The organism is Sphaerotilus sp. (assembly GCF_034519685.1).
In the GTDB taxonomy this organism is placed as follows: Bacteria; Pseudomonadota; Gammaproteobacteria; order Burkholderiales; family Burkholderiaceae_C; genus Sphaerotilus.
This window is the reverse complement of record NZ_JAXHOF010000006.1, coordinates 450,305-1,363,629: the sequence shown is the minus strand read 5'-3', so window position 1 is coordinate 1,363,629 and position 913,325 is coordinate 450,305. Positions and strand designations below refer to the sequence as shown.

At 68.1% G+C, this 913,325-nt stretch carries 810 protein-coding genes, 11 tRNA genes, 3 rRNA genes, 17 pseudogenes and 1 CRISPR repeat array (2 of these 842 running past the window's edge); of the genes and pseudogenes, 364 read left to right on the top strand and 477 right to left on the bottom strand.

Going from position 1 to position 913,325, the window contains the following annotated elements:
• Window positions 1-853: pseudogene (locus U5O44_RS17400) on the top strand (AbrB family transcriptional regulator); it begins 206 nt to the left of the window's first position.
• A gap of 72 nt (window positions 854-925) precedes the next feature.
• Here U5O44_RS17400 and lysM read toward each other — a convergent pair.
• Both lysM and U5O44_RS17390 read right to left on the bottom strand, forming a co-directional pair.
• Complete coding sequence (gene lysM, locus U5O44_RS17395; protein WP_322589663.1) at window positions 926-1,435, bottom strand: peptidoglycan-binding protein LysM; 510 nt, start codon at window positions 1,433-1,435, stop codon at window positions 926-928.
• Window positions 1,436-1,680: 245 nt separating this feature from the next.
• A tRNA-Arg gene (locus tag U5O44_RS17390) sits at window positions 1,681-1,756 on the bottom strand.
• Window positions 1,757-1,906: 150 nt separating this feature from the next.
• On the opposite strand from U5O44_RS17390, the gene U5O44_RS17385 reads away from it, so the two are divergent.
• The gene (locus tag U5O44_RS17385) at window positions 1,907-2,434 is read left to right on the top strand and encodes a c-type cytochrome (protein WP_322589662.1); all 528 of its coding nucleotides are present in this window, start codon (window positions 1,907-1,909) and stop codon (window positions 2,432-2,434) included.
• 54 nt (window positions 2,435-2,488) lie between these two features.
• On the opposite strand, the gene U5O44_RS17380 is transcribed toward U5O44_RS17385, so the two are convergent.
• Genes U5O44_RS17380 through purU form a run of 4 tightly spaced genes read right to left on the bottom strand, consistent with a single transcriptional unit; the run spans window position 2,489 to window position 5,445 of the window.
• Complete coding sequence (locus U5O44_RS17380) at window positions 2,489-3,028, bottom strand: DUF2946 family protein (protein ID WP_322589661.1); 540 nt, start codon at window positions 3,026-3,028, stop codon at window positions 2,489-2,491.
• Between the two features lie 15 nt (window positions 3,029-3,043).
• Complete coding sequence (locus tag U5O44_RS17375; protein ID WP_322589660.1) at window positions 3,044-4,084, bottom strand: YheT family hydrolase; 1,041 nt, start codon at window positions 4,082-4,084, stop codon at window positions 3,044-3,046.
• A gap of 1 nt (window position 4,085) precedes the next feature.
• Window positions 4,086-4,535 (bottom strand): YybH family protein, encoded by a 450-nt coding sequence (locus U5O44_RS17370; protein WP_322589659.1) that lies wholly within the window; start codon window positions 4,533-4,535, stop codon window positions 4,086-4,088.
• A 25-nt stretch (window positions 4,536-4,560) separates the two neighbouring features.
• A complete protein-coding gene (gene purU / locus U5O44_RS17365; RefSeq protein ID WP_322589658.1) occupies window positions 4,561-5,445 on the bottom strand; it encodes a formyltetrahydrofolate deformylase in 885 nt (294 codons plus the stop codon).
• A 77-nt stretch (window positions 5,446-5,522) separates the two neighbouring features.
• On the opposite strand from purU, the gene U5O44_RS17360 reads away from it, so the two are divergent.
• Both U5O44_RS17360 and U5O44_RS17355 read left to right on the top strand, forming a co-directional pair.
• A complete protein-coding gene (locus tag U5O44_RS17360) occupies window positions 5,523-6,176 on the top strand; it encodes a sigma-70 family RNA polymerase sigma factor (RefSeq protein ID WP_322589657.1) in 654 nt (217 codons plus the stop codon).
• Between the two features lie 3 nt (window positions 6,177-6,179).
• On the top strand, window positions 6,180-6,881 hold the full coding sequence (locus U5O44_RS17355) for an anti-sigma factor (protein WP_322589656.1): 702 nt from the start codon (window positions 6,180-6,182) through the stop codon (window positions 6,879-6,881).
• Here U5O44_RS17355 and waaF read toward each other — a convergent pair.
• Genes waaF through U5O44_RS17330 form a run of 5 tightly spaced genes read right to left on the bottom strand, consistent with a single transcriptional unit; the run spans window position 6,866 to window position 11,763 of the window.
• Entirely contained in the window at window positions 6,866-7,906 is a 1,041-nt protein-coding gene (gene waaF / locus U5O44_RS17350) for a lipopolysaccharide heptosyltransferase II (protein ID WP_322589655.1), read from the bottom strand. The genes U5O44_RS17355 and waaF overlap by 16 nt on opposite strands.
• Window positions 7,907-7,925: 19 nt before the next feature.
• On the bottom strand, window positions 7,926-8,141 hold the full coding sequence (locus tag U5O44_RS17345; protein WP_322589654.1) for a zinc-finger domain-containing protein: 216 nt from the start codon (window positions 8,139-8,141) through the stop codon (window positions 7,926-7,928).
• A gap of 43 nt (window positions 8,142-8,184) precedes the next feature.
• Complete coding sequence (locus U5O44_RS17340) at window positions 8,185-9,108, bottom strand: branched-chain amino acid transaminase (RefSeq protein ID WP_322589653.1); 924 nt, start codon at window positions 9,106-9,108, stop codon at window positions 8,185-8,187.
• Between the two features lie 22 nt (window positions 9,109-9,130).
• The gene (locus U5O44_RS17335; RefSeq protein WP_322589652.1) at window positions 9,131-10,936 is read right to left on the bottom strand and encodes an ATP-binding protein; all 1,806 of its coding nucleotides are present in this window, start codon (window positions 10,934-10,936) and stop codon (window positions 9,131-9,133) included.
• A 14-nt stretch (window positions 10,937-10,950) separates the two neighbouring features.
• Window positions 10,951-11,763, bottom strand: a complete 813-nt coding sequence (locus U5O44_RS17330) for a response regulator transcription factor (RefSeq protein WP_322589651.1) — start codon at window positions 11,761-11,763, stop codon at window positions 10,951-10,953.
• A 282-nt stretch (window positions 11,764-12,045) separates the two neighbouring features.
• Between U5O44_RS17330 and bcsD the strand changes: the two genes are divergently transcribed.
• The 6 genes from bcsD to U5O44_RS17300 all read left to right on the top strand — a co-directional run bounded on the left by bcsD (window position 12,046) and on the right by U5O44_RS17300 (window position 23,128).
• Window positions 12,046-12,513: a cellulose biosynthesis protein BcsD gene (gene bcsD, locus U5O44_RS17325; protein WP_322589650.1), complete on the top strand. Its 468-nt coding sequence runs from the start codon at window positions 12,046-12,048 to the stop codon at window positions 12,511-12,513.
• A gap of 47 nt (window positions 12,514-12,560) precedes the next feature.
• Entirely contained in the window at window positions 12,561-13,001 is a 441-nt protein-coding gene (locus U5O44_RS17320; protein WP_322589649.1) for a hypothetical protein, read from the top strand.
• A 90-nt stretch (window positions 13,002-13,091) separates the two neighbouring features.
• Window positions 13,092-15,317: a UDP-forming cellulose synthase catalytic subunit gene (gene bcsA / locus U5O44_RS17315; RefSeq protein WP_322589648.1), complete on the top strand. Its 2,226-nt coding sequence runs from the start codon at window positions 13,092-13,094 to the stop codon at window positions 15,315-15,317.
• A gap of 2 nt (window positions 15,318-15,319) precedes the next feature.
• Complete coding sequence (locus U5O44_RS17310) at window positions 15,320-17,656, top strand: cellulose biosynthesis cyclic di-GMP-binding regulatory protein BcsB (RefSeq protein WP_322589647.1); 2,337 nt, start codon at window positions 15,320-15,322, stop codon at window positions 17,654-17,656.
• On the top strand, window positions 17,622-18,896 hold the full coding sequence (gene bcsZ, locus U5O44_RS17305; protein WP_322589646.1) for a cellulose synthase complex periplasmic endoglucanase BcsZ: 1,275 nt from the start codon (window positions 17,622-17,624) through the stop codon (window positions 18,894-18,896). The genes U5O44_RS17310 and bcsZ overlap by 35 nt, the downstream gene beginning before the upstream one ends.
• Window positions 18,893-23,128, top strand: a complete 4,236-nt coding sequence (locus U5O44_RS17300; protein WP_322589645.1) for a cellulose biosynthesis protein BcsC — start codon at window positions 18,893-18,895, stop codon at window positions 23,126-23,128. Before bcsZ ends, U5O44_RS17300 begins: the two co-directional genes overlap by 4 nt.
• A 180-nt stretch (window positions 23,129-23,308) precedes the next feature.
• On the opposite strand, the gene U5O44_RS17295 is transcribed toward U5O44_RS17300, so the two are convergent.
• The 6 genes from U5O44_RS17295 to U5O44_RS17270 all read right to left on the bottom strand — a co-directional run bounded on the left by U5O44_RS17295 (window position 23,309) and on the right by U5O44_RS17270 (window position 29,772).
• Window positions 23,309-23,908 carry a hypothetical protein gene (locus U5O44_RS17295; protein ID WP_322589644.1) on the bottom strand — a complete coding sequence of 200 codons (600 nt, stop codon included), beginning with the start codon at window positions 23,906-23,908 and terminating at the stop codon, window positions 23,309-23,311.
• Window positions 23,909-23,950: 42 nt separating this feature from the next.
• Window positions 23,951-24,919, bottom strand: a complete 969-nt coding sequence (locus U5O44_RS17290; RefSeq protein WP_416222222.1) for a hypothetical protein — start codon at window positions 24,917-24,919, stop codon at window positions 23,951-23,953.
• Window positions 24,820-26,067 carry an RNA-directed DNA polymerase gene (locus U5O44_RS17285; RefSeq protein ID WP_322589642.1) on the bottom strand — a complete coding sequence of 416 codons (1,248 nt, stop codon included), beginning with the start codon at window positions 26,065-26,067 and terminating at the stop codon, window positions 24,820-24,822. The genes U5O44_RS17290 and U5O44_RS17285 overlap by 100 nt, the downstream gene beginning before the upstream one ends.
• A complete protein-coding gene (gene avd, locus U5O44_RS17280) occupies window positions 26,051-26,449 on the bottom strand; it encodes a diversity-generating retroelement protein Avd (protein WP_322589641.1) in 399 nt (132 codons plus the stop codon). The genes U5O44_RS17285 and avd overlap by 17 nt, the downstream gene beginning before the upstream one ends.
• Window positions 26,450-26,560: 111 nt before the next feature.
• Window positions 26,561-28,189, bottom strand: a complete 1,629-nt coding sequence (locus tag U5O44_RS17275) for an SUMF1/EgtB/PvdO family nonheme iron enzyme (RefSeq protein ID WP_322589640.1) — start codon at window positions 28,187-28,189, stop codon at window positions 26,561-26,563.
• Window positions 28,168-29,772, bottom strand: a complete 1,605-nt coding sequence (locus U5O44_RS17270) for a caspase family protein (protein ID WP_322589639.1) — start codon at window positions 29,770-29,772, stop codon at window positions 28,168-28,170. Before U5O44_RS17270 ends, U5O44_RS17275 begins: the two co-directional genes overlap by 22 nt.
• A 177-nt stretch (window positions 29,773-29,949) precedes the next feature.
• Here U5O44_RS17270 and U5O44_RS17265 point away from each other — a divergent pair, with 177 nt between their 5' ends.
• The gene (locus U5O44_RS17265; protein ID WP_322589638.1) at window positions 29,950-30,489 is read left to right on the top strand and encodes a PBECR2 nuclease fold domain-containing protein; all 540 of its coding nucleotides are present in this window, start codon (window positions 29,950-29,952) and stop codon (window positions 30,487-30,489) included.
• A gap of 155 nt (window positions 30,490-30,644) precedes the next feature.
• On the opposite strand, the pseudogene U5O44_RS17260 reads toward U5O44_RS17265, so the two are convergent.
• Window positions 30,645-31,320: pseudogene (locus U5O44_RS17260) on the bottom strand (Gfo/Idh/MocA family protein); the annotation flags it as partial.
• A 102-nt stretch (window positions 31,321-31,422) separates the two neighbouring features.
• A complete protein-coding gene (iolG, locus tag U5O44_RS17255; RefSeq protein ID WP_416222221.1) occupies window positions 31,423-32,466 on the bottom strand; it encodes an inositol 2-dehydrogenase in 1,044 nt (347 codons plus the stop codon).
• A 154-nt stretch (window positions 32,467-32,620) separates the two neighbouring features.
• On the opposite strand from iolG, the gene ilvD reads away from it, so the two are divergent.
• Window positions 32,621-34,480 (top strand): dihydroxy-acid dehydratase, encoded by a 1,860-nt coding sequence (gene ilvD, locus U5O44_RS17250; protein ID WP_322589636.1) that lies wholly within the window; start codon window positions 32,621-32,623, stop codon window positions 34,478-34,480.
• A gap of 19 nt (window positions 34,481-34,499) precedes the next feature.
• On the opposite strand, the gene U5O44_RS17245 is transcribed toward ilvD, so the two are convergent.
• Complete coding sequence (locus tag U5O44_RS17245) at window positions 34,500-35,213, bottom strand: TerC family protein (protein ID WP_322589635.1); 714 nt, start codon at window positions 35,211-35,213, stop codon at window positions 34,500-34,502.
• A 125-nt stretch (window positions 35,214-35,338) separates the two neighbouring features.
• Between U5O44_RS17245 and nhaR the strand changes: the two genes are divergently transcribed.
• Together nhaR and U5O44_RS17235 are read left to right on the top strand one after the other, a co-directional pair.
• Complete coding sequence (gene nhaR, locus U5O44_RS17240; RefSeq protein WP_322589634.1) at window positions 35,339-36,277, top strand: transcriptional activator NhaR; 939 nt, start codon at window positions 35,339-35,341, stop codon at window positions 36,275-36,277.
• Window positions 36,278-36,322: 45 nt separating this feature from the next.
• Window positions 36,323-36,733 (top strand): DUF4870 family protein, encoded by a 411-nt coding sequence (locus U5O44_RS17235; RefSeq protein WP_322589633.1) that lies wholly within the window; start codon window positions 36,323-36,325, stop codon window positions 36,731-36,733.
• A gap of 30 nt (window positions 36,734-36,763) precedes the next feature.
• Here U5O44_RS17235 and msrB read toward each other — a convergent pair whose 3' ends face one another.
• The 4 genes and pseudogenes from msrB to U5O44_RS17215 form a co-directional block, all read right to left on the bottom strand.
• Window positions 36,764-37,210: a peptide-methionine (R)-S-oxide reductase MsrB gene (msrB, locus tag U5O44_RS17230; RefSeq protein ID WP_322590523.1), complete on the bottom strand. Its 447-nt coding sequence runs from the start codon at window positions 37,208-37,210 to the stop codon at window positions 36,764-36,766.
• A 36-nt stretch (window positions 37,211-37,246) separates the two neighbouring features.
• Window positions 37,247-37,783 (bottom strand): annotated as a pseudogene (gene msrA, locus U5O44_RS17225) (peptide-methionine (S)-S-oxide reductase MsrA); the annotation flags it as partial.
• Between the two features lie 45 nt (window positions 37,784-37,828).
• Entirely contained in the window at window positions 37,829-38,821 is a 993-nt protein-coding gene (locus U5O44_RS17220; protein ID WP_322589632.1) for a sugar kinase, read from the bottom strand.
• Between the two features lie 93 nt (window positions 38,822-38,914).
• Entirely contained in the window at window positions 38,915-39,787 is an 873-nt protein-coding gene (locus U5O44_RS17215; RefSeq protein WP_322589631.1) for a MurR/RpiR family transcriptional regulator, read from the bottom strand.
• A gap of 53 nt (window positions 39,788-39,840) precedes the next feature.
• On the opposite strand from U5O44_RS17215, the gene U5O44_RS17210 reads away from it, so the two are divergent.
• Entirely contained in the window at window positions 39,841-40,359 is a 519-nt protein-coding gene (locus U5O44_RS17210; protein ID WP_322589630.1) for a class IV adenylate cyclase, read from the top strand.
• On the opposite strand, the gene U5O44_RS17205 is transcribed toward U5O44_RS17210, so the two are convergent.
• On the bottom strand, window positions 40,326-41,147 hold the full coding sequence (locus tag U5O44_RS17205) for a pseudouridine synthase (RefSeq protein ID WP_322589629.1): 822 nt from the start codon (window positions 41,145-41,147) through the stop codon (window positions 40,326-40,328). The genes U5O44_RS17210 and U5O44_RS17205 overlap by 34 nt on opposite strands.
• A 107-nt stretch (window positions 41,148-41,254) precedes the next feature.
• Between U5O44_RS17205 and U5O44_RS17200 the strand changes: the two genes are divergently transcribed.
• The 6 genes and pseudogenes from U5O44_RS17200 (at window position 41,255) to U5O44_RS17175 (ending at window position 45,473) form a co-directional block, all read left to right on the top strand.
• On the top strand, window positions 41,255-41,845 hold the full coding sequence (locus U5O44_RS17200; RefSeq protein ID WP_322589628.1) for a ferritin-like domain-containing protein: 591 nt from the start codon (window positions 41,255-41,257) through the stop codon (window positions 41,843-41,845).
• Between the two features lie 2 nt (window positions 41,846-41,847).
• Entirely contained in the window at window positions 41,848-42,381 is a 534-nt protein-coding gene (locus U5O44_RS17195) for a c-type cytochrome (protein ID WP_322589627.1), read from the top strand.
• Window positions 42,323-42,691 (top strand): annotated as a pseudogene (locus U5O44_RS17190) (IolE/MocC family protein); the annotation flags it as partial. The gene U5O44_RS17195 and the pseudogene U5O44_RS17190, both read left to right, overlap by 59 nt.
• A gap of 64 nt (window positions 42,692-42,755) precedes the next feature.
• A pseudogene (locus U5O44_RS17185) lies at window positions 42,756-43,075 on the top strand (5-deoxy-glucuronate isomerase); the annotation flags it as partial.
• Window positions 43,076-43,410: 335 nt separating this feature from the next.
• Window positions 43,411-44,277 (top strand): carbohydrate porin, encoded by an 867-nt coding sequence (locus U5O44_RS17180; protein ID WP_322589626.1) that lies wholly within the window; start codon window positions 43,411-43,413, stop codon window positions 44,275-44,277.
• Window positions 44,278-44,429: 152 nt separating this feature from the next.
• On the top strand, window positions 44,430-45,473 hold the full coding sequence (locus tag U5O44_RS17175) for an oxidoreductase (protein WP_322589625.1): 1,044 nt from the start codon (window positions 44,430-44,432) through the stop codon (window positions 45,471-45,473).
• Window positions 45,474-45,573: 100 nt separating this feature from the next.
• Here the strand turns inward: U5O44_RS17175 and U5O44_RS17170 are convergent, their stop codons facing one another.
• The 9 genes from U5O44_RS17170 to U5O44_RS17130 all read right to left on the bottom strand — a co-directional run bounded on the left by U5O44_RS17170 (window position 45,574) and on the right by U5O44_RS17130 (window position 60,301).
• Window positions 45,574-48,870 carry a glycoside hydrolase family 15 protein gene (locus tag U5O44_RS17170; protein ID WP_322589624.1) on the bottom strand — a complete coding sequence of 1,099 codons (3,297 nt, stop codon included), beginning with the start codon at window positions 48,868-48,870 and terminating at the stop codon, window positions 45,574-45,576.
• Between the two features lie 60 nt (window positions 48,871-48,930).
• Complete coding sequence (locus U5O44_RS17165; RefSeq protein ID WP_322589623.1) at window positions 48,931-50,883, bottom strand: amylosucrase; 1,953 nt, start codon at window positions 50,881-50,883, stop codon at window positions 48,931-48,933.
• 13 nt (window positions 50,884-50,896) lie between these two features.
• A complete protein-coding gene (locus U5O44_RS17160; protein ID WP_322589622.1) occupies window positions 50,897-52,672 on the bottom strand; it encodes a glycoside hydrolase family 13 protein in 1,776 nt (591 codons plus the stop codon).
• Window positions 52,673-52,697: 25 nt separating this feature from the next.
• Window positions 52,698-53,834 carry an ABC transporter ATP-binding protein gene (locus U5O44_RS17155; RefSeq protein ID WP_322589621.1) on the bottom strand — a complete coding sequence of 379 codons (1,137 nt, stop codon included), beginning with the start codon at window positions 53,832-53,834 and terminating at the stop codon, window positions 52,698-52,700.
• Window positions 53,835-53,870: 36 nt separating this feature from the next.
• A complete protein-coding gene (locus tag U5O44_RS17150) occupies window positions 53,871-55,514 on the bottom strand; it encodes an alpha-glucosidase family protein (RefSeq protein WP_322589620.1) in 1,644 nt (547 codons plus the stop codon).
• Window positions 55,515-55,531: 17 nt separating this feature from the next.
• Window positions 55,532-57,118, bottom strand: a complete 1,587-nt coding sequence (locus U5O44_RS17145; protein ID WP_322589619.1) for an alpha-glucosidase family protein — start codon at window positions 57,116-57,118, stop codon at window positions 55,532-55,534.
• 16 nt (window positions 57,119-57,134) lie between these two features.
• Window positions 57,135-57,971 carry a carbohydrate ABC transporter permease gene (locus U5O44_RS17140; RefSeq protein WP_322589618.1) on the bottom strand — a complete coding sequence of 279 codons (837 nt, stop codon included), beginning with the start codon at window positions 57,969-57,971 and terminating at the stop codon, window positions 57,135-57,137.
• A complete protein-coding gene (locus U5O44_RS17135; RefSeq protein WP_322589617.1) occupies window positions 57,971-58,885 on the bottom strand; it encodes a carbohydrate ABC transporter permease in 915 nt (304 codons plus the stop codon). Before U5O44_RS17135 ends, U5O44_RS17140 begins: the two co-directional genes overlap by 1 nt.
• A gap of 147 nt (window positions 58,886-59,032) precedes the next feature.
• On the bottom strand, window positions 59,033-60,301 hold the full coding sequence (locus tag U5O44_RS17130; protein ID WP_322589616.1) for an ABC transporter substrate-binding protein: 1,269 nt from the start codon (window positions 60,299-60,301) through the stop codon (window positions 59,033-59,035).
• A 268-nt stretch (window positions 60,302-60,569) separates the two neighbouring features.
• On the opposite strand from U5O44_RS17130, the gene glk reads away from it, so the two are divergent.
• On the top strand, window positions 60,570-62,420 hold the full coding sequence (gene glk / locus U5O44_RS17125; RefSeq protein ID WP_322589615.1) for a glucokinase: 1,851 nt from the start codon (window positions 60,570-60,572) through the stop codon (window positions 62,418-62,420).
• A gap of 18 nt (window positions 62,421-62,438) precedes the next feature.
• Complete coding sequence (locus U5O44_RS17120; RefSeq protein ID WP_322589614.1) at window positions 62,439-63,503, top strand: LacI family DNA-binding transcriptional regulator; 1,065 nt, start codon at window positions 62,439-62,441, stop codon at window positions 63,501-63,503.
• Here U5O44_RS17120 and U5O44_RS17115 read toward each other — a convergent pair.
• The 13 genes from U5O44_RS17115 to U5O44_RS17055 all read right to left on the bottom strand — a co-directional run bounded on the left by U5O44_RS17115 (window position 63,495) and on the right by U5O44_RS17055 (window position 77,221).
• Window positions 63,495-64,535: an ABC transporter ATP-binding protein gene (locus U5O44_RS17115; RefSeq protein WP_322589613.1), complete on the bottom strand. Its 1,041-nt coding sequence runs from the start codon at window positions 64,533-64,535 to the stop codon at window positions 63,495-63,497. The genes U5O44_RS17120 and U5O44_RS17115 overlap by 9 nt on opposite strands.
• Window positions 64,536-64,560: 25 nt before the next feature.
• Window positions 64,561-65,589 carry a glycoside hydrolase family protein gene (locus U5O44_RS17110; protein WP_322589612.1) on the bottom strand — a complete coding sequence of 343 codons (1,029 nt, stop codon included), beginning with the start codon at window positions 65,587-65,589 and terminating at the stop codon, window positions 64,561-64,563.
• Window positions 65,590-65,608: 19 nt separating this feature from the next.
• The gene (locus U5O44_RS17105; RefSeq protein ID WP_322589611.1) at window positions 65,609-66,454 is read right to left on the bottom strand and encodes a carbohydrate ABC transporter permease; all 846 of its coding nucleotides are present in this window, start codon (window positions 66,452-66,454) and stop codon (window positions 65,609-65,611) included.
• Window positions 66,451-67,347 carry a carbohydrate ABC transporter permease gene (locus U5O44_RS17100; protein ID WP_322589610.1) on the bottom strand — a complete coding sequence of 299 codons (897 nt, stop codon included), beginning with the start codon at window positions 67,345-67,347 and terminating at the stop codon, window positions 66,451-66,453. The genes U5O44_RS17105 and U5O44_RS17100 overlap by 4 nt, the downstream gene beginning before the upstream one ends.
• A 72-nt stretch (window positions 67,348-67,419) precedes the next feature.
• On the bottom strand, window positions 67,420-68,700 hold the full coding sequence (locus tag U5O44_RS17095) for an ABC transporter substrate-binding protein (protein ID WP_322589609.1): 1,281 nt from the start codon (window positions 68,698-68,700) through the stop codon (window positions 67,420-67,422).
• A gap of 201 nt (window positions 68,701-68,901) precedes the next feature.
• Complete coding sequence (gene modC, locus U5O44_RS17090; RefSeq protein ID WP_322589608.1) at window positions 68,902-69,987, bottom strand: molybdenum ABC transporter ATP-binding protein; 1,086 nt, start codon at window positions 69,985-69,987, stop codon at window positions 68,902-68,904.
• On the bottom strand, window positions 69,984-70,667 hold the full coding sequence (gene modB / locus U5O44_RS17085; RefSeq protein WP_322589607.1) for a molybdate ABC transporter permease subunit: 684 nt from the start codon (window positions 70,665-70,667) through the stop codon (window positions 69,984-69,986). The genes modC and modB overlap by 4 nt, the downstream gene beginning before the upstream one ends.
• Before the next feature lie 6 nt (window positions 70,668-70,673).
• Complete coding sequence (modA, locus tag U5O44_RS17080; protein WP_322589606.1) at window positions 70,674-71,432, bottom strand: molybdate ABC transporter substrate-binding protein; 759 nt, start codon at window positions 71,430-71,432, stop codon at window positions 70,674-70,676.
• 48 nt (window positions 71,433-71,480) lie between these two features.
• Complete coding sequence (locus tag U5O44_RS17075; protein WP_322589605.1) at window positions 71,481-72,539, bottom strand: LacI family DNA-binding transcriptional regulator; 1,059 nt, start codon at window positions 72,537-72,539, stop codon at window positions 71,481-71,483.
• 15 nt (window positions 72,540-72,554) lie between these two features.
• On the bottom strand, window positions 72,555-73,976 hold the full coding sequence (gene melA, locus U5O44_RS17070) for an alpha-glucosidase/alpha-galactosidase (protein WP_322589604.1): 1,422 nt from the start codon (window positions 73,974-73,976) through the stop codon (window positions 72,555-72,557).
• Window positions 73,977-74,091: 115 nt separating this feature from the next.
• Window positions 74,092-75,399, bottom strand: coding sequence for an ABC transporter substrate-binding protein (locus U5O44_RS17065; protein WP_322589603.1), 1,308 nt, complete (start codon window positions 75,397-75,399; stop codon window positions 74,092-74,094).
• A 41-nt stretch (window positions 75,400-75,440) separates the two neighbouring features.
• Window positions 75,441-76,316, bottom strand: coding sequence for a carbohydrate ABC transporter permease (locus tag U5O44_RS17060; RefSeq protein WP_322589602.1), 876 nt, complete (start codon window positions 76,314-76,316; stop codon window positions 75,441-75,443).
• Window positions 76,313-77,221 (bottom strand): carbohydrate ABC transporter permease, encoded by a 909-nt coding sequence (locus tag U5O44_RS17055; RefSeq protein ID WP_322589601.1) that lies wholly within the window; start codon window positions 77,219-77,221, stop codon window positions 76,313-76,315. The genes U5O44_RS17060 and U5O44_RS17055 overlap by 4 nt, the downstream gene beginning before the upstream one ends.
• A gap of 241 nt (window positions 77,222-77,462) precedes the next feature.
• On the opposite strand from U5O44_RS17055, the gene U5O44_RS17050 reads away from it, so the two are divergent.
• From U5O44_RS17050 to galK, 10 genes are all read left to right on the top strand, one after another.
• Entirely contained in the window at window positions 77,463-78,563 is a 1,101-nt protein-coding gene (locus U5O44_RS17050; protein ID WP_322589600.1) for a LacI family DNA-binding transcriptional regulator, read from the top strand.
• 7 nt (window positions 78,564-78,570) lie between these two features.
• Window positions 78,571-79,338 (top strand): Fic family protein, encoded by a 768-nt coding sequence (locus U5O44_RS17045; protein WP_322589599.1) that lies wholly within the window; start codon window positions 78,571-78,573, stop codon window positions 79,336-79,338.
• Window positions 79,339-79,402: 64 nt separating this feature from the next.
• Complete coding sequence (locus U5O44_RS17040) at window positions 79,403-80,557, top strand: ABC transporter ATP-binding protein (RefSeq protein ID WP_322589598.1); 1,155 nt, start codon at window positions 79,403-79,405, stop codon at window positions 80,555-80,557.
• 17 nt (window positions 80,558-80,574) lie between these two features.
• Window positions 80,575-82,593 (top strand): beta-galactosidase, encoded by a 2,019-nt coding sequence (locus U5O44_RS17035; RefSeq protein ID WP_322589597.1) that lies wholly within the window; start codon window positions 80,575-80,577, stop codon window positions 82,591-82,593.
• A 32-nt stretch (window positions 82,594-82,625) separates the two neighbouring features.
• Entirely contained in the window at window positions 82,626-83,864 is a 1,239-nt protein-coding gene (locus tag U5O44_RS17030) for an ABC transporter substrate-binding protein (protein ID WP_322589596.1), read from the top strand.
• A gap of 27 nt (window positions 83,865-83,891) precedes the next feature.
• Window positions 83,892-84,806, top strand: coding sequence for a carbohydrate ABC transporter permease (locus tag U5O44_RS17025; RefSeq protein WP_322589595.1), 915 nt, complete (start codon window positions 83,892-83,894; stop codon window positions 84,804-84,806).
• On the top strand, window positions 84,806-85,657 hold the full coding sequence (locus U5O44_RS17020) for a carbohydrate ABC transporter permease (protein ID WP_322589594.1): 852 nt from the start codon (window positions 84,806-84,808) through the stop codon (window positions 85,655-85,657). The genes U5O44_RS17025 and U5O44_RS17020 overlap by 1 nt, the downstream gene beginning before the upstream one ends.
• 3 nt (window positions 85,658-85,660) lie before the next feature.
• Window positions 85,661-87,829 carry an alpha-galactosidase gene (locus tag U5O44_RS17015; protein ID WP_322589593.1) on the top strand — a complete coding sequence of 723 codons (2,169 nt, stop codon included), beginning with the start codon at window positions 85,661-85,663 and terminating at the stop codon, window positions 87,827-87,829.
• A 4-nt stretch (window positions 87,830-87,833) separates the two neighbouring features.
• On the top strand, window positions 87,834-88,988 hold the full coding sequence (locus U5O44_RS17010) for a UDP-glucose--hexose-1-phosphate uridylyltransferase (protein ID WP_322589592.1): 1,155 nt from the start codon (window positions 87,834-87,836) through the stop codon (window positions 88,986-88,988).
• Window positions 88,985-90,175 carry a galactokinase gene (galK, locus tag U5O44_RS17005; RefSeq protein ID WP_322589591.1) on the top strand — a complete coding sequence of 397 codons (1,191 nt, stop codon included), beginning with the start codon at window positions 88,985-88,987 and terminating at the stop codon, window positions 90,173-90,175. The genes U5O44_RS17010 and galK overlap by 4 nt, the downstream gene beginning before the upstream one ends.
• Window positions 90,176-90,179: 4 nt before the next feature.
• Here galK and U5O44_RS17000 read toward each other — a convergent pair whose 3' ends face one another.
• From U5O44_RS17000 to U5O44_RS16935, 14 genes are all read right to left on the bottom strand, one after another.
• Window positions 90,180-91,337, bottom strand: a complete 1,158-nt coding sequence (locus U5O44_RS17000) for an SGNH/GDSL hydrolase family protein (RefSeq protein WP_322589590.1) — start codon at window positions 91,335-91,337, stop codon at window positions 90,180-90,182.
• Window positions 91,338-91,482: 145 nt separating this feature from the next.
• Window positions 91,483-91,776 carry a hypothetical protein gene (locus U5O44_RS16995; RefSeq protein WP_322589589.1) on the bottom strand — a complete coding sequence of 98 codons (294 nt, stop codon included), beginning with the start codon at window positions 91,774-91,776 and terminating at the stop codon, window positions 91,483-91,485.
• A gap of 43 nt (window positions 91,777-91,819) precedes the next feature.
• Window positions 91,820-92,275, bottom strand: coding sequence for a GNAT family N-acetyltransferase (locus tag U5O44_RS16990; protein WP_322589588.1), 456 nt, complete (start codon window positions 92,273-92,275; stop codon window positions 91,820-91,822).
• Window positions 92,272-92,967 carry a hypothetical protein gene (locus U5O44_RS16985; protein WP_322589587.1) on the bottom strand — a complete coding sequence of 232 codons (696 nt, stop codon included), beginning with the start codon at window positions 92,965-92,967 and terminating at the stop codon, window positions 92,272-92,274. Before U5O44_RS16985 ends, U5O44_RS16990 begins: the two co-directional genes overlap by 4 nt.
• A 60-nt stretch (window positions 92,968-93,027) precedes the next feature.
• Window positions 93,028-93,423: a type II toxin-antitoxin system VapC family toxin gene (locus U5O44_RS16980; RefSeq protein WP_322589586.1), complete on the bottom strand. Its 396-nt coding sequence runs from the start codon at window positions 93,421-93,423 to the stop codon at window positions 93,028-93,030.
• Window positions 93,424-93,432: 9 nt separating this feature from the next.
• Complete coding sequence (locus tag U5O44_RS16975) at window positions 93,433-93,711, bottom strand: type II toxin-antitoxin system Phd/YefM family antitoxin (RefSeq protein ID WP_322589585.1); 279 nt, start codon at window positions 93,709-93,711, stop codon at window positions 93,433-93,435.
• A gap of 71 nt (window positions 93,712-93,782) precedes the next feature.
• Complete coding sequence (locus U5O44_RS16970) at window positions 93,783-93,995, bottom strand: ribosomal maturation YjgA family protein (RefSeq protein ID WP_322589584.1); 213 nt, start codon at window positions 93,993-93,995, stop codon at window positions 93,783-93,785.
• Between the two features lie 134 nt (window positions 93,996-94,129).
• Window positions 94,130-95,545: an IS66 family transposase gene (gene tnpC / locus U5O44_RS16965; protein WP_322586439.1), complete on the bottom strand. Its 1,416-nt coding sequence runs from the start codon at window positions 95,543-95,545 to the stop codon at window positions 94,130-94,132.
• 43 nt (window positions 95,546-95,588) lie between these two features.
• Window positions 95,589-95,804 (bottom strand): hypothetical protein, encoded by a 216-nt coding sequence (locus U5O44_RS16960; RefSeq protein WP_322589583.1) that lies wholly within the window; start codon window positions 95,802-95,804, stop codon window positions 95,589-95,591.
• A 19-nt stretch (window positions 95,805-95,823) separates the two neighbouring features.
• Window positions 95,824-96,138, bottom strand: a complete 315-nt coding sequence (locus U5O44_RS16955; RefSeq protein WP_322589582.1) for a type II toxin-antitoxin system RelE family toxin — start codon at window positions 96,136-96,138, stop codon at window positions 95,824-95,826.
• Between the two features lie 25 nt (window positions 96,139-96,163).
• Window positions 96,164-96,415: a type II toxin-antitoxin system Phd/YefM family antitoxin gene (locus tag U5O44_RS16950; protein WP_322589581.1), complete on the bottom strand. Its 252-nt coding sequence runs from the start codon at window positions 96,413-96,415 to the stop codon at window positions 96,164-96,166.
• A 655-nt stretch (window positions 96,416-97,070) separates the two neighbouring features.
• Entirely contained in the window at window positions 97,071-97,625 is a 555-nt protein-coding gene (locus U5O44_RS16945; protein WP_322589580.1) for a hypothetical protein, read from the bottom strand.
• Window positions 97,626-97,723: 98 nt separating this feature from the next.
• Entirely contained in the window at window positions 97,724-98,827 is a 1,104-nt protein-coding gene (locus U5O44_RS16940; protein ID WP_322589579.1) for a hypothetical protein, read from the bottom strand.
• Window positions 98,828-99,183: 356 nt separating this feature from the next.
• Window positions 99,184-100,701, bottom strand: coding sequence for a CoA-acylating methylmalonate-semialdehyde dehydrogenase (locus U5O44_RS16935; protein WP_322589578.1), 1,518 nt, complete (start codon window positions 100,699-100,701; stop codon window positions 99,184-99,186).
• A 327-nt stretch (window positions 100,702-101,028) separates the two neighbouring features.
• On the opposite strand from U5O44_RS16935, the gene U5O44_RS16930 reads away from it, so the two are divergent.
• The 3 genes from U5O44_RS16930 to U5O44_RS16920 all read left to right on the top strand — a co-directional run bounded on the left by U5O44_RS16930 (window position 101,029) and on the right by U5O44_RS16920 (window position 104,230).
• Window positions 101,029-101,976 carry a LysR family transcriptional regulator gene (locus U5O44_RS16930; RefSeq protein WP_322589577.1) on the top strand — a complete coding sequence of 316 codons (948 nt, stop codon included), beginning with the start codon at window positions 101,029-101,031 and terminating at the stop codon, window positions 101,974-101,976.
• A 376-nt stretch (window positions 101,977-102,352) separates the two neighbouring features.
• A complete protein-coding gene (locus U5O44_RS16925; RefSeq protein ID WP_322589576.1) occupies window positions 102,353-103,930 on the top strand; it encodes an alkaline phosphatase D family protein in 1,578 nt (525 codons plus the stop codon).
• Between the two features lie 87 nt (window positions 103,931-104,017).
• A complete protein-coding gene (locus U5O44_RS16920) occupies window positions 104,018-104,230 on the top strand; it encodes a hypothetical protein (protein WP_322589575.1) in 213 nt (70 codons plus the stop codon).
• Window positions 104,231-104,246: 16 nt separating this feature from the next.
• On the opposite strand, the gene U5O44_RS16915 is transcribed toward U5O44_RS16920, so the two are convergent.
• A complete protein-coding gene (locus tag U5O44_RS16915) occupies window positions 104,247-104,669 on the bottom strand; it encodes a universal stress protein (RefSeq protein WP_322589574.1) in 423 nt (140 codons plus the stop codon).
• A 105-nt stretch (window positions 104,670-104,774) separates the two neighbouring features.
• A complete protein-coding gene (locus U5O44_RS16910) occupies window positions 104,775-105,518 on the bottom strand; it encodes a UPF0149 family protein (RefSeq protein ID WP_322589573.1) in 744 nt (247 codons plus the stop codon).
• 84 nt (window positions 105,519-105,602) lie between these two features.
• Here U5O44_RS16910 and U5O44_RS16905 point away from each other — a divergent pair, with 84 nt between their 5' ends.
• Window positions 105,603-106,184: a cob(I)yrinic acid a,c-diamide adenosyltransferase gene (locus U5O44_RS16905; protein ID WP_322589572.1), complete on the top strand. Its 582-nt coding sequence runs from the start codon at window positions 105,603-105,605 to the stop codon at window positions 106,182-106,184.
• 22 nt (window positions 106,185-106,206) lie between these two features.
• Here U5O44_RS16905 and U5O44_RS16900 read toward each other — a convergent pair whose 3' ends face one another.
• The 3 genes from U5O44_RS16900 to tldD all read right to left on the bottom strand — a co-directional run bounded on the left by U5O44_RS16900 (window position 106,207) and on the right by tldD (window position 109,365).
• On the bottom strand, window positions 106,207-106,515 hold the full coding sequence (locus U5O44_RS16900) for a hypothetical protein (RefSeq protein ID WP_322589571.1): 309 nt from the start codon (window positions 106,513-106,515) through the stop codon (window positions 106,207-106,209).
• A 59-nt stretch (window positions 106,516-106,574) separates the two neighbouring features.
• A complete protein-coding gene (locus U5O44_RS16895; protein ID WP_322589570.1) occupies window positions 106,575-107,693 on the bottom strand; it encodes a 3-deoxy-7-phosphoheptulonate synthase in 1,119 nt (372 codons plus the stop codon).
• A 208-nt stretch (window positions 107,694-107,901) separates the two neighbouring features.
• Entirely contained in the window at window positions 107,902-109,365 is a 1,464-nt protein-coding gene (tldD, locus tag U5O44_RS16890; protein ID WP_322589569.1) for a metalloprotease TldD, read from the bottom strand.
• A 79-nt stretch (window positions 109,366-109,444) separates the two neighbouring features.
• Between tldD and dinB the strand changes: the two genes are divergently transcribed.
• Window positions 109,445-110,689: a DNA polymerase IV gene (dinB, locus tag U5O44_RS16885; protein ID WP_322589568.1), complete on the top strand. Its 1,245-nt coding sequence runs from the start codon at window positions 109,445-109,447 to the stop codon at window positions 110,687-110,689.
• Here dinB and U5O44_RS16880 read toward each other — a convergent pair.
• The gene (locus U5O44_RS16880) at window positions 110,644-111,093 is read right to left on the bottom strand and encodes a YbaN family protein (RefSeq protein WP_322589567.1); all 450 of its coding nucleotides are present in this window, start codon (window positions 111,091-111,093) and stop codon (window positions 110,644-110,646) included. The two genes, dinB and U5O44_RS16880, sit on opposite strands and share 46 nt — an antisense overlap.
• Window positions 111,094-111,250: 157 nt before the next feature.
• Between U5O44_RS16880 and U5O44_RS16875 the strand changes: the two genes are divergently transcribed.
• Together U5O44_RS16875 and U5O44_RS16870 are read left to right on the top strand one after the other, a co-directional pair.
• Window positions 111,251-112,186, top strand: a complete 936-nt coding sequence (locus tag U5O44_RS16875) for an IS5 family transposase (protein WP_322586978.1) — start codon at window positions 111,251-111,253, stop codon at window positions 112,184-112,186.
• A gap of 6 nt (window positions 112,187-112,192) precedes the next feature.
• Window positions 112,193-113,185 (top strand): IS701 family transposase, encoded by a 993-nt coding sequence (locus tag U5O44_RS16870; RefSeq protein ID WP_322590522.1) that lies wholly within the window; start codon window positions 112,193-112,195, stop codon window positions 113,183-113,185.
• Window positions 113,186-113,452: 267 nt separating this feature from the next.
• Here U5O44_RS16870 and U5O44_RS16865 read toward each other — a convergent pair whose 3' ends face one another.
• From U5O44_RS16865 to petA, 11 genes are all read right to left on the bottom strand, one after another.
• Window positions 113,453-113,848, bottom strand: coding sequence for a type II toxin-antitoxin system HicB family antitoxin (locus U5O44_RS16865; protein ID WP_322589566.1), 396 nt, complete (start codon window positions 113,846-113,848; stop codon window positions 113,453-113,455).
• Between the two features lie 20 nt (window positions 113,849-113,868).
• Complete coding sequence (locus U5O44_RS16860) at window positions 113,869-114,048, bottom strand: type II toxin-antitoxin system HicA family toxin (protein ID WP_322589565.1); 180 nt, start codon at window positions 114,046-114,048, stop codon at window positions 113,869-113,871.
• Between the two features lie 94 nt (window positions 114,049-114,142).
• Window positions 114,143-114,559 carry a hypothetical protein gene (locus U5O44_RS16855; protein ID WP_322589564.1) on the bottom strand — a complete coding sequence of 139 codons (417 nt, stop codon included), beginning with the start codon at window positions 114,557-114,559 and terminating at the stop codon, window positions 114,143-114,145.
• Window positions 114,560-114,562: 3 nt separating this feature from the next.
• Window positions 114,563-115,006, bottom strand: coding sequence for a Panacea domain-containing protein (locus U5O44_RS16850; protein WP_322589563.1), 444 nt, complete (start codon window positions 115,004-115,006; stop codon window positions 114,563-114,565).
• A 96-nt stretch (window positions 115,007-115,102) separates the two neighbouring features.
• Complete coding sequence (locus tag U5O44_RS16845) at window positions 115,103-116,389, bottom strand: tyrosine-type recombinase/integrase (protein ID WP_322589562.1); 1,287 nt, start codon at window positions 116,387-116,389, stop codon at window positions 115,103-115,105.
• A 174-nt stretch (window positions 116,390-116,563) separates the two neighbouring features.
• Window positions 116,564-116,639, bottom strand: a tRNA-Thr gene (locus U5O44_RS16840).
• A gap of 40 nt (window positions 116,640-116,679) precedes the next feature.
• Window positions 116,680-117,177 (bottom strand): ClpXP protease specificity-enhancing factor, encoded by a 498-nt coding sequence (locus U5O44_RS16835; protein ID WP_322589561.1) that lies wholly within the window; start codon window positions 117,175-117,177, stop codon window positions 116,680-116,682.
• 55 nt (window positions 117,178-117,232) lie between these two features.
• Complete coding sequence (locus U5O44_RS16830; protein ID WP_179634374.1) at window positions 117,233-117,847, bottom strand: glutathione S-transferase N-terminal domain-containing protein; 615 nt, start codon at window positions 117,845-117,847, stop codon at window positions 117,233-117,235.
• Window positions 117,848-117,990: 143 nt separating this feature from the next.
• Window positions 117,991-118,770 carry a cytochrome c1 gene (locus tag U5O44_RS16825; RefSeq protein WP_322589560.1) on the bottom strand — a complete coding sequence of 260 codons (780 nt, stop codon included), beginning with the start codon at window positions 118,768-118,770 and terminating at the stop codon, window positions 117,991-117,993.
• A gap of 32 nt (window positions 118,771-118,802) precedes the next feature.
• On the bottom strand, window positions 118,803-120,206 hold the full coding sequence (locus U5O44_RS16820) for a cytochrome b (protein ID WP_322589559.1): 1,404 nt from the start codon (window positions 120,204-120,206) through the stop codon (window positions 118,803-118,805).
• A gap of 17 nt (window positions 120,207-120,223) precedes the next feature.
• The gene (gene petA, locus U5O44_RS16815) at window positions 120,224-120,820 is read right to left on the bottom strand and encodes a ubiquinol-cytochrome c reductase iron-sulfur subunit (protein WP_322589558.1); all 597 of its coding nucleotides are present in this window, start codon (window positions 120,818-120,820) and stop codon (window positions 120,224-120,226) included.
• A 243-nt stretch (window positions 120,821-121,063) separates the two neighbouring features.
• Here petA and mscL point away from each other — a divergent pair, with 243 nt between their 5' ends.
• Window positions 121,064-121,483: a large conductance mechanosensitive channel protein MscL gene (mscL, locus tag U5O44_RS16810; protein WP_322589557.1), complete on the top strand. Its 420-nt coding sequence runs from the start codon at window positions 121,064-121,066 to the stop codon at window positions 121,481-121,483.
• Here the strand turns inward: mscL and U5O44_RS16805 are convergent.
• The 3 genes from U5O44_RS16805 to U5O44_RS16795 form a co-directional block, all read right to left on the bottom strand.
• Window positions 121,473-122,864, bottom strand: coding sequence for an amidase (locus tag U5O44_RS16805; protein ID WP_322589556.1), 1,392 nt, complete (start codon window positions 122,862-122,864; stop codon window positions 121,473-121,475). The genes mscL and U5O44_RS16805 overlap by 11 nt on opposite strands.
• 122 nt (window positions 122,865-122,986) lie before the next feature.
• Window positions 122,987-123,289, bottom strand: a complete 303-nt coding sequence (locus U5O44_RS16800) for a high-potential iron-sulfur protein (protein WP_322589555.1) — start codon at window positions 123,287-123,289, stop codon at window positions 122,987-122,989.
• Window positions 123,290-123,531: 242 nt separating this feature from the next.
• Window positions 123,532-124,728 (bottom strand): amino acid aminotransferase, encoded by a 1,197-nt coding sequence (locus U5O44_RS16795; RefSeq protein ID WP_322589554.1) that lies wholly within the window; start codon window positions 124,726-124,728, stop codon window positions 123,532-123,534.
• A 216-nt stretch (window positions 124,729-124,944) separates the two neighbouring features.
• On the opposite strand from U5O44_RS16795, the gene U5O44_RS16790 reads away from it, so the two are divergent.
• Entirely contained in the window at window positions 124,945-125,832 is an 888-nt protein-coding gene (locus U5O44_RS16790) for a response regulator (protein WP_322589553.1), read from the top strand.
• 5 nt (window positions 125,833-125,837) lie between these two features.
• Here U5O44_RS16790 and lplT read toward each other — a convergent pair whose 3' ends face one another.
• The gene (lplT, locus tag U5O44_RS16785) at window positions 125,838-127,118 is read right to left on the bottom strand and encodes a lysophospholipid transporter LplT (protein ID WP_322589552.1); all 1,281 of its coding nucleotides are present in this window, start codon (window positions 127,116-127,118) and stop codon (window positions 125,838-125,840) included.
• A 189-nt stretch (window positions 127,119-127,307) separates the two neighbouring features.
• Here lplT and alr point away from each other — a divergent pair, with 189 nt between their 5' ends.
• The 4 genes from alr to arfB all read left to right on the top strand — a co-directional run bounded on the left by alr (window position 127,308) and on the right by arfB (window position 130,007).
• On the top strand, window positions 127,308-128,438 hold the full coding sequence (gene alr / locus U5O44_RS16780; protein ID WP_322589551.1) for an alanine racemase: 1,131 nt from the start codon (window positions 127,308-127,310) through the stop codon (window positions 128,436-128,438).
• Between the two features lie 66 nt (window positions 128,439-128,504).
• The gene (locus U5O44_RS16775; protein ID WP_322589550.1) at window positions 128,505-129,062 is read left to right on the top strand and encodes a cytochrome b; all 558 of its coding nucleotides are present in this window, start codon (window positions 128,505-128,507) and stop codon (window positions 129,060-129,062) included.
• 46 nt (window positions 129,063-129,108) lie between these two features.
• Window positions 129,109-129,606 (top strand): acyl-CoA thioesterase, encoded by a 498-nt coding sequence (locus U5O44_RS16770; protein WP_322589549.1) that lies wholly within the window; start codon window positions 129,109-129,111, stop codon window positions 129,604-129,606.
• The gene (gene arfB / locus U5O44_RS16765) at window positions 129,603-130,007 is read left to right on the top strand and encodes an alternative ribosome rescue aminoacyl-tRNA hydrolase ArfB (protein ID WP_322589548.1); all 405 of its coding nucleotides are present in this window, start codon (window positions 129,603-129,605) and stop codon (window positions 130,005-130,007) included. Before U5O44_RS16770 ends, arfB begins: the two co-directional genes overlap by 4 nt.
• Window positions 130,008-130,031: 24 nt before the next feature.
• On the opposite strand, the gene U5O44_RS16760 is transcribed toward arfB, so the two are convergent.
• A complete protein-coding gene (locus U5O44_RS16760) occupies window positions 130,032-130,670 on the bottom strand; it encodes a LysE family transporter (RefSeq protein ID WP_322589547.1) in 639 nt (212 codons plus the stop codon).
• Window positions 130,671-130,712: 42 nt separating this feature from the next.
• Between U5O44_RS16760 and radA the strand changes: the two genes are divergently transcribed.
• Window positions 130,713-132,089, top strand: coding sequence for a DNA repair protein RadA (gene radA / locus U5O44_RS16755; RefSeq protein WP_322589546.1), 1,377 nt, complete (start codon window positions 130,713-130,715; stop codon window positions 132,087-132,089).
• Between the two features lie 369 nt (window positions 132,090-132,458).
• Window positions 132,459-132,923: a hypothetical protein gene (locus U5O44_RS16750; protein WP_322589545.1), complete on the top strand. Its 465-nt coding sequence runs from the start codon at window positions 132,459-132,461 to the stop codon at window positions 132,921-132,923.
• On the opposite strand, the gene U5O44_RS16745 is transcribed toward U5O44_RS16750, so the two are convergent.
• From U5O44_RS16745 to U5O44_RS16730, 4 genes are all read right to left on the bottom strand, one after another.
• On the bottom strand, window positions 132,920-135,322 hold the full coding sequence (locus U5O44_RS16745) for an ATP-binding protein (RefSeq protein WP_322589544.1): 2,403 nt from the start codon (window positions 135,320-135,322) through the stop codon (window positions 132,920-132,922). The genes U5O44_RS16750 and U5O44_RS16745 overlap by 4 nt on opposite strands.
• Entirely contained in the window at window positions 135,319-135,804 is a 486-nt protein-coding gene (locus U5O44_RS16740; RefSeq protein ID WP_322589543.1) for a putative pterin-binding protein, read from the bottom strand. The genes U5O44_RS16745 and U5O44_RS16740 overlap by 4 nt, the downstream gene beginning before the upstream one ends.
• 164 nt (window positions 135,805-135,968) lie before the next feature.
• A complete protein-coding gene (ppnP, locus tag U5O44_RS16735; protein ID WP_322589542.1) occupies window positions 135,969-136,289 on the bottom strand; it encodes a pyrimidine/purine nucleoside phosphorylase in 321 nt (106 codons plus the stop codon).
• Between the two features lie 19 nt (window positions 136,290-136,308).
• On the bottom strand, window positions 136,309-137,616 hold the full coding sequence (locus U5O44_RS16730; protein WP_322589541.1) for an argininosuccinate synthase: 1,308 nt from the start codon (window positions 137,614-137,616) through the stop codon (window positions 136,309-136,311).
• A gap of 177 nt (window positions 137,617-137,793) precedes the next feature.
• Here U5O44_RS16730 and U5O44_RS16725 point away from each other — a divergent pair, with 177 nt between their 5' ends.
• The 4 genes from U5O44_RS16725 to U5O44_RS16710 all read left to right on the top strand — a co-directional run bounded on the left by U5O44_RS16725 (window position 137,794) and on the right by U5O44_RS16710 (window position 144,255).
• On the top strand, window positions 137,794-139,506 hold the full coding sequence (locus U5O44_RS16725) for a long-chain fatty acid--CoA ligase (protein ID WP_322589540.1): 1,713 nt from the start codon (window positions 137,794-137,796) through the stop codon (window positions 139,504-139,506).
• Between the two features lie 93 nt (window positions 139,507-139,599).
• Window positions 139,600-140,757 carry a glycerophosphodiester phosphodiesterase gene (locus U5O44_RS16720; protein WP_322589539.1) on the top strand — a complete coding sequence of 386 codons (1,158 nt, stop codon included), beginning with the start codon at window positions 139,600-139,602 and terminating at the stop codon, window positions 140,755-140,757.
• A 55-nt stretch (window positions 140,758-140,812) separates the two neighbouring features.
• Window positions 140,813-141,618, top strand: a protein-coding gene (locus U5O44_RS16715) for an IS5 family transposase (RefSeq protein WP_322587122.1) whose coding sequence is annotated in 2 segments (ribosomal slippage) — window positions 140,813-141,143 and window positions 141,143-141,618 — 807 coding nt in all. Because the reading frame shifts where the segments join, the coding sequence is not laid out codon by codon here.
• Window positions 141,619-141,756: 138 nt separating this feature from the next.
• Window positions 141,757-144,255: a chemotaxis protein CheW gene (locus U5O44_RS16710; RefSeq protein WP_322589538.1), complete on the top strand. Its 2,499-nt coding sequence runs from the start codon at window positions 141,757-141,759 to the stop codon at window positions 144,253-144,255.
• A gap of 2 nt (window positions 144,256-144,257) precedes the next feature.
• On the opposite strand, the gene U5O44_RS16705 is transcribed toward U5O44_RS16710, so the two are convergent.
• From U5O44_RS16705 to cas3f, 3 genes are read right to left on the bottom strand one after another with little or no spacing between them, the layout of a single operon-like run.
• Window positions 144,258-145,682, bottom strand: coding sequence for a serine/threonine protein kinase (locus U5O44_RS16705; RefSeq protein WP_322589537.1), 1,425 nt, complete (start codon window positions 145,680-145,682; stop codon window positions 144,258-144,260).
• A 13-nt stretch (window positions 145,683-145,695) separates the two neighbouring features.
• Window positions 145,696-146,439, bottom strand: a complete 744-nt coding sequence (locus U5O44_RS16700; protein WP_322589536.1) for a metallophosphoesterase family protein — start codon at window positions 146,437-146,439, stop codon at window positions 145,696-145,698.
• The gene (cas3f, locus tag U5O44_RS16695) at window positions 146,436-149,681 is read right to left on the bottom strand and encodes a type I-F CRISPR-associated helicase Cas3f (RefSeq protein ID WP_322589535.1); all 3,246 of its coding nucleotides are present in this window, start codon (window positions 149,679-149,681) and stop codon (window positions 146,436-146,438) included. Before cas3f ends, U5O44_RS16700 begins: the two co-directional genes overlap by 4 nt.
• Window positions 149,682-149,919: 238 nt before the next feature.
• Here cas3f and U5O44_RS16690 point away from each other — a divergent pair, with 238 nt between their 5' ends.
• The 6 genes from U5O44_RS16690 to U5O44_RS16665 all read left to right on the top strand — a co-directional run bounded on the left by U5O44_RS16690 (window position 149,920) and on the right by U5O44_RS16665 (window position 158,712).
• Window positions 149,920-151,065, top strand: a complete 1,146-nt coding sequence (locus U5O44_RS16690) for a hypothetical protein (protein WP_322589534.1) — start codon at window positions 149,920-149,922, stop codon at window positions 151,063-151,065.
• Window positions 151,062-152,099 (top strand): type I-F CRISPR-associated protein Csy2, encoded by a 1,038-nt coding sequence (locus U5O44_RS16685; RefSeq protein WP_322589533.1) that lies wholly within the window; start codon window positions 151,062-151,064, stop codon window positions 152,097-152,099. Before U5O44_RS16690 ends, U5O44_RS16685 begins: the two co-directional genes overlap by 4 nt.
• 2 nt (window positions 152,100-152,101) lie before the next feature.
• Entirely contained in the window at window positions 152,102-153,205 is a 1,104-nt protein-coding gene (csy3, locus tag U5O44_RS16680) for a type I-F CRISPR-associated protein Csy3 (protein ID WP_322589532.1), read from the top strand.
• Complete coding sequence (locus U5O44_RS16675; protein ID WP_322589531.1) at window positions 153,202-153,768, top strand: type I-F CRISPR-associated endoribonuclease Cas6/Csy4; 567 nt, start codon at window positions 153,202-153,204, stop codon at window positions 153,766-153,768. The genes csy3 and U5O44_RS16675 overlap by 4 nt, the downstream gene beginning before the upstream one ends.
• Window positions 153,769-153,780: 12 nt before the next feature.
• A complete protein-coding gene (gene cas1f, locus U5O44_RS16670) occupies window positions 153,781-154,743 on the top strand; it encodes a type I-F CRISPR-associated endonuclease Cas1f (protein ID WP_322589530.1) in 963 nt (320 codons plus the stop codon).
• Between the two features lie 93 nt (window positions 154,744-154,836).
• Window positions 154,837-157,505: direct repeats of the CRISPR family, unit length 28 nt; unit sequence GTTCACCGCCGGGTAGGCGGTTGAGAAG.
• Between the two features lie 259 nt (window positions 157,506-157,764).
• On the top strand, window positions 157,765-158,712 hold the full coding sequence (locus U5O44_RS16665; protein WP_322589529.1) for a hypothetical protein: 948 nt from the start codon (window positions 157,765-157,767) through the stop codon (window positions 158,710-158,712).
• A 32-nt stretch (window positions 158,713-158,744) separates the two neighbouring features.
• Here the strand turns inward: U5O44_RS16665 and U5O44_RS16660 are convergent, their stop codons facing one another.
• Genes U5O44_RS16660 through U5O44_RS16650 form a run of 3 tightly spaced genes read right to left on the bottom strand, consistent with a single transcriptional unit; the run spans window position 158,745 to window position 161,379 of the window.
• Window positions 158,745-159,173 carry a PACE efflux transporter gene (locus tag U5O44_RS16660; RefSeq protein WP_322589528.1) on the bottom strand — a complete coding sequence of 143 codons (429 nt, stop codon included), beginning with the start codon at window positions 159,171-159,173 and terminating at the stop codon, window positions 158,745-158,747.
• Between the two features lie 23 nt (window positions 159,174-159,196).
• On the bottom strand, window positions 159,197-160,159 hold the full coding sequence (gene argF, locus U5O44_RS16655) for an ornithine carbamoyltransferase (RefSeq protein WP_322589527.1): 963 nt from the start codon (window positions 160,157-160,159) through the stop codon (window positions 159,197-159,199).
• A 17-nt stretch (window positions 160,160-160,176) separates the two neighbouring features.
• The gene (locus tag U5O44_RS16650) at window positions 160,177-161,379 is read right to left on the bottom strand and encodes an aspartate aminotransferase family protein (protein ID WP_322589526.1); all 1,203 of its coding nucleotides are present in this window, start codon (window positions 161,377-161,379) and stop codon (window positions 160,177-160,179) included.
• A 230-nt stretch (window positions 161,380-161,609) separates the two neighbouring features.
• Here U5O44_RS16650 and U5O44_RS16645 point away from each other — a divergent pair, with 230 nt between their 5' ends.
• The 5 genes from U5O44_RS16645 (at window position 161,610) to U5O44_RS16625 (ending at window position 166,546) form a co-directional block, all read left to right on the top strand.
• Window positions 161,610-161,945, top strand: coding sequence for a DUF3579 domain-containing protein (locus U5O44_RS16645; RefSeq protein WP_322589525.1), 336 nt, complete (start codon window positions 161,610-161,612; stop codon window positions 161,943-161,945).
• An 81-nt stretch (window positions 161,946-162,026) separates the two neighbouring features.
• Window positions 162,027-163,097: a hypothetical protein gene (locus tag U5O44_RS16640; protein WP_322589524.1), complete on the top strand. Its 1,071-nt coding sequence runs from the start codon at window positions 162,027-162,029 to the stop codon at window positions 163,095-163,097.
• Complete coding sequence (locus U5O44_RS16635; protein WP_322589523.1) at window positions 163,094-164,500, top strand: cytochrome P450; 1,407 nt, start codon at window positions 163,094-163,096, stop codon at window positions 164,498-164,500. The genes U5O44_RS16640 and U5O44_RS16635 overlap by 4 nt, the downstream gene beginning before the upstream one ends.
• Window positions 164,497-164,841 (top strand): hypothetical protein, encoded by a 345-nt coding sequence (locus U5O44_RS16630; protein WP_322589522.1) that lies wholly within the window; start codon window positions 164,497-164,499, stop codon window positions 164,839-164,841. Before U5O44_RS16635 ends, U5O44_RS16630 begins: the two co-directional genes overlap by 4 nt.
• A gap of 127 nt (window positions 164,842-164,968) precedes the next feature.
• On the top strand, window positions 164,969-166,546 hold the full coding sequence (locus U5O44_RS16625) for a methyl-accepting chemotaxis protein (RefSeq protein WP_322589521.1): 1,578 nt from the start codon (window positions 164,969-164,971) through the stop codon (window positions 166,544-166,546).
• A gap of 57 nt (window positions 166,547-166,603) precedes the next feature.
• On the opposite strand, the gene U5O44_RS16620 is transcribed toward U5O44_RS16625, so the two are convergent.
• The 6 genes from U5O44_RS16620 to hemC form a co-directional block, all read right to left on the bottom strand.
• Window positions 166,604-166,680: transfer RNA gene (locus U5O44_RS16620), tRNA-Arg, on the bottom strand.
• 46 nt (window positions 166,681-166,726) lie between these two features.
• Window positions 166,727-166,803, bottom strand: a tRNA-Arg gene (locus U5O44_RS16615).
• Between the two features lie 57 nt (window positions 166,804-166,860).
• Window positions 166,861-168,108: a heme biosynthesis HemY N-terminal domain-containing protein gene (locus tag U5O44_RS16610; RefSeq protein ID WP_322589520.1), complete on the bottom strand. Its 1,248-nt coding sequence runs from the start codon at window positions 168,106-168,108 to the stop codon at window positions 166,861-166,863.
• A 10-nt stretch (window positions 168,109-168,118) separates the two neighbouring features.
• Window positions 168,119-169,213: a uroporphyrinogen-III C-methyltransferase gene (locus U5O44_RS16605; protein ID WP_322589519.1), complete on the bottom strand. Its 1,095-nt coding sequence runs from the start codon at window positions 169,211-169,213 to the stop codon at window positions 168,119-168,121.
• A gap of 184 nt (window positions 169,214-169,397) precedes the next feature.
• Window positions 169,398-170,189, bottom strand: a complete 792-nt coding sequence (locus U5O44_RS16600; RefSeq protein WP_322589518.1) for a uroporphyrinogen-III synthase — start codon at window positions 170,187-170,189, stop codon at window positions 169,398-169,400.
• A 4-nt stretch (window positions 170,190-170,193) separates the two neighbouring features.
• Window positions 170,194-171,150, bottom strand: a complete 957-nt coding sequence (hemC, locus tag U5O44_RS16595; RefSeq protein WP_322589517.1) for a hydroxymethylbilane synthase — start codon at window positions 171,148-171,150, stop codon at window positions 170,194-170,196.
• Between the two features lie 168 nt (window positions 171,151-171,318).
• On the opposite strand from hemC, the gene ppc reads away from it, so the two are divergent.
• Window positions 171,319-174,180, top strand: coding sequence for a phosphoenolpyruvate carboxylase (gene ppc / locus U5O44_RS16590; protein WP_322589516.1), 2,862 nt, complete (start codon window positions 171,319-171,321; stop codon window positions 174,178-174,180).
• 157 nt (window positions 174,181-174,337) lie between these two features.
• On the opposite strand, the gene U5O44_RS16585 is transcribed toward ppc, so the two are convergent.
• The 11 genes from U5O44_RS16585 to U5O44_RS16535 form a co-directional block, all read right to left on the bottom strand.
• Window positions 174,338-175,342 (bottom strand): CAP domain-containing protein, encoded by a 1,005-nt coding sequence (locus tag U5O44_RS16585; RefSeq protein WP_322589515.1) that lies wholly within the window; start codon window positions 175,340-175,342, stop codon window positions 174,338-174,340.
• A gap of 40 nt (window positions 175,343-175,382) precedes the next feature.
• A complete protein-coding gene (locus U5O44_RS16580) occupies window positions 175,383-176,435 on the bottom strand; it encodes a histone deacetylase family protein (protein WP_322589514.1) in 1,053 nt (350 codons plus the stop codon).
• A gap of 47 nt (window positions 176,436-176,482) precedes the next feature.
• Window positions 176,483-177,082 carry a phospholipase D family nuclease gene (locus tag U5O44_RS16575; protein ID WP_322589513.1) on the bottom strand — a complete coding sequence of 200 codons (600 nt, stop codon included), beginning with the start codon at window positions 177,080-177,082 and terminating at the stop codon, window positions 176,483-176,485.
• Window positions 177,083-177,156: 74 nt separating this feature from the next.
• Window positions 177,157-177,906 carry an ABC transporter ATP-binding protein gene (locus U5O44_RS16570; RefSeq protein ID WP_322589512.1) on the bottom strand — a complete coding sequence of 250 codons (750 nt, stop codon included), beginning with the start codon at window positions 177,904-177,906 and terminating at the stop codon, window positions 177,157-177,159.
• Window positions 177,907-177,928: 22 nt separating this feature from the next.
• Window positions 177,929-178,717 carry an ABC transporter ATP-binding protein gene (locus tag U5O44_RS16565; protein ID WP_322589511.1) on the bottom strand — a complete coding sequence of 263 codons (789 nt, stop codon included), beginning with the start codon at window positions 178,715-178,717 and terminating at the stop codon, window positions 177,929-177,931.
• A gap of 28 nt (window positions 178,718-178,745) precedes the next feature.
• Window positions 178,746-179,846, bottom strand: a complete 1,101-nt coding sequence (locus U5O44_RS16560) for an ABC transporter permease subunit (protein ID WP_416222194.1) — start codon at window positions 179,844-179,846, stop codon at window positions 178,746-178,748.
• Window positions 179,847-179,864: 18 nt separating this feature from the next.
• Entirely contained in the window at window positions 179,865-180,800 is a 936-nt protein-coding gene (locus tag U5O44_RS16555; RefSeq protein ID WP_322589510.1) for a branched-chain amino acid ABC transporter permease, read from the bottom strand.
• A 211-nt stretch (window positions 180,801-181,011) separates the two neighbouring features.
• Window positions 181,012-182,340 (bottom strand): replication-associated recombination protein A, encoded by a 1,329-nt coding sequence (locus tag U5O44_RS16550; protein ID WP_322590520.1) that lies wholly within the window; start codon window positions 182,338-182,340, stop codon window positions 181,012-181,014.
• Window positions 182,341-182,384: 44 nt separating this feature from the next.
• A complete protein-coding gene (lolA, locus tag U5O44_RS16545; protein WP_322589509.1) occupies window positions 182,385-183,032 on the bottom strand; it encodes an outer membrane lipoprotein periplasmic chaperone LolA in 648 nt (215 codons plus the stop codon).
• Window positions 183,029-185,680 carry a DNA translocase FtsK gene (locus U5O44_RS16540; RefSeq protein ID WP_322589508.1) on the bottom strand — a complete coding sequence of 884 codons (2,652 nt, stop codon included), beginning with the start codon at window positions 185,678-185,680 and terminating at the stop codon, window positions 183,029-183,031. Before U5O44_RS16540 ends, lolA begins: the two co-directional genes overlap by 4 nt.
• 106 nt (window positions 185,681-185,786) lie before the next feature.
• The gene (locus U5O44_RS16535; protein WP_310463474.1) at window positions 185,787-186,455 is read right to left on the bottom strand and encodes a Crp/Fnr family transcriptional regulator; all 669 of its coding nucleotides are present in this window, start codon (window positions 186,453-186,455) and stop codon (window positions 185,787-185,789) included.
• 205 nt (window positions 186,456-186,660) lie between these two features.
• On the opposite strand from U5O44_RS16535, the gene trxB reads away from it, so the two are divergent.
• The 4 genes from trxB to U5O44_RS16515 all read left to right on the top strand — a co-directional run bounded on the left by trxB (window position 186,661) and on the right by U5O44_RS16515 (window position 190,135).
• Window positions 186,661-187,620 carry a thioredoxin-disulfide reductase gene (trxB, locus tag U5O44_RS16530; protein ID WP_322589507.1) on the top strand — a complete coding sequence of 320 codons (960 nt, stop codon included), beginning with the start codon at window positions 186,661-186,663 and terminating at the stop codon, window positions 187,618-187,620.
• Between the two features lie 197 nt (window positions 187,621-187,817).
• Window positions 187,818-188,051: a 50S ribosomal protein L28 gene (gene rpmB, locus U5O44_RS16525; protein ID WP_179634305.1), complete on the top strand. Its 234-nt coding sequence runs from the start codon at window positions 187,818-187,820 to the stop codon at window positions 188,049-188,051.
• A 15-nt stretch (window positions 188,052-188,066) separates the two neighbouring features.
• Window positions 188,067-188,237, top strand: coding sequence for a 50S ribosomal protein L33 (rpmG, locus tag U5O44_RS16520; RefSeq protein ID WP_179634304.1), 171 nt, complete (start codon window positions 188,067-188,069; stop codon window positions 188,235-188,237).
• 185 nt (window positions 188,238-188,422) lie between these two features.
• On the top strand, window positions 188,423-190,135 hold the full coding sequence (locus U5O44_RS16515; protein WP_322589506.1) for a hypothetical protein: 1,713 nt from the start codon (window positions 188,423-188,425) through the stop codon (window positions 190,133-190,135).
• A 30-nt stretch (window positions 190,136-190,165) separates the two neighbouring features.
• On the opposite strand, the gene U5O44_RS16510 is transcribed toward U5O44_RS16515, so the two are convergent.
• The 3 genes from U5O44_RS16510 to purN form a co-directional block, all read right to left on the bottom strand.
• Window positions 190,166-191,389 (bottom strand): DesA family fatty acid desaturase, encoded by a 1,224-nt coding sequence (locus tag U5O44_RS16510; protein ID WP_322589505.1) that lies wholly within the window; start codon window positions 191,387-191,389, stop codon window positions 190,166-190,168.
• A gap of 150 nt (window positions 191,390-191,539) precedes the next feature.
• Entirely contained in the window at window positions 191,540-192,796 is a 1,257-nt protein-coding gene (locus U5O44_RS16505; RefSeq protein ID WP_322589504.1) for an RsmB/NOP family class I SAM-dependent RNA methyltransferase, read from the bottom strand.
• Window positions 192,797-192,815: 19 nt separating this feature from the next.
• Entirely contained in the window at window positions 192,816-193,454 is a 639-nt protein-coding gene (gene purN / locus U5O44_RS16500) for a phosphoribosylglycinamide formyltransferase (protein WP_322589503.1), read from the bottom strand.
• Between the two features lie 146 nt (window positions 193,455-193,600).
• Here purN and U5O44_RS16495 point away from each other — a divergent pair, with 146 nt between their 5' ends.
• The 4 genes from U5O44_RS16495 (at window position 193,601) to U5O44_RS16480 (ending at window position 196,913) form a co-directional block, all read left to right on the top strand.
• Window positions 193,601-194,053, top strand: a complete 453-nt coding sequence (locus U5O44_RS16495; RefSeq protein WP_322589502.1) for a YidB family protein — start codon at window positions 193,601-193,603, stop codon at window positions 194,051-194,053.
• A gap of 95 nt (window positions 194,054-194,148) precedes the next feature.
• The gene (locus U5O44_RS16490; protein WP_322589501.1) at window positions 194,149-195,330 is read left to right on the top strand and encodes an FIST signal transduction protein; all 1,182 of its coding nucleotides are present in this window, start codon (window positions 194,149-194,151) and stop codon (window positions 195,328-195,330) included.
• 2 nt (window positions 195,331-195,332) lie between these two features.
• Window positions 195,333-196,433, top strand: a complete 1,101-nt coding sequence (locus U5O44_RS16485; protein WP_322589500.1) for a GGDEF domain-containing protein — start codon at window positions 195,333-195,335, stop codon at window positions 196,431-196,433.
• Between the two features lie 27 nt (window positions 196,434-196,460).
• A complete protein-coding gene (locus U5O44_RS16480; RefSeq protein WP_322589499.1) occupies window positions 196,461-196,913 on the top strand; it encodes a DUF3717 domain-containing protein in 453 nt (150 codons plus the stop codon).
• Here U5O44_RS16480 and U5O44_RS16475 read toward each other — a convergent pair.
• The 4 genes from U5O44_RS16475 to U5O44_RS16460 all read right to left on the bottom strand — a co-directional run bounded on the left by U5O44_RS16475 (window position 196,876) and on the right by U5O44_RS16460 (window position 200,138).
• Window positions 196,876-198,321 carry a sensor histidine kinase gene (locus tag U5O44_RS16475; RefSeq protein WP_322589498.1) on the bottom strand — a complete coding sequence of 482 codons (1,446 nt, stop codon included), beginning with the start codon at window positions 198,319-198,321 and terminating at the stop codon, window positions 196,876-196,878. The genes U5O44_RS16480 and U5O44_RS16475 overlap by 38 nt on opposite strands.
• Before the next feature lie 6 nt (window positions 198,322-198,327).
• Entirely contained in the window at window positions 198,328-199,035 is a 708-nt protein-coding gene (locus tag U5O44_RS16470) for a response regulator transcription factor (RefSeq protein WP_322589497.1), read from the bottom strand.
• Between the two features lie 109 nt (window positions 199,036-199,144).
• Entirely contained in the window at window positions 199,145-199,525 is a 381-nt protein-coding gene (locus U5O44_RS16465; protein WP_322589496.1) for a response regulator transcription factor, read from the bottom strand.
• Between the two features lie 4 nt (window positions 199,526-199,529).
• On the bottom strand, window positions 199,530-200,138 hold the full coding sequence (locus tag U5O44_RS16460) for an excisionase family DNA-binding protein (protein WP_322589495.1): 609 nt from the start codon (window positions 200,136-200,138) through the stop codon (window positions 199,530-199,532).
• A 304-nt stretch (window positions 200,139-200,442) separates the two neighbouring features.
• Here U5O44_RS16460 and greB point away from each other — a divergent pair, with 304 nt between their 5' ends.
• Complete coding sequence (gene greB, locus U5O44_RS16455) at window positions 200,443-201,027, top strand: transcription elongation factor GreB (protein ID WP_322589494.1); 585 nt, start codon at window positions 200,443-200,445, stop codon at window positions 201,025-201,027.
• Here greB and U5O44_RS16450 read toward each other — a convergent pair whose 3' ends face one another.
• From U5O44_RS16450 to gmk, 3 genes are all read right to left on the bottom strand, one after another.
• Entirely contained in the window at window positions 201,028-203,319 is a 2,292-nt protein-coding gene (locus tag U5O44_RS16450; RefSeq protein WP_416222220.1) for a RelA/SpoT family protein, read from the bottom strand.
• A gap of 221 nt (window positions 203,320-203,540) precedes the next feature.
• Complete coding sequence (rpoZ, locus tag U5O44_RS16445; RefSeq protein ID WP_179634291.1) at window positions 203,541-203,744, bottom strand: DNA-directed RNA polymerase subunit omega; 204 nt, start codon at window positions 203,742-203,744, stop codon at window positions 203,541-203,543.
• A 42-nt stretch (window positions 203,745-203,786) separates the two neighbouring features.
• Window positions 203,787-204,434, bottom strand: coding sequence for a guanylate kinase (gene gmk, locus U5O44_RS16440; RefSeq protein WP_322589492.1), 648 nt, complete (start codon window positions 204,432-204,434; stop codon window positions 203,787-203,789).
• A 224-nt stretch (window positions 204,435-204,658) separates the two neighbouring features.
• On the opposite strand from gmk, the gene U5O44_RS16435 reads away from it, so the two are divergent.
• On the top strand, window positions 204,659-206,899 hold the full coding sequence (locus U5O44_RS16435) for an NADP-dependent isocitrate dehydrogenase (RefSeq protein WP_322589491.1): 2,241 nt from the start codon (window positions 204,659-204,661) through the stop codon (window positions 206,897-206,899).
• Window positions 206,900-207,001: 102 nt separating this feature from the next.
• Here U5O44_RS16435 and U5O44_RS16430 read toward each other — a convergent pair whose 3' ends face one another.
• A complete protein-coding gene (locus U5O44_RS16430; RefSeq protein WP_322589490.1) occupies window positions 207,002-207,934 on the bottom strand; it encodes a YicC/YloC family endoribonuclease in 933 nt (310 codons plus the stop codon).
• A 29-nt stretch (window positions 207,935-207,963) separates the two neighbouring features.
• Here U5O44_RS16430 and U5O44_RS16425 point away from each other — a divergent pair, with 29 nt between their 5' ends.
• From U5O44_RS16425 to hemW, 5 genes are read left to right on the top strand one after another with little or no spacing between them, the layout of a single operon-like run.
• Window positions 207,964-208,932: a serine/threonine protein kinase gene (locus U5O44_RS16425; protein ID WP_293995740.1), complete on the top strand. Its 969-nt coding sequence runs from the start codon at window positions 207,964-207,966 to the stop codon at window positions 208,930-208,932.
• A 38-nt stretch (window positions 208,933-208,970) separates the two neighbouring features.
• Window positions 208,971-209,885 carry a PP2C family protein-serine/threonine phosphatase gene (locus U5O44_RS16420; RefSeq protein ID WP_322589489.1) on the top strand — a complete coding sequence of 305 codons (915 nt, stop codon included), beginning with the start codon at window positions 208,971-208,973 and terminating at the stop codon, window positions 209,883-209,885.
• A gap of 9 nt (window positions 209,886-209,894) precedes the next feature.
• On the top strand, window positions 209,895-210,632 hold the full coding sequence (gene rph / locus U5O44_RS16415; RefSeq protein ID WP_322589488.1) for a ribonuclease PH: 738 nt from the start codon (window positions 209,895-209,897) through the stop codon (window positions 210,630-210,632).
• A 4-nt stretch (window positions 210,633-210,636) separates the two neighbouring features.
• Window positions 210,637-211,287, top strand: a complete 651-nt coding sequence (gene rdgB, locus U5O44_RS16410; protein ID WP_322589487.1) for an RdgB/HAM1 family non-canonical purine NTP pyrophosphatase — start codon at window positions 210,637-210,639, stop codon at window positions 211,285-211,287.
• Complete coding sequence (hemW, locus tag U5O44_RS16405; protein ID WP_416222193.1) at window positions 211,280-212,539, top strand: radical SAM family heme chaperone HemW; 1,260 nt, start codon at window positions 211,280-211,282, stop codon at window positions 212,537-212,539. The genes rdgB and hemW overlap by 8 nt, the downstream gene beginning before the upstream one ends.
• Here hemW and U5O44_RS16400 read toward each other — a convergent pair.
• Window positions 212,508-213,599, bottom strand: coding sequence for a protein-glutamate methylesterase/protein-glutamine glutaminase (locus tag U5O44_RS16400; RefSeq protein WP_322589486.1), 1,092 nt, complete (start codon window positions 213,597-213,599; stop codon window positions 212,508-212,510). The two genes, hemW and U5O44_RS16400, sit on opposite strands and share 32 nt — an antisense overlap.
• Complete coding sequence (gene cheD, locus U5O44_RS16395; protein ID WP_322589485.1) at window positions 213,599-214,270, bottom strand: chemoreceptor glutamine deamidase CheD; 672 nt, start codon at window positions 214,268-214,270, stop codon at window positions 213,599-213,601. The genes U5O44_RS16400 and cheD overlap by 1 nt, the downstream gene beginning before the upstream one ends.
• Window positions 214,271-214,526: 256 nt before the next feature.
• Here cheD and U5O44_RS16390 point away from each other — a divergent pair, with 256 nt between their 5' ends.
• Genes U5O44_RS16390 through U5O44_RS16380 form a run of 3 tightly spaced genes read left to right on the top strand, consistent with a single transcriptional unit; the run spans window position 214,527 to window position 216,501 of the window.
• Window positions 214,527-215,318, top strand: a complete 792-nt coding sequence (locus U5O44_RS16390) for a GGDEF domain-containing protein (protein ID WP_322589484.1) — start codon at window positions 214,527-214,529, stop codon at window positions 215,316-215,318.
• Window positions 215,315-216,106 carry a MinD/ParA family protein gene (locus U5O44_RS16385; RefSeq protein ID WP_322589483.1) on the top strand — a complete coding sequence of 264 codons (792 nt, stop codon included), beginning with the start codon at window positions 215,315-215,317 and terminating at the stop codon, window positions 216,104-216,106. The genes U5O44_RS16390 and U5O44_RS16385 overlap by 4 nt, the downstream gene beginning before the upstream one ends.
• Complete coding sequence (locus tag U5O44_RS16380; protein WP_322589482.1) at window positions 216,103-216,501, top strand: group II truncated hemoglobin; 399 nt, start codon at window positions 216,103-216,105, stop codon at window positions 216,499-216,501. Before U5O44_RS16385 ends, U5O44_RS16380 begins: the two co-directional genes overlap by 4 nt.
• On the opposite strand, the gene U5O44_RS16375 is transcribed toward U5O44_RS16380, so the two are convergent.
• A complete protein-coding gene (locus U5O44_RS16375; RefSeq protein ID WP_322589481.1) occupies window positions 216,498-217,157 on the bottom strand; it encodes a Smr/MutS family protein in 660 nt (219 codons plus the stop codon). The two genes, U5O44_RS16380 and U5O44_RS16375, sit on opposite strands and share 4 nt — an antisense overlap.
• On the bottom strand, window positions 217,154-217,822 hold the full coding sequence (gene radC, locus U5O44_RS16370; RefSeq protein WP_322589480.1) for a RadC family protein: 669 nt from the start codon (window positions 217,820-217,822) through the stop codon (window positions 217,154-217,156). Before radC ends, U5O44_RS16375 begins: the two co-directional genes overlap by 4 nt.
• 120 nt (window positions 217,823-217,942) lie before the next feature.
• Between radC and U5O44_RS16365 the strand changes: the two genes are divergently transcribed.
• The 4 genes from U5O44_RS16365 to U5O44_RS16350 all read left to right on the top strand — a co-directional run bounded on the left by U5O44_RS16365 (window position 217,943) and on the right by U5O44_RS16350 (window position 220,875).
• Window positions 217,943-218,395 carry an FKBP-type peptidyl-prolyl cis-trans isomerase gene (locus tag U5O44_RS16365; RefSeq protein WP_322589479.1) on the top strand — a complete coding sequence of 151 codons (453 nt, stop codon included), beginning with the start codon at window positions 217,943-217,945 and terminating at the stop codon, window positions 218,393-218,395.
• The gene (gene ispH / locus U5O44_RS16360; RefSeq protein WP_322589478.1) at window positions 218,395-219,414 is read left to right on the top strand and encodes a 4-hydroxy-3-methylbut-2-enyl diphosphate reductase; all 1,020 of its coding nucleotides are present in this window, start codon (window positions 218,395-218,397) and stop codon (window positions 219,412-219,414) included. The genes U5O44_RS16365 and ispH overlap by 1 nt, the downstream gene beginning before the upstream one ends.
• A 29-nt stretch (window positions 219,415-219,443) precedes the next feature.
• Complete coding sequence (gene serS / locus U5O44_RS16355) at window positions 219,444-220,748, top strand: serine--tRNA ligase (RefSeq protein ID WP_322589477.1); 1,305 nt, start codon at window positions 219,444-219,446, stop codon at window positions 220,746-220,748.
• 39 nt (window positions 220,749-220,787) lie between these two features.
• Window positions 220,788-220,875, top strand: a tRNA-Ser gene (locus U5O44_RS16350).
• A gap of 49 nt (window positions 220,876-220,924) precedes the next feature.
• Here U5O44_RS16350 and U5O44_RS16345 read toward each other — a convergent pair.
• Window positions 220,925-222,178 (bottom strand): glycosyltransferase, encoded by a 1,254-nt coding sequence (locus U5O44_RS16345; protein WP_322589476.1) that lies wholly within the window; start codon window positions 222,176-222,178, stop codon window positions 220,925-220,927.
• Window positions 222,179-222,343: 165 nt separating this feature from the next.
• Here U5O44_RS16345 and U5O44_RS16340 point away from each other — a divergent pair, with 165 nt between their 5' ends.
• Both U5O44_RS16340 and U5O44_RS16335 read left to right on the top strand, forming a co-directional pair.
• On the top strand, window positions 222,344-225,940 hold the full coding sequence (locus U5O44_RS16340; protein WP_322589475.1) for a class I SAM-dependent DNA methyltransferase: 3,597 nt from the start codon (window positions 222,344-222,346) through the stop codon (window positions 225,938-225,940).
• Between the two features lie 176 nt (window positions 225,941-226,116).
• Window positions 226,117-226,515, top strand: coding sequence for an endonuclease domain-containing protein (locus tag U5O44_RS16335; protein WP_322589474.1), 399 nt, complete (start codon window positions 226,117-226,119; stop codon window positions 226,513-226,515).
• Between the two features lie 127 nt (window positions 226,516-226,642).
• On the opposite strand, the gene U5O44_RS16330 is transcribed toward U5O44_RS16335, so the two are convergent.
• The 3 genes from U5O44_RS16330 to U5O44_RS16320 all read right to left on the bottom strand — a co-directional run bounded on the left by U5O44_RS16330 (window position 226,643) and on the right by U5O44_RS16320 (window position 228,964).
• Window positions 226,643-226,999 carry an FKBP-type peptidyl-prolyl cis-trans isomerase gene (locus tag U5O44_RS16330; protein ID WP_322589473.1) on the bottom strand — a complete coding sequence of 119 codons (357 nt, stop codon included), beginning with the start codon at window positions 226,997-226,999 and terminating at the stop codon, window positions 226,643-226,645.
• A 79-nt stretch (window positions 227,000-227,078) separates the two neighbouring features.
• On the bottom strand, window positions 227,079-227,999 hold the full coding sequence (gene gluQRS / locus U5O44_RS16325; protein WP_322589472.1) for a tRNA glutamyl-Q(34) synthetase GluQRS: 921 nt from the start codon (window positions 227,997-227,999) through the stop codon (window positions 227,079-227,081).
• Window positions 227,996-228,964 (bottom strand): LysR substrate-binding domain-containing protein, encoded by a 969-nt coding sequence (locus U5O44_RS16320; RefSeq protein ID WP_322589471.1) that lies wholly within the window; start codon window positions 228,962-228,964, stop codon window positions 227,996-227,998. The genes gluQRS and U5O44_RS16320 overlap by 4 nt, the downstream gene beginning before the upstream one ends.
• 117 nt (window positions 228,965-229,081) lie before the next feature.
• Here U5O44_RS16320 and U5O44_RS16315 point away from each other — a divergent pair, with 117 nt between their 5' ends.
• The gene (locus U5O44_RS16315) at window positions 229,082-229,792 is read left to right on the top strand and encodes a pirin family protein (protein ID WP_322590518.1); all 711 of its coding nucleotides are present in this window, start codon (window positions 229,082-229,084) and stop codon (window positions 229,790-229,792) included.
• Between the two features lie 51 nt (window positions 229,793-229,843).
• The gene (locus tag U5O44_RS16310; protein ID WP_322589470.1) at window positions 229,844-230,590 is read left to right on the top strand and encodes a DUF599 domain-containing protein; all 747 of its coding nucleotides are present in this window, start codon (window positions 229,844-229,846) and stop codon (window positions 230,588-230,590) included.
• Here the strand turns inward: U5O44_RS16310 and U5O44_RS16305 are convergent.
• The 3 genes from U5O44_RS16305 to U5O44_RS16295 form a co-directional block, all read right to left on the bottom strand.
• A complete protein-coding gene (locus U5O44_RS16305; RefSeq protein WP_416222219.1) occupies window positions 230,547-231,335 on the bottom strand; it encodes a sulfurtransferase in 789 nt (262 codons plus the stop codon). The genes U5O44_RS16310 and U5O44_RS16305 overlap by 44 nt on opposite strands.
• A 68-nt stretch (window positions 231,336-231,403) precedes the next feature.
• Window positions 231,404-233,053, bottom strand: a complete 1,650-nt coding sequence (locus U5O44_RS16300; RefSeq protein WP_322589468.1) for an OmpA family protein — start codon at window positions 233,051-233,053, stop codon at window positions 231,404-231,406.
• Window positions 233,050-236,028 (bottom strand): tubulin-like doman-containing protein, encoded by a 2,979-nt coding sequence (locus U5O44_RS16295; protein ID WP_322589467.1) that lies wholly within the window; start codon window positions 236,026-236,028, stop codon window positions 233,050-233,052. Before U5O44_RS16295 ends, U5O44_RS16300 begins: the two co-directional genes overlap by 4 nt.
• 278 nt (window positions 236,029-236,306) lie before the next feature.
• Between U5O44_RS16295 and dnaE the strand changes: the two genes are divergently transcribed.
• A complete protein-coding gene (dnaE, locus tag U5O44_RS16290) occupies window positions 236,307-239,882 on the top strand; it encodes a DNA polymerase III subunit alpha (RefSeq protein ID WP_322589466.1) in 3,576 nt (1,191 codons plus the stop codon).
• Here the strand turns inward: dnaE and U5O44_RS16285 are convergent.
• Genes U5O44_RS16285 through U5O44_RS16275 form a run of 3 tightly spaced genes read right to left on the bottom strand, consistent with a single transcriptional unit; the run spans window position 239,861 to window position 241,831 of the window.
• Window positions 239,861-241,192 carry a TIGR03862 family flavoprotein gene (locus U5O44_RS16285; RefSeq protein WP_322589465.1) on the bottom strand — a complete coding sequence of 444 codons (1,332 nt, stop codon included), beginning with the start codon at window positions 241,190-241,192 and terminating at the stop codon, window positions 239,861-239,863. The two genes, dnaE and U5O44_RS16285, sit on opposite strands and share 22 nt — an antisense overlap.
• 46 nt (window positions 241,193-241,238) lie before the next feature.
• Complete coding sequence (locus U5O44_RS16280; protein ID WP_322590517.1) at window positions 241,239-241,622, bottom strand: type II toxin-antitoxin system VapC family toxin; 384 nt, start codon at window positions 241,620-241,622, stop codon at window positions 241,239-241,241.
• A gap of 5 nt (window positions 241,623-241,627) precedes the next feature.
• Window positions 241,628-241,831, bottom strand: coding sequence for a type II toxin-antitoxin system VapB family antitoxin (locus tag U5O44_RS16275; protein WP_322589464.1), 204 nt, complete (start codon window positions 241,829-241,831; stop codon window positions 241,628-241,630).
• A 275-nt stretch (window positions 241,832-242,106) separates the two neighbouring features.
• On the opposite strand from U5O44_RS16275, the gene U5O44_RS16270 reads away from it, so the two are divergent.
• The gene (locus tag U5O44_RS16270) at window positions 242,107-242,427 is read left to right on the top strand and encodes a M48 metallopeptidase family protein (protein ID WP_322589463.1); all 321 of its coding nucleotides are present in this window, start codon (window positions 242,107-242,109) and stop codon (window positions 242,425-242,427) included.
• A gap of 30 nt (window positions 242,428-242,457) precedes the next feature.
• Here U5O44_RS16270 and U5O44_RS16265 read toward each other — a convergent pair whose 3' ends face one another.
• Genes U5O44_RS16265 through U5O44_RS16245 form a run of 5 tightly spaced genes read right to left on the bottom strand, consistent with a single transcriptional unit; the run spans window position 242,458 to window position 249,388 of the window.
• Window positions 242,458-243,855: a GntP family permease gene (locus U5O44_RS16265; RefSeq protein ID WP_322589462.1), complete on the bottom strand. Its 1,398-nt coding sequence runs from the start codon at window positions 243,853-243,855 to the stop codon at window positions 242,458-242,460.
• A 37-nt stretch (window positions 243,856-243,892) separates the two neighbouring features.
• A complete protein-coding gene (locus U5O44_RS16260) occupies window positions 243,893-245,485 on the bottom strand; it encodes a Na/Pi cotransporter family protein (RefSeq protein WP_322589461.1) in 1,593 nt (530 codons plus the stop codon).
• Complete coding sequence (locus U5O44_RS16255; protein ID WP_322589460.1) at window positions 245,482-246,834, bottom strand: SLC13 family permease; 1,353 nt, start codon at window positions 246,832-246,834, stop codon at window positions 245,482-245,484. Before U5O44_RS16255 ends, U5O44_RS16260 begins: the two co-directional genes overlap by 4 nt.
• Window positions 246,831-247,727, bottom strand: coding sequence for a universal stress protein (locus tag U5O44_RS16250; protein WP_322589459.1), 897 nt, complete (start codon window positions 247,725-247,727; stop codon window positions 246,831-246,833). The genes U5O44_RS16255 and U5O44_RS16250 overlap by 4 nt, the downstream gene beginning before the upstream one ends.
• Entirely contained in the window at window positions 247,724-249,388 is a 1,665-nt protein-coding gene (locus U5O44_RS16245) for a cation:proton antiporter (RefSeq protein ID WP_322589458.1), read from the bottom strand. The genes U5O44_RS16250 and U5O44_RS16245 overlap by 4 nt, the downstream gene beginning before the upstream one ends.
• An 85-nt stretch (window positions 249,389-249,473) precedes the next feature.
• Between U5O44_RS16245 and U5O44_RS16240 the strand changes: the two genes are divergently transcribed.
• Window positions 249,474-250,946, top strand: a complete 1,473-nt coding sequence (locus U5O44_RS16240) for a potassium/proton antiporter (RefSeq protein ID WP_322589457.1) — start codon at window positions 249,474-249,476, stop codon at window positions 250,944-250,946.
• A gap of 26 nt (window positions 250,947-250,972) precedes the next feature.
• On the opposite strand, the gene U5O44_RS16235 is transcribed toward U5O44_RS16240, so the two are convergent.
• The 8 genes from U5O44_RS16235 to U5O44_RS16200 all read right to left on the bottom strand — a co-directional run bounded on the left by U5O44_RS16235 (window position 250,973) and on the right by U5O44_RS16200 (window position 258,852).
• Window positions 250,973-251,122 (bottom strand): hypothetical protein, encoded by a 150-nt coding sequence (locus U5O44_RS16235; RefSeq protein WP_322589456.1) that lies wholly within the window; start codon window positions 251,120-251,122, stop codon window positions 250,973-250,975.
• Window positions 251,119-251,544, bottom strand: a complete 426-nt coding sequence (locus U5O44_RS16230; protein WP_322589455.1) for a universal stress protein — start codon at window positions 251,542-251,544, stop codon at window positions 251,119-251,121. The genes U5O44_RS16235 and U5O44_RS16230 overlap by 4 nt, the downstream gene beginning before the upstream one ends.
• Before the next feature lie 187 nt (window positions 251,545-251,731).
• On the bottom strand, window positions 251,732-252,436 hold the full coding sequence (urtE, locus tag U5O44_RS16225; RefSeq protein WP_322589454.1) for an urea ABC transporter ATP-binding subunit UrtE: 705 nt from the start codon (window positions 252,434-252,436) through the stop codon (window positions 251,732-251,734).
• 89 nt (window positions 252,437-252,525) lie between these two features.
• Complete coding sequence (urtD, locus tag U5O44_RS16220) at window positions 252,526-253,410, bottom strand: urea ABC transporter ATP-binding protein UrtD (RefSeq protein WP_322589453.1); 885 nt, start codon at window positions 253,408-253,410, stop codon at window positions 252,526-252,528.
• Window positions 253,407-254,516 (bottom strand): urea ABC transporter permease subunit UrtC, encoded by a 1,110-nt coding sequence (gene urtC, locus U5O44_RS16215; RefSeq protein ID WP_416222192.1) that lies wholly within the window; start codon window positions 254,514-254,516, stop codon window positions 253,407-253,409. The genes urtD and urtC overlap by 4 nt, the downstream gene beginning before the upstream one ends.
• Window positions 254,513-256,036 carry an urea ABC transporter permease subunit UrtB gene (gene urtB / locus U5O44_RS16210; protein ID WP_322589452.1) on the bottom strand — a complete coding sequence of 508 codons (1,524 nt, stop codon included), beginning with the start codon at window positions 256,034-256,036 and terminating at the stop codon, window positions 254,513-254,515. The genes urtC and urtB overlap by 4 nt, the downstream gene beginning before the upstream one ends.
• A 183-nt stretch (window positions 256,037-256,219) precedes the next feature.
• Window positions 256,220-257,509 (bottom strand): urea ABC transporter substrate-binding protein, encoded by a 1,290-nt coding sequence (urtA, locus tag U5O44_RS16205; RefSeq protein ID WP_322589451.1) that lies wholly within the window; start codon window positions 257,507-257,509, stop codon window positions 256,220-256,222.
• 107 nt (window positions 257,510-257,616) lie between these two features.
• Complete coding sequence (locus U5O44_RS16200) at window positions 257,617-258,852, bottom strand: glycine-rich domain-containing protein (protein WP_322589450.1); 1,236 nt, start codon at window positions 258,850-258,852, stop codon at window positions 257,617-257,619.
• 273 nt (window positions 258,853-259,125) lie between these two features.
• On the opposite strand from U5O44_RS16200, the gene U5O44_RS16195 reads away from it, so the two are divergent.
• Both U5O44_RS16195 and U5O44_RS16190 read left to right on the top strand, forming a co-directional pair.
• Window positions 259,126-259,317, top strand: a complete 192-nt coding sequence (locus U5O44_RS16195; RefSeq protein WP_322589449.1) for a hypothetical protein — start codon at window positions 259,126-259,128, stop codon at window positions 259,315-259,317.
• Window positions 259,314-259,724: a type II toxin-antitoxin system VapC family toxin gene (locus U5O44_RS16190; protein WP_322589448.1), complete on the top strand. Its 411-nt coding sequence runs from the start codon at window positions 259,314-259,316 to the stop codon at window positions 259,722-259,724. The genes U5O44_RS16195 and U5O44_RS16190 overlap by 4 nt, the downstream gene beginning before the upstream one ends.
• 72 nt (window positions 259,725-259,796) lie before the next feature.
• Here the strand turns inward: U5O44_RS16190 and U5O44_RS16185 are convergent, their stop codons facing one another.
• Together U5O44_RS16185 and U5O44_RS16180 are read right to left on the bottom strand one after the other, a co-directional pair.
• Window positions 259,797-260,735 (bottom strand): response regulator transcription factor, encoded by a 939-nt coding sequence (locus tag U5O44_RS16185; RefSeq protein WP_322589447.1) that lies wholly within the window; start codon window positions 260,733-260,735, stop codon window positions 259,797-259,799.
• Complete coding sequence (locus U5O44_RS16180; RefSeq protein ID WP_322589446.1) at window positions 260,728-264,204, bottom strand: hybrid sensor histidine kinase/response regulator; 3,477 nt, start codon at window positions 264,202-264,204, stop codon at window positions 260,728-260,730. The genes U5O44_RS16185 and U5O44_RS16180 overlap by 8 nt, the downstream gene beginning before the upstream one ends.
• Before the next feature lie 57 nt (window positions 264,205-264,261).
• On the opposite strand from U5O44_RS16180, the gene U5O44_RS16175 reads away from it, so the two are divergent.
• The 5 genes from U5O44_RS16175 (at window position 264,262) to U5O44_RS16155 (ending at window position 267,834) form a co-directional block, all read left to right on the top strand.
• On the top strand, window positions 264,262-264,564 hold the full coding sequence (locus tag U5O44_RS16175) for an urease subunit gamma (protein WP_322589445.1): 303 nt from the start codon (window positions 264,262-264,264) through the stop codon (window positions 264,562-264,564).
• Between the two features lie 34 nt (window positions 264,565-264,598).
• Complete coding sequence (locus tag U5O44_RS16170) at window positions 264,599-265,183, top strand: HupE/UreJ family protein (protein ID WP_322589444.1); 585 nt, start codon at window positions 264,599-264,601, stop codon at window positions 265,181-265,183.
• 42 nt (window positions 265,184-265,225) lie between these two features.
• Window positions 265,226-265,531, top strand: a complete 306-nt coding sequence (locus tag U5O44_RS16165) for an urease subunit beta (RefSeq protein ID WP_322589443.1) — start codon at window positions 265,226-265,228, stop codon at window positions 265,529-265,531.
• A gap of 2 nt (window positions 265,532-265,533) precedes the next feature.
• Window positions 265,534-267,273 carry an urease subunit alpha gene (ureC, locus tag U5O44_RS16160; RefSeq protein ID WP_322589442.1) on the top strand — a complete coding sequence of 580 codons (1,740 nt, stop codon included), beginning with the start codon at window positions 265,534-265,536 and terminating at the stop codon, window positions 267,271-267,273.
• Window positions 267,274-267,444: 171 nt separating this feature from the next.
• Window positions 267,445-267,834 carry a c-type cytochrome gene (locus U5O44_RS16155; RefSeq protein WP_322589441.1) on the top strand — a complete coding sequence of 130 codons (390 nt, stop codon included), beginning with the start codon at window positions 267,445-267,447 and terminating at the stop codon, window positions 267,832-267,834.
• Window positions 267,835-267,897: 63 nt separating this feature from the next.
• Here the strand turns inward: U5O44_RS16155 and U5O44_RS16150 are convergent, their stop codons facing one another.
• The 3 genes from U5O44_RS16150 to U5O44_RS16140 all read right to left on the bottom strand — a co-directional run bounded on the left by U5O44_RS16150 (window position 267,898) and on the right by U5O44_RS16140 (window position 269,878).
• Entirely contained in the window at window positions 267,898-268,416 is a 519-nt protein-coding gene (locus U5O44_RS16150) for a c-type cytochrome (RefSeq protein ID WP_322589440.1), read from the bottom strand.
• Window positions 268,417-268,517: 101 nt separating this feature from the next.
• Window positions 268,518-269,198: an alpha/beta hydrolase gene (locus U5O44_RS16145; RefSeq protein ID WP_322589439.1), complete on the bottom strand. Its 681-nt coding sequence runs from the start codon at window positions 269,196-269,198 to the stop codon at window positions 268,518-268,520.
• Window positions 269,199-269,224: 26 nt separating this feature from the next.
• Complete coding sequence (locus tag U5O44_RS16140; protein WP_322589438.1) at window positions 269,225-269,878, bottom strand: GntR family transcriptional regulator; 654 nt, start codon at window positions 269,876-269,878, stop codon at window positions 269,225-269,227.
• A gap of 124 nt (window positions 269,879-270,002) precedes the next feature.
• On the opposite strand from U5O44_RS16140, the gene U5O44_RS16135 reads away from it, so the two are divergent.
• Genes U5O44_RS16135 through U5O44_RS16085 form a run of 11 tightly spaced genes read left to right on the top strand, consistent with a single transcriptional unit; the run spans window position 270,003 to window position 279,660 of the window.
• On the top strand, window positions 270,003-271,019 hold the full coding sequence (locus U5O44_RS16135) for a Bug family tripartite tricarboxylate transporter substrate binding protein (protein WP_322589437.1): 1,017 nt from the start codon (window positions 270,003-270,005) through the stop codon (window positions 271,017-271,019).
• Between the two features lie 8 nt (window positions 271,020-271,027).
• Window positions 271,028-272,695, top strand: coding sequence for a malonate decarboxylase subunit alpha (gene mdcA / locus U5O44_RS16130; RefSeq protein WP_322589436.1), 1,668 nt, complete (start codon window positions 271,028-271,030; stop codon window positions 272,693-272,695).
• 16 nt (window positions 272,696-272,711) lie between these two features.
• On the top strand, window positions 272,712-273,038 hold the full coding sequence (gene mdcC, locus U5O44_RS16125) for a malonate decarboxylase acyl carrier protein (RefSeq protein ID WP_322589435.1): 327 nt from the start codon (window positions 272,712-272,714) through the stop codon (window positions 273,036-273,038).
• The gene (locus U5O44_RS16120) at window positions 273,035-273,811 is read left to right on the top strand and encodes a biotin-independent malonate decarboxylase subunit beta (protein WP_322589434.1); all 777 of its coding nucleotides are present in this window, start codon (window positions 273,035-273,037) and stop codon (window positions 273,809-273,811) included. Before mdcC ends, U5O44_RS16120 begins: the two co-directional genes overlap by 4 nt.
• A 39-nt stretch (window positions 273,812-273,850) precedes the next feature.
• Window positions 273,851-274,552: a biotin-independent malonate decarboxylase subunit gamma gene (locus tag U5O44_RS16115; RefSeq protein ID WP_322589433.1), complete on the top strand. Its 702-nt coding sequence runs from the start codon at window positions 273,851-273,853 to the stop codon at window positions 274,550-274,552.
• A gap of 2 nt (window positions 274,553-274,554) precedes the next feature.
• A complete protein-coding gene (gene mdcG / locus U5O44_RS16110) occupies window positions 274,555-275,229 on the top strand; it encodes a malonate decarboxylase holo-[acyl-carrier-protein] synthase (RefSeq protein WP_322589432.1) in 675 nt (224 codons plus the stop codon).
• Window positions 275,211-276,128, top strand: coding sequence for a triphosphoribosyl-dephospho-CoA synthase MdcB (gene mdcB, locus U5O44_RS16105; protein WP_322589431.1), 918 nt, complete (start codon window positions 275,211-275,213; stop codon window positions 276,126-276,128). The genes mdcG and mdcB overlap by 19 nt, the downstream gene beginning before the upstream one ends.
• Window positions 276,125-277,072 carry an acyltransferase domain-containing protein gene (locus tag U5O44_RS16100; protein WP_322589430.1) on the top strand — a complete coding sequence of 316 codons (948 nt, stop codon included), beginning with the start codon at window positions 276,125-276,127 and terminating at the stop codon, window positions 277,070-277,072. The genes mdcB and U5O44_RS16100 overlap by 4 nt, the downstream gene beginning before the upstream one ends.
• A gap of 5 nt (window positions 277,073-277,077) precedes the next feature.
• Entirely contained in the window at window positions 277,078-277,707 is a 630-nt protein-coding gene (ureE, locus tag U5O44_RS16095; protein ID WP_322589429.1) for an urease accessory protein UreE, read from the top strand.
• Window positions 277,707-278,429, top strand: coding sequence for an urease accessory protein UreF (locus tag U5O44_RS16090; protein ID WP_322589428.1), 723 nt, complete (start codon window positions 277,707-277,709; stop codon window positions 278,427-278,429). Before ureE ends, U5O44_RS16090 begins: the two co-directional genes overlap by 1 nt.
• A 19-nt stretch (window positions 278,430-278,448) precedes the next feature.
• Complete coding sequence (locus tag U5O44_RS16085) at window positions 278,449-279,660, top strand: MFS transporter (RefSeq protein ID WP_322589427.1); 1,212 nt, start codon at window positions 278,449-278,451, stop codon at window positions 279,658-279,660.
• A 7-nt stretch (window positions 279,661-279,667) separates the two neighbouring features.
• On the opposite strand, the gene U5O44_RS16080 is transcribed toward U5O44_RS16085, so the two are convergent.
• The 3 genes from U5O44_RS16080 to U5O44_RS16070 form a co-directional block, all read right to left on the bottom strand.
• Window positions 279,668-280,300 (bottom strand): hypothetical protein, encoded by a 633-nt coding sequence (locus U5O44_RS16080; protein ID WP_322589426.1) that lies wholly within the window; start codon window positions 280,298-280,300, stop codon window positions 279,668-279,670.
• 55 nt (window positions 280,301-280,355) lie between these two features.
• Window positions 280,356-280,697, bottom strand: coding sequence for a hypothetical protein (locus U5O44_RS16075; protein ID WP_322589425.1), 342 nt, complete (start codon window positions 280,695-280,697; stop codon window positions 280,356-280,358).
• A 156-nt stretch (window positions 280,698-280,853) separates the two neighbouring features.
• Window positions 280,854-281,357, bottom strand: coding sequence for a hypothetical protein (locus U5O44_RS16070; RefSeq protein ID WP_322589424.1), 504 nt, complete (start codon window positions 281,355-281,357; stop codon window positions 280,854-280,856).
• 275 nt (window positions 281,358-281,632) lie between these two features.
• Between U5O44_RS16070 and U5O44_RS16065 the strand changes: the two genes are divergently transcribed.
• Both U5O44_RS16065 and U5O44_RS16060 read left to right on the top strand, forming a co-directional pair.
• Window positions 281,633-282,427, top strand: coding sequence for a ParA family protein (locus U5O44_RS16065; RefSeq protein ID WP_322589423.1), 795 nt, complete (start codon window positions 281,633-281,635; stop codon window positions 282,425-282,427).
• A gap of 271 nt (window positions 282,428-282,698) precedes the next feature.
• Window positions 282,699-283,637 (top strand): glycosyltransferase, encoded by a 939-nt coding sequence (locus U5O44_RS16060; protein ID WP_322589422.1) that lies wholly within the window; start codon window positions 282,699-282,701, stop codon window positions 283,635-283,637.
• On the opposite strand, the gene polA is transcribed toward U5O44_RS16060, so the two are convergent.
• On the bottom strand, window positions 283,615-286,470 hold the full coding sequence (gene polA / locus U5O44_RS16055) for a DNA polymerase I (protein ID WP_322589421.1): 2,856 nt from the start codon (window positions 286,468-286,470) through the stop codon (window positions 283,615-283,617). The two genes, U5O44_RS16060 and polA, sit on opposite strands and share 23 nt — an antisense overlap.
• A gap of 100 nt (window positions 286,471-286,570) precedes the next feature.
• On the opposite strand from polA, the gene U5O44_RS16050 reads away from it, so the two are divergent.
• Complete coding sequence (locus U5O44_RS16050) at window positions 286,571-287,542, top strand: homoserine kinase (protein ID WP_322589420.1); 972 nt, start codon at window positions 286,571-286,573, stop codon at window positions 287,540-287,542.
• An 11-nt stretch (window positions 287,543-287,553) separates the two neighbouring features.
• Window positions 287,554-288,324: a BPSS1780 family membrane protein gene (locus U5O44_RS16045; protein WP_322589419.1), complete on the top strand. Its 771-nt coding sequence runs from the start codon at window positions 287,554-287,556 to the stop codon at window positions 288,322-288,324.
• A 4-nt stretch (window positions 288,325-288,328) separates the two neighbouring features.
• Here U5O44_RS16045 and U5O44_RS16040 read toward each other — a convergent pair whose 3' ends face one another.
• A complete protein-coding gene (locus U5O44_RS16040; protein WP_322589418.1) occupies window positions 288,329-289,123 on the bottom strand; it encodes an SDR family NAD(P)-dependent oxidoreductase in 795 nt (264 codons plus the stop codon).
• A 124-nt stretch (window positions 289,124-289,247) separates the two neighbouring features.
• On the opposite strand from U5O44_RS16040, the gene U5O44_RS16035 reads away from it, so the two are divergent.
• The 3 genes from U5O44_RS16035 (at window position 289,248) to U5O44_RS16025 (ending at window position 292,278) form a co-directional block, all read left to right on the top strand.
• Complete coding sequence (locus U5O44_RS16035; protein ID WP_322589417.1) at window positions 289,248-290,594, top strand: M48 family metalloprotease; 1,347 nt, start codon at window positions 289,248-289,250, stop codon at window positions 290,592-290,594.
• The gene (locus U5O44_RS16030) at window positions 290,581-291,318 is read left to right on the top strand and encodes a hypothetical protein (protein WP_322589416.1); all 738 of its coding nucleotides are present in this window, start codon (window positions 290,581-290,583) and stop codon (window positions 291,316-291,318) included. Before U5O44_RS16035 ends, U5O44_RS16030 begins: the two co-directional genes overlap by 14 nt.
• 159 nt (window positions 291,319-291,477) lie before the next feature.
• Window positions 291,478-292,278 carry a TIGR00266 family protein gene (locus U5O44_RS16025; RefSeq protein WP_322590515.1) on the top strand — a complete coding sequence of 267 codons (801 nt, stop codon included), beginning with the start codon at window positions 291,478-291,480 and terminating at the stop codon, window positions 292,276-292,278.
• An 18-nt stretch (window positions 292,279-292,296) separates the two neighbouring features.
• Here the strand turns inward: U5O44_RS16025 and U5O44_RS16020 are convergent, their stop codons facing one another.
• From U5O44_RS16020 to U5O44_RS16005, 4 genes are all read right to left on the bottom strand, one after another.
• Window positions 292,297-292,731, bottom strand: coding sequence for a universal stress protein (locus U5O44_RS16020; protein WP_322589415.1), 435 nt, complete (start codon window positions 292,729-292,731; stop codon window positions 292,297-292,299).
• Between the two features lie 94 nt (window positions 292,732-292,825).
• Window positions 292,826-293,677: a sulfurtransferase gene (locus U5O44_RS16015; protein ID WP_322589414.1), complete on the bottom strand. Its 852-nt coding sequence runs from the start codon at window positions 293,675-293,677 to the stop codon at window positions 292,826-292,828.
• A gap of 34 nt (window positions 293,678-293,711) precedes the next feature.
• Window positions 293,712-294,620, bottom strand: a complete 909-nt coding sequence (locus U5O44_RS16010) for a DMT family transporter (protein WP_322589413.1) — start codon at window positions 294,618-294,620, stop codon at window positions 293,712-293,714.
• A 71-nt stretch (window positions 294,621-294,691) separates the two neighbouring features.
• Window positions 294,692-295,822 (bottom strand): aromatic ring-hydroxylating oxygenase subunit alpha, encoded by a 1,131-nt coding sequence (locus tag U5O44_RS16005; protein WP_322589412.1) that lies wholly within the window; start codon window positions 295,820-295,822, stop codon window positions 294,692-294,694.
• 346 nt (window positions 295,823-296,168) lie between these two features.
• Here U5O44_RS16005 and U5O44_RS16000 point away from each other — a divergent pair, with 346 nt between their 5' ends.
• The 4 genes from U5O44_RS16000 to U5O44_RS15985 are packed head-to-tail and all read left to right on the top strand — an operon-like array spanning window position 296,169 to window position 299,661.
• Entirely contained in the window at window positions 296,169-296,423 is a 255-nt protein-coding gene (locus tag U5O44_RS16000) for an exodeoxyribonuclease VII small subunit (protein WP_322589411.1), read from the top strand.
• On the top strand, window positions 296,420-297,322 hold the full coding sequence (locus U5O44_RS15995; protein WP_322589410.1) for a polyprenyl synthetase family protein: 903 nt from the start codon (window positions 296,420-296,422) through the stop codon (window positions 297,320-297,322). Before U5O44_RS16000 ends, U5O44_RS15995 begins: the two co-directional genes overlap by 4 nt.
• A gap of 32 nt (window positions 297,323-297,354) precedes the next feature.
• Window positions 297,355-299,301 (top strand): 1-deoxy-D-xylulose-5-phosphate synthase, encoded by a 1,947-nt coding sequence (dxs, locus tag U5O44_RS15990; RefSeq protein WP_322589409.1) that lies wholly within the window; start codon window positions 297,355-297,357, stop codon window positions 299,299-299,301.
• 42 nt (window positions 299,302-299,343) lie between these two features.
• On the top strand, window positions 299,344-299,661 hold the full coding sequence (locus U5O44_RS15985; RefSeq protein ID WP_322589408.1) for a hypothetical protein: 318 nt from the start codon (window positions 299,344-299,346) through the stop codon (window positions 299,659-299,661).
• Here U5O44_RS15985 and U5O44_RS15980 read toward each other — a convergent pair.
• From U5O44_RS15980 to uvrB, 18 genes are all read right to left on the bottom strand, one after another.
• Window positions 299,642-300,823 (bottom strand): YbfB/YjiJ family MFS transporter, encoded by a 1,182-nt coding sequence (locus U5O44_RS15980; protein WP_322589407.1) that lies wholly within the window; start codon window positions 300,821-300,823, stop codon window positions 299,642-299,644. The genes U5O44_RS15985 and U5O44_RS15980 overlap by 20 nt on opposite strands.
• Before the next feature lie 71 nt (window positions 300,824-300,894).
• The gene (locus U5O44_RS15975) at window positions 300,895-304,110 is read right to left on the bottom strand and encodes a type I restriction endonuclease subunit R (protein WP_322589406.1); all 3,216 of its coding nucleotides are present in this window, start codon (window positions 304,108-304,110) and stop codon (window positions 300,895-300,897) included.
• The gene (locus U5O44_RS15970) at window positions 304,107-304,703 is read right to left on the bottom strand and encodes a DUF3800 domain-containing protein (RefSeq protein ID WP_322589405.1); all 597 of its coding nucleotides are present in this window, start codon (window positions 304,701-304,703) and stop codon (window positions 304,107-304,109) included. The genes U5O44_RS15975 and U5O44_RS15970 overlap by 4 nt, the downstream gene beginning before the upstream one ends.
• 55 nt (window positions 304,704-304,758) lie before the next feature.
• Window positions 304,759-305,694 (bottom strand): IS5 family transposase, encoded by a 936-nt coding sequence (locus tag U5O44_RS15965; RefSeq protein WP_322586607.1) that lies wholly within the window; start codon window positions 305,692-305,694, stop codon window positions 304,759-304,761.
• Window positions 305,695-305,698: 4 nt separating this feature from the next.
• Entirely contained in the window at window positions 305,699-306,151 is a 453-nt protein-coding gene (locus U5O44_RS15960) for a DUF1016 N-terminal domain-containing protein (protein WP_322589404.1), read from the bottom strand.
• The gene (locus U5O44_RS15955) at window positions 306,148-307,533 is read right to left on the bottom strand and encodes an ATP-binding protein (protein WP_322589403.1); all 1,386 of its coding nucleotides are present in this window, start codon (window positions 307,531-307,533) and stop codon (window positions 306,148-306,150) included. Before U5O44_RS15955 ends, U5O44_RS15960 begins: the two co-directional genes overlap by 4 nt.
• Window positions 307,523-309,076 carry a class I SAM-dependent DNA methyltransferase gene (locus tag U5O44_RS15950; protein ID WP_322589402.1) on the bottom strand — a complete coding sequence of 518 codons (1,554 nt, stop codon included), beginning with the start codon at window positions 309,074-309,076 and terminating at the stop codon, window positions 307,523-307,525. The genes U5O44_RS15955 and U5O44_RS15950 overlap by 11 nt, the downstream gene beginning before the upstream one ends.
• Window positions 309,077-309,166: 90 nt before the next feature.
• Window positions 309,167-309,241, bottom strand: a tRNA-Val gene (locus U5O44_RS15945).
• Window positions 309,242-309,334: 93 nt separating this feature from the next.
• The gene (dnaQ, locus tag U5O44_RS15940; RefSeq protein WP_322589401.1) at window positions 309,335-310,054 is read right to left on the bottom strand and encodes a DNA polymerase III subunit epsilon; all 720 of its coding nucleotides are present in this window, start codon (window positions 310,052-310,054) and stop codon (window positions 309,335-309,337) included.
• A gap of 7 nt (window positions 310,055-310,061) precedes the next feature.
• On the bottom strand, window positions 310,062-310,400 hold the full coding sequence (fdx, locus tag U5O44_RS15935) for an ISC system 2Fe-2S type ferredoxin (RefSeq protein ID WP_322589400.1): 339 nt from the start codon (window positions 310,398-310,400) through the stop codon (window positions 310,062-310,064).
• A 30-nt stretch (window positions 310,401-310,430) separates the two neighbouring features.
• A complete protein-coding gene (gene hscA, locus U5O44_RS15930; protein ID WP_322589399.1) occupies window positions 310,431-312,299 on the bottom strand; it encodes a Fe-S protein assembly chaperone HscA in 1,869 nt (622 codons plus the stop codon).
• 25 nt (window positions 312,300-312,324) lie between these two features.
• Complete coding sequence (gene hscB, locus U5O44_RS15925; protein WP_322589398.1) at window positions 312,325-312,843, bottom strand: Fe-S protein assembly co-chaperone HscB; 519 nt, start codon at window positions 312,841-312,843, stop codon at window positions 312,325-312,327.
• On the bottom strand, window positions 312,840-313,163 hold the full coding sequence (gene iscA, locus U5O44_RS15920) for an iron-sulfur cluster assembly protein IscA (protein ID WP_322589397.1): 324 nt from the start codon (window positions 313,161-313,163) through the stop codon (window positions 312,840-312,842). The genes hscB and iscA overlap by 4 nt, the downstream gene beginning before the upstream one ends.
• Window positions 313,164-313,171: 8 nt before the next feature.
• Window positions 313,172-313,573 (bottom strand): Fe-S cluster assembly scaffold IscU, encoded by a 402-nt coding sequence (gene iscU / locus U5O44_RS15915; protein WP_322589396.1) that lies wholly within the window; start codon window positions 313,571-313,573, stop codon window positions 313,172-313,174.
• A gap of 42 nt (window positions 313,574-313,615) precedes the next feature.
• Window positions 313,616-314,836 carry an IscS subfamily cysteine desulfurase gene (locus U5O44_RS15910; protein WP_322589395.1) on the bottom strand — a complete coding sequence of 407 codons (1,221 nt, stop codon included), beginning with the start codon at window positions 314,834-314,836 and terminating at the stop codon, window positions 313,616-313,618.
• A gap of 62 nt (window positions 314,837-314,898) precedes the next feature.
• Window positions 314,899-315,432: an Rrf2 family transcriptional regulator gene (locus U5O44_RS15905; RefSeq protein ID WP_322589394.1), complete on the bottom strand. Its 534-nt coding sequence runs from the start codon at window positions 315,430-315,432 to the stop codon at window positions 314,899-314,901.
• 141 nt (window positions 315,433-315,573) lie between these two features.
• Window positions 315,574-316,065 (bottom strand): low molecular weight protein-tyrosine-phosphatase, encoded by a 492-nt coding sequence (locus U5O44_RS15900; RefSeq protein ID WP_322589393.1) that lies wholly within the window; start codon window positions 316,063-316,065, stop codon window positions 315,574-315,576.
• Window positions 316,062-318,179, bottom strand: coding sequence for an excinuclease ABC subunit UvrB (gene uvrB / locus U5O44_RS15895; protein ID WP_322589392.1), 2,118 nt, complete (start codon window positions 318,177-318,179; stop codon window positions 316,062-316,064). The genes U5O44_RS15900 and uvrB overlap by 4 nt, the downstream gene beginning before the upstream one ends.
• A 102-nt stretch (window positions 318,180-318,281) precedes the next feature.
• Here uvrB and U5O44_RS15890 point away from each other — a divergent pair, with 102 nt between their 5' ends.
• Complete coding sequence (locus U5O44_RS15890; protein WP_322589391.1) at window positions 318,282-319,478, top strand: amino acid aminotransferase; 1,197 nt, start codon at window positions 318,282-318,284, stop codon at window positions 319,476-319,478.
• A 154-nt stretch (window positions 319,479-319,632) separates the two neighbouring features.
• Here U5O44_RS15890 and rrf read toward each other — a convergent pair.
• The 6 genes from rrf to ptsP form a co-directional block, all read right to left on the bottom strand.
• A 5S ribosomal RNA gene (rrf, locus tag U5O44_RS15885) occupies window positions 319,633-319,746 on the bottom strand.
• Between the two features lie 162 nt (window positions 319,747-319,908).
• Window positions 319,909-322,789, bottom strand: a 23S ribosomal RNA gene (locus tag U5O44_RS15880).
• Window positions 322,790-323,145: 356 nt separating this feature from the next.
• Window positions 323,146-323,221: transfer RNA gene (locus tag U5O44_RS15875), tRNA-Ala, on the bottom strand.
• A gap of 14 nt (window positions 323,222-323,235) precedes the next feature.
• Window positions 323,236-323,312 (bottom strand) — tRNA-Ile (locus U5O44_RS15870).
• Between the two features lie 119 nt (window positions 323,313-323,431).
• Window positions 323,432-324,958: ribosomal RNA gene (locus U5O44_RS15865) — 16S ribosomal RNA — on the bottom strand.
• The 16S, 23S and 5S rRNA genes sit together here with 2 tRNA genes alongside, the layout of an rRNA operon.
• A gap of 371 nt (window positions 324,959-325,329) precedes the next feature.
• Window positions 325,330-327,126 carry a phosphoenolpyruvate--protein phosphotransferase gene (ptsP, locus tag U5O44_RS15860; RefSeq protein ID WP_322589390.1) on the bottom strand — a complete coding sequence of 599 codons (1,797 nt, stop codon included), beginning with the start codon at window positions 327,124-327,126 and terminating at the stop codon, window positions 325,330-325,332.
• A gap of 201 nt (window positions 327,127-327,327) precedes the next feature.
• Here ptsP and U5O44_RS15855 point away from each other — a divergent pair, with 201 nt between their 5' ends.
• Entirely contained in the window at window positions 327,328-328,158 is an 831-nt protein-coding gene (locus U5O44_RS15855) for a GNAT family N-acetyltransferase (RefSeq protein ID WP_322589389.1), read from the top strand.
• 28 nt (window positions 328,159-328,186) lie between these two features.
• On the opposite strand, the gene U5O44_RS15850 is transcribed toward U5O44_RS15855, so the two are convergent.
• From U5O44_RS15850 to fliF, 16 genes are all read right to left on the bottom strand, one after another.
• Complete coding sequence (locus U5O44_RS15850) at window positions 328,187-328,456, bottom strand: HPr family phosphocarrier protein (RefSeq protein ID WP_322589388.1); 270 nt, start codon at window positions 328,454-328,456, stop codon at window positions 328,187-328,189.
• Window positions 328,425-328,883 (bottom strand): PTS sugar transporter subunit IIA, encoded by a 459-nt coding sequence (locus U5O44_RS15845; protein WP_322589387.1) that lies wholly within the window; start codon window positions 328,881-328,883, stop codon window positions 328,425-328,427. The genes U5O44_RS15850 and U5O44_RS15845 overlap by 32 nt, the downstream gene beginning before the upstream one ends.
• Window positions 328,884-328,917: 34 nt before the next feature.
• Window positions 328,918-329,523 (bottom strand): hypothetical protein, encoded by a 606-nt coding sequence (locus U5O44_RS15840; protein WP_322589386.1) that lies wholly within the window; start codon window positions 329,521-329,523, stop codon window positions 328,918-328,920.
• Between the two features lie 45 nt (window positions 329,524-329,568).
• On the bottom strand, window positions 329,569-330,333 hold the full coding sequence (fliR, locus tag U5O44_RS15835; RefSeq protein WP_322589385.1) for a flagellar biosynthetic protein FliR: 765 nt from the start codon (window positions 330,331-330,333) through the stop codon (window positions 329,569-329,571).
• Between the two features lie 28 nt (window positions 330,334-330,361).
• Entirely contained in the window at window positions 330,362-330,631 is a 270-nt protein-coding gene (fliQ, locus tag U5O44_RS15830) for a flagellar biosynthesis protein FliQ (protein WP_322589384.1), read from the bottom strand.
• A gap of 10 nt (window positions 330,632-330,641) precedes the next feature.
• Window positions 330,642-331,406 (bottom strand): flagellar type III secretion system pore protein FliP, encoded by a 765-nt coding sequence (fliP, locus tag U5O44_RS15825; RefSeq protein ID WP_322589383.1) that lies wholly within the window; start codon window positions 331,404-331,406, stop codon window positions 330,642-330,644.
• A complete protein-coding gene (locus U5O44_RS15820; RefSeq protein WP_322589382.1) occupies window positions 331,396-331,809 on the bottom strand; it encodes a FliO/MopB family protein in 414 nt (137 codons plus the stop codon). Before U5O44_RS15820 ends, fliP begins: the two co-directional genes overlap by 11 nt.
• A gap of 12 nt (window positions 331,810-331,821) precedes the next feature.
• A complete protein-coding gene (gene fliN / locus U5O44_RS15815) occupies window positions 331,822-332,292 on the bottom strand; it encodes a flagellar motor switch protein FliN (protein ID WP_322589381.1) in 471 nt (156 codons plus the stop codon).
• Window positions 332,285-333,286 carry a flagellar motor switch protein FliM gene (gene fliM / locus U5O44_RS15810; RefSeq protein ID WP_322589380.1) on the bottom strand — a complete coding sequence of 334 codons (1,002 nt, stop codon included), beginning with the start codon at window positions 333,284-333,286 and terminating at the stop codon, window positions 332,285-332,287. Before fliM ends, fliN begins: the two co-directional genes overlap by 8 nt.
• A 36-nt stretch (window positions 333,287-333,322) precedes the next feature.
• The gene (locus U5O44_RS15805) at window positions 333,323-333,916 is read right to left on the bottom strand and encodes a flagellar basal body-associated FliL family protein (protein ID WP_322589379.1); all 594 of its coding nucleotides are present in this window, start codon (window positions 333,914-333,916) and stop codon (window positions 333,323-333,325) included.
• Between the two features lie 129 nt (window positions 333,917-334,045).
• A complete protein-coding gene (locus U5O44_RS15800; protein WP_322589378.1) occupies window positions 334,046-335,506 on the bottom strand; it encodes a flagellar hook-length control protein FliK in 1,461 nt (486 codons plus the stop codon).
• A gap of 5 nt (window positions 335,507-335,511) precedes the next feature.
• The gene (locus U5O44_RS15795; RefSeq protein ID WP_322589377.1) at window positions 335,512-335,970 is read right to left on the bottom strand and encodes a flagellar export protein FliJ; all 459 of its coding nucleotides are present in this window, start codon (window positions 335,968-335,970) and stop codon (window positions 335,512-335,514) included.
• Between the two features lie 50 nt (window positions 335,971-336,020).
• On the bottom strand, window positions 336,021-337,421 hold the full coding sequence (gene fliI, locus U5O44_RS15790; protein WP_322589376.1) for a flagellar protein export ATPase FliI: 1,401 nt from the start codon (window positions 337,419-337,421) through the stop codon (window positions 336,021-336,023).
• Between the two features lie 10 nt (window positions 337,422-337,431).
• Window positions 337,432-338,295, bottom strand: a complete 864-nt coding sequence (locus tag U5O44_RS15785) for a FliH/SctL family protein (RefSeq protein ID WP_322589375.1) — start codon at window positions 338,293-338,295, stop codon at window positions 337,432-337,434.
• On the bottom strand, window positions 338,279-339,280 hold the full coding sequence (gene fliG, locus U5O44_RS15780) for a flagellar motor switch protein FliG (RefSeq protein WP_322589374.1): 1,002 nt from the start codon (window positions 339,278-339,280) through the stop codon (window positions 338,279-338,281). Before fliG ends, U5O44_RS15785 begins: the two co-directional genes overlap by 17 nt.
• 10 nt (window positions 339,281-339,290) lie before the next feature.
• Window positions 339,291-341,021 carry a flagellar basal-body MS-ring/collar protein FliF gene (fliF, locus tag U5O44_RS15775; RefSeq protein WP_322589373.1) on the bottom strand — a complete coding sequence of 577 codons (1,731 nt, stop codon included), beginning with the start codon at window positions 341,019-341,021 and terminating at the stop codon, window positions 339,291-339,293.
• A gap of 162 nt (window positions 341,022-341,183) precedes the next feature.
• Between fliF and fliE the strand changes: the two genes are divergently transcribed.
• Entirely contained in the window at window positions 341,184-341,519 is a 336-nt protein-coding gene (fliE, locus tag U5O44_RS15770) for a flagellar hook-basal body complex protein FliE (protein WP_416222191.1), read from the top strand.
• A gap of 108 nt (window positions 341,520-341,627) precedes the next feature.
• Here the strand turns inward: fliE and U5O44_RS15765 are convergent, their stop codons facing one another.
• From U5O44_RS15765 to U5O44_RS15730, 8 genes are all read right to left on the bottom strand, one after another.
• Window positions 341,628-342,398 (bottom strand): flagellar brake protein, encoded by a 771-nt coding sequence (locus U5O44_RS15765; protein ID WP_322589372.1) that lies wholly within the window; start codon window positions 342,396-342,398, stop codon window positions 341,628-341,630.
• A 62-nt stretch (window positions 342,399-342,460) separates the two neighbouring features.
• Complete coding sequence (locus U5O44_RS15760; protein ID WP_322589371.1) at window positions 342,461-342,811, bottom strand: flagellar protein FliT; 351 nt, start codon at window positions 342,809-342,811, stop codon at window positions 342,461-342,463.
• Between the two features lie 57 nt (window positions 342,812-342,868).
• On the bottom strand, window positions 342,869-343,291 hold the full coding sequence (gene fliS, locus U5O44_RS15755) for a flagellar export chaperone FliS (RefSeq protein ID WP_322589370.1): 423 nt from the start codon (window positions 343,289-343,291) through the stop codon (window positions 342,869-342,871).
• Window positions 343,292-343,411: 120 nt separating this feature from the next.
• The gene (locus U5O44_RS15750) at window positions 343,412-345,403 is read right to left on the bottom strand and encodes an O-linked N-acetylglucosamine transferase, SPINDLY family protein (RefSeq protein ID WP_322589369.1); all 1,992 of its coding nucleotides are present in this window, start codon (window positions 345,401-345,403) and stop codon (window positions 343,412-343,414) included.
• A gap of 98 nt (window positions 345,404-345,501) precedes the next feature.
• Window positions 345,502-346,956: a flagellar filament capping protein FliD gene (fliD, locus tag U5O44_RS15745; RefSeq protein ID WP_322589368.1), complete on the bottom strand. Its 1,455-nt coding sequence runs from the start codon at window positions 346,954-346,956 to the stop codon at window positions 345,502-345,504.
• A 139-nt stretch (window positions 346,957-347,095) separates the two neighbouring features.
• Window positions 347,096-347,926, bottom strand: coding sequence for a flagellin N-terminal helical domain-containing protein (locus U5O44_RS15740; RefSeq protein WP_322589367.1), 831 nt, complete (start codon window positions 347,924-347,926; stop codon window positions 347,096-347,098).
• A 305-nt stretch (window positions 347,927-348,231) separates the two neighbouring features.
• Entirely contained in the window at window positions 348,232-349,074 is an 843-nt protein-coding gene (locus U5O44_RS15735) for a flagellin N-terminal helical domain-containing protein (protein WP_322589366.1), read from the bottom strand.
• A gap of 281 nt (window positions 349,075-349,355) precedes the next feature.
• Window positions 349,356-350,195, bottom strand: coding sequence for a flagellin N-terminal helical domain-containing protein (locus U5O44_RS15730; protein WP_322589365.1), 840 nt, complete (start codon window positions 350,193-350,195; stop codon window positions 349,356-349,358).
• A gap of 255 nt (window positions 350,196-350,450) precedes the next feature.
• Here U5O44_RS15730 and U5O44_RS15725 point away from each other — a divergent pair, with 255 nt between their 5' ends.
• The 19 genes and pseudogenes from U5O44_RS15725 to U5O44_RS15640 all read left to right on the top strand — a co-directional run bounded on the left by U5O44_RS15725 (window position 350,451) and on the right by U5O44_RS15640 (window position 366,619).
• The gene (locus U5O44_RS15725) at window positions 350,451-351,686 is read left to right on the top strand and encodes a tetratricopeptide repeat protein (protein WP_322589364.1); all 1,236 of its coding nucleotides are present in this window, start codon (window positions 350,451-350,453) and stop codon (window positions 351,684-351,686) included.
• A 203-nt stretch (window positions 351,687-351,889) separates the two neighbouring features.
• A complete protein-coding gene (flhD, locus tag U5O44_RS15720) occupies window positions 351,890-352,213 on the top strand; it encodes a flagellar transcriptional regulator FlhD (RefSeq protein WP_179634154.1) in 324 nt (107 codons plus the stop codon).
• A 44-nt stretch (window positions 352,214-352,257) separates the two neighbouring features.
• Window positions 352,258-352,794 carry a flagellar transcriptional regulator FlhC gene (gene flhC / locus U5O44_RS15715; RefSeq protein ID WP_322589363.1) on the top strand — a complete coding sequence of 179 codons (537 nt, stop codon included), beginning with the start codon at window positions 352,258-352,260 and terminating at the stop codon, window positions 352,792-352,794.
• A 266-nt stretch (window positions 352,795-353,060) separates the two neighbouring features.
• A complete protein-coding gene (locus U5O44_RS15710) occupies window positions 353,061-354,263 on the top strand; it encodes a hypothetical protein (RefSeq protein ID WP_322589362.1) in 1,203 nt (400 codons plus the stop codon).
• On the top strand, window positions 354,260-355,249 hold the full coding sequence (locus U5O44_RS15705; protein ID WP_322589361.1) for an NAD-dependent 4,6-dehydratase LegB: 990 nt from the start codon (window positions 354,260-354,262) through the stop codon (window positions 355,247-355,249). Before U5O44_RS15710 ends, U5O44_RS15705 begins: the two co-directional genes overlap by 4 nt.
• A gap of 104 nt (window positions 355,250-355,353) precedes the next feature.
• Window positions 355,354-356,409, top strand: a complete 1,056-nt coding sequence (locus tag U5O44_RS15700; RefSeq protein ID WP_322589360.1) for a LegC family aminotransferase — start codon at window positions 355,354-355,356, stop codon at window positions 356,407-356,409.
• Window positions 356,406-357,011 (top strand): annotated as a pseudogene (neuC, locus tag U5O44_RS23075) (UDP-N-acetylglucosamine 2-epimerase); the annotation flags it as partial. The gene U5O44_RS15700 and the pseudogene neuC, both read left to right, overlap by 4 nt.
• Window positions 356,923-357,555, top strand: a complete 633-nt coding sequence (locus tag U5O44_RS15695) for a UDP-N-acetylglucosamine 2-epimerase (RefSeq protein ID WP_322589359.1) — start codon at window positions 356,923-356,925, stop codon at window positions 357,553-357,555. The pseudogene neuC and the gene U5O44_RS15695, both read left to right, overlap by 89 nt.
• Window positions 357,552-357,779: pseudogene (locus tag U5O44_RS15690) on the top strand (N-acetylneuraminate synthase family protein); the annotation flags it as partial. The gene U5O44_RS15695 and the pseudogene U5O44_RS15690, both read left to right, overlap by 4 nt.
• Window positions 357,682-358,221 (top strand): annotated as a pseudogene (locus U5O44_RS23070) (N-acetylneuraminate synthase family protein); the annotation flags it as partial. The pseudogenes U5O44_RS15690 and U5O44_RS23070, both read left to right, overlap by 98 nt.
• A gap of 142 nt (window positions 358,222-358,363) precedes the next feature.
• Window positions 358,364-358,618 (top strand): SAF domain-containing protein, encoded by a 255-nt coding sequence (locus U5O44_RS23065; protein ID WP_416222190.1) that lies wholly within the window; start codon window positions 358,364-358,366, stop codon window positions 358,616-358,618.
• 1,914 nt (window positions 358,619-360,532) lie between these two features.
• Window positions 360,533-361,840 carry a CDP-glycerol glycerophosphotransferase family protein gene (locus U5O44_RS15675; protein ID WP_322589357.1) on the top strand — a complete coding sequence of 436 codons (1,308 nt, stop codon included), beginning with the start codon at window positions 360,533-360,535 and terminating at the stop codon, window positions 361,838-361,840.
• A 19-nt stretch (window positions 361,841-361,859) separates the two neighbouring features.
• Window positions 361,860-362,363, top strand: coding sequence for an FAD synthase family protein (locus tag U5O44_RS15670; RefSeq protein ID WP_322588518.1), 504 nt, complete (start codon window positions 361,860-361,862; stop codon window positions 362,361-362,363).
• A gap of 9 nt (window positions 362,364-362,372) precedes the next feature.
• A complete protein-coding gene (locus U5O44_RS15665) occupies window positions 362,373-363,245 on the top strand; it encodes a class I SAM-dependent methyltransferase (protein ID WP_322588519.1) in 873 nt (290 codons plus the stop codon).
• Window positions 363,246-363,327: 82 nt separating this feature from the next.
• Window positions 363,328-364,185, top strand: a complete 858-nt coding sequence (gene motA / locus U5O44_RS15660; RefSeq protein WP_322588520.1) for a flagellar motor stator protein MotA — start codon at window positions 363,328-363,330, stop codon at window positions 364,183-364,185.
• A gap of 68 nt (window positions 364,186-364,253) precedes the next feature.
• Window positions 364,254-365,204 carry a flagellar motor protein MotB gene (motB, locus tag U5O44_RS15655; protein ID WP_322588521.1) on the top strand — a complete coding sequence of 317 codons (951 nt, stop codon included), beginning with the start codon at window positions 364,254-364,256 and terminating at the stop codon, window positions 365,202-365,204.
• Between the two features lie 36 nt (window positions 365,205-365,240).
• Window positions 365,241-365,639: a chemotaxis response regulator CheY gene (gene cheY, locus U5O44_RS15650; RefSeq protein WP_322588522.1), complete on the top strand. Its 399-nt coding sequence runs from the start codon at window positions 365,241-365,243 to the stop codon at window positions 365,637-365,639.
• A gap of 15 nt (window positions 365,640-365,654) precedes the next feature.
• A complete protein-coding gene (locus U5O44_RS15645; protein WP_322588523.1) occupies window positions 365,655-366,269 on the top strand; it encodes a protein phosphatase CheZ in 615 nt (204 codons plus the stop codon).
• A 95-nt stretch (window positions 366,270-366,364) separates the two neighbouring features.
• Window positions 366,365-366,619 (top strand): acyl-CoA-binding protein, encoded by a 255-nt coding sequence (locus U5O44_RS15640; RefSeq protein WP_322588524.1) that lies wholly within the window; start codon window positions 366,365-366,367, stop codon window positions 366,617-366,619.
• Here U5O44_RS15640 and U5O44_RS15635 read toward each other — a convergent pair.
• The 4 genes from U5O44_RS15635 to U5O44_RS15620 are packed head-to-tail and all read right to left on the bottom strand — an operon-like array spanning window position 366,600 to window position 370,433.
• Window positions 366,600-367,703: an aminopeptidase gene (locus tag U5O44_RS15635; protein WP_322588525.1), complete on the bottom strand. Its 1,104-nt coding sequence runs from the start codon at window positions 367,701-367,703 to the stop codon at window positions 366,600-366,602. The genes U5O44_RS15640 and U5O44_RS15635 overlap by 20 nt on opposite strands.
• Window positions 367,700-369,748, bottom strand: a complete 2,049-nt coding sequence (locus U5O44_RS15630; RefSeq protein WP_322589356.1) for a molybdopterin-containing oxidoreductase family protein — start codon at window positions 369,746-369,748, stop codon at window positions 367,700-367,702. Before U5O44_RS15630 ends, U5O44_RS15635 begins: the two co-directional genes overlap by 4 nt.
• Window positions 369,749-369,750: 2 nt before the next feature.
• Window positions 369,751-370,179, bottom strand: coding sequence for a type II toxin-antitoxin system VapC family toxin (locus U5O44_RS15625; protein ID WP_322589355.1), 429 nt, complete (start codon window positions 370,177-370,179; stop codon window positions 369,751-369,753).
• Window positions 370,176-370,433, bottom strand: coding sequence for a FitA-like ribbon-helix-helix domain-containing protein (locus U5O44_RS15620; protein WP_322589354.1), 258 nt, complete (start codon window positions 370,431-370,433; stop codon window positions 370,176-370,178). The genes U5O44_RS15625 and U5O44_RS15620 overlap by 4 nt, the downstream gene beginning before the upstream one ends.
• A gap of 176 nt (window positions 370,434-370,609) precedes the next feature.
• Here U5O44_RS15620 and U5O44_RS15615 point away from each other — a divergent pair, with 176 nt between their 5' ends.
• Entirely contained in the window at window positions 370,610-371,797 is a 1,188-nt protein-coding gene (locus U5O44_RS15615) for a M20 aminoacylase family protein (RefSeq protein WP_322589353.1), read from the top strand.
• 23 nt (window positions 371,798-371,820) lie between these two features.
• On the opposite strand, the gene U5O44_RS15610 is transcribed toward U5O44_RS15615, so the two are convergent.
• The gene (locus U5O44_RS15610) at window positions 371,821-372,093 is read right to left on the bottom strand and encodes an RES domain-containing protein (protein WP_322589352.1); all 273 of its coding nucleotides are present in this window, start codon (window positions 372,091-372,093) and stop codon (window positions 371,821-371,823) included.
• A 165-nt stretch (window positions 372,094-372,258) separates the two neighbouring features.
• Entirely contained in the window at window positions 372,259-372,954 is a 696-nt protein-coding gene (locus U5O44_RS15605) for a hypothetical protein (RefSeq protein ID WP_322589351.1), read from the bottom strand.
• A 231-nt stretch (window positions 372,955-373,185) separates the two neighbouring features.
• On the opposite strand from U5O44_RS15605, the gene U5O44_RS15600 reads away from it, so the two are divergent.
• Window positions 373,186-373,806 carry a cysteine hydrolase family protein gene (locus U5O44_RS15600; protein WP_322589350.1) on the top strand — a complete coding sequence of 207 codons (621 nt, stop codon included), beginning with the start codon at window positions 373,186-373,188 and terminating at the stop codon, window positions 373,804-373,806.
• Window positions 373,807-373,843: 37 nt separating this feature from the next.
• On the opposite strand, the gene tnpC (U5O44_RS15595) is transcribed toward U5O44_RS15600, so the two are convergent.
• Window positions 373,844-375,259: an IS66 family transposase gene (gene tnpC, locus U5O44_RS15595; protein WP_322586439.1), complete on the bottom strand. Its 1,416-nt coding sequence runs from the start codon at window positions 375,257-375,259 to the stop codon at window positions 373,844-373,846.
• A 156-nt stretch (window positions 375,260-375,415) separates the two neighbouring features.
• Here tnpC (U5O44_RS15595) and U5O44_RS15590 point away from each other — a divergent pair, with 156 nt between their 5' ends.
• Window positions 375,416-376,375 (top strand): GlxA family transcriptional regulator, encoded by a 960-nt coding sequence (locus U5O44_RS15590; RefSeq protein ID WP_322589349.1) that lies wholly within the window; start codon window positions 375,416-375,418, stop codon window positions 376,373-376,375.
• 10 nt (window positions 376,376-376,385) lie between these two features.
• Here U5O44_RS15590 and pgi read toward each other — a convergent pair whose 3' ends face one another.
• Window positions 376,386-378,038, bottom strand: a complete 1,653-nt coding sequence (pgi, locus tag U5O44_RS15585; RefSeq protein ID WP_322589348.1) for a glucose-6-phosphate isomerase — start codon at window positions 378,036-378,038, stop codon at window positions 376,386-376,388.
• A gap of 28 nt (window positions 378,039-378,066) precedes the next feature.
• A complete protein-coding gene (tal, locus tag U5O44_RS15580) occupies window positions 378,067-379,014 on the bottom strand; it encodes a transaldolase (RefSeq protein WP_322589347.1) in 948 nt (315 codons plus the stop codon).
• Window positions 379,015-379,227: 213 nt separating this feature from the next.
• On the opposite strand from tal, the gene zwf (U5O44_RS15575) reads away from it, so the two are divergent.
• Both zwf (U5O44_RS15575) and U5O44_RS15570 read left to right on the top strand, forming a co-directional pair.
• Window positions 379,228-380,685 carry a glucose-6-phosphate dehydrogenase gene (gene zwf, locus U5O44_RS15575; protein ID WP_322589346.1) on the top strand — a complete coding sequence of 486 codons (1,458 nt, stop codon included), beginning with the start codon at window positions 379,228-379,230 and terminating at the stop codon, window positions 380,683-380,685.
• Window positions 380,686-380,725: 40 nt separating this feature from the next.
• Window positions 380,726-381,577 carry a MurR/RpiR family transcriptional regulator gene (locus U5O44_RS15570; RefSeq protein WP_322590513.1) on the top strand — a complete coding sequence of 284 codons (852 nt, stop codon included), beginning with the start codon at window positions 380,726-380,728 and terminating at the stop codon, window positions 381,575-381,577.
• On the opposite strand, the gene U5O44_RS15565 is transcribed toward U5O44_RS15570, so the two are convergent.
• The 17 genes from U5O44_RS15565 to U5O44_RS15485 form a co-directional block, all read right to left on the bottom strand.
• Complete coding sequence (locus U5O44_RS15565) at window positions 381,562-381,858, bottom strand: STAS domain-containing protein (RefSeq protein ID WP_322589345.1); 297 nt, start codon at window positions 381,856-381,858, stop codon at window positions 381,562-381,564. The genes U5O44_RS15570 and U5O44_RS15565 overlap by 16 nt on opposite strands.
• Before the next feature lie 11 nt (window positions 381,859-381,869).
• Window positions 381,870-382,487 carry an MlaC/ttg2D family ABC transporter substrate-binding protein gene (locus U5O44_RS15560; protein ID WP_322589344.1) on the bottom strand — a complete coding sequence of 206 codons (618 nt, stop codon included), beginning with the start codon at window positions 382,485-382,487 and terminating at the stop codon, window positions 381,870-381,872.
• A 68-nt stretch (window positions 382,488-382,555) separates the two neighbouring features.
• Window positions 382,556-383,317, bottom strand: a complete 762-nt coding sequence (locus tag U5O44_RS15555; RefSeq protein ID WP_322589343.1) for an MlaA family lipoprotein — start codon at window positions 383,315-383,317, stop codon at window positions 382,556-382,558.
• Window positions 383,314-383,796 carry an outer membrane lipid asymmetry maintenance protein MlaD gene (mlaD, locus tag U5O44_RS15550; RefSeq protein WP_322589342.1) on the bottom strand — a complete coding sequence of 161 codons (483 nt, stop codon included), beginning with the start codon at window positions 383,794-383,796 and terminating at the stop codon, window positions 383,314-383,316. The genes U5O44_RS15555 and mlaD overlap by 4 nt, the downstream gene beginning before the upstream one ends.
• A gap of 11 nt (window positions 383,797-383,807) precedes the next feature.
• The gene (gene mlaE, locus U5O44_RS15545) at window positions 383,808-384,596 is read right to left on the bottom strand and encodes a lipid asymmetry maintenance ABC transporter permease subunit MlaE (protein WP_322589341.1); all 789 of its coding nucleotides are present in this window, start codon (window positions 384,594-384,596) and stop codon (window positions 383,808-383,810) included.
• Window positions 384,593-385,372 carry an ABC transporter ATP-binding protein gene (locus tag U5O44_RS15540; protein WP_322589340.1) on the bottom strand — a complete coding sequence of 260 codons (780 nt, stop codon included), beginning with the start codon at window positions 385,370-385,372 and terminating at the stop codon, window positions 384,593-384,595. Before U5O44_RS15540 ends, mlaE begins: the two co-directional genes overlap by 4 nt.
• 196 nt (window positions 385,373-385,568) lie before the next feature.
• A complete protein-coding gene (gene erpA / locus U5O44_RS15535) occupies window positions 385,569-385,943 on the bottom strand; it encodes an iron-sulfur cluster insertion protein ErpA (protein WP_322589339.1) in 375 nt (124 codons plus the stop codon).
• 34 nt (window positions 385,944-385,977) lie between these two features.
• A complete protein-coding gene (locus U5O44_RS15530) occupies window positions 385,978-386,409 on the bottom strand; it encodes a bactofilin family protein (RefSeq protein WP_322589338.1) in 432 nt (143 codons plus the stop codon).
• Between the two features lie 43 nt (window positions 386,410-386,452).
• Window positions 386,453-387,100 (bottom strand): DUF6776 family protein, encoded by a 648-nt coding sequence (locus U5O44_RS15525; protein ID WP_322589337.1) that lies wholly within the window; start codon window positions 387,098-387,100, stop codon window positions 386,453-386,455.
• 216 nt (window positions 387,101-387,316) lie between these two features.
• Window positions 387,317-387,709, bottom strand: a complete 393-nt coding sequence (gene rpsI, locus U5O44_RS15520; RefSeq protein WP_322589336.1) for a 30S ribosomal protein S9 — start codon at window positions 387,707-387,709, stop codon at window positions 387,317-387,319.
• A gap of 9 nt (window positions 387,710-387,718) precedes the next feature.
• Entirely contained in the window at window positions 387,719-388,147 is a 429-nt protein-coding gene (rplM, locus tag U5O44_RS15515) for a 50S ribosomal protein L13 (RefSeq protein ID WP_310461655.1), read from the bottom strand.
• Between the two features lie 204 nt (window positions 388,148-388,351).
• A complete protein-coding gene (locus U5O44_RS15510) occupies window positions 388,352-389,518 on the bottom strand; it encodes a BMP family ABC transporter substrate-binding protein (protein ID WP_322589335.1) in 1,167 nt (388 codons plus the stop codon).
• Window positions 389,519-389,588: 70 nt separating this feature from the next.
• Window positions 389,589-390,509: an ABC transporter permease gene (locus U5O44_RS15505; protein WP_322590512.1), complete on the bottom strand. Its 921-nt coding sequence runs from the start codon at window positions 390,507-390,509 to the stop codon at window positions 389,589-389,591.
• A 5-nt stretch (window positions 390,510-390,514) separates the two neighbouring features.
• Window positions 390,515-391,588, bottom strand: a complete 1,074-nt coding sequence (locus U5O44_RS15500) for an ABC transporter permease (protein ID WP_322589334.1) — start codon at window positions 391,586-391,588, stop codon at window positions 390,515-390,517.
• Window positions 391,575-393,095, bottom strand: a complete 1,521-nt coding sequence (locus tag U5O44_RS15495; protein WP_322589333.1) for an ABC transporter ATP-binding protein — start codon at window positions 393,093-393,095, stop codon at window positions 391,575-391,577. Before U5O44_RS15495 ends, U5O44_RS15500 begins: the two co-directional genes overlap by 14 nt.
• A 98-nt stretch (window positions 393,096-393,193) precedes the next feature.
• Window positions 393,194-394,528, bottom strand: a complete 1,335-nt coding sequence (gene guaD, locus U5O44_RS15490) for a guanine deaminase (protein ID WP_322589332.1) — start codon at window positions 394,526-394,528, stop codon at window positions 393,194-393,196.
• Window positions 394,525-395,487 carry a LysR family transcriptional regulator gene (locus tag U5O44_RS15485; RefSeq protein ID WP_322589331.1) on the bottom strand — a complete coding sequence of 321 codons (963 nt, stop codon included), beginning with the start codon at window positions 395,485-395,487 and terminating at the stop codon, window positions 394,525-394,527. The genes guaD and U5O44_RS15485 overlap by 4 nt, the downstream gene beginning before the upstream one ends.
• A 71-nt stretch (window positions 395,488-395,558) precedes the next feature.
• Between U5O44_RS15485 and xdhA the strand changes: the two genes are divergently transcribed.
• Genes xdhA through xdhC form a run of 3 tightly spaced genes read left to right on the top strand, consistent with a single transcriptional unit; the run spans window position 395,559 to window position 400,233 of the window.
• A complete protein-coding gene (gene xdhA / locus U5O44_RS15480) occupies window positions 395,559-397,109 on the top strand; it encodes a xanthine dehydrogenase small subunit (protein ID WP_322589330.1) in 1,551 nt (516 codons plus the stop codon).
• Complete coding sequence (gene xdhB / locus U5O44_RS15475) at window positions 397,106-399,424, top strand: xanthine dehydrogenase molybdopterin binding subunit (protein WP_322589329.1); 2,319 nt, start codon at window positions 397,106-397,108, stop codon at window positions 399,422-399,424. The genes xdhA and xdhB overlap by 4 nt, the downstream gene beginning before the upstream one ends.
• The gene (gene xdhC / locus U5O44_RS15470; RefSeq protein ID WP_322589328.1) at window positions 399,421-400,233 is read left to right on the top strand and encodes a xanthine dehydrogenase accessory protein XdhC; all 813 of its coding nucleotides are present in this window, start codon (window positions 399,421-399,423) and stop codon (window positions 400,231-400,233) included. Before xdhB ends, xdhC begins: the two co-directional genes overlap by 4 nt.
• Before the next feature lie 1,068 nt (window positions 400,234-401,301).
• Here the strand turns inward: xdhC and rfaD are convergent.
• From rfaD to U5O44_RS15455, 3 genes are read right to left on the bottom strand one after another with little or no spacing between them, the layout of a single operon-like run.
• Complete coding sequence (gene rfaD, locus U5O44_RS15465; protein WP_322589327.1) at window positions 401,302-402,324, bottom strand: ADP-glyceromanno-heptose 6-epimerase; 1,023 nt, start codon at window positions 402,322-402,324, stop codon at window positions 401,302-401,304.
• Window positions 402,321-403,271 (bottom strand): D-glycero-beta-D-manno-heptose-7-phosphate kinase, encoded by a 951-nt coding sequence (gene rfaE1 / locus U5O44_RS15460; protein WP_322589326.1) that lies wholly within the window; start codon window positions 403,269-403,271, stop codon window positions 402,321-402,323. The genes rfaD and rfaE1 overlap by 4 nt, the downstream gene beginning before the upstream one ends.
• A gap of 55 nt (window positions 403,272-403,326) precedes the next feature.
• Window positions 403,327-404,451 carry an MraY family glycosyltransferase gene (locus U5O44_RS15455; RefSeq protein WP_322589325.1) on the bottom strand — a complete coding sequence of 375 codons (1,125 nt, stop codon included), beginning with the start codon at window positions 404,449-404,451 and terminating at the stop codon, window positions 403,327-403,329.
• A gap of 417 nt (window positions 404,452-404,868) precedes the next feature.
• Here U5O44_RS15455 and U5O44_RS15450 point away from each other — a divergent pair, with 417 nt between their 5' ends.
• The 8 genes from U5O44_RS15450 to U5O44_RS15415 all read left to right on the top strand — a co-directional run bounded on the left by U5O44_RS15450 (window position 404,869) and on the right by U5O44_RS15415 (window position 414,015).
• Window positions 404,869-406,308, top strand: coding sequence for a flippase (locus tag U5O44_RS15450; RefSeq protein ID WP_322589324.1), 1,440 nt, complete (start codon window positions 404,869-404,871; stop codon window positions 406,306-406,308).
• A complete protein-coding gene (locus U5O44_RS15445; protein ID WP_322589323.1) occupies window positions 406,305-407,258 on the top strand; it encodes a glycosyltransferase in 954 nt (317 codons plus the stop codon). Before U5O44_RS15450 ends, U5O44_RS15445 begins: the two co-directional genes overlap by 4 nt.
• 15 nt (window positions 407,259-407,273) lie before the next feature.
• Entirely contained in the window at window positions 407,274-408,449 is a 1,176-nt protein-coding gene (locus tag U5O44_RS15440) for an EpsG family protein (RefSeq protein WP_322589322.1), read from the top strand.
• Window positions 408,450-408,495: 46 nt separating this feature from the next.
• Complete coding sequence (locus U5O44_RS15435; protein WP_322589321.1) at window positions 408,496-409,542, top strand: glycosyltransferase; 1,047 nt, start codon at window positions 408,496-408,498, stop codon at window positions 409,540-409,542.
• Window positions 409,543-409,581: 39 nt separating this feature from the next.
• A complete protein-coding gene (locus U5O44_RS15430) occupies window positions 409,582-410,820 on the top strand; it encodes a glycosyltransferase family 4 protein (RefSeq protein ID WP_322589320.1) in 1,239 nt (412 codons plus the stop codon).
• A gap of 136 nt (window positions 410,821-410,956) precedes the next feature.
• Window positions 410,957-411,832 carry a dTDP-4-dehydrorhamnose reductase family protein gene (locus U5O44_RS15425; protein ID WP_322589319.1) on the top strand — a complete coding sequence of 292 codons (876 nt, stop codon included), beginning with the start codon at window positions 410,957-410,959 and terminating at the stop codon, window positions 411,830-411,832.
• A 37-nt stretch (window positions 411,833-411,869) separates the two neighbouring features.
• The gene (locus U5O44_RS15420; RefSeq protein WP_322589318.1) at window positions 411,870-412,880 is read left to right on the top strand and encodes a polysaccharide biosynthesis protein; all 1,011 of its coding nucleotides are present in this window, start codon (window positions 411,870-411,872) and stop codon (window positions 412,878-412,880) included.
• Between the two features lie 22 nt (window positions 412,881-412,902).
• Window positions 412,903-414,015 (top strand): UDP-N-acetyl glucosamine 2-epimerase, encoded by a 1,113-nt coding sequence (locus U5O44_RS15415; RefSeq protein ID WP_322590511.1) that lies wholly within the window; start codon window positions 412,903-412,905, stop codon window positions 414,013-414,015.
• A 22-nt stretch (window positions 414,016-414,037) separates the two neighbouring features.
• On the opposite strand, the gene U5O44_RS15410 is transcribed toward U5O44_RS15415, so the two are convergent.
• The 8 genes and pseudogenes from U5O44_RS15410 to U5O44_RS15375 all read right to left on the bottom strand — a co-directional run bounded on the left by U5O44_RS15410 (window position 414,038) and on the right by U5O44_RS15375 (window position 422,210).
• Complete coding sequence (locus tag U5O44_RS15410; RefSeq protein WP_322590510.1) at window positions 414,038-414,256, bottom strand: hypothetical protein; 219 nt, start codon at window positions 414,254-414,256, stop codon at window positions 414,038-414,040.
• Window positions 414,257-414,890: 634 nt separating this feature from the next.
• Window positions 414,891-415,115, bottom strand: a pseudogene (locus U5O44_RS15405) (Wzz/FepE/Etk N-terminal domain-containing protein); the annotation flags it as partial.
• A 79-nt stretch (window positions 415,116-415,194) separates the two neighbouring features.
• Entirely contained in the window at window positions 415,195-417,066 is a 1,872-nt protein-coding gene (locus U5O44_RS15400) for an SLBB domain-containing protein (RefSeq protein ID WP_322589317.1), read from the bottom strand.
• Window positions 417,067-417,252: 186 nt separating this feature from the next.
• Entirely contained in the window at window positions 417,253-417,804 is a 552-nt protein-coding gene (gene rfbC, locus U5O44_RS15395; protein WP_322589316.1) for a dTDP-4-dehydrorhamnose 3,5-epimerase, read from the bottom strand.
• 4 nt (window positions 417,805-417,808) lie between these two features.
• On the bottom strand, window positions 417,809-418,690 hold the full coding sequence (rfbA, locus tag U5O44_RS15390) for a glucose-1-phosphate thymidylyltransferase RfbA (RefSeq protein ID WP_322589315.1): 882 nt from the start codon (window positions 418,688-418,690) through the stop codon (window positions 417,809-417,811).
• Between the two features lie 11 nt (window positions 418,691-418,701).
• A complete protein-coding gene (gene rfbD / locus U5O44_RS15385) occupies window positions 418,702-419,595 on the bottom strand; it encodes a dTDP-4-dehydrorhamnose reductase (RefSeq protein ID WP_322590509.1) in 894 nt (297 codons plus the stop codon).
• Between the two features lie 8 nt (window positions 419,596-419,603).
• Window positions 419,604-420,668, bottom strand: a complete 1,065-nt coding sequence (rfbB, locus tag U5O44_RS15380; protein WP_322589314.1) for a dTDP-glucose 4,6-dehydratase — start codon at window positions 420,666-420,668, stop codon at window positions 419,604-419,606.
• Window positions 420,669-420,719: 51 nt separating this feature from the next.
• Entirely contained in the window at window positions 420,720-422,210 is a 1,491-nt protein-coding gene (locus tag U5O44_RS15375) for a mannose-1-phosphate guanylyltransferase/mannose-6-phosphate isomerase (protein WP_322589313.1), read from the bottom strand.
• Window positions 422,211-422,476: 266 nt separating this feature from the next.
• Between U5O44_RS15375 and U5O44_RS15370 the strand changes: the two genes are divergently transcribed.
• Window positions 422,477-423,946: a DEAD/DEAH box helicase gene (locus U5O44_RS15370; RefSeq protein WP_322589312.1), complete on the top strand. Its 1,470-nt coding sequence runs from the start codon at window positions 422,477-422,479 to the stop codon at window positions 423,944-423,946.
• A gap of 23 nt (window positions 423,947-423,969) precedes the next feature.
• Here U5O44_RS15370 and U5O44_RS15365 read toward each other — a convergent pair whose 3' ends face one another.
• Both U5O44_RS15365 and U5O44_RS15360 read right to left on the bottom strand, forming a co-directional pair.
• Window positions 423,970-424,740 carry an SAM-dependent methyltransferase gene (locus U5O44_RS15365; protein ID WP_322589311.1) on the bottom strand — a complete coding sequence of 257 codons (771 nt, stop codon included), beginning with the start codon at window positions 424,738-424,740 and terminating at the stop codon, window positions 423,970-423,972.
• The gene (locus U5O44_RS15360; protein ID WP_322589310.1) at window positions 424,737-425,366 is read right to left on the bottom strand and encodes a Maf family nucleotide pyrophosphatase; all 630 of its coding nucleotides are present in this window, start codon (window positions 425,364-425,366) and stop codon (window positions 424,737-424,739) included. Before U5O44_RS15360 ends, U5O44_RS15365 begins: the two co-directional genes overlap by 4 nt.
• Before the next feature lie 42 nt (window positions 425,367-425,408).
• Between U5O44_RS15360 and U5O44_RS15355 the strand changes: the two genes are divergently transcribed.
• The 22 genes from U5O44_RS15355 (at window position 425,409) to nagZ (ending at window position 444,815) form a co-directional block, all read left to right on the top strand.
• A complete protein-coding gene (locus U5O44_RS15355) occupies window positions 425,409-426,005 on the top strand; it encodes a YceD family protein (protein ID WP_322589309.1) in 597 nt (198 codons plus the stop codon).
• Between the two features lie 124 nt (window positions 426,006-426,129).
• Window positions 426,130-426,312: a 50S ribosomal protein L32 gene (gene rpmF / locus U5O44_RS15350; protein ID WP_179632828.1), complete on the top strand. Its 183-nt coding sequence runs from the start codon at window positions 426,130-426,132 to the stop codon at window positions 426,310-426,312.
• 62 nt (window positions 426,313-426,374) lie between these two features.
• Window positions 426,375-427,481 carry a phosphate acyltransferase PlsX gene (gene plsX / locus U5O44_RS15345; protein WP_322589308.1) on the top strand — a complete coding sequence of 369 codons (1,107 nt, stop codon included), beginning with the start codon at window positions 426,375-426,377 and terminating at the stop codon, window positions 427,479-427,481.
• Window positions 427,478-428,470, top strand: a complete 993-nt coding sequence (locus U5O44_RS15340) for a beta-ketoacyl-ACP synthase III (protein ID WP_322589307.1) — start codon at window positions 427,478-427,480, stop codon at window positions 428,468-428,470. The genes plsX and U5O44_RS15340 overlap by 4 nt, the downstream gene beginning before the upstream one ends.
• Window positions 428,471-428,553: 83 nt before the next feature.
• Window positions 428,554-429,492 carry an ACP S-malonyltransferase gene (gene fabD, locus U5O44_RS15335; RefSeq protein WP_322589306.1) on the top strand — a complete coding sequence of 313 codons (939 nt, stop codon included), beginning with the start codon at window positions 428,554-428,556 and terminating at the stop codon, window positions 429,490-429,492.
• Window positions 429,489-430,238, top strand: coding sequence for a 3-oxoacyl-ACP reductase FabG (gene fabG / locus U5O44_RS15330; RefSeq protein WP_322589305.1), 750 nt, complete (start codon window positions 429,489-429,491; stop codon window positions 430,236-430,238). The genes fabD and fabG (U5O44_RS15330) overlap by 4 nt, the downstream gene beginning before the upstream one ends.
• Window positions 430,239-430,358: 120 nt before the next feature.
• Window positions 430,359-430,598: an acyl carrier protein gene (acpP, locus tag U5O44_RS15325; RefSeq protein ID WP_322589304.1), complete on the top strand. Its 240-nt coding sequence runs from the start codon at window positions 430,359-430,361 to the stop codon at window positions 430,596-430,598.
• Window positions 430,599-430,660: 62 nt separating this feature from the next.
• Window positions 430,661-431,905 (top strand): beta-ketoacyl-ACP synthase II, encoded by a 1,245-nt coding sequence (fabF, locus tag U5O44_RS15320; RefSeq protein ID WP_322589303.1) that lies wholly within the window; start codon window positions 430,661-430,663, stop codon window positions 431,903-431,905.
• A 30-nt stretch (window positions 431,906-431,935) separates the two neighbouring features.
• Complete coding sequence (locus U5O44_RS15315) at window positions 431,936-432,430, top strand: hypothetical protein (protein ID WP_322589302.1); 495 nt, start codon at window positions 431,936-431,938, stop codon at window positions 432,428-432,430.
• Window positions 432,423-433,031, top strand: coding sequence for an RNA polymerase sigma factor RpoE (gene rpoE, locus U5O44_RS15310; protein WP_322589301.1), 609 nt, complete (start codon window positions 432,423-432,425; stop codon window positions 433,029-433,031). Before U5O44_RS15315 ends, rpoE begins: the two co-directional genes overlap by 8 nt.
• A gap of 25 nt (window positions 433,032-433,056) precedes the next feature.
• Window positions 433,057-433,710, top strand: a complete 654-nt coding sequence (locus U5O44_RS15305; protein ID WP_322589300.1) for a sigma-E factor negative regulatory protein — start codon at window positions 433,057-433,059, stop codon at window positions 433,708-433,710.
• On the top strand, window positions 433,707-434,765 hold the full coding sequence (locus U5O44_RS15300) for a MucB/RseB C-terminal domain-containing protein (protein WP_322589299.1): 1,059 nt from the start codon (window positions 433,707-433,709) through the stop codon (window positions 434,763-434,765). Before U5O44_RS15305 ends, U5O44_RS15300 begins: the two co-directional genes overlap by 4 nt.
• Before the next feature lie 67 nt (window positions 434,766-434,832).
• On the top strand, window positions 434,833-436,398 hold the full coding sequence (locus U5O44_RS15295) for a DegQ family serine endoprotease (RefSeq protein WP_416222189.1): 1,566 nt from the start codon (window positions 434,833-434,835) through the stop codon (window positions 436,396-436,398).
• A gap of 130 nt (window positions 436,399-436,528) precedes the next feature.
• On the top strand, window positions 436,529-438,337 hold the full coding sequence (gene lepA / locus U5O44_RS15290; protein WP_322589298.1) for a translation elongation factor 4: 1,809 nt from the start codon (window positions 436,529-436,531) through the stop codon (window positions 438,335-438,337).
• Window positions 438,338-438,371: 34 nt separating this feature from the next.
• Window positions 438,372-439,343: a signal peptidase I gene (lepB, locus tag U5O44_RS15285; RefSeq protein ID WP_322589297.1), complete on the top strand. Its 972-nt coding sequence runs from the start codon at window positions 438,372-438,374 to the stop codon at window positions 439,341-439,343.
• Window positions 439,344-439,360: 17 nt separating this feature from the next.
• Window positions 439,361-439,747: a DUF4845 domain-containing protein gene (locus U5O44_RS15280; protein WP_322589296.1), complete on the top strand. Its 387-nt coding sequence runs from the start codon at window positions 439,361-439,363 to the stop codon at window positions 439,745-439,747.
• A 43-nt stretch (window positions 439,748-439,790) separates the two neighbouring features.
• Window positions 439,791-440,492: a ribonuclease III gene (rnc, locus tag U5O44_RS15275; RefSeq protein ID WP_322589295.1), complete on the top strand. Its 702-nt coding sequence runs from the start codon at window positions 439,791-439,793 to the stop codon at window positions 440,490-440,492.
• Window positions 440,493-440,698: 206 nt separating this feature from the next.
• Entirely contained in the window at window positions 440,699-441,628 is a 930-nt protein-coding gene (era, locus tag U5O44_RS15270) for a GTPase Era (RefSeq protein ID WP_322590507.1), read from the top strand.
• 10 nt (window positions 441,629-441,638) lie between these two features.
• Window positions 441,639-442,457 carry a DNA repair protein RecO gene (gene recO / locus U5O44_RS15265; protein ID WP_322589294.1) on the top strand — a complete coding sequence of 273 codons (819 nt, stop codon included), beginning with the start codon at window positions 441,639-441,641 and terminating at the stop codon, window positions 442,455-442,457.
• A gap of 19 nt (window positions 442,458-442,476) precedes the next feature.
• Entirely contained in the window at window positions 442,477-443,268 is a 792-nt protein-coding gene (locus tag U5O44_RS15260) for a pyridoxine 5'-phosphate synthase (protein ID WP_322589293.1), read from the top strand.
• An 18-nt stretch (window positions 443,269-443,286) separates the two neighbouring features.
• Window positions 443,287-443,685: a holo-ACP synthase gene (acpS, locus tag U5O44_RS15255; protein ID WP_322589292.1), complete on the top strand. Its 399-nt coding sequence runs from the start codon at window positions 443,287-443,289 to the stop codon at window positions 443,683-443,685.
• A gap of 29 nt (window positions 443,686-443,714) precedes the next feature.
• Window positions 443,715-444,815, top strand: a complete 1,101-nt coding sequence (gene nagZ, locus U5O44_RS15250) for a beta-N-acetylhexosaminidase (protein WP_322589291.1) — start codon at window positions 443,715-443,717, stop codon at window positions 444,813-444,815.
• Window positions 444,816-444,851: 36 nt separating this feature from the next.
• On the opposite strand, the gene U5O44_RS15245 is transcribed toward nagZ, so the two are convergent.
• From U5O44_RS15245 to U5O44_RS15230, 4 genes are all read right to left on the bottom strand, one after another.
• A complete protein-coding gene (locus U5O44_RS15245) occupies window positions 444,852-448,136 on the bottom strand; it encodes a hypothetical protein (RefSeq protein WP_322589290.1) in 3,285 nt (1,094 codons plus the stop codon).
• A 44-nt stretch (window positions 448,137-448,180) separates the two neighbouring features.
• Window positions 448,181-449,005, bottom strand: a complete 825-nt coding sequence (locus U5O44_RS15240; RefSeq protein ID WP_322589289.1) for an OmpA family protein — start codon at window positions 449,003-449,005, stop codon at window positions 448,181-448,183.
• 153 nt (window positions 449,006-449,158) lie between these two features.
• The gene (pabB, locus tag U5O44_RS15235) at window positions 449,159-451,033 is read right to left on the bottom strand and encodes an aminodeoxychorismate synthase component I (RefSeq protein ID WP_322589288.1); all 1,875 of its coding nucleotides are present in this window, start codon (window positions 451,031-451,033) and stop codon (window positions 449,159-449,161) included.
• Between the two features lie 140 nt (window positions 451,034-451,173).
• Entirely contained in the window at window positions 451,174-454,239 is a 3,066-nt protein-coding gene (locus U5O44_RS15230) for an Rne/Rng family ribonuclease (protein WP_322589287.1), read from the bottom strand.
• A gap of 703 nt (window positions 454,240-454,942) precedes the next feature.
• Here U5O44_RS15230 and U5O44_RS15225 point away from each other — a divergent pair.
• Both U5O44_RS15225 and U5O44_RS15220 read left to right on the top strand, forming a co-directional pair.
• Window positions 454,943-455,944: an RluA family pseudouridine synthase gene (locus tag U5O44_RS15225; protein ID WP_416222188.1), complete on the top strand. Its 1,002-nt coding sequence runs from the start codon at window positions 454,943-454,945 to the stop codon at window positions 455,942-455,944.
• A complete protein-coding gene (locus tag U5O44_RS15220; protein WP_322589286.1) occupies window positions 455,941-456,618 on the top strand; it encodes an HAD family hydrolase in 678 nt (225 codons plus the stop codon). The genes U5O44_RS15225 and U5O44_RS15220 overlap by 4 nt, the downstream gene beginning before the upstream one ends.
• A gap of 41 nt (window positions 456,619-456,659) precedes the next feature.
• Here the strand turns inward: U5O44_RS15220 and U5O44_RS15215 are convergent, their stop codons facing one another.
• Window positions 456,660-457,283 (bottom strand): FMN-binding negative transcriptional regulator, encoded by a 624-nt coding sequence (locus tag U5O44_RS15215; protein ID WP_322589285.1) that lies wholly within the window; start codon window positions 457,281-457,283, stop codon window positions 456,660-456,662.
• Between the two features lie 74 nt (window positions 457,284-457,357).
• Here U5O44_RS15215 and U5O44_RS15210 point away from each other — a divergent pair, with 74 nt between their 5' ends.
• Window positions 457,358-457,807, top strand: a complete 450-nt coding sequence (locus tag U5O44_RS15210) for a Rieske (2Fe-2S) protein (protein WP_416222187.1) — start codon at window positions 457,358-457,360, stop codon at window positions 457,805-457,807.
• A 7-nt stretch (window positions 457,808-457,814) separates the two neighbouring features.
• The gene (locus U5O44_RS15205) at window positions 457,815-458,825 is read left to right on the top strand and encodes a S49 family peptidase (protein ID WP_322589284.1); all 1,011 of its coding nucleotides are present in this window, start codon (window positions 457,815-457,817) and stop codon (window positions 458,823-458,825) included.
• Window positions 458,826-458,832: 7 nt separating this feature from the next.
• Here the strand turns inward: U5O44_RS15205 and U5O44_RS15200 are convergent, their stop codons facing one another.
• Window positions 458,833-460,212, bottom strand: coding sequence for a TrpB-like pyridoxal phosphate-dependent enzyme (locus U5O44_RS15200; protein ID WP_322589283.1), 1,380 nt, complete (start codon window positions 460,210-460,212; stop codon window positions 458,833-458,835).
• Window positions 460,213-460,308: 96 nt separating this feature from the next.
• Window positions 460,309-460,953, bottom strand: coding sequence for an urease accessory protein UreG (ureG, locus tag U5O44_RS15195; RefSeq protein ID WP_322589282.1), 645 nt, complete (start codon window positions 460,951-460,953; stop codon window positions 460,309-460,311).
• Window positions 460,954-461,068: 115 nt separating this feature from the next.
• On the opposite strand from ureG, the gene U5O44_RS15190 reads away from it, so the two are divergent.
• From U5O44_RS15190 to U5O44_RS15175, 4 genes are all read left to right on the top strand, one after another.
• A tRNA-Met gene (locus tag U5O44_RS15190) sits at window positions 461,069-461,145 on the top strand.
• Between the two features lie 149 nt (window positions 461,146-461,294).
• Complete coding sequence (locus U5O44_RS15185) at window positions 461,295-462,722, top strand: methyl-accepting chemotaxis protein (RefSeq protein WP_322589281.1); 1,428 nt, start codon at window positions 461,295-461,297, stop codon at window positions 462,720-462,722.
• A complete protein-coding gene (locus U5O44_RS15180; RefSeq protein WP_322589280.1) occupies window positions 462,723-463,739 on the top strand; it encodes a glycosyltransferase family 2 protein in 1,017 nt (338 codons plus the stop codon).
• A 93-nt stretch (window positions 463,740-463,832) separates the two neighbouring features.
• Entirely contained in the window at window positions 463,833-465,413 is a 1,581-nt protein-coding gene (locus U5O44_RS15175) for a class I SAM-dependent methyltransferase (protein ID WP_322589279.1), read from the top strand.
• Between the two features lie 38 nt (window positions 465,414-465,451).
• Here the strand turns inward: U5O44_RS15175 and U5O44_RS15170 are convergent, their stop codons facing one another.
• On the bottom strand, window positions 465,452-466,135 hold the full coding sequence (locus U5O44_RS15170; RefSeq protein ID WP_322589278.1) for a glutathione S-transferase family protein: 684 nt from the start codon (window positions 466,133-466,135) through the stop codon (window positions 465,452-465,454).
• Window positions 466,136-466,346: 211 nt separating this feature from the next.
• Between U5O44_RS15170 and U5O44_RS15165 the strand changes: the two genes are divergently transcribed.
• The 18 genes and pseudogenes from U5O44_RS15165 (at window position 466,347) to U5O44_RS15080 (ending at window position 498,944) form a co-directional block, all read left to right on the top strand.
• Window positions 466,347-467,387, top strand: a complete 1,041-nt coding sequence (locus U5O44_RS15165; protein WP_322589277.1) for a glycosyltransferase family 2 protein — start codon at window positions 466,347-466,349, stop codon at window positions 467,385-467,387.
• Window positions 467,388-467,443: 56 nt separating this feature from the next.
• A complete protein-coding gene (locus tag U5O44_RS15160; RefSeq protein WP_322589276.1) occupies window positions 467,444-468,700 on the top strand; it encodes a class I SAM-dependent methyltransferase in 1,257 nt (418 codons plus the stop codon).
• A 36-nt stretch (window positions 468,701-468,736) separates the two neighbouring features.
• Window positions 468,737-469,783 (top strand): NAD-dependent epimerase/dehydratase family protein, encoded by a 1,047-nt coding sequence (locus tag U5O44_RS15155; RefSeq protein ID WP_322589275.1) that lies wholly within the window; start codon window positions 468,737-468,739, stop codon window positions 469,781-469,783.
• Entirely contained in the window at window positions 469,780-470,376 is a 597-nt protein-coding gene (locus U5O44_RS15150) for a dTDP-4-dehydrorhamnose 3,5-epimerase family protein (protein ID WP_322589274.1), read from the top strand. Before U5O44_RS15155 ends, U5O44_RS15150 begins: the two co-directional genes overlap by 4 nt.
• A complete protein-coding gene (locus U5O44_RS15145; protein ID WP_322589273.1) occupies window positions 470,376-471,731 on the top strand; it encodes a DUF4910 domain-containing protein in 1,356 nt (451 codons plus the stop codon). The genes U5O44_RS15150 and U5O44_RS15145 overlap by 1 nt, the downstream gene beginning before the upstream one ends.
• Window positions 471,728-472,549, top strand: coding sequence for a sugar phosphate nucleotidyltransferase (locus U5O44_RS15140; protein WP_322589272.1), 822 nt, complete (start codon window positions 471,728-471,730; stop codon window positions 472,547-472,549). The genes U5O44_RS15145 and U5O44_RS15140 overlap by 4 nt, the downstream gene beginning before the upstream one ends.
• Entirely contained in the window at window positions 472,537-473,187 is a 651-nt protein-coding gene (locus tag U5O44_RS15135; RefSeq protein WP_322589271.1) for a PIG-L deacetylase family protein, read from the top strand. Before U5O44_RS15140 ends, U5O44_RS15135 begins: the two co-directional genes overlap by 13 nt.
• On the top strand, window positions 473,130-473,912 hold the full coding sequence (locus tag U5O44_RS15130) for an SDR family NAD(P)-dependent oxidoreductase (RefSeq protein ID WP_416222186.1): 783 nt from the start codon (window positions 473,130-473,132) through the stop codon (window positions 473,910-473,912). Before U5O44_RS15135 ends, U5O44_RS15130 begins: the two co-directional genes overlap by 58 nt.
• A pseudogene (locus U5O44_RS15125) lies at window positions 473,813-474,499 on the top strand (SDR family oxidoreductase); the annotation flags it as partial. The gene U5O44_RS15130 and the pseudogene U5O44_RS15125, both read left to right, overlap by 100 nt.
• Before the next feature lie 524 nt (window positions 474,500-475,023).
• Window positions 475,024-482,535, top strand: coding sequence for a type I polyketide synthase (locus U5O44_RS15120; RefSeq protein WP_322589269.1), 7,512 nt, complete (start codon window positions 475,024-475,026; stop codon window positions 482,533-482,535).
• Window positions 482,528-484,054, top strand: a complete 1,527-nt coding sequence (locus U5O44_RS15115; RefSeq protein WP_322589268.1) for an MATE family efflux transporter — start codon at window positions 482,528-482,530, stop codon at window positions 484,052-484,054. The genes U5O44_RS15120 and U5O44_RS15115 overlap by 8 nt, the downstream gene beginning before the upstream one ends.
• Before the next feature lie 4 nt (window positions 484,055-484,058).
• Complete coding sequence (locus U5O44_RS15110) at window positions 484,059-488,201, top strand: non-ribosomal peptide synthetase (protein WP_322589267.1); 4,143 nt, start codon at window positions 484,059-484,061, stop codon at window positions 488,199-488,201.
• Between the two features lie 103 nt (window positions 488,202-488,304).
• Window positions 488,305-489,630, top strand: a complete 1,326-nt coding sequence (locus U5O44_RS15105) for an IS4 family transposase (RefSeq protein WP_322588457.1) — start codon at window positions 488,305-488,307, stop codon at window positions 489,628-489,630.
• A gap of 18 nt (window positions 489,631-489,648) precedes the next feature.
• A complete protein-coding gene (locus U5O44_RS15100; RefSeq protein ID WP_322590504.1) occupies window positions 489,649-492,864 on the top strand; it encodes a non-ribosomal peptide synthetase in 3,216 nt (1,071 codons plus the stop codon).
• On the top strand, window positions 492,861-493,061 hold the full coding sequence (locus tag U5O44_RS15095; protein WP_322589266.1) for an MbtH family NRPS accessory protein: 201 nt from the start codon (window positions 492,861-492,863) through the stop codon (window positions 493,059-493,061). The genes U5O44_RS15100 and U5O44_RS15095 overlap by 4 nt, the downstream gene beginning before the upstream one ends.
• Before the next feature lie 124 nt (window positions 493,062-493,185).
• Entirely contained in the window at window positions 493,186-494,265 is a 1,080-nt protein-coding gene (locus U5O44_RS15090; protein WP_322589265.1) for an efflux RND transporter periplasmic adaptor subunit, read from the top strand.
• Complete coding sequence (locus U5O44_RS15085; RefSeq protein ID WP_322589264.1) at window positions 494,262-497,453, top strand: efflux RND transporter permease subunit; 3,192 nt, start codon at window positions 494,262-494,264, stop codon at window positions 497,451-497,453. Before U5O44_RS15090 ends, U5O44_RS15085 begins: the two co-directional genes overlap by 4 nt.
• Window positions 497,454-497,462: 9 nt before the next feature.
• The gene (locus U5O44_RS15080) at window positions 497,463-498,944 is read left to right on the top strand and encodes an efflux transporter outer membrane subunit (RefSeq protein WP_322589263.1); all 1,482 of its coding nucleotides are present in this window, start codon (window positions 497,463-497,465) and stop codon (window positions 498,942-498,944) included.
• Window positions 498,945-498,995: 51 nt separating this feature from the next.
• Here the strand turns inward: U5O44_RS15080 and U5O44_RS15075 are convergent, their stop codons facing one another.
• Window positions 498,996-499,697: a 4'-phosphopantetheinyl transferase family protein gene (locus U5O44_RS15075; protein ID WP_322589262.1), complete on the bottom strand. Its 702-nt coding sequence runs from the start codon at window positions 499,695-499,697 to the stop codon at window positions 498,996-498,998.
• Window positions 499,698-499,699: 2 nt separating this feature from the next.
• Here U5O44_RS15075 and U5O44_RS15070 point away from each other — a divergent pair, with 2 nt between their 5' ends.
• A complete protein-coding gene (locus U5O44_RS15070) occupies window positions 499,700-499,864 on the top strand; it encodes a hypothetical protein (RefSeq protein ID WP_322589261.1) in 165 nt (54 codons plus the stop codon).
• A 32-nt stretch (window positions 499,865-499,896) separates the two neighbouring features.
• Here U5O44_RS15070 and U5O44_RS15065 read toward each other — a convergent pair.
• The 3 genes and pseudogenes from U5O44_RS15065 to U5O44_RS15055 form a co-directional block, all read right to left on the bottom strand.
• Window positions 499,897-500,148: pseudogene (locus tag U5O44_RS15065) on the bottom strand (transposase domain-containing protein); the annotation flags it as partial.
• A gap of 5 nt (window positions 500,149-500,153) precedes the next feature.
• Window positions 500,154-502,904 (bottom strand): DEAD/DEAH box helicase, encoded by a 2,751-nt coding sequence (locus tag U5O44_RS15060; RefSeq protein WP_322589260.1) that lies wholly within the window; start codon window positions 502,902-502,904, stop codon window positions 500,154-500,156.
• A gap of 6 nt (window positions 502,905-502,910) precedes the next feature.
• A complete protein-coding gene (locus U5O44_RS15055; protein ID WP_322589259.1) occupies window positions 502,911-503,090 on the bottom strand; it encodes a hypothetical protein in 180 nt (59 codons plus the stop codon).
• Window positions 503,091-503,268: 178 nt separating this feature from the next.
• On the opposite strand from U5O44_RS15055, the gene U5O44_RS15050 reads away from it, so the two are divergent.
• Window positions 503,269-504,639: an IS4 family transposase gene (locus U5O44_RS15050; protein WP_473964710.1), complete on the top strand. Its 1,371-nt coding sequence runs from the start codon at window positions 503,269-503,271 to the stop codon at window positions 504,637-504,639.
• Window positions 504,640-504,893: 254 nt separating this feature from the next.
• On the opposite strand, the pseudogene U5O44_RS15045 reads toward U5O44_RS15050, so the two are convergent.
• Window positions 504,894-505,886, bottom strand: a pseudogene (locus U5O44_RS15045) (site-specific DNA-methyltransferase); the annotation flags it as partial.
• 105 nt (window positions 505,887-505,991) lie between these two features.
• Between U5O44_RS15045 and U5O44_RS15040 the strand changes: the two are divergent.
• Complete coding sequence (locus tag U5O44_RS15040) at window positions 505,992-506,723, top strand: hypothetical protein (protein WP_322589257.1); 732 nt, start codon at window positions 505,992-505,994, stop codon at window positions 506,721-506,723.
• Window positions 506,724-507,069: 346 nt separating this feature from the next.
• Here U5O44_RS15040 and U5O44_RS15035 read toward each other — a convergent pair.
• Window positions 507,070-507,147: transfer RNA gene (locus U5O44_RS15035), tRNA-Ile, on the bottom strand.
• 42 nt (window positions 507,148-507,189) lie between these two features.
• Window positions 507,190-508,215, bottom strand: a complete 1,026-nt coding sequence (hrcA, locus tag U5O44_RS15030) for a heat-inducible transcriptional repressor HrcA (protein WP_322589256.1) — start codon at window positions 508,213-508,215, stop codon at window positions 507,190-507,192.
• A gap of 84 nt (window positions 508,216-508,299) precedes the next feature.
• On the opposite strand from hrcA, the gene U5O44_RS15025 reads away from it, so the two are divergent.
• Genes U5O44_RS15025 through U5O44_RS15010 form a run of 4 tightly spaced genes read left to right on the top strand, consistent with a single transcriptional unit; the run spans window position 508,300 to window position 512,499 of the window.
• Window positions 508,300-509,190 carry an NAD kinase gene (locus U5O44_RS15025; RefSeq protein ID WP_322589255.1) on the top strand — a complete coding sequence of 297 codons (891 nt, stop codon included), beginning with the start codon at window positions 508,300-508,302 and terminating at the stop codon, window positions 509,188-509,190.
• Window positions 509,190-510,902 carry a DNA repair protein RecN gene (gene recN / locus U5O44_RS15020; protein ID WP_322589254.1) on the top strand — a complete coding sequence of 571 codons (1,713 nt, stop codon included), beginning with the start codon at window positions 509,190-509,192 and terminating at the stop codon, window positions 510,900-510,902. Before U5O44_RS15025 ends, recN begins: the two co-directional genes overlap by 1 nt.
• Before the next feature lie 2 nt (window positions 510,903-510,904).
• The gene (gene rapZ, locus U5O44_RS15015; protein ID WP_322589253.1) at window positions 510,905-511,843 is read left to right on the top strand and encodes an RNase adapter RapZ; all 939 of its coding nucleotides are present in this window, start codon (window positions 510,905-510,907) and stop codon (window positions 511,841-511,843) included.
• On the top strand, window positions 511,840-512,499 hold the full coding sequence (locus U5O44_RS15010) for an LON peptidase substrate-binding domain-containing protein (RefSeq protein ID WP_322589252.1): 660 nt from the start codon (window positions 511,840-511,842) through the stop codon (window positions 512,497-512,499). Before rapZ ends, U5O44_RS15010 begins: the two co-directional genes overlap by 4 nt.
• Here the strand turns inward: U5O44_RS15010 and mutY are convergent, their stop codons facing one another.
• From mutY to mutM, 3 genes are all read right to left on the bottom strand, one after another.
• Entirely contained in the window at window positions 512,500-513,534 is a 1,035-nt protein-coding gene (mutY, locus tag U5O44_RS15005; protein ID WP_322589251.1) for an A/G-specific adenine glycosylase, read from the bottom strand.
• Window positions 513,531-515,585 (bottom strand): dynamin family protein, encoded by a 2,055-nt coding sequence (locus U5O44_RS15000; RefSeq protein WP_322589250.1) that lies wholly within the window; start codon window positions 515,583-515,585, stop codon window positions 513,531-513,533. Before U5O44_RS15000 ends, mutY begins: the two co-directional genes overlap by 4 nt.
• 80 nt (window positions 515,586-515,665) lie before the next feature.
• Window positions 515,666-516,499 (bottom strand): bifunctional DNA-formamidopyrimidine glycosylase/DNA-(apurinic or apyrimidinic site) lyase, encoded by an 834-nt coding sequence (gene mutM, locus U5O44_RS14995; protein WP_322589249.1) that lies wholly within the window; start codon window positions 516,497-516,499, stop codon window positions 515,666-515,668.
• A 74-nt stretch (window positions 516,500-516,573) separates the two neighbouring features.
• Here mutM and U5O44_RS14990 point away from each other — a divergent pair, with 74 nt between their 5' ends.
• The 7 genes from U5O44_RS14990 (at window position 516,574) to pth (ending at window position 522,458) form a co-directional block, all read left to right on the top strand.
• Window positions 516,574-518,463, top strand: coding sequence for a tetratricopeptide repeat protein (locus U5O44_RS14990; protein WP_322589248.1), 1,890 nt, complete (start codon window positions 516,574-516,576; stop codon window positions 518,461-518,463).
• A complete protein-coding gene (locus tag U5O44_RS14985; protein WP_322589247.1) occupies window positions 518,460-519,023 on the top strand; it encodes a lipoprotein insertase outer membrane protein LolB in 564 nt (187 codons plus the stop codon). The genes U5O44_RS14990 and U5O44_RS14985 overlap by 4 nt, the downstream gene beginning before the upstream one ends.
• A gap of 31 nt (window positions 519,024-519,054) precedes the next feature.
• Window positions 519,055-519,933: a 4-(cytidine 5'-diphospho)-2-C-methyl-D-erythritol kinase gene (gene ispE, locus U5O44_RS14980; RefSeq protein WP_322590503.1), complete on the top strand. Its 879-nt coding sequence runs from the start codon at window positions 519,055-519,057 to the stop codon at window positions 519,931-519,933.
• Window positions 519,934-519,972: 39 nt separating this feature from the next.
• Window positions 519,973-520,049 (top strand) — tRNA-Gln (locus U5O44_RS14975).
• 83 nt (window positions 520,050-520,132) lie between these two features.
• A complete protein-coding gene (locus tag U5O44_RS14970; RefSeq protein ID WP_322589246.1) occupies window positions 520,133-521,095 on the top strand; it encodes a ribose-phosphate pyrophosphokinase in 963 nt (320 codons plus the stop codon).
• A gap of 55 nt (window positions 521,096-521,150) precedes the next feature.
• A complete protein-coding gene (locus U5O44_RS14965) occupies window positions 521,151-521,771 on the top strand; it encodes a 50S ribosomal protein L25/general stress protein Ctc (RefSeq protein ID WP_322589245.1) in 621 nt (206 codons plus the stop codon).
• Between the two features lie 57 nt (window positions 521,772-521,828).
• On the top strand, window positions 521,829-522,458 hold the full coding sequence (gene pth / locus U5O44_RS14960) for an aminoacyl-tRNA hydrolase (protein ID WP_322589244.1): 630 nt from the start codon (window positions 521,829-521,831) through the stop codon (window positions 522,456-522,458).
• Window positions 522,459-522,464: 6 nt separating this feature from the next.
• Here pth and U5O44_RS14955 read toward each other — a convergent pair whose 3' ends face one another.
• Genes U5O44_RS14955 through rsmD form a run of 3 tightly spaced genes read right to left on the bottom strand, consistent with a single transcriptional unit; the run spans window position 522,465 to window position 523,918 of the window.
• The gene (locus tag U5O44_RS14955; protein ID WP_322589243.1) at window positions 522,465-522,737 is read right to left on the bottom strand and encodes a YfhL family 4Fe-4S dicluster ferredoxin; all 273 of its coding nucleotides are present in this window, start codon (window positions 522,735-522,737) and stop codon (window positions 522,465-522,467) included.
• A 13-nt stretch (window positions 522,738-522,750) separates the two neighbouring features.
• Window positions 522,751-523,251, bottom strand: coding sequence for a pantetheine-phosphate adenylyltransferase (gene coaD / locus U5O44_RS14950; RefSeq protein ID WP_218897698.1), 501 nt, complete (start codon window positions 523,249-523,251; stop codon window positions 522,751-522,753).
• 19 nt (window positions 523,252-523,270) lie between these two features.
• On the bottom strand, window positions 523,271-523,918 hold the full coding sequence (gene rsmD / locus U5O44_RS14945; protein ID WP_322589242.1) for a 16S rRNA (guanine(966)-N(2))-methyltransferase RsmD: 648 nt from the start codon (window positions 523,916-523,918) through the stop codon (window positions 523,271-523,273).
• 129 nt (window positions 523,919-524,047) lie between these two features.
• Here rsmD and ftsY point away from each other — a divergent pair, with 129 nt between their 5' ends.
• Window positions 524,048-525,127 carry a signal recognition particle-docking protein FtsY gene (ftsY, locus tag U5O44_RS14940; protein WP_322589241.1) on the top strand — a complete coding sequence of 360 codons (1,080 nt, stop codon included), beginning with the start codon at window positions 524,048-524,050 and terminating at the stop codon, window positions 525,125-525,127.
• A 23-nt stretch (window positions 525,128-525,150) separates the two neighbouring features.
• Here ftsY and U5O44_RS14935 read toward each other — a convergent pair whose 3' ends face one another.
• The 9 genes from U5O44_RS14935 to U5O44_RS14895 form a co-directional block, all read right to left on the bottom strand.
• Window positions 525,151-527,607 carry an XrtA/PEP-CTERM system-associated ATPase gene (locus U5O44_RS14935; RefSeq protein WP_322589240.1) on the bottom strand — a complete coding sequence of 819 codons (2,457 nt, stop codon included), beginning with the start codon at window positions 527,605-527,607 and terminating at the stop codon, window positions 525,151-525,153.
• Window positions 527,608-527,617: 10 nt separating this feature from the next.
• Complete coding sequence (locus tag U5O44_RS14930) at window positions 527,618-529,162, bottom strand: TIGR03016 family PEP-CTERM system-associated outer membrane protein (RefSeq protein ID WP_322589239.1); 1,545 nt, start codon at window positions 529,160-529,162, stop codon at window positions 527,618-527,620.
• Entirely contained in the window at window positions 529,140-530,123 is a 984-nt protein-coding gene (locus tag U5O44_RS14925; protein WP_322589238.1) for an XrtA-associated tyrosine autokinase, read from the bottom strand. The genes U5O44_RS14930 and U5O44_RS14925 overlap by 23 nt, the downstream gene beginning before the upstream one ends.
• A gap of 16 nt (window positions 530,124-530,139) precedes the next feature.
• Entirely contained in the window at window positions 530,140-531,687 is a 1,548-nt protein-coding gene (locus U5O44_RS14920; protein ID WP_322589237.1) for an XrtA system polysaccharide chain length determinant, read from the bottom strand.
• 82 nt (window positions 531,688-531,769) lie between these two features.
• On the bottom strand, window positions 531,770-532,411 hold the full coding sequence (locus U5O44_RS14915; RefSeq protein WP_416222185.1) for an XrtA/PEP-CTERM system exopolysaccharide export protein: 642 nt from the start codon (window positions 532,409-532,411) through the stop codon (window positions 531,770-531,772).
• Between the two features lie 170 nt (window positions 532,412-532,581).
• Window positions 532,582-533,949 carry a TIGR03013 family XrtA/PEP-CTERM system glycosyltransferase gene (locus tag U5O44_RS14910; RefSeq protein ID WP_322589235.1) on the bottom strand — a complete coding sequence of 456 codons (1,368 nt, stop codon included), beginning with the start codon at window positions 533,947-533,949 and terminating at the stop codon, window positions 532,582-532,584.
• 366 nt (window positions 533,950-534,315) lie between these two features.
• Window positions 534,316-535,047 (bottom strand): bifunctional demethylmenaquinone methyltransferase/2-methoxy-6-polyprenyl-1,4-benzoquinol methylase UbiE, encoded by a 732-nt coding sequence (gene ubiE / locus U5O44_RS14905; RefSeq protein ID WP_322589234.1) that lies wholly within the window; start codon window positions 535,045-535,047, stop codon window positions 534,316-534,318.
• A gap of 13 nt (window positions 535,048-535,060) precedes the next feature.
• Complete coding sequence (locus U5O44_RS14900; protein WP_322589233.1) at window positions 535,061-535,468, bottom strand: gamma-butyrobetaine hydroxylase family protein; 408 nt, start codon at window positions 535,466-535,468, stop codon at window positions 535,061-535,063.
• Between the two features lie 185 nt (window positions 535,469-535,653).
• On the bottom strand, window positions 535,654-539,592 hold the full coding sequence (locus U5O44_RS14895) for a DUF3683 domain-containing protein (protein ID WP_416222184.1): 3,939 nt from the start codon (window positions 539,590-539,592) through the stop codon (window positions 535,654-535,656).
• Between the two features lie 246 nt (window positions 539,593-539,838).
• Between U5O44_RS14895 and ugpQ the strand changes: the two genes are divergently transcribed.
• The gene (gene ugpQ / locus U5O44_RS14890) at window positions 539,839-540,609 is read left to right on the top strand and encodes a glycerophosphodiester phosphodiesterase (protein ID WP_322590502.1); all 771 of its coding nucleotides are present in this window, start codon (window positions 539,839-539,841) and stop codon (window positions 540,607-540,609) included.
• Between the two features lie 118 nt (window positions 540,610-540,727).
• Window positions 540,728-549,931: an immunoglobulin-like domain-containing protein gene (locus U5O44_RS14885; protein ID WP_322589231.1), complete on the top strand. Its 9,204-nt coding sequence runs from the start codon at window positions 540,728-540,730 to the stop codon at window positions 549,929-549,931.
• Window positions 549,932-549,969: 38 nt separating this feature from the next.
• On the opposite strand, the gene argJ is transcribed toward U5O44_RS14885, so the two are convergent.
• The 4 genes from argJ to U5O44_RS14865 form a co-directional block, all read right to left on the bottom strand.
• A complete protein-coding gene (gene argJ, locus U5O44_RS14880) occupies window positions 549,970-551,199 on the bottom strand; it encodes a bifunctional glutamate N-acetyltransferase/amino-acid acetyltransferase ArgJ (RefSeq protein WP_322589230.1) in 1,230 nt (409 codons plus the stop codon).
• Between the two features lie 58 nt (window positions 551,200-551,257).
• Window positions 551,258-551,866 (bottom strand): GNAT family N-acetyltransferase, encoded by a 609-nt coding sequence (locus U5O44_RS14875; RefSeq protein ID WP_322589229.1) that lies wholly within the window; start codon window positions 551,864-551,866, stop codon window positions 551,258-551,260.
• Between the two features lie 28 nt (window positions 551,867-551,894).
• On the bottom strand, window positions 551,895-554,648 hold the full coding sequence (gene secA, locus U5O44_RS14870; protein WP_322589228.1) for a preprotein translocase subunit SecA: 2,754 nt from the start codon (window positions 554,646-554,648) through the stop codon (window positions 551,895-551,897).
• Between the two features lie 152 nt (window positions 554,649-554,800).
• Window positions 554,801-555,826, bottom strand: coding sequence for a M23 family metallopeptidase (locus U5O44_RS14865; RefSeq protein WP_322589227.1), 1,026 nt, complete (start codon window positions 555,824-555,826; stop codon window positions 554,801-554,803).
• A 54-nt stretch (window positions 555,827-555,880) separates the two neighbouring features.
• On the opposite strand from U5O44_RS14865, the gene U5O44_RS14860 reads away from it, so the two are divergent.
• Window positions 555,881-556,168 carry a hypothetical protein gene (locus tag U5O44_RS14860; RefSeq protein ID WP_322589226.1) on the top strand — a complete coding sequence of 96 codons (288 nt, stop codon included), beginning with the start codon at window positions 555,881-555,883 and terminating at the stop codon, window positions 556,166-556,168.
• Between the two features lie 51 nt (window positions 556,169-556,219).
• Here the strand turns inward: U5O44_RS14860 and gpmA are convergent, their stop codons facing one another.
• Window positions 556,220-556,963 (bottom strand): 2,3-diphosphoglycerate-dependent phosphoglycerate mutase, encoded by a 744-nt coding sequence (gene gpmA / locus U5O44_RS14855; RefSeq protein ID WP_322589225.1) that lies wholly within the window; start codon window positions 556,961-556,963, stop codon window positions 556,220-556,222.
• 90 nt (window positions 556,964-557,053) lie between these two features.
• Here gpmA and U5O44_RS14850 point away from each other — a divergent pair, with 90 nt between their 5' ends.
• The 3 genes from U5O44_RS14850 (at window position 557,054) to U5O44_RS14840 (ending at window position 559,803) form a co-directional block, all read left to right on the top strand.
• Window positions 557,054-557,461, top strand: a complete 408-nt coding sequence (locus tag U5O44_RS14850) for a rhodanese-like domain-containing protein (protein ID WP_322589224.1) — start codon at window positions 557,054-557,056, stop codon at window positions 557,459-557,461.
• Between the two features lie 35 nt (window positions 557,462-557,496).
• Window positions 557,497-557,754, top strand: coding sequence for a glutaredoxin 3 (gene grxC / locus U5O44_RS14845; protein WP_322589223.1), 258 nt, complete (start codon window positions 557,497-557,499; stop codon window positions 557,752-557,754).
• A gap of 162 nt (window positions 557,755-557,916) precedes the next feature.
• The gene (locus U5O44_RS14840; protein WP_322589222.1) at window positions 557,917-559,803 is read left to right on the top strand and encodes a potassium transporter Kup; all 1,887 of its coding nucleotides are present in this window, start codon (window positions 557,917-557,919) and stop codon (window positions 559,801-559,803) included.
• Here U5O44_RS14840 and rrtA read toward each other — a convergent pair.
• Together rrtA and glnE are read right to left on the bottom strand one after the other, a co-directional pair.
• Window positions 559,751-560,395 carry a rhombosortase gene (rrtA, locus tag U5O44_RS14835; protein ID WP_322589221.1) on the bottom strand — a complete coding sequence of 215 codons (645 nt, stop codon included), beginning with the start codon at window positions 560,393-560,395 and terminating at the stop codon, window positions 559,751-559,753. The two genes, U5O44_RS14840 and rrtA, sit on opposite strands and share 53 nt — an antisense overlap.
• Complete coding sequence (gene glnE / locus U5O44_RS14830) at window positions 560,374-563,136, bottom strand: bifunctional [glutamate--ammonia ligase]-adenylyl-L-tyrosine phosphorylase/[glutamate--ammonia-ligase] adenylyltransferase (RefSeq protein WP_416222183.1); 2,763 nt, start codon at window positions 563,134-563,136, stop codon at window positions 560,374-560,376. The genes rrtA and glnE overlap by 22 nt, the downstream gene beginning before the upstream one ends.
• 67 nt (window positions 563,137-563,203) lie before the next feature.
• On the opposite strand from glnE, the gene U5O44_RS14825 reads away from it, so the two are divergent.
• Complete coding sequence (locus U5O44_RS14825; protein WP_322589219.1) at window positions 563,204-567,532, top strand: YhdP family protein; 4,329 nt, start codon at window positions 563,204-563,206, stop codon at window positions 567,530-567,532.
• Window positions 567,529-568,347: a carbon-nitrogen hydrolase family protein gene (locus U5O44_RS14820; protein ID WP_322589218.1), complete on the top strand. Its 819-nt coding sequence runs from the start codon at window positions 567,529-567,531 to the stop codon at window positions 568,345-568,347. Before U5O44_RS14825 ends, U5O44_RS14820 begins: the two co-directional genes overlap by 4 nt.
• A gap of 30 nt (window positions 568,348-568,377) precedes the next feature.
• Here U5O44_RS14820 and U5O44_RS14815 read toward each other — a convergent pair whose 3' ends face one another.
• The 14 genes and pseudogenes from U5O44_RS14815 to U5O44_RS14750 all read right to left on the bottom strand — a co-directional run bounded on the left by U5O44_RS14815 (window position 568,378) and on the right by U5O44_RS14750 (window position 585,340).
• The gene (locus tag U5O44_RS14815; protein ID WP_322589217.1) at window positions 568,378-569,667 is read right to left on the bottom strand and encodes a carboxylate--amine ligase; all 1,290 of its coding nucleotides are present in this window, start codon (window positions 569,665-569,667) and stop codon (window positions 568,378-568,380) included.
• 164 nt (window positions 569,668-569,831) lie between these two features.
• Entirely contained in the window at window positions 569,832-571,091 is a 1,260-nt protein-coding gene (locus U5O44_RS14810) for an FAD-dependent monooxygenase (RefSeq protein ID WP_322589216.1), read from the bottom strand.
• 23 nt (window positions 571,092-571,114) lie between these two features.
• Window positions 571,115-572,347: a carboxylate--amine ligase gene (locus U5O44_RS14805; RefSeq protein WP_322589215.1), complete on the bottom strand. Its 1,233-nt coding sequence runs from the start codon at window positions 572,345-572,347 to the stop codon at window positions 571,115-571,117.
• A 69-nt stretch (window positions 572,348-572,416) separates the two neighbouring features.
• Window positions 572,417-573,574 (bottom strand): GNAT family N-acetyltransferase, encoded by a 1,158-nt coding sequence (locus U5O44_RS14800; protein ID WP_322589214.1) that lies wholly within the window; start codon window positions 573,572-573,574, stop codon window positions 572,417-572,419.
• A 190-nt stretch (window positions 573,575-573,764) separates the two neighbouring features.
• A complete protein-coding gene (locus U5O44_RS14795; RefSeq protein WP_322589213.1) occupies window positions 573,765-575,891 on the bottom strand; it encodes a primosomal protein N' in 2,127 nt (708 codons plus the stop codon).
• A gap of 81 nt (window positions 575,892-575,972) precedes the next feature.
• A complete protein-coding gene (hemE, locus tag U5O44_RS14790; protein ID WP_322589212.1) occupies window positions 575,973-577,046 on the bottom strand; it encodes a uroporphyrinogen decarboxylase in 1,074 nt (357 codons plus the stop codon).
• 180 nt (window positions 577,047-577,226) lie between these two features.
• Entirely contained in the window at window positions 577,227-577,397 is a 171-nt protein-coding gene (locus U5O44_RS14785) for a hypothetical protein (protein ID WP_322589211.1), read from the bottom strand.
• A 22-nt stretch (window positions 577,398-577,419) separates the two neighbouring features.
• Window positions 577,420-579,168, bottom strand: coding sequence for an IS1634 family transposase (locus U5O44_RS14780; protein ID WP_322588370.1), 1,749 nt, complete (start codon window positions 579,166-579,168; stop codon window positions 577,420-577,422).
• A 293-nt stretch (window positions 579,169-579,461) separates the two neighbouring features.
• Window positions 579,462-580,877: an IS66 family transposase gene (tnpC, locus tag U5O44_RS14775; RefSeq protein WP_322586439.1), complete on the bottom strand. Its 1,416-nt coding sequence runs from the start codon at window positions 580,875-580,877 to the stop codon at window positions 579,462-579,464.
• Window positions 580,878-580,936: 59 nt separating this feature from the next.
• A complete protein-coding gene (locus tag U5O44_RS14770) occupies window positions 580,937-581,872 on the bottom strand; it encodes an IS5 family transposase (protein ID WP_322588759.1) in 936 nt (311 codons plus the stop codon).
• A gap of 285 nt (window positions 581,873-582,157) precedes the next feature.
• Window positions 582,158-582,388 (bottom strand): annotated as a pseudogene (locus tag U5O44_RS14765) (IS701 family transposase); the annotation flags it as partial.
• A 123-nt stretch (window positions 582,389-582,511) separates the two neighbouring features.
• The gene (tnpC, locus tag U5O44_RS14760; protein ID WP_322586439.1) at window positions 582,512-583,927 is read right to left on the bottom strand and encodes an IS66 family transposase; all 1,416 of its coding nucleotides are present in this window, start codon (window positions 583,925-583,927) and stop codon (window positions 582,512-582,514) included.
• Between the two features lie 87 nt (window positions 583,928-584,014).
• A pseudogene (locus U5O44_RS14755) lies at window positions 584,015-584,806 on the bottom strand (IS701 family transposase); the annotation flags it as partial.
• Window positions 584,807-584,932: 126 nt separating this feature from the next.
• The gene (locus tag U5O44_RS14750) at window positions 584,933-585,340 is read right to left on the bottom strand and encodes a hypothetical protein (RefSeq protein ID WP_322589208.1); all 408 of its coding nucleotides are present in this window, start codon (window positions 585,338-585,340) and stop codon (window positions 584,933-584,935) included.
• A 103-nt stretch (window positions 585,341-585,443) separates the two neighbouring features.
• On the opposite strand from U5O44_RS14750, the gene U5O44_RS14745 reads away from it, so the two are divergent.
• Complete coding sequence (locus U5O44_RS14745) at window positions 585,444-585,674, top strand: DUF433 domain-containing protein (protein WP_322589207.1); 231 nt, start codon at window positions 585,444-585,446, stop codon at window positions 585,672-585,674.
• On the top strand, window positions 585,671-586,006 hold the full coding sequence (locus U5O44_RS14740; RefSeq protein ID WP_322589206.1) for a DUF5615 family PIN-like protein: 336 nt from the start codon (window positions 585,671-585,673) through the stop codon (window positions 586,004-586,006). The genes U5O44_RS14745 and U5O44_RS14740 overlap by 4 nt, the downstream gene beginning before the upstream one ends.
• A gap of 11 nt (window positions 586,007-586,017) precedes the next feature.
• Here U5O44_RS14740 and U5O44_RS14735 read toward each other — a convergent pair whose 3' ends face one another.
• Genes U5O44_RS14735 through U5O44_RS14720 form a run of 4 tightly spaced genes read right to left on the bottom strand, consistent with a single transcriptional unit; the run spans window position 586,018 to window position 589,963 of the window.
• Window positions 586,018-586,614 carry a hypothetical protein gene (locus U5O44_RS14735; protein ID WP_322589205.1) on the bottom strand — a complete coding sequence of 199 codons (597 nt, stop codon included), beginning with the start codon at window positions 586,612-586,614 and terminating at the stop codon, window positions 586,018-586,020.
• Window positions 586,614-588,122 (bottom strand): AAA family ATPase, encoded by a 1,509-nt coding sequence (locus U5O44_RS14730; protein WP_322589204.1) that lies wholly within the window; start codon window positions 588,120-588,122, stop codon window positions 586,614-586,616. Before U5O44_RS14730 ends, U5O44_RS14735 begins: the two co-directional genes overlap by 1 nt.
• Entirely contained in the window at window positions 588,119-588,772 is a 654-nt protein-coding gene (locus tag U5O44_RS14725) for a hypothetical protein (protein WP_322589203.1), read from the bottom strand. Before U5O44_RS14725 ends, U5O44_RS14730 begins: the two co-directional genes overlap by 4 nt.
• 6 nt (window positions 588,773-588,778) lie before the next feature.
• Window positions 588,779-589,963 carry a hypothetical protein gene (locus U5O44_RS14720; protein ID WP_322589202.1) on the bottom strand — a complete coding sequence of 395 codons (1,185 nt, stop codon included), beginning with the start codon at window positions 589,961-589,963 and terminating at the stop codon, window positions 588,779-588,781.
• A gap of 230 nt (window positions 589,964-590,193) precedes the next feature.
• On the opposite strand from U5O44_RS14720, the gene U5O44_RS14715 reads away from it, so the two are divergent.
• From U5O44_RS14715 to U5O44_RS14705, 3 genes are read left to right on the top strand one after another with little or no spacing between them, the layout of a single operon-like run.
• Window positions 590,194-590,805 (top strand): LemA family protein, encoded by a 612-nt coding sequence (locus tag U5O44_RS14715; protein ID WP_322589201.1) that lies wholly within the window; start codon window positions 590,194-590,196, stop codon window positions 590,803-590,805.
• 15 nt (window positions 590,806-590,820) lie between these two features.
• Window positions 590,821-591,741 (top strand): TPM domain-containing protein, encoded by a 921-nt coding sequence (locus U5O44_RS14710; RefSeq protein WP_322589200.1) that lies wholly within the window; start codon window positions 590,821-590,823, stop codon window positions 591,739-591,741.
• A gap of 2 nt (window positions 591,742-591,743) precedes the next feature.
• Entirely contained in the window at window positions 591,744-592,292 is a 549-nt protein-coding gene (locus tag U5O44_RS14705; protein WP_322589199.1) for a TPM domain-containing protein, read from the top strand.
• A gap of 101 nt (window positions 592,293-592,393) precedes the next feature.
• Here the strand turns inward: U5O44_RS14705 and U5O44_RS14700 are convergent, their stop codons facing one another.
• The 12 genes from U5O44_RS14700 to U5O44_RS14645 form a co-directional block, all read right to left on the bottom strand.
• On the bottom strand, window positions 592,394-592,810 hold the full coding sequence (locus tag U5O44_RS14700; protein WP_322589198.1) for a F0F1 ATP synthase subunit epsilon: 417 nt from the start codon (window positions 592,808-592,810) through the stop codon (window positions 592,394-592,396).
• Between the two features lie 94 nt (window positions 592,811-592,904).
• Window positions 592,905-594,329: a F0F1 ATP synthase subunit beta gene (gene atpD, locus U5O44_RS14695; RefSeq protein ID WP_322589197.1), complete on the bottom strand. Its 1,425-nt coding sequence runs from the start codon at window positions 594,327-594,329 to the stop codon at window positions 592,905-592,907.
• 51 nt (window positions 594,330-594,380) lie between these two features.
• A complete protein-coding gene (atpG, locus tag U5O44_RS14690; RefSeq protein WP_322589196.1) occupies window positions 594,381-595,262 on the bottom strand; it encodes a F0F1 ATP synthase subunit gamma in 882 nt (293 codons plus the stop codon).
• A gap of 15 nt (window positions 595,263-595,277) precedes the next feature.
• Window positions 595,278-596,816: a F0F1 ATP synthase subunit alpha gene (gene atpA, locus U5O44_RS14685; RefSeq protein ID WP_322589195.1), complete on the bottom strand. Its 1,539-nt coding sequence runs from the start codon at window positions 596,814-596,816 to the stop codon at window positions 595,278-595,280.
• A 68-nt stretch (window positions 596,817-596,884) separates the two neighbouring features.
• Window positions 596,885-597,418: a F0F1 ATP synthase subunit delta gene (locus U5O44_RS14680; RefSeq protein WP_322589194.1), complete on the bottom strand. Its 534-nt coding sequence runs from the start codon at window positions 597,416-597,418 to the stop codon at window positions 596,885-596,887.
• Between the two features lie 2 nt (window positions 597,419-597,420).
• Window positions 597,421-597,891 (bottom strand): F0F1 ATP synthase subunit B, encoded by a 471-nt coding sequence (locus U5O44_RS14675; RefSeq protein WP_322589193.1) that lies wholly within the window; start codon window positions 597,889-597,891, stop codon window positions 597,421-597,423.
• A 50-nt stretch (window positions 597,892-597,941) separates the two neighbouring features.
• A complete protein-coding gene (atpE, locus tag U5O44_RS14670; protein ID WP_012348532.1) occupies window positions 597,942-598,190 on the bottom strand; it encodes a F0F1 ATP synthase subunit C in 249 nt (82 codons plus the stop codon).
• Window positions 598,191-598,371: 181 nt separating this feature from the next.
• Window positions 598,372-599,268 carry a F0F1 ATP synthase subunit A gene (atpB, locus tag U5O44_RS14665; RefSeq protein WP_322589192.1) on the bottom strand — a complete coding sequence of 299 codons (897 nt, stop codon included), beginning with the start codon at window positions 599,266-599,268 and terminating at the stop codon, window positions 598,372-598,374.
• A 27-nt stretch (window positions 599,269-599,295) separates the two neighbouring features.
• On the bottom strand, window positions 599,296-599,778 hold the full coding sequence (locus tag U5O44_RS14660; RefSeq protein WP_322589191.1) for an ATP synthase subunit I: 483 nt from the start codon (window positions 599,776-599,778) through the stop codon (window positions 599,296-599,298).
• Between the two features lie 249 nt (window positions 599,779-600,027).
• Window positions 600,028-600,927 carry an SMP-30/gluconolactonase/LRE family protein gene (locus tag U5O44_RS14655; protein WP_322589190.1) on the bottom strand — a complete coding sequence of 300 codons (900 nt, stop codon included), beginning with the start codon at window positions 600,925-600,927 and terminating at the stop codon, window positions 600,028-600,030.
• 92 nt (window positions 600,928-601,019) lie between these two features.
• Complete coding sequence (locus U5O44_RS14650) at window positions 601,020-601,529, bottom strand: GNAT family N-acetyltransferase (RefSeq protein ID WP_322589189.1); 510 nt, start codon at window positions 601,527-601,529, stop codon at window positions 601,020-601,022.
• Window positions 601,530-601,538: 9 nt separating this feature from the next.
• Entirely contained in the window at window positions 601,539-602,246 is a 708-nt protein-coding gene (locus tag U5O44_RS14645) for a cytochrome b/b6 domain-containing protein (protein WP_322589188.1), read from the bottom strand.
• Between the two features lie 90 nt (window positions 602,247-602,336).
• On the opposite strand from U5O44_RS14645, the gene U5O44_RS14640 reads away from it, so the two are divergent.
• Window positions 602,337-602,789 carry a c-type cytochrome gene (locus tag U5O44_RS14640; RefSeq protein WP_322589187.1) on the top strand — a complete coding sequence of 151 codons (453 nt, stop codon included), beginning with the start codon at window positions 602,337-602,339 and terminating at the stop codon, window positions 602,787-602,789.
• 22 nt (window positions 602,790-602,811) lie between these two features.
• On the opposite strand, the gene U5O44_RS14635 is transcribed toward U5O44_RS14640, so the two are convergent.
• Genes U5O44_RS14635 through U5O44_RS14620 form a run of 4 tightly spaced genes read right to left on the bottom strand, consistent with a single transcriptional unit; the run spans window position 602,812 to window position 606,420 of the window.
• Window positions 602,812-603,681, bottom strand: coding sequence for a PhzF family phenazine biosynthesis protein (locus U5O44_RS14635; protein WP_322589186.1), 870 nt, complete (start codon window positions 603,679-603,681; stop codon window positions 602,812-602,814).
• Window positions 603,678-604,898: an aminotransferase-like domain-containing protein gene (locus tag U5O44_RS14630; protein ID WP_322589185.1), complete on the bottom strand. Its 1,221-nt coding sequence runs from the start codon at window positions 604,896-604,898 to the stop codon at window positions 603,678-603,680. Before U5O44_RS14630 ends, U5O44_RS14635 begins: the two co-directional genes overlap by 4 nt.
• Entirely contained in the window at window positions 604,895-605,800 is a 906-nt protein-coding gene (locus tag U5O44_RS14625) for a DMT family transporter (protein ID WP_322589184.1), read from the bottom strand. Before U5O44_RS14625 ends, U5O44_RS14630 begins: the two co-directional genes overlap by 4 nt.
• Entirely contained in the window at window positions 605,797-606,420 is a 624-nt protein-coding gene (locus tag U5O44_RS14620) for a LysE family translocator (RefSeq protein WP_416222182.1), read from the bottom strand. Before U5O44_RS14620 ends, U5O44_RS14625 begins: the two co-directional genes overlap by 4 nt.
• Before the next feature lie 123 nt (window positions 606,421-606,543).
• On the opposite strand from U5O44_RS14620, the gene U5O44_RS14615 reads away from it, so the two are divergent.
• Window positions 606,544-607,971, top strand: a complete 1,428-nt coding sequence (locus tag U5O44_RS14615; protein ID WP_322589183.1) for an aminotransferase-like domain-containing protein — start codon at window positions 606,544-606,546, stop codon at window positions 607,969-607,971.
• A gap of 19 nt (window positions 607,972-607,990) precedes the next feature.
• Here the strand turns inward: U5O44_RS14615 and rpoH are convergent, their stop codons facing one another.
• Window positions 607,991-608,923, bottom strand: a complete 933-nt coding sequence (rpoH, locus tag U5O44_RS14610) for an RNA polymerase sigma factor RpoH (protein WP_322590500.1) — start codon at window positions 608,921-608,923, stop codon at window positions 607,991-607,993.
• Window positions 608,924-609,037: 114 nt separating this feature from the next.
• Here rpoH and U5O44_RS14605 point away from each other — a divergent pair, with 114 nt between their 5' ends.
• Window positions 609,038-611,095 carry a YhgE/Pip domain-containing protein gene (locus U5O44_RS14605; protein WP_322589182.1) on the top strand — a complete coding sequence of 686 codons (2,058 nt, stop codon included), beginning with the start codon at window positions 609,038-609,040 and terminating at the stop codon, window positions 611,093-611,095.
• 4 nt (window positions 611,096-611,099) lie between these two features.
• Here the strand turns inward: U5O44_RS14605 and U5O44_RS14600 are convergent, their stop codons facing one another.
• The 11 genes from U5O44_RS14600 to U5O44_RS14550 all read right to left on the bottom strand — a co-directional run bounded on the left by U5O44_RS14600 (window position 611,100) and on the right by U5O44_RS14550 (window position 622,629).
• Complete coding sequence (locus tag U5O44_RS14600; protein WP_322589181.1) at window positions 611,100-611,765, bottom strand: Crp/Fnr family transcriptional regulator; 666 nt, start codon at window positions 611,763-611,765, stop codon at window positions 611,100-611,102.
• 194 nt (window positions 611,766-611,959) lie between these two features.
• Window positions 611,960-613,519 carry a nitrogen regulation protein NR(I) gene (gene ntrC / locus U5O44_RS14595; protein WP_322589180.1) on the bottom strand — a complete coding sequence of 520 codons (1,560 nt, stop codon included), beginning with the start codon at window positions 613,517-613,519 and terminating at the stop codon, window positions 611,960-611,962.
• A 12-nt stretch (window positions 613,520-613,531) separates the two neighbouring features.
• Complete coding sequence (glnL, locus tag U5O44_RS14590) at window positions 613,532-614,623, bottom strand: nitrogen regulation protein NR(II) (protein ID WP_322589179.1); 1,092 nt, start codon at window positions 614,621-614,623, stop codon at window positions 613,532-613,534.
• On the bottom strand, window positions 614,620-615,183 hold the full coding sequence (locus U5O44_RS14585) for a hypothetical protein (RefSeq protein ID WP_322589178.1): 564 nt from the start codon (window positions 615,181-615,183) through the stop codon (window positions 614,620-614,622). The genes glnL and U5O44_RS14585 overlap by 4 nt, the downstream gene beginning before the upstream one ends.
• Window positions 615,184-615,267: 84 nt before the next feature.
• Window positions 615,268-616,683, bottom strand: coding sequence for a type I glutamate--ammonia ligase (gene glnA / locus U5O44_RS14580; protein ID WP_322589177.1), 1,416 nt, complete (start codon window positions 616,681-616,683; stop codon window positions 615,268-615,270).
• A 220-nt stretch (window positions 616,684-616,903) separates the two neighbouring features.
• The gene (locus U5O44_RS14575) at window positions 616,904-617,701 is read right to left on the bottom strand and encodes a competence/damage-inducible protein A (RefSeq protein ID WP_322589176.1); all 798 of its coding nucleotides are present in this window, start codon (window positions 617,699-617,701) and stop codon (window positions 616,904-616,906) included.
• Window positions 617,698-618,612, bottom strand: coding sequence for an EI24 domain-containing protein (locus tag U5O44_RS14570; protein ID WP_322589175.1), 915 nt, complete (start codon window positions 618,610-618,612; stop codon window positions 617,698-617,700). Before U5O44_RS14570 ends, U5O44_RS14575 begins: the two co-directional genes overlap by 4 nt.
• A gap of 45 nt (window positions 618,613-618,657) precedes the next feature.
• The gene (locus U5O44_RS14565) at window positions 618,658-619,632 is read right to left on the bottom strand and encodes a sterol desaturase family protein (RefSeq protein WP_416222217.1); all 975 of its coding nucleotides are present in this window, start codon (window positions 619,630-619,632) and stop codon (window positions 618,658-618,660) included.
• 31 nt (window positions 619,633-619,663) lie between these two features.
• Window positions 619,664-620,458 (bottom strand): polysaccharide deacetylase family protein, encoded by a 795-nt coding sequence (locus U5O44_RS14560; RefSeq protein WP_322589173.1) that lies wholly within the window; start codon window positions 620,456-620,458, stop codon window positions 619,664-619,666.
• Window positions 620,459-620,482: 24 nt separating this feature from the next.
• Complete coding sequence (locus tag U5O44_RS14555; protein WP_322589172.1) at window positions 620,483-621,616, bottom strand: YncE family protein; 1,134 nt, start codon at window positions 621,614-621,616, stop codon at window positions 620,483-620,485.
• A 125-nt stretch (window positions 621,617-621,741) separates the two neighbouring features.
• A complete protein-coding gene (locus U5O44_RS14550) occupies window positions 621,742-622,629 on the bottom strand; it encodes a dienelactone hydrolase family protein (RefSeq protein ID WP_322589171.1) in 888 nt (295 codons plus the stop codon).
• Window positions 622,630-622,730: 101 nt separating this feature from the next.
• On the opposite strand from U5O44_RS14550, the gene U5O44_RS14545 reads away from it, so the two are divergent.
• The 3 genes from U5O44_RS14545 (at window position 622,731) to U5O44_RS14535 (ending at window position 626,718) form a co-directional block, all read left to right on the top strand.
• Entirely contained in the window at window positions 622,731-624,287 is a 1,557-nt protein-coding gene (locus U5O44_RS14545; RefSeq protein WP_322589170.1) for a Ppx/GppA phosphatase family protein, read from the top strand.
• Window positions 624,288-624,352: 65 nt separating this feature from the next.
• Window positions 624,353-626,416, top strand: coding sequence for a polyphosphate kinase 1 (ppk1, locus tag U5O44_RS14540; RefSeq protein WP_322589169.1), 2,064 nt, complete (start codon window positions 624,353-624,355; stop codon window positions 626,414-626,416).
• A 59-nt stretch (window positions 626,417-626,475) separates the two neighbouring features.
• Window positions 626,476-626,718, top strand: coding sequence for a sulfurtransferase TusA family protein (locus tag U5O44_RS14535; protein WP_322589168.1), 243 nt, complete (start codon window positions 626,476-626,478; stop codon window positions 626,716-626,718).
• A 29-nt stretch (window positions 626,719-626,747) separates the two neighbouring features.
• On the opposite strand, the gene galU is transcribed toward U5O44_RS14535, so the two are convergent.
• Window positions 626,748-627,614: a UTP--glucose-1-phosphate uridylyltransferase GalU gene (gene galU, locus U5O44_RS14530; protein ID WP_322589167.1), complete on the bottom strand. Its 867-nt coding sequence runs from the start codon at window positions 627,612-627,614 to the stop codon at window positions 626,748-626,750.
• Window positions 627,615-627,806: 192 nt separating this feature from the next.
• On the opposite strand from galU, the gene U5O44_RS14525 reads away from it, so the two are divergent.
• A complete protein-coding gene (locus U5O44_RS14525) occupies window positions 627,807-628,814 on the top strand; it encodes an NAD(P)-dependent oxidoreductase (RefSeq protein ID WP_322589166.1) in 1,008 nt (335 codons plus the stop codon).
• Here the strand turns inward: U5O44_RS14525 and U5O44_RS14520 are convergent.
• The gene (locus U5O44_RS14520) at window positions 628,765-631,638 is read right to left on the bottom strand and encodes a valine--tRNA ligase (protein WP_322589165.1); all 2,874 of its coding nucleotides are present in this window, start codon (window positions 631,636-631,638) and stop codon (window positions 628,765-628,767) included. The two genes, U5O44_RS14525 and U5O44_RS14520, sit on opposite strands and share 50 nt — an antisense overlap.
• Window positions 631,639-631,756: 118 nt before the next feature.
• Here U5O44_RS14520 and U5O44_RS14515 point away from each other — a divergent pair, with 118 nt between their 5' ends.
• The 11 genes from U5O44_RS14515 to U5O44_RS14465 all read left to right on the top strand — a co-directional run bounded on the left by U5O44_RS14515 (window position 631,757) and on the right by U5O44_RS14465 (window position 645,263).
• On the top strand, window positions 631,757-632,608 hold the full coding sequence (locus U5O44_RS14515) for a 3-hydroxybutyryl-CoA dehydrogenase (RefSeq protein WP_322589164.1): 852 nt from the start codon (window positions 631,757-631,759) through the stop codon (window positions 632,606-632,608).
• A gap of 12 nt (window positions 632,609-632,620) precedes the next feature.
• Window positions 632,621-633,466, top strand: a complete 846-nt coding sequence (locus tag U5O44_RS14510) for a diacylglycerol/lipid kinase family protein (RefSeq protein WP_322589163.1) — start codon at window positions 632,621-632,623, stop codon at window positions 633,464-633,466.
• A gap of 201 nt (window positions 633,467-633,667) precedes the next feature.
• Window positions 633,668-636,247: a glycoside hydrolase family 9 protein gene (locus tag U5O44_RS14505; RefSeq protein ID WP_322589162.1), complete on the top strand. Its 2,580-nt coding sequence runs from the start codon at window positions 633,668-633,670 to the stop codon at window positions 636,245-636,247.
• Between the two features lie 78 nt (window positions 636,248-636,325).
• Window positions 636,326-637,741: an AAA family ATPase gene (locus U5O44_RS14500; RefSeq protein WP_322589161.1), complete on the top strand. Its 1,416-nt coding sequence runs from the start codon at window positions 636,326-636,328 to the stop codon at window positions 637,739-637,741.
• 1 nt (window position 637,742) lies between these two features.
• The gene (locus U5O44_RS14495; protein WP_322589160.1) at window positions 637,743-639,248 is read left to right on the top strand and encodes a VWA domain-containing protein; all 1,506 of its coding nucleotides are present in this window, start codon (window positions 637,743-637,745) and stop codon (window positions 639,246-639,248) included.
• Between the two features lie 20 nt (window positions 639,249-639,268).
• Window positions 639,269-640,177, top strand: coding sequence for an MBL fold metallo-hydrolase (locus U5O44_RS14490; protein WP_322589159.1), 909 nt, complete (start codon window positions 639,269-639,271; stop codon window positions 640,175-640,177).
• A gap of 85 nt (window positions 640,178-640,262) precedes the next feature.
• Window positions 640,263-641,024 (top strand): SHOCT domain-containing protein, encoded by a 762-nt coding sequence (locus tag U5O44_RS14485; RefSeq protein WP_322589158.1) that lies wholly within the window; start codon window positions 640,263-640,265, stop codon window positions 641,022-641,024.
• 82 nt (window positions 641,025-641,106) lie between these two features.
• Window positions 641,107-642,594: an AMP nucleosidase gene (locus U5O44_RS14480; protein ID WP_322589157.1), complete on the top strand. Its 1,488-nt coding sequence runs from the start codon at window positions 641,107-641,109 to the stop codon at window positions 642,592-642,594.
• Complete coding sequence (locus U5O44_RS14475) at window positions 642,595-643,785, top strand: GGDEF domain-containing protein (RefSeq protein WP_322589156.1); 1,191 nt, start codon at window positions 642,595-642,597, stop codon at window positions 643,783-643,785.
• 64 nt (window positions 643,786-643,849) lie between these two features.
• Window positions 643,850-644,893: an NAD(P)H-dependent flavin oxidoreductase gene (locus U5O44_RS14470; protein ID WP_322589155.1), complete on the top strand. Its 1,044-nt coding sequence runs from the start codon at window positions 643,850-643,852 to the stop codon at window positions 644,891-644,893.
• A 67-nt stretch (window positions 644,894-644,960) separates the two neighbouring features.
• Window positions 644,961-645,263 (top strand): antibiotic biosynthesis monooxygenase family protein, encoded by a 303-nt coding sequence (locus tag U5O44_RS14465; RefSeq protein WP_322589154.1) that lies wholly within the window; start codon window positions 644,961-644,963, stop codon window positions 645,261-645,263.
• A 4-nt stretch (window positions 645,264-645,267) separates the two neighbouring features.
• Here the strand turns inward: U5O44_RS14465 and U5O44_RS14460 are convergent, their stop codons facing one another.
• The 3 genes from U5O44_RS14460 to U5O44_RS14450 form a co-directional block, all read right to left on the bottom strand.
• The gene (locus tag U5O44_RS14460) at window positions 645,268-645,843 is read right to left on the bottom strand and encodes a rhodanese-like domain-containing protein (protein ID WP_322589153.1); all 576 of its coding nucleotides are present in this window, start codon (window positions 645,841-645,843) and stop codon (window positions 645,268-645,270) included.
• A 180-nt stretch (window positions 645,844-646,023) separates the two neighbouring features.
• Window positions 646,024-647,691 (bottom strand): hypothetical protein, encoded by a 1,668-nt coding sequence (locus tag U5O44_RS14455; protein WP_322589152.1) that lies wholly within the window; start codon window positions 647,689-647,691, stop codon window positions 646,024-646,026.
• A gap of 102 nt (window positions 647,692-647,793) precedes the next feature.
• The gene (locus tag U5O44_RS14450) at window positions 647,794-649,440 is read right to left on the bottom strand and encodes a hypothetical protein (RefSeq protein ID WP_322589151.1); all 1,647 of its coding nucleotides are present in this window, start codon (window positions 649,438-649,440) and stop codon (window positions 647,794-647,796) included.
• Between the two features lie 131 nt (window positions 649,441-649,571).
• Here U5O44_RS14450 and U5O44_RS14445 point away from each other — a divergent pair, with 131 nt between their 5' ends.
• Window positions 649,572-650,822 (top strand): glycosyltransferase, encoded by a 1,251-nt coding sequence (locus U5O44_RS14445; protein WP_322589150.1) that lies wholly within the window; start codon window positions 649,572-649,574, stop codon window positions 650,820-650,822.
• Here the strand turns inward: U5O44_RS14445 and U5O44_RS14440 are convergent.
• Window positions 650,749-651,105: a DUF2917 domain-containing protein gene (locus U5O44_RS14440; protein ID WP_322589149.1), complete on the bottom strand. Its 357-nt coding sequence runs from the start codon at window positions 651,103-651,105 to the stop codon at window positions 650,749-650,751. The genes U5O44_RS14445 and U5O44_RS14440 overlap by 74 nt on opposite strands.
• 152 nt (window positions 651,106-651,257) lie before the next feature.
• On the opposite strand from U5O44_RS14440, the gene U5O44_RS14435 reads away from it, so the two are divergent.
• Window positions 651,258-652,682 (top strand): aminotransferase-like domain-containing protein, encoded by a 1,425-nt coding sequence (locus U5O44_RS14435; protein WP_322589148.1) that lies wholly within the window; start codon window positions 651,258-651,260, stop codon window positions 652,680-652,682.
• A complete protein-coding gene (locus U5O44_RS14430) occupies window positions 652,682-655,018 on the top strand; it encodes a helicase C-terminal domain-containing protein (RefSeq protein ID WP_322589147.1) in 2,337 nt (778 codons plus the stop codon). The genes U5O44_RS14435 and U5O44_RS14430 overlap by 1 nt, the downstream gene beginning before the upstream one ends.
• Here U5O44_RS14430 and U5O44_RS14425 read toward each other — a convergent pair.
• Both U5O44_RS14425 and U5O44_RS14420 read right to left on the bottom strand, forming a co-directional pair.
• A complete protein-coding gene (locus tag U5O44_RS14425; RefSeq protein ID WP_322589146.1) occupies window positions 655,001-655,654 on the bottom strand; it encodes a GDSL-type esterase/lipase family protein in 654 nt (217 codons plus the stop codon). The genes U5O44_RS14430 and U5O44_RS14425 overlap by 18 nt on opposite strands.
• The gene (locus U5O44_RS14420; RefSeq protein ID WP_322589145.1) at window positions 655,651-657,234 is read right to left on the bottom strand and encodes an ATP-binding protein; all 1,584 of its coding nucleotides are present in this window, start codon (window positions 657,232-657,234) and stop codon (window positions 655,651-655,653) included. Before U5O44_RS14420 ends, U5O44_RS14425 begins: the two co-directional genes overlap by 4 nt.
• Before the next feature lie 122 nt (window positions 657,235-657,356).
• Here U5O44_RS14420 and U5O44_RS14415 point away from each other — a divergent pair, with 122 nt between their 5' ends.
• The 3 genes from U5O44_RS14415 to U5O44_RS14405 are packed head-to-tail and all read left to right on the top strand — an operon-like array spanning window position 657,357 to window position 662,241.
• Entirely contained in the window at window positions 657,357-658,310 is a 954-nt protein-coding gene (locus U5O44_RS14415) for a GSU2403 family nucleotidyltransferase fold protein (RefSeq protein WP_322589144.1), read from the top strand.
• Window positions 658,311-658,348: 38 nt separating this feature from the next.
• Window positions 658,349-660,565 (top strand): AAA family ATPase, encoded by a 2,217-nt coding sequence (locus U5O44_RS14410; protein WP_322589143.1) that lies wholly within the window; start codon window positions 658,349-658,351, stop codon window positions 660,563-660,565.
• A gap of 17 nt (window positions 660,566-660,582) precedes the next feature.
• Window positions 660,583-662,241 (top strand): VWA domain-containing protein, encoded by a 1,659-nt coding sequence (locus U5O44_RS14405; RefSeq protein ID WP_322589142.1) that lies wholly within the window; start codon window positions 660,583-660,585, stop codon window positions 662,239-662,241.
• A gap of 27 nt (window positions 662,242-662,268) precedes the next feature.
• Here the strand turns inward: U5O44_RS14405 and U5O44_RS14400 are convergent, their stop codons facing one another.
• Genes U5O44_RS14400 through U5O44_RS14385 form a run of 4 tightly spaced genes read right to left on the bottom strand, consistent with a single transcriptional unit; the run spans window position 662,269 to window position 665,713 of the window.
• A complete protein-coding gene (locus U5O44_RS14400) occupies window positions 662,269-663,393 on the bottom strand; it encodes a PQQ-dependent sugar dehydrogenase (protein ID WP_416222181.1) in 1,125 nt (374 codons plus the stop codon).
• A gap of 29 nt (window positions 663,394-663,422) precedes the next feature.
• Window positions 663,423-664,004 carry a restriction endonuclease gene (locus tag U5O44_RS14395; protein WP_322589141.1) on the bottom strand — a complete coding sequence of 194 codons (582 nt, stop codon included), beginning with the start codon at window positions 664,002-664,004 and terminating at the stop codon, window positions 663,423-663,425.
• A gap of 36 nt (window positions 664,005-664,040) precedes the next feature.
• Window positions 664,041-665,042, bottom strand: coding sequence for a metal-dependent hydrolase (locus U5O44_RS14390; protein WP_322589140.1), 1,002 nt, complete (start codon window positions 665,040-665,042; stop codon window positions 664,041-664,043).
• A gap of 32 nt (window positions 665,043-665,074) precedes the next feature.
• Complete coding sequence (locus U5O44_RS14385; protein WP_416222180.1) at window positions 665,075-665,713, bottom strand: dioxygenase family protein; 639 nt, start codon at window positions 665,711-665,713, stop codon at window positions 665,075-665,077.
• A gap of 127 nt (window positions 665,714-665,840) precedes the next feature.
• On the opposite strand from U5O44_RS14385, the gene U5O44_RS14380 reads away from it, so the two are divergent.
• The 3 genes from U5O44_RS14380 to U5O44_RS14370 all read left to right on the top strand — a co-directional run bounded on the left by U5O44_RS14380 (window position 665,841) and on the right by U5O44_RS14370 (window position 668,093).
• Window positions 665,841-666,479, top strand: a complete 639-nt coding sequence (locus U5O44_RS14380; protein ID WP_322589139.1) for an MBL fold metallo-hydrolase — start codon at window positions 665,841-665,843, stop codon at window positions 666,477-666,479.
• A gap of 189 nt (window positions 666,480-666,668) precedes the next feature.
• Window positions 666,669-667,358, top strand: coding sequence for a helix-turn-helix transcriptional regulator (locus U5O44_RS14375; protein ID WP_322589138.1), 690 nt, complete (start codon window positions 666,669-666,671; stop codon window positions 667,356-667,358).
• Window positions 667,359-667,481: 123 nt separating this feature from the next.
• On the top strand, window positions 667,482-668,093 hold the full coding sequence (locus tag U5O44_RS14370) for a Crp/Fnr family transcriptional regulator (protein WP_322589137.1): 612 nt from the start codon (window positions 667,482-667,484) through the stop codon (window positions 668,091-668,093).
• Between the two features lie 6 nt (window positions 668,094-668,099).
• Here the strand turns inward: U5O44_RS14370 and U5O44_RS14365 are convergent, their stop codons facing one another.
• Together U5O44_RS14365 and U5O44_RS14360 are read right to left on the bottom strand one after the other, a co-directional pair.
• Complete coding sequence (locus U5O44_RS14365; protein WP_322589136.1) at window positions 668,100-669,041, bottom strand: M48 family metallopeptidase; 942 nt, start codon at window positions 669,039-669,041, stop codon at window positions 668,100-668,102.
• 39 nt (window positions 669,042-669,080) lie between these two features.
• Entirely contained in the window at window positions 669,081-670,694 is a 1,614-nt protein-coding gene (locus tag U5O44_RS14360; protein ID WP_473964709.1) for an AmpG family muropeptide MFS transporter, read from the bottom strand.
• A gap of 117 nt (window positions 670,695-670,811) precedes the next feature.
• Here U5O44_RS14360 and U5O44_RS14355 point away from each other — a divergent pair, with 117 nt between their 5' ends.
• The 4 genes from U5O44_RS14355 (at window position 670,812) to U5O44_RS14340 (ending at window position 673,315) form a co-directional block, all read left to right on the top strand.
• Window positions 670,812-671,303 (top strand): flavin reductase family protein, encoded by a 492-nt coding sequence (locus U5O44_RS14355; protein ID WP_322589135.1) that lies wholly within the window; start codon window positions 670,812-670,814, stop codon window positions 671,301-671,303.
• Window positions 671,300-672,310 carry a hypothetical protein gene (locus U5O44_RS14350; RefSeq protein ID WP_322589134.1) on the top strand — a complete coding sequence of 337 codons (1,011 nt, stop codon included), beginning with the start codon at window positions 671,300-671,302 and terminating at the stop codon, window positions 672,308-672,310. Before U5O44_RS14355 ends, U5O44_RS14350 begins: the two co-directional genes overlap by 4 nt.
• A 69-nt stretch (window positions 672,311-672,379) precedes the next feature.
• Window positions 672,380-672,805, top strand: coding sequence for a thioredoxin TrxC (gene trxC, locus U5O44_RS14345; RefSeq protein WP_322589133.1), 426 nt, complete (start codon window positions 672,380-672,382; stop codon window positions 672,803-672,805).
• A 255-nt stretch (window positions 672,806-673,060) separates the two neighbouring features.
• On the top strand, window positions 673,061-673,315 hold the full coding sequence (locus tag U5O44_RS14340) for a hypothetical protein (protein ID WP_322589132.1): 255 nt from the start codon (window positions 673,061-673,063) through the stop codon (window positions 673,313-673,315).
• Window positions 673,316-673,328: 13 nt separating this feature from the next.
• Here U5O44_RS14340 and U5O44_RS14335 read toward each other — a convergent pair whose 3' ends face one another.
• Complete coding sequence (locus U5O44_RS14335; RefSeq protein WP_322589131.1) at window positions 673,329-674,384, bottom strand: acyltransferase family protein; 1,056 nt, start codon at window positions 674,382-674,384, stop codon at window positions 673,329-673,331.
• A 409-nt stretch (window positions 674,385-674,793) separates the two neighbouring features.
• Between U5O44_RS14335 and U5O44_RS14330 the strand changes: the two genes are divergently transcribed.
• Window positions 674,794-675,969, top strand: coding sequence for a CAP domain-containing protein (locus tag U5O44_RS14330; protein WP_322589130.1), 1,176 nt, complete (start codon window positions 674,794-674,796; stop codon window positions 675,967-675,969).
• A 59-nt stretch (window positions 675,970-676,028) separates the two neighbouring features.
• On the opposite strand, the gene U5O44_RS14325 is transcribed toward U5O44_RS14330, so the two are convergent.
• From U5O44_RS14325 to U5O44_RS14290, 8 genes are all read right to left on the bottom strand, one after another.
• Complete coding sequence (locus U5O44_RS14325; RefSeq protein WP_322589129.1) at window positions 676,029-676,307, bottom strand: hypothetical protein; 279 nt, start codon at window positions 676,305-676,307, stop codon at window positions 676,029-676,031.
• Entirely contained in the window at window positions 676,297-676,590 is a 294-nt protein-coding gene (locus U5O44_RS14320) for a BrnT family toxin (RefSeq protein ID WP_322589128.1), read from the bottom strand. Before U5O44_RS14320 ends, U5O44_RS14325 begins: the two co-directional genes overlap by 11 nt.
• A 33-nt stretch (window positions 676,591-676,623) precedes the next feature.
• Window positions 676,624-677,283 (bottom strand): DUF1294 domain-containing protein, encoded by a 660-nt coding sequence (locus tag U5O44_RS14315; RefSeq protein WP_322589127.1) that lies wholly within the window; start codon window positions 677,281-677,283, stop codon window positions 676,624-676,626.
• 5 nt (window positions 677,284-677,288) lie between these two features.
• The gene (locus U5O44_RS14310; protein WP_322589126.1) at window positions 677,289-677,534 is read right to left on the bottom strand and encodes a DUF6429 family protein; all 246 of its coding nucleotides are present in this window, start codon (window positions 677,532-677,534) and stop codon (window positions 677,289-677,291) included.
• Window positions 677,535-677,634: 100 nt separating this feature from the next.
• Entirely contained in the window at window positions 677,635-678,528 is an 894-nt protein-coding gene (locus U5O44_RS14305) for an IS30 family transposase (RefSeq protein ID WP_322589125.1), read from the bottom strand.
• A complete protein-coding gene (tnpC, locus tag U5O44_RS14300; RefSeq protein WP_322586439.1) occupies window positions 678,449-679,864 on the bottom strand; it encodes an IS66 family transposase in 1,416 nt (471 codons plus the stop codon). Before tnpC (U5O44_RS14300) ends, U5O44_RS14305 begins: the two co-directional genes overlap by 80 nt.
• Window positions 679,865-679,927: 63 nt before the next feature.
• Entirely contained in the window at window positions 679,928-680,326 is a 399-nt protein-coding gene (locus tag U5O44_RS14295) for a helix-turn-helix domain-containing protein (RefSeq protein ID WP_322589124.1), read from the bottom strand.
• Between the two features lie 162 nt (window positions 680,327-680,488).
• Window positions 680,489-681,196 carry an SLATT domain-containing protein gene (locus tag U5O44_RS14290; RefSeq protein WP_322589123.1) on the bottom strand — a complete coding sequence of 236 codons (708 nt, stop codon included), beginning with the start codon at window positions 681,194-681,196 and terminating at the stop codon, window positions 680,489-680,491.
• Between the two features lie 201 nt (window positions 681,197-681,397).
• Between U5O44_RS14290 and U5O44_RS14285 the strand changes: the two are divergent.
• The 3 genes and pseudogenes from U5O44_RS14285 to U5O44_RS14275 all read left to right on the top strand — a co-directional run.
• Window positions 681,398-681,724: pseudogene (locus tag U5O44_RS14285) on the top strand (IS701 family transposase); the annotation flags it as partial.
• 42 nt (window positions 681,725-681,766) lie between these two features.
• Window positions 681,767-683,137: an IS4 family transposase gene (locus U5O44_RS14280; protein WP_473964707.1), complete on the top strand. Its 1,371-nt coding sequence runs from the start codon at window positions 681,767-681,769 to the stop codon at window positions 683,135-683,137.
• Window positions 683,138-683,146: 9 nt separating this feature from the next.
• A pseudogene (locus U5O44_RS14275) lies at window positions 683,147-683,842 on the top strand (transposase); the annotation flags it as partial.
• Window positions 683,843-684,277: 435 nt separating this feature from the next.
• Here the strand turns inward: U5O44_RS14275 and U5O44_RS14270 are convergent.
• On the bottom strand, window positions 684,278-688,120 hold the full coding sequence (locus tag U5O44_RS14270) for a ribonucleotide reductase N-terminal alpha domain-containing protein (protein ID WP_322589120.1): 3,843 nt from the start codon (window positions 688,118-688,120) through the stop codon (window positions 684,278-684,280).
• Between the two features lie 157 nt (window positions 688,121-688,277).
• On the opposite strand from U5O44_RS14270, the gene U5O44_RS14265 reads away from it, so the two are divergent.
• From U5O44_RS14265 to U5O44_RS14250, 4 genes are all read left to right on the top strand, one after another.
• Window positions 688,278-691,568: an ATP-binding protein gene (locus tag U5O44_RS14265; RefSeq protein WP_322589119.1), complete on the top strand. Its 3,291-nt coding sequence runs from the start codon at window positions 688,278-688,280 to the stop codon at window positions 691,566-691,568.
• Complete coding sequence (locus tag U5O44_RS14260; protein ID WP_322589118.1) at window positions 691,565-693,415, top strand: putative bifunctional diguanylate cyclase/phosphodiesterase; 1,851 nt, start codon at window positions 691,565-691,567, stop codon at window positions 693,413-693,415. Before U5O44_RS14265 ends, U5O44_RS14260 begins: the two co-directional genes overlap by 4 nt.
• A 126-nt stretch (window positions 693,416-693,541) precedes the next feature.
• Window positions 693,542-693,913, top strand: coding sequence for an iron-sulfur cluster assembly protein (locus tag U5O44_RS14255; RefSeq protein ID WP_322589117.1), 372 nt, complete (start codon window positions 693,542-693,544; stop codon window positions 693,911-693,913).
• A 156-nt stretch (window positions 693,914-694,069) separates the two neighbouring features.
• On the top strand, window positions 694,070-694,309 hold the full coding sequence (locus U5O44_RS14250) for an iron-sulfur cluster assembly protein (RefSeq protein ID WP_322589116.1): 240 nt from the start codon (window positions 694,070-694,072) through the stop codon (window positions 694,307-694,309).
• Window positions 694,310-694,328: 19 nt separating this feature from the next.
• On the opposite strand, the gene U5O44_RS14245 is transcribed toward U5O44_RS14250, so the two are convergent.
• Window positions 694,329-695,123, bottom strand: coding sequence for an SDR family oxidoreductase (locus tag U5O44_RS14245; RefSeq protein ID WP_322589115.1), 795 nt, complete (start codon window positions 695,121-695,123; stop codon window positions 694,329-694,331).
• Window positions 695,124-695,363: 240 nt separating this feature from the next.
• Between U5O44_RS14245 and U5O44_RS14240 the strand changes: the two genes are divergently transcribed.
• Window positions 695,364-696,473, top strand: a complete 1,110-nt coding sequence (locus tag U5O44_RS14240) for an AAA family ATPase (protein WP_322589114.1) — start codon at window positions 695,364-695,366, stop codon at window positions 696,471-696,473.
• Window positions 696,474-696,478: 5 nt separating this feature from the next.
• The gene (locus tag U5O44_RS14235) at window positions 696,479-697,006 is read left to right on the top strand and encodes an RloB family protein (protein WP_322589113.1); all 528 of its coding nucleotides are present in this window, start codon (window positions 696,479-696,481) and stop codon (window positions 697,004-697,006) included.
• On the opposite strand, the gene pbpC is transcribed toward U5O44_RS14235, so the two are convergent.
• The 13 genes from pbpC to U5O44_RS14170 all read right to left on the bottom strand — a co-directional run bounded on the left by pbpC (window position 696,960) and on the right by U5O44_RS14170 (window position 714,100).
• Window positions 696,960-699,116, bottom strand: coding sequence for a penicillin-binding protein 1C (gene pbpC / locus U5O44_RS14230; protein ID WP_322589112.1), 2,157 nt, complete (start codon window positions 699,114-699,116; stop codon window positions 696,960-696,962). The two genes, U5O44_RS14235 and pbpC, sit on opposite strands and share 47 nt — an antisense overlap.
• The gene (locus U5O44_RS14225) at window positions 699,113-699,538 is read right to left on the bottom strand and encodes a DUF2442 domain-containing protein (protein ID WP_322589111.1); all 426 of its coding nucleotides are present in this window, start codon (window positions 699,536-699,538) and stop codon (window positions 699,113-699,115) included. Before U5O44_RS14225 ends, pbpC begins: the two co-directional genes overlap by 4 nt.
• Window positions 699,525-699,773: a DUF4160 domain-containing protein gene (locus U5O44_RS14220; protein ID WP_322589110.1), complete on the bottom strand. Its 249-nt coding sequence runs from the start codon at window positions 699,771-699,773 to the stop codon at window positions 699,525-699,527. Before U5O44_RS14220 ends, U5O44_RS14225 begins: the two co-directional genes overlap by 14 nt.
• A gap of 52 nt (window positions 699,774-699,825) precedes the next feature.
• Window positions 699,826-700,521: an ankyrin repeat domain-containing protein gene (locus U5O44_RS14215; protein WP_322589109.1), complete on the bottom strand. Its 696-nt coding sequence runs from the start codon at window positions 700,519-700,521 to the stop codon at window positions 699,826-699,828.
• Entirely contained in the window at window positions 700,518-701,015 is a 498-nt protein-coding gene (locus tag U5O44_RS14210; RefSeq protein ID WP_322589108.1) for a GlcG/HbpS family heme-binding protein, read from the bottom strand. Before U5O44_RS14210 ends, U5O44_RS14215 begins: the two co-directional genes overlap by 4 nt.
• A gap of 115 nt (window positions 701,016-701,130) precedes the next feature.
• Window positions 701,131-701,769: a response regulator transcription factor gene (locus U5O44_RS14205; RefSeq protein WP_322589107.1), complete on the bottom strand. Its 639-nt coding sequence runs from the start codon at window positions 701,767-701,769 to the stop codon at window positions 701,131-701,133.
• Window positions 701,766-703,250: a sensor histidine kinase gene (locus tag U5O44_RS14200; protein ID WP_322589106.1), complete on the bottom strand. Its 1,485-nt coding sequence runs from the start codon at window positions 703,248-703,250 to the stop codon at window positions 701,766-701,768. Before U5O44_RS14200 ends, U5O44_RS14205 begins: the two co-directional genes overlap by 4 nt.
• 142 nt (window positions 703,251-703,392) lie before the next feature.
• The gene (locus tag U5O44_RS14195; protein ID WP_322589105.1) at window positions 703,393-705,714 is read right to left on the bottom strand and encodes a putative bifunctional diguanylate cyclase/phosphodiesterase; all 2,322 of its coding nucleotides are present in this window, start codon (window positions 705,712-705,714) and stop codon (window positions 703,393-703,395) included.
• A gap of 17 nt (window positions 705,715-705,731) precedes the next feature.
• Entirely contained in the window at window positions 705,732-706,193 is a 462-nt protein-coding gene (locus tag U5O44_RS14190) for a type 2 periplasmic-binding domain-containing protein (RefSeq protein ID WP_322589104.1), read from the bottom strand.
• Window positions 706,194-706,205: 12 nt separating this feature from the next.
• Window positions 706,206-707,288, bottom strand: a complete 1,083-nt coding sequence (locus U5O44_RS14185) for a hypothetical protein (RefSeq protein ID WP_322589103.1) — start codon at window positions 707,286-707,288, stop codon at window positions 706,206-706,208.
• A 97-nt stretch (window positions 707,289-707,385) separates the two neighbouring features.
• Complete coding sequence (locus U5O44_RS14180) at window positions 707,386-713,055, bottom strand: alpha-2-macroglobulin family protein (protein ID WP_322589102.1); 5,670 nt, start codon at window positions 713,053-713,055, stop codon at window positions 707,386-707,388.
• 1 nt (window position 713,056) lies between these two features.
• Window positions 713,057-713,542: a MaoC family dehydratase gene (locus U5O44_RS14175; RefSeq protein WP_322589101.1), complete on the bottom strand. Its 486-nt coding sequence runs from the start codon at window positions 713,540-713,542 to the stop codon at window positions 713,057-713,059.
• A gap of 114 nt (window positions 713,543-713,656) precedes the next feature.
• Window positions 713,657-714,100: a universal stress protein gene (locus U5O44_RS14170; protein ID WP_322589100.1), complete on the bottom strand. Its 444-nt coding sequence runs from the start codon at window positions 714,098-714,100 to the stop codon at window positions 713,657-713,659.
• Window positions 714,101-714,421: 321 nt separating this feature from the next.
• On the opposite strand from U5O44_RS14170, the gene U5O44_RS14165 reads away from it, so the two are divergent.
• Window positions 714,422-715,333 (top strand): helix-turn-helix transcriptional regulator, encoded by a 912-nt coding sequence (locus U5O44_RS14165; RefSeq protein WP_322589099.1) that lies wholly within the window; start codon window positions 714,422-714,424, stop codon window positions 715,331-715,333.
• A 149-nt stretch (window positions 715,334-715,482) separates the two neighbouring features.
• On the opposite strand, the gene U5O44_RS14160 is transcribed toward U5O44_RS14165, so the two are convergent.
• Complete coding sequence (locus U5O44_RS14160) at window positions 715,483-716,418, bottom strand: IS5 family transposase (RefSeq protein WP_322586820.1); 936 nt, start codon at window positions 716,416-716,418, stop codon at window positions 715,483-715,485.
• A gap of 139 nt (window positions 716,419-716,557) precedes the next feature.
• Between U5O44_RS14160 and U5O44_RS14155 the strand changes: the two genes are divergently transcribed.
• Window positions 716,558-718,177 (top strand): nuclease-related domain-containing DEAD/DEAH box helicase, encoded by a 1,620-nt coding sequence (locus U5O44_RS14155; RefSeq protein WP_322589098.1) that lies wholly within the window; start codon window positions 716,558-716,560, stop codon window positions 718,175-718,177.
• Between the two features lie 22 nt (window positions 718,178-718,199).
• On the opposite strand, the gene pqqE is transcribed toward U5O44_RS14155, so the two are convergent.
• Genes pqqE through pqqA form a run of 5 tightly spaced genes read right to left on the bottom strand, consistent with a single transcriptional unit; the run spans window position 718,200 to window position 721,319 of the window.
• Window positions 718,200-719,327 carry a pyrroloquinoline quinone biosynthesis protein PqqE gene (gene pqqE, locus U5O44_RS14150; RefSeq protein WP_322589097.1) on the bottom strand — a complete coding sequence of 376 codons (1,128 nt, stop codon included), beginning with the start codon at window positions 719,325-719,327 and terminating at the stop codon, window positions 718,200-718,202.
• The gene (pqqD, locus tag U5O44_RS14145; RefSeq protein ID WP_322589096.1) at window positions 719,324-719,578 is read right to left on the bottom strand and encodes a pyrroloquinoline quinone biosynthesis peptide chaperone PqqD; all 255 of its coding nucleotides are present in this window, start codon (window positions 719,576-719,578) and stop codon (window positions 719,324-719,326) included. Before pqqD ends, pqqE begins: the two co-directional genes overlap by 4 nt.
• Complete coding sequence (gene pqqC / locus U5O44_RS14140; protein ID WP_322589095.1) at window positions 719,575-720,303, bottom strand: pyrroloquinoline-quinone synthase PqqC; 729 nt, start codon at window positions 720,301-720,303, stop codon at window positions 719,575-719,577. Before pqqC ends, pqqD begins: the two co-directional genes overlap by 4 nt.
• Window positions 720,304-720,305: 2 nt before the next feature.
• Window positions 720,306-721,220 carry a pyrroloquinoline quinone biosynthesis protein PqqB gene (pqqB, locus tag U5O44_RS14135; RefSeq protein ID WP_322589094.1) on the bottom strand — a complete coding sequence of 305 codons (915 nt, stop codon included), beginning with the start codon at window positions 721,218-721,220 and terminating at the stop codon, window positions 720,306-720,308.
• Window positions 721,221-721,244: 24 nt separating this feature from the next.
• Window positions 721,245-721,319, bottom strand: coding sequence for a pyrroloquinoline quinone precursor peptide PqqA (pqqA, locus tag U5O44_RS23060; RefSeq protein ID WP_179636014.1), 75 nt, complete (start codon window positions 721,317-721,319; stop codon window positions 721,245-721,247).
• A gap of 163 nt (window positions 721,320-721,482) precedes the next feature.
• On the opposite strand from pqqA, the gene U5O44_RS14130 reads away from it, so the two are divergent.
• The gene (locus U5O44_RS14130) at window positions 721,483-722,901 is read left to right on the top strand and encodes a sensor histidine kinase (RefSeq protein ID WP_322589093.1); all 1,419 of its coding nucleotides are present in this window, start codon (window positions 721,483-721,485) and stop codon (window positions 722,899-722,901) included.
• The gene (locus U5O44_RS14125) at window positions 722,898-723,530 is read left to right on the top strand and encodes a response regulator transcription factor (RefSeq protein ID WP_322589092.1); all 633 of its coding nucleotides are present in this window, start codon (window positions 722,898-722,900) and stop codon (window positions 723,528-723,530) included. The genes U5O44_RS14130 and U5O44_RS14125 overlap by 4 nt, the downstream gene beginning before the upstream one ends.
• A gap of 38 nt (window positions 723,531-723,568) precedes the next feature.
• Here U5O44_RS14125 and U5O44_RS14120 read toward each other — a convergent pair whose 3' ends face one another.
• A complete protein-coding gene (locus U5O44_RS14120; protein ID WP_322589091.1) occupies window positions 723,569-725,272 on the bottom strand; it encodes an MFS transporter in 1,704 nt (567 codons plus the stop codon).
• Window positions 725,273-725,427: 155 nt separating this feature from the next.
• A complete protein-coding gene (locus U5O44_RS14115) occupies window positions 725,428-726,117 on the bottom strand; it encodes a YbaK/EbsC family protein (RefSeq protein WP_322589090.1) in 690 nt (229 codons plus the stop codon).
• A gap of 69 nt (window positions 726,118-726,186) precedes the next feature.
• Here U5O44_RS14115 and U5O44_RS14110 point away from each other — a divergent pair, with 69 nt between their 5' ends.
• Entirely contained in the window at window positions 726,187-728,055 is a 1,869-nt protein-coding gene (locus U5O44_RS14110; RefSeq protein ID WP_322589089.1) for a putative nucleotidyltransferase substrate binding domain-containing protein, read from the top strand.
• Between the two features lie 35 nt (window positions 728,056-728,090).
• Here U5O44_RS14110 and U5O44_RS14105 read toward each other — a convergent pair whose 3' ends face one another.
• The 7 genes from U5O44_RS14105 to U5O44_RS14075 all read right to left on the bottom strand — a co-directional run bounded on the left by U5O44_RS14105 (window position 728,091) and on the right by U5O44_RS14075 (window position 736,309).
• Window positions 728,091-730,298, bottom strand: coding sequence for a 3'-5' exonuclease (locus U5O44_RS14105; RefSeq protein WP_322589088.1), 2,208 nt, complete (start codon window positions 730,296-730,298; stop codon window positions 728,091-728,093).
• A complete protein-coding gene (locus U5O44_RS14100; protein WP_322589087.1) occupies window positions 730,295-730,684 on the bottom strand; it encodes a response regulator transcription factor in 390 nt (129 codons plus the stop codon). The genes U5O44_RS14105 and U5O44_RS14100 overlap by 4 nt, the downstream gene beginning before the upstream one ends.
• Window positions 730,659-733,493 (bottom strand): sensor histidine kinase, encoded by a 2,835-nt coding sequence (locus U5O44_RS14095; RefSeq protein WP_322589086.1) that lies wholly within the window; start codon window positions 733,491-733,493, stop codon window positions 730,659-730,661. The genes U5O44_RS14100 and U5O44_RS14095 overlap by 26 nt, the downstream gene beginning before the upstream one ends.
• A 36-nt stretch (window positions 733,494-733,529) precedes the next feature.
• Complete coding sequence (locus tag U5O44_RS14090; protein ID WP_322589085.1) at window positions 733,530-733,727, bottom strand: hypothetical protein; 198 nt, start codon at window positions 733,725-733,727, stop codon at window positions 733,530-733,532.
• A gap of 21 nt (window positions 733,728-733,748) precedes the next feature.
• The gene (locus U5O44_RS14085) at window positions 733,749-734,141 is read right to left on the bottom strand and encodes a hypothetical protein (RefSeq protein WP_322589084.1); all 393 of its coding nucleotides are present in this window, start codon (window positions 734,139-734,141) and stop codon (window positions 733,749-733,751) included.
• A 100-nt stretch (window positions 734,142-734,241) separates the two neighbouring features.
• Complete coding sequence (locus U5O44_RS14080; protein WP_322589083.1) at window positions 734,242-736,050, bottom strand: sodium:solute symporter family protein; 1,809 nt, start codon at window positions 736,048-736,050, stop codon at window positions 734,242-734,244.
• A 7-nt stretch (window positions 736,051-736,057) separates the two neighbouring features.
• The gene (locus U5O44_RS14075) at window positions 736,058-736,309 is read right to left on the bottom strand and encodes a DUF4212 domain-containing protein (protein ID WP_322589082.1); all 252 of its coding nucleotides are present in this window, start codon (window positions 736,307-736,309) and stop codon (window positions 736,058-736,060) included.
• Between the two features lie 312 nt (window positions 736,310-736,621).
• Between U5O44_RS14075 and U5O44_RS14070 the strand changes: the two genes are divergently transcribed.
• Window positions 736,622-737,110 carry a PIN domain-containing protein gene (locus U5O44_RS14070; RefSeq protein ID WP_322589081.1) on the top strand — a complete coding sequence of 163 codons (489 nt, stop codon included), beginning with the start codon at window positions 736,622-736,624 and terminating at the stop codon, window positions 737,108-737,110.
• Between the two features lie 33 nt (window positions 737,111-737,143).
• On the opposite strand, the gene U5O44_RS14065 is transcribed toward U5O44_RS14070, so the two are convergent.
• Window positions 737,144-739,741, bottom strand: a complete 2,598-nt coding sequence (locus tag U5O44_RS14065) for a DNA topoisomerase III (RefSeq protein WP_322589080.1) — start codon at window positions 739,739-739,741, stop codon at window positions 737,144-737,146.
• A gap of 141 nt (window positions 739,742-739,882) precedes the next feature.
• Here U5O44_RS14065 and U5O44_RS14060 point away from each other — a divergent pair, with 141 nt between their 5' ends.
• From U5O44_RS14060 to U5O44_RS14050, 3 genes are read left to right on the top strand one after another with little or no spacing between them, the layout of a single operon-like run.
• Entirely contained in the window at window positions 739,883-740,380 is a 498-nt protein-coding gene (locus U5O44_RS14060; RefSeq protein ID WP_322589079.1) for an SET domain-containing protein, read from the top strand.
• A gap of 30 nt (window positions 740,381-740,410) precedes the next feature.
• Window positions 740,411-741,199 carry a biotin--[acetyl-CoA-carboxylase] ligase gene (locus tag U5O44_RS14055; RefSeq protein WP_322589078.1) on the top strand — a complete coding sequence of 263 codons (789 nt, stop codon included), beginning with the start codon at window positions 740,411-740,413 and terminating at the stop codon, window positions 741,197-741,199.
• Complete coding sequence (locus U5O44_RS14050) at window positions 741,193-741,960, top strand: hypothetical protein (RefSeq protein ID WP_322589077.1); 768 nt, start codon at window positions 741,193-741,195, stop codon at window positions 741,958-741,960. Before U5O44_RS14055 ends, U5O44_RS14050 begins: the two co-directional genes overlap by 7 nt.
• Window positions 741,961-742,020: 60 nt before the next feature.
• On the opposite strand, the gene gap is transcribed toward U5O44_RS14050, so the two are convergent.
• Both gap and tkt read right to left on the bottom strand, forming a co-directional pair.
• Complete coding sequence (gene gap, locus U5O44_RS14045) at window positions 742,021-743,022, bottom strand: type I glyceraldehyde-3-phosphate dehydrogenase (protein ID WP_322589076.1); 1,002 nt, start codon at window positions 743,020-743,022, stop codon at window positions 742,021-742,023.
• 111 nt (window positions 743,023-743,133) lie between these two features.
• Window positions 743,134-745,185: a transketolase gene (tkt, locus tag U5O44_RS14040; RefSeq protein ID WP_322589075.1), complete on the bottom strand. Its 2,052-nt coding sequence runs from the start codon at window positions 745,183-745,185 to the stop codon at window positions 743,134-743,136.
• A gap of 167 nt (window positions 745,186-745,352) precedes the next feature.
• Here tkt and U5O44_RS14035 point away from each other — a divergent pair, with 167 nt between their 5' ends.
• The 8 genes from U5O44_RS14035 (at window position 745,353) to U5O44_RS14000 (ending at window position 753,907) form a co-directional block, all read left to right on the top strand.
• Window positions 745,353-745,949, top strand: coding sequence for a hemerythrin domain-containing protein (locus U5O44_RS14035; RefSeq protein ID WP_322589074.1), 597 nt, complete (start codon window positions 745,353-745,355; stop codon window positions 745,947-745,949).
• A gap of 68 nt (window positions 745,950-746,017) precedes the next feature.
• Entirely contained in the window at window positions 746,018-746,728 is a 711-nt protein-coding gene (locus tag U5O44_RS14030; protein WP_322589073.1) for a nucleotidyltransferase family protein, read from the top strand.
• Window positions 746,729-746,832: 104 nt separating this feature from the next.
• On the top strand, window positions 746,833-747,744 hold the full coding sequence (glyQ, locus tag U5O44_RS14025; protein ID WP_322589072.1) for a glycine--tRNA ligase subunit alpha: 912 nt from the start codon (window positions 746,833-746,835) through the stop codon (window positions 747,742-747,744).
• A 14-nt stretch (window positions 747,745-747,758) separates the two neighbouring features.
• Window positions 747,759-749,462 carry an AIPR family protein gene (locus U5O44_RS14020; RefSeq protein WP_322589071.1) on the top strand — a complete coding sequence of 568 codons (1,704 nt, stop codon included), beginning with the start codon at window positions 747,759-747,761 and terminating at the stop codon, window positions 749,460-749,462.
• Window positions 749,463-749,499: 37 nt separating this feature from the next.
• Window positions 749,500-751,647: a glycine--tRNA ligase subunit beta gene (glyS, locus tag U5O44_RS14015; RefSeq protein ID WP_322589070.1), complete on the top strand. Its 2,148-nt coding sequence runs from the start codon at window positions 749,500-749,502 to the stop codon at window positions 751,645-751,647.
• A 2-nt stretch (window positions 751,648-751,649) separates the two neighbouring features.
• On the top strand, window positions 751,650-752,300 hold the full coding sequence (gene gmhB / locus U5O44_RS14010) for a D-glycero-beta-D-manno-heptose 1,7-bisphosphate 7-phosphatase (RefSeq protein ID WP_322589069.1): 651 nt from the start codon (window positions 751,650-751,652) through the stop codon (window positions 752,298-752,300).
• A 6-nt stretch (window positions 752,301-752,306) separates the two neighbouring features.
• Window positions 752,307-753,074 carry a lysophospholipid acyltransferase family protein gene (locus U5O44_RS14005; protein ID WP_322589068.1) on the top strand — a complete coding sequence of 256 codons (768 nt, stop codon included), beginning with the start codon at window positions 752,307-752,309 and terminating at the stop codon, window positions 753,072-753,074.
• Window positions 753,075-753,094: 20 nt separating this feature from the next.
• Complete coding sequence (locus tag U5O44_RS14000; RefSeq protein ID WP_416222179.1) at window positions 753,095-753,907, top strand: M48 family metallopeptidase; 813 nt, start codon at window positions 753,095-753,097, stop codon at window positions 753,905-753,907.
• 42 nt (window positions 753,908-753,949) lie between these two features.
• On the opposite strand, the gene U5O44_RS13995 is transcribed toward U5O44_RS14000, so the two are convergent.
• On the bottom strand, window positions 753,950-754,405 hold the full coding sequence (locus tag U5O44_RS13995) for a fasciclin domain-containing protein (protein ID WP_322589066.1): 456 nt from the start codon (window positions 754,403-754,405) through the stop codon (window positions 753,950-753,952).
• Between the two features lie 331 nt (window positions 754,406-754,736).
• On the opposite strand from U5O44_RS13995, the gene zwf (U5O44_RS13990) reads away from it, so the two are divergent.
• Window positions 754,737-756,200 (top strand): glucose-6-phosphate dehydrogenase, encoded by a 1,464-nt coding sequence (gene zwf / locus U5O44_RS13990; protein WP_322589065.1) that lies wholly within the window; start codon window positions 754,737-754,739, stop codon window positions 756,198-756,200.
• 42 nt (window positions 756,201-756,242) lie between these two features.
• Here the strand turns inward: zwf (U5O44_RS13990) and U5O44_RS13985 are convergent, their stop codons facing one another.
• The 4 genes from U5O44_RS13985 to U5O44_RS13970 all read right to left on the bottom strand — a co-directional run bounded on the left by U5O44_RS13985 (window position 756,243) and on the right by U5O44_RS13970 (window position 760,988).
• A complete protein-coding gene (locus tag U5O44_RS13985; protein WP_322589064.1) occupies window positions 756,243-757,301 on the bottom strand; it encodes an ABC transporter ATP-binding protein in 1,059 nt (352 codons plus the stop codon).
• Window positions 757,302-757,310: 9 nt separating this feature from the next.
• A complete protein-coding gene (locus U5O44_RS13980) occupies window positions 757,311-759,107 on the bottom strand; it encodes an ABC transporter permease (RefSeq protein ID WP_322589063.1) in 1,797 nt (598 codons plus the stop codon).
• 1 nt (window position 759,108) lies between these two features.
• Window positions 759,109-760,143 carry an ABC transporter substrate-binding protein gene (locus U5O44_RS13975; RefSeq protein WP_322589062.1) on the bottom strand — a complete coding sequence of 345 codons (1,035 nt, stop codon included), beginning with the start codon at window positions 760,141-760,143 and terminating at the stop codon, window positions 759,109-759,111.
• A gap of 116 nt (window positions 760,144-760,259) precedes the next feature.
• Window positions 760,260-760,988: an aspartate/glutamate racemase family protein gene (locus U5O44_RS13970; RefSeq protein ID WP_322589061.1), complete on the bottom strand. Its 729-nt coding sequence runs from the start codon at window positions 760,986-760,988 to the stop codon at window positions 760,260-760,262.
• Between the two features lie 140 nt (window positions 760,989-761,128).
• Here U5O44_RS13970 and U5O44_RS13965 point away from each other — a divergent pair, with 140 nt between their 5' ends.
• From U5O44_RS13965 to U5O44_RS13945, 5 genes are all read left to right on the top strand, one after another.
• Complete coding sequence (locus U5O44_RS13965; protein ID WP_322589060.1) at window positions 761,129-762,184, top strand: ABC transporter ATP-binding protein; 1,056 nt, start codon at window positions 761,129-761,131, stop codon at window positions 762,182-762,184.
• 102 nt (window positions 762,185-762,286) lie between these two features.
• Entirely contained in the window at window positions 762,287-763,606 is a 1,320-nt protein-coding gene (locus U5O44_RS13960; RefSeq protein WP_322589059.1) for an ABC transporter substrate-binding protein, read from the top strand.
• Between the two features lie 16 nt (window positions 763,607-763,622).
• Window positions 763,623-764,510 (top strand): ABC transporter permease, encoded by an 888-nt coding sequence (locus tag U5O44_RS13955; RefSeq protein ID WP_322589058.1) that lies wholly within the window; start codon window positions 763,623-763,625, stop codon window positions 764,508-764,510.
• A 1-nt stretch (window position 764,511) separates the two neighbouring features.
• Entirely contained in the window at window positions 764,512-765,417 is a 906-nt protein-coding gene (locus U5O44_RS13950) for an ABC transporter permease (protein WP_322589057.1), read from the top strand.
• On the top strand, window positions 765,414-766,097 hold the full coding sequence (locus U5O44_RS13945; protein WP_322589056.1) for a GntR family transcriptional regulator: 684 nt from the start codon (window positions 765,414-765,416) through the stop codon (window positions 766,095-766,097). The genes U5O44_RS13950 and U5O44_RS13945 overlap by 4 nt, the downstream gene beginning before the upstream one ends.
• Before the next feature lie 36 nt (window positions 766,098-766,133).
• Here the strand turns inward: U5O44_RS13945 and U5O44_RS13940 are convergent, their stop codons facing one another.
• The gene (locus tag U5O44_RS13940; protein WP_322589055.1) at window positions 766,134-766,724 is read right to left on the bottom strand and encodes a hypothetical protein; all 591 of its coding nucleotides are present in this window, start codon (window positions 766,722-766,724) and stop codon (window positions 766,134-766,136) included.
• A gap of 102 nt (window positions 766,725-766,826) precedes the next feature.
• On the bottom strand, window positions 766,827-767,021 hold the full coding sequence (locus U5O44_RS13935) for a YgaP family membrane protein (RefSeq protein WP_322589054.1): 195 nt from the start codon (window positions 767,019-767,021) through the stop codon (window positions 766,827-766,829).
• A gap of 207 nt (window positions 767,022-767,228) precedes the next feature.
• Between U5O44_RS13935 and U5O44_RS13930 the strand changes: the two genes are divergently transcribed.
• Window positions 767,229-769,808 (top strand): PKD domain-containing protein, encoded by a 2,580-nt coding sequence (locus U5O44_RS13930; RefSeq protein WP_322589053.1) that lies wholly within the window; start codon window positions 767,229-767,231, stop codon window positions 769,806-769,808.
• Here the strand turns inward: U5O44_RS13930 and U5O44_RS13925 are convergent.
• The gene (locus U5O44_RS13925) at window positions 769,790-770,494 is read right to left on the bottom strand and encodes a Crp/Fnr family transcriptional regulator (RefSeq protein ID WP_322589052.1); all 705 of its coding nucleotides are present in this window, start codon (window positions 770,492-770,494) and stop codon (window positions 769,790-769,792) included. The two genes, U5O44_RS13930 and U5O44_RS13925, sit on opposite strands and share 19 nt — an antisense overlap.
• Window positions 770,495-770,544: 50 nt before the next feature.
• On the opposite strand from U5O44_RS13925, the gene U5O44_RS13920 reads away from it, so the two are divergent.
• Window positions 770,545-771,966: an FAD-binding oxidoreductase gene (locus U5O44_RS13920; protein WP_322589051.1), complete on the top strand. Its 1,422-nt coding sequence runs from the start codon at window positions 770,545-770,547 to the stop codon at window positions 771,964-771,966.
• Between the two features lie 27 nt (window positions 771,967-771,993).
• Here U5O44_RS13920 and U5O44_RS13915 read toward each other — a convergent pair whose 3' ends face one another.
• From U5O44_RS13915 to U5O44_RS13900, 4 genes are read right to left on the bottom strand one after another with little or no spacing between them, the layout of a single operon-like run.
• Window positions 771,994-773,316: a type II toxin-antitoxin system HipA family toxin gene (locus tag U5O44_RS13915; RefSeq protein ID WP_322589050.1), complete on the bottom strand. Its 1,323-nt coding sequence runs from the start codon at window positions 773,314-773,316 to the stop codon at window positions 771,994-771,996.
• Window positions 773,317-773,325: 9 nt separating this feature from the next.
• Window positions 773,326-773,580, bottom strand: a complete 255-nt coding sequence (locus U5O44_RS13910; RefSeq protein ID WP_322589049.1) for a helix-turn-helix domain-containing protein — start codon at window positions 773,578-773,580, stop codon at window positions 773,326-773,328.
• Between the two features lie 54 nt (window positions 773,581-773,634).
• Window positions 773,635-777,309: a CHAT domain-containing protein gene (locus U5O44_RS13905; protein WP_322589048.1), complete on the bottom strand. Its 3,675-nt coding sequence runs from the start codon at window positions 777,307-777,309 to the stop codon at window positions 773,635-773,637.
• A 42-nt stretch (window positions 777,310-777,351) separates the two neighbouring features.
• On the bottom strand, window positions 777,352-778,143 hold the full coding sequence (locus tag U5O44_RS13900; protein ID WP_322589047.1) for a hypothetical protein: 792 nt from the start codon (window positions 778,141-778,143) through the stop codon (window positions 777,352-777,354).
• Between the two features lie 214 nt (window positions 778,144-778,357).
• Here U5O44_RS13900 and U5O44_RS13895 point away from each other — a divergent pair, with 214 nt between their 5' ends.
• Window positions 778,358-779,287, top strand: coding sequence for a hypothetical protein (locus U5O44_RS13895; protein WP_322589046.1), 930 nt, complete (start codon window positions 778,358-778,360; stop codon window positions 779,285-779,287).
• 67 nt (window positions 779,288-779,354) lie between these two features.
• Here U5O44_RS13895 and U5O44_RS13890 read toward each other — a convergent pair whose 3' ends face one another.
• The 5 genes from U5O44_RS13890 to U5O44_RS13870 form a co-directional block, all read right to left on the bottom strand.
• Entirely contained in the window at window positions 779,355-780,905 is a 1,551-nt protein-coding gene (locus U5O44_RS13890) for a SpoVR family protein (RefSeq protein ID WP_416222216.1), read from the bottom strand.
• Window positions 780,906-780,925: 20 nt separating this feature from the next.
• Window positions 780,926-782,218: a YeaH/YhbH family protein gene (locus tag U5O44_RS13885; RefSeq protein WP_322589045.1), complete on the bottom strand. Its 1,293-nt coding sequence runs from the start codon at window positions 782,216-782,218 to the stop codon at window positions 780,926-780,928.
• A gap of 59 nt (window positions 782,219-782,277) precedes the next feature.
• Entirely contained in the window at window positions 782,278-784,200 is a 1,923-nt protein-coding gene (locus U5O44_RS13880; RefSeq protein WP_322589044.1) for a PrkA family serine protein kinase, read from the bottom strand.
• Between the two features lie 468 nt (window positions 784,201-784,668).
• The gene (locus U5O44_RS13875; protein ID WP_322589043.1) at window positions 784,669-785,583 is read right to left on the bottom strand and encodes a ParB/RepB/Spo0J family partition protein; all 915 of its coding nucleotides are present in this window, start codon (window positions 785,581-785,583) and stop codon (window positions 784,669-784,671) included.
• Between the two features lie 30 nt (window positions 785,584-785,613).
• Window positions 785,614-786,189: an RBBP9/YdeN family alpha/beta hydrolase gene (locus U5O44_RS13870; protein WP_322589042.1), complete on the bottom strand. Its 576-nt coding sequence runs from the start codon at window positions 786,187-786,189 to the stop codon at window positions 785,614-785,616.
• Between the two features lie 53 nt (window positions 786,190-786,242).
• Between U5O44_RS13870 and argC the strand changes: the two genes are divergently transcribed.
• Window positions 786,243-787,184, top strand: a complete 942-nt coding sequence (argC, locus tag U5O44_RS13865) for an N-acetyl-gamma-glutamyl-phosphate reductase (RefSeq protein ID WP_322589041.1) — start codon at window positions 786,243-786,245, stop codon at window positions 787,182-787,184.
• Window positions 787,185-787,273: 89 nt separating this feature from the next.
• On the opposite strand, the gene U5O44_RS13860 is transcribed toward argC, so the two are convergent.
• Window positions 787,274-787,633: an SWIB/MDM2 domain-containing protein gene (locus U5O44_RS13860; protein ID WP_322589040.1), complete on the bottom strand. Its 360-nt coding sequence runs from the start codon at window positions 787,631-787,633 to the stop codon at window positions 787,274-787,276.
• A 282-nt stretch (window positions 787,634-787,915) separates the two neighbouring features.
• Between U5O44_RS13860 and U5O44_RS13855 the strand changes: the two genes are divergently transcribed.
• The 5 genes from U5O44_RS13855 (at window position 787,916) to U5O44_RS13835 (ending at window position 793,893) form a co-directional block, all read left to right on the top strand.
• A complete protein-coding gene (locus U5O44_RS13855; RefSeq protein ID WP_322589039.1) occupies window positions 787,916-788,647 on the top strand; it encodes a TerC family protein in 732 nt (243 codons plus the stop codon).
• A gap of 57 nt (window positions 788,648-788,704) precedes the next feature.
• Entirely contained in the window at window positions 788,705-791,416 is a 2,712-nt protein-coding gene (locus tag U5O44_RS13850; RefSeq protein WP_322589038.1) for a CHASE2 domain-containing serine/threonine-protein kinase, read from the top strand.
• 27 nt (window positions 791,417-791,443) lie between these two features.
• Window positions 791,444-792,226, top strand: a complete 783-nt coding sequence (locus U5O44_RS13845) for a Stp1/IreP family PP2C-type Ser/Thr phosphatase (RefSeq protein WP_322589037.1) — start codon at window positions 791,444-791,446, stop codon at window positions 792,224-792,226.
• A gap of 44 nt (window positions 792,227-792,270) precedes the next feature.
• Window positions 792,271-792,954 carry an FHA domain-containing protein gene (locus U5O44_RS13840; protein ID WP_322589036.1) on the top strand — a complete coding sequence of 228 codons (684 nt, stop codon included), beginning with the start codon at window positions 792,271-792,273 and terminating at the stop codon, window positions 792,952-792,954.
• Window positions 792,955-793,110: 156 nt separating this feature from the next.
• Window positions 793,111-793,893, top strand: a complete 783-nt coding sequence (locus U5O44_RS13835) for a 3',5'-cyclic-nucleotide phosphodiesterase (protein ID WP_322589035.1) — start codon at window positions 793,111-793,113, stop codon at window positions 793,891-793,893.
• Between the two features lie 6 nt (window positions 793,894-793,899).
• Here the strand turns inward: U5O44_RS13835 and U5O44_RS13830 are convergent, their stop codons facing one another.
• From U5O44_RS13830 to U5O44_RS13820, 3 genes are all read right to left on the bottom strand, one after another.
• Complete coding sequence (locus U5O44_RS13830) at window positions 793,900-794,664, bottom strand: TSUP family transporter (protein WP_322590495.1); 765 nt, start codon at window positions 794,662-794,664, stop codon at window positions 793,900-793,902.
• 339 nt (window positions 794,665-795,003) lie between these two features.
• Window positions 795,004-796,665, bottom strand: a complete 1,662-nt coding sequence (locus tag U5O44_RS13825; protein ID WP_322589034.1) for a GMC family oxidoreductase — start codon at window positions 796,663-796,665, stop codon at window positions 795,004-795,006.
• A 69-nt stretch (window positions 796,666-796,734) separates the two neighbouring features.
• A complete protein-coding gene (locus U5O44_RS13820) occupies window positions 796,735-797,376 on the bottom strand; it encodes a MarC family protein (protein WP_322589033.1) in 642 nt (213 codons plus the stop codon).
• 260 nt (window positions 797,377-797,636) lie between these two features.
• Here U5O44_RS13820 and U5O44_RS13815 point away from each other — a divergent pair, with 260 nt between their 5' ends.
• A complete protein-coding gene (locus U5O44_RS13815; protein ID WP_322589032.1) occupies window positions 797,637-798,134 on the top strand; it encodes an RNA recognition motif domain-containing protein in 498 nt (165 codons plus the stop codon).
• Window positions 798,135-798,268: 134 nt separating this feature from the next.
• Here U5O44_RS13815 and U5O44_RS13810 read toward each other — a convergent pair whose 3' ends face one another.
• From U5O44_RS13810 to U5O44_RS13795, 4 genes are read right to left on the bottom strand one after another with little or no spacing between them, the layout of a single operon-like run.
• Entirely contained in the window at window positions 798,269-799,066 is a 798-nt protein-coding gene (locus tag U5O44_RS13810) for an SDR family oxidoreductase (protein ID WP_322589031.1), read from the bottom strand.
• Entirely contained in the window at window positions 799,063-799,746 is a 684-nt protein-coding gene (lptC, locus tag U5O44_RS13805; protein WP_322589030.1) for an LPS export ABC transporter periplasmic protein LptC, read from the bottom strand. Before lptC ends, U5O44_RS13810 begins: the two co-directional genes overlap by 4 nt.
• An 11-nt stretch (window positions 799,747-799,757) precedes the next feature.
• Window positions 799,758-800,357, bottom strand: a complete 600-nt coding sequence (locus U5O44_RS13800) for a KdsC family phosphatase (RefSeq protein WP_416222178.1) — start codon at window positions 800,355-800,357, stop codon at window positions 799,758-799,760.
• A 2-nt stretch (window positions 800,358-800,359) separates the two neighbouring features.
• Window positions 800,360-801,361: a KpsF/GutQ family sugar-phosphate isomerase gene (locus U5O44_RS13795; RefSeq protein ID WP_416222177.1), complete on the bottom strand. Its 1,002-nt coding sequence runs from the start codon at window positions 801,359-801,361 to the stop codon at window positions 800,360-800,362.
• A gap of 50 nt (window positions 801,362-801,411) precedes the next feature.
• On the opposite strand from U5O44_RS13795, the gene U5O44_RS13790 reads away from it, so the two are divergent.
• Window positions 801,412-803,415, top strand: a complete 2,004-nt coding sequence (locus tag U5O44_RS13790; RefSeq protein ID WP_322589029.1) for a monovalent cation:proton antiporter family protein — start codon at window positions 801,412-801,414, stop codon at window positions 803,413-803,415.
• Window positions 803,416-803,440: 25 nt separating this feature from the next.
• Here the strand turns inward: U5O44_RS13790 and U5O44_RS13785 are convergent, their stop codons facing one another.
• From U5O44_RS13785 to rpmH, 6 genes are all read right to left on the bottom strand, one after another.
• Window positions 803,441-803,908, bottom strand: coding sequence for a cyclic nucleotide-binding domain-containing protein (locus tag U5O44_RS13785; protein WP_322589028.1), 468 nt, complete (start codon window positions 803,906-803,908; stop codon window positions 803,441-803,443).
• 109 nt (window positions 803,909-804,017) lie between these two features.
• Entirely contained in the window at window positions 804,018-805,430 is a 1,413-nt protein-coding gene (gene mnmE, locus U5O44_RS13780) for a tRNA uridine-5-carboxymethylaminomethyl(34) synthesis GTPase MnmE (RefSeq protein WP_322589027.1), read from the bottom strand.
• Between the two features lie 332 nt (window positions 805,431-805,762).
• Window positions 805,763-807,427: a membrane protein insertase YidC gene (gene yidC, locus U5O44_RS13775; protein WP_322589026.1), complete on the bottom strand. Its 1,665-nt coding sequence runs from the start codon at window positions 807,425-807,427 to the stop codon at window positions 805,763-805,765.
• A 5-nt stretch (window positions 807,428-807,432) separates the two neighbouring features.
• Window positions 807,433-807,690 (bottom strand): membrane protein insertion efficiency factor YidD, encoded by a 258-nt coding sequence (gene yidD, locus U5O44_RS13770; RefSeq protein WP_322590492.1) that lies wholly within the window; start codon window positions 807,688-807,690, stop codon window positions 807,433-807,435.
• A 92-nt stretch (window positions 807,691-807,782) separates the two neighbouring features.
• Window positions 807,783-808,274: a ribonuclease P protein component gene (locus U5O44_RS13765; protein ID WP_322589025.1), complete on the bottom strand. Its 492-nt coding sequence runs from the start codon at window positions 808,272-808,274 to the stop codon at window positions 807,783-807,785.
• A 50-nt stretch (window positions 808,275-808,324) separates the two neighbouring features.
• Window positions 808,325-808,459, bottom strand: coding sequence for a 50S ribosomal protein L34 (gene rpmH, locus U5O44_RS13760; RefSeq protein WP_179633078.1), 135 nt, complete (start codon window positions 808,457-808,459; stop codon window positions 808,325-808,327).
• A 263-nt stretch (window positions 808,460-808,722) separates the two neighbouring features.
• Here rpmH and U5O44_RS23055 point away from each other — a divergent pair.
• The 5 genes and pseudogenes from U5O44_RS23055 to U5O44_RS13740 form a co-directional block, all read left to right on the top strand.
• A pseudogene (locus U5O44_RS23055) lies at window positions 808,723-808,917 on the top strand (DnaA N-terminal domain-containing protein); the annotation flags it as partial.
• A 330-nt stretch (window positions 808,918-809,247) separates the two neighbouring features.
• The gene (dnaA, locus tag U5O44_RS13755) at window positions 809,248-810,732 is read left to right on the top strand and encodes a chromosomal replication initiator protein DnaA (protein WP_416222215.1); all 1,485 of its coding nucleotides are present in this window, start codon (window positions 809,248-809,250) and stop codon (window positions 810,730-810,732) included.
• A gap of 38 nt (window positions 810,733-810,770) precedes the next feature.
• Window positions 810,771-811,919 carry a DNA polymerase III subunit beta gene (gene dnaN, locus U5O44_RS13750; RefSeq protein WP_322589023.1) on the top strand — a complete coding sequence of 383 codons (1,149 nt, stop codon included), beginning with the start codon at window positions 810,771-810,773 and terminating at the stop codon, window positions 811,917-811,919.
• A 58-nt stretch (window positions 811,920-811,977) separates the two neighbouring features.
• A complete protein-coding gene (gene gyrB, locus U5O44_RS13745) occupies window positions 811,978-814,530 on the top strand; it encodes a DNA topoisomerase (ATP-hydrolyzing) subunit B (protein ID WP_416222176.1) in 2,553 nt (850 codons plus the stop codon).
• 122 nt (window positions 814,531-814,652) lie between these two features.
• Window positions 814,653-815,588: an IS5 family transposase gene (locus U5O44_RS13740; RefSeq protein WP_322589022.1), complete on the top strand. Its 936-nt coding sequence runs from the start codon at window positions 814,653-814,655 to the stop codon at window positions 815,586-815,588.
• A 12-nt stretch (window positions 815,589-815,600) separates the two neighbouring features.
• On the opposite strand, the gene U5O44_RS13735 is transcribed toward U5O44_RS13740, so the two are convergent.
• Window positions 815,601-817,310, bottom strand: coding sequence for a DEAD/DEAH box helicase (locus tag U5O44_RS13735; protein ID WP_322589021.1), 1,710 nt, complete (start codon window positions 817,308-817,310; stop codon window positions 815,601-815,603).
• 102 nt (window positions 817,311-817,412) lie between these two features.
• Between U5O44_RS13735 and U5O44_RS13730 the strand changes: the two genes are divergently transcribed.
• Window positions 817,413-817,538, top strand: coding sequence for a hypothetical protein (locus U5O44_RS13730; RefSeq protein WP_322589020.1), 126 nt, complete (start codon window positions 817,413-817,415; stop codon window positions 817,536-817,538).
• Here U5O44_RS13730 and U5O44_RS13725 read toward each other — a convergent pair.
• From U5O44_RS13725 to U5O44_RS13710, 4 genes are all read right to left on the bottom strand, one after another.
• Window positions 817,527-817,961 carry a Fur family transcriptional regulator gene (locus U5O44_RS13725; protein ID WP_322589019.1) on the bottom strand — a complete coding sequence of 145 codons (435 nt, stop codon included), beginning with the start codon at window positions 817,959-817,961 and terminating at the stop codon, window positions 817,527-817,529. The two genes, U5O44_RS13730 and U5O44_RS13725, sit on opposite strands and share 12 nt — an antisense overlap.
• 31 nt (window positions 817,962-817,992) lie before the next feature.
• On the bottom strand, window positions 817,993-818,994 hold the full coding sequence (locus U5O44_RS13720) for a cytochrome-c peroxidase (protein ID WP_322589018.1): 1,002 nt from the start codon (window positions 818,992-818,994) through the stop codon (window positions 817,993-817,995).
• 236 nt (window positions 818,995-819,230) lie between these two features.
• Window positions 819,231-819,614 carry a VOC family protein gene (locus tag U5O44_RS13715; protein WP_322589017.1) on the bottom strand — a complete coding sequence of 128 codons (384 nt, stop codon included), beginning with the start codon at window positions 819,612-819,614 and terminating at the stop codon, window positions 819,231-819,233.
• 270 nt (window positions 819,615-819,884) lie between these two features.
• A complete protein-coding gene (locus tag U5O44_RS13710) occupies window positions 819,885-820,736 on the bottom strand; it encodes an SDR family oxidoreductase (protein ID WP_322589016.1) in 852 nt (283 codons plus the stop codon).
• A 158-nt stretch (window positions 820,737-820,894) separates the two neighbouring features.
• On the opposite strand from U5O44_RS13710, the gene U5O44_RS13705 reads away from it, so the two are divergent.
• From U5O44_RS13705 to U5O44_RS13695, 3 genes are all read left to right on the top strand, one after another.
• Window positions 820,895-821,305 carry a winged helix-turn-helix transcriptional regulator gene (locus U5O44_RS13705; protein WP_322589015.1) on the top strand — a complete coding sequence of 137 codons (411 nt, stop codon included), beginning with the start codon at window positions 820,895-820,897 and terminating at the stop codon, window positions 821,303-821,305.
• Window positions 821,306-821,317: 12 nt separating this feature from the next.
• Window positions 821,318-821,569, top strand: a complete 252-nt coding sequence (locus U5O44_RS13700) for an ATP-binding protein (RefSeq protein WP_322589014.1) — start codon at window positions 821,318-821,320, stop codon at window positions 821,567-821,569.
• A 78-nt stretch (window positions 821,570-821,647) separates the two neighbouring features.
• The gene (locus tag U5O44_RS13695) at window positions 821,648-823,423 is read left to right on the top strand and encodes a putative bifunctional diguanylate cyclase/phosphodiesterase (protein ID WP_322589013.1); all 1,776 of its coding nucleotides are present in this window, start codon (window positions 821,648-821,650) and stop codon (window positions 823,421-823,423) included.
• A gap of 7 nt (window positions 823,424-823,430) precedes the next feature.
• Here the strand turns inward: U5O44_RS13695 and U5O44_RS13690 are convergent, their stop codons facing one another.
• From U5O44_RS13690 to U5O44_RS13675, 4 genes are read right to left on the bottom strand one after another with little or no spacing between them, the layout of a single operon-like run.
• Complete coding sequence (locus U5O44_RS13690; RefSeq protein ID WP_322589012.1) at window positions 823,431-825,149, bottom strand: ABC1 kinase family protein; 1,719 nt, start codon at window positions 825,147-825,149, stop codon at window positions 823,431-823,433.
• A gap of 33 nt (window positions 825,150-825,182) precedes the next feature.
• The gene (locus U5O44_RS13685; protein ID WP_322589011.1) at window positions 825,183-827,294 is read right to left on the bottom strand and encodes a prolyl oligopeptidase family serine peptidase; all 2,112 of its coding nucleotides are present in this window, start codon (window positions 827,292-827,294) and stop codon (window positions 825,183-825,185) included.
• Window positions 827,291-827,752, bottom strand: coding sequence for an rRNA maturation RNase YbeY (gene ybeY / locus U5O44_RS13680; RefSeq protein WP_322589010.1), 462 nt, complete (start codon window positions 827,750-827,752; stop codon window positions 827,291-827,293). Before ybeY ends, U5O44_RS13685 begins: the two co-directional genes overlap by 4 nt.
• Window positions 827,753-827,755: 3 nt before the next feature.
• A complete protein-coding gene (locus tag U5O44_RS13675; RefSeq protein WP_322589009.1) occupies window positions 827,756-828,766 on the bottom strand; it encodes a PhoH family protein in 1,011 nt (336 codons plus the stop codon).
• A gap of 120 nt (window positions 828,767-828,886) precedes the next feature.
• On the opposite strand from U5O44_RS13675, the gene U5O44_RS13670 reads away from it, so the two are divergent.
• The 4 genes from U5O44_RS13670 (at window position 828,887) to ruvB (ending at window position 833,382) form a co-directional block, all read left to right on the top strand.
• Complete coding sequence (locus U5O44_RS13670) at window positions 828,887-830,839, top strand: sensor histidine kinase (RefSeq protein ID WP_322589008.1); 1,953 nt, start codon at window positions 828,887-828,889, stop codon at window positions 830,837-830,839.
• 106 nt (window positions 830,840-830,945) lie between these two features.
• Entirely contained in the window at window positions 830,946-831,617 is a 672-nt protein-coding gene (locus tag U5O44_RS13665) for a response regulator transcription factor (protein WP_322589007.1), read from the top strand.
• A 54-nt stretch (window positions 831,618-831,671) separates the two neighbouring features.
• Window positions 831,672-832,247, top strand: coding sequence for a Holliday junction branch migration protein RuvA (ruvA, locus tag U5O44_RS13660; RefSeq protein ID WP_322589006.1), 576 nt, complete (start codon window positions 831,672-831,674; stop codon window positions 832,245-832,247).
• 58 nt (window positions 832,248-832,305) lie between these two features.
• Window positions 832,306-833,382 carry a Holliday junction branch migration DNA helicase RuvB gene (gene ruvB / locus U5O44_RS13655; protein WP_322589005.1) on the top strand — a complete coding sequence of 359 codons (1,077 nt, stop codon included), beginning with the start codon at window positions 832,306-832,308 and terminating at the stop codon, window positions 833,380-833,382.
• Between the two features lie 33 nt (window positions 833,383-833,415).
• Here ruvB and U5O44_RS13650 read toward each other — a convergent pair whose 3' ends face one another.
• The 10 genes from U5O44_RS13650 to U5O44_RS13605 are packed head-to-tail and all read right to left on the bottom strand — an operon-like array spanning window position 833,416 to window position 840,184.
• The gene (locus tag U5O44_RS13650) at window positions 833,416-833,856 is read right to left on the bottom strand and encodes a hypothetical protein (protein ID WP_322589004.1); all 441 of its coding nucleotides are present in this window, start codon (window positions 833,854-833,856) and stop codon (window positions 833,416-833,418) included.
• A gap of 33 nt (window positions 833,857-833,889) precedes the next feature.
• Window positions 833,890-834,582 carry a histidine phosphatase family protein gene (locus U5O44_RS13645; RefSeq protein WP_322589003.1) on the bottom strand — a complete coding sequence of 231 codons (693 nt, stop codon included), beginning with the start codon at window positions 834,580-834,582 and terminating at the stop codon, window positions 833,890-833,892.
• Window positions 834,583-834,586: 4 nt separating this feature from the next.
• Window positions 834,587-835,222, bottom strand: a complete 636-nt coding sequence (locus U5O44_RS13640) for a YbhB/YbcL family Raf kinase inhibitor-like protein (RefSeq protein WP_322589002.1) — start codon at window positions 835,220-835,222, stop codon at window positions 834,587-834,589.
• A gap of 41 nt (window positions 835,223-835,263) precedes the next feature.
• Entirely contained in the window at window positions 835,264-835,587 is a 324-nt protein-coding gene (locus U5O44_RS13635) for a DUF1840 domain-containing protein (RefSeq protein WP_322589001.1), read from the bottom strand.
• 24 nt (window positions 835,588-835,611) lie between these two features.
• Window positions 835,612-836,379: a lysophospholipid acyltransferase family protein gene (locus tag U5O44_RS13630; RefSeq protein WP_322589000.1), complete on the bottom strand. Its 768-nt coding sequence runs from the start codon at window positions 836,377-836,379 to the stop codon at window positions 835,612-835,614.
• Window positions 836,379-837,686 (bottom strand): dihydroorotase, encoded by a 1,308-nt coding sequence (locus U5O44_RS13625; protein ID WP_322588999.1) that lies wholly within the window; start codon window positions 837,684-837,686, stop codon window positions 836,379-836,381. The genes U5O44_RS13630 and U5O44_RS13625 overlap by 1 nt, the downstream gene beginning before the upstream one ends.
• Window positions 837,683-838,645, bottom strand: a complete 963-nt coding sequence (locus tag U5O44_RS13620; RefSeq protein WP_322588998.1) for an aspartate carbamoyltransferase catalytic subunit — start codon at window positions 838,643-838,645, stop codon at window positions 837,683-837,685. Before U5O44_RS13620 ends, U5O44_RS13625 begins: the two co-directional genes overlap by 4 nt.
• Window positions 838,645-839,163 (bottom strand): bifunctional pyr operon transcriptional regulator/uracil phosphoribosyltransferase PyrR, encoded by a 519-nt coding sequence (gene pyrR / locus U5O44_RS13615; RefSeq protein ID WP_322588997.1) that lies wholly within the window; start codon window positions 839,161-839,163, stop codon window positions 838,645-838,647. Before pyrR ends, U5O44_RS13620 begins: the two co-directional genes overlap by 1 nt.
• Window positions 839,160-839,606 (bottom strand): Holliday junction resolvase RuvX, encoded by a 447-nt coding sequence (gene ruvX, locus U5O44_RS13610; RefSeq protein ID WP_322588996.1) that lies wholly within the window; start codon window positions 839,604-839,606, stop codon window positions 839,160-839,162. The genes pyrR and ruvX overlap by 4 nt, the downstream gene beginning before the upstream one ends.
• The gene (locus tag U5O44_RS13605) at window positions 839,603-840,184 is read right to left on the bottom strand and encodes a YqgE/AlgH family protein (RefSeq protein WP_322588995.1); all 582 of its coding nucleotides are present in this window, start codon (window positions 840,182-840,184) and stop codon (window positions 839,603-839,605) included. The genes ruvX and U5O44_RS13605 overlap by 4 nt, the downstream gene beginning before the upstream one ends.
• Window positions 840,185-840,219: 35 nt before the next feature.
• Here U5O44_RS13605 and U5O44_RS13600 point away from each other — a divergent pair, with 35 nt between their 5' ends.
• Window positions 840,220-841,704, top strand: coding sequence for a cryptochrome/photolyase family protein (locus U5O44_RS13600; protein ID WP_322588994.1), 1,485 nt, complete (start codon window positions 840,220-840,222; stop codon window positions 841,702-841,704).
• A 30-nt stretch (window positions 841,705-841,734) separates the two neighbouring features.
• Here the strand turns inward: U5O44_RS13600 and U5O44_RS13595 are convergent, their stop codons facing one another.
• From U5O44_RS13595 to U5O44_RS13565, 7 genes are all read right to left on the bottom strand, one after another.
• A complete protein-coding gene (locus U5O44_RS13595; RefSeq protein ID WP_322588993.1) occupies window positions 841,735-842,808 on the bottom strand; it encodes a GGDEF domain-containing protein in 1,074 nt (357 codons plus the stop codon).
• The gene (locus U5O44_RS13590; protein ID WP_322588992.1) at window positions 842,805-848,876 is read right to left on the bottom strand and encodes a hybrid sensor histidine kinase/response regulator; all 6,072 of its coding nucleotides are present in this window, start codon (window positions 848,874-848,876) and stop codon (window positions 842,805-842,807) included. The genes U5O44_RS13595 and U5O44_RS13590 overlap by 4 nt, the downstream gene beginning before the upstream one ends.
• A gap of 5 nt (window positions 848,877-848,881) precedes the next feature.
• Window positions 848,882-851,221 (bottom strand): methyl-accepting chemotaxis protein, encoded by a 2,340-nt coding sequence (locus tag U5O44_RS13585; RefSeq protein WP_322590491.1) that lies wholly within the window; start codon window positions 851,219-851,221, stop codon window positions 848,882-848,884.
• 22 nt (window positions 851,222-851,243) lie between these two features.
• Window positions 851,244-851,774, bottom strand: a complete 531-nt coding sequence (locus tag U5O44_RS13580; protein ID WP_322588991.1) for a chemotaxis protein CheW — start codon at window positions 851,772-851,774, stop codon at window positions 851,244-851,246.
• Between the two features lie 33 nt (window positions 851,775-851,807).
• Window positions 851,808-852,173, bottom strand: a complete 366-nt coding sequence (locus tag U5O44_RS13575; RefSeq protein WP_293995097.1) for a response regulator — start codon at window positions 852,171-852,173, stop codon at window positions 851,808-851,810.
• Window positions 852,174-852,238: 65 nt separating this feature from the next.
• Window positions 852,239-852,655: a response regulator gene (locus tag U5O44_RS13570; RefSeq protein WP_416222175.1), complete on the bottom strand. Its 417-nt coding sequence runs from the start codon at window positions 852,653-852,655 to the stop codon at window positions 852,239-852,241.
• A 29-nt stretch (window positions 852,656-852,684) separates the two neighbouring features.
• Complete coding sequence (locus tag U5O44_RS13565; protein ID WP_322590489.1) at window positions 852,685-852,837, bottom strand: rubredoxin; 153 nt, start codon at window positions 852,835-852,837, stop codon at window positions 852,685-852,687.
• A 147-nt stretch (window positions 852,838-852,984) separates the two neighbouring features.
• Between U5O44_RS13565 and thiD the strand changes: the two genes are divergently transcribed.
• From thiD to U5O44_RS13540, 5 genes are all read left to right on the top strand, one after another.
• The gene (thiD, locus tag U5O44_RS13560; protein WP_322588990.1) at window positions 852,985-853,923 is read left to right on the top strand and encodes a bifunctional hydroxymethylpyrimidine kinase/phosphomethylpyrimidine kinase; all 939 of its coding nucleotides are present in this window, start codon (window positions 852,985-852,987) and stop codon (window positions 853,921-853,923) included.
• Between the two features lie 35 nt (window positions 853,924-853,958).
• Window positions 853,959-855,251, top strand: a complete 1,293-nt coding sequence (gene hemL / locus U5O44_RS13555; RefSeq protein ID WP_322588989.1) for a glutamate-1-semialdehyde 2,1-aminomutase — start codon at window positions 853,959-853,961, stop codon at window positions 855,249-855,251.
• A gap of 17 nt (window positions 855,252-855,268) precedes the next feature.
• Window positions 855,269-856,153 (top strand): D-hexose-6-phosphate mutarotase, encoded by an 885-nt coding sequence (locus U5O44_RS13550; protein WP_322588988.1) that lies wholly within the window; start codon window positions 855,269-855,271, stop codon window positions 856,151-856,153.
• Between the two features lie 94 nt (window positions 856,154-856,247).
• Window positions 856,248-856,535, top strand: a complete 288-nt coding sequence (locus U5O44_RS13545) for an AbrB/MazE/SpoVT family DNA-binding domain-containing protein (RefSeq protein ID WP_322588987.1) — start codon at window positions 856,248-856,250, stop codon at window positions 856,533-856,535.
• Complete coding sequence (locus tag U5O44_RS13540) at window positions 856,522-856,959, top strand: type II toxin-antitoxin system VapC family toxin (protein ID WP_322588986.1); 438 nt, start codon at window positions 856,522-856,524, stop codon at window positions 856,957-856,959. Before U5O44_RS13545 ends, U5O44_RS13540 begins: the two co-directional genes overlap by 14 nt.
• A gap of 252 nt (window positions 856,960-857,211) precedes the next feature.
• Here U5O44_RS13540 and U5O44_RS13535 read toward each other — a convergent pair whose 3' ends face one another.
• From U5O44_RS13535 to yhhA, 5 genes are all read right to left on the bottom strand, one after another.
• On the bottom strand, window positions 857,212-858,120 hold the full coding sequence (locus U5O44_RS13535) for an aKG-HExxH-type peptide beta-hydroxylase (RefSeq protein ID WP_322588985.1): 909 nt from the start codon (window positions 858,118-858,120) through the stop codon (window positions 857,212-857,214).
• Window positions 858,056-858,565 carry a cyclophane-containing peptide 2OG-Fe(II) oxygenase YhhC gene (gene yhhC / locus U5O44_RS13530; protein WP_322588984.1) on the bottom strand — a complete coding sequence of 170 codons (510 nt, stop codon included), beginning with the start codon at window positions 858,563-858,565 and terminating at the stop codon, window positions 858,056-858,058. Before yhhC ends, U5O44_RS13535 begins: the two co-directional genes overlap by 65 nt.
• A 62-nt stretch (window positions 858,566-858,627) precedes the next feature.
• The gene (gene yhhB / locus U5O44_RS13525) at window positions 858,628-859,728 is read right to left on the bottom strand and encodes a cyclophane-forming radical SAM/SPASM peptide maturase YhhB (RefSeq protein WP_322588983.1); all 1,101 of its coding nucleotides are present in this window, start codon (window positions 859,726-859,728) and stop codon (window positions 858,628-858,630) included.
• Between the two features lie 59 nt (window positions 859,729-859,787).
• Window positions 859,788-860,801 (bottom strand): IS701 family transposase, encoded by a 1,014-nt coding sequence (locus U5O44_RS13520; protein WP_322586630.1) that lies wholly within the window; start codon window positions 860,799-860,801, stop codon window positions 859,788-859,790.
• Between the two features lie 206 nt (window positions 860,802-861,007).
• Entirely contained in the window at window positions 861,008-861,118 is a 111-nt protein-coding gene (gene yhhA, locus U5O44_RS23050) for a YhhA family cyclophane-containing RiPP (RefSeq protein WP_416222214.1), read from the bottom strand.
• A gap of 622 nt (window positions 861,119-861,740) precedes the next feature.
• On the opposite strand from yhhA, the gene U5O44_RS13515 reads away from it, so the two are divergent.
• From U5O44_RS13515 to U5O44_RS13505, 3 genes are read left to right on the top strand one after another with little or no spacing between them, the layout of a single operon-like run.
• Window positions 861,741-861,923, top strand: a complete 183-nt coding sequence (locus U5O44_RS13515) for a hypothetical protein (protein WP_322588982.1) — start codon at window positions 861,741-861,743, stop codon at window positions 861,921-861,923.
• Between the two features lie 9 nt (window positions 861,924-861,932).
• Complete coding sequence (locus U5O44_RS13510; RefSeq protein ID WP_322588981.1) at window positions 861,933-862,202, top strand: hypothetical protein; 270 nt, start codon at window positions 861,933-861,935, stop codon at window positions 862,200-862,202.
• A gap of 47 nt (window positions 862,203-862,249) precedes the next feature.
• The gene (locus U5O44_RS13505; RefSeq protein WP_322588980.1) at window positions 862,250-863,488 is read left to right on the top strand and encodes an NAD(P)/FAD-dependent oxidoreductase; all 1,239 of its coding nucleotides are present in this window, start codon (window positions 862,250-862,252) and stop codon (window positions 863,486-863,488) included.
• A gap of 6 nt (window positions 863,489-863,494) precedes the next feature.
• On the opposite strand, the gene U5O44_RS13500 is transcribed toward U5O44_RS13505, so the two are convergent.
• The 3 genes from U5O44_RS13500 to U5O44_RS13490 all read right to left on the bottom strand — a co-directional run bounded on the left by U5O44_RS13500 (window position 863,495) and on the right by U5O44_RS13490 (window position 866,578).
• The gene (locus U5O44_RS13500) at window positions 863,495-864,124 is read right to left on the bottom strand and encodes a DUF4276 family protein (protein ID WP_322588979.1); all 630 of its coding nucleotides are present in this window, start codon (window positions 864,122-864,124) and stop codon (window positions 863,495-863,497) included.
• Window positions 864,125-864,127: 3 nt separating this feature from the next.
• Complete coding sequence (locus U5O44_RS13495) at window positions 864,128-865,357, bottom strand: AAA family ATPase (RefSeq protein WP_322588978.1); 1,230 nt, start codon at window positions 865,355-865,357, stop codon at window positions 864,128-864,130.
• Between the two features lie 159 nt (window positions 865,358-865,516).
• Entirely contained in the window at window positions 865,517-866,578 is a 1,062-nt protein-coding gene (locus tag U5O44_RS13490; RefSeq protein ID WP_322588977.1) for a 6-phosphofructokinase, read from the bottom strand.
• Window positions 866,579-866,659: 81 nt separating this feature from the next.
• Here U5O44_RS13490 and mpl point away from each other — a divergent pair, with 81 nt between their 5' ends.
• From mpl to U5O44_RS13405, 17 genes are all read left to right on the top strand, one after another.
• Window positions 866,660-868,030, top strand: coding sequence for a UDP-N-acetylmuramate:L-alanyl-gamma-D-glutamyl-meso-diaminopimelate ligase (gene mpl, locus U5O44_RS13485; RefSeq protein WP_322588976.1), 1,371 nt, complete (start codon window positions 866,660-866,662; stop codon window positions 868,028-868,030).
• Between the two features lie 45 nt (window positions 868,031-868,075).
• A complete protein-coding gene (locus U5O44_RS13480) occupies window positions 868,076-868,339 on the top strand; it encodes a CopG family ribbon-helix-helix protein (RefSeq protein ID WP_322588975.1) in 264 nt (87 codons plus the stop codon).
• A complete protein-coding gene (locus U5O44_RS13475) occupies window positions 868,336-868,773 on the top strand; it encodes a type II toxin-antitoxin system VapC family toxin (protein WP_322588974.1) in 438 nt (145 codons plus the stop codon). Before U5O44_RS13480 ends, U5O44_RS13475 begins: the two co-directional genes overlap by 4 nt.
• A 10-nt stretch (window positions 868,774-868,783) precedes the next feature.
• Entirely contained in the window at window positions 868,784-869,386 is a 603-nt protein-coding gene (locus tag U5O44_RS13470) for a YqiA/YcfP family alpha/beta fold hydrolase (protein ID WP_322588973.1), read from the top strand.
• Between the two features lie 40 nt (window positions 869,387-869,426).
• On the top strand, window positions 869,427-870,167 hold the full coding sequence (gene fabG / locus U5O44_RS13465) for a 3-oxoacyl-ACP reductase FabG (RefSeq protein ID WP_322588972.1): 741 nt from the start codon (window positions 869,427-869,429) through the stop codon (window positions 870,165-870,167).
• A gap of 149 nt (window positions 870,168-870,316) precedes the next feature.
• Window positions 870,317-871,117, top strand: a complete 801-nt coding sequence (locus U5O44_RS13460; RefSeq protein ID WP_322588971.1) for a substrate-binding domain-containing protein — start codon at window positions 870,317-870,319, stop codon at window positions 871,115-871,117.
• The gene (locus U5O44_RS13455; protein WP_322588970.1) at window positions 871,114-872,835 is read left to right on the top strand and encodes a diguanylate cyclase domain-containing protein; all 1,722 of its coding nucleotides are present in this window, start codon (window positions 871,114-871,116) and stop codon (window positions 872,833-872,835) included. The genes U5O44_RS13460 and U5O44_RS13455 overlap by 4 nt, the downstream gene beginning before the upstream one ends.
• Before the next feature lie 47 nt (window positions 872,836-872,882).
• A complete protein-coding gene (locus U5O44_RS13450) occupies window positions 872,883-874,952 on the top strand; it encodes a ribonuclease catalytic domain-containing protein (RefSeq protein ID WP_322588969.1) in 2,070 nt (689 codons plus the stop codon).
• A gap of 33 nt (window positions 874,953-874,985) precedes the next feature.
• Window positions 874,986-875,873, top strand: coding sequence for an energy transducer TonB (locus tag U5O44_RS13445; RefSeq protein ID WP_322588968.1), 888 nt, complete (start codon window positions 874,986-874,988; stop codon window positions 875,871-875,873).
• Between the two features lie 44 nt (window positions 875,874-875,917).
• A complete protein-coding gene (aroE, locus tag U5O44_RS13440; RefSeq protein WP_322588967.1) occupies window positions 875,918-876,754 on the top strand; it encodes a shikimate dehydrogenase in 837 nt (278 codons plus the stop codon).
• Window positions 876,755-876,760: 6 nt separating this feature from the next.
• Entirely contained in the window at window positions 876,761-877,564 is an 804-nt protein-coding gene (locus U5O44_RS13435; RefSeq protein WP_322588966.1) for a transglycosylase domain-containing protein, read from the top strand.
• A 31-nt stretch (window positions 877,565-877,595) separates the two neighbouring features.
• A complete protein-coding gene (locus tag U5O44_RS13430) occupies window positions 877,596-878,207 on the top strand; it encodes a hypothetical protein (protein WP_322588965.1) in 612 nt (203 codons plus the stop codon).
• A complete protein-coding gene (locus U5O44_RS13425; RefSeq protein WP_322588964.1) occupies window positions 878,204-878,779 on the top strand; it encodes a TlpA family protein disulfide reductase in 576 nt (191 codons plus the stop codon). The genes U5O44_RS13430 and U5O44_RS13425 overlap by 4 nt, the downstream gene beginning before the upstream one ends.
• Before the next feature lie 255 nt (window positions 878,780-879,034).
• Window positions 879,035-879,496 (top strand): acetyl-CoA carboxylase biotin carboxyl carrier protein, encoded by a 462-nt coding sequence (gene accB / locus U5O44_RS13420; RefSeq protein WP_322588963.1) that lies wholly within the window; start codon window positions 879,035-879,037, stop codon window positions 879,494-879,496.
• A gap of 13 nt (window positions 879,497-879,509) precedes the next feature.
• Window positions 879,510-880,865 (top strand): acetyl-CoA carboxylase biotin carboxylase subunit, encoded by a 1,356-nt coding sequence (accC, locus tag U5O44_RS13415; RefSeq protein ID WP_322588962.1) that lies wholly within the window; start codon window positions 879,510-879,512, stop codon window positions 880,863-880,865.
• Window positions 880,862-881,791: a 50S ribosomal protein L11 methyltransferase gene (locus U5O44_RS13410; RefSeq protein WP_322588961.1), complete on the top strand. Its 930-nt coding sequence runs from the start codon at window positions 880,862-880,864 to the stop codon at window positions 881,789-881,791. Before accC ends, U5O44_RS13410 begins: the two co-directional genes overlap by 4 nt.
• Before the next feature lie 37 nt (window positions 881,792-881,828).
• On the top strand, window positions 881,829-883,424 hold the full coding sequence (locus tag U5O44_RS13405) for a zinc-ribbon and DUF3426 domain-containing protein (RefSeq protein ID WP_322588960.1): 1,596 nt from the start codon (window positions 881,829-881,831) through the stop codon (window positions 883,422-883,424).
• Here the strand turns inward: U5O44_RS13405 and U5O44_RS13400 are convergent.
• The 12 genes from U5O44_RS13400 to U5O44_RS13345 all read right to left on the bottom strand — a co-directional run bounded on the left by U5O44_RS13400 (window position 883,415) and on the right by U5O44_RS13345 (window position 889,344).
• Complete coding sequence (locus tag U5O44_RS13400) at window positions 883,415-883,921, bottom strand: peroxiredoxin (RefSeq protein ID WP_322588959.1); 507 nt, start codon at window positions 883,919-883,921, stop codon at window positions 883,415-883,417. The genes U5O44_RS13405 and U5O44_RS13400 overlap by 10 nt on opposite strands.
• Before the next feature lie 143 nt (window positions 883,922-884,064).
• Window positions 884,065-884,358, bottom strand: coding sequence for a 30S ribosomal protein S17 (gene rpsQ, locus U5O44_RS13395; protein WP_322588958.1), 294 nt, complete (start codon window positions 884,356-884,358; stop codon window positions 884,065-884,067).
• On the bottom strand, window positions 884,355-884,555 hold the full coding sequence (rpmC, locus tag U5O44_RS13390; protein ID WP_179633146.1) for a 50S ribosomal protein L29: 201 nt from the start codon (window positions 884,553-884,555) through the stop codon (window positions 884,355-884,357). The genes rpsQ and rpmC overlap by 4 nt, the downstream gene beginning before the upstream one ends.
• Before the next feature lie 15 nt (window positions 884,556-884,570).
• Window positions 884,571-884,987: a 50S ribosomal protein L16 gene (rplP, locus tag U5O44_RS13385; RefSeq protein WP_179633147.1), complete on the bottom strand. Its 417-nt coding sequence runs from the start codon at window positions 884,985-884,987 to the stop codon at window positions 884,571-884,573.
• A gap of 3 nt (window positions 884,988-884,990) precedes the next feature.
• Complete coding sequence (rpsC, locus tag U5O44_RS13380; protein ID WP_322588957.1) at window positions 884,991-885,845, bottom strand: 30S ribosomal protein S3; 855 nt, start codon at window positions 885,843-885,845, stop codon at window positions 884,991-884,993.
• 15 nt (window positions 885,846-885,860) lie between these two features.
• Window positions 885,861-886,190, bottom strand: coding sequence for a 50S ribosomal protein L22 (gene rplV, locus U5O44_RS13375; protein WP_322588956.1), 330 nt, complete (start codon window positions 886,188-886,190; stop codon window positions 885,861-885,863).
• Window positions 886,191-886,202: 12 nt separating this feature from the next.
• Window positions 886,203-886,478, bottom strand: a complete 276-nt coding sequence (gene rpsS / locus U5O44_RS13370) for a 30S ribosomal protein S19 (RefSeq protein WP_179633150.1) — start codon at window positions 886,476-886,478, stop codon at window positions 886,203-886,205.
• A gap of 13 nt (window positions 886,479-886,491) precedes the next feature.
• Window positions 886,492-887,316, bottom strand: a complete 825-nt coding sequence (gene rplB / locus U5O44_RS13365; protein ID WP_322588955.1) for a 50S ribosomal protein L2 — start codon at window positions 887,314-887,316, stop codon at window positions 886,492-886,494.
• Complete coding sequence (gene rplW / locus U5O44_RS13360; RefSeq protein ID WP_322588954.1) at window positions 887,316-887,642, bottom strand: 50S ribosomal protein L23; 327 nt, start codon at window positions 887,640-887,642, stop codon at window positions 887,316-887,318. The genes rplB and rplW overlap by 1 nt, the downstream gene beginning before the upstream one ends.
• The gene (rplD, locus tag U5O44_RS13355) at window positions 887,639-888,259 is read right to left on the bottom strand and encodes a 50S ribosomal protein L4 (protein ID WP_322588953.1); all 621 of its coding nucleotides are present in this window, start codon (window positions 888,257-888,259) and stop codon (window positions 887,639-887,641) included. The genes rplW and rplD overlap by 4 nt, the downstream gene beginning before the upstream one ends.
• Window positions 888,259-888,930, bottom strand: a complete 672-nt coding sequence (gene rplC, locus U5O44_RS13350; protein WP_322588952.1) for a 50S ribosomal protein L3 — start codon at window positions 888,928-888,930, stop codon at window positions 888,259-888,261. Before rplC ends, rplD begins: the two co-directional genes overlap by 1 nt.
• A gap of 183 nt (window positions 888,931-889,113) precedes the next feature.
• Window positions 889,114-889,344 carry an oxidoreductase-like domain-containing protein gene (locus U5O44_RS13345; protein ID WP_322588951.1) on the bottom strand — a complete coding sequence of 77 codons (231 nt, stop codon included), beginning with the start codon at window positions 889,342-889,344 and terminating at the stop codon, window positions 889,114-889,116.
• 154 nt (window positions 889,345-889,498) lie between these two features.
• On the opposite strand from U5O44_RS13345, the gene U5O44_RS13340 reads away from it, so the two are divergent.
• Window positions 889,499-889,891 (top strand): type II secretion system protein, encoded by a 393-nt coding sequence (locus tag U5O44_RS13340; protein ID WP_322588950.1) that lies wholly within the window; start codon window positions 889,499-889,501, stop codon window positions 889,889-889,891.
• Here the strand turns inward: U5O44_RS13340 and U5O44_RS13335 are convergent.
• Window positions 889,888-890,616 (bottom strand): FadR/GntR family transcriptional regulator, encoded by a 729-nt coding sequence (locus U5O44_RS13335; RefSeq protein ID WP_322588949.1) that lies wholly within the window; start codon window positions 890,614-890,616, stop codon window positions 889,888-889,890. The two genes, U5O44_RS13340 and U5O44_RS13335, sit on opposite strands and share 4 nt — an antisense overlap.
• Window positions 890,617-890,679: 63 nt before the next feature.
• Window positions 890,680-891,729, bottom strand: a complete 1,050-nt coding sequence (locus tag U5O44_RS13330; RefSeq protein WP_322588948.1) for a LacI family DNA-binding transcriptional regulator — start codon at window positions 891,727-891,729, stop codon at window positions 890,680-890,682.
• Window positions 891,730-891,887: 158 nt separating this feature from the next.
• Here U5O44_RS13330 and U5O44_RS13325 point away from each other — a divergent pair, with 158 nt between their 5' ends.
• The 5 genes from U5O44_RS13325 (at window position 891,888) to U5O44_RS13305 (ending at window position 896,535) form a co-directional block, all read left to right on the top strand.
• Window positions 891,888-892,871, top strand: a complete 984-nt coding sequence (locus U5O44_RS13325; RefSeq protein WP_322588947.1) for a TRAP transporter substrate-binding protein — start codon at window positions 891,888-891,890, stop codon at window positions 892,869-892,871.
• 74 nt (window positions 892,872-892,945) lie between these two features.
• Window positions 892,946-893,434: a TRAP transporter small permease gene (locus U5O44_RS13320; RefSeq protein WP_322588946.1), complete on the top strand. Its 489-nt coding sequence runs from the start codon at window positions 892,946-892,948 to the stop codon at window positions 893,432-893,434.
• Window positions 893,425-894,717, top strand: coding sequence for a TRAP transporter large permease (locus tag U5O44_RS13315; RefSeq protein WP_322588945.1), 1,293 nt, complete (start codon window positions 893,425-893,427; stop codon window positions 894,715-894,717). Before U5O44_RS13320 ends, U5O44_RS13315 begins: the two co-directional genes overlap by 10 nt.
• A gap of 13 nt (window positions 894,718-894,730) precedes the next feature.
• Window positions 894,731-895,564 (top strand): NAD-dependent epimerase/dehydratase family protein, encoded by an 834-nt coding sequence (locus U5O44_RS13310; RefSeq protein ID WP_322588944.1) that lies wholly within the window; start codon window positions 894,731-894,733, stop codon window positions 895,562-895,564.
• Between the two features lie 2 nt (window positions 895,565-895,566).
• Window positions 895,567-896,535: an SMP-30/gluconolactonase/LRE family protein gene (locus U5O44_RS13305; RefSeq protein WP_322588943.1), complete on the top strand. Its 969-nt coding sequence runs from the start codon at window positions 895,567-895,569 to the stop codon at window positions 896,533-896,535.
• Window positions 896,536-896,542: 7 nt separating this feature from the next.
• Here the strand turns inward: U5O44_RS13305 and U5O44_RS13300 are convergent, their stop codons facing one another.
• From U5O44_RS13300 to U5O44_RS13270, 7 genes are read right to left on the bottom strand one after another with little or no spacing between them, the layout of a single operon-like run.
• Window positions 896,543-896,947 carry a PIN domain-containing protein gene (locus tag U5O44_RS13300; RefSeq protein WP_322588942.1) on the bottom strand — a complete coding sequence of 135 codons (405 nt, stop codon included), beginning with the start codon at window positions 896,945-896,947 and terminating at the stop codon, window positions 896,543-896,545.
• Window positions 896,944-897,168, bottom strand: coding sequence for an AbrB/MazE/SpoVT family DNA-binding domain-containing protein (locus U5O44_RS13295; protein WP_322588941.1), 225 nt, complete (start codon window positions 897,166-897,168; stop codon window positions 896,944-896,946). Before U5O44_RS13295 ends, U5O44_RS13300 begins: the two co-directional genes overlap by 4 nt.
• A 60-nt stretch (window positions 897,169-897,228) precedes the next feature.
• The gene (locus tag U5O44_RS13290) at window positions 897,229-898,515 is read right to left on the bottom strand and encodes a glycerate kinase type-2 family protein (RefSeq protein ID WP_322588940.1); all 1,287 of its coding nucleotides are present in this window, start codon (window positions 898,513-898,515) and stop codon (window positions 897,229-897,231) included.
• A gap of 5 nt (window positions 898,516-898,520) precedes the next feature.
• Window positions 898,521-899,459, bottom strand: coding sequence for a 2-hydroxy-3-oxopropionate reductase (locus U5O44_RS13285; protein WP_322588939.1), 939 nt, complete (start codon window positions 899,457-899,459; stop codon window positions 898,521-898,523).
• 41 nt (window positions 899,460-899,500) lie between these two features.
• Window positions 899,501-900,319, bottom strand: coding sequence for a 2-dehydro-3-deoxyglucarate aldolase (gene garL / locus U5O44_RS13280; protein WP_322588938.1), 819 nt, complete (start codon window positions 900,317-900,319; stop codon window positions 899,501-899,503).
• Window positions 900,320-900,361: 42 nt separating this feature from the next.
• Window positions 900,362-901,699 (bottom strand): glucarate dehydratase, encoded by a 1,338-nt coding sequence (gudD, locus tag U5O44_RS13275; RefSeq protein WP_416222213.1) that lies wholly within the window; start codon window positions 901,697-901,699, stop codon window positions 900,362-900,364.
• Window positions 901,700-901,721: 22 nt separating this feature from the next.
• Window positions 901,722-902,681 carry a Bug family tripartite tricarboxylate transporter substrate binding protein gene (locus tag U5O44_RS13270; protein ID WP_416222212.1) on the bottom strand — a complete coding sequence of 320 codons (960 nt, stop codon included), beginning with the start codon at window positions 902,679-902,681 and terminating at the stop codon, window positions 901,722-901,724.
• Window positions 902,682-902,837: 156 nt separating this feature from the next.
• On the opposite strand from U5O44_RS13270, the gene garD reads away from it, so the two are divergent.
• Complete coding sequence (gene garD, locus U5O44_RS13265) at window positions 902,838-904,427, top strand: galactarate dehydratase (RefSeq protein ID WP_416222174.1); 1,590 nt, start codon at window positions 902,838-902,840, stop codon at window positions 904,425-904,427.
• A gap of 20 nt (window positions 904,428-904,447) precedes the next feature.
• Here the strand turns inward: garD and U5O44_RS13260 are convergent, their stop codons facing one another.
• Window positions 904,448-904,939 carry an Lrp/AsnC family transcriptional regulator gene (locus U5O44_RS13260; protein ID WP_322588934.1) on the bottom strand — a complete coding sequence of 164 codons (492 nt, stop codon included), beginning with the start codon at window positions 904,937-904,939 and terminating at the stop codon, window positions 904,448-904,450.
• 229 nt (window positions 904,940-905,168) lie between these two features.
• Here U5O44_RS13260 and U5O44_RS13255 point away from each other — a divergent pair, with 229 nt between their 5' ends.
• The 3 genes from U5O44_RS13255 (at window position 905,169) to mmuM (ending at window position 908,278) form a co-directional block, all read left to right on the top strand.
• Window positions 905,169-906,395 carry a trans-sulfuration enzyme family protein gene (locus U5O44_RS13255; protein WP_322588933.1) on the top strand — a complete coding sequence of 409 codons (1,227 nt, stop codon included), beginning with the start codon at window positions 905,169-905,171 and terminating at the stop codon, window positions 906,393-906,395.
• Window positions 906,396-906,461: 66 nt separating this feature from the next.
• Window positions 906,462-907,298 (top strand): basic amino acid ABC transporter substrate-binding protein, encoded by an 837-nt coding sequence (locus U5O44_RS13250; protein ID WP_322588932.1) that lies wholly within the window; start codon window positions 906,462-906,464, stop codon window positions 907,296-907,298.
• Window positions 907,298-908,278: a homocysteine S-methyltransferase gene (gene mmuM, locus U5O44_RS13245; protein ID WP_322588931.1), complete on the top strand. Its 981-nt coding sequence runs from the start codon at window positions 907,298-907,300 to the stop codon at window positions 908,276-908,278. Before U5O44_RS13250 ends, mmuM begins: the two co-directional genes overlap by 1 nt.
• 20 nt (window positions 908,279-908,298) lie before the next feature.
• Here mmuM and U5O44_RS13240 read toward each other — a convergent pair whose 3' ends face one another.
• Both U5O44_RS13240 and rtcR read right to left on the bottom strand, forming a co-directional pair.
• Complete coding sequence (locus tag U5O44_RS13240; RefSeq protein ID WP_322588930.1) at window positions 908,299-909,735, bottom strand: flavin monoamine oxidase family protein; 1,437 nt, start codon at window positions 909,733-909,735, stop codon at window positions 908,299-908,301.
• 85 nt (window positions 909,736-909,820) lie between these two features.
• Window positions 909,821-911,440 (bottom strand): RNA repair transcriptional activator RtcR, encoded by a 1,620-nt coding sequence (gene rtcR, locus U5O44_RS13235; RefSeq protein ID WP_322588929.1) that lies wholly within the window; start codon window positions 911,438-911,440, stop codon window positions 909,821-909,823.
• Window positions 911,441-911,562: 122 nt separating this feature from the next.
• Between rtcR and U5O44_RS13230 the strand changes: the two genes are divergently transcribed.
• The 3 genes from U5O44_RS13230 to U5O44_RS13220 all read left to right on the top strand — a co-directional run.
• A complete protein-coding gene (locus tag U5O44_RS13230) occupies window positions 911,563-912,810 on the top strand; it encodes an RtcB family protein (protein ID WP_322588928.1) in 1,248 nt (415 codons plus the stop codon).
• Between the two features lie 255 nt (window positions 912,811-913,065).
• Window positions 913,066-913,230 carry a hypothetical protein gene (locus tag U5O44_RS13225; protein ID WP_322588927.1) on the top strand — a complete coding sequence of 55 codons (165 nt, stop codon included), beginning with the start codon at window positions 913,066-913,068 and terminating at the stop codon, window positions 913,228-913,230.
• 2 nt (window positions 913,231-913,232) lie between these two features.
• Window positions 913,233-913,325, top strand: the 5' end (the start) of a protein-coding gene (locus U5O44_RS13220) for a nucleotidyltransferase domain-containing protein (protein WP_322588926.1). It continues 723 nt past the right edge of the window; only the first 93 of its 816 coding nucleotides appear in the window; its start codon is at window positions 913,233-913,235; its stop codon lies beyond the right edge, outside the window.

Here is a 913,325-nt window from a genome sequence, read left to right as displayed (position 1 = left end):
GGTGCTCGGTCTGTACTTCACGCCGGCGGTGGCCGCACAGTCGCTCGCGCTGGCGCCGTGGATGCTGCTGGGGGCGCTGTGGGCGCTGCTGATGGGTTTCCTGTTCGGGCGCTGGCTGCTGTGGTCGCAGCCCGCAGGCACGGTCGATGCCACGACCGCGTATTTCGCCTCGGTGATCGGTGGGGCGTCCGAGATGGCGGCGTTTGCCGAGCGGGTCGGGGCACGGGTCGATCTGGTCGCGGCGGCGCATTCGCTGCGGGTGATGCTGGTGGTGATCGTGATCCCGTTCGGCTACCAGGCGCTGGGCCTGCACGGACACGATCCGGCTGCGGTGTCGGCGGTCGGGGTGCGCCCGGGGGGCCTCGTCGCGCTGCTGGGCGCCACGGCGGCCGGCGCGCTGGTGATGCACCGCCTGCGCCAGCCAAACCCGTGGGTGCTCGGCTCGCTGCTGGTGGCGCTCGGACTGACAGCGGCGGGGGTCGAGTGGACGGCAATGCCCGGCTGGCTGTCGGCCGCCGCGTAGTTGTCGATCGGCATCTCGCTGGGCACACGCTTCACCCCCGCCTTCCTGCACACCGCCCCGCGCTGGCTCGCCGCCACCGCAGCCGGCACGCTCGCGATGATCGCCGCCTCAGCCGCCTATTCCTGGCTGGTCGCGCAGGCGACCGGACTGGTCTCCGCCACCGTGCTGCTGGGCAACTCACCGGGCGGCATCGCGGAGATGTGCATCACGGCCAAGGTGCTCGACCTGGGAGTGGCGGTGGTGACGGGGTTCCACGTGGTGCGCTATGTGATCGTGCTGGTGCTGGCGGGGCCGATCCATGCGCGGTTTGTCCGGCCGCCGCTGCACTGAGCGGCCACCACGAAAAACGGCGACCGATTCTTCGGTCGCCGTCGCGGAATTCGCGGAAAACGTGCGCGCCGATCAGGCCGGAATGCGCAGCGTCTGCCCCGGATAGATCTTGTCCGGGTGGCTCAGCATCGGCTTGTTGGCCTCGAAGATCTTCGGGTAGAGGTTGGCGTTGCCGTACATGGCCTTGGCGATGCCCGACAGGGTGTCGCCACGCACGACGGTGTGCCAGCGCGATTCATCGGCCGGGGCGCTGACGGTCATCAGGTCGTTGACGCCGGTGACGCCAGCGACGTTGCCGCAGCACAGCAGCACCTTTTCCTTGGTCGCCTGGTCGGTTGCACAGCCCGAGACGGTGGCCTGGCAGGTGGTGCCGTCGAAAGCGACCTGCAAGCCATCGACATTCAGTCCCTGGGCACCGATGTACTTCTCGATGGCGGCAGCCGCGTTGGCATTGGCCGCAGCGAGCTTCTCCTGCGCAGCGACCGGATCCGGCGCAGTGGCCACTTCAGCGGCAGCTTTTTCCGGGTTGTTGCTGCCGAAGAGCTTCTCGCCGGCTTCCTTGATGAAACTCATCAATCCCATGGTCTTGATTCCTTCTGCGTCTGCATCTGCATCGGTGGGTACACAACGTGCCTTCGCGGCGCGTCCACGTGGGTTATAGACGCACTGCGCTCACCTGACAAGCGTGACTTGTTTCACCTTAATCAGCCCCATACCGCGGTATAGGGCATGCCGGACAGCAGAACGACATCAGAACGGAAGCACCGCGCCCACAAGAAAAAACGCCAACCGGCGGCGGTTGGCGTCTTGGCATTGCATGAATCGGGTGGTGCGCCCGGCTGGGATCGAACCAGCAACCCTTGGCTTCGGAGGCCAATACTCTATCCATTGAGCTACGGACGCAGCGAACGCGATTCTAGCAGTTATCGCAACGCAGCATGCACGCAACACGGGCGGACTGCATACGCCCCTTATAATTCAGCGGTTTTGCGCACCCTGCCTGCCCTGCACGCGATCAGTGCCCACACCGCGTTCAACAGCCCTGAGGAACCCATGAGCCAAGCCCACGACGAGCACGAGAGCCCGATCAAGACCCCCAAGCAACTCATCCTGGCGGTGATCTTCGCCTTTGTGGTGCCCATTTTTCTCATCGTCCTGCTGGTGAAGAACGTCGGCAGCGACACCCGTGCTGGCGCCGGCGCAGACGCGCTGAGCGAGGAAGCCATCGCAGCGCGCATCCAGCCGGTGGGCGCGGTGCACATCAAGCTGGAAGGCGGCCCGCTGAAGACTGGCGAAGAGGTCTACAAGGCCCAGTGCGTGGCCTGTCACGCGGCAGGTCTGGCCGGTGCCCCGAAGTTCAGCGATGCAGCTGCCTGGGGTCCGCGCAATGGCCAGGGCTATGACACCCTGCTGACGTCGGCGCTCAAGGGCAAGGGCGCCATGGGCGCTCAGGGCGGTGGCGATTTCAGCGATCTGGAAATCGGCCGCGCCGTGGTCTACATGGCCAATGCCGGTGGCGCCAAGTTCGAAGAGCCGAAGCCTGCAGCCGCCGCGGCTCCGGCCGACGCCGCATCGCAGTAAGCTGCCACACCCCGCAAGAAGCCGGTCACTGACCGGCTTTTTTCATGCCGGCGTTCAAGCCCTGCCGTGCCGCTGCGGACTCAGCTCGTGACCGCAGCGGGCCGGCAAGGCCGCGAACAGCACGTCCCGCGGCACCCACACGCCGCCGAGCACCGCATCCGCCGCCGCATCCATGTCCACCGAACGCACCAGACCGAGTCCGATCGGCGTGTGCAGGAACAGCCGGCCGTTTTCATCGACCAGCACCTCGTCCACCGATGGCACCAGACGCCCGGTCTGCGTCTCGACCTGGAACCGGCCGTCCACCCGCTGCACGCTGAAGACCCAGGGCGCCGCTTCCAGTTCGACGAACACCTTCTGCGGGCCATTCTGGAAGAACCAGCAGCCGTCGGCATCGGCCTCGTAGTTGCGCCCGATGAACTCGCGCAGCTTGTCGTGCAGGATGCGGCTGCCCTTCGACAGCGGGAACGGGCCGGCCGCCTGCGTGCGGTCGTCGCGCATGTACCAATCACCCCGCGCATCGAGCGCGAGCCAGCCCCGGCAGTCGGGCACGTTGGGCCATTTTTTCAGGGCCGCCTTGACGATGTCATCCATGCTGCAGATCTTGCCTCAGCGCGCCGGTGCAGGCCAGCGAGATCCGAGCCGTCCCTGCATCCATCCCATCACCGCACGCGGCAGGCCGCGCACATCGCCGGGCGGCTGCCCCGCCGGGAAACCGACATGCCCGCCGCCATCCGGCTGCCACAGCGTCACCTGCGACCCGACTTCGTGGACACCGGGCAGGCTCTGCGCAGGAACGAACGGATCGTTGCGGGCGTTGATGACCAGTGCGGGAATGCGGATCTCGGCCAGACGCGGCTTGGCGGAAGCGCGGCGCCAGTAGTCCTCGGTGTCACGGTAGCCGTGCAGCGGGGCGGTGAACAGGTTGTCGAAGGTGTAGAGGTCACGCGCCTGGCGCAACTGCTCGGCGTCGAACAGGCCGGGATGCTGCGCCAGCTTGGCGAGCGCCTTGGGCTTCATGGTGCGCAGGAACATCGGCGTGTAGAGGTAGCGGTTCAGGCCACGCCCGATCGCGTGGCCGGCTGCGGCCAGGTCGATCGGCGAGCAGACCGACGCCACGGCCTGCACCACCCTGCCCGCCTGGGAGCCCGATTCCTGCGCCCACCGCAACAACGCATTGCCACCCAGCGAAACACCGACCGCGACGACCGGCCCTCCGCCGCCATGCGCCGCACAGACCCTGTCCAGCATCCAGCCTATCTCGACATGGTCGCCGGAGTGGTAGGCCCGCGGGGCCAGGTTCAGCTCGCCCGAACAGCCACGGAAATGCGGCACCGCGTAGCACCAGCCATGGCGGCGGGCCCAGTCGGCGAAGGCCAGCGCATAGTGGCTGCGCGAGGAGCCTTCCAGTCCGTGGAACAGCACCAGCAGACCCCGGCCCGCGCCTGATCCACCCGCGGCTCCTGACGCACCGACCGGCAGCCCGGCGTCCAGCCAGTCGATGTCCACGAAGTCCGCGTCCGGCGTCGTGTGGCGCTGGCGGCGGTAGACGATCGGGTGTGCAGGATCGTGGCTGCGCGAGAACAACGCCGGCCAGACGGTCTGCGCCTGGCCGCCAGGCAGCCAGACCGGGGCAGGGTCGAGCGTCAATTCAGTGCAGCGTCGAGGGCTCGTCGCTGAACTCCTGCACCTGGCGCGGACTGCCGGGGCTGGCGTGGTGGGCGAGCAGGCGCCAGCCCTGTGGGGTCTTCACGAAGATGTTGGTGGCCAGCACATAGGCCCGCTGCGGCCCCTCGGGCGTGGCCATGCGGATCTCTTCGAGGACATGGTGCACGGCAAAGCCCCCCGCCACGATGCGGCGCACCTGCGAGATGCGCGCGTCGACACTGCCGTTGGCGAACAGGCTCTCGAACGCCGAGCGAATCGCCTGCGCCCCGACCAGCCGCGGCCCGCCTGGGTGGATGCAGGCGATGTCCTCGTCGTCCGACCAGACGGACATCACCCGGTCGAGATCCGCATGCTGCAGCGCTTCGTAGAACTGCGCTTCGGTCTCGTCGGGGGTGGCCATCAGGGAGGCCTGCAAGGGTTTGACGCGGGGCATGGAGGTCCTGGCAGAGCCGGCGGTGTTATCGGAAGACGACCGTCTTGCGGCCGTTGAGCAGTACGCGGTGCTCGACATGCCAGCGCACGGCACGCGCCAGCACCACGCATTCCACATCGCGTCCGACCGCAGTGAAGTCCTCGGGGCTCAGCGTATGGTCGACGCGCTCGACGTCCTGCTCGATGATCGGACCTTCGTCCAGATCGGCGGTGACGTAGTGCGCGGTGGCACCGATCAGCTTCACGCCACGTTCGTGCGCCTGGTAGTAGGGCTTGGCCCCCTTGAAGCTGGGCAGGAAGCTGTGGTGGATGTTGATGGCACGGCCCTGCAGGAAGGTGCAGAACTCGGGACTGAGGATCTGCATGTAGCGCGCCAGCACCACGAGGTCGATCTCCTCGCGGGTGAAGAGCGCCTCGATCTGCTGTTCCTGCTCGCGCTTGGCGGCCGCGCTGCTGCCGGTGGGCAGCGGCAGGTGGTGGAAGGCGATGCCGTAACTGGCGGCCAGTTCGGCAAATTCGGGATGGTTCGAGACGATGGCGGGGATGTCCACCGCGAGCTGCCCGCTCTTCCAGCGGAACAGCAGGTCATTGAGGCAGTGACCGTGCTTGCTGACCATCAGCATCAGGCGCGGCTTGCGCGCCAGGCTGCGGACCTGCGCGGTCATGCCGAACTGCTGGCGGGTGTGGCTGAACAGGCGGTCGAGCGTAGCCGCGTCGCCGAGGTGCTCGGGCGCGTCGAAGTGGACGCGCATGAAGAACAGCCCGGTCGCGTCCTCGCCGAGGACGTCGCCGAACTGCTGCGAGTCGATGATGTTGCAGCCCGCCTGGTAGAGCAGGCCAGAGACGGCGTGGACGATGCCCTTGGCATCGGGGCACGAGAGGGTGAGGACAAAGTCGCGTTGCATCGGCATGGTGGGCCGGATTCTACGCAGCCACCATGGTGCGCGTGTGGCCTCTAGAATCCGCCGACTTCGACGAGGGCCCGTGAATGGCAGCAACTCCCCCAGAACGTGCGCAGGAATTGGCAGATCTCCTCGCCAGAACGGGTCTGGGTGACCGAGCAGCCTTTTCCGCCCTCTACCAGCGCACCAGCGCGCATCTGCTCGGGGTGATCCTGCGTATTCAACGGCAGAGAGATCTGGCCGAAGATCTCCTCCAGGAGGTCTACGTGAACGTCTGGCGCAGTGCGTCGAGCTTCGACGCCGGCCGCGCGCAGGCGCTGACCTGGCTGTCCAGCGTGGCGCGCCACCGCGCCATCGACAGCCTGCGCCGGCGCCAGACCGAACCGGACACCGTCAGCACCCACCGCCCAGGGAGGGAGGATGAGGAAGACCGCGACATGTTGCAGGAGTTTGTCTCCGATGATCCCGATCCCCAGACGCTGTTCAGCAACGCCGTCGAAGCCCGTGCCGTGCGGGTCTGCATGGACGCCCTGAGCGCCGACCAGAAGCAGAGCCTGGCGCTGGCCTTCTACCAGGGCCTGTCGCACGCCGAGGTGGCCGAACAGATGACGCAGCCGCTGGGCAGCGTGAAGAGCTGGGTACGCCGGGGCCTGCTGGCGCTGCGCAGTTGCCTGGAACGCGCCGGCTTCGGCGGGGACACCGGGCCCGCCGTCATCACCGTCCACGGACCACGGGGTTGAACCATGGACTACAGCCGCCGTGAACTGAGCGATCGCCTGGCCGCCGAATATGTGCTGGGCACCCTCCAGGGTGGCGCGCGCCGCCGCTTCGAAGCCCTGCTGCCGGCGCACCCCGGATTGCGCAGCGCCGTCTGGCGCTGGCAAGACCGGCTGGTGCCGCTGACCGCGAGCGTGCCGCCGGTCACCCCATCGGCCGCCGTGTGGCGCGGCATCGAACAACGGATCTTCGGCGAGACGGCGACAGCGGATGCCGCCACCTCGGTGCAGCAGCGCATCACCCGCTGGTGGGAGCGGCTCGGGCTCTGGCAGGGCCTGGCCGGGGCCGCCAGCCTGGCCACGCTGGCCCTGGCCGTGGCGCTGAGCCTGCCCGGCCCGGTGCAGCCACCGGTCGTCGTGGTGATGGGCACCGAGCAGGGACCGGCGAGCTTTGTCGCCAGCGTCGGCGCCGATGGCCGCAGTCTGGTGCTCAAGCCGCTGGCGGGTGTGACGGTGACGGCTGCACAGGCGCTGGAGCTGTGGGCCGTGCCGCCGAAGGGCGCGCCGCGCTCGCTGGGACTGGTGTCGAACAAGGGCGCCACCACCGTGCTGCGCGAGCACCTGCTGCAGGGCACCGCTGCATTCGCCGTCAGCGTGGAGCCGACCGGCGGATCACCGACCGGCGCGCCGACCGGGCCGGTCGTCTCGGTGGGTCACCTGGAACTCTGAGGCGCAGCGGTCGCCGCCTCGACCCGCGCCCACAGCGCCCGGCGGACCCGCTCGGGCGCCACTTCGGCGAGGCAGCGCGTGTGGCCGAGCGGACAGACCCGCTCGAAGCACGGTGCGCAGGCCAGCTTCAGTTCTTCCTTCAGCCAGACCACTTCGGCGCGTGCGTTCAGCGGCGGGGTGTGTTCGGGGCTGGTCGAGCCGAAGACGGCGACCTGCGGCAGACCGAAGGCCGCTCCGACGTGCATCAGGCCTGAATCGTTGCTGACCAGTCCGCGGGCGCCGGCAATCAGCGCCATCGCGGCATCGAGCGAGGTCTTGCCAGCCAGCACGAGGCAGCCTGCGCCGGCCTGGCGGGCGATGTCCTCGGCCAGCGCCGCCTCCTTGCCCGAGCCGAGCAGGACGACCGGCTGGCCGCTGTCCTCGTGCAGCGTGCGGGCCAGGTCGGCATAGTGCGCGGCGGGCCAGCACTTGGCGGGGCCGTACTCCGCGCCGGGGGCCAGCACCCAGTAGGCGCCGGTCTGCAGACCATGGGTCCGCAGGACCGCCGCGACCCGCTCGACCGGCAGGTGCATCACCGGATGGGTGGGGGCAGGCGTCACCGACGCGCCCTTCCCGGCCAGCGCACGGTAGAACGCCACCATCGGCGGACGCTGTTCCACGGGCGCCGGTCGGCGGTCGTTGAGCAGCAGGTAGCGCCCCTCGCCGTGGTAGCCGACGCGGTGCGGGATGCGGGCGAACCACGGCAGCAGCGCCGACTTGAGCGAGTTGGGCAGCACGTAGGCATGCTCGAAACGCCCTTGCCATGACCGGCCCAGCGCACGCCGGGCCTGCCAGTCGAGACGACCGTGCGCGAACGGCAGGTCGATCACCTCGGCCACCTCCGGCATCGCCCGGTAGACCGGCGACACCCAAGGCAGCGCCGCCACGCTCAGCACCTCGCCGCGGGCAGCCAGTGCAGCGACCAGCGGCTGGCTCATCACCGCGTCGCCGATCCACTGCGGCGCGATGATCAGCGACCGGTTCATGTCGGGCAGGGAGAACGGCTCAGTGGTGCGAGTGGATCTTCTCGCCCGCCTTCAGGCGGTAGACCGTGCCGCAGTAGGCGCACTTGCCTTCGCCGCTGTGGCTCAGGTCGATGTAGACCCGGGGGTGGTTGCTCCACAGGGCCTGCTTCGGGTTCGGGCAGAACACGACGCCCGGGCCGTGCAGGTCCGAGGCCAGCACTTCCACGACGGCAGCAGCTTGTTTGGTTTCACTCATGACTTGGATCTCCTCGAATCAGCGCAGACAGGCTCAGACTGGCTCAGACCGGGGTCAGCCACTCGGCGTATTTGGGATTGCGGCCACCGACGATGTCGAAGAAGGCCGCCTGGATCTTCTCGGTGATCGGGCCACGCGCGCCGCAGCCGAGTTCGATCCGGTCGAGTTCGCGGATCGGGGTGACTTCCGCGGCGGTGCCGGTGAAGAAGGCCTCGTCGCAGATGTAGACCTCGTCGCGGGTGATGCGCTTTTCCACCACCTTCAGGCCCAGGTCGGCGCAGATCGAGAAGATCGTGTTGCGCGTGATGCCGTTGAGGGCGCCGGCCGACAGGTCGGGCGTGTAGACGACGCCGTTCTTGATGACGAACAGGTTCTCCCCCGCGCCTTCCGAGACGAAGCCGTTCGCGTCGAGCAGCATCGCCTCGTCGTAGCCGTCCTCGGTCGCTTCCATGTTGGCCAGGATCGAGTTGGTGTAGTTGCTGACCGCCTTGGCCTGCGTCATCGTGATGTTGACGTGGTGGCGGGTGTAGCTGCTGATCTTGACGCGGATGCCACGCTTCAGACCCTCTTCGCCCAGATAGGCGCCCCACGGCCAGGCGGCGACCATCAGGTGCACGGTGTTGCCCTTGGGGCTGACGCCGAGCTTTTCCGAGCCGATCCAGGTCAGCGGACGCAGGTAGCAGCTCTCCAGCTGGTTCTCGCGCACGACCGCCTTCTGCGCCTCCATCACCTCCTCGAAGGAGAACGGGATCTTCATGCGCAGGATCTTGGCGCTGTTGAACAGGCGCTCGGTGTGCTCGCGCAGGCGGAAGATCGCCGTGCCGTCCGGCGTCTTGTAGGCCCGCACGCCCTCGAAGGCGCCGCAGCCGTAGTGCAGCGTGTGGGACAGGACGTGGATCTTGGCGTCGCGCCAGTCCACCAGTTGTCCGTCCATCCAGATCTTTCCGTCTCGGTCGTGCATCGACATGGTGATTTCTTGCCTACGTGGGCTACAGGTCGGGGTGCGAGATTGTACGGGTCGAGAGCTTGAAGTTCACCATGGCACGCAGCCGATTGGGCGCCACCGGACGGGCCAGCAGGTGGAGATCCGCCTCGCCAGGCGGGACCGCTTCGCCTTCGCCATCGCTGAGCAAGACCGCCGGCAGCGCTCCGCCAAACACCAGGCGCAGGGCCCGGACGAGGTCGATGCCGCTGCGCTCGTGCGGCGGCAGGCGCCCGACCACCAGCAGGTCCGGCACACGCGCCTGGCTGGCGGCCCAGTCGAGCACGGTCGGCGCATCGGCAAAGGCGCTGACCAGCGCTCCCCAGGCCTGCAGCATCGCGCCAGGGCTGTCCGGCCCGACATCCAGCTCCGCCCCCACCAGCAGCACATGGCGCCCGGCCAAGGTCGGACTGACCCAGGTCGGCACCACGCTGGCTGGAGCAGGCGGCGCCTCGCCCGCCGCAGGCATGGCCATGGGGGGCAGCAGCAGGCTGAAGACCGTGCCATGCCCAGGACGCGAGCGCACACTGAGGGGCGCCTTCAGCAGCTCCGACAGGCGCCGCACGATCGCCAGCCCGAGCCCCAGCCCCTTGCGCGGCGACTGGTCCGGCCCGCTGGGTGCGCGCACCTGGTAGAACTCGTCGAAGATGCTCGGCAGGAGCCGCGGATCGATGCCGACCCCGGTGTCCCACACCTGCAGCAGCAGCAGATCACCCCGCACCCGGCAGCTCACCAGCAGACCGCCATCCTCGGTGTAGCGGATCGCGTTGGACACCAGGTTGCGCAGGATGCGCTCGACCAGCAGCGGATCCGTGCGCACCGCGTGGCGCCCGCCCACGAAGTCGAGCCCCAATCCCTTGTCGAAGGCCTGCGGCTCGAAGTGCAGCTTCAGCCGGGCATAGACCTCGCGCATGTGGAACCATTTCGGTTCGACCACGATGGCACCGCTGTCGATGCTGGTGAGGTCGAGCAGCTTGTCGAACAGCGCCTCCAGCGCATCGACCGAGGCGCCGATGCTGGTGATGGTCGGCTCCAGCGCGGCGTCCCGGTTGCGCAGCCGCAAGGATTCGGTGAACAGCACCAGGGCATGCAGGGGCTGGCGCAGGTCGTGGCTGGCGGCGATGAAGAACTGGGTGCGGGCCAGGGTCGCCGCTTCGGCGTCGAGGCGGGCCTGGTCGGCGATGTCCTTTTCGGCGGCCAGCTGGGCGGCCAGCCGCTCGGACCGGTGCTTGTAGAGCAGCAGACGGGTGAAGCTCTGGCGCTGGTGGTGCCCCACCAGCACGACCCCCAGGAACACACCCGCCACCGCCAGCGTGTCCGCCCATGGAGCGGCGGCCGAGGTGGCGAAGAACTGCCAACAGGTGGCCAGCCCCATCAGGGCGATGCCGACCAGCGTGGTGCCATGCCCCGCAGCAGCCGAGCCGATGCACAGGCAGGCCAGCAGCGCGATCAGACCGGCACGCTGCAGCTCGGTCCCCAGCGGATAGAGCCAGACCATGGCCAGCGACCACACCACCGCGCACAGCAGCGTCGACAGCTCCCAGCGGCGGCGCCAGCCCGTCCAGTCGGCGACCTGGGGCGCCGGCTGGGTCCGGTAGCAGCGGTAGAGCCGCCAACGCCAGCCCAGCGCCAGGACGGCCAGCAGGAGCCAGCCGGCCAGGATGTCGGGCACGGGCGACTCCGGCATCACCAGGAACAGCGCCGCGATCACCACCACGCCCATCGCCTGGCCGACCACACTGGCGGGCAGCTGGGCATAGAGGCTGCCGACACGGTCGGCCAGCACATCCGACGCCGGGTCGAGCGGCACCATGCGCACCCCCGCCGTCAGCGCAAGATTGCGCCGCGCCGCGGCGCGCCGCCGGCAGCATCGCCCTCGGGCAGGTGCAGGCGGCCGATGGCCAGCACCGCCTGGGTGCGCGAGTTCACACCCAGCGTGCGCAGCACCGCCGCGACATGGTCCTTGACGGTCTCGACCGAAATGGCAAGGTCACGCGCGATCATCTTGTTGGACTTGCCGTCCAGCAGCAGCTCCAGCACCTCCCGCTGGCGCGGGGTCATGCCCAGGCGCTGGAGCGAGGCATCCCGCTCCGCCCGCACGCTGACGCGGCGTGGATCGAAGCGGCGGCTACCGAGGGTGTGCCGGTCATCCTCGACCGCGGCGCTCTGCGAGCCGGGCAGCAGCGACCCGACACCCGGACTCGACAAGCCGTTCGCCAGCGCCAGGGGGAGGGCCGAGTCGCCCAGCTTGAGCGTCATGGGCGGCACATAGATGCCCCCTGACATGACCAGGTGCAGCGCCTCGAACAGCAGCTCGTTGCTGGCCCGTTTGGGCACGAAGCCCATGGCACCGGAGTCGATGGCCCGGATCACGTCGCTGGCCCGGTCGGAAGCGGACACGACCACCACCGCAAGCGCCGGATAGCCCATGCGCAGTTCGGTCAGCAGGTCGAAGCCGCTGGCGTCGTCGAGCTGCAGGTCGAGCAGCACCAGATCGAAATCGGAATCCTGCCGCAGCAGTTCGCGGCACTCCGCCGCCGTCTCGACGCCAATGGCCTCGACATTGGGGCGCAGACCCAGGATCACGCTCTGCATGGCCGACAGGATCAGCGGATGGTCATCGATCAGCAGCACCTTCATCGAACGCTCCCGGGAGAACCGCAAGTGCCATGCACCCGCTCGGCGACCCGCCTGGTGGGCTGATGGTAGCGGCACCCTCAGCCGCGCATCGTCGATCCATGTCCCCCAAAAGTGGGAGGCCCGCAGGCCCCGTCAGCCCGACCTGTTGCCCTGTTCACCACAATCTGCAACGGAATGAAAAACTTTGCAATACATCAATATTCAACATGGTACCATCCCCCGAATAAGTGTAATTTAGCGCAATTTTGCCAAATTTAACCGGTTTTAGCAGACTTATCGCCGATGAACCGTCCGCAATCCGACCATGACTACCACCTGCGCCACCGATGCTCCCCGCAATGGCGCCCCTTCCTGGGGGCGTTGTCGCAGGAGCTGAACAGCCGGATCGAGGCAGAGCAGGCGCGGGCCCTCATGCGCCGACTGGGCGCCGCGATGGCCCGCAGCGCGCCGCTGCCCGCGCTGGAGTTGCTGCCCGACCTCGAAGCCGCGATGAACCGCGTCTGGTCCGACATGCACTGGGGCTGGGTGGAACTCAACGACACCGATGAGGCGCTGAGAATTGTCCACCACTGCGCCCCCATCGAAGCCGCCTTCGGGACCGGCAGCCGCGCCTGGTCGCCGGCCGTCCTGGAGGGCGCCTATGAGCAGTGGCTGCGTGCGGCGGGCGCAGGCGACCGGCTGCGTGTGCAGCAGATCGCCATCGACAGCACCAGCATCGAGCCCCTCTACGTTTTCGCCCTGGCCGCCTGACCGGGCGCGTCAAGTCCCAGTTGTCCTGCAGCCGCAAGAGCCTTCCCATGACCAACGGTGACGACATCCACAACCTGCTCAAGACGCTGGGCCACGACGCCGGCATCTACCAGGACCTGGCCAAGTACAACGCCGCTCGGGCAGCCGTGCGGCGTGCGGCGATGGGGCGGCCTGCCGAGCCGCTGGCCACCCCCGCTGCCTCGGCCCAGGCCCCGGCGGCGCCAACAGCCCCCGCTGCGGCGGCGTCCCCGGCGGGTGGTGTGCCGCGCGTGCTGCGCCTGGGGCCGGATGCGCACAACGGGATATCCTCGGTCACCTCCATCCTGAACCGGCTGGCCAGCCCGCACGACACCGCCACGGTGCCGGGCCCGGGGGCCGGCCAGCCAGCCGCACGCTCCCCCACGCCGGCGGCCACACCGCAGCCGGTCCGGCTGGACCGCCTGTTCGGGCGCCTCGCCAGCCGCCCGGCCGACCCGCTGGGCCGCTGACCCCGCCGCCTGTCGCCGGACCTGCCGGCGACGGCCTCCGACGGACACGCTGCTGCCTGTCTGTCTGTACATCCGACCTTCCTCCCTGCCATGGCCGAATCGCCGGATCTGTCCTCTCCCTCCCTTGCGGGCCGCACACCGCTGCCGCCGGCTGGCGCGCGCCGCACGGCCGGCTGGCACTGGGACACCTGGGAATACCGCGCCCTGCAGCTCGCCATGCTGCTCAGCGGACTGCTGCTGATGGTCACGGTCATTTCCGTGCCGCTCGGGCTGTGGGAACAGGTGGTCTTCGGCGTGCTGTGTTTCCTGTGTGCCATTCTGCTGAACCGCAGACCCGGCCGTTTCGTGACGCTGCTGCTGACCTTCATCTCGCTGACCGTCTCCAGCCGCTACCTCTACTGGCGCATCACCGAGACGATGCAGATGGACAGCAGCCTGGACCTGTTCTTCGGCAGCGGCCTGATCGCCGCCGAGGTCTATGCCTGGCTGGTGCTGGTGCTGGGCTTCTTCCAGACCATCTGGCCGCTGGAGCGCCGCCCGGTGGCGCTGACCATGCCGGTGGAGGACTGGCCGACGGTCGACATCTTCATCCCGACCTACAACGAGCCGCTGAAGGTGGTCAAGCCGACCGTGCTGGCCGCGATGGCGATGGACTGGCCGCTCGACAAGCTGCGCATCCACCTGCTCGACGACGGCCGGCGCGAGGAGTTCCGCGACTTCGCCGAGGAGGTCGGCATCGAGTGGGTGATCCGCAGCGACAACCGCCATGCCAAGGCCGGCAACATCAACGCCGCGCTGTCGCACACCGACGGTGAATATGTCGCCATCTTCGACTGCGACCACATCCCGACACGCTCCTTCCTGCAGATGACGCTGGGCTGGTTCTACAAGGATCCCAAGCTGGCGATGCTGCAGACGCCGCACCATTTCTTCTCGCCCGACCCCTTCGAGCGCAACCTCGACACCTTCGGCAACGTGCCCAACGAGGGCGAGCTGTTCTACGGGCTGGTCCAGGACGGCAACGACTTCTGGAACGCCACCTTCTTCTGTGGCTCGTGCGCGGTATTGCGCCGGGACATGCTGATGGCCGTCGGCGGCGTGGCGGTGGAGACGGTGACGGAGGACGCCCACACCGCGCTGAAATTGCACCGCAAGGGCTGGAACACGGCCTACATCGGCATCCCGCAGGCCGCCGGGCTGGCCACCGAAAGCCTGTCTGCCCACGTCGGCCAGCGCATCCGCTGGGCGCGTGGCATGGCACAGATCTTCCGCACCGACTGCCCGCTGTGGGGCAAGGGGCTGAGCTGGGCGCAGCGGCTGTGCTACTCGAACGCGATGCTGCATTTCTTCTACGGGCTGCCCCGGCTGGTGTTCCTGACGGCACCGCTGGCCTACCTGTTCTTCGAGGCCCACGTCATCCACGCCTCGGCGGTGATGATCGCGGCGATGGCGCTGCCCCACCTGGTGCACGCCAACCTCGTCAACTCGCGCACCCAGGGCAAGTTCCGGCACTCGTTCTGGGCCGAGGTCTATGAAGCCGTGCTGGCCTGGTACATCTTCCGCCCGACCATGCTGGCGCTGATCGACCCCAAGGCTGGCAGCTTCAACGTCACCGCCAAGGGCGGCTACATCGAGCGCGACTTCTTCGACTGGGGCATCGCGCGGCCGTATGTGGTGCTGCTGTCGCTGAACCTGATCGGGTTCGTGGTCGGGGTGGCGCGGCTGTTCTGGTGGAACACGCACGAGCTGGACACGGTGCTGCTGAACATGCTGTGGACCATCTACAACCTCGTGATCCTGGGCGCGGCGGCGGCGGCCGCTTCGGAAACCCGCCAGGTGCGCAAGTCGCACCGGGTCCAGTTCGGCATCCCGGCCCGCATGGAGACCGAGGACGGCCGCGTCTGGCACGTCGAGACCGAGGACTTCTCCGAAGGCGGCCTGCGGGTGCGCCTGCCGCCCGGCGTGATGCTGGAGGAGCAGACCGCCGTGACGCTGGCGCTGCTGCGGGGTGACCACGCCGCGCTGTTCTCGGCGCGCATCGTCTTCCGCCAGGGCGAGCACCACGGCCTGCGCTTCGACCCGATGACGCTGCAGCAGCAGATGGACCTGGTGGAGATCACCTTCGCCCGCGCCGACGCCTGGATCGACCACGCCGCCCGCCACGCGCCGGACCGGCCGTTCCAGGCCCTGCGCCAGATCGTCGGCCTGGGTGTGCGGGGTTGCGCGAAGGTGTTCGGCTGGAAGCCGAAGCCGCCCGCCAGACCGGCCAGCAAGCCCGCGGCACCGCCCGCCGAATCCACCCCTGTGCGCGCCTGACCATGAAGCGGACCGACTCCACCACCCCCTCCGCCACCACTGTCCGGCCCGGCGTCCGCGCAGCCCTCGCCGCGCTGCTCGCGCTGACCCTGGGCCTCGGCGCCGCACACGCCGCCGCGCCAGGCCGCGACCTGGTGCTTCCCTTCTCTCAGATGGGCCAGCGCGAGGCGGTGATGCTCAAGCGTGGCCACTCGCGCCACCAGTTCCCCTTCGCCCTGCGCGCGGACGAGGTGGCGTCCTCGGCCATTCTCAAGCTCGATCTGGCCCAGTCGCCCATGCTGGCCGGACGGGCAGGGGCGCTGGAGGTGCGGCTGAACGGCGAACTGGTCAGCCGCCTGGACCCGTCCACCACGGCCGGCACGGCCAGCCGCAGCGGCAGCCACACCGTCCCGATCGACCCGCGCCTGCTGATCGACCAGAACGAGCTGACCGTCCAGTTCGCCGAACCGCTCGACTGCAGTGCCGCGGAAAGCGCTGGCCTCTGGGCCCAGATCGCGCCAAGTTCGACCCTGAACCTGGTGATGTCGCCCCTGCCGCTGGCCAACGACCTGTCGCTCCTGCCCTCCCCGTTCTTCGATCCGCGCGATCCGCGCCGCAACGAGCTGACGCTGGTGCTGTCACCGCGGGCGAGTGACGCCACGCTGCAGGCGGCCGGGAATGTGGCCTCGTGGTTCGGTGCGCTCTCGGCCTACCGCGGCGTGCGCATCCAGGCACGCGACCGGCTGCCGACCGGCCATGCCATCGTGCTCGCCACCACCGAGGACGCCCCCCCCGGCATGGTGCTGCCGCCCATCGCAGGCGCTTCGGTGACCCTGGCCACCCACCCGGACCAGCCGCACCGCAAGGTGCTCTACCTGCTCGGCCGCGACGGCGAAGAGCTGCGCCGCGCGGCCGACGCGCTGGTGCGTGGCCAGTTGCCCGGCCATGGCAGCAGCGCACTGATCGACCGCCTGACCGAAGCGGCCCCACGGCGGGCCTGGGAGGCACCCAACTGGACCCCCACCCACCGCCCGGTCCGCCTGGACGAGCTGGTGTCCACGGCCGCGCTGGTCTCGCACGATGCCCGGCCGCTGGAGGTGAGCGTGCCGATGCGCCTGCCACCCGACCTCTTCGCCTGGCGCGAACGCAAGGTGCCGATCGATCTGCGGGTGCGCTACGAGGCACGGCCGGGGGAATCGGCTGCGGCGCTGCGCGTGCGGTTCAACGGCGAAGAGCGGCTCAACGAATCGCTCGAACCCGGTGCTGCCGGACGCTGGGTCGACAAGCTCCAGCGCAGCCTGCGCGGCGAGCGCGACGAGGCCCTGACCCAGTCGGCCCGCCGCACCCTGCGCCTGCCGGTGGCCGCGCTCGGCACGCAGTCCTACGCCCGCCTGGACATGACGCTGCAGCCCGGTGTCATCGACGAGGCCTCGGAATGCGAGCGCGAAAGCCGCGCCGACGCCGCGCTGGACCGCCCGCGCAGCGTGGTCGACGGGGCCTCCACCATCGACTTCTCGGACGCGCCGCACTTCCTGCCGATGCCGGACCTGGCCGCCTTCGCCAACACCACCCACCCCTACACCCGGCTGGCCGATCTGGCGGAGACCGCCGTGGTCCTGCCGGACCAGCCCTCGCGCGAAGACCTCGACACCTTCCTGACCTTGATGGGCCGGGCGGGTGAAGCCACGGGGCTGGCCGCACGGCTGGTGCGGGTGGTGCGCGCCCGCCATGTGGGGCAGGTGACCGACCACGACCTGATCGTCATCGGCAGTGCCGGCAACCAGCGCCTGTTCGCCGACTGGGCTGGCGCCATGCCCTTCCGGGACCTGGCCGCGGCCCAGACCAGCCGCGCCGCCACACCCGCCAGCGCCCGGTCCGCAGCCGGCCTGTCGCCCGCGGACTGGACGCTGCCGGACAGCCTGCGCTGGATCCGCAGCCTCTGGGAGGACAACGAGCGGATGCCGCAGGAAACACTGTCCTTCCGCGGCACGGACCCGCAGGCGGCGCTGGTCGGCTTCGAGTCGCCGCTGGCCAGCAACCGCAGCGTGGTCGGGCTGATGGCCACCACCCCGGCCGCGCTGTCCTTCATCACCGAGGCCCTGCTCGACAGCACCCGCCTGGCGCAGATCCAGGGCCATGTGGCGCTGTTCGACGAATCCGGGCGCATCACGCCGTACAGCGCCGAGCCGACCTACGCCAGCGGCAACCTGTCCTGGGTCAGCTGGATCCGCTGGAAGCTCTCGGACCGCCCGGTGCTGATGTGGGCCGTGCTGATGCTGGGCATCCTGGTGCTGTCGGCGGTGATCTACCTGCTGCTGCAGCGCCATGCCATGCGCCGTCATGCCGGTGCATCGACCTGAGGGACCACCCCCCCTTCCGCAGCGCAGACACCTGCTGCTGCGGATCGGTGCGCTGGCGGGCGCGGCCGGCGGGCTGGTCAGCCCGGCGTGTGCCGCCCCGACCGCTGCCCCCCGCCGCCTGGTCTGTGACGACTTCGATGCGCTCTGGGCCAGCTTTGTCGGCCAGTTCCTGCAACCCGATGGCCGGGTGCTCGACCCCGACACCGAGGCCCGGGTCAGCACCTCGGAAGGCCAGTCCTACGGCATGTTCTTCGCGCTGGTGGCCAACGACCGCGTGCGCTTCGACCAGATGCTGCAGTGGACACGCCAGAACCTGTGCGCCGGCGATCTGGCCGCACGCCTGCCCGCCTGGCAATGGGGCCGCCAGCGCGACGGACGCTGGGGCGTGCTCGACCCCAATGCCGCCAGTGATGCCGACCTGTGGCTGGCCTGGACGCTGATCGAGGCCGCACGGCTGTGGAACGCGCCCGCGCTGGCCACCGAGGGCCGCGCCCTGCTGGCACGCATCCGGGCCGAGGAAGTGGTCGAGGTGCCCGGGCTCGGGACGATGCTGCTGCCCGGTCCGCAGGGATTTGTCACCGAAGACCGCCTGCTCTGGCGCTTCAACCCGAGCTATGCGCCGCTGCACCTGCTGCGCGGCCTGGCCAGCGCCGATCCGGGCGGGCCGTGGACGGTGCTGGCTGAACAGTCGGTGCGCACCCTGCCCGGCCTGGCGCCCCAGGGGCTGGCGCCGGACTGGGCCACCTGGTCGGTGCAGCATTCAGCCCCCTTGCGCGGCCGCTGGGTCGCCGACACCCAGCACGGCGACACCGGCAGCTACGACGCCATCCGCTGCTACCTCTGGGCGGGCGTGGCGCCGACCGACGATCCGCTGCGGCCCGCCCTGCTGCACGGACTGTCGGGCATGCAGCGCCACACCCGTGGCCCCAGCCTGCCCGAACGACTGTCCACCCGGACGCCTGCCAGCGCCGACCCATCGACCATCGCCCGCGGCAGCGCGCCGCCCGGCTTTGCCGCCGCGCTGCAACCCTACCTCGCGGCGCTGGGCGACTGTGCCGGTGTCCAGCACCTGGCCGAGCGCCTCGCCACCTCCTGCGCCAGCGGCACCCGCCTGCGCTACTACGACCACGCCCTGGCGCTCTTCAGCACCGGCTGGCTGCAGCAGCGCTGGCGCTGCGACCGCCACGGTCGGCTGCTGCGTGCGCCCGCCCCTTCGATCCTCCGTTGCCCGACGCCATGACGCCCCTGCCCACCTTGCCCACTGCCGCGCCAGCCCCCCTGCCCCTGCCCGACGCCTGCCCGCGCAGCGGCCCGACACCCAGCCGGATCGCCCTGGCCTGCCTGGGACTGGTGACCAGCCTGGCCGCCACCGCCGCACCACCGGCCAGCCCTGCGGCCACCCCGGCGGCCAGCACGGCAGCCACCACCGCGACCGCCAGCCCCGAGACCGGTCTGACCTCCACGGTGCAGCAGCTCATCGAGCAGGCCCGCCACTGGCAGCAGCGCGGCCGTGCGGACCTCGCCGGACAGACCTGGCAGAAGCTGCTCGGCGTCGATCCGCGCCAGCCGGACGCGCTCTACGGCCTGGCCACGCAGAGCGTCGAGGCCGGGCGTTTCGAGGAGGCCGGCGCCTACCTCCAACGGCTGCGCCAGGTGCGCCCGGACCATCCCGGCATCGGCACGCTGGCCCGGCAGGTCCAGTCCCAGTCCTCCAACAAGGCGCTGATCGCCACCGCCCGCCAGTACGCCCAAGCCGGCCAGACCGAAGCCGCGGCCAGCACCTACAAGCAGGCCCTGGGCGCCCAGCCGCCGGCCGATGACCTCGCCATCGAGTATTACCAGACCCTCGGCGGCACCCGCGAAGGCTGGGACGAGGCCAAGCGCGGACTGGAACGCCTCCAGCAGGCAACCCCCAGCCAGCACGGCCCCGCCCTGGCCCTCGCCAAGCACCTGAGCTACCGCGAGCCGACCCGCCGCGACGCCGTCCGCCGCCTGGCCGCCCTCGCCAGCCAGCCCGATGCGCCGCCGCAGATCCAGAAGGACGCCCGTGCCGCCTGGCGCCAGGCACTGGTGTGGATGGACGCACGCGGGCCGGATGCACCGCTGTTCCGCCAGTACCTCGCCGCAGCCGGCGACGATGCCGAGCTGAGCACCAAACTGGCGGAACTCGGCCAGCCCGGCAAGGCACGGGCGGCGGCCAGTGCCTCCGGCACGGCCACTGCAGCCGGGGCGGACAGCCCCCGCAAGGCGGCCCCCACGTCCACCAGTGCCACCGCCCGCCGGGCCCAGCCGGCGCCCTTGCTCGCCGTGCGCCAAGGCTTCGCGGCGCTGGACGCGGGTGATGTGAAAACGGCGACCGAGCGCTTCAACGCTGTGCTGCTGCAGCGGCCGGACGAGACCGACGCGCTGGCGGGACTCGGCATCGTGCGGATGCGCGAAGACCGCTTCACCGAGGCCAGCGAGCTGCTCGGCCGCGCCAGCGCCGCCCGCAACGGCGCACGCTGGGCGCCGGTCTACCGCTCGGCGATGCACTGGCAGGCGGTCCACGACGGCCAGGCCGCCCGCCAGGCGGGCGACCTCGACCGCGCGACCCGCCTGGCCAAGGGCGCTGTCGAGACCGATCCCAAGGAGCCGGAGGGCCAGGTGCTGCTGGGCGATCTGCTGGCCGAGCAGGGCCAGTTCCTCGGCGCCGACGCGGCCTACCGCGAGGCCTTGCGGGCCGACGCCCGCCATCCACGCGCCAACGCCGGTCTCCACCACGTGCTCGGCGCCTCGGGCCGCACCGAGCTGCAGCGCGCCCACCTGCAGCGCATGGATGCCGAGGTGCTCGCCCTTCTCGGCGGCGAGAAGGGCCTGCAGGCCGGCCAGATGCGGCTGCAGGCCGATCTGGCCCAGCAGCGCGGTGACCTGGCCGGCGCGCAGGCCTTGCTGGAGCAGGCGGTCGCCACGGCACCCGGTTCACCCTGGGTGCGGCTGTCGCTCGGCCAGCTGCTGATGCGCCAGAACCGGCCGGACGCGGCGCGGGCGCAGGTCGACGCCTTCGTGGTGCCGGCCGCGCAGCCCGGCGAAGCGCTGCTGGCGCGGGCCCTGCTGCAGTCCGAGCTGAAGGACTGGACGGGCGCGCTGCAGAGCCTGGACCAGGTGCCCGCCCGCGAGCGCAGCACGGAGATGGGTCGCCTGCAACGCCGTCTGGCCGTGCAGGCCCAGGCGGCCGACGCCATCGCACAAGCCCGCGCCGGGCAGCGCTGGCAGGCCGAAGCGCTGCTGGTCGAAGCCGAAGCCGCCGCCGGACAGGATCCCGACATGGTCGGCGCCGTGGCCGGTGCCCGGATGGAGCTGGGCGACGAGGCCCGCGCCGGGCAGCTCATCCGCGCCACGCTGGCCGCCCAGCCGCAGGCCGGCGCCGGTCTGCGGCTGCGCCATGCCGCGCTGCTGCTGCAGACCCGCCAGGATGCAGAGCTGGCCGGCGTGCTGCGCCAGCTCGCCGCGCAGCCCCTCACCGCCGGCCAGCGGCGCGACTTCGACGAGCTGCGCATCGCCCTGTCGCTGCGGCAGGCAGACCAGCTGCGCGACGGCGGCGACCTCTACAACGCCTGGGAAGCCCTGGCCCCGGTGTTGCAGGAACGCCCGCAGGAGCCGCGTCTGCAGATGGCCTTGGCGCGTCTGCACACCGCCGCAGGCGACCACGCACAGGCCCGTGCGCTCTATGAATCGGTGCTCCAGAAACAGCCGGGTCAGCTCGACGCCTGGCTCGGTCTGGCCGGCGCCGCCGATGGCCAGAAGGACAAGGACAGTGCCGCGATGGCCTTGCAGGAAGCCAGCCGCATCGCCCCGAACAGCCCTGCCGTGCTCGCCCAGTACGCCCGCCACCACCGCGCGCTCGGCCAGTTCGGCAAGGCCGCCGAGTATCTGCGCGCGGCCATCGTCGCCGAGCAGCCGCAGCGGCAGGCCAATGCCCTGCAGTGGGGCCAGGCCCGCGCGGCCGGCAATCCGTTTGCCGCCCATGCCGCGGATGGCCGTGCCCGCACGCTGGTCGCCGGTGGCCTGCCGGCCCTGGTGACACCACTGGCCAGTCTGGACCTCGACCAGCTGCCCCCCACCGGCGCCGGCCTGCCCAGCGCACGTGTCGGCGGCGAAAGTGCGGTGAGCCGGTCGCAGCGCTGGCGCGATCCGGTCCCGGTGGCGGCCGCGGCCGCAGCGGCGCAGCCGAACATCCTGCTCGCCCAGGCCGCCCCGGTCCCGCCCCTGTCCGCTCCACGTCCAGCACTGCCCGCCCGTCCCCTGCGGGCCACCCGCACGCTCGGCGATGAACTCTCCGAGGTCCAGATCGAACAAGGGCGCACCAGCCTGGAGACGGCCGGCGTGATCCGCTCCCGCAGTGGCGAGGCCGGTCTGGGCCAGCTCGACCTGGTGCAGACGCCGATCGAGGGCCGCAAGACCATCGAGGACGTCGGACAGCTCAGCGTCCAGGTGACGCCGGTCGTCGCCAGCGCCGGACAGGTCAGCCAGGCGGCACGGTCGCGCAGCGGCACGCTGGGGCTGGATGCCACGGGCGTGACGGTCGCCCCGTCCCAGAGCGATGCGGGCGTGGGCGTGGCGGTCGCGCTGAAGACGCGCACGCTGACGGTCGATGTGGGCACCACCCCGATCGGCTTCGCCGTGACCGATGTCGTGGGCGGACTGCGCTACATCGACGAGTTCGCGCAAGGGATGACGCTGACCGTGGACGCCTCGCGCCGCGCCCTGACCGACAGCCTGCTCGCCTTCGCCGGCAGCAAGGACGAGCGCACGGGCCGGATCTGGGGCGGCGTGCGCGCCACCGGGGCACGGGTGCAGCTGGCATGGGGACAGGCCGATGTCGGTGTCTACGGCTACGGCAGCCTGCACGCGCTGACCGGCGAGCAAGTGGCCAGCAACAGCCGCGTCGAGCTGGGCACGGGCAGCTTCTGGCAGGCACAGCGCCTGGCTGACACGCAGGTCGAGGTCGGCATGAACCTCGGCTACCAGCACCACCGGCGCAACCTGAGCGGCTACACCTGGGGCCACGGTGGTTATTTCAGCCCGCAGCACCTGCTGTCGCTGACGGTGCCGGTGAACTGGCTCGGCCGCAGCGGGCGGCTGAGCTGGGGGCTGCAGGGCTCGGCCGGGCTGCAGGCCTACCGCGAGGAAGCCGCGCCCTACTTCCCGACCGACGCGGCAGCGCAGTCCACGATGGACAGCCTGGTCGCGCAACAGCGCGCCCCGGCCTCCACCTACGCCGCACGCAGCGACTCGGGACTGGTGCTGAACCTGGGCGGCGCGCTCGAATACCAGATCACCCGCCAGCTCGACATCGGCACCCGGCTCGGCCTGGAGCGCGCCGCCCAGTACACACAGGGCACGGGGTCGATCTACCTGCGCTTCAGTCTGGAGCCGCGCGGGGCGGTGAGCGGGCTGGGGCTGCAGATGCCGGGGGGGCCGACGGGGTATTGAAGCGCAACAGCCCAGTGTCGTGTCACGGCTGACTTGACGGACAGCCCGCGCGAACACCTCCCGTCATGCCCGCGAAAGCGGGCACCCACGCAGGGAAATGACGGCATTTGGCGGGCGTAGATCCTCGCATTCGCGAGGATGACGGTGTTTGGGGCGCGACAGTGGATCGTTGACGCGACACTACGCGGTCGAGGCCGGCGACGAGAACATCACCGCCAGCACCAGCCCGAACACAGCCCCCGACAGCAGGCTCGTCATCACGACGTACAGCAGCACCAGCCGCCGCTCCACCTGCTGGCGCGAGGTCTCGTCCCACAGCGCCTGGTCAGCCTGGGCCTTGTGCAGTCCGCCGGCTTCGGTGATGGCCGCCGTCAGGCTGACATCGCTCGCCTGGCGGCCCATCTCGTTGAACTCGCCGCGGAGGTGCCGCCGCGGCTCGCCTTCGTCGGGCTGGGCGCTGGCGGCGGGCGGCCAGACGAAGACGTGTGCGTCCAGATCGCCGTAGTAGACATACGCGACCACCAGCCCCGCGATGGCGGCAGCCCCGGCCGCCGCCGCGATCTGCCGCCGATGCGCCACCGTCAGCCGTCGGCGCATCACCAGCACAAGCACCAGCAGGACCACCAGCGAGACGAAGGACGCGATCCCGGTGACGGCCGGCGCGCCCATGGCCTCGGCGGGCGGCACCCAGTCGGACAGGACCGAGTTGAACAGCGCGAACATCGCCGTCACGGCCGCCGCCGCGGCGCCGAGTTGCCGGGTGAGTTCGTCCCACTTCATGGTGCGCTCCCGGAGGCGGCGGCGGGCGCAGGGGCCGCCGCGTCAGGCGCGGGAGGCAGGCGCACCTGATCGTCCTCGCTCAGCACCAGCGTGATCGGCTCGGACGGGCCAGTGCTGACGCGGCGGTAGTGGGTCAGCGCCCGCTGGCGCACGAGGGACAGCACGGCATCGACCCGGCTCGGCGCGGCGATCCACAGGGCGTATTCGCCATGCGTTTCCAGCCGGTCGATCGACGGCGAGGTGGGGCGCTCGAAGCGGGCGAGTTCCAGCAGGCGGCGGAGCTTGTCGGCGGACATGCTCGCCGGCACGCCGCGGGTGAGGTAGATCAGCGGCAGGGCGTACACGTCCATCGGCGGGGCGACGCTGCCGGGGCGGCTGGAGGTGACCTGCACCTCGACGGGGCGGCGCACCGGGCCGCCCTTGCGCTGGGCGGAGGCGCTGGCGTCCTGGGCGCTCTGCTCGGCGCCGAACAGGGCCAAGGCGCTGCGGCCCTTCTCGACCATGGCGGTCTGGAGGCTGTCCTGCGCGGCGAGCAACTGCGCTTCGGCCATCGCCTGCTCGCGGGGTGTCATGGCGGCGGACTGGCGGGTCAGGGAGGCTTCGGCGGCCTGGAGTTGGTCGGCGACGGCTTTCAGGCGGGCTTTGTCGCGGGGGGTGGCGTCGTGCTGGGCGTGGGCCGTGCTGGTCGCGATCAGCAGGGCCAGCGTCGCCAGACCGAGCCACCGCCGCCCGGAACCCCGGTGTTCTGCTGGTCGATTCATGGTGATGTTTCCCCCTTGCATGCGTAAATAAAAGGGTTCGCTCCGACCGCAGACCAAAATCCGCCAAGGCCGACGCGAACCGGGTGCATCCCCCCGGACACCCTTGGACTGCCCTTGCACGCCGCTGATGCCCACCCTGACGGGTCAGGGTCAGAACCAGCGTTCTGGCGCGGGCCGTGCTGGCGATACGGAAACCGGTGTTGTTGTTCCGGTTGTCCGGTGTGTTCCTGTTGCGGTTGGCCGAGCGCAGGTTCCTCGGGTTGTTGTTCCAGGAACCGCCCCGCAGAACACGGCGCGTTTCAGGGCGCCGGGGGCTTCGACGGGCAGCGAGTCCGACCACAGCGGGTCGAACCAGCCACCTTGGAAGAGGGTGTGCCGCAGGCCGTGGGTGTCGGCGTGGCGGGCGTGTGCGATCCAGGCGTGGACGCGCTGGCGGACCTCGTCGCCGCTGACGCGCTGGGCCTGCCAGTCGCGGCGCATCTGCTCCAGCCGGTGGCGAAAGCGTGTGACGTTTTCGGGGGGCAGGCGGCGGTGGCCGTCGGGGTGCAGCTCGTAGCCGAGGAAGGTGGCCGGCACGGGGGTGGCGACGATCTGCGTCTTGTCCGGGTGCAGGCGCAGGCGTCGGCCTTCGAGGTACACCGTGATGCGCTCGCGCCAGTCGGCCAGCTGATCGGCGTTATTCGAGAACAGCGCGAAGTCATCGACATAGCGCAGGTACGGCGCCCGCAGCACTTCCTTGACCCAGTGGTCGAAGCCGTCGAGGTAGAGGTTGGCGAAGAACTGGCTCGTCAGGTTGCCCAGCGGCAAGCCCCGGCGGCGCTCGTGCGGGGTGAACAGGTCATCGCCGGGGAAGTAGCAGGCGACGGGTTCCTGTTCGTTGGAGCCGTCGATGATCGTGTCGCACAGGGCGAGGGTCTGCGGGCAGGCGATGCGGCGGCGCAGGTCGCGTTTCAGGATCTCGTGGTCGATCGACGGGAAGTAGCGCCAGAGGTCGGCCCGCAGGACGTGGGCGTGGCGGTCGCGGAAGTGTTCGTAGCGGGCCACGGCGCGGTGGGTGCCGTAGCCGGTGCGGTTGGCGTAGGTGTCGGGGATGAAGCCGCGCTCGAACAGCGGGCCGATGACGGCGAACAGCGCGTGATGCACCACGCGGTCGCGGAATGGCGCGGCCGAGACCAGGCGGCGCTTCGGGTCGCGCACGATGATTTCCAGGTAGCGGCCGGTGCGGTAGCGGCCGTCGTTCAGCTCACGCTCCAGCCGCAGCAGCTCGCGCTCCAGGTTCGCCATGAAAGCCGCTGCGCCCGGCTTGCGGCGCTTGCCGACGGCGGCGCGGCGGGCGGCGTCGTGCAGCGCCCGGAACGTGGCGATCTGGCCGAACAGGTCGTCATGTCGGCGGGGCATGGTCGGCTCCGGCGTCGGGGGTGGTGGTGCCGGCGGGGCGGTTCGATTTCAGCCAGCCGCCGACCTGTCGGCCCACGTCGTCAATGCAGCGGGCGGCGTGTTCGTAGCGTTTGAAGTCGATCAGCTTCAGATCCTTGGACATGCGCATCCAGAACCGCAGCTTCTCCAGCCCCAGGTTGGCGTGGCGCAGCAGGGCGGCGCGTTCGCGGCTGTAGGCGGCTTCGATCAGGTGGTCGAGCACGTCCATCGCCGTGGTCTGGATGCGGTCGCCGAGCAGGAATTTCTGGCTGCGCGGCATGCCGTCGAGCACCGGGACCAGCCACAGCACGAACTGGTACATCGCCTCCACCGCCGACACGTTCGGCCGCGCGGCGGTGCTCATGCCGGGGCCTTCCCGTTTTGGCCGCCGCTGGGGGCTGCACCCCCAGACCCCGCGAATGCCCTCGTTGCTCGCTGCCTCATGTTGTTTTCAAAGGGTAAGAGGGTAAAAGGGCTAAAGGGAAAAGGTCCTGGCGATACGGAAACCGGTGCTGTTGCCCCGGCCGTCCGGCGTGCCCCCGTCGCGGTTGGCCGAGCGCAGGTTCCACGGGATGCCGTACCAGGAACCGCCCCGCAGAACACGGCGCGACGAGTCTCCGCCACTCTTCCAAGCTGTCCCATCGGTAGGTGCCCCCGTGTAGTTGTCGTGCCACACGTCCTCGACCCATTCCCAGACGTTGCCGTGCATGTCGTACAGCCCGAACGCATTCGGCTTCTTCTGGGCCACTGGCTGCGCCTTGCCACCACTGTTGCCAGAGAACCAAGCGTAATCGCCCAAAGAAGACTCGCTGTCCCCGAAGCTGTACGTTGTCACGCTGCCAGCCCGTGCGGCGTACTCCCATTCCGATTCGGTCAGCAGCCGATAGCCTTTGCCACCCGTCTTCGCCGAGAGCCATTTCACGTACTGCTGAGCGTTGTTCCAGCTCACGCCGACGATCGGGTGGTTGTCACCGGTCAATGCCGCACCGAGTTGGCGGTAATGCTGGTCACTGCCGGTCTGGTAGTGATAGGTGCTGCCCTTCTGTCGCCATTCCGGCTCGTCACAACCACGCTCCGCCACACACCGCAGGTACTGCGCGACCGTCACCTCGGTACGCCCAACAGCCAGCGCACGCGGGATCGTGACCGGGTGAACCGGCTTTTCACTGTCGTAAGCATCAGTGCCCATCTGGAAGCCGCCCGCAGGGATCACCACCAGGTCGGGGCAGTCGGTGCAGTCCTTGAGGGTCTGGCCATTCTGGGAAACCACAGGTGGAGGCGGAGGAGGTGACGCACCCGGAACGAAGTAGAAATCCCCCCGGATAGACCCTTCCTGCCACGGATCTTGTTTTCCTTCGGTACTGGCATACACCCCGCTCGCCACCCGCTTGATCATCAGTTCAACCGGCAACCCTGGTGCAGCCATGTTCGCCAGCAACTGCCCCGTGAACACCCCGTTGCGCCCCTTGCCATCGTCGGCCACCAGTCCGGGCTGGGTGGCGTAGGAGATCAGCGTGCCCGATGCGGGCGACATCTTCTCCAATCCACGAATGCCATCACGGAATCCACGCTTGTACGGATTGTTCCGGCACGCATCCAGAAAGACCAGATTCAGCCGCGTCCGGCTTGTTCTCAGCACATTCAGCAAAGCACCCAGCTTGATCGACTGCTGCGGCAGATCATCCTCGCCGTCCACCCGCGCATCCACCGTCGGCAGAAAGTTCTCACCACCGATCTGCACCCCATGCCCGGCATAGAACACCACGGCCACCGCATCACCGTTCAGCTTGTCCCGAAACTCGCGCAGCATGGCGCCGATTTCCGCTGTCTTCAGGTTCTCGCGGTAGACGATGTCCGATTTGTCAAAACCAAGTTCCAGCAAACGCGCACGCATGTCGCGGGCGTCATTCACCGGATTCTTCAATGGCGACTCTGCATAAGCGCCATTGCCGATCACCAAGGCGATCCGGCGCTCGGCAGCCTGCGCCCCCGTGGACACCAGACAAACCACGACCGTCATCGCCACCGGCAACGACCGCCGCACCCGACGGCACCAACGCCATCCCATCTCCATCACCCGCTTCATTGTTGTCTCCTGCGCCATGTCCGGAACTCGGAATGCCCAAAACTGAATTGTCCAGCACGCTGCTGTACCAGTCGAGCCAGCGCGTCCACGCGCGTGAGTTCGCGGCTCGGCTCCTGGTCGAACCCGAAGAACAACTGAATGTCTTTGCCCTCCGGAAGCCGCACGGTCAGCCGACTGGACGCAGAAGGCACCTGCACCAATTGCCGACCGGGAGAAGACTTGCGCTCGTACTCCTCTGTCGGGTACATCAGCGTCGCCTCGCCCATCGCGTTGACATTGACCATCAGCAGGAACAGCTCCCGGTCAGGCCGGACGCTGAAATTCAGTTCCTGACCCTCCGTGAAATCTCCCCCGAAACCCGCAGGCTCGATCCCCACCGGCAGCACCCCTCGCCGATGCCGCTCCGCCAGCGCCTTGACCCGCCGCGCCCAGGCCCGCCCCTGCACCAGCCCGACCAGCCGATCCGCATCCACCGGCTGCATCCGCACCAGCCGGTCCCCCGACGCATCCACCACATCGACCAGATCCCCCGCCCGCACGATCTCCAGATCGGCCCCGGTACCGCCCGCCGACAGCAGCTTCACGTCCGGCAACCCCTGCAAGCGCTTGACCAGCGGACCGGGCAGATCCTCGGTGCGCACGGTCAGCGGTGTCGGCGGCGCCTCGACCGGCCGCGCTGCCCCCCCCTTGACCGACAGCACCGCCCGACTGCCCAGCCCCAGCGTGTCCTGCGCCACCGACGGCAGGCGCTGCGGCGTGTGCCCATAGGGACGCTGCGCCATGAAATCGCCCACCGCCCGATGCACCTCGTTCAGGTCGAGCCACCCGTCGCCGTTCAGATCGCCCGCGATGCGCCCGTCCAGCACGCGCAGCAGCGCGTCCGTCAGCGCCCCGTGCGGCTGGCCGTCCAGCGTCGGCCACTGGCGCAGCTTCGCGCGGCTCACGTCCTTGGCGGTTTCCCCCTCGCCCGCAGCGGACAGAAAAGCGGTGGCGCGGTACGGATACGGCGGCGGGGCGGAGCGTCCGGGGGCTTGCCGCGCCATGCGGTCGGCGATGTCGGGCCGGCTGATCGTGAAGGTGCGTTCCGCCCAGGCGTCCGGGTCCGCCCGCGTCGGCGTCACCTGCCGCACCGCCTGCCCGGAGTAGCAGGTGTCCATCACCACCCACAGCCGCCGCTCGCCCCGCTCCAGCGCCTCGATGCGGGGCACCAGGTCCGTGCGCCCGACAATCAGGCCCCGCGTCGGCTGGCTCAGGTCGAAATCGTGCGCCATGAACGCCCCCGAACCATGCGGCACCGGCACCCCCAGCGCCGCCGCCCCCAGGTCGAGCGCACTGGTGCCATGCCCCGAAAAATAGACCAGCACCTCGTCGCTCGGACCGCTGCGACCCGCCAGCGCGGTCAGCTCGGACAGGATGTGGTCGCGCGTGGCCTGCCGGTCGGTCAGCGTGCGGATGTCCTCGGCCCGGAACCCCCAGCGCCGGATCAGCACCTCGCGCATCGCGGCCACGTCGTGGGCAGGACCGTCGAGTGCCGGGATCGCTGGATGCCGGTATGCCGACACGCCGACCAGCAAGGCCACCCGCCGGACATCGGCCCACACGGCCGGCGCAGTCAACCCCAACAACAGGAGCAAGACCCCCACGACCACCGACGCGCCGCGCCACCCTCCCCGTGCTGTCGTCCTCATCGCCGCACCGCCCGATGTGAATTATTTGGTCACAGTCTAGCGGATGCTTGATGCCGGGGCCGCCCCTGACAAGGGACAGAAAATACGGTGATGACACTGCCTTCGCCGACTGCGCCAAAAGCCATCGCCATCGCCATCGCCAAAGCCAATCCGAACCAGCGGAATTGGCGTGACCATGGCTTGCCTGATCTTCGCAAGGCAGAGTACCCGGCGGAGAAGGCACCTGCGCTTGTCTCTGGCGCAATGTCCCACGAACATGCGGTCGAGTCCCTGCGTGCCACGCTGGGTGTGACATTCGGCGGTGCCATGAGCGTGCAAACCCCGCTCGGCACCGTGACCATCCAGGACTCGACACTGGGGCACGTCGTCGAGAAAAGGCAGGACCAGCGTGAACGCTACGCAGGTTTCATCGTGCCGACGCTGGAGCGACCGAGCGAAGTCTGGGCCGTCCGCTACGACGACGGCTCGACGAGGGACCGCTATATCAAGGTGTTCTCTCGCGCCAAGTACGACATCCTCGTCATGGTCAAAGTCATGGAGGATGGCGGTGTTTTCTGGAACATGATGAACCGTGACCGCGCCGGAATGAATGCATTGCGCATCGGCGACCTGCGGTGGAAGTGCCAGTGACAGCAGGGGATCAAGCTCCCGTGCTATCGGGTCGCACAGGTCAACTGTCAGGTGGTTACGGAGCCAGACTCAACCACTTTCGCGCCCTGCCGCCAAGGCAACTCCAGTTTACGCCACGCGGCAGTGGCGTCGCAATCACCATTCGGTGCCCGCTACTACACCCCCTCCGGCATCCCCGACCGGAGCGACCGCGTGATCGCCAGCCCGATCCGCGTCGCCTCCATCGCGTCCGACAGCGTCAGCGTCAGAGGCTCGACCCCGCGGCAGGCGGCCACGAACGCCGCCATCTCGTGCGCAAACGCTGCCTCGAAGCGCTCGTGGAAATCACCGAGCACCGCGTGGCTGACGCCCGCCGCATCGCTGCGGATCACCCGGTCCCGCGCCGCGTGTTCGCCGACCAGCAGCTTGCCGGCCGTGCCGATCACCTCGGTCGTCGTCTCATGCCCGTGGGCCAGCGTGCGCGAGGCGTAGAACACCGCCCGCGCGCCGCCCTCGAACTCGACGATCGCCAGCCCGTTGTCCACGTCGCCGCACTCGGCCAGACCGGGGTGCAGCGCGATCGTGCCGGTGGCGAACGCCCGCAGCGCCTTTGGGCGACCCAGCAGCCAGCGCGCCAGGTCGATGTCGTGGACGCTGCAGTCCATGAAGATGCCGCCTGAGGTCGGTGCGAAGCGGACGAAGAAGCCATCCGGGTCGTTCTTGTCGCAGGTCTGCGAGCGCACCAGGAACGGCCGGCCGATCTCGCCCGCCTCGACCGCCGCCGCCGCGTTGCGGATGCTCGGCGGCGACCGCCAGCACGCGCTCGCAGTCCGGCAGGTTCAGCGCCAGCGGCTACCAGATCGACGTGGCGGGTGGAGAAGGCCAGCGCCTCGGCGTGGCGCCGTCCCAGCCGCCCGAGGCCAGCGATGCCGACACGCAAGCGGGCGGCGGCCATCAGAAGCGCACCGGCTGCCCGCTGAGCGCGCTTTCAGCAGCCGCGTCGGCGAGGATCTGCGCCTTCACCCCATCGGCCACCGTCGTGCGGAAGGCGGCGCCGGTCTGCAGGCACTCGAAGAAGTGCGCGATCTCCAGCCGGTAGGCCGCCGCATAGCGCTGCAGGAAGAAGGCTTCCGGCTTGTCCGTGGTGATGCCGTTGGCGTCCCACTGCACGACCTGGCTGGGCGTGTGGTTGCCACACTGCAGCATGCCGGCCGAGCCCAGCACCTCGAAGCGCTGGTCATAGCCGTAGGCGGCGCGGCGCGTGGTGTTGATCTGGCAGAGGCGGCCCTTCTGCGTGCGGATCGTCACCGCCGTGCTGTCGAAATCGCCCAGCTCGGCGATGGCCGGGTCGGTCAGCACCGAGCCCGACGCGCTCAGCCACTCGGCCTCGTCGCCGTCGGCGCACAGGATCCAGCGGAACACGTCGAAGTCGTGGATCAGCATGTCGCGGAAGATGCCGCCCGAGCCCTTGATGTACTCGGCCGGCGGGGCGCCCGGGTCACGGCTGGTGATGATGAGCATCTCCGGGTTGCCGATCTCGCCGCGGTCCATGCGGGTGCGGGCTTCGTTGAACGTGGGGTCGAAGCGGCGCTGGAAGCCGATCATGCAGGCGACACCCGCCGCCTTGACCGCCTCGCCGCAGGCGATGGCACGCGGCACCGACAGGTCCACCGGCTTCTCGCAGAAGATGTGCTTGCCAGCGGCGGCGGCGCGGGTGATGAGGTCGGAGTGGGTGGACGTGGGCGAGGTGATGGCGACCACGTCGATCGACGGGTCGGCCAGCACGGCCTCGATGGTGGAGACCTGCGCGCCGAGCTGCTGGGCGAGCTGGGCGGCGCTGTCGGCCATCGGGTCGCAGATGGCCTGCAGCTTCACGCCCGACAGGCTGGCGAGGTTGGTGGCGTGGATGCGGCCGATGCGACCGGCGCCGAAGACAGCGACGTTTTTCATGGACAGGGTTTCCTGGGACGAAGTCTTGGATGTTCGGTGGCCCGATATCGAAACAAATTTTCATTCAAAATTTATTAATGAAATCATTTTCCACATTTGGCGCTCCACCGGCAAGCGGGCAGACCCCAAGAAGCGCAGGCTGAATCCCCACGCACGGCGAATGGGCCAAAATCACGCCGCCGCACAACCCAGAAAGTTCCCCATGCCCGCCTACCGCTCCAAGACCTCCACCGCCGGCCGCAACATGGCCGGCGCCCGCGCCCTGTGGCGCGCCACCGGCATGAAGGACGGCGATTTCAGCAAGCCGATCATCGCCATCGCCAACTCCTTCACCCAGTTCGTGCCCGGCCACGTCCACCTGAAGGACCTGGGCCAGCTCGTCGCCCGCGAGATCGAGGCGGTGGGCGGTGTGGCCAAGGAGTTCAACACCATCGCAGTGGACGACGGCATCGCCATGGGCCATGACGGCATGCTGTATTCGCTGCCCAGCCGCGAGCTGATCGCCGATTCGGTCGAGTTCATGGTCAACGCCCACTGCGCGGACGCGCTGGTGTGCATCTCCAACTGCGACAAGATCACGCCGGGCATGCTGATGGCGGCGATGCGGCTGAACATCCCGGTGGTGTTCGTCTCCGGTGGCCCGATGGAGGCCGGCAAGACGAAGCTGGCCAACCCGACCACGCACAAGATCGAGTTCAAGAAGCTCGACCTCGTGGACGCGATGGTGATGGCGGCCGACCCGAATGTCTCGGACGAGGTCGTCGCGCAGGTGGAACGCTCGGCCTGCCCGACCTGCGGCTCCTGCTCGGGCATGTTCACGGCCAACTCGATGAACTGTCTGGCCGAGGCGCTGGGGCTGGCGCTGCCGGGCAACGGCACGGTGCTGGCCACGCACGCCGACCGCGAGCAGCTCTTCAAGCGCGCCGGCCGTCTGGCGGTGGACCTGTGCAAGCGCTACTACGAGGACGAGGACGCCTCGGTGCTGCCGCGCGCCATGGGCTTCAAGGCCTTCGAGAATGCGATCACGCTCGACATCGCCATGGGCGGCTCGACCAACACCATCCTGCACCTGCTGGCCATCGCCCGCGAAGCCGAGATCGACTTCACGATGGCCGACATCGACCGCCTCTCGCGCGTCGTGCCGCAGCTCTGCAAGGTCGCGCCGAACACGCAGAAGTACCACATCGAGGACGTGCACCGCGCTGGCGGCATCATGGCCATCCTCGGGGAACTCGACCGCGCCGGCCGCCTGCACACCGATGTACCGACCATCCACGCGCCCACCATGAAGGACGCGCTGGACGCCTGGGACATCGCCCGCCAGCCGAGCGACGCAGTCAAACATTTCTACCGCGCCGGTCCCGCAGGCATCCCGACGCAGGTGGCCTTCAGCCAGGACACCCGCTGGCCGAGCCTGGACACCGACCGTGCCGAAGGCTGCATCCGCTCGGGCGAACACGCCTACTCGCAGGAGGGTGGCCTCGCCGTGCTGCGCGGCAACATCGCGCTGGACGGCTGCGTGGTGAAGACCGCCGGCGTGGACGACAGCCTGATGGTGTTCGAGGGCTCGGCCTACGTCACCGAGTCGCAGGACGAGGCCGTGGCCGACATCCTGGCCGACAAGGTCAAGGCCGGTGACATCGTGGTCGTGCGCTATGAAGGGCCGAAGGGCGGACCGGGGATGCAGGAGATGCTCTACCCGACCAGCTACATCAAGTCCAAGGGGCTGGGCAAGGCGTGTGCGCTGCTGACGGACGGGCGCTTCTCGGGCGGCACGTCGGGGCTGTCGATCGGCCATGTCTCGCCGGAAGCGGCCGCCGGTGGTGCGATCGGGCTGGTGCGCCAGGGCGACCGGATCCGCATCGACATCAAGAACCGCTCGATCAACGTGCTGCTGTCGGACGAGGAACTCGCCGCCCGCCGCGCCGAGCAGGACGCCAAGGGCTGGAAGCCGGCCCAGCCGCGGCCGCGCAAGGTGTCGGCCGCGCTGAAGGCGTATGCACTGCTGGCCACCTCGGCGGACCAGGGCGCGGTGCGGGATCTGTCGAAACTCGGCGACTGATCCCGCGGGGTGGAGGGTGTCAGGCGGCGGCCTGACGCTGCTTCAGCCGCTTGGCACGCGAGCGGATGTTGAGGGCTTCCACCATCAGCGAGAAGGCCATGGCGCCGTACAGATAGCCCTTGGGGATGTGCACGTCCAGCGCCTCGCCGGTCAGCGCCATGCCCACCATCACCAGGAAGGCCAGCGCCAGCACCTTGACCGACGGGTGCGCATCCACGAAGTCACCGATCGGCTTGGCCGCGAAGAGCATCACGCCGACCGCCGCAATCACGGCCGCCACCATCACGCCGATCTGGTCGACCATGCCGACGGCGGTGATGACCGAGTCCAGCGAGAACACGATGTCGATCACGCCGATCTGACCGATCGTGGCCCACATGGCACGCTGGCCGGCCGCCTTCATCACGGCCGGATCGGCCGGAGGGGGGCCGTCTTCCTCGCGGGCCTCGACCTCGACGAAGATTTCATGCGTGGCCTTGTAGAGCAGGAACAGGCCACCGCCGAGCAGCACCAGGTCACGCCCGCTGATGCCCATGCCGGCCACGGTGAACAGGTCGGCGGTCAGGCCCATCACCCAGCTCAGCGAGAACAGCAGCAGCAGCCGCGACACCATCGCGAAGCCGAGGCCCAGGCGCCGGGCAAAGTCGCGCTGTTCGGGTGGCAGGCGGCCGACGAGGATGGAGATGAAGATGATGTTGTCGATGCCCAGAACGATTTCCAGGGTGGTCAACATCGCGAAAGCGATCCAGAGATTGGGGTCGAGTAGGAAGTCCATCCGGACGATGGTATGACCCCAAGACAATTGGGGTAAATTCGATTAACCGGAAGCAACACTTCCAGAAAACCGAACCATCCACCGTGCTCAACTTCAAGCATCTCCACTATTTCTGGGCCACGGCCAGGGCTGGCGGGGTCATGCGCGCCAGCGAACAGCTCCACACCACACCGCAGACCTTGTCGGCACAGATCAAGTTGCTGGAGGACAGCCTGGGCTGCGCGCTGTTCCGCAAGCGCGGACGCGGAATGGAACTCACGGACGACGGCCGCGCGGCACTGGGCTACGCGGACCAGATCTTCGCCCTCGGTGGCGAGCTGGAGGCCGCGATCGGGCCTGCCCACCGCGCGCAGGCGCTGCCCGAGTTCCGTGTGGGCATTGCGGACCAGGTCCCCAAGTCGATCGCCTACCGGCTGCTGGAGCCGGCACTCGACGGGCCGGAGCCGGTACGGCTGATCTGCCATGAAGGCACGCTGGCCGATCTGCTGGCGCAACTGGCGGTCCACCGGCTCGATCTGGTGATCGCCGACGAGGTGATGGCGCCGAACCTGAGCGTGAAGGCCTACAGCCACCCGCTCGGCACCACGGCGATGAGCTTCTTCGCCACCCCCGCGCTGAAGGCCACGCTGCATGGCCACTTTCCGCAGTGCCTGGACGGCGCGCCCATGCTGATCCAGGGCGCAGCGTCGGCGATGCGGCGTCGGCTGGACGGGTGGCTGGCAGACCTCGGCGTGCGTCCGCTGCGTGTCGGCGAGTTCGACGACGCTGCGCTGCTGAAGGCGTTCGGCTCGGAGGGCCGTGGCGTGTTCATGGCACCGACCGTGCTGGAGGCGCAGACCTGCGCACAGTACGGTGTGGAGGTGCTCGGACGCTCGGAGTCGCTGGTGGAGGCGTTCTACGCGATCTCGGTCGAACGGCGCATCACCCACCCCTGCGTGGCGGCGATCACCGCGGCGGCGCGGGGGCAGTTCCTGGCGCAACCGGGCATGTCAGCGCCAGTGCCTGCGGGTGGATTGCGTTAAAGTTTCCACGCTTTTCTGTACCCACCGCCACCGGAGACCTTGGCCATGAACGTGATCATCCAGGACGAAGACCTGCGCGGCTCGCAGCGCATGCTGCACATCATCTATGCGCTCCATGCGCTGGGCATCGGGCTGGGGGCCTTCGGCGCGGCGTCCATCATCGGCTCCTTCCTGTTCGGCTGGCCGTCGATCATCGCGGTGGTGCTGAGCTATCTGGAGCGCGACAAGGTCCGGGGCACCTGGCTGTCCTCGCATGTGGACTGGGTGATCCGGACCTTCTGGATCGCGCTGGTCTGGTCGGTGCTGGTGTTACTGGTGTCGCTGCCGCTGATGCTGGTGGTGCTGGGTTTCGGAACGCTCGCCCTGGGCATGTTCTTACTCGGTGTCTGGGCCATCTACCGGATCGCGCGCGGCTGGCTGCGCCTGAAGGACGGGCAGCCGATGCCGGCGGAATGACCCTCACCGGCCAAGCCCGCGCGGTCGCGGTCAGCCTTCGCGGGCCGCGTCTGTTCCAGCCTTGACCAGCGCCACGGCGTTGATGCAGTAGCGCAGCCCCGACGGCGCTGGCCCGTCCGGGAAGACATGACCCAGATGGGCGTCACACACGGCGCAGGTGGTCTCGACACGCTGCATGCCCCAGGACGTGTCGAGCTGGTACGCCACGACCGCCGACTCGACCGGCTGCGTGAACGACGGCCAGCCAGTGCCGCTCTCGAACTTGACGCTGGCATCGAACAGCGGCGTGTCGCAGCAGACGCAGTGGTAGCGCGCCGGCTCGAAGCGGCTGCACATCTCGGAGCTGAACGGCCGCTCGGTGCCGTGGCGGCGGGTGACATGGAACTGCTCTGGCGTGAGTCGGGCGCGCCACTCGGCTTCGGTGCGCTCGACGCGGTGTGACGGCGCAAGGTTGTGGCCCCGGCCCCGGCGCAGCACCTCGGTCCAGTCGATCAGGCGCGCAGGCTCCGGTTGCCCGGCTTTCGGCAGCCGCCATTGCGGACGCACGTAGTGGCAGGTGTAGCCGTCGGGGTAGCGCTGCAGATAGTCCTGGTGCTCCGGTTCGGCCTGCCAGAACGGCCCGGCGGGTGCGACCTCGGTGACCACACGGCCCGGCCAGCACCCGGAGGCCTCCACGTCGGCGATGGTCTGCAGGATGGTCTGGTGCTGCGCCTGGCTGGTGTAGTAGAGGCCGGAGCGGTAGGACATGCCGCGGTCATTGCCCTGGCGGTTCGGCGTGGTCGGGTCGTGGATCTGGAAGAAGACTTCGAGCAGGTCGCGGTAGGACAGCCGGCTCGGATCGAACACCACTTCGATCGCTTCGGCGTGGGTGCCGTGGTGGCGGTAGGTGGCGTGGGGCACGTCTCCGCCGCTGTAGCCGACGCGGGTGGTCAGCACGCCGGGCAGGTCGCGGATCAGCTCCTGCATGCCCCAGAAGCAGCCACCGGCGAGGATGGCGGTTTCGGTGGGCGTCCCAGGGATGGAGGGCGTCGGGCGCGGGGTGGTCGTCATGGTGCAGGCTCCTCGTCGGGCCGGTGCAGCCCGCTGGACGGGAGGTTAACGGCAGACGGTCGGCGACACCGCAGACGGGGCATGGCCCGTGGACAACGGCGCGGGCAGTTCATGGCGCATCGGCAGTCCTTCCATGTCGCCGACCACCTGCAGCGCCCGCGCGGCGATCCAGTTGGCCCTGCGCAATGCCTCGGGCCAGGAGCGGCCTTCGAGCCGGGCGCTGATGATGCCGACCGCGAAGGCGTCGCCCGCGCCGACGGTGTCGACGATGACCGGGACGACCTCGCCGGGGACGTGCAGCGACTCGCCCTCGGCCGTGCAGACGTGCGCCCCTTCGGCGCCGAGCTTGACGACCACGGCCCGGGCGCCACGCGCCAGATAGAAGTCGGCGATGGCGTCGGGCGTGTCGCGGCCGGTGAGCAGGCGGCCTTCCTCGATGCCGGGCAGCACCCAGTCGGCGTGGGCGGCCAGGGCGTTGAGCGTGCCCTGCATCGTCGCCGTGTCGGGCCACAGGCTCGGGCGCAGGTTGGGGTCGAACGAGACGCTGCGCCCGCTGGCGCGGAAGGTGTGCATCGCCAGCGCGACCAGTTCGCAGGCAGCCGGCGACAGCGCGGGCGTGATGCCGGTGGCGTGGACATGGCGGGCCTGCAGCGCCCAGTCGGCGTCGAAATGTGCGGGGCCGAGCTGGCTGGCGGCCGAGCCCCGACGGTAATACTCGATGGTGGGGTCGCGGCCGTCCACGCTGCGGGCTTTCAGCATGAAGCCGGTGGAGCGGCCGGGGTCGGTCTGCACCCGCGAGGTGTCGATGCCCTCGGCCTCGACCGCGGCGCGCACGTAGTCGCCGAACGAGTCGGCGCCCAGCCGGCTGATCCAGCCCACACGCAGCCCGAGCCGCGCCAGGCCGATGGCGACGTTGGTGTCGGCGCCGGCCAGCCGCTTGCTGAACTGCTGCGCCTGCGCGAGCGGCCCCGGCGCGTCGGCGACCAGCAGCGCCATCGTCTCGCCGATGGCGAGCACGTCCAGACCGGCCGCGCTCATGCCGAGGCCTCCGCCGGCAGCGTGCCGAGGTGGTCGGGGTGCAGGCGTCGGTCGGTCCATGTTGCGGTACGGTGCAGTGCGGTGCCGAGCGGGTCAGGTGCGTCCGCCCGCCTGCGTGGTCGGCCGGTACGGCAGCTCCAGCCGGTAGGCCAGCGCGATGAACAGGCTCTGCGCCAGCCCCATCGTCGCCGTCAGCGAGCGGAAGCCGAAGGTCGCGCTGTCCTGCACGATCAGCGCCACGTCCGCCTCGCGCGCCAGCGGGCTCATGCGGCTGTCGGTGAGCGCGATCAGGCGGGCGCCGCGTTGCACGGCCGCCTGCGCCATGCCGACCGTTTCCTCGGCATACGGCGCGAACGAGATCGCGACCATCACGTCGCCTTCGCGCACCGAACGCATCTGGCCCTCGTGCATGCTGCCCATCGCCGTGACCAGGCCGATGCGCTTGTCGGTGTGCTGCAGCGCGTAGTCGAGGTAGACCGCCACCGGGAACGAACGCCGCGAGCCCATGATCCAGACCGCCTGCGTCTCGGCCAGCAGATCGACCGCCTGCCCGAACGCCACTTCGTCGAGCGTGTTCTGCAGCTCCTGCATGCCCGCCAGGCTGCCGCCGAGGAACTCATGGGCGATCTGCGCCGGGCCAAGGCTGGGCGCACCGGACTCGATCACGTCGCGGATGCGGGCGCTGTAGTTGCGGCCCGGGGCGATCTGCTGCGACAGGCCGTCGCGGAAGACCCGCTGCAGTTCGGTGAAGCCCGAGAACCCGAAGTGCTTGGCAAAGCGCACCACGGCCGATGGCTGCACGCCGCAGTGCGCCGCCACATCTTGGATGCCTTCGAGGCCGAGGTGGTCGCGGTGCTGCTCGATGTAGCGGCCGATCAGCTTGAGCTGGCGGCTCAGGGTGTCGTATTCCTCGGAGATCCGCTGCAGGAGCCGATCGACCGTCATCCGGGGTTCTGGGCTGTTCATCGTGGCACATTCTAGGGACGACACCGCTGCACTGACCCAGGGCGAGAGCCGACATGCACCGCAACACCGAAATCAAGGCCCGCGTCCCGGATCTCGACGCCCTCACCCGGCGCGTCGCCCCGCTGGCCACCGCCGGGCCGACCGCCATCGCGCAGGACGACACCTTCTTCGCCTGCCCGAACGGCCGACTCAAGCTGCGCGACTTCGGCGACGGGCACGGCGAGCTGATCTTCTACCAGCGCGCCGACCAGACCGGCCCGAAGACCTCGTTCTACCGCATCACCACGACCGCCGAACCCGATCGGCTGCGCGAGGTGCTGACCCTCGCCCACGGCCAGACCGGCCGTGTCCGCAAGCAGCGCACGCTCTACCTGGTCGGGCGCACGCGGGTGCATCTGGACCGTGTCGAAGGACTGGGCACGTTCATGGAGCTGGAGGTGGTGCTGCACGCGGGGGAGCCGGCGCAGGCCGGCGAGCGGGAGGCACAGGCGCTGATGGCCGCCCTCGGCATCGGTGGCGCCGACCTCGTCAGCGGCGCTTACGTGGACCTGCTCGCGACTTCAGCCTCGTGAAGCACGCCGTGCAGGGCGACCCAGTGCCGCAGGTCGTCCGGGCCCTGCTGACCGGCCGGCACCACCAGTCGCTGCGCCGCGTCGTCCCAGCACAGCCCACTGCGCAGCGCCACCGCCTCGCCGGTGAGCGGATGCACGAAGTCGAGCGCCTGCGCGTGCAGCCACAGGCGCTGATGGCCCAGGCGCTCAGGCGCCGCCCACCAGCGGTTCAGCGGTCCCTTGCCGTGGGTGGCGTCGCCGAGGATCGGGTGCGCGAGGTGTTTCAGGTGGCGGCGGATCTGGTGGCGCCGCCCGGTGCGCGGCTGCGCCTCGACCAGTGACACCCGCGTCACCGCGAAGCGCGGATCGAAGGCCTCCGCCCGCTCGAAGCCGGCCAGCCGCCGGAACGTGGTCTGCGCCGGCTGCGCGGGGGCGTCCGGCGGCGCGTCGTCCGGGCGCAGCGGGTGATCGACCGTGATGGCCGCCGGCGCCCAGCCACGCACCAGCGCCAGATAGCGCTTGGTCACGGCGTGGCGCTGGAACACCTCGCCCATCGCCCGCGCCGCGTCGGCGTGCAGCGCCAGCAGCAGCACGCCGCAGGTGCCCTTGTCGAGCCGGTGGACAGGATGCACCCGCTGCCCGCCGAGCTGGTCGCGCAGGGTCTGGACGATGAAGCGGGTCTCGCCCGCGTCCAGCCCGGTGCGGTGGACCAGCCAGCCGGCGGGTTTGTGGATGGCGATCAGGTGCGCGTCGCGCCAGAGCACGGTCAGTGGCGGATCGGGGGGAACGGCAAGCGAGGTCGAGTGCATGGGCGCCTGACTCTACGACAGTGACAGATGCTGCATCCAGTGGGCCGTTCGCTGCGTAGAGAGACCTGCAAGCCCCGTTTTCCTTCCACCCCCGCAGGAGATGCACCATGCAAGCCCACCCCCTCGCCAACGCCACCCGCCGCCTGTTCCTGTCGCGCTCGGGCCAGACCACGCTGTCCGCCGCCACCGTCGGCCTGCTGGCCGGCTGCGGCAGCATGGCCAGCGCGCAGATGTCGAGCAGCACGATGAACACCGACGTGAACACCCTCAACATCGCCCTCGGGCTGGAGCATGAAGCGATCAACGCCTACCAGCTCGGCGCCGGCAGCGGGCTGCTGCAGAAGCCGGTGCTCGACGTGGCCGTGCTGTTCCAGTCGCACCACAAGGGCCACCGCGACGCGCTGATCGCCACCATCGAGAAGCTCGGCGGCAGGCCGGTGGTGGAGAAGTCGCTCGACGACTACGCCAAGGCGCTCAACGCCGGGTCGCTGAAGAACCAGGCCGATGTGCTCGCGCTGGCCGCCCGGCTCGAACTCGGGGCCGCGAACGCCTACCTCGGCGTGATCCCGGCGTTCAAGGACACCGCCCTGGCGCAGGTCGCCGCACGGCTCGCGGCCGACGAGACGATGCACTGGACGGCGCTGTCGCAGGCGCTGGGCCGGCCACTGCCGACCAAGGCACTGAGCTTCGGGGGCTGATCGTGGCACGGCCGTGGTGGATCGCCGGCTTCGCACTCGCCGCCGCCACCCTGGCCCAGGCCGGCGGCCGTGGCGACGCCGAACGCGGCGCGCTGGCCTGGGAGGCGCGCTGCAGCGGCTGCCACTCGGTCGAGACGGACCGCATCGGCCCGCGCCACGCGGGCGTGTTCGGGCGCCGGGCCGGCAGCGTGTCCGGCTTCGACTACTCGCCAGCGCTGCGGCAGAGCCGGCTGGTCTGGGACGCCGCCACGCTGGACCGCTGGCTCTCCAATCCGGAGGCCTTGGCGCCAGGCCAGCGCATGGGCGTTCGCCTCGGCGATCCCGCGATCCGGGCAGACGTGATCGCCTATCTGGCGACGCTCGACGAACGCGCCAGCGTCCGTGCGCAGGGTGACATGGAGCATCGATCGGGCGGTCGATTTCTATGCCCAGCAGTTCGGCAGCCGGCTGGAGGATGCGCGCAGCATGGCGATGTACCTCGGCGGCGAGACACCGCTCGAAACCGCCCTCTCGGAAGGCGCCGAGATCGGCTATGAAGGCTTTGAACTCGGCAACAAGTTCCCCAAGGACGGCCCCAGCCTGCAGGCCAAGCTGGCCGAATTCGGCGTGGCCTGCGTCTCGGGCTGGTACTCGGGCTTTCTGGCCGAGGACACGGTCGAGGCCGAGGTGGAGCGCTGCGTCGCGCACATGGCCAAGCTGCAGTTCAACGGCGCCAAGGTCGTCGTCTATGGCGAATGCGCCGGCACCGTGCAGGGACAGATCGACACCTACGGCATCAAACTCGCATACCACCACATGGGCGCCTATGTCGAGTCGCCGGCCGACATCGACCAGCTCACGGCGCTGAAGAAACACCTGGCACGCGGCTACGCCTATGCCAAGAAACGCTCGCCACCCGCGCTGTACGTGCCCGGCGGGACACGCCAGCAGCTACCCCCCGCACAAACATGACCGCGACATGCCCCCGGAAGAAACCCTGCTGGAAGAAACCTATTACCACCGCATCCATCCGCCCCAGGGATTCGCGTTTCAGCGTGTCTACACCGACGACCGCAGTATTGACGAGGCCTGCGCCGTGGAAAACCATGATGTGGTCATGGTCCCGCGCGGATACCACTCCTGCGTCGCGCCCCATGGCGACGACCCTATTACCTCAATGTCATGGCGGGGCCTGGCTGGCTCTGGCATTTCAAGAACGATCCAGCCCATGAATGGATGATCGGGCTGTAACGTCGCGTAATTGCGACAAGGATGTTCCCTAGGTTTTCGCCTAAATCAGAGTGCGGTAAAAACGCAAACGTTTACGTCGTCACTGTGCAGGTGTGTTCTGGCATAAATTCACAGCACAGAAACCCGGCGTAACCAGTCTGTTGTCTGAACGCGCTGACCTAGCTCCAGAGCACGGTGCAGCACACAATTCAGACACCGAGCAAATGTTGCAGCGGCGCGACACGCTGGTTTACCAAGGGTCATCCTCAGGTAAATTGGAATGGAATAGTCGCTACTGTTCATCACCCAAGGTCGAGCATTCGACCAGCTTCCCGTAACGAAAGAGGAGTTTGACCATGATCCGTAAAACCCAACTGGCCGTCGCCGCCGCTGCCCTGATCGCTGCTCCGGCTTTCGCCGCTGTCGGCTTCGACGCCAACGTCGAAATGGACACCACGTACCAGAACAACAGTCGTGGCGCCAGCCAAAGCGGCCGTGTTGAACTGAATGCATTCTCCAAGACCGACAAGGGCGGTGGTTTCGTTGCTGGCCGCGCCAGCTACCTGGCCACCAAGGGCGGCACGGCGGCCATTGACGACATGTGGGTCCAGATCGGCAACTCGGCTGGCGACATCAAGCTGGGCCGCTTTGAAGCCGCTGACCTGTTCCCGGCTGGCAAGGACGTCATCGTCGAAGACGGCGGCGCAGCTTCCGGCTACCGCACCAACGTCTTCCGTGGCCGCACCAGCGCCGCCCACGCCGCGCTGACCGTGAACGCCGGCAGCGGCGTCGGCTTCGAACTGGGCGTGATGGCTTCCGCCAAGAACACCGGCGTTCGCCCGGTCGTCAGCTTCGGCATGAACGGCTTCTCGGCCAAGGTCGGTCTGGAAAACGGCAAGAACTCCGATGGCCAGAAGGTCAGCGGCGCCGGCATCACCGTGGGCACCACGATGGCGGGTGCTGGCCTGAACCTGAGCGTCGGCTCGGGCAAGGTCAACGGCGTGAAGGGTTCGAGCTTCGGCGTGAATGCCACCTTCGGCCCGGCTGGCGTTGGCTACATCCTGGACAAGAACGGCTCCAACAAGGACAACATGTTCTACGCCGCTTACAGCCTGCCGCTGTTCGACACGGGCGCTACGCTCACCCCGGCGGTTTCGTACGCCAAGGGCACCGACCAAGTCAAGAACATCGGCCTGCGCGTCCGCGTCAACTACGCTTTCTGATCTCTGCTGCCCCAGCGGCAGCGGTTTTCAAAGCTTTCGGGGTCCACGGTTCAAGTGGTCCTGAGGGGGTGGCATAGAGTGCTGCCACCCTTTCTTGGTGAGCGCCCACGGGGTGCTCACCTTTTTTTATGCCTGAACGAACCATGTCGTCCATGTTGAATGTCGCCCTGATCGGATTCGGCTACGTCGGCCAGACCTTCCACGCCCCGCTGATCGACAGCGTGGACGGACTCTCGCTGGCCCTGGTCGCCTCCAGCGACGCCGGCAAGGTCCACGCCCGCTGGCCACAGGCGCGTGTCACCGCCGACTACCTGGCCGCCGCCACCGACCCGGCGATCGACCTCGTCGTCATCGCCAGCCCCAACGACAGCCACTACCCACTGGCCTGCGCCGCCCTGCTGGCCGGCAAGCATGTGGTGATCGACAAGCCCTTCACCGTCGCGGTGGACGAGGCACGCGACCTGGTGGAGCTGGCCGAGACCCGCGGGCGCCTGCTGTCCGTGTTCCACAACCGGCGCTGGGACGGCGACTTCCTGGGCGCACGGGAGGCCCTGCGCAGTGGCGCGCTGGGCGATATGCGCGAGTGCATTTCCCGCTTCGACCGCTTCGCCCCCGTGCCGCGCGACCGCTGGCGCGAGCGGCCCGGTCCGGGCGCGGGCCTGTGGTTCGACCTGGGGCCGCATGTGGTCGACCAGGCGCTGTGCCTGTTCGGCCTGCCGCAGACGGTGATGGCCGACATGGCAGGTCTGCGCGATGGCGCCGCAGGCGTGGTGGACTGGGCGCAGGTGGTGCTCGGCTATGACGCCGGTGGCGTGCAGCGCCGGGTGACGCTGCATGTGACCCGGCTGGCGGCCTGGGCGGCGCCACGCTTCGAGTTGCATGGCACGGCGGGGAGTTGGCTCTCCAACGGGCTGGACAACCAGGAAGACCAGTTGAAGGCCGGCATGCGGCCGGGGGCACCCGGCTGGGGCCATGACCCGCGGCCAGCGCTGCAGGTGCTCGGCACGGCCATGCCCGCCGAGGTGCCGCGTCCGCCGGGTGATTACCGCCAGTTCTACCTTGGCATCCGGGACGCGCTGCGCGGCACCGGCCCGAACCCGGTGCCGGCCACCGAAGCGCTGCAGGTCATGGCGGTGATGGACTGCGCGATGCGCAGCGCCGCGGAAGGCCGCACACTGCGCTTCGCGCCCGCCTGAGCACGTCCTCCCCCGTCATGCCCGCGCATGCGGGCACCCACGGGATGGGGTCGCACGTGGATCCTCGCTTGCGCGAGGATGACGGGCATTGGAAGTACGGCTACTCGACCTCGACCGGCTCCGGCGTCATCAGGAAGGCCAGCGCCGCCATCACGCACTGGGCCACCGCATGCGGCGGGCTCGCATAGAACGCGGCCCACGCCATGCCACGGTGCTCGTTGTAGTCCGGCACCGGGTCGTCATCCTCTTCGCACGGCGGCAAGGACTGCTCCCAGCCCAGCCGGACCGCCACCCCGACCAGCACGTCCATCACCAGCAGCCCCTCGCCCTGCAACTGCGGATTGGCGCGGCAGATGTCGGACACCGCCACCAGCGCCTCGATCGTGAGCTGACGGTACTCGGGGGCCTGGATCTTGTTCAGCAGATCCTCGACCTGCAGTGCAAACCCCCGCTCCGACGGCGTCATGTCGGCGCGCGCCACGCGGCTGTCGACGCGGTTGCGGCTGTCGAGCTGGTCGCCGATGACGAGGCCCGGGAAATGCCGCAGCACCTGCCAGACGCGGGTGTAGAAGTCCTCCGGCAGCCGGGTGATGACGCCCTGCACCTCGCGCCATGCCAGCCAGCCGCCGACGCTCTGGTCGAGCACCGGATCGGCCGACGCCGGGAAATGCACCGTCGCCAGCCCTGCCGCGCGGCCGGTACCGTCCCGGCTGATGCGGCCGTGCAGCGACTGCAGGCGCAGCAGGTTGCGGTTCATCTCCTGCTCGTGGGCGATGACCTCGCGCAGGCGGGTCAGGATGGCGTGCGGACTCAGGCTGAGCAGGAAGTCGAAGGCCTCGGCCTGCGTCAGTTCATGCTCGCGGGCCAGCCAGCCGGTGATGAGCAGGATCAGGTACCAGGCGCGCAGCGTCAGCGTCCCCTTGAACAGCGCCGCATCGGCCTTGATGAGCACCCCCAGCAACAGCACGATCTCCTGCAGCAGCACCCGCGCCCGCGGATCGTCGCCGCCGTAGCGGCAGATGCGCTCATGGATCTCGGCGCTGCCCATCGGCCGGCCGATCACCGCACCTTCGCCGTAGGCCCGGCCGACCGCCACCCGCTTCTGGCGCACGACGATCTGGGCCACCGCCTCTTCGAGCGCATCGTCGTGCAGCCCCAGCACGCCGGCCGAGCGGCGGATCAGTCCCCACTTGCGGCCATGGCAGGCGCGGGCATGGAAGTCCAGCACCATCTGGCCGACCGAGCAGCCCCGATCGGTCCCCCACTGCGCACCACCCCGCCGCACCAGCAGGCCGAGGATCTCGATCTGTTCATACGGATTACGGCTGCGGTCCAGCCGGTGCAGCAGCACCTGGGGATCGGCCTCGTGCTCCAGCGCCGCCGCCCGGGCGGGGGTCAGCGGCCGGGTCGCGCCCTCCTCCCAGCGCAGATCCGGCGGCAGGCGGGTGTCCGCGGTGGCGGGCAGCTCGGCTGTGGCCGCCCAGGGGGCGGCGTCGAGCCAGTCCATGCGCGTGGTGCGGGCGCGTGGCAGCAGCGAGGCCAGCGGGCCGACCTCGACCCCGGCCGTGTCGTCGCGCCCGAGTTCCTTCAGGAAGTTCAGCAGCACCTCGGCGCTGTTGGCCCCGAGCATGGCCTCGCCGATCAGCAGCAGCAGCAGCGGCTGGCCCTGCTGGTCGCGCACCTGCCAGTGGCGGCGCAATGCGGCGATCTCGGCGCGGATCTCGTCCACCAGCAGCCGGTTGTCCAGCGTCAGGTAGAAGCCCTGGCGGCTGTAGAACGCCGGCAGGAAGACGATCGTCTGCGCCGGACCGCCCGTGGCGCACGGCAGCGTGAACACCTGGCTGGTGACGAGGCTGTCCAGATGCTCGACCGGCCGGCCCGTCAGCCCCAGGTGGTCCACCCGCCCCAGTTCGGCCAGCGCCAGCGCCAGATCGTCGGCGTAGCGCACCTGCAGCGGCTGGACCTGCTCGGGCGTCTCGCAGGCGATGCCGTGCGAGGCCAGCCGCGCCTGCACCAGCAGGTCCGCGCCCAGCACGGCCACCTGCACCCGCACCTGCTCGCGCGCCGCCTCGACCATGGCCTTGGAGGCCGCGTCGCTCGGACCACGGCCGCGTGGCAGCAGATCGCGCGCACTCACATGGCGGTCATGCACCAGCACGCCGACGAGATACAGGCTCTGGGCCCACACCAGCGGCACGTTGTCGTTGGGCTCGCGGCGCTGGGTGCGCGGCTCCAGCCGTTCGGCCTCGACCAGCTCGGCCGGCACGAAATACAGCTCGGGCAGCAGCCGCACGCCGTCCTGCTCCACCATCAGCGCCTCCAGCCGTGCACGGTAATCGCGCGCCGCCGCCTGGTCACCCCGCAGTGCGGCGTCCAGCAACAGGTAGCAGAAGAACAGCGGCCACTCGGACTCGATGTGCGCGAACTGCTCCAGCTCGCCGGGTTCGTAGTGCAGGCGGCTGTGGTCCTCGGTCACCGTCTGGTGGCCGTCGCGCAGGAAGCGCTTGCAGCCGTAGCGGCCTTGCAGCTTGCCGACGATCTCGCTGCGGGTGCGCTCGATCAGTGCGGCATCCCCCACCGCAAACGCCGGGAAGCCGATGATCGACAGCAACGCCGCGTCGGTCTCCTTGGACTCGGATTCGCGTGGCAGCAGGCTCTCCAGCGTGTGGCGGGCCTGCGCGATGGCGTCGGCGGGGACGTGGATGCGCGGGCTGTCCGCACCGGGCAACAGCTGCGCACCGTTGACCACCTCCAGCGCCGCCTTGGCCATGCCGACCGAGCTGGCGTTGACCTCGGCCTGGCCGTCATTGCGCTTGTGGCCACGCTCCCAGATACCGTAGTCGGGCGTGCGCCAGGCATGGGCAAGGTACCAGACCAGGTTCTGCACGAAGTTCAGCTCGTCACGGTCGCGCACGATCGACAGGCCGCCCGCGCTCATCTGCCCGAGCATCAGCAGGAAGATCGCGGTGGCGTCGATCTGCAGGTGGCCCCACTCGGTGTCGCCGACCACCGGCTCGCCGGACTGGGTCGAATACTTGGCGTGCAGCGCATCGTGCGGGTGCTGGGTGCGCTTGAAGCGCTCGACCTTGTGCGACTGCCGCATCATCGCCGCCAGCAGGCCGCGCATCAGCCGGGTGGTCGCCGCGTCCAGATCGTCCGCCTGGGCCGGATCGTCCGCGCGCCAGGCGCGGCCCAGCGCCCAGACCGCCAGGATGCTGTAGACGTTGTCACGCACCCAGGCATGGGTGTAGTCGCCGTGGACGGTGATGGCCGTGCTGGCAGGCAGCAGGCCGGTGGTCAGATCCTGCCTCGACAGGATGATGGTGCGCGCCTGCTGCGTGAGGGCCCGGAGGGCCTCCAGACGTGGCGCGGTCGTGGAATCTGCGTGTGTGCTCATGTCGTCCGTCATCCCCGCGCAGGCGGGGATCCACCCGGACGGTCAGTTCACTCTAGCAAATCACATGCCTCGCGGCACCAGCCACACCATCTGGTACGGCGCCAGCGTCACGGGCAAACGGGCCTCGAACGCCGACTGGCCGATCAGGTCCACCATGCGCGCCGGCATGGCCGAGAAGACCTCGGCGGCGATGGTCTGCGGGTGTTCGCTGAAGTTGCCGAGCACCAGCACACTCCCTGCTCCCCCCTGCGCGCCGTCGCGCAGGTACCCCAGCACGGACGGGTTCTTGGTGAGGAACGGCACCAGATGCCCACCCGCCAGCGACGGCAGGTGCCGGCGCAGCGCGATCAGGTGGCGCAGGCCGGCGTGGATGCGCCCGGCGTCGGTGCTCGGGTCGCGCCGGTCGGCGTAGCGGCGCTCGTCGCGTGCCGGACGGTGTACCCAGCGGCTGTCGCCGGCCTTGCCGGGGTCGTGGACGTAGCCGTGGTCGTCGAGCGTGCCGACTTCGTCACCGAGGTAGATCAGCGGAATGCCGCCCGAGGACAGCGCCACGCCGTACAGCAGCAGCATGCGCGCGACCGCGTGTGCGTCGCCCTGCTCCAGCCCGCACAGCGAGGCGGCCGTGCCCGAGATGCGGCAGTCGCCGGTGGCCGGGTTGTCCTGGAAGGGCACGCCGCGCGCGAAGCTGCCGGGGAAGCGGTTGACGTAGAAGCGGTTGAGGAACTGGCGGTGGTCAAAGCCGTTGATGCCGAGCTGCGCCGCGTCCTCGTCGGCGAAGGTCCAGCCGATGTCGTCGTGGCTGCGCACGTAGTTGACCCAGGCGGTTCCGGGTGCGATGTGGTGGCGCTCGGCCAGCGCCTTCTGCAGCATGTCCACCTGGCGCGTGGCCAGCGTGTTCCACAGCAGCGCCATCTGCAGCGGGTTGTACGAGATCTGGCACTCGGCGGGCGAGATGTAGGCCACGACATCGTCCGGGTGGACGATGGCCTCGGACTTGAACAGCAGCGCGGGTGCAGCGATGCGCGCCAGCGCGTTGTAGGCGCGCAGCAGGTGGTGCGCCTCGGGCAGGTTCTCGCACGAGGTGCCCAGCCGCTTCCAGATGAAGGCCACCGCGTCCATGCGCAGGAACTCGACGCCCAGGTTGGCGATGAACAGCATCTCGCCGGCCATCGCGCGGAAGACCTCGGGGTTGCTGTAGTTCAGATCCCACTGGTAGGAGTGGAAGGTGGTCCAGACCCAGCGGCCGTCGTCGAGCTGCGAGAAGGCGCCCGCGTGCTCGTCGGGGAAGATCTCGCGCACCGTGCGCTCGTAGGCGTCGGGCTGGACGCGGTCCGGGAAGAGGTAGAAAAAGTCTTGGTAGGCCGGGTCATTGGCCCGCGCGCCGACCGCCCAGTCGTGTTCGTCCGAGGTGTGGTTGAACACGAAGTCGAGCACCAGCGAGATGCCGGCCTCGCGCAGCTTCTCCGCCAGATGGCGCAGCTCGTCGATGCTGCCGAGCGAGGGCTTGGTCGCCCGGTAGCTGCTGACCGCGTAGCCGCCGTCGCTGTGCGGCTCGGGGCACAGGAACGGGGGCATCAGGTGCAGGTAGGTCAGGCCGAGTTCCTGGAAATACGGGATCTGCGCCTCGATGCCGCGGAAATTGCCGGCGAACAGGTCGACGTAGCAGACGCCGCCGAGCATGCGCTGCGACTGGAACCAGTCCGGGTCGTGCTCGCGCTGGGCATCGAGTGCTTTCAGGTCGGGGGCACGGTCGCGCCAGGCCTCGAAGGCGGTCTGCAGCAGGCGCACGAGGAAGGTCTCGAAGTCGGCGCGGTTCCCGTAGAGCGGGGCCAGCTCGTCGCGCAGTGTCTGCAGGTGGGTGCGCACGCGCTGGTCGAACGCGGGCCAGTGGGATTCGCGGCCGACGGCCTGGTGCAGGTTCTGCCAGACGCGGCCCAGCTGCGCGTCGAGGGTGACCCAGGCGGGGACGGTGCGTCCGGTCACCCGCAGGCCGGAAATCAGGTCGGTGGCCACGGTGGCTTCCTTGTCAGTGGTCAGTCGTTGTGAGAGACAGTGTCGGGGCATGCAGGCGCAGCATCCGCGCCTCCCAGGGCCGCAGCGGCGAGCCGTGCAGCGCATCGCCCTGGCACGGCGGATAGTTGCCGAGCATCCAGTCGCAGCCGGTCACGCCCTGCCCCGCCTCGGCCGGCAGGTCGAAGACGGGCGTGTCGCCGCTGAAGTTGCAGACGATCAGCCAGCATTCGGCCGGCTCGCCCGCGCCCCGGGACAGCGTGCGGGTGTAGGCGTAGAGCTGCGCATGGTCGGGCAGCAGCAAGGCGTAGCGGCCATGCACCAGCACCGGGTGCACCCGCCGCATCGCGATCAGGCGCCGGTAGTGCTGGAACACCGACGCCGGATCGGCCACCGCCTGCGCGGCGTTGATCTGCGGATAGTTCGGGTTCAGCTTCAGCCAGGGCGTGCCAGTGGTGAAGCCGGCGTTGGCCGAGGCGTCCCAGGGCATCGGCGTGCGCGCGTTGTCGCGGCCCTTGGCGTGGATGGACGCCATCACCTCGGCCGGGTCCATGCCGCGCTCCTCGGTGGCAACGCGGTACATGTTGCGGATCTCGATGTCCTGGTAGTCCTCGATCGACGCGAAGGCCACATTGGTCATGCCGAGTTCTTCGCCCTGGTAGACATAGGGCGTGCCTTGCAGGCCGTGCAGGAAGGTGGCCAGCATCTTGGCCGACTCGACCCGGTACACGCCGTCATCGCCGAAGCGCGACACCGGGCGCGGCTGGTCGTGGTTGTTCAGGTAGAGGCTGTTCCAGCCCTGCTGGTAGAGCGCGTCCTGCCAGCGCGTCATCGTCGCCTTCAGGTCGCGCAGGTCCAGCGGCTTCAGCGCCCATTTGCCGTTCACATGGCCGCCGACGCTGTCGAGGTCCATGTGCTCGAACTGGAACAGCATGTTCAACGCACCGGTCTCGGGGTGCGTCAGCGCGCGGCCCTGCGTGATCGTGGCCAGCGGTGCCTCGCCGACGGTGATCGTGTCGTAGTGGTCCAGCACCTGCTCGCGCATCTCGCGCAGGAACTCGCCCAGCCGCGGCCCGTTGCAGGTCAGCGCGAAGCCGGGCTGCAGGAATCCGTCCCGCACGATGGGCGCGTCCGGCAGGCTGCCGTCGGCGTTCCACGGCTTCGAGACCATGTTGATCACGTCCATGCGGAAACCGTCGACACCCTTGTCGAGCCAGAACCGCATCACGTCGTACACCTCGGCCCGCAGCGCCGGGTTCTCCCAGTTCAGGTCCGGCTGCTTGCGGCTGAACATGTGCAGGTAGTACTCGCCGGTCGGCTCGTTCCACTCCCAGACCGAGCCGTTGAACGCGGCTTCCCAGTTGGTTGGCGGCGAGCCGTCCGGCTTGGGGTCGCGCCAGAGGTAGTGGTCGTGGTACGGGTTGTGGCGGCTCTGGCGGGCTTGCTGGAACCAGGCGTGCTCATCCGAGCTGTGGTTGACCACGAGGTCCATCATCAGCCGGATGCCGCGCGCGTGCATCTGCGCCAGCATCTCGTCGAAGTCGGCCATCGTGCCGAACTCGGGCGCGATGGCGCGGTAGTCGCTGATGTCGTAGCCGTTGTCGTCCTGCGGCGAGGCGTAGACCGGCGACAGCCAGACCACATCGACACCCAGCAGCTTCAGGTGGTCGAGCTTCGACGTGATGCCCGGCAGATCGCCGATGCCGTCACCGTTGCTGTCGCAGAAGCTGCGTGGGTAGATCTGGTAGACGACGGACTGTTTCCACCAGTCGCGGTCAGGGCGTGCGGTCATGGTCGGAACCGGATGTTCAACGGACTCAGGTGGGCAGCTGCACGGTGCGCTCGAACGCGAGACCGGCGGCATCGAACAGATACCCGTGTTCCGGCCGGACCCGCAACGTGATGCGCTCACCCGCCGAGTGACCGGCATAGCCTTCGAGGCGCAGCGTCACCATCGGTGCGTCCGGCCCGAGGTCAAGGTAGAGCATCGACGAGTCGCCCAGCCGCTCCATCTGGCGCACCTTGGCGTGCAGCGGCGAGCCGGCACCGGTGTCGCCGGCCAGCAGGTGCTCCGGGCGGATGCCCAGCGAGACCTTGTCACCCGCCTTGGCCCGGCGGGCATCCACCGCAACCGTGATCTGCTCGCCATGCACCTCGACCACCGCGTGGTCCGCCTCGGCGCGCACGAGGCGGCCAGACAGGATGTTCATCTTCGGACTGCCGATGAACTCGGCGACGAAGAGGTTCTCCGGGCGGTGGTACAGGTCCATCGGCGAGCCGAACTGCGCCACGCTGCCGTGGTCCTGCACACCCTGCCCTGCACGCAGCAGCACGATCTTGTCGGCCAGCGTCATGGCTTCGACCTGGTCGTGGGTGACGTAGATCATGCTGGCGGTGCCGATGTCATGGTGCAGCTTGGCGATCTCCAGCCGGGTCTGCACCCGCAGCGCGGCGTCCAGGTTCGACAGTGGCTCGTCGAACAGGAACACGTCCGGCTCCTTGACGATGGCGCGGCCGATCGCGACCCGCTGGCGCTGACCGCCGGACAGGGCCTTGGGCAGACGGTCCAGCAGCGGGGTGAGCTGCAGGATCTCGGCGGCCTTCTTCACCTTCTGCTCGATCGCGGCCTTGTCGGAGCCGAGCACCCGCAGTCCGAAGGCCATGTTTTCGGCCACCGTCATGTGCGGATAGAGCGCGTAGCTCTGGAACACCATCGCCACGCCACGCTTGGCCGGCGGCAGGTCGTTGACGCGCACGCCGCCGATCGACAGGTCGCCGGAGGTGATGTCCTCCAGCCCCGCGACCATGCGCAGCAGCGTGGACTTGCCGCAGCCCGACGGCCCGACGAAGACGCAGAACTCGCCCTTGCCGATGCTGATGTTGGCGTTGTTGATCGTCAGCGGCAGGCCGGGAGCGTAGCGCTTGCAGATGTTCTTGAAGTCGATGCGTGACATGGCGGGTCCCTTGCGAAGGAAGAGCGTCGTGGGGATTCAGACTCGGGTCAGACGCGCGAAGCGCACGCCGTAGGGATCGAGGGACAAGGTCGATTGCGCATCGACCTTGTCCCCGGCCGGCAGCGTCAGCGTCGCCGGTTCGGCGCTGAGGTTGAAGGCACACAGCAGCCGCTCGTCGCCATGCGTGCGCACGAAGGCGAGCACCTGCAGGTCGACCGGCAGCAGCGTCAGGTCGCCGTGCACCAGCGCCGGCTGGGTGCGGCGCCACTGCAGCAGGTGGCGGTAGTGGTGCAGCAGCGCGCCGGGGTCGACTTCCTGTGCGTCGACGGCCAGGGCGCGGTGCGACTCGGCCACCGGCAGCCAAGGCTTGACGGCGCTGCCTGGCGCGCCAAAGCCGAGGTCCGGCGCCGCCGAGTCCCAGGGAAACGGCGTGCGACAGCCGTCGCGGCCCTTGAACTCGGGCCACATCGTGATGCCGTAGGGATCCTGCAGATCTTCAAAGGCGATGTCGGCTTCAGGCAGGCCGAGTTCTTCGCCTTGGTACAGGCAGACCGCGCCGCGCAGGCTGAGCTGCAGTGCCGGGGCCAGCCGCAGCAGTGCGGGGTTCGGGTGCTCGCCACCCCAGCGGGTGGCCAACCGCTTGCAGTCGTGGTTGGACAGTGCCCAGCAGGCCCAGCCGCCGCCCGCTTCTGCCGCGACCCGCTCGAACTTGGCGATCACGCCGTGCAGGTACGGCGCGTCGTGCCGATCGGCCAGCAGGTCGAAGCAGTACCCCATGTGCAGCCGCTCGGCCCCCTCGGCGGACGGGCTGCTGTACTGCGCCACCATCGCCATGCCGGACTCGTCGCCGATCTCGCCGACCATCATCGTGTCGGGGTACTGGTCGGTCAGCGCACGCAGGCGCTCCAGGAAACCGAGCGCGTCCGGGCGGCTGCGGTCGTAGAGATGCCGCTGCCAGGCGTACGGGTTGCTGGCGCTCACCGTCGGATTGCTGCCGTCGGGCTCGCCGGTGCCGGGGTTGCTGCGCAACCCGGCGTCGTGGAAGCAGAAGTTGATCGCGTCGAGCCGGTAGCCGTCCACACCGAAGTCGAGCCAGAACTTCACCGACGCCAGCAGCGCGTCCTGCACCGCGGGGTGGTGGAAGTTCAGGTCCGGCTGGCTGGTGAGGAAGTTGTGCAGGTAGTACTGGCGCTGGCGCGTGTCCCATTGCCAGGACGAGCCACCGAAGACGCTCAGCCAGTTGTTCGGCGGGTTGCCGTCGTCCTTGGCGTCGGCCCAGACGTACCAGTCGGCCTTGGGGTTGTCACGGCTCTGGCGACTCTCCTTGAACCACGGGTGCTGGTCCGAGCTGTGGGACAACACCTGATCGATGATGACCTTCAGGCCGAGCGCGTGGGCACGGTCGACCAGCGCCCGGAAGTCGGCCAGCGTGCCGAACATCGGGTCGATGTCGTTGTAGTCGCTGACGTCATAGCCGAAGTCCTTCATCGGCGAGGTGAAGATGGGGGACAGCCAGACCGCATCGGCGCCGAGGCGGGCGATGTGGTCGAGGCGGCGGGTGATGCCCGGCAGATCGCCGATGCCGTCGCCGTTGCTGTCCTGGTAGCTGCGCGGGTAGATCTGGTAGATCACGCCGCTGCGCCACCAGCCGTTGTTCGGGGCTTTGTGGGGAGCTTTCATCGCGGAACCCATCGTGTTCAGGTCAGCCGTGTGAACAGCACGCCCCAGGGAGCGAAGCGCACCGTGCCGGCCACATCCAGCGCCACCTCGGCCGGCGTGTCGCTGAGGTTGAAGGCGCACAGCACCCGCTGGCCTTCATGTTCGCGCACGAACGCCAGCACCTGCGGATGCACCGGCAGCAATGTCATGTCGCCGTGGATCAGCGCCGGCACGCCACGCCGCCACGCCAGCAGTTGCCGGTAGTGCGACAGCAGCGAGGCCGGATCACCCGCTTGCTGGTCTGCGGCCAGCGCACGGTGGCTCTCCGACACCGGCAACCACGGCTTGACGGTCGAACCCGCCGCGCCGAAGCCGAGATCGGGCGCCGCGGCTTCCCACGCCATCGGGGTGCGGCAGCCGTCGCGGCCCTTGTAGTCGGGCCACATCGTGATGCCGTAGGGATCCTGCAGATCCTCGAACGCGACCTGCGCTTCTGGCAGGCCGAGTTCATCGCCCTGGTAGAGGCACGCCGTGCCGCGCAGGCTCAGTTGCAGCGCAGCGGCTGCCCGCAGCAGGCCCATCGGCGGGTTCGCTCCACCCCAGCGCGTCGCCACGCGGGGAATGTCGTGGTTCGTGATCGCCCAGCAGGGCCAGCCGGTGCCGACCACTTCGTTGAAGCGGGTGAACACACCGTGCAGGTAAGGCGCGCTGTGCGGCTCGCCGAGCAGGTCGAAGCAGTACGCCATGTGCAGCTTGTCGCCACCCGAGGTGTACTCGGCCACGCGGGCCAGTCCGTCGTCGTCGCCGATCTCGCCGACCATGGTCGTGTCGGGGTACTGGTCCACCAGCGCGCGCAGGCGCTGCAGGAAGACGAGGTTTTCCGGCTGGCTCTTGTCGAAGTGGTGCCACTGCCAGGCGTAGGGGTTGACGGGGCTCACCGCCGGGTCGCTGCCGTCGGGCATGCCGCGGCCCGGGTTGTCGCGCAACTGGCGGTCGTGGAAGTAGAAATTCACCACGTCCAGCCGGTAGCCATCGACGCCGAAGTCGAGCCAGAACTTCACGCAGCCCAGCACCGCGTCCTGCACCTCCGGGCAATGGAAGTTCAGGTCGGGCTGGCTGGTCAGGAAGTTGTGCAGGTAGTACTGGCGGCGGCGCGTGTCCCACTGCCAGGCCGAGCCACCGAAGATCGACAGCCAGTTGTTGGGCGGGTTGCCGTCGTCCTTCGCGTCGGCCCAGACGTACCAGTCGGCTTTCGGGTTGTCGCGGCTGGCGCGGCTCTCCTGGAACCACGGGTGCTGGTCGGCCGTGTGCGAATACACCTGGTCGATCATCACCTTCAGGCCGAGCGCATGCGCCCGGTCCACCAGCACGCGGAAATCCGCCAGCGTGCCGAACATCGGGTCGACATCGCAGTAGTCGCTGATGTCGTAGCCAAAGTCCTTCATCGGCGACTTGAAGAACGGCGACAGCCAGATGCCGTCCGCGCCGAGCGCGGCGATGTGGTCGAGCCGGCGCGTGATGCCAGGCAGGTCACCGACGCCGTCGCCGTTGCTGTCCTGGTAGCTGCGTGGGTAGATCTGGTAGATCACCCCGCCCCGCCACCAGTTGCTGTTGGAAGCCTTCATGTGCCCGCCCTCGCCTTCAGCCCTTGACGGCGCCAGCGGTCAGGCCGGAGACGATCTTCTGCTGGAACACCAGCACCAGGATCACCAGCGGCACCGTGACGATGACCGAGGCGGCCATGATCGAACCCCAGGGGATCTCGTAGGCGGTGGCGCCCGAGATCATCGAGATGCCGACCGGCACGGTGCGCTTGAAGTCATCGGTGACGAAGGTCAGCGCGAACATGAACTCGTTCCACGCGCCGATGAAGGCCAGCAGCCCGGTCGAGACCAGCGCGGGCGCCAGCAGCGGCATGAACACCTCGAAGATGATCCGCAGCGGGCCGCAGCCGTCCATGATCGCCGCCTCTTCCAGCTCCTTGGGCAGTCCGCGCATGAAGGTCGTCAGCATCCAGACCGTGAAGGGCAAGGTGAAGACCGTGTACGGCACCACCAGACCGATCGAGCGGTTGTACAGCCCCAGCGACTGCATCAGCTCGAACATGCCCGACAGCACGGCCACCTGCGGGAACATCGACACCGCCAGGATCGACAGCAGCAGCGCAGACTTGCCCTTGAAGTTGATGCGGCCAAGCGCATAGGCGGCGGTGATCGCCATGAACATCGAGATCACCACAGTGACCGTGGCCACCATGATGGAGTTGCCCAGCTGCGTGCCGAAGGGCTGCTTGCCCTGGAACAGGGTGATGTAGTTGTAGAGGGTCGGCGCGCTGGGCAGCAAGTCGGTGCTGAACAGCTCGGTGCCGGTCTTCAGGGAGGTCGTGACGGTGTACAGAAACGGGTAGACCGAAATCACCACCACCAGGAGCGCGAACGCATACAGGGCAACCGAGCCCCAGAGAGGACGCTGGTTCATCAGTTGGACTCCTCGTTGAGCTTGACGCGGGCCGCCCGCATGAACAGCAGCGCGGTCAGGAAGATGATGATCGTCAGGGATGTGGAGGCCGCCGAGCCGGACCCGAGGTTGCCGTTGTCCACCATGTCGCGGCGCACGAAACCCGACATGCTGATGGTGGAGCCGCTGTTGGACGTCAGCACGAAGATCAGGTCGAACACGCGCAATGCATCGAGCAGGCGGAACACCACCGCCACCAGCAGCGGATAGCGGATCAGCGGCAGCGTCACCTTCCAGAACATGCGCAGCGGGTGCACGCCGTCGACACGCGCCGCCTCGTAGCAGTCCTTGGGCAGGGTCTGGAGCGCAGCCAGGATCAGCAGCGCCATGAACGGCGTCGTCTTCCACACGTCCACGGCCACGACCGTCCACAGCGCATAGGCGGGGTCGGCGGTGAAGGCGATCTTGCTGGCGATGATGCCCCAGTCGACCAGCAACTGGTTGATGAGCCCGAACTGGTCATGCAGGATCCAGCCCCACATCTTGGCCGACACGATGGTCGGGATGGCCCAGGGAATCAGCACCGCCGTGCGCACCAGCGCGCGGCCCTTGAACTCCTGGTTGAGCAGCATCGCCACCCCCAGGCCCGCCAGCGTCTCCAGGAGCACCGAGAAGAACGAGAACTGGAAGGTGTTCTTGATCGCGATGCCCCAGTCGGTTTCCCAGAACTCGGCCGAGAAGATCGACAGGCCGAACAGGCCCCATTCGGAAAAATAGTTGTCAAAGCCGACGTAGTTGTACTCGGCAATGTTGTTGATGTTCGTGTCCGTGAAACTGAACCAGATCGACCGCGCCAGCGGCCATCCGGCCACCAGCACCATCAGGATCAGCATCGGCGTCAGGAAGGTCCAGGCGATGCGCGCACGGTTTTTCATGGGAAGTCCCGACCGGTGACCGGATGATCGGATGAACAGCAACGGGGCGCCAGCAGCCACGGCAGACGCCCCGTCAGGAGTGGTGTGCCCCACGGACGGGGCACTCGGTCGCGAGGACCGTCAGACAGCAACCATCAAATAGTCAGCTCACCACTTGGCCTTCTTGATCTGCTTGAGCTTGGCTTCGAGCTTCTTGACCGCTTCCGTGCCGGTCGACTTCTTGGACAGCACGTCGTGGGTGGCGTCCCAGAACGCGTTCGACACTTCCGGGTACTTCAGGCCGGTGGCGGTGGCCGGACGGGCAGCGGCGTTGGTGAACACGTCGAGCAGCTCGACCATGAACGGGTTCGCCTTGGCGATGTCGCCGTCCTTGTACAGGGCCGGGATCGTCGGGTTGTACGAACCACCCACGGCACGCTTCTTCTGGATCTCGGCGCTGGTCATGTACAGCGCGAGCGAAGCCGCAGCGTCGACGTTCTTCGAGTACTTGTTGACCGCCAGCTGCCAGCCACCCAGGGTCGCCGCCTTCTTGGCGCCCGGACCCGTGCCCGCCGGCAGAGCAGCCACGCCGATCTTGTCCTTGATCGGGCTGTCGGCGGCCTGGCCCAGCGACCAAGCGTACGGCCAGTTGCGCATGAAGGCAGCCTTGCCGTTCTGCCACACGCCACGCGAGTCTTCCTCGCCGTAGTTCAGCACGCCTTGCGGGGCGATGGTGCCGATCCACGACGCCGCCTGGTCCAGCGCCTTGGCCGCCTGCGGGTTGTTGATCGTGATGTTGCCCTTGCTGTCGATGATGGTGCCGCCGCCGTAGCTGTAGACCCACTCCAGCGCGTCGCAGGTCAGGCCTTCATAGGCCTTGGCCTGGAACACGAAGCCCTGGAAGTCCTTGTCGGTGGCGCGCTCGCCGTCCTGGATCTTCTTGGCGCCAGCGGCCAGCTCTTCCCAGGTCTGCGGCACCTTCACGCCGTGCTTGGCCAGCAGGTCCTTGCGGTAGAACAGCAGGCCGGCGTCGGTGAACCAGGGCATGCCCAGCAGCTTGCCGTCCACGGTGTTGTTGGCGACGATCGCGGGGAAGTGGTCCTTCTCGACACCCTTGGAATACTTCTTCAGGTCGACCAGGTGGTCCTTGATCACGCCAGGCCACACCACGTCGATCATGATGACGTCCAGGTCCGACGACTTGGCAGCGAACTGCTGGCGCAGCAGGGCCAGGTTGTCGGTCGTGCTGGCCGGCGGGGTGTACATCTTGACCGTGTGGCCGTTCTTCTTGCCCCACTCTTCGGCGAACTTGCCGCAGAACTCGACGTCGGCGGCGTTGTTGCCGCACGAGATCGTGATGGTGGCCGCGTGTGCGCTGACCAGACCGCCGAACGCCAGGGCGACGCCCGCGGCAACTTGCTTGTACGTGATGGACATGATGGCCTGTCTCCTGTTGTCTGTGGCAATCCACGCCACGGATCACACTGTAATTTTCTTACAGCACCTCCAGAACTAGTGAAAACCCGCATTTTGTGTGCTCAAAAAACAGGCAATTCAATCGTTTGCATTTGGGCGTAGTCTGGTTTGTACTGCCATCGGTATCGTTTGCGTTCAGATCGACTGCCCGAAATGCACCAGAAGTGCCGATCCTTGCCTGCGCAAGGATCGCTTGAGTTTCAATGTAATTTCATTACCATTCATCACCATGAGTCCTCATCCAGCCGCACTGCCCTATCCCGACGGACCACGCCTGCTGGCCGACGTCGGGGCCAGCAACATCCGCTTCGCGCTGGAGACGGCGCCGGGGTGTTTCGGCGGCACGGCCGTGCTGGCCTGCGCGACCCACGACAGCCTGGAGTCGGCCGTGCGGACCTTCCTGCACGGACAGCAGATCGCCCGCGTGCGGCATGCCGCGCTGTCGCTGCCCAACCCGATCTCGGGCGACCAGATCAAGCTGACCAACCACCCGTGGGAGTTCTCGGTCGAGGCCATGCGGCGCACCTTCGGCCTGCAGACCCTGCTGGCGATCAACGACTACACCGCACTCGCGATGGGCCTGACCCGGCTCGACCCGCACGAGCGCATCCAGATCGGCGGCGGCGATCCGCTGCCCGGTGCGGTGATCGGCGTGATCGGTCCGGGCACGGGGCTGGGCGTGTCGGCGCTGGTGCCGTTCCAGGACCGCAACGTCAGCCTCACCACCGAGGGCGGCCACGCCAGCTACGCCGCACAGGATGCCGACGAGGCCCTCGTCGTGGCACATGCCCGCCAGCGCTACGGCCATGTCTCGGGCGAACGGCTGATCTCCGCCTCCGGGCTGGAGCTGACCTACGAGGCACTCGCCCTGCGCAGCGGCCACCAGCCCGCCAGCCGCCGCGCACCGGAGATTTCGGCAGCGGCACTCGCCGATGTGCCGGACCCGGTGGCGCACCAGGCGCTGTCGATGTTCTGCGCCATGCTGGGCACCGCCGCCGGCAACCTCGCGCTGACCCTGGGCGCGCAGGGCGGCGTCTACATCGGCGGCGGCATCGTGCCGCAGATCGCTGGCTTCTTCGCACAATCGGCCTTCCGCGCCCGCTTCGAGGCCAAGGGGCGCTTCCAGCCCTGGCTGGCCCGCGTGCCGACCTGGATCGTGACGGCGCCGCGGGCGGGCCTGCGCGGCGCCTCCGCGATGCTCGACGACCACCTCACCGCCGACCACGGCGCCGGCCCGCTGCTGGTGGACATCCGCGCCTCGATGGACAAGCTCTCGGCGGCCGAGCGCATCGTCGCGCAGGATCTGCTGTCCGCGCCGCGCGCCTGGATGAGCGACTCGATCGCCCGCATCGCCGAACGCTGCGGCGTGAGCACGCCCACCGTGATGCGCTTCTGCCGCTCGCTGGGCTTCAAGGGGCTGGTGGATTTCAAGCTGCGCCTGGGCTCGGGCCTGTCGGGCACCACCAAGGTCGCCCACCGCGAGGTCAGCGCCGACGACCCGACCGCCGAGCGCATCGGCAAGGTCTTCGACAACTCGATCTCGGCGCTGATCGGGCTGCGCGACCGGCTGCACCCGGATGTGTTCGAGCGGGCCGTGGCCGCGCTGGCCGCTGCGCGCCGCATCGAGGTCTACGGCACCGGCAGCGCCGCCCTCGCCGCCGAGGACGCGCAGCACAAGCTCGGCCGGCTCGGTCTGGCCGCGCTGGCACGCACCGACGCGCAGCAGCAGAACCTGACCTCGATCTACCTCGGCGCCGAGGATGTGCTGCTGGTGCTGTCGAACTCGGGCGAGCTGGACTCGATCAACGAGGCGGTGGCGCGCGCCCGCCACGCCGGCACCCGGGTGATCACGATGTGTCCGCAGCGCAGCGAGCTGGCACGGCTGGCCGACATCGTGCTGCCGGTCGACCACCCGGACGATGCGCAGGCGCTGGTGCCGATGGTGTCGCGGCTGATGCAGACGGTGATGATCGACGCGCTGGTCAGCGACCTGGCGCTGCAGCGGCGCGCCCTGATCGGGCAGGCCCTCGCACACCAGCAGGACCAGCGTTTCGGCTCGCTCAGCTCGCACAGCCGCTGAGCCGCTAAGCTGCGTGGCATGTCGGAATCCCCTGCTGCCCAGCCACCCTCTGCGCCACCGCGCCCGCGCCCGGCGCGCATCACCATGCAGGACGTCGCCCGCGCGGCGCAGGTCTCGCAGACCACGGTGTCCTTCGTGCTGAACAAGCGCGCGGAGGTCAGCATCCCGCAGGAAACCCGCGACCGCGTCTGGCAGGCCGTGGCCAGCCTCGGCTACCGCCCCAACGCGATGGCCCGCGCCCTGCGCCAGGGCACCTCGAACCTGATCGGCTTCGTCACCGACGAGATCGCCACCACGCCGTTCGCTGGCCAGATCGTGCGCGGCGCGCAGGACGTGGCCTGGCAGCACCGGCGCATCCTGATGATGGTCAACACCGACCACCAGAGCGATCTGGAGCAGGAGGCCCTCGGCGCGCTGCTACAGCACCAGGTGGACGCGATCATCCTGGCGGCGATGTCGCACAAGGCGATCACGCTACCGCCGCTGCTGGCGGGGTTTCCGGTGGTGCTGGTCAACGCCTACAGCGAGGACGACCGCGTCCCCGCCGTCGTGCCGGACGAGCACCGCGGAGGCCTCGAAGCCACCGCGCACCTGCTCGCACACGGCCACCACCGCATCGGCGTCATCGACAACCTCGACGACTCGGTGGCAGCGACGCTGCGCATCCAGGGCTGGCGCGATGCGCACGCGCACGCCGGGCTGGCGGCGGACCCCGCGCTGCTGGTGAAAATCCATGGCTGGCAGGAGGCGGGCTTCGAGGGCGCGATGGACCTGCTGCAGCGCCCGGACCGGCCGACCGCGCTGTTCTGCCTGAACGACCGCGCCGCGATGGGCGCCTACGAGGCGGCACGCGCACTCGGCCTGCGCATTCCCGACGACCTGTCGATCCTCGGCTTCGACAACCAGGAGGTGATCGCCGCCCACCTGCGCCCGACGCTCACCACCATGCAGCTGCCGCACCACGAGATGGGGCGGCGCGGCATGCGCGCCCTGCTGGGCGTGGAACCACTGCCACGCGGGCGCACGCTGCTGCACTGCCCGCTGGTCGAGCGGGCCTCGGTGGCCCGCCGCCGCTCAGACTGAGCCGCTGCGCCGGCCCTGCGCGTCGAACAGGTGCAGCGCGCCCGGCTTCGGGCTCAGCGTCACCGCCATGCCGGCCTGCCAGGGACCGGCCTCTTCTGCGGACAGCTTCAGGCTGAGCGGCTGCTCGACGCCGTCCACACGCGCATAGACCAGCACCGTGTCGCCCAGGTGCTCGGTCAGGTCGATGCGCGCCGCCCAGCCACGCTGGCCCGCCGCCGGATCGCTCGGCACCAGCGACTCCGGCCGGATGCCGACCTGCGACGCCCCGGCCGCCGCCGGGTGCCACGCGGCGGTGGCCGCCGGCAGCACATTCATCTTCGGGCTGCCCATGAACTGGGCGACGAAGACATTGGCCGGGCGCTGGTACAGCTCCAGGGGCGTGCCGACCTGCTCGATGATGCCGCCGTTGAACACGGCGATGCGGTCGCCCATGGTCATCGCCTCGACCTGGTCGTGGGTGACGTAGACCATCGTCGAGCCGAGTTCGCGGTGCAGCTTGGTCAGCTCGACGCGCATCTGCACCCGCAGGCCGGCGTCCAGGTTCGACAGCGGCTCGTCGAAGAGGAACACCGCCGGCTTGCGCACGATGGCGCGGCCGATCGCCACGCGCTGGCGCTGGCCGCCGGACAGCGCCTTGGGCGTGCGGTCCAGCAGGTGGGTGATCTGCAGCACCTTGGCGGCCTGCTCGACCTGCTCTCTGGCCTGCGCCTTCGGGACTTTGGCCATCTTCAGGCTGAAGCCCATGTTCTCGGCGACGGTCATGTGCGGATAGAGCGCGTAGCTCTGGAACACCATGGCCACGCCGCGCATCGGTGCCGGCAGGTCGTTGGCGACCTGGTCGCCGATCTTCAGCTCGCCGGCCGTGATGCTTTCCAGCCCGGCGATCATGCGCATCATGGTGCTCTTGCCGCAGCCCGACGGGCCGACGAAGACCATGAACTCGCCGTCGCGGACATCCAGATCCACGCCCTTGATGACCTCGACGCTGTTGTCGTAGGACTTGCGGATGCCCCGCAGTGTGACGCTGGCCATGTCGGCCTCCTCGTATGTCGAATGTTCAGCGGGACGGGCGCAGCGAGAGCGCACCCGTATCCGCATCGACGCCCAGCGGCATCGGGTCGCAGACCGTGCCGGCGAAGGTGCCGTCGGCCTGCCAGTAGTGGAACGCCATCAGCGCGGGGCCTTGATCGGTCTCGACGATGCGCCCGGCGTAGCGGCGGCACGGCAGGTCGCCATCCAGGAACGGCGCCGGCCCGACCCGCCACGGCCCGAGCGGGTGCTCGGCCATCAGGTAGTGCGTGCCCCAGACCGGCGACTGGCCGCTGGCGGCGAGGTGCCGCGCGGCGTAATCCTGCGACCAGTGCTCGCCGGCGTTGCAGAAGAAGCAGTACCAGCGCCCACCGATCTGCAACACCTGCGGCACTTCGAGCTGGCCGAAGTCGCCGGCGAACACCGGCGGGCACAGCGTCCACGTCTGCAGGTCCGGCGAGCGCGCCAGACCGATCGCGCCGCGGGTGTTCAGCTCCTCGCCACCCGGCACGCGGGCGGTGAAGACCATCAGCCAGCCCTCGCCGTCCGGGTCGCGCATCACCCACGGGTCGCGCATCGCCCGGCCGTCCCACGGGCCACCGTCCGGCAGCACGTATTCCTCGTACAGCGCGCTGACTGGATCGCCATCCACCAGATCCAGCACCAGGCCGTCGCCAACCCGCTGCCAGTGGTGGCCGTCCACGCTGGTGGCGTGGCCGATGCGCTGGCGGCGGCCGTTTTCAGCCGAGCCTGTGCCGGTGTAGAACTGGTGCCAGCCGCCCGCATCATCACGCACGACCGAGCCGGTCCACACCGTCTTGTCGTCCCAGGCCGGCGAGGCGGCCGGCGCAAAGCTGGTGCCCAGGTGGGTCCAGTTCACCAGGTCGGTGCTGACCGCATGGCCCTGCGTCACGTTCCAGTGGCGCAAGGACTCGTCACCGAGCGACTTGTCCGCCTTCAGGAACCAGATGTGCCAGCAGGTCTCCCCGCTGTCGCCGACCTCGCCGACGCGGTGGGTCCAGAAGTCCCAGATCCATTGGTCTTGCAGTGCAAGCATCGTCGCCTTCCCCCGGGTCTCAGCCCTTGACCCCGCTGCCCATGGCCGACTGGATGAACCAGCGCTGGAACAGCAGATACACCCCCAGGACCGGCGCCGACATCAGCACCGAGAAGGCCATCACGTCACCCCAGATCGGCGGCGGCGTGCCGAAGAACTGGGCGAGTGCCAACGCCACCGGTCGCACTTCCGCGCCGCGCGTGACCATCAGCGGCCACAGGAAGGCGTTCCAGTACTCCAGGCTCTGCAGGATCGCCACCGTGGCGATCGCCGGCAGCGACAGCGGCATGATGATCTGCCAGTAGATCTTCAGGTGCGAGGCGCCATCGAGGAAGGCGGCCTCGTCGTAGTCCTTCGGGATCTTGGCGAAGAACTGGTAGAACAGGAAGATCGAGAACGGGTGGGCGATGAAGGGGACGATCTGGGCTTGGTAGGTATCGACCCAGCCGACCTGGTTCATCATCAAGAGCATCGGCACCGCCAGCGCCTCCATCGGGATGATGATGAGCGAGATCACCGCCACCACGATCCAGTTGCGGCCGGGGAAGCTGATCCGCGCCAGCGCATACGCCGCCAGCGAGTTCACGAACACGCCGAACACGACGATGCTCACGACGATCAGCGCCGAGTTCATCAGGTAGCGCGGCACCGGCGAAGTGGTGTCGTTCAGCACCTGCCGGAAGTTCTCCAGCGAGATCTGCGACGGGTCGACCCAGAAGGCACGCCAGTTGCCGAAGTCGAGCAGGATCTGCTGCTCGTCGGCCTTGAGCGAGGTGGCGACCATCAGCATCAGCGGCGCCAGCACGAAGGCCAGCAGCACCAAGGCGATGATGATGAGAAACAGTCTCTCGACGCGGGTGCTCATTCGATGGCCCTCTCTTCCTTGACGAGGCGACGTTGGACCATGCTGATCGCCAGCACGATCAGGAAAAACACCACCGCTGCGGCGGCCGCGATGCCGACCTTGCCTTCGCGGAAACCGGTGAGATAGATGAAGCGCACCAGCGTGTCGGTGACGCCGGACGGGCCACCCTTGGTCAGCAGCTCGACCTGGGTGAACAGCTTGAACGCCAGGATGGTCGTCGTCATCACGACCAGGATGTGCGTGTTCAGCAGGCCCGGGAAGGTGATGTGCCAGAACTCGTTCCAGCGGTTGGCGCCGTCGAGCCGCGCGGCTTCATAGAGGTCGGTGTTGATGCTCTGCAGTCCCGCCAGATACACCACCATCTGAAACGGGAACCCCTGCCAGGCCGACATCAGCACGAGCGCCGGCATGGCGGTCGCCGGGTTGCCGAGCCAGTCCACCGGATCGACGAGGCCGAAGGTCAGCGCGTTCAGCAGCGTGTTGAAGAAGCCGCTCATCTGGAACAGCGAGAACCAGATCACCGACACGACGACCATCGAGATCACGGTCGGCAGGAAATAGATACCGCGGAACAGCTGCCGCATCGGCAGTTTCGCGTTGATCAGCATCGCCACTGCCAGCCCGAGGCCACACTGCAGCGGCACCACCAGCACCGTGAAGTACGCCGTGTTGAGCAGCGTGCGCACGAAGTCCTCGTTCTCGAAGACACGCGCGTAGTTGCGCCAGCCGATCCACTCGGTCGGCATGTTCGGGTTCGGGACCAGTCGCTGGTCGGTGAAAGAAAACGCCACCGTCAACAGGAACGGCAGCACGATGAAAAGCAGGATCAGCGCCAGCGCCGGGCTGAGAAACAGCCACGGGCGCAGCGTGGTCTGCTGTCGCACGGCAAGCATGGGGAATCCTTCGGGACCATCGAGACAACCGGGCCGGCAGCGCCATCGCTGCCGGCCCGAACAACCAGGGGTTTACTTGCCGAACGGCTTGTAGCCCTTGTTGTCGGCGATGTCCTGGTCGACCTTCTTGGCCGCCGTGTCGAGCGCCTTCTTCACGTCGCCACCATCGACCGTATCGGCCACGGCCTTGGCAAACGCCGCGGTGATCGTCGGATAGGCCGGGTGGGCCGGACGGGCCACGCTGACCTTGGCGAGCTGGTCGATGTACAGCGACAGCGGACCGCCCGCCTTGTACAGCTCGACCTTCGGCGCCGCCGACTTCACGCCTGGCACGCCGCCCATCGCGGTGGACAGCTCCGCCACGCTGTCAGTGCTCAGCATAAAGTCCAGCAGCTTGCCGGTGGCTTCCTTCTGCTTGCTCTTGGCGTTGATCGACCAGGCCCAGCCGCCGTTGCCGGTGACCGCCTTGGCGCCGAACTTGGGCATGGGCAGCAGCACGAGGTCATTGCCGAAAGCCTTGCTGTGCGCCGGCCACATCCAGTGACCGACGAAGGACAGCGCCGTGATCTTCTTGCCGTAGAAGCTGTCGTCGCCTTCGCTGGCCGGGGCGATGTAGCCCTTCTTGACGAAGCCCTGCAGCATCGTCAGCGCCTTGACGGCGGCCGGGCCGTTCATCGTGCCGTCGGCCTTCCAGCTCTTGCGGTCGATCAGGTCACCGCCCATCGACTGCACCCAGGGGCTGAAGCCGTAGGTGTACCACTCGCCCTGGCCGTAGTTCAGCTTCACGTCCAGCGCGTACTTCATGCCCGGCAGCTTGGACAGCTTGGCCAGCGCGTCCTCGAACTCGGCGGCCGTCCAGGCGTCATCGACGCCCTTCGGGATGCGGACCTTGGCGGCCTCCAGCAGCGACTTGCGGCCCCAGATCGACAGACCCGAGTCGCCCTGGCCCAGGCAGTAGATCTTGCCGTCCGGCGGGTAGGTGCCCTGGTTGATCAGCGAGGGCAGCATGTCGCTCAGCGTCTTGGCCGACACCAGCCCGTTCAGCGGCGCGATGTAGCCCGACCAGGCGTAGTTGGCGTAGTTCGGGCCGTCCAGGTCCAGCAGGTCGGGCAGGTTGCCCGACAGCGCCGCGGCCTGCACTTGCTCGTTGTAGGAGCCCTCCGGCTGGATCTCCAGCTTGGCGGGCGTGCCGGGGTTGGCCTTGTTCCACTTCTCGATGAGCTGCGCCATGCGCTCGCGCTCGTTGTCGGCGCGTCCGCCGTGGTGCCAGACACGCAGCACGTCGGCAGCCAGGGCGGCCTGCGAGGCGGCCAGCAGGGCGGCCACGGCCAGAAGCTTGGGGCTGAACTTCATCGTCTCACTCCGGAAAGAGTTGGTGGTTTTCGGGCATCGAGAGGCGCGAGTAAATCGTATTACTTGCCACCTGCACAATTTAACGCAATCGATTTCGGCCTGTCAACGCGGTCTCCCCGGGGTTGGACCCGCAACGAGGGAAAACACGGAGCGGATGGACGGCGAATGGGCAGCGGACAGGCGCTGCGGCGCAACACGCCGTCAGCCCATCAAGGCCACACCCTTGATCTGGGCGTGGAGCCGGTCGCCAGGCTGCAGCCCCAGCGTGTCGACGCTGCGGCGGGTGATGCGGGCGAGCAGCGTGGCCGCCGCCGGGTCACCGCGCCCGCCCAGGCGCAGCCGCAGCAGCACCGTGCGCCCCTCGGCCTCCAGCCGCTCCAGCGTCACCGGCAGCACGTTCAGGATGCTGCTGTGCTGCGGCGCATCGCGGGCGATGCTGACATCGCGGGCCAGCACGCGGACCCGCACCGGCGTGCCCGGCGGCTGCTCGACCGCGCCAAGCCACAGGCTGCCGCCGGACACGGCAATGCGCGTCAGGCCATAGGGCAGATCGTGCGCGGCGACGGTCGCCTCCAGCACGGCGCCCGCCTCGTCCTGCCGGCCCAGCGGCAGGTCGGTGCGCGCGAACAGGTCCGCCACCCCGCCTTCGGCCAGCACGCACCCGGCCTGCAGCAGCACCAGGTGGTCCGCCAGCCGCGCCACCTCGTCCAGTGCATGGGTCACGTAGACGATGGGCAATGCCATGGCACGGTGCAGGCGTTCGAGGTAGGGCAGGATCTCGGCCTTGCGCGCCGCGTCCAGCGCCGCCAGCGGCTCGTCCATCAGCAGCAGCCGCGGACTCGTCGCCAATGCACGGGCGATGGCCACCCGCTGGCGCTCGCCGCCGGAGAGCGTGGCGGGACGGCGCTCCATCAGCGCGCCGATGCCGAGCAGCTCCACCGCCTGGTCCAGCGCGATGTGGCGCTCGGCGGGGGCGATGCGGCGCTGGCCGTAGTCGAGGTTGCGGCGCACGTCGAGGTGCGGGAACAGCGCCGCCTCCTGGATCACGTAGCCGATCGGGCGCTGGTGGGTCGGCACGAAGACAGCGCCAGCCGCGTCGTCCTGCCAGATCTGGCCGTTCAGCGCGACCCGTCCGGTCGCCCGCTCCAGTCCGGCCAGCGCGCGCAGCAGCGTCGTCTTGCCGCAGCCCGACGGACCGAACAGCGCACTCACCCCCTGCGACGGCAAGGCCAGCGCCACCTCCAGCACGAAGTCGCGCCGCGCCAGCGTGAGCCGCGCCTCGATCACCGCCGCGCCTCCGCAGCGCGCGCCGAGCGCTGGATCGCATAGAGCGTCACCAGCACCACCAGCGCGAAGGCCACCATGCCCGCCGCGAGCCGGTGCGCGTCGGCGAACTCGGCCGCCTCGACATGGTCATAGATCGCCACCGACAGCACACGGGTCTCGCCGGGGATGTTGCCGCCGATCATCAGCACCACGCCGAACTCCCCCACCGTGTGCGCGAAGCCGAGCACCGCGCCGGTCAGCAGCCCCGGCCGCGCCAGCGGCAGCGCCACCGAGACGAAGCGGTCCCACGGTCCGGCGCGCAACGTGGCCGCCGCTTCGAGCAGCGCCTCGGGGATCGCCTCGAAGGCCTGCTGCAGCGGCTGCACGACAAAGGGCATCGAATACAGCACCGACGCCACCACCAGCCCGCCGAAGGTGAACGGCAGCCGCCCCAGCCCGAAGGCCTCGGTCATCTGCCCGACCGCGCCGTGCGGGCCGGTGAGCAGCAGCAGATAGAAGCCCAGCACCGTCGGCGGCAGCACCAGCGGCAGGGTCACCACGGCGCCAATGACGGGCTTCAGCCGCGAGCCGGTGCGCGCCAGCCACCACGCCAGCGGTGTGCCGACCAGCAGCAGCAGCGCGGTGGTCACCGCCGCGAGCGTGGCGGTCAGGCGGATGGCGCTCCAGTCAGCGTCGCTCATTCACACTCATCCACGCACATAGCCATAGGACTGGATCACCGCCTGCGCCGGCTCGGTGCGCAGCCATTGCAGCAGCGCGGCCGCCGCCGGCTTGCCCGCGCCCGCCTTGAGCAGCACGGCGTCCTGGCGCATCGGCGCGTGCAATGAGGCCGGCACACGCCACATCGACCCCACCGGCGCCTTGCCCGGCACGCTCACCTGCGACAGCGCGACGAAGCCGAGTTCGGCGTTGCCGGTGGCGACGAACTGGTAGGCCTGCGCGACCGACTCGCCGGTGACCAGCTTCAGCGACAGCGGCCCCTCCAGACCCAGCGCGACGAGCACCTCCATCGCGGCACGGCCGTACGGCGCCGTCTTCGGGCTGGCAATGGCGATCTTCTGGAAACGCCCCGAAGCGAGCACCGCCCCCTGCGCATCGACCAGCCCCGGCGTGGCGCTCCACAGCACGAGCTGCCCGACCGCATAGGTGAACGCGCTGCCCGCCACCGCATGGCCCTCGGCGATCAGGCGCTTCGGCGTGGTGTCATCCGCGGACAGCAGCACCTCGAACGGCGCCCCAGACACGATCTGGCTGTAGAACTTGCCGGTGGAGCCGCTGGCGAGCTTGAGGGTGTGGCCGGTCGCGGCGGTGAACGCCTCGGCGAGACGGGTCATCGGGGCGGCGAAGTTGGCAGCGACGGCCACAAGGACTTCGTCGGCTTGTGCAGGCACAGCACCCAGCGCCAGCGCGAGCGCCGTGGCCATTCGGACAACAGGATCGGTCATGCCGGGAGTCTACGTGCAGCACACGCGGACCGACCAGTCACCAGCCAGTCACCGGCGACCCGCACCACACGACACCCGCACCACCAGCGACGCCCCGATGTCCCGGTGCGCAGCCACCCCGCCCTGCCCCGCCATCAGCGCCAGCAGCCGGTCCATCGCCTCGCGCCCGTGGGCAATCGGATCGGTGCGGATCGTCGTCAGCGGCGGTTCGGCGAACGGCGCCAGCGGCAGGTCGTCGTAGCCCACCACCGCCACATCGTCCGGCACACGCCGCCCCGCCTCGCGCAATGCCCGCAACGCGCCGAAGGCCACCGTGTCGTTGCCGACGAACAGCGCCGTGAACGGCACGCCACGCGCCAGCAGCTCGCGTGTCGCCCGCCAGCCGCTATCGGCGCTGATGTCGGCGTGCGCGACCCAGGACGGTGCCGGCGTGAGGCCGCGGGCCACCAGGGCATCGCGCCAGCCGCTTTCGCGCCCGTGGACCGAGTGGAATTCCGATGGTGCGAAGCCGACGTGCCCGATGCAGCGGTGCCCGAGGTCGAGCAGATGGTTGACCGCGAGCGTGGCGCCGCGGTGGTTGTCGGTGCCCAGGGTGTGGAAGTCGCCCGTGCCGTCGCGCCCGCTGCCCAGCACGACCAGCGGGATGCCAGCCGCGGCGATCTGGCGCAGGTGGTCATGTTCGCTGCGGCGCAGGTTGACGACGATCAGCCCGTCAATGCGCCGGCTGCGCACCAGATCGACAAAGCCGCCCGGCTCGCGGCCCTCGCCGTCGGTGGACTCGATCAGCATCTTCAGGCCGGCGCGGTGACACGCCTCGTTGATCGAGCCGACGAGGTGGGCGAGGAAGACGTCGTCGTAGAGGTGGGTCGCCTGCGGCATCACCAGACCGACCGTGGCCGACGCGCCACCCGCCAGCGTGCGCGCCGCGATGTTGGGGCGGTAGCCCAGTTCGTCCGCCACCGCCAGCACGCGGGCGTGGGTGGCCTCGCTGATGCCGCGGTTGCGCACGCCGTTGAGCACGAAGGACACCGTCGTGCGCGACACCCCGGCCCTGCGGGCCACCTCGGCACTGGTGGGCGACGTGGTCAGGAGCGGGGCTGGCGGCATGGCGAGATCGGATCGTCAGGGGTGAAGAAACTCCGGCAGCACCGCGCGGTGGGCCGTCAGCAGCTCGTCGACCATCGCGCGGATCTGCGACAGGTCGAGCGTCGCCGCAGTGTGCGGGTCGAGCATCGCGGCATGGTACACATGGTCGCGGCGCTGGCCGAGGATGGCCTCCACCACCATCTCCTGCACGTTCACGTTCGTGCGCATCAGCGCCGCGAGCTGCACCGGCAGCCGCCCGACCCGCGTCGGCTGCACGCCGTGGTGGTCCACCAGACACGGCACCTCGACCGCGCAGCCCTCCGGCAGGTTGTCGATCAGCCGGTCGTTGAGGACGTTGCCGTTGATGACCCGCGGCTGGCCGGTGACGATGGAATGGATGATCGCGCTGCCGTACTCGACGCTGCGCGTGATCTGGCGCAGGCCGTCGATCATCTGGCCGGCGCCGTCGATCTCGCGCGGCATGACATGGATGTTCGCCGCACGCAGTTGGGCTAGCAGCGCGGCGCTGTCCTGCGAGCCGGGCGTCTGCAGCTCGCGCTCGATGTAGGGCCAGGCGTGTTCGAACACCTGGCAGCGGCCGGGGTATTCGTCGAGCGGGATGTTGAACTGCTTCAGCAGATCCTCGCGGCCCTGCTTGATGAACCACGGCACGTACTCGGCGAAGTGCTCGCTGGACTCGGTCGGGAAATGGCCGAGCTGGTGCAGCATCTCGTAGCGCACGCGGTTCCAGTCCGGCATCGCCCCGGTGCGGTGGATCTCGCGCAGGCGCGGGTACAGGTCCACGCCCCGGTGCTCGAAGCGCAGGTAGAACGACATGTGGTTGATGCCGGCGCAGTGGTAGTCGATCTCGTCCACCGGGATGCCGAGGTCGCGGGCCAGCTCGGCCGCCGTGTGCTGCACGCTGTGGCACAGGCCGACAGTCGGGATGCGGGTGGACGCCCGGTTCAGTGCCCAGGTGAGCATCGCCATCGGGTTGACGTAGTTCAGGTGGACGGCGCCGTCGGCACACACGTCCTCCATGTCGCGCAGCATGTCCAGCATCACGGGGATGGTGCGCAGGCCGCGCATGATGCCGCCGATGCCCAGCGTGTCGCCGATGGTCTGCTCCAAGCCGTAGCGCTTCGGGATCTCGAAGTCGGTGACGGTGGCGGGCTTGTAGCCGCCGACCTGGATGGTGTTGAGCACGAAGCGGGCGCTGTCGAGCGCGGCGCGGCGGTCGGTGCTGGCGGTGATGACGGGCGAGACGCCGAGCGCGCCCGCGATGCGGTGCGCGACCTGCTCGGACAGGCCGAGGCGGTGGGCGTCGATGTCGTGCAACGCGATCTCGGCGCCGGCCAGTTCCGGGTAGGACAGCAGGTCACCGAGCAGGTTGCGGGTGAACACGGTGCTGCCGGCACCGATGAGCGTGATCTTCAGGCGACGGTTCGGGGCGGTCATGAACGGGGTGTCCTTGAAAAAAACCGGCCCGGACTGGACGTGACGGGCCGGTGAACCTGGGCCGGCGAAGGCCCGAGGAGACAGAAATTGACAGATCAGGACGGGTGGCTGGGGCTTACTGCTTGACGACCACGTTGACCTTGGCGCCCGCGTCCTTCAGCACCGCCGCGGCCTCACCCTTGCCGCGCAGGATGGCCTGCATGGCGTTGTCCATGATGTCGTTGACCTGCGAGCCGTTGTCGGCGATCGGGGCCAGGAAGGTCTTGCCCTTGGTCATTTCCAGGAAGGCCGACGAATCGACGCCCTTGGCCTTCTGCGCCGCGATCGCCTTCTCCGGCATGCCCTTCACCGCCGGGAACACGACGCCCGCGCGGGCCACGATGTCCTGGCAGGCCGGCGAGCCGAGGAACTTGACCCACTTCCACGCCTCTTCCTTGTTCTTCGAGCCGACCCAGATCGAGTCGGCCAGGCCGTTGAACATCGTGGCGCGCTGGCCGATCGAGCCCTTGGGCAGCGGCACCCAGGCGTAGGGGAACTTCGCGTTGCTGGCGAAGTGGGTGATCATCCACGAGCCCTGCGGCACGATGGCGGCCTTGCCGGCGATGAACATCGCGTCGGAGCCGAGCTTGCTCACGTCCTCGGCGGTGGCCGACAGGCCCTTGCCCGACAGACCGGCCAGCCACGCCATCGTCTCGGCCAGCTTCGGGTCGTCGTAGTAATACTTGGCGTCCCAGGGCTTGTCCTGGAACTTGAAGCCGTTCGACACCGCGAAGTGGCTCCACTCGGTCTGGCCCATCATGCCGCCCGAGCCCGGGTTCTGGTAGCCGTAGACCGCGACCTTGGACTTGTCGAACTTGGCCGAGGCGGCGCTGTTGCCGGCGGCGTCGGTGGTGAGCTTCTTGACGACCTGCTCGAAGCTGCCTCCGTCCTTGGGGTTCCAGGTCATGTTCTGGAGGTCAGCCGCCGAGACGCCCGCCTTCTTGGCCAGGTCCATGTTGACGATCATGCCGATCGTGTCCCAGTCCTTGGGCAGGCCGAACTGCTTGCCGCCGCGGCCCCAGATGTCGTAGAGGCCGGCGGAGTACATGCCGACATCGACCTTGTCGCGCTGGATGAAGGGCGCGAGGTCGACGAGCTGGTTGTTCTTGGCGAACTCGGGGTACTTGGCCAGGTGGTTGGTGAACACGTCCGGGGCGGTGCCGGAGATGAAGCCGGTGGAGATGCCGGTCCAGTAGTCGTCCCAGCCCTGCTGGGTGATCTTGATGGTGATGTCCTTGTTCTGTTTCTGGAACTCGTTGGCGCAGCTCTGGTAGGCCGGGCGCTGGTTCGAGTCCCACAGGACGTACTTGATCTCGACGGCGTGGGCGCTGCCAGCCGCAGCGAGCAGGGTGGCCACGGCCAGGGCAATGTGACGGTTCTTCATCGACTTGTCTCCTTCATCAGAGGTCAGGGGCGGGGGAAATTTCATTTGCTGCCGCTGAACTGCACCGACTCGACCACCTTGCGGCCGAACAGCATCAGCAGCACCAGCACCGGGATCACGGCCAGCGCGGTCGCAGCCATCAGGCCGCTCCAGTCGGGCGAGCCTTGCGGGGTCTGGGACTTGAAGGACTGCAATGCGACGGTCAGCACCTGCATCGTCTCGTCCTTGGCGACGAGGAACGGCCAGAAGAACTCGTTCCACATGTTGATCGAGGTGAGCATGGCCAGCGTGGCCAGCGGCGCGGTGGACAGCGGCAGCACGATGCGCCAGAACACCCGCAGCGGCGAGGCACCTTCCAGGATCGCCGCCTCCTCCAGATCCCGCGGGATCGACAGGAAGAACTGGCGCAGGAAGAAGATACCGAAGCCCGACATCAGGCAGAACGGCGCCACCATGCCGGCCATGGTGTTCAGCCAGCCGAGATCCTTGATGAGGATGAAGTTCGGGATGAAGGTGACGACGCCCGGGATCATCATCGAGGCGACGAACAACCCGAACAGCACGTCGCGCCCCGGAAACCGCAGCCGGGCGAACGCATAGGCGGCCATCGAACTCGTCAGCACCTGCAGCGTGACGATGATCCCGGTGAACAGCAGGGAGTTGCCGACGGCGCGCAGGAAATGCACCTCCGCGCCCGAGCCGCCCATCGCCAGGCTCTCCTCGTGCGAGACGAGGCCGAGCACGCGGGTGAAGTTGCGCAGCGTCGGCGCGTCGGGCCAGAGCTGCGCGGCCTGGCTGAACACGTCCTGCGACGGCGTGAGCGCGGTCTTCACCACCACCCACAGCGGCACCACGGTCAGCGCCAGCATCGCCAGCAGGCAGGCCCAGGCGAAGGCACGGGAAGGGTTGAGTTTCATGCCAGGTCGTTTTCGTTAGCCCGCAGGATGCGCATCTGCAGCATCGTGTAGAGCACCATCACCAGGCACAGCGTCATCGACATCGCCGAGGCGTAGCCCATCTTGTAGAAGCTGAAGGCGTTCTGGACGATGTAGTGGACGATCACGCGGGTCGATTCGAGCGGCCCGCCGTTGGTCGCCACCGCCACCGTGTCGAAGATCTGGAACGAGCCCGTGACACTCGTCACCAGCACGAACACCATCACCGGGCGCAGCAGCGGCAGCGTGATGCGCCAGAACATCTGCCACTCGGTGGCGCCTTCGAGCGCGCCGGCCTCGTAGAGGTAGCGCGGGATGTTCTGCAGCCCCGCCAGGAACAGCAGCGCCACCAGCCCCATGTGGCGCCAGATGTTGACGGCAGCCACTGTGGCCAGCGCTTGCGTCTCGCCGGCGAAGAAGGGCTGGCGGCCGATGCCGGTCCAGGTCAGCAGCGCATTGACGCCGCCCAGCAGCGGGTCCAGCAGCCACAGCCACATCAGCGCCACCAGCACGTTCGACAGCAGGTAGGGCAGCAGCACCACCGCCTTGACGAACAGCGAGCGCGCCAGCCGGTCCATCACCACCGCCAGGAACAGCCCGAGCACGGTCTGCACGGGGATGTTGAACGCCACGTACCAGGCCGAGAGCTTCATGCCGTGCCAGAAGCGCTCGTCCTCCCACATCTTCGCGTAGTTGTCCAGGCCGACGAAGTTCGGCTCGCGCAGCAGGTTCCAGTCGGTCAGGCTGATCTCCACCGCCCGCCACGCTGGCCACGCATAGAACAGCACGAAGCCGATCAGCGCCGGCAGCACCAGCGCGAACGCCGTCAGCGTCTCGCGTCGGCGACTCGGGCCGAAGGCCGACAGCGGACCAGGAGCAGTGGACATGCGATTTTCCTCAAGGGGGACAGGTCTGGCGGATAACTAACCCGCGTTAGCCTGCAATGGTGCGGACTCTAAGGAGCCGGGGTGTCATCCGGCAATGGGGGTTATCACCAATTATTAGCACACCATCATCAGCGACGATTAGCAGCCAGAACGCCCGGCTTGGTTACCATGGCTGCTGTTCAGTCCCCACCTGCCGCCCACCCGCCGCCCGCTTGCCGTGACCGCCCGCAAACCTGCCCCCATGCCCACTCGCCGACCGACGATGACCGACGTGGCCAAGGCCGCGGGCGTGTCGCAATCCACCGTGTCGATGGTGCTCAACAACATGACCGGCGCGCGGCTGTCGGCCGAGACACGCAGCAAGGTGCTCAGCGTCGCGATGGAGCTGGGCTACCGGCTGCCCCGGCGCGAAGGTCCGGCCCCCGCCGCCGCGCCCGTGCCCGCCTCCGCCTCGGCCACGGCGCAGACCACGCCGGGCGCTCGCCGCCACCTGATCGGCTACGTGGTCGACGAGATCTCGACCAGTCCGCACCCGGTGGTCAGCGTCGACGGCGCGCGCGACGCGGCGTGGGAGCACGACTGCCTGGTCACCGTCGTCGTGACCCGCGGCAACCCGGGCCAGGAAGCCGCCGCCATCGCCGCGCTGCTGGAGCACCCGGGCCTGCTGGGCATCGTCTACTCGACCATCTTCACGCGCGAGGTGTCGCTGCCCGATGTGCTGTCGGCTCGCCTCGACACCGTGCCGGTCGTGCTGCTGAACTGCCACGACGAGCGCCACAAGCTGCCCACGATCGTGCCGGGCGAGGTCGGCGGCGGCCACGCGGCCACCGAGCACCTGATCGCGATGGGCCACACCCGCATCGGCTTCATCAACGGCGAGCCCTGGATGGAGGCCGCCAAGGACCGCATCAAGGGCTACCGCCGCGCGCTGGCCACCGCCGACCTGCCGTTCGACCCAGCGCTGGTGCGCGACGGCGACTGGATGTCGGGCACCGGCTTCGAGGCCACCCGCTCGCTGATGGCCGAGCCGCGCCCGCCGACCGCCCTCTTCTGCGCCAACGACCTGATGGCGCTCGGCGCGATGGAAGCGCTGGCGCAGCTCGGCCTGAAGGTGCCCGAGGACATCTCGGTGATGGGCTACGACGACCAGGAAATCTCGCGCCACACCCACCCGCCGCTGACGACGATGGTGCTGCCGAACTACGAGATGGGGCGTGCGGCGGTCGAGGCGCTGCTGGTGGCGGCCGACACGCCCGCGCCGCAGCGCGCCGGGCGGCGGCACCTCATCAAGATCGACTGCCCGCTGGTGGCGCGGCAGTCAGTGCAGCGGCGAGGCGAATGAGCCCCTCATGTCCATGCCCATGCCCATGACGCCCTTGAACTTTCAGGATCTCGACCTCCTCAAGGCCCGGCTGGATGCGCTGCGCCCGCTGCCCGCGCCCGTGCTGCGGAACCTGCATGAAGAGCTGGTGCTGCGCTGGACCTACCACTCGAATGCCATCGAAGGCAACACGCTCACGCTGCTGGAAACCAAGGTCGTGCTCGAAGGCATCACCGTCGGCGGCAAGCGGCTGCGCGAACACTTCGAGGCGATCAACCACCGCGACGCCATCCTGTACGTCGAGGACGTCGTGCAGCGCACCGAGCCCCTGAGCGAATGGCAGATTCGCAGCCTGCACCGGCTGATCCTGAGGAACATCGACGACGACCACGCCGGCCGCTACCGCCCCTGGAACGTCACCATCGCCGGCGCACGCCATGTCCCGCCCGACACGCTGGTGGTGCCGGAGCGCATGACCACCCTGCTGCAGACCTACGAGACGGACTGGCAGCCCCTGCACCCCGTCGAGCGCGCCGCCCGGCTGCACATCGACTTTGTCGGCATCCACCCCTTCGTCGATGGCAACGGGCGCACGGCCCGGCTGCTGCTGAACCTCGAATTGCTGAAGTGCGGCTTCCCGGCCATCGTGCTGCCCGTGGAGCGGCGGCTGGCCTATTACGAGGCGCTGGACACCGCGCACATCGAGGGCGACGCCGGACCGTTCACCGCGCTGGTGGCCGAGTGCGTGCGGGAGGGGTTTGCGCCGTACCGGTTCGCGCTGGGACACACGGGCTGAGGCCATCGCCCGAGATGGGGTTTTCACCGATTATCGCTAATATTATTAGCATCACAATCGGTGCATGGCCAGCATCGAACTCCACTCCGTCTTCAAAGCCTATGGCGACCACGCCCCGGTGATCCGGGATGTCAACCTGCAGATCGCGCAAGGCGAGTTCTGTGTCTTCGTCGGGCCGTCGGGCTGCGGCAAATCGACGCTGCTGCGCATGATCGCGGGGCTGGAGGACATCACCGCCGGTGACCTGAAGATCGGCGGCACGCGCATGAACGACGTGCCATCCGCCCACCGCGGCGTGGCGATGGTGTTCCAGAGCTACGCGCTGTTCCCGCACATGACCGTGTACGAGAACATGTCGTTCGGCCTGGGCCTGGCCAAGGTGGACAAGGCGGTGATCCGCGAGAAGGTGATGGCCGCGGCCAAGGTGCTGCAGCTCGACCAGCTCCTCGACCGCAAGCCCAAGGCGCTCTCCGGCGGCCAGCGCCAGCGCGTGGCGATCGGGCGGGCCATCGTGCGCGAGCCGGGCGTGTTCCTGTTCGACGAGCCGCTGTCGAACCTGGACGCTGCGCTGCGCGTGCAGACCCGCATCGAGATCGCCAAGCTGCACCGCGACTTCGGCAAAGCCAGCACCGTCTACGTCACCCACGACCAGGTCGAGGCGATGACGCTGGCCGACCGCATCCTGCTGCTCAACAGCGGCGAGGCCGTGGCCCGCGACGGCTCGGTGGCGCAGGTGGGCACGCCGCTGGAGCTGTACCACCGGCCCTGCAACCTGTTCGTGGCCGGCTTCATCGGTTCGCCGAAGATGAACTTCCTGCCCGCCACGCTGGTCAGCGCCGCCACCGACCACGCCGTCGTGCGGCTGAGCAGCGGCGAGACGCTGCGCGCGGCGGTCGATGCGCAGCGCCTGTTGCCGGGGGCGAAGGTGACGCTGGGCGTGCGGCCCGAGCACACCGAACTCGGCACCGCCACGCAGCACATCATCCGCCCGCTGCAGTGGCAGGAGCGGCTGGGTGAGTCCACCTACCTCTACATGACCGGCGCCAGCGGCAGCACCGAGTCGCTGGTCGCCAAGGCCCCCGGCCACGCCCACGCCAGCACCGGCCACCGGCTGGCGATCGGCCTGCCGGCGGACACGCTGCACCTCTTCGACGAGCAGGGGCTGGCGCTGACCCGCTGCATCCCCGACCAGAACCAGTCGCTGCCCCAGGCCGCCTGACGCACCGGAAACACGCCATGCAGCTTGGTGTCTGCTACTACCCCGAACACTGGCCGCGCGCGCAGTGGGCCGAGGACGCGCGGCGCATGCACGCGATGGGCATCCGCGTCGTGCGCATTGCCGAATTCGCCTGGAGCGTGATCGAGGCCGAGCCGGGGGTCTTCACCTGGGACTGGCTGGACGAGGCGATCGAGACGCTGCACGCCGCCGGCCTCGGCGTCGTGCTGTGCACACCGACCGCGACGCCGCCGAAGTGGCTGGTGGACCGGATGCCGGACATGGTGGCGATCGACCTGCAGGGCCGCACGCGCGGCTTCGGCTCGCGGCGGCACTACTGTTTCTCGCACGCCGGCTACCGCGCCGAGTCGCGCCGCATCAGCCGTGCAGTCGCCGAGCGCTACGGCCAGCACCCCGCCGTGGTCGCCTGGCAGACCGACAACGAATACGGCTGCCACGACACCGTGCTGAGCCTGTCCGAATCGGCGCGGCAGGGTTTTCGGCGCTGGCTGGCCGCGCGCTACACGACGATCGACGCGCTCAACGCCGCCTGGGGCACCGTGTTCTGGAGCCAGGTCTACCGCGCGTTCGACGAGATCGACCTGCCCGCGCTGACGGTGACCGAGGCGAACCCGGCGCACCGGCTCGACTGGCGCCGCTTCGCCTCCGACGAGGTGGTGGCATTCAACCGGGAGCAGGTGGCGATCCTGCGCGAGTGCTCACCGGGCCGGCCGGTGTCGCACAACTTCATGGGCTTCTTCACCGAGTTCAACCACCATGACGTGGCGGCGGACCTCGACATCGCCACCTGGGACAGCTACCCGCTCGGCTTCACGCAGATGTTCTTCCTCAGCGCCGAGGAAAAGGCACGCTGGGCACGGACCGGGCACCCGGACATCCCGTCCTTCCACCACGACCTGTACCGCGGCATGTGCCGGGGCGCAGACGGCCAAGGCGAAGGCCGCTGGTGGGTGATGGAGCAGCAGCCCGGCCCGGTGAACTGGGCGCACTGGAACCCGGCGCCGCACGACGGCACGGTGCGGCTGTGGACCTGGCAGGCGTTTGCGCATGGCGCCGAGGTGGTGAGCTATTTCCGCTGGCGGCAGGCGCCGTTTGCGCAGGAGCAGATGCACACCGGTTTGCTGCGCCCCGATTCGTCCGAGGACCAGGGCGCGCTCGAAGCGGCGCAGGTCGGCGCGGAGCTGGCGGCGCTGACCGAGCGGGGTGTGCTGACGGATGCGCTGCGGCTGGCGGTGCGGCCGACGGTGGCGCTGGTGTTCGACTATGACGCGCTGTGGATGGCGCAGATCCAGCCGCAGGGCGCGGACTACAACCCGCTGGAGCTGAGCTTCCGCGCCTACAGCGGGCTGCGGCAGCTCGGGCTGGACGTGGACATCGTCGGGCCGCGGGCGGGAATGGACCTGAGCGGCTACCGGCTGATCGTGCTGCCAGCGGCGCTGCATGTCGGCGCGGACCTGCAGGCGGCGCTGACCACGGCCGCCGCCCATGGCGCGCAGATCGTGCTCGGGCCGCGGGCGGGCAGCAAGTCGGTGAACCTGTCGTTCCCGCCGGCGGACGGGCCGTGGTCGGCATTGCCGCCGGGGCCGCTGGCCGCGCTGGCGGGGGTGCAGGTGACGCGGGTGGCATCGCTGCCACCGGGCGTGGTCGAGCCGGTGGCGCTGGACGGCACCGACCTGTCCATCACCCGGTGGCGCGAAGACCTCGCGCTGCGCGGCGCCGAAACGCTGGCGACGTTCACGGACGGCCGCCCCGCCCTCACCCGCAACGGCCCGGTGCGCTACCTCGCCGGCTGGCTGGACGCCGCCGGCTGGCAGGCGGTGTTCGCCGGCGCTGCCGCGGACGCAGGTTTGACCGTGGCACCGCTGCCCGACGGCCTGCGCATCAGCCGCGCCGGCGGGCTGACGATGGCCTTCAATTTCTCGGATCTGGCGCGGGACTGGACACCCTCGCCGATCGCGACGCCCGTGCTGGGCGACGCGCACCTGCCCCCCAGAGCGATGGCGATCTGGCGGGAATGACCCCACCACAGGACTCCCCAGGAGACAGACAGATGAACAAGACCCTCACCACGCTCGCCGCCCGCTTCAGCGTGCTGGCCCTGGCCGCCGCGGCCTGCGCCGCGCAGGCTGGCACCCTCGTCATCAACACCGACGCCTCCGACCCGGCCCCGAAGGCCGCCTGGGAAGCGATGGCCAAGGGCTTCATGGCCGCCAACCCGGACGTGACGGTCAAGATCAACACCTTCGACCATGAAGGCTTCAAGACCTCGATCCGCAACTTCCTCAGCGCCGAGGCCCCGGACATCGTCACCTGGTACGCCGGCAACCGCATGGCGCCGTTTGTCAACGCCGGCCTGTTCGAGGATGTCTCCGACGTCTGGGCCAAGGAAGGCCTGAACGACAAGCTCAAGTCCGCCGCCGCCTCGATGACCCAGAAGGGCAAGCAGTGGGGCATCCCCTACACCTACTACCAGTGGGGCATCTACTACCGCAAGGACATCTTCGCGAAGAACAACATCGTGCCGCCCAAGGACTGGAAGGAGCTGATCGCCGCCAGTGCCAAGCTCAAGGCCGCCGGTGTCACGCCGTTCGCCATCGGCACCAAGGCGCTGTGGCCCACGGGCGGCTGGTTCGACTACCTGAACATGCGCGTCAACGGCTACGAGTTCCACATGGACCTCACCGCCGGCAAGGTGCCCTACACCGACAAGCGCGTGCAGGAAGTCTTCGACCGCTGGGACGAGCTGACCAAGCCGGGCTACTTCCTGGCCAACCACGCCTCCTACGACTGGCAGGACGCGCTGCCCGCCTTCGTCAAGGGCGAGGCCGCGATGTACCTGATGGGCAACTTCGCCGTCGACCCGATGAAGAAGGGCGGCCTGACCGAAGCGCAGCTCGGCTTCATGCAGTTCCCGAAGATCAACAACGTCCCGATGGCCGAGGACGCGCCGACCGACACCATCCACATCCCCTCCAAGGCGAAGAACAAGGTCGACGCCAAGCGCTTCCTGGCCTATGCGGCCAGCGCCAAGGTGCAGACCGAGGTGAACGCCATCCTCGGCCAGCTCCCGGTGAACAAGGATGCGACGCGCCCAACCGACGTGTACCTGAAGGACGGTTTCGCGATGCTGTCGAACGCCTACGCGCTCGGCCAGTTCTATGACCGCGACGCGCCCGCCGAGATGGCCAAGGCCGGCATGGAAGGCTTCCAGCGCTACATGGTCAAGCCGGAAACGCGCAAGCAGGTGCTGGAGCGCCTGGAACAGGTCCGCCAGCGCGTCTACAAGTAAGTCACTCCCGCAGCCCACCCAGTACCCATGACCTCCCGAACCTCACCGCCGCGGTTCTCCTGGTGGACCCGCCACCAGCGCCAGCTGGCTCCTTGGCTCTTCCTGACGCCTGCGCTGCTGATGTTCGGGATCTACGTGATCGCGCCGATCTTCGAGTCGATCGCGATCAGCTTCTACGACTGGGACGGGCTGGGCGAGGCGACCTACATCGGGGTCGCCAACTATGTCGAGCTGTACAGCGACCCCGATTTCCGCACCGCGCTGAAGAACAACCTGATCTGGCTGGTGCTGTTCCTGCTGTCGGTGCCGATCGGCCTGGGGCTGGCGCTGCTGCTGAACCAGACGGTGGCGGGCATCCGCTTCGTCAAGTCGATGTTCTTCTTCCCCTTCGTGATCTCGCAGGTCGTCATCGGCCTGGTGTTCACCTGGTTCTACAACCCGACCAACGGACTGTTCACGCAGATCCTGGCCGCGCTGGGAATGCCCGGCGTCGCCGTACTGTCCGACGAGCATCTCGTCACCTACGGGATCATCGCCGCCGGCCTCTACCCGCAGATCGCCTACTGCATGATCCTGTACCTCACGGGCCTGAACAATGTGCGCCCCGACCTGATCGAGGCGGCGCGGCTCGAAGGCGCCAAGGGCTGGTCGATGCTGTGGCACGTCGTGCTGCCGCAGTTGCGCCCGGCCACCTTCATCGCCGTCGTCGTCACCATCATCGGCTCGCTGCGCAGCTTCGACATGGTGTCGATCATGACCTCCGGCGGCCCCTACGGCTCCTCGCGTGTGCTGGCGTACTACATGTACGAGCAGGCGCTGAGCGAATACGGCTACCGCATGGGCTACGGCACCGCCATCGCCACCGTGCTGTTCTCAATCATGCTGGTCTACATCACCTTCGTGCTCTGGCGCATCTACCAGCAAGAGAAGGAACTGGCCTGATGTTTCCCACCCCGCTCCACAAGACGGCGCCCGTCACGCAGGCGCTCTACAAGGTCGGTCTTCCCGTGGCCCTGCTGGTCTGGCTGCTGCCGATCATCGCGGTGGCGCTGACCTCCATCCGCGGCCAGGGCGACATCGCCAACGGCAACTACTGGGGCTGGCCGACCGAATGGCAGGTGGTCGAGAACTACACCGCCATCTTCCGCAACACGCCGATCGCGCGCTACATCGTCAACAGCCTGATGGTCGCCATCCCGACGGTGATCGGTGCGGTGGCGCTGAGCTGCCTGGCCGGCTTTGCCCTCGGCACCTACCGCTTCAAGGCCAATCTGGCGGTGTTCTTCCTGTTCGTCGGCGGCAACTTCATCCCGTTCCAGATCCTGATGGTGCCGGTGCGCGACCTGAGCCTGCGCCTGGGGCTGTACGACTCGGTCGGCGGGCTGGTGCTGTTCCACATCGCCTTCCAGACGGGCTTCTGCACCTTCTTCATGCGCAACTTCATCCGTGACCTGCCGCACGAGCTGATCGAGGCGGCGCGCATCGAGGGCGCGAGCGAGTGGCAGATCTTCTGGCGTGTCGTGCTGCCGCTGGTGCGGCCGGCCTTGGCGGCGCTGTCGGTGCTGGTCTTCACCTTCATCTGGAACGACTATTTCTGGTCCACCGTGCTGATCCAGGGCGACCACGCGATGCCGGTCACGGGCGGACTGAACTCGCTCAACGGCATCTGGGTCGCGCAGTGGCACCTGGTGTCGGCGGGCTCGATCGTCGCCGCGCTGCCGCCGGTGCTGATCTTCTTCCTGATGCAAAAGCAATTCATCGCCGGGCTGACGCTCGGTGCGACCAAGGGCTGAGACTTGTCTGCCGACTTCCTGATCCTCCACAGCAGGCGCAGCAGCGTCGTGCTCGAATGCCCGCCCGACGAAGCGCCGCTGTGGCGCTACTGGGGTCCGCGCTTGCCCGATGGCGCGACCCCCGGCACGGCGCTGCGCGACACGCGCCCGCTGCCGTCGTTCATGCTCGACTTCGACCAGCCGCTGACGGTGGCGCCCACCTTCGGCGTCGGCTGGTTCGGGCAAAGCGCCCTGCTCGCCCACCGCGACGGGCAGGACTTCGCGCAAGCCTTCACCCGCTGCGACGCCGAGTGGCTACAGCAAGACGCCACCCGCTCGGCCGTCTGCCTGCACCTGCACGACGACGTGGCTCGGCTACGGCTGGACCTGACGCTGCGGCTGGACGTGGAATCCGACGTGCTGGTGCTGCAGTCGGTGCTGCACAACCTGGGCGACGCGCCGCTCGACGTGCAGTGGCTCGCTGCCGGCACGCTGCGGCTGCCGGGGCACTGCGACGGTGTGCGCTCGTATGCGGGGCAGCATGTCCACGAGTTCCTGCTGCAGGTCGATCCGCTGACGCGCAGCCTCTGGCGCAAGGAAAGCCGGCGCGGGCGCACCAGCCACGACTGTTTCCCCGGCGCCGTCGTCACCACGCCGGGCACGACCGACGACACGGGCCTGGTCTTCGGCGCGCACCTGGCCTGGTCCGGCAACCACCAGCAGACCATCGAGTGGCTGCACGACGGCCTCTACCAGTGGCAGATGGGCGAATGGCTCGCGCCCGGTGAAGGCCGGCTGCTGCCGGGGCAGGCATTGCACTCACCCGAGCTGGTCGCCACCTGCTCCACCGACGGCCTGAACGGGCTGGCGGCCAACTTCCACACCGAGCTGCGTCGCCGGCTGAACTGGCCGGGTGGCGCGATGAAGCCGCGCCCGGTGCACCTGAACACCTGGGAAGGCTTCTACTTCGATGTGCATCCCGGCCCGGTCCAGGAACTCGCGACCGCTGCGGCTGCGGTCGGCATCGAACGCTTCGTGCTCGACGACGGCTGGTTTCACGGTCGCCACCACGACCGCGCAGCACTCGGCGACTGGTGGCCCGACGAGACCAAGTTCCCGAACGGCCTCGGCGAGCTGATCGCGCACGTCAACGCGCTCGGCATGGAGTTCGGCCTGTGGGTCGAGCCGGAGATGGTCAACCCGGACAGCGATCTGTTCCGCGCCCACCCCGAGTGGGCATTGCAGATCGCCGGCCGCCCGCTGCTGACCGCCCGCAACCAGCTCGTGCTCGACATCGCCCGGCCCGAGGCGAGCGACTACCTGTTCGAGAAGATCGCCGCGCTGCTCGCCGCGCACCCGATCGGCTACCTGAAGTGGGACTTGAACCGCGACCTCGCCCCGGCGGGTCTGGCCAACGGCACCGCCGGCTACCGGGCGCAGATCCACGCCGCCTACGCGCTGATGGACCGCCTGCGCGCCGCCCACCCGAACGTCGAGATCGAGAGCTGCTCCGGCGGTGGCGGCCGGATCGACTTCGGCGTGCTGCGCCACACGCACCGGGTCTGGACCAGCGACTGCATCGACGCGCTGTCCCGCGTGGACATCCAGCGTGGTTTCCTGCAGTTCTTCCCGCCCGAGATCATGGGCGCCCACGTCGGCACCGCGCCTTCGCACACGACGGGGCGCACGCAGTCGATGGCCTTCCGCGCCGCCGTTGCGCTGCCGGGACACTTCGGTGTGGAACTCGACGTGCGGCACCTGAGCGACGCCGACACCGCGGAGCTGCGCGGCTGGATCAACGTCTACAAGCAACTGCGCGACCGGCTGCACCACGGCCGCGTCTGGCTCGGCGGCGACACGGCACGCGAGGACGGCCTGGTCTGGCAGGCCCACGGCGACGCGGCGGCCACCGACGTGGTGCTGCTCGTCTACCGGCCGCTGCCGAGCCAGCACCGCTACGCACCCGCCCTGCGGCTGCCGATGCTCGATTCAGCGGCGCGCTACCGCGTGCGCGAAGTGCTGCCCGCCAGCACCGTGCGCCCGACCGGCCGGCACCACACCGCGCCCTTCTTCGACGCGATCAACACGCCCGACGGGCTGGAGATCGACGGCGCGTGGCTGGTGAACGCCGGCCTGCCGATGCCGCGGGTGCAGGCCGAAACCGCCTTCCTCGTGAGGTTCGAGCGTGTCTGATCCGATGTCTGATCCGATGTTCGACCCCGCCGACCACAGCCACCGGCGCCGCAATCCGCTGACCGGCCAGTGGGTGCTGGTCTCGCCGCACCGCGCCAAGCGGCCGTGGCAAGGGCAGCAGGAGGAAGCCTCCGACGCGGTGCTGCCGTCGCACGATCCGGGCTGTTATCTCTGTGCGGGCAACACGCGGGTCAGCGGGGACGTGAATCCGGATTACACCGGGACGTTTGTCTTCACGAACGACCACGCCGCATTGATGCCCCCGTCTGACTCCCTCCCCCCAGCGGGGGGAGGGCTGGGGAGGGGGGAGGCCGTCAGGCCAAGCGCCCTGCCGCCCGTTGCCCCCCTCCCCAACCCCTCCCCCCGCTGGGGGGAGGGGCTTTTCCAGATCGAGGCGGCCTACGGGACGAGTCGGGTGATCTGCTTCTCCCCCGACCACGCCCGCACGCTGCCCGAGCTGTCGCTGGCGGCGATCGGCGGCGTCATCGACACCTGGTGCGAGCAGAGCGCCGAACTCGGCCGGACGCACCCGTGGGTGCAGGTGTTCGAGAACAAGGGCGCACTGATGGGGTGCTCGCAGCCGCACCCGCACGGCCAGATCTGGGCCACCGGCCACCTGCCCAACGAAGCCGCGACCGAAGACCGCGAACAGCGGGCCTACTTCGCCGCCCACGGCCGGCCGATGCTGCTCGACTATGTGCAGCGCGAGGCGGCCTCGGGCGAGCGGGTCGTGGTGCAGACCGAACACTGGCTGGCCGTCGTGCCGTACTGGGCGACGTGGCCGTTCGAGACGCTGCTGCTGCCGCGCTTCGCGGTGCAGCGGCTGCCGCAACTCGACGCCGCGCAGCGCGCCGACCTCGCCGACGCGCTGAAGAAGCTCACCAGCCGCTACGACAACCTGTTCCGCTGCAGCTTCCCGTACTCGATGGGCTGGCACGGCGCGCCGTTCGACGCGGACGCGGCCGGCACCACGCCCTGGCAGCTCCACGCCCATTTCTACCCACCGCTGCTGCGCTCGGCCACGGTGCGCAAGTTCATGGTCGGCTTCGAGATGCTGGCCGAGGCGCAGCGCGACCTGACGCCCGAGCAGGCCGCCGCGCAGTTGCGGGCGGTCAGTGACCTCCATTACCGCGCCTCGGCCCCGGCCGCTCTCCCATGACCGACACCCTGAAAGCCCGCACCGCCGACGCGCTGCAGTCCGCCTTCGGCCACGCGCCGGACCTCTGGGTGCAGGCACCCGGCCGCGTCAACCTGATCGGCGAACACACCGACTACAACGACGGCTTCGTGCTGCCGTGTGGCATCGACTACCGCACGGTGATCGCCGTGAAGGCGCGTGACGACCGGCAGGTACGGGTGGTCGCCGCCGACTACGGCCACGGCACCGACACCTTCGACCTCGACGCCCCGATCGCCCCGCACCCGGACCTGCAGTGGGCCAACTATGTGCGCGGCACCGTGAAGATGCTGGCCGAACACCTCGCCCCGCTCGGCCTGTCGCTGCGCGGCGCGGACCTGGCCATCGCTGGCAACGTGCCGCAGGGCGCGGGGCTGTCGTCGTCGGCGTCGCTGGAAGTGGCGGTCGGGCAGGCGTTCAAGGCCATGCTCGGCCTCGACGGCCAAGGCGGCCGCGCGGGCGTGACCCAGACCGACCTCGCGCTGATCGCCCAGCGCGCCGAGAACCGCTTCGTCGGCGTCAACTGCGGGATCATGGACCAGCTCATCTCGGCCCGCGCCGAGGCGGGTCACGCGCTGCTCATCGACTGCCGCAGCCTGGGCGCGCAGCCGGTCCACCTGCCGGAGGCGGTGGCCGTGATGATCGTCCACTCGCGGGTCAAGCGCGGGCTGGTGGGCAGCGAGTACAACACCCGCCGCGCCCAGTGCGAAGCGGCGGCGCGCCACTACGGCGTGCCGGCGCTGCGCGATGTGGACACCGCGCGGCTGGAGCGGGACCGGGGCGGTCTGGACGAGGTCGTCTACCGCCGCGCCCGCCACATCGTCACCGAAAACGCCCGCACGGTGGACGCCGCCGAGGCGCTGGCAGCGGGTGACCTGGTGCGGCTGGGCGAGCTGATGGCGGCGTCGCATGCGTCGATGCGCGACGACTTCGAGATCACCCACCCGGCGATCGACCGGCTCGTCGACATCGCCCAGGAAGCCGTCGGGCACGAAGGCGGCGCGCGGATGACGGGCGGCGGCTTTGGCGGCTGCATCGTCGTCGTGCTGCCGGACGCGCGCATCGCCGAGGTGCAGGCGGCGATCGAAGCCGCCTACCGATCGCCGGACGGCGAGCCGCCGACGATCTGGGTCAGCCACGCCGCCTCAGGCGCCGGGCCGGCGTCCTGACCCGTCAGAGCCAGCCGGCGGTGGTGAGCGCCTTGGTGATCTCCGTGGCGAGCAGCTGGTGGCCCAGCGGCGTCGGGTGGAAGCTGTCGGAGAAGGCGTAGGTCTTGTACCAGTCGGTCGCGGTCGTGCCGGCCGGCGGCGCCGCGGCCAGCGCTGCGTCGGTGCAGGTGGCGAAGGTGTAGCTCGGCAGGCCGTCCGTGCCGACGCCGGTGACCGGGCAGGCCGGCGTCTTGACGTTGGTGAAGCCGTAGCTCGCGGGGTTGGCGATCTGGTTGTTGAACACCGTGTAGAAGTCGACCACGACCACCTGGGTGTTGCCTGCGAACTTGGTCGCCAGTCGGGCATTGAACGCCTCGACCCAGCTCTTGAACAGCGCCTCGCTCTGCGCCCGGGCCGTGGCGCCGGCCGTGCCACCACCGGAGGCGGCCGCGATGCTGTCGAGCACCGTCTGGAAGCGCGGCGTGTTCGTGATGCCGGGCATGTTCAGCAGCACGACGCGGGTGGCGCCCTTGTCCAGCGCACCCGTCTTGACGAGGGTGTGGAAGTTGTCGGCCAGCGCCGCCATGTAGGTGGCGCCTGCACCGGCCAGCCCGGCGGCCCCGCCAGCCGCCGCGGCCGACACCTGATCGGCCGTGAGCTGGGTGCCCAGGACACCCAGGTAGGCGGCGCCACCATCGGCCGCGGCCTTCAGGTAAGCGCCAACGAGGGCAGCCGCGTCATTGCCGCCGCCGTCCACCAGCAGCAGGTCACCGGCACCGAAGTTGCCCGCCGCCGTCGCGGCCGCGAACTGGGCTGCCAGCCCACGCGGGTCGGCCGCCGTGTAGCCGCTCGCCGTCGGGTTGATGACACCGCCGCCGATGGCGTAGTTGGTGCAGCCCGTCGTGGCCGTGTTGGCGGCAAACGTGGTCCCGGTGAAGGTGAAGAAGTTGCAGCCCTTGCCCAGACCGTAGCCGGCCGAGATTCGCTCCGGATAGGTGTCGTTGCCCTGGATGGTGAACTTGAGGCCGAAGGTGCCGACGTCGGCCAGGCTGTCGCCCATGACGCGCAGGCTGGTGACGGGCACCTTGGCGACGACGGGGGTGTCATCGCCACCGCCGCAAGCGGCCAGCACGGCCACCAGCACGACGGACAGTCCGAATTGAAAACGGCGATTCAAGGCCATGGTGTCTCCTCCAAATCGAACTACTCTAGGCCCAAAGCCGGCGATGCCACCGCTAGCAAACCCTGAGCCGGAGCCTGCCGAGTCACGGACGTGACGAGGATCTGCACGCCCACGCCCACGCCCACGCCCGGGCGGCCGAGCGGCGTCAGGCGGCGGGCGCCGTCTCCAGCCACTGCGCCAGGGCCAGCGCCACCACGGCGTTGACGCCGCCTTCCTGCGTCAGTGCGCGCTCGCGCATCTGGTTGACCAGGTCGGCCGGCAGGCGACAGGCCACCGAGACCAGCTTCGGTGCCGCGTGCTCGGCACGCTCGACACGCCGGGCGGCGGCATTGGCATCGGCCGACCCTTGGGCGAACCGCGGGGGCACGCCGGCCGTTTTCATCTTGCCGTCCAGCTTGCGGGCCAGGTGTTTGACCAGATCGGTCTTCTTCGCGCTCATGGGATCTTTCGGGAGAGTGAGCGGCCATTGTCCCCCACCGGCGTCAGGCCCCGGTCTGGCGGGTGTAGGTGAGATAGACCTCGTCGCGCACCCAGCCGAGTGCGGCGTAGGCGGCCTGCGCGGCGTGGTTGGTGCGGGCGGTGGTCAGCTCCATGCGCAACTTGCCGTGTTCGGCCGACAAGCGCTCTGCGGCCAACAGCAGCGCGCGGCCGGCTCCGCTGCGGCGGGCGGCGGGGGTCACGAACAGGTCCGACAGCAGGTAGATCGGCTGCGCCGCGATCGAGCAGAACACCGGGTAGAGCTGGCAGAAGCCGATCGCCTGGCCCGCGCCGTCCTCGGCCAGCAGGATCTGCGACTCGCCGCGGGTGAGGCGGTCGCGGAGGAACTGCGTGGCGGTGGCGAGGTCGGCGGGTTGTTCGTAGAACTGGCGGTAGGCGTCGAACAGCGGGGCGACGCGGTCGAGGTCGGCGAGGGTCGCGGGGCGGGTGGTGGTCGTCATTCGGCCAGCGGGACGTGGGTCTTGTAGGTCCAGCACTGGCCGAGGAAGGCTTCCGCGTCGGGCGTGCCGTAGGCCAGTCCGGCGGGCAGTTGCACCTGGTTGGGCGACTTCGGCAGCGCCTTCATCTCGTCCACCTTGAACGCCTCGTTCTCGAACGAGAGATCGCCGGTCGGGTTGAGCTTGTAGTACTTGGTGCCGTGGGCGTGCTTGAGGTGGGTGAGCTGCTTGGGGGCGTCGGAGTTGCCGTTGGGCTTCAGGCGGATGACGCCGCCGAACTTGTCCTCGTAGAAGAGCTGCAGGTAGGGCACGATCGGCGCGCCCTTGGGGCTGTGCGTGGTGACCTTGACGGTCTTTTTCCAGCGGCCGTCGGGCGAGCCGTATTCCTGCGAGAAACCGTCCATGAAGAACTGCGCCTGCTGGGTCGCCTTGAAGTAGCCCGGCTGGCCGGCGGTGACGGTCTTCTCGACCTCCTCGGGCGACTTGCCGGCGATGGTGACTTCGAAGATCGAGTCCACGACGTTGTCGGCCACGAAGGTCTTGGTGAGGTTCTCGAACCGGCCCTTGGCGTCGAGCACGGCGGGGGGCGTGTCCTTGGCGATGAACAGGGAGTCGCCGCATTCGTAGCTGAAGGCCTGGGACGACAGGGCCAGCAGCGTGCAGGCCAGCAAGCGGGTGAAGCGGGGGGCGGTCATGAACAAGCTCCTCGGGACATGCAACGCGGGCGGCGCTCGTGCATCACCGTCCGCTGTGATTCAGCAGCGCAGGATCAGCCGACCACTGTCGTCGTAGGCCGACACCTTGCTGTCATGGGTGACGAGGTGCATCGGCTCTGAAAAGGCGGTCGCGATCAACAGGCGATCAAACGGATCGTGGTGGATGGTCAAGGGCAGGCGTTCGACCTGGGCCATCACGTCTGCAGCGATGGCCATCTCTTGAAAACCCGCCTCGGCAAAGTCAACCCGGATCTGTGCCACGGGCGGCAAGTGCCCAGGAAACTTGCTGTTCTTGATGGCGATTTCCCACAGGGACGCGATGCTGATCCAGACCTCAGCGCCTTCGGCCAAGAGCAGTGACAACGCACGGGCGGGCAACTTTTCCGGCTGATACACCGCCCACAAGGCGATGTGGGTGTCGAGCAGCAGTCGCATTTCTGGGCGTCAATCCGGCAGATGCACCGCATCCAGCACGACACCCGAGGCGTCGAACTCCCGCGCGATGACGGCATCCAGTTCGTCCGAAGGATCAGGGATCACGTAGCGCCCGGCTGCGAGCCCCAGGCGGACCCGAGGACGGTCTAGTGGCACCAGCCGTGCGACCGGTTGCCCATGCTGCCCCAGCAGCGTCACCGACTCGTGCGCGGCACGCACGCGCTCCACCAACTGCACGAGCTGGCCTTGGGCTTCTTGAACCGGGATGGCGTGAGGGGTGGCGGGCATGGTGGCGATCTCCCGTTGGCGGCAGATGACGAGGCGTCCAGTATGGCAGGGCCGGACGTGCTGGCAACCCGTCAGACCTTGCGCACCAGCAGCCACCGATCCAGCGGCGCCACCAGCGCGATGCCGACCGTGTACGCGACGAGGTCGCCCCATGAAAACGTCGAGCCGAGCACCAGATGGCCGGGCGTGGTCGCGCGGATGGCGTTGAGCCACGGCGCCTGGTAGAGCTGGCTGCACTCGTCCGCGTAAGAGATCACCAGCGCCGTCAGCGCGACCTTGGCCACGGACGCGGCGGGGTACGTATTCAGCCCCCCGGTATTGACACCCGCAAAGCCCTGGGCACGCCGCGTCGAGAAGGACGCAGCGCGAGTTCGAAGATGACCTGAAGGACCGCAGGACCGAGCCTGCGGCCACGCACTCAGCCCGAGGGCACCAGCGAGGGCGCCAGACCACCGGTGAAGTGCGCCTGCATCGCCTGACGCAGATACGCCAGCGCATCACGGCCCTGGCGCTTGCAGCTCTCCACCACCGTGTAGCCCCGGGCGATGAACTCCTCGCCCCGGCGTGATCTCGTCAGCCCCGAGATCTTGCGCTTGAGCACGATGGTGCGCAGCGCCTGCTCGGCGGCGTTGTTGGTCGGCGGCACGGCCGCGTCGCTCACGAACGTCCACAGCGCCGGCCAGAGCTTGAGCACGTTGGCGCAGGTCAGTGCGGTGCGCTGGCAGGCGCCGGCGATGCCGCGCTCCAGCGCCCGGCGCACGTGGTGCTGCACCTGCGCCATCTGCGCGGCGACCTGCTGGTCCTTGCGGTGCCAGCGCCGGAACAGCACATAGCCCAGCCCCAGCAGTCGGCGCCCGATCCGTCCGGCCTGCCCCGCACGTTGACTGATGCGCGTGAAGTCCCGCAGCAGGTGCGCCCAGCACACCTGCCGCTGCGCGGCGTCCACCCAGTCGTACACCGCATAGCGGTCCGTGACCAGCTTGGCCTTCGGGCTCTCGCCCAGCATCTCCTTGGCCACGTAGCGCGCCCGCGAAGACCAGAGCTGGTACACCACCAGCTTGGGCTGCGTCACCGTCCACACCCAGTGCCGCCCCGCGCCTTCTCGCGCGTAGCTGGTCTCGTCCACATGCACCACCGGCGCTGCGGCCAGCGTCTTCACCGCCGCCTGCACCGGCTCCTTCAACGCCTGCGCCACCAGCCCGTGCGCCTGCGAGATCGCCCCCACGCTGAACCGCACCCCCAGCACCTGCGCCAGCAGATCCCGGATCTTGGGCTGCGTCAGGTGGTACGCCGTGCCCAGCAGCCCCACCAGGGCCAGCGCCCTCGGCCCGATCTGTCCGCGCGGCACCCCCGCCGGCAACACCGATGCGTGTGTCTTGCGGCAGTGCCCGCACACCCCGTGGTACAGCCGGTACTCCTGCACCTCGGCCTTCACCTGTGCCGGCACGTCGAACACCTGGTGCCGTATCGGCCGCCCCGCCGCCACCGGACCGCCACACTCGCATGCCGCAGGCGGCGGGCAGTCGTGGATCACGTCCACCTCGGACTCCGCCAGCAGCGCCCGGTACGTGCCCTTGTGCCCAGGCTGCGCGCCCCGCACCCGGCCGCTGGTCCGGCGTTGTGCCCGGTTGCCGCTGTCCCCCGGCCCGTCCGACGATGGCGGCTTCGACGAGTTGCGTGAGTTCAGCTTCTTGTCCAGCAGCGCACTGACCTGCTCGCGCAGCTTCGCCAGCTCCTGCCCCATCTGCTCGATCACCGCGTGGCATTGCTCCAGCGTCTCGGGCTTGTTCGGCACTGCGGTGGCCTCACGGCCAGGGGCTTCGGGTTGGTCCATCCCAGCACTCTCCGCCTCGCTCGCTCCGCGCGCTACCCGGACTTCACCGGCTTGACGATGTTGTCAATGCCGGGGGGCTGAATACGTACGCGGCGGGTGACACGAAGGCGACGAGCCAGTACACCATCTGCGCCCAGAGGGCGTCGCCGGGGTATTTCTCGAAGATCGTGGGGAACAGGGATGGGTATTTGCGGGAGGCGAGGCCGAGGGCGATCGTGGCGGTGATCGCGGCGGCGAGGGTCAGGCGGGAGCGAAGCATTGACATGCGCTTCTGATATTCAGGATGACCCACCCTTTGTTATTTTTGAGAGCGCCGTCGCTTTTTCAGCCATTCGCACCAGGGCTGATTTATAGACGATACTGTCCTCTCGTCTGTCAACTGCCATCACCATCACGATCAATTTGTCGTCTTCCACTGCATAGACAAGTCGGACCCCTTGTTTGTTCAGCTTGATCTTGTAGCATCCGCTCAAATCACCGTGAAGGGCTCCACCCGGAACATGCGGATTATCAAGCCTTTTTGCCAGCAATTTCTTCAGGTTCTCCTTGACGGAACCATCAAGTGCTTTCCATTCGGCCAACGCTTGGGGCATGAAGAAAATTCTGTATCGATGCTTCCTAGAGGTCGTCAAAATCAACCTCTACCGCGCTTGCCTTGTCAGCCAGCCGGGCCAGGACTTTTTTATACAAGTCCTGTTCTGAGATTTCATCCATGATGGCCTCGAACAATTCGGGTTCGATCATGTAGAAGGCAGCTTTATTGTGGTTCAGAACGGCGACAGGTCTGTTGTTCGCTTCTCGCAGGACAGCCGCCGGGTTCTTCTTGAACTCCGACATGCTGACGGCGACATCGGCCAAGATGATTTGCATGGATTGGCTCCTTGATTGGAGCCAAATTTAGCTCTAAATTCAGGTCTTGTCAACGAGTCGCCCGTTTACTGCTGGCGGCACGTAAAACCAGCAGCGCAAGCTGCATGCGCTCTTCCATGCTCAGGCTTGAATACGCCTGTCCCTTTGCTCAACCTGTTGATTTCATGGCAGTGTTGCACTTCAGTTTAGAGCGTGCCCACTTTGCATATACTGAGATAACTTCTGATGTACATCCCAGATAAGCTGTGCCATTTGCTTCAATATTGTATGATGAGATTGACTCAGCGTGGCGGCCACTACCCCATCCCCCTCCCACCGTGGTGGGTAGTGTGTAACCAAGCGATGAAGCTCGACAACGAGTTCCCGTACCCCATCTCTCTCCGGTACATCCTCAGATCGAAGCGAAAAAAACTCGGGATCGATCTTCTTCAGCCGTTCTCTTGTGTTCCCAGACTCACAGCACATCGTGTGCAATGCTTCAATGGTGAGGGTATAGGCTCGGCTGTAGCGAAGAGAACTAAGTCGCGGGATTTCGGCAAGAGATCCGGCCGTTTCGTAGCGGGGATTCGTCATAGTGTGATGGTTGGTGTTGTGGAGGCCGTGATACCTAACGTTTGAGCCTTCACCTCTTTGTATCTAGATATTCTACGGTAGTTCATTTGCAGTCCCATATGATGGGATCACTCATAAAACTCTCATTTTCCAGTCTTCGCAACTCTTGAAAATTTGAAGTTGATTGCTTTATGCGGTCCCATGATTTTTTGAATGAAGGAAGCAAAAAATTTGATTTTATTCCATCCCGCCAGACAATCCAAGTCTCTTTGGTGACCTTACCCGACATGCGAAGATTTATTTGCTCATTAGTTAAATCTATATACATATAGAAATCATCAGCCAAATCAGCCAACTCATAATCCGTAATCCCCTCCCCCAGCATAACAGAAGAAGGCAGTTTTTCGATTATTCTTCTATACTCCATAAACAGTTGATTCTCAAACTGAGAAACCGATATCTCGCGATTTAATTTCAACTGAGAGTACGCAAACAAAACCCCAACGGCTGTAACAACCGTCGCAGCGCAAGAAATTACTTCTAAAATTAACTCCAATTTGAAGGGAAAAGGAAATATTGCGCACAAACCAACAATTGTTGCCATTACCAGCACGGCACATATTATTGACTGAGCTGTTAAATTAATATTTAATTTCATTAAATTTAATTCGTAAAATTACCATTTGATGTTTTAGATTATTGACTCCAAAGTCAATAATCTATGCCAGACATAATATTCACAGATTTACGGTCGACTCATTTCTCACCTGGCGATGCAATTGAAACATTTTCAATAATTGACCGCCACCGATCGATCTGATCGACAGGCCACCGCATCTCGATGCGTGTGATGTGATCGGATTCGATTTGTACCCGTCGATAAATACCTACTGAGCCTTCGGTTCCACTCACCACGAACCAGTTATCTTTACGGCGTTTGTAAGTGACTACCAATTTTTGGTTGGGCTTAACAAGACCTCGGCTCTCATATTCAAACAACTCGTCAATAGAACTGCCTTCGGCTTTTCGCTCTCCCCACGCCGTTAGCATAAACGCTGCATCACTCGACGCAAAGACCTGGCCATCTCCGTTTGCCGATTCCCCCTGAGGGAATAGAACCCCTTGCGGATAGCGCACCTTGAACCCGAAGCGTGAGTTTTCGTATGCAGCAAGTGTGTCGGGATCAACTTTCACATTCTCCTTCACTTCGACCGGTGATCGCTCGGGGCCGACAGGGGCTGTTGCCGGATATTTAGGATTTGATGCGCTGTTCTCTGGCAGTTTATATGGAATGCGCAAGGCAAAGAAGGCAAGAGCCGTGATCCCGGCGAGCCCCACGGCAGCCCATAAGACAGTCTTGTTAGCAGTTGACGCCTGTCCGCTTTCTTCCGATTTAGTAGGTGCGGATGACGATGGGCGTGCCTCAGCCAGCGGAGGCGGTTGCGATGCGAGAGGTTCTGCGTTGGCAACTACGAGTCGGCGATCGCAGTAGTACGCAGCAAGTAGTCCGACAGGGGGCCATATAACCAAACCTAGGTTGCGGTCGTACTCGTCTTGCCAAAAGAACGATCCGACTACCCACACACCAGCCAAAAAGACCACAAGCCGAAATCCATAACCTGCACTCCACCAGCCGGACTGCACCCTGCCCAATCGTTGCGTTAGGGACGGGCCAGCTTGCCGATTTTTGAGCCATGTACCGAACTTAAACGTTGCAATTGCTATGCCTAATCCAATAAACCCAAGAATCACGTCCATCCCTTGCGTGAAACCTGTTAGGCCAGCAAGTATTCGAAGTATCGCAAAAATAATCCAAACTACCGAGAGTGCGCGGAGAAGCGTACCAGCGAATTTTGTCATGCGTGAATCTAATCTGCCAAAATGGAATTGTTAAAGCCGCGATAGCGACGCCTAACTTAATTTAAACCTCACGACCCTGCCGTCTAAATCAACACCAATCCAGTATTCGAGTCGTTGTTGGAGTTGGTGTTTTTCTCTACCCTGCATGGTTTAACTCCCGTATGACTCACCTGAAAGTCTGCTCTTCCGACGTAACCTATTACGCATGCAGTCAGTCCCCCATGATGCCGGTGCGAAACCCCTGCGCTCATCAGCGACACCACCCAAAATCGCGAATTCATCACGAAAACGCAAAAACGGCCGAGGAGCCCTCGCCCCTCGGCCGCTTTGTCAGCGCCGACGCTACCGCCCGCGCATCACTTCGCCGTCGGCATCACGAACTCCGCCCCCTTCGCGATGCTCGCCGGCCACCGCTGCATCACCGACTTCTGCTTGGTATAGAACCGCACGCCCTCTTCCCCATAGGCGTGCATGTCGCCAAACAGGCTCTTCTTCCAGCCGCCAAACCCATGCCACGCCATCGGCACCGGGATCGGCACGTTGATGCCGACCATGCCGACCTGGATCCGGCGCGAGAACTCGCGCGCCACGCCGCCGTCGCTGGTGTAGCAGGCCACCCCATTCCCGAACTCGTGCGCGTTGACCAGATCGACCGCCGTGGCGAAGTCCGGCACGCGCACGCAGGCCAGCACCGGGCCGAAGATCTCTTCCTTGTAGATGCGCATCTCGGGCGTGACGTGGTCGAACAGCGTGCCGCCGGTCCAGAACCCGCCCTCGAACCCGGCCGGCCGGAAGCCGCGCCCGTCCACGACGAGCTGCGCGCCCTCCTCCACGCCGGTGGCGATGTAGCCCTCGATGCGGTCACGCGCCACGCCGGTGACGATCGGGCCCATCTCGGCGTCGAGTTCCATGCCGTTCTTGATCTTGAGCGCCCGCGCCCGCTCGGCCACCAGCGGCACGACCTTGTCGGCGATGTCGCCCACCAGCACCGCCACCGAAATCGCCATGCAGCGCTCACCCGCCGAGCCATACGCCGCGCCGATCAGCGCGTCCACCACCTGATCGACATCCGCATCCGGCATCACGACCATGTGGTTCTTCGCGCCGCCGAGCGCCTGCACGCGCTTGCCGTGGTGCGCGCCGGTCTCGTAGATGTACTGCGCGATCGGCGTCGAGCCGACGAAGCTGACCGCCTTCACGTCCGGGTGCGTCAGCAGCGTGTCCACCGCCAGCTTGTCGCCCTGCACGACGTTGAACACGCCGTCCGGCAGCCCGGCCTGCTTGAGCAGATCGGCCATGAACAGGCTGGCGCTCGGGTCGCGCTCGCTGGGCTTGAGGATGAAGCTGTTGCCGCAGGCGATCGCCACCGGGAACATCCAGCACGGCACCATGCACGGGAAGTTGAACGGCGTGATGCCGGCCACCACGCCCAGCGACTGGCGCATCGTCCAGTTGTCGATGCCGGTCGAGACCTGGTCGGTGTAGTCGCCCTTCAGCAACTGCGGGATGCCGCAGGCGAACTCGACGATGTCGATGCCGCGGCTGACTTCGCCGATCGCGTCGGTGAAGACCTTGCCGTGTTCGGCGGTGATCATCGCGGCGAGTTCGTCGCGGTGTTCGTTCAGCAGCGCGAGGAAGTTGTTCATCACCCGCGCGCGGCGGATCGGCGGCGTCTCGGACCACGCCGGAAACGCCGCCTTGGCCGACGCAACCGCCGCGTTCACCTCGTCCACCGACGCCAGCGCGACCTGGCGGGCGACGGCGCCGGTGGCGGGGTTGTAGACGGCCTGGGAGCGGCCACTCGTGCTGGCGACGCGCTCGCCTTGGATGTAGTGGCCGATGTCGCGGGGGTCGGTGTAGGGCTGCGTGCTCATGGGGGACTCCGGTGGGTGTTCTGAACGGGATGCAGCGCAGTCTAGGCACACACCCGGCGCGTGACCAGACCGGGTCGCTGGATACACTGTTCACGCTGACGAACAATCCTCCGCATGAACCCGGAACAAACCAGGAACCTGGTGTCACGTCAAGGGTCGGCTGACCCCGAAGGCCCCCCTCCCGACCTCCCCCGCTGGGGGAGGAGAAAGAGCGCCGATCCCGTGCGCCCGGGTCTTGCTCCCTCCCCCAGCGGGGGAGGGCTGGGGTGGGGGCTCGGGCCGCACCAACCGTCCATCAACGCTTGACACAACACCAGGAACCCGCACATGGACACCCGTCGCATCGATCACCTCTGGTCCCACGTCCACTGGCTCACCGTGCTGGGCGACCTGGGCAGCTACACCGCCGCCGCGCAGCGCCTGGGTGTGAGCAAGGCGGCGATGAGCCAGCGCATCAGCGAGCTGGAGCGCACCGCCGGCGTGCCGCTGGTGCAGCGCACGACACGCAGCGTGCGCCTGACCGAAGCCGGCCAGCAGCTCGTGGACACCACCCGCAGCGCCTTCGCGCAGATCGAGCGCGGGTTCTCGGGCGTGAAGGATCTGGCGGCGCAGCCGCGCGGGCTGCTGCGGGTGACGATGCCGGTGGCGCTGGGGCGGCAGACGGTCGTGCCGCACCTGCCAGCCTTCCTGCGCGCCTACCCGGAGGTGCGGCTGGAGCTGAACCTGTCGGACCGGCTCACGTCGCTGGCACAGGAGGGCTTCGACCTGGCGATCCGCCACACCGAGCACCCGCCGGAAACCCATGTGGCGTGGCGGCTGGCGGACACGCGGGCACTGCTGGTGGCCACGCGCGGCTACCTGGCCGAGCGCGGCACGCCGCAGCACCCGGCCGAGCTGGCGCAGCACGACTGTCTGCACTACGTCCGCCCCGGCGAGGCGCCGACCTGGCAGTTCCGCGAAGCGCAGGCCGCTGCGGGCGCGCAGGCCAGCCATGTGACCGTCGCCGTGCGCGGGCCGTTCAGCGCCAACAACAGCGAGGTGCTGCGCGAGGCGGCCACGGCCGGGCTGGGCATCGCGCTGCTGCCGGACTTCAGCGCCGAGGCCGCACTGGCGGCGGGTGACGTGGTGGAAGTGCTGCCGGACTGGCGTAGCGTGGGCGCCTTCGGGGGGCACCTGTACGCCTTGCGTCCGTACAGCCCGCATGTGCCGCGCACCGTGCTGGCCCTGGTCGGGCACCTTCGGCAAACGATGGACAAAAAAAACCCACCCGGTTAGGGGTGGGCCGATAGACGCGCCGCAAAGCGCGCCGTTGGGAACTGGGCACCGGGAGCAGGTTCGATGGTTTTTATGTTCGAACTCTTGACTCGCCAGCTTCAGATTTCTGGACTTCCAAGTACACCGCGTGACAGCAACTGGTTCGTACTGTACGGACAGGGACCACCGCCGCACATCCCCACGACGGTGGAAGGAAAATTGTTAATCCATCACAAACCTGGCCCCTCTGCCCGTGCACCGATCGGCCCGCGACAAACGGCAGCATCTCTCCATCATTGCAACCCCAATGCCAAGCAATTGACACGATCTACACCAGATCAACCCAGTGGGCCTTTGTGCGCCGGGGGATGTCCGCCCCCGTATGATCCAGCCCGCCATGCTCCTGTCCCGCCGATCCACCCTCGCCCGTCTGAGCCGCTGGGCGGCCTTGCTGGCCGCACAGAACGTGCTGTCGGCACCGAACACGCTGCTGCCACGCATCGCCGCACCGCAGTTCAGCGATGACCCGTTTTCGCTGGGCGTCGCCAGCGGACAGCCGCGTCCGCACAGTGTCGTGTTGTGGACGCGCCTGATGGCCGATCCCACCCAACCGGATGGCGGCCTGCCGCAAGCGCTGCTGCCGCTGCACTGGCAGGTGGCCGAGGACGCGGCATTCGCGCGCATCGTGCGCAGCGGCACGGTGCTGGCCGATCCGGCACAGGCCCACAGCGTGCGGGTGCAGGTGGAGCACCTGCGGCCCGCGCGGCCCTACTGGTACCGCTTCCTGGCCGGCGGCGTCGCCAGTCCGGTCGGCCGCACCCGCACCGCACCGGCCGAGGACGCCACGGTGGACCGGCTGCGACTTGCCCTGGCGTCCTGCCAGCACTTCGAGCAGGGCTGGTTCACGGCGCACCGCGAAATCGCCGGACTGGACCTGGACGCAGTGGTGTTCGTCGGCGACTACCTCTACGACTCCAGCAACCGGCGCTTCCGGCTGCGCTCGCACGAGGCGGAAAAACCCGTGACGCTCGCGCAGTTCCGCGCCCGCCATGCCACGTACAAACGCGACCCGGATCTGCAGGCCAGCCATGCCGCACACCCCTGGATCCTCGCCTGGGACGACCACGAGGTGCGCAACGACTACGCCGGCGCCTTCGGCAACGAGGAAGACCTCTCGCCCGAAGCGTTCGTGCAGGTACGGGCTGCGGCCTACCAGGCCTACTTCGAGCACCTGCCACTGGCGCTCGACCAGCGGCCCGGACCGCAGGGCCTGCGCATGCACGACCGCTTCCGCTGGGGACGCCTGGCCGACCTGTGGATGCTGGACGGGCGCCAGTACCGTACGCCGCAGGCCTGTAACCGCGGCAATGTGGCAGATGGCCGGGTGCGCTGGCGGTGTCCCAGCCTGAACGACGACCGCGGCACGATGCTGGGCGCCGAGCAGGAGCGCTGGCTGCACGAGGGTCTGCGCGACACGGCCTGTCGCTGGAAACTGATCGGCCAGGCCACGCAGCTCAGTCCGTGGGGCCTGCCGGGACCGAACGGCGAGCCGGTCATCTACACCGACGGCTGGGATGGCTACCCCGCGGCCCGCGCCCGACTGCTGGGGCACATCCACACCCAGGGCCTGGACAATGTGGTGTTCCTCGGTGGCGACGTGCACCGGCATGTGGCCGCACAGCTGCGGGCGAATCCGAAGAATCCGGAATCGCCGGTGGTGGCCAGTGAATTCGTGACATCTTCCCTCACGACGGTCGGATTGCCGGAATCCTTCATGTCGCTGATACGCCGCAGTCACCCGGACATCCTGCACGCCCGCAGTGACGAAAGGGGCTATATGCAGGTGGACGTCACAGACCGCTCGATACACTGTGTCGCAAGAGCTACAGGTTTCCCGGTTCTTGCGCACTCGGCGCTGCACACGCAAGCGCGGTTTCGCGTGGATGCGGGACGGGCCGGCCCGCAACGTGAATGACCACGTCGGCCCGCGACATGGCCTGGATGCTGGGTCGGAGGCTTGGTGGCTGAGGGCAACCGGGTCGGCAGTGGGAGAATGACAATGATGGCCGAACGACGCACCCTGAGCAGCTGGTTCCCCTGGACCCACTGGTTCTCCGACCGCTCCCGACGCAAGGCCGAACGCCGCAAGGCCGAGGACTTTGCCGACTATGGCACCGCGTTCGGCCTGGACCTGAGCATGGATCCGAAGGGCGAATCGCCGACCCGCCCCGCCACGCAGCCAACCCCTGCCAAGGCCCCGACCAGCAAGCGCTGACCGCAATGCGTGCGCCTCAGCGCACGATCAGCACGGGCGTCTTGCAGTTCGCCATCACCCGGGTGGCAACCGAGCCGAGCACCAAGTTGCCCAGCTCCGAATGCCCGTGCGAGCCCATCATCAGCAGGTCGAAGTCGCCTTCGGTCGCCGTCTTGCAGATGGTGTCGGCGATGTGGCCGGTCTTGCTGAGATACGTCGCCTGGAGCCCTTGCTTGTCCAGGAAGGCGCGCAGCGAGTGGAACACCTTCTCGCCCTCGTCCGCGTAGTAGGACTGCAGCAGTTCACGGTCCAGCACCGCAGCCGCACGGGGCGGAATCGGCGGCACGACGGTCAGCACGGTGTAGCTGTGCTGGGGACCGAGCCATTCCTCATGGGCGGCCCAGTACGCGACCATGCGCCGGGTGAATTCACTGCCATCGACTGCAACCAGAATTTTCATGACGGTTCTCCGATCCAAGCACCCAGGTCCAGTACCCAGATGCAATTGCCCAAGCGGGATGCTGACCAGTCTGTCAGCAGACGTTCAGCAATGACTTGATGCGAATCAACTTTGATCGCGGCCGTGGCACAGCTTGAACTTGCGACCACTGCCACACGGACAGGGTTCGTTGCGGCCCACCTTGGGCATCCCGCGGCGCACGGTGGTGACCTTCAGGCGCTCGGTGCGGCCAATGGCGGCCAGGTCGATGACCGTGGCAACCAGATCCTCGATGGCTGCGTCGAGTGACTTGAGCGGGTGCTCCTGGTCGAGTGCCTTGGTGTAGGCCTGCTCGTCCTCGTCCTGCTCCGGCAGGTGCCGCCGCAGACAGGCCAGCAGGTCGGACAGATCGGCGTGGCCCAGCTCCTCCAGCGCGGGAAAGTGGTTGAGCGCATGCTCGAAACCCGTCACCCACGGTGCCAGCGCACCTTCGATCTCGGCGCGGCCGGTCAGCGGCTGGTCATCATCGCCCAGCGGCTGCATGACGACTGGATCGAACCATTCGTCCTCGACCATCGCGCGGTGGAGGGCGTCAAAGCGGCGCTGGGCCAGGGTCATCAGGCGCTCGTGCTTGGCCGCGTGCCAGCCCGGGGTGTCGGGCGTCAGCACCTGACCGCCCTCGCCCAGGTTCCAGTCGCAGGCCGGCGGCAGCCAGTCGGCGATGTCGATGGCGGCCGGCTGCGACAGCACGCCGCAGAGGTAGCCGTCGAGCATCACCACGTCCAGCGCATCGAGCGGCTGGGGAATGGCGGCAAGCAGGTCGTCGAGTTCGCCGATTTCTGCGTCGTTGAGGTCGTGAGAAGAGGTCATGGTCGAGCGGCTCTGGCTGTTCTGGTGTGGCGGTATTGTGCCGGCTGGGGCGGCCCGTGGAGCGCCGGGCGGTACGATGTCGGCATGGGACATCGACTCACTCAGATCAGCACCCGCACCGGCGACGACGGCACCACCGGCCTCGGCGACGGCACCCGGGTGCCCAAGGACCACCTGCGCATCTCGGCGATGGGCGACGTGGACGAACTCAACTCGCAGCTCGGCGTGCTGCTGGCCGAGCCGCTGCCCGACGATGTACGCGCGCTGCTGGTGGTGATCCAGCACGAGCTGTTCAATCTGGGGGGCGAGCTGTGCATCCCCGGCTACACGCTGCTCAAGGACGAGGCCGTGCTGCGGCTGGACGAGGCGCTGGCGACGCACAACGCTACCCTGCCCCGTCTGGAGGAGTTCATCCTGCCAGCAGGCACCCGCAGCGCTGCGCTGGCCCATGTGGCCCGCACGATCGCACGCCGGGCCGAGCGCGCCGTGGTGACCCTCACCGCGCAGGAACCGGGCGCCGTCAACGCCGCACCGCGCCAGTACCTGAACCGGCTGTCGGACCTGCTGTTCGTGCTGGCGCGCGTGCTGAACCGCGCCAATCTGGATGGACTTGGTGGCGACGATGTGTACTGGCGCAGCGAGCGCCTGCTGCGCAACGCCGACTGACGCGGCATCCCCGCAGGGATGCTCAGAAGTCGAGCGTCCGTCCGGGGACATCCATGCGGATCTTGGCGCGGGCCGTGGCCGCGCCGGCCGCTTCGGCGAAGCGCATTGTCCAGGCGTCGCCTGCCGCGAACGCCTCCGGGCCCGCCGCCTCGGCGATGGCCAGCAGCTTGTCCGCCACGAGCACCTTGCCGGAGGCGCGCAGGGGCTCGCAATCGAAGTCGAGGAACTGCTCGTCGAGCCAGCGCCGCGCATCGTCAGCGCTCATCGACGCATCGGCCGCAATGCGGAACTCCTGGTCCGGGCCGAAGGAAACGGTCATTTCATGGTGCATGGTGCATTCTCCAAGGGACGGCCACACAGGGCCGTACAACCGTTTCCATCCTAGCCGGCTCAGCCGCGGCGCGCCTTCACCGCCTGGTCCAGAATCGCCAGAACTTGCTCTGAATCATCCCAGCCGATGCAGGCGTCGGTGATCGAGCGGCCGTATTCCAGCTGGGCAGGATCGTCCTTGCCCGCGCTGAACTTCTGCGCACCGGCCTTGAGGTGGCTTTCCACCATCACGCCGAAGACGCTGCGGCTGCCACCAGCGACCTGGTCGGCGATGTCGCGGGCGACGGCGATCTGGCGCTCGTGCTGCTTGCTGCTGTTGGCGTGGCTGCAATCGACCATGAGCGGCGTGGGCAGCTTGGCGGATTCCAGGTCGCGCACGGCGGCGGCCACGCTGGCCGCGTCGTAGTTGGGCGCCTTGCCGCCGCGCAGGATGACGTGGCAGTCGGTGTTGCCCTTGGTCTCGACGATGGCGACCTGGCCGTTCTTGTGCACCGACAGGAAGTGGTGCGGACGCGCTGCCGCCTGGATCGCGTCCGTGGCGATGCGCAGGTTGCCGTCGGTGCCGTTCTTGAAGCCGATCGGCGCCGAGATGCCCGAGGCCAGTTCGCGGTGGACCTGGCTTTCCGTGGTGCGTGCGCCGATGGCGCCCCAGGCGATCAGATCGCCGATGTACTGCGGCGAGATCACGTCAAGGAACTCGCTGCCCGCCGGCACGCCCAGGCGGTTGATCTCCACCAGCAGCTGGCGCGCGATGCGCAGGCCCTCGTCGATGCGGTAGGTCTCGTCGAGGTAGGGATCGTTGATCAGGCCCTTCCAGCCCACCGTCGTGCGCGGCTTCTCGAAATACACGCGCATGACGATTTCCAGCGTGCCCTTGTACTGCTCGCGCAGCGGCTTCAGCCGGCGGGCATAGTCCAGCGCGGCGGCCGGGTCATGGATGGAGCACGGGCCGATCACCACCAGCAGCCGGTCGTCGCGGCCCTGCATGATGTCGCGGATGGACTGGCGGGTGCTGCCGATCAGTTGCTCGACTGCCGTCCCGCGGATCGGGAAGAAACGGATGAGGTGTTCGGGCGGGGGCAAGGGGGTCACGTCCTGGATCCTTTCGTCGTCGGTCTGCGAGGTGCGGTCAGCAGGCGGATACCAGGAGTCGGTCGGTGCGGCGGTGGTGGCGTTCATGGTCGGGGTCATCGGGGTTGTCTGGGGGCAAAAAAAAACCGCCGGGGGTTCCGGCGGTTGTCTGGGAGCGCTTGCGGGCTGTTCAGCTACGCGTTGGCCTCTCCATCCGCCGGGCGGTGCGAGATCCAAAAGTAGCTAAAAAACACGGTCGTGCGCTGCATAGGCATCAAATGTAGGCGGTGGCGCGGAGCGGCGTCAAGCGATCCGGTCACGCCGTGCCGCCGACCGTCAGTCCGTCGATGCGCAGTGTGGGCTGCCCGACACCGACCGGCACGCTCTGTCCGTCCTTGCCGCAGGTGCCTACGCCGGAGTCGAGCGCCAGATCGTTGCCGATCATCGACACGCGCGTCATCGCATCCGGTCCGTTGCCGATCAGGGTGGCGCCCTTGACCGGGTAGAGGATCTTGCCCTTCTCGACCCAGTAGGCCTCGCTGGCGGAGAACACGAACTTGCCGCTGGTGATGTCGACCTGACCGCCGCCGAAGTTGCTGGCGTACAGACCACGGTCGATCGACGCGATGATCTCCTCGGGCGTCCTGTCGCCGGCCAGCATGTAGGTGTTGGTCATGCGCGGCATCGGCAGATGGGCATAGCTCTCGCGGCGGCCGTTGCCGGTGGGCGCGGTCTTCATCAGGCGGGCGTTCATCGCATCCTGGATGTAGCCCTTGAGGATGCCATCCTCGATCAGCACGTTACGCTGGCTGGCGTGGCCTTCGTCGTCGATGTTGAGCGAGCCACGCCGGTCGGCGATGGTGCCGTCGTCCAGCACGGTGACGCCCTTGGCCGCCACGCGCTCGCCGATGCGGCCGGAGAAGGTACTCGACCCCTTGCGGTTGAAGTCGCCCTCCAGCCCGTGGCCGACCGCTTCGTGCAGCAGGATGCCCGGCCAGCCCGAGCCGAGCACCACCGTCATCTCGCCGGCCGGTGCCGGGCGGCTGTCCAGGTTCGTCAGCGCGGCGTGCACCGCCTGGTCGACGTACTGCTGCAGCAGCGCGTCGGTGAAGTAGCCAAAGCCGAAGCGCCCGCCGCCGCCGGCCGAGCCGACCTCGCGCCGGCCGTTCTGTTCGGCGATCACCGTGATCGACACACGCACCAGCGGGCGCACATCGGCGGCCAGCGTGCCATCGGCGCGGGCAACCATCACGACGTCGTACTCGCCCGCCATGCCGGCCATGACCTGCACGACCCGCGGATCCTTGGCGCGCGCCATCTTCTCGACCCGCTCCAGCAGCGCGACCTTCTGCGCGCTGTCGAGCGAGGCGATCGGGTCCATGCCGGCGTAGAGGCTGCGGCTGGCCGCGACCTGCTGCGGGGTGTCGACCTTCACGCGGCGGCTCTGGCCCGCGGCGGCGATGGTGCGCACGGTGCGGGCGGCGTCCAGCAGCGCGGCTTCGGAGATGTCGTCCGAGTAGGCAAACGCCGTCTTCTCGCCCGCCACGGCCCGCACGCCGACGCCCTGGTCGATGCTGAAGCTGCCGCTCTTGACGATGCCCTCCTCCAGGCTCCAGCCCTCGCTGCGGGTGTACTGGAAGTACAGGTCCGCGTCGTCGACGCGGTGCGCCGAGATGGTGTTGAGCGCCCGGGTCAGGCTGGCCTCGGTCAGGCCAAACGGGTCCAGCAGCAACTGGCGCGCAGTGGCCAGGCGTTCGAGGGTGGGTTCGCGAGAGATCATGGCCGCATTCTAGGGACGCCGCCGGACAGCGTCTGCGACAAACTGCGGAGCCCTCGCGCCAGCCCTCACAATTCATGCGATGCCCGCCCCTGCCCCGCTGCCCCGCCTCGTGGCCCACCTCGACATGGACGCCTTCTACGCGTCGGTCGAGTTGCTGCGCCGGCCGGAACTGCGCGGACAGATGGTGGTGGTCGGCGGCAGCCGGCAGCGTGCCGCGGAGTTCGCCGGCGACTGGCCGCGCCTGGGCGACTACACCGGCCGCGGCGTCGTGACCACCGCCACCTACGAGGCCAGGGCGCGCGGCATCCACTCCGGCATGGGGCTGATGAAGGCCGCCGCGCTCGCGCCACAAGCCGTGCTGCTGCCGGCCGATTTCGAGGAGTACCGCCGCCTGTCGCGCGCGTTCAAGGCAGCGGTGGCGGAGATGGCGCCCGACATCGAGGACCGCGGCATCGACGAGATCTACATCGAGCTGACCCACCTGCCCCGCGTGCGCGACGCTGTCGGCCACGACCCGCTCGGCGGCGCGCGCGCGCTCGCGCAGGATCTCAAGAACAACGTGCGCCGCGCCACCGGCCTGTCGTGCTCGATCGGGCTGGCGCCGAACAAGCTGCTGGCCAAGATCTGCAGCGACCTCGACAAGCCGGACGGGCTGACGGTGGTGATGGCGGACGATGTGCCGACCCACATCTGGCCGCTGCCGGTGCGCCGCATCAACGGGATCGGACCGAAAGCGGGCGCGAAGCTGGACGAACTGGGCGTGCACACCATTGGCGAACTGGCAGCCTGCGCGCCGGACTGGCTGGTCACCCATTTCGGGCGCAGCCATGGCCTGTGGATGCACCAGGCTGCGCAGGGACGGGACGACCGCCCGGTGGTCACCTACAGCGAGCCGGTCTCCATGAGCCGCGAGACCACCTTCGACCGCGACCTGCACGCCCGCCACGACAAGGCAGCGCTCGGCGCGATCTTCACCCGCCTGTGCGAGCAGGTGGCCGGCGACCTGCAGCGCAAGGGCTACGTCGGCCGCACCATCGGCATCAAGCTGCGTTTCGACGACTTCCGCAGCGTCACGCGGGATCTGACACTGCCCGCCCCCACCGCGCAGGCCGAGGCGATACGCCGGGCGGGCGGCTTGTGCCTGAAGCGGGTGGACTTGACGCGGCGGCTGCGCTTGCTGGGGGTGCGGGTGGGCAGCCTGTCCAAGGTCGGCGCCCGGCCCGTGGCCCGGAGGGAGCGCCCGTCACCAGCCCCGGACCCGACGCCGGTCACCGTCGCTCAGACCTTGCCGCTGTTCCCGGACGACGATGACTCGGCGGGCTGAACTGGCAGCGCCTCGCGCGTCGGCAGGTGCCACAGCCACCACCCCACCGCGGTACAGCACAGCGCCGGCAGCCACTGCAGGCGCGGCAGCGTGAACGCAGCCGTGACCGAGCCGATGGTCATCATCACCAGCGCGAGTTGCTTGGCCCGCAGCGGCACGGCGCGGTACTGGCGCCAGTCCCGCACCATCGGGCCGAAGCGGGGGTGGCCGAGCAGCCAGGCTTCGCACCGGGTGCTGCCACGCGAAAAGCAGGCCGCTGCCAGCAGCACAAACGGCGTGGTGGGCAACAGCGGCAGAAAGATCCCGGCGAGACCGAGGAGGAGACTGATGCCGCCGACCATCAACCACAGCACACGCTGCCACGCGGGACGCCGTGGCGGGGATACAGGGATGGCGGGGGGCATGGGGGGAACCTTGGTGACTATCGAATCGAATAGGCGTGATAAGTGGTTGATTTGAAACAGTTTCACGCTGGCACATGTTGGAACCTGCCCCCAAACCGGCTTTGTTGCACAACCCACCCCGCCGGCCGATGGTCGAGCGGTGAGGTAGGCTGACAGGATGAGCAAGCCAGCAAAGCAGAAGTACGTGACGAAGAACTGGGCGCCGTACACGAAGGCGCTGAGGGCGCGGGGCTCGCTGACGATGTGGCTGGACCGGGACATGGCGTGGCAGGCTGCGCCGGTCAGCGGCAAGCCGGGGCGACCGGCGACGTACAGCGACGCGGCGGTGCAGTGCTGCCTGACGATGAAGGTGCTGTTCGGACTGGCGCTGCGCCAGACGCAGGGGTTCGTGCAGAGCGTGCTGGGGCTGTCGGGGCTGGACTGGCAGGCACCGGACTACAGCACGATGAGCCGGCGCGAGAAGCGGCTGACGGTGGAGATCACGGCGCGGCCGAGCCGGGGCGGGCTGCACCTGCTGGTGGATTCCACGGGGATCAAGATGCTGGGCGAGGGCGAGTGGAAGACCAAGAAGCACGGGGCGGAGTACCGCAGGCAGTGGCGCAAGGTTCACCTGGGGATCGACGCCGAGACGCTGGAGATCCGGGCGATCGAGGTGACGGACAACAGCGTGGGTGACGCGCCGATGCTGCCGGAGCTGCTCGGGCAGATTCCGGCAGAGGAGGTGGTGCTGTCGGTGAGCGGGGACGGGGCGTATGACACGCAGGGCTGCCACGACGCGATCGCCGAACGAGGGGCCGAGGCGGTGATACCGACGCGCAAGAACGCCCAGCCGTGGAAGGCCAAGCGGCCGGGGGCGGCGGCGCGCAACGAGATACTGCGGGCGACGAACCGGCTGGGCCGGGGGATCTGGAAGAAGTGGAGCGGCTACCACCGGCGCTCGCTGGTGGAGACGAAGATGCGCTGCTTCAAGCTGCTGGGCGAGCGGGTGATGGCGCGCACCTTCGAGCGTCAGGTGGTGGAGCTGCAGGTGCGGGCTGCGGTGCTCAACCGCTTCACCCACCTGGGCACCCCGGTGACGCAGGCTGTGGCGTAACTCCGTCTGGGGTCAGGGGAAACTCGGCTTCGGCGGAGTTGTGCAACAAAGCCCTTCGCCGACCATCACCCGCATTTCTCGCATGACGCCATCAACCGTTACCTGCAAGACGAAAACATAACGCCTGCCATCGTCTGGGAGCAGGTGGAGAAATCCATCGAACCTGATCCGAACGCTTTCTTGCTGTTCGACGACAGCGTCTCGGACAAGAACCACTCCCATGCGATCGAGCTGGTGCGGCGGCAGTACAGCGGCAATGCCCATGGCCTGATCAAGGGCATCGGTGTGGTCAACTGCTTGTACGTCAACCCCCGCAGCGGTCGCTACTGGATCATCGACTGGCGAGTGTTCGCCCCGCAGGTGGACCACAAGACCAAGCTCCAGCACGTCCAGGAGATGTTCGACGAGGCCATGACGGGCAAGAAGCTGCCATTCCGCGTGGTGCTGATGGACTCCTGGTACGCCACCAAGGAGCTGATGGTGCACATCCATCGTGCGGGCAAGATCTTCTACTGCCCGCTCAAGAGCAATCGCCTGGTCGATGACAGTCAGGCGCAGGCGCCCTATCAGGCCGTCAGTGAGTTGCAGTGGAGCGACCAAGGCGCCGCGCACGGCAAGCTCGTCAAGGTGAACAAGTTTCCAGGCAGCCTCAAGGTCAAGCTGTTTCGGGTGGCGACGGGAAACGGTCGCACGGAATGGGTGGTGACCAATGATCTGGAACAGACTTCGGTGGACGACACGCGAGAGATCTGCGCGATCAGGTGGAAGATCGAGCAGTATCACCGGGAGGTCAAGCAGGTGCTGGGCATGGAGAAATGCCAGTGTCGATCTGCCAGGGCGCAGAGGAATCACATTGCCTGTGTCATCTTGGCGTGGAACCATCTGTCCGCGCTGGCCAGAGACATGAGGACGAATATCTACAGCATCAAGAAGGCGATGATGTCGAATTACATGCGGCAGGAAATAGCTCGACCGTCAGTGCCGATGGCGTACATTTGAGATGGCTACAAAAGTCCAAGCTCTGTGCTAACTGAGTTCAACTTGCGTAAGTCCTACTTATAAAGAAGTATCCCATACTCATCTGGTGGGATACCATCGAAAATGTCTGTAAGATTATTCATGTTTCCCCTAACGCAACCCCACCGATGAAGTGCCGCGCCTACCAGGTGGGGCGCCTGGGGTTCCTCCCGTCGGAGTAGGCGCGGCACCCGTCAGGGTAGCAGTTCAGCGGGCAACGTTGGGGCTATGCGGGGTGTTCTGCGCCCGTCACGCCTGCTGCTGCATCGCCTGCTGCGCCGCACGCGCCAGGAAGCCAGAACGGGTCATGTGGTGCGCCCCTGCCCATGCGTCGATCCGCTTCACCAGGTTGGCGGGCAGGCTCACGTTCAGCCGCACGGCACGGCCCTCGATGCGGCTCAGGTCGAGGTCCACCAGCAACCAGACGCCGTCCCGGTACTGCGGGTCTTGCGCCAGCCGCTCCATCGGGGTCGGCGCCGGTACAGCGTCAGGCTCGCCGTGAAAGTGCGCCTGCACCGCTTCCTGCACCGCAGCAGGCAGCCCTTCCCACTCGTCGGCCGCCGCGAAGCAACCGGGGAAGTCGGGGAAGGTGACGCCGTGGGCGTGTTCGGTGTCACCCATGTGGACATAGACGGGGTACAGCATGGAGGCTCCTTGAGAGGGGTTCACAGCCCGGCCTGTGCCAGGATGCTGCGCACGGTGGGCATCGGAAGATCCTTCTTCGGATGCGGCACCGTCACCTTTCCGGGCTTGCTGGGGTGCTTGAACTGGTGATGCGAGCCGACGACATGCACCAAGAACCAGCCATCGGCCTTCAGTCGCTTGATGATGTCGGCGCTTTTCATGCCTCATCATACACAACGATACACACGATGAAATGCTGTGAGTGCTCTCAGTGCTGTCGTTTCGGCCTGGGTGGCGACCCCTGTTTCGATCACCTCAGCCGTGGTTGTACAGACTGAAACCCCGGTCGATCCAGACCACGAAGAAGACTTCATCCACCCGATACCCGACCATCGGCGCCTTCCCGATACACCTGAACGCGATGATCCGCACGTCCTCGGTGATGCAGGCCGGAATGGGTGACCTGATGGCGCTGCGGGCGATGGTTTCACTACCCTGCCCATGCCGCCCGGTCCCTGCGATGTCCCGCCACGTCAACTGACTGAGTTCATGCAGCCGATCAGCGAATGCCGCCTTCTCGTCTCTCGTGCAGGCCGACAGACAAAACGTCCTGTCCAGATGCTCCAGGGAGAACTTCGGCTTCAGGTGCTGGCTGGATGCCCCTGCCGCAGGGTGCGCGGTGATCCGCCAGCCCTCGTTGTCAGCCGGACGCTGCAGCCGCTTGCCCGCCACGGGTCAGTTCTTCAGCAGCGTCTGGAAGTACGCCTTCATGGCGGTCGGCTCAATCGGCGTGCTCGGCCCCTCGGCATAGGCATCGCACCACGGCGATTCCACGTGGGTCATGTTGCGCAGCTTCCAGGCTGAATACTGCCCATACACGTCGTTGACCTCATCCAGCAGTTCACGGATCTGCTCATCCACCGACAGCGGATCGAAGTCCCTGGGTACCGGAATCGCGCCTGCGCCGTTGGCCTTGTAGTCGTGATAGACCGAAGGCACCACGGGACCATGGGTCCATGCTTCGATGCGGTCACCGAACAGCGGCGCGTCGAACAGCGCCAAGTGGAAGCCCTGCGCGTAGTACAGCAGCTTCTGGAGCTTCAGGTTCGAGATGGTGTCCCCGGCTTCCTCATCGGACAGCGACAGGAAGTAGCGGGCGGCGTCGGTGGCGCTGATCATGTGGAATTTCCTCGGTAGAGCGGCAGTGTCTCATGGGGGTCTTACGCCGGCCCAATGAGCCCCACAAAGACCCAACAAGCCCCAATTACCCACACATCACGCCGCCTTGAACGGGATCACCTGCGCCCCGTCGCGCAGCCGGTCCAGGTAGTCCGCCCACGTCTTCATCATCTGCCGACGCTGCTCCATGAACTCGGCTCGGTCATAGGCCATGCCCAGCGGCCCGGCCTTGCCGTGCGCCAGCTGCGCCTCAATCACGTCAGGAGCGATGCCCGGCAGTCGCTCCACGATCAGCGTGCGCGCCATCGCCCGGAAGCCGTGGGCGGTCATCTCTTCGTTGGTGTAGCCCATGCGGCGCAGGGCGGCTCGGATGGTGTTCTCGCTCATGCACTCACCGCCACCCATGAGGGACGGGAACACGAACCGGCCACGGCCCGTCAGCGGTCGCAGCTCTTCCAGGACGGCCAGCGCCTGCCGAGCCAGCGGCACGAGGTGCGGGCGGCCGTTCACCTTGCCGTGGACCGTGCGCTTCATCTTGGCCGCCGGGATCATCCACAGCGCCCCTTCGGTGTCGATCTCCGCCCACTCCATCGCCCGCACGTTGCCGGGTCGCTGGAACAGCAGCGCCGACAGCGCCAGCGCGGCCCGGGTCACGGGGTGCCCGGCGTACTCGCCGATGTTGCGCAGCAGCGCGCCCACCTGCACCGGCTCCAGAACGGCGGCCATGTGGCGCACCTGGGCGGGCTTCAGGGCGCCAGCCAGGTCGGCGGCTGGGTTGCGCTCACAGTGCCCGGTCTGGATGCCGTACCGGAACACTTGGCCCGCGTACTGGCGCAGGTCGTGCGCTGACACGCGGGTACCTCGCGCTTCGACCAGGCGCAGCACCTCCAGCAGCTTCGGCGCGGTGATGTCGGTCAGCGGCAGATGCCCCAACCGCGGGAACAGGTCGCGCGTGCAGTAGGTCAACCACTTGCCGGCGTAGGAAGCCGACCAGCCCTCGGCCTTACCGGCATGGAACTCGCGCGCCACGTACTCGAAGGTGCCCGGCAGCGGCTCGCCAGACGCGGCCAGGGCTTCGGCCTCGTGCTGGCGCTGCTGCTCGACCTTGCCGGCCTTGCGCGCCTCGCTCGGGTCGGTACCGGCCGCCACCAGGGCACGGGCCTCGTCTCGCCGCTTGCGGGCATCGGCCAGCGGCACCTCGGGGTATGTGCCCAGCCCGATCCGCTTCTCCTTGCCCTCGAACCGGTACTTCAGGCGCCACCACTTCCCGCCGTTCGGCTGCAATTCCAAGTACAGGCCCCCGCCATCAGACAGCTTTCGGGGCTTTTCGCCGGGCTTCGCCTTGCGGATGGCGGCATCGCTCAGGGTGTTGGTGGTGGCCATGTGGGGGCAGGTTTTCCGGTTGGTGGGGGCAGATTCTCGACCTGCCCCCATTGTTGCCCCCACATGGGGGCAGGTTCAAGCGGGGTTCCTTGGGGCTCCTTGGGCAACAAAAAAGCCCTAGAGCGTTGATTCTCTAGGACTTTTGGGCTTGGTGGGCCTTCTTGGGGCCTGATATGGTGCCGACTATCCGAATCGAACGGATGACCTACGGTTTACAAGACCGTTGCTCTACCAACTGAGCTAAGTCGGCACGGGGTGCGGATTGTAATGAACAACCCGCACCGATTGCATCATTTGATGCGCTTGAGGGAGGGCCGTCCGCCCGCGGGTGGGGCTGGTGGCGGCTCTTCGCTGTCGGGTCTGGCGACAGCGGGTTCGCTGGCCAGGCGCAGGCCTGGCGGCGCGGGAGCGGGTGCCGGGCTGGCGTCCACGTCGGCTGCACTCAGCGTCGACGGCTCGGTCGGCACCGGGAAGGCCATGCCCTGCCCGTTTTCACGGGCATAGATGGCGATCACATGGTCGATCGGGACCGCGATGTCACGCGGAATGCCACCGAAGCGCGCCTTGAAGTCGATGAACTCGTTGCCCAGCCGCAGACCGCTGGTCGCGTCGAAGCTGACGTTCAGCACGATCTCGTTGTTCTTGACGAACTCCATCGGCACACGCACCGACTCGTCGACATGGACCGCCAGCAGCGGCGTGAAGCCGTTGTCGGTGCACCAGTCGTGCAGGGCGCGCACGAGGTAGGGCCGCGTGGACGTGCCCTGAGAATCAGAATCGATGGACATGGCGCGGTGGATAACGTGAACGTGTACGTGAAGGCAACGAAACGGGACGCTGCGCTTACTTGCGCATCACCTTTTCGGACGGCGTCAGTGCCTCGATGTAAGCCGGGCGCGAAAAGATGCGCTCGGCGTACTTCAGCAGCGGTGCCGCGTTCTTCGACAGCTCGATGCCGTAGTAGTCCAGGCGCCACAGCAGCGGTGCAATCGCCACGTCGAGCATCGAGAAGTCGTCGCCCAGCATGTAGCGGTTCTTCTGGAAGATCGGCGCGAGCTGCGTCAGGCGGTCGCGGATCTGCGAGCGGGCCTTGTCGAGTTCCTTGTCGGTGGGCTTGCCACCGCTGCGGTTCTCCAGCGTGTTCACATGGGTGAACAGTTCCTTCTCGAAGTTGAAGAGGAACAGGCGCACACGGGCCCGCGCCACCGGATCACCCGGCATGAGCTGCGGGTGCGGGAAACGCTCGTCGATGTACTCGTTGATGATGTGCGATTCATACAGGATGAGTTCGCGTTCGACGAGGATCGGCACCTCGTTGTACGGGTTCATCAGCGCGATGTCTTCCGGCTTCGCGTACAGGTCGACGTCACGGATCTCGAAGTCCATGCCCTTTTCGAACAGGACGAAGCGGCAGCGATGCGAGTAGGGGCAGGTCGTCCCGGAGTAAAGCACCATCATGGCGGGGATCGCTCCTTGGCGGATCAGGGAGAGAGACCACAGGACAACCCTGTGATCCGGTCTCGGAAAAAGAAAATCGCGCAGAGTGCGTTCAAGCACTCTGCGCGGCAGACGCCGGCCCGTGAGGGCACGGCGTCAGGACATCACTTGATGTCCTTCCAGAACGCAGCATTCAGGCGCCACGCAATCACGGTGAACAGGCCCAGGAAGAGCAGCACCCACACACCCAGCTTGGTGCGGTAGTGCTGTGCGGGCTCGCCCATCCACTGCAGGTAGGCGACCAGATCGCCCACGGCGCTGTCGTAGTCCTGCGCGGACATCTGACCGGGCTTGATCTGCTCGAACGTCTTGAAGACGTGGACCTTCTTCGTGGCGTCATGCGGGTCGGCGACATCCTCGAACACGGCGCGGCGCTCGCCCTGAAGTTCCCAGAGCGCATGCGGCATGCCGACGCTCGGGAACGCGAGGTTGTTCCAGCCGGTGGCCTTGGTGTCGTCGCGGTAGTAGGTGCGCAAGTAGGTGTAGAGGTAGTCGGCGCCCGAGCCGCCCGCTCCGGCCCGCGAGCGGGCGATCACGGTCAGATCCGGCGGCGTCGCACCCAGCCACTCCTTGGCCTGGCGGTCATCCAGCGCGACCTTCATGGTGTCGCCGACCTTGTCGGTGGCGAACATGAGGTTGGCCTTGATCTGCTCTTCGGTCAGACCGATGTCGCGCAGGCGGTTGTAGCGCATGAACGCAGCGGCGTGGCAGTTCAGACAGTAGTTGACGAACAGCTTGGCACCGCGCTGCAGAGCGGTCGTGTCGGTCACCTTCTCGACCGGGAACTTGTCCCAGGCCATGCCACCGCCGGCGGCATGGGCGGGCGTCAGCACCGTCAGGCAAGCCGACGCCGCGACGAGCAGGGAAGCAATGAACTTTTTCATGGTAGTCGGGGCTCCGTGTCCGTGGGCTGGCATCAGTGCGGCTGGAAGGTCACGCGGTCAGGGACCGGCTTGCACTTGCCCAGTTGCGACCACCACGGCATCAGCAGGAAGAAGCCGAAGTAGAACAGCGTGCCGATCTGCGCGATCAGGGTACCGATGAACGACGGCGGCTGGATGCCCAGGTAGCCCAGCACGAAGAAGAACACCACGAAGACGCCGTAGATGTACTTGTGCCAGTCAGGACGGTAGCGGATCGACTTGACCGGGCTGTAGTCCAGCCAGGGCAGGAAGAACATGATGACCACAGCGCCGCCCATCACGACCACGCCCCAGAACTTCGCGTCGAAGACCTTGAGCAGCGCGACCGCCACGACAGCCCCCACCAGCACGGCCAGCTTGGCCTTGCTCGGGAGTCGTGCCTTCAGCACCGCCAGCACCGCCGACAGGCCGATGATCACGCACAGCACGTTGACGAGATCGTCGGTCGTGGCACGCAGCATCGAGTAGTACGGCGTGAAGTACCAGACCGGGGCAATGTGCGCCGGGGTCTTGAACGGGTCAGCCGGGATGAAGTTGTTGTATTCGAGGAAGTAGCCACCGAACTCCGGCGCGAAGAAAATGACCGCGGTGAACGCCATCAGGAACACGGTCACGCCCAGCAGGTCATGCACCGAGTAGTACGGATGGAAGGGAATGCCGTCGAGCGGGTGACCGGTCTTCGGATCCTTCTTGGCCTTGATCTCGACACCGTCCGGGTTGTTCGAACCCACTTCGTGCAGCGCGATGATGTGCGCGACCACCAGACCCAGCAGGATCAGCGGCACGGCGATGACGTGGAAGCTGAAGAAGCGGTTCAGCGTGGCATCCGACACCACGTAGTCGCCGCGGATCAGCAGCGCCAGGTCTTCACCCACGAACGGCACGGCGGCGAACAGGTTCACGATCACCTGCGCGCCCCAGTAGGACATCTGGCCCCAGGGCAGCAAGTAGCCCATGAAGGCTTCGGCCATCAGGCACAGGAAGATCGCGCAGCCGAACACCCACACCAGCTCGCGCGGCTTGCGGTAGGAGCCGTAGATCAGGCCGCGGAACATGTGCAGGTAGACCACGACGAAGAACGCCGAAGCGCCCGTCGAATGCATGTAGCGCACCAGCCAGCCCCAGGGCACATCGCGCATGATGTACTCGACCGAGGCGAAGGCCAGCGCGGCATCCGGCTTGTAGTGCATCACCAGGAAGATCCCGGTGACGATCTGGATCACCAGCACCAGCAGCGCCAGCGAGCCGAAGAAATACCAGAAATTGAAATTCTTCGGCGCGTAGTACTCGGAGAGGTGCTCCTTGTACAGCTTGGACGCCGGGAAACGGTTGTCCACCCAGGTCAGCAGCTTTTCGCCTGCGGAAGCGTCCGGGGGAGCGACTTTGAATTCAGCCATGTTGGACCTCAGTTCCTTCAAGCCTTCTTGTCTTCACCAATGAGCAGCTTGGTGTCGGACAAATACATGTGGGGCGGGACTTCGAGGTTGTCCGGCGCGGGCTTGTTCTTGTAGACGCGGCCGGCCATGTCGAAGGTCGAGCCATGGCAGGGGCACAGGAAACCGCCCTTCCAGTCATCCGGCAGCGAGGGCTGGGGACCGGCCTGCAGCTTGTCGGACGGCGAGCAGCCCAGGTGCGAGCAGATGCCCACGACCACGAGAAACTCGGGCTTGATCGAACGGCCGGGGTTCTTGGCGTACTCGGGCATCGGGAACGCCTTGCGCTCCGAATTCGGATCCGCCATCTGCGAATCCAGCGTCTTGATGCCTTCAATCTGCTCCGGGGTGCGGCGCACGATCCACACCGGCTTGCCACGCCATTCGGCCGTGAGCTTCTCGCCCGGTTTGATGCCGCTGATATCGACTTCCACGGCGGCACCGGCTGCCTTGGCGCGCTCGGAGGGGGTGAAGGTGCTGACGAAGGGCACGGCAGTCGCTAAACCGCCGACAGCGCCGGCGCAGCCCGACGCGATCAGCCACGTCCGCTTGGCCTGGTCGACTTGCTGGTCACTCATGTGATTCCTCGGGAAAAGAAGGTCCGGTCTGAGATGGGGACAACCCCTGATTCTAGCCCAGCGGCATGCGGCTTCTCCACATCTGGCGACGCGCATCCCTGTAGCAGGCGCGCTTAAGCTGGGGCAAAAACAACACGCCCGCAGGGCGAGATTCCGACTTGACAGATAACTTACGGCGGTAATACTTCACGCCAGCGTAACGACATGTTGTCAAGCGCTTAATCAGAAAGCAGGAGAAACCCAATGAGCATGGCCAGTGAGTTCAAGGAATTCGCCCTCAAGGGCAACGTGATGGACCTCGCGGTCGGCGTGATCATCGGCGGCGCGTTTGGCAAGATCGTCGATTCGCTGATCGGCGACATCGTGATGCCGATCGTCGGCAAGATCTTCGGCGGGCTGGATTTCGCCAACAGCTTCATCCCGCTGGCCGGTCAGACGGCCACCACCCTGGTCGAAGCCAAGAAGGCTGGCGCCGTGCTGGCCTACGGCAACTTCATCACCATCGCGCTGAACTTCATCATCCTCGCCTTCATCATCTTCATGATGGTCAAGACCATGAACCGCATGAAGCGTGAAGCGCCCCCGGCGCCCCCTGCACCGCCCGCCCCGCCGGCCGAGGATGTCGTGCTGCTGCGCGAGATCCGCGACGCACTCAAGCGCTGACACACGGCCACGCCCGCTGCTCGCCGCGCAGCTGCTCCCACAGCCGGCTCAGGCGCAGCACCCCGAGATCGTCGTGGCGTCGCCCGACGATCTGCAGCCCGATCGGCAACCCGGCATCGCTCCAGCCCGCATTGACCGACGAAGCCGGCTGTTCGCTCATGTTCCACGGCAAGGTGAAGGCGATGTGCTCGAACGGGCGCTGCGGGTCGTTGAGCGGGCTGGCCCATTCCGCTGCAAACGCCACGCACGGCGCCACGGGCGACAGCACAAAATCGAAGGGCTGCGATGCTGCGACGGCCGCGTCCCGCATCGCCGCCATCTGGCTGTGGCCGTGGAACACCTCGGCCGCCGTCAGCGTGGCTCCCGTCGAGACCCACTCGCGGATGTACGGCAACACCTTCGCCTGCCGCTCGACGGGCAGCGCCGAGAGGTCGAGCCACGAGCGCATCCGCCAGAAGCGGTCCATGCCGTCGGCCATCTCGCGGGTCATGAACGCGGGCATCGGCTCGACGGAGGCGCCGGCAGCTTCAAAGCGCCGCGCCGCGTCCTCGATCACCGCCCTCACCTGCCCGTCCAGCGCCATGCCCCAGCCGGCGTCCAGCTGCAGCCCCAGGCGCAGGCCGCGTGGGTCGATCTCCAGCGCGTCCCAGTCGATGTCCTGCGCTGGCAGGCTGGTCGCATCGCGCCAGTCCGGCTGGCTCAGGACACGCATCATCAGGGCCGCGTCCGCCACCGTGCGCGTCATCGGGCCCGCGACACGGCCAGCGTACGGCGGCTGGATGGGGATGCGCCCGAGGCTCGGCTTGAGCGTGAAGACCCCGCACCAGCTCGCCGGCAGACGGACCGAGCCGCCGATGTCCGTGCCCAGGTGCAGGGGTCCGTAACCGGCCGCAGCACCCGCCCCGGCGCCTGCACTGGAGCCGCCCGGATTCTTCGTCAAGTCCCAGGGATTGCGCGTCAGCGGGTGGAAGCTGGATAGACCGGACGACAGCATCCCGTAGTCCGGCATCGTCGTCTTGCCCAGCAGCACTGCGCCGGCCTCGCGCAGCCGCGCGGCCGGCGGCGCGTCCGCAGCGGCGGGGGTCAGCACGGTCGCGGCGGTGCCCAGCGGCGTGGGCGTGCCACGGGTGGCGATGTTCTCCTTGACCATCGCCGGCACGCCGTCGAGCAGACCGCAGGGCTCGCCGCGGCGCCAGCGCGCTTCGGCGGCCTGCGCCTGCTGCAGCGCACCGTCCGGGTCGAGCGCATAGGTCGCGCACAGGTGCGGCTCCCAGCGGGCGATGTGGTCGAGCACGGCGCGGGTCACCTCCACCGGCGAGACATCGCCATGGCGGTAGAGGGTAAGCAGCGCAGTAGCGGGAAGATCGTGCAGATCGGCCATGGGCACTCCGGGGGATTCGGAGCCATTCTGCGACAGCCAGGGCGCAAAAAAACGCAGCGGGTCGCGGCACGCTGGCCGGACCCGCTGCGCGGTCGATCAGGACGGGATCAGGGGCGCGACGATCAGGCCTTCTTGGCCCAGGCGCTGCACCAGCCGGCGCCGGCCACTTGCTTGCCGGCGAACAGCGGGCAGGCAGCGGCCTTGTCGGTGGCCTTGCCCTGGTAGAGCGCGCAGTTGGCGCAGTTCTGGCCAGCGGCGTACTTCGGGAACTTCTTGGCGTCGGCCTTCTTGGCGTCGGCCACATAGCCGAGGCCAGCGGCAGCGGGATCCTTCTCGTCGACCATGGCTTGCGCCTGGGCGGCGGTGCCGAGCACGGTGCCGGAAGCGGCGAGGGTCATCAGGAAAACGCGGCGTTGCATGGTCATGGTGGGTTCCTTTGGGGTGCCTGGGATGGAGATGAGACGAGCCTCTGAATGACCGCAAGCATACGCAGCGTCCGGCAGCGTGCCGGGGTCGGTGCAGGATGGAAAGGCCGCGCCGACAGGTACTCGGCGTCAAAGGCGTTGCAGTGGGTGATTCTGCCGGGTAGGGCCGGACCGACCATGACCTCGATCAAGGCGAGCCCTGTCGGCTGTGCAGCCGCTCGTCCGGCCGCGTGTCCTGCTGCTCACACAGCCAGCACCTTCGCCATCGCCTCCGCCGTGCGCTCCACATTGCCGCTGTTCAGCCCGGCCACGCACATCCGCCCCGACCGCACGAGGTACACCCCATGCACCTCGCGCAGCGTGTCCACCTGCTGGGGCGACAGGCCCGTGTAGCTGAACATGCCGCGCTGCGTCAGGAAATAGCGGAAATCGCGCCCCGGCACCTTGTCGGACAGGACCGCATGCAGCCGCCCGCGCATCGCCTGGATGCGCACACGCATGGCGTCCAGCTCGTCCGTCCACGACTGGCGCAGTGCCGGGTCGGCCAGCACGCGGGCGACGATCTGGCCGCCATGGGTCGGCGGACTCGAATAGTTCTTGCGCACGGCCACCTGCAGCTGCCCGATCACCAGTCCGGCTTCCGCCACCGTCGGGCAGACCACGCTCAGGCCGCCCACCCGCTCGCCGTACAGCGAGAAGCTCTTGGAGAAGCTGTTGGCGACGAAGAAGGCGATGCCCGCATCCGCCAGCGCGCGCAGCGCGAACGCGTCGTCCTGCACACCGTCGCCGAAGCCCTGGTAGGCGATGTCCACGAACGGGATCAGCCCGCGCTCGACCAGCACCGGGATCAGCTCCGCCCATTGCGCGGCCGTCAGGTCGACCCCGGTCGGGTTGTGGCAGCAGGCGTGCAGCAGCACGATGGAGCGCGCCGGCAGGCTGCGGACCGCCTCCAGCATGGCGTCGAAGCGCAGGCCGCCCGTGGCCGGGTCGTAGTACGGATAGGTCTGCACCGGGAATCCGGCGCCCTCGAAGATCGCCCGGTGGTTGTCCCAGGTCGGGTCGCTGATCCACACGCCGCTGTCCGGGAAATACGTCTTCAGGAAATCCGCCCCGACCTTGAGTGCGCCCGAGCCGCCCAGTGTCTGCAGCGTCACCGTGCGCCCGCTGGTCACCGCCTCGTGGTCGGCACCGAAGAGCAGGTGCTGGATCTGCGTGCGCGTGTTGGCTGCGCCCACCATCGGCAGGTAACCCCGCGGGCCGATCGACTGCAGCATGGCCGTCTCCGCCTCGCGCACGGCGCGCATCACCGGCAGCCGGCCCGCATCGTCGAAGTAGATGCCGATCGACAGGTTGACCAGACCCGGCCGGGGATCTTTCTGGAAATTCTCGTTCAGCGTGAGGATGGGATCGCCGGCATAGGCATCGACGTGTTCGAACATGCGGAGGGCTCCGGGCAAGAAAGGTCGCCGATTATCTGCCGAGCCACACCACCACGAAGTCGGGGGGCGATCAGGAAAAATCAGGGCCACAGGATGTGCGTTCCACCCCGAAGCGTGGGCGGTACCACATCGTATTGAGGGGGATCGACGCCTTGACGCTGGTCAGGGTGTCCCGAAGAATCGACTGGTCACCCCACCGCCCAAACGGAGTCCTCCATGCGTACCGTCGCCCAGCGAATCGCCATCGTCGGCTTCAGTGCGTTCGAGCGCCGAACGCTGGAAAGCTACTTCCGGCTGGTGGATGCCGTGCCCGTCTACACGGTGGGCGAGTCGGTGGCCGACTGCGACTGGCTGGTCGCGGATGCCGACCAGCCGGAGGCGATCCTGACCGTGGGCCGCGCGGGCCGGGTGCGCGACACGGTGTTCATCGGTGGCCGCAAGGCGCCGGCGACGGCAGGCGCCCACCTCGGCCGGCCGATCGACGCGCTGCAGCTGCGCAGGGCACTGGACGAGTTGAAGCGCCACCGTGCTGCCCGCGCACTGCGCGAGTCCGGCCTGCAGCCCAAGCTGCGGCTGGCAGCCTCCGGTCCGAGCGGACTGACACGCCAGCAGGCGCTCAATGACCATGATGTGCAGGACTTCCGGGCCAGCTCCGGCTACAGCAACGCCGTGCTGGCCGATGGTGACCACCGGCTCGACCAGGTGCTGGTCGTGAGCAGCAGCCCGGCCGAGTGCCGGCTGCTGCGCGAGCGGCTGATGGCCTTCGGCTACCGGGTGCTGCTGACGCGCACCAGCGACGAAGCGGTGGCGCTGACCGGGCGGCTGGTGTTCGGCTTCGTGTTCCTGGGCACGGGCCAGGGAGGATCGGCCGGTTTCCAGACCTGCCGCCGCATCCGCCGCCACCCGACGCTGGCCGGCATGGCGCCGGTGGTGGTGGCGCTGACACAGAAGCTGGCGCCGATCGAGCGCATCCGCGCCACCTTCGCCGACTGCGACGCCTGCCTCACCACGCCTCTGGACGACACGGCGCTGGCGCAGTTGCTGGCCCGCCACGACCGCACCTTCGACCGGGTGTTCCAGCCCACGGCGCGCATGGCGCTCTGACCCCTTCAGTGCCCGCGGTCGCTGCGGGCGATCTGCATCAGGCGCTCGACCTCGTCGGCATGCTCGACCGTGTTGCGGCGGTGCCAGCGGCGGATCAGCTCCATCGTGCCCGCCACCAGCAGGCCGAAGATGGTGATCGCACCGAAGGCGGACAGGCCGCCGCGTGTCATGCCGGTGTAGAACGCCCCCAGCGCGAGGATGCACGCTTGCTCGTTGAAGTTCTGCACGGCGATCGAGCGGCCGGCGCCCATCAGGTTGTGGCCCCGGTGCTGCAGCAGCGCGTTCATCGGCACCACCAGGAACCCGCCCAGCCCACCCAGCACGATCAGGAACGGTGCGGCCACCCAGACGTTGTCGATGAAGTTCATCAGCACCACCAGCAGCCCCATCGCGATCCCCATGGGCATCACCCGGGTCGCGTGTTCGAGCCGCATCATCATCGACGCCACGACCGCACCAACGGCCGTGCCCACCGCGACGACGCCGACCAGCGAGGATGCCTGCGTCGTGCCATACCCCAGCGCCGCCGCCGCCCAGGCCAGCACGATGTAGCGCAGATTGCCCGAGACGCCCCAGAACAGCGTGGTCGTGGCCAGCGAAATCTGGCCAAGGCGGTCGTTCCACAGGCGCGAGTTGCAGTCCGAGAAATCGCGCACCAGGGCCACCGGGTCGCTGGAGAGTGGCTGCAGCGGCGCGTCGGTGCGCGGGATGTAGAGGTTGAAGCCCGCCGCGATCACATACAGGATCACCAGCGAGGCGATGGCGGCCTGTGGCGCGGTGTCGATGCCCAGGTCGAACAGCGGCATGTCCAGCGCCAGCAGGTGCGGTGCGATGTGCGGCCCCACCAGTTGCCCGCCCAGCAGCACGCCCAGGATGATCGAGGCGATCGTCAGGCCCTCGATCCAGCCGTTGGCCTTGACGAGCTGCGAGGGCGGCAGCAGCTCGGTGAGGATGCCGTACTTGGCGGGCGAGTAGGCCGCCGCCCCGAGGCCGACGATGGCGTAGGCCGCCAGCGGGTGGGTGCCGAACAGCATCATCAGACAGCCCACGACCTTGATGCTGTTCGAGAAGAACATCACCTTGCCTTTGGGCACCGCATCGGCAAACGCCCCCACGAAAGGCGCCAGGATCACGTAGAACAGGGCAAACATCGGCACCAGCGCAGCCCGCTGCCACTCAGGCGATCCGGAAGTCCTCAGCAGCTCGACGGCCGCGACGAACAAGGCGTTGTCGGCCAGCGAGCTGAAGAACTGCGCCGACATGATGGTGTGGAAGCCTTTTTTCATCCGGCTGAGACGGCTCTGCTGTAGGGGTGGGTCGGGGTAGGTCGGGGTGGCGTCGCAGGCGCAATGCCGGAGCGCTGACGCTGACGCTGGCGGCCAGCACCAGCCCGGTGCGGCGCGGTTATAGCACGGGCCCCGGCCGACACCGCTGGTGGAATCCTCAGGCAGGAAGGGCTGGCACAATCTTTCGCCATGCCACGTCCGATCGAAGCCCTGCTCCACCCCGATGCCCTCGCGGCCAATCTGCGTGTCGCGCGCCGCCAGGCCGGCGACGCGCGCCTGTGGGCCGTCATCAAGGCCAATGCCTATGGCCACGGCATCGAGCGGGTCTGGCCCGGTCTGCTTGGTGCGGACGGGCTGGCGATGCTCGACCTGGACGAGGCGCAGCGGGTGCGCAACCTCGGCTGGCGCGGGCCGGTGCTGCTGCTGGAGGGCTGCTTCGAGCCGCGTGACCTGGAGCTGTGCTCGCGGCTGAACCTCTGGCATGTCGTCCACCACGAGACGCAGATCGACTGGCTCGCCGCCCACAAGACGCACCAGCCGCACCGCGTCTTCCTCAAGATGAACAGCGGCATGAACCGCCTGGGCTTCACCGGCGCGCACCTGCGCAGCGCGTGGACCCGGCTGAACGCGCTGCCGCAGGTGGACGAGATCTCGCTGGTGACGCACTTCTCCGACGCGGACGGCCGGCGCGGCATCGCGCACCAGGTGGCGGCCTTCCATGCCGCCACGCACGACCTGCCCGGCGAACGCAGCTTGAGCAACAGCGCGGCCATCCTGCGCCACGCCGCCGACACCGAGGTACGCGCCGACTGGGTGCGCAGCGGCATCCTGACCTACGGCAGCGCCCCCGATTTCCCCGAACACGATATCGCGCACTGGGGCCTGACGCCGACGATGACGCTGCGCTCGCGGCTGATCTCGACCCAGTCGCTGCAGCCCGGCGACACCGTCGGCTACGGCAGCCGCTTCCGCGCCGAACAGGCGATGCGCATCGGCATCGTCGCCTGCGGCTATGCCGATGGCTACCCGCGCCATGCGCCCACCGGCACGCCGGTGCTGGTCGACGGCGTGCGCACCACGACGGTCGGCCGGGTCTCGATGGACATGCTGGCCGTGGACCTGACGCCGGTGCCGCTGGCCGATGTCGGCAGCGAGGTCACGCTCTGGGGCCACGGGCCGCATGGCCGCGTGCTGCCCATCGACGAGGTGGCGCAGGCGGCGGGCACGATCGGCTACGAGCTGATGTGCGCGCTGGCGCTGCGGGTGCCGACTCGGGTGGTCGACGTCCCGCAGATGCAGGAGAGGTCCGGTTCAGCCTGAGCCGGACAATGCCGGGCAGGCTGCTGCGTGCCAGCGGTCCTTCTTCCACCCTGTCCTGCTGTCGCCATGTCCACCTTGCCCTACCTCGACCAACCCGCTGTCTACGGCCGCCTGTCGCGCCTCGCCCACTGGGGCGGTGCGCTGCTGACGCTGGCGATGCTGGTCATCGGGGTCGTCGCCGAGGACGTGCTGCCCAAGGGCCCGGAGCGCAAGGCGCTGTGGGCCTGGCATGTCGCGATCGGGGTGTTCGCCTTTGCCCCGCTGATGGTGCGCATCGGCTGGCGCCTGGTGGCCATGGCGTCGGGCCGCAGCCCGCGCCCGCTGTCGCCCGCTGGCTGGACCCGGGTGGCCGAGAAGGTCGGCCACGGCGCGCTGCTGGCACTGCTCGCGCTGATGCTGGTCACCGGGCCGCTGATGGTCTGGAGCGACGGCCAGCCAATCTACGTGCTCGGCTGGTTCGAGCTGCCCTCGCCGATCGCCGAGAACAAGGCGCTGCACTACCGGACCGGCCTGCTGCACCAGCTGGGCTCCAAGCTGATGATCCTGCTGGTGCTGGTCCACCTCGTCGGGGTGGCGCGCCACGGCACGGCGTCGCTGCGCCGCATGGCGGGCCGGCACGGCTGATGCAAGATAGGCGTCAGCTCAACCTTGCGGACACCGCGACGCCCCGATGGACCTGCCCTCCCACCAACTCTCGATGACGGTGCTGATGACGCCGGACATGGCCAATTTTTCTGGCAATGTCCACGGCGGCACCATCCTGAAGCTGCTCGACCAGGCCGCCTACGCCTGCGCCAGCCGCTACGCCGGCCGCTACTGCGTGACGCTCAGCGTCGACCAGGTGATGTTCCGCCAGCCGATCCACGTCGGTGAACTCGTCAGCCTGCTGGCCAGCGTGAACTTCACCGGCACCTCGTCGATGGAGATCGGCATCAAGGTCATCGCCGAGAACATCCGCACCCAGGTCGTGCGCCACGCCAATTCCTGCTTCTTCACGATGGTCGCCGTCGATGACGCGGGCAAGCCGGCCAAGGTGCCGCCGCTGCGGCCGTTTTCCATCGACGAGCAGCGCCGCTGGGAAAACGCCCAGGCCCGCCGGCAACTGCGCACCGAGATGGAGCAGCGCCTGCAGGCCGTGCGCCAGCCTGCCGCGCCGCCCGGGCCATGAAGCCCCCGGTCGTCGATCCGCGCGAGGTCGACTTCACCGCCATCCGCGCCCAGGGGGCTGGCGGCCAGAACGTCAACAAGGTGTCGAGCGCGGCCCACCTGCGCTTCGATATCCACGCCTCGTCGCTGCCCGAGGCGGTCAAGGCGCGGCTGCTGGCCTGGCCCGACAGCCGGATCGGCAGCGATGGCGTGGTCGTCATCAAGGCACAGGACCACCGCAGCCTGCCGCGCAACCAGGCCGACGCGCTGGCGCGGCTGCAGGAGCTGGTGGACCGCGCCGCCCACGTGCCCAAGACCCGGCGACCGACCCGGCCGACGCTGGCCTCCAAGGTCCGGCGGCTGGATGGCAAGACCCGGCGCAGCGGCGTCAAGGCCGGCCGGCAGCGCGCCACCGACACCTGACGGAACCCGGGTTCAGGCCCAGGTTCAGGCCGCGCGCTTGAACGTCGCCAGCAGCGCACCCGCCGCCACGAACAGGCTGCCGAAGGTGCGGTTCATCCACAGGATCTGGCGCGGCTGGCGCAACAGGCCGAGCACCCGTGCCGCCAACGCCACATAGCCGCTCATCACCACCATCTCGACGACACCGAACGTCGCGCCGATCGTGGCGTACTGCGCCAGCAGCGGGCGGCTGGCGTCCACGAACTGCGGCAGCACGGCGATCAGGAACACCGTGCCCTTGGGGTTGAGCGCGTTGACGGTCCAGCCGCGCAGGAAGAGCGTGCGGGCGAGGTGGGCGTCGGGTGCGGCCTCGGCCGGCGCCTCGGTGACCAGCGGCCGGGCCGGGGCGCGCCACTGCTGCACCCCCAGCCACACCAGGTAGAGCGCCCCCACCCACTTGACGACCGAGAACGCCAGCTCCGACGTCGTCAGCAGCATGCCCAGGCCAAAGCCGACGACCAGCGTCTGCGTCCACACCCCCATCAGCAGTCCGAAGGCGATGACCTGCCCGCGGCGAAACCCGTGGTTGAGGCCGGCGCCCATCGCCGCGATCGCGCCCGGGCCAGGGGACAGGCTGATCGCCACGGCGGCGGCCAGAAACGTGAGCCAAGTGTTGAATTCCATGGGCACATCCTGCCACACGGCACGCAGGGGACAATCCACCACATGGCACGCGACAAGACGCTCTACACCTGCCGCGACTGCGGCGGCACGAATCCCAAATGGCTGGGCAAATGCCCGCACTGCGGCGCCTGGAACACGCTCGACGAGACCATCGCCGAGCCCGTGGCCAGCCCAGGCGGCAGCAAGAACAACCGCTTCCAGGCCCTCGCCAAGAGCCAGCCCGTCGCCACCCTCGCCGACATCGAAGCCGCCGACGTGGCGCGCACGCCCACCGGGCTGGAGGAACTCGACCGGGTGCTCGGCGGCGGCATCGTCGAAGGCGGCGTGGTGCTGATCGGCGGCGATCCGGGCATCGGCAAGAGCACGCTGCTGCTGCAGGCGGCCGAGGCGTTGTCGCGGCAGATGAAGGTGCTCTATGTCACCGGCGAGGAGTCCGGCGCCCAGGTCGCATTGCGCGCCCACCGGCTCGGGCTGGCGGGCACGCAGCTGCGCGTGCTGGCCGAGATCGGGCTGGAGCGCATCCAGGCCACGCTCGCGCTCGAAACCCCGGCGTTCTGCGTCATCGACTCGATCCAGACTCTCTACTCCGACCAGCTCACCTCCGCCCCCGGCTCGGTCGCCCAGGTGCGCGAGTGCGCCGCGCAGCTCACCCGCACCGCCAAGGCCACCGGCTGCACCATCGTGCTCGTCGGCCACGTCACCAAGGAAGGCGCGCTGGCCGGCCCGCGTGTGCTGGAGCACATCGTCGACACGGTGCTGTATTTCGAGGGCGACACCCATTCGAGCTTCCGCCTCGTGCGCGCCATCAAGAACCGCTTCGGCGCGGTCAACGAGATCGGCGTGTTCGCAATGACGGAAAAGGGCCTCAAGGGCGTGGCCAACCCGAGCGCGATCTTCCTGTCGAGCCACGGCGAGCCGGTGCCGGGGGCGTGCGTGCTGGTGACGCTCGAAGGCACACGGCCGCTGCTGGTGGAGATCCAGGCGCTGGTGGACGCGGGCGGGCCGAGCCCTCGCCGGCTCAGCGTCGGGCTGGACCGGGACCGGCTGGCGATGCTGCTGGCGGTGCTGCACCGGCACGCGGGCGTGTCCTGCGCGGACCAGGACGTGTTCGTCAACGCGGTGGGCGGCGTGCGCATCAGCGAGCCGGCGGCAGACCTGGCGGTGCTGCTGGCGATCCAGAGTTCGCTGCGCGGGCGGCCCCTGCCCAAGGGCTTCATCGCGTTCGGCGAGGTGGGGCTGGCGGGGGAGGTGCGGCCGGCGCCGCGCGGCCAGGAACGCTTGAAGGAGGCCGCCAAGCTTGGCTTCACCGTCGCGCTGGTGCCCAAGGCCAATGCGCCCAAGAAGCCGATCGAAGGGCTGACCGTGCACCCCGTGGAGCGCATCGAGGAAGCCATCGAAACCGTCCGCCAGCTGAGCTGAGCGCAGCGGAACGGGCGGGGCTTGGCCACATCGGGCGCACCGTGCGCCCTAGCAGACGCAGCGCAGCGCGTAAATCCTCCACCAGGGGACCATGCCATTTCGGCCTAGTGTTGAACCTCTATTCGTGATTTATTACAATCCTTCGCCGCCAGTCAATTGATGTCAAACGGTATCCACCCGCGGAAACTGCCACAGGCCCAGGACCACGGATTCGGCAAAATCGAAGCATATTTATCGTTTCAGAGTGGCGTCCCCTACACTTTCGACGCCAGATGACGCCTAGGCGACCCCCTCAAGTGCGGGATCCAGACCATCCGTTACGTGGCGTCGGTGAATGACTTCCTCCACTCCAGCGCTAAGATCCGGTACATGAAAGTTCCATTTCAACGCACCATCAATGCCGTCCTCACCGCTTCCGCCTTGCTGGCGGGATGGTGGTCCTTCGGCTGGGCAGGTCTGGTCCTGGCCATCACGGTCCTGGTCTTCTGGGCCATCCTGCAGTTCAACCGGGCTTCGCGCCAGTTGCGCAATGTGGCCGACCGACCGAAGGGCATGGTCGACAGCGTCGTGACGCTGCAATCGAAACTGGCACACGGCATGACGATGGCCGAAGTGCTGGCCATTTCCAACAGCCTCGGCCAGCGCATGAACGAGCGTGGCAACGAATGGCTCTGGCGTGACAGCTACGGCAACCAGATCGTCGTGACATTCCGCCGTGGCAGCGTCGAGCGCTGGAGCGCTACCCGCACCGACGGCCAGAACGCCCCGACCTCCAGCCGCCAAGCCGCCCCGCAGGACAACAAGGCGCACAGCCCGATCGCGGCGGCCGCCTAAGCGTCGAACCAGCCCATCCGGCCCGCGATGTCGCGGGCCGCGTCAAACTGGGTCCGCAAGCGATTGGCGGCCAGCAAGGCGGTCTCTTCGGTCAGACCGGCCGCATCCGCCTCAATCTCCCGGGCGGTGTCGGCCAACTCCCGCAGGCCCAGACTGGCTGCGGCACCCTTGAGTCGGTGCGCCGCCTTCACACGCTCCTCGGTGCTCCCGCCCGATTCCAGCGTCGCCAGCAGACCCGACACCGAGGCACTGTCATCCGTCAGGAATCCCGCCAGCAAGGCGGTGTAGGACTGCACGGACAGCGCAGCGCAGGTGTCGGCGATCAGCTCCAGATTCAGCATCCGTGCGGCCTCACCCGGCTTGATCCGAGGACGGCGACGGCGCTCCGGTTTGACGGGACCGGCCACGGCATGAACGGCCTGGTCCGCGGCGGAAGGCACTGCAGCCGCCATGCCGGGCGTCGCCGGCACCATGCTGCCGACGGCGCGTGCACCAAAGTTCTTGCGCAGCAACTCTTCGATGTCGTGCAACTGCACAGGTTTGGCCAGGAAATCGTCCATGCCCGCCTCGCGCACCCGCTCGCGCGACTCGGCGAAGGCATCGGCGGTCAGCGCCACGATGAGCACACGCGACTGTGGCGCAGGCAAGGCGCGGATGGCACGGGCCGCCGCCAGCCCATCCATCACCGGCATGTGCAGGTCCATCAGCACGAGGTCACACGCCTGCTCGCGCACGACCGCCACCGCCTCCTCGCCGTGGGTGGCCAGCAGGACGCGGTGCCCCAGCCGCTCCAGCAGCGCCTGCATGAACTTGCGGTTGACCGGATGGTCATCCGTGACCAGAACCCGCAAGCTGCCGGGCACCGGGTCCACCGTGCCCGGACGGTTCGTCAGTTCGGCAGAGGGTGACACGGGCACCACGCCACCGGGCAGTTTTCCGGTGCTCGCGACCAGAGCACCCGCGTCGAGTTCCGGCAAGGGCAGCACCACGGTGAACTCGCTGCCGACCCCGGCTTCGCTGGTCACGGAAATCTCTCCGCCCATCATCGTGGCCAGCGCACGGGAAATCTCCAGCCCCAGACCCGTGCCACCGAAACGGCGGCTGATGCTGTCGTCGCCCTGGCTGAAGCGCTGGAACAGGCGGGCACGGGTCTCCTCGCCCATGCCGATGCCGGTATCGGTGATGCAAAAACGGGTCGCCGGACGACCCTGCGCGGTGTGGCAGCGGTCGACCTGCATCCGCACCTTGCCGGAGTCGGTGAACTTGATCGCGTTGCCCAGCAGATTGAACAGGATCTGCTTGACCCGCTTGGCATCCGCCTCCACCACCGGGTGCAGATCAGCGGCCAGCGTGACCTCGAAGCGCAGGCCCTTGTCACGCGCCTGCGGCGCCATCAGGGCCTGCACCTCGGCGATGGCCTGGTGCAGGTCGGTGGGACGTGCCACCAGGTCCATCCGGCCAGACTCCATCTTCGAGAAGTCGAGCACATCGTTCAGGATGGTCAGCAAGTGCTCGCCCGACTGGCGCGCCACCCCCAGGTAATCGCGCTGCTGGGCTGTCAGCTCCGAGCGGTCGAGCAGCGACATCATGCCCAGCAGTCCGTTGAAGGGCGTGCGCAACTCGTGGCTCATGTTGGCCAGGAAGGCACTCTTGGCGCGGCTGGCCTGCTCGGCCTCCGTGCGTGCGGCCTGCAGGTGGCGGGCCAGTTGCTCCAGTTCGAAGCGGCGCTGCTCCTGCACACGCACCTGCCGCACCACCACGAAGGCAAACGCGACGATCAGCAGGCACTGGAAGATGGTCAGGCCGATGCCGATCCGGTTCTGGTCACGCACCGCCTCGTTGCGGCGGGTGATGCCTTCAGCCACGGACTGGTTGGCCAGCAGCGACAGCTCGCGCACCGATTGCCCGACCGACTCGAACTCCAGGGCCAGCGCCCGGATCTGCGCCGGATCCACCAGCGCCGGGCCGTCCGGGCCGAGCACCGGATCCATGCGCGCCACCAGACCGTTCAGGCGCGCCAGCACCTGCCGCTGCACCTCCAGCTCCGGCATCACCTCGCGGGTGCGCCGCGGCTCGACCAGACTGATGCGGCTGACGAAGATCTCGTAGCGCTCCCGCAAGGCGTCGAACGGCGCGGGGTCCGTCTGTGCCGCCGCCTCGCGCAGCGCCTGCCCCAGGCGCAGCGACTCGGTCTCCAGCTGAAAGAAGCTCCAGACGATGTTGTCGCCCTGGTAGACGACATTGGCGTTGAGCAGCGCCAGCGACTGTGTCTGCAGCCAGCCGATTCCCCCGAAGATCGCCGTCAGCACCACCACCATCAGGGCCATCAGGCGCCCGACCCGCGAGGTCGGCAAGCGGGAGGCCTGTGCCGCCTGCACGGGCGCCGCGTCGGTGCTCATTCGAGGACGTCGATCGCCTTGAGCTGCCAGGCCGAGCGGCTGTAGTAGCGCTCATTGCGCAGGATCTCGTCAGCATCGAACGGGTAGATGATGAACAGCGGACCCTTGTCACGCACCGGCATCGGCTTGTCGTCCATCAGGCGTGCCAGCACCAGGTTGAACTTGAGGGCATCGCCCACGGGCAGATTGACCTTGTAGTCATTCAGTGCGACCGCCCGCAGGTTCTTGCCTTGTGCATCCACCGCAGCCAGCACATCGCGCAGCAGCGGGCCGGTGAACTTGTGGGCCTCGGGATACCACGGCGACTTGGTCGAGAAGGTGTGCTGCGGCAGCGCGGCGAGCATGTCCATGTCGAACTCGGCGGTCTTCTCGGCGTTGCGGATGCCGATGCGGCCCGAGACCGTCAGGACGACCCGCCCCTTGGGACGTTCCAGTGCCTGTGCGGACGGGGCCGCCAGAGTCAACGCTGCAGAGGCAGCCATGAAATGACGACGCGTGATGCTCACTGTGGTTCCTTCTTGCGCACGGGCCGAGGATGTTCGGCCCGCGGAGAATCATGCCGCAACACCACCCCGACGCAGGGGGAGGGCCTCCGCGGTGGTGTGCAGAACCGCACTTGGCGCCTGCACACATCACCGGCGAAGCATCAGCCGAAATGGCAGATGTAGTGGTAGGGCTCGCCCTCGACCTTGATCTGGAAGCTCGCGTTGCCCGGCACGTCGAAGGACTGGCCCGGCCCGAAGGTCTGCCACTCGCTCTGGCCCGGCAGCAGCACGCTGCACGCGCCCGCCACGGTTTCCATGACTTCCGGCGCGCCGGTGTTGAAGGTCAGCGTCGCGGGCAGGATCACGCCCACGCTCTTCTTCGTGCCGTCGGCCAGCGTGATGCCGTGCGAGACGCAGCGGCCGTCGAAGTAGACGTTGGCCTTGGTGCCGACGCTGGCCACGCTCAGTTGGGGATTGCCCATGGGATCAGCTCCTGTGCGCTCAGGCGGACTTCTTGGCAGCGGCCTTGCGGGCAGCGGGCTTCTTCTTCGCTGGCGCGGCCTCGACCGGCTTCGGCGCGCGCGCCGCACGGGCGTTCGCGGCGATGCGCAGGCGCAGCGCGTTCAGCTTGATGAAGCCACCGGCGTCGGCCTGGTTGTAGGCGCCGCCGTCGTCGTCGAAGGTCGAGATCTTCGGGTCGAACAGCGAATCGGTCAGCGACTCGCGGCCCACGCACATGATCGTGCCCTTGTAGAGCTTCAACTTGACGGTGCCGTTCACGGTCGCCTGCGAGGCATCGATCAGACCCTGCAGCAGCACACGCTCCGGCGCGAACCAGTAGCCGTTGTAGACCATGCGCGCGTAGCGCGGCATCAGGTCGTCCTTCAGCGCCAGCACTTCGCGGTCGAGCGTGATCGACTCGATGGCGCGGTGGCCGGCCAGCAGGATGGTGCCGCCAGGGGTTTCGTAGCAGCCGCGGCTCTTCATGCCGACGTAGCGGTTCTCGACCTTGTCCAGACGGCCGACGCCGTGCAGGCCGCCGATCTCGTTCAGCTTGGTCAGCACCTGGGCCGGCGACAGCTTCTCGCCGTCGATGGCGACCACGTCACCCTTTTCGTAGGTCAGCTCGATGGTCTGCGGCTTGTTCGGCGCCTTCTCCGGGCTGCGCGTCAGGCGCCACATGCTGTCTTCCGGCGCGAAGTTCGGGTCTTCGAGGATGCCGCCTTCATAGCTGATGTGCAGCAGATTGGCGTCCATCGAGTACGGCGCGCCGCCGCCCTTGCGCTTCTTGAAGTCCACGGGGATGCCGTGCTGGTCGGCGTAGGCCAGCATGCTTTCGCGGCTGGACAGCGTCCACTCGCGCCACGGGGCGATGACCTTCACGCCCGGCATCAGCGCATAGGCGCCCAGCTCGAAGCGGACCTGGTCGTTGCCCTTGCCGGTGGCGCCGTGGGAGATGGCGTCGGCTTCGGTCTTCTGGGCGATCTCGACCAGGCGCTTGGCGATCAGCGGGCGGGCGATGGACGTGCCCAGCAGGTATTCGCCTTCGTACAGCGCGTTGGCGCGGAACATCGGGAACACGAAGTCGCGCACGAACTCCTCGCGCAGATCCTCAATGAAGATGTTCTCGGGCTTGATGCCCATCTTGATGGCCTTGGCGCGGGCCGGCTCGATCTCTTCGCCCTGGCCGATGTCGGCGGTGAAGGTCACGACCTCGCACTGGTACTCGTCCTGGAGCCACTTGAGGATGATGGAGGTGTCCAGACCGCCCGAATAGGCGAGGACGACGCGCTTGATCTGTTGGGACATGGTGACTGCCGCTGATGCGAAATGAGCAAACCTTGATTTTAGGACCGCGCAGCGGCGTTCTCCTAGCGCGGCAGGTCTGTCCCGACCGCGACAGCCCCTCAGGGACGCCCCGATGCCAGGCGCTGCGGGACCGGCGTATACCTGCGCTTCATCCGAACTGCGCCGCGAGCCCCGACCATGCCCATCCCCGCCGACCGCCCGCACCTGAAGCACTGGCCCAAGCGCCTGCCGCTGGACCTCGTGCTGCCGGAAACCTCGCTCTGGTTCAACCTCGAAGCCTCCGCACGGCGCTACCCCGACCGCGCGGCCTACCTCTTCTTCGGCCAGCCGCTGACCTTCCGCGCGCTGCACCGGCAGGCTGAGGCGCTGGCCGGCTGGCTGCAGGCGCAGAGCGTGGCCAAGGGCGACCGGGTCGCGGTGTTCATGCAGAACTGTCCGCAGTTCATCGTCGCCTACTACGCCGTGCTGCGCGCCGACGCGGTGGTGGTGCCGGTGAACGCGATGAACCGCGCCGACGAGTTCGGCCACTACATCACCGACCCCGACACCAAGGTCGTGCTGACCAGCGCCGACCTGGCCGCCATCGTCTGCGAAGCCGACGCCCGGCTGCCCGAGGCGCAGCGCCTGCGCGCCGTGCTGGTGACGCGCTACGCCGACTACCTCGGCGAGACGGTGGACCCCGCGCTGGCCCCGCCGCCGGCGATGGACGCCTGGCTGCGCGCCGACCCGCCGCGGCCCGCCGGCACGACCCGCTGGGACGACGCGCTCGCCGCCGGCCTCGTGCCGACCGCGCCCACCGCCGGCCCGGACGACATGGTGCTGCTGCCCTACACCTCCGGCACGACCGGGCTGCCCAAGGGCTGCATCCACACCCACCGCACGCTGATGAGCAACGTCGTCGGCGGCTCGCTGTGGGGCTACACCAGCGCCGAGACGGTGAGCCTGGGCGTCGTGCCCTTCTTCCACATCACGGGGATGCTGTACGGCGTGCTGAGCCCCGTCTACACCGGCTCGACCGTGGTGATCCTGCCGCGCTGGGACCGCGAGCTGGCCGGGCGCTTCATCTCGCAGTACCGGGTGAGCCACTGGACCTGCATCCCGACCATGATCATCGACCTGTTCGCCAGCCCGAACTACCGCAGCTTCGACCTCTCCAGCCTGCGCTACCTCTCGGGCGGCGGGGCGGCGATGCCGCAGGCGGTGGCCGAGCGGCTGCAGACCGAGTTCGGCCTGACCTTCGCCGAAGGCTATGGCCTGACCGAGACCGCCGCGCCCAGCCATGCCAACCCGCCCGAGCGCGCCAAGCTGCAGTGCCTGGGCATGCCGCTGTTCAGCACCGACGCGCGGGTGGTCGATCCGGTGACGTTCGAGGAGCTGCCGGTGGGCGAGATCGGCGAGATCGTGACCAACGGGCCGATGGTGTTCAAGGGCTACTGGAAACACCCGTCGGCGACCGAGGCGGCCTTCATCGAGCTGCCGGGGCTGCCGGGCAAGAAGTTCTTCCGCACGGGTGACCTGGGCCGGATGGACGACGAAGGCTACTTCTTCATCACCGACCGGCTCAAGCGGATGATCAACGCCAGCGGCTTCAAGGTCTGGCCGTCCGAGGTGGAGCTGCTGCTGTACCGGCATCCGGCGGTGGCCGAGGCCTGCATCATCGGCGCGCACGACGCCTACCGGGGCGAGACGGTCAAGGCGGTGGTCGTGCTGCGCGCCGAGGCGCGGGGGCAGACGACGGCCGAGGACATCATGGCGTGGTCCCGCGAGCACATGGCCGCGTACAAGGTGCCTCGGCTCGTCGAGTTCGTGGACGCGCTGCCCAAGTCGGGGACGGGGAAGGTGATGTGGCGGCTGTTGCAGGACAAGGAGCAGGAGCGAGCGAAGGGCTGAGGCGGAGGGCCGGGAATCTGGGCATTCGGTCACGGCGGTGTCACCACCCCTGCCCAGAATGGTCCATTCCCCCACCCTCCAGCACGGTCCATCATGCGCATCCGCTTTCTCCTGGCCGCCCTCTCGCTTGCCACGCTGCAAGCCTGCGGCGGCGGCGACGACGACACCCCGGCCGCCACGACCAGCACCGCCTACAAGACGCTGTCCGGCGCGGCCCCGCTGGTCATCGGCCACCGCGGCGCCAGCGGCGAGCTGCCCGAGCACACGTTGGCCTCCTACGAGCGCGCCATCGCGCGCGGCGCCGACTTCATCGAACCGGACCTGGTGCTGACCAAGGACGGCGTGATGATAGCGCGCCACGAGCCGATGCTCGACGACACGACCGACGTGGCGGTGAAGTTCGACGCCACCCGCAAGACGACGAAGCTGGTGGACGGCGTGTCGACCACGGCCTACTTCGCGGGCGATTTCACGCTGGCCGAGATCAAGACGCTGCGCGCCAAGCAGTCGCGCGCGGGTCGCTCCACCGCGTTCGACTTCCTCTACGAGATCCCGACGCTGGCCGAGGTCATCAACCTCGCGCAGACCGAAGGCGCCAAGGCGGGCCGCACCATCGGCATCTACCCGGAAATCAAGCACTCGACCTTCCACAAGGGCGTGTTCGGCGCCAACGTGTTCGAGGACAAGCTGGTCGCGACGCTGCACCCGATCTACGGCAACGTGGCGACGGCGCCGGTGTTCATCCAGTCTTTCGAGGTCGCGAACCTGCAGTACCTGCGCACGAAGACCAAGCTCCGGCTGGTGCAGCTGATCGACGCGGATGACGTGAACGCCGACGGTTCGATGTCGCTGGTGGCGCCGTACCGGCAGCCCTACGACTTCGTGGTCGCCGGTGATCCGCGGCTGTTCTCGGACCTGCTGACCAGCGCCGGCATGGACTTCGTCAAGACCTACGCCGACGCGGTGGGGCCGTGGAAGCCGTACCTGGTGAAGACCGTCAACGACGGCGTGGACCGCACGGGGGACGGCGCGGTGACGGCGGCGGATCGCCGGGTCGATGGGAGCACTGGCGTTGTCGAACGAGCGCACAGCAAGGGCCTGCTCGTCCACACCTGGACCTTCCGCGACGACGCGGGCACCTACGGTTTCAGCGATCCGAAGGCCGAGATGCAGTACTACATGAAGCTGGGGGTGGACGGGTTGTTCACGGACTTCCCGGGGACTGGGGTGGCGGCGCTGAAGGGGCTTTAAGAGCGGCTAACAAAACCAAACACCCGTCACGTCAGATCCGAGCGATGCTGAGGGGATGAAACAGCAAGAAATCAGTGCGGAGTTGTGGGAACACATCCGCCCGCTGCTGCCAGAGCCCAAGCCCGCCAGTCCTCGCGGAGGGCGCCCCCGTATTGCCGACGAACTCGCGCTCAACGGCATCGTGTACGTCCTGCGAACGGGCATCCCATGGGAAGAGCTGCCTCAAGCGCTGGGCTGGGGCAGCGGCATGACGTGCTGGCGACGACTCCAGCAGTGGCACGAGGCGGGTGTGTGGCACGGGCTGCACATGCTGCTGCTGGAGCATCTCAGGCGCAACGACGCGCTCGACTACAGCCGCATGTGCATCGATGGCTCCAGCGTGGCCAGCCCCCGGGGGGGCCGCACACTGGGCCGAACCCGACCGACAGGGGCAAACTCGGCTCCAAGCGCCATGTGCTGACTGACGCCAACGGCACGCCGGTGATGTTCTGCGTCACGGGCGCGAACCGGCATGACTCGGTGGTGTTCGAGGAGATGATCGATGCGCTGCCAGCGATCAAGGGCAAGCCCGGCAGGCCCCGGCGCTGGCCCGACAAGCTCCATGCGGACAAGGCCTACGACTGCAAACGCTGTCGCCAGCATCTCAGGCGGCGGGGCATCCGGGTGCGCATCGCCCGCAAGGGCATCGAGAGCAAGGAGCGTCTGGGCCGTCACCGCTGGGTGGTCGAGCGCACGCATGCGTGGCTGGCGGCCTTCGGCAAGCTCCGGGTGCGCTTCGAGCGCAGCATCACCACCCATGTGGCTCTTTTGTCCCTGGCCTGTTCCATCATCTGTCTGCGGACTCTGCGCAGGTTGTGTTAGCCGCTCTAAGCGGCGCGGGCCGGCTGGGCGATGCCCGCCAGTGCCGGCCGCAACCGTGATTTCCGCCCCCACCACCGCCGATCCCGGAACACAACTTGCGCAGAGACTGCCCTCACCCCAGACATGAGAGCCGTCCAGATGAGCATCACCCTGAGCCGCACCGAGGTCGAGACCCTGCTGCCCTACATGCGCGACGTGACGCGCTGCGAGATGTCGCTGCGGGAGCTGAACCTGATGTGGAGCCTGATCGAGGCGTCGGCCAAGATGAACTGCCCGCAGGACGCGCGCACCATCCTGCCCACCATGGCCGCCACCCGCACCCAGTTCGGGCAGATGGAGCGGGATCTCGTGTCCAGTCTGGTGCTGGAAAAACTGCGCAACGCCATCGGGCAGGTCCAGACCCGTGCCCAGTACGTGATCGACATCGTCGTGCGCAACCTCTATGAGCGCACCGCCGATGTCGGCTTCCTGGCCACCGATCCGGAGCTGTGCAGCTTCGTCGCCGACCCGGTCGAGGACGAGGGCCGCACCTACCGGCGGCTGCAGGAATACCGCCACAAGTACACCGTCTACGACGAGATCCTGCTGCTCGACACCGGCGGCCACGTGCTCGCCCAGACCGACAGCGCCTCGCCCGTCGAGGCCAGCCGCGACCCGCTGGTGCCGGCAACACTGGCCAGCAGCACCTACCTCGAAACCTTCCGCGCCACCGACCTGCGCCCCGGCGCGCCCCAGGCGCTGATCTACTCGCGGCGCATGCAGCGGCCGGGCGCGGGGCAGTCGGTCGGCGTGCTGTGCATGAGCTTCAACTTCCCGCAGGAGATGCAGGGCATCTTCGCCTCCCACGGCGACCCGTCCGGGCGCAGCGTGATGCTGCTGCTCGACGCGCAGCACCGGGTCATCGCCAGCTCGGACGAAGGCTGGATGCCGCTGGGCATGACCGTGCCGGTGAACCGGGAAGGCCGCGCCGGGGCGTTCATCCACCAGGGCCGGCTCTACCTGATCGCCACCCACGCCTCGCCCGGCTACCAGGGCTACCCAGGCCCGACCGGCTGGCTCGGGCAGGTGATGATGCCGCTGGACGTCGCCTTCGACGCCTCGGGCAGCACCGGCACCGACGCCCTGCCCCCGGCGCTGCTGCAGGGCCTGCTGTCCCACGCCGGCACCTTCTGCCCGCCGCTGCACGACATCATGGTCGCCGCCCAGCGCATCCAGCGCATCGTCTGGAACGGCCAGGTGATGACGGCCGGCAGCGAGCGCGACATGTCGCAGCTGAAGACCGTGCTGGAGCAGATCAGCGAGACCGGCCACCGCAGCAGCAAGCTCTTCCGCGAGTCGATCGACGCGCTCTACCAGACCGTGCTCGGCACCGGGCTGACCCAGGCGGGCTACACGGCGCGGCTGCTGGTGGACCTGCTCGACCGCAACCTCTACGAGCGCGCCGACGACTGCCGCTGGTGGGCGCTGAACCCGCAGCTGCGCGAGGGCATGGCCGCGCCGGACGCCGCCGCCTGTGCGTCGATGGCCAAGGTGCTCGACTACATCAACAGCCTCTACACCGTCTACACGCGGCTCTACCTCTACGACGCCCAGGGCGCGATCCTCGTCAGCACCGGCACGCCGCTCCCGCCCGGCGCGCGCGTCACGCCGGACACGCTGGCGCGGGTCGTCGCGCTGACCGACACGCAGCATTACCACGTCGAAGGCTTCGGCCCGCACCCGCTCTACGCCGACGCCGCCACCTACGTCTACCACGCCGCGATCCGCCACCCGACGGACCCGAAGCGCGTGATCGGCGGCATCGGCCTGGTGTTCGACAGCGCGCCGGAGCTGCGCGCGATGCTCGACGGCGCGGTGTCGCGCAAGCCGGACACGCACGCGCTGTTCGTGTCACCGCAGGGCCGCGTGCTGGCCAGCACGCACCCCGACCACCCGGTCGGCAGCGCCTGGACCCACCCGGCACCCAACACCCAGGTCGCCCGCGGCCAGTTCGACACCCAGATCGGCGTCCACGCCGGCCAGTACGCCGTGGTCGCCACCTCGACCTCGGCCGGCTACCGCGAGTTCAAGACCTCCGACGGCCACCGTGACGATGTGCAGGCGGTGGTGATCCGCCATTTCGGTGCGGTCCATGCGCACGGCGGGGCCGCGGGAGACGCCGGCGTGCTGCTCGACGCCGCGTCGCACGGCAGCGGCCCGACGCAGGAATACGCCACCTTCCTGCTCGACGGCCAGCTGATGGCGCTGCACGCCCGCCATGTGCTCGAAGCCGTGTCGGCCAGCGACCTGCGGCGCGTCTCGATGACCCGCGGCAGCGCCTGCGTCGGCATGGTGGCGCGGCAGGCGGCGGGCGAGTCCGGCTATGTCTGGGTCCACGACCTCGCGCAGCTGCTCGGCCGCGCGCCGGTGCGGGGCGACGGGCAGGTGCTCATCCTGCGCCTCGGCGCACACACCTGCGGCCTGCTGGTGGACGAGCTGCACGCCGTCGCCGAATTCGAGGACCGCTGCGTGGTGCCCAATCCGGTGGGGCACACACACGGCGGCCACTGGATCAGCCACATCATCCGCGCCAACCAGGGGCGGGTGACGGTGCAGTTGCTGGATGGGGAGCGGGTGGTGACGCTGGTGCAGCGCTGAGATCAGGTCTCTTCGATCTCACCCTGCGCCGGCGGCACCCGCACCACCGTCACCGTGCAGTCCGCCTGCGCCACCACCTCGGACGACACGCTGCCCAGGTAGCGCCGCAGCACCGAACTCGCCCGCGCGCCCATGACGATGTGGTCGACCTGCGTGCGGCGGGCGAACTCGACGATCGCGGTGGCTGGGTCCGGCGCCTCCAGCACGTGGTAGGTCAGCAGGCCGGTGCCCAGGCCCAGGCCCTGCGCGATGGGCCGCGCCCAGTGCTTCAGGCCGACGAGGTGCTTGACATGCAGACTGTTGCCCGACTGGTCGGTCAGATCGTCCATGCCGATGCGGTTGGTCTTCATCACCGCCACACACGCCAGCCGCGCGCCCGGCTCGGTCGCGACGATGCGGCGCACCGTCTCGCGCAGCAGGTCCAGCAGCGGCTCGGTGGCGTTCTCGACGTCGACGGCGGCCAGGATGATCGGCGCCCGCTTGAGCTGGTCACCGACGGAACCACGCACCGAGGGCTCCGCGCCGAGCGCCGTGAACCAGCGCTTCCAGGTCTGCAGCTTGCTGGGCGCGCCGTCACGGGTAGCGCGGTCGGTCAGGGGCATCTGGTCCGGGTGGAGCAGGTCCTGCGCCAGGTGGGCGGCGCTGGGGTGGCGCTGGTCGGCCTTGACCTCCAGGCAGCGCAGGATGATCTCCTGCAACCAGGGTGGACAGTCCGGGCGGTGGCGGCGCGGCGCCACCGGCTGCTGATACAGCCGCTCGCGCAGGCCGCGCACGCTGTCGGGCGAGCCGAACGGCCGCTCGCCAGTCGTCAGGTGGTAGAGCATCACGCCGAGGGCGAACAGGTCCGAACGCGGCTCGCTGCGCAGGAACTGCACCTGCTCGGGCGACATGTACGGCCCCGTGCCCATCGGCAGGTTGAACTCCTCGTCGAGCAGATCCGGCAGGTGGTCATGCCGGCTCAGCCCGAAGTCGACCAGCACCGCCTCGCCCGTCGGGCGGAACAGGATGTTGCTCGGCTTCACGTCGAGGTGGATGACATGCTGGCGGTGCAGGTCGTGCAGCGCGGTGGCGACCCGGGCGCCGATGTGGGCGATCTCGTCGATCGGCAGCGGCGCGGCGTCCAGCTTCGGGCGCAGCGAGTCGCCGGCGATGTGCTCCATGACGATGTAGGGCCGGGTGGTGAAATCCCCCTTGGCGAGGAAGCGGGGCACATGCACGCCCTTGAGCATCGGCAGGATCATCATCTCGACCTCGAAGCCGACGATGGTGGCGGGATCCTCGCCGCCCTTGATGCGCGGCACCTTCATCAGCAGCGGGCCACGGTGCTCCGGGTGCGTCACGCGCCAGAGGTTGGCCATGCCGCCCTGGTGCAGCCGCTCTTCCAGCAGGAAGCCGTCGACCATCTCGCCAGCCGAGAAATTCACCATGCCACCGCTCATCTCACGTCCCCTGGTGCAGCCGATCGCCCAGTGCCCGTGGCAGTCCTGCGGCGATGATCTTGGCCGCCGTGGCGTCGTGGTCGTACGGTACGCGGTGGAAGGTGAGCGTCAGCCGCGCCAGATCAAACATGGCCCACGCGGCGGCCGGGTTGCCATCGCGCGGCTGGCCGGCCGAGCCCGGCAGCGCCAGCCACTGCCGATGCCCCGGCACCGGCACCGCCACACCCGGCACGGGCGTGAAGTTGGCGATCTTGCCGGTGCTGGAGAGGTGGTAGAGCGCGGGCTGGTGGACGTGGCCGCAGAAGGTGTGGCGCGCCTCGGTGGCCATCATGCTGCGCACGGCTTCGTTGCGGCCGAGGATGTAGTCCCACGCGGGCGGCGCATAGGCATTGGCGTGGACGAAGAGGCAGCCCAGATCCTCGCGGGTGTAGGGCAGCGCGCCGAGGAAGTCGAGCTGCGTGGACGTCAACTGCGAGCGGGTCCACTCGACGGCCCGACGTGCGTCCTCGACCAGGTAATCGCTCGGGCCACGGGCGACGGCCTCGTCGTGGTTGCCACGCACGGCGATCGCCCCCTGCGACACCAGATCGCGCACCTGCTCCACCACCCAGGCCGGATCCGCCCCGTAGCCCACGAAGTCACCGAGGAAAGCCAGCCGGTCCGCCCCGTGCAGGTGGGCCTGTTCGAGACAGACTTCGAAGGCCTCGCGGTTGGCATGGATGTCGGTGATCAGGGCGAGTTTCATGGGGCGGCTCCTGCGCCCGAGTGTAGAAGCTCGGGGGCTGTCCAGAAACCGAACGAGCGATCCCACCGAAGTCGCTTCAGCGCATCTGCAGACTTCACGTCGTCACCGTGACCCGGCAGGTTCACTTCGACGCAAAGACATTGATCGGCAGACAGGTCCAGCGCCTGCGCCTCCTCGACCAGCTCATCCAGATTCCAGGCCAGCCAGTCGCGCGGGTGGCGGGTTTGTGTGCCTTGGCCTTCGCCATACTCCGTCACCAAAGAACGCCAGCCCGCAGCAGTCTTCTCCCACCGTTTCAACCGCTTGTTGGAATCCAGCTCGGGATCCACGGTCAGCTCCACCTTGAAACTCGGCTCCCGCAGCGGGTAGGCGTCATAAAACGCCTGTGCCATCAGCTTGGGGTCGGGATGGAGGGCCGTGCTGGTGATCATCTCCAGTGGCATCGCCAGGGCCGCCGTCAGGCTGACATCGTCAAGCCGCGACAGTTCGTACTGTTCGGTGCGAAACCGCAGTCGGGCATCCACGGTGAACTCGCTGGCCAGCAACGCTGAAAGACGGTGTTTCGGATAAGCCTTTCCCCCGCTGTCCCTGGGATAGTCATCTTCCAGCCCGGGCCGAATGAACACGGGGTCGGCCCCATCCATGCATTCAGCACGCACAGCAGCGCGGTAGTTCAGGTCCAGCACCGCGATGTTCGGCTTCGACACCGGCACCAGCCGATGCCGGTTCACCCGCCCGGCGGTCTGCACGATCGACTGGCTGCTGGACGGCTCGATCACTGCCCAGTCGAAATCGTGGTCCCTGCCGATCTCCTCGACCGGCGTCGCCACCACGATGAACATCACGTCCCGCCCATCGGCCCGTCGCACCCGCTCGATCAGGTCAGGGTCACGGTGCAGGTGCTCATCCCCGGCTGATCGGTTCAGCAAGCGATCAAGGCTGGCTTCCTTCAGGTGGCGCTGGATCAGCAGTTCCTGCGAGTGGTAGCAGGCCACCTGCACGCGGACCATTGAATCCGTTTCGTCTCGCTCGGCGATGAAGCGCGCCAGATGAACCGCCGGGAGGATATTGGCGATGCGGATCAATCCGAACGACACCCGCGAAGCCGTGCCGGGGAACAGCCAAGCGTGGGCATTGTGCAAATCCCGTGCGGCTTTGCGCACCTGCTGCATCCAGGTTTCCGCACGAACCGTCTGGTCAGGCAGTGTCTTCGGGAGGCCGCTCCACCAGCGCGGTTTGGTCACGCCTACCACCGTGGCCCGCCGGGTGACAGGGCACTCGGGCGAATCCAGACGCCGCAGTCCACGATCAACGTACTGGCGATAGCGCATCGCGAATACCGTCGAGGCGTCGTCACCGCTGCCCATGTCGATCCGCTCAGGGGCCTGACCGTCGCTGATGAGCATCACAGGCAACGCCACAGCAGACCGACCCTTCATTGCCCGCCGCGCCTCTACGCCCGCCCGGTAGACACTGCACACCGCCCGTGCCACCGGCTCAGCGAGCGTGGCCGACGATGCGATCACGTTGCGCCCGCACAGTCCCGCCATGTGGATCAGCCGCAGCACGGCCACCATCGCCTTCGGGTCGTAGCTGTCGATCTCGTCCAGCACCAGATCGCTCGACAGCAGCCGCAACAAGGCGCTAACGTGGTGCTGCTGGCGATGAGGCTCCCCCGCGGCGATCAAATAATCGATCGTGGACACCAGCAACGGCGCCCCGATGAGCCGGGCTTGTGGCGGGTGCTGCTTGATCCAGTCATCCAGCCAGGGCGGCAGGTCGAAGTCACCCGGCGTGGTGTCGTGGTCCTCGACCGGCGGGTTCTCGTCGTCATCCAGACCGGACCCCTTCGAGCCTTGCCGGGCTTCATGGAGCCGCGTCACCACGGCATCGCCGATCACGACCGCCAGTTCGTCCGCCGCGACATGCAACTGGTGCTTCAGCGCATCGCCGGTCTGCAAGGTCAGCGTGCGCAGGTTCAACGCCACCGAAAAGCGCACCGGGCCTCGTGCCAGCGCACAGGCGGCCTTGGCGTTCATGCGGGTCTTGCCGGAACCCGTCCCGGCAAGGTTCAGCACCAGGACCGGCGCATCCGGCTGGCGTTCCCGCAGCTGGATCAAGGCATCCGTGGCGGTGTCCTGCCACTGGAATCGACTGCCAAGCACTGGGTTCGGCTGCAGGATGTGCTCGACCGTGTCCAGGCTGAGCCCCTGCAGATCCGGCCGCATCATCCGTGGGAGCACTTCCGCTGCGCGGTGGGCCACCTCGGTCAGGTGCCAGTCGAGCGACTGGTTCAGCACCGACCGTCCTTGCCCGCCCGACGGACGGACGGTGTTGGCGTACAGCGCCGCCCTGCGGTCCTTGCGTTCGACGCTGGACACGGTGTGGTCGGCGAACACCAGCGCAGCCCGGGCAAACAGGGCACCGGCCCACCACGCGGACGGTGACACGGACTCCGACACGGCAGACAGGCGACGCTCGGTGGCACTCATTTCCGCCAGCGTGCGGGCGTCGAGCTTTGCCTGTGGCAAAAGTGTGTCGGGCGGCAGCGGCCCGACCACTTCGCTGAAGTGCAATGAGTGATCCGGCAACGCGGCCCGGCTGCGGACAGGCCTGGAGCGTTTCGGCCCCAGCAACCCATGGTGAGAGACGATCAGGAAATCCACCGCGTCCAGCGCACTGCCGATACCCCTGCACATGAACTCAGGCACTGCCGTCATCGCCACACCGTCACGCCCGCCAAGCTCCCAGGCCGTGCGCCAGTCCATGCCCGCCCGCAACCGTCGCCGCACCTGCATCGACAGCCATTCATGCCGCACGGCGTCGCGCAGCGGTGCGGGGTGGTTCAGCTTGCGCTGGAAGCCGCAGGACGCCTTGCCGATGTCATGCGACACACCCGCCGCTGCGGCCAGCAGCGCCAGCCGCCGAACCCACACCGGCACCACCGGCTTGTGCGTCCTGCGCGTCCAGGCAACGGGCGTGGCCCCGGTCGGCTCGAACTCACCCCCTCGGCCCACCGTCCAGGCCAACCGCAACCGCGACCGGCCGACGTTGATGTAGCAACCCACACAGGCCGTTCGGCTCGCCACCCGCCGCAATGCCGCACGCAACTCGGCCAGCGCCTCGCGGGTGATCGGCGTGGACCAGCTCGATTCGCCGGTCCTCACGGCATAGCTGTCCATGAGTGACGCCACGCGCCGCCTTGATCGGCCCGTGGAACGGCTGATCACCAGAATGTGCATATCATTCCCCGTCGTTCATGTTCACCGCCCACCGCGTCAGGTGGCTGAGAAGAGTAGTCGCTGTTCGATGGAATGAATGACTCTTTCCCGCCGAGCAGGCGGTACAAGGACACTCCGCTCACAAGGCAGGGTGCTCCACTATGTTATCCAGTAGACGCTGAATGATTGAATGGTAATTTTTACATTCTCGAATCAGCAAAAATGACTACGATACCGCCACAACATGCAGGAGGACATCGTGTCTGACACCAGCCCCGCACCTGACCCATCCGACCTGACCGACGCCATCGAGGCCGGCGACGACAGCTGGAAAGTCTTCCCGCTGTCGGCCTACCTGGGCCTGATCAAGGACATGGCCCACTTCTCGGCCAAGTCGGTCAACAGCAACGCTGAAGCGGGAGGCATCCGCCTCACCGGCACCGCCGCGCTGCATCGCCCCTACCTCTCGGTGCGCACGCTGCTCGGCGCCGGGCAGACCGTCGAACTGGACTACCTGAAAAACGCCGGCACCACCGCCACGCTGACCAAGCAACTGCGGGTCGCCATGGCGGGCAAGGCACCACCCGAAGAAGGCCCGGCCCTGTGCAACGCCTACCGGCAAGCGCTGGACAAGCCCATGCAGACTGGCCTCGACCAGGTCAGTCCCCGCCTGCGTCAGATCCTGTTGCCCCGGCCAGACGCACCGAACGGCTACCTCGCCATCACCCCGTTGTCCGCCGCAGGCACGGCGTCCTTGACCACTCGTTGGGTGCGTGACCACAACGCAGCCCGCAAGGCGGGCACCAAGGACAAGGCGACCCATCGCCGCCTCCGGACCGCCACGCTCGGTTTCGGCGGCTCGAACCCGCAGAACGTCGGCTCGCTGATCCGCGACCTGCAGACGCTGATCGTCGCGGAAGGCCCGACCGAATCACCGGGCCTGCGCGCCGCACTGGCGTTGCACTACCAGGGGCCGGAACTGCGGATGCCCGCCCAGGCCGTGGCCGCGTATGCCGACTGGCGCGCCGAGGCGATGGCGGCCCATCAAGGCCGGATACCCACCGACTTGCCGCACCGGACGGCGGAGCGGGAGAAGCTCCAGGCGCTGGCCCGAGCGGTCATGGCGGGTGTCGAGAAGCAGTGCAGCGTGATGCGTCGCCATGCGGATCGACTGCCGCTGTGCGAGCAGCCGGACGGTGAGCGATCGCTGTTTGCCCCAGCGGTCCCCGCCTGGCGCAAGGGCTTGCTCGAAGCCGGTTGGCGCCAATCGGACTGGGCACGCGAGACAGGCCTGCACCTGGCCGCCGCCCTGCTCCACCACCGCAACGCCAAAGGAGAGACGCTAGGACTGGGTGACGAGGCCCGCGTTCACCTGGGCCGCCTGATCGAAGAGGTGCTGTCGTGATCATCCTGATTCCCCGGCTGGAGATCCAATCGGCCAACGCGATGGTGGGCCAGCACTTCATCGCCACCACGCCGATCATGGCCGCCTCGCTGATGGGCCATGCCCTTGGTCGCACACTCGGTCAGCAGCCCACCGCCATCGCCTGGCTGCACCACACTGCGCAGTTGCTCGGCGCCGGAGACGACGCCTATGGCCGCTTTCAGCCGCAGCAGCGGCGCGGCGCCCTCTTCATCGACGACAGCGACTATTCGAGCAAGAACAAGCATGCGCTGTCGCTGCAACCGACCGTCTCCGCGCACATGACCGCGAGCCTCGTCTGCCAGTTTGCGCAGCCGGTGCGACCGGATGACGTGGTGCGTTTCCTGCGACTGGCCCGGGTTGCCGGCGGCACGGTGCGCCAGTTCGGCGAGCTGCAGGTGTTCGACGACGAAGCCGATCTGCTCAAGGCACTGCCCGGTGGCGGTTACTGGCTGGTCGAACGGTCTGATCTGGTGGACCCGGCGCAACCGCTCGACAGCCTTCTGACGGCCTTGGCGCACCGCCCATCCTCGACCACTACCGCCATCAGCGGACTCGCCCCCGCCACAGCGCCCAACGAGACGGCGCCTGCCCCGGTCAGTGCCGCCGACCTGGACGATGACGACGACGACGATTTCAGCCCGATGGCCGACTGGTCCGAAGCGACCGACACCACCTCGGAGCCGAGCGGGTCCACGGACACGGCTCTGGCCCGCATGTCCTGGCTCGCGCCCGCTGTGCTCGGTTATGCGATGACCACGGAACCTGCGCGCCGAGCCGGTGTGCGGGGCGATCACGAACACGCGTTCGCCGAGCCGCTGATCGGTCTCGTGCAGTTTGTCTCCCAGCGCCAGCACCTCGGCCCGGTGCCCTGGTGGCGCCACGGCTGGAGCGCCATCGACGTGTTTCTCGTGACGCAGGACGAACACCTGCTGGACACCGACCTCAACCAGGCCACGCACCAAACCCGTACCCATACGGCCCGACAGACACCGATCAACCAAGGGGAATCCTGACCATGAGCGCCACCACCACCACCACCGCCAAGGCAGCCACGGCTGTCACGTTCAAGAAACTGCCCGGCGTCGTCGCCATCACACGCGGCATCGTCATCGGCGACGCCACGATGTTCAGCGAACTGGACGATGGCAGCCTCAAGCCCCTGCCCGTCATCCGCCACGGCATCCGAGGCACCCAGAACGTGGACATGGACGGCAAGGACAGCACCGCCGGCACCACCAAGCGCCGCGAGGTCAGCAACATCCAGGTCACCGACTCCGCCAAGGCGGATCCGGCCGCCGTCGCGCTGATCGTGCGCTTCGGTATCCGCTTCGCCCCCCTGGGCGACATGCCGCTGTTCGTCGCCACGGGCGAGAAGGACAGCAAGGAAGACGCCGACGCCCTGCGCGACAGCCTCGTGAACTTCATGGCCCGTGCCCGCGAGGGCGACGCGGCGGGGCTGCACGAAGTGGCCCGGCGCTATGCGCGCAACCTCGCCAACGGGCGCTGGCTGTGGCGCAACCGCATGGTGGCGTCCAGGGTGACCGTCACCGCCACCGAGGGTGAAGCCGAGCCGCTGCGCTTCGATGCGCTGGGCATTCCGCTGAACCAGTTCGACCGCTACAGCGCCGAAGAGGAGCAACTGGCCCTGGTCCTGCTGGCCGGGTTGCAAGGCAGCAGCCACAGCGGCATCGAGGTCGAGGCACGGGTCGAGATGGGCTTCAAGGGCTCGTTCGAGGTCTACCCGAGCCAGAACTACCTGGAAGAAAAAGCCAAGGGGTTTGCCCGCTCGCTGTATTGCCTCGGGGTGCCACAGCCCAAAGGCGACAGCGGCGTGCGCCAGATGGGTCAGGCGGCGCTGCGGGACCAGAAGGTGGCCAACGCGCTGCGCACCTTCGACACCTGGTACCCGAGTTTCGACGAGGTGCGCCGTCCGATCGCGATCGAGCCCAACGGCGCGAGCCTGGAGGCCCAGTCGTTCTACCGTCCGGTCAACTCCGCGTCCTCGGCCTTCCGGCTGATGGGCCGCCTCAACGAGGTCGATCCGGCCAGCCCGGACGGCATGTTCATGCTCGCCTGCCTGATCCGAGGGGGCGTGTATTCCGGGGGCAAGAGCAAATGAACCCGCGCGTCTATGTGGACCTGCGCATCCTGCCGTCCGGCGGCGATGCACGCGCCCCGGGCGTCGATCCACGGGCCACGGGACTGGTGTTCGGCATCGTGCATCGCCACCTGCGGGCGCACCCGGGCCGCTTTGCGCTGGCACTGCCGGAGGGGCGGGGTTTCATGGCGGTGCTGCGCGTGTTTGCCGAAACACGGGAGGAACTCGATGCCTTGGCCGAGGCGTTGCAGGACTCGCCGCTGGTGCGCGACTACGCTGTGGTCGGCTATCCGAAACGGGTGCCTGAAGACTTCGACGGGCCGTGGCTGCAATACCGCCGCTACCGCATCCCGACCCGGCGGGCCGACCGCAAGGAAGGTGCGCCCTGCCGCCAGCGGCGCATCGAGTTCGCCGAGGCGCAGGGGCTGCCGTACCTGCTGGTTCACAGCGCCTCGACGGAACAGAGTTTCGGGTTGCGGGTCTGTGTGCTCGACGGGACGCCGAACGCCCTGCCCTGCGAGCCGGACGGTTATGGGCTGGCCCGGAGCAGTGCGCCGTTCAGTCTGCCGGCGCTGCCCGCGTGAGGAGACGGGTCGATGAAGGCCGGATCCCAAGCCCCTCGGCCGCGCGCCGTGATGCTGTCGAAGCGGGCGAACGTGTTCTACCTCGAACATGCTCGGGTGCTGCAGAAGGATGAGCGGGTGGTCTATCTGACCGAGCGCGGGGACGAGATCGAGCGGTTCTTCAACATCCCGGAGAGGAACACGGCGTTCCTGCTGCTCGGCAAGGGCACCTCGATCACCGATGCGGCGGCACGCAAGCTCGCGGAGTCGAACGTGATCGTCGGGTTCTGCGGCTCTGGCGGTTCTCCGCTGTTCGGTGTGGTCGATGTCGCGTTCATGACGCCGCAGAGCGAATACCGGCCGACGCAGTACATGCAGGCCTGGGTGCGGGCTTGGTTTGACGAGGCGAAACGGCTCGATCTGGGGAGGCAACTGATGCGCGCTCGGGTCGAGATCATCCGCAAACGGTGGAAACGCGATGCCGAGTTGCTGCGCAAGGGGGTGGACCTGCCGGAAGTGGCGCTGGCCTCCTTCGAAACGGCGATTGCGCAAGCGACGAGCGGTCAGGATCTGCTGCTCGGCGAAGCAGCTTTCGCGAAGGCGCTGTACCGCGCGTTGGCGCAGGCATACCGACTGAGCGAGTTCACGCGAGAGGAAGGCAAAGGGGCGAAGGAAACGAAAACCGACCGCGTCAACGGCTGTCTCGACCACGGGAACTACATCGCGTATGGCTTTGCGGCGGTCACGCTGAATGGACTGGGCATCAGTTTTTCGCTGCCCCTGCTGCATGGCAAGACGCGGCGAGGGGCGCTGGTCTTCGACATCGCCGACCTCATCAAGGATGCCTATGTCATGCCGCACGCCTTCTCCTGCGGGACAGCCGGGATCGGACAGACGGAGTTCCGGCAAGGGCTGATCGAGACGCTTCAAGACGATGAAGTGCTCGACGAGATGTTCAGGATCGTGGAAACGCTTTGCGAAAAATCTCAATCCTGACAAGGACTTGGCGAGGTTTTCGTTAAACGATCATTTTTCCGCTTGAACGGCGTAAGTCGTTGATTGCTCTTTTAAAATCTGGAACTGTGTTCAGTTCACCGCCGGGTAGGCGGTTGAGAAGGTCAATGCCGACCGCAAGGCCGTGCCCTGCCGTGTTCACCGCCGGGTAGGCGGTTGAGAAGAGGCCGCGCAGCTTCACCCGATCGCTGAACTTGTTCACCGCCGGGTAGGCGGTTGAGAAGTTTTACCGGGGTCAGTCAATGATTGACCCAAAGTTCACCGCCGGGTAGGCGGTTGAGAAGTGGCGACGGCAACAGTGAGCCGGTGGTGGCGCGTTCACCGCCGGGTAGGCGGTTGAGAAGACCCTGCGAGACGCCGCCGGCTGCTCGCTCGTGTTCACCGCCGGGTAGGCGGTTGAGAAGTGCTGCGCGGCGTCGCTGCAGAGCACGGGGTCGTTCACCGCCGGGTAGGCGGTTGAGAAGTCTGGAAAGCATCCGGTCGTCTCGAATGGCGCGTTCACCGCCGGGTAGGCGGTTGAGAAGAGCTCGGGGCGTGCGCACTCGTGACGCTTCATGTTCACCGCCGGGTAGGCGGTTGAGAAGGTGGCGCGCAGATGGCGCGGCAAGTCGTCCAGGTTCACCGCCGGGTAGGCGGTTGAGAAGTGGCCGGCATCGCTCACCACTACTTCCCCCGGGTTCACCGCCGGGTAGGCGGTTGAGAAGCTGCTGGTGCTCCTGGCTGTCGTCTCGGTCTAGTTCACCGCCGGGTAGGCGGTTGAGAAGTTGGCGATGAACTTGACCGCGTAGACCGAGACGTTCACCGCCGGGTAGGCGGTTGAGAAGGTAGCCGAACAAGTTGTCTTGGCGCCCGAAGCGTTCACCGCCGGGTAGGCGGTTGAGAAGATGACAGCGCCGAGGATGCCCACGAAGAGCGCGTTCACCGCCGGGTAGGCGGTTGAGAAGTGCTTCCCGCGCTGCCAGTCCTGGCCGGCATCGTTCACCGCCGGGTAGGCGGTTGAGAAGACTGAGTTCTGCCCCGCCAGCCGCTGCTCGCGGTTCACCGCCGGGTAGGCGGTTGAGAAGAGTGTTCAAGACCCGGACCCCATGCTTCGATCGTTCACCGCCGGGTAGGCGGTTGAGAAGACGTTGGTGCGCTGGAGCAAGGAGAACGACATGTTCACCGCCGGGTAGGCGGTTGAGAAGAGAAGCGTGGGCAAACGGTGTGCGACACAGGGGTTCACCGCCGGGTAGGCGGTTGAGAAGGCGGCCAGCACGCCCGACCTGTTCGCGGCTGCGTTCACCGCCGGGTAGGCGGTTGAGAAGAGGAGCACGCCGAGACGGTGCAATAACGTCACGTTCACCGCCGGGTAGGCGGTTGAGAAGGAGCTGGCCGCCGAAGCGGACGTGTGCGACCAGTTCACCGCCGGGTAGGCGGTTGAGAAGTTGGGCTTGTCGAGCGTGACCGGGGCGCCTGCGTTCACCGCCGGGTAGGCGGTTGAGAAGCCATCCATTGCAGCCCACTGCACCACAAGGCCGTTCACCGCCGGGTAGGCGGTTGAGAAGAGCTTCTCAAGGTTGCGCGCCGCGCGCGAGCCGTTCACCGCCGGGTAGGCGGTTGAGAAGTCACGCGACTTGAGCAAGCAGTCGAACATGTCGTTCACCGCCGGGTAGGCGGTTGAGAAGATGACCCGCACCGATCGAGTCCCCGGGCCGCTGTTCACCGCCGGGTAGGCGGTTGAGAAGCTCAGGGCTGATGAGGGCGCCACGGATTGAAGGTTCACCGCCGGGTAGGCGGTTGAGAAGTCTATGACGACGCGCGGCGCATTGCCGGGTCGGTTCACCGCCGGGTAGGCGGTTGAGAAGACACGACACGCAAGCGCGCCACCCTGCAGCGTGTTCACCGCCGGGTAGGCGGTTGAGAAGGAGTACGCCCCCAGCATCAAGTCCAGCTCGGCGTTCACCGCCGGGTAGGCGGTTGAGAAGTGGACGACGCCAGCATCGAAGCGAGACAGATCGTTCACCGCAGGGTAGGCGGTTGAGAAGAGATGCGAGAAGCCGTGAAATCGTTGCGCGATGTTCACCGCCGGGTAGGCGGTTGAGAAGAGCAGCGCAGTGAGCATCTGGGCGCCGATCTGGTTCACCGCCGGGTAGACGGTTGAGAAGGATGACACCGCCCGCATTCTTTTCGCGCAAGCGTTCACCGCCGGGTAGGCGGTTGAGAAGGAGGAGACCCGCCGATGAAACTCGCCCTGATCGTTCACCGCCGGGTAGGCGGTTGAGAAGATCGAAGTGGATGACGTGTTCGAGCAGATCGTGTTCACCGCCGGGTAGGCGGTTGAGAAGTGCACGGGGTTGAAATCGGCCCAGGCCGAAGCGTTCACCGCCGGGTAGGCGGTTGAGAAGACATCTCGACGCCGATGTACCAGGTTCCTGCTGTTCACCGCCGGGTAGGCGGTTGAGAAGTTCAGGACGGGCCGGAGGATCTTGGTCCAAAAGTTCACCGCCGGGTAGGCGGTTGAGAAGTCGTCCGGCCAGCGGTTGCGGGGGATGGCCATGTTCACCGCCGGGTAGGCGGTTGAGAAGAAGACGCGCATGTACGAAACCGTGGTCGCTGAGTTCACCGCCGGGTAGGCGGTTGAGAAGTCGTGCCAGCGCCCCTTGCTGTACCGATACATGTTCACCGCCGGGTAGGCGGTTGAGAAGACCCCGAGGCCATCTGCATGGCTCAGCGACTGGTTCACCGCCGGGTAGGCGGTTGAGAAAATTCACAGGCATCGGCTCGCCGACCTCGCAGCGCTCACCACACCGGACAGGCGATCAAGAAAACAGTACCCCGAGGCCATCTGCATGGCTCAGCGACTGAGGCAGCCGTCCGCCGTTTCACCTGCTGCGCCGTTGAAGCGGAACCCACCGCGGTTCGCTGGCGTTCCAGATACCGAATAGCGGGAATCTTTCAGGTCAGCTGCTGGTCAGGCCAGCGTCAGATGGGCACACTGGCCCCCCACCCACCCAAGAGGTCCGAATGAGCCGAGACATTGCCGATTCCTCCCGCCGACGCATCCTGGCCACCGCAGCGCTGGCCCCGCTGCTGCCGGCCCTGGGTGCGCTGGGCGGCTGCGCTTCGGCTCCGCTGTCGCCGATCCAGGCGAAGGAAACCACCGATCCGGCCGCGCTGGCACTGTTCAACGACTGCGCTGCCGCGCACGGCCTGAACGCCTGGCGCCGTGTGAAAGACCTCAACGTCGGCTACCGCGGCGAGTGGGGCGTGCTGGCCAACCGTGTCCAGCCGGAGCGCACCGACATCCGCTTCCGCAGCAACCTGCAGGAGCGCCTGCTGCCCGCGGAAGGACTGATCGCCCAGGCCCACACCGGCCCCGCAGGTCAGAAGCAGGTGCTGCGGCGACTGGGCCAGGGCGTGACCACGGGCAGCGTGGAGGTCTGGTACAACGGCCGCCCGACCACGGACGAGCCGCTGCGCCAGACCTCGGCGATGGTGGCCGACACCCAGAGGCTGTGCCTGCTCGGCCCGCTGGCCCTGGTCGACCGGCCGCAGGTGATGAAGCTGGCCGGGCTGGAGCAGGTCGGCGACCACGCCTGCGAGCGGCTGATGGTGCGGATGGTGCCCGGGCTGGGTCTTTCGCCGGTGGAGCAACTGGTGCTGTGCATCGACCGGCGCACCCGGCTGATGCGCCGCGTGCGCTTCACGATGGACGGGGCGGCGGTCACCCGCGGCGCGATGGTCGAGGTGGATGTGTCGGAGTTCCAGAACTTCCAGGGCATCGAGTGGCCGACGCGCTTCGAGGAACGCATGCGCCGGCCCGTCCCGCGGCTGCCGATGCACGACTGGCAGCTGACCGGGCTGGACCTGAACCGCGGCTGGTCTGCGGCCGACATCGGTGGCACGCAGTTCGCCGGTCTGGCCCAGGGTGCTGCCCGCCCATTGCCTGGCAGCCCCACGCTGACGGGCTGACCGAGCCATCCGCCCGGTCCGGCCGGGGCGATTCACCTCGTATCCAAGGCGGATTGCGGCAGACCGAAGACCTTGTCGAACGCCCAGGTGTAGCCGACGGCATAGAGGAAGAAGAAGGCCAGCAGGCCCAGATTGGCCAGGAACGCGGCGAGAAAGGTGATGTCGAGCCAGAAGGCCATCACGGGAACCAGCAGAACGGTGAGCCCGCCTTCAAACCCTGTCCCATGCGCCAGGCGGCGGGCGAAGTTTCTGCCCTTGACCACTTGCCTTGACTCCCAGCGCTCGAACAACACGTTGAAGACGTAGTTCCAGCAGAGCGCGATGGTGGAAAGCGCGACGGCCAGCAGGAACGTGGAACCCGCGGGCTTGCCAAACGCCCATCCCAGAACCGGACCGACGAACGCGATGGCGCACACCTCGTACAAGACCGCCTGGAGCACACGCCGGGTGGTGGGGGACATGTTGATGTGGACGCCGCAGGGTATCAGCCGATCCGCCCGATCAGCAGGTACTCCATCAGCGCCTTCTGGACGTGCATCCGGTTCTCCGCCTCGTCCCAGACGACCGACTGCGGCCCGTCGATGACGTCGGCCGCCACCTCCTCGCCGCGGTGCGCGGGCAGGCAGTGCATGAACAGCGCGTCCGGGCGGGCCAGCGCCATCATCTCGCTGTCCACGCACCAGTCGGCAAACGCCGTCTTGCGCGCCTCGTTCTCGGCCTCGTAGCCCATGCTGGTCCACACGTCGGTGGTGACCAGATCGGCGCCCTGGCAAGCCTCGCGCGGGTTGTCGAAGACTTTGTAGCAGTCGGTCGAGCGGATGCCGGCCACTTTCGGGTCGACCTCGTAGCCGCCCGGCGTGCTCACATGGACCGTGAAGCCCAGGATCTCCGCCGCCTGCAGCCAGGTGTTGGCCATGTTGTTGCCGTCGCCGACCCAAGCCACGACCTTGCCCTTCAGGCTGTTCATGTCGTAGCCCTCGGCGCCCACCGGCGCGCGGTGTTCGAGGTAGGTGAACAGGTCGGCCAGGATCTGGCACGGGTGGAACTCGTTGGTCAGGCCGTTGATGACCGGCACGCGCGAATACGCGGCGAAGGCCTCGATCTTGGTCTGCTCGAAGGTGCGGATCATCACCAGATCGACCATGCGGCTGATGACACGGGCCGAGTCCTCGATCGGCTCGCTGCGGCCGAGCTGGCTGCCGTCGGTGGTCAGGTGGACGACCGAGCCGCCCATCTGGTACATGCCGGCCTCGAAGCTCACGCGGGTGCGGGTGCTGGCCTTCTCGAAGATCATGGCCAGCGTGCGGTCGGCAAGCGGCTGGTAGCGCTCGTAGTTCTTGAAGCGGCGCTTGATGGTGCGCGCGCGCTCGAACAGGTAGCTGTATTCCTCGGCCCGCAGATCCTTGAACTGGAGATAGTGCTTCATGAGACTCATGCCTGGTTTCATGGGAGGAAAAGGCCGCATCACGCGGCGGCGAGGAAAGTCTTGATGATCGGACAGAGGATGGCGACGATCTCGTCGGCCTCGGCGGTGGTGAGGATCAGCGGCGGCACGAGGCGCACCACGCGGTCGGCCGTAACGCTCAGCAGCAGGCCCGCGTTCATGGCCAGCGTCAGGATCTCGCCGCAGGGACGGTCCAGCTCGATGCCGATCATCAGCCCGTAGCCGCGCACCTCGGTGACACCGGCCACGCCTTCGAGTTCGCGCAGCAGGCTGGCCTTCAGGTGGGCGCCGACCGTGGCGGCGTTCTCCATCAGGCCCTCTTCTTCCATGATCCGCAGCGTCTCGACCCCGGCGCGCATCGACAGCGGGTTGCCGCCGAAGGTGGTGCCGTGGTTGCCCGGCTGGAAGATCTTCGCGGCGCGCGGCCCGCAGACCACCGCGCCGATCGGCACGCCCGAGCCGAGGCCCTTGGCCAGCGGCATCACGTCCGGCTGGATGCCGGCCCACTGGTGCGCGAACCACTTGCCCGTGCGCCCGATGCCGCACTGCACCTCGTCGAGCATCAGCAGCAGGTCACGCGCGTCGCACAGCGCGCGCAGGCTCTGCAGGTAGTCCCAGCGCGCCGGGTTGATGCCGCCCTCGCCCTGGATGGTTTCGAGGAACACGGCGACCACATTCGGGTTGTCGCGCACGGCGGCTTCCACGGCGGCCAGGTCGTTCATCGGCACGCGGATGAAGCCCTCGACCAGCGGGCCGAAACCAGCCTGGACCTTGGGGTTGCCGGTGGCCGACAGCGTGGCGATCGAGCGGCCGTGGAAGGCTTTTTCGTAGACGATGATCTCCGGGCGCTCGATGCCCTTGTCATGGCCGAACTTGCGCGCGAGCTTCAGCGCGGCTTCGTTGGCCTCCAGGCCGGTGCTGCAGAAGAAGGCGTTGGTCAGGCCCGACAGCGCGACCAGCCTGGCCGCGAGCGCTTCCTGGCCGGGCACGTGGTAGTAGTTGGAGCAGTGGATGAGGGTGGCGACCTGCTCCTGCAGCGCGGCAACGAACTTCGGGTGCGCGTGGCCGAGCGTGTTCACGGCGATGCCGCCCAGGCCGTCGAGGTATTCGCGCCCGGCGGTGTCCCAGACTCGGCAGCCTCGGCCATGCGACAGCGCGATCGGCAGGCGGCCGTAGGTGGTCATCACATGGGGTTCGGCGATCGAGGCGGGGGCAGCGGACATCGGTTGGGTTCTCCGGCAAAGCGGGGGTGAAAAAAACAAAGGCGCCGTCAAGGAGTCGGCGCCTGGGTGATTGTAGGGAATGCGGTTGACAGCCGATCGACAGTGCCAGCGGCGATACTCGGCGCGCGCCGACTGTCTCGCCCTGCCACAGGGCTGCTGCGGTGCAGCACAATACGGGTTTACGTGGCAACCGCGCGAGCTTGTCACAGCAAGGCAGCAGGCAGCAGCACGTGACGACGAACACTCCCAAACCACGCGAAGTCTTCATCCAGGGCATCACCAGCGACGGCCGCACCTTCCGGCCCAGCGACTGGGCCGAGCGGCTGGCCGGTGCCATGTCGTGTTTCCGTCCGGGCGGCCAGACGGGCGGCCTGGGCGGGGCGATCGGCTATTCGCCCTACTGCATCCCCACGTCGCTGGGCAGCGCCAAATGCGTCGTCGTCAACGAGGCGCTGAAGGATCTGGAGCCGATGGCCTGGGAATTCGTGATGAACTTCGCCCGCGACAACGACCTGCAGGTGATCGAGGCCTGTCTGCTGCCCGATCCGCCGCCGCGCAAGGCCTGATCGCGCAACTGCGCTTTTTCGGCGGTTTTTCCGCTCAAGTTCGGCCGATCGGCGTCAAACGCCGCGCCGCATGATGGCCGGGTGAACCACCACCCCGCCCGCCCCAGCCCCCTGATCCAGCGCCGCCGGGTCCACGCCTTCAGCGGTTTCGACCCGCGTGGCGCGGCCCACGACCACCAGCTCGCCCAGACCGAAGCCCGCCGCCCCCAGCCCAGTGGCGCCCGGCTGGAGATCGGGCCCCGGACACGGATCGGCGCCCACCTGCACGGCTGGGCCGTCCTGTGCAACCCCGCCGACGCCGGTATCGCCCCCGTCCACACCAGCCATGTGCGCATGGGCTGGGACGATCTGGTGCGGGCGCACTGGCGCCACAGCCCCGGGGAGTGGCTGCAGGCGCTGGGCCGGGTCTACGCGGCCTTGCTGCGCGAGGTCGGCCCCTGGCGGCTGTACCGCCTGCACCCGCCGGCCCTGCTGACCGCCGTGTGGCCGCTGCTGGGCGGCCCGGGCGGCACCTGGCTGCTGCGCATCTACGATTTCCTGTGGAAGCTCGGACGGGCCCAGGTGCCCACCCTGGAGCAGCGCCGCGCCGAGTGGGTCGAGCAGATCATCACCAGCCAGCAGGCCGACCCGGTGGACGAGGTCGTGCTGGCGGGGCACAGCGTGGGCGCGCTGCTGGCGGTGTCCACGGCGCAGGCGCTGCTGTCCGACGCCCGCTGGCAGGCGCTGCAGGGCGATCGCCGCACGTCGCTGGTGACGCTGGGCGCGTGCTACGCCGGGCTGACGCTGCGCGAAGGCGCGGGCGCCGAGCGGTTCCGGCAGGCGGTGGCCGCGCTGTGCCGCAGTCCCTCGCTGGCGTGGCTGGATGTGACGGCCCGCATCGACCCGATGTGCGTCGACCAGGCGCATCCGCTGGCAGGCACCGCCGAGGCGCCGGTGGACGCCGTGCTGCCAGTGCGGCGCTCGGCACGTTTTTTCCAGATGTACAGCCCAGAGCGCTGGCAGGCCATCCGCCGCGACAAGCAGCGCACCCACAGCCTGTACCTCATGACCCCCGACCACGTCGGCAACTTCGATCTCCACGATCTGCTCTACGGGCCACGCCCCTTCGAGCGGCATCTGGATCCACCGCGCCCACTGGCCCCTGCACCATGAACCCCACGCCCTTCTGCCCTGCTTACCCGACCCCGAGGCGACACAAGGCCTCCGGCCTGCTGATGTTCTTCAGCGCCCGCCGTTCATGGCTGGACGCGCTGTACGAGCGCAGCTACCGCATGCAGATGGGCGAGGTCCACCTGCCGGGACTGGACCTCTACATGGTCAACGAGCCGGCGCTGGTGCGGCAGGTGCTGCAGAACGCGGACGGCAACTTCCCCAAGAGCGCGCTGCTCGGCGAGGCGCTGCAGCCACTGCTCGGCGACAGCATCTTCACCACCAACGGCGCGCAGTGGCAGCGCCAGCGCGAGATGATGGACCCGGCGTTTGCGCAGGCGCGGCTGAACGTGGCTTTCCCCGTGATGCGCGAGGCGACCGACGCGATGCTGGCGCGGCTGGCGGCGCTGCCGGATGGCGCGGAGCACGACCTCGAAGTCGAGATGACCCATGTCACCGCCGACATCATCTTCCGCACGATCTTTTCCAGCCCGATGACCGGGCCGGACGCCCACCGCGTCTTCGACGCCTTCTCGCGCTTCCAGGCGCTGGTGCCACGGCTGATGCTGCCGTCGCTGTACGGCAAGCGCTGGCTGCGCTGGCCGTGGGATGCGTGGCGCAGCCGCCGGGCGGCGCGCGAGATCCGCGGGCTGCTGGAGACGCTGGTGCGCCCGCGCTACGAGGCCCACCGCGCCGGCTGCCCGGCGACGCGGCAGGACATCCTCGCGTCCTTCCTCGATGCGCGCGACCCGGACAGCGGCGAGCCGTTTTCGTTCGATGCCTTGGTCGATCAGGTGGCGATGCTGTTCCTGGCCGGCCATGAAACCTCGGCCAGCGCACTGACCTGGGCCACCCACCTGCTGGCGCGGGCGCCGGACGTGCAGGCGCGGGTCCACGCCGAAGTGACGGCGCAACTCGGTGCGCGCCCGCCTGAACTCGGCGACATGAAGGCGCTGCCCCTGACGCGCAACGTGTTCCGCGAGACGCTGCGGCTGTTCCCGCCGGTCGGGTTCATGGCGCGCCAGACCACCCACGGCTGCCCGATGCGCAAGAAGCAGGTGCCCGCGGGCGCCACCGTGGTCGTGGCCCCCTGGCTGATCCACCGCCACCGCGACCTGTGGCCCGAGCCGGACGCCTTCAACCCGGACCGCTACGACAGCGACGCTTCGCGCGAGGCACTGAAACAGGCCTACCTGCCCTTCGGCATGGGGCCGCGGGTGTGCATGGGCGCAGCCTTCGCGCTGCAGGAAGCCACGCTGATCCTGGCCCAGCTGGTGCGGCACCACCGGCTGGAGGCGGTGCCGGGCCATGTGCCGCAACCCGTCGGGCGGCTCACGATCCGCTCGGCCAATGGCGTGCGGCTGCGGCTGTTCCAGCGCAAAGACCCGGTGGAGGCCGGGGCGTGAAGGAGCGGCTGGCGGGGTTTGCGCTGATGTGTGCCGTGGTGCCGATGGCGCTGGCAGGTTATCTGCTGCTGGTGTGGGTCGGCCTGTTCGGGCCGAACGCACGCGGGCGGGCCGGCGTGCGGGCGCTGGACCATTTTGTCAACGCCACGGTGTTCAACGGCCACGCCTGGGAGTCCATCTCGTCGCACGCCTGGCGCGAGCGCGATCAGCGCTGGGCGCAGGTGGTGATCCGCGTGACCGACCACTTCCAGAAGGACCACTGCCAGCGCGCCAACAAGCGCGAGCAGCCGGTGGTGGACCTGGTGCTGAAGTCGCGGCTGGACCGGCAGACGATCCAATGAGCCGCCAGGGCGGTCGACGCCGATGTGGGGCGCTATTTCCCGCTTGATCGGTAATTACATTCAGAAACAAGCAGCCAATACTGGCGCGCTGACACGTCCTGTCAACTCATCCTGCGAGAAACGCGCCATGTTGAACCCTCCGTTTTCTTTTGGCATTGCGGCCAGGCTCTATGCCGCCGTGGCCGCGCTGCTGCTGGCGCTGGCTGGCGTGGCCACCTACAGCTATGTGCAGCTGAAGGCCATCTCGACGGCGACCAGCAACACCGGCAACATCCGCGTCCCCCAGCTGGAACGCATGGCCGCGCTCGAACTGCATGTGACCCGCACCTCGCTGCAGGTGCGCCATGCCATTCTGTCGCGCACGCCCGAGGAACTCGCGGCCACGCTGGCCGACATCGGCCACAAGCGCAAGGCCATCGACTCGCTGCTGGCCGAGTACGACAAGGCCATCACCACCACCCGCGGCCGGGAGCTGTTCGACAAACTGCCACGGGCCATGGAGAACTTCTGGACCGTCGGAGTGGTCAATCTCGATCTCATCCAGGCCGGCCAGAAAGCCGAAGCGTTTGCCTTTCTGGTGGACAAGACCATCCCGGCACGCAATGAGGTACTGACCAGCGCGGCTGCGATGGTGCGCTACCAGCAGGACACCCTGCACCAGGAACTGGAGGGCATCGAAGGACAGGCCGCCAGCACATTGGCGGTGCTGGTGGCTCTGGTGCTGGCGGCGATGGTGGGGCTGGCGCTCTTTGCCTGGCACATCACCTCGCTGCTGCGGCGACGTGTCGGCCAGGCACAGGCCGTGGCCATGCAGGTGCGCGACGGCGACCTCACGCAGCCGGTGCATGACACGTCCCGCGACGAGTTCTCCCCGCTGCTGGCCGCACTGCAGGAAATGCAGGCCAGTCTGTCCCGGGTGGTGGGCAAGGTGCGCACGGGGGCCGACGGTGTCGCCGTGGCCAGCCTGCAGATTTCATCGGGCAACCATGACCTGAGTCAGCGCACAGAGCAGCAGGCCAGCGCGCTGCAGCAGACCGCTGCGTCGATGGAACAACTGGGCAGCACGGTGCGGCAGAACGCCGACAACGCAGGACAGGCCAACCAGCTGGCACTGGATTCGTCGACCGTGGCGCAGGCAGGCGGCGCCGTGGTCGGTCAGGTGGTGGAAACGATGAAGGGCATCAACGACAGCAGCAGCCGCATCGCCGACATCATCGGCGTCATCGACGGCATCGCGTTCCAGACCAACATCCTGGCGCTGAACGCCGCCGTGGAGGCCGCGCGCGCCGGGGAGCAGGGCCGAGGCTTCGCCGTCGTGGCCGGCGAGGTGCGCAACCTTGCCCAACGCAGCGCCGAAGCCGCCCGCGAGATCAAGACGCTCATCAATGCCAGCGTCGAACAGGTCAAGCAAGGCAATGCCTTGGCCGACAAGGCCGGCACGACGATGCAGGAAGTGGTGGCCTCGATCCGCCGCGTGGCCGACATCGTCAGCGAGATCAGTCTGGCCAGCCGGGAACAAAGCACCGGTGTCGCCCAGGTGGGCCAGGCCGTCACCCAGATGGACCTGACGACCCAGAAAAACGCGACGCTGGTGGAGCAGTCGACCGCAGCGTCCGAGAGTCTGAAGCTGCAGGCACAGCAACTGGTGCAGGCGGTGGCGGTCTTCAAGCTGGCGCGTGGCGACACGCACACGGCGCGCGCGTAGGCAGCGCCGGATGGCAAAACGGGTCAGCTTCCGAAGAAGCTGACCCGTTGCGTTGTCTGGTGCGGCTGGCAGGATTCGAACCCACGACCCCTTGGTTCGTAGCCAAGTACTCTATCCAACTGAGCTACAGCCGCAATGGAGAAGGTCTTGCAACCTTGTCCGTCGGCGAAATCTGATTGTTGGTGCGGCTGGCAGGATTCGAACCCACGACCCCTTGGTTCGTAGCCAAGTACTCTATCCAACTGAGCTACAGCCGCTCAAATTTCGCTGAGAGATGGATTATGGCGTGAACGGAACCCGCTTGGCAAGAGAACTCAGGAATTTTTTGCTGCTTCGCGGTAGCAGCGGTGTGCGAGTTCTTCGTCTCCCTCGACTTCGGCGATCTCGGCCAGCGCGCGCCAGGCCCTCATGCGCAGCACACCATCGGCATGCGGCGACTGGGCGGCCGATTCGAGCAGGCGGTGGGCCCGGCCCCAGAGCTGACGCTCGGCCATCGCCTGCCCGACCACGAAGGCGAGCTGGGGATCCTGCGGCAGCGACTCCACGCTGGACTCCAGCAAAGGCAGCCAGTCGGCAGGCAATCCGGGCAGCACTTCGGAAAAAGCGTCCAGCACATCGGCCCGCTCGCGCTCACCCAGCTGCGCAAGGTTCTCCCAGTGGGGACGCAGCCAGCCGCGGGCATCGGACAGGGCCTCCAGCGCGCCAGCGCGCTTCGCGGCACGCGCAGTGACGTAGGGATCGCGGCGGTCGGCGCTCTCCAGTTGCAGCCAGGCGCGGCGGAGCTGGTCGGCGTCGCGTGCCGAGTCGAGTGCCTCGACCGCCAGCGAGCGCAGCAGTCCCTGCGCAGCGGCAGGCGTGAAACCCTGGTGCTTGGCCAGCAAACGGGCGGTCTTGAGCGCCTCCAGCGGTTGACGGGCCAGCCGTGAGGCCTGCAGCTTGAGCCGCAGCGCGTGCGTGCGCCGGGCCACACCGGCGGGCAGCAGCGCCAGCTGGTCCAGCGCGCGGTCAGCATCACGGTCGTCGACAGCCCATTCGGCCGCCAGCAGCCGTGCGCCCTCGCCCACGGCCGATCCACCCGGCAGATTCGCGATGAGCGCCTGCGCCTGGGAGAGCTGCTCGTTGCGGCGCGTCTGGTCCTGCAGGCGGTGCAGGCTGCTGGCCGCCACCAGATGCGCCAGCACGGCAAAGTCCGGCTCGATGCGCAGATCCGGCGACTGCGCCTGGATCTCCAGCGCCTGCTGCGCCGCCTTGTGTGCGCGGCCGTAGCGGCCGGCGAAGAGCAGCGAGAACGACTCGCGCAGCGCCTTCTGTGCGGCGTGTTCGCGCTGGCGGGTGCGCCAGGCCTTGGCCCGCTCGGGCAGCCCGACCAGACTCGACACCGCGCCGATCACCACATAGCCCGCGCCGCCGAGCACCAGCATCACCAGCACGAAGACGTTGATCGACACATCGACCCGCCACGGCGTCCAGTAGATGGACACGAGACCGTCGTTGGCCCCGAGCGTGCTCGCCGCCAGCACGGCGACGGCAAAGATCAGCAGCAACCAGACCACTTGACGCATGCCGGCCCCTTCAGCGTCCTGCCACAGCGGCAGCGGTCGCGGCGAGAGATTCGTCGGGCCGGGGAATGCCCACCAGGCGGCTCTGCGCCGTCACTGCGCGCAGCAGATCCATGGCGATCTGGGTCCGGCGCGCGGTCCCGTCGAAATAGGTCTGCAGCGAACGCTGAGCGCTCTGCAGATCGACCGTCGCGGATTCGGGCTGCCGCGACAGCAGCGACAAGCGCGCATTGAGCAGCCGCAGCTTGAGGTTCTCGCGCAGGAACACGCCCTGCTCGGGCGCCAGCAGCATGGCCTCGGGCCGGTCGATGCGGGTCACGCGCAGCAGGCTGCTGACCTCGTCCCAGACCAGCTGCACCGGCCGCTCCCAGTCCATGAGCCACTGCCGCCAGACGGGCAGCTCGGCCAGCGGCGGGGCGGACGCCGCGGCCTGCTGGGCCTGCGCACGCTGGGCGGACACCACCGCACGCGCCGTGGTCGCCGACTGCGACACCAGCGGCAGCTCGTCCGTCAGGCGGACGACCTCGTCGAGCTTGATCAGCAGCGAGCCGATGTCGGGCACCGCCACTGCGCGCACCCGGTCCAGGTCGCGGGCGATGGCCCGGCGCAGTGGCTCCAGCCGGGGCTGGCTGATGCGGGCCAGGCGCTCGTCGGCACTGCGCAGTGCAGCCATCAGCGGCTCGGCACTGCCGGTGATGGAGCTTTGCTGCACCGCGACGCGGATCGAGGCGTCGATGTCCGACACCGCGTTCTCGTCGCGTGAGCGGGACATGGACAGGATCAGGTCGTCGAGCTGGTCGCGCTGCAGGGACACCTCGGACACCCGCGCGTCCATCAGTGCCACCTTGGCGGCGGCATCGCGGGCAATTTCCTCGGCCTGCTTGGCCAGCACGCGCGCCTCGGAGGCCTGCTCGCTGCTGCCCTGCTGGCGCTTGACGAGTTCCATCTCCAGCGCATGCACGCGCTGCTGCGTTTCCCAGCCCATCCAGAGACTGCCGCCGGCCACGAGTGCCATCACCAGCCCGACAGGGATGACCCACGACGGCAGCACGGGCGCCGCTGGCGCTGCATGCACGATCATCGGCACGGCTGCGGCAGGCGGAGCCAACAGGGGGGGCGCAACGACCGGAACCTCCGGAGGCGGAGCAGAAGCGTCAGCGCTGGCGGGGGGGCCGGTGGGAGGGAGTGTTTGATCGTTCACAGGCGGTACGGGTCCGAAGTGTGCATCCCGCTGCTGCGATTGTATCGACGGGGCATGACGACCGTGCAAGGCATCACATCTGTGGACATATTCAGTCTCGGCAGGCCGCGGCCCGTGCCACGGCCACAGGCTCTGGCGCCACGGGCACCACACGGTGGAAGCCGCCGTGCCGCGCCGTGTCGGCGATGCGCGGATGCGTGGCCAGCACCGGCACCGCCAGCACGGCCGCCCGCAGCGCGGCATCGGCGGCAGCGGGCGCCTGCGGTGCCAGCAGGTGGGTGATGCACTGCGAGCTGCTGAAGAGCCAGACGTGCCGCGCCGGTTGCGCCGCCACCTGGTCCAGCGCGGCGGCCAGCACACCCGGCCACACCGGCGGCACGCGCCGGTAGGCCGCCAGGCAAGCGACCGATGCCCCGGCGCGGGCCAGCGTGTCGGCCAGCCAGTCCCGGCCATCCTCGCCCCGCACGACCAGCACCGACTGCCCGGCCCAGTCGCGTGAGGCCAGCGCATGGCGCCAGAGCGATTCGGCGTCGAAGGTCGCGGACTCCTTCGGTGGCGACACGATGCAGGCCGTGTCCACGCCCTGCGCCTGGAGCGAGGCCACAGTGCCCGGCCCGGTGGCGCCCGCCAGTGTCGCGGCCGGCCAGCGCAACCCGGCCGGCCGGCCGGCAAAGAAGGCCAGCACCGCATTCGGGCTGACGAACATCACCAGCCGGTGCCGCGCCAGTCCCGCCCAGGTGCGCGCCACGTCCGCATCGAAGGCAGCGGCCCGTTCGATGCGCATCAGCGGCAAGGCGCGGGCGGCCTGCCCCAGCGCTTGCAGGCGTGCGACCCAGTCGTCCGCCTGCGGCTGCGGCCGGGTCACGACCACCGTGACGGTCATCGGGTCAGGCCGCCGCCAGCGCGTCGGCTGCGGCCAGGTAGGCCATCCCGCCGCCATCGCGCAGCCGTTGCGCCACCGACAGGCCCAGCGCCTCGGCGCCGGTCACGTCGGTCACCGCGCCATCGACCTGCGCCATCAGCAGCGGCTGCGCGGCATCGGTCGGGTGGCCGAGGCGGGCTTCCAGCACCATCGTCGCGCCGCGCCAGGTCACGTGCGCCGCCAGCGGCATGCTGCAGCTGCCGCCGAGCGCACGCGACACGGCCCGCTCGGCATGCACCGCCAGCCAGGTCGGCGTGTCGATCAGCGTCGCCAATGCCTCGCGCAGCGCCACGTTGTCGGTGCGCACCTCGATGCCAAGCGCACCCTGCCCCGCCGCTGGCAGCATCACCTGCGGGTCGATCACCGCCCGGATGCGCGCCTCCAGCCCCAGCCGCTTCAGCCCCGCCGCCGCCAGCACGATGCCGTCGTACTGGCCCTCATCCAGCTTGCGCAGGCGCGTGTCGAGGTTGCCGCGCAGCGGCTGCACGTCCAGATCGGGCCGCACCGCCTTGAGCTGCACCACGCGGCGCAGGCTCGACGTGCCGACCTTCGCGCCCGGCGGCAGCGCCTGCACCGAGTCGAAATGGTTCGACACCCAGGCGTCGCGCGGGTCTTCGCGCTCCAGAACGGTGCACAGCGTGAAACCGGCGGGCAGCTCCATCGGCACATCCTTGAGCGAATGCACGGCCAGGTGCGCGCGGCCCTCTTCGAGCGCGACTTCGAGTTCCTTGACGAACAACCCCTTGCCGCCCACCTTGGACAGCGCGCGGTCGAGGATCTGGTCACCGCGGGTCGTCATGCCCAGCAGGTCGACCGTCCAGCCGAAGCGCGCGCGCAGCAGCGCCTGGACATGTTCGGCCTGCCACAAGGCCAGGCGGCTTTCGCGGGTAGCGATGGTGCACGGGGGCGACAGTGTGTTCATTCCCGCATTCTCCCGCATCACCATCCTGCATCACCCACGCGATGCCACAACACCCGCCGCCCCAGGGCCGTCGGCCTCGAAATTGCTTGTTGCGAGATGCGTTCAAAATACGCGATGCTAGAATTTGTCGCGTAACCAGATTACCAATCTTCCGATATCGAGGTTTCAATGCCCCGCGCCGCCCGCTCCCGCTCGTCCGGCCCCGTTGCCGCCCCAGACACCGTGGTCGAGACCGGTTCCCCGGCCGACGCGGCCGAGAAGAACCGCCCGCTCGTCGAGGACATCCGCCTGCTCGGACGCATCCTCGGCGACGTGATCCGCGAACAGGAAGGCAAGGCCGCCTACGAACTGGTCGAGAAGATCCGCCAGCTCTCCGTCGCCTACCGCCTCAAGCAGGACGCGACCGCCGGCAAGGCGCTCGACCGCCTGCTGAAGAACCTCTCGGTGGACCAGACCGTCAGCGTCATCCGCGCCTTCAGCTACTTCTCGCACCTGGCCAACATCGCCGAGGACCGCCACCATGTGCGCCGCCGCGACGTGCATGAGCGCCAGGGCCACCTGCAGGAAGGCTCGCTGGCGATGACCTTCGAGCGGCTGGCCGACGCCGACATCCGCGCCGACGACATCGCCCGCACGCTGGACCACGCACACATCTCGCCCGTGCTGACCGCGCACCCGACCGAGGTGCAGCGCAAGTCCATCCTCGACGCCGAGCGCGCCGTGGCCGAGCTGATCGGCGAGCGCGACGGCCTGCACACCGCCCGCGAGCGCGCCGACAACGAGACGATGCTGACCGCCCGCGTCACGCAGCTCTGGCAGACACGCATGCTGCGCTACACCAAGCTGACCGTCTCGGACGAGATCGAGAACGCGCTGTCCTACTACCGCAGCACCTTCCTGCGCCAGATCCCGAAGATGTACCGCGAGGTGGAAAACGCCCTGCCCGGTCGCCCGATCGCCAACTTCTTCCGCATGGGCAACTGGATCGGCGGCGACCGCGACGGCAACCCCTTCGTCACCGCCGAGACGCTCCAGCTCGCGCTGTCGCGCCAGAGCGAGACCGTGCTGCGCCACTACCTGACCGAGGTGCACGAACTGGGTGCGGAGCTGTCGATGTCGCTGCTGCTGGCGCCGATCACGCCCGAGATGGCCGCGCTGGCCGAGCGCTCACCCGACCAGAATGCCCACCGCGAGGACGAGCCGTATCGCCGTGCCCTGATCGGCGTGTACGCCCGGCTGGCCGCGACGCTGCACGCACTGACCGGCACCGAGGCGCTGCGCCACGCCGTCGCGCCGCAGAACCCGTATGCCTCGGCCGAGGAGTTCCTGGCCGACCTGAAGGTGATCGAAGCCTCGCTGAAGTTCCACCACGCCCAGGCCCTGATCGCGCCGCGCCTGACGCCGCTGATGCGCGCGGTCGAGGTGTTCGGCTTCCACCTGGCCACGGTCGACCTGCGCCAGAGTTCGGACAAGCATGAGGAGGTCGTCGCCGAGCTGCTGCGCACGGCGCGCATCGAGGCCGACTACAGCGCGCTGGACGAGACCAGCCGGCGCGAGCTGCTGATGCGCGTGCTGAACGACGCGCGTTCGCTGCGCGTGATCGGCGCCGACTACTCGGACCATGCCCGCAGCGAACTGGCGATCTTCGAGACGGCCCGCCTGATGCTCGCCCGCTACGGCCGCCACGCGCTGCGCCACTACATCATCAGCCACACGGAGGACGTGAGCGACCTGCTCGAAGTGCTGGTGCTGCAGAAGGAAGTCGGCCTGCTGCGCGGCACGCTGGACAGCGGCGCCGCGGTCAACGACCTGATCGTCGTGCCGCTGTTCGAGACCATCGGCGACCTGCGCAATGCCGCGCCGATCATGCAGCAGTTCTATGCGCTGCCCGGTGTCGCGGGGCTGGTGCAGCGCTCGGGTGCGGAGCAGGACATCATGCTCGGCTACTCCGACAGCAACAAGGACGGCGGCTTCTTCACCAGCAACTGGGAGCTGTACGCAGCCGAACTCGCGCTGGTCGAGCTGTTCGACGCGCTGGGCAGCAGCCACGGCATCACATTGCGCCTGTTCCACGGCCGTGGCGGCACGGTGGGACGTGGCGGCGGCCCGAGCTACCAGGCCATCCTCGCGCAGCCCCCAGGCACCGTGAACGGCCAGATCCGCCTGACCGAGCAGGGCGAGGTCATCGCCTCCAAGTACGCGCACCCGGAAATCGGCCTGCGCAACCTGGAGACGCTGGTCGCCGCCACGCTGGAGGCCACGCTGCTGCACCCGACGAAGAGCGCGCCGCGCAGCTTCCTCGATGCGGCGGCCGAGATCTCGTCGGCGAGCATGGCGGCGTACCGCAAGCTGGTCTACGAGACCCCGGGCTTCACCGACTATTTCTTCAGCGCCACGCCGATCCGCGAGATCGCCGAGCTGAACATCGGCTCGCGCCCCGCCTCACGCAAGGCGACGCGGGCCATCGAAGACCTGCGCGCGATTCCGTGGGGGTTCTCGTGGGGCCAGTGTCGGGTGGCGTTGCCGGGCTGGTGCGGCTTCGGCTCGGCGGTGGAGGCCTATCTGGCCAACGGCAAGACCGACAAGTTGCGCGCCGAGCGGCTGGCGCTGCTGCAGACGATGTGCCGGGAATGGCCGTTCTTCCGCACCCTGCTGTCGAACCTGGACATGGTGCTGGCCAAGACCGACCTGCGCATCGCGGCGCGCTACCTCGATCTGGTCGAGGACAAGAAGCTCGGCAAGAAGATCTTCGCCGCGATCGAGGCCGAGTGGCAGCGCACCCACGACGCGCTGAACCAGATCACCGGCGACACCCAGCGCCTGGCGAACAACCCGACGCTGGCGCGCTCGATCGAGCACCGCTTCCCCTACCTCGACCCGCTGAACCACCTGCAGGTCGAGCTGATGCGCCGCTACCGGCAGCGTCCGGCGGACGCCAAGACGGCGGGCGACGCGACGCTGGAGCGGCTGCAGCGCGGCATCCACATCTCGATCAACGGGGTGGCGGCGGGGTTGCGGAACACGGGTTGAGCCCGGGAGCCCCTCGGCTGGCGGAGTGCCCAAAAAACAGGCACTCCAACGCAAACCCTTTTCCGACAAGGACTTGCGACGCTTGACCACCCATTTTCCACAGGGTTATCCACAGGGATGGTGGACAAGGTAGCGTCCAAGCCCCGTTCGGTTCGGCTCAATCCACCAGCCGGAAGCTGTAGCTGTAACTGCGCAGCACACCGTTCACCCGGACATTGGCGACCGTCACGTCGTGCACCACGCCCGCTGTGATGCCCGCCGCCCGGAAGCGCAGGAGATTGGGCACGCCATAGCCGACATAGTCGGGCGACACCTCGGAGACGGACAGCGCCGTGCCTCCGCGGGGCACGACCGAGACCGTCGCCACACCGTAATCGACCTTGCTCAGGCCATTGGCAGTGCGGCTGGCCTTGTCGGCGATGGCCGTGAAGGACTGGATCGGGTTGCCCTGGAAATACGCCTTCTTGTAGTCACCGACCGGGTAGGCGACGTAGTCAGAGGTGACCGGGCCGACGCCATCGGTGCCGTAGATCACCTTGAGGACCGCGCCGGTGGTGCGCACCCCGCTGGCAGCCTGCACATCGACACGGCCGAAGGCGATCTGTTTCAGAAACGGGTCGAGCATCCAGCGGCGGTGCCCCAGTGTGGCCTCGCTGCCGACATCCGCCAGCCAGCTCGTCAGGATCGAGGCGGAAGGGGCGAGCGTCAGGAAGGCGCTGGGACCGCCGAGGTAGAGATTCCCGGTCTCGGCGCCTGTCCTGCCCGCAGCGCTGTAGCAGCCCCAGGTGGTCGGTGGCGTGTGGCTGAGCTGGCCATTGACGACCGACATCAGCGCCGCCTGCATCACCTCGTTCTCGCCGGCCGTGTCGAGACTGACGGCAGCCAGACCGTGCGCAGCGCGGATGGTGTTGACGGTCGCCAGGACACCGGATCGCTCCGCTGCGGTCAAGGTGCCGGCGCGGCAGATGCTGGTGTCGGGCAGTGCCGTGTAGAGCGTGCGCGCGGCGGTCGCGAAGTCGGAGCTACCGTCGATGGCCCCATCTCCCGATCCGGTGCCCGCTGCAGCGCCGCCGCCGCCGCAGCCTGCCAGCACCAGCCATAGGGGCAGCGACAAGGCCAGCGCCGCACGTGCGGCAGGAAACAAAGTGAACGGCATGGACATGGCGGACAACTCCCAGGTCAGGACAAAAAGGAATGCAAGGCTAGCGCGCCTGCGCAGGCTCGATGAAGCCTTGCAGCACGTTGACCACATGGAGACCCACATCGGCCACGGCGTAGCCACCCTCCATCGTGAACACCGTCGGCAGTCCCATGCGCGCCAGCCGCTCGCCGAGCCGCAGGTAATCGGCACTGCGCAGCTGAAACCCGGAGATCGGGTCGCCTTCGAAGGTGTCCACGCCCAGCGCCACCACCAGCGCGTCCGGCCGGAAGCGCCCGACTGCGCACGCAGCATGGTCGAGCGTGTCGAACCAGGTCTGTGCCGACGTGCCGCGGGGCAGCGGCAGGTTGAGGTTGCAGCCGTGCCCGGCTCCGTCGCCCTGCTCGTCGGCATGGCCGAGGAAGAAGGGGTACTCGGTCATCGGATCGCCGTGGAGCGACACGGTCAGCACATCGTCGCGGGCGTAGAAGATCGTCTGCGTGCCATTGCCATGGTGGTAGTCGACATCGAGCACTGCCACCCGCGCGGCGCCCCCGTCGCGCAGCGTCTGGGCTGCCAGCGCAGCGTTGTTGAGGAAGCAGTAGCCACCGAAGAAGTCCGGTCCGGCATGGTGGCCCGGGGGGCGGGTGAGCGCCAGCGCGCTGCCTTCGCCTGCCAGCACGGCCCGCGCCGCCGTCACCGCACAGGCCGCACCCGCCCGGGCCGCAGCCCAGGTGCCGGCCACCATCGGACTGCCGGCGTCGAACGAGTACAGCCCCAGCCGGGCGGCGAAGTTGCGCGGTTCCACGTCATGCCGGAACCCGCGCACCGGCCACACCGACGGCAGGATGTCGAGCGCAGCATTGGCCGGATCCAGCGCCACCCAGTCGTCCCAGGCGCGGGCCAGGAAATCGAGGTAACGCGGCGCATGGACCGACGCGAGCACGGCATCGGCCACCGCCTCCGGCCCGCTCAGCACCCCGACCGGCCGCTGCCGCAGCGCCTCCAGCACGAAGGCCAGCCGGTCGGGCGTCTCATGGCAGGGCACCAGCCGCCCGCGGTACATCTCGTGGCGGGCGTCGTGGCGGTGGTGCTCAGGGTTGTGGACGATGCGCATGGAATCTCCTGCGAAGGTCGGTGCCGCGCGGCACGGTTCATTCCGTCTCAGTACGGCTCGGACAGCGCGAAACGCGCCTTCCAGTTGTCCAGGTAGGCCTTCACCAGTGCCGCATCGTCGCGGATCAGCAGGCCATTTTCGGTGTTGCGCTTCTCGGCGGACTTGGTGAAGTTGTACGAGCCGGTGAAGACGGCGCGGCCGTCGAAGATCATCACCTTGTTGTGCGCGATGGCGGGCTTGGCGTCGATGAACACCGGCACGCCCGCATTCTTCAGGAAGGTCGCGCTGGTGTATTTGTCATTGACCTGGCTCTTGTCCAGGATGACCTGCACCTCCACGCCGCGGTCCTTGGCCTGCTTGACGGCCTGGGCGAGGGGGGCGCTGGTGAAGTAATACGCCTGCACATGCAGGGTGCGCCGCGTCGCGCGCAGGGTCTCGATGAGCAGCGCCTCGCAGGAGTCGCCGTCCGGGTTGAAACACAGGCGGTAGGAGGCACGCGGCGAGAACGCCTGGTAGCCGGCGGCGAGTGCCGCGGCAGGGGGCTTATCGGTGCGGGCCAGCGACGTGGCCGCGGACGCCGACAGCGCCAGGCCGATCAGGGCGGTCAGGAACAGACGGGGCGACGGGAAAGCGGAAACACGGACCATGGAGAGACAGATTGCATTTCGGGCGGGAGCTGGATCATCCCACGCCCGCACGCCTGCCCCTGTCTGCGATCGACTCACTCGCCCAGGTAGGCCGCCCGCACCTTCGGATCGGCCAGCAGATCCCGGCCCGGGCCGGTCATCGTGATGAGACCGGACTCCATCACATAGCCACGGTCGGCCACGGCCAGCGCGCGGCTGGCGTTCTGCTCGACCAGCAGCATGGTCACGCCCTGCTTGTGGATGTCGCTGACCACCTCGAAGATCTTGTCGACCATGATCGGCGACAGACCCATCGAGGGCTCGTCCAGCAGCAGCACCTTCGGGCGGGCCATCAGCGCGCGGCCCATCGCCAGCATCTGCTGCTCGCCGCCGGACATCGTGCCGGCGAGCTGGTCACGGCGCTCCTTCAGGCGCGGAAAGATGGTGAACACCTTGTCGATGTCCGCCGCGATCTCGGCATTGTCGTTGCGCGTGTAGGCGCCCATCTGCAGGTTTTCGGTGATGGTCATGCGGGTGAAGGTGCCCCGGCCTTCCGGGATCATCACCAGCCCCTGCTTGGCCAGATCCCAGGCGCCCTGCCCTTTCAGGCTCTTGCCGAGGTATTTCACGTCGCCGTCGGCGATCGGCTGGATGCCGGTGACCGCCTTCAGCGAGGTCGTCTTGCCGGCGCCGTTGGCGCCGATCAGGCTGACGAGTTCACCCTCGCGGACCTCGAAGGTCACGCCCTTGACGGCCTGGATGCCGCCGTAGGCGACCTTCAGGTTCTCGATGCTCAGCAGGACCTGGCCGCTGCCGCTGGTCTTGAGGTTCGTTGCGGTTGCCATGTGATCGGATGTCCTGCTGCGTTCAGTGGGCCTTGTGACCGCTGCCCAGGTAGGCCTCGATCACCTTCTCGTTCTTCTGCACCTCGGCCGGCGTGCCCTCGGCGATCTGCTTGCCGTAGTCGAGCACGGTCAGCCGGTCGCACAGTCCCATCACCAGCTTCACGTCGTGCTCGATGATGAGGATGGTGCGGCCGTCGCGGCGGATCTGGTCGATCAGCTCGCGCAGCACGACCTTCTCGGTGGCGTTCATGCCGGCGGCGGGCTCGTCCAGCGCGATCAGCTTGGGGTCGGTGGCCAGCGCACGGGCGATCTCCAGGCGGCGCTGGTCACCATAGGACAGCGTGCGCGCCTTGTACTCGGCGAACTTGCCGATGCCGACATAGTCCAGCAGCTCCTGCGCCCGCTCGGCGATGGCCCGTTCCTCGGCCTTGAAGCCAGGGGTGCGGAAGATGGCGCCGATCAGGCCGGAGTGCGTGCGCACGTGGCGGCCGACCATGACGTTCTCCAGCGCCGTCATCTCGGGGAAGAGCCGGATGTTCTGGAAGGTGCGGGCGATGCCGGCCGCGGCGACTTCGTGCACTGCGGTCGGCGTGTAGGGCGCACCACCAAGGTGGAAGGTGCCGCCGTCCGGGGTGTAGAGGCCGGTGATGACGTTGAAGAAGGTCGTCTTACCGGCGCCGTTCGGGCCGATCAGGCCGTAGACCTGGCCCTTGTGGATGGTGATGCCCACCTCCGACAGGGCTTGCAGGCCACCGAAGCGCTTGGAGACGCCCTTGACTTCCAGGACGATGTCCGAAGTGTTCTTGCTCATGGGAAGGATGCTCCTGTTCGCTTGCGCTTCACTTGGCGGCCGGAGCGGCCTTGCCGTGCTCCGGGGCGGGCCACAGGCCGCGCTGGCGCACCAGCATGATCGTGATCATCGCCAGCGCGATCAGCAGCTGGCGCAGGATGGAGGCGTCCAGCCGTCCGCCCGTCATCGCCTGGATGTCACCGGCGACATAGCGCAGCACCTCCGGCAGCGCCGACAGCAGCAGCGCGCCCAGGATGACACCGGGGATGTGCCCGATTCCGCCCAGCACCACCATCGCCACGATCATCACCGACTCGGCCAGCGTGAACGACTCGGGCGAGATGAAGCCCTGGAAGGCCGCGAACATGGCGCCTGAGACACCGCCGAAGGTGGCGCCCATGCCGAAGGCCAGCAGCTTGAGGTTGCGGGTGTTCAGGCCCATCGCCTTGGCGGCGATCTCGTCTTCGCGGATGGCCATCCAGGCGCGGCCGATGCGCGACACCTCCAGCCGGTGGCTGATGATGACGGTCAGGATCACCAGCGCGAGGAACAGGTAGTAGTACAGCGCCACCGGCGGAATCGAGTAGCCGAACAGGTCCAGCGGCTTGCCGAAGTCCACCCCGAAGACGTTCATCGGGTCGATCTGGCTGATGCCACGCGGGCCGTTGGTGATGTTGACCGGGTGTTCGAGGTTGTTCATGAACACGCGGATGATTTCACCGAAGCCCAGCGTCACGATGGCCAGGTAGTCACCGCGCAGCTTCAGCGTCGGCGCACCCAGCACCATGCCGCAGACAGCGGCCACCGCCGCCGCGATCGGCACGACCGCCCAGATCGGAAAGTGCATCCCGTTTGGATACGCCGCTTTCAGGGACTCGAAGTTGTCGGTGAGATGCGGCGAAGCGACCAGGGCATACAGATAGGCCCCGACCGCGTAGAACGCGACATAGCCGAGGTCGAGCAGGCCGGCGTAGCCCACCACGATGTTCAGCCCGAGCGCCAGCATCACGTACAGCAGGGCCAGCGCCATGATGCGCACCCAGCCGTGGCCGAACTGCGCCGCGAACAGCGGCAAAGCCAGCAGCGCGACGGCCGCCAGCGCGAACACCAGCAACTGCTTGGTCTTGTCCATGGATTGGAGGTTTTGCATGGGGTGTCTCCTCGGGCGTCAGGCGCGGTCTGCCACACGCTCGCCCAGCAGGCCGGACGGACGCACGGTGAGGACCAGGATGAGGACGAGGAAGGCGAAGATCTCGACATAGTGGCTGCCGAACAGCCCGCCGGTCAGGTCGCCCAGGTAGCCGGCACCGATCGCCTCGATCAGACCGAGCAGCACGCCGCCGACCATCGCCCCGGCGAGGTTGCCGATGCCGCCGAACACCGCGGCGGTGAACGCCTTCAGGCCCGGCATGAAGCCCATGGTGTGCTGCAGCGTGCCGTAGTTGGCCGCCCACATGATCCCGGCGATGGCCGCCAGGGCCGCGCCGATGACGAAGGTGGCGCTGATGATGTGGTCAGGGCGCACGCCCATCAGGCCGGCGACCCGCGGGTTCTCGGCGGTGGCACGCATGGCACGGCCGAGCTTGGTCTTGTTGACCAGCCACAGCAGCCCGCCCAGCGACAGCGCGGTGATGACCAGGATCAGGATCTGCGTGATGGTGATGACCGGACCGTCCTCCCACAGGAAGAATATCTCGACCGGCAGCAGTTGCGGATACGGCTTGGGGTTCGGTTTCCAGATGATCATCGCCAGCGTCTGCAGCAGCAGGCTCATGCCCATCGCGGTGATCAGCGGGGCCAGGCGCGGTGCGTTGCGCAGCGGGCGGTAGGCGATCTTCTCGATCGTGTAGTTGAGCAGGGAGCAGACGATGATCGCCGCCACCGCAGAGATCAGCATGATCAGCCAGCCCGGCATGGGCGAGGCCGTATCGAGCAGAAAGGTCGCCACGGTCCAGCTGACCATGGCGCCGACCATGAGCACCTCGCCGTGCGCGAAGTTGATCAGGCTGATGATGCCGTAGACCATCGTGTAGCCCAGCGCGACGAGGGCATACATGCTCCCGAGCACCAGTCCGTTGATGATCTGCTGTACAAAGATATCCATTCCAAGCTCTCCTGTGACCGCTGCCGGGCAATATCGCAAGGTGCGTGCCAGGGAAGTCCCCCCGCTGGCCGCTCGGTCAGGCGACAGGGCGTGACATCCTGCCGCGGCTTTCCGCACACGGATTCTAGGCGGGCACTGTGCAGCCAACGATGCGCGTTTGCGCTAGGCGAAGCGCAGAACATCCGCCAATCACCGGGCAAACGCCGGTTAATCAGCGCTTTTTTCTGGCTTCTTCGTCGAGTTGCCGCAGTTGGGCGAGCTTCTCGCCGATGCGGATCTCCAGCCCGCGGTCCACCGGCGCATAGAAGCGCGGTGCGGGGTCGTGGGCGTCCGGGAAATACTGCTCACCGGACGGATATCCGTCCGCCTCGTCGTGGGCATACCGATAATTCCGACCGTGGTCGAGATCCCGCATCAGCTTCGTCGGCGCATTGCGCAGGTGCAGCGGCACCGGCCGCGAGCCGTCCTGCTGCACGAAGGCCCGCGCCGCCTTCCACGCCGTGTAGACCGCGTTCGACTTGGGCGCTACGGCCAAGTAGACGACCGCCTGCGCCAGCGCCAGCTCCCCTTCCGGCGAACCAAGCCGCTCGTAGGTCTCGCTCGCATCCAGCGCCAGCCGCAGCGCGCGCGGATCGGCCAGCCCGATGTCCTCGGTGGCCATGCGGATCAGGCGCCGGGCGATGTAGCGCGGGTCGACCCCGCCGTCGACCATGCGCGCGAACCAGTACAGCGCCGCATCCGGGCTGCTGCCGCGCACGGACTTGTGCAGCGCCGAGACCGTGTCGTAGAACTGGTCACCACCCTTGTCGTAGCGGCGCAGCTGTGCACCCAGGCTGCGCTCCAGCGCGGCGTCGTCGAGAACGGCCTCGGTGCCGACCATGCGCACCACGTTCTCGTAGGTGTTGAGCAGGCGGCGCGCGTCGCCGTCCGCATAGGCGATCAGGCGCTGCGCGGCCTCGAGCGTCGGCTCGGCGGCCTGGAGCGCGGCGCGGGCGGTGGCCAGCAGCGTGTGCAAGTCGTCGTCGGACAGCGGTTGCAGCACATGCACCGTCGCCCGCGACAGCAGCGCCGAGTTGACCTCGAAGGACGGGTTTTCGGTCGTGGCGCCGATGAAGGTGAACAGGCCGGACTCGACGTGGGGCAGGAAGGCGTCCTGCTGCGCCTTGTTGAAGCGGTGCACCTCGTCCACGAAGACGATGCAGCGCTTGCCCCGCGACTGGGCCAGCTTCGCCTGCTCGACTGCGTCGCGGATGTCCTTGACGCCGCCAAGCACGGCCGAGATCTGCACAAAATGGCTGTCGAAGGCGTCGGCCATCAGCCGGGCGAGCGTCGTCTTGCCGACGCCGGGCGGCCCCCACAGGATCATCGAGTGCGGCCGCCCTGACTCGAACGCCACCCGCAGCGGCTTACCCGGGCCGAGTAGGCCTTGCTGGCCGATCACCTCGTCAAGGTGGCGCGGGCGCAGGCGCTCGGCCAGCGGGGCGTCGGCGGCCGAGGGTGTCGTGGGCGGAGGCGCGGGGGCCGGATCGGCGTCCGGCAGCGCGCCGAACAGATCCCCCGATGGTTGACCCCCGAGCGGAGCGCTCACTGCTGCAGCACGTCGGCGCCCGCCGGCGCAGTGAACTTGAAGCGCGTCGGCGCCAGCGTCACGTTCGGCTCGAAGCGGCTGAAGTCGAGCCGCGAGCGCTGACCGAGCGCATCGACCAGTTCGATCGCCGCCAGCTCCTTGCCGCGGAAGCCGACACGCAACTGGCGGATCTGCCCTTCCTTGACCTTGGGCTGGGCTTGGACCCACTGCAGGCCGCCGGCATCGGCGTCAGCCTGCAAGGTGAAATCCCGCTCCAGATTGCCGCCCGCCAGCAACGCCGCCGGCGTCGAGCCGAGCACCTGGTCAAATGCGCGCACGGTCACCTGGTTCAGGTCCACGTCGAACAGCCAGACCTTCTGGCCATCGGAGACGATCTGCTGCTCGTAGGGCTTGGTGTACTCGAAGCGGAAGCGGTTGGGCCGCTGGAACTCGAACTCGCCGCTGGTGGTCTTTTTCTTCACGCCGTCCGGCGCCGTGACGACCTGCGTGAACGGCGAGCGGCCGGACTGCACCGTCTGCACGAAGCCGCGCAGCGCTTCGACCGCATCGGCGCGGGCCAGCACCGGGCTCAGCAGCGCCAGCGCCAGGGCGCCCGTGCGCAACAGTGCGGTCGGGAACGAGAACTTCGGGAGGGTCTGCATCATTCGGTGGGTCGGGCCGGAACGAGGATGTCGCGGTTGCCGTTGGTGGACATGCTGGATACGAGTCCGGATTGCTCCATTTGTTCCAGCAGCCGGGCCGCGCGGTTGTAGCCGATGCGCAGGTGGCGCTGCACCAGCGAGATCGATGCCTTGCGGTTCTGCAGCACGACGGCCACGGCCTGGTCGTACATCGGATCGGCCTCGGCGTCGCCACCGCCGCCTTCGGCGTTGGTGTCGTTGCCGCCGTCGCCGTCTAGCACACCGCCTTCGAGGATGCCCTCAATGTAGTTCGGCTCGCCCTGCGACTTCAGGTATTCAACGACGCGGTGGACCTCGTCATCGCTGACGAAGGCGCCGTGGACCCGGATCGGCACGCCCGAGCCCGGCGAGAGGTAGAGCATGTCGCCCTGCCCCAGCAAGGCTTCCGCGCCCATCTGGTCGAGGATGGTGCGGCTGTCGATCTTGCTGGAGACCTGGAAGCTCAGCCGGGTGGGGATGTTGGCCTTGATGAGGCCGGTGATCACGTCGACCGAGGGCCGCTGCGTCGCCAGGATCAGGTGGATGCCGGCGGCGCGCGCCTTCTGCGCCAGCCGAGCGATGAGTTCCTCGATCTTCTTGCCGACGACCATCATCAGGTCGGCCAGCTCGTCGATGACCACGACGATGTGCGGCAAGCGGTCGAGCGGCTCGGGCTCCTCCGGCGTCAGGCTGAACGGGTTGGAGATCAGCTCCTCGCGCTCGGTCGCGTCGTCGATCTTCTTGTTGTAGCCGGCGAGGTTGCGCACGCCCATCTTGCTGAGCAGCTTGTAGCGCCGCTCCATCTCGGCCACGCACCAGTTGAGCGCGTTCGAGGCCTGCTTCATGTCGGTGACGACGGGGGCGAGCAGGTGCGGAATGCCCTCGTAGACGCTCATCTCCAGCATCTTCGGGTCGATCAGGATCAGGCGCACGTCGCGCGCGTCCGCCTTGTAGAGCAGCGACAGGATCATGCTGTTGATGCCCACCGACTTGCCGGAGCCGGTGGTACCGGCCACCAGGCAGTGCGGCATCTTGGCCAGATCGGCCACAAACGGCTTGCCGACGATGTCCTTGCCGAAGCCCAGCGTCAGCAGCGACGCGGCGTTGGTGTAGATCGGCGCGCCGAGCACTTCGGACAGCCGGATGATCTGGCGCTTGGCGTTGGGCAGCTCCAGTGCCATGCAGTTGCGGCCTGGGATCGTCTCGACCACGCGGATCGACACCAAGCTGAGCGAGCGCGCCAGATCCTTGGCGAGGTTGACGATCTGCGCGCCCTTGACGCCGGTGGCCGGCTCGATCTCGAAGCGCGTGATGACCGGGCCGGGCATCGCGGCGATGACCTTGACCTCGACACCGAAGTCCGCGAGCTTGCGCTCGATCTGGCGGCTGGTGGCCTCCAGCGCCTCGGGCGTGGCGGTTTCGGTGGCCAGTGTGGCCAGGTCCAGCAGGCCGACCTGGGGCAAGCGGGCCGGGCCGTCAGAGGTCGCCAAGGTCGGCACGGTCACTGGCGCAACGGCCGGAACCGGCAAGGGCACAGGCACCTGGACGGCTGCAGCCACCGGGCGAGCCGGTGCGGAGGGCACGGAAGGCGGTGCCACCACGGTCGCCAGGCGTGGGCTGGACTGCGGCATCGGCAGCGCGTCGTCCCAGGGCGGTGCCACCAGCGGCGGCAGGCTGTCCGGCACGGTGTCGACAAAATCGGGTTCGAAGCTCGCTGCGCGCCGGTCCGTGGGCGAGACCTGCAGCACCGCCGGCATGGTTTCCGCATCGAACACCGGCTCGACGACCGCTGGCGCAGGCGCGCGGTCCTTGTCCTTCTTCTTGCGCGAGGCGGTCGGCATCGCCGCTGGCGCCGACACTGCGGCGTCCAGTGGCACCGGCTCGGTCACCGAGCCGCGTTCACGGGCCATCTGCGCCTGCGCGCCGATGCGCTTGTCCTCGGCCTCCTTGCGGCTCGACTGGCGTCGCTCGCGCCAGCCATCGAACCAGCCGCCGATGCGCTCCGCCAGGCCGAGCCAGGAAAACTGGAAGGCCCACGCCAGTGCCAGCAGCAGCATGACGATCCACAGCACCCCACTGCCGACAAAGCCGAACAGGCGCATGCTGGACGGCCCGAGCACAGCCCCCAGCACACCGCCGGCATGGGCGCCCGCGACCAGTCCCTCGAACTGGTACAGCCGGGTCCACTCCAGGGCCGTGCTGGACAGCAGCAGCAGCAGCAGGCCGACCCAGGTCAGCCACTGCGGGCGCCAATGCACCGGGCCAGCCGGATCCACCGGCGCGAGATCCGCCCGGAGCAGCCGCGCCACCATCGACAGCCAGGCCCGCACGCCAAACAACAACCCCCACCAGGCGGACAGACCGAACAGCACGAAAGACAGGTCGGATGCCCAGGCGCCGATCACGCCGACATGGTTGCGCAGACGCTGGCCATCACCGGAGGTGGAAAACGCCGCATCGCCGGGATGGTGGCTGAGCATGGCGATGAGCCAGAGCAACAGCAAGGTGCCACCCAGCGTGATCCCCAGCTGCAGACGCCAGCGGGGAACAGAAGGGGAAGGGGAAGCCGAGGCCTGCTGGGCAGGCGTCTGGGCGGAGGCTGGACTGCGCAGCGAACCGAGCGGATAAGTCATCTCGGCATTGTCCGCCATCCGCACAAACGACAAAGCCGCCATGAAGCGGGGCGGCTTTGTGTTCACTGAGGCACCGGGCCGGTGCCTTGTCCGACTGGACGCAGAATTACTGGGTGGCCAGACGCTCGGTGAGCACGACCCAGCCGTTTTCCTGCGTCTCGATCAGGCCGCGCTCTTCCAGATCCTTCATCACGCGGCTGACCATCTCGCGGGACGCGCCCACGACCTTGGCCAGATCCTGACGCGAGACCTTGCTGCGGATGACGCGGCGACCTTCATCGTCCTCGGCCATGTCCAGCAGCGCACGGGCCACGCGGCCGTACACATCCAGCAGCGCCAGCGACTCGATCTGGCGGTCGGCATTGCGCAGACGCGCCACCAGACCGCGCAGGATCGCGTACGACAGGCTGGAATTGTCCGGCAGGCAGGTCGCGAACTCGTTGCGGCCGAGCACCAGCACATCGGTCTGCACTTCGGCGCGCACGGTGGCCGAATGCGGCTCGTTGTCGATCAGGCTCATCTCGCCGAGGTAGTCACCGGCTTCCAGCACCGCCAGGATGACCTCGCGGCCCCGGGTGTCCGAGGTGATGACGCGGGCGCGCCCGCTCAGCAGGATGAACAGGGCATCCGACTTGCGGCCTTGCTCGACGATGATCTCGCCGCGGCGGTAGCGGCGCTTGACCACGCCGTCCGCGATGGTCTGCGCCTGCTCCACGGTCAGCATCGAAAAAAGAGGAACCCGTCGAATCAGATCCAGGTTTGAGAGCATGGCCATGGGGCTACTCCTGCTTGTTGGTGTCTATCGTTGTCATTGAAAGCGGGACATGGCGCGGGGCAGACAAGAACCGCTAAGCTTCGCACTGCAACATTTCACGACACGTCCATTGCGTCGCGACTCTAACCGAAGCGTCACCCCGTTGAACAGCGCGGTGACCCGGAAATGAAACTGCGCGCAGCCACGCAAACCGACACCGCACTCCATGAGCAGCACCTCCACACACGCCCAAGTCCTCATCCTCGGATCCGGCCCTGCCGGCTACACGGCGGCCATCTATGCTGCCCGCGCCAACCTCAAGCCGATGCTGGTCACCGGCATGGCCCAGGGCGGTCAGCTCATGACCACCACCGAAGTGGACAACTGGCCCGCCGACGTGATGGGCGTACAGGGGCCAGAGCTGATGGCACGTTTCCAGCAGCACGCCGAGCGCTTCAACACCACCATGGTCTACGACCACATCCACACGGTGGACTTCGCGCAGCGGCCCTTCGTGCTCACCGGCGACTCGGGCACCTACACCTGCGACGCCCTCATCATCGCCACCGGCGCCAGCGCCAAGTACATCGGCTTGCCCTCCGAGGAAGCCTTCATGGGCCGCGGCGTCAGCGGCTGCGCCACCTGCGATGGCTTCTTCTACCGCGGCCAGGAGGTCTGTGTGGTCGGTGGCGGCAACACGGCGGTCGAAGAGGCGCTCTACCTGTCGAACATCGCCAGCAAGGTGCATCTGATCCACCGCCGCGACAAGTTCCGCGCCGAGGCCATCCTGATCGACAAGCTGCACGAGAAGGTCGCCGCCGGAAAAATGGAGTTACATCTGTTTCAAATTCTGGACGAAGTTCTGGGGGACCAGACTGGCGTGACGGGTGTTCGCCTCAAGAGCACGGCCGACGACAGCACCCGCGATCTGGACGTGAAAGGCTGCTTCATCGCCATCGGCCACCAGCCGAACACGGACATCTTCAAGGGCCAACTGGAGATGAAGGACGGCTACATCGTCACGCGCTCCGGGCTGAACGGTCTGGCCACGATGACCAGCGTGCCCGGCATCTTCGCCGCGGGCGACGTGCAGGACCACGTCTACCGCCAGGCCATCACCAGCGCCGGCACGGGCTGCATGGCCGCCCTCGACGCCCAGCGCTACCTGGAACAGAACCCGCAGTGAGCACCTGACCGGGCACGTTCGACGGGCCATTTGGCGGGGGCGTCGATTTCCGTTCTATAATCGACGCTTTGCCGCCAATAGACCCGACGGGCTTTGCAGCTTGTCGGAGGGGTGATCATCAGGCCGGGCACCACAAGTGCCGACAGTGTTCAGGCGGGCCTGCTCTGGTTGCTGTAACCATATTTCGGAGAAGCGTCATGGCACGCGTCTGTCAAGTCACGGGTAAGGGCCCGATGACCGGGAACAATGTTTCCCACGCAAACAACAAAACCAAGCGCCGCTGGCTGCCCAACCTGCAGTACCGCCGCTTCTGGGTCGAGAGCGAAAACCGCTGGATTCGCCTGCGCATCTCCAACGCTGCGCTGCGACTGATCGACAAGAAGGGCATCGACGTGGTCCTGGCCGACCTGCGTGCCCGCGGCGAACTGTAATCGGAGACTGACACCATGGCAGCCAAAGGCGGACGCGAAAAGATCAAGCTGGAATCCACTGCGGGTACCGGCCATTTCTACACCACGGACAAGAACAAGAAGACGACGCCCGGAAAGCTCGAATTCATGAAGTTCGATCCGAAGGCACGCAAGCACGTGCTGTACAAGGAAATCAAGCTGCGCTGATCAGCACACGCTGAACAGGACTTGCTCCAGAAAACCCGCCCGGGCTCGGCCCGCGGCGGGTTTTTTCATGCCTTTCCACAGCCATCCCCCCTCATCCCCCAAAAGGTGGCCCCCTCCGGCGTGATGGACTGCACACACCAACCCGACTAGATTGACGACCAGACCAGACAACGCCGGGGAGCAGCATGAAACAGCCGGGATGGCAACATGGCATCGCCGCCGCAGCGCTCCTCGCCTGGGCTGGCGATGCGAGCAGCCAGTCGGTCGACACCACGATGGCGCGGGCAGTGATCGATCAGCCGCTCGCGATGTCCGTCCAGGTGCGCGGCTTTGACTGGCCTGCGAGCCGCATGACCCCGGAATGCCTGCAAGTCGAGATCCAGCAGGGAGAATCCGGCGACACGATCACGCCCTTGCGCCTGCGGACTGTCCCGAGCGGTGACGACGGACGTGTCGTGGTACAGATCAGCAGCCCGCAGCGGGTCACCGACACGGTGCTGAGCGGCCGTCTGCGTCTGCTTTGCGGCGCCGACTACACCCGCGAATTCACGGTGCTGGCCGATCCACCCACGTCCAGCCCCCTGCCCGCCAGACCATCGATCCCGCCACCACCACCGGCACGGGTCACACCGCATGGAGCGGAGGCGCAACGGAATCCAGCACCCCCTCGGGCCACACCTGTGCAGGTAACCCGCAACATCACGCGGTCGGACGACATCGCCACGCCGGCCGCCGGGCCGCCCGACCGCCAGGCACTCGAAGACGCCGCCATGCAGCGCCTGGTCGCGGCCGTCTTGTCGGCACTGCCTCAGACACCCGTGACGGGCGATCCGCTCAGCCCGCCCCCGGCCGATCAGGCACCCGCCACCGACGCGACGATCGCCAGTCCGAACCGCGATCCCGCGTGGCACGCACTGCAAGAGGAGCAGAGACAGACCCGCGCCGCCATGGCAGCACTGCTTGCACGGATCGAGCGCAGCGAACACCACAGCAACCTCTGGCGCGACGCCTTGCTGATCGCGGGGGGCATCCTGGGACTCTGGACGGGCTTGCTGCTGCTGCGCCTGGTCCGGGAAGGCCTGATGCCCAGGATCAGCACACCCACGAATGCCACTGCGGCATCGGTCGCACACCGCCTGCGCCGCCAGCGCGCCCGGATGACAGCGGACGGTGACTTCCCGGAGCCGCGGGAGGAACGGAATGCACGGGACACACGGCTCACCCCGACCGCCCCGACACCCGACCCTGGAACGGTCCACTGGATGCCACCTGTCTGCGCAGACCAGCCGGCAGCAGACGCAGCGTCCTGCGCCACACGCTGGCCGGATGCGGACTTTGGCCACCCAAGTCTGGACACCACGGTCGCCAGCACCGACTTGCTGCGGGAGCTGGCACCGATCGTCTCCGAATCGCCTGTCGGGGTCGCACTGGTGCTGGAACAGCGTCTGCAGGAGTTGCCCGGCAAATGCCCCTGGATCCTGCTGCACCTGCTGGAGCTGTACCGCCAGATGGCCCAGCCCTGGAACCATGAACGGGTGGCCGCCCAGCTGGAAGCGCTCTACAACATCAGGATTGCATCCATGACGGCGGAAGACTCCCACGGTGAAGCCGTCCTGGAAGACTGCCCCGACGCCCTCGACAGCGTCCTGCAGGCATGGTCGCAGGAGGATCCAGCGCCTGCACTGGCCCGGCTGCTGCTGCGCACGACGGGCATCGAAGTCCTCGACCAGCCAGTGTTCGAGGATGTCCTGCTGCTCCACGGCATCGTGCAGCAGCGGCAGTCCGCCTGGCTTTCCGCAGTCGACTGCCGGGCGGACAATCCTGCCGCCTACGCCCAGCCCCTGTCGACACCGTCATCCTCAGGCAGCAGCCGACCAATGGAGCTGCTGGCAGCCTGAACCTGAAACGGCAAGAGCCGCCGCTCTTGTTCAGGCGTGGGCAGAGCGCAGGGTGCGCGCAAAGTCCTGCAGGGCGGCGATGCCGCTGCTCTCGGCACGCTGGCACCAGCCCTGGAGATCGACCACCAGCTGCTCACCCGACACATTGGTGCGGGTCCACAGTTGCCGCAACTCTTCCCGCATGGTGACCAGCTTCGTCAGGGATGGACTCTGGTCGCAGGCCTTGGCGACCAGCGCCTTCACCTCGGCGGGGATCTTCTGGTCGTCGCGGTGCAGCCAGCGTTGCGCCAGCCGCATTTCGTTCCAGCGTTCGGTGTTCTGCGCGCCCTGCTGCTTCAGGCGGTCCAGTTCGTCCGCACACGCCTTGCGCAGGTTGGCGGCGTACTGCGCCATGACCTCGTAGCGGTTGGCAATCAGGGCTTCGAGCGTCTGGCTGTCGGCGACGGGGCGCACGGCACCGAGCTTGAGCTGCGGCGCGGTCTTGCGCACCTTGGCCAAGCCCATCATCTCCAGCGTCCGGATGTAGCCCCAGCCGATGTCGAACTCGAAGGGCTTGACCGACAGCTTGGCCGAGGTCGGGAAGGTGTGGTGGTTGTTGTGCAGCTCTTCACCGCCAATCCAGATGCCCCAGGGCGAGATGTTGGTGGAGGCGTCCGCGGCCTCGAAGTTGCGGTACCCCCACCAGTGGCCCAGGCCGTTGATGATGCCGGCGGCGTGGACCGGACTCCACAGCATCTGCACCGCCCACACCGTCAGGCCCAGCGCGCCGAACAGCAGCACGTTGATGATGAGCATCAGCGACACGCCCAGCTTGGAGCGGCCGGTGTAGACATGGCGCTCCAGCCAGTCGTCCGGCGTGTTGTGGCCGTACTTCTTGAGCGTTTCCTCGACCTTGGCCTCGGCGCGGTACAGCTCGCTGCCGCGCAGCAGCACCGTCTGGATGCCGTGGGCGACCGGGCTGTGCGGGTCGTCCTTGGTCTCGCACTTGGCGTGGTGCTTGCGGTGGATCGCCACCCATTCCTTGGTGACCATGCCCGAGGTCATCCACAGCCAGAAACGGAAGAAATGCGACGGGATCGGGTGCAGGTCGAGCGAACGGTGGGCCTGGCTGCGGTGCAGGAAGACGGTGATGGCGACGATCGTGATGTGGGTCATCACCAGCGTGATGACCAGCACCTGCCAGGGACTGGCCCGCAGCAGACCATGGGCCAGCCAGTCCACCAGGACAGACCAGATCGTCGAGAGTTCGGGCATCGCGCAGCTTTCAGGGATTCAGGGCACGGGAGGGTGGAACATTCTAGACGTTCCACATATTCCTCCGAAACAGGGAATTTGCCCTAGATCACGCTTCAAACCCGCCATTCGCCGACGATCGCACTCGATCCGGGGGATCGGCCAGGTTGGTCAGCGGCGGCGCCACACCGCCGCGAAGAAACCGTCCGTTCCGTGGCGGTGCGGCCACAGGCGCAGGTAGTGGTTGCGGCAGAGCGACTCGGCCTGCTCGACCTTCTGGCGCGCCAGCACCTCGGCGGCGTTCAGCAGCTCGAAGTCCGGGTGCGCTTCGCTGAAGGCCTGCGCGATGGCCTCGTTCTCGGCGTCCAGCAGGCTGCAGGTGGCGTAGACCAGCTGACCGCCCGACTTCACCAGCCGCGCCGCACTGTCGAGGATGGCGCGCTGCTTGACGGTCAGCTCGGCGATGCCCTCGGCGGTCTGGCGCCATTTCAGATCCGGATTGCGGCGCAATGTGCCCAGGCCCGAACACGGCGCGTCGACCAGCACGCGGTCGATCTTGCCCGACAGGCGCTTGATGCGTTCATCGCGCTCGTGGGAGATGCCCGCCGGGTAGACATTGGACAGCCCGCTGCGCGCCAGACGCGGCTTGAGCGCGGCCAGGCGGTGCGCCGACACGTCGAACGCATAGAGCCGGCCGGTGTTGCGCATCATCGCGCCGAGGGCCAGCGTCTTGCCGCCTGCACCCGCACAGAAATCGACCACCATCTCGCCGCGCTTGGCCTCGGTGAGCAGCGCCAGCAACTGGCTGCCCTCGTCCTGCACCTCGACCTCCCCGCGCTTGAAGCAGTCGGTCAGGTTGAGCGTGGGCTTGCCCCGCGCGCGCAGCCCGGTCGGCGAATACGGGGTCGGCTCGGTCAGGATGCCCTCTTCCGCGAGGGTCACCTGCGCCGCCTCGCGCTTGGTCAGCTGGGTGTTGACCCGCAGATCGAGCCCGGCGGACGTGGACAAGCTCTCGACCAGCGGCCAGAAGTCGTTGCCCGCTTCCTTCTTCAGCGCCTCGGCCAGCCAGTCGGGCAGGTTGTGGCGCAGGCTTTCGGACTGGCTCTTCAGGCTCAGCAGCTTGGCGGTGGCGGCCCACTTCTGCTCGGCTTCGGTCGTGGCGGCGCGCAGATAGGCTTCGGTGCCGCGCCAGGCCAGGATGCTCAGGCGGCGCTCCAGCGCCCCCGTGCCCGACTTGGCGAGGTACTGCAGCCGCAGACGCTCGCGCAGCACCGCGTAGACCGTCTCGGCCAGGGCGTGGCGCTCGCGCATGCCCAGCATCCGGTTGCGGCGGAAGAAGGCCGACACGACGGCATCGGTCGGACTGGTGAAGCGCAGGACTTCATGCAGCAGCTCGTCGCAGAGCGTGAAGAGGGCTTTGGGGGTCATCGGGAAAGTCCTCGGAAGCTCAGGAGGGATGGAAGAGCCATTGCGGCGCGTTCAGGGCGTGGCGCACGGTGCCGTCGCTGCACAGCTGCAGCTGGTCCTCGACGAACCAGCGCACCGCGCGCGGATAGATCTGGTGCTCGCACACCAGCACACGCGCCGCCAGCGACTCGGCCGTGTCCCCGGGCAGCACAGGCACGACCGCCTGGAGCACGATCGGGCCGTGGTCGAGTTCGGCGGTCACGAAATGCACCGTCGCCCCCGCCACCTTGCAGCCGGTCTGCAGCGCTCGCTCGTGCGTGTGCAGTCCGCCGAAGGACGGCAGCAGCGACGGGTGGATGTTGAGCAGCCGGCCGGCGTAGCGGGCCACGAAGGCCGGGGTCAGGATGCGCATGAAGCCGGCCAGCACGACCAGATCGGGCTGGTGGGCGTCGATTTCCGCGGCCAGCGCGGCATCGAAGGCCGCGCGGTCGGCATGGACACGGTGGTCGATCGACGCCGTCGCGATGCCCCGCTCCGCGGCCCAGCCCAGACCGCCGGCCGTCGGCCGGTTGCTGATGACCGCCACGACCGAGGCAGGCCAGCCTTCTGCGGCGCAGGCGCGGTGGATGGCTTCCATGTTGGAGCCACGGCCGGAGATCAGGATCACGATGCGTTTCATGGGTGCGGGAGTGTAGCGGCTGGCGCAGCGCATGACAGCGCGCCCAAAACCAGTCACAGTACGGCCGCCGGTGCTGGCAGGCCGTGATGGAACGCACACGCACCAGCCCCGGCCCCTTGATTCACAGACACTTTCAGGAGAACACGATGGGATTGCTCGATTCAATGCTGGGTTCGGTCGTCAGCCAGGCACTGGGCGGTGGCCAGCAAGGCGGCGGCGGACAGGCTGCGCTGATCCAGGCCGTCATCGGCATGCTGATGGGCGGCAACAACCAGGGCGGCGGCGCCGCAGCGGGTGGCCTCGGCGGTCTGCTGGAACAGTTCCAGCGCGGTGGCCTGGGTGATGTGGCCTCGTCCTGGGTCTCCACCGGCCAGAACATGCCGGTCTCCGCTGACCAGCTCAGCAATGTGCTGGGCTCCGACGTGATCGGCCAGCTCGCCCGCAGCGCCGGCATGGACCAGGGCGCTGCCGCGGGTGCGCTGACGCAGATCCTGCCGCAGCTGATCGACGGCCTGACCCCCAACGGCCAGCTGCCGCAGCAAGGCGCGGACCTCGGCAGCCTGCTGCCGCAGATCCTGGGTGGCCTGCTCAAGCGCTGAGCCTGGCCCCTGCCGGCGGCCGGGCCACTCAAGCCTGACCGCCGGCGGTCGATACACCGCGAAGCCACTTCTGGCTGAACCGATGTGTCGACCGCATGGAATTTGCTACTTTTGTGTACCAGCCCGCCACCGGCTGGGAGACGCCTCCAGAACCGGAACTCCAGGCACTCGACAGCCCGGACACACTGGTGCTGGTGTTCGGACCATCCGGCGCACTCACCGATCTCGCCGCTGACAGCCCGCTGGCCGCGCTGGCCCGCGCCCTGCCCCGCAGCATGTTCGTCAGCGCAGCCTCGCTCACCGTGGCGCAAGCGCAACAAGCCAGCGATGGCGGGCTGGTGGTCTGCGTGGCCCGCTTCGCCCACACCCGCCTGCGCCGCGTCCAGACGGGCCTCAGCCCGACCCTGGATGCCAGAGCGGCCGGGCAGCGGCTGGCCGCCGCCCTGTGCGACCCACCGGGACTGTCGGCCGTGCTCGTGTTCGCCGACGGCCGACAGGTCAACGGACCGGAACTCGTGCGTGGACTGACGGCAGGGCTGCCGGAAGGGTTGCCGATCGCCGGCGGCATGGGCGCGGATGGCACGCACGCCGCCCGCACCTGGACACTGCACGCCGACGGCCCCGCCCAGCACAGCATCTGCGCCGTCGGGCTGTACGGATCCCGGCTGCGCATGGTGCGGAGCTGCCGCGGTGGCAGCGTCGGATTCGGTCAGCGCCGCCTCGTCACCCGGGCGCAAGGCAACACGGTCGAGGAAATCGATGGCCAGCCCGCGCTGCAGCTCTACCGCCAGTACCTCGGCCGCTACGCCAGCGGTCTGCCGGAAGCCGCCTCGCATTTCCCGTTGACGGTGTTCCGCCGCGCCGAGGACATGCAGGGCGTGATCCGCTACGTGCTCGGCATCGATCCGGACCGCCAGACCATTGATGTCGCGGGCGACATCCCTGCCGGCAGCCTGGTGCAGCTGTCGCGGGCTGGGCGCAGCGAGCTGATCGAGGGCGCGTTCCAGGCCGCCGAAGCGCTGCGCGAGGCCCTGCCCGTCGACCAGCCGGTGCTGGCGCTCATGGTCAGCTGTGTTGGCCGCCGGCATGTGCTGGGCGAGCAGACGGCGGAGGAGCTGGAGCCGGTCGCCGCAGCGCTGCCCGCAGGCTCGGCCCTCGCAGGCTTCTATTCCTTCGGCGAAATCTCGTCAGGCCCAGGGCAGCCTTGCGACATGCACAACATGACGCTCACGCTGGCCGCGCTCTGGGAAGCCGACCCCGACCGCCAGGAGGCCTGAGCATGGACCACAGCGCCGCCCGGTTCCTTCACCCCATGCTGGCCCGCCAGCTGCGCCGACTCGGCATCAACCCCGAGACTGGCCCGTCCAGCCCCGACCGCTGGCAGGCCCTGCTCGCGCTGGTCGGCAACACCTACGCGGAATACGAACAGCTCGTCTACCTCGTCACCCGCGCCGAACGCATGTCCACCGACGAACTCCAGCGCAGCCAGTCCGCACTGGCCGAGGCCGAACAGATCGCCGGACTGGGCAGCTGGACCTGGCGCCCGGGCGACGAGGTGCTGCGGATCTCGCCGACGCTGGCCAGCCTGATGCAGTTGCCGGCCGCCACACGAGAGCTGCCACTGGTGCTGTGGCTGGCGAGCATGGACGGAGCAGACCGTACCCTGGTGCACGACAGCCTGCGCCGTGCGACACGCCAGGCGGTCAGCCTGACGGGTGAGCTGCGGCTGCAGATGCGTGAAGGCGTGCAGCGCTGGATGCAGTACCGCATCGTCTCGCGGCCGGATCCGGAGCGGCCCGACCAGATGGCGGTCAGCGGCACGCTGCTCGACATCACCGACCGCATGCGGGCGGAAGAGCAGGTGCGCACCCTCGCCTTCCAGGACCCGCTGACCGGGCTGTGCAACCGGGCACGCTTCTTCGAACTGCTGGGCCATGCCCGCTCCCAGGTGCACGGCTCCGGCGAGCAGCTCGCCCTGCTCTTCCTCGATCTCGACGGATTCAAGGAGATCAACGACCGCCACGGCCACGACGCCGGTGACCAGTTGCTGCGGCAGGTGGCCGAACGCTTGCGCAGCACCGTGCCCCCGCACGATCCGCTGTGCCGCTTCGGGGGCGATGAATTCCTGGTGCTGATCCGTGCAGACGGCCGGCACGCCGCATCGGAAGCGCTCGCGGAGCAGATCCTGGCCGCGATCTCCGCGCCTTTCGAGGTGGAGGGCCGGCGACTGAGCGTGGGGGTGAGCATCGGCATCGCGGTCTATCCGGGCGATGCGGTCAGCACGCTGGAGCTGGTGCGTGCGGCCGACACGGCGATGTACCAGGCCAAGCAGCACGGCAAGGGCCGCATCCGCTTCCATCACCCTGCCCACACGGCCTGAGGGCTGCGGCGCTATGCTGGCGGCCCCATGGCAGGCATCCACATCACCGACATCGAAGCCGCCATCAACTGGTGGCGCCAGCGCCAGCCCGCGCCCGACGGCGTGACGCTGTGTGCGCCACTGCGGGCGCTGGCCGAAGTCTATGCGCTGATGGTGTATTACCGCGAAACACTGTGCGACGAACACGGCCTGCCCGAGGCCGCACGCCAGGCTTGGCTGGCCTGGTACGCCAGCACGCCAGATGCGCCCTGCATCGCGATCTGCTCGACCACGCAGGGCGACGCGGTCTGCAAGGGCTGCGGTCGCACCTTCGACGAGGTGCAGCACTGGCCCGGCATGAGCCCCGCCGCCAAGCGCCAGGTCTGGCACCGCATCACGCAGGAGGGCAGCGCGTGGCGCTTCAACCGCTACGCCGACCGAGTCCGCCCGACCACGGCGGCACTCAACCCGGCCCCGCCACCGCCTCGCACGGCAGGGTGATCAGGAAGCAGCTGCCCCCGCCTTCGCGGGCCAGGCAGCGCACGCTTCCGCCGTGGCGTGTGGCGATCTGCCGCACCAGCGACAGCCCCAGACCCACGCCGCCCGCCCGCTCGGCATGCCCAGGCAGCCGGAAGAAAGGCTCGAAGACCTGCTCGCGGCACGCTGACGGCACGCCAGGCCCGCGGTCACAGACCTGCACCTCGACCTGTCCAGCCTGCCCCCTGCGGACGGTGGCCTCCACCTCGTCACCGCCGTAGCGGCGGGCGTTTTCCAGCAGGTTGCGCAAGGCGCGGCGCAGCAGCCGCTCATCGGCCTGCACCAGCACCGCCTCGCCCTCTGCCGAGGCGCCCACGCGGGCGGCCTCCTCGACCAGCAAGCCCAGCAGGTCCACGGGTTCGATGCGCAGCGCGACCTGCGCATCGAGGCGGCTGGCCAGCAGCACCTCCTCGACCAGGCCGTCCAGTTCGCAGATGTCGCGGTCGATCTCGCTGCGCAGCGCCTGGCGCTGCTCGGGTGATGCGTCCTCCACCATTTCCACGGCCATCTTCAGGCGCGCCAGCGGCGAGCGCAGCTCGTGGCTGGCGTTCGCCAGCAAGGCGCGGTTGGCGCGCACCAGATCCTCGATGCGCTGCGCCGCCCGGTTGAAGCTGAGCGCCACGGCAGCCACTTCGTCGCGGCCCTCCGCATCGACCCGGTGCCCGAGGTCACCCGCGCCGAACTGCTCGACCCCCCGCTCCAGCGCCTCCAGACGGCGCGTGAGCCGGCGCACCACGGGGTAAGCCCCTGCCGTCACCGCCACGAACAAGGTGGCCAGCAACATGAACAGCGCCGAGGCATCGTCCACCCAGCCAGGCTTGCGCACCAGCCCCAGCCACCGGGAGGGCGAAGCGTGGGGCGATCCACCGTGGCCATGGTCCGGTCCGCGGGGGGCGCCCCGGTCGGATGGACGTTCGGGAGGTGGCCCCTCCGTGAACGGGCGCAGGCCACCCGGACGCAACACCCACAGCACCCGGCCGTCCGCCAGCGGGATGCGGGACGCCACCGTCTCCTCGTCGGCGCGGTCCGGACGCACCTTGCGTTCGTAGAAGGGGGAGACGCCGATGCGCTCCCCGTCCGGCGCGTCCAGGGCGATCGGCATGCGCAGGCGGCGTGACCAGTCGAGCACCGCCTGGCGCTGCACCTCCGCCGCCACACCCGCGGGGGGCAGACTGTTCTCCAGCAGCGAGGCAAAGGCCAGCGTGCGCTCCGAGACCGCGACATCGATGCGGCCGCGCTCGGCCTCGGTGTGGCGGCTGACCAGCCAGGCCGCCAGCAGCGCGAACACCAGCAACGCCACCACCACCGTGAGGTAGATGCGCAGATAGAGGCTGCGCACGCCGCCCAGGCCGACCAGACCACGCCAGCGCATGGCGGATCAGGCCGCGTCAGCGTCCTGCTTGCGCGCGAAGACATAGCCCGAACCGCGGACCGTCAGGATGCGGCGCGGCGTCTTCGGATCGTCTTCGATCGCCGCCCGGATGCGCGACATGTGGACGTCGATGCTGCGGTCGAACGCATCGATCGGATGGCCGCGCAGCGCATCCATGATCTGGTCGCGCGACAGCACCCGGCCCGGGCTCTGGGCCATGACCTGCAGGATGTCGAACTGGTAGCTCGTCAGCTCGCAGGCGCGACCGTCGATGCGCACCTGCCGGGCGTTGACATCGACATCCAGCCGGCCGAAGCGCAGCACCGCGTCGGTCGACTGTGGCGTCGCGCGGCGCAGCAAGGCCTTGATGCGCGCCAGCAGTTCGCGGGGCTCGAAGGGTTTGGGCAGGTAGTCGTCGGCACCGAGTTCCAGACCGATGATCCGGTCCATCGGCTCGCCGCGCGCGGTGAGCATCAGCAGCGGCAGCGCGCGCAGACGCGGATCGGCACGCAGCTCCCGGGTGAGGTCCAGGCCATCGCCGTCCGGCAGCATCAGGTCAAGCACCAGCGCATCGCAAGGCTCGCGCTGCAGCTTGAGCCGCCCCTGGGCGAGATCGCCCGCGACGCTGACCACCAGACCTGCGGCTTGCAGGTAATCGCGCACCATGCCGGTCAGGCGGATGTCGTCGTCGATGAGCAGAATTCGGGCTTGCATGGCGGTGGGGCGTCTCCTGCGCGCATCTTGCAGGACTTGCGTCAGGCCAGCGTGGCGTCCCTGTAAAGAAGCTTGTCCAGCGCAGGCGGCGTGTGCGGCGTGTGCAGCCTCAGACGGCGTCCAGCATGGACTCGACCCGCTCGATCAGCTCGAACGGGCTGAAGGGCTTGACCAAGTACCCGTCGGCACCGGCCTGCTGGCCCGCCCCGATGTCGCCCGCCTGGCCGCGGGCCGTCAGCATGACGACCAGCGTGCCCGCCAGCGCGGGATCCTGCTTGATCCGCTCGCACACCTGGTAGCCGTTCAGCTCGCCCGGCATCATCACGTCCAGCAGCACCAGATCAGGCCGCAGCGCGACAGCTTGTCGCAGCGCGGCGGCGCCGTCCATCGCCTCATGGAGGTCGAAATCGCCCAGCTCCAGCGTCATCCGGATCAGCTTGCGCAGATCCGGCTGGTCGTCGACGATGAGGATGCGGCGGGGCGAGGACATGCTGTCAGGCTACACCATCGACATGCAGACTGCGCCCCAGGCGTGTCATTTCAGACTCGACCCACGCACGCACGGCAATCGCCGGCGCGGGCTGGTGCACGACACGCACACGCTCCGGCAGACCGCCGCGCTCGGCGATCTGCTGCGGTGTCTGGGTCGTGATCGCCAGCACGCGCAGCTGGCTGTAGTCGCTCAGCGAGGACAGCGTCAGCAGCATGGCGTAACCATCGATGTCCGGCATGGCCAGGTCGGTGACCAGCAGCTCCGGCACCTTGCGGCCCAGCTGCAGCAGGCCGGTGTAGCCGTTGTTGGCACCACGGATGGCGATGGCCGAACCCAGCGGCTGCAGCACTTCCTGCCAGAGGTGGAGCTGGTCCACGCTGGACGCGATCAGCAGGAGATCGAGTGGCGCATTGCCGGCAGCCGCCATCGACAGCGAGGTTGGTGCCGCAGGACGCAGGCCGCTGCGGTGCGCCAGCGCCTCGACCGCCGAAAGCCGGATGCGCCGATGGCCCCCGGGGGTGCGGCCGGCAGGCAGGGTTCCCGCTTCGACCCACAGCTGGACCGTGCGCAGCGACACACCCAGTCGCTGGGCAGCCTCCCGGGTGGTCAACAATGGATCCATCGGATCTTGAGCAAAATGGGGACGGGACATGGCAGGGGGTCCTCAAAAACACCTATCGGGCAAACCCGCCAACGGTCAGTTGAGCAGATTCACAGGTCTCCAGCACTTATTTCTTCTGTGACGTGCCAAGGTCTTCGGCACGTCACTTCCCCTGCTGTAGGACCGGACGTTTCAAAGTGTGACGTATTTCGCTACCCAATTACGAATTACGCACATCCAGTGTGATGGTGTTCCACCACAACACCCCGCATCTGCGGGTCCAAACAGTACCAATGATCCCGCAATTCTGAGCATGCGAAAAGCCATTCCGCCTGAAAACACTGCCGACGACGACGACGACGCCCCCCCGGGATTGCCACCGCTGCCGGCCGGTACACGAAACTACATGACCCCGCAAGGTTGGCGGGCACTCCGAGCGGAGCTGATGCAGCTGCTGGACGAGGAGCGGCCGAGGGTCGTGGAGATCGTGTCCTGGGCCGCCAAGAACGGTGACCGCTCCGAGAACGGCGACTACCTGTACGGCAAGAAGCGCCTGCGCGAGATCGACCGCCGCATCCGCTACCTGACACGTCGGCTCGACATCGCCGAGGTGGCCGATCCGTCGGCGCACCACGGCAAGGACCAGATCTTCTTCGGCGCCACCGTCACCTACGCCGACCGTGCGGGTCGGGAGCACACCATCACCATCAAGGGCATCGACGAGTCCGACAGCCTGAACGGCGAAGTCAGCTGGGTCGCGCCGATCGCCCGCGCGCTGCTCAAGGCCCGCGAAGGCGACGAGGTGCAGCTGATGACTCCGGGTGGGATGGAGCTGCTGGAAGTGCTCGCCGTGCGCTATCCCGCACCGGCATCCGCCGCTGCACCGGAAGGCGGCTGATCAGGGCTTGACCCGCGACACCCGCACCACCGACGGGCAGCGCCGCACCACGCGCAGCACATCCGCCAGGTGCTGCCGGTCGCGCACGGCCAGTGTCAGCTTCAGCTCGGAGGTCTCGCCGTCGCGGGTCGGGTCCATGTCGATGTGGGCGATGTCGGCTTCGGCATGGCTGACGGCCTGCGCCACCTCGGCCAGCACGCCCTTGCCGTTGTGCACCAGCACCGCCACGGCGGTCCGGAAGGCCCGCACCGGCTGCTCGGACCATTCCACGCCGAGCCAGCGCTCGGGATCACGCTCGAAGTGGCGCTTGCCCACCGAGCAGTCGCTGGTGTGCACGGTCAGCCCCTCGCCGCGCCCGAGGTAGCCGACGATCTCGTCACCCGGGATCGGCTGGCAGCAAGTGGCGAGCTGGATCGTGGCGTTTTCGCTGCCGTCGATGACGACGGTGCCCTGGGTGGGCGCTTCCTGGTCCGTGGCGTAGCGGCCCATGCTGAGCGTCAGCGCGTCGGGGCGCCGCCCCTGCTCGACCATCTTGCGCGCCATGCGCTTGGCCACGATGACCGCGATCTTGCGGCCCAGGCCGATGTCGGTGAGCAGCTCGCGCCGGTTGCGGTTGCCGCTCCAGCGCACCAGCGACTGCCAGAGCGCCGCATCCAGCTCGGTCAGGCTGCTGTCGTCGACACCGGGCAGTTGCAGGCCCTCGGTGCGCAGGGCTTGCGCCAGCAGCTTCAGGCCCAGGTCGTAGGACTCCTCGGCCTCCATGTTCTTCAGGTAATGGCGGATCTTGGAGCGCGCCTTGCCGGTGCGCACGAAATTGAGCCAGGCCGGATTGGGGCGTGCCGACGGAGCCGTGATGATCTCGACCACGTCGCCCGAGTTCAGCTCGGTGCGCAGGGCCACCGGCTCGCCATTGACCCGGGCCGCGACGCAGTGGTCACCCACCCGCGAGTGGATCGCGTAGGCGAAGTCCACCGGCGTGGCCCCGCGCGGCAGCGCCAGGATCTTGCTCTTGGGCGTGAAGAGGTAGATCGATTCGGGGAACAGGTCGATCTTGACGTGTTCGAGGAACTCGGCCGAGTCACGCGTCTCGCTCTGAATGTCGACCAGCGACTGCAGCCACATCGTGCCGAGGTGCTTGGTGTCGGGGGGCTCGCTGCCGCCACCAGTCTTGTACATCCAGTGCGCCGCGATGCCGGCCTCCGCGACCGCATGCATCGCCGCGGTGCGGATCTGGAACTCCACCGCCGTGCCGACCGGACTCACCACCGTGGTGTGCAGCGACTGGTAGCCGTTGGCCTTGGGGATGGCGATGTAGTCCTTGAAGCGGCCGGGAACCGGCTTGTACAGCTGGTGCAGCACGCCCAGTGCCAGGTAGCACTCCGGCAGGGTCGCCACGACCAGCCGGAAACCGAAGATGTCGCTGACTTGCGCGAAACTGAGGTGTTTCTCGCGCATCTTCGTGTAAATGGAGTGAACAGTCTTCTCGCGCCCGTAGACCTGCGCCGGCACCTCGGCCTGCGTCAACGCGATCTCGACCTCCTCGCGCACCCGCTCGACCATGTCGCGCCGGTGGCCACGCGCCTTGTCGACGGCCCGCGAGAGCGCACCGTGGCGCCAGGGCTGGAGGTAGCTGAACGAGAGTTCCTGCAGCTCGCGGTAGCACTGGTTCAGCCCCAGCCGGTGCGCGATCGGGGCATAGATTTCCAGTGTCTCGCGGGCGATGCGGCCACGCTTGTTGTGTGCCATCGCGCCCATCGTGCGCATGTTGTGCATGCGGTCGGCGAGCTTGATCAGGATGACGCGCACATCGCGCGCCATCGCCAGCAGCATCTTGCGGAAGGATTCGGCCTGCGACTCCTCGCGGGTCGAGAACTGCAGCTTGTCGAGCTTGGTCAGGCCATCGACGATCTCGGCCGTGGGCATGCCGAAGCGTTCGACGAGTTCGGCCTTGGTGACGCCGCAGTCCTCCATCGCATCGTGCATGAGCGCGGCCATGATGGCCTGGGCATCGAGCTTCCAGTCGGCACACAGGCCGGCGACGGCGATCGGGTGGGTGATGTAGGGCTCGCCGCTGGCGCGGAACTGGCCGAGGTGGGCCTGGTCGGCGAAGCGGTAGGCCTCGCGCACGCGACGGACATCGGCTTCGTCGAGGTAGTCGAGCTTGGACGTGAGGACGGCAAAGGAGGCCGCACTCGCCCCGTGTGCCCCAGGCACCTGCTCGACCACCGGACGCGAGGGTTTGGCGGTCTTGGCCCGAGGCTTGCTTTTGCTTGCAGCAGCCGGAGCGGCCACTGCGGTTGCGGCGACACCAGCGCCGGCAGGATCGCTGGGCTGTGTATCCGGAAAGGGTTCGGATTCAACGGACTCGGGCTTGCCTCCTCGCCGCCAAGACGAGAAGAACATGCGACGCAGGACATCGGCTGTGCGGGACACCATGGGACAACTCTAGCGTGTCCCGCCGCGCGCCGGGCAGCGTGTGGCCGATGCCCGACAAGCCGCGGGTCAGATCTGCCTCAGGTCGGGACCTTGCGCAGCATCTCGATGCCGACCTGACCCGCCGCGATTTCGCGCAGCGCGGTCACGCCGGGCTTGTTCTTCGTCTCGACCTTGGGGGCATGGCCCTGGCTCAGCATGCGGGCCCGGTAGGTGGCGGCGAGCACCAGCTGGAAGCGGTTGGGGATCTTCAGCAGACAGTCTTCGACAGTGATACGGGCCATGGTGGGATCGTGCTTCCGCAGGTGAGAGGTCGCTGAGCGGACTCAGGACAGTTGAAGGGCGTCGAACACAGCCGGACGGCTGAGACGCTGGGTCGAATATTTTAACCGCTGGGCGTGGACGATGGTTTTCAGGTCGAACAGGGCCGTCTCGAACAGGGCATTGACGACGATGTAGTCGAAGTGCCGTGCCTGCGCGACTTCGTGCCGTGCGTTGACCATGCGCTGCGCGATGACCTCGGTCGTGTCCTCGCCGCGGCGACACAGGCGGCGGTTCAGTTCCTCCCACGACGGCGGCAGGATGAAGATCAGCACGGCGCTCGGAAAGATGCGCTTGATCTGCATGGCGCCCTGGAAGTCGATCTCCAGCACGACATCCTGCCCATCGCGCAAACGCTGCTCCATCGCGGCGCGCGAGGTGCCATAGCAGTTGCCGTGGACCTCGGCCCATTCGAAGAAATCGCCGTGTTCGACCATGGCACCGAACGTCTCCTTGGAGACGAACCAGTATTCACGGCCGTTTTCCTCCTGCCCGCGCGGCGCGCGGGTGGTGTGCGAGATCGACACCATCAGGCGGGTGTCGATCTCCAGCAGCGCCTTCACGAGGCTGGACTTGCCAGCCCCGGACGGAGCGGCGACGACATACAGATTGCCGGGATAGTCGGCTGGGGAAGGTGTGGCGGATGGGGACACGGCGGACTCGCAGGACTGGCGCGGTGAGAGCGTCTGGCGCGCAATTGTCCCCGAAGTCGCGCAGCCAAACGACAATGCGGGCTGCGACACCGTCCAAACGGCAGTCAGCACCTGCACAGGATCCAGTGGCACAGTGTTCCGCCTGGGCACAGCCGCCGCGTGGACACCGCAGCAGGCCAGACATTTATCAAGCAGAACCCAGCAGAACTCCCGGAGATTCGTGAATGACGACGACCAAGCAGCCGACCATCATCTACACCCTGACCGATGAAGCGCCCTTGCTGGCGACTTGCGCTTTCCTGCCCATCGTGCGCACCTTCACGGCGCCGGCCGGCATCCACATCCAGAAGGCCGACATCTCCGTGTCCGCCCGCGTGCTGGCCGAGTTCCCGGAATACCTGACGGCCCGCCAGCAGGTGCCCAACACGCTGGCCGAACTCGGCAAGAAGACGCTGGAGCCGGACGCCAACATCATCAAGCTGCCCAACATCAGCGCCTCGGTGGCCCAGCTGGTGGCCTGCGTGAAGGAGCTGCAGTCCAAGGGCTACCAGATCCCCGACTACCCGGAAAACCCGACCACCGACGAGGAAAAGGCCATCAAGGCCCGCTATGGCAAGTGCCTGGGCTCGGCGGTGAACCCGGTGCTGCGCGAAGGCAACTCCGACCGCCGTGCCCCGAAGGCGGTCAAGGAATACGCCCGCAAGAACCCGCATTCGATGGGCGAGTGGAAGCAGTGGTCGCAGACCCATGTCTCGCACATGGAGCACGGCGACTTCTACCATGGCGAGAAGTCGATGACGCTCGACCGCGCCCGCAACGTCAAGATGGAGCTGATCACCGCCAGCGGCAAGACCGTCGTGCTGAAGCCCAAGCTGGCGCTGCTCGACGGCGAGATCATCGACTCGATGTTCATGAGCAAGAAGGCGCTGTGCGACTTCTACGAGGCCGAGCTGGAAGACTGCCGCAAGTCGGGCATCCTGTTCTCGCTGCACGTCAAGGCGACGATGATGAAGGTCTCGCACCCGATCGTCTTCGGCCACTGCGTGCGCATCTACTACAAGGACGCCTTCGAGAAGCACGGCGCGCTGTTCGACGAGCTGGGCATCAATGTCAACAACGGCATGGTGAACCTGTACGACAAGATCAAGACGCTGCCGGAATCCAAGCGCGACGAGATCATCCGTGACCTGCACGCCTGCCAGGAGCACCGTCCCCGTCTGGCGATGGTGGACTCGGCCAAGGGCATCACCAACTTCCACTCGCCCAACGACATCATCGTCGACGCCTCGATGCCGGCGATGATGCGCCAGGGCGGCAAGATGTGGGGCGCCGACGGCAAGCAGTACGACAGCAAGTGCGTGATGCCGGAATCGACCTTTGCCCGCATCTACCAGGAGATGATCAACTTCTGCAAGTGGCACGGCAACTTCGACCCGCGCACGATGGGCACGGTGCCCAACGTCGGCCTGATGGCGCAGCAGGCCGAGGAATACGGCTCGCACGACAAGACCTTCGAGATCACCGAAGCCGGCGTGGCCAACATCACCGACCTCGACACCGGTGAAGTACTGCTGAGCCAGAACGTCGAAGCCGGCGACATCTGGCGCATGTGCCAGGTCAAGGATGCCCCGGTGCGCGACTGGGTCAAGCTGGCCGTCACGCGTGCCCGCAACTCGGGCATGCCGGCCGTGTTCTGGCTCGACCCGTACCGCCCGCACGAGAACGAGCTGATCAAGAAGGTCAACGCCTACCTGCAGGAACACGACACGTCGGGCCTGGAGATCAAGGTGATGAGCCAGGTCCGTGCGATGCGCTTCACGCTGGAGCGCGTGGCCCGTGGTCTGGACACCATCAGCGTCACCGGCAACATCCTGCGCGACTACCTGACCGACCTGTTCCCGATCATGGAGCTGGGCACCTCGGCCAAGATGCTGTCGATCGTGCCGCTGATGAACGGCGGCGGCATGTACGAGACCGGCGCTGGCGGCTCGGCCCCGAAGCATGTGCAGCAGCTGGTGCAGGAAAACCACCTGCGCTGGGACTCGCTGGGTGAGTTCCTGGCGCTGGCCGTGTCGCTGGAAGAGCTGGGCATCAAGGAAGGCAACGCCCAGGCCAAGCTGCTCGCGAAGACGCTGGACGCCGCCACCGGCAAGCTGCTCGACAACAACAAGTCGCCGTCGCCCAAGACGGGTCAGCTCGACAACCGCGGCAGCCAGTTCTACCTGGCGATGTACTGGGCCCAGGAGCTGGCCGCCCAGACGGAAGACGCCGAACTGGCCGCGCACTTCAGCAAGCTGGCCCAGGCGATGACCGACGGCGAAGCCGCCATCATCGCCGAGCTGTCGGCGGTGCAAGGCCAGCCGGCCGACATCGGTGGCTACTACCTGGCCGATGCCGAGAAGACCAAGGCCATCATGCGGCCGAGCGCGACGCTCAACGCGGTGCTGGCGGCAGCGCGCGGCTGAGCCCGCAGCGGGCGGCAACGCCCGCTCGACCACACAGCAAGGGCCACCCTCGGGTGGCCCTTTTGCCGGGTGGAGCGCAGCGCCACCCCGGGCCCGCCCCGTTCACTCGATGTTCTGCACCTGCTCGCGCATCTGCTCGATCGCGACCTTCATCTCGACCGAGATCTGCGTCAGCTCCAGCGCGGCGGATTTCGAGCCCAGGGTGTTGGCCTCGCGGTGCAGCTCCTGGATCAGGAAATCCAGCCGCTTGCCCAGCTCGCCGCCCTTGCGCAGCAGCCGGGTGATCTCGTCAAGGTGCGCTCCCAGCCGACCGAGTTCCTCCGCGACATCGATGCGGATCGCGAACGCCGCGGCTTCGGACATCGCCCGCTCGGCCAGCGACTGTGCGGAGACACTCTGGTTGGCGCCCGCAGTGGCCAGCGCCTCGTTCCAGCGCTCCAGAAAGCGCTGCTGCTGGCGCGCCACCACCTGCGGCACCAGCGGCGCAGCCTGGGTCGCCAGACCACGCAGGTGCTCGACACGCTCCATCAGGATCGCGACCAGCCGCTCCCCTTCGCGCGCCCGAGCCTCGCCGAGCCGCTCGACGCACACACGGGCGGCCGCCATCGCCGCCTCGTCCAGCACGACCACCGGCGCCGTGCTGCGGCACCACTGCAGCACCTCATGGACCGACATCAGCTCGGCGTCGCGCAACTGCGAGCGCACGGCCACCTGCAGCGCCGCCAGCCGGCTGAGCTGCTCGGGCTGCGGCAGTGCGGCGGCGGCGTCGGGCGCGCGGTCCGGGTTCAGGCGCAGCTCGATCTTGCCGCGCTTGAAGGTCCGGGTGAGCAGTTCGCGCAACGCGGGCTCCAGCGCACGAAACTCGTCGGGCAGGCGCAGCGCCAGGTCCAGGAATCGGCTGTTCACGGAGCGCAGTTCCACCGTGACCGACCCTGAGGGGACCGCTTGCGCGGCAGTGTTCTCGGTGTGTTCACCGGTCTCGGGCAGCGCGCTGGAGGAGGCGCTGGCATAGCCGGTCATGCTGTAAACTGACATCGCGGATTTCGCCCAATCAAAATACGATTATGTCAAAGCAAAAACCCGCCCCGCTGCCGCCCGGCACTGTGGTGGGGGGCTACCAGATCATCCGCAAGCTGGCGGCAGGAGGATTCGGCGTCGTGTACCTCGCCGAAGACGCAGAGCGCAGGCTGGTGGCCCTCAAGGAATACCTGCCCTCCTCGCTGGCCGAGCGCTCCGCGGGCGAGCTGATCCCGCGCGTCAAGCCCGAGAAGCAGCCGCTCTACCGCCTTGGCCTGAAGAGCTTCTTCGAGGAAGGCCGCTCGCTGGCCCAGATCAGCCACCAGAGCGTCGTCTCGGTGCTGAACTTCTTCCGCGAGAACGAGACGGTCTACATGGTGATGAACTACCTGCAGGGCGACACGCTGCAGGACTTCATCGTCACCGCCCGTGATCTCAAGCGCGACAAGGTGTTCCGCGAGTCCACCATCCGCAGCCTGTTCGACGAGATCCTGCGCGGCCTGCGCATCGTGCACCAGCACAAGATGCTGCACCTGGACATCAAGCCCGCCAACATCTTCATCACCAACGAGAACAAGGCGGTGATGCTCGACTTCGGCGCTGCGCGCGAGGTGCTGTCGAAGGAAGGCAACTTCATCCGGCCGATGTACACGCCCGGGTTTGCCGCGCCCGAGATGTACCGCCGCGACGGCTCGCTCGGGCCATGGACCGACATCTACGCCATCGGCGCCTGCATCTACGCCTGCATGCAGGGCTACCCGCCCAACGACGCCCCCCAGCGCATCGAGAAGGACCGCCTGAGTCTGTCGCTGTCGCGTCTGCGCAATGTGTACTCGGACAACCTCATCGAGGTGACCGAGTGGTGCATGTCGCTTGACCCGCTGGCCCGCCCGCAAAGCGTGTTCGCGCTGCAAAAAGAGCTGTCCAGGGAGACCGAACGCCGCTACACCAAGCTCAGCTTCAGCGAGCGACTGAAGCTGCAGCTTGAAAACATCAAATCCGGCGCCAAGGCGTGAGCCTCGCCACGCCGGACTCTTCCTCGGAACCTTTGCCCATGCGTTTTTCCGTCTACCAGATCAGTCGCCGTGGCGGGCGCGAGAAGAACGAAGACCGCATGGGCTACTGCTACACCCGTGATTCCGGCCTGTTCGCGCTCGCGGACGGCATGGGCGGCCACCCCGAAGGCGAGGTCGCCTCGCAGATGTCGCTGCAGACCATGGCCGGCATGTTCCAGCGCGACGCCAAGCCGGTGATCCGCGAGCCACGCCGCTTCCTGACCGAGTCGATCCTGGCGGGTCACCACGCGCTCATCCGCTACGCCACCGAACGCGCCCTGCTCGACACCCCGCGCACCACCGTCGTCGCCTGCATCCTGCAAGGCCGCGAAGCCTACTGGGCACACTGTGGCGACTCGCGGCTCTACCTCGTGCGCGGCGGCCGGCTGCAGGCCCGCACCCGTGACCACTCCTACTCCGAACTGCAGGAGTCGCTCAACGGCGTCGTGCCGCTGGGCAACAAGGTCAACCGCAACGTGCTGTTCACCTGCCTGGGCAGCCCGGGCAAGCCGGTGATCGATCTGGTCGGGCCGGTGTCGCTGCAGCCGGGCGACAAGCTGCTGCTGTGCTCCGACGGGCTGTGGGGCGCGGTCGATGACGACACCATCACCCGCGTCCTGGCCGACGGCACCATCACCGACGCCGCCCCGGATCTGGTGGAGCGCGCCCTGCGCATCGCCGGCGAGAAGAGCGACAACGTCACCGTGATCGCCGTCGAATGGGAGTCTGCCGAAGACGACGAGACCCTCACCGGCATCGAGACCGACGCGCTCGGCGACGATGTCTTCGCCTCCACCATCCAGGCCGGGGCCGGCGTCGGCAACCCGGACGACCTGCTCGACGAAGCCGAGATCGAACGCTCGATCCGCGAGATCAACGAAGCCATCCAGCGCAGCGCCCAGAAGCGCAACTGAACGAACCCCATGACCCACTCCCGTCCGAACGACCGCTCTCCCGCCGCCCTGCGCCCTGTCCAGATCACCCGCGGCTACACCCGCCACGCCGAAGGCTCGGTGCTGATCGCCTTCGGGGACACCAAGGTGCTGTGCACCGCCTCGGTCGAGGAGCGTGTGCCGCCGCACAAGAAGGGCTCCGGTGAAGGCTGGGTCACCGCCGAATACGGCATGCTGCCCCGCGCCACCCACACCCGCAGCGCCCGCGAAGCCGCCAAGGGCAAGCAGACCGGCCGCACGCAGGAGATCCAGCGCCTGATCGGCCGCTCGCTGCGCAGCGTGTTCGACCTGAAGAAGCTCGGCGAGCGCACGATCACCCTCGACTGCGACGTGCTGCAGGCCGACGGTGGCACCCGCACCGCCGCGATCACCGGCGCCTTTGTCGCCGCGCACGACGCCGTCGCCACGCTGCTCGCGCAGGGCCTGATCGCCGAGACGCCGATCCTCGACCATGTGGCGGCCATCTCGGTCGGGCTGCTGGACGGCGTGGCGCTGCTGGACCTCGAATACGTCGAGGACTCGGCCTGCGACACCGACATGAACGTCGTGATGACCGGCGCGGGCGGCTTCGTCGAAGTCCAGGGCACGGCGGAAGGCACGCCCTTCAGCCGCGCCGAGATGGACACGCTGATCGCGCTGGCCGACGCCGGCATCCGCGAGCTGGTCGCGCTGCAGCGCCAGGCGCTGGCCACGCCGATCGGCGGCTGAGGCCATGGGCGAGCTGCTGCGTCACCGCCTGGTGCTGGCGTCCAACAACGCCAAGAAGCTGAAGGAACTCGGCGCGCTGCTGGCGCCGGTGTCGGTCGAGCTGGTCACGCAAGGCTCGCTCGGCATCCCGGAAGCCGAGGAGCCGCACCACACCTTCATCGAGAACGCGCTCGCCAAGGCGCGCCACGCCGCCGCCGCCAGCGGCCTGCCGGCGATCTCGGACGACTCCGGGCTGTGCGTGGACGCGCTCGGCGGCGCGCCGGGCGTGCAGTCGGCGCATTACGCGACGGTGGAAATTCCGGCCGGCATCGACCGCGAAGCCCAGCGCGCGCTGCAGGACGCGGCCAACAACCGCAAGCTGCTGGCCGCGCTCGACGGCGCCGCCACCCGCCGCGCCCGCTTCGTCTGCGCGCTGGTGGCCGTGCGCTCGGCGGACGATCCCGAGCCGCTGATCGCCTTCGGGCGCTGGGAGGGCGAGATCCTGGCCGAGCGGCGTGGCGCGGGTGGCTTCGGCTATGACCCGCTGATGTTCATCGCGTCCAGTGGCCTGACCGCCGCCGAGATGCCCGCCGAGGTCAAGAACGCCCAGAGCCACCGCGCGCTGGCCTGTGCGCAGATGCTGACGCTGATGCGCGGGGTGTGGCAGCTTGGCTGAGTCGATCCCGATCCAGCCGATGCAGCCGGTCCAGGTGTCCGCAGACACGTCGGCCTCGGCCAACGGCGCCGACGTGGTGGCGCGTTACCTGCGTGCCGGCACGCTGCAGCTCGGCGCCCCGCCGCCGCTGGGGCTCTACATCCACCTGCCGTGGTGCCTGCGCAAGTGCCCGTACTGCGACTTCAACTCCCACGAGGCCGCCAGCGGCGGGCACCCGGAAGCGGCATACCTGGACGCCCTGCGCGCCGACCTGGAGGCTGCGCTGCCGCTGGTCTGGGGCCGCCATGTGCAGTCGATCTTCATCGGCGGCGGCACGCCCAGCCTGTTCTCGCCGGAAGGCATCGAGCGGCTGCTGAGCGACGTGCGGGCGCTGATGCCGCTGGCGCCGGGCTGCGAGGTGACGCTGGAGGCCAATCCCGGCACCTTCGAGCGCGAACGCTTCCGCGCCTTCCGCCACGCGGGGGTGACGCGGCTGTCGATCGGCGTGCAGAGCTTCGACGACGCCAAGCTGCAGGCACTCGGCCGCGTCCACAGCCGTGCGCAGGCGCTGGCCGCCGCCGAGGAGGCCGCGCAGGCCTTCGACACCTTCAACCTCGACCTGATGTACGCCCTGCCCGGCCAGACGCTGGCCGAGGCGGGCGAGGATCTGCGCACGGCACTCGCGCTGCAGCCGCCGCACCTGTCGGTCTACCACCTGACGATCGAGCCGAACACGCTGTTCGCGGTCCACCCGCCCGCCGTGCCGGACGACGACCTCGCCAGCGAGATGCTCGACCAGATCGTGGCGATGACCGGCGCGCAGGGACTGTCGCGCTACGAGGTCTCGGCCTTCGCGCGGCCGGGCCACCGCTGCACGCACAACCTGAACTACTGGCAGTTCGGCGACTACCTGGGCATCGGCGCAGGCGCGCACACCAAGCTGAGCTTCCCGCACCGGGTCGTGCGGCAGGTGCGCTGGCGCGAGCCGGCGATGTACATGGCCAAGGCACTGGCCGGGCAGACGGTGTCGAACGACGAGGAGGTCGGCCGCAAGGCGCTGCCCTTCGAGTTCATGCTGAACGCGCTGCGGCTGAAGGACGGGTTCGATCTGGGCCTGTTCCGCGACCGCACCGGGCTGCCGCTGTCGAGCATCGAGGCGGCGCTGGCGCAGGCCGAGCAGCGCGGGCTGCTGCAGCGCGACTGGGAACGCGCCGCGCCCACACCACGCGGCTTCGACTTCCTCAGCGACCTGCAGGGCTTGTTTCTGGCCTGAGCAGCGCCATCACGCGCGGACCGATCGCGTCGAGCGGCAGCACCTCCTGGCAGGCGCCCGCCCGGATCGCCTCGCGCGGCATGCCGAAGATGGCGCTGGTCGCCTCGTCCTGCGCCAGGTTGTAGGCGCCGGCATCGCGCAGCAGGCGCATGGCCTGCGCACCATCCCCCCCCATGCCGGTCAGCATGATGCCGATGGCGCGGTCACCGGCCACCTTGGCCACGGAGCGGAACAGCACATCGACACTCGGCCGGTGGCGCTGCACGGGCTCCCCCTCGGACACCCGTGCCACATACCCCCCGGTGCTCCCACGCTCAACCGACAGGTGCAGTCCCCCCGGCGCGACATAGGCATGCCCCGCCTGCAGCGGCTCGCCGTCGCATGCTTCACTGACCGTGAGCGGCCCCAGGGTGTTCAGGCGGGCCGCGTAGCGCGCGGAGAACCCGGCCGGCATGTGCTGCACGATCAGCACCGGTGGTACGGCATTCGACAGGCGGGCCAGCAGACGCGGCGTGGCTTCGGTGCCCCCGGTGGACGCGCCGATGGCGATGAGGCGTCCACCGCCGGTCACCGTCGCCACGGATGGCTCGGCATGGCCGACGGCCCGTCGCACCGACCGACCGCGCACCGCTTCGCGCAGACAGGCCACCAGCCGCTGCTCGAAGCCCTCGACCGCCCCCGCCCCCCCGGGCAGCGGCTTGTCGACGAAGGCCACGGCACCGAGTGCGGCCGCGCGCAGGACCGTGGTCTGGTGCTGGCGCGTCGGTGCCGCGACCACCACCACCGGCGTCGGCCGCAGCCGCATCAGCCGCTCCAGAAAGTCCAGTCCGTCCATGCCCGGCATGACCATGTCGAGCGTCACCACATCGGGATCGAGCCCGCGGATCATCTCGCGGGCCTGCGAGGCGTCCACCGCTTGGCCGACGCAGACCATGTCCGGCTGGCGGGCCAGGATGGCGCAAAGCATCGCCCGCGCGGCGGCCGAATCGTCCACCACCAGCACACGCAGTGGCAGACCGCTGGCAGCGGACAAGGCGGTTCGCAAGGGCGGATACGACATCACGACAGTTCGGCGAAGCTGGTAGCGCCACCCCCGCCGACCTTGCGGCGGGCCTCGCGCTCCTGGGCCAGCACGAGACCGTGCTGGGTCGGCGGCAGGCGGCGCACCATCACACGGCCTGTCTGGGGAAAGAAGCACACCTTGCGCGGGCTGGTGCCCAGCACGTCCTTGGATATCAGCGTGATGCCGTGTTCGCGCAGGTAGTCGAGCACGAAACGTGTGTTGCGCTCGCCCACATGCAGCGATCCGGGGCCCTGGATCATCGCGGCGCCGCCGAAGACCTTGGCGTCGAGCGTCTTGCGGGTGGCACCCTGCCGGACCAGCGTGCTGACCAGACGCTCCATGGCTTCGATGCCATAACGGCCAGCGTCCGGCGCCGCGCCCGCACCAGTTCCCGCGCCGCCCGGCAGCATGAAATGGTTCATGCCGCCGATCTGCGCCTGACGGTCCCAGAGACAGGCCGCGATGCACGAGCCCAGCGTCGTCGTGATGACGATGTCTTCGCCATGCACGAAGAACTCGCCCGGCATGATGCGGACGGCATCGGCGTTGAACACCACCTCGCGGTAGAAGAAGTTGGCCTGCCCGTCGACCCGGGGCTGCGCGCGCAGCCGCTCCAGACGTCCCGGCACCACACGGGCCAGCACGGGAGCGGGGTGGGACGTGTCCACCGGCACAAAGGAGGAAGGAGTCGAATGGGACAAGGACTGCTCGCAAGGGATTCGGGTCGAATGTGCGGGTCACCGAGGTCTCTTCGCCCGCCGAGAAGCCGGCCAATCACCGGCCATCTCCACCTCAAGTCGGGGGAGGCATGCCGTAGACTCCAAAAAGCGCACTTTGGCGCGTCTTTTTCGGGATTCGGCGGTACCAATGCCAAATCCAGCACCCTCCAGATCTCCCATGCCGTCCTCGACGCCTTGATGTTCCATGGCTCCGTTGTCTCCACCCGCCCGTGAATCGGCCGTGATTGCGGTCGATGGCCACCCGCTGCGAGTCGGACTGGCGCTGCAGCTGCTGGAGCGCGCCGGTCAGCACGACTGGATGGCCCGGCTGGAGCCTGGCTCACCCGCCTGGATGCAGGCGCTGATCGACGGCCTGTGCACGCTGTCCAGCCGCGATCCGCTGACGGGGCTGTTCAACCGCCGCCAGTTCGAGGCCAGCCTGGACAGCGAGATCGACCGTGTCGCGCGGACCGGCGAGTCCGCATTGCTGCTGCTGCTCGACATCGACCATTTCAAGCGCGTCAACGACACCTACGGCCATGCCGCCGGTGACGTGGTCATCCGCCACATCGGCAAGGTGCTGCAGGACAGCGTGCGCCCGATGGACACGGTCGCGCGGCTGGGCGGGGAGGAGTTCGGTGCCGTGCTGCCCAACTGTCCGGCCAGTTTCGGCCAGACCGTGGCCGACCGGGTGCGACAGGCGATCGAGGACACGGTGGTCATGGCCGCACCCGACCAGCACATCTCGGTCACCGTGAGCGTCGGCGGGGCCTTCGCCCCCCAGTGGGTGCGCTCGTCGTCGCACCTCTGGATGGAGCGTGCCGACCAGCAGCTCTACCGCGCCAAGGCGGCCGGTCGCAACCGCATCTGCCTGGAATCGCAGCCGCGCTCCGAGGTGAGCAACGAGGAGCGCGACATGCTCTTCAGCGCCGTGTCGGCCTTCGTGCCGGACGCGATGGACACCAGCGCCGACCCGACGCTGGATGCGATGCCATGAGCGTCGCCCACATCCTGGCCATCACCAGCGGCAAGGGCGGTGTCGGCAAGACCATGCTCAGCGCCAATCTGGCCGCGGCACTCGCCCGCCGCGGCGAGAAGGTGCTCGTCATCGACGCCGACCTGGGGCTGGCCAACCTCGACGTGGTGCTCAACCTGCACCCCCGCACCACGCTGCACGACGTCTTCACCGGCAAGGCGCCGCTCGACCAGGCCGTGATCGATGCACCGGGCGGCTTCCAGGTGCTGCTGGCCGGCTCGGGCCTGATCGAATACTCGCGGCTCACCCCGCAGGTGCGCGAACAGCTCGCGCTGCTGCTCGACACCGTGCGCCCCCGCTACGACCGGGTGCTGATCGACACCGGCGCGGGCATCTCCGACATCGTGCTCTACGCCGTCTCGCTGGCCGATGAAGTGCTGGTCATCGCCACGCCGGAGCCGACCGCGCTGGCCGATGCCTACGCCACGATCAAGGTGCTCGCCGCGCAGCAGGACCGGACCACGCCGATGCTGGTGGTCAACCAGACCCAGCGGCCCGGCGAAGGCGCCCACGTCGCCACGCAGCTGCAGGCCGTGCTCCGGCGCTTCGTGCAGCGCCCGGACGGCACGGCGATCACGCTGCAGGCGCTCGGCGACATCGCGCTGGACCCTGCCGTGCGCCAGTCGGTGCAGAAGCGCCAGTTGCTGATGCTGGCCTACCCCGGCGCGGATGCGGCCAGCGACATCCGCGAGATCGCCGGCCGGCTGGCCGAGGCGACCGCCGCGGCTCGGCTACAGTCCGGGCGATGAATGCCGAGACCCCTGCCCCACCCGCCACGCCCTACGAATGGGTCGGCGGCGACACGCGCGTGCGCGAACTTGTCGACCGCTTCTACGACCTGATGGACCTGGAGCCCGGCTACCGCGAACTCCGCGCCGCCCACGGCACCACGCTCGACGACGCACGCGACAAGCTCTACTGGTTCCTCAGCGGCTGGCTGGGCGGCCCGAACCATTACATCGAGCGTTTCGGCCACCCGCGGCTGCGCATGCGCCACATGCCGTTCTCGATCGGCGTGCAAGAGCGGGACCAGTGGGTCGCCTGCATGCACCAGGCGATGACCGAGGTACAGCTCGACCCCGTGCTGATCGAGCGCCTGACCGAGAGCTTCTTCGGCACTGCCGACTGGATGCGCAACCGCTAACGCAGCCGTCCGTCCGGACGCCGCGCCGAGGCCAGCAGCACGATCAGCGCCCCCGCCCCGCCGTCCGGCCCGCGCGCCTGCGTGAACGCCAGCACCTCCTGGCGCTGCACCAGCCAGCTGCGCACCTTGCCCTTGAGCACTGGCTGCCGGCCCGGTGACCCCAAGCCCTTGCCATGCACGACGCGCACGCAGCGCCAGCCGCGCTTGCCCGCGTCGTTGAGGAACTCCGCCAGCGCCTCGCGCGCGGCGTCGCGGTTCAAGCCGTGCAGGTCGATCTGGCCCTGCAGCGACCAGCGGCCCAGCCGCAGGTGCTTGAGCACGTCGTCGCCGATGCCCGACTGGCGGTAGGACAGCTGGTCGTCGGTCTCCATCAGCGAGGCGGCGTCGAAATCGTCCGACAGCGACACCCGCAGCACCTCGGCCTCGTCGAGCGCCCGCTGGAACGGCTCGGGCTGCGGCCGCGGGCGGGCGATGTCGGCCAGGTTGGAATCGCGCAGCGGTGTGACCGCGCCCACCGTGCGCGCGAACAGCTCGCGCTCGCGCAGGCGCGCCGCCTCCAGCGCCGCACGGCGCGCGGCGGCCTCCTCGGCACGCTGGCGCTGCTCGCGCAAGGCCCGGTGGATGGCGGCCAGCTCCGACAGCGAATGCGCTTTCACAACAACCCCCGTTCGGCAAACGACACCACCGGCCCGCGCCCGATGACCATGTGGTCGAGCACCCGCACATCGACCATCGCCAGCGCCGACTTCAGGCTCTGCGTCAGGAACTCATCGGCCCGCGACGGCTCGGCGACGCCGGACGGATGGTTGTGCGCCAGGATCACCGCCGCCGCATTCAGCGCCAGCGCCCGCTTGAGCACCTCGCGCGGATAGACGCTGGTCTGTGTCAGCGTGCCGCGGAACATCGGCTCGTAGGCGATCAGCCGGTGCTGCGCGTCGAGGAACAGCACCGCGAACACCTCGTGCGGCAGCTCGCCGAGCTGCAGCTTCAGGAAGTCGCGCACCGACTGGGGCGAGTCGAACACCGGCCGCTGCGACAGCTCCATCGACAGCGCCCGCCGCGCCAGCTCCAGCACCGCCTGCAGCTCGGCGCGCTTGGCCGGGCCGAGGCCTTTCACCGTCTTCAGCGCATCGCCTTCGGCCCGCAGCAGCCCGCCGAGTCCGCCGAACTTCGCCAGCACCTGCCCGGCCATCTGCAGCACGCCCGTACCCTGGATGCCCGTGCGCAGCAGCAGCGCCAGCAGCTCGGCATCGGCCAGCGCGGACGGGCCTTGGGCGAGCAGCTTTTCGCGCGGACGCATCGCAACAGGAAGGTCTTTCATCGGCGGCACCTAAAATCGGGGCCAGTCTACCGAGAACTGGCCATTGCCCGCCCCGGCATCCCCCATTTCCGACCCTCCATCCCCCATTGCGCGCACCCCGCCACTACCAGGATCACCGCCGTGCCTCAGGTCCAACCGGGTTCATTCCTGACCCTGCATTACCGCCTCGCCGGCCCCGACGGCGGCGACATCGTCAACACCTTCCACGACAAGCCCGCCACGCTCTCGCTCGGCGCCGGGGAACTCGCGCCGGCCATCGAGTCGCGCCTGCTCGGCCTGGAAGAAGGCACGCGCACGACCATCGCGCTCGAACCCGGCGAAGCCTTCGGCCCGCGCAGCCCGGACATGGTGCAGAAGCTCAAGCTCGCCATCCTGCGCGAGATGGGCGACCCGCACGAGCAGTACAGCGTCGGCGACGTGGTGCAGTTCCCGACACCGGACGGCCGCGGCTCCTTCGCCGGCGTGCTGCGCGAACTCGGCCCGGCCGAAGAGGACTGGGCGGTGTTCGACTTCAACCACCCGCTGGCCGGCCAGCCGCTGACCTTCGAAGTGCAACTGATCGGAGTGCTGTGATGACCGCGATCCGCCAAGAGACCTTGCAAGGCGATGTCCAGGGCCATGTCGAGGAAATCGTGCTGGCCCAGCCGCGCGGCTTCTGTGCGGGCGTGGACCGCGCCATCGAGATCGTCGAGCGGGCGCTCGCGAAGTTCGGCGCGCCGATCTACGTGCGCCACGAGATCGTCCACAACACCTACGTCGTCAACGACCTGAAGGCCAAGGGCGCCATCTTCATCGAGGATCTCTCCGACGTGCCGCCCGGCGCGACGCTGGTGTTCAGCGCGCACGGCGTCAGCCAGGCCGTGCGGGCCGAAGCCCGCGAGCGTGGCTTCGAGGTGTTCGACGCGACCTGTCCGCTGGTGACCAAGGTCCATGTCGAGGTCGCCAAGCTGCGCCGCGAAGGCTACGACTTCATCATGATCGGCCACAAGGGCCACCCCGAGGTCGAAGGCACGATGGGCCAGCTCACCGAGGGCATCCACCTCGTCGAAGACGTGACCGACGTGGCCGGCGTGCAGGTGCCGGACGAGAGCCGCCTCGCCGTCGTCACGCAGACGACGCTGAGCGTGGACGACGCCGCCGAGATCCTGCGCGCCGTGAAGCAGCGCTTCCCGCAGGTGCGCGAGCCGAAGAAGCAGGACATCTGCTACGCGACGCAAAACCGCCAGGACGCCGTCAAGGTGCTGTCCGGCGAGGTGGACATCGTCATCGTCGTCGGCAGTCCCACCAGCTCGAACAGCAACCGCCTGCGCGAAGTCGCGCAGCGGCTGGGCACGGCGTCCTACATGGTGGACAGCGCCGACGAGATCCGCGCCGAGTGGTTCGAAGGCCGCCCGCGCGTGGGCCTGACCGCCGGGGCGTCGGCGCCGGAGTTGCTGGTCGATGCGGTCATCGCGCGGCTGAAGCAGCTGGGCGCGCTGAGCGTGCGCAAGATGCCGGGGGTCGAGGAACACATCGAGTTCCCGCTGCCCAAGGGCCTGGGCGACAAGGCGATGGCCGAAGCCGGTGTCACTGCCGCACCGCGCCCGCACTGAACACACTGCACTGCAACACGAGACTTTCCATGCTGGACATCACCCTGCTGCGCCGCGACCTCGACGGCGTCCTCGCCCGCCTGGCCACGCGCAAGAACCCGCAGCCCTTCCTCGACGCCGACGCCTTCCGCGCGCTGGAACACGAGCGCAAGACCCTGCAGATCCGCACCGAAGAACTGCAGGCCCGCCGCAACCAGCTCAGCAAGCAGATCGGCGGCCTGAAAGCCAAGGGCCAGGACACCACCGCCGTGATGGCCGAGGTCGGCGGCATCGGCGACGAGATGAAAGCCGGTGGCGAGCGGCTGGCGCAGATCCAGGCCGCGATGGACGCGATGCTGCTGCATGTGCCGAACCTGCCCGCCGCCGACGTGCCGGTCGGCGCGGACGAACACGCCAACGTCGAGATCCGCCGCTGGGGCACGCCGCGCACGTTCGACTTCGCGGTGAAGGACCATGTCGACCTGGGCGCGCCGCTCGGGCTGGACTTCGAGACCGGCGCCAAGCTCTCGGGCTCGCGCTTCACGTTCATGAAGGACGCGGCCGCCCGGCTGCACCGCGCGCTCGCCCAGTTCATGCTCGACGTGCAGACGACCGAGCACGGCTACACCGAGTGCTACACGCCCTACCTCGTGCAGGCCAAGGCGCTGCAGGGCACGGGCCAGTTGCCCAAGTTCGAGCAGGATCTCTTCCACGTCACCTCGGGCGACGGCGACGCAGCCGGCAGCAAGTGGTACCTGATCCCGACCTCGGAGGTCACGCTCACGAACGCGGTCGCCGACACGGTACTGCCGATCGACCAGCTCCCGATCAAGCTCACGGCGCACAGCCCGTGTTTCCGCTCGGAAGCCGGCTCGGCCGGGCGCGACACCCGCGGCCTGATCCGCCAGCACCAGTTCGACAAGGTCGAGATGGTGCAGATCGTCCACCCCGACCACAGCGAAGGCGCGCTGCAGGAGATGGTCGGCCACGCCGAGGCGATCCTGCAGAAGCTGGGGCTGCCGTACCGCGTGCTGCTGCTGTCCACGGGCGACATGGGGTTCGGCGCGGCCAAGACCTACGACCTGGAAGTCTGGGTGCCGGCGCAGAACACGTTCCGCGAGATCAGCTCCTGCTCGAACTGTGAAGCCTTCCAGGCGCGGCGCATGCAGACGCGCTTCAAGAACGCGCAGGGCAAGAACGAACTGGTCCACACGCTGAACGGCTCGGGGCTGGCCGTGGGGCGCACGCTGGTGGCCGTGCTGGAGAACTACCAGAACGCCGACGGCAGCATCACGGTGCCGGACGCGCTGCGTCCGTACATGGGTGGCATCGAAATACTGCGCCCCTCTTGCTGAACCAGCCAAAAGACCGCTACAATCTCGGTCTCGCTTCCAGGAAGGGTGGCAGAGTGGTCGATTGTACCTGACTCGAAATCAGGCGTACGGAAACGTACCGAGGGTTCGAATCCCTCCTCTTCCGCCAATACAGAAAACGCCCGCCACAAGCGGGCGTTCTTCTTTGCATTGTCATTTCACCCCAGCGCATTGAGCGCCTGGTGCTGCACCAGCGCCAGATGCCGCGGCAGCACCTTGTCCAGCGCATAGCGCTCCAGCACCGTCTGCCGCGCCCGCTCGCGCAGCGCCTGCACACGCGGGCTGCGGTGCTCGACCAGCGCCTGCTCGATGCGGTCGGCCAGCGCGGCGTGGTCGAAGAAGTCCACCAGCCAGCCGTTCTCGCCGTCGCGCATCACCTCCTCGACCGGCGCCGTGCGCGAGCCGATCACGAGGCAGCCGGTGGACATCGCCTCCAGCAGCGACCACGACAGCACGTAGGGATACGTCAGGTAGACATGCGCGCTCGACACCCGCAGCACCGCCCGGTACGCCGGCGCGTCCAGCCAGCCGACGAAGTGGATGCGCGACAGGTCCAGCTCGCCGCGCAGCTCCTCCAGCAGTGCGGCCTTGTAGTTCGCCGCGCCCTGCGGCGCCCGGGAGTAGTAGAACGCCTCGGTGCCGACGATCACCGCATGACAACCCGGGCGGCGCTTCTGCACCGCCGCCAGCGCCCGCATGAACTGCGGAAACCCGCGGAACGGCTCCATGCCGCGGGTGGCGTAGGTGATGACCTCGTCCGCGCCGGACAGGTCGAGCCCCGGCACCTGCTGCGCCAGCGCCTGACGCGCCTCGGCCGCGTCGGCCGCCGGCTGGTAGAACGCGGTGTCCACGCCGTCGTGCAGCACGCTCAGCTTCGGGCGGAACGGCTCGGGAAACTGCTGCCGCTGCCAGCGGGTCGGCGTCACGCCGTGGTCGCAGGCGTGCAGGTCGAGCAGCATGTTCGCGTTGCACAGCCGCAGCGCGAGCTGCGCCTCGAACGCCAGCGGATGTGCCGGATCGAAGTTGTATTCGGCGCCGAACGGGTTCAGGAACCACTCGAAGTAGCCCAGCAGCGGGGTCTTCGGGAACACGTCCTTCATGAACAGCGTCGGTCCCCAGCCGGCGTAGCCGTAGATGAGGTCGGGCACGAAGCCATGCTGCTTGAGCTGCTGCACGACCTGCAGCACCGCCAGCCCCTGCTGCAGCGCCTCGTCCGAGCGCTGCAGGAAGGCATGTGGCTTCGGGCCGGTGGCGGCCGGCACCTGGTAGCGCACCTTGCGCACCCCGTCGACCATGCGCACGGCCGACTCGCGGCTGCAATGCACGACCTCGTTGGCCGGATCGCGCGCCAGCGCCTCCATGACGCGGGTGAATTGCCCGGGGAATACCGGGTGCAGGAACAGGTAACGCATGGTCGTGGGACGCCTCCTTGTGGTCGCCCGGATTGTCCCTGCGGGGTCTGGCGTCGAAGCCGAGCGGTGATCGTTCACGGCAGAAGGGCCGGACGGATGTGAACAATTCACACCGCCCCCTATGATCCCGGCGCTCGCTCACCACCACAAATCCCAGGGATGTCCATGTCACCCGCACCCACTGCCGCAGCCTCGGCCTCGGCCACCTCCCCGGCGCAGGTCCAGGCCTTCATCGCCCGCTGGACCGGCGTCACCGCCTCGGAACTCTCGACCTCGCAGAGCTTCATCATCGAGCTGTGCGAGTTGCTGGACGTGCCGCGTCCGCATCCGACGCCGGAGCGGGACTACATGTTCGAGCGCCCGGTGACGTTCCAGAACGGCGACGGCTCGACCAGCGCCGGGCGGGTCGATTGCTACCGGCGCGGGGCGTTCGTGTGGGAGTCGAAGAAGCTCAACCCCGGCGCGCAGGCCGCCGCCACGGGCAAGACGATCAAGAGCTTCGACAACGCGATGCTGCTGGCGCGCTCGCAGGCCGAGCACTACGCCCGCGCACTGCCGGCGGGCGAGGGTCGGCCGCCGTTTGTGGTGGTGGTCGATGTCGGGCACCTGATCGAGCTGTATGCCGAGTTCAGCCGCTCGGGCTCGACCTACACGCCGTTTCCCGATGCGCGCTCGCACCGCATCCGGCTGGCCGACCTGCACGACGCGGCGATCCGGGCGCGGCTGCGGGCCTTGTGGGTCGATCCGATGTCGCTGGACCCGTCGCGCGTCAGTGCGCGGGTGACGCGGGAGGTGTCGGCGGCGCTGGCCGCGCTGGCCAAGAGCCTGGAGGACGCGGGGCATCCGGCGCAGCAGGTGGCCGCCTTCCTGACGCGCTGCCTGTTCACGATGTTCGCCGAGGATGTCGGGCTGCTGCCGCCGGGGGATGACGGGCTGGGGGTGTTCGTGTCGCTGCTGACGCAGCACCGCGAGAAGCCGGAGCGGCTGGCCGGGATGTTGCGGCTGCTGTGGCAGGGCATGGACACGGGCGGCTTCAACGGGGCGCTGGCGCAGGACGTGATGCGCTTCAACGGCAAGCTGTTCAAGGGCGCGGGGCAGCCGGGGTATGTGCTGCCGCTGACGACCGGGCAGATCGACGGGCTGCTGCGGGCGGCCAGGGCGGACTGGCGCGAGGTGGAGCCGGCCATCTTCGGCACGCTGCTGGAGCGGGCCTTGAGCACGACGGAGCGGCATGCGCTGGGGGCGCACTACACGCCGCGGGCGTATGTGGAGCGGCTGGTGATGCCGACGGTGATCGAGCCGCTGCGGGCCGAGTGGCAGCACGCGCTGGGGGCGGCGCTGGTGCTGGCGGCCGAGGCCGAGGCGCTGGACAGCGGCAAGAAGCGCGAGGACAAGCTGGCCGAGGCGCGCGCCGAGCTGCGGCGGTTTCACCACCGGCTGTGCCATGTGCGGGTGCTGGATCCGGCCTGCGGGAGCGGGAATTTCCTGTATGTGACGCTGGAGCACCTGAAGCGGCTGGAGGGCGAGGTGCTGGACCGGCTGGAGGCGCTGGGCGAGTCGACGCAGGGGCAGCTCGCGATGGAGGGCGGCACGGTCACGCTCAAGCAGATGCTGGGCATCGAGCTGAACCCGCGGGCGGCGGCGCTGGCGGAGCTGGTGCTGTGGATCGGCTGGCTGCAGTGGCAGATCCGCACGGGCGGGTCGCAGAGCGTGGCAGAGCCGGTGGTGCATGACTACGGCAACATCGAGTGCCGGGATGCGGTGCTGGCCCATGACCGGCAGGAGCTGGCGACGGACGCGGACGGGCGCCCGCTCACGCGCTGGGATGGCAAGACGACGAAGGTGCATCCGGTCACGGGCGAACAGGTGCCCGACGAGTCGGCACAGGTGCCGGAATGGCATTACGTGAACCCGCGTCAGGCCGAGTGGCCGCAGGCGGAGTTCATCGTGGGGAATCCGCCGTTCATTGGCTCGAAACGGATGCGCCACGCACTCGGTGACGGGTATGTCGATGCGCTGCAGGCGGTGTGGCCCGACGTGCCCGAATCGACTGATTTCGTGGTCCGCTGGTGGCACAAAGCTGCACTGCTGACGCGGTCCGGTAACGTGCAGCGATTCGGTTTGATCACGTCGAACAGCATCCGCCAAGCCTATGTACGGCGGGCGGTGGAGCCGCACCTTTCAGGAGACAACCCGCTGTCGCTGTTGATGGCGATTCCCGATCACCCGTGGGTAGACAGCGCCGACGGGGCTGCCGTTCGAATTGCCATGACGGTGGCAGAACGGGGACAGCGTCTGGGTGTCCTGCGCGAAGTGGTGTCAGAGCGCGACGAAACCAGCACGGGCGAGGATTTGGTCGAACGGCTTGCCGATCGGACCGGCGTGATTGGCGCAGATCTGCGCGTAGGCGCCAACGTGGCCGGGGCCAAGCCGCTACGGGCGAACCTGGACCTGTGTTCGGTCGGGATGAAAACCATCGGTGCGGCGTTCCAGATCGACGAAGCGACAGCCAAGGCGCTCGGGCTGGGCACAGTGCCCGACCTTGATGCCCATATACGCCCATATCTCAGTGGCAGAGACTTCACGACTCGACCGCGCGGTGTTTGGGTCGTGGACTTTTTCGGTCTCACCGTGGAGGAAGTGCGTTCACGTTTCCCGGCAGCATTTCAGCACCTGCTGATGCGTGCAAAGCCAGAACGCGAACAGAACCGAAATGAAGCGTTCCAGCGGTTGTGGTGGGTCATCGGACACCCTCGACAACAGTTTCGACAGGCAGTGGCTGGTTTGCCGCGATACATCGTGACCGTCGAAACGGCAAAGCACCGCTTGTTCGCATTCGTACCCGAGGCCATTGCACCGGACAGCACTCTGGTGACTGTGTGCTCGGCTGACGCGCTCAACCTCGGCGTCTTGTCGAGCCAGGCACACGTAGATTGGGTGTTGGCAACTGGTGGAACGCTGGAAGATCGCCCCAGATACAACAAGACTCTCTGCTTCGAGACATTCCCGTTTCCATCTGAAGACACCGGCCTGACGCCAGCGATTGCCGCTCGCATCGGCCAACTCGCCGAACAACTCGACGCCCACCGCAAGGCCCGCCAAGCCGCCCACGACACCGTGACGCTGACCGGCATGTACAACGTGCTGGAAAAACTGCGCCGCGAAGAGCCGCTGAACGCCAAGGAAAAGACGCTGCACACCGAGGCGCTGGTCAGCGTGCTGGCCACGCTGCACGACGAACTCGACGCCGCCGTGCTCGACGCCTACGGCTGGCAAGACCTCGGCCCCGTGCCCTGGAAGGACGACACCGCCCGCCAGGCGTGGACCGAAACCCTGCTGGAGCGCCTCGTCGCCCTCAACGCCCGCCGCGCCGCCGAGGAAGCCCGCGGCACCATCCGCTGGCTGCGCCCCGAATTCCAGGATCCCGCCCGCCGCAACGCCACCACCCCCGCACCCGCCGCCGAGCAGACCGCCATCGAACTGGTCGGCGACTCCCCTGCCCCCGAAGCCGACGACGAAGCGCCACCCCCCACCGCCGCCGCACCCACCGCCCGCCAGCCCTGGCCCGCCGACCTGCCCGCGCAGATGCGCGCCGTCGCCGATGTCCTCGGCACCAGCCCCCAGCCGCTCGACGAGGACGCACTGGCCAGCCGCTTCACCGGCCGCGGGCCGTGGAAGAAGCGGCTGCCGCAGATCCTGGAGACGCTGGAAGTGCTCGGCAAGGCGCAGCGGGAGGCGGGGGGGCGCTGGCGTGGCGCGTGAACCCAACAGCGTTTCAGCACGCCCTGCCTTGTCGTGTCTTGCTCCTCCCCCCAGCGGGGGGAGGCCGGGAGGGGGCTTCGGAAGTCAGCCGACATCTCGGTACCGATCACCCCCCTCCCCAACCCTCCCCCCGCTGGGGGGAGGGAGCCATTCAGCGCGTTCTTTCAGAATGGGGCATGGCAAATGACGACAACGCACAACCCCGGATCTGGGTGCCGGAGACCGTCAGCCGGCCGCTGCTGCTGGCAGCGCGGCGGCTTCGGCGGGAGATGACAGAGGCCGAGTGCCTGCTGTGGGAGCACTTGCGCGCCGGGCGGCTCGGCGGCTGGCGCTTTCGGCGTCAGCATCCGGTGGACCGGTTCGTGCTCGATTTCTACTGTCCGGTCGTGCGGCTGGCGGTCGAGCTGGATGGCGCACAGCACCACACCCCCGACGGACAGGCCCGTGACGCCGAGCGCGACGACTGGCTCCAGCGGCGACACGGCATCAGGATGCTGCGGTTCGACAATGCCCAGCTACTGCGACAACCCGATGCCGTGCTGGACCGCATCCGACAGGCACTCGCCCCGCCCTGACCAGTCTTGTCTTGCCCCTCCCCCCAGCGGGGGGAGGCCGGGAGGGGGCCTCGGAAGTCAGCCGACATCTCGGCAGCGTCAACCCCCCTCCCCAACCCTCCCCCCGCTGGGGGGAGGGCGCAACACATCAATACCCGAGGAAATCCACCTCAAACACCAGCGTCGCGTTCGGCGGAATCACGCCGCCGGCACCACGCGCGCCATAGCCCAGGTTCGGCGGGATCAGCAGCACGCGGGTGCCGCCGACCTGCATGCCCTGCACGCCTTCGTCCCAGCCGCCGATGACCATGCCGGCGCCGAGCGCAAAGCGGAAGGGCTGGCCACGGTCTTTGCTGGAGTCGAACTTGCGGCCGCGGCCGTTCGGGGCGGCGGCGTCGTGCAGCCAGCCGGTGTAGTGGACGCTGACCTGGCGGCCCGCGACCGCGGTCTCACCAGTGCCGACAACCGTGTCTTCGTACTGCAGGCCCGAGGGGGTGGAAATCATGTGGAAACCTTTGCAAGTGTGGGAAAAAGCGGAAACGGGCGCGATCATGCCACCAGTTTTCACCGCCATGCGACGCTTGTCACACTTGACACCGATTGGCCCAGGCCGGTACCGCGGCCATCAGGAATTGACTCACATCAATATGCACAGGTACCGACAAGTCCAGCGCCCGCGCCGCCGCCTGCAGCACCGCCAGCGGCGCGTGCGTGTCGATCGCCGCCGCCCCGGTCTGCTTGGACAGCTTCTCTCCCTGCGCGTCCCGCACCAGCGGCGTGTGGCGGTAACGCGGCGTCGGCAGGCCCAGGCAGCGCTGCAGCCAGACCTGCCGCGGCGTGTTGTCGGCCAGGTCTTCGCCGCGGACAACATGGGTCACGCCCTGTGCCGCATCGTCGACCACCACCGCGAGCTGGTAGGCCCACAGCCCGTCCGCGCGGCGCAGCACGAAGTCGCCGACCTCGCGGGTGAGGTTCTGCTGCTGCGGGCCAAGCCGCTCGTCGTGCCAGTCGATGCAGACCTCGGCGCCGTCGGCCTGCACGGTCAGCAGCCGCACCGCCCGCGCCTCGGCCCACGGCACGGGCCGCGCGCCCCCAGGACGGCAGGTGCCGGGATAGACCAGTTCGCCGTGGCGCGTGCGGTCGTGACCCGCGGCGGCCAGCGCCAGCGCGATCTCGCGGCGCGTGCAGCGGCAGCCATACGCGAGACCCGCCGCGTGCAGCGCCTCCAGCGCGCGGCCGTACAGATCACCGCGGCGCGACTGCCACACCGGCGGCTCGTCCGGCAGCAGCCCGCAGGCGGCGAGCTGGCGCAGGATCTCGGCATCCGCGCCGGGCATGCAGCGTGGCGTGTCCACGTCCTCGATGCGCACCAGCCAGCGCCCGCCGTGCGCCCGCGCATCCAGCCACGAGGCCAGCGCGGCGACCATCGAGCCGGCGTGCAGCGGCCCGGTCGGTGACGGCGCGAAGCGGCCGACGTAGCCCGGTGCGGCCCCTGCGCTGCTCACAGGATGAGGCCGGCGTGCTGCTCCAGCAGCGCCAGCCGCGTCACGGGGCTTTCCAGTTGCTGCAGCCACCAGGCCAGCGCCCGCCCCATGCCCGGCCCGCCGCGCCACGCATAGCGCATCTCGAACCGGGTCGGCGGCGCCTCGGTGCGCTTGACGACCAGCCGGCCGGCGGCGACGTGCGCGCGCAGCAGCGGCTCGGGCAGCCGGCCGCAGCCCAGGCCGCGGATCTGCGCCTCCAGCTTGGCCACCAGCGACGGCACCGTGAGCACGTCCTGCCCCGGCTGGATGCCGTGGGTCTGGCGGTCCAGGCGCTGGGCGGTGTCGGCCAGGGCGACGACGCGGTGCTGCGCCACGGTTTCCAGCGACAGCGGCTCGGGCAGCGCCGCCAGCGGGTGGTGCGGCGCCACCGCCAGCAGCATCTCCAGCGTGCCCAGCGGCGCCGACTGCACGCCCTGCGGCAGTGGCGCGTCCACCCCCAGGCCGATGACCAGGTCAGCATGGCCGTTCAGCAGCGCCTCCAGCGTGCCCGCCATCACCTCGTTGCGCAGCTTGAGCCGTGTCGGCAGCGGCCCGGCGTCGGGCGACTCGGTGCAGCGCAGCGCATAGAACGCCTCGATCAGGTCGAAGATCGCCCGCGGCGCCACGATGTTGTCCACCGCGATCGCCAGCGTCGTCTCCCAGCCGGTGGCCACGCGCTGCACCCGGTTGGCGACCGCGTCCATCTGCGCCAGCAGCCGACGGCCCTCGTGCAGCAGCTCGGCACCGGCCGCGGTGAGCTGCGCCTGGCGCGAGCTGCGGTCGAACAGCAGCACATCGAGCGCCTCCTCCAGCTGGCGCACGCTGTAGGTGAGCGCCGAGGGCACCTTGCCCAGCTCGCGTGCGGCGGCAGCGAAGCTGCCGGTGCGGGCGATGGTGTCCATCATCTCCAGGGCTTCGGGCGTGAGGGCGTGGCGGCGGTCGGTCATCGGCGGCGGGGCGCGCAGGCGCTGGAATTCAAGTCTTTTGAATGATGCCATCACGCCGCAGCCGCCTCGGCAGAACCCCCGGCGCGCATCATGGACACCTCCACACAAGGCACCGCCATGATCACCCTGCGCCCCTCCCTCGCCCGTGGCCACGCCCAGCACGGCTGGCTCGACAGCTACCACAGCTTCTCCTTCGCCGACTACTTCGACCCGGCGCACATGGGCTGGGGCAATCTGCGGGTCATCAACGACGACCGCGTCGCCGGCCACCGCGGCTTCGGCCTGCACGGCCACCGCGACATGGAGATCGTCACCTACATGCTCGCCGGCGAGCTGACCCACCGCGACAGCCTGGGCCACGGCGCGGCCATCCGCCCCGGCGAGGTCCAGCGCATGAGCGCGGGCACCGGCGTGCGCCACAGCGAGATGAACCAGGCCACCGAGACCGCGCACTTGCTGCAGATCTGGTTGCTGCCGGCCGCACGCGACCTGCCGCCGAGCTATGACCAGCAGACCATCGCGCCAGCCGACAAGCGCGGGCGCCTGCACCTGGTCGGCGCGCCGGCCGGCGCGGCGGACGCGGCGCAGGCCACGCTGCAGCTCAATGCGGATGCACGCCTGTGGGCGGGCCAGTTCGACGGCGACGAATCCGCCACACTGGCGCTCGACCCCGCCCGCAAGGCCTACGTCCATCTGGCCCGCGGCCGGCTCACGGTCAACGGCCACGCGCTGGAAGCCGGCGACGCGCTGCTGCTGGCGCAGGAGTCCGGGCTGGTGATCGGACAGGGCGAAGACGCCGAGGTGCTGGTGTTCGACCTGGAGGCCTGATCCGGTCACCGGCCACCGGCCAGCCCGTCCGCTGCGCGCTACAGTCCCGCCATGGACTTCCTGATGCGTGCACTCCGGGTGCTGCCGCTGGCCGACTGGCTGGCGCTGCTGACCTTCTTCACCGGCTGGATCGGCTATGTCCGCTTCGCCAAGGCGCGCTCACAGCGGCGGCCTTCGGTGCTGGCCACCACCAACCGGCTGCGGCTGGACTGGATGCACGAGGCCACCTTCCGCGACAACCGCATCGTCGACGCCGCGGTCTCGCAGAGCATGGCCTCCAGCCCGAGCTTCTTCGCCTCGACGACGATCTTCATCATCGGCGGCCTGGTCGCGGCGATCGGCGCCGGGGACAAGACGGCCGAGATGGTGCACGACCTGCCCTTCACCACGCCGACGACCACGCTGGTGCTCGACCTGAAGCTGCTGGTGCTGACCGGCATCTTCGTGCATGCCTTCTTCCGCTTCACCTGGTCGATGCGGCAGTACAGCTTCGGCGCCCTGCTGATCGGCGCCACCCCATCGGCCAAGGACTTCGAGGCCGCCGCCGACCCGGACCTGCGCCGCCGCCATGCCGAGCGGGCCGGCCACATCCTCGGGCTGGCGGCGGAAACCTTCAACGACGGGCTGCGGGCGGTCTACCTGAGCTTCGCCACGGTGCTGTGGCTGCTGTCGCCGCTGGCGTTCGTGGTGGGCACCGTGGGGGTGATCGCCGTGCTGTTCCGGCGCGAGTTCCACTCCGACGTGCTGGCGGTGCTCAACGAACCGGTGGAGTCCCCGCGTCCGCCCGCAGCGGAGTGAGCTGCGCCCCGAGCGCCTCGCGTGCATCGAAGACGAAGCAGCCGCCCTGCCAGCCGGGCGCGCCGTCGGTTTCCTCGAAGTATTTCAGGATGCCGCCTTCGAGCTGGTAGACATGGTCGAGGCCGATGTCCTGCAGGTAGATCGCCGCCTTCTCGCAGCGGATGCCGCCGGTGCAGAAGCTCACGACGGTCTTGCCCTCCAGCTCGGCGCGGTGGTCCAGCACCGCCTGCGGAAACTCGCTGAACTTCGAGATGCGCCAGTCGATCGTGCCGACGAAGGTGCCATGGTCGATCTCGAAGGCGTTGCGGGTGTCGAGCGTGACGACCGGACGGCCATCGTCGTCATGGCCCTGCGCCAGCCAGCGCGCCAGCACCGCGGGCGCCACGCTCGGCGCACGGCCCGCTTCGGGGTGGATGCTCGGGTGGTTCATGCGGATGATCTCGCGCTTGACCTTGACCTTCAGGCGCAGGAAGGGCGTGGTGGCACTCCAGCTTTCCTTGGGCGCCAGGTCGGCGAAGCGCGGTTCGGTGCGCAGATAGGCCACGAAGCTGCGTACACCGTCGGCCGGGCCGGCCAGGAAGAGGTTGATGCCCTCCTCGGCCAGCAGGATCGTGCCCTTGAGGTGGTTCGCCGCGGCGTTGCCCTGCAACTGGGCCCGCAAGGTCTCGGGATCGACCAGCGTGACGAACTTGTAGGTGGAGATGTTGAGGATGGGGGCGGGGGTGGAGGTGTTCACGGCGCCGATTGTAGAAAGGCCGGCGCCCGAACACCCCCCGCCTAGATCAAGCAGGCTGCATGCCGCGTGTCACGGCATCAAGGCGCCGACGCCGCGGCCCCCACCATGGCGACCTGCCCGTTGCCAGAGATGCACCGGATCGGCGCCGGCTGGCGCACGGGCGCCTCGGACACCCAGACCTCGACCCGGCGCTCGCGGGCCGCATCCTCGGCGCCGACCACCGGCGCCGGCGCGAACCGGCCGACACCGCGCACGACCCGCACCGGCACACCTTGTGCCGTCAGGGCATCCGCCACGCTGGCGGCCCGCTGGTCCGACAGCGTGCGGTTGGCACAGAAACCGCCCGGGTCGTTGGCCACGCCCAGCACCATCACCGAGACCGGCTTGGCCGCCACCTGCTCCTTGAGCTGGCGCGCCAGGCGGTCGACATCGGCACGGGCCACCGCGTCCAGCTCGGCCGATTCGGACGCAAAACCGATGCGCCCGGTCATCAGCTGTGCGCCGCGGATCAGCGCGAGGTAGTCCTTGGGCTGCTTCACGGCCGCACCCACCGCCAGCGGACCCACATTCGCCTGGTCGATCAGCACCGGCGCCGCGCTGGCCAGACCACCGCTGCGCAGCCGGCTCTGCCCGGCCGGACCGGCCAGGAACTGGGCATAACGCAGGGCCACCGGCGACGGTGCGGCCGGCAGCTGCACCACCAGCCGGTGTGTCAACGGGTAACGTTCGGCCGCGACCGACTCGGGGGTGGGTTTCCAGACCGAACCGATCGAGTCGACCACCGCCAGCACCTTGGCCGAGCCGACCGCCGACAGCGGCACCAGCCCGAGGGCGTGCTCATCGGCCGTGACGGCGGTGACCAGGTCCGCATCCGAGCCGTGGCGCTGCAGATCCGCAGCCGCGCTCGCGCTGCCCAGCACCTGGTGCCACACCAGCGTCCAGCTGTCGGCGCCCTCGCTGCGCACATTCACCCGGACCGGACCGGCCGTGCCCCCCAGCCTGGCGCCATCGACCACCCGCCCCCCGAGCAGCTCGCGCAGCTGCGAGAGGCTGATGCGCTCCATCGGATTGCCCGGGTGCACGACCACGGCGAGCGCGTCCATGCCCACCAGCACCTGGTTGTCCTTCAGCTCGTCCCCGGAAGTCGACGAGACCCGGCGCAGGCTGGCCGCGTTCGGCGCAGCGGAGCCTCCGTCGAATTCGAGCCGGATGTCCTGGCGCAGTCCCCCGGGCCGCCGGGCAGAGACCAGCACGGCGCCACGGGGATCCGGCGGACTGCGGTGGACCTCCACATGGCCCTCCTGCGTCAGGAAGGCCTCCAGCAGCTCCGCGCTCAGCAGGGGGCCCAGGGCATCCATGCCGTGCAGGGTGAAGACCTGGGGGGTGCCGACACCGGGCGGCTCGTTCTCGATGGCCGAGGCGGCCTGCGCCACCGCCAGCGCGGCGGGAGAGACCGACGAGGCATTCGCCTCCTGCCCCGCCGCGCCGGACGTCGCCCCGGAGGACCACCAGGTCCAGCCCGCTCCCAGCGCCAGCGCCACGACCAGCGACGACGACACCCAGCGCAACGCACCGGCGCCCTTGCGCTCCAGCCCACCGTCGCCCAGCGGCAGCAGGGCCGCGCCGCACGTCGGACAGCGGGCATCCTGGTCCGGACACGGCAGTTCGGCCCGGGCTGCAGCCTGGCTGCAAGCGGCGGGCAAATTGGTACACACACCTCGGCTCATTGCACGGTTTCCTGTCTGGCCAGTTTCATGGCGGCACGGGCCGCTTCGTTCCAGTCGCGGCTGATGGCGTCGCGCTGCACAGGCGCGGCCTGGCTGCGCAGCAGCTCGATGCGCTGACGCATCGCGTCGCGCAACGCGGTCTGGGTGTGGATCTGCTGCATGTCCTGCGCCTGCAGGGCCAGCGTCACCGCGTCGTGGAGGTCGTGCAGCACGCGCTCGCGCGACTGCTCCACCGCCTCCACCGGGCCACGGCCCAGGCAGACCCGGTCCAGCTCGAACCCGTCCTCGTCCAGCCGCACATGCAGCAGCATCGGCTCGCCGCTGACCGGATCGCTGTCCTCGCGCAGCAGCCCGAAAGCCTCGGCCAGCAGCACCACCGAGCGGGCCCGCGCCTTCTGCGCGTCCACATCGGCGGCCAGCAGTTCGGGCAGCTCGGCATGGTCGTCGAGCTGCAGCCAGAGCGCCGCCCGCCCGGCCTGCAGGCGGTGGGCCTCATGGCGCAGGTGCAGCTCCTGGACCCGCGGCAGCGCCTGCAGCGGCAGACCGCGCACCGTGCGCAGCAGCACCAGCTCGCCCTGTCCTTCCGGCAGTTCCTGGACCTGCGTCTGCACACGGCCGATGCGGTGGACCAGTTCGGCCACGCTCGGCAGTGCGGGCACCGCACGCTGCACGGGTCGCTCGACCACGAGTGCGCCTCCACTGCCGTCCCCACTGCCGTCTTCGGACGACGAGGACTCGGACGCACCGGACGCCTCCGCCATGGCCTCCTGCGCCGTGTCGGGCTGCGGCGCCGCCGGCACACGCAGCAGATCCTGCACCACCACCGCAGCCGTGTCCCGACCGGCCACCGTCGGCAGCCAGGCCAGACCGGCGCTGGCGCGGGTCAGCAGACTGGAGAGGTCACGCGCAGCAGCATCGGACTCCCCGTGCAGCCGCATCACCCAGGCATCCCAGGCGGCAGACACCACCGGCTGCAGCGCGGCCGGCGGCAGGCGCCGGGCGCAGGCGCCCAGCAGCGCGTCGCAGGTGTCCTGTTCGCCAAAACGCTGCGCAAACACACGGAAGCTGGCCTGCTCGCCCAGCTGCGTGAACAGGCCGGTACGCAACACCCGCAGGTGTTCACGCTGCACGGACTCGCGGGTGACCAGCTGGGTGCGCCAGTGCGCCAGCAGCTCGCGGGTGTCGAGCCGGCCGTCGGCGTCGGCCACATTGAGCGGCGGCAGGGCGGCAGTGGCCGCGACATCGGTTTCCTCGGCCAGCGTGGCCACGGCCATCTCGCTCGCATCGACCATGCCCTGCAGCGTGGTGAGCTGCGACTGCACCTCGGCCAGCAGCCGCAGGCTCAGCGTGATGGCGCTGGAGCGGGTGCGGGCCAGCGCATATTCGCGCAGCAGTGTCGTCGCCTCGTTCAGGTCGCGCTCGCGCACGCCCCGCAGCAGGCCCAGCGCCTGCAGCGGCCCGGTGGCCGCCTGCTCCAGCGTGTCGAGCTGTCGGTTCAGCACGGTGGCCTGCGTCTCCAGCCCGCGCTGCTCCTGGCGCATCGGCTCGATGCGGTCGGCCAGATCGGCCAGCACGGTGGCCAGCAGCTGCCCGCAGTCGTGCAGGGCACGCCGGCCCTGGCGCCAGTCCTCCCACAGGCTGGTCTCGACCCGCTGACGCACCACCACCGCACGGCGGCGCAGCGTGTGGTCGGGCTGGTCGAACACGGCCTCGATGCCCTGGCCGCGGAAGCGCTCGGCCAGACCCTGGTCGAACAGGCGGCGCAGCTCGTTGATGCGGCGCGAGGGTGCGACCAGCGCGATCAGGCCGACGAAGTGCGTCTCCAGCATCTTCCACTCCTGCTCGATCGAGAGGGTGGGCAGCGCATCGCCGTCGATTTCGGGCAAGGGCACGGCGAGCTGGAAATGCGCCTCGCTCAGTCCCCAGGCGTTCAGCAGATCACCCAGGACTTCCGTGCCGCCGGCCCGCGGATGGGCGACGAAGCCGAGGCCGGCGCGCCAGTGGTTGTAGCGCAGCTGGGCCAGCAGCCGCAGCATCAGCTCGTGGCTCAGGTGGGTGCGCACGGCGTGGCGGTCGGCGCTGCGTTCAGCCACGCCATAGGCGGCAAATTCGCCCGTCCGCCGGGCCGCGGCAGACGTCGACGCAGAGGCCGCTTCGCCGACCCGGTGGAACAGCCAGTCCGCCAGCCGCTGCTCGCGACCGGCGGCATCGCGTGGCTGCAGACCACGCTCATCGGTCATCGCCCCCAGGAAACACAGCGAGAAAGCGCCGGACTGGGCGGCCGCCTGCAGCTCGCGCAGTGCCGCATAGGCCTGGACTTCGGACAAGGGAGCCGGATGGTCGCCCGCCGTGTCGAGGTCCGGCAGCTCGACATGGACCTGCACGTCGAAGCGCTGCGCGGGCGGGTGGCGCTGCAGCAGCGCCAGCATGTCCAGCAGCAGACCGGCGCCGGTCGTGCCCCCCAGGTGGGCGACGACGTGCACGGTGAGGGTCGGGTCGGAGGTGCGGGCCTGCAGCGCCTGCACGGCCGCATCGATGGCACAGCGCACACGCGCCTGGTGCAGCGACAGCAGCAGCCGGCCGAGCCGGCGTGTCGGCCAGCCCGGCAGGCGCAGGGCCACGCGCGACAGCGGCCCGTCCACAGCGCCGAGCTGCTGCAGGCGCGCCATCCAGCCGGTGCCGTCCGGTGCCACGGTGGAGCGCAGGTCGGTGCGGGCCTGCAGCAAGCTGGCGAGCGCCTCGCCATCGGCCGTGAGCAACACGCGCTGTGCGGCCGGCGGCATGCTGCGCACACCCAGGACACGCCAGCCCGGGGCGTTGTCGGCCAGCGGGCGGGCATCGGTGTCCAGCAACACCGCCTCGACGGCCGGGCGACGGCTGATCGGCCCGCCCTCCACACGGGCCTGCAGGCGCTGCTGCAGCGCCTGCCAGACCCTGATACCGGCTCCCCCGAGCCCGAGAATCAAATGGTTCATGTAATGGTCGTACCTAGGATGCAAGTCGTGCAGACCGCCGCCGCGTGGGGTCCGCAGCGGCAGGTGAAGAGGGTATGGGTCGAACGCCGGACAACTTACCCCGTGCAGACCGACATCGCAACGACGACAGAGGGGGTAAAGCGCCGCCATTTTGCGATATTCTCAATTCAAGCCCGGGGTCGGAATTGGCACTTTGCGCGACATCAGGAACATCCGGCACATTCGTGGCCACCCCCTTGACAGGCTCGCGCCGTGAGGCCGCTGCCTACAATCACCGGATGCATTTTGTCCACCTGCGCACCCACACCGAATACTCCGTCGTCGATGGCACCCTGCGGATCGACGACGCCGTCAAGGCGGCCGCCAAGGACGGCCAGGCCGCCATGGCCATCACCGACCTGTCGAACCTGTTCGGCGCCATCAAGTTCTACAACGCCGCCCGCAAGAAAGGCGTGCAGCCGCTGCTGGGCGCGGACATCTGGCTCGAACCCGAAGGCCCGGCCACCGCAGGCGATGCGCGGCCCCCTTCCCGGCTGCTGCTGCTGGTGCAGAACCGGCAGGGCTACCTGAACCTGTGCGAGTTGCTGTCGCGGGCCTGGATCACCAACGTGCAGCGCAACAACCAGGCCTGGTTGAAGTGGGCGTGGCTGGAGGAACTGGGCGAGGGGCTGATCGTGCTGTCCGGCGGCGTGATGGGCTGCGTGGGGCAGGCGCTGGCGATGGGGGATCAGCCCCGGGCGCGTGATCTGGCGAAGCGGCTGGCGGCGCTGTTCCCGACGCGCTTCTATCTGGAGGTGCAGCGCGCCCAGCTCCCCGGCCACGAGGCCAACGTGCGCGCCACCGTGCCGCTGGCCGCCAAGCTCAAGCTGCCGGTGGTCGCCACGCACCCCATCCAGTTCCTCGAAGCCGATGACTTCGACGCCCACGAGGCGCGCGTCTGCGTGGCCGAAGGCGACACGATCGGCAACGCCAAGCGCGTGCGGCGCTTCGGCCGCGACCAGCATTTCAAGACGCAGGCCGAGATGGCCGCGCTCTTCGCCGACCTGCCCGCTGCGCTGGAGAACACGGCCGAGATCGCGCGCCGCTGCAGCCTGACGCTGGTGCTGGGCAAGCCGCAACTGCCGAACTTCCCGACGCCGCTGCTGGCCGACGGCACGCCGATGCCGATGGCCGACTACTTCCGCCAGCTCTCCTTCGAGGGCCTGGAGGACCGCCTGAAGCTGCTCTACCCGAACGTGGCCAAGCGCGACGCGGAGCGCGCACGCTACGTCGAGCGGCTGGAGTTCGAGCTGACGACGATCCTGAAGATGGGCTTTCCCGGCTACTTCCTGATCGTGTCGGACTTCATCCGCTGGGCCAAAGCCAACGGCTGCCCGGTCGGCCCAGGGCGGGGGTCCGGCGCCGGCTCGCTGGTCGCCTACGCGCTGTCGATCACCGACCTCGACCCGCTGCAATACAACCTGCTGTTCGAGCGCTTCCTGAACCCCGAGCGGGTGTCGATGCCCGACTTCGACATCGACTTCTGCCAGGGCAACCGCGACCGCGTCATCGACTACGTCAAGGAGCGCTACGGCCGCCCCGCCGTGAGCCAGATCGCCACCTTCGGCACGATGGCGGCCAAGGCCGCGCTGCGCGACATCGGCCGCGTGCTCGGCATGGGCTACGGGCACGTCGACTCGATTGCCAAGCTGATCCCCGCCCCGCCGGGCAAGTCGGTGACGCTCGCGCTGGTGCCGGACGAGCCGGACGGCGGCGTCATCTACGCCCGCAAGGAAGCGCCCGAGCTGGAGGTGCGCGAGAAGAACGAGGAGGAGGTGGCCGAGCTGCTCAAGCTGGCGATGCGCGTGGAAGGCATGGTGCGCAACATCGGCATGCACGCCGGCGGCGTGCTGATCGCGCCGGGCAAGATCACCGACTTCTGCCCGCAGTACCAGCAGCCCGGCAGCGACTCGGCGGTCAGCCAGTACGACAAGGACGATGTGGAGGCGATCGGCCTCGTGAAGTTCGACTTCCTGGGACTGGCGACGCTGACAATCCTCGAACTCGCCAAGGAGTTCATCGTCACCCGCCATGAACACCGCAAGGACTTCGCCTTCGAGACCATCCCGCTCGACGACGCCGCCGTCTACCGGCTGTTCTCCGACGGGCTGACCGAGGCGGTGTTCCAGTTCGAATCGGGCGGGATGCAGCGCATGCTGCGCGACGCCAAGCCGAGCCGGCTGGAAGACCTGATCGCGCTGAACGCGCTCTACCGCCCCGGTCCGATGGACCTGATCCCAAGTTTCGTCGCGCGCAAGCACGGCCGCGAGGTGGTCGAGTACCCGCACCCGCTGGTGGAGAAGGTGCTCGCCGAGACCTACGGGATCATGGTCTACCAGGAACAGGTGATGCAGACCGCGCAGGTGCTGGGCGGCTACAGCCTGGGCGGCGCGGACATGCTGCGCCGCGCGATGGGCAAGAAGAAGGCCGACGAGATGGCCACCCACCGCGCCATCTTCCGCAAGGGCGCGGCCGAGAAGGACATCAGCCAGGACAAGGCCGACGAGGTCTTCGACCTGATGGAGAAGTTCGCGGGCTACGGCTTCAACAAGTCGCACGCCGCCGCCTACTCGCTCTTGGCGTACCACACGGGCTGGATCAAGGTCCACCACACGGCCGAGTTCTTCGCGGCCAACATGACCATCGAACTCGACGACACCGACAAGCTCAAGGTGCTGCGCGACGATGCGATGAAGAACTTCGGGATCGGCTTCGAGGCACCGGACGTGAACGTCGGCGTCTACCGCTTCGAGCCGGCGCCGGGCAAGGCCGGCAACAAGCTGATCCGCTACGGCCTGGGCGCCGTCAAAGGCACGGGCCAGGGCGCCATCGAGGCCATCCTGCGCGCCCGCACCGAGGGCGGGCCGTTCCGCTCGATCTTCGACTTCGCGGCCCGCGTGGACCGCAAGAGCCTCAACAAGCGCGTGATCGAGGCGCTCATCAAGGCCGGTGCCTTCGACAAGCTGCACCCGCTCGGGCTCGACGGCCGGGCGCAGTTGCTCGCCAGCGTCAGCCTCGCGCTCGAATACGCCGATTCACAGGCGGCGCACGCGGACCAGGGCGGCCTGTTCGACTTCGGCGATGCCGGCGACAACCACGGCAGCTCGACCCGCGAGCCGGACTACCCCGCCGTCGAGACCTGGGACGTGAAGACGCGGCTGACGCACGAGAAGGTGGCGCTGGGCTACTACTTCTCGGGCCACCTGTTCGACCAGGTCGAAGCCGAGGTGCGCCAGTTCGCCCGCCGCTGCATCGGTGACGCGCAGGACAGCCGCGAGCCGCAGACCCTGGCCGGCATCGTCGCCGACCTGCGCATCGTGAATGGTCAGCGCGGCAAGGCGGCGATCTTCAAGTTCGACGACAAGACCGCCGCGATCGAGTCGGTGGTGGCCGAAGATCTGCTCAACGCGCACCTGGCGCAGCTCAAGGACGACGAGCTGCTCATCCTCACCGGCAAGGTGCAGAACGACCGTTTCAGCGGCGGTCTGCGCTTCAACGTGCAGCAGATCACCGACCTCGCCACGGCGCGCAGCCAGCGGGCGCGGCACCTGCTCGTCCCGGTGACCGACACGCTGCCGGCGTTCGAGCAACTGCTGGCCGACCACCCGGCGCGTCCGGCGCCGCCGTCCGAGTACGGCGAGGAGACCCGGCCGCAGGGCGTGAACGTGCGCCTGCGCATCCAGCGCGCGACGGCCACTGGGGATGTGGACCTCGGCGATGCGGTGCGCTTCTTCCCGAGCGACGCCGCGCTGGCGTGGTGGAAGGCGCAGACGCGCGGCGCGGCGCGGCTGGTCTACAGCGACGAGACGGCCTGAGCCGGGGCGGTGGCGGCACCTGTCGCCGCCCACCAGTCCAGCACACCCTGCCCCGCCACGCGCCCGCTCGCGAAACACGCCGTCAGCAGGTAGCCGCCGGTCGGCGCTTCCCAGTCGAGCATCTCGCCGGCGCAGCACACGCCCGGCAGCGCCGCGAGCATCAGCCCCGCGTCCATCGCCTCCAGCCGCACGCCGCCCGCGCTGCTGATCGCCTCGTCGATCGGGCGCGGCGCGTTCAGGCGCAGCGGCAGCGCCTTGATGCGACCGGCCAGCGCAGCCGGGTCGGCGCACAGCGCGGTCCACTGCGCCGCGTCCAGCCCCTCGCGCAGCAGCGCCGCCTTCACGCCGGCCAGCCCGGCTTGCTCCTTCAGGTGGTTCGGCATTGAGCGGGCGCCGCGGCCCTTGGCCAGCGCGGCGGTCAGCGTCGGCAAGTCCTTGGCGGGCAGCAGGTCGAGGTGCAGGTCGGCGTGGCCGTTCGCCGCGATCTCGTCGCGCAGCAAGGCGGATGCGGCATAGACGAGGTTGCCTTCGAGGCCGTCCGCGCTGACCACGGCTTCGCCGAGGCGGCTGAAGTGGTGGCCGAGGCGGTCGGTGAAGGTCAGGCGCACGCCCTTGAGCGGCGCGCCGGCGTGCTTGTCCCGCAGGTGGGAGCTCCAGGCGATGTCGAAGCCGCAGTTGGACGGCACCAGCGGGCGCACATCCACGCCCTGCCCCGCCAGCCACGGCTGCCACGCGCCGTCCGAGCCGAGCCGCGCCCAGCTCGCGCCGCCCAGCGCCAGCACGACGGCGTCGGCGTGAACGGTCTTCGCGCCGGTCGGGGTGTCGAACTGGAGTGTCCAGCGGCCCGCCTCGGTGGCCTCGGCAGGTGCAGCGGTCAGGGCGCCATTCCAGCGGTGGCGCATGTGCAGCGTCAGGCCGGCCGCGCGCAGCCGGTGCAGCCAGGCGCGCAGCAGCGGCGCGGCCTTCATCTCGGCCGGGAAGACCTTGCCGGAGCTGCCGACGAAGGTGGAGATGCCCAGTTCGCCCGCCCAGGCGCGCAGGCCGTCGGCGTCGAGCCGGTCGAGCCAGGCGGAGACCTCGGGCTGGCGCTCGGCGTAGCGGGCGCGGAAGGTGGCGGCGGGCTCGGCGTGGGTGAGGTTCAGGCCACCCTTGCCGGCCAGCAGGAACTTGCGGCCGACGGAGGGCATGGCGTCGTAGAGCGCGACGCGGGCGCCGCCGGCGAGGAGGGTTTCGGCGGCCATGAGGCCGGCGGGGCCGCCGCCGATGACGGCGACGCGGGGGGGCTGGGCGGAACGGAGGGGCGTAGTCATCGCGGGAGTCTAGTGCCCCGAACCGGCACGAGACAGCCGACAGCCGCTAATGCGCAGCAGGCCCGTGGCACACGCCCATCCGTGCGGCCAGCCCGGCCAGCCGCTTGTCCAGCGTCCACAGCGTGGCCCCCGGCGTGATGCAAGTCGAGGCGAGCAGCACCAGATCCACCAGCCCGCATCCCAGCCCGTACAAGCGCTCGCGCTCGATCAGCGCCATCACCTCAGACAGCGTGGCCTGCCGAACGGGCTGGAGCTGCCTGAGATTGTCGAGTGTCTGCTGGCGTGGTGCCGGGGGTGTCCCGCAAGCGAGTTCGGCCACCACCATCGGGTGTGTCCAGGCCATGTCCAGGCTGAGCAGGGCCACCAGTGCGCCGTTGTGGTGGCGAAAGTGATCCACCCAGACGGAGGTGTCGACGAGCACGCAGGCCATGGCGCTCACGCCGCAGGCGCTTCCTGGCGGCGTGGCACGTCCTGCATGTCCGGCACGGCCCCACCCAGCGCCGCCAGCCGCTTGGCCGCCTGCACCCGCACGAAGGTCTTGACCGCCTCCCGGAAAAGATCGGCCTTGTCCATGGTGGGATCGGCCATGGCGAGGGCCTGTTCATACAGCTCGTCGTCGAGGGTGACGGTGGTTCTCATGGCGGGCACCTGCATCTGGATGGATGATGGTTGGCATCATATTCAACACCAGGTGCGATTCCTGTGCTGGGCGCGGAGCAAGGTACGCTCCGCCCCGCGTGTTCAGCCAACCGAGACCAGAACACTCGCTGCGTCAGCTTCTGCGTGACCAGCAGCCCAATCTGCGTGCGCTCCTCCAGACTCAGGCTTGAATACTCTTGTCCCATCGGCTCAACCTGTTGATTCCATTGCGGTGTTGCACTTCAGTTTAGAGCGTGCCCTAGTACCGGGCGGAATTGAAGGCGCTGGTCCCGGCGCTGCTGGCGCGCTGGCAGCCGGTGCTCGGCGTGGCGGCGAGCGCCTGGGGCATCAAGCGCATGAAGACGAAATGGGGCAGTTGCACCCCGGCCAGCGGGCGGATCTGGCTCAACCTCGATCTGGCGCGGCAGCGGCCGGCATGCATCGAGTACGTCGTCGTGCATGAGCTGGCGCACCTGATCGTGCGGCGGCATGACGCGCAGCTCCGGGCGCTGATGGACCGGGTGCTGCCGGGGTGGGCGGCGCTGCGGGCGGAGCTGAACCGGGGGACGCTGGCGGACGAGGTGTGGCGGGAGTGACCGCGGGCATCGCCTATCCCAATGCCGTCCTCAGAACGACCCCACTAGCGTCCCCAGTGCCACCACGGTGGCCAGCGACACGACCGGCACCGCAACGGCCACGACAAAAATGTCCCCATACGACTGGCGATGGGACAGGTGGCAGATGCCCAGCAGCGTGATCACCGCGCCGTTGTGCGGCAGGGCATCCAGCCCCCCGGTGGCGATCGCGGTCACCCGGTGCATCAGCTCCATCGACACCCCCGCCACATTCGCCATCTCGACATACGCGCCGCCCAATGTCTCCAGCGCAATGCTCATGCCGCCCGAGGCCGAGCCCGTGATGCCGGCCAGGATGTTGACCGCGACGGACAGCGAGACCAGCGGATTGCCACCGCCGAGCCCGAGTACGGCATCGCGGATCAGCGCAAACGCCGGCAACGAGGCGATCACGGCGCCGAAGCCGACCTGGCTGGCGGTGTTGAACATCGGCATCACCGACGCATTGGCACCAGCGCCGATCGACAGGTTCAGGCTGGCGACCGTGCGCCGGTCGAGTGCGGCCATCAGCACGATCGACAGCACCAGCGCGGCAATGATCGCCCACAGGCCACGCAGTGCCGCCATCGGAGTGGCGCCGAATTCGGGCCGTGCCAGGTAGCTGGTGTCCAGTGCGGGGAGGATGTGTGCGCTGAACAGGTAGTTCAGCACGATCACCGCCAGCACCGGCGCCACCGCAGGCCCGATGGCGGGCAGCGCGGCCCCTGCAGAGGCGCCGGACGCCTCGTCATCGCCATCGTGGGCAGGAGCGCCGTAGCCCTCCCCCGCCGCACGCGCCGCACTGGCACGACGCCGCAGCCAGCCCAGGCCGAGCCCGAGCATGACCAGGCCGGCGATCACGCCCAGGCCGGGCGCGGCAAACGCGGTGGTGCCGAAATAGGGCATCGGGATGGCGTTCTGGATGGCCGGCGTGCCCGGCAAAGCGGTCATGGTGAAGGTGAAGGCGCCCAGCGCGATGGTGGCCGGGATCAACCGCTTCGGAATGTCGGCCGCACGGAACAGCGCGACCGCGACGGGATACATGGCGAAGGCCACGACGAACAACGAGACACCCCCGTACGTCAGCACGGCGCAGGCCAGCACGACCGCCAGGATCGCGCGCTGGCTGCCCAGGCGCGCCACCAGCCAGTGGGCGATCGAGCGTGCCGAGCCGCTGTCCTCCATCAGCTTGCCGAAGATGGCGCCGAGCAGGAACAGCGGGAAGAACGCCACGATGAAGCGTCCCAGTGCCGGCATGAACACCTGGGTGTAGCTGGCCAGCAGCGGCGCACCCGCCAGCAGCACCGCCAGCAGCGCACACAGCGGCCCGAGCACGAGCACGCTGATGCCGCGGTAGGCGAGCCAGATCAACAGTCCCAGTGCCAGCACGATGCCCAGCAGCCCGCTCATGTCGGACACCTCCCGAGGGCGATGATGAACGTCTGTCTCATGGTTCTCCTCCACCCGCGAGGCGTCGCTGGGCTCTGTGCAGTTGCTGGGCGGACCGGCGCAGTGCACTGCACCGGCGCAGGGCCTGCTCCATCTGACCCAGCGTCAGACGGGTATCGACACCGGCCGCCAGAAGGTCGGCCTTGAGGTCTCCATAGCGCACCTCCATCGCCCCCAGGTCGGCATCCAGGCCGGCGACATCGGTCGGGCCGCTCGCAGCGCAACGCGCCAGCAAGGCGTCCGTGGCCGAGCGCCATCCGGCCGAGGCCGAGGCCAGGCGGGCCTCGGTCAGGTCCGGCGGCGGCAGCGCGGCGGCGGCCATCGCCAGCTCGGCGGCCGCCGCGTGGTGGTGCTGGATGCGCAGCAGATCGGCCAGCCGCGCGCCGGCCACCGGCGACATCGAGCGGATGCGCAGCCGCTCGACAAAACGCTCGACGGCGGCATCCAGGCCCGCGAAGACCCGCTGGTCCGGCTGCAGAGTGCCCACCTGCGCACCGGCCAGCACCTGCCGGTTCATGCGGACCACCACCTGTCCGGCACGGGCCACCTCGCACGCCAGCGCATCCAGCGCCAGCGTGGGCACGGCCAGCACGGTGTCATCCAGGAAATGCGGGCGGGCTTCATCCTCCTCGCGGACCCGAAAACGCTGCTGCAGCCAGTGCGTGAGCCGGGCGGCCAGGGGCCACATCAGCAAGACGCCGATCAGATTGAACAGGGTGTGGAACAGGGCCAGCTGGGTCGTGGGATCAGCGGGCAGGCCGAGCGCCGTGCTTGCGCGGTCCAGCGCACCCATGAGCCATGGCAGGAGCAGTAACGCGACGACGCCCGTGAGCAGATTGAACACGACGTGCGCCAGTGCCGCACGGCGGGCATTCGAGGTCGCGCCCATGACCGCCAGCAGGGCCGTCACCGTGGTGCCGATGTTGGCGCCGATCACCACGGCGGCGGCACCCTGCACACCGATCAGCCCGCCCTGCGTGGCGGTGAGGGTGATGGCCATGGCCGCGCTGGACGACTGCATCAGCACCGTCATCAGTCCCCCGATGCCGATCTGCGCCAGCACCGCGGACACCCCATCGCCCTGCGGCAGGCGCATCTGGCCAGCCAGCCCGGCAAAGGCCTCCTGCAGCAGGGCAATGCCCATGAACAGCAGCCCGAAGCCTGCGAGTGCGGTGCCGATGGCGCCGCTGCGCCGGTTCTCGCCGGTGAGCCGCAACAGCGCGCCCAGGCCCGCCAGCGGCATCGCCAGCGCCTCCACCTTGAACTTGAGCCCGACCAGCGCCACGATCCAGCCCGTCATCGTCGTGCCGACATTGGCGCCGAACAGCACCCACAGCGCCGGCCCGAGCGCCAGCAGACCCGCGTTGACAAAACCGATCACCGCCACGGTCACGGCGCTGGACGACTGCACCAGGGCCGTGACCAGCATCCCGGAGGCCAGGGCGTGGGCCCTCGTCCGCGTGGCGCCGACCAGGATGTGGTGCAGAGCCGGACCGGCGGCCATCTTCAGGCCATCGGTCATCAGGCCCATGCCGAGCAGGAACAAGCCCAGCCCGCCGGCCATCAGGCCCAGAACCTGCACGTCGATCATGCGAGCCCCCAGGTGGCCGTCGCCACGATCACCGCGATGCACACCGCATTCAGCACCAGCCCGCAGCGCATCATCGTGGCCTGCGGCACTTGCTCGGTGGCGTAGACGATGGCGTTCGGCGGTGTGGCCACCGGCAGCATGAACGCGCACGAGGCCGACACCGCGATGGCGGCAGCGAACAGCGGCGGTGGCAGGCCCAGCGCCCCCGCCACGCCCAGGAAGATCGGCACCAGCAGCGCGGCCGACGCGGTGTTGCTGACCAGTTCGGTCAGGAACACGACGAACGCCACCACCCCCAGCAGCACCACCAGGGTCGGCGCGCCCTGCAAGGCGTTGGTGAGTGCGTCGGCCAGGAAGCGGCTCGCGCCGCTGACCCCCATCACCTCGCTCAGCGCCAGCCCGCCACCGAACAGCAGCAGCACGCCCCACTGCGTCCGGGATTCGATGTCGGGCCAGCCGATGGCCCCCGTGGCCACCAGCGCGACGATCGCGGCCAACGCGACGGCCGTGTCGATGTCGGCCGTGATGCCCAGCGCACGTCCCAGCGGCGCCGCGCCGATCCAGCCCGCCGCCGTGAGGCCGCACACGACCAGGGTGACCCGCTGCGGGCGGGTCCAGGGGGTTGCCGGTGTGCCGCCCTGGCCATCAGGGAGCAGGCTGCGTCCCCCCAGCCGAGGACGGAGCAGCAGGAAGAGCATGCCGGCCATCAGCGGCAGCAGCAACAGCACCAGCGGCACACCGAAGCGCATCCATTCGGCAAAGCCGATGCCGGCCTGTGCCGCCGCGATGGCGTTGGGCGGGCTGCCCACCAGCGTGCCGATGCCGCCGATGCTGGCGCTGTAGGCCACGCCCAGCAGCACGAAGGCCCGCTCGCGCGGCCCGTCCTCCTCGCGCAGCAGGCCCAGGGCCAGCGGCAGCAGCATCGCGGCCGTCGCCGTGTTGCTGATCCACATCGACAGCAACGCCGTCAGTCCGAACAGCCATGCCACGGCGGCATCGCGCCGGCCCGCCGCCAGGCGAAGCACGGCCAGCGCAAGCCGGCGGTCCAGGCCCTGGCGATGCAGTGCGGCGGCCAGCGCAAAGCCCCCCATGAACAGGAAGATGATCGGGTGTGCAAACGACACCAGCGCAGCGCGCAGGTCCATCAGACCCGTCAGCACGGCCAGCAGCGGCACCAGCAGCGCGGTGACGCTCAGGTGCAGCGCCTGCGTCATCCACAGGCCCCCGATCAGCACGAACAGCGCCAACCCGGCCCGCAGGGCATCCGGTGGCGGTGCGCTGCCGTGCACCAGCAGGGCCAGTGCCAGGCAGCCGAGCGCGCGCGGCAGTGGTCCCGCGCGCCAGGTCATGCCACACGCGCCGTGGACACCAGCACGTCGGTGCTGCCCTCGGCCAGCACATGCTTGCTCACGCTGCCCAGCAGCAGATCCTCGGCGGCCGACTGCCCATGCTTGCCCAGCACGACGAGGTCACAGTCCTTGTCCTGTTCATGTTCGAGGATGCGCTGGGACGCATCCCCCTCGACGATGCAGGGCTCCCAGTGGCCCGGTTTCAGCCCGCTGGCGGCCGCCAGCGCATGCACACGCCGGGTGGCCTCCGTGCGGGCCTGTTGGCGATAGTGGTCGATGGTGGCGGTGTCGACGCCGGCGAACTGCAGCTTCTCCTCGAAAGGCACCTGGTAGACATGGAGCAGCAGCAGCAGCCGGGCGTGCGGCGCCATGCGCCGTGCCAGCCGGATGGCCTGTGCCGACCAGGGCGAGAAGTCCAGGGCCACCAGGACACGCCGGTAGGGCGCATGCGGCGTCTGTCGCACCACCAGCACAGGCCGTGTCGTGCGGCGCAGCAGCCTCTCCGACGTGCTGCCCAGCACCATGCGGCGCATGAAGCCTGCACCGCGCGCGCCCAGGACCACCAGTGCGGCGTCCAGCACGCTGGCCTCGACGAGGATGTCGTCGAGCACCGAGCCGATGCTGTGGACCGTCTGTGCGGTCACCTGCCGGGTCGCCTTCAGCTCGTCGGCCAGCTGGCGCAGCTGCTGCCGCGTGCTGTCGTGCAGTTGCTGCTCCATCGCGTGGCCGGCCCCCAGCCATTGGCGCAGCTCCTGCAGCGCGCCACCGGGCAGGACATGCATCAGCGTCAGCGCAGCACCGGTCTCGTGCGCCAGACGGGCGGCACGGTCGACGGCATGGCGAGCGGGGGCCGAGAAGTCGGTGGCAGCGACGATGTGGTCACGGGGGGTCATGGTGCGTTCTCCGATGCACGGATGTCTCGGGCCAGACGCGCCGCCGCATGGTCGGCCGCGTCATCGAAGGGATTGAGGATCTGGTCGACGCCGGCCTCGGCCAGCGCATGCCCGTGGGCAGCATCGCGCACCGCCGCCACGATCCGACCATGGTAGTGCGCCACCTGGAGCGCGTGCAGCAGCGCCCGGTTGGACTCCCATTGCGGGAAGGTCGTGATCACCCAGCGCGTCTGCCGCAGCGGCAGCGATTCGAGGAAGTCCGGATCCTCGCCGTCGCCGAACACCACCGGCAGGCCACGGGCCTGCAGCGCGCGCACCGCCTCGGGGTCGAAGTCGACACCGATGACCGCGACACCCTCGGCCCGCAGCTGCTCGAACAGGCGGCACCCATAACGCCCCAGGCCCAGCACGATCACCTCGGCCGAGCGCGTGGCGCTGTCCTGCGGCTGCGCTGCCACCTCGCGGAAAGGGTGGGCGCGCTCGAACACCCGCAGCCAGGGTGCGAGCCGCTCGTACAAGGGCTGGGCGTACAGGATCATGTAGGTGGACACGGTGATCGTCACCAGCCCCACCAGGGTGGTCAGCCCGAGCGCCTGCACCCCCACATGCCCCAGCGTGATGCCCATGGCCACGAAGACGATGGAGAACTCGCTGATCTGTGCCACCGTCAGGCCGGCCAGGAACCCGGTGCGACGGCGGTAGCCCATGAAGCCCATGATGGCCATCACGATCAGCGGATTGCCGATGAGCACGAACAGCGACAGCACGATCGCCGGCACGGTCTCGGCGCCCAGCGTCGAGAAATCGAGCTTGGCCCCAAGGTCGATGAAGAAGAACAGCAGCAGGAAGTCGCGGATGCCGGTCAGCCGTGCATTCATGGCCTCGCGGTAGGGCGTGGAGGCCAGCGAGAAACCGGCCAGAAAGGCCCCGGCCTCCTTGCTGAAACCGGTCCACTCGCCCAGGGCCGCCAAGGCCACGCCCCAGGCCACGGCGAACACCAGCAGCAGCTCCTGGGAGCGCGCCATCGCGGCCACCACCACCGGCAGCACCCAGCGCATCAGCACGAACATGACCACGGCCGCCACGGCCAGGCGCCATGACAGCGACAGCAGCACCGCCCCCCAGCCCGCCGCCCCACCGCCCTCGCCACTGCCGCGCAGGGCGCTCATGGCCATCATGGCGATCACCACGGCCAGATCCTGCACGATCAGGAAACCCACCGCGATGCGGCCATGCAGGCTGTCCAGCTCACGCTTGTCCGACAGCAGCTTGACGATGATGATCGTGCTGGAAAACGTGAGCGCCACGGCCACATACAGGGCCTCAAGCCAGCCCTTGCCCAGCGCCAGCGTCAACGCGAACCCGATCACGATGGTGAAGGTCAGTTGCCCCAGCCCGGTGGCCAGCGCCACCGGCCCGATGTGGCGGATGTGGTGCAGGTCCAGCTTCAGACCCACGGCGAACAGCAGCACCGCCACACCCACCTGGGCGAGCAGGTCGATCTGGTCGTGGGCTGCAACCAGTCCGAAGCCGGCCGGCCCCACCGCGATGCCGACGACGATGTAGGCGATCAGCACCGGCTGGCGCAAGCGGACGAAGACTGCACCCGCCAGCGCACACAGCAGCAGCAGGAAAGCGAACTCAGAAAAGGAACCGTGCATGGTGGGCGGGCGGTAAGGGGGTCAAGAAACGGGCCATGGCCCGGTGGTGGACAGTGCGGCGTCGACCTTCGCAGATACTGTGCCGATGGACTTCCTGAACATCCCTTTGCTGGCGGCTGCGGTGCTGGTGTTCACCAGCACGCTGGCCGGCCTGTTCTCCACACGCATCGGGTTTTCGTTCCTGCTGGTGTTCCTGCTCGCTGGCGTGCTGGCCGGTGAAGACGGGCCTGGCGGCTACGTCTTCAACGATGTGCGCCTGAGCTTCTGGGTCGGCAACGTGGCGCTGGCGGTGATCTTGCTCGACGGCGGCCTGCGCACGTCCTTTTCGACATTTCGCACCGGGCTGAAACCAGCGTCGATGCTGGCCACTGCGGGGGTACTGCTCAGTGCGGGCATCACGGCTGCTGCCGCAGTGCCCCTGCTGGGGGTGGACTGGGGCACCGCACTGCTGCTGGGGGCCATCGTCGGCTCCACCGACGCAGCGGCGGTGTTTGCGCTGCTGACCCGGTCGGGTGTCACGCTCAACGAACGGGTGGCGGCCACGCTGGAGATCGAGTCGGGGGTCAACGACCCCATGGCGGTCTACCTGACACTGGCCTTCATTGCCTTGCTGAGCGCTGCCACAGGGCCGGCCCCGGCGACGGGAACCGCCGCCGCCACCGCGCTCGCCATCACCTTCGTGCAGCAGTTTGGCTGGGGCGCGCTGGTGGGCGCGCTCAGCGGTGTGGCTGGCGCGGCACTGCTGAACCGGGTCTCTGCACGCGATGCGGGAGGCGGTGTGCTCGCCTTGCTGGTGGTGGCGGCCGGGCTGGCGGTGTTTGCGGGTGCGGGCCTGCTCGGGGGCTCGGGTTTCCTGGCGGTCTACCTGTTCGGCCTGGTCATGGCCAACCGGGCCGTTGCCTCGGTGACGCCCTCGCTGCCAGTGCTCGACGGCTATGCCTGGCTGGCGCAGGCGGGCATGTTCGTGCTGCTGGGGCTGCTGGCCACGCCGTCGCGGCTGGCGCAGTCGCTGTGGCCGGCACTGGGCGTGGCGGCCGTCCTGATGTTCGTGGCCCGCCCGCTGGCGGTGTGGTGGTGTCTGAGGCCGTTCCGCTTCACGCCGCGCGAGACCACGTTCATCGCCTGGGTCGGCCTGCGCGGCGCCGTGCCCATCGTGCTGGCGATGTTCCCGCTGCTGGCGGGCACGCCGCACGCGGTGCTGCTCTTCGACGTGGCCTTTGTGGTCGTGCTCACCTCGCTGCTGGTGCAGGGAGGCACCATCGGCTGGCTGGCACGCCGCCTGGGCGTGGCCTTGCCGGAGCCCGACGACGAGCGCGCGGCACGCGCCGTCTTCCGCGACTTCGTGCTCGATCCGGAACTGCCGCTGGTCGAGGTCTGTGCCTTCTATGGCCTCGCGGAGCCGCCCGATGCGCACTTGCCGGTGGCGGTGTGGATGGCCGCCGCCCTGAAGCGCCCGCCAGTGGTCGGCGATGCCGTCACGCTCGGGCCGGCCGTGCTGGCGGTGCGGGACATGGCGCAGGGCCGCATCACCGGGGTCGGGCTGGGCCTGCCGCAGTGAGGCGGGCCGGAACGGCGCAGCCCTCCTCATGCGCGGCTCCGCCGGTTCGTGCGCACCCACAGCTCGCGTGCCTCCTCGGTCCACAGCACCACCGTCAGGATGACCCCGGCATCACCCCGGTGGCCCAGAGCCACGGCAAGGAGCGCGTTCGGGCCGTGCAGGGTCAGGGCACTCACTTGACCAGGGTGACCGGCACCGGCGTGACATGCACGACCTTGGTGGCCACGGAGCCGAGCAGCAGACCGGCCACGGCCCCCATGCCGCGGGTGCCCATCACGATGCCGTCACAGCCCGACTCCGAGGCACAGGCGGCGATCTCGTCACCGGGATACCCGAGGCGGACATGGCACACGGACACCAGGCCAGCCGCATGGACCACCGCCTGCGCCTGGTCGAGCAAGGCGGCACCGTCCTGCCGAAGCTCCTGCATGATGAACGTCGGCGACACCAGCTTACCCGGGAATGCATGCACCGGCGGGGTCTGCACATTGAGCAGATGGACCTGCACGCCGGATCTGCCCTCCAGCTCGGCGATGGCATGGTGCAAGGAGCGCAAGGCGCTCGCTGAACCATCGATCGGAATCAGTGGCTTCTGCAAGGCGTTTCTCCTGGTGTCGAGGGACCGAAGCGCGTGCGCGCCACTGCTCTGTGGACACGCCGCATGCGCTACGAAGCGTCAGCGACTCAAGAGGTTCCCCTGCACACGCGGTCGGCTCCTGCCAGACAGCCGCCGCTTGACCCAGATCAAGCAATCGAATCGTCCCGCGGCGGCATGGCCCCCGCGCTCAGATCGACATGAGCTGCCGCACCCCGTTGGCCTGCATCTCGTGCCCGCGCCCACGGGCGATGACCTCGCCCCGCTCCATCACCAGGTACTGGTCCGCCAGCTCCTCGGCGAAGTCGTAGTACTGCTCGACCAGCACCACGGCCATGCGCTGGCCGTTCATGCCGCGCTCGGCCAGCAGGCGCAGCACACGGCCGATGTCCTTGATGATGCTCGGCTGAATCCCTTCCGTCGGCTCGTCGAGGATCAGCAGCTTCGGCCCGGCCGCCAGCGCACGGGCGATCGCCAACTGCTGCTGCTGACCACCTGACAGGTCACCGCCGCGGCGGTGGATCATCTGCTTGAGCACCGGGAACAGCTCGAACAGCTCGGCCGGGATCGGCGTGCTCGACTTCTTGTAGGCCAGCCCCATCAGCAGGTTGTCCTCCACTGTGAGGCGGCCGAAGATCTCGCGGCCCTGCGGCACGTAGCCGACGCCCCGGCGCACGCGGTCGTAGGGTGTGTCGCGGGTGATGTCGGTGCCGTCCAGCGTGACCGTGCCGGACTTGACCGGCACCACGCCCATCAGGCTTTTCAGCAGCGTGGTCTTGCCCACGCCGTTGCGCCCGAGGATGACCGTCACCTCGCCAACCTTGGCCTCGAAATCGAGCCCGCGCAGGATGTGCGAGCCGCCGTAATACTGATTCAGACCGTGGACCTGGAGCATGGGCTTGAAACCTTGTGAGACCGTGTGAGACCGTGCCTTGCTCCCTCTCCCCCAGCGGGGGAGAGGGCTGGGGTGAGGGGGAAACCCGCTCACCGCCCGAGATACACCTCGACCACCTTCTCGTTGGCCTGCACGTCGCGGAGCTTGCCTTCGGCCAGCACGCTGCCTTCGTGCAGCACGGTGACGGTCTTGCGTCCCTCGGTGAGCTGGTCGACGAACTTCATGTCGTGCTCGACCACGACCAGCGAGTGCTGACCTTCCAGCGACAGGAACAGCTCGGCGGTGCGCTCGGTTTCCTCGTCGGTCATGCCGGCAACCGGCTCATCGAGCAGCAGCAGCTTCGGATCCTGCATCAGCAGCATGCCGATCTCCAGCCACTGCTTCTGCCCGTGCGAGAGCAGTCCGGCCGTGCGCTGCGCGTCGTCCTTGAGGTGGATGAGCGCCAGGATCTCGCCGATGCGGTCGAGCTGGGTGCCGGTGAGGCGGTGGAACAGGCTCGCGCGGGCGCGGCGGTCGGCCTTCAGCGCCAGCTCCAGGTTCTCGAACACGCTGAGCTGCTCGTAGACGGTGGGCTTCTGGAACTTGCGGCCAATGCCGATCTGCGCGATGTCGTTCTCGCGCAGGCGCAGCAGGTCGATGGTCGAGCCGAACGACGCCTTGCCGCTGTCGGGGCGGGTCTTGCCGGTGATGACGTCCATCATGGTCGTCTTGCCGGCGCCGTTCGGACCGATGATGCAGCGCAGCTCGCCCACGTTGATCGTCAGGCTCAGCGCATTCAGCGCCTTGAAGCCGTCGAAGCTCACCGTGATGTCGTCAAGGTAGAGCGCCACCCCGTGGGTGAAATCCGGCTCGCCGCCCTTCAGCAGCCGCCCGAACGCTGCGGCGCGGTCGCCGGACTCACCCGGCGTCTGCGCCAGCCGCGCTTCGTGGCGCGCGCGCAGCGCGGACATCGATTCCATCAGGTCGGGCGTCATGCGCGGGGCTCCTTCTTGGCCGAGGACGAGAACTTGTCGAACAACCCGACGATGCCGCGCGGCAGGAACAGCGTCACCGCGATGAACAGCGCGCCGAGGAAGTACAGCCAGAACTCGGGGAAGACCTGCGTGAACCAGCTCTTGGCGCCGTTGACGAAGAAGGCGCCGAGGATCGGGCCGATCAAGGTGCCGCGCCCGCCGACCGCCGTCCAGATCGCGATCTCGATCGACGCCGCCGCGCTCATTTCACCCGGGTTGATGATGCCCACCTGCGGCACGTAGAGCGCGCCCGCCACGCCGCACATCACCGCGCTGAAGGTCCAGATGCTGAGCTTGTAGGCGATCGGATCGTAGCCGGTGAACATCACGCGGGTCTCGGCGTCGCGGATGGCCTGGAGCACGCGGCCGTACTTGCTGCCGACGATCCAGCGCGCCAGCAGGTAGAAGCCGATCAGCGTCAGCCCCGTGAGCACGAAGAGCGTCATGCGGGTCGAGGGCTGCGCCAGCGGGATGTCCAGGATGCGCTTGAAGTCGGTGAAGCCGTTGTTACCGCCAAAACCGGTCTCGTTGCGGAAGAACAGCAGCATCGCGGCGAAGGTCATCGCCTGCGTGATGATCGAGAAATACACGCCCTTGATCCGCGAGCGGAAGGCGAAGAAGCCGAACACCAGCGCCAGCAGCCCCGGCACCAGCACGACCAGCAGCATCTGGAACAGGAAGCTGTCCGAGAAGGTCCAGGCCCAGGGCAACTCCTTCCAGTCGAGGAAGACCATGAAGTCCGGCAGGTCGCTCTTGTAGTTGCCGTCACGACCGATCTGGCGCATCAGGTACATGCCCATCGCGTAGCCGCCGAGCGCGAAGAACAGGCCGTGGCCGAGCGACAGGATGCCGGTGTAGCCCCAGATCAGGTCCATCGCCAGCGCGCAGATGGCGTAGCACATGATCTTGGCGATCAGGCTGACGGCGTAGTCGCTGAGGTGGAAGGCGCTGTCCGCCGGGACCAGCAGGTTCAGGATTGGCACCAGCACGACCACGGTGACGGCCGCGGCCATCACGGCGGCCCAGCCCTTGGCGCCCAGGAGGGAATTGGTCATCACGGCGCTCATGCCTCTGCACTCCGGCCCTTCATGGCGAACAGACCCTGCGGACGTTTCTGGATGAAGACCACGATGCACACCAGCACCATGATCTTGGCCAGCACCGCGCCGGCAAAGCCTTCGAGGAACTTGTTCAGGACACCCAGCCCCAGCGCGGCGTAGACCGTGCCGGCGAGCTGGCCGACGCCACCCGTGACCACCACCATGAAGGCGTCCACGATGTAGCTCTGCCCCAGGTCCGGCCCGACGTTGCCGACCTGGCTCAGCGCGCAGCCGGCCAGACCGGCGATGCCGGCGCCGAGCGAGAAGGCGACCGTGTCGATGCGGGCGGTGTTGATGCCGACACAGGCGGCCATGCGGCGGTTCTGCGTCACGCCGCGCACGAAGAGACCCAGCCGCGTCCGGTTGATCATCAGCGTCACGCCGGCCAGCACCAGGAAGGCGAAGGCGACGATGGCGAGCCGGTTGTACGGCAGGATCAGGTTCGACATCACCTGCACGCCGCCCGAGAGCCACGACGGGTTCTCGACCGCGACGTTCTGCGCGCCGAACAGGGTGCGCACGCCCTGCATCAGCACCAGCGAGATGCCCCAGGTGGCGAGCAGGGTTTCGAGCGGGCGGCCGTAGAGCCAGCGGATCACGGTGCGCTCCAGCACCGCGCCGACGAGGGCCGCCACGGCAAACGACGCGGGGATCGCCAGCACGATGTACCAGTCGAACAGGCCGGGCAGGAAGGCGCGGAACAGGTTCTGCACGAGGTAGGTGGCGTAGGCGCCGATCATCATCAGCTCGCCATGGGCCATGTTGATGACGCCCATCAGGCCGTAGGTGATCGCCAGTCCCAGCGCCACCAGCAGCAGGATCGAGCCCAGGCTGACGCCCGTGAACACGACACCGAGCCGCTCGCCCCAGGCCAGCCGGCCTTCGACGGCGCTCTGCGCGGTCATCAGCGCGCCGCGCACGGCGTTGTCGGTCTCGGCGCCGGGGGTGAGACGTTCCTGGATGAGGCTCTTGACGGCCGGCTCGCTGCTGCCGGCCAGCGCCTGCGCGGCGGCCAGGCGCTTGGCCGGATCGGTCGAGGTGATCAGGATGGTGGCGCGCATCAGCTCCAGCCGCGCCTTCAGCTTGGCGTCGGTCTCGGCGGCGTAGGCCTTCTCGATCAGCGGCAGTTGCGCCTCTTCGAGCGACTGCTTGCGCAGCTCGTCCAGCGCCTCGGTGCGCACCTGCACGTCGGGTGACACGAGCTTCAATGCGCCGAGCGCGGCTTCGAGTGCGCCGCGCATCCGGTTGTTGTTGATGACGTCTTCGGCGGTGTCGGGCGCCGTCTTGTCGCCTTGCACGACATAGACCTTGCCGTCGGCGGTCTTGACCTCGCCGTCCAGCAGGGCGCGCACGAAGGGGACCAGCTCGGGGTCGGCTGCAGCGGCGGCCTGGTTCAGCGCCGCGATGCGGGCGTCGGTGTCGCCGATGGCGATGGCGGCGGCCTGGTCGGGCGTCAGCGCGTGGGCGACGGGCGCCAGGAGGGCCATGACCAGGAGGAGGAGTGTTCGCAGGTGGGTCACGGGGGTTGCAGAGGTCACAGCGTGCGAAGACCCCCTCCCGGCCTCCCCCGCTGGGGGAGGAGGAAGACAGAGGAGGATGGCTTGACTGGAGCCCTCCCCCAGCGGGGGAGGGTTGGGTGGGGGCTTCCCGCCCGCACCCACATCACAAGGTCACTTCTTCTCAGGCACGTTCTTCTTGCCCTTGTTCTCGGCGATGTAGTCGCTCCACGGGTCGGCCACGACCGGGCCCGGGGTCTTCCACACGACGTTGAACTGGCCATCCGCCTTGATCTCGCCGATGAAGACCGGCTTGTGGAGGTGGTGGTTTTCCTTGTCCATCGTGGAGGTGAAGCCGCCCGGCGCCTTCACGGTCTGGCCGGCCATCGCGGCGATGACCTTGTCGGTGTCGGTGGACTTGGCCTTCTCGACCGCCTGCGCCCACATCTTGATGCCGATGTAGGTGGCTTCCATCGGGTCGTTGGTCAGCGGCTTGTCCTTGTGGCCGGGCAGCCCCTTGGCCTTGGCGTAGTCGCTCCACTGCTTGATGAAGGCGGTGTTGGTCGGGTTCTTGATCGACATGAAGTAGTTCCATGCGGCCAGGTGACCCACCAGCGGCTTGGTGTCCACGCCGCGCAGCTCTTCCTCACCCACCGAGAACGCCACCACCGGCACGTCGGTCGCCTTCAGACCCTGGTTGCCCAGCTCCTTGTAGAAGGGCACGTTGGAGTCGCCGTTGATGGTCGAGATGACGGCGGTCTTCTTGCCTTCGCTGGAGAACTTCTTGATCTTGGCGATGATCGACTGGTAGTCGGAGTGACCGAACGGGGTGTATTCCTCGATGATGTCCGACTCGGCCACGCCCTTGGACTTCAGGAAGGCGCGCAGGATCTTGTTGGTCGTGCGCGGGTAGACGTAGTCGGTGCCCAGCAGCACGAAGCGCTTGGCCGAGCCGCCGTCCTTGCTCATCAGGTACTCGACCGCGGGAATGGCCTGCTGGTTCGGCGCCGCACCCGTGTAAAACACGTTCTTCGACAGCTCTTCGCCTTCGTACTGCACCGGGTAGAACAGCAGCGAGTTCTTCTCTTCGAACACCGGCAGCACCGACTTGCGTGACACCGAGGTCCAGCAGCCGAAGGTCACGACGGCCTTGTCCTGGTCGATGAGCTGCTTGGCCTTCTCGGCGAACAGCGGCCAGTTGGAGGCCGGATCGACGACGACCGGCTCCAGCTTCTTGCCGAGCACGCCGCCCTTGGCGTTGATCTCGTCGATCGTCATCAGGGCCACGTCCTTCAGGACGGTTTCCGAGATGGCCATGGTGCCCGACAGCGAATGCAGGATGCCGACCTTGATGGTGTCGGCTGCGTTGGCGAGCAGCGGCAGCGTGGTCACGGCCACGCCGAGGGCGACGGCGCTGAGCTTCTGGGCAAAGGCGCGACGGGTAGCGACAGCAACAGATTTCATGACGGGGTGACTCCGGGAGGGCTGGTGAGCGGGTGAATCGGATGCACGCAGTGTCTCGGCCGGGGTCAGATCGTGAAATACGCCAGATGGCGTAGACGCAGGCGGGCTCAACCGCCACCCGAACCACCCCCGCCACAGCCTCCCCCGCCCCCATCCCCGCCACCCGAGCCACCGCTGCAACCGCTGCCACCACCGCAGCCCCCACCCTCCTGGCGTCCCGGCACGATGGCCGACTGCAGCGGCTCCAGATCGGCCGCCGTGGCCGCGCCGATCACGCCCGCGGCCACCACCGTCGCCAGGAGCGGGCTGTGCAGGGACACCGTCGTGCCCTTGGGCACCATGGCGGTGAAGGCCTCGACCACTTGCCGGGCCTTGGCGGTGCGCTGGACCACCGTGTCCCGGTAGGCCTCGCGCAGTGTGTATCCCCACCAGCAGACGATGAACACGCTGAAGATCCACAGGCCCGCGATCCACAGGATCACCGCCATGCCCAGCGCCAACCAGCGCAGCGGATTGCGCCAGGCGTCGGCGCGCTGCGCCGCCATGTGGTCGGCATGGTCCTTCGGCGTCGGCCACAGGCCCTGCTCGGTCGCCTCCCGGGTCAGCGCCGGATAGGCCATCTTCAGCGGCAGCTTCGTCGACCGGCCCGCGGCCTGCTCGCTCTGCAGCGTCTGCCAGACCTGCGTCTCTTCAGCGGTCAGGTCATCCGACGCGCGCGGCGCCCGATCCGACAACACCGGCCGCCCGGACACAAACCCCACCAGCCCGCGCTGGTGCAGTCCCGCCAGCGCGGTCGCCGTCACCCGCTCCTCCCCGCCGCACAGCAGGGCCAGCAAGCTCGGCCGGAACTCCCCGGCCATCAGCCTGGCCTTCAGCGCCAGATCCTCGCTCAGGCCGTCCAGTGAACGGGGCGGCTCCGCCGGGCCGCGGGTCCAGAGGTCGGCCGGGGGCGCCTCGCCGAAGATCCGCTCATAGGCGGCCAGCGTGTCGAGATACTGCAGGTGGTGGCGCGCTTCCTCGTCGGCACCACCCGGGTTCGGGTCATGGTGCAGCGGCTTGCCGAGCACCTCGCCGCACAGCCGCTCCCAGTAGTCCCGCGAATACAGCAGGTGCGTGTGCCAGACCGCGTCGACCGCCCGCGACGGCGACACCGGCCGGCCAACCACCTGCGTCAGCAGCAGAAAGCGCCGGTATTCCTCGACCACGCGCCGGGTGTGGGCGGCGGACCAGCCCTGTTCCTCGGCCACACGGGCGCTGATCGTGCGGGTCAACCCCGGAGGGTCCAGCTCGAAGGCTTGCAGACGCGACCACAGCGCGGTGGTCGCAGCATCGGTCAATCGCATGACACTCTCCCAGCCGACGCGGGCCTGGGGTTCAGATCGGAGGCGTCGGCTTGGGATTCAGCGTAGGGGGCGAGCCGTCGGGAATCCATCTGGGCTCACCCATATCTCCTGCGTGCCTCTTGCGTGCCTCTTTTGATGTGACCTCGTTGATGCGTCATACAGATCTGTCATACAGTCAGAGGGTTTCAACCCCTCTGCCATGCACCAGGAGTCGGTATGTTGTCAGTGCGTCTGCCCCCCGCCCTAGAAACCCAGCTGGCCCAGTTCTGCGAATTGACCCACCTCAGCAAATCGGCTGTCGTGCAGCAGGCACTGGAGGCACACCTGAAGTCCCAGCGTACCCACCAGCGCCGCCAGCAAGCCACCATCGATCCGATCGACGCCTTCGTGGGGAGCGCTCCACGTGCCGTCAGCACGGATGCATGGCTCCGCCAGACCCGTGGTGACGACTGGGGACAGCCGTGATCCTGGTGGACACGAACATCTGGATCGATCTCGGGCGCCAGGATCCCATCTGGCTGGACTGGTCCCGGCAGCAGCTCAAACAGGCCCGCGACCAGGGACCATTGGCAATCAACCCCGTGATCTATGCCGAACTGGCAGCGCTTTACGACAACCATGCGCAGCTCAAGGCATTCCTGCGGCCGATCAAGATCAAGAACCAGGCACTCTCGGACACGGCGGCTTACCTCGCGGGACAGGCGTTCTGGGCATACCGCCAGCGCAAGAGCACCAAGACCGGCGTACTGCCCGACTTCTTCATCGGAGCGCAGGCCCAGGCCGAAGGCTGGACCCTGCTCACCCGCGATCCCGCCCGCTACCGAACCTACTTTCCGGCAGTGCCCTTGATCTGTCCGGAATCCACCGGATAAGGCAACGAAGGACCGCGATCAAGGCATCACAGCCGGCACCCAGCCCCTGCGCCGCCGCGTGCCCCCACCGGCTCACCGCCCGATCTGCGGCACCTTGCCCAGCGCCACCGCCGCCGCCGCGTTGCGCGTCTCGACGCCGAGCTTCTCGTAGACATGCTCCAGGTGTTTCTTCACCGTCGCGGGGCTGGCGCCGACGATCTCGCCGATGTCGCGGTTGGTCTTGCCCTTGGCGATCCAGTAGAGCGCCTCGGCTTCGCGGGGCGTCAGCCCGAAGGCCATCGCCAGGGCTTCGAGCGCGGCCGTGTCGTCGGCCTCGCGCAGCACCAGCATCCACTCGACCTCGCTCAGCGCCTCGTGCAATGTGAAGCGCAGGCGCCGGCCGGTGGGGGTCTCCAGCGTCACCGAGGGCGAACCCGGCACCAGCCCGTCCACCGGACCGAGCCGCGCCACGGCGTGCTGCATCCAGTCCAGCAGCGGCGTCGGGGCCCGCCGGCCGTCCGACTGGAAATGCAGCTCCAGCATCTGCCGCGCCAGCGCCGTCTGCCAGACCAGCCGCCCGTCGAGCAGCCGCACCACCAGCGTCGCATGGCCGAAGGCGTCGAGCGCGTTGCGGGCCTGTGCCTGCTCGCGGGCGGCCAGCGTGTGGGCGGTGATGCGGGCGATGACCTCGCGGGCGCGGATGGGCTTGGTGACGTAGTCGGTGCCGCCCGCGGCGAAGGCGGCCACGACATGCTCGGTTTCCGTCAGGCCGGTCATGAAGATGATCGGGATCGGCGCCGTGCGCGGGTCGGCCCGCAGCCGGCGCGCCACCTCGAAGCCGTCCATGCCCGGCATCACCGCGTCCAGCAGGATGACGTCCGGCCGGGCGCGCACGGCGCGGTCCAGCGCGGTCAGTCCGTCCTGCGCGACCAGCACGGTGTAGCCGGACTCGTCCAGCGCGTCGTGCAGCACGGCCAGGTTGTCGGGGACATCGTCGACGATCAGGACAATGTCGGTGGTTCGTTCAGGCATGGGCGTCATCAAGGGCCTTGCGGAGCAATCCGCTCATCGCATCCAGTTGGAACTGCCGCGCCAGCGTGCGCAGGCGGTCGGAAAAATCGCGGCACTCGGGCCGCTCGGTGTCCAGCGCATCCAGCAGGCGCAGCACGCCGCGCACATGGCCGAGCGACGCCGCCTCCTGCAAGGCCCGCAGCCGCGGCGCATCGGGCAGCACCACCGCCGGTGGCGCCACGCCCGGCGCCACCGGCGGAATCGTCTCGACCCACTCCAGCGCCAGCCGCCGCCCCAGCCAGTCGAGCAGCTCGCCCACCCGCACCGGCTTGACCAGGAAGTCGGCCGGCGTGATGCCGACGTCGTTGTCGAGTCCCTTGTCGAAGGCGTTGGCCGACACGATCGCCGCCGGCACCGCGCCCAGCCCCTGCGCCCGCAACCGGCGCAGCGTCTCCCAGCCGTCGATCCCCGGCATCGCCAGGTCCATGAACACCGCGTCTGGCATCGACCCAGCATCGTCACCGTTCGCGTCACCATGCTGCCAGGCCTCCAGCAGCGCCAGACACGCCTCCCCGCTGGCCGCCTGCCGGATCGTGAACCCCAGCGGCGCCAGCAGGCTGACGATCAGGCCCCGGTCCACCTCCTCGTTGTCCACGACCAGCACGCACCGACGTGGCCCCGCGTAGCCGATGCGCCGACGCGGCGGCGCCACCGGCCCGACCAGATGGTCGTCGCGCACTTCGGGCAGGAACAGCCGTAGCCGGAAGGTGGTGCCGACGCCGGGCGTGCTCTCCACCGTCAGCTCGCCGCCCATCAGGTCGGTGAGCATCTTGCTGATGGTCAGGCCGAGGCCAGCGCCGCCGGTGACCGCGCCGCCGCTGGCCGAGCCGCGCTCGAAGGGCTCGAAGATGCGCGCCAGCTCCTCGGGCGACATGCCGGGGCCAGAGTCGATGACCTCGATGCGCGCCATCTCGCGGGCGTGGTGCAGCCGCAGCACGACCTCGCCCGCGCGGGTGAACTTGATCGCATTGCCGACGATGTTGATGAGGATCTGGCGCAGCCGCTTCTCGTCGGCGCGCACGCAGACCGGCAGCCCGGTGAACTCGCAGCGGAAGGCGATGCCCTTGGCGGCGGCCTGCAGGGCGAACAGTCGGCCGATCTCATCCATCGCCTCGGCGAAGCGCATCGGGCGCACCTCCAGCCGCAGCTTGCCGCTCTCGATGCGGGCGATGTCGAGCGTGCCCTCGATCAGCGTCAGCAGGTGGTCGCCACCACGGCGGATGACGCTGACGGCCTGCTGGCGCGCGGGCGGCATGGTCTCGTCGTCCTCCAGCAGTTGCGCGTAGCCGAGGATGGAGTTCAGCGGCGTGCGCAGCTCATGGCTGATGGTGGTGATGTAGCGGCTCTTGGCCTGGTTGGCGGCGTCGGCCTGGCGCTTGGCCTGCTGCAGGGCGCGGTCGGTTTCCTGGTGCGAGGCGATCTCGCGGCGCAGCGCCAGCGTCTGCTCATGCAGCGCCTGGGTCTGGCGGTTGGCCTCTTCCTGCGCAACCTGCCGGCTCTTGTGCGCCAGCACCAGCCACCACGCCACGACACCGGCCACCAGCGCCAGCGTCGGCAGCACCAGCGCCCGCCGTGCCACCGCCAACCCGCCCAGCAGCGGCAGCGTCACCAGCATCAGCAGCAGGTAGTGCGCCAGCCCCTTGTCCAGATACGGCCAGACCGCCCGCGGCAGCAGCCAGCGCAATACCGCCGACCACTGCGCGGCCAGCCCCGCCTCGGGCACCTTGCACAGGTCATGGCAGCGGGCGTCCAGCGTGCAGCACAGCGAGCAAATCGCGCCGCCGTAGGCGGGGCAGTGCGCCATGTCCTCGGCTTCGTAGGCCCGCTCGCAGATGGTGCAGGACTGCGGCGGGGCATAGCGCCGGTAGCGGCCCGCCTCGTCGGCCGGCACGCCCACCCGCTGCGCGAGGTACCAGCGCCCGCCCGTCCACCACGCGAGCAGCGGCGACGCCACCAGCGCCGTCACCAGCGCGATCAGCGCCGACCAGGCCTGCGCCATCTCGCCGAACAGCCCCAGGTGCGCCGCCACCGACACCGCCGACGCGATGCCCATCGCGCCCACGCCGACCGGGTTGATGTCGCACAGGTGGGCGCGCCGGAACTCGATGCCCTTCGGACTCAGGCCCAGCGGCTTGTTGATGACCAGGTCGGCCACCACCGCCATCATCCAGCTGATGGCGATGTTGGCGTACAGGCCCAGCACATGGCCCAGCGCCTGGAACACGTCCAGCTCCATCAGCATCAGCGCGATGCCGGTGTTGAAGACGACCCAGACCACCCGCCCCGGGTGGCTGTGGGTCAGGCGCGAGAAGAAGTTGGACCACGCCAGCGAACCTGCGTAGGCGTTGGTCACATTGATCTTGACCTGCGAAATGATGACGAAGACCGCCGTGGCAGCCACCGCCCAGCCGTAGTGCGAGAAGACGTGTTCGTAGGCCGTGAGGTACATCTGGTTCGGATCGACCGCCCGCTCCACCGGCACGCTGTGGCCGATGGTCAGGAAGGCCAGCAGCGCGCCGCCCAGCATCTTCAGCACACCGGGCACCACCCAGCCCGGCCCGCCCGCCACCACACCCGCCCACCAGCGCACCCGGTTGTCGCGGGTCCGCTCGGGCATGAAGCGCAGGTAGTCGGCCTGCTCGCCCATCTGCGTGATCAGCGCGATGCCCACCGTCATCGCCGCGCCAAACGCCAGCGGGTCGAACGCCGTCAGCCCGCGCTCGCCGCCGTAGCCGAGCAGCCCGTCGAGCACGCCCGGGTTCTCGCGGAACACGAAGACATAGGGCGTCACCAGCATCAGCGCCCACAGCGGCTGCGTCCACACCTGCAGCCGGCTGATCACCGTCACCCCGTGGGTCACCAGCGGCAGCACCACGGCGGCGCAGACCCCATAGCCCCACGCCAGCGGGATGTCGAATGCCAGCTCCAGCGCATAGGCCATCACCGCCGCTTCGAGCGCGAAGAAGATGAAGGTGAAGCTCGCGTAGATCAGCGAGGTGATGGTCGAGCCGATGTAGCCGAAGCCGGCGCCGCGGGTGAGCAGGTCCATGTCCAGACCGTGGCGCGCCGCATAGGCGCTGATCGGCAGCCCGGCCAGGAAGATCACCAGGCCCGTCGCCAGGATCGCCAGCGCCGCGTTCGTGAAGCCATAGCGCACCAGCAGCGTGGCGCCCACCGCCTCCAGCACCAGGAACGACGCCGCACCGCCGAGCGCCGTGTTGGCCACCCGGCCGATGCTCCAGCGCCGGGCGCTGCGCGGGGTGAAGCGCAGCGCGTAGTCCTCCAGCGTCTCGCTGGCGACCCAGGTGTTGTAGTCGCGCCGGATCTTGATGACACGCTGCACCGGCTCGGCGGCCTGCGGGTTGGCAGGGGCTGGCCCGGAATCTGCCTGTACGGGCAAGATCGCTGAATTTCCGGCGGCGGTGGTCATGCCGCCCTCGCACTCAAGAAACGCACCAGCCCACGCACCAGCCCACTTCACCCCGCCATGGAACTCACCCCCCGCGAGAAAGACAAGCTGCTGATCTTCACCGCCGCGCTGCTGGCCGAACGCCGCATGGCCCGCGGACTGAAGCTCAACTACCCGGAAGCCATCGCGCTGATCACCGCCGCCATCATGGAAGGCGCCCGCGATGGCAAGACCGTGGCCGCGCTGATGAGCGAGGGCAAGACCATCCTGCGCCGTGCGGACGTGATGGAGGGCATCGCCGAGATGATTCCCGAGATCCAGGTCGAAGCGACATTCCCCGATGGCACCAAATTGGTGACCGTGCATCAACCCATTGCATGACAGTGCATTCGACGCACCACAAGAAGGCATTTCCATGAAACACCTGATCCGTCTTGCTGCAACAGGCGCTGCTGTCGCCCTGCCCTCGCTGGCCTTGGCCCATGTCGGTGCCGACGCTGGTGATCACCACGGCTTTGCGGCCGGCTTCACGCACCCGTTCACCGGGATCGACCACCTGGTGGCCATGGTCGCGGTCGGCGCCTGGAGCGCACTGACCGCCAGGACCACAGACTGGCGGGCCTGTGCCACAGCGCCCGCGAGCTTTGCCTCACTGCTGCTGGCGGGCGCCCTGATGGCGGCGGCCGACGTGGCGTTCCCGGCGATCGAGCCGATGATCGCCGCCTCGCTGCTGGTGCTCGGGTTGCTGGTCGCACTGCGCCAGTCGCTGCCGACCTGGGCAGGCGCCGGGCTGGTGGGCGGTTTTGCGCTGTTCCATGGAGCAGCGCACGGCGGTGAACTCGCTGGTGGTGCGGCACTGGCCGGCATGGTGCTCGCCACGGCGCTGCTGCACGCGGCCGGGCTGGCGCTGGGCCTGGGGCTGCGGGGCCGCAGCGTCTGGCTGCCACGGGTGGCGGGCCTGGCTTCGGTCGTGTTCGGTGCGTCGCTGCTGCTGCGCTGATCAATCAGATACACGCACCAGACACACCCACGGAGCCCCGCGATGATCCCCGGAGAACTTTTCACCGACGACGGCGAACACATCCTCAACCCCGGCCGGCGCACGCTGACCCTCGTGGTCGAGAACGCCAGCGACCGGCCGATCCAGGTCGGCTCGCACTACCACTTCGCCGAGACCAACGCCGGCCTGCGCTTCGACCGCACCGCCGCCCACGGCATGCGGCTGAACATCGCCAGCGGGCTGGCGGTGCGCTTCGAGCCGGGCCAGCAGCGGACGGTCGAGCTGTGCGATTTCGCCGGAGACCGGCAGGTGTGGGGCTTCCGCGGCCTCGTGCAGGGAGCACTCTGAACATGACCACGTCCTCTGCAACCTTCCCGCGGCGCGCCTATGCCGAGATGTTCGGCCCGACGGTGGGCGACCGCCTGCGCCTGGCCGACACCGACCTGATCCTCGAAGTCGAACAGGACTTGACCTTGCGGGCCGGCGGCTATGGCGAGGAAGTCAAGTTCGGCGGCGGCAAGACCATCCGCGATGGCATGGGCCAGAGCCAGCGCCCGAACGGCCCCGGCCCTGGTGACGCGGTGGACTGCGTCATCACCAATGCGCTGATCCTCGACCACTGGGGCATCGTCAAGGCCGACATCGGCCTGCGTGGCCACCGCATCTGCGCCATCGGCAAGGCCGGCAACCCGGACGTGCAGCCCGGCGTGGACATCGTCATCGGCCCCGGCACCGAGGTGATCGCCGCCGAAGGGCTGATCGTCACGGCCGGTGCCATCGACAGCCACATCCACTTCATCTGCCCGCAGCAGATCGAGGAGGCGCTGACCTCGGGCGTGACCACCATGCTCGGCGGCGGCACGGGTCCGGCGACGGGCACGTTCGCGACCACCTGCACCCCCGGCCCCGAGAACATCGCCCGGATGCTGCAGGCGGCCGACGCCTTCGCGATGAACATCGGCTTCCTCGGCAAGGGCAACGCGAGCCGGCCGGAGGCCCTGCGCCAGCAGATCGACGCCGGCGCCATCGGCCTGAAGCTGCACGAGGACTGGGGCACGACGCCCGCGGCGATCGACAACTGCCTGAGCGTGGCCGAGGAGACCGACGTGCAGGTGGCGATCCACACCGACACGCTCAACGAATCCGGCTTCGTCGAGGACACGGTCGCCGCCTTCAAGGGCCGCACCATCCACAGCTTCCACACCGAAGGCGCCGGCGGTGGCCACGCCCCGGACATCATGAAGGTGGTCGGCGAGGCCAATGTGCTGCCCTCGTCCACCAACCCGACGCGGCCCTACACGATCAACACGCTGGATGAGCACCTCGACATGCTCATGGTGTGTCACCACCTGGATGCGTCGCTGGCCGAAGACCTGGCGTTTGCCGAGTCGCGCATCCGCCGCGAGACGATCGCCGCCGAGGACATCCTGCACGACCTCGGCGCGATCAGCATGTTCTCGTCCGACTCGCAGGCGATGGGCCGGGTGGGCGAGGTGCTGATCCGCTGCTGGCAGACGGCGCACAAGATGAAGTCGCAGCGCGGCAAGCTGCCCGGCGACTCGGACCGCCACGACAACGCCCGCATCAAGCGCTACCTCGCCAAGCTCACCATCAACCCCGCGATCACCCACGGCATCAGCCACGAGGTCGGCTCGGTCGAGGTGGGCAAGTGGGCGGATCTGGTGTTCTGGAAGCCGGCGTTCTTCGGCGTGAAGCCCAGCCTCGTGCTCAAGGGCGGCTTCATCGCGATGGCCGCGATGGGCGACCCGAACGCCTCGATCCCGACGCCGCAGCCGGTGCATTACCGGCCGATGTTCGGCTCCTACGGCGGCGCGCTCACGCGCACGTCACTGAGCTTCGTCAGCCAGTCGGCGCTGGCCGGCGGGGTGGGCACGGCCTATGGACTGCGCAAGACGCTGGCGGCGGTGAAGGGCTGCCGCACGGCGAAGAAGGCCGACATGGTGCACAACCACTACCTGCCGGTGATGGAGATTGACGCGCAGACCTACACGGTGCGGGCGGACGGGCAGTTGCTGACCTGCGAGCCAGCGACGAGTTTGCCGATGGCGCAGCGGTATTTCTTGTTCTGAAGGAGCCTGCGCGAGCGAGTTCATCGGCGCACTGGCCGTCTGGCGATGCGGCAGTGGTGCTGAACGGCCCAACGGGCGGTCATTCCACTCGAACCTGATATTGCTCAAGCCGCGAGGACGTCGGCCCTCTACGCTGCGAACGGTTCTTCCGCTTCAAGAAAGTGTTCTGCCATGCCCGCTCTGCCCCGCTTTGCCCTGCTGTCGCTGCTCTTGGCCACCGGCGCCGCCGCTGTCCACGCCACCCCGGCTGAAAACGACGCGGCCCTGCTCAAGCTCGCCACCGACAGCGGCTGCATGGCCTGCCACAGCGTGCTGCCCGCCGCCAAGCGCGCCGATGGGCTGCCGCCGATCGCACCGGCCTGGCGCGAGATCGCGCTGAAGTACCGCGACGACCCCACCGCCTCGGACCGGCTGACCCAGACCGTGATGACCGGCTCCAATCCGAAAGCCCGCCACTGGACCGGCAAGACCGGCGCCACGGCGATGCCCCCCAACACCAACGCCATCAGCGAAGCCGATGCGCGGATGCTGGTGAACTGGCTGCTGGTGCTGGTGCCCTGAAGCAACCGGCAGACCAGAGGGGTGGATCCTCGCGTTCGCGAGGATGACGGGGTGGGAGGGTCGTCAGGGAGCCGGGCGACCGGGGCCCTGTGTGCCTTGGGCGCGAGCCGAGAGGTAGGCGTACAGATCCATGACATGGGCGTTGACCCGCGGCTCGCCCTGCCACGCCGGCATGGCGATGTCGCCGGCCTTGCGGGCCACGACGGCCTCGATCAGCGCGTCGGGAATCGGCGCATCGCTGCGTGGCGGCATCCCCGGCAGGCTGAAGTCGTAGCGCGTGAGCACGAGGCTGGCGAAGCGCTGCGGCCCGAGATCCTGCAGCCGCAGGACCAGGTTCGGCGCGCGCGGGGTGCCGAGCGGCTCCGCGCCGTGGCAGGCGGCGCACTTGTCCTGGTAGACGCGCCAGCCGGTGTAGACCGCGCCGGGCGGTCTGGCCTGCTCGGCCACCTCGCGGGCGGGCTGCAGGTTCATCCACTCGACGCTGCAGCCACCCAGCAGCAATGCAGCGCTTGCCGTCGCGGCCGCCAACAGGGCCAAGGGCCGCTTCAGCCGGGTCTTCGGGGCCTTCGAGATCTTCGCCATGGTCAACACCTCCGTGCACCCGGGTCAGGTGGGTACGGTGTCGAGTATGGGCGCCCCGCCCCGCGGCGGGTGCAGCGCGGATGACCGAGCCTTGCCCTGGATCAGATGGGCGCGCCCAGCACCTTCAGCAGCCAGACGTTGAGGTCTTCGATCTCTTCCATGCAGACCGAATGGTCCATCGGGTAGTCGTGCCATGCGACGTCATACCCCAGCGCCAGCAGCGCGTCGCGGGACGCCTCGCCGCGCGCCGGCACCACGACCGGGTCGTGGCGGCCGTGCGCCAGGAAGACCGGCACGTCCCGGTTGGCGGCGCTGCGCTCGGCAGCGGTGGTGGCCGCCAGCGGCAGGTAGCCGGACAGACCCGCGATGCCCGCCAGCCGCTGCGGTGCGCGCAGACCGGCCAGCAGCGCCATCGCGCAGCCCTGCGAGAAGCCCATCAGCACCGTGCGCTCCGGCGGGATGCCACGCGCGGCCTCGCGGTCGAGCAATGCCTGCACATCGGCGATCGAGGCGCGCAGACCGGCTTCGTCCTCTCGGCGCACCAGCTCCGGTGTGTAGAGGTCGTACCAGGCGCGCATCTTCATGCCGCCGTTGAGGGTGACCGGCCGGATCGGCGCGTGCGGGAACACGAAGCGCACCGGGCCGACCGCCGACAGGTCGAGTTCGCGCGCGATGGGCACGAAGTCGTTGCCGTCGGCGCCGAGGCCGTGCAGGACGAGGAGGCTGGCGACGGGGTGGTCGCCGGACTGGAGTTCGAGGGTGTCAAGGATGTCGAGTGCCATGGTGGTCAGCATAGCGCCGCACCGTGCTATGCCGCCGTCAGCAGCTGCAGGCTCGCCAGCAGGTCGGCGAAGCGCTCGCCCTGCACGACGACGTGGCGCTGCGTCGCCGCCATTGCCTGGTCCGCGTCTCCCGCGCGCAAGGCGGCGAGGATCTCGGCGTGTTCGGCCAGCGAATGCTGCATCCGGTGCCGCACGCGCAGTTGCAGTCGCCGGTACGGGCGCAGCTTGCGCTGCAATGCCAGCGTCTGCTCGACCAGGAAGTCGTTGTGCGACGCAGCGTAGAGCGCGCGGTGGAAGTCCTCGTTGGCGTAGAAGTAGGCGTCCGGATCGCGCTGGGCCGCGGCCGCCTCGCAGCGCACCAGGGCCGCCTCCAGCGCGCCCAGGTCCGCGTCATGCAGCCGCCGCGCCGCCAGCCGCGCGCACATCGCCTCCAGCTCCGCCATCACCTCGAACATCTCGACCAGCCGCTGCGGCGTGGCCTGCGCCACCACCGCGCCGCGCCGTGGCCGCAGCTCCACCAGCCCCTCCGTGGCCAGCTGGATCAGCGCCTCCCGCACGGGGGTGCGCGACACCCCGTAGCGCTCGACCAGCATCGCCTCGTCCAGCGCGCTGCCCGGCGCCAGCTCGCCGGTGGCGATCAGCTCTTCGATGGTTTCACACAGGCGCTCGGAGATCTTCATGGCCGGAATTGTCTCAGGCTTGGTCGGCGCGGCACCAAGGGTATCCCTCAGGATTGAATTTGCATCCATTTCAATGTTCAATGTATACATTGATGGTTGAAAAGAACTTTTCCGGAGACAACCGATGACCCAGACGCCTTCGCCTTCGTTTTTGCCCCTGAACCGTCGCCACGCCCTGGGCCTGACCGGCCTCGGCCTGCTGGGCACGCTGGCCGTCGGCCTGCCGGCGGCCGCGCAGACCGCCTGGCCGACCAAGCCGATGACGCTGGTCGTGCCCTTCCCGGCCGGCGGTGGCACCGACGCCTTCGCCCGCCCGCTCTCGGCGGTGCTGTCGAAACAGCTCGGCCAGCAGCTCGTCATCGACAACAAGGGCGGCGCCGGCGGCAACCTCGGCGCCGGGGTCGCGGCCAAGGCCGCACCGGACGGCTACACCTGGTTCATGGGCGCCGTCCACCACGCCATCGCGCCGGCCGTCTACCCCAAGCTCGACTACAACCTGCTCAACGACTTCATCCCGGTCGCGCTGGTCTCCAGCGTGCCGCAGGTCATCGTCGTGAACCCGCAGAAGGTGCCTGCCAAGAACCTGAACGAGCTGCTCGCCTTCATCCGCTCCAAGCCCGGCCAGCTCACCTACGGCTCCGCCGGCAACGGCTCGTCGCACCACCTGGCCGGCGAGCTGTTCAAGATGCAGACCAAGACCTTCATCACCCACATCCCCTACCGCGGCGCCGGCCCCGCGCTGCAGGACCTGATGGGCGGCCAGATCGACATGATGTTCGACGGCCTCGGTTCATCGGCGACCCACATCAAGAGCGGCCGGCTGCGCGCCATCGCAGTGGCGGGCGACAAGCGCGCACCCGGCTTCCCGGACATCCCGACCGCGGCGGAAGCGGGCGTGCCGACCTACAAGGTGGCGACGTGGTACGGCCTGTGGGCGCCCAAGGGCACGCCCAAGGATGTCGTGGACAAGATGTCCGCCGAGCTGAAGACCGCGCTGGGCAGCCCGGAGCTGAAGACCACCTGGAACAGCATCGGCTCGGAGACGCCGACGATGGCCGGCAAGGAATTCGGTGACTTCGTGGCGGCCGAGACCAAGCGCTGGGCCGACGTCGTCAAGGCCGGCAACATCAAGCTGGAGTGAACTCGGCGATGGACCGCACCTGGAACCACCGCGCGCTGAACCGGCAGGCCCGGCTCGCCCGCGCCGCCGACACCCTGGGCACCCACCTGCGCGGCAAGCGGGTCGAGACGGGCGCGGTCGTCGATCTGCTGCACGCCGTGATCGAGTCGGGCGACCGCGTCTGCCTGGAGGGCAACAACCAGAAGCAGGCCGACTTTCTGGCCAAGGCGCTGGTGCAGGTCGATCCCGAGCGCGTACACGACCTGCACATGGTGCAGTCGGTGCTCGCGCTGCCCGAGCACCTGGACGTGTTCGACCTCGGCATCGCGTCGAAGCTCGACTTCTCGTTCTCCGGGCCGCAGGGCGGGCGGCTGGCCGCGCTGGTGTCGCAGGGGCAGATCCGCATCGGCGCCATCCACACCTATCTGGAGCTGTTCGCGCGCTACTTCGTCGATCTGACGCCGCGTGTGTCGCTGATCGCCGCGCACAGCGCCGACGCCGACGGCAACCTCTACACCGGCCCGAACACCGAAGACACGCCCGCCATCGTCGAGGCGACCGCCTTCAGCGGCGGCCTCGTCATCGCGCAGGTGAACGAGGTCGTGGACCGGGTGCCGCGTGTGGACGTTCCCGCCGGCTGGGTGGACTTCGTCGTGCAGGCGCCTCGGCCCAACGTGATCGAGCCGCTGTTCACCCGCGACCCGGCGCAGATCAGCGAGATCCAGGTGCTGATGGCGATGATGGCCATCAAGGGCATCTACGCCGAGTACGGCGTGCAGCGGCTGAACCACGGCATCGGCTTCGACACGGCGGCGATCGAGCTGCTGCTGCCGACCTATGGCGAGTCGCTCGGGTTGCAGGGCAAGGTCTGCCAGCACTGGGCGCTGAACCCGCACCCGGCGCTGATCCCGGCGATCGAGGCGGGCTGGGTGCAGTCGGTCCACTCCTTCGGCTCGGAACTGGGCATGGAGGACTACATCCGCGCCCGCTCCGACGTGTTCTTCACCGGCCCGGACGGCTCGCTGCGCAGCAACCGGGCGTTTTCGCAGGCGGCCGGTCACTACGCCTGCGACCTGTTCATCGGCTCGACGCTGCAGATGGACCTCGCCGGCAACAGCTCCACCGCGACACTCGGCCGCATCACCGGCTTCGGCGGCGCGCCGAACATGGGATCTGACGCACGCGGACGGCGCCACGCCAGCCCCGCGTGGCTCAAGGCCGGCGCCCAAGCCCGCGAAGGTTTGACCGGCGCCCGTGGCACGCCGCGTGGCCAGAAGCTGGTGGTGCAGATGGTCGAGACCTTCCGCGAACACATGCAGCCCGCCTTTGTCGAGCGGCTGGACGCCTGGACCTTGGCCGAGCAGGCGGACATGGCCCTGCCGCCGATCATGGTCTACGGCGACGACGTGACGCATGTGCTGACCGAGGAAGGCATCGCCAACCTGCTGCTGTGCCGCACCGACGAGGAGCGCGAGCAGGCGATCCGGGGCGTGGCGGGCTACACGTCGGTCGGGCTGGCGCGCGACCGGCGCATGGTGGAGAACCTGCGCGACCGCGGCGTGATCCGGCGGCCGGCGGACCTGGGCATCGACCCGCGCGACGCGACACGCAACCTGCTGGCGGCGCGGTCGATGCGCGATCTGGTGCGGGCGTCGGGCGGGCTGTACCAGCCGCCGGTGCGCTTCAGGAACTGGTGATGACGACGGTGACGAGATGACAAATTCCGCCAGCATCGAGTCGATGCAGTTCGAATTCGACGGCCACCGCCGCCCCGCCGCGTTCGCGCCGGTGCTGGTCGGCGTGGTCGGCTCGGGCAATCTGGAGGTGATGGTCGAACCCGCCTCGCATGACCGCTGCAGCGTCGGCGTCGAGACCTCGGCGCGGGGCTTCGAGCCGATCTGGGCCGCCGTGGTGCGCGATTTCCATGAGCGCCACCAACTGGCGGGCGTGGCCGTCTCGGTCCATGACATGGGCGCGACGCCAGCGGTGGTGAGCCTGCGGCTGGAGCAGGCGGTCGCCGGGCTGAAGGTGTCGGCATGAACATCAGCTACGCCGAATGCACCGCCCGCGAGCGCCTGGCGCGGCTGTGCGACACCGACAGCTTCCACGAATGGCTGCCCCCGTCCGAGCGGCTCACCAGCCCGCACCTCGCACAGCTCGGCGTGCCTTCGTCCTTCGACGACGGCGTGGTGATCGGCCGCGCGCGGCTGGACGGCCACCCGGTCTTCGTCGCGGCGCAGGAAGGCGGTTTCATGGGCGGCGGCGTCGGCGAGGTGCATGGCGCCAAGCTGGTCGGCTGGCTGCGGCGGGCGCTGCGCGAGCGGCCGGCAGGCGTGGTGCTGCTGGCGGAGTCGGGCGGCGTGCGGCTGCACGAGGCGAATGCGGGGCTGATCGCGGTGTCGGAGGTGATGCGCGCAGTGCTGGACGTGCGGGCGGCGGGCATCCCGGTGATCGTGCTGATCGGTGGCGCCAACGGCTGCTTCGGTGGCATGGGGCTGGTGGCGCGCTGCGCGGACCACCTCGTCATCAGCGAGACGGGGCGGCTGGCGATGTCCGGGCCGGAGGTGATCGAGGCCTCGCACGGCGTGGACGAGTTCGACTCGCGCGACCGCGCGCTGGTCTGGCGCACGACCGGCGGGCGCCACCGCGTCGAGAGCGGTGACTGCGACCGGCTGGTGGACGACGACGTGGCCGCCTTCCGCGCGGCGGCGATCGACGCACTGACGGCCTCGGCGCCGCTGACGCTGGATTCGCTCGAAGCCGAGCACGCGCTGCTCGCCCACCGGCTGGCGACCACGCCGGCCCACCCCTGAACACCTGTCTCCTGTCTCCTGTCACCCGAAAGCCTCCCGATGGACTGGCCCACCCTCGCCCACCGCCTGTTCGGCGATGCGCACCACCTCGTCGCCGACGGCGATTTCCTGCACGGCAACGCCGAGTTCGACGGCCAGACCCTCACGGTCCTCGGCACGACGAACCACGCCCCGATCGGCGTGAGGCTCGCGCTGGCGCAGGCACGCGGGGTGCTCGACACGCTGCGCGACCACCCGGGGCGGCCGATCCTGCTGCTGGTGGACACGCAGGGCCAGCAACTGCGCCGCCGCGACGAGTGGATGGGCATCAACCGCGCGATGGCGCACCTGGGCTGCTGCCTCGACCTGGCGCGCCGGCAGGGCCACCGCGTGCTCGGCCTCGTCTACGACCAGGCGCTGTCGGGCGGCTTCCTGACCTCGGGGCTGATCGCGGACGGCTGCTTCGCGCTGCCGGAGGCGGAGATCCGCGTGATGCGCCTGCCGGCGATGGCGCGGGTGACAAAGCTGCCGGAGGCGATGCTGGCCGCGCTGTCGGCGGACAACCCGGTGTTCGCGCCGGGGGTGGAGAACTACGTGGCGATGGGCGGCGTGCGGGCGCTGTGGCGAGACGATCTGGCGGCTTGCCTGCGCGCGGCGCTGGCGGACACGCCGGTCACGGACACGCGGGCGGTGGACGGCGCGGCGCGCGGCGGGCGGCGGCTCGCGGCGTCGGTGATCGAGCGGGTGCTGAACGCGGCGTGATGGTGTCGGATCCGCCAGGGCTGCAGCACCTGCAGCGCCACCAGCTCGTGCGCCTGACACCCGGAGGCTGGGCGGGTGCTCAGTCCGGAAACCGTGAACCGCTGGCGCAGGCAGCGCTCGCGCATTGGGCGGCGCACGACCTGCCGCTGGTGGTCACCCGGCAGCGTGTGGGCGACGGCGGGCGGGTCGCCCTCGGGCTGCCCGCGCCGACGTGCTGGGGGCGGCTGCGGCTCGCGCTGTCGGTCCCGGCGGACGCGCTGCGCAGTCCGCACGGCTTCCCGACGCCCGACGCGATCACGCCGCTGCTGTCCGCGCCCGTGCGTGCGGCCTGGACCGCGCTGGCCGACCGGCTGACCGCGCGGGGCGTGCTGCCGCAGGTCTACGGCGGCCACGGCTGGCAGGCGATCACCGGGCTCGCCTACCTGCGCGACGGCTCGGACCTCGACCTGTGGCTGCCGGTGCAGGACGCGGCGCAGGCGGACGCCACCACGGCGCTGCTCGACACCGCCGACTGGCGCGGCCCGCGGCTGGACGGCGAGATCGGCCTGCCGGACGGCGCGGCCGTGGCGTGGCGCGAATGGCGGCTGTGGCGCAAGGGCCGGGCCGACGCGGTCCTCGTCAAGCACCGGACCGGCGTCCGGCTGGAGCGGGGGGCGTCATGGCTGACCAGCAGTTGAGTCCGGCGCCCGCCGTGGCTGCCGTGGCTGCACACGACAAGGCGCGGCTGCAGGCCATCGGCCGCGCCGCCACCGTCGCGCTCTACGACGAACTCGCGCTCTACCCCAAGCCCGGGCTGGTCTCGTTCATCGACACCGGCAGCCACGCCGACATGGACGCCGGCACATTCCTGCGCAGCCTGTTCGCGCTGCGCCACTACTTCGTGCGCATCGCCGAAGCCGGCGCGCAGCACGCCCCGTTCGCCACGCTGGAGCGGCTCGGCCTCGCCGCCGAAGCGCGGATGCTGCACGCCACCGGCGGCGTCAACACCCACCGCGGGGCGATCTTCAGCCTGGGGTTGCTGTGCGCCGCTGCGGGTCGCCTGCACGCCGAGGGCACCACCCCGACACCCGCCCGCCTGCGCGCCGCGCTGCGCGACGGTTGGGGCGAGGCGCTGCGCAGCCGCTGCGGCCACACGGGCGCCTCGAACGGCCAGCGCGTGGCGCAGCGCTTCGGCCTGCGCAGCGCGGGCGAAGAGGCGGCACGCGGACTGCCGGTGCTGTTCGAGGTGGCGGTGCCAGCGCTGCAAGCCGCCCGCGCCGCCGGCCTGTCACCCCGCGAGGCGCGGCTGCAGACCTTCTTCCACACCGTGGCCACGCTCGACGACACCAACCTCGCCCACCGCGGCGGCCTCACCGGCCTGCGCGACGCGCAGCGGCTGGCGCGGGATTACCTCGCCGACGGCGGGGTGCGGCAACCCGACGCGGTCGCGCGGGCCGAGGCGATCCACCGCCACTTCGTCGCCCGGCGCCTGTCGCCCGGCGGGTCGGCCGATGTGCTGGCGGCGGCGCTCTGGGTGCTGCGTATCAGCCCCCTGGCCGTCATGCCCGCGAACGCGGGCACCCACGCCAGCGCATGAGCCTGGGACTCCTCATCCCAGGTCAAGGCACACAGCATGCCGTGATGCTGCCGTGGCTGTTGACACACGAACGGCTGCACACGACGACGGATCCGACATTGGACCGTCTCGCCGCCGCGCTGGGCACCGACTGGCGCACCCGGCTGAACGACCCCCGCTGGGCGACACGCAACGCCGTGGCCCAGCCGCTGATCACGGGTCTGGCGCTGGCGCTGTGGGCGCGGCTGCGGGCGGACCTGCCGGCCCCGGCGGCGGTCGCCGGCTACAGCGTCGGCGAGGTCGCCGCGTTCAGCATCGCCGGCGTGTTCGACGCCGACACGGCGATGGACCTCGCGCTGGCCCGCGCGCAGGCGATGGACGCCGCCGCCGCGCAGCACCCGGCTGGCGGCCTGCTCGCCGTGCGGGAGCTGGCGGCGGACGCGCTGGCGCCGGTGCTGCAGCGCCACGGCCTCACCATCGCCATCCGGCTCGGGCCGCAGCGCCACGTCGTCGGCGGCCCGGCGACTGCGCTGGCGGCGGCCGAGCATGAACTCGTCGCGGACGGCGTCTCCTGCACCCGGCTCGGCGTGCAGATCGCCTCGCACACGCCGATGCTGGCCGAGGCGGTGCTGGCGCTCGCCGCCGTGGTCGAGGCGCGCACCTTCTCCCTGCCCCGCACCGCGCTGGTCTGCAACGCCACGGGCGAAGCCGTGCGCCGACCGGCCGCGCTGCGCGACGCCTTCGCCCGGCAGGTGGCGCAGACGGTGCCGTGGGACCGCTGCATGGAGGCGGTGGCCGAACGCGGCGTGTCGTGCGTGCTGGAACTCGGCCCGGGCACGACGCTGTCGAAGATGTGGAACGCGCGCTTCCCGGCCATCGCCGCGCGCTCGGCCGACGAGTTCAGCCACCCGGCGGCCGTGATCGACTGGGTGCGCCACCAGATCGCCCGCGCCGCCGCACAATAGGCGCCATGCTCACCGTCAACAAACTCCTCCCCGGCGGCCAGGGTCTGGCCCAGGTCCTCCTCAAGCGCGCCCCGTCCGTCGAACTCGACTGGGACGTGCGCCAGAAAAGCCGCTTCGACGCAACCGACAGCAGCGGGCGCCACCTCGGCGTCTTCCTGCCACGCGGCACGCTGGTGCGTGGCGGCGACGTGCTGATCGCCGAGGACGGCTCGATGGTGCGCGTGCTCGCGGCGCCGCAGTCGGTGCTGGTCGTGCGGCCGTGCAGCGAACATGGCACGCCGTTCGACCTCGTGCGCGCCGCCTACCACCTGGGCAACCGGCATGTGCAGCTCGAACTGCAGCCGGACCACCTGAAGTTCGAGCCCGACCATGTGCTGGCCGACATGCTGCGTCAGATGCACCTGATCGTCACCGAGGAGCAGGCGGCGTTCGAGCCTGAAGGCGGAGCCTATGCCGCGGGCGGTCACAGCCATGGCCACGGTGGTCACGACCACGCGCATGAAGCGCACGACCCCGCCCCGGCCGCCGCGCCGGCACGCGGCAAGCCGCTGAACATCCCCGTCCGCGCCGCCGCGCCCGCCCACGATCACGCCCACCCGCACGTCCACGGCCCCGGCTGCGGCCACGACCACTGATGCCGCGGGTCCGCGCGAAGCCGCCGACGCTGGCCCCGTCGGCGCTGCTGCAACTGATGTGGCTGGCGTCGCCCGCGCTGCCGGTGGGCGGGTTCAGCTATTCCGAGGGGCTGGAAGCGGCGATCGACGCAGGCCTCGTGTCCGACGAAGCCTCGGCCGCCACCTGGCTGGTCGACCAGCTCCACCTGGCGCTGGCGCGTGCCGACCTGGCCGTCGTCGCCCGGGCGCACGCCGCCTGGCGCCAGCGGGACAGCGCCCGCATCGCCGAACTCAACGACTGGGTGCGCCTGACCCGCGAGAGCAGCGAGTTCCGCCAGCAGACCGAGCAGATGGGCCGCTCGCTGTACGCCTGGCTGAAGACGCAGGATGCCGAGGACGCCTTCCCCGACGAGCGCGTGTCGGTGCTGGCGGCGCTGACACCGGCACCGAGCTGGCCGGTGGCGTTTGCGCTGGCGGTGGAACGCACAGGCGCCCCATTGCGCGAGGCGTTGCTGGCGCATGCGTTCGGCTGGGCCGAGAACATGGTGCAGGCTGCGCTCAAGGCCGTCCCGCTCGGCCAGAGCGCCGGCCAGCGCATCCTCGCCGCGCTGGTCGAGGCCATCCCCGCCGAGGTCGAACACGCGATGACGCTGCCCGACAGCGCCCGGCAGGCGCACACGCCGATGCTGGCCATCCTGTCGGCGCAGCACGAGGCGCAGTACTCGCGGCTGTTCCGCTCGTGAGCGGTCGCCACGACCCGGCATGACCGCCCTGCTCGGCCACCGCGCCTACGTCTTCTTCTGGTGTACCCGGCTGAGCGCGCAGCTCGCCGCGCAGATGCTCATGGTGGCGCTGGGCTGGCAGATGTACGACCTGACCGGCAGCGCCTGGGACTTGGGGCTGGTAGGGCTGGCGCAGTTCCTGCCAGCGCTGCTGCTGACGCTGCCGGCCGGTCATGTCGCCGACCGTCTCCACCGCGGCCGGATCATGATGGCCGCCACGCTGCTGCAGGCGTGCGTGGCACTCGCGCTGACGCTGGCCACGCACGGCGGCTGGATGACGCGGGAGCTGATCCTCTGCGTGTCGATCGTGCTCGGCGTGGCCAAGGCCTTTCAGATGCCGGCCAGCCAAGCCTTGCCGGCGCTGCTGGTGCCACCTGCCCTGCTCGGACAGGCGGTGGCATTCGGCTCCAGCGGCATGCAGGTGGCGATCATTGGCGGGCCGGCGCTGGGCGGCTTCCTCTACGTGGCGGGCGCGGACGTGGTCTACGCGGTCGGCACGGGCTTCCTGCTGCTGGCGTGCGGCCTGGCCCTGGGCATCCGCTATGAGTCTCCGCCGAACCCGCGCGAGCCGGCGAGCTGGCGCAGCGTGCTGGCGGGTGTGCATTTCCTGCGCGGGCAGCCGGTGATGCTGGGTGCGATGTCGCTGGACCTGTTCGCCGTGTTGCTCGGCGGGGCGACGGCCCTGCTGCCGATGTTCGCCAAGGACATCCTGCACACGGGGCCGTGGGGGCTGGGCCTGCTGCGGGCAGCCCCGGCGGCCGGGGCGCTGCTGGTCTCGGTCTGGCTGGCGCGCCGGCCGCTGGAGCGGCATGTCGGGCGCACGCTGATCGGCGCGGTCGCGGTGTTCGGCCTGTGCCTGCTGGTGTTCGCGCTGTCCACCACGTTCTGGCTGTCGCTGCTGGCGCTGCTGGCCTCGGGGGGCGCCGACATGGTCAGCGTCGTGATCCGCCAGACGCTGGTGCAGCTCGGCACGCCCGACGCCATGCGCGGCCGGGTCAGCGCCGTGAACGCGATCTTCATCGGCGCGAGCAACCAGCTCGGCGAGTTCGAGTCTGGCGCCACCGCCGCGCTGCTCGGGCCGGTGGGCTCGGTGCTGCTCGGCGGGGTGGGCGTGCTGGTGGTGGCGGGGCTGTGGATCCGGTGGTTCCCGGACCTGTGGCAGCGCGACCGGCTGCACGCCGACCCGCCGTGAACGCGCCTCAGGACGCGGTCTTGACCTTCGAGATGTCGGTCGGGTTCGCCTCGTAGTCCTCGGTGTCGGCCGGGCAGACCAGTTCGGTCGGGCGGGCCCACGGCTTGTCCACGTAGGTCTGCCAGTCCTTCTGGTTGGCCGGGTAGGTCTCGGCGCCCGTCGGGTCACCACAGGTCTGCGCCGACACCGACTGCCCCGGCCCGATCACCACGACCGAACCCGCCTTGAGCGTACATTTCGCGACCCAGGTCAGGTCGTTCCAGCCGTTGCAGATCTCGTAGGCAGTGCGGTACTGCGCCTGCGTGCCCTTGGGCGCGTCGTAGGACCACCAACCGCCGATGCGGTTGGTGCGGCCGCTGGCGTCGAGCTTGGCCGGGCCATTCCACATGCGCCAGACGGCCACGTCCTGCTTGAGGCGGATGACGGTGCCCTCGACGATGCCGCCCTGCCCGGCCGGCTTGACCGCGGAGGAGATGGCGGCGCGGGCGTAGTCGGCGTCCGTGGTGGAGAGCACCTCGGCCTTGCCCTGGAGCTGGGTGGGCAGGCGCTCATCGTCGGAGCCGGAATCGAGGCTGACACAGCCTCCGAGCAGGACCAGCAGGGGCAGGAAGGCACGGGACAGGGCGTGGCGGGCAAGCATGGCGGAAACTCCTCGCAGAAGCGGCTAGACAGACAGACAGGGATGCGAATACGGATCAGCGCCCCAGCCACAAGGCCGGAGCGGACTGCATGGGAAAACTGCCCTCGCCCCGTGGCGTGCGGACCCGGTAGTGCGTGTCGTCTTCTGCCCAGGCGACACAGTCACCCAGCGACACCCGCACCGCCCGTGTGATCTCCAGCCCTTGCGCCGCGTCGATTCGCCAGCCCTGCGGCGACCAGATCGACAGCACCTGCGCGAGGCCCTGGCGGCTTTCATGCACCAGCGTCAGGTCGAGGCGCTCCCCCTGGGCCAGCACCGACACGACGACATGGCTCTGGTCGTTGGGCCGGACCACGGAAAATCCCCAGAACCGGATCACGCCGAAGGGCCAGTCCATCCAGTGGGCGCGCACGTGCTGCGCGCACTGGGCAGCAGACTCGGGGGGGGACTCAGCGGGGGCGTTGGCAGCGGACATTGGCCAGAAGCATGCGACAAATTTCTCGATTTCGGTCGCCATCCCGCCATCTCGATCGCAACAAAAGGAAACGCCGCTTCACCCAGGCTGGAGGCTGCGCAGGAAATCCAGCCCGCGGCGCAGCAGCGGCCCGCCCAGCCGCCCGATCACGCCGGACACTGCGGGCGCGCCCAGCGTGAAGCGGGTGTTCAGCAGCGGCGTGCGGTGGGTGAGCCGCAGCGTCACACGGCCGAAGGGGTAGACCGCGGGCACGTCCGGGTTGCAGCGCGGCCGGTGCTGCATCACCAGCGCCAGCTCGCAGGCCGCCAGATCGGGCAATGCCACCGACCCGAACGTGAAGGACAGGCTGTCGGTCGGTCCCAGGCAAGCGCGCCAGCGGGGGATCTGCGCATGGTCGGCGAGGCATGCATGGACATCGGGGGCCGCGCCGACATGGAGCAGCTCGCGCATGGTGGTCGTCTTCGCCTGGTCATCGAAATAGGCGCGGTAGACGCAGAAGACGCCTGAGCGCTGCGGCATCAGCCCGCGGTTGTATTCATTCCAGTAGCCTGAAAACCGGATCGTGAGAGAGGGGTCCGCCATGGTGGTTGCCTGTCCGTCGACAGGATGAAAGTGGGCTGGGAGGCTGGTGGGGCGGAAGGCCAAGAGCCCCCGATGTGAAAATTCTGCGGTGCCTGCCAACAGGCAGGAACACGCGGCCCCCGGTACCAGGGGGACCAGGGCGCCATCTCCGGCGCCATGGCGGCAGACCGCCCGAAGGAGCGTCGCACCCGTGCAACGCATCGGCCACGCAGGCGACCGGCCAGAGACTGGGCACAATCCGGCGATCCGTTTTGTCAACTCTCGGGACCAAGCCCATGCGCCGTGTTGTCTTCAATCAGAAGGGTGGAGTCGGCAAGTCCACCATCACCTGCAACCTCGCCGCCGTCAGTGCGCAACAGGGGCTGCGCACGCTGGTGCTGGACCTGGATGCCCAGGGCAACAGCACACGCTACCTGCTCGGTGCCCAGGCCGATGCCCTGAGCGCCAATCTGGCCGGGTTCTTCGACCAGACGCTCAAGTTCAATCTGCACCCGCGCAGCACGGCCGAGTTCATCGTGCCCACGCCGTTCGAGCATCTGCACCTGATGCCCTCCAGCCCGGCGCTGGACGAACTGCACGGCAAGCTCGAATCGCGCTACAAGATCTACAAGCTGCGCGACGCGCTGGACGAAGTGGCCGACCGCTACGACCGCATCTACATCGACACGCCGCCTGCGCTGAACTTCTACACCCGCTCGGCGCTGATCGCCGCCGATCGCTGCCTGGTGCCCTTCGACTGCGACGATTTCTCGCGGCGCGCGCTCTACACGCTGCTGGAGAACATCCAGGAAATCCAGGCCGACCACAACCGCAGGCTGCAGGTCGAAGGCATTGTCGTCAACCAGTTCCAGGCTCGGGCCAGCCTGCCGCGCAAGGTGGTGGCGGAGCTGGTCGCGGAAGGCCTGCCGGTGCTGCAGCCCTACCTGTCGCCGTCGGTCCGGATCAAGGAGTCGCACGAGCAGGCACTGCCCATGGTGCACCTCGACCCGAAACACCGACTGACGCAGGAGTTCATCGCGCTGCACGCCACGCTGCAGGCGCACTGCGCAAGCGGGACGCAGAGTCCCTGACGCCAGCAAGCCGATACAGGCGGGATTTCACGGCTGCACAAGATCTTGCGGGCACCAATCCCCTGAACCAGGGAGCCGCCATGCGATCAGAGCGGTTTTGCGGCAACGGGCATGGGTAGAGTCGCACCGTCACCCATCGGACAGGGGAATTCAGTTGCCGGTGGGATCTCTTGCCGCTCGCCAGCCCTAGCCCGCCTCCATGTCCGTCCTGCAGTTTTCGCCGCCTTCACCCACGAAAGTCCGTTTCCGTGACACGGCGAGGATGCATCCGATGCCCACCGCTGCACAGAGCCTGCACACCCACGCGCCGATCGCCCTGTTCCTCTACCACCGGCCCCAGCACACACAGCGCTGCCTGGCGTCGCTTGCGGAGAACCCGGAGTTCCTCGACAGCCCGCTCTACCTGTTCTGCGATGGCGCCAAGGGCACGGCCGACGCCGCGGCCGTCGCCGAAGTCCGCCGCATCGCCCGGACACTGAAACATCCGCGCAAGGTGCTGTTCGAATCCGCGACCAACCAGGGGCTGGCCCGTTCGGTGATCGCAGGCGTGACGCAGGTGGTGCAGGCACACGGCCGTGTCGTCGTGGTCGAGGACGACCTCGTGCTGGCGCCGACCTTCCTGGCCTTCATGAACCATTCGCTGCAGCGCTACGCCGACGATGTCGGCGTCATGCAGGTCTCTGGCCACATGTACCCCGTCGATCCCGGCAGCCAGGACGACGCCGTGTTTCTGCCGATGGCCTGCTCCTGGGGCTGGGCCACCTGGGAGCGGGCCTGGCAGCGGTTCGACCCGGACATGCGCGATTTCCAGACGCTGGCCGCACAACCGGGGCTGCGGCGCCAGTTCGATGTGGACGGCGCGTTTCCCTACTTCTCGATCCTGAAGCGCCAGCGCGCCGGCAAGGCCGACTCCTGGTTCATCCGCTGGTACCTGAGCATGTTCATGGAGGGCGGCATGACGCTCTATCCACGCCACAGCCTGGTGCACAACGAGGGTTTCGACGGCACCGGCGTGCACTGCGGCGTGGGCGGCTCACCCTACGACCCCAAAGGCACATTGCCCCACCAGCCCCTGACCCGGCTGCCCGACGCAGGCCACGTCGACGCCCACGCACTGGCCCGGGTGCGGACGTTCCTCGCGGCGCAGAACACCTTCTGGCAGCGGGCCAAGCGCCGCCTGCAGGCGCTCAGTGCGCCTCGTCCCAGTTGAGCCCGACGCCCACCTCCGCCAGCAGCGGCACCTTCAGTGCCGCCACCCCCGCCATCAGCCGCGGGATCGCCTCACGCGCCCAGTCGAGTTCGGCCTCGGGCACCTCCAGCACGAGTTCGTCGTGGACCTGCATCACCATACGGGTAGCGCGGCCCTCGGCGTCAAGCGCGCCCTGCACCGCGATCATCGCCAGCTTGATGAGGTCGGACGCCGTGCCCTGCATCGGCGCGTTGATCGCCTGACGCTCGGCGGCGGCCTTGCGCGGGCCGCTGCCGCCCTGGATGTCGATCAGGTAGATGCGCCGACCGAAGATCGTCTCGACATACCCCTGCTCGGCCGCCAGCACCCGCGTCTCGTCCATGTAGCGCTTCACGCCGGGATAGCGGGCGAAGTAGCGGTCGATGTAGTCCCGCGCCGCCTTGTTCTCGATGCCCAGGCTCTGCGCCAGCCCGAAGGCACCCATGCCGTAGATCAGCCCGAAGTTGATGGTCTTGGCGTAGCGCCGCTGCTCGCTGCTCACCTCCGCCAGCGGCACGCCGAACACCTCGCTCGCCGTCGCCCGGTGCACGTCATGCCCATCGGCGAAGGCACGCAGCAGCGCCGGGTCGTCCGACAGGTGCGCCATGATGCGCAGCTCGATCTGCGAGTAGTCGGCGCTCATCAGCCGGTGGCCGGGCGGCGCGATGAAGGCTTCGCGCACACGGCGGCCCTCCGCGGTGCGGATGGGGATGTTCTGCAGGTTCGGCTCGTTGCTCGCCAGCCGGCCGGTCACTGCCACAGCCTGCGCATAGTTGGTGTGGATGCGGCCCGTGACCGCGTTGACCATCTGCGGCAGCTTGTCGGTGTAGGTGCTCTTGAGCTTGGCGAGACCGCGGTATTCCAGCAGCGTCGCCGGCAGCGGGTAGTCGGCCGCGAGTTCCTGCAGCACCTCCTCGTCCGTGCTCGGCGCGCCCGAGGCGGTCTTCTTCTTCACCGGCAGGCCCTGCTTGACGAACAGGATCTCGCCGAGCTGCTTGGGGCTGCCAAGGTTGAACGGCTGGCCCGCCAGCGCGTGCGCCTGGGCCTCCAGCGCGACCAGGCGGCCGGCGAGTTCATGGCTCTGGCGCGCCAGCACGGCCGCGTCCAGCAGCACGCCGTGGCGCTCCATGCGGCCGAGCACGGCCGAGGTCGGCACCTCGATGTGTTCGTAGACATGGCGCATGCCGGCATGGTCCGGCGCGCTCAGGTCGGGCCACAGCGTCTGGTGGACCTGCATCGTCATCTCGCTGTCCTCGCCGGAATAGCGCGAGGCGTGGGCGATGTCCACCTGACTGAAAGGGATCTGGTGCGCGCCCTTGCCGCAGAGGTCTTCGTAGCTCAACCCGCTGCGGCCGAGGTGGCGCTGGGCCAGGCTCTCCAGCCCGTGCGGCTTGTGCGCCTCCAGCACGTAGCTCTGCAGCATCGTGTCGTGCCGGTAGCCGCGCACCGTGATGCCGTGGTTGGCGAAGACGTGGGTGTCGTACTTGATGTTCTGGCCGAGCTTGGCCGCCGCGGCATCCTCCAGCCACGGCTTCAGCAGCGCCAGCACCTCGTCCAGCGGCAACTGCACCGGCGCGTCGGCGTAGTCGTGCGCCAGCGGGATGTAGCAGGCCTCGCCCGGCCGCACCGCGAAGCTCAGCCCGACGATGCGGGCGCGCATCGGGTCGAGCGAGTCGGTCTCGGTGTCGAGCGCCACCAGCTCGGCGCCGCGGATCGTCGCCAACCACGCCTCCAGCGCCTCGCGCGTCAGCACGGTGTCGTAGCGGCCCGCGCCTGCAGCCTCGGGCGCGCCGGTGTCGGCGGCTTCGGTGTCGCCGGACGGCTCGGCGAAGAGGTCGTCCATGTGCCCGATCGGCTTCGGCGCGGCGGCCTGGGCCACCGCCTGCAAGGCCGCATTCGCCGCCGCCAGCAGCTCCTTCTCCAGCTCGAAGCGCCAGCTCTTGAAGCCGTAGCGGATGTAGAAGTCCAGCAGCCCCGGCTTGTCCACCGCCCGCAGCGCCAGCGTGTCCATGACCGGCCAGTCGGCGATGTGCGGCGCGAGGTCGCAGTCGAGCTTCACGGTGATGAGCCGGCGACCCATCGGCAGCCAGTCGAGCGCCTTGCGCAGGTTCTCGCCCGCGACCCCCTTGATCGACGCCGCCGCGGCCATCACGCCGTCGAGCGAGTCGTGTTCGGCCAGCCACTTCACCGCCGTCTTCGGCCCGACCTTCTCGACACCCGGCACGTTGTCCACCGCATCGCCGATCAGCGTCAGGTAGTCGATGATCCGCTCGGGCGGCACGCCGAACTTGGCCACCACGCCGGGGATGTCCAGCGTCTCGTTGGTCATCGTGTTGATGAGCGTGACGTGTTCGTTGACGAGCTGCGCCAGGTCCTTGTCGCCGGTGGAGACGACGACGCGGTGGCCGCGCTCGACCGCCACCCGGCACAGCGTGCCGATCGCGTCGTCCGCCTCGATGCCCGGCACCTCCAGCACCGGCCAGCCCATCAGCCGCACGACCTCGTGGATCGGCGCGATCTGCAGCCGCAGGTCATCGGGCATCGGCGGGCGGTGCGCCTTGTACTGGTCGTACCACTCGTTGCGGAAGGTCGGGCCCTTGGCGTCAAAGACACACACCGCGTGCTCGCTGGGCACCTGCTCGCGCAGGCGGCGCAGCATGTTGATGAGGCCGTAGATCGCCCCGGTCGGCGCGCCCTCGGCGTTGCGCAGGTCGGGCATCGCGTGGAAGGCGCGGTAGAGGTAGCTGGAGCCGTCCACCAGCAGCATCGTGGGGCGGTCGGCGGGCGCGGGGGAGGCAGCAACGGACGTGTTCATCGGGGGATTGTCGGTGATCCGCCACGGCGCGCCACCTACAATGCAAGCCGCATCCACTGCCCTCCCTGGCCCCGATTCCCCTTCTTTTGCCCTGTTGCCGATGGCTGTTTTCACTGAAGTGTCCCTCGATGCAGCGAACGCGCTCGTCAAACGTCTGGGTCTGGGATCGGTCACCGCACTGCGCGGTATTGCCTCCGGCATCGAGAACACCAACTACTTCGTCACCACCGACCAGGGCGTGCAGTGGGTGCTGACGCTGTTCGAGCGGCTGACCTTCGCGCAGTTGCCGTTCTACCTGCACCTGATGAAGCACCTGGCTGCGCGCGGCATCCCGGTGCCCGACCCGCAGGCCGACGCCGCGGGCGAGATCCTGCACACCGTCTGCGGCAAGCCGGCGGCGCTGGTCAACAAGCTCTCGGGCGGCCACCAGCTCGCGCCCTCCGTCTGGCACTGCCAGCAGGTCGGCCAGATGCTCGCCCGCATGCACCTCGCCGGCCGTGATTTCCCGCTGCACCAGCCCAACCTGCGCGGGCTGGACTGGTGGGTCGAGACGGTGCCGGTGGTCGTGCCCTACATGGACGCCGATGCCCGCCGGCTGATCGAGGACGAACTGGCCTTCCAGCGCCACGTCGCCGAGACCGCCGCCTACCAGGCGCTGCCGCGCGGGCCGGTCCACGCCGACCTGTTCCGCGACAACGTGATGTTCGACGGCCTGCCCGGCCACGAGAAGCTGACCGGCTTCTTCGACTTCTATTTCGCGGGCGTCGACACCTGGCTGTTCGACCTGGCGGTGTGCCTGAACGACTGGTGCATCGACCTCGACACCGGCCGCCTCGTGGAGGAGCGCGCCGCGGCGATGGTCGCCGCCTACGACGCCGAGTGCCCGATGCGCGCCGACGAGCTGCGCCTGCTGCCGGCGATGATGCGCGCGGGTGCCCTGCGTTTCTGGACGTCGCGGCTGTGGGACTTCCACCTGCCGCGCGAAGCCAGCATGCTCAAGCCACACGACCCCACCCACTTCGAACGCGTGCTGCGCGAACGGGTGGCCAACCCCTGGCACTGGATGCGCTGAGGCACCAAACAATGAAACTTCGAGTCGCCACACCCCGCGACGGCGTGCAGTGGATGCTGAGCGGTGTGCACATGGCACGCCGGCATGCCCTCGGCCTGGCGGGACTGTTCGGCCTGCAGATCTTTGCGCTGGCATTGCTGCTGGGTTTGCCCTGGGTCGGCCCGGTGCTGGTGGCGGCCCTGCTGCCGGCGCTGTCAGCGGGCTGGGTCGATGTGTCCACTGCCGTGCAGGCGGGCGGGCGGCCCCAGCCATCGCAGCTGATCGGTCCGCTGCGCTCGTCTGCGCGTCCCGCACTGCTGCGTCTGGGTGCGCTGAATGCGCTGGCCTCGTTCTTGCTGCTGATGCTGGCCGACCTGATCGACCCGGGCATGGCCGACGCCTGGGCCACCATGCGCGACAGCGAGACCAGCGCCGAGGCGACGCTCGACGCCATCGGCGCACTCCAGCAGGGCATGGTGCTGCGCGCGGCACTGCTGGTGCCGCTGGCGCTGACGCTCTGGCACGCCCCTGTCATCCTCGTGCGCACGGGCGCCGGTCTGGGCAAGGCGCTGTTCATCAGCGCCAATGCCAGCTGGCGCAACCTGGGCGCCTTCGTCGTGTTCGGCGTGTGCTGGCTGGTGGCCGATCTGGTGCTGTCGCTGGTACTGGCAGGGCTGCTGGCCGCACTCGGACTGGGTCAAGCGGCGATGCTGCTGGTGCTGCCCGGCGCGATGGTCTTCTCGGGGGCGTTCTATGCGTCGCTGAAGGCCAGCGTGGAAGGCTGCATCGATTTCGAGGAATGAGGGCTCAGCCCTCGCGCACGTCCGCGACGGGCTGCACGCCAAAGTCGGCCCGGTCCAGCCAAGCCAGCACCTTCGACGCCGCCACCTCGGCGCTGTCGAGCAGCCCGGCCTCCTTCAGCTGCACGAAGCGCAGCCGGTCTGGGAACGCCGTCGGGTCGCTCGCCCGCAGCTGGATCTGCATGTCGGTGTCCACCACGCCCGGCGCCAGCGAAACGATGCGCGCCGGGTGCGGGCGCTGGGCCTCTTCGAGTGCGACGGCGCGGCTGAAGTGGTCGAGGCCGGCCTTGGCCGCACAGTAGGCCGCGCTGCCCGCCATCGCCCGCCGGCCCAGTCCGGACGAGATGTTGAGCACTTTCACCCCGCCCGTCTGCCGTGCCGACCAGCCCTCGGTGCCGCGCAGGAAGGCGGCCGTCAGCAGCATCGGCGCTTCCAGCCCGACGCGCAGTGCGTTCGACAGTTCGGCCGCGCCACTCGTCCCGACAGGCCCCAGCGGCGAGAGCACACCCGCATTGTTCAGCAGCGTGGCGCTGGCCAGGGCTCCTGCCGACAGCGTGGCCAGCCAGTCCGACAGCCGCTGCGCCGCTGCCGGTGCATCCGCCAGATCCAGCGCCCAGGACTGGCAGGCACTGCCGTGCTGCTGCGCCCACCCGGCCAGTGCAGCCTCCGGGTGGCGGGCCACGGCGATCAGCAGCCGGCCGGGACTGCGCAGCCACTGCCGCGCCATCGCCAGGCCGAGGCCGCGCGAGGCGCCGGTCAGCACCATCAGGTGCGGGGCGTGCAGAGACGCAAGCTGATCCATGTCCATGTCCTTGCAGTTGTCCAGCGGCACATTGTGGCGAAGTGGGCGAGACAAGGTCGGTCTGCCTAGAATCCGCGCCATGCACAGCACGTCACGCCGTCGCCCAGGACTGGAGGCCCCGACCATGACCCACCCGCACGACGCTCACGCCGAGCGCCTGCGCCGCAACCGCCTGACCCGGCGCGACACACTGTGGCTGTTCGCCGCGGGATCGGCCGCCACCGCGCTCGCGGGCTGCGCCGTCTCGCCGGTCTCGGGCAAGCGCATCATGGTCGGCATGAGCGAGGAGCAGGAACGCCAGGTCGACACGCAGCAGGCGCCGCACCAGTTCTCGCAAGACCTTGGTGCGGTGCAGGACGCCGAGGTCAACGCCTACCTCGGTCGCGTCAACCAGTCACTGCTCGGGCAGGTCCACCGCCGCGACATGCCCTACAGCGTGCGCGCCCTCAACGCCAACTACGTCAACGCCTACACCTTCCCCGGCGGCGCGATGGGCGTGACCCGCGGCATCCTGGTCGAGATGCAGGACGAGGCCGAGCTGGCCGCCCTGCTCGGCCACGAACTCGGCCATGTCAACGCCCGCCACGCCGCCCAGCGCCAGGGCCAGGCACTGATCGCCCAGGTGGCGATGGTGTCGCTGGCGGTGGCCACGCAGGACTCGGCCTGGTCGCCGCTGATCGGTCTGGGCAGCCAGATCGGCGCCAGCGCGCTGCTCGCCAGCTACTCCCGCGACAACGAACACGAGGCGGACGCCCTCGGCCAGCAGTACCTGGTCGGCGCCGGCTATCCCGCCAGCGGCATGACCCAGCTCCACGCCCTGCTGGTGCGTCAGCACAAGGAGCAGCCCGGGATGCTGGAGACCATGTTCTCGTCGCACCCGATGAGCAGCCAGCGCATGGACAACGCCCGCGAGGCGGCGGACACACGCTACGCCGCCAGCGCCAAGGCGCCCCGCCAGCGCGAGCGCTTCATGGACAGCACGGCCAGCCTGCGCCGCATCCGCCCGGCGATCGAGGCCTGCAAGAACGGCGAGCTGGCCATGGGCCGCAAGGCCTTGCCGGAAGCGCAGCGGCAGTTCTCCCAGGCGCTCCAGGTCGCCCCGCGCGACTACGCCGCCAACCTGCGCATGGCCCAGTGCCTGCAGGCGCAAGGCCAGGCACGCGAAGCCCAGCGTTTTGCCGACACCGCCCGGAACGTCTATCCCCAGGAAGCCCAAGCGCACAAGCTCGGCGCCTCGCTGCACCTGGCGCTGCGCAATCCGGGTGCGGCCTACCAGGCGCTGGACCAGTTCGACCGTCTGCTGCCCGGTGACCCCGGCGTGCTGTTCATGAAGGGCTACGCGCTCGATGGCATGGGCCAGGGCCGCCGCGCGGCCGAACACTACGCGCAGTTCCTGCAGATCAGTCGCCAGGGCGATGCCGCCCAGTTCTCCGTCAACCGCCTGCGGGCCATGGGTTATGTCGTCCAGTGAATCCTCTCCACGCCCGCGCCTGGGCACCGGGCGCATCGTCGCCCTGCTGCTGCTCGGCACGCTCGCCTTTCTCGTGGTCGCGCTGGTCGCGCCCTGGATCTGGCAGACCTTCCGCAGCGCCGGCACCCCGACGGCCATGGCCGCTGCGCCAAGCGCCGGACTGCCCTGGCAGATCGAGCGCCGCCCGGACGGCAGCAGCATGGTCTTCGGACTCGACCTCGGCCACGGCACGCTGCAACAGGCCACCACCCGTTGGCCCGACCAGAAGCTGGTGACGGCCCTCGTGCGCGATGGACAGGGCGGCCTCACGCTGGAGGGCTATGTGGAGAGCGTGCGCGCCGGCTTCGTGCAGGGCAAGGTGGTGCTGACCGGCTCGGCCGACACCAGCACGCTGCAGGGCTGGGCCGAACGCGCCACGCACCGCGAGCCACAACCCAGCGGTTCGTGGCGCCTGACGCTGTCGCCCCAGGATGAGGCGGCCGCACTCGCCGCACCGCTGACCGGGCTGGTGTTCCTGCCCGCCGCGCGTTTCGACGAGGCCACTGCCGTCGAGCGCTTCGGCCCCGCCCCCGAGCGGCTCGTCACGCCGGACGGTACGGTGCACCTGCTCTATGCCGAACAAGGCGTGGTGATCGCGCTCGATCCACAGGGGCAGGCCAAGCCGGTGCTGCAGTATGTGGCGCCCTCCGCCTTCGACCGCCTGCGCGCACCACTGAAACGCTGAACCACTGAGACACCGACCTCCACCGCTTCGATCCAACCGACCCCCAGCCCCCAGACCACCATGTCACTCTTCGACTCCTTCCAGGGCGCCAGCCCCAGCCCCAGCCCGAACCCTGTGCACAGCCCGGCCGGCAGCCACTTCGGCGCCGCACCGACACGCATGGACGCGATCGACTACGAGATCAAGGGCAGCGAGATGCAGTTCGTCGAGATCGAACTCGATCCCGGCGAGGCCGCCATCGGCGAGGCGGGCAGCCTGATGTTCATGGAGGCTGGCATCAGCATGGACACCGTCTTCGGCGATGGTGCCAAGGACGGCGCGGGCGGCGGCGGCGGCTTCATGGGCAAGCTGCTCGGCGCCGGCAAGCGGCTGATCACCGGCGAGTCGCTGTTCACCACGGTCTATTCGAACAACGCCGGCGTGAAGCAGCGTGTGGCCTTCGCCGCGCCCTATCCCGGCAAGATCCTGCCGATGGACCTGCGCCAGCTCGGCGGCATGCTGATCTGCCAGAAGGACGCCTTCCTGTGCGCGGCGCGCGGGGTGTCACTGGGCATCCACTTCCAGCAGAAGCTCTCGGTCGGTTTCTTCGGCGGCGAGGGCTTCATCATGCAGAAGCTCGAAGGCGACGGGCTGGCCTTCGTGCACGCCGGCGGCAGCATCATCCGCCGCGAGCTGCGCCACGGCGAGTCCCTGCTGGTCGACACCGGCTGCATCGTCGCGCTGACGCCGAACGTCAATTTCGAGATCCAGTACGTCGGCAAGATCAAGACCGCGCTGTTCGGTGGCGAAGGCCTGTTCTTCGCCAAGGTCACCGGGCCGGGCACGGTGTGGATGCAGAGCCTGCCGTTCTCGCGCCTGGCCAGCCGCATCTTCGCCGCCGCACCGCAGAACGGCGGCTCGCAGGAAGAGGGCTCGGTGCTGGGCGGCGGGATGCTGGGCGGCCTGCTCGGCAACCGCTGACACGCGCCGCGGCAGACTTCAGCGCACCACCAGCACCGGCACGGTGCTGTGGGTCAGCACCTTCTGCGTCTCGCTGCCCAGCAGCAATGCGGCCATGCCACGCCGGCCGTGCGAGGCCATCACGATCAGGTCGGCGCCCTGCTCCTGGCCGTAGTCGATCACGGCCTCCCACGGGTGGACGGCCTCGACCGTCGCCGCCGTGCAGGCCACGCCGCTGGACGCGCACAGCGCCTTGACCTGCTCGATGTGCTTGTTGGCGATGCGGTCCTGCGCGTCGAAGAACTCCTGCGGCGGGATGGGCTGCATCTCGGAGATGGCGCTGTAGGGGAACGGCTCCTTCACCGCCAGCGTCACCAGCTTCGCGCCGAAGGCCTTGGCCAGCGTGATGGCGGTGTCGACTGCCTTGGCGGTGATGTCGGAACCATCGGTCGGGACCAGAATGCATGTGTACATGGTGTACCTCCTGAAGAGGGTTCCATGATGCGCGCCCGCCGCGGCCCCGACTTGATGGCTGTCAAGAAACCCGTGCCCGCATGCCGGCAAGCCTTCAGCCCCGCGCCACCGGCCGTCGTCCATCGCGGCACCACTCGCTCCATGACCCCGCATAGAGTGTCGCAGCGGGCAGACCCGCCACCTCCACAGCCAGCAGGTTGTGGCAGGCCGTGACGCCAGAGCCGCATTGGTGGACCACCTCGCCACCACCGCCCAGCAGCGGCGCGAACGCGGTCCGCAGTGTCTCGGGCGCATGGAAGCGGCCGTCCGCGCCCAGGTTGGCATTGAACGGCCGGTTCAGCGCACCGGGGATGTGGCCGGCGACGGGGTCCAGCGGCTCGACATCGCCGCGGTAGCGCTCCGGCGCGCGGGCGTCGATCAGCGTGACGCGGCCGAGCTGCGCCTGCAAGGCCTCCGCGGTGATGACACGCCGCCCCGCCTCAGGGGACACGGGGTAGGCAGAGACCGGCGCAGGCGACCGCGCCGCACCGGTTTCCAGCGTCCCGCCGGCTGCAGCCCAGGCGGCCACGCCACCGTCGAGCACGGCCACCGCCTCATGGCCGATCCAGCGCAGCATCCACCAGACGCGGGCGGCGAACATGCCCCCCTGCGCGTCGCAGACCACCACCGGCGTGGTGGGTGTGATGCCGAGCCGCGCGACCGTGGCGGCGAAGTGCTCGCGGGTCGGCAAGGGATGGCGCCCGCCGCACAGCGCGGGCACGTCGCCCTTGGCGCTCAGGTCGCGGTCCAGGTGCACGTACTGCGCGCCGGGAATGTGGCCCGCGAGGAAGGCCTCGGCGCCCGCGTCGGGTCGGGCGAGATCGAAACGGGCGTCGAGCACGCACACCTCGCCCACACAGGCAAGCAGGGCGTCGGCACGGATCAGGGGCGTCGGAAGTGTCGTCATGGTGGCAGCGTGGAGCGGGAAGGAGAGCGGTGGTTCAGGGATCGAGGTCCGGGGGCAGCGTGTCCTGCGCATTCTGGCGCGGCCCGGTGCCGTGGCGCAGCCGGGTGGCCGTGATGCCGGCACCGACCACCAGCACCATGCCCGCCAGCGCCAGCGGATGCACCGGATCGTCGAACAGCAGCACGCCAAAGGCAAACGCGAACACGATGCCCAGGTACTGCAGGCTGGCGTTCACCAGCGGCCGGCCAATGGCGAAGGCGCGGGTCATCGCCAGCTGCGCCGCGGTCGCGAACAGGCCGACGCCCAGCACCAGCAGCACGGCGGTCCAGCCGGGCCAGGGACTCGGCCCCCCATTGAGCAGCATCAGCACCAGCCCGGCCAGCGTGCCGCCGCAGGAAAAATAGAACACCACCCGCGTCTCCGGCTCGCCCACCCGGCCCAGCGCGGTGATCTGCAGATAGGCCATCGCGGACAGCATCCCCGAACCCAGGCCGACGACGCCGTACCAGAGCTGGTCACGGTCGATGCTGGGTCGCAGGATGGCGGCCACCCCGACGAATCCCGCCAGCACGGTGGCGATCAGTTTCGGGTTGATCCTGGCGCCGCCGGCCAGCACCGAGCCACCGATCAGGAACATCGCCATCCAGATCGGCGACATGTAGTTCAGCGTCATCGCCGTGGCCAGCGGCAAGCCGCTGATGGCATAGAACCACAGGCACAGCGAGGACACGCCGACGATGCCGCGCCAGACGTGCATCCACGGCACGGCGGTGTGCAGCGACTGGCCGCGCTGGTGCATCAGCACCACCATGGCCAGCGCCCCGATCAAGCCCCGGTAGAGCACGATCTCGCCAGTGCCGAAATGCACGCTGGCGAGCTTCACGCACAGGCCCATCAGCGCGAAGAGAAACGAGGCCAACACCATCAGCACAGGAGCAGTCATGCCCCCGATGCTAACGACCCTGGCCCCGTCATTCCCGCGCAAGCGGGAACCCACGCGGTCATCCGTCCAGATCAGTCCTTGAACGCCATCACCCGCCGGTACCACTCGTGGAAGTGCTGCATGCCGTCTTCCATCGGGCTCTGGTAGGGACCGACCTCGTTGTCCCCCCGGGCCATCAGCGCCTTGCGGCCCGCGTCCATGCGCTCGCCGATCTCGTCGTCCTCGATGCAGGTCTCCATGTAAGCGGCTTTCTGGGCCTCCACATAGTCGCGCTCGAAGGCGGCGATCTCTTCCGGGTAGTAGAACTCCACGGTGTTGAGCGTCTTGGTCGGGCTGATCGGGTGCAGCGTGGACACGGTGAGCACGTTCGGATACCACTCGACCATCACGCTCGGGTAGTAGGTCAGCCAGATCGCGCCGTGCTGGGGCATCACGCCGTTCTGGTACTTCAGCACCTGCTCATGCCAGCGCTCGTAAGTAGGGGAGCCCGACTTGCCCAGCGCCTTGCCCGCGCCCTGCGCCACACCGACCGTCTGCACCGAGTACGCGTCGCCCATCTCCCAGCGCAGGTCGTCACAGGTGACGAAATTGCCCAGACCGGGGTGGAAGGGACCGACGTGGTAGTCCTCCAGGTAGACCTCGATGAAGGTCTTCCAGTTGTAGTTGCACTCGTGCTGCACGACGTGGTCGAAGACATAGCCCTCGAAGTCCAGCGCCTGGCGCGGCCCCATGCCGGCCAGATCGGCGGCCACGTCACGGCCCCCGTCCGTCCGCTCGAAGACCATGCCGTTCCAGACCTGCACCGGGTAGTTGCGCAGGTTCAGGCACGGGTCTTCCTTGAAGTGCGGTGCGCCGATCAGCTGGCCCTGCAGGTCATAGGTCCAGCGGTGCAGCGGGCACACGACATTGCTGCCGGTGTGGCCGCGTCCCCTGAGCATCACGGCCTGCCGGTGGCGGCAGACGTTGGACACCAGCTCGACGCCGTTCTGGGTGCGGATGAGCGCGCGCCCCTCGCCTTCGTGCGCGAGCGCGTGATAGTCGCCGACCTCGGGCACCATCAGCTCGTGCCCGACGTAGCGCGCACCGGAGGGAAAGATGAGACGCATCTCCCGGTCGAAGAGGGCCTGGTCGAAGTAGCTCGTGACCGGCAATTGCGTTTGGCTGCGTTGAAGAGCGTCGAGTGCGATGCTCAGGTCTGACATGATCCCCAGGATCTCCAAAAATCCATGTCGAACCACCACCCCATGTTCTGGCCCCAACCAAGGGCGTTTGCCAATTCGAAGGCAAGGTGTTTTGCGACACACGTCGGTGTCGCAGCGGGCCGGGGTGGGCGGACGCCCAAGGCGAACCGCGGATTTTAGCCCAGGCCCGCGGCATGCCCGGGCAGGTGCCGGAATGTGCAATATTTCTGGACAATCTGTCCGCGCAGTACAACATCGGACGCCGACCGCCATCTGCCTTCAGTCGCCATGCGGGGCGGCAACGTGTACAGGACGGAACATTCCGCGGACGCCGAGCCCCCTACAATCGAAGCCTTTTCCCGACGCCATGCCCCCGAGCGCCTCCGACCCCTCTTCCCGCGAGCCTTCCCGCGCGCCCGCCAGTTACGAGACTGCGCTGGTCGAACTCGATCGCCTCGTGCAGGCACTCGAATCCGGACAGCTGCCCCTCGACGAGTTACTGGACGGTTACCGCCGCGGGGCCGAGCTGCTGGCCTATTGCCGCAGCCGCCTCGACGCGGTGGAGCAGCAGGTCAAGGTGCTGGACGGCGGGCAGCTCCAACCCTGGAACGATCCCACATGAAGCGCATTGCCTTCGATGCCTGGATGCGCACGCGGCTTGACGCGGTCGAGGCCGCACTCGGTGCCCATGTCCGTGCCGACGCCCCTGCAGGCCTGGGGCTTGCGATGCGCTACGGCGTGCTCGATGGCGGCAAGCGCCTGCGCCCGCTGCTGGTGCTGGCCGCGGCGCAGGCGGTGGACGGCCACGCCGAGGCGGCGATGCGCGCGGCCTGCGCGGTCGAGCTGATCCACGCCTACTCGCTCATCCACGACGACATGCCCTGCATGGACAACGACGTGCTGCGCCGCGGCAAGCCGACCGTGCATGTGCAGTTCGGCGAAGCCCACGCCATGCTGGCCGGGGACGCGATGCAGGCATTGGCCTTCGAGGTGCTCACGCCCCCGCCCGAGGCTGGCGCCGACGTGGTGCCCGACGCGCTGCAGGCCCGCCTGTGCCGGCTGCTCGCGCGGGCGTCGGGCGTCGAGGGCATGGCCGGCGGGCAGGCCATCGACCTGGCCAGCGTCGGCAAGCCGCTGACCGAGACCGAACTGCTCGACATGCACGGCCGCAAGACCGGCGCACTGCTGCAGAACAGCGTCCTGATGGGGGCTGCCTGTGGCCATCCGTCCGCCGCTGCGTGGGCGGCCCTGTCCGACTTCGGCGCTGCGCTTGGCGTGGCCTTCCAGGTGGTCGACGACATCCTCGATGTCACCCAGGATTCCGGCGTGCTCGGCAAGACCGCTGGCAAGGACGCCGACCAGAACAAGCCCACCTACGTCTCGCTGCTCGGGCTGGACGGCGCACGCGACCGCGCCGCCACCCTGCACGCACGAGCCCTGTCCGCCCTGGCCGCCTCCGGCCTGGCCGACGTCGATGCCTTGGCCACGCTGGCCGACCGCATCCTTGATCGCGACTCCTGAGCCGCGACCGCACACCGACGGATCCCCCTGCGATGAACGCCCAGAACGCCCATCCGCTGCTGAACCGCATCCAGTCCCCGGCCGATGTACGCCGGCTCTCGCGCCCCGAACTGAAGCAGCTCGCCACCGAACTGCGCGACCACCTGCTCAAGAGCGTCTCGCGCACTGGCGGACACCTCTCCTCCAACCTCGGCACCGTCGAGCTGACGATCGCGCTACACCATGTCTTCGACACGCCCGACGACCGCCTGGTGTGGGACGTGGGCCACCAGACCTACCCGCACAAGATCCTCACCGGCCGGCGTGACCGCATGCCCACGCTGCGCCAGTACGGCGGCCTGTCCGGCTTCCCGCGCCGCGACGAGAGCGAATACGACACCTTCGGCACCGCGCACTCGTCCACCTCGATCTCGGCCGCGCTCGGCATGGCCATGGGCGCGCAGCTCAAAGGCGAACACCGCCACTGCGTGGCCATCATCGGCGACGGCGCGATGACCGCCGGCATGGCGTTCGAGGCGCTGAACAACGGCGGCATGCCGCATGCGGGTCAGGAGCCGAACCTGCTGGTGGTGCTCAACGACAACGACATGTCGATCAGCCCGCCGGTCGGCGCGCTCAACAAGTACTTCGCCCGCCTGATGAGCGGCAAGTTCTACGCCTCGGCCCGCCAGAGCGCCAAGCAGGTGCTCAAGAACACGCCGCAGCTGTTCGAGCTGGCGCGCAAGCTGGAGGAACACGCCAAGGGCATGGTCGCCCCCGGCACGATCTTCGAGGAGTTCGGCTTCAACTACGTCGGCCCGATCGACGGCCACGACCTCGACTCGCTGATCCCGACGCTGGAGAACCTGCGCGACCGCAAGGGCGCGCAGTTCCTGCACGTCGTGACCAAGAAGGGCTACGGCTACAGGCTCGCCGAAGCCGACCCGATCGCCTACCACGGTCCCGGCAAGTTCGACCCCGCCATCGGCCTCGTCAAGCCGGCCACGCCGCCCAAGCCGACCTTCACGCAGGTCTTCGGCCAGTGGCTGTGCGACATGGCGGCCGCCGAGTCCAAGCTCGTCGCCATCACACCCGCGATGCGCGAAGGCTCGGGCATGGTCGAGTTCCACAAGCGCTTCCCGGACCGCTATTTCGATGTCGGCATCGCCGAGCAGCATGCCGTCACCTTCGCCGCCGGCCTGTCCTGCGAGGGCATGCGGCCGGTGGTGGCCATCTACTCGACCTTCCTGCAGCGCGCCTACGACCAGCTGATCCACGACGTGGCGCTGCAGAACCTGCCGATGGTCTTTGCGCTGGACCGCGCCGGCCTGGTCGGCGCCGACGGGGCCACCCATGCAGGCGCCTACGACATCGCCTTCGTGCGCTGCATCCCGAACATGGCCATGCTGACCCCGGCCGACGAAGCCGAGACACGCATGGCCCTGACGACGGCCTTCCGCCACGACGGCCCGGTGGCCGTGCGCTACCCGCGCGGCAGCGGTGCGGGCACGGTGGCGGCCACGGGCCGGAGTTTCGAGACGCTGCCCTGGGGGCGTGGCGAAGTCCGGCGCACCTCCGGTCTGAGTGCTGGCCGTCCAGGCAGCAAGCGCATCGCCATCCTCGCCTTCGGCAGTCTGCTCTACCCTGCGCTGACGGCCGCTGAATCGCTGGACGCCACCGTCGCCAACATGCGCTTCGTCAAGCCGCTGGACGGCGCACTGGTCGAAGAGCTGGCCCGCACGCACGACGCGCTGGTGACGGTCGAGGAAGGCTGCACCATGGGCGGCGCGGGGTCGGCCGTGGCAGAACACCTGAATGCCGCTGGCATCACCATGCCGATGCTGCACCTGGGCCTGCCCGACCGCTTCATCGAACACGGCGACCCGGCGTTCCTGCTGGCGCAGTGCGGGCTGGACGCGGCCGGCATCGAAGCCGCGATACAACAGCGCTTCGGTCAGCCCAGCCAGATCGGCCTGTTGCGTCCGGTGGCCAACGCCTGAACCACCGCGGAACTGTTTTGTCCCATCTGGATCGAAACAACCATGCAAGTCCTCTCTGACGTTATTGGCGGCCTGTTCCGCCTGGTGCTGCGCCTGACGCTTCTGGTGGCGGGTGCAGTGTTCTTCATGAGCCTGCTGGTCGCGGGCATCGTCGTGGCGGGGGCCTACACGCTGTGGAGCCTGCTGCGCGGCCGACGGCCGACGCTGCAGGACATCCTGCGCTTCCAGCGCGGGCGTGCCGGCTGGTCGGCCGGCTTCGGCACCCGCGCCCGCCCAGGCCACCACCACGGCCACCGCCCGACCTCTGGCGGCGACGTGGTCGAGGTGCAGGCCCGCGAGGTCACGCGCGCCGTGCAATGACCCGCAGGGCGCAGAGCAACACCAGCCCCACGCCCATCACCGCCGCGGCCATCGCCAGCCCGGCGACATAACTGCCGCCGCTGCGCGCCGCGAGCCACCCGGTCGCGGCCGGGCCCAGGATCTGCGCGCAACCATAGGTCAGCGTCATCCGGCCCATCATCTTGGCCGGCCGCGTCGGGTAATAGCGCCCGGCCATCGACAGCACCAGGCTCACCAGCCCGATGAAGGTGGCGCCGAACAGCACCGCGCCTGCCAGCGCCGTGGTCAGCGTCGCGCCGATCGGCAGCACGATCCCGCCGATGTGCAGCACGCTGCACAGGATCAGCGCGTCGATGTCCCCGAGCCTGCGGGCGATCCGGTCCCAGACGATGACCGCCGGCGCCGCCGTCAGCCCCATCACCATGAACACCCAGGCGCCCCGGCCCTGCAGCCCCGGCAGCCGGTCGACGATCGCCACGATGAAGGTCACGCTCACCACGAAGCCGACGCCGGCGCAGAAATACGCCGCCATGAACACGCGCAGGAACAGCGCGCTTGGCGGCTGGTCGGTCATCGCCTGACCGCCAGTGGTCACCGCGCTGGTGTTCGGCGGCGGCAGCCAGCGCAGCGCCGGCACCATCAGCACCGCGGCGATGGCACTGAACGCCCACCACTGCTGCTGCCAGTCGAGGTGCGCACCAGTCATCGCCAGCACCGCCGCAGCGCAGCCGGCCATGCCGATCCCGATGCCCGAGAAATGCAGGCCGAGTTCGCTGCGGTACTGGTGGCGGATCAGCCAGTTGAGGATCAGCCCGGTGCCGAGCAACATCCCCGCCGCGCTGCTCAGCCCCGCCAGAAAACGCGACAGCGCCCAGACGCGCCAGTCCGTGCTCAGCGCCATCGCCACGGTGGACAGCACCGCCAGCACCATCCCCGCCCGGTAGAGCCGGTCCTTCAGCACCAGGTCGCTGATCGACGCAGCCAGGATCGCCCCGCTCAGGTAGCCGGCGTAGTTGACCGCAGCGAGCCAGCCCGCCTCGGCCACCCCCAGCCCCGCCTCGCGCTGCATCAGCGGCAGCAACGGCGTGTAGGCGAAGCGCGCGATGCCGAGCACCAGGATCAGGCTGGACAGGCCGGCCAGCAGCACCCGCAAGCGGGCGGCGTCGTGGGGGTTGGAGGTCATGGGCGGACCATACGGCATCCGACCCACGGCGACGCGCACCCGCGCGACACGGTGGGTGGTGTTCAGGGCCCTCAGTTGAACTCGGCCTGCGCCAGCGCCCTCGCCTGCTCCAGCACCAGCTCCACCGCCGCAGCCTCCAGGTCCGGCGGGTACTTGTACTTGCGCAGGATGCGCTTGACCATCAGCCGCAGCTTCGCCTGCACGCTTTCTCGCTCGGACCAGTCCACAGTCAGGTTCTTGCGCAGGTTCTCGGTCAGCTCGTGGGCGATCTTCTTCAGCGTCTCGTCGGCGAGTTCCTGCACCGCCGATTCGTTGTTCGCCAGCGCGTCGTAGAAACGCACCTCGTCCTCGCTCAGCCCGAGCTGCTCCCCGCGGCCGGCGGCGACCCGGAACTTCCTGGCCATCTCGACCAGCTCGCGCATCACCTGCGCGGCCTCGATCGAGCGGTTCTGGTAGCGCTTGACCACATCGGCCAGCAGGTCCGAGAACTTCCTGTTCTGCACCACGTTGCCGGCGAAGCGCGCCTTGATCTCGCCTTCCAGCAGCCGCTCCAGCAACTCCACCGCCAGGTTGCGCTCGGGCAGGTTGCAGACCTCGGCGAGAAAGGCCTCGTCGAGGATGCCGATGTTCGGCTTGTCCAGCCCGACCGCGTCGAAGAGGTCCACCACCTCGTCGGACACCACCGCCGCGCTGATGATCTGGTGGATCGCCAGCTCTCTGGCCTCGTCGGTCTGCTTCTGCCGGCTGAGGTCGCGCTTGGTCAGCAGCACCTTGACCGCCTGGAAAAACGCCACCTCCTCGCGCACCGCCCGGGCCTCGTCCAGCGTGCAGCACAGCGTGAACGCCTTGCTCATCGCCAGCGCGGTGTCGGCGAAGCGCTTCTTGCCGTCCTGCAGGCCGAGCACATGGTTCGCTGCGCCCGCCAGCGCCCGGTGGCCGGCGGTCAGGAAGTCGCTGTGGTCGAAGCCGTGGCCGTGCGTGCCGGCCAGCATGCCGCGCAGGATGTCGAGCTTCTCGGACAGCACGCTGTACGCCTCGTGCGCGTCCACGGTCGGTCGCCCGCGGCCCTGGCTGCTGGTGTATTCCTTCAGCGCTGCCTTCAGCTCGTTGGAGATGCCGATGTAGTCCACCACCAGCCCGCCCTGCTTGTCCTTGAACACGCGGTTCACGCGGGCGATGGCCTGCATCAGGTTGTGGCCCTTCATCGGCTTGTCGATGTAGAGCGTGTGCAGGCACGGCGCGTCGAAGCCGGTCAGCCACATGTCGCGCACGATCACCAGCCGCAGCGGGTCAGCCGGATCCTTGAAACGCTTCTCCAGCCGCTTCTTGACCTGTGCGCTGTAGAGGTGGGGCCGCAGCAGCGCCTTGTCGCTGGCCGAGCCGGTCATCACGATCTTGAGGGCGCCGCGCTCGGGGTCGGCGTCGTGCCAGTCGGGGCGCAGCCTGACGATCTCGTCGTGGAGATGGACGCAGATGTCGCGGCTCATCGCCACGACCATCGCCTTGCCGGACTGCGCCTTGGCACGCTCCTCGAAGTGCGCCACCAGATCGGCCGCCACGCGGGCCACGCGCGGCTCGGCACCAACCACCTTCTCCAGCGCGGCCCAGCGGCTCTTCAGCTTCGCCTGCTGGCTCTCCTCCTCGTCTTCGGCCAGTTCGTCCACCTCGGCGTCCAGGGTGGCCATCTCGTCCGACTTCAGGCCCAGCCTGGCGAGGCGGCTCTCGTAGTAGATCGCCACCGTCGCGCCGTCCTCCTTGGCCTGCTGCATGTCGTAGACGCTGATGTAGTCGCCGAACACCGCCCGGGTGTCGCGGTCCTCGCGGGACACGGGCGTGCCGGTGAAGGCGACGAAGGTGGCATTGGGCAGCGCGTCGCGCAGGTGCTGGGCGTAGCCGACCTGATACCGCGCCTGGGAGCGCTCGGGCGGGACGAACTCGGCCTTGTACGGCGCCGGCTCGCCTGTGCCGGTGGTCAGCAGTGTCGTGGTGTGGCCGGGTTTCAGCGGCTTGAGCGGCTTGAGGGTCTTCAGCTTGGCCTCGAAACCGTACTGCGTGCGGTGCGCCTCGTCGGCGATGACGACGATGTTGCGGCGCGCCGAGAGCGTCGGGAACACGTCCTCGTCCTCGCCGGGCATGAACTTCTGGACCGTGGCGAAGACGATCCCGCCCGAGGGCCGGTTCGCCAGCAGCGTGCGCAGGGCCTGCCGCGTGGTCGCCTGCACGGGCTGTTCACGCAGCAGATCCTGCGCCAGCGAGAACACGCCGAAGAGCTGGCCGTCGAGGTCGTTGCGGTCGGTGATGACGACGAGGGTGGGGTTCTCCATCTGCGGCGCCTGCATCACGCGGGCGGCGAAGCAGGTCATGGTGATGCTCTTGCCGCTGCCCTGGGTGTGCCAGACCACGCCGCCCTTGCCGCGGCTGCGCTCGTCGCCGTCGGGGCGCGAGGCGGCGAGCACCTGCGCGAGGGCGGCGCGCACCGCATGGAACTGGTGGTAGCCGGCGATCTTCTTCACCAGCCGGCCGTCGTCCTCGAACAGCACGAAGCCGCGCAGGTAGTCGAGCAGGCGGGCCGGGGCGAGCACGCCACGCACAAGGGTTTCCAGCCCGTTGAACTGGCCGAGCGGGTCGAGCGCCACGCCGTCGATGGTGCGCCAGGCCATGAAGCGCTCGGCGCTGGCGCAGAGCGCGCCGAGCAGCGCCTCGGTGCCGTCGGAGATGACCAGCACCTCGTTGTACTGGAAAGCGTCGGGGATCTGCTCCTGGTAGGTCTGGAGTTGCTGGAAGGCTTTCCACACGTCGGCGTTCAGGTCGGCCGGGTTCTTCAGCTCGATGATGACCAGCGGCAGGCCGTTGACGAACAGCACGAGGTCGGGGCGGCGGGTGTGGCGCGGGCCGGTGATGGAGCACTGGTTGACCACGAGCCACTCGTTGCGCGCCGGGTCGGACCAGTCGATCAGGCGCACGAAGTCGCCGCGGGTGTCGCCGTCCAGCGGGTACTGGACGGGCACGCCGGTGACGAGCAGGCGGTGGAAGTGGCGGTTGGCGGCGAGCAGCGACGGGGTGCCGAGGTCGAGCACCTGGCGGACGGCGTCGTCGCGGGCGGCGGGTGGGATGGTCGGGTTCAGCGTGTCGATGGCGCGGCGCAGGCGGCACAGCAGGACGACCTGGCGGTAGGAGTCGCGCTCGGGGGTGGCGCCTTCCGGGGCGAGGTCGGGGCCGTAGGCGTGGGTGTAGCCCACGTCGGCGAGCCAGGCGAGGGTTTCTTGTTCGAGTTGGTCTTCGGTCATGGTTTCCCCGCTGGCTTGTCGTCGGATGGGGCTGGCGCCGCTAGAATCCCGTCCCAAGTGGATTGGGGGTTCCCGGTCGGCGTCACGGCCTCGGTGGGTTCACCGGGGCCTTTCGCTTTCTGGGGCGGATGCACGATCAGGCCGACGTTCTCGTAACCCTCCCCGGCGCGCTGGCGTCCTCCTGCACAGTAGAACTTGCGCTGCAGCACCTCGAACGCCAGATTGCGCTGATGCGGTCGCAGGTGGTGGATGCCCACCGGTCGGGCGACCAGATCAGCCAGTTGCAGGCCGGCCAGATTGGTCTTCTTGTCGGCAAACACGATGTCGAACGGCAGAAGCTGCCCCGTGGGGTTGTCGCCATCGCAGATGCGGCGGAACTCCAGTTCAAGCTCCTTGTCCTCCTTCGGCCCACGGCATTCGACGACCAGGTGCGTCTTGCGATGCGCCTGGCCCTTTTCTGCCAGGAAACCGCGCAGCGCCTGCAGGCACAGGCAGAGGGCGATGTGGTACGGGTTGTCCTGGGCGCTGGCGCCACGGGGCATGCGCCGCTTGTCCACCACACAGGTCATCAGCACGAAGTGGCTGGCTTCCATGAGGCTTTGTTGCACAACTCCGCCGAAGCCGAGTTTCCCCTGACCCCAGACGGAGTTACGCCACAGCCTGCGTCACCGGGGTGCCCAGGTGGGTGAAGCGGTTGAGCACCGCAGCCCGCACCTGCAGCTCCACCACCTGACGCTCGAAGGTGCGCGCCATCACCCGCTCGCCCAGCAGCTTGAAGCAGCGCATCTTCGTCTCCACCAGCGAGCGCCGGTGGTAGCCGCTCCACTTCTTCCAGATCCCCCGGCCCAGCCGGTTCGTCGCCCGCAGTATCTCGTTGCGCGCCGCCGCCCCCGGCCGCTTGGCCTTCCACGGCTGGGCGTTCTTGCGCGTCGGTATCACCGCCTCGGCCCCTCGTTCGGCGATCGCGTCGTGGCAGTCCTGCGTGTCATACGCCCCGTCCCCGCTCACCGACAGCACCACCTCCTCTGCCGGAATCTGCCCGAGCAGCTCCGGCAGCATCGGCGCGTCACCCACGCTGTTGTCCGTCACCTCGATCGCCCGGATCTCCAGCGTCTCGGCGTCGATCCCCAGGTGAACCTTGCGCCACTGCCTGCGGTACTCCGCCCCGTGCTTCTTGGTCTTCCACTCGCCCTCGCCCAGCATCTTGATCCCCGTGGAATCCACCAGCAGGTGCAGCCCGCCCCGGCTCGGCCGCGCCGTGATCTCCACCGTCAGCCGCTTCTCGCGCCGGCTCATCGTGCTGTAGTCCGGTGCCTGCCAGTCCAGCCCCGACAGCCCCAGCACGCTCTGCACGAACCCCTGCGTCTGGCGCAGCGCCAGTCCGAACAGCACCTTCATCGTCAGGCAGCACTGCACCGCCGCGTCGCTGTACGTCGCCGGTCGCCCCGGCTTGCCGCTGACCGGCGCAGCCTGCCACGCCATGTCCCGGTCCAGCCACATCGTCAGCGAGCCCCGCGCCCTCAGCGCCTTCGTGTACGGCGCCCAGTTCTTCGTCACGTACTTCTGCTTTGCTGGCTTGCTCATCCTGTCAGCCTACCTCACCGCTCGACCATCGGCCGGCGGGGTGGGTTGTGCAACAAAGCCGGTACCAGGTCAATTGTGCAAGCACCTCTTGCACAATTGACCGCTCGGGCCAAGCCGCAGCAAAACCCCGCATGTACTTCAGGTTGCGCGGCGAGAACCCCTTCATGTCAGGAAAAACGTCTCGCAAATCTGCTGACAGGCGATCAATGACGCGAGTGCCCCAGCCTTCACGGGTCTGCTTGTCGAGAACCCGCTGACCGATGTCCCAGTACAACAGCACCATCGCCACATTGCTGCTCAGCACCACCCGCAGTCGCTCGCTGCGGATCCGCCGCTTCAGTTCGGTCAGCATGTCGGCGTAGCCGCTTGGTGTCTCCGCAGCACCCGGCGCCACCGGAAACATCACGGTTCGGTCAACGCGGCCACGCTGTCGGCGTGGAGGTTGTTCAGAACTCATGCCCCATCCCTCCCAGCTTCCACCGAATCACCAGCGCCCACCACCTCCCACCGCCCCGCCTTGGTCGGCCCCACATGCCGGACACGCCCCGAGGCCCGCAGTCGGGTCAGGTGGTACTTCACGCCACTGTCGGACAGGCCAACTTTGGCGGCAAGCACTTTGCGCGTGATCTGCGGCTCGGCGATCAGGAGCGCCAGGATGGCAGCTTGCGCAGACAGGATTGGCGTCTCTTCGGTGCGTTCTTGGACAGTTTCTTGGACAGTTTCTTGGGCAGTGCCTGGCGTTACAGCACCCCCAAACGACGGCCGCCCGAACACCGCCACGAACAACCCCGCGATCTGCCTGAACCCGACCGTGGGCGCGTTCTGCAGCATCAGCGGCATCCCCCGGCCCCAGGCTTCGATCAGTTGAATGCGGCGCAGCAGGTCGGCGATCAGCGGATTGCGGCGGCGGGAGACGTTGCCTTGGCGGATGTCTTCGATCGTCAGGCCGTCCAGCAACAAGCCAGGGTTGCGGATCTCGACCCGGTCCTTGAACACCGCGACGTGGATGTAGTCCGGATCACGCCAATCCCGGTGACAGAACGCATTGACCACCGCCTCGCGCACCGCCGCCATCGAGATTTCAGGCACGTCCACCCGCAGCATCCCCTCCAGACGCATTCCGATGTGGATGTTCTTGAGGATGTACTTCTGCGCCTCGTCGATCAGTTCGAGCAGATCGCCGTCGAAGTCGTGCCGATCAATCAGCGTGGCACTGTCGGTGTTGGCAAAAACGGCGCAGCGCAACTGGATCGAAGCAGCCTTGGCGAACATCAAGCGCGCAGCGTTGAGAACGCGCCCGTCCTTCACCAGTTCGAGCTTGGCCAGCGCGTTGTCGGCACTGTCCCACGGCAAGCCGGCGCGTTCGACAAAACGGCGGATCTTGGCCTCGTCGAGCGCGCCAGGCGCCACGTCACAGGGCTGGCTGTCCCAGCGCAGCGCCAGCCGGTGCTGTTCGACGATGAGGTGTTGCAGTGCCCTCGCACTGAGCTGGCGGTCTTCGTCGGCCACCCGCATCCAGGCCCGCCCGTAGGCAAAGTACGGCGCATCGGGGCCACTGAACCGGACGCGGATGCAGGTCTTGTCGCCACGCTGCTGGGCACTGACCTCAGGGTAGACCTTGGGTTCGACATGCGCCGCGATCGCCTGCGACAGATCGCGCAAGGTCTTGTCGGTGACGGCCAGCCCGACAGGCGCGCCACTGGGCGCCACCCCGAACCACAGCTCACCCGTGCCGTGCTTGTTCAGCATCGCCACCATCGACACCAGGCCCTCCTTGAGTTCGGCCAGGCTCTTCTTGAGTTCGAGGGTTTCGCTTTCCAGCAGCAGATCAGAACGCATACCCCAGCCCCCCCAGCTTGGCTCGAATCACCAGATCCAGCGCCGCCCCCTTCGCCATCTGCTCCCCGAGCTTCTCCGTCAGCCCGCGCATCTTGGCCTCGAAGTCCTCGTCGTCGTCCTCCACGGCCTCCGCGCCCACATAGCGCCCCGGCGTCAGCACATGCCCGTGCTCGGCGATCTCGGCGAGCCGGACACTGCGGCAATACCCCGCCACATCGGCATACACCCCCGCCCCGCCCTCACCGCGCCACGCCGCCACGGTCCCCGCGATGCGCTCGATCACCGCGTCGGTCAGCGCGCACTGCACCCGGCTGATCATCGTCGCCAGCTTGCGCGCATCGATGAACAGCACCTCGCCCCGCCGCGCCCGCTTGGACTTGGCCAGGAACCACAGGCACGCCGGGATCTGCGTGTTGAAGAACAACTGCCCCGGCAGCGCCACCATCACCTCCACCACGTCCGCCTCGACCATCGCCGCGCGGATCTGCCCCTCGCTGTTCTGGCTCGAACTCATCGACCCGTTCGCCAGCACGATGCCCGCCCGGCCATTCGGCGCCAAGTGGTGGAGCATGTGCTGCAGCCACGCATAGTTGGCGTTGCCGGCCGGCGGGTCGCCGTACTGCCAGCGCGCGTCGCCCATCAGGCTGGCGTGCCACCAGTCGCTGATGTTGAACGGTGGGTTCGCCAGGATGAAGTCGGCGCGCAGGTCCGGGAACTGGTTGCGCGAGAAGGTGTCGGCCGGCTCCCGCCCCAGGTTGAAGTCGATGCCGCGGATCGCCAGGTTCATCGCCGCCAGCCGCCACGTCGTCGGGTTGGCCTCCTGCCCGTAGATCGACACGTCGCCCATCTTGCCGCCGTGCGCCTCGATGAATTCCTCGCTCTGCACGAACATCCCGCCCGAGCCGCAGCACGGGTCGTACACCTTGCCGTGGTGCGGCGCGAGCACGGCCACCAGCGTCTTGACGATGCTGCGCGGCGTGTAGAACTGGCCGCCGCGCTTGCCCTCGGCGCTGGCGAACATGCCGAGGAAGTACTCGTAGACCTGCCCGAGCACGTCCCGCGCCTCGCCCGCCGTCGCCCCGAAGCCGATCGTGGACACCAGATCCACCAGCTCGCCCAGCTTGCCGTCCGGCAACTGCGCCCGGGCGTAGCGCTTGTCGAGGATGCCCTTGAGCTTCGGGTTCTCGGCCTCGATCACCGACAGCGCCTCGTCGATGCGCCGGCCGATGTCGGGCTGCTTGGCCGCCGCGCGCAAGGCCTCCCAGCGCGCCGCGTCGGGCACCCAGAACACGTTCGCCTCGCGGTAGTAGTCGCGGTCTTCGAGTTCGGCGGCAATGTCTTCCGCCGCCGCCTCGCCGTAGAAATACTCGTCGTCCGGATCGGCCAGCCGCCGCGTCAATTCCGCGTGCTTGGCCTGGAAGGTGTCGGAGATGTACTTGACGAAGATGAGGCCGAGCACGAGATGCTTGTACTCGGCGGCGTCCATGTTGGCGCGCAGCTTGTCGGCGGTCGCCCAGAGGGTCTTTTTGAGGTCATCGAGCATGGTGCGCGGAATTCTGCACGACACGCCAGCCCCGACCTTGCGCATGGACGAGAAAAAGCCCCGTAAATCAACGACTTACGGGGCTGGTTCTGGTGGGCGGTGCAGGGTTCGAACCTGCGACCCCTGCCGTGTGAAGGCAGTGCTCTACCGCTGAGCTAACCGCCCGAAACTGGTTCGGGTTTGCTGCGTTGACCTTGTTCAGGTGCGCTGCAGCCAGAACGCGATTATGCCATTGTCTTTTTCAGCCTGACAAGCCCCTCAGGCCAGAATCGTTCGCCAGACCGTCTTGCCGCCGCTGGCCTTGTCCAGATCGGCCAGCACCTTGCCATGCAACTCGACCTCGTCCGCGCTGGCGCGCAGCACCGGCAGCGTGAAGCGCGACAGGTCGATGCTCAGGTCCGCCTCGTCCGTGGAGCCGCCGCCTTCGTCCTGTCCGTCGTCGGCGTCGATGACCAGCGTGTTCTGTCCGCGGGTCATGCGGATGTAGACCTCGGCCAGCAGCCCCGCGTCCAGCAGCGCGCCGTGGAAGGTCCGGTTGGTGTTGTCCACCTCCAGGCGTCGGCACAGCGCGTCCAGTGAGTTCGCCTTGCCCGGGTACTGCTCGCGCGCCATCACCAGCGTGTCGAGGATGCCGCCGACCAGCTCGGCCACCTTCGGCTGCTGCACCCGGCGCAGTTCGGCGTTCAGGAAGCCGACGTCGAAGGCCGCGTTGTGGATGATGAGTTCCGACCCGCGCACGAACTCGACGAACTCCGCCGCCACCTCGCGGAACTTGGGCTTGTCGGCGAGGAAGGCGTCGGTCAGGCCGTGGATGCGGATCGCCTCCTCGTTGCCGGGGCGCTCGGGGTTGAGGTAGAGGTGCAGGTGGCGGCCGGTCAAGCGCCGGTTGACCATCTCGATGCAGCCGATCTCGACGATGCGGTCGCCCGTCTCCGGGTTCAGGCCGGTGGTTTCGGTGTCGAGGAAGATCTGGCGCATGGCGGACTCAGTGGTTTTCGCGGGCGTGGTTGATCGTGTACTTGGGGATCTCGATGACGAGATCCTTCTGCGCAACGATCGCCTGGCAGCTCAGGCGCGAGTCCGGCTCCAGCCCCCAGGCGCGGTCGAGCAGGTCTTCCTCGGTCTCGTCCATCTCGTTGAGCGACGCAAACCCCTGGCGCACGATGACGTGGCAGGTGGTGCAGGCCGCACTCATGTCGCAGGCGTGTTCGATGGCGACGCCGTTTTCCAGCAGCGCCTCGCAGACCGAGGTGCCCGGCGCGACGGTGAGGCTGGCGCCCTGGGGGCAGAGTTCGGCGTGGGGCAGGATCTTGATGGTGGGCATGGTGGTCGGGGAAGCGGTGGCGCGTCGGGTTCAGACGTCGTCGAGGCGGCGGCCGGTCAGGGCCTGCTGGATGCCGCGGTTCATGCGCACGGCGGCGAAGCGCTCGGTGCCTTCGGCCAAGGCCTTGGTGGCGGCGTCGGTGGCGTTGGCATCTTCACCGCGCGCCGTTTCAGCAAGGGCCATCAGCAGCCGGTCGATCCGAATGCGCTCGTCTTCGTCCAGCAGGTCGCCATCGGCCTGCAGCGCCGCGTTGGTCGCCAGCGCCATGCGCTCGGCTTCGACGCGGGCCTCGGTCAGCTTGCGGCGATGCATGTCGCCCTCGGCTTCGGTGAAGCTCTCGCGCAGCATGTTGGCCACCTGGTCATCGCTCAGGCCGTAGCTCGGCTTGACGACGATGGAGGCCTCCACGCCGCTGCCCTGCTCGCGGGCGCTGACGGACAGCAGACCATCGGCATCGACCTGGAACGTGACGCGGATGCGCGCAGCACCCGCCGCCATCGGCGGAATGCCGCGCAGCTCGAAGCGCGCCAGCGAGCGGCAGTCGCTGACCAGCTCGCGCTCGCCCTGCACGACGTGGATGGCCATCGCGGTCTGGCCATCCTTGAAGGTGGTGAATTCCTGCGCCTTGGCGGTCGGCAGCGTCGAGTTGCGCTCGATCACGCGCTCGACCAGCCCGCCCATCGTCTCCAGCCCGAGCGACAGCGGCGTCACGTCGAGCAGCAGCATCTCGCCGTCCGCCGCATTTCCCGCCAGCGCATTGGCCTGGATCGCGGCGCCGAGGGCGACCACTTCGTCCGGGTTCACGTTGACCAGCGGCTCGCGGCCACAGAACGCCGCCACGGCCGCGCGCACGACCGGCATGCGCGTCGAGCCACCGACCATCACCGCGCCCTGCACCTCGTCCGGCGTGACCTTCGCGTCGCGCAGCACGCGCTTCATCAGCGTGAGCGTGCGGCGGGTCAGCGCGTCGGTGGCGGCCTCGAACTCGCTGCGCGTCACGGTCTGCGTCAGGGCGACCGCGCCGCTCAGCGTGGCGTGCACAGTGGTTTCATCGGCGCCGGACAACGCTTCCTTGGCCGCACGCGCCGCCGTCAGCACGACGCGCTTGTCATGGGCGTCCAGCGCATCGAGCGTGGGCAGGCCGGCATGCTCCAGCAGCCACTGCGCCAGCCGCATGTCGTAGTCATCGCCGCCGAGCGCCGAATCACCGCCCACCGCCACCACCTCGAACACACCACGCGACAAGCGCAGCAGCGAGATGTCGAAGGTGCCGCCGCCGAGGTCGTACACGGCGTAGAGGCCCTCGATCGCGTTGTCCAGCCCGTAGGCGATGGCCGCGGCGGTCGGCTCGTTCAGCAGGCGCAGCACGTTCAGGCCGGCGAGCTGCGCCGCGTCCTTCGTGGCCTGGCGCTGCGCGTCGTCGAAATACGCGGGCACGGTGATCACGGCGCCGAACAGGTCGTCGTTGAAGGTGTCCTCGGCCCGGTAGCGCAGCGTCGCCAGGAGTTCACCCGACACCTCGACCGGCGACTTCACGCCCTCGCGGGTCTCAATGGCGACCATGCCCGGCTGGTCGACGAAGTGGTACGGCAGGCGCCCGCGGTCGGCGATGTCGGCCAGCGCGCGGCCCATGAAACGCTTGACCGACACCAGCGTGTTGTGCGGATCGTCGGCCTGCGCCGCCAGCGCCTCGGCGCCGATCTGGCGGCGCCCCTCACCCAGGTAGCGCACGGCCGACGGCAGGATCACCCGGCCCTGCGCATCCGGCAGGCACTCGGGCAGGCCGTGGCGCACGGCGGCGATCAGCGAATGGGTCGTGCCCAGGTCGATGCCCACGGCGATGCGGCGGGTGTGCGGATCAGGCGTCTGCCCGGGTTCGGAGATCTGGAGGAGGGCCATGGGAGACGGGAATGCGCGGGGGGCGCTATTGTCCCAGCGCGTCGAGGCGCCGGTCCACGTCGGCGGCAAAGCGCACGACAAACATGAGCGCACGCACCTGCGCAGCCGCGGCTGTCCAGTCTTGGCGCTCGTCGATCAAGGTGGCAAGCTGCTGGTGCAGGTGGCGCTGGTGGGCGTTCACGTCATCGGCCAGCGCTTCGACAGCGTCCAGCGTGCGGGCGTCGTCAAGCGCCTCGCGCCATTCCATCTGCTGCATCAGGAATGCGCCGGGCATGGCGGTGTTGTTTTCCGCCTCGATCGGCGCACCGTGCAGTTCGCACAGATAGGCCGCGCGCTTGAGCGGATCCTTCAGGCGCTGGTAGGCCTCGTTGACGCGGGTCGCCCACTGCATGGCCACACGCTGGGCGGTGCCACCCTCGCTGGCGAACCGGTCGGGGTGGACCTCGGCCTGGAGTGCCTTCCAACGGGCGTCCAGCACTGCACGGTCCTGCGCAAACCGCACCGGCACGCCGAACAGGTCGAAATCAGAGTCGGAGAGCTTCACACCCGGAACGATTCACCGCAACCGCAACGGTCCTTCTCGCGCGGATTGTGGAACTTGAACCCTTCGTTCAGCCCTTCGCGCACGAAGTCGAGTTCGGTGCCTTCGAGGTAGGGCAGGCTCTTCGGGTCGATCAGCACCTTGACGCCACGGTCCTCGAACACGACATCCTCGGGAGCAACCTCGTCGGCGTATTCGAGCTTGTAGGCCAGGCCCGAGCAGCCCGTCGTCTTGACGCCCAGGCGCACGCCGACGCCCTTGCCCCGGCGGGCGATGTAGCGCGACACATGGCGTGCCGCCGATTCAGAGAGCGTGACGGCCATGGCGGAACTCATTGGGCCGTGGCAGCGGTGGCGTGCCGGGCCTTGTAGTCGTCGACGGCGGCCTTGATCGCGTCTTCGGCCAGGATCGAGCAGTGGATCTTCACCGGCGGCAGCGCCAGCTCCTCGGCGATCTGGGTGTTCTTGATCGACAGGGCCTCGTCGAGCGTGCGGCCCTTGACCCATTCGGTCACCAGCGACGACGAGGCGATGGCCGAGCCGCAACCGTAGGTCTTGAACTTGGCGTCCTCGATCAGCCCGGTGGCCGGGTTGACCTTGATCTGCAGCTTCATCACGTCGCCGCAGGCCGGTGCACCCACCATGCCGGTGCCCACGTCCTCGTCGCCCTTGTCAAAGCCGCCGACGTTGCGGGGGTTTTCGTAGTGGTCAATGACCTTGTCGCTGTATGCCATGGTGATTCTCCTGATGCCGAAGCCGTGATCCAGTGCCTGCGCTCAGTGCGCGGCCCACTGGATGGTGCTGATGTCGATGCCGTCCTTGTACATGTCCCACAGCGGCGACAGCTCGCGCAGTTTGGCGACACGGTCCTTCAGCGTGCTGACCGCGTAGTCGATTTCCTCGACCGTGGTGAAGCGACCGATGGTCATGCGCAGGGACGAATGCGCCAGTTCATCGCTGCGGCCAAGCGCACGCAGCACATAGCTCGGCTCCAGGCTCGCCGACGTGCAGGCCGAGCCCGACGAGACCGCCAGCCCCTTGACGCCCATGATCAGCGACTCGCCCTCGACGTAGTTGAACGAGATGTTGAGGTTGTGCGGCACACGGCGCGTCAGGTCGCCGTTGACGAACACCTGCTCGATGTCCGACAGGCCGTCCAGCAGGCGCTTGTGCAGCGCGGTGATGCGGGCGTTTTCCTCGGCCATTTCCCGACCGGCAATCTCGAACGCCAGCCCCATGCCGACGATCTGGTGCACCGGCAGACTGCCCGAACGCATGCCGCGCTCATGGCCACCGCCGTGCATCTGCGCCTCGATGCGGATGCGCGGCTTGCGGCGCACGTACAGCGCGCCCATGCCCTTCGGCCCGTAGCTCTTGTGCGAGGCCAGGCTCATCAGGTCGACCGGCAGCGTGCCCATGTCGATCTCGACCTTGCCGGTGGCCTGCGCGGCATCGACGTGGAAGATCACGCCGTGTTCGCGGCAGATCGCGCCGATGGCCGGGATGTCCTGGATCACGCCGATCTCGTTGTTCACGAACATCACCGAGGCGAGGATCGTGTCGGGCCGGATCGCCGCCTTGAACTTGTCCAGATCGAGCAGCCCATTGGCTTCGACGTCGAGGTAGGTCGCCTCGAAGCCCTGGCGCTCCAGTTCGCGCACGGTGTCGAGCACGGCCTTGTGTTCGGTCTTCACCGTGATGATGTGCTTGCCGCGCGTCTTGTAGAAGTGCGCGGCGCCCTTCAGGGCCAGGTTGTTGGACTCGGTCGCGCCCGAGGTCCAGACGATCTCGCGCGGATCGGCCTTGATCAGCCCGGCCACCTGCGCCCGCGCCTTCTCGACCGCCTCTTCCGCTTCCCAGCCCCAGGCGTGCGAGCGTGATGCCGGATTGCCGAAGTGCTCGCGCAACCACGGAATCATCGCGTCCACCACGCGCGGATCGACCGGGGTCGTCGCGCCGTAGTCCATGTAGATCGGAAAGTGCGGAGTCATGTCCATGATGAACCTGGTCGTCCTGCTGCGCCTGCTCCCCCGAGCAGCGCGCTACAGAATCTGTGTGATTACTTGGTGAGTGCCGATCCCAGCGCAAACACCGAATTGGGCGCCGTGATCTTGATCGGCTTGACCACGGGCTGGCTGGAGATGGCGCGCTTGACGGGCGCCTCTTCCACCGACACGCCGCGGTTGAGCTGGTCGTCGACCAGACTCTTCAGCGAGATCGAGTGCAGGTGTTCCAGCATCTTGGCGTTCAGGCTCGCCCACAGGTCGTGTGTCATGCAACGGCCCGCGTCCTCGCCCATGCAGTTCTCGCCGCCGCCGCAGCCGGTGGCGTCGATGGCCTCATCCACCGCGACGATGATGTCCGCCACGGTGATGTCCTCGGCCTTGCGGCCCAGCGAGTAGCCGCCCCCAGGGCCTCGGGTGCTCTCGACCAGTTCGTGCCGGCGCAGCTTGCCGAACAACTGCTCCAGGTAGGACAGCGAGATCTGCTGTCGTGCGCTGATCGCAGCCAAGGCCACAGGCCCGCTGTGCTCACGCAAGGCAAGATCAATCATCGCGGTGACCGCGAAGCGGCCTTTGGTTGTCAATCGCATGGCTTTAAGCTCCTGTAACTCGCGTTTGGCGCCGCAGCGGGTGGCCACGGGCCAAGGCAGCAAGTCGGGTTGGACCCTCGCCTCTTTCCCGAGTGTTTTACTCGATTATAGCGAAGTGCGCCGCCTGTCACAGCCGTGACGTCAACGGGCACCCTGAGGCGAGTACAGGTATTCGAGCAAGCCATCGCACGCAAGTTCCACCAGATCCAGAACATGTTCGAACCCCGGGGCGCTGCCGTAGTACGGATCGGGAACGATCAGGCCGGATCCGGACGGAGCAAAGGACATCAGCAGGCGGATCCGGGCCGTGGCGTCCGCGGGGGCCTGTGCCTGCAGATGCTCCAGGTGCGTGCGGTCCATGGGCACGATCAGGTCAAAGCGGCGGAAATCGTCCTCGACCACCGGGCGCGAGCGCAAACCCGCGAGGTCATAGCCACGCCGCGCCGCATGGGCGATGCTGCGCGGGTCTGGCGGGTGCGCAGCGTCGCGGGAGGTCCGTGTCCCGGCCGAGTCGACCACGATCCGCCCGTGCAGCCCGGCGCGGTGCACTCGGTGGCGAAGGATCACCTCGGCCGTGGGCGAGCGGCAGATGTTGGCCGTGCAGACCATCAGCACCCGCTGGACCGCGCTCATCGGCCCGCCTTCGGCATGAGCACCGCGATCTGGTCACCGCCCGACGCCCCGAACGCCTGCTCGCGCAACAGCGCCAACTGGTCGCGCAAGCGGGCGGCCTTCTCGAATTCGAGGTTCTTCGCGTGGTCGAGCATCTGTTTCTCCAGCAGCTTGATGCGCTTGCCCAGGTCTTTTTCGGACAGGACTTCCACCTCGGCCGCCGCGTGCAGTTGCTGGAGCGACTGCAGGTCATCCTTGCCCGACTTCTCGCCGTAGACGCCGTCGATCAGCTCCTTGACGTGCTTGCGGATGCTGGTCGGGGTGATGCCGTGGGCCTCGTTGTGCACGATCTGCTTGGCACGGCGGCGCTCGGTCTCGTCGATGGCGCGGCGCATCGAATCAGTGATGCGGTCGGCGTACAGGATGGCGTGGCCGTGGAGGTTGCGCGCGGCCCGGCCGATGGTCTGGATCAGGCTGCGCTCGGACCGCAGAAATCCTTCCTTGTCCGCATCCAGAATCGCCACCAGCGACACCTCGGGAATGTCCAGCCCCTCGCGCAGCAGGTTGATGCCCACCAGCACATCGAACGTGCCCAGCCGCAGGTCGCGCAGGATCTCGACCCGCTCCACCGTGTCGATGTCCGAGTGCAGATAGCGCACCTTCACGCCGTTTTCGCCCAGGTAGTCGGTGAGCTGCTCGGCCATGCGCTTGGTCAGCGTCGTGATCAGCACCCGCTCGCCCACCTCGACCCGCAGGCGGATCTCCTGCAGCACGTCGTCCACCTGCGTGGTGGCCGGGCGCACCTCGACCACCGGGTCGACCAGCCCGGTCGGCCGCACGACCTGCTCGACCACCTGACCAGCGTGGCTGTTCTCGTACGCGGCGGGCGTAGCCGACACGAACACCGCCTGGCGCATCTTGGTCTCGAACTCCTCGAACTTCAGCGGGCGGTTGTCCAGCGCGCTCGGCAGGCGGAAGCCGTATTCGACCAGCGTGGACTTGCGCGCCCGGTCGCCGTTGTACATGCCGCCGAACTGGCCGATCAGGACGTGGCTCTCGTCCAGGAACATCACTGCGTCCGGCGGCATGTAGTCCACCATCGTCGGCGGCGGGTCACCCGGCTTGGCGCCCGAGAGGTGGCGCGTGTAGTTCTCGATGCCCTTGCAGTGGCCGACCTCCTGCAGCATCTCCAGGTCGAAGCGGGTGCGCTGCTCCAGCCGCTGCGCTTCGACCAGCTTGCCCTGCGCGACGTATTCGGCCAGCCGATCGCGCAGCTCGACCTTGATGCCCTCCATCGCCTCCAGCACGCGCTCACGCGGCGTCACATAGTGGCTCGCCGGGTAGATGGTGAAGCGCGGCACCTTCTGGCGGATGCGGCCGGTGAGCGGATCGAAGAGCTGCAGCGTCTCGACCTCGTCATCGAACAGCTCCAGCCGCACCGCCAGCTCCGAGTGCTCGGCCGGGAACACGTCGATCGTGTCGCCGCGCACGCGGAAGGTGCCGCGGGTGAAGTCGGTCTCGTTGCGCGTGTACTGCATGCGGATCAGTTGCGCGATCACGTCACGCTGGCCGATCTTGTCGCCGACACGCACGATGAAGCGCATCTGCGTGTAGTCCTCGGGCTTGCCGATGCCGTAGATGGCGCTGACCGAGGCGACGATGATGGTGTCGCGCCGCTCCAGCACGCTCTTGGTCGCGGACAGGCGCATCTGCTCGATATGCTCGTTGATCGCGCTGTCCTTCTCGATGAACAGGTCGCGCTGCGGGACGTAGGCCTCGGGCTGGTAGTAGTCGTAGTAGCTGACGAAATACTCGACCGCGTTCTTGGGAAAGAACTCGCGGAACTCGGCGTAGAGCTGGGCGGCCAGTGTCTTGTTCGGCGCGAAGATGATCGCCGGGCGGCCGAGGCGGGCGATGACGTTGGCCATCGTGAAGGTCTTGCCCGAGCCGGTCACGCCGAGCAAGGTCTGGAAGGTCAGGCCGTCCTGCACGCCTTCGACGAGCTGGTCGATGGCGGTCGGCTGGTCACCCGCCGGCGGATACGGCTGAAAAAGCTGAAAGGGCGAGCCTGGAAACGACACGAACTGCCCCTCGGGTGCCGGCTCCGTACTCTCGATCGCATCAACGTGGCTCATGGATTTCCCGACCCGCCGTAAAATCGGCGCAACCGCCCAGCCTACCTGAAGGCGGCTGTTCTTTCCACAACACGTCACAACACGTCTGCCGGACGCCCGAACATGTCCCTCTTTTCTGCCGTCGAAATGGCCCCGCGTGACCCGATCCTGGGTCTGAACGAACAGTTTGGTGCCGACACCAACCCCGCCAAGGTCAACCTGGGCGTGGGTGTCTACTACGACGACAACGGCAAGCTGCCGCTGCTGAAGTGCGTCGTCGAAGCCGAGCGCCAGATGTTCGAAGCCCCGAAGGCCCGCGGCTATCTGCCCATTGACGGCATCGCCGCCTATGACAAGGCGGTGCAAGGTCTCGTGTTCGGTGCGGACAGCGCCGTCGTCACCGGCGGTCGCGTCGCCACCGTGCAGGCCATCGGCGGCACCGGCGGCCTGAAGATCGGCGCGGACTTCCTGAAGAAGGTCAACCCGAATGCCACGGTCCTGATCTCGGACCCGAGCTGGGAAAACCACCGCGCACTGTTCACCAACGCGGGCTTCACCGTCGGCACCTACCCGTACTACGACGCCGAGAACAAGGGCATCAACTTCGCCGGCATGATCGGCGCGCTGCGTGCGGCGGACGCCGGCACGGTGCTGGTGCTGCACGCCTGCTGCCACAACCCGACCGGCTACGACATCACCGACGCCCAGTGGGACGAAGTGGTCGCGGTCATCAAGGAGCGCAACCTGGTCGCGTTCCTGGACATGGCCTACCAAGGCTTCGGTGAAGGCATCGCCGAAGACGGCGCCGTGATCCAGAAGTTCGTCGCCGCCAGTCTCGACTTCTTCGTCTCCACCTCGTTCTCGAAGAGCTTCTCGCTGTACGGCGAGCGCGTGGGCGGCCTGTCGGTCGTCTGCGAAAGCAAGGAAGAATGCGCGCGCGTGCTGTCGCAACTGAAGATCGCGATCCGCACGAACTACTCCAACCCGCCGACACACGGCGCGCAAGTGGTCGCCACGGTGCTCAACACCCCGGCGCTGCGCGCGATGTGGGAAGAGGAACTGGCCGGCATGCGCGTGCGCATCAAGCAAATGCGCGTGCTGCTGGTCGAAAAGCTGACTGCGGCCGGTGTGAAGGGTGACCTGAGTTTCATCACCCGCCAGAAGGGCATGTTCAGCTACTCCGGCCTAAACAAGGACCAGATGGTTCGCCTGCGCGGCGAGTTTGGTGTGTACGGCGTGGATTCGGGCCGGATTTGCGTGGCCGCGCTGAACACCAAGAACATCGACTATGTGGCCGATGCGATCGTCAAAGTGATGTGATCTGAAACATCACGGATCGGAAAGCGCCCTGCGGGGCGCTTTTTTGTGGGCGGAATGGTGGGAGGAAGCGATTGAACAACGTTGTTGAAAAATCGCTTTCCCAAAAGCAAAACCCCCTCGGCCGATGAGGGCAGAGGGGGTAAGCGGTGTAGAAGCCTGACGATGACCTACTTTCACACGCGCGGTGCGCACTATCATCGGCGCTAAGTCGTTTCACGGTCCTGTTCGGGATGGGAAGGGGTGGTTCCAACTTGCTATGGTCGTCAGGCGTAAAGGGTCTGCCCGGTGGGGTGCTCAGAGGAGAGCGCCTTGGGTGGGCAGGAATTCGCAGAGTCGAATCTGGTATTGATTGCGTTGTACAAGGATATTGTACGGACAGACTGTAAGTACGGTTCACTGAATACTGCTTTGACTTTGATGTCAAAGTTATAGGGTCAAGCCTCACGAGCAATTAGTACTGGTTAGCTTAACGCATTACTGCGCTTCCACACCCAGCCTATCAACGTCCTGGTCTTGAACGACTCTTCAGGGGGCTCGAGGCCCCGGCAAGACTCATCTTGAGACGAGTTTCCCGCTTAGATGCTTTCAGCGGTTATCTCTTCCACACATAGCTACCCGGCGATGCCACTGGCGTGACAACCGGTACACCAGAGGTGCGTCCACTCCGGTCCTCTCGTACTAGGAGCAGGCTCTCTCAATCTTGCAGCGCCCACGGAAGATAGGGACCAAACTGTCTCACGACGTTTTAAACCCAGCTCACGTACCTCTTTAAATGGCGAACAGCCATACCCTTGGGACCGGCTACAGCCCCAGGATGAGATGAGCCGACATCGAGGTGCCAAACACCGCCGTCGATATGAACTCTTGGGCGGTATCAGCCTGTTATCCCCAGAGTACCTTTTATCCGTTGAGCGATGGCCCTTCCATACAGAACCACCGGATCACTTTGTCCTACTTTCGTACCTGCTCGACTTGTCAGTCTCGCAGTCAAGCACGCTTATGCCAATGCACTATCAACACGATTTCCGACCGTATTTAGCGTACCTTCGAACTCCTCCGTTACACTTTGGGAGGAGACCGCCCCAGTCAAACTGCCCACCATACACTGTCCCCAACCCGGATAACGGGCCAAGGTTAGAACCTCAAACACACCAGGGTGGTATTTCAACGTTGGCTCCATGAGAACTAGCGTCCTCACTTCAAAGCCTCCCACCTATCCTACACAGATCTGTTCAAAGTCCAATGTAAAGCTACAGTAAAGGTTCATGGGGTCTTTCCGTCTTTCCGCGGGGAGATTGCATCATCACAAACATTTCAACTTCGCTGAGTCTCTGGAGGAGACAGTGTGGCCATCATTACGCCATTCGTGCAGGTCGGAACTTACCCGACAAGGAATTTCGCTACCTTAGGACCGTTATAGTTACGGCCGCCGTTTACTGGGACTTCAGTCAAGAGCTTGCACCCCATCATTTAATCTTCCAGCACCGGGCAGGCGTCACACCCTATACGTCGACTTTCGTCTTTGCAGAGTGCTGTGTTTTTATTAAACAGTTGCAGCCACCGATTCTCTGCGACCTTTATCGGCTCCCCAAGTCAATGGTTCACCTACCAAAGGCACACCTTCTTCCGAAGTTACGGTGTCAATTTGCCGAGTTCCTTCTCCAGAGTTCTCTCAAGCGCCTTAGAATACTCATCTCGCGCACCAGTGTCGGTTTGCGGTACGGTCGTTACAAGCTGAAGCTTAGTGGCTTTTCCTGGAAGCAGGGTATCACTCACTTCGTCTGCAAGCAGACTCGTTATCACGCCTCATCTAAGCCCCCCGGATTTGCCTAAGGGGCATGACTACACGCTTGAACCGGGACATCCAACACCCGGCTGAGCTAACCTTCTCCGTCCCCACATCGCACTTGTAATCGGTACAGGAATATTCACCTGTTTCCCATCAGCTACGCATCTCTGCCTCGCCTTAGGGGCCGACTCACCCTACGCCGATGAACGTTGCGTAGGAAACCTTGCGCTTACGGCGAGGGGGCTTTTCACCCCCTTTAACGCTACTCATGTCAGCATTCGCACTTCTGATACCTCCAGCATCCTTCACAAGACACCTTCACAGGCTTACAGAACGCTCTCCTACCACGCACAGTAAACTGTGCATCCGCAGCTTCGGTAACTGGCTTGAGCCCCGTTACATCTTCCGCGCAGGACGACTCGATCAGTGAGCTATTACGCTTTCTTTAAATGATGGCTGCTTCTAAGCCAACATCCTGACTGTTTTAGCCTTCCCACTTCGTTTCCCACTTAGCCAATTTTGGGGACCTTAGCTGGCGGTCTGGGTTGTTTCCCTCTTGAGTCCGGACGTTAGCACCCGGTGCTCTGTCTCCCAAGCTGTACTCATCGGTATTCGGAGTTTGCAATGGTTTGGTAAGTCGCCATGACCCCCTAGCCATAACAGTGCTCTACCCCCGATGGTAATACTTGAGGCACTACCTAAATAGTTTTCGGAGAGAACCAGCTATTTCCAAGTTTGTTTAGCCTTTCACCCCTATCCACAGCTCATCCGCTAGTTTTGCAACACTAGTCGGTTCGGACCTCCAGTGCGTGTTACCGCACCTTCATCCTGGCCATGGATAGATCACTTGGTTTCGGGTCTACACCCAGCGACTGATTCGCCCTATTCGGACTCGGTTTCCCTGCGCCTACCCTAATCGGTTAAGCTCGCCACTGAATGTAAGTCGCTGACCCATTATACAAAAGGTACGCAGTCACCCGTTTCCAGGCTCCTACTTTTTGTATGCATGCGGTTTCAGGATCTATTTCACTCCCCTCCCGGGGTTCTTTTCGCCTTTCCCTCACGGTACTTGTTCACTATCGGTCGATTACGAGTATTTAGCCTTGGAGGATGGTCCCCCCATATTCAGACAGGATTACACGTGTCCCGCCCTACTTGTCGTACGCTCAGTTCCACAGCCGACTTTTCTCATACGGGGCTATCACCCGCTGTGGCCGGACTTTCCATTCCGTTCTGATAAGTCGATTGCTAAAACGTACAGGCTCTTCCGATTTCGCTCGCCACTACTCTCGGAATCTCGGTTGATGTCTTTTCCTCCAGCTACTGAGATGTTTCAGTTCGCCGGGTTCGCCTCGCATGACTATGTATTCATCATGCGATACCCTTGCGGGTGGGTTTCCCCATTCGGATATCTCCGGATCAAAGCTAATTTGCCAGCTCCCCGAAGCTTTTCGCAGGCTATCACGTCCTTCGTCGCCTGTAATCGCCAAGGCATCCACCACATGCACTTAGTCACTTGACCCTATAACTTTGACATCGATGACAAATCGACGCCGTCAAGGACTTTCACCGACACCCAGCGACTAAGCTGGTGCCGATATTTGAGTATTCACGTTCGCCGTACTTTCCAACTCGCTTTCTTCTTGGCTGCGGATCGCTCCACAACCAGTCTTTTCACGGTTGAAGTCTGTTGACGCAATCAATGCGTCACTGATGGCACGGTGCTTGCACGCCACCCCGAAGGATGCATGCTCGCTTTCCATCAGCAACGCTGATTCGACTCTACGAATTTTTAAAGAACAACAGCCTTCTCTCAAAGGCAGACCTGAACGCTTGACGACAAGCGCTCAGGTCTGCTCTAGAAGAACTACAGAAGAATGGTGGAGGATGACGGGATCGAACCGACGACCCCCTGCTTGCAAAGCAGGTGCTCTCCCAGCTGAGCTAATCCCCCTTCTTGATGACCGGTGGTGGGTCTGGTTGGATTCGAACCAACGACCCCCGCCTTATCAAGACGGTGCTCTAACCGACTGAGCTACAGACCCCAATCTTCTGCATCTGTCGTAACAACCGATAAGTGTGGGCGCAAGAACTTGAGCACCAGTTTGGACTTGGCTGACCAGGATGGTCCTAAGACCTGCCAGGCTGCTTCGTCATTTTCCAGAAAGGAGGTGATCCAGCCGCACCTTCCGATACGGCTACCTTGTTACGACTTCACCCCAGTCACGAACCCCGCCGTGGTAATCGCCCTCCTTGCGGTTAGGCTAACTACTTCTGGCGAGACCCGCTCCCATGGTGTGACGGGCGGTGTGTACAAGACCCGGGAACGTATTCACCGCGGCAAGCTGATCCGCGATTACTAGCGATTCCGACTTCACGCAGTCGAGTTGCAGACTGCGATCCGGACTACGACCGGTTTTCTGGGATTGGCTCCCCCTCGCGGGTTGGCAGCCCTCTGTACCGGCCATTGTATGACGTGTGTAGCCCTACCCATAAGGGCCATGAGGACCTGACGTCATCCCCACCTTCCTCCGGTTTGTCACCGGCAGTCTCATTAGAGTGCCCTTTCGTAGCAACTAATGACAAGGGTTGCGCTCGTTGCGGGACTTAACCCAACATCTCACGACACGAGCTGACGACGGCCATGCAGCACCTGTGTTCTGATTCTCTTTCGAGCACTCCCACATCTCTGCAGGATTTCAGACATGTCAAGGGTAGGTAAGGTTTTTCGCGTTGCATCGAATTAAACCACATCATCCACCGCTTGTGCGGGTCCCCGTCAATTCCTTTGAGTTTCAACCTTGCGGCCGTACTCCCCAGGCGGTCAACTTCACGCGTTAGCTTCGTTACTGAGAAGAAACCCTCCCAACAACCAGTTGACATCGTTTAGGGCGTGGACTACCAGGGTATCTAATCCTGTTTGCTCCCCACGCTTTCGTGCATGAGCGTCAGTACAGGTCCAGGGGATTGCCTTCGCCATCGGTGTTCCTCCGCATATCTACGCATTTCACTGCTACACGCGGAATTCCATCCCCCTCTACCGTACTCTAGCTCTACAGTCACAAATGCAGTTCCCAGGTTGAGCCCGGGGATTTCACATCTGTCTTATAGAACCGCCTGCGCACGCTTTACGCCCAGTAATTCCGATTAACGCTTGCACCCTACGTATTACCGCGGCTGCTGGCACGTAGTTAGCCGGTGCTTATTCTTCAGGTACCGTCATCGCTCCAGGGTATTAGCCCGAAGCATTTCTTCCCTGACAAAAGCGGTTTACAACCCGAAGGCCTTCTTCCCGCACGCGGTATGGCTGGATCAGGCTTTCGCCCATTGTCCAAAATTCCCCACTGCTGCCTCCCGTAGGAGTCTGGGCCGTGTCTCAGTCCCAGTGTGGCTGGTCGTCCTCTCAGACCAGCTACAGATCGCAGGCTTGGTGGGCCTTTACCCCACCAACTACCTAATCTGCCATCGGCCGCTCCAATCGCGCGAGGCCCTTGCGAGTCCCCCGCTTTCACCCTCAGGTCGTATGCGGTATTAGCGTAGCTTTCGCTACGTTATCCCCCACGACTGGGCACGTTCCGATGTATTACTCACCCGTTCGCCACTCTCAAGGGTTGCCCCTCTACCGTTCGACTTGCATGTGTAAGGCATACCGCCAGCGTTCAATCTGAGCCAGGATCAAACTCTTCAGTTCGATCTTGTGTTCTCAAGGAATTGAAGTGAACTTCACTTCAAATTTTCCATGAGCGTTTAAGGTCCATGAGACCGGACCCGAAGATCCAGGCACTCGCCTTCAAACGCCCACGCTTATCGGCTGTTAATTTTTAAAGAGCATCCGGAGAACCGGGGCAACAACCAGAAGAACCAGTCGTCAGCACAGAAGCGAGATTATCATCAACTTTTAAAACACTGTCAAGTCATTGACGTTAACAGGGTCTTTACTTGCTGAGCGAACTAGTATGATCCGCCGCTCTGTCTCGCTGCAAACAACTTTTTGTCTGCAGCGAAGACCACGATTGTAGATCGAATCAAATCAGCAACGCAAGCACTTCACCCAAGAATTTTTCAGGCAGCGGGCGCAGCCTGGCCGCCCAGCCGGCGCACAGACGCCCGGCCGGCCTGCTGGGGATCTTCCGCCGCCAGCACTGTGTCAGCCAGTCCGGCAAGAGCAGCCATCTCCGTGCGCAGAATCCGCTGCTTGATGGTGGGCAATTGGGTCGGGTGCATGCTGAACGAGCGCAGACCAAACGACAGCAGCACCTCGGTGAAGTCCGGATCTCCTGCCATTTCTCCACAGACGCTGACATCCTTGCCAGCTGCCAGCGCCATGCGGATGGTGCTGGCAATCAACGCCAGCACGGCGGGATGCCAGGGGTCGTAGAGATGCGCAACGGCTTCGTCAGCTCGGTCGATGGCCAGGGTGTACTGGATGAGGTCGTTCGTCCCGATCGACACAAAATCAAAATGTCGAAGGAATCGCGGCAGCATCAGCGCCGCGGCCGGCACCTCGATCATGGCGCCCAGCGCGACAACCCCATGGGGAATTCCCTCCGCGGCGAGTCTTGCACGGGCACGCTCCACAGCGTCCAGCGTCGCGCGTATTTCACTGGGATGCGAAATCATCGGCACCAGCAGACGCACAGGACCATGGACCGCCGCGCGCAAGATGGCCCGCAATTGCCCCTCGAACATGTCCGGGTCCGCCAGACTCCAGCGGATCGCGCGCAGCCCGAGCGCCGGGTTGAGCGTGTGGTCGTGCTTGAGTTCGTTGACACTCATCCGGTCAAGCGGCTTGTCTGCGCCGATGTCGATGGTCCGGATCGTGACCGGCAAGCCGCGCATCGACTCCACCGCGGCGCGGTAGGCTTCGTACTGCTCCTGTTCGTCCGGCAACTCTCCCGCACGGTTCATGAACAGAAACTCGCTGCGAAACAAGCCGACCCCTTCCGCACCCGCATCCAGCGCTGCAGCCGTGTCCCCCGGCAACTCGATATTGGCCAGCAGCTGGATGCGGTGTCCATCCAGCGTCACGGCGGGCCGCCCGCGCAGACGCGCCAGGCGGTCACGCTCCAGATGTCCCTGACGCTGCCGGAAGCGGTATTCATCCAGCACCATGGGCGACGGGTCGACGATCACGATGCCGGCGTCGCCGTCGATGATCACCCAGTCATCCTGGCGGACGAGCCGGCTGGCCTCACGTGCCCCGACCACCGCAGGAATGTCCAGACTGCGCGCGACGATGGCGGTGTGCGACGTACGCCCGCCAACCTCGGTGACGAACCCGCGGAAGACGCTACCCTTGAACTGCATCATGTCGGCCGGCGAGATGTCGTTGGCAACCAGGACCAGCGGCGTCGCGTCACCTTGCGCCGAACCGACACCTGTCCCGTGGCGCATGATCGGCGGCATGCAGGCCTTGTCCGCGCGCGCCAGCGCCTGCAACAGCCGCTCGGCCACCTGCTCGACATCGGCCTTGCGCTCGCGCAGATACTCGTCCTCCATCTCGTCGAACTGCCGCGTCAGCGCGTCCAGCTGCGCCGCCACGGCCCACTCTGCGTTGTAGTGGCGCTCTTCGATCCACTGGCGCGTCGCCGTCGCCAGCACCTCATCGTTCAGCAGCATCACGTGCACATCCAGCAGCGCCACCAGCTCTGCCGGTGTGTCCCCCTGGACTTCCTGCTTGAGCAGCTCCAGTTCGGAGCAGACCAGATCCCGCGCGACCGCAAGCCGCGTGATCTCGCCCCGGATCTGGTGGGGCTCGACAAAATAATGGGCCACATCGACCCGGCTGGAGGCCACCAGCACGGCACGTCCGATCGCGACTCCGCGGGACACCGGCAATCCAAATACCTGCACACTCATGCAGGGATGCTAGCAGTCCGGACCGGCGCTGTCGCTCCGGTAACACCCCTGCGCACACGGCCCTCACCCACCCGCACGCCGCCACCCCGCCGCCACTCCGCCGACAACGTGTCGTCACCACGTCACCGAGACGTCATCGCACCGACACGCCGCTGTCACTGCCATCGACAACGATGCGCCTATTGATTAGAGGAGCTGTCGATGAGGGAACTTCCCCAGCCCACCCTGCCACTGGCCGATCTGCGCCCGCTCCGCAAGCCGGCGCCCGCGGCACCTCGGGCAGCCCGCGCGCCGGTCGAGCGCTTCAGCATCTCGTGGGCCAGACATCTGGACGAGGTCCGCGAAGCCCAGGCGCTGCGCTACCGCGTCTTCGCCGAGGAAATGGGCGCCCAGCTGACGGTGCCTCCCGGCTCGCCCGCCGGGCTGGACATCGACCGCTTCGACGCCTATTGCGAGCACCTCATCGTGCGCTGCGAGGACGACTCCGCCCAGGCCGGTGAAGTCATCGGCACCTACCGGGTGCTCACACCCGGCGCAGCGCAACGTCTGGGCGGCTGGTACAGCGACACCGAGTTCGACCTCACCGCCTTGCGGAGTCGACTGGGACGCACCGCCGAACTGGGTCGTTCGTGCGTCCATCCTGCACACCGCCAGGGTGGCGTGATCCTGGCACTCTGGGGTGCACTGGGGGCGTTTCTGCAATCGAACCAGCTGGACATCGTGATCGGCTGTGCCAGCGTCTCGATGCACGACGGCGGTCACGTCGCCGCCAGTCTCTGGGAGCGTTTGCGCATCACCCACCTCGCCTCGCCCGAATACCAGGTGCGGCCACGGCTGGCCTTGCCGGTCGAGGACCTGCGCCGTGATCTGCCGGCCGAGCTGCCGCCGCTGATCAAGGGCTATCTGCGCTGCGGTGCCAAGGTGCTCGGCGCGCCGGCCTGGGATCCAGATTTCAACACGGCCGACCTGCCGATGATGATGCGGCTGCAGGACTTGCCCGAGCGGTACCGGCGACATTTTCTGGCCGACTGAGACCGGCCTGCGGGCGTCCGGGACAGGTTCAGTCGCCTTCGCCGAACTTGTCGTGCACAAGGGCGCACAGGGCGTCCATCGCTTCCTGCTCGCGCGCGCCGCTGGTCTCGATCTCGATCTCGCTGCCGATACCCGCGGCCAGCATCATCACCCCCATGATGCTCTTGGCATTGACGCGCCGGCCATTGCGGCTGACGAAGGTGTCACAAGGGAAACTGCCGGCCAGCTTGGTGAACTTGGCGGAAGCCCGGGCATGCAGACCGAGCTTATTGCTGATGATGATGTTGGTTCGGATCATGGCCGCCAGGAGTGAAGGCTTGGTTTTGCGGACGGGTCGACGCCACCGGGAGCACCCCCTGGACGCCCCCTTTCATCGCCCGGTCGAAGAGTTCGTTGAGCGCCAGCCCGACAGGCGAGCCCAAGGTGCGCCACAGCATCGCCACGTTCACGCCAGCCACCGCCCGGATGCGCAGGCCGTCGACCAGCCGCTGCGCGACATTGGCCGGCGTAGCCCCGAACACGTCGATCAGCATCAAGGCCTCGGGATCGACCTCGTCCTCGCCCGGCAGCAGGGTGCGCAGATGGGCCTCGATGTCCTCCGGCGCCATGTCTGGCGGCACGTCGAACACGCGCATCCGTTCCGCGGCGTCGGCAAACGTGTGGGCAGCCACCTGCTTCAGCGTCGAAGCCATCGGGGCATGGGCAATGATCAGCAGGCAGGCCATGGACGCGGATTATGGGTGATGCACACCGGCCTGTTCAGCTCGGCCAGCGCACGCTGCGCAGGAATTCATCGGCGCTGTCGGCCCAGTCCGCTGGCCTGCCGCGCTGGGCCATCGCGACCAGCTGGAACACCTGGAGACCGCGGGTGACGAACACCGCTTCGGCCCGCGCCGGCTGGCCCTCGCCCACCGGACCGAGGATGACTACCCGCCGGGCCTCCGCATTGGGCGTCATGCCGCGCAGCTGCACGGGCTGCACCGACTCCTCGCGGCCCTGGAGCCGGCGCGCCAGACTGAGACGGGACTCGCGCAGGACATCGCCGAGCTGGGCTGGATCCCTGACATCCAGCAGCGTGGCCGACCAGGAAACCCCTCCCGCTTCGCAGGCCCACATCGCGGCACGGGCAGGCGCACCGGCCAGCACCAGCGCACGCTCGGCGTGTTCAGGTTTGCATGGGAACTGCACCTGCGTCTGAGGACCGATGTCCACGACGCGCCAGTTCAGCGTCGGGGAGCAGGCGCTCAGCAGTCCGCACAGGCCAAGCAGGGCACACGAACCGGCCCACGAGCGGGCCCACCACGGGCGCAGCTGCGCAGGCAGCGGGTGTGCAGATCGGTTGTCGGCGGGTGTCGTGCGCAGCATGGCCGCATTATCGCCACAGGCGGCCAAGGCCTGCTGGCAACGCCCTCAGGGCTGGAACTGCACGAGCAAGCGTTCCAGCACCGCCAGCATCGGCGTCTGCAGCATCGGCAACGTGAACAGCAGCCCGAACAGGCCGACCGTGATGGTGACGGTGAAGCCGATCGAGAAGATCTGCAGCTGCTGGGCGACCCGGGAAATCAGCCCGAGCACCAGATTGACGAAGGTCAGCATCGTGATGGTGGGCAAGGCGATCCACAGACCATAGCGGAACAGGTCAGCCCCCCAGACCTGGGGCTGGATCTGCAGCAGCAGGTCCAGCGGATGGTCGGACACCGGAAAGCGCTGAAAGCTCTCGACGACCACAGCCGTCAGCAGCAGATGGCCGTTGATGACCACGAACAGCCAGGCGGCCATCGTGTTGAAGAAGCGGGCTGTGGCCGTGACCTGCGAGCCGCTGGTCGGGTCGAAGAAGCTGGCGAAGTTCAGGCCCATCTGCAGACCGATGATCTCGCCCGCGAATTCGATCGCGGTGAACACCACCCGCGCAGCAAAGCCAATGGTCAGCCCGACCACCACCTGCTGCGCGACCATGGCCAGCGCGGTCGGACTGTCGAGGGACACGACGGGCATGGGCGGCAGACCAGGCTGTGCACACAGCGCCACCAGCAAGGCCAGCCCCACCCGCACGCGCACGGGAATCGAACGCATCGACAACACCGGCGCCGCCGTGAACAGGCCCAGCACCCGCAGCAGCGGCCACAGCACCGGCAGCACCCATTCCAGGACCTGCGCCTCGTTGAAGCCGATCATGGGCAGGGCCGCAGCGCAGCAGGCCGGCTCAGCCGACCGCGCCTGGAATGGCCTGCAGCACCCGCTGCAGATACTCCACCAGCGTCGTCAGCATCCACGGCCCGGCAACCATCATCACCGCCACACCCGCCAGCACCTTCGGCACAAAGGACAACGTGGCCTCGTGCAACTGGGTCGCGGCCTGCAGCACGCTCACCACCAGACCCACCAGCAGGATCGTCAGCAGCATCGGCGCGGCCACCGTCAGCAGCATGACCAGCGCCTCCTGGCCGTAGGTGAACACTTGAGAGGAATTCATGCTGTGGTCCTCAGACAGAGAAGCTGGCGGCCAGCGACCCCAGCAGCAGGTTCCAGCCGTCGGCCAGCACGAACAGCATCAGCTTGAACGGCAAGGCCACCAGCACGGGCGACAGCATCATCATCCCCAGACTCATCAGCACGCTGGCGACCACCATGTCGATCACCAGGAACGGGATGAAGATCAGGAAACCGATCTGGAAGGCCGACTTCAGCTCGCTGGTGACAAAGGCCGGCACCAGCACCCGCAGCGGCAAGGCCTCGGGCTTGGGAGATCCCTCCAGCCGGGCCAGCCGCGAGAACAGGGCCACATCCGACTGCCGGGTCTGGCGCAGCATGAACTGGCGCATCGGTGCCTCGGCGCGGCTGACCGCCTCCTCGAAACTGATCTGGCTGGCGGCGTAGGGCTTGTAGGCGTCGGCGTGAACCTTGTCCAGCGTCGGACCCATGACGAACAGGGTCAGGAACATCGACAGGCCGATGATGACCTGGTTGGGCGGTGCGGCCTGCGTGCCCATGGCCTGGCGCAGCAGGCTCAGCACGATGACGATGCGGGTGAAGCCCGTCATCATCAGCAGCATCGCCGGCAAAAAGGACAGCGTGGTGAAAAAGAGCAGGGTCTGGATCGGCACCGAGTAGGTGCTCCCCCCGCTGCCCTGCCCCACCATCAACGGCAGTCCGGCGGCTCCCCCTTGCGCGAGCGCGGGCGACAGCGCGGTCGCCAGCAGCGCCAGCACAGCGCCCGTCCGGCAACGCCGCAGCGTGTCACTGTTCATGGGACTGCACCGCCGGACCCTGCGGTCCACGGCGCCATTGCGTGAGGAGATAGCCGAAGCTGGTGCCGGCGATCGATGGCAATGCCGGCGTGCTGCGGGCGGGCTCACCCTCGCTCGGCGGCGGCACCAGGCGGTGCAGCACCGAGATCTGCTGCCCCGTCATGCCCAGCACCAGCCAGCACCGCTCGGCACCCTCGCCGACCTCGACCGTCACCAGTCGGTGCTGCGGCGAGAGCGCCGACTGCGACACCACCCGCACGCTGCCCGGCACCGCACGCGGCGACAGCCCCGCATAGCCGCTGCGCCTGAGCAGCCAGAGCGCGACCGGAATCGACACCAGCACCAGCACCAGCCAGAGCAGCGGTGTCAGCGAGGTCAACGGCGAGCCAAGCGTAGGGGTCATCACGCCACCTGTTCAGTTGCCACGGGAGAGCCGGCGCATGCGCTCGCTGGGGGTGACGATGTCGGTCAGGCGCACGCCGAACTTCTCGTTCACCACCACCACCTCGCCCTGCGCGATCAGGTAGCCGTTGACCAGCACGTCCATCGGCTCGCCCGCCATCGCGTCCAGCTCGACCACCGAGCCCTGGGCCAGGTGCAGGATGTTCTTGATGGGGATGCGCGTGCGGCCCAACTCGACCGTGAGCTGCACCGGAATGTCCAGGATCAGGTTCAGGTCCTTGCCGCCCACCGCCCCGGCACCCGACGGGTCGCCCGGGCTGCCGAAGTCGGTGAAGGCCGCCTGCGTGACGCCAGATCCGTAGCCGGACAGGGTCTCGACCGACGACCCGACCTCGGCGGTCTGCGGTGATTCGTCCAGCGCGGCCGCCCATTCGGCGGCCAGGGCGTCCTGTTCGGACAGACCCGATTGCACAGCATCAGACATTTTTGTGGTCTCCGATCCAGCTCACCTGGGGACTGGTCAACATGCGTTCCACGCGGAGGGCGTAGTGCCCGTTCGAGGTGCCGTAGCTGGCCTCGACGACCGGCACGCCGTCCACCTTGGCGCGGATCAGCTTGCCCAGCTCCAGCTCGATGAAATCGCCGGCTTTCATCGCCAGCAGTTGCTCGACCGTGGCGGGCGCGTGGGCCAGTTCGGCCACCAGCTGCACCTCGGCCGATTGAATCTCGTCGGACAGCATGCGCACCCAGCGGCCGTCCTTGCCCGGGCCTTCGCCCTGGTTGCTGCTGCGCAGCACGTCGCGGATCGGCTCCAGCGACGAGTAGGGGAAACAGATCTGGATCGTGCCGACCGACTCGCCGATCTCCACCGTGAACACCGTGCTGACCACCAGCTCGCTCGCCGAGGCGATGTTGACGAACTGCGGCTGCATCTCCGAGCGCTGGTAGGCCAGCTCGACCGGGTACACGCCCTGCCACGCCCGGTTGTATTCGGATAGGATGATCTCGACCAGCCGCATGATCACGCGGTGCTCGGTCGGCGAGAACTCGCGGCCCTCGATGCGCACCGGGTACTTGCCCACGCCGCCGAACAGCGCGTCGATCACCGCGAACACGAAGGCCGGATCGCACACCACCAGCCCCGCACCGCGCAGCGGCCGCAGCGAGACGATGTTGAAGTTCGTCGGCACCATGGTCTCGCGCAAGTAGTTGCTGTACTTGTGGACCTTGATGTCGCCGGCGGCGACTTCCATCGTCCGGTGCGTGAACGCCGTCATCACCGGACAGACATTGCGGGCGAAGCGTTCGTTGATCGCTTCGAGCATGGGCATGCGCCCACGCACGATGCGCTCCTCGCTCGCCAGGTTGTAGTCGCGCACCTGCCCCTTGGGCTTGTCCGACACATCACCGGGCACGTCACCCGAAATGCCGTCCAGCAGGGCATCGACCTCATCCTGGGACAGGTTCAGCTGGCTCATGGTGTTCTCGCTGTCGGGCGGCGCACGGATCAGCGATCACTGCACGATGAAGCTGGAGAAGTGCACATGCTGCACCGGGTTGTAGACCGGCGGGGCGCGGCGTTTCTTCTTCACGGGGGCGCCCTCCTCGTCCGAATCCACGTCGATGTTGATCCCCAGCGGGCGCACGGCTTCGCGGGCGATCTCGGCGGCCAGCACCTCCTTGCCCTCCCGGCCGAGCATGTCGGCGGCCGTCTTGTGCGACAGGATCATCAGGATCGCGTTGCGGATCGCCGGCATGTAGGCCTTCATCTCGTCGGCGAACTTCGGGTCGTCGATCTCCAGCGTGATGCCGATCTGCGCGTAGCGATCGCTGTCGCGGTCGGCCAGATTGACGACGAAGGGATCCATCGGCAGATAGGCCGGCGGGGTCTTGGGATCGCGCTTCTGGGGTTTGCGTGCCGGGGCCGCATCGGCCGCCTCGCCATGGTCGGCGCCGTCCGCTTCCGCAGCAGCAGCCTTGCGCTGCATCACCACATACCCACCTCCACCGCCAGCGACCAGCAGCAAGACGACGCCGATGATGATCCAGAGCTTCTTGGACCCCTTCTTGGCAACAGTTGTTTCCGCACTCGCAGCGGCAGCCGACATGTCCTTCTCCTGCGTGCTTGAGGCCCCCGTGGTGTGGCCTCTGATTGAAGGCGATTATTGAGAACGGACCCCGGCACCGATGTTCGGAAAAGCGCAGCAAATCCGGAGATGGCCACGTCGGTCTGCGGCTCAGGCGAAGAGATCGAGACGTCCTGCACGGCCCGGAGATGGCCCGTTCGCCAGCGGCGCCCGCGATTCCGCCATGGCACGCCCGTCGACCGAGAACACCTCGGTCTCCCACCGGGGCGCACGCTCGCCGTAGCCGGATCGGCCATCAAACGGGGCGTCGCTCCGCTGGCGTGCATCGGAGCCGGTACCGCCGGACGTCTGGCTGCCTGCGGCACTGGCGGCCAGCGACTCTTTCGATGCCTCGTGCACGCCACCCTCGGTGAGCGAGACCCCCTGGTCCTGCAATGCCTGCGTCAATGCGGGCAGCGCGGCCTCCAGGTGGTGGCGGGTCAGGGCTTCGCTGGCCGTGAAGGCGATGCGGGCGGCCGTGCCTTGCAGTTCGATCGACACCGACACGGGCCCGAGTTCTTCCGGGTTCAGGTGCAAGGTCAATGCATGCGCGCCCTGCTCGGCCTGACCGACGTCCCGCACCAGCGCCACCACGACCTCGTCCGAGAACCCCGGTTGCGTGACAGGGGTCTGGATCCAGGTCTGTCCGGGCGCCGGGACCGGACTGCCCGCGGGAGTGGCGACCGCCGTGGCCGCCGCCGCAGCCGCCGCCGCTTGTGCAGCAGAGGGCAACACGGCCAGGACATCGCTGGCGGAGACGGCAGTCCCCCGGGGCTCCGACGGGATCGCCGCCCGGGCGCCCTCGGCAGCCGCAGCCACCGCGCCCCCGGGCGCGGCCATGGCGAGCGGAGGGCGGGACGCGGGCTCGCCACGGTGGGCGCTGGCGCCCGTGTCGGGCCATGTTCCGGTCTTCACCGGGATGGCGACGCCAGACGGCCCTTCCCCCAGACCTGTGGCGGTGGTCGTGCCGACGGCTTTGCCTGCACCGGGTCCAGCCTCCCTGGAGCCGGACATCACCACACCGGCAAAGGCGGCCCCCGCCTCCCGGCTGGCAGGATCCGATCGATCGAGCGGCATCGCGGAACGTGCGGACAGCTTCTGCGCCGCTGCCCCCTGGGGGTCGGGTCCGCCGCGGACAGGTGCGGCAGGCGGCTGGGGCGCCAGCGGCAACTGCATCATCCACTGCACCAGCGCGCTGGCCGTGTCGGACGCGGCAGGCGGATCCCCATCGTCGGCACGCGCCGGCCGAAGCGGGGACCGGGCCACGGCGTCTTGCGCTCCCCCCTGACCTGCCGCGTCCACCGCATCCGCCCCGTCGAGCACTCGGTGCGACGCCGTGCGAGCGCCCGCCGATCCGGGCTGCACCGGCATCGCCGCCCGATCGCCCGCCTCCTGGGCAGCGGCGGCCGCCGGTCCGTCCGGCGCGGCCTCAGTCGACGTGGCCTCGGTCAACGCACGGGCAAAACCACCCGGGTCACCGGCGGCATCGGCCCCCTCCGACTCCCGGGCGCGGCCGATCGGACGCTCCGCGCGGCTCGTCTGGGATGGAAGAAGCGACAGGGAAGATTCCATGGCAATCACCAGCTGTTGTGGCCGGACTCGTTGGTGCGTGCCCAGGCGGCACGGGCGGAACGCTCGTCGGACTGACGCTGTTCCTGGCGGTGCTGGTGCTGACTGGCCACATCGGCGCGGCGCTTCATCAGCTTGCCGATGGCGGCGACGCGGCGCTCGGCCTCCAGCGTGTCGACCTGGCGCTTGGCCACGGTCTGCCGGGCACGGTCGACCTGTCCGCTCTGCAGATCGACGGCGTCGTGCAGGCGGTCGGAAAACGTGTGGTGGCAGTGCAGCAAGGGCACGGCCACTGACTGGCTGAACGCGGCGGACCAGCGGGTCTGGTGGTCGTGCCGGTAGGCGGTCAGCTGGGCTTGCTGCTGCACCGCCGCCGACAGGACTTCATCGGCACGTCGCTGTCGGGCCAGCGCCTGGTCGCGTTGGCGTTCGGCATGTTCAAGGAGGGTCACCAGCGCTTGGGTCATGGGTCCGGGAGGGTTCGGTTCAGGAGTGCGGCTTGGGGTGCGGCCTGGATTCAGTGCCGCGTGATGTGGCGCAGCATCGCCAGGCTGTCGCCCAGCGTCGCGCGCACATCGGTGTCCTGCTGGAGCATGGCCATCATCGCGGGCTGGGCACGCACGGCGGCGTCGAGTTCGGCGTCGTGTCCGGGCACATAGGCGCCGAGCTGGATCAGGTCACGCGCCTTGCTCAACTTGGCCAGCAGCTTGCGCATCTGGCGCGCCGATTCGATGTGCTCGCGGCTGGCGACATTGGTCATCACGCGCGAAATGGAGCGCTCGATGTCGATCGCCGGGTAATGGCCCGACTCGGCCAGCTCGCGCGACAGGACGATGTGGCCGTCGAGGATGCCGCGCGCCGCGTCGGCGATCGGATCCTGCTGGTCGTCGCCCTCGCTGAGCACGGTGTAGAACGCGGTGATCGAGCCCTGGCCGGCGTGGCCGTTGCCGCTGCGCTCGACGAGCTGCGGCAGCTTGGCGAAGCAGCTCGGCGGGTAGCCCTTGGTGGCCGGCGGCTCGCCGATGGCAAGCGCGATCTCGCGCTGCGCCATCGCATAGCGGGTCAGCGAATCCATCAGCAGCAGCACGTCCAGGCCCTGGTCGCGGAAATGCTCGGCCACGGCGGTCGCATAGGCAGCACCCTGCAGCCGGTTCAGCGGCGGCGCGTCCGCCGGCGCGGCGACGACGACCGAGCGGCGCCGGCCCTCCTCGCCCAGGATGTCCTCGATGAACTCCTTGACCTCGCGCCCGCGCTCGCCGATCAGGCCGACCACGATCACGTCGGCGGCCGTGTAGCGCGCCATCATCCCGAGCAGCACCGACTTGCCCACGCCCGTGCCGGCGAACAGGCCGATGCGCTGCCCCTTGCCGACGGTGAGCATCGCGTTGATCGAGCGCACGCCGGTGTCCAGCGGCTTGCGCACCGGGTCGCGCTCCATCGCATTGATCGGGCGGCGCACCAGCGGCAGCGACTGCACGTCGCGCAGCGGACCGCCGTGGTCGAGCGGCTGCCCGCTGGCATCGACCACGCGGCCGAGCAGGCCGTTGCCGATCGGCAGGTGGCGCGAGCGGTCTTCGCTGCGGCGCCAGAGGTGGCGGCTCACGCCGAGTTCGGGCGCCTGCACCGGCACGTCCAGCGGAACCACCCGTGCGCCGCTGGCCAGCCCGTGGATCTCGCCTGCGGGCATCAGGAAGGCCCGGTCGCCTGAAAACCCGACCACCTCGGCCTGGATCGCCGGCTGCCCTGGCATCAGCACCTCGCACAGCGAGCCGACCGGCACACGGATGCCGACGACCTCCAGCACCAGCCCCGCCACCCGCACCAGCGTGCCCTGCACCGCCAGCGGCAGCTTGGCGCTGGCCCGCTCGTGCAGGTCATCCAGGTAGCGGGTCCAGACATCGGTCGCGGTCGCGTTCATGGGCGGACTTTCATGGCGCAGGCGCAGCATCGTGCTGGTCCACCTCGGCCAGCACCGGCGAGCCCATCGCCTGCACGGCACTGGCCCAGCGGGTCGACATGCGCGCATCGACCACGCCCAGGTCCGACTCCACCAGGCACCCGCCCCGCTCGATGTGGGTGTCGGCGACCAGCTTGGCCCCCCGCGCCTCGACCGCATCGGCACAGCCGTCGGCGATCAGCGCCAGATCCTCGGGATGCACCTTCACCGTGATGTGGCGCGCCGACAGCAGCACCTCGGCCAGTGCCTCCTGCGTCACCTCGACCACCAGCGTCGCGCTGGTCTTCAATTCATGGCGCACCACCTGGCGGGCCATCTGCATCGCGATGCCCGCCAGGCGCCGGGCCAGCGCATGCTCCAGTCCGTCCAGACCTTGCTGGAACTGCGCCAGCAGCGCGGCCACCGGCGCGCCGACCTCGCTGGCCTGCTGGCGGCGAAAGGCGTCGAGCGCTTCCCGGGCCTCGGCCTGCATCGCCTGGGTGGTTTCGTCGCGGCCGAGCTGGCGACCTTGCTCGAAGACTTCCGCAAACCGCGCCTGCAGCTGTGCCTGACGCGCAGCGCGCACGGTGGCGGGGTCGACCGGCGGCGGAGCGGGTTCGGCCTGCGCGGCAGCGCTGGCCGACGCCTCCTTGCGGCGCTGGGCATCCAGACTGTCGGGCACCCAGGCCACAGCCGAGCCCAGTTCCTCGCGCGGGATGAAGCGGGCATAGGTCGGCGCCGCAGGACGCAGCAGGCCCTCCGGCAGGTCCACCCGCGGCACCCGCTCGTGTCGCTCCAGCCGGGCCTCGAAGCGGTTCGGCGGCTCCCGTCGAGGGGCCTCAGAGGAACTGGCCATCGCCCCCTCCGCTCATGGCAATCTGCCCATCGTCCGAGAGACGGCGCACCACGGCCAGGATCGCCTTCTGCTCGGCCTCCACCTCGGCCACACGGACCGGGCCGCGCGAGGCGAGGTCTTCGCGCAGCATCTCGGCCGCACGGCTGGACATGTTGCGGAACACCTTCTCGCGCAGCTCCTCGGTCGCCCCCTTGAGCGCCACCAGCAGCGACTCGCTCTGGACTTCCTTCAGCACGGTCTGGATGCCACGGTCGTCGACCCGCATCAGGTCGTCGAAGGTGAACATGTTGTCCGTGATCTTCTGGGCCAGTTCCACATCGGTGCTGCGGATGTACTCGAGCACCGACGTCTCCACCGCCGTGCCCATGTGGTTGAGCACTTCGGCCGCGGTCTTGATGCCGCCCAGATTGGACTTGCTGCCGCTCGCCCCTCCCGCGAGCACCTTGGACAGCACTTCGCTGAGTTCCTGCAGGGCCGCCGGCTGCACGCCATCGAGCGTGGCCAGACGGATCATCACCTCGTTGCGCTGCGCCTCCGGGAAACGCCGCAGCACGGCACTGACCTGGTCCGGCTCCAGATGGACAAGGATCACCGCCACGATCTGCGGATGCTCCAGGCGCAGCAGCTCGGCCACCGTCACCGCGTCCATCCACTTCAGGTTCTCGATGCCGGGCGCGTCGTCGGTGCCGATGATGCGGTCGAGCAGCAGCTTGGCCTTGTCGTTGCCCAGCGCGCGGTGCAGGACGTTGCTGACGTAGTCGTCGGTGTCCAGCCCCAGCTCGATCAGCCCCTCTTCCTCCACCTGCTCCTCGAAGCGCACCAGCACCCGCTCATAGCGGTCGCGCGAGATCGACTTGGTGCGGGCGATCTTCTCGCCCAGGCTTTGCACTTCCTTGGGCGTGAGGTGGCGAAACACGTCCGCTGCGCCCTCCTCGCCCATCGAGATCAGCAGGATTGCTGCATCTTCCAGGCCCTGGTCATCCATGCATCGCCTCTCAGTCCGCTTCCTTGCCATTGGCCCAGCCGCGCAGGATGCGCGCGACCGAAGCCGGATTTGTCCGCACCATCTGGCGCACGGCCTCCAGGCGCTTGTCCGATTCGCTCAGTTCCACCACAGGTGCGGGCAAGGCGACCAGCGCATCCCCACCGCTCAGTGCAGGCAGATCGGTCACGTCGTCGACCACGGTGTTGAGCTGGCCCGTCAGCTTGGCGGTCTCGAGTTCCTTGTCCACCCGGATGTCGCGCAGCACTGGACGGATCACGCCGAACACCAGCGCCAGCCCGAGCAGCCCCAGCACCAGCGGCACCGCCAGCGTACGCACCATCTCCAGGGTCTCAGGCTGTTTCCACAGCGGCAGCGGTTCGAGCTTGTCCTGTGTGGGGGCACGGAATGGCGCATTGATCACCTTGACCGAGTCGCCACGCTCCTTGGAGAACCCGACGGTCTCCTGCACCAGCGCCACCAGCTTGTCGATCTCCTCGGGCGCCAGGGGCTGGGACTGGGTCTGGCCCTTCTTGTCGGTGGTGCTGCGGTGGTTCACCACCACCGCCACCGTCAGGCGACGGACCCCGCCCGTGGCAGCGCGGACAACCCGCACGGTCTTGTCGATCTCGTAGTTCGTCACCGCGTCGCGACGCCCCCCGGCGCCCAGCGCCCCACCCTGCCCCGCCTGCGCGGTCTGCAAGGTCTGCGCTGCGCCATTGATGGGCGCGGAGGCGGCGGCCTGCGGCTGGTTGGTCGCGGCACCCGGCACGCCGCTGGCCAGCAGGCCACCCGCCCCGCCTGCGCCGTTTTCCGACACCTGGGCGCTGCGCACGGCGGCCGGCACTCCGCCCTGGTTCGGCTTGAATTCTTCGGTGGTCGATTCGGATTGCGAGAAATCCAGCTCGGCCGTCACCTGCGCGCGCAGGTTGTCCCGGCCGACGATGGGCTCCAGGATATCGAGAATGCGCTTGGTGTAGAGCGCCTCGACACGCGCCACATGCTGCACCTGGTTCGAGTCCAGCCCGCCGCCTGCGCCGTCGCCGCTGTCGGACAGCATCGCGCCCGACTGGTCGAGCACGCTCACCGACTTCGGGCTCAGCTCTGGCACGCTGGCCGACACCAGGTGCACGATGCCGGCGATCTGGGCGCGTTCGAGTGTCTGGCCGCCATACAGCGTCAGCAGCACCGAGGCGCTGGGCTTCTGCTGGTCGCGGAAGAAACCGTTCTGGTTCGGCAATGCCAGGTGGACACGGGCCGACTCGACGGCCGACAGCGCGGTGATCGAGCGCACCAGTTCGCCCTCCAGTCCGCGCTGGAAGTTCAGCCGCTCCTGGAACTGGGTCGTGCCGAAGCGGGCGTTGTCCATCAGCTCGAAGCCGACGGTCGAGCCCTTGGGCAACCCCGTCTGCGCCAGTTTCAGGCGCACATCGTGCACCTGGTCTGCCGGCACGAGCACGGCGCCACCGCCCTCGCTGAAGCGGTAGGGCACATTCATCTTGGACAGCTGCGCCACGATGGCACCGCCGTCCTTGTCGTTCAGGTTGGAGAACAGCACCCGGTAATCCGGGCGCGAACTCCACACCGCCGACAGACCGACGAGGGCCAGAAACAGCAACAGGCCGCCCGCGAGCAAGGCCTTGCGCATCGGGGGCAAGGCGGAGAAACGCTCCGCCAGACGTGCCACGCCAGCTCCGGGAGCCGGCGGTGCCGCAGTCAGGGTGGTCGAGCTGGAGAGGTCCATGTCCAATCGGTCGTTACACGCTGCCCAAACGGTCGCGCTGGGATTGGATTATTCGAGCGCCGCTCTGCGCCGAAGCTGAAAACAGGCAACCGATCCACGCACTCTTCCGTCCATCCCGTACGCCCCGGTTCCCTAGGATGGCGAAGCTGTGGAGGACCCCTCATGGACATGAAGCTCAAACCCTTCGACTTCGCCCAGGCCGTCGCGCGTGCCGGCATGACCGGGCTGGCCGGACTGGGATCGACGCCGTCGACACCGGCCGTGGAAGGCCGCTCGGGCGGCTTTTCGGAAGTGTTCACGCAGGCGCTGCGCAACGTCAGCGGCGTGCAGCGAGAAGCGCAGGCCCTGCAGCGCGAGGTGACGCTGGACAACCCGAAGGTCAGTCTGGAAGAGACGATGGTGGCGATGCAGCGCTCCAACATCGGCTTCCAGGCGGCCATGCAGGTGCGCAACCGGCTGGTGCAGGCTTACAGCGATGTGATGAACATGCAGGTCTGAACGACCCACGCGCAGACCACACCCCAAACAAGAAGCCCCCGGCGTCTCGACAACGCCGGGGGCTTCTTGCTTCGGGGCTGCAGCGCGGCGGTGCCGATGCCGCTGCGTTCAGAGCGTCAGCAGCCGGTGGCGCTTCTGCGTATGGTCGAGGTAGCGCAGCAGGTCGCGCTGCGCTCCGGGGCTCAGGTCCACCAGTTCGCAGCCGATGCGGCGGTACTGGGTCGGCGAGAGCCCCACCTCCGAGATGTGCATCACCCGCAGCGTCACATGCAGCCAGGTCGATGCGTCCAGCTCGATCACCACCTCCGGCAGCAGCTGCCCGCTGCGGAACAGGTTCAGCTCCTCATTGAGCATCAGCGCCACGCCGGTGTTGCTGATGTCGATGACGCGCAAGTCGATCTGGCGGCGCGCCAGGTCCGGGTGGCTCAGCACGGCATGCGGTTGCGACCGACCGGCCGGCCGCACCCGATAGGCATGCCGGCGCTGGAAGCGGTAGACCTCGCGCGGGTACTGGGCATTGAAGGCGCTGGCGCTGCGGCCATGCACCAGCACCAGGTCGTTGAGGTCGAACTGCACTTTGACGCTGTCCAGATAACCCGTGGCCATCACCTCGTGCGACTCGGCCAGGCGCTGCACCGCGTCATCGCGCGGGTCGGCAGCGAACACCAGCACGCCGCGCTGCGGGTCTTCTGCCCACAGCGAAGTGGCGTAGTGCAGACCATCCGGCGTGGTCAGCGACAGCGGCACATCGCCATCGACGAATTGCTTGAGCAAGGCCCGGATCTCCACCAGCGTGCGCACGCGGTGCTCGCTGACATCGAAAGGGGCATCGGTGGCGCTCGCGCTGGAAGCGTTTGAAGAGACAGTGGGGGAAGTCATCCGGATGGCTCCTGCCAGGATTCGTCAGGCTCGGTTGAACGCAAAGCGCAAGGGCCCAGGATTCAGTGGAGGGTGCTGCGGGGAGGGCCGGCCGCCAGCATGCTGTCGAGGTCCTCCAGCCACGGCTCCGCCAGCATCCGGATCTCGGCATCGTTGAGCAGGATGCGCTGCATGATGCGGGACTTCATCTGCACCTCCTCGCTGGGCAGACGGTCCTGGCCAGCCGCGTGCTTGAGCTGCGAGATCAGCACCGCGCAGGCTCCTTCGAGCTTGACGACCCGGTCCCAGTTGCCCACGCGGGCGGCTTCCAGCATGTCGAGACTGGCCTGCTCGATGGCCTCGTAGTACTGCAACAGGGTGCTCTTGCGCAGCGGGGGGCTGTGCTGTGTGCGGGCGGTGGCGGCTTTGGACATGTTGGACCCAGTTTCTCTACTTCAGTACCACGGGACAGGCGGGTCGAGCGCCCGGGCTCAGGCCGCTTCCTGGTGTGCAAGCTTTGCGCCGATCGCTGCCCAGGCATCGCGCAGGGGACGGATCAGGCGCTCGACCTCGTTGAGCAGCGCCGGGTCGTTGCGCAGGTTGCTGCGGGTGAGCTGGACCACGGCGTAGCGGTAGAGGTTGCGCAGATTCAAGGCGATCTCGCCACCAGACACCATGTCGAGCCCGGCGATCAGCCCCTCCTCCAGGATGCGCACCGCCCGGGTGATCTGCGCACACTTCTGCTCGATCACACCGCCCGCCATCGCCAGCCGGGCACGCCCGACCGATTCGAGAAAGCCGTCGTAGAGCATCAGCACGAGGTGGTGCGGCGAAGCCGTCGCGACGCTCGTTTCCACGCCGATCTGCCGATAGGCATTGGCGAAATGCTGCGGACGGTTGAACGGGGTGGACATGGCGCTGTTGAACATGCGATGGCTTCGGTTGGAGGAGGTTGCCGACTTGGGGGGGCGGTGTCTTTGGCTTATCGACGGAGCGCCGCGGGGACTTGAGATCGGATGCGTGCTGAGAACAACTCAGTCCGTCACTGGCTCGGCCGCCAGCGGTGCCGGGGGCAGTCCGGCATCCTGGCGCGCCACCATGCGCAGCACGAGACGCTCGAAATCCTGCGCGAAGCGGCGGCCATCGAACAGCGGTGACTGGGTGCGGCCGAGCGCCAGACGGGACTTGATCGCCCGGTAGGCGCCCGGATCCTGCGCCAGGGCCACCGCTGACTGGACGTACTGGTCGATGTCGGTGCAGGCCAGCTCGGGCAAGTCCAGCGCATGGAGCAGGCTGCCAGCCACCCGCGAGGCAAAGCTCTGGCCCATCAGCGCCAGCACTGGCACGCCCGCCCACAGCGCATCACTGGCGGTGGTGTGGCCGCCGCAGGGGAAGGTGTCGAGACACAGGTCCGCCAGTGGCAACCGCGCACGGTGCAACTCGCCCGAGACAAAGGGCGCGAAGACCAGCCGCTGCGGATCCAGACCGTGCTGCAACGCGGCCGCTCGCAGTTGCTCGCGGGCCGGCTGTTGCTGCACCAGCAGCCAGAGCACGGCGCCAGGTGTGGCCACCAGGATCTGGCACCAGGCGGCAAAGACCTCCGGCACGATCTTGTAGGACATGTTGAAGCTGGCGAACACGAAGGTGGCGTCTTCGGGCAGGCCACATTGCTGGCGCGTGGCCGGGTTCGGTCGGGTACGGGTGCTGTCGTTGGGCTGGTAGCAATGCGGCATCTGCGCCAGGCACTCGGTGAAGTGCGGCTGGGCCTCCAGCGGCGTGGTGACGGGGTCCCCGATGAAGTAGTCCAGGCTGGGGGCGCCGGCCGTCCCCGGGAAACCGAGCCAGGCCACCTGCAGCGGCGCGGGACGGTGCGCCAGCACATCCATGCGCGAGCCGAGCGTGTAGCCCTTCAGATCCAGCAGCACGCCGATCTGGTCCTCACGGATCCGGGCGACCAGTTGCGCGGTGGAAAGATCCGCGGTCTCCGTCCAGCGTGTCGCCGTCCGCTGCACACGGGCCCGCAGCGCGGAGTGGTCATCGGGTCCGCCGGAATAGAAATACAGCTCGAAGCGGTCGCGATCGACGCTTTCCAGAAACTCGGCCATCAGGATGCTGGTGGCGTGGACATGGAAATCGCTCGACATCAGTCCCAGGCGCAGCTTGCCTCCCGGACGTGGCACCTTCAGGCTGGTGCGGTGTCGCTCGGGCTGCAGGCCTGCGCAATGCTCCTGGTAGGTCAGGCGCGCGGCCCAGTGCAGGATCTCGGGATCATCGGTGAGGGTGATCAGCGGGAACGGGCTCTTGCCCGTCACCGGCCGCTGGCGCGTCGATTCCACATGGGCGATGCACAGGCGCAGGCGCTCGAAGTCGTCGGCGAGCCCTTGCCAATCGCAGGCCCAGGAACTGGCGTGCGCCGCGCACAGGGCTGCACCGAAATCCAGCGGGTTGTCGTCGAGCAGCATGCGGTAGCACCACGCCGCCTCGGCATGCCCACCAAATTTCATCAGCCCGTGGCCCATGCCCTGCAGGGCCTGCTTTTTCATGACCGGATCGTTCGCGGCCAGGGCCAGCGCGCAGGAACACGAACGGACAGTGCTCTCGAAATCCAGCAACGCCAACTGCGCCTTGGCCTTGGCGAGATGCCACTTCCCGCTGCGCGCGACCTCCGCCTGCAAACCGTCCAGCACCACCAGCGCCTCGGCATGCCGGTGGGATTCCAGCAGAAAATCGGCCAGCAGCTGACACACCTCGGCATCGCCCTGGTGGAGTTGCCAGGCACGGTTCAGGTGCTGGATGGCCAGCTCCGGCTGCCCGAGCCTGTGCTCGCATTGCGCCAGCAGCAGCCAGTGCAGTGGCTGGCGTGGTTCGGCACGCGCGGCCTTGAGAAACTGGTCCCGTGCCGCTGCGGCCTGCCCCTTGCGGAGAAACTCCTTGCCCCGGATACCGGCGCGGCGCGCCAGGTCGCTCTCGCCTCTGGACACAGCGGAGCTGGGCGGTGCAATGCGTGCGGCGGTGGTGGCAGTCATGGTGGAAACGCAGCCTGGAAAAGCGAAAGTGGGGACGAGTCTAGAACCCGCCCCCACCCGCCATCGCCGGAAAAAGTCCGCGCCAGACGCCCGTTTGCTTACCCGTAGAGCTGTCGGATCAGGAGGTTCACGGAGTTGCCCGTCGCCGTGATGCCCGACATCCGCTGGTCCAGCGCGTCATATTGTTTGCGCAGGCGCGCCTCGACGCTCTGGTAGCGCGTGTCGAGGGTGTCCTGCCGGTCCGTGATGCGGCGCAGCTGGCTTTTCAAGCCCCCGGTGCGGGTTTCCAGCGGTCCGTCCGTGCCTTGGGCAGCATCGGCGAAGGCTCGGAACCGCTTCATGAATCCGGTCAGCGCGGTGGAATCTCCGGTCCCCCCACTGTTCAACAGGGCCTTGACCTGGGAAGGGTTGGCCAATGCATCGTCGAGCTTGGATGCCTTCAATTCCAGGCGCCCCGTGGCATTGAGCGTCAGCCCGATGTCCGACAGGCGTTTCAGCGAGCCGCTGCCTGCGCCGGCAAACTCATCGTGGAGCAGCGACTGCATCTTGTTCAGCAGCCCGATGGCGGTGCGATCGGACTGCAGTTTGCCGGCCGTCTTGGTGGCTGCGTCGTATTTGGTTTCCGTCTTGACCTGGTCGACCATGGCGTTGTAGGCCGACATGAATTCGTTGACCTTGGTCTTGACGTCGGAAAAGTCCGCCACCACCGACATCTCCACCGCGCTGGAGGTGGTCTTGTTGAGCTTGATCGACAGACCTTCGATCACGCCATCGAGCGTATTGGAGGCTGAATTGATCGAGATGCCGTTGACCACGGCGCGGGCGTTGCGGGCACTCTGGCTCAACGCCATCGGCGAGGACGGGACCGTGGCATCAAAGGCCAGCGCTGACAGACCGGTGGCGGCATTGCCGTCGTCGCTGGTTTCGCTGACCGAGACGCGGAAGGCGTTTTCTTCGCCGGTCGCCGTCGAGCGCAGCGTCAGACGTGCACCCGAGGCGTCGGTGACGATGCCGGCGGTCACACCGGCCGCCGCCGCATTGATCTTGTCGCGGATCGAACCCAGCGAGATGTCGCCCGAGCCGATCGAGATGGTGATGCCGGAGGTGCCGGACTTGGCGGTGAAGGCGGTCGGCGGCGCGCCCCCCGTCCAGTTGCCGATGTCGATCGTCAGCGTGCCCTCGGACAAGGTCGAGCTGCTGGAGGCAAAGGCTGTGCTACTCACCGTCTGCGCTGCGGCCAGCGCATCGACCTGCAAGGAGTGGGAGCCGGCCACACCGTTCTTGCCGCTGACCGAACTCACGGTGGCAACCGTCGGATCTGTCAGTGTCGTCGTGGTGTTGCCCCACAGCGACGTCGAGTTGAACGCTGCCGCCTTGTCCCGCAGCGAGCCCAGCGCGTTCTGGATCTTGCCGAAGGACGAGATCTTCGCGTTGATCGACGATTCCTCCTTCTTGAGGGCGATCAGCGGTTGTTTCTCGATCGTCATCAGCTGGCTGATGATGGACGAAACGTCCAGGCCGCTGCCCAGACCGGATGAGGTGACTGAACCCATGAGACAAACTCCTCAAGCACCGAAGCGCAAACACGGCTGGGCCGGTCTGCGCACGATGCGTCAACTTGACTTGACAGATGAACGGGGCGAAAAAATCCGAGGATTGGTCCCGCCTCGGCCTATTGCACTTCGGTGTCGATCAGCGCAGCAGCGACATGACCTGCTGCGGGGCCTGGTTGGCCTGCGCCAGCATCGCGTTGCCCGCCTGCTGCAGCACCTGGGCCCGCGACATGTTCGATGTCTCCACCGCGAAGTCCGCGTCCACGATGCGCCCCTTGGCCGCCTGCAGGTTTTCCGACGTCGTGCTCAGGTTCGCCACCACGCTCTCGAAACGGTTCTGCACCGAGCCCAGGTTCGAGCGGGCCGACGTCACTTCGTCGATCGCCGCGTCCAGGTTCGTCATGCGGGCCAGCGCCTCGGCCGACGAGGTGATGCCACCGGCCAGCGCAGCCGTCATGCCGGTGCCGGCCGTCATGTCGGTCAGACTGACCGTGATGGCGTCGGTGGCCACGGCGTCGGCGCCGACCTGGAAGGCCATGTCACCCGCCGAGGCGTTGAGCAGACTGTTGCCGTTGAACTTGGTCCCTTCCAGCACACGGGTCACTTCGGAGGCCAGCGCCGTGTATTCCTCGTTCAGATTGGCGCGGTCGCTGGAGCTGTTGGTCGAGTTGGACGACTGCACCGCCAGTTCACGCATGCGCTGCAGCGATTCACCGATCTTGCCCAGTGCACCTTCCGCCGTCTGCGCCATCGAGATCGCATCGTTGGCATTGCGCCCCGCCACTGCCATGCCACGAACCTGTGAAGTCATGCGCTCGGCGATGGCCAGACCCGCCGAGTCGTCCTTGGCCGAGTTGATGCGCAGACCGGTCGACAGGCGCTGCATCGAGGTGCTGAGCGAACCTTGGCTGATGCCCAGGGCGCGCTGCGCCGTCAGCGAGGACATGTTGGTGTTGATGGTCGAGGCCATGGCGAACTCCATTCGAAACGAAATCTGTTGAGCGGGGCCCCTTTCCCACTGGGTGGGTGCCCTATCGGCCCTGCAACGTATCGCTGGGGCCTTGAGATGGTTTTCGTATCAGGCAGGTGAAACTTGAGTGGAGTACAGCGAAATAGCCAGACTATGTCCGCCAGTTTCGCCCCGTAGCCGCCACTTCTCCACAAACCAGAATGCGCAGACACGGACATGCCGTGTCTGCGCATCAAAGCGTCCAGTGTGCGGTCGTGGCGGGCGGTGCGCGGCGTCAAACGCCCGGTACAGCCCGCACGCCGTGGTCAGCGCAGCAGCGACATGACCTGCTGCGGGGCCTGGTTGGCCTGCGCCAGCATCGCGTTGCCCGCCTGCTGCAGCACCTGGGCCCGCGACATGTTCGACGTCTCCACCGCGAAGTCCGCGTCCAGGATCCGCCCCTTGGCCGCCTGCAGGTTCTCCGACGTCGTGGCCAGGTTCGCCACCACGCTCTCGAAGCGGTTCTGCACCGAGCCCAGGTTCGAGCGGGCCGACGTCACTTCGTCGATCGCCGCGTCCAGGTTCGACATCGTCGCCAGCGCGACGGCGGCAGTCGAAATGCTTCCCGTGGTGCCCGCAGTGTCGAGCACCAGCGCCATGCCGGTTCCGCCAGAGATATCGGTCAGGTTCACGGTGATCGCATCGGTGGCCACGGCATCGGCGCCGACCTGAAACGCCATGCCGGTGTCCGTGTTCAGCAGGTTGTTGCCGTTGAACTTGGTGCCGTCGATGACGCGGGTCACTTCCGCTGCGAGGGCGGTGTATTCCTCGTTCAGGTTGGCACGGTCGCTGGTGCTGTTGGTCGAGTTGGACGACTGCACCGCCAGTTCACGCATGCGCTGCAGCGATTCACCGATCTTGCCCAGCGCACCTTCCGCCGTCTGCGCCAACGAGATCGCGTCGTTGGCGTTGCGGCTGGCAACGGCCATGCCCTTGACCTGGGAGGTCATGCGCTCGGCGATGGCCAGACCTGCCGAATCGTCCTTGGCCGAGTTGATGCGCAGACCGGTCGACAGGCGCTGCATCGAGGTGCTGAGTGAGCCTTGGCTGGCGCCCAGGGCACGCTGAGCCATCAGCGAGGACATGTTGGTGTTGATGGTCGTTGCCATGGCGAACTCCGTTCTGGATCAATGCAAATTCTCTTGTGCGGGCGGCCGCCACCCAGGCGGGCACCCTGTCGGCCTTGCGACGTGACGTCCGGGCCTTGGGATGGTTTTCGTACTCGGGTCGGCGAACTTGAATGCAAAAAACGGAAAAACTGGACGCCAAAACTGGGGCTTTTCTGTATTCGGAAGCCAAAACGACTGTGCGCAGACACGGGCAAGCCGTGTCTGCGCACAGGGAGGTCTGCGGGTACGGAACGGCGACCGCTCCGTACCCGCACGTTCGGTCAGCGCAACAGTGACATGACCTGCTGCGGGGCCTGGTTGGCCTGCGCCAGCATCGCGTTGCCCGCCTGCTGCAGCACCTGGGCCCGCGACATGTTCGACGTCTCCACCGCGAAGTCCGCGTCCACGATGCGCCCCTTGGCCGCCTGCAGGTTTTCCGACGTCGTGCTCAGGTTCGCCACCACGCTCTCGAAACGGTTCTGCACCGAGCCCAGGTTCGAGCGGGCCGACGTCACTTCGTCGATCGCCGCGTCCAGGTTCGACATCGTCGCCAGTGCGGCAGCAGAGGTGGAGATGCCTGCCGCGGCACCCGTGATCACGGCGTCCATGCCCGTGCCCGCAGAGATATCGGTCAGGCTGACCGTGATGGCGTCCGTGGCCACGTTGTCGGCACCGACCTGGAAGGCCATGTCGGTCGCCGAGGCGTTCAGCAGGTTGTTGCCGTTGAACTTGGTGCCGTCGATGACGCGGGTCACTTCCTTGGCCAGAGCCTGGTACTCCTCGTCCAGATTGGCACGGTCGCTGGAGCTGTTGGTCGAGTTGGACGACTGCACCGCCAGTTCACGCATGCGCTGCAGCGATTCACCGATCTTGCCCAGCGCGCCTTCCGCCGTCTGCGCCAGCGAGATCGCGTCGTTGGCGTTGCGGCTGGCAACGGCCATGCCCTTGACTTGAGCGGTCATGCGCTCGGCGATGGCCAGACCTGCCGAGTCGTCCTTGGCCGAGTTGATGCGCAGACCGGTCGACAGGCGCTGCATCGAGGTGCTGAGCGAACCTTGGGTAGAGCCCAGGGCACGCTGAGCCGTCAGCGAGGACATGTTGGTGTTGATGGTCGAGGCCATGGCGAACTCCATTCGAAACGAAATCTGTTGAGCGGGGCACCGTATTCGGGTGCCCTGTCGACCCTGCGACTTGACGTCTGGGCCGTGCACTGGTTTTCGAACTGCACCGAGCTAACTTGAGCCGCAAACAAGAAAAAACTTCTCGCCCACAAAGCCACTTTGTCAACAAGAGGACCAAACGGTACCGAGCCCAAACCGTAAAAACACCTCCTCAAGTGATAAAACACGGGGAGGTAGACAACGGAGACCCCTTTCATGCTCAACATCGTCGTGGCCCGTCGGGGAGAAGACATGCGATGGGTCGATGACCTGCCGGATCACTGCACGGTCACGGTCTACACCGACGATGCCTCCCAGGGCGTGCCACTGGACGTGACACGGCACATCGAACTGGTGCGGCTGCCCGGCCAGCACACCACTGGCGAGCTGTACCTGGCCCACCTGAAGCGTCCGGCACGTGGTGCGCCCGAAGGCTTCACCGTGTTCTGCCCAGGAGATCCACTGGCGGTCTGTCCGGCATTCTTCGCGCTGCTGGACAGCACCATGCTCTGGGGCGAGGTGCAACCACTGTCGCAGTTGCCTGCCGGACAGGGCAGCGAGACCGCCAGCCCGGCCCGGGACTGGCGGGCCGAGCTACCGGTGTCGCCGGTGCGTTTCGACCTGCGCAGCTGGGCACCACTGGGCACCTTCGACAAGGTGATGTACCGCGCCCAGCAGCGCTACCGCCAGACACACCAGTTGCTCGACCACCACCACCCCGGCGCGCACTTCTTCGAGGCCTGTCAACTCGGGGCCATGGCGCAGGCAGTCAGCGAACACGACCTGGGCGTGCGCGACAGCGGCTTGCTGTTCGCGGTGCAGCGGTCACGCATCACCGCATGGCAAGCGGCACACGGACCGGCGTTGCCGCAGATCTGCAGCTGGCTGCGACAGGATCCCGTGCACGGCCGCATCTGGGACCAGTTCTGGTTGCACCTGTTCGGTCTGCCCTTCGTGCGGCTGAATGCGCTGACCACGCCTGCCTCCATGCAGTTCGAGGAAGACGACGACGCCCCGGAAGACTTCTCGCTCAGCCGCGCCTTGGCCACCATCGACGACACGCTGGCGCGCCTGGCGCCGCCGCCATTGACCCGCGCCAGCGATCGCCGTCCCTCGGCCCTGCAGGTGGCGCGGGCCATCGCCGCCGCACAGGCGCGGCACGCGCCCACGCCATCCCCCGGAGCCAGCCAGGAACTGACCGACCTGTCCGAACGGGCCGCACAGGCCTTCCGCCTGGGGGATCTGCAGTACGCCATCGCCTGCGCCCGGCTGGCGCTCAAAATCGAGGCAGATCACACGGCAAGCCGGTTCACGCTAGCCATGGCGCTGGCCGCGCAGGGCAGCCGCGAAGAAGCGCTGGAACAGTTCGAGCACCTGCTGCAGACCGGCGCGTCGGCGTCGGACGGAATCCGTGTGCCGGAACGCACGACATCGACCGCCCGCCCGCAGTGATCCGTGCAAACGTGCCAGGCGAGGATGACAGCCTGTAGGAATTTGCCTGACACGCTACAAGAGTTTCGGGGACTCAAGGCACGGAAGAGGGCTGATGTTCCCGCCCAGTTCATGTCATCAGAATCGACTCCATCGACAACGCCTCGCCGACCCGATCCAGGCAGCGAAGCCCACCCAGACCGACGATCGACAGGAGCCCCGACATGAACACCGAACAGATCCTCTCCGAAATCCGCGAAGCCAATCTGTCCTACCTGATGCTGGCGCAGAGCCTGATCCGCGCCGACCGCGAGCAGGCGCTGTTCCGTCTGGGCGTGTCGGAAGAAACCGCCGCCATCCTGGAGATGCTGTCGCCGGCCCAGATGCTGAAGATCGCCGCGGGCAACACGCTGCTGTGCCGCATGCGTGTCGACGACGATCTGGTGTGGAGCCTGCTGACCAACCACGGCAAGAGCGCCGCCAACGACGGCGTGTCCCGTCTGCACGCCAGCATCCTGATGGCCGGCCGCCACCAGGAAGCCGCCTGAGCCACGCCGATCCAGCACGCGACGACACACCGGGGAAGACCACCATGAAGAACAAGAGCATCCTGACCGAGGCACGGCAGATCGAACGTGCCGTCACGCTGATCAAGCTCGGCGCACGCCTGCAGGTGCTGGAGTCGGAGACGGACCTGTCCTACGAGCGCCTGCTGCGCCTGTACAAGGAAGTCGCCGGCAAGTCGCCGAGCAAGGGCCAGCTGCCCTTCTCCACCGACTGGTTCATGACGTGGCAGCCCAACATCCATGCGTCGCTGTTCCTCAACACCCATGAATACCTGAACAAGGTGGCCGAACTCGAAGAGATCGACACCGTGATCAAGGCCTACCAGCTCTATCTGGAGCAGACGCAGGCCCAGAACCTGGAGCCGCTGCTCTCCGTCACCCGCGCCTGGCGCCTGGTGAAGTTCGTCGACAACGGCATGCTGACGATGACGAAATGCTCCAAGTGCGGCGGCCATTTCGTCACCCATCCGCACGAGATCTCCAAGCACTTCGTGTGCGGCCTGTGCAACCCGCCGGCGCGTGCCGGCAAGGGCAAGGCCAGTGGGTCGCTGCAGCTGCATTGAATTCCCCCGATACCGCTCCTGGTGTTTTGACACGGACCCCAAGGCGTCAAGCCGGGGTCCGTTTTTTATTGCGGTCCGCGATCGCTGCACCGCTGGGCCAGCACCACCGAAGTCGTAATTTCATACGAGAAATTCCGGCAAGTTCAGTGTTCTTTTCAGATCTTGGCCTAGCGCACCGGGACTCACCATGACCACTGGTCTGCACGGCCCGTTCCGGTCATTCGAGAAAAACCACATCCATCATGGCAACGATCAATTCCCGAACGTTGAAGCTCTACATCGATTCGACGTCCATGTCGTTGGCACATCAGATGGCCGATCTGGTCAGGCACGCCAGCGACCCGCATTGCATCAAGTTGATCACCTGGCTGCGACTGCCGCTGACGGAACAGCAACTGAAGCAGCATCAGGCACTGTATGTCCCCCAGATGGCAGCCATCAGTCCGGATTTCATCAATCTAGCCTGCAAGATCATCCGGGATCACCGCATCACCCGCCTCAATATCCATTCGAACCAGACCCATGCCTGGCGCGGCGTCTTTCCGTTATTGCGCGCAATCCGTCAACTGAAAATTGATGAGGCGCTCGACATCACACTCGATCTGTACGATGACGGCACGCTGAGCCTCATGCAGCGCGAGCAACTGAAATGCCTGCCAACTCTGGAACAGGACGTCGTGAAGGCTGCGCAGGCACTGAAAATCGCGCTGAGCGGTGGCGGATCCGTCCAGTCCGACCCGACACAAAGCCATGCCTGGCACCTTCTCTATCCCACCCGATACCACGTTTTCCGTCTGAGCGCGTTATCGGACACGGTACAAGGCCGTCATCTGCGCGACTGGCTGGCACCTCACGCCACCGAAATGCAGTTCTCGGCATTTCCGGTTGACCTCACCGACGATCAGCGCAGCCTCTACCTCACCCTTTTTGGTCTAACCGAAGCAATACGAGAATCCCTGCACCGATTCGCCCAGGAAGAAACCTCCTTCCTTTACACCGGCACCGGGAGCTGGGACCGGGGCATGCATGACGAGCTTTGCCGACGCCAGGTCAGGGCCATCGGCGCCCTGCACGCGCAGAAGCGACTGTCCTGCGACATGCAAATAGCCTACAAGGGCCACCCGGCCAACCGGGCAAACGACGCCGACATCCTGAAGGCCCTGGGCGGTCAGGCAGTGCCCTATCCCCACCAGATACCCCTCGAAGTCCTGTCGATTGCCGGACTGCTGCCCCGGCGCGTCGGTGGCGTTCTCAGCAGTTCCAGCCTCAACATCAAGCCGGAAAGGATCGCTTTCATCCTGTACAACGACCGCGCCGAGGAACGGTACAGCGACACCTCACTCGCGAATCTCGTCAAGAAACTGGACCTCGTGCCGGCAGACCGAATGCTGCCGCTGATGGCGAAAGAAGTGCCAGACTCGAAACCACTCGTCGTCCGCGAAACCCCGCAGGGAGCTGCACTGTCATGACCCGGAACACCACGGCGCTGGTCACGGGGGCGGATGGATTCATCGGCTCCCATCTCACCGAAATGCTCGTCCGGGAAGGCTACCGGGTTCGGGCCCTGTCCCAGTACAACTCGTTCAACAGCTGGGGCTGGCTGGAAGATGTCGACTGTCGGCGGGACATCGAGGTGGTCTGCGGCGACATTCGCGACCCGCACTACTGTCAGCACATCACCAAGGGGGTCGACATTGTCTTCCACCTGGCCGCGCTGATCGCGATTCCCTATTCCTATGTCGCGCCGGACAGTTATGTCGACACCAATGTGAAGGGCACACTCAATATTTGCCAGGCCGCCCGGGACAACGCGGTGAAACGCATCATCCACACCTCGACCAGCGAGGTGTACGGGACCGCGCAGTATGTCCCGATGGACGAAAAACACCCGCTGCAACCACAGTCACCTTACAGCGCCTCCAAGATCGGCGCCGACGCGATGGCGATGAGTTTCTTCAACGCCTTCGATCTGCCCCTGACCATCGCACGCCCCTTCAATACCTACGGCCCACGCCAGTCCGCTCGCGCCGTGATTCCGACCATCATCAGCCAGATTGCCGCGGGCAAGCGGCAGATTCACCTCGGCGATGTCACTCCGACCCGGGACTTCAATTACGTGACCGACACCTGCCGGGGTTTTCTGGCGTTGGCGCGTTGCGACAGGGCCATCGGCGAAACAGTGAACATCGGATCCAACACCGAGATTTCGGTGGGTGACACGCTGCACCTAATCCGCGAACTGATGGGCAGTGATGTCGAGTTCATTTCCGAAACCCTGCGCTTGCGTCCGGGTCGGTCAGAAGTATTCCGACTGTGGTGCGACAACCAGAAGATTCGCGCACTGACGGGTTTCGAGCCGCGTGTCGTCATTCGCGAAGGTCTGGCAGCCACCATCGAGTGGCTCACCCGACCCGAGAACCTCGCCCGGTACAAGGCGGATCTCTACAACGTCTAGCCCGCCGACCGACGTCACACCGCCATGTTTGATTCCCTGATCAGCTTTGTTCGCGAGCTACCGCACCGACGTTCAACCGCTTCACGCGCCCGTGTTTTCGGGGCGTGAGCAAGTATTCTCGCAGCATTAATCCACCTTCGTTCGACGTCGGCGCCTTCGTGGACCGGTTCGAATCCGACATCGCGGCCTACACGCGCAGCCCGCAAGCGGTGGCCACGGTCAACGGCACGGCCGCGCTGCACATCGCGCTGAAACTGGCTGGCGTCAAACCGGGTCACCTGGTCATCACCCAGCCGCTCACGTTTGTCGCCACCTGCAATGCCATCACCTATTGCGGCGCAGAGCCTGTGTTTGTCGATGTGGACCGCCACACCCTCGGCCTGTCACCCACCGCCCTCGAACACTGGCTCGACCAGCACGCCCTCCTCGACGAGTCCGGTCGGTGCGTGACCCGGGCGGACAAGCGGGTGATCAGCGCCTGCGTGCCAATGCACACGTTCGGACACCCCGTCGACCTGGACGGGCTGATGGCAGTGTGCGGGCGCTGGCATCTGACGATGGTCGAAGACGCCGCGGAGTCGCTCGGCAGCCGCTACAAGGGCCGCCACACCGGAACGTTCGGCGCACTCGGCACCCTCAGCTTCAACGGCAACAAGATCATCACCACCGGCGGCGGCGGCATGATCCTCACCGACAAGACCCTCGGCCGACGGGCACGGCACCTCACCACCACGGCCAAGAAGCCCCACGCCTTCGAATACGTGCATGACGAGGTGGGCTACAACTACCGCCTGCCCAATCTGAACGCCGCCCTCGGCTGCGCCCAGCTCGAACGACTGGACGATTTCATCGCCGCCAAGCGTGCCCTGGCCGACCGCTACGCCGCGTATTTCCAGGGCAGCCCCCTGCAATTCATCACCGAGCCTGCCGGGTGCCGGTCCAACTACTGGTTGAACGCGGTGATCTGCGAGGACCGGCCCATGCGGGACGTGCTGCTCAAGGCGACCAATGACCAAGGCGTGATGACCCGCCCGGTCTGGACGTTGATGAATCAGCTCCCGATGTACGCCCATTGCCGCCGAGGCGAACTGGGCAATGCCACCTGGCTGGAAGCGCGCGTGGTCAATCTGCCCAGTGGTCTGCAGGGCGCACGAGCATGAAGCGCCGCGTCGCCGTGTTCACGGGCACCCGGGCCGAATACGGACTGCTCTACTGGCTGATGAAGGACATCCAGGCCAGCGAAGCACTGGCGTTGCAGGTCATCGTCAGCGGGATGCACCTGTCTCCTGAATTCGGAGGCACCTGGCAACAGATCGTGGCCGACGGTTTTCCGGTGGACGCCAAGGTCGAGATGCTGCTCTCCTCCGACACGCCGGTGGGCGTGGTGAAGTCCATGGGCCTCGGCATGATAGGTTTTGCTGATGCCCTTGACCGCCTGCGTCCTGACCAGCTGCTGGTGCTCGGCGATCGCTTCGAGGCACTCGCAGTAGTCCAGGCCGCACTCGTCATGTCGATCCCCGTCGTCCACCTGCACGGCGGCGAGATCACAGAAGGCGCCTACGACAACACCATTCGCCATGCCATCACCAAGATGGCCAGCCTGCACTTCACCGCGGCCGAACCCTACCGCCAGCGGGTGATCCAGATGGGCGAAGCACCCGACACGGTCTTCAATGTGGGGGCGGTTGGCCTCGACCACCTGCGGCGCAGCACCTCAATGGGCCTGGACGAACTCTCGCGCAGCCTCGGCTTCAAACTGCGCCAACCCTATTCTTCCGTACCACCCGGCACACTGGCCGCGGAAGACCCGGAATCAGCGTCCGGGCCATGCTGGCAGCGCTGGACATTCCCCGGCCATCAGGTGGTGGCGGACATACCCCAATGCCGACACGGCGGTCGGGTCATCATTCCGGTCCTGGAGGACCACGCCCGCAGCCCGACCGTGGCTGGTCGTTCCGGCCCTTGGCTTCCGGCGCTACCTGTCGGCGCTCAGCGGGGCAGCTGCGATGGTCGGCAACTCCTCCAGCGGGATCATCGAGGCACCGGCATTTGGCGTGCCGACAGTCAACCTCGGCGCCCGCCAACTTGGCCGCCTGGCAGCCGATTCGGTGCTGCACTGCGCACCCACGGAAACTGCTATTGCCGAGGCGATCACCACCGCCGTTTCGCCCGACTTCGCTGCCCGCTGCAAAAGCGTGGTCAACCCCTACGGCCAGGGCGATGCGGCCGGCCGGATCGTGCGTGTCCTCGAAACCCACGTCGGCCGTCTCACCAAGCACTTCCACGACATGGGGCCGCGGCCATGAACACCAATGGCGTCTACATCATTGCCGAAGCCGGCGTGAACCACGACGGTCAACGCGACCGAGCCTTTGCCCTGGTGGACGCCGCCGCACAGGCGGGTGCCGATGCGGTCAAGTTCCAGACCTTCGATGCGGCCCGGCTCGCCTCAAAGAGCGCCCCCAAGGCCAGCTACCAGAAGCAGCACACCGACGCCGCGGAAAGTCAGCTGGCCATGCTCAAGCGGCTTGAGCTGCCCCGCGACTGGCACGCCGGGCTGCAGTCCCACGCACGGCAGCGGGGCATCCGTTCCTGTCCACCGCGTCGACACCGACAGCCTAGCCTTCCTGGCCGGACTGGACATGCCCTTGTACAAGTGTCCTCCGCACTACCAACGGCCCCTGCTTGCAGTTCGCGCGCACCTGCAAGCCGCTGGTGCTGTCACCGGCATGGCGACCCTGTCGGAGGTGGAGCAGGGGCTGGCCGTCGTGGCCCACGCCCTCAACGCCGCACACGAGCCGACCGGCCTGGACGACGTCTGGCGGGGCTGGAGCCGCGCCGACTGGCGCGCGGTCCTGCGGGGACACGTGACGCTGCTGCATTGCACCTCGCAGTACCCGACGCCGATGGCCGAGGTGAACCTGCGCGGCATGGACACGCTGGCCGACGCCTTCGGTCTGGACGTGGGGTATTCGGACCACACCGAGGGCATCCTGATCCCCGTGGCGGCCGTGGCCCGTGGCGCCCGGGTGACGAAAACATTTCACCCTCGACCGCCTACTGCCGGGCCCCGACCACCACGCCTCGCTGGAGCCGGGCGAACTCGCACAGATGGTGCGCGAGGTCCGAGCACTGGAGACCGCGCTCGGCACCGGTCACAAGGCCCCCCAGCCCAGCGAATGGGACACCCGCCGGGCGGCGCGCCAGCAGGTGGTGGCCGCGCGGAACCTCGCCGCAGGCACGGTGCTGACCCGCGCAGACCTCATGACCGCCCGTTGCGGCCACGGGCTGCCGGCGAGCGAACTGTGGGCGCTGGTGGGCCGGACGCTGGAACACCCGCACGCGGCCGGGGACGTGGTGATCACATGAACCCCGCCGTCACCCCCCGCACCGGTCTCCCCCTGATCCTGCTCGGAGCGGGTGGCCACGCCCGCGTCCGGCACGCGCTGGCTGCCGCGGCGGGCCAGACGGTCATCGGGCTGTGCGGCCCCGGTCCGGCCGGCCTCGGCCAGACGCGGTGGCATGCGGCGCCCGAGCTCGGCGGGGACGGCGCGCTGGCCGAGCCGACCGGCCAGCGGCGGCCTGCAGAACGGTCTGGGACAACCGCTCGCCAGCCGAGCGCGCCAGCGGCTGCACCAGCAGACGCGCGAGGCCGGTCCTCCGGCGCTGGCGCAGCCGACCGCCTGGGCGCCCCCGGGGTGGACTGGCCGACGGCGGCCGGCTGATGCCAGTGCCGTCCTGCAGCGACGCACTTGCCTGGGCCAGCACGCTCGTCACCACCTTCCAGCCAGCACCGGAACCACCCTCCGCCCCGGCGCGCATGCCACGCCGCCCCGGTGCCGTGCCCCGCGGCCTGCAGAGCCGCATTGCACCAGTGCCGGCGCGGTCGTGGCGCCGGCCTGGAGCGTCGCTTGCCGACGCGCCCTCGCCAGCTCGACGATGGCCCGCGCGATGGCCTCGGCCCACCTGCCTGGCGCAGCCACGCCTCCACCGCCCACGACGACGCTCTGTCCCTCCTCCCGGCGCCCTCCCCCCGTCGCCCCACCCCAGCAGCGGTCGCCGTCCTACCGCGGCGACAGCGCCTGGCGATCGTCCAGATCGAAGGCCGCCGCCCGCCGGCCGCCCACGGACGGGGACCTGCGCCGGGCCCTGCCGCCACCTGCCCATGGACACCCGGTGAGCCGGGCAGGCGCCACCCCAGCCCGGCGGCGCCCACCCGTCGCCCGGCGTGCGAGGCCAGCACATACCCGGTGCCCGTGCGGGCGGTCGGCCCGAGCCGGACCCGACGCCCACCCGCCACCCCCAGCCCCCCAGGTCGCCGGCGCCATCCCACTCGCCCCAGCCATCAGGCGGCACCCCCCCCGGGGCGCGCGCGCCGGTGCCAGCGTCCGCGCACCCATCGAGGCCCACTCGGCACCGGCAGCGCCGCCGGGCCGCGCCCGCACGACGGACCCACAGCCATGCTGACGAGGAACGGGGTGCAGCCACGCCAGCCCGGTCCTCGGTCGACGTCCGCAGCCACCAGCGCCACCATCGGCGGCGCCAAGAGTGCCAGCTGCGCTCGGCGTTCCAGACGAAGGCGGCAGCCTGCGATCCGGTCGATCAGCCCCGCCCGCGGGGCCCTGCGCCGACCTGGTGAGGCGGGTCGGCCCGCGTGACATCCACAGTCTGGAGGCGGACGGCGGGTGACCCGGACGAATTGGCTCGAACGGTCGCGGACGCGGGCGCCGGCGGTCGGGAGCCTCTCAACTGACGCGAATCCAGGCCGCACCCTGCCCGAGGCGGCCCGAACCCTGCCGGGCAGCATCCCTCCCTGCCGCTGCCCGCCTGGACGGTCCGTGCCCGCGCGGAGCAGCGGCGTCTGCCCGAAACGCTGGGCGCCCCGACAACGCCTCACGCCGAAGTCGCCCGGCCCACGGCGCCTGCGGCCAGGCTGCGCCCCCACCACCTCGCCACAGACCGCCAGCGCCTGGTCGGGCCCTGCTGCGCTCGACACCTCGCCCCCCCCCCCCCCCCCCCCGCGCGCGTTTTCCCCCGGCGCGCCCACGCCCCCCCTCCACCCCCCCACCCCCCGACTCCCCCACACCCCCACCCGCCCGGCCGCCCCATGCGCGACCCCCACATTCCTCCGACACCGCCACCCCGCCCCCCCCCCCCCCCCCCCGTCCCCGCCACCCCCCGCCCTCCCATGGCGGACCTCTCACCCGCCCATGGCGGACCGCGTCCGACTGGCTCGCCGCCGAAGCGCTCGGTGGCCAGATCTCTCAAGCGATCGAACAGCTGGTGGACGCCGTGCTGCACCTGCAGCAACCCGCGCCGTCGACCCCTGCAGCGCCTGCAGCAGACCCGGCGGCCCTGGCCGCACTGGAACGCCGGGTACAGGCGCTGGAGCAGCAGACCCAACTGGCCCAGGCCTGCCAGGAGCTGACGCGCACCGCGCAGTTCCATCCCAAGGAACGCAGCGTCGTCTTCGTCGGCACCACCTACTTCGGCTGCAACGTCAAGTACGCCTGGCTGGCCTTCCGCGAACGCGCCCGGCAGGAGGGCATCACCGCCTGGTTCCTGCCGCAGACCGCGCAGCAGGAACAGGCGGTGACCTCGCTGGGAGAGGCCTGCTTTCCGCTGAACCCGAACGACTGGAGCACGGAACATGTCCACGCCGCCCTGTCCGCGGCCGTCGTGGTGACCTGCGACCACCTGCTCAACCCGAACCCCTACGCCGCCGCGCTGCTGGCTGGCGCTCGCCACGTGCAGCTCTGGCACGGCATCTCGATCAAGGAAATCGGCCTGCGCAACCTCGCGCCATTGCGCCAGATGTCCGCGCGCTTCGCCCGGGTGCTGTCCACCTGCGGTCCCTACACCCGCCTGGTCGGCACCTCGGCCGCGCAGGAGCCGGAATGGCGCCGCTGGTTCGGCTTCGCGCAGTACGCCCCGATCGGCTACCCGCGCAACGACGTGCTGCTGCGCGAGCCGGACGCCGCCGACCTGCTGAACGTCGACCAGGACATCTACACGCTGGCGCGCAAGACCCGTGCAGCGGGACAGCGCGTGGTGCTCTATGCCCCGACGTTCCGGGATGCCCGGCGCGGCACCTGGCTGCTCGAATCCGGGCTGGAGCAGCTGGCGCAAGGACTGGCCAAGCGTGGCGACCTGCTGATCGTCAACGTGCACCCGGTCGAATCCCCGCTGATTCCCCAGCTCGCCCTGGCCATTCCCACAGCCCGCTTCGTCACGCCGCGCACCGACCTGTACCCCGTGATGCGCGAGACCTCGCTGCTGATCACCGACTACTCCTCGGTGATGTTCGACTACCTGCTGCTGGACCGGCCCATCGTGCTGTTCCGGCCGGACCACCAGGACTACATCACCCGCTCGCGCCAGCTCTTCGACGCCAAGCTGGACGAACACCCTGGCCCGCTCGCCACATCGGCGAAGGCCTTGCTGGACATGCTGCGCCAGCCGGACGCACAGGCCGGCAAGTTCGCCCACGTCCGCGCCGCGATGCGCCAGCGCCTGTTCGACCACACGGACGGCCGGGCAGGCGAGCGTTTCTGCGACCTGGTGCTGGACGAGCTGGCCGCTGCGCTGTGACACCCCTCGGGAGCCCCCCATGACCCAGACCCCGACCTTGACCCAGATCCACACCCAGGTCCAGTTCCTGGGTGGCCCGGCACGCCTGCGGCATCCCGCCCGGCTGCACTCCATCGCGCTCACCTACGGCACCTACGACCTGTTCCACATCGGACATGTCCGGCTGTTCGAGCGCATCAAGCAGCGCTACGACTGGCTGGTCGTGGCCGTGTCCACCGACGAGTTCAATGCGGTCAAGGGCAAGCGCTCGGTCGTGCCCTATGCGGACCGGGTCGCCATGATCCAGGCCTGCCGCCATGTCGACGAAGTCATCGCCGAACGCGACTGGGCACAGAAGGCCCGCGACATCGAAGCCTACGGCGCGGATGCGCTGGTGATGGGCAGCGACTGGACCGGGCACTTCGACGAATTCCGGACGCTGTGTGACGTGGTCTACCTGCCGCGCACCGACCATGTGTCCAGCACGGAGCTGAAGACAGACATCGTCTCCCGTGCCCTCGCCCCGACACCCACCACGATCTGAGGCGCGACCATGCCCGCCACCCTGCGACGTCCGTCGGCTCTGCGCGCCCCGCGCCCCATCCCGCTGAAGACATCGCCTCCGCGCCTGGGGATGTCCGCCCAGCGTCTGCCGTGGCCCCTGCCCGCGCTGCTGTGCTGGGCGCTCGCCTGGGGACACTGGCTGGGGCTGCAGTCACTGGGCCTGCGCGCGGGACTGGCGTTTGCCTGTGCGGTGCTGATCGGCGGGGCGCTGGCGATGCTGGCGGCGTCGCGCTGGCGCCGGCTGATGATCGTCGCCGGTTTCCCGCTGTCCTTCGCGCTCAGCGGGCTGGCCAGCGGCTGGTCGGCGGTGTGGTGGCTGCTGCCGCTGGTGCTGCTGGCGGTGGCGTATCCGGTGCGGGCGTGGTCCGATGCGCCCCTGTTCCCGACCGGCACCACGGCGCTGGACGGCCTCGACGAGCTGATCGCCCTGCCACCGAACGCCCATGTGCTGGATGCCGGTTGCGGCCTCGGCCACGGCCTGCAGGCCTTGCGCCGGGTCTGGCCTCAAGCGCGTCTGGAAGGCATCGAATGGAGCCTCCCCTGGCGGCTGATCGCCGCACTGCGCTGCCCCTGGGCACAGATCCGCCAGGGCGACATGTGGGCGCAGTCCTGGGCCGAGCACGATCTGGTCTACCTCTTCCAGCGCCCGGAGAGCATGCCGCGCGCCGTCGAGAAGGCCCGCCGCGAGATGCGCCCAGGCAGCTGGCTCGTCAGCCTGGAGTTCGAGGCCAAGGGACTGCGGCCCCACGCCCGTCTGCAGCACCCGGGCCAGCGCCCGGTCTGGGTGTATGCAATCCGTGAAACCCGCCCCGCGACCGGCAGCGGCCTGCACGACGGCAACTCAAGTGCCGAGCCCCACTGACCGATATGCAAATCACGGTGCTGATCGCGGGGCTGCCCGCCTTCGCAGCGCCCCGTGAAGTCATCTGAGGAAAAGGTCTCTCATGTTCGTCATCATCGGCTGGGTCGTTGCCATCGGCTGCATCTTCGGCGTGTACGCCATGCACGGCGGCAACATGCAGGTCATCATCAAGGCCCTGCCTTTCGAGATGCTCACCATCTTCGGCGGTGCGCTCGGGGCCTTTGTCGCCAACAACCAGATGAAGGTGCTGAAGGCAGCGGGCCGGGGTCTGGCGGGCTGTTTCAAGGCCTCCAAGCACTCCAAGGCCCGCGCGATGGAGCTGCTGGCGATGTTGTTCGAGATCCTGCAGAAGACCCGCAAGGAAGGGTTGATGTCGATCGAAAAGGACATCGAAGACCCGCACGCCTCGGCGCTGTTCCAGAAGTTTCCCGTCGTGGGCAATGACCACCACGTCACCGAATTCGTCTGCGACTACCTGCGCATGATGGTCTCGGGCAACCTGAACGCCCATGAGATCGAGGCCCTGATGGACACCGAGCTGGAGACCCACCACCACGAGACCCATGGCGCTGCCGCTGCCATCGCGCGGCTGGCGGGTGCGCTGCCCGCCTTCGGCATCGTGGCCGCGGTGCTGGGTGTCGTGAACACCATGGGCTCGGTGGGCCAGCCGCCGGCGGTGCTGGGCGGGATGATCGGCTCGGCGCTGGTCGGCACCTTCCTGGGCATCCTGCTGGCCTACGGTTTCGCGGAGCCGCTGGCCGGGCTGATGGAGCAGAAGAACGACGAGGACAGCAAGGAGCTGCAGTGCGTCAAGACCGTGCTGCTGGCCTCGATGCAAGGCTATGCCCCCCAGATCGCCATCGAGTTCGGCCGCAAGGTGCTGTATTCGACCGAGCGCCCGACCTTCTCCGAGCTGGAACAGCACGTCAAGAAGAAGTGACCCCTGTGGAATGCCCGTGCACCTGCGCGCCACGGGCTTCGACGACGACGTGACCCCTGGAGATTCCGATGGCAGGTGATTCCAAGAAACTGCAGCCCATCATCATCAAGAAGGTGAAGAAGGGTGGCCATGGTGCCCATGGTGGCGCCTGGAAGATCGCCTACGCCGACTTCGTGACGGCCATGATGGCGTTCTTCCTGCTGATGTGGCTGCTGGGCTCCACCACCGAAGGCGACAAGAAGGGGCTGCAGGACTACTTCCAGTCCCCATTGAAGATCTCCCTCCTGGGCGGGGGCTCCGGCTCAGGTGACTCTTCGTCGGTCATCCGGGGCGGCGGCGAGGACATCAACCGCGCGGGCGGTCAGGTCAGGCGCGGCGAGACCGAGGCAGAGCGCAAGACCTACCAGCTCCAGGCCCTCAAGGCCAACCAGGCCCAGGCCGAGAAGCAGCGACTGGAGAGCCTGCGCGACCGCGTCAAGGAAGTGGTCTCGAACTCGCCTGCCCTGGCGCAGTTCAAGTCGCAGATCCGCCTGGACATGACCCGCGAGGGGCTGCGCATCCAGATCGTCGACGAGCAGAACCGCCCGATGTTCGACAGCGGTCTGGACCAGGTGAAGCCCTACATGCGCGACATCCTGCGCGCCATCGGCAGCGTGCTGACCGAGGTGCCCAACAAGCTCACGCTCGAAGGCCACACCGACGCCCTGCCCTTCTCCAGCGGCGTGGTCGGCTACAGCAACTGGGAGCTGTCCAGCGACCGCGCCAACGCCTCGCGGCGGGAGCTGATCGCGGGCGGGCTGAAGGACGAGCGGGTGCTGCGGGTACAGGGTCTGTCCGCCAGCGTGCCCTTCGACAAGCAGGATCCGCGCAATCCCGTGAACCGCCGCATCAGCATCATCGTGATGACACGCGAAGCCGAGGAGCGCTTCTACGAAAGCGGCGACGCACTGACCGTCAATGCCATACCAGCCGAAGCGGCCGAGGCGGCCGCCTCAAGTCCACCAGTTCCTGCCCGATAACACCGTACACGGCCCATTCACGCTGAAGGATTCGTCATGCCAGCCTGCCCCGATCTCCGCTTTCTCGTCGTCGATGATTTCTCCACCATGCGCCGAATCGTGCGCGGACTGCTCAAGGAAATGGGCTGTCAGCACATTGAAGAAGCCGAAGACGGCGTCACCGCCCTGCAAGCCCTGCGCAACAGCCGCATCGACTTCGTCGTCAGCGACATCAACATGCCCAACATGGACGGCTTCGAGCTGCTCGGGCAGATCAAGCAGGATCCGGCGCTCTGCCATATTCCCGTGCTGATGGTGACGGCCGAGGCGCGCAAGGAAGACATCGTCCGGGCAGCCCAGACCGGTGCGGCCGGCTACATCGTCAAGCCGTTCACCAAAGCCACGCTGGAAGAAAAAGTCACCAAGATCATCCAGAAAATGCCTGTGACGGCGTAACCCGCGGAGACCGCCATGACTGACCAGCAAACGCACTACGCATCGCCTGAGGTGATCCGGCAGATCGGTGAACTCACACGAAAGCTGCACGACTCCATCGCACAGATGGGCCTGATGGGAGACCTGCAGGCCGCGACGCAGGCCCTGCCCGATGCGCGCAGCCGACTGAACTACATCGCCAGGAAAACGTCCGAAGCTGCGGAAAAGGTTCTGAATTCGGTCGATGCCGCCAAGCTTGAGCAACGCAGCATCAGCGATGCCGCCGAGTCCATGCGCAAGGAACTCGCCAGCCAGCCACATCAGGACGCAGCGGCGACCCAGAGGCTGCTCGCCTCGATCGCACAGGCCAAGGGCTCGACCGACCGCATCGACGACCACCTGACCAACATCATGGTGGCCCAGGACTTCCACGACCTGACGGGGCAGATCGTCAGCAAGGTCGTCAAGCTCACCGGCGAGCTGGAGCAGAACCTGATCCAGCTGCTCCTCCAGGTTGCACCGGAATACAAGGCCTTGGCCACCGTCCACGAGGAAGATCTGCACGGCCCGGTGGTCGATCCCGGAAACCGCACGGATGTGGTGAACGATCAGAACGAAGTCGACGACCTGCTGGCCCGGATGGGATTCTGAGCACACCGTCCATGCCCATCGGGACGCGGGACGACGAGGCAGTGATGAAGCGGCACTACACTGCGCCGCTCCGTCACTGCCTCTTTCCATTGGCCATGTCCGATCTGCACTCTGCCTTTGTCCAGGCCGTCGCCGACTCGAAGCAACTGCCCGAGCGCCCCGACAACATGACCCTGCTGAAGATCTACGCGCTCTACAAGCAGGCCACCGAAGGCGACGCCAGCGGCGAGCGCCCCGGTTTCACCGACTTCGTCGCCCGCGCCAAGTTCGACGCCTGGGCCGCGCTGGCCGGCACCGGCGCCGACACCGCCCGCCAGGACTACATCGACCTCATCGAATCGCTGAAGTGAGCGGCGAGGCCAGCTCCGCGTCACGCTCCGCCTTGGGCAGCGCGGCCAGCCGGCGCACCTCGGCGTGGAAGCGCGGCCAGTCCCGCCCCATCCGCTCGAACAGCCGCTCGAACGCCGGCACCTGCGCGTTGTAGGCCGCCAGCACCCCCAGCCGCGCGTTGTTGACGCTGTCGAACCAGGCGTCATACGCCCGGTCACCGCCCCAGGATTCATCCCGCCAGCGCGTGTACTCGGCGCGCAGCTCGGCCATCAGCCGCACCTTCTCTCGGCGCTTGTCCTCGTCCGGCAGGGCGCTGCGGTAGAGCGCCTCCAGCCGGTCGCGGGCGCGCATCGTCATCGCGCGGAACTCGGTGCGGCGGCGGTCCAGCGCTGCGGTCGACGCGATCTGCGCCTCGCGGCCGCCCTGCGCCAGCCACTGCTGGCTGCCGAGCCGCTCCACGGCCGTGGCATAGGACTCGTTGAACGTCGTGTCCCCGTCCGCATAGGCGACCTGGTGCGACAGCTCGTGGAAGATCAGCCGTGCCAGATCGACCTCCGCGCCGCGCAGGAAGGTGTTGAGCAGCGGGTCGGCGAAGACGCTGCCCGGCAGCTTGCCCAGCGTCGAATAGGCCGGCACGCCGTAGACATTCGCCTCCCAGCCCTGCGCCCGCAGCGCGGCGGCGAGCGTCTCGGCCTCGGCCTTGTCGAAATAGCCGCGGTAGCCGACACAGCCCAGCACCGGGAAACACCACGTCTTCAGCTTGAGCGACAGCTCGGGCGCGGCCACCACATTCCACACGGCGGCCGACCGCCCGAGGTCGGCATAGCGGCGGTAGCTCGCGTTGTCCGGCAGCGCCAGCGCGCGGCTGGCGTAGTCGCGCAATTCGCGGCTGAGTTCGAGCCGCTGGCGGAGGTCGTCCGGCGTGGCGGGGTCGGCCAGCACGGTGTCCACCGGCCGCGCCGCCGCCAGCATCCGCAGATGGCCCGCCACCGATTGCCACAGGTACCCCGGCCGCCAGGCCGACTCCACATCGTCCGCCGCCGTCGTCGCGCATGCCGACAGCACAGCGGCCAGCATGAGGGCCAGCGTCCGAAGCGCCCTCACCCCGCCGCCTCCACCTCGACCAGCACGTCGTAGAAACACGGCGCCTGCCCGATGTCGGTGAGCTGCTGGTGGGTGACCTCGTTGACGTTGGTGCCGCGCACGCCGAGCTTGCGCCACCAGATGCCCAGGCCGTTGACCACGCCGGGGCGGGCGCGGGTGCTGACACGCGCCGTGCAGTGGTAGCTGCCCCGGTCGTTGAAGACCCGCACCGCCGCCCGGTCGGCCAGCCCGCGCACGGCAGCGTCGTCGGGGTGGATCTCGACGACCGGCTCGGACTCGATGTCGCGCAGGCTCTTCACGTTGACGAAGGTCGAGTTGAGGAAATTGCGCGCTGGCGGCGAGATCATCGCCAGCGGATAGCGCGCCGCCAGCGCCGGCGCCGACGCGACCGACTCCCACGGCGGCACGAAGTCCGGCAGGCCCAGGCCGGGCACGTCGATCTGCACCCGCCCGTCCCGCGTCGGGAAACCGCCCTCGGCAAACGGCGCGTCCGCGATCGGCAGGCTCAGCCAGCCGGGCGACGCCTGCAGCGCCTCATACGTCACCGCGCCGCGCAGCGTCTGGCGCGCCAGGTCCTCGTCGCTGTCGCGGAAACACGGCTCGTCGAAGCCCATCGCGGCGGCCAGACGCCGGAAGATGTCCGTGTTCGGCCGCGACTCGCCGAGCGGCGCGATCGCCGGCTCGTTGAGCAGCACGTCGGTGTGGCCGTAGCTGGTGTGGAGGTCGAGGTGTTCGAGCTGCGTCGTGGCCGGCAGCACGTAGTCGGCGTGGTCGGCGGTGTCGGTCAGGAAGTGTTCGAGCACGACGGTGAACAGGTCATCCCGCGCAAAGCCGCGCACCACCTTCGGCGACTCGGGCGCCACCGCGACCGGGTTGCTGTTGTAGACGATGACCGCCTCGACCTTCGGGCCGAAGCCGGGCGAGGTCTCGCGCAGCAGGTCGTCACCGATCGTGCTCATGTTGAGCGTGCGCGGCGTGCGGCCGGCGAGCAGGTCGGGGCGCTGGCGGGCGGCGTCATCGCGCACCGCGTTGAACCAGCCCGAGGCCGACAGCAGCAGCCCGCCCGCGCGGTGCCGCCACGCGCCCGTCAGGCACGGCAGCAGCGCGATCAGCCGCACCGCGTTGCCGCCGCCGCGCACGCGCTGCATGCCGTAGTTCAGCCGGATCGCGGCGGGCTGCGTCGTGCCCAGGTCGCGGGCCAGGTCACGGATCTGCTCGACCGGCAGGCCGCAGACCTCGGCGGCACGCTCGGGCGGCCACTGCAGCGCACGTTCACGCAGCGCGGGCCAGCCCTCGGCCTGCACATGCGCGTCGAGGTAGGCCTGGTCGAGCCAGCCGTGCACGATCAGCTCGTGCATCAGCGCCAGCGCCAGCGCGCCGTCGGTGCCGGGGCGGAGCTGCAGGTGTGCGTGGCACTTGTCGGCGGTTTCGGTGCGGCGCGGGTCGATGCAGACGAGCTTGGCGCCCGCCCGCTTGGCCTGCTGCGCGAAGGTCCAGAAATGCAGGTTCGACGCGATCGAGTGGCTGCCCCAGATGACGATCAGCCGGCTCTCGGCGAAATGCCGGACGTGCATCCCGACCTTGCCGCCGTAGGTCGCCGCCAGCGCGTCGCCGCCGGCCGAGGCACAGATCGTGCGGTTCAGCAGCGAGGCGCCGAGGCGGTGGAAGAAGCGCGCGGCCATGCTCTCGCCCTGCAGCAGGCCCATCGTGCCGGCGTAGCTGTAGGGCAGGATCGCCTCGGGGTCGCGGGCGGCGATGGCCTTCAGGCGGGTGGCGATGTCGGCGAGTGCTTCGTCCCAGGTGACGGGGACGAACTGGCCGGCGCCTTTCGGCCCGACGCGCTTGAGCGGGGTCAGCACACGCTCCGGGTGATATGTCCGCTCGGCGTAGCGCGAGACCTTGGTGCAGAGCGCGCCGTGGGTGGTCACATGCTCGGCGCGGCCCTGGATGCGCACGACGCGCTCGGTGGCGGGGTCCACGCTGACCTGCATCGCGCAGGTGTCGGGGCAGTCGTGGGGGCAGGCGGCGCGGGTGGTGATCATCATGGTCAAGCGTCAGTGGAGGATTGCCACGGGTTGATGACGGCGACACCCGCCGCCGTGTAAGGGGCCATGTCACGCGAAGCGACCAGAAAGCCGCGTGAGGCCGCGATTGCCGCGATGTAGCCGTCTGGCGTCGGAAATCCACGTCCGTTGTTGCGGGCACGGATGGCCAGCCCGGCATAGCACTGCGCTGCTTCAGTATCGAACGGCAGCACGCGCCCCCGGAACATCCCAAGCACCCCGTCCAGCGCCTGCCCCAGTCCGTCGCGGCGCCGACCCGGTGGCAGCACGCCAATCCCGAACAGCAGTTCCGCCAGTGTCACGCTGGAGATACACAGTGTCTCGACCATCTGATCGTTCAGCCACGCCTGCACGGCAGGGTGCGGCTCGGGCTTCATCGCCTCGGAGACGACGTTGGTGTCGAGGACGATCATTCATCGAACCCCATCGGCACGGCGGGGGTGCGGTCGCGCACACGGTCCAGCACATCGAAGTCGGCGTTGGTGAGGCCGATCTGACGACTCAGCGCCGGGAGCACATCGCCCAGGCGGACACGGTTTTCTGGCTTGACCGCACTGGTGAGGATGGCACGGACCTCGGCTTCGGTGCTGCGACCATGCAGCGCAGCTTGCTGCTTCAGGGCGCGGTGCACGTCGTCGGGGAGGTTGCGGACGGTGAGCATGGCCATGGGGCGCCTCGTCGGATTAGAAATGATGCATGCATATTAGTCATTTGAAGGCATCTTCGCTGTCGTCGCGCCGGTAGCTGATGAAAATACCCGCTATGTCCCGCCCCTCACCTCACTCCCCGCATTCTCCGACACCCCGCTAAGATGCCCTGACCCCCAGCCGCGAGCCCGCCGCCATGAACGCCCCCGACACTGCATCCCTCGTCGCGATCCGCCGCGACCTCCACGCCCACCCCGAACTCTGCTTCGAGGAGGTCCGCACCGCCGACCTGATCGCCCAGACCCTGGCCGGCTGGGACATCACGGTCCACCGCGGCCTCGGCAAGACGGGCGTCGTCGGCATCGTCCAGGGCACGGCCGGCGAGTCCTCGCGCGCGCTCGGCCTGCGCGCCGACATGGACGCGCTGCCGATGACCGAGCACAACCAGTTCCCGCACGCCAGCCGCCACCCCGGCAAGATGCACGCCTGCGGCCACGACGGCCATGTCGCCATGCTGCTGGCCGCCGCACAACAGCTTGTCCAGCAGCGCGACACCTTCGCCGGCACCGTCTACCTCGTCTTCCAGCCGGCCGAGGAAGGCGGCGGCGGCGCCCGCGAGATGATCGACGACGGGCTGTTCACGCGCTTCCCGATGGACGCGATCTTCGGCATGCACAACTGGCCCGGCATGGCGGCAGGCGACTTCGCCATCTGCGACGGCCCGACGATGGCGTCGAGCAACGAGTTCAAGATCACCCTCACCGGCAAGGGCTCGCACGCCGCGCTGCCGCACAACGGGATCGACCCGGTGCCGGTGGCCTGCCAGATGGTGCAGGCCTTCCAGACCATCGTGACGCGCAACAAGAAGCCGACCGACGCCGCCGTCATCTCGGTGACGATGATCCACGCCGGCGAGGCCACCAACGTCGTGCCCGACCACTGCGAGATCCAGGGCACGGTGCGCACCTTCACGCTGGACGTGCTCGACCTGATCGAGCAGCGCATGCAGGCCATCGCGCAGCACACGGCTGCGGCGTTCGGCGCCACCGTCGAGTTCGAGTTCGTGCGCAACTACCCGCCGACGATCAACCACAGCGCCGAGGCCGCGTTCGTGCGCGAGACGATGCGCGCCGTGGTCGGCGACGCGCGCACCCACGCATTCGAGCCGACGATGGGCGCGGAGGATTTCAGCTTCTTCCTGCAGGTCAAGCCGGGGGCCTATTTCGTCATCGGCAACGGCGACGGCGACCACCGCGCGCACGGCCACGGGCTCGGGCCCTGCAACCTGCACAACCCGAACTACGACTTCAACGACGGGCTGATTCCGCAGGGGGCTGCGCTGTGGGTGGCGCTGGCGCGGCGGTGGCTGGAGCAGACGGGCTGACGGGCTGACGAAGAGGCGCCGCTTCAGGCCGCCTCGATCCCCGCCCGCAACGCCAATGCCAGCACGGTCTGCCGCAGGGCCTCGTTGTGTCGCAGCGGCGGCCCCTGGCGTTGTCCGACCAGATCGCCCGCGCGAACCCGGTCACCGAACAGCACGACCGCCCGATCCCGGTCCCGCTGGCGCGACATCCAGACCAAGCCGTCGATCTGCGGTGATTGCCGGTGCAGCGCCTGTGCCCACGTGGCGGTGGCGAGATAGTCGATGGGGGCGCTGCCAATCAGTTCGGCCTTCGGCACCCGCAGGCGATGCAAACCGAGTCGGCCACCGCGGTACCCCGGCAGCATCGACGCCGGGGTTGAAGCTCTCCGGTGGATAGGCCGTGTCATGGACGACATGCAGGAGCGTCCCAGCGGACCAGGTGTCCAGCAACGGGTTCAGCACCGCCAGCGGAGCACGGCAGCTCACGTGGCCCGACCCTGTGCATCACGCCGCGCCGCCTCGACCACGGCCTCGGGTGCCGTGTGCAGCAAGTCCACCGGCCGCGCGGAACCCGGCAGCCAGCCATTGGCTGACGTGAACCACAGTGCGAGCTTCCAAGGGGACTTGTTCGGTCCGAAGGCCGCCAGGATGGACGACATGATCGGCAGTGGCTTGTGGTCCTCGCCGAACTGGAATGCGGGAAAGACCTCGCGCTCCACACCCTCAGCATCCCGGTGACGCAGCGCCAGCACGAGCCGGCGACGCTTCCAGTTGTCGGCCAGCGCGGTGCGGCTGCTGGCACGCGAATGGTGGAGGTCGGCCAGTTGCTCGGCACTGAAATGGCCAAACTCGTTGAGCACCCGGGCATGGCGCTCGGCCAGGCGCTGCGCCATGCGGATGTCCACCACGCTCGGCACCACCATCTGGGCCGTCATGAACTCCACCAGATCGGTCAGCTTGCGCGCACGGGTCGCCTCGGCTTTCTCCTGGAGCAGTTGTCCGAGCAAAGGAAGAATCGCCTCCAGACGCTGCGACAGCTCATCGCCAACGACTTCGAGCTCATACGCATGGGTGCGGCCGGCCGGACTGCGCTCTGCCCGGGTGGGCGAGGCCCGGAACATCAGCACCCCAAGAGGGTCGCTGGAACCAAACGATGCGCGGGCTTCGGGTCGGGCCATGGGGAGATCCCTGCGTTGGAAGAGACTGATGAGATTGATGTGATCATACATAAACCCATCAAACTCATATGAAGCCTCACGAGGCGCTCCAGGAGAGGGTCCATGGCCAGCCGCTCGACTCGGCCACCACATGTCCGGTTAACGTCGGGATCTGTCCGCTTCCAGCCTGACAGACTGATCCCGACAGACGACGATGACCCTCTTCCGACACTCTCTCTCAGGATCTCTGCCATGTCCCGAATCGACACCCCGCAACACCCCACCGCCCTGCTGCTGATCGACGCCCAGCAGTCCTTCCGCGCCCGTCCGTACTGGACCGAGACCGAGGCCCCCGCCTGGCTGGCCGCGACGAACCGCCTCGTCGCCGGCTGCGCGGCCCGCGGCATCCCGGTCGTGCAGGTCTTCCACACCGACGGCCCGGACACCGCCGACAACCCCTTCGCCACCGCCAGCGGCCTGATCCGCCCGATCGACGGACTGGCGCCGTTCGACGCCGCGCTGCGCATCGAGAAACACCGCCACAGCGCGCTCGTCGGCACCGGCCTCGGCGTCTGGCTGCACGAACACGGCGTGCAGCGGCTCATCGTCGCCGGCATCCGCACAGAGCAGTGCTGCGAGACGACGACGCGCCACGCCAGCGACGAGGGCTGGGCGGTGGACTACGTGACCGAGGCGACGCTGACCTTCGAGATGACGACGCCGTCCGGCACCACGCTGACCACCGCCCAGATCCGCGAGCGCACCGAGGCTGTGCTGGCCGGGCGCTTGTACGTATTCAGCCCCCCGGTATTGACACCCGCAAAGCCCTGGGCACGCCGCGTCGAGAAGGACGCAGCGCGAGTTCGAAGATGACCTGAAGGACCGCAGGACCGAGCCTGCGGCCACGCACTCAGCCCGAGGGCACCAGCGACGGCGCCAGACCACCGGTGAAGTGCGCCTGCATCGCCTGACGCAGATACGCCAGCGCATCACGGCCCTGGCGCTTGCAGCTCTCCACCACCGTGTAGCCCCGGGCGATGAACTCCTCGCCCCGGCGTGATCTCGTCAGCCCCGAGATCTTGCGCTTGAGCACGATGGTGCGCAGCGCCTGCTCGGCGGCGTTGTTGGTCGGCGGCACGGCCGCGTCGCTCACGAACGTCCACAGCGCCGGCCAGAGCTTGAGCACGTTGGCGCAGGTCAGTGCGGTGCGCTGGCAGGCGCCGGCGATGCCGCGCTCCAGCGCCCGGCGCACGTGGTGCTGCACCTGCGCCATCTGCGCGGCGACCTGCTGGTCCTTGCGGTGCCAGCGCCGGAACAGCACATAGCCCAGCCCCAGCAGTCGGCGCCCGATCCGTCCGGCCTGCCCCGCACGTTGACTGATGCGCGTGAAGTCCCGCAGCAGGTGCGCCCAGCACACCTGCCGCTGCGCGGCGTCCACCCAGTCGTACACCGCATAGCGGTCCGTGACCAGCTTGGCCTTCGGGCTCTCGCCCAGCATCTCCTTGGCCACGTAGCGCGCCCGCGAAGACCAGAGCTGGTACACCACCAGCTTGGGCTGCGTCACCGTCCACACCCAGTGCCGCCCCGCGCCTTCTCGCGCGTAGCTGGTCTCGTCCACATGCACCACCGGCGCTGCGGCCAGCGTCTTCACCGCCGCCTGCACCGGCTCCTTCAACGCCTGCGCCACCAGCCCGTGCGCCTGCGAGATCGCCCCCACGCTGAACCGCACCCCCAGCACCTGCGCCAGCAGATCCCGGATCTTGGGCTGCGTCAGGTGGTACGCCGTGCCCAGCAGCCCCACCAGGGCCAGCGCCCTCGGCCCGATCTGTCCGCGCGGCACCCCCGCCGGCAACACCGATGCGTGTGTCTTGCGGCAGTGCCCGCACACCCCGTGGTACAGCCGGTACTCCTGCACCTCGGCCTTCACCTGTGCCGGCACGTCGAACACCTGGTGCCGTATCGGCCGCCCCGCCGCCACCGGACCGCCACACTCGCATGCCGCAGGCGGCGGGCAGTCGTGGATCACGTCCACCTCGGACTCCGCCAGCAGCGCCCGGTACGTGCCCTTGTGCCCAGGCTGCGCGCCCCGCACCCGGCCGCTGGTCCGGCGTTGTGCCCGGTTGCCGCTGTCCCCCGGCCCGTCCGACGATGGCGGCTTCGACGAGTTGCGTGAGTTCAGCTTCTTGTCCAGCAGCGCACTGACCTGCTCGCGCAGCTTCGCCAGCTCCTGCCCCATCTGCTCGATCACCGCGTGGCATTGCTCCAGCGTCTCGGGCTTGTTCGGCACTGCGGTGGCCTCACGGCCAGGGGCTTCGGGTTGGTCCATCCCAGCACTCTCCGCCTCGCTCGCTCCGCGCGCTACCCGGACTTCACCGGCTTGACGATGTTGTCAATGCCGGGGGGCTGAATACGTACGGGCGCTTCGCGACGGTCCGCACGGTGGACGAGGTACTGGCCAGCGTCTGACACAGCCAGGATCGCCATGATCGACGTGCTCTTCCTCGTCCTGCCCGACACGCTGCTGCTGGACATCGCCGGCCCGGCCGAGGCGTTCCGGCTGGCCAACCAGGCGCTGCGGCGGCGCGGTCAGCCCGAGGCCTTCCACCTGCGCTACGCCGGACCGCAGGCCCAGGCGGACTCGTCCGTCGGGCTGCGGCTGGCGGCGCTGGAGCCGCTGCCGGTGGCGTTCACGCGGCCGACCTGGGTCGTGCTGCTGGGGCGGCCGGGCGAGGCATGCGAGGTGATCGGGCATGGCGCGGCGTGGATGGACACGCGGCGCTGGCTGGCGCAGTGCGTCGCGCCCCGGCTGGTGGCGACGAGTTCCGAGGCAGGCGGGCTGCGCCTGCTGACGGTGTGCAGCGGCGCATTGCTGGCCGCAGACGCCGGCCTGCTCGCCGGGCGGCAGGTGACGACCCACCACGAGTTGCTCGACGACCTGCAGGCGCTCGCGCCGACAGCGCGCGTGCAGGCCAACCGTGTCTTCGTCGAGGACGGCGCCGTACTGACCAGCGCGGGTGTCACGGCCGGCATCGACCTGGCGCTGCACGGCATCGCGCAGGTCTGCGGCGAGGTGATCGCCGCCGCCGTGGCGCAGGTGATGGTGGTGTTCGCGCGGCGCGGGGGGCAGGCGCCACAAGCCTCGGCGCTGCTCGCCCACCGCGACCACCTGCACCCGGCGGTCCACCGCGTGCAGGACGCCGTCTGCGCCGCCCCGGCCGAGCCGTGGGACAGCCCGCGCATGGCCGCCGTGGCGCATGTGACCGAGCGGCATCTGGCGCGGCTGTTCCGGCTGCACACGGGGCTGTCGCCGCGGGCCTATGTCGAGCGGGTGCGCAGCGCGCTGGCCGGGCAGGCGCTGGCGCAGGGGCACAGCGCCCCACAGGCGGCAGCGCTGGCCGGGTTTTCCGGCGCCCGCCAGATGCGGCAGGCGCTGGAGCGCTAGCCGGCCGGCTTCAGCCCCGCAGGCGGGTCAGCAGCGCGGCGGTCGAGCCGTCCAGCCCGCCCGTGTCGCCGCTGGCGAAGCGCGGCAGCAACTGGTTGCACAGCGCCTTGCCCAGCTCCACGCCCCACTGGTCGAAGCTGTTGATGCCCCACAGCGCGCCGCTGGTCCAGACGCGGTGTTCGTACAGCGCGATCAGCGCGCCCATCGCCGCCGGCGTCAGGCGGTCGAGCACCAGCGTCGTGCTCGGCCGGTTGCCGGGGAAGGTGCGGTGGCGGGCCAGGGTCAGCGCGTCCAGCGCGGCCGAGGCGGTGGGCGGCGCCTTCTCGGCCTGCGCCTCGTCGGTGGACTTGCCGAGCATCAGCGCCTGGCTCTGCGCGAGGCAGTTGGCGAGCAGCTTGTGGTGCTGGTCGGCCAGCCCGGCGCGCACGGCCTCCGGCAGGCCCAGCACGCCGTCGGCGCTGTAGCACGGCGTCTTCACCGCGATGAACTCGACCGGGATCACGTCCGTGCCCTGGTGCAGCATCTGGAAGTAGGCATGCTGGCCGTTGGTGCCGGCTTCGCCCCAGACGACCGGCGAGGTGCCGAACGGCAGCGCGGCGCCGTCCAGGTCCACGCACTTGCCGTTGGACTCCATCTCCAGTTGCTGCAGGTAGGCCGGCAGCCGGCGCAGACCCTGGTGGTAGGGCGCCACCGAGCGGCTGGTGTAGCCGTGGAAGTTGCGGTACCAGACATCGAGCAGGCCGAGCTGGACCGGCAGGTTCTCTTCCAGCGGCGCTTCGGCGAAATGGCGGTCCATCGCGTGCGCGCCGGCCAGCAGCGCGCGGAAGTTCTCGGCCCCGATCGCCAGCGCGATCGGCAGCCCGATCGCGCTCCACAGCGAATAGCGCCCGCCCACCCAGTCCCAGAACCCGAACGTCGTCGTGATGCCGAACTTCGCTGCTGCCGCCACGTTGGTGGTGGTGGCCGCGAAGTGCTTGGCGATCGCCGCCTCGCCGCCCTCGCCGTAACCGGCCAGGAACCAGGCGCGGGCGACTTCGGCGTTGGCCATCGTCTCCTGCGTCGTGAAGGTCTTGGAGGCGACGATGACGAGGGTTTCACGCGGGTCCAGCTTGCGCAGCACCGGCACGATGTCATGGCCGTCGACGTTGGAGACGAAGTGCAGCTGCAGTCCGCGGTGCGCGAAGGCGTCGAGCGCCGGCACGACCATCTGCGGCCCGAGGTCCGAGCCGCCGATGCCGATGTTCACGACATGGCAGATGCCGCTGGTGGCCGTGTCGCGCACCTGCTCGACATAGGCCAGCAGCCGGTCCAGCACCTCGTGCACATCGTCGCTGAACGGCGCCGCACCACGCGGAGCGCGCAGCGCGGTGTGCAGCACGGCGCGGCCCTCGGTGTGGTTGATCGGCTCGCCGGCCAGCATCGCGTCACGGCGCGGCCCGATCTGGCACTCGCGGGCCAGCGCCAGCAGCAGCCCGCGCGTCTCGGCATCCCAGTGGTTCTTCGACAGGTCGGCGAACACCTCGGGGGCGCTCAGCGAGAACGCCTCGGCGCGCGTGGCGTCCTCGGCGAAGGCGGGGCGCAGGTCGAAGCTGCGACCGCTCTGGGCGAACTGCGCGGTCAGCGCGGTCCAGGCGGCGGTCTGGTCGCAACGCGGGGCTTGCATGGTCGGTCTCCTCGGTGGAACAGCGGGATTACAGCGACAGGATCATCTGGTCGAGCTTGCCGGCATCGACCGCGAAGGCGCGGATGCCTTCGGCCAGCTTCTCGGTGGCCATCGCGTCCTCGTTGAGGGCGTAGCGGAACGAGGCTTCGTTGTACGACACGGCGTGGACCGGCGCAGCCTGTGCGGCAGCGGGGTCGAGGGCCCGCACGATCGGCGCCTCGCTGGCCTGCAGTTGCGCCAGCAGGTCCGGGCTGATCGTCAGCAGGTCGCAGCCAGCCAGCGCGGTGATCTGGCCGACGTTGCGGAAGCTGGCACCCATCACCTCGGTCGGGATGCCGAACTTCTTGTAGTAGGTGTAGATCTGGGCCACGGACTGCACACCAGGATCATTCGCCCCGGCCATCGCCGCCTCGTCCCACTTGGCGCCGGCCGACTTCTTGTACCAGTCGTAGATCCGGCCGACGAAGGGCGAGATCAGTTGCACACCCGCCTCGCCGCAGGCCACCGCCTGACAGAACGCGAACAGCAGCGTCAGGTTGCAGTGGATGCCTTCGCGCTCCAGGATGCGCGCGGCCTGGATGCCTTCCCAGGTCGAGGCGATCTTGATGAGCACGCGGTCGCGGCCGATGCCCGCCGCCTCGTACAGCGCGATCAGGCGGTGCGCACGGGCGACCGTGGCGGCGGTGTCGAAGCTCAGGCGGGCATCGACTTCGGTCGACACACGACCCGGCACCACCTTCAGGATCTCCAACCCAAAGCGCACCAGCACCTGGTCGACCACCTCGTCCAGCGGCAGGCCGCGGTGGGCGGCGACCGTCTCGGCCAGCAGCGGCGCGTAGTCGGGCTGCTGCACGGCCTTGAGGATGAGCGAGGGATTGGTGGTCGCGTCCTGCGGGGCGAACTGGGCGAGCTGCTTGAAGTTGCCCGTGTCGGCGACGACGGTGGTGAATTGCTTGAGTTGGTCGAGCTGGTGCATGGCCTGGTGTCGTTTCGAGGTGAATCGAGCGGGATCTAGCCGGTTCGCGGCGATCCGCAATTAGAACCCGAGACCGCCGCCACGCACGGACAAGCCGGTTACGGGCGCCGTGTGGCAGCGCACGATTGACCTTGCGAAGAAACTGGTGCATCATATTTTCTGAAACTGGGTTACACAACCTGAACCAACCTCTTTCTCTTTCCGAGGCCCTGCATGTCCTTCGATCTCGTCTTCTTCGGTGGCACCGGCGACCTGACGTGGCGCAAACTGATGCCCGCGCTGTTCCAGGCCTTCCGCCACGGCAAGCTGCCGGAAGGGGGCCGCATCCTCGCCGTGGCCCGTGATGAGCGCAGCGACGACAGCTACCGCGCCTTCATCAAGGAACGCTTCAGCGAGGTCGAAAGCTCCAAGCGCCCGACGGACGAGGAGTTCGCCCGCTTCGCAGAGCTGCTCCACTACCGGCGCATGGACCTCTCGCAGCCGCAGGACTATGCCGGCCTGAAGGACTGGATCGACACCCGAGGTGCCGACACCGCCGTGCTCTATCTGGCGACCAGCCCGCACCTGTTTCCCGCCATCTGCGAACAGCTCGGCAACGCCGGGCTGAACACGCCCCGTGTCCGGGTCGTGCTGGAAAAGCCGCTGGGACACGACCTGAAGAGCGCGCAGGAGATCAACCGGGTCGTGCGTTCGGTGTTCCGCGAGGAACAGGCGTTCCGCATCGACCACTACCTGGGCAAGCCGAGCGTGCAGAACCTGATGGCGCTGCGCTTCGGCAACGCGCTGTTCGAGCCGCTGTGGCGCCGCGAGAGCATCGCCAACATCCAGATCACGCTGGCCGAATCGCTGGGTGTGGGCACGCGCGGGGATTTCTATGACCGCACCGGCGCCCTGCGCGACATGGTGCAGAACCATGCGCTGCAGCTGCTGACGATGATCGCCATGGAGCCGCCCTCGACCAACAACGCCGACGCGATCCGCGACGAGAAGCTCAAGGTGCTGAAGTCGCTCAAGCCCTTCACGCCGGAATCGGTGGCGCGCGACGTGATCCGTGGCCAGTACCGAGCGGGCAATGTCGGCGGGCAGGCCGTGCCGGGCTACCAGCAGGAAGTCAAGGTGCCCGAGGGCAGCCACTGCGAGACCTTCGTGGCCCTGCGCACCGAGGTGCAGAACTGGCGCTGGGCGGGCGTGCCCTTCTACCTGCGCACCGGCAAGCGGCTGGCGGCGCGTGACGCGCAGATCGTGGTCAACTTCCGCGAGGTGCCACACCCGATCTTCCCGGGCTCGCACCGCGCCAACAAGCTGGTCATCAAGCTGCAGCCGGAAGACGGGCTGGAGCTGCACCTGCTGGCCGCCAAGGGCAGCGGCACCAGCGACACGCTGGCGCCGGTGTCGCTGGACCTCGACTTCGACAAGGCCTTCGCCGCCGAACGGGTGGGCGCCTACGAGCGGCTGCTGCTGGACGCCATCGCCGGCCGACTCAACCTCTTCGTGCGCAGCGACGAGCAGGAGCAGGCCTGGCGCTGGGTCGAGCCCATCCTGGACGCCTGGCAGCGCGAAAGCAGCGGCGGCGGCGAAGGGCCGCGCGGCTATGCCGCAGGCAGCTGGGGACCGGCCGCAGCCAGCGCGCTGGTGGCCCGCGATGGCCACGCCTGGAGCGAGGAGCAGTGACGTGAACACCTCGCCATCGTCCTCCTCGTCGCTGCCGCCCATGCTGGACCGGATCCGCGCCTCGCTGCCGGCCTTGTCGCCTGCCGAGCAGCGGGTGGGCAAACTCGTGCTGGCGGATGCGCGCAGCTTCGCCAGTCTGCCGGTGGCCGAGCTGGCCGAGCGCTCGCACGTCAGCAAGCCGACGGTGGTGCGGTTTTGCCGCAGCATCGGCTACGACGGGCTGGCCGACTTCAAGCTGAAGCTCGCTGGCACGGTCAACGAGGGCGTTCCCTTTGTCCACCGCTCCGTCGACGAAGACGACAAACCCGCCGATCTGGTCGTCAAGGTGATCGACAACGCGGTCAGCGCGCTGCTGAAGTACCGCAACGACGCCACCGCGCACGCCTTCGACCGGGCCATCGAGGCGCTGACCGAGGCCGCCCGCGAAAGGCGCCGCATCGAGTTCTACGGTGTCGGCAACTCCGGCATCGTCGCCCACGATGCCGAGCACAAGTTCTTCCGCCTGGGCGTGAACGCGGTGGCCTACAACGACGCGCATGTGCAGGTGATGGCCGCGACGATGGTCGGGCCCGGTGACTGCGTGGTGGTGATCTCGAACTCGGGACGCAGCCGCGATCTGCTGGATGCGCTGGAGATCGCGCGCCGAAAAGGCGCCACCACCATCGTCATCACCGCCAGTGGCTCGCCGCTGGCCCATCAGGCGCAGATCCTGCTGAGCGTGGACCACCCCGAGGACTACGACCGCTACAGCCCGATGGTCAGCCGCCTGCTGCACCTGACGGTGATCGACATCCTGACCACCGGCGTGGCCCTCCGGCTCGGCCCGGAACTGCGGCCGATGCTGCAGGAGATCAAGAAGAACCTGCGCGCCAAGCGCTACGCGGCGCCCTGAGTGCCCAGTGCCACCAGTTCGCTGATGCCGTAAAGCCGCGCCAGCTCGTTCAGCCGCGGGGGCATGCCCACCAGGCGGCATGACCGGCCAGCCTGGGCCGCACACCGGTGCAGCCCGACCAGCACACCCAGTGCGCTCGAATCGAACTGCACAAGCGCGCTGGCATCGAGTTCGATCGCCGCGGGCGCGCCAGGCTGTGCGGCGAGTTCTGCTGCCAGCGCCTGCAGCACACCACGCGCCTCGCGCAGGGTGATCCGTTCGGGCAGTCGCATTGCCGTCATGGTGCCGGCTCTCAACCCTTGCCGGCCGCAGCCTTGTTCTTCTCGGCCAGCTTGGCGATCAGGCCGTCGATGCCGGACGCGGAGATTTCCTGCGCGAAGCTGGCGCGGTAGGACTCGACCAGCCAGACCCCCAGCACGTTCACGTCGTAGATCTTCCAGCCCTCGCCCGCCTTGGCCAGACGGTAGTCGAGCTGGATCGGCTCGCCCTTGCCCTTGATCTCGGAGCGCACCACCACTTCGACATCTTCCGGCTTGGCACGCAGTGGCTTGAGTTCGACCGTCTGGTCGCGAACCTGGGTCAGTGCGCCGGCGTAGGTGCGCACCAAGAGCGTCTTGAATTCTTCCTGCAGACGCTTTTGCTGCTCCGGCGTGGCCTGGCGCCAGTAGCGACCGACCGACGAGGAGGTCATGCGCTGGAAATCGACACCGGGCAGGATCTTGGCATCCACCAGCGCCTGGATGCGCTTGGTGTCACCCGCCTGGATGGCCTTGTCCGCCTTGACCGCCTCGATCACTTCGCCCGAGATCTGCTTGATCCAGGCGTCCGGTGCAGTCTGTGCGTGGGCGACGGCGGAGGCCAGCACGAGCGTGGCAGTGGCAATCAGCGAGGTCCATCGACTCTTCAACATGGCATTCCTTTCAGCGACCACCCAGGTCGGGCAGCCGATCTTCAACGTTCGGAGGGAGGGTCCGGTTGTCAGCGAACCGTGGAGGCAGGAGCAGCCGACGCTGCAGGCGCCACAGGTTCCGGCGCCGATGCAGGCATGTCGTCGACGTCTTCTTCGTCGGGCGGGTTGCCGTCATAGACCAGACTGCGGCGGCGTTGCAGGTAGGCATTGCGCACGAAGGCGTACTTGTCGAGCGCGATGTCGTCGATCAGTCCTGTGGCCGACAACAGACCGGCACGGGTGCTGACCAGACGAATCCCGGTCATCGTGTTGCGGGTCAGGGACACGCTGACCAGCGACTCCGGCGTCGCCTTCATGTCCACCGGCAAGCCGACCGAGTCGCGCACGGTGGACGGTCCCAGGATCGGCCAGACGATGTAGGCGCCAGTGGGCACGCCCCAGCGCCCCAGCGTCTGGCCGAAGTCTTCGCCGTGGCGCTCGAAGCCCAGTTCGGTGGCGATGTCCATCACGCCGGCAAAGCCGAAGACCGTGTTGGTGCCGAAGCGCATCACGTCGCTGAAGCCATCGGCGAACCGGCCCTGCAGGAACAGGTTCACCGCCGACCAGGCGTCCTTGACGTTGCCGAAGAAGTTCGACACCGCCAGCCGCACCGGCGAGGGCAGCGTCGCCTGGTAGACCTGCGCCACCGGCTTGAGCACGGCACTGTCGACCGCCTCGTTGAACGCGAACACCTTGCGGTTCACCGTCTCCAGCGGATCGGGGCGCTGCGCCGTCGCACAACCCGCGAGCAGGGTGGCGCTGCACAAGAGTGCGGCGGTCGCCGCCCTCATGGCTTGTCGGCTGTCGCGTTGCCCGCGTCGGCCGCCTTGTTGAACAGGAACTGGCTGATCAAGGTCTCCAGCACCACCGCCGACTGTGTCTGCGTGATCACGTCACCCGCCAGCAGCGTCTTGTCGGACGCGCCCGGCTCGATGCCCAGGTACTGCTCCCCCAGCAAGCCTGCCGTGAGGATCTTGACCGAGCTGTCCTTGGGAAAGGCAAAACGCTGCTCCATTTCCATCTCCACGGTCGCCTGGAAGGACTTGTCATCGAAGCTGATGCGCGTCACCCGGCCCACCACGACGCCGGCACTCTTGACGGCCGCGCGCGCCTTCAGCCCGCCGATGTTGTCGAAACGCGCCGAGACGCGGTAGACCGGCTCGAACGACAGGCTCAGCAAGTTGCCGGCCTTCAGTGCCAGAAACAGCAGGGCGGCTGCGCCGATGACGACGAACAGTCCCACCCAGAGGTCATGTCGGGATTTCTGCATGTGGTTTTTCCTCAGATCGAGAACATCAGCGCAGTGAGGACAAAGTCCAATGCAAGGACCGCCAGCGACGACAGGACCACCGTGCGGGTGGTCGCACGGGCCACCCCTTCTGGTGTCGGCTGGCAGAAATAGCCCTGCAACAGCGCCACGAAGGTCACCGTGAAGCCAAACACCACGCTCTTGATGACACCGTTGCCAACGTCCTGGAACACATCGACCCCTCCCTGCATCTGGGACCAGAAGGCGCCTGCGTCCACCCCGATCAGCAGGACACCCACGGCCCAGCCCCCCAGGATGCCGACGGCGCTGAACACCGCCGCGAGCAGGGGCATCGCGATCAGTCCGCCCAGGAATCGGGGCGCCAGCACACGCTGGACCGGATCGACCGCCATCATCTCCATCGCGGCCAGTTGCTCGCCGGATTTCATCAGACCGATTTCCGCCGTCAAGGCCGTGCCGGCACGCCCGGCGAACAGCAATGCCGTGACCACCGGCCCGAGTTCCCGGACCAGCGACAGCGCCACCAGCAGGCCGAGCGCCTCGGACGAGCCATAGCGCTGCAGCGTGTAGTAGCCCTGCAGCCCCAGCACGAAGCCGACGAACAGGCCGGACACCGAGATGATGGCCAGCGAGTGGTTGCCCAGGAAGAAGATCTGGTCCGACACCAGACGAAAGCGGGCCAGCGCCGCGGGCATCAGCACCAGCAACCGCCCCAGCAGGCGCGTGGCTTCGCCGATGTCCGCCAACCCGCCGCGCACCGACGCGCCCAGACGGGACAGCCACTCCGCGCTACCGCTCACCGGGCACCTCCGCTCAAGCCGAAGTCCTCGCCCACCGACGCCGCGGCATAGTGGAACCGCACTGGTCCGTCGGCCGCCGCATCGACGAACTGGCGCACCAGCGGATCATCGCTGCGGCGCAGTTCCTCGGGAGTGCCCTGGGCCGCGATGCCGCCGTTGGCAATGAAGACGACGTGGTCGGCAATGGAGAAGGTCTCGTCCACATCGTGGGACACCACGATGCTGGTCACGCCAAGAGCATCGTTCAGCTCCCGGATCAGCCGTGCCGCCACGCCCATCGAGATCGGGTCGAGCCCGGCGAAGGGTTCGTCGTACATGATCAGCTCAGGATCGAGTGCAATCGCCCGCGCCAGCGCCACGCGCCGGCCCATGCCACCCGAGATCTGGCTCGGCAGCAGATCGCGTGCACCGCGCAGGCCCACCGCATTGAGCTTCATGAGCACGAGATCGCGGACCATGGAGTCCGGCAGGTCGGTGTGCTCGCGCAGCGGGAAGGCGACGTTGTCGAACACCGTCAGGTCGGTGAACAGCGCCCCGAACTGGAACAGCATGCCCATGCGCCGACGCATGGCCATCAGACCTGTGCGGTCCAGTCCGGCGACATCGACACCATCGAACAGCACCTGCCCGGACATGACTCCCAGTTGGCGTCCGATCAAGCGCAGCACGGTGGTCTTGCCCCCGCCGGACGTGCCCATGAACGCCACCACCGCACCGCGCGGCACGGACAGGTTGACGTCTCTCAGGATGATGCGGTCACCGTATCCGCAGGTCACGCCACGCAGTTCGATCAGCGGTGAAGGCACTGCCGCGGTGACAGCATGGTCGGAGGGGTGAAGTTGAAGCGGCACAGCGCGATGATAGGGGAAAGTACCGGGCAGCATCGTCAACGACAAAGCCGCCCGGAGGCGGCTTCTTGACTCTTGCCTTGCTCTTGTCTTGCGATCTGTACGTCGGCCGTGCAGGAGGAGGTCAGACCGAGAAGCTGGACCCGCAGCCGCAGGTCGTCGTGGCATTCGGGTTCTGGATCACGAACTGGGAGCCCTGAAGGTCTTCCTTGTAGTCGATCTTTGCGCCGGTGAGGTATTGCAGGCTCATGGCGTCGATCAGCAGCGTGACGCCGTTCTTGTGCATCTCGGTGTCATCGTCGTTGACGATCTCGTCGAAGGTGAAGCCGTACTGGAAGCCCGAGCAGCCGCCGCCTTGCACGAACACGCGCAGCTTCAGGTCGGGATTGCCCTCCTCCGCCACCAGATCCGCCACCTTGGCAGCGGCGCTGTCGGTGAAGACGATCGGGGCAGGCATGTCGAATTCGGGGGTGTCGAGGATTTCGGCGACGGCGCTCATGGGCGACTCCGGTTAGCGGTCTGGCAGGGATCGGTTACTTGTCATTGCCCGTGGCCAGCAACTTCAACGACGGCTTGTCTTCCCCCAGGGAAGGTGCGGTGGCCTTGCCGCTGGTGCTGGAGATACGGTGCAGAGCGCCTTCGATGGTAGCACCCTGGTGCATTTCGAGTGACTCGTAGACAACATCCCCCTGGATATGCGCCTTGGGCTGCAACTCCAGCAGGTGGTTGGACTCGACCGGGCCGATGACCGTGCCATTGATGATCACATGGCCCGCCTTGACCGTGCCGGTGACACGGGCCTTTTCGCTGATGACCAGGATGCTGGTGTCGTTCGCGGTGGCGACCACGTCACCCTGGATCTCACCGTCGATGCGCAAGCCATCACTGAACCGCAACGTGCCCTGGATCACGGTTCCCTCGCCGATCAGGCTGCGGATGGCGGGCTGTTTCTTGGAGCCGAACATGAAGTGTTGTCCTGAATGAAAAATTTGTCTGCAAAGGCCGGCATCACATCCGCGCCACTTCGGATGCCTGCAGTTTCCCGGCGGCATCCAGCACCTTGATTTCCAATTGTTTTACCACGACACCCGCGGGCAGGTCGATCGTGCCTTCAAGACGCTGGTACTGTTTCATTTCGATCGACTGCGCAGGCTTGCTGACCGTCTGCGTCCAGGACTTGCCTTCGTGGGTGCCGGTGACCAGCAGGTCGTAGCGGCCCTTGACTTCACCCGAACGCCCCACTGCCTGCATCAGCAGTGCCTGGTAGCGCAGGCGACCCGGACTATCGATGGTGGCCTGCAGACCCCGCACAGCCAGCGGCTTGCCATCATCCCGAGCCGGCATCAGTTTCTCGAAGAAACCCAGGTCTCGTGTCAGCGCAAGATTTTCAGCCTCCAGCGCCTTGACGCGGGCGGCCAGACTGGCCTGCGTCGTCTGCGCCGCCTTGAGCAGACTGTCGGCCGTGTTGGCCACGGACAGTGCACGCTCGTGTTCCTCGCGCATGCGGCTGACTTCCTCGCGCAGCGCCACCAGCTCGGTGCGCGCGTCACCGTCGAGCCCGGTGATCTCCTTGCCGAACTCGAACGCCCACAGCGCCAGCGCGGCCGAGCCCCCCATCATCACGGCCAGCAGCAACCAGCGCAGCGGCCAAGGCATCCGACTGCGCACCGTGACCCGAGGCGCACTCACCGACCAGCGCCGGCGGAGAAGTTTCCATCGCATAAACCGAGCAGCCTCGATACGAGTCGACGCATCCCTTGTGGAAAGTGACACACTTTCGCACGATACACCAACAAAAAGGGCCACCCTGAGGTGACCCTTGTTCGAAGGGCGCCGTCGCGCCGTTCGAATCGCCGAGATCGCAAAAAGCGATCAGCGCTTGCTGAACTGTTTCCTGCGGCGAGCGCCGTGCAGACCGACCTTCTTGCGCTCGACTTCACGCGCATCGCGCGTCACGAAGCCAGCGTGGCTCAGTTCGGACTTGAGCGTCGCGTCGTAGTCGATCAGGGCGCGGGTCACACCGTGGCGCACGGCACCGGCTTGACCGGACTCGCCACCGCCGTGGACGTTGACCTTGATGTCGAACGTCTCGACGTTGTTCGTCAGGAACAGCGGCTGCTTGACGATCATGATCGAGGTCTGGCGGCCGAAGTACTCTTCGACCGACTTGCCGTTGACCGTGATCAGGCCGGTGCCCTTCTTGATGAAGACACGTGCGACCGACGATTTGCGGCGGCCCGTGCCATAGTTCCAATCACCAATCATGTCGGCTCCTTAGAGGTCCAGCGTCTTGGGCTGCTGAGCGGTGTGCGGGTGTTCGCCACCGGCATAGACCTTCAGCTTCTTGATCATCGCGTAGCCCAGCGGACCCTTCGGGAGCATGCCCTTGACGGCCTTCTCGATGGCGCGGCCGGGGTGCTTGGCCTGCATGTCCTTGAACTTGGTGCCGTAGATGCCACCCGGATGGCCCGAGTGACGGTAGTACACCTTCTGTTCGGCCTTGTTGCCGGTCACACGGATCTTGTCCGCATTGACGATGACGATGTAGTCACCGGTATCCACGTGAGGCGTGTAGATTGCCTTGTGCTTGCCGCGCAGGCGGAGGGCGACTTCGCTGGCCACCCGTCCGAGAATCTTGTCTGTCGCGTCAATCACAAACCACTCATGCACGACTTCGGCCGGCTTGGCGCTGAAAGTCTTCATGGCAAATCTCTTTGCAGTTCGGTTTGCTGGCTGCTGAAACGAAGTCCTCGGCGCTGCTTGTGATTGCAGCCTCTCGGATCTCCGTGAACTCTTCTCCGCACAGCCATGAACGGAAAAGCCTGCGACTGTAGCACAGAAGTGCTCACCCGCAGGCCATCTCAGTACCGGCCCGCCGCTCGCGGCGGGCCGTGACACGGCATCACATCAGTTGCCGCTCGGCACCTTGCCTTCGACGCCCTTGACGTAGAAGTTGACGCCCGACATGAACTTGTCGTCGGCCACTACATCCTTGGCCAGGATTTCCTTGCCGTCCTGGCCGACGATCGGGCCCTTCCAGATCACGAAGCTGCCGTCGGTGAGGCCGGCCTTGATCTTGGCGACCTTGTCCTTGACCTCGGCGGGCACCTTGTCGGAGATCGACACGACGTCGATTGCGCCTTCCTTGACGCCCCACCACACGCCGCCCGTCGACCAGGTGCCATCCAGCGCGTCCTGGACCGCCTTCTTGTAATACGGCGTCCAGTTGATGACGGCCGAGGCCAGGTGCGAGTTCGGACCGAACTTGCTCATGTCCGAGTCCCAGCCGAAGGCGAGCTTGCCCTTCTCTTCGGCCTTCTGCAGCACGGCGCTGGAGTCGGTGTTCTGGAACAGCACGTCCGCGCCGCCCGAGATCAGGCTGCCGGCGCCCTCGCCTTCCTTCGGCGGATCGAACCACTTGTTGACCCAGACCACCTTGGTCTTGATCTTCGGGTTGACGCTCTGCGCGCCCATCGTGAACGAGTTGATGTTGCGGATCACCTCGGGAATCGGGATCGAGCCGACCACGCCCAGCGTGTTCGACTTGGTCATCGAGCCGGCGATCACGCCCGCCATGTACGCGCCCTCGTAGGTGCGGCTGTCGTACGTGCGCATGTTCGGCGCCGTCTTGTAGCCGGTGGCGTGCTCGAACTTCACGTCGGCGCTGTCGGCGGCGACCTTGAGCATCGGCTCCATGTAGCCGAAGGTGGTGCCGAAGACCAGCTTGTTGCCCTGGCCGACCAGGTCGCGCATCACGCGCTCGGCGTCGGCGGACTCGGGCACGTTCTCGACGAACGAGGTGACGATCTTGTCGCCGAACTCGGCCTCGATCGCCTTGCGGGCGTTGTCGTGGGCGAAGGTCCAGCCGGCGTCACCCACCGGGCCGACGTAGGCGAAGGCGACCTTCAGCGGTGCGGGCTTGGGCGCTTCGGCCGCCGAGGCAGGCGCCGACGCGGGCGCTGCGGCCGGTGCCGCGGCCTCTTCCTTCTTGCCGCAGCCGACCAGTGCGGCGGTGGCCGCCAGGGCCACCCAGCCGGAAGTCTTCAGCAGGGTGCGCTTCGAGAGCTTGGACATGGTTTCTCCTTCGTCAGTCAGTCAATCAATGGGTGAACAACGCAACGGAACAGCGAATTATCAGCTCCGCTCAGGAACCCGGGAAGAACGGCTTCCCGATCGACGCCGGCATGTTGGCCCGGATCCACGCGGGGTTCCGCGAGATCAGCACCAGCACGACGATGGTGGCGACATAGGGCAGCGCGGTGAGCAGCTGGCTCGGCAGCTCGACGCCTTCGGCCTGCAGGTGGAACTGCAGCATCGTCACCCCCCCGAACAGGTAGGCGCCCAGCAGCACCCGCACCGGCCGCCAGGTGGCGAACGTGGTCAGCGCCAGCGCGATCCAGCCCTTGCCGGCCGTCATGCCTTCGACCCACAGCGGCGTGTAGATCACCGAGAGATACGCCCCCGCGACCCCGCACAGCGCCCCGCCCGCCATCACGGCAGCCAGCCGGATGCGCCGCACCGGATAGCCCAGCGCATGCGCCGATTCGGGCGACTCGCCCACCGCGCGCAGCACGAGGCCCGCCCGCGAGCGGTAGAGGAACCACACCAGCCCGAGCATCAGCGCAATCGTCAGGAAGACCATCGGGTGCTGCTTGAAGAAGGCCGGGCCCACGAAGGGAATGTCGGACAGCACGGGAATGTCGAACTTCGGTCGTTCGGCGAGCTTTTCCTGCGTGTAGCGGATGCCCACGAACGCCGAGAAGCCGGCGCCGAACAGGCTCAGCGCGAGTCCCGTGGCGTACTGGTTGGTGTTGAGCCAGATCACCAGCACGCCAAAGGCCGCCGCCATCAGCGCCCCGGCCCCGGCCCCGGCCGCAAAGGCCAGCCAGTCGTTGCCCGTGTGGACCGAGGTGGCGAAGCCGGCGATGGCCGCCACCAGCATCATCCCCTCGGCGCCGAGGTTGAGCACCCCGGCCCGCTCGTTGATCAGCAGCCCGAGGCCGGCGATGGCCAGCACCGTGCCGGCGTTGAGAGAGGCCGCCAGCAGCAAGGCGTATTCGTTCATTCCACTCATGGCTTGGCACTCCCAGTCCCGGTCCAGCGAATGCGGTAGGCGATCAGGGTGTCGCAGGCCAGCAGCGTGAACAGCAGCAACCCCTGGAACACGCCGGTCAGCGATTTCGGCAGGCCCAGGCGCGACTGCGCGAGTTCACCGCCGATATAGAACATGCTCATCAGCACCGCCGAGAAGACGATGCCGACCGGGTGCAGCCGCCCGACGAAGGCGACGATGATGGCCGCGAAGCCGTAGCCGACCGGCACATACGGCGTGAGCTGCCCGAGCGGGCCGGCGGCTTCGAGCGCCCCGGCCAGCCCGGCCATGCCGCCCGACACCAGCAGCGCCGTCCACAGCGCCCCGCGCGACGAGAAGCCCGCATAGCGCGCCGCCGCCGGCGCCAGTCCGCCGACCTGCAGCGCAAAGCCCCGGTAGGTGCGGAACAGGAAGGCCGTGAACGCCGCCACCAGCCCCAGCGCGATCAGCACGCCAATGTTGGCGCGCATTCCGTCGAACAGGCGCGGGATTTTGGTCGGATCGGCGAAGGTGATGGTCTGCGGAAAGTTGAAGCCCTGCGGATCCTTCCACGGCCCGTAGACGAGGTAGCTCAGCACCATCTCCGCGACGTAGACCAGCATCAGGCTGACCAGGATCTCGCTGGCATTGAAGCGGTCACGCAGCAGCGCCGTGATCGCCGCCCAGGCCATGCCGCCCAGCACCCCCGCCGCCAGGATCGCCACCACGATCCACTTCGATGACGACGCATCCGCCTGCAGCGCCACCCAGCCAGCGGCGATCGCGCCCAGGATGAACTGCCCCTCGGCGCCGATGTTCCACAGGTTGGAGCGGAAACACACCGCCAGCCCCAGCGCGATCAGCACCAGCGGCACCGCCTTCACCGCCAGCTCCGACAGCGCCCGGGCGTTCTTCACCGGCTCGACGAAGAACACCTCCAGCCCCTTGACCGGATCCTTGCCCAGCAACGCAAACAGCGCGATGCCGATGAGCGTCGTCAGCACCAGGGCGATCAGCGGTGACGCCAGCGACATCACCTGCGACGGCTGTGGCCGCGCTTCAAGCTTCAACATGGTCACGCTCCCACAATCCCGACATCCACGCGCCGATGCGCTCGATGGTGGCGTCCTGGGTCGCGATCGACGGCGACACGCGGCCCTGCGCGATGACCACCAGCCGGTCGCAGATCTCGAACAGCTCGTCCAGCTCCTCGCTCACCACCAGCAGCGCGCAGCCCGCGTCCCGCAGCGCCAGCAGCTCGCCGCGGATCTGCGCCGCCGCGCCCACGTCCACGCCCCAGGTCGGCTGGCTGACGATCAGCAGCTTCGGGTGGGCGGCGATCTCGCGGCCGACGAGGTATTTCTGCAGGTTGCCGCCGGACAGCGACTTCGCCGCAGCCTCCGGCCCGCCCGCCTTGACGTTGAAGCGCCGGATCAGCTCGGCCGACTGCGCGCGGATCGCCGCCATGTCGAGCCAGCCGGTGCGGCGACTCACCCCTTCGGTGCGGGTCAGCAGCACGTTGTGGGCGAGCGAGAGCGTCGGCACCGCGCCACGGCCGAGGCGCTCCTCCGGCACAAAATGCAGGCCCTGCCGCCGCCGCGCCGTGGGCGAGGCCTGCGCGATGTCCTGGCCGAAGAGCGTGACCGAGCCGGCCGGGGCGCGCCGGTCCTCGCCGGAGAGTGCGGCCATCAGCTCCTGCTGCCCGTTGCCGGACACGCCCGCGATGCCGACGATCTCGCCCGCGCGGACCTCGAAGCCGATGCGCTCCAGCGTGGTGCCAAACGGATCTTCCTTCGGCAGCGCCAGCCCGCGCACCGCCAGTGCAACCTCGCCGAGCTTGGCGGGTCGGTGCTGCAACTGCGGCGGCTCGGCGCCGATCATCAGGCGGGACAGCGAGGCGTTCGTCTCCTTGGTCGGATCGACTTCGCCGGTCACCTTGCCACCGCGCAGCACCGTGCAGTGGTGGCACAGCGCGCGGATCTCGTCGAGCTTGTGGCTGATGTAGAGGATCGAGCAGCCGTTGGCGGAGAGCTTGCGCAGCGTGACGAACAGCTTCTCGACCGCCTGCGGGGTCAGCACCGAGGTCGGCTCGTCGAGGATCAGCAGCTTCGGGTTGGTCAGCAGCGCGCGCACGATCTCGACGCGCTGGCGCTCGCCGACGCTGAGCGAGTGGACCGGCCGCAGCGGATCGACCTCCAGCCCGTACTCGCCGGCCACCGCCCGGATGCGCTCGATGACCTGCGCCAGCGACATCGCCTTGTCGAGACCGAGCCAGACGTTTTCGGCCGCCGTCAGCGTGTCGAACAGCGAGAAATGCTGGTAGACCATGCTGATGCCGAGGGCGCGGGCGTGGGCGGGGCTCGCGATCTGCACCGGCTGGCCGTTCCAGCGGATCTCGCCCGCGTCCGGCTTCACCGCGCCGTAGATGATCTTCATCATCGTCGACTTGCCCGCGCCGTTTTCGCCCAGCACGGCGTGGATCTGCCCAGGCGCCACCGTCAGCGCCACGCCATCGTTGGCGCGCACCGCGGGGTACTGCTTGGTGATGCCCAGGAGTTCCAGGCGGGGAGGAGCGGTCATCAACGGACTCCGTCAAAAGGGGCGTTTCGCGGCGGATTGCACGGATGCACTGAAGCGGTGCGCATTGTCGTGGAAACCACCACAGGGTCGGCCACAGCTCACACGTTCAGCGTGTCCGAGGCCGGTCGTCGGTGCATGGCGTGCCCGGCGATCCAGGTGGCCACCAGGTTGCGCTCGTCGCCGAGCGTCATCCAGGCGAACACCCGCTCATGCAGTTTCTGCGCCCGCGCGTCGCGGTGCTGCGCCACCGGGCCGTGCGCCCAGTCCCACAGCGCCAGGTCGGCGCTGCGGCCGGCGTCGAGCGAGCCGATGTCGTGGTCGAGCCCGAGCGCCTGCGCCGCGCCCAGCGTGGCGCCGTGCAGCGCCTTCCACGCGGTCAGCTTCACGCCGCGCATCGCCTGCACCTTGTACGCATCCGCCAGCGTGCGCAGCATCGACAGGCTGGTGCCGCCGCCCACGTCGCTGGCCAGCGTGACGCGCGCCCCGGCCGCTTCCAGCTCCGGCCAGGCGCACAGGCCGCTGCCGAGGAACAGGTTGGAACTCGGGCTGTGCGCGATCTGGGCGCCGGTGTCGGCGAGCAGCTGGCGGTCGGCATCGTCGAGCCAGATGCCGTGGGCGAGCACCGCGCGTTCGTTCAGCAGGCCGGCGCGGTGGTAGACATCGAGGTAGCTGCGCGCCTCGGGATACAGCTCGGCGACCCAGGCCACCTCGGCGCGGTTCTCGGCGACGTGGGTCTGCATGTAGAGGCCGGGCACCTCGGCCATCAGCCGGCCGGCCATCGCGAGCTGCTCGGGCGTGCTGGTCGGGGCGAAGCGCACGGTCATCGCGTAGGACAGCCGTCCGGTGCCGTGCCACTGGTGGATCAGGTCGCGGCTGTCGCGTTCGGCGCCGGGGACCTCGTCGCGCAGGCCGTCGGGGGCGTGGCGGTCCATCAGCACCTTGCCGGCGATCAGGCACATGCCGCGGCGGTGCGCGCCGGACAGCAGCGCGTCGGCCGAGGTGCGGTGCACGGTGGGGAAGACGACGGCCGTGGTCGTGCCGTGCGACAGCAGCGCATCGAGAAAGGTCTCGGCGCCCTGCCCCGCGACGACCGGATCGGCGTGGCGTAGCTCGGCCGGGAAGGTGTAGGTGTTCAGCCAGTCGAGCAGCTCGGTGCCGAAGCTGGCGATGACGTCGAGCTGCGGGCTGTGGACGTGGGTGTCGATGAAGCCGGGCATCAGCAGCCGGCCACGGTGGTCTTCGGTCAGCCAGTCTGCGCCGGGGGTGAAGGCACTCGCGGGCTCGGCACCCAGGATCTTGCCGTCTTCGATCAGCAGCCAGTGGTCCGGGCGCCAGCGCACGCCGGGCGCCGCGTCGGGCGCGCTCCAGCCCGGGTCGGCGGTGAAATCGAGCAGGTCGGCGCGCAGCGCGAGACGGGTTCCGGATCGGGTCATGAGAGGGTCAGCGGTTGGGCGTTGAGGCGGCGCGCGACATCGCGCACCGTCTCGCGCAGCCAGCGCAGCGACGCGGCGCTGTGCGTCACGTCGTGCCAGAGCTGGTAATAGGTCATCGCCGGAAAGGCGATCGGGCTGGGCACGATGCGCAGCGGCAGCCGCTCCAGGTGCCGCAGGCAGAACAGCCGACCGGTGGTGAGCACCAGCGCGGACTGTGCCAGCATCGTCGGCACCAGCGCGAAGTGCGGGCTGCGCACGACGATGCGCCGGCGCAGGCCGAGGCGGTCGAGGTGTTCGTCGATGACGCCGTGGCCGCCGGTGTGCAGCGCAGTGGGGGCGACATGGTCGGACTCCAGGTAGTGGGCCGGCGTCCACTCGTCCGGACGGCGCGCGGCGAGGTGGTCGGCCCCGACGAGGCAGACGATCTCGTCGGAGAACAGCCGCCCGATGTGCAGCTCGGCGGGCGGCTCCAGCCAGTTGCCGATCACCAGATCGACCTCGCCACGGGCCAGCCGGGCGCGGTAGTCGAACTCGGCCGACAGCGCGTGGATGGTGACGCGGGCGCGGGGCGCTTCCTGGCGCAGCCGGGTGACGAGGGCGGGCAGGAACAGCGGGTCGATGTAGTCGCTGGCAGCGATGCGGAACTCGATCTCGGCCGCGCCGGGCGTGAAGGCGCGGCTGCCGGACTTGCCACCGAAGAGCTGTTCGGCGCTGCGCAGCAGGGTCTCGGCCGGCTCCATCAGTTGCAGCGCGACCTCCGTCGGCACCATGCCGCTGCCCGCCCGCACCAGCAGCGGGTCGCCGATCAGCGCCCGCAGCCGCTTGAGCTGCGCGCTGACGACCGGCTGGGTGGAGGACAGGTGCATCGCGGCCCGCGAGACACTGCGTTCGGAAATCACGGTATGAAAGACCCTGACGAGATGAAGCTCGATGGTGTCGAAAACGGGGCGGCTCGTCATACGTGCATTCTGATACTGGTCATCACAGCAGACCCATAGCGAGAACCATGCAAAGGAGTATGTTCGGCGCCATGTCAGCGTCTCACCCACCCCGACCGACCCGGCCCGTCCGGTTCTTCCACCGCGGCGTCCTGCAGCAGATCGACGGCGCCGCCCCCACGCGCACGCTGCTCGACTGGCTGCGCGAAGACGCCCGCCCGCGCTGCACCGGCACCAAGGAGGGCTGCAACGAGGGCGACTGCGGCGCCTGCACCGTGCTGGTGGCCGAGCGGGACGACGCGGCGCCCGGCGGCGTGGCGATCCGCAACGTCAACGCCTGCCTGAGCTTCCTGCCGACGCTGGACGGCCGTGCCGTGCTCACCGTCGAAGACCTGAAACCCATCGCCGCCGCGCACGGCCAGCCCGCGCACCCGGTGCAGCAGGCGCTGGTCGCCTGCCACGGCTCGCAGTGCGGGTTCTGCACACCCGGCTTCGCGATGACGATGACCGGGATCTATGAAGACCACGCCGCCGCCGGCACACGCCCGACCCGCCAGCAGCTCGCCGACGACCTCGCCGGCAACCTGTGCCGCTGCACCGGCTACCGGCCGATCGTGGACGCGGGCGAGCGCATGTTCGACACGCCGGCCACGCCCATCGACCGCGCCGCCTTGCGCCAGCAGCTCGACACGCTGGCCGCCGATGCCCCGCTGCACTGCGGCCCGGCTGGCGCCGCGTTCCACGCTCCGCAGACGCTCGACGACTTCGCCGCCCTGCGCCTCGAACACCCGGACGCCCGGCTGCTGGCAGGCGCCACCGACATCGCGCTGTGGGTGAACAAGCAGTTCCGCGACCTGGGCGAGCTGATCTGGATCGGCCGCGTCGCCGAACTGCGGCGCATCGAGACCACGGCCGACGCGGTCCACATCGGCGCAGCCGCCTCGCTCGAAGACGCCTGGGGCGCGCTGGCCGATGTGGTGCCGACGCTGCGCGAGGTCTGGCAGCGCTTCGCCTCGCCGCCGATCCGCCACGCCGGCACGATGGGCGGCAACATCGCCAACGGCTCACCGATCGGCGACAGCGCGCCGGTGCTGATCGCGCTGGGCGCCGACATCGTGCTGCGGCGCGGCGCGGTGGAACGCACGATGCCGCTGCAGGACTTTTACCTCGACTACATGAAAAACGCGCTGCAGCCCGGCGAGTTCGTCGCGCGGCTCGTCGTGCCGAAGCCGCCCGAAGGAACGCAGGTGCGCGTCTGGAAGATCAGCAAGCGCTACGACAGTGACATCTCCGCCGTCTGCGCCGCGTTTGCGCTGCGACTCGACGGAGACCGCGTGGCCGAGGTGCGGCTGGCATTCGGCGGCATGGCGGCGATCGTCAAGCGCGCCACACAAACCGAAGCCGCGCTGCTCGGCCAGCCGTGGACCGACGCCACCCTCGTCGCCGCGCAGGCCGCGCTCGCGCAGGACTTCCGCCCCTTGAGTGACCTGCGCGCCAGCGCTGCGTACCGGCTCAAGGTCAGCGCCAACCTGCTGCGCAGGCTGTGGCTCGAAACCCGGCCCGATGACCCGCTGCCGCCCGAAGACACCACCGTCTGGGCCCCGCGCCTGACCCTGAACATCCGCCCAGAGGCCCGCCCATGAGCACCGTCGGCACCTCCCGCCCGCACGAGTCGGCGCACCTGCACGTCGCGGGTGCCGCGCCCTACATCGACGACATCGCCGAAGTCGCCGGCACGCTGCACGCCGCGCTCGGCCTGTCGCCGCTCGCCCACGGCCGCCTGCTGGCGCTGGACCTCGACCGCGTGCGCGCGATGCCCGGCGTCGTCGCCGTGCTCAGCGCCGCCGACATCCCCGGCACCAACGACTGCGGCCCGATCGTCCACGACGACCCGATCCTCGCCCGCGACACCGTGACCTGGCGCGGCCAGCCGATGTTCGCCGTCATCGCCCGCACCCGCGGTGACGCGCGCCGCGCCGCCGCCCTCGCCGCGCAGGTCGCCACGGTCGAGCCGCTGCCTGCCGTGCTCGACCCGCTCGAAGCCCACGCGCTGCAGCAGTACGTCGTGCCGCCGATGCACCTCGTCCGTGGCGACGCCGCCGCCGCGATCGCCGGCGCGCCGCACCAGTTCGAGGGCCGCTTCAGCCTCGGCGGCCAGGAGCAGTTCTACCTGGAAGGCCAGATCGCCTACGCCATCCCGCAGGAAAACGACGGCCTGCTCGTCCACAGCTCGACCCAGCACCCGACCGAGATGCAGCACGTCGTCGCGCACGCGCTCGGCCTGTCGGCGCACCAGGTGCAGGTGCAGTGCCGGCGCATGGGCGGCGGCTTCGGCGGCAAGGAGTCGCAGTCGGCGCTGTTCGCCGCCGTCGCCGCGATCGCCGCACACCGGCTGCAATGCCCGGTCAAGCTGCGCCCGGACCGCGACGACGATTTCCTCATCACCGGCCGGCGCCACGGCTTCGAGTTCCGCTACCGGATCGGCCACGACGACCACGGGCGCATCCTCGGCGCGGACGTGGAGATGGTGTCGAACGCGGGTGCATCCGCCGACCTGTCGGCGCCGGTGATGACGCGGGCGCTGTGCCATTTCGATAATGCCTACTGGCTGCCGAACGTGGACCTGCGCGGCTACTGTGCGCGAACCAACACCCAGAGCAACACCGCCTTCCGCGGCTTTGGTGGGCCGCAAGGGGCGCTGGCGGTGGAGATGGTGCTGGACTCGGTGGCGCGCCGGCTGGGGCTGGACCCGCTGGAGGTGCGCCGCGCCAACTTCTACGGCACGACCGAGCGCAACGTCACGCCCTACGGCCAGACCGTCGAGGGCAACATCCTCGCCCCGCTGGTCACCGAACTCGCCGACACCGCCCACTACCGCCAGCGCCGCGCCGAGATCGCCAGCTTCAACGCCACCAGCCCGGTGCTCAAGCGCGGCCTGGCGCTCACGCCGATCAAGTTCGGCATCAGCTTCAACGTCGCGCATTTCAACCAGGCCGGCGCGCTGGTCCACGTCTACACCGACGGCTCGGTGCTCGTGAACCACGGCGGCACGGAGATGGGCCAGGGGCTGAACACCAAGGTCGCGCAGGTGGTCGCGCACGAACTCGGCATCCCCTTCGAGCGCGTGCGGGTCAGCGCCACCGACACGCACAAGGTCGCCAACACCTCCGCCACCGCCGCCTCCACCGGCACCGACCTCAACGGCAAGGCCGCGCAGGACGCCGCGCGGCAGATCGTGTTCCGGCTGGCGCAGCACATCGCGGCGCGCTGGCTGGTCCCGGTCGGCACGGTGCAGTTCGCCGACGGCCGGGTCACCGCAGGCGCCCACGCGATGGCCTTCGACGACCTCGTCGCGCAGGCCTACGCGGCACGGGTCCAGCTCTGGAGCGACGGCTTCTACGCCACACCCGGCCTGCACTGGGACCGCGAGAAGCTGCAAGGCAAGCCGTTCTACTACTTCGCCTACGGCGCCGCGCTGAGCGAAGTCGCCGTGGACACGCTGACCGGCGAGTGGCGGCTGCTGCGGGCGGATGCGCTGCACGATGTCGGCGCGTCGCTGAACCCTGCCGTGGACATCGGACAGATCGAAGGCGCCTTCGTGCAGGGCATGGGCTGGCTCACCACCGAGGAGCTGCGCTGGCAGCCGATGGACGGCTCGCGCAACGCTGGCCTCCTGATGACCCACGCGCCGAGCACCTACAAGATCCCGACCGCCAACGACGTGCCGGTCACGCCGGGCGCCTTCAACGTCCGGCTCTTCGACCACCGCAACCCGGCGGACAGCATCCACCGCAGCAAGGCGGTGGGCGAGCCGCCGCTGCTGCTGCCGTTCAGCGTGTTCCTGGCGATCCGCGACGCGGTGTCAGCGGTTGGCGAGCACCAGATCGATCCGCCGCTGCGCGCGCCGGCAACCAGCGAGGCCATCCTCGACGCCATCGAGGCGGTGCAGGCCGGATGACGCCGGGGGTTCTGCAGAGTGCTGCTCGGCACTGGCTCGCGCAGGGGCGGCGCGCGGTCGAGGTGCAGATCCTGTCGCACCGCGGCTCGACCCCGCGCGAGACCGGCACGCGCATGGTCGTCGCCGAGGACGCCGTGCTCGGCACCATCGGCGGCGGGCACCTGGAACTGCTGGCGATCACCGCCGCACGCGAGGGTCTGCGCCAGGAGGTCATGACCCCGACCGATCTGGACCTGCCGCTCGGGCCAGCGCTCGGGCAGTGCTGTGGCGGGCGGGTCGTGCTGCGGCTGCAGACGCTGACCACCGCCTCGCTGGCCGACTGGCCGGCGCCGCAGCCGCGCTTCTTCCTGCAGTTGCACGGCGCGGGGCATGTCGGGCGGGCGATCGTGAGGCTGCTGGCCGACATCGATTGCCGCGTGCAGTGGATCGACGAGCGCGAGGAAGAATTCCCCACGCTGACCGGCACCGAGCCGCCCCACATCGAACGGGTGTGCGTGGACACGCCGGAAGCCGAGGTGGCGCTGGCGCCGCCGGGGGCGTTCTTTCTGGTGATGACACACCGGCATGACCTCGATGAACGGATCACCGAGGCGGCGCTGCGACGGGGGGATGCGGGCTACTGCGGGCTGATCGGGAGCCAGACGAAGCGGGCACGGTTTCTGCACCGATTCGAGAAAAGGGGCGTTGACGCCGACGCGCACCGTCACTTGACGTGTCCAATCGGCTTGCGCGGCATCACGGGCAAGGAGCCCGAGGTGCTGGCCGTCAGCGTCGTTGCTCAGCTGCTGGGCTTGCCAGGCTCCGCCTGAAAGTCCTGGAGCCGCACAGGTCTGGCCAAAACACCCACACCCCACACCCCCCCTCTCTCCCCCCTTCCATTCACTACACAAACCAATTCACTCACTCCACTAAATTTCTTCCTCTCTCCCCACACCCAGCACACCCACAACACCCAACACAACCACAACAACCACCCTCACAAAAAAAAAACCCAACACACACCCAAAAACACCCCCATAACCCCACAAACACCCACTAATAAGACAAAACCTCACTCCACAACCCACTCCCCTCAAACCATCATCCCTCTTCTTTCTCCCCCAAATCACACCCCCCCCCCCAACCCCCCCCACACCCCCCCCCCCGCCCCAACCACCCGCCACCCGACCCCCCTCCCCTTGGATCACACCCCCCACCGCCCCTTTTTCTCTTTCCCTCTTCTCCTCCTCCTCTCTGTCCCCCCCCTCTCCTTTTGTGTCTCCCTCTTCCCTCCCCGGGCCACACAGCCTCCACCCACACCCCCGCGCCCCACAACGCAAAAATCAAGGCCACAATTCCCCTCGATGAGACGAACTCGGCAAAATATAACACTCCTCCCCCCCCGCCCCCCACCGCCCCCCCGAAAGAACCCCCACCTCAACGAAAAAAACCCCCCCCCCCCCCCGCTGGGGATCCTCCCAAACCCCTCCCCCCCACCCCCCCCTGGAACCTCCCTCCCGGAGGCCATAACCTTGTTGGGGCCCCCCCCGTGGTTTCGCCAGGGGTGGGGCCCCTACCCCCCCCCCCCCCCACCCCCCCCCCCCCTCCCCCCCCGCCCCACAGGCCTTTGGCAGTCAGGCCCGCCATGACATAGACTCGCCGGGCGGGTCCATTGGCCCGCCACTAGTCGACAACTGGAACGTCTGGACCGCCCACCATTCCCCGCCCGGGGGGGTTATGGCGGGCGCAAAGGCCCCCCCGACAAAAACCGCCCCCCCCCCGCTCCGGAGGTTTTGGAAAAAGAAAAAAGCGCTGGGCGCTTTTTTCATTGGTACCCATCCCCGCCTTTTTGAAACTAATTGTTAGTTTAGAAACGCGAGCCGTCATTGTGGCAAAAATCACAATTTCTGTCGACTTAACCAATTCACGTAACGTTCAACCCCTGTCGCCACATCTGTAAAGCGATGGTCACAGCCGGTGGCACGCAAACGCGTCAGATCAGCCTCGGTGTGGCATTGGTACTTGCCCCGTAGCGCCTCGGGGAAGTCGATGTAGCTCACCAACCCGTGCACGACCTGCTCTGCCAGTGTCAGGTTCGGCAGTCCATCCAGCACCCGGCAGGCATTCACAGTGGCATGCGCCACGTCGTTGAACGGCTGGGCGCGACCGCTGCCGAGGTTGAAGATGCCGCTCTGGTCCGGGTGCTGCAGGAACCACAGGTTCACCGCCACCACGTCCTCGACGTACACGAAATCGCGCGACTGCATGCCCGGCGCGTAGCCGTTGTACTCGCCGAAGAGCTTGACGTGACCGTGCTGGCGAAACTGGTGGAAATGGTGGAAGGCGACGCTGGCCATGCGGGCCTTGTGCTGTTCGCGCGGGCCGTAGACGTTGAAGTAGCGAAATCCGACCACCTGCCCGTCCTGCGTGCCGCCCTGCCCTTGCGAGCGCAGTGACGGCAGGTAACGCCGCACCACCTGGTCGAACAGCAGCTTGGAGTAGCCGTAGACGTTCAGCGGTGCCTCGAACGCCGGCTCCTCGCGGAAGGTCTCGCTGCCGCCATAGGTCGCCGCCGAACTCGCGTACAGCAGCCGCGTGCCTTGCGCGAGGCATGCGTCGAGCAGCGTCTTCGAGCAGCGGTAGTTGGTCTCCAGCATGTACTTGCCGTTGTGCTCCATCGTGTCGGAGCAGGCGCCTTCATGCAGGACCGCGTCGATGTGGCCCAGCTCGCCGGCCGCAAAGCGGCGGTAGAACTCGTCCTTGTCGAAGTAGTCGGCCAGCGTCGAACCCAGCAGGTTGCGGTATTTCGGTCCGTCCGTCAGGTCATCGACGGCGATGACCTCCTTGGCGCCCAGGCGGTTCAGGCCGTGGACCAGGTTGCTGCCAATCATGCCGGCAGCGCCGGTGACAACGACTCTCATGCGAACAACTCCTCGTAGGACACGCTGGCAGTGCCAAATTTCCCGACCACGATGCTGCCGGCGCGGTTGGCGATCGGCACGGCGTCGCGCAATGACAAGCCGGCGGCCAGCAGCGTGGCCATCGTGGCGATCACCGTGTCGCCCGCCCCGGTGACATCGAACACCTCGCGCGCCTGCGCCGGCACGTCCAAGTGGCCGGCGTCGTCGAACAGGGTCATGCCCTCTTCCGAGCGGGTCAGCAGCAGGCCGGTCAAGCCGAGTTCGCGCCGCAGGTTCTGCGCACGCTCGTGCAGTTGCGCCTCACCCGACCATGCGCCGATCACCTGCGCCAGCTCGGCCCGGTTCGGCGTGATGACGGAGGCCCCGGCGTAGCGGCGGTAATCGCTGCCCTTGGGGTCGATCAGCACCGGCTTGCCCGCCGCGCGCGCCAGCTCGATCATGCGCGGGATATGGGTCAGACCGCCCTTGCCGTAATCGGAGAACAGCACCGCCTCGTGCTCGGGCAGCACGCGCGCGTAGTCGGTGAGCATCTGCTGCAGCACCTCGTGCTCGGGCTGGTTCTCGAAATCGACGCGGATGAGCTGCTGCGAGCGGCCGATGACACGCAACTTGACGATGGTGTAGAGCCGCGGGTCGCTGCCGAGCACGGTGGTGACGCCCTGCTCTTCCAGCAGGCGGCGCAGGATGCGCGCCGGCTCGTCCTCGCCGACGACGGTGAGCAGGGTGCATTGGGCGCCGAGCGTCTTGACGTTGAGCGCGACGTTGGCGGCACCACCCAGGCGCTCTTCCTCGCGGGTGACGCGCACGATCGGGACCGGCGCTTCGGGGGAAATCCGGTCGACGGAGCCGAACCAGTAGCGGTCGAGCATGGCGTCGCCGACGACGAGGACGCGGGACCGCTGCAGGGAAGTTTTCGTAGGAATCAAGACGCGCACCTGACGGGTCATCGGGAAACCCCGATCGTAACCATCCCCGGCGCCCGGGCGCCGGGCACGCCCGGTGTCAGTGCTCGACCAGTGGCGTGACGGCCCAGTGGTCGGTCTTGCGCAGCAGGAAACGGGGGGTACGGAAATGCACGATGGCGCGATAGATCAGCAGATAGGCCGTGCAGAACGCCAGCAGCAGACCCGACAGCACCCGACCATCGTTCCACCACAGCACCGCCGGCAGCACCGACAGGGAACACAACACCCACAGATAAGGCGACGTCATGGAATTGCGCCGCAACAGGTTGGCGGCATCGTGCTTGCCGATCGCCCAGCGCATCAGTCGACGGTAAATCAGGCTGTGCAGATGCGTGGCGTCAGGCAAGCCCACCGGCCGACCACGGATGACGCGGCGGCGGTACATCGTGAACAGTGTTTCAAAAATCGGGTAGGCGCACAGCAGCAGCGGGAACACCGGCGAGACCTCGGCATTGCGCTGCACGAGCAGGATGCCCAGCTCCGCCACCCAGAACCCCAGAAAATACGCTCCGCCATCGCCCAGAAAAATCAGCCCCAGCGGGTAGTTCCAGACAAAGAATCCGAGCACTGCCCCCAGTCCGATCAGGGCGCAGTTCATGATCGCGAAATCGCCGACCTGGAACGCCACATACGCCAGTGCGGCCAGCATGATGGCCACGCACATCGATGCCAGTCCGTTGAATCCGTCGATGATGTTGACGGAGTTCGCGACGCCGGCGACGGCCAGCAGCGTCAGCGCCAGCGGCACACCCGCCACCAGCATCAAGGTATCCAGACCCGGGATGCCCGTGCGCGAGATCACTGCATCCGCCAGCCAGAAGGCCAATGCCGCTGCCGCAATGGTGGCAAGCAGACGCTGCTTGGGCGTCACGCGCTTGGTGAAGTCCTCGATCAGTCCGGCGCCAAACGCCACCAGCCCACATCCAGTCAGCAACAGCAGGAGGTGCCAACCCTCCAGCTGCTGGTAGACAGCCAGCACACCACCCGCCAGCACGCCCACCACGATGCCCACCCCGCCGATGCGCGGCACCACGCGGGCGTGGAACTTCTGGGGCTGGTCTCGGTCCGTATCGCCGGACAGGTGCGCATGGCTGGCGGCTGACCGCACGGCCAGCAGCGTCACCACGAACGCCACCAGAAATGAAAAAACAAGAAGCAACATGGCATCTGGCCCTTTTGAATCGACGACCTGCCGGTTGACAGATTCCGGACGGCGTTGTAACAAGGTCGCGTCGATTTGTTCGTTAAAAAGTCACGCTTTGACGATGCCCATGAATCAGGCATCATGCAACTTCAAGGTGTAAGAAGATTCTCCCCTGGCTGGCAGGGAGATCCTCCGTCAGTCCTGCTCCCTCTTGCCTCCGGCAAGACCACATAGAATGCGGGTCCAGACCGCTCGTTCACAGCACCCAGGTCGGTGTTGTTGCGCGCCGCAGCGCTACTCGACGCAGCCAAGCATTGTAGGGCGGCCCTGCCGGAGTCAAGCCCGGAAAAGACGTGGCTACTGCTTAGCGGGTCCATGCCACGACAACGAACTGTTATCAGGTCGTGGCAGCAGAACCACCCGCCACCGGACCTCATGCTTCTACGCAACACGATCCTCAACCTTCTGGGCTTCGGCGCCCCCCTGCTGGTGGCCGTTGGCACGATTCCAGCCCTCATCGGCGCACTGGGGGTGGATCGCTTTGGGTTGCTGACCTTGGTCTGGGCCGTGGTCAGCTACTTCGGCCTGCTGGATCTGGGGCTGGGTCGGGCGCTGACGCAGCAACTCAGCGTGGAACTGGCGCGTGGCCGGGAGGCACGGATCGCACCGCTGACCTGGACGGCCCTGATGCTGATGGGCGCACTGGGCTCGGTGGCCGGTGTGCTGATGGCCATGCTGGCCCCCTGGGGCGTGGGGCTGCTGGCCGCAGTGCCGGACCCCGAGGAGGCCATTCGGGCCACCCGTGCGATGGCCTGGGCGATGCCGTTCATCGTGCTGACCTCTGGACTGCGCGGCATCCTCGAAGCACGTCACGCCTTTGTCGCGATCAACGTGATCCGCCTGCCCATGGGCCTGTTCACCTTCCTCGGGCCGCTCGCCGTGGTGGTGTGGGCCGCACCTCGGCTCGACCTCATCGCCTGGGTGCTCACGCTCGGCCGGGTGCTCGGCTTTCTGGCCCATGCCTGGGCGGCGGCCCGGTCATTGCCGCAGATGGGCCGCACCATCCGGTTCGAGCAAGCCCTCGTCGCCCCGTTGTGCAGCGCGGGTGGCTGGCTGGCGGTGAGCAATGTCGTCAGCCCGCTCATGGGCTACATCGACCGATTTGTCATCGGCGCCACCGCGTCCGCCGCTGCCATCGCCTACTACGCCACCCCGAACGAGCTCGTCACCAAGCTGTGGATCATTCCCGGGGCGCTGACGACCGTGCTCTTCCCGCTGTTCACCGCCGAGTTGCTCGACCACCGCGCCCGCACGGTCATGTTGTTCAAGAACGCCATCTCGGGACTGTTTGCGGCGCTGATCCCGATCACGACGGTCATCACGCTGTTCGCCGAACCCATCCTCGCCCACTGGATCAACCCCGGATTCGCCGCCCACAGCGCTCCGGTGCTGCAGATCTTCGGCGCGGGCATCCTGATCAACAGCCTGGCGCACATTCCCTTCACGCTGGCACAGAGTGCCGGCGCGGCACGTCGTACCGGTTTGCTGCATTGCGCGGAAATCCTGCCCTATGCCCTGCTGCTGTGGGTTCTGAGCGACCGGTACGGCGCCACCGGAGCCGCTGCGGCCTGGTTCATCCGCATCGCCGTGGACACGACAGCGACCTTCGTGCTGTGCGCCAAGACGCTGGACATGCCCATGGCGGCGACACTGCCCCGCGGCTTCGTGTGGATGCCTGTCAGCGCCGTGGCGGCCTGGGCCGTGTCGCTCACCCCCTGGAACACCTTGCACCTCGGCTGGTCGGTCGCCACGCTGCTGGCAGCACTGGCCATCGGACGGCACGTCTACCGCCAACACCGTACTGCACCGACATGACCCAGCGCACTGCCTCCCCGCCTGTCACGACGCCCGCGCAACCCACCGTGGTCGTCATGATGTCGTCCTACAACTCGCGTGCCTACATCCAGGCACAGATCGACAGCATCCTGGCGCAGCGGGACGTGGAGGTACGGCTGTGGATCCGCGACGACGGCTCACGCGACGACACGGCGGCGATCATCCGGCAGCACTGCGGCGCAGATCCGCGGGTGGCCCTCACGACCGGGCTGAACCTGGGCGCCTGCCAGTCGTTCCTGGAGACGCTGCGCACCTGTCCGTTCGAGGGCGACTACTACGGCTTTTCCGATGCCGACGACGTATGGCTGCCTGACAAGCTCGCCCACTCGGTCCAGTGCCTGCAAGCGCAGGCCTCCGGCGATCCCACGCGCCCGCAGGCGGTGGCGACCCGGCTCGACGTGGTCGACCAGGCGCTGCAGCACATGACCTACTCGCGCCCACCCCGCCACGGACTGCAGTTCGCCAATGCGCTGATCGAGACCGTCGCCACCGGCATGGCCACCGTGATGAACCGACCCGCCTACGCCTTGCTGCGCCACAGCCGCCCGCAGCACGCGGTGATGCACGACGCCTGGGTCTACCTGATGATCACGGCATTCGGCGAGTTCCACTACAGCCCCTACCCTTCGGTGCTCTACCGCCAGCACAGCCACAACGTGTTCGGCACCGCGCACTCGCTGCGCCGTCGCTTGTCCTTGCGCTGGCAGCGGCTCAGTCGGGTCAGCCCGTTCCGGCGCCAGGCCCAGGAGTTTCTGGAACTGCATGGCCCGCAACTGGACCCGGCCAAGCGGAGACTGCTGCAGCGCTACTGCGCTTACCCTTCAACACCATTGTCGCGGCTGCGTTTCATGTGCCGTCCAGGGGTAGTCAAGCAGCTGCCACTGTCGAACGCCTACATGCGGCTGCTCATCCTGTTCGGCCGCGAGTGAGGCGCAAGTCGGGCCATGCCGTTGTTCGAACCTCTTCGTGTGCTCATGGATGCATCGGTGCGGATCGGTTGGCGCCGTTCGGCCACATGGCAGACACTGGACAGGTCACTGAACCTGCTCGGGCCTGTGCTCATCTGGTGGCTGGCGTTCCTGTCCTTCGCACGGGCAGGCGATGACTTTTCCTACGACTACATCCACTACATCGGCTATTTCAAGGAAATGATGGCGATGGGTGGCGGCGATCTGGTCGAGAACATCGCCGACCGCCTGCCACTGCCCTACCTCTACATCCCGCCGACCGGACTGTTCGAGCTTGGGTTCGCCCTGCCGGCCTGGGCACTCCTGAAACTCACGGGCGATGCGGCGGTGACGTATGCGCTGATCGCCGCGACGTCCCTGGCCCTGCGCTGCGCGGTGATGCGACGCATGGGCACGCCGTGGCCACTGGTGCTGCTGATCAATGTCTATGCCGCCACGCTGTTCGAGGCGAATGCCGTACGACTGGGCTGCGCACTCACGGTGCTGATGCTGGGGCTCGCCCGCTTCCAGCGGGGCGAACGGGGAGGATGGACGTGGACAATCCTGTTCGGTGCCGCAGCACTGCATCTGCAGGTCTTGCTGTTCAGTGTCACCTTCCTGGCGCTGTTCGTGCTGCTCAGGACGGTGAGACCCACCCAGATCCGGCTGCTGGTGATCGCGCTGCTCCTGATCGCCGTGACGGGGGTGGCGGTGCTGGCGGCGAGCGCGCTGGGCGCAGGGGCCGCCTCCAAGCTGGAAGATTACGCCGACACGACCTCGGCCGCCACCGGGCTGACCATCGTGTCGGTGCTGGGCCTCGCCGTGCTGGGCATCGCGGGGCTGCAGATCATCGCCACGACCTCCTTGGAGCGCCACGAGACGCGCACGCCCCCTGACCTCTGGACGTTGATCGTCCTGTCCACCATTCCAGCACTGGTCTTCCTGATCTTTGCCACCAGCCTGGGAGCCCTGGGCGACCGCATCTGGCAGCTGGCGTTCACGCTGCTGGCCGCCACTGCATTCATCCAGGGGGGATCGTCGATGCGACTGCAGCGGCAACTCATCGTCATCACGCTGCTCGTGTCGAACCTGAACGTCATCGTGCGCTATCCGCTGTCAAACCTGTTCCATCCGCTGGTGCCTTACACGCACATCGTCCCGCAATTGTTCTGACCGGTTCTGAACGGTCCCGATCGCCACCCGCCCCGCACTGCTCGCCATGCCCAAGATTCTTCTGCACGCACCCAATGTCCATGTGGGCGGTGGCCTGGTGCTGCTCGAAGCGCTGCTGCGCCACTGGCCACACGCCACGGGACAGGCCCTGCACGGCATCCTCGACGCCCGGGCACGCGACCGGCTGGCGCCGGTGTGCCCGGACGGCTCGACGTTCTGGACGACCTCCTCGCTCAGGGGACGGTACGCCGCCGAGCGCCACCTGCAGGCCCAGGCCGCTCCGGGCGACACCGTGCTGTGCTTCCACGGCCTGCCCCCGCTGCTGCACCACCGGGCCCGGACGGTGGTGTTCGTGCAGAACCGGCTGCTGATCGAATCGACCTCGCTGGCGCACTACGCGCTGCCCAGTCGCCTGCGTCTGCACGGGGAGCGCACGCTGTGCCACCGGCGGCGCCACCAGGTGGCGGCCTACCTCGTGCAGACACCCTCGATGGCACGGCTGCTGAGCGCCTGGCACGGCGGCGATCCGACCGTGCACGTGGTGCCCTTCATGGACGATCTGCCGCTGGCGCGTGCACTGGCCGCCAGCCCGGCCTCCGGCGCGGCGGTATCCTGGGATTTTGTCTACGTCGCCGATGGCGAGGCCCACAAGAACCACCGTGTCCTGCTGCAGGCCTGGCAACGCCTGGCCGCCGAAGGCCTGCGCCCCACGCTGGCCTTGACGCTCAGCCCGCGGGATGCCGGCCTGCGCCAGCAGATCGACGAGGCCGTTGCACAGCACGGTCTGCGCATCACCGACCTCGGCCACCGCCCCCATGCCGAGGTACTGGCGCTGTACCGACAGGCTTCGGCGCTGATCTTCCCCTCGACGACCGAGTCGTTCGGCCTGCCGCTGATCGAGGCGCGCCGGCTGGGGCTGCCCATCCTCGCCCCCGAACTCGACTATGTGCGCGATGTCTGCGAGCCGGCGGAGACCTTCGACCCGCACTCGGCGGTGTCGATGGCGCGGGCGGTGCGCCGCTTCCTGGGCCAGTCCGAGCCGATCGCCCCGGTGGTCACACCAGAGCGTTTCATCGCCCACCTGACCCTCTGAATCCGGCCCCCTGAACCCGACTCCCTGCCTCGACACACCATGACGCCTGCGCGGATCCTGATCCTCAGCCAGCATTTCTGGCCGGAAACCTTTCGCATCAACGAGATCGCGCAATCGCTGCAGGAGGCAGGGTGCTCGGTCAGCATCCTCACCGGCCAGCCCAACTACCCGGAAGGCCGGGTCTTCGACGGCTACCGCAGCACGTCGATGGGCCCGCAGGCCTGGGAGGGCATGACGATCTACCGCGTCCCGCTGCGCCCCCGGGGCACCGGGGGCGCGCGCAATCTGGTGCTCAACTATCTGTCGTTCATGGCCTCGGCCAGCGTGATCGGTCCATGGGTTCTGCGCCGTCAGCCATTCGACGTGGTCTTTGTCTACGGCACCTCGCCCATCCTGCAGGCGCTGGCCGGCGTGGTGCTCAAGCACGTCAAGCGCGCCACCCTGGTCACCTGGGTGCAAGACCTCTGGCCAGAGAGCCTGGAAACCACCGGCTACATCCGCAACCCGCGGGCACTGGCGGCGGTCGGGGCGGTGGTGCGCTGGCTCTACCGGCGCAGCGACCTGCTGCTGGCCCAGTCGCACGCCTTCGTGCAGTCGGTGCAGCGCATGGCCGGGGACACGCCGGTGGTCTACCACCCCAATCCCGGTGAGCGGGCCTTCAGCGCGCTGGTCCCGGACGCGGCCCCCGCCCTGATGCTGCCGGAGGGCTTCAACATCGTCTTCGCCGGCAACCTCGGCACCGTCCAGGCACTCGACACCCTGATCGAGGCCGCCGACCAGTTGCGGGACGCCCCCGAGGTGCGCTGGATCCTGGTCGGCAGCGGTGCCCGCAGCGCCTGGCTGGCCGAGGAGATCCTGCAGCGCGGCCTGGGCGAGCGCGTGGTGCTGGCGGGCCGATTCCCGCCCGAGGCGATGCCGGGCATCCTCGCGCAAGCCTCCGCACTGCTGGTCAGCCTGGTGCGCAGCCCGATCATGAGCCAGACCATCCCCAGCAAGGTGCAGGCCTATCTGGCCGCTGGCAGACCGATCATCGCGTCCATGGACGGCGAAGGTGCCGAGGTCGTGCGGGCCTCGGGAGCGGGGCTGGCCTGTCCAGCCGAAGACGCCACTGCGCTGGCCGACGCCGTCCGGCACCTGCGCCGACTGGCCCCCATCGAACGCCAGCGCATGGGACAGGCAGGACAGACGTACTACGCCCGGCATTTCGAACCCGCCGCCTTGGCGCGCCAGTTGATCACGCGATTCGACGAAGCAAGGCGGCGGGTACAATCGACCTGATACACCGTCTTCTGTCCACATCCTGTCCACATCCACAGGCTTTGCAGCGTAACCCTGCTGCGCGCATCGACCAGACGGGCTCCCTGCGCCGCCGCTGCCGTTGTGGCCTCCCCCTTGAACTGCTGGAATCCGACGCATGTCCTCTGAAGGTACTCCCGCGAAAATCCTTGTCCTCGGTGCGGCTGGCATGCTCGGCCACGCGGTGCTGCGCTACCTGGTCGACACAGGCCGGCACGATGTGGTCGGCTCCGTGCGCTCGGCCAGCGGCCTCCACCTTCTGCCTGCCGGGCTGCATGGCCGCATCCTGCGCGGCGTCGATGTCGAGAACCAGGACAGCCTGGCCGCCTTGTTCGCGCAGGTTCGCCCGACCGTGGTGATCAATTGCATCGGTCTTGTCAAGCAGCTTGCGCAGGCCGATGACCCGCTCTCCGCGCTACCGATCAATGCCATGCTGCCCCACCGGCTTTCACGCCTGTGTTCCCTGGTCGGCGCGCGACTCGTCCATGTCAGCACCGACTGCGTGTTCGCTGGCACCCGCGGCGGCTACCGGGAAGCGGACACGCCGGATGCCCATGACCTCTACGGCCTGAGCAAGTTCCTGGGCGAGGTCGATGCCGAGCACGCCATCACGCTGCGGACCTCGATCATCGGCCACGAGCTCGGCAGCGCACACGGGCTGGTCGGCTGGTTCCTGGCGCAGTCCGGCTCGGTGCGGGGCTTCAGCCGGGCGGTGTTCTCCGGCCTGCCCACGGTCGAGCTGGCGCGGGTGATCGACGAGGTGGTGCTGCCACGCCCCGAGCTGCGGGGCCTCTACCATGTGTCGGCCGAGCCGATCAACAAGCTCGATCTGCTGCGTCTGGTGGCGCAGGCCTACGCCAAGGACATCGAGATCGTGCCCGACGACCGTCTGGTCCTGGACCGCTCGCTCGACTCATCGCGCCTGCGTGAACAAACCGGCTACGTGGCACCGGATTGGCCGGAGCTGGTGCGCCGCATGCGCGCTTTCGGTTGACGCCCTTCTCCGCCCAGACTTCTGCAAGGAATCTCCCATGTTCAAGGACAAAGTTCTCCTCATCACCGGCGGCACCGGCTCGTTCGGCAACGCCGTGCTGACCCGCTTCCTGCGCTCCGAGTTCGCGGAAATCCGCATCTTCAGCCGCGACGAGAAGAAGCAGGAGGACATGCGCATCCGCCTGAAGAACGACCGGGTGAAGTTCTACATCGGCGATGTCCGCGACTACGACAGCGTGCACGACGCCCTGCGCGGCGTGGACTATGTCTTCCACGCCGCCGCGCTCAAGCAGGTGCCCTCCTGCGAGTTCTACCCGATGGAGGCCGTGCGCACCAACGTGCTCGGCGCCGAGAACGTCATGCGGGCCTCCATCGTCAACGGCGTGCAGCGTTGCGTGGTGCTCAGCACCGACAAGGCCGTCTACCCGATCAATGCCATGGGCATGTCCAAGGCGATGATGGAGAAGGTGATGGTGGCCAAGTCGCGCCTGTGCGACCCGGAGAAGACCGTGCTTTCGGCCACCCGTTACGGCAACGTCATGGCCTCGCGCGGCTCGGTGATCCCGCTGTTCCTCGAACAGCTGCGCCAGGGCCTGCCGCTGACCATCACCGACCCGAACATGACCCGCTTCCTGATGTCGCTGGAGGAGTCGGTCGATCTGGTGCTGTATGCGTTCACCCACGCCCGGCCCGGCGACATCTTCGTGCAGAAGGCCCCCGCCTCCACGGTGGGCGACCTGGCGCTGGCCATGCGGGAGCTGCTCGCGCTCGACAACGAGATCCGCATCATCGGCACGCGCCACGGCGAGAAGCTCTACGAATCCCTCGTCTCGCGCGAGGAAATGGCCCGCGCCGACGACCTGGGAGGCTACTACCGCATCCCGGCGGACTCCCGCGACCTCAACTACGACAAGTACTTCGTCGAGGGGCAGACCGAGGTGTCGGCCATCGAGGACTACACCTCGCACAACACCCAGCGCCTGGACGTGGCCGGCGTGAAGCAGGTGCTGCGCCAACTCGACCTGATCCAGGAGGCCCTGCGTGGCTGATACCGCTTCCCGCCTGAAGGTGATGACCATCGTCGGCACCCGGCCCGAGATCATCCGCCTGTCCCGCACCATCGCGCTGCTCGACCGCCACTGTGACCATGTGCTGGTGCACACCGGGCAGAACTACGACTACGAACTCAACGGCGTGTTCTTCAGCGACCTGGGCATACGCCGCCCGGACGTGTTTCTGGAAGCCGCTGGGGCCAGCGCTGCAGAGACCATCGCCCAGGTCATCAGCGCATCGGACAAGGCCATCGAGTTGCACCGTCCCGAGGCGCTGCTGCTGCTGGGCGACACCAACAGCTGCCTGGCGGCCATCTCCGCCAAGCGGCGCAAGGTACCGATCTTCCACATGGAGGCCGGCAACCGCTGCTTCGACTTCCGCGTTCCGGAGGAAATCAACCGGCGCATCGTCGACCACACCTCCGACATCAACCTCACCTACAGCGAAATCGCCCGCGAGTACCTGCTGCGCGAAGGTTTTCCAGCCGACCAGGTCATCAAGACCGGCAGCCCGATGCGCGAGGTCATCGACCACTACCGCCCGGGCATCGAGGCGTCCGACGTGCTGTCGCGGCTCGGCCTGAGCGAACACGGCTACTTCGTCGTCAGCTCGCACCGGGAAGAAAACGTCGACTCGGACACCAACCTGCGCCGGCTGTTCGAGGTGCTCAACGCCGTGGCCGGGCAATTCGGCAAACCGGTCATCGTCTCGACGCACCCGCGGACCCGCAAGCGCATGGAGGCCCTGCAGCTCAGCGCCCATCCGCTGGTGCAGTTCCACAAGCCGTTCGGGTTTCTGGACTACATCCACTTGCAGACCCGCGCGCAAGCGGTGCTCTCCGACAGCGGCACGATCACGGAAGAGTCCTCCATCCTCAACTTCCCCGCGCTGAACCTGCGCGAGGTGCACGAGCGCCCAGAAGGCTTCGAGGAAGCGGCCGTAATGATGGTCGGGCTCGACCCGGCGCGCATCCTGCAGGCGCTGGGCATTCTGGCGACACAAGGCCGAGGTGAATGCCGCACGCTGCGCATGGTGCAGGACTACCAGAACCCCAACGTCTCGGACAAGGTGCTGCGTATCCTGCACAGCTACACCGACTTCGTGAACCGCAAGGTCTGGAAAAAGGCCTGAGGCCTGGCGCCGAGACGCCCGCTCAGTCCGTGCGGGCCGGGCGGCGCAGTTGCGCATTGATCTGGCGCAGCACCGACCACCCCGACAGCAGCAAGCCCGCCGCCACCGCCGCGAACACGGCGATCGTCCCGCGCTTGGGTTTGCTCTTGCGCTCGGGCACCACGGCCACATCCAGCACCTGGATCAGCCCACCCTCGCGGGCCTCGTCGACTCGCGCCAGTTCGTACTGACGGGCGAACATCTCGAACAAGGTTTCCTGGTACTTGAATTCCCGGTACTTGCTGATGTAGCCCGCATCGCTGGGAGTCTCGCTGACTTCTGTTCGACGGCGGCCACCTGCGCACGCAAGGCGGCCAGGAGCGCCTGCTGCTGCTGCAACTCGGGCGCACGCATCGGTCAACATGCGGCCCAGGGTTTCCAGGTACTTGACGGTGGCCGCAGCCGTGAGTTCCGCCCGCAGCCGGGCATAGCCTATCCGCCGCCGCACGTGGCTCAGCCTTGATGGCTGCGGCGTTGAAACCACTGGCCTGCAGACCCACTTGCGCCTTCGTGAGGTGGTCCTTAGCCTCGTTGAGCTTCTGCTCGAAGAACACCCGGCGCTGCTGCGCCTCGGTCACGGCCAGGTTGTTGGTCATCCAGCGCAGGTACTCGACATAGGCATTGGCCATGTCCGCCGCACGCTTGGGATCCTTGTCTTCGACCTCAATCGTGATCAGGCTGTCCTTCTTGCCAGTGGTGAACAGCGCTGCCGAGGCCAGCTTCTTGCGCGTGTCGGAACGGTACTCGTTGTCATACACCTCCATCAGCTTGAAGCGATCGATCATCTTGTCGGTGACCGTGGCGCTCCCCATCAGGGAGATGTATTGCTCGGCAGGGCTGCGCATTGCGCTCAGGCCACCCGCCAACCCAGCCAGCGACCCCAGCGACCCGAGTGCAGAGGCGGCCGAGTTCTGGGACTGCTGGGGCGGCATGATCAGCGTGCGGGCCGTGAAGGTCGGTGGGATCAGGAAGCCGATGCCCACCCCTGCCACCCCACCTGCGAACGTCAGCGCCGCGATGAGGCCCTTTCGGGCGCGCAGCGTGCCTGTCACGACACCCATCTCGACGCCGCCTTCTTCGTCCTCGTCGTCGAAGGTTTCCTGTGCGACCGATCGTTTGTTCATGGATGTATCCGGCTCATCAGTTCTGCAACGTCTTCAACGCCGCCGCCCCAATACCAAACTGGTACATGATCTGCGTCCATTCCTTCAGATCCTGCGTCCAAGTGGTCTTGTTCATCATTTCGGGCACGAACACCGTGTCCCCCGGCTCGGCCTTGAGCTTGTTCACCGAGCCCACCAGACCGAAGAATGACGAGCGCTGGAGTTGGCTCAGCACACTGCCGTTCGGTCGCAGCACGAACGTCGCGCCAGGATCCGAACCACGGGTAGGTCCACCCGCCAGGTTCATGAAATCGCCCAGCGTCTTGCCGGGCTCCAGCAGGAACGCCCCGCTGTTGAACACCGATCCGAACACGCTGACCGTCGTCGGCCGTGCCGGCACGTACACCCGGTCCCCGTCCTCAATCGGCAGGTCAGGCAACACGGCGGTATCGGGCTCCATCTGCAACACGATGCGACCGGTCGGGCGCACCTGGCGGAGCTTCTCGATCAGGCGCGAGGTGGCCGTGCTGCGCTGCTCGAACGTCGCAGCTTCGTCGGCGCTGATCGCCCGCTGGGTGGCGGAGGCGCGCGCGAACTCGGTTTCCATGTCGCGCAGCGCGCGGTCATAGTTCTGCTGCTGCGACACCCGGACGCTCTCGCGGGTGAACTCGGTGCCATAGACATAGGCGTTCGGCGTCAGCCCCCCGGCCAGACCGATCGCCATGCGCGTGGTGACACCTGGCGGCAGCACGTATTCACCCGGCTTGGTGACCTCGCCCTCGATGCGAATACGCTTGTTCTGGCGCGCCACCGGCTGGGTGGCGTCCACGGCGCTGAACGCCCGTAGCACGTCGCCGCTGCCGGGCACCTGCGCGCTGTCTTCGGGCAGACTGAGCTGGGTGATGCGGGTCTTGGCACGGTCGTCCAGCCGCTCGATCGCCAGTCGGCTGCGGTCCGCCACGGCGGTGAACCCGCCCGCCATCGCGACGATGTCGGTCACCTTCTCGCCCGGCTTCATTTCGAAGATGGCAGGCCGGTTGACGCTGCCGACCAGCGCGACCTGGGTACCGACCGGGCCGACGTGGATCACATCCCCGTTCTGGACCACGCGGTCCGCACTGCGGTCGCCCTTGAGCAGCAGGTCGTAGAGGTCGTAGCGGCTAACCATCTCCTTGCCGCGCCGCAGTTCGATGTCACGCAGGCTGCCGGCCGACGCCGGTCCGCCGCTGCGCATCAGCCCATTGACCACGCTCGACAGCCCGCCCACGGTGTAGACCCCCGGACGCTTGACGTGCCCAGTCACGTAGATGCGCACGCTGCGGATCTGGCCGAGCGACACGCTGAGCTGGTAGTTGCGGAACACCTGTCCGACGCGGCGCGAGATGACATCGCTCAGGTCGGCGTAGCGCACCCCGGCCACCATGATCGTGCCGACACGGGGGATCGAGATGCGGCCGCTGCGGTCCACCTGCACGCGCAGGTCGGCGTCCACCGAGCCCCAGAGCGAAATCTGCAACTCATCGCCCGGCCCGATGGTGTAGTCCGCCGGCACCAGCCCGCTCGAATCAGCGCTGTCGAAACCCGCCTTGCCGGTGATGAGTTCCTGCCCGAATCGCTGGACACCGGGGTACCCGAGCTTGCGCACGTAGGTCTCGAATTCATCGACCCCCGCCCCGGCAGCGCGATTCGGCATCAGACCTGCGGCGTCGTGCGCCATCAGGTCATCGCGATCACGGTCACTCAGCGCGTCGTCCGCACCTGAACGCCCGGTCGTCGAGCGGGAAGCGGGCGATTGCTGCAGCCGCACAGGACCGCTCACACCGGAGCCACTCGCGCTGTTGACCGTGGCGTTGGCAGAAGAGGAGGTCGTGCTGTTGTCGGTCGTCTGCGCCGTGGAGGTCTGGGCCACGGCCCAGGAGGACCAGCCCACAGCGACCAGTGCCACGGCACCCAGACGACAAAGGGGGTATTTCAGTCGAGAAGCGAACATGGAGCGTCGGACCGGATCAAGGCAGCCCCCGGGGCTCCGAGGGCGGCGTCGATTGTAGAGGCTTGGGTACGGACGCCTGCCGGGGATCGGCCCGGAGGTAAGGATTCAGTCGAACCGGCGCGCGTCCGCCAGCAGCGGCGCCACCGCATCCTTGCCCGACAGCAACGGCGCCATGCCCAGGTCCGGCCAGGTGATGCCGACCGCCGGGTCGTCCCAGCGCACTGCGCCTTCACACTGCGGCGCGTAGAGGTCGGTGGTCTTGTAGAGGAAGTCGGCGCTGTCGCTGGTGACCACGAAGCCGTGGGCGAAACCCGGCGGGATCCAGAACTGGCGGTGGTTTTCACCGGTCAGTTCCACCCCCACCCACTGCCCGAACGTCGGGCTGCTGGCCCGCAGGTCCACGGCCACGTCGAACACCGCGCCGGCCGTGACCCGCACGAGCTTGCCTTGTGCATGCGGGGGCAACTGGTAGTGCAGCCCGCGCAGCACACCCTTGGCCGAGCGGGAATGGTTGTCCTGCACGAAGTTGACCTCGTACCCGACCACCTCGTTGAAGACCTTCTGGTTGTAGCTCTCCATGAAGAAGCCGCGGGTGTCCCCGAACACCTTGGGTTCGAGGATCAGGACATCGGGGATGGCGGTGCGGATGAAGTTCATGTGTTCAGTAAACCTTTTCGTGGAGCACCTTCTGCAGGTACTGCCCATAGCCGTTCTTGAGCATCGATTGCGCCAGCCGCTCCAGTTGTGCTGCATCGATCCAGCCGCGCCGGTATGCGATTTCCTCCGGGCACGCCACCTTCAGCCCCTGGCGCCTCTCCAGCGTGGCGATGAACTGCCCCGCTTCCATCAGACTGTCGTGCGTGCCGGTGTCGAGCCAGGCGTAGCCGCGGCCCATGATCTCGACGTTGAGCTGCCCCTGTTTCAGGTACACCGCGTTCACGTCGGTGATTTCCAGCTCGCCGCGCGGGCTCGGCGCGATGTTCGCCGCGATGTCGCAGACCTGCTCGTCGTAGAAATACAGCCCCGTGACGGCGTAGTTGCTCTTCGGTGCCTTGGGCTTTTCCTCGATGCTGAGCGCGCGGCGGTGGCTGTCGAAGTCCACCACGCCGTAGCGTTCTGGATCCTGTACGTGGTAGGCGAAGACGCTGGCACCACCGGTGCGCGCCGTCGCGCTGTTGAGCAGTTGCTGCAGGTCGTGGCCGTGGAAGATGTTGTCACCCAGCACCAGCGCGCTCGGCGCGCCGCCCACGAACTCGCGGCCCAGGATGAACGCCTGCGCCAGCCCGTCCGGGCTCGGCTGCACGCAGTAGCTCAAGGAAAGGCCCCAGCGGCTGCCATCGCCGAGCAGCGCCTCGAAGCGCGGCGTGTCCTGCGGCGTGCTGATGATGAGGATGTCGCGGATGCCGGCGAGCATCAGCGTCGTCAGCGGGTAATAGATCATCGGCTTGTCGTAGACCGGCAGCAGTTGCTTGCTGATGGCCAGTGTCGCCGGGTGCAGCCGGGTGCCGGAGCCTCCGGCCAAGATAATGCCTTTGCGTTGCATGGGGGTTCCTGTCAGGCGAGGATCTCGGTGAGCATGCGCTCGATACCCTGCTGCCACGGCGGCAGGCGCAGACCGAAGGTGGCCTGCAGCTTCGTGGTGTCGAGGCGCGAGTTCAGCGGACGCCGGGCGGGCGTCGGGAAGGCAGTGGTCGGCACCGGCTCGATTGCCTGCACCTTAAGCTCGCGGCCCAGCCGGCGGGCCTGCTCGACCACAAAGCTCGCGTAGCCGTGCCAGCTCGTCTGGCCGCCCGCGACGGCATGGTAGGTGCCCGAGAGGTCCAGATCCGGCTGGGCCATCGCGGTGCGCAGCATCTGGGCGGTCAGGTCGGCCAGCAGGTCCGCGCCGGTGGGCGCGCCGATCTGGTCGTCGATGACGGTGAGTTTCTCGCGCTCGGCTGCCAGCCGGAGCATGGTCTTGGCAAAGTTGCCACCGCGCGCCGCGTAGACCCAGCTCGTGCGCAGGATCAGGTGCCTGCAGCCGCTGGCGCGGATGGCGTCCTCGCCGTCGAGCTTGGTCTGGCCGTAGACGCTCAGCGGGCCGGTGGGCGCGTCTTCGCGGCGCGGCTGGTCGCCCGAGCCGTCGAAGACGTAGTCGGTGCTGTAGTGGACCAGCCACGCGCCCGTCTCGGCCGCACAGCGCGCCAGCACGCCGGGGGCGGTGGCGTTGATCGCGCGGGCGAGGTCAGGCTCGCTCTCGGCCTTGTCCACGGCGGTGTGCGCCGCGGCATTGACGATGATGTCCGGGCGCACGGCGGCGACGGTCTCGGCCAGCCGCTCGGGCTGGCTGAAGTCACCGTGCAACTCGGTGCTGTCGTGGTCGAGGCCGACCACGTCGCCCAGCGGTGCCAGCGCGCGCTGCAGCTCCCAGCCGACCTGCCCGCCCTTGCCCAGCAGCAGGATCTTCAGGCCGCCGCTCATGCGCGCGCCCCGTAGTTCTGGCTCACCCAGTCGCGGTAGGCGCCGGTGCGCACCGCGTCGATCCACGCCGTGTTCTCCAGGTACCAGCGCACCGTCTTGTCGATGCCCGACTCGAAGGTCTCGGCCGGCGTCCAGCCAATCTCGCGCTCGATCTTGGTCGGGTCGATCGCGTAGCGGCGGTCGTGGCCGGGGCGGTCGGTGACGAAGGTGATCTGCGACTCGTACGTCGTGCCGTCGGCCTTCGGGCGCAGCGCGTCGAGCTTGCGGCAGATGACCTGCACCACGTCGAGGTTCTTGATCTCGTTCTTGCCGCCGACGTTGTAGACCTCGCCCAGCCGCCCCTTGGCCAGCACCTGCCGGATCGCCTCGCAGTGGTCGCGGACAAACAGCCAGTCGCGGATGTTCTGCCCGTCGCCGTAGACCGGCAGCGGCTTGCCGTCCAGCGCGTTGAGGATCATCAGCGGGATCAGCTTCTCGGGGAAGTGGTACGGGCCGTAGTTGTTCGAGCAGTTGGTGGTCAGCGTCGGCAGGCCGTAGGTGTGGTGGTAGGCGCGCACCAGGTGGTCCGAGCCGGCCTTGCTCGCCGAGTACGGGCTGTTGGGCGCGTAGGGCGTGGTCTCGGAAAACGCCGGGTCGGTCTCGGACAGCGAGCCGTAGACCTCGTCGGTGGAGACATGCAGGAAGCGGAAGGCCACCTTGGCCTCGGCCTCCAGTGCACCCCAGTACGACCGGACCGCCTCCAGCAGCTCGAACGTGCCGACCATGTTGGTCTGGATGAACTCGCCGGGGCCGTGGATGCTGCGGTCGACGTGGCTCTCGGCCGCGAAGTGCAGCACCGCACGCGGCTGGTGCGTCTGCAGCAGCTGGCTCACCAGCGCCCGGTCGCCGATGTCACCCTGCACCAGCGTGCAGCGCCCGGCCTCCACATGCTCGGCGATCGTCTGCGGATTGCCCGCGTACGTCAGCTTGTCCAGCACGGTGATCGGCTCTTCACTGCGCTCGAACCAGTGGTGGACAAAGTTTCCGCCGATGAAGCCGGCGGCGCCTGTGATGAGGATCATGTGCTGTACGTACGGGTGGATGACTCGGATTTTCGCGATTGTGCAGGAGACTCAATTGCGCCCGTAGGTGTCCTCGTAGCGCACGATGTCGTCCTCGCCGAGGTAGGAGCCCGACTGCACCTCGATGATCTCCAGCGGCACCCGCCCCGGGTTCGCCAGCCGGTGCACCTGCCCCAGCGGGATATAGGTGGACTGGTTCTCGGTGAGCATCAGCACCTTGTCACCGTTGGTGATCTCGGCCGTGCCGGTGACCACGATCCAGTGCTCGGCTCGGTGGTGGTGCATCTGCAGGCTCAGGCTGGCGCCCGGCTTGACCATGATGCGCTTGACCTGGAAGCGCGGTCCGCTGTCGATGCTGTCGTACCAGCCCCAGGGGCGGTGGACCTTGCGGTGCAGGCTGTGCTCGGTGCGGCCGGCCTTGTCGAGCTGCGCGACGATCTTCTTCACGTCCTGGCTGCGGCTGCGGTCGGCGACCATCACGGCGTCGGCCGTCTCGATCACCACCACGTCATCGAGCCCGACCACGCTGACCAGCCGGCCCGAGGCGTGGACCAGCGTGTTGCGGCTGTCCTGCGTGATCACGTCGCCGACGCTGGCGTTGCCGTTCGCATCCTTGCGGGCCACCTGCCAGACGGCGTCCCAGGCGCCCAGGTCGTTCCAGCCGGCGCTCAGCGGCACCATGCGGATGTCGAAGTCCGTGCCGGGGCAGCGCTCCATCACCGCGTAGTCCACCGACTCGCTCGGCACGGCGGCGAACTCGGCCTTGCCGGGACGCACGAAGCTGGCGTCCGTCTTGCGCACCGCCCAGGCCGCACGGGTCGCGGCCGCGATGTCGGGGCGGAAGGTCTCCAGCGCCTGCATCCACACCGAGGCCTTCAGCACGAACATGCCGCTGTTCCAGAAGTAGCCGCCTTCGCTCAGGTAGCGCTGCGCCGTTTCCAGGCTGGGCTTCTCGACGAACTGGGCCACGCGGGCCGCGCCCAGTTCCGGCGTGGTGCGGATATAGCCGTAGCCGGTCTCGGGGGCGTCCGGCGTGATGCCCAGGATGGCCACCGCACCATGGGCCGCCAGCCGCACGGCCTGCTGCAGCGCGGCGGTGTACGCGGCCGGGTCGGTGACCGTCTGGTCGGCCGGTGTCACGACCAGCACCGGGTCGGCACCGCCGTCGAGCGCCTGCAGCGCCGCCAGCGTGAGCGCCGGGGCCGTGTTGCGGCCCATGGGCTCCAGCACCACGGCCAGCGGTGTCTGACGGATCTCGCGCAGCTGGTCGAGCACGAGGAAGCGGTGCTCCTCGTTGCCGACGATCAGCGGGGCGGACAGCGTCAGCTCGGGCGTGGCCAGGTCGGCCAGGCGCTGGGCGGCCTCCTGGAACAGGCTCTGGTTGCTGTCGCCCAGCACCAGGAATTGCTTGGGATAGCCCGCGCGCGACAGCGGCCACAGCCGGGTGCCGCTGCCGCCGGCCATGATGACGGGCTGCACGACGATCGACGTGCCATTCGATGAAGCCGCAGAGGAGGCAGCAGAAGAGGCAATGGAACTCATGAGATAAAAATTCCCTGGTGGTGAGTAGATTCCCTGAATTGTGCAGACCGTCCCGGTCAATTCCGGCGCTGGAGAGCCCCAATGACGCCCCGGTCGTGCAAAGTTGGACTCTTATTCAGCCGCTGCCAAGGAAGCCCGCTCTGGAGGCAAGACCCTCACCTGACGCGAGAAACGCACATCGGGCTTGACAAGCCGAAGGGTGCTTGTGGTCATTTCACGCCAGAAAGACACGGGCTGGCAGCATCCGCAGGATAATCACGCCCGTGATGACGCCCCAAACTGACGCCGCGCCCGATCTGGCCGCCCCCGCCCGCTTCGACACCCTGCCCCTGGACGCCAAGCTCCAGCGTGCCATCGGTGACGCCGGTTACGAGACGATGACCCCCATCCAGGCCAAGGCCATCCCGATCGTGCTGGAAGGCCGCGACGTGATGGGCGCCGCGCAGACCGGCACCGGCAAGACCGCCGCGTTCTCGCTGCCGCTGCTGCAGAAGATGCTCAAGCACGAGAACCCGAGCGCCTCGCCCGCCCGCCACCCGGTGCGCGCCCTGGTGCTGGCGCCGACCCGCGAGCTGGCCGATCAGGTGGCCGTCAACGTCAAGACCTACGCCAAGCACAGCAACCTGCGCGTGGCCTGCGTCTTCGGCGGCATCGACATCGCGCCGCAGACGGCCGAACTCAAGCGCGGCGTCGAAGTCCTGATCGCCACGCCGGGCCGCCTGCTCGACCACATCCAGCTCAAGAACTGCCAGCTCAACCAGGTCGAGTACGTCGTGCTGGATGAAGCCGACCGGATGCTCGACATCGGCTTCCTGCCTGACCTGCAGCGCATCCTGAGCTTCCTGCCCAAGACACGCCAGACGCTGCTGTTCTCGGCCACGTTCTCGCCCGAGATCAAGAAGCTGGCGCAGAGCTACCTGCAGGATCCCGTGCTGGTCGAAGTCGCCCGCCCGAACGCGACCGCCACGAATGTCGAGCAGCGCTTCTACAGCGTTGCCGACGAGGACAAGCGCCGCCTGATCGCCCAGATCCTGCGCCAGCGCGAGATCCGTCAGGCCATCATCTTCGTGAACTCCAAGCTCGGCGCCGCCCGGCTGGCGCGCACCTTCGAGCGCGACGGCCTGCGCACCGCTGCGCTGCACGGCGACAAGTCGCAGGACGAGCGCCTGAAGTCGCTGGCGGCGTTCAAGGCGGGGGAAGTCGACCTGCTGGTGGCCACCGACGTGGCCGCCCGCGGTCTGGACATCGCCGACCTGCCCGCCGTCTTCAACTACGACGTGCCGTTCAACGCCGAAGACTACGTGCACCGCATCGGCCGCACGGGCCGCGCTGGCGCCTCGGGCATCGCCATCACGCTGGCGACGCGCGACGACACGCGGCTGGTGGGCGACATCGAGAAGCTGATCAAGAAGACGATCACGCTGGAAACGGCTGAGCTGGAAAACGACCGCCCGCGTCGTCGCCGCGAGTTCGAAGAGGCGCCCGCAGCGTTCAGCGAGCCGCGTCCGATGGCGTCTGCCGCAACCGCTTCCGCACCGCGCCCGATGCGCAGCCGGTCGTCGCAGGATCCGTTCTTCGACCGACCCTACGAGCCGGACCCCAAGGCCACTCCGGTCTGGGAAGGCGCTTCCTCGCCGCCTGCGGCACAGTCGACGGGTGCCGCGCCAGCCGTGTCCGGTCTGGTCAAGCCCAAGCGCCGCATCGCCACGCTGCTGGGCGGCAAGACGCCAACCTGATCCTGAACCCTGCGCGCCGACGGTCAGGCCAGGAAGGCAAAGACAGCGGGCACATCCGCTGGCAGAACCGGCGGTGCCGCCCTCCACTTCGCGACCTGCTGCGTGCGCGTGCTGCCCCCGGCCAGGGTCAGCCCGCAACTGATGCTCAGCCAGGTCTCCGGGTACAGACTGGCCAGCAGTGCCTGCGCCATGGCGGCATTGCGGTAGGGCGTCTCGATCAGCAGCTGCGTCTGCTGCCAGCGGCGCGAGTGCGCCTCCAGTTCGCGCAAGCGCTGTCCACGGGCAGTGGCGTCGGTGGGCAAGTAACCGACAAACGCGAAACTCTGCCCGTTGAGCCCGCTGGCCGCCACCGCCAGGATCAGCGAACTCGGCCCCGACAACGGCATCACCGTCAAGCCCTGTGCATGGGCGACCCGCACCAGCTCCGCCCCGGGATCGGCCACGGCCGGCAAGCCCGCTTCGGACACCAGCCCCACATCGTGCCCCGCCAGCGCAGGAGCGAGCAATCCGGCCCAGTCCGGCGCCTGGGCCCGTGCATCCGGCTTGCCCTTGGGCGGACGGGGCAGTTCGCGGATCGACAGCGCCTGCAGCGGCTGCGCCAGCGGCACCACGGCATCCACCCGCTTGAGCAAGGCCCGCGCGCTGCGGGCATTCTCGGCAACCCAATGCGTCAGGCTGGCCGCCACGCGGATGGCACCAAGCGGGAGCACCTCCTGCAGGTCCGGCAGCGGCTGCCCCTCTGCCACGGTCCCCAGATCCAGCGTGTTGGGCACCAGCCAAAGACGCCCCTTCATGCCACACCCCCAAGTCCGGCATGGACCGCCAGCGTGTCCAGCCCCGCCTGTCGCAACAGCCCCGAGGTCACGATCAGCGGCAGGCCGATCAGCGCGGTGGGGTCATCGGACTCGATCGCGTCGAGCAGCGTGATGCCGAGCGCCTCGCACTTGGCACTGCCCGCGCAGTCATACGGCTGCTCCAGCCGCAGGTAGGTCTCGATCTCCACATCGCTCAGCGCCCGCAAGCGCACGGTCACCGGCACACGCCGCACCGCCTCGAACGCCAGGTCGTGCCGCAGCACCGCCACCGCCGTGTGGAACACCACCGTGCGGCCCCGCATCGCCCGCAGCTGGGCCACGGCGCCGGCATGGTCGCCGGGTTTGCCGATGGGCTGGCCATCCAGCTCGGCCACCTGGTCGGAGCCGATCACGACGGCCTGCGGACGCAGCGCGGCCACGGCACGCGCCTTGGCCAGCGCGAGACGCTCGCTCAGCGCCGCAGGGGACTCTACCGGCAGCGGGGTTTCATCGACCTCGGGGGCCAGCACGTCGAATGGCAAACGCAGACGCGCCAGCAGCTCGCGCCGGTAGACCGAGGTGGAAGCCAGCACCAGGGCCGGCACAGGGGAATGGAAAGGCAGCATCCCGACATTGTTCCACCAGCACACCCCCGTACACTGCGCGCCATGAAAGCGCGTGAATTCCATCCCCGCCGCCTCGATGTGCGGCCCTTCGCCGAAGCGGGCGAACCCATCGACGGCCATGCAGCGCTCGGCGACTTCGAGCGCCTGCTCGCGTTGCGGCACACCGAGGTCACCGTCGACAAGGCGGCCCCCGTGCGCTGGTCAGCCAGGGGTGAGCTGCGCAGGCGCAGCGGCGCATCCCCCGAGGTCTGGCTGCACCTGACAGGCGCCACGGCCCTGTCGCAGCAATGTCAGCGCTGCCTGGAGACGGTCGAGACGCCCCTCGCGTTCGAGCGCTGGTTCCTGTTCGTCGACAGCGAGCGCCAGGCGGCGGAGCTGGATGCCGAGTCCGAGGACGACGTGCTGGTCATCAGCCGCCAGTTCGACCTGCTGGAACTGGTCGAGGACGAACTGCTGCTCGCCGCACCGATCGTGCCGAGGCACGAGGTCTGTCCGACGCCAGTGGTTCTCTCGACCGGCGACTGGTCCGACGATCCTGCAGGCGAGACCTCCGAAGCCTCCGCGCAAGCGCCCGCCAACGACAAGCCGAACCCGTTCGCGGTGCTGGCCTCCCTGCGCAAGACCCCGGCGAAAGACTGACCTGTCGGCGTGAATGCAACAGCGTCTCGCCGATGTGTCCGGCGCATCTTTGGACCGATGCCAAGGGTAGTGCTACAATCGAAAGCTTTTCCAATCGGAAAACCCAGGATCCCAGGAGTAAGCCATGGCTGTCCAGCAAAACAAGAAGTCGCCTTCCAAGCGCGGTATGCACCGCTCGCACAACGCCCTGAACACCCCGGGCACCGCGATCGAGTCCACCACGGGTGAAGTGCATCTGCGCCACCACATCAGCCCGACCGGCTTCTACCGCGGTCGCAAGGTGTTCAAGACCAAGGCTGACGCCTGAGTCATCCCAGCCTCAGGGGCCCCGCGATCGCTTGCGGGTATTGACACCGAGTCTGACCAGTCTTGAACGCCACTGCCCCTCTTTCGCGCCCGGTTCGGTTGTCTGTGGATTGCATGGGTGGGGACCACGGTCCATCCGTGACCCTGCCCGCCTGTCGCTCCTTCCTCGATCAGCACCCCCAGGTTGAGCTGATTCTCGTTGGCAAGGCCGAGGCACTCGTGCCCGCCGCCGGCTGGGCGCGCTGTCGTCTGGTCGAGGCGACGGAAGTGGTCGAGATGGACGATCCCGTCGAGGTTGCGCTCCGCAAGAAGCGCGATTCCTCGATGCGCGTGGCCATCCAGCAAGTCAAGCGCAATGCCGACGGCGCCTCGGAGGCGGATGCCTGCGTGTCCGCTGGCAACACGGGTGCGTTGATGGCGGTTGCGCGCTATCTGCTGAAGACGCTCGAAGGCATCGACCGCCCCGCCATCGCGAGCGTGATGCCCAACCAGCATGGTCACTACACGACCATGCTTGATCTGGGCGCCAATGTCGATTGCAGTGCGGAGCACCTGCTGCAGTTTGCGGTGATGGGCAGCGCGCTGGTGTCGGCGGTCGATGGCAAGGAGCAGCCCACGGTCGGCCTGCTGAACATCGGCGAGGAAGTCATCAAGGGCAGCGAGACGATCAAGCGCGCAGGCGAGCTGCTGCGCGCGGCGTCGCTCGCCGGTCACCTGAACTTCCACGGCAACGTCGAAGGCAACGACATCTTCAAGGGCACCACCGACCTCGTGGTGTGCGACGGATTTGTCGGCAATGTGGCCCTGAAGACCGCCGAGGGTCTGGCCGGGATGATCACCAGCTTCCTGAAGCAGGAGTTCACCCGCACGCCGCTGACGAAACTGGTCGCGATGCTGGCCATGCCGACCCTCAAGCGCTTCTCGCGCCGCCTCGACCACCGCCGATTCAACGGTGCGGCCCTGCTCGGCCTGCGCGGTCTCGTGTTCAAGAGCCACGGCTCGGCCGATGCACTGGCCTTCGAGAACGCACTGAACCGAGCGTATGATGCCGCCCGGAATCGACTCTTGGACCGCGTGCACGACCGGATTCTCGAGACGCTGCAGGCCCTCCCAGGTGCGGGCCCGTCCGCCGCTCAACCCGAGGCGCCAGCGGCACGCCATGCCGCATGACCACCACCACACCCCGTTTCTCGCGCATCGCAGGCACCGGCAGTTCACTGCCCCCGCGTCGCCTGACCAATGCCGACCTGGTCGCTGAACTGGCCGCGCAGGGCATCGAGTCGTCCGACGAGTGGATCGTCGAGCGCACCGGCATCCGCGCCCGGCACTTTGTCAGCGCAGACCAGAACGCCAGCGACCTGGCCGTCGAGGCTGGCCGCCACGCCATCGAGGCTGCCGGCCTGACCGGTGCCGACATCGGCCTGATCATCGTCGCGACCTCGACGCCGGACATGGTGTTCCCGTCCACCGCGACCATCGTGCAGCGCAAGCTCGGCATCGTCCATGGCTGCCCCGCCTTCGACGTGCAGGCCGTGTGCTCGGGATTCGTCTACGCGCTGACCGTCGCCGACGCGATGATCCGCACCGGCACCGCCCGCCACGCGCTGGTGATCGGCGCCGAGGTGTTCTCGCGCATCCTTGACTTCCAGGACCGCACGACCTGCGTGCTGTTCGGCGACGGCGCCGGTGCCGTGGTGCTGTCGGCCAGCGACACGCCCGGCATCCTGGCCACCGACCTGAACGCCGACGGACGCCATCTGGACATCCTGTGCGTGCCGGGCACCGTGTCGGGCGGGCAGATCCTGGGCGATCCGCTGCTCAAGATGGACGGACAGGCCGTCTTCAAGCTGGCCGTTGGCGTGCTGGAGAAGACCGCCCGCGCCAGCCTCGCCAAGGCCGAGCGCCAGGACAGCGACATCGACTGGCTGATCCCGCACCAGGCCAACATCCGCATCATGCAGAGCACGGCCAAGAAGCTGAAGCTGCCGCTGGAGAAGGTGATCGTCACCGTCGACCAGCACGGCAACACCTCGGCCGCCTCGATCCCGCTGGCGCTGGACACCGGCGTGCGCAGCGGCCGCATCCAGCGCGGCCAGACGCTGCTGCTCGAAGGGGTCGGCGGCGGATTCACCTGGGGCTCGGTGCTGGTGGACTACTGAGCGCCCTGCGCGCCAACCGTCCCCTCCTCCTCGCCGCATCTCTGCCTCATCTCTTTCACTCCTCTCTTCACGGATCTCGCACCATGACCGCGTTCGCCTTCGTGTTTCCCGGCCAAGGGTCTCAGTCGGTGGGCATGCTCTCGGACTGGGGTGACCACCCCGCCGTGCGCGCCACCCTCGAAGAAGCCAGTGCCGCCCTCGGCGAAGACATCGCCCGCCTGATCGCCGAAGGCCCCAAGGGCGCGCTGGACCTGACCACCAACACCCAGCCCGTGATGCTGACCGCCGGCATCGCCAGCTACCGCGCCTGGCTGGCAGAAGGCGGTGCTGCGCCGGCCTTCGTCGCCGGCCACTCGCTGGGCGAATACACCGCGCTGGTCGCCGCAGGCAGCCTGACGCTGATGGATGCGCTGCCGCTGGTGCGCCTGCGTGCCCAGGCGATGCAGGACGCCGTGCCGGTGGGCACGGGCGGGATGGCCGCGATCCTCGGACTCGAACCGGCCGCCGTGCGCGAAGGCTGCGCCAAGGCTGCCGCCGAATCTGGCGAGGTGGTCGAGGCCGTCAACTTCAACGACCCGAAGCAGACCGTCATCGCCGGCAGCAAGGCCGGCGTCGAACACGGCTGCACCGTGCTCAAGGCCATGGGCGCCAAGCGCGCACTGCCGCTGCCGGTGTCGGCCCCCTTCCACTCCAGCCTGATGAAGCCCGCGGCCGAGCGCCTGCGCGAGCGTCTGGTGTCGATCGATCTGAAGACGCCGCTGATCCCCGTGCTGAACAACGTCGACGTGGCCGTGCAGACCGATCCGGACGCGATCCGCGACGCGCTCTACCGCCAGGCTTTCGGCGCCGTGCGCTGGATCGAACTCGTGACCGAACTCAAGGCGCGTGGCATGACCCATGTGATCGAATGCGGTCCGGGCAAGGTTCTGTCCGGCATGGTCAAGCGCATCGATGCCGACCTCGTCACCGCCCCCTTCTACGACCCGGCCACGCTGGCCGCTGCCAAGGCGCTGCTCGCATGAACGCTCCTGCTCAAGCCCCCCGACAGATCGCCCTCGTCACCGGCGCCAGCCGCGGCATCGGCCGCGCCATCGCGCTGACGCTGGCGCAGCGCGGCTTCAAGGTCATCGGCACCGCCACCAGCGACAGCGGCTCGGCAGCCATCGGCGAGGCGCTGGCCCCGTTCGGTGGCCTGGGTCTGACGCTGAACGTCACCGACGCCGCAGCACTTGATGCAGCGATCGACGGCATCGTCAAGGCCCATGGCGGCCTGCATGTATTGGTCAACAACGCCGGCATCACCCGCGACACGCTGGCCATGCGCCTGAAGGACGACGACTGGGACGCGGTGATCGACACCAACCTCAAGTCCGTCTTCCGCGCCTGCCGCGCCGCGATCAAGCCGATGATGAAGCAGCGCTTCGGCCGCATCGTCAACATCACCTCGGTGGTCGGCGCCTCGGGCAACCCGGGCCAGGCCAACTACTGCGCCTCCAAGGCCGGCGTGGCGGGCATGACCCGTTCGCTGGCGCGTGAACTCGGCAGCCGCAACATCACGGTCAACTGCGTCGCCCCCGGCTTCATCGCCACCGACATGACCGAAGTGCTGCCAGAAGCACAGAAAGCGGCCCTGACGGCGCAGATCCCGCTCGGCCGCCTCGGCTCACCCGAGGACATTGCCGAAGCGGTGGCCTTCCTGGCATCGCCTGCAGCCGGTTACATCACGGGAACGGAACTGCACGTCAATGGCGGCATGTTCATGAACTGACCTGTCCGAGAGGTCCGACCCCTGCCCTGCGCGGACCTCTCGGGCGGCTTCCGAGTGACTTGTGTCTCGGAACCCTTAGAATCGCAGGCTGTTTTGTACCAACCCTCTCGGAGGAGAGAAATGAGCGACATCGAAGCACGCGTCAAGAAGATCATTGCCGAACAACTCGGTGTGGCCGAAGAAGACGTCCTGCCGGCAAAGGCCTTCGTGGCCGACCTCGGCGCAGACTCCCTGGACACGGTCGAACTCGTGATGGCGCTGGAAGACGAATTCGGCATCGAGATCCCCGATGAAGAGGCCGAGAAGATCACCACCGTCCAGGCTGCGATCGACTACGCCCTCGCCAACGCCAAGCCCTGATCCGCTGATCATTCCCTGATCCGCCGGAACGCTTTTTCGCCACCCTTGCAGCACGCATCCGCATGACCCGTCGCCGAATCGTCATCACCGGTCTGGGCCTCATCACCCCGGTGGGCAACACCGTGGACGAGTCCTGGGCCCAGCTCGTGGCCGGGCAATCCGGCATCGACCACGTCACCCGTTTCGACGCATCGAACATGTCGGTGCGCTTCGCGGGCGAGGTCAAGGGCTTCCGCATCGAGGATTACATCCCCGCCAAGGAAGCCCGCCACATGGATACCTTCATCCATTACGGCATTGCCGCGTCGCTGCAGGCGATCAGGGATTCAGGGCTGCCCACAGGCGATGCACTGAGCGAGGAACTCGCCGAACGCATCGGCGTGATGGTGGGATCGGGCATCGGCGGTCTGCCGCTGATCGAGGCCACCAGCGAGGAATACCGTGCGCGGGGTGCCCGCCGCATCTCGCCCTTCTTCGTTCCGGCATCGATCATCAACATGATTTCCGGTCATGTGTCGATCCTGAGCGGCTTCAAGGGACCGAACCTGGCCATCGTGACCGCCTGCACGACCGGCTTGCACAGCATCGGCATGGCGGCCCGCATGATCGAATGCGGCGACGCCGACGTGATGGTCGCAGGCGGCGCCGAAGCCACCGTCTCGCCACTCGGCATGGGTGGCTTCGCCTCGGCCAAGGCCTTGTCGACGCGCAACGACGATCCCAAGACCGCCTCGCGTCCCTGGGACAAGGACCGCGACGGCTTCGTGCTCGGCGAAGGCGCGGGCGTGATGGTCGTCGAGGAATACGAGCACGCGAAGCAGCGTGGCGCCAAGATCTATGCCGAAATCTCCGGTTTTGGCATGAGTGGTGACGCCTTCCACATGACCGCACCGAATGTGGACGGCCCCCGGCGCTCGATGCAGATGGCGCTGCGCAATGCGGGCGTCAATCCCGACGAGGTGCAGTACGTCAACGCCCACGGCACCTCCACACCGCTGGGCGATGCCAACGAGACCAACGCGATCAAGCTGGCCTTCGGCGACCACGCCAGGAAGCTGGTGGTCAACTCGACCAAGTCGATGACGGGCCACCTGCTGGGTGGCGCGGGTGGCATCGAGTCGGTATTCACTGCGCTGGCGCTGCACCACCAGATCTCGCCCCCCACGATCAACCTCTTCAACCAGGATCCTGCGTGCGATCTCGACTACTGCGCGAACACCGCACGCGAGATGCGCATCGACGTGGCCGTCAAGAACAACTTCGGTTTTGGCGGCACCAACGGCACGCTGGTCTTCCGCCGCGTCTGAGCCACCCTGCGCACATCCCGAGGGCAGGCGATGCACCATGCGCCCGCCCTGACACTGGCACTGCAGACCGACCCGCTCTGGCGCAGAAACCTGCGCGCAGGCAGCGTGGTGGGACTGCTGGTCGTGCTGGGCTGGCTGGCCTGGCACAGTGTGGGCAGCCGCAACAGCCTGCCCGACTGGCCGATGCTGGCCGTGGCGACTGTGTCGGCCCTTGCACCGCTGTATCTGCTGATGCGGTCAGGCGCAGAGCGGCCCCCAGCGACCCTGTGCTGGCTGCCGGCACAGGGACTGTGGCGCTTGCTGCCATCACCCACAGACGCCAGCGGCACGCCGCAGCCAGGCCGACTCGACTGCATGGTGGCCGGACAGGACTGGCTGCTGCTGCGCCACCGCGAACCACAAGGGCCGACCACTTGGATCCCGGTGTCCCGGCGCGCGCACCAGGCCGACTGGCACGCCTTGTGCTGTGCCGTGTTCAGCCCTGGTACCAGTCCGCCCCCGACTCTCCCGCAAGCCGATGAATGACGACACCGATCAGCAACTGGTGGACCGGGTCAAGCGCGGGGACATGCAGGCCTTCGAGATGCTGGTGGTCAAGTACCAGCGGCGCATCGAGCGCCTGATCGGCCGCTTCGTTCGCGATGTGGATCTCGTCCCCGATCTGGCGCAGGAAACCTTCATCCGGGCGTACCGGGCGATTCCGCAGTTCCGGGGGGAAAGCGCCTTCTACACCTGGCTCTACCGCATCGCGGTCAACACGGCCAAGAAAGCCCTGTCGGACATCAAGCGTGATCCGGTCATGACGGAAAGCGCTCTGCTCGCGTCTTCTGACGACGATGATGAAACTATCCGTCCCCGCCACGAACTAAGCCATGACGAAACGCCCGAGGCATTGATGGCCAGTCGCGAAATCGCGACCACGGTCAACAGCGCCATCGACGCCTTGCCGGAAGATCTGCGACAAGCCATTCTGCTGCGCGAGGTCGAAGGGCTTTCGTACGAAGAGATCGCCTTGGCCATGGCGTGTCCGATCGGTACGGTTCGCTCGCGCATCTTCCGCGCCCGTGAAGCGATTGCCGTGAAGCTGCGCCCCGTGCTGGATACGAAACAGGGTCAGCGCTGGTGATGCGCTGCCTTGCCTGGAGTGCCTGATGACCGAATCTGACCTGCCCGAGGACCAGACCCGTGCCCGAGAGCGACTGTCGTCGCTCATGGATGGCGACTGCAGCGCTGACGCCGTTGCATCGGCCTGCCGCCACTGGCGCCAGGACGCTGACACCCGCGCCCAGTGGCATGCCTACCACCTGATCGGCGACGTGCTGCGCTCGGAGGATCTGTCCCGACGCAGTGGCGCGGATGCCGAATTCCTGCAGGCGGTGCGCATGCGGCTGGCGCAGGAGCCCGTGGTGCTCGCGCCGACCGCGATGCCGCCGCCATCGGTGCAGGAGGTCGAGGCCAACATCCACCAGACCGCGGCCACCGGTACAGGCGGCCAACGCCACTCCACCCGTTCCCGTTTCCACCTGCGGCGCTGGGTGGCCCCGGTGGGCATGGCGGCGGGCGTGGCGCTGGTGGCAAGTGCCGTGCTGGTGACACGGCCGGGGGGTGGATCCGGCGGCCCCACGCTCGCCACGGCACCTCAGATCAGCACGGTGCAGACCGCCGCCGGCTCGAACACCACCAGTCCGGACAGCGAACTGGTGCGCTATCTGGACGCTCACCAGCAGTTTCCTGGCACACCGGCCCTCGGTCCTGCGCCGGGATTCATGCGCAGCGCTGCCTACGAGCCGATTCCGTCACGATGAGCGCGCCGTTCGACGTCCGGCACCGCATCCGCTGGAAGGCCTCGGTCGCGTTGGCTGGCGTGCTCGCCAGCCCGACGGCGGCGGTCTGGGCCGGCAGTGCGCCGCTGGACATCGTCACCGTCGTGAAGCGCATCCAGGACGCTGCCCTGCGCCGGAGTTTTGCGGGCACCTATGTGGTCAGCCACGGCGGTCACATGACCAGCTCGCGCATCACCCACTACTGTGATGGCCGCGACCAGATCGAGCGCATCGAGGCGCTGGACGGCCAGATGCGGCAGGTCTACCGCCACAACGACACCGTCCACGTGTTCTGGCCGGGCACACGCACCGCACTCATCGAACAGCGTGAACTGGTGGGCCGTTTCCCGGCGCCGCTGCAGCCCGGAGACGGCACCCGACTGGACCAGTACGAGCTGCTCCCGGCTGACGACGAGCGCATCGCCGGCCATGCCACACAGGTCGTGGTGCTGCGACCACGCGATCACCTGAGATACGCGCGGCGCCTCTGGCTGGAACGCCGCACCGGACTGCTGGTGCGCTGGGATCTGCTCAACGAGCGGGGCGAGGTGCTGGAATCGGCGTCCTTCTCGGATCTGCAGCTCAACGTCAAGCCGTCTCCGCAGACGCTGCTGCAGGAAATGCACCGGCTGGACGGCTACAAGGTGAACAAACCGGTCTACACCGCCACCAGCCTGGACAGCGAAGGCTGGACACTGAGCGCGTCCGTCCCCGGCTTCGAGGTCCGCAGGACCGTCCGCCGCCCAATGGCACCCGGAGTCGCCCGGACAGCAGCCCCGGTCGGCTCGGCGGCCAGCACCACGGGCGAGCCCGGTGCCACCATGCTGCAGGCGGTCTACAGCGACGGGCTGACGCACGTTTCCGTGTTCATCGAACCCTTTGTCGCCACCCTGCACAAGCGCGAAGTGCCCGCCACCCTCGGCAGCACCAGCGCACTGAGCCGCCGCAACGGCGACTGGTGGATCACGGCCGTCGGTGCCGTGCCGGTGGCGGCCTTGCAGCAGTTCGTCGACGGTCTGGCGCGGCGCAAGCCCTGAGAAACCACGACGAACCGGCCACGTTTCATACTGACCGTTCTATTTCTTGACCGCACTGGAACAACCGATGTCCGAGTTCACTGTCCGACATGCTTCACGTCGCTGGCTGGTCGCCGCTGCTGCGTTGATCACTTCGGTCGGCCTGTCCGTGACCTTCATGAGCCACCGCGACGCGACGGCACAGTCCACTGCCGCCACGATGACCGCCACCGCGGCACAGTCCGCCACTGGCGCCCCCTTGGCGCGGGGCTTGCCGGACTTCGCCGATCTGGTCGAACAGGTCGGTCCAGCCGTCGTCAACATCCGTACCTCGACCAAGGTCGCCACCGCAGCCCGCGGACAGGAGGGCGGCCCGGACGCCGAGATGCAGGAGTTCTTCCGCCGCTTCTTCGGCATCCCGATCCCGCGGCAGCAGGATCCACGCCGTGGATCGCCGCAGCAGCCCGAGCCGGGCGAAGGTGGTGGCGGCGAGAACGCGCCGCGCGGTGTGGGCTCCGGCTTCATCGTCGCTGCGGACGGTCTGGTGATGACCAATGCGCACGTCGTCGAAGGGGCGGACGAGGTGATCGTGCGCCTGACCGACAAGCGCGAGTTCAAGGCCCGGGTCGTCGGCGCGGACAAGCGCACCGACGTGGCCGTGCTGAAGATCGAGGCCACCGGCCTGCCCACCGTGCGCCTCGGGGACGTCGGCCGGCTGCGTGTCGGGGAATGGGTGATCGCCATCGGCTCGCCGTTCGACCTCGACAACACGGTGACCGCCGGCATCGTCAGCGCCAAGGCGCGCGACACCGGCGACCTGCTGCCCTTCATCCAGACCGATGTGGCCATCAACCCAGGCAACTCGGGCGGCCCGCTCATCAACATGCGCGGCGAGGTGGTCGGCATCAACTCGCAGATCTACAGCCGCTCGGGCGGCTACATGGGCATCTCGTTCGCGATCCCGATCGACGAGGCCACCCGCATCGCCGAGCAGCTCAAGAACGGCGGCCGGGTCGTGCGTGGTCGCATCGGCGTGCAGATCGGTGAAGTCACCAAGGAGGTCGCCGAGTCGCTCGGTCTGCCCAAGGCTGCGGGCGCGCTGGTGCGCTCGGTCGAGCCGGGCGGTCCTGCCGAGAAGGCGGGGCTGGAGGCTGGTGACATCGTGACCCGCTTCGACGGCAAGCCCGTCGAAAAGTGGAGCGACCTGCCGCGTCTGGTCGGCAACACGAAACCGGGAACGAAGAGCACGCTGCAGGTGCTGCGCCGCGGGACCAACCGCGACCTGGCCGTGACCGTGGCCGAGCTGGAGCCGGAAGCCCGCCCGGTCGCCCAGCGCGGCAAGACCGACCCGAAGACCCCGCCCGCCAGCACGCAGGTGGCCTCACTGGGCCTGACGGTCGTCGACCTCAGCGCCGAGCAGCGCAAGGAGCTGAAGCTCAAGGCCGGTGGTGTCCTGATCACGGCAGCGGAAGGTCCAGCGGCCCGCGCTGGCGTGCAGGAAGGGGATCTGGTCTTGTCCGTGGCCAACAGCGAGGTCACCGATGCACGCCAGTTCGAGACGCTGGTGGGCAAGCTGGACAAGACGCGTCCGGTGAGTCTGCTGCTGCGCCGCGGCGAGTGGGCGCAGTACGTGGTGATCCGCCCAGGCCGCTGAGGCAGAACTGAGCGCCGCGACGGCCGAAGTGATCGCGGCGCTACAATCAAAGGCTGGCAATCCCGGATTGCCCGAAGGCGCGTCAACGCCAGGACGTGCCTTTTTTTTGCCGCCGCGCTGCAAGCCCCCCATGGACCACATCAGAAACTTCTCCATCATCGCCCACATCGACCACGGCAAGAGCACGCTGGCCGACCGGATCATTCAGCGCTGCGGGGGCCTGAGCGACCGCGAGATGGAAGCGCAGGTGCTCGACTCGATGGACATCGAGCGCGAGCGCGGCATCACCATCAAGGCCCAGACCGCCGCGCTGCAGTACAAGGCGCAGGACGGCCGGGTCTACAACCTCAACCTGATCGACACCCCCGGACACGTCGACTTCTCGTATGAAGTCAGCCGCTCGCTGTCGGCCTGCGAGGGCGCGCTGCTGGTGGTGGACGCCAGCCAGGGCGTGGAAGCGCAGACGGTGGCGAACTGCTACACCGCGCTCGACCTGGGCGTGCTGGTGGTGCCGGTGCTGAACAAGATGGACTTGCCGAGCGCCGATCCGGACAACGCCAAGGCCGAGATCGAGGACGTCATCGGCATCGACGCGACCGACGCCATCCCCTGCTCGGCCAAGACCGGCCTGGGCATCGACGAGATCCTCGAAGCTGTCATCACCCGCATGCCGCCGCCCAAGGGCGATCCGGACGGCCCGCCGCGCGCGATGATCATCGACTCGTGGTTCGACAACTACGTCGGCGTGGTGATGCTGGTGCGTGTGGTGGACGGCGTGCTGCGCAAGGGGGAGCGCATCCGCATGATGGCCAGCAATGCGCTCTACCCGATCGAGCACCTGGGCGTGTTCACGCCGAAGTCCGAGAACCGCGAGCTGCTGAAGGCCGGTGAGGTGGGCTTCATCATCTGCGGCATCAAGGAGCTGCAGGCGGCCAAGGTCGGCGACACCATCACGCTGGAAAAGAAGCTGCCGAACAACGCCGGCCCGGCGCTGGAGGCCCTGCCCGGCTTCAAGGAAATCCAGCCGCAGGTCTTCGCCGGCCTCTACCCGACCGAAGCCAGCGAGTACGACCAGCTCCGCGACGCGCTCGAAAAGCTCAAGCTCAACGACTCCTCGCTGCGCTACGAGCCGGAAGTCTCGCAGGCGCTGGGCTTCGGCTTCCGCTGCGGCTTCCTGGGCCTGCTGCACATGGAGATCGTGCAGGAGCGGCTGGAGCGCGAGTTCGACCAGGACCTCATCACCACCGCACCGAGCGTGGTGTACGAGGTCGAGCTGAACGACGGCGAGGTCATCGAGGTCGAGAACCCGTCCAAGATGCCCGATCTCGGCCGCATCAAGGAGATCCGCGAGCCGATCGTCACCGTGCACCTCTACATGCCGCAGGACTATGTCGGCGCCGTGATGACGCTGGCGAACCAGAAGCGCGGCGTGCAGCTCAACATGGCCTACCACGGCCGCCAGGTCATGCTGACCTACGAGCTGCCGCTGGCCGAGATCGTGCTCGACTTCTTCGACAAGCTCAAATCCGTGTCGCGTGGCTATGCCTCGATGGACTACGAGTTCAAGGAATACCGCGCCTCCGACGTGGTCAAGGTGGACCTGCTGATCAACGGCGACCGCATCGACGCGCTGTCGATCATCGTCCACCGTGCGCAGAGCCAGTACCGCGGCCGCGCCGTGGCGGCCAAGATGCGCGAGCAGATCCCCCGCCAGATGTACGACGTGGCCATCCAGGCGGCCATCGGCGCCAACATCATCTCGCGCGAGAACATCAAGGCCTTGCGCAAGAACGTGCTGGCAAAATGCTACGGCGGCGACATCAGCCGCAAGCGCAAGCTGCTCGAAAAGCAGAAGGCCGGCAAGAAGCGCATGAAGCAGATCGGCTCGGTCGAAGTGCCGCAGGAAGCGTTCCTCGCCATCCTGCGCGTCGAAGACTGAGCCTGCGCTCGATACCCACCCAACCGGACGAACGATGGGCCTCCTCACCGGCATCCTCTACGCCTGCCTCGCCTTCTTTGGCACGGGCTGGTACCTTGGCAAGTGGAGCGGCAACTTCTCGCTGCTGCTGTTCATCCTGACCGTGGTCACCGCCGCCTACTGGCTGGCCGAGCGCTTCGTGTTCCTGCCCAGACGGCTGGCCGCTGCCGCCACGCTGACCCAGCAGGACGGTGTGCGCCGAGCCGAACTGGCCCGCCTGGGCATCGACAAGGTGGACACCGATGTCGAGCCCGCCCGCCAGCGCCTGCTCGCCCAGCCCTGGTGGCTGGACTGGACCGCCGGCCTGTTCCCGGTGATCCTGATGGTGTTCCTGCTGCGCTCGTTCCTGTTCGAGCCGTTCAAGATCCCGTCCGGCTCGATGATCCCGACGCTGGAGATCGGTGACCTGATCCTGGTGAACAAGTTCCACTACGGCATCCGCATCCCGGTGCTCAACAAGAAGGTCGTGCCGCTGAACGATCCGAAGCGCGGCGACGTGATGGTGTTCCGCTACCCGGTCAATCCGAGCATCGACTTCATCAAGCGCGTGGTGGCCGTGCCGGGGGACGAGGTGGCCTACATCAACCAGAAGCTCTACCTGAACGGCAAGCTGGCCCCGCTGCAGCAACTCGACGACTACTACGACGAGGACCGCCGCACCTACTCGCGCCAGTTCCGCGAGGACGTCGGCGATGGCGCCACCCACCGCCTGCTGGTCGATCCGCAGCTGCCGTCGAGCTACGGCATGCGCGCCCAGCAGTTTCCAGGGGTTGAAAACTGTCGTTACACCGCCGAAGGTGTCACCTGCAAGGTTCCTGCAGGACACTACTTCGTGATGGGCGACAACCGCGACAACTCCGAGGATTCGCGCTTCTGGGGCTTCGTGCCCGACGAGAACATCGTCGGCCGGGCCTTCTTCGTGTGGATGAATTTCGGCAGTCTCAAGCGCATCGGCCCGTTCCACTGAGCCGCAGGAGTTCCTCGATGACCTACCGTCCACGCCCGGCCTGCAAGCCGACCCGACTGGCCCGCCAGCGTGGGGTGACCCTGCTGGGTCTGGTCTTCTGGGCCGTGGTGATCTCGATGTCAGCCCTGCTGGCGATGCGGGTGCTGCCAACCGTCAATGAATTTGCCACCATCAAGCGGGTCGTGACCAAGGTCGCCGCCGAAGGTGGCTCGACCGTGTCCGAGATTCGTGCGGCATTCGAGCGTGCCAAGAGCATCGAATACGCGATCCAGTCGATTTCCGGCAAGGATCTCGACATCTCGAAGGAAAATGACCGGGTCGTGGTGAGCTTTGCCTACGACAAGGAAATCGAGCTGTTCGGCCCGGTCTCGCTGCTGATCAAGTACCGCGGCCGGTCCCAGTGACCCTGAACGAATCCGCTGTGTCCCGCGTCTCCGAAGGTCTGCCTTGAACCCGTCGAATCTGCCCGTTGCGATCGAGTCCCTGTCCCGGCGTCTGGGCTACACCTTCCGCGAGCGCGAACTGCTCGTCCGCGCCCTGACCCACCGCAGCTTCGGCGCGGACCACAACGAACGGCTCGAATTCCTCGGCGACTCGGTGCTGAACATGGCCGTCTCCGACCTGCTGTTCGACCAGTACGACGAGTCGCCCGAAGGCGACCTGACCCGCATCCGCGCCCACCTGGTGCGCCAGGACATGCTGCACCGCATCGCGCTGTCGCTCGACCTGCCGGCGGTGCTGCGGCTGTCCGACGGCGAGGCACGGGGCGGCGGTGCCCAGCGCCCGTCGATCCTGGCCGACGCACTCGAAGCCATCATCGGCGCGGTCTACCGCGATGCGGGCTTCGACGCCGCCGAGGCGCTGGTGCGCCGGCTGTTCGAGCCGCTGATCTCCGAGACCGCCACCCAGGCCTGGGGCAAGGACGCCAAGACCCAGCTCCAGGAATGGCTGCAGGCGCGCCGCCAGAGCGTGCCTGACTACCGCATCGAAGCCACCCGTGGCCGCGCACACGACCAGACCTTCGTCGTCGTGTGCACCATCGCCGGCTCCGGTGTGCAGGCCCGCGGCGAAGGCCGCTCACGCCGCGCCGCCGAACAGGAAGCCGCGCGCCTGGTCCTCGAACAACTGAGCGCAGCTCCAGAACAATGACCACCACCTCCAAGCCGCATGCCGCCACCCTGCCGGACGACCTGCTCGATCCAGTGGACGAATTCGCCGATGAAGACGGTCTGAACGACGCGCTGATCGAACTCGACGACGACGGCCAGCCCATCGTGGACGGGGATGACGAGGACGAAGACGACCTCGTTGACGACGTCGACGAACTGGCCTACGAGGCCCCTGACCTGGACACGATGCTCAAGGCCGCCGTCGGCTCCAACGACGGCGACCGCCGCTGCGGCCTGATCGCCATCGTCGGCCGGCCGAACGTGGGCAAGTCGACGCTGCTGAACACGCTGATCGGCCAGAAGGTCAGCATCACCTCGCGCAAGGCGCAGACCACCCGCCACCGCATCACCGGCATCTCGACCCAGGCCGACACGCAGTACGTCTTCGTCGACACGCCCGGCTTCCAGACCACCCACACCACCCGCGGCACCGCGGCGCTGAACCGCAACCTGAACAAGACGGTGCAGTCGGTGCTGGGCGACGTGGACGTCGTGCTGTTCGTGGTGGATGCCGGCCGCTTCAACCCGGCCGACGCCAAGGTGCTGTCGCTGATCCCGCCGGGCAAGCCGACCTTCCTGATCGCCAACAAGCTCGACCTGATTCAGCGCCGCTCGGACCTGCTGCCCTGGCTGCAGCAGATGCAGGCCAAGCACGCCTTCACCGAGTTCGTGCCGCTGACCGCGACGAAGAAGGACGATGCGCTGCGCCTGCTCGACATCATCCGCCCCTACCTGCCCGAGCAGCCCTGGTACTACGACGCGGACGCGCTGACCGACCGCAGCGACAAGTTCCTCGCCGCCGAGCTGATCCGCGAGAAGCTGTTCCGGCTGACCGGCGACGAGCTGCCCTACACGTCCACGGTGCAGATCGACAAGTACGAGGAAGTCGAGGGCGGGCGCCTGAACCGCATCGCCGCGACCATCATCGTCGAGCGCGACGCGCACAAGGGCATGGTCATCGGCGAAGGCGGCGAGCGCCTCAAGCGCATCAGCACCGAGGCGCGCACCGAGCTGGAGCGGCTGACCGGGTCCAAGGTCTTCCTCGAAGTCTGGGTCAAGGTCCGCTCGGGCTGGGCCGACGACGAGAAGCGGCTGAAGAGCTACGGCTACGAATAAGCCACGGGCCATGGCCACCCGCCGGTCGGCGCCTGCGGCGGTCGCGGCCTATGTGCTGCACCACCACGACTGGAGCGAGTCCAGCCTGATCCTCGACCTCTGGACCCGCGAGCATGGCCGCATCGCCGCCGTCGCCAAGGGCGCCAAGCGGCCGCACTCGCAACTGCGCTGCGTGCTGCTGCCCTTCCAGCGGCTCACGATCGTGCTCGGCGGCAAGCCGACCCGGCGCGACGCCGACCCGAACGCCGCCCCCGGCGGCCATGACGCCCCGCCCGACCTCCACCTGCTGCGCAGCGCCGAATGGGCCGGCGGCGGGGCGATGCCCACGGGCGCGGCGCTGCTGGCGGGGTTTCACCTGAACGAGCTGCTGCTGCGCGGGCTGGCCCGCCACGATGCCCATCCGCGGCTGTTCGATGTCTACGCGGCCACCTTGCCCCGGCTGGCCGCACACGACGAGGCGCAGACCGCTGCCGCGCTGCGGGCCTTCGAGCTGTGGCTGCTGCGCGAGTCGGGCGTGCTGCCGGAGCTGGACCGGGTCACGCTGACGCAGGTGCCGGTGCGCACGGATGTGCGTCACGGCCTGCACCCCGACACGGGCGTCCACCCGCTGCCCGATGGCGCAGCCGGCCTCGGCGGGGCGACGCTGCTGGCGCTGCAGTCGGCCATGAACGCCTTCGACCTCGGCGCGCTGCAGCAGACCTGCCAGGGCGCGCTGCCGGAGCTGCGCACGCAGCTGCGCCACCTGCTGCACTACCATCTCGGCACCTCGATGCTGCGCACGCGCGCGCTGATGGTCGAGGTGCAGAAACTGACCGACACCGACCGCTGAGCCCTGATCGCCGACCGCCATGAACCCCCTCGTCGCCCCCGAATCGTCCGCCCACGGTGGCCGCACCGCCCTGTCGGTCAACCTCAACAAGGTCGCGCTGCTGCGCAACACGCGCCACCTCGGCATCCCGAGCGTGACCCGCGCCGCCAACTTCGTGCTCGAAGCCGGCGCGCAGGGCCTCACCGTCCACCCGCGCCCCGACGAGCGCCACATCCGCGCCGGCGACGTGACCGACCTGGCCGCGCTGCTCAAGGCCTGGCCGCACGTCGAATACAACATCGAGGGCAACCCCTTCCACAACCTGATGGACGTGGTCCGCGCCGTGCGCCCGCACCAGGCCACCTTCGTGCCCGACACGGTCGGCCAGTTCACCTCCGACCACGGCTGGACCTTCCCCGACGACGCCGAGCGGCTGCGCCCGCTGATCGAGGAAACACGGGCGCTGGGCGTGCGCGTCAGCCTGTTCATGGACCCGATCCCCGAGATGATGCGCGCCGCGCGCGACGTGGGCGCCGACCGGGTCGAGCTGTACACCGAGGCCTACGCCAGCGCCTGGGGCACGCCGCAGCAGGCCGAGGTGCTCGACCGCTATGCGCGCACGGCCGAGGCGGCGCTGTCGGTCGGCCTCGGAATCAACGCCGGCCATGACCTGAACCGCGACAACCTCGCCGACTTCCTGCGCGCCGTGCCGGGCGTGCAGGAGGTGTCGATCGGCCACGCGCTGGTCGCCGACGCGCTCGAACTCGGCTACACCGAGACGGTGCGCGACTACCAGCGCTGCATCCAGCGCGCCTTCGCCCCGCAGCGCTGAGCCGCCACGGACACCGCGATGGTCTACGGCATTGGCACGGACATCTGCGACATCCGGCGCATCGCCGCCGTGCTCGCGCGGCGCGGCGACCGCTTCGCCGAGAAGGTGCTCGGCCCGACCGAGCTGAAGGTGTTCCATTACCGGCGCGCCAAGGTCGAAGCCCGCGGCGTCGCGTATCTCGCCACCCGCTTCTCGGCCAAGGAAGCGTTTTCCAAGGCGATCGGCCTCGGGCTGCACACGCCGATGCAGTGGCGCGACTGCGAGACGCTCAACGAGCCGAGCGGCAAGCCCTTCATCCGCCTGCACGGCGCGCTGGCCGAGTGGTTCGCCGCCCGTGGCCTGAGCGCGCATGTCAGCCTGACCGACGAGACCGACTACGCGACCAGCTTCGTCGTGGTCGAAACCCGCGCCCCCTGACCTCTCCTCCCACGGACCCTGCCCCGCCGATGCACCACGCCCACGCCCCTGTTGTCCTCGATGTCGCCGGCCTCACGCTCAACGACGACGACCGCCGCCGCCTGCAACACCCGCTGGTCGGCGGCCTGATCCTGTTCAGCCGCAACTGGCAGGACCGCGCCCAGCTCACCCAGCTCGTCGCCGAGATCAAGGCGGTGCGCCCGGACGTGGTGGTCAGCGTGGACCACGAAGGCGGCCGGGTGCAGCGTTTCCGCACCGACGGCTTCACGCACCTGCCGGCGATGCGCACGCTGGGCGAGCGCTGGCTGGACGACGGCCGCCACGGCCCCGGGCACGGCGCGATGACTGCCTGCGACATGGCGACGGCGGCGGGCTACATCCTCGCGTCCGAGCTGCGCGCGTGTGGGGTCGATCTGAGCTTCACGCCGGTGCTCGACCTCGACCACGGCCGCAGCGGCGTGATCGGCAGCCGCGCCTTCCACCGCGATCCGCGTGTGGTCGGCACGCTCGCCCGCAGCCTGATGCACGGGCTGCTGCAGGCCGGCATGGCCAACTGCGGCAAGCACTTCCCCGGCCACGGCTGGGCGGAGGCCGACAGCCACGTCGCCGTGCCCAAGGACGAGCGCACGCTCACCGCCATCCTCTCGGACGACGCGCGGCCCTACGAATGGCTCTCGACCAGCCTGACCAGCGTGATGCCGGCGCACGTCATCTACCCGAAGGTGGACAAGCGCCCGGCCGGCTACTCGACCCGCTGGCTGAACGACATCCTGCGCGAGCGGCTCGGCTTCACGGGGGTGGTGTTCAGCGACGACCTGAGCATGGAAGGCGCGCGGCGCGTGCCGGGGGTGAAGAACGGCGCGGTGCTGAGCTATGCCGAAGCGGCGGTGCTGGCGCTGGCGGCAGGCTGCGACATGGTGCTGCTGTGCAACCAGTCGCTCGACGGCGGCAAGGCGGTGGACGATCTGCTCGACGGGCTGACCGCGGCGCTGGAGTGCGGCGAGTGGCAGACCAGCCCCGACAGCGAGGCTCGGCGCCTGGCGCTGCTGCCCCAGACGCCGCCGGTGCCGTGGGACGACCTGATGCACCACGCGCCTTACCTGCGGGCGCTGGAGCGGCTGGGGAGCTGAAGCGCACCGCGCCGGCAGCGCCGGCGCGGTGTCGGTTCAACCCTTCGGCAGACCGGCGGCCAGACGCGCTGCCTGGGCGATCCAGTTCTCGCGGTAGACACGCGAGCCGAAGTTGGGCAGGTGGTGCGCCACCCACGCCAGCTCGGCCGGTGACCAGCTCGCGATCTGCCAGAAATAGCGCACCCCGTGCGCATGCAGCCAGCGCTCGTTGACCGGGCCGATGCCGTCGATGATCTTGAGGTCATCGGGGCGCTGGTGGTCCACTTCGACCGGCGCGGGCTGCTGCCCGGCCCCGGCGGCCAGCACCAGCCGCTCCAGCTCGGCGCCCGTCAGACTGGCCGCTTCCGACACCGCCGGCCGCACGACCACGGGCACCTCGGGCGCCGGCGGCGGCACCAGCGCCGCCAGTTCGGCAATGCGGGCCTGCGCCGCTTGCTGCTGCGCATGCTCGGCCTGCAGGCGAGCGCTCAGCGTGGCGAGCTGTTCGTCGTTCTCGGCCAGCGTCAGGCGCAGGGCCTGCAGTTCGGCCTCCAGTCCCTGGGCAACCAACCTGGACTGCGCCAGTTCCTGCTGCAGGGCCTGCTCGCGCAACTGCGCTGCTGACTGGCCGGCTGCCTGGGCATCCCGTAATGCCTGGGCCTGCTGCTCGGCGGCCTGCCATGCGGCCTCCTGGTCGGCCAAGGTGGTGGTCAGATCGGTGATCTGGCGATCCCGCAGTGCCAGCAGTTCGACGTGCTGCCGTTGCAGCGCAGCCAGTGCGTCCTCATGGGATTTTTCGTTCGCCATGGCCGCTGCGGCAGCCAGACCCGCAGCCGTCACCGCCGCCACCCGCTCGCGGGACAGCTCGGCTTCCAGGTCTGCGGCCCGCGCGGCCTGGGTGACCGCCTCGGCGCCCGTGCTGGCCGCGGTGTCGCGCAGGGATGCCAGCTCGGCTTCCAGCGCGGCGATCGTGCCGGCTTGCTGCTGGGCAGCGTCGGCGGCCGCTTGCGCTGCGGTCTGCGCGGCTTGCTCGGCCTGGGCTGCCTGGGCAGTCAGGGTGTCGCGCTCGGCTTGTGCTGCGGCCAGGGCCTGCGCTGCAGCGTCGCGCTCGGCGGCAAGTCGGGCCTGCCAGTCGACTTCGGCGGTCGCAGCAGCTTCGCGTGCCGCCTCCAGGTCAGCGGCCGCTTGTGCCCTGGCGTGTGCCAGCGCTTCTTCGTGGGATTTCTCGTTCGCGAGGGCAGCCGCGGCAGCCAGACCCGCAGCCGTCACCGCCGCCACACGCTCGCGGGACAGCTCGGCCTCCAGCGCCGCGATCGTGCTGGCTTGCTGCCGGGCAGCGTCGGCGGCCGCTTGCGCTGCGGTCTGCGCGGCTTGCTCGGCCTGGGCCGCCTGGGCGTCGCGCTCGGCGTGTGCCGCGGCCAGGGCCTGAGCCGATGCATCGCGCTCGGCGGCAAGTCGGGCCTGCCGGTCGGCTTCGGCGGCCGCAGCAGCTTCGCGTGCTGCCTCCAGGTCAGCGGCCGCTTGCGCCCTGGCGTGTGCCAGCGATTCTTCGTGGGATTTCTCGTTCGCGAGGGCAGCCGCGGCAGCCAGACCCGCAGCCGTCACCGCCGCCACACGCTCGCGGGACAGCTCGGCTTCCAGCGCCGCGATCGTGCTGGCTTGCTGCCGGGCAGCGTCGGCGGCCGCTTGCGCTGCGGTCTGCGCGGCTTGCTCGGCCTGGGCCGCCTGGGCGGTCAGGGCGTCGCGCTCGGCGTGTGCCGCGGCCAGGGCCTGAGCCGATGCATCGCGCCCGGCGGCAAGTCGGGCCTGCCAGTCGGCTTCGGCGGTCGCAGCAGCTTCGCGTGCCGCCTCCAGGTCAGCGGCCGCTTGTGCCCTGGCGTGTGCCAGCGCTTCTTCGTGGGATTTTTCGTTCGCAAGGGCAGCCGCGGCAGCCAGACCCGCAGCCGTCACCGCCGCCACACGCTCGCGGGACAGCTCGGCTTCCAGGTCTGCGGCCCGCGCGGCCTGGGTGACCGCCTCGGCGCCCGTGCTGGCCGCGGTGTCGCGCAGGGATGCCAGTTCGGCTTCCAGCGCCGCGATCGTGCTGGCTTGCTGCTGGGCAGCGTCGGCGGCGGCTTGACGGGTCGCATCCAGCTCGGCGTCGGCCGTGGCCCGGGCCTGGGCCAGCGCTTGCGCATGGGCATTCAGGGCGGCGCTGTGCGTGCCTTGCAGCGCGGTCAGCTCGGCCTGCAGTTCCACGCCACGGCCGGTCTCAGCCGACAGCAGCGACTGGTGGTGGCTCAGATCGCCTTCCAGCGCCGTGCGGCGGTCGCGCAGCGCGGCCAGTTCGGCTTCCAGTGCCGCGATCGTGCTGGCTTGCTGTTGTGCGGCGTCGGTGGCCGCTTGCGCTGCGGTCTGCGCGGCTTGACGGGCCGCGTCCAGCTCGGCCGCAGCCTTGGCCTGGGCTTGTGCCAGCGCTTCTGCGTGGGATTTTTCGTTCGCCAGGGCCGCTGCGGTGGCCAGACCCGCTGCGGTCAGCGCCGCCAGCCGCTCGCGGGACAGCTCGGCTTCCAGCGCGGCAATCGTGGCAGCTTGCTGCTGTGCAGCGTCTGCGGCCGCTTGCGCTGCGGTCTGCGCGGCCTGCCGTTCACGGGTCAGCTCCGCCTCGGCCTCGGCAGCAGCAGCGCGGGCGGCATCACGCTCGGCCTGCGTGTCCAGCAGCGCGGCGTAGGCTTCCTTGGCCACGGCGGCCCGTTCGTCGAGTGCCATGCGGTGTGTGTCTTCCAGTGCCGCGTGGCGGGACTTCAGTGCAGTCAGCTCGTCCGTCAGCTGGACCGTCCGGCTGGTCTCGGCGTTGAGCAGCGAAATGCGCGATTCGTACGAGGACTGCAGCGACTGGTGGTCACGGCGCAAGCCCTCGATCTCCGATTCGAAGGCTGAACGCTCTTCCGCACGGCCCTGCTGCTCCGATTCCAGCCCGTTCTGCAGCGCCCCCAGACGCCCTTGCAGCGATTCGATCTCCGCGCCCAGCCCCTGGCGTGCCGCATGGTGCTCGTCGACGCTCGCACTCAGCGCCAGCGCACGCTCGCCCGTGAGGCGGTGCTCCGTGTCCAGCGCTTCCAGCTGGGTCTGCAGCGCGTCGCGGTCCGCGGTGGCGGTTTCCCTCGCCACCGCAAGCTCTCCACGCAACGCGGCCACCGCGGCATCCGAACGGGTCCGGTCTTCCCGGTGCAGGGCCTGCAGGGCGTCGAGTTGCTCGGCATGGCGCCGTTGCTGGCAGGTCCGGCTCAGCAACAGGCCAAGGGCAAGGCCGGCCAGGCAGGCCAGCAGGAGGTACAGCCAGAGCTGGCTCAACAGGTACATGGTGGTCTCTCCGCAGGGGGTAGGGATGTGCAGGCAGGGCGGGCTCAGGGCGCCTTCGGTGCCAGATGGAACTCGATGCGACGGTTGCGCTCATGGGCCTCGGGCGTGCTGCCCGCGTCCAGCAGGCGGTCTTCACCAAAACCCTGCGCCTGCAGGCGGCTGGCCGGCATGCCGCGCTGGGTGAGCGCGGCCACCACGGCCTGCGCCCGGCGCTGCGACAGGCGCAGGTTCGCCGCGGCATCGCCCTGGGCGTCCGTGTGGCCATCGACGCGCATCCGCGCCTGCGGGCAGCGGCGCGACAGCCCGTAGAGCTGGTCCAGCAAGGGCACGCTGCTCGGGTCGAGTTCGGCAGACGACAGCTTGAAGCGGATCTGCTTCGAGGCCAGCACCCGCGCCATCGCGACCTGGCAGTCCTCGGCCGTCAGCGGACCCGATGCCGGCAAGGGCGCGCTGGCGGGCACGGCGGGTGCAGCGACAGCAGCCGCACCCGCAACCGCAACCGCCACCTTCGGGGCCAACGTCACCTCCGGCAAGGCGAGCGCGGGGGACGACTGCCCGTCCTCCAGCCGCGCGAACACGCCGGGCACGCCCATCATCGGCAGCAGCGTGGTGCTGGCCGCAGCGTAGGCCGCGGCACGCTGGGCGGGCGACGGCGCTTCACCGACGATGCGGCCGACCTCGTTGTCGATCTGCAGCCTCGCCCACGGAAAGCCCGCGGCACCGAGCACCTGGGCCGCATCGGCTTCGGTGCGCTGGCGCACGCTGTCGGCCTTGCCATCCCCACGCCCGATCAGCAGCCAGGCCAGCAAGGCCAGCCCCGCCAGACCCAGCACGGTACAGACCGGGCAACTCCACCACCGTCTCGACATGGCGACTCCTCTTGGCCATTCGCATGACCGCGGCCCACCGGGACCGGGTCACAGCACAGGCATCTGTGCTCGTAATGCCGAGTAATGTATCGGGACTCGTGACTTCTTTAACATCCTTTGGAACAGGCTCGGGGTAACCGATAAGCATTGGCACTACGCAGTACCAAGTGTGGCCGGCAACACCCCGCGCAGCGCATTGCACACCGCCAGTGCCTCGGCGCGCACCAGATCGGCAGGCCGAAGCAGCCGCTCCGACAGCCGCCAGGCCGGATCGACCCGCAGCGCAGACCGCATCACCCCCGGCAGCACGCCGGCCGACAAGGGCGGGGTGGTCCAGTGCCCGTCCAGCCGGACCAGCAATGTGCTGCGTCCCCCTTCGGTCAGCGCCCCGTCGGCATTGACGAACAGCCGGTCGAAGGCACCGAGCGCCTCGGCTTCACGCACGGCGGCGTCATAGGCGGTGCGCAAGGAGGTCTTGTGTCCCAGCAGCGCCGACTCCTGCACAGGCACCCGGCCCACTGGGCCGAGCAGGCGCACCGGGCCGTCCGGCAGGGGCAGCAACGGGCCGCTGCGGCAGGACACCCGGCCGTCATGCGACAGATCGACCCGCAGGCGCCACACCTGTGCCGGGTCGGCCGGAAAGGAGCGCAACGCCTCGTCCACCGCGGCCCGCACCGCCGACACCGACACGCTGAACCCGAGCGTGGCGGCGCTGCCGAGCAGGCGCGCCAGATGGGCGTCGAAGCGGCACACGCCTCCACCCTCGACCCGCAATGTCTCGAACAGGGTGAAGCCGGGGTCGGTGCGGGTCAGGAAGCGGACCTTCTGGCGGCACTCCGCAGCCTCCGACGCCGCATCCGAATCGAGCACGATGCCGCCCCCCACGCCCAGCGTCACCGCCCGCGTGCCGTCATGCGGATCGCCGGCCGCCATCTCCAGCGTGCGGATCGCCACCGACAGGCAGAAGTCCCCCATCGCCCGGCCAGCGGTGTGGTCTGCGGTGTCCGGCGCGTTCAGCCAGCCGATCGCGCCGGTGTAGAGCCCGCGGGGCGAGGATTCGAGTCGGCCGATCACCGACATGGTCTGGCGCTTGGGCGCACCGGTGATCGAGCCGCAGGGGAACAGCGCCCGCAGCACGTCCGGCAGCGCGGTGGCGGGCGGCAGATCGGCCTCGATGGTCGAGGTCATCTGGAACACCGTGCGGTAGGGCTCGACCGCAAACAGCGCCGGCACCCGCACGCTGCCCACCGAGGCCAGCCGGCCCAGGTCGTTGCGCAGCAGGTCGACGATCATCAGGTTCTCGGCGCGGTTCTTCACGTCACGGGCCAGCCAGTCGGCGCTGGCCTGGTCGGCGGCCGGGTCGGCATGGCGCGGCGCGGTGCCCTTCATCGGCCGGGTGACGAGATGCCCCGCCTGGTGCCGCACGAACAGCTCCGGCGAGCACGACAGCACCCAGCGGTCCTGCGGCAGGGCGATCAGGGCGCCGAACGGCACCGGCTGCGCCGCCCGCAGGCGCCGGTACAACGCCAAGGGCGTGCCGACGCTGCGGCCGCGCAGGCGCTGCGTGTGGTTGACCTGGTAGGTCTCGCCCGCGCGGATGCGGGCGTGGATATCGTCGATGGCGGCGGTGTAGGTCGCCGCATCATCGTCGGGCGTCAGGCCGATGACCCCGGCGGTGGCCGGTGCCGGCGTGCCTTCCCGCTGTGCCAGCCAGGCGTCCACACCGTCCCGCGTGAGCCGCTCGCAGTGCGCAAAACGCAGCAGACGCAGGCTCCCCGGCGGCGCTGCCAGTCCGGCCAGGCGGACACCCCATTCGTAGTCGGCCAGCACCACCAGCTGCACGCCCTGCGCCAGATCGGCCGCGGCGGCCGACCAGACCGCGTCCAGTTCGGCCGGATCCTCACAGCGGTGTTCCCCGAGCCAGCCGGTGTACAGCCGGCTCACCGCCCGGTCGGCGGGGGCGCTGGCATCGTCCAGCAGAGCGAAGACCGGGGCAGGCGAAGAAGCGGTCGAAAGCGGATCGGGCATGGCGAGGCAGGCAAACGGACAGTGGCACAGAGGGCGGATGATGCGGTGCAAGCAAAAACGCCGCCGGGCGCAAGGCCGGGCGGCGTCTTGTGGGGCGCAGGGCCGAAGCCCCCCGCTGGCGAGGGCATCCCCTCGGCCGGTCAGGCCTCGGCGGACTCCGAGCGGGCGGTCTCGAACGGCAGCTGCAGTGCAGCCAGATCGCGGCGCGTCTCGACCAGGATCAGCGGACCTTCATCGACCACGACCACCGGACGCGGCTCGCGCGGCTGGCGCACCGGTGCCGGCGTGCTGGCAATGGCCTCCTGCACGGCGCGGACCTTGTCAGTGTCGCTGTTGATCCACTCCAGTCCAGCACTGCGGGCAACCGCAGCCAGCTCGTCGAGCTGCAGGACATAGGCGGGAACCACGGCCGCCGCAACCGCGGCAACGGCAACCGCGGGTGCCGCGACGGCAGGCGCCTGGGCCACGACTTCCGGCGTTGCCTCGGCCACGGAGGCAACGGGCGCCGCCACCGGCTCGGCGACCTGGGTCACCGCCAGCGCCTCCACCACGGGCACCTCCACCACGGGCGCGGCGTCCGCCTCGACCACCTCGACCACCTCGGTCACCACAGCCGCCACAACCGCAGCAGCGACCACAGCGGGAGCCGCGACCTCGGCCGCCACTGGCGCACCATCGGCCTCGGCCACCGCATCGGCCGGCGCCTCTTCGCGGTTGCGCCCACCACGGCCACGGCGACGGCGGCGACCGTCCTCACGGCCCTCCTCGATCGACTCGTCACCACGCGCTTCAGCGCCAGCGCCAGCCTCGGCGGCCACCGGCTCGGCGGCGGGGGCGGCCTCGGTGCTCACCGCAGCGGCAGCATCACCGGCGTCAGCGTCGGTCTCGGCACCGTTTTCACCCATGCGGACATCATCGCGGTCGCGGCGACCACGCCCCCCACGGCGGCGACGGCGGCCTTCGCGCTCGGCCTGGGCGGCAGCGCTCTCGCCCTCCAGCGCCGGGGACACGGTGTCCTCGAACCCGGGTTGCACCTCCTCGGCGGCCAGCGTGACCACGTCGGGTGCGGGACGGCGCTCGCGCGGCGGACGGCCGCCGCTCGGCAGCTCGGCACCGGCCTCGACCGGGCGGCGGTCCTGCGAACGGTCACCGCGTCCACCGCGTCCCCCTTCGGGGCGGGCCTCGGCCGGCGCACGGTCCGCAGGACGGTCCCCATTGCGCTCGGCCGCCTCGGGCCTGGTGCGCTCACCACCACGTTCGCCACGGCGCCCGTCGCGGCGGTTGCCATCGCGGCCACCGTCACGCCCGCCACGGCGTTCACCGCGACCCTCCGCCTTGTCCGCCGGCCTGTCGGTCTTCGCCTCCACCGGCACATCGACCACCGGGGCCTCCGGTGCGGCCACGGGCGCGACCGGTGCCGGTGCAGGCGCCGGTGCCGGTGCACCACCGAACAGGCGCTTCAGCCACCCGAAGAAACCAGCCCCGGCAGCCACCGCTTCCGGCGCCGGTGCCGGCGCCACAGGAGCGGGCGCGGCCACCGGCACAGGAGCCACAACCACCGGCGCAGGCGCCGGCTCGGCCTTCGGCACAGCGACCGGCGCGGGCTGGTCCGGCAGCACGCCGCGGATCATCGGCGCCTGCTTGGGCTTGACGTTCTTCTCGCGGCGCGTGATGCCGACGTCCTCGTCCGGCTCCTCCACCATCGAGTAGCTCGACTGCAGGTTCTCCAGACGCGGGTCGTCGTGGCGCAGGCGCTCCAGCTTGTAGTTCGGCGTGTCGAGGTGCTTGTTCGGCACCAGCATCACCGTCACGCGCTGCTTCATCTCGATCTTGGTGATCTCGGGGCGCTTCTCGTTCAGCAGGAAGCTGGCCACTTCGACCGGCACCTGGACGTGGACCGCCGCCGTGCCTTCCTTCATCGACTCTTCCTGGATGATGCGCAGCGTCTGCAGCGCGGAAGATTCGGTGTCGCGGATGTGGCCGGTGCCGTTGCAGCGCGGGCAGGTGATGTGGCTGCCCTCAGACAACGCCGGGCGCAGGCGCTGGCGGCTCATCTCCAGCAGGCCGAACTTGCTGATCGACGAGAACTGCACACGGGCGCGGTCGTAGCGCAGCGCGTCACGCAGCCGGGTCTCGACCTCGCGGCGGTTCTTCGACTCTTCCATGTCGATGAAGTCGACCACCAGCAGGCCGCCGAGGTCGCGCAGGCGGGCCTGGCGGGCGATCTCGTCGGCGGCCTCCAAATTGGTGCGGGTCGCGGTTTCCTCGATATCGCCGCCGCGGGTGGCGCGGGCCGAGTTCACGTCGATCGACACCAGCGCTTCGGTGTGGTCGATGACGATGGCCCCGCCCGACGGCAGGTGGACCGTGCGGCTGAACGCGGTCTCGATCTGGTGCTCGATCTGGAAGCGGCTGAACAGCGGTGCGTCATCGCGGTAGCGCTTGACGCGGTTCGCGGTGTCCGGCATCACGTGCAGCATGAACTGCTTGGCCTGCTCGTAGATGTCGTCCGTGTCGATCAGGATCTCGCCGATGTCGGCGGTGAAGTAGTCGCGGATCGCGCGGATCACCAGCGACGACTCCTGGTAGATCAGGAAGGCGCCACGCCCGCCCTTGGCCGCGTCGTCGATCGCGGTCCAGAGCTTGAGCATGTAGTTCAGGTCCCACTGCAGCTCGGGCGCGGTGCGTCCGATGCCGGCGGTGCGGGCGATCAGGCTCATGCCCTTCGGGTATTCGAGCTGTTCGAGGTTTTCCTTCAGCTCCTCGCGGTCCTCGCCCTCGATGCGGCGGCTGACGCCACCGCCGCGCGGGTTGTTCGGCATCAGCACGAGGTAGCGGCCGGCCAGCGACACGAAGGTGGTCAGCGCCGCACCCTTGTTGCCGCGCTCTTCCTTCTCGACCTGGACCAGCAGCTCCTGGCCTTCGCGGATGGCGTCCTGGATGCGCGCCGCGCGGACATCGGTGCCTTCGCGGAAATAGCTGCGGGCGATTTCCTTGAACGGCAGGAAGCCGTGGCGGTCCTCGCCGTAGTCGACGAAACAGGCTTCCAGCGACGGCTCGACGCGGGTGACGACGGCCTTGTAGATGTTGCCCTTGCGCTGTTCGCGCCCTTCGATCTCGGTTTCGAAGTCGATCAGTTTCTGACCGTCAACGATGGCCAGGCGGCGCTCTTCGGGCTGCGTGGCATTGATCAGCATGCGTTTCATGCGTGTCTCTCCTCATGACTACTGTCTGCATGAGATGCACGAAACCGCGCTGCGGAGCCGGGAAGGAATCGCCCTGGACTGCGCGCGCAAGGCCACCAGCAGATGCCGGCGGCTTCAGCGGCGCAGCGTTGGCGCGTGCGTCAACCGGGACGCCGGGGCAGGAAACGCAGTGTCGCCGTGGTGCAGGCCTCCAGGCCGGCAGGGCACGGGTCCGCCATCCGACGCACACGTTCGGGCGTGTGGCACCAACCGGGGACAACGGTCACCAGGGGTCGGGTCGGGAAGCGAAAACTCGAAATCGTTCATGCGACGGCGTCTGTGGTGGACGCGGGTGGCAGCCCCTGTTCGGAAGCTGCCACCGGAAAACCTTGTGTCGGGGCTCTTTCAGCGTGGTCTCTTTGCATGCTGCCTGCACATCCGCACACTCACCTTGGGAGGGCGCACCATGCATCAGGCAACACGCTGCATCAGCGTCTGGACCCGGTCCACACACCCCTCAAGGGCAGCGGACCAGTCCGACCACCCTGCACTGGTGGCTGATTCTCGGTGCCCGCTAAACTCAGGCAAATCAAACACTTACAGCGCAATCGTGGTCCAACGCATTATAGGGGCAAAGCCCAGCCGGTCCGGGTCCGGAAAAGCCAGCCCGAAACCGGCCACGCGCAAGCCTGTGAACGGGGGAGTACCCGCCGCGCCGACACCTGTGGCCGACCCCGCCGCGCTGCAGGTGCGGCACCTCCTGGTCGATGAAGGCAGCGCCGGCCAGCGCCTCGACAACTTCCTGCTGCGCGAACTCAAGGGCGCGCCCAAGACCCTCGTCTACCGGATCATCCGCAGCGGCGAGGTGCGCATCAACAAGGGCCGCGCCAGCGCCGATTCGCGCGTCGAGGCCGGCGACGACGTGCGCGTGCCGCCGCTGCGGCTGAGCGAGCCGACCGTCTCGACGGCGCCGCCACGCGAGTTCCCGGTCCGCTTCGAGGACGAGCACCTGCTGGTGATCGACAAGCCGGCGGGGGTGGCGGTGCATGGCGGCTCGGGCGTGAGCCACGGCGTGATCGAGCAGTTGCGCCGGGCGCGGCCGCAGGCGAAGTTCCTCGAACTGGTGCACCGGCTGGACCGCGAGACCTCGGGCCTGCTGCTGATCGCCAAGAAGCGCAGCGCGCTGACCGCGCTGCAGGACCAGTTCCGCCAGCGCGAGACCGGCAAGACCTACGCCGCGCTGGTGATCGGCGCCTGGCCGGCGGCGCGCAAGGTGGTCGATGTCGCGCTGCACAAGTACCTGGACGCGGCCGGCGAGCGCCGTGTGCGCGCGGTCGAGGCGGACCACCCGGACGGACGCCGCTCGGTGTCGCTGGTGCGCATCGCGCAGACCTATGCCGACTGCACGCTGCTCGACGTGACCATCAAGACCGGCCGGACGCACCAGATCCGCGTCCACCTGCTCAGCCAGGGCCACGCCATCGTCGGCGACGACAAGTACGGCGACTTCGCGCTCAACAAGGCGCTGGCCCGCGGCGACGCGCCGGCCGCGCCGGGCTGCCGCTTCGAGCGCATGTTCCTGCACGCCCGCCGCCTCGCCTTCGACCACCCGGCCACGGGCGAGCGCATCGAGCTGGACGCGCCGCTGCCGCCCGAATGCACCGCCCTGCTGTCCCGCCTGCGTCCCGCCGTCCAACCCGCCGCTGCTCCAGCCCCCGCGCCATGACCGACACCACCGCCTTCCGCCCGCGCCAGTACGACCTGATCGTCTTCGACTGGGACGGCACGCTCTACGACTCGACTGCGCTGATCGTGCGCGCCATCCAGGCCGCGTGCCGCGACCTCGGCGTGGCCGTGCCCAGCGACGAGGCCGCGTCCTACGTCATCGGCCTCGGGCTGCAGGACGCGCTGATGCACGCCGTCCCCGGCCTGAGCCCCGACCGCTACCCCGAACTCGGCCGCCGCTACCGCCAGCACTATTTCTCGGGCCACGAGGAGGTTTCACTGTTCCACGGCGTACCCGAGCTGCTGGCCGAACTGCGCCAGCGCCAGCACTGGCTGGCGGTCGCCACCGGCAAGAACCGGCAGGGGCTGAACGAGGCGCTGCGCCTGTCGGGCCTCGCGCCGCTGTTCGACGCCACGCGCACCGCCGACGAGACCCGCTCCAAGCCGCATCCGCAGATGCTGCACGAGCTGATGCGCGAGTTCGGCGTCGAGCCGGAGCGCACGCTGATGATCGGCGACACCACGCACGACCTGCAGCTCGCCACCAACGCCGGCGCCCACAGCGTGGCCGTCACCTATGGCGCGCATGAACACGGGCCGCTGCGGGAACACGGGCCACGGCATGTGGCGCATTCGGTGGCGGAGCTGCGCGACTGGCTGGGGCGCCACGCCTGAGCCGGTCAGACCCGACCGCATGCCGCCGAGCCGGTCATGGCTCAGCCCGCGTCGCGCATGCGCTGCGCCAGTTCCTCCTGGCCACGCGCCAGCAGGGTGTCGGCCGCCCCGAGGCGGTCCCGGGCCTCACGGTTCTGCCCGAGCTTGAACTTGCCGACCAGCGAGGTGACGGTGACCTCGATGCCGACGATCTGGCGCAGCAGGCCGTCGATGTACTCGGGCGGCGCATCGGTCATGCGCCAGGGCCGGGGCTCGGGAGCTTCGTGGTGCCGCGTCAGGCGGGCGACGAGGCCGCGCACGAAGCGCTCGTCGTCGCGCACGGTGAGCGTGCCGCGTGCATGGACGACCTCGTAGTTCCAGGTCGGCACCTGGCGGTGCGCCTCATGCTTGCTCGGGTACCAGTTGGGCGAGATGTAGGCCTCGGCGCCGCGGAAGATCACCAGCACCGGCGTGCCGGTCGGGCAGCGCTGCCACAGCGGGTTCGCACGGGCCACATGGGCCGTGAGCGTGCCCAGCGGGCCGGTGTCCGGGTCGAACTCGAACGGCAGGTGGTCGGCGTCGGGGCCGTCCGGGCCGGGGGCGACCAGCGCGCCGAGCGGGTGCTCGCGCAGCAGGCGGTGCAGGGTCTCGGGACGGGTCTCGGCGAAATGGGGGGGCAGGTACATCGTGGTCGGCGCCAGGGAAGGATGGGCAAGGCAACCACTGTCCTACCGGATCGGCACGACCACAAGACCCCGCCGTGCCTTTCTTGCATGGCCCGGTGCCCTCGGGCGCGGCGGCAGCGGGCGCGGCACAATCTCCGCCCATGACCACCGCCACCTCGCCCGCCGTCCCCCTGTGCGCCTCCGCCGACCTCGCCGACGGCGGCCTCGCCCATGTCTTCGACCTCCTCGAATACGGTCAGCCTGCGCGGGGCTTCGTGCTGCGCCACGGCGGGCAGGTGGTCGGCTATCTCAACCAATGTGCCCACGTACCGGCCGAGATGGACTGGAAGGAGGGGCAGTTCCTCGACGACAGCGGCCAGTGGATCATCTGCTCGATCCACGGCGCGGTGTACGAGCCGGCGACGGGCTACTGCGTGGGCGGGCCATGCCGCGGGCGGCGGCTCAAGCCGCTGCGCGTGGGCGAGCACGAGGGACAGGTGTCTTGGTATCCTTCCGACACCTTGACGCCGGCTTTCGGCGACTGAAGATTCCATGACGCAGCCCGACGACACGCCCTCCACCCCGACCCTGGACTCCCCCCCCGTGCTCCCCACGGTCCAGGCACCGCCCGCCGCCTCGCGCGGCGCCTTCGACCATGTGATGGAGCAGTTCGCCCGCGACTACCTGCGCGACCGGCGCAGCAGCCGACGCTGGAGCCTGTTCTTCCGGCTGGGCTGGCTCGGCCTGGGCCTGTTCGCAGCCTGGTCGGTCTACAGCGAGAACACCCACAACAGCGTCCCCACCGGCCCGCACACCGCGCTGGTCGAACTGCGGGGCGAGATCGCGGTGGGCAGCGAGGCGAGTGCCGAGGTGCTGCTGTCCGGCCTGAAGAGCGCGTTCGAGGACCAGGGTGCCCAGGCCGTGGTGGTGCGCATCAACTCGCCTGGCGGCAGCCCGGTGCAGTCCGGCATCGTGTACGACGAGATCCGCCGCCTGAAGGACAAGCACAAGAAGAAGGTCTACGCGGTCGTCGAGGAAAGCGCCGCCTCCGGCGCCTACTACATCGCCGTCGCGGCCGACGAGATCTATGTGGACAAGGCGTCCATCGTCGGGTCGATCGGGGTGCTGATGGACGGTTTTGGCTTCGACGAGGTGATGAAGAAGGTGGGCGTGGAGCGCCGGCTGCTGACCGCCGGCAGCAACAAGGGCATGCTCGATCCCTTCTCGCCCGAAAACCCCCAGCAGCGTGCCCACGCCCAGGCCATGCTCGACCAGATCCACCGCCAGTTCATCGACACCGTCAAGCAAGGCCGCGGCGAGCGCCTGAAGGAAACCCCGGACACCTTCAGCGGCCTGTTCTGGAACGGCGAGGAAGCCGTCAAGCAGGGACTGGCCGACGGCCTCGGCAGTCTGGATTACGTGGCCCGCGAGGTCATCAAGGCCGAAGAGATCATCGACTACACCGCCCGGGAGAACGTGGCCGAGCGGCTGGCCAAGCGTTTTGGCGCGGCGGTCGGCGAAGGCGCAGCGCGCTCGCTGCGCGCAATGCCCTCGCTGAACTGAGCGCCCGTCAGAAACCGGCCGGCACCGACGGCAGCCCCGACAGCGCCATCGCCAGCTCGGCCTCGTCGTACTGCTGGTCGGAGAGCTTGCCGGCGAAGTAGTCGTTGTAGGCGGCCATGTCAAAGTGGCCGTGGCCGCAGAGGTTGAAGAGGATGGTCTCCGCCTTGCCCTCGCGCTTGCAGCGCAGCGCCTCCTCGATCGCGCCCTTGACGGCGTGGTTGGCCTCTGGCGCCGGCACGATGCCCTCCGCCCGCGCGAAGGTCACGCCCGCCGCGAAGCATTCGGTCTGGTGGTAGGCGACGGCCTCGATCAGGCCCAGCTCCTTCACATGCGACACCATCGGCGCCATGCCGTGGTAGCGCAGGCCGCCCGCGTGGAAGCCCGGCGGCGTGAAGGTCGAGCCCAGCGTGTGCATCTTGGTCAGCGGCGTCAGGTGCGCGGTGTCGCCGAAGTCGTAGGCGTACTTGCCGCGCGTCAGCGACGGACAGGCGGCCGGCTCGACCGCGACGATGCGGCGCTTCTTGGCGTTTGGCCCGCCGCGCAGTTGCATGCCGATGAACGGGAAGGCGATGCCGGCGAAGTTGGAGCCGCCGCCGGTGCAGCCCACCACCACATCCGGGTCGTCGCCGGCCATCTCCAATTGCAGGATCGCCTCCTCGCCGATGATGGTCTGGTGCAGCAGCACATGGTTGAGCACCGAGCCGAGCGCGTACTTGGTGTCGTCGCGCTGCGCGGCGAGTTCGACCGCCTCGGAGATCGCGATGCCGAGGCTGCCCGGGTGGTCGGGGCGCTGCGCGAGGATGGCCCGGCCCGACTGCGTCAGCTCGGACGGCGAGGCGACGCAGGTGGCGCCGTAGGTCTCCATCACGGCGCGGCGGTAGGGTTTCTGGTTGAACGAGACCCGCACCTGGAACACCTGCACCTCGATGCCGAACAGCGCGCCCGCGAACGACAGCGACGTGCCCCACTGGCCGGCGCCGGTCTCGGTGGTCAGCTTGCGGATGCCGGCCTCACGGTTGAAGAAGGCCTGCGGGATGGCGGTGTTGGGCTTGTGCGAGCCGGCGGGGCTGACGCCCTCGTACTTGTAGTAGATCTTGGCCGGGGTGCCGAGCGCCTGCTCCAGCCGGCGGGCGCGGTACAGCGGGGCCGGGCGCCACTGGCGGAAGATCTGCCGAACGGGCTCGGGGATCTCGATGCGCCGCTCGGTGGACACCTCCTGCAGGATCAGCGACATCGGGAACAGCGGCGCCAGGTCGTCCGGCCCGACCGGCTGCATCGTGCCCGGGTGCAGCACCGCGGGCAGCGGCACCGGCAGGTCGGCGGCGAGGTTGTACCAGTCCTTGGGCATCTGCTCTTCGGAGAGCAGGTACTTGATCGTGTCACTCATGGCGTCTCTTTTCGGGTTCGGGGTCAAGGAGCCTGCCAGTTTAGAAACCGCATGCTCACTTGTCCTCGGAGACAACCCGCGCCCGCCTGCGACAGATCAAGCCACGAGCAGGCCCTTGTGCTCGATGAACGCGATCACCTCGGCCAGCCCCTCGCGGGTCTTGAGATTGGTCATGACAAACGGGCGGTTCGGCCGCATGCGCACCGTGTCAGCGCGCATCACGTCCAGATTCGCACCAACATGGGGCGCCAAGTCCGTCTTGTTGATCACGAACAGGTCGCTCTTGGTGATGCCGGGGCCGCCCTTGCGCGGGATCTTCTCGCCTGCCGCCACGTCGATGACGTAGATCGTCAGGTCGGACAGCTCCGGGCTGAAGGTCGCGGCCAGGTTGTCGCCGCCCGACTCGATGAAGACGATGTCGGCATCGGGGAACTTCTCCAGCATCCGGTCCACGGCTTCGAGGTTGATCGAGGCGTCCTCGCGGATCGCCGTGTGCGGGCAGCCGCCGGTCTCCACGCCCATGATCCGCTCCGGGTCGAGCGCACCGGCCACGGTCAGCAGACGCTGGTCTTCCTTGGTGTAGATGTCGTTGGTGACGACCACCAGGTCCCAGCGCTCGCGCATCGTCTTGCACAGCATCTCAACCAGCGTCGTCTTGCCCGAGCCGACCGGCCCGCCCACGCCGACGCGCAGGGGAGGAAGCTTCTTGGTGCGGCCAGGGATCGAATGGAGTGGGCTCATGGGACAGGTCTCGGTGGGTTGCGGGCGGACTTCAAGGGTAGCAAGACCCGAACCAAATATTTCGGCAGAAAACGCTTGCTCAACCCAGGGAGCATCTGCATAATAGCGGGCTGTTGGCGCTTTAGCTCAGTCGGTTAGAGCGATGGAATCATAATCCACAGGTCCGCGGTTCGAGTCCGTGAAGCGCCACCAAAATTCTGAAAAGCCCGTTCACTGAACGGGCTTTTTTCATTTCCGGATCACGTACCGGGAATGGTCTGGGCAAAGTCGCTTATTGCGGGATTTGACAGCACGGCCTCGCTCCTAGAGTGCGTGTTTGACACGCATTCCGGACCGCTTCCATGCCTGCACTGCATCCCGACGACCGATCACTCCTGATCACGAGCCTGTTGGTGATGGCCGGCGCCCTTTGCTACGGGCTGATCGCAGGCTCCGTCATGCTGCCGCTGCTGGTCGGCAGCCTGATCCTGGCCCTGTCCCTGGTGGTCGCCCGGATCTCACAGGCAGGCACCGCCAGCCGCATTGCCTTGCCCGCGCTCGGCATGGCGATGGTCGGGCTGCTCATCCATGTGGCGCAGGGTCGCCCCGAGGCCCACTTCGCCGTGTTTGCGTTCCTGGCGGTGACGGTGGTGTACCGGCACACGCTTCCGGTGGTCGCCGCCGCCGCGACCATCGCCATCCACCACCTGACGTTCAACTACTTCCAGACATGGGGCTGGGGTCCGATCTGTTTCACCGAACCGGGCCTGATGCACGTGATCGAACATGCGCTGTACGTGATCGCCGAGGCCGGCATCCTGATCATGCTGGCGCAGCGGGCTCGCGCCGACTTCCGTACCGCCGAGCATCTGGTCCAGATCACCGACACACTGCTGGACACCAGCGGACAGATCGATCTGCGTACCCGGGGCCAGAGTCCGGTCGACCAAGCTTCTGGCACCTTGCTCGAAGCACTCCAGGGCATCGAGCACGCCATCGTGCAAGTCCGCGCCACGGCACTGCACGTCGACACGGCCTCGTGCGAAATCGCCAATGGAAACTCCGAACTGGCCCGACGCACCGAAAAGACCGCCAGCCACCTGCAGGCCACCACCGGTGCGATGAAGCAACTGATCAGCACGGTCCAGCAAACCGCCACGTCCGCCCGCACCGCCAGCGAACTCGCCGGCACGGCCACTGAAGTGGCCCAGCGCGGGGGACAGGTGGTGGCACAGGTGATCGCCACGATGGACGAGATCGATGCGAGTTCGAAAAAGATCGCCGACATCATCGGCGTCATCAACGGCATTGCGTTCCAGACCAATATCCTGGCACTCAACGCTGCCGTGGAGGCCGCACGGGCGGGCGAGCAGGGGCGCGGTTTCGCCGTCGTCGCCAGCGAAGTGCGCCATCTGGCGCAGCGCAGTGCCGCCGCCGCCACCGAAATCCGCCACCTGATCAACAGCAGCGTCGAGAAGGTGGGATCAGGCACCCAACTGGTCACCCAAGCCGGCTCCACGATGGACGAGATCGTCGCCAGTGTGCGGCGCGTCTGCGAAACGATCGACGCGATCAGCAGCACATCCAGCGAGCAGAGCACGGGCATAGGCGACATCGAGCACTCGGTACAGGAACTCGACAGCATGACCCGACAGAATGCCACGCTGGTGCAGGAAAGCGCCTCGGCGGCCTCCAGCCTGAACCAGCAGGCACATCGACTGATCGAAGCGGTCAACCGGTTTCGCCTGGACGACCAGCAGAGGCCGACCGCTGCCCACCGGGGTGCTTGAATGCAGCGCTACACCTTGGCTGCCGCCATGATCGTGCGCGACGAGGCCCCGCGCCTGCGCCGCGCCCTCGACAGCCTGCGCCCCTGGGTCGACCGGATGGTCGTCGTCGACACCGGGTCGCAGGACGACACCGTCGCCATCGCCCGCGCCGCCGGCGCCGAGGTGTCGCACCTGGCCTGGTGCGATGACTTCAGCCTCGCCCGCAACACCGCGCTGGAGCGGGCCGGCGCCGACTGGCACATCGTGCTCGACGGTGATGAATGGCTGGCCCGCGGCGGCGAGACCCTGGCCACGCTGCGCACGCTGCGGCCCGATTTCGTCGGTGCGGTGCGGGTGGACAGCGACCACGGGCCGCAAGACCACACCAGCATCGCCTCCAGCTGGATCAGCCGCCTGCTGCCGGGCCATGTGCGCTACGCCGGCCGCATCCACGAGCAGCCTCAGCACACGCTGCCCGTGCGGCGCCTGCCGCTGCGGGTCGGGCATGACGGCTACAGCGGCGTCGCGCTGGACCGCAAGGCCGGTCGCAACGCCGCCCTGCTGCAGCGCGCACTCGACGACCACCCGGACGACCCCTATCTCTGGTACCAGCTCGGCAAGGACCACGACGTCTACGGCCGCCACGCCGAGGCCCTGCACTGCTTCGCCCAGGCCGAGACACGGCTGGCGGAACAGGCCGCAGCACCCGCCTGGCTGCACGACCTGAGCGTGCGCAGCCTGCACGCGCTCAAGTGCTGCGGTCGCCACGCCGACGGCGTGCAGCGCGCCTCGGACAGCATGGCGCGCTGGGACCGCTCGCCCGACTTCTTTTTCGCGCTGGGCGACCTGCTGCTCGACTGGGCCGCCAGCGAGCCAGCCCGCGCGGGCGAGCTGCTGCCGATGATCGAAGGCGCCTGGCAGCGCTGCCTGGAGATCGGCGAACGGCCCGATCTGGAAGGCGCCGTGCACGGCCGCGGCAGCCACCTCGCCACCCACAACCTGGGCGTGCTGCGCCAGCTCCAGCCGCTGGAAAAGTAGCCGCGTTTGGCCGCCCTGATCGACCCGATCCTTCGGGCGTGCCTGCATAGACTGGCCCGGACCCATTGCACGCTTTGCACGGAGCCCCCGCTCATGAACCTGCCGGATATCCATCTGTGCGTTGTCCAGCCCCAGGGCCAGTCACATGCGCTGAGCCTGATCGACCCCGCTCGCTACTTCCGCTACCAGTTCCGGCGGCTGGGCGCCCGGGTCAGCCTGTCCAAGAACCGGCTGCGCCATGACGCGATCAACTTCGTCTTCGGCGCCCACCTGGGCTTCGACGCCAACCAGTGCCTGCAGCACACCTGCGTCTTCGTGAACCTGGAGTCACTCGGGCACGAAGGCACACAAGTCTCCCCCGCCTACCTGGAGCTGCTGCGCCGCTCGGCCGTCGTGGACCACGACCCGGCCAATCTGGAGGTCTACACCGAGCACCCGGATGACGTGCCGCTGGTGCCCTTCGTCCACGCACCTTACCTGGCGGCAGACGGGCAGGCGCCGGCCCTGGCGCTGGAAGATCGGCCGCTCGACCTGCTGGTGATCGGTCCGCAGAACGAGCGCATCCGCCGCCTCATCAAGCGCATCGAGGACACCGGCCTGACGGTGAGCCAGTTCGACCGGCCGGTCTACGCGGGCGAGCGCGACGCCTACATCCGGCAGGCCAAGGCCGTGCTGCACTTGCGTCCGCACGACACCAGCCGCTTCGAGCCGATCACGCTGGCGCACTGCCTCAGCCTGGGCACCCCCGTCATCAGCGAGCGCGTCCCCCACGCCGCCACGGCCAGCTTCTACGAGGACGCCACCTGCTGGATCGACACCGACACGCTCGACACCTTCTTCGCGCAGGAATTCGGCACACCCGCCTGGTTCGATCTGGCCCGCACGCAGATGGCCGGCTTCGAGGAACTCGATCCGGCCGAAGCCTTCGCCGACATGCTGGCCTTCGTCAGCGGCTACGGCCAGACCAATGTGCGCACCCGCGACCCGCAGCCGTGGCGCCCGCTGCGCCTGAACATCGGCGCCGGCACCGGCTACCGCATCGGCTGGCTGAACATCGACAGCCGCCCCGAGGCCGAACCGGATCTGCTGCTCGACCTCGGCCAGCCGCAGACACTGCCGCTGCTGGCCCATGGTCAGCTCTGCGGTCCGGTGCGCCTCGAAGCGGGGCAGTTCGCCGAACTCTGCGCGGGCAACGTGCTGGTGCAGACGCCGGACCTGGCACGGCTGATGACGCAGGCGCTGACCTTGCTGCGCGACGGTGGCCGCTTCGTCATCGAAGTGCCCTGCGAACATTCGCCGACCGCCTGGCGCGATCCGACCCACCTGCGCGCCCTCAACGAGAACTCCTGGACCTGTTACACCGAGACCTTCTGGCAGCTCGGCTGGTTCACCCACCGCTTCCAGATCGAAGCGTCCGGCTACCGTGACCTGAACCGCAAGAACTGCCGCCGCGAAAAGGCGGCGTCGATGCAGATCGTGCTGCAGAAGGTGGCCACCACCCCGGCCGAGCGCACACTGGCGCGCACCATGGCCCTGGACTGCTTCGTGCCGGACGACACGGTGCCGGCAGAAGATCAGCTGCTGCCCGCCAACCGCTCGCGCCCGCTGCAGGCATTGCTGCAGGAAGCCGCCGCCACGCGGGAGTCGCTGCTGGCCGAGGTCCACGGCGACTGATCGGTCGGCAGGCCCCGCAGCGGGGCCGCCGGGGCCCGTCACCGCGCCTTGCGGTACGGCTCCTCGAAGTCCAGGAAATCCTGCTCCGCCAGCGCATCGGCCACCCAGGCCGCCACGCCGGGCGCCGCCCAGACCTGTGCCATCCAGTCTGCGACCACCGGCGGCACCGGCAGCGCATAGGTCCGCAGCCGCGCCACCACCGGCGCGAAATACGCATCCGCGACCGTGAACGTGCCAAACAGGAAGGGGCCGCCACTGTCGGCCAGCGCCGCAGTCCACATCGCCGTCAGCCGGTCCAGATCGGCCCGCACGGCCGGCTGTCCGGCCAGCACCTGCGCGCCGATGTCGGGCAGCGAGGCCTCGATGTTCATCGGGCAATGGCTGCGCAGCGCCGTGAAGCCCGCATGCATCTCGGCACAGATCGATCTGGCACGGGCCCGGCGGCGCGCATCCTGCGGCCACAGCGCCCGCTCCGGATGGCGCTCGGCCAGGTACTCGGCCATGGCCAGCGTGTCCCACACCACCAGCCCGTCGTCCTCGACCAGCAGCGGCACCTTGCCCGTCGGCGAGAGCCCGGCCAGCGTCGTCTTGAACACCGATCCGGCGTCGAAGCTGTCGAAGCGCACCATCACCTCGTCGAACGGGATGCCGAACTGCCGCAGCAGCACCCAGGGCCGCATGGACCAGGACGAGTAGTTCTTGTTGCCGATGTAGAGCTGCATGGGGCCCGTGCCTTTCACTGTGATGGACGGCATCCTAAACGGCGGCTCGCTCTGTCCACATGCAGCCAGTCGCAGCGCCGCCACTCCGGATTTTTTTCAGCTTGCCGATATCCCCAACACCCAATCCCTCACGACGCATAAGTTACGTTCATTTACGATTCAGTTTCCTGAACACCGGAGCCTGAGCGTTCCACCACCCCCGGTATCCCCGATGCAAGTCTCGATCGTCGTCCTGAACTACAACTACGCCCGCTTCCTCGGCGCCGCGATCGACTCGGCCCTGCGCCAGACGCTGCCCGGCTGCGAGGTGATCGTGGTGGACAACGGCTCGACCGACGACTCGCTGTCGGTGATCGCCCGCTACGGTGACCGGGTGCGGCTGGTGCGCCAGAAGGTCAACATCGGCCAGGGCCAGGGCTACAACCTGGGCATCGGGGCCGCGCGGGGCGAGTGGATCGTCTGGCTCGACGCGGACGACGTGCTCGACGACGACGCGATGGCCACCTGCCTGTCGCTGGCGCACGCCGACACGGCCAAGGTCCACTACCCGATGCGCCTGATCGACGCCGAAGGGGCCTTGCTGGGCGGCGTGATCCCGTTCCTGCGCCATGACGGTGATGTCGTGTCGATCATCGAAGCACTCGGCCACTACGCCGGCCCGCCCGGCAGCGGCAACCTCTACCGCCGCTCGGCCGTCGCACCCTACTTTCCCGTCAAGCCCGAAGACTGGCCGATCTGCACCGACACCGTGCCCTTCATCACCGCGCCCTTCCACGGACTGGTGGTCGGCGCCAACCGACCGCTCGGCGGCTACCGCCTGCACCGCAAGCCCGACACACAGGCCGCCCCCGGCTACCGCGGCAACTACAGCGGCAGCATCGGCCTCGAAGTCAGCCTGGTCGAGCGCAGCCGCGACCGGACGATGGCGCTGCTGCGCGAACGCTCGGGCATCGTCGTGGACGGCCCCTTCCTGATGCTGCCCACCCATGTGCGCCACCGCATCACCTCCTGGCGCTGGGCACGCGACGCGCATCCCTTCCCGGAGGACACCGCCGGCAGCCTGTGGTGCCTGATGCGCGACTCGCTCAAGGTCTGCCCTGGCTACAACGAGGTGCAGCGCGCCGCGATGCTGGCCTGGGCCAGCGGGGCGCTCTACCTGCCGGATGCGATGGCGGCGGCGGTGATGTCCACCAGCCGCGCCAACCCGGTCTGGGAAACGTTCACCCGCTGGACCAAGCGCCTGGGCGCCTGAGCCGCCGCCCCCCCACCCGCCAGCCACCTTCCACCCGAACCGCCGCCCCTGCCGACATGACGACACGCACCTCCGCCCTCGAATGCCGCTTCTGCCAGGCGCCGCTGCGCACCAGCTTCGTCGATCTGGGCATGAGCCCGCTGTGCCAGACGCACATCGCGCCCGACCAGCTCGGCGACATGGAGCCGTTCTACCCGCTGCACGCCTACGTCTGCGACGACTGCCACCTGGTGCAGCTGCAGGAGTTCGTGGCGCCGGACTCGATCTTCAGCGAGTACGCCTACTTCTCGTCCTACTCGTCGAGCTGGGTCGAACATGCACGACGTTACGCCGTGATGGCCGCGGATCGCTTCAAGCTGGGCGCACACAGCCGCGTGATGGAGATCGCCAGCAACGACGGCTACCTGCTCCAGCACTTCGTCGCCGCTGGCATCCCGGTGCTCGGGATCGAGCCGGCCGCCAACGTCGCCCAGGTGGCCATCGACAAGGGCATTCCGACGACGGTGCGCTTCATGGGCCGCGACTCCGCCGCCGACATTGCCCGCGAACACGGGAAAGCGGACCTGCTGCTCGGCAACAACGTGCTGGCCCACGTACCCGACCTCAACGACTTCGTCGGCGGCATGAAAGACCTGCTCGCGCCGGGCGGCACGATCACGATGGAGTTCCCGCACCTGCTGCGCCTGATCGAGGGCGTGCAGTTCGACACCATCTACCACGAGCACTTCAGCTACCTCTCGCTGGTCACGGTCGAGCGGGTCTTCGCCCACCACGGGCTGACGCTGTTCGACGTGGAGGAGCTGCCCACGCACGGCGGCTCGCTGCGCATCTTCGCGCGCCACACCGACGAGCACGTGAACGGCACCGCACGCCCGGTCGGCGAGCGGGTCCACGCGCTGCGCGAACGCGAGATCGCCGACGGCTTCCTCGGCGCGGAGCGCTACCAGGGCTTCGGTGAACGCGTGCGCGAGACCAAGCGCAAGCTGCTGGCCTTCCTGATCGACGCCAAGGCGCGCGGCAAGACCGTCGTCGGCTACGGCGCGCCGGGCAAGGGCAACACGCTGCTGAACTACTGCGGCATCCGCACCGACTTCCTCGACTTCACCGTGGACGCCAACCCCTACAAGCAGGGCAAGTTCACCCCCGGCACCCGCATCCCGATCCTGGCCCCGGCCGCGATCCGCGAGGCCAAGCCCGACTACGTGCTGATCCTGCCGTGGAACTTGAAGGACGAGATCGCCCGTGACGCGGCCTACATCCGCGAATGGGGCGGGCAGTTCGTCGTGCCGATCCCCGAAGTCACCGTGTTCTGAGCCTGACCTCCTGACCCGTTCACCGAGCTGCACCCCATGAAAATTCTCGTCACCGGCACCGAGGGCTACATCGGCGCCCGCCTCGCTCCCTGGCTCGAAGCCGCGGGCCACGAAGTCACCGGCCTCGACATCGGCTTCTATGGCGACGGCCGGCTCTACCACGACCCGCTGGCCGCCCGCCTCGGCGCCCGCACGCTCTACAAGGATCTACGCACCGTCGAGCCGGCCGATTTCGCCGGCTTCGACGCGGTGATCCACCTGGCCGAGCTGTCCAACGATCCGCTGGGCCAGAACCGCCCCGAGATCACGATGAAGATCAACCACGAAGGCTCCGTGCGCATCGCCCAGGCGGCGCGCGAGGCCGGCGTGAAGCGCTTCGTCTACGCCTCGTCGTGCAGCGTCTACGGCGTGGGCGCGGGGGACGCGGGCGCGTTCCTGGACGAACGATCGCCCGTGAATCCGCAGACCGCCTACGCGGTGTGCAAGACGCTGGTCGAGCGCGACGTGACGCCGATGGCAAGCCGCGACTTCAGCGTCGTCTTCCTGCGCAACGCCACCGCCTACGGCCCGTCGCCGCGCATGCGCTTCGACATCGTGCTCAACGACCTCTGCGCGCTGGCCCGCACGACCGGCCGCATCGCCATGGTCAGCGACGGCAGCCCGTGGCGGCCGATCGTCCACGTCGAGGACATCTGCGAGGCGATGCGCTGTGCGGTGGAGGCGCCGGCCGACGCCATCAACGGCGAGGTCTTCAACGTCGGCCGCACGGACGAGAATTTTCGCGTGCGCGAAATCGCCGCGCTGGTGGCCGCCGCCTTCCCCGGCTGCGAGGTCAGCGCCGGCCCGCCGAGCGCGGACAACCGCAGCTACCGCGTCTCGTTCGAGAAGATCGAGACGCGCCTGCCCGGTTTTGTCGCCCGCTGGACTGCCAAGCGCGGCGCCGAGGAACTGGCCAGCCTGTTCCAGCGCATCGACTTCACCGAGGCCGACCACCGCTGGCGCGCCTACACCCGCCTGAAGCAGTTGCAGTACCTGCAGCGCACCGGGCAGGTGGACGAGGATCTGTACTGGAGCGCGCGTTGAGCCTGGTCTTCGAGTCGACGGCGATCGACGGCGTGCGGCACATCCGCCTCGCGCCGATGGTCGACGCGCGCGGCTCGTTTGCGCGGACGTGGTGCCGCGAGACCTTCGCCGCACACGGTGGACAAGGCCTGGACGCGGCGATGGTGCAGGCCAGCACCTCGTTCAACGTCCGCGCCGGCACGCTGCGCGGCATGCACTTCGCGTGGCCGCCGGCCACCGAGTGCAAGCTGGTGCGCTGCACACGTGGGCGGGTGTTCGACCAGTTGATCGACCTGCGCCCCGAGTCGCCGACCTACCGCGCCACGGTGTCGGTCACGCTGGACGCGGCGCTGGGCAACGCGCTGTGGATTCCACGCGGCGTGGCGCACGGCTTCCAGACGCTGGTGGACGACAGCGAGGTCTTCTACATGATGACCGAGGCCTACCGCAGCGACCTCTCCGCCGGCTGGCGGGCGGATGACCCGGCGTTCGGTCTGACGTGGCCGCTGCCGGTGAGCGCGATGTCCGACCGCGACCGCGACGGCCCCGACTTCGACGACGCGGCCCACCGCCAGCGCTACGCCGCCGGCCTCGCCGCGCACGGAACACCCTGATGCTGCTCGACGCCCTGATCCCCGACGACGCGGCCCGCGCGGCCGCCGCCGACGCCTGGGCGCTGATCGAGGCGCTCTACCCGCTCGGCCGCAGCCTGACCGGCGACGGCGTGCGCCAGACGCTGGACCACATCGGCGCGCGCATCCCGCTGATCCGCACCGAAGTCCCGAGCGGCACGCCCGCCTTCGACTGGGAGATCCCGCGCGAGTGGAACCTGCGCGATGCGTGGATCGCCGACGCCGACGGGCGCCGCGTGGTGGACGTCCGTGCCCACAACCTGCACGTCATGGGCTACTCGGTGCCCGTGCGCTGCACGATGACACTCGACGAGCTGCAGCCGCACCTGCATTCGCTGCCGGACCGTCCGGACTGGATCCCTTACCGCACCAGCTACTACCGCGAGCAGTGGGGCTTCTGCCTGCGCCACCGCGACCGTGAGCGGCTCGGGCCGGGGCCGTACGAAGTGGTGATCGACGCCACGCTGGCGCCGGGGCATCTGAGCTACGCCGAGTCGGTGGTCCCCGGCCAGTGCGCGGACGAGGTGCTGGTCTACACGCACACCTGCCACCCGTCGCTGGCCAACGACAACCTGACCGGCATCGCCGTCGCAGTCGAACTGGCGCGGGCGCTGCACCACGCGCCGACGAAGCCGCGCCTGACGTGGCGCTTCATCTTCGGGCCGGGCACGATCGGCTCGCTGGCCTGGCTGTCGCGCAACGAGGCGCGCCTGGGCCGCGTGCGCGCCGGCCTGGTGCTCGGGCTGCTGGGCGATGCTGCGCCACTGCACTACAAGCCCAGCCGCCGCGGCGACACGCTCACCGACCGCGCCGCCGCCCACGTCCTGCGCGGCACCGACGCCCGGATGCTCGACTTCGAGCCCTACGGCTACGACGAGCGCCAGTTCTGCTCCCCCGGCTTCGACCTGCCCATGGGCCGCCTGACCCGGTCGCCCAACAGCACCTACGCCGAGTACCACACCAGCGCCGACGACCTGACGCTGATCCGCCCCGCGCAGCTCGCCACCGCACTGCAGACGCTGGCCCGGCTCGCCTCCGTACTCGACGCCAACCGCACCCCGCTCAACCTCAGCCCCAAGGGCGAACCACGCCTCGGCAAGCGCGGCCTCTACGGCAGCGTGGGCGGCAGCGCGCCGGGCGCGTTCGAGCACGCATTGCTGTGGGTGCTCAACCAGGCCGACGGCACCCGCGACCTGCTGGCCATCGCCGAACGCGCCCGGCTGCCGTTCGAGCAGGTCGAGCAGGCGGCCACCGCACTCGAACACGCCGGCCTGCTGCGCGTCCTCGGCGACACCGTCAGCCCCCACGAATCCGAACCGAAAGGCCCTTCCCCATGAAAGTCGTCCTCTTCTGCGGCGGACTCGGCACGCGGCTGCGCGAGCACTCCGACACCATCCCCAAGCCGCTGGTCAACATCGGCGTGCGCCCGATCCTGTGGCACCTGATGCGCTACTACGCGCACTTCGGCCACAAGGAGTTCATCCTCTGCCTCGGCTACCGCGGCGACCTGATCCGCGAATACTTCCTGAACTACAACGAGGCGCTGTCCAACGACTTCGTGCTCAGCGAGGGCGGGCGCAAGGTCGATCTGATCCACAGCGACCTGCAGGACTGGAAGATCACCTTCGTCGACACCGGCCTGCACGCCAACATCGGCCAGCGCCTGCTGCGCGCCCGCAAGTACCTGGGCGACGACGAGGAGTTCCTCGCCAACTACGCCGACGGCCTGAGCGACCTGCCGCTCGACCAGCACCTCGCCGAGTTCCGCGCCAGCGGCGTCACCGCCAGCTTCGCCACCGTGCCCTCGCCGCAGAGCTTCCACGCGCTGCACGACGACGACAACGGCATCGTCACCAGCTTCGGCCCGCTCAACGAGCGGCCGTACTGGATCAACGCCGGCTTCTTCTGCCTGCGCAAGGAGATCTTCGACGTGCTCGAAGAAGGCGATGAACTGGTCGAGGCGCCCTTCCAGCGGCTCATCGCCCAGCGCCAGCTCGGCACCTTCCGCCACCGCGGCTTCTGGCAGCCGATGGACACCTTCAAGGACAAGATCGGCTACGACCGCATGGAGGGCAAGGGCCACTGCCCTTGGATGGTCTGGAAGCCGGAGCAGGTCGCCCCGGCTGCGGCGGTGTCGTCGTCATGCTGCCCCTGAACCCGGCGGCGGGCCGCACGCGGCTGGACCTGCTCTGCCTCGGCGCGCACAGCGACGACATCGAGATCGGCTGCAGCGGCGCGGTGCTGCGCTGGCTGGCCGAGGTGCCCGAAGTCCACATTACCTGGGTCGTGCTGAGCGCCCCGGGCGAGCGGGCCGACGAGGCGCGGCGCAGCGCCAAGGCGCTGCTGAAGGGCGCGGCCTCGGCCGAGGTGGTGATCGGCGATTTCAGCGATGCGCATTTCCCGTCCGAGACCGCGCGTCTGAAAGCCTTCCTCGCCGACCTGGGCCGGCGCATCACGCCCGACGTGGTGCTCACCCACCGCCTGGAAGACCGCCACCAGGACCACCGCACCGTCGCCGAGCTGACCTGGCAGGCCTGGCGCGACCACCTCGTGCTGGAGTACGAGATCCCGAAATACGAAGGCGACCTCGGCCAGCCGAATGTCTATGTGCCACTGCCGGCGGACATCGCGAAGCGCAAGGTGCGCCACCTGATGAAGCACTTCGGCTCGCAGCGCTCGAAGGGCTGGTTCACCGAGGCGACGTTCCAGGGGCTGATGGCGCTGCGCGGCATCGAGTGCCGCGCGCCGAGCGGTCAGGCCGAGGCGCTGCACGCGCGCAAGGTGGTGCTGTGAACACCCGGCTGGCGCTGGTCACGGGCGGCTCGCGCGGCCTCGGGCGGGCGCTGGTCACGCAGTGGCAGGCCGAGGGCTGGCGGGTGATCGAGCTGTCGCGCTCGGCGCCGACGGCGGACTCGGTGCGGGTCGATCTGGCGCAGCCGGCGGCGGTCGCGCAGGCGCTCGCCGAGGCGCTGGTCGGGATCGATCCGCTGTCGGTCACCGAGCTGCTGGTGCTGCACAACGCCGGCACGGTGCAGCCGCTCGGCCCGGCGTCGAACCGGCCGGTCGGCGAGGTGATCGACGCGCTGAACGTCAACCTCGTCTCGGGCATCACCTTCCTCGCCACCGCGATGGGGCATTTCCAGTCCTGCCCCGGCCGCAAGGTCGTGGCGCAGATCACCTCGGGTGCGGCCGTGCGCGCCCACGCCGGGCTGTCGCTCTACAGCGCGGCCAAGGCGGGGATGGACCAGTTCATGCGCGTGGTGGCTGCCGAGCAGGCTCTGCAGCCACACCCTTTCTCCACGCTGAGCCTCGATCCCGGCGCCCTCGACACCGACATGCAGGGAACGCTGCGCCGTGCCGCGCCCGAGCACTATCCCGGCGCGGCCGCGTTCGCGCAGCGCCACCGCGACGGCGCGCTGGGGCAAGTCGAGGCCGTGGCGGCGGCCGTGCGGCGGCTGCTCGCCTCGCCCCCGTCGCCCCTGGGCGAGCGGCACCACGCCAGCCCCCCGCGCGGCTGACACTGGCCCGGGAAGGCGCCGTGTCGCGGGCGGCCGAAACACTCGGCGGGCTGCACGGCCTGGTGAACAACGCCGGCGTCAACGACCATGTCGGACTGACGGCGGGCCGCAGCGCCTTCGTGCAGTCGATCGACCGCAACCTGACCCACTGCTACCTGATGGCCCACCTGTGCCTGCCGCACCTGCGCGCACACGGCCCGGCGGGCGGTGCGGCCATCGTCAACATCGGCTCCAAGACCGCGCTGACGGGCCAGGGCGACACCAGCGGCTACGTCGCCAGCAAGGGCGCGCTGCTCGGTCTGACACGCGAATGGGCGGCGGCGCTGCGGGACGACGGCATCCGGGTCAACGCGGTGATCCCGGCCGAGGTGATGACGCCGATGTACCGCCAGGAGCTGGACCGACTGCCGGATCCAGCCGCCGCACGGGCCGCCATCAAGCGGCGTATTCCACTGGGCCGGCGCATGACGACGCCGGAGGAGATCGCCGACACGGTGGTGTTCCTCCTGTCGCCTCGGTCGATCCACACGACGGGGCAGTGGATCGTGGTCGATGGGGGCTACACGCATCTCGACCGGGCGATCTGAAAGGGGGCGGGTACTGGGACCGGGCAGGCGGTGGCCAGGCGGCTGGGGATTCCGGCGGTCGATGCAGCACATCTCGGCATAGAAGTCCCGGGCCTGCCGACAGTGCACCGCAACGACGTGCGGTCCTGACACCATTTCAGGTAGGCCGAGGCGTAGCGCGCGGTCTGGCTTTCCGTGGCGGTGAGGTGTTCACCGGCCTCGCCCTGCTTGGCCTCGATCACGCCGACGGGGCAGCGGTCCACTGGCAAAGGCGGCAATAACGCACAACAGGCTGCCCTGCTGGTAACAGTGATGCGCTTTCACCGCCCCACGAAAGCTCAAGCGCGTAGCCCGCCCGCCGAAACACGAAAGGCAGAGTGATTTCAGCTTGATTTTGTTCAGGAAGCGGTTCGCAAAGAAATCAAGATCCCAAGATCCCAGTTGAGACACAACCAGATACAAATTAGACTCTTCCAAGTCATCGAAGAGCCGAACGCCTGCAAGACGCATCCATGACCACAACCATTCCTCCTTCGCACCACACCATGGCACCAAAACCCATCGCCGTCATCGGCCTGAGCGCCCGCTACGCAGGCAACGTCCAGAACCCCGATGACCTGTGGCAGCACCTGAAGGCAGGAATCGACCCCATCAAGGACTTCCCTGAAGGCCGCTGGGACAAGGGATTCCTGGACGCTGACCGCAGCACACCAGGCCGTTCGTACACCTTCGCCGGCGGCTACCTGGAGCAGGTGGACGGCTTTGACGCCGACTTCTTCGGCATCTCGCCGCGCGAGGCCGCGCAGATGGACCCGCAGCAGCGCCTGCTGCTGGAACTGGCCTGGGAGACCTTTGAAGACGCCGGGCTGGTGCCGGGTGCGCTGGCAGGCAGCAAGACGGGCGTCTATGTGGGCTTGTCCAGTCGCGATTACGCCGAGATCGTGAACGAAGAGATCGTCAACGCCTACACCAACCTGGGCTTGTCGATGAGCATCGCGTCCAACCGCGTGTCCTACATCTTCGACCTCAAGGGCCCGAGCATGACGGTGGACACCGCCTGCTCGTCGGGCATGGTGGCACTGCACCAGGCGGTGCAGGCCATTCGCCACGGCGAATGCACGCAGGCCCTGGTGGGCGCGGTGAACCTGCTGCTGTCACCGGCTTCTTACGTGGGCTTCTCGAAGGCTTCGATGCTGTCGCAGGCCGGGCGCTGCACCTCGTTCGACGCCAACGGCGCCGGCTATGTCCGCGCCGAGGGCGGTGGCTTCCTGATGCTGAAGTCGCTGGAAGATGCCGAGCGCGACGGCGATCGCATCCTGGGCGTCATCCTGGCCAGCGGCGTCAATTCCGACGGTCGCACCATGGGCATTGCGCTGCCCAACCCGGTGGCGCAGGCTGCGCTACTCAAGCAGGTGTATGCGGAGGCTGGCGTCAAGCCCGACGACGTGTACTACCTGGAAGCTCACGGTACCGGCACCGCGGTGGGCGACCCCATCGAATGCGAAGCCGTCGCCAACGTGCTGGGCAAAGAACACCGGGGCGCCGTGCCACTGCGCATCGGCTCCATCAAATCGAACGTCGGCCACCTGGAAAACGGCGCCGGCATTGCCGGCATCACCAAGGTGCTGCTGGCACTGAAGCACCGCGAAATTCCGGCCAATCTGCACTTCAAGACACCCAACCCGAAGATCGACTTCGAGGGCTGGAAGCTCGAAGTGGTGCACCAGCCGCACCCGTTGCCGCAGACCGATAAGCCGCTCATCTTCGGCGTTAACTCGTTCGGTTTTGGAGGTACCAACGGCCACTGCGTGATCCAGGAATACCGGCCCAGGCAGCCAGCGCGCCAGACGGTGGACGCCGGTTCGGGCAAACAGCCGCAACCCGAACTGCTGGTGCTGTCGGCACAGTCTGAAGCCGCGCTGGCCGCGCTGGCCGGCCGCTGGGTCGAACAACTGCAAGACCCGCTGGCGGCCGACTGGCCCACGCTGCGCGCCAACGCGCTGCACCACCGCAGCCACCTGGGCCACCGCCTGGTGCTGCAGGCCCATACGGCCGAAGCGGCCCTGCAGCGCCTGACCGCCTGGCGCGGCGACGGCACTGCCATGGGCAAGACCCCGGTGCCCGGCCTGCTGGTGGGCAAGGCCCCATTGGCTGCCGTTGAAAACGTGCGCCTGCGCACGGCCTTTGTGTTTGCTGGCAACGGCCCGCAGTGGTGGGCCATGGGCCGTGAGCTGATGCAGGCGCACGAGCACTTCAGCGCGGCAGTGAAAAACGTCGACCGCATCTTCACCAAGCTGGCCGGCTGGTCGCTGCTGGAAGAACTGCTGCGCGACGAAGCCGACTCGCGCATGGCCAAGACCGAGGTGGCGCAGCCTACGCTGTTCGCCATCCAGGTGGGCTTGACCACGGTGCTGCGCGAAGCCGGCATCGAGGCTGACGCGGTCATCGGCCACAGCGTGGGCGAAGCCGCGGCCGCCTGGGCCAGCGGCGCGCTGTCACTTGAACAAGCCACGCACGTCATCCACCAGCGCAGCTTGGCGCAGTCGGCCACTGCCGGCATGGGCCGCATGGCCGCGCTGGGTGTGTCGGCTGAAGAAGCCCGTGCTGCCATCGAACGCGTCGGCGGCTTCCTGGAAGTGGCTGCCATCAACTCGCCTTCGGCCGTGACCGTTGCCGGCGATCCGGTGCAGCTGGAAAAGCTCTGCGCTGAACTGACGGAGGCCGGCCGCTTCGCGCGCATGCTGACGCTGGACTATCCCTTCCACACGAAGGCGATGGACGGCATACAGGCCGGCCTGGTGAAGGGCCTGGCCGATCTGAAACCCGGCGCCAGCGCGCGCCCCTTTGTGTCCACGGTGGAAGGCCGTGTCATCGACGGCCAGCAGCTGGACGCCACCTACTGGTGGCGCAACATCCGCGAGCCGGTGGCCTTCGAGGCCGGCGTCACGCACCTGCTGGGTGAACTGGGCGTGACCGGGCTGATCGAGATCAGCCCACACCCCGTGCTGCGCGACTACGTGCTGCAAACGGCCAAGGCCCGCGACACCGCCGTGCAGATGTTGACTACGCTGCGCCGCCCGCGCGAAGGCCAGGCAGTGTCTGAACACGAACTGATGGACCAAGCCGTGCTGTCGGCCTACGCCCAGGGCCTGGCGGACCCGCGCGGCCTGTCGCAAACGCCGGCGCAACGCTTGCCCATGCCGCTGTACGCCTGGCAGCGCCAGCGCCACTGGCGCGGTACCACGCCACTGGCCGGCATGATGCGCGCACGCACACGCGAACACCCGTTGCTGGGCTGGCGTGCCACCGACATCGAGCCGTCGTGGGAGCAGGTGATGGACCGCACGCGGCTGGGCTACCTGGCCGACCACGTGATCCAGGACTCGGCGCTGTACCCCGGCGCTGGCTACATCGAGATGGCGCTGGCCGCCGGCCGCAGCCTGCATGGCGATGTGCCTCTGCAGCTGGAAGACCTGGACTTTCTGAAGCCCATGACGCTGTCGGGCAACAGCCCCTGGCCGCGGGTGCACACCGGCGTGGACGCTGCCGACGGCACCTTTGAAGTGGCCACCCGCGACCACGACGAAACCACCGTGCACGCACGCTGCCGTATCACGCTGGCCGAGCCCGGCCACCGGCCGCCGCCGCTGGACCTGGAGGCCACCCGCGCCGCCATGCCGCACCTCATTGAAACGGCCGAGCACTACGCAGGCACGGTGCGCCGCGGCATGCACTACGGCCCGCTGTTCCAGGGCCTGAAGTCGATATCGCTGTCTACCGATGACGGTGGCCTGCGCGCTTTCGCTCGCATCGAACTGCCCGAAGCCTTCGGCGATGCCGAGGCCGCTTTAGGCGGCTACCGCAGCCACCCGGCCATGCTGGACGCCTGCCTGCAGGCGCTGGTGACCTTGCTGGCGCAGCGCGACCACGAGCCGCTGGCCTGCATCCCTGTGCGCGTGGACCGGCTGCGCTCCTTCGCGCCGCTGCCCCGCACGCTGTGGTGCGACCTCACGCTGCTGCGCGACAGCCCACGCGCCGGCCGTGCCCGCTTTGCGCTGTACGACGACAGCGGCACCTGCCTGTTGGTCACCGATGGCACCTCATTCCAGAAGGTCGACTTCCGCACCGGGCAAGACACGCTGCACCTGGCCGACCGCTGGCGCCCTGACACCGCCGCCGCGCTGCCGCTGCCCGCTGCCATCGACCTGGCCGCGCTGCCAGCGCCGAAGCAGCCCGACGCACCGCATTGGACGGCCGCAGACGGTGCACTCATCGACGGCTTGTGCGGCGCCATCGCAGCGCAAACCCTGCAGCGCCTGCATGCCGAAGCCGACATGACCGCTGGCGAGCCCTTTGCGGCCAATGCGCTATGGCGCCGGGCCCGCGTGCCGGCTGAGTTGCGCCCGCTGGCCGCTGCCCTGCAGCAAATGGCTGAAGCCGACGGCTGGCTGAAGGCGGCCGACGACGGCCTGCAGTTTGCGCACGTACAGCCCAATGTCGATGCCCTGTGGCAAACGGCGCTGCGCCAGCGCCCGGCCCTGACGGCCGAACTGATGCTGCTGCTGCCGGTGGTGGACCGCTTGGTTTCGCGCCTGGCGCCCCCCGATGACGCTGCGGTTGACGACACCGCAAAAGCCGCTGCCGATGGTCTGAACCCCAGCTTCCTGGAAGCCTTGGGCGACAGCGCACCCTTCATGGCCGACGCCCATACCGCCCTGGGCGGCTGGCTGCAGCAACTGCTGGCCGCACGCCGCCCCGGCCGCGCCGTGCGCGTGCTGCAACTGCACGCCGCACGCACCGGCACCGCCGCCGCGCTGCTGCCGCACGTGCCGGGCAACGGCGTGGACTACGCCGTGAGCGAGGTGGACGACGGCCGCGCCGAACAACTGCAACGCCAGCACGGCAGCCACCCGGCCGTGCGCAGCGCGGTACACAGCCTGGCCGCCAACGAAGGCGCAGCAAGCTCGGCAAACGCGACGGTGGCCTGGGCCGATGTGGTGATTGCCGGCGACGGCCTGCAAGCCGCCGCCCAGGGGCCGGCCGAAACGCTACCGCGCCTGGCGGGCACGGTCGCACCCGGCGGCTGGCTGTTGCTGGCCGCGCCGCAGCCCGGCCGGCTGGCCACGCTGCTGTTTGGCAGCCAAGCGCATTGGTGGCAAGACGACGAAGCCGCGCTGCCACAGCCTGCCGACTGGCCCGCGCTGCTGGAACAAGCCGGTGGTTGGGAACAGGTGCAAGCCCTGGCTGCAGGCCCCTGCACGGTGGTGGCGGCCCGCCGCCGCACCGATGCCGCGCCGGCCACATCGGCTGCCGAACCGGCTGAAGCCGCTGCCGCCCCCAAGCCCGCCGCCCGTGGCTGGCTGCTGCTGACCGACGCTGCCGGCCCTGGCGCTGCCTTTGCCGGCGCGCTGGCCGAAGCCCTGGGTTGCCACGGTCAGACCGTGCGCCGCCTGGTCGTCACGGGCGACGAAGACGCGCCCGACCTGGCCAAAACCATTGTGGAAGCCGCGCACGAGCACGACGTGGTGGTGCAACTGGCCGGCCTGGCCGAGCGCCACGACGACCCGCTGGTGATGCAGATGCGCCGCTGCGTGCCGCTGCTGGCGCTAGCGCACAGCCAGCAAATGGCCGACGGCCCGTCGCCCAAGCCGCTGAAGGCGCGCCTGGTGAGCCGCGGTGCCCAGCCCGGCCCGGCCGGTGGCACCGACTTCGACCCAGCACAAGCGGCGGCCTGGGGCCTGGCGCGTGTGCTGTCCAACGAAGCCCCAGGGCTGGAACTGCGTGCGGTGGACCTGCAGGTTGAACTGAACGCCGACAGCGCGCGCCGCCTGGCCGCCGAACTGGTGGCCGACAGCGCCGAAACCGAGGTGCTGCTGGCCAACGACGGCCGCTGGCTGAACCGCGTGGAACGCGCCGTCACCCTGCCCACCACCGCCACGCCGGCTGAAGGCGTGCGCCTGGTCAACGGCAGCGGCGGCCTGGACGGTCTGACCCTGCGCGCTGTACCGCGTGCCGAGCCCGGCCTGGGCGAGGTGGAAATCGCGGTGCGTGCCGCCGGCCTGAACTTCCGCGACGTGCTGTGGGCCATGAACATGCTGCCCGAAGAGGCCGTCGCTGACGGCTTCTCGGGCCCCACCATCGGCATGGAATGCGCCGGCACCGTGGCCCGCGTCGGCCCCGGCGTGGAAGGCTTGGCCGTGGGCGACCGCGTGATCGGCTTTGCCAGCGGCTGCTTTGCCAGCCACGTCACCACCTCGTCCGGCGCCGTGGGCCCCATGCCCGAAGGTCTGAGCTTCGAGGAAGCGGCCACCGTGCCCACCACCTTCCTTACCGCCTGGTATGCGCTGACCTACCTGGCGCGGCTGGAGCCGGGCGAACGCGTGCTGGTGCACGGCGCCGCCGGCGGCGTGGGTCTGGCCGCGCTACAAATCGCCAAGGCGCGCGGCGCGGTGGTATTTGCCACCGCAGGCAACGACGACAAGCGCCGCCTGGCGCTGCGCTACGGCGCCGACCACGTGCTCGACTCGCGCAGCCTGGCCTTTGCAGACGACGTCATGGCGCTGACGAAGGGCGAAGGCCTGGACGTGGTGCTCAACTCACTGGCCGGCGAGGCCATCACCAAGAACCTGCAGATCCTGCGCCCCTTCGGCCGCCTGCTCGAAATTGGCAAGCGCGACCTCTACGCCAACAGCCGCATCGGCCTGCGCCCGTTCCGCATCAACCTCAGCTACTTCGGCATCGACGCCGACACGCTGCTGGTCGAGCGCCCGGCGCTGGCGCGGCGCATGTTCAACGAAGTGCTGGCTGCACTGCGCGAAGGCACGCTGCGGCCGCTGCCGCACCAGGCGCTGCCCATCACGCGTGCCGCCACCGCCTTCAGGCAGATGCAGCGCTCGCGCCACGTGGGCAAACTGGTGCTGACACTGCCGGCGCCGGGCGCCGCCCTGCCAGCCGTGGCCCCGCGCCACTGGCAGGCCAGCGCTGACGGCACCTGGCTGGTGACCGGTGGCCTGGGCGGCTTTGGCCTGGCCACCGCCAAGTGGCTGGTGACGCGCGGCGTGCAATCGCTGGCGCTGATGAGCCGCCGTGGCGACACCACCGAAGAAGCGCAGGCCGGCATCGCCTACCTGCAGGCCGCCGGCGCCACCGTGCGCGCCTTTGCCGCCGACGTCAGCCTGGAAGCCGACGTGGCGCGCGTGCTGGCTGAAGTGCGCAGCAGCATGGCGCCGCTGAAGGGCGTGCTGCACGCTGCCATGGTGCTGGACGACGGCCCGGTACACACGCTGGACAAGACGCGCCTGCAACGCGTGCTGGGCCCCAAACTGCACGGCGCCTGGCACCTGCACCGCCTGACGCAGGACGACCCGCTGGAAAGCTTTGTCGTCTTCTCGTCGGCCACCATCATGTTTGGCAACCCGGGCCAGGGCAACTACGTGGCTGCCAACCAATACCTGCAGGCCTTTGCGCAATGGCGCCGGGCGCAGGGGCTGCCGGCGCTGTCGGTAGCCTGGGGCGCGATCCGCGATGTCGGCATCGTCACCCGCGTTGAGGGGCTGGAGCAGATGCTGCAAAAGCGCTCGGGCATCTCGGCGCTGGACGCGGCCGACGCCCTGCAGGAACTGGGCAAGGCCCTGGCTGCCGGCGAGGTGGCGTCTTCAGTGTCAGCGATGGACTTGTCGCGGGCCAGCATCCTGTGGGTGGTGCGTGCACCGCGCATGGCGGCACTGCGCCCAGCCGGTGTCGACGCGCTGGACAGCGGCGGTCAGACCCTGGCCGAGCGCTGGCCCACGGTGACGGCCGACGCACGCCGGCCGCTGCTGCTGGAGGTGCTGCGCGGCCATCTGTCACGCATCCTGGGCACGCCAGCGGCGCAGATCGACGTCGAGCGACCGCTGGCTGACCTGGGCCTGGACTCGCTGATGGCGGTGGAACTGGCCGGTTCGCTGGAGCACGAAATGGGCCGGCCGGTGTCGGTGATGCAGATGATCCAGGCATCGTCGACCGCAGCCGTGGTCGACCTGCTGGCCAACAGCCTGGAAGCCAAGCCGAGTGCCTGACGCCAGCGCGCCACGCCACAAGCCAGATGCGCCACCGACCCTGAGCCACGAACTGCGCAGCTTTGCGCAGCTGGCCGGACCGATGGTGGTGTCGAGGGTGGGTGTGGCCGCGCTGGCCTTCACCGACGGCGTGATGCTGGCGCGCAGCAGCGCCGAAGCGCTGGCGGTGCACGGCCTTTCAGAGTCGCTGATGGGCCGCGTGCTGGAAGTATCCATGGTGGCGGCCACCGCCGGCCTGGCACTGGCCGCACAAGCGCGTGCCGGCGGCGGCGCGCAGGCAGCGCGCGTGGGCACGGTGTGGCACAACGGGCTGGCCCTGGCCAGCGGCCTGGGCCTGGCCGCGCTGCTGTTCAGCGCCCTCGGCGGACCGCTGTTGCGGGCGCTGGGCCAGCCGCCAGAACTGGTGTCGCAGGCCGCACTGGTCATCGGGCTCATCGGCCTGAGCGCCTGGCCAGCGCTGCTGGGGCTGGTCAGCGGCGGGCTGCTGGAAAGCATCGGTCGCGCACGCACCGTGGTGCTGGCCGTGGTGCTGGCCAACACGGCCAACATCGCGCTGAACCAATGGTTGATCTTCGGCGGCATGGGCGTGCCGGCGCTGGGCGTGGTGGGTGCTGCCACGTCCACGCTGGTGGTGCGCGTGCTGATGGCGGCCGGCCTGCTGGCCGTGCTGTGGCAGGCCGGCCGCCACGGGCCTGCGGCGGTCTACGGCCTGCGCCAGCGCTTTGGCCGTGCTGCCTGGCAAGCCGGGGCCGAACAGCGGCGGCGCGGCGCGGCCGCCGCCGCCACCGTGGGCGTGCTGGCGCTGGTGTCTTTTGGGCTGCCGGTGATGGCCGGGTGGTTGGGCGCCCAGGCTCTGGCCCAGATGACGGCCCTCTTTCTATGCCTGGCACCGGTGATGGTGGTGGCCTGGGGCCTGGCCGATGCTGCGGCCGTGCGCATCGCTGCCGTGGCGGGCAGTGGCCCGCTGGCAGGTGCGGACTTTCACACAACGGGCTGGCGCTTGATGGCGCCGCCGCTGGCCCTGCTGGCCTTGTCGGGGCTGGTGCTGGCCACCGCCAGCGAAGCCGTTTTGCGCGTCGTCCTCGGTCGGCCCGATCTCATCGCTGACGTGCAACCGCTGCTGGCGCTGGGCTGGTTAGTGGCCGCCGGCGACACCCTGTCCATCGTGCTGGGCGCGATGCTGCGCAGCCTGGGCGTTTTGCGTGCACCCTTTGTGGCACAGGCGCTGGGCAGCCTGGCGCTGCTACCGCTGGCCGCCTTGCTGGCCTTTGGCGCCGGCTGGCACCTGCACGGCCTGCTGGTCGCCCACGGCGGCATCGCACTGCTGCGCTCGGTCGTGCTGGCCGTCATGTTCAACCGCGCCGCCCGTGCCCATGACCGTGGCTGCGACCGCAGCTCCCCGCAGGCCTCGTCCACGTTTGCAACACCTGCAGCAGCGGCCTTGCACGCCGCCGCCATCCCACTTCCCCAGCCCCCCAGCGCAAACCCTGCAGCACCGCCTGCAGGGCGCAGCCCCTGACACCATGAAACCAAACGAAAACGAGCTGTACGGCGCCTGGCTGCGCCTGTCCAACGCCCAGCGCGTGATCTGGATGGACCAGCGGCTGGGAACCGACGCCCGCGCCTACCTGGTGGCGGCTCGCATGCGTCTGGTGGGCCATTGGGACACCGAGCTGGCCATGCGCGCCCTGGCTCTGCTGCAACAGCAGCACGACGGGCTGCGCTTGGAGATCGACGCTGCAGAGCCGCGACAGCGCGTGCGCCGACAGCTCAGCGACATCCTGCGCGCCCACCCGCCGTGCGAGGCCAGCGGCGCCGATGTGCAGGCCTGGCAGGCCACGCTGATGGACCAGCCGCTGAAGCTGGGTGGTGGCCCGCTGTTCGTGGTGGACGCCCTGCCCTGCGGGCCGGCCCATGTCGAGCTGCTGTTCCGCGCCCACCACCTGTTGCTGGACCACGTGGGCCTGCTGCTGGCCATCAACGGCTGGGCCGAGCTGTACCGGCACATGCGCCAGCAAAGCGGGGCAGCCTCAACTGTAGTCTCCTGCACAGGGTCACCCGCCGACAGCAGCTTTGTCGGCACTCTGGAGGCCGACCGCGTCTACGAAAGCACGCCCCAAGCGGCGGTGGACCTGGCGCATTGGCGCCGCCGCTTCGACCCTCTGCCGCCACCTCTGCTGGCGCCGCGCCCGCGCCCGGTCGTGCCGCTGCAACCCGTGGCCGAGCCGCAGCGCCTGCGCCTGGAAGGCACCGCCTACACGGCCTGGGTAGCCGCCTGCCAGCGCGCAGGCGTCACACCCCAGCGCGCCATGACCGTCGCCGTGGCCATGGCGCTGGGCACGTACTTCGACCGCAACGACGTGACGCTGGGCATCGCCCTGCACCGGCGCAACCGCCACACCCAGCAGGTGCTGGGCCATTTCGCCACTGCCATGCCGGCCCGCTGCCGCTGGCGCGACGACGACACGGTCAACGAGGTGGTGAAGGCCACCTCGGCTGCGCTTGACATCGACTACCGGCACCAGCGCACCCCCATGGATGCACTGGCGCGCGAAATCGGGCTGGGCGCACGCGGCCTGCCGCGCCTGTTTGACGCCAGCCTGTCGTACATGCACTTCACCGGGCCCGTGCTCAGCGGGTCCGCAGAAGGACTGGACGTGAGCCTGCACGAGGCGTTGCCGGCCGCCATCGTGCCGCTGCCTTTTCTGGTCAGCGATTTGGTGCAGGAACAGCGGCTGGATGTGACCTGCCCCTGGGATCCCGCCTTTGCCAGCGCTGACGACATGGCCGCGCTGCTGCGTCGGCTGGCGCATGTGATCGAGCGTTTCTGCTTTGGCAAACGCGTGACGATGGCTGAGCTGGCCACGGTGGATGCCGCTGAGCGTGCGCAGTTGCTGGCCTTCAACCCGCCGCCGCTGGAAGTGCCGGCACAGACGCTGCACGCGCGGCTGGCCGAGCAGGTGTGGCTGCAGCCTGCAGCGCCGGCAGTGCTCGACGGCGCGCTGTGCCTGAGCTATGCGCAACTGGCGACGCAGGCCGATGCGCTGGCGGCTCACATTCGGGTGGCGCTGGTGGCGCATGCGGCTTGCCTGCCCGCCGTGGCCCGCCGTGACGGCGAACAACCCGTGGTGGCCGTGGCACTGCCGCGCAGCGCCGCCACCGTGGTCGCTTTCCTGGCCGTGCTGAAGGCCGGTGCGGTGTACATGCCGCTGGACTGCAGCTACCCGACGGCACGTTTGCAGATGCTGCTGGACGATGCGCTGCCAGCACTGCTGATTGACGGGTCTGCAACACTGGGGCTGCACTGTGCGCGCTTGCCCGATGCGGCTTTGGCTGCGCTGTCGGCCTTGGATGTGCCGCCTGCTGCGGCGTCAGGTTTTGACGCGCCCGAGGTCTCACCCTCGGACCTGGCCTACCTCATCTACACCTCGGGCTCCACCGGCATGCCCAAGCCCGTGGGCGTGTCACACGCTGCCGCCTTGAACCTGGCCTTTGCCCGCCGCACACATGCGCCGGTGGGCCCGGGCAGCCGCATCCTGGCCGGGGTGTCGGTGGGTTTTGACGTCTCCATCGAGCAGTTGCTGCTGCCGCTGCTGCATGGCGCGGCGGTGGTCATTGCACCGGCTTTGGGGCAGCTGGATGCGCGCGCGTTCTGGCAACTGTTGACCGAGCAGCAGGTCTCGGATGTCAATTCGGTGCCCAGTTTCATCGACGCCGTGTGTGACGCGCTGCCGCCCGCCGGCGTGCCTTCGCTGAAGCGCCTGATGCTGGGCGGCGAGCCTTTTGCGCCCGCGCTGGCGCTGAAGCTGCGCCAGCGGCTGCCGGGCGTGGCGCTGTGGAACATCTATGGGCCTACCGAGGCCTGCATCGAGGCCACTGCCTGGCGCGTGCCTGACACGGGGCCGCTGCCTTCGGTGCTGCCCATTGGCGCCGCACTGGCCAACTACCGCGCCTATGTGCTGGACCGCCTGGGCCGGCTGTGCCCGCCAGGGGTGATTGGTGAACTGGCGCTGGCTGGCGCCGGCCTGGCGCGGGGTTATCTGGGCCGCCCGGGCGACACGGCGCGACGCTTTGTGGCCGACCCCTACGGCCCGCCGGGCTCTCGCCTGTACCGCACGGGCGACCGGGCACGCTGGCGCGCCGACGGTCAGCTTGAATTTCTGGGCCGCGACGACGAGCAGGTGAAGATCCGCGGCTTCCGCATCGAGACCGGCGAGGTGCAGGCCGCGCTGCTGCTGCACCCCACCGTGCGACAGGCCGCTGTAGTGCCCTGGGCAGCGCCCGGCCAGCCTGCGCGGCTGGTGGCTTATGTGGTGCTGCAAGATGGCACCGACACAACCGACACCATCGACTTCACCGACCTGCGCGCCTGGCTGGCCGATCGCCTGCCGCGCCACATGCTGCCGCAAGACTTCATCGCGCTGCCGGCATTGCCCATCACCGCCAACGGCAAGCTCGACCGCCGCGCCCTGCCCGCACCACAGGCGCTGGCCGCCAGCACCGCCTTTGTACCGCCCGAGGGCGCGCTGGAAGAACGCCTGGCGCTGCTGTGGCAGCAGGTGCTGGGTGTGCCGCGCGTAGGCCGCCACGACTCCTTCTTTGACCTCGGCGGCCATTCTCTGCTGGCCATCGGCATGGTGGAGCGGCTGCGCCAGGACGGCTGGGAGCTGGACCTGGCCAGCGTGTTTGCCGAGCCTACGCTGCAAGCGCTGGCCGCCGCCTGCACGCCGCTGGATGAAGCCGAAGACCGTGCTGACGCACCGCAGCCCATCCCTGAGGGCCTGCAGCGCTTGTCGCCCGCGTTGCTGCCGGCCAGCCTGGTGCTGACGCAAGCCCAGCTTGACGCAATCGCCGCGCAAGTGCCCGGCGGTGCCGCCAACATCCAGGACCTGTGCCCGCTGGGGCCGCTGCAGCAGGGCATGCTGTTCCACCACATGCGCCAGACCGAAGGCGACGTGTTCCTGACGCCTTTTGTGCTGGCGTTCCAAGACGAAGCCTCGCTGCTGCGCGCCGTGGCCGGGCTGCGCGCCGTGGTGGCGCGGCACGACATCTTGCGCACCGCCGTCGTCTGGCAAGGTCTGGACAGCGGCGTGCAGGTGGTGCTGCGCCAGGCCGAGCCACCACTGCTACCACTGCAGCCGGTTGCCGACGGCCAGGCGCTGCGCACCCTGCAAGCGGCGATGGACCCGACACGGCAGCGCCTGAACCTGGCGCAAGCGCCGCTGCTGCGGCTGCTGGCCCTGCCCGACCCAGGGCATGGGACTGCGGGCCGCTGGCTGCTGGGCGTGCTGCTGCACCACCTGGTGCTGGACCATCTTTCGATGCAGATGGTGATGCACGAAGCTGCAGTGCTGGGCGCAGGCACGGGCGAAAACGCGGCAGACCCCACCGCGTTGCTGCCGGCACCGCTGCCGCTGCGAGAAATCGCCTGGCGCTTGAGCCGACAGCACACGGCCGAAGCCGTGGCCGCGCAAGAGGCTTACTTCAACGCCGAACTGGCCGACATGCTGGCCCCCACCACCCCGTTTGGCCTGGATACCCTGGCCGACCCGGGAATGGTTCTACAAGAGCACCGCCTGGCACTGACCGACGCACTGGCCGCTGCTGCGCGGCTGCGCGCACGGCAGCTGGACGTCAGCCTCTCAGCGCCATCCCTTTCAAGGTGAGTCCCCCCAGAGTCGGTAAGCTGCAGGAAGGAAAGGCCAACAGGAGACTGAGATCTGGGAAGCGGTGATTGAGCGGTTCGAGCAGCAGACGCCGGCGAGCGTGATGGCGCGCATGGTTCTGGAGGAGGCGCTGCCGGCGCAGTGGATCGACGAGGTGTTCGAGGCGCACCGCGGGCAGCAGTACGCCAGGACGCTGATGTTCTCGACGGTGGTGGAGTTGATGACACTGGTGACGCTGGGGCTGAGGCCGTCGCTGCACGCGGCGGCCATGCAGAGCCGAAGTTTGCCGGTGTCGCTGGCGGCGCTGTACGGGAAGGTCAGCGGGACGAGGCCGGAGTTGCTCAGGGCGCTGGTGCAGGGCAGCGCGCAGCGGCTGGGGCCGGTGATGGGCAGCCTGGACAGGCCGAGGAGTTTGCCGGGGTGGAGGCTGAGGGTGGTGGACGGCAACCACCTGGGGCGCAGCGAGAAGAGGCTGGGGGTGTTGCGTGGTCGGCGTGGCGCGGCGCTGCCGGGGCACGCGCTGGTGGTGTACGACCCGGACGAGGCGCTGGTGCGGGATCTGGTGGCGTGCGAAGACGCGTACGAGAGCGAGCGGGTGGGGGTGATGCCGCTGGTGGCGGGGGCCGAGCCCGGGGATCTGTGGGTGGCCGACAGCCACTTCTGCACGCGCGCACTGCTGCAGGGCTGGCAGGACGCGGCGGCGAGCTTCATCGTGCGTGAGCATGGGCGCCACCCGAGGGTGGGCGAACGCGGGGCGTGGAGCGAGGCGGTGCGCATGGACACGGGCTGTGTGCGGGAGTGCGCCATCACGCTGCGGGCCGTGCGCGGGCAGGCACAGCCCTGCACGCCGTGGCGCTGCATCGAGATCGAGCTGGACGAGCCCACCGAGTCGGGCCGCACGACACTGAGGCTGTGGAGCAATCTGCCCGCGACGGTGGAGGCGACCACGATCGCTGCGCTGTACCGCAAGCGCTGGCGCATCGAGGGCCTGTTCGGGCGGCTGGAGTCGGTGCTCGACAGCGAGATCAAGACCCTGGGGCACCCGCGCGCGGCGCTGCTCGGGTTCACCGTGGCGGTGCTGGCCTACAACGTCCTGGCGCTGCTGCAGGCGGTGATCGAGCAGGCGCACCGGCCCGCCCTGCCCGAGCTGGAGGTCTCCACCTTCCATCTGGCGCAGCACGTCAAGCAGGGCTTCGAGGGCCTGCTCGTGGCGGTGCCGGCCCAGTGCTGGTCCGATCGGGCCGAGCCTTCGCCCGAACGCCTGGCGCGGCGCCTGCTGGAGCTGGCCATGCACCTGCCGGCCAAGAAGCTCGCCACGGCCAAGCGCGGGCCCAAGGTGGCCGCCTCCAAGGGTTGGGTCGATGGCCGAACTGCCCGATCTCATTTCTCCACCGCTCGACTTCTCAAGGCTTCCGGGCGATCACCTTGAAAGGGATGCCTCTCAGCGCTGCTGCACCTGGCCTGGGCCTTGGTGCTGGCCCGCTGCACCGGCCGCGACGACGTGGCATTCGGCACCGTGCTGCTGGGCCGCAGCCGGCCCGGCCTGGCGCAAGCCATGGGCATGCTCATCAACACGCTGCCCTTGCGTGTGCGGCTGGCCGACCAGCCCTTGCGCGAGGCCGCGCGCCAAGTGCAGGCCTCGCTGGCGGGCCTGCTGCGGCATGACCAAGCGCCACTGGCACTGGCCCAGCGCTGCAGCGGTGTGGTCGCGCCCACGCCGCTGTTTACCGCACTGTTCAACCACCGGCAGCACGCCGCCGGCCAGGGCCCTGGGCTGCCCGGCGCCGAGTTGGTGTGGGCGCAGGAACGCACCGGCTACCCGCTGGCGATGGCGGTTGACGACGACGGCAGCAGCCTTTCACTGGCGGTGCAGGCCACTGCCCCGGCCGACGCGGCCCTGCTGGCGCGCCTGATGCACAGCGCCCTGGCCGCGCTGGCCAACACTCCCGCCGATGCCGACACCGCCTGCAGCAGGCTGGACCTGCTGCAAGCCGCTGAGCGTGACCGCCTTCTGGCCTTCAACCCGCCGCCGCTGGAAGTGCCGGCACAGACGCTGCACGCGCGGCTGGCCGAGCAGGTGTGGCTGCAGCCTGCAGCGCCGGCAGTGCTCGACGGCGCGCTGTGCCTGAGCTATGCGCAACTGGCGACGCAGGCCGATGCGCTGGCGGCTCACATTCGGGTGGCGCTGGTGGCGCATGCGGCTTGCCTGCCCGCCGTGGCCCGCCGTGACGGCGAACAACCCGTGGTGGCCGTGGCACTGCCGCGCAGCGCCGCCACCGTGGTCGCTTTCCTGGCCGTGCTGAAGGCCGGTGCGGTGTACATGCCGCTGGACTGCAGCTACCCGACGGCACGTTTGCAGATGCTGCTGGACGATGCGCTGCCAGCACTGCTGATTGACGGGTCTGCAACACTGGGGCTGCACTGTGCGCGCTTGCCCGATGCGGCTTTGGCTGCGCTGTCGGCCTTGGATGTGCCGCCTGCTGCGGCGTCAGGTTTTGACGCGCCCGAGGTCTCACCCTCGGACCTGGCCTACCTCATCTACACCTCGGGCTCCACCGGCATGCCCAAGCCCGTGGGCGTGTCACACGCTGCCGCCTTGAACCTGGCCTTTGCCCGCCGCACACATGCGCCGGTGGGCCCGGGCAGCCGCATCCTGGCCGGGGTGTCGGTGGGTTTTGACGTCTCCATCGAGCAGTTGCTGCTGCCGCTGCTGCATGGCGCGGCGGTGGTCATTGCACCGGCTTTGGGGCAGCTGGATGCGCGCGCGTTCTGGCAACTGTTGACCGAGCAGCAGGTCTCGGATGTCAATTCGGTGCCCAGTTTCATCGACGCCGTGTGTGACGCGCTGCCGCCCGCCGGCGTGCCTTCGCTGAAGCGCCTGATGCTGGGCGGCGAGCCTTTTGCGCCCGCGCTGGCGCTGAAGCTGCGCCAGCGGCTGCCGGGCGTGGCGCTGTGGAACATCTATGGGCCTACCGAGGCCTGCATCGAGGCCACTGCCTGGCGCGTGCCTGACACGGGGCCGCTGCCTTCGGTGCTGCCCATTGGCGCCGCACTGGCCAACTACCGCGCCTATGTGCTGGACCGCCTGGGCCGGCTGTGCCCGCCAGGGGTGATTGGTGAACTGGCGCTGGCTGGCGCCGGCCTGGCGCGGGGTTATCTGGGCCGCCCGGGCGACACGGCGCGACGCTTTGTGGCCGACCCCTACGGCCCGCCGGGCTCTCGCCTGTACCGCACGGGCGACCGGGCACGCTGGCGCGCCGACGGTCAGCTTGAATTTCTGGGCCGCGACGACGAGCAGGTGAAGATCCGCGGCTTCCGCATCGAGACCGGCGAGGTGCAGGCCGCGCTGCTGCTGCACCCCACCGTGCGACAGGCCGCTGTAGTGCCCTGGGCAGCGCCCGGCCAGCCTGCGCGGCTGGTGGCTTATGTGGTGCTGCAAGATGGCACCGACACAACCGACACCATCGACTTCACCGACCTGCGCGCCTGGCTGGCCGATCGCCTGCCGCGCCACATGCTGCCGCAAGACTTCATCGCGCTGCCGGCATTGCCCATCACCGCCAACGGCAAGCTCGACCGCCGCGCCCTGCCCGCACCACAGGCGCTGGCCGCCAGCACCGCCTTTGTACCGCCCGAGGGCGCGCTGGAAGAACGCCTGGCGCTGCTGTGGCAGCAGGTGCTGGGTGTGCCGCGCGTAGGCCGCCACGACTCCTTCTTTGACCTCGGCGGCCATTCTCTGCTGGCCATTCGGCTGGTGCAGGCCTGCAACCGGGCCGCGCACGAATGGGGCTTGGCCGCGAACGAAGACCGCTTGTCGCTGGCGCATCTGCTGGCCGCGCCCACGCTGGCCAGCACCGCCGAGCGACTGCGTTGCGGAAAAGACAGCGACAGCCCCGCGCATCTGCGGCTGCTGGTGCCACTGCGCCGGCACGGCACCGCACGGCCGCTGTTCTGCGTGCACCCGCAGTCGGGCTGGGCTTGGTGCTTTGCGCCGCTGGCCCAGGCGCTGCCCGCCGACCAGCCCGTGTGGGCGTTGCAGGCCCGCGGGCTGATGCAGGGCGAACAGCCCCACACCCGCATGGCCGACCTGGTGAACGACTACCTGCAGGCCATCCGCAGCGTGCAGCCTTCAGGGCCTTATCGACTGCTGGGCTATTCATTGGGCGGCATCGCGGCGCAAGAAATTGCTCGTCAATTGCATCAGGCGGGGGAAGAAGTGGAGCTGCTGACGTTGCTGGACAGCCCGCTGCCGGGCTCCATCGACGCGCAGACGCTGGACGGCAACGCGCTGCTGCTGGCCGCAAGCACGCACTTCGGGCTGGCCTCTGCGGGTGCCAAGGGCACGCCCTTGCCACCGTTGCAATCGGCTGACGATGCCGCGCGCCTGGTCGGCACGGCGCAGACCTTGGCGCTGTTGAGCCAGGCGCACCGGCCCCATTTTTGCGCAGCACCAACGCTGCAGGTGCGGGCGCTGCACCGCGAGCGCGCGCTGGATGACTGGGCGCCGCTGGCTGCGCCCGGTTGTATCAACACCCACGACCTGCCCGCCGATCACGAGCAGCTTGTCACGGCAGCCTGGGCGCCGCGACTGGCCAGCCTGTTGTTGAAGCAACTTGAGACCGAAAACAACATCAAGAAATTCCTTCGGACCACGACACCATGAACAAGCCCGTACCCTCTGACGCCGAAGCGCCCTGGATCGTGCTGGTCAACAACCAAGGTGAACACAGCCTGTGGCCGGCCTCTTCGCCCATGCCTGCGGGCTGGCGTGAAGTCGGCCCGGAGGGCACGCAGCAAGCCTGTGCAGCCTGGGTTGACCGCCACTGGGTCGCGCTGCAGCCCGCAGTTGCCAAACCTTGAAACCCGGCAGCAGAGGTGCTTGCAGCGCCCGGTGCCCGCTGCCACTGGCTCGCCACCCGACATGACTGCCCCCTTTGTGTTTTGGCTCTGGCGCTGCACGCCCCGTGCGGCTGCGCTGCTTGCCGTGGTGCTGGCACTGTTGCTGCCACCGTCACTGTCATGGGCGCAGGGCGCTGGCAAAGAGAACAGCACCACCGCACCCGGCACCAACTCGGCGCGCGCCACCATGGCCGTTGAAACAGTGCGCGTGCGCCAAGCGGCGGTGGCCGGCGGCTTGGCGGCCACCGGCAACGTGGCCGCCGCACAAGAAGCCAGCGTGAGCCCGAAAACCGGTGGCCTGCGCGTCACCCGCATCTTGGCGCAGGTGGGCAGCCGCGTGAAGCGCAACGAAGTGATGCTGGAATTCGACGACGACATGATGGGCATGGAACTGGCGCAACTGCATGCCAACATGGGCGAAGCCGAGGCTGCGGCAGCCGAGGCCCGGCGCAGTGCCGAGCGAGCGCGCAAGGTGGGCGAATCAGGTGCGCTGTCGACACAACAGGTCGAGCAGTTAATCACCGCCGAGACCACCACCGCAGCACGCGTGAAGGCCTTGGGTGAAAGCGTGAAGCTGCAGCGCTTGCGCCTGAGCCAGGCCCAGCTGCTGGCGCCCGACGACGGCATCGTTTCGGCGCGCTCGGCAACGCTGGGCGCGGTGGTGCCTGCAGGCATGGAGATGTTTCGCATCATCCGCGGCGGCCGGCTGGAATGGCGCGCAGAAGTGCCCGCTGCCGAGATGGCGCGGCTGGCGCCCGGCACGCCGACGCGGGTGCTGCTCGACGACGGCAGCGCGCTGCCCGGTGTGTTGCGCCTGGTGGCGCCCACCGTAGACCCCATCACCCGTCAGGGCTTGGTCTATGTCGACCTGCCGCCCAGCCCGGCACTGCGCCCGGGCATGCTGGTGCGCGGCGAGATTCTGGTCGGTGGCGGCAATTCGTGGGTGCTGCCGCAGTCGGCAGTGGTGGTGCGCGACGGCTTTCACATGGTGGCGCGGCTGGACGCCGAGCAACGCGTGCGCTTCGCCAAAGTCACCGTTGGACGGCGCCAGGGCCTGCTGGTTGAAGTGACGGGTGGCCTGGCTCCTGAAGCCAGCGTGGTGGCGCGCGGCGCAGCGCTGTTGGGCGAAGGCGATCGGGTGCGCGTGGTCGGCACCGCGCCATGAACTTTTCGGCCTGGTCCATCCGTCAGCCGGTGCCGGCGGTGATGCTGTTTGTGCTGCTCACCTTCGCCGGTGTCTGGGCCTTCAAGGCCATGAAGGTGCAGAACATGCCCGACGTGGACCTGCCGGTGGTCAGCATTGCTCTGGCGCTGCCCGGCGCCAGCCCGGCGCAGATGGAAACCGAGGTAGTGCGCAAGGTCGAAGCCGCCGTAGCCAGCATTCCCGGGCTGAAGAACACCGCCGCCACGGTGGTGGAAGGCGGCGCCGTGGTGGCCGCCGAGTTCAGGCTCGAAAAAGGCATTCAAGAGGCGATGACCGACGTGCGTGACGTGCTGGCGCGCACACGCGGCGACCTGCCGGCTGACATGCGCGAACCGGTGGTGACGCGGCTGGAACTGGCGGCGATGCCGATACTGACCTACACAGCCACAGCCACAGCCACAGCCACCACGATGGACGATGAAAGCCTGTCCTGGTTCATTGACCAGACGGTGATACGCGCGCTGCGCGAAGTGCCCGGCGTAGGCGCCGTCACACGCGTGGGCGGTGTGCAGCGCGAGATACGGGTAGAACTCGACCCGCAGCGGCTGGTGGCGCTGGGTGTGTCAGCCGCGCAGGTGTCGCGCCAGCTGCGCAACGTTCAGCAAGACGCGGCGGCCGGGCGATCGCAACTCGGCCAGGCCGAACAGTCGCTGCGCGTCGCCGGCAGCGTGGCCTCGGCGTCTGAATTGGCGCTGCTGCACATCGTGCTGCCCGACGGCCGGCGCCTTCGGTTGGGCGATATTGCGCAGGTCATTGACACCGTGGCCGAGAGGCGTTCCACCGCGCTGCTGAACGGCCAGCCGGCAGTGGCCATCGAGATCGGCCGCACGCGCGGCGCCAGCCAGATCGACGTTGCCGCTGGCGTGCGCAAGACGTTAGACGGCTTGCGCGCGCAGCACCCGGGAGTGGTGTTCACGCAGGCCTTCGACTTCGTCAAGCCGGTGCAGCAGAACTACGAAGCCTCGATTCAGATGCTGCTGGAAGGTGCCTTGCTGGCGGTGGTGGTGGTGTGGCTGTTTCTGCGCGAATGGCGCGCCACCTGGATCGCAGCCGTGGCGCTGCCGCTGTCGGTGGTGCCCACGTTTGCGGTGCTGCACCTGCTGGGCTTCACGCTGAATGCGCTGACCCTGCTGGCACTGTCGCTGGTGGTGGGCATTCTGGTGGACGACGCCATCGTCGAGATCGAAAACATCATGCGCCACCTGCGCCAAGGCAAGACGCCGATGCAGGCAGCACTGGAAGCGGCCGACGAGATTGGCCTGGCCGTCATTGCCACCACTTTCACGCTGGTGGCCGTGTTCTTGCCCACCGCCTTCATGACCGGTGTCATCGGCAGCTACTTCGAACAATTCGGCTGGACGGCGGCCATTGCGGTGCTGTTCTCGCTGCTGGTGGCGCGGCTGCTGACGCCGATGATGTGCGCCTACCTGTTGCGGCCCACCGGCACGGTGCGCGAAGTGCACACGCCGCGCTGGATGAAGGCCTACCTGCAGGCCGCCGATGCCTGCCTGAACCACCGCCTGCTGACGGTGCTGGCGGCGGGCGCCTTCGTGGTGGGCACGCTGGCCCTGGTGCCGACGCTACCCAAGGGCTTCTTGCCGCCCGACGACCTGCCGCAAACGCAGGTCACGCTGACCCTACCGCCCGGCTCAACGCTGGAAGAAACAGCGGCGCTGGCCGAGCGTGCGCGCCGTGCGCTGGTGCAGCAACCCGAGGTGCTGCTGGTCTACACGGCCATTGGCGGCGGTGCGGCGGGCGGCAACGCCTACGCGCCGCAGGGGCTGGCTGATGTGCGCCGCGCCGTGCTCACCGTCACCCTGAAGCCGCGCAATGAACGCCAGGGCGTCACCCGCCGCGATGTCGAGGCGCGGGCGCGTGTGGCCTTGGCTGACCTGCCCGGCGTGCGCGTGCGCGTGGGCATGGGCGCTGGCGGCGACCGCTACCAGGTGGTGCTGACGGGCAACGACGGCCGCAGCCTGACCGAACACGCCCGGCAGGTGGAACAAGACATCCGCGAGCTGCCCGGCGTGGGCGCCGTGTCGTCCAGTGCCAGCCTGCTGCGCACCGAGGTGGTGGTGCGCATGGACGCGCTGCGCGCTGCTGACCTGGGCGTCACCACGCAGGCCCTGGCCGACACGCTGCGCGTGGCCACGGCCGGCGACCACGACCCCGCGTTGCCGAAGCTGAACCTGGCCGACCGCCAGGTGCCGGTGGTGGTGCGGCTGCCAGCGGCCGCGCGTGAAGACCTGAGCCTGCTGCAGCGGCTGCCCGTGCCGGGCGCACGCGGCCCGGTGCCGATTCAGCAGGTGGCCACGCTGTCATTGGAAGCAGCGCCGGCGCAAATTGACCGCCGCAACCGGCAACGCCAGGTGACGGTGGAGGTGGAACTCAACGGCTTGTCGCTGGGCGACATGGAGCAACGCGTCACCGCGCTGCCGTCGATGCGCGAACTGCCGGCGGGCATCAACCGCGCGCCGGTGGGCGACGCCGAGGTGATGGGCGACCTGTTCGCCGCCTTTGCCGTGGCCATGACGGCGGGCGTGCTGTGCGTCTATGGCGTGCTGGTGCTGCTGTTCCGCAGCTTCGTGCAGCCCGGCACCATTCTGGTGGCGCTGGTGTTGGCTGTGCCCGGTGCTTTTGCGCCGCTGCTGCTGACGGGCAGCGATGTCTCGATGCCGGTCCTCATCGGCCTGATCATGCTGATGGGTATTGCGGCCAAGAATTCCATCCTGCTGGTGGACTTTGCGCTGACGGCGCGGCGCAACCGGCGCGTGTCGCACCGCGCGGCCATCATGGACGCGTGCAACAAACGCGCACGGCCGGTGATCATGACCACGCTGGCCATGGCGGCCGGCATGTTGCCGGTGGCGCTGGGGCTGGGCGCCGCCGACCCGGCCTTCCGCACGCCGATGGCGGTGGTGGTGATCGGCGGGCTCGTCACGTCCACGTTGATGAGTCTGCTGGTAGTGCCGGCTGTATACCTGCTGGTGGCCGAGGCCCGCACCGCCTGGGCGCAAGCGCAGGCACGCCGCCGTGCCCTTCGCCGGAAGGCTGCACGCCGCAAGTCATCGCGCCGTGCTGAGGCCCGTCGACCATCCGACAGCGCCTCGGCAGCGGGTCGCCGGTTCGCTTCCCCAGACCATTCTTGACTGCGCACCATGAACTCGCCCGCCACGAATCCCACCCTCCAGCCTCGTCCCGTCGGCCGCAGCGGGCCGGCGTTGTCGCAGGCATGGCTGGTGGCAAGCCTGGTGTTGCCCACAGCAGCGCTGGCCGGGCCGACCGCAGCCAACACTGTCGCCCCGTTCGACTACAGCACCCAGCCAGGTACCGCACCCAGCCAACTTGAACCCGCGTCCGCACCGGCCACCCCTCCCGTGCTGGATGAAGCGGCCCAGCATGCGGCCCGCGCCGCCTGGTGGGCGCAGCTGGAAACCGATGAACTGCCCGGTCTGGTGGAGGCCGCCTTGCGGGCCAGTCCAGTCGTGGCCTCGGCACGCGGGCGCATCGAACGTGCACGCGCTGAACGCGTGGCCGCCGACGCAGCCTGGATGCCGTTGGTGATGGGCAGCGCCAATGCCAGCCGCGGCAAGACCGATCTAAAACTGCCCTTGAGCCAGGTTAGCAACAGCGGCGTGCAGGCCAGCTGGGAACTGGATCTGTTTGGCGCCGGCCGCGCTGGCAGCGCGGCGCAGCACTCGCGCCTGGCCAGCGCCGAGCAGGCCCTGGACGCCATGCGCCTGAGCGTGGCGGCGGAGACCGGGCAGAGCTACGTGTCGCTGCGCGCCTGCGAAGCGCAGCGCGCGCTGGCCGAGCTGGAGCTGAAGTCACACGACATCACCGTGCGGGTCAGCGAAAGCGCCGCCGATGCCGGTTTCTTCTCGTCCGAACAGCCTGCCCTGGCACGCGCAGCGGCGGCGCAAGCTCTCGCGCTTCTGCGGGCGCGCGACATGCAATGCCAACGCCTGCTGCAAAGCCTGGTGACGCTGACCGCGCTGGAAGAAGCCGAACTGCGCCAGAGGCTGGCCAGGCGCACAGGCCAGCTACCGTCGCCTGCCGGTACGGTGCCCGAACAACTGCCTGCCGACCTGCTGATGCGCCGCCCGGATCTGCGCGAAGCGGCCTATGCCGTGATGGCGGCTGGCTACGACGAAACCGCCGCCCGCGCACAGCAGTGGCCCACCCTGAGCCTTCAGGGCGCTGTGGGCAACAGCCGATTCAGCACCCCACAGGTCACCTTCAGCGGCCAAGTATGGTCTTTCGGCCCGCTGCAGATCACGCTGCCGATCTTCGATGCAGGCGTGCGCAAAGCGCGCGTGCTTGCTGCCGAAGCCAGCCAGATCGAGGCCCGCACGGTGTACCTGGCCAAGGTGCGGCAGGCGGCCGAAGAAGTGGAAAACACGCTCGCTGCGCTGCACAATACTCGACCGCGCGAACTGTTTGCGCGCCAGTCCTCGCTGGGCTATGGCATGGCGCTGGCAGCGGCCGAGCAGAGGCTGCAGGGCGGCCTGAGTTCGGTGCTGGAGGTGGAGCAGATACGCCGCGCCGCCACGCAGGCGCGCGCCAACGTCATTGAACTGCAGCAGACACGGGCCAACGCCTGGATCTCCTTGTACCGGGTGATGGGCGGCAGCTGGTAGACAACCCACGCGGTAGAAGTGCGCGTCCCCCGTCAACCCGCCGCGACGGGATCAGGCCCCCGGCAGCGCCAGCAGCGACACCACCCGCCCCTGCGCCAGCGCCACGGCACCGGCCAGCGGCTGCCCCGCCGGCCATGCGGCCACCGGGCGCAGCAAGCGCAGCAGGGTCGGACCGCAGTCACCTGCGGGCAGCTCCAGCAGCTCGGCGTCCTGAAAGTCGATCCATTGCTGTGCGCTGGTGTAGAGCGCCTTGAAGGCGGCCTCCTTGAAGCTGAAGATGCGCGCCAGCGCGTCGCGCCGCTCGGACGCTGCGCAGGGCTGCAGGTGGCGCTGCACCTCGAAGGGAGTACACACGGTGGTCTCCAAGCCGACACCAAAACGCTCTACCCGCTCCACATCAATGCCCAGCCCACGCCAAGGCGGGCACCGGGCAACCCCCGCCACACACCAGCCGCCGTCGTGGCTGATGGTGCCCACCACACCAGCCGGCCACACCGGCGCGCGGTCGGCACCAGCAGGAACCGGCTGCGGCGCCACACCCAGCGCCTGCAGCGCCTGCCGCGCGCACCAGCGCCCGGCAGCAAACTCGGCTTGGCGCTGCGGCACAGCGCGCGCCACTGCGACGGCTTCAAGCGCCGGCAAGCTGTAGGGCAAGACCGAGCCCATGCCCAACCGATGCCACTGCCAAGTGGCACCCGCTGGCCACCAAGGGCGCAGCAGGGCCCAGCCTGCGGGCGCTTCGAGGTCACTCACCGGTGAACGGCGCACGCAGTGGCGGCAGCAACGGCAACGGCAGTGAAACAGGTGACATCGGACATGCCGGCAGCATACGCGACGCTGACCTGGCAATCACGCAGGTTCTCGGCGGGCAAGGAGAGCACCTGCCAACCAGCCTCGATCAGTTTGCGGTCGATGCGTGAGCAGCCAGCGGTCCCCCGTCAGGCGCCCTTGATCAGCCGGGTGTTTGCAGAGGCTGCCAGCGATGGGGCAGCAAGTCGTCGATGCGGCTGTTGAGGTGGGTGGGCAGTCGATCGAGCACGTCGCGCAGATAGGCCCAGGGTTCGATCCCGTTGAGCTTGGCCGACTGCACCAGACTCATGACCACGGCCGCGCGCTGGCCGGCGAGTTCGCTGCCACAGAATAACCAGGCCTTGCGGCCCATGGCCCAGGGCTTGATCTGGCGTTCGAGGTAGTTGTTGTCCACGGAAGTCAGGCTACCTCAATGCGGTCCGCGATCTGCTGCGCCACCTCGCGCCCCTGCGGGTCTTTCTCCGCCGACACGGCCATCAGGAACAGCCCGCCGGTCTGCGCCGCCCAGTGCTCGCCGATCTGCGCCTTGTGGCGGGAGTCGTCGTTGGTGGCGAGCTGGCCGCCCTTGTACTCGATGACCATCACCCGCCCGTCGATCAGCTCGGCCACGAAGTCCGGGTAGAAATACCCCGTCGCGGTCGGGAGCCAGAACGAGAACCGCTCATCGCGCTCGACGTTGCGCACCCAGTGCCGCACGCGCCGTTCCATGTCGATCGCCCGGGCGCACAGGAACTCCTCGCCCAGTTGCTTGCCAATCTCGGTCCGCTCGCGCAGGTCGTGGATGCGGTCGTTGCCGTAGTAGTGCTTGCTGAAACGGTAGCGGCCCGCATAGAACGGTGGGCGCCCGGCGTACCGATCCGGGTGGAACGTGAAGCCATTTCGCGGCGTCTCGGGTGATCTGGCCGATCCAGCTGCCCTGGCGACCAAGCCCGGCAGCGCCTGCTGAAACCCTTTCACCACCGCGTTCTGCCGCCGGCGCTCGATGTCGCGGCGCAGCGCCTCGGCCAGTGGATAGCGGCTGCGCACCAGCGCCGTGAGGGACAGGCCACGGTCACGCTGAAGGTGCAGCACGACGGCCAGCAGCCAGCGCAGCATCACCGGCTGCGCCAGATCGACCTGGCGGCACTCGCGGTCGAGCCAGCGCACCAGCTCGTGTTCAGTGATCTGCCCCGGCACGTCGTTGAGGTAGAGCTGCTCGGCTTCTTTGACCGTGAGCGTGACGTGCCCTCCTTCGACGCCGATTTCGAACGCATGGCCCCGCTCGACCACCGCAAACGCCGCCAGCGCCACCGGCTCAGCGAACAGGTCGAAATCACCCAGCTCGGCGCACAGGCGGCGGTCGAGCCGCTGCCATTCGCCGTCCCATTCCAGCCCGAGTTGCAGCAGTGGCGCAAACGGCACACCCAGCGCTGACGGTGCCAGCGTGGCCGACTGGCGCAGCCGCTCGCGCTGGATCGACTCAGTGACAGCCGTTTGCTGCTTCGCGGTGCAGCCACTCAGCAAGAACGCTTCGACCGCCTCCGTGATCTCGCCGCGCACGATAGCGGACGCGCCGGCCGTGGTGGGTCGAAGCTCGATGCAGCCCACCAGCTCCGGCGGCAACGGCTGGCTGGGCATCACGGGCAGGCTGACGATGGCGTCGGGCACACGGGGCGTGCTGGTGGCCGTCGCGAACAGCGGGCCGTCGTCCACAGCGGGATCGGTGGTACCGGGCAGTGGCATCTGGGCCGACACGATCGCCTGCACCGCTTCATACGCATCGAAGCCCATGTTGTTGACCAGCCGGTCCGTGAGTTCGTCGGCGACGCGGGCGGTGTGGTCGGAGACGACATGGGCATACGCCTTGTTCAGCGCATCCGCCTTGCGCGGGCGGGCATAGGGCATTCGCAGCACGCGGCCGAGGAGCTGCTCCACGTCCTTGGCGCTGTGGACGTTCTGCAGGCTGCACAGCACATAGGCAAACGGACAGTCCCAGCCCTCCTTCAACGCTTCGACCGTCACCACGTAGCGGATCGGGCACAGGGGTGAGCCGATCTGCACGCCGTCGAGTTCCTTCTGGTCGCCGGTGGCCACGGCGATTTCGTGGCGCGGGAGCTTCTCGCCATCGGCCGAGGTGAGGTGGGCGAGCAGCGCCTCGACCGTGGCCTCGCCGCCGCCCTTGGGTTGTGCCTGGAAGAGCAGCACAGGGCGGAGGTAGTCCACCTCGTGCTGTTCGGCCAGCCGCTCCAGCCGGGCACGGGTCAGGATGGCGTCGCGCACGGCCTCCTGCCAGCCGGTCGGGTGTTCCATGAGGACGATCGGCAGCTTGATCATGTCCTCGCGCTGCAGCTCCTGCGCGCCGACGTGGAAGACGACGTTGCTGCCCTTCACGGGCGTGGCGGTCAGCTCGACCAGACAGGCGGGCGCGAGCCGGTTCAGGGTCTCGAACGCCTGCTGGGTGCGGTTGTTGTGCGCCTCGTCGACGATGACGAGGGGGCGGTGCAGCGCCAGCCAGTTCGCCAGCGAGGACTTGACGCGGCCGATGTCCTGCAGCGTCAGGTAGGGCTGCTTGTCGAGATCGGCCGCACTGACTTTCTCCAGCCGAGCGGTCTGCTGCGGGGCGAGGTTCTGGAAATGCGGTGCAAGCGCTTCGTCCACCGAATAGACGTTGCGCTGGCGGGTTTCCTTGACGTTGAACGACTGGATGGTGGCGACGACGACGATGGCCGAGGCCCCGAGTTCGTGCGGGCCCACGGTCGCCAGTTCGTCGAGCGCACAGACACGCACGCGGTCACCGAAGTGCTCGGCCAGTCCTTCGTGGCAGGGGTTGCCGGGGATGCGCAGGGCCGCGAGGGTCTGCACGAGGATGGTGGTGGAGGGCACCAGCCACAGGGCGACGGGCGCCTGCGTGCCCAGGCAGGCGTGGCCGACGCGGGCCACGGCGTGGGCGGCCAGCGTGGTCTTGCCGCCGCCGGTCGGCAGGCGCACGCACACGGCCGGGGTGTCGCCCATCGTGCGGGCGTCGTAGGCGGGCAGCGGCGCAGCGCCGTGCCGGGCGGCCATCGCCTCGGCCCAGGCGGCCTCTCGGCCGACGATGTTCAGGCGGCGAAAGAAGCCTTCGAGGGCGTCGAGGGCGCGGAGCTGGTAGTCCTTGAGGGTGAAGAGGGCCATGGCGGTTCAGCGCGCCTTGATGTCGTAGGGGATCTGGCGGAAGGTGACGCGGGCGTCGGCGAGGCGCGACTCGCTCAGGCGCGTCATTTCGCCGTAGATGACCTTGCGGGCGGGGGGCGGCTGGTCGGGCGGGATGGCGTCGGCGAGGAGCTGGTCGAGGTGGGCGAGCACGGGCAGGGTCAGCACATTGCCGCCTTGCGGTTTGCGGTCGCCGAGGATGCCGTTGTAGAGCAGGAAGATGGCGGTGCCGTCGTGGACGCCGAGCAGAGGCGAGTCGAAGGCGCCGGTGGCGGGCTGGCCGGTCTCGAAGTGCCAGAGGTCATCCCATTACACACAAGTCTGTCCGGTGAGGTGACGGGGAGACGTGAGGGAAACTGTCGGGATGACGAAGTGGGCGCAAGAAGAACTGAGGACGCTGTCGCTGGGCGACGCGAGGCTGGACAAGCGAGCGGTGCTGCTGGCGGAGCAGTTGGCGCAGAGCCCTGGGGCGAGCATTCCGAAGGCGTGCGGGGACTGGGGTCAGACGCAGGCGGCGTACCGGTTCCTGGGGCACGAGGACACGAGCGGGGAAGCGGTGCTGCAGGCGCACGCGCAGGCCAGCGTTCGGCGCATGCAGGCGCAGGCGGTGGTGCTGTGCTTGCAGGACACGACGGAGCTGGAGTTTGACGGGCAGAGCGCGCAGGGGCTGGGGCGGCTGAACTACGAGGCGCGGCGGGGGCTGTACGTGCATCCGACATACGCGGTGACGCCGCATCGAGAGCCGCTGGGGCTGGTGAATGCGTGGAACTGGGCCCGGCAGCCCAAGGGGCAGGACGGGCAGATCGACGAGGGAGTGCGCTGGGTGGAGAGCTACACGCACCTGGTGGGGCTGGCAGAGGGGCTGCCCGAGACGAGGCTGGTGTGCGTGGGGGACCGGGAGTCGGACACGATGGCGCTGTTCGAGCGTGGACAGTGCAGCGGCTGGGCGGTGGACGTGCTGGTGAGGGCGCAGCATGACCGGGTGCTGCCGGGCAAGCAGGCGGGCAAGCTGTGGTCCAAGGTGATGGCAAGCGAGTCGCTGGGCACGGTGGTGTTCGAGATGCCGGCCGGGCGAGGGCGCAAGGCGCGAGTGGTGCAGCAGGAGCTGCGGGCGCAGCGCGTGGTGCTCAAGGCGGCGGGGCCGGACAAGGCCGGTGAGCCGGGGCGGCCAGCCATCGAGATGACGTGCGTGATCGCCAGCGAGGTGAATGTGCCGGTCGGGGCCAAGCCGGTGATCTGGCGGCTGCTGAGCAACCGAGCGGTCCAGACGCTGGAGCAGGCGGCCGAGATGGTGGAGTGGTACCGAGCCCGCTGGGAGATCGAGCTGCTGTTCCTGGTGCTCAAGGAGGGCTGCCGGGTCGAGCGGCTGCAGCTCGGTCACATCGATCGGCTGGAGACGGCCCTGGCGATGTACCTGATCATCGCCTGGCGCATCAACCGGCTGATGCGGCTGGGCCGGCAGTTGCCCGAGTTGCCGGCCGAGCTGTTCTTCGAGGACATCGAGTGGCAGGCGGCGTTCATCCTCAACCGCAAGAAGCCCCCGAAGGAGCGCCCGAAGCTCAACACCGTGGTGCGCCTGATCGCTCAGCTCGGCGGCTTCCTGGGGCGCAAGCATGACGGTGAACCCGGTGCGAAGACCCTCTGGCTGGGCATGCACGAGGTCAACACCTTCGTGCGGGGCGTGCGCTTCGCTAAGGAGATGGGGGCTTGTGTGTAATGGGATGGCCAGAGGTAGCCGGCCAGCGCACCGAAGGTCACGGCGAGGTTGATGCCGCCGTCGGCGTCGAACACCGGCTCGCCCAGCGTGTAGAAGCGGAAACCGCCGCCGCCCTGCCAGCCCACCGCAGCGGAAATCCCGCCCTGCTCGCCGTCGATGACCTTCTGCAAGCGCGGCAGACAGTGGCTTCGTGCGTGGTCGCCCAGCTCGATGCCGATGTAGCGCCGGCCCATCTTGTGCGCCACGGCGGCGGTGGTGCCCGAGCCGAGGAAGCTGTCGAGCACGACATCACCGACCTGGGTGGCGATCTGCAGGATGCCCCGCAGCAACTTCTCTGGCTTGGGTGTAGCGAACACCTCCGGCAGATCAGGAAACAGTGCTTTGAGATCAAGGCTCGCCTCCTTGTTGCTCCCGAACTGACCATGCTCCCACCAAGTATTCGGTGTCAGTCCATCGACCATCTCGTTCAGATATTTCTTGAGCATCGGGCGCCCGGTCTCCTTCAAGCCGAAGGTAATTCGACTGTCGGCCAGCCACGCCTTGTACTGCTCTTCGTTGCACCGCCAGTAGCGCCCCTTCGGTGGCAAGAAGACCTCGCCGAATGGTCCTGTGATGGGAAATTGCCCAGCCGAGTAGAACTTGCCTGCAGACAGGTTCTCAGCTTTCCAAGGACCGCGTGGATCGCCGTCTGGATTCTTGAAAGTAGCCCTTTGCTCGTCAGTGCGGGGGACTTTGCCGATCGTCAGGGCGGAATGGTTCTTCGCGTAGAGCAAAAGATGGTCGTGTGTGTTGGAGACGTGCAGAGCAGTCTGGTTCGAGGTGTAAGCCTTCTGCCAAACGACATTGGTGACGAAGTTCGTCCGCCCGAACACCTCGTCCATCAGCACCTTGAGGTAATGCGCCTCGTTGTCGTCGATCGTCACCCAGATGCTGCCATCCTCGGCCAACAGCTCGCGCAGCAGCACCAGACGCGGGTGCATCATGCTCAGCCACTGGCTGTGTTCGAGCTTGTCGTCGTAGTGCTCGAACGCGCTTTGCGTGTTGTACGGCGGGTCGATGAACACGCACTTCACCCGCCCCCGATAAAACGGCAACAGCGCCTTCAGCGCCAGCAGGTTGTCGCCCTGGATCAGCAGGTTCTCGGCCGCCGCGTCCCCCTGCACCGACTCGACATTCAGCAGGTGATACGGCACCGCCCCCGCCACGCGCACCGCCTGCGCCTTGTTCACCCAGTCCAGAAACGGCATCTCGTCAGTCTCCCCTGCGCCATGAAAAAAGGCTCGGCACGGTGATCCGTGAGGCCAAGCCTTGGGTTGTCGGTGGTCGCGGCGAGTGTAGCGGGCGCCTGCCCCATGGGGCAAAATGCAAAAAACACCAAGGGAGTGGAGCCGTTGTCCAGCAGTTTTTCTCAAGCCACGCAACGCTACCGGGCGTACAGGCTGCACACCCGTGAACTCATTGAAGAGGCCACATTTCGAGAGCTGCGCACTCGGGTAGATGTCGTCTCCATCGACGAGGACATCTTGCGCAGAGCTGAACGAGACTGGTACGGGAACCCCGACCGCAAGGTCGGCTGGGACTGGGCCTCGGGGATCATGGAGCCACTTTGGGGCTGCGGAGCCGCCCGGTTGGATTTGGCATTCCTGGTCAAGGGACAGCTATGTGGCATGGCCGTGGCTCGGGTGTCCCGCAAGAAGCGATGGATTTCCCTGACTCATGTTGAAGCCACCGCCACCGACAATCCGTTGAAGGGGTCTATGCTGACCTTGGTGGTCTTCGGCTTGTACGTCTTCAGATCGCAGATCTGCCACAAAAAACCACCGCATTGCACTGGAATCAGGGTGCTCAACCCGCTAGAAGCAGTCGTACCGTACTATGGACAGGCAGGCTACTCTGACCATCACCGCTCCAAGCGGCTGAATCAGGTTGTGATGGAGTGGCCTCTTAGGGATGACGATGATGAAAACCGCTACGCACAAGACGCCGGGTGCAAGACCCCAGGCATCCGCGACGATGACACCCAGAGAGAAGTTGGATCAAGCTCGCTGCCGCATGGAGCGTGCGCAGGTTCCGACGTTGCGTGAGATCAAGACGCGCCTGGGTAGTTGGGCAGACACGGAAGTCGTGGGTCAGGTGAAGTCGCCCAAACCACGCTGACGACATCCAGATGCGCCCCGTCAGAAGCCGGCCATGCGCCGGCTTCCTGTTTTTGGACACTGCCTGACGCTGGCCGAGAAGCCGGATTCCCTGACGGGAACGGAGCAGCACTACATCCGCAGTGCATCGTGGTGGAAAACCTGCGGGCGCATGGGGAGCCGCTGGCGGCGTGAGGCACGCGAAAAGTGCTTGCACCGCGCCTACAGGGAGGCTACGGAGCACCACCACTGCCATCCCGGCAGTGCGGTCTCGCGCCTAAGTCCTTGATTTGATTGGTAGGCCGCCCGTGAGTCGAACACGGCACCAACAGATTATGAGTCTGCTGCTCTAACCAACATGAGCTAGCGGCCCCCGAGGAGGAGCGCCATTGTAGTGGAGGCCTGCAGGCGTTTTCTACTTCTGGCTCAGCGCGTTCCCCACCAGCCGCGCCGTGATGTCCACGATCTGGATCATCCGCTCATACGCCATGCGGGTCGGCCCGATCACGCCCAGCGTGCCGACCACCTGCCCGTCCACCTCGTAGGGCGCCGAGACCACCGAGAGGTCGCTGATCGGCACCACGCCGCTCTCGCCGCCGATGTAGATGCGCACACCCTCGGCGCGGCTGGAGCCGTCGAGCAGGCGCATGAGCTGCGTCTTGTGCTCGAACAGGTCGAACATCTTGCGCAGCGAGCCGAGGTCGCTGCCGAAGTCGCTGACCTGCAGCATGTTGCGCTCGCCGGAGATGACGACCCGCGCCGAGTCGTCGCTCGCGGCCTCGCTGCCGGCCTGCACCGCCGCCTGCATCAGCGCGGCGATCTCGCTGCGCAGGGCGTCCACCTCGCCCTTGAGCCGCTCGCGCACCGCCTCGATCGTGAGCCCGGCGTAGTGGGTGTTGAGGTAGTTGGTGGCCTCGACGAGCTGGCTCTGGGTGTAGTCCTGCGCGGTGAAGAGCACGCGGTTCTGCACGTCGCCGTCCGGCGAGACCAGGATCAGCAGCACCCGCCGTTCGCCAAGCCGCAGGAATTCCATGTGCCGGAAGATGCTGACCTTGCGCGGCGCGGTGACCACGCCGACGAAGTGCGACAGGTTGGACAGCAGGTGCGCCGCGCTGGCGATGACGCGCTTGGGCTGGTCGGGCTGCAGCGGCTCGATCAGCGGCGCCATCGACGAATCCTCGAAGCGCTGGATCGGGCCGGCCGTGAGCATCGTGTCGACGAAGACGCGGTAGCCGCGGGTGGTGGGGATGCGGCCGGCCGAGGTGTGCGGGCTGGCGATGAGGCCGAGTTCTTCGAGGTCGGCCATCACGTTGCGGATCGTGGCGGGCGACAGCTCCAGCCCCGAGGTCTTCGACAACGTGCGCGACCCCACGGGCTGGCCGTCGGCGATATAGCGCTCGACGAGCGTCTTCAGAAGCATCTTCGCGCGGTCATCCATCATGCAACCGATTGTAGAGTTCGCAGGGGTACCCGGGTGGGGTTCAGCCCGCGGGGAACTGTCAAACGCCTGTGGTGTAATTTCTGCATGACCAGCCGATTCCGACACGCCGCGCTCATCGGCAAGTACCAGGCACAAGGCATGCGCCCGCTGCTGGAAGAGATCGCCCACCTGCTCACACGCCGTGGGCTGGAGGTGTCGATCGAAGCCGACACGGCGCTCAACACCGGTCTGACCGGCTACCCGATGCTCACCCCCGACGAGCTGGGCCAGCACTGCGACCTGGCCATCGTCGTCGGCGGTGACGGCACCATGCTCGGCATCGCGCGCACGCTGGCGCGCTACGGCGTGCCGATGGTGGGCATCAACCAGGGTCGGCTCGGCTTCATCACCGACATCCCCGTGGCCCGCGTGACGCAGGCACTGCGCGCGATGCTGGCCGGCGACTACGAGGAAGAGCACCGCGCGATGCTCGACGGCCGCGTGGTGCGTGGCGGCGAGGCGATCTACGCGGCGGTGGCGATGAACGACGTGGTGCTGCGCAGCGGCACGACCTCGATGCTGGAGCTGCGCGTCGAGGTGGACGGCCAGTTCGTCGCCAACTTCCGCGCCGACGGACTGATCGTGTCGTCGCCGACCGGCTCGACGGCGTACGCGCTGTCGGCGGGCGGGCCGATCCTGCACCCGGGCGTGGCGGGCTGGCTGATGGTGCCGATCGCGCCGCACATGCTGTCGAACCGGCCGATCGTGCTGCCCGATTCGGGCGAGATCAGCATCGAGATCGTCTCGGCGCGCGAGCCGTCGGTGAACTTCGACATGCAGTCGCTGGCCAGCCTGCTGCACGGCGACAGGATCCTCGTCAAGCGCTCCGACCACCGCGTGCGCTTCCTGCACCCGCGCGGCTGGAACTACTACGCCACGCTGCGCCACAAGCTGCACTGGAACGAAGGGGTCATGCCCGGCGACGGAGGCCACTGATGCTCAGACGGCTGTCCCTGCGCCACTTCGTGATCGTCAGCCGGCTGGAGGTGGAGTTTCAACCCGGCTTCGCCGTGCTGACCGGCGAGACTGGCGCCGGCAAGTCGATCCTGATCGACGCGCTGCAGCTGGCGCTCGGCGGGCGGGGCGATGCGGGCGTGGTGCGTGAAGGCGAGACGCGGGCGGAGATCAGCGCCGAGTTCGAGCCGATTCCCGCCGCGCTGACCGCGTGGCTGGACGAGGCCGGCTTCGAGGCCCAGGACGACGCACCGACCGCCCTGCTGCTGCGCCGCACGGTGGATGCGCAGGGCAAGAGCCGCGCCTGGATCAACGGCAGCCCGGCGACGGTCGGTCAGCTCAAGGAGGTCGGCGAGCACCTGGTGGACATCCACGGCCAGCACGCCTGGCAAAGCCTGACGCGGCCCGCCTCGGTGCGTGCGCTGCTCGACGACTACGCCGCGATCGATCCGCGCCACATGGCCGACGCCTGGCAGCAGTGGCGCACGCAGCAGGCCCGGCTCGACACCGCGCGCCAGCAAGGCGCCGAGCGGGCGCTGGAGCGCGAACGGCTGGCCTGGCAGATCGGCGAGGTGGACAAGCTGGCCCCCGGCGACCATGAATGGGCCGAGCTGAACGCCGAGCACCAGCGGCTGGCGCACGCACAGGCCATCCTCGACGCGCTGCGCACGGCCATCGAGGTCACCAGCGAGGGCGAGGCCAGCGCCGACACGCTCACCGGCCGCGCGCTGGACACGCTCAGCGAAGTCAGCGGCTACGCGCCCGAGCTGCAGGAGGTCATCGAGGTGCTGCAGAGCGCCCAGGCGCAGCTCGCCGACGCCGCGCACAGCCTGGGCGCCCTGCTGCGCCGCACCGAACTCGACCCCGACCGGCTCGGCGAACTCGACGACCGGCTGTCGTCCTGGGTCGGGCTGGCGCGGCGCTACCGGCGCTTGCCGGAAGAGTTGCCGGCGATGCTGGCGCAGTGGCGCACGCAGCTCCAGGAAATCGACGCCACCGCCGACCTCGACGCACTGCAGCAGCAGGCCGAGGTGGCCTGGCAGCACTACCTGGCCGCCGCCAGCCGCGTCTCCGCCGCGCGCCACCAGGCCGCGCCGACCCTGGCTGCCGCGGTCACCGCCGCGATGCAGGCGCTGGGCATGGGCGGCGGGCGCTTCGAGATCGCGCTGGAGCCGCTGCCGGAGCCGCAGTCGCATGGGCTGGAGTCGGCCGAGTTCCTCGTCGCCGGCCACGCGGGCAGCACGCCGCGGCCGCTGGGCAAGGTCGCCTCGGGTGGCGAGCTGTCGCGCATCGCGCTGGCGATTGCCGTGACCACCAGCCAGCAGCGCCAGGCGCGGGGCACGGGCGCGGCCACGCTGATCTTCGACGAGGTCGATTCGGGCGTGGGCGGCGCAGTGGCGGACACGGTCGGCCAGCTGATGCGCCGCCTGGGCCGCGAACGGCAGGTGCTGGCGGTCACGCACCTGCCGCAGGTTGCCGCCTGCGCCGACACGCACCTGCTGGTCAGCAAGGCCAGCGAGGCTGGCCGCACGCGCAGCGACATCCGCACGCTGGATGCCAATGAGCGCATCGGCGAAATTGCCCGCATGCTGGGCGGACAAGCGCGCTCGGACGCCGGTCTGGCGCATGCCCGTGAGATGCTCGCAGCCGTGGATTCCCGCCCACAGCCCCTCCAGACCAACCGCGTTCCCTGAACATGCACGAGCACGACAACGACAGCAGCCCAGCCACCCCGGTGCCGGAAAAGGTGCCCCCCGTGGTCCTGATCTCGGGCATCTCGGGCTCCGGCAAGTCCGTGGCACTCAATGCCCTGGAGGACGCCGGCTATTTCTGTGTCGACAACCTGCCCCCCGAGCTGCTGCACGACTTCATCCGGCTGGAGCGCAAGTTCCCCACCCGCCGGCTGGCGATCGCGGCGGACGTGCGCACCGCGTCTTCGCTGCCCAAGCTGCTGCCGGTCATCGACGCCCTGCGGCGCGAGGGCACGCCGGTGCTGCCGATCTTCCTGGACTCGCGCACCGAGACGCTGGTGCGCCGCTTCTCGGAAACCCGCCGCCGCCACCCGCTGTCGGCCGAGGACGACGACAACGGCCAGTCCCGCTCCGCGCTCGGCGAGGCCATCGAGCGCGAGCGCGAGATGCTCAGCCTGCTGCGCGAGATCAGCACCGTGATCGACACTAGCGACCTGCGCCCGACGCAGCTGCGCTCCTGGGTGCGCCAGCTGGTTGGCGCCGCGCAGTCGTCGCTGACGCTGGTGTTCGAGTCGTTTGCCTTCAAGCATGGCGTGCCGCGCGACGCCGACCTGGTGTTCGACCTGCGCGTGCTGCCGAATCCGCATTACGTGCGCGAATTGCGGGCGCTGAACGGGCGGGACGCCGGCGTGATCGACTTCCTGCGCGCCCAGCCCGAAGTGGCCGAGATGCTGGCGCAGATCGAAGGCTTCCTGGCCCGCTGGCTGCCCGCCTACGAGCAGGACCAGCGCAGCTACCTGACGGTGGCGATCGGCTGCACCGGCGGCCAGCACCGCTCGGTGTACTCGGCCGAGCAGCTCGCGGCGCGTTTCCGCGACCGCATCCCGACGCTGATCCGCCACCGCGAGATCGAGGCCCGCGAGGCCGCGGCGGCCCACACATGACCGGCCGCACCGACACGCAAGCCGGTGTGCGGGGCGCCTTCGGTGACCTGCTGCCCCATCTGCCGCTGTTTCCGCTGGGGACGGTGCTGTTTCCGCAAGGCCTGCTGTCGCTGAAGGTGTTCGAGACCCGCTACCTCGACATGGTGACGCAGTGCCTGCGCAGCGGCGCACCCTTCGGGGTGGTGACGCTGATGCAGGGCGCCGAGGTGCGCACCGAAGACGGCGAGGTGCGTTTCGAGCACGAAGGCTGCCTGGCGGAGCTGATCGACTGCGACAGCCCGCAGGCCGGGATTCTGCAGATCCGCTGCCGCGGCGTGCAGCGCTTCACTGTGTCGCAGGTCCACCAGGCGCCCGATGGCCTGTGGCGTGCCGATGCCGTGCTGCAGGAGGCGGATGCCACCGAAGCGCCGCGGCCCGATTTCCAGGCCAGTGTCGCCGCCCTGCAGCGGGCCATCGCGACCCTGCAGGCGCGCGATCAGGAGCCGTTTCTGGCGCCCCATGCGCTGGACGATGCCGGCTGGGTGGCCAACCGCTGGTGCGAGATCCTGCCCATTCCACTGCCGACGCGCCACAAGCTGATGATGCTGCCGGACCCGCATGCGCGGCTGCAGCTGGTGGACGGCTTCCTGCGCCGCCACGGCATCGTCAGCGACTGATCAGCGACCAATCAGCAACCGGCCGAAGGGCGCCGGCAGGCCGATGCGGTCGAGCTGGTCCCGCGGCCACCAGCGACCATCGCCCAGCGCCGCCGCCACCCCGTCAGCCTCGGGCTGGGCCAGCTCCAGCCGGTGCGGATGCAAGGTCCAGTCCAGGTGGGTGAGCACATGGACAAAGCCGGGCAAGGCCACCACACGCTGCGCCGCCACACCCACCACGGCCTGCAGCGCCGACACATCGTCGAACATCGGCAGCGACCACAGCCCGGCCCAGATGCCGCTGCCCGGCCGCTGCTGCAGCCACACGGCGTCGGGCGTCTGCAGCCAGAGGCACCAGTTCTCGCGGCGCGAGCGCTTGAGCTTGCGGGTGCGCACCGGGTAGTCGGTCATCCGACCCGACGCCCGCGCAGCGCACAGCCCGGACCAGGGGCAGAGCAGGCAATCGGGCTTGCCGCGCGCGCAGACCGTGGCGCCCAGGTCCATCAGGCCTTGCGTGTAGGCGGGCATGTCGGTGCGGTCGGCGGGCAGCAGCGCGGTGGCGTGCTGCCAGAGCAGACGCTCCTGCGCGGGCTGGGCCAGATCGCCATCGAAGGCCAGCGCGCGGCTCAGCACACGCTTGACATTGCCGTCGAGGATGGCGACCCGCTCCTCATGACAGAACGCCGCGATCGCCGCCGCGGTCGAGCGCCCGATGCCGGGCAGCTCGGCCAGCACCGCGGCACTCGGCGGAAAGACACCGCCGTGCGCGTTGACCACGGTCTGCGCGCAGCGGTGCAGGTTGCGGGCACGGCTGTAGTAGCCCAGGCCGCTCCACAAGGCCAGCACATCATCCAGCGGTGCAGCGGCCAGGCTGTGCACGTCCGGAAAGCGCTCCAGGAACCGCGCGTAGTAGCGCAGCACGGCCGCCACCTGCGTCTGCTGCAGCATGATTTCCGACAGCCAGACCCGGTAGGGATCGCGGGTGTTCTGCCAGGGCAAGGCATGGCGGCCATGGGTGCGCTGCCAGGCGACCAGCGTGTCGGCGAGGCGGCTCATGCCGACGCGGCAGCAGAGGGCAACGCGCCAAAGTCGCTCGCCAGTCCCATCTCGTGGCGGGTCGCGGCACGCCGGGTGCGCTCGAACAGCGCGTGCAGCCGCACCTCGATCGATGCCAGCCGCTGGTCCTGCGCCTCCAGCTCCGTCAGCCGCGCCTCCAGGTCGCTGGCCGCCGTGCGGATGCGCTCCAGCGACTCGCGCCGGCGCTTGAAGGTCTTGCGGCGTTCGCGCAGCTGGGCGTCGACCTGCGCCGAGGTGGCACGGCTCCACAGCTCGATCTCGCTGGCCGCGCTCTCGAACACCACCCGCAGCCGCGACATCAGCATCCGGCGGAACTGCTCCAGGAAACGCGGCTGCGCCAGCCGCATCGCCTGGCCCAGCCCGAGGTACTGCACATAGTTGCGCTCGATCAGCGCCAGGTCATCGCGGAAGCGCGACAGCTCCGGGGCCGACGGTGTCGCCAGGGAGAAGCCGTATTCGGCGTTGAGCCGGGTGAACGAGCCGGCGAGCATGTCGCGCAGGTCCTGCGCGTCCTTCTGCGCCGTGTCGAGTGCCTGGCGCAGATCGGCGAAGAGCTGCACGAAGGAGCGCCGCGCCCCGAGCTTGAGGAAGGACTCGCGGATCGAGCGGATCATGCCGTCCACCAACCCGCGCAGGGGCTCGCCCGACAGGCCGTTCAGCACGCTGCGCAGCGTGCGCGAATGCACCGTGCGCAGTGCCTGGATCTGGGTGGTGCACTGCTCGAACTCGACCGTCTCGGCCCCCACCCGCTGCAGCATCAGCGCCACCTTGCCACTGCTGCGCCCGCGCAGGCTGCGCAGCTCGTGCAGCTGCTCGGAGAGGTGGCAGCGCAGATCGGTGAGGTTGCGCGAGGTCTGCTGCTGCACCACCGCCAGCGCCTCCAGCGTGAGCTGCTCGAACACCGCGCGGCGCTGTGGCAGCAGCTGCTGCGCCAGCGCCTGCTCCAGCGCCAGCAGGCGGCTGTCGGCCAGCAGCTGGGCATTGCCCTCGACCCGCGCCTCCAGTGCCTGCCGCGCCGACAGCGGAAACACCCGCCCCATCGGCATCTCCAGCGTGCGCGACACCTGCACGCACTGCTGGGTGATCTGGGCCTCGTTCTCCTCGGTGGACGACAGGGGATCGACCAGCGCGTCGATCTTGTTCAGCACGACAAAGCGCGTCAGCGCCTGGGAAGCCAGATGGTCGCGCCAGATCTCCAGATCCGACTTGGTCACGCCCGTATCCGCGCCCAGCACGAACACGACGACGTGCGCACTCGGCAGCAGCCCCACCGTCAGCTCCGGCTCGGCGCCGATCGCGTTCAGGCCCGGCGTGTCGAGCACGACCAGCCCGCGCTTGAGCAGCGGGTGCGGCACGTTGATCACGGCGTGGCGCCACAGCGGGATCTCGACCTGGCCGTCGTCCAGCATCGGCGGGTTGTCGGCGGGCTGCTCGTCGTCCCAGAAGCCGAGCTGGCGGGCCTCGTCGACCGTGGCGGCCCGCACGCCCTTGACGGCATTGAGCGCATGGGCGAAGGACGCCGGGTCGGACACGTCGATGGGCTGGCGCTGCCAGAGCCGCGGCTGTCCGCGCAGTTCGGCCAGCGAGGCGCCGTCGAGCCGGGTCTCGATCGGCAGCAGCGACAGGCCCGGCGGGTCTTCGGGATCCCAGCCCAGCTCGACCGGGCACATCGTCGTGCGCCCGGGCGAGGCGGGCATGATGCGCCGGCCCGCATCGGCGAAGAAGATCGCGTTGATCAGCTCGGACTTGCCGCGCGAGAACTCGGCGACAAAGGCCACCACCAGTTTTTCACCGGCCAGGCGCTGGCGCAGGGAATCGAGCAGGTCGCCCGCACCTTCATCCAGCAGGCTCTGTTCGCGCAGGAAGCGCACCAGATCGCGCACCCGTTCTTCGAGCGTGACACGCCAGACGCCCAGCGCATCCAGACTGCGGACAAACGGCTCCTGGACCGAGCCGCCATCCGCTTCGGTGAGCACGGAGTCGACAGGGGTTGGCGTGGTGCTGGTCAGATCGTGGGGAGTCTCGCTCATCGCTGTGCTCATCGCTGTGCCGCTGTGCCCATGCAGGCGTCCTCTGAAAGGTCAATCGGCATGGTAGCGCAGCCCCCGTCTCAGCGACGCTGGCAGACCGGACAGAAGTAGGTGGCCCGTTGTCCTTGCACGATGCGGCGGATCGGCGTGGTGCAGCGCAGGCACGGCAGCCCAGCCCGGTCGTACACGCTGGCCTGCGACTGGAAGGCACCGCCCATGCCGTGGGCGTCGCGGAAATCACGCAAGGTGGAGCCGCCTGCGGCCAGCGCGCGGCGCAGCACGTCCTGGACCGCCCTGAACAGCCGTTCGCAGCGCTCGGGGCCAAGCTGCTGCGCGGGCGTCTCCGGGTCGATGCCCGCCTCGAAGAGGGCTTCGGAACAGTAGATGTTGCCCACGCCGACGACCACATCCCCGGCCAGCAGCGCCTGCTTGATGGCCACCCGCCGCCCGCGCAAGGCCTCGTGCAGCACGGAGGCCGAGAACGCCCGCTCCAGCGGCTCGACACCGAGGCGCGCCAGCAGGGTCGCCGCCGGCGCGCGGTCCAGACCGGGCGACCAGACCACCGCGCCGAAGCGGCGTGGATCAGTCAGGCGCAGCGTGCCGCGGTCGGTCTCCAGCTCGAAATGGTCGTGCGGACCGGGTGGTGGCAGGGTCGGCTCGAAGCGCAGCGAGCCGGACATGCCGAGGTGCAGCAACAGCCCCCCGGCGCCCTGCTCCGCTCCCTGCTGCAGCGGCATCCAGAGGTATTTGCCACGGCGCAGCAACGGGCCGACCACGGCCCCGCGCAGGCTGTCCGGCGTGACCCCCAGCGGCCAGCGCAGCGGCTTTCCCAGCCGCGCCGCACGGACCCGCGCGCCTTCGATGCGGTGGGTCAGGCTCAGGCGGGTGACTTCGACTTCGGGCAATTCAGGCATGTCGGCATTATCGGAGCGGCCGATCCAGCGCCCGCGGCGCGCCTAGAATGGCCTGCACCACGGAGCCCACCTTGATGCCACTGTCACCTGTCGCACGCCCCTTCAGCGCGGTCCGAAGCCGGTCTCCTGCCCGCCCTGCCCGGCGCTGGCTGGCCGGGCTGATGGCATTCGGGCTGCTCCCTGCGCTCGGCGCAGCCCAGACCCCCACCCCGCCCACCGCAACGAAGCCCCCCGCCATCAGCCGCTCGGCCATGGACGGCGTGATGTTTTACCAGCTGCTCATCAGCGAGCTGGAATTGCGCCAGGGCGACGCTGGCCTGGCCTTCCAGGTGATGCTGGAAGCCGCCAAGCGCAGCCGGGAAGAAGCCTTGTTCCGGCGGGCCGTGGACATCGCTATCGGCGCCCGGGCGGGCGAGCAAGCCGTGGTCGCGCTCAAGGCATGGCGCCAGGCCGTGCCGACATCGCGCGACGCCGCCGAGATCGAGACCCAGATGCTGATGGCGCTCGGCCGCCACCAGGAAGCCCGCGAGCCACTCGGCACCTTCATCGACCTGACACCGGCCGAAGCGCGTTCCAGCGCCATCACCAGCCTGCCGCGGCTGGTGCTCAGTGGCCAGAAGCCGCAAGAGGCTGCACAGGCCATCGACGAGACGCTCAAGCCGTGGCGCAGCAAGCCAGCGACACGGCTGGCCGCCCTGAGCGCCTCGGCCGGCGCCTGGCTCACCGCCGGCAACCGCGAACGCACGCTGGCCCTGCTGCGCGAGGCCCACGCGGCCGACCGCAGCCACCAGCCCACCGCGCTGATCGCGCTGGAGCTGATGAAGGACACGCCGCAGGCCGAAGCGCTGGTCAAGGACTACCTCGCCACACCCAAGTCCGCCGGCAGCGTGCGCGCCGCCTATGTCCGCCGACTCACGACGTCGCAGCGCTACAGCGAGGCGCTGGCCGAGGTGCGACAGCTCACGGCGACCGACCCGGAGCTGGCCACCGGCTGGCTGATGCAGGGCGCCCTGCAGATCGAACTCGGTCAGCCCGCAGCCGCGAAAGTCTCGCTGCTGCGCTTTCTCGACCGCAAGGCCGCCGCCCCGGTGCCGGCATCCCCGGTGACCAGCCCGGAGGCAGATGACGAGGCACCGGACCGCTCCGACGACGATGCACGCGCAGCCCTGCAGCAGCGCAACGAACACCAGGAGCTTGCGCAGGCCTACCTGATGCTGTCGCAGGTGGCCGAGCAGCTCAAGGAGTACCCCGACGCGCTGGGCTGGCTGGAAAAGCTGGCCGCCGTGTCCGGACAGCAGGACAGTGCCAGCGTGCTGCAGCGGCGGGCCTCGCTGCTGATGCGGCAGGGACAGCTCGCACAGGCCCGCGCGCTCCTCCAGCAGATGCCGGCCAGCACCCCGGAAGAACACCGCATGCGCTTCATGACAGAAGCACAGCTGCTGCGCGACGCGAAGGAGTGGACGGCCGCCTACACGCTGCTCGCGCAGGCCAATGCCCAGATCCCGGACGACACCGACCTGCTCTACGAACAGGCGCTGCTCGCGGAAAAGCTGCTGCGCTTCGACGAGATGGAGACCCTGCTGCGCCGCGTCATCCAGATCAAGCCCGACCAGCAGCACGCCTACAACGCTCTGGGCTACAGCCTGGCGGACCGCAATGTGCGCCTGCAGGAGGCCCGCACGCTGATCGAGAAAGCCCTGTCCCTGACACCGGGTGACCCCTTCATCACCGACAGCCTGGGCTGGGTCGAATTCCGGCTTGGTCGCCTGCCGGACGCCGCACGGCTGCTGGGCGAGGCCTACCGGCAGCGGCCGGATGTGGAGATCGCGGCACACCTGGGCGAAGTCCTCTGGTCGATAGGCCGGCAGGACGAGGCCCGCCAGGTCTGGCGCGAAGCGCAGGGCCGGGATGCCGGCAATGACGTGCTGGTGGAAACGCTCCGGCGTCTGCAGGTGGCGCTGTGAAGCGGCGGCCTCTGCATCGGCTGTTCACCAGCTTCGCCCTGGTCACCCTGGTCGGCTGTGCCAGCGTCGCGCCGCCAGCGCCCGTGGCGCCGGACCCGCTGGCCCGCAGCTACGCTGGCCGTCTGGCCGTGCACGTCGACGGTGACGAGGCACGGTCCTTCAGCGCCGGATTCGACCTGCAGGGCAGCGATGCCCGCGGACAGCTGGCGCTGACCAGCCCGATCGGCACCCAGGTGGGACGCGCCGTCTGGCAACCCGGCGCCGTGCTGTGGCAGAGCGCCGATGGCGAGCGCCGTTTCGACACCCTGGATGCACTCGCCGAGGAGATGCTGGGGGAGGCGGTGCCCTTGGCGGCGCTGTTCGACTGGATGGCAGGCCGCCCCTGGAGCGCACTGCCGAGCCGGCCGCTGACCACGGCGGAAGGTGTCAGCGCGGAACCCGGCTTCCGTCAGCTCGGCTGGACCGTGCAGACCAGCCGAGCCAGCGACGGGCTGATCATCGCCCAGCGGCGCCTGCCCGCCCCCACGCTGACCGTGCGCATCAAGCTCGATTCCCCCTGACTCTGCCTTTCTGCATCGCCGCCGCATGTCCCTGTCCGCTCTCTACGACCTGCCCGCTCCGGCCAAGCTCAACCTGTTCCTGCATGTCGTCGGCCGCAGGCCGGACGGTTACCACCTGCTGCAGTCGGTCTTCACGCTGATCGACTGGTGCGACACGCTGCATGTGGAGCGTCGGGCCGACGGGCGCATCAGCCGCGAAGACCTCGGGCCGACACTGCCCGACGACGACCTGTGCACACGGGCTGCACGCGCACTGCAGGCCGCCAGCGGCACCACGCTGGGCGCGCACATCGCCATCGACAAGCAGGTGCCCTGGGGGGCCGGTCTAGGCGGCGGCAGTTCCGACGCCGCCACGACGCTGATCGCGCTGAACCGCCTGTGGGGGCTGAACTGGCCCCGTTCGCGGCTGCTTGAACTCGGCCTGGCGCTGGGGGCGGATGTGCCGTTTTTCATCGGCGGCCGCAACGCCTGGGTCGAAGGCATCGGCGAACAGATCACCCCCATCACGCTGCCACCCACCACCTACGCAGTGCTCAAACCGCCCGTGGCCGTGCCGACGGCGGCGATATTTTCGAGTCCTCTGTTGACACGGGACACGCCGCGCACCACAATGGCGGTCTTTCTTGCAGACCCCAAGTCCTTCGGAAAAAATGATTTGCAGGCCAGCGCCGAAGCGTACAGCCCACAAATAGTTGACGGACTTGAAATTCTCAAGCAGAATTTCGGGCTCAGCAGAATGAGCGGATCAGGAAGCGCAGTATTTGCGCACTGTGAAGATCTTCCGCAAGAAAGCAGTGCAAGGCCACCAATCGAACGAGTCCAGCGTTTGGCGACACCGGGTTCGGGTTGGATAGCAAGGCACTGCAATGGTCTGGACTGCCATCCACTGCTGGATTGGTGCTCAGACTGAAGCCAAGATTTCGGGTGCTTCGCAAGAAGTGTCCTGTGTAGGGGAGTCGCCAAGTTGGTCAAGGCATCGGATTTTGATTCCGACATGCGAGGGTTCGAGTCCTTCCTCCCCTGCCAAACCATCCATCAAGCGCCCGCCGGTCTCCGGTGAGGCGCTTGTTTCTTGATGGAACGTCAAAGTCCCCCTGCGGGCGCCGAGCATGCTCTCCAACACAGTCATCTTCACCGGCAACGCCAACCCTGTCCTCGCCCGCGAGATCGCCACCGATCTGGGCATTGAACTGGGCCAGGCGGCCGTAGGCCACTTCTCCGACGGCGAAGTGACGGTCGAAATCCAGCAGAACGTGCGTGCACGCGATGTGTTCGTGGTGCAACCAACCTGCGCTCCGACCAACGAGCACCTGATGGAACTGCTGCTGATGGTCGATGCACTCAAGCGCGCTTCGGCGCGGCGCATCACGGCCGTCATCCCCTACTACGGTTACGCCCGCCAGGACCGCCGTCCGCGCTCGACCCGCGTGCCGATCAGCGCCAAGGTCGTGGCCAACATGCTCGAAGCCGCCGGTGTCAACCGCGTGCTGACCATGGACCTGCACGCTGACCAGATCCAGGGTTTCTTCGACATCCCGGTGGACAACATCTACGCCTCGCCGGTGCTGCTGACCGATCTGAAAGGCAAGCGCTACGACGACTTGGTCGTGGTGTCGCCGGACGTGGGCGGCGTGGTGCGTGCACGCGCACTGGCCAAGCAGCTCGGCTGCGATCTGGCCATCATCGACAAGCGCCGCCCGAAGGCCAACGTGTCGGAAGTGATGCATGTCATCGGCGAGATCGACAAGCGCAACTGCGTGATCATGGACGACATGATCGACACCGCCGGCACCCTGGTGAAGGCTGCTGACGTGCTCAAGGAACGCGGCGCCAAGAGCGTGTTCGCGTACTGCACGCACCCGATCCTGTCCGGTCCGGCGGTCGAGCGCATCGCCAATTCCAAGCTGGACGAAGTGGTGATCACCAACACGATCCCGCTGCGCGGTCCGGCCAAGGACTGCAAGAAGATCCGCCAGCTGTCGGTGGCCTTCCTGTTCGCCGAAACCATCCGTCGCATTTCCGACGGCGAGTCGGTGACCTCTCTTTTCGCAGAGCAGAACAACAACTTCTGATCTGCACTACCCCGGGTGCCTGGTCGCGGGCACCTTCCTCTTTTGGAGAAACCACATGAAATTCGTCGCATTCACGCGCGAGCTGCAGGGGACCGGAGCGAGCCGCCGCCTGCGCATCGCCGGCAAGGTGCCCGCCATCGTCTACGGTGGCACCGCCACCCCGGCCCAGATCGAACTCGATCACAACGCCCTGTTCCACGCCCTGAAGAAGGAAGTGTTCCATTCGTCCGTGCTGGAAATGGAACTCGGCGGCGAGACGACCAAGGTCGTGCTGCGCGCGCTGCAGATGCACCCGTTCAAGCCGCTGGTGCTGCACGCTGACTTCCAGCGCGTGGACGCCACCACCCGCCTGCGCAAGAAGGTGCCGCTGCATTTCGTCAATGAAGCCGAATCGCCGGCCGTCAAGCTCGAAAAGTGCACGATCACCCATGTGGTCGCCGAACTGCACATCGAGTGCCTGGCCGAGCAACTGCCGGAGTTCCTGACCGTCGACCTGGGCGGCATGACCATCGGCAAGTCGCTGCACGTCAATGACCTGACGCTGCCGAATGGCGTGAAGGTGCTGACCCACGGCTTCAAGAACCCGGTCATCGCCACCGCGGTGCCGATCGTCGAGGAAGTCATCGTGGCCGCCGCCGCTCCGGCACCGGTCAAGGGCAAGAAGGGCAAGAAGTAATCTGCCCTGCCCGGCAAACCCCGCCCCGGCGGGGTTTTTTTGTTTCAGGAGTCGAACATGATCCGTCTGCTGGTCGGCCTGGGCAATCCGGGCCTCGAATACGAGTCCACCCGGCACAACGCCGGCTTCTGGTGGATCGACGCCGTGGCCCGCAAGCTGGGCGCCCATCTCCAGGCCGACCGGGCCTACCACGGGCTGGTGGCGCGCGTGAACCGCCCGGACGGGCCGGTCTGGCTCATCACGCCGATGACCTACATGAACCTGTCGGGCAAGTCGGTGGCCCCGCTGGCGCGCTTCTTCAAGATCGCGCCGGAAGAGATACTGGTCGTGCACGACGAACTCGACCTGCTGCCCGGCCAGATGAAGCTCAAGCAAGGCGGCAGCGCCGCCGGCCACAACGGCCTCAAGGACCTCCAGGCCCAGCTCGGCTCACCCGCGTTCTGGCGGCTGCGGCTGGGCATCGGGCACCCGGGGGTGCGGGCAGAAGTGGCGGACTTCGTGCTGCGCAAGCCGCCGGCCACTGAGCGCGAAGCCATCGAGGGCTGCATCGACCGCTCGATGGCGGCGCTGGACACCTTGCTGGCGGGCGACATGGCGAAGGCGACGATGGCGCTGCATGCCGGGCCGCAGCGCCCGAAGCCCCCTCGCCCACCCAAGCCACCCGCAGCCGAACCGGCAGCGGACTGAATCCGCTCAGCCGACCACCAGCCGCGGCAATGCGGTGCGCTGCAGGTGCTCGTACTTGGCCTGCAGTTGCTCGGGGGTCTCGACGTGGTCCGGATTCACCGGGATGCACTCGACAGGACAGACCTGCACACACTGCGGCTCGCCGAAGTGGCCGACACATTCGGTGCAGCGGGCCGGATCGATGACGTAGAACTCCTCGCCCATCGAGATCGCCTGGTTCGGGCACTCGGGCTCGCAGACATCGCAGTTGATGCATTCGCTGGTGATGAGCAGGGCCATGTTGTCGTGGCCCTCAGCTTTGGGCGACGCGCTGTTGCAGGCGCTGCAGCACCATCGGCGCGACAAACTTCGAGACATCGCCACCCAGCACCGCGATCTCGCGCACGAAGGTGCCGCTGATGAACTGGTACTGGTCGCTCGGGGTCAGGAACAACGTCTCGACCTCAGGCATGAGCTGGCGGTTCATGCCCGCCATCTGGAACTCGTATTCGAAGTCGCTGACCGCCCGCAGTCCACGCACCACCACCTTGCCGTCGTGTTCGATGACGAAGTTGCGCAGCAGGCCCCGGAAGGCGATCACTTCGACATTCGGGTACGGTGCCGCCAGCTCCTGGGCGATTTCCAGGCGCTCCTCGACGCTGAACATCGTGCGCTTGTGGTGACCGGCCGCAACCGCCAGGATCAGGCGGCTGAAGAGGCGACTGCCACGGCGCATCAGGTCCTGGTGACCGAGAGTCATCGGGTCGAAAGTGCCGGGGTAGATCGCGGTGAGATCCTGGGTCACGGGGTTCAAGACAAGCTCCTGATCGACGTCATGCACCAGTGTAGTCGGCCGCGCGCGCGTCTCCACGCTGCAGCAAATGGAAATGCACCAGACCGGCGCGACCCTGGCGGTGCAGACGGCAGCCCCACGCAGCACATGCCGCCTCGTCGAACGCACGATCAGCTTCCAGGTAGAGCCAGCCATCGGGCGTGAGCAAGGGCAACGCCGCACGCACGGCAGCATCGAACAGATTCGCGCCAAAAGGCGGATCCAGCAGCACCAGGTCCAGACCGCTCACCTCCCGGCGGGCCATCCAGCCCAGGGCGTCGGCACGCACGACACGCACCATCGTGGCCTCCAGGCGACGTGCGGCGGTCTGCAGATGGAGCGCGAGCGTCTGGTCATGTTCCAGCAGCAACACCTCGGTGGCACCGCGCGAGGCGGCCTCGAAACCCAGGGCGCCGCTGCCGGCAAAGGCATCCAGCACACGCCAGCCCGCCAGATCCTGTCCCAGCCAGTTGAACAGCGTCTCGCGCACACGGTCCGGGGTCGGGCGCAGGCCGGGGTGGTCGGCCACCGCCAGCTTGCTGCGTTTCCAGCGGCCGCCAATGAGGCGGATTTCTCCGTTCGTGGGGGCAGCCAGTGGCTGGGCGGAGGGCTTGCGCGGCGTCGCGCGGCGGGTAGGGTCGGTAGGCACGCGGGGATTCTGCCATCCTGTCGTCGTGGTGCGGTGCAGACATCCCGCCGCAGGCAGGCGGGTGGTGTCAGACACGCTGCCTACAATCCACAGCCGACCAACCGGTCGCTTTTGTCAACACCGATACGCATGTTCAGTTTCCTTCGTCGCAAGCTATTTTCCGCGCCTCCGCCGCCCGAGGCGCCGGCTGCGCCAGCCGCCGAAGCCCCGGTGGTGGCGGGCCTGCTGCCACCAGCCCCCATGCAGGTGCAGCCCGTTGCCGCCGCGGCAGAGCCCGCACCAGCCCGCACCTCCTGGCTGAACAAGCTCAAGTCCGGCCTGGCGCGGACCGGCTCCAGCATCGCCCAGGTGTTCACCGGCACCCGCATCGACGACACGCTCTACGAGGAACTGGAAACCGCGCTGCTCATGGCCGATGCCGGTGTCGGCGCCACCCAGCACCTGCTCGACACCCTCAAGCAGCGGGTCAAGGACACCCGGTGCACGGATCCCGTCGGCGTCAAGGCGCTGCTGATGGAGGTGCTGACCGAATTGCTGCAGCCACTGGAAGCCTCGCTGCAGATCGGGGCCACACAACCGACCGTCATGATGGTCGCGGGGGTCAACGGTGCCGGCAAGACCACCAGCATCGGCAAGCTGACCCGCCACCTCGCGCAGATGGATTGCAAGGTGCTGCTGGCAGCCGCCGACACGTTCCGGGCTGCCGCACGGGAGCAGCTCTCGGTCTGGGCCGACCGCAACCGGGTGGAAATCGTCAGCCAGGAAGGGGGCGACCCGGCCGCGGTGTGCTTCGATGCCGTCACGGCCGGCAAGGCGCGCGGCTGTGATGTCGTGATTGCCGACACCGCCGGACGACTGGCCACACAGCTGCACCTGATGGAAGAACTGCGCAAGATCCGTCGCTCGCTCGGCCGGTCGATGGAAGGCGCACCGCACGAGGTCATCCTCGTGGTCGATGGCAACACCGGACAGAACGCGCTGACACAGGTGAAGGCCTTCGACGAGGCGATCCAGCTGACGGGTCTCGTGGTCACCAAGCTCGACGGCACGGCCAAGGGCGGCGTGCTGGCCGCGATCGCGCTCTGGGGCCGCGAGCGTGCGGCCAAGGGCAAGCCGGTCGTGCCGGTCTACTTCATCGGCGTGGGCGAGAAGCTGGAAGACCTGCAGACCTTCAACGCCCGAGAATTCGCCCAGGCGCTGCTGAGCTGAGGACCCCGGCAGGTTCTGGTGGCTCAGCCAAGCATCGCCGCCTGCTGACGGGCATCGACCCAGGCCAGCACATGCTCGGCAATGCCGGCGGCAGCGCCGCTGGCCGTCGGCGGCTCTGGCTTCACGGAAGACCCGGCCGCCGCGGCACGTGCCTCGGCCAGCGCCACATTCAGGTGCTCGCCATCCAGCGTCCGCGTGTCCAGCACGGCGCCGTGGGCATTGCTGCGCACCACCAGGCCCGACGCACTCTCCAGGACCACGAAGGGCACCCCCAGCAGCGCAGCCGCATCGACCAGCGCATGACCGGCATCCAGCACGGCCCCATGGGCGCCGTGCAGCAGACTGAGCTGCTCCGGCAGCGACGCCACTTCCCGGCAGAGCACCGCCGCAGCGTCCATGCGCGCCCGCACCTCGGCACGGCGCAGGCCATCGCCCTGCACCACGCACACACGCTCGGCCAGTTCGGCATCGGCCGCGAGCATCTCGACCAGCATGGCCTGCGTCGGCGTGTCCACCACCCAGACCACCTTGCCCTCGCCGCGCAGCTGCGCCAGCGCGTGCACGACGGCCAGCGCCTGCTCGGCCGCCAGTCCGATGAGCGAGCAGGCCGCAAACGCATACGGCGTCCCGTTGACGCCGTTGACAGACCAGGTCGGGCCCAGGTACATCGGCAAGCCGTTGCGCAGAAAGGCACGGTCAGGCGTCATCACCTCGGGCCACACCACGGCCACCGCGTCGGTCTTCAACTGATCGGGCACGCAGGCGATGCGCTCCGGCAGCATCCCGTGCCGGGCGAGCCTGCGCAGCGGCGATGGCGCACTCGCCACGCACAGCAGGTCGGACATCTGCTCGATCAGCGTCGCGTTCAACCCGCTCTGCATCGACGCCGGACGTTCACCCGCTTCCAGGCGGATGAGCGGCAAGCCGCGCCGCTGGGCCGCCAGGCAGCATGCCACCATCGCGTCACTCGACCCCAGGCTGACGACCGCCAGCGGTTTGTGGTCCTCGGCGAAATGGGCCAGGCCTTCGGCGATGCGGTCTGCGGAGGCATCGGGATCGGCATCCGACCACTCCAGATCGAGGCCGACCTCCATGGCAGGTAGCACGCGCCCCATGCCGGACCATGGCCAGACACGGGGCAAGGGCCCGACACTGATGAGCATCATCCGCGGCGAACGGCCCTGTCCGGCCATCACCTGGGCCACGGCGGCAAGCTTGAGCGCGCTGCCGGTGCTGTCGGCCAGGCAGAAGATCTTGTCGCGGCTGTCGCGTCGGGCCAGGCGACCGGCAGCATGGACGCGCGCCGCTTTCACTGCCGCATCCGACACCGAACGCAACCGAGGCGCCATGAGGGCGGCCTGGGACTGGGCGTCAAGCTCCAGGTCGAGCGCCACCTCGATGGGCGGCTCCGGGTCGACAAGGTCGGCCACCTCGGCGGCGTCCGGCGTCTGCGCCTCGGATGGCGCAGCACCGGGTGATTCGATGAAAGTCAGGACAGGCTCGACAACTGGCACGGGCACGGGCACGGGCACGGGCACGGGCGCCGGGGTCGGGGTCGGGGCCGACACTGGCATCGGCATCGGCATCGGCACTGGTACCGGTACCGGTGCCTGGACAACGGCTTCGGCGACCACGGCCGGGGCGGGCACGTCCAGCCCGCCTTCCCCGATTTCTGCCCGCAACTCCGCCGCCGTGCGCTCGATCAGGTCGGCAGACACGGCTTCGGCGCCATCGAGAAACGCCGCCAGCAGCACCCGGTTCGCCAGACGGTTCAAGCGCCGCGGCACCCCACCGGAGCAGCGGTACAAGCTCTCGAAGGCACCGGCGCCGAAGGCCGGGTTCTGGCTCCAGCCGACGCGGCGAAGGCGGTGCTCGACATAGGCCTGCGTTTCCTCCAGGCCCAGCGGCCCGAGGTGACAAGAGGCCGTCACACGCTGGCGCAACTGCTCCATCGACGGCGATTCGAGCAGGCGCCGCAATTCCGGCTGCCCGACCAGGAAGCTCTGCAGCAGCGAATGGTTGCCCAGCTGGAAATTCGACAGCATGCGCAGTTCCTCGACTGCGCGCGGCTCCAGGTTCTGGGCTTCGTCCACTACCAGCAACGCGTGCCGCCCCTGTGCGGCGAGCGCCGTCAGAAAGGCTTCGAGCGTGGCAATCAGGTGGGCCTTCGAGGTGTTGTTCTGCGAAGGAATGCCAAACGCCGTGATGATCGACTGCAGCAGTTCACCCGACTCCAGCTGCGTGCTGACGATCTGCGCCGGCAAGACCTTCTGCCGGTCCAGCCCGTCGAGCAGCATGCGCACCAGCGTGGTCTTGCCTGCCCCGATCTCGCCCGTGATGACGATGAACCCTTCGCCCTGGGCCACGCCGTACTGCAGGTAGGCCAGCGCCCGGCCATGGCCGCGGCTGTTGAAGTAGAAGGCCGGATCGGGGTTGAGCTGGAACGGTGGGCCGCTGAAACCGAAGGCAGATTCGTACATCGTGTGACCGTCAGAAGCGGTGCAACATGCCAACGGAGACAGCAGATTCCGTCGCATCGACACCGATGAGCGTGGACGAGCCCGTCTGGTGCCGCACGGCGCCACTCAGGGTGGTTCGGGGTGACAGGCTGTGCGTGACCCCGAGACGAACAATCGAGTTGCTCGAACGCAGCGCCAGGTTGGGGCCCAGTCCGTCCGTCTTGGTGTGGGTGAAGGTCAGGTCGGCCGACATTTCCGGGGTCAGGCGCCGGGTCAGGCCGAGTGTCGCTCCACGCTGCGTGGCGTCGCTCGCCAGGCCGATGACGCTGTCTTCGGTCGGCCCGCGCAAATCCTCGGTGCGGGTCCGGAAGATGCGCAGCGTGACCGTGTGGCGCACGCCGAGCAGGGCGAGCGTGACGTTGGCACCTTGCTGGAGTTGCACGGTGCGGGAGAACAGGTCCACCGGGCCGGTCAGCGTGTTGGGCAGGCCGCGTTTGGCGATCAGATCCTGCACGGCGATCTGACGCAAGCCAGGATCCTGGATGCGGGTCTGCAGGATCGCGTCGACCAGGGTCGCGACATCGCCACCCGCCTGCAGCACCCCCAGACGGGCCGCGTAGGTGGTCGCCTGCCGGACCGTGCCGGCCGAGATGGCCATGAACGGCGAGCGGTGCGAGAAGTTCACCGTCCAGCCATTGCCGAAGAAGCGCTTTTCCAGCAGCGCATCCAGCACCGTGCGCTCGGACGGCGCCCAGCGCAGCGCCACGCCGCGCAGAGTCTCGCTGACGTTGTTGGTGGTGTAGCTGGCGGCGTCGCGGCCGCCGGTCAGGCCCAGTATCAGCGTCGGATCGGGTGCGTACAGCGCAGAGATCCGGGCCGTCTGCAGCGTCAGACCACCCGCCGTGCTGTCGTTGTAGCTGGTGTTCTGGTAGTTCCACTCACCGCGCAGACCTGTCGGCTCAGGCCGCAGGTCGTAGCGCGCCGTGTGCGTCTGCACATAGGCATCGGCATTGTTGGCAATGGTGGAGGTGCCGCGGCCTTGGGTCAGGACATGGTCCGTGCGCGCGGTGATGCGCGACGATGGCGACAGTTCCCGGTCGATGTAGGGACTGAAGCGCTGGCGGGTGGTGGTGCCGACGTTGTAGGTCGTGGCGCCATCCGTCAGCAGGTCGAACGGCAGGGACGAGGTGGTGTCAGCGCCGAGTTCGGCATCGACGAACAGCAGCCGGTCGACGACCCGACCATTGAGCGCCAGTGATCCGCGCGGGAAGACGCGGTCGGTCCGCGAGCGACCGAGGTACACCACGGCATCCGCGGCCAGCGTGCCGGTCAGGCGGTAGTCCGGGCCGGTGCCAAGCAGCTGCACCTGGGGCGTGACCGTCACGACCGTGTCCATCGTGCCGGAGGCCTGCAAGCCGACGTTGCTGGTGGTGGTGGCGGTCGCCTTGAGCGCCGGAGCGATCCGCCAGGACTGCGCCTGTGCGGTTCCCTGCAGCACCAGACCGGCCAGCAGCGCTGGCGCCAGCGCGGTCAATGCCCCGAGGTACGTCTGATCACGTGGCGTAGTAATAGCCATAGGCCTCGCCTGATTTGCCACGCGCCCGGTTGAGCACGGACAGCACGACCGGACACTGCTCCACCGCCGCGTAGGCCTGCGACACCTGGGCGTGGGTCGTCTTGCCGGCTTCGACCACCATGACCACCTGCCCGACCCGGGAGGCCAGCACACGCGACTCGGTGGTGGGGATCAGCGGCGGCGCGTCGAAGACGACGATGCGGTCCGAGAACTTGGCCGCGAGTTCGTCCAGCAAGGCCTCCATCGCACCGCTGGCGAGCAGTTCGGTGGACTGGGAGTTGGCAGTGCCCGCCGGCAGGATGCTCAGCTTGGACACATTGGTGCGCAGCATGACGTCGTGCAGCTCGATGCTCGGGGACTGCAGCACATCCATCAGGCCACGCGCCGGCTCGATCCCGCAGCGCGCCAATACGGAAGGGCGCAGCACATCGGCGTCCACCAGCAGGACCGACAGATCCACCTCCATCGCGATGCTCATGGCCAGATTGATCGCGAAGAAGGTCTTGCCTTCCCCGGGCATCGCGCTGACCACCTGGATCAGGTTGGGCCTGCTGAGCGCCTGGGCCGACTCGCCGCGTGCGTTCGCGAGCAAGGGGCGCTTGATGATGCGCATCTGCTCGGCCAGTTGCGAGCGGGCCTGGGCGGGCACCAGATAGCCTTCGCGCTCCAGACGCGCCAGATCCAGCGTCACCTCGCGGGAGCGGCGTCCAGCCGAGTTCAGTGTCTCGACCACCGCACTGCGCGCAGCCGGCACCACGGACGACGCCGACCGAGTGACCGTCGCCGACGTCGACACCACAGCGCTTTCAACAGGTGCCGCAGGACCAGCGACCTTGTCTCCCGACGGGGGAGCCTCCGGCGCAGGGACTGCGGCGGCGCCCGGGACATCAGGAGCCGGAACTTCGAATCCGGCACGTTTGAGTTCTGCCAGCCGCTTGGCCGCTTGTTCGATGGTGTTCATCTGGGTCACCTATGACTTAACTGGCCGAACGCATGGTGATCCAGGCCACCCATCCCACATTCGCAAGGACAAACAGCCCCATCACGCCCGCAAGCTTGAGCCGGTCCTGCCGCTCCAGATCGCGGTCCCGCGGATCCTCGACCTTCAGCAGGCTACCCAGCACGGGGCGCTTGGTGAATTCGCGCAGTTCGCGCTCGCTCGAAAACACCGGGTTCAGCAACGTCTGCGCGTAGGCCACGGCGATTCCGGAGGCCACCGCCAGCAGCATCACGCCCAGGGCCAGCTGGATGCGGCTCGGGAAGACCGGCGTGGGCAGCACACGCGGCGGCTCGATCAGGCGGAAATCGGCCATCGACGAGGTCTGGTCGATCTTCACGCCCAGCGAGGCCGCCTCGCGACGCTGCACCAGCTGGTCATAGTTGCGGCGCATGATCTCGTAGTCGCGGTTGAGCTGGACCAGTTCAGCCTCGGCCTGCGGCACCTTGTTCGACTGGGCGCGGATTTCCTCCAGACGCGCCTGCTGCATGCCGAGCTGCGAGCGCAGCGACGCCACATTGGCTTCCGCATCCGCCAGGTTCAGGCGCAGGCGCTGGAACACCGGGTTGGTGGCCGCTGCGGCGCGGCGCACGGCGCTGTTGCTGCTCTTGAGCGCATCCAGCTCGCGCCGACGCTGGTCCTCCAGCTGGGAAATGATGCGGCGGGTCGTGAGGACATCGGGATGCTCTTCCGTGTAGCGGCGCAGCATCTCGTCCAGCTGACGCTTCTGGGCCTCGATGCGGCTGTCCAGATCCGGCGTGAGCGACACGGCCGAGGCGGCGGCCACCGGCAGATTCGGCTCTTCATTGGCCAGCTCGCGGCGCGTGGCGTCGCGGGACTGCTCGGCGGCGCCCAGCGCCACACGCAGACGGTTCACGTCGTCGGTCAATGTCTGGATGCGGCCGAAGAAGTCCTGGTTGGTGGTGGCCGCCACGCTCATGTTCTTGAGCTTGAAATCCTTGAGGCGGTTCTCCGCCTCGGTCAGCTTGCCTTCATAGAGCTGGATCTGCTCGTCGATGAAGCGGCTGGCTTCCGCCGAATCCTTGCGCTTGGAATCCAGGCCGGACTCCATGAACATGCCGACCAGAACCTCCACCAGCTTGCGGGCGCGCACGGGATCCTTGTCGCGGTAGCTGATGGCGTAGAGGTTGTTGCCGCCCGTCAGCTCGACCTTGATGGACTTCATCAGGGATTCGATCTGGGCATCCAGCTGACCGGGCGCCATCTTCTCCAGTCCGATCGCCGGGTTGTTGACCAGGCGCTCGACATTGGGACGGGAGATGAGCGTGCGGCCCAGCATGCGGACCTGCTGGTCGATGTCCGGCTGGAATGCCAGCCCGACCATCATCGGACGCAGCACGGTCTGCGTATCGACATAGACCCGGGCACGGGCCTCGTGGCGCTCGGGAACAACCCACACGACCAGTGCACCGGCAAGGGCGACAACCCAGGCCACGGCCACGGCCATCCAGCGGTGCTGCCAGACACTGCCAGCCAAAATCGCAGCCTGTCGGGTGAATTCGTTCATACCGGCCGTCTACCTGTCATTCATGGGTTCAGAGCTGACCGACGCTGAGCGGCCGGTCAGTGGCGTTGCAGAGGGAGGGCGATCAGAACCAGCTTTGCGGCACGATGATGATGTCGCCGGGCTTGACGTCCACATTGGCCGAGATGTCACCGCGCTTGAGCAGATCCTTCAGGCGGACGCTGTACTGCTTTCCAGCCTCGGCGCCCCGCACCAGCACGGCGCCGTTGCCATCCGCGAAGTCGGTCAGACCGCCGGCCTGGATCATCACGTCCAGTATCGTCATGTTCTGGCGGAACGCCACGCTCTGCGGCTTGGCAGCCTCGCCGACGATGCGGATCTGGTCGTTGAAGACGCCCTGGAAGCTGCCGACGACCACCGTGACGACAGGATCGCGGATCACACGGGCCAGCAGCGTCTCGATCTCGCGCGACAGGTCCGCCGGATTCTTGCCTGCAGCCAGCACGTCCTCCACCAGCGGCGTGGAAATACGGCCGTCCGGTCGCACGGTCACGGTCGACGACAGCTCCGGGTTGCGCCAGACCACGACATTCAGGGTATCGAGCGGACCGATCTTGTAGCGGTGGTCAAGCGTCTGGGCTGACCGGGGGGCCGGTGGATACGTGCTGCTGCGCAGCAAGCCACAACCCGACAGCGCGCCAGCACCGATGACACACGCCAGGGCCAAGGCAGCTGGCCGCGAGAAACGGCTCATTTCGATCCTCATGCGAAGTCCTCTCATTCATCTGCAAATGCACTGCAAGGCAGAAGTCCCGGATGGTACCGCGGGACAACGCCATTTTTTACAGCGTTAATTTCGTGCGCTACCCGTTCAGGGGAGCGCGGCACGGTGCGGCACCGCACAACCCCAGTGGGATTCCTGACGCCACAGGTCTTTCAGTGGGCGCCTTCCCGGAACAGCACCACGCTGACGGTTTCGATCAGTACCTGCAGATCCAGCAACAAGGAGTTGTTCTTGACGTAGTAAAGATCGAACTGGTGTTTTTTGCGCGCATCCTCCAAGGATGCACCATAGGCATATCGAACCTGCGCCCACCCGGTCAGCCCAGGCTTGACAGTGTGTCGAAGGTCATAGAACGGAATCTGCTCACGCAGCTGGGCCACGAACGAGGGGCGTTCCGGCCGTGGGCCGACCATGCTCATCTCGCCCTTCAGCACGCTGAACAGCTGCGGCAGCTCGTCGATGCGGGTCTTGCGGATGAACGCACCGACTCGGGTGATGCGCGAATCGTTTTTCGATGCCCAGCGGGCCACGCCGTCTTTCTCGGCATCCGTGCGCATGCTGCGGAACTTGATGCACATGAACCCGTTGCCCCCCAGACCGACCCGCTCCTGACGGTAGAGGATGGGCCCGACGCTGTCCAGACGGATGGCCAGCGCCGTCAGCACCATGATGGGCGCCCCCAGCAACAGCAGCAACGAAGAACTCACGACATCAAAGACACGCTTGGTGAACTCGCGCGCCCGGCCCTGCACGAAGCCGTCTCCGTACACGAGCCAACTCGCCTTCAGACTGTCGACAGGCACCTCGGCCTTGGTGCGCTCGTAAAAAAAGGCCAGGTCCATGATCGGCACGCCACCGATGCGACATTCGAGCAACTGGTCCATCGGCACACCGCCACCGCGCTGCTCGCGTACCGCAACGATGATTTCACTGATCTTGTGCTCGCGCACCAGATCGACCATGCGCAACCGCGTGTCGAATATGTGGGCCGCACCGCGCAGCGCCACACGGTCGGTTTGCTCGGCGGTCGGGAAGAATCCCACGACGTCGTAACCTGCCCAATGTCCGCCGGCACGCAGGTCGGTACAGACCTGGTGGGCATCAGGACCGGTGCCAACAATCAGGACCCGACGGGTGCCGACCATCTGGCGAATGCCCCAGGCGGACCCGCGATAAATCGCCAGACCACCCATCAGGTAAACCAACGAATAACCCACCAAACTACTGGCATACCCATCGTAAAGAATATATTTGATCGTCAGATAAGTAATATACCCACCCACCACGAATGCAAAACCGATGCGCAGGAACATCGGAACCAGGCCGAGGTTGCGGTGGCGATAGAGCCCGACAAACGAGTACAGCAAGGCCATCACCAAAGCGAAGGAGAAGGCCGAGAACAGGATGGCGGGGCTGGTGATCTGCGCCAAAGGGCTGACCCCTGGCACTGGATGCGCCAAGGTGACCGCGGACAGCAGTGCTGCAATGAAACAAAGCACCCCGTCTGCGAACAGCTCCACGAAGTGCGTTCCCGACGTACGGTGCTGAAAAACTCTGAACATCCTCTGGCCCCCTAGGCAAACAGGCAAGACACCGCGCTACATGCGTCCCACATCACGAACCATTTGGGTCGATTCCCTGAATTCTCACCCCAAGACAGGCCTCGACGAGACCTGCGCAGACGTCGATCCCCCGATCGCGGGCCATCTCACCATGATTGTGTGACGTAATAACGGACAAGTGAAGGCAGATACCAACTCTTTAATCAAACACTTCCCGAGCACACCCGCCTATTCTGGCAGCGCTCACCGAATCTGAAAAATGTACGAATAACGAAAATGCGATATGCGACAAATGACACGTGACAATTCGTGCCACTATCACATCTAGCATTTCAATCCCACATGCAGCGCCACGACACCGGCTGACAGGTTGTGCACATCCACATGGCCGAAACCGGCAGATTTCATCATCGCCTTCAGTTCAGCCTGCGGCGGGTGCATCCGAATCGATTCGGCCAGATAGCGGTAGCTATCGGCATCACCCGTGACGAGTTGACCCAGGCGCGGCAACACATTGAACGAATACCAGTCGTAGGCCTTGCCCAAGGGGGCCGCCACCTTCGAGAACTCCAGCACCAGCAGCTTGCCACCCGGCTTGAGCACACGGCACATCTCGGCAAGCGCCTGGTCCTTGTGGGTCATGTTGCGCAGCCCGAATGCGACGCTGACGACATCGAATCGCTCGGCAGCAAACGGCAGCTTCTCGGCGTCGCAGATCACCGTCGGCAGCACCAATCCTTCGTCCACCAGTCGGTCACGGCCGGTGTGCAGCATCGCCTCGTTGATGTCGGTGTGCACCACCTCGCCAGTCGGGCCCACCTTGCGCGCGAAGGCGCGGCTGAGGTCACCCGTACCACCGGCGATGTCGAGCACTTGATGCCCTTCGCGAACACCGGACACCGCCAGCGTGTACGCCTTCCAGACACGGTGCAACCCCATGGACATGAGGTCGTTCATCACGTCGTACCGCGAGGCCACCGAATCGAACACTCCCCGCACCATTCGGGCCTTCTGGCTCTCCTCGACGGTCTTGAAACCGAAATGGGTCTGGCTCATGGTCACCCCGCGGTCAGTGGCTGGCGCAGGCACTGCCGGCCGCTTGTGGCATCGGCGCGTCGCGGTCGACCCCTGCCGCCTTCACGCGGTCCAGGTAGTCCTGCCAGCAAGCGTCCTGGTTGACCCCCAGGTCATAGAGCATCTCCCACGTGTACAGCCCGGTGTTGTGTCCGTCGTTGAACGAAGGCTGGACCGCATAGTGCCCCACCGGCTCGATGTCGACGATCTCCACCTGCCGCTTGCCGGTCTGCAGCACCTCCTGCCCAGGACCATGTCCGCGCACCTCCGCCGATGGCGAGTACACCCGCAGCAGCTCGTAGGGCAAGCGAAACACGGCGCCGTCACTGAAGCCGATCTCCAGCACACGAGACTGCTGGTGCAGGGTCAGCGCGGTCGGCTGAGGGGGGGAAAGGCGCGACATGGTGAAATCCTTGACTGCAACGGAGTCTCTTCATCGCCGACTGCAGTGCGTTGCGGCACTGCAGCATCGTGAATTGTCCGTTAACTTGTGTGAAATTATGGCGTTATCAACCGATTGATATCGTTCATTTTGATGAACAGATACGACAGACGACACTTGGCGACACTTGCGACACGGACGAATCCTCACACCAGCACCCGCTCGATGCCACCTGCATTGGCGCGCTGCACATAGTCGGGCATCCAGCCCTCGCCGAGGATCTGCCGGGCCATCTCGACCACGATGTAGTCGGCTTCCAGCAGACCGCTCTTCAGGTCGTCGCCATAGCGGCTCAAGCCCTGCAGACAGCTCGGGCATGACGTCAGGATCTTCAGGTCACCCTGCTGCCCCGCTGCCCGCAACTGCGCCTCACCCTTCAGGATCTCCTCTTCCTTGCGGAAGCGGATCTGGGTCGAGATGTCCGGCCGGCTGACACCCAGCGTCCCCGACTCGCCGCAGCAGCGCTTGCTCTCGATGACGTTGTCCCCGAGCAACGCCTTGACCGTCTTCATCGGCTCCTGCAGCTTCATCGGCGTGTGGCAGGGGTCGTGGTAGAGGAAACCGCCCTGCCCTTGCAGCGTGATGCCCTTCTCCAGCAGGTACTCGTGGATGTCGATGATCCGGCAGCCGGGGAAGATCTTGTCGAACTCGTAGCCCTGGAGCTGGTCGTAGCAGGTGCCGCAGCTCACCACCACGGTCTTGATGTCCAGGTAGTTCAGCGTGTTGGCGACCCGGTGGAACAGCACCCGGTTGTCGGTGATGATCTTCTCGGCCTTGTCGAACTGGCCTGAGCCGCGCTGCGGGTAACCGCAGCACAGGTAGCCCGGCGGCAGCACCGTCTGCACCCCCGCATGCCAGAGCATCGCCTGCGTGGCCAGCCCGACCTGCGAGAACAGCCGCTCCGAGCCGCAGCCCGGGAAATAGAACACCGCCTCGGTTTCGGCCGTCGTCTTCTTCGGGTCGCGGATGATCGGGACGTAGTCCTTGTCCTCGATGTCCAGCAGCGCCCGCGCCGTCTTCTTGGGCAGGCCACCCGGCATCTTCTTGTTGATGAAGTGGATCACCTGCTCCTTGATCGGCGCCGGGCCGACCGACGACGGCGGAGCACTCGTCTGCTTCTTCGCGGCGAGTTTCAGCACGTCGTGGGCAAAGCGCTGCGCCTTCATGCCGACACCAACCATCGCCGACCGAGCGAACTTGATCGTCTCCGGGTTGGTCGCGTTGAGCATGAACATGGCGGCCGCGTTGCCCGGCCGGAAGCTCTTCTGGCCCATCTTGCGCAGCAGGTTGCGCATGTTCATCGACACGTCGCCGAAGTCGATCTTCACCGGGCACGGCGACAGGCACTTGTGGCAGACCGTGCAGTGGTCAGCCACGTCCTCGAACTCTTCCCAGTGCTTCAGGCTGATGCCGCGGCGCGTCTGCTCTTCATAGAGGAAGGCCTCGATCAGCAACGAGGTCGCCAGGATCTTGTTGCGCGGTGAGTACAGCAGGTTCGCACGCGGCACATGCGTCGCGCACACGGGCTTGCACTTGCCGCAGCGCAGGCAGTCCTTGATCGACGCCGCGATGTCGCCGATGTCGCTCTGCTGCATGATCAGCGACTCGTGCGTCATCAGCCCGAAGCTCGGCGTGTAGGCCTCGCTCAAGTCGGCCGAGCGGGTGTCGGCGCCGAGGTCGGTCTGGCGGTCCTTCTGGCGCAGCAGCTTGCCCTTGTTGAAGCGGCCTTCCGGATCGACCTTGGCCTTGTAGGTGGCGAAGTTCTTCAGCTCGTCGTCGGTGAGGAATTCGAGCTTGGTGATGCCGATGCCGTGTTCGCCCGAGATCACGCCGTCGAGACTGCGCGCCAGCACCATGATCCGCGCCACGGCCTCGTGCGCCGTCTGCAGCATCTCGTAGTTGTCGCTGTTGACGGGGATGTTGGTGTGGACGTTGCCGTCACCGGCGTGCATGTGCAGCGCCACCCAGACCCGCCCGCGCAGCACCTCCTTGTGGAGGCGCTTGCACTCGTCGATCACCGGGGCGAAGGCGCTGCCGGCGAAGATCTGCTGCTGGAACGGCTTCAAGAGCTGCGTCTTCCACGACGCCCGCAGGCTGCCGTCCTGGATCTGGTCGAAGAAGCTGCGGCCGGCGGCACCGTCCAGGCCCGGCGGCTGGACGGTGTCGAGGCCGTCCTTCCACTCCTGCCACTGCGCACGCACCTCGCGGATGCGCATCAGCGCCTGCTGCACGCGGTCGCCGAGCAGCTCGGCGCTCGGGATCTCGCTGGCGTCGTCGGTCTTGCCCAGCGGCAGGCTGCCGGCCGAGAAGAACGCCTCCAGCCGATCGACCAGCGCGAGCTTGTTGCGCAGCGACAGCTCGACGTTGATGCGCTCGATGCCCAGCGTGTACTCGCCCATGCGCTCCAGCGGGATCACCACGTCCTCGTTCACCTTGAAGGCGTTGGTGTGCTTGCTGATGGCGGCCGTGCGCTTGCGGTCGAGCCAGAACTTCTTGCGCGCATCGGCGCTGATGGCCACGAAGCCTTCGCCCGAGCGGCCATTGGCCAGCCGGATCACCTCGCTGGTGGCACGCGCCACGGCGTCCGCATCGTCGCCGACGATGTCACCGATCAGCACCATCTTCGGGAACCCGCCGCGCTTGCTCTTGGTCGCGTAGCCGACCGCCTTGAGGTAGCGGTCGTCCAGATGCTCCAGCCCGGCCAGGATCGCCCCGCCCGGCTTCTTCATCTCGGCGAACATGAAGTCCTTGATCTCGACGATCGAGGGCACGCACTGGATCGGGTTGCCGAAGAACTCCAGGCAGACGGTGCGCACCTGCGACGGCATGCGGTGGACCACCCAGCGCGCCGAGGTGATCAGGCCGTCACAGCCCTCCTTCTGGATCCCAGGCAGGCCGGCGAGGAACTTGTCGGTGACGTCCTTGCCGAGGCCTTCCTTGCGGAACGTGCGGCCGGGAATGTCGAGGCGTTCGGTGCGCTCCAGCGTCTTGCCGGTCGCGTCGTAGTAGTTCAGCTCGAAGCTGGCGACCTCGACGTCGTGGATCTTGCCCAGGTTGTGGTTCAGGCGGATGACTTCGAGCCACTTGGCCTCGGGCGTCACCATCTTCCACGAGGCGAGGTTGTCGAGCGCCGTGCCCCACAGCACGGCCTTCTTGCCGCCCGCGTTCATCGCAATGTTGCCGCCGATGCACGAGGCTTCCGCCGACGTGGGATCGACCGCGAAGACGAAGCCAGCGCGCTCGGCCGCATCCGACACGCGCTGCGTCACGACGCCCGCGCCAGTCCAGACGGTGGCGACCTTGTGCGCCACGCCCGGCAGGTCGACCATCTCGACCTCGGTCATCTGCTCCAGCTTCTCGGTGTTGATGACCGCGCTCTTCCACGTCAGCGGCACGGCGCCGCCGGTGTAGCCGGTGCCGCCACCACGCGGGATGATCGTCAGGCCCAGCTCGACGCAGCCGGCCACCAGCGCGGCCATCTCCGCCTCGGTGTCCGGTGTCAGCACGACAAACGGGTACTCGACGCGCCAGTCGGTCGCGTCGGTCACATGCGAGACACGGCTCAGGCCGTCGAACTTCAGGTTGTCCGAGCGCGTGTGGCGGCCCAGCACCTTCTTCGTGCGCTGGCGCAGGTCGTGGACCAGCCGGAAGCGCTCGCCAAAACGCTCGACCGCCGCGCGCGCCATCACCATCAGCTCGCCCACCAGCGCGTCACGCCCGGCGTCGGCGCCCGGCGTGCGGCGCTTGTCGACCTCGGCCAGCCGGTGGTGCAGCGCGTCGATCAGCATCTGACGCCGCTTCGGGTTGTCGATCAGGTCGTCTTCGAGGTAGGGGTTGCGCTGCACGACCCAGATGTCGCCCAGCACTTCGTAGAGCATGCGCGCCGAGCGGCCGGTGCGGCGCTCGTCGCGCAGCAGGCTGGCGAGTTCCCAGGCCCGGGAACCGAGCAGCCGGATGATGATCTCGCGGTCGGAGAACGAGGTGTAGTTGTACGGAATCTCGCGCAGACGAGGTTCGGCGTGCGCCGTGTCCATCAGGGCAACAGGCATCTGGGTGAGCGGATTCAGGGGAAGCGGTGCGTTCATGTGGCCGCAAAAGCAGCAGCACGCGGGGCGCGCGCAGAGCCCGCAATGCTACCGCAGCGGCCATTTCAGCCGACGTACAAGTGCTTTGGCCCGTTGACAAGTGTTGTTTGTACCAAACCGCATCCGCTGACACGGCGCAACGCTGCGGCCATCCGGATGCGGCAGACTGCAGACTTCGCCCGTGCTGGAGTGCCCCCCATGAGTCCGAACCGTACCCTGCCGAACGACGTCGACGCAGCACCCCCGATGCCGGATCCGGACACGGCCACACCCTGGCCCTACCCGCGCTGGATCGCCCACCGCGGCGCCGGCCGGCTCGCCCCCGAGAACACGCTGGCCGCCTTCCGTGCTGGCGCAGCGCTGGGCTGGCGGGCGTTCGAATGCGACGTCAAGCTGAGCGCGGACGGCGTGCCCTTCCTGCTGCACGACGACACCCTGGAGCGCACCACCGACGCCGCCGGCAGCGCGGGTGACCTGAACTGGGGGGAGCTGTCCCGGCTCGATGCGGGCAGCTGGCACAGCCGGGTCCACGCTGGAGAACCCCCACCCAGTCTGGACGCCGTCGCCGCGTTCTGCCTGCGCAACGGACACCTGCTCAATCTGGAACTCAAGCCCGTGCCCGGAGAGGAAGAGCGCACTGGACAGGTGGTCGCCAAGACCGTCCGCCAGCGCTGGGGCGAAGCGGTGCGTGACGGCCTGAGCGTGTGGCCGCTGCTCAGCTCCTTCGAGCCCCGCACCCTGGCCGCCGCGCACGAGGCCGTGCCCGAACTGCCGCGAGCCCTGCTGCTGGACGCCCTGACGCCGGACTGTTTCGACATCGCCGAGCGCCTGGACTGTGTGGCGGTGGTCCTCGAAGAGTCTCTGGTCACGGAAGACCTCGTGCGCACGCTGCACCACGACGGACTGCGGGTGCTGGCCTACACGGTCAACGACGCCAGCCGTGCCGAACTGCTGCTCGATCTCGGGCTGGACGGCCTCATCACGGACGCGGTCGATCGCTTCGTGCCCGGCATCTGATCCTGACACTCAAGGCTGACCGACCGCACGCCGATATCGACGACAACCGCGCTCCCGGTGCTAAGGCGCCGCGGGCGACGCCTGCTCCTCGATCTCGCGTTCCGTCGAAAGGCCTCCCATGCCCGCCTCCAAGTCTGCCGCTGCGTCGCCAGCCGCCCGTGCAAGTTCCAGTCACAGCGATGCGGCACACCGCCAGGAGCCACCCACGCTGAACGTGCACTACGTGCCCGCCCGGATGCCGGCCGGTGTGGTGACCGGGCTGTGGGGGGGAGCCGTGCGGCGGGAAGACGACGGCAGCACCACCCCGCTCAAGCTCGGCGATGTGGTGCGCAAGGGAGATGTGCTGCTCACCGAACAGCGCGGCATCGTGCAGCTGACAGTCGATGGCAAGCAGTTCCTGACCACCGGAGATCCTGAACTCGACAAGCTGGTCGCGCGACTGGACGACGGCGAACTGGACTTCGTGACCGGCGCCGGCGGCGAGGGTGGCGAGGGCTCGCTGCAGGCGGGACTCATCGTGGACCGGGTCATCGAAGTGGTCTCCCCGCAAGAGTACCAATACGCATACGACCAGTACCGGCAAGGCGCGGACCTGTTCCAGGGCGCCTCAGGCCAGACGGCGCGACCGGTCTTCGAAGAGGCGGACATCGTGGTCAGTCTGGACGGACCGACCAATGTGATCGAAGGCCAGACAGCGGCCAACTACACCGTCACCTTGAGCAACCCGGCGCCGGTCGACGTGACCGTGACACTCGCCTATGCCGGTGTCGCCACCGCCGGCCAGGACTTCACCCCGGTCCTCTCGGTCACGGTCCCGGCTGGCCAGACATCGGTTCGATTCGACATTCCCACCCTCGACGACGCCCTGGCCGAGGGGTCGGAACCGTTCACCGCGACCATCGTCAGCGTGTCAGGCCACAACGCCGCGATCGTCAGCATCGACCCGGAGCGCGCCAGCGTCACCACGACCATCACCGATGACGCCGGCCCTTCAGGCCCTGGCACCCCGGGCGCCGAGGACACCTGCCTCGTCTCGATCACAGGCCCCGACTCCGTCGTCGAAGGCGAGGTCGCCACCGGCTACACCGTCTCGCTCAGCCAGCCCGCAGTCACCGATGTCGTCGTCAAGCTGACCTATTCCGGCACCGCCACTGACGGCTCCGACTACACCGCTGTCACCTCCGTCACCATTCCGGCTGGCCAATCCTCTGCGACCTTCGATATAGCCACCATCGACGACGCGCTCGCCGAAGGCTCCGAATCCTTCACCGTCTCGCTCGGCGAGATCACCGGTGGCGGCTTCGAGCAGATCGCCGGCGATCCTGGCAAGGCGACGATCACGACGACCATCACCGATGACGCCGGCCCTTCAGGCCCTGGCACGCCAGGCGCCGAGGACACCTGCCTCGTCTCGATCTCCGGCCCCGACTCCGTCGTCGAAGGCGAGGTCGCCACCGGCTACACCGTCTCCCTCAGCCAGCCTGCGGTCACTGACGTCGTCGTCAAGCTGACCTATTCCGGCACCGCCACTGACGGCTCCGACTACACCGCCGTCACCTCCGTCACCATCCCCGCGGGTCAGTCTTCTGCAACCTTCGACATCGCGACGATCGACGATGCACTCGCCGAGGACTCCGAGTCCTTCACCGTCTCGCTCGGCGAGATCACCGGTGGCGGCTTTGAAGCCATCGCGGGCGACCCTGCCAAGGCGACAGTCACCACCTCGATCACCGATGACGCCGGCCCTTCAGACCCTGGCACCCCCGGCGCCGAGGACACCTGCCTCGTCTCCATCTCCGGCCCCGACTCCGTCGTCGAAGGCGAGACCGCCCCCGGCTACACCGTGTCCTTGAGTCAACCGGCCGTCACCGATGTCGTCGTCAAGCTGACCTATTCCGGTACCGCCACCGACGGCTCCGACTTCACCGCTGTCACCTCGGTCACCATCCCGGCTGGTCAGTCGTCCGCGACCTTCGACATCGCGACGATCGACGATGCACTCGCCGAGGGTACCGAGTCCTTCACCGTCTCGCTCGGCGAGATCACTGGTGGCGGCTTTGAAGCCATCGCGGGCGATCCTGGCAAGGCGACAGTCACCACCTCGATCACCGATGACGCCGGCCCTTCAGGCCCTGGCACCCCCGGCACCGAGGACACCTGCCTCGTCTCGATCTCCGGCCCCGACTCCGTCGTCGAAGGCGAAGTCGCCCCCGGCTACATCGTGTCCTTGAGTCAACCGGCCGTCACCGATGTCATCGTCAAGCTGACCTATTCCGGCACCGCCACCGACGGCTCCGACTACACCGCCGTCACCTCCGTCACCATCCCGGCCGGTCAGTCGTCCGCGACCTTCGACCTCGCCACCATTGACGACGCCCTGGCCGAAGGCACGGAAGCCATCACCGTCTCGCTCGGCGAGATCACCGGTGGCGGCTTCGAGGCAATTGCCGGCGATCCGGCCAAGGCCTCGGTCACTACCTCGCTGACCGATGACACCGGGCCGAAGGGCCCCGAGGACACCTGCTTCGTCTCCATCACTGGCCCCGACTCCGTCGTCGAAGGCGAGGTCGCCCCCGGCTACACCGTCTCCCTCAGCCAGCCTGCGGTCACTGACGTCGTCGTCAAGCTGACCTATTCCGGCACCGCCACTGACGGCTCCGACTACACCGCTGTCACCTCCGTCACCATTCCGGCTGGTCAGTCGTCCGCGACCTTCGACCTCGCCACCATCGACGACGCGCTCGCCGAAGGCTCCGAATCCTTCACCGTCTCGCTCGGCGAGATCACCGGTGGCGGCTTTGAGGTCATCGCAGGCGATCCTGGCAAGGCGACGATCACGACGACCATCACCGATGACGCCGGCCCTTCAGGCCCTGGCACGCCAGGCGCCGAGGACACCTGCCTCGTCTCGATATCCGGCCCCGACTCCGTCGTCGAAGGCGAGGTCGCCCTCGGCTACACCGTCTCCCTCAGCCAGCCTGCGGTCACTGACGTCGTCGTCAAGCTGACCTATTCCGGCACCGCCACCGACGGCTCCGACTTCACCGCTGTCACCTCGGTCACCATCCCGGCTGGTCAGTCGTCCGCGACCTTCGACATCGCCACGATCGACGACGCGCTCGTCGAGAGTCCCGAGACGCTCACCATCTCGCTCGGTGAGATCACCGGTGGTGGCTTCGAGCAGATCGCGGGTGATCCCGCTAAAGCGTCCATCACCACCTCGCTCACGGACGACACCGGACCGAAGGGCCTGGAGGACACCTGCCTCGTCTCCATCACCGGCCCCGACTCCGTCGTCGAAGGCGAGACCGCGCCTGGCTACACCGTCTCGCTCAGCCAGCCCGCGGTCACCGACGTCGTCGTCAAGCTGACCTATTCCGGCACCGCCACCGACGGCTCCGACTTCACCGCTGTCACCTCGGTCACCATCCCGGCTGGTCAGTCGTCCGCGACCTTCGACATCGCCACGATCGACGACGCGCTCGTCGAGAGTCCCGAGACGCTCACCATCTCGCTCGGTGAGATCACCGGTGGTGGCTTCGAGCAGATCGCGGGTGATCCCGCTAAAGCGTCCATCACCACCTCGCTCACGGACGACACCGGACCGAAGGGCCTGGAGGACACCTGCCTCGTCTCCATCACCGGCCCGGGCTCCGTCATCGAAGGTGAAGTCGCCCCCGGCTACACCGTGTCCTTGAGTCAACCGGCCGTCACCGACGTCGTCGTCAAGCTGACCTATTCCGGCACCGCCACCGACGGCTCCGACTTCACCGCTGTCACCTCGGTCACCATCCCGGCTGGTCAGTCGTCCGCGACCTTCGACCTCGCCACGATCGACGACGCGCTCGCCGAGAGTCCCGAGACGCTCACCATCTCGCTCGGCGAGATCACCGGCGGTGGCTTCGAGCAGATCGCGGGTGATCCCGCTAAAGCGTCCATCACCACCTCGCTCACGGACGACACCGGACCGAAGGGCCCCGAGGACACCTGCTTCGTCTCGATCTCCGGCCCCGACTCCGTCGTCGAAGGCGAGACCGCGCCTGGCTACACCGTCTCCCTCAGCCAGCCTGCGGTCACTGACGTCGTCGTCAAGCTGACCTATTCCGGCACCGCCACCGGCGGCTCCGACTACACCGCTGTCACCTCCGTCACCATTCCGGCTGGTCAGTCTTCTGCAACCTTCGACATCGCGACGATCGACGATGCACTCGCCGAGGGCTCCGAGTCCTTCACCGTCTCGCTCGGCGAGATCACCGGTGGTGGCTTTGAGGCAATTGCCGGCGACCCGGCCAAGGCCTCGGTCACTACCTCGCTGACCGATGACACCGGGCCTAAGGGTCCAGAGGACACCTGCTTCGTCTCGATCACAGGCCCCGACTCCGTCGTCGAAGGCGAGGTCGCCCCCGGCTACACCGTCTCGCTCAGCCAGCCCGCAGTCACCGACGTCGTCGTCAAGCTGACCTATTCCGGCACCGCCACCGACGGCTCCGACTACACCTCTGTCACCTCCGTCACCATTCCGGCCGGTCAGTCGTCCGCGACCTTCGACATCGCGACGATCGACGACGCGCTCGCCGAAGGCACAGAGGCCATCACCATCTCGCTCGGAGAGATCACCGGCGGCGGCTTTGAAGCCATCGCGGGCGACCCTGCCAAGGCGACAGTCACCACCTCGATCACCGATGACGCTGGCCCTTCAGGCCCTGGCACGCCAGGCGCCGAGGACACCTGCCTCGTCTCCATCACCGGCCCTGGTTCCGTCGTCGAAGGCGAGGTCGCCACCGGCTACACCGTGTCCTTGAGTCAACCGGCCGTCACCGATGTCGTCGTCAAGCTGACCTATTCCGGCACCGCCACCGACGGCTCCGACTACACCGCCGTCACCTCCGTCACCATTACGGCTGGTGAATCCTCTGCGACCTTCGACATCGCCACCATCGACGACGCCCTGGCCGAGAGTCCCGAGACGCTCACCATCTCGCTCGGCGAGATCACCGGTGGCGGCTTCGAGGCAATTGCCGGCGATCCAGCCAAGGTCTCGGTCACCACCTCGCTCACCGATGACACTGGGCCGAAGGGCCCTGAGGACACCTGCTTCGTCTCGATCTCCGGCCCCGACTCCGTCGTCGAAGGCGAGACCGCGCCTGGCTACACCGTCTCCCTCAGCCAGCCTGCGGTCACTGACGTCGTCGTCAAGCTGACCTATTCCGGCACCGCCACCGACGGCTCTGACTACACCGCCGTCACCTCCGTCACCATCCCGGCCGGTCAGTCGTCCGCGACCTTCGACCTCGCCACCATTGACGACGCCCTGGCCGAAGGCACGGAAGCCATCACCGTCTCGCTCGGCGAGATCACCGGTGGCGGCTTCGAGGCAATTGCCGGCGATCCAGCCAAGGCCTCGGTCACTACCTCGCTCACCGATGACACTGGGCCGAAGGGCCCCGAGGACACCTGCCTCGTCTCGATCTCCGGCCCGGGCTCCGTCATCGAAGGTGAAGTCGCCTCCGGCTACACCGTGTCCTTGAGCCAGCCAGCCGTCACCGATGTCGTCGTCAAGCTGACCTACTCCGGCACAGCCACCGACGGTTCGGACTACACCGCCATCACTTCGATCACCATCCCGGCGGGTCAGTCGTCCGCGACCTTCGACATCGCGACGATCGACGATGCACTCGCCGAGGGTACCGAGTCCTTCACCGTCTCGCTCGGCGAGATCACCGGTGGCGGCTTCGAGCAGATCGCGGGCGACCCGGCCAAGGCGGCCATCACCACAACCCTGAGCGACGACACCGGCCCCAAGGGTCCGGAGGACACTTGCCTGGTTTCCATCACCGGCCCCGGCACGGTCGTCGAGGGCGAGATCGCCTCGGGCTACACGGTGACGCTGTCGCAGGCATCCACCAGCAGCGTCACGGTGGAGCTGCGCTACTCGGGAACGGCCGAGAGCGGCATCGACTTCACCAAGGTGGCGACGGTCACGATTCCGCCTGGGGTGACGTCCTACAGCTTCGGCATCTCGACCACGGACGATGCGCTGGCCGAGGGCACCGAGCAGTTCGACGTCACGCTGGGCGCCATCACTGGCGGGTCGTTCGAGGCAATCGTGGCCGATCCGGCGCAGACCACGGTCTCGACCTGCATCCTCGATGACACCGGTCCGCTGGCGCCCAACGGCCCAGGCACACCCGGCGAGGCGGACCGGGTGCTGGTGTCGATCACAGGCCCGGAGTCGGTGATCGAGGGCGAAACCTCGGGCGCCTATGTGGTGTCGCTGAGCCAGCCGGCGGCGGCCGATGTCGTGGTGCGCCTCGTCTACTCCGGCACGGCCGCCGATGGCGTCGACTACGTCCGGACCAGTTCCGTGACGATTGCCGCAGGCCAGTCCTCCACCACCTTCCACCTGGCCACTGTCGACGACGCACTCGCCGAGGGCACGGAAACCATCACCGTGGCGCTGGGACCGATCTCGGGCGGCGGCTTCGAGGAGATCGCCGGCGATCCGGCCAAGGCCTCGGTGACCACGCTGCTGCACGACGACAGCGGCCCGCAAGCCCCCGGCGGTGGCCAGCCGCCCGACGGAAACGACACCGTGCTGGTGTCGCTGACCGGACCGGACACGGTCCTCGAAGGCGAGACGGCGAGCGGGTACACGGTCACGCTGTCCCAGGCCGCCCTGAGCGATGTGCAGATCACCTTGACCTACTCCGGCACCGCCACAGCAGGGGCCGATTACACGCAAGTCCTGTCGGTCACGGTGCCCGCGGGCCAGACCTCGGTGCGCTTCGACCTGCCGACACGCGATGACGCGCTGGCCGAAGGGAATGAAACCCTCATCGTGGCACTGGACACCATCACCGGCGGCGGCTTCGAGGCCGTGCTGGCGAATCCGCTGGCCACGTCGGTCACCACCAGCCTGGTCGACGATGTCGGTCCCGGCGGCGCCAAGCCCGGGGCGGAGGACACCGTGCAGGTGTCGCTCACGGGCCCCGGGCAGGTGCTGGAAGGCGAGATCGCCACGGGCTACACCATCTCGCTGTCACAGGCCGCGGTCACCGATGTGGTGGTCAAGCTCAACTACTCGGGCACCGCCACCGACGGCTCGGACTACACCCGCGTGGCCACCGTGACGATCCCGGCGGGGCAGACCAGCGCACGCTTCGACATCGCCACCCTGCCGGACGGGGCAGCAGAAGGCGCCGAGACCTACACCGTCGCACTCGGGGCCATCTCGGGCGGCGGCTTCGAGGAGATCCGCGGCAACCCGGCCGCCTACTCGGTGACCACGACCATCACCGACACCGCCCATGCGCCGACACCATTGGCCGACCAGGGTGTGGCCCGCGAAGACACCCCCGTGAGCGGCAATGTCCTCGACAACGACCGCGATCCGGATGGCGACCCGCTGAGCGTCACCGGCTTCACCTGGGGCGACATCGCCCACCCCGTCGGCACGACCGCCACGCTGCCCGGCATCGGCACGCTCGTGGTGGAGCCGGATGGCCGCTACACCTTCCAGCCAGCCAAGGACTACACCGGCCCGGTGCCGGAGGTGTCGTGCGTCATCAGCGATGGTGCCCTCACCTCGGTGTCCACCCTGACCCTGTCGATCACCCCGGTCAATGACGCCCCCACGCTGCGCGGCGGCTCCGCCACGCTCAGCGAGGAAGGACTCGCGGGAGGCCTCCCCGACTCCGCCACCGAAACCCGCGCCACCCAGGCCACCGGCACGCTGCAGTTCAGCGATGTCGACAGCCCCAGCCTGCGCTTCACGCTGGAGGCCCCCACCGGCCTCTACGCCAGCGGCGGCAAGGCGCTGGTGTGGAGCGGCGACGGCTCGGCCGAACACCCGCTGCTCGGCACCGCCGGCGGCCAGGTGGTCCTGCGCGCCACCATCGACGGCCAGGGCCGCTACACCGTCGAGCTGCAAGGCCCGCTCGACCACCCGGTGCGCAACACCGAGGACACCCTCACGCTCTCGCTGGGCGTCCAGGTCAGCGACGGGGAGTCCAGCAGCATGGCCACCCTTGATGTCACCGTGCGCGACGACTCGCCGACACCGTTCTGCACCACCCGCTGCGCGGATCTGCATGTCGTGCAGAACAACCTGCTGATCACGCTGGACGTGTCCGGCTCGATGGGCACCCGCGACGGCGTCAACGGCGAAACCCGCCTGCAAAGTGCCATCAAGTCCATCACCAAGCTGATCGACTCCTATGACCAGCAAGGCGAGGTGGCGGTCCGGCTGGTCACCTTCTCCACGAGTGCGTCGGAGCGCGGGGACCAGTGGATGAGCGTGGCCCAGGCCAAGTCCACGCTCGCGGCCTTGAGTGCGGGAGGCAACACCAACTATGACGCGGCGCTGGATACCGCACGGGGCGCCTTCACGGACAGCGGTCGCCTGGACGGCGGGCACAACGTGGCCTACTTCTTCTCGGATGGGCGCCCCAACCTGCCAACCCAGGATGTCGGGATCGATGCCGGCGAAGCCAAGGTCTGGCAGGACTTCCTGAACCAGCACGACATCCAGTCCTACGCCATCGGGCTGGGCCGGGACGTGCCGGTGTCGGCGCTGGATCCGGTGGCATGGAACGGTGTCACCGGCACCGATGATCTGTCGCCGCTGCTGGTGAGCAGTTTCACCCAACTGGACGCAGTGCTCGCCCACACGGTGGCGCCGGCGGTGTCGGGCGAGGTGGTCGACGGTGGCCTGAAATCCATCACCGGCGCCGACGGTGGTCACCTGAGCGACATCGTCGTCAACGGCGTGCACCATCCCTGGGATCCGGCCACGAGCGCCTCCGACACGGTCAGCATCAAGACTGCCGCTGGCGGCGAGTTCACTTTCAACATGGAGACCGGCCACTACACCTACCAGGGACCGGTCGGGACACGCCCCGACTACCAGGAGGTGCTGCAGTTCACCGTCACCGATGGCGATGGCGACAGCCGCAGCGGCCAGATGACGCTGAAGGTCAATGCCGATGGCAGCAGCGCATTCGATGGCTACTGCGCACCCGCTGCACCGACCTCGTCGACATGTCTCAGCGGCGGCGTGCTGTCATGGACCCTGGCGGACCACTCGGGCGACAGCAAGAGCGGTCAGGACAGCCAGTGCACCACCACGAACCTGCAACTCGGCGACGTGCTGGGCAGCGGCAGCCACGACACGCTGACCAGCTGGAGTGGATCGGGCTGTGCGCCGTCGTCGGGCAGCAGCACCTCGTCAGGGGGGGACACGTGTCTGGGCGGCAGCACGGTCGACCTGCAGCTCGCGCAGACGCTGATCAAGCAGACCGCCGACACGCTGCAGAACTGCTGAACTACTGAGCAGCCCGCAGGAGCGCCGACGGCCGTGGCTCAGCTGCGGTAGTCGGCGTTGATGGTCACGTACTCGTGCGAGAAATCGCAGGTCCAGACCGTGGCGACCGCGTCGCCCCGGTTCAGCCCGACGCGCACGGTGATCTCGGCCTGTTTCATCACGCGCTGGCCGTCTTCCTCGCGGTACTCCGGCCGGCGACCGCCGCGGTGGACGACGTGCACGTCGTCGAGGTGCAGGTCGATCAGGGTCTGGTCGAGGTCGGCGATGCCGGCGTAGCCGACCGCGGCCAGGATGCGGCCGAGGTTCGGGTCGCTGGCGAAGAACGCCGTCTTGACCAGCGGCGAGTGGGCGATGGCGTAGGCGGCCTGCAGGCACTCGTCCTCGGTCCGGCCGCCTTCGATGCGCACGGTGATGAACTTGGTCGCGCCTTCACCGTCGCGCACGATGGCCTGGGCGAGCTGCTGCGACACGGCGATGACCGCGTCACGCAGGGCCTGGCCGTCGGCCGAGTCGAGCGCGGTGATCGCCGGATTGCCGGCCTGGTGGGTGGCGATCAGCAGGAAGCTGTCGTTGGTGGAGGTGTCGCCGTCGATGGTGATGCGGTTGAAGCTGCGGTTGGCGGCCTCGGTCACCAGTGGCTGCAGCAGCGCGGGGTCGATCGCGGCGTCGGTGGCCACGAAGCCGAGCATCGTCGCCATGTTCGGGCGGATCATGCCGGCGCCCTTGCTGATGCCGGTGACGGTCACGGTCTTGCCGGCGATCACGACCTGGCGCGACGCCGCCTTGGGCAGCGTGTCGGTGGTCATGATGCCGGCGGCGGCGTCGGCCCAGTGGTCGGGCTGCGCATCCGCCAGCGCAGCGGGCAGGCCGGCCAGGATGCGCTCGCTCGGCAGCGTCTCCATGATGACGCCGGTCGAGAACGGCAGCACCTCTTCCGGCGAGACATCCAGCGCCTGCGCCAGCGCGATGCAGACCGAGCGCGCACGCACCAGGCCGTCGTCGCCCGTGCCGGCGTTGGCGTTGCCGGTGTTGATGACGATGGCGCGCTTGGCGGGGCCGGCGGCGAGGTGGTCGCGGCAGATCTGCACCGGCGCGGCACAGAAGCGGTTCTTGGTGAACACGCCGGCCACGCTGGAGCCGGGCGCCAGCAGCACGACGGTCAGGTCACGGCGGTTGGCCTTGCGCACGCCGGCCATCGTGGTGCCGAGCTGCACGCCGGCGACCGGGTGCAGGTCCTGGGGATTGGGAGCGGAGAGGTTGACGGGCATGGCAGTCTGGCGGTCGAAGCGGAAGGAGCGCAGACGCGGCCCTCCCGGGCTTCAGCCCTCAGACGGTGGCCACGCTGTCGCGCGAATCGGCGATTGTAGGGACGCTGTCGGTGGACAAGCGGGCCAGCAGGTACTGATCGCACAACTGCCCGCGGGCGTCGCGCTCGACCTTGCGCATCAGCCCTTCGCGCTGCAGGCCCAGGCTCTCGGTGAAGGCCAGCGCCCGGGTGTTGCGCACGTCGCACCAGACCTCGATGCGGGCCATGCCGCGGCCGTAGGCCCAGTCCATCAGCGCCAGCGTCGCGTCGCGCATCAGGCCGCGGCCGCGCTGCCGGCTGCAGCCGACAAACCCGATCTGGCAGCGCGGAACGCCAAAATCGACACTGTGCAGATCGACACAGCCGACGTAGGAGCCCGTGTCGTGCTCGAAGGCGAGGTACATGACGCCTTCACCCTCGGTGTCCACCCAGTCGCGCTGGCGCTCGCAGTGTTCGAGTGCGGCGACCGCGTTCCAGTGGTGGTGGCCCCAGGCGATGAAGTCGAGGTCGCGCATCGAGCGCTGCACGCTGGCGTGGAACGCCGGCGCGTGGCGGGGGTGGATCTTTTCGAGGCGGACACGCTGGCCCGGAAGGGTTTCCGGGCTGCGGCGGAAGGTATCAGGGGTCATGGGCATCTCGGCGCGGCGCGGCCGAGGTTCAGGACAGCTTGCCGTGACAGAGCTTGAACTTCTTGCCGCTGCCACAGGGGCAGGGATCGTTGCGCCCGGTGCGCTGCATCTGGGCGTCGGACAGCGTCTGCGTGGCCGGATCGGCGTCCTGCGACACGCTGCCGTCCTCGTTGGGGTGGGTGTAGGTGACGTTGGCGAGTTGTTCGCCACGGGCTTCGATGGCCGTCGCGGCCTGCGTCACTTCTTCCGGATTCTGGATGCGCACCGTCATCAGCAGACGGGACACCTCCATCTTCACCACGTCCAGCAACTGGCTGAACAGCTCGAAGGCCTCGCGCTTGTATTCCTGCTTCGGGTTCTTCTGGGCATAGCCGCGCAGATGGATGCCCTGGCGCAGGTAGTCCAGCGCCGACAGATGGTCGCGCCAGTGCGTGTCGATCGCCTGCAGCAGCACCATGCGACTGAAGTTGCCGAACTGTGCCGCCCCCACCAGCTCCACCTTGGCCTGGAACGCAGCATCGGCTGCCGCGCACACGGTCTCGACGATGTCCTCGTCGGTGGCCTCCTGGCTGGACTCGACCTGCGCCTTCAGCGACACGTCCAGCTGCCACTCCTCGCGCAGCGTCTTCTCCAGCCCGTCCAAGTCCCACTGCTCCTCGACGCTCTCGGCCGGCACGAAGCTGCGCACCACGTCGGTCATCGCGCCACGGCGCAGGTGGGTGATCTGCGCGTCGACGTTGGTCTGCTCCAGCAACTCGTTGCGCTGCTGGTAGATCACCTTGCGTTGGTCGTTGGAGACGTCGTCGTACTCCAGCAGCTGCTTGCGCATGTCGAAGTTGCGCGCCTCGACCTTGCGCTGGGCGCTCTCGATCGAGCGGCTGACGATGCCGGCCTCGATCGCCTCGCCGTCGGGCATCTTCAGGCGGTCCATGATCGCCTTGACGCGGTCGCCCGCGAAGATGCGCATCAGCGGATCGTCCAGCGACAGGTAGAAGCGCGACGAGCCCGGATCGCCCTGCCGGCCGGCACGGCCGCGCAGCTGGTTGTCAATCCGGCGGCTTTCATGGCGCTCGGTGGCGATGATGCGCAGGCCGCCCAGCGACTTGACCTGGTCGTGCAGACCCTGCCACTCTCGCTTGAGCTGCTCGATGCGCGCGGCCTTCTCGGCGTCCGACAGGTCCGGATCGGCCTCGACCAGCTGCACCTGCTTCTCGACGTTGCCGCCGAGCACGATGTCGGTACCGCGACCCGCCATGTTGGTGGCGATCGTCACCATCTTCGGACTGCCGGCCTGGGCGATGATGGTCGCCTCGCGGGCGTGCTGCTTGGCGTTGAGCACCTGGTGGGGCAGACCCGCCTTGGTCAGCATCTCGGAGACGAGTTCGGAGTTCTCGATCGAGGTCGTGCCCACCAGCGCAGGCTGGCCGCGGCCGTAGCACTCCTGGATGTCACGGACCACGGCCTCGTATTTCTCGCGGCTGGTCTTGTAGACGAGGTCCAGTTCGTCCTTGCGCACCATCGGCCGGTTCGGCGGGATCACCACGGTCTCCAGACCGTAGATCTCCTGGAACTCGTAGGCCTCGGTGTCGGCCGTGCCGGTCATGCCGCCGAGCTTGGCGTACATGCGGAAGTAGTTCTGGAAGGTGATCGAGGCGAGCGTCTGGTTCTCGGCCTGGATCTTCACGCCTTCCTTGGCCTCCACCGCCTGGTGCAGCCCGTCCGACCAGCGGCGGCCCGTCATCAGGCGCCCGGTGAACTCGTCGACGATGGTGATCTCGCCGTTCTGCGAGACATAGTGCTGGTCGCGGTGGAACAGGTGGTGCGCGCGCAGCGAGGCGTAGAGGTGGTGGACCAGCGTGATGTTGGCGGCGTCGTAGAGCGACGCGCCCGACGTCAGCAGCCCGGCCTCGGCCAGCAGCCTCTCGGCCTTCTCGTGACCGTCCTCGGTCAGGAAGACCTGGTGCGTCTTCTCGTCGGCGGTGAAGTCGCCCGGCTCGATCACGCCCTCGCCGGTGCGCAGGTCGGCCTCGCCGATCTGCTTCTTGAGGTGCGGCACGACGGCGTTGATGCGCACGTACATGTCGGTGTGGTCATCGGCCTGGCCCGAGATGATCAGCGGCGTGCGGGCCTCGTCGATCAGGATCGAGTCCACTTCGTCGACGATGGCGAAGTTCAGCGACCGCTGCACGCGGTCCGCAACTTCGTAGACCATGTTGTCGCGCAGGTAGTCGAAGCCGAACTCGTTGTTCGTGCCGTAGGTGATGTCGGCGGCGTAGGCGGCCTGCTTGTTCTCGCGCGACATGTTCGGCAGGTTCACGCCCACCGTCATGCCGAGGTAGTTGTAGAGCCCGCCCATCGTCTCGGCGTCGCGTGCGGCGAGGTAGTCGTTGACCGTCACCACATGCACGCCCTTGCCGGACAGCGCGTTGAGGTAGACCGGCAGCGTCGCCATCAGCGTCTTGCCTTCGCCGGTGCGCATTTCGGCGATCTTGCCGTTGTGCAGGGCCATGCCGCCGATGAGCTGCACGTCGAAGTGGCGCATGCGCATGAAGCGCTTGCCGGCCTCGCGGACCACGGCGAAGGCCTCGGGCAGCAGGTCGTCGAGCGAGGTGCCAGCCGCCACGCGCTGGCGGAATTCGGCGGTCTTGCCGCGCAGCTCGTCTTCGGAGAGCTTCTCGAACTGCACCTCCAGCGCAGTCACGCGCTCGGCGACACGCCGGTACTGCTTGAGCAGGCGGTCATTGCGGCTGCCGAAAATCTGGGTGAGGAGCTTGGGCAACATGAAGTGGACGCAGGTGCAGCAAACCCGCGGCGGTTCAGCCCATGTCGCGGGAGGGGATCGGAAGGAGGTGAGGTGCGGCCGGGTCAGCAGCAGCGTCGGCAGGCCAGGCCGGCACGCGGTTCAGGCGTGCCCTCGGACAACGTTTGAGTTTATCACCGGGACTTGCGCGGCTCGGTGGAGGGGGTCGCCGCAGCCGAGGTGCGCTCGCTGGCACCGAGACTTTCACCTCGGGCCAGGAACTTCGCCGGATCCTGGGGGACGCCGCCGAGCAGCACCTCGAAATGCAGGTGCGGCCCGGTCGAGCGGCCGGTGCTGCCCACCAGCGCGACCTCCTGCCCGCGGCGCACGACCTCGCCCGGCTTCACCAGGATCTGCGAGGCATGGGCGTAGCGGGTGACCAGGCCGTTGCCATGGTCGATCTGCAGCGACAGACCGTAGGCCCCGTCGCGGTCGGCCTCCAGCACGCGCCCGCCGGCAGCCGCACGGATGGGGGTGCCGGTCGGGGCAGCGAAGTCCAGCCCGGTGTGCAAGGCCGCACGGCGGTTGAACGGGTCGAGGCGGAAGCCGAACCCGGAGCCCACCGGCACATCCACCGGCGCGATGCTGGGCACCATCAGCATCTCCAGCCGCCGCTCCAGCAGCCGGGACTCGACCAGCACGAACACGTCGCCCGAGCGATCCGCCTGGGCATCCAGCCACTCGACCAGCTGGTCAAGCTGGGCGCCGGAGTGCGCGGAGGCCGGCACGAACGGCCCGCCCCCCGCGCCCTTGCCCGCACCAGGCTGGGTCAGCAGGCCCGGGGGCATGGTCTTGCCAGCATCATCCAGCGCCCGCAACTCTTCCGGCTTGAGCCCGGCGAGCCCGGACACCCGCTCGCCGACGGCCTCCAGCTTGAGCAGCTTGGCCTGCAGTTCACCCACCTTCTGGGCCATCGCCTCGATGTTGTCGCGCTGGTAGCGTTCGCGCTGGACGGCATCCTTGCCCAGCACCGGCCCGACAATCTGGCTCACCACCGGCCAGCCATCGCGCACGGCCTTGAGAAAGACGAAGTGGTAGACCGTGCCCGACAGCAGCAGCACCGTGGCCACCAGCGCCGACAGGATCAGCCACAATTGCACTGGCCGCACATGCATGGAGCGCGTGCGAGCCAAGCCGCCATGGGTGATCAGAATATCCATCGTCGCTTCATTCCTCTTGCGAAACCGGCTGCAGTCGCTGCAGTGCCGGACGCTGTGCCCCTGGGTCAGGTACTGGACCGCTGCGAACCCCTGCTGCGTCTGCAGCAGCGGCTGGCCGCGGCCAATGCCCACATGGACGCCGTGCGCCCCTTGCTTCCGCCGGCCTTGTCCAGACAGGTCCGGTCAGGTCCGACCGACCAGGACAGCTGGACCCTGCTGGCGACCAACCCGGCGGTTGCCGCCAAGCTGAGGCAGCTGCTGCCAAGGCTGGAAGCCGCGCTGAAGCACAACGGCTGCGCAGCTCGAACCATCAGGATCCGGGTTCAGGCCCCTTCCCTGTGACATTTTGCATGCAAATGCAGGGATAGCCTTTCAAGGGACTGAGCAATCCGCTCAGGCTTTGCCCTGATTGGCCACGGCAGCGGCGGCCTTGGCGGCGGCTTCGGCATCCCCGAGGTAATAGCTGCGGATGGGCTTCAGGTCAGCGTCCAGCTCGTAGACGAGGGGAATGCCGTTCGGGATGTTGACGCCGACGATGGCGTCGTCGCCGATGTTGTCGAGGTACTTCACCAGCGCGCGGATCGAGTTGCCATGGGCGGCGATGACGATGCGCTTGCCGGCCTTGATGGCGGGGGCGACCGACTCGTTCCAGAACGGCATCACGCGGGCGACCGTGTCCTTCAGGCACTCGGTCAGCGGGATCTGGTCCGGCTGCAGCTTGCTGTAGCGCACGTCCTGGCGCTGGCCGCGCGGATCATCGGACTCCAGTGCCGGCGGCGGCGTGTCATAGCTGCGGCGCCAGACCAGCACCTGCGCATCGCCGTACTGCTTGGCCATGTCGGCCTTGTTCAGCCCTTGCAGCGCGCCGTAGTGGCGCTCGTTGAGGCGCCAGTTGTGCACCACCGGCAGCCAGGTGCGGTCCATCTGGTCCAGCGCATGCCACAGCGTCCAGACCGCGCGCTTGAGCACCGAGGTGTAGGCGACGTCGAAGTCGTAGCCGGCTTCCTTGAGGAGGCGGCCGGCCTGCTTGGCCTGCTCGACCCCGGTGGGGGTGAGGTCGACATCGGTCCAGCCGGTGAAGCGATTTTCCAGATTCCAGGTCGATTCACCGTGGCGAATGAGCACAAGCTTGTACATGGTGGTCCGTGGTCGGGTTGCAAATTACCGTGAATTCTATAATCCGCGTCCCGAACAACCTTGGCCGGCGGCCCGCCGGCGCCCACACCTGTGAACTTCCTCCTCGACAACTGGATCTGGCTGCTGACGGCCGCGGCCTCGGGCGGCGCGTTGCTGTTGCCCATGCTGGGCAAGGGCGGCGCGAATGCCATCTCGCCAGCCGAAGCCGTGCAGATGATCAACCGCGAGAAGGCCGTCGTGATCGACGTCTGCGAAAGCGCCGAGTTCAGCGCCGGGCATGTGATCGGCGCCCGCAGCGTGCCACTGGCCACGCTGGAGGGCAGCAAGAGCCTGCCGACCAACAAGACCCTGCCGGTGGTGCTGGTCTGCGCCTCCGGCGCCCGCGCGGGCCGCGCAGCGGCTACCGTGCGCAAGCTCGGCCACCAGCACGTGCATGTCCTGCAAGGCGGCATGGCAGGCTGGCGAGCGGCAGGCCTGCCGGTCGAGAAATCTGCCTGACCAGCCGACCGACAGCCCCAGCGCAAGGAGTCCCCATGAAGCCCGTGAAGATGTACACCACGCAGGTCTGCCCCTACTGCGTGCGCGCCAAGATGCTGCTCAAGCAGCGCGGGGTGGCCGAGATCGACGAGGTCCGCATCGATCTGCACCCGGAGCAGCGCGAGCACATGATGGCGATCACCGGCCGCCGCTCGGTGCCGCAGATCTTCATCGGCGACACCCATGTCGGCGGCTGCGATGACCTGATCGCACTCGACAGCGCGGGTGGTCTGTTGCCACTTTTGCAGAATTGAGGCTGCAGGCCGGCTGATCGGGCGGTTGCAGGCGGTGGCACTGAGGGCCGCCGGCAACACCCCGCACCTGCGTTCAGCGCCGCCTGCGGCAATTTCACGGCCTGCAGGCGCACAATCTGCGGTTTTGGCTCACGACGAATCTCACGATTTCGTCCCCTTCTGGTGACCTCCGCACATCCGCAGCGCGCCACGCCACGCGAACTCGCTGCCCTGACGCTCGGCGCCCTGGGCGTCGTCTATGGCGACATCGGCACCAGTCCGCTGTACGCCCTCAAGGAAGTCTTCCACGCCGGACATGTCCCGGCCACGCCCGACAACATCTTCGGCGTGCTCTCCCTGATCTTCTGGACGATGACGGTCATCGTCTCGCTGAAGTACGTGCTGCTCATCCTGCGCGCGGACAACAACGGCGAAGGTGGCCTGATCGCCATGCTCGCGCTGGCCACCCACGCCGTGCGCGACCGGCCCGAGCTGTACCGGGTGCTGATGGTCCTGGGCATGTTCGGGACCGCCATCTTCTACGGCGACGGGGTCATCACCCCCGCCATCTCGGTGCTCTCGGCCATCGAGGGCCTGGAAGTCGCGGCACCCAGCCTGCACCGCTTCGTGCTGCCGCTGACGCTGCTGGTGCTGACCGGGCTGTTCGCGGTCCAGCGCTTCGGCACCGGCGGCATCGGCAAGGCGTTCGGGCCGGTGACGCTGGTGTGGTTCGGTGCGCTGGTCGCGCTGGGCCTGCCGCACATCGCCCACAACCCGGGCGTGCTGGTGGCCTTGAACCCGGTGTACGCCTTCCACTTCTTTGCTGCGCAGCCGATGGTCGCCTTCATCGGCCTGGGCGCCGTCGTGCTGTGCGTGACCGGTGGCGAGGCGCTCTACGCCGACATGGGCCATTTCGGCAAGAAGCCGATCCGCATCGCCTGGTACGGTTTCGTGATGCCGGCGCTGGTCGTCAACTACTTCGGCCAGGGCGCGATGCTGCTGGACAACCCGGAAGCGATCGAGAACCCCTTCTTCCTGATGGCGCCGAAGTGGGCCGCGCTGCCGCTGGTGTTCCTGGCCACGGCCGCCACGGTGATCGCCTCGCAGGCGCTGATCACCGCCGCCTTCTCGGTCACGCGCCAGGCAGTGCAGCTCGGCCTGCTGCCCCGCATGCGCATCATCCACACCTCCGTGCGCGACCTCGGGCAGATCTACGTGCCCTTCGTCAACTGGGGGCTGTACGCCTTCATCGTGCTGGCAGTGGCGCTGTTCAAGTCCTCCACCAACCTGGCCTCGGCCTACGGCATCGCCGTGACGCTGGACATGACGATCACCACGGTCATGACCTTCTACGTCATCCGCCACGGCTGGAAATACCCGCTGTGGCTGTGCCTGCTGTCGACCGGCTTCTTCTTCGTGATCGACATCGCCTTCTTCGCGTCGAACATGCTCAAGCTGTTCGGTGGTGGCTGGTTCCCGCTGGTGATCGGCATCGCGATGTTCACGCTGATGCTGACCTGGAAACAGGGCCGCGCGATGATGAGCGAGCGGCGGCGCGACGAGGCCATCGACCTGCCCTCCTTCCTCGACGCCATCTTCGTGAACCCGCCGGTGCGCGTGGCGGGCACGGCGGTGTTCCTGTCGGCCGAAGAGGGCCTGACGCCCAATGCGCTGATGCACAACCTCAAGCACAACAAGGTGCTGCACGCGCACAACCTGTTCGTCACCGTGCGCCACCACGACATCCCGTGGGTCGGTTTCGAGCAGCGCATCAGCATGGAGTCGCTCGGCCACGACTGCTGGCAGATCACGCTGAACTTCGGGTTCAAGAACGAACCCGATGTGCCGCAGGCGCTGCAGCTGCTCGCCGGGCGTGGCGTGCCGCTCGACGAGATGGACACCAGCTATTTCCTGTCGCGCGACATCGTGATGCCCACCATCGGCGATGGCATGTCGCTGTGGCGCGAGAAGCTGTTCGCCAACATGCACCGCAACGCGGCGGCGGCGGCCGACTTCCTCAACCTGCCGACGAACCGGGTGGTGGAGCTGGGCTCCAAGGTCGAGATCTGACCCGGACCAGCGCCAGCGCGGCCACTGCGCCGCAGACAGTGCCGCTGGCATGCGCCAGCGGGGCGACCGCGATGTCCCAGCCGGGCGGCGTGAGCAGCGTGTGCGCCCAGGCCCGCTCGCCCAGCACCTTCGCGCACAGCCCCGCCAGCAGCAGCGCGCCCAGCACCCGCTCGCGCCGCAACGCGGCGTCGCGCACCAGCGCCACCGCCGCCACCGCCACCCCGGCATGCAGCACGCCGGACAGCCCGCCGTAGCGGAGCAGATCCGGCGCCACCAGCAGGCCCAGGTGCGTCAGCGGCCACGCCAGCGCCCAGGCCCAGGCGGCCTCGCGCGGCAACCGGGCCACCCAGCCCAGCAGCATCACCAGCACACCGCCGGCCAGATTGGTGAGCAGGTGCAGCGTGCTCAGGTGGACCCAGGCGGCGCTCCACCAGCGCCAGGGCTCGTGCCAGGCCAGAGACGGCACCCAGCTCAGCGCCATGCGCGCCAGCCCGGGCTGCTGCGCGATCAGCAGGCTCGGCAGCAGCAGCAGCAGCCCCACACCCAGCCAGGCGTGGTGGCGGCGCAGCATCAGCCGAACACGGCGCGCCACAGCGCCAGCACGGCCTCGCGGTGCGCCTTCATCGGCCCCAGCTCGGCCATCTCCAGCTGCGTGGGGGCCTCGTCCAGCCGCGCCCGGTGCTGCACGCGGCGCTGCTCGCGGTAGGCATCGGCGGCGGCGAACCCCACCCCGGCGGGCAACAGGCCGGCCTGCTCGGCACGCTGCAGCAGCGCGATGTTGCCGGCGTTGTCCTGCAATGCCGGATGCGCGGCGCTGTGCGCCAGCACCAGCCACTGCACGGCGAACTCCGCGTCCATCATCCCGCCGCGGCTGTGCTTGACGTCGAAGCGGGTCGGCCGCACCGGATGGGCATCACGCACCCGCTCGCGCATGGTGGCGATCTCGCGCTTGAGCGCCTCCAGATCGCGCGGCGCAGTCAGCACGGCACGGCGCGTCGCCTCGAAGCGCTCGGCCAGCGCGGGCGCACCGGCGCACCAGCGGGCGCGGGTGATGGCCTGGTGCTCCCAGGTCCACGCGGTGTTGCTGCCACGCCCCTGCTGGTAGCGCTCGAAGGCGGCGATCGAGGTCACCAGCAGCCCCGAGTTGCCGTTCGGACGCAGCGCGGTGTCGATCTCGTAGAGCGCACCCGCTGCGGTGCGCAGCGACAGCCAGGTGATGAGCTTGCGCGCAAAGGCAGCGTAGACCTCGCCAGCGCGCTCGTCCTCGTCGTCGTAGAGGAAGACGATGTCCAGGTCGCTGCCATAGCCCAGCTCCTTGCCGCCGAGCTTGCCGTAGGCGATGACCGCGAAACGCGGCTCTTCGCGGTGGCGCGTGCGCAGGTGGCGCCAGGCCCAGTGCAGCGTGCGCTCCAGCGTGGCGTCGGCCAGCGCGGAGAGGTCGTCCGCCACCTGCTCGACGGTGATCTCCGCCTCGACGTCGCGCACCAGGGTGCGGAAGGTCTCGGACTGGTGGGCGCGGCGCAGCGTGTCGAGCAGTTCACCCTCATCCGCCTCGCCGGAGCGGATCCAGGCCTGGTGGCGCTCCTCCAGATCGCGGGCATAGGCGACGGCGTCGAAGCGCTCGTGCATCAGGCGGGCATCCGCCAGCTCGTCGATCACGCCCGGATGCTGCATCAGGTAGCGCATCGGCCAGCGCGCCAGCCCCAGCAGGTGCAGCAGCCGGCCCAGCACCTCGCCACGTTCGGCCAGCAAAGCCAGGTAGCTGTCGCGGCGCAGCAGCGGCTCCAGCCAGTCCACGAAGCGCAACAGCCCGGTCTCGCCGATCTCGGGTTCGTCCTGGGTCAGTCGGCGCGCGCGCATCAGCAGCCGCACCAGCCGCGCCCGCCCCTCGTCGCGCAGCAGGTTCACCCGCGGCGAGGCCACCAGCAGCCGCAGCCGCTCGGCCAGCGGGGCAGACAGGCCCTCGACCTGGGGCAACTGCTCCAGCGTGGGCGGCTTGCCATTGCAGCGGCTGCAGGTGCCGGCCGCAGTCCGCGCCGGCGCGCTGCGCCCGTCGTGCAGCAGCGCGTCGAACTCGGTGGCCACCAGCTCGCGGTGGGTGCACAGCGCGTCGAGCAGCTCGCAGGCGTCGACCGTGCACGCCATGCGCATCGAGCCGGCGATCCAGCGCAGGTCGGCGTCCACCGTGGGCAGCAGGTGGGTCTGCTGGTCGTCGAGGTACTGGATGCGGTGCTCGACCCGGCGCAGGAAGGTGTAGGCCGCCGCCAGCTTGTCCGCCGTGTCCTGCGGGATCAGGCCGACCCCGGCCAGCCGCTGCAGGGCCTTGAGGGTCGGGCGGGTGCGGATCTCGGGGAACTGCCCGCCGCGCACGACCTGCAGCAGCTGCACGATGAACTCGATCTCGCGGATGCCACCGCGCGACAGCTTCACGTCGTTGGCCCGCTCCGGGCGGCCGGCGGCGCGGCGGTTGGCCTCGTCGCGCACCTTCTGGTGCAGCTGGCGCAGGCCCTCGAAGACACCGTAGTCGAGGTAGCGCCGGTACACGAAGGGCGTCACCACATCGCGCAATGCCTTGGCCCGCCCGGAAGTCACGGAGGCCCGTGGCGCCACGACCCGGCTCTTCAGCCAGGCGAAGCGCTCCCACTCGCGGCCCTGCACCAGGAAATACTCCTCCAGCATCGCCAGGCTCACCACGGGCGGGCCGGAGTTGCCGTTGGGCCGCAGTGCCAGGTCGACGCGGAAGACGAAGCCGTCCTCGGTCACGTCGCCGATCAGCGCCCGCAGCGAGCGCGCCACCTGCGAAAAATACTCGTGTGCGGACAAGGCCCTCGCGCCGCTGGCATTGCCGACGGTCTGGCCGTCCTCCTCGTAGACATAGACGAGGTCGATGTCGGAGGACACGTTCAGCTCGCGCGAGCCCAGCTTGCCCATGCCGATGATCCAGAAGTCGATCGGCTGGCCCTCGGCGGTGTACGGAGCGCCGTGCAGCGCATCCTGCTCGGCGCGGGCGGCGGCCAGCGCGGCTTCGAGCGTCACCTCGGCCAGCTCGGTCATCGCGCGGGTGACCACCTCGACATCGGCCTGCTGCTCGACATCGAGCACCACCAGCCGCTCCATCACGAGCTGCCGCGTCAGGCGCAGTGCCGAGGCCAGGCTGCGGCCCCGCGCCAGCCAGGCGTCGAGCGTGGCCTGCATGGAAGCACGGTCGGGCGGTCCCTCGGCCAGCATCGCCAGATCGGCACCACGCACCCGGCGTATCCGCTGCACATAGCGGCTGTGGTCGGCAGCGATGGCGGCAGCGGCGATGGCCCCCTTGTCGGATGTGGTCTGCATGGGATTCATTCCGGTCTGTGCTAGCTTCGCTGTGTTCAATTCGCCGGCGCCTGGTTCGGCTGCATTCATGCCTGTGGTTTCCTGGTCATCCGATCTGCTGCACTGGTGCCGGCGTGCCGGCGGTGCGGTGGCGCGCGTCGCATTCTGGAGCACGACGGCCCTGGCCACACTGACGCTGGCGGCGTGGATGATCCTCCATTGGGGGATATTGCCGCACCTGGAGCGCTGGAAACCTGAGCTGCAAGCATGGGCGAGCCGCTCGCTCGGGGTCGATGTCCGGCTGGGGACACTGCAGGCCAGCGGGGGCATCTGGGCGCCGGTGGTGACGCTGCGCGACCTGCGCATCGTCGATGCGCGCGGGCAGGAAGCCTTGCGGCTGGCCAAGGTCGAGGCCGTGTTCACCCCCGGATCGCTGTGGCCACGCTCACCCACCCGCTGGCTGCCCCATGTGCAGCGGCTGGAGCTGGACACGCTGCACCTCGCCCTGCGCCGTGATCCCCGCGGACAGATCTTTCTCGCAGGACTGGCGCTGGACCGCAGCGACGCAGCCGACGAGGACGGGCGCGTGGCCGACTGGCTCTTCAGCCAGTCGGAGATCCGGCTGCGCCAGTCCAGCCTGTCCTGGCAGGACGAACAGCGCGGCACCGAGCCGCTGGTGCTGACCGACGTCGACCTGGACCTGCGCAATCCGCTGGGTCGGCATGTGCTGCGCCTGAGCGCCACGCCCCCGCCAGGCTGGGGCAGCCGCTTCTTCGCCAGCGCGGAAATGGCCCGTCCGCTGCGGACGCTGCTGTCGATGTCCGGGCTGCAGCATCCCGGCGACTGGCGCCAGTGGGCCGGCACCGCGCAGGCCGAGTGGCCGCTGGTGGACGTGAGCCGCCTGCGCCGGCATGTCGACCTGCCCTTCGACCTGCTGGAGGGCCGCGGGCGTCTGGCCACCCGCATCGATGTGGCACAGGGCCGCCTGACCGGCGCGACCGCCGACCTGCAGCTGGAGGCGGTCACCTTGCGCGTGGCCAAGGGATTGCCTCCGGTCGCATTGCGGCGCATCGCGGGCCAGCTGGAGGTGCGCCACGGCCGCGAGGGCAGCACCGTGAAAGCCCGTCGGCTCTCCTTCCAGTCCCAGCCCCCGCCCGGCGCCACCGTGACCTCCGCAGCACCGGACCCCAGCCTGTGGCCCGCCACCGACCTGGAGCTGATGCTGCGCGGCGAACCCGGCGCCTGGACCGGTGGCGCCTTCAAGGCCTCGCTGGTCGACCTGGGACTGCTGGCGCAGTCGGCCGCCCACGTTCCGCTGGCCGGGCCGATGCGGCGCCTGCTGGAGGCCACGCAGCCCCGCGGCCAGGTGCGCCAGCTCGCCTACGAGTGGAGCGGCGACGTGGAGCGCCCCGAACACTGGCGCGCCCGCGGCGACGCCGATGCGCTGAGCCTGGTCGCCGCACCCGCCACCGCCGCCCTCACCTCGACCGCGACACCCGGCCGCCCGGGTCTGCGGGGCGGCCGGGTGCGCTTCGACGCCACCGAACGCGGCGGACAGGCGGATCTGCGCATCCTGCGGGGCGAGCTGGAGTTTCCGGGCGTGTTCGAGCAACCGCAGGTCGCACTCGACCAGTTCAAGGCCGATGTGCGCTGGCAGCTGCGGCAAGCCCCCAAGGCGGCGCCCGGTGCACGGCCGGCCATCGACGTGGAGGTGCGCCGTGCGGTCTTCGCCACCGCCGATGGAGACGGCGAGTTCTCTGGCCACTGGCGCAGCGGCCCGCCCGGTGGCCCCACCTTCGGCCGCAAGGGCTGGCTGCCCGGCGAGCTGGACCTGGACGCCACCGTCCACCAGATCCGCGCCGACCGCATCCACCGCTACCTGCCGCTGGGCATCCATGCGTCGGTGCGCGACTATGTGCGCGAGGCCGTCCGGGCGGGGTCGGCACACACGGTGCACGCCCGGGTGCGCGGCTCTGTGCTCGATTTTCCTTTCACCGCACCCGGGCAAGGCGAATTTGCCATCGGCGGGCGGTTCGAGCAGCTCACGCTCGACGCCGTGCCGGGCAGCCGCTGGCCACGCTACACCGACGGCTCCGGCCAGCTGGTCATCGATGGCCAGCAGCTGCGGCTGATGCAGGTCCGCGCCCGGCTCGGCGAGACGGGCAGCGGCAGCGTTTCGCTCGACAACATCGAAGGCGGAATCGACCACCTGGCCGACACCCCGGTGCTGCGCCTGCGCGGCCAGGGGCGGGGCTCGACCGCCGATGTGCTGGAATTCCTGCGCGCCAGCCCCATCGACGGCTGGCTGGGCCATGCATTCACGCCAGCCAAGGGCGACGGACGCAGCCAGTTGGCCCTGCAACTGGCCATTCCTCTCCAACAGGCCGAGAACACCACCGTGCAAGGCCATGTCGAGCTGGCGGACACACGGCTGCAGATGCGCCCGGACACGCCCGCGCTGGAGCAGCTGCAGGCGCGGCTGGACTTCACCGAGCACAGCTTCCGGCTGTCCCGGGGCCAGGCGCAGGCCGCCGGTGGGCCGCTCATGTTCGAGGGGCACCTGGACGACCGCGGCCACCTGCGCTTCTCCGGCCAAGGCCGTGCGACCGCCCAGGGTCTGCGCGCGCTCGACACGGTCGAGCCCCTGGCCCGGCTGGCGCACGCCTTCGAGGGCGAGACGGACTACCGGCTCCAGCTCACCCTGGCGGCCGAGGGGCCGACGGTGCAGGTCGACAGCGACCTCGTCGGCCTGGCCAGCCACCTGCCCGCACCGCTGGGCAAACCGGCGGCACAAGCCGAACCGCTGCGGGTGCGCCTCGAACCGCAGACGCCTGCGGCAGCCACCCTGCTGCAGATCGACGCCGGCACACCGGACGCACCGCGGCTGCACGCCCGACTCCTGCTCGACGGTGCGCACGAGGACACGCTGCGGGGCGGTCATGTGCAAGTCGGTGCATCCGATGGCCAGCCGTGGCCGGCGCAGGGACTCGGCGTCAGCATCGGGCTGCCGCGGCTGTCGCTGGACGACTGGCAGGACTGGCTGCAGCAGGCCGCGCGGGCGGGCCATCTGCCGACCACCGGCCACGGCGCTGAGAGCGCTGCGGGCACGGCAGGCGACGGTCTGGCCGCCGTGGTGCGCCAGGTGCGCCTGCAGGTGGCGGACCTCACCCTGCATGGCCGTCGCCTGAGCCAGGTCACGGCCCGTCTCCAGCCGACCGGGAGTCCCGCGACCTGGAGCGGCGACATCGAGGCCGAGCAGCTCGCCGGGCGGGTGATGCTGAGACCCGCCTCGGCGCTGGCCCCGGCTGCGACACAGGCACGCCTGAGCCGCCTGGCGCTGCCCTGGCCGACCGATCCGCTCGCTGCGGTGGGCCGCGACCTGCCGACGGCGGGCACCGCCCCCGCCGAGCCGATGCCCGCGCTCGACCTCGTCGTCGACGACCTCGTCGTCCGCGGGCGGCACCTCGGCCGGCTCGTGCTGCAGGGCATACCGGACGATGACGCGGGCCACCGAACGCCCGGCACCGCCGGCGCCTGGCAGCTCCAGCAGCTCTCGCTGACACGGCCCGAGGCCCGGCTCAGCGCGTCTGGTCGCTGGGATCCCGCCGAGCGGGAGGAGATGGCCAGCACCGCCAGCGGTGCCGGATCCGGATCGAGTCGCCTGAGCTTCCGGCTGGAGATGGACGATGGCGGACAGTGGCTGGACCAGCTGGGCTGGGCGGGCACGCTGCGCGGCGGACGTGGCCAGATCAGCGGGCAGCTCCGCTGGCCCGGGCCGCCCGCAGCGCTGGCCATGGCGCAACTCGGCGGCCAGCTGCGGCTGGACGTCAGCAGTGGCCAGCTGCTGCAGGCCGACCCTGGCGGGGCCGGCCGCCTGCTGGGCGTGCTGAACCTGCAGTCACTGCCGCGCCGGCTCTCGCTCGACTTCCGCGACCTCTACCAGAAGGGGTTCAGCTTCGACCACATCGACGGCGATGTGCAGATCCGGCATGGCCAGGCCAGCACGCACAACCTGCGCGTGCGGGGCGTCCAGGCGGTGGTGCTCGCCGAGGGCAGTGCCAGCCTGTCGGCGGCGACCCAGAACCTGCGGGTCTGGGTGGTGCCCGACTTCAACGCCGGCGCAGCCTCGCTGGCCTATGCCGTCATCAACCCGGCGATCGGTCTGGGCACGCTGGTGACGCAGTGGCTGCTGCAACGCCCGCTGGCCGAGGCCGCCACGCGCGAATTCCAGGTCACGGGCCGCTGGGATGCCCCGCTGGTGACCCCCGTGGACCGGGCGCAGGACGCCCGTCCGCTGCCCGGCAGTGCCGCCGCGGCCGACCTGCGCATGGCCGAAGACGCGGCCATCGCCGCCGCCCCGCCCGACACGCCATCCGCGTCACCTGCCCTCCCACCCCGAAAGGACCGACTCCCATGAAAGTGGCCGCTGTTCAGATGGTCTCGACGCCGCGCGTCGACGACAACCTCGCCCGCGCCGCGGAACTGGTCGCCCAGGCGGCCCAGCAGGGCGCGGAGCTGGTCGTGCTGCCCGAGTATTTCTGCCTGATGGGCTGGCAGGACCGGGACAAGCTCGCCGTGGCGGAAGCCCCCGGACAGGGACCGATCCAGACCGCCTTGTCCGCGATGGCACGCACACACGGGCTGTGGCTGGTCGGCGGCACGCTGCCCATGGCGCTGACTGACGACCCCGACCATGCCACCAACAGCACGCTGGTCTACGCACCGGACGGCACGCTGGCCGCCCGCTACGACAAGATCCACCTGTTCCGCTACGACGACGGCGAGCGGCGCTACGACGAAGCCGCCACCTTGCGACCCGGCGACACGCCCGTGGCCTTCGACGCGGTCGCCCGCAGTGGCGCGGTGCACCGCGTGGGGCTGTCCGTCTGCTACGACCTGCGGTTTCCGGAGCTGTACCGGCGGCTGATGGCGCCGCCGTGCAGCGTGCTGGTCGTGCCGGCCGCCTTCACCTGGCCCACGGGACAGGCCCACTGGGCGCTGCTGCTGCGGGCACGGGCGGTGGAGAACCAGTGTTACGTCATCGCCAGCGCCCAGGGCGGACGGCATGAAAACGGCCGACGGACCTGGGGACACTCGATGGTGATCGACCCCTGGGGCACGGTCCTCGCCGAGCAGGACGAGGGCGAAGGCGTGGTGCTGGCCGATCTGGAGGCGGCGCAGCTGGCCCGCGTGCGCCAGCAGCTGCCGGCGCTGGAACACCGTCGGCTCTGAGCAGGCCCGGAGCCAGCGCGCCAGCAGGCGTCAGATGGTGGTCATCCCCAGCCGGCTGCGCACCCAGCGTCCGCTGCCCTTGCACTTGAGCGCAAACCAGTCGGCGGCCATCTGCACCGGCGGGCCCATGTCGCTCAGGTCCAATGCCCGGTACACCATGCCGGGCCGCAGCACCGAGCGCAGGTATTCGCCCCAGCCCATCCGGCCTTCGCGGGCCTGGGCGCGGAAGGCGAGGAAGTCGGCCTTGGCGCTCAGGTAGCGCACGCCGACCCGCCACGTCACCGGCGCCGGGGCCGCGGCCTTGGCAGTGTCGGCGCTCAACGCGGGGCGTCCGCAGATTTCCTGGTAGACCAGCCACGGCAGGTTGAAGCCGGCACGGGTCAGCAGCAGGCTGTTGCAGCTCAGCCGCGGGTTGACCTCCAGCAGCATGAACTGTCCGGTCCGGGCATCGCGCTTGAAGTTCATCACCACCATGCCGCGCAGCCGCAGCTTGCCAAGGATGTCGGTGGCCTCGGCCTCCAGATCGGGCATCGACACCGTCTCGACCAGACAGCCCGTGCCGACCTGGACCGGATAGGTGCGCCACTTGCGGGTCGTCGCCACACGCTCGATCGCGCCGCTGCGGGCAATCCAGGCGTGCACGCTGTAGTGCAGGTCATCGTTGCCCGGCACGTAGTCCTGCACCACCACATCCAGTCCATGCGGCGCGATGCGGCAGCACACCCGCATCAGCTCATCCGGCGCATCGATCACCAGCGCCTTGGCGCGGGCGATCGCAGGATCCAGGCCGGGACGCTTCCAGGCCGTCGGGTGCGCCGGCTTGAGCACCACCGGAAAATCCACCACGCGGCTGAGCGCCTCGACCTCCTGCAGCGTGCCCGGGGCATAGGTGAGCGGCACCGGCAGGCGCAGGGCCTGGGCCATGGCGGCGAAGCGCCGCTTGTCCATCATGCGCTGGACAGTGTCGGGCGAGGCCGACACCCACAGGGCCGTGCCCACCAGATCTGCGTGCAGCGCGACCAGGGCACGCAGGTCGGTGTCGGCCGTGGGGAAGACCGGCAGGGCCTGCCCGTGCCGCACACGCAGTTCGCGCAGCACGCGCAGCAGCTGTTCGGGACGGCGGGTGAAATTGCGGGCACAGATGTATTCGACGCAGTGGCGCGAATACCCCGAGGGCGGGAACTCGTATTCCCCGATGACGATCACCGGAACGCCCTGCTCGCCCAGCGAACGCACCAGGTTCAGATCAGCCCCTTGGGCGCCGAGGCAGGCGAGAACGACCGCAGGGCGGCGCGATGAAGCAGGGGTGGCAGCGTGCATGGTGGTGGGGCGGTATCCGCTCTGAAAGGCGTTGGCTGAAGATACAGGGAACTCAGCCACGTTTTTAGCGGATCAAGACGCCCCCCGGGCGTCGGCCACTCCCCGTCAACAGGGGGGCTGCCAGACCGCACGCGCAATCCGCACGGTCATCTTTCGCAGACCGGTCAGCGCCCGCCGAACATCATCCGGCGCGCCAGCAAGGACTTCAGTGGTCCCACCTGCCCGAGTGCGGCCAGCCCGGCACCGCGCAGCGTGCTCAGCCCTGGCCACGGCCAGGTGAAGCTGCGCGCCAGGAAGTCGGTGGCCCCGATCATGGCCCAGCGGTCGGGCGCACGCTGCCATTCGACCTGGCGCAATGCCCGGTCGACATCGGCGCTGCGGGCCAGCCGGGACACCAGTTCATGGGCATCGCGCAGGCCCAGGTTCAGGCCCTGGCCGGCCACCGGATGCAGAGTCTGGGCGGCATTGCCGATGCGCACCGTGCGGCCTTGCACCAGCGTGCGTTCGGCGTTGAGGCCGAGCGCGAAGTGCTTGAGCGGGCTGATCGAGCGCAGCCGGCCCACATGCGGCGGCAGCAGATGGGTCAGCACGGCCAGCCGCTGGACGTCGCTCAGCTCCGCCACCGGATCGTCGCGCTGGTCGACGCACCAGACCAGCGCCGCGCGCCGTTGCAGGGTACGGCCATCGTCCGCCCGCGTAGTGCCGGACAGCGGCAGCAGCGCCACCGGCCCGTGCGGGGTGAAGCGCTCATAGGCGACGCCCTCCTCGCCACCCTCCAGCCCGACCGTGCCGACCCAGGCGGTCTGGCCATAGTCGCGGGCCACCGCCTTGCGCGCCTGTTCGGCGAACACGCCCCCCTCGGCGATCACGGCCAGATGGTGCGGCTCCACCAGCGCGCCGTCTGCGCCATCGCCCACGTCGATCTCGACGCCACCCGGCACCGTGCGCACCCCACTCACCGGGCTGCCCCAGCGCACGGACAGGCGCTGCGGCTCCCGGGCACAGGCCGCCAGCCAGGCCGACCGCATCGGTGCGGCCAGTGCGCCGTAGGGAATCACGGCGCCGAGCTGTGCGACGCCCTCGTCCTGGGCCCGGATCACCAGCTCCGGCGCCGGTGCACGGCCGAACAGGTCGAGCAAGCCGGGTTGCTGCTGCGAGACATGCACAGCCTGGATCGGCTCGGCCCGCTCGGCCATCGCGGCCCAGACGCCCAGCCGCTGCAGCGCCAGCACACTGCCCTGTGACAAGGCCAGCGTGCGGGGATCGCCACTGACATCGTGGGACACGGGCAGCCGGTCGTAGACACAGACCCGCGCGGCCGGCAGGCGCCGCGCAGCCGACAAGGCCAGCGCCAGCCCGACCGGACCAGCGCCCACCACGGCCAGTTGCAGGGTCGTGGCCTGCGGAGGGTGGACAGCGGACATCTCGACTCCTGGTTGCCGGGCGCTCAGGACGGCGACCGCAGCCGCATTTTCTCCGCAATCCACTGCCCGGTCAGGCGCAGGGCCGGGCCAGGATCGCGCAGGCTCAGCACCTGGAAGACCATCGGCCGCTTCAGCAGCGAGCGCAGGTAGGTGCCCCAGGTCCAGACGCCCTCGCGCACATAGGAGCGGACAGCACGGAAGTCGTTCTTGCCGCTGACATACCAGAGTCCCGTGCGGCGCGCGGCGGGGGGCTGCTGCGCCAGCCCGCAGACGTCCCGGTAGGCGATCCACGGCAGGTTGACGCCGGCGCGCGTGGTGAGGATCGTCCACTGGCTCACCCGGGCATTGATCTCCAGCAGCTTGAACTCGCCGGTGACGCTGTGGCGCTTGAAGTTCAGGTTGGCGATGCCGCGGTAGTCCAGGCGCTGCAGGATGTCGACCGCCAGCGCCTCCAGCGCCGGCTCGTGCAGGGCCTCGACATAGCAGCCACTGCCGACGTGGGGCGGATGGATGCGCCACTTGCGGCCACAGAAGGTGGCGCGGGCCACGCCTTGCCGGTCGATGTAGGCATGCACGTCGTAGTGGGCGCTGTCGTCGCCGGGCACGTATTCCTGCAGGATCAGCGAAAGCCCGCGGGGCGCCACGGTGCGGCAGACCTCCCGCAATTCCGCGCTCGACTGGAGCACGATGGCCTTGGCCGTGCGGATCTCGCGTGGCAGTTCCGGATGCCGCCAGGCGGTCGGCAGCGCAGGCTTGGCGATGGCGGGATAGTCGAGCAGGTCGGCGATGTGCTCGACCTCGTCCAGCGTCGTCGGCGTGAAGGTGCGCGGAATCGGCAGATGGCAGCGGTTTGCCAGCGCGCTGAAGGCCCGCTTGTCCATCAGCGCAGCCACCAACGCCGGCTCGGCCATGGTCCAGCGCACATGTGGCAGCGCTGCGTCACGCATCTGGTTCAGCGCCTCCAGGTCGGGATCGGCAGACGGAAACACCGGCAGCGGCCCACCATGGCGGCGGGCCAGATCGGACAGCACCGACAGCAGCGCCTGCGGATGGCGGGCGAAGTCGGGTATCTGGATGAATTCGAGGCAGTGACGCGAATGACGCGAAGGCGGATCCGCGTATTCACTGACCACGATCACGGGGACACCCTGCTCGCCCAGCGAGCGCATGACGTTCAGATCGCCTTCGGGTGCGCCAGCGCAGGCCAGCACAATGGCAGGGGGACAAGCCGCTGCCGCAGGGTTGTTGTTGTGCATGCAAGAAGGCAGGGACGGTGGACCGGTGCGGTCGCAACGGAGTGACCGGCTGCCTCTCTGGCAGCGGAATCAGGCTTTGACTTCGGTGATTATTGCGTCAATTGTCTGGTTTGGCCGGCGGGCCTGGCGGGATTCTCGCAGGCGCTGCGCCGCCGTCAAGGCAAGGGACGCCATCCGGCTGGAGGGCATCAGCAGCAACCCGAGGTCGCGCCGCCCGGGCCAGAGCCGGTTGATGAACGAGTCGGCCGAGGCGCCACTGTCGAAGGTTGTCAGGTCGGAGCAGACCTCGCGGGCCTTGCGGATGAACTCGACTTCATTGAGCATGCCCGGGCCGAGCTTGCGGTGTTCCGGATCCCAGCCCACCTTGAACGCGAACCCCATCGTGCCGGACACGAAATTGCAGGTCGAGGCCACCGCCTGACCATCGAGACGCAGTTCGGTGAACAGCGCCCGGTGCCCGTCCGCATCGAACCGCGCCACCATCTCGCGGAAGAACGCCTCGCCCGCCTTCGTCGAGCGCAACGAGGTGCCGGACTCGCCCTTCCAGCCCATGTGCTCCAGGCGCAGGAAGTCCTCGATCGACTGCTCCGGGATGCCCTCGCGCAGGCAGTGCCAGCTGACCTTGCCCAGCTCTTCCAGCCGGCGCATGCAGCGGTTGACCTCGTTGAGCTTCTTGCCAAGCTGGTCGCGCAGCAGCGCCTCGCCGCAACCCTCCAGTGTCAGCATCGCCCGCTCCTGTGCCCCCAGCAGTTGCGCCGGCTGACCACGCTGGTCTGACAGGGCCGCGACCGCTTCGGCGAGCGGCCCGGCGGTGTGCACCTTGGGCATTTCCAGCCCCTTCCACACACAGCGGTGCCGCGACAGGAAGGTCTGGATGGCCTCCAGGACCGGACGCACGGATGCATCGTCCACCAGCAGCCCGCCCAGGTAGCTGTGCTCGCACTGGTAGGCCGTCAGGTGGGGCCAGGGGAAGGCCCGCGTGCCCAGGCTCTGGTGGAACACGCCCACACCGACCAGCTCCTTCAACCCGCCCGCAGCACGTTCGATCCACAGCAGCACCGGTGGTGTGCCCCCCGCCAGATGCGTCAAGGCCGGCAGCACAAAATGCGGCGACATGAACGCGTTCGGCTCTGCCGATCGGGCCTCCAGCCCCGCCCAGGCCTGCCGATCCAGATCCGTCAGCTCGGCCAGATGCCGCAATTGAACTTCCCACTTCAGAACTGCCACGCTCAACCCTCCCCTATTGCGACGCCCCATCCACGATTTCAACGCTTGTGTCCACTTCTGTGAACCAGCAACCCGGGACCGTTTCGACAGACGCCGGGTTTTACAGCAATCGTGAACAAAAACAGGGCTGGCGGAAACCCCGCAGCAACAAAACGTGACAGCCGAACCAGGGGGATGGATATCATTTGTTCTAAATTGAGAGCGGATCGACGTCCAATGCCCACCGAAGCACCCGTGTAGTCGATTCTGAAGCCTGCGCCCGCAAGCCCGGCAGCCATTGCGCCAACAAGCGCTGCAGCGCGACCCGCCCAGACGCCTCTACCAGCATCTGCGCCCGCTCGACGTCGGCAATGCGGTGGATCGGCGCCGGCACAGGCGGGTAGATCAGCACCTCGGACGCACCCGGCAGATCCTGCGCCCGCAAGGCTGCCGCCTCCAGAAAGGCCAGCGCCACCTCGGGCGTGCGGGCATCGGCGCGCAGCAATGCCTGGAAGGAAAACGGCGGCATCCCCGCCGACTCGCGCTCCGCCAGCTGCGACGCGGCGAAGGCCTCGTAGTCGTGCCGGCGCAACGCGGCGTAGAGCGCATGCTCGGGGTGCCAGGTCTGGATCCACACCTCGCTGCGCCCGGCCAGGGCGGCGTCCCGCCCGGCCCGCCCGCCCGCCTGCATCAGCAGCGAGAACAGCCGCTCCGGCGCGCGGAAGTCGCTGGAGAACAGGGCCGCGTCCGCCTGTACCGCTGCCACCAGCGTCATGCGGCGGAAGTCGTGGCCCTTGGCGACCATCTGCGTGCCGACCAGCACATCGACCTCGCCCGCATGCACGCTGGCGAGCTGCTCGGCCAGACTGCCCTTGGCACGGGTGCTGTCGGCGTCGATGCGGCCAATGCGGGCGCCGGGCAGCAGGTCGGCGAGCTGCTCCTCCAGCCGCTCGGTGCCGCGGCCCATGGGCTGGATGTCCGGATCGCCGCAGTCCGGGCAGGCGCGTGGCACACGCTCGGTGATGCCGCAGTGGTGGCAGCGCAATGTGCGGTCGAGCTTGTGGAAGACGCGCCAGGCGCTGCAGTGCGGGCAGGCGCTCTTCCAGCCGCAGCTCGTGCAGTGCAGCACCGGCGCGTAGCCACGGCGGTTCAACAGCACCAGGCTCTGCTCGCCGCGGCCGAGCCGCTCGCGCAGCGCGTCCAGCAGCGGCGGTGCCAGCGGGTGGGCGCGCAGGGCCTGCTTGCCGAACTGCGCGGCGATGCGGGCCAGGTCCACCACGCGCACGGCCGGCAAGGCGCCACCGCCAATGCGGCTCGGCATCACCAGCCGGCGGTAGCGCCCGCCGCCCGCCTCGGCCGGGCCGGCGTTGTACCAGCTCTCCAGCGACGGCGTGGCCGAGCCCAGCAGCACCGGCACCTGCTCATGGCGCCCGCGCCAGACCGCCAGATCGCGGGCCGAGTAACGCGCACCCTCCTGCTGCTTGTAGGACGGGTCATGCTCCTCGTCGACCACGATCAGCCCGAGCCGCGGCATCGACGCGAACACCGCCATGCGCGTACCCAGCACCAGATCGGCCCGGCCCAGGTGCGCCGACAGCCAGTGCTGCAGGCGCTGTGCCGGCGTCAGCCCGCTGTGCAGCGAGACGATGCAGCGGTCCGGGAAACGCGCGGCGAAGCGGGCTTCGAGCTGCGGTGTCAGGTTGATCTCGGGCACCAGCACCAGCGCCTGCCGTCCGGCGGCGAGCACCCGCTCGGCCTCGCGCAGATAGACCTCGGTCTTGCCGCTCCCGGTGGCGCCGAACAGCAGGCTGGGCGGCGAAGGCCCCTGCGGCACGCTGGCCAGCGTGTCGAGCACCGTCTGCTGCTCGGGTGACAGCGCAGGGCGTTCGGGCGCGACCGCCTGCGCAGCGGCCTTGGTCGCCGCGGCCAGCGCCTTGTCCAGGCGCTTGAGGCGGCGGGCCAGTTGCACGGCCTCCAGATCCCGCAGGTCGGGCGGCAAGGCGCTCAAGGCGACCTCACCCGGACTGCGCTGGTAATAGGCAGCGGCAAACGCCACCAGCCGCAGCCAGCCGTGGCTGAACGGCGGCAGATCGGTCAGCGCCTGCACCACGCTGCGCAGGACCGGCGTTTCGCCGTCTCCTTCGGCAGGGTCCGGCGCCTCGGCCAGGCCCCAGACGATGCCGCAGACCTCCCGCTTGCCCAGCGGCACCCGCACCAGCGTGCCCGCCGGCCACGGCTCGGGCGCGAGGTAGTCGAGCACGGCCTCCAGCCGGCTGTGCCGAGGCAGATCGACCAGCACGCGCAGCCGGTGTTCGGCAGGAGGCGCAGGAATGTCCACCGAAGCTGTGGATAACGTTGGGGGAAAGCTGGTCAGAGCGCTGTCAAGTGCTTGTCACACAAGGCATTTCCCTGGATTGCCTCAAAAAGAGGCAGCGCGAATCGCTCGCGAGTGGCGGTGCACCGTCTCGACCAGCACCGTCACGGCCTCGGGTGGCGTGTGCTGGCTGATGCCGTGGCCGAGGTTGAAGACATGGCCAGGGTGCGGGCCGAAGCTGTCGAGCACGCGCATGGCTTCGCGCTCGATGGCCTCGGGCGTGCCGAACAGGACATTGGGATCGAGGTTGCCTTGCAGCGCGACCCGGTGGCCGACACGCGCGCGGGCCTGACCGAGGTTGACGGTCCAGTCCAGGCCGATGCCGTCGGTGTCCAGACCCGCGATCTCGTCCAGCCAGATCCCGCCGCCCTTGGTGAAGACGATGCGCGGTATCTGCACGCCGTCGTGTTCGCGCTTCAGTTGCGCCAGCACGCGGCGGGTGTAAGCCAGGCTGAACTCCTGGAACGCGCCATCGGCCAGCACGCCGCCCCAGCTGTCGAAGACCATCACGGCCTGTGCACCGGCCTCGATCTGCGCGTTCAGGTAGGCAGCGACCGAATCGGCGTTGATGGCCAGGATGCGGTGCATCAGGTCCGGGCGGCGGTACATCAGCGACTTGACGAGGCGGTAGTCGTCGCTGCCGCCGCCTTCGACCATGTAGCAGGCCAGCGTCCACGGACTGCCCGAAAAGCCGATCAGCGGCACACGCCCGTTCAGCGCCTTGCGGATCGAGGTCACGGCGTCGAACACGTATTGCAGCTTGGCCATGTCCGGCACGGCGAGTTCGGCCACCGCCGCCTCATCCCGCACCACCTTGGCGAACTTCGGCCCCTCGCCCAGCGCGAAGCTCAGGCCCAGCCCCATCGCGTCCGGCACGGTGAGGATGTCCGAGAACAGGATCGCGGCGTCGAGCGGGTAGCGCTCCAGCGGCTGCAGCGTGACCTCGGTGGCGTAGTCCACGTTGGTCGCCAGCCCCATGAAGCTGCCGGCCTGGGCGCGCGTGGCGCGGTACTCCGGCAGGTAGCGACCCGCCTGGCGCATCAGCCAGACGGGGGTGTGGTCGGTGGGCTGGCGGCGCAGGGCGCGCAGGAAGGTGTCGTTTTGGAGGGGGGCGTGCATGGCGGGATTGTAGGAGTTGGGCCTGATGCCCCGGCTTACCGGGCGAGCCGAAGATCCACTCGCTGGTCTACATGAGGCGGCACAAGACCTGAAGCGGCAGTCCGACGGCCACGACCCGCACCCGCTCCGGTGCTCGAACGCCGAGGGATGGGGATGGGCATGGGCGGGCGTGGGCGCGGCCTACAGGGAAAAACCGCGCTTGAATTTCTCGTGGTTCTGGATGTTGCTGGCAATGTCCTGGATGTCCCAGATCTGCAGCTCCCACGGGAAATAGAAATTGCTCTTGTTCTTGAAGTAGACGTGCAGGCCCCCCGAGTTCGACACCAACCGCTGTAAGTGCTTGATTCGCATAGGCTGCCCTCGCGAATTGCCACTACAGGAGGTTCAACTGGGTATCGCCGGGTGGTTTCTTGAGCCTCAATGCGGCCAGCAGCGTGGCCTGTTCGTCGTTGATGGTGGACACGCCGCTGATGGGCGCGCTGTCGTTGATGCAGACGGTCTGGCGCTGAATGCGCCGCAGCCGCGCCAGGGCGGTTTCCGGCGAGGCGGCATGCCCGGCGGCCTTGAGCCGCTGGCGCATGAGCCGGTACAGGATCAGCGCCATGAAGCAGAGGCTGGCGTGCGCCCGGATGCGCTCGGGCAGCCGGTGGTAGACCGGCGCGATCTCGATCTCGCTCTTGAGCACCCGGAAGCCCCGCTCGATGTCGGCCAGCGCCTTGTAGCGCTGCACCACCTCGGCAGGCTTCAAGTCGGCCACGTTGGTCACCAGCAGCAACTTGCCGTCCATCAATTCGGCGCGCGCGAGCGCCTGCGCGTCGATCTCGTAGCGGAACAGCTCGGACTTCAGGTCGACCCTGATGATGCGCGCGAGATGCGCGTCGGCCACCTCGTGGAAGAAGCGCGCCTTGGCACCCGAGTCCGACAGCGCCCGGCCACGGCTGCGCTGGCCATCGTCCTGCGCTGTGAGCTTGTCGGCGAGTGCCTGCGCCCGCGCGAGCAGCTCGGCGATGCGCGCCGTGCGCTTGGCCGACTGCTCGGCCGCCCGCTCGGGCTGGTGCGCCACCACCAGACGGCGCCCCAGCCAGCGGGCCTCGTCCACCGTCTCGTCCGCCGTGGCAGGCTGCCCCGCATCGCGCAGCACCTGCGCTTGCCGAGCCTGCGCGGTCACCTTGGCCTGGAAGTCCTGCAGCACCGACTCGAACTCGCCGTAGCGCCGCCCCGGCACCGCCAGGATGTACTCCAGCGTGCGCGGTCCATCGGGTCCGGCCGGCAGCTCCAGCGCTTCCAGCGCGTCGAGGTTGTCCAGCGACAGCAGCCCCCGGTCCGCCACCAGCACCAGACGGCGGATGTGCGGGAACCGCCCCAGCAGCCGCTCCAGCACCGGCAGCAGCGTCTGCGCCTCGCTGGCATTGCCGTCGAACACCTCGTGGTGGATCGGCAGGCCGTCGGCCGTCTGCACCACGCCCAGCAGGAACTGTCGCGCGATCACGCCTTCCTTGCTCATGCCGTGCTGGCGCACATCGTCAGGCTGTTCGCTCAGGCCGGCCGCACGGATGGTGGTCAGGTCGTATAACACCACCGACAGCGTCTCGTCGATGAGCGGACGCAACAGGTGCGCCACGCAGGCATCGACCTCACCCTGGTGGTCCATCAGCGCATCCATGGCGCGCAGCAGATGCTGATGGTTGAATCTGGAAGCGTCCACCCCGGGCAAGCTCACCGTCTGTGCCCAGCGCAGTACCCCGAGCTTGGAGTCGGCATCACACAGCCGGTTGAACACCATCATGCGGATGGCCTGTTCGATGGGGGTGGTGTAGCGGGCGCGCCGGAACACGCCGGCCAGCGCGTCGAAGCCGATCTCGCGCCAGAGCTGGTCGAGCGCCCACACGTCACCCAGGGCCAGGGCGGAGTCGAAGCGCACCTCGGGGGCCGAGGTATCGCGCCCGGCCAGGCCGCGCACCTTCAGCAGCGACTGCAGCAGCCGGTCGACCTGGCCGCCGTTCTCGTCGACGCGGCCGAGCGTCATGACGTTGCGCTGGCGGGGTTGGCCGTGTTCGTCGCGAAAGGACTCGACGAGCTGGGCGTAGCTGTGGCCCTTGGCGCGGGTGACCTTGATGAACATGGCCGGAGTGTAGTCCGGGATCGGGAAATAAGAAAACTACATCACATTCATGGGTTTAGACTACAAAACTCTGCAGCAAACCATGCCAAGTCCTTGATTCGTATGGGGTTGGGCTGGGTCGGAGGGCGGCAAAGTGTCGAACTCGGGAGGCCCCGATAGCCTTCCCTTTCGGTACGTATTCAGCCCCCCGGTATTGACACCCGCAAAGCCCTGGGCACGCCGCGTCGAGAAGGACGCAGCGCGAGTTCGAAGATGACCTGAAGGACCGCAGGACCGAGCCTGCGGCCACGCACTCAGCCCGAGGGCACCAGCGAGGGCGCCAGACCACCGGTGAAGTGCGCCTGCATCGCCTGACGCAGATACGCCAGCGCATCACGGCCCTGGCGCTTGCAGCTCTCCACCACCGTGTAGCCCCGGGCGATGAACTCCTCGCCCCGGCGTGATCTCGTCAGCCCCGAGATCTTGCGCTTGAGCACGATGGTGCGCAGCGCCTGCTCGGCGGCGTTGTTGGTCGGCGGCACGGCCGCGTCGCTCACGAACGTCCACAGCGCCGGCCAGAGCTTGAGCACGTTGGCGCAGGTCAGTGCGGTGCGCTGGCAGGCGCCGGCGATGCCGCGCTCCAGCGCCCGGCGCACGTGGTGCTGCACCTGCGCCATCTGCGCGGCGACCTGCTGGTCCTTGCGGTGCCAGCGCCGGAACAGCACATAGCCCAGCCCCAGCAGTCGGCGCCCGATCCGTCCGGCCTGCCCCGCACGTTGACTGATGCGCGTGAAGTCCCGCAGCAGGTGCGCCCAGCACACCTGCCGCTGCGCGGCGTCCACCCAGTCGTACACCGCATAGCGGTCCGTGACCAGCTTGGCCTTCGGGCTCTCGCCCAGCATCTCCTTGGCCACGTAGCGCGCCCGCGAAGACCAGAGCTGGTACACCACCAGCTTGGGCTGCGTCACCGTCCACACCCAGTGCCGCCCCGCGCCTTCTCGCGCGTAGCTGGTCTCGTCCACATGCACCACCGGCGCTGCGGCCAGCGTCTTCACCGCCGCCTGCACCGGCTCCTTCAACGCCTGCGCCACCAGCCCGTGCGCCTGCGAGATCGCCCCCACGCTGAACCGCACCCCCAGCACCTGCGCCAGCAGATCCCGGATCTTGGGCTGCGTCAGGTGGTACGCCGTGCCCAGCAGCCCCACCAGGGCCAGCGCCCTCGGCCCGATCTGTCCGCGCGGCACCCCCGCCGGCAACACCGATGCGTGTGTCTTGCGGCAGTGCCCGCACACCCCGTGGTACAGCCGGTACTCCTGCACCTCGGCCTTCACCTGTGCCGGCACGTCGAACACCTGGTGCCGTATCGGCCGCCCCGCCGCCACCGGACCGCCACACTCGCATGCCGCAGGCGGCGGGCAGTCGTGGATCACGTCCACCTCGGACTCCGCCAGCAGCGCCCGGTACGTGCCCTTGTGCCCAGGCTGCGCGCCCCGCACCCGGCCGCTGGTCCGGCGTTGTGCCCGGTTGCCGCTGTCCCCCGGCCCGTCCGACGATGGCGGCTTCGACGAGTTGCGTGAGTTCAGCTTCTTGTCCAGCAGCGCACTGACCTGCTCGCGCAGCTTCGCCAGCTCCTGCCCCATCTGCTCGATCACCGCGTGGCATTGCTCCAGCGTCTCGGGCTTGTTCGGCACTGCGGTGGCCTCACGGCCAGGGGCTTCGGGTTGGTCCATCCCAGCGGCTTTGTTGCACAACTCCGCCGAAGCCGAGTTCCCCCTGACCCCAGACGGAGTTACGCCACAGCCTGCGTCACCGGGGTGCCCAGGTGGGTGAAGCGGTTGAGCACCGCAGCCCGCACCTGCAACTCCACCACCTGGCGCTCGAAGGTGCGCGCCGCCACCCGCTCGCCCAGCAGCTTGAAGCAGCGCATCTTCGTCTCCACCAGCGAGCGCCGGTGATAGCCGCTCCACTTCTTCCAGATCCCCCGGCCCAGCCGGTTCGTCGCCCGCAGTATCTCGTTGCGCGCCGCCGCCCCCGGCCGCTTGGCCTTCCACGGCTGGGCGTTCTTGCGCGTCGGTATGACCGCCTCGGCTCCCCGCTCGGCGATCGCGTCGTGGCAGTCCTGCGTGTCATACGCCCCATCCCCGCTCACCGACAGCACCGCCTCCTCGTCCGGAATCTGGCTGAGCAGCTCCGGCAGCATCGGCGCATCCCCCACGCTGTTGTCCGTCACCTCGATCGCCCGGATCTCCAGCGTCTGGGCGTCGATCCCCAGGTGAACCTTGCGCCACTGCCTGCGGTACTCCGCCCCGTGCTTCTTGGTCTTCCACTCGCCCTCGCCCAGCATCTTGATCCCCGTCGAGTCCACCAGCAGGTGCAGCCCGCCCCGGCTCGGCCGCGCCGTGATCTCCACCGTCAGCCGCTTCTCGCGCCGGCTCATCGTGCTGTAGTCCGGTGCCTGCCAGTCCAGCCCCGACAGCCCCAGCACGCTCTGCACGAACCCCTGCGTCTGGCGCAGTGCCAGTCCGAACAGCACCTTCATCGTCAGGCAGCACTGCACCGCCGCGTCGCTGTACATCGCCGGTCGCCCCGGCTTGCCGCTGACCGGCGCAGCCTGCCACGCCATGTCCCGGTCCAGCCACATCGTCAGCGAGCCCCGCGCCCTCAGCGCCTTCGTGTACGGCGCCCAGTTCTTCGTCACGTACTTCTGCTTTGCTGGCTTGCTCATCCTGTCAGCCTACCTCACCGCTCGACCATCGGCCGGCGGGGTGGGTTGTGCAACAAAGCCCATCCCAGCACTCTCCGCCTCGCTCGCTCCGCGCGCTACCCGGACTTCACCGGCTTGACGATGTTGTCAATGCCGGGGGGCTGAATACGTACCCCTTTCGCGCAGGTACCAGTTTTTCAGGCCCAGCTCGTCCTGCCAATCGTCGAGAAGACCGATGACGGCATTGATTTAGGACTTACGCAAGTTGAACTCAGTTAGCACAGAGCTTGGACTTTTGTAGCCATCTCAAATGTACGCCATCGGCACTGACGGTCGAGCTATTTCCTGCCGCATGTAATTCGACATCATCGCCTTCTTGATGCTGTAGATATTCGTCCTCATGTCTCTGGCCAGCGCGGACAGATGGTTCCACGCCAAGATGACACAGGCAATGTGATTCCTCTGCGCCCTGGCAGATCGACACTGGCATTTCTCCATGCCCAGCACCTGCTTGACCTCCCGGTGATACTGCTCGATCGTACGTATTCAGCCCCCCGGTATTGACACCCGCAAAGCCCTGGGCACGCCGCGTCGAGAAGGACGCAGCGCGAGTTCGAAGATGACCTGAAGGACCGCAGGACCGAGCCTGCGGCCACGCACTCAGCCCGAGGGCACCAGCGAGGGCGCCAGACCACCGGTGAAGTGCGCCTGCATCGCCTGACGCAGATACGCCAGCGCATCACGGCCCTGGCGCTTGCAGCTCTCCACCACCGTGTAGCCCCGGGCGATGAACTCCTCGCCCCGGCGTGATCTCGTCAGCCCCGAGATCTTGCGCTTGAGCACGATGGTGCGCAGCGCCTGCTCGGCGGCGTTGTTGGTCGGCGGCACGGCCGCGTCGCTCACGAACGTCCACAGCGCCGGCCAGAGCTTGAGCACGTTGGCGCAGGTCAGTGCGGTGCGCTGGCAGGCGCCGGCGATGCCGCGCTCCAGCGCCCGGCGCACGTGGTGCTGCACCTGCGCCATCTGCGCGGCGACCTGCTGGTCCTTGCGGTGCCAGCGCCGGAACAGCACATAGCCCAGCCCCAGCAGTCGGCGCCCGATCCGTCCGGCCTGCCCCGCACGTTGACTGATGCGCGTGAAGTCCCGCAGCAGGTGCGCCCAGCACACCTGCCGCTGCGCGGCGTCCACCCAGTCGTACACCGCATAGCGGTCCGTGACCAGCTTGGCCTTCGGGCTCTCGCCCAGCATCTCCTTGGCCACGTAGCGCGCCCGCGAAGACCAGAGCTGGTACACCACCAGCTTGGGCTGCGTCACCGTCCACACCCAGTGCCGCCCCGCGCCTTCTCGCGCGTAGCTGGTCTCGTCCACATGCACCACCGGCGCTGCGGCCAGCGTCTTCACCGCCGCCTGCACCGGCTCCTTCAACGCCTGCGCCACCAGCCCGTGCGCCTGCGAGATCGCCCCCACGCTGAACCGCACCCCCAGCACCTGCGCCAGCAGATCCCGGATCTTGGGCTGCGTCAGGTGGTACGCCGTGCCCAGCAGCCCCACCAGGGCCAGCGCCCTCGGCCCGATCTGTCCGCGCGGCACCCCCGCCGGCAACACCGATGCGTGTGTCTTGCGGCAGTGCCCGCACACCCCGTGGTACAGCCGGTACTCCTGCACCTCGGCCTTCACCTGTGCCGGCACGTCGAACACCTGGTGCCGTATCGGCCGCCCCGCCGCCACCGGACCGCCACACTCGCATGCCGCAGGCGGCGGGCAGTCGTGGATCACGTCCACCTCGGACTCCGCCAGCAGCGCCCGGTACGTGCCCTTGTGCCCAGGCTGCGCGCCCCGCACCCGGCCGCTGGTCCGGCGTTGTGCCCGGTTGCCGCTGTCCCCCGGCCCGTCCGACGATGGCGGCTTCGACGAGTTGCGTGAGTTCAGCTTCTTGTCCAGCAGCGCACTGACCTGCTCGCGCAGCTTCGCCAGCTCCTGCCCCATCTGCTCGATCACCGCGTGGCATTGCTCCAGCGTCTCGGGCTTGTTCGGCACTGCGGTGGCCTCACGGCCAGGGGCTTCGGGTTGGTCCATCCCAGCACTCTCCGCCTCGCTCGCTCCGCGCGCTACCCGGACTTCACCGGCTTGACGATGTTGTCAATGCCGGGGGGCTGAATACGTACGCTCGATCTTCCACCTGATCGCGCAGATCTCTCGCGTGTCGTCCACCGAAGTCTGTTCCAGATCATTGGTCACCACCCATTCCGTGCGACCGTTTCCCGTCGCCACCCGAAACAGCTTGACCTTGAGGCTGCCTGGAAACTTGTTCACCTTGACGAGCTTGCCGTGCGCGGCGCCTTGGTCGCTCCACTGCAACTCACTGACGGCCTGATAGGGCGCCTGCGCCTGACTGTCATCGACCAGGCGATTGCTCTTGAGCGGGCAGTAGAAGATCTTGCCCGCACGATGGATGTGCACCATCAGCTCCTTGGTGGCGTACCAGGAGTCCATCAGCACCACGCGGAATGGCAGCTTCTTGCCCGTCATGGCCTCGTCGAACATCTCCTGGACGTGCTGGAGCTTGGTCTTGTGGTCCACCTGCGGGGCGAACACTCGCCAGTCGATGATCCAGTAGCGACCGCTGCGGGGGTTGACGTACAAGCAGTTGACCACACCGATGCCCTTGATCAGGCCATGGGCATTGCCGCTGTACTGCCGCCGCACCAGCTCGATCGCATGGGAGTGGTTCTTGTCCGAGACGCTGTCGTCGAACAGCAAGAAAGCGTTCGGATCAGGTTCGATGGATTTCTCCACCTGCTCCCAGACGATGGCAGGCGTTATGTTTTCGTCTTGCAGGTAACGGTTGATGGCGTCATGCGAGAAATGCGGGTGATGGTCGGCGAAGTAGGTTTGGGTATAGTTGGTCTGGGTGGAGATCAGAAACTGACAGTAGTCGCGTCTTGTCGGCTTCATCATGGCTCCTGTTGAGTTGAGGCAAGCCAATTGTAGGCATATTTAATGAATCCGAACAGCCAGTTGAAACAAGATATTTCAGTGCACATCGGGTGCCGGATCAATCCATGGATCAGAATATGGCACTCAAAACTCAGTTGAGTTTGAAAGTTTCTTTTGCGTAAGTCCTATGATTTCATCGGCAGACAGAATGATGCGTGCGCCGAAGACATCATTCAGCCAGTTGTTGACTGGGTACTGGTCTTCTCGGGTGGAGAAGCGTGCGATCTTGTCGTCGATGCTTTCACGGGTTTTCACGCGGTAAAAATACTTGATGTCGATGTCCGCCGTCATCAGGTAGTCGTTGATGCTTTCGTGCAGCGTCAGGCGGTAGCGGTAGACATGCGAAGCCGGGACATGCTGGATGGTTCTGGACAGGTTGATCTTTTCTATTTTCCCGGTCTCGAAATAATCGTTCGAGAAATCGCGGTGCAAGCGGTTGATCTCGCTGACGAGTTGTCTGACTTGGGTGATCTTCTGGTCCATCTTGTCCATCTCAGTTCCTTGCGGAGGCGCACGCCTGCAGTGTGACCGAGATGGGCGCGGGCCACCACCACGCGCTAAAGTCGCACCATCGACCCGTCCTGGAGCCTCCCCGATGCTGAACTACCGCGACCTGATCACCCTGGAGCCTGGCAAGCGCGGTGGCAAGCCGTGCATTCGCGGCTTGCGCATCACTGTGTACGACGTGCTGGAGTGGCTCGCCAGCGGCATGTCCACCGCAGAGATCATCGAGGACTTTCCCGAGCTGACCCCGGCAGACATCCAGGCCGCGCTGGCCTACGCCGCTGACCGCGAACGCCACACCGCCTGGGTGCGCGCGGCATGAAGCTGCTGCTCGACGAGAACCTGTCGCGTCGGCTGGTGCCGATGCTGCAAGCGGTGTATCCGGGATCGAGTCAGGTCGATCTGCTCAGTCTGTCCGGGTCGGACGATCGCGCCATCTGGAACTACGCCCGCGAGCACGATTTCGTGATCGTCACCAAGGACGATGACTACCTCGACCTCTCGGCGCATCACGGCTCCCCGCCGGTGGTGATCCGGCTGGTCATGGGCAATTGCAGCAATGCTCGGGTGCTGGCCGCGCTGTGTGATCGTCATGGGGCGATCCAGGAAATCCTGGGGCGGGGGTCATCTGTTGGAGTGATCGAACTAGGGTGACTGCCCGGCCATCAGCCCGCCACCGGCTCGATCCCCCGCTCCGCCAGAAAAGTGCCGATCGCCTTCTCGAAGGCCTCGGCGCTCACCTTGCTCTTGTCGAGCCCTGAAACCAAGGTCATCAGGTCATCGCCTACGGCGTAAGGAACCCGCAGATGAGCGGTGTGAGACTTCGCCAGCGACTTTCTCATATTGTTCAGCAACGGTTGACGGTCGGTTCGGGCTTGCGCTTCTACTTCTTCAGCCGACCGGGTGAGCACTTGATGTTTATCAAGCACACCAGCAGCAGACATTGGAAATTCCCCATCCGACTTCTTCAGTCGCACCGAAAAATTTATTTTTTGACCTGAATCATCTTGGAATTCAATCTCAAATGGGGTTGCGGGGAAAGCTTTTGTCCAATTCCCGGTCAACGTCAGCGACGTTGACGCATAACCAAACCAGCAAAGTACCTGCTCATTTCCAGGCATAAGCAAAAAAATCTCTAAATGCGGGCAACAACACCAGGATTTAGCCTGAAAAAAACGAGCCTGCTGCCAAGCAGGCAATACTGCGCGCGAAAAATAATCTGCATCATCTTTGATATTTCTGGAAAATCTTCCAATAGGCATCACGAAGCCTCCTTGATCTTCATCGCATCAAACCGATCCCGGTATTCCTTGACCTTGTCCTTCATCACATCCCGCAGCGGATGCGTGGCCTTGATGACGGCCAGCAAACGCTCGGTGTCGATGGTCGCGCCGCCCGCGACAAACGCCTGCTCGATCGCCTCCTTGACGATGGCTTCGATGTCAGCGCCGGAATAACCATCCGTGGCCTTGGCGAGCCGGTCCACCTGCACCCCATTGCCGAGCTTTTTGCGCTTGTTCAAGTGGACCCTGAAAATCTCCGCCCGCTCGGCTTCCTTCGGGAAATCGACATAGAACACCTCGTCGAAGCGCCCCTTGCGCAGCAACTCCGGCGGCAGCGAGGACACGTCGTTGGCCGTGCCGATCACGAAGACCTGCTGTGTCTTCTCCTGCATCCACGTTAGGAAATAGCCGAACAGCCGGGTCGCCACGTCCGAGCTGCCGCCGCCACGCCCGACGCCGACAAACGCCTTCTCGACCTCATCGACCCACAGCACGCACGGACTCACCGCCTCGGCCACCCGCAGTGCCCGACGCATGTTGGCCTCGCTCTCGCCGACGTACTTGCCCATCATCGACCCCATGTCGAGCTTGAGCAGCGGCAGATTGAACAGCGTCGCTGCCGCCTTGGCCGTCAGCGATTTCCCACAGCCCGGCATCCCGACGATCATCACGCCCTTGGGTGGCTCGACGCCAAACGCCCGCGCCGCCGGCCAGTCCGCCAGCACCGCCGCCTTCTGCTTCAGCCACGGCTTGAGCTTCTCCAGCCCGCCGATATCGTCGAGCCGCTCGCGCACCTCCAGCATCTCCAGCGTGCCGCTCTTGCGGATGATCTGGCGCTTCTCGGCGTGGACGAGGTCGATGTCGTCGAGGTCGATGCGGCCGTCCTGCTGGAAACCCCGGTTGATGAGCTGGCCGATCTCGTAGCGCGTCAGGCCCTGGAAGGCGTTGGTGAGCTTGGCGAGCGTGCCGCCCTCGATGGTCAGGCCGTAGGCGTCCACGTACTTGCGGATCTCGCCCTGGATCGCCGCCTCGTCGGGCAGCGGCAGGTCGAACAGGGTGATGAACTTCTCCAGCTCGGGCGGCACGCAGGGCTGCGACGACACCAGGAAGACCGTCACGCTGCACTCGTCATCCGCCAGATTGCGGGCGATCAGCGCCTTGAGCCGCGCCACCGCGACCGGCGCGTCGTGCAGGCCGAGGTGGGCGTCGCGGATGACGATGAAGGTGTCGCGGGTGAAGTCTTGTTGCAGCAGGTTGTCGAGCGCATCGGTCAAGTTGCACCACGCCGCCTTGGGCTGGCGCGTCTCGAAATCAACCAGCCCGCGGGCGAGGTTCCATTCAACGATGCGGCGCTCGCCGTCCGCCGCCAGCGTGCGGATCAGGGCGTCGGCTTCGGATTCCTCGTGGGTGACGAGGTACAGCGCCGGGTAATGAGATTCGACGTGGGAACGCAGGGTGTCGATCAAGGTCATGCCTGTCGTGCTCATGCGGTGGCCTCCGACGCTTTCTCCGGTGCCACGAGCGAAAAATGCTGGGCAATCGCCTTGAACGCCAAAGCCACCGCACGGGCCTTGCGCCGCTCGGCGTCGTCCAACTGGCCGTTGATCTCGGTGTCGAGCGCGTCGGCCCGCTGCGCCAGCAACGCCTTGACGACCGGATGGGACACTTCCTGCGCCAGCGAGCGCAGATACGCCAGCCGGATGCGGTTCTGCACTTCGCGGCCCACCTCGGGATTCACCGCCGCCGACAGGGGCGACCGCTCGGCGATCACCTTGTCGAGCGCGATGTCCATCTCGGCGATCATCTGGCCGTAGGTCGCCTCGATCTGCTTGGCACTCGCGCCGCCCGGGGACGCCTGCTGGCCCGCCGCGCCGAACATCGCCGACAGGATCAGCTCATCCACCTCGATGCCGAAGACGCCGCACAAAACCCGAAACAGCGGCTCGTCCGCCATCTCGGCCGCGCCCAGTTTCTCCACCGCCCCCGCTTCTTCCGTCAACCCACGCGACCGCAACCAGCGCAGCAGCAGCCCGCTGCGGCCATGCGCGATGATTTCCGCCGTGAAGTGCTCGCGCAGTTCATCGAGGCTCTTGACCTTGATGCCGTCAAGGGGCAGATCGAATTTGATGAGTTTCATAAGTTCTCAAAAACCAAAGAATGAGGCGACCGAACTTACAACGCTGAACACTTTGCTCGACACATAACTCGCGGCACTCGACACCGCGTTGCCGACCGCCGACACCACCTTCTGGGCCGTGTTCTTGACATAGGACACACCCTTGCTGATCGCCTGCCCGACCTTTCCACCCGCGAACTCGCCCACCTTGTCACCCAGCCAACACCCCACCTTGCGCCCGACCGGAGACAGGAACGGGCCGATCCACGGGACCATGCCCGCCAGCTTTTCGCCGATCTTCCCGCCCACACGCCCGCAGACCTCTTTCAGCGCCTTGGTGCTCATGGCCGTGGTGTGGTCGGCGAGCTGGTCGAGCGCCTCGTCGGCATCCAGGCGGCCGCTGCCGAGGTCATGCAGCACACGCATCCGCTCGGTGCCCAGCCACGTCTGGTGGGCAAACCAGCCCGGCATCACCGTGTCGCCCTGCACGAACTCCAGCACCTCCGCCCCCAGCAACCCACGCCGCGCCGCCAGCGCCGTGGCCGAAGCCAGCGTCGCCTGCATCCCGTTGCGCAGCGCCGGATCGAGTCGGCCCTCCAGATAGTCCTGCACCAACTGCCGCGCCTGCGGATGGTCCGCCAGCAGCCGGTCCGCCGCGTCGCCCAGCAGGCCGCGCCCAGCCTGGTCCAGCACGTCCTGCGCCGAACCACTCCGCGCGCACTGCTCGATGAGCGTGGCCACGTCGATGCGGGACACGTCGTTCCAGACAAACGGTTCCGTCTTCTTCCGGGGCAGCCGCAGCGCCCAATCCCCGTCGGTGGCGTAGTCCGGCGCCCCGTCCCGCCGCCCGCCAGTCAGCAGGGCCAGCACCGCCGCGATGTCGGCCGGATCGGCTTGCGCCCACTCGGCCACACTCTCGACCTTCTGCGCGATCCAGCTGCTGCGCGACTTGCCCTTGCGGCGGTGCTGGCGCAGGTCGTCGTGCAGCACATGGCCGTCGTCGATGTAGCCGATGATCTCCACCGCCTCGCGCAGCGCCTGCTCGCGGGCCATCGCGGCCCGGCGTTCGATCATCTCGGCCAGCCATTGGTCGAGTGACTGCGAGCGGTCGCGCTGCGCATACTCGTGCAGCCAGTCGGCCAGCATCGCGGATGCGACGGGATCTTCGACGGCCGCCGGCACGGCGGACACCAGGCTCAAGTCAGTCTTCATGCACCCCTCCCCGATTGAAAAATCAGTCCAAAAATTCACAAGTCGCGCAGCTTAAATGCAAGGCGCGACAGGATGTGTCGCTTCGCACCATGCCGAACACCCCACCCCAGCCACCACACTGAGTTAAGCTCACGCTGGACAGGAATTCGTGAATTGCGACACATCTGAACAACAGACTGCACTCAACCTCACGCTCAACCTGCGCTGAAACCCTCGGAGGAACATTCATCATGCTGCTTTGGACATGGACGCAACGACTGCTGGCGATCACGGTCTTTGCCGCACTCACTGGCTGCGGCTACAACGATTTCCAGAAGCTGGACGAAGACGTGAAGGCGAGCTGGTCCGAGGTGCTGAACCAGTACCAGCGGCGTGCGGATCTGGTGCCCAATCTGGTCTCCACCGTCAAGGGGGAAGCCAATTTCGAGCAGGAAACGCTGACCAAGGTGGTCGAGGCCCGCTCCAGGGCGACCGCGATCCAGGCCACACCGGAACTCATCAACAACCCCGAAGCGTTCAAGAAGTTCCAGGCCGCCCAGGGCGAGCTGAGTGGTGCGCTGAGCCGGCTGCTGGTCGTGACCGAGAACTACCCCAACCTGAAGGCCAACCAGGGCTTCCAGGATCTGCGCGTGCAGCTCGAAGGGACCGAGAACCGCATCACCGTGGCGCGCAACCGCTACATCAAGACGGTGCAGGACTACAACGTGCTGGCCCGCAGCTTCCCGACCAATCTGACCGCCATGGTCTTCCACTACGAGGTCAAGCCGAGCCTGACCGTGGCCAACGAAGCCCAGATCAGCCAGCCGCCGGCGGTGAATTTCGACAAGCCGACAGCCAAGTAAACCGGGCCGCGCACCATGACCGCCCTGCTGCGAGGTCTGCTCACATTCGGGTTGTGGTGGCTGCTGGCCCTCGGCAGCCAGGCCCAATCGCTTCAGCCGGTTCCACCCCTCACCGACCGGGTGATCGACCAGACCGGCACCTTGCAGCCCGCGCAACAGCAGGCCCTGGTGGCCCAGCTGGCGACGCTGGAGCGCGAGGTCGGCGCGCAGTTCGTCGTCCTGCTGGTGCGCAGCACGCAGCCGGAGGACATCGCCGCCTATGCCCAGCGCGTGGGCGACCAGTGGAAGGTGGGCCGCCGCACGGTCGGCGACGGTCTGCTGATCGTGGTGGCGACGCAGGACCGCAAGGTGCGCATCGAGGTGGCCAAGACGCTTGAAGGCGCGATCCCCGACCTGATGGCCAAGCGGGTCATCAACGAGCAGATCACGCCAGCGTTCCGACAGGGCGACTATGCGGGCGGATTGTCGGCGGCGGTGCGGGTGCTGGGCGGACTGGCCAAGGGCGAGGGGTTGCCCGCACCGACCGCCAGCGACACCGGCGACCACGGCGGCGGGGAGGGACCGGATGCGATGGTGTGGGTCGTGCTGACCGTCGTGATGCTTCCGGCCTTTGCCAAGGCCATCGTCGGCGTGTTCGGGCGCAAGCTCGGACCCCTGCTGACCGGCGGTGGCGCGGGGGGGCTCACGTGGCTGCTGACGGCCAGTGCGGCGGCGGCGGGGATGGCGGCGGTCGTCGGGCTGGTCGTGGCGCTGGTGGTCGGGGTGATGGGATTTCTCTCGCCGCGCGTGACCCGCGGACGGTCATTCCCTGCACCGGGCGGCTGGGGCGGCGGTGGCGGTGGCGGCTGGGGAGGAGGCGGCTCGTCGGGAGGCGGCGGATTCTCCTCAGGCGGTGGAGGTGATTTCGGCGGCGGCGGCGCCTCGGGAAGCTGGTGAACATGGCCAAGGACAAGACTTCGACACCCGGCCCGATCCGGTTCCAGCGCAGCTGGCAGCAGTGGTGGCACCACCTCTGGTCGGACCGCAGCGACATCGCCCATGTCCTCGGCGACGAGGCCCTCACCCGGCTCGAAGCGCGCATCACCGCCAGCGAGCAGGGCCACAGCGGCGAGATCCGGCTGTGCGTCGAGGCCGCACTGCCGTGGCGCTATCTGCGCGAGGGGGCGAGCCCACGGACACGGGCACTGTCGGTCTTCAGCAAGCTGCGGGTCTGGGACACCGAGCACAACAACGGCGTGCTGGTGTACCTGCTGCTGGCCGACCGCGCCATCGAGATCGTGGCCGACCGCGCCCTGCACCGTCACATCGACCCGGCGCAGTGGCAGGCACTGGTCGAGGCCATGCAGCCGCTGCTGCGTGAGGGCCGGCACGAGGCTGCGCTGCTGCACACGATCGGCGCGCTGGACGAAGCGCTGCGGCACTGGTTCCCGCTCTCGGCCTCGCAGCGCAACCCGAACGAGTTGCCCAACCGCGCAGACTTGCGCTGAGCCAGAAACGCCACGCCCGCCGCAGGTCTGCACCTGGGCGGGCGTGGTTTTCCGTCAGTCAAACAGTCCCACCAGCTTGCGAGGGGGGAAGGTCGCGGTGCTTACTTGCGGCGGAACTTCTGGATCGCGGCGATCTGGGCCGCCATGGCGGCAAATTCGCCCTGGGCACGGGCCAGATCGATGTCGCTCTTGGCGTTTTTCATCGACTCTTCGGCGATGCGCTTGGCTTCGACAGCCTTGGCTTCGTCCAGATCGTGGCCACGGATGGCGGTGTCGGCCAGCACGGTCACACGGTCCGGCTGCACTTCGAGAATGCCACCGGCCACGAACACGAACTCTTCTTCACCGGTGTCGGCACGCTCGATGCGCACGGCGCCCGGACGGATGCGGGTGATCAGCGGCGTGTGGCGGGGCAGGATGCCCAGCTCGCCGTTCTCGCCCGGCAGCGCGACGAACTTGGCCTCACCCGAGAAGATCGAGTGTTCTGCCGAGACGACGTCAACGTGGATCGTTGCCATGTTCTTCCTTCGTGGGGGGTTGAAGAGGAGTCAGCAAACCAAGGGTGGCAGGCCCTTCACCGGACGACGGCGAGGGAGCACCACCCACTGGGGTTCACTGCATCTTCTTCGCCTTCTCGAAGGCTTCGTCGATGGTGCCGACCATGTAGAACGCCTGCTCCGGCAGGTGGTCGCATTCGCCAGCCACGATCATCTTGAAGCCGCGGATGGTTTCCTTCAGCGGAACGTACTTGCCCGGCGAGCCCGTGAAGACTTCCGCGACGTGGAACGGCTGGGACAGGAAGCGCTGGATCTTCCGGGCACGGGCCACGGCGAGCTTGTCTTCCGGAGCCAGTTCGTCCATGCCCAGAATGGCGATGATGTCGCGCAGTTCCTTGTAGCGCTGCAGCACCTGCTGCACGGCACGGGTCGTCTTGTAGTGCTCTTCGCCGACGACGTTCGGGTCCACCTGGCGGCTGTTCGAGTCGAGCGGGTCCACGGCGGGGTAGATACCGAGCGACGCGATGTCACGCGACAGCACGACCGTTGCGTCCAAGTGGGCGAAGGTGGTGGCAGGCGACGGGTCGGTCAGGTCATCCGCAGGGACGTAGACGGCCTGGATCGAGGTGATCGAGCCGACCTTGGTCGACGTGATCCGCTCTTGCAGACGGCCCATTTCCTCGGCCAGCGTCGGCTGGTAACCCACGGCGGACGGCATCCGGCCCAGCAATGCGGACACTTCGGTACCGGCCAGCGTGTAGCGGTAGATGTTGTCCACGAAGAACAGCACGTCACGGCCTTCGTCGCGGAAGGACTCGGCGATCGTCAGACCGGTCAGGGCCACGCGCAGACGGTTGCCCGGCGGCTCGTTCATCTGGCCGTAGACCATGGCGACCTTGGAGTCGCCCAGGCTCTCCAGGTTCACGACGCCCGAATCGGCCATTTCGTGATAGAAGTCGTTCCCTTCACGGGTCCGCTCGCCCACACCAGCGAACACCGACAGACCCGAGTGGGCCTTGGCGATGTTGTTGATGAGTTCCATCATGTTCACGGTCTTGCCCACACCGGCGCCGCCGAACAGACCCACCTTGCCGCCCTTGGCGAACGGGCAGATCAGGTCGATCACCTTGATGCCGGTTTCCAGCAGATCCTGCGACGGGCTCAGCTCGTCATAGGCCGGGGCCTTGCGGTGGATGGAAGCCGAGTGTTCCATGCTGACCGGACCGCGCTCGTCGATCGGGTTGCCCAGCACGTCCATGATGCGGCCCAGCGTCGCCGGGCCGACCGGCACCGTGATCGGAGCGCGCGTGTTGCGCACTTCCAGACCGCGGCGCAGACCGTCGGACGAGCCCAGCGCGATGGTACGCACCACGCCGTCGCCGAGCTGCTGCTGCACTTCGAGGGTCAGCGCGCTGCCGTCCAGCTTCAGTGCGTCATAGATCTTCGGCATCTGGTTGCGGGGGAATTCCACGTCCACCACGGCGCCGATGCACTGAACGATCTTGCCTACTGCGCCAGTAGTGGCTTGAATGTTCGCCATTTTTCGTTCCTTCAATCTTGATTCGTTGCGTCTCGTCGTCGCGTGGCTGGGTCAACCCACCGCCGCCGCACCGCTGACAATCTCGGAGAGTTCCTTGGTGATCGCGGCCTGACGGGTCTTGTTGTAGACCAGCTTCAGGTCGTTGATCAGCGTGCCGGCGTTGTCGGTCGCGGCCTTCATGGCCACCATGCGTGCCGACTGCTCGGACGCCATGTTCTCGGCGACCGCCTGGAACACCAGGGCCTCGGCGTACCGCACCATCAGGTCGTCGATGACCGACTTCGCATCCGGCTCGTAGAGGTAGTCCCAGCCATGGGACTGCTTCTCGGCTTCCGTCTGCGCCAGACGATCTGCGGCCAGCGGCAGCAGCTGCTCGATCTGCGGTTCCTGCTTCATCGTGTTGAGGAAGCGGGTGTAGCAGAGGTAGACAGCGTCCAGCTTGCCTTCGGCGTACTGGTCGAGCAGCACCTTGACGGGGCCGATCAGCTTGTCGAGATGCGGCGTGTCACCGAGTTGCGTCGCATGCGACACCACCTTGATGCCGACGCGGTTCAGGAAGCTGAACCCCTTGTTGCCGATCGCGACCGCCTGCACCTTGGTGCTGGTGCCCTCGAACTCACGCAGCTTGGTTGTCACCGCCCGCAGCACGTTGGTGTTCATCCCGCCGCACAGACCCTTGTCGGTCGTGACGACGATGACGCCCACCGCACCCGTGCCGCTGTTCTTGACAACGAACGGATGCTGGTACTCCGGAGTCGCCTGCGACAGGTTGGCCGTGATGTTGCGGATCTTGTCAGCGTACGGACGAGCCGCGCGCATGCGTTCCTGCGCCTTGCGCATCTTGGACGCGGCCACCATTTCCATGGCCTTGGTGATCTTGCGGGTGTTTTCCACCGACTTGATCTTGCCGCGTATTTCCTTGCCTGCCGCCATGACGATGCTCCCGGCTTAGGCGAAGGACTTCTTGAACGCAGCGATCGCGCCTTGCAGCTCGGCTTCCGCGTCCTTGTCCATGGCCTTGTTGTCTTCGAGCTTCTTCAGCAGCGCACCGTGGCTGGTCTTCAGGTACTGGTGCATGCCGCTTTCGAACGCCAGAATCTTCTTGACTTCGACGTTGTCCATGTAGCCCTTGTTGACCGCGTACAGCGTGGCCGCCATCAGGCTGATGGGCTGGGGCGAATACTGGGCCTGCTTGAGCAGTTCGGTGACGCGGGCACCGCGGTCGAGCTGCTTGCGGGTCGATTCGTCCAGATCGGAAGCGAACTGCGCGAACGCGGCCAGTTCACGGTACTGCGCCAGGTCGGTACGGATACCGCCGGACAGGCCCTTGATCAGCTTGGTCTGCGCTGCACCACCCACGCGCGACACCGAGATACCGGCGTTGATGGCGGGACGGATACCGGCGTTGAACAGGTTGGTTTCCAGGAAGATCTGACCGTCGGTGATCGAGATCACGTTGGTCGGAACGAAGGCGGACACGTCACCAGCTTGCGTCTCGATGACCGGCAGAGCCGTCAGCGAACCCGTCTTGCCCTTGACTTCACCCTTGGTGAACGCTTCGACGTAGTCGGCGTTCACGCGGGCTGCGCGCTCCAGCAGGCGGCTGTGGAGATAGAACACGTCGCCGGGGAACGCTTCGCGGCCCGGAGGACGGCGCAGCAGCAGCGAGACCTGGCGGTAGGCGACAGCCTGCTTGGACAGGTCGTCGTACACGATCAGGGCGTCTTGGCCGCGGTCGCGGAAGTACTCGCCCATCGTGCAGCCAGTGTAGGCCGAGACGTACTGCATGGCAGCCGACTCGGAGGCCGACGCCGCCACGACGATGGTGTAGTCCATCGCACCAGCCGCTTCGAGCGAGCGCACCACGTTCTTGATCGACGAAGCCTTCTGGCCGATCGCGACGTAGATGCAGGCCATGTTCTGGCCCTTCTGGTTGATGATCGCGTCGATCGCCACGGCCGTCTTGCCGGTCTGGCGGTCGCCGATGATCAGCTCGCGCTGGCCACGGCCGATCGGCACCATCGAGTCGATGGACTTCAGGCCGGTCTGCACCGGCTGGTCCACCGATTTACGGGCGATCACGCCGGGCGCGACCTTCTCGATCACGTCCGTCAGCTTGGCGTTGATCGGGCCCTTGCCGTCGATCGGGTGACCGAGGGCGTTGACCACGCGACCAAGCAGTTCCGGGCCGACCGGCACTTCCAGAATGCGGCCGGTGCACTTGACCGTATCGCCTTCGGAAATGCCTTCGTATTCGCCCAGGATCACGGCGCCGACGGAGTCACGCTCCAGGTTCAGCGCCAGACCGAACACGTTGCCCGGGAACTCGAGCATTTCGCCCTGCATGGCATCGCTCAGGCCGTGGACCCGGACGATACCGTCCGTCACCGAGACCACGGTACCTTGATTGCGAATGTCGGCGGCGGCGCCAAGACCCTCGATGCGGCTCTTGATCAGTTCAGAAATTTCTGCGGGATTCAATTGCATAGCTTGCTCCCAGTCTGGTCAGACCCCCGCTCCGGCGGAACGGCGGCAAACACAGGGATGAATTCGATTCAAGCGCTCAGCGCCACCTTCATGCGTTCCAGTCGGGCCTTGACCGAGGTGTCCAGCACCTCGTCGCCCACCACCACGCGAATGCCACCGATCAGCTCCGGCTCCAGCACGACGCTGGCGGAGAGCTTGCGACCGAAACGCTTCTCCAGGCTCGACACGACCTCGGCCAGCTGCGCTGGCTCGATCGGGTAGGGACTGTAGATGACGGCATCGGACACGCCGGAGGCTGCACTGACCAGTCCGTGGAACTGCTCGGCGATGGCCGGCAGTGCCACCAAGCGGCCGTTGGCCACCACAGTACGCAGAAAATTCTGCACACCGGGAAGCAACGGAAGCTGGACGGCCGTGGTGACCAGATCGACCACCTGATCTTCCGACGCCTTGGGGCTCTCGGAGAACTGGCGAACTTGCGGATGCTGAGCCACCTGGGCCAGTGCCTCGATCTGCTGCGCCCAGACGGACACGTCACCTTGACGGGCCACCTGGAACAGAGCCTCGGCGTAGGGGCGCGCGATGGTAGTGAGTTCGGCCATGGTTACAGCTCCGTCTTCAGGCGGGCCAGCAGCTCGGCGTGAACGCCGGCGTTGACTTCGCGCTTGAGGATCTGTTCTGCGCCCTTGACGGCCAGTACAGCCACTTGGTCACGCAGCGCTTCGCGGGCCTGGATGGCTTGCTGATCGGCTTCTGCCTTGGCAGCAGACACGATCTTGGCGCCCTCTTCCTCGGCGCGGCGCTTGGCCTCGTCGACGATGGCCTGTGCGCGCTTTTCAGCGTCAGACAGCAGCTTGGCGGTCTCGTTGCGCGATTGGGCAAGCTGTTCCTCGACGCGCTTGTTGGCGCCGGCGAGTTCGAACTTGGCCTTGTCAGCCGCAGCCAGACCGTCCGCGACCTTCTTGGCACGATCGTCGAGGGCCTTCGTGATCGGAGGCCACACGAACTTCATCGTGAACCACCAGAGGATCGCGAAGACCACGATCTGCGCCAACAGTGTTGCGTTCAGATTCACGGCTTCGACCTTTCTCGTTTAGGGGGATGACTTGGGACGAGAAAGACCGATTACTTCAGGACGAACGGGTTCGCGAAGGCGAACAGCATCGCGATACCGACGCCGATCAGGAACGCCGCGTCGATCAGACCGGCCAGCAGGAACATCTTGGTCTGCAGTTCGTTCATCAGCTCAGGCTGACGGGCCGAAGCTTCGAGGTACTTGCCACCCATCAGGGCGATACCGATACAAGCGCCGATAGCACCCAGACCGATGATGATGCCGCAAGCCAGAGCGACGAGACCGAGGACGTTTTCCATGATTGCTCCTAAGAGAGGTTGTTGACGGACGGAAGGGAAAAGGGAAAGAAAGAACGATTCAGCGAACCGGAGACGTGGCCCTGGCCACACCGGCTCCGCGGAGCCGGCGAGACTGTGCCAGATTTCTCGGTGGACGCGCCAGTGTTACGACAGCGCGTTGTTCGACAGCGACCGGATCGGATCAGTGCTTGTCGTGCGCCTGACCCACGTAGACCAAGGTCAGCATCATGAAGATGAAGGCCTGCAGCGTGATGATCAGGATGTGGAAGATGGCCCAGGCCGTGCCTGCGATGATCTGGCCAATCCACAAGGCGATGCCACCAAAGGAGGCAAAACCCACTGCACCCATCAGCGCGATCAGCATGAACACCAGCTCGCCGGCGAACATGTTGCCGAAGAGTCGCATGCCGTGCGAGATCGTCTTGGCTGCGAACTCGATGATCTGCAGCGTGAAGTTGATCGGGGCCAGCAGGAGCGCTGCCGGGCCATGTGCATGGAAGGGAGCCGAGAACAGCTCGCCCACCCAACCGCCCAGGCCCTTGATCTTGATGCTGTAGTACAGGCAGGCCAGCAGCACCGTGAACGACATGCCCAGCGTCACCGACAGGTCGGCCGTCGGCACGACGCGCAGATAGGCATGGTGGGGGTCGTGGCCCATCACACCGTAAATCCAGGCCCAGAGGCGTGGCAGAACATCCAGCGGCAGGAGGTCCATCGCATTCATCAGGAAAATCCAGACGAAGGCGGTCAGCGCGAGCGGCGCCACGACCTTGCGCGATTCCTCGTTGTGGATGATGCCCTTGGCCTGGGTGTCGACCATCTCGACCAGGAACTCGACCGCAGCCTGCATGCGCCCCGGCACGCCGGACGTCACTCGCCGGGCCACGCTCCACAGCAGGAAGCAGCCCAGCACGCCCAGGATGATCGAGAAGAACAGCGAGTCCAGCTTCAGCACCGGATCGGTCAACGAAAAATCGGCGATGCCGGTCTGGGCGCGGTTGGTCAGGTGGACCAGGTGGTGGGAGATGTACTCCCCCGCGGTCGGCGCGTGCTCTGCAACGTGTTCTTCGGCAGCCATCGTCTTCTCTCGAACGTGTGTCTTGTCTTAAGACCGAGTGGTTGTCACCCGACCCTGCCACAGCAGGGCCAGCCAATTCATCTTCATGCAGACCACCAGGGTGATCAGCATGGCCGGCCAGCTCAAGTCCGGCACGACCTTTGCCGCGGCCGCCAACATGGCAACCGAGACACCAATTTTCAAGAACTCCCAGAACATGAAGTTGAATGCAGCAACATTCGCCTTCACCTCCGCAAGCCGGGTCACCCTGGACATGCCACGCGCCAGCAAGGCAGTCGGCAGGACCACGGTCATTGCGCCATACAGCGCCGACCAGACCACTTCTCCGCGCCCCGCAACAGCCCAGCTCACACCGGCCATCACCAAGCCCGCCACCGCCTGCGCCGCCACTACCCGCCACGGAGACACCTGCGGGAGTCTTGCGCGAAGGGCTTGCGCCTCTTCTCGCGTCAGGCTCTTGAAACTCTCTTCGCCGCCATCACCTGACTTGTCATCCGGATCGACGCGCATTTCGTTGTGCTGAAGTGTGCGTGGAGTCACGTTGTTCGAAGGCTGTTGCGGCAAAACCATCGAATTATACGTGGAAACCCCCACATCTCCAGCACTCCACCACGCATTCAACACTTCAGTTCCGCCGCGCACTCGAAACGTGCATCCGATACAACACTGAACCGCCGCTGTGCACCATGCCATCGGCGAGGTCCGGTTTGCAGCGAAACGTGATTTTGCACAAAGTCATTGACGCAGTGCTTGCACCGCTCAAGGGCAGGCCACATGGGCAGGCAACCCCGGCACCTCCACCCGCAAAGCCAGCACACAACCCGCCAGTGGTTGCTGCGCCAGTTCCTCGGCGGGGCGCTTTTCCCGCGCCGTCGTGATGTAGAGCGTCTTCAGGTCTGCCCCCCCGAAACACGGCATCGTCGGGCAGCGCGCCGGCAGCCGCACCGCGCGCAGCACCTCGCCCGATGGTGACAGGCGCAGCACCTGCTGACCCTCGAACATCGCGACCCAGTAGCAGCCTTCGCTGTCCACTGCAGCGCCGTCGGGACGGCCGCCGTAGCCGTCGAGGGGCTGCTCTGGCGCCCGTCTGGCGAATTCCGCGAACGTGCGGCGCCCGGACAATCCACCGTCGGCAGGGTCGAAATCGAAGGCATAGACCGCGTGGGCCTTGGTGTCGGACCAGTACATCGTGCGGCCATCGGTGCTCCAGGCCAAGCCGTTGGACACCGTGATGCCATCGGCGCGGCGGCTCAGCACGCCGCCATCCCAGCAATACAGCGCCGCCAGCGGCGGGTCGCGTGGCTCATAGATGGTGCCGATCCAGAAACGCCCCTGCGGATCGCATTTTCCGTCGTTGAAACGCTCGTGGGCCGGGTCGTAGGGCGGTGCGGCCAGCCGCGTGCGCTCGCCGGTCGCCGGATCGAAGCACCAGAGACCGTCGCGCATTGCCAGGCGCAGCGTGCCGTCGAGCGCTGGCGCGACGCTGGCCGGCTCGACTGGAAAGTCCCAGTGCCGAGACTGCCCGCTGGCCGGATCGAGCCGGTGCAGGCGCTTGCCGGGGATGTCGCACCAGTAGAGCACCTGCTCCTGCGGGTGCCACATCGGCGATTCGCCCAGCAGGCAGGGAGGACTGACGGCGTGGATCAGGTCGGCATCCATGGTGGCTCACTTGGTCGAGAGAAATCGATCGGGCCGCGATGCTAGCGCCGTACCCCTGTGTAACCTGTGGACAGACCCGTTAACAGCGGCTGTCAATAGCGGCTGTGCGCCCCGCCGAGATCGACACAGAGGTAATGCGCGCCGGGCAGCGGGTTGAAATAGTAGGGCGGCACCTCGAAGAAGCCGAGCGAGGTGTACAGCTCCCGCGCGGCCTCCATGTCGTCGAGCGTGTCCAGCAGCATCGACGAATACCCGGCCTGGCGCGCCTCGTCGATGAGCGCCTGCGCCACCTGACGCCCCAGCCCGAAACGGCGGAAGGCTCGGCCCACATAAAGCCGTTTCATCTCGCAGGCGTTCGGGTAGTCGACATCCGTGATGGGACGGTAGGCGCCACATCCTGCCACCGCACCATCCACCAGCGCCAGCAGCAGGCAGCCGTTGGGCCCGGCATATTCCCCCGGCAGATCCCGCAGTTCCTGCTCGAAATCCTGGAACGACAGGTCCACCGCCAAGCTGGCGGCGTACTCACGGAAGATGACGCGTGTGGCCTCGATCAGCGCCGGGGAGTCCGGCACGATCAGACGGGTCTCAGGGACATGCATGGCCGCAGTCTAGCCGCCCTGCGCATGCACCCACAATGCCAGTGCAACACCCAGTGACAAGGCGACCAGCGCCAGACCCCAGCGGCCGGCATGGTCGGCCGAAGCGGGCACCTCCGGCGGCAGCGGCTTGTCGCCCACCAGCATCGGCGTGACCAGATCGCGCCGGTGCACCAGGCGGTAGGCCACGATCGCCAGCACATGCAACCCCACCAGCCCCAGCAGCAGCCACTGCCCCCAGGACTTGTGCCACGAGGTCGCCGCCAGCGAGGTGGCCGACTCGACAAAACGGATCAGCGGCCCGGTGCTGGCGATCTCGTCGTCCGCCACCAGCCCGGTCGCCACCTGCACCGCCAGCAAGCCCAGCAGCGCAAACACCGACAGCGCCCCCGTGGGACTGTGTCCGACGTCCAGCATCTCCTGCGGCCGCGCTTGTCCGCGCACATAGCGCAGCAAGGTGGACGGCGCATAGAGGAAGCTGGCGAACCTCGACCAGCGTCCGCCCACCACGCCCCAGATCAGCCGGAACACCAGCAGCGCCAGCACCGCCAGCCCGAGCCGGAAGTGCCACTCCATCGCATTGCCGCCCACCTTGGCACTCACCACCGCCCCTGCCACGCAAAGCGCCAGTGCCCAATGGAAGAGCCGCGTCGGCCAGTCCCAGACCCGGACAGGCACCGAATGCAGTCCGGCAGTGACATCGTTGTGTGTCGCATCCATCGCTTCACCTCGTGTGAAATCCCGTCATGCCCACGAGGCTACACTGGTCCGGCGACCATGTGGTTGCGATCTACACCCGGAGTTCCGCCAATGAAACGTCTCTGCATTGCCCTGTGCACCGCCGCTGGCCTGTTCGCTGCCCTGCCCGCCAGCGCGCAGTTCCAGAAGCCCGAGGACGCGATCAAGTACCGCAAGGCCGCGTACACCCTGATGGCCAACCACTTCGGGCGCATCGGCGCGATGGCCAACGGTCGCGCGCCCTTCGACGCCAAGGTGGCCGCCGAGAACGCCGAACTGCTGACCCACCTGGCCGCGCTGCCCGCCGCAGGCTTCATCGCCGGCACCGACAAGGGCGACACCCGCGCCAAGCCGGAAATCTGGAGTGAAGCCGACAAGTTCAAGGCCGGCATGACCAAGATGCAGGACGAGATGGGCAAGCTCAACGCCGCGGCCAAGACGGGCGATCTGGCGCAGCTGAAGACCGCCTTCGGTGCCGCAGCGCAGACCTGCAAGGCCTGCCACGACAACTACCGCAAGGAGTGATCCGACGCGGAACGCCCGCGGCTCACAGCCGCAGCGTTCCGGTGATGCAGCGCGTCACGTCCCCGGCGATCCACACACCGGCCCAGTCGCCCTCGGCGATGCGCTCGACATGCACCCGGCCATCGCGCCCCAGCGCGTGGCCCTGCCCGGCGACATAGCGCGCCGGCAGTTGTCCGGTGCCGATCAGCCACTGGGCGAGACCGGCGTTCAGGCTGCCCGTGACCGGATCTTCCGGCACGCCGAGGTCTGGCACGAAGGCCCGCACCTCCACATCGACCTCTCCGCCGGCCGGCCATGCACCGACCACGCCGACATTGAGCCCGCGCATCGCCGCAAAATCCGGTGCCAGCGCACGCACGGCCGCAGCGTCGTGCAGACGCACCCCGAGCCAGCCAGGGCCGTTGTCGATCCACTCGACCTGCAGCACCGCATCGGCCGACAGCCGCAGCGCACGCAGCACCTGCGCGACCACCTCAGGCTCGGCCGGGCCGCTGCGCCGCAGCGGCGGCGCGGCGAAGGCCAGACGATTTGCGCCACCGTCAACCTGCCGTACCCGCACCAGCCCGACGCCGCACTCCTGCACCACGACACCTGCCTGCCGCGGCACGCCGCCTGCATCCCGCCACGCCTGACAGCTGCCCAGCGTCGGATGCCCCGCGAACGGCAACTCGCCACCCGGCGTGAAGATGCGCACCCGGTAATCCGCCTGCGGATCGGTCGGCGGCAGCAGGAAGGTGGTCTCGGACAGGTTGGTCCAGCGTGCATACGCCGCCATCTGCGCTTCGCTCAAGCCCTCGGCGTCGACGACGACCGCCAGCGAATTGCCCTTCAGCGGCTCCGCGGTGAAGACATCGAGCACGACCGTGCGACGGTCACGCGGGGGGTTGTTCACGGCGTCGGCTCCGGCTGGTCCTCGGTCAGGTGGCGTTTCAGCACCCTGCCGAGGATGGCCACGGCAGTGTGGATCTGGTCCGGCGTCAGCGTCACGAACGACAGGCGCACCGTGCGCGGATCAGGCGCGTGGGCATAGAAGGCCGCGCCAGGGACGAAGGCCACGCCCTCGTCGACCGCCTTCGGCAGCAAGGCCACGGCGTCACAGCCCTCAGGCAGCCGCACCCAGCAGAACATGCCGCCGCTCGGCGCCTGCCACACGCTGCCGGGCGGCAGATGCTGCGTCAGGGCCTCGCGCATCGCGTCGCGCTGGGCGCGGTAGCGGTCGCGGATGGTGGGGACGTGCTGGTCGAGGAAACCATCGCGGATCACCTCGTGCACGACGCGCTGGTTGAAGCCGGGCGTGTGCAGATCGGCCGCCTGCTTGGCCTGCAGCAGCTTGGGGAAGAGTTCGCGCGGCGCCACCACATAGCCCAGGCGCAGACCCGGCGCCAGCACCTTCGAGAACGAGCCCAGGTAGATCACGCCCTCGGGCCAGCGCGCGGCCAGCGTCTTCGGTGGCGGCGTGTCGTACCAGAGGTCGCCGTAGGGGTTGTCCTCGACCAGCGGCACGCGGGCCTGCTTCGCCGCGGCGATCAGCGCCTCGCGCCGCGCCTCGGGCATGACACGGCCGCTCGGATTCTGGAAATTGGGCAGCACATACATGAACCGCGTGCCGGGCGCATCGTGGGGCAGCGCGGCCACCGCCTCCGGCAACGGCCCGTCCGCGTCGCTCGGGATGCTGGCGAAGATCGGCTCCATCGGCGCGAAGGCCTGCAGGGCGCCCAGGTAGGTCGGCGCCTCGACCGCAACCGGCGCACCGGCATCGACCAGCACCTTGGCCACGAGGTCCAGCCCCTGCTGCGAGCCGGTGGTGATGAGCACCTGGTCGGCGTCGACGGTCATGCCCTGGCCGCGCAGGTGGCTGGCCACCCACTCGCGCAGCGGCGTGAAGCCCTCGCTGGCGGCGTACTGGAGCGCCTCGCGCGGCGTCTCGCGCAGCACCTTGTCGCAGGCCGCCCGCATGGCCTCGACCGGGAAGGTGTCCGGCGACGGCAGGCCGCCGGCCATCGACAGGATGCCTGGCCGGTCGGTGACCTTGAGGATCTCGCGCAGGATGGACGGGTTCATCCGCGCCGCGCGGCGGGCGGGGTTCCAGAGGGGGAGTTCGAAAGTCATGCGCGTGGTTCCTTGTGGACCGCCATTCTCTTACCGATGAACACCACCGCGACCACCGCGACGGCGAACACCAGCGTCGACATCTGCAAAGGCTCGCCCAGCACCGGCACCGCCAGCAGCAGGGAAAGAAAGGGTTGCACCATCTGCACCTGGCTGACCCGCACCATGCCGCCCAGCGCCAGCCCGCGGAACCAGGCGAAGAAGCCCAGCCACATCGAGAACACCGTGACATAGGCAAAGCCGCCCCAGGCCGCTGCGGAAATGTCGGCCGGCACAGCAGGCCGCACCCACCACGCCACCGGCAGCGTCATCGGCAGGCTGATGACCAGCACCCAGGAGATCACATGCTCGGCCCGCCAGCGCGCCGAGAGCTGCGCGCCGGCGACATAGCCGACCGCGGCACTCAGCATCGCGCCCAGCAGCAGGCCGTCCGCCGCGACCAGATGCCCGCCGCCCTGCACCGCCGCAAACCCCAGCACCAGCGCGCAGCCCAGCACAGCGCACACCCAGAATCCGTTCGACGGCCGCTGGCGCAGGTGCCACGCAGCCACCGCCGCCGTGCACAGCGGCAGCACGCCGGTGATGACGGCCGCGTGCATCGACGGCACCTGGCGCAGCGCCAGCGCGATGAAGAGCGGAAAACCCAGCACCGTGCCCAGCGCGGCCACCGCCAGCGGCAGGACATCCCGCCGCGTCGGCCACGGCGCACGGGTCAGCCAGAGGTAGACCGCGCTCAGCAGCGCCGCGCCCGCCGCCCGCCCGGCCGTGACGAACAGCGGCGGCAACTGCGGCGCCTCGCCGGGGCCGACCGCCAGCCGCGTCATCGGCAGCGTCAGGGCGAAGATCGCCACGCCCAGCAGCCCGAGCAGCAGGCCGCGGTTCTCGACCGACAGGTTCTTCATGCTTGCCCCATCCACACGGCGGTCAGCACCAGGACCCCGGCCATGCCCCGGTTGAACCACAGCAGCCGCGCCCCTCGCGCCAGCCAGCCCCGCAGCAGTGCGCCGACCAGCGCATAGGTGAAGTTGCTCGTGAAGGCAAAGGCGGCCATGGTCGGCAGCACCACCAGCAGCCGCTCGCCCACCGGCCCCGGCAGCACCCAGCCGGCCGTCACGGACAGCGCGAACATCCAGCCCTTGATGTTGACGAACTGCAGCGCCACGCCCTGCCAGAAACCCACTTGCAGACGCGCAGCATCGGCCTGGCCGAGCTGCGCTGTGCGCGTGAGCTTCCACGCCAGCCAGAGCAGATAGCCCAGGCCGAGCGCCTTGATGCCCAGCCGCAACATCGGCTGCGCAGCGATCGCCGCCCCCAGCCCGACGCTGCACAGTCCCAGCATCAGCGCCCAGCCCACCGGCACCGCCAGACAGAAGCGCAGCGCCCGGCGCAGGCCGAGGTTCGCCGCCAGCGCGGTCGACAGCGTCGTGTTGGGGCCGGGCGTGAACGACATGGCCGTGCCCAGCGCCAGCAAGGCGAGATAGTCGGAGGCAGTGATCGAGGACGTGGGCAACAAGGACAGCATGGGCACCAGTCTAGAACGTCATAGCAGCACAGTACCAGTACACTTCACCCCGATACTGTTCACTGCTGTATTGGTCGCTGCAGCGACACATTCCACCGCACTCCGCCCTGCCATGTCTCTGCCATGAACCCGCCCCAGCTCAGCCGCCACAGCGACCAGACCCTGGCCGAACAGCTCGCCGCCCATTTCGCCCAGCAGATCCGCCACCGCCTGCTCTCGCCCGGCGCCCGGCTGCCCTCGGTGCGCGACTGCGCACAGCGGTACGCGGTGAGCCCGCACACCGTCGTGGCGGCCTATGACCAGCTGCTCGCACAGGGGCTGGTCGAAGCGCGCCGGCAGCGTGGCTTCTTCGTGCGCGAACTGCGGCGCGATCTGCCGGCCAGCCGGACCGCAGAGCCCCCGACCCCACGCTCGGTCCCCTTCGACGCCAGCGCGCTGATCCGCGGCATGCTCGGCCGCAACAGCCAGCGCCCGGGTCCGGGCCTGGGCACACTGCCGCCGAGCTGGCTCGACCTGCCGATGCTGCACGCCGCATTGCGCAAGGTGCTGGGCGAAGACCGTGGCCTCGGCGACGCCGCCGCCTCGCTGCAGTACGGCGAGCCGGCCGGCGATCCGCGCTTGCGCGCCGCGCTGTCCGACCGCATCGCCGACTTCGGCGTGCGCGCTGCACCGTCGCAGATCATCACCGCCATGGGGGCGACGCAGGCGCTCGATCTGGTGTCACGCACGCTGCTCACGCCTGGGGACGCGGTGCTGGTCGACGAGCCCGGATGGTCGGTCGAATATGCCCGGCTGACGCACCTCGGCATGCGCCTGCTGCCGGTGCCGCGCGGCCCGGACGGCCCCGATCTGGCCGTGATGGATGCGCTGGCGCGGGAGCACCGCCCGCGGCTGTATGTGACCGTCTCGGTGCTGCACAACCCGACCGGCGGGATGCTGAGCCTGTCCACCGCGCACCGCCTGCTGCAGCTCGCGCAGGACCACGACCTGCAGATCCTGGAGGACGACACCTACGCCCACCTCGCCCCGGCACACGCCCCGCGCCTGTCGGCGCTCGACGGCCTGCGCCGCACCTTCTACGTCAGCGGCTTCTCGAAAATCCTGGCGCCGGGCTGGCGCGTCGGCTATGTCGCGGCGCCGGAGTCGCAGGTGGAGCGGCTGATCGACGTGAAGCTGCTGTCGAGCCTGACGACGCCCGCGCTGCTGGAGCAGGCGGTAGCCGTCTGTCTGGAGCAGGGGCAGCTGCGCCGCCACGCCGAGCGGGTCTACGCCCGGCTGGACGCGGCACGCAACCGCAGCGTCCAGCTCACACTCGGGGCGGGCTGCAGCTTTGTCTGTCCGCCACAGGGGCTGTTCGGCTGGGTCGAGACGGGCGTGGACACCGAGCAACTCGCCCAGCGTCTGCTCGACGCCGACTGGCTGATGGCGCCCGGCAGTCTGTTCCACGCCCGCCGCCAGCCGAGCACGCGCATGCGGATCAACTTCGCGACGGCGCAGGAGGCGGGGTTCTGGCGGGCGTTCTCTGCAGCGCGGGATGCGCTGCAGGCGTGAGCGCAGACGGCTCTTCCGGTCAGGCGGTCTCGACCAGCGCCTTCTTCATCTTCTTCATCGCGGCGACCTCGATCTGGCGGATGCGCTCGGCGCTGACGCCGTATTCGGCCGCCAGATCGTGCAGCGTCAGACCGCCGGAGCCATCGTCGTTGACCTTGAGCCAGCGCTCCTCGACGATGCGGCGACTGCGGGCATCGAGCGTGTCGAGGGCACGCAGCAGGCCCGGACCGGCGAGTTCGTCCCGGTGGCGGGCCTCGATCGCACGGGTCGGCTCGTGGCGGTCGTCGGTCAGGTAGGCGATCGGGGCATGGGCGTTGTCTTCGTCGTCATCGCCGCTGGGGTCGAGCGCCACGTCGCCGCCGGCGAAGCGGGTCTCCATCTCGATGACTTCCTCGCGCTTGACGTTGAGCTGCGCGGCGACCTTGTCGATCTCGGCGTCGGACAGACCGGCGCGGTGGGTGTCGCCTTCGGCGGCTTCACCCTTGAACTGGCGCTTCATCGACCGCAGATTGAAGAACAGCTTGCGCTGGGCCTTGGTGGTGGCCACCTTGACCATGCGCCAGTTCTTCAGGATGTATTCGTGGATCTCGGCCTTGATCCAGTGCAATGCATAGCTGACCAGGCGCACGCCCTGCTCGGGGTCGAAGCGCTTGACGGCCTTCATCAGGCCGACATTGCCTTCCTGGATCAGGTCACCGTGCGGCAGGCCGTAGCCCAGGTACTGGCGGGCCACCGACACCACCAGCCGCAGGTGCGACAGCACCAGCCGGCCGGCAGCGTCCAGATCTTGCTTGTCCCGCAGCTTGCGCGCCAGGCTCGATTCTTCCTCGGCCGTCAGCATCGGCAGCCGGTTGACGGCGCTGATGTAGGCCTCCAGATTGCCGAGCGAAGGCACCAGGGCCCACGGGTCACGCAAGGAAATTGCGGTGGAAGATGAAGATTGCAGTTGCATGGTGGACATAGACTGTGCTTGCGTCCGGGAGTTCCCGACCAGTTTAGCACTCGTACTCAGTGAGTGCTAAAGCCGAGAAGGCAGGCAAAGGCCAGACTTGTGATTGTGAGAACGATGCATCGAAGACAAGGCGACCCGACAGACGACCAGACAACCGGCTGGTGGCGCGGCGTGCTGCTGCTGGCCCGGGCGGACTGGGCGTTACTGGCCCGGGACCGTCGCTTCGCCGTCGCGGTGGTCGGTGCGCTGTTCATCCCGGCGCTCTATGCACTGATCTGCCTGTGGAGCATGTGGGAGCCGAGTGCCCGCACCAGTGCCTTGCGGGCCGGTCTGGTCAATGCGGACACGGGCGTGACCTTCCGCGGCGTCACCACCCGCATGGGAGAGGACGTCAGCCAGACGCTGCTGCGGCAAGGCATGTTCCAGTGGCAGCGCTTCGACGACAGCGAAGCGGCCCGGCAAGCCGTGCGCCGCGGCGAGCTGAGCTTTGCCGTGCTGATTCCGCCGGACTTCAGCGAGCGGGCCGTGCCGGGTCGCGAGGCGGGGGCTGCCAAGCTGCTGATCTACACCTCGGAGGGCAACAACTACAGCGCAGCCGGCTTTGCCAAGCGCTTTGCGCCGGAGCTGGCCCACCGCGTCAACGAAGCGCTCAACGAGCAGCGCTGGGACATGGTGCTGACCTCGACGCAGGGCTCCCAGCTGAACCTGGCGACCCTGCGCGAACGGGTCCGGCAGCTGCGCGATGGCAGCCAGCTGCTGGCCGAAGGCGCACACCAGGCACGGCAAGGGGCCGGCGAGCTGACGCTGGGCCTCGGCAAGGCGGGGGAGTCGGTGGCGCAGGTCCACCGTGGTGCCCTGCAGCTCGCCGACGCCAGCACCCAGTTCGCCGGCGGCTGGCGCCAGTTGACCGGCAGCCTGCGCGCGCTCGACGCACACCGCCCGGCCAGCGCCGACTTCGACCCGCTGAAAACCGGCGTGCAGCGCCTGGTCCAGGGCCAGACCGAGCTGGGCGCCGGCCTCGACCAGCTCCACCACGGCACCCGCCAGCTGCAGGCCGGCGCCCAGGAGCTGCAGCGCAGCGCGGCACCGATCCCGCTGGTCGGCGATGGCCTGGCCGAAGGTGCTCAGGCGCTCGGCCACGGCGCCGAGCTGCTCGGGCTGGGTCTGGTGCAGGCCCGCGACCAGCAGCAGCGCCTGATCAGCGGCACCCAACAGCTGCAGACCGGCATCCAGACCGTGACAGGCGGGTTCACGCAGTTCAGCCAGACACTGCACCAGATCACCACGGCGCTCCCCGAGGACAGCCGCGTCGACGCCCTGCCCAATGGCGCACAGCAACTCGGCGTCGGCACGCTGGCCCTGAACGAGGGCCTGCGCAAGCTGCAGAACGGTCATGCCCAGCTGTCCGCCGGATTGACCCGGCTGGACACGGGCAGCGCACAGCTGCGCGATGGACTGGCACTGCTGGCTGGCGCCTTGCCGGGGGATCTGCCGATGCCGGAAGGCAGCGCCCGCGGCCTGGCCGACTCGGTCGAGCCCCAACTGGAGATCAACGCGCCCGTGGGCAGCGACGGCGCGGGATTCGCGCCGAACTTTGTCCCCATGTCCCTGTGGATCGGTGCCGTGACGGCCGCCCTGCTGTTCAGCCTGCGGCGCCTGCCCGACAACGCGCTGGGCCTGCGGCGGTCATCGCAGGTGACGGGCAAGCTGGTCTGGCCGATGGCCGTGGTGCTGGGTCAGTCGGCGGTGATGGTGGCGATGATGATGGGCGTTCTCGACATCCGCATCCATGCCCTGGGGCCGTTCATCGCCACGGTCGCGGCGGCCTCGCTGACCTTCCTGCTCATCCTGTTCGCGCTGGTGCGCTGGTTCGGCGAGCTGGGCAAGGTGCTGGGCATCTTCCTGCTGATCGTGCAGCTGTCCTCGGCCGGGGCGACCTTGCCCATCGAGCTGAGCACGCCCTTCTTCCAGGCGATTCACCCCTACCTGCCGTTCACCTGGGTGGTCCGGGCGTTCCGCGCCAGCATGTTCGGGGCGTATGACGGCCAATGGCTGACGCACTGGAGCGTGGTGGCCGCCTGTGGCGCGGCGGCCCTGAGCGGGGCCATGCTGGCGGGGCGCTGGAAGGTGATCGCCGCGGCGGACTACCACCCCGGCATCGAACTCGACTGAACCCTCAAGCCACCGAGCCGGCCAACGCGCGCAGCTCGTCCACGTCGCGCACCTGCACCTGGTAGCCGCGCACCGACAGCACGCCGCGCGACTCGAAGCTGCGCATCAGCCGCGACAGGGTTTCGGGCGACATGGCCAGTTGCTGGGCGATGTCGCGCTTGCGCTCCTGCAGGCGCAACTCGGCCTGGCCACTGACTTGCGGCAGGCGCTGCAGCAGCCACTGCGCCAGCCGGGCCGGTGCATCGTTGTGCAGCAGGTTGCGCGACGCCATCGTCATCTGCTCGACCTGCTGCGCCAGCGTCTCGCAGAACTGCTGGGCCAGCGTCGGGTGGCTGGGCATCTCGTCCCGCACCGCGTCGAGCGGCAGATCGGCCACGACCACGTCGGACAGCGCCTGGGCCTCCATGGCGTAGGGCTGTCCGAGCCAGGCGGCACTGACATCCAGCCAGGCCGGCCCGGTCAGGCTGCGCTCGGTGCGCAGTCCGCCGTCCGGGGCACGCGACCCCAGCACGACATCACCGGAGAGCAGCAGGACCAGCGCCTGTGCGGGGCCGCTGCGGTCGAGCACGGCGTCTCCGGCGGACACTTCGCGGCGGTGGGCCAGCCGCATCAGCAGCTCCACATCGGCCGACGACAGCGTGGACGCGGACAGCACCCTCAGCCAAGGCACAGGATCGGCTGCAGCGGGCGGCGCACCGGACAGACGGCGGCGGGGCCGGGGCCAGGGCCCCGCGAGGGGGGAATACATCTCCATGGGCGGCAATCTGTGCAGGTCGAACAGCAAGCGGGAAAGAATCTGCTTGCACTGTCGCCCATGTCGGCCGTCTGACTGTTGAGGCAGGTCAAACCCGACCAGCGCAAGATTCAATCGAGCCCCAGCTCCTGGATCTTGCGCGTGATCGTGTTGCGCCCGATGCCCAGCTTGTGGGCGGCTTCGATGCGCCGGCCCTTGGTGATGGACAGCGCCGTCTGGATCAGCCGTCCCTCGAAGAGACGGGTCAGGTCATCCCAGACCTGCGTGTGGCCCTTCTCCAGCAGCACACGGGCTTCGCGTTCGAGATCGTCGAGCCAGACCTCCGCCGAGGTTGATCCCGATCCTGAGGCCGACGATGACGTCGACACCGATTTCTCGCCCACCGGAGCGCCTCCCGCCAGTCCGCCCACGAACATGGGGGCGGCCGCCGACACGGACGCGGAGGCCTGGCCCGCGGACCCCGCTCCCCCGGCGTGCACGGCAGCAGACACCTGCGACTGCAGGCTCAGCGCATGGACATGCGCCTGGACCTCGGGCGGCAGATCCTTGGGGTCGATGGTCTGCGCCGGCGCCATCACGGTCAGCCAGTGGCAGAGGTTTTCGAGCTGGCGGACATTCCCGGGAAAGTCGAACAGAGCGATCTGCTGCAGCGCGAGATCCGAGATGCGCTTGGGCTCGACGCCCAGCTCCTTGGCACTGCGCTGCATGAAATGGCGGGCCAGCGCCGGGATGTCCTCGCGCCGCTCGCGCAGGGCGGGCAGACGCAGGCGGATGACGTTCAGGCGGTGGAAGAGGTCTTCGCGGAAGGCGCCGTCGCGCACCCGCTCTTCCAGATGCTGGTGGGTCGCGGCGATCACGCGCACGTTCGACTTCAGCGGCTGGTGCCCACCGACCCGGTAGAACTGGCCGTCCGACAGCACCCGCAGCAGCCGCGTCTGCAGGTCGAACGGCATGTCGCCGATCTCGTCGAGGAAGAGCGTGCCGCCTTCGGCCTGCTCGAAGCGGCCGCGGCGGGTGGCCTGCGCGCCGGTGAAGGCGCCGCGCTCATGGCCGAAGAGTTCGCTTTCCAGCAGATCCTTCGGGATCGCCGCGGTGTTGATCGCGACAAATGGTCCCCCTGCGCGCAGGCTGTGCTTGTGCAGCGCCCGCGCCACCAGCTCCTTGCCCGAGCCGGATTCCCCGGTGATCAGCACCGTGACATTGCTCTGGCTGAGCCGGCCGATGGCGCGGAAGACGTCCTGCATGGCCGGCGCCTGGCCGAGCATCTCGGGCACCTCGGTCGTGGCTTCGTCGACGCTTTCCTCGCGCAGGCTCTCGTCCACCGCGCGCCGGATCAGCGCCACCGCCTTGGGCAGATCGAAAGGCTTGGGCAGGTATTCGAAGGCCCCGCTCTGGAACGCCGACACGGCGCTGTCCAGATCGGAATAGGCCGTCATGATGATGACGGGCAGGCCCGGGTGGCGCACCTTGACCTTGGCCAGCAGGTCGATGCCCGTGCCACCCGGCATGCGGATGTCGCTCACCAGCACCTGCGGCGCATCGTCTTCCAGCGCGGCCAGCACATCACGGGCATTGGTGAAGCTGCGCACGGGCAGGTCTTCACGGGCGAGGGCCTTCTCCAGCACGAAGCGGATGGATTGGTCGTCGTCAACGATCCAGATGGGTTTCATGGGCGGGTGCGCTCAGGGCAGAGGAATCTGTATCTTGAACAGCGTGCACCCGGGTTCGCTCTCGCATTCGATCAGGCCGTGGTGCTGCTGGATGAAGTCCTGTGCCAGCGTCAGCCCGAGGCCTGAGCCCCCTTCCCGGCCGGAGACCAGCGGGAAGAAGATGCGATCACGGATCTCGGGTGGCACGCCAGGTCCGTTGTCTTCGATATGCAATTCCAATGCCAGCCGATAGCGCTGGCGCCCGATCGTGACCTGCCGCGCTGCACGGGTGCGCAGCACGATGCGCGCATCGCCGTCGTCCATGCGCCGATGGGCCAGTGCCTGGGCGGCGTTGTGGGCGATGTTGAGCACCGCCTGGATCAGCTGCTCGCCGTCGCCGCGGAACTCGGGCAGCGAGATGTCGTAGTCGCGCTGCACCGACAGGCCCTTCGGGAACTCGGCCAGGATCAGCGAACGCACCCGCTCCAGCACTTCATGGATGTTGACGTCCGCGACCATGTGCGGGCGGCGGTGTGGCGCGAGCAGCCGGTCCACCAGCGCCTGCAGCCGGTCGGCCTCGTGGATGATGACCTGGGTGTATTCGCGCAGCGCCTTGCTCTCCAGGTCCATCTCCAGCAGCTGGGCGGCGCCGCGGATGCCGCCCAGCGGGTTCTTGATCTCGTGGGCGAGGTTGCGGATCAGCTCCTTGGTGATGCGGGCCTGGTCGAGGGTGCGGGTCTCGCGGTCCTGGCGGGTCTGCTGCTCGATCTCGACCAGCTCCAGCAGCACCTGCTCGCCATGGTCGATCTGGGTCACGATGGCATGGACCGGCAGCGGCTCGCTGGACGCCGCACCGGGCGGCCGGCGCAGCAGCGCTTCGAGCCGGGCAGTCGCGAACTCGTTGGCCACGACCGAATCGAAGGTGACCTTCAGCGTCCCCGGATCGACGAACCAGTCGAACACCCGCCCGCGCTGCAGCGCCCGCCGCGGCAAGCCCAGCACGCTCTCGAAGGCGGCATTGACATAGAGGCAGCGGCCGTCGCGGCGCAGCACCGCCACCATCGTGGCCAGGTGGTCGAAGGCGTCGAAGGTGTGGGCTTGGGCGTGGGAGCGTGTCAGGTTCATGGTGCGGGCAGCTTGGCGAGTTCACGCTTGAGGGCGGCGATGTCGGCCTCCTTGCGGGCGATGGCCGCCTTCATCTCGGCCACGCGCTCCTGGTAACGCGCGTAGTTGCGTTCGTCGCCGCGGCGCTCGGGCTCGCCGTTGTTGAAGTCCTTGCGCAGAGCGGCCAGGCGCTCGTCTTCCTTGGCCAGTTCGGACTCCAGGATGCGGCGGGCGTCGCTGTCGCGGGCGCGCTGCTGCGCAGGATCGACCCGCATCTCGCCACTGGCGCGCACCGCAGGGGCCGCACTGCTGCCGGCAGGCCGCGCCGTCGCCCCCTCCCCGCCGCTGCCGCCAGCACTGGCCGGCGGACGCCGCACGGGCGACTGCACGATCGTCACCGGCGCGCCGTCCAGCGTCTTGCAGCCCAGCTCGGCCGCCTCCTTGGCGCTGTACTGGTCGGTGTAGAGGTTGCCGGGGCAGCGGTAGACCGGCCGCTCCTGGGCCAAGGCGGTGGCGGCACCCGCCGCCAAGGCGGCCGCCATCGTCATGCGCAGAACGCGCTGCGGGGTAGTCGTGTTCATCGCGGCAGTATGGCCCATGAAAAAGGCGACCCGCAGGTCGCCTCTGGTACACACCGGACCGCGCAGGATCCGGTCACACACCCATCACAGGGTGTAGTACATGTCGAACTCGATCGGATGGGTCGTCATGCGCATGCGCTGGACTTCCTGCATCTTCAGTTCGATGTAGGCATCGATGTACGAGTCGGTGAACACGCCACCCTTGGTCAGGAACGCGCGGCCCTTGTCCAGGTACTCCAGTGCCTGTTCCAGCGACGAGCACACGGTCGGGATCAGCGCGTCTTCTTCCGGCGGCAGGTGGTACAGATCCTTCGTGGCGGCTTCGCCCGGGTGGATCTTGTTCTCGACGCCGTCCAGACCGGCCATCAGCAGCGCGGCGAAGCCCAGGTACGGGTTCATCAGCGGATCCGGGAAACGCGCTTCGACGCGGCGGCCCTTCGGATTGGCGACGTACGGAATGCGGATCGAGGCCGAGCGGTTCTTGGCCGAGTAGGCCAGCTTCACCGGGGCTTCGTAGCCCGGGACCAGGCGCTTGTAGCTGTTGGTGCCGGGGTTGGTGATCGCGTTCAGCGCACGGGCGTGCTTGATGATGCCGCCGATGTAGTACAGCGCGAAGTCGCTCAGGCCGGCATAGCCGTCACCGGCGAACAGGTTGACGCCATCCTTCCACACCGACTGGTGGACGTGCATGCCCGAACCGTTGTCGCCGACGATCGGCTTCGGCATGAACGTGGCGGTCTTGCCATAGGCGCCCGCGACGTTGTGGATGATGTATTTCTGCAGCTGGACCCAGTCGGCGCGCTGGATCAGCGTGCTGAACTTGGTGCCGATTTCCATCTGGCCGGCGTTGGCCACTTCGTGGTGGTGCACTTCGACCGGGATGCCCATCGATTCGAGGATCAGGCACATCTCCGAGCGCATGTCCTGGCCCGAATCCACCGGCGGCACGGGGAAATAGCCACCCTTGACGGTCGGGCGGAAGCCCTTGTTGCCGTGCTCGTAGTCCTTGCCGGTGTTCCAGGCGGCTTCTTCCGACTCGATCGAGCAGAACGAACCCGACATGTCCGCACCCCAGCGCACGCTGTCGAACACGAAGAACTCGGGTTCCGGGCCGAAGAAGGCGGTGTCGCCCAGGCCGGTGGACTGCATGTAGGCTTCGGCGCGCTTGGCCAGCGAGCGCGGGTCGCGCTCGTAGGGCTTGCCGTCGGCCGGGTCGATGACGTCGCAGGTCAGGATCAGCGTCGTCTCTTCGAAGAACGGGTCGATGTTGGCCGTGTTGGCGTCGGGCATGAGCTGCATGTCCGAGGCTTCGATGCCCTTCCAACCCGCGATCGACGAGCCGTCGAATGCGTGACCCGACGTGAACTTGTCTTCATCGAAGTGGGAAACGGGCACGGAGACGTGCTGTTCCTTGCCACGGGTGTCGGTGAAACGGAAGTCGACGAACTTGACTTCGTTTTCCTTCACCATCTTCATCACGTCGGCGACGGTCTTGGCCATCAGGAGGCTCCTAGCGAGTAGCGAGATCAGAAAGGGGGGTGTTTGTAGGGCAATCAGCCAAGCTGAGAACCGCCAAGGAATGTAGCAGAATCCATGCCCGATCCCTTTGACGGTGCAGGCGCTTTGCAAGCTGTTGCCGACTCGGGTTCATCTGGTGAAATTCGGCCCATCCCGAGCACCGCAGTGCAGCATATGTTGCGCAACGCACCATCAAAGTGCATCAACGCACCATTTCAGGGCCCAGATGGATGTGCGGCGCGTCCAGCCCCTGCCGCAGCGCGGCGTAGGCCTGCAGCAGCAGGTCACCCGGGCGTCCCTTGACGCCGAGTTCGATGTGCCGGCCATGCACCGGATGGTCCACGCTGGGCAGGCTGAAGACCTTGATGCCCTCGAAACGGGCCTCGATGTCGATCATCAGCGGCGTGAGGCTGGCTTCCATCGAACCGTAGACGACGATGGAGCGCTCTTCCTGCACACCACCGCCATGCAGGTGCGCATAGCGGGTGTCGAGCAGCGCCTCGATCATCGGGTGCGCCATCACGGGAAAGCCGGGAACGAAATGCACGTCACCGACCGAGAAGCCGGGGATCTTGTTGTACGGGTTGGGGATGATCTGCGCGCCGACCGGGAAGACGCCCATGTTCGTGCGGTGGATGGTGTCGGGGTGGTTCGGGTCGTCGCTCCAGCCCTTCTCGATGGCCATCTGGCGCACGCGCTCCATGATGAGTTCGTGGGCTTCGGGGTGCAGCGCCAGCGGCACGCCGAGCGCGGCGGCCGCGCACTGCCGGGTGTGGTCGTCGGGTGTGGCGCCGATGCCGCCGCAGGAAAACACCACATCGCCGCTGGCAAACGCCGTGCGCAGCGTGTCGGTGATGCGGCGCGGGTCGTCGCCGACGTAGGTGCTCCAGGCCAGTGAGAGCCCGCGGGCCGACAGCAGTTCGATGACCTTGGCGAGGTGCTTGTCCTGGCGTTTGCCCGAGAGGATCTCGTCGCCGATGATGATGAGGCCGAAGTTCATGGGAGGGCGATGGGTGGGATGGAATCGGGAACGGAACCGGAGCCCGCCGTCGGGCCGCCGGGCAAGGCAGGTGCAGCCGGCGCAGGCGTCACCACCGGCGGCAGCACCTCGACGGCCTGCTCGCGGCGCAGCTCGTCAAGTGCGGCCAGGCCGTAATGCGTGAACCACAGCGCCGCCAGCACGAACACCAGCGTGTAGAGCCAGACGAACACCGGGATCAGCAGCGGCATCATCGGCAGCGCCAATGCCCCCATCGCCCAGATCAGCGACGGTGCGGCGCCCAGGTAACCCGAGACGATGCCGATGACCAGCAGCGGCGTGCGGTGTCGGCGCATCACGGCCAGGCGCTCGTCGTGGGTCGCGTGGTCGGCCAGCGCGTCGTAGACCATCACGCGGTAGGTCAGCCAGCCCCACACCAGCGGCGGCACCAGCAGCGCCAGCGGCGGGATCACCCACAGCGGCAGGCTGACCACCAGCACCGCCAGCGCGAACACCGTCGAGCCCAGCGACCACCACAGCGCCTGCCACCAGCGCCCCCCGTGCTGGCGCTCCAGCATCTCGAAGCGGCGGCGGGCGACGAGGTTGACCACCGTCGAGCCCATGAACACCGACACCAGCAGCAGCGACGCCACGATCATCACCGGCACCGCCAGCACCACGACGATCAGCGGGCCGATCACGTTGCGGAAGACGCCGCCGGTGAACTGGTCGATCCACTCGGTCACGGGCGCGAGCAAGGGGGTATCGAGCATGAACTGCCGCACGCCTTCGATCGCCGGCTCCCAGAAGAACCACGCCAGGCCAAACGCCAGGCTGCCGAGCAGCAGCACCGGCAGCAGCGACAGGAAGATCACGCGCGGAAGCAGGCAGTAGCCCAGTGCGCGCCAGAAGGCATCGAGGACTTTGGACATGGCCGCCAGCATAGCGACTCGGCGCCGCCCATGCTGAGGTCCCGGTCAGGCCCGCCCGACCAGCCGCAGCAAGCCCAGCCGCTGCTGCGCCCAGAAGCCGCGCCCGTAGTCGCGCCCGCCCGCCTCAGGGAGCTGGTCGCGGATGCCGGTCGGCTCCAGGCGGCCATCGAAGCGTGCGGTCCCGAACAGCACGTCCCACACCGGGAACAGCACCGAGAAGTTGTGCCCGCCCAGCGTGCCTGGCCCGGCCGATTCGTGGCCGAGGCCGATGGCGTGGTGCGTCCGGTGGAAGCGCGGACTGACCACCAGGCGACTGCCCAGCCAGCCGAAGCCCAGCCGCACATTGGCATGCGACAGGTTCTCGACCAGTTGCGACACCGCCACCGCCGCGACGAACTGCCCCGGCGCGACCCCGATCGCATGCCCGATCTGCACGATCAGGATGTCCACAATCAGCGAGTCGAGCAGGTGGTTGCGGTTGTCGGTCCACATCGTCATCTGCCGCTGGCTGTGGTGGACCGCATGCAGCGCCCACCACCAGTCCCACTGGTGCTGTGCCCGGTGGATGCCGTAGTTCACCAGGTCGAACACGACGAGGTACAGCAGAAAACCCGCCAGCGCCGTGTCCGTCACCCCCGGCCAGAGCGGCGCCAGCCAGGCGTCCAGGTGCACCCCCGCGACGCCCTGCACCGCCAGCCAGCCCCACAGCGCTTCCCACAGCGGATCGACCGCGAAGAACAGCACCAGCCGGAACAACCCGAGCTGGTGGAGCAGCGTGTAAAGCACGTCGGTGCGCACCGCCGCGCGGTCGGTGACGGCCTCGGCCGGACGCCAGCGCTGCAGCGCCCCGAACACCCCGACGATGACCCCCAGCTGCAGCAGCCCGATCAGTAACCAGCCGGTCGCGTTGTAGGCATCCACCAGGATGGACGCCCCCCCCAGCCCGAACACCACCGGCTGCACGAGCGTCTCGAACAGCCATTGCTGGGTCCGCCCGAAGGCGTCGATGAGCGTGTCGATCATGGGGTCACGGAATCACGGGTTGACGGGTTCAGGGTCGGGTCGGCGTGGCGCGCAGGGCGTCCCGGTAGGCGGGATGTTCGGCCAGCGTCGCGAAGCAGTGGCCGCGCTGCTTCAAGCCAGCGATCAGCGGCTCCAGCACCGCCGGCGCCCACGGCTCTTGTCGCGACCAGATGCCCAGGTGCGCCAGCAGGATGTCGCCAGGCCGGATGTCACGCAGCGCCTTGTGCAGCAGCGCCGCGTTGGGGAATTTCTCGCTCGACAGCTCGTCGCCGAGGAAACCGGCCGGGCTCCACGGCACATGCGCCCAGCCACACCGCGCCGCCGCTGCCAGCAGCGCAGGCGAGGTCTTGCCCCCCGGCGCGCGGAACAGCGGCGCCACGCGCTGGCCGGTGATCTCGGTGAATCGAGTGGCGGGGCGCTGCAGCTCGGCGCAGTAGGCTGCAGTGTCCATCCTGAGTGTCCGGTTCGCCTGCGGACCGAAGGTCGGGCGCATGTCGAAGCTGCCGTCCGCCCGGTCGGCACGCCAGTAGACGTGATCGAAGGTGTGCGAGCCGAACAGGTGGCCTTCCGCGGCGCGGGCCTTCCACCAGGGTGCCCATTCAGCGTCCAGGCTGCCGCCATCGGTCTTCGTGCGCTCGTTGGCGAGGAAGAAGGTGGCCTTGACCTGCTGGCGCGCCAGCACCTCGGCCACCAGCGGCGCCACGCCCATGTGGCCGGTGTCGAAGGTCAGGAACAGCGGCTTGGCGCAGGAGGCCGCCTGCCCGCTGCCAGCGACCAGCACCAGCACGGCCGCCGCCACACCTTGTGCGATCGGGCGCTTCATCATGTTCTCGCTGCCGTCACCGACTCAAAGCCGCCCGGCGTGCTCCAGCGTCCACACGCCGTGCGGCGACTTGCCGACGTTGACCTGGCGCACCACCTTGCGCTGCTCGGTGTCGATCACCGTCAGCTTGCCGGCCCAGCGCGAGGCGACATAGATGAACTTGCGGTCCGGCGAGAGGTCCATGCAGTCCGGACCGCTCGGCGCCGGATAGTTGTCCACCACGGTGAGCGTCTGCGTGTCGATGCGGCTGATGGTGTTGGCCACGCGGTTGCTGACCAGCACATGCCGCTTGTCGCCCCAGGCGCGGAAGGCGTGGGCGCCGGCGCCGGTCGGGATGCGCTTGATCAGCTTCGGCGGGTTGACGCTTACGTCATACGCCTCGACCACCGCATCCCCAGTCAGCCCGACCAGCAGCGTCTTGTCGTCCGCGGTCAGGTAGACATCGGCGGGCATCTTGCCGCAAGGCACGGTCCAGCGCATGGTCTGGGTGGCCAGGTCGATCGCGGTGAGCTGGTCGCTGTCCTGGATGCTGACGTAGACGACGGTGGACTTCGTGTCGATCATCAGGTGGCTGGGCGTCTTGCCGGTCGACAGGCGCTTGGCCAGGGCCAGTTCGAACCCGCCCGCTGCGGGAAGCGTGACCCGATACAGATCCACATGGTTGAGCCGGTTCGCCGCGGTGACGAACCACCGCATGTCCGGCGAGAAGCGCAGGTGGTAGGGGTCGATGATGTCGGGCAGCGTGCGCTGGATCTGGCCCGTGCGCGGGTCGACCAGCGTGATGGTGTTGCCGACCGCATTGGCCACCAGCAGCGATTTTTCGTCCGGCGAGAGGTAGAGGTGGTGCGGCTCCTTGCCGGTGGGCAGGCGCCGGAGTTCGGTCATGGTGACGGGATCGATCACGCTGACGGTCGCGTCCAGCGAGTTGAGCACGAAGATGGGAGGACGCGCACCGGCTGTAGCGGGTGCGGGTGCGGACGCAGCGGTGGACGCCGCTGGCGTCGGCGCGGCAGGGGCTGCGGAAGCAGCCGGCGCAGTGGTCGGTGCGGGTGCCGAGGCAGCCCCAGCGGACGCCGCAGCATCCGGCACGCGGGCATCACAGGCCGCCACGAGCAGAGCGGCAGCAGGAGACAACAGGAAACGGCGGCGCGAGGTCATGCAGCGGAAGGTCCATCCAGGAAGCGGTGCGGCAGTGTACTGGCGGCACCTGAAGCCCATCCCCCTGTGGACCCCCCTGCTTGACCGCGGTCAACCGCAGGGTCGACCGGTGCTCACCTTGCAGTTCAGGCCACGCCGTTGGCCTTGAACCACGCCAGACAGCGCGCCCAGCCGTCCTGCGCTGCAGCGGGTCTGTAGCTCGGCCGGTAGTCGGCGTGGAAGGCGTGGGGGGCGTCCGGGTAGACGACGAACTCGGAGCGTTTCGCAGCAGCACTGCCCGCCGCCAGCGCCGCCTTCATCTTCTCGACCGTGTCCAGCGGAATGCCGGTGTCCTTCTCGCCGTAGAGGCCCAGCACCGCCCCCTTGAGGTCACCGGCCAGGTCGACCGCGTGCCGCGGCGTCAGCGCCGTCGTGTTGCCCACCAGCCGCCCGTACCACGCCACTCCCGCCTTGACCGCCGGGTTGTGCGCGGCATACAGCCACGTGATGCGTCCGCCCCAGCAGAAACCGGTGATGCCGAGGCGCGCCGTGTCCCCGCCGTTGGCCGCAGCCCAGGCCACGGTCGCATCCAGATCGCCCATGACCTGCGCATCGGGCACCTTGGAGATGACCTCGGCCTGCAGCTTGGCGATCTCGCCATAGCTGCCTGCGTCGCCTTGGCGCACGAACATCTCGGGCGCGATGGCCAGATAGCCCAGCCGGGCGAAGCGCTTGGCGACATCGGCGATGTGCTCGTGGACACCGAAGATCTCACTGATCACCAGCACCACGGGCAGGTTCTTGCCCCCCGCCGGTGCGGCGCGGTAAGCGGGCATCTTGAAGCCGTTCACGTCGATCGTCACCTCGCCGACCGTCAGCCCGTCCGCGGGCGTGTTGATGACGTTCTGCGCCACCACCGGCAGCACCGCCGCCGCGAAACCGCTGCCGATGGCCGTCTGCACGAAATTGCGCCGGGTGAAAGCCTGACTGGGGGTGAGGCTGTCGAACTCGGCTTGGTTGACGGGGTCGGTCATGGGAGGTCTCCTGGTCGGTCGAGGGTGGAGATGCATTCTAGAAACGCCTGCGACACGGTCACTTGTCACATCTCCTCGCCGCAGACATGGACAATGGCGCCATGCTTTCCCAGAACCTTCTCCCCGCGCCGCCTGCGCCACCCGCTCCGCCCTCTGCGGGCCCGTCCTGGCGCGGCGTGCTCGCCGCGATCGACATCGGCTCCAACAGCTTCCGGCTCGAGATCGGCCAGACCAGCCGCGGCCGCTACCGTCGCCTCGACTACCTCAAGGACACCGTGCGCCTGGGTGCAGGCCTGGATGCCGACGGCTTGTTGAGCGAGGAGGCCGCGCTGCGCGGGCTGGCCTGCCTGGCGCGCTTTCGCACCCGGCTGGCCGGCATCCCGGCCCGGCAGCTGCGCGCCGTCGCCACGCAGACACTGCGCGAGGCGACCAACCGCAATGCCTTCCTGGCCCGGGCCAGCGAAGCCCTGGGGCATCCGGTCGAGGTGATCTCCGGGCGGGAAGAGGCGCGGCTGATCTACAAAGGCGTCGCGCGGCTGCAACCCTCGGACCGGCAGCGGCTGGTCGTGGACATCGGCGGGCGCTCGACCGAGATGATCATCGGCGTCGGATCCACGCCGCTGCAGGCCGAATCCTTCCGCATCGGCAGCGTCAGCCTGTCGATGCAGTATTTCCCCGACGGCCACTTCACCGCAGAGCGCTTCCAGGCCGCCCAGATCGCCGCTGGCGCGGAACTGGAAGAGGCACTGGCGCAGTTCTCGCACCAGAACTGGGTCGAGGCACTGGGGTCGTCCGGCACGGCGGGCGCAGTCTCGCAGCTGCTGGTCGCCAACGGCATCAGCGACGGCGTGATCACGCCCGAGGGTCTGGACTGGTGCATCGCGGCCTGCCTGCGTGCCGGCCACCAGGATGCGCTGAAGCTGCCGGGACTCAAGCCGGAGCGCCGTGCGGTGCTCGGCGGCGGGTTGGCGATCCTGCGCACGCTGGCGGCGCAGTTCGGCATCGAGGCGCTGCAGCCGGCGCGGGGTGCGCTGCGCCAGGGCGTGATCTTCGACCTGGAAGAGCGCATGGCCGCCGACCGCGACCCCGCCCACCACGACCTGCGCGACGACACGGTGGTCGAGCTGCAGCAGCGCTTCCGCGTCGACGTGGCCCAGGCGCGTCGGGTACAGGACATCGCCATCCGCTTGCACCGGCAGGTCCAGCCCCGCGCCGCACTCGACCTCCAGCGCGAACTCGGCTGGGCCGCTGCGCTGCACGAGATCGGCATGATGGTGTCGCACCACGACCACCACCGCCACAGCGCCTACCTGATCGGCCATGTGGACGCCCCCGGTTTTTCGCAGACCCAGCAGCGCCGGCTGGCCGATCTGGTGCTCGGCCACCGCGGCGGGCTGCGCAAGATCGAGGCCGCGCTGGCCGACCCGGTGCTGGCGCAGCAGGTGCTGGTGCTGCGGCTGGCGGTGCTGCTGTGCCACGCCCGCAGCGCGCCGGACCTGCCGCTGCCCCAGCTCCACGCCGAGGGTCGCCTGACCGTGCTGGCCTTCTCCGCCGACTGGGGCCGCACGCACCCGCGCACGCTGCACCTGCTGCAAGCCGAGGTCGACGCCTGGGCCAAGGTCAACGCCACGCGGCTGCAGACCGTGCAAACCGGCTGAGACTTCCGGCGCGGCAGCCGACCGACCGTCACAAACAGGTCATGCAGGGGGCATAGCATTGCAGGATGTCTGAACCTGTCTCGACCACACCCGCCGCGCCACTACCCCTGCTCAGCCGGGAACGGGCGATTCTGGAGTTCAACCGCCGCGTGCTGGCCCAGGCCCGGCGGGCGGATGTGCCCTTGCTGGAGCGGCTGCGCTACATCTGCATCGTCTCGTCGAACATGGACGAGTTCTTCGAGGTGCGCTTCTCCGACGCGCTCGACGCGGCCCGCCTGCCCGACAGCGGCACGAGCCATAGCGATCTGGCCGTCGTCGCCGCCGACGCCCATGCGCTGATCGACGAGCAGTACCGCATCTTCAACGACGAGGTCATGCCCGTGCTGGCCGCCGAGCAGATCATCATCGTCAACCACGCCGACCGCAACGCAGCCCAGCGGCAATGGGTGGCCCAGTTCTTCCACCGGGAAGTGCAGCCGCTGCTGGTGCCGGTCGGGCTGGACCCGGCGCATCCCTTTCCGCAGGTCGCCAACAAGTCGCTGAACTTCATCGCGCAGCTGGCCGGCATCGACGCTTTCGGGCGCGAAAACACCATCGCCATCGTCAAGGTGCCGCGGGTGCTGCCGCGGGTGATCCGCCTGCCGGAGCGGCTGTCCGACGGCCAGCAGGTGTTTGTCCTGCTGACCAGCGTGATCCGGGCCCACCTGGGCGAGCTGTTCCCGGAGCGGGAAGTGACGGCGTTTTCGCAGTTCCGCGTGACGCGCGACTCGGACATGGATGTCGACGAGGATGACGTCACCAACCTGCGCCAGGCCCTGCGCAGCGAACTGACGACGCGCCACTACGGCCGTGCCGTGCGCATCGAGGTGGTCAATACCTGTCCGACGCGCCTGTCGGACTTCCTGCTGACGCAGTTCGACCTGCCCGCTGCTGCGCTCTACCGCGTCAATGGCCCGGTCAATCTGGGGCGCATGAACACGCTCATCGACCGCGCCGACGCGCCGGCCCTGCGGTTCGTCCCCCACGAACCGTCGTGGCCGACCGACCAGCTCCCGCCTGGCCACCGGGTCATGGACTGCATGGCCGAGCGCGACATCCTGACCCACCAGCCCTTCGAGTCCTTCGACCCGGTGCTGCAGTTCCTGCGCGAGGCAGTGGAAGACCCGCAGGTGCTCGCCATCAAGCAGACCATCTACCGCACCGGCAGCGAGTCGGTGCTGATGGACCTGCTGATCGAGGCGGCGCGGCGTGGCAAGGAAGTGCTGGCGGTGGTGGAGCTGAAGGCGCGCTTCGACGAGGAAGCCAACATCAACTGGGCCGACCGGCTGGAGGCGGTCGGCGTGCAGGTGGTCTACGGCATCGTCGGACTGAAGACCCACGCCAAGCTGCTGCTGGTCACCCGCAAGGAAGGCCGCCGCCTCGTGCGCTATGGCCACTTGTCGACAGGCAACTACAACGCCAAGACCGCGCGCCTCTACACCGATGTCGGCTTCCTCACGACCGATCCCGAGATCACCGCGGACGCGGACGCCGTGTTCCTGCATCTGGCCAGCCTGAACACGCTGCGCCCGACCCGACAGCTGCTGGTGGCGCCCTTCACGCTGCAGTCGACGATGGTGACGCTGATCGAGCGGGTCGCCGACGCTGCCCGGGCCGGACAGCCGGCGCGCATCGTCTGCAAGTGCAACGCCCTGACCGACGTCACGCTGATCCGCGCACTGATCGCCGCTGGACAGGCGGGCGCCGAGATCGACCTGATCGTGCGTGGCGCCTGCGCGCTGCCGCCGGGACTGCCAGGACAGACCGATCGCATCCGGGTGCGCTCGGTGGTCGGGCGCTTCCTGGAGCACACGCGGGTGCTGTATTTCCGCTGGGGACCGCAGGAATCGGACGAAGCGCTGTATTTCAGCAGCGCCGACTGGATGTCGCGCAACATGCTGCGCCGCATCGAGATCGCCTGGCCGATCCGGGACGCCGGCCTGCGCCAGCGCGTGATCGACGAATGCCTGGTGCCCTACCTGCGCGACGAGCGCGATGCGTGGACGCTCGACAGCACCGGCCGCTACCAGCGTGTCGGCGAGACCGGCGTGAGCGCCCAGCAGGCGCTGGCGCAGCGTTACCAGCGCTGAAAACCCGCGCACGGCGAACGGACCGGCGTGACTAGAATCAGGGCCGCCAAGGAGCCCCGATGGACACCCAGACCACTGCCGACAAGGAAATCGACACCCGCGGGCTCAACTGCCCGCTGCCCATCCTGAAAGCCAAGAAAGCGCTGGCGGACCTGGCCAGCGGGCAGGTGCTCCGGGTGCTGGCGACCGACCCGGGCTCGCTGCGCGATTTCCAGGCCTTCGCGCGCCAGACCGGGCACGCCCTGCTCGGGCAGGAGACGCTGCCAGGCAACGAGTTCGTCCACCTGCTGCGCCGGCGCTGAGGCCGGCACGGACACAGGCGGTCAGGACATCAGAACTCCAGGTTCTTCAGGTACTGGCGGAACGAGTCGCCAAGTTCCGGGTGCTTCAGGGCCAGCTCGACGTTGGCCTCCAGGAAGCCTTCCTTGCTGCCGCAGTCGTAGCGGCGGCCTTCATAGCGGTAGGCGAACACCTTCTCGCGGCGCAGCAGCGCGGCGATGCCGTCGGTGAGCTGGATCTCGCCGCCCACGCCGCGCGGCTGCGTGGCGATCTCATGGAACACGCCCGGCGTCAGGATGTAGCGGCCCGCCACGCCCCAGCGTGACGGCGCGGTTTCCGGCGACGGCTTCTCGACGATCTTGCTGACGTCCATCACGCGGTCGTTGACCAGCGTGCCGGCGACGATGCCGTAGCGCTTGGTGTGCTCGGCTGGCACTTCCTGGACAGCCAGGATCGACGCGCGCCATTCCTGGTACTGCTCGACCATCTGCGCCAGCACCGGCGGCTCGCCCATCATCAGGTCATCGGCCAGCAGCACGGCGAACGGCTCGTTGCCGATCAGCCGCTGCCCGCACAGCACCGCGTGGCCCAGGCCCAGCGCCTGCGCCTGGCGGACATAGATGCACTCCATGTCCTTGGGCTTGACACTGCGCACGACCTCCAGCAGCTCGGTCTTGTTGGCGTTTTCGAGCGCCACTTCCAGCTCGAAGGTCATGTCGAAGTGGTCTTCGATCGGGCGCTTGTGGCGGCCGGTCACGAAGATCATCTCGCGCACGCCGGCCGCGTAGGCCTCCTCGACCGCGTACTGGATCAGCGGCTTGTCGACCACCGGCATCATTTCCTTGGGCTGCGCCTTGGTGGCGGGCAGGAAACGCGTGCCCAGACCGGCAACGGGGAAAATGGCTTTCTTGATTTGCATGTGCGGACAGACCCTGTGAAAAAAGGTTGGAATGGAGTTGAAGAAATCGTTAAAGGACGCCTAAACCACGTCAACTGCTTCAATTCTGGCACGGGAACGTGACCATTCGGCGCGTGATCAGGGGGGCCTAAGGCACTGGCGTGCTGATTACCATCCACGCCAGTTCATCTCTCACGAATTGCCCCTCACACCATGGACCTGCTGGTTGCCGAACCCCTGGAAAGCGACGTGCTGCAATGGCTGCAGGCCCGCCACGAGGTCCACTACGCCCCCCGGCTGGTCGAGGACCGCAAACGCTTCGGCGACGCCCTGGCGCAGGCCCGCGCGGTGATGCTGCCGGCGCAGGTGCCGGTCAACACCCGGGTGCTGGCGCGGGCGCCGATGCTGCGGGCCATCGGCCGGATCGTCGGCGGACCGGAACAGCTGGATCTGGAGGCCTGTGCCCGGGCCGGCGTCGAGGTGCTGCGCAGCCCAGAGGCCGTGGCGCCGGCCGAGGCCGAGTTCATGCTCGGCGCCCTGCTGACCCTGCTGCGCCCGAACCCGCTGGCACCCCACCGCATCGTCGGCCGGGAGCTGGCGCACTGCACCGTCGGCCTGGTCGGCATGGGGCCGGGCGCACGCCGGCTGGCCACGCTGCTGCAGTCCCTGGGCACGCAGGTGCGCGGCTACGACCCGGCCCTGCACGCCTCCGGCGCCCAGTGGCCACGCTGGGGGGTGCAGCCGGTCGGGCTGCGCGAGCTGTTCGAGCAGTCGGATGCCGTCTGCCTGCACCTGCCGATCTACAGCCGCTACATCGGCCTGCTGGGCGACCGCGTCCTGCCATGGTGCAAACCGGGGCAGGTGCTGGTGAGCGTGTCACCGATCGAGCTGTTCGACGAAAGGGTGCTGGCCGATCTGCTCAACAGCGGGCGCATGGCCGCGGCCTGGCTGGACTGCATCGCCCCCGGGACGCTGGAGCCCGGACAACCGCTGCATGGCGCCACCGGCCTCCAGACCACCCCCCGCCTCGGCTCCTACACCCGCGAGGCGCGCCTGCGCAGCGCCTGGGGCGTGGCGCGGCAGGTGCATGACGTGCTGCGCAGCACGCCGGCCACCGTGCGGGAAGGTGCCCGGCATGGGGCCACCCACCCGCCCCTGCTGCGCGAGCGGATCAGCCCAGCCGCGCCCGCTGCGACTGCAGCTTCGCCAGCGTCTCGCTGAACGCCGCGATCCGCGCCCGCTCCTGCTCGACCACCGTGGCCGGGGCGCGCGCCACGAAGCTCTCGTTGGCCAGCTTGGCCGTCGCCTTGGCGATCTCGCCGGTCAGGCGCGTGATCTCCTTGTCCAGCCGCACCTGCTCGGCCGCCACATCGATCTCGACCTTCAGCGCCAGCCGTGCGGCGCCCTGCACCGCCACCGGCGCCATCTCGGTCGCGGCGGCGAAGGCGGCTTCGTCGGTGAACACCTGCACCTCCGCCAGCTTGGCCAGCGCCCGGATGACCGGCGCGGCCTGGCCGAGGAAGTCCGCATCACCGAAGGTCACCAGCGGCACGCGCTCGGCCGGCGACAGCCCCATCTCGCTGCGCAGCGCGCGCACGACCCCGACGACGGCCTTGAGCCGCGCCACCCAGGCGTCGGCCGCCGGGTCGATCTTGCCGAGCTGCGCGACCGGGTAGGCGGCCGTGGCCACCGTGTCGGTCGACTCCGCCGACTTGCGCCCGGCCACCACCGCCACGCCGTTCCACAGCTCCGCCGTGATGAACGGCGCCACCGGGTGCAGCAGCCGCAGCGTCGTCTCCAGCACGCGGATCAGCGTGCGGCGCGTGGCGCGGGCGCTGGCCTCGTCGCCAGCGTCCTTGGCGACCTGGAGCTGGACCTTGGCGATTTCCAGGTACCAGTCGCAGTATTCGTCCCAGACGAACTGGTAGATCGCGTTGGCGACGTTGTCTAGGCGGTAGTCGGCGAAGCCCTGCGCCACGGCGGCCTCGACACGCTGCAGCTCGCTGGTGATCCAGAAGTCGGCCGGGCTGAAGCGCAGGTAGCCGTGCGCCGGGCCGCCGAGGGCGCATTCGGCCTTGGTGTGCTCCTTCAGGCCGCAGTCCTGGCCTTCGGTGTTCATCAGCACGAAGCGGGTGGCGTTCCACAGCTTGTTGCAGAAGTTGCGATACCCCTCGCAGCGCTTGGAGTCGAAATTGACGCTTCGGCCCAACGTCGCCATCGCCGCGAAGGTGAAGCGCAGCGCGTCGGCGCCATAGGCGGGGATGCCGTCCGGGAATTCCTTCTCGGTGGCCTTGCGGACCTTGGGCGCGGTTTCCGGCTTGCGCAGGCCTTGGGTGCGCTTGTCGAGCAGCGGCGCCAGTTCGATGCCGTCGATCAGGTCGACCGGGTCGAGCACGTTGCCCTCGGACTTGGACATCTTCTTGCCCTGCGCGTCGAGCACGAGGCCGTGGATGTAGACGTGCTTGAACGGCACCTTGCCGGTGAAGTGCTTGGTCATCATGATCATCCGGGCGACCCAGAAGAAGATGATGTCGTAGCCGGTCACCAGCACCGAGGACGGCAGGAAGAGATCCTGCTCGATCGTCTGCTCGGGCCAGCCCAGCGTACTGAAGGGCACCAGCGCCGACGAATACCAGGTGTCGAGCACGTCCCCGTCGCGCTTGAGTTCGCCGGTGTAGCCCGCCGCCGTTGCCTTGGCGCGGGCTTCGTCCTCGCTGCGGGCGACGAAGAGCTGGCCGCTTTCGCCGTACCAGGCCGGGATCTGGTGGCCCCACCAGAGCTGGCGCGAGATGCACCAGTCCTGGATGTTCTTCATCCACTGGTTGTAGGTGTTGACCCAGTTCTCCGGCACGAACTTCACGTCGCCGGACTCGACCGCCTCGATCGCCTCGTCGGCGATGGACTTGCCGTTCGCACCCACCTTGGTCATCGCGACGAACCACTGGTCGGTCAGCATCGGCTCGATCACCTGGCCCGTGCGGGCGCAGCGCGGCACCATCAGCTTGTGCTTCTTCACCTCGACCAGCAGCCCCTCGGCCTCGAAGCGGGCCACGAGCAGCTTTCGGGCGGCAAAGCGGTCCACGCCGACGTACTCGGCCGGGATGTCGGTGGCTTCATGGGCGCTGACCTTGGCCTCCAGGTCGAAGATGGTCAGCATCGGCAGCTGGTGGCGCAGGCCGACCTGGTAGTCGTTCTGGTCGTGCGCGGGCGTGACCTTGACGACGCCGGTGCCGAAGGTCTTGTCCACGTAGTCATCGGCGATCACCGGCACGAGGCGGCCCGTGACCGGCAGGCGCACCTGTTTCCCGATCAGGTGGGTGTAGCGCTCGTCTTCCGGGTGGACCATCACGGCGGTGTCGCCGAGCATGGTTTCCGGCCGCGTCGTCGCCACCACCAGCGACTCGTCCGAGTCGTCGATGGGGTAGCGGATGTGCCACAGCGAGCCTTCTTCCTCCTCGCTCTCGACCTCCAGATCCGACACCGCCGACTTCAGCACCGGATCCCAGCTCACCAGCCGCTTGCCGCGGTAGATCAGGCCCTCGTCGAACAGGCGCACGAAGGTCTCGGTCACGACCTTGGACAGCTTGTCGTCCATCGTGAAGTACTCATGCCCCCACGACACCGAGTCGCCCATGCGGCGCATCTGCTGCGTGATGGTGGCGCCGGACTGCTCTTTCCACTCCCAGACCTTGGCGACGAAGTTCTTGCGGCCCAGGTCATGGCGGCTGACGCCCTGGCCCTGGAGCTGGCGCTCGACGACGATCTGTGTCGCGATGCCCGCGTGGTCGGTGCCGGGCACCCAGAGCGTGTTGTCGCCCGACATGCGGTGGTAGCGCGTCAGCGAGTCCATGATGGTCTGGTTGAACGCATGGCCCATGTGCAGCGTGCCGGTCACGTTCGGCGGCGGCAGCTGGACGCAGAAACTGGGCTTGGCCGGGTCCAGCGTCGGGGCGTAGACACCGCTGGCCTCCCACTGCGGCGCCCACCGGGCTTCGATCGGGGCGGGCTCAAAGGACTTGGAGAGGGCGTTCAGGGCGTCGGTCATGGGTGTTGTGGTGGTCGCGCGGACAAGGGCGCCATTCTATGAACTGTGGCTGGCCGTGGCGGTCCCGCCCCAAGGCAAAATCCGGCCGGCACCACAACCCCGAAAACGGAGCACTCACATGAGCACCATCCACACCGTCGGCATCATCGGCGCCGGCACCATGGGCAACGGCATCGCGCAGGTCTGCGCACAGTCTGGCATCGATGTCGTGATGGTCGACATCAGCGACGCCGCGGTCAGCAAGGGCCTGGCCACCATCGCCGGCAGCTTCGACCGCCTCATCAAGAAGGACAAGCTCACGCCAGAGCAGAAGGCCACCGCCCTCGCCCGCATCACCACCTCGACCGACTACGCCGCGCTGAACGCCGCCCAGTTCGTCATCGAGGCCGCGACAGAAAACGAGGCGCTGAAGATCAAGATCCTCGGCCAGCTCGACGCGCAGCTCCCGCCCGAGGTCATCGTCGCCACCAACACGAGTTCCATCTCGATCACCCAGCTCGCCGCGACGACGCAGCGCGCCGACCGCTTCATCGGCATGCATTTCTTCAACCCGGTGCCGATGATGGCGCTGGTGGAGATCATCCGCGGCCTGCAGACCTCGGACGCCACCCACGCCGCCGTCAAGGACCTGGCCGAGCGCCTGGGCAAGTCGCCGATCACGGTGAAGAACGCGCCCGGCTTCGTCGTCAACCGCATCCTGGTGCCGATGATCAACGAGGCCTTCTTCGTGCTGTCGGAAGGGCTGGCGACGCCGGAAGACATCGACGCCGGCATGAAGCTCGGCTGCAACCAGCCGATCGGCCCGCTGGCGCTGGCCGACATGATCGGGCTGGACGTGTGCCTGGCGGTGATGGAGGTCTACCTGACGCAGTTCGGCGACTCGAAGTACCGGCCCTGCCCGCTGCTGAAGGAATATGTGGCGGCCGGCTACCTGGGCCGCAAGAGCGGGCGCGGTGTCTACCGCTACTGACCGGATCCGGCGGTGAACCCCTCCACCGCCGTCGCCCTGCTGAACCCGGAAGCCGACAGCGGCCGCGCGGCAGAGCTGCGGCGGCCGGTCGCGGCCTGGCTGTCGCGCAACGCGCCAGGTGTGTCCTTGCTGATCCCGGACACCATCGCCGAGGCCCGGGCGATGCTCACCATCCTCGCCCCGCGCACCCGGGTGGTGCTGATCGGGGGGGACGGCACTGTGCATGCCATGCTGCCGGCGCTGCTCAAGGGCGGGCTGAAGGTCGGGCTGGTGCCGGCAGGTCGGCACAACCTGCTGGCGCACACGCTCGGTCTGGACGAGCTGCGCTGGGAGCAGGCGCTGGTGTTTGCGCTGCGCTCGCCGACGGGACCGGTGGACGTCGGGCTGCTGGAGACCGACGACACGGCGCTGCATTTCATCTCGCAGGTGCGCATCGACCGGCCGAGCCGGATGATGCCGTGGTCGGTGTCGGTGGACCGGCAAGGGCTGGCGACGGGAACCGCCCGGCGTCTGCTGCTGTGCAACGCGCTGCCCGGCTGGAGCACGCCCGAGGCCTTGCCGGTCGAGCTGAACGACGGGCGCTTCGACGCCGTGGTGGTCGGTGGTGCGGGGCGGTGGTCACGCTGGATGCGGCCGCTGGAGCGGTTCGGCCTGCGGTCGGCCGCGACCGCGGTGCCCCATTGCCAGGGAACGTCGATGTGCGTCGAGAGCGACTGGCCGCTGGACCTGCGCGTCGACGGTGAACCGATGGCGGCGAGCCATCGGATGCAGGTCGAACTGCTGCCGCGGGCACTCGACCTGGCGGGCTCGCATGTGGCGATCCTCGACCCGCACCGGTTTGTCGACACGACCTGGTGATGTTGTTGACCATGGTCAATCTGGCAGCCAGGCCGCATGCCTGAATCTGCATTTTTGATGTCCATTTGAAAAAAATCATGCGCCCTCCACAGGCTTGCACGGAGACTGCAGGGGTGCCAAGTGCGGGCGACCAGACGCCGCACGCACGGGGGAAGCGCCACCATGTCCATATCCCGGTCCATATCCCGACCCATCCGGTTGTTGTCTGCTGTCGTGCTGGCGGCCCTGGGCGCCTCGGCCGCACAGGCGGCCCCCACCACCACCGTGCCCTACATCAAGGTCGACCAGTTCGGCTACCTGACGGGCATGAACAAAGTGGCCATCGTGGTGGACCCACAAGTCGGCTACAACGCCGCCGAGGCGTTCAGCCCCGGTGTGGCGGCCAACCAGTACCAGGTGCGCCGCTGGGCCGATGACGTCGTGGTGCTCTCCGGCACGCTGCTGCCCTGGAAGGCCGGGGCCACGCACGCACAGTCCGGCGACCGCGGCTGGCATTTCGACTTCTCAGCGCTGACCACGGCTGGCGCGTACTACGTCTACGACACCGTCAACAAGGTCGGCTCGGGCCGCTTCGAGATCGGCCCGAACGTCTACGACGCGGTGCTGAAGCAGGCCATGCGGACGTATTACTACCAGCGTCTGAACACCCCGAAAGTCCTGCCCTACGCCGAGGCGAAGTGGACCGACACCGCCGCCTTTGAAGGCCTGAGCCAGGACCGCCACGCCACCAGCCGCTTCGCCAAGGGCAACGCCGCCACCGTGCGCGACCTCTCGGGCGGCTGGATGGACGCCGGAGACACCAACAAGTACACCACCTTCGCCCAGTCGGCGGTGCTGCAGCTGCTCGACGCCTACCGCATGAACCCGCGAGTCTTCGGCGACAACTTCGGCATCCCGGAGTCCGGCAACGGCGTGCCGGACGTGCTAGACGAGGTGAAGTGGGAGCTGGAGTTCCTCAAGCGCATGCAGAACGCCACCGGCACCGGCGGCCTGTTCCTGAAGGTCGGCGTGGACGGCACCGCCAGAGAGACCACCCCGCTGAGCGCCGACACCAGCCCGCGCTACTACCTGCCCGAATGCACCTCGTCCACGCTGGCCGGTAGCGCGATGTTCGCTGCCGCCAGCGTGACCTACAAGGGCCTGGCCTCGCAGGCTGCCTACGCCGCCGACCTGCTCACCCGCGCCGAAGCCGCCTGGGTCCGCGCCAAGGCGACCACCTTCGGCTTCACCACCTACCAGACCCAGTGCGACGACCTGGACATCCGCGCCGGCGACGCCGATGTCGATGCCGGCGGACAGCTCGACAGCGCCCTGCTCGCCGCCATCGCCCTGTACGAAGCCACCGGCAAGGCCGAATACCGGACCTTCGTCGAAGCCAACTACACCCGTGGCCAGCCTTACCGCAGCTCGGCTTGGTGGTGGAGCCCCTACTCCTCGACCAACCAGGTGGCCCTGCTGCGCTACGCCGGACTGGCAGGCGTGAGCGCCACCGTGGCCACCGACATCCGCAGCAAGAAGAGTTCCCAGGACATCACCCTGTCACTCGATGATTTCAACGCGGGCACCGACCTCTACCGCGCCCACATCAGCGACAACGAATTCAACTGGGGCCACAACCTGATCCGCGCCAACGCGGCCAGCAACAACCTCGACTTCGTCACCGTCAACCTCAACACGGCCAAGGCCGCGCAATACCGCAACGTCGCCGAACAGCACCTGCACTGGCTGCACGGCGCCAACCCGCTGGGGCTGGTGATGCTGTCGAACATGGGGGCCTACGGCGCGGAGTCGTCGATCAACGAGATCTACCACAGCTGGTTCAGCGACGGCTCGGTCTGGGACAACGCCAGGACATCGGCCAAGGGGCCGGCGCCCGGCTACCTGGTCGGCGGCCCTAACCCGAACTACTCCGGCAGCGTCGCCGGCATCTCCAACCAGCCCCGGCAGAAAGCCTACAAGGACTGGAACACCAGCTGGCCGGAGAACTCCTGGGAGATTTCGGAGCCGGCCATCTATTCCCAGGCCGCCTATGTGCACCTGCTGGCCCGCCTGATGGTGCCGACCACGCCGGACACGGTGCCACCGACGGCGCCCGGCAAACTGGCCGTCGTCAGCGCCCTGGGCACCAGCGCCGTGCTGAAATGGAACGCCTCGACCGACAACGTGGGCGTGACCGGCTACGACCTGCACCGCGGCACCACACTGCTCGCCGCCAATCTGCGGGGCACCACCACGACACTGACCAACCTGAACTGCGCCACCCTCTACGCCCTGACACTGCGGGCCCGGGACGCAGCCGGCAATGCCTCGGCAGCCAGCAATACCCTGACCTTCACCACGGCCGCCTGCCCGACGGCCAACACGCTGGTGTACGGTGATGCACTAGGTGCGGGCTGGAGCGACTGGTCCTGGGCGACGGTGCGGGACTATGCCAACACCACGCCGGTCAGGATCGGCGCCCGCTCGCTGAAAGCGGGCTACGCCAGCTGGGGCGGCCTGTCGCTGCGCCACGCCACGGGCATTCCGGTGTCCGCGACCTCCACCGTGCGCTTCTGGGCCTACAGCCCGGTGACCACCCCGCTGCAGATCTATGCCCAGACCAGCGACGACAGCACGGACGTCACCCCCCGCTTCGTCACCCTGCCCGCCCGTGTCTGGACCGAGGTCGTGGTCACCCGAAGCCAGCTGGGCAACCCGAACCTCCTCAAGCGCCTGACGATCCAGCTTTACAGTGCGGCGGCGACCACCGTGTACCTGGACGAGATCCGCATCACGCGATAGCGCGAAGTGCCGCTGCGGAGTGCGCAGATCGAGGCCGCCAGGACTGGCTAAAACCCCCCTGGCCGCCGAAAATCGGCCATGGTCGACAACCCCACCACCACCCTGCCCTCGCCCGACCGTCTGCGCGGTCTGCTCGCCACCCTGGAATCCGGTCTGCTGGAGCGCGCCACCGAGGTCCGTCTGGCCCTGCTGACAGCGCTGGCCGGCGAGCACATCCTGCTGATCGGCCCGCCCGGCACCGCCAAGAGCGAACTCGCCCGGCGCCTGCACCGTCTCTTCGAGGGCGCACCGTATTTCGAGCGCCTGCTGACCCGCTTTTCCACTCCCGAAGAGCTGTTCGGCCCGCTCTCGCTCAAGGCGCTGGAGGACGACCGCTACGAGCGCCTGACCGCCGGCTTCCTGCCCACCGCGGGCATCGCCTTCCTCGACGAGGTGTTCAAGGCGAACTCCGCCATCCTGAACGCGCTGCTGACACTGCTCAACGAGCGCGAGTTCGACAACGGCGTCGGCCGCACGCGCACACCGCTCATCAGCGTGATCGCCGCCAGCAACGAAGTGCCGGCCGACGAGGCGCTGCAGGCCTTCCATGACCGCTTCCTGGTGCGCCTGCCGATCGCCCCGGTGAGCGATGCCAGCTTCGAGGCCCTGCTGCGCCTGACCACGGCAGACGACTCCGCCGCCCCCGCCGACACCCTTTCCGCTGGCGAGCGCGCCGACATCGCCCGCGCCAGCGCCCAGGTGCGGCTGAGTGTCGAGGCGGTCGAGGCGCTGCGGGCCTTGCGCCAGTGGCTCGGCACGCAGCAGGTCACGCTGTCAGACCGGCGCTGGCGCCAATGTGTGGGTCTGATGCGCACGGCCGTGGCCACCGAGGGCCGCACCCAGATCGATGCGCTCGACCTGTGGCTGGCGCCGTACGTGGCCAGCCCGACGCCGGAGCTGGTGCCCAGGCTGACCCAGTGGTTCGACACCGACATCGCCCGTGCCGTGCCGCAGGACGCCCCGTGGCTGACCCGCGCCGTCGAGGCCTTCGAGCACCAGTGGGAAATCGAGCGCAGCGCCGAGGCCGAGCAAGACGATGGCACTGCGGGCAAGCTGGCGCTGGCCCGGGCCATCAGCGGCAGCCAGGACGACGGCGGCATGACCCGGCTGATGACCGAGTCGCTCGAAGCGCACACGCGCCGCCGCTACAGCCCGGTCCACATCGCCGCCCGGCTGGCCCAGGTCGACGAGATCACCGGCCCGGCGTCGGCCAACTGGACCCAGGTCCACCAGGACGCCACCGCCCTGGCCGACCGGCTGCGCGAGCGGGTGTGGGTGCCGCCCCCCGTGGTGGAGCGTCTGCTGGGTGCGCACACCCACACGCTGGCCACGCTGGACGGCCTGCTGGCGCGGCTGGAAGCCGTGCGTGCCGGCTTCGCCGCGCTGCCGGTCGATGCCGACGCCGAGGCGGCCGGCACCACGCCGGCCCGCGCGCCGGAACCGGTGGCGCTCTAGCGTGCCGCCGCCACTGCCGTCGGCAGACCCGCCGTTCCACCACCTCGCCGCGCTGCCGCGCACGCTGTGGCTGCCGGCGCTCGTCGCCAGCGTCGGCCATGCCGAGGCCCGGCTGCTCGACACACGCCGCTGGGAACAGGCACTGCTGGCGGGTGACCTGCCGCCCGCCGAGGCCGATTTTGGCGACGCACAGGCGGCCGAGCCACTGCGGGCGGTGGTCGGCGAACTCGGCCTGCCGGGCCTGAGCCGCAGCGCGCCCGCCTTGGCCGAACAGGTGCTGCGCACCGTGCTGTGGCACCTGGACCGCATCGCCGACCACCAGCCCCGGCTCGGCCGCACCGCCGCCATCGCGCAGGTGGTGGACGATTTCCGCGGCGCCTGGCAGATGGAGACACAGGGCTGGGAAGAGCACTTCGTGCTGCTGCAGGGCCTGGGCGACCTGAGCGCGCTGCGCTGGGACGACCTGCGCGGCCATCTGCACTCGCGCCCTTGGGCCGAAGCCCGCCGCGCTGCTGCCTGGCTGGAGAAGCTGCCGCAGCTCGCCGAGCTGATCCGCCAGCTCGGCCGCGCCGAGCGCCACGACGCCAGCCCGCCCGCGCCCGCCATCGCGCCGCAACCCGACCGCCGCCCGGTGCACGGCCTGCGCGCCGTCGAGACGCGCTTGCCGGACATGCCCGGCGAGCTGACCGGCATCCACCTGTCCGGCCGCATCGAGCGCATGCTGGCCAGCGAGGCGGTGATGCTGCGCCACCCCGTGCTGAAGCGGCTGTGGCAGGCGCGCCATGCCGAGGCGCGGCTGCTGAGCTGGGAGTCCCAGGCCGTGCTGACCGACTGGCGCCACGACCCCGCCGCCCCACCCCGCACCAGCGCCACGCCGCCGCAGCCCGAGCCACGCGCCCGCGGGCCGTTCATCCTGTGTCTGGACACCTCCGGCTCGATGCGCGGCGCGCCGGAAAACATCGCCAAGGCCGTCGTCATCGCCGCCCTGCGCGCCGCGCACGCGGAGCGGCGCGGCTGCGTGCTGATCGCCTTCGGCGGGCTCGACGAGGTGATCGAGCGCGAGCTGGACCTGCGCCCCGCCGGCCTGCAGGCGCTGATGGACCTGATGGGCCAGAGCTTCGACGGCGGCACCGATGTGCAGACGCCGATCGAGCACGCCATCGAGCGCGTCCACCAGGCCCGCTGGCAGCAGGCCGACCTGCTCATCGTCAGCGACGGCGAGTTCGGCTGCATGCCGGCAACGCTGGCGCGGCTGGACGATGCGCGCGCGCGCTTCGGGCTGCGGGTGCAGGGCGTGCTGGTCGGTGACCGGGAGACGATGGGGTTGCTCGATGTCTGCGACCACCTGCACTGGGTGCGCGACTGGCGCCGCTACGCCGAGACCGCCCAGGGCAGCGAGGGCCGCGGCTACTCGCCGGTGCACAGCAAGAGCCTGACCGCGCTGTATTTCCCCAATGCCCTGTCCCCGCGCGCGGCGAAGCACCGCGAAACGCGCAACATACCCTGACAGGTATATAGAATGGCGGCATGAACACCGCCGCCCCCGCCACCGCTGCCGCCCCATCCCGCCTGCAGGTCGAATCGTTCTTCGACGAGGCCTCGTCCACCTTCAGCCACCTGGTGCTCGACCGTGCCACCGGCCAGTGCGCGCTGGTGGACAGCGTGCTCGACTACGACCCCAAGTCCGGCCGCACCCGCACGACCGGCGCCGAGCGGCTGGTCGCCCGTGTGCGCGAACTCGGCGCGCAGGTGCAGTGGCTGCTGGAGACGCATGTCCACGCCGACCACCTCTCCGCCGCTCCGTGGCTGAAGGCGCAGCTCGGCGGTCAGATCGCCATCGGCGCGCAGATCACCACGGTGCAGAAGACCTTCGGCACGCTGTTCAACGCCGAGCCCGGCTTCGCCCGCGACGGCAGCCAGTTCGACCACCTGTTCCGCGACGGTGACACCTTCGCCATCGGCGGCCTGCGCGCCACGGCCATGCACACCCCCGGCCACACGCCGGCCTGCATGACCTACCTGGTGGAAGACGGCGACACCCGCGCGGCCTTCGTCGGCGACACGCTGTTCATGCCCGACTACGGCACCGCACGCTGCGACTTCCCGGGCGGTGACGCGGCGACGCTGTTCCGCTCGGTGCGACGGGTGCTGGCGCTGCCAGACGACACGCAGCTCTACATGTGCCACGACTACCGCCCCGGCGGTCGCCCGCTGGCGCATGTCAGCACGGTCGCCGAGCAGCGCACCGCCAATGTGCACGTCCACGACGGCATTGCCGAAGCGGACTTCGTCGCCATGCGCCAGGCGCGCGACGCGACGCTGGACATGCCGGTGCTGATCCTGCCGTCGGTGCAGGTCAACATGCGCGCCGGGCACTTGCCGCCGCCCGAGGACAACGGCGTGTCCTACCTCAAGATCCCGCTGAACGCGCTCTGATCGGCCGGGAAAACGCCGCTGTCACAGTGGGTGGCACGGTGTCTGCTAGGCTCAACGGCAGTTCATCTCCCTGTCAGGGCACCCCATGCAGCACCTCACCGACGCCGGCCAGCAGGCCGTCCAGCACATCGCCGCCCGCCACGGCTTCAGCCCCGATGCCGTCACCCACATGCTGTGGAGCGTCTGGAACGGCAACGGCAGCATGGCGCAGTTCAGCCACTGGGAATTCGGCGGCTCCGGCCAGTGGATGCGCGGCGGCATGACCATGATCGGCGACATGTTCAACAACCAGCTCAAGGGCCGCGTGGACAGCCTGTGCAGCGAGCTGAGCCAGCTGCTCGCCAGCCGCAGCGACCTCGTGCCGCCCGCGCCGGCTGCCGTCACCTGGTGGCCCGCCTGGATGGGCAGCCCCAACGCCACCGGCGCGCAGAACAACACCCGCTACGCCTACTTCGCCAACAGCCGCCGCCTCGCGGTGGACACGGGCGGCGACGTGTGGGTCTACGACACGCTTGACCACCAGATCGGTGGCTTCTCGCAGCAGCAGGGCGCGGGCGGCGGCATGACCTTCTCCAGCCAGTACGGCACGGTGAACCTGGGCAGCCTGCCGGTGGTGCTGCGCAACGGGCAGGAGGTGCAGGCCGCGCCAGTCGCCGCACCCGCGCCCGCCCCAGCCTACAGCGCGCCAGCATTCAGCACACCGTCCGCCCAGGCCTCGGCGCCCCCGGCAGGCGACGCCGGCGCGATCTTCGCGGCCATCGAGCGCCTGGGCGAGCTGCAGGCCAAGGGCTTGCTCACCGAGCAGGAATTCAGCGCCAAGAAAGCCGAATTGCTCGCGCGACTCTGACCCCATCAGAAATGGTCTGGCGCTTCCACGGCAGACCATCGACAAAACTGGAAGAGTCACGCGGCCGCGTGGACAATGGGCCATGCCACGCACCGTCATCAACACCCAAAGCTTCACCGACGCCGACGCCGCGCTCGCGCACGCCAAGGCCATCTACGACTCGGGCATCGCCCACCTGCGGCAATCGCTGAAGGACTTCGTCGGCGGACAGGAAGGCATGGCCCATGTGCGGGCCTGCTACCCGTTCGTGCGGGTCCGGGTCGACACCGTGGAGCGGGCCGATTCCCGGCTGTCCTACGGCTTCGTGGCCGGCCCCGGCGTCTACGAGACGACGCTGACGCGCCCGGACCTGTTCCGCCACTACCTGCGCGAGCAGTTCAAGCTGCTGCTGAAGAACCACGGCGTCGCGCTGGAGGTCGGCCTCTCCAGCCAGCCGATCCCCGTGCACTTCAGCTTCGCCGAACACGACCACATCGAGGGGTCGATGCCGCCCGAGCGCCGCTCGCGGCTGCGCGACCTGTTCGACCTGCCGGACCTGGCCGCCATGGACGACGGCATCGCCAACGGCAGCCTGGAGCCGCTCCCCGGCACGGACGGCATCACCCGCCACCCGCTCGCGCTGTTCACCGCCCCGCGCGTGGACTACTCGCTGCACCGCCTGCGCCACTACACCGGCACCGCCCCGGAGCACTTCCAGAACTACGTGCTCTTCACCAACTACCAGTTCTACATCGACGAGTTCGTGCGCCTGGGCCATGAGCTGATGGCGGACGATGCGGGCGAATACACCGCGTTCGTCGAACCCGGCAATGTGCTGACCCGCCGCGCCGGCCTGCCGGCCGAGCCGGGCGACGAGCTGGGCGCGCCGCCGCCGCGCCTGCCGCAGATGCCGGCCTACCACCTCAAACGCCACGGCCACAGCGGCATCACGATGGTCAACATCGGCGTCGGCCCCAGCAACGCCAAGACCATCACCGACCACATCGCCGTGCTGCGCCCGCACGCCTGGCTGATGCTCGGCCACTGCGCCGGCCTGCGCAACACGCAGCAGCTCGGCGACTACGTGCTCGCCCACGGCTATGTGCGCGAGGACCATGTGCTCGATGAGGAACTGCCGCTGTGGGTGCCGATCCCGCCGCTGGCGGAGATCCAGGTCGCGCTGGAGCAGGCAGTGGCCGAGGTGACGCAGCTCTCCGGCTACGAGCTGAAGAAGATCATGCGCACCGGCACGGTCGCCTCCACCGACAACCGCAACTGGGAGCTGCTGCCGCACCCGGGTCCGGAACGCCGCTTCAGCCAGAGCCGCGCCGTGGCATTGGACATGGAAAGCGCCACCATCGCCGCGAATGGTTTTCGCTTCCGGGTTCCATACGGTACCCTCCTGTGTGTTTCCGACAAGCCGCTCCACGGCGAAATCAAGCTCCCCGGCATGGCCAACCATTTCTACCGCGAACGGGTCGACCAGCACCTGCGCATCGGCATCCGTGCCATCGAGATCCTGCGCCACCAGGGGCTGGACCACCTGCACAGCCGCAAGCTGCGCAGCTTTGCCGAAGTCGCGTTCCAGTAAATGGAGCTGGATGTCCGCACCCTGATGGTCGTGTTCACGGTGAACGTCTTCGCCGTGTCCCTGGCGCTGCCCGCCATCATGGGCTGGCGCGTGGGCCCGGCCGCGCGGCAAGCCGTGCTGTCGACGCTGCTGCAGGCGGGCGGATGGTTCTTTCTCGTGCTGTCGACCTTCTGGCGCCAGCAATGGCAGGACCAGGTGTGCTCGGTGCTGGCGATGGCGGGCATGTCCGCCAGCCTCGTGCTGCTGTGGCGCTCGATCGGGCTGTGGACCGGACGCCCGCAGCTGGCCTGGCCGATGTGGGCCCTGACGGTGCTGATGACCCTCGGCTATGGCATCGGGTTCGAGCACTATCCATGGCGTGTCGGCCTGGCCAACGGCGTGCTGGGGACACAGATGCTGGCGATCGTGTTCGCTGTCAGCCGGCACAGCCCCGCGACGGGCTGGCGCTGGCGTGCGCTGATCGGGCTGTGCATGGGCGCCACCGCGGTCGTGACCTTCTGGCGCGGCATCCTCGGCGCCTTCTTCACCGAGGCCTATCCCTTCCTGACCGCTCCGCACCCGGTCAACAAGGTGGCCGCGCTGGTGAGCAACCTCTCGCTGGTGCTGACGACGGTGGCCATCCTGATGGCCTACCGCGAGGAGGCCGAGCGTGAGCTGCAGGCCCAGGCCATGACCGACGGCCTGACCGGCCTGCTCAACCGGAGGGCCTGGACCGAACGCGCCGAAGCCCTGCTCGCGGACGCCCAGCGCTACGGCTACCCGCTGGTGGCGGTGATGCTCGACATCGACCATTTCAAGCGCATCAACGACGAACGTGGCCATGCCCGTGGCGACCAGGCCTTGCAGCTGCTGTCCCGGCTGCTGCGGGAAGAACTGCGCACCGGCGATCTGGCCGGACGCTACGGCGGCGAGGAGTTCTGCGTGCTGCTCACCCACACCCGCGAGGGGCAGGCGCTCTCGCTCGACCAGCGGCTGCGCCACTGCCTGCGGCTGCAATCGGCCCAGGAGCTGGAGTTCCCGCTCGAATACAGCGCTGGCGTGGCCGCGCTGGGCACACGCGACACGACGCTCGACAGCCTGCTGCGCCGCGCCGACGAGGCGCTCTACGAGGCCAAGCGCGCCGGACGCGGGCAGGTCGTGCTGGCGCCACGGGTCGCCGCCAGTCCCGCGCCGGAAACCCTGCCCGCCTGACCCGGACCGCACGGGTGGGCCGGGGTATTCTGCTCGCCCCGACCACCCATCTCCTCGCTCTGCCATGCCACTGCGCACCCTCCTCGGCCTTGACCTCCCCATCCTCCAGGCCCCCATGGCCGGCGTGCAAGGCAGCGCGCTGGCCATCGCCGTGTCGAACGCGGGCGGGCTCGGTGCGCTGCCGTGCGCGATGCTCGGACCGGACGCGATGCGGCAGGAACTCGCGGCGATCCGGGCGCAGACCGACCGGCCGTTCAACGTCAACTTCTTCTGCCACACCCCGCCCGCGCCGGACGCGGCCCGCGAAGCCGCCTGGCGCGCGACGCTGGCGCCGGCCTATGCCGAGTTCGGCATTGACCCGGCCGCGATCCACGCCGGTCCGGGGCGGCGGCCGTTCGATGCGCAAAGCGCCGAGATCCTCGCCGAGTTCAAACCACCGGTGGTGAGCTTCCATTTCGGTCTGCCATCGGCCGAACTGCTGGCGCGGGTGCGCGGCTGGGGCGCCAAGGTGCTGTCGTCGGCGACCACGGTCGAGGAAGCGCGCTGGCTGGAGGCCCACGGCGTGGACGCCGTCATCGCGCAGGGGCTGGAGGCGGGCGGCCACCGCGGCCACTTCCTGTCGGACGACCTGACCCGGCAGATGGGCACCTTCGCGCTGCTGCCGCAGGTCGTCGCGGCGGTGAAGATCCCCGTCATCGCGGCGGGCGGCATCGCGGACGCGGCAGGCGTGGCCGCCGCGATGGCGCTGGGCGCGGCGGGCGTGCAGGTCGGCACCGCCTACCTGCTCTGCCCGGAGGCCACGACCAGCGCCGTCCACCGCGCCGCGCTGCAGAGCGAGGCGGCCCACCACACCGCGCTGACCAACCTGTTCACCGGCCGGCCGGCGCGTGGCATCGTCAACCGGTTCATCACCGAATTCGGGCCACTGCACGAGGCCGTCCCGCAGTTTCCACTGGCGACCGCAGCCTCGGCGCCGTTGCGCACGGCCGCCGAGACGCGGGGCAGCAGCGCGTTCTCGCCGCTATGGGCGGGTCAGAACACCCGCGGTTGCTGCGCCTTGCCTGCCGCAGAACTCACGCGGTCGCTGGCCGCCGGGCTGCACGGCTGACAGGCGGACCATCGACGACACCACCATGCTGCCACGCTGCCACACAGCCACCTCACCGGAACCCGCCATGCACGTCATCATCTTCCGCAACCGCCTGAAACCCGACGCTGTCGCCGACTACACCGATTGGGCGACGCGCATGAGCGCGCTGGCGCAGACCATGCCCGGCTACGTCTCGCACAAGGGCTTCACCGCCGCCGATGGCGAGCGCGTCACCATCGTCGAGTTCGAGAGCGAAGCGGCGCTGCGCGGCTGGGCGACCCACCCGGAACACGTCGCGGCCAAGCAGAAAGGCCGCGCCGAGTTCTACAGCGAGTATTCGCTGCAGGTCTGCACCGAACAGCGCGCCACCCGCTTCAAGGCCGACTAAGCAGTCAGAAGTCACCTTTGACCAACGGGAAGCCGAGCGCCTCCCAGTCCAGCATGCCGCCACGGTAGTAATAGATTCGGTCGGCCGGGAAACCGTCGCGGGTCATCGCCAGGATGGCCGTCGGGCTCTGCGGGCAGACAGGGCCGTTGCAGAAGGCGTAGACCTTCTTCGCGGTCGTGCAGTCCCAGCCCTTGCCGACCTTCTTGCAGCCGAGTTCGTCCATGCGGCCGGCGACTTCGGTGTAGGGAATCGACACCGTGTTCGGGATCGTGCCTTTCACGCGGTCCTCGGACTCGCGCATGTCGACCACGATCGCGTCCTTGTCGTTCAGCGCGCCCAGGATCTCGATCTCGCCCACCGGATGCACCCCGGCCACCGGCACCAGCGGCTGCAGCCAGCCCTTGTTCTTCGCGCACGGCGTCATCGTGCGGGTGATCGTCATCGGGCCCGTGGGCGTCTGGATCACGAAGGACTTGTCCTCGCCGAGGATGCGCAGCAGCTCGGGCTCGGCCGCGCGGGCAGGCGCCAGAGCCACCAGGGCCGCACACAGGGCAAGGGTCAGGCGGGCGGGTGTATTCATCGGTGTCTCCGGTAGGGGTCTGCGGGGGAACGTACAGGCGTACAGGCGTACAGGCGTATGGGCGTATGGGCGTACGAGTCCAATTATCAGCAATCACTGATATTTAAGGCGCCTGCAGTTTGATGCAGATCAAACCGCCAGATCCGGTCGCGGAGGCCGCCCCCCCCCGCCTCCCTGCCTCTAGAAATACTCCGGCTGGACGTAGCCCCGCGTCAGAAGCTCCTCCTGCACCGTGACCGAGGACGACGCCGGAGCGTCCAGCGCCTGTGGCGTGCCCGCGCCCTCGCCGGCGGTCAGCGTGCCGTCGCCATCGGCGTCGAAAAGCGTGGTGGTGGACACGCAGGCATTGGTCGGCGCGTAGGTCAGGCGGCTGGCCGTGGCGACGAAGGTCGAGGCCAGGCCGGCCAGCGTCGCGGTCTGCGACTGGAACAACGGCGCGGGGATGTGCTGCGCCCCCGGCCCGGCCCAGTTGCAGACCATGCCGAGCAGGCTGCCGTCGGTGGTGGCCAGCGCGTCGGTGAAGGCGAAGTGGCCCTGCACCGTGCGGGTGTCGGCGGCGCTGTCGTAGGTGCTGCGGACGGCGAGCGCACGGGCGTGGCGGTCGCCGGTGCCGGCCTGCCAGGCGTAGAGGAACTGGCCCGCGCCGGTGGTGCGGTCGTAGCGGCCGCCGAAGCGGTCGAAGTTGCCGCGCCAGCCGGTGGCGGAACCGGCGGCCACCGCAAGACCCGGCGCACCAGCCGGGAGCTGCACGGCGGGGTCCAGCTCGCCGCTGGCGGTGAAGGACGCCACCTGCGCGGCGTGGTCGGCATCGGCCGGATCGGCGGGCGCGCCGCAATACTGGCCGGAGCGGGCACCGAAGTCGATCTGGTCGGCACGGCGGCTGTAGCGGACCGTGGTGAGGCGGGCGCGCTGGTAGCGGCCGCTGGTCATGCGGTCGCTGCAGCCGGCGCTGGCGTCGGTGGTCAGGTCGAAACCGGCCACGCGCAGCACGCCGCTGTAGGCGGCGGCCGTCGCGCCGGGGCGGTGCTGCAGGACGATCTCGCCGCTGCGGGCCGATGCGCCCGTGCCCTGGTGCAGGGCGAGGCGGTAGGTGTAGGTCTTGCCGAAGGGGTCGAGCGCCACGGTCGCCGCGTCCACGTGCAGGCCGGTCAGCGCCGGCAGTGCGGCCAGCACGGTGCCAAACGGCGCAGTCAGGTCGGTGCGGAAACCGGCCGCCGGCATCGCCAGCAGCCCGCCGGAGCCGGCGATGGTGGCGCGCATCGCCGCCATGAGCAGCAGGCTCTGGCGGGTCGTGTGGGTCATGCCGGCGGTGCGTTCATTGAGCTGGGCCACCACGCAGGGCTGGCCGCTGGCGGCGTCGGTGGCGTGCCAAAGCCCGAGATCGCCCCCGGGGAGCAGACCGGATTCGGTGCCGCTGCCATCCTCATGGTTGGCGTAGAGCAGCTGCGGGCCGTAGCAGCCGGCATTGCCAGCGGGCCGGAACAGGTTGCCGAAGCGCAGCAAACCGCCCAGCGACACGCTGGCGTCGCCGGCCAGCACCGCCTCGATGCGGCTGGCCATGTCCGTCAGCTCGGCCCGGCCGGCGCCCGCACCGGGCAGGGCGGCGAGCGCACGCACGGTGGTCGCGGCGGCCGCTGCCGTGCTGGTCAGCTCGGTGGGCGAGGCCACGGCCAGCCCGGTCGGAAAGCTCTCGCTGGCACTGGCGCTCGTCGGTGCACTCGGGGTGTCGATCACCAGGGCCGGAACCAGCTCGCCACTGCTGCTGCCACCGCCGCCGCAGGCGCTCAGCAGCAGGGGAAATGCCAGCACCAGCACCGGGCGCACAAAGGAAGGCAAGGACGAGGACATGCATGGGCTCCACAAGACAGAGCTGCACATCTGAGCAGCCCGCGTCGCCACTGTCGTCCTTCATCCCAGGGGCTAAAGTGTGAAAACAGACGCCATCTGCGGTCAATTGCCCGAATGGCGTGCCGCGCGCGCATCGCGCCACCAGGCGCCGGCCTTCTCCCGCAAGGTCAGCCGCTCGTCGGAGAGCACGTCCAGGAAATCCGACAGCCGCTTGGACTTGACGATGGTGTAGCCCGTCACCACCAGCGAGGCCACCAGCGTGCCGACGAAGATCAGCCCGCGCTGCCACAGCGGCGCCTCGGCCTCGGCGAGCAGGTTCATGCCCAGAAAGCCGGTGGAGAGCGTGCCGATCAGCCCGGCGATGGTCACCACCGTGAGCCGCACGACGGTGTTGGCCTGGCGGCGCAGGCTGTCGGTGTCGAGGTAGGTATTCATCTCGCCGACCCGCTCGCGCACCTCGGGGTAGAGCGTGTTCAGCCCCAGGTGCGCGACACAGAGGTGGTGCAGCGCCCGGGTCTGCACCTGCTCGGAGATCTCGTGGAACCAGTAGCGGTGCGTGAAGCGCAGGAAGGTCTCGAAGTTGCTCCGCACCGCCCGCTTGAAGCGCTTGACCGAGCCGGCATCGGCGATGCTCAGCGCGTCCAGCGCCACCACCAGCCGGTCCGAGAACATCAGCAGCGCGGCCTTCTGGAAGTGCGCGATCAGGAACAGCAGGAAATGCTGGTGGCGGAACTGGGCGAGCACGCCGCGTTCCCGGTCGGTGAAGAACGGCGCCCGGGCGCTTCCGACCACCACCAGTGCGTGGCCGCAGCAGAGGTAGCGCGTGTGCGGTGCGGCACCACCGCCGCACCAGAAGCGGTCGTAGCAGTAGCGCGCCTCGAAGTCCGACAGGTGCTGCTCGGTAAACGGCAGCAGCTCGTCGCCACCGCCCTGCCCGGACACCAGACCGAGCCGCACGAAATCGGCACGGCTGAGCTGCACCGGGTCGTCCACCGCGAGATAGGCCATCACCGGCATGCGGTGGTACTCGATCTGGCGGAAGCGCAGCGGGCCGACCGCGTCCTCCTGGTCGGGCACCAGCGGCTGCAGCAGCCAACGCCAGTGCGCCGCCAGCCGCGGCGCGCGGTGGCGGGCCACGAACGAGAGGAAGGCGTCGCGGTCGCCGGCATCCGATGCCGCCAGCACCTGGCCGTCGGCGCCCAGCCATTCGACCGCCGCGGCGCAGTGCAGTCCGCGGCCTTCGCCGTCCCAGCCCGGCGGATAGCCGCGGCCGAAGCGGTAGAGCAGCTCCTGCGCCACCGCCAGCGGCAGGTCGTCGGCGCAGACCTCGACGTTGAGCATCACCACGTCCACGTCGTAGAAGAAATAGAGGTCGACATGCTCCACCGCCAGCACGACCGGCGGGCTCTCCGCCTGCAGCGTCAGCCGCACCTGGCGGACATCGTCACGGCGCAGCACCTGCATCGACGACGCCCCGCCTGTGCGCCCGCGGCCACCCCGAGCCGAGCCGTCGCCGTACAGAAAGCGCTGGACATACGGCAGGAAGGTGACGAACTCGTTGTAGTGGCGCTCGTGGAAGCCGCTGGCCTCCCCGGTGTATTCATCCACCACCACGCGCCAGGGCTGCACACCACCAGCCGCCCCATCCAGCAATGTCTCCCAGGGCGGACGCCCGGCACGCTCTCCCTCGCGGGGCATCAGGTGCAGCGGCCAGAGCAGGCTCTGGCGGAAATGTCGAACCATGGTCATGGTCCCGATTGGAGCTGTCCGCTGCAGCGCTGACCATGCGGATCGCCCCGGGCACGCGAACCGATCGCGCCGGAATTCCGGTGATCGTTCCTTTCTTGCATCTGGAGCACCCCCTGATACTCGCGATCACCATGCGTCTACTCTTCGTCCACCAGAATTTTCCGGGCCAGTACGTTCACCTCGCACCTGCCCTGGTGCAAGCCGGCCATGAAGTCCGTGCGCTGATGCTGGAGCCCACGGCCCGCGATCTGCCTGGTGTGGCCGGCACACGCTACAAGGTGCTGCGCGGCAGCACGCCCAACATCCACCCTTGGGCGGGCGAGTTCGAGACCAAGATCCTGCGCGGCGAAGGGGCCGCACGTGCCGCGCTGGCGCTGCGCCAGAGCGGCTTCACACCGGACGTCATCTGCGTCCACCCGGGCTGGGGCGAGGCGCTGTTCCTGCGCGACATCTGGCCCGGTGCGCGGCAGCTGCACTTCGTCGAGTGGTACTACGGCTGGGAAGGACACGACGTCACCTTCGACCCCGAGTTCCCGCCCCGCAGCATCGACGCCCGCCTGCGCATCCGCACCAAGAACACCCACCTGCTGCATGGGCTGGCCGACATGGACGCCGGCGTCTCGCCCACCGTGTGGCAGCGCTCGACCGTGCCGGAACTCTTCCGCTCCAAGGTCGAGGCGATCCACGACGGCGTGGACACGCAGCTCATCCAGCCGAACCCGGACGCGGTGTTCGAATGCGTCCTGCCCGGCGCGTCCGCACGGCTGCGCCTGACGCGCCAGGACCAGGTCATCAGCTTCATCAACCGCAATTTCGAGCCCAGCCGCGGCTACCACGCCTTCCTGCGCGCGCTGCCGGCCATGCTGGCGCGCTGCCCGCAGGCGCAGGTGGTGCTGGTCGGCGCCGACGGCGTGTCCTATGGAGCGAAATCCGAGGACGGCCGCTCCTGGCGCGACCGCTTCCTCGACGAGATCCGCCCGCAGCTCACGCCCGAGCAGCTCGCCCGCCTGCACTTCGTCGGCCGCCTGCCACACGGTCAGCTGATCCGGCTCTACCAGGTGGCCCGGGCGCATGTGTACCTGACCTACCCCTTCGTGCTGTCATGGTCGATGCTGGAGGCGATGTCGGCCGGTGCGCTGGTGATCGGCTCGCGCACGGCGCCGGTCGAAGAGGTCATCGAGCATGGGCGCAATGGCTGGCTGGTCGACTTCTTCGACCGCGACGGCCTGGCCCGCGCCATGTGCGAAGCGCTGGAGGCTCCGCCCGGCGCCCACGACACCCTGCGCAACAACGCCCGTGAAACCATCGTCAGCCGGTATGACCTGCAGCACATCTGCCTGCCGAAGCAGATGGCACTGGTGGAGCGGCTCGCGCTGGGCTGATCCTGGACACAGCGCCCGCCGGGCGCTCCCCGGCATGCCAGACCTGCACACGCGCCGTCTCCGCGCCATCGCACTCGATCACCACCGCGCCATCGCCACACAGCAGCCAGTCCTCGCCTGCCGCGAGGAAATGGTCGCCCGGGTCATCCGACTGGGTCAGCCAGATGCGGCCGGCCACGACCTGCACCCGGGTATAGCCGTCGTGCGGCCGGGCCAGCGTCAGCACCGCGCCGGGGCGCAGGCTGAGCGGGGACGAAGGGGTGAAGTGCAAGGGGGTGTCCATGGGGTCCACGTTAGGCGGGCGCAGCCGATCCCGACAGCCACACGCGCCGGCCAACCCGGCCACAACAACCCCGGTTTCAGCGGCCCTGTGTCGGTCGCGTTGACGGACATCTGTACTGGTCAGCCCACCATGGACCCATACAGAATGGTCCCATGGAACACGCCGACACCCTGTACCTGCAGATCGCCGAACACATCGCCCACCCGATCCGCTCGGGCACGCTGGCCCGTGGCGAGCGCATTCCCTCGGTGCGCGAACTGGCGCGCCAGCAGGGCGTGTCGCTGTCCACCGTCGTGCAGGCCTACCGCACGCTCGAAGACGCCCGGCTGATCGAGGCCCGCCCGCGCTCGGGCTACTTCGTCGCCTCGCGCGGCCCCCGGCCGCCGGAGCCGGAGCCCTCGCGCCCGCCGGCCGATTCGCAGCCGGTCGATGTCAGCTCGCTCGGCGCGCAGGTGATGCAGCTCGCCACCGACCCGCGTTTCATCTCCTTCGGCGCCGCCTGCCCGAGCGGCGAGCTGTTCGCGCAGGACCGCGTGCGCCGCGCCGTCAGCCGCGCTGCGCAGCGCCACCGCGCGACGCTGTGCCAGTACCCGATCGGTCCCGGCAACGAGCAGTTGCGCCGCGCCATCGCCCGCTACGCGATGGGCCTGGGCTGCCAGCTCGACGCGCGCGAGCTGCTCGTCACCAACGGCTGCCTGGAGGCGATCAGCCTGTGCCTGCGCGCCGTGACGCAGCCGGGCGACGTGGTGGCGCTGGAGTCGCCGTCGTATTTCGGGTTCCTGGAAATCCTCGAAAGCATGCACCTGCGCGCGCTGGAGATCCCCACGCATCCGCGCACCGGGCTGTCGCTGGACGCGCTGCAGCTCGCCTTCGACACGCAGCCGGTCAAGGCGGTGCTCGCGGTGCCGACGCTCTCCAACCCGATCGGCGCGTCGATGCCACTGGCCGAGCGCAAGCGGCTGGCGCAGATGGTGGCCGAGCGTGGCATCCCGCTGATCGAGGACGTGCTCTACAACGACCTCGCCGAACAGGACGACCGCCGCCGCGCCGTGAAAGCCTTCGACACCACTGGCCACGTGATGATCTGCGGCTCGTTCTCGAAGACAGTGGCGCCGGGCATCCGGCTGGGCTGGGTCGAGGCGGGGCGCTGGGGGGCGCAGGTGCGGCGTCTGAAAGCCGTGCATTCGGGCGGGCACACGGAGCTGCTGGAGCTGGCGATGGCCGACCTGCTGACCCAGGCGGGCAGCGAATCCGCTTACCGCCAGTTGCGCGCGACGATCGCCGCCCGGGTGGACGAAGCGCGCGGGCTGATCGCGGAGAGTTTTCCGCGCGGCACGCGGGTGACCGACCCGGCGGGCGGCTACATCCTGTGGGTCGAACTGCCACCGGGGAGCGACTCGCTGGCGCTGTTCCACGCCTGTCTGGCCGAGAAGATCGTTTTTGCGCCGGGGACGATGTTCAGCGCGACGGACCGCTACCGGCGCTGCCTGCGGCTGGGTGTTGGCGGGCGCTGGGATACCGCACAGCGGGCGGCGCTGCGACGCATCGGCGAGCTGGCGCGGGCTATGCTCGCCTGATGGATGTCGCCACCGAGGATCTGCCACCCCTGACCGTCGCCGTGCGCACGCTGTGCGAGTTCACCGCCAAGGCGGGCGACCTCGACGTGCGCTTCACGCCAGCGCCGACCGCGGTCGAAGGCATCGAGGGCCACGCCGTGGTCACCGCACGGCGCGGCGCGGGCTACCAGAAGGAGATCCCGCTGTCCGGCCGCCACGGCGAGCTGCTGGTCCGTGGGCGCGCAGACGGATTCGACGTGGACAAGGGCCGGCTGGAGGAGATCAAGACCCACCGCGGCGCCGGTGCCCTCGCCCGCCAGCCCGCCAACCACCGCGCGCTGCACTGGGCGCAGGCGATGGTCTACGGCTGGCTGCTGTGCGCGCGGGACGGCCTCGAACAGCTCGAACTCGCCCTTGTCTATTACGACATCGGCAGCCGCCAGGAGACCGTGTTCACGCAGACGCTGGACGCCGAGGCGCTGCGCCAGCACTTCGTCCAGCGCTGCGACGCCTACCTCGCGTGGGCGCGGCTCGAACACGCGCATCGCCGCGCCCGCGACGCCGCGCTGGCCGTGCTGCGCTTTCCGCACGCCGATTTCCGCACCGGCCAGCGCCCGCTCGCCGAAGCCGTCTTCAAGGTCGCCCGCGCCGGCCGCCCGCTGATGGCGCAGGCGCCCACCGGCATCGGCAAGACCATCGGCACGGTGTTCCCGCTGCTGCGCGCCCTGCCCGGTCGGCAGGGCCAGCCGATCGACCGCGTGTTCTTCCTCACCGCCAAGACCTCCGGCCGCGCGCTGGCGCTCGACGCGGTGGCGACGCTGCGCCGGGCCGAGCCGGACCTGCCGCTGCGGGCGCTGGAGCTGGTGGCGCGCGAGAAGGCGTGCGAGCACCCGGACAAGGCGTGTCACGGCGAGTCGTGCCCGCTGGCGGAGGGCTTCTACGACCGCCTGCCTGCGGCGCGCGAGGCTGCGCTGACGGTGCCGGTCTGGCACCGCGAGGGCGTGCGCGCGGTGGCGGCGGCGCACGGCGTCTGTCCCTACTACCTCGGGCAGGAGCTGGCGCGCTGGGCGGATCTGGTCATCGGCGACTACAACCATTTCTTCGACCTGAGCGCGATGCTGCACGCGCTCACGCAGATCAACGGCTGGCGGGTCGCGCTGCTGCTCGACGAGGCGCACAACCTCGTGGACCGCGCGCGGCTGATGCACACCGGTGAACTCGACCAGATCAGCGTGCGCGGCCTGCGCCACACCGTGCCGAAGGCGCTGCAGAAACCGCTCGACAAGCTCAACCGCGTCTGGAAAGCACTGAACGCCAGCGAATCGAACGACGGCGCGGACAACGCCTACCGCGTGCTGCCCGCGCTGCCGGACGAGCTGATGACCGCCATCCAGCAGGCCGCCACCGCCGTCCTCGACCACCTCGTCGAGCACCCGACCACCGTGGACGCGGCGCTGCAAGGCTTCCTGTTCGACGCGCTGCACCTGAGCAAGCTGGCCGAGTCGTTCGGGCCGCATTCGCTATGCGACCTGACGCCGTCGCGGGACGGACGGACCTCGGTGCTGTGCCTGCGCAATGTCGTGCCGGCGCCCTTCCTCGGGCCGCGCTGGGCGGTGGCGCACACGGCGACGCTGTTCTCGGCGACGCTGCAGCCGCCGGCGTTTCACCGCGAGCTGCTCGGTCTGCCGGATAACACCGCATGGATCGACGTGGACTCGCCATTCGAGCGGGCGCAGCTCGACATCCACATCGCCCGCGACATCTCGACCCGCTGGCAGCACCGGGACGCCTCGGTCGCGCCGATCGTGGCCCGGATCGCCGCGCAGTACGCCGAGCGGCCCGGCAACTACCTCGCCTTCTTCAGCAGCTTCGACTACCTCGACCGGGTGGCGGCCGCGTTCGAGGCGGCGCACCCGGACGTGCCGGTGTGGAAGCAGGCGCGGCGCATGAGCGAGCCGGAGCAGGCGGCGTTTCTCGCCCGGTTCGCGGCGGGCGGGCGCGGCGTGGGGTTTGCGGTGCTGGGCGGCGCGTTCGCGGAAGGGATCGATCTGCCCGGCGACCGGCTGATCGGCGCCTTCATCGCCACCCTCGGCCTGCCGCAGGTCAACCCGGTCAACGAGCAGATCCGCCGCCGCCTGGACACGCTGGTCAGCCGCGAGACGGGCAGCGGCTTCGACTGCGCCTACCTGTTCCCCGGCGTGCAGAAGGTGGTGCAGGCCGCCGGGCGCGTGATCCGCACGCCCGAGGACCGGGGCGTGGTCCACCTGATCGACGACCGGTTCGCGGGGGCGCAGGTGCAGGCGCTGATGCCGCGGTGGTGGGGGCTGGGAGCGCCGGGTTCAGACAGCGGCGATTGACCGCACCGCGTCGGCGACCACCATCCCCAGCCGCGCGTGCGCCGCCGCGTCGAGGTGGATCCCCTCCTCGGCGCTGACCGCGACATGCTCGCCCGCATCGAGAAAGGCCACCCCACGCTGCGCCGCCACCGCCCGCATCGCCGCCGCCAGCCCGCGCGCCTTGGCCGCCCCGCCGCTGAACATGTCGGCCAGCACGCCGTGTTCCTCGATCGGCGGCGGGCAGACCAGCAGCACGCCCACCCGCGCCGCCCCCGGCCGGGTGTGTTCCAGCACGGTGTCGATCAGCGCGTGGGCGCCCTCGGCGATCTGCTCGGCGCTGGCGCCGAAGCGGGCCTTGAGGTCGTTGGTGCCGAGCATGAACACGACCACGTCCAGCGGCCGGTGCGCCTGCAGGCTGGCCGGCAGGGTGCGCAGTGCGTTGCGGTCGGCGCCTTCGACCGGGTCGTCGCGGCCGATGGTGCGCCCGGGCAGGCCGTCCTCGATGACGTGCCAGTCCGGGCCGAGCGCCGCTTGCAGGACACCCGGCCAACGCTCGGTGCGGCCGAGGCGACGGGCGTCGTCGCGGTCGCGCATCGGGCAGGTGCCGTGGGTATTGGAGTCACCGAAGCACAGCAGGGTGCGGGAAGGGATCTTCATGACCATGTCTCCGTCTCGAAGCCAACGATGTTGCGCGAGTCCCGGCTGAACTCCACGCCGACGAGGTGGATCGGCTCGCCCCGCCCCCGGTATTGGTCTGCGTAGCCCTTGGCCTTGATCTGCGCCAGCGCCTTGCCCTCGGGCACGAGTTCCACCACCTTGAACTCGAAGATCCACACCGCCCCGCCGAACTCCACCGCCATGTCGATCCGCCCGTGGTTCGTCGTCTCCTCCACCCGGATGTCGAAGCCCAGTGCGGCAAAGTGGCTGTAGAACACGCTGGCGTAATACCCCTCGTACTTCGCGATGTCGTTAGAGCGGTACCAGTCGTGCGGGATGCTGGCGTAGAAGGCGTGGAACAGCTCGCGCAAGGCCGCCACGTCCTGCGCCTGCAGCACCCGGTACAGCCGGCTCACCTGCGGCTCCGAGATGCGCGAGCCGCCCGTCAGCACCCGCAGCAGGCTGTCGTTCAGGCTCGCCTGCACCTCCTTGTTCGGGTACTTCAGCGTGTATTCCTTGCGCCCCGGGATCGCCCACACGCTGTCGATCGTCAGGTAGCCCGCCTGGAACAGCAGCGCCTCCGTCTCGATCCGCTCCACGTCGAACGCCGACAGCAGCGTCTCGGTGGCCACCGTGCGCGACAGGTCCGGCGTGAACCAGTGCCGGCTCGTCAGCATGTCGATCAGGAAGGTCGGCGTGCCCGTCTCGAACCAGTACGGCTTGAACTCCCGCGTCTTGAACAGCAGCAAGGCATCGAACGGGTTGTAGACGCTCGTGCCGCCCCAGTTGTAGCCGTTGTACCAGCGCCGGATCTCCTCCCGGTCCAGTCCCGGCAGCTCCGGCGCAAACACCGTGTCCAGATCGTCATCCGTGTAGCCGCACAACGCACTCCAGCGGGCCTCCAGCGTGATGTCGAACAGGTTGTTCAGCCCTGAGAACAGGCTCACCTTGCTGAACTTCGACACCCCGGTGATGAAGACGAACTTCAGGTGCTCGTCCGCGCCCTTGAGCACCGAGTACAGGTTGCGCAGGCCATCGCGCATCGCCGCCGCCGTCTCCCGGTCGGTGATGTTGTCCAGGATCGGCTTGTCGTACTCGTCGATCAGCACCACGACCGGCGCCCCATGCTGCACCCGCGCCAGCCGGATCAGCTCGGCCAGCCGGCCACTGATGCTCCGGTAGCCCGTCGGCTCGGGCAGGTTCAGCTCACGCTGCACGTCGCGCAGGATTTCGTCGATGCGCTGGTCCAGTTCCGCCCGGTCGTGCAGCACGCCGCCGCCGAAGTCGATGCGGATCACCGGATACCGGCGCGTCCAGTCCCAGCGCGTCTCGGCCGCCAGCCCGCTGAACAAGGCCCGCTGACCCTCGAACAGCGCCTTGAACGTGTCCAGCAGCAGGCTCTTGCCGAAGCGCCGGGGCCGGCTCATGAAGTAGTGCTTGCCTGACTCGATCAGGTCGAGCATCAGCCCCGTCTTGTCCACGTAGTAGTGGTCATCCTCGCGGATCTGGCGGAAGGACTGGAGGCCGATGGGCAGCTTTTTCCTGCGCGGCGTCGGGGTGGGAGCGGGCGTGGTGTCCATGCGGATGAGTGTAGGACGCCAGCGGCGGCGCGGCGCAGCGCAGCGCACCGGGGTGGACGTGGACCACAATTCACCGTACAAAATCAAAATCTGCGTTTTGTACGGTGAATACGGTGAACTTCATGGACTACCTGCCCCTTCCTGACAACGCCGCGCGCCAGAGCATCGACGCGGCCACGGTCTTCACCGAGTTCATGCGGGTCAAGGCGCTGGCGCGGCCGTACAGCGGCAGCCTGTACTGGAAGCGCGAGGGCGAGTACGAATACCTCGTCAAATCGTTGTCCGATCGGCGACAGAACCGGCTGGGTCGCCGCTCCGCCGAGACGGAAAAGATCCATGCCGAGTTCACCAGCCGCAAGCAGGCGCTGGAGGCGCGGCTGGCCTCGCTGCGCGAAGCCCTGACCGAAGCCGAGCGCATGAACAAGGCCGTCAAGGCGGGCCGGGTACCGGCCACGGTCATTGCCATCCTGCAGGCGCTGGAGGACGCCGGGCTGGGGGCGCACTTCACGGTGGTCGGCACGCACGCGCTGTATGCCTACGAGGCGGCAGCCGGGGTGCGGATCGTGCAGCGGGCGCTGGCGACGCAGGACGTGGACCTGCTGTGGGACGCCAGGAAGCGGGTGCAGTTCATGACCGATCTGGCGCGGCTGGACACGTCGGTGCTGGGCGTGCTGCAGCGGGCCGATCCGACCTTCGAGCGCAAGGAAGGCCAGAACGAGACGGCGATCAATGCACGCGGCTTCGAGGTGGATTTTCTGCGGCGGCAACCGGAAGGCGACGATCCGCACCCGTTCCGGTTCTCGGACGATGAAGGTGATCTGTGGCCGGTACAGGCCATGCGTGCGGCGGTCCTGACGCAGGCGCCCCGGTTCGAGCACCTCGTGATCTCGGCGACCGGCCGCATGGCGCTGATGCGCACCATCGCGCCGGCAGCGTTTGTCGAATTCAAGCGGTGGATGGCGGACAAGGCGCCGCACCGCGAGGAAGTGAAGCGGCGGCGGGATCGGATGCAGGCCGGGATCGTGGAGCAGTTGATCGGGCAGGGGCTGCTGGCTGTGAGCGGTACCGCGCCATGAAATAATCGAAAAATTTCATCTTCAGGGGGAGACTCACCATGAAAACCAAGCTTCAACACCTGCTGCTGCAGCTCAACCAAGGGCTGGTCGAGCGCGAACATGTCCTGAAACTGTCCTTGCTGGCCACGCTGGCGGGCGAGAACGTGGTGCTGGTCGGGCCGCCGGGCACGGGGAAAAGTCTGGTGGCGCGGCGGATTGCGCAAAGCCTGGCCGGCGGCGGTGAGCACGGCGACGAGGCGGGTTATTTCGAATACCTGCTGACCAAGTTTTCCACGCCGGAGGAGCTGTTCGGGCCGCTGTCGATCAGCGCGCTGAAGGCGGACCGGTTTCACCGCAACACCGAGGGGTATCTGCCGACGGTGCGGATGGCGTTTCTGGACGAGATATTCAAGGCCAGCTCGTCGATCCTGAATGCGCTGCTGACGATCCTGAACGAGCGGGTCTATCACAACGGGACGCAGGTGCAGCCGGTGCCGCTGCGGGCGCTGATCGCGGCGTCGAACGAGTTGCCGACCGATCAGGAGGAACTCGGGGCGCTGTATGACCGGTTTCTGGTGCGGGTGTTCGTGGATTACGTGGGGGCGCACAACCTGTCGCGCCTGTTCGAGCCGACCACGGCGCCGGCGTTGCAGCCGGGGGATCTGCTGGGGGTGGCGGAACTGGCGCAGATGGACCGGGCGGCGCAGGCGGTGGTGTTCGAGCCGGCGTTGATTCAGGCGGTGCAGGACATCTGGGCGGCGCACAAGGAGGCGTTCAAGGAGGACCGGCGCGAGCGGCTGTCGGATCGGCGGCTGAAGAAGGTCATCCACCTGATGCGGGTGTCGGCGGCGACGAACGGGCGGGAGGCGGTGGATCTGTCGGACGTGATGCTGCTGAAGGATTGTCTGTGGAATCACGCGGACAACGTGGGGAAGGTGCAGGCGCTGGTCATCAAGACCTTGCAGCGGCATAGCCGGCAGGTGCCGTTGGCGGAATTGGCTCGGCTGGCGGGGCCGGGCAAGACGGGCCACACGCTGGCGCCGGCCTATGAACTGGGGGGCGATGGCAAGACCTTGGTGCCGGTCAAGTCCTCGGCTGCACTGGCGGTCAGGTCCACCACGTCATTGGTCAGCAGCGGCGGCGGCGCGAAGAAGACCGGTGCGGTGGTCAAGGGCTATTCGGGGAGCGGCACGGCCGATGATCCGTTGCTGATCCAGACGGTGGACGATCTGCTGGACTTGACTCGGCCGGAGGTGGGGCAGAAGGGCTATCACTTCCGGCAGACCGCTGACATTGACATCAGCGGGATCAGCACTTGGCCGGTGATTAATTTCAAGGGTTATTACGATGGGAATAGTCGGACCATCACTGACGAGAATAACCACTTAATCCACTGGCTTTCCAATTCCGTCACCGTTAAATTTATTTTCAATTCCGTTGAGGCCAGTCATTTCACCAAGCTGTACATCAACAATCTTTCGCTGGCGACAGCCATAAGCAATCAGTGTTTATTTTTTGGTTGCAAAACAAATCTAAGAATCACGAATCATGCCAATGATTGCGAGTTCATTTCTTGCTTTGCAGGGCAAGCACTTGCCGAAAACGCAGTCAACTGCAGAATAGCCCATTGCAAATCAACGGAAAACCTAATCGCGGGCAGCATAAATGACTGCAAAATCAGCAATTGTCAATCAGGCCACATATTTGTAGTTGGCGGTATTAATTCATCCACAATCGAAGATTGTTTGGTTTTTTTTGATGTAATAAAAATCGGTAGCACAGGGGTAATCACAAGCAAGGCAAACAACTCTATAATAAATCGCTGCTTCGTGGCTGGAAAAAGAATCAATGTTGATCTGCGCGGATACGACGGCCTAGTGAATAACTCAAGTAAAAGCTCGATCACAAGTTGTGCAGTGGGTTATTTTTCCCATGATGACTACTTGGTAGATCCAATTGGCGTGGGATTCACAGATACCATTCAGAATAATCGCAATATTGTAATTGATAGCCTAAAAATAAAAATGAATAGACAAAAAGCAGAAATAATAGCCGCCACCCGCTTCAAGCAACGATTATTCGAGACAACCCTAGGCTGGGATTTCGAGAACATTTGGATTTGGGATGACCAGAATGATCAGCCGGCCTTGCGCCATGTGGGTGCGGATAACCTGCCGCCCTCAGCGGACAGGTTCGCCGCCGATCAGCCAGCAGAGAATGCACAAGCGAGCATCGATCTGCTGACCCAGCAAGTCACAGCCAACATCTGGCTCTGACGCAGCGCCAGCCAGCCATGTTCAACCCGCTGTCCCTTGCCTCCGCCCTGCTCAGCAAACTCGCCTTCAAGCCGATCAAATACTTCATCGACAGCACCTTCCGCGACAAGGTGACCCCCGTCCCCGGCAGCGTGGTGTATTGCGACCTGTGGCTGGCGGTCGAGCATTCCGGGATTCATGTCCAAGACGGCAAGATGTCCAACATCGTCGTGGACGGCTTCGCGGAAAGCACCGTCTGCCTCAGCGACGCCTGGGACTTCACCACCAAGAGCAAATGGGGCCGCAAGATCTACGTCTCCTGCGACCGCGACGGCCCCGTCGGCCATGACACCGTGGCCGAACGCGCCGCCAGCCACCTGGGCGAACGCGCGTTCTACGGCCTCGTGGTCAAGAACTGCCATGAGTTCTCGACCAAATGCGTCAACCACCTCGACCACACCCAACAAGAAGAAGACGACGACCGGTCGCTGCTGGACAGCGTCCTGCCCCTGTTCCCAGACGACACGTGGGAGCCCACCATGGCAATCCTCAAGGCCTCCGCCAAAAGAAAACTCGGCGCGACCAAATGGCGCCTGTGGGACTGGGAAAATGACGAGGCCCGCGCCACAGATGACAAGGAAGACCCCGAACCCGACTGGAACGCCCTCGACCAGCAATTCCGCCGCCTGCCCCTCACCCCCGGCAACCTCGCCCACCTGCGCCAGCAACTCGCCGAAGCCCAAGCATACGAAGCGGAAATCGACGACGAGAATCTCCCACCGGTCATCCGCCAGCGCCTGAGAACCTACCGCCAGACCCTGACCGACATCAGCGACCTCGCCGAAAAAGCCAAGGCACTGCTGGCCGCCTGCCCGGACGCGGGGTTTTCATATGAAGACCTGCGCACCGGCGCCGAGGATTTCACCGCCCTCGCCCAGCAGATCCGCCAGAACCCCCAGATCCGCGAGCTGGTGCGCAAGCTGGGCCGCCAGCACATCGCCGAAGAAATCAAGCGCCAGACCCGCATCCCCCAGGCCAGCCGCAGCGAAGTCCACGGCACGCACCGCAGCAACGACCTGATGCGCCTGCTGCCCAGCGAGCTGCTCAACTTCGAAGACGAGACGCTGGAGACGCTGTTCTACGCCCGACTGCTGGAAAACAACCTGCTGACCTATGAACTCAGCGGCAGCACCCTCATCAACGGCGAAACCACCGAGTCGCGCCAGCAACGCACCGGCCCCGTGGTCGCCTGCCTCGACACCTCCGGCAGCATGCAGGGCGAGCCGCTGCTCAAGGCCAAGGCGCTGCTGCTGGCCGTGGCCGGCATCCTCAAGCCGGAAAACCGCTCGCTGCACGTCATCCTGTTCGGCGCCAGCGGCCAGACCCGCACCTTCACGATGGACGGCACCACCGACCACCACGACGCCGCCGGCCTGCTCGCCTTCCTGCGCCAGGGCTTCGGCGGCGGCACCGATTTCGAGACGCCGCTCCAGCACGCGATGGACCTCATCGAGCAGCAGCCCGCCTACCTCAAGGCCGACGTGCTCATGCTCTCCGACGGCGACTGCCAACCGAGCGACGCCTTCACCACAACGCTGCACGCCCGCAAGGCGCGGCTGAACGCCCGGATCTACTCCGTGCTGTGCAACGGGCAGCGGGTGCAGGATCGCTTCAGTGACGAGGTGGTGCTGCTGTAGCGGCCAGCCTCCTCAGACCGCGCCCGCTCAAGGCAACACCCGCAGCACCTGCCCGCCCGCCCCATCCGTCAGCAGGTACAGCCAGCCATCCGGCCCCTGCCGCACATCGCGGATGCGGGCCTGGCCTTCCAGCAGGCGCTGCTCGGCGGTGATGCGCCGGCCGTCCAGCGTCAACCGCACCAGCGCCTGGCCGCGCAGGGCGCCGATGAAGAGGCTGCCCTTCCAGTCGGGGGAGCGGGTCTGGTAGCGGTCGCTGCTCAGGAAGGCCATGCCGCTGGGGGCGATCGAGGTCGGCACCCAGTGGTGCAGCGGCGGCTCGAAGCCGGCTTTCGGCCCGGTTTCGCCGATGCGCGTGCCGATGACGTAGTTGCGGCCGTAGGTCACCAGCGGCCAGCCGTAGTTGCGTCCGGCCTCGACCACGTTGATTTCGTCGCCCCCTTGCGGCCCGTGTTCGCTGGCCCACAGCTCGCCCGTCACCGGGTGCAGCGCCGCGCCCTGGATGTTGCGGTGGCCGAGGCTGAACACCTCCGGCGCCGCACCAGGGCGCGCCACGAAGGGGTTGTCCGCCGGCACACGGCCGTCCGTGGTGAGCCGCACCACCTTGCCGAGGTGGTTGGCCGGGTTCTGCGCCTCGTCCTTGGCACTGAAGCGGTCGCCCAGCCCCACCAGCAGGTGGCCCTGGCGATCGAACACGATGCGCGCGCCGCAGTGGTGGCCGCTGTTCACCTTGGGCCGCTGGCTGAACAGGGTGCGCACCTCGCGCAACTGGTCGTCCACCAGGCGCGCGCTGCCCACAGCCGTGCTGTTACCGCCGGGGCCGGGTTCGGCGAAGGTGAAGAACAGGCGGCGGTTCTCGCTGAACTGCGGATCGAGCACGACATCCAGCAAGCCGCACTGCCCGGTCGCCGCCACCGCGGGCAGGCCGGCCAGCGGTGGCGACAGGCGGCCGTCCGGGGTGGCGATGCGGAGCTGTCCGGCCTTTTCGGTGATGAGCATCCGCCCGTCCGGCAGGAAGGCCATCGCCCACGGGTCCGTCAGACCGCGCACCACCACGGCGGTTCCAGCCGGCGCGGCGGGGGCTTGCGCGAAGCCAGGGGTGCTGGCCAGGCTGGCGGTCATCAGGACCACCGGGAGGAACAGGTTCAGGCGCATGGTGGGGCTCCAGGGAAGGGTTCAAGGGCTCAGGCGTTCAGCGGGATCCTCTGCAGGGTCTTCGCCAGCTCGGCCGATTGCCACAAGGTGATGCCGTGCTCGCGCACAAAAGGACGGGTGTTGTCGGTGAACTCGCCCAGAGCGATGCACAGCGCGTCCTGCGCATCAGCCGCCACACGCGCCGCCTGCAGCTCACGCAGCGGCTCCAGCCCGATGCGCGCGGCTTTCCAGCGGCGTGCGCTGACCAGCGTGGTGCGGCCCTGGCGCTCCAGCACGAAGTCGACACCTGGGGCTGTGCCGCGCTGCACCTGGTAGCCGTCGCGCTGGAACGCGGTTTCCAGGGCGCGGGCAAAGGCGGGCCACGGCATCGCGCTCACCGCCTCCAGCGTTCGGGCCACCTGGGCTGCGCTGGGCTGCCCCCATTGACGGCGCGCGGCCATGACGCTGATGACAAAGAACGGAAAGCCCGACACGGCCCCCGCGACGCGGAAATCCGGCGGCAGCGCAGCGGCGGCCACCAGCCCGATGACGGCCCCGATCGCCAGGCTGATCCACCAGGGGGATCGCAGCAGGATCGCGAACAGCGACTTCTCGGCCATTTTCAGTTTCAAGCGACATTCTCCAGACAGGGTCTCAGGGCGGGCAGTCTACGGGCTGGGCAGGCGCTGCCACATCCAGCGCAGCGTCGGGCCGATGGCCGGGCGGGCGCTGACCTGCGTGGCCGGTACGCTGCCGACCGCATCGAGCGGCCCGAGGTCGAAATTGAAGACGTAGACGGGCTCCTGGCCCATGCGCAGGTCGGTGATGCGCAGTTGCCCGTCGGGGGTGGCCGCGAGCTTCACGAAACCGTGCGCGAAGCGGGTCAGCTGTGCCACCGGGGCGGCCTGCCCGTGCTGTGCCATCAAGCCGGCGCCGCGGTCGTGCTGCGCCCAGTCCACCGGACGCGGGCCGTCGAAGACCGACACGACGGCCTCGCGGAACTGCGGGTCCGCCGGGTCGTCCGGCAGCGCGACCACGCGCCACAGCAGGGTCTGCAGCGGCAACGGGGTGACCAGCAGGCGCTGGGCCGCCACGCCCTGCGCCTGCAGCGAGGCGCGGGCCACCTGCATCACCTGGGCTTGCGCGAACACGCTCCAGCCCAGGTAGGCGGTGGACAGCACCAACCCCGCCGTGTTCCAGCGCAGGCCCCGCGCACCGTCGCGCATCCGCAGCGCGGCGACCACGCCAGCGATCAGCGGCAGGGTGTAGGCCGGATCGATGATGAACACGCTGCCCACGCCGAACGGGTGGCGGGTGAAGGGCAGCAGCAGCTGCGTGCCGTAGACGGTCATCGTGTCCAGCAGCGGATGTGTGATCAGCACCAGCCACAGCGCCAGCCACCAGCGCCGGAACAGCGCCGCTTCGCCATGCAGCCGCGACACCGCCCAGGCCAGCAGGGGCGCCAGCAGCGTGAGGTAGAGCAGCGCGTGGCTCTCGGCCCGGTGCAGCACCATGTTGAGCAGTGCGTCACCGTGGTCGAGCAGCGCGTCCAGGTCGGGCAGCGTGCCGGCCACGGCGCCCCAGGCCGCCGCCTTGCGCGCGGCGGTGTGCCGGCCCATGACCCCGACGGCCACGGCCGAGCCAAGCGCGATTTGCGTGAGTGAATCCATGTCGGCGAGCCTACCTTCTCGGCGCCGCGGCGTCAGGCGCGGACCACCACCGCGTAGTCCGCCCGGAAGCCGTCCGTTCCCGGCACGAACGGCCGGGTCAGTGCGGCCTGGCCGTCTTCCCCCAGGCGGCGCCAGAGCCCGTCGCGCGCGTTGCCGGGGTCGCCCTGCACATAGAACTGCGTGGTCAGGAGTTCCTGCGTGCCGAGCTTGACCTTGACGTGGATGTGCGGCGTGCGTCCGGTGTAGGGCGCAGGCTTCAGGGTGCGAAAGCGGAAGCGGCCGTCCCGGACCAGCGTGACCTGGCCGAAGCCCTGAAAGGCCGCGTCCGCCAGATTGCCGTCGCCGGGGTGGTGGTAGTGGCCGGCTTCGTCGCACTGCCAGATCTCCACCACACCGCCGGCCAGCGGTTTGCCCTGCGTGTCGGTCACGGTGCCACTCACCCAGGCGACCTGGCCGGGGGTGTAGACGGCGCGGCCGTTGCGCAGCAGGTCGAAGTCGCTGTCGGCCGGCAGGGTCACGGGGTAGAACGGCCCTTCGGTCTGCGACGGCGTGGGGCGCAGCACCTTGTCACGGGCCAGGGCCGGCATGGGCCAGATCGACGCGGACGTGGCAACCATCAAACCGGCGCCGTGCTTCAGCAGCATGCGGCGAGAGGCGGGTGGGTTCGGCATGGGAATCTCCAGAAAATCCGGAAGCAGGCAGTGGGCGGGACAGGCAGTCGCCGGGTTGGTGCCGCGCAGACCGGACTCGGTTCCCGGCGACACGGAAATTCTGGCGCCACCATGGACAATCCCGCCCATGCTGCGCTACCACACCCACCCCGTCACCGCCTTCGCCCAGAACTGCTCCCTCGTCTGGGATGACCAGACGATGCAGGCCGCCGTCATCGATCCCGGCGGCGACCTGCCAGCCCTGCTCGCCGAGGTCGCGCGCCGCGGCCTGAAGCTCGAACAGATCTGGCTCACCCACGCCCACATCGACCACGCCGGCGGCACCGGCCAGCTCGCCCGCGAACAAAACCTGCCCATCATCGGCCCCCACCCCGGCGACCAGTTCTGGATCGACGGCCTCGCGCAGCAGAGCCGCATGTTCGGCTTCCCGCCTGCCGAGCCGTTCACGCCGACACGCTGGCTGCAGGACGGCGACACCGTGACGCTGGGCGCCCACACGCTCAACGTGCGCCACTGCCCCGGCCATACGCCCGGCCATGTCGTCTTCCACAGCCCGGAGATCCAGCGCGCCTTCGTCGGCGACGTGCTGTTTGCCGGCAGCATCGGCCGCACCGACTTCCCCGGCGGCCACCACCAGACGCTGATCGACTCCATCACCCAGCGCCTGTGGCCCATGGGCGACGACACCGTCTTCATCCCCGGCCACGGCCCGGAGAGCAGCTTCGGCGAGGAGCGGCTCACGAACCAGTATGTCGGGGGCACCTGACCGGCCTTGGCACGGAGCGCGCTGCACCGCAGCATGGCGGTCGGTAATGCGCGTAACCAGCCGAGAGGCAATACATCACGCATTTCGGGTGCAAAAACTGGACTTTCGGAGCGTGACAGCGCGATAACGTAGCGGGGTCGTCGCTGTCGGGTTCGGGGGGATTCGCAGGGCCGATCAGGAGTCATCGCCATGCTGAACGTTTCCTCTTCCCCGGTCCGTGAGCGCCTCGACCGACCCGGCACCGACGCGGCGGCCCAGCTGCCAGCGCATGGTGCGCTGTGGCTGATGCAGATGCTGACCGGAGCGCTGGACGCGCTGGACTACGGCATGCTGCTCCTCGACACCACCGGCCACCTGGTGCAGGCCAACCAGATGGGCCACCAGCACTGCACCTCAGCCCACGGCAGCTGCCGGCTGCAGGACGGCCAGCTGCACGCGCGGAGCAGCGCCGACGAGCCCGTGCTGCAGCGCGCGCTGACACAAGCGGCCGGCGGGCGTCGCTGCCTGCTGAAACTCGGAGAAGCGCCGCATGCCGAGACCGTGGCGGTCGTGCCGCTGAGCAGCCCGCTCGGCATACGCGGAGGGGATGCGGTCCTGCTGGTGTTCGGCAAGCAGCAGGTCTGCGAGGCCCTGAGCGTCGAGCACTTCGCCCGCGTCCACAGCCTCACCCATGCGGAAGGCATGGTGCTGACCGCACTGTGCGGCGGCGACGAACCCAGCGCCATCGCGCGCAAGTTCGGTGTGGCGGTGTCGACCGTGCGCACCCAGATCGCCAGCGTGCGCCAGAAGACCCAGGCGGCCAGCATCCGCGAGCTGGTGCGGCAGGTGGCGATGCTGCCGCCGATCGTCTCGGTGCTCGGCCATGAGGCCGCCCATTGAGCGACGCTGCAGAGACATGCTTATCACGCTTGCGGATGGTTCAGGCTTGTCCTATCGTGAAGGACGATGCCCAGAACAACACGTACCAGCAACGCTTCGGAAACGACCTTGGATGAGCTGAGGTTGTCCCCCGCCCTGAACGCCCTGGCGCGGCGGGCGGTGCCGCGCCGCTACCGCAAGGGCGTCATCCTGATCCAGGAGGGCGAGTTCGGTGACACGCTCTACATCGTGCTCTCGGGCCGGATCAAGGTCTTCTCGCTCGGTCCGAACGACCGCGAGATCACCTTCGGGCTCTACGGCAGCGGCGAGTTCGTCGGCGAGATGAGCCTGGACGGCGGCCCGCGTGCCGCCAGCGTGGTGACGATGGAGCCGACGACCTGTGTCGTCATCACCCGCCCGACGCTGCTGGAACACATCGCGCAGTACCCGGAGTTTGCCTTCGAGCTGCTGGCCAAGGTCATCACCCGGGCCCGCACGGCCACCCGGGACGCGCGCAACATGGCGCTGATGGACAGCTACGGCCGTCTGGTCGCGCTGCTCGACGATCTGGCCGTGGCACAGGACGACGGCACGCGCCGCCTGATCAGCCGCCTCACCCATGCCGAGATCGCCAGCCGCATCGGCTGCTCGCGCGAGATGGTCAGCCGCCTGCTCAAGGATCTGGAGCGCGGTGGCTACACGGCCACCGTAGGCCGCAGCCTGCACCTGCTCAAGCCGCTGCCCAACCGCTGGTGAGCCGGCTCAGCCGCCGTTGCCACGCAGCGCCGGCGGGCCGAACTGGCGAGGCGGTCGTGCTGCGCGGGCAAAAAGCGGCGTGACCTTGGGCAGACTGGCCTCGATCTCCTGGATGCGGGTGCTGCTGGACGGGTGGGTCGAGAGGAACTGCGGCGGCGCGCCCTTGCTGGCCTCGGCCATCTTCTGCCACAGCGTCACCCCGGCGCGCGGGTTGTATCCGGCCCGTGCCGCCAGTTCCATGCCCACCAGATCCGCCTCCGACTCGTCCTGGCGACCGAACTTCAGCGTCAGCAGCTGGCTGCCGAGGCCCAGCGCGGCATCCCCCAGCCCTCCCAGGCCGAGCAACGAACTCAACAGATTGGCGCCGACCCGGGTGGCGGTTTGCTTGCCGATGCGCTCGCGGGCGTGTTCGCGCAGGGCGTGGGCCATCTCGTGGCCCATGATCATCGCCACTTCCTCGTCGGTGAGCTGCAGCGTCTGCAGGATGCCAAGGTAGAACGCGATCTTGCCGCCCGGCATGCAGAAGGCATTCAGCTCCTTGGACCCGATCAGGCTGACCTCCCATTTCCAGCCCTTCGCACGGGCGTTCCACTCCAGGGTGTGGGGAATCAGGCGGTCGGCGATGAACTGCAGGCGCTGCTGCTGCGGGTGGCCGGCGGGGGCGAGTGCGCCTTTGCCGCTGGCTTCCTGGCGAAGCTGCAGGTACTGCTGCTGGGCGGCGGCCTCGATCTCCTCGGCCGACACCAGCTTGGTGAACTTCGAGTTGCCCCCGACCTCCACCCCCTCGCGGGCCAGCACCGGCAGCGCCGCCGTCGCGGCAGCCCCTGCCAGCAGGCCAGTGAACAGGCGCCGACCATGCAAGGCACAGCCGCAACCTTGCCCGTGGCGGTCGATGCGGGTGGTGATGGTGGCGTCTTCGACGAGATCCGATTCCAGATCCTGGCGCATGGTGCTGAATCTCCAAATTGAACAGGTGCCCGACGGGCGTCAGTCGTCGCGCGCGACGGTGGCCGGATCGACCTCCAGCGCCTGCACCGTCTCGCGCAAGCCCCAGAGCATCCACAACGCCGGCAGCGCCGCGACCGTGGACACGAGGAAGAAGGTCGGCCAGCCGATCGACTCCGCCAGCACCCCAGCCAGCGGCCCGACCCAGACCCGCCCGACCGACGCAAAGGCCGACAGCAGTGCGTACTGCGTGGCCGAGAAGCGCTGGCTGGTCAGGCTCATCAGGAAGGCGACGAACGCCGCCGTGCCCATGCCACCGGACAGGTTCTCGAAGGCGATCACCATCAGCAGGCCGCCGTCCACCGGGGTGGCCTGCGCCAGATGCAGGAAACCCCAGTCGAAGGCCGGCACCACCAGCCCCGGCAGGGCGCCCTTGCCATTGACCGCCAGCCACCAGAAGCCCAGGTTGCTGGCCATCTGCAGCACACCGAACAGCAGCAGCGAGCGCCACAGCCCCAGCCGCAGCATCAGCGCCCCGCCCAGCAGCGCCCCGCCGATCGTCAGCCACAGCCCGATCACCTTGTTGACCACGCCAACCTCGGCCGACCCGTAGGCCATCGCCTTCAGCAGGAACGGCGTCATCAGTGAACCGGCGAAGGCATCGCCCAGCTTGTACAGCACGATGAAGCCCAGGAAGGCCCACGCTCCCGGCTGGCTGAAATAGCTCTGCAGCCCGCCCAGCAGCGTGTCGAAGCGAGCCTTGTGCGCCGCCCAGGCCGCCAGCGGCAAGGTCACGCCGATGCCCAGCACGAGGCCCAGCAGATCGACCCAGCGCTGGCGCAGCGGCGCCGGCAGCGTGGTGAACTCCAGCAAGGGCTGCAGCAGCGCGCCGGCCAGCTTCCCGAGCACCTGGTCCGTCAGCACATACCCGACCGCGACCGCCGCCAGCACCGCGACAAAGCCGACCAGGTCATTGCGCGCCACGCTCTCCGGCCGCACGGTGACCTTCAGCCGCGGCATCGCCAGCGCCGACACCACCGCGGCGCCGACCATCAGCGCCGCCATCAGCCGGTACACCTCCGGCCAGGTCCAGCCCGCGCCACTGCCCACCGCCGCGCCGGCCGCCACATTGGCCGGGTCCGTCCAGATCAGCGCCACCCCGCCCGACAGGATCATCGCCAGCCGATAGCCCAGCACCGACAGCGAGGAGCCCATTCCGCGCTCAGCAGCGGGCAATACATCGGTCCGGTAGGCATCGATCACGACATCCTGCGACGCCGACAGGAAGGCCACCGCCACCGCCAGCAGCGCGAACATCTGCATCGAGTGTTTCGGCGAGGTGTCCGCCATCAGCAGCAGCGCCCCCGCCAGTGCCAGTTGCGTCAGCACCAGCCAGCCGCGCCGCCGCCCGAGGAAGGGCGGATCGAAGCGGTCCATCAGCGGCGCCCACAGGAACTTGAAGGTGTACGGCAGCCCGACCAGGCTCAGGAAGCCGATCGTCGCCACGTCCACCCCCTCCAGGCTGAGCCAGGCCTGCATCGCCTGCCCGGTCAGGGCCAGCGGCAGCCCCGACGCGAAGCCCAGCACCAGCACCGCCAGCAGCCGCCACCAGCGCATCAGCCACTGGGCAGTCGCGGCGGCGCCGGGGGGGCGCACAGGGGGACGGGGTGCAGCGGCAGCGGTAGGAGCGGGTTGGACCATGGGCGGATTCTAGAAGCCGGGCCTCCTGGGGGCCGGCCACGGCCATGCGGGTAATCGCGGACAATCCGCGCCATGCAAGCCTCACCCTTCACCCGGCAGGATTTCCGCTCGGCGCTCGGCCTCTTCGCCACCGGTGTCACCATCGTCACCGCCCGCGCCGCCGACGGCTCGCCGGTGGGGCTGACCGCCAACTCCTTCAACTCGGTGTCGATGTCGCCGCCGCTGGTGCTGTGGAGCCTGTCGCTGCAAGCCGGCTCGATGGCGGCCTTCGCCAACGGCTCGCACTACGCCATCCACATCCTCGCCGCCGAACAACGCGCCCTGGCCGAGCGTTTCGCCACCCGCGGCGCAGACCGCTTCGCCGATCTCGACTGGCGCGAGGGCACGGGCGGCGTGCCGCTGATCGAAGGCGCCGCGGCCGTGCTCGAATGCCACAACCGCAGCCGCTATGAGGAAGGCGACCACGTCATCTTCGTCGGCGAGGTCGAGCAATGCCGCTACCGGGCCGATGCCTCGCCGCTGATCTTCCACGGCGGGCGCTTCTATACCGAACTGCCGCTGTGACCGCACGCCGCGCACTGCTGACCGCATCCGGCGCGGTGGTGCTCGGCGGGTGCCTCCACCCGCTGTCGGGCCTGTCCGGCGCCAGGCACCCGGCGCGCGACCCGGCGCAGTGGCCGTTCGCCTCGGACAGCCCCTGGAACACCGCACTGGGCGATGGCGCACGCTTCGCCCCGATCCGCAGCCCACGCTTCGATCCCGGCCGCGGCGCCACGGTCAACACCCTGCAGTGGAGCCACCCGGTCTTCATCGCCCAAGCCGACGATCCCACCGTCTTGGTCTACCGACGCGGGCAGGCGGAACCCGTCCACCGCGTGCGCGTACCGCGGCAGGCGCGGCCCGATCCAATGGCAGATGGCGCGCTCCACTTGATCGACGCGACACGGCGCACGGTCACCGAACTGTGGAAAGCCGAACGGGTCGGACCGGACCGCATCGTGGCGACGGTCGTGGTGGTCAACAGCCTGACCGGTGCTGGCGTGTACCCCTCTTGGCACGGCGCGCGCGCCTACGGCGGCTCCGCGCTGGGCGGGCTGATCCGCAGCGGTGAACTCGAACACGGCATCCCGCACGCACTGGCCATTGCCGTGCAGCCGCAGGCCCTCAACCGCGTCGGGCCGGACGGGCGCGCGTGGGTCTGGCCAGCCTCCTCGGCCGATGACGGCGACGGACGGCGCTACGGCATACAAGGCAATCTCCACATGGGCAGCCTGCTGGCGCTGCCACCCGAACTCGACCTGCGCTCGCTCGGCCTGCACCCCGGCCCGGAAACCTCGCTGGCGCGCGCACTGCAGGACTTCGGTGCCTGCATCACCGACTGTGCCGCGGGCAACCTGGTGTTCTACGGCGAGTTGCAGACGCACACGGCGGCGTCCAGCCTGCGCGCATCGGCGCTGCAGGCCATGACCGCGCACCTGCAAGTGGTCACCAACCACACGCCTGCCACGGTGGGTGGCGGTGGAATTCGACGCGCGCCACCCGCGCCGATGTTCGCGCCTGTGCACGACTGAGCCTTGAAAGCGCAGGCCTGACCCACCATCTGCCCGGCATACCATCCACTGTATGTTCGAGGCCCCACCATGCACATCGCCTGCCCCCACTGCCTGGCCGTCAACCGCGTCCCGGAGACACGCCTGCACGACGACCCCACCTGCGGCCGCTGCGGCAAGCCCGTGCTCGACGGGCAGCCGGTCGAGCTGAACGACCAGACCCTCGCCACCATCGCGGGCAGGACCGAACTGCCGGTCGTGGTCGACTTCTGGGCACCGTGGTGCGGCCCGTGCCGCCAGATGGCGCCGCAGTTCCAGGCCGCGTCGGCGCAACTCAAGGGCCGCGCGGTCTTCGCCAAGGTCAACAGCGACGACAGCCCCGCAGCGTCCAGCCAGTTCGCCATCCGCAGCATTCCGACGATGGTGCTGCTGCGCGGTGGCCGGGAAATCGCGCGCCAGAGTGGGGCAATGGGTGCCGCGCAGATCGTGCAGTGGGTGAAATCGCACACGGGCTGAGTCCTCTGCGGTACCGCAGTTTGCCAACAGTTGCCGGATTTATCAGATTAGCCATTTGGGGCGGTTCATACCCTTGATTCGGGGGCGCTAGGATCGGGGACAGACACAATATTGCCTTGACAGACGGCAATATTTAGTTACGACTGGCCCCGGACATGAAAAATAATCCATGTCCATTACAAAAATAAATGCATGTCAAGCCATCTCGACCCCCTGGAATGCGGGGGTGAAACTCCGACTGCGGCCGCAGCGCCTGTGCGCCGCAAACTGGCCAAGACGCCGCCAGTCGCCCCCGGCATGATCGGCAATCGTTCGATCACCTGCAGCCTGTGCCAGCGCAAGGTGTTTTCCACACTGCTGCTCGCCCACAAGCAGGAGGCCCACGGCGACAGCGTGTACAGCCGCACCGCCACAGGCCGCCCCAAGAGCATCTGGTTCCGCCCCCCGCCGCCGACGCCAGCCCCTGTGTGGCGTCGGCCTGCCGCGCTGCGGCCGGTATTCAGTCGCTGACCCCGGTGCAGCGTCAGCCAGGCGCCGCTTTTCGGTTGCCCATCAGCCTGGGTGCCTCCGACTCGACAAACTCGATGACCGGCACACAGATGATCACCACGGCCGCGGAAATGGCCGCATTCAGCAGCAGGCCCTGGTCAACACCGAGCGTGCGCAGCAACGCGAGGAAGAGGCTGGTCACGATGGCATGCAGGGCCAGTATGACGATGGCCCCGCGAGAAATCGTGAACACGGTCGGCCCGTATATCCATCGGGCACAGCACTCCGACACGGCCCAGACCAGAACAATGCCGGCCAGGCCACCGAAGTAGAACAGCAGGGGATGTTTTCCATAGCTGACGTGGTTGATGTCCACCCGGCCATTTGCCGCCGCGACCAGACCGACCGCGGCAAATGACAGTGCGATGACCAGGGGGCGGAGATACCCTTCTGTCTTCTTGTCCGCCCAGGCGGGCGCGCAACGTTCGACCAGACCAGCTTCAGCGGCGTATTTCCCCCCGACATAGAACGGGAGCGCCATCAGCGCGCTGTCCAGTGAAAACAGCAGATCGATGCCTCGGCTGGTCAGCACATAGGGAATGCCTGACAGCAGCGCGGCGCACATGAATTTCATCGGCCAGGATTTCAGGGCATCCACCACCGAGAACGCCACACTCACGTTGAACAGTCCGACCAGGAACCAGAGCGGCACATTGATCATGTTGGACAGGCTGGTCCCATAACCGGCGCCGAACAGCATGCCGAACAGTGGTTGCACCAGCGCCGCCTGGAAGGCCGGCAGATGGCTGAACCACTCGGGATGCCGAAGAAATCCGAAAAAGTACCACCACAGCCAGGTCAGCACATAGAACATCGCGTAGGGAATCAGGAGTCGCACGACACCCGACCTCGCTGTTTCCACGACCGACCGGGACTTCGCCAGATAGCCCGAAATAAAAAAGAACAAGGGCATGTGGAATGCATAAATGAATTCCGACACAGCCAGATGATTGCCGGGGATATGTCCGAACACGACGAGCCAAATACCGATGGTTTTGGCCCAATCGATCCACTGGGTTCTGCCGTTCAACGCGTGTCACTTCTCCTTTCCACCGGGTCCAGCGAGCGCAATATCGCCATCAAGATATTTTCATGATTCTGGAATTTCCTCCCGACCAAAACAGGGTACACGCAAGCCGTGCACTATTCCACGCTTGGCGGCCAGAAATGAAAAACGACGTGAATTCCTCCACGCCGCCCATGTGAATACCCGCCGATCTCCAGCCGCGTGGTGCGGGGCGGGACATGGGGCGGGCGTCGTGCCGCAGCGCGCGGTGCAGGGCCGGTTTCGAGAAACATTCTGTTGCAGAGAGCCCCCGCATTCACGGCGTTGTGGGCACGGCCGCACCTGCAAGACACTTGGTCCTGCAGAGTACCTATTGGTTTCCAGGGGCTTTGCGACCTGTCTCGATCTCACCCCCTGCTTGCCGGTTGACCCCATGCCCCTCCTGATCTCCCGCCCTGCCGTGCCCCTGCAGTCCCGCCCGCTCCTGCTGGCGGCGCTCGTGGCGTTTTCATGCGCCCTGCCCGCCCAGGCGATGGCACAGGCGGCGATTTCGGTGGGCTCCTTGCTGCCCACGGCCGATGAACAGGCCAGCCTCGACCAGATCAACCGCTTCCGCGCCGATCCGCAAGGCGAACTCGGCCGCATGCTGGGCGTCTCGGCGTCGGCGCTGGGGGGAGTGGTGGCCTCGTCCGGCGCCAATGCCGGCAATGGCACGGTCTGGAACTCGGGCTACTGGAACACCCTGACCGGCGGCAACGCGGTGGCCAACGCGCTCGATTTCTTCAAGGTCAACCCGGGCGACCTGCTGTACCAGTGGAACCAGTTGCCCGGCGCGGGCGTGCTGCACCCCTACACCTGGAACGGCAACCTCGGCCAGTCCTCGCTCGAATACGCCAAGCTGGTCGTGCTCGACGCGGGCACCACCACCAATCCGCACAACGTGCCCCCCTACACCTCGGGGCTGAGCCAGCGCTTCGAGGACGCCGGGTACGTCAACTGGGGCGCGCTGGGCGAGAACATCGCGCCGAACTTCACCAACAACGTCGCCTACATGCACGCCGGCTTCGCGATCGACTGGGGCCTCACCGGCAACGGCATCCAGAACCCGCCCGGCCACCGCAACAGCATGCTCAGCACGACCTTCAACGAGATCGGCATCGGCATCACCCCGGGCTGGACCGCGGGCAACGTGACGCAGGTGCAGCACTTCGGTGACCGCTTCAACAGCGCGGCTGAATACGTCTGGGGCTATGCCTGGACCGACGCGGCGGCGGACGGCTACACCTTCGGCGAAGGCATGCAGGGCCTGACGGTCGAGATCGTCAACGGCAGCAACGCCGTGGTCGGCACCACGCAGACCGACGCCAACGGCGGCTACACGGTGAACGTGGTCGGCCTGAGCACTGGCAGCTACACCGTGCGCCTGATGGACGGCAGCACGCAGCTCGGCACGCAGTCCGTCGCGGTCAGCAACCTGGGCATGTACCACGCCGACTTCGGGATCGCCGCTGCGGTGCCGGAGCCTTCGACGTGGCTGATGATGATGCTGGGCGGGGTGCCGCTGGTGGTGCGCGCTCGGCGGGCGGGCAAGGGTCGCCGGGCGGTCTGAGGTTCGGCTGTCACGCCACAGGCCTGATCGGGCGGTTCACGACGACCGCCCGATCGTTTTCAGGCGGCGGCGCGCTGGGCCTCTTCGAGCACGCTGTCGGGCACACCGCGCGCCTTCAACTCCGCGAGCAGCTTGGCCGTCCGTCCCGCGTGGTACTCGGCCTCGTCCCGGCGCAACCCGTCGCTGATGTACGCCTTCAGCAGTCCTTGGTAGCCCGAAAACCCCCGGAACGGTGCCAGCGCCTTGAGCGACTCGACCACATCGACGGGGATGCGCAGCGTGATCGAGGTCATCGGACGGTCCTTGGCGAGGCGGGTCTTGAGTGCGTCAGAAATCATGGTCGATCCTTTCCTGCGAAGTGGCCTTGCGGGCGGAGATGATGCGGATGTACTCGCCTTCGACCTCAATGTGAACCACGAACAGCACACGACCCACCTCATCGAAGCCCAGCACGGCATCACGCGCCTCGTCATTTCGACCCGCGTCGACCAACTGGAACAGCGGATCAAAGAACACCTGGGCCGCCTGCTCGAACGTGATGTGGTGCTTGCGCACATTCGTCACCGCCTTGGCTGCGTTCCACATGAACGTGGTGCCGTTGAACTCGTAGCGAACATCCATGGCTGACAGCTTGCCGTTTTTGTAATTACTTTGTCAATACAAATCGACCCACCCACTTGAAATCCGCCGGAGCCCCTGCGCGACCGGCGTGGTCACCGCCAGCAACCCCGCGACATTGACGACCACCGTCCCCCAGAACGCGGCGCGGAACGACGGCTTGGCGGTCTTGTGGCGCAGCAGGTGCTGGGCGAGCAGGCCGCCGGGCCAGCCGCCGAGCAGGCCGAGCATGAGCAGCGTCTTTTCCGGGGTGCGGCGGCGGCCGGCGACGGCGGCGGACTTGTCGAACGCATAGGCCAGGAAACACACCACGCTGCCGACCCCGTACATCAGCAGCACCCAGCCCGGCAGGCCCCAGCGGAACGCGATGACCCCGCACAGCACGGCGAACGCCGGCAACACCGCCCCGCTGGCCAGCGTCAGCGGCACCGGCGCCTCGCGTTGCGGCTGGCTGCGCTCTGCCATGCGCCGCTGGGCGGGCGTGGGCAGCGGGAGCAGGTCAACGCGCCGCGCCTGCTTCTTGCCCTCGGCATTCAGCCCGACCTCGAACGTCAGCCGCTGCCCGAGCACCGGGCGACCGGCGCCGCGCGGGAAGGCGGAGATGTGCAGGAAGATGTCCTGGCCGCCCTGCGCGGGTTCGATGAAGCCGAAGCCGCGGTCGTCGTTCCAGGATTTGAGGGTGCCTTCGAGGCGCATGGGGATCAGTGGGCGGCGGGAGAGGCGCCGAACCAGGTGTCGGCGAGGGCTTTGGCGCGCGTCAGCCCTTCGGGGGTCAGGTGGACCGATTCGTATCGGTTGCGAGGGTCGCTGATCCAGCCCTCGGCGTGGAGGCGGGCCATCACGTCGAAGTCGTGGCGCTTCCACGCGCGGCCGTTGTCGAACTCGAAGGCGCCGAGCAGGGCCAGGGTGGCGTCGGCGAGTTTGTCGGGGTCGTAGGGGGTTGGCATGGGGGTCTCCGCGGGTGAGATGAGGGGGTTATTTCACTGCGAAGGATTGGGGATGGGCAAGTGGGGATTTCATGCCTGACATTCGAGCTAACCGGCGGAGTCAAGTCTGAAGTGCAACAGTTTTGGCGGCAAGCGCCTGCCGCTGGGCGAGTTTTGTCTGGACGAGTTCGGTGTAGACCTCGCGAGGAGTACGGAAGCCGAGGATCTTGCGAGGGCGGTCATTGAGCATGGACTCGATGTAGGCGAGCTTCTGCGGGGTGACGGTGGACAGGTCAGTGCCCTTGGGCAGGAACTGGCGCACCAGGCCATTCATGTTCTCGTTGGAGCCGCGCTGCCAGGGGCTGTAGGGCTCGCAGAAGAAGACCGGCATGCCGGTGGCCTCGGTCAGCTCCAGGTGGCGGGCCATCTCCGAACCGCGGTCGTAGGTGAAGCTCCTGCGCAGCTCGGGGATGACGCCGTTGAAGCGCCGGGTGAAGCCGTCGAGGGCGTGGGTGGCGGTGCAGCCATTCATCTGGGTCAGCAGCACGAAGCGGCTGTGGCGTTCCACGGCGGTGCCGATGGCGCTGGCGTTGCGAGCCCCCTTGATGAAGTCGCCCTCCCAGTGGCCGGGCACCAGCCGGGCGTCCACCTCTGCGGGGCGCTCGCTCAGCGGCACGAGGTTGGCGATGTTGCCGCCCTTGCGGCTGGTGCCCCGCGCACGCGGCATGCGCTTGGTGTGGCTGCGCCGCAGCTCCCCGATCAACTCGGTGCGCAGCTCGCCACGCGGCACCATGTAGATCGCCTGGTAGATTGGTACGTATTCAGCCCCCCGGTATTGACACCCGCAAAGCCCTGGGCACGCCGCGTCGAGAAGGACGCAGCGCGAGTTCGAAGATGACCTGAAGGACCGCAGGACCGAGCCTGCGGCCACGCACTCAGCCCGAGGGCACCAGCGAGGGCGCCAGACCACCGGTGAAGTGCGCCTGCATCGCCTGACGCAGATACGCCAGCGCATCACGGCCCTGGCGCTTGCAGCTCTCCACCACCGTGTAGCCCCGGGCGATGAACTCCTCGCCCCGGCGTGATCTCGTCAGCCCCGAGATCTTGCGCTTGAGCACGATGGTGCGCAGCGCCTGCTCGGCGGCGTTGTTGGTCGGCGGCACGGCCGCGTCGCTCACGAACGTCCACAGCGCCGGCCAGAGCTTGAGCACGTTGGCGCAGGTCAGTGCGGTGCGCTGGCAGGCGCCGGCGATGCCGCGCTCCAGCGCCCGGCGCACGTGGTGCTGCACCTGCGCCATCTGCGCGGCGACCTGCTGGTCCTTGCGGTGCCAGCGCCGGAACAGCACATAGCCCAGCCCCAGCAGTCGGCGCCCGATCCGTCCGGCCTGCCCCGCACGTTGACTGATGCGCGTGAAGTCCCGCAGCAGGTGCGCCCAGCACACCTGCCGCTGCGCGGCGTCCACCCAGTCGTACACCGCATAGCGGTCCGTGACCAGCTTGGCCTTCGGGCTCTCGCCCAGCATCTCCTTGGCCACGTAGCGCGCCCGCGAAGACCAGAGCTGGTACACCACCAGCTTGGGCTGCGTCACCGTCCACACCCAGTGCCGCCCCGCGCCTTCTCGCGCGTAGCTGGTCTCGTCCACATGCACCACCGGCGCTGCGGCCAGCGTCTTCACCGCCGCCTGCACCGGCTCCTTCAACGCCTGCGCCACCAGCCCGTGCGCCTGCGAGATCGCCCCCACGCTGAACCGCACCCCCAGCACCTGCGCCAGCAGATCCCGGATCTTGGGCTGCGTCAGGTGGTACGCCGTGCCCAGCAGCCCCACCAGGGCCAGCGCCCTCGGCCCGATCTGTCCGCGCGGCACCCCCGCCGGCAACACCGATGCGTGTGTCTTGCGGCAGTGCCCGCACACCCCGTGGTACAGCCGGTACTCCTGCACCTCGGCCTTCACCTGTGCCGGCACGTCGAACACCTGGTGCCGTATCGGCCGCCCCGCCGCCACCGGACCGCCACACTCGCATGCCGCAGGCGGCGGGCAGTCGTGGATCACGTCCACCTCGGACTCCGCCAGCAGCGCCCGGTACGTGCCCTTGTGCCCAGGCTGCGCGCCCCGCACCCGGCCGCTGGTCCGGCGTTGTGCCCGGTTGCCGCTGTCCCCCGGCCCGTCCGACGATGGCGGCTTCGACGAGTTGCGTGAGTTCAGCTTCTTGTCCAGCAGCGCACTGACCTGCTCGCGCAGCTTCGCCAGCTCCTGCCCCATCTGCTCGATCACCGCGTGGCATTGCTCCAGCGTCTCGGGCTTGTTCGGCACTGCGGTGGCCTCACGGCCAGGGGCTTCGGGTTGGTCCATCCCAGCACTCTCCGCCTCGCTCGCTCCGCGCGCTACCCGGACTTCACCGGCTTGACGATGTTGTCAATGCCGGGGGGCTGAATACGTACGGTAGATTGTCTCGTGCGAGACGCGCTGCGTCGTGTCTTCGGGGTTCATCAGCTTGAGCCTGCCTGCGATCTGTTCGGGTGACAAGGCCCGCTCAAGCTCGTGGCGCACCCACTTGCCCAGCGGCGTGTCGAACTGCTGGCCGAGCTTGCGCACCCCGGCCTTGGCCTGCACCCGGCGCCGGGCGGCCTGTTGCTGCGCAGTCGCCACCAGGTAGCCCCGCTTCGGGTGTCGATTTCGCGCCAGCTCCCGGCTGATCGTCGAGGCCGAACGCCCCAGTTGCACGGCGATCTGTCGCTGCGTCAGCTTCTGCGTGACCAGCAGCCCAAGCTGCGTGCGCTCTTCCAGACTCAGGCTTGAATACTCTTGTCCCATTGGCTCAACCTGTTGTTTTCATTGCCGTGTTGCACTTCAGTTTAGAGCGTGCCACCGGACCGCTGCGACGGGACGGCTTGGCCCGGATTGGGAAAATGTACCGTGTACCCCAAGCCGGGCCAAGCCGTCCCGTCGTAGCGGGTCCGGTGGTTCAGCGAGAGGTTAGGCATCTTGCGAGACCGGCTGCAGAAACGGCGTAAATATCTTCGACACACCGAGCATATCGGTAACGAATACAACTTCGCCCGCCAGCAAGAGCGTTGGGACTGCATACGGAACTGCATAGAGCACGCCCGCTCTGAAGTACATGAATGCTCGGAGCAATCCGGTGTATCTGTAGTCCGACTTCATTTCAAGTGAAGCCAACATAAAGTCAACTCTGGTGTGGTTCTCTGCATCGATGCTCACGTCGTCATAGCGTTGATTGTATTTTGCCAGATCAACTGATACACCAGAGGATTCGCTCTCAGCTACTTCACGCCGCAGATTTCGTATCAAGTCTTTTATCTTGTCGCCGCATTCGTTGAGCGCCTCGGAGCGCGTTTCGTATCTTGCGGTGGCGTTAATGACTGAGTAAACGAGCACAGCGACCGCGAGAAAGATCTGGAGCATATTAAGAACCTTCGGAGGGAAGGCGAGCCGAATATCAGAGTTCTGAAGAAGTGGAACTAATATTAGTCCAAGCGATAATACTGTTGTGGATAAAAAAGAAAACTGACTCTGTCGCTTCAATCGCACGGATGCGTTATAGCGGCACTTGGATGTAACGCGCATGCCATTCATCAGCTTTTGAACCGGATCCTTAACATCGCTTTCGATTGGGTCGATGCAGAAGAGCCAGCGAAAGAAGGTGGTGACGAAGGCGGGCATGTGTAGGCAGTTGGATTTCAAGATGCTTAACTAGGACTTACGCAAAAGAAACTTTCAAACTCAACTGAGTTTTGAGTGCCATATTCTGATCCATGGATTGATCCGGCACCCGATGTGCACTGAAATATCTTGTTTCAACTGGCTGTTCGGATTCATTAAATATGCCTACAATTGGCTTGCCTCAACTCAACAGGAGCCATGATGAAGCCGACAAGACGCGACTACTGTCAGTTTCTGATCTCCACCCAGACCAACTATACCCAAACCTACTTCGCCGACCATCACCCGCATTTCTCGCATGACGCCATCAACCGTTACCTGCAAGACGAAAACATAACGCCTGCCATCGTCTGGGAGCAGGTGGAGAAATCCATCGAACCTGATCCGAACGCTTTCTTGCTGTTCGACGACAGCGTCTCGGACAAGAACCACTCCCATGCGATCGAGCTGGTGCGGCGGCAGTACAGCGGCAATGCCCATGGCCTGATCAAGGGCATCGGTGTGGTCAACTGCTTGTACGTCAACCCATCCCATTACACACAAGTCTGTCCGGTGAGGTGACGGGGAGACGTGAGGGAAACTGTCGGGATGACGAAGTGGGCGCAAGAAGAACTGAGGACGCTGTCGCTGGGCGACGCGAGGCTGGACAAGCGAGCGGTGCTGCTGGCGGAGCAGTTGGCGCAGAGCCCTGGGGCGAGCATTCCGAAGGCGTGCGGGGACTGGGGCCAGACGCAGGCGGCGTACCGGTTCCTGGGGCACGAGGACACGAGCGGGGAAGCGGTGCTGCAGGCGCACGCGCAGGCCAGCGTTCGGCGCATGCAGGCGCAGGCGGTGGTGCTGTGCTTGCAGGACACGACGGAGCTGGAGTTTGACGGGCAGAGCGCGCAGGGGCTGGGGCGGCTGAACTACGAGGCGCGGCGGGGGCTGTACGTGCATCCGACATACGCGGTGACGCCGCATCGAGAGCCGCTGGGGCTGGTGAATGCGTGGAACTGGGCCCGGCAGCCCAAGGGGCAGGACGGGCAGATCGACGAGGGAGTGCGCTGGGTGGAGAGCTACGCGCACCTGGTGGGGCTGGCAGAGGGGCTGCCCGAGACGAGGCTGGTGTGCGTGGGGGACCGGGAGTCGGACACGATGGCGCTGTTCGAGCGTGGACAGTGCAGCGGCTGGGCGGTGGACGTGCTGGTGAGGGCGCAGCATGACCGGGTGCTGCCGGGCAAGCAGGCGGGCAAGCTGTGGTCCAAGGTGATGGCAAGCGAGTCGCTGGGCACGGTGGTGTTCGAGATGCCGGCCGGGCGAGGGCGCAAGGCGCGAGTGGTGCAGCAGGAGCTGCGGGCGCAGCGCGTGGTGCTCAAGGCGGCGGGGCCGGACAAGGCCGGTGAGCCGGGGCGGCCAGCCATCGAGATGACGTGCGTGATCGCCAGCGAGGTGAATGTGCCGGTCGGGGCCAAGCCGGTGATCTGGCGGCTGCTGAGCAACCGAGCGGTCCAGACGCTGGAGCAGGCGGCCGAGATGGTGGAGTGGTACCGAGCCCGCTGGGAGATCGAGCTGCTGTTCCTGGTGCTCAAGGAGGGCTGCCGGGTCGAGCGGCTGCAGCTCGGTCACATCGATCGGCTGGAGACGGCCCTGGCGATGTACCTGATCATCGCCTGGCGCATCAACCGGCTGATGCGGCTGGGCCGGCAGTTGCCCGAGTTGCCGGCCGAGCTGTTCTTCGAGGACATCGAGTGGCAGGCGGCGTTCATCCTCAACCGCAAGAAGCCCCCGAAGGAGCGCCCGAAGCTCAACACCGTGGTGCGCCTGATCGCTCAGCTCGGCGGCTTCCTGGGGCGCAAGCATGACGGTGAACCCGGTGCGAAGACCCTCTGGCTGGGCATGCACGAGGTCAACACCTTCGTGCGGGGCGTGCGCTTCGCTAAGGAGATGGGGGCTTGTGTGTAATGGGATGACGTCAACCCCCGCAGCGGTCGCTACTGGATCATCGACTGGCGAGTGTTCGCCCCGCAGGTGGACCACAAGACCAAGCTCCAGCACGTCCAGGAGATGTTCGACGAGGCCATGACGGGCAAGAAGCTGCCATTCCGCGTGGTGCTGATGGACTCCTGGTACGCCACCAAGGAGCTGATGGTGCACATCCATCGTGCGGGCAAGATCTTCTACTGCCCGCTCAAGAGCAATCGCCTGGTCGATGACAGTCAGGCGCAGGCGCCCTATCAGGCCGTCAGTGAGTTGCAGTGGAGCGACCAAGGCGCCGCGCACGGCAAGCTCGTCAAGGTGAACAAGTTTCCAGGCAGCCTCAAGGTCAAGCTGTTTCGGGTGGCGACGGGAAACGGTCGCACGGAATGGGTGGTGACCAATGATCTGGAACAGACTTCGGTGGACGACACGCGAGAGATCTGCGCGATCAGGTGGAAGATCGAGCAGTATCACCGGGAGGTCAAGCAGGTGCTGGGCATGGAGAAATGCCAGTGTCGATCTGCCAGGGCGCAGAGGAATCACATTGCCTGTGTCATCTTGGCGTGGAACCATCTGTCCGCGCTGGCCAGAGACATGAGGACGAATATCTACAGCATCAAGAAGGCGATGATGTCGAATTACATGCGGCAGGAAATAGCTCGACCGTCAGTGCCGATGGCGTACATTTGAGATGGCTACAAAAGTCCAAGCTCTGTGCTAACTGAGTTCAACTTGCGTAAGTCCTATTAACGCAAAAAAGGCAACCGCTACCGCAACTACCGCGTTAAGCAGCGAATCAGAGAGCAGGTCGATAGAAATGATTGAAGACATGACGGCTGGAGATTGGATTGCCTAACGTAATTTAGACCTCACGGCCCTGCTGTCTAACTTGGCTCTTGACGTCTAACTCATGACAAAGACAGCCCGCAAGTCCTTGTCGGCATTGAGATTTTTTCTTGCCTTGACGCATAACTACCCCCCTAAAAATCCGTGAAACCCAGCACACACCCAGTCTACCCGCCACACCCAACAACCCCGCACAACGTCACACCACCCACCCAAAAATGAAAAAGCGGCGTGAATTCCTCCACGCCGCCCAGGTGAATATTCCCCAAGTACCAGAGATTACCCGCAAGCCCCCACATACCCACAAGACGTGCAGAACTCGCACCCGTCCTTGTGAATCATCGTCGCGTTCCCGCATTCGGGACACTGCTTGCCGGGCATCGTGGCGCGGGCCGCCGTGGACGCCGCAGCCGCGGCCACGGCGGACGCCGCCGCCGTCGGCGTGGCGAGCACGCCCATTTCGCTGACGGGATACCCCTCCTCGTCCAGCACGCCGAGCATCGCGTAGCGGTGAATCACCAGCCGCGCCACATACGCCACCGTGCTCGGCCAGACTTTCTGCCGCCGTTGCCCCGCCGGCAATCCCGGCACCGGCGCCATGAAATGCCCGAGCGGCTCGCCGACGTTCAATAACTTGCGCAGTTTCATGCCGATCCACGCCGGGTCGATCACCCGCATGTCCAGCGACAGCAGCCGCGCCAGCCCGTCCAACGCCCGCGGGTAATTGCCGGCAAACCCGATCGCGCACGGCCGGGTCACATGCCCGCCCTCCGGCGTCGGCAGGGTGACTTCCTTCAGCGTCAGCGTGAATTGCTCGCCCGTGCCGGGATTCTCAATATCGACCGCCCACGCCAGCGTGCCATCCACCCCGGTGCGCGGCTCCTGGCGGCTGAACATCGCGTCCAGCACCGGCGTCGCCCCGCCCTCCTGCAGGGCGCCCAACTGCTCGCAGCGCCAGCGAATCACCGCCGCCGTCGCCGCCACCACGCCCGGGAACAGCCGCTTTTCCCCGGTCGGCGGGAACGGCATGTCAAACGCCCGCTCCTCCGCCACTGTCGCCAGCGCATCGAGTTTCAGCCGCAGCCAGCTCGGGTCATTCGCCCGCATGTCCATCGACAAGGTCTTGGCCAGCGCCGCCAATCCCCGTGGCTGCTCCGCCCCGTTCACCCAGACCTCGAACGGCAGCGTCTGGCCAAACAGCCCCGCGTCCGGCCCCGCCTCGGCCGGCAATTCCCCGACGAAGAGCGAGAAATCCCCGTGCGGGTGCTGGATCAGGTAACTCCACGCCGGATTGCCCGACGGCAATTCCGGCCGCCCCGGCCAGCGCAGACTCGCCAGCACCGGCTGCGGCAGCCGCTCCACGCGCAGGCGGCGGTTCGCACCGTCCTCGTCCACCGACATCGACGGCTGCGGCGCAACCGTCAGCGGCTGGGGTTGCGGCGCCGCCGGCGTGGCCGCAGCCGCCGCCGGCTCCACGCTCAGCACCGACCCGAGCACGCTGTTCGGCCGGTACGTCGCCAGCCCCTTCAGCCCGGATTTCCACGCGGTGAAATACAGCCCCTGAAAATCCTCGTACGGATAATCCGCCGGCACGTTCACCGTCTTGCTGATCGAGGTATCCACATAAGGCGCCACCGCCGCCACCATCGCCTCGTGCGCCTCGGCGCTCATGTCCAGCGCGGTGACAAACGCCGCCGTCAGCGGCGCGTCCGGCCCCCTCAGGTGGCGGTACAGGCGCCACGCATGGTCCTCGACCGCATATTCCTTGAACGAGCCATCGGCCTCGCGCTTACGGCGGGTGTAGGTCCAACTGAACGGCGGCTCGATGCCATTGCTGGCGTTGTCGGCAAAGGCCAGGCTGATGGTGCCGGTCGGGGCGATCGACAGCAGGTGCGAATTGCGCAGACCGTAGGCGTAGATGCGGTCCTTCAATTCATCCGGCAGCCGCGACGCAAAATTGTCGCCGCCCAGATACCGGTCCGCGTCAAACAGCGGAAACGCGCCGCGCTCTTTCGCCAGCTCCACCGACGCGCCATACGCCGCGTCCCGCATCACCTCCGAGATCCGCCGCGCCGCGACCCGCGCCGCCTCGGTGTCATACCGCAGCCCCAGCATGATCAGCGCATCCCCCAGCCCGGTGAACCCCAGCCCGATGCGGCGCTTGTTCATCGCCTCGCGCTGCTGCGCCGGCAACGGCCACACGGTGGTGTCCAGCACGTTGTCCAGCATCCGCACCGCCACCGCGCACACCTCGGCAAACCCCGCCTCGTCAAACTCCGCGTCCTCGGCAAACGGGCGGCGGACAAAGTTCGTCAGGTTGACCGAGCCGAGGCAGCAGCAGCCGTAGGACGGCAAGGGCTGTTCGCCGCACTGCCCAGTCACCAGCCCGTTGAAGATCACCGTGTTGTGATCGGCCTGGGTCGTGTCGTAAACCGGCTCGATGCCGGCGGGGAGGATTTCGGCGATGCGGGTGGTGAAAGCCGGGCGATCGACAATGGCGAGCGCGTGCAGGTCGGGCTGGTCCGCATCGCCCAATGCGCGCAAAGTGGACACAAATCCCCAATTTGCCAGCAGCATCTGGACATCCCGCAACAAGCCCGGATGTGCAGAAACCCACGCCGAGTCACGCCACCCCGGCTCGCCTTTCTCGCTGACCGCGGTATTTCCGCCTGCCTCTGTTTCCCCGCCCGCCTCGTCATTCCCGCGAAAGCGGGAACCCACACCAAGCTGCGTCGGTGATTCCCGTGGATCCCCGCTTTCGCGGGGATGACGGGTGCGCAAGGTGGCATGCAAACCGTCCAGATACGTCCGCACGCACGCTTCAGATCCCCACCAGACGGCATCCGGGATTCGAATGTCCGCTTGCCCGACCGCCAGCGCTTCGCGGGTCACTGTCAACATCCGCGCGCCCAGCTCCGCCCCGCCTTCAAACCCGAACTGCCCCCTGCCCGACTGCACCAGCAATTCATCGCCGGGCACCAGCTCAGACAGTTTCAGCTTGCCGCGGGTGGTGTAGAAGTCGTGCCACGCGGTCGCCTTGATTTCATGGCCGTCCTGCGTGACCACCTTGAACACTTCGGCCTGCCGCGCCGTCATGAACGCCGGGACCGCCGGCCGCACTTGCGTGCCACGCTCCGCGTGGCCGAGCGCCCGGTTGTCCACCGTTACCTCCAGCGGCAGCCCGGATTCATGCAACTGCCGGATCGGGATCAGCCCGAACTGTGTCGCCAGCCGGGTGTCGCCGGTCACGCACGGGTTCGTAGCGGTAATCGTCTCGCAATACCCAAGATTGTTGTCAATATTGATACGGTCGATGAACAGAATCCCCGGCTCGGCGTGGTCGTAGGTGGACCGCATGATCTGGTCCCACAGATCGCGGGCGCGCACGCGGCGGTAGACCCACAGGCCGTCGGCGCGCTGGTGGGCGCCGGTGGCCTGGAGCTTGCGGCCGGGCATGGCCTGGTGGACGAGGTCGATCTCGCCGTCGGATTCGACCGCGCGCATGAACGCGTTCGTGACGCCGACCGAGATGTTGAAGTTGCGCAGGTCGCCGCTGTCCTTGGCGTGGATGAAGGCTTCGATGTCGGGGTGGTCGCAGCGCAGCACGCCCATCTGCGCGCCGCGGCGGCTGCCGGCGGATTCGACCGTCTCGCAACTGCGGTCGAAGACGCGCATGTAGCTGACCGGGCCGCTGGCGTGGCTGTCGGTGGAGCCGACCCAGGCGCCTTGCGGGCGGATGCGCGAGAAGTCGTAGCCGACGCCGCCGCCGCGCCGCATCGTCTCGGCCGCCTCGGTCAGCGCGGTGTAGATGCCGGGAAAGCCGTCCTCGGGCTCGGCGATCGAGTCGCCCACGGGCTGCACGAAGCAGTTGATGAGCGTGGCACTGAGCGTGGTGCCGGCGGCCGAGGCGATGCGGCCGGCGGGCACGAAGCCCTGCGCCTGCGCCCAGGCGAAGCGCTCGGTCCAGTGGGCGCGCTGCGCGTCGGGCTCGACCTCGGCCAGCGCGCGGGCGACGCGCAGGCGGACATCGTCCACGCCCGTCTCGGCGCCTTTGGCGTATTTTTCCTGCAGCACCTCGCGGCTGATCGCTTGGACGGGCAGGCTCGAAACTGGGCGGGACATGCGGCTCTCCTCAAGGCATTCACCGCGCCACTTTAGCGGCAGCCACACAAAATTCCCGTCCGTGACGGCCCGGGCAAGCCAGGCGCAACGGTACCGCCGCACCCGCCCGTATCCTTTGCGGCTGTTTTGCTGTTGTTTCGCGCATTGCGCGATCGGGATGGTCCACGACTCCGCCACTGCCACCGCTGCTGCTGCCACCGCCGCCACCGCCCCTCACCAGGCCCACCGGCGGGCGCCGCCGTGGGCGCTGCAGGCGGCGTGTGCCGTGCTGCTGGCGTGGCTGGTCGGGCTGGGCGTGGGCGGGCCGATGCCGGGTGCGGCCTCGGCGGGGCTGTGGCCGGTGGCGGGGCTGTCGCTGGGCTTGCTGCTGCGCTGGCGGCAGCGGGCCTGGCCGGCGCTGGCGTCTGGCTGGCTGGTCGGCCACGCGGTGTGGCTGGCGCGGCTACCCGGCGGCGAGGGCGGAGCGCCGGTCACCCTGGCGCTGGGGGCCGTGACGCTGGCGGCGGTGGTCGCCTTGCAGACGATGGCCAGCGGACAGCTGCTGCGCGGCCTGCGCCGCCAGGTGCGCCAGCATCCGGGCTGGCAGCCGCTGCGTTTTGCCGCCGTGGCGGCGCTGGCGAGCACGGTGGGCAGCGCCTTGCTGGTGGGAGCGTGGGGCCTGCTCGGCCTCGTCGGCACACCGGACGGCCACACCACCGGGCTGCTGCGGCTCTGGCTGGACATGGGGCTGGCGCAGCTGGTCGGGCTGCTGCTGGTGACGCCGCTGATGCTGATCGCGCCCCAGCCCGGCGAGCGGATGTCGGGCCGGACGCTGCTGGCGATGCTGACGTTCCCGGTGCAGTGCCTGGGGCTGGGGCTGACGCTGCTGGCGGTGTCGCTGGCGGGCAGCCTGGGCGTGCAGACGCGCACCGAGGCCTTCCAGGGCGAGGCGCGTGCGCTGGCCATGGCGCTGCAGAACCACATCGACATGGCGGTGAGCGATGTCGAGCGGCTGCGCGACTTCCACTACCGGCGCCAGATCGTGCAGGAGGAGTTCGACACCGTCGCCCGGCCGATGGCCGCGCGCAGCCCGTGGGTGCTGCATTTCGGCTGGCTGGAGCGCGTGGCGGACGAGAACCGCAGCGTGTTCGAGGACAGCCCCTTCGGGCAGGACGGTCAGTACATCCGCGAGATGAACGCCGAGGGCGCCCTGGTGCGGGCCCGCCAGCGGCCGCTGTATTACCCGCTGCGCTGGGCCACGCCATCGGATGGCAACGAGGCGCTGCTGTGCGTGGACGAGACGGGTGACCCGGAGCGGCACATCGCGGTCCGCGAGGCGGTGGCGTTTGGCGGCGTGCGGGCCACGGCGCCGTATGTGTCGCTGGCCCGCGCCGCCTCGGACGTGAGCGCGGTGACGCTGTACGCCCCGGTGCTGACCGGCAGCATGGACGTGGACGGCCGCCATGATGCGTCCCGCGTGCACGGGCTGGTGTCGGCCGTGATCGACCTGGGCCGCATGGTGGAGCGCACGCAGGCGCAGCTGGCCGGCGGTCGGCTCGACCTGCTGCTGCACGAGGCCACGCAGGCCGACAGCGCGGGGGTGTATTCGCACCACGACCTGACGCGCCATCCGCGCCCGGTGGAGCCCTGGCTGCCGCACGCAGCACCCCAGGTGGAGACGCTGTTCACCTCCGACCTGCACGCCCAGGCCGAAGTGCAGTTCGCCGACCGGCGCTGGACGCTGCTGATGCGCCCCGGCTGGCTGGACCACACCCCGTGGCCCAGCCGGCTGCAGGTGGGCATCCTCGCCACCGGGCTGGCGTTCACCGCGCTGCTGACCGGCATCGTCCTGGTGCGCCAGCGCCATGACCGGGCGATGCAGCAGGTGCTGGACGGTCTGGAGGACCAGGTCGCGCACCGCACCCAGGAACTCGCGCAGAGCAACACGCAGCTCAGCGCCGAGGTCGAGGAGCGGCGCCGGCTGGAGGTCGACCTGCGCCACGCCAGCGAACAGGCACACCAGGCCAACCAGGCCAAGACGATGTTCCTGGCCAACATGAGCCACGAGATCCGCACGCCGCTGAACGCGGTGATCGGCTATGCCCAGATCCTGCTCGACGAACCGCAGCACGACGACAGCACCCGCAGCCGGCTGCGCACCGTGCTGCAGGCCGGTCAGCGGCTGCTGCGGCTCATCAACGATGTGCTGGACCTGTCCAAGATCGAGGCCGGCGGGCTGCAGCTGCACCGCCAGCACTTCGACCTGCGCCAGGAACTCGACGAGATCGTGCAGCTGATGGCCCCCCGGGCGCAGGCGCGCGGGCTGGCGTTCACGGCCACGCTGGTGCTGGAGGCGGCCGAGCCGGTGCATGCCGACCGGACCAAGGTCGGGCAGATCGTGCTCAACCTGCTCAGCAACGCCATCAAGTTCACCGACCGTGGCGAGGTCACGCTGGCGGCGGCGCGCGAGGGCGACACGGTGCACCTGACGGTCCGCGACAGCGGGCCGGGCATGGCGGCCGAGGAACTCGGGCAGCTCTTTGCGCCGTTCCGCCAGGGGCAGGCCGGGCAGGACAAGGGCGGCACCGGGCTCGGGCTGGTGCTGGCACGGCACATGGCGCGCTCGATGGGCGGGGATCTGGTGCTCGACAGCACCCCCGGCCTGGGCACCACGGCCCGCCTGACATTGCCACTGCCGCGCAGCGCCGAGGGCAGCGCCGCCCTGCCGCGCCACACCGGCCCGCAGCGCCTCGCGCTGGACAGCCCGCTGCGGGCGCTGGTGGTCGAGGACGACGCGCACAGCCGGGACATCCTGGTGTCCTTGCTGCGCCGGGTCGGCTGCGCGGTGGAGGCGGCGGCGGACGGGCTGGCCGGCCTGCGCGCCGCCAGCCAGGGCGGCCACGACATCGTCTTCACCGACATCCGCATGCCCGTGCTGGACGGCATGCAGATGCTGCAGCGTCTGCGCGAACAGCTGGGCGAGCGGACCCCGCCCGTGGTGGCCGTGTCGGCCTCCAGCCTGGAACACGAGCGGCGGCACTACATCGGCCTGGGCTTCAGCGACTTCGTCGGCAAACCCTACGGCTTCGAGGAGATCCACCGGATGCTGGCGCTGCACGCTGGCGCGCAATTCGTGGCGGACAAGGCCACGGCGCCGCCCGCCGTCCCCCCCACCGCAGCGCCCGCCGCCGGCCCGCCCCGCCTCGGCCCCCTCGGCAGCGCGCTGCTGACGGCGCTGGCCGAGGCCGCCGATCTGGGCGCGCTCAAGCCGGTGCGCCACGCGCTGGCGCAGCTCGCCGCGCAGGCCGAGTCGCCCGACCCCACCGACACCTTGCCCGCCGACGCCATCGCCAACCTGCAGGCCGCCGCCAGCGATTACGACTTCGACCGTCTCTCGCAGTACGCCCGTGCCTTGCTGGCCGGGCGCGAGGCGCTACACCCGCTCCAGCCCGAGACCCTGCCACCATGAGCCAGCCGACTCCCCGGATCCTCATCGTCGACGACACGCCACAGAACATCGATGTCCTGCAAGCCACCCTGATCGAGATCGACGCCGATCTGCTCATCGCCACCAACGGCACCCGCGCACTCGACCTGGCGCAGCGGCTGCAGCCCGACCTGGTCCTGCTCGACGTGATGATGCCGGGCCTGGACGGCTTCGAGGTCTGCACCCGGCTCAAGGCCGATCCGCGCACGGCGGAAATCCCCGTCATCTTCTGCACCGCGCGGGTGGACGATGTGGCGCACGGCTTCGCCGTCGGCGGCGCGGACTACATCACCAAGCCCATCCAGCCCGACGAGGTGCGCGCCCGGGTGTCGCACCAGCTGGAGCGGCGCCACCTGCTGCGCGAATTGCGCGAGCTGAACCGCGCCCTCGAAGACAAGGTCCGCGAGCGCACCGCCGACCTCACGCTGGTCAACCAGCAGCTGCGCCACGAGATCAACGAGCGCCGCTACATGCAGGACCGCCTCGGCTACCTCGCCAGCCACGACTTCGTCACCCGGCTGCACAACCGCGGTGCGCTCGACGCCCATGTCACGCAGCTGCTGGCCCGCCTGCAACGGCAGGCCACGCCGGGCGGCCCGGCGGTGATGCTGCTGATCGACATCGACCAGTTCCGCCTCGTCAACGAGAGTTGCGGCTGCATCGCCGGCGACGAACTGCTGCGCCAGTTCGCCGATCTGCTGGGCGGGCAGCTGCGCCGGGGGGACTTCCTGGCGCGGCTCGGCGGCGACCAGTTCGCCGTCGTCAGCGAAGAGGCCGACCTGGGCACAGGGCTGGCGCGTCAGGTGCTGGCGGCGCTGCAGGACTGGTCTTTCGCCTGGCAGGAGCGCCGCTTCACGCTGTCCGCCACCATCGCCATCGTGCCGATCGACCGCGAACTGGTGTCCTTCGACCAGCTCATGCAGATGGCCGACGAGACGGTGTTCCTGGCCAAGCGCGACGGCCGCGGCCAGGTGCGACCCTATGCCGCCGCCCGCGTCGGCGAGACCTCGCAGCGCGAGACCACCAACTGGGCGCTGGTGCTGATGGACGCACTGCGCCACGGCCGCTTCCGGATCTTCTTCCAGCGGCTGCAGCCGCTGGGCGAAGGCGGGCCGCTGCGGGTGGAGGTGCTGGTGCGGCTGTGGGATCCGGTGCGGGGCGAGCTGATCGCGCCGGGGCAGTTCATCGCGCTGGCCGAACGTTTCCACCTGATCGGCGACATCGACCGCTGGATGCTCGGCGAGGTGCTGTCGCTGATCGGCCGCCACCCCGAACTGCAGCACCAGCTCGGCCAGGTGACGCTGAACCTGTCGGCGGTGTCGCTGCGCGAGCCGGGGCTGGCACAGCAGGTGCTGGCCACGATCGCGCAGCACGGCGTGCGCCCGGACCTGCTGTGCTTCGAGATCACCGAGACGCAGGCCATCGGCAACCTCGCCCAGGCGCGCGAGTTCATGCAGACGCTGCACGACGCGGGCTGCCGCTTCTCGCTCGACGACTTCGGCTCGGGCTATGCGTCGTTCGCCTACCTGCGCGAGCTGCCCTTCGACACGCTGAAGATCGACGGCCTGTTCGTGCGCGACATGCAGACCGAACCGACCCACCAGGCGATGGTGCGCTCGATGGTGGACATGGCGCGGCTGCTGGGCAAGCCGGTGGTGGCGGAGTTCGTCGAGACCGAATCGGTGGCGCAGCTGCTGGCGGAGTTGGGCGTGCAGTGGGGCCAGGGTTACCATTTCCACCAGCCCGAGCCGCTCACCTTCGACGCCTTGCAACAGCAGGCGCAGCAGGTGCAGCTGGCACGACAGGCACATCCGGTCAGATTGCACTGACTGCACGGACGGCGCAGGCCCCCGCGCAGTCCGCTTGATGCGGCGCAAGACCGCCGAGCCTTGCACTGTCGATAGTCGCAAAGCCCGCAACCCGCATCGCCTGAACCCGCTGTGGAGGACTGCCCCATGATCCCCGCCGCACCGCCGCTGTCCCACGCCCCTGTGCCCGAACTGACCCTGGAAGGCCCGGTCGACGCCCTGCTGCGCAGCCTCGACGCGCTGCGCCAGGTATGCGACCCGACCGTGCCCGCCAGCATCCTCGAACTGGGCCTGATCGAGTCCCTGCGCCTGACCGAGGGCGAAGCCTGGCTGCGCTTCGTCAGCCTGGGCATGAGCTGCCCGCTCAGCGACCTGACCGCCGACGCCGCCTTCCGCGCCATCCAGTCCGCATTGCCGGACACGGACATCTACCTGAGCCACGACCATGCCGTCGAATGGTCACCGCGCCGCGCCAGCGTGGCGTTGCGGCGAAGGCTGGGATGGGCGGAAACAGATTGACCAACATCAATCCCGACAGGCTCGAAGGCGGTGCATCATCAGGGTATGCCCTTAGTTCGCCGCCCCATCTGGATGCACGTAGCCCCGACAGGCTCCACGAAGAATCCCCCTGCCGACCCCATCTGGACGGGTGACCCGGTCCTGCTGGAGCCGGTGGTGCAAGCACTGCGGCGTGTGCGCGAGGCCCAGGGCGGCCAGGACATCGTCAGCAGCGGCCGTGTGCGCTCGCTGGAGATCACGCCGGACGAGGCGGTGCTGACCATGCACCTCGGCGGCGGGCACTGCGGCAGTGCGCAGGTGCTGGCGGAACTCGCCTTCGACGTCCTGCGCGAGCAGTTGCCCGACACCGATCTTTATCTGCGCCACGAGCAGTCCGGCGGCTGCCCGACGCCCTGAGCGCGTCCCACCGGCGGGGTCAGCCGCGGCCGACGTAGGGCATCGTCGTCGCCATCACCGTCATGCACAGCACATTGGCCGACAGCGGCAGACTGGCCATGTGCAGCACCGCGTCCGCAGCGTGCTGCACATCCATCACTGGCTCGGTGCGCAGCTCACCATCGGCCTGCAGCGTGCCGGCGCGCATCTTGACGGTCATGTCGGAGGCGGCATTGCCGATGTCGATCTGCCCGACGGCGATGTTCCAGCGCCGGCCGTCGAGCGAGGCCGCCTTGGTCAGCCCGGTGATCGCGTGCTTGGTGGCCGTGTAGCCGATCGCCCAGGGACGCGGGACATGGGCCGAGATCGAGCCGTTGTTGATGATCCGCCCGCCCTGCGGCGACTGCGCCTTCATCAGCCGGAAGGCCTCGCGGGTACAGAGGAACACGCCGGTCAGGTTGGTGTCCACCGACAGTTTCCAGTTCTCCAGCGACACCTCCTCGACCGGCGCGGCCGGCGTGAACAGGCCGGCGTTGTTGAACAGCACGTCCAGCCGCCCGAAGCGGGCGCGGACCGCATCGAACAGCGCGACCACCGAGGCCTCATCCGTCACGTCGGCGGCCACCGCCAGCGTGCGCGCGGCCAGGTCGTCGTCCGGCTGCGCGGCCTGCGCCTCGGCGATCACGCCGTGCAGGCGCTCGATGCGGCGGCCGGACAGCACGACGGTCCAGCCGGCGCGCAGCAAGGTCAGCGTGGTGGCGCGGCCGATGCCGCTGCCGGCGCCGGTGACCAGCGCGATGCGGGGGGTCGAGGTTGGAATCAGTGTCTCGCTCATGTCCAGTCTCCAGGGGGATGAATGTCGGCATCTAGGATACGCGGGACGTGTCAAAGGCGTTCAACAGGTCGAAAACAGGCCATCAAAAGACACTTTCAACAAAAATTTGTCTGATACATGATTCAATAACTATCCTGTTCTTTGCCTGACCACCATCCGATCATGCTGCGCCGCTACTCGTTCACCAACTTCCAGAGCTTCTCTGACACCACGGAGGTGTCGATGCTGCTGAACCAGAAGGTGCAGCCGCTGACCTGGGAACACACCCCTGCCTCAAGCCAGCGCATCAGCACTGTCATGGGTGTCGTCGGCCCGAATGGTTCTGGCAAGACCGCCCTGCTCAAGCCGCTGGTCTTCCTGAACTGGTTCATGAGCCGGTCGTTTCAGATGGAGCCGGGTGCCCTCATTCCGGTCATGCCTCACCTGGCGACACCCGACCAGCCGATCCGCTTTGAACTGGAGGGGGAGGACGCACAGGGCATCTGGCGCTACCAGTTGACCCTCACGGCCGAGCGGGTGCTACACGAGTCGCTGCACGAAAAACGCGAGCGGTTCGGCTACGTCTTCACGCGCGACTGGAATGACGAGCAGCAGGCTTATACGATCCGGCAGCAGAACTTCGGTCTGAAACCCAGCGAAGCCCGCAAGGTGCGTCCGAACGCGTCGCTGTTGTCCACCGCCGCCCAATACGGTGTCGAGGAAGTGAAACGCTGGACGAACCAGGTGGTAGGCACGAACGTGGACATCGAAGGTCGGGTGCCCTACCACGACAGCGATCTGCTCAGCGCATCGGAGTTCTTTGCAGCACAGCCGGCCTTGCGGCAGCAGATGGTCCGACTCCTGAGAGGCTGGGATCTGGGCCTGGAAGACATCGAACTGCGCGAACAGGACATCCGCCCATCAGGCCGGGAAGGTACCGTGAAGGTATGGATCCCCCACGGCATTCACCGCTGGCGCAACGGCTCCACCAACGCCCTGCCGTTCTGGGAGGAATCCAGCGGCACCCGCAGTGCCTTCGTCCTGCTGTCACGGTTGCTGCCTGCGTTGACCAGCGGTGGTCTGGTCGTGATCGACGAATTCGAAAACGACCTGCACCCGCACATGCTGGAGCCGATCCTGAACCTGTTCGCCAGCCCACGCACCAACCCGCACCATGCCCAGATCCTTTTCACCTGCCACGCCGCCGAGGTTCTGAACCTGCTGCACAAGTCGCAGGTGATGCTGGTCGAGAAAGACGCCGATGGCGAAAGCACTGCGTGGCGCCTCGACAGCGTCATCGGTCTGCGCAATGACGACAACTTCTATGCCAAGTACATGGCGGGCGCCTACGGTGCAGTGCCGCAGGTGTGACCGCCATGGGAAAAAGCCGACCTGCACGCCACGTCAAACGCACGCTGCTCATCGTCTGCGAGGGCGACGCCGAGGAAGCCCTGCTGCGGCACCTGCGACAGTCCTATTTGAGGGACCAGCCAGGCACCGGGATCGCGTTGACGATCAAGAATCACCATGGCAAAGGGGGTGACGGCGTCCTGCAGACCACGATCCGGATGGCCCAGCGTGAACGCCACGCCTGGGACCAGATCGCGGTGATGATCGACACGGACAAGGACTGGGGCGACAGCCAGCGCAAGCAAGCCCGTGCCAAGGGCATTCACGCCATCGAATCCACGCCGTGCCTGGAAGCCTGGCTGCTGGAAATCGTAGGCAAGCGCGGCCCGACCGTCACCGCCGAGTGCAAGCGCCTGTTCCTGCGCGAATTCGGTGCCGAAGCGCATGACGACACGATCCACGCCGTCCATTTCACGCGCCACGTGCTGGACGCCGCACGCGCCAGAGTCAGCGTGCTGGACGACCTGCTGACGCTGCTGGGCGTGCCGAACTGATCGTCGCGCCGCGCACCTCGAACCGCACCGTCTCCACCCGCCCCCCACCCAGCCGCAACTCCAGCACATGCCGCCCCGGCCACGGCGCCCAACTGATGCGGGCGCCCTGCCCGATCCGCTTGCCGTCGAGCCACCACTGACCCGGCTCGCCCTCGAAGACGATGCGCTGGACCCTGGGCGGGATGTCCGGGTCGATCGCGTAGAGCGCGCCCTGCTGCGGGCGGGCGATGCCGTGGTACTGGGCGGACGCCTGGGTGTGGCCGCCACGGCGGATCTCGGCCTGCTCGGTGCCGGCGAGGAAATGCTCGGTGCGCGCCGGCTGTGCATCGCCCGCGACGAGCTGGCGCACGACGCCGGCCGGCATCGGCGGCGGGCGCGAGGGCTCGCCGTCGTGCAGCGCCTGCACCAGCGTGCGCCAGACCGGCGCGGCGCCGACCGTGCCACTGACCGCCTGCATCGGCTCGCCGCTGGCGTTGCCGACCCAGACGCCGACCGTGTAGCGGTCCGTCCAGCCGACGCACCAGTTGTCGCGCAAGTCCTTGCTGGTGCCGGTCTTCACCGCTGCGAAGCCACGGGTGACGAGCGGGCTGTCGAGGCCGAAGGTGATCGACCGCGCCGCGTTGTCCGAGAGGATGTCGCCGACCAGCCAGGCGGCGGCCGGCGTGCCGACCTGCTGACCGTTCGCCGTGCGGCCCCCGTTGGCGAGGGTGCGGTAGGCGTGGGTCAGCGCGAACAGTGTCACCTCGGCGCTGCCGAGCGCGAGCGCGGCGCCGTGGAAACCGCCGCTGTGGCGGATCGCCAGCCCGTAGGCGTTCAGACGGTCGAACAGCGCATCCGGCGTCAGCATCACGCCCAGGCGCACGGCGGGGATGTTCAGGCTGGCAGCCAGCGCGTTGCGGGCGCTGACCCAGCCGTGGTAGTCGTGGTCGTAGTTCTGCGGGGCGTAGACGCCGCTGCCGGCCATGAGCTGCGCGGGCGCGTCTTCGAGCAGGCTGGCCGGCGTGATGAGCCGGCGCTCGAAGGCCATTGCGTAGACGAAAGGCTTGAGCGTCGAGCCGGGCTGGCGGCGCGTGAGCACCATGTCCACGGCCGCCGCGTCCGACAGCGCCGCGCCCGACGAGCCGACCCAGGCGCGCACCGCGCCGGTCGCGTTGTCGAGCACGAGGACGGCGCCGTCCTCGATGTGGCGCTGGCTGAGTTCGGCGAGCTGCTGGCGCAGCGCCTGGACGGCCAGGCGCTGCAGGCCGGCGTCGAGCGTGGTCGTCAGCGTGGCGGGGAACGGCGGCTTCAGCCCGCGCACGACCTGGCGGGCGTAGTGCGGCGCGTCGTTCGGCGGCGCGGGCTGCACGGCGCGGGCGGCGGCGCCCGGGACCAGCGCCCGCGAGGCCACCGGCTCCAGCGCGGCGCAGTCCAGCCGCTGCTGCAGCAGCAGCGCACAAGCTCGGCGCACCACCACATCGCGCGCCGCGTTCGGCCCGCGCACCAGCGCGGCCAGCAGCGCCGACTCGGCCGCGTCCAGCCCGCTCGGGTGCTTGCCGAGCAGCACCCGCGACGCCGCCGGAATGCCGACCAGCTCGCCGCGCATCGGCACGCGGTTCAGATACGCCTCCAGCAGTTGCGCCTTGCTCCAGCGCGCTTCCAGCCGACGGGCGGCGGCGATCTGACCGAGCTTGGCCGTGACGCTGCGGCCCTGCGCCGGGCGGGCGTGCTCGGCGTCGAGCAGGCCGGCGAGCTGCATCGTGATGGTGGACGCGCCCTGCCTGGCGCCATCGCCCGCGAGGTTGGCCCAGGTGCTGCGGGCGAGGCCGGACCAGTCCACGCCGGTGTGGGCGTGGAAGCGGTGGTCCTCGGCGAGCACGATCGCGGTGCGCAGTGCGGGGGAGAAATCGGTGAGTGCGACCCAGGGCAGGCGGCGGGCGGTGGGGTCGGTGCGGATCGACTGGAGGGGGGTGCCGTGGCGGTCGAGGAGGGTGAGGTCGGAGGGGCGGTGGGCGGCGCGGACGTCGGGGTAGGCCGGCAGCGCCGAGGCAGGTGAGCCGACCACGACCCCCAGCCCTGCCAGCATGAGGCCGACTCGCGCCCACCGTGTCCGCTCACGGCCGATGTTCACGCGGTTTCAGCCCCCGCCATCTTCCGGGGCCGCCCGCCCAGCTTGCCGTTCTGGCGCGCCGCACTCGCCTTGGCGTCGGAGGACACCTGCCCACCTTTGCGGCCGTTCTGCGCCGCCATCCATTGGCGCGAGCCGAGAAATCCTTCGAGTAACGCCGGCAGGTAGATGTCGGCATCCAGTTTCGGAAAATGGATCCCAAGCCCTGACGGACTGATCTCGGCCTCGGTCAGATCGGCCGGCTGTGCCTGTGCCAGCCCTTCGACATCCCCCGGCAAAAAGGAGAGTTGCAGTCCGGAGGCCAGCGCAACCACGAGACGCGAGGTCCGTCGGTCGAAACGCACCGACACGGCGGCAGGGAATGACGCCTTGCGCGCCGCACCGCGCTGCTGAGCGGTCTCGAAATCCTGATCAGAGATGTCCATGGATGCGCCTCCAAGCATTGCAGAGCAATTCCAGTTGGTTCTCAAGCTCACCGCCAATGCGCCCCAGCTCCTTTTGGGAGAAACCGTAGTTCTCGCGCAGTTCGGGCGGGCCTTTCGGGCAGTGCAGATTGAAAACCGCTTCACACCCATTGCCCAGAACATGCACGTGTGCAGGCCGATGGTCATTCGGATAGATCACCACCCGCAGCCCGAAGAAGGTCAAGACGGTCGGCATGGGTGGAATAAAAACCAGAGCAGCTTGGGTTAGTTGCTGGAATTCTACGCGCTCAGCGGCGAAGTTCCAGCAACTTCACCATCGCCCCAAACCCCCGCGCCCGGGCCAGCTCCAGCGGCGTGCGCCCTTCCCGATCCGCCAGCGCCACGCTCGCTCCGGCGTCCAGCAGCGCCTTCAGCGTCGCCTGGTGCCGCGCCCCGCCATCGCCGAGCACGACCGCCTCGATCGCCGCCGTCCAGTGCAGGTTGTTCACATGGTCCAGCGGCGCGCCGGCCGCGATGAGCTGCCGCACCACACCGTCGTGGCCGAGGTGCGCGGCGGCGATCAGCGCGGTGCCGTCGTAGCGGCTGGTGACGAGCTTCGCGCTGGCACCAAGCGACAGCAGCACCCGCAGCGTCTCCTCGTCATCGGCCACCGCCGCGATGGTCACGGCGTCGTAGCGGTCGTGTTCCAGCAGGCCGAGCGTGGCGCCGGCCGCTGCCAGTGTGCGGATCGCGTCGCACTGGCGGGCGAAGGTGGCGACGTGCAGCGGCGTGCGGCCGGCCGCGTCGCGGGCATCGACCGGCGCGCCCGCCGCCAGCAGCGCCTTCAGTCGCGCCACGTCGCCGCGGTGCGCCGCCGCGTGCAGGCCGGTGTAGGCAGCGACCTCGGCCGTGCTCGGCGCAACCTGGGCCGACGCGGGCAGCGCCGCACCCAGCCATGCCGCGCCCGCGATCACCACGGCGTGCAGCAGAGCGGCCTTCTTCACTTCAGCGACTCCTTGACCTTGTCGATCGCGGCCATCGCGCACTGCTCGTCCAGGTGACCACCGGGCGCACCGCCGACGCCGACCGCGCCGATCACGTCGTTGCCGGCCTTGATCGGCACGCCGCCACCCAGCAGCAGGAAGCCGGGGATGTGGACGAGGTTCGCGGCCGCCGGGTTCTTCTGCGCGCCCTCCATCATGGCCAGTGTCGTGTTGCGGGCCGAAGCGGAGGTGAAGGCCTTGTCGTGGCTGGCGGCCAGCGTGTGCGGGCCGGCGTTGTCGGCGCGCTGGACGGCGCGCACGCCCCCCGAGCGGTCCACGACGGTCGCGGTGACCGCGTAGCCGCTGGCCTGGCAGGCGGCGACGGCGCCGGCGGCGATCTGGGTGGCGAGGTCGAGCGAAATCGTGCGCTCGGTGCGGACGGCCTTTGCCTGGGCGGGCAGCGTGCCGAAGGTGGCGAGGGCGGTCAGGGCGAAGGCGGCGGCGAGTCGGTTCATGGTGGGTGTCCTGTGAGCTTCGAGTGAAGTTCTGGTGGGGTTGGAACAGGACTTCACTGTAGGAATTCGCCCCCGCCGCCGCCATGCGCACGCCTACGCGCCGCCCTCCGTAGCGCTACGGATGCGCGGCCGGCGGCAGCACCTCGTCCACCAGCGCGGCGTAGCGCCGGATGAGCTGCGCCAGCGACTCGGCGCCGAGCTTGGCGAACAGGTTGGCGCGGTGCGTCTCGACCGTGCGCGGCGACAGCCCGCCCAGCGCCCGCGCGATCTCCTTGTTCGTCAGCCCCGCCACGATCAGCCCGAGCACCTCCCGCTCGCGCTCGGAGAGCTGCGCGTGGCGCTCGCGGGCCTCGCGGTCGGCCTGGTGGCGCTCGCGGGAGCGCACATGCTGGCGCACGGCGGTCTGCAGTGTCTCGATCAGCAGCTCGTCGTCCACCGGCTTTTCGAGGAACTCGGCCGCGCCGGACTTGAACGCCCGCCGGCACAGCTCCACCGTGCCATGCCCCGTCAGCATCACCACCGGCTGATCGACCCCCTCGGCGCGCAGCCGCTCCAGCACCGTCAGCCCGCTCAGCCCCGGCATGCGCACGTCCAGCACGATCGCGCCGATCGCCTGCCGATCAAACCCGGCGAGGAAGGCCAGCGGCTCGGCCCAGGTCGTCACGCGCAGGCCGACGGTGCCGATCAGCAGCGCCAGGCTGTCGCGCACGGCGGCGTCGTCGTCGATGAGGTGGATCAGCGGGGCAGTGGTCATGGGCGTTCGAGACGTTCGGCCACCCGGGGCAGCCGCAGGGTGAAACAGGCGCCACGCGGCGGGTAGGCCTCGGCGGCGAGCGCGCCGCCCATGCCCTGCGCGAGGCTTTCGCACAGGCTGAGGCCGAGTCCCAGGCCGCCGGGGCGCGTGGTGTAGAAGGGCTCGAACAGGCGCGGCAGGGCGTCGTCGGGGATGCCGGGGCCGCTGTCGGCCACGCGCAGGCGGCCGGTGTCGCCGTCGGTGTCGAGCGTCAGCACAAGGCGGCGCTCGGCGGTGTCCACCTGCTCCAGCGCCTGCAGCGCATTCATCACGAGGTTGTGGACGATCTGCTGCACGGCCACCGCGTCACCCTGCACCACCACCGGCGCCGACGCCGCCACCACCTGCGGCACGACTGCGCGCCGCGCCGACTCGGGCTCCAGCAGGTGCAGCGTGTCGGCGACGACCACATCCAACGCCACCGGCTGCAGCACCCGCCCCGCGTCCGGCCGCTCGACGCTGCGCCGCAGCCGGCGCAGCACGTCGCTGGCGCGGCGGGCCTGCGCGGCGGCCTGGTCCAGCGCCTGGCGCAGCAGCGGGGTGTCGGCCGGGTCGTGCTCCTCGTCGGCGAGCAGGCGGCGCGCGGCCTGCGTGCTGGCGAGCACGGCGGTGAGGGGCTGGTTCAGCTCGTGGGCGATGCCGGCGGCGAGTTCGCCGAGCGTGTTGAGCCGGGCGACCTGACCTAGGCGCAGCAGCTCTTCGGCCCGGCGGCGCGCCACGCGCTGCCGCCACCACGCCGCCCCGGCCGCCAGCAGCGCCGCGATCAGCGCCGACGCCCCCGCCATGCGCGCCCACGGCAGGTCCGCCCAGCCAAAGCCGCGCTCCACGACCACGTCGAACGGCTGGCTCGGCGAGGCCAGCACCTTGCGGAAAGCGTAGGGCCACGGCGCTGCGTCCGGCGCGCCATGGCCGGGCTGCAGCACGAAGGTCTGGCCGCCGGCCTGCAGCGACACCCGCTGCGGGCCTTCGGCGCGGATCGGCCATTCGCTCCACGGCACCATCGCGCGCAGGTCGAGCTGCAGCGCGTGGCTGGCCGGCTCGCCGTGCTGCAGCAGCAGGCAGCGGCCCTGCGCGAGGTCGATGCGCACCGGCACGGCGCGGCCGAGCGCGCGGGACTGCACGTCAGCGGCCTGCAGATCGGCCTCGGACCAGCCGTTGCCACGCATGCGCTGCAACACCGCCAGCACCTGCGGGTAGAGCGCGGGCAGGCGCTGCTGGGGCTGGCTGCCGTCGGCGCCGGGCTGCAGCAGGTTGAGCGTGGCGAGGATGGCGTCGTGCTGCGCGGCGCGCTGGCTGAGCAGGCGGTGGGCGATGCGGGCGTCGGTGTCGAAGGCGTCGCGCAGGCGGGTCAGCTCGGTCTGCGCCAGCCCGACCGCCGCCAGCAGCGACAGCCCGACCCAGACGGCAAGGCCGATCAGCCGGGAGCGGGGGCGCAGGTGCATGCCCGGATGATCGCCCAAGATAAAAGGGCCTGTCGCTGTGACAGGCCCTCCCTGAGTACATGAATGGTCGATGAGGCAATAAATGGAACAGATACCGCGGCGTGGTGCTTTTCAGACTTTGCGCGCTGACTGAAAGATACGTTCACGTACCCGCCAGGCACATCCCCGACCCTGGGGGAGTTCCAGAGTTGGTGTCCACTTTGTCACGAACCGCCCGCTTCGATTCCCGGTCGTGCCACCACTGTGGCAACACGGTGGCCGGCAGGGGCCGGCTCAGCAGATAGCCCTGCATCTCGTCACAGCCGAGCGAACGCAGGAACTCGGCCTGCGCCTCGGTCTCGACCCCCTCGGCCACGACGCGCAACTGCAGGCTGTGGCCGAGGGCGACCACCGCGCGGGCAATGGCGCTGTCCTCGGCATCGTCGGGAATGTCGCGCACGAAGGAGCGGTCGATCTTGAGCGTGTCCACGCTGAACCGCTTGAGGTAGCTCAGCGAGAAATGGCCGGTGCCGAAGTCGTCGATGGCCACGCGCACCCCCATCGCGCCCAGGCTGGCGAGCGTGGCCAGGCTGGCCTCGCTGTCCTCCATCACCATGCTCTCGGTCAGCTCCATCTCCAGGCACTGCGCCGGCAACCCCGACGCCTGCAAGGCCTGGTGGATCACCTCGTGCAGGTCCGGCTGGCGAAACTGCCGGGCCGAGAGGTTGACCGCCAGCCCGAGCATGGGCAGGCCGGTGCGCGCCCAGTCCGCCACCTGCAGGCAGGCCGTGCGGATCACCCAGGCCCCCACCGGCACGATCAGCCCCGTGTCTTCGAGCGCGCCGATGAACTGGTCCGGCGCCACCGCGGCCCCGCCGGCCGGCTGCCAGCGCAGCAGCGCCTCCACCCCGGAGACGACGCCCGTGCGCAGATCGGCCTTGGGCTGGTAGTGCAGCACAAACTCGCTGCGCTCCAGCGCGTGGCGCAGCCGTGCCTCCAGCGACAGCCGCACCAGCACCTCGGCGCTCAGGTCGTCGCTGTAGAAGCTGTAGGTGCCACGGCCGAGCGCCTTGGAACGGTACATCGCCATGTCGGTGTGGCGCAGGAGGCCGTCGAGGTCGGTCGTGTCCTGCTCGCCACGCGGATAGAGCGAAATGCCGATCGAGGTGGACGGGTAGATCTCCTCGCGCCCGACCAGGAAGGGCTCGCCCATCGCCGCCAGGATGCGCCGGGCGATCTGCGCTGCGTCGTCCGGGCCGTTCAGGCCTTCGGCGATGACAGTGAATTCGTCGCCCCCAAGCCGCGACACCGTCGCCTCGGGCACGCTGTCCCACGCCACCCGCGCCACAGGATCCTCGCGGCGCAGGCTGCGGGTCAGCACCCCGGCGACATGCCGCAGCAGGGCGTCCCCCGCCGCATGGCCCAGGCTGTCGTTGACCACCTTGAACCGGTCCAGGTCCAGGAACATCAGGGCCATGATCCCCGTGCCCGCCTGCGCCCGGGCCATGGCCTGCCCGAGCCGCTCGCGGAACAGGACGCGGTTGGGCAGCCCGGTGAGGCTGTCGAAGTTGGCCAGGGTGCGCAGGCGGTCCTGCGCGGCGCGGCGCTCGGTGATGTCGCTGAGCGTGGCCATGTACTGCAGCGCACCGGTCAGGCGCACCTCGCTGACGGTCAGCTCCACCGGCACCTGCGTGCCATCCGGTCGCTGCACCAGCGTCTCGCGCTGCCCGACCGGGAAAGGCTGCCCTGCCGTGCCCGGTGTCTCCGGGGGCACCCACTCGGCCAGCGAACGGCCGATCAGCCCCTGCGGATCGGCCCCCAGCAGCAGGCGGGCGGCCGGGTTGCACGACAGCAGCCGGCCCTCCGGGGTGAAGGTGACGATGCCCTCGATGGAGTGCTCGAAGACGATGCGCAGGCGCTGTTCGACCTCCTCGCGCGCACGGCCTTCTTCATGGTGCAGCGCCGCCAGCGTGCGCCGCAGTGCCCGCAGCGGCAAGACCCGCAGCGTGCCGAACAGCGCCAGCCCGAACACGGCCGCGCCCAGCGCCACCAGGGCCGTGCGCAGCACCAGCGGGCGCAGCGAGCGGCGCACATGCACCTGCGCCACCGGCCCCTCGCGCCCCGCCACCAGTGCCAGACGGTGCAGGACCGGGGTGTCCAGCGGCGGCCCGACCTCATCGACGACACGCCCCTGGAGATCGGTGAGGGTGCGCGCCTCGGGCAAGTCCGAGGGGCTGAGGTCAGCGGCGATCAGCCCGGCCACGTCGGGCATCCAGTCCTCGCCCACCGCCACCATGCTGACCACCTGCGTCACGAAGGCCGCGTGCAAGCGGGCCGCCACACTCGCCTCCTTGAGTTCGGCCTCGCGGGACAGCCAGAAATACCCCGCCGGCACCACCAGCGCCACCAGCAGGGCAAGGCCCGCCGCCAGCCAGGTGAGCTGGTACGCTAGGCGGGCCTCGCTCTGCCAGGTGGGCAAAGACACGGCGGCCACAGCCAGACTCACTTGCCGATCACGCGCACGCTGGCATCCACCTGCGAGGCCAGCACATAGCCGATGGCATTGCGGTTGGTGGCGACCAGGCGCTTCATCTCCGCATCGGGTGACGCGATCTTGGGCGGCAGCCCCTTGCCGGCAAAGATGTTCTGCGACCAGATGGCCTTCATCGCCGCAGCGCTCTTGCCGACGATCTGGGTGTAGAACAGCTTGCGGGCCGGCGCATCCTCCATCTGGTCCAGGGTGAAGACCGGGGTGCCATCCGGCCAGCCCTTGAGCACGCCGGTGTAGATCTGGGCGACATAGGCCGCGTCGATCTGGTTGAGGTTGTCCTTGTGGACGATGACCACCACGTCAGTGGTCTGCGCTGCAGCGCTGAGGGCAACACCGAATCCCAGGCCGAGACACAGGACGAGGCTACGCACCCCACGGCTGCCAAGCTGCTTCGACTGCTTCAACTGTTTCATGTGAGGCCCGTTTCAGAACATGGCGTTGACACTGAGCACGGTCGATGACCAGCGGGAGCGCAGCCCGCTGCCATCGCCGCCAGCCTCCTGCGCTGCCAGCAAGGGCAGTGCATGGCCACGGTGGCGCTGCCACTCCAGACGCACCCCGATCACCGGCGTCACCGCCCAGGCCAGCCCGAGCACCAGCCGGCGCTGGTCGTTGCCGTCCTGGCGCGGCTGTCGGCGGTCGGTCTGGACACGCTCGATGCGCAGGGCCGCGTCCACCCGCTCGCCCAGGGGATGGGAGGCGGACAGGTAGAACGTCTGCAAGGCATGGTCCTCGATCCGGCCCCGTGCCCATTCCGCCTGCCAGGTCCAGCTGGCGGGCTGCCACTGGGCGGACAGCGCCCAGGCGTGCTTGCCGCTGCGGGGCTCGTCCGGCTCCGGTGGCACGCGGGCGTGGTAGCCGGACACCGCCAGCCGCAGACCCGGCAGGGGCGTCTCCACCTGCAGATGCCCGCCGAGCACTGGCCCGGGCAAGGGCCGGTCCGCATCCGGCACCAGTGCGTTGCCGGCGAAGACCTTCAGCGACGCCCCCTGTCCGGCGATCTGCGTCTCGCGCTCCAGGACCACACCGCGCACCGCCTCGTCCGCCAGGCCGAGGTCTTCGTCGTAGAGAAACGGCCGGCTCGCCGTCCGGCGCAGGCTCTCAATGTCGCGCAGCATGTTGTCCAGGCCAAACGGCAGGCGCACCTGGCCCAGGTGCAGCGCCGTGCGCGCATCGAGCAGGCGGTCGTACATGAGCCAGTCCACACGCGGCCGAGCCAGCTCGCTGTTGGTGGCCAGTTGCAGCCAGACGCGGTCCCGGTCCGTGAAGCGCCAGGTGCCCAGCAGCGACAGGTCGTGGTGCGAGTTCTGCTCGCCCCCGCCCTGCCCGCTGGACTGCACGCCGGAGTGGACGGCGGTGAAGTTGCCGTAGCCATGCAGGCTCAGCTGCTCGCTGATGGCATGGGCCTGTACGCCGGGCGCGAGAACCAGGCCCGCCGCCCAGGCCACTGCGACCCGCCACGCCAGTCCCCGTCCCCGTCTCTGCCGCTCGCCACCGCTTCGGTCCATGCCATCCCCTGCGCCGCCGAAGCCCCTGCTTCCGCACCACACGGGGTGTCGGTGCCACACCCAGGAACTTGAGGCGGGCCCGGCCAGGGCCCTGGCATCAGCGGACTTCCAGCACGCCCACCGGCGCCTCCCCGAAGTTCTCCGGCGCATACATCGCCTCGACCCGGCTCGGCGGCAGCGTGTAGCGGCCGGCGGTGTTCAGCCGCACCGTGTACTCGACCGTGTGCGTGCCGCGTGGCAGCCAGGCGTAGTAGGCGCGCCAGGCCTCGGGCAAGCGCTCCTCGTACACGCGCCAGGCCGTACCGCTGGACTGCTCGCCACGGGTGGCGATCTGCGCATCGCGGCCCAGCCCGTTGCCCAGCAGCGCCGCGCCCGGCGGCACCGGGTCGCTGATGACCACCCAGCCCAGGTCGGCCATCGCGGTCACCTTCAACTGCACGCGCAGCACGTCGCCGCGGGTCCACCGGCCGGCGGTCTTCTGCTCGACGCCGGTGACGCTGCGCTCGATGCGGTAGCCCGCGCTGAACGGCTGCTGCAGCGGCACGGCGGCCAGGCTCTGCAGCACGATCCACGGCTGGCCCGTGCCCTGCTGCGTGACCGTCAGCGTGGCCGGCGTGGCCGACGTGGCGGGCGGACTGGACGGCGCCGCCCACGGCAGGCTCATCACGCCGCCGCCCGCCTGCTTCGCCCAGTCGAGTTCGCGCGTGGTCGCGCCGAGCACGGCGCGGCTGCGGCCCGTGACCGGCGTCGATTCATGCACCGCCGAGAAGCGCTCCAGCGCCAGCGTGGTCCAGACATTGGCCGTCGTGGTCGAGAACGCGCCGCTGCGCTGGGCGTCCAGGCGCGCCATCAGGCCGGTGACGAGCCGGGGCAGGTCGTCGCGCCAGCCCGCGCCGTCGTCCACCGCCGTCAGCAGCAGCCGCGCCGCGTTGGCGTCCGCGCCCGTCATCAGCCACCACCACGCATCACCCGCCTCGTCGGCGAACTTCATCATCGTGCCACCCGCGACCAGCCGGGCACGCAGCAGGCCGCGCGCCTCGTCGATGCGCTGCGCCCGCTGCGGGATGCCCTCGACGCGGCGCAGGATCGCCAGCCAGTCGATCAGCGCGCCGGTCGGCCACTGCTGCGGCGTGATCTCCAGCGAGCCGAGCAGCCGCGCCGTCGCCCGGCCGTGCCGCGACAGCGCCTCGATCGCGGCGAGCTTGCGCACGTCGCGCTCCAGCGCATCGCCGCGCGGCGACGGCAGCCGGCGCTCCAGCCGCCCTTCGACAAACGCGGTCAGCCCGGCCAGCATCGCCTCGCGCGGCGCGTCGGGGATCGTCCAGCCCGCCGCTTGCGACGCCGCCAGCACATACGCCGTCAGCGCGTCGCTGCCCCCGCCCGCGCTGTCCGACGACGGCGGGAAGTAATGCGCGAGGCCGTCGCGGTCGAGGTAGGTCGGCAGCTCGCCCACCAGCGCGGTCCACGCCGCCGTGTCGTGCAGGCCGATGGCGCGCGAGGTCTTCTGCTCCAGACAGCGGTAGGGGTACTGCTCGAAGTAGCGCCGGATGCCAGGCAGCGCGCCGGCCAGCGTCGGCTTGAGCGTCACCTGCACCCCGCCCTGCCCCGGCAGCGCGTCCACCGGCGGCGCCACCGGCCAGCTCACCGTGCCGTCGAGCGGGCGGATCGTCGCCTGCTGCACGCGCACCGGGACCACCGGCTGCACCTGCTGCACCACCTTGATCCGGTCACGCGCCGGCTGGCCGCCGGCCACCACGCCCACCTCCTCGGCGCTGCCTTCCCAGGTCAGCGACGTCACGCCGGTCGGCACCGTGACCGTCCAGCGCACCTCGGTGGCCGCGCCGGCGGCGATCGACACCTCCTGCGCCGGCTGGCCGGTCAGCGTGGCGCGCACCTTCATCGCCCGCGCCGTCGTGTTGCGCAGCGTGTAGAGCGCCTCGAACTGGTCGCCCTCGCGCACCAGCGTCGGCAGTCCGGCGAGCATCTGCAGATCCTGGCTGACGCGGATCGAGGCGCTGCCGGTGCCGAACTGGTCCGCGCCGCTCGCCCCACCGTCGGCGATGGCCACCAGCCGGAAGCTGGTCAGCGCGTCGTTCAGCGGCACGTCGATCGTCGCGCGGCCCTGCGCGTCAAGCTTCACCGCCGGCTGCCACAGCAGCAGCGTGTCGAACAGCTCGCGCGTCGGGTTGCGGCCGCCGCTGCCACCGGGGGCGAGGGCCTTGCGGCCGTAGTGGCGGCGGCCAATGATCTCGTTCTGCGCGGTGGCCGTCTCCACACCCCAGGCGCGCGGCTGGAACATCGCCTCCAGCAGCTCCCACGACGTGTTCGGCATCAGCGCCAGCAGCCCTTCGTCCACCGCCGCAAACGCCACCTCACCACCCGCCAGCGGCTGCCCGCCGCGCAGCACCTGCACCGCCGCCTTCGCCGTCTGGCGCACGCCGTACTGCGGCTGCGCGGGCGTGACCTTGACCTCCAGCCGGTGGTCATCGAGCCCGATGCGCAGCGCCGCCACGCCCAGCTTGAACGCCGGCTTGGCCAGATCGACCATCGCGGTCGGCGCCTGATACGCCGGCCCTTCGTGGCGCCAGGCGTTCCACCACAGCGTCGGCGCGCGCCAGCCCCAGTCGAAGAACGAGTACCACGGCACATGGCGAATCCGCCCGCGCAGCACCAGCGCGCTGACGTACACGTTCGGCGCCCAGGAGCTGGCCCCCGCCGTGGACGCCTTCGGAATCGGCACCTCGATCACCGGATCGCTGCCGCGCAGCGTCACCACCTTGGCATCCAGCACGCCCTCGCGCTCCACCGTCACCAGCACCGTCGCCTCGCGGAACGGCATGCGCACCTGCAGCCGCGCCGTGTCGCCCGGCTTCAGGTCGCGCTGTTCGGGCAGCAGGTCGATGCGGTCGTCGTTGTCCTGCTCGAACCAGAGTTCCCCGCCCAGGCTGACCCAGACCGAGGCGCTCGATTCCGTGCGCTTGCCGGCGCCGTCGCTCGCCTGCGCGATCAGGTGGATCTCGCCCGAGCGTGTCACGTCGAGGTCGCACACCAGCAGCCCGCGTGCGTCGGTCTTGCCGCTGCACAGCGTGCCGAGGTCGCTCACCTGCTCCTTGGAATCGTAGGCGTAGAAGCCGCCGACCACCTTCTGCCGCGTCGTCAGCGACGTGCGCTGCTCGCCGCGCAGCGTCACCGCCTGCCCAGCCTGCGGCTTGCCCGCCGTGTCGAGCACGACCATCTGCACCGGCACGCGCCCCTTCTGCGCCAGCCAACTGCGCGCCCGGATGCCCACCACCAAGCTCGACGGCCACAGCATCGTCGTGCGGCCCACGGTCTGGCGCTCGCCGTTCGGGTCGTCGAAGCTGACCTCGGTGACCAGCTCGGCCGGCACCTTGAGCGCCTGCACGCTGGCCGGCAGCACGACCTTGGCGGTGGCGGCGCCCTGCGCGTCGGTCTTGACCGGCTGGCGGTCAGCGATCACCTGTTCGTGCACGCGGCTGACCGACTCGCCCGTCTCGGCGTTGCGCGTGTCCGGCGGAGAGAAGCTGTAGTCGTCGTAGTCGGGAAAGTGGACATACGCCGGCCGCAGCAGCGCGTTCAGCGACGCCGCCGTCGCCAGCCCGCCGCCGGACAGGTGCGTGAGCTGCACGCCCAGGCTCAGCTCGCGCGGCGCGACCTGCGGCCCGGCCGGCGCCGACAGCCGCGCATCGACCAACGGCACCTTGAACGCCTCGACGCGGAACTGGCCGGAACTCCACTGCGCCCCGCCCTGCTCGCCGCCCTTGCGCTTGAGCGTCACCTCGTAGAAGCCCTGCTTGGCGCCCTGCGGGATCGCCCAGCGCATCGCCCGCGCATAGGGCAGCGTCACCACTTCGCCTGTCGCGACGTGGGTGATGTCCACCGCGTCGGGCTGCTGCTCGGCCTTGAACGCCGCCAGCCCGCGCTCGGTTTCCAGCCGCAGCCAGTGTTTCATCGACACCGTCTCGCCCACGCGCAGCAGCGTGCGGTCGAACACCGTGTGGGCGCGCACCGCGTTGCGGTCGTCGAGCGGGCCGCTGGCGGTCGGGTGGTTGAAGCGCCACGACTCGATGCCCTGGCTCCAGCCGCTGAAGACAAACGACAGGTCGCGCCCGCCATCCGCCCGGGTGGGGCTGCGCGCCGTGATGAACAGGCCTTGCTCGCTCAGGCACTGGTCGTAGGTGACCTCGAAGCCCCGCGGGATCCGCGCCACGCCCTGCGCGTCGGTGCGGCCTGACCAGAGCACGTCGCCCCGGCAGTCGTTCACCGCCACGTCGGCGTTCGCCACCGGCTGCGCGCGGTCGAGCGTCGTCACCCAGACGAGGCTGGACGTGCGCCCGCGCTTGAAATGCACGCCCATCGGCGTCACCAGCACCCCGGCGCGCACGTACATCGGCGCCTCGCGGTCGAGCAACTGCCGGCCGAGCACACGCGACGAGATCTCGACCACGTGGTAGCCCGAGCGTGTCAGCGGCAGGCCGAGCACCTCGGTCGCGCCGGGTGTCTTCGCTGTGTCCGTGCCGGGGCCGGGCAGGTCGCTGCGCTGCACATCGCCTTCCTTGGCCAGCAGCGACAGCTCGCGCGAGCCGACCATGCGGTCGCGCGTGACCTTGCGCGGCTGGCCGTTGTCGTCGGTCACGGTCTCGGTGACGGTCCAGTCCTTCCTGGGCCAGCCGAGTTCCTTGGCGGTGAAGCTGGTTTCATGGTGGCGCTGGACCTTGGCGAACCACTGCAGCAAGTCCTTGTCGGACACGCCGGCGTCGAGCGTCTTGACGTTGAGCCGCGCCTTCGGGGGCGGACCACCGCCTTCATGGACCCGCCGCACGGTGATCGGCAGCATGCCCGGCTCGGCCGCCGTGCCCAGTTCCACCACGCCGAACGGGGCCGCCGCGAACTTGGCCAGCGGCGGCATCCCGCCCGTCGCCGTCTGCAGCGGAAACGCCGACGCATTCGCCAGCGCCCGGCCCGACGCATCGCGGAAGTCCTTGGGCAGCGTGACCTGGTAGCGCGTGTTCTCGTCGAGCGGCGCGGGGAAGTCGATGACCTCGGCGGTGGCCTCGGTCGCGTCGCGGGCGAACTTGGGCGCCACCGCGCTGCCCTGCCCGTCGGCGCGGGTCAGCCGGATCTGTGCCGCCACCTCGCGCGCCACGGGCGCCGAAAACCGCACCTGCATCGGCCGCAGCGGGATGCACGGCGCCTCGGCCCGCTCGCGCTCGCAGGTGAACTCGGCCGTGAACCGCTCGCGCACCTCCCATGCGAAGCGGCGCGGCTCGCGCGTGACGATCTTCGGGTTGTTGGCCGCCGCGATGCCCGGGCCCCACACCAGCTTCACCCCTGCAGCGGGCGGCAGCGGACGCTGGCAGGTCAGCACGGCCACGCGCTCGGCGTCCTTGTCCTTGATGTGCTGGCTTTTGAGCAACGCGGCGCGCGGCGCGCCATCCACCCAGATCACCGGCACCCGCTCGCCAACGCCCTGCACCTCGCACCAGGCGTTGCGCCGCACCGTGTCGGCCACCACCGGACCGTTCAGGTGCAGCAGCCAGTGCTGGTCCTCCTCGACCTGCGCGCCCTCAAAGGGGTCGATCGACTGGACCTGCGGCGCGGACACGGACGCCGCCTGGGCCGCCAGATCGCGGGACACCGCCGATCCAAACGTGGCAGGTTGCCCGACCGCCGCCGCCGCGACCATGGCCAGTGCCGCCACACCCCAATGGCGCCAGGGCCACACCTGCCGGTGCTTCAGGGCGTCCATGTCAACCCACCACGGACAAACCCAGCCACTGCGCCACCAGCGCCGGCCGTGTCTCCCCCTCGATCTCCACCGTCACGCCCGTCGTGCGCAGCCACTGCCCCGGTGCACGCTCGGCCATCGACTGGAGCACGAAACGCCCCCGTATCCGCCGCCCGGCCCGCACCGGCGCCACGAAGCGAACCGCGTCGAAGCCGTAGTTGATGCCCATGCGCTCGCCCGCCACGCGCGGCATCACCTCGTACACCATCGCCGGCAGCATCGACAGCGTCAGCAGCCCGTGCGCGATCGTGCCGCCGAAGGGGGTTTCGGCGCAGGCACGTTCGGGGTCGACGTGGATGAACTGGTGGTCTTCCGTGGCGGCCGCGAAGGCGTCGATGCGGCGCTGGTCGATCAGGTGCCAGGACGAGATGCCCACCTCGTGACCAACGAGGTCCAGGTGGGCTGCAAGGTCAAGGACGGATGGAACGGACAGGCTGGTAGCGGGCATGGTGGCGGAGTCTCCGTGTCGAAGAACGCCATGTTGCAGGCTACGCGGCCGAACGCCAAGCCATCGGCCGTTGGCCATGGGACATCAGCCATTGACCAACTGCAGCGGGGTGGATCAATGCAGCACGAGCAGCGGCAGCTTGGTGCGCGACATGACGTTCTTGGTGTGCGAGCCGAACAGCATCTCGCCGAACACACCCCGGCCGTGCGTGACCATGACGATCAGGTCGGCCTGGACGATGTCGGCCACCTCGGCGATCACTGCGTCGGTCTGGTCGCTGCGGCGGTATTCGCTCTGGAAGGCCACGCCCGCCGCCTTGGCGCGCTCGGCAAAAGTGGTCAGCAGGGCGTGGGCATGGGCCTCGGTCCGGGCCTCGTGGGCCTCGATCTGCTTGACGAAGGTGGTCGGGCTGGCGCTGACGGCCGACAGCGGGATGTCGGATTCGACGACAAAGCCGGTGATCGTGGCACCCAGCGAGGTGGCCAGCGCGATGCTGGATTCCATGGCGCGGATCGACAGCTCGGAGCCATCGACGGGAACGAACAGGTGCTTGAACATGGTGGAGATCCTGAGGGAAGCGGTGCTTCGGTGACCACCACTCTAGGCGCGGCGACAGGGGGGAGAGTTGATCTTCGTCAGGACACGGGCATGGACAGGGGCAAGGTCGTCATGACGGTGCGTCGAGCAAAAGTACCGGCGGGTCTGCACTTTCGTGGCAAACGTCACGCACATTTTTCCACTTGCGACACCACCTGTCGTGGTCCCTGTTCAGACTCCCGTACTGAAAAAAAGAAGGCGCCAATATTGATCTGGCGAAGGGAGACCTCCACACATCCCTGACGCCGGGCACCTATCCATCCCCCCATTGACCGGCCCTCCATGCCCCTGCGCGACACCCCTCACGACACGCTGCCGCATCGCCTGACGCAGATCCTCGCCCGCCTCAACCAGGGCGAAACGCTGGAGCCCCGCGCCTTGGCCGACGAATTCGGCGTCAACCTGCGCACGGTGCAGCGCGATGTCTGCGAGCGGTTCGCGTTCCTCGGACTGGAGCGAGTCGAAGGCGGTTACCGGCTGGAGCCGAGCCGCCTCGGCCAGATCAGCGCCGCCGACCTGGAGCGATTCGCCTGTCTGGCCGGCATCCAGGGGCTGTACCCGCGGGTGCTGTCGGGCGAGTTCCTGCGCGAGCTGCTCGACAGCCGGGCGGCGTCGGCGCTGTTGGTCAAGGGGCCGAGCTACGAGGTGCTGGACACGGCGCAGGCCCACACGTTCCGGCTGCTCGAACAGCACATCCTGCGCGGCGAGCGCATCGGTTTCCGCTACCGCAAGGACGAGGGCGAGAAGCGGTATGCCGATGTCGCGCCGTACAAGCTCATCAACCACAACGGCGTCTGGTACCTGGCCGGCCTGGACGGCGAGCGACTCAAGGCGTTTGCGTTCACCAAGCTGAGCGCCCCGCTGGCGACCGGGCAGACCTTCACCCGTGCGGCGCACATCGAGCAGTTGCTCGAAGACGAGGACAGCATCTGGCTCAACGAGAAGAAGACCGAGGTGGTGCTGAAAGTCGCCAAGGACGCGGCGGGGTATTTCCGCCGCCGCAAGCTGATCGGGGCGCAGGTGCTGGAAAAGGAACTCGAAGACGGCGGGGTCATCGTCTCGGGCAAGGTCGCGCATCCGAACCAGATCCTGCCGATCGTGCGGCACTGGATTCCGCATGTGCGGATCATCAGTCCGGAGGGGTGGCAGGGGGAATTGGAGCGGCAGTTGGTGCAGTATCTTGAGGCGCGGTGAGGTTGTGATAATTCCGCCTCGTAATCCCTATATGAAATTTGTTTGCGGCGCTTGTGGGTGGTCGGTCATCTGCCAGGGTTGTTCACTGCTATCTGAGGCTTTGTTGCACAACTCCGCCGAAGCCGAGTTTCCCCTGACCCCAGACGGAGTTACGCCACAGCCTGCGTCACCGGGGTGCCCAGGTGGGTGAAGCGGTTGAGCACCGCAGCCCGCACCTGCAGCTCCACCACCTGACGCTCGAAGGTGCGCGCCATCACCCGCTCGCCCAGCAGCTTGAAGCAGCGCATCTTCGTCTCCACCAGCGAGCGCCGGTGGTAGCCGCTCCACTTCTTCCAGATCCCCCGGCCCAGCCGGTTCGTCGCCCGCAGTATCTCGTTGCGCGCCGCCGCCCCCGGCCGCTTGGCCTTCCACGGCTGCGCGTTCTTGCGCGTCGGAATCACCGCCTCGGCTCCCCGCTCGGCGATCGCGTCGTGGCAGTCCTGCGTGTCATACGCCCCGTCCCCGCTCACCGACAGCACCGCCTCCTCGTCCGGAATCTGGCTGAGCAGCTCCGGCAGCATCGGCGCATCCCCCACGCTGTTGTCCGTCACCTCGATCGCCCGGATCTCCAGCGTCTGGGCGTCGATCCCCAGGTGAACCTTGCGCCACTGCCTGCGGTACTCCGCCCCGTGTTTCTTGGTCTTCCACTCGCCCTCGCCCAGCATCTTGATCCCCGTGGAATCCACCAGCAGGTGCAGCCCGCCCCGGCTCGGCCGCGCCGTGATCTCCACCGTCAGCCGCTTCTCGCGCCGGCTCATCGTGCTGTAGTCCGGTGCCTGCCAGTCCAGCCCCGACAGCCCCAGCACGCTCTGCACGAACCCCTGCGTCTGGCGCAGCGCCAGTCCGAACAGCACCTTCATCGTCAGGCAGCACTGCACCGCCGCGTCGCTGTACGTCGCCGGTCGCCCCGGCTTGCCGCTGACCGGCGCAGCCTGCCACGCCATGTCCCGGTCCAGCCACATCGTCAGCGAGCCCCGCGCCCTCAGCGCCTTCGTGTACGGCGCCCAGTTCTTCGTCACGTACTTCTGCTTTGCTGGCTTGCTCATCCTGTCAGCCTACCTCACCGCTCGACCATCGGCCGGCGGGGTGGGTTGTGCAACAAAGCCCCACCGCCGCTACAATAATCAAAACAATCATTTTCGCATCGAAATCATTCGGTAGCGAAAAAATCAAATCCGTCAAAAAATGAGCGTAATCGAGGCAGCCGGCCACCGCGCCGAAACCCGCGTCCTAACCGCCCTCACCCGTCTGCCCGCCCCCTGGCAGCACTTCTACACCGTCGAATGGCGCACCCTCACGCGCCACGGCGAGAGCATCGGCGAGGCGGATGTCATCGTCTTTCACCCGCAGCTCGGCCTGATCGTGTTCGAGGTCAAGGCGGGCGCGGTCGAGGTGCGTGGCGGGCAGTGGTTCTATGCCTCCGGGCTGGAGATGAAGCAGTCGCCGTTTTCCCAGGCGCGCCGCAACCGCTACGCCCTGATCGAGAAGCTGCACAAGCGCCTCGGCCGCGACACGGTGGACGGCCTGAGCATCACCCACGCCGCCTGGTTCCCCGAGGTGAACTGGAGCGGCCCGCTGCCGGGTTGCGAGACGCCGTCGCGGTCGTTCCTGCTCGACCGCAGCGATCTGGCCGACCCCGCCCCAGCGCTGACAAAACTGCTGCGCGAGGCGTTCCCCGATCCGAAGCCGTGGACCCGCCCGCAGCAGCAGGTGTTGCGCGACCTGCTGGCGCCGGACTGCCACCTGCTCGTGCCGCTGGGCAGCCGCGTGGATGACACGGTGTCGGCGCTGCAGCGGGCGACCGACGAACAGATCCGCGTGCTGCGCCTGCTGCGCAGCCAGTCGCGGCTGCTGGTCGAAGGCGGTGCCGGCTCGGGCAAGACGATGCTGGCGGTGACGCTGGCCCGCGAGCACGCGGCGCAGGGGAAATCCGTCCTGCTGACCTGCTTCAACCGGGCGCTGGCGTCACACCTGTCGGCGCAGCTCGACGGCGTGCCGGGCCTGACGGTGTGCAACTTCCACGAGCTGGTGCGGCTGCTGGCCGAGCAGTCGGGGCTGGGGTTCCGGGTGCCTGCGGACGACGCCGCCCGGCGACAGTTCTTCAACGAGGACTGCGCCGAACTGCTGCTGAACGCGGCCGAGCACCTGGGCACCCGCTTCGACACGCTGATCGTGGACGAGGCGGCCGACTTCTCGCCGACGTGGTGGGTGGCGCTGGAGACGCTGGGCGCGCCGGGGTTCGCGTGGTACTGCTTCTTCGACCGCCGGCAATCGGTGTTCCGGGCGCAGGCGCAGTGGGAGCCGCCGTTTGCCGCCGCGCCGCTGGTGCTGGAGGCCAACCTGCGCAACGCCCGGCCGATCGGCGAGCGGGCGGCGCTGCTCGGGCAATGCACGGTGCCGACCGAGTTCCGCGTCGAACACGGCCCCGCGCCGCAGACCCAGCTCAGCGGCGATTTCGCCGAGATGGCGGTCCAGCTGCGGCAGGTGCTGCACACGCTGCTCAAGCGCGACGGTCTGCGGCCAGAGCAGGTGGTGATCCTCGCGCCCTATCGCCACACCAACCCCAGCTCGGGCTGGGCAGCGGGGCTGGACGAGGTGACGCTCAACCTCGACGTGGTGAACGCCGTACCGGGGCAGGTGCGCATCGGCACGATCCAGGGCTTCAAGGGACTGGAGGCGGACGTGGTGATCGTCGCCGGACTCGACCGCAAGGCGGGGCAGCACCCGGAGTGGCTGTATGTGGGGGCGAGCCGGGCGCGGGCGGCGCTGGTGCTGCTGGCGCTCGACAGCGCGGGGCTTTCTTGATGGCCCTGGCCCTCATCGGGCGTCACGACGCCAGCGACGCCCGCCGGTCCCGAAACACCAGCGGCCGCTCCACCATCACGCCCGCATCCGCCGCCGCCACCGCCGCCGCGACCACCCCATGCCGCTCGCTCTTCGGGCACACCGGATCGGTCGCCGCCGGATCGCCCGCCAGCAGAAACGCCTGACACCGACACCCGCCCAGATCCTTCTCCTTGTCCGGGCAGGTGACACACGCCCCCTTCATCCAGCCCGTGCCGCGGTAGCGGTTGAAGCCCTCGCTTTCGAACCAGACGTGGCGCACATCGTGTTCGCGCACGCTCGGGAACGCCAGCCCCGGCAGCATCTTCGCGGTGTGGCACGGCAGCGCGGTGCCGTCCGGCGTGACGGTGAGGAAGACGTTGCCCCAGCCGTTCATGCACTTCTTCGGCTTGCCTTCGTGGTAATCCGGCGCGACGAAGAACAGCTTCATCCGATCGGCGACCTTGACGCGCCAGGCGTCGGTCACGGCCTCGGCGCGGCGGATCTGCTCGCTCGTCGGCAGCAGATGGTCGCGGTTCAGGTGTGCCCAGGAGTAGTACTGCGAATTCGCCAGCTCCAGGTACTCGGCGCCGAGCGCGTCGGCCATCGCGATGATGCGGTCGATGTGGTCGATGTTGAGGCGGTGGATCACCACGTTCATCACCATCGGCCAGCCCAGCGCCTTGATGGTCTCGCCGACCTCCTGCTTGAGCTGGAAGGTCTTGGTGTGGCTGAGGAAGTCGTTCAGCTCGCGGGTCGAGTCCTGGAAGCTGAGCTGCACATGGTCGAGGCCAGCGGCCTTCAGGGCCGCGGCGCGCTCCTTCGTCAGCCCGACGCCGGAGGTCAGCAGGTTGGTGTAGTAGCCCAGCCGGTGCGCCTCGGCGATCAGCGCTTCGAGGTCATCGCGCATCAGCGGCTCGCCACCCGAGAAGCCGCACTGCACAGCGCCCAGCGCCCGCGCCTCGCGCAGCACACGCAGCCACTCGGCGGTGGACAGCTCGTCGGCGCGCTCGGTCTTCGCAAAATCGAGCGGGTTGTAGCAGAACACGCAGTGCAGCGGACAGCGGTAGGTCACCTCCGCCAGCAGCCACAGCGGCGGACCGACGGCGGGCGCAGCCGGCGCCGCGCTCACGCCAGCTCCACCCAGCGCTGCTGGCGTGCCATGTCGAGGAAGGCCGCGACATCGGCGTGCAGGCCGGTCGCGCCGAACGCGGTTTCGAGGTCGGCGACGATCTCGGCGACGCTCGCCGTGCCGGTGCAGCGGGTCAGGATCTCGCCTGCGCTGCGGTTGAGCTTGACCATGCCTTCGGGGTAGAGCAGGACGTGGCAGTCCTGCGCCGGCTCCCACTGCAGGCGGAAGCCGCGGGCGATGCGCGGGTTCATGCGTTCACCCCGTAGCGCTGCGCCATCGCGTCGTTCATCGCCCAGAGGATGTCGAGCTTGAAGCGCAGGATCTCCACGGCACGGTCCTGCTGCGCGGGCGTGCGGAAATGGTCGAGCGTCACCGCCAGCCCCTGCTCCACGTCGCGCCGCGCCTGGCTGACGCGGTTGCGGAAATACGCGAGGCCGGCCGGGTCGATCCAGCCGTAGTGCGCGGGCCAGGTCGCCAGGCGCTGCTTGTGAATCTCGGGCGCGAACAGCTCGGTCAGCGACGAGCACACCGCCTCCTGCCACGGCGCCCGCCGCGCGAAGTTGACGTAGGCGTCCACCGCGAAGCGCACCGCCGGGATGACGTGCCGCCCGTCGAGCACCTCCTCGCGCGTCAGCCCGACCGCCTCGCCGAGCCGCAGCCACGCCTCGATGCCGCCGGGGTCGCGCACGGTCGCGCCATCCGCGCCGGTGATCTCGAAGCCGTCGTGGTCGAGGATGCGCTGGATCCACCCGCGCCGCACGTCGCGGTCCGGGCAGTTGGACAGCACGGCAGCGTCCTTCACCGGAATGGCCGTCTGGTAGCAGAAGCGGTTGGCCACCCAGCCGCGGATCTGCTCGGGCGTGGCCTTGCCCGTGTTGAGCATGACGTTGAAGGGGTGGTGGATGTGGTACGCGCGGCCCTGGTCACGCAGGCGGGCTTCAAAAGGCGACATGGGCAGCATGGTGGTTACCGTCATCGTCAGAACCCGATCTCCAGCCCGTCGAAGCAGACCTCGACGCCGGCCGCCTCGACCTGCCGCCGCTCGGGCGAGGCTTCGTCGAGGATCGGGTTGGTGTTGTTGATGTGGATGAGCAGCTTGCGCGTGGTCGCCGGCAGGCGGCCGAGCCACTCCAGCATCCCACCCGCGCCGGACTGCGGCAGGTGGCCGATGCTGCGGCCCGTCTTCTTCGAGAAACCGAGGCGGATCATCTCGTCATCGGTCCAGAAGGTGCCGTCCACCATCACCACGTCGGCGGTGGACATCGCCTCCCAGACGGCGGGGCTGATCTCGCCGAGGCCGGGGGCGTAGAACACGCGGCGGCCGGTGGCCGTGTTCTCGAACGTCAGGCCAAGGTTGTCGCCGGGCACGGGCGCGTCGCGGTGTGGCGAATACGGCGCCGGCTTGCTGTCGAGCGGCAGCGCGGTGAGGCGCAGGTCGGCGACACCGGGGATGGCCAACGGCTGGCCGTCCAGCGCGATCTCGTGCCAGTCCACGCCGCAGTAATGCCCGAGCACGCGCAGGATCGGGTTGCCTTCGCTCAGATCCTCGAACGCCGGGCGCGTGGTCCACAGCGGCAGTGGCATGCCGCGTTCGCGCAGCATGTACAGGCCCGTGCTGTGGTCCACCTGCCCGTCGCAGAGCAGCACCGCCGCGATGCCCGTGTCGCGCACGGCACGCGCCGGTTGCAGGGCGGGGCTGCGCTGCAACTGGGTGAGGATGTCGGGAGAGGCGTTGACAAGCAGCCAGTCGTCCGGGCCGCCGACGGCGACGGACGACTGGGTGCGGGCGCGGTGGGTCGGCGAGCCGGCGCGCACGGCGGTGCATTGCGCGCAGTTGCAGTTCCACTGGGGGAAACCGCCACCTGCGGCCGAGCCGAGCACCCGCAGTTTCATGGTGTCGTCCTGTCGTCAGATCGCTCAGCGGGCCGCGACGTACATCGTGATCTCGAAGCCGAAACGGAAGTCGCAGGCGGTGGGGGTTTGCCAGGTCATCGTGGAACTCCTTCAGGGGTGGGGGTGGGTTGCGGAACGGAGACTGCAGTGTCACGGTGCGCTGCGCGCCTGTCGTCGCCACAAGGATGAACCTGGCCTCATGATTTTCATGAATGCCACACCGCCGCTTGCACAGAACGGCGCGGCACCGACAATTCGCACCATGTCCTTCGCCGTACCACGTCCACGCAGCCAGAGCCTGAGCCTGCGTCTGCAGATCCACCTGATCGTCGCCGCCTTGATGGGCTTGTTTGTCGTGGCGGTCATCGCCTTGCAGCTCGACGCCACACGGCGCAGCGTGCGCGAGGAAATCACCGCCGGCAACCGGGTGGCCGCGCAGCTGCTGCAACGGGTCAGCTGGGTCTACGCCAGCGCAGGGCCGCAGGCGCTGGTGCAGTTCCTGGAGCAGCTCGGCCGCGTCCGTGCCAACGACATCCATTTCGAGTCGGACGACGGGCAGGTGCTTTTCACCTCGCCGCCGGCCACCTACAAGCAAGGCCGCTACGCCCCCGACTGGTACAGCGCGCTGGTCTCGCCGGCGCTGGAGCGCCAGGTCATCCAGATGTCTGGCGGGCGGCTCACGCTGCAGACCGAGCCCTCGCGCTCCGTGCTGGACGGCTGGGACGACTTCGTGGTGCTGGCCGGCACCGGGGCAGCCGTGCTGCTGCTGCTCAATCTGGCGGTGTTCTGGGGCGTCGGGCGGGCGCTCAAGCCGCTGCCGACCATCGTGCAGGGACTGGCGCGCCTGCAGCAGGGCGACTACGCCGCACGCCTGCCCGCCTTGCCCGGACGCGAAGCCGGCGTGATCGGGCAGGCTGTCAACCAGCTCGCCGAGGCGATCGAGGCCGAGATCGAGGCCCGCATGCGCGCCTTCGAGGCCGAGCGCACGCTGCTGGAAAGCCGCGAATTCGCCCGCCGCCTGGAGGCGCACACCGAGACCGAGCGCCGCGCCATCGCCCGCGAGCTGCACGACGAGTTCGCCCAGTCGGTCACCGCCATCCGCTCGCTGGCGCGCACCGTCACCGCCCGCCTGGGCGAGCGCGACCCGACCAGCGCGCAGGCGTCCGGCCTGATCGCCGACGAGGCGGCGCGGCTGTACGAGGCGATGCACGGACTCATCCCGCGGCTGGCGCCCCCCGCGCTGGACGACCTGGGGCTGGCAGATGCACTGACCGAGCTGATGGACGCCTCACGCAGCCGCTACGGCGACATGGCGCTGGAGCTGAGCCTGGTCGGTCTGGAGCAGAGCCAGTCGCTGCCGGTCGAGCCGGCCCGCGCCGCCTACCGTGTCGCCCAGGAGGCGCTGACCAACGCGCTGCGCCACAGCGGCGGCACGCGGGTACAGGTCCGGGCAGAGGCGGACCCGACCTCGCTGCAGCTCAGTGTCGAGGACGACGGCCAGGGCCTGCCTGACGACTGGGCGCGGCGTGGACACTACGGCCTGCGTGGCCTGCGCGAGCGCGTGGCGACGCTGGGCGGGCGGCTGAGCGTGCAGCGCCGCACCGAGGGGGGCACCCGCGTGCAGGCGTGGCTGCCGCTGCAGCACGGCCACGACATGTCGACCCCTGGAGAACCCACATGATCCGCGTGATGCTGGTCGACGACCACGCGCTGGTGCGCATGGGCTTCCGGATGCTGCTGGGCGAGTACCCGGACCTGGCGGTGGTCGCAGAAGCCGACAGCGGCGAGCAGGCACTGCTGACCGTGGCCGGTGCTGCGCCGGACGTGGTGGTGCTCGACATCTCGATGCCCGGCATGGGCGGGCTGGAGACGCTGCGGCGGCTGCGGGCGCGCGACGGCGCGCTGAAGCTGCTGATGCTGTCGGCGCACGACGACAGCGCCCACGCACGGCGGGCGCTGGACGCCGGGGCGATGGGATTCCTGTCCAAACGCAGCGCGCCGGAAAACCTGCCGGAAGCGATCCGGGCCGTGGCCTCGGGGCGGCGCTGGCTGGATGCGGACATCGCCCGCCAGCTCGCCCTGGCCGCGATCGACGGCAGCGAGAACCCGGCGGAGCGGCTGTCGTCGCGCGAGTTCGAGGTCTTCGTGCAGCTCGCCCGCGGCCGCTCGGTGCAGGACATCGCAGGCGATCTGAAGCTGTCGGCCAGCACCGTCGGCACCCACCTCTACCACGTCAAGCAGAAGCTCGACGCCGCCAACCAGGCGGAGCTGACGTTGCTGGCGCTGCGCTGGGGGCTGATCGAGGCCTGAGCCTGAGCGGGGCCGGGTGGGGGCAGCCCCCGGGCCGCTCAGTCATCGGCGCAGATGTCGCGGCCGCGTGTCTCGCGCACCAGCAGCAGCCCGATCAGCAGCGTCACCGCCGCCACCCCCACCGGGTACCAGAGTCCCTGGTAGAAATTGCCGGTGTGGGCCACGATGGCAAAGGCGATCGACGGCATCAGCCCGCCGAACCAGCCATTGCCGATGTGGTAGGGCAGGCTCATCGAGGTGTAGCGGATGCGGGTCGGGAACATCTCGACCAGCAGCGCCGCGAGCGGGCCATAGACCATCGTCACCAGCAGCACCAGCCCGGTCAGGATCAGCAGGATGCGGACATGGTCGATCTGTGCCGGATCGGCACGCTGCGGGTAGCCCGCCGCATCGAGCGCGGCCCGCACACGCTGGCGGAACTCCGCCACCGCCCGGGCGCTGGCGTCGTCGAAGGCGTGTCCGTCGGCCGTGGTGCGGGCCTGGGGTGGCGTGATCTCCGCCGACCCGATGCGCACCACGGTGGCGGACCCGGGTGGCAGGGCCTGTCGGTCATGGCCGGCCGACTGCTCGCTCAGGAAGCGCCGGGCGATGTCGCAGGGTGAGGTGAAATCGGCCTCGCGGGCGATGGGGCTGCCCTGGAAGGAGCAGGTGGCCGGATCGGCCACGACGACGATGCGCTGGGTGGCCTGTGCCCGGGCCAGCGCCGGGTTGGCGGCTTCCGTCAGCCCATGGAACATCGGAAAGTAGCCCACCACCGCCAGGGCCAGGCCCGCCATGATGATCGGCTTGCGCCCGATGCGGTCGGACAGCGCGCCGAAGAACACGAAGAACGGCGTGCCGATCACCAGCGCGACCACGATGAGCCACTGGGCGGTCGAGGGATCCACCCGCAGCACGCTGATCAGGAAGAACATCGCGTAGAACTGTCCCGTGTACCAGACCACCGCCTGCCCGGCCACCACCCCGAACAGGGCCAGCAGCACCAGGCGCAGGTTGGGCCAGCGTCCGAAGGATTCGGAGATGGGGGCCTTCGACGTGCGGCCGCGCTCGCGCAGGCGCAGGAAGGCCGGCGACTCGTTCATCGACAGCCGGACCCACACACTCACCGCCAGCAGCACGATCGACAGCAGGAAGGGAATGCGCCAGCCCCATTCGGCAAAGGCCTCTTCCCCCAGCAGGAAGCGCAGCCCCAGCACCACCGCCAGCGCCAGCACCAGGCCCAGCGTCGCCGTGGTCTGGATCCAGGCGGTGTAGTAGCCCCGCTGGTTGTGGGGCGCGAATTCGGCCACATAGGTCGCGGCGCCGCCGTATTCCCCGCCCATGGCCAGCCCCTGCATGATGCGCAGCCCGATCAGCATCACCGGTGCGGCCATGCCCACCGCCTCATAGCTCGGCAGCACACCCACCACGCAGGTGGCGAGCCCCATGATGAGGATGGTGACCAGGAAGGTGTACTTGCGACCGACCATGTCCCCGAGTCGGCCGAACAGCAGCGCGCCGAATGGCCGCACGATGAACCCGGCCGCAAACGCCAGCAGCGCGAAAAGGAATGCCGCAGTGGGGTCGAGGCCGCTGAAGAACTGGGCGGCGATGATCGGGGCCAGCGCACCGTAGAGGTAGAAGTCGTACCACTCGAAGACCGTTCCGAGCGATGACGCGAACACCAGTTGACGATCTTCGCGGCGCATGGGCCGGCGCACAGGCGGTGAAGCCAGTGCGTCCGGCTTAGGGGAACTGGACATCGTGTTGTCTCCTCGCAATCGTCTGTCTTGGTCTGCGGACCCGGCGTCGCTTGCCCGGGGTCCGTTCGACTTTCGGAATCTCATCTGACCGTGGACTGACAAACCAGGGGCTGGCCATGCCAGCAGCCCCCCGGTTTACCCGGAGGCCGCGGCCCTCAGGCGGTGTCCGCATGCCGCTGCGCAACCCGCTCCAGCACCTGTCGGCGCCCGGCGTCGTCCAGCCGCGACCACGCCGCGATCTCGTCGATCGTGCGCAGGCAACCGGTGCACAGCGCACGCTGCGCGTCCATGCGACAGATGTTCACGCACGGGCTGGCCACCACCGGCACTTCCACGGCATCGGCCACGACATCGGCCACGGGGGCGCCAGGAGACAACCGGGCCAGCTCCTCGGGCGTGAGCGAGAACACCGCGTTCGGATGTCCCGCGGCGGCCCAGATCCGGTCGAAGCGCCAGAGATCGCGGTCGAGCAGTGCCACGGGCGGACGGGCATGGGCGACCGGCGCCACACCGCCGATCACGAAACCGGTGTGCTCGCGCACGAACGCCGCGCTGGCACGGCCGATGGGTCCGGTGCGGGCGGCCACCTTGCGCTCGTCGACCCGCCGGTCACCGGACGTCACGACCAGCACCGCCACCCCGTCGGCCTCCCGGCGAAACACCACGCTCTTGGCGATCTGCCCGACCGCGACCCCCAGCGCGGCAGCCGCTTCTGCGGCCGTGCGGGCGGCCACGTCGAGCCAGACGGGCGCGTGCGGATGGGCGTGCGCATGCAGCCAGGAGGCCACGGTGCAGACACGCTCCGAGGGATAGACAGCGGGCACAGGAACTGGTGCGTCGGACATGGGCAAACCCCGAGAAAACGTTGCGCTGACACAAACCCCGCGCAGCAGGCACGGCGCTACAGTGGCCGGATGAATACCGCCCATGCGCCCAGCCTGTATGCGGACCTGGCCGAAGCCATGTCCCGCCACCGTGTCTTTGCCGTGCTGGACGCTCCGGCGCGTGCGGCACTGGCCGCCGACATGGTGGTCGAGCAGATTGTCGCCGGTCAGACCGTGCTGGCCACCGAAGACCACCACGCGCAATTGTGCTGGCTCCTGCAAGGACAGGCACAGGCCCGGGATCCGGACAGCGACGCCCCCGACCTGCTGCTGCAACCCGGCGAACTGTTTGGCGCCGCCCCCGCAGGCGCCTTCGCAGCCACCGCCTGGCCCGTGCATGCCCTGACCGCGGTCACCGTGGCCCGGCTCGACCGCGACACGCTGGTGCGCTGGTGCCAGCAGGTGCGCGCACTGCAGTTCTTCTTTCCCGGCCTGGGCCGCGAGCCCGCCGCAGCGGGCACCGACGCCAACCTGCACCTCAGCCTGATCACCCGCCCGGTCGGCAGCCTGCTGCGCCACCCGCCGGTGACATTGCCGCCCACCGCCACGATCCGGCAGGCCGCACAGGCCATGCGCACCCACCGGATCTCGTCCATGCTGATCGTCGAGCAGGACCACCTGTTCGGCCTGATCACCGACCGCGACCTGCGCAACCGTGTCGTCGCCGACGGGCTGGACATCGACCGGCCGCTGATGGACATCGCCACACTGGCGCCGCTGTCGGTCGAGGCGCGCGAGCCGGCATTCCAGGCGCTGCTGCTGATGGCACGCCACAACATCCACCACGTTCCGGTCGTCGACGGACACCGCCCGGTCGGCATGGTAACCACCACCGACCTCACCGAGCACTACAGCACCTCGGCCGTCTACCTGGTCAGCGACATCCACAAGCAGGCCGACCTGGACGGACTGGTCAACGCCGCCAGCAAGGTCCGCACACTGCAGCGCAGCCTGGCCGCCGCCGACGCCACCGCCTACAGCAGCGGCCACATCATCACCGCGATCACCGATGCCCTGACCAGCCGGCTGCTGCAGCTCGGCGAGGCGCGTTTCGGCCCGGCCCCGGTGGACTATGTCTGGGTGGCGGCCGGCTCGCAGGCCCGCAACGAACAGACCGCCCGCTCGGACCAGGACAACTGCCTGGTGCTCGACGATGCCTACGACGAGGCGCAGCACGGCGCCTATTTCGACGCCCTGTCGCGCTTCGTCTGCGACGGGCTGGACGCCTGCGGCTACATCCACTGCCCCGGCGAGATGATGGCGATGACGCCCACCTGGCGCCAGCCACGCCAGCGCTGGGCCCAGTATTTCCGCAGCTGGACCGCCCAGCCGGAGCCGAAGGCGCTGATGCTGACCTGTGTCTTCTTCGACCAGCGCGCCATCCACGGCCGCACGGAGCTGCTCGACGGGCTGCGCCGCGAGATGCTGGCCAGCACCTGCAACAACCGCATCTTCCTGGCCCACATGGTCAGCAACGCACTCGGCCACACGCCCCCGCTGGGCCTGTTCGGCCAGATCAGCCCGGCACGCAGCGGCGAGCACCGCGGCACCATCGACCTCAAGCACCACGGCATCGTGCCCATCGTCGACCTGGCACGGGTGTATGCGCTGGCGGGCGGCCACGAGGCGGTCAACACCCACGACCGGCTGGTCACCGCCGCCGAGAGCCGCGAGGTCAGCGAGCAGAGTGCGCACGACCTGCGGGACGCGCTGGAATTCCTGGCGATGCTGCGCATCCGCCACCAGGCGCGGCAGATCGAACAGGGCCAGGCTCCGGACAACTTCCTGCGGCTGGACGAACTCTCGAACCTGGAGCGGCGCCAGCTCAAGGACGTGTTCTCGGTGGTGGCCGAGTTGCAGAACGTGCTGTCGAAACGCTACATCGCCGGGCGGTTCTGAGGCACGGCGGGCCGATCAGCCCGTCCGTCAATCCGTCAGTATTTGAGCCGGGCGAAATAGCTCTGCTGCTGGGCCTGGCGGGCCTGGCCCAAGGTGTGGATGCCCTTGTCGGCCAGCAGCGGAATCAGGCGCAGGAACACCTCGGCCGTCACCATCGCGTCGCCCAGCGCAGTGTGGCGTCCGATCACGGTGATCTGGAAACGCTCGGCAATGGCTTCAAGCCGGTGCGAGTCCTGGTGCGGATGCACCACCGCCGACAGCAGCAGCGTATCCAGCACCGGATGGTCGAAGCGCAGGCCCGTCAGCGACTCCTTGATCTGCAGGAAGCGCAGGTCGAACGCCGCGTTGTGCGCCACCAGCACCGTGTCGCGCGCAAAGGCATGGAAGGCCGGCAGCACCCGCTCGATCGTCGGCTGGCCTTTCACCATCTCCGGCTGGATGCCGTGGATCGGAATGGAGGCGGCCGGGATGCTGCGCTGCGGGTCGACGAGCTGCTCGAACGACTCCTGGCGCAGCAGCTTGCCGTTGACGACCCGCGCCGCGCCGATCTGGAGGATCTCGTCGCCCTCGGACGGGTTCAGGCCGGTGGTTTCCGTGTCGAACACGGTATAGGCCAGGTCGATCAGCCGCATCTCGTCGAGTGCCCCCGCCCCGGCGCCCGCGCCACTGGCCGCGAACAGGTCGAAATCGTAGTACTCGGGCCGGCTCTGGCTGTGGACAAATGCCACCGGCGCCGTCCCGGCAGCCGGCCGCACCGGCGCTTCGGCGCAGGGCAGCAGGAAGCGGAAGAAGGCCTGGTGACGCACCCGCTCCCGCTCGAACCAGAACTCGCCGCCATGCCGCTGCACGACATCGCGCACCGTCAGCGTGCTGGCGCCCTCGTCCCCGACACGCATGTTGTCCATCTCCCAGCTCATCACCGTCTCGGTGCTCATCGACTGACCCATCCAGACCAGGTCGAGCTGCGCGCGTGTCCCGGCGGGCCGCAGCCGCAGCCAGAACTGGCGGACCTCGTGCTCCGACACCAGCCGATCGGCCAGATAGACCAGGGCCAGCAGCAAGGAATAGCTGTCCACCTTGAGCCACACCTCGGCGTCCACCTCGTCGGCCGACACGCGCAGACCAGGCTGCGCGGCCAGTCGCCGCTGGGCGACGGTGACGAGGTCGGCGCCGTGCATTTCCTCCAGCGGCCAGCGGGTGCCCATGTCGCGCGCACTGCGCTGGGACCAGGCCGCGACACGGTCGCCCATGCGCAGCGCCTCCTCGCGGATGACGGCCAGGAACCGCTCGCGGGTGGCCGTGTCGATGTCGCCGTAGTCCAGCACCTCGACCGCAGCCTGCAGGTTGCCGAGTGCGGCACGCTGGCTTTCCATCATCTCGTTGAGCTGCTGGTCGCGGGTGGACTCCTGCTCGAAGTCGCGCGTGATGTTGTCCACCATCAGCACAAAACCGTCGATGACCGGCGCCCCGCCCTGAGGACCGGACTGCACCGGCGTCAGGTGGACCCGCAGCATCTGGGCCGACAAGGTCGTGGTGACGAACTGCGCCGCGGGCCGGGCATCGCCGCGCAGCAGCCGGTCCTGCGCCCGTTCGAGCGCGTGGGCGACCAGGTGGCGGTCCAGCACCGAGTAGATCGAGCGCCCGAGCCCGATCACGTCCGCCCCGTCGGCCACGGACGGCCCGCTGGACAGCGCCCGGAACTGCTGCCGCGCCTGGCTGTTGTAGAGCAGGATGCGGCCGTCAAGGTTGCACACCACCACGCTCTGCTTCAGCTCGGACATCAGTGCGGCGAGCCGGTTGCGCTCCTGTTCGACGTGCTGGCTGGCCTCGCGGACCTGCAGGGCCATGTCCTCGCGCAGTCGGCGGCGCTGTCGCACGAGTTCATTGAACGCCTGGGCCAGACCGCGCTGCGCCGGCGTGCCGCGCGGCACCAGTTCGCGCTCGACATCGGTGGTCAGCAGCACCTGCGCATCCTCCAGCAGCGCGTCCGCACTGCTGAAGCCGCGCCGCCAGAGCTGCCCTGCGGCCCAGGCCGCCAGCCCGAGCATGGCCAGCATCGTCAGCAGCAGCAGCGGCAGGCGCGGCAGCAGGTGCTCGGCCAGCCAGGTCCGCTCAGTGTCCTCCAGCGTCGAGACCACCAGCGCCGTGCTGACCCCGGCCCACAGCAGCAGGCCGGCCGCCACCACGGCCATGCCGAGCACGATGGCACGCCGGGCCCCGGGAATCGGACGGCGCGCGCTCATGTGCCACCCCGCGTCGCGGCAGTCGCCAGCAGGCTGCGCACCCGCTCGACCAGTTCGCGGGTCGAGAACGGCTTGGTCATGTAGGCGTCCGCGCCCAGCGCCAGCCCCTTGGCCACATCGGTTTCGCGGCCCTTGGCGGTCAGCATCAGGATGCGCGTGGCAGCCAGCGTCTCGTCGGCGCGGACCGCCTGGCAGACCTCGAACCCGGTCTTGCCGGGCATCATCACGTCCAGCAGCACCAGATCGGGCCGCTCGCGCTGCACCGCCGCCAGCGCCGCCGCGCCGTCCGCGGCCACGCAGACCTGGAAGCCTTCGCGCTTCATCAGGAACTCCAGCGACAACAGGATGTTGGGTTCGTCGTCAGCGATCAGGATCTTGGCAGTCATCGGTCTTGTCTCCTCGGGTCGCGGACAGCTGGGCCTTTGCCATGTCCGTCCTGTTCCACGGTAGCGTGAACACGAAGCACGCACCTTGTCCGTCGTCAGTTCCGGGGGAAGCTCCCGCCCCCGCTTCCAGCCACATGCGCCCGCCGAAATGCTCGACGATCTGGCGGCTGATCGGCAGACCCAGCCCCGTGCCTTGTGGTCGGTTCAGGTGGTCGCCCCCTTGGCGGAACTTCTCGAAAATCAGCTCCCGCTGCGCCACCGGCACACCCGGCCCGTTGTCCTGCACCCGCACCGTCACGCCATCAGCATCGGACTGCAGTCCGACAAGGACCTGACCCGTGCCTGCAGGCACGAACTTGGAGGCGTTCGACAACAGGTTCAGCAGCACCTGCGTGAGCCGGTCCGGGTCGGCCATGAGCACCGGCACCTGCGCCGGCAGGGACAGCACCAGCCGGGCGCCCCGTTCGCGGAACAGCTCCGCCGTGGTCTGCGCCGCCTGCTCGACCAGGCGGCACAGGTCCACTTCCGTGGTGTGCCACTCGGCATGGCCCGATTCGATCTTGGCCAGGTCCAGCACCTGGTTGACCAGCCGGCTCAGGCGTTCGGTCTCGGCCACGATGATGCCCAGGAAGCGCTGGCGGTCATCGGCCGCCATGTCCGGGTCGTCGCACATCATCTCCGACAGGGCGCGGATCGAGGTCAGCGGCGTGCGCAGTTCGTGCGTGACCGACGACATGAAATCGTCTTTCAGGCGGTCGAGGCTCTTGAGCTGCTCGTTGGCGGTGCGCAGCTCCTGGGTGGCCCGCTGCAGCGAGGCCGACTGTTCCTCCAGCGCATGCGAATAGGCGCGCAGCTGCGAGGCCTCGTCGAGGATGCGCATCACGTCGTCCATGCCGAGCGGCTCCTCCTCGACGACGGCCGCCACCATGGCGTGGGCGCTGGCGCTGCCGATGGCACCGGCGAGCTGCGTCTCGACGAACTGCACGAGCCGGGCATCCGGAATGATGCGCGTCGAACTGTCGAGTCCGAGGCTGCGGGCGTGCGCGTCGAACAGGCGCTGCGCCCGCACGGGGCCGAGAAAGCGTGCCAGCAACTGGTGCAGGTCGCCGGTCTTGGCCCGCCCGCGCCAGAACACGGGCGCTTCGCGGGCGGTGCCGGCCGGTGCGCGGGTGAAGACATCGACGAACAGCAGCGCCTGTGTGGCCTCACGCGGCGACGGCGTGCGCCACAGGGACAGGCCCACATAGGCCGCCACATTGAGCAGCAGGCTCCAGAACAGCGAATGTGTCAGGTTGTCGAGTCCGGACAGGCCGAGGAACTGCTCGGGCCGCAGCAGCGCGATGCCCCAGGGGCCGTCACGCAGGAAGTCATCCGCCAGCCAGCCCGACTTGGCGATCGATGGCAGCATCAGCGTCCAGGCCCAGACCGCCGAGCCCAGCAGCAGCCCGGCCAGTGCCCCCAGCCGGGTGCCGCCCCGCCAGTAGAGCCCGCCCAGCACGGCCGGCGCGAACTGCGCCACCGCGGCGAAGCTGATCAGCCCGATGCTGACCAGCGCATACGCCTCGCCCGCGAGGTGGTAGTAGACATAGCCCAGCAGCAGCACCACCAGGATCGCCACCCGCCGCACCGTCAGCAGCACCCCCGTCAGGTCGCCCCCGTGCTCAGCCAGCCGCGCCACACGCGCCGTGCGCAGCAGCCAGGGCAGCACCAGGTCGTTGCAGACCATGGTCGAGACGGCAATCGCCTCCACGATGACCATGCCAGTGGCCGCCGACAGTCCGCCGATGAAGGCCAGCAAGGCCAGCGCCTGCTGCCCCTGCGACAGCGGCAAGGACAACACGAAGGTCTCCGGATTCATCGTGCCCGGACCGAAATGCAGCAAGCCGCCCAGCGCGATCGGCAGCACGAACAGGTTGATCAGCAGCAGGTACAGGGGAAATGCCCAGACGGCCCGGCGCAGGTGGCGCTCGTTGACGTTCTCGACCACCATCACCTGGAACTGCCGGGGCAGGAAGATCACCGACAGCATCGCCAGCAGCGTCAGCGCAAACCACTGGACATGGTCGAACCGGCCACCACGGTCGATGTGCAGCAGCGCCGCCAGCTCCGGCACGGCCGCCACCCGGTCGAACAGGTCGACCGGCCCGGCGAACAGGCCCCAGGTCACGAACAGGCCCACCGCGAGAAAGGCCAGCAGCTTGACCACCGACTCGAAGGCGATCGCCGCCACCATGCCCTCGTGGCGTTCGGTGGTGTCGAGGTGGCGGGCGCCGAAGACCATCGTGAAGCCCGCCAGCGCGAGCGCCATGTAGAACGTGCCGTCCCGCCACCAGGACGGTGGCGGACCCGGCAGTTGCCCGAGCGGCGTCGTCAGCAGCGCGAAGCCGCTGGCGATGGCCTTCAGCTGCAGCGCGATGTAAGGGACGATGCCGACCACGGTGATCAGCGTCACGAGTCCGCCCAGCGTGCGGCTCTTGCCATAGCGGCTCGCCACCAGGTCGGCGATCGAGGTGATGCGGTAGCTGCGCGACAGGCGGATCATCTTGCGCACCACCAGCCAGGCCAGCACCATCGCCAGCGTCGGCCCCAGGTAGATCGGCAGGAACCAGATGCCTGCGGTAGCGGCGCGGCCGACACTGCCGAAATACGTCCAGGCGGTGCAGTACACACCCATCGAGAGCGTGTAGACCCACGGATTGGCGATCACCGAGCGCCCCGCCTGCGCGCGCCGGTCGGCCTGGTGGGCGACGACAAACAGCACCAGCAGGTAGGCAAACGACGCCGTCAGGACCAGGGAGATCGGCAACATGGCGAAGGGCCTCGGACGCCGCCGACTCCGGCTGCGCTAGTCGGGCTGGCGCTCGACGATCCACGCCACCAGCGCGATCAGTCCGGCCCAGATCAGGAACAGCGCCAGTGGCAACAGTGGCAGCCCCGCCACACGCGCCTCCTGGCCCCACAAGGTCAGCAGCGGGAAGTTCAGCAAGGCCCAGCCGGCCACGAAGACGGCCCATAGCCGCTGGGTGAGCAAGGCGCGCAGCATGGGTGTGGCCTGTGGTCGAGTTCAGGCCGTCCTGGCCTTGGCCTTGTCGGAACCTTCACGTGCTGCGGCACCGTGGGCTTGGCGTCCCAGCGCAAAACTGATGAAGAACTTGGACCAGATCGTGGTGCCAGCAATCGCGTTCCAGGTCTCGAAGTCGAGCAGGCCCAGACCCACCGACACGATCACGTAGACCGCGATCACCCCGGCGACCAGGTTGATCATCATTTCGTAGGGTGCCCAGCGCTCGGGTTGCGGCGCAGGCTCGCCGCGCTTGAGGGCGACCTCCGAGAAGTCACGCTGGACACCGATGCGCCACGCACGGCGCAGCCAGAAAAAGGCCATCGGAAACAAGGCGAGGAACAGGATCCACGTCATCGCGACGGACACATCGAACACCATCTTCAGCTCCTTCAAGAAAAAAGCCCTGCCGGCTCGCGCAGGCAGGGCCTCGATCAGCAGATCTTGTCAGGGATGTCCCGTGGTCACCACCGGACATGCCCTGACCGCATACCGATCAGTGGGCGCCATCCACCATCTTCGAGCCGCGCGGCACGCGCACGGCTTCGACCATGGCCTGGATGTGGCTCGGCGTGGGCTGGGTGACCTTGTACACCGCGAAGGCGACAGCAAAGTTCACCATGGCACCAACAGCCCCGATGGCTTCCGGCGTGATGCCGAAGAAGCTGTTCGGGCCGCCGATGGCGTCAACGAACTCGGTGCCCTTCACGAAGAAGATGCCCTTGTGCGCAAACACGTAGAACAGCGTCACCAGCAGACCAGCCACCATGCCGGCCATCGCGCCTTCCTTGTTCATCGTCTTGGAGAAGATGCCCATCATGATGGCGGGGAACAGCGAGGAGGCCGCGATACCGAAGGCCAGTGCCACCGTGCCGGCGGCGAACCCCGGAGGGTTCAGGCCCAGCCAGCCGGCAATCACGATGGCCACAGCCATTGCAGCCTTGCCTGCAAGCAGCTCGTTCTTCTCGCTGATGTCCGGCACGAACACGCCCTTGACCAGGTCATGCGAAACCGCAGCGGAAATGGCCATCAGCAGACCCGCAGCCGTGGACAGCGCGGCTGCCAGACCACCCGCCGCCACCAGCGCGATCACCCAGTTGGGCAGCAGCGCGATCTCGGGGTTGGCCATCACCATGATGTCCGGGTTGACGGTCAGCTCGTTGCCCTTCCAGCCCGCCGCGTCCATCTTGGCCTTGGCCGCTTCGTTCTTGGTCTTGTCGTTGTAGTACTGGATACGGCCGTCGCCGTTCTTGTCCTCGAACTTCAGCAGACCGGTCTTTTCCCAGCGCTTCATCCAGTCCGGACGCTCTTCGTTCTTGAGGCTGGCATCCGCTGCGTACAGGTCACCACCGGTCTTGACGGCCGAGTTGACAGTGGCATGCAGGTTCAGCTTGGCCATTGCAGCCACGGCCGGAGCGGTGGTGTACAGCAGGGCGATGAAGATCAGGGCCCAGCCAGCCGACGAGCGTGCGTCCTTCACCGTCGGGACGGTGAAGAAGCGCATGATCACGTGCGGCAGACCGGCGGTACCGATCATCAGCGACAGCGTGTACATGAACATGTTCAGCAGGCTGTTGTTCGGCACCGAGGTGGTGTACTGGCCGAAGCCGAGGTCAGTCACCACGGAGTCGAGCTTCTGCAGCAGCGTCATGTCGGTGCCGACATAGCCGCCACCCAGGCCCAGCTGCGGGATCGGGTTGCCGGTCAGCTGCAGCGAGATGAAGATCGCCGGCACGGTGTAGGCCAGGATCAGCACGATGTACTGCGCCACCTGGGTGTAGGTGATGCCCTTCATGCCGCCGAACACCGCGTAGGCGAACACGATCGCCATGCCGATGTAGATGCCCATTTCACTGGACACGCCCAGGAAGCGCGAGAACGCCACGCCCACGCCCGTCATCTGGCCGATGATGTAGGTGATCGAAGCGGTCAGCAGGCAGACCACAGCCAGCGTCGAGGCCGACTTCGAGTAGAAGCGGTCACCGATGAACTGGGGCACCGTGAACTTGCCGAACTTGCGCAGGTAAGGCGCCAGCAGCATCGCCAGCAGCACGTAGCCACCGGTCCAGCCCATCAGGAACAGACCGCCGCCGTAGCCCATGTTGGCGATCAGGCCGGCCATGGAGATGAACGACGCCGCCGACATCCAGTCGGCTGCGGTGGCCATGCCGTTCATCTTCGGGCCGATGGCGCCACCGGCTGCGTAGAACTCTGAAACCGAGCCCGCGCGGGCCCAGATTGCAATGCCGATGTAGAGCGAGAAGCTCAGACCGACCACGATGTAGATGGTAGTTTGAAGATCCATGATGGCCTCAGTCCTCGTGAACGTCGAACTGACGATCGATTTCACCCATCTTCTTCCCGTAATAGAAGATCAATGCGATGAAGATGTAGATCGAACCCTGGTGTGCGAACCAGAACCCGAGCGGATAGCCACCCAGCTTGATGTTATTGAGTGCTTCAGCGAACAGGATGCCTGCGCCGAACGACACCACGAACCAGACCACCAAGATCCGGCCCAGCAGACCAAGCGTGGCGTTCCAATACGCCTTGCTGTTGTCCATTGTTGTCTCCAGAAAAGTTACTCCACCCTGATCCCTGAGGATCCGGACCGGACGTACATGGCGGAATTCAAGCCCCCGCCAACATTACGTAAGGGACTGTGTTGACCATCGCTTACACCGAACTGATTTCAAGTACAGGGACAAACCCGGGTGGCGCAACAGCACAAGGCGAGAAATTTCGCATGAAACGGCGTTTCCCGCGGATGGTCCGGCCGCGGTCCATCCCGGCCGGCGGGATCATGCACACGGACTCGCTACGCCACCATGACACGTGCACAAGACCCAAGACCCTGTCCGACCCTGCCGGCCTGCGTGGACACGGACGTCGAGACCGGCACGGCGCGCCCGCTGCGTGTGGTGATCGATTCGGCGGTGGTCACGTCGGCACTCGTGTTCGGCGGGGCGCCGTCCGCACGGCTGCGGCGGGCCTGGCAGCGCGGTTTCTGCCGACCGATGGTGTGCAAGAGCACGCTGATGGACCTGCAGCACATGCTGGCCGATGCGCGGCTCGGCTTCTCGGCGCAGGAGGTGATGCGGATGCTGGGGGAGTATCTGCCCTACGTGCTGAAAGTGCGGGTGCCCGAGGCGGCCCGGCCCGGCGACGGCATCCCGGACACCCTGCCCTTCGTGCAACTGGCGATGGCGGGCAAGGCCCATGTGCTGGTCACGGCAGACCCGCCGCTGCTGAACGCCCGGCATGGCCTGCCATTCGCCGTGATGCCCCTGGATCCGTTCCTGGATCTGCTGAGGACGTCCGCGATCGCACCGACCCCGTTGCGGGGGGCGAAGACACCCCGCTGACCCCGCTGACCTCGTCGGCCAGCGGATCGTCCATCAGCCGGCGGTCTTCTTCGCCGCCGCCTTCTTCGCCGGCACCTTGGCGGCACGCGGCTCGAACTCGAACCCCACCTTGCCCTCCTTCTTGTCGTAGACGAGGAAGGCCTTGAACTTGCGCTTGGTCTTGTTCGAGACAAAACCGTCGAGCAGCGCCGTCTTGCCGGTGGTCAGCAGCAGTGTCACCTGCTCCGGGGTCACCGGCTGCTGCAGGATGACCTTGCCGGTCTTGAAGTCGCAGGTCGCCGCCGTGCCGACCGCGTGCTCGCAGACGTAGTTGGTGCCGTGTTCATGCACCGCGCTGCCGCACTTCGGGCAGCGGCCCAGCGACGACTGGCCGGTGAAATCGACCGCCTCGGACTCCTCGGCCTCCTTGCGGGCGTCGTCGCCGAAGTCGAATTCGAGCTTCCAGTTGCCGACCTCCTCGTCGCGCACCAGCTTCAGCTCGGCCGTGAACGGCCAGCCGGCCTTGGAGCGGAAGCCTTCCAGCGGGCCGATGTGGTGGTCGGTGAGGAAGGTCTCGGCCTCGTGCAGCTCGAAGCTGCGCCCGGCCGGGATCTTGCCGATCGAGAAGCCACAGCCGGTGCCGTGGCCGTCCGCGCCAGTGCAGGCGAAGCGGCGGTAGTTCTCCTTGACCACGCCGCCGCAGTTCGGGCAGGGTGCGGCCAGCGTCGCGTAGTCGCCGGGGATGGTGTCGCGGTCGTATTCCTTGGCCTTGGTGACGACGCGGCGCGCCATGTCGGCAATGCCCTGCATGAAGTCGGCGCGGCTGAGCTGGCCCTTCTCCATCAGGTTGAGCTGGTGCTCCCACTGGCCGGTCAGCTCCGGCTTGGTCAGGTCTTCCACCGCCAGCCCGCGCAGCAGCGTCATGAGCTGGAAGGCCTTGGCGGTCGGCACGAGGTCGCGGCCGTCGCGCAGCAGGTACTTCTCGGTGATGAGGCCTTCGATGGTGGCCGCGCGCGTGGCCGGCGTGCCCAGGCCCTTTTCCTGCATCGCCGCCTTGAACTCCTCGTCGTCGATGAGCTTGCCGGCGCCCTCCATCGCGCTGAGCAGCGTCGATTCGTTGTAGCGCGCTGGCGGCTTGGTGCGCAGCGCGGCGATCTTCAGCTCGTCGGCGGTGACGACCTCACCCGGCTTCACCGCCACGAGGTTGGCGTCCTCGCCCGCGGCTTCCTTGCCGTAGACCGCCAGCCAGCCCGGGTTGACCAGCACCTTGCCGTTGGTCTGGAACTGGTGCTCCTTGAGCGCACCGTTCACGGCTGCATTCACCTGCGTGATGCGGGTCGTGACCATGAACTCGGCCGACGGGTAGAACACCGCGATGAAGCGCTTGACCACCAGGTCATAGAGCTTGGCCTCGATCTCGCTCAGGCTCTTGGGGGCCTGCAGCGTCGGGATGATGGCGAAGTGGTCCGAGATCTTGGTATTGTCGAAGACACGCTTGGTCGGCTTGACATAGCCTTCCTTCAGCGCCTTGCGGGCGTGGGTGGCGAGGTCCTGCAGCGGGCCGGGCAGGTCTTCGCTGGCGATCATGTCCAGCGTCTGCTTCGCCACCGCAACATAGTCCTCGGGCAGCGCCCGCGCGTCGGTCCGCGGATAGGTCAGCACCTTGTGCTTCTCGTACAGCGCCTGCGCGATCGACAGCGTGGTCTTGGCCGAGAAGCCGAAGCGCGAGTTGGCCTCGCGCTGCAGCGTGGTCAGGTCGTAGAGCAAGGGGCTGGCCTGCGTGCTCGGCTTGGCCTCCTCGCGCACCGTGCCGGACTTGCCACGCACCGCGTCGGCGATGGCCTTGGCTTCATCAGCGTTCCACAGGCGGTCGCTGCGGCGCTCGGCATCGTCGTCCTTCCTGAACTTGGGGTCGAACCACTTGCCTTCGTAAACGCCAGCATCAGCGCCGAAATCAGCCCGAACTTCCCAGTAATCGCGCGCAACGTGCTTGCGGATCTTCTCCTCGCGCTCGACCATGATCGACAGCGTGGGTGTCTGCACCCGGCCGACGGTGGTGAGGAAGAAGCCGCCATCGCGCGAGTTGAACGCGGTCATGGCGCGGGTGCCGTTGATGCCGATCAGCCAGTCGGCCTCGCTGCGGCTGCGCGCGGCGTCGGCCAGACCGCGCATGTCGGCCTCGCTGCGCAGCTTGCCGAAGCCGTCGCGGATGGCCTGCGGCGTCATGCTCTGCAACCACAGGCGCTGCACCGGCTTGCTGCCGGTCTTGCTGCCCAGCGCGTACTGCTCGATCAGGCGGAAGATCAGCTCGCCCTCGCGCCCTGCGTCACAGGCGTTGATGAGGTCGGTGATGTCCTTGCGCTTGACCAGCTTGACGACCGCGCTCAGGCGGCTCTTGGCCTTGTCGATCGGCGCCAGCTCGAAGTGCGGCGGCAGCACCGGCAGGTGCGCGAAGCTCCACTTGCCGCGCTTGACGTCGAATTCCTCCGGTGCCTTGATCTCGACCAGGTGGCCGACGGCGGAGGTGACCACGTAGCGGTCGTTCTCGAAGTGGTCGTCGTGCTTCTCGAACTTGCCGCACACCGGGGTCAGCGCACGGACGATGTCCTGCGCCACGGAAGGCTTCTCGGCGATGACGAGAGATTTGCTCATGATGTTCGAACTCTGCTGCTGCGGCACCTGACCCTGTGTCAGCGTGCTCCCTACAATCCATGGCGATACGCCTGCACGCGTGCACGCACACACACGGGTACGCGCACGCCCACACCCCAATCTAACCAATCTCGCACTGCCATGTCAGCACCGTTGCCGGATCCGACCGCGCCGCGCCCGCCTCTGCCACCGGGCCAGCGCCGTCTGCAGGTACGCCGCTCCGGGGTACACGGCAAGGGGGTGTACGCCCAGGTCGGACTGCGGGCGGGCGAGATCATCATCGAATACAAGGGCGAAGTCATCCCGTGGAGCGAGGCGCTGCGCCGCCATCCGCGCGACCCGTCGGACCCGAACCACACCTTCTACTTCCACGTCGACGACGACCGCGTGATCGACGGCGGCGTGCGCGGCAACTCGGCGCGCTGGATCAACCACGCCTGCGCGCCTAACTGCGAGACCGAGGACGACGGCGGCCGCATCTTCATCAAGGCGCTGCGCGACATCGTGGCGGGCGAGGAGCTGTTCTTCGACTACCGCCTGGTGATCGATGAACGCTACACGGCGAAACTGAAGAAAGCCTACGCCTGCCACTGCGGGGCGGCAAATTGCCGGGGTACGATGCTCGGCCCCAAGCGCTGAACCGGCGCCTTCCAACCCGAACACATCACCATGCTGCACTGGGACGCCGAAACGCTCTGGCAAGACCTGGAACCGCGGGCGCCCGGCCTGAGCGTCGAGGTGCTGGCCGAGACCGGCTCGACCAACACGCTGCTGCTCGAACGCGGTCGCCAGGGCCTGGACGGGCCGTGTCTGCTGGTCGCCGAATGCCAGACCGCCGGCCGGGGTCGGCTGGGGCGGCCCTGGTGGTCCCAACCCGGTCAGGCCCTGACGTTTTCGCTCGGCCTGAAGCTGGCGCCCGCCAACTGGAGCGGCCTGTCGCTGGCGGTCGGGCTTGCGCTGGCCGAGGCGCTGGGCGAGCGCATCGGCCTGAAATGGCCCAACGACCTCTGGCTGCGCAGCGAGGACCGCAAGCTCGGCGGCATCCTGATCGAGGTCGCGCCACTGGCCGTGCCGACCCAGCGCCCCGGTGAGCGCTGGGTCGTGGTCGGCGCAGGCCTGAACGTGGCGCCACTGCCCGAGGGACAGGCCAGCGCCGACACCTTCCGCACCGGCTATGCCTGCCTGCAGGAGTTCGAGCCGGGTCTCACCGCCCCGCAGCTGCTGCACCGCGTGGCCCGCCCGCTGCTGGACGCCGTGCTCGCCTTCGAATCCACCGGCTTGGCGCCGCTGCTGTCCCGCTATGCCGCGCGCGACGTGCTGGCGGGCCGGGCCGTGTCTGCCGGCGCGCTCACTGGCGTGGCCTGCGGACTTTCCGCTGACGGCACGCTGCAGGTACGCGACGCACAGGGCACGGTCCACGCCCTCCACAGCGGCGAAGTGAGCGTGCGGCCATGCTGAGAACCCTGGTGGTGGTGCTGATGCTGGCCAATCTGGCCTTCTACGGCTGGACACAAGGCTGGCTGACCAGCGTGCTCGGCCTCTCCCCCGAAGGAGACCGCGAACCGCAGCGCCTGAGCGCGCAGATCGAGCCGGGCGCGCTGCAGGTGCTCCAGGCCGGCAGCACGGCACGGCCGGCGCCGGAACCCGCAGTCGCCGCCGTCTCAGCCCCCGCAGGACTGCCTGCCACGAGCGCGCAGATCCCCGCACCGGAAGCCTCCGAGCCACCGACCACCGCGTCCGTGCCCGCACCGCCCCCGCCCATCTGCCTCGAAGCCGGTCCGTTCACGCCAGCCGAGTGGCGTGCCGCCGAGAACGCCTTGCGCAACACGCTGGGCGAAGGCCCCTGGCAGCTCATCACCCGGGAGAAGCCGGGCAACTGGATGGTCTACGTCGGCCCCTACAAGAGCCGCGTCATCATGGACAAGCGCGCCGAGCAGCTGCGCAAGATGGAGATCGCCTTCGAGGAGGCGCAGGATCTGCCGGCGGAATACCTGCCGGGCTTCCTGTTCGGCCGCTACGGCGTCGAGGCCGATGCCCGCGCCCTGCAGACCCGGCTGACGGCGCAGAAGGTCAAGTACGTGCGCGTGGTGCCGCTGGTCAAGCCGACGACGCTGCACACGGTGCGCATCCAGAAGGCCGACGCGGACATCCAGGAGCGTGTGGCCGGACTCAAGCCCCGGCTGAGCGGGCACCTCTTCGAGGCCTGCAAGCGGCCATGAAAAAGGCCCCTTGCGGGGCCTTCGGCACAGTGGCGACAGGGGCCCCAAGGCCCCAGCGGATCAACCGGCGATGACGCGCGCCATTTCCAGGCACTTGTTCGAGTAGCCCCACTCGTTGTCGTACCAGGACACGACCTTCACGAAGGTGCTGTCCAGCGCCAGACCGGCTTCGGCGTCGAACACCGAGGTGCAGGGCTCGCCACGGAAGTCGGTCGCGACGACCTTGTCTTCGGTGTAGCCCAGCACGCCCTTCATGGCGCCTTCGCTGGCGGCCTTCATGGCGGCGCAGATCTCGGCGTAGGTGGCGGGCTTGTCCAGCTCGACCGTCAGGTCCACGACCGAGACGTCAGACGTCGGCACGCGGAAGGCCATGCCGGTCAGCTTCTTGTTCAGCTCGGGGATCACCACGCCCACGGCCTTGGCCGCGCCCGTGCTCGACGGGATGATGTTTTCCAGGATGCCGCGGCCGCCGCGCCAGTCCTTGTTCGACGGGCCGTCCACGGTCTTCTGCGTGGCGGTGGCAGCGTGCACCGTGGTCATCAGGCCGCGCTTGATGCCCCAGGTGTCGTTGAGCACCTTGGCGACCGGCGCCAGGCAGTTCGTCGTGCAGGAGGCGTTGGAGATGATGGCCTGACCAGCGTAGGTCTTGTCGTTCACGCCGTAGACGAACATCGGGGTGTCGTCCTTCGACGGGGCCGACAGGATGACCTTCTTCGCGCCGGCCTTCAGGTGGGCTTCGGCGGTTTCCTTGGTCAGGAACAGGCCGGTGGACTCGATGACGATGTCGGCACCGACGTCGCCCCAGGCCAGCTCGGCCGGGTTCTTCACCGCGGTCAGGCGGATCTTCTTGCCGTTGACGACCAGGCTGGTGCCGTCGACCGAGACTTCACCCTTGAAGCGGCCGTGGACCGAGTCGTACTTGAGCATGTACGCCAGGTAGTCCGGCTCCAGCAGGTCGTTGATGCCGACGATTTCGATGTCGTCAGCAAAGTTCTGCACCGCAGCGCGGAACACCATGCGACCGATGCGGCCGAAGCCGTTGATGCCAATCTTGATGGTCATGGGAAAACTCCTGTGGGAATGGGAAACCTGGAAACCTGAAAACCTGAGACCGGAGACTCGAAACAGCCCGCGAAAACCCGGGCAAATCACCCGAGTTTCGCGTGTCCGGCCTTATTCGCCGAGGACTTTGCGCACGGTGGCCACGACGTTCTCCGTCGTGAAGCCGAAATGCTTGAACAGGACACCGGCCGGAGCCGACTCGCCGTAGGTGTCGATGCCGACGACGGCGGCGCAGCCGTACTTCCACCAGAAGTCGGTCACGCCCATCTCGACGGCGATGCGCGGCACCTTGCGCGGCAGCACCTCGGACTTGTACTCGACGCTCTGGCGGTCGAACACGGTCGTGCTGGGCATGCTGACCACGCGGATGGCGACCTTGTCCTTGGCGAGTTCAGCCTGGGCTGCCAGCGCGAGCTGGACCTCGGAGCCGGTGGCCACGATCACGGCGTCGGGCTTCTTGCCCTTCTTGAAGCCGACATCGCTCGGCTCGGACAGCACGTAGGCGCCCTTGGTGATCTGGTCGGCCGAGGTCTTCGGCGCGTAGGGCAGGTTCTGGCGCGACAGCAGCAGCGCACTCGGGCGGTTGCGGTTGGCCAGCGCCATGGTCCAGGCGACCGTGGTCTCGCAGGTGTCGGCCGGACGCCAGACGTCCAGGCCCGGGATCAGGCGCAGGCTGGCGGCGTGTTCGATCGACTGGTGGGTCGGGCCGTCCTCGCCCAGGCCGATGGAGTCGTGCGTGAAGACGTGGACCACGCGCAGCTTCATCAGCGCGGCCATGCGGATGGCGTTGCGGCTGTAGTCGCTGAAGGTCAGGAAGGTGCCGCCGTAGGGGATGTAGCCGCCGTGCAGCGCCACGCCGTTCATGATCGCGGCCATGCCGAACTCGCGCACGCCGTAGTTGATGTGGCGGCCGAGCTGGCCTTCGGCGTTGCGCACCGGGGCACCCGCCGCGTCGAAGCGCAGCGCGGGCGTGCTCTTCGTGTTCGTCAGGTTCGAGCCGGTCAGGTCGGCCGAGCCGCCCAGCAGTTCCGGCAGTTGCGCGGTGAAGTGCTCCAGCGCGAGCTGGCTGGCCTTGCGGGTGGCGACGGTCTCGGCCTTGTCATGGGCATCGCTGACCGCATCGACCGCGATCTCGGCGAAGGCGTCCGGCAGGTCGCCGATCATGCGGCGCTCGAACTCGACGGCCTGCGCCGGGCAGGCGCGCACATAGGCTTCGAAGCGTTCATCCCACTCGGCCTGTGCGGCGGCACCAGCGGCGCGGCAGTCCCACGCGGCGGCGACGTCGGCGGGAATGGTGAACGGCTCGGCCGACCAGCCCAGCGCTTCGCGGGTCAGCGCGATCTCGGCCGCACCCAGCGGCTCGCCGTGGGCCTTGGAGGTGTTGGCGCGGTTCGGCGAGCCCTTGCCGATGTGCGTCTTGCAGACGATCAGCGTCGGCTTGTCGGCGCTGCGCTTGGCCTGCGCGATGGCGGCGTCCACGGCGTCCACGTCATGGCCGTCCACCGCGTCGATGACGTTCCAGCCGTAGGCGGCGAAGCGCTGCGGCGTGTTGTCGATGAACCAGGGGGCGACCTGGCCGTCGATCGAGATGCCGTTGTCGTCGTACAGCGCGATCAGCTTGTTCAGCTTCCACGCGCCGGCCAGCGCACAGGCTTCGTGGCTGATGCCCTCCATCAGGCAGCCGTCGCCCAGGAAGGCGTAGGTGCGGTGGTCGACGATGGTGTGGCCGTCGATGTTGAACTCGGCGGCGAGCAGCTTCTCGGCCAGCGCCATGCCGACCGCGTTGGTGATGCCCTGGCCGAGCGGGCCGGTGGTCGTCTCCACGCCCGGGGTCACGCCGACTTCCGGGTGGCCCGGGGTCTTGCTGTGCATCTGGCGGAAGGCCTTCAGGTCGTCGAGCGACAGCGCGTAGCCCGTCAGGTGCAGCAGCGCGTAGATCAGCATCGAGCCGTGGCCGTTCGACAGCACGAAGCGGTCGCGGTCGTGCCAGTGCGGGTTGGCCGGGTTGTGCTTGAGGTGACGCTTCCACAGCGCCACACCGATGTCGGCCATGCCCATCGGGGCGCCGGGGTGGCCGGAGTTGGCCTGTTGCACGGCGTCCATGGCCAGTGCGCGGATGGCGTTGGCCATCGAGGAAGTGAGGGAAACAGGTGTGGCGGCCATGGACACAAGCAGAGTAGGTGTGGTCGGAAGGGCGAATCGAGGATTTTAAACGGCAGCGCCATGCGGCCCGCTGAAACATCCCTTGACGGCCGTCAACCCGGCCGGGAGGGAAGCTGCGACGCTGCACGCACCAGCCGCCACAGCCGAGCCCAGGAGACGCCCCCACCATGTCCGCGATGCCCACACCGACCGCCATCCGCATCATCCGCGAGGAGCACCAGGCCCTCAGCGCCATGCTCAGCTCGCTGCACCTGCTGCTGCGCCAGCACCGCCAGGACGGCACGCCCGTGCGCTTCGACGTGCTGCGCGCGATGCTGTTCTACATCGACGAATTCCCCGAGCGGCTGCACCACCGCAAGGAGACCGACCTGCTGTTCCCGCTGATCCGCGCCCGCAGCGACAGCGCTGGCGAGATCCTCGAAAAACTCGACCGCGACCACGGCGTCGGCGAACGGGCGATCCGCGATCTGGAGCACACGCTGCTGTCCTGGGAGATGCTGGGCGACAGCCGCCGCGACGGATTCGAGCAGGCGGTGGAGCGTTACCTGTCGTTCTACCTGAAGCACATGCAGCTCGAAGAGGAGATCGTGCTGCCGCTGGCGCAGCGGGTGCTGGAGGCGGAGGACTGGGTCGTGCTGGACGCCGCCTTCGGCGAGAACCGCGACCCGCTGACCGGCCACCCGCCGTCGGCCGAGTACGAGCAGCTCTTCAGCCGCATCGTGCGCACGGCCCCCGCCCCCATCGGGCTGGGGGGCGCGGCCTGAGCGGCAGCGCAGGCGACCTGCGGGCGCAAGCCCCCGGACGCCGCAGCGGGCTCTACACTCCGGAGCCCGTGAATACCTCCACCACCCCCACCCTGCCGCCGCGCGCCATCGTGCTCGCCGCGGGCCGTGGCGAGCGCATGCGCCCGCTGACCGACACCACGCCGAAGCCGCTGCTGCCGGTCTTCGGACGGCCGCTGATCGAGTGGCACCTGCTCGCCCTCGCCCGCGGCGGCGTGCGCGAGGTGGTCGTCAACACCGCGTGGCTGGAAGACTGTTTCCCCGCCGTGCTCGACGACGGATCACGCTTCGGTCTCGCCATCCGCTACTCGCACGAAGGCCGCGACTTCGGCGGCGCGCTGGAAACCGCCGGCGGCATCGCCACCGTGCAGGACTGGCTGTGCGCGGACGGCCGCGAAGCGTTCTGGGTCGTCTCGGGCGACATCTGGGCGCCGGACTTCCGCTTCGACCAGGCCCGCGTGGACGACTTCCTCGCCAGCGGCCAGGACGCGCGGCTCTGGGTCGTGCCGAATCCGCCCTACCACCCGCGCGGCGACTTCGACCTCGCGGGTGAGCGGGTCACCTACGCCAACTTCGCGCTGATGCGGCCGACGCTCTGCGCGGGGCTGCCAGCCGGGCGGCGGGCAGCCCTCGGGCCGTTGCTGATCGACGGCGTCGCGGCGGGCCGGATCGGACTGGAAGCCGGCGTCGGCCGCTGGGAAAACGTCGGCACGCCGGCGCAACTCGCCGCGCTGCAAGGCACGCCCGACACGGGCGCCTAGAATTCACGCCAGACACGTCCAGACGTTCAAGTTCGAGTTCCAGTTCGAGACCCGTCCGCCTCGTTCTTCCCCGCCCTTCCAAGTCCTCCAAGCTGCCCACCACCATGCTGACCTTCCAGCAAATCATTCTTCGCCTTCAGGAATACTGGGACGCCCAGGGCTGTGCGCTGCTGCAGCCCTACGACATGGAAGTCGGCGCCGGCACCAGCCACACCGCCACCTTCCTGCGCGCCCTCGGCCCCGAGCCCTGGAAGGCCGCCTACGTCCAGCCCAGCCGCCGCCCCAAGGACGGCCGCTACGGCGAGAACCCGAACCGCCTGCAGCACTACTACCAGTACCAGGTCGTGCTCAAGCCCGCGCCGGCCAACATCCTGGAGCTGTACCTCGGCTCGCTGGAGGCGCTCGGCTTCGACCTGAAGAAGAACGACATCCGCTTCGTCGAGGACGACTGGGAGAACCCGACGCTGGGCGCCTGGGGCCTGGGCTGGGAGGTGTGGCTGAACGGCATGGAGGTGACGCAGTTCACCTACTTCCAGCAGGTCGGCGGCATCGACTGCAAGCCCATCACCGGCGAGATCACCTACGGGCTGGAGCGGCTGGCGATGTACCTGCAGGGCGTCGAGAACGTCTATGACCTCGTGTACGCCCCGGGCCTGAAGTACGGCGACGTGTTCCACCAGAACGAGGTCGAACAAAGCACCTACAACTTCGAGCACAGCAACGTCGAGTTCCTGCTGACCGCCTTCGGCGCCCACGAAGGCAACGCGCAGCACCTGATGACGCAGCAGCTTGCCCTGCCCGCCTACGAGCAGGTGCTCAAGGCCGCGCACACCTTCAACCTGCTCGACGCCCGTGGCGCCATCAGCGTGACCGAGCGCGCCGCCTACATCGGCCGCATCCGCAACCTCGCACGCGCCGTGGCCGCCGCCTACCTCGACAGCCGCAAGCGACTGGGCTTCCCGATGGCGCCGAAGGCCTGGGCTGACGAAGTCTTGGCCAAACTCACGCCCGCCTGATCGAGATCACTGGCATGAACCTCAACGCCTCCATCATCGACCAGCGGGTACACAAGCTGGCAACCGATCAGCGCCAGTCGCTGAACGATGCCTTGGGCGCGCTGTCCGATGAAAAGGCGGTTTCGGCTGCGTTCGTGTTGCTGGTCATGCAAATGCTGCTCGACCTTGATCTGGACGAGGGGCTGGATGCACTGACGGAAGGGGGCAACGATTTTGGTGTCGATGGTCTGCACATCGGGTCGGAGCAGGACGGTGAATTTCTGGTCACATTGTTCCAGGGGAAATACAAGCGCAGGCTGGAAGGCCAAGCCAATTTCCCGGAAGACGGCGTCCAGAAAGCCCTGACTGCTGCACGCTATCTGTTCGATCCAGCTTCAGCGATCACACTCAACAAACGCCTTGCCGTTCGCGTTGAAGATATCCGCTCTCGTGTCCGGGATGGGTTGCTCCCCCGCGTCAGGGTCATCCTCTGCAACAACGGACAGCGGTGGAACGAGCTTGCACAGGCTCATGTCCAGCGCGCGGATCTGGGCGATCAGGTCACCCTGGAACATGTCAATCACGACACGCTGGTGGGCATCATGCAGTCCACCAAACCCGTCAATGAAACCCTGCGCCTGTCAGGCAAAGCATTGGTCGAGGACTTCGATTTCAGCCGCGTTTTGGTCGGAAAGATTGGATTGACGGAACTGGCGGCACTGGTGCAGCGCCACGGCGAAAAACTCCTCGAACGCAATATCCGGCGCTACCTCGGGCTGAGCGGCAATCGGGTCAACGAGGGCATACGCGCCACCCTGCTTGATCCAGCAGAGCGCAGCCATTTTTATTTCTACAACAATGGCATCACGCTGACTTGCTCGAAGTTTTCCTATAACGCCTTGCAAGGAACCGATTATCAGGTGCGGGTCGAAGGTCTGCAGATCATCAACGGCGGTCAGACCTCCAACACGATTGCACGGGTTCTGGCTGACCTTGATCTGGCGAGTCAGGACCACCTCGACCAAGCGTTCGTGCTGCTGCGACTGTACGAATTGCAGGACGAACGCACCGATTTCGTCAGCAAGGTCACCTATGCGACCAACAGCCAGAATCCGGTCGATCTGCGGGACTTGCGTGCCAATGACGAGGTGCAGCGCCGCCTGGACCTCTCGGTTGCCGAACTGGGTTACACCTATCGGCGCAAACGAACCGATGGCCCCACACGCCCGGAAGACATCACCAGCAGCGTCGCGGCTGAAGCCGTGCTGGCGGTCTGGCGAAAACTGCCCCACCAAGCGAAGTTTTTGGCTCGCGAACACTTCGGCAAGTTGTACGACCGTATTTTTTCGACGAAACTTTCAGGCGCGCAGTTGGTGATCGCGGTGCTGGTCTATCGGGTGGCAGAAAACCGCCGTAAAAGACCTGCGCCAGACGCGCCCGACTTCATCGCGTATGCGTCCTGTTTTCTTGCCATGCGCTCCGCTCAATATCTGTTGCGAGATATGGGCCTAGAAAACTCGGAACATATCACGCACCAGAATTTCAGTCAGGCGAAGTCCATGCTGCTGCAAAAAGGTGACAGGTACACCGATTTTGCTCAGAAAGACATCCAGCAAGCATTGAGCCAACTCTACGGCAAGGGCTCCGTGTCACTTCAACGCCTTTCTGCCACATTCCGCCGAGGCGATCTCATCGAGATCCTCGATCAGGCCCCTCTGAGACAACGCCTCAGCAAGTAATATCCCATGCAGCGGCGCACCAGTGAATATAACGACCATGAGCATCGATACCAAGAACCTCCTCGTTGAACTCTTCGTCGAAGAACTCCCGCCCAAGGCGCTGAAGAAGCTGGGCGAATCGTTCGCCGGCACGCTGGCGGCGTCGCTGAAGGCCAGCGGTCTGGCGGCCGCCGACGCCGTGGTGACGCCCTTCGCGTCGCCGCGCCGCCTCGCCGTGCATGTCACGGGCGTCGCCGCCAAGGCCGCCGACAAGTCGGTGCAGCAGAAGCTGATGCCGGTGGCGGTCGCGCTGACCGCCGACGGCCAGCCCACGCCCGCGCTGCTGAAGAAGCTTGCTGCGGTCGGCGCCGATGCGTCCGTCGTGCCGCAGCTCAAGCGCCAGCCGGACGGCAAGGCCGAAGCGCTGTTCCTCGACTCGGTCGTGGCCGGCGCGACGCTGGCCGACGGGCTGCAGAAGGCGCTCGATGAAGCGCTCGCCAAGCTGCCAATCCCCAAGGTCATGACCTACCAGCTCGCCGACGGCTGGTCGAGCGTGAACTTCGTGCGGCCGGCCCACGGGCTGGTCGCGCTGCACGGCGATGACGTGGTGAACATCGCCACGCTCGGCCTGATCGCCGGCCGCACCACCACCGGCCACCGCTTCGAGGCTGCAAACCCGACCGTCACGCTGCGCCACGCCGACACCTACGCCGAGCAGCTCGCCAGCGAAGGCGCCGTGATCGCCGGCTTCGACGCCCGCCGCGCCGAGATCGTGCGCCAGCTCACCGCCGCCGCCGCCAAGGAAGGCCTGAAGCCGATCGACGACGACGCGCTGCTCGACGAGGTCACGGCGCTGGTGGAGCGGCCGAACGTGCTGACCTGCCAGTTCGAGGCCGAGTTCCTGGCCGTGCCGCAGGAGTGCCTCATCCTGACGATGAAGGCGAACCAGAAGTATTTCCCGCTGCTGGACAGCCACGGCAAGCTGACCAACAAGTTCCTGATCGTCAGCAACATCAGCCCGGCCGACCCGAGCGCGGTGATCCAGGGCAATGAGCGCGTCGTGCGCCCGCGTCTGGCGGACGCCAAGTTCTTCTTCGACCAGGACCGCAAGAAGACGCTGGAGTCGCGTGTGGCTGGCCTCGACAAGGTCGTCTACCACGGCAAGCTGGGCACCCAGGGCGAGCGCGCCGAGCGCGTGCGCGCCATCGCCCACGCCATCGTCAACCAGTGGAGCCTGGCGACGCTGCCGTTCACGGTGGACGACGAGGACCATTTCAAGCTGCTCGACCGCAAGGCGCAGCAGGCGGCGCGGCTGGCCAAGACCGACCTGCTGACCGACATGGTCGGCGAGTTCCCGGAACTGCAGGGGATCATGGGCGGCTACTACGCGCGCCATGAGGGCCTGCGCGACGGCGTGGCCATCGCCATCGAGGACCACTACAAGCCGCGCTTCGCCGGCGACGCGCTGCCGCGCAACCACACCGGCACGGTCGTCGCGCTGGCCGACAAGCTGGAGACGCTGATCGGCCTGTTCGGCATCGGCCAGCTGCCGACCGGCGACAAGGATCCGTTCGCGCTGCGCCGCCACGCGCTGGGCGTGATCCGCATCCTGGTCGAGAAGCACCTGCCGCTGGACCTGAAGGAGCTGATCCACGCCGCGCTGCCCGCCTTCGGCGAGCGGATCACCGACCCGAGCACGCCGCTGCTGGCCTTCTTCGCCGACCGGCTGTCGGTCTCGCTGCGCGAGCAGGGCTACAGCGCGCAGGAGGTCGATGCCGTGCTCGCGCTGGCGCCGAGCCGCCTGGGCGACATCCCGCGCCGGCTGGCCGCCGTGCGGGCGTTCTCGGCGCGGCCGGAAGCCGCCTCGCTGGCCGCCGCCAACAAGCGCATCGGCAACATCCTGAAGAAGGCCGAAGGCACGGTCGAGGCGCAGGTCAACCCCGCGCTGCTGCAGGTCGCTGCCGAGCAGGCGCTGGCCGCCGCGCTGCAGACCGTGCAGCCTGACGCCGACCGCCTGTTCGAGCAAGGCGACTACACCGCCAGCCTGCAGGCACTCGCCGCGCTGAAGGCCCCGGTGGACGCCTTCTTCGACGACGTGATGGTCAACGCGGAAGACCCCGCGCTGCGCGCCAACCGCCTCGGGCTGCTGAAGACGCTGCACGGCGCGATGAACCGCGTGGCCGACCTGTCCCGTCTGGCGAGCTGACCGTGGGCGAGCGCACCCCCCTGCGGCTGGTCATCCTGGACCGCGACGGCACCATCAACGAAGACCGCGACGACTACGTCAAGTCGGCGGACGAGTGGGTGCCGATCCCGGGGGCGCTGGAGGCCATCGCGAAGCTGCACCAGGCCGGCTGGCATGTCGTCATCGCGACCAACCAGTCGGGTCTGGGGCGCGGGCTGTTCGACATGTACACGCTCAACGAGATGCACCTGAAGATGAACGCGCTGCTGGCCCCGCTCGGCGGGCGCATCGACGCGGTGTTCTTCTGCCCGCACGCACCCGAGGACGACTGCCGCTGCCGCAAGCCGCTGCCCGGGCTGTTCGAGGACATCGCCGCACGCTTCGGCCTTGACGACATGGGCGCGGTGCCGGCGGTGGGCGACACGCTGCGCGACCTGCAGGCGGCCACGGCCGTCGGCTGCCGCCCCCACCTGGTGCGCACCGGCAAGGCCGCCCGGCTCGACGACACCGGCCTGCAGGCACTGCGCGACCAGATCCCCGGCCTGACCGTCCACGCCCACCTGGCCGCCTTTGCCGATGCGCTGCTCAGCGCCGAGCGCAAGAAACACAGCGACGCCCGCGCCGAGGGCAAGCGCCTGGCGGCAAGCGGCGGCGCTGCCCCTGACCGATCCTGACCCTCCATGCTCCTCTACCTGCGCTCTGCCGTCTTCCTGCTCTGGCTCATCGTCACCGTGATTCCGTGGAGTCTGGTGGCGGTGATCGCCTCGGCGTTCACGCGCGGGGCGCCGCTGTACTGGCTGTGCGCGGGCTGGCTGAAGGTGGCGATCCTGGGCGCGAAGTGGATCTGCGGCGTGCACTGGCGCGTGCAGGGCATGGAGAACGTGCCGACCGCAGCGGACGGCAAGGCCTCGGTGATCCTGGTCCCGAAGCACCAGTCCACTTGGGAGACCTTCGCCTTCCCGGCGATCATGCCGCACCCGCTGGCCTATGTGTTCAAGCGCGAGCTGCTCTACATCCCCTTCTTCGGCTGGGCGATCGGGCGGCTCGACATGGTCCACATCAACCGCGGCCGCGGCTCCGACGCCTGGCGCAAGGTGGTCGAGCAAGGCACGCGGATCATGGCCCAGGGCACCTGGATGATCATGTTCCCCGAAGGCACCCGCACCGAGCGCGGCAGCCAGGGCGAGTACAAGTCCGGCGCCTCGCGGCTGGCCGTGACCACGAAGACACCGCTGGTGCCGATCGCCGTGACCTCGGCGCGCTGCTGGCCGCGCAAGAGCTTCCTGCTGCGCCCGGGCACGATCGACATCTCCATCGGCCAGCCGATCCATCCGCAGGGCCGCCGACCGGACGACCTGATGCGCGAAGTCGAGGCCTGGATCGAAGCCGAGATGCGCCGCCTGGACCCCGAGGTCTACACCACCCCCGCGCCCACCCACGGCGGCTGACGGCTGATCGCCCACGTCCCATGCGCCCCGTGTCCCCCCGCTCCACTGCCGACACCGGGCTCGCCCACTCCGAAGCGCTGCTGCGCCCGGCCGAGGCCAACCGGGAGCTGGTGCTGGGCGGGCTGCACCTGGGCTATCTGCTCAAGCGGGCCACCCGGCGGACGATCGGGTTTGTCGTCGGCCCGCGCGGGCTGGCGGTGAGCGCGCCGCGCTGGGTTGCCCAGCCGCAGATCGACCATGCCGTGCAGCTCAAGGCTGACTGGATCCTGCGCAAGCTCGCCGAGCAAGGCCAGCGGCTGGTGCAGCTCGACGCCGCGCGCATCGACTGGCGCGACGGCGCGCGGCTGCCCTACCTCGGCGAAGACCTGCTGATCCGCACCACCGGCCACCTCGGCCTGACGCGCACCGTGCTGCAGGAGCCGCAGCCGCTCACCGGCCAGCCCCGCACGCTGCACCTGCGCCTGCCCGCGCAGGCCACGCCCGAGCAGATCCGCGAGGCCGTCCAGCGCTGGCTGCAGCAGCAGGCCCGCGCCCTGTTCGAGGCCCGCATCGCCCACCACGCGGTGGCCATGGGCGTGCAGGTCACGCGGCTGCGCCTGAGTTCGGCGCGCACCCGCTGGGGCAGCGCCAGCAGCGATGGCAGCGTGCGGCTGAACTGGCGGCTGGTCCACTTTCCGCTCGACACGCTCGACTATGTCGTGGTGCACGAGCTGGCCCACCTGCGCGAGATGAACCACGGCCCGGCGTTCTGGGCCATCGTGCGCCGCGTGATGCCCGACTACGAGGCGCGGCGGCGCGTGCTGAAGGATGGGGTGGTGCCGGTCTTCGACTGAGCAACTGCCCAGATGCCCGACCGGCCCGCCCCGTCCGGCCGATCAGCGCGGCATCACGACCGTGTCGATGACGTGGATCACGCCGTTGCTCGCCACCACGTCAGCGGCGGTGACGCGGGCGTTGTCGACGGTCACGCCGCCGGTCGTGCCGAGCGTCAGCTCAGCACCCTGCACGGTGCGGACCTTGCCGGCCTTGACGTCCGCGGCCATCACCTTGCCGGATACGACGTGGTAGGTCAGCACCTTGGTCAGCGCAGCCTTGTCCTTCAGCAGGGCATCCAGCGCCTCCTTGGGCACCTTGGCAAAGGCTTCATCGGTGGGGGCGAACACGGTGAACGGGCCGGGGCCCTTGAGGGTGTCCACGAGTCCGGCGGCCTGCACGGCCGCGACCAGGGTCTTGAAGCTGCCCGCCTTCACGGCGGTCTCGACGATGTCGGCGGCCAGCGCGGCGGTGGCGCTGCCGAGGGTCAGGGCGAGGGCGATGAGGGTCTTCTTCATGACGTGCTCCAGTTGAAACCGCTCCGGGACGGATGCGATCAGGACGTTTCACGGTCCGAGGCGCCATCCTAGGCAGCGATCAAGCGGTGCAAGTCCGTGCAGTCTCTGCGATTCAAACTGGTGACAACCGGGAAAATCCATTGTGAATCAAAGACTTGTGTGCCGGATACCCGTATCCGCACACGCCGTGGTGTAGCTCATCGGATGAGCCATTGCTTAAGGTGATGGTTCCTCCGGCCGCCCAGTGGTCTGTCGGACAACCGACCGAGCTGGTCCGGCAATTGCAAAGCCCTCCATTCCTTGTTCCGTCCCATCACAGCCGAGGTGCACAGTGGCCAAGATTCCTCCCGGCGTCGGTCCGCGGTTTCCGCAGGTCGTCGTCCTGTTCGGCGCAACCGGTGACCTGGCCAAGCGCAAGCTGCTGCCCGGTCTGTTCCACCTGTCCAGCGCCGGCTTCATCCCCGGCTGCCGGATCATCGGCGTGTCGCTCGACGATCTCGACGCCGATGGTTTCCGCCAGACCGCCCGCAGTGCGCTCGGCGAGTTCTTCAGCCGCAAGATCCCCGACGCGGACTGGGAGGCCTTCTCCGCCAGCCTGGACTATGTGCCGCTGTCGGCCGGCGCCGACGCGCTGAAGACCGCGGTGGAGCGCGCCAAGCAGAGCCTGGGCACCGAATGCCGCCTGCTGCACTACCTGAGCGTGCCACCGAACGCGGCGCTGTCGGCGGTGCGCATGCTGGGCGCGGCCGGGCTGGTCGAGCACTCGCGCATCATCATGGAGAAGCCCTTCGGCACCGACCTGGCCAGCGCCGTGACGCTGAACGCCCGGCTGCACGAGGTCTTCGCCGAGGAGCAGATCTACCGCATCGACCATTTCCTCGGCAAGGAGCCGGCGCAGAACATCCTGGCCTTCCGCTTCGCCAACGGCCTGTTCGAGCCGATCTGGAACCGCAACTTCATCGACCACGTCCAGATCGACGTGCCCGAGACGCTCGGCCTGGGCAAGCGCAGCGGCTTCTACGAGCAGACCGGCGCCTACCGCGACATGGTGGTGACACACCTGTTCCAGATCCTGGCCTTCATGGCGATGGAGCCGCCAACCTCGCTGGAGCCGATCCCGATCAGCGAGGAGAAGAACAAGGTCTTCCGCAGCATGCTGCCGATCCAGCCGCACGAGGTGGTGCGCGGCCAGTACAGCGGCTACCGGCAGGAGGAAGGGGTCGACCCGGACTCGGACACCGAGACCTTCATCGCGCTGAAGTGCCACATCGACAACTGGCGCTGGGCGGGCGTGCCGTTCTACCTGCGCACCGGCAAGCGGCTGGCGGAGGGGCAGCGCATCATCTCGATCGCCTTCCGCGAGCCGCCCAAGAGCATGTTCCCGCCCGGCTCGGGCGTGGGGTCGCAGGGGCCGGACCACCTGACCTTCGACCTCGCCGACGCGTCGAAGATGTCGCTGTCCTTCTACGGCAAGCGCCCCGGACCGGGAATGCGACTGGACAAGCTGAGCCTGCAGTTCGCGATGACCGACACGGGGCTGGCGGGCGAGGTGCTGGAGGCGTATGAGCGGCTGATCCTGGACGCGATGCGCGGCGACCGCACGCTGTTCACTACCGCCGAGGGCATCGAGCGGCTGTGGGAAGTTTCGCAGCCGCTGCTGGAGGCGCCGCCCCCGGTGCGGCTGTACGAACAAGGGTCGTGGGGGCCGAAGCCGGTGCACCAGCTCATCGCGCCGCATGCGTGGCGGCTGCCGTTCGAGCGGGCGTGGCGCAAGCAGAACGTGCAGGGCGGCTGAAGCCGGATCGGCGTCCTGACCGGACCACCGGATCGGCGCCACTCAACCGGCATTCACCACCGACACCCCCGTCGACCGCAGCGCCAGCCCGACCGGCGCCCCCACCGCCCAGGGCGCCTGCGCCTCGGTCATGACCACGAACACCTCGCCCAGCGCCGTCGCCACCGTCAGCTCGCGCACGCTGCCGAGGTAGCTCGACTTGACCAGCGTGCCGTCCAGCGGCCCGCTGCCGGGCGCGCCCACCTGCCACGCCTCGGGCCGCACGGCGATCTTCACCGGCCCGGCACACACCGAGCGGTCCGCGGGCACCACCAGCGGGCCGAGCCGCACGGCGCAGTGTGCGTCCGCCACGCCGTCGAACAGCATTGCCTCGCCCATGAAGCCGGCCACGAACGCTGTCTGTGGGTGGTCGTAGAGCTGCTGCGGCGTGCCGGCCTGGGCGATGCGGCCGGCCTCCATCACGATGATCTGGTCGCTCACCGCCAGCGCCTCGCTCTGGTCGTGGGTCACGTAGGCCACCGTCAGGCCCAGCCGCTGCTGCAGCGCGCGGATCTCCTCGCGCATCGAGCGGCGCAGCCGAGCATCCAGGTTCGACAGCGGCTCGTCGAACAGCATCACCGCCGGCTCCAGCACCAGCGCGCGCGCCACCGCCACCCGCTGCTGCTGCCCGCCCGAGAGTTCACCGGGCAGGCGCCGGTCGTAGCCCGTCAGACCGACGCTGGCCATCGCCGCCTGCGCCCGCTGCACCACCTCGTTTCGCGGCACGCCCGTCACCGTCAGCCCGTAGGACACGTTCTCGATCACGTTCATGTGCGGGAACAGCGCATAGCTCTGGAACACCATGCTGACGTTGCGTTCGGCCGCGCCGAGGTCGGTCACGTCCTGGCCGTCGATCAGGATGCGCCCGGAGGTCGGTGTCTCCAGCCCCGCGATCATGCGCAGCACCGTCGTCTTGCCGCAGCCGGAGGGGCCGAGCAGCGTCGTGAGCGTGCCGCGCCGGACGGTGAAGTCGATGCCGTGGACGACCAGCGGGGCGCGGGCGTCGCCGTAGCGCTTGGTGATCTGGCGGAACTCGATGCCGATGTCGCCCTGTGGAGTCATGTGCTTCCTTCAGTGTCCCTGCACGCCGCGCCGCCCGAGCTGCCGCTCGCCGACCAGCCGCTGGATCAGCAAGGTGGCCAGCGACATCAGCACGATCAGCACCGTGCAGTACGCGAGCGCCACGCCGTAGTCGCCGTTGCCGACGCGGCCGATGATGTAGGTGGTGGCGAGCTCGTTCTCGGCCGTCACCAGGAAGACCACCGCCGAGACGGTGGTCATGCTGCGCACGAAGCTGTAGACGAGGGCCGCCACCAAGGCCGGCTTGAGCAGCGGCAGCACGATGCGGCGCAGCGTCGTGGCCGTGCCGGCGCGCAGCACCGTGCTGGCCTCGTCGAGCGAGCGGTCGAGCTGGCGCAGGCTGGCCGAGCCGGCGCGCACGCCCACCGGCAGGCTGCGGAACACGAAGCACAGCACGATGATCAGCGCGGTCCCGGTCAGCTCGAATGGCGGCACGTTGAACGCCAGGATGTAGCTGATGCCCAGCACCGTGCCTGGAATCGCGAACGCCAGCAGCGCCCCGAACTCGAACGCCCGCTGCCCCGCGAACTGCGTGCGCGCCAGCAGCCACGCGATCAGCAGGCCCAGCCCCGCCGACAGCGGCGCCGCGATCGCCGCCAGCCGCACGGTGGTGAACAGCGAGTTCCACGCCGTGCCCGCCCAGACGAGGCCGTGTTCGCCCCACTGCAGGTCGAAGGCGGTGCGCAGGTGGGCCAATGTGGGCGTGTAGTCGCGGCCCCAGGTCTGCACGAAGCCGCCAATGAAGGCGAACAGGTAGACGACCACCGTGAACGCCAGCCACGGCCCCGCCACGCCGAGGCACAGCCACCGCACCCCGTCCGGCAGCGGCATCGCCAGCCCGGCGTCACCCTTGCCCGTCACCGTCGTGTAGCCGGCATGGCCGAGCACGCGCTGCTGCACGAAGAACACCGCCAGCGCGAACGCGGTCAGCAGCAGCGCCAGCGACGCAGCGCGGCCGGGGTCGAACTGCGCGCCGACGATGGCGAAGAAGATGTCGGTGGACAGCACCGCGTACTGGCCACCCACCACGACCGGGTTGCCGAAGTCAGCCATGCTCTCGATGAAGCCCACGAGGAAGGCATTGGTCAGGCCTGGTTTCATCAACGGCAACGTCACCGTCGTGAACGTCTTCCAGCGCGAGGCACGCAAGGTCTGCGCGGCTTCCTCGACCGATGGGCTGATGCCCTGCACGACGCCGCGCAGGATCATGAACGCGATCGGCGTGAACGCGAACATCTGCGCCAGCCAGACGCCGAACAGGCCGTAGAACCAGCGCGTCGGCGGGATGTCGAAGGCCCACTCCAGCGCCTGGTTCACCAGCCCGGCACGGCCGAACAGCAGGATCAGCCCGAGCCCGACCACGAACGGCGGCGTGATGATCGGCAGCAGCGCCAGCACGTTCAGCGGGCGGGTGAGCCGCCGCGAGCCGCGCTCGGCGTAGAGGGCGATCAGCGCACCCAGCACCGTCGTGCCGGTGGCCGTCATCAGCGCCAGCGCCAGCGTGTTCCACGCGACGCCACAGCGCACACCGCCGGCCACGCAGCCCAGCCCCCAGATGCGTTCCTGCCCGAGCCGCTCGACCAGCACCTGCGCCGACCAGAGACCCTCGTCATCGACGAAGGCCCCCAGCAGGCTCTTGCCCACCGGCAGCGCCACGAACAGCAGCAGCAGCGTCACGCACAGCACCACCGCGCAGGCGATGAACGCATCCCCCCGGAAGTACCTCAGCCGCGCCAGCCCCGCGCCCAGCAACAGGGCCAGCAGCAGCACCCCCGCGAGCGCCACCATCTCAGCGCGGCAGCGAGTTCACGTCCTTCTCCCAGCGCGCGATCAGCCGCTTGCGCTCGGTGCTGGAGCCGTACTTGGCGTAGTCGTAGGGGATGAACTTGATCTTCTTGAAGTCCGGCACACGCGGATCGACCTTGGCCGCCTTGTTCGACGGCAACTGGAACTGCTTGGCCGCCGCGCCCATCTCCTGGGCGGCGGCAGTGAGGGCCCAGTCGTAGAAGCGTTTGGCGGTCTCGGGGTTGCGGGCACCCTGGATGAGGCTCATCGAGCCGATCTCGGCCCCGGTGCCATCCGTCGGCGTGACCGTCGCGATCGGGAAACCCTGCATCGCCTCGCCGGGGCCGTCGTGGACGAAGCTGATCGACACCGTGGTCTCGCCCCGTGCAGCGGCCTTGATCGGGCCGGTGCCGGAGCGGGTGTACTGGCTGATGTTGCGGTGCAGCGCCTTCATGTAGTCGAAGGCCTTTTCCTCGCCCATGAGCTGCACCAGCGTGGCCACCATCGTGTAGGCGGTGCCGCTGGAGGCCGGGTTGGCGACCTGGATCTCGCCCTTGAACGCCGGGTTGAGCAGGTCGGCCCAGGTCTTCGGCACGGGCAGCTTCTTCTTGGCGATCAGCTCGGTGTTGTAGCCGAAGCCCAGCGGGCCGGAGTAGATGCCCACGGTGCGGTACTTCGACTGCTCGGCCTGCTGCTGCGCCCAGGCGTGGAGCTGCGGCAGCGCGGGGGACTTGTATTCCTGCGTCAGCCCCTGCTCGGCGGCCTGCAGGTGCGGGTCGCCCGTGCCGCCGAACCACACGTCGGTCTTGGGATTGGCGCGCTCGGCGTTGAGCTGCGCCAGCGCCTCGCCGGAACCCTTGAGCGACATGTTGACCTTGATGCCCGTGGTCCGGGCGAACACGGTCTGGATCATGTTGCACCACTCGGCCTGGACGGAGCAGATGATGTTGAGCTGGCCGGTGTCCTGCGCGGCGGCGCTGAGCGGGGTGGCGGACAGACTGGCGACGGCGAGCGTCAGGGCGGTTTTCAGGGGGGACATGGCGGGGGCTCCTCGTTCTTGTCGATCGCCCTCATTGTCATCAGCCTGTCACGGTCGCCGCCACAGGGTAGACCAGATGCCCGGGCCGCGCATCCGGCGGCGCTGTCACCCCGGCGTCACCAGCCCAGCGGCGCTGCCCAGCCCTCGTAGACCTTGGGCAGCGGCCGGGCGTAGTCACCGTGCGCGCTGGTGCGCAGGCCCAGCGCCGCCAGCCCCTCGGCGAACTTGACCGCCGCCGCCACGCCGTCGATCACCGGCACGCCGAGCCGCATGCTCAGCGTCGCGCACAGCGCCGCCATGCCCGCACAGCCGAGCACGATCGCGCCGCTGCGATCGCGCGCCAGCGCCTCGCGGGCCGCGGCCTCGATCTGGTCCACGCAGCCCGCGCCGCCGTCCTCCAGCGCCAGCACCGGGATGTCGGTGCCGTGGATGCCCCGGCAGCGGCGCTCGAAGCCGTAGCGGTGCACCAGATGCTCGGCGATCACGCAGGTGCGTGTCATCGTCGTCACCACCGAGAAACCGGTGGCGAGAAAACTCGCCGCGTGGAAGGCCGCCTCGGCGATGCCGAGCACCGGCGCCGAGGTCGCCTCGCGCGCGGCGTCCAGCCCCGGGTCGCCGAAGCAGGCGATGACGACCGCGTCCGCCCCATCCCCGTGCAGCCGCACCTGTTCAACCACCCCGGCCGCGGCAATCGCCTCGTCGTAGTGCCCTTCGATCGAGCGCGGGCCGAAGGTGGGCTGCGTGGCGTGGACGGTCGAGCCGGCGGCAGCCACGGCGCGCGCAGCGGCAGCAATGCCCGCGGTCATGGCCTCGGACGTGTTCGGGTTGATGAGCAGCAGGTTCATGGTGGTGCGCGTGGGCGAGCGTGGACAGCAGTTTTGCATACAAAGCAAGAGCCACGCCGCAGGGTGGTGCGCCTGCCGGGCGATAGACCCCCGTGCAGACTGCACACGGCTTGGCACAACGATTGCATACAAAACCCGGCATGCACGCCGACACCGCCCCCCGCACCGATCTGGAGCTGATCCACCTGGTCAAGGACTACGGCGCCTCGCTAGCGGTGGCCGGGATCGACCTGAAGATCGCCGCCGGCAGCTACTGCTGCCTGCTCGGCCCCTCGGGCTGCGGCAAGACCTCGACGCTGCGCATGATCGCCGGCCACGAGGAACCGACCGAGGGCTCGGTGGTGCTCGGCGGGCGCGAGATCACGCACCTGTCGCCGGCAGAGCGCGGCACGGCGATGATGTTCCAGAGCTACGCGCTATTCCCGCACCTGAGCGTGCTGGACAACGTGGCCTTCAGCGCCCGCATGAAGGGTGCCGCGAAGGCCGAGCGCCATGCCCGCGCGATGGAGCTGCTCAAGCTGGTCCACATGGAGCCCTACGCCGAGCGACTGCCCGCGGCACTGTCCGGCGGCCAGCAGCAGCGTGTGGCGCTGGCGCGGGCATTGATGCTGCGGCCGAAGGTGCTGCTGCTGGACGAGCCGCTGTCGGCGCTGGACCCGTTCCTGCGCGTGAAGATGCGCGCCGAGCTGAAACGCTGGCACCGCGCGCTCGGCATGAGCTTCATCCACGTCACGCACTCGCAGGAAGAGGCGATGGCGCTGGCCGACCTCGTCGTCGTGATGAACCAGGGCCGCATCGAGCAGGCCGGCAGCGCCCGCGAGGTGTTCGAGCGCCCGCGCACCGAGTTCGTCGCCCGCTTCATCGGCGCGCACAACGTCATCGAGACCCCGGCCGGCAAGGTCGCCGTGCGCTGCGACCGGCTGCGGCTGGACGCGCTCGGCACCGGCAGCGGCAGCGGCAGCGGCAGCGGCAGCGGCAGCGATTACGCGATGCAGGTCGCCGCCATCGAATACCAGGGCGCGCAGGTGCAGGTCCACCTGAGCGCCAGCACCGCCGACGCCAGTGCCGATGCCAGCGCCGAGCCGGTCTGGATGGCCGCGCTGTCGGACGCCGCCTTCCATGCCGCGCCGCTCGAACCCGGCCAGCGTGTCGCCCTGCACTGGCGCCCCGAAGACGCCCACGCACTCGCCGCGTGAACACGATGCCCCCCACCTCCCGTCATTCCCGCGCAAGCGGGAACCCACGCCCACGCCCCCCCGTTCCCTCCCCGTCCGTCAACCTCCCCAGGAGTGCTCGCCATGTCCGCTGATCTCGAACCGCAGAACACCGCCCCGGCCATCCCGTCCGTGGCGACCGACACCCCTGAGCTGCAACGCCGCGGCTTCCTGCGCACCGCGGCGGGCGTCGGCGTGGCCGCCACCGGCATCACCGGTTTCCCCTTCGTCCACGCCCAGGAAAAGATCGTCCTGCGCTACCTCGGGACCGCCGTGAACCAGGACAAGGCCATCGCCGAGAAGTTCGAGGCCGACACCGGCATCAAGATCCAGTACATCCCGGTCACCACCGACGACGTGACCAAGCGCGCCGTCACCGCGCCGAACTCGTTCGACCTGATCGACACCGAATACTTCTCGCTCAAGAAGATCGTGCCGACCGGCAACCTGCTGGGCATCGACGTCAAGCGCATCAAGAACGCCGACAAGATCACCTCGCTGTTCACCAAGGGCGAGGTCGCCGGCAAGAAGGTCGGCGACCAGGGCACCGCGCCGAAGAAGGTGATGTACCTCGAAGGCGGCAAGAGCACCAAGTTCTCGGCCACGCCCACCGGCTTCATGACGCTGATCCCCACCGTCTACAACGCCGACACGCTGGGCATCCGCCCCGACCTCATCAAGCGCCCGATCAACTCCTGGGCCGAGCTGCTGAACCCGGAGTTCAAGGGCAAGGCCGCGATCCTGAACATCCCCTCGATCGGCATCATGGACGCGGCGATGGTGGTCGAGGCCATGGGGATCTACAAGTACCCCGACAAGGGCAACATGACCAAGAAGGAAATCGACCTGACCATCAAGACGCTGATCGAGGCGAAGAAGGCCGGCCAGTTCCGCTCGCTGTGGAAGGACTTCAACGAGTCGGTGAACCTGATGGCCTCGGGCGAGGTGGTGATCCAGTCGATGTGGTCGCCGGCCGTGACCGCCGTGCGCACTAAGGGCATCGCCTGCACCTTCCAGCCGCTGAAGGAGGGGTACCGCGCCTGGGCCGCTGGTTTCGGCGTGCCGAAGACGGTCACGGGCCGCAAGGCCGACGGCGTCTACGAGTTCATCAACTGGTTCCTCGACGGCTGGGCCGGCGCCTACCTGAACCGCCAGGGCTACTACAGCGCCGTGCTGGAAACCGCCAAGGCCAAGATGGAGCCCTACGAGTGGGCCTACTGGATGGAAGGCAAGCCCGCCACGCAGGACATCAAGAGCCCCAACGGCGACGTGCTGGCCAAGGCCGGCGCGGTGCGCGACGGCGGCAGCTACGAGGAGCGCATGGGCGGCATCGCCTGCTGGAACGCCGTGATGGACGAAAACGCCTACATGGTCCAGAAGTGGAACGAGTTCGTCGCCGCCTGAGTCCGGACCTGCTGCCATGAACCGCGCGCGCACCGCCCACCTCACCGCCTGGCTGCAAGCCTCGCCGCTCGCGGCGGTGTTCGCGCTGTTCTTCGTCATCCCGCTGGGGCTGGTGCTGATGGTCAGCTTCTGGCAGGCCAGCGAGTACGAGCTGATCCCGGCCTTCACCGGCCAGAACTACCTCGACGTCTTCACCGGCTGCCCGGTCACGCCCGACGGCGACCTGTGCGTGACGTTCAAGACCTACCTGTCCACGTTGAAGTTCAGCCTGCTGACCTGGGCGATCACGGCGCTGCTGGGCTTCGCGATCGCCTACTTCCTGGCCTTCCACATCGAGGGCACGCTGACGCAGACGGTGCTGTTCATCGTCTGCACGGTGCCGTTCTGGACCAGCAACGTCATCCGCATGATTTCCTGGGTGCCGCTGCTCGGGCGCAACGGCTTGGTGAACCAGACGCTGCAGGGCATGGGCCTGATCGACACGCCGATCGAGTGGCTGCTGTTCTCGGACTTCTCGGTGGTGCTGGCCTTCGTCCACCTGTACACGATGTTCATGATCGTGCCGATCTTCAACTCGATGATGCGCATCGACCGCAGCCTGATCGAGGCCGCACGCGACAACGGCGCCAGCCCCTGGCAGACGGTGTGGCACGTCGTGCTGCCGCTGAGCCGCACGGGGCTGATCATCGGCTCGATCTTCGTGGTCGCGCTGGTGATGGGCGACTTCGTGACCGTCGGCGTGATGGGCGGCCAGCAGATCGCCTCGGTCGGCAAGATCATCCAGGTGCAGACCAGCTACCTGCAGTTCCCGATCGCGGCGGCCAACGCGGTGATCCTGCTGGCGGTGGTGCTGCTGATGATCGTCGCGCTGATGCGGTTGGTGAACCTGCGCAAGGAGCTGTGAGATGAGCGCGCCCGCCCTGGCCCCTGTAACCCGCCGTGTCGTCCGCAAGAAGCGCCCGCTGAGCTTCTGGCTGCTCGGCGCCGTCTTCGCCGCATTCGTGCTGTTCCTGTACGGCCCGATGTTCGCCATCTTCGTGCTCAGTTTCCAGGGGCCGGAGGGCGGGCTGACCTTCCCGATGCGTGGCGTGTCGCTGCACTGGTTCCGCGTGCTGTGGGAAGGCATCGGCGTGATCGACATCGGCGCGGCGTTCCGGCGCTCGCTGGTGCTGGGCGCGGTCGTGATGGCGCTGACGGTCGGGCTGTCGCTGCTGGCGGGGCTGGCCTACCGCAAGAAACTGCCGGGCGGGACGGCGCTGTTCTACGTCGTCGTGGCCAGCCTGATCATGCCGTCGATCATCGTGTCGCTGGGCATCGGGCTGAGTTTCCGGCTGCTCGACACGGGGGTGAAAACGCTGCTGGAGGCGCAGTGGCCAGAAGCGCTCGACGCCTTCACGAGCACGCTGGGCATGTTCACCTCGGGCCTCGGCGCACAGCTCACCTGGACGCTGCCGTTCGGGCTGCTCATCATGTTCGCGGTGTTCAACCGCTTCAACCCGGCCTATGAAGAAGCCGCACGCGACCTCGGCGCCACGCCGTGGCAGACCTTCCGGCATGTCGTGCTGCCGCTGATCGGGCCGAGCCTGGTGGGCGTGGGCATGTTCGGCTTCACGCTGAGCTGGGACGAGATCGCGCGCAGCTCGCAGGCGATGGGCGACCTCAACACGCTGCCGCTGGAGCTGCAGGGCCTGACGACGACGGTGACGACCCCGGTGATCTACGCGCTGGGCACGGTGACGACGGTGGTGTCGTTCCTCGTGATGGGCCTGACCCTGGCCACCGTCGGACTCTGGCAAAGTCGGCGCCGATGAGCCCGGACGATCCTGCTGCCCCACCCCCCACCGCCACCGAGCGGGTCTGCGACACCCTGTACACCGACATCCTGGAGCGGCGCCTGGCGCCCGGCACCCGGCTGCGCGAGGAGGAGCTGGCGGCGCGCTTCGCCGTCTCGCGCACGGTGATCCGGCAGGCGCTGCACAGGCTGGCGCAGGACCAGGTGATCACGCTGCACCACAACCGCGGCGCACAGGTGCCGGCGCCGACCCGGGCCGACGCGGCGCATGTGTTCGACGCACGGCGGGTGGTCGAGTGCGAGATCGCGCGGCGGCTGGCCGGGAGGCTGCAGCCGGAACAGCGCGTGCAACTGGAAGCGCTGGTCGAGGCGGAAGCGCGCGCCGATGCCGCGGGTGACCGCTCAGCCGCGATCCGACTGTCGGGCGATTTCCACCGGGCGCTGGCGCAGATGTGCGGCAACCCGGTGTTCGTGCGGCTGCTGGAAGGACTGCTGCCGACGACCTCGCTGCTGATGGCGCTCTACCAGCCGGCGGGTGCGTCGGCCTGTGTGCTGCACCGGCATGTGGAGCTGATCAGCGCGCTGGGCCGCCCGGGCACCGGCGCAGCCACCGAGATGCGCCGCCATCTGCAGGAGATCGAGCAGTCGCTGCGGCCGGCGCGGGACGTGTTCAAGGCGTACCGGGCGCCGACGACCTGACCCAGCACCGGCTCCGGCTCCGGCTCCGGCTCCGCCTCAGAACGTGGCCGCCAGCCCGAGCGAGCACAGCACGGGGCGGACCGTCGGCAAGCCGCTGAAGCGGTGCTGCCCGACATCAAGCGACGCCACCAGCGCCAGTGCAGGCGTCAGCGCCCGGGACAGGCCCAGACCCAGCAGCGGCCCGACATGGCGCTCGGACGACTGGAAGGCCTCCAGCCCGTGGACGGTGGTCACCAGGGCGGTGTCCCAGGCCCCCAGGCCGACCCGCGCCTGCGCCTGCCAGCCCTCGGCCAGCGGCAGCGCGACCTGCACACCCGCGAACGGGCCGCGGGTGTGGCGGAGGTGGCGCTGCACCGACGGGCCTTCGGCGACGGTGCCGAGGTCGGCATACCCGAGCATCGGTCCGACGGTCAGCCCGCCCGTGCCCAGCGGCACGGGATAGGCCACCGACAGGCGCCAGCCGGTCGCGCGCACGCAGCCCGTGCAGGTCGCCGCACCCACGGCGCCCTCCACCACGGGCGCGCCCCAGGCGCAGGCACTCCCCACGCAGACCGCAGAAAACGCCGCCGCAGACGCCCACCGGGCAGCGACCTTCAGAAGCCCATCGGCACACGAACGAGCAGGCATGAACACACCAGTTCCCGGGCGGTGAACGCAATCGGTACCGCACCGAGCCCGTCGCCGCCATCGGCGCCGGATTCTGCCTGCATCACTTCACTTCATCGCACGTCACTTCTGCGATATCGGGCAGGTATTCATGCCGAGCACCGAATACAGCGGGCAGGTCTTCAGCAGACCGGTGGCCAGCGGCACGATGCCGATCCAGCCCCAGGCGCCCACCTGTCCGGTGGCAGCCAGAAGGATCAGGATCAGACCGACCACGATGCGGAGGATGCGGTCAGCGCCGCCGACGTTGATTTTCATGGGGATCTCCAGAGACACAGGGCCGGCACCCTTGCCGGTTGGGACCGAGTGTGGTCCTGCCAACCCGGTCTATCTGTGACCTTGGTCACACAAGAACACCAAAACCACCGGACCTGCGGCCGAGAAACCTTGCACCGTTTCCAATCGCGACCAGAACAGGCCGCGTCGGAACGGGCAGGCCTTCCACGGAACCAAGGGATGATGATCATGCAACGAGGACTTCAACGGTGGGCCCGATGGCTGGTGCTGGCACTGGCCTTCACGCTGGCGGGGTGTGGCGGCGGCAGCGGCGGTGGAGGGGACACACCCCCCGTCGCCGTGATCCAGGCGACGGCGCAGGCACTCTCCGTCAGCCCGGTCACGCTGCAGGTCACGCTGGGCAGCGAGGTCACCCTCGACGGCAGCGGCAGCACCGTCTCGGGCGCCCGAACCGGCTACGCCTGGACGCTGACATCCCGCCCCGCCAGCAGCGCCGCAGCCCTGGATCCCGCCCAGCTCGCCAGCGCGCGCACGGGATTCGTCCCCGACATCGCCGGCAGCTACGTCGTCGCCCTGGATGTCACCGACGAACAGGGCCGCACGTCGCGCCAGACCGCGACACTCGTGGCCATCCAGGGCGCGCCGGTCGTCACCCTCACCGGCACCGTCGAGTTCAAGGGCCTCGCGGACACCCGGCCCGCGCAGACGCTGGCGGTCGGCTCGATGGTGTCACTCGACACGGCGGGCACCACCGACCCGAACGGCGGGGCGGTCGCCGTGGGCTGGCAGATGCTGCAGCAGCCCGCCGGCAGCAAGGCGACGCTGACCACCAGCGGGACCATCACCTACTTCACCGCCGACATGGCCGGCGCCTACCAGGTGCGGGCGCGCGGCACCAACGTCGCCGGCCAGTTCTCGGACGTGGTCTTCGTCTACAACGCCACGGCACAGGCGCCGGTGGTGGCCGTGGCGGCCAGCGTCACCGCTGTGGGTGGCAGCAGCACGCTCGACGCCGCCGTCGGCAATCTCGTCCTGCTCGACACCAGCGACAGTGCCGTGCCGAGCTTCGCCACCACCAGCACCGCCTGGCAACTGCTTTCACGACCGACCGGCAGCACCGCCGTGCTGTCGGCCACCAGTGGCAGCCTGGTCAGCCTGGTGCCCGATGTGGCCGGAACCTACCTGGTCCGCACCACGCTGCTGGACAGTGCCACGGGCGTCTCCAGCCAGTTCACCACCACGCTCGACGTGATCCCCGGCGTGACCGCCGTCGTCACCGGCTACACGCTGCCCGTGGTGCGGGTGTCGGCACCACCGCTGGTGTCGGGAGCCGGGTTGCCGGTCATGCTGCGCGGCAGCAGCAGCTACGACCCGAACGGCGGTGCGCTCGCCTACCGCTGGAGCATCAACTACAAGCCCTTCGGCAGCACCACCACCCTCGCGCAGACCACGCAGGCGGACATCACCATCACGCCCGACCTCGACGGCGCCTACCAGTTCCAGCTGGAGGTGACCGACAGCGCGGGCCGCACCTCCACCCAAGCCGTGACGGTGTACGTGGGCAACTACCCGCCGGTCGCGGCACTGGACCGCACGCAGGTGGCGGTCCTCGTCGGGCAGTCCGTCACCGCCTCGGCCGCCGCCAGCATCAGCCAGAGTGGCAAGCCGCTGGGCTTCCAGTGGTCGGTCGATGCGCGCCCGGCCGGCTCCACCGCGACGGTCGCAACACCGACCAGCGCCAGCCTGTCCTTCACCCCGGACGTGGCCGGTACCTACTACCTCACGGTCACGGTCACCGAAGGGGGCGTCACCAGCATCGCGGGCTTGACCCTCACGGCCACCGTGCCAGTGCCCGGCACGGTGGAGCTGCCCTACACGCCGCTGATGGCTGCCTACAGCAAGTCGCTGGGCCTGGCCGCCATCGTCAGCAGCACGCCGAATGTGCTGCACCTCGTCGATCCGGCCGCAGCGACGGACACTGCCATCGCCCTGCCGACCGCGGTGAAGGGACTGAACCTGAGCCCGGATGGCCGGCTGGCCGCCGTGCTGCACGAAGGCACCGTCAGCCTGATCGACCTGCCGACCGCCACGCTGCTGCACTCCAGCGCAACGGGCGGCTCGCAGACCGAGGCGCTGGTGTCCGACGCAGGTCTCGTTTACCTGACAGGCCAGACGGGCGGACAGTGGGTGTATCCGGCCTTCACCGTGCTGGATGGTCGCACCGGCGCGACCGTCCAGACCCACAGTGGCTTCGCCTCGGTTTATGGGACGACCCGCGCCATCCTCGCCGGTGGCGCTGGCAAGCTGTTCACGCTGTCGCTGGGGTTGTCGCCATCGCAGATCTACGGCACCACGGTCGATCCGGTCACCGGCCTGCTCGGCGTGGGACAAGGCTCACCCTACTGGGGCGACTATGCCGTCGGTGCGCCGTTCTGGCTCTCGGCGGACCAGACGCTGCTCTTCACCAGCGCGGGCACCTACTTCCGCACCAGCGACCTGACCTACGCCGGCACGCTGGGCAGCGCAGTGGTCTCGGTAAGCCACTCGGCGACGGCGCAGGAGGCTGTCGCCCTGTCGACCAGCAGCACGCTCTGGAGCACGACCGTCGTCTACCCGTCGGTCTACAAGCGCTACACCGGCTCGCTGCTGTTCCCGCAGGCCGACACACCGCTGCCCACCGTGTACGGCGCCACCGCCTACGGCCGGCAGATCTTCCACGCCGCCGACGACAAGCTGGTGATGCTGGTGCAGACCGGCAGCGCCCAGTCGGACGCCAGCGGCCTGCAGTTCTACCTGCTCAAGCGCTGAACCTCGGTGGCCTGGGATGCCGCTGCCCGCAAGGCAACGGCATCCACCACCTGCACCCGCTCCCGCCCCAGCGCCACCCAGCCCGCCTGCTCGAAGCGCTTGAGCAGCCGGGTCACCATCTCGCGCACGGTGCCGAGTTCGTCGGCGAGCTGCTGGTGCGTGACCTGCAGCACCGTGCCGCGGCCGAGCAGCGCGGCGGCCAGCCGCTGGTCGAGCCGCTGGAAGGCCACCGCCTCGGTCAGCGCGATCAGGTCGGTCATGCGGGAGGCGAACAGGCCGAACACGTAGCGGCGGAAGGGCTCGTGGTCGCTCCAGCGCATGAACACCGGCGCCGGCAGCAGCAGCAGCCGGCTGGGCTGCAGCGCCACGCCGTGGGCGGCCAGCGTCGCCTGACCGAACAGGCAGGCGGCCGACACCACGCAGATCTCGCCCGGCTGCACCCGGTACAGCTCGATCGCCCGCCCCTGCGGCGCGCCGCGCGCCACCTGCACCTCGCCGGCCAGCACCAGCGGAAAGCCGCGGCACGGTGAGCCTTCGTCGAACAGCACGGTCCCGGCGGGCGCCTCGATCGGCGAGCCGAGTGCGGCCAGATCCTGCGCCCAGCCGGGCGGCGGGCTGTCGGCCAGCACCGGGTAGAGCCCGGACACGAGAGCCACCAGTGCGGACATGGACGGGGACACAGGCATCATCATCACCTCAGATCACCTCAGTGTAGACAAGCCCGGAGACACCCCGCATGAACGCCCCGCTCCACGCCGACTGGCGCCCCCAGATCACGCCCCGCCCGATGCCCGCCGAGATGCTGCAGGCGCTGCAGGCCCGCTTCGGCGAGCGCTGCTCGACCGCGCAGGCGGTGCGCGAACAGCACGGCCGCGACGAGTCCACCTACGACGTGCCGCCGCCGGAGGCGGTCGTCTACTGCGAATCGAACGAGGACGTGATGGCGGCGGTGAAACTGGCCGACCAGTACGCGGTGCCGGTGATCCCGTTCGGCGTCGGCTCGTCGCTGGAGGGGCACCTGCTGGCCGTGCAGGGCGGGCTGAGCCTGGACCTGTCGCGCATGAACCGCATCCTGCGCCTGAACCCGGAAGACCTCACCGTCACCGTGCAGGCCGGCGTCACCCGGATGCAGCTCAACAACGAGATCCGCCACACCGGCCTGTTCTTCCCGATCGACCCCGGCGCGGACGCCTCGCTCGGCGGCATGGCCGCCACCCGTGCATCCGGCACCAACGCGGTGCGCTACGGCACCATGCGCGAGAACGTGCTCGGCCTCGGCCTCGTCAATGCGCAGGGCGAGTGGGTGCGCACCGGCACGCGGGCGCGCAAGTCCAGTGCCGGCTACGACCTGACCCGACTGTTCGTCGGCAGCGAGGGCACGCTCGGCGTGATGACCGAGATCACGCTCAAGCTCTACCCGCTGCCCGAGGCGGTGTCGGCGGCGATCTGCCATTTCCCGAGCATCGACGCAGCGGTGCAGACGACGATCGCGGTGATCCAGATGGGCGTGCCGATCGCGCGCTGCGAGCTGATCGACGGCCAGACGGTCGGCATGGTCAACCGCCACAGCAAGCTCACGCTTCGGGAAACCCCGATGCTGCTGATGGAGTTCCACGGCACCGCCGCCAGCGTGGCCGAACAGGCGCAGACGGTGCAAGAGATCGCGGCCGACCACGGCGGCGAATCGTTCGAATGGGCCTCGACCCCGGAAGAGCGCACCCGGCTGTGGACCGCCCGCCACCACGCCTACTTCGCCGCGATCCAGAGCCGCCCGGGCTGCCGCGCGATGTCCACGGATGCCTGCGTGCCGATCTCGCGGCTGGCCGAGCTGATCGCCGAATCGGTGGCAGACGTGGATGCCTCCGGCCTGCCCTACTTCCTCGTCGGCCATGTCGGCGACGGCAACTTCCACTTCGGCTACCTGATCGACCCCGCGCAGCCGGCCGAGCGCGCCCTCGCCGAGGCACTCAACGACCGGCTGGTGGCGCGCACGCTGCGCATGGAAGGCACCTGCAGCGGCGAGCACGGCGTCGGGCTGCACAAGATGGGCTTCCTGCTTGACGAGGCCGGACCGGCGGCGGTCGGGCTGATGCGGGAGATCAAGCGGGCGCTGGATCCGAAGGACATCATGAATCCCGGCAAGATTTTTGCGCTGTGATCAAGGCGATCAGAGCGATGAGGGCGATCAGCCTGGGGTCAAGCCGCGACGAAACCGCGCCGCCTGTTCCCGCAGACCCCGCGTGATGGCCGCCCAGACGGCGGCGGACAGATCGGCGGGCACCCCTTGCTCGACGGCGGCCACTGCCTGATCGGTCCGCTCGACCATCGACACCATCTCCGTCCACAGCGCCTCGCCCCCCACGGACAGCGCCAGCGCCTGCCAGTGCCGCGTCTGGATTTCGCGCAGCCGGTGGTGGGCGCTGCGCGTGCGCACCGCCATCGCGAGTCGGGCGCGGTGCGGCGAGATGCGGTCGGCCCCCTCACCGATGATCGGCCACGCCGACAGCACGTCATAGAGTGGCGTCAGCCGGAAACCGCCGCCGCGCTGGTGGAACAGCGAGAAGTTCTTGGCGTGTCCGTCGGTGGCGGCCAGCAGCCAGAACGCGAGCTGGGTGCGCAGGAAATGGCTGCGATCGGCTGGTGCCCGTGTACTGCCGGACAGCAGGTCGAGGCAGCGCACCATCGTCGGCCCGCCATCGGTCTCGTACTTGCGGTCTGGTGGTGTGCCGGTGGCCTGACAGAAATCCTCCTGCGGCAGCCGGGCGATCCAGGGCCGAGCCGCCTGCCCCGCCACCCGTCGATCGAACCGCTCGACCACCAGGACACGCTGCGCCTCGAACCGACCGATCGAGGTCGGCGCCACCGACAGCCCAAGCGCCTGCAGCAGTTGCGCGCACAGCCACTCGTTGTCCACCGAATCGCGCATGTCGGCGCGCACATTGCCGACCAGACCGAGCGGCAGCTTCAGGATGTGACTTGTCGGCGTCGCGCCACGCGGACGGTGCCAGCGACCGTCATGCCACAGCAGGGCCGTCTTTTCCTGCGCCCCGGCAATCGAGAATCGAAAATCATCGTCCGCGTCGCCGGGTGAACCGGGGGTGGTCACGGCCGCGAGCAAGCGCGCAACCTGTGCCTCGTCGAGCGGATCGCCGTCGATGCGATCCCAGCCGGTCGGCGCGTCGTCGGGCGGCAGCAACTGGATGGCGCCGACACAGTCGCGCCCGATCGCCCGCAGCAGGTCCATCGACGTGCGCGAGGTGACGCCGAACCGGGCGCGCAGCCGGGCACGGATCGTGTCGCTGTCGGGCAGCAGGTTGTCGAAATAATGCGTGACGACCGGGCCGCGAATCTCCGCGGAACCGGGCGTGAGCGGCAAGGACAGCGACAGTGCCCGCACATTCGGCGACCGCCACCAAGCCTCGTCGTAGCGGAACACGGCCCCGCCTCGACCTTCGGTCCACAGGCCGACCGCCTCGCCGTTCATCCACACCCGCAGCGCCGTCGCCATCAATGCCCCTCACCACTCGGCGGCATCGCCCGCAGGCTTCGGCTCATGGCCGCGTGGTCTCAGCACCACCTGCACATCCAGCACCGCCAGCACGCGCCACAACTGCTCGACGCTGATCGCCGTCGGGTCGCGCTCGATGCGTGCCACGCGGCTCTGGCCGACGCCCAGGCGCTGGCCGAGTTCAGCCTGGCTCCACCCCTTGGCCAACCGCAGGGCGCGCAGGTGGTGGGTGAGCTGGTCGGGGATCTGCAGCGGGTAGTCCATACGGGCAACGATATGCCTGATTCGGCATGAATGCAAGATATGCCTGATCAAGCATCAACCCGTCACGCCACCCGCTCCGCCCACCTGTTGCCGCAACATCGCCACCTGCTGCACGCCTTCGGTATTGCCGAGCGTGCGAAACCCCTGCTCGGCGGCATCGAGCACCTTGAGCGCTCCGTCACGCAGGCCGCCCATCGCCAGCACCTGGGCCAGCAACATCCCAACGACCGCGATTCCGTCCGGGCGTTGCAGCTTCTGATTGATCGCGAAGGAGTGCGCCAGGTCTTCATAAATGGCCTGGATGCCCCCGACCTCGTGGTCGCCACGACCGATACGCAACTGGGCTGACGCAAATCGCGTATGGGCAACACCATCAATGTCGCCGAGCTGCTCAAACACCGTCAGGCGCTCGACATGCAAGGCCAGCGCCTCATCGAGCTGCCCGCGCGACTGCAGGATGTCCGCAATCTTGCCCTGCGTCACCGCCTTCGAGCGCACATCGCCCAGCCTCTCATAGACCGGCAACTCTTCTTCCAGCCGGATGCGCAGCGCCTCATCGAGCTGCCCGCGCGACTGCAGGATGTCCGCAATCTTGCCCTGCGTCACCGCCTTCGAGCGCACATCGCCCAGCCTCTCATAGACCGGCAACTCTTCTTCCAGCCGGATGCGCAGCGCCTCATCGAGCTGCCCGCGCGACTGCAGGATGTCCGCAATCTTGCCCTGCGTCACCGCCTTCTCGCGCACATCGCCCAGCCTCTCATAGACCGGCAACTGTTCTTCCAGCCGGATGCGCAGCGCCTCATCAAGCTGCCCGCGCGACTGCAGGATGTCCGCTTGCGTCCCGAGCACGACAACAACCTCGCGGTCATTTCCGGATTGACGCAGCAGGGTCGCAGCTTGGGAAAAACACCCGGCAGCCTCATGAAGCTGCCCCTGGGTGACAAGGGTCTGGCCCTTTTTCCAGAGCACGTTCGCCTGTTCGAATGGCGAATTCGCCATGGCGAGCATCCACTCGACACTGGCATCACGCAGCGTGGCATGTGCCGCACGCACGGCCACCTCATGCACCGCCAGTGCGCAGGCCAGGGAAGGCGGGTGCTCCAGTCGGTCCAGCGCCGCGCAGGCGGGTTGCACCAGTTCATCCAGGATGCGCTGCGCATGGTCGTCCTGCGCGTATCGATGCGCAGCCAGCACAGCCGTGGTGCCGTCGATCAGCACCGCTGGCCCCAGCACCGGCGCCAGTCGCAGCAGCCGCCATGATTCAGCTGCAAACGGGGCTGACCGCAGGAAGGCACCATCCCGTACCCAGGCTTGTGCCAGCGCAGGCAACACAGCACTGGCTAACATCGGTAGCTCGTCGTTCGCCAAGGACTCGGCCAACGGACGCGCCAGCGGATTGACCGCTGCATGACGCACATCGGCAAACTTGCCAAAGTCGTCGAACAGACCCAACCCGAGCAGCCGGTCTGTCGCCGCCGCGGCGTCCGTCACGCCAGCCGCCTGTCCCACCGCCTCCAGCGCCGCGCGGGGCACCGGCAGGCCGCTGTCGAACAGCGTGGCCGCCTGGAGCTGGCGCAACTGATCGGGCGTGAGCGCGGCGCGGTAGGTCTCGAAGGCCATGCGGCGGAAGAACTGCAGCAGCGCATTGCCCTGGTCGGCTGCCGTCAGTTGCACGGCCGGCAGCGCCACCCGCGCCCGCAGGTCGGCCGGGATCTCGCCGTTCGCCTGGAACTGCTCGATCGTCGCCATCGCCCGCTCGGCCACCGCCAGCTCGCCCGACAGCAGCGGGCGGGTCAGCACCTCCTGCAAGCCCGGATTGCCGACCGCTAACCCGATGGCCCGCAGCATCAGCCGCCGCAACTCAGGCGTGTCGGCGGGCGCCTTCGTCAGCAACCGCAGCGCCGCGTCCCACTGCTTGAGCTGGTCGATGTCCGACATCGGCTGCAGCGGCACGGGGATCAGGCGCTCGGCGAGGTCGCTGCCCCAGTCATCCGGCAACGTGAAGCGGTAGCGGCTGGTCAGCAGCAGGCGCGAGGCCGTGCGCCCGGCCATCCGGTCGAAAGCGGTCAGGATCGCCTGCAAGGCCACCCGCCCATCGCCTGCCCTGACCCGCACCCCCGCTTCGTCGCCGGGCTTCGGGGTCTCCAGGATGCGCTCCAGGTCGTCGATGATCAGCAGCAGCGGCGCCGCAGCCTGCTGGCCATCGTGGTGGCTCCCCAGCAAATCCAGCAGGGCTTCGAGCGCATCAGCGAGCCGGCCACCGTCTTGCCGCACGGCTTCGCGCCACTCGTCCATGAAACTCTGCCTGCGCGCCACCGGAACGGCGTCCTTCAGACCATCCAGCACCGCCAGCGCGTCATAGCGCTCGAAGACCACCACCGTCTGATGCCGATGCAACCGGCTCGCGACCCGCGCGGCCACGCTGGACTTGCCCAGATTGCCCATGCCGTGCAGCAGCACGCCGCAGCCTCCGCCGGACCCCGAATCGACCTCGGCGAACGCACGAAACACCCGCTGCAGCACACGCCGCCGACCGACAAATGCCCCTCGCCCGGCCACCGGCACCCGCTGGCGCTGCTTGTCGAGGAATTGCCGGTCCACGCCTTGGCCAGCGTGCTGGCGCTTCTTTCCCTGACCCTGACGCGCGATCAGTGGCCCGCCTCCGTGCGCACCAACATAGAGACGCGCCAGATGCCAGTGCGCCCCACGGTTCGGATCGGTGCGCGCGGTCCGCAGCAGCTTGCTGCGTGCCCGGGCCGCCGCCAGCGCCACGGCCCGCCCTTGCGCCAGTTCGTCATAGAAGTGCTCGGCGAAGGCCGCGGCATCCACGTCCCGCACCGAGCCATCCCAGCCCAGCACATGCGCCACCCCGGCACGGATCAGTTCCCGCACCATCGGCTCGGCCGCGCGGCGACGCCCTTCCTCGCCAGACTCGACCCGCTCGGCCGTCCGGCACGCCGACAGGAAGAGCAGCGGCAGACGGTCCGCCTCACCGATCGCCTCGACGAGCGTGGGCACCTCCGTCAAGACCATGCCGCCACGGTCGTCCTCCAGCGCCAGCACCGGGCCACGCCGCTTGTCGATGTCGCCATGGCAGGACAGGTGCAGCACGTCGAACGGACCATCCGCCACCAGCCGATCCTTCAGCCACTCTGCCGAACCGGTTTCCTCGACGAACAAGTGCAGCGGCTTGCGCTGGGTGGCCTGAAGGATCGCGGCTTCCTCGGCCTCGAAGGACAGCACATGCTGACCCTCCGGCGCCGCCGCCATGAACAGCATCTGCAGGTCCACAAACTCGGCCACCCGCGGAGTGGCCGCCGCGCCGATGCGCCGCACCACCTCGAAGGGCTGCACCGCGTCCTCGGCCAGCCAGCCCTGCGGCCCGGACAGCAACTCCCACGGCGCGTCGAGCAGCGCGCGGGCCGCTTCGTCCTGCAGCGCATCAGGCCGCACGCAGATGTCCAGCACCCGCGCCCCGGTTCCCGCCGCCCACGCCGCAGCCCAGCCCGCCGGCTTGTCCAGCCAGTCCCACAGTTCCCGGCCGATGAGGCGCAGCGTGTCCGCGCCACTGTCGGCCCGCACCGCCTCGTCGTAGCGCCGCGCCCAGTCTTGCAGCCGCGGCAAGGCGCTTTCCAGATCGAGCCGCTGCTCAAGCGACGGCCCCGACGCCTGCGTGTCCTCGGCGCGGCAGAACACGTCGCTGCCGCGCAATTCGATGGTGGCTTTCATGCCCGATCCCCCTTGATGTTGTCGTCTTGCCCGCCGCGCCGATCAGCCGAGGTCCAGCCCCGCCAGGAAGCTCTGCACCTGCACGCCCAGCTTCTGGCGAATCAGCTCGCGATGCGGTGCGTACAGCGCGGTGTTGAGGGTCATCTTCTGCGCCGCGGTCCAGAAGCGCAGATGCCGCACGCCCCAGCCGGTGAAGAGCACGCGGCGACGCCGGTCGTCGCTGGTGTAGTGGAAGGCGCCCAGGGCCATCGCCAGCGTGCCGCCCTCGGATCGCTGCACCGCGCCGATCTGGAAATTGCCGCCAGTGCTCGACGAGGTGTGAAAGTTGAAGACCTCGATCGCCCGGTCGCCGTCGGCCATCTCCTGCAGCACGTCGAGCGCCTCGGTCAGCAGCGACAACTGGTTCTGCGTCGCCACGGCGGCGATCACCTTCAACGCCGCCTTGTCGAGCCGCAGATCGCCCTCGTCCTGCCGGTACTCGGCGAAGGCCAGCCGCTCGCTGGTCCAGCCGACCTGCTCCAGGATCTCGGTGTAGAGCCCGTACCACTCGGCCACCTGCGTGCCTCGGTCGAAGCGTCCGCTGGCGCCCCGGTGGGCAAGCTGCACCGCGTGGAGCACGTCGTCGCGCTCCTGCGTTCCGATGCCATCCACGAAGGACAGCAGCGTGCCGGCGTCCACGGCAGCCTGAAGACCCGCCGGCAGCGGCGAGGCGGGCAGCGTCGGCACGGCCGTCTCGCCAACCCCAACCCCTCTTGTCACGGTCCCGCGCGTCCGCGCCGGCACCTCGTCGGCCAGAACCAGTTGTCGGATGTAGTCCGTCGTGGTGGTCGTCATGTCAGCCCCCTGCCCTTCAAATGGAAAAGTCAATCGCCAAAAGAATATCCCACTGTTTCATCCATCAACACCGGGGCGTTCCCGGCTCCAGCACCGGGCAAACCGTCGTTCAGCGTTCGGGTTCGTGATCTGAGCCGCGCAAGCGCGGAGATGGTGTCGGAACTCCCCTCGATATCGGTCCAAGATCCGCGGGTAGCCTTCCTAGAATCCGACCATGTCCGAAATCATCAGCCAGATCGCGCAAATCAACGTGCCGCAGGACGTCCTGCAGAACGCGGACTTCGACGGCATCGTCAACGACTTCCGGCGCCATTTCCGGCGTCTGGACGATTTCCAGCGCATCCACGGACCGGTCGGCATGCACGACTCGCTGCAGCCGCTGTGGCAGGCGATCGCCGCAGGTGACCACCGACCGGACAACTCGGATCTGGAGGTGTCGGCGCTGTCGAAGACGCTCGGGCAGCTGATCGTGCTGTCGGTGGTGCAGTCGCAGCAGATCCAGCGCCAGCAGGACGCCCTGTCCTCGCAGCAGACGGCCACCCGCACGCTGCAGCAGAAGGTCAAGCAAGCGCACACCACGCTGGCCGAGTACCAGCAGGCCCAGGGGGCGCACAGCGGCGAGATGCAGCAGGTGATGAACCAGCTGCTGGAAGTCCGCAACGGCCTGGTTGCCACCACCCAGCGCGTGACCGAAGCCACCCAGGACAGCCGCAAGACCCGCGAGGAACTACAGGCCCAGATCCAGAAGGCGCTGACGGAGGCCACGGCCCGCGTCGACACCGCCTGCGAATGGGTGCAGACCATTGCCGACGCACAGAACGTCAAGGTGGAGACGCTGCGCAATGCCGTGCAGGCCGACACCGACGCCCGCGACCATTCCGAGAAGCTACTGGCCGATGACCTGGCCTTGCTCCAGCGCCAGCTCGACCAGGAACACAACCGGGTCGAAGACCTGAGCGACCTGCTCTCCCAGCACCGGATGGCCCAGGACACGCTGCAGAACCGCGTCACCACGCTGACCCAGGAGCGTGCCGCCGAACAAGCCCAGATGCAGGAGCGGCTGAAGAAGCTCACGCTGGGCATCGCGGGGGTGTCCGGACTGGCGCTGATCGGGTTGATGCTGGCGGTGACCCGCTTCCTCTGACCGACAGCGCCCGAACGCAAGAGGCCGACCCGTCACCGGGCCGGCCTCTTGCATTGCCGGAGTCGTTTCAGCTGGTCGATGCCGGCGCAGGCACGCCCCAGCGCTTCGTCACATCCCCCTTGGCATTGACACTCTCCAGGAACACCGCGAAGCCCCACAGCCGCGCGACGTGCTTGAGCACCTCGATAGCGCTGTCGGCCAGCGGGCGGTCCTGGTGCTGGAAATGCCGCAGCGTCAGCGAGCGGTCACCGCGCAGGTTGACGTTCCACACCTGGATGTTGGGCTCGCGCGAGCCGAGGTCATACTGGCGCGACAGCGCATCGCGCACCCGCCGGTAGCCGCTGTCGTCGTGGATGGCGCTGACCTCGATCTCGGGCTTCTTGTCGTCGTCGTGCAATGCGAACAGCCGCAGGTCGCGCATCAGCTTCGGGCTGAGGTACTGGCCAATGAAGCTCTCGTCCTTGAAGTTGCGCATCGCCTGGTCGAGCGCGGGCAGCCAGGGCGTGCCAGCCAGTTCGGGGAACCACTGGCGGTCCTCCTCGGTCGGCTCCTCGCAGATGCGCTTGATGTCGGTGTACATGGCAAAACCGAGCGCATACGGGTTGATGCCGCTGTAGCCCCGGTCGCCCACACGCGGCTGGTAGACCACGTTGGTGTGCGACTTCAGCCACTCGATCATCACGCCGTCGGTCAGGTGGCCGTCGTCGTACATGGTGTTGAGCAGCTTGTGGTGCCAGAAGGTGGCCCAGCCCTCGTTCATGACCTGCGACTGGCGCTGCGGATAGAAATACTGCGCCACCTTGCGCACGATGCGCACGATCTCACGCTGCCACGGCTCCAGCAGTGGGGCGTTCTTCTCGACGAAGTACAGCAGGTTCTCCTGCGGCTCCTCGGGGAAGCGGCGGTTGCTCTGCGCTTCTTCGGCCTTCTCGGCTCGGCGCGGCAGCGTGCGCCAGAGGTCGTTGACCTGCTGCTGGGCGTAGGCTTCGCGGTCCTTGCGTTCGCTGAGTTCCTGCGCCAGCGTCTTCTTGCTCGGACGGCGGTAGCGGTCGACACCGTGGTTCATCAGCGCGTGGCAGCTGTCGAGGAAGGCCTCCACCGTGTCGATGCCGTGGCGCTCCTCGCAGTCGGCGATGTAGTTCTTCGCGTAGACGAGGTAGTCGATGATCGACGCCGCATCCGTCCACATGCGGAACAGGTAGTTGCCCTTGAAGAAGCTGTTGTGGCCGTAGGCGGCGTGGGCGATGACCAGCGCCTGCATGGCCATCGAGTTCTCCTCCATCAGGTAGCTGATGCAGGGATTCGAGTTGATGACGATCTCGTAGGCCAGCCCCATGTGGCCACGCTTGTAGTTCTTCTCGGTCGAGATGAACTCCTTGCCGTAGCTCCAGTGGCGGTAGTTCACCGGCATGCCGACGCTGGCGTAGGCGTCCATCATCTGCTCGGCGGTGATGATCTCCAGCTGGTTGGGGTAGGTGTCGAGGCCGAAGCGGGCCGCGGTGCCGCGGATCACGTCGTGGTACTGCTCGATCAGCTCGAAGTTCCAGTCGCTCGGGCCGGGCAGCGGCTCGGCAGCCCGTTCGGGCGCCGGCAGCGGACCGCCGTGCAGATCCTTCATGGCGACAGCGGGCATGGGTTTCATGCGGTGGCTCCTTCCTTCTTGAACAGGTCACGGAACACCGGGTAGATCTGGTCGGCGCTCGTCACCTTGCGCATCGCGAAATGCGGCCCGGAGGTTTCACTCAGGCGCGTGTACTCGTCCCACAGGTTCTGCTCCGGCTCGGCCACCTGCACATAGGCAAAGTAGCGGCACAGCGGCAGGATCTTGTTCTGCAGGATCTCGCGGCAGCGGCCCGAGTCGTGGTGCCAGTTGTCGCCGTCGCTGGCCTGCGCGCCGTAGATGTTCCACTGGTCGCTGGGATAGCGGGCGCGAATGATCTCCTCCATCAGCACCAGCGCGCTGGACACCACCGTGCCGCCGGTCTCGGTCGAGTGGAAGAAGCCTTGTTCATCCACCTCCTGCGCCTGCGTGTGGTGGCGGATGAAGACGATGTCGATCTTCTCGTAGTGCTTCGTCAGGAACAGGTAGAGCAGGATGAAGAAGCGCTTGGACAGCTCCTTGCGCGACTCGTCCATCGAGCCGGACACGTCCATCACGCAGAACATCACCGCCTTCGAGGTCGGCACCGGCACCTTCACCCGGCTGCGAAAGCGCAGGTCGATCGGGTCGAGGAAGGGGATGTGGCCGATGCGCGCCCGCAGCTCGGCGATGCGGGTCTGCAGGTCCAGCAGCACCTTCTCGGCGAGCAGATCGGTCGGGTGTGGATGGGCCTGCAGCTCGGCGAGCTGGTGTTCGAGGTGGCGCAGTTCGCGCCGGCTGTCGTTACCCAGCGCGATGCGCCGGCCGAGCGCGCCGCGCATCGACCGCACGATGTGCAGGTTGCTCGGCGTGCCGTCGTTGGTGAAGCCGGCGCGGTGGCTTTTCCACTCGGGGGTTTCGGCGAGCTGGGTGCGGATCAGGTGCGGCAGGGCCAGATCCTCGAAGAAGACCTGCATGAACTCCTCCTTGCTCAGCGAGAAGACAAAGTCGTCCTCGCCTTCGCCGGAGTCGCTCGCCTGGCCCTGGCCGGAGCCGCCGCCGGCGCCACCGCCCTTGGGCCGCTTGATGCGGTCGCCAGCCACATAGTCCTGGTTGCCGGGGTGGACCATGTCGCGCTGGCCGCCCTGTCCGTGGTGGAAGACCGGCTCGCTGATGTCCTTCTTGGGGATGTGGATGTCCTCGCCACGCTCCAGGTCGCGGATGCCGCGCCCGTCGATGGCGCGGCGCACGGCACCCCGGATCTGGTCCTTGTAACGCCGCAGGAAGCGCTCGCGGTTGCCGATCGACTTGTTCTTGCCGGAGAGCCTGCGGTCGATGATCTGCTGGAACATGGTTCACCTTGCAATGGTTGGCCGCCCCGGCACCTCCCGGAGCCAGGGCGGCCGGGGCCTCAGCTCGACTTGCGCACGCGCAGGTACCACTCGCACAGCAGGCGCACCTGCTTGGGCGTGTAGCCCTTGAGCACCATGCGGTTGACGAAGTCCTCGTGCTTCTTGGCCTCGTCGTTGCTCGCCTTGGCGTTGAAGCTGATGACCGGCAGCAGCTCCTCGGTGTTCGAGAACATCTTCTTCTCGATCACCGCACGCAGCTTCTCGTAGCTGGTCCAGACCGGGTTCTTGCCGCCGTTGTTGGCGCGGGCCCGCAGCACGAAGTTGACGATCTCGTTGCGGAAATCCTTCGGGTTGGCGATGCCGGCGGGCTTCTCGATCTTCTCCAGCTCACCATTCAGGCTGGCACGGTCGAACACCTCACCCGTGTCGGTGTCGCGGTACTCCTGGTCCTGGATCCAGTAGTCGGCGTAGGTCACGTAGCGGTCGAAGATGTTCTGGCCGTACTCGGAATAGCTCTCCAGGTAGGCGGTCTGGATCTCCTTGCCGATGAACTCGGCGTAGCGCGGGGCCAGCAGCTCCTTGATGTAGCCGATGTACTTCGATTCGGTCTCGGCGGGGAACTGCTCGCGCTCGATCTGCTTCTCCAGCACGTACATCAGGTGGACCGGGTTGGCCGCCAGCTCGGTGTTGTCAAAGTTGAAGACCTTGGACAGGATCTTGTAGGCGAAGCGCGTCGAGATGCCGCTCATGCCCTCGTCCACGCCAGCGTAGTCGCGGTATTCCTGGTAGCTCTTGGCGCGCGGGTCGGTGTCCTTCAGGTTCTCGCCGTCGTAGATCATCATCTTGCTGTAGAGGCTGGAGTTCTCCGGCTCCTTCAGGCGCGTGAGCATGGCGAACTGGCTCATCATCTTCAGCGTGCCCGGCGCGCAGGTGGCGCCAGCCAGCGAGCTGCCCTTCAGCAGCTTCTCGTAGATCTTCACCTCTTCCGACACCCGCAGGCAGTACGGCACCTTGACGATGTAGATCCGGTCGAGGAAGGCCTCGTTGTTCTTGTTGTTGCGGAAGGTCTTCCACTCGCTCTCGTTCGAGTGCGCCAGCACGATGCCGTCGAACGGGATGGCGCCAAAACCTTCGGTGCCCTTGAAGTTGGCCTCCTGCGTGGCGGTCAGCAGCGGGTGCAGCACCTTGATCGGCGCCTTGAACATTTCCACGAACTCCAGCATCCCCTGGTTGGCCAGGCACAGGCCACCCGAGTAGCTGTAGGCGTCCGGATCGTCCTGGGCGAAGGTCTCCAGCTTGCGGATGTCCACCTTGCCGACCAGCGCGCTGATGTCCTGGTTGTTCTCGTCACCCGGCTCGGTCTTGGCGATGCCGACCTGCTTGAGGATCGACGGGAAACGCTTGACCACCTTGAAGCGGCGGATGTCCCCCCCGAACTCTTCGAGCCGCTTGACCGCCCACGGGCTCATCACGCGGTTCAGGTAGCGCGCCGGGATGCCGTATTCCTTCTCCAGCACGGCGCCGTCCTCGGCCGGATCGAACAGGCCCAGCGGCGACTCGTTCACCGGCGAACCCTTGATCGCGTAGAACGGCACCTCCTGCATGAGCTGCTTCAGGCGCTCGGCGATGGAGCTTTTGCCGCCGCCCACGGGGCCCAGCAGGTAGAGGATCTGCTTCTTCTCCTCCAGCCCTTGCGCGGCGTGGCGGAAGTAGGAAACGACCTGCTCGATCGCGTCCTCCATGCCGTAGAACTCGGCGAAGGCGGGGTAGATCTTGATGATCTTGTTGGCGAACAGCCGCGACAGACGGGGGTCGTTGCGGGTGTCGATCGACTTGGGCTCGCCGATGGCCTTGAGCATGCGCTCGGCGGCCGAGGCATAGGCCAAGGGGTTGCGCTTGCACTCGGCAAGGTAGTCTTCCAGCGAGATTTCTTCCTCGCGGGTACGCTCGTAGCGGGCGGCGAAATTGCTGATCACGTCCATTGCAGGCCTCCTGTATGAAGTCAGGCGATGGGCGACAGGATCAGTGTCGCACCACCAGGGAAGATCTGATGGCGTCCCGCGCCGGGGCGAGGCGCCATCAGAACTTTCCGTTGGTCTGCAAGCGCGGAAAACCCGCGTTTGTGTGACTCGGCAATGTCAGCTTCGTTCCACCTTGAGTCCGTCGGTCCCGGGAAGTGACCCGGTCGAATCGGCCATTTCCATCTGAGATCGGGGTGGCGCGACATCCGTCACTCCGCACCCGCTTCACCCTCTGTCCACTACGTCAGGCTGTTTCCCTGCGTTGACAGCTGCAAGGCCCGTGCCCGAACCCTCCGCCTGCAGCACAGGATGCCGCCAAACCTGTACCGATCGTGACGGAAGGGACGAAGCAGGACAACACCGCAACTGCGGATGCTCAGCACAGCAAAAGCCACCCGGAAGCGGGTGGCACCGCGCAGCCAGACGTGCTCAGCGCTCGGTCGCGCCGAGGCGGTCGAGCAGGCCGCTCAGCTCGTCGAGCGAACCGAAGGCGATGGCGACCTCGCCCTGCTCGCCACGGCGGGTGCGCTTCTTGACGCGGATCTCGACCTGAGCGGTCAGCAGATCCGACAGCTGCGCTTCGAGGCGCTGCACGTCACGCGACTTGGCCGGTACAGCCCGCTCGGTCGCACCGGGGTGGGCCGGGTCGTGCTGGCGGTTGACGAGTTTTTCGGCCTCGCGCACCGAGAGCTTGCGGCCGACGACCTCGTTGGCGCAGGTGATCTGGTGCGCCTTGTCCAGCGACAGCAGCGCACGGGCGTGGCCCATGTCGATGTCGCCGGCGGTGAGCATCTGCTGCACCGGCTCGGCCAGCTGCAGCAGGCGCAGCAGGTTGGACGTGGCGCTGCGCGAGCGGCCGATGGCCTGCGCGGCGCTGTCGTGCGTCAGCCCGAAGTCGCGGATCAGGCGCTGCACGCCGTGCGCCTCTTCGAGCGGGTTGAGGTCTTCGCGCTGGATGTTCTCGATCAGCGCCATCACCGCGGCGGCCTGGTCCGGCACGTCACGCACCAGCACGGGCACCTCGTCCAGCCCCGCCAGCCGCGCCGCACGGGTGCGGCGCTCGCCGGCGATGATCTCGTACATCGGCAGCCCGTCGCGCGAGGCCACGGGGCGCACCAGCACCGGCTGCATCACGCCCTGGGTCTTGATGCTCTCGGCCAGCTCGAACAGCGAGCCTTCGTCCATGCGGGTGCGCGGCTGGTACTTGCCGGGCAGGAGCTGGTCGAGCTGGACGGCACCGGGATGCCGCTCCTTGCCGCCGGGCTGTGGCGTGGTGTCGCTGACCTGCGGCCCGAGCAGGGCTTCCAGACCGCGACCGAGACCTTTGGGCTTCTTGGTGACCATCGGGCGATTGTCCGCGATATCCACGTCGTTTCAGGGGCTGACGTGCAGGGCTTGCCCCAGGGTGGCCACATGCGCAAGTCCTTCGGGCCAGTCGCCCAGGCCCGACTCGGCGTTGAGGTGGCCACGCGGGCCGGCGTCGATGCGGATCACGCCCCAGTCCGCGCACAGCCCGAGGGCACGCGCCGGGTCGCAGTACGGGTCGTTCGACGACACCACGGCCACCGCCGCGAACGACAGCGGCTGGCGGCGGATCGGCCGCCAGTTGTGGAGCTGGGGCGGCATGTCGGCGCGCTCGGTGTCGGGGGGCGCCACCAGCAGCGCGCCCTGCACGCGCGCCGTGTGGCGGCTGTGCGCAGCCCACGAGGCCACGAGCTGACAGCCCAGGCTGTGCGCCACCAGCACCGCCGGCCGCGGGTCCGACAGCAGCACGTCGTCGAGCCGCGCCATCCAGTCGCCCCGGCGTGGCCAGACCCAGTCGTCCTGCTCGACCACCTCGAAGCCGTGCAGCGCAGCCCAGCGCGTCTGCCAGTGGCCCTCGCCCGAGCCCAGCCAGCCGGGCAGCATCAGCACACGAAAGGGATGCAGTATCTGGAGTGTCTTGTTCATGCCGTATTCTTTCGCGTTCTCTTTGGCGTTCCACCGATACAAGGATTTCTCCCATGAAGCATGCAGTGTTTGTCGATGGTCAGGAAGGCACCACCGGCCTGCGCATCCACGAGTACCTGGCCGGCCGCGCCGACATCGACGTGCTGCGCATCGATCCGGACAAGCGCAAGGACGCTGCCGAGCGCGCGCGCCTGCTGAACGCGGCCGACGTGGCCTTCCTGTGCCTGCCGGATGCGGCGGCCGTCGAAGCCGCGGCGCTGATCACCAACCCGAACACCTGCCTGATCGACGCCAGCACCGCGCACCGCACCGTGCCGGGCTGGGCGTTCGGCCTGCCGGAGCTGGCCGCAGGCCAGCGCGAGCAGCTGCGCGCCGCCAAGCGCATCGCCAATCCGGGCTGCCACGCCAGCGCCTTCATCCTGCTGATGCGCCCGCTGGTGGACGCCGGGCTGGTGCCGGCGGCGCTGCCGGTGAATGCCACGTCGCTGACGGGCTACTCGGGCGGCGGCAAGAAGATGATCGAGCAGTACCAGGCCGGCGGCGACGTGAAGCTGGAGTCACCGCGCCCCTACGCGCTGGGCCTGTCGCACAAGCACATCCCGGAAATGATGACCCACACGGGGCTGACGACCAAGCCGGTCTTCGTGCCGGTGGTCGGCAACTTCTACAAGGGCCTGTCGGTGACGATCCCGCTGCACCGCGCGCAGCTCGCCCCGGGTGCCACCGCCGAGCGGCTGCACGCCGCCTTCGCGGAGCACTACGCCGGCGAGCCCTTCGTGCGCGTCATGCCGCTGAACGACCCGTCCACGATGGAAGGTGGCTTCTTCGACGTGCAGGGCTGCAACGACACCAACCGGGTCGACCTGTTCGTGTTCGCCAATGGCGAGCAGGTGCTGCTGATGGCCCGGCTGGACAACCTCGGCAAGGGCGCCAGCGGCGCCGCGGTGCAGTCGATGAACGTCCATCTGGGGCTGGACGAAGGCCTGGGCCTCTGACGCCTGCACGCCATGCACCCATGAAAAAGCCCGGCAATGCCGGGCTTTTCGATGCAGAAGAGACCGCGATCAGGACAGTTCAGGGCAACTCAGGAGAGCTGATTGCTGATCAGCTTGGTCATCTCGAACATCGAGACCTGGTCCTTGCCGAAGATGGCCTTGAGCTTCTTGTCGGCATTGATCATGCGCTTGTTGGCCGGATCCTGCAGGTTGTGCTTCTTGATGTATTCCCAGACCTTCTTCGTCACTTCGGTGCGGGGCATCGTGCCCTTGCCGACCACGGCGGCGAGCAGCTTCGAGGGGGTCATCGGCTTCATGAAGGCCGCATTGGGCTTCTTGACCTCGGCCGCGGGGGCCTCGACCACCGGGGCGGCAACAGGTGCAGCCACGACAGCGTCGACTACGGGTGCGGGGGCCTTCTTCGCGGCGGCCTTCTTGGCAGTTGCCATGTGTGTTTTCTCCGTCTTGGATGGTGATGTGCCCTTGGGAGAGGCACTGCGCGGCAATGGTACTGCTTGCCTATGGTGTTGAGAAGGCGTGTTCGGCCGGAAAGCCCGGTCGAGCACCGCCGAGCCTCGCCGATGTTCGTGGAGCTACGCATGAAAAACGCACGAAGGGCCTCCTACACTCTCCCGACATCTCCGGGCATCTCCGGGCAGACCTCTGCCCCGGAACACCCCGTGCTTCTCTCCTGCATGACCCCCGCAAGGGTCGAACAAACACCAAACACCATGGAACAATTCCTGACTCCCGAGTTCTGGCTCGCCGTCGGCCAGATCATCATGATCGACATCCTGCTGGGTGGGGACAACGCGGTGGTCATCGCGCTGGCCTGCCGCAAGCTGCCTCCAGCGCAACGCCGCGCCGGCATCCTGTGGGGCACGGTAGGGGCCATCGCCTTGCGGGTCGTGCTGATCTTCTTCGCGCTGACCCTGTTGAAGCTGCCCTTCCTGAAGCTCGTCGGTGCGCTGCTGCTGCTGTGGATCGGCATCAAGCTGCTGGTACCCGATGACGAGGGCGACCACGAGATCCAGGCCAGCGACAAGCTCTGGGCCGCCGTGAAGACCGTCATCGTCGCGGACTTCGTGATGAGCCTGGACAACGTGATCGCGATCGCCGGTGCCGCCGAAACGGCCTCGCCCGGTCACCAGATGCCGCTGGTCATCTTCGGTCTGCTGGTGAGCATTCCCATCATCGTCTGGGGCAGCCAGCTGGTCATCAAGCTGATGGACCGCTTCCCGGTCGTCATCGTCGTCGGTGGCATGCTGCTGGGCTGGATCGCCGGCACGATGTCCGTCACGGACCCCGCGATCACGGGGTGGCTGGCAGAGGCCACGGGCAGTGCCTCGACAGGCGGTGAAGCCCAGGTCAGCGCTGCCATCCGGTACGGTGCAGGCGTGGCGGGCGCCCTGCTGGTGCTGGCGGCAGGCAAACTGATGACGCAGCGCAGACAGGCCACCTGATCCGGCAGGCCTTCGCGGGGGCTGTCGGCGCTGCGATACTGCGAGACTGCAATCTCCATGTCCAGCCCGATCACCATGACCAGCCCACGCCCCGCTTTCTGGAAACAGGACAGGGCCTGGGCATTGCTGCTGCTGGCCGTGGCCGCCCTGCTGCATGCCACGACCGATCTGGCCGAGCCGCCGCAGCAGTGGCTCTTCGACCGAGCCGTCACCAGCCGGATGGCCCCAGCGCCAACAGCCGAGGTGGCGCTGGTGATGATCGACGAGGCCAGCCAGGCCCGCCACGGCCGCGCGCCCTGGCCGCGCGAACTGCACGCCCGGTTGATCGACCGGCTGGTGCAGGCCAGTGTCGTCGTCGACACCCAGCCCTTCATCGGCCACGAAAGCGAGCGGGCGCTGGCCGAGCTGCAGCACCTGCACGCCACCATCGCTGCGGACCCGGTGCTGGCCAGGCACCCGGATCTGCCCGCCATGCTGGAGCGCAGCGAGCAGAGCCTGGACGGCGATGCACGACTCGCCGCCAGCATCGAACGCCACCAGCGCACCCTGCTCAGTCTGGCGGCCCTGCCGGGCCGGTCGCTGACGGATCGCCCCGCAGCGCCCAAGGGCCCGGCAGCACCGGGTGCACGCACCCCCGCCGGCGCACCACTGACAGCACCCTGGCCACTGCCGCTGCTGCGAGACGCTGCTGCGGGCGTGGGACACAGTGAAATCCAGCCCGACAGCGACAACGTGCTGCGCCGCCATGCGCTGCAACGCCAGGTGGGCGCCTGGCGGGTCAGCTCGCTGGCGGTGCTGGCGGCGGGACTTCACCGCGGACTCACCCCGGCCCAGGTCGATGCCGCCCTGCAGGCCTCTGCGCCACGGCTCGGCAGCCGCACGCTGTCGGTCGATGCGCTGGGCCAGCTGGTGCCACTGTGGCCGTCGGGCACGGCGGCGCAGGCAGGCATCGTGACCGTGAGTGCGCAGGACCTGCTGGACAACCCCGCCACCGCGACCCGGCTGCAGGGCCGCATCGCCATCATCAGCCACGACGACACCGGCATGACCGCCCGGCAGGTGTACCTGCCCGATGGCCGTGCGGTCCACCCGGCCGAGGCGTTGGCACGGATCACCGCCGCGCTGGTCAGCGGCCGCTGGGTGCAGCAGCCGGACTGGACACGCTGGCTGCCGTGGCTGCTGCTGCTGGGCGTGGCGGGCGGGGTGGCGAGTGTGCTGCCGAAGGTGACCCGCGGCACGGCGATCGCCCTGTCGGCCGCTGCAGGCCTGGCCTTCCTGATCGTGCCGCATGTGCTGCTGGGGCAGGCGCGGATCTGGATGCCGCTGACATTGCCGATCTCCGGTCTGCTGGGCGCATGGGCCGGTCTGCACCTGCACACCCACTGGCTGCGCCGGACCGCGCGGCGCAGCACGGCGCCGCCCATGCTGATCGATGCCCCGATGGCCGACACGATCATCACCACCTTCGACGTGATGCCGCTGGAGCCACGCGCCATGCCGAAGCCTGTGCCCGCACCCTTGACCGGCAGACCGGCCCGCGCTGTCGCACACCCTGGACCAGAAACGGACTCGGACACGGACACGGACACGGAAGACGACCCGGACACGGAACTGCCGGAGGGTTTCAGCGAGCAAACACAGGCCATGGAGATGGCGGAGCTGGACCGGGCCTACGAAAAGACCCGCCCGATTCCACGCGATCCACAGGAGTTTGCCGACGACGAGGCAGCCTCGCGGGCGCTCGAAAAAACCCAGCCGCTGTCACGCGATGAGGTGCTCGCCAGCGCGGCGCTGACCGCGCACGATGCGCCGCGCGCGCTGCCCAAGCTCGGCCCGTTCCGGCTGGACCGGGAACTCGGCCGCGGCGCGATGGGCAGGGTCTACCTGGCCCATGACACCGAGACCGGGCAGGAGGTGGCCGTCAAGACACTGGCCCTGGCCCGCGAGTTCGACGGCTATGCACTCCAGGAAGCCCGCCAGCGCTTCCACCGCGAGGCCGAAGCCGCGCGCCGCCTGCAGCACCCGGACATCGTGCGCGTGCTCCAGACCGGCGAGGAACATGGCATCGCCTACATCGCCATGGAACGCCTGACCGGCCATGACCTGACGCAGCACCTGCGCGCAGGCAGCCTGCTGCCGATGGCAACGGTCGTGGCAATCGGCACGCGGGTGGCCACCGCCCTGGCCCATGCCCATGCCCTCGGTGTCGTGCACCGCGACATCAAGCCAGCCAATGTGATGATCGACCTGGCGCGCGGGCAGGTGAAGGTGACCGACTTCGGCATCGCCCGCATCTCGGGCGCGAGCCGGACCCGCACCGGACTGATCCTCGGCTCGCCCTCCTACATGTCGCCCGAGCAGATCGCCGGCCGAGAAGCCGACGGGCGCAGCGACCTGTACGCGCTGGGGGTGCTGATGTTCCACATGCTGACGGGTGACCTGCCGCTGACGGGCCACACGATGACCGAACTGATGGGCGCCATCGCCAACAAGCCGGCGCCGGATGTGCGCAGTCTGCGCCCTTCGGTGCCGGAGGCGCTGGCCGACGTATTGGGCATCCTGCTCGACAAGCGCCCCGAGCTGCGCTATCCGGACGGGCTGGAGCTGGCCACCGATCTGCACCTGATCTCTTCCATGCTGCAGCGCAGCAGGTCGCAGCACCAGGACTTCCCCGTGCTCGGATCGGTGGAGGAATACGCGGCAGAACCATTCCCGCACACCGCCCAGACGCCCGGCCCGAGAAGCGTGGCGTCACAATCACGCCGCTGATCCATGGACCGTCCGCGTGTCTTTCCCATGACTTTCGAGTTCTTTTCCGCGACCGATCGAGGTCGTGTCCGCAACAACAATGAAGATTCGGTCGCGCTGGACGAGTCTGCCGGCCTGATGGTGCTGGCCGATGGCATGGGCGGCTACAACGCCGGCGAAGTCGCCAGCGGCATGGCCACCGCGTTCCTCCAGCGCGAACTGGGCCAGTGGCTGCGCGAAGCCGGACCGGATGCGTCCGATCGTGAAGTCCGCCGCGCCATGGACGTCTGTGTCGACAACGCCAACCGCGCGATCTTCAACGCCGCCCACACCGAAGCGCAGTACGCCGGCATGGGCACGACGCTGGTGGTGGGCGTGTTCCGTGGCAGTCGGCTGCTGCTGGGCCACATCGGCGATTCACGAGCCTACCGCTGGCGCGACGGTCGCCTGATGCAGCTCACCCGCGACCACTCGCTGCTGCAGGAACAGATCGACGCTGGCCTGATCTCGCCCGAGCAGGCCGCGTTCAGCAACCAGAAAAATCTGGTCACCCGCGCGGTCGGCGTCGAGGATGTGGTGCTGCTCGAAGCCCATGCCCATGCCGTCCATCCGGACGACTGGTTCCTGCTGTGCTCGGATGGGTTGTCGGACATGCTCGACGACCCGCGCATCGCCGCCGTGCTGAGTGAATGCACCGAGATCGACAAAGCTGCACAGGCGCTGATCGATGCCGCCAATCAGGCGGGCGGGCGGGATAATATCGCTGTGATACTGGTAGCCGTTCACGCCCTGCCCGGTGCAGGCCAGGCGTGGTGGCCATTCCGGCGCTGAGATCAAGGGACCAGGTCCCAGACGCCAAGCTTCAGAGGTTGCTCATGCCCAAACTTGTTGTTTCGCTGGACGGTGTCGTCATCAAGGAAGTTCAGCTCACCAAGGACAAGACCACCTTGGGCCGGCGTCCTTACAACGACATCGTGATCGACAACCTCGCCGTGAGCGGGGAGCACGCCGTGCTGCAGATGGTCGGTCAGGATGTCTACATCGAGGACCAGAACAGCACCAACGGCACGTACATCAACGGCCGCGCCATCAAGAAGCAGCTGCTGCAACACAATGACACGATTGAGATCGGCAAATACAAGATCAAGTATTTGGTCGAAGACAGCTCGGATTATGAAAAGACCATGATCCTGAAGCCGGGCCAGCATCCGTCGGGCCTGCACGGTCGGCCCACTGCACCGACGATGCCGAGCGCCTTCCCGCCGTCGGGCTTCGGTGGTCTGGCCGCTGGCACCGTGCCGCAGGCCTCCATCCGTGTGCTCTCCGGCGCGGCAGCAGGACGCGAGGTGGTGCTGACCAAGGTGGTGACCACCGTCGGCAAACCCGGCGTGCAGGTCGCGTCGATCACCAAGCGCCCTGGCGGCTATGTCTTCGCACACGTCGAAGGCAACGCCCGACCGACCGTCAACGGCGCCCCCGTCCAGTCCGACCCGGTGCATCTGAAGGACGGGGATGTGATCGAACTCGCCGGCACGCAGATGCAGTTCATGCAGCCCTGAATGCCCGGACCTGCCCGTGTGCTTGTTCACGTCGACCGCCCCTGCCGTCCACAGCAGGGTGCAAGCAGTGCGGAAGTGCGCAGGGGCTGGCTTGCACGCGGGTGAGGCGAGGGGCAGCATGGCCGCCTCTGTTGCAAGTCCTCACCTGGAAACCTGATGAACCTGCGTGTCCTTGGCTGCTCGGGCTCGATTGCCCTCGACAACCGGACCACTTCCTTTCTGCTGGACGAGCATGTCCTCGTCGATGCGGGAACCGGTGTGGGTGACCTGACACTGGATGAACTGGCGGCGATCGACCACATCGTGCTGACCCACTCGCACCTGGACCACGTGCTGGGCATTCCGCTGATCGCCGACAGTGTCATGCAGCGCCGCCTGGCGATGACGCCCTTCCGTCCGATCCAGGTCCACGGCCTGCCCGAGACGCTGGACGCCCTGCGCCAGCATGTCTTCAACAACGTGATCTGGCCTGACTTCACGCGGTTGCCACGACCGAACCAGCCCATCCTCACGCTGGAGCCCTTCCAGACGGGCGACGTGCTCTGCCTGAGTGACCTGACCATCGAGGTGCTGCCCGCCTGGCACACGGTCCCGGCCTGCGGTGTGGCGGTGGACACGCCCTCTGGCTGGTGGGTCTTCACGGGCGACACCGGTCCCAACCCGGCACTGTGGGAGCGCCTGCGGGGCCGCCCGATTGCACAGCTGGTGATCGAGACTGCTTTCAATGATGACGAGCGGGCACTGGCCGAGATCAGCCGGCACCTCTCTCCCTCGATGCTCGCCGCAGAGCTGCAGCACCTCGACGTGGACAGCGACACCTCGGTCGCCATCACCCACATCAAGCCCGGTGAAATGGCCGCGGTGACGGGGCAGCTCGCAGCACTCGACCTGCCGCTGCCGGTGTTCGCACTGACCCGGGGCGAGCGCTACCGGTTCTGAAGGGCCTCAGCCCGGGAGGTGCAGCGCGTCCCATCCCGTCCGGGCAATCAGTGCCCCCACCACCACGATGAACACACCGCGCACGAAGCCTGCGCCATGGCGCAGCGCCAGCCGTGTGCCCAGCAGGCTGCCGGCCACATTGGCCACCGCCATCGTGGCGGCCACCGCCCACCACACATGCCCCGTCGACGCGAACAGCGCCAGTGCGGCCATGTTGGTGGCCGTGTTGAGCAGTTTGGCCGCGGCGGAGGCGTGCAGGAAGTCATACCCCAGCAGCCGCACGAACAGGAACACGAAGAAGCTGCCGGTGCCCGGCCCGAAGAAGCCATCGTAGAAACCGACCACCGCACCGATCAGCGTCGCCAGCACCGCCTCCCCGCGTACCGAACCACCGGGCGCATGCTCCCGGCCCATGTCCTTGCGCAACAGCGTGTAGACCAGTACCGCTAGCAGAATGAACGGCAGAGCCCGCCGCAAGCCCGTCGCGGGCACCTGCGTCACGAGCCAGGCGCCGGCAAAACTGAACGCCAGTGCGGCCAGGGCAGCGGGCGCCAGCGTGGCCCAGTTCATCGTCACGCGACGGGCGTATTGCGCGGTCGCCCAGGCCGTGCCCCAGATGGCCGCGCCCTTGTTCGTGCCGAACAGCGTGGCCGGTGCTGCCGAGGGATAGACCGCGAACAGCGCCGGCACCAGCACCAGCCCGCCCCCACCCACGATCGCATCGACAAACCCCGCCAGCGCCGACGCCAGCGTCACCCACACCAGATCCATCACCTGCATCCCCGGAAAAACAAAAGGCACCGGGGTTGCCGGTGCCTTCGAATTGTCTCACTGCGCTCTAGCGCTGCATGTTCGGAGCGTCAGACCTGCCTGGATGTCTTATGGTGTGGCAGGGCATTGGTGTTGTTGTTGGCGCCTGTTGTTGGCGCTTGATGAACCAGTCTCAGTCTCCTCAGTCCCTCGCTCCTGCACACAGCCACCAGGGGTCTGCGTTTGCGAGTGGCGGAAATGTAGGGGCTGGCGATCTGGCGACCTATCCGGGGTTTCCCGCACCAAGATGGCGTGTTGTCGCCATGTAACGCCGGGCGGGCGTCCGAAAGCGGGCATTCGTCAAGCCAGCCGGTCCGCAAGCACCCATTGCGCGGCCCGCTCGGCCAGCATCAGCGTCGGCGAGTTGGTGTTGCCGCTGGTGATGGTGGGCATCACGCTGGCGTCCACCACACGCAGACCCGCCACGCCGCGCACCCTGAACCGGGTGTCCACCACCGCAGCCGGATCATCGGCCCGGCCCATCCGGCAAGTCCCGACCGGGTGGAAGATGGTCGTGGCGATGTCACCGGCCAGCCGCGCCAGATCCTCGTCGGACTGGTACTGCACACCGGGCTTGAACTCCTGCGGCTGGTAGCGCTGCATCGCCGGCTGCGCCACGATGCGCCGGGTCACACGCAGGGAGTCGGCCGCGACCTGCCGGTCCTCGGGCGTCGACAGGTAGTTGGCGAAGATGGCGGGGGCGTCCTCATGGCGCGGCGAAGTGATGCGCACATGGCCACGCGAGGTCGGGTTGAGGTTGCACACGCTCGCGGTGAAGGCGTTGAACGTGTGCAGCGGCTGGCCGAAGGCGTCGAGCGACAGCGGCTGGACGTGGTACTCGATGTTCGGCCAGGTGAAAGCGTCCGACGTGCGCGTGAAGGCGCCGAGTTGCGACGGTGCCATGCTCATCGGCCCGGTGCGGCGCAGCAGGTATTCGAGCCCGATCATGGCCTTGCCCCATGGGGTGGCCGCCAGCGTGTTGAGCGTCTTCACCCCCTGCACCTTGTAGACCGAGCGGATCTGCAGGTGGTCCTGCAGGTTCTCGCCGACGCCGGGCAGGTCATGTCTCACCTCGATGCCGTGCTGCTGCAACAGCCCGCCGGGACCGATGCCGGAAAGCTGCAGGAGCTGCGGGCTGCCGATGCTGCCGGCGCACAGGATGACTTCGCGCGTGGCGGTGACGGTCTCGATGCCGTGCGGCGTGACCACCTCGGCGCCGGTGCAGCGCAGGCTGCCATCGGCCCCACGTTCGGTCAGCAGGCGGCGGACCTGGGCGCCGGTCCACATCTCGAAATTCGGTCGACCGAAGCACGTCGGCCGCAGGAACGCCTTGGCTGTGTTCCAGCGGAAACCCGCCTTCTGGTTGACCTCGAAGTAACCGACACCTTCGTTCGTGCCGCGGTTGAAGTCGTCGGTGGCGGGAATGCCGGCCTGCTGCGCGGCCTGGGCGAAGGCGTCGAGCACGTCCCAGCGCAGGCGCTGCTTCTCGACCCGCCATTCGCCGCCGTGGCCGTGCAGCGCCTTGAATGCCTCCGGGGTCTGCGCGGCCTGGTCGGGGTCGAGCCGCCAGTGGTTCTCGTGCTGGCGGAAGTACTGCAGGCACTGGTCCCAGCGCCAGGTGTCGTCGCCCGTCAGCGCGGCCCACTGGTCATAGTCGCGCGACTGGCCGCGCATGTAGATCATGCCGTTGATGCTGGAGCAGCCGCCCAGCACCTTGCCGCGCGGATAGCGCAGCGTGCGGCCGTTGAGACCCGGATCGGCCTCGGTCTGGTAGAGCCAGTCGGTGCGCGGGTTGCCGATGCAGTAGAGGTAGCCGACCGGGATGTGGATCCAGTGGTAGTCGTCATGGCCTCCGGCTTCGAGCAGCAGCACGCGGCTGAGGCCCTTGGCATCGCTGAGGCGGTTGGCCATCAGGGCGCCCGCTGTACCGGCACCGATGATGATGTAGTCGAAGCTGGACATGTTCTCGCGTCTCCGTGGCCCCGCACTCTAAGCGCAAGCGGCGCCGGCAGCACTCGGTCGAAACGCCAGTCAGCCGCTCACATGCGACGCCAGGATCGGAAACAGCTTGATGAGACCTTCGGCCATGATCTCTACCGCCAGCGCGGCCAGAATCAGGCCCATCAGGCGTGTCATCACGTTGATGCCGGTTTTCCCGAGCAGCCGCGCAATGGCTCCGGACGCGGAAAACGCCAGGAACGTGGCAGCCCCCACCACCACACCGAACCCCACCAGCGCCGCCAGATGCCACCAGTGGCGCGCCTGATCGGCGTAGATCACCATCGTCGAGATGGTGGCGGGTCCGGTCAGCAGCGGAATGGTCAGCGGCACGACCGCGATGCTGTCCCCGGCATCGGCGCGCTGCTGACCATCGCTGACATCGTCCGAACGGGACTCGGCAGGCTGCGCATTGAGCATCTGCAATGCGCTGATCAGCAGCAGCGTGCCGCCGCCCACCTGGAACGACGCGAGCGAAATGCCGAAGAACTCGATCACCTTCAGCCCGGCCAGCGCGCTGACCGCGATGACGACAAACGCCGAGAAACTCGACACCCGGATCGTGCGCCGACGCTGCTCGGGCGTCAGGTGCTGGGTGAAGTGGATGAAGAACGGCACGACACCGATCGGATTGACGATGGCCAGCAGCGCCACCAGCGGTTTGAAGAGGTCCATCGCCCGATTCTGCACCCGCCAAGATTCGGGGTTTACCCCTGAACGGCCGCCTTCCACGGCAAATCGGATCAAAAAATCTGCACAGCCTTACAACACTTCTTGCGGTGGGGATGCTCACACTGCTTGACCGTCATACATAATGATCCCTCGTGATTGGACGCGGCGCCTTTTCTCTGTTCCCTGGAATGAGTGCTGGCTGTAGCTCCGCCACATGGTCCTCTGGTACCTCAGGTACCCTGTTTCTTGAAAGGCGCTCTTCCATGGGCAACAAACTCTATGTGGGCAACCTTGCCTACAGCGTCCGCGACGAAGATCTGAACGACGCGTTCTCCCAGTTCGGTGCGGTCAGCTCCGCCAAGGTCATGATGGACCGCGAAACCGGCCGCTCCAAGGGCTTCGGTTTCGTCGAAATGGGATCGGATCCCGAAGCGCAAGCCGCGATCAATGGTCTGAACGGCCAAGCGATCGGTGGCCGTGCCATCGTCGTGAATGAAGCACGCCCGCGTGAAGAGCGTCCGGGTGGCTTCCGCAGCCCCTACGGTGGCGGCGGTGCTGGCGGCGGCGGTGGCCGCAGCGGTGGCGGCGGCTACGGTGGTGGTGGCGCTGGCGGCGGTGGTGGTGGTGGCGGCGGTTTCCGCAGCCCCTACGGCGGCGGCGGTCGCCGTGAAGGCGGCGGTGGTGGCACCGGCGGCGGTCGCAGCGGTGGCGGCGGCTACGGTGGTGGCGGCGGCGGCGGCTACGGCGGCGGCGGCTACTGAGGACACCAGAGTGTCAGCCTGCTGACACTCTGATCCGGTACCGATCAAGCGACAAGGCGTCAGACCGAAAGGTCTGGCGCCTTGTCGCTTTGGGTCGCTCTTTGGACCTCTGTCGGACTCCGCCCGACGACCGGTCACAAGTGCGTTGATTCGCTGCGACGCTGCTTGCGTCCGCGTCCCGCAATGGCACGGTCGAACAGCCAACCCGGCAACAGCCGCAGAAGCGCCACGGCCCAGGCCATTTGCCAAGGCAACACCGCGAAGCGCTTCCCGCGGGCGATGCAGGGCAATGCCCGCTGCGCCAAGGTCTCGGGTGCCATCAGGAACGGCATGGGATACCGGTTCCCACGGGTCAGCGGCGTGTCCACAAAGCCTGGCACCAGGGTGACGACCCGAACACCCGACGCGCGCAGTTCCACACGCAAGCTCTCGCAGTACGCCACGACCGCAGCTTTGCTGCCGCAGTACCCCCCATGACCGGGCAGTCCGCGGATGGCCGCCACGCTGGCCACTCCCACCAGCGTACCTCGGCGCGCTTGGCGCATCGGTCCGACAAACGCATGGAAGGTGGCGGCCATGCCCAGCACATTGGTGGCGTACAACGCTTGCAGCACGTCCAGATCGGCACGCTCGGCCGTGTCGATGCCCACGCTGATGCCCGCATTGGCAATGACCACTTCAGGCAGCCCCTGTTCAGCCAGACACCGATTCGCCGCAGCCACGATGTCGTCGGCGTCCGCCACATCAGCGCGGTAGACGGTGGCCCGCTCTGGCCCGAGCCCCTGCGCAGTCAGCCACTGCTGCACTGCGTCGATCCGGCGCGCGACCAGCGCCAGCCGCCAGCCCTGGCAGGCATACGCTGCCGCCAGCGCCTGTCCGATGCCGCTGGACGCGCCAGTGATGAACACGAGTGGCGGCTGGCCTGTCGTCATCGTCGGGCGGGCAGGCGGCCCCGCACATTCCCCTGCAGTTCCAGTCGGCCATTGGTGTGGTCATACACCAGCGAGCGGGCCTCGATGACGCTCTGACCTTGTCGCAGGGTCACGGGGCGGGTGCTGCGCACCTGGTCCGACCGGCGATCGAACACCATTTCCTCGCCGGAGAACGTCAATGCCGCCTCTTCCGAGGGAAGTCGGTCGCGAACCACCGTCACGCCACCACTGAGGCGCACGGCGTCACCCCGGTCATCGGCCACGGCCCGCGCTGCCGTGGCACGCAAGGTGTGGCCTTCGTCATCGCGCCAGCGCAGGCGGACACCGTCGATCTCCAGCGTCGCAGTGTCAGGGTAGTGGCGGACCACGTCACCCTCGATCACGCCGCGCGCAGGTCCGGCCGCGGCATAGTGCTGGATCGAAAATCCCCGCATTTCATAGTCCGGCTCATGCCGGACTTCGGCCGGGGCACGGACACGGTCCGGGGTTGGCGTGCTCTGGACCAGCCACCAGGTGGCCGCCGCCAGCAGCGCCATCAGGAACAGCGGCAGATTGCCCAGCAGCGCATGGCGCACCCGCACACCGCGCGGCAGCACCGGCTGCCCCGCCCTCTCCGGCAGACGGCTGAGCAGCGGCGGCAGGGGCAGCGGCGTGACATCGTCATCGTCGAGGGCGGCCACGGGCGCAGTCCTCAGCGCGCCGCGCCGTCCAGCGTGGTCAGGTGACCGGCCAGCAGGCTGGCGTAGTGGCCACCCGCCATCAGCAGCAGATCGCAGAACTCGCGCGCAGCGCCCTGCCCGCCCGGCACGGCGGTGACATGGTGGGCCACGGCGCGCACTTCGGCGTGGGCCTGGGCCGGCGCGCAGGCCAGCGCACAGCGCACCATCAGCGGCAGATCCGGCCAGTCATCGCCGATGACAGCCAGTTCCTGCCAGTCCAGCGCCAAGGTCTGCAGCACCTGTTCGGCCGCGGCCAGCTTGTCGTGGATGCCATACAGCGCATGCACGATGCCCAGATCGGCGCAGCGCCGGCGCACCGCAGGCGTGTCGCGACCGGTGATCACGACAGGCACGATGCCGGCGCGGGCCAGCAGCTTGATGCCGTGGCCATCGAGCGTGCTGAACGCCTTGACCGTCTCGCCGGCCTCGCCGATGTAGATGCGACCGTCGGTGAGGCACCCATCGACATCGAAGATCGCCGCCCGCACCGACTGGGCCGCCAGCATCAGCTCGGCCGGAAAATGCAGCGTCGGCCCCACGGGGCGGGGCCAGACCGGGGTGGGAATCGTCATGCTCAGATCACCTTCGCGCGCATGAGGTCGTTGGTGTTGAGCGCGCCGATCAGGCGGCCCTCGGCGTCGTGGACCAGCAGCGTGGTGATGCAGGCCTCCTCCATCAGCGTGGCGGCCTCGACCGCCAGCGCGTCGGCACGCACGCTGCGCGGCCGGGTCGGGCGCAGCAGCTGCGCGGCGGTCAGCGTGCGCAGGTCGGTGCCCTGCTCGACCGCGCGGCGCAGGTCGCCATCGGTGAAGACGCCGATCGCCCGGCCCTGCCCATCGACGATGGCCGTGGCGCCCAGGCCCTTGGCGCTCATCTCGCGCATCATCTCGACGCAGCCCGCCTCGGGTGTCACCCGCGGCACCGCATCGCCCTGGCGCATGATGTCGTGCACATGCGTGAGCAGCTTGCGGCCAAGCGCCCCGCCCGGGTGCGAACGTGCAAAGTCCTCGGCGCGAAAACCGCGGGCATCGAGCAGCGCCACCGCCAGTGCGTCGCCCAGTGCGAGTTGCGCCGTGGTGCTGGCCGTCGGGGCAAGGTTGAGCGGGCAGGCCTCCTGCGCCACGCGGTTCGACAGCACCAGGTCGGCGTGCGACGCCAGCGTCGACTCGGCCCGGCCGGTCATGCCGACCAGCGTCACGCCCAGCCGCTTCAGCGCGGGCAGGATCGCGGCCAGTTCGTCGCTCTCGCCGGAGTTGGAGATGGCCAGCACGACGTCACCGCGGGTGACCATGCCGAGGTCGCCGTGGCTGGCCTCGGCCGGGTGGACGAACAGCGCGGGCGTGCCGGTGGAGGCCAGCGTCGCGGCGATCTTGCGCCCGACATGGCCACTCTTGCCCATGCCCATCACGACCACGCGGCCGCTGCTGCGCAGGATGGTGTCCACTGCCGCGGCGAAGCCCGCCCCTTGCTGGTCCTGCAGTTGCAACAGGGCCTCGGCTTCGATGCGCAAGGTCTGGCAGGCCATGCGGATGGCACGCTCGGCGTCGAATGGGGGAACGGCGGGGGCAGGAGTCACTGAATCTCGGGCCGGAGCTGAATTAGGATAGGGCGATTCTAGGACGGTGCATGGCCAGCAATCTCGATCTCGCGCTTCTCTACCTGCTTGCCGCAGTCATCGGCGTCGTCGGCTGCCGGCTGCTGAAACTGCCCGCCATGCTGGGCTACCTGATCGTCGGTGTGCTGATCGGCCCCAATGCGCTGGCATTGGCGCGCGACTCGGCCAGCATCCGCTACCTGGCGGAGTTCGGCGTCGTCTTCCTGATGTTCGTGATCGGGCTGGAGTTCAACCTGCCCAAGCTGCGCAGCATGCAGCGGCTGGTGTTCGGGCTGGGCGCCGGGCAGGTGGTGCTGACCGTGCTGGGCGCGGCCCTGGGCAATGTGCTGCTGGCGCTGCTGTTCAAGCTAATCGGCCAGCCCTGGGATCTGGGCTGGCAGGGCGCGGTGGCACTCGGCGCCGCCATGGCCATGTCCAGCACGGCCATCGTCGTCAAGATGATGTCCGAACGGCTCGAACTGGAGAGCGAGCACGGCCGCAATGTCATGGGCGTGCTGCTGTTCCAGGATCTGGCGGTCGTGCCGCTGCTGGTGCTGATTCCAGCGCTGGCCAAGGGCGCAGGCGACACCCTGTGGAACACCCTCGGCATGGCGCTGCTCAAGGCCGTCGTGCTGCTGACCCTGCTGCTGTGGGGCGGCCAGAAGCTGATGCGCTGGTGGCTGACCCTGGTGGTGCGGCGCAAGAGCGAAGACCTGTTCATCCTGAACATCCTGCTGATCACGCTCGGGCTGTCCTGGCTGACCGAACACGCGGGGCTGTCGCTGGCGCTGGGGGCCTTTGTTGCCGGCATGCTGATCGCCGAGACGGAATTCAAGCACCAGGTGGAGACCGACATCCGGCCCTTCCACGATGTGCTGCTCGGGCTGTTCTTCATCACCATCGGCATGAAGCTCGACTGGCGGCCGGTGCTCGACCAATGGCCGCTGGTGCTGGTGCTGAGCGTGCTGCCGGTGCTGGCCAAGGCGGGGCTGGTGGCGGTGCTGGCGCGGATGTTCGGCTCGGCACCAGGCGTGGCGATCCGCACCGGCCTGTACCTGGCCCAGGCGGGCGAATTCGGCTTCGTGCTGCTCACGCTCGGCGCACAGGTCAACCTGGTCGGCGCGCAGTGGATGAGCCCGGTGCTGGCCTCGATGGTGCTGTCGATGCTGGCCACGCCCTTCATCATCATGGGCAGCAACCGGATCGTGATGCGGCTGTCGGCCACCGACTGGCTGATGCAGTCGGTGCAGCTCACGACGATCGCCAAGAAGTCGATCCGCACCGAGGCGCACCTGATCATCTGTGGCTACGGCCGCAGCGGCCAGAACCTGGCGCGGCTGCTCGACCAGGAGCACATTCCCTACATGGCGCTCGACCTTGATCCAGACCGCGTGCGCCAGGCGGCGGCAGCGGGCCAGAGCGTCGTCTTCGGTGACGCGGCCAAGCTGCCCAGCCTGATCGCCGCCGGCCTGTCACGCGCCACGGCCGTGGTCATCACCTACCACGACACGCCCTCGGCGCTGAAGGTGCTGCAGCATGTGCGTGAACACGCCGCGCACGTGCCGGTCGTCGTGCGCACACCGGACGACACCGATCTGGAGCGACTGCGCACGGCAGGCGCCACGGAGGTGGTGCCCGAAGCGCTGGAAGGTTCGCTGATGCTGGCCAGCCATGCGCTGGCGCTGGTGGGGGTGCCGATGCGGCGGGTGATCCGCATCACGCAGGATGCACGCGACGCCCGCTACGGCCTGCTGCGCGGCTATTTCCACGGTGCCGACGACGACACCGTCAGCGAACAGCACCAGGCCCGCCTGCAGTCGGTCAGTCTGCCTCCGGGAGCACCGAGTGTCGGGCAGCGCCTGGGCGACCTGACGCTGCACGTGATGGGGGTGTCGGTGGTGTCAGTCCGGCGGGCGAGCGGTCAGGTCGTGGCCACGGGGGACGAAAATCTGGTGCTGGCCGGCGGCGATGTGCTGGTGCTGAGCGGCCTGCCGGAAACGCTGGCGCTGGCAGAAAGCCGGCTGCTCAAGCACTGAGACACCGAGGCACTGACGTGCCCCCTCAGGCCACCGCCACCCGCAGCGCCAGATTGGCCCGCAACCGGGCCACCATCACGGCCCCCGCCGCCCGCAGCACCTCATTGGCGATCAGCGGCGCGCGGGCCGTGAGTTCCTCGAAACGCGGCAGGTGCAAGGCCCAGACGATGGCCGGCGTCATGGACTCGACATTGGCCGAGTGCGGCTGGTCGCTGAAGAGCCCGGTCTCGCCGACCAGCGCGCCGGGCCGCATCAGCGCGATGCGGCTGGTGCCGGGCGCCGCACCGCTCACATAGACCTGCAAGGTGCCCTGACCGACGAAGTAGGCGGCCCGGTCGCAGTCGCCCTGCTTGATCAGCAGATCGCCCGAGCGCAGCTGGTAGGGCGTGAGGTAGGCCGCCAGATGGCGCCACTGGCCCAGATCCAGGCGTGCGCGGAAGGCATCGTCCGCCCGGTAGGACTGGACAGCCTCGATCAGATCATCAATTCCCATGGCGCACTCCTGCTGATGGTGGCATTCCCATCCGAGCGCCGAACATGCCAGAGTGCCCCGACTTGCGCTGATTCAGATCGTAACAAATGCGGAAACTGGAGTGCATCTGCTACTTGCCGATGCAGAAGCGCGTGAATATGTCACCGAGCAGATCGTCTGGCGTGTAAGCGCCGGTGATCTCGCCCAGCGCGTCATGGGCAAGCCGCAGCTCTTCGGCCAGCAGATCGAGCGCGGTGTCCGACTGCGCCGCCCAGCAACGCGCCAGGCCAAGGTGGTCCTGCGCCTGTCGCAAGGCCTTCAGATGCCGGGTGCGGGCGATGAACACCCCTTCCGGTGAAGCGTGCCAGCCGGCCAGCACCAGCAGCGTCTCACGCAGGTGCTGCAGGCCATCATGGGTCTTGGCGGACAGCGCCAGCGCCTTGCTGCCGGCCGGCAACAAGGCCAGTGCCCGGGCCACCTGCGCCTCGGGCAGGGCGTCGGCCTTGTTGTAGATGTGGACCAGCCGGTGGCGGTCGGGCAGCCGGGCCTCGATGGCACGGTCGGCCTCGGCGTAGACGGGATCCTCACAGCGGGTCAGGTCGTGCAGCAGCAGCACGGCGTCTGCCTCGGCGATGGCGCCCCAGCTGCGCGCGATGCCGATGCGCTCGACCTCGTCGCTGGCCTCCTCGTCCGAGCGCAGGCCAGCGGTGTCGACGATGTGCACCGGCACCCCCTCGATCTGCAGCGTCTCGCTGACCTTGTCGCGCGTCGTCCCGGGAATCGGCGTGACGATCGCCAGTTCGGCCCCGGCCAGCGCGTTCAGCAGCGAACTTTTGCCCGCGTTGGGCTGGCCGGCGATGACGACCTTCAGCCCCTCGCGCAGCAGCGCCCCCTGCTGCGCCGTGTCGAGCACAGCGGCCAGTTGATCCGCCAGCCGGTCAAGACGGCCGCGGGCATCGGCCTTCTCCAGGAAGTCGATCTCCTCTTCGGGGAAATCCAGCGTCGCTTCGACCAGCATGCGCAGCTCGATCAGCCGGTCGCGCAGACCCGTGATGCGTTCGGAAAACGCGCCTGACAGCGAACGGGCTGCGCTGCGGGCTGCGGCCTCGGTGCTGGCGTCGATCAGGTCGGCCACGGCTTCCGCCTGCGCCAGGTCGAGCTTGTCGTTCAGGAACGCCCGCTCGGTGAATTCGCCCGGCTCGGCCAGACGCAAACCCGGCAGCACGCCCTCACCCGCCACCTGCAGGCAGCGGGCCAGCAACAACTGCAGCACCACGGGGCCACCATGGGCCTGCAGCTCCAGCACGTCCTCGCCGGTGTAGCTGTGCGGTGCGGGGAAAAAGAGCGCCAGGCCCTGGTCGATGGGCTGGCCCTGCGCATCGAGAAAGGGGCCGTAGGTGGCGTGGCGAGGCGACAAGGTGCGCCCGGTGAGCGTGCGGATCAGCGGCTGCAGACCACGGCCGGACACACGCACGATGCCGACCGCCCCCCGTCCGGGAGCGGTGGCGATGGCGACGATGGGATCCTGGTGTCGGGGGAGCATGGCGCGCATTCTCGCCGACACCGCACACCATGAAAAACGCCCTGTCGGACGGGCCGGACAGGGCGTTGCGGATTCGCGCGGAGGGGGGCCAGCCAATCGGCATTCAACCCCCAGAGCCGAGACTGTTGCAGCGAGCCTCCCGGCCCCATGTGCGGCTCTTGAAGCCTGCTGCAACACCCCCGGGTCCAACCCCGCAGGACGGATGATGCAGGGAGAATGTGTCAGCTTCAAGACCCGAGGTGCATCAAGCGTATCGGGCTGTGGGGCTTGTCGCGGCCGGATTCCACGTTCGCGGACGCCGACCCGAAATGCCCTGGAAAACCCTCAGAGACTCAGCGATTGAGTCCGAGCTGCCGGTTGATCATCCACTGTTGCGCGATGGCCAGCAGGTTGTTGACGAACCAGTACAGCACCAGACCTGCCGGGAAGAACAGGAACATCACGCTGAACACCAGCGGCATGATCCACATCAGCTTGGCCTGCATCGGATCCGGCGGCGTCGGGTTCAGCCAGGTCTGGAACAGCGTGGAAATCGTCATCAGCGCCGGCAGGATGTAGTAGGGATCCTGCACGCTCAGGTCGGTGATCCAGCCAATCCAGGGTGCACCACGCATCTCCACCGACGCCAGCAGCACCGAATACAGCGCGATGAAGAACGGCATCTGGATGAAGATCGGCAGACAGCCGCCGAGCGGATTGACCTTCTCCTCGCGGTAGATGCGCATCATTTCCTGCTGCATCTTCTGCGGATCGGCCTTGTAGCGCTCGCGCATCTCCATCACCTTGGGATTGACGGCCTTCATCTTGCCCATCGAGCGGTAGGCGCTGGCGTTGAGCCAGTAGAAGGCGATCTTCAGCAGCACCACCAGGCCCACGATCGACCAGCCCCAGTTGCCGATCATGCCGTGCAGCTTGTCGAGCAGCCAGAACAGCGGCTTGGCGAGGATGGTCACCCAGCCATAGTCCTTGACCAGCTCCAGCCCGGGCGCCAGTTTTTCGAGCTTCTTTTCTTCCTGCGGACCGGCGTAGAGCGTGGACTCGATCGCCTGCGTGGCACCGGCGGCGACAGGCGCCAGCGGCAGCGTCATCGCCATGGAGTACAGGTTGGTGCCTTCGCGCTTGGTCTGGAAACTGCGCTCCAGCTGGTCCCCGACCAGCCAGGCGCCGACGAAGTGGTGCTGCACCATCGCGATCCAGCCGTTGTCGGCGGATTTGGCGTGCTCGGCCTTGCCCTTCTCGATGTCGGCGTATTCGATCTTCTGGAACTTGCTCTGCTCGGTGTAGACCGCCGGGCCGGTGAATGCCGCCGGACCCATGAACACCGAGGTCGACGGCACGAAGCCGTCGCGGGAGAGCTGCAGGTAGAGCTGGGCCGACAGCGGCGCGGCCGTGCCGTTGACCACCTCGTGGCGGACCTTGATCGCGTAATCACCGCGCTGGAAGGTGTAGGACTTGCGCAGCTTCACCCCACCCTGGTCGGGCGACTCGAAGGTCAGGGTCAGCGAGTTCTGTCCCTCGGCCAGCGTGCGCGGACCGGGCAGCAGGTTCATGACCGTGAGGTGGTTGGGCAGGGCCGCCTCACCGGCCAGACGCGGGATCAGCCCTGAATCGGCCTGGTACACGCGCTCGGCCGTCTGGTCGAACAGCATGACGGGCTTGCTGGCGTCGTGCTCATCCTTGTAGCGCGGCAAGGCCATGCGCACGAGCGAGCCGCCACGGGTGTCGAACGTCGCACGCACCAGGTCGGTCGTGATCTCGACCTTCTCCGAAGCTGGCACGGCCGGCGTGGCCGCCGGCAGCACCGCCGCCCCTGCAACGGCCGACGCTGCCGCCGCCGCTGGCACACCTGCCGTGGTGGTCTGCGCCGGCGCGGTCACGGCGGGCGGCGGCGGTGCGAACATCGACGGCTGCCCGTTGTGCTTGCTCCAGCCGTCCCACAGCATCACGAGCGAGACGGAGAACACGCCCCACAGCACGGCGCGCCGCGTATCGGTCATACCGGTCATACAGAGGTCTTTCGAAAGGAAGAGAACAGCCGGGGCGACTGCTCGGGTACCGGATCATGCCCGCCCGCGCACCAGGGATGGCAGCGGCCGATGCGCCCGAGTGTCAGCGCGCCGCCACGCAAGGCACCGTGTCGCTCCAGCGCAACCAGTGCGTAGGCCGAACACGTCGGCTCGAAACGACAGGACGAGCCCAGCCAGGGACTCAGCAAGAGGCGATAGCCACGCACCAGGCCGATCAGTCCCCGCTGAGACAGGGAAGACCGGCGGCGGCACGGTGACACGGTCACGGTATCAGGCAGAGGCTCGCTCATGGACAGGCAGGTGGGCGAACAGAACGGTCAGTCCGTCAGGCTGCACGGGTGGCAGCGCTGGCCGAAGCGGCTTGCGCCTGGGCACGCCGTGCGCGTCGGGCGGCATCGCCGAGCAGCACATCGATTTCCGCATGCAGCAGCGCCGCCAGCGCTTCCGAGCGGGCACTCGGAAACTGCTTGCGGTCGATGGGCGCACGCAGGCGCACCACCCAGTCCCCTGCGACCAGGGAATCCAGGTGGCGGCGCATGCCGGCACGGATCTGGACCTTCACCAGCGTGCGGGTCACAGAGCGCCGGGCATGTCGCTTCGGCACCACCAGACCCAGACGCAGATTGGCCATTTCCGTACGGTTATCCACTGGGTTGTCCACAGATTCATCCACAGCCTGCGAGAGGGGTGGAACGTTGCCTGTTGACAACTGGTTGATTGCGAGGTGATGCACCATGAAATGGGCACTGCGGGCGAGCGGTCGAACCGCCATGGCCGACTCGAACCGGGCGGCCCCGGTCAGCGCACTCAAGGCCATGGATGCAGCAACGCTCACCGTGTCGCAACGGGCGCTGGACGCCCCGTGGCTCAGACAGCCAGGCGCTTGCGGCCCTTGGCGCGGCGTGCATTCAGCACGGCGCGGCCACCGCGCGACTTCATGCGCACGAGGAAGCCATGGGTACGGGCGCGGCGAACCTTCGACGGTTGGTAGGTGCGTTTCATCTTGAATCCTCTAGCCTTGGCGTGGGCCCGATCATGAGCCTGATTGGAGCTTGACCCGATCGGACACCCCCACGGGCACCCCAATTCGGGAAACCCACGATTACAGCAAAAACCTCCTGAAAAGTCAATGACTTGCCACGTGCAGGCTGGCTGCGCGAGGGGATTGACCCCTCGCTCAAAACTGTGGATAACCGCAACCCTGGAGGGTGTGATGTCGATACAATCGCGCCCCTTCTCTTGAAGTTGTCCACAATTTTCAGAACATGCACATGGACCTGTGGCAACGAGGCTGTGAGCGCCTCGCCGCCGAGCTGCCGGCACAGCAGTTCAACACGTGGTTTCGCCCACTGCCGCCCGCAGAAGTGTCGGCGGCGGGTGAAGGCTACCTCGTGGGTCTGCGTGTGCCCAACCGGTTCAAGATGGACTGGATCCGCTCGCAATTTGCCGCGCGGATCGAACGGCTGCTGAGCGAAATCGCCGGCAAGCCGGTGCGGCTGGAGCTGTCCTTGGGCAACGCCGGCGACCCCGCACCTCGCGCCCCCGAGACTGCCGTCCTGACCCCGGCGCAGTTGCCGCCTGCCCCGGTGCAGATGTCGATGATCGACTTCCTGCCACTGCCGGCAGACACTGCACAGACCGTGTCGGGCGCATCGACCCGATCGACGGCCAGCCGCGCCCGCGCGCGCGCAGCCACCGTGTCCAGCGGCGGGGCCAGCCCTGCAGAGCCTGCTCCTGCGCTGGCCCCGCCGGCAAAGGCCGCGCCACGCACCGGCCGCACACCGGCCACCCTGCCCGCGCTGCATGCGCTGCTGACGCTGCCGACCGCACACCCGTCCTTGCTCGCCGAGGCCCCTGCTGCGCCCAGACCGGCCGCACGGGCCTCCTCGGCACGCCGCACCGCGGCCACCAGCCCGCCCGCAGCCGAGCCACTTCCCGACCCTGTGTCCCGGCCCGCCGCGGCCGCGGCCGCCGTCACCACCACCGCCACGCCGCAGGCGCCGCTGTCCAGCGGCGCCATTTCTGCGGCTTCCGCGCTGGCCAAGGCCTCTGCCGCGGTCGCCTCGCGCCGCAAGCGCGTGGCAAGCACCAAATCGGCCGAAACCGCTGAAACCGCCGCCCCGCAGACGTCCGCAGCACCCCTGGTGTCAACGCTGACCTCCGTCCCCGGCAGCGGCCAGGGCAGCGACAGGATCCTCGGCGCACCCGCCATCATCATCCCGACGGTGCCGCCCCCGGCTGCACCGTCGAACACCCGCGGCCGCATCAACCCCGCCCTCACCTTCGACACGCTCGTGCCCGGCCGCGCCAACCAGATGGCCCGCACCGCCGCGATGCACGTCGTCGGCTCGCCGGGTGGCATGTACAACCCGCTGTTCCTGTACGGCGGCGTCGGCCTGGGCAAGACGCACCTGATCCACGCCGTCGGCAACGCGCTGCTGAAGGAGCACAAGGACGCCCGCGTGCTCTACCTGCACGCCGAGCAGTTCATCTCCGACGTGGTGCGCAACTACCAGCGCAAGACCTTCGATGAACTCAAGGCCAAGTACCACTCGCTCGACCTGCTGCTGATCGACGACGTGCAGTTCTTCGCCGGCAAGGACCGCACGCAGGAGGAGTTCTTCAACGCCTTCGAGGCCCTGCTGACCAAGCGCGCCCACATCATCATGACCAGCGACACCTACCCCAAGGGGCTGGTGGACATCGACGAGCGCCTGACGAGCCGCTTCGACGCGGGCCTGACGGTGGCGATCGAGCCGCCGGAGCTGGAGATGCGCGTGGCCATCCTGATGAAGAAGTCCATCGGCGAGGGCAGCGTGATGCCCGAGGACGTGGCCTTCTTCATCGCCAAGAACGTGCGCGCCAATGTGCGCGAGCTGGAGGGCGCGCTGCGCAAGGTGCTGGCCTACTCGCGCTTCAGCCACAAGGACATCAACATCGCGCTGGCCCGCGAAGCGCTGAAAGACCTGCTGTCGATCCAGAACCGGCAGATTTCGGTCGAGAATATCCAGAAGACCGTCGCCGATTTCTACAAGATCAAGATCGGCGACATGTACAGCAAGAAGCGCCCCGCCAGCATCGCCCGGCCGCGCCAGATCGCCATGTACCTGGCCAAGGAAATGACCCAGAAAAGCCTGCCCGAGATCGGTGACCTGTTCGGCGGGCGCGACCACACGACGGTGCTCTACGCGGTCCGCAAGATCGCCGCCGAGCGCCAGAAGAACACCGAACTCAACCAGCAGCTCCACGTCCTGGAACAGACCCTCAAGGGCTGACCCTCAAAGGCTCCTCAAGGCTGAAAGACCCCTCCATCATGATCGTGTTGAAAGCACCACAGGACAAGCTCCTGGCCGCTCTGCAGTCCGTTTCGGGCATCGTCGAGCGCCGCCACACCCTGCCCATCCTGGCCAACGTGATGATCCGCCGCCACGCCGGGCAGTGCGAGTTCACGACCAGCGACCTCGAGATCCAGGTCCGCACCAGCGCGCCGATGGACGGCGACAAGGGCGATTTCAGCACCACGGTCGGCGCGCGCAAGCTCATCGACATCCTGCGCACGCTACCGCCGGACCAGACCGTCTCGCTCAGCGCGGCGCAGAACAAGCTGACGCTGCAAGGGGGCAAGAGCCGCTTCACGCTGCAGACGCTGCCGGCCGACGATTTCCCCCTGGTGCAGGAAGCCGCCGACTTCGGCCCCACCTTCAGCGTGCCGCAGAAGACGCTCAAGGGCCTGATCGACCAGGTGCATTTCGCGATGGCGGTGCACGACATCCGCTACTACCTCAACGGCATCCTCTTCGTCGCCGAAGGCCACACGCTGACGCTGGTCGCGACCGACGGCCACCGCCTGGCGCTCGCGCAGGCCACGCTCGATGTCGAGATGCCCAAGCAGGAAGTCATCCTGCCGCGCAAGACGGTGCTGGAGCTGCAGCGCCTGCTCAAGGACGGCGCCAAGGACGCCAAGCCGGCCAAGGACGGCAGCGAGCCCGAGCTGGCGCCGATCGAGATGTGCTTCGCCGCCAACCAGGCGCGCTTCAGCTTCAGCGGCATGGAGTTCGTCACCAAGCTGGTCGAAGGCAAGTTCCCCGACTTCAACCGCGTCATCCCCAAGAACCACAAGCAGCACATCACGCTGGGCCGCGGCACCCTGCTGACCAGCCTGCAGCGCGCGGCCATCCTGACCAGCGAGAAGTTCAAGGGCGTGCGGATGAACTTCGAGCCGGGCGCGCTGCGCATCGCGTCCAACAACGCCGAGCAGGAAGAGGCCAAGGAAGAGCTGGAGATCGACTACAGCGGCCCGGCCATCGAGATCGGCTTCAACGTCACCTACCTGATGGACGTGCTCTCGAACATGGACCAGGAGCTGGTGACGCTGTCGCTGCAGGACGCCAACAGCTCGGCACTGTTCACGGTTCCCGAGCGCGAAGGCTTCAAGTACGTCGTCATGCCGATGCGGATCTGAGCGAATGCAGGCGCATCCGGATGGATGGCCGAATGGATTGGAAATTTGAGTGAGTGACATGACCGACCAGAACCAGCAGTCCCAGCAGCCCGTCCCCTCGGAACCGACCGTGCCCGAGCCCCCGGCGCAGACCGCCGCCGAAATCTCCGCCGCCTACGGCGAGGGCAGCATCCAGATCCTCGAAGGGCTGGAGGCCGTGCGCAAGCGGCCGGGCATGTACATCGGCGACACCTCCGACGGCACCGGCCTGCACCACCTCGTCTTCGAGGTCGTGGACAACTCGATCGACGAGGCGCTGGCCGGCCACTGCGACGACATCGTCGTGACCATCCATTCGGACAATTCGATCTCCGTCACCGACAACGGCCGCGGCATCCCGACCGGCGTCAAGATGGACGACAAGCACGAGCCGAAGCGCTCGGCGGCGGAAATCGCGCTGACCGAGCTGCACGCGGGCGGCAAGTTCAACCAGAACAGCTACAAGGTCTCGGGCGGTCTGCACGGCGTGGGCGTGAGTTGCGTGAACGGGCTGTCGAAGTGGCTGCGCCTGACGGTGCGCCGCGAGGGGCAGGCGCACTTCATGGAGTTCCGCCAGGGCGTGCCGCAGGACCGCGTGCTCGAAGTGCGCGACGGCTTCGAGATCAGCCCGATGAAGGTCATCGGCGAGACCGACAAGCGCGGCACCGAGGTCCACTTCCTGCCCGACCTGGAGATCTTCTCCAACATCGACTTCCACTACGACGTGCTGGCCAAGCGGCTGCGCGAGCTGAGCTTCCTGAACAACGGCGTGAAGATCCGGCTGGTCGATGAACGTGCCGGCAAGGAAGACAACTTCGCCTACGCGGGCGGCGTGAAGGGCTTCGTCGAGTTCGTCAACAAGGGCAAGAAAGTCCTGCACCCGAACATCTTCCACGCCCGTGGCGACAAGCTCAGCGACAACAACACCAACGTCGGTGTCGAAGTCTCGATGCAGTGGAACGAGAGCTACAACGAGAACGTGCTCTGCTTCACCAACAACATCCCGCAGCGCGACGGTGGCACCCACCTGACCGGCCTGCGCGCGGCGATGACGCGGGTCATCAACAAGTACATCGAAGACAACGAGATCGCCAAGAAGGCCAAGGTCGAGATCAGCGGCGAGGACATGCGCGAGGGCCTGGCCTGCGTGGTCAGCGTCAAGGTGCCGGAGCCGAAGTTCTCCAGCCAGACCAAGGACAAGCTGGTGTCGAGCGAGGTGCGCGGCCCGGTGGAGGACATCGTCAGCCGGCTGCTCACGGACTGGCTGCTGGAGAACCCGACCGACGCCAAGACCATCTGCGGCAAGATCGTGGACGCCGCCCGCGCCCGCGACGCCGCCCGCAAGGCGCGCGAGATGACACGCCGCAAGGGCGTGCTCGACGGCATGGGGCTGCCGGGCAAGCTCGCCGACTGCCAGGAGAAGGATCCCGCGATGTGCGAGATCTACATCGTGGAGGGCGACTCCGCCGGCGGCTCGGCCAAGCAGGGCCGCGACCGGAAGTTCCAGGCCATCCTGCCGCTGCGCGGCAAGATCCTGAACGTCGAGCGCGCCCGCTATGAAAAGCTGCTGTCGAGCAACGAGATCCTGACGCTCATCACCGCCCTGGGCACCGGCATCGGCCAGGGCATGGGCGGCGACGACTTCAACCCCGACAAGCTGCGCTACCACCGCATCATCATCATGACCGACGCGGACGTGGACGGCGCGCACATCCGCACGCTGCTGCTGACGTTCTTCTACCGGCAGATGCCCGATCTGGTCGAGCGCGGCCACATCTACATCGCGCAGCCGCCCCTCTACAAGGTCAAGCACGGCAAGCACGAGCAGTACCTGAAGGACGGCAGCGAGCTGGATGTCTACCTGCTGAAGGTGGCGCTGGACAGCGCGATCGTCGAGCCGGGCGCGGGCCGCGCGCCGATCAGCGGCGCGGCGCTGGAGGAGCTGGCGCGGCAGTACCTGCTGGCGACGAACGTGATCGCGCGGCTGTCGAACTGGATGGACGTGGAGGCCCTGCGCGCGATCAGCGACGGCCTGACGCTCGACCTCGACACGCCGGAAGCGGCGGCCAGCAGCGCCGAGGCGCTGAAGGCCGCGCTGCACGACGCCGAGGTCAGCGCCGAGATCGACCCGCGCACCGACAAGCACTACCTGCGCATCAGCCGCCGCCACCACGGCAACATCAAGAGCAGCGTCATCACCGCCGACTTCGTGCACGGCGCCGATTACGAGGCGCTGAGCGTGGCGGGCGTGACCTTCAAGGGGCTGCTGGCCGAGGACGCTGTGGTCAAGCGCGGCGAAGGCGAGCGCCAGAAGCAGATCAAGGTCGCCGACTTCCGCGCCGCGATGGCCTGGCTGATGACGCAGGCCGAAAACGCCGTCGGCCGCCAGCGCTACAAGGGTCTGGGCGAGATGAACCCCAGCCAGTTGTGGGAAACCACGATGGACCCGACCGTGCGCCGCCTGCTGCGCGTGCAGATCGAGGACGCGATCGAGGCGGACAAGGTGTTCACGATGCTGATGGGCGATGAAGTCGAACCTCGGCGGGAGTTCATCGAGACGAATGCGTTGAGGGCGGCGAATATCGACGCTTGATATTTTCAGGTATGTGAAGAACTGTCATGACGCCCAAAATGCCGGGCGTTCTTATTACAACCGGCTTTGTTGCACAACCCACCCCGCCGGCCGATGGTCGAGCGGTGAGGTAGGCTGACAGGATGAGCAAGCCAGCAAAGCAGAAGTACGTGACGAAGAACTGGGCGCCGTACACGAAGGCGCTGAGGGCGCGGGGCTCGCTGACGATGTGGCTGGACCGGGACATGGCGTGGCAGGCTGCGCCGGTCAGCGGCAAGCCGGGGCGACCGGCGATGTACAGCGACGCGGCGGTGCAGTGCTGCCTGACGATGAAGGTGCTGTTCGGACTGGCACTGCGCCAGACGCAGGGGTTCGTGCAGAGCGTGCTGGGGCTGTCGGGGCTGGACTGGCAGGCGCCGGACTACAGCACGATGAGCCGGCGCGAGAAGCGGCTGACGGTGGAGATCACGGCGCGGCCGAGCCGGGGCGGGCTGCACCTGCTGGTGGACTCGACGGGGATCAAGATGCTGGGCGAGGGCGAGTGGAAGACCAAGAAGCACGGGGCGGAGTACCGCAGGCAGTGGCGCAAGGTTCACCTGGGGATCGACGCCCAGACGCTGGAGATCCGGGCGATCGAGGTGACGGACAACAGCGTGGGGGATGCGCCGATGCTGCCGGAGCTGCTCGGGCAGATTCCGGACGAGGAGGTGGTGCTGTCGGTGAGCGGGGATGGGGCGTATGACACGCAGGACTGCCACGACGCGATCGCCGAGCGGGGAGCCGAGGCGGTGATACCGACGCGCAAGAACGCCCAGCCGTGGAAGGCCAAGCGGCCGGGGGCGGCAGCGCGCAACGAGATCCTGAGAGCGACGAATCGGTTGGGGCGGGGGATCTGGAAGAAGTGGAGCGGCTACCACCGGCGCTCGCTGGTGGAGACGAAGATGCGCTGCTTCAAGCTGCTGGGCGAGCGGGTGATGGCGCGCACCTTCGAGCGTCAGGTGGTGGAGCTGCAGGTGCGGGCTGCGGTGCTCAACCGCTTCACCCACCTGGGCACCCCGGTGACGCAGGCTGTGGCGTAACTCCGTCTGGGGTCAGGGGAAACTCGGCTTCGGCGGAGTTGTGCAACAAAGCCGCTTGACGCTGTCCGGCTCCCACGTCCCCGCGCGCTGCAGGCGCTGGGTGCGGATGCCGCGCTGGTGCAGCGCCTTTTCCACCGGGTCGAGCAGGTCATGCCGGCGCGCCAGGATGCCGATGTCGGCGGGTGACACGCCATCGGCCAGCGCGTCGGTGAGCCGGTCGGCGATCAGCTCGGCCTCCTCGCGCGGCGTGCGTCCGCGCAGCAGTTCAGGCGGCGGTCCGCTGCGGCCGGCCCCGAGCGGGGTCTGGCGGACGATGTCGCTGTCGCCCTCCCCGTCCGGCTCGCCGCCGCGCAGCAACTGGCCGGCGGTCGCGGTGGCGAGCTTCAGCACCTCGGCCGTGTTGCGGTAGTTGACCTTCAGCACGCTGGTGCGCCCGCGCGCCTCGATGCCGACGCTGGCGAAGCTGAACTTGCGGCGCGGCTGGCGGTAGATCGACTGTGCGTCGTCGTAGAGCACCAGCAGCGAGTTCGTCGCCGGATCGACCAACTGCGGCGCCAGCCGCAACCACGCATCCTCGAAATCGTGCGCCTCGTCGATCATCAGCGCCGCGTACTGCGCCCGCGGGATGCGGCCATGCGCCACCGCCTCGACCACCCGGTCGGCCAGCGCGTCGTAGTCCGGCCGGAAGCCCTTCTTCGGAATGCCGAGCTGGTAGGTGTCGGCCATGTCGTAGCACCAGCCGTGGAAGGTGCGCACCTGCACCCGCTCGTCCAGCCCCCGCTGGCGCATCAGCGCGTCGATGCGCGCCGCCAGCGGGCGGTTGTAGCAAAGCACCAGGATCGGCCAGTCCGGCCGCGCCGCAGCCGCCAACTGCTGGGCGCGGTAGACCAGGATCATCGTCTTGCCCGACCCGGCCACGCCGTGGATGACGCGGTGCCCTTCGCCCATCGAGCGCGCGAGCTGCTCCTGCTGCAGGTCCATCACCAGCATCAGCGCATCACTCGGCGACGGCGCCGCCTGGCACCCCGGCCCGCTCGCGTCGTCCTCGTCCAGCAGCGACGCCTGCGTCTGCAGCCGGATCTCGGGGAAAAGATGCCACCGGATGCGGTCGCGCTGCGGCAGGGTCAGCGCCGTCTTCAGGCGGAACTCGGTCGTGAACATGCCCCACAGCCGCTCCTGAAAAGCGGCGGGGTCCAGCTCCTCGGCCAGATCCTCGCGGGTCAGCGTAGTGGCCGGCGGAAAGAACTCGTCCCAGCGCGGATCGGTGATGCGCTGGCGCTCGATGTTGGCGAACACCACGCCGCAGCCCCACGGCACGATCAGGCTGCCCGCGTGGCGCCCGTCGGTCTGGCACAGGCCGGGGTCGCGCTGCATCTGGTTGACCAGCTCGATCGCGTAGCCCCGCGCCTGCAGGCCGGGGTGGATCTTGCTCACCCGGCCCTGCCCGCTGGCGAGGTTCAGCTCGATGTCATGGCGCGAGACCTGGTGCAGCGCGCCGGCCCGCCAGCCCTTGACCTCCAGCACCAGCAGGCCGCGCCCCGGATGCAGCACCACGAAATCCGGCTGCCGGCCCTTGTTGCCCACCGGCACGTTGTGCCAGACGAGGTAGTCGTCCTCCAGACAGCGCTGGAGCTGCCGCAGCACCCGCCGCTCGGCGCCGCCGTCCTCGGTGTTGCGGCAACGTGCCGCGATGTTCTGGAATCCCTGCGGAAAGATGGCCAAGTCTGCACTCCCGAAGCGTGAATCGCTTTTTCTTGTTCAGGCGGGAAGCAGACCATAGGGCGCCGGGCACGCCAGTTCCGCACCGGGCAGAGACGGTCAAAAATGAGACATTTTTCACGCAGATGGATCTGGCGGGTCGATGTGGTCGATGGCGCAACGCTCAGCGAGGCATTCCGCGAGCGCCTCTTCGCCGAGCACCTGCTGCTGCAAGGCCCGTCAGCGCATTGACACGGAATCCTGCACCAGACCCCGCACCCGCACGATGACATCCACCCCCACCAACTGCATCCCGCCGACGGCTTCGGGCACCCCGAGCACCTGCAGCTGCGTGGCGGACAGATCGGCCACCGCCCCCGTGTCGATGTCGTAGAGGTGGTGGTGCGGCTCGGTGTTCGAGTCGTACACGGTGGAGGCCCCGTCGATGGGCAGCTCTTTCAGGAGCCGACTCCGGACAAACAGCTGCAGCACCGCGTAGACAGTCGCCCGAGACAGGCTCGGCAACTGCCTGCGCGCGGCATCCAGCACCTGCTCGGCAGTCATGTGGACCGGTCGGCCCAGCAGCACGCTGGCCACGGCCATGCGCTGCAAGGTCGGCAGGATGCTGGCCTCATGGAGGCGCTGCTGCAGGTGCGAGGCGTTCAGGACATTCATCCAGAGACTCCGTGACGGAGGCCGTGCAGCCTCATTTGAACGGATTCGGCCGTGGCGTCGCGTCACTCGACGGCGGCAGGATCGGCAACATGAAACTGGGCTGCTCACCCGTGAGCGTCTTCAGGAAGGCCACGATCTTGGCGTTCTCATCCTTCGTGAACGTCTTGCCGAGCTGCAGCCGGCCCATCACGTCGACCGCCTGGGTCAGCGTGTCGGCGGCACCATCGTGGAAATACGGATAGGTCATCTCCACGTTGCGCAGCGTCGGCACCTTGAAGTTGAACCGGTCGGCGTCCTTGCCGGTCACGGCGCTGCGCCCTTCGGCCGGACTGCTGGCCTTGTACGGCGCCACGACGCCCATCTTCTGGAACGAATTGCCCCCGACCGCCGGGCCGTTGTGACAGGCCACGCAGCCGCTGGACTTGAACAGCTGGTAGCCCGCCAGCTCGTTCGCCGAGAGGGCGTCCTTCTTGCCGAGCAGCCACTGGTCAAAGCGGGAGTTGGGCGTCACCAGGGTCTTCTCGAACTCGGCGATGGCCTGGGTCACCTGGTCGATGTCGATCTTGTCCTTGCCGAAGACCTGCTTGAACTCGCGGGTGTACGCCGGAATGGACTCCAGGATCCCGATCGCCAGCGTATGGCTGAACGCCATCTCGCCGGGGTTGGCGATCGGGCCGCCCGCCTGCGCCTTGAGGTCGGCGGCTCGGCCGTCCCAGAACTGTGCGAGGTTGAGGCTGGAGTTCAGCACCGTCGGCGCGTTGATCGGGCCTTGCTGCCACTTGTCGCCGATCGAGGTGCGGATGTTGTCGGTGCCGCCCATCGACAGGTTGTGGCACGAGTTGCAGGAGATGAAACCGGACTTGGACAAGCGCGGATCGAAGAAGAGCTTCTTGCCCAGTTCGACTTGCCCGAGGTTGACTTGTTGAGGGGGGACGATCGGCTGGATCGGCTCCTGGTTCTGGGCCACCACGGCCCCCATCGTGAGCAGGCTGGCCACAGCCGCCAATCCAAGCGGCACCACACGGGAAAACATAAGAACTCCTCGGTCCGTCGCTGGGCTCTCCGGTGCAGGCCGGGACGGCGCTGCGAGCATCGGATGATCTGGACTCGTTCCAGACCACGGATGCATTCCAGAGCATCGCGGCCCTGGCCTCTCTGATGCACATCAACCGGGCGGTGGCCGTGGTCCACGCGGTGCCCGCTGACGAAAAATGCATTGATTCAGGTCAGTGGCAAGGGTGAGAACCGGGGAGTTTGTGTCCGGATGAATCAGCCGCGCGGCACCCGGTACAGCCCGCAGAGCTTGTTCCCGTCCGGATCGCGCAGGTAGGCCAGATAGAGCTTGCCGGCCGGGCCTTCGCGCAGGCCGGGCGGGTCTTCGCAGGTGGTGCCGCCGTTGGCCAGACCGGCGGCGTGCCAGGCATCGACCTGCTCGGGTGACTGGCAGGCAAAGCCGGTGGTGCTGCCGTTGGCGACCGTGGCGGGCTGGCCGTCGATGGGCTGGCTCACCGAGAACACGCCCGTCTTGGTGCGCCAGAAGATGCGGTAGCGGTCGACACCGCCGGGGGGGACGTCGAGCGTGCCGAGCACGGCGTCGTAGAACGCCTTGGCCCGGTCGAGGTCGTTGGTGCCGAGCATGATGTGCGAAAACATGGGGGTCTCCTGTGGTCGTGTTGCGATGGCAAGCAGACCAGCCTAGTGTCGTGTCACAGCTGACTTGACGGACAGCCTGCGCGAACACATCACCGTCATGCCCGCGAAAGCGGGCACCCACGCAGGGACATGACCGTCTTTGGCGGGCGTAGATCCTCGCATTCGCGAGGATGACGGCACTTGGGGTGCGACAGTGGATCGTTGACGCAACACTAGCACCGCCCCCACCCCCCATCCCGTCATCCTCGCGACAGCGAGGATCCACGCCCCTCAGCGCAAGGCCGCTTCCACCATCGCCGCCAGCGTTGCCGTCGGCCGCCCGATCAGCGCGCTCAGCCGGTGGCCGTCGTCGAACAGCCCGCCCTTGGACGCGCCCACGTCCGACTCCGCCAGCAGATGCGCCAGCGGCTCCGGCAGCCCGGCGCCCAGCAGCGCCCCCCGGTAATCCGCTTCCGGCAGGTTGACGTACGGAATCGTGCGGCCCGTCTGGCGGCCCACCTCGGCGGCGAACTCGGCCAGCGTGTACGACGTGTCGCCCGCCAGTTCATGGACCTGTCCGGCCTGGTCATCGCGGGTCAGCACCGCGGCAGCAGCCTCGGCATAGTCGGCGCGCGCGGCGGAGGCGATGCGGCCCTCGCCCGCGCTGCCGATCACCGCGCCGTGCTGCAGCACGGCCGGCAGGCCGGCGAGGTAGTTCTCGGTGTACCAGCCGTTGCGCAGCAGCACATGCGGCACACCCGACGCACGCAGCAGCGCCTCGGTCGCGGTGTGCTCGGCGGCGAGGCCGAGCGGCGAGGTGTCGGCGTGCAGCAGGCTGGTGTACGCCAGCAGCGCGACACCGGCGCGGCGGGCGGCGTCGATGACGTTGCCGTGCTGCGCGACGCGCTCGCCGAGGGCGCTGGACGAGATCAGCAGCACCTTGGTGGCGCCCTGGAAGGCGGCGTCGAGCGTGGCGGGCTGCGCGTAGTCGGCCTGGCGGACCTGCACGCCCAGCGCCGCGAGGTCGGCGACCGCGGCGGGCTGACGCACGGCGGCGACGATGCCCGCGGCGGGCACGGTCTTCAGCAGCGACTGGATGACGAGACGGCCGAGTTGGCCCGAGGCTCCGGTGACGACGATCATGGCGAGAACTCCTGGAACAGCGTGGGGTGGGTGGCAAGGGAAAGAAGGAGCCGCCAGCTTAGCGAGAACACTTACCCACAGTAAGTACAAACCAAAAAGTAAGTAAAGAATGGACCGACCGGCTGGCGGGCCGTGCGCAGGCGCCGTACAGTCCCCGCATGAACGCGCCCCCCGCCTCCACGCCCACGCCGGCCCTCTCGCTGCAGGAGCAGCTGCGGCGCGGCAACCTCTTTGCCGAGGCCTGCCCGTCGCGCGAGGTGCTGCAGCATGTGACGAGCCGCTGGGGCGTGCTGATCCTGGTGGCGCTGCTCGACGGCACGCACCGCTTCAGCGAACTGCGCCGCAAGATCGGCGGCGTCAGCGAGAAGATGCTGGCGCAGACGCTGCAGGCGCTGGAGAGCGACGGCTTCGTGCTGCGCACGTCCTTCCCCGTCGTGCCGCCGCACGTCGAATACAGCCTGACACCGCTGGGCACCGAGGTCGCGGCGCAGGTACAGACGCTGGCCGACTGGATCGAGCACAACCTGTCCACCATCCTGCAGACCCGGGCGGCGCGGGCCGAGGTCTAGGCCACACGCGCCGTGGCCGCTGCCGCCCTGCCCCGGATCGACCCGGACCGCTGCACCGGCTGCGGCTGGTGCATCGCGGTCTGTCCGCCGCATGTGCTGTCGCTGCAGGTGGTGCAGTGGAAAAAGCGCTCGGCGCTGGACGACGCTGAGGGCTGCACCGGCTGCGCGAAATGCGCGGTGCGCTGTCCCTTCGGCGCGATCCGCATGCACAAGGCAGTGCCGCCCAGCTCAAGCGCACCCGAACCGGGTCGATATCCCTCCTGAATTGCGACGATCCCCCCAGCGCAACACCGATCGTCGACCACAACACCGCAGGCACGGCACACGATCTGGTCGGGAGACATGGACAACACGCCATACGGACAAGGACTCAACAGCATCCGCTGGCGGTTCGCACTGGCAAGCGCCGTGCTGACCGTCCTGGGTGTGCTGCTGCGCGACGCGCTGATGGGCCACACCGACCGCTGGACACCGACCGGCTTGCTCACACTGGGGCTGCTGAGCGGCGTGACCGCCTCGATCACCTTCTGGATGGCCAGCACGCTGACCCGCTCGATCGACCTGCTGCGCCACAGCACGGAGGCCATCGCCGCCGGCACGCTCGACAGCCCGGTGACCGTGGACTGCGCCTGCGAGGTCGGCGGTCTGGCCAGCAGCTTCCGCAAGATGACGCAGCGCATGAACGCCAACCTGCTGCGCATCAACACGCTGGCCTACACCGACACGGTCACCGGCCTGCCCAACCGCAGTGTCATCGACCACCTGCTCGGCCATGCACTGGCGCCGCAGCGCCAGGGCCGCTTCGAGGCGGCGATCTTCTTCATCGGCCTGGACGGTTTCAAGCACATCAACGACCGCCTCGGTCACCAGGGCGGCGACGAGTTGCTGCGGCAGACGGCGCAGCGCATCCTGGAACAGGGCTTCGGCCGGACGCTGCAAACCCTCGATTCCTGCACCGACAGCTTCGGCAGCCCCTGCGACCGCCTGCCGGAAGACCTGGTGCTGGCCCGCTTCACGGGGGACGAGTTCGTCGCCATCCTGCCCGGTGTCACCGACCGCGTCGCGCTGCGCCGACTCGGCGAACGGCTGGTCGCCACCTTCCGGGAACCGTTCCACATCGGAACGCAGGACGTGATGGCCCATCCCCGCATCGGCATCGCGCTGACGCCGGAGGACACCGGCAGCGCGGCCGAGCTGCTCAGCTTCGCCGACCTGGCCATGCACTGTGCGCGGCGCGACCCGCACGAGCGGCTGGTCTTCTTCGACCAGCGGATCCGCGAGGCCCTGCTGGAGCGCACCGACACCGAATCCGCACTGCGGCTGGCGCTGCAGCGTGGCGAGCTGCGGCTGCACTTCCAGCCCAAGGTCGACGCCTGCACCCTGGCACTGAGCGGCGTCGAAGCCCTGGTGCGCTGGCAGCATCCGCAGCGCGGCCTGCTGTCGCCTGCAGCCTTCATCGACGTGGCGGAACAGGCGGGCCTGATGGGCGCGCTGGGCCAGCAGGTGATCGATCTGGCGGTGGCGCAATGCCGGCGCTGGCTGGACGCGGGGATCCGGCGGTCGGTGGCGGTGAACGTCTCGCCTTCGCAGTTCGCCAGCCCGGCGTTCGTGCCGACGCTGCTCGACACGCTGAAGCGGGCGCGGGTGCCGGCGGGCCTGCTGTCGATCGAGATCACCGAGTCGATCGCGATGTCGGCGACGGACGAGGTTGAGGCACGCCTGGCTGCCCTGCGCGAGGCCGGCATCCGCATCGCCATCGACGATTTCGGCGTCGGCTTCTCCAACCTGTCGCAGCTGTCGCGGGTGCCGATGGACGACCTGAAGATCGACCGCTCCCTGGTCATGGCCATCGGCGAGAACCAGAAGAGCGAGGTCATCATCCGCGCCATCATCGGCATGGCCCACGCGCTGGGCTACCGCACGGTCGCCGAGGGCATCGAGACACCGCAGCAACAGGCCTATCTGAAATCGCTCGGCTGCAATGACCTGCAGGGCTACCGCTTTGCACGGCCGATGGACGCCGAGGCGCTGGAAGCCTGGGTGGCGGGGCGGACCCGGACCGCCAGCAACACCAGCGCCAACGCGGGCACGGGCACGAACACCGTGTCCGAGCGCTGAGGCGCCGCTACTCGTCGCCGCGGCCCAGATGCCGCGACGCCCGCCCGCTGCGCAGCACCGACCACGCCAGCCACAAGGCCCCGCCCCCCGCCGCCAGAAACCCCAGCAGCCCGAACGCCGGCAGCCCGAACAGGGTCGGCCCGCCCTGCACCGTCATCACGATCGACGAGCCGATGATCAGCGCCGCCACCACCAGCGCCACCGTGAGCCGGCTGGCCGCGATGTCGAGCTGGTCGGCCACCCGCTCCAGGTGGCGCACCTCGACATGCACCTGTACCCCCGTGCGCTTGGTCAGCCGCATGACCCGGGTGATCTCGCGCGGCAACCCGGTGAGCAGCCGCACCGCGTGCAGCGCCGAGGTCCAGCCGCGCTGCATCAGCGCCTTCGGCTCGTAGCGGGCACGCACGGCGGCTTCGAGCAGCGGCTCGGCCTCGGTGGCGATGTGGAACTCAGGCGCGAGCGTGCGGCCCAGGCCTTCGAGCGTGATGAAGGTCTTGATCAGCAGCGCCAGATCGGCCGGCAGCGCCAGCCGGTACTCGCGCAGGATGGCGGTCACGTCGCCGAGCATGCCGCCCAGGCTCAGCTTGGCCAGTTCGGTGCCGCGGTACTGGTCGACGAAGGCGATGACATCCTGCTGCAGCGCCTCATGGTCGACACCCGCGCCCGGCCCCGCGTCCTGCGTCCAGGCCAGCAGCACCTCGACCACCGACTCGGGCTCGCGCTGCACGAGGCCCAGCATCAGCGACAGCAGCTGGTCGCGGCGTGCCTCGCTGAGCCGGCCGACCATGCCGAAGTCGATGAAGGCGAGCCGGTTGCCGGGCAGGTAGAAGACGTTGCCGGGGTGCGGGTCGGCGTGGAAGAAGCCGTCGTCGATGATCATCTTCAGCACGGCGTGGGCGCCGCGCTGCGCCAGCAGCGTGCGGTCCAGCCCGGCGGCGTCCGCCTGCGCCAGATCGTGCCCGGGGATGCCCACGATGCGCGCCTGCACATTGATGCGTTCGCGAGTCCAGTCCCAATAGACCTTCGGCACGACGATGTCGGGCTGGTTGGCGAAGTTGGCGGCGATGCGCTCGGCGTTGCGGCACTCGCTGGAGAGGTCGAGTTCGCGCCGCAGCGAGCGGCCGAACTGGCGCACCAGCCCCACCGGCTGGTAGGGGCGCAGGTCGGGCCACTCGTCCTCGGCCAGCGCAGCCAGCCGCTCCAGCAGGCGCAGATCGGCCTCGATCACCGGCCCGATGCCGGGGCGGCGCACCTTGACGATGACTTCGGTGCCGTCGTGCAGCGCGGCGGCGTGGACCTGCGCGATCGAGGCGGCGGCGAGCGGCTCGGCGTCGAAGCGGGCGAAGACGGCCTCGGGCGGCGCGCCGAGGTCTTCGGTCAACTGGGCGCGCACGAGGGCCGGATCGACCTGCGGCGCCTGGCTGTGCAGCTTCTCGAACTCGGCGATCCAGGTCGGACCGAACAGGTCGGCGCGGCCGGCCAGGATTTGGCCGAGCTTGACGAAGGTCGGCCCGAGTTCCTCCAGCGCCAGCCGCAACTGCACCGGCGGATCGAGCCGCGCCAGATCGGCCGCGTGGTCCAGCCGCAGCACATGCCCGGCCCGCGCCAGCCGGTCCGCCCAGCCCAGCCGCCGCACCAGGTCGCCCAGTCCGTGGCGGATGAAGACCGAGGCGATCTCCTGCAGGCGGCCGAGGTCGCGGGCGGCGATGAGCGTGGCAAAAGGCATCAGTGTGGTGCGGGAGCGGGTCAGTCGGGTCGGTCAGGCGCCGAGCTGCGCCCAGAGGTAGGCGAACTCCAGCGCCTGCAGGCGCGCGCGCTGCGTGTTGTCGGCCGCGCCGCCGTGGCCGCCTTCGATGTTCTCGAAGTACAGCACCGAGTGGCCGAGCGCCTCCAGCTTCGCCACCATCTTGCGGGCGTGGCCGGGGTGGACGCGGTCGTCGCGGGTCGAGGTGGTGAACAGCGCCCGCGGGTAGCGCACGCCAGTACGCACGTTCTGCACGTTCTGGTACGGGCTGAACTTCTCGATCCAGGCCCACTGCTCGGGCTGGTCCGGGTCGCCGTATTCCGCCATCCACGACGCGCCCGCCAGCAGCCGGTGATAACGCCGCATGTCCAGCAGCGGCACCTGGCAGACCACGGCGCCGAACAGGTCCGGCCGCTGCGTCATCGCCGCCCCCACCAGCAGGCCACCGTTGCTGCCGCCCATGATGCCGAGCCGCTCGGGGCGCGTGACCTGCGTGCGCACGAGGTCTTCGGCGACCGCGATGAAGTCGTCGTAGCTGCGCTGCTTGTGTTCGCCGACCGCCGCCTGGTGCCACGACGGGCCGAACTCGCCGCCGCCGCGGATGTTCGCGACCACCAGCACGCCACCGCGCTCGTACCACGCCAGCCCGAAGCCGCCCGAGTACCACGGCTGCATCGACACCTCGAAGCCGCCGTAGCCGTAGAGCAGCGTCGGGTTGTCGCCGTCGTCGCGGCAGCCTGTCGGGCGGACGATGAAGTACGGCACCTGCGTCCCGTCGGCACTGGTGGCGAAGCGTTGCTCGGCCGTCATGCCGTCGCTGTCGAAATAGCGCGGGCGCTGCTTGAGCACCTCCAGGTCGTCCGTGCCGGCGCGGGCCAGCATCAGCGAGTCGGGCGTCAGGAAGTCGGCGTAGGTGACCCAGTAGTGCTCGGCGAGCGGATCGTCCGGGATGTGCGGGTCGTGCAATGCGGCGATGCCAAGCGTGCCGGGACCGGGCAGCGGCACGGCGCGGCGCTGCCACTGGCCGTCCACCAGCCGAAGCTCCTCGACCCGGTTCGCCACCTGATCGAGCACGTTCAGCAGCACATGGCCGCGGGTCCACGCGCTGCCGCCGAGTGAGCGGGTCGGCGTCGGGGTGAACAGCGCGGTCCACTGCGGGCGGCCGGCGAGCAGGTCGTCGGCCGACGCGACCAGCAGCGAGCCGGCCGGGTGCGTGACCTCGCCCTGCACAAGGTCGCTGCGCAGCTCCATCACCGCCCAGTGCTCGTGGAAGCCGAGGCTGGCGTCGGCGGGCTTGTCGAGGTGCTGCAGCGCCCCGTCCGCCCCGACCAGCCACATCTCGGTGGTGTAGAAATCGACTGAGCGGCCGTGGATCACGCGCTCGAAGCCGGGCGTGTCGTCCACGCTGACCCAGGCGGAGACGTCGCTCGCCTCGCCTTCGTGGAGGGTGACGGCCTCGCTCAAGGGCGTGCCGCGGCGCCAGCGCTTGATGACCCGCGGGTAGCCGGAATCGGTGAGCGAGCCGGGGCCGAAGTCGGTGCCGACGACGAGCGTGTCGGCATCCAGCCAGCTCGCGGTGCTCTTGGCCTCAGGCAGCATGAAGCCGCCCTCCTCGGCGCCGAGGAAACGCTTGTCGACCAGGTCGAACTCGCGCACGACGGTCGCATCCGCCCCGCCCCGCGACAGCGAGACCAGGCAGCGCCGCCACTCGCCGCCGGGCACTGCGGGCGAGAGCGTGTCGCTGCCGTGCCAGACCCAGTTCTCCCCTTCAGCCGCGCCCAGCGCGTCGAGGTCGAGCACGGTTTCCCAATCGGGTTCAGCCTGCCGGTAACTCGCCAGCGTGGTGCGGCGCCACAGGCCGCGCACATGCTCGGCGTCCTGCCAGAAGTTGTAGAAATGCGGGCCGACGCGGCTGACATACGGGATGCGCTCGCGGGCGTTCATCAGCGCCAGCAGCCGGGGCTTGAAGTCGGCGTACTCGGGGCGGGCGCAGAGTTCGGCCTGCGAGCGGTCGTTGTGGGCGCGCACCCAGTCGAGTGCGGCCTCGCCCTGCACGTCTTCGAGCCAGAGGTGCGGATCCAGCGGTTCCGGGTCGCGGGCGTCGGGAGTGTCGGGGGTGTCGCTCATGCGGCGCTTTCGGCGTAGGGATCGGCGAAACCGAGGGACGCCAGGATCTCGCGCTCGCGCTGCTCCATGCACTCGGCGGCTTCCTCGTCGTCCTCGTGGTCATAGCCCTGGGCGTGCAGCGTGCCGTGCACGAGCAGGTGGGCGTAGTGGGCGAGCAAGTCCTTGCCGTTCGCAGCGGCCTCGGCCTCGACCACCGGCGCGCACAGCACCAGGTCCGCCGACACCACCGGCTCGGCGCTGTAGTCGAAGGTCAGCACGTTGGTGGCGTAGTCCTTCTGGCGGAAATCGAGGTTCAGGCGCTGGGCCTCCTCGGCGCCGACGATGCGCACGGTGATCTCGCCGGGCAGCTCCAGCGCGGCGCGCACAAACCGCATCACCTTGTGCCGCGGCAGCAGCGCGCGGTGGCGCGGGTCGGCGAATTGCAGGGACAGGCTCAGGTCGGGGCGGGCAGCGGGCATGGTTCAGCGTTCCGGGTAGCGGTCGTCAGCAGCGGGGGCGGGGCGCGCCGCGTCGTAGGCCTCGACGATGCGGGCCACGAGCGGGTGGCGCACCACGTCGGCAGAGGTGAAATGGGTCATCGCGATGCCGCGCACGCCGCGCAGGATGCGCGCAGCGTCGGTCAAGCCGCTGATCTGACCCTTGGGCAGGTCCACCTGGCTGGTGTCGCCCGTCACCACGCAGCGGCTGCCGAAGCCGATGCGGGTGAGGAACATCTTCATCTGCTCGGGCGTGGTGTTCTGCGCCTCATCGAGGATGACGAAGGCGTGGTTGAGCGTGCGCCCGCGCATGAAGGCCAGCGGGGCGACCTCGATCTGGCCCTTCTCGAACGCCTTGCCGACGCGGTCCATGCCCATCAGGTCGTAGAGCGCGTCGTAGAGCGGGCGCAAGTACGGGTCCACCTTCTGCGCCAGGTCGCCGGGCAGGAAACCGAGCCGCTCGCCCGCTTCGACCGCCGGGCGGGTGAGGATGATGCGCTGCACCGAGCCGCGCTCCAGCGCATCGACCGCGCAGGCCACCGCCAGGAAGGTCTTGCCCGTGCCGGCCGGGCCAAGGCCGAAGGTGATGTCGTGGGCGAGGATGTTGTGCAGGTAGCCGGTCTGGTTGCGGGTGCGGCCGGCGAGTTCGCTGCGGCGGGTGCGCAGCACGATCTCGGGCTCGGCGCCGACCTCGACCGGCGGATCGTCCGCATGCACCACGCGCAGTGGCGGCGGTTCGTCCTGCAGCGCCTGCACCAGCGAGAGCTGCAGCTCGGCGGCGTCGATCGGCTCGGCAGCGCGGTCGTAGAGCTGCTGCAGCAGGGCCACCGCCCGCTCGGCGGCGCGGCGCGCGCCCTCGACGCGGAACGATTCGTTGCGGCGGCGGATGCTGACATCGAAGGCGGCCTCGATGGTGCGCAGGTGCTCGTCGAGCGCGCCGCAGACATGCGCGAGCCGGCGGTTGTCCTGGGGGATGAATGCGTGGCGCAGGATCACGGGTTGAATGTGAACTATGAGGCAAGGGCCGGGAGCGTGATTGTCACCGCCCGCCCGGTCCCCCTGTGGTCCGGCAGAATCAAAAGCTTGGCTCCCATTCTTCCGGATTTCACCATTTCAGTGGATACGCCTCCCGCGCCAGCGCCCCCCGTACCTTCGCCCGGCTGGCTGACCCAGCTCCGGAACCTCGGCTCCGACCGTGGCCGACCGCTGCTGGTGGCGCTGCACCCTGCACGCTGGGGGCTGATGGTGGTGGCGTTCATCCTGATCGGCCTGTGGATGGTGGAGATCGGCGGCCGTCCCAGCCCGGATGGCATCACCACGGTGCGCAATGCCGTGGTGGTCCGCGCCCCGACCCGCGAGGTGCCGGTCACCGGCGCGGCCCGGCTGATCACGCTGCCGGACCAGTGGGACCACTCGCCGAAATTCACTGCGCCCCTGTGGTACCAGCTCCGCTTCGACCTGCCGCCGAGCCCGACACCGGCCACGCTGCAGGGCCTGTACTTCGAGCGCCTGTGTGCCGCCTACGAGGTCCGCATCAACGGCTACCGCCTGGCCGCGCGCGGCAATGCCTCGGCGCCGCAGCCGTTCAACTGTCTGGACCCGGTGCTGATCACGCTGCCACCGGCCCTGCTCAAGCGCACCGACAACCAGCTCGACATCCAGATCACCGCCCAGGTGCGTTCGCAGGTCGCCGTGAGCGAACACGCGGGCTACCTGCCGCCGGTGCGCATCGGGCGCATGGACGTGCTGGAAGAGGAACTGCGCCGCGCCCGGACCTTCAATGTCAGCGCCACCCAGGCCCTGGCATTACTGGCCGGGCTGGTCGGCGCGGCATCGCTGACCCTGGCGACCCTGACGCGGCTGGCCTACCTGGGTTACTTCGGTGCCGCCTGCGTGGGCTGGGCGCTGCTGTGCGCATTGCTCACCGGTGCGCGGCTGCCCATCTCCGTCGTGGCGCATGAATGGCTGATCGGCGCCCTGATGCCACCCGTGGCGGTGGCGAGCGTCCTGTCCCTGATGCGCTACAGCGGCATCAAGGTGCGCTGGCTGGAGCTGTCGATCGCGCTGCAGAGCATCGTCGTGCCGCTGAGCCTGGTGATCGCCGCCCCGGACCGCATCAGCACCATCACCCACCCGTGGATGGTGATCCTGTCGGTGGAGGTCGCCGTGGCCGTGGTGGCCTTCCTGTACCGGGCCTGGAACTACTCGCCCGCCGACTTCCGGGTGGTCGGCGCCGCGCTGCTCACCGGCGTGTTCGTGCTGGTGATCGAGTCGCTGTTCGTGCCGGTGGATCTGCTGCTGCCGGGCAACCACTCGCTGAGCGTGGCGTCCATCGTGATGTTCAGCGGCATGGTGCTGCGGCTGTACCAGCAACTGCGCAGCGAGGTGGTCAGCGCCGAACAGGGCCGCGCCCAGGCCGAGCGCCGCGTGCAGGAGATCTCCGCCGACATCGAGAAGAACTACAGCCACATGGCCGAGCTGCGTGTCGAGCAGGTCACCGCCAAGGAACGCAAGCGCATCGCCGCCGACCTGCACGATGACCTCGGCGCCAAGCTGCTGACGATCGTCCACACCAGTGACAACGAGCGCATCGCCACCCTCGGCCGCGAAGCGCTGGAGGAGATGCGGCTGTCGGTTCGGGGTCTGGGCGGGCGGGCGATGCAGCTCGGCGATGCCGTGGGCGACTGGCGCAGTGAGGTGATGATGCGCATGTCGCAGGGCGGGGTGGAGCTGACCTGGAACGCCTCCGACGACCTGCTGATGAGCGAGCGGGCGATGAGCGCGCGGGCCTACGTGCAGACCACCCGCATCCTGCGCGAAGCGGTGAGCAACATCCTCAAGCACAGCGGCGCAACCCACTGCGAGATCACGGTCCGACAGGACATCAACGACTTCGAGCTGACCATCTCCGACAACGGCAAGGGCATCCCGATGGAGCTGGACGGCAAGCTCGACCGCGGCCACGGCATGTCCACGATGAAGGGCCGCGCCAAGCAGCTGCAGGGCCAGTGCCTGGTCGAATCCGGCCCCGGCTATGGCACGACGATCCGTCTGACGCTGCCGCTGTGATGTTCTGGACATCACGATATCCGGTCATTTTCGTAACCAGATTCATCCCCGCTCATCCGGGGTCGATATAGCCGTCACACTGCCATCCGCTTGCCCGAGGAACGCCATGAAAACCATCCTGCTGCTTGAAGACCTTCCCGAAATCCGTGCCTGGCTGCGTGCCCTGGTGATGCAGGTGTTCCCGGGCTCGAACGTCGTCGAATCGGCCCGTGTCCACGACGCGCTGCAACAGGTCACCGCCCACCGCTTCGACCTGGCGATGATCGACCTCGGCCTGCCGGACGGCTCCGGCGTGAAGGTCGTGCAGGCGCTGCGCGAGTCGCAACCGGATGCGCAGTCGGTGGTGGTCACCATCCACGACGACGACGACCACCTCTTCCCCGCGCTGCAGGCCGGCGCCTACGGCTACCTGCTGAAGGAGCAGCCGCGCGAGCAGCTGATGGAACACCTGCAGCGCATCAGCCAGGGCGAGCCGCCGCTGTCGCCGTCGATCGCGCGCCGGATGATTTCCTACTTCTCGGCCCAGGCCAACAAGCCGGCGCTGCAGCCCTACCCCGCCGCCGACACGCTGATGCCCAATGTGCAGCTGACCGAGCGCGAGCGCGAGGTGCTGCTGCGGGTGGCCAAGGGCTTCACGCTGCCGGAAATCGGCGTGCAGCTCGGCTTGAGCCGCCACACCATCGCCGACTACGTCAAGCAGATCTACCGCAAGCTCAACGTGAGTTCGCGCGCCGAGGCCGCGCTCGAAGCGCAGCGACTGGGTCTGTTCCGCCGCTGATCCACGGCGAATGGCCCGCAAGCCGGCGGGTCGCCCCCCGCATAATCGCGCCCCATGATCGGACGACTCACCGGCACCCTGGCGGAAAAATCCCCGCCCCAGATCCTCATCGACGTGAACGGCATCGGCTACGAAGTCGATGTCCCGATGAGCACCTTCTACAACCTCCCGCACCTCGGCGAGCGCGTCACGCTGCACACGCATTTCGTCGTGCGCGAGGACGCGCAGCTGCTCTACGGCTTCCTCACGCCCGCCGAGCGCGAGACCTTCCGCCAGCTCATCCGCATCACCGGCGTCGGCCCGCGCATCGCGCTGGCGGTGCTCTCGGGCATGAGCGCGGGCGAGCTGGCGCAGGCCGTCAGCACGCAGCAGGCCGGCCGCCTCGTCAAGGTGCCCGGCATCGGCAAGAAGACCGCCGAGCGGCTGCTGCTCGAACTCAAGGGCAAGCTCGGGCCGGATCTCGCGCTGCCGGGCGCGGCGGTGCAGACCGATGCGCAGTCCGACATCGTGCAGGCGCTGATCGCGCTGGGCTACAACGAGAAGGAAGCGGCGGCGGCGATCAAGCTGCTGCCGGTGGACATCGGGGTGAGCGACGGCATCAAGGCGGCGCTGAAATCACTGGCGAAATAACCAGTCCTGCGCATCCGCCAAGCGCTGGCGAGCGGGCCTTTGACGGACAATCGCCCGCATGGCCATCCAGACCGACGACTTCGCCCCCGCCCCGTCCAAGCGCATCGTCAGCGCGGCACCGAGCACCCCGCAAGAAGAGGCAATCGAGCGCGCCCTGCGCCCGAAACTGCTCGACGAGTATGTCGGCCAGGCCAAGGCGCGCGAGCAGTTGGAGATCTTCATCGGCGCGGCCAAGAAGCGCAGCGAGGCACTCGACCACGTTCTGCTCTTCGGCCCACCCGGTCTCGGCAAGACGACGCTGTCGCACATCATCGCGGCCGAACTGGGCGTGAACCTGCGCCAGACGAGCGGGCCGGTGCTGGAAAAACCCAAGGATCTGGCGGCGATGCTGACCAACCTGGAGAAGAACGATGTGCTCTTCATCGACGAGATCCACCGGCTGAGCCCGGTCGTCGAGGAGATCCTGTACCCGGCGCTGGAGGACTACCAGATCGACATCATGATCGGCGAAGGCCCGGCGGCGCGCTCGATCAAGCTCGACCTGCAGCCGTTCACCCTGGTCGGCGCCACCACCCGCGCCGGCATGCTGACCAACCCGCTGCGCGACCGCTTCGGCATCATCGCGCGGCTGGAGTTCTACACACCCGAGGAACTCTGCCGCATCGTGACGCGCTCGGCCGGGCTGATGGGCGCGCCGATCGACGCGGAAGGCGCGATGGAACTGGCCCGCCGCTCACGGGGGACACCGCGCATCGCCAACCGCCTGCTGCGCCGCGTGCGCGACTACGCCGAGGTCAAGGGCGACGGGCGCATCGTCAAGTCGATCGCCGATCGGGCGCTGACGATGCTGGATGTCGATCCGAAAGGCTTCGACGTGATGGACCGCAAGGTGCTCGAAGCCATCGTGCATCGCTTCGACGGCGGGCCGGTCGGGCTCGACAACGTGGCGGCGGCGATCGGCGAGGACTCGGGCACGATCGAGGACGTGATCGAGCCGTACCTGATCCAGCAGGGCTATCTGCAGCGCACGCCGCGCGGGCGGATCGCGACGCTGGCAGCGTATCGGCATCTGGGGGTGACCCCGCCGACAAAGGCGGGGGCGCCGGGGGCGGCGGGCGATCTGTTCGGCGAGTAGCGACCCCAGAGGGACAGCGTCAGGCAAAGCCGGTCACGACGCCGGGATCGAGTGGTACTTGGCCACCAGATCCTCGAAGAAGGACATGCCTTCGAGTTCACGGTTGTCTTCGTAGGCCAAGCAAAGCAGCATGCGCACAAGAATCATGTTCTTGTCGCCCGTGGGCCTCGGACCACCATTGGCATCGACCCACGCCCACAGCGTTTCCCGAACGCCTTCAAGATCAACCGAACCGGCGTCCCGCCAATACACCTGAAGTTGCGGGAATACGCCTTGGGCGATCTCCAGAGGCCGCCACTCCAGCGCTTCGATCTGCCTCAGCATGTAGTTGGCATATTGACTGTTTTCAGGCACAAAACGCTCCGGTGGCTGCCCAAGCTTGGATGTCACCCATTCACTTTCTGTCATTTTGAAGTTGTCAGCAAAGTCGATGGCGTTCTTTCCATCCAGAAGACCAATTCTCCGAAGCGTCATCTTCTCGATCTCCTGTGAGCATCATTGGTCAGTTCAGGACAGCCCGTGCGCCGCCACCCCGCCCCTTCGGGCGATGCCCCCATCACTGCTTTCTTCCAACGCCGCCCCCTCCAGGTGCTGCGTATCCCCCCACCCCACCATCGTCAGCCGCTCCCCGGTGAACAGCAGCCGGTTGATGCTCGCATTGCCGAGCTGCCAGGTGCGCGGCGCCTCGATCGGCATGCCGCAGGCGGCGCGGTAGAGGCAGTCGAGCACGCCGCCGTGCGCGACCAGCACCACCGTCTGCCCGGGGTGCGCGGCGGCCAGTCGGTGTGCGGTGTCGATCGAGCGGGCGTAGAACGTGCGCAGCGACTCGGCGCCCTCGGGCTCGAAATCCGGCTCGCGAGCCTTCCAGCGCTTCACCAGTTCCGGGTGGATCGCCTCGATCTCGGCCACCGTGCGGCCCTGGAACAGGCCGAAATGGCGCTCGCGCAGACCCGCGTCGTGCAGCACCGGCAGGCCGATGCGCCGCGAGATGGCGTTGGCCGTCTCGGCGGCGCGCACCAGGTCCGACGCATACAGCACCGCGATGTCTTCGTCCGCCAGCGCCTCGGCGACACGCTCGGCCTGCCAGAAGCCGGTGTCGTTCAGCGGGATGTCGAGCTGGCCCTGGATGCGGGTGTCGACGTTCCACGCCGTCTCGCCGTGGCGAATCGCCAGGATGCGGGTGCTGCTGCCGTGGCCCATCGGGTCAGGCTCCGGCGCCGAGGCGGTGGTTCAGCGTGTAGTGGCCGGTGAGGCTGGCCTGACCGAGCACGTGGCCTTCGATCGCCGCGCGCACCTGCGCCCCGGTGAATGCGCCCTCGACCGGGCAGCGGTCCAGGTCGGTCGCGTACAGCGTGAACACGTAGTGGTGCAGCAGGCTGTCGTTGAACGGCGGGAGCGGGCCGTCGTAACCGAAGTAGTCGCCGGCCATGTCCGGGTTGCCGGCGAACCAGCCGGTGTAGTCGTTCAGGCCGTGGCGGGCGCCGTGCAGCGTGGCCGGGCCGGGTTTGCCGCGCGCGGTGAAGCCTTGGCTGAACTCGCCCTCGGCCACACCAGTCAGCGTCGCCGGCAGATCGACCATCACCCAGTGGAAGAAGTCCACCCGCGGCAGGTCGGCCGGCACCTCGCGGTCCGTCTGGTTCACGTCATCGCCGCGGCTCGGCACGTCCGGGTCGTGGCAGACCAGCACCAGCGAGCGTGTGCCCGCGGGCAGGTCGCGCCAGGCCAGGTGCGGGCTGATGTTGTCCGAGAAGGTGACGATGCTCGCCGCATCCGGGCGCCCGGCGGCAAAACGGGCAGGAATGGGGGCGCCTTCGGTCAGGCTGTCGCTGTGCAAGTGCATGTCGTGTCTCCTTGGGGTCGGTGGAATCCGGCGCGCGTGCTTCAGACGCCCCAGACGATGTCCTTGTCCGCGGCGTGGGCACGCCGCAGCATCTCGATCAGCGGCCAGGCGCGCTGGCGCAGGCTGACCTCCTTGGGCGGCGGCAAGGTGCGGCCTTCGGCGGCCGCCTCAGCCTCGGCTTCGCGGCGGGCACGCTCCTCGTCGGCAATGCCCTGCTCCAGCGCAGCAATGGCTGCGGGCATCTGGGCCGGCAGGAAGATGCCCTGTGGTGCGGGATCGCGGCCCACCAGCTTCATCACCCGGTCGCCGACCGGCGCGGTCATGATGAGATCGCCGGCAGCCTTGGACTTGAACTTGTAGAGCATCGGGAATTCCTTGGCAGTGTCCGTTCAGCCGGGATTGTGCGCCGCCTCGTCGAGTCCGAGTGCTGCGGCAATCCGGCCCCGCACCGCCTGCACCAGGGCGCGCCGGTCCAACCCTTCGGACGCGATCGGGGCCAGCACCGAGACGTGGACTTCGAGGCCCCGCGCCCCGGCGATCGTCCACAGGCTGTCGAGCAGTGTCGTGTCGCCGATGTAGATCGCCGACGGGCTGATGGCATGCCCCGGCTCCGAAAAGCGCAGGGCGATCGGCTGCACCGGCGCGCCGCTGCTCACCGCCGCCTGCAGCAGGTTGGCGTGGAAGGGCAGCAGGTGGCGCCCGTCCGATGTGGTGCCCTCCGGGAAGAACGCCACCGTATCGCCCTCGCGCAGCGCCTCGGCCGCCTGGTGGACCACCCGCAGCGCGTCGCGCTTGCTCTCGCGCTCGATGAACAGCGTGCCCGCCTGCGCGATGAGCCAGCCGAGCAGCGGCCACGCCTTCACGTCCGACTTGGAGACAAAACGCGCCTGCGGACAGACCGAATGCACGGCCATGATGTCGAGCCACGAGACGTGGTTGGCGGCCAGCAGTTGCGGCCCCGGCTGGAAACGCCCGCTCGGCCGCACGGTGATGCCCAGCAGCATCAGCAGCCGGGCCGACCACCACTGGATGCGGGCGCAGCGGTGCGCGGCGCTGGCGCCGTCGAACTCGCGCCACGCGATGAACAGGCCGTGGAAGATGTGCAGCATCACCCGCGCCAGCCGTGCAGCGGCGCGGAGGCGGCGGCCGAACGCCATCAGCGGTGCTCGTGCGCGACGGTGCCGGCCACCAGCGTGGTGCGCACGCGGCCGGGCAGCGCCATGCCGGTGTCGGCGAAGGCAAACGGCGTGTACTTGCCCTGGCTGCACAGCGCGTCCGGCGTCACTGGCCACAGCGCCTCGGGATCGAACACGCAGACATCGGCCACGCCGCCCTCGACCAGCCGCCCCGCGCTCGACGACAGCGATCCCAGCGCATCGCCCAGCACGCGCACCGGGTCGGACGTGACCCGCGCCAGCGTCGCCGGCAGCGCGAGGCCCGCGTCGGCGCCCCACTTCAGCGCCATGCTCAGCAGCAGCTCCAGCCCGGTGGCACCTGGCTCGGCCTCGGCGAAGGGCAGTGTCTTGGCGTCGCCTTCGACCGGCGTGTGGTCGGAGACCAGCGCGTCGATCGTGCCGTCGGCCAGCGCGGCGCGCAGCGCGTCGCGGTCGCGGCCCTGGCGCAGCGGCGGCGTCAGGCGCATGGCGGGGTTGAAATAACCGATGTCGATCTCGGTCAGGTGCAGCGAGTTGATGCTGACATCGGCCGTCACCGGCAGGCCTTCCGCCTTGGCGCGGCGCAGCAGTTCGACCCCCGCCGCGCTCGACAGCCGGCACAGGTGGACCCGCGCGCCGGTCGAGCGCATCAGCTCGAAGATCGTGTGCAGCGCGATCGTCTCGGCCGCCACCGGCACGCCGGACAGGCCCATGCGCGTGGCAACCCCGCCGCTGGCGGCGACGCCCTTGCCGAGCCAGTAGTCCTGCGGGCGCAGCCAGACGGTGTAGCCGTGGGTCGAGGCGTAGAGCATCGCGCGCTGCAGCACCAGCGTGTCGCGCACCGCCACGTCCGCCTGCGAGAAGCCGACGCAGCCCGCCTCGGTCAGCTCGACCATCTCGGTCAGCGTCTCGCCCTTGAGCCCCTTGGTCAGCGCGCCCAGCGGGAACAGCCGGCACAGCGACAGCTTGCGGGCGCGGAACTTGAGCATCTCGACCAGCCCCGGCTCGTCGAGCGCGGGGTCGGTGTCGGGCGGGCAGACGAGGCTGGTGACACCACCGGCGGCGGCGGCGTTCAGCTCGCTCTCCAGCATGCCTTTCTGCTCCTGCCCCGGCTCGCGCAGGCGGGCGGCCAGATCGACAAGGCCGGGCGCGACGACGCAGCCCGCAGCATCCAGCGTGCGGTTCGGGTGGAAATCAGCGGGCGTGCGGCCGATGCCGACGATGCGCCCGGCGGCGATCGCCACGTCCGTGACCTCGTCGCGTCCGGAGGCCGGGTCGATCACGCGGCCGTTCTTGATCAGGATCTTCATGCTTCGTTCCCCGCGATGATCGACATCACCGCCATGCGCACCGCGATGCCGAAGGTCACCTGCGGCAGGATCACGCTGTGCTGCCCGTCGGCGACCGACGAGTCGATTTCCACACCCCGGTTGATCGGGCCCGGGTGCATCACGATCGCGTCCGGCGCGGCCAGCGCGAGCTTGTCCTCGGTCAGGCCGTAGCTCTTGAAGAACTCACCCGCGCTCGGCAGCATCGCGCCGCTCATGCGCTCGTTCTGCAGGCGCAGCATGATGATGACGTCGGCGTCCTTGATGCCTTCGGCCATGTCGTGGCAGACCCGCACGCCCATCTCGCGCAGGTCGCCCGGCACCAGCGTCTTCGGCCCGACGGCACGGATCTCCGGCACGCCCAGCGTCGTCAGCGCGTGGATGTCCGAGCGCGCCACGCGGCTGTGGACGATGTCGCCGACGATGGCCACCCGGAGCTTGGTGAAGTCCTTCTTGTAGTGGCGGATCGTGTACATGTCGAGCAGCCCCTGCGTGGGGTGCGCGTGGCGGCCGTCGCCGGCGTTGACGACGTGGACATGCGGGGCGCAGTGCTGCGCGATCAGGTAGGGCGCGCCCGACTCGCTGTGGCGGACCACGAACATGTCGGCGTGCATCGCCGACAGGTTGGCGATCGTGTCGAGCAGGCTTTCGCCCTTGGACGCGCTCGACTTGGCGATGTCGAGGTTGATCACGTCCGCGCTCAGGCGCTTGGCGGCGATCTCGAAGGTGGTGCGGGTGCGGGTCGAGTTCTCGAAGAACAGGTTGAACACCGACTTGCCGCGCAGCAGCGGCACCTTCTTCACCTCGCGGTCACTGACCGACAGGAAGGTGGACGCGGTGTCGAGGATGTGGTGCAGCACCGCCTTGGGCAGGCCCTCGATCGACAGCAGGTGGATCAGCTCGCCGTGCTTGTTGAGCTGGGGGTTGCGGCGCGACAGCATCAGCGGGCCTCCTGGGAATTTGCGATGTCCTGGACGGTGAAGCGGAAACGGCCGGCCTCGTCGCGGTCGAGCGAGAGCTGCTGCGTCGAAGGCAGCACCAGCCGTGACGCGGCGAACGCGGCCTGGATCGGCAACTGGCGCCCGCCCCGGTCCACCAGCACCGCGAGCTGCACCGACGCTGGCCGCCCGAAGTCGAACAGCTCGTTGAGCACGGCGCGGATGGTGCGGCCGGTGTAGAGCACGTCGTCGATCAGCACGATCGGGCGGCCATCGACCGAGAACGGCAGGTTGGTCGCGTCGGTGGTCGAGCCCAGGCCGCGCGAACCGAAGTCGTCACGGTGCATGGTGCTGGAGATCACGCCGTGCGGTGTGACCAGGCCCAGGTCGCGCTGCAGGCGCTCGGCCAGCCAGGCCCCGCCCGACCACACGCCCACCAGCACCACATCGGGCACGATCAGGCCGCGCACACCGGCGAGCAGCTCGGTGTAGAGCGCCTCGGCGTCAAGGTGCAGACTCATCGGGATTCCTTTCGTTCTTGTTCGTCCAGGTATTGCGTGAGCAACAGGGCCGCCGCCGCCGCGTCGGCATCGCGCGCCCCACTGGCCAGCACCTCGGTGGTGCTGTAGCGCTCGTCGACCTCGAACACCGGCAGGCGGAAACGTCCCTGTAGCTGGCGGGCGAAGCGCTGCGCGCGGCGGGTATTGTCGTGGGCGGCACCGTCCGGATGGAAGGGGATGCCCACCACCAGCGCGTCCGGCTGCCATTCCCGGATCAGCGCCGCGATCTTCACGAAACGGGCGTCACCCTCGGCCGTGACGGTGGTCAGCGGCGAACCGTGGCCGAGCAAGCGGTTGCCACTGGCCACGCCGGTGCGTTTGAGGCCGTAGTCGAAGGCCAGGAAGGTCTGGGGCGGGCGGGGAGGCGGCGACGGGCGCGCGGGCGGGGTGTCCGCCGCGGTCATGCGTGTCCCGCGTCGTGCGACAGCATCGCCGGATCGACCCCGAGCAGCGCCAGCGCCCGGTGGTAACGCTGTGCGACAGGCGTGTCGAAGATGACGGCAGGGTCGGCGTCGACGTTGAGCCAGCCATTGCGCGCCATCTCGTCTTCGAGCTGCCCGGCACCCCAGCCGGCGTAGCCCAGCGTGATCAGCACGCGCTTCGGCCCTTCGCCGCCCGACATCGCTTCGAGCACGTCGCGGCTGGTCGTCATCGCCAGTCCGCCCGGGACGGACAGCGACGAGGTGTAGGGCGGGTGGTCATCGGCCGGGCGGTCATGGAGCACGAAACCGCGCTCGGTCTGCACCGGACCGCCGTAGTACACCGGCGTGTCGGCCAGGTCCGGGCGGTCGAGCGTCATGTCCACGCGCTCGAACAGGTTGCTGACCGTGATGTCGATGGGTTTGTTGATCACCAGGCCCAGCGCACCGCGTTCGGTGTGCTCGCACAGGTAGACGACCGAGCCGGCAAAGCTGTCGTCCGCCATGCCAGGCATGGCGATCAGGAACTGGTTGGTGAGGTTGATACGGCCAAGGGCGGACATGGCGCGGATTGTACCGATCGCGCAAACTGGCGAGCATGCACAGCCCGCTCCCGCCCCCACCCCGCCTGGACCCTGTCGACCGCGCCCTGGTCTGGTTCCGCCGTGACCTGCGCCTGGATGACCATGCCGCGCTGCACCGCGCCCTGCGCCACGCACGCCAGGTCTGGTGCGTCTTCGTCTTCGACACCACGATCCTCGACGCCCTGCCCCGCGCAGACCGCCGCGTCGAGTTCATCTGGCACAGCGTGGTCGAACTCGACCGGCTGCTGCGCGAGCGCGGCGGCGGCCTGCTGGTGCGCCACGGCGATCCGCGCAGCGAGATCCCGGCGCTGGCGCGAACACTGCATGTGCAGGCGGTGCATGTCAGCCGTGACTACGAACCGGCCGCGGTCACACGCGATGCCCGGGTGCGCGGCGCGCTGGCGGAGGCCGGCATCTCCTTCCTGAGCTGGAAGGACCAGGTCATCTTCGAACACGACGAGGTGATGACAGCTGGCGGCACGCCGTTCTCGGTCTTCACGCCCTACAAGAACGCCTGGCTGAAGAAGCTGGATCCCTTCTACCTGAAGGCCTATCCGGTCGAGCGCCACGCGCACGCGCTGGCCGCACCGCCCGCGGCACTCGACCGGGGCGGACCGCCCCGCCTGTCGGATCTGGATTTCCTGCCCACCGACATGGCCACCCGGCTGCACCCCGGCGCCAGCGGCGGCGCGCACCTGCTGCTCGACTTCCTGGAGCGCATCGACCAGTACGAGGACACACGCAATTTCCCCGCCGTCAAAGGTCCGAGCTACCTGAGCGTGCACCTGCGCTTCGGCACCGTGTCGATCCGCCAGCTCGCCCGGCTGGCGCATGAACGCATGGTTGGCGGCTCGCGTGGCGCCGAGGTCTGGCTGTCCGAGCTGATCTGGCGCGACTTCTATGTCCAGATCCTGCACCACCACCCGCGCGTGGTCGGCCACTGCTTCAAGCCCGACTACGACGCGGTGAAATGGGAGCACGGCAAGCACGCTGACACGCTGTTCACCGCCTGGTGCGAAGGCCGCACAGGGTATCCGATCGTCGACGCCGCGATGCGCCAGCTCCACCAGACCGGCTACATGCACAACCGGCTGCGCATGGTGGCGGCGAGTTTCCTCACCAAGCACCTCGGGATCGACTGGCGACGCGGCGAAGCGCATTTCGCGCTGCACCTCAACGACTTCGACCTCGCCGCCAACAACGGCGGCTGGCAATGGGCGGCCTCGACCGGCTGCGACGCGCAGCCGTATTTCCGCATCTTCAACCCGATGACGCAGAGCCGGAAGTTCGACCCGGCCGGGCGCTTCATCCGGCGCTATGTGCCGGAGATCGCGGGGCTGAACGACGACGAGATCCACGCGCCGTGGGAAGCCAAGCCGATGGAGCGGCTGGCGGCGGGGGTGGAACTGGGCAAGACCTACCCGGCACCCGTGGTCGTGCACGAGGAAGCGCGGGCGACCACGCTGGCGCGCTTCGACGCCATCAAGAAAGCCCGCTGAACACCTGGGCCTGGGCCTGCCCGCGCTGGCTCAGAACAGCTCGATCTCGCCGCAGTGGCTCGTGTCCTCGATCAGGCCATGGGCCACCAGTTCCTCGTGGGACTGGGTCTGGTTCCGGCCGTGGGTCTTGCCGTGGTAGACGGCCTTGTCGGCGCGGTCGAAGCAGGCCTGCGGCGTGTCACCCGGACGGACATCGCTGAACCCGATGCTGACCGTGACATGGCGGATCGCCGGAAACTCGCAGGTCTCGATGGCCAGGCGGAAACGCTCGAAGGCCTTGCGGGCGCCGGCCTCGTCATGGGCGGTCAGCAGCACGACGAACTCTTCCCCCCCGAAACGGTACAGCTGGTCATCGAAGCGGAAGACCGAGGTCATCGTGCGCGCCACCATGGCCAGCACCTCGTCGCCGACGGTGTGGCCGAAGCGGTCGTTGACGAGCTTGAAATGGTCGATGTCGATCACGCCGAGCCAGTGCTGGCGCGGAACGGCGCGGCGCTCCTGCGGTGGCAGCTCTTCCTCGGGCTGGCCGTAGATGCGGCGGGCCTCGGCCACCGTGGCCTGCATGAAGGCGGTGTCGAAGCGCTTGCGGTTGAGCAGCTGGGTCAGCGTGTCGCGCTCGCTGTAGTCGAGCAGGCCGAGCACATGGCGGTGGCCCAGCAGCAGGCGCTCCGCGTCGGCGAGCACCGCCCCGTCCAGCAGCTCCAGGGTGTCCAGCTCGACCAGTCCGTCCAGCGGGCCACCGGCCTCCGCGGTCAGCGGCAGGCCGGTGTGCCAGCCCGGCGTCTCGGTGCGGGCGGTCGCCAGCACGGCGGCCGCTTCGGCACAGCGCACCAGGTCAGGCCGCTCCACCCAGGGCACGAGCGTGCGGGCGGCTTCGCCCAGGCGCTCGACCGGCACAACGGTGGCCTGACCCTGCTGCTGCTCACCACACAGGATCCAGTGACGCCGGCCACCCGCACCCTTCACGCGCCAGAGCCGGGCCCGCAGCGCACCAGTGCGCGCCACCAGTGCCGTCAGCATCAGCGCATCGACTTCGGCCCGCTCGCGGCTGCAGGCCATCGCCAGCACGGCGCCGAGCACGTCGGAGGCGGCAGCACTGCTCATGGGCTGGCGTGCGACGCGATCAGGCGCAGCAGCTCGTCTTCGCTGTAGGGCTTGCCCAGGTAATGGCGGGCGCCGAGTTCGAGCGCCAGATCCCGGTGCTTGCTGGCGATGCGCGAGGTGATCATCACCACCGGCAGGCCCGCCAGGCGCGTGTCGCTGCGGATGTTGCGCAGCAGGTCGAAGCCGTCCATGCGCGGCATCTCGATGTCCGAGAGCACGACCACCGGCCGCTCGCCGGCCAGCAGATCGAGGGCCTCCAGGCCGTCCTTGGCCAGCGCGACCCGGTAGCCTTCGCGCTCCAGCAGGCGCTTGGTGATGCGCCGCACGGTCAGCGAATCGTCCACCACCAGCACCAGCGGCGCCGGCTTGACCAGCTCGACTGGCGGCGCGTCGTCCGGCCCGGTGAGTGCGGTGACCTGCATCAGCCGCTGCGCCTGCACGCCGTAGACCGCCGCCAGCGCGACCGGGTTGTAGATCAGCGCCACGACGCCGGAGGCCAGCAGCGTCATGCCCGCCAGCCCCGGCACCCGCGCCAGCTGCGCCCCCAGGTTCTTCACCACCACTTCATGGTTGCCGAGCACGTCGTCCACATGCAGCGCCACCCGCTGCTGCGCCGACCGCACGATCACCACCGGCAGGGTCCGCCCGCTCATCTCCAGGCTGCGGCCCGGACTGTCGAGCAGCGCACCAAGCCAGTAGAACGGCAGGGTCTGGCCGGCGTAGGTGTACTGGCCCTCGTGGTAGGCCTGCGCCACCCGCTCGACCGGCGTGCGCTGCACCAGCTCGATCAGGTTGGACGGCACGGCGATCGAGCGGGTGCCGGCACGCAGGATCACCACCTGCGTCACCACCGTCGTCAGTGGCAGCACCAGCTTGAAGCAGGTGCCCCGGCTGGCTTCGGAGCGGATCTCGATCCGGCCGCCCAGCGACTGCACATCGGACTTGACCACGTCCATGCCCACGCCGCGCCCGGCCACTTCGGTCAGCACGGTCGCAGTGGACAGACCCGGCGCGAAGATCAGGTCGGTCAGCACCGTGTCGGACACCGCGGTGTCGGCCTGCACCAGGCCCATCGCCACCGCACGGGCGTGGATGCGCCCCAGGTCCAGCCCGGCGCCATCGTCGCGCAGCTCGACGCAGACCTCGTTGCCCTCCTGCACCAGGGACATCGTGATGCTGCCCACGGGGTCCTTGCCGGCGGCGACACGCTGCTCGGGCGACTCGATGCCGTGGGTCACCCCGTTGCGCAGCAGGTGCTCGAACGCGGCGGTCATGCGGTCCAGCACGCCGCGGTCGACCTCGACCCCGCCGCCGACGATGTCGAAGCGCACCTGCTTGCCGACCTCCTTGGCCGCCAGCCGCACGACGCGGTAGAGGCGCTCGGACAGGCTCTCGAACTCGACCATGCGCGTGCGCAGCAGGTCGCCCTGCAGTTCGCGGGTCAGGCGGGCCTGGACGGCGAGTTCGTCTTCGGCGGTCTGCAGCGTGCGTTGCAGGGCGCTGCGCACGGTGGCCACATCGTTGACCGACTCGGCCATCATCCGCGTCAGCTCCTGCAGCCGGGTGTAGCGGTCGAGTTCGAGCGAGTCGAACTCCTGCGCCGCCGCGCGGGCGGCCTCGCGGCGCGATTCGAGCTGCGTGTCGGCCTGCAGCGTCACGTCGTGCAGCTGGCGACTCAGACGCTCCAGGTTGTCGGTCAGGTCGCCCAGCGAGCTGCGGATGTGGCCGACTTCAGCATCCAGCCGAGAGCGGGTGATGCTGACCTCGCCGGCCAGGTTGACCAGCCGGTCCAGCAAGGCCGCCCGCACGCGCACCGGCTGCGGATTGAGCACGACCCGCTCGGCCGGCGCGGCGGGCGAGCTGTCCGCCGGCGCGAGAAAGCGGGACCAGTCGATCGTGCCGACCGCATCGGCGGGCAGCGGCACTGGCGCGGCGGTGGCCGCTCGGGCCGCCGCACCGGCCAGGGACGGTACCGGCTGGTGCAGCTCTTCGGACAGCGGACGCGGCGGCGCGAGCGTGGTCTGCGCCCACGGAGCGGCGACCATCGTCGACGCGGGCGTCGACTGGCGTTCGCGCAGTGCCTCGAAGGCCGCGACCAGCGCATCCACACGCTGGGCCAGCAGCGCCAGCCCGGCAGCAGACACCGGGCCCCCCCCGACCAGCAGCGACTCGATCGCCGACTCGAAGCGGTGCGCCAGCTCGCCCAGCCGCATGGCCCCGGCCAGACGGGCGCTGCCCTTGAAGGTATGGAGGGTGCGCATGCACGCGGTCGAGGCCCCGGCGTGCGTCGGCGCCTGCAGCCAGGCGGAGACCTGCGCCTCCAGTCGGGGCAGCAGCTCCTGCGCTTCTTCGGAAAAGATCGGGAACAGGTCGGCATCGACCTGGTCGATCTGGTCGATGTCGGCATCGAACTCGTGGTCGATCACGGCAGCGACCGGGGGCGCGGCCAGGGGTGCTGGTGCGGACACCGGTGCGGGCGCCGGGGCGGACACCGGCGCAGACACGGGCACGGCGGTCGACGCCGGCGCGGACACCACCGCCGCCCCGGACAGACGCGGCTGGACGGACTGGCTCCAGGCCTGCAGCCGCTCACCGATCAGCGGCGAGGCCGTCTGCAGGAACCCGGCGGCAAACTGGTGCAGCAGGCGACGGATGTCGTCGCCGACCATGACAAACAGCTCGGCCTCGGCCGGGTCGATCGACTCGGTGGCCTGCAGTGCCAGCACCTGGTTCAGCGCGTGCTCCAGGGCACGCGCCAGCTGCGCCAGCTCGGTGAAACCGACGGTCGCCGAGTTGCCGGCCAGCGTGTGCGCCAGCGCGCTGGCCTCTTCGCCGAGCGGGCGCGGCAGCTCCATGGCCCACAGCGTCAGCTCGGTGCCCAGCCGGCGCGAGACCTCGTCGGCCTCGTTGAGGTAGATGTTGAACAGCGGAATCTGCAGCCGCAGCGGGCCGATGACCTTGATCTGGTCGTCGTCGCCCTGGCGGTCGGGCTGGGCAGCGCGCAGCACCTCGGTGGCGATCTGGGCGCGCACGCCGTCCAGGTCGATCACGTTGGCCAGCCCAGGGGCGGACACGGGGGCGGCGGCAGGTGCAGAGGGCTCGCCTACCTCGAGATCGAGAGGCTCGATGTCCTGCGGCGGCTCGGCGGGTGGCACCAGATCCGCCTCGGGCAAGGGGCCGCCGAGGGTGGCATGGGCCGAGGAGGTGGTGGTCTCCAGCGGCGCGCGCCAGCTGTGGCGCTCGTCGTCCAGGCCGGACGAGCCCACCTCGATGCGCTCCACCGGGCCGTCGGGCAGCTCGAAATCGTCGAAGGACACATCGACGGCCGGTGCGCTGAAGTCCAGCGGCAGGTCGATGAGCATCGAGGGTTCTGCCGGTGGCTGGGGCTGGGCCGGCATCGGCGCACGCCACATCGCGTCCCCCAGCTCCATCGGCCGGGTGGCCTGCAGCGGCTCCATGAGCGGCCGGGCCGGTTCGCCGAAGAGCACCTCCAGGTCGACATGTTCCTGCGCATCGTCTGACGAGCCCCCGACGCGGGAACCGGTCGGCGACGGCGCAGGCGGCATCGCGAAACCTGGCAGGCACACCCGCATCAGCTCGCCCGCATGGCGCAGCGCCTCGGCACCGGCCATCACAGGCTCGGGCAGGAAGGCTTCGGCATCGCGCGCGGCGATGGCCCCGGTCCAGGCCTCGAAATAGCGCAGCGCATCCCCCGTGAAGGTGCGCAGTTCGGGACTGGCGGGCGTCTGTTCGGCCAGCCAGTGGTTGTAGAGCTGCTCGCACGACCACGCGGCTTCGCCGAAGGCATTGAAGCCGACCATGCGCGCGCTGCCCTTGAGCGTGTGGAAGGCGCGGCGCAGGTGGGTGAGCAGCGGCAGGTTGCCGGGCGTCAGGGCCAGCGCGTCGAGCGCCGCCTGGCCTTCCTCGATCACCTCGCGGGCTTCGTCGAGGAAGACCCCGCGCATCTCGTCGTCGTCTTCCAGCCCGGTGGGCTGGAACTGCGGCAGGTCGAGCGGCCGGGGCGCCGGGGGCCGTGACGTCAAGGGCGGGCCCAGCGGATCCAGCCCCAGCGGCGCGGTGGCCGTGGCGACGAAGTCCTGCAGTTCCTGCCGCACCTCGGCCGGGTCTGCGTCGCGGTCCAGCGCGTGGCGCGCGGCACTGACGTGCGCGGAGAGGGCCGGCAGTGCGGTGACCTGGGCATCGTCCTGCAGGGCCTGCAGCTCGGCCACCACGTCTTCGCGCGACATGCCGGCGTGCTGCAAAGCCTCGGCGATGGCCTCGGCCCGGTGGATCACGTCGGCCGTGACCGCCGAGCGGCCCATCACCGGCGACAGCACGCCCAGCAGCGGATCGAAATGGAACAGCGACTTCGCGACCACCGGCTGCACATGCAGCATGTCGATCAGGAAGCCGAGCGCGCCCAGGTTGGCCGCCAGCCGCTGGAAGGCACTCAGGGTGCGCGGATCCTGCGGCTGGTGTTCGCTGTGGAGCAGGTACTCGACATCCTCGCGCATGCAGTGCAGCGTCTGGATCGCCGCGTCGATGCCCAGCACCGACAGCACGCCCCGCATCGACCCGAGCAGCCCCGGCACACCGGCCAGCAGACCGCTTTCCTGCGGGCTGCGGAAGAACTGGTCGATCTGCTGCTCGATCTCGCCCAGCGTCGCGCGCAGCTCCTGCACCACGCTGCCGAGGGTCAGGCGCTCGCTGACGCGGCGGTAGAGCGCCTCCATCCACGGCTCCAGCGGCTGCGAACGCTGACCCGCGGTGACCCGCTCGATGCGCTCGGCCAGCCGGCCGGCATGGTCGGCGTGACCGGTGCGGTCGACGTCCACCTCGTCCAGCGCCGCTTCCAGATAGAGCAGGCTGGTGGCGACCTCCATGCCCAGCTCCGGGCCGGGCGGGCGGCTGCTGCGCACGACCGACGTGGCCGCCGCCACCAGCGCGCGGGCGAGCTGGCCGCCATCGTCATAGAGCCGGCTGATCGATTCCCCGAGCAGCGTGAACACATCGAGCAACGGCACGCCGCGCTGCGGATCCCGAAAGGCCTCGGGCGAGGACACCAGGCCCCAGGCCTCCTTGGCCGACTTGACCCGCTTGCGGGTCTGCTGGATCTGGGCCGGATCGCTGAGGCCGTAGACCGGCACGGCATAGTCGACCGGGACCAGCCGCGGCAGGTGGTAGGCGGTCTGCACGGCGCTCAGCATCGGCGCCGACTGCCCCGCCGCGGGCCAGGCACGGGCGCAGAAGAACAGCAGATCCTGCGCCAGGCGCTCCGAGAAACCCTCCTCGCCGCGCACCCGGCTGCGCAGCTGCGCCATGACGCGGGAGGCCGTCCGCTTGGCGAACATGTCCGGCGCCAGCAATCCGAGCGACCAGGCCTGGAAGAACGCCGCGGCCAGTCGCCAGACGGTCGCCTCTTCGGTCGTCTGCGCGGCGAGCGCGAGGCTGGCGCCGTCCCGTGCCAGCGCAGCGGCGGCGGCGGGCGTGTTCTGCCGCATCAATCCCAGCAGCGCGCGCTCGACACTGGCGAGCATCGCCGCGTCGGCCCGGTGCGCCAGACCGCCCGAGGCATCCGGCACCTCGCGCAGGCGCCAGTCATGTGTCCAGAGATCGGCCGGGTGGATGCGCTCCGCGCCGTTCAGCTCCAGCAGCACACGCCACTGCGCGAACAGGCCGACCGCCTGCACCGGCTTGCCCGCCAGCTTCTGGCCGAGATAGTCGAGCAGCGCCAGCGCGGCCTTCTCGACGGCATCCACCCCTGCGGCATCCAGCCGCTGCGGCTTGGCCACGAAGCGCTGCACCAGCTGTTCGGCCGAGCGCAGCAGCAGCGCACCTTCGGGCAGGTTGACCAGCTCCAGTGCGCCGACGCCCTGGTGGATCTGCTGGCGGGCGGTGCGCAGGATGGCCGGCTCGACGTCGTCCAGGTCCGAGCCCTCGGCCGCGCCGACCTCGCGCAGATAGCGCCGCAAGGACTTGTTCGCAGCCTCCAGCGTCTTGCGCAGTTCTTCGAGCACCCAGGCCAGGGCGCTGAGGTCATCGGTCGGAGCGGTGTGGTGCGGGTCCATCGGCATCAACTGATCTTGAAACGCGCCACCGACTGCCGCAATTCCTCGGCCGTGCGGGACAACTGGCGCACCAGCTGCGCGGTGGAGCGGGTGCCCTCGCCGGTCTGCTCGGTGACGGCGAAGATGTGCTGGATATTCTGCGCCACGACCGTGGCGTTCTCGGCTTCCTGGCGGGCCTGCGACGAGATGGCCTCGATCAGCTCGGCCAGCTGGCGCGAGACGCGGTCGATCTCGGTCAGCGCGGTGCCGGCGTTGTCCGACAGCTTGGCGCCCTCGACCACCCCTTGGGTCGAGCGCTCCATCGCCACCACCGCATCGGCGGTGTCGGTCTGGATGGTCTTGACCAGCACGGCAATCTGGCGTGTGGCGTCGCCCGAGCGCTCGGCCAGCCGCTGCACCTCCTCGGCCACGACCGAAAAGCCGCGCCCCGCCTCACCGGCCGACGCCGCCTGGATCGCTGCGTTCAGCGCCAGCACGTTGGTCTGCTCGGTGATGTCGGAGATCAGCTCGGTGATCTCGCCGATCTCCTGCGAAGACTCGCCCAGCCGCTTGATGCGCTTGGAGGTCTCCTGGATCTGCTCGCGGATGGTGTTCATGCCGCCGATGGTGTCGAGCACTGCGGTCAGGCCCGAGGTCGCCGCCGACAGCGAATGCCGCGCCACGTCGGCCGACTGCTGCGCCTGACCGGAGACGCGCTGGATGCGGCCGGCCATCTGCAGCACCGCCTCGCCGGTCTCGCGGATCTCGCGCAGCTGCTCGTCGGAGGCGGCCAGCAGCTCGGTGGAGGTGGCCTCGACCTGCTGCGTGGTGTCGGTCACCCGCGCCACCGTGCCCTGGACCTGCGACACCAGCGAGCGCAGTTCCTCCACGGTGTAGTTGACCGAGTCGGCAATCGCGCCGGTGATGTCCTCGGTCACGGTCGCCTGCTGCGTCAGGTCACCTTCGGCCACCGTCTGCAGCTCGTTCATCAGCCGCAGGATCGCCGCCTGGTTGGCGTCGTTGACGCGCTTGGCCTCGCGCTCCTGGCGTTCGGCTTCGAGACGCTGCACATCGGACACCGAGGCCCGCTGGCGCTGGTCCGCCGTGAACACCAGCAGCAGCCCCAGCCCACCCAGCAGACACAGCAGCAGCGACAGCCCCAGCAGCCCGACATTGGCCCAGCCGATGCCGCCCACCGAGGACACGCTGGTCTGCACCTGCGTCAGGCCCTGGCGCAGCACTTCGGTGTCCGTGATGATCGCCGTCTGTGCCTCGCGGGCCGAGACCAGCCCCTGCAGGTTGCCGAGGATGGCACCGGCGTGCTGGCGCAGCGCCTCGTGCAGCTTCAGCAGCGCCTCCAGGCGGGCGCGCACCTGCGGATCCTTGGTGGCGGTCAGGCGCAGATCGGGGTTGCCGTCCAGCAGTCCACGGGCCACGTCGCGGAAGGTGTTCAAGTCCTTGCCCAGCAGGAACAGCGCCTCGGGCGACACCCCTTCGACAGTGAGCGACTCGTTGGCGGACTTGCCGATGCGCTGCGTCAGCATCACCAGCCGGCCCGCGGCGGACACCTCGGTCGGCAGCGCGTCCTGCTGCACCTTGGCGGCGGCGATGGCCTCGGTCGCCTCCAGCAGCTCGCCCGACTGGCGGTTGATCGCCTTCAGCGCGGCGCTGACCTGGGTCAGCAGCTGCTCCTGCGCCAGCACGGTGCCCGCGTTCTTCTCGGTCTTGTCGACCACGGCCATCAGCGGATCGATCAGGCCACGGGCGGTGAGCGACACCGGCTGCAGACCGCTGTCGGCCCGTCCGCTCTGCAGGCCGCGCACACTGGCGGCCAGCACCGCCGTCGATTCACGCACTTCCGCGAAGGCTTGCGGCTGGCCGGCCAGCGCCTGCAGCACCGCCTTGGCCAGCCGCTGCGACTGCATGAGCGCCTGCCCGGTCGCGCCGATCTGGGCCGAACTGCCGCCTGCCGTGCGCACGGCCATCACCGACGCCAGCACCAGCCCGAGACCGCCCAGCGCCAGCATCCCGCCCAGCAGGCGCTGCTGCCGGTCCGAGGACCAGCGTCCGATCAGCGGCAGCCGCATGCGTGCGCCCAGCAGCGCGCGGCGCGGCGTGGTCGCCGACGCTGCGGAGCGGCCTGCATGCGGCATCTGCAGGCTCGACGGCGAGGCCTCGCTGATGATCGAGCCCTCGGCCACCGAGATCGTGGTGTTCAGCGAGGCGTCCTGGACCGTGTCCAGCAGCTCGTCCCGCTCCTCACCGCCCACGGTGTAGGGGCCTGCATAGGACTCGTCGTCGGGCAGAGGCGCCTCCGGCCCGCCGTGCCGCCGATGCTTGCCCTTGAGCTTGTCCATGAACCCCATGCCCGCCTCGTCTTTCACGCTGTCATTCCGCACCGATGATGCGCAGGAAACGCTCGTCGCGCGGCAGCATCGACAGGCGCAGCTCCTGCCAGAGCCGCCCGGACACATCCAGCCAGCGCCCGCCGGCGAACGCCGGTTGCGGCTGGTCGTCCGGCGCCACCGGGGTCATCTGGTCCGCGTGGCGCAGCCCGGCCAGCTTGTCGATCAGCAATGCGGCATTCAGCTCCAGCGCCGGATTGAAGGCCACGACCCGCGCCTGCTCGCGCACGGCTGTCGGAATACGGTCGCGCAGTCCGAGAAAGCCGGCCAGGTCGACCACCCCCGTCAGGGCTCCGCGCAGATTGGCCACCCCGAGAAACCAGGACTCGGTATGGGGCACGCTCAGCAGCGCCCCCGGCTGGAAGATCTCGCCGGCCTCGGCCAGCGGAAACAGGAAGGCATGCCCGGCGCATTCGACGGCCAGCCAGCCCACGGTGTGCTCGATGCTGTGGACTTCCTGCAGACGTTCGGCCAGCCGACCCTGCAGTTCCCTCAGCGCTTCCTTGTTGGCCATGAGGGCTCCCGATGGTCCTGATGTGAATGCGGTTCAGCCGAAGGCCCGGATCTTCTGGACCAGCTCGTCCGGATTGACCGGCTTGACCACGTAGTCGCGCGCGCCCTGGCGCATGCCCCAGACCTTGTCGGTCTCCTGGCTCTTGCTGGTGCACATGATCACGGGCACATCGGCATAGCGCGGATCCCGGGTGATGGTGCGGGTGAGCTGGAAGCCGTTCTGGCCCGGCATCACCACGTCCATCAGGATCAGGTCCGGCTTTTCCTCCGCGATCCGGCGCAGGGCTTCGTCGCCGTTTTCAGCCGTGCGCACACGGAAACCCTGGCGCACCAGCAGGTCGGTGAGGACATGCAGTTCGGTCCGGGAATCGTCCACCAACAGGATGTTGTGTATCGGCATGGCGTCGTCTTGCGGGCGCAGGCGTCAGGGCCGGACACAGCAGACGCCGGTCCGGGCATGGCGCATCAGGACACCACCCGACAGTGCAAGCGCACCGCCTGGAGCAACTGGTCCTTGGTGAAGGGCTTGGTCAGGTAGTCTTCCGATCCCACCATGCGCCCGCGCGCCTTGTCGAACAGCCCGTCCTTGGACGACAGCATGATCACCGGCACGTTGGCGAATTCGGGATTGCGCTTGATGATGGCGCAGGTCTGGTAGCCATCAAGCCGCGGCATCAGGATGTCGCAGAAGATCAGGTCCGGCCGGTGGTCGCTGACCTTGGCCAGCGCGTCGAAGCCATCCTCGGCGAGCACGACCTCGCAGCCGCCCTGCTTCAGGAAGATCTCGGCGCTGCGGCGGATGGTGTTGCTGTCGTCGATCACCAGCACACGCGTGACCGAGCGCGTGCGTTCGGAAGTGGGGGTGTCAGGCAGGTGTTCCACGACTGGGCTCGCTGGGTTGGCGGGTCAGGTCAGATCCGGACCATCTCGAAATCTTCCTTGCGGGCAGCGCATTCCGGGCAGACCCAGTTCATCGGCACGTCCGCCCAGGCGGTGCCCGGTGCGATGCCATGTTCCGGGTCACCGGTCGCTTCGTCATAGATCCACCCACAGATCAGACACATCCAGGTTTTCGAAGGGCTCACGGCGTGTGTTCAGCTTGTCTACAATGGACAAAGATTGTAGCCACTGGCCCCGCCTGCCCGGCGAGAACAGACGGACCCCTTCACAACTATTCTCAGAAAACGGCCAGAGTCCCTCGGCCCTCCCGGATGAACCCCAACGCAACCGAAATCGTCAGCGACGACCCCCAGGACCTGCCGGCCCCGGCTTGCGTGATGAGCTTCAATGCCAGTGACGCCACCGGCGCTGGCGGTGTCGCCGGCGACATCGCCACCATCGCCGCCATGGGGGCACACGCACTGCCCGTGATCTCCACCATCGTCATGCGCGACACGGCCGAGATCTTCGAGCACACCGCGCTCGACCCCGAGACCGTCGTCGAGCAGGCCCGCAGCGTGCTGGAAGACGTGACCATCTCGGCCTGGAAGGTCGGCTTCCTCGGTAACGCCGAGAACGTCGGCGCCGTAGCCGAGATCCTGTCCGACTACCCGGACGTGCCGCTGGTGACCTACCTGCCCACGCTGTCCTGGATGGACGACGAGGACGAGGCCACCGCCTACCACGACGCGCTGCGCGAACTCGTGCTGCCGCAGACGCTGGTGCTGATCGGCAACCAGAAGACCCTCACCGACTTCCTGCTGCCCGACTGGGACTCCGAGCGTCCGCCATCGGCCCGCGAACTCGCCATCGCCGCCGGCAAGCACGCCACGCAGTACGTGCTCGTCACCGGCCTGCAGCTGCCCAACAACCAGGTCGACAACGTGCTGTCCTCGCCGCAGGGCGCCATCACCGGCGAGAAGTTCGAGCGCTTCGAGACCACGTTCATCGGCGCCGGCGACACGCTGTCGGCCTCGATCGCTGCGCTGCTGGCCACCGGGCAGGAGCTGCACATCGCCGTCTCCGAGGCGCTGGCCTTCCTGGACCAGTCGCTCGACTCGGGCTTCCGCCCTGGCATGGGCAACGTCGTGCCCGACCGCTTCTTCTGGGCCACGCCCCCGGAAGACGAGGACGGCGAAGGCGACGAGGACATCATCGACGCGATGACGGCCGACATCGACTCGCCCACCAAGCCGCGCAGCATCCACTGACCCAACCCGGCGCCGGTCCGCCCGGCGCGAGACCGATGACCACCAACGACCAGTTGTTCGAACGTGCCCGGAAGGTGATTCCGGGCGGCGTGAATTCCCCCGTGCGCGCTTTCCGCGCCGTCGGCGGCACGCCCCGCTTCATCGCCCGCGCCCAGGGCCCTTACATGTGGGATGCCGAAGGCAAGCGCTTCATCGACTACATCGGCTCCTGGGGCCCGATGATCCTCGGCCACGGCCACCCCGCCGTGCTCTCGGCCGTCCAGCAGGCGGCCACCGAAGGTTTCAGCTTCGGCGCCCCGACCGAGCGCGAGGTCGAACTCGCCGAGGAGATCCTGTCGCTGGTGCCGAGCTGCGAGCAGATCCGCCTCGTCAGCTCCGGCACCGAGGCCGCGATGACCGCGATCCGCCTGGCCCGTGGCGCCACCGGCCGCTCGAAGTTCATCAAGTTCGAAGGCTGCTACCACGGCCACGCCGACGCGCTGCTGGTCAAGGCCGGCTCGGGTCTGGCGACCTTCGGCAACCCGACCTCCGCCGGCGTGCCGCCGGAAGTCGTGCAGCACACGCTGGTCCTCGAATACAACAACCTCGACCAGCTCGAAGAAGCCTTCCGGCTGCACGGCCCCGAACTCGCCTGCGTGATGATCGAGCCGATCGCCGGCAACATGAACTTCGTGCGCGCGCAGGTGCCGTTCGTGAAGCGCATCCGCGAACTGTGCGACCAGCACGGCGCGCTGTTCGTCTTCGACGAGGTGATGACGGGCTTTCGCGTCGCCCTCGGCAGCGCGCAGAGCCTGTACGCCGACGCCATCCCCAGCTTCGCGCCCGACATCAGCGTGTTCGGCAAGGTCATCGGCGGCGGCATGCCGCTGGCCGCGTTCGCCAGCTCGCGCCGGATCATGGAACACCTCGCCCCGCTCGGCACCGTCTACCAGGCCGGCACGCTCAGCGGCAACCCGGTCGCCACCGCCTGCGGTCTGGCCACGCTGCGCGAGATCCGCAAGCCCGGCTTCTTCGACGACCTGTCGCGCAAGACCCGCGCGCTCGTGGATGGCCTGAAGGGCGCGGCGGACGCGGCCGGCGTGCCGTTCTCGGTCGACAGCCAGGGCGGCATGTTCGGCTTCTTCTTCATGCCGGAGCTGCCGCAGAACTACACCACGGTGATGACCACCGACCAGCCGCGCTTCAACCGCTTCTTCCACGGCCTGCTCGACCGCGGTGTGTACCTGGCGCCCGCGCTGTATGAAGCTGGCTTCGTCAGCGCCGCGCACACCGACGCCGACATCGCCGAAACGGTCGCCGTCGCCGCCGACGTGCTGCGCAGCCTGTGAGCGAAGGAACACCCGCCATGTCCGACCCGCAGCAGCCATCGCCGCAGCCCCGCGCCCTCCACCCTACCGGGCCGCTCGTGTTCGAGGGCCAGCCAGCCGTCCACCTGCGCTCGCCCAACGGCGCGCAGGCCACCATCCTGCTGCACGGCGCGCACGTCGTGTCGTGGATCCCGGCTGGCCAGGAGGAACAGCTCTACCTCTCGCCCGAGACGAAGTACGGCGACGGTGCGGCGGTGCGCGGCGGCGTGCCAGTGATCTTTCCGCAGTTCAACCAGCAAGGCCCGCTGCCCAAGCACGGCTTCGCCCGCAACCGGGCGTGGCAGGTGCAGGCGACGGAAGTGCGCGGCGAACACGCCTTCGCCGTGCTGACGCTCAGCGTCGACGAGGCCACGCGGGCGATCTGGCCGCACGCCTTCACGCTGGAGCTGACCGTCAGCGTCGATGACCGCCGGCTGGAGATGGAACTGGCCGTGCTCAACACGGGCGACAGCCCCTTCGAGTTCCAGGCCGCGCTGCACACCTACCTCGGCTGCGGCGACGTGCGCCGGGCGCAGCTCGAAGGCCTGATCGACCAGAACTACCACGACGCCGTGCTCGACCAGCCGCGCCAGCAGTGGATCGACGTCGTCACCATCGCGCAGGAAATCGACCGCATCTACTGGAACGCGCCGAAGGAGCTGACGCTGCGCGAAGCGGGGCGACGGCTGCTGATCCAGTCGCATGCGTTCGACGACGTGGTGGTGTGGAACCCGGGGCCGGAGAAATGCGCCGCGCTGCCGGACATGCCCGATGACGACTGGCTGCAGATGCTGTGCGTCGAGGCGGCGCAGATCGGCGAGCGGGTGCGGCTGGCCGGTGGGCAGGAGTGGGTGGCGATGCAGACGCTGGTGATCGCGGACTGAGCATGAAGCTCGACCACGACGGCACGAACGCCCGTTGCCTGCAGCCCGCATCGGCAGTAGGATTCCTACTCCGAATTCCTACCTGCGAGGCAGCATGCTCGTCACCGAAAAGGGACAGGTCACGATCCCCAAACACATCCGGCTGGCGGCTGGGGTGACACCCGGCAGTGAAGTCACCTTCAGCCTGGAAGGCAGCAGGATCGTCATCACGCCGGTCGGCACCAGCGTCAAGAACGACCGCCGCGCCGAGCTTCGCACTGCGGCAGCCCGCGTCCGGGAAAGCTTCAGCGCCGAGTTCCAGCAGCTTGGCGCCGAGGAGATCATGCGCTTCATCCGTGGAGACGAGCCGTCCCAAGGCCCCAAGCGTCGTGGCAACCGCTAGCCTGTCCCACTACGACGGCACCGCTGGCACGCTCGTCGATACGAATATCTGGGTGGACTGCATTGATGAGACAAGTCCTTGGCATGACTGGGCGCTGGAGCAACTGCAAGCCTGCAGCGAACGCGCTCCACTGCACATCAACCTCATTGTCTACACCGAACTGCTGATTCCGGGGCCTGATGTTGGCGCCTTGGACGCGCTGCTGGATGTCTACGACACGCTGCGCTCGCCGCTGCCGTGGGCATCCGCATCTCTCACTGCCGCGGCTTACGGTCTGTATCGACGGCGCGGTGGCGCGAAGCACAAGCCGCTACCGGACTTCTTCATTGGCGCTCACGCCGCGGTCTCGAACCTGAGCGTGCTCACGCGAGATCCAAGGCCGTACAGAAACTACTTTGGTCGGCTGGAAGTCATTGCGCCGTGACGCACTGCGCGACGACGCAGAGCTGACCTGATCGGGACGGGTCTCCTGCCTTCGCCGAAGCTGCTGATCGGCGGGTGGCTGTCTGTCGCACTGACCAGACTGCGCGGCAAGTCGTAAATTTTTCACGCACAAAATCGAAGTGAAAAACTATGCTTCCGGGGCTGTGGCGGCGTAACAGGTTACGGCAGCAGCGCAGGCTTTGAGCCTGCTTTTACGGAGGGCATACCGTTCAAGACTAAGAATAACTTTAATTTATTTAAGGGAATTTATTGCGAGAAATAAAATTCTCTGCCCCATAGATGTCAAATCTTGCGAACAAGAATTAACATCTATTTGACTTAATTCAAATTTAATTTGAGTGCGTCTATTGTTAACATATATCTCATTTGCGGGAGTTTTTGGTAAATTTTCAAGCCACTGCCATATAACCGAAAAAACATATACGGCATGCAAAATTCCAGATGCCGGACGCATCTCTTTTTTCCATGGGGAGTAGTATTTATTTTTCGACGATTCAACCAAATCAATGCACCTCTCTATAAGTGATAACTGAACATGCATTGACTCATGTATAATTGACTCCGACAGTCTCAACGCCCCATCAGAGCAATATGAGGCCATAGAAACAAAAATACTAAATGGAATTTTAGGATCACTATAACTTAGATCATAAGCTGAATTTTCTGATTTAATAAAATGAGTTGTTTTCGATAATATTTTTATCGTTCTTGCGAGTGTTGGATTTGAATTTATAAAATTCAAACTATCTTGTATGATTTTTATTGATTGATATGTATTTATGTCCGATGGAGTTAAAAACCTTATCCCGTTAGCAAGAAATTTATCCTGCAATGAACTTGTCATGTGTTCGATGCGAATACTCATCAAGCCGCCATTTGATGCGAGCACGGTAGATAAAATAATTGGGCATTCCTTTCCATCAGTAATGAATTCTGATGTTGAATAATCTTGTACCCTTATCCATCCAAGAGATACAGCGTGTTGATCAATAACTTCAGCCATACCCGGAAACCATAAATTTTGGCAATCAATATTCAGGAAATTTAATATCTCTTCAGTCAAAGAAAGACTAATATTATTTACCATAAAATGACAGCACCAAGGTATAGCGATCGCCAAAATTAATTGGCGACACAGCATGATATGATAACGGAGATATCTCGAAAGCAACCGAAGTATTGTGAGTCGGATTGTATATATTTCTCAAATCTTCAGTATTTTTGCTACCAAATATCATTAATACGCCGCCATTCTCAACATCCCATTTCCTGTTTAATTGAATTAAAACCCTGTGAGTTTCTTCGTTTGGAATAAAATCATTGTGTATGCGAATTCTTTGTCCTTTTACAAGCTTATGTGCCGTTATATCTATTTTGTTTGATAGATTTGTTTTGAATGTGCACTCAAGTTGCTCTCGTAAATTTATCAACGATTTACTATTGAATATTTTCTCAATATCGCAGGGTAATTTTAATTGATTAAAACTAAATTCATATTGTTCATAAAACTCAGCAATTTTCAACTCCCATGGAGCATCCTTTTCAAGCCAGCTTAGAATTTTTAGACTATCTCCATAATCAAACACCTGAGTTGCGCAGACATGAGGAAATGGATCAGCGCGAAACGTATTTGGTAATGTGTTTAGTATCAATTTATTAGCCTTTCTTTTTTGAGGTAGAATTCAACGTGCTTTATTAATTTTTTTTGATCAGCACAGTAAACAGAAGGATTATCATATTCCGTAGTATCTTTCCATCGATGAAGTGGCATACCACCGCCACAAATTTTGAAAAATTCACAGCCGAGACACGTTTGTGATGTGGTCCGCTGAAGCTCGTGATAAGCCTTAAACTCGTCTGTACGAAACACATCAAGTAATCGATCTTTGTGAATAGACCATCTGCTTTCAAATCTATCTGCGCCGCCAAATGCACTTTTTAAAGTATCATTTTTCGCAACACTTCCATCGGTTTCGATTATTGCAATACCGTAATCAGATTGACCTAGACCTTCTTTTGCCCCTCGACCGCCAAGGCGAAGTTTTATGATGTCATCTAGAAATCTTATTTTTGGTGGGTCTTTATCCTCTAAGTAAGTATCCAACAATTTACATAACCAATTTCCATATTCGACGGAGTCTATAGAATTTTTCCCAAATGGTAATTTTACATAATTCCCATCACGATATAAAAAATCAACCGAGGGCGCTTCTAAGCTCTTAAAATAATTGTAGCTTTCTAGAGGATCGGAGGTCGGATCAATTACCGACAAGAGGCCAGAATATAAAAATTCTGATGCCTTGTGCTCACGAAGCTTTTTTATTCCCGATATAACTTTATCATGCGTTCCCTCACCTTTTTTATCAATACGGAAGCGATCGTTTATTTTTTTAGGGCCATCGAGGCTAATAGAAATCGACATTCTGTAACTGGCGCACAGATCGAGAATATTATTGGTTAACAACATTCCATTTGTTTGCATACATAAAACATGACTCTGCGGCAGCACTGAACGTAGCGACTTGAGAATAAATTCAAGTCGGCGTTCACCCAGCATCAGTGGCTCCCCGCCATGAAAAACTGTGGCGAATGGTTTAACTTGATCTGTAGAGAGTTGCCCGAGTGCTCGCGCGAGAGCGGAAGCTGTGTCGCGGGAAATGAGCGTTGGCATGTCGCGCCACCCATCATCTCCCATGTTGTATACATAACAATAGGAACAATTGATGTTGCAACGACTTGCAACTTTCACCAATAGGACTTACGCAAGTTGAACTCAGTTAGCACAGAGCTTGGACTTTTGTAGCCATCTCAAATGTACGCCATCGGCACTGACGGTCGAGCTATTTCCTGCCGCATGTAATTCGACATCATCGCCTTCTTGATGCTGTAGATATTCGTCCTCATGTCTCTGGCCAGCGCGGACAGATGGTTCCACGCCAAGATGACACAGGCAATGTGATTCCTCTGCGCCCTGGCAGATCGACACTGGCATTTCTCCATGCCCAGCACCTGCTTGACCTCCCGGTGATACTGCTCGATCTTCCACCTGATCGCGCAGATCTCTCGCGTGTCGTCCACCGAAGTCTGTTCCAGATCATTGGTCACCACCCATTCCGTGCGACCGTTTCCCGTCGCCACCCGAAACAGCTTGACCTTGAGGCTGCCTGGAAACTTGTTCACCTTGACGAGCTTGCCGTGCGCGGCGCCTTGGTCGCTCCACTGCAACTCACTGACGGCCTGATAGGGCGCCTGCGCCTGACTGTCATCGACCAGGCGATTGCTCTTGAGCGGGCAGTAGAAGATCTTGCCCGCACGATGGATGTGCACCATCAGCTCCTTGGTGGCGTACCAGGAGTCCATCAGCACCACGCGGAATGGCAGCTTCTTGCCCGTCATGGCCTCGTCGAACATCTCCTGGACGTGCTGGAGCTTGGTCTTGTGGTCCACCTGCGGGGCGAACACTCGCCAGTCGATGATCCAGTAGCGACCGCTGCGGGGGTTGACGTACAAGCAGTTGACCACACCGATGCCCTTGATCAGGCCATGGGCATTGCCGCTGTACTGCCGCCGCACCAGCTCGATCGCATGGGAGTGGTTCTTGTCCGAGACGCTGTCGTCGAACAGCAAGAAAGCGTTCGGATCAGGTTCGATGGATTTCTCCACCTGCTCCCAGACGATGGCAGGCGTTATGTTTTCGTCTTGCAGGTAACGGTTGATGGCGTCATGCGAGAAATGCGGGTGATGGTCGGCGAAGTAGGTTTGGGTATAGTTGGTCTGGGTGGAGATCAGAAACTGACAGTAGTCGCGTCTTGTCGGCTTCATCATGGCTCCTGTTGAGTTGAGGCAAGCCAATTGTAGGCATATTTAATGAATCCGAACAGCCAGTTGAAACAAGATATTTCAGTGCACATCGGGTGCCGGATCAATCCATGGATCAGAATATGGCACTCAAAACTCAGTTGAGTTTGAAAGTTTCTTTTGCGTAAGTCCTAACCAAAACGGTATCGATCTGCACGCCAAATACTCGTTCAGCGATTGTGGCGATTGTGTGCCCGGTCATACGCATGCGTACCGGACATCTCATCATTTTTTACTTCATCTATTAGGCGCGACAGGGCAGCACTTGACAGCCGCGACATGTCAACTTCGATGCTGCTCTGCTCGGGCTCACTCGGAACTGGCCAATTCAAATCATCATACGACATTAAATTACTCCTGCTGAAATGGAAAAATTTCCACTTCCATTGTGAAAGATAGAGTGAGTGAAAGCAAGTCCCTATAAACCTTTATGAATCAATAGCTTACAGCGCGCAAGCGTTGTCTTAATACCCGCATTGCGGCAGAAAAATTCTTATAAATCAACAACTTAGGGTGAGTGATCGTAAAGCATCACTTGCTCGTCGTCAGCCAGTGCCAACGATGTTCGTGGTCTTGCCTCATGGATGGCACATATGTGAAATATTCACGATAATGTCTGATGGCCTGTTGCTGCAAAAGCAGCGCAGCAACTACCGAAAAGCGAATGTGACTCCAGCCATCGACACTAGTGCTTTCAAGGTGGTCAAAAAACATCAATGAAATCAACTAGTTATCAGCGATTGATTTGTAACAATGAGTCATGCCCACGGGGGATTGCTTGAAAATTTGCAATGAAATCAATCACTTAGATGGCTGTATGTTCATAAACCTTGAAAGCACTGGCCATCGACACTGCGGCGGCGAAATAAGCCAAGTCGCGGCATCATTCATATGGCAACTACCTTGACATGCTCCGCCTCCAAGGCGGCGCTGATGCTGGAGGTGGTCACCCGCCTGCTGGACCAGCTCGAAGGGGCGGGCGACTTCTGGCCTCCCGCCCACTGCCCGCTGCCGCAGTGGGCCGAGCATTTCGTGCAGCACGCCTGGCGCCGGCTCTACGGCCAGCCCCGCTTCGCCGTGGCCTAGTCGGTGTACTTGGCCGCACGTGAAAACCCCCAGGCGCTGGCCGTCAGCCTCGACCGCCGCCACCAGCTCTCGACCGCGCTGGAGCAGCGCATGGCCGAGTCCTTCCCCGAGATGTGCCACGGCCCCACGTCGGCGGCCCGCGTGCAGTTCGTGCAGTTCGTGCAGTCAGCGCTGCGCGGCATGGGAATGGCCGCCCCGTTCTCGCCTGCGCCCGCCATCCCGCCCCAACTGCAGGTGCTCGCGCAGCTCCTGCAATCCTTCCGCCCCGTGGAGCCTTGACATGGACTGGAACACCACGGCGCTGGCGACCCACCCAGCGGTCTGACATGGGCGCACCGATCCTCATCCTCGGCGCCGGCATGGTCGGCACCTGCACCGCGCTGCACCTGCAGCAGCGCGGCTTCGACGTGGCGCTGGTGGACCGCCGCGCACCGGGGCAGGAAACCTCCTACGGCAACGCCGGGCTGATCCAGCGCGAGGCGGTCGAGCCTTATGCGTTTCCGCGTGACGCCGGGTTTGTGCTGAACGCCGCGCTCGGGCGTGGGGCCGAGGTGCATTGGCATGCGCGCGGCCTGTGGCAGATGGCGGGGCCGCTGCTGCGGTATTTCCGGAACTCCCACCCGCAGGCCCACGCCGTGGCGACGCAGCACTACAGCCGCCTGATCGCCCACGCCATCACCGAACACGCGCCGCTGATCGCCGCGGCCGGGGCGGAGGATCTGGTGGTGCGCGATGGCTTCCGCTTCGGGTTCCGCACGGCGCAAGCCTTCGATGATGCCGCTCGGCGGGCACAGGCGCTGGAAAGCGGCTTCGGCGTGCGACACCGGATCGAGGACGGCGCGGCGCTGGCCAAGGCGGAACCCGCGCTGCGCCAGACGCTGGCGGGGGCCGTGCATTGGCTCGATCCCTGGGCGGTGCGCAACCCCGGCGCGCTGGTGCAACGCTATGCGGCGCTGTTCGTCGCCCGCGGCGGGCGGGTGTTGACCGGCGACGCGGCCACCTTGCAACGCGCGGGTGCGGGCTGGACGGTGCAGACTGACGCGGGCCGCGTGGAGGCCGCGCAAGTCGTCCTCGCGCTCGGGCCGTGGTCGGACGGGCTGATCCGCACGCTGGGCTACCGGTTCCCGCTGTTCCTCAAGCGCGGCTACCACCAGCACTACCGCGCCCCGGTCACGCTGCGCCAACCGCTGCTCGACGCCGAGCGGGGCTATGTGCTGGCGCCGATGGAGCAAGGGCTGCGGCTCACCACCGGGGCCGAGTTCGCGCCGATCGACGCGCCCGCCACGCCGGTGCAACTCGCCAAGGCAGAAGCCCTCGCCCGCGAGTGGGTGGACCTGGGCGAACCCGTGGACAGCGCGCCGTGGCTGGGCGTGCGGCCCTGCACGTCAGACATGCTGCCGGTGATGGGGCCGGCGCCTCGGCATCCGGGGCTGTGGTTCAACTTCGGGCATGCGCACCAGGGGTTCACGCTGGGGCCGGTGGCGGGGCGGCTGGTGGCGGAGATGGTGGCGGGGGAGCGGACGTGGATTGATGCTGCGGCGTATGGGCCGGGGCGGTTCGGCTGATCGCCGTCACCCCATCGCATCTTTCAGTGCTTCATACAGCGCCAGAAAGCTCGCGGACCGGCTGCTGGCCGGATCGATGTACCGACCGATCGCACGCGCAGCCTGGATCTTGGCCAACCCTGCACTGAAATAGCCGTGGCGCTGCAGCACGCGCTCGAAGGCCTCCCATGTCCCGCCAGCGATGGCATCGGGATCGCGAAAGCCGCGACTCTTGGGAATGCCGTCCGGTAGCCTGGGGTAGGCCGCCTGCACGGCCGACCAATCGCCAAAGTACCAGGCTTCCAGTTCCTCGACCGCAATGCGGTTGACCAACTGCCAATCACTCCGGCCGGCGGACCTGGCCTGGGTACGCGTCACCAAGCCGGCCCGAGCGCTGATGGTTTCCAGCCTGACCTTCAAGGCCCTGCAGTCTTCATCATCTCGGTCCACGATGACCAGCACCCGCCAATCTTCTGGCAGCCACTGCGCGTAAGCACGTAACCGGGCCTCCAGCTTGGACATGAGGTCGTCCTTGCCTTGAAAGGGGTGAACTTCGAACGTACGGCCCGCTGGCAGCACGCGCGGCAGGAGCGCATGCAGGAAGGCCTCCATGGACGGCTCTTCCGCCAAAAACACCAGATGGTTGGCGGCCGGCATTGGTCAACCCTTCCGACTCGTCTTGGCGCCGGCTCGGCGCTGCGGCCGGGTCGGTGCGCCCTGGTTCACCAGCGGATCACCCACCCCCAGCTGACCCTCCATCCACAGGTGACCCAGCAAGGCACCCTGTTCGATGAAGGCATTGATGCCTGGCAGGTCGGACGCACGCTGCACCTGGGTATAGCCCGCGTCGTCCCGCCACAGCACGCGCACCTCAGCCGCCCTTAGCGCATTCAGGAAGAAGGGCGAATGCGTGGTCACCATCAACTGGGTCTGCTGGGTCGCCCTGCGGCACTCCTCAGCCAACTCGGGCAGCAGGCGCGGATGCAGGAAATTCTCAGGCTCCTCGATGCCGATGAAGGGCGGCGGCACCGGGTCATGCAACAGCACCAGATATTGCAGCATCTTCAACGTACCGTCAGAGGCAAAGCGCGCCAGCACCGGATGGCTGAAGGGCGCGTCCTTGATCTGCAGGAGCAGCCGGCCGTCCGGCATGGGCTCCGCAAGCACCCGTTCGATGCGCGGCACGCGCTGGCGCAGGATGTCGAAGATGTGCTCCAGCCGATCCGCATGGCGCTCGCCCAGGTACTGGATGACGTTGGACAGGTTGTCCCCGCTCTTGGTCAGATGCTCTTCCGGACCTGCCTCGGGCTGCCCCCGTGCGCTGTCTGCAGCGAGGTACGAGACGTGCCAACCTGTGATGAACTCGCGAAGCGCGGCCACTCTCGGGTGCTCGGCGAACTGACCCAGCGCATTCACGGCCAGCAAGTCCTTCGACTTCAGCGGGATGTCCACGCGCCGGTCCTGCTCGTCCGGCAGTTCACCGCTCACGGCCTGGCCCTGGCCATGGCGGTAGTCCAGAAAGCGGAAGGGCTTGCCCCCCTTGCCACGGGTCCAGCGCAGCCATTCCTCCACGACCACCGGCGCACCATTCACCTCGTCCACCGCCAAATGGTAGGTGATGAGCGGAAAGCCGGGCTCGCGGTACTTGATCTCCACCGACAGCGGCCCTTCGGCCCCCCGGGTCTTCAGCTCCTTGGCCCGCCCCCGCTTGTCCCAGGCTTTGCGCAGGCCCAGCTCGAAGCATTCAGCCAGAAACGCAAACACATCAAAGACGGTCGACTTGCCGCTGCCATTGGGTCCGAGCAGCACCGTCAGTGGCGTCAGCTCCTTCAACTCGACCTCGCGAAGCGCGCGAAAATTCTGCACCTTCAGATACTCGATGCGAGCCATGCCGCCAGGCGTCTTCTTGGCGGAGGATGTTGGAGACGAGTTCATGACATGGCTTCCATAGCAATTGGTACGTCGGGTCTGCGGAGTTTGCCGGAGATGCGGAGGCGGAGTGCCTGCTCCGAGGGACAGCCACCTCCAACCGATATGCGTTCTCGTGGCTCAGCCAGCATCCCCCAGACACACCCCGATCTCCCGCGCACACGTCAGCAGCGCATGGTCCGCCGGCACCTGCCGGTTCTGCCCCGCCACCTCGCCCAGCGCCACGCTGCTCAGGCACCCACCGCGCAGCGTCACCATCCGCCCGAACGCGCCGCGCCGCAGCAGTCGCGCCGCCTCGTTCCCGTACTGCGTCGCCAGCACGCGGTCGAACGGCGTCGGCGCCCCGCCCCGCTGGACGTGGCCGAGCACCGTCGCGCGCACCTCGCTGGCCAGCAGCGGCTGGAGCTGCGCCCGCAGCGCGTGGGCGACGCCGCCGAGGCGGATCGGGTCGGGGCTGCCGTCCACGGTGCGCTCGACCGTCATCGTGCCGCCCACGGGCTTGGCGCCTTCGGCGATGCAGACCAGCGTGGCGCGCCGCCGGGCACTGCGGGCGCGGCAGACCTCGGCGATGTGCGCCACGTCGTAGCTGATCTCGGGCAGCAGGATCACGTCCGCCGCGCCCGCCAGCCCCGCCTCCAGCGCGATCCAGCCGGCGTAGCGCCCCATCGTCTCGACGACCATCACGCGGCCGTGGCTCTGGCCGGTGGTCTGCACCCGCTCCAGCGCGTCGGTGACGGTGGCCACCGCCGTGTCGAAGCCGAAGCTGCGCTCGCAGCCGGCGATGTCGTTGTCGATCGTCTTGGGCACACCGACGATCGGCACGCCGCCGGCCGTGCCCAGCCGCTCGGCCATCGTCATCGTGCCGTCGCCGCCGATGACCACCAGCGCGTCCAGCCCGAGTGCATGCTGGTAGGCGACCACCTCGGCCGACACGTCCGTACCGCGCCAGGCGAAGGGGCTGGCGGTGTTGCTGGTGCCGAGGATGGTGCCGCCGGTGGCGAGGATGCTGCTCACGTCGTCCCAGCCGAGCGGGCGCACGCGGCGCTCGATCAGGCCGAGAAAGCCGTCCTCGATGCCGATGACCTCGGCGCCGCACTGGCGGATCAGCGACTTGGTGACCGCGCGGATCACCGCGTTCAGACCGGGGCAGTCGCCGCCGCCGGTGAGGATGCCGATGCGCATGAACAGATCCTTTCAAACTGTGTGCCAAGTCTAGGCCGCACCGCGTGATCGCGGCGCGGGCACCCTCCTAGAATCCGCCCCATGCACATCCACATCCTCGGCATCTGCGGCACCTTCATGGGTGGTGTCGCCGCACTGGCCCGCGAAGCCGGCCACCGCGTCACCGGCTGCGACGCCAATGTCTACCCGCCGATGAGCGACCAGCTCCGCGCCCTCGGCATCGACCTGATCGAGGGCTTCTCGCCCGACCAGATGGCGCTGAACCCCGATCTCTTCGTCGTCGGCAACGTCGTCAGCCGGGGCAACGCGCTGATGGAGGCGATCCTCGACGCCGGGCTGCCTTACACCAGCGGGCCGCAGTGGCTGGCCGAGAACGTGCTGCAGGGCCGGCATGTGCTGGCCGTGGCCGGCACGCACGGCAAGACCACGACCACCTCGATGCTGGCGTGGATCCTCGAACACGCGGGGCTCGAACCCGGCTTCCTGGTCGGCGGCGTGCCGCAGAACTTCGGTGTCTCGGCGCGGCTGGGCCGCGTGGCACCGGGTGCGCCGTTCGTGATCGAGGCGGACGAGTACGACACCGCCTTCTTCGACAAGCGCAGCAAGTTCGTCCACTACCGCCCGCGCACCGCCATCCTCAACAACCTCGAATACGACCACGCCGACATCTTCCCGGACCTGGCCGCCATCGAGACGCAGTTCCACCACCTCGTGCGCACCGTGCCGTCGCAGGGGCGGCTGGTCGTCAACATCCGCGAGGAGGCGCTGAAGGCGGTGATCGCGCGGGGCTGCTGGTCGCCGGTGCAGTATTTCGGCGCCCGCAAGGAAGAGCCGGGGGCGCTGCGCAGCCGGGGCGAGCCGCATGCGTTCGACGTGCTGCGCGGCAGCCTGAAGGTCGGGCGGGTCGAGTGGCCGCTGCTGGGCGAGCACAACCAGCTCAACGCGCTCGCGGCGATCGGCGCCGCCGAGCATGTGGGCGTGAGCCCGGCGGTGGGCGCCGAGGCACTGGGCCGGTTCGAGAACGTGCGCCGGCGGCTGGAGCTGCGCGGCGAGGCGGGCGGCGTGAAGGTCTACGACGACTTCGCGCACCACCCGACGGCGATCCGCACCACGGTGAACGGCCTGCGCCGGCGCATCGGCGACACGGCGCGCATCCTGGCGGTGTTCGAGCCGCGCTCCAACACGATGAAGCTCGGCGCGATGAAGTCGCAGCTGCCGTGGGCGCTGGAAGAGGCCGACCTGTCCTTCTGCCACAGCGCGGGCCTGACCTGGGACGCTCGCGAGGCCCTGTCGCCAATGGGCAAGCAGGCGCGGGTCTGCGACTCGATTCCCGAGCTGGTGGACGCCGTCGTGCGGCTGTCGCGGCCGGGGGACCAGGTGCTGTGCATGAGCAACGGCGGGTTCGGCGGCGTGCATGCGAAGCTGCTGGAGGCGCTGGCGCGCAAGGGGTGAAACCCGGGTAATATCATTCGTATTACCTCGACATCGGAGTCCCCCATGACGCTGACCGTCAAGCTCGATCCCACACTGGAGCAGGCCTTGCGGCAACGCTGCAGCCTGCAAGGCCGCTCGGTGAGCGACCTGGTGAGGGAAGCACTGCAGACCTATCTGGCGACGCAGCCTGCGCAAGCCCCTTCGGCCTTTGCCTTGGGCGAAGACCTGTTCGGGCGCCACCACGGCCCCGCCGATCTGGCCACACAGCGCAAGGCGGTCCTGGCCGAAGTCTGGGCCGACAAGCAGCACCAGCGTTCGATCCCGTGACCGTGCGCCGTGTCCTGATCGACAGCGGCCCGCTGCTGGCGCTGTTCAACGGCAGCGACCGCTGGCATCCCCTCGTCGTGGCGTGGCTGCGTGCGAATCCGCAGGCCAGGCTGTTCACGACCTGGCCCGTCACGACCGAGGTCTGCGCACTGCTGGCGCGCCGCATCGGCAATCCGGCCGCGCTGGATTTCCTGGGCTGGGTGCAGCGTGGTGGCGTGGAGCTGGATCAACCGCAACCCGAGTCGTTGGGCGAGGTGCTGCACATCTGCCAGCGATTCGCCGACCTGCCGCTCGATCTGGCCGATGCCTCGATCGCCGAAGCGGCAACGCGGCTGCGCATCCGGGACATTCTCTCCGTCGATTCGGATTTCCATGTCTACCGCGACCGTCAAGGCCGCGCACTGAACCACCTCCTGCGCCCGCACGGCACCTGATCCTCGGTCCATGTCGCACACCGCCCGCACCACCCACCTGCTCTACCTGCACGGCTTCCGCTCCTCGCCGCAGTCGATGAAGGCGCAGAAGATGGCCGACTGGGTGGCGGCGCACCAGCCGGACCTGACGTGGTGGTGCCCGCAACTGCCGCCCTCGCCCGCCGAGGCCATCGCGCTGCTCGAAGCCGGCACGCGCGACTGGCCCACCGACACCCGCGCCGTGATGGGCAGCTCGCTCGGCGGTTTCTACGCCACCGTGTTCGCTGAAGCGCACGCCTGCCGCGCCGTGCTCATCAACCCGGCGGTCGATCCTGCCCGCGATCTGGCCAAGTACATCGGCGAGCTGACCGCGTGGCACGACCCGGCCGACCGTTTCTTCTTCCGCGCCGAGTTCATCGACGAACTGCAGGCGATGGCGCCGGGCGGGCTGCGCGAGCCGGCGCGCTACCAGGCCTGGATCGCCAAGGGCGACGAGGTGCTGGACTGGCGCGAGATGTCGGCCCGCTACGCCGCGACCGAGCTGCACCTGCTCGACGGCGGTGACCACGCGCTGAGCGATTTCGACGATCACCTGCCGGCCATGCGCCGCTTCCTGGCACTGGACCTGGACTGATTTCCTCCCGACCCCACCCCGAAAACGAGAGTCACGCACCATGCGACTGAAGAACAAGGTTTCGATCATCACCGGCGCCGCCCAGGGCATCGGCCTGGCCACCGCGCTGAAGTTCGCCCGCGAAGGCGCCATCGTCATCGTCTGCGACATGAAGCCCGAGGCGGTGGACGCCGCGGTCGCACAGTGCCAGGCAGCGGGCGCGCAGGCGGCTGGCTTCGCCGTCAACGTCACCGACCGGGCCGCAGTCGATGCGATGGTCGCCGCCGTGAAGGCGCAGTTCGGCCGCATCGACGTGCTGGTCAACAACGCCGGCATCACCCGCGACGCCCGGCTGCAGAAGATGACCCTCGATCAGTTCGACGCGGTGATCGACGTGAACCTGCGCGCTGTCTTCCACTGCGCGCAGGCGGTGACCGACACGATGGTCGAGCAGGGCGAGGGCGTGATCCTCAACGCCAGCTCGGTCGTCGGCATCTACGGCAACTTCGGCCAGACCAACTACGCGGCCGCCAAGTTCGGCGTCATCGGCTTCACCAAGACCTGGAGCCGCGAACTCGGGCCCAAGGGCATCCGCGTCAACGCGGTGGCGCCCGGTTTCATCGAGACACCGATCCTCTCGACCATCCCCGACAAGGTGCTCGACGGCATGCGCGCCGAGGTGCCGCTGCGCCGGCTCGGCACGGCCGAAGAGATCGCCAACGTCTACGCCTTCCTGGCGAGCGACGAGGCGAGCTATGTGAACGGGGCGGTGCTGGAAGTGGCGGGCGGGCTGACGGTCTAGCCACGAGACGCCGCACTCAACTCTCCCTGCAGACTGCCGATAGGGCCTGAGACACGGTCCTGTGCACACGGGCGCTGCCGTGACAACACGGGAGCGTTTCAGGCATGCAGCAGACGACGATCGGATGGCGGAAGGTTCGGCAGGTGGCCATGACCATGGCCTTGCTGTGGAACGGACTGGCCGCAGCGGGCCCGCACATCATTCCGGGTGCGGGCCCGCCGGAGATCGGCCTGCGGGCGCTGGCCGCGGAGTTCATGCGCCAGCGACCCGGCACCGTCATCGAAGTGCCCCCGAGCGTCGGCATCGCCGGTGGCCTGCGGGCGCTGCAATCGGGCGAAGCATCGGTGGCGCGGCTGGCGCGGCGGCTGACCGAGGACGAGCTGCGCAGCGGCGGCCTGCAGCAGGTGGTCTACGGCGCGGACGCGGTGGTGTTCGTGACCGGCCGCGATGTGCCCGTCACCAACCTCACCGAAGCGCAGGTGCTGGCACTGTTCAGCGGCACCACCGACGACTGGGAAACACTGGGCGGCCCGCCCGCACCGGTGCTGGTGTTCTACCGCGAACCCAGCGAGATCGCGCACCAGGCCCTGCGGCGCCACATCCCGGCCTTCGCCCAGGTGAAATTCGCCGCCTCGGCCAAGCTCGCGAACTCGGACACCGAGATGCGCGAGGGGCTGGCGCGCTACCGCACCGCGCTCGGCTGGATGACGCTGTCCACGTCGGACGTCCGCGATGACCGCATCCGGGCATTGCGCTTCAACGGCATCGCCGCCAGCGCCGACTCCGTGGCCAGCGGGCGTTACCCGATGAAGGTCGAGCATGTGCTGGCCTACCGGGAGTCGCAGCTCGACGAGGACATGCGGCGCTTCCTGGCCTTCGTCACATCAGCCGAGGGCGCACAGGTGCTGCGCAAGCTGCAGATCGCCGTGCCCCGCAGCCAGCCGAAATGAGCGGCGCCCTGGCGCGGGCCGTGCAGGTGGTGCGCGGTCGCCCGGCGCCACCCAATGCGCTCGGGCGGCGGACTTCGGGGCGCCCGCGCTGGCTGCGCCGATTTCCGCTCGGCCTGCAGGTGCTGGCCTTCATCAGCGTGCTGGCGGTGGTGGTCATCGGGTCGAGCTACCGGGCCTATGTGGACTCGGCGCAGGCGCTCATCCGCGAGTCCGAAAGCGAACACCTGATCGGCGCTGCGCTGGTGGCCCAGGCGCGCATCGAGGCCGAGTCGCGGGTGCTGGTCAGCACGACGCAGTCGCTGGCGCGGCACCCCGCCGTGCGCGAGGCGCTCCAAGAAGCCCTCACGCCAGGCGCCCTCGCCGCAGTCGAGAAGGAGATGGCCGCGACCGTCGGCAGCACCGGCTTCTCGACGCTCGACCTGATCGACCGCCGCCGCGTGATCGTTCACCGCGCCCCGGCCACGGCGGCGCGTGGCATCAAGGCCTCGGTGTGGGGCGTCGCCGAGGCACTGGGAGGCGAGGCGATGCTGCAGACCGCCAAGGAGGCCAGCGGCGGCCTGGTCGTGCGCTCGATCGTGCCGGTACCGGACGTCGACGGGCGCGTGGTCGGCGTCGTGATGGCCGGGACACGCTTCGACAACCCGTTCGCCCGCCGCATCGCGCAGGACAGCACGGTCGAGCTGGCCATCGCCACCCCGATCGGCGTCGTCGCCCGCTCGTCCGACCGTTTCCACATGACCCCGGCGCTGCACCAGCGACCGCTCGAACAGGCCCTGTTCGAACGCCAGCCCGTGCTCGTGTTCGACCTGGACCATGGCAGCCTGCGCCAGTACGTGCCGGTCCGGCTGGGCGACGAGAGCTTCGTGCTGATCGTCCAGGGCGACGCACGGGCGGCACAGGCGCGTGTCGTCGTCGCCGCGCGCGAGGCCACGCGCTCGGCGATGACGATGTTCGGCCTGGCGATCGTGGCGGCCAGCCTGCTCGCGATGACGCTGGGGCGGCGGCTGCGCCAGATCAAGACCCAGGCCGAGCACCTCGCCCGGGACATCACCGGCGAGGTCTGCGTGATGCCCGCGGACGGGGGCCCGCCCTTCGCCAAAGGCGGCTGCGAACTCGACGCGCTGGAGCACGTCTTCGACCACACCGCCCGCTCCGTGGCCCGACACCACGAAGCGCTGCGCCAAGCCAAGGTGCAGGCTGAACACGCCGCGGACAGCGATCCACTCACCGGCCTGCCCAACCGGGGCTGCCTGATGCGGATGCTGTCGACCCGGCTGGCCGAGCAGCCGGGCGAGGACTGGGCGCTGCTGTTCCTCGACCTCGACGGGTTCAAGCAGGTCAACGACCAGCGCGGCCATGACATCGGCGATGCGCTGCTGCGCGAAGCGTCGGAGCGGCTGATCCGGCTGGTCGGGCGTCGGGAGGACGTGACCCGGCTCGGCGGCGACGAGTTCGTGCTGATCGCCCATGCGGACGGCCCGCCGCTGGCACCGCAGCGGCTGGCGCAGAAGGTGATCCTCGCGCTGGAGCAGCCGTTTCACCTGGAGCCCGGCGCACCGCCCGTGCAGGTCTCAGCCTCGATCGGCATCGCGCTGCACCCGGAGCACGGCCGCGATGCCAGCACCCTGCTCAAGCACGCGGACATGGCGCTCTACGCCGCCAAGGGCGCGGGGCGGCGGACGTATCGGCTGTATGGCAGTGCGTTGACAGACGCGTGAGGTCATCCCCGGGACGACACCACGCCATCGGCGACAATCCCGCCCCTATGAATGCCCTCTTCGAAGACGCCGGAAAATTCCTCGCCGGACGCGTGATGTCGGAAGCCGAAAGCTCGATGCAGATCGAGCTGGACTCTGGCAAGCGTGTCAAGGTCAAGGCCGCCAATGTGCTGCTCAAGTTCGACAAGCCCTCGCCGGCCGAGCTGATCGCCGAGGGCCAGCGGCTGGCCGAGGAGATCGAGCTGGAGCTGGCGTGGGAATTCGCGCCCGAGGACGAGTTCGCCTTCGCCGACCTGGCGCGTGACTACTTCGACGCCAAGGCCGGCCCGGCGCAGCAGGCCGCCGCGCTGTTCCGGCTGTTCCACGCACCGCACTACTTCCGCCGCATGGGCAAGGGCATGTTCCGCAAGGCGCCCGAGGACATCGTCAAGGCCGCCCTGGCCGCCATCGAGAAGAAGGCGCAGGTCGCCGCGCAGATCGAGGTCTGGACCACCGAGCTGATCGCCGGCCAGTGCCCGGCGCCGGTGCGCAGCGAGCTGTACAAGATCCTGTTCAAGCCGGACAAGAACGGGCCGGAATACAAGGCCGTGGTCGACGCCGCCAAGCGCGCCCAGCGCGCACCGCTCGACCTGCTGCTGGACTGCGGCGCCATCGACAGCCCCTACCAGTTCCACTGGCGGCGTTTCCTGTTCGAGACCTTCCCCAAGGGCACCGGCTTCCCCGCTGCGCTGACCGCGCCGCAGATCAAGGACGAGCTGCCGCTGGCCCCCGTGCGCGCCTTCTCGGTGGACGATTCGGCCACGACCGAGATCGACGACGCGCTGTCGGTGCAGGGCCTGGGCACGGGCACCGTCATCTTCGGCGTGCACATCGCTGCGCCCGCGCTGGCCATCGCCCCCGATTCGCCCATCGACAAGGTGGCGCGCGACCGGCTCTCCACCGTCTATATGCCGGGCTGGAAGCTGACCATGCTGCCGGACGACGTGGTCCAGGCCTACACGCTGCAGGAAGGGCGTGACTGCCCGGCGGTGTCGCTGTACGTGACGACGGACGAGGCGACGCTGGCCGTGCAGTCCAGCGAGACGAAGCTGGAGCGGGTACCGATCGCCGCCAACCTGCGCCACGACCAGCTCGACGCCGTGGTGACCGAGGCGGCGCTGACGGGCGCGGCGCCGGCGGACTTCCCGTTCGCGGCCGAGCTGTCCTTCGGCTTCCGGCTGGCCAAGCACCTGAAGGCGCAGCGCGAGGTCGTGCGCGGCAAGCCGGAAAACTTCAACCGGCCGGACTACAACTTCCGCCTCGTCGACGCGGCCGGCCAGTCGCCAGTGGAGCCGCCGAGCGGCCACGAGACGGTCCAGATCAGCGAGCGCCGCCGCGGCGCGCCGCTGGACACCATCGTCGCCGAGGCCATGATCCTGGCCAACAACACCTGGGGCGGCTGGCTGGCCGAACTCGGCGTGCCGGGCATCTACCGCAGCCAGGCCAGCATGGCGCCGGGGGTCAAGGTCCGCATGTCGACCCGCGCGCAGCCGCACGCCGGCATGGGTGTCGCGCACTACACCTGGGCCACCTCGCCGCTGCGGCGCTATGTGGACCTGGTGAACCAGTGGCAGATCATCGCCTGCGCCCGCCACGGCCGCACCGCCGCGCTGGTCGCGCCGTTCAAGCCCAAGGACATGATGCTGATGGCCATCATCTCGGGCTTCGACACCGCGTACTCGGCCTACAACGGTTTCCAGAACGCCATCGAGCGCTTCTGGACGCTGCGCTGGCTGACCCAGAATGGCGTGACCGAACTCGACTGCGCGGTGATGAAGGACGGGCTGGTGCGCGCCGACACGCTGCCGCTGGTGCTGCGCGCCGCGGGGGCCGACGCGATGCCGCGGGGCGCACGGGTCCGCGTGCGGCTGGGCGAGCCGGACCTGCTGACGCTGGACGTCGGGGGCAGCGTGCTCACCCGTCTGGATGACCCGACCCGCAGCGACGACGACGCCGTGCTCGAAGACGATGCCGAAGAAGGCGCCGAGGCCGCCCCGACCGGGCTGGCGCTGGCGATCGACGTGCACGACGCCGACAGCCCCGCCGACGCAGCGGCGCCAGTACCATCGGCCTCCTGAACCCTGCCCGACCCGCCGACCCGCCGTTCCACGATGCAGCGCCTCAAGCAACTCTCGACCTTCCAGACCGCCCTGCTCCTGTCGGTCGGCCTGCACGCGGCGGTGCTGATGGTGCGGGTCGTGGATCCGCAGGCCTTTGACCGGGTGCTGCAGGACACGCCGCTGGAGGTGGTGCTCGTCAACGCCAGCACGGCCGAGAAGCCGACCAAGGCGCAGGTCATCGCCCAGCGCAACCTGGCGGGCGGCGGTGATGCGGACAAGGGCGTGGCCACATCGCCACTGCCGCCCTCGCCTGCCGACCAGGCCGGCAACGCGATCGACGACGCCACACGCCAGATCGAGCAGATGCAGCTGCAGCAGATGCAGCTGCTCACCCAGATCAAGCGCGAACTCGCCCGGCTCAACACGCCCGAGCCTGTGCAGGCGGCCGACAAGGCCCCGTCGGCGAACCCGGCCGAGGAAGAGCGCCGCCGCCAGCTCATCGACCAGCTGGCGCAGATCGAGAAACGCATCAACGACGAAAACGCCCGCCCGCGCCGCCGTTACGTCAGCCCGTCCGCCCGCGAAGGCGTGCACGCGATCTATTACGACTCGCTGCGCCGCCGCATCGAGGACATCGGCACCCGCAACTTCCCTGAAGCCGAAGGCGCCAAGCTCTACGGCGAACTCAGCATGCTGATGGAAGTCGACAGCCTGGGCCGCGTCGTCGAGGCCGAGGTGATCAAGACCTCGGGCAACCGCACGCTCGACCGCAAGGCGCAGTCCATCGTGCGGGGCGCCGCCCCCTACGGCCATTTCACGCCGGCCATGCGCAGCCAGTTCGACCGGCTCGTGTTCGTCTCGCGCTTCCGCTTCACGCGCGAGCAGGGCGTGCAGGCCTCGGTCGAGGACGCCACGCCCAAGGACACATCAGCGCAGTGAGCCGCCGCCTTTTTGTCCCCCGCTCAACCCCACCCGCCTTCGCCATGGACCGTTACGCCGTCATCGGCCATCCCGTGGAGCACAGCCGCTCCCCCGACATCCAGGCCCGCTTCGCGGCGCAGACCGGCCAGTCGATCGACTACACCCGGCGGCTCAGCCCGCTCGACGGCTTCACCGCGACGGTGCGCCAGTTCGCCGCGGACGGCGCGCACGGCTGCAATGTCACCGTGCCCTTCAAGTTCGAGGCCTGGCAACTTGCCCCGCGCCGCACGCCGCGCGCCCAGCGCGCCGAAGCGGCCAACACGCTGCGCTTCGACGCCGGGGGCTGGTGGTGCGACAACACCGACGGCATCGGGCTGGTGCGCGACATCACGGTCAATGCCGGGGTGGCACTGGCAGGCCGGCGTGTGCTGCTGATCGGTGCGGGCGGTGCGGCGGCGGGCGTGCTCGGGCCGCTGATCGAAGCCGGCCCCAGCGCACTGGTCGTCGCCAACCGAACGGCCGACAAGGCGCAGGCCCTGGTGGATCGCCACGCCGATCTGGCGCGCGACCACGGTGTCGCCCTGAGCGCAGCGCCGCTGGACGCCCCAGGCACCGCCTTCGACCTGGTCCTCAACGGCACGGCCAGCAGCCTCGCCGGCGCGGGCGTGCCGGTGCCGGCCAGCGTGCTGCGGGTCGGCGGACTGGCGGTGGACATGATGTACGGCGCGGGGGCACGCCCCTTCCTCGACTGGGCGGCGCAGCACGGCGCCACCGGCCGTGACGGGCTGGGCATGCTGGTCGAGCAGGCGGCAGAGTCGTTCTTCGCCTGGCGCGGCGTGCGGCCGGACACGGCGCCGGTGCTGGCCGCGCTGCGGGCGCAGATCGACGCTCCGCGCTGAACGACCGTGGCCAGCAAGTCACCCACCTGGCGCGGCCACCTGTGGCGGCTGCTGGCGCTGCTGCTGCTGAGCGGTCTGGCGCTGCAGCTGTTCTTCCTGCTGCGCATCGCGCTGATGGTGGTGGTCGATCCGCAATCGACACCTTTCCAGCGCAGCGAGATCTGGCGCCTGGCAACCGAACAGGGCCACGTCCTGTGGAGCCAGGAATGGCGTGACCGCGACCGGCTCGGCGGGCATCTGCAGCGGGCGGTGATCGCCAGCGAGGATGCCGGATTCGCGGAGCACAGCGGCGTCGAATGGGAGGCGCTGGAAAAGGCCTGGGAGCGCAACCAGCGTGCCGAAGCCTCTGCCGACAAGCGCAATGAGCGCCTGGAGCAGCGCGAGCAGCAGGCCGCCCAGCGCGGCAAGCCGCTGGCCACGCCGCTGCGCCGGGTCGAGCCCAAGGTGGTCGGCGGCTCCACCATCAGCCAGCAGCTCGCCAAGAACCTGTTCCTGTCCGGCGAGCGCACCGCCGCGCGCAAGGCCCAGGAATTCCTCCTCACCTTCATGCTGGAAGGCCTGCTGAGCAAGCCGCGCATCCTGGAGATCTACCTCAACAACGTCGAGTGGGGCGAAGGTGTCTTCGGCGCGCAGGCGGCCGCGCGCCACTATTTCCGCGTCGACGCCCACCAGCTCGCACCGTCGCAGGCGGCACGGCTGGCGGTGATGCTGCCGGCACCCAAGCGCTTCGAGCAGCGGCCCGGCTCGCCCTACCTCGTCAGCCGCGCCGCGACGATCACGGCCCGCATGGGCGCAGTGCCGCTGCCCTGACCCTGCCGCCCAAGAGGCCATGCCCACCCCCATGACGACCCTGACCGAAGAGATCGCCGCCGCCGCCGCCCGCCTGGTGGTGGAGGAAGGCCTGGAATACGGACCCGCCAAGCGCCGTGCGGCGCGGGATCTGGGCCGCGGCGCCTCGCGCAGCCCGAACATGCCCGACAACGACGCCGTGGAAGACGCCGTGCGCGAATACCTGTCGGTGTTCTGCGCCGACACGCAGCCGGCGGAGCTGGCCGCGCTGCGCGGCGTGGCGGCGCTGTGGATGGAGCGGCTGGCCGAGTTCCGCCCGCACCTGACCGGCGCCGTCTGGCGCGGCACGGCCACACGGCTGTCCGCCGTCCACCTGCAGCTCTACTGCGACGACTGCAAGTCGGCCGAACTTGCGCTGATCGACCGGGGGGTGGACTACGACGTCGGCAGCGTGACCGGCCCGCGCCAGCAACCCGTCGACGTGCTGAGTCTGGCCCAGCGCTGCGGAGCATTGGGCGAGCCGGTGACGGTGTTTCTCACCATCCTGGACCATGACGACCTGCGCGGCGCCCTCAAGGTCGATGCCCAGGGCCGCACGCAGCGCGGCGACCTCGCTGGGCTGCGTCGCTTGATGACCGAGACCTCCACGAAGGACACCCCATGAACCGCAGAAGTTGGATCGGCCTGAGCGCCGGCGTCGCCGTGCTGGCAGGAGGTGCCGGCTGGCTGGCCCGCCAGCGCACAGCCGAGCCGATCGCCGCCGCCGCGGCCCCGTCCGCCCCGGCAGGCGATGGCCCGGCAGACCCCTGGACGCTGCAATTCGATCGACCGGAGGGCGGAGTCCTCGCGATGGCCAGTCTGCGCGGACGTCCGCTGCTGATCAACTTCTGGGCCACCTGGTGTCCGCCCTGTGTCAAGGAAATGCCGCTGCTGGACACCTTCGCCCGCGCCCAGGCAGCGCGCGGTGCGGCAGGCTGGCAGGTCATCGGGCTGGCGGTGGACGGTCCCACCCCGGTGCGGACATTCCTGCAGAAGACGCCCGTGGGGTTTCCCATCGGTCTGGCCGGCTTCGGTGGCACGGAACTGGCACGCCAGCTGGGCAACACGACCGGTGGTCTGCCCTTCACCGTGGTGCTGGGCGCGGACGGTCAGGTGCTGCACCGCAAGCTGGGCGAAACCAATCTGAAAGAACTGGAAACCTGGGCCACCGGATCAGGCCAGCGCACCACAGAATGAACGGAATGCTCCATGCACGGACCCCAGCCCGTGGCATCATCGCGGGCCTCGTCGGCCGGGCTCCAATTTGTGATGCCCGTCATCGAATGGAACTGAAAAGCGCGTAAAGTCTGGGGTTTGGCTGACAAACCCGCGGCAACACGGCCCATCTGACGCGAGTCCTGCACGCACACCGACGCGACAGGGCCGCCGCCGGCAAGCGGGGCATGCACCCTACTGCCCTGCCCACTGCAACCCGAGTATCACGGAGTCCCCATGGACCTTCGCAAGCTGAAGACCCTGATCGATCTGGTGTCGGAATCCAATGTCTCCGAACTGGAGATCACCGAAGCCGACGGCAAGGTGCGCATCGTCAAGCAGAGTGCCGCACCGGCGATGGTGATGGCCGCGCACTACCCGAGCCAGCCCATGGCCCACCCGATGCCACCCGCTGCGGCCCCTGTCGCCGCCGCCCCCGCCATTCCGGTGGCCGAGGCCATCACGGGCCATGTCGTCAAGTCGCCGATGGTGGGCACCTTCTACCGTGCGTCGAACCCGGGCGCCAAGGCGCTGGCGGATGTCGGCACGGTGATCAAGAAAGGCCAGTCGGTGTGCATCATCGAGGCCATGAAGATCATGAACGAGATCGAGTCGGACGTGGACGGCTCCGTCACCAAGGTGCTGGTCGAGAATGGCCAGGCCGTCGAGTACGGACAGCCGCTGTTCATCATCGAATAAGGCCCGCGCCATCATGTTCAAGAAGATCCTGATCGCCAACCGCGGCGAGATCGCCCTGCGCATCCAGCGGGCGTGCCGCGAGATGGGCATCCAGGCGGTGGTGGTGTATTCCGAAGCGGACCGCGACGCCAAGTACGTCAAGCTCGCCGACGAAGCCGTCTGCATCGGCCCCGCCCCGTCGCAGAAGAGCTATCTGCACATGCCCGCCATCATCTCGGCCGCCGAGGTGACGGACGCCGAGGCGATCCACCCGGGCTACGGCTTCCTGTCCGAGAACGCCGACTTCGCCGAGCGTGTCGAGAAGAGCGGTTTCGCCTTCATCGGCCCGCGCCCCGAATCGATCCGGCTGATGGGCGACAAGGTCTCGGCCAAGGACGCGATGGTCAAGGCCGGTGTCCCGACCGTGCCGGGCTCGGTGGGCGAGCTGCCCGACGACCCGAAGGAGATCATCCGCATGGGCCGCGAGACCGGCTATCCGGTCATCATCAAGGCCGCTGGCGGCGGCGGTGGCCGGGGCATGCGCGTGGTGCATTCCGAGGCGGCCCTGCTGCACGCCGTGGAGACGACCAAGGCGGAGGCTGGCGCGGCCTTCAACAACCCGGCCGTCTACATGGAGAAATATCTCCAGAACCCGCGCCACATCGAGATCCAGGTCCTGGCCGACCAGCACGGCCACGCCGTCTGGCTGGGCGAGCGCGACTGCTCCATGCAGCGCCGCCACCAGAAGATCATCGAGGAAGCGCCGGCCCCGGGCATCCCGCGCAAGGTGATCGAGAAGATCGGCGAGCGCTGCGCGGCGGCCTGCCGCAAGATCAACTACCGCGGCGCGGGCACCTTCGAGTTCCTGTACGAGAACGGCGAGTTCTTCTTCATCGAGATGAACACGCGCGTGCAGGTCGAGCACCCGGTGACGGAGCTGGTGACCGGCATCGACATCGTGCAGCAGCAGATCCGCATCGCCGCAGGCGAGGAGCTGCCCTTCACGCAGAAGCAGATCACCCAGCGTGGCCACGCCATCGAGTGCCGCATCAACGCCGAGGATCCGTTCAAGTTCACGCCCTCACCGGGCCGCATCACGATGTGGCACCCACCGGGCGGACCCGGTGTGCGCGTCGATTCGCACGCCTACAGCAACTACTTCGTGCCGTCGAACTACGACTCGATGATCGGCAAGATCATCGTGCACGCCGACACCCGTGACCAGGCCCTGGCCCGCATGCGCAGCGCACTGAGCGAGATGCTGGTCGAAGGCATCCAGACCAACATCCCGCTGCACCGGCAGCTGATGTTCGACGCCGCCTTCGTGGAAGGCGGCACCAGCATCCATTACCTCGAAGGCTGGCTGGCCGCACGGAAGTCGCTGGGATGATCGAGCTGACCCTGCTCTGTCCGGCCGACCAGGTCGACGCGGTGTCCGATGCGCTGATGGAGGAGCTGGATGCGCTGGCCGTGACCGTGGAGGATGCGGACGCCGACACGCCCGACGAGGCACCGATCTTCGGCGAGCCGGGCATGCCCGCGACGCTGTCGGCCAGCATCGGCGGCTGGCAGCGCTCGGTCGTCAAGGCCCTGTTCAACGACGAGGACGCCGCCACCGACGCCTGCACCCTGCTGCTGGCCCAGGACGGCGAAGACGGCGAGCCGGCCTTCACCGACCTGCATGTCCAGGGGCTCTACCCCGTGGCAGACCAGGACTGGGTGCGGCTGACGCAGTCGCAGTTCGAGCCGGTGCTGATCACGTCCGAGTTCTGGATCGTGCCCTCGTGGCACAAGCCACCGGCCGGCGCCACCCGCGTGATGCGGCTGGATCCGGGTCTGGCGTTCGGCACGGGCACCCATCCGACGACCCGCATGTGCCTGCGCTGGATTGCCCGCCACGCCGATCTGGCGAACCCGTGGCCGCGTATGCTCGACTACGGCTGTGGCTCGGGCATCCTGGCCATCGGTGCCGGACTGCACGGTGCCCGCGACATCGATGCAGTGGACATCGACTTCGCCGCCGTGGAGTCGAGCCGGGCCAATGCAGCAGCGAATGGCGTGACCCTGCGCCGGGTCGGTCTGCCGGAGCTGGCCGAGGGGCAGTACCCGGTCGTGCTGGCCAACATCCTGGCTGCGCCGCTGAAGCTGCTGGCGCCACTGCTGAGCGGCCATGTCGCACCGGGCGGCTCACTGGTGATGGCCGGCCTGCTGGAACGCCAGGTCGAGGAACTGCAGACCACGTATGCCCCCTGGCTCGCGCTGGAAGTGGCAGATCGTGAAGATGGCTGGGTGCTGCTGACAGCGCGCCGCCCCTGACGCCCCTGAAATCGGGTGGCAATGGCATGATTCCGGCATGAGTCTGGCCACATCCTGTCCCTCCTGTGGCACCGTCTTCCGGGTGGTGCAGGACCAACTGAAGGTCTCCGAGGGCTGGGTCCGCTGCGGACACTGCCAGGAGGTGTTCAATGCACTGGAGGGCTTGTTCGACCTCTCCCGGCGCGACACCACCACGCCAGAGCCCTCTCCCGATCTGGCCGTTCCCGCCACCAGCAACCCGAACGATCCGGCCTGGATGGAGACCCGTCCGGCGATGTTCTCCGACGGTCGGGTGTTGCGCGAGCGCCAGCAAGCGCTGCAGCAACGCCCCACGCCACCAGCGGCCCCGCCGACGCGGGTAGAAATCAGCCACCGCCGCGCCGCCACCTGGGATCCGTCGGTCCAGGAACCCGAGCGAGGCATGGCGCCGACCCAGCCTGATCCGGGCGCCTGGCGCACCACCAGCGCGGACACCAGCCTGCCAGTGCCTGCCTTGCCGGCCGAGGAATTCCTGCGCGGTTCCAGCTTCGCCGATCCGGTGCCGGACAGCCTGCTGGCGGGGGGAGATTTCGATGCAGCAGCACCGGGCGACGAAACCGTCTACCCGGCCACCACGCTCGAATTTCGCTCGGAAGCCTTTGGGGCATTCGCCGCGGCCCGTCTGCGCCGTGATGGCCGTCCGGAGGTTGATCTGCCGCTGGACATGCCCACGGCGCCAGCCCCGCTGGCAGCAGCACCGGCAACGCCGGAACCCCTGACGTCATCTCCGACGTCATCTCCGACGTCACCTGCAACATCATCCCCGACACCCGTACCGCCACCGCCCGTCGCCGCACCGGAAGCCGAGGCACGGCAACCGGCGGTGGCCCAGGCCCTCGCCGGCCCAGAACCCAGTCCACCCGCCCCCGCATCAACACCCGCAAGCGGTGACCTTGACCTGGAAAAGACACTGGACCTGAGCCTCGCCCCGGTGGCGGCTGTACCGCCGGTGTCCGTGTCGGACACCGTGCCCGCACCCGCCGTCCCTGTGGCGACCACACCCGCGGCCCCGGATGAAGCTGTCATGACCCCGCTGTCGCCCTCGAAGCAGGCGGCTGACTCGGTGTTCGGTGCCATTCCGCTGCCGGAGTTCGTGCGCCGCGCCGACAGCCAGGCCCGCTGGCACCGGCCCATCGTTCGTGCGGGGCTGGGGATCGTCGCACTGCTGCTGGCCGGTTTGCTGACGGCACAGGCTGCCCGGCATTGGCACGACCTGATCGCCGCCCGCTGGCCCGCGACCCAAGCGCTGCTCGCGCAGGCATGCCAGCAGATGTGGCAATGCCAGCTGCAGGCACCACAGCAGCTCGACGCGTTGGTCGTCGACAGCACCACGCTCAGCCGCCCCCCAGATGCAGCAGGCTACCTGCTCGGTGTGACGCTGCACAACCGTGCAACCCATGCCGTGGCGGCACCGCACATCGAACTCAGCCTCACGGACATCGCCGGCGCGGTAGTGCTGCGCCGCGTGCTGTCGCCCGCAGAGTTTCGGCAGGGCGACACCTTGGCGGCGCAGAGCGATGCCAGCTGGGCGCTGGAGTTCACCAGCGCCAACCAGCGCATCGCGGGCTACACGCTGGCCGCGTTTTACCCCTGAGCCTGGGCCAGCAGCGTCGCCGCGTCGCTGACCTCGAACTTGCCCGGGCCTTCGACGTTGAGCGTCTTCACGACGCCGTTGTCCACCAGCATCGAGTAGCGCTGCGAGCGCACGCCGAAGCCCTTGGCAGTCAGATCGAGCACGAGGCCAGTCGCCTGCGTGAACAGCGCGCCACCGTCCCCCATCATGCGGACCTTGCCGGCGGCGTCGTTCTCACGGCCCCAGGCGCCCATCACGAAGGCGTCATTGACCGACACGCACCAGATCTCGTCCACGCCCGCTGCCTTGAACGCTTCCGCCTGGGCGATGTAGCCCGGCAGGTGCTGGGCAGAACAGGTCGGGGTGTAGGCCCCTGGCAGCGCGAAGATGGCAATCTTCTTGCCTGCGGTTTCCTTGGCCACATCGAAGGCGTTCGGGCCGATCGAGCAGCCGTTGCCCTCGACTTCGACGTATTCGAACAGGGTGCCCGCGGGCAGTTGGTCGCCAATCTTCAGCATGGGAGGGTTCTCCGTTCAGGTGGGAAAAGAAAAGTTCCGGCGTAAAAAAACCGGCCGCCAGTATCCCAGCGTGCCGGTTTTTGCGTCGTCCGGGGTCTGCAAGACCCCGGAAACTGTCGCGTATCAGGTCGTCAACAGGTCGCTTAGACCAGACGCGCCTTCTCGACCAGACGCGTCACGACCCAGTTCTTGGTCTTGGACAGCGGGCGGCTTTCCGAGATCTCGACCAGATCGCCCAGCTTGAACTGGTTGGTCTCGTCATGGGCGTGGTACTTGCGCGAACGGGCCACGATCTTGCCGTACAGCTCGTGCTTGGCGCGACGCTCGACCAGGACGGTGACCGTCTTGGAACGCTTGTCGCTGACCACGCGACCGACCAGGGTACGGGTGTTCTTCTGCGCCGGGGCGGCAGCGGTCTGGACTTGGGCTTCGCTCATTGGGCGGCTCCCTTCTTCTTCTCGGTCAGGATGGTCCTGGCGCGAGCGATGTCACGACGCGTCTTGCGCAGCATCGTGTGGTTGGTCAGTTGCTGGGTCGCCTTCTGCATGCGCAGACCGAAATGGGCCTTCAGCAGATCGCTGATTTCCTTTTCGAGCGCAGCGACGTCCTTGGCGCGGAGTTCAGAAGCTTTCATTCATGTTCCCCTTGCTCAGGTACCGAACTGGCGCAACACGAAGGTCGTGCGCAGCGGCAGCTTGGCGGCAGCCAGCGTGAAGGCTTCACGGGCCAGCGCTTCCGGCACACCATTGAGTTCATAGAGCACCTTGCCGGGCTGGATCTCAGCGACGTAGTACTCCGGATTGCCCTTGCCGTTACCCATGCGCACTTCGGCCGGCTTCTGCGAGATCGGCTTGTCCGGGAAGATGCGGATGAAGACACGGCCACCGCGCTTGATGTGGCGCGAGATGGCACGACGGGCGGCTTCGATCTGGCGAGCGGTGATGCGGCCACGCTCCGTGGCCTTCAGACCGAACTCACCGAACGACACCAGAGCGCCACGGGTGGCGACGCCGGTGTTGCGGCCCTTTTGTTCCTTACGGAACTTGCGACGCGACGGTTGCAACATTCCTTATTCTCCTTTGGGGGCGGCGGCCGGTGCGGCTGCACGGACCACGCGCTTGACGGCACCGCCGTCAGCACCCGGCACACCAGCGTTGGCACCCGTACCGCCACGGCGGTCAGCGTTTGCACGCGGGGGGCCACGGCGCTGTTCGCCCGGACGGTCATTGCGCGGACCACGGCGACGGCGGTCGTCTTCCGGACGCTCTTCGCGTGCGGCAGCCGGTGCTTCGCCATTGGCCAGGCGGTCGCCCTTGTAGACCCACACCTTGACACCGATGATGCCGTAGGTGGTCTTGGCTTCCGAGAAGCCGTAGTCGATGTCCGCACGCAGGGTGTGCAGCGGCACGCGGCCTTCGCGGTACCACTCGGTGCGCGCGATTTCGATGCCGTTCAGACGACCGGCCGACATGATCTTGATGCCCAGGGCGCCCAGACGCATCGCGTTCTGCATCGCGCGCTTCATCGCGCGGCGGAACATGATGCGCTTTTCGAGCTGCTGGGTGATCGATTCGGAGATCAGCTGCGCATCGACTTCCGGCTTGCGCACTTCCTCGATGTTCACGGCGACAGGCACCTTGAGCATCTTGGCGAGTTGCAGCTTGAGGTTCTCGATGTCCTCGCCCTTCTTGCCGATCACCACGCCCGGACGTGCCGAGAAGATGGTGATGCGGGCGTTCTTGGCGGGGCGCTCGATCAGGACGCGCGACACGGCGGCGCTCTTGAGCTTCTTCTTCAGAAACTCGCGAACTTCGATGTCTTCAGCCAGCATGGCCGCGAACTGACGGTTGCCGGCGTACCAGCGCGACGACCAGTTGCGCGTGACCGGCAGGCGGAACCCGATCGGATGGATTTTCTGTCCCATGGATTTCTTCCTGCCTTAGTTGCCGACGGTCACGTAGATGTGCGCGGTGGGCTTGCTGATGCGGTTGCCGCGGCCCTTGGCCCGTGCGGAGAAACGCTTCAGCGTGGCACCTTGCTCCACGTAGATCGAGGTGACGCGGAGTTCGTCGATGTCCGCGCCGTCGTTGTGCTCGGCGTTGGCGATCGCGCTCTCCAGCGCCTTCTTGATGATGCCGGCGGCCTTCTTCTGCGTGAAGTTCAGGATGTCGAGGGCCTGACCGACCTTCTTGCCGCGGATCAGGTCAGCCACCAGACGACCCTTGTCGCAGGACAGGCGGACGCCGCGGACGATTGCTTGAGTTTCCATCGTCGCCGCTCCTTAGCGCTTGGCTTTCTTGTCCGCCGGGTGACCCTTGAACGTACGGGTCAGCGCGAACTCGCCCAGCTTGTGGCCGACCATCTGGTCGGTCACATACACGGGCACATGCTGCTTGCCGTTGTGCACGGCGATCGTGACACCGATGAACTCGGGCAGGATCGTCGAACGGCGCGACCAGGTCTTGATGGGCTTCTTGTCCTTGATGGCGACAGCCTTCTCGACCTTGTTCAGCAGGTGGTGGTCAACAAACGGACCTTTTTTCAGTGAACGAGACATGAGCTACTACCCCTTATTTCTTGCGACGCGACACGATCATGTTCTGCGTGCGCTTGTTGTTGCGGGTGCGGTAGCCCTTCGTCAGGGTGTTCCACGGCGAAACAGGCGCCTGGCCCTCGCCGGTGCGGCCTTCGCCACCACCGTGCGGGTGGTCCACCGGGTTCATGGCGGTACCACGAACCGTCGGACGGATGCCCTTCCAGCGGATCGCACCGGCCTTGCCGTACTGGCGCAGGTTGTGCTCTTCGTTGGAGACTGCGCCGATCGTCGCGCGGCAGTCGATGTGGATCTTGCGCACTTCACCCGAGCGCAGACGCACCTGGGCGTAGACACCTTCACGCGCCATCAGCGTCACCGAGGTACCGGCCGAACGCGCGATCTGCGCGCCCTTGCCCGGCATCATCTCGACGCAGTGGATCGTGGAGCCCACGGGGATGTTGCGGATCGGCAGCGTGTTGCCGGCCTTGATCGGCGACTCGGCGCCGCTCAGGACCGTCTGACCCGCTTCCAGACCACGGGGAGCGATGATGTACGAACGCTCGCCGTCGGCGTAGCACAGCAGGGCGATGTGCGCCGTGCGGTTCGGGTCGTACTCGATGCGCTCGACCTTGGCAGGGATGCCGTCCTTGTTGCGCACGAAATCGACCACGCGGTAGTGGTGCTTGTGACCACCGCCCTTGTGGCGAACCGTGATGTGACCGTTGTTGTTACGGCCGGAGTTCTGCTTCTGGGGTTCCAGCAGCGAAGCTTCCGGAGCGCCCTTGTGCAGGTGCTTGTGAACAACCTTGACGACGCCGCGGCGGCCAGGCGAAGTCGGTTTGACCTTGACGACAGCCATTACGCGGCCTCCCCGGAGAAGTTGAGTTCCTGCCCGGCCTTCAGCGACACGTACGCCTTGCGCACATGGTCACGGCGACCGATGCGTCCACCGAAGCGCTTGGTCTTGCCCTTCTGGTTGACGACCTGCACCGAGTCCACTTCGACCTTGAACATCAGTTCGACAGCGGCCTTGATCTCGGGCTTGGTGGCATCCTGCAGCACCTTGAACAGCACCTGATTGTGCTTCTCGGCGATGCCGGTGGCCTTCTCGGAGATGATCGGTGCCACGAGCACCTGGGCCAGACGGCCTTCCGAGAAATTGCGATTGATGGGAGCGCGGCTCATGCGAACATCTCCTGGAGCTTGTCGATCGCACCCTTGGTGACGACGACCTTCTTGTAGAAGACCAGCGACAGGGGATCGGCGAAACGCGGCTCGACAACCAGCACATTGGCCAGGTTGCGCGAAGCCAGGAACAGGTTCTCGTCGATCTGGTCGGCGATGACCATGACGTGTTCCAGGTTCATGGCCTTCAGCTTGGCGGCCAGCAGCTTGGTCTTGGGGGCTTCGACGGACAGCGAGTCCACCACCACCAGACGGCCTTCGCGGGCGAGCTGCGAGAAGATGGCGGCCATGCCGGCGCGGTACATCTTCTTGTTGATCTTCTGCGAGAAGTTTTCTTCCGGCAGGTTCGGGAAAATCCGACCGCCCCCGCGCCACAGCGGCGACGAGGTCATGCCGGCGCGTGCGCGGCCGGTGCCCTTCTGGCGGAAGGGCTTCTTGGTCGAGTGGTGAACCTGCTCGCGGTCCTTCTGGGCGCGGGTGCCTTGGCGGCCATTGGCCTGGTAGGCAACGACGACCTGATGGATCAGGGATTCGTTGTAGTCACGGGCGAACACGGCGTCCGAAGCATCGACCTTGGCGGACGCTTGGCCTTGTTCATTCAGGAGCTCGAGCTGCATCAGTTGGCCCCTTTCTTGAGCTTGACCTTCACGGCGGGACGCACGGTGACAAAGCCACCCTTCGAACCCGGGACGGCACCCTTGACCAGCAGCAGCTGGCGGGCTTCGTCAACGCGCACGATGTCCAGGTTCTGGGTCGTGACGGTTTCGTCGCCCATGTGGCCGGTCATCTTCTTGCCCGGGAACACGCGGCCCGGATCCTGCGCCATGGAGATCGAGCCCGGCACGTTGTGCGAACGGCTGTTGCCGTGCGACGCGCGCTGCGAGCTGAAGTTGTGGCGCTTGATGGTGCCAGCGAAGCCCTTGCCGATCGAGGTGCCTTGCACGTCGACGGTCTGGCCTGCAGCGAACAGAGTGACCGGCAGGGTGGCGCCAGCCTTGTATTCCGCGGCCACGTCGGCGGTCACGCGGAACTCTTGCAGCAGCTCACCAGCTTCGACACCGGCCTTGGCCAGGTGTCCGGCTTCCGGCTTGTTCACGCGGGAGGCCTTGCGGGCGCCGAACGTGACTTGCAGTGCGGTATAGCCGTCCGTTTCCACGGTTTTGACCTGGGCAACGCGGTTGTTGGACACGTCCAGCACGGTCACGGGCACGGTATCACCGTCGTCCGTGAAGATGCGCATCATGCCCACCTTGCGGCCCAGCAATCCGAGGCGATTGCTAAGACTCATGGTTCTTCTCCAATAACCCGACAGCGATTGGCCGGGCTGACTAAGTTGTTGCCGCCTCAACCCGCCCCGCAAGGGGCCGACCGAACCGGAACGACGAAAATGGGCGCAATTTTAATTGCAGCCCGAAAAGCTCGCGATTATCACACAGCGCCGATCACCAGCGCAAGAACTATCCGCTCCTGCTCACGCGGACCAGCGCAGGATCGACTCGTCGCGCCAATAGGCCACCTCGCCGTAGTGCGCCTCCCAGACACAGCCGATGCAGCCGCTGTCGCAGCAGTTGGTCGGCTCGGGCGGCGGATCGGACAACACCACAGCGCGGTGGCGCGCACTGTCGCGCACGGCCTGCACCAGCGCACGCGCTTCGCCGGGCGAGGTGGGGGTCCAGGACTGGAGGGCTTCGTCGGGAATCATCCCGCCATTGTCCGACACTGATTTCGATGCCGCTCGTGCCACCGGCGCCCCACCCGGATCCGGTGCAGGCGCCGTGCGACACGGGGATGGTCACCTGCGACGCGCCCCGGGACACTGGCCACGCCACAGACCACGAGCGCGCGAAAGAGCAGCCATGCCACGACGAACCTCCAGCGGCTTCGCCCTCATCGAGCAGATCGCCGTCCTCCTCGCGATCGGCACCGCCTCGGCCATCGCGCTGCCGCGACTGGTCGACCTGCAGACCGGAGCGGATGGTGTCGCGCTGCAGCACCTGGCCGGCGCAGCCAGTACCGCCATGCTGATGAACCAGGGCGGCTGCCTGGTGACGGGCCACCGGGCAGAGCCCGGGCGCTGCCGACCCGTGCAGGACTGCGCCAACGTCGGCACGCTGTTGCACGGCGGTCTGCCCGCGCCCTACGAGGCGCAGGCACAGCCCCTGCCGCGTGGCAGCGAAAGCTCCTGCCGTCTCCTGCATCCAGCCAGCGGGCGCTCAGCCGAGTTCACGGGACTGGGCGCGGGACACTAACCCGCCTCGGCCTGTGCGCGTCGGCGCCGCTCGCGGCTGTTCGCCAGATGCGTGCGCATCGCCGCCCGCGCGCCGTCCGGGTCCTGGCCGGCGATGGCGTCGAAGATGCTCTCATGCTCGGCGTTGACGCGGCGCAGGTAGCGCAGCCGCTCCGGGTCGAGCGCCTCGGACTGCTCCAGGCGCGCGCGCGGGATGATCCGGCTGCCCAGCGCGGTCATCAGGTCGGCGAAGTGGTGGTTGCGGGTGGCGCGCGCAATCTCCAGGTGGAACTGGAAATCCGCGCCGATCGCGTCCCGCCCATCCTCGACCGCCTGCACGACGGTGTCCAGCGCCGTGCGCATCGCCGCCAGATCGGCGTCGGTGCGGCGCTGCGCGGCCAGCGCTGCCGCCTCGGTCTCGACCCCGATGCGCAGTTCCAGCACCGCGATCACGTCGCGCAGCGTCGCCATCTGCTCCGGCGCGATCCGGAAACCCGGCGCATCGCCCAGCTCCAGCACGAAGGTGCCGATGCCATGGCGCGTCTCGACCAGGCCGGCGGCCTGCAGCCGCGAAATCGCCTCGCGCACGACGGTGCGGCTGACGGCGAACTCGACCATGATCGCCGACTCGGTCGGCAGCTTGTCGCCCGCCGCGAACTGGCCGTTGCGGATGCGGTCGCCGAGGGATTCGACCAGTTCGAGCGCCAGGGTACGGGGGCGGCGGCGGGCAGAAGTCGACGGGGTCATGGAGGAGGCGGGCAGAGGAGTGCGTGTCACTGTATCAAGTCCAGATTCAAGGCCGCACCCGCCTCAGGTCCGTACCACGCGCCGGGCGGTCGACCCGCGCGCGATGACCCGCGAGGCCAGTGTCTCGTGTCCGCCGCCCGACACCGCGGCATCGCCCCGGATGCGCTCGATGAGGCGCTGCATCGCCGTCTCGCCGGTCAGCTCGCTGGCGGTGTCCACGGTCGTCAGTGCAGGACTGGCGTAGCGCCCGTAGATGATGTTGTCGAACCCGGCGATCGACACATCGTCCGGCACCCGCAGCCCGAGCGCCTGCGCCTGCCCGAGCAAGCCGAGCGCCACCAGGTCGTTGTAGGTCACCACCGCATCCGGCGGCTCGGCGCTGAGCAGCACGGACGACGCCACCCGCTCGCCCTCCTCCGCCACCGCTGCCTCGACATCGAACAGCCTCAGCACGCCGTCACTGCCGTCGAAGGCGTCCTGCAAGCCCTTCCAGCGCTCGCTGCTCCAGCGTGCGCCGCTGAACCCGACATAACTGATGCGGCGATGGCCCAGGTCGCGCAGGTGGCGCCCCAGCATCTGCGCCGCCGCCCGGTTGTCCACGCCGACGCTGTAGCAGCCGGGATCCGGCTGCTGGCCGCCGTAGTAGATGACGGGCAGGCCCGCGTGCTTGAGCCACTCGATCGCCACCTCGGACAGCCGTGCACTGACGATGATGCCGTCCACCCGGCGGCTGAGCGCCTGCAGCATGGTCAGCTCGGGCGTGTGGCCTTCGGCGGTGTCGGTGAACAGCAGGTTCAGCCCGGCACGCTCGGCCACGCGGGACGCGCCCTTGACCAGGCTGGTGAAGTGCGGGTTGCAGATGTCGAGGATGACGATGCCGACGTTGCCGGTCTGGCCGGTGATCATGCCGCGCGCCATCGGGTTGGAGCTGTAGCCGAGTTCGCGCACAGCCGCCGTCACGCGCTCCTCGACCTCCCGGGTGAAGCGCTGGCCGCCGTTGATGAACTTGGACACCGTCGCGGTGGACACGCCGGCCGCGTCGGCGACGTCGCGGATGGTGGCGGGCTTGCGGCGCCGGGTGGGGGTGTCGGGTGCGTCGGGTACAGAGGCCATGGCTGCAGATTCTAGGGCATCGCGGAGTTAAACGTTTACTTCCCGATGGTTCCATATAACCCGAATCGGGCTAACACCTAGAAAGTCAATCTTGACCCTGTCTCTAAGTTAAACGTTTAATCTCCTCTGTCGATGACCTTCACCCGAGGAGACACCCCATGCCCACGATCCAGACTTCGCACACCCCCCGCCTGCTGGCCGCCCTGATCGCCGCGGCGGCACTGTCCAGCGTCCATGCCGCCGAGTTCCGCTCCGCCGACATCCACAACTCGGACGACTACCCGACGGTCGCCGCCGTCAAGCACATGAGCCAGCTCCTCGAACAGAAGAGCGGCGGCAAATACAAGATCAAGGTCTTCAACAAGGGCGCCCTCGGCAACGAGAAGGAAACCATCGACCAGGTGAAGATCGGCGCGCTGGAGATGACCCGCGTCAACATCAGCCCGATGAACGGCGTCTGCCAGAAGACGCTGGTGCCGACGATGCCCTTCCTGTTCAGCTCGATCGAGCACATGCGCAAGTCGCTCGACGGCCCGGTCGGCGAGGAGATCCTGAAATCCTGCGAAGACCAGGGCTTCATCGGCCTGGCCTTCTACGACTCGGGCGCGCGCTCGCTCTATGCCAAGAAGCCGATCAAGACGGTCGCCGACGTCAAGGGCATGAAGGTGCGCGTGCAGCAGTCGGATCTGTGGGTGTCGCTGGTCGGCGCGATGGGCGGCAACGCCACGCCGATGCCCTTCGGCGAGGTCTACACCGGCCTGAAGACCGGCCTGATCGACGCCGCCGAGAACAACATCCCGTCGTATGACAGCGTCAAGCACTACGAGTCGGCCAAGTTCTACTCGAAGACCGAGCATTCGATGGCGCCGGAGATGCTGCTGATGTCCAAGATCGTCTGGGACAAGCTGCCCAAGGCCGAGCAGGACATGGTGCGCGCCGCGGCGAAGGAGTCGGTCGCCTTCCAGCGCAAGAAGTGGGACGAGCAGGAAACCAAGTCGCTCGCCATCGTCAAGGCCGGCGGCGCCGAGATCACCGAGGTGGACAAGAAGTCCTTCCAGGCGGTGATGGGCCCGGTCTATGACAAGTTCATGACGACGCCGGACCTCAAGCGGCTGGTCAAGGCGATCCAGGACACCAAGTAAGACCCGCAAGACCCGTTTCTCCCTCACCCCCAACCCCTCTCCCGCTGGGAGAGGGGAGCAAAGCGCGAGCAACCATGTACACCAAGTTCTGTGCGGCCCTGTCCAAGCTCAGCCTCGTGCTGGCGGTGGTGGGGCTGATCGCGGTGATCCTGTGCGTGCAGTACCAGGTGATCGGCCGCTACGTCTTCAATGACACCCCCACCTGGGCCGAGGCGCTGTCGATGCTGCTGGTGCTGTTCGTCACGGCGTTCGGGCTGGCGGTGGGCGTGCGCGACGCCGGCCACATCGGGCTGGAGTCGATGGTCGCGCTGCTGCCGGACCGCTGGCGCCACCGGATCGAGCTGCTGATCCACGCGCTGGTCGGCCTGTTCGGTTTCCTGATGGCCCAGGGCGGCTGGATGTGGGCCAGCGCCAAGTGGGGCGAGAAAAAACCGATGCTGCCCGTGCCCGACGGCATCGACTATGTGCCGGTGGTCATCGCCGGCGTGCTGATCGTGCTGTTCTCGATCGAACACATCATCGCCCTGGTGCGCGGTGAGGAAGTGGTGCCGGCATGGAACTGACGATTCTCGCGGTGAGCTTCACCGTCCTGCTGCTGCTGGGGGTGCCGGTGGCGTTCGCGATCGGACTGTCCTCGGTCGCCACGATCCTGGCGGCGGGCCTGCCCATCGCTATCGTGTTCCAGAAGATGGTCGGCGGCATGCAGGTCTTCAGCTTCCTGGCCATCCCCTTCTTCGTCTTCGCCGGCGAGCTGATGCTCTACGGCGGCATCGCCGACCGCATCGTGCGCTTTGCCAACAGCCTGGTCGGCCATGTACGCGGCGGGCTGGGCATGAGCAACGTGCTCGGCTGCACCATCTTCGGCGGCGTCGCCGGCTCGCCGCTAGCAGACGTGTCGGCGATCGGCTCGGTGATGATCCCGCTGATGAAGAAGGAAGGCTACGACGCCGACTACGCCGTCAACGTCACCACGCACGCCTCGCTGGTCGGCGCGGTCATGCCGACCTCGCACAACCTGATCATCTACACGCTGGCCACCTCGGGCATCGCCTCGGTCAGCGTGCTCAGCCTGATGCTGGCCGGACTGGTGCCGGCGATCATCCTGACGCTGTGCAACCTCGCCGCCGCCTACTGGGTGGCGATCAAGCGCGGCTACCCGGTGCGCCCGGGCGGGTTTGGTGGCTGGCCGGCGGTGCTAACGGCGTTCCTGGCCTCGCTGCCGGGGCTGATGGTGGTGGTGATCATCCTCGGCGGCATCCTGTCGGGTGCGTTCACGGCGACCGAATCGGCCTCGATCGCCGTGGCCTGGGCGCTGCTGATCACGACGCTGGTCTACAAGTCGCTGAGCTGGAAGAACTTCCTGAAGGCATGTGCCAAGGCATGCAAGACCACGGGCGTGGTGCTGCTGCTGATCGGCATCTCGGCGGCGTTCGGCTACTTCATGGCGCTCTACGAAGTGCCGCAGAAGACCGGCGAGCTGATGACGTCCGTGTCGAGCGAGCCGTGGGTGATCTTCCTGATGATCAACGTGCTGCTGTTCATCCTGGGCACCTTCCTGGACATGGCCGCGACCATCCTGATCTGCACGCCGATCTTCCTGCCCATCGCGATGCAGTTCGGCATGGACCCGGTGCAGTTCGGGATCATCATGCTCATCAACTGCGCGCTCGGGCTGAACACGCCGCCGGTCGGCTCGGTGCAGTTCGTCGGATGTGCGATCGGGGAAATCTCGGTCGGCCAGGTGATGCGCACGATCGGCCCGTTCTATGGTGCGCTGGGCGCCTGCCTGGTGTTCGTGACCTACGTGCCGGCCTTCTCGCTGTGGCTGCCGAATCTCTTCAAGTAACCCCTGAGCCGTCATGCTGACCCACCCCATTTCCCCGATCCGCTTCAAGCGGCTGCTGCTGACCGGCGCCGCCGGCAACCTCGGCCGCGAACTGCGCCCGCGCCTGAAGGCCTATTGCGACACGCTGCGCCTGAGCGCCCGGGGCAACGCCCTGGGCGACGCTGGCCCTGGCGAGGAAATCGCCCCGGCCGACCTCGCCGACAAGGCCGCCGTGTTCGCCGCGCTGGAAGGCGTGGACGCCGTCGTCCACATGGGCGGCGTCTCGACCGAGCAGACCTGGGAGGCCATCCGCGACGGCAACATCACCGGCATGGTGAACCTCTACGAAGCCGCCCGCCACCACAGCGTCAAACGCATCGTCTTCGCCAGCTCCAACCACGTCACCGGCTTCTACCGCCAGGACGAGGTCGTCAGCCCGCGCGACCCGGTCCGCCCGGACGGCTTCTACGGCCTGAGCAAGGCCTTCGGCGAGAACCTCGCGCAGCTCTACTGGGACCGCTTCGGCCTGGAGACGGTGAGCCTGCGCATCGGCTCGTCGTTCACCGAGCCGAAGGACCGCCGCATGCTCGCCACCTGGATGAGCTACGACGACACCGAGCGGCTGGTCGTGGCCGCGCTCACCGCGCCGGTGGTCGGCCACAGCGTCATCTACGGCATGAGCGACAACGCCACGACCTGGTGGGACAACACGCCCGCCCGCCACATCGGCTACCGGCCGCAGGACTCGTCGGACGTGTTCCGCGCACAGGTCGAGGCCCGCCAGCCCACGCTCGACCGCGACGACCCGGCCGTGCGCTACCAGGGCGGTGCGTTCGTGCGCACCGGGCCGTTCTTCGCGGGGGAATGAGCATGGAGCCGCTGTCGCTGCGCTACCCCGATCCCGCCGTCGAAGTCCTGCACCCGGACTTCCTGAAGCTGCGGCTGTTCAACGCCAGTGTCGAGCGGCTGGCCACCGGGCTGCGCTGGGCCGAGGGGCCGGTGTGGTTCGGCGACGGGCGCTACCTGCTGGTGTCGGACATCCCGAACAACCGCATCCTGCGCTGGGACGATTGCTCCGGCGCGCTGAGCGTGTTCCGCGAGCCGTCGAACAACGCCAACGGCCACGCCCGTGACGCGCAAGGGCGGCTCGTCACCTGCGAGCACCTGACGCGGCGCGTGACACGCACCGAGCACGACGGGCGCCTCACCGTGCTCGCCGACCGGTTCGAGGGGCCGACGGGGGAGCGGCTGAACTCGCCCAACGACATCACGCTGTGCCGCCGCGATGGCGCGGTCTGGTTCACCGACCCGAGCTTCGGCATCGGCGGGCACTGGGAAGGTGAACCCGCCGAGGCCGAGCGCCCGCATGGGGTCTACCGGATCGACACTGCGACGGGCCGGCTCGACTGTCCGATCGACGACCTGGACGGGCCGAACGGGCTGGCGTTCTCGCCGGACGAGTCGGTGCTCTACGTGATCGAGAGCCGCGCCGCACCGCACCGCCTGATCTGGGCCTACGACCACGCCGCCGACGGCACGCTGTCGAACAAGCGGCTGCACGTCAATGCCGACGGGCCGGGGGCGCTCGACGGGATGGCCTGCGACGTGGCGGGGAATCTGTGGTGCGGCTTCGGCAGCAATGGTGCGCCGGGCGCCGACCCGGAATCCCTCGACGGCGTGCGCGTCTACAACCCCGCCGGCCAGCCCATCGGCCACATCCATCTGCCCGAACGCTGCGCCAATGTCTGCTTCGGCGGGGCGAAGGGGAACCGGCTGTTCATGGCGGCGAGCCATTCGGTGTATGCGCTCTACGTCAACACGACCGGGGCGGTTCGGTAGGCCAGGGTCAGGCCAGCAATTCAGCCCGTGGCAGCCGGGAGGCGCCGACATCGAAGGTCATGAACCTGGACCGCCCCAGGTGAACCGCGCGCGCACTGAGGAGGCAGTCGGCGAAGTCCGCCCTTGATGACTGGCTCCAGAGATGCAGCGTTTCCTCGACCGTCGGCTCGTGTTCGAACTCGACGTCACCGCTTTCGAGCAAGCGCGCGAAAGCGCCTGCGATGGAGGTCTTGTCGAGCTTGTAGCGGCTGCGAAGCACCCACTCGGTCTCCAGCAGCGCACAGAGCATGATGAGGACAGGCTCTTCGGCTTGTGCCGCGTCCTCCACCAGACGGCGAGCGGCAGCGCACTGCGTTGCATCGTCCTGGACGAGCAGCCGAACCAGGACGTTCGTGTCAATGGCGATGCTCATTTGAACGGATTCATGTCCTCGATCGACACCTTCGGCTGGTCAGGCCGAGTGAGCATCCCCGCGAGGTCGGCCAGCCGCTTGGTCTTGGCCCGCATGATGACGGTGCCATCGCTCAGCAGCGTGAAGGTCAGCTTGTCGCCCGCCTTCAGTCCCAGGCGGTCACGGACTTCGCGAGGCACCGTAACTTGCCCCTTGCTGGTCAGGGTTGTGGCGTCGGCCATGGTGTTCTTCACCTAAAAGTATTACGAATTATTTAATCGTAATACCAGCACGGGAGCAGGTCAACGGTCGATCACGATCGCCCGAAAGTCATTCACATTGGTGAGCGTTGGTCCGGTTATCACCGAGTCCCCCAGCGCCTGAAAGAATCCATGCCCGTCGTTGCGGTCCAGGCTCGTGCGCGGGTGGAGGCCGAGCGCCCAGGCGCGGGCCAGCGAGTCGGGTGTGAGGCAGGCGCCGGCGATTTCCTCGATGCCGTCCACGCCGTCGGTGTCGCCCGCGAGGGCGTGGATCCCCGGCAGGCCATCGAGCGCAACACCCAGCGCCAGCAGGCACTCGACATTGCGCCCGCCCCGGCCGTCACCGCGGATCGTCACCGTCGTCTCGCCCCCCGACAGCAGCACGCACGGCGGCGTGAACGGCTGGCCGTGCAGCACCACCTGCCGGGCGATGCCAGCCAGCGTCTTGCCCACGTCGCGCGCCTCGCCTTCGAGGCTGTCGCCGAGGATGTGCGGCGTCAGCCCGGCGTCGCGGACGACTTGTGCAGCAGCTTCGAGCGCCATCTGCGGCGCGGTGATGAGGCGCGTCTCGACGCCCGCCAGCCGCGCATCGCCGGGCTTGACCGACTCGCCCCGCCCGCTCTCCAGCAGCGCCCGCACGTTGTCGGGCAGCGCGATGCCGTAGCGCGCCACGATCGCCAGCGCATCGGCGCAGGTGGTCGGGTCGGCCACGGTCGGGCCGGAGGCGATGTCGATCGGGTCGTCGCCCGGCACGTCGGAGATCAGCAGCGTCACGACCCGGGCCGGGTGGCACAGCGCCGCGAGCCGCCCGCCCTTGAGCGCCGACAGGTGGCGCCGCACGCAGTTCATCTCGCCGATGCTGGCGCCGCTGCGCAGTAGCGCGGCGTTGACCTGCTGCTTGTCGGCGAGCGTCAGCCCTTCGCCCGGCGCGACCAGCAGCGACGAGCCGCCGCCCGAGATCAGCGCGATGACCAGGTCGTCCGCCGTCAGACCGCTCACCAGCGCCCGCACCCGCTCGGCCGCGGCCAGCCCGGCGGCGTCCGGCACCGGGTGCGCGGCCTGCACGATCTCGATGTGCCGGCACGGCACGTCATAGCCGTAGCGCGTGATCACCAGCCCGCTGAGACGCTCGACCGGGCCGGTCCAGTGGTCCTCGAACGCCCGCGCCATCGCGGCGGACGCCTTGCCCGCGCCGATGACGACCGTGCGGCCCTTCGGCGGCGCGGGCAGGTGCGGCGGCAGGCACAGCGCCGGCTGCGCGGCGGCGATCGCCGCGTCGAACATCCGGCGCAGCAGCGCCCGGCGGTCCTGTGGGCGGGCGCTCGTCATCGCGCTCAGCCCTGCGCGGCGTCGGGGCGCACGGCGTGGCCGGCCATCAGCTCCAGCGCCTTCACCAGCGCCGAGTGGTCCAGCTCGGCCATGCCGTTGGCGGCACACGCCTGCATGAGCTGCGCCGCGCTGGCGGTCTGCGGCAGGCTGACGCCGAGTTCACGGGCGCCGGACAGCGCGAGGTTCAGATCCTTCTGGTGCAGCTTGATGCGGAAGCCGGGGTTGAAGGTGCGCTTGATCATGCGCTCGCCATGCACTTCGAGGATGCGGCTCGACGCGAACCCGCCCATCAGCGCCTGGCGCACCTTGGCCGGATCGGCGCCGGCCTTGCTGGCGAACAGCAGCGCCTCGCCGACGGCGGCGATGTTCAGCGCGACGATGATCTGGTTGGCGACCTTGGTGGTCTGGCCGTCGCCGTTGCCGCCCACCAGCGTGATGTTCTTGCCCATCAGCGCCAGCAGCGGCTGCACGCGGGCGAACACCGCCTCGTCGCCGCCGCACATGATCGTCAGCGAGGCCGCCTTGGCGCCCACTTCGCCGCCCGACACCGGCGCATCGATGTAGTCGGCGCCGAGCGCGTTGATCTTCTGCGCGAAGGCCTTGGTGGCCATCGGCGAGATGGAACTCATGTCGACCACGACCTTGCGCCCGCCGTCGGCCGTCGTGCAACCACTGGCCTGCAGACCGGCCGCGACGCCGTGTTCACCGAACAGCACCAGCTCGACATCCGGCGTGTCCGGCACCATCGTGAAGACCACGTCGGCCTGGCGCGCCACCTCGGCAGCCGTCGCGCAGGGCGTGGCCGAGGTCGCGGCGATCGCGTCGGGCAGCGGGCCACGGGTGTTGACGAACAGCGTGTGGCCGGCGGCGACGAGGTGCAGCGCCATCGGCGTGCCCATGATGCCCAGGCCGATGAAGCCGAGGCGGAGTACGGGAGTGGACATGGACGGGAATTCCTGGTTCAAGGGAGTCAGCGGGTTCGGATTCAGTACTGCGCGGCGATCGGCGCGTTCGTGGGATGGCGGAACTTGTCGGCCAGCGCCTGCGTGCCCATGCGCAGCACGCCCAGGTCGCTGCCCACGCCGACGAAGGTGATGCCCTGCGCCAGGTAGCGGCGGGCGTCGGCTTCGAGTGGCGCGAGGATGCCGGTGGGCTTGCCGGCGGCGGTGGCGGCGGCCTGCACCTGCGCGATGGCGGCCTGCACCTCGGGATGGTTGGGGTTGCCGAGGTGCCCGTAGGCGGCGGCCAGGTCGGACGGCCCGACGAACAGCGCGTCCACGCCGTCCACCGCCGCGATCTCGGCGGCGGCCTCGACGCCGGCGCGGCTCTCGATCTGCAGGATCACCGTGATCGCGCTGTTGGCGTTCTGGAAATACGCCTTGTCGGCGCCGTAGCGGTTGCCCCGGTGCGAGACCGACACGCCGCGCACGCCCAGCGGCGGGTAGCGCGTGGCGGCCACCGCCGCGCGGGCCTGCTCGGCGGACTCGATGAACGGCACCAGCAGGTTGTGGCAGCCGGCGTCCAGCAGCCGCTTGATCTCCACCGTGTCGTTCCACGACGGCCGCACGATCGCGGCGCTGGCACTGTCCTTGAGCGCCATGAGCTGCGGGATCAGGCTGAGCACGTCGTTGGGCGCGTGCTCGGCGTCAAGCAGCACCCAGTCGAAGCCAGCCACGCCAGCCACCTCGGTGGTGATCGGGCTGCCGAGCGACAGCCACAGGCCGATCAGGGTGCGGCCAGCATGCAGGTCGCGGCGCAGGCGGTTGGAGGATTCGGCGCTGGGGGCGGGCAGAGAGTGGCTCATGGCGGCATGTCCTCGTCGTGTGCGTTCGGTTGGTCGTGGGGCTCAGCGCACCATGCAAGGCCGCTTCGGATCAAACGTCCAGCCCGGCATCAGGTACTGCATCGCCATCGCGTCGTCGCGTGCGCCGAGGCCGTGCTGCAGGTAGAGCTGGTGCGCCTTCTCGACCTCAACCATGTCGAGTTCCACGCCCAGCCCCGGCTTGTCCGGCACCTGCACATGGCCGCCGACGATCTGCAGCGGCTCCTTCGTGAGGCGCTGGCCGTCCTGCCAGATCCAGTGCGTGTCGATGGCGGTGACCTTGCCGGGGGCGGAGGCGCCGACGTGCGTGAACATCGCCAGGCTGACGTCGAAGTGGTTGTTCGAGTGCGAGCCCCAGGTCAGGCCCCAGTCGCGGCAGGTCTGCGCCACGCGCACCGAGCCGGCCATGGTCCAGAAGTGCGGGTCGGCGAGCGGGATGTCCACGCTCTGCAGCGACAGCGCGTGGCTCAACTGGCGCCAGTCGGTGGCGACCATGTTGGTGGCGGTCGGCAGGCCGGTGGCGCGGCGGAACTCGGCCATCACCTCGCGGCCGGAGAAACCGTCTTCGGCGCCGCACGGGTCTTCCGCGTAGGCGACGACGCCGCGCATGCGCTGGCCGAGCCGGATCGCGTCCTTGAGCCGCCAGCCGCCGTTCGGGTCCAGCGTCACACGGGCGTCGGGGAAACGCTCGTGCAGCGCGATGACCGCGTCCACCTCGGCATCACCTGCCAGCACGCCGCCCTTGAGCTTGAAGTCGTTGAAGCCGTAGCGCGCACGCGCCGCCTCGGCCAGCCGCACCACCGCCTCGGGCGTCATCGCCACCTCGTGGCGCAGGCGGCTCCAGTCGTTGTCCGCCTCCGGCTCGGCGTTGTACGGCAGATCGGTCAGCCCCTTGTCGCCGACGAAGAACAGGTAGCCGAGCATCTCCACCGACGTGCGCTGCTGGCCCTCGCCGAGCAGCGCCGCCACCGGCACGCCCAGGTGCTGGCCGAGCAGGTCGAGCAGCGCCGACTCGATCGCGGTGACCGCGTGGATGGTGGTGCGCAGGTCGAAGGTCTGCAGGCCGCGCCCGCCGCTGTCGCGGTCGGCGAAGCGCTGCTGCACCTCCTGCAGCAACCGCTGGTGCGCGCCCAGCGGCTGACCGACGACCAGCGCGCGGGCGTCTTCGAGCGTCTGGCGGATCTTCTCGCCGCCGGGCACCTCGCCGACGCCGGTGCGCCCGGCGCTGTCGGTCAGGATCAGCAGGTTGCGGGTGAAAAACGGGCCGTGCGCGCCGCTGAGGTTCAGCAGCATGCTGTCGCGGCCGGCGACCGGGACCACGCGCAGCGCGGTGATGCGCGGCGTCGAAGGGATGAGCGGCATGGTCATGTCGGCGTCTTCCGGGTCAGTCCGCGGTGATCTTGCGGGTCTCGATCAGCTGCTTCCAGCGGGCGTTCTCGCGCTGCTGGAAAGCGGCGAACTGCTCCGGTGTGTTGGCGACGATCTCGAAGCCCAGCGACGTGAACTGCTGGTGCAGCTTGGGGTCATTCAGGGCTGCCACCAGCGCCTCGTGCATCTTCGTGCGCACATCCGCCGGCAGCCCCTTGGGCGCCACCACGCCTTGCCACGACTGCACGTCCGCGCCCTTCACGCCCGACTCGCCCAGCGTCGGCACATTGGGCAGCAGCGGCGAGCGCTTCTCGCTGGTGATCGCCAGCACCTTGAGCTTGCCGGCGTTGATGTGCTGGAGCACCGAGTTGATGTTCATGAAGCCGGCGTCCACCTGTCCGCCGAGCAGGTCGGAGATGGCCGGGCCGCCGCCCTTGTACGGGATGTGCGAGCCGCTGGTGCCGGTCTGCAGCCAGAACAGCTCGGCCGTCAGGTGGTCGGAGGAGCCATTGCCCGACGAAGCGAAGCTCATCTTGTCCGGATTGGCCTTCAGGTGCGCGATCACCTCGGCCACCGACTTGTGCGGCGACGACGGCGGCACGACCAGCACGTTCGGCGCCTGCACCGCCACCGTCAGGTAGTCGAAGTCCTTGCCCGCGTCGTACGGCACGGCCTTGAGCAGGTGCGGCGCGATCACCAGCGGACCGAGCGAGGTGACCAGGAAGGTCTGGCCATCGGGCGCGGCGCGCTTGACCTGGCCAGCGCCGATCGTGCCGGTGGCACCCGCGCGGTTCTCGACCAGGAAGGTCTGGCCGAAGCGCTCCTGCAGCTTCTGCCCCAGGGCACGCGCCACCGCGTCGGACGAGCCGCCCGGCGGAAACGGCACCAGCAGCGTCACCGGCTTGCTCGGCCAGGTCTGGGCGTGGGCCGCCAAGGTGAGCAGGGCCGCCGCTGCGGCGAAGGCCAGCTTCTTCATGGTCATGGACATCGGTGTCTCCTGGAGCGTTGCAACTTTGATTGTTAGTCATCGTACAACTAATGCGGCAACCGACGAAGCAGTGAAACCACTTAGCCCCTCGCTCAGTCTCCATCAGGGCAAAAGCTTTTGCACAACGGCCAATCTGGTTATACGATGACTGGCATGAACACGCCCGCCCCGCCACTGACCATCCGCATGCACCCCGACGACCACGTCGCCATCGTCGCCAACGACGGCGGCCTGCCCGCCGGCACGGTGCTGCCGGCCGGTATGCCGGGCGCCGGGCTGGTGCTGCGCGACAAGGTGCCGCAGGGGCACAAGGTGGCGCTCGTCGATCTGGCGCAGGGCGACGTAGTGCGGCGCTACAACGTGCCGATCGGCTACGCGCTGCGCGACATCCCCGCCGGGTCGTGGGTGCATGAGCGGCTACTGCGGATGCCGGCCGCCCGCGAACTGGAAGGGCTGCCGATGGCGACCGTGCCCGCGCCGGTGCAGGAGCCGCTGACCGGCCACACCTTCGAGGGCTACCGCAACGCCGACGGCTCGGTCGGCACGCGCAACATCCTGGCGATCACGACCACGGTGCAGTGCGTGGCCGGCGTCGTCGCACAGGCGGTGGCGCGCATCAAGGCCGAGCTGCTGCCGCTGTACCCGCACGTGGACGACGTGATCGGACTGGAGCACAGCTACGGCTGCGGGGTGGCGATCGACGCGCCAGACGCGGTGATCCCGATCCGCACGCTGAAGAACATTTCGCTGAACCCGAACTTCGGCGGCGAGGTGATGGTGGTGAGCCTGGGCTGCGAGAAGCTGCAGCCGGACCGCCTGCTGCCTCCGGGCAGCTTCCCGATCACCGACGGGCGTGACGCGGGCCTCGGGCCGGAGACGATCTGCCTGCAGGCCGACCACCATGTCGGCTTCATGTCGATGCTCGACGACATCGTGGACAGCGCCAAGCCGCACCTGGCGCGTCTGAACGCCCGCCGCCGCGAGACCGTCCCGGCCAGCGCGCTGGTGGTCGGCGTGCAGTGCGGCGGCTCGGATGCGTTCTCGGGCGTGACGGCGAACCCGGCGGTGGGCTACTGCGCCGACCTGCTGGTGCGCGCCGGGGCGACGGTGATGTTCAGCGAGAACACCGAAGTACGCGACGGCGTCGACCAGCTCACCTCACGCGCGGCCACGCCCGAGGTGGCGGACGCCATCGTGCGCGAACTGGGCTGGTACGACCGCTATCTGGACCGCGGGCGCGTCGATCGCTCGGCCAACACCACGCCGGGCAACAAGGCCGGCGGCCTGTCCAACATCACCGAGAAGGCGATGGGCTCGATCATCAAGAGCGGCTCGTCGGCCATCGCGCATGTGCTGTCGCCGGGCGAGAAGCTGCGACCGGACCAGCGCGGGCTGGTTTACGCCGCCACGCCGGCCAGCGACTTCATCTGCGGCACGCTGCAGCTCGCCGCCGGCATGAACCTGCACGTCTTCACCACCGGCCGCGGCACGCCCTACGGCCTGGCCGAATGCCCGGTCATCAAGGTCGCAACCCGCACCGACCTGGCCCGCCGCTGGCACGACCTGATGGACGTGAACGCCGGCCGCATCGCCGACGGCGAGCAGACCATCGAGGAAGCGGGCTGGGCGATGTTCCGGCTGATGCTGGAGGTCGCCAGCGGGAAGAAGACGTGGGCCGAGCACTGGAAGCTGCGCAATGCGCTGGTGTTGTTCAATCCGGCGCCGGTGACGTGAACTGAATGCTCTGCCCTGGCTCAGGCCGCCTCCACCGGCACCTGCAACCCCAGCTTCATCGCGTCGATGACGACATGCGTGTTCATGCGCCGGATCATCGGGTTCTCGGCCATCAACCGGGCGCACAGCGCGTCGTAGGCGCCCATGTCGCGCGCCGTCACGATGGCGATCAGATCGACCTGGCCGGTGACGTAGTAGACCTGCTGGATCGCGTCCTCGCGGTCGGCCCAGGCGCGGAAGGCCGCGAGCGCGGCGTAGTTGTCGCGCTCGATCTCCAGCCCGGCCACCAGCGTCAGGCTACGCCCTGCCGCCGCCCGGTCCAGCACCGCGATCTCCGCGCGGATCACGCCCTGCGCCCGCAGCCGCTTGAGCCGGCGCTGCACGGCCGACGCCGACAGGCCGATCTGGCTGGCGATCGCCTCGGCCTTGAGCTGGCAGTCGCGCTGCACCAGCGTGAGGATCTGGCGGTCGAAGGCGTCCAGCGGATCGGGAGCGGTGGGCGTGGCGGGCATGCGAGGAAGTCTAGTTCCAAACACCTCCCCCCCAAAAGGCACCCCCCCAGGAAATGACCTCTTTGGGGGTAGATCCTCGCATTCGCGAGGATGACGGCACTTGGGGTGCGACAGTGGATCGTTGACGCAACACTAGCGGCGCGCCCAGGGGGTGTCTCATGCGGTTTTCGCGCACGCCAAAGCACCAGCTTGCGGCCGAACCGCGGGCGGCTTCACCAGAATGCCCCGGATGCCCACGCCCGAAACCCGCCAGCCGCACCACTGGTCACTGTCCACGCAAGCGCTGCACGCCGGCCTGCAGACCGACCCCGTCACCGGCGCCATCGCCCCCGGCCTGACGATGTCGGTCAACCACCGCTTCGCGCCCGGCGAGGCGCCCTTCTCGGCCGACGGCGTGGACGATCTGGCGCAACTGCCCTACCTCTACGCCCGCTGGGGCAACCCGACGGTGCGTCAACTGGAGCTGCGGCTGGCCGCGCTCGAAGGCGCCGAGGACGCGCTGGCCACCGCCACCGGCGTGGCAGCGATCGCGGCGATGTTCTTCACGCTGCTCAAGGCCGGCGACCACCTGATCGTGAGCGATGTCTGCTACGCCGGGGCGAGCGAGCTGGCGCGCAAGGTGCTGCCAGACTACGGCGTCGAGGTCAGTGCGGTGAACCTGTCCGACCTGTCGGCGGTGGCCGCCGCGCTGCGCCCGAACACGCGGCTCATCCACGCTGAGACGCCCTGCAACCCGCTGCTGCGCCTGACCGACCTGTCGGCGGTGGCGGCGCTGGCGCACGCGCAGGGCGCGCTGCTGTCGGTCGATTCCACGCTGGCCACGCCCGTCGTCACCCGCCCGCTCGACTTCGGCGCCGACCTCGTGGTGCATTCGCTGACCAAGTTCATGAACGGCCACGGCGACGCGCTCGGCGGCTGCGTGGTCGGTCGCCGCGACCTGATCGCCCGACTGCGGGCGCGCGCCGGGGTCTACCTCGGCGCGGTGCTGTCGGCGCACAACGCCTGGCTGATCCAGCGCGGGCTGGACACGCTCGGCGTGCGCCTGCTCGCCGCGAGCCAGGGCGCCGAGGCCGTGGCGCAGTTCCTGAGCGCGCACCCCGCCGTGCGCGCCGTGACCTATCCCGGCCTGCCGAGCCACCCGCAGCACGCGCTGGCGCAGCGGCAGATGGCCGTGCCCGGCGCCGTGCTGACGTTCCGGGTGGACGACGCGCCGGCCATGGCCGCGCAGCTCGCGCAGCGGCTCCAGCTCATCCACTACGCCTTCTCGCTCGGCCACCAGCGCAGCCTGGTCGTGCTGCTGCGCACCGACGAGATGATGGCCAGCACCTACGACCTGCATGGCGACGCGCTGGCCGACTACCGCCGCTACGCGGGCGACGGCGTGTTCCGGCTCAGCGTCGGGCTGGAGTCCGCCGCCGACCTGATCGCCGATCTGGACCAGGCGCTGAAGGCCTGATCCCCTCTTTCCATCCCTGATCCACCCCTGATCCAACCCTGATCCAACCCTGACGACAAACCTCCCATGCACACCACTGCCCTGTCCTCCCTGACCCGCCGACTTGTCCTGACCGCCGGCGCCCTGTGTGTCGCGGGCCTGCTGGCCGCCTGCGGCAAGACCGAGGCTCCGGCGGCCACCACCGCCGCCGCCGCGCCCCCCGCCCCGGCGCCGGCCGCCAAGGTCTACGTCGTCGGCACCGACGCGGTGTACGCCCCCTTCGAGTCGCAGAACGACAAGGGCGAGATCATCGGTTTCGACATCGACATGCTGCAGGCCGTGGCCGACAAGGCCGGCATTCAGGTGAAGTTCGTCAACACGCCGTGGGAAGGCATGTTCAACACCCTCGGCCAGGGCGACCGCGACATCCTCGTCTCGGCCATCACCATCACCGACGAGCGCAAGCAGTCGATGGACTTCACCGACCCGTACTTCGATGCCCGCCAGCTCATCGCCGTGCCCAAGGACTCGAAGGTCACCCGCTTCGACGACCTGAAGCCGCTGCGCGTGGCGGTGCAGACCGGCACCACTGGCGATGAAGCGGTGTCCAAGCTGCTCGGCAAGACCAGCCCCAAGCTCAAGCGCTTCGAATCGACGCCGCTGGCGCTGAAGGAGCTGGAGAGCGGCGGTGTGGACGCGGTCGTGGCCGACAACGGCGTGGTGGCGCACTACGTCGCCAACAACGCGGCCGCCGGCTTCCAGGCGATCAGCGACGCCAGCTTCGTGCCCGAGCAGTACGGCTTCGTGGTGAAGAAGGGCAACGCCGAGCTGTTGGCCGCACTCAACAAGGGCCTGGCCGAGATCAAGGCCGACGGCACCTACGACAAGATCCAGGCGCGCTACTTCGGCGCTGCGGCGAAGTGATGGCCAGCGCCGACGTGATCGCGGACTGGCTGGCGACCTGCCCGCGGCTGATCCTGGACGGCGCGCTCGCCACCGAGCTGGAGCGGCGCGACGCGGACCTGAACGACGCGCTGTGGTCGGCGCGGCTGCTGGTCGAGCAGCCCGAGCTGATCCGCGCCGTGCACCTGGACTACTTCCGCGCGGGCGCCGACGTGGCGACCACCGCCAGTTACCAGGCGACATTCGAGGGCTTCGCGCGTCGGGGCCTCGGCCACGACGCGGCGGCGCGGCTGATGCGGCTGGCGGTGCAGCTCGCGGTCGAGGCGCGGGCGCAGTTCTGGCAGGAGGCCGCGGTCGCGCCGGACCACGGCGGTCGGCGCTTTCCGCTGGTGGCGGCGTCGGTCGGGCCGTATGGCGCGATGCTGGCCGATGGCTCGGAATACCGCGGCCACTACGGGCTGGACGAGGCGGCGCTGATGGACTTCCACCGCCCGCGGCTGCAGGTGCTGGCCAGCGCGGGGGCGGACGTGCTCGCGTGCGAGACGCTGCCGTGTCTGGCCGAGGCGCGGGCGCTGGCGAGGCTGCTGGAGGAGCTGCCCGACAGCGGCACGACGCGGGCGTGGATCAGCTTCTCGTGCCGCGACGGTCTGCACGACAGCCAGGGCGAGCCGCTGGCCGACGTGGTGCGCGCGCTCGACGGCTTCGAGCGGGTGGCCGCCATCGGTGTCAACTGCACGGCGCCGCAGCACATCGCCTCGCTGGTGGCCGTCGCCCGGGCGAACACCACCAAGCCGATCCTCGTCTACCCGAACGCGGGCGAGCAGTACGACCCGGTCAGCAAGACCTGGCTGGTCGGCAGCGCCTGCGGCGGCGCACACCGCGCCTATGCCGACCAGGCGATGGACTGGGCCGAGGGCGGTGCGCGGCTGATCGGCGGCTGCTGCCGGACGACGCCAGCGGACATCTCGGCGTTGTTCCGGCGCTGGACAGCGGCGGTCTGAGCGGGCGGCGCCCGTCCTGCTCAGACGGGCTGCCGCACGATCTCGTTGGCGGCGCGCAGGCCCGAGAGGTACGCGCCATGCACGGTCGCGAAGTGGGTCTTCTCTGTCGCCTCGCCCGCGAAATAGAGCCGGTTGACCACGCTCGCGGCCAGGTTCGTCCGCATGGTCGGCGTGGAGCCCACCACATTGCACGAATAGGAACCACGGGCGTAGGGATCGGATGACCAGCGGGTGATGGCGAAGTCGGTCGGCTGGGGAATCGCGTCACCGTACAGGGTGCGCAGCGTGTCCATGGCGTCGCCGACGATGTCCTGGTCGGTCCACGATTCGATCGAACGCCCGAAGGCCGCCGCGTTGAACCCCAGCAGGATCGGGCGCCCGGTCGGGCGGGAGAAGCTCACCCACTGGGACCACTGCCCCACGTGGCCGCTGTCCGGGATGTACTCGATCCAGTCGACGCTGGTGTTCCAGAACGCCCGGGGAAACAGCAGGTAGCACTTGTTGTAGCTGCCCATGCCGAGCCGGGAGATCGCGGCCATCTTGGCCGTCGGCAAGGCGGGAGAGAAGGTCACCGCGCCCCCCTGCAGGACGCCGAGCGGCAGTGTCACGACCACCCGGCTGGCCGTGAAGGTGGCGCGGTTGGTCGTGACGGTCACCCCGCCGGTCGCGCTGTAGGCCACGCGGTTCACCACCTGGTCGAACCGGATGTCCAGCCCGGCCGCCAAGGCGTCCAGCAGCACCCGGTAGCCATCCACCAACAGGGCGTCTTCGCCCGCGTATTCGGTGATGTTGTTGTACCACCAGGCGGACAGGCGGGTGGCCTCGCCCGTGTATTCATGCTCGATGGTGCTGTTGACCAGAAAGTCGATCAGCGTCTTGTCGTTGGCGGACCGGGTGTTGTAGCCCATGCCAGCCCGCACCGCGTCGCGGACCGACTGGTCCCTGCCGCTCTTGGTCTGCGCGGTGGCCAGCACGCTCTCCATCTGCACACGCAGTTTCTGGAGACTGGCCTGGGCCGCCGGACTCAGGAGCACGCCGTCCGAGTCGAAGCTCTCGGAGTTGTCGTGGCTGGTTCTGGCCAGGCGCGCGCCCAGGGAGCGGGCGAGCTTGGCGACCGGGTTGCTGTCGCTGTCGCCATGGATCCATGAGGCCCCGAGATCAACGCGTGCATTGCCCCAGGCGGCATGGGTGTGGATGCGGCCCCCGATGCGACTGCGGGCCTCCAGGACGGTCACCTGCTTGCCCGCCTCGCGCAGCCGTTTGGCGGCGGCCAGACCGGCCATGCCCGCGCCGATGACCAGGACACGCTCAGGTGCGACCGCTCTACCCGTCGTGGCGGCGAGGGCCTGGGCGGTGGGCGGAACGGCCGTGCCATCGGTCAGCTCTTCCCCGCCGCCGCATCCGGCCAAGAGGGCACCGCCGCTGGCGGCCATCAGGTGTCGTCGGGTCATGTCCATGGGTTGCCTTTCGTCGCAGTGGCGCTCAAATCGGCAATTCTATGCACCCATGCACCTTCGTGGTGCTGCGACGGCGTCACTCGCCTCACCCCGATACCCGCGCCCAATCCAGTCCGTAGCGCCCCAGGTACTTGCGCAGCCGGTCCGCGTCATTGACCACGCTGCGCTGCGTGCGGCTCACGTCGAACAGCACGCGGCCGGCGTCCGACAGCGTGCGGCTGTTGCGGCACACGGCGATCACGGCTTCGAGCTGCAGCCGCTCGAACAGGTCCAGCCCGGCCAGCGTCGGCGCGTCAAGGTACGCCGCCAGATCGACCGGCGACACGCTCGGCGCCACACCCGCCCGGCCCACGCCGCCGTGGTGCGCCCACAGCCAGCGCAGCCGGCCAATCTCCGCTTCCACCAGCGCTGTGCCGATCCGGCCGCCGTCGGCCAGCGTGGCCAGCCGGGTGATGCTGCCCGCCAGGTCACGGAAGTTGCCGCTCCACACCGCCTCGGGCGACTGCGCGAACTGCAGATAACGTGCCCGCGCCTCGACGTTGAAGCGCACCACCTGCCCCGTCTCGCCGGTGTTGAGCTGCAGCAGGTGGTCCACGTTCGGCTCGATGTCCTCCGGTCGCTCGGTCAGCCCCGGCAGGTGGTAGCTCCACAGGTTGATGCGCGCGAACAGGTCTTCGCGGAAGCGCCCCGCCACCACGTCGGCGCGCAGGTCGCGGTGCGTGCCGGCGATGAGCTGGAAGTCACTGCCGACCTCCCGGTCTGCGCCCACCGGATAGAACCGCTTTTCCTCGACGGCCTTGAGCAGCATCGCCTGCTCGTCCGCGCCGAGTTCACCGATCTCGTCAAGGAAGAGCACCCCTTCGTGCGCCGTCCGGAGCAGCCCGGCGCGCGCCGTGGCCGCCCCGGTGAACGCGCCCTTCTGGTGACCGAACAGCGCCGAGGCCGCGCCATCGCCCTGCAGCGTCGCGCAATTCACCTCGACAAAGGCGCCGCTGACCTGGTGGCGCGACTTCTTCAGCTCGAACATGCGCCGCGCCAAGTGCGATTTGCCCGCCCCGGTCGGCCCGGTCAGCAGGATCGGCGCCTTCGAGCGCACCGCCACGCGCTCGATTTCGTCGATCAGCGTGTTGAAGCGGGCGTTGCGGGTGGCGATGCCGCTCTTGAGAAAGCGGACGGCGTCGTCCTGGGCCTGGCTGAAACGCTGTGCCAGCCCGTCGTAGCGCGACAGGTCGAGGTCGATCAGCGTGTACTCGCCCGGCTCGCCGTGGCGCTGGCGCTTCGGCGGCGCGGTCTGCAGTAGCACGCCGGGCAGGAAACGCGCCTCGACCAGCAGGAACAGGCAGATCTGCGCGACGTGGGTGCCGGTGGTGATGTGCGCCCAGTAGCGCTCGCGCTCGGGGTCGAAGGGGTAGTCGCGCGACCAGTCGTAGAGCGCACCGTAGACCTCGCCGAAGTCCCACGGGTCGTCCAGCACCAGCGGCACGAGGTTGACCTGCGTCTCGGGCGACACCGCCGCGATGTCCACCTTGACCAGCTCGGCCAGCCGCAGGTGCTGCTGCGTGTAGAGCAGCTCCAGCCGGTCGACCACCATGTCTTCGTGCTGCGTCAGCGAGACGGTCGGACGCCACTTCTCCCAGCGACCGGCGCCCTGCCCGCCGTCGAGCTGGGTGCCGAGGAAGCCGATGACGACGGTTTTCAGGGACATGACACGACTCGCCGAATAGCCAACAAGCCAGCAATTTAGCCAAAAATCCAATGATTCAGGCGACAACACCCGGATTTCCCAGGAAAAATAGCTGGCACAGTCATTGCGCTGTCTCAGTCACCATGAACACCCACCTCCTCCCCTCCACCGCCCCTCACCATGACGAGATCGCCATCGACGGCGGTGTGCCCCTCAAGATGTGGACGCGCGGCGTGCCCGTCGAGTCCGAGGCGCTGCAGCAGCTCACCAACGCCGCCCGCCTGCCCATCGTGTTCCACCACGTCGCGGCGATGCCGGACGTTCACCTCGGGATCGGTGCCACGGTCGGCTCGGTGATCCCGACGTTCAAGGCGATCATCCCGGCCGCCGTGGGCGTGGACATCGGCTGCGGGATGATGGCGTGCAAGACCACGCTGCGCGCCGAAGACCTGCCGGACAGCCTCGGGCCGCTGCGTGCGGCGATCGAGAAGGCCGTGCCGCATGGCCGCAATCCCGAACGCCGGGGCCGCGACCATGGCGCCTGGGAAACACCGCCCGATGAAGCGGATGCGGCGTGGGCGGGGCTGGTGGACGAGTTCGACGCGATCTGCGCCGACTACCCGAAGCTGAAGAACACCAACAACCGCAAGCACATGGGGACGCTGGGAACCGGGAACCACTTCATCGAGGTCTGCCTGGACGAGGCCGGCGCGGTGTGGTTCATGCTGCATTCCGGCTCACGCGGGGTGGGGAACGCGATCGGGACGCGATTCATCGAGCTGGCCAAGGAAGACGCGATGCGCAACGACGTGCATCTGCCGGACAAGGATCTGGCGTATTTCGAGGAAGGCTCGCAGTATTTCGGCGACTACGTGCGTGCGGTCGGTTGGGCGCAGAAATTCGCCCGCGCCAACCGCGAGGTGATGATGCAGCGCGTGATCGGCGCGGCTCGTCAGGTGATCGCCCGGCCGTTCGAGACGCACCTGGAAGCGGTGAACTGCCACCACAACTACGTGCAGCGCGAGACCCATTTCGGCGAGGACGTGTTCGTGACCCGCAAGGGCGCGGTGAGCGCGAAGAAGGGCGAGCTGGGGATCATCCCGGGGAGCATGGGCGCGCGCTCGTACATCGTGCGCGGGAAGGGCAACCCGGAGAGCTTCGAGAGCTGTAGCCATGGCGCCGGCCGCAAGATGAGCCGCACCAAGGCCAAGAAGCTCTACACCGTGGCCGACCAGATCGCCGCGACCGAGGGCGTCGAGTGCCGCAAGGACGAGGCCGTGATCGACGAGATTCCGATGGCGTACAAGGACATCGATGCGGTGATGGCTGCGCAGGGGGATCTGGTGGAGGTGGTTTATGTGCTGAAGCAGGTGGTGTGCGTGAAGGGATGAATATGCACAGGTTGTCGCATGCGATTTGAAAACGCATGGCGCGAACACATCCCGTCATGCCCGCGAAAGCGGGCACCCACGCATGGAAATCACCGTATTTGGCGGACGTAGATCCTCGCATTCGCGAGGATGACGGCGCTTGGGGTGCGTCAGTGGATCGTTGACGCAACACTGGATCGATCGACACGAAATGCAAAGCCTCCACCCCCTGACCCCCTCCCAGCTCAGCGAGTTCCTGCTCCACGTCGCCACCGTGTGCCCGGTGTTCATCTGGGGCGCGCCGGGTATCGGCAAGTCGGCGTCGGAGTGGCTGGCGTGGGCGCAGGCATGCTGGCGATCCGGCGGTCGCATGCCTACCTGCTGCCCGAGGGCCGGCGGCTGCCGTTCCGGCCGGTGGGCGAGGTGTTTTATCTGAACTGACCATGACCAACACCACCATCCTCAGCGCCCACCCGGTCGAGCCGGCCATGCGCGCCACCATCCTCGACGAGCTGCGCTGCATCGAGGCGACCCAC

Bases quoted from the DNA above. Each gene is read 5' to 3' on its own strand.
- mpl (WP_322588976.1), top strand. From the start codon at position 866,660: ATGCACATCCACATCCTCGGCATCTGCGGCACCTTCATGGGTGGTGTC.
- U5O44_RS16345 (WP_322589476.1), bottom strand. From the start codon at position 222,178: ATGCGTTACCTGTTCCTGCACCCGGTATTCCCCGGGCAATTCACCCGC.
- U5O44_RS16905 (WP_322589572.1), top strand. From the start codon at position 105,603: ATGGGACATCGACTCACTCAGATCAGCACCCGCACCGGCGACGACGGC.
- accB (WP_322588963.1), top strand. From the start codon at position 879,035: ATGGACCTTCGCAAGCTGAAGACCCTGATCGATCTGGTGTCGGAATCC.
- U5O44_RS15960 (WP_322589404.1), bottom strand. From the start codon at position 306,151: ATGAGTTCTGAACAACCTCCACGCCGACAGCGTGGCCGCGTTGACCGA.
- U5O44_RS15080 (WP_322589263.1), top strand. From the start codon at position 497,463: ATGAACTCGCCCGCCACGAATCCCACCCTCCAGCCTCGTCCCGTCGGC.
- U5O44_RS14055 (WP_322589078.1), top strand. From the start codon at position 740,411: ATGCTGCACTGGGACGCCGAAACGCTCTGGCAAGACCTGGAACCGCGG.
- tldD (WP_322589569.1), bottom strand. From the start codon at position 109,365: ATGATCTCTCGCGAACCCACCCTCGAACGCCTGGCCACTGCGCGCCAG.
- U5O44_RS13995 (WP_322589066.1), bottom strand. From the start codon at position 754,405: ATGAAGAAGACCCTCATCGCCCTCGCCCTGACCCTCGGCAGCGCCACC.
- dnaE (WP_322589466.1), top strand. From the start codon at position 236,307: ATGCATTTTGTCCACCTGCGCACCCACACCGAATACTCCGTCGTCGAT.
- U5O44_RS14425 (WP_322589146.1), bottom strand. From the start codon at position 655,654: ATGAAGATCCCTTCCCGCACCCTGCTGTGCTTCGGTGACTCCAATACC.
- U5O44_RS17285 (WP_322589642.1), bottom strand. From the start codon at position 26,067: ATGCCCCGCCGACATGACGACCTGTTCGGCCAGATCGCCACGTTCCGG.
- U5O44_RS16580 (WP_322589514.1), bottom strand. From the start codon at position 176,435: ATGCGCATCGTCCACAACCCTGAGCACCACCGCCACGACGCCCGCCAC.
- U5O44_RS14295 (WP_322589124.1), bottom strand. From the start codon at position 680,326: ATGGGACAAGAGTATTCAAGCCTGAGTCTGGAAGAGCGCACGCAGCTT.
- U5O44_RS15840 (WP_322589386.1), bottom strand. From the start codon at position 329,523: ATGCTGCGCACGACACCCGCCGACAACCGATCTGCACACCCGCTGCCT.
- modB (WP_322589607.1), bottom strand. From the start codon at position 70,667: ATGAGCGACGCTGACTGGAGCGCCATCCGCCTGACCGCCACGCTCGCG.
- U5O44_RS16935 (WP_322589578.1), bottom strand. From the start codon at position 100,701: ATGAGCACGCAGCCCTACACCGACCCCCGCGACATCGGCCACTACATC.
- U5O44_RS15280 (WP_322589296.1), top strand. From the start codon at position 439,361: ATGACCTACCGTCCACGCCCGGCCTGCAAGCCGACCCGACTGGCCCGC.
- U5O44_RS14115 (WP_322589090.1), bottom strand. From the start codon at position 726,117: ATGTCCGACGCACCAGTTCCTGTGCCCGCTGTCTATCCCTCGGAGCGT.
- U5O44_RS16995 (WP_322589589.1), bottom strand. From the start codon at position 91,776: ATGAGCGCGAAGAAGACCGATCTGGTCAAACACCTGGCCCGCAAGCTG.
- hemE (WP_322589212.1), bottom strand. From the start codon at position 577,046: ATGCACGCCCCCCTCCAAAACGACACCTTCCTGCGCGCCCTGCGCCGC.
- U5O44_RS17155 (WP_322589621.1), bottom strand. From the start codon at position 53,834: ATGTCACGCATCGACTTCAAGAACATCTGCAAGCGCTACGCTCCCGGC.
- U5O44_RS13810 (WP_322589031.1), bottom strand. From the start codon at position 799,066: ATGACGACAGGCCAGCCGCCACTCGTGTTCATCACTGGCGCGTCCAGC.
- iscA (WP_322589397.1), bottom strand. From the start codon at position 313,163: ATGGCCGTCACGCTCTCTGAATCGGCGGCACGCCATGTGTCGCGCTAC.
- ubiE (WP_322589234.1), bottom strand. From the start codon at position 535,047: ATGAGCCAGACCCATTTCGGTTTCAAGACCGTCGAGGAGAGCCAGAAG.
- galU (WP_322589167.1), bottom strand. From the start codon at position 627,614: ATGCAAATCAAGAAAGCCATTTTCCCCGTTGCCGGTCTGGGCACGCGT.
- U5O44_RS14325 (WP_322589129.1), bottom strand. From the start codon at position 676,307: ATGATTTCTGACGCACTCAAGACCCGCCTCGCCAAGGACCGTCCGATG.
- U5O44_RS16705 (WP_322589537.1), bottom strand. From the start codon at position 145,682: ATGGTGAATTTCTCGGCTGGCGAGATGGTCGACGGCTTCCTGCTGGAA.
- tnpC (WP_322586439.1), bottom strand. From the start codon at position 580,877: ATGGACCAACCCGAAGCCCCTGGCCGTGAGGCCACCGCAGTGCCGAAC.
- U5O44_RS13725 (WP_322589019.1), bottom strand. From the start codon at position 817,961: ATGAATGTCCTGAACGCCTCGCACCTGCAGCAGCGCCTCCATGAGGCC.
- U5O44_RS16660 (WP_322589528.1), bottom strand. From the start codon at position 159,173: ATGTCCCCCACCACCCGGCGTGTGCTCCAGGCGGTCTTGTACGAGGTG.
- U5O44_RS15110 (WP_322589267.1), top strand. From the start codon at position 484,059: ATGAAACCAAACGAAAACGAGCTGTACGGCGCCTGGCTGCGCCTGTCC.
- U5O44_RS13695 (WP_322589013.1), top strand. From the start codon at position 821,648: ATGGACAACACGCCATACGGACAAGGACTCAACAGCATCCGCTGGCGG.
- U5O44_RS14550 (WP_322589171.1), bottom strand. From the start codon at position 622,629: ATGACCGACCCCGTCAACCAAGCCGAGTTCGACAGCCTCACCCCCAGT.
- U5O44_RS16745 (WP_322589544.1), bottom strand. From the start codon at position 135,322: ATGAGCACCGACGCGGCGCCCGTGCAGGCGGCACAGGCCTCCCGCTTG.
- U5O44_RS16490 (WP_322589501.1), top strand. From the start codon at position 194,149: ATGGAATTTGCTACTTTTGTGTACCAGCCCGCCACCGGCTGGGAGACG.
- U5O44_RS15800 (WP_322589378.1), bottom strand. From the start codon at position 335,506: ATGGAATCTTCCCTGTCGCTTCTTCCATCCCAGACGAGCCGCGCGGAG.
- waaF (WP_322589655.1), bottom strand. From the start codon at position 7,906: ATGAACCGGTCGCTGATCATCGCGCCGCAGTGGATCGGCGACGCGGTG.
- flhD (WP_179634154.1), top strand. From the start codon at position 351,890: ATGAACACCGAACAGATCCTCTCCGAAATCCGCGAAGCCAATCTGTCC.
- U5O44_RS15855 (WP_322589389.1), top strand. From the start codon at position 327,328: ATGAGGGAACTTCCCCAGCCCACCCTGCCACTGGCCGATCTGCGCCCG.
- U5O44_RS17215 (WP_322589631.1), bottom strand. From the start codon at position 39,787: ATGAACAGCCCAGAACCCCGGATGACGGTCGATCGGCTCCTGCAGCGG.
- era (WP_322590507.1), top strand. From the start codon at position 440,699: ATGCTCAAGGCCGCCGTCGGCTCCAACGACGGCGACCGCCGCTGCGGC.
- U5O44_RS17025 (WP_322589595.1), top strand. From the start codon at position 83,892: ATGACCTCCCGAACCTCACCGCCGCGGTTCTCCTGGTGGACCCGCCAC.
- U5O44_RS16650 (WP_322589526.1), bottom strand. From the start codon at position 161,379: ATGTCCGCTGCCCCCGCCTCGATCGCCGAACCCCATGTGATGACCACC.
- U5O44_RS17160 (WP_322589622.1), bottom strand. From the start codon at position 52,672: ATGACCGCACGCCCTGACCGCGACTGGTGGAAACAGTCCGTCGTCTAC.
- acpP (WP_322589304.1), top strand. From the start codon at position 430,359: ATGAGCGACATCGAAGCACGCGTCAAGAAGATCATTGCCGAACAACTC.
- U5O44_RS14400 (WP_416222181.1), bottom strand. From the start codon at position 663,393: ATGCGCCTGAACCTGTTCCTCCCGGTGGTCCTGATGACCGCCAGCCTG.
- U5O44_RS13855 (WP_322589039.1), top strand. From the start codon at position 787,916: ATGGAACAATTCCTGACTCCCGAGTTCTGGCTCGCCGTCGGCCAGATC.
- U5O44_RS16070 (WP_322589424.1), bottom strand. From the start codon at position 281,357: ATGGCGGACCCCTCTCTCACGATCCGGTTTTCAGGCTACTGGAATGAA.
- U5O44_RS16875 (WP_322586978.1), top strand. From the start codon at position 111,251: ATGAGCAAGCCAGCAAAGCAGAAGTACGTGACGAAGAACTGGGCGCCG.
- U5O44_RS14710 (WP_322589200.1), top strand. From the start codon at position 590,821: ATGACCGCCCTGCTGCGAGGTCTGCTCACATTCGGGTTGTGGTGGCTG.
- U5O44_RS15000 (WP_322589250.1), bottom strand. From the start codon at position 515,585: ATGAGCGAGACTCCCCACGATCTGACCAGCACCACGCCAACCCCTGTC.
- U5O44_RS13835 (WP_322589035.1), top strand. From the start codon at position 793,111: ATGAACCTGCGTGTCCTTGGCTGCTCGGGCTCGATTGCCCTCGACAAC.
- U5O44_RS17330 (WP_322589651.1), bottom strand. From the start codon at position 11,763: ATGAAGGTGCTGCTGATCGATGACCATCCGCTGATCCTGTCGGCCATG.
- U5O44_RS16925 (WP_322589576.1), top strand. From the start codon at position 102,353: ATGCTCCTGTCCCGCCGATCCACCCTCGCCCGTCTGAGCCGCTGGGCG.
- U5O44_RS15905 (WP_322589394.1), bottom strand. From the start codon at position 315,432: ATGCGATTGACAACCAAAGGCCGCTTCGCGGTCACCGCGATGATTGAT.
- U5O44_RS16435 (WP_322589491.1), top strand. From the start codon at position 204,659: ATGACGACGACCAAGCAGCCGACCATCATCTACACCCTGACCGATGAA.
- rplV (WP_322588956.1), bottom strand. From the start codon at position 886,190: ATGGAAACTCAAGCAATCGTCCGCGGCGTCCGCCTGTCCTGCGACAAG.
- U5O44_RS16310 (WP_322589470.1), top strand. From the start codon at position 229,844: ATGGACTTCCTGATGCGTGCACTCCGGGTGCTGCCGCTGGCCGACTGG.
- U5O44_RS13320 (WP_322588946.1), top strand. From the start codon at position 892,946: ATGTACACCAAGTTCTGTGCGGCCCTGTCCAAGCTCAGCCTCGTGCTG.
- rplM (WP_310461655.1), bottom strand. From the start codon at position 388,147: ATGAAGACTTTCAGCGCCAAGCCGGCCGAAGTCGTGCATGAGTGGTTT.
- bcsD (WP_322589650.1), top strand. From the start codon at position 12,046: ATGAACCGTCCGCAATCCGACCATGACTACCACCTGCGCCACCGATGC.
- U5O44_RS17245 (WP_322589635.1), bottom strand. From the start codon at position 35,213: ATGTTGACCACCCTGGAAATCGTTCTGGGCATCGACAACATCATCTTC.
- U5O44_RS15965 (WP_322586607.1), bottom strand. From the start codon at position 305,694: ATGAGCAAGCCAGCAAAGCAGAAGTACGTGACGAAGAACTGGGCGCCG.
- trxB (WP_322589507.1), top strand. From the start codon at position 186,661: ATGAGCAGCACCTCCACACACGCCCAAGTCCTCATCCTCGGATCCGGC.
- U5O44_RS14560 (WP_322589173.1), bottom strand. From the start codon at position 620,458: ATGAAGCGCCCGATCGCACAAGGTGTGGCGGCGGCCGTGCTGGTGCTG.
- atpB (WP_322589192.1), bottom strand. From the start codon at position 599,268: ATGGCTGCCGAAGAACACGTTGCAGAGCACGCGCCGACCGCGGGGGAG.
- urtE (WP_322589454.1), bottom strand. From the start codon at position 252,436: ATGCTCCAGGTCCACGGTCTGAATCAGTATTACGGCGGCTCGCACATC.
- argJ (WP_322589230.1), bottom strand. From the start codon at position 551,199: ATGCCCGTCAACCTCTCCGCTCCCAATCCCCAGGACCTGCACCCGGTC.
- grxC (WP_322589223.1), top strand. From the start codon at position 557,497: ATGAAGCCCGTGAAGATGTACACCACGCAGGTCTGCCCCTACTGCGTG.
- U5O44_RS15140 (WP_322589272.1), top strand. From the start codon at position 471,728: ATGAAAGTCGTCCTCTTCTGCGGCGGACTCGGCACGCGGCTGCGCGAG.
- U5O44_RS14200 (WP_322589106.1), bottom strand. From the start codon at position 703,250: ATGCACCTGCGCCCCCGCTCCCGGCTGATCGGCCTTGCCGTCTGGGTC.
- U5O44_RS15670 (WP_322588518.1), top strand. From the start codon at position 361,860: ATGACCCAGACCCCGACCTTGACCCAGATCCACACCCAGGTCCAGTTC.
- rpmH (WP_179633078.1), bottom strand. From the start codon at position 808,459: ATGAAACGCACCTACCAACCGTCGAAGGTTCGCCGCGCCCGTACCCAT.
- pth (WP_322589244.1), top strand. From the start codon at position 521,829: ATGATCCGTCTGCTGGTCGGCCTGGGCAATCCGGGCCTCGAATACGAG.
- U5O44_RS14100 (WP_322589087.1), bottom strand. From the start codon at position 730,684: ATGACTGCCAAGATCCTGATCGCTGACGACGAACCCAACATCCTGTTG.
- U5O44_RS13545 (WP_322588987.1), top strand. From the start codon at position 856,248: ATGCTCGTCACCGAAAAGGGACAGGTCACGATCCCCAAACACATCCGG.
- U5O44_RS13690 (WP_322589012.1), bottom strand. From the start codon at position 825,149: ATGCCTTTTGCCACGCTCATCGCCGCCCGCGACCTCGGCCGCCTGCAG.
- U5O44_RS16915 (WP_322589574.1), bottom strand. From the start codon at position 104,669: ATGAAAATTCTGGTTGCAGTCGATGGCAGTGAATTCACCCGGCGCATG.
- U5O44_RS13960 (WP_322589059.1), top strand. From the start codon at position 762,287: ATGTCCGCTGATCTCGAACCGCAGAACACCGCCCCGGCCATCCCGTCC.
- U5O44_RS13830 (WP_322590495.1), bottom strand. From the start codon at position 794,664: ATGGATCTGGTGTGGGTGACGCTGGCGTCGGCGCTGGCGGGGTTTGTC.
- U5O44_RS13815 (WP_322589032.1), top strand. From the start codon at position 797,637: ATGGGCAACAAACTCTATGTGGGCAACCTTGCCTACAGCGTCCGCGAC.
- U5O44_RS15315 (WP_322589302.1), top strand. From the start codon at position 431,936: ATGCACCATGCGCCCGCCCTGACACTGGCACTGCAGACCGACCCGCTC.
- lolA (WP_322589509.1), bottom strand. From the start codon at position 183,032: ATGATGCAGACCCTCCCGAAGTTCTCGTTCCCGACCGCACTGTTGCGC.
- U5O44_RS14705 (WP_322589199.1), top strand. From the start codon at position 591,744: ATGGCCAAGGACAAGACTTCGACACCCGGCCCGATCCGGTTCCAGCGC.
- U5O44_RS14130 (WP_322589093.1), top strand. From the start codon at position 721,483: ATGTCCTTCGCCGTACCACGTCCACGCAGCCAGAGCCTGAGCCTGCGT.
- urtA (WP_322589451.1), bottom strand. From the start codon at position 257,509: ATGAAATCTGTTGCTGTCGCTACCCGTCGCGCCTTTGCCCAGAAGCTC.
- U5O44_RS14490 (WP_322589159.1), top strand. From the start codon at position 639,269: ATGAACACCGCCGCCCCCGCCACCGCTGCCGCCCCATCCCGCCTGCAG.
- ybeY (WP_322589010.1), bottom strand. From the start codon at position 827,752: ATGCCCGCTGCCCGCCCCGACCTGAGCCTGTCCCTGCAATTCGCCGAC.
- U5O44_RS16775 (WP_322589550.1), top strand. From the start codon at position 128,505: ATGTCCACCTTGCCCTACCTCGACCAACCCGCTGTCTACGGCCGCCTG.
- alr (WP_322589551.1), top strand. From the start codon at position 127,308: ATGCCACGTCCGATCGAAGCCCTGCTCCACCCCGATGCCCTCGCGGCC.
- U5O44_RS16170 (WP_322589444.1), top strand. From the start codon at position 264,599: ATGAAACACCTGATCCGTCTTGCTGCAACAGGCGCTGCTGTCGCCCTG.
- U5O44_RS15240 (WP_322589289.1), bottom strand. From the start codon at position 449,005: ATGTCGAGACGGTGGTGGAGTTGCCCGGTCTGTACCGTGCTGGGTCTG.
- U5O44_RS14645 (WP_322589188.1), bottom strand. From the start codon at position 602,246: ATGGATGCGACACACAACGATGTCACTGCCGGACTGCATTCGGTGCCT.
- rfbA (WP_322589315.1), bottom strand. From the start codon at position 418,690: ATGCAACGCAAAGGCATTATCTTGGCCGGAGGCTCCGGCACCCGGCTG.
- U5O44_RS16185 (WP_322589447.1), bottom strand. From the start codon at position 260,735: ATGCCTGAACGAACCACCGACATTGTCCTGATCGTCGACGATGTCCCC.
- U5O44_RS15200 (WP_322589283.1), bottom strand. From the start codon at position 460,212: ATGAGTGACACGATCAAGTACCTGCTCTCCGAAGAGCAGATGCCCAAG.
- U5O44_RS13920 (WP_322589051.1), top strand. From the start codon at position 770,545: ATGAACGCCCCGCTCCACGCCGACTGGCGCCCCCAGATCACGCCCCGC.
- U5O44_RS14885 (WP_322589231.1), top strand. From the start codon at position 540,728: ATGCCCGCCTCCAAGTCTGCCGCTGCGTCGCCAGCCGCCCGTGCAAGT.
- U5O44_RS16600 (WP_322589518.1), bottom strand. From the start codon at position 170,189: ATGACCGTCACGGTGGTCGTGACCCGGCCGCAGCCGCAGGCGGACGAC.
- U5O44_RS17020 (WP_322589594.1), top strand. From the start codon at position 84,806: ATGTTTCCCACCCCGCTCCACAAGACGGCGCCCGTCACGCAGGCGCTC.
- U5O44_RS15375 (WP_322589313.1), bottom strand. From the start codon at position 422,210: ATGAGTTCCATTGCCTCTTCTGCTGCCTCCTCTGCGGCTTCATCGAAT.
- secA (WP_322589228.1), bottom strand. From the start codon at position 554,648: ATGTTGCCCAAGCTCCTCACCCAGATTTTCGGCAGCCGCAATGACCGC.
- fliQ (WP_322589384.1), bottom strand. From the start codon at position 330,631: ATGAATTCCTCTCAAGTGTTCACCTACGGCCAGGAGGCGCTGGTCATG.
- U5O44_RS13340 (WP_322588950.1), top strand. From the start codon at position 889,499: ATGCCACGACGAACCTCCAGCGGCTTCGCCCTCATCGAGCAGATCGCC.
- zwf (WP_322589346.1), top strand. From the start codon at position 379,228: ATGTCCTTCGATCTCGTCTTCTTCGGTGGCACCGGCGACCTGACGTGG.
- ppk1 (WP_322589169.1), top strand. From the start codon at position 624,353: ATGTCTGAACCTGTCTCGACCACACCCGCCGCGCCACTACCCCTGCTC.
- U5O44_RS14415 (WP_322589144.1), top strand. From the start codon at position 657,357: ATGGACTACCTGCCCCTTCCTGACAACGCCGCGCGCCAGAGCATCGAC.
- petA (WP_322589558.1), bottom strand. From the start codon at position 120,820: ATGAGTGACCAGCAAGTCGACCAGGCCAAGCGGACGTGGCTGATCGCG.
- glnL (WP_322589179.1), bottom strand. From the start codon at position 614,623: ATGAACCTGACACGCTCCCACGCCCAAGCCCACACCTTCGACGCCTTC.
- U5O44_RS14180 (WP_322589102.1), bottom strand. From the start codon at position 713,055: ATGGACGCCCTGAAGCACCGGCAGGTGTGGCCCTGGCGCCATTGGGGT.
- U5O44_RS15155 (WP_322589275.1), top strand. From the start codon at position 468,737: ATGAAAATTCTCGTCACCGGCACCGAGGGCTACATCGGCGCCCGCCTC.
- U5O44_RS14430 (WP_322589147.1), top strand. From the start codon at position 652,682: ATGGATGTCGCCACCGAGGATCTGCCACCCCTGACCGTCGCCGTGCGC.
- U5O44_RS15985 (WP_322589408.1), top strand. From the start codon at position 299,344: ATGCAAGTCCTCTCTGACGTTATTGGCGGCCTGTTCCGCCTGGTGCTG.
- U5O44_RS14305 (WP_322589125.1), bottom strand. From the start codon at position 678,528: ATGCGCTGGCGTATCTGCGTCAGGCGATGCAGGCGCACTTCACCGGTG.
- U5O44_RS13895 (WP_322589046.1), top strand. From the start codon at position 778,358: ATGTCCGAAATCATCAGCCAGATCGCGCAAATCAACGTGCCGCAGGAC.
- U5O44_RS16315 (WP_322590518.1), top strand. From the start codon at position 229,082: ATGATCACCCTGCGCCCCTCCCTCGCCCGTGGCCACGCCCAGCACGGC.
- U5O44_RS16610 (WP_322589520.1), bottom strand. From the start codon at position 168,108: ATGCGTCAAGTGGTCTGGTTGCTGCTGATCTTTGCCGTCGCCGTGCTG.
- U5O44_RS17180 (WP_322589626.1), top strand. From the start codon at position 43,411: ATGATCCGTAAAACCCAACTGGCCGTCGCCGCCGCTGCCCTGATCGCT.
- U5O44_RS14445 (WP_322589150.1), top strand. From the start codon at position 649,572: ATGCGTCTACTCTTCGTCCACCAGAATTTTCCGGGCCAGTACGTTCAC.
- U5O44_RS14205 (WP_322589107.1), bottom strand. From the start codon at position 701,769: ATGACCACTGCCCCGCTGATCCACCTCATCGACGACGACGCCGCCGTG.
- U5O44_RS17295 (WP_322589644.1), bottom strand. From the start codon at position 23,908: ATGAAGTGGGACGAACTCACCCGGCAACTCGGCGCCGCGGCGGCGGCC.
- U5O44_RS17095 (WP_322589609.1), bottom strand. From the start codon at position 68,700: ATGAAGTTCAGCCCCAAGCTTCTGGCCGTGGCCGCCCTGCTGGCCGCC.
- gudD (WP_416222213.1), bottom strand. From the start codon at position 901,699: ATGCCGCTCATCCCTTCGACGCCGCGCATCACCGCGCTGCGCGTGGTC.
- U5O44_RS15205 (WP_322589284.1), top strand. From the start codon at position 457,815: ATGACGCAGCCCGACGACACGCCCTCCACCCCGACCCTGGACTCCCCC.
- U5O44_RS16740 (WP_322589543.1), bottom strand. From the start codon at position 135,804: ATGGCTGCCTCTGCAGCGTTGACTCTGGCGGCCCCGTCCGCACAGGCA.
- U5O44_RS15445 (WP_322589323.1), top strand. From the start codon at position 406,305: ATGACCCAGCGCACTGCCTCCCCGCCTGTCACGACGCCCGCGCAACCC.
- U5O44_RS14160 (WP_322586820.1), bottom strand. From the start codon at position 716,418: ATGAGCAAGCCAGCAAAGCAGAAGTACGTGACGAAGAACTGGGCGCCG.
- U5O44_RS13310 (WP_322588944.1), top strand. From the start codon at position 894,731: ATGCTGACCCACCCCATTTCCCCGATCCGCTTCAAGCGGCTGCTGCTG.
- U5O44_RS14605 (WP_322589182.1), top strand. From the start codon at position 609,038: ATGCATCGAAGACAAGGCGACCCGACAGACGACCAGACAACCGGCTGG.
- U5O44_RS16540 (WP_322589508.1), bottom strand. From the start codon at position 185,680: ATGACTTATCCGCTCGGTTCGCTGCGCAGTCCAGCCTCCGCCCAGACG.
- U5O44_RS14235 (WP_322589113.1), top strand. From the start codon at position 696,479: ATGGGAAAAAGCCGACCTGCACGCCACGTCAAACGCACGCTGCTCATC.
- U5O44_RS17380 (WP_322589661.1), bottom strand. From the start codon at position 3,028: ATGGATGACATCGTCAAGGCGGCCCTGAAAAAATGGCCCAACGTGCCC.
- csy3 (WP_322589532.1), top strand. From the start codon at position 152,102: ATGAGCGCCACCACCACCACCACCGCCAAGGCAGCCACGGCTGTCACG.
- U5O44_RS16080 (WP_322589426.1), bottom strand. From the start codon at position 280,300: ATGCTTGCCCGCCACGCCCTGTCCCGTGCCTTCCTGCCCCTGCTGGTC.
- U5O44_RS14385 (WP_416222180.1), bottom strand. From the start codon at position 665,713: ATGCCGAACCCACCCGCCTCTCGCCGCATGCTGCTGAAGCACGGCGCC.
- U5O44_RS16330 (WP_322589473.1), bottom strand. From the start codon at position 226,999: ATGATTTCCACCCCCTCGGGCCTGCAGTACGAAGACACGGTTGTCGGC.
- U5O44_RS16560 (WP_416222194.1), bottom strand. From the start codon at position 179,846: ATGCAAAACCTCCAATCCATGGACAAGACCAAGCAGTTGCTGGTGTTC.
- U5O44_RS16795 (WP_322589554.1), bottom strand. From the start codon at position 124,728: ATGTTCGAACACGTCGATGCCTATGCCGGCGATCCCATCCTCACGCTG.
- U5O44_RS16820 (WP_322589559.1), bottom strand. From the start codon at position 120,206: ATGGCTGAATTCAAAGTCGCTCCCCCGGACGCTTCCGCAGGCGAAAAG.
- U5O44_RS16050 (WP_322589420.1), top strand. From the start codon at position 286,571: ATGGCTGTTTTCACTGAAGTGTCCCTCGATGCAGCGAACGCGCTCGTC.
- U5O44_RS13875 (WP_322589043.1), bottom strand. From the start codon at position 785,583: ATGGTCACCAAGAAGCCCAAAGGTCTCGGTCGCGGTCTGGAAGCCCTG.
- U5O44_RS17150 (WP_322589620.1), bottom strand. From the start codon at position 55,514: ATGAAAGCTCCCCACAAAGCCCCGAACAACGGCTGGTGGCGCAGCGGC.
- U5O44_RS16555 (WP_322589510.1), bottom strand. From the start codon at position 180,800: ATGGATATCTTTGTACAGCAGATCATCAACGGACTGGTGCTCGGGAGC.
- U5O44_RS16725 (WP_322589540.1), top strand. From the start codon at position 137,794: ATGCCCATCCCCGCCGACCGCCCGCACCTGAAGCACTGGCCCAAGCGC.
- U5O44_RS14270 (WP_322589120.1), bottom strand. From the start codon at position 688,120: ATGTCCCGCCCAGTTTCGAGCCTGCCCGTCCAAGCGATCAGCCGCGAG.
- thiD (WP_322588990.1), top strand. From the start codon at position 852,985: ATGAACCCCAACGCAACCGAAATCGTCAGCGACGACCCCCAGGACCTG.
- U5O44_RS14315 (WP_322589127.1), bottom strand. From the start codon at position 677,283: ATGCGCCTCGAAGGCACCCTCAAATCCTGGAACGACGACCGCGGCTTC.
- U5O44_RS17145 (WP_322589619.1), bottom strand. From the start codon at position 57,118: ATGAAGGCTTCCAACAGCAACTGGTGGCGGGGCGGGGTGATCTACCAG.
- U5O44_RS14090 (WP_322589085.1), bottom strand. From the start codon at position 733,727: ATGCTGCGCGCCTTGCTCACCCAGCGGCTATGGGCCGTCTTCGTGGCC.
- U5O44_RS15630 (WP_322589356.1), bottom strand. From the start codon at position 369,748: ATGATGATCACCACCCGCGCCGCCTGCCCCCACGACTGCCCCGACACC.
- U5O44_RS14735 (WP_322589205.1), bottom strand. From the start codon at position 586,614: ATGCCTATTGGAAGATTTTCCAGAAATATCAAAGATGATGCAGATTAT.
- U5O44_RS15765 (WP_322589372.1), bottom strand. From the start codon at position 342,398: ATGACTTCCCCCACTGTCTCTTCAAACGCTTCCAGCGCGAGCGCCACC.
- rfbB (WP_322589314.1), bottom strand. From the start codon at position 420,668: ATGATCCTCATCACAGGCGCCGCCGGCTTCATCGGCGGAAACTTTGTC.
- U5O44_RS15495 (WP_322589333.1), bottom strand. From the start codon at position 393,095: ATGACCGCTCCTCCCCGCCTGGAACTCCTGGGCATCACCAAGCAGTAC.
- mdcC (WP_322589435.1), top strand. From the start codon at position 272,712: ATGACAAATTCCGCCAGCATCGAGTCGATGCAGTTCGAATTCGACGGC.
- gpmA (WP_322589225.1), bottom strand. From the start codon at position 556,963: ATGTACAAGCTTGTGCTCATTCGCCACGGTGAATCGACCTGGAATCTG.
- U5O44_RS15900 (WP_322589393.1), bottom strand. From the start codon at position 316,065: ATGAGCGCGGTCCAGCGGGTGCTGATGGTCTGCACGGCCAACATCTGC.
- U5O44_RS13410 (WP_322588961.1), top strand. From the start codon at position 880,862: ATGATCGAGCTGACCCTGCTCTGTCCGGCCGACCAGGTCGACGCGGTG.
- U5O44_RS15730 (WP_322589365.1), bottom strand. From the start codon at position 350,195: ATGGCCTCGACCATCAACACCAACATGTCCTCGCTGACGGCTCAGCGT.
- U5O44_RS17100 (WP_322589610.1), bottom strand. From the start codon at position 67,347: ATGCTTGCCGTGCGACAGCAGACCACGCTGCGCCCGTGGCTGTTTCTC.
- U5O44_RS16760 (WP_322589547.1), bottom strand. From the start codon at position 130,670: ATGGAATTCAACACTTGGCTCACGTTTCTGGCCGCCGCCGTGGCGATC.
- U5O44_RS13500 (WP_322588979.1), bottom strand. From the start codon at position 864,124: ATGCCGGCCGCCAACCATCTGGTGTTTTTGGCGGAAGAGCCGTCCATG.
- tnpC (WP_322586439.1), bottom strand. From the start codon at position 679,864: ATGGACCAACCCGAAGCCCCTGGCCGTGAGGCCACCGCAGTGCCGAAC.
- U5O44_RS14915 (WP_416222185.1), bottom strand. From the start codon at position 532,411: ATGAGGATCGAAATGAGCCGTTTCTCGCGGCCAGCTGCCTTGGCCCTG.
- U5O44_RS15220 (WP_322589286.1), top strand. From the start codon at position 455,941: ATGACCGACACCACCGCCTTCCGCCCGCGCCAGTACGACCTGATCGTC.
- U5O44_RS14875 (WP_322589229.1), bottom strand. From the start codon at position 551,866: ATGACCCCTGATACCTTCCGCCGCAGCCCGGAAACCCTTCCGGGCCAG.
- ispH (WP_322589478.1), top strand. From the start codon at position 218,395: ATGACCGCGATCCGCCAAGAGACCTTGCAAGGCGATGTCCAGGGCCAT.
- U5O44_RS15505 (WP_322590512.1), bottom strand. From the start codon at position 390,509: ATGAACGAATACGCCTTGCTGCTGGCGGCCTCTCTCAACGCCGGCACG.
- U5O44_RS13405 (WP_322588960.1), top strand. From the start codon at position 881,829: ATGAGTCTGGCCACATCCTGTCCCTCCTGTGGCACCGTCTTCCGGGTG.
- U5O44_RS16265 (WP_322589462.1), bottom strand. From the start codon at position 243,855: ATGAGCGGGCTGCTGGGCATCGTGCTGGCACTGGGACTGTTGATCTGG.
- rfbC (WP_322589316.1), bottom strand. From the start codon at position 417,804: ATGAACTTCATCCGCACCGCCATCCCCGATGTCCTGATCCTCGAACCC.
- tkt (WP_322589075.1), bottom strand. From the start codon at position 745,185: ATGGCCGCCACACCTGTTTCCCTCACTTCCTCGATGGCCAACGCCATC.
- U5O44_RS15165 (WP_322589277.1), top strand. From the start codon at position 466,347: ATGCAAGTCTCGATCGTCGTCCTGAACTACAACTACGCCCGCTTCCTC.
- U5O44_RS14435 (WP_322589148.1), top strand. From the start codon at position 651,258: ATGGAACACGCCGACACCCTGTACCTGCAGATCGCCGAACACATCGCC.
- erpA (WP_322589339.1), bottom strand. From the start codon at position 385,943: ATGAGCGCCGTCGCCGAAATCCTCGACACCCCCGAATTCGACATGCCT.
- U5O44_RS14715 (WP_322589201.1), top strand. From the start codon at position 590,194: ATGCTGCTTTGGACATGGACGCAACGACTGCTGGCGATCACGGTCTTT.
- U5O44_RS15340 (WP_322589307.1), top strand. From the start codon at position 427,478: ATGACCACCACCACACCCCGTTTCTCGCGCATCGCAGGCACCGGCAGT.
- ruvX (WP_322588996.1), bottom strand. From the start codon at position 839,606: ATGACCGCGGCGGACACCCCGCCCGCGCGCCCGTCGCCGCCTCCCCGC.
- U5O44_RS14555 (WP_322589172.1), bottom strand. From the start codon at position 621,616: ATGACCTCGCGCCGCCGTTTCCTGTTGTCTCCTGCTGCCGCTCTGCTC.
- rplP (WP_179633147.1), bottom strand. From the start codon at position 884,987: ATGTTGCAACCGTCGCGTCGCAAGTTCCGTAAGGAACAAAAGGGCCGC.
- U5O44_RS16700 (WP_322589536.1), bottom strand. From the start codon at position 146,439: ATGAAACTCGCCCTGATCACCGACATCCATGCCAACCGCGAGGCCTTC.
- bcsA (WP_322589648.1), top strand. From the start codon at position 13,092: ATGGCCGAATCGCCGGATCTGTCCTCTCCCTCCCTTGCGGGCCGCACA.
- U5O44_RS17210 (WP_322589630.1), top strand. From the start codon at position 39,841: ATGCACCGCAACACCGAAATCAAGGCCCGCGTCCCGGATCTCGACGCC.
- U5O44_RS16120 (WP_322589434.1), top strand. From the start codon at position 273,035: ATGAACATCAGCTACGCCGAATGCACCGCCCGCGAGCGCCTGGCGCGG.
- U5O44_RS14065 (WP_322589080.1), bottom strand. From the start codon at position 739,741: ATGAGCAAATCTCTCGTCATCGCCGAGAAGCCTTCCGTGGCGCAGGAC.
- U5O44_RS13260 (WP_322588934.1), bottom strand. From the start codon at position 904,939: ATGCCCGCCACGCCCACCGCTCCCGATCCGCTGGACGCCTTCGACCGC.
- U5O44_RS15590 (WP_322589349.1), top strand. From the start codon at position 375,416: ATGATCGACGTGCTCTTCCTCGTCCTGCCCGACACGCTGCTGCTGGAC.
- glnA (WP_322589177.1), bottom strand. From the start codon at position 616,683: ATGGCCAAGACCGTCGCCGACGTGATGAAGATGGTGAAGGAAAACGAA.
- U5O44_RS14615 (WP_322589183.1), top strand. From the start codon at position 606,544: ATGAACCCGCCCCAGCTCAGCCGCCACAGCGACCAGACCCTGGCCGAA.
- U5O44_RS15980 (WP_322589407.1), bottom strand. From the start codon at position 300,823: ATGACCTCCAACCCCCACGACGCCGCCCGCTTGCGGGTGCTGCTGGCC.
- lysM (WP_322589663.1), bottom strand. From the start codon at position 1,435: ATGGGATTGATGAGTTTCATCAAGGAAGCCGGCGAGAAGCTCTTCGGC.
- pabB (WP_322589288.1), bottom strand. From the start codon at position 451,033: ATGCCCGATCCGCTTTCGACCGCTTCTTCGCCTGCCCCGGTCTTCGCT.
- hscA (WP_322589399.1), bottom strand. From the start codon at position 312,299: ATGGCCCTCCTCCAGATCTCCGAACCCGGGCAGACGCCTGATCCGCAC.
- ntrC (WP_322589180.1), bottom strand. From the start codon at position 613,519: ATGAAACCCATCTGGATCGTTGACGACGACCAATCCATCCGCTTCGTG.
- lepA (WP_322589298.1), top strand. From the start codon at position 436,529: ATGGACCACATCAGAAACTTCTCCATCATCGCCCACATCGACCACGGC.
- flhC (WP_322589363.1), top strand. From the start codon at position 352,258: ATGAAGAACAAGAGCATCCTGACCGAGGCACGGCAGATCGAACGTGCC.
- gap (WP_322589076.1), bottom strand. From the start codon at position 743,022: ATGACCATCAAGATTGGCATCAACGGCTTCGGCCGCATCGGTCGCATG.
- U5O44_RS16475 (WP_322589498.1), bottom strand. From the start codon at position 198,321: ATGCGCTGGCGTGGTCTGGTCGGCCTGGGCGGCGTGCGCAGCCTCTAT.
- U5O44_RS13900 (WP_322589047.1), bottom strand. From the start codon at position 778,143: ATGACGACCACCACGACGGACTACATCCGACAACTGGTTCTGGCCGAC.
- U5O44_RS15085 (WP_322589264.1), top strand. From the start codon at position 494,262: ATGAACTTTTCGGCCTGGTCCATCCGTCAGCCGGTGCCGGCGGTGATG.
- U5O44_RS16960 (WP_322589583.1), bottom strand. From the start codon at position 95,804: ATGCTTCGCTCCCGCCTGACCCTCGCCGCCGCGATCACCGCCACGATC.
- U5O44_RS16730 (WP_322589541.1), bottom strand. From the start codon at position 137,616: ATGTCCCAACAGATCAAGCGCGTCGTCCTCGCCTATTCGGGCGGTCTG.
- U5O44_RS15455 (WP_322589325.1), bottom strand. From the start codon at position 404,451: ATGTTGCTTCTTGTTTTTTCATTTCTGGTGGCGTTCGTGGTGACGCTG.
- dxs (WP_322589409.1), top strand. From the start codon at position 297,355: ATGAACGCCCAGAACGCCCATCCGCTGCTGAACCGCATCCAGTCCCCG.
- U5O44_RS15725 (WP_322589364.1), top strand. From the start codon at position 350,451: ATGCTCAACATCGTCGTGGCCCGTCGGGGAGAAGACATGCGATGGGTC.
- U5O44_RS16140 (WP_322589438.1), bottom strand. From the start codon at position 269,878: ATGAAGATCTCCGAGCGCCTGTGTGAAACCATCGAAGAGCTGATCGCC.
- U5O44_RS16710 (WP_322589538.1), top strand. From the start codon at position 141,757: ATGAGCATCACCCTGAGCCGCACCGAGGTCGAGACCCTGCTGCCCTAC.
- U5O44_RS14485 (WP_322589158.1), top strand. From the start codon at position 640,263: ATGCAGCACCTCACCGACGCCGGCCAGCAGGCCGTCCAGCACATCGCC.
- U5O44_RS15160 (WP_322589276.1), top strand. From the start codon at position 467,444: ATGACGACACGCACCTCCGCCCTCGAATGCCGCTTCTGCCAGGCGCCG.
- U5O44_RS17110 (WP_322589612.1), bottom strand. From the start codon at position 65,589: ATGCTTGCACTGCAAGACCAATGGATCTGGGACTTCTGGACCCACCGC.
- U5O44_RS15845 (WP_322589387.1), bottom strand. From the start codon at position 328,883: ATGGCCTGCCTGCTGATCATTGCCCATGCCCCGATGGCTTCGACGCTG.
- ruvA (WP_322589006.1), top strand. From the start codon at position 831,672: ATGATCGGACGACTCACCGGCACCCTGGCGGAAAAATCCCCGCCCCAG.
- guaD (WP_322589332.1), bottom strand. From the start codon at position 394,528: ATGACCCGATCCGGAACCCGTCTCGCGCTGCGCGCCGACCTGCTCGAT.
- U5O44_RS13335 (WP_322588949.1), bottom strand. From the start codon at position 890,616: ATGACCCCGTCGACTTCTGCCCGCCGCCGCCCCCGTACCCTGGCGCTC.
- U5O44_RS15605 (WP_322589351.1), bottom strand. From the start codon at position 372,954: ATGGCCCGACCCGAAGCCCGCGCATCGTTTGGTTCCAGCGACCCTCTT.
- argC (WP_322589041.1), top strand. From the start codon at position 786,243: ATGAAGCATGCAGTGTTTGTCGATGGTCAGGAAGGCACCACCGGCCTG.
- U5O44_RS16275 (WP_322589464.1), bottom strand. From the start codon at position 241,831: ATGAGAACCACCGTCACCCTCGACGACGAGCTGTATGAACAGGCCCTC.
- ureC (WP_322589442.1), top strand. From the start codon at position 265,534: ATGACCACGTCCTCTGCAACCTTCCCGCGGCGCGCCTATGCCGAGATG.
- U5O44_RS15450 (WP_322589324.1), top strand. From the start codon at position 404,869: ATGCTTCTACGCAACACGATCCTCAACCTTCTGGGCTTCGGCGCCCCC.
- U5O44_RS17300 (WP_322589645.1), top strand. From the start codon at position 18,893: ATGACGCCCCTGCCCACCTTGCCCACTGCCGCGCCAGCCCCCCTGCCC.
- fliE (WP_416222191.1), top strand. From the start codon at position 341,184: ATGGACATGAAGCTCAAACCCTTCGACTTCGCCCAGGCCGTCGCGCGT.
- U5O44_RS14265 (WP_322589119.1), top strand. From the start codon at position 688,278: ATGGTCCACGACTCCGCCACTGCCACCGCTGCTGCTGCCACCGCCGCC.
- motA (WP_322588520.1), top strand. From the start codon at position 363,328: ATGTTCGTCATCATCGGCTGGGTCGTTGCCATCGGCTGCATCTTCGGC.
- U5O44_RS15695 (WP_322589359.1), top strand. From the start codon at position 356,923: ATGTGGGGGCGGTTGGCCTCGACCACCTGCGGCGCAGCACCTCAATGG.
- U5O44_RS16390 (WP_322589484.1), top strand. From the start codon at position 214,527: ATGGCTCCGTTGTCTCCACCCGCCCGTGAATCGGCCGTGATTGCGGTC.
- ilvD (WP_322589636.1), top strand. From the start codon at position 32,621: ATGCCCGCCTACCGCTCCAAGACCTCCACCGCCGGCCGCAACATGGCC.
- U5O44_RS13885 (WP_322589045.1), bottom strand. From the start codon at position 782,218: ATGTTCCAGCAGATCATCGACCGCAGGCTCTCCGGCAAGAACAAGTCG.
- U5O44_RS14185 (WP_322589103.1), bottom strand. From the start codon at position 707,288: ATGGACCGAAGCGGTGGCGAGCGGCAGAGACGGGGACGGGGACTGGCG.
- U5O44_RS13930 (WP_322589053.1), top strand. From the start codon at position 767,229: ATGCAACGAGGACTTCAACGGTGGGCCCGATGGCTGGTGCTGGCACTG.
- U5O44_RS16845 (WP_322589562.1), bottom strand. From the start codon at position 116,389: ATGGCCACCACCAACACCCTGAGCGATGCCGCCATCCGCAAGGCGAAG.
- U5O44_RS14925 (WP_322589238.1), bottom strand. From the start codon at position 530,123: ATGAACACCATCGAACAAGCGGCCAAGCGGCTGGCAGAACTCAAACGT.
- U5O44_RS13255 (WP_322588933.1), top strand. From the start codon at position 905,169: ATGCCCACGCCCGAAACCCGCCAGCCGCACCACTGGTCACTGTCCACG.
- U5O44_RS16340 (WP_322589475.1), top strand. From the start codon at position 222,344: ATGTCACCCGCACCCACTGCCGCAGCCTCGGCCTCGGCCACCTCCCCG.
- U5O44_RS15425 (WP_322589319.1), top strand. From the start codon at position 410,957: ATGTCCTCTGAAGGTACTCCCGCGAAAATCCTTGTCCTCGGTGCGGCT.
- U5O44_RS15410 (WP_322590510.1), bottom strand. From the start codon at position 414,256: ATGTTCGCCCGTCAGTACGAACTGGCGCGAGTCGACGAGGCCCGCGAG.
- U5O44_RS16320 (WP_322589471.1), bottom strand. From the start codon at position 228,964: ATGACCGACCGCCGCCACGCCCTCACGCCCGAAGCCCTGGAGATGATG.
- yhhA (WP_416222214.1), bottom strand. From the start codon at position 861,118: ATGTCGCGGCTGTCAAGTGCTGCCCTGTCGCGCCTAATAGATGAAGTA.
- garD (WP_416222174.1), top strand. From the start codon at position 902,838: ATGACTGGCATGAACACGCCCGCCCCGCCACTGACCATCCGCATGCAC.
- U5O44_RS16825 (WP_322589560.1), bottom strand. From the start codon at position 118,770: ATGAAAAAGTTCATTGCTTCCCTGCTCGTCGCGGCGTCGGCTTGCCTG.
- U5O44_RS16165 (WP_322589443.1), top strand. From the start codon at position 265,226: ATGATCCCCGGAGAACTTTTCACCGACGACGGCGAACACATCCTCAAC.
- U5O44_RS15135 (WP_322589271.1), top strand. From the start codon at position 472,537: ATGCTGCCCCTGAACCCGGCGGCGGGCCGCACGCGGCTGGACCTGCTC.
- U5O44_RS13840 (WP_322589036.1), top strand. From the start codon at position 792,271: ATGCCCAAACTTGTTGTTTCGCTGGACGGTGTCGTCATCAAGGAAGTT.
- U5O44_RS16505 (WP_322589504.1), bottom strand. From the start codon at position 192,796: ATGACCCCCAAAGCCCTCTTCACGCTCTGCGACGAGCTGCTGCATGAA.
- U5O44_RS13950 (WP_322589057.1), top strand. From the start codon at position 764,512: ATGAGCGCGCCCGCCCTGGCCCCTGTAACCCGCCGTGTCGTCCGCAAG.
- U5O44_RS15420 (WP_322589318.1), top strand. From the start codon at position 411,870: ATGTTCAAGGACAAAGTTCTCCTCATCACCGGCGGCACCGGCTCGTTC.
- U5O44_RS13965 (WP_322589060.1), top strand. From the start codon at position 761,129: ATGCACGCCGACACCGCCCCCCGCACCGATCTGGAGCTGATCCACCTG.
- radA (WP_322589546.1), top strand. From the start codon at position 130,713: ATGGCACGCGACAAGACGCTCTACACCTGCCGCGACTGCGGCGGCACG.
- dnaN (WP_322589023.1), top strand. From the start codon at position 810,771: ATGATCGTGTTGAAAGCACCACAGGACAAGCTCCTGGCCGCTCTGCAG.
- U5O44_RS13650 (WP_322589004.1), bottom strand. From the start codon at position 833,856: ATGACGCTTCGGAGAATTGGTCTTCTGGATGGAAAGAACGCCATCGAC.
- U5O44_RS16180 (WP_322589446.1), bottom strand. From the start codon at position 264,204: ATGACCACCGCCGCCGGAAATTCAGCGATCTTGCCCGTACAGGCAGAT.
- U5O44_RS16835 (WP_322589561.1), bottom strand. From the start codon at position 117,177: ATGTCCATCGATTCTGATTCTCAGGGCACGTCCACGCGGCCCTACCTC.
- U5O44_RS15615 (WP_322589353.1), top strand. From the start codon at position 370,610: ATGAACGCCCCCGACACTGCATCCCTCGTCGCGATCCGCCGCGACCTC.
- motB (WP_322588521.1), top strand. From the start codon at position 364,254: ATGGCAGGTGATTCCAAGAAACTGCAGCCCATCATCATCAAGAAGGTG.
- U5O44_RS13400 (WP_322588959.1), bottom strand. From the start codon at position 883,921: ATGCTGAAGATTGGCGACCAACTGCCCGCGGGCACCCTGTTCGAATAC.
- U5O44_RS17385 (WP_322589662.1), top strand. From the start codon at position 1,907: ATGAGCCAAGCCCACGACGAGCACGAGAGCCCGATCAAGACCCCCAAG.
- U5O44_RS14750 (WP_322589208.1), bottom strand. From the start codon at position 585,340: ATGGACAAGATGGACCAGAAGATCACCCAAGTCAGACAACTCGTCAGC.
- aroE (WP_322588967.1), top strand. From the start codon at position 875,918: ATGGACCGTTACGCCGTCATCGGCCATCCCGTGGAGCACAGCCGCTCC.
- U5O44_RS16285 (WP_322589465.1), bottom strand. From the start codon at position 241,192: ATGACTACGCCCCTCCGTTCCGCCCAGCCCCCCCGCGTCGCCGTCATC.
- rpoZ (WP_179634291.1), bottom strand. From the start codon at position 203,744: ATGGCCCGTATCACTGTCGAAGACTGTCTGCTGAAGATCCCCAACCGC.
- lplT (WP_322589552.1), bottom strand. From the start codon at position 127,118: ATGAAAAAAGGCTTCCACACCATCATGTCGGCGCAGTTCTTCAGCTCG.
- accC (WP_322588962.1), top strand. From the start codon at position 879,510: ATGTTCAAGAAGATCCTGATCGCCAACCGCGGCGAGATCGCCCTGCGC.
- U5O44_RS17170 (WP_322589624.1), bottom strand. From the start codon at position 48,870: ATGAGCACACACGCAGATTCCACGACCGCGCCACGTCTGGAGGCCCTC.
- U5O44_RS17355 (WP_322589656.1), top strand. From the start codon at position 6,180: ATGGACTACAGCCGCCGTGAACTGAGCGATCGCCTGGCCGCCGAATAT.
- U5O44_RS14120 (WP_322589091.1), bottom strand. From the start codon at position 725,272: ATGTCCAGTTCCCCTAAGCCGGACGCACTGGCTTCACCGCCTGTGCGC.
- rplW (WP_322588954.1), bottom strand. From the start codon at position 887,642: ATGAGCCGCGCTCCCATCAATCGCAATTTCTCGGAAGGCCGTCTGGCC.
- U5O44_RS14405 (WP_322589142.1), top strand. From the start codon at position 660,583: ATGTTCAACCCGCTGTCCCTTGCCTCCGCCCTGCTCAGCAAACTCGCC.
- U5O44_RS15435 (WP_322589321.1), top strand. From the start codon at position 408,496: ATGCCCAAGATTCTTCTGCACGCACCCAATGTCCATGTGGGCGGTGGC.
- U5O44_RS15970 (WP_322589405.1), bottom strand. From the start codon at position 304,703: ATGGAAGCCAGCCACTTCGTGCTGATGACCTGTGTGGTGGACAAGCGG.
- glyS (WP_322589070.1), top strand. From the start codon at position 749,500: ATGAGCATCGATACCAAGAACCTCCTCGTTGAACTCTTCGTCGAAGAA.
- U5O44_RS13890 (WP_416222216.1), bottom strand. From the start codon at position 780,905: ATGAAGGATCTGCACGGCGGTCCGCTGCCGGCGCCCGAACGGGCTGCC.
- U5O44_RS16085 (WP_322589427.1), top strand. From the start codon at position 278,449: ATGACCGCCCTGCTCGGCCACCGCGCCTACGTCTTCTTCTGGTGTACC.
- U5O44_RS14095 (WP_322589086.1), bottom strand. From the start codon at position 733,493: ATGTTGCCGATCTCCCTGGTCCTGACGGCGTCGTTTGCCTACCTGCTG.
- U5O44_RS13575 (WP_293995097.1), bottom strand. From the start codon at position 852,173: ATGCCGATACACAACATCCTGTTGGTGGACGATTCCCGGACCGAACTG.
- xdhC (WP_322589328.1), top strand. From the start codon at position 399,421: ATGACGCCGGGGGTTCTGCAGAGTGCTGCTCGGCACTGGCTCGCGCAG.
- U5O44_RS13640 (WP_322589002.1), bottom strand. From the start codon at position 835,222: ATGCACTTGCACAGCGACAGCCTGACCGAAGGCGCCCCCATTCCTGCC.
- U5O44_RS17140 (WP_322589618.1), bottom strand. From the start codon at position 57,971: ATGAACCAGCGTCCTCTCTGGGGCTCGGTTGCCCTGTATGCGTTCGCG.
- U5O44_RS16515 (WP_322589506.1), top strand. From the start codon at position 188,423: ATGAAACAGCCGGGATGGCAACATGGCATCGCCGCCGCAGCGCTCCTC.
- tnpC (WP_322586439.1), bottom strand. From the start codon at position 375,259: ATGGACCAACCCGAAGCCCCTGGCCGTGAGGCCACCGCAGTGCCGAAC.
- U5O44_RS14655 (WP_322589190.1), bottom strand. From the start codon at position 600,927: ATGGATGCCGACCTGATCCACGCCGTCAGTCCTCCCTGCCTGCTGGGC.
- U5O44_RS16145 (WP_322589439.1), bottom strand. From the start codon at position 269,198: ATGGCACTCGACATCCTTGACACCCTCGAACTCCAGTCCGGCGACCAC.
- rpmG (WP_179634304.1), top strand. From the start codon at position 188,067: ATGGCAGCCAAAGGCGGACGCGAAAAGATCAAGCTGGAATCCACTGCG.
- U5O44_RS14420 (WP_322589145.1), bottom strand. From the start codon at position 657,234: ATGGACACCACGCCCGCTCCCACCCCGACGCCGCGCAGGAAAAAGCTG.
- U5O44_RS13905 (WP_322589048.1), bottom strand. From the start codon at position 777,309: ATGAAAGCCACCATCGAATTGCGCGGCAGCGACGTGTTCTGCCGCGCC.
- lepB (WP_322589297.1), top strand. From the start codon at position 438,372: ATGGGCCTCCTCACCGGCATCCTCTACGCCTGCCTCGCCTTCTTTGGC.
- U5O44_RS14970 (WP_322589246.1), top strand. From the start codon at position 520,133: ATGCTCTCCAACACAGTCATCTTCACCGGCAACGCCAACCCTGTCCTC.
- U5O44_RS16090 (WP_322589428.1), top strand. From the start codon at position 277,707: ATGCCGCGGGTCCGCGCGAAGCCGCCGACGCTGGCCCCGTCGGCGCTG.
- U5O44_RS15175 (WP_322589279.1), top strand. From the start codon at position 463,833: ATGAACCTGCCGGATATCCATCTGTGCGTTGTCCAGCCCCAGGGCCAG.
- U5O44_RS15355 (WP_322589309.1), top strand. From the start codon at position 425,409: ATGAAAGCGCGTGAATTCCATCCCCGCCGCCTCGATGTGCGGCCCTTC.
- U5O44_RS14125 (WP_322589092.1), top strand. From the start codon at position 722,898: ATGATCCGCGTGATGCTGGTCGACGACCACGCGCTGGTGCGCATGGGC.
- rpmF (WP_179632828.1), top strand. From the start codon at position 426,130: ATGGCTGTCCAGCAAAACAAGAAGTCGCCTTCCAAGCGCGGTATGCAC.
- atpD (WP_322589197.1), bottom strand. From the start codon at position 594,329: ATGGCGAACATTCAAGCCACTACTGGCGCAGTAGGCAAGATCGTTCAG.
- U5O44_RS13635 (WP_322589001.1), bottom strand. From the start codon at position 835,587: ATGCTCTACAAGTTCAAGTCCAAGGCTGCCGGCGATCTCATCATGACC.
- U5O44_RS13860 (WP_322589040.1), bottom strand. From the start codon at position 787,633: ATGGCAACTGCCAAGAAGGCCGCCGCGAAGAAGGCCCCCGCACCCGTA.
- U5O44_RS15975 (WP_322589406.1), bottom strand. From the start codon at position 304,110: ATGACCGAAGACCAACTCGAACAAGAAACCCTCGCCTGGCTCGCCGAC.
- U5O44_RS14470 (WP_322589155.1), top strand. From the start codon at position 643,850: ATGCCACTGCGCACCCTCCTCGGCCTTGACCTCCCCATCCTCCAGGCC.
- U5O44_RS14220 (WP_322589110.1), bottom strand. From the start codon at position 699,773: ATGCCGACCGTCTTGACCTTCTTCGGGCTGCGGGTGGTGATCTATCCG.
- U5O44_RS13685 (WP_322589011.1), bottom strand. From the start codon at position 827,294: ATGAGCGACACCCCCGACACTCCCGACGCCCGCGACCCGGAACCGCTG.
- U5O44_RS17265 (WP_322589638.1), top strand. From the start codon at position 29,950: ATGACACTGCCTTCGCCGACTGCGCCAAAAGCCATCGCCATCGCCATC.
- U5O44_RS16150 (WP_322589440.1), bottom strand. From the start codon at position 268,416: ATGGCGAAGATCTCGAAGGCCCCGAAGACCCGGCTGAAGCGGCCCTTG.
- U5O44_RS14725 (WP_322589203.1), bottom strand. From the start codon at position 588,772: ATGAAACTCATCAAATTCGATCTGCCCCTTGACGGCATCAAGGTCAAG.
- U5O44_RS15025 (WP_322589255.1), top strand. From the start codon at position 508,300: ATGACCAGCCGATTCCGACACGCCGCGCTCATCGGCAAGTACCAGGCA.
- rfaE1 (WP_322589326.1), bottom strand. From the start codon at position 403,271: ATGACCCGTCAGGTGCGCGTCTTGATTCCTACGAAAACTTCCCTGCAG.
- U5O44_RS14475 (WP_322589156.1), top strand. From the start codon at position 642,595: ATGGAGCTGGATGTCCGCACCCTGATGGTCGTGTTCACGGTGAACGTC.
- rpsI (WP_322589336.1), bottom strand. From the start codon at position 387,709: ATGATTGGTGATTGGAACTATGGCACGGGCCGCCGCAAATCGTCGGTC.
- U5O44_RS16430 (WP_322589490.1), bottom strand. From the start codon at position 207,934: ATGTCAGTTTACAGCATGACCGGCTATGCCAGCGCCTCCTCCAGCGCG.
- U5O44_RS16850 (WP_322589563.1), bottom strand. From the start codon at position 115,006: ATGATCAGCGCCACCGACGCCGCCCGCTACTTCCTGTCGCTGTCCGAT.
- U5O44_RS16920 (WP_322589575.1), top strand. From the start codon at position 104,018: ATGGCCGAACGACGCACCCTGAGCAGCTGGTTCCCCTGGACCCACTGG.
- U5O44_RS13535 (WP_322588985.1), bottom strand. From the start codon at position 858,120: ATGCTGTGTCGCCAATTAATTTTGGCGATCGCTATACCTTGGTGCTGT.
- rph (WP_322589488.1), top strand. From the start codon at position 209,895: ATGACCCACTCCCGTCCGAACGACCGCTCTCCCGCCGCCCTGCGCCCT.
- galK (WP_322589591.1), top strand. From the start codon at position 88,985: ATGACCGACACCCTGAAAGCCCGCACCGCCGACGCGCTGCAGTCCGCC.
- U5O44_RS13490 (WP_322588977.1), bottom strand. From the start codon at position 866,578: ATGCGCATCGGCATCCTCACCGGCGGCGGCGACTGCCCCGGTCTGAAC.
- U5O44_RS13625 (WP_322588999.1), bottom strand. From the start codon at position 837,686: ATGAAGATCCTGATCAAGAACGGCCGCGTGATCGACCCGGCCTCCGGA.
- U5O44_RS17075 (WP_322589605.1), bottom strand. From the start codon at position 72,539: ATGCCGCCAGCCCCGCTCCTGACCACGTCGCCCACCAGTGCCGAGGTG.
- U5O44_RS16420 (WP_322589489.1), top strand. From the start codon at position 208,971: ATGCGTTTTTCCGTCTACCAGATCAGTCGCCGTGGCGGGCGCGAGAAG.
- U5O44_RS17340 (WP_322589653.1), bottom strand. From the start codon at position 9,108: ATGTCGATGCACGACCGAGACGGAAAGATCTGGATGGACGGACAACTG.
- cas1f (WP_322589530.1), top strand. From the start codon at position 153,781: ATGAAGGCCGGATCCCAAGCCCCTCGGCCGCGCGCCGTGATGCTGTCG.
- U5O44_RS14355 (WP_322589135.1), top strand. From the start codon at position 670,812: ATGCAAGCCTCACCCTTCACCCGGCAGGATTTCCGCTCGGCGCTCGGC.
- U5O44_RS16240 (WP_322589457.1), top strand. From the start codon at position 249,474: ATGGACTTCCTGAACATCCCTTTGCTGGCGGCTGCGGTGCTGGTGTTC.
- U5O44_RS14585 (WP_322589178.1), bottom strand. From the start codon at position 615,183: ATGAACACGACTACCCCGCAGCGCGTTCTGCGCATGACGATGGCGGCC.
- U5O44_RS13800 (WP_416222178.1), bottom strand. From the start codon at position 800,357: ATGACGATTCCCACCCCGGTCTGGCCCCGCCCCGTGGGGCCGACGCTG.
- hrcA (WP_322589256.1), bottom strand. From the start codon at position 508,215: ATGATGGATGACCGCGCGAAGATGCTTCTGAAGACGCTCGTCGAGCGC.
- mlaD (WP_322589342.1), bottom strand. From the start codon at position 383,796: ATGCAGAAATCCCGACATGACCTCTGGGTGGGACTGTTCGTCGTCATC.
- U5O44_RS16895 (WP_322589570.1), bottom strand. From the start codon at position 107,693: ATGAACGCCACCACCGCCGCACCGACCGACTCCTGGTATCCGCCTGCT.
- U5O44_RS15060 (WP_322589260.1), bottom strand. From the start codon at position 502,904: ATGGCCCTCTTCACCCTCAAGGACTACCAGCTCCGCGCCCTCGACGCC.
- U5O44_RS17235 (WP_322589633.1), top strand. From the start codon at position 36,323: ATGAACGTGATCATCCAGGACGAAGACCTGCGCGGCTCGCAGCGCATG.
- U5O44_RS16065 (WP_322589423.1), top strand. From the start codon at position 281,633: ATGCGCCGTGTTGTCTTCAATCAGAAGGGTGGAGTCGGCAAGTCCACC.
- U5O44_RS14630 (WP_322589185.1), bottom strand. From the start codon at position 604,898: ATGACTTTCGAACTCCCCCTCTGGAACCCCGCCCGCCGCGCGGCGCGG.
- U5O44_RS17335 (WP_322589652.1), bottom strand. From the start codon at position 10,936: ATGGTGCCGCTCGACCCGGCGTCGGATGTGCTGGCCGACCGTGTCGGC.
- garL (WP_322588938.1), bottom strand. From the start codon at position 900,319: ATGAGCCACTCTCTGCCCGCCCCCAGCGCCGAATCCTCCAACCGCCTG.
- mnmE (WP_322589027.1), bottom strand. From the start codon at position 805,430: ATGCTCCCCCGACACCAGGATCCCATCGTCGCCATCGCCACCGCTCCC.
- U5O44_RS16385 (WP_322589483.1), top strand. From the start codon at position 215,315: ATGAGCGTCGCCCACATCCTGGCCATCACCAGCGGCAAGGGCGGTGTC.
- recN (WP_322589254.1), top strand. From the start codon at position 509,190: ATGCTCAGACGGCTGTCCCTGCGCCACTTCGTGATCGTCAGCCGGCTG.
- cheY (WP_322588522.1), top strand. From the start codon at position 365,241: ATGCCAGCCTGCCCCGATCTCCGCTTTCTCGTCGTCGATGATTTCTCC.
- U5O44_RS14310 (WP_322589126.1), bottom strand. From the start codon at position 677,534: ATGCCAACCCCCTACGACCCCGACAAACTCGCCGACGCCACCCTGGCC.
- U5O44_RS14895 (WP_416222184.1), bottom strand. From the start codon at position 539,592: ATGAACGCACCGCTTCCCCTGAATCCGCTCACCCAGATGCCTGTTGCC.
- U5O44_RS14620 (WP_416222182.1), bottom strand. From the start codon at position 606,420: ATGCTGTCCTTGTTGCCCACGTCCTCGATCACTGCCTCCGACTATCTC.
- xdhA (WP_322589330.1), top strand. From the start codon at position 395,559: ATGTCAGCGTCTCACCCACCCCGACCGACCCGGCCCGTCCGGTTCTTC.
- U5O44_RS13565 (WP_322590489.1), bottom strand. From the start codon at position 852,837: ATGTGTCTGATCTGTGGGTGGATCTATGACGAAGCGACCGGTGACCCG.
- U5O44_RS15230 (WP_322589287.1), bottom strand. From the start codon at position 454,239: ATGAAACGCATGCTGATCAATGCCACGCAGCCCGAAGAGCGCCGCCTG.
- U5O44_RS16470 (WP_322589497.1), bottom strand. From the start codon at position 199,035: ATGCAAGCCCGAATTCTGCTCATCGACGACGACATCCGCCTGACCGGC.
- U5O44_RS16040 (WP_322589418.1), bottom strand. From the start codon at position 289,123: ATGGATCAGCTTGCGTCTCTGCACGCCCCGCACCTGATGGTGCTGACC.
- U5O44_RS15805 (WP_322589379.1), bottom strand. From the start codon at position 333,916: ATGTCGGCTGCCGCTGCGAGTGCGGAAACAACTGTTGCCAAGAAGGGG.
- fabG (WP_322589305.1), top strand. From the start codon at position 429,489: ATGAACGCTCCTGCTCAAGCCCCCCGACAGATCGCCCTCGTCACCGGC.
- U5O44_RS14190 (WP_322589104.1), bottom strand. From the start codon at position 706,193: ATGAAACAGTTGAAGCAGTCGAAGCAGCTTGGCAGCCGTGGGGTGCGT.
- fliG (WP_322589374.1), bottom strand. From the start codon at position 339,280: ATGGATGACCAGGGCCTGGAAGATGCAGCAATCCTGCTGATCTCGATG.
- U5O44_RS13715 (WP_322589017.1), bottom strand. From the start codon at position 819,614: ATGTTTTCGCACATCATGCTCGGCACCAACGACCTCGACCGGGCCAAG.
- U5O44_RS15245 (WP_322589290.1), bottom strand. From the start codon at position 448,136: ATGTACCTGTTGAGCCAGCTCTGGCTGTACCTCCTGCTGGCCTGCCTG.
- U5O44_RS14640 (WP_322589187.1), top strand. From the start codon at position 602,337: ATGAAACGTCTCTGCATTGCCCTGTGCACCGCCGCTGGCCTGTTCGCT.
- rpsC (WP_322588957.1), bottom strand. From the start codon at position 885,845: ATGGGACAGAAAATCCATCCGATCGGGTTCCGCCTGCCGGTCACGCGC.
- U5O44_RS17175 (WP_322589625.1), top strand. From the start codon at position 44,430: ATGTTGAATGTCGCCCTGATCGGATTCGGCTACGTCGGCCAGACCTTC.
- U5O44_RS15795 (WP_322589377.1), bottom strand. From the start codon at position 335,970: ATGACCCAAGCGCTGGTGACCCTCCTTGAACATGCCGAACGCCAACGC.
- glk (WP_322589615.1), top strand. From the start codon at position 60,570: ATGAGTCCTCATCCAGCCGCACTGCCCTATCCCGACGGACCACGCCTG.
- U5O44_RS14650 (WP_322589189.1), bottom strand. From the start codon at position 601,529: ATGCATGTCCCTGAGACCCGTCTGATCGTGCCGGACTCCCCGGCGCTG.
- U5O44_RS13740 (WP_322589022.1), top strand. From the start codon at position 814,653: ATGAGCAAGCCAGCAAAGCAGAAGTACGTGACGAAGAACTGGGCGCCG.
- U5O44_RS16950 (WP_322589581.1), bottom strand. From the start codon at position 96,415: ATGCAAATCATCTTGGCCGATGTCGCCGTCAGCATGTCGGAGTTCAAG.
- fliM (WP_322589380.1), bottom strand. From the start codon at position 333,286: ATGAGCCAGCTGAACCTGTCCCAGGATGAGGTCGATGCCCTGCTGGAC.
- U5O44_RS16280 (WP_322590517.1), bottom strand. From the start codon at position 241,622: ATGGCCTGCGTGCTCGTCGACACCTCCGTCTGGGTGGATCACTTTCGC.
- U5O44_RS14955 (WP_322589243.1), bottom strand. From the start codon at position 522,737: ATGGCCCTGCTCATCACCAGCGAATGCATCAACTGCGATGTCTGCGAG.
- U5O44_RS14700 (WP_322589198.1), bottom strand. From the start codon at position 592,810: ATGGCAACGATCCACGTTGACGTCGTCTCGGCAGAACACTCGATCTTC.
- U5O44_RS14390 (WP_322589140.1), bottom strand. From the start codon at position 665,042: ATGGATTCACTCACGCAAATCGCGCTTGGCTCGGCCGTGGCCGTCGGG.
- ugpQ (WP_322590502.1), top strand. From the start codon at position 539,839: ATGCCGGATCCGGACACGGCCACACCCTGGCCCTACCCGCGCTGGATC.
- U5O44_RS14810 (WP_322589216.1), bottom strand. From the start codon at position 571,091: ATGTCCGCTGTCCACCCTCCGCAGGCCACGACCCTGCAACTGGCCGTG.
- U5O44_RS15760 (WP_322589371.1), bottom strand. From the start codon at position 342,811: ATGTCCAAAGCCGCCACCGCCCGCACACAGCACAGCCCCCCGCTGCGC.
- fliP (WP_322589383.1), bottom strand. From the start codon at position 331,406: ATGAACAGTGACACGCTGCGGCGTTGCCGGACGGGCGCTGTGCTGGCG.
- pgi (WP_322589348.1), bottom strand. From the start codon at position 378,038: ATGCAAGCCCCGCGTTGCGACCAGACCGCCGCCTGGACCGCGCTGACC.
- urtB (WP_322589452.1), bottom strand. From the start codon at position 256,036: ATGGCCCTCCTGGCGCCCGTCGCCCACGCGCTGACGCCCGACCAGGCC.
- U5O44_RS14330 (WP_322589130.1), top strand. From the start codon at position 674,794: ATGCCCCTCCTGATCTCCCGCCCTGCCGTGCCCCTGCAGTCCCGCCCG.
- U5O44_RS14035 (WP_322589074.1), top strand. From the start codon at position 745,353: ATGTCCGCGATGCCCACACCGACCGCCATCCGCATCATCCGCGAGGAG.
- U5O44_RS13425 (WP_322588964.1), top strand. From the start codon at position 878,204: ATGAACCGCAGAAGTTGGATCGGCCTGAGCGCCGGCGTCGCCGTGCTG.
- U5O44_RS14410 (WP_322589143.1), top strand. From the start codon at position 658,349: ATGAAAACCAAGCTTCAACACCTGCTGCTGCAGCTCAACCAAGGGCTG.
- U5O44_RS17000 (WP_322589590.1), bottom strand. From the start codon at position 91,337: ATGGCCTTGAATCGCCGTTTTCAATTCGGACTGTCCGTCGTGCTGGTG.
- U5O44_RS13845 (WP_322589037.1), top strand. From the start codon at position 791,444: ATGACTTTCGAGTTCTTTTCCGCGACCGATCGAGGTCGTGTCCGCAAC.
- U5O44_RS14780 (WP_322588370.1), bottom strand. From the start codon at position 579,168: ATGTTCATCAAGGTCACCCGCGCCAAGGGCCACAGCTACGCCCAGCTC.
- U5O44_RS13285 (WP_322588939.1), bottom strand. From the start codon at position 899,459: ATGTCCACTCCCGTACTCCGCCTCGGCTTCATCGGCCTGGGCATCATG.
- U5O44_RS13935 (WP_322589054.1), bottom strand. From the start codon at position 767,021: ATGAAAATCAACGTCGGCGGCGCTGACCGCATCCTCCGCATCGTGGTC.
- U5O44_RS15620 (WP_322589354.1), bottom strand. From the start codon at position 370,433: ATGGCCATGCTCACCGTCCGCAACCTCCCCGACGACGTGCACCGCGCC.
- dinB (WP_322589568.1), top strand. From the start codon at position 109,445: ATGCCCGCCCCTGCCCCGCTGCCCCGCCTCGTGGCCCACCTCGACATG.
- U5O44_RS15010 (WP_322589252.1), top strand. From the start codon at position 511,840: ATGACCGGCCGCACCGACACGCAAGCCGGTGTGCGGGGCGCCTTCGGT.
- U5O44_RS17345 (WP_322589654.1), bottom strand. From the start codon at position 8,141: ATGAGTGAAACCAAACAAGCTGCTGCCGTCGTGGAAGTGCTGGCCTCG.
- U5O44_RS14740 (WP_322589206.1), top strand. From the start codon at position 585,671: ATGAAGCTGCTGCTCGACGAGAACCTGTCGCGTCGGCTGGTGCCGATG.
- rpmC (WP_179633146.1), bottom strand. From the start codon at position 884,555: ATGAAAGCTTCTGAACTCCGCGCCAAGGACGTCGCTGCGCTCGAAAAG.
- modA (WP_322589606.1), bottom strand. From the start codon at position 71,432: ATGACCGATCCTGTTGTCCGAATGGCCACGGCGCTCGCGCTGGCGCTG.
- U5O44_RS16510 (WP_322589505.1), bottom strand. From the start codon at position 191,389: ATGCCCGAACTCTCGACGATCTGGTCTGTCCTGGTGGACTGGCTGGCC.
- U5O44_RS15560 (WP_322589344.1), bottom strand. From the start codon at position 382,487: ATGTTGAAGAGTCGATGGACCTCGCTGATTGCCACTGCCACGCTCGTG.
- atpA (WP_322589195.1), bottom strand. From the start codon at position 596,816: ATGCAATTGAATCCCGCAGAAATTTCTGAACTGATCAAGAGCCGCATC.
- U5O44_RS13300 (WP_322588942.1), bottom strand. From the start codon at position 896,947: ATGAGCATCGCCATTGACACGAACGTCCTGGTTCGGCTGCTCGTCCAG.
- U5O44_RS13940 (WP_322589055.1), bottom strand. From the start codon at position 766,724: ATGCCTGCTCGTTCGTGTGCCGATGGGCTTCTGAAGGTCGCTGCCCGG.
- U5O44_RS15955 (WP_322589403.1), bottom strand. From the start codon at position 307,533: ATGCGTTCTGATCTGCTGCTGGAAAGCGAAACCCTCGAACTCAAGAAG.
- fliD (WP_322589368.1), bottom strand. From the start codon at position 346,956: ATGGGTTCAGTCACCTCATCCGGTCTGGGCAGCGGCCTGGACGTTTCG.
- atpG (WP_322589196.1), bottom strand. From the start codon at position 595,262: ATGGCGGCAGGCAAGGAAATACGCGGCAAGATCAAGTCGGTGGAAAAC.
- U5O44_RS15105 (WP_322588457.1), top strand. From the start codon at position 488,305: ATGGCGCGCATGGTTCTGGAGGAGGCGCTGCCGGCGCAGTGGATCGAC.
- U5O44_RS13430 (WP_322588965.1), top strand. From the start codon at position 877,596: ATGACGACCCTGACCGAAGAGATCGCCGCCGCCGCCGCCCGCCTGGTG.
- rpoH (WP_322590500.1), bottom strand. From the start codon at position 608,923: ATGCAACTGCAATCTTCATCTTCCACCGCAATTTCCTTGCGTGACCCG.
- U5O44_RS14075 (WP_322589082.1), bottom strand. From the start codon at position 736,309: ATGGACAACAGCAAGGCGTATTGGAACGCCACGCTTGGTCTGCTGGGC.
- U5O44_RS13325 (WP_322588947.1), top strand. From the start codon at position 891,888: ATGCCCACGATCCAGACTTCGCACACCCCCCGCCTGCTGGCCGCCCTG.
- U5O44_RS14745 (WP_322589207.1), top strand. From the start codon at position 585,444: ATGCTGAACTACCGCGACCTGATCACCCTGGAGCCTGGCAAGCGCGGT.
- U5O44_RS14680 (WP_322589194.1), bottom strand. From the start codon at position 597,418: ATGGCCGAACTCACTACCATCGCGCGCCCCTACGCCGAGGCTCTGTTC.
- U5O44_RS16260 (WP_322589461.1), bottom strand. From the start codon at position 245,485: ATGATCGACGTGCAGGTTCTGGGCCTGATGGCCGGCGGGCTGGGCTTG.
- U5O44_RS14820 (WP_322589218.1), top strand. From the start codon at position 567,529: ATGAAAGTGGCCGCTGTTCAGATGGTCTCGACGCCGCGCGTCGACGAC.
- U5O44_RS16635 (WP_322589523.1), top strand. From the start codon at position 163,094: ATGAACCCCACGCCCTTCTGCCCTGCTTACCCGACCCCGAGGCGACAC.
- U5O44_RS15565 (WP_322589345.1), bottom strand. From the start codon at position 381,858: ATGACGGCAATGCGACTGCCCGAACGGATCACCCTGCGCGAGGCGCGT.
- fabG (WP_322588972.1), top strand. From the start codon at position 869,427: ATGCGACTGAAGAACAAGGTTTCGATCATCACCGGCGCCGCCCAGGGC.
- U5O44_RS14515 (WP_322589164.1), top strand. From the start codon at position 631,757: ATGAGCACCATCCACACCGTCGGCATCATCGGCGCCGGCACCATGGGC.
- U5O44_RS14260 (WP_322589118.1), top strand. From the start codon at position 691,565: ATGAGCCAGCCGACTCCCCGGATCCTCATCGTCGACGACACGCCACAG.
- ppc (WP_322589516.1), top strand. From the start codon at position 171,319: ATGCCCCGCGCCGCCCGCTCCCGCTCGTCCGGCCCCGTTGCCGCCCCA.
- U5O44_RS15370 (WP_322589312.1), top strand. From the start codon at position 422,477: ATGACGCCCCAAACTGACGCCGCGCCCGATCTGGCCGCCCCCGCCCGC.
- U5O44_RS13975 (WP_322589062.1), bottom strand. From the start codon at position 760,143: ATGTCCCCCCTGAAAACCGCCCTGACGCTCGCCGTCGCCAGTCTGTCC.
- mdcA (WP_322589436.1), top strand. From the start codon at position 271,028: ATGGACCGCACCTGGAACCACCGCGCGCTGAACCGGCAGGCCCGGCTC.
- U5O44_RS13585 (WP_322590491.1), bottom strand. From the start codon at position 851,221: ATGGGGTTCATGGACAAGCTCAAGGGCAAGCATCGGCGGCACGGCGGG.
- U5O44_RS15600 (WP_322589350.1), top strand. From the start codon at position 373,186: ATGTCCCGAATCGACACCCCGCAACACCCCACCGCCCTGCTGCTGATC.
- U5O44_RS17320 (WP_322589649.1), top strand. From the start codon at position 12,561: ATGACCAACGGTGACGACATCCACAACCTGCTCAAGACGCTGGGCCAC.
- fliN (WP_322589381.1), bottom strand. From the start codon at position 332,292: ATGTCTGATGCTGTGCAATCGGGTCTGTCCGAACAGGACGCCCTGGCC.
- U5O44_RS16800 (WP_322589555.1), bottom strand. From the start codon at position 123,289: ATGACCATGCAACGCCGCGTTTTCCTGATGACCCTCGCCGCTTCCGGC.
- rpmB (WP_179634305.1), top strand. From the start codon at position 187,818: ATGGCACGCGTCTGTCAAGTCACGGGTAAGGGCCCGATGACCGGGAAC.
- bcsZ (WP_322589646.1), top strand. From the start codon at position 17,622: ATGCCATGCGCCGTCATGCCGGTGCATCGACCTGAGGGACCACCCCCC.
- U5O44_RS14480 (WP_322589157.1), top strand. From the start codon at position 641,107: ATGCCACGCACCGTCATCAACACCCAAAGCTTCACCGACGCCGACGCC.
- U5O44_RS13295 (WP_322588941.1), bottom strand. From the start codon at position 897,168: ATGGCCGACGCCACAACCCTGACCAGCAAGGGGCAAGTTACGGTGCCT.
- U5O44_RS16770 (WP_322589549.1), top strand. From the start codon at position 129,109: ATGGACCTGCCCTCCCACCAACTCTCGATGACGGTGCTGATGACGCCG.
- fliF (WP_322589373.1), bottom strand. From the start codon at position 341,021: ATGGACCTCTCCAGCTCGACCACCCTGACTGCGGCACCGCCGGCTCCC.
- U5O44_RS13605 (WP_322588995.1), bottom strand. From the start codon at position 840,184: ATGTCCGCCCTTGGCCGTATCAACCTCACCAACCAGTTCCTGATCGCC.
- U5O44_RS17030 (WP_322589596.1), top strand. From the start codon at position 82,626: ATGAACAAGACCCTCACCACGCTCGCCGCCCGCTTCAGCGTGCTGGCC.
- U5O44_RS14865 (WP_322589227.1), bottom strand. From the start codon at position 555,826: ATGGATATTCTGATCACCCATGGCGGCTTGGCTCGCACGCGCTCCATG.
- U5O44_RS16400 (WP_322589486.1), bottom strand. From the start codon at position 213,599: ATGTCGTATCCGCCCTTGCGAACCGCCTTGTCCGCTGCCAGCGGTCTG.
- U5O44_RS14545 (WP_322589170.1), top strand. From the start codon at position 622,731: ATGCTTTCCCAGAACCTTCTCCCCGCGCCGCCTGCGCCACCCGCTCCG.
- U5O44_RS16585 (WP_322589515.1), bottom strand. From the start codon at position 175,342: ATGTCCATGCCGTTCACTTTGTTTCCTGCCGCACGTGCGGCGCTGGCC.
- U5O44_RS13945 (WP_322589056.1), top strand. From the start codon at position 765,414: ATGAGCCCGGACGATCCTGCTGCCCCACCCCCCACCGCCACCGAGCGG.
- nagZ (WP_322589291.1), top strand. From the start codon at position 443,715: ATGCACCACGCCCACGCCCCTGTTGTCCTCGATGTCGCCGGCCTCACG.
- U5O44_RS13590 (WP_322588992.1), bottom strand. From the start codon at position 848,876: ATGGACCCGCACCACACCGCTCCGACCGATGACCTCAGCGCCCTGGCC.
- U5O44_RS15170 (WP_322589278.1), bottom strand. From the start codon at position 466,135: ATGCAGCTCTACATCGGCAACAAGAACTACTCGTCCTGGTCCATGCGG.
- U5O44_RS16535 (WP_310463474.1), bottom strand. From the start codon at position 186,455: ATGGCCATGCTCTCAAACCTGGATCTGATTCGACGGGTTCCTCTTTTT.
- U5O44_RS13955 (WP_322589058.1), top strand. From the start codon at position 763,623: ATGAACCGCGCGCGCACCGCCCACCTCACCGCCTGGCTGCAAGCCTCG.
- purU (WP_322589658.1), bottom strand. From the start codon at position 5,445: ATGCCGATGCAACGCGACTTTGTCCTCACCCTCTCGTGCCCCGATGCC.
- U5O44_RS15510 (WP_322589335.1), bottom strand. From the start codon at position 389,518: ATGTCCAAGCTCTCGAAGCGCACCCTGCTGAAGACTTCCGGCTGGGTG.
- acpS (WP_322589292.1), top strand. From the start codon at position 443,287: ATGGTCTACGGCATTGGCACGGACATCTGCGACATCCGGCGCATCGCC.
- ptsP (WP_322589390.1), bottom strand. From the start codon at position 327,126: ATGAGTGTGCAGGTATTTGGATTGCCGGTGTCCCGCGGAGTCGCGATC.
- U5O44_RS16030 (WP_322589416.1), top strand. From the start codon at position 290,581: ATGTCGTCCAGTGAATCCTCTCCACGCCCGCGCCTGGGCACCGGGCGC.
- U5O44_RS13345 (WP_322588951.1), bottom strand. From the start codon at position 889,344: ATGATTCCCGACGAAGCCCTCCAGTCCTGGACCCCCACCTCGCCCGGC.
- U5O44_RS14020 (WP_322589071.1), top strand. From the start codon at position 747,759: ATGAACCTCAACGCCTCCATCATCGACCAGCGGGTACACAAGCTGGCA.
- radC (WP_322589480.1), bottom strand. From the start codon at position 217,822: ATGAAAGACCTTCCTGTTGCGATGCGTCCGCGCGAAAAGCTGCTCGCC.
- U5O44_RS16930 (WP_322589577.1), top strand. From the start codon at position 101,029: ATGGACACCCGTCGCATCGATCACCTCTGGTCCCACGTCCACTGGCTC.
- U5O44_RS13330 (WP_322588948.1), bottom strand. From the start codon at position 891,729: ATGGCCTCTGTACCCGACGCACCCGACACCCCCACCCGGCGCCGCAAG.
- U5O44_RS13315 (WP_322588945.1), top strand. From the start codon at position 893,425: ATGGAACTGACGATTCTCGCGGTGAGCTTCACCGTCCTGCTGCTGCTG.
- U5O44_RS14625 (WP_322589184.1), bottom strand. From the start codon at position 605,800: ATGAAGAACCTGTCGGTCGAGAACCGCGGCCTGCTGCTCGGGCTGCTG.
- U5O44_RS13915 (WP_322589050.1), bottom strand. From the start codon at position 773,316: ATGGCGACGGCGCTGCGGGTGTGGATGAACGGCGAGGCGGTCGGCCTG.
- U5O44_RS14440 (WP_322589149.1), bottom strand. From the start codon at position 651,105: ATGGACACCCCCTTGCACTTCACCCCTTCGTCCCCGCTCAGCCTGCGC.
- U5O44_RS14535 (WP_322589168.1), top strand. From the start codon at position 626,476: ATGGACACCCAGACCACTGCCGACAAGGAAATCGACACCCGCGGGCTC.
- rpoE (WP_322589301.1), top strand. From the start codon at position 432,423: ATGAATGACGACACCGATCAGCAACTGGTGGACCGGGTCAAGCGCGGG.
- U5O44_RS15260 (WP_322589293.1), top strand. From the start codon at position 442,477: ATGAACCCCCTCGTCGCCCCCGAATCGTCCGCCCACGGTGGCCGCACC.
- atpE (WP_012348532.1), bottom strand. From the start codon at position 598,190: ATGGAAAACGTCCTCGGTCTCGTCGCTCTGGCTTGCGGCATCATCATC.
- U5O44_RS16480 (WP_322589499.1), top strand. From the start codon at position 196,461: ATGGCAGGCATCCACATCACCGACATCGAAGCCGCCATCAACTGGTGG.
- U5O44_RS16060 (WP_322589422.1), top strand. From the start codon at position 282,699: ATGCCCACCGCTGCACAGAGCCTGCACACCCACGCGCCGATCGCCCTG.
- U5O44_RS17045 (WP_322589599.1), top strand. From the start codon at position 78,571: ATGTCCATGCCCATGCCCATGACGCCCTTGAACTTTCAGGATCTCGAC.
- U5O44_RS13450 (WP_322588969.1), top strand. From the start codon at position 872,883: ATGAATGCCCTCTTCGAAGACGCCGGAAAATTCCTCGCCGGACGCGTG.
- pyrR (WP_322588997.1), bottom strand. From the start codon at position 839,163: ATGAGTCTGCACCTTGACGCCGAGGCGCTCTACACCGAGCTGCTCGCC.
- U5O44_RS14575 (WP_322589176.1), bottom strand. From the start codon at position 617,701: ATGAACTTCGGCCTCATCATCATCGGCGACGAGATCCTCTCGGGCAAA.
- U5O44_RS14005 (WP_322589068.1), top strand. From the start codon at position 752,307: ATGCTCCTCTACCTGCGCTCTGCCGTCTTCCTGCTCTGGCTCATCGTC.
- U5O44_RS13870 (WP_322589042.1), bottom strand. From the start codon at position 786,189: ATGAACAAGACACTCCAGATACTGCATCCCTTTCGTGTGCTGATGCTG.
- xdhB (WP_322589329.1), top strand. From the start codon at position 397,106: ATGAGCACCGTCGGCACCTCCCGCCCGCACGAGTCGGCGCACCTGCAC.
- U5O44_RS16245 (WP_322589458.1), bottom strand. From the start codon at position 249,388: ATGCACGGTTCCTTTTCTGAGTTCGCTTTCCTGCTGCTGCTGTGTGCG.
- U5O44_RS14770 (WP_322588759.1), bottom strand. From the start codon at position 581,872: ATGAGCAAGCCAGCAAAGCAGAAGTACGTGACGAAGAACTGGGCGCCG.
- gyrB (WP_416222176.1), top strand. From the start codon at position 811,978: ATGACCGACCAGAACCAGCAGTCCCAGCAGCCCGTCCCCTCGGAACCG.
- U5O44_RS16200 (WP_322589450.1), bottom strand. From the start codon at position 258,852: ATGCGATTGACCGATGCTGCGACCACCGCGCTGTGGTCGCGTCTGCAA.
- U5O44_RS17055 (WP_322589601.1), bottom strand. From the start codon at position 77,221: ATGTCCACTGCTCCTGGTCCGCTGTCGGCCTTCGGCCCGAGTCGCCGA.
- U5O44_RS13710 (WP_322589016.1), bottom strand. From the start codon at position 820,736: ATGATCGTCGTCACCGGAGCCTCGGGCCAACTCGGCCGTCTCGTCATC.
- U5O44_RS13550 (WP_322588988.1), top strand. From the start codon at position 855,269: ATGTCCGACCCGCAGCAGCCATCGCCGCAGCCCCGCGCCCTCCACCCT.
- U5O44_RS16115 (WP_322589433.1), top strand. From the start codon at position 273,851: ATGGACTGGCCCACCCTCGCCCACCGCCTGTTCGGCGATGCGCACCAC.
- cas3f (WP_322589535.1), bottom strand. From the start codon at position 149,681: ATGCACATTCTGGTGATCAGCCGTTCCACGGGCCGATCAAGGCGGCGC.
- U5O44_RS16570 (WP_322589512.1), bottom strand. From the start codon at position 177,906: ATGGCAACCGCAACGAACCTCAAGACCAGCGGCAGCGGCCAGGTCCTG.
- U5O44_RS14920 (WP_322589237.1), bottom strand. From the start codon at position 531,687: ATGAACGAATTCACCCGACAGGCTGCGATTTTGGCTGGCAGTGTCTGG.
- U5O44_RS15180 (WP_322589280.1), top strand. From the start codon at position 462,723: ATGCAGCGCTACACCTTGGCTGCCGCCATGATCGTGCGCGACGAGGCC.
- U5O44_RS17120 (WP_322589614.1), top strand. From the start codon at position 62,439: ATGTCGGAATCCCCTGCTGCCCAGCCACCCTCTGCGCCACCGCGCCCG.
- rplB (WP_322588955.1), bottom strand. From the start codon at position 887,316: ATGGCTGTCGTCAAGGTCAAACCGACTTCGCCTGGCCGCCGCGGCGTC.
- U5O44_RS15645 (WP_322588523.1), top strand. From the start codon at position 365,655: ATGACTGACCAGCAAACGCACTACGCATCGCCTGAGGTGATCCGGCAG.
- U5O44_RS16880 (WP_322589567.1), bottom strand. From the start codon at position 111,093: ATGCCCCCCGCCATCCCTGTATCCCCGCCACGGCGTCCCGCGTGGCAG.
- mdcB (WP_322589431.1), top strand. From the start codon at position 275,211: ATGGCTGACCAGCAGTTGAGTCCGGCGCCCGCCGTGGCTGCCGTGGCT.
- U5O44_RS16940 (WP_322589579.1), bottom strand. From the start codon at position 98,827: ATGACAAAATTCGCTGGTACGCTTCTCCGCGCACTCTCGGTAGTTTGG.
- U5O44_RS16860 (WP_322589565.1), bottom strand. From the start codon at position 114,048: ATGAAAAGCGCCGACATCATCAAGCGACTGAAGGCCGATGGCTGGTTC.
- U5O44_RS14105 (WP_322589088.1), bottom strand. From the start codon at position 730,298: ATGAGCGCGCGCCGTCCGATTCCCGGGGCCCGGCGTGCCATCGTGCTC.
- U5O44_RS14500 (WP_322589161.1), top strand. From the start codon at position 636,326: ATGGTCGACAACCCCACCACCACCCTGCCCTCGCCCGACCGTCTGCGC.
- fliS (WP_322589370.1), bottom strand. From the start codon at position 343,291: ATGTCCACCCCGTTCAACCGTCCGCAGCATTTCGCCAATGCCTATCGG.
- U5O44_RS15145 (WP_322589273.1), top strand. From the start codon at position 470,376: ATGCTGCTCGACGCCCTGATCCCCGACGACGCGGCCCGCGCGGCCGCC.
- U5O44_RS16015 (WP_322589414.1), bottom strand. From the start codon at position 293,677: ATGACGACACTTCCGACGCCCCTGATCCGTGCCGACGCCCTGCTTGCC.
- U5O44_RS15305 (WP_322589300.1), top strand. From the start codon at position 433,057: ATGACCGAATCTGACCTGCCCGAGGACCAGACCCGTGCCCGAGAGCGA.
- U5O44_RS17370 (WP_322589659.1), bottom strand. From the start codon at position 4,535: ATGCCCCGCGTCAAACCCTTGCAGGCCTCCCTGATGGCCACCCCCGAC.
- U5O44_RS13250 (WP_322588932.1), top strand. From the start codon at position 906,462: ATGCACACCACTGCCCTGTCCTCCCTGACCCGCCGACTTGTCCTGACC.
- U5O44_RS13460 (WP_322588971.1), top strand. From the start codon at position 870,317: ATGACCATGGCCTTGCTGTGGAACGGACTGGCCGCAGCGGGCCCGCAC.
- U5O44_RS13595 (WP_322588993.1), bottom strand. From the start codon at position 842,808: ATGAGCAGTGCTGCCGCCTCCGACGTGCTCGGCGCCGTGCTGGCGATG.
- rfaD (WP_322589327.1), bottom strand. From the start codon at position 402,324: ATGAGAGTCGTTGTCACCGGCGCTGCCGGCATGATTGGCAGCAACCTG.
- U5O44_RS15120 (WP_322589269.1), top strand. From the start codon at position 475,024: ATGGCACCAAAACCCATCGCCGTCATCGGCCTGAGCGCCCGCTACGCA.
- U5O44_RS14290 (WP_322589123.1), bottom strand. From the start codon at position 681,196: ATGCCCGCCTTCGTCACCACCTTCTTTCGCTGGCTCTTCTGCATCGAC.
- U5O44_RS16295 (WP_322589467.1), bottom strand. From the start codon at position 236,028: ATGAACCATTTGATTCTCGGGCTCGGGGGAGCCGGTATCAGGGTCTGG.
- U5O44_RS14825 (WP_322589219.1), top strand. From the start codon at position 563,204: ATGCCTGTGGTTTCCTGGTCATCCGATCTGCTGCACTGGTGCCGGCGT.
- U5O44_RS13785 (WP_322589028.1), bottom strand. From the start codon at position 803,908: ATGGGAATTGATGATCTGATCGAGGCTGTCCAGTCCTACCGGGCGGAC.
- U5O44_RS13850 (WP_322589038.1), top strand. From the start codon at position 788,705: ATGTCCAGCCCGATCACCATGACCAGCCCACGCCCCGCTTTCTGGAAA.
- hemL (WP_322588989.1), top strand. From the start codon at position 853,959: ATGACCACCAACGACCAGTTGTTCGAACGTGCCCGGAAGGTGATTCCG.
- U5O44_RS13730 (WP_322589020.1), top strand. From the start codon at position 817,413: ATGAGACATTTTTCACGCAGATGGATCTGGCGGGTCGATGTGGTCGAT.
- U5O44_RS14060 (WP_322589079.1), top strand. From the start codon at position 739,883: ATGTCAGCACCGTTGCCGGATCCGACCGCGCCGCGCCCGCCTCTGCCA.
- U5O44_RS16805 (WP_322589556.1), bottom strand. From the start codon at position 122,864: ATGGCCGATCTGCACGATCTTCCCGCTACTGCGCTGCTTACCCTCTAC.
- ureE (WP_322589429.1), top strand. From the start codon at position 277,078: ATGCTCACCGTCAACAAACTCCTCCCCGGCGGCCAGGGTCTGGCCCAG.
- U5O44_RS15415 (WP_322590511.1), top strand. From the start codon at position 412,903: ATGACCATCGTCGGCACCCGGCCCGAGATCATCCGCCTGTCCCGCACC.
- U5O44_RS16005 (WP_322589412.1), bottom strand. From the start codon at position 295,822: ATGTCAGACCTGAGCATCGCACTCGACGCTCTTCAACGCAGCCAAACG.
- urtD (WP_322589453.1), bottom strand. From the start codon at position 253,410: ATGACGCCCGACCTGATGGAATCGATGTCCGCGCTGCGCGCGCGCCAC.
- avd (WP_322589641.1), bottom strand. From the start codon at position 26,449: ATGAGCACCGCCGCGCGGCCGAACGTGTCGGCGGTGGAGGCGATGTAC.
- U5O44_RS16910 (WP_322589573.1), bottom strand. From the start codon at position 105,518: ATGACCTCTTCTCACGACCTCAACGACGCAGAAATCGGCGAACTCGAC.
- U5O44_RS16020 (WP_322589415.1), bottom strand. From the start codon at position 292,731: ATGTACACATGCATTCTGGTCCCGACCGATGGTTCCGACATCACCGCC.
- U5O44_RS14165 (WP_322589099.1), top strand. From the start codon at position 714,422: ATGCCCCTGCGCGACACCCCTCACGACACGCTGCCGCATCGCCTGACG.
- U5O44_RS15950 (WP_322589402.1), bottom strand. From the start codon at position 309,076: ATGCTCGATGACCTCAAAAAGACCCTCTGGGCGACCGCCGACAAGCTG.
- tal (WP_322589347.1), bottom strand. From the start codon at position 379,014: ATGCACCAGCTCGACCAACTCAAGCAATTCACCACCGTCGTCGCCGAC.
- U5O44_RS15910 (WP_322589395.1), bottom strand. From the start codon at position 314,836: ATGGACATGACTCCGCACTTTCCGATCTACATGGACTACGGCGCGACG.
- U5O44_RS16380 (WP_322589482.1), top strand. From the start codon at position 216,103: ATGAATGCCGAGACCCCTGCCCCACCCGCCACGCCCTACGAATGGGTC.
- glnE (WP_416222183.1), bottom strand. From the start codon at position 563,136: ATGCAGACCACATCCGACAAGGGGGCCATCGCCGCTGCCGCCATCGCT.
- U5O44_RS13600 (WP_322588994.1), top strand. From the start codon at position 840,220: ATGCACAGCCCGCTCCCGCCCCCACCCCGCCTGGACCCTGTCGACCGC.
- pqqB (WP_322589094.1), bottom strand. From the start codon at position 721,220: ATGAAACTGCGGGTGCTCGGCTCGGCCGCAGGTGGCGGTTTCCCCCAG.
- U5O44_RS17310 (WP_322589647.1), top strand. From the start codon at position 15,320: ATGAAGCGGACCGACTCCACCACCCCCTCCGCCACCACTGTCCGGCCC.
- U5O44_RS14990 (WP_322589248.1), top strand. From the start codon at position 516,574: ATGCCACTGTCACCTGTCGCACGCCCCTTCAGCGCGGTCCGAAGCCGG.
- U5O44_RS17135 (WP_322589617.1), bottom strand. From the start codon at position 58,885: ATGAAAAACCGTGCGCGCATCGCCTGGACCTTCCTGACGCCGATGCTG.
- purN (WP_322589503.1), bottom strand. From the start codon at position 193,454: ATGAAACGCATCGTGATCCTGATCTCCGGCCGTGGCTCCAACATGGAA.
- ruvB (WP_322589005.1), top strand. From the start codon at position 832,306: ATGGCCATCCAGACCGACGACTTCGCCCCCGCCCCGTCCAAGCGCATC.
- U5O44_RS14225 (WP_322589111.1), bottom strand. From the start codon at position 699,538: ATGGACATCTCTGATCAGGATTTCGAGACCGCTCAGCAGCGCGGTGCG.
- U5O44_RS15820 (WP_322589382.1), bottom strand. From the start codon at position 331,809: ATGACCCCTACGCTTGGCTCGCCGTTGACCTCGCTGACACCGCTGCTC.
- rdgB (WP_322589487.1), top strand. From the start codon at position 210,637: ATGGGCGAGCTGCTGCGTCACCGCCTGGTGCTGGCGTCCAACAACGCC.
- U5O44_RS13880 (WP_322589044.1), bottom strand. From the start codon at position 784,200: ATGGACGTGATCAGCAATTTCGCCGCCCGCTACGAGCGTACCCGCGAG.
- U5O44_RS14930 (WP_322589239.1), bottom strand. From the start codon at position 529,162: ATGGCTATTACTACGCCACGTGATCAGACGTACCTCGGGGCATTGACC.
- rtcR (WP_322588929.1), bottom strand. From the start codon at position 911,440: ATGTCCCTGAAAACCGTCGTCATCGGCTTCCTCGGCACCCAGCTCGAC.
- U5O44_RS15665 (WP_322588519.1), top strand. From the start codon at position 362,373: ATGCCCGCCACCCTGCGACGTCCGTCGGCTCTGCGCGCCCCGCGCCCC.
- U5O44_RS17275 (WP_322589640.1), bottom strand. From the start codon at position 28,189: ATGGCGCAGGAGACAACAATGAAGCGGGTGATGGAGATGGGATGGCGT.
- U5O44_RS16955 (WP_322589582.1), bottom strand. From the start codon at position 96,138: ATGCCCCAAGCGTTGGCCGAATGGAAAGCACTTGATGGTTCCGTCAAG.
- U5O44_RS13985 (WP_322589064.1), bottom strand. From the start codon at position 757,301: ATGACTCCACAGGGCGACATCGGCATCGAGTTCCGCCAGATCACCAAG.
- U5O44_RS14255 (WP_322589117.1), top strand. From the start codon at position 693,542: ATGATCCCCGCCGCACCGCCGCTGTCCCACGCCCCTGTGCCCGAACTG.
- pqqC (WP_322589095.1), bottom strand. From the start codon at position 720,303: ATGACGGTAACCACCATGCTGCCCATGTCGCCTTTTGAAGCCCGCCTG.
- U5O44_RS17040 (WP_322589598.1), top strand. From the start codon at position 79,403: ATGGCCAGCATCGAACTCCACTCCGTCTTCAAAGCCTATGGCGACCAC.
- rpsS (WP_179633150.1), bottom strand. From the start codon at position 886,478: ATGTCTCGTTCACTGAAAAAAGGTCCGTTTGTTGACCACCACCTGCTG.
- rplC (WP_322588952.1), bottom strand. From the start codon at position 888,930: ATGAGTCTTAGCAATCGCCTCGGATTGCTGGGCCGCAAGGTGGGCATG.
- U5O44_RS17105 (WP_322589611.1), bottom strand. From the start codon at position 66,454: ATGAGCACCCGCGTCGAGAGACTGTTTCTCATCATCATCGCCTTGGTG.
- tnpC (WP_322586439.1), bottom strand. From the start codon at position 95,545: ATGGACCAACCCGAAGCCCCTGGCCGTGAGGCCACCGCAGTGCCGAAC.
- U5O44_RS13620 (WP_322588998.1), bottom strand. From the start codon at position 838,645: ATGCTGTCGCGCCGCAACCCCCAGCTCAACAAGCACGGCGAGCTGATC.
- U5O44_RS13825 (WP_322589034.1), bottom strand. From the start codon at position 796,665: ATGTCCAGCTTCGACTACATCATCATCGGTGCCGGTACAGCGGGCGCC.
- U5O44_RS14455 (WP_322589152.1), bottom strand. From the start codon at position 647,691: ATGTCCTCGTCCTTGCCTTCCTTTGTGCGCCCGGTGCTGGTGCTGGCA.
- U5O44_RS16625 (WP_322589521.1), top strand. From the start codon at position 164,969: ATGTTGAACCCTCCGTTTTCTTTTGGCATTGCGGCCAGGCTCTATGCC.
- U5O44_RS13765 (WP_322589025.1), bottom strand. From the start codon at position 808,274: ATGGCCTTGAGTGCGCTGACCGGGGCCGCCCGGTTCGAGTCGGCCATG.
- U5O44_RS13580 (WP_322588991.1), bottom strand. From the start codon at position 851,774: ATGGCCAACAAGGAAGCGCTGAGGGAACTGCAGGGTCGGCTGGCCGAA.
- rapZ (WP_322589253.1), top strand. From the start codon at position 510,905: ATGCACGAGCACGACAACGACAGCAGCCCAGCCACCCCGGTGCCGGAA.
- U5O44_RS16175 (WP_322589445.1), top strand. From the start codon at position 264,262: ATGGAACTCACCCCCCGCGAGAAAGACAAGCTGCTGATCTTCACCGCC.
- U5O44_RS13305 (WP_322588943.1), top strand. From the start codon at position 895,567: ATGGAGCCGCTGTCGCTGCGCTACCCCGATCCCGCCGTCGAAGTCCTG.
- U5O44_RS15215 (WP_322589285.1), bottom strand. From the start codon at position 457,283: ATGTACCTGCCCCCCCATTTCGCCGAGACCCGTCCCGAGACCCTGCAC.
- U5O44_RS13925 (WP_322589052.1), bottom strand. From the start codon at position 770,494: ATGCCTGTGTCCCCGTCCATGTCCGCACTGGTGGCTCTCGTGTCCGGG.
- U5O44_RS13645 (WP_322589003.1), bottom strand. From the start codon at position 834,582: ATGGGCCACGGCAGCAGCACCCGCATCCTGGCGATTCGCCACGGCGAG.
- U5O44_RS16790 (WP_322589553.1), top strand. From the start codon at position 124,945: ATGCGTACCGTCGCCCAGCGAATCGCCATCGTCGGCTTCAGTGCGTTC.
- U5O44_RS14170 (WP_322589100.1), bottom strand. From the start codon at position 714,100: ATGTTCAAGCACCTGTTCGTTCCCGTCGATGGCTCCGAGCTGTCGATC.
- U5O44_RS14210 (WP_322589108.1), bottom strand. From the start codon at position 701,015: ATGAACCGACTCGCCGCCGCCTTCGCCCTGACCGCCCTCGCCACCTTC.
- U5O44_RS16750 (WP_322589545.1), top strand. From the start codon at position 132,459: ATGAAAGTTCCATTTCAACGCACCATCAATGCCGTCCTCACCGCTTCC.
- U5O44_RS16565 (WP_322589511.1), bottom strand. From the start codon at position 178,717: ATGAGCAAGAACACTTCGGACATCGTCCTGGAAGTCAAGGGCGTCTCC.
- U5O44_RS16575 (WP_322589513.1), bottom strand. From the start codon at position 177,082: ATGGTCCGTGTTTCCGCTTTCCCGTCGCCCCGTCTGTTCCTGACCGCC.
- U5O44_RS13290 (WP_322588940.1), bottom strand. From the start codon at position 898,515: ATGACGAGCGCCCGCCCACAGGACCGCCGGGCGCTGCTGCGCCGGATG.
- U5O44_RS14000 (WP_416222179.1), top strand. From the start codon at position 753,095: ATGCGCCCCGTGTCCCCCCGCTCCACTGCCGACACCGGGCTCGCCCAC.
- U5O44_RS14320 (WP_322589128.1), bottom strand. From the start codon at position 676,590: ATGGATGTTCGCTACGAGTTCAACGGCACCACGTTCATGTGGAACGCA.
- U5O44_RS14175 (WP_322589101.1), bottom strand. From the start codon at position 713,542: ATGCCCGCTACCAGCCTGTCCGTTCCATCCGTCCTTGACCTTGCAGCC.
- U5O44_RS15525 (WP_322589337.1), bottom strand. From the start codon at position 387,100: ATGCCTTGGCCGCTGCGCTGGTTGCTGCTGGCCGTGATGATGGGGGGC.
- U5O44_RS13910 (WP_322589049.1), bottom strand. From the start codon at position 773,580: ATGGACTACCCGCTGCAGATCCCCGACCAGCTCACCCACCACCTGCGC.
- U5O44_RS14805 (WP_322589215.1), bottom strand. From the start codon at position 572,347: ATGCACAACAACAACCCTGCGGCAGCGGCTTGTCCCCCTGCCATTGTG.
- U5O44_RS13665 (WP_322589007.1), top strand. From the start codon at position 830,946: ATGAAAACCATCCTGCTGCTTGAAGACCTTCCCGAAATCCGTGCCTGG.
- U5O44_RS16830 (WP_179634374.1), bottom strand. From the start codon at position 117,847: ATGATGGTGCTTTACTCCGGGACGACCTGCCCCTACTCGCATCGCTGC.
- U5O44_RS13790 (WP_322589029.1), top strand. From the start codon at position 801,412: ATGGCCAGCAATCTCGATCTCGCGCTTCTCTACCTGCTTGCCGCAGTC.
- mmuM (WP_322588931.1), top strand. From the start codon at position 907,298: ATGGCCAGCGCCGACGTGATCGCGGACTGGCTGGCGACCTGCCCGCGG.
- U5O44_RS16035 (WP_322589417.1), top strand. From the start codon at position 289,248: ATGACCCACCCGCACGACGCTCACGCCGAGCGCCTGCGCCGCAACCGC.
- fliI (WP_322589376.1), bottom strand. From the start codon at position 337,421: ATGAACGCGACCGCGACCGATGTCTGGACCCGCTACCTGGATGACCTG.
- ppnP (WP_322589542.1), bottom strand. From the start codon at position 136,289: ATGGGCAATCCCCAACTGAGCGTGGCCAGCGTCGGCACCAAGGCCAAC.
- U5O44_RS15530 (WP_322589338.1), bottom strand. From the start codon at position 386,409: ATGTTCGGCTCCAAGAAACAGCCCGCCATCCGCAGCCTGATCGGCGAG.
- U5O44_RS15485 (WP_322589331.1), bottom strand. From the start codon at position 395,487: ATGACGAGCCGCCCCGTTTTCGACACCATCGAGCTTCATCTCGTCAGG.
- fabF (WP_322589303.1), top strand. From the start codon at position 430,661: ATGACCCGTCGCCGAATCGTCATCACCGGTCTGGGCCTCATCACCCCG.
- U5O44_RS14450 (WP_322589151.1), bottom strand. From the start codon at position 649,440: ATGACCATGGTTCGACATTTCCGCCAGAGCCTGCTCTGGCCGCTGCAC.
- U5O44_RS14365 (WP_322589136.1), bottom strand. From the start codon at position 669,041: ATGCGCCAGGATCTGGAATCGGATCTCGTCGAAGACGCCACCATCACC.
- U5O44_RS14935 (WP_322589240.1), bottom strand. From the start codon at position 527,607: ATGTACGAATCTGCCTTCGGTTTCAGCGGCCCACCGTTCCAGCTCAAC.
- hemC (WP_322589517.1), bottom strand. From the start codon at position 171,150: ATGAACACACTGTCGCCCCCGTGCACCATCGCTACCCGCGAAAGCCGC.
- dnaQ (WP_322589401.1), bottom strand. From the start codon at position 310,054: ATGCGCCAGATCTTCCTCGACACCGAAACCACCGGCCTGAACCCGGAG.
- U5O44_RS13445 (WP_322588968.1), top strand. From the start codon at position 874,986: ATGCAGCGCCTCAAGCAACTCTCGACCTTCCAGACCGCCCTGCTCCTG.
- U5O44_RS15640 (WP_322588524.1), top strand. From the start codon at position 366,365: ATGTCCGATCTGCACTCTGCCTTTGTCCAGGCCGTCGCCGACTCGAAG.
- U5O44_RS14730 (WP_322589204.1), bottom strand. From the start codon at position 588,122: ATGAGCACGACAGGCATGACCTTGATCGACACCCTGCGTTCCCACGTC.
- urtC (WP_416222192.1), bottom strand. From the start codon at position 254,516: ATGAGCGCCGTGATGACCAATTCCCTCCTGGGCGCCAAGGGCTGGGCC.
- pqqD (WP_322589096.1), bottom strand. From the start codon at position 719,578: ATGAACCCGCGCATCGCCCGCGGCTTCCGCCTGCAGTGGGAGCCGGCG.
- U5O44_RS13820 (WP_322589033.1), bottom strand. From the start codon at position 797,376: ATGGACCTCTTCAAACCGCTGGTGGCGCTGCTGGCCATCGTCAATCCG.
- fabD (WP_322589306.1), top strand. From the start codon at position 428,554: ATGACCGCGTTCGCCTTCGTGTTTCCCGGCCAAGGGTCTCAGTCGGTG.
- U5O44_RS17205 (WP_322589629.1), bottom strand. From the start codon at position 41,147: ATGCACTCGACCTCGCTTGCCGTTCCCCCCGATCCGCCACTGACCGTG.
- greB (WP_322589494.1), top strand. From the start codon at position 200,443: ATGCGAAAAGCCATTCCGCCTGAAAACACTGCCGACGACGACGACGAC.
- fdx (WP_322589400.1), bottom strand. From the start codon at position 310,400: ATGCCCACCATCAAGATCCTGCCCCACGCCGAACTCTGCCCCCAGGGC.
- U5O44_RS14375 (WP_322589138.1), top strand. From the start codon at position 666,669: ATGCTGAACGTTTCCTCTTCCCCGGTCCGTGAGCGCCTCGACCGACCC.
- U5O44_RS15890 (WP_322589391.1), top strand. From the start codon at position 318,282: ATGTCCCTCTTTTCTGCCGTCGAAATGGCCCCGCGTGACCCGATCCTG.
- U5O44_RS15995 (WP_322589410.1), top strand. From the start codon at position 296,420: ATGAAGCGCATTGCCTTCGATGCCTGGATGCGCACGCGGCTTGACGCG.
- U5O44_RS14080 (WP_322589083.1), bottom strand. From the start codon at position 736,050: ATGGATCTTCAAACTACCATCTACATCGTGGTCGGTCTGAGCTTCTCG.
- U5O44_RS16300 (WP_322589468.1), bottom strand. From the start codon at position 233,053: ATGAGCCGAGGTGTGTGTACCAATTTGCCCGCCGCTTGCAGCCAGGCT.
- U5O44_RS16985 (WP_322589587.1), bottom strand. From the start codon at position 92,967: ATGACCGCCCCCCGCTTCACCCGCTTGCTGGCCTGCACGCTGCTGGCC.
- U5O44_RS15040 (WP_322589257.1), top strand. From the start codon at position 505,992: ATGGGGCAAAATGCAAAAAACACCAAGGGAGTGGAGCCGTTGTCCAGC.
- U5O44_RS15300 (WP_322589299.1), top strand. From the start codon at position 433,707: ATGAGCGCGCCGTTCGACGTCCGGCACCGCATCCGCTGGAAGGCCTCG.
- U5O44_RS17115 (WP_322589613.1), bottom strand. From the start codon at position 64,535: ATGGCCAGCGTCACACTGCGGGGCATCCGCAAGTCCTACGACAACAGC.
- U5O44_RS15430 (WP_322589320.1), top strand. From the start codon at position 409,582: ATGACGCCTGCGCGGATCCTGATCCTCAGCCAGCATTTCTGGCCGGAA.
- U5O44_RS15440 (WP_322589322.1), top strand. From the start codon at position 407,274: ATGCCGTTGTTCGAACCTCTTCGTGTGCTCATGGATGCATCGGTGCGG.
- tnpC (WP_322586439.1), bottom strand. From the start codon at position 583,927: ATGGACCAACCCGAAGCCCCTGGCCGTGAGGCCACCGCAGTGCCGAAC.
- U5O44_RS14245 (WP_322589115.1), bottom strand. From the start codon at position 695,123: ATGAGCGAGACACTGATTCCAACCTCGACCCCCCGCATCGCGCTGGTC.
- U5O44_RS16100 (WP_322589430.1), top strand. From the start codon at position 276,125: ATGAGCCTGGGACTCCTCATCCCAGGTCAAGGCACACAGCATGCCGTG.
- serS (WP_322589477.1), top strand. From the start codon at position 219,444: ATGCTGGACATCACCCTGCTGCGCCGCGACCTCGACGGCGTCCTCGCC.
- U5O44_RS15365 (WP_322589311.1), bottom strand. From the start codon at position 424,740: ATGAAGGGGCGTCTTTGGCTGGTGCCCAACACGCTGGATCTGGGGACC.
- U5O44_RS16075 (WP_322589425.1), bottom strand. From the start codon at position 280,697: ATGGACTGGCCCTTCGGCGTGATCCGGTTCTGGGGATTTTCCGTGGTC.
- mscL (WP_322589557.1), top strand. From the start codon at position 121,064: ATGAGCATGGCCAGTGAGTTCAAGGAATTCGCCCTCAAGGGCAACGTG.
- U5O44_RS15735 (WP_322589366.1), bottom strand. From the start codon at position 349,074: ATGGCAACGACCATCAACACCAACATGTCCTCGCTGATGGCTCAGCGT.
- polA (WP_322589421.1), bottom strand. From the start codon at position 286,470: ATGAACACGTCCGTTGCTGCCTCCCCCGCGCCCGCCGACCGCCCCACG.
- U5O44_RS16010 (WP_322589413.1), bottom strand. From the start codon at position 294,620: ATGACTGCTCCTGTGCTGATGGTGTTGGCCTCGTTTCTCTTCGCGCTG.
- U5O44_RS16900 (WP_322589571.1), bottom strand. From the start codon at position 106,515: ATGCACCATGAAATGACCGTTTCCTTCGGCCCGGACCAGGAGTTCCGC.
- U5O44_RS16495 (WP_322589502.1), top strand. From the start codon at position 193,601: ATGGGATTGCTCGATTCAATGCTGGGTTCGGTCGTCAGCCAGGCACTG.
- U5O44_RS16025 (WP_322590515.1), top strand. From the start codon at position 291,478: ATGGACGCGATCGACTACGAGATCAAGGGCAGCGAGATGCAGTTCGTC.
- U5O44_RS16990 (WP_322589588.1), bottom strand. From the start codon at position 92,275: ATGACGACCACCACCCGCCCCGCGACCCTCGCCGACCTCGACCGCGTC.
- U5O44_RS16665 (WP_322589529.1), top strand. From the start codon at position 157,765: ATGAGCCGAGACATTGCCGATTCCTCCCGCCGACGCATCCTGGCCACC.
- U5O44_RS15095 (WP_322589266.1), top strand. From the start codon at position 492,861: ATGAACAAGCCCGTACCCTCTGACGCCGAAGCGCCCTGGATCGTGCTG.
- rpsQ (WP_322588958.1), bottom strand. From the start codon at position 884,358: ATGAGCGAAGCCCAAGTCCAGACCGCTGCCGCCCCGGCGCAGAAGAAC.
- U5O44_RS16425 (WP_293995740.1), top strand. From the start codon at position 207,964: ATGTCAAAGCAAAAACCCGCCCCGCTGCCGCCCGGCACTGTGGTGGGG.
- U5O44_RS17360 (WP_322589657.1), top strand. From the start codon at position 5,523: ATGGCAGCAACTCCCCCAGAACGTGCGCAGGAATTGGCAGATCTCCTC.
- U5O44_RS14785 (WP_322589211.1), bottom strand. From the start codon at position 577,397: ATGCGAATCAAGCACTTACAGCGGTTGGTGTCGAACTCGGGGGGCCTG.
- U5O44_RS15785 (WP_322589375.1), bottom strand. From the start codon at position 338,295: ATGGCCAGTTCCTCTGAGGCCCCTCGACGGGAGCCGCCGAACCGCTTC.
- U5O44_RS17200 (WP_322589628.1), top strand. From the start codon at position 41,255: ATGCAAGCCCACCCCCTCGCCAACGCCACCCGCCGCCTGTTCCTGTCG.
- U5O44_RS13970 (WP_322589061.1), bottom strand. From the start codon at position 760,988: ATGAACCTGCTGCTCATCAACCCGAACACGTCCGAGGCCATGACCGCG.
- recO (WP_322589294.1), top strand. From the start codon at position 441,639: ATGGCCACCCGCCGGTCGGCGCCTGCGGCGGTCGCGGCCTATGTGCTG.
- U5O44_RS14110 (WP_322589089.1), top strand. From the start codon at position 726,187: ATGAATACCGCCCATGCGCCCAGCCTGTATGCGGACCTGGCCGAAGCC.
- U5O44_RS16945 (WP_322589580.1), bottom strand. From the start codon at position 97,625: ATGAAATTAAATATTAATTTAACAGCTCAGTCAATAATATGTGCCGTG.
- U5O44_RS15500 (WP_322589334.1), bottom strand. From the start codon at position 391,588: ATGTTGAAGCTTGAAGCGCGGCCACAGCCGTCGCAGGTGATGTCGCTG.
- U5O44_RS13480 (WP_322588975.1), top strand. From the start codon at position 868,076: ATGACGCTGACCGTCAAGCTCGATCCCACACTGGAGCAGGCCTTGCGG.
- ureG (WP_322589282.1), bottom strand. From the start codon at position 460,953: ATGAGCCCACTCCATTCGATCCCTGGCCGCACCAAGAAGCTTCCTCCC.
- ftsY (WP_322589241.1), top strand. From the start codon at position 524,048: ATGTTCAGTTTCCTTCGTCGCAAGCTATTTTCCGCGCCTCCGCCGCCC.
- U5O44_RS14465 (WP_322589154.1), top strand. From the start codon at position 644,961: ATGCACGTCATCATCTTCCGCAACCGCCTGAAACCCGACGCTGTCGCC.
- U5O44_RS13230 (WP_322588928.1), top strand. From the start codon at position 911,563: ATGAACACCCACCTCCTCCCCTCCACCGCCCCTCACCATGACGAGATC.
- U5O44_RS13470 (WP_322588973.1), top strand. From the start codon at position 868,784: ATGTCGCACACCGCCCGCACCACCCACCTGCTCTACCTGCACGGCTTC.
- U5O44_RS14815 (WP_322589217.1), bottom strand. From the start codon at position 569,667: ATGCACGCTGCCACCCCTGCTTCATCGCGCCGCCCTGCGGTCGTTCTC.
- glyQ (WP_322589072.1), top strand. From the start codon at position 746,833: ATGCTGACCTTCCAGCAAATCATTCTTCGCCTTCAGGAATACTGGGAC.
- U5O44_RS13980 (WP_322589063.1), bottom strand. From the start codon at position 759,107: ATGGTGGCGCTCGCGGGGGTGCTGCTGCTGGCCCTGTTGCTGGGCGCG.
- mutY (WP_322589251.1), bottom strand. From the start codon at position 513,534: ATGAGCCGCCTCGCCGACACGCTGGTCGCCTGGCAGCGCACCCATGGC.
- U5O44_RS17220 (WP_322589632.1), bottom strand. From the start codon at position 38,821: ATGAGCGCGGCCGGTCTGGACGTGCTCGCCATCGGCGAGACGATGGCG.
- iscU (WP_322589396.1), bottom strand. From the start codon at position 313,573: ATGGCATACAGCGACAAGGTCATTGACCACTACGAAAACCCCCGCAAC.
- U5O44_RS15750 (WP_322589369.1), bottom strand. From the start codon at position 345,403: ATGACTGCCACCACCGCCGCACGCATTGCACCGCCCAGCTCCGCTGTG.
- U5O44_RS16135 (WP_322589437.1), top strand. From the start codon at position 270,003: ATGACCCAGACGCCTTCGCCTTCGTTTTTGCCCCTGAACCGTCGCCAC.
- U5O44_RS14520 (WP_322589165.1), bottom strand. From the start codon at position 631,638: ATGACCGACGCCCTGAACGCCCTCTCCAAGTCCTTTGAGCCCGCCCCG.
- U5O44_RS16000 (WP_322589411.1), top strand. From the start codon at position 296,169: ATGCCCCCGAGCGCCTCCGACCCCTCTTCCCGCGAGCCTTCCCGCGCG.
- U5O44_RS16045 (WP_322589419.1), top strand. From the start codon at position 287,554: ATGAAACTTCGAGTCGCCACACCCCGCGACGGCGTGCAGTGGATGCTG.
- U5O44_RS13240 (WP_322588930.1), bottom strand. From the start codon at position 909,735: ATGGACATGACCCGACGACACCTGATGGCCGCCAGCGGCGGTGCCCTC.
- U5O44_RS15555 (WP_322589343.1), bottom strand. From the start codon at position 383,317: ATGAGGGCGGCGACCGCCGCACTCTTGTGCAGCGCCACCCTGCTCGCG.
- trxC (WP_322589133.1), top strand. From the start codon at position 672,380: ATGCACATCGCCTGCCCCCACTGCCTGGCCGTCAACCGCGTCCCGGAG.
- U5O44_RS14380 (WP_322589139.1), top strand. From the start codon at position 665,841: ATGCTGCGCTACCACACCCACCCCGTCACCGCCTTCGCCCAGAACTGC.
- U5O44_RS14460 (WP_322589153.1), bottom strand. From the start codon at position 645,843: ATGAATACACCCGCCCGCCTGACCCTTGCCCTGTGTGCGGCCCTGGTG.
- U5O44_RS13495 (WP_322588978.1), bottom strand. From the start codon at position 865,357: ATGGCTCGCATCGAGTATCTGAAGGTGCAGAATTTTCGCGCGCTTCGC.
- U5O44_RS16465 (WP_322589496.1), bottom strand. From the start codon at position 199,525: ATGTCCTCGCCCCGCCGCATCCTCATCGTCGACGACCAGCCGGATCTG.
- U5O44_RS15295 (WP_416222189.1), top strand. From the start codon at position 434,833: ATGTCCGAGTTCACTGTCCGACATGCTTCACGTCGCTGGCTGGTCGCC.
- U5O44_RS17130 (WP_322589616.1), bottom strand. From the start codon at position 60,301: ATGTCCATCACGTACAAGCAAGTTGCCGCGGGCGTCGCCCTGGCGTTC.
- U5O44_RS17065 (WP_322589603.1), bottom strand. From the start codon at position 75,399: ATGAAGAACCGTCACATTGCCCTGGCCGTGGCCACCCTGCTCGCTGCG.
- U5O44_RS14525 (WP_322589166.1), top strand. From the start codon at position 627,807: ATGGACCTGCTGGTTGCCGAACCCCTGGAAAGCGACGTGCTGCAATGG.
- U5O44_RS14900 (WP_322589233.1), bottom strand. From the start codon at position 535,468: ATGTCGCGCCTTTCCCCCCCTCAGCCGACCGCGCTGACCCTGCACCAG.
- U5O44_RS16485 (WP_322589500.1), top strand. From the start codon at position 195,333: ATGGACCACAGCGCCGCCCGGTTCCTTCACCCCATGCTGGCCCGCCAG.
- U5O44_RS16335 (WP_322589474.1), top strand. From the start codon at position 226,117: ATGGCAAATGACGACAACGCACAACCCCGGATCTGGGTGCCGGAGACC.
- U5O44_RS15850 (WP_322589388.1), bottom strand. From the start codon at position 328,456: ATGATCCGAACCAACATCATCATCAGCAATAAGCTCGGTCTGCATGCC.
- U5O44_RS16975 (WP_322589585.1), bottom strand. From the start codon at position 93,711: ATGCCCGCCACCCCTCACGCCATCCCGGTTCAAGAAGCCCAAGGCCAG.
- U5O44_RS15705 (WP_322589361.1), top strand. From the start codon at position 354,260: ATGACCCGGAACACCACGGCGCTGGTCACGGGGGCGGATGGATTCATC.
- U5O44_RS14720 (WP_322589202.1), bottom strand. From the start codon at position 589,963: ATGAAGACTGACTTGAGCCTGGTGTCCGCCGTGCCGGCGGCCGTCGAA.
- U5O44_RS13270 (WP_416222212.1), bottom strand. From the start codon at position 902,681: ATGAAGAAGCTGGCCTTCGCCGCAGCGGCGGCCCTGCTCACCTTGGCG.
- rplD (WP_322588953.1), bottom strand. From the start codon at position 888,259: ATGCAGCTCGAGCTCCTGAATGAACAAGGCCAAGCGTCCGCCAAGGTC.
- U5O44_RS16255 (WP_322589460.1), bottom strand. From the start codon at position 246,834: ATGACCTGGCGCGCGGGACCACTGCCGCGCGCGCTCGGCTGCCTGGCA.
- U5O44_RS16675 (WP_322589531.1), top strand. From the start codon at position 153,202: ATGAACCCGCGCGTCTATGTGGACCTGCGCATCCTGCCGTCCGGCGGC.
- U5O44_RS17060 (WP_322589602.1), bottom strand. From the start codon at position 76,316: ATGAAACTCAACCCTTCCCGTGCCTTCGCCTGGGCCTGCCTGCTGGCG.
- melA (WP_322589604.1), bottom strand. From the start codon at position 73,976: ATGACCGCCCCGAACCGTCGCCTGAAGATCACGCTCATCGGTGCCGGC.
- uvrB (WP_322589392.1), bottom strand. From the start codon at position 318,179: ATGAGCCACGTTGATGCGATCGAGAGTACGGAGCCGGCACCCGAGGGG.
- U5O44_RS14570 (WP_322589175.1), bottom strand. From the start codon at position 618,612: ATGTCCAAAGTCCTCGATGCCTTCTGGCGCGCACTGGGCTACTGCCTG.
- U5O44_RS13455 (WP_322588970.1), top strand. From the start codon at position 871,114: ATGAGCGGCGCCCTGGCGCGGGCCGTGCAGGTGGTGCGCGGTCGCCCG.
- U5O44_RS14050 (WP_322589077.1), top strand. From the start codon at position 741,193: ATGCTGAGAACCCTGGTGGTGGTGCTGATGCTGGCCAATCTGGCCTTC.
- yidC (WP_322589026.1), bottom strand. From the start codon at position 807,427: ATGACCGATACGCGGCGCGCCGTGCTGTGGGGCGTGTTCTCCGTCTCG.
- U5O44_RS17035 (WP_322589597.1), top strand. From the start codon at position 80,575: ATGCAGCTTGGTGTCTGCTACTACCCCGAACACTGGCCGCGCGCGCAG.
- U5O44_RS15570 (WP_322590513.1), top strand. From the start codon at position 380,726: ATGCTGGACCGGATCCGCGCCTCGCTGCCGGCCTTGTCGCCTGCCGAG.
- U5O44_RS16865 (WP_322589566.1), bottom strand. From the start codon at position 113,848: ATGCTGTACCCCGTCTATGTCCACATGGGTGACACCGAACACGCCCAC.
- U5O44_RS13520 (WP_322586630.1), bottom strand. From the start codon at position 860,801: ATGAAGCCGACAAGACGCGACTACTGTCAGTTTCTGATCTCCACCCAG.
- U5O44_RS14155 (WP_322589098.1), top strand. From the start codon at position 716,558: ATGAGCGTAATCGAGGCAGCCGGCCACCGCGCCGAAACCCGCGTCCTA.
- arfB (WP_322589548.1), top strand. From the start codon at position 129,603: ATGAAGCCCCCGGTCGTCGATCCGCGCGAGGTCGACTTCACCGCCATC.
- U5O44_RS17010 (WP_322589592.1), top strand. From the start codon at position 87,834: ATGTCTGATCCGATGTTCGACCCCGCCGACCACAGCCACCGGCGCCGC.
- argF (WP_322589527.1), bottom strand. From the start codon at position 160,159: ATGAAACCAGGCATGAGTCTCATGAAGCACTATCTCCAGTTCAAGGAT.
- mutM (WP_322589249.1), bottom strand. From the start codon at position 516,499: ATGCCTGAATTGCCCGAAGTCGAAGTCACCCGCCTGAGCCTGACCCAC.
- U5O44_RS15360 (WP_322589310.1), bottom strand. From the start codon at position 425,366: ATGCTGCCTTTCCATTCCCCTGTGCCGGCCCTGGTGCTGGCTTCCACC.
- U5O44_RS16250 (WP_322589459.1), bottom strand. From the start codon at position 247,727: ATGACCCCCCGTGACCACATCGTCGCTGCCACCGACTTCTCGGCCCCC.
- U5O44_RS15740 (WP_322589367.1), bottom strand. From the start codon at position 347,926: ATGGCCTCGACCATCAACACCAACATGTCCTCGCTGACGGCGCAGCGC.
- U5O44_RS13720 (WP_322589018.1), bottom strand. From the start codon at position 818,994: ATGTTTTCCCGTGTGGTGCCGCTTGGATTGGCGGCTGTGGCCAGCCTG.
- U5O44_RS14660 (WP_322589191.1), bottom strand. From the start codon at position 599,778: ATGCGCGTCGATCCGGATGACAAGTCAGGTGATGGCGGCGAAGAGAGT.
- U5O44_RS15185 (WP_322589281.1), top strand. From the start codon at position 461,295: ATGCCTGCACTGCATCCCGACGACCGATCACTCCTGATCACGAGCCTG.
- U5O44_RS17050 (WP_322589600.1), top strand. From the start codon at position 77,463: ATGCCCACTCGCCGACCGACGATGACCGACGTGGCCAAGGCCGCGGGC.
- U5O44_RS13705 (WP_322589015.1), top strand. From the start codon at position 820,895: ATGAACGCGCCCCCCGCCTCCACGCCCACGCCGGCCCTCTCGCTGCAG.
- U5O44_RS14965 (WP_322589245.1), top strand. From the start codon at position 521,151: ATGAAATTCGTCGCATTCACGCGCGAGCTGCAGGGGACCGGAGCGAGC.
- U5O44_RS13630 (WP_322589000.1), bottom strand. From the start codon at position 836,379: ATGGCGTTCGGCCGCCGCCTCCGCGCCGCTGCACGGCTGGCGCGGGTG.
- U5O44_RS16720 (WP_322589539.1), top strand. From the start codon at position 139,600: ATGCGCATCCGCTTTCTCCTGGCCGCCCTCTCGCTTGCCACGCTGCAA.
- U5O44_RS16980 (WP_322589586.1), bottom strand. From the start codon at position 93,423: ATGCGACTGCTGCTCGACACCCACATCGCCTTGTGGGCGGTGTATCAG.
- U5O44_RS16155 (WP_322589441.1), top strand. From the start codon at position 267,445: ATGCCCGCTCTGCCCCGCTTTGCCCTGCTGTCGCTGCTCTTGGCCACC.
- U5O44_RS15625 (WP_322589355.1), bottom strand. From the start codon at position 370,179: ATGATCGTCCTCGACACCAACGTCGTCTCCGAGGCGATGAAGCCCGAG.
- U5O44_RS13505 (WP_322588980.1), top strand. From the start codon at position 862,250: ATGGGCGCACCGATCCTCATCCTCGGCGCCGGCATGGTCGGCACCTGC.
- fliR (WP_322589385.1), bottom strand. From the start codon at position 330,333: ATGATCGGCTTCAACGAGGCGCAGGTCCTGGAATGGGTGCTGCCGGTG.